Here is an 893,007-nt window from a genome sequence, read left to right on the forward strand (position 1 = left end):
TACGATCTCTCGCTCCTCCAGCGGTCGCGGCTGGGGACCACGTTCGTGGACCGCGCACCGCCGGGGTGGCTCGGCTCCGCGGGGGTGACGGAGCAGCTGTTCGGCACCGACGCGTCCGCCCGCGACATCTACAAGCGGACGCTGTACGGGGCGTGGATCGCCCTGAAGTTCGGGACCGTCACCGTCGGGCTCTCGACCACGCTGGGCGTCGGGTTCGGCATCCTCGCCGCGTACTACGGCGACGTGACGGACAACGTCATCATGCGGTCGATGGACGTGCTGCTCGCGTTCCCGTCGCTGCTGCTGGCGCTGGCGCTGGTCGCCGTCTTCCCGGAGCAGATCACCACGCCGGGGTTCCTGCAGGCGCTCCCGTTCTTCGGTGAGGAGATCACCCTCGGACTGTGGCGGGCAGTCGCCGCGCTCACGCTGGTGTACACGCCGCGGTTCGCCCGCGTCGTCCGCGGGGCCGCGCTGAAGGTACTCGAAGACGAGTACATCGAGGCGACGCAGGCGCTCGGTGCACGCGACGCCCGGGTGCTGATTCGCCACGTCGTGCCGAACACGCTCGCCCCCGTGACGGTCCAGTCCACGCTGAACTTCGGGCTGGCCATCATCGACCTGGCGGCGCTCTCGTTCCTCGGCTTCGGTGCCAAGGCCGGGACGCCGTCGTGGGGGCTGATGCTCTCGAACGGTGTGAGCAACGGGCTCCAGACCGGCCTGTGGTGGATGTCGTTCTTCCCCGGGCTGTTCCTCGCGCTGACCGTCCTCGGGTTCAACCTGCTCGGTGACGGCATGCGCGACGCGCTGGACCCGCGGATGCGCGAGACGGTCGACTGATGCAGTGGCGCGGCCGTGCCCGGCTGGTCGCCACCGCACTGGCGGTCGGTGTGGTCGTCGGGCTGGTCGCGGTCCCACTCTTTGCGGCATTCGGTTTCTCTCCTCGTGGTGCTGCTGGCACCGTCTTCGCCCTCGGGACGCTCGCGTTCGGCTTCGGTCTCGTCGGCTGGTCGGGTTCTATCATCCTCGGTGACGCCGTCGAGATACGCGACAGCCTGCTTGGGAAGGACTCCGACTGGACCGAGCCGAAGTCCAGGCGGGCGATGGTCCGGGTCGGAAGCTTCGGGTTCGGTGTGATGCTCGGCAGTTCGGTGGCGGAAGTGGTCGTGGTGGGTGTGTAGCTGGGTGGTGTGAGTTCTCGCTGGCTTTCGTGGCTGACACCGGACACTTCCCCGCCCTCGCTCCACACAAGGTATTCAAGCACCAGTCCCCGACCACCCGATATGGCATTCCTCGGCGTCGGACTCGCAGCGCTGTGCTGGCTGCTTGCGTACCTGCATCTGCGCTATCCGGATGCGCTGTTCAGGCTCGAGAACTCGCTGGTCGGGGCGGAGACACGGTTGACCGAGCGGGGGCGGACGGGCTACCGCGTCGGTGGTGGTGTGTTCGCCGTCGTCGGGGCGGTCGCTCCGTCGCTGTAGGCGGCCGGTCTACTCGCGGACGTTCTTTCCTGCGACTTCGCCGAACCCGTCCTCGGCGTCCCAGACGACCTCGCCGCGGAGCATCGTCCACTCGGGGAACACCCCCTGTTTCCCCTCGAACGGGGTCCAGCCGCAGTTCGAGTGGAGGTCCTCGCCGCGGATTTCGCGGGGATTCTCGGTATCGTACAGCGCGAGGTCGGCGTCCATGCCCTCCTGAATCCGGCCCTTGGCCGGGAGGTCGAAGATGCTCGCCGGGTTCGCGGCGACGAGGTCGCGGACGCGCTCGTAGCTGAGGGTCCCCTTGCGTGCTTCTTCGAGCAGCAGCGGGACCATCGTCTCGACGCCCGGGACACCCGAGGGTGCGTCCCAGATGCTGGCGTCCTTCTCCTCGCGGGTGTGGGGGGCGTGGTCGGTCGCGATGATATCGACGGTGCCGTCGGCGACGCGCTCGAACACCTGTCCGCGCCGCGCCTCGCTCCGGAGGGGCGGGTTCATCCGACCGAAGGTGCCGAGTTCGGGCAGGTCGTCACGTGAGAGGAACAGGTGGTGCGGGGTGACCTCGCAGGTCGCGCCCGCCTCGGCAGCAGCGTCCACACCCTCCGGCGTGGAGGTGTGGGCGATGTGGATGTCGGCCTCGAATTCGGCCCCGACCTCGCAGGCGCGCTCGACGGCGGCGGCCTCGGCCTCGGCGGCGCGGTAGGCCGACCACGCGTCGGCGTCGTCCCGGGACTTCGCGGATTCGTCGAACAGGTCGGCGTCCTCGGCGTGGACCGTGACTGTCACGCCGTGCTGCCCGGCGAGTTCGACGGCCTCGGCGAACAGGTCGGCCTCGATACCCATGTCGCCGGTCGAATCGGCGAGGAACACCTCACCGAGGGCGAACAGGGGCCGGTCGAACAGCGACTCGGGGTCCCAGTCGGCCGTGACGCCGCCGTTGATGCCCCAGTCGACGACCGACTGTTCGGCGAACTCGGCTTTCTGGTCGAACGCCTCGCCCGTCGTGGTCGGCGGGCTGGTGTTCGGCTGGTCGACGACGGTCGTGACACCGCCCGCGGCCGCGCTCTGCGACCCTGTTCCCCAGGTCTCCTTGTGGCCGTAGCCGGGCTGGCGGAAGTGGACGTGGGCGTCGATGGCGCCGGGGAAGAGCAGTTTCCCGGTCGCGTCCACGTCGTACTCGCCGCCGAGGTCTCCCACGGCGGTAATCGTTCCATCCTCGACCTCGACGTCGGCGGTCGTCCCGTCCGGCAGCGTGGCGTTGCCGATGCGCATACGTCCACTCCAGCGGCCCGCGTCCTAAGTCTCTCGGAGACGTGCCGTGCTCACGACCGAAGACGTTCCACGGTCGTCTCGGCGTCACCGACGAGTGCAGCCTCCAGCGTCTCCCGGACCACATCGGGGTCGGCTGGTCCGCCGGCCTTCGCGACGCTCCCGACCGAAGCGGGGTCGAAGGGCACGCCGAGTGCCTGGTACACGTCCTCGAGCACGGCCGCCAGTTCGTCGTGATTCGCCACCAGGCAGATACCCGACGTGATGGCCGCGCCCTTGGTCACGCGCTGGGCGATACCGACGAGTTTCCCGTCGGCCTGCAGCGAGTGCTGTCCGGGGCAGAAGGAGTCCGCGGGTTCGCCCCTGGTGGCGTCGACGCCCAGTTCGCGCAGGGCGCGCAACACGTCGGTCGTCAGCGACTCGTAGCGCTCGTCCATCCCCAGTCGCATGTCCTCGTGCGGGGTGATGCGGGCGAACGCCAGCGTGGTCTCGCCGTCGTAGGCCACGGCGCGGCCGCCGACGCTGCGCTCGACCGGCTCGAAGCCGTGGTCGTGTGCGGCGGCCGCCGCCCCCTCGAATCCGTCCTCGCGGGCGTCTCTTCGGCCGAAGGCGACCTGGCGGTGTGGGGCCCAGACCCGGACGACCGGCTCTCCGGAGTCCCCTACTTCGTCCAGTAACTCGCGCGTCGCGTCCCTGTCCGCCGACACCGAGCCTACTCGCCCTCTGACCACGCGCATGGCTGGCGCTTCGGGGCGACGTGCCTAAACCCGTCCGGTCCGAAATCCAGCCGATGGCGGTCACGCTCACTGGCGACCTGCTGGCGCGTTACCCGCGCTTCTCGCTGTACAACTCGCCGTACCCGGCCCACGACGACGGCTGTGCTATCGACCTCTATCCCGACGAGGGCGCGCCCAGCCCGGTCGCCGGCGAGGTCGTCGAGACGCACACGGTTCGAGCGCCGACGAAACCCTATTCGCCAGACCACGACCACCTCATCGTGATCCAGGTCGACGCCGAGGCGACGCCAGGGTTCGACCCGGCGGCCGAGGGCGACGTGCTCGCCCGCATCATGCACGTCGACCCCGGCGTCGACGCTGGTGACGAGGTCGCTCCGGGCGACTCGCTCGGGACGATGGTCCGGGCGGGCTTCTTCGCCCCCTGGGTCGGCAACCACCTCCACGTCGGCTTCCGGACGCCCGACCAGAACCTGCTCCGGGCGTCGGGGTCGCTTCCGCTCACCGTGGACGTGCCGGTCGAACCGCTCGCCTGGGACGGGACCGGGACGGTCGTCGAGACCGGCGAGACGTACGCCCTGCTGGATTCGCCGTCGCACCCGTCGCCGGGTGCGGGTTTCGCAGGCATCGCGGCGGATTCTGGGGGTGTCCTCGATGGCGGCCTCAGACACTACGACGGCGGTGGGTTGCTGTCTGGCGAGGACGGCGAGGTGTCGCTGCTGGGGACGCCCGTGGGCGAGGCCGACGGCAGGACCGTCTCGTGGCGCGACATCGAGATTCGGGCGAACGGCGAGCAGGTGACCGGGCTGTCGCTGTTTCTCGCACAGGACGACGGCTTCGGCGCGAAGGTCATCTGTCCGGGGCACTCGTTTTCGGTGGGTGAGTCGCTGTCGGTGGCGATTCGGCAGACGGATGACCCGATAATCCTGGGGTAGTTCGGCTCTCGGGGTGTTCGACCGGGTACGGTTGTCAGTCGTAGATTGACAGGTGGGTACGCCACGAGGGCTGGCAGTAACGCCGAGTCGTCGACTCGCGCTGGTGGCGATGACCTCCACTGCACAGCTCCGAAGCCACACCCTCCCCAGCCGACTCCCTCCGTTTCGCTCCACTCCGTTCCGCTTCACTCCAGTCGTCCCTCGCGCGACGACGGCTCGCGGCTTGCAGCACGCTCGCAAGCGCGCGCCACGGTGGACTGTTCAGTCCAGCACCCACGCCTTCAAATACGAGACCGCGACCAGACCCGCCGTGACGTGAGAATCGCCGTCCGGCGAACTCGGCGGGTGTGTGGCACACCGCCGGACGAGTGGTAGTGCCGCCTGTCTGCCCTCTTAGTCAGCGAACGCTATCTCCGAACGCTGGACGACTTCGCCGAACAGCCAGTCGGCGTGCTCTAGCGCGTACTCCTTGTGGCCGTCTTCGATAGCGCCGATGCAGTCCTCCACGAGCACGGGCCTGTAGTCCCGGAGCCCGGCGCTCCCGGCGGTGTGGAGGACGCAGACGTTCGCGAGCGTCCCACAGACGAGCAGGTCGTCGATGCCGCGCGCGGAGAGCCAGCCGTCCAGTTCGGTCTCGTGGAAGGCGTCGTACGTGTGCTTCTCGACGACGTGGTCGTGTTCGCCGACGGTGAGCTCCTCGACCAGCTCGGCCTCCCAGGAGTCTTCGAGGACGTGCTCGCCCCAGCGCTCGAACTCGTCGTAGTAGTGGTTCTCGTCGAACTGCTCCGGCGGGTGGACGTCCCGGGTGAAGACGACGCGGACGCCGGCGTCGTGGGCCCGGTCGACGAGCGACGCGACCGGCTCGATGGCGGCCTCGCTCCCCGGCGCGTAGAGCGCGCCATCGGGTTTGCAGAAGCCGTTCTGCATGTCTACCACCACGACCGCGGTGCTGTCAGGGTCGAACTCCATGTTCGGGGATTCGACCGGCTGGCCCAAAGCGGTTGTCCCGCCGTGGTCGGAACTCCCCGCCCGAGTTGGGGGAAGTGCTATAGCCACGCTCTCGTAAGGGTCGGGCAATGCGACGTGGGCTGCTCGTCTTCGCGCTGGTGCTCGTCTTGGTACTCGCCGGGTGTTCGGCGCTCGATTTCGGCGATGACACGGTCACCGAGCCCGACTCGAACCGGCCGGACCCGGCCAGCGACCGCCTTGGCTGGGAGGACGGCTACTGGTGGAACGACTCGGTCGCCGTCGACGGGAGTGACGGGCTGACCCAGGCAGAGGTCGAGGTGGTCAAAGCCCGGATGATGGCGCGCATCGAACACCTCCGCGGGTACGAGTTCACCAGGGATGTGTCGGTCCGCGTCATCTCTCGCGAGACCTACCGCGACCAGCGCGGCGGTGGCGGCAGCGGCGAGGCGGCACCCTGGCGCGAACAGTTCTGGGAGGCGCTGTTCGTCGTCGGCGAAGACACCGGTGTCCAGGCGGCGTTCGACCGGCTGTACGGCTCGACCGTCCTCGGGTACTACACCAGCGACAAGATCGTGCTCGTGAGCGACGACCCGAACGACCTCCGGGTCTCCCGGGCGACGCTCGCCCACGAACTCGAACATGCGCTGCAGGACCAGCACCTCGGGCTGGGCTACCGAACCGACACTCGTGACGGCCGACTCGCCGCGCAGGCCGTCATCGAGGGGGACGCGAACTACGTCGAGGCCCGGTACGAGGAGGCCTGCAAATCCGGCGAATGGAGCTGTATCACGGTCGCCGGCCAGTCCGGCGGTGGGAGCAGGTCCGCGGACTACAACGTCGGGCTCTCGGTCGCCACGTTCGTCCCCTACGGCGAAGGGCCGGTGTTCGTCTCGGAGCTGTACGAACGCGGTGGCTGGGACGCCGTCGACGGTGCCTTCGAGAACCATCCGGCCAGCACCGAGCAGGTCATCCACTCCGCGAAGTATCCCGACGAGACGCCTGTCGCCGTCTCGATACCCGACCGCGCGACCGGTGGCTGGGAGCGACTGGAGACCGAGGACGGCGAGGACCGCGCCGAGACCGTCGGCGAGGCGAACGTGTACACGATGCTGTGGTACGCCCGCGTCGTCCCTCGCGAGCACCTGACGAGCCGGAACGGGTCGGTCTCGCGCTACACCTACGACCACCCGCTCTCGACGGGCTGGGCCGGTGACAGGCTGGTGTTCTACGAGAACGGCGACCAGCAGGCGTACGTCTGGCAGTCGACGTGGGATAGCGAGGCCGACGCGACCGAGTTCCGGCAGGCCTACGAGGACGTGCTCGCGGCCAACGACGCGACGGCCCGCGGAAACGGTGTGTACGCCATCGAGTCGGGCGCGTTCGAGGACGCCTTCCGGGTCGTCCAGCGGGGCGACACCGTGGTCGTGGTCAACGCGCCGACGGTCGACGCATTGGATGCGGTCCACCGGGTGCGGTCGGGGTCGAACACGTCGGTACGGCAGGACGTGCGGTCGGCCGGACTCGCGACCGCGTAGCGGTGCTTTTTCGCCATCCCCGCAGAAACGGGGGGTATGGACGACCCCTTCGACACGATTCCGACCGCCGCGATTCGCGACGGTCGTGCGACCGACGCGTACTTCGAGCGGACCGAGTCGGCACTCGAACACGCCGGCCGGAACCCGACGGTGGTCGCGGAGGTGACGGCGGACCAGTTCCCCGACGGCGAGTTCGAACTGTTCGCCGGGCTGGAGAACGCGGCCCGCCTGCTCGAAGGCCTCGACCTCGACGCCGACGCCATCCCGGAGGGCTGCCTGTTCGACGGCGGCCCCGTGATGCGAATCGAGGGCGAGTACCTCGAGTTCGCGCGGTTCGAGACCTCGCTTTTGGGCTTCCTCTCGCAGGCGAGCGCGTTCGCCACGGCGGCCCTCGAAGCACGGCGGGCGGCCCCTGACTCGCAGGTGCTCTCCTTCGGCGCGCGTCACGTCCACCCGGCCATCGCGGCGACCGTCGAGCGGAGCGCCCTCGTGGGTGGGATGGACGGGTTCTCGCACGTCGCCGCCGGTGACCAGATTGGCCGGGAGGCCAGCGGCACGATGCCCCACGCGCTCATGATCTGCATGGGTAAGGGCGAGCAGGAAAAAGCGTGGCGGGCCTTCCACGAGTCGGTCCCCGACTCGGTCCCCCGAATCGCGCTCTGTGACACCTACACCGACGAGGTCGACGAGGTGCTTCGGGCCGTCGACGAGCTGGGGGACGACCTCGACGGGGTTCGCCTGGACACGACCGGCTCGCGTCGTGGGGACTTTCACCACATCATCCGGGAGGTCCAGTGGGAGCTGGCGGCCCGCGGCCACGAGGACGTGGACGTGTTCGTCAGCGGCGGCCTCACGCCCGAGCGCCTTCGCGAGCTTCGGGACGTGGCCGATGGCTTCGGTGTCGGCAGCTACGTCACGAACGCGAACCCGGTGGACTTCGCGCTCGACATCGTCGAGGTCGACGGCGAACCGGCGGCCAAGCGCGGCAAGCTCTCCGGGAAGAAGCAGGTGTACCGGACGGAAGACGGCGGGCACGCGGTCGGACTCGCGGCGCGACCCGGGCCGACCGACGGTCGGCCGCTGCTCGAACCGCTGCTTCGAGACGGTGAACTCGTCAGAGACTTCGACCTGGACGAAGCTCGGCGGTACGCGACGACGGACGCCGAGAGAGTCGGCTTCGAGTAAGCAGTCCGCTCCTCAGTTCGTCAGTTCTTCGATGCTGCCTTCGGGGGTACGCTCGCGGAAGATCTGTCCCTCGAACAGCGTGACGACGACGTCCTCCTGCTGCCAGGCGGTCGGAGGGAGGCCGGCCTTTCGGCAGACGCGACCGAGGTACTCCTCCTCGGACCAGCCGTGTTCGACGGGGACAGTCGGGTAGAGCCAGCCCGCGTTCGTCCCGGTGTCGATGGCGACGCCGTGTTTCCCGAGTTCCATGTCCGCGACGGGGTCGTCCGTGAGGACGACGTTGCACACAGAGCAGACCGAGACGGTGAGGTTCGATAGCTCCGACGGCGTGATCTCCGAGCCACAGGAGTCCTCGCTGGCTGCCTCGATGGCGGCGTCGACGATGACGTGCCCGAGCTGGTCGCTCGATTCGTAGCCACCCGCACAGCCTCTGAGGCTCCCACGACCCCTCGTGGATTCGAGCCGGACGAACGCGCCGGTCCGGTTGTAGAACGCATCTCGCATGCTGCCGGGCTGCTCACGGCGACCGTTGAGAACGAAGCCTTCTACCGATTCCCGCGCCAGTTCGACGGCTCGGGCCCCATCATCGTATGTCAGACGGACGCTCTGTGCCTGCGACATAGTACAGGTATGGCGATTGTCGCTCTTGAACGCTTTCGTTTCGTCTCGTGGGGAGATCGGCACCGGGGACGACGCTCTCGGAGACGGCGGAACGGGGGACGGCGGGCCGAGTCGACCGAGGTGTTTAAATGCGGGACGAGGATAGAGTCTGGTGGTAGAGAGAGCCTGGCTGCCGCGGCACGCCTTCGGGCGTGTACCCGCGTCGGGATTACCCGGCGCGTTCGCGAGGAAAGTCCCCCCACCGTCTGGGCAGGTGACCGGGCGCAAGCCCGGAGCGGGAGACCGCTGGCTCTGGAACAGAAACGAGACCCCTCTCCCCGAGCGATGACGTGTGCGAACCGACCCGAGAGGCAAGGGAGTTAACCCACAGAGCGTCGACGGGAGAGAACGGATGGAACGGCGAATCTTCACCGGTGCAAGTCCACGCCAAAGGTAGCCCGGACGAATGGTGATGGACGCTTAGCCGAATGCCGGGCCGAACAGAAGGGGGCTTACTCCTCTCTGCCGATTACTGAACCGAAAAGTGGTGACGCTGGCGCGGTGCCGGCGTGGTCCCGGGCGGTGCGCTGGCTCTGTGGTCAGTCGTCGGCAGGGTCGTCGACGTCCCCACCGTCGGGCTGCATGCCACCGGGGCCAGGGGTGGGCGTGCTGGGGCCGGTGCCGGTGGTGCCGCTGGCGCGGCCCATCCAGTTCGCGATGTTCTCCGAGACGTAGTCCTTGCCACCCCAGCCGAGTGCGATACCGACGCCGATGGCGAGTGCAGCACCGAGGCCGTAGGCGGCTGCCTGGGCGACCACGTACAGGATGGCCACGTCGAGGCCCATCGTGTCGAGACCGATGGTGAGCGCGGTGAAGTAGAGGAACAGCCGGGTCCCGGTCGCGAACAGGTTGGTGAGCCGGCCCTCCTCGGTCGCGGCCTGGGTGCGAGCGATGGTGTCACCGATGAAATCGGCGACGACGAACCCGAGGACGATGACGGCCAGCCCGGCGATGAACGCCGGCAGGTACGTCGTCGCGGTGGCGACCCACTCGGACAGCGTCTGGATGGCGAGCACCTCGGTCGCGGCGAGCAGCGTTATCGCGTAGACGAACAGTCGCGCGAGGGTGCCGAACGCACCAGAGACGGCTTTCTCCGTCCCGCCGAGCATCCGGCCGAGCGGTGTCTTCAACACCTGCTTGTCGAGTTCGACCTTGTCCGTGACGGTCGTGGTGACCCGCCCGACCACTCGGGCGATGACCCACCCGACGACTAGGATGAGGAGTGCGCCGATGACGTTCGGAAGGAAGTCGACGAAGCTCGCGAAGACGTCCTGCAATACGGTGATGTCTCCGGTCTGCAGCACGATTGCTGTGTGTGACATATCGACCGTACAATGAACGCGAGCGGATTTGGCGAATCCCTTCACAGGTAACGAAATCACGCCGACACCAGTTCGTTGGGGTGACGAACGGCCGGTTAGACGGGTCGGAACGCGGGGGCTCCGAGACGTGGTAGCGGCGGCCCGCGCATTGATATGTCCGGGTGTGGTACGAGGGGGCATATCCGGCGAGGAGGGTGCTCTGACCGGTCGGATTCCCGCTCACCGGACCCGACGAAACGATGGGTTGGCAACCGACACCGTGGGCTGATCCGCTTCTCCTCGCGACAGTCGTCTCTCTGTCCCTGGCACTGTACGCCGCGGTGTACGTCGCGACCGTCCGGCGCGACCGGCGGGTCGTCGCGTTCTTCACGCTGATGTTCGGGACGGCCGTCTGGTCGCTCGGTTACTCCTTCCAGTTCGCCAGCGACGACCTCGCCGGCAAGTTGCTCTGGCACGCCGTCCAGGTCGTCGGCCAGACCGTCGCCCCGGTCGCGCTGCTCGTGTTCGCGCTCACGTACGCGGGGCTGGACCGCTGGGTCACCCGGCGACGGCTCGCGCTGCTCGCGGTCGTCCCGCTGCTTACGGTCACGTTCGCGGTGACGAACGGCAGTGATGGTCTCCTCTGGCACTCGCCGACGATGGCCGCCCCGGCGGGTTACGAGGTGTTGCGCCTCTCGCCCGGGCCGTGGCTGGTCGTCCACGCGACGTTCTCGTATCTCGCGGTCGCGCTCGGGATGGCGATACTGATCCGACTCGTCGCCCGGTCGCGCCGGCTCTACCGCGGACAGGCGACCGCGTTGGTCGCCGGGGTGTTCGTCCCCGTCTCCGCGAACCTCGCGAACGTGAGCGGGCTGGACCCCGCGCTCGTCGACCTCACGCCCATCGCGTTCGCCGTTTCGGGGATGGCGTTCGGCCTCTCCATCTTCCGGTACCGGCTGCTCGAACTCGTCCCGGTCGCGCGGGACTCGGTCATCGAATCGATGCAGGAGGGGTACGCGTTGCTCGACACGACGGACAGGCTCATCGACGTGAACCCTGCAGGGGCTGCCCTGCTGGGCGTGGACGAGAGCAGGGACCTCGGGCGGCCGATGCGAGAGCTGGTCCCCGAGCTCGCGGCGCTGTTCGAGGGTGACGCGTCCCAGGCCGAACTCGAACTCGCCGACGGCGGACTGGTCCGGGTCACGCTCTCTTCGCTCGACGTGCGCGACCGCGGCGGCCGGTTGCTCCTCGTGAGGGCGGTCGGCGACGCACGCCGGGTCGAGCGACGCTACCAGGCGCTCATCGAGAACGCGACCGACGTGATAACCGTCCTCGACACGGACGGCACGGTCCGCTACGAGAGTCCATCGGTCCGGGCGGTGCTCGGCTTCCGACCGGAAACCGTCGAGGGGCAGTCGGTGTTCTCGCTCATCCATCCGGAGGACGAGGCCGACGTCCGGGAGATGTTCACCGACCTCGCGGAGGGCGTCGCGGACACGGTCCGGGTCGAAGCTCGGGTCCGCCACGCGGACGGCACGTGGCGGGTCCTCGAGTCTGTCGGTCGCGACCTGGTCTCGGACCCGTACGTGGAGGGTATCGTCATCAACTCGCGCGACGTGACCGACCGCAAGCGCCGCGAGCGCGAACTCGTGCGTACCAACGAGCGTCTCGACCAGTTCGCGTCCCTGGTGAGCCACGACCTCCGGAACCCCCTCAACGTCGCAGAGGGCCACCTCGACATCGCGCTGGAGACCGGCGCCGAAGATTCGCTGCACATCGTGCGCGAAGAGCACGACCGGATGCGCGACATCATCGAGGACGTGCTCGCACTGGCCCGTGACGGCAAGGCGGTGACCGACCCCGTCCCCGTCTCCATCCGGGAGGTCGCCCGAGCGGCGTGGCGCAACGTCGACACCGACGAGGCCCGACTCGTAACCGACGAGGACCTGACCGTCCCGGCGGACCGCAATCGCCTGCTCGCGCTCTTCGAGAACCTGTTCCGGAACAGTGTAGACCACGGGTCGCCACGGCCAGGCAGCGACGGGTCCGACCACGGCGACACTCCCCTGACGGTCACCGTGTCGCTGACCGGGTCGGGTTTCGCCGTCGCCGACGACGGGCCGGGCATCCTCGATGACGCCCGCGACGAGGTGTTCACGTCCGGCTACACCACCGCCGAATCGGGGACCGGTTTCGGCCTCGCCATCGTGCGGTCCATCGCCGAGGCCCACGGCTGGTCGGTCGCACTCGCACCCGACGCCGACGGCGCACGCTTCGAGTTCGAGACGGTCGGTGGCGTCAACGAGGAATGAGGTGGCCACAACTCCTTTTGACGTCCTTCTCCAGGAGTAGCCATGCCCGAACGCGACGAGGTCAACTCGGTGTTCTTCTTCGTCGTCGTCCTCGGCGTCGTCAGCGGTGCGTTCGTCGTCGCCGCCTTCCTGTTGCCGACCATCGTCGGCGCGCTCGTCAGCGGCCGCGCCCTGCTCGCGCTCTCGCTCACCTTCGTCGGGTGTGGCCTGTCCGGCCTGGCGATGCTTCCCGCCGATGGCCGCCTCGCCTCGCTGGGGACGCCACGCGTCCCCGAACAGCGACTCTCGCTGGACCGGTTCCGTGAGGGCGTCGACCCGGGAACCTTCGTCGTCGGTGCCTCGCTCCCGTTCCTGGCTGTCCTCGTCCTCCTCACCGAACGCCTCGTCACCACCGGGTCCGGTTCTCCGACGACGGCGGCCGTCGGCACCGTCACCGCGACCGTCCTCGATACTGGTGGCCCGTTCTTCCACGGGTCCATCGTGCTGTTCGTCGGCTTCGTCGCGGTCGCCGTGCTGGGTCCGTGGGGGCGCATCCGACTCGGGGGCCGCGACGCGACCCCCCAGTACTCGGTCTGGTCACTGTTCGCAATGGTGTTCTCGGCGGGCATCGCCGCCGGCATCGTCTTCTGGGGCCCCGCCGAGGCGGTCACCCACTTCGCGGCGGTCCCGCCCTTCGTGGACGCCCCGCCACAGTCCCCCGCGGCCGCCGTCGGGGCCGTCGAGTACACCCTGTTCCACTGGGGGTTCTCCGCCTGGAGCACCTACCTCGCGCTCGGACTCCCCATCGCCTACTTCGCACACAACCGTGATGCACCGCTTCGCGTCTCCTCGGTTCTCGTCCCGGTTCTCGGCGACGACGCGATCGACTATCCGGTCGGGCGACTGGTGGACGTCCTCGCCGTGTTCGCCACCATCGGGGGCGTCGCCACCACGCTCGGGTTCGTCAGCGACCAGTTCCTCACCGGTATCGAGTACCGGTGGGGCGTCGAGCTCGGGAGCGTGGAGACGCTGGTGCTCGTCGTCGGGTTCACGACCATCTTCACCGTCTCGGCCGCGACCGGCATCGACCGCGGCATCAGGCGTATCTCTCGCGTCAACGTCGCCGTCTTCGCCACGTTGCTCTGCGGGCTGCTGGTCGTCGGCCCGACCGAGACCGTCCTCGGAACCGGTGCGCGTGCGACCGGCCGCTACGCCCTCGACTTCCTCTCGCTCAGCCTCTTCCTCGGCGACGGGAGCGGCTGGGTCAGCGGCTGGACGACGTTCTACTGGGCCTGGTGGCTCTCGTGGGCCCCGTTCGTCGGCCTGTTCGTCGCCCGCGTCTCCCGTGGACACCGCATCCGGACGGTCGTGGCGACCTGTGTCGGGGCGACCACCGCGGCCACCCTCGCGTGGTTCGTCGTCCTCGGCGGGACCGCCATCGGGCTCCAGCGTTCGGGCGCGGCCGACGTCGTCGGTGTCGTCGCCGCCAGCTCCGAGGCGGTCGCCGGGTTCCCCGTGTTCGACGCCGTGCCCTTCGGAGGGATACTGGTCGCGCTGTTCCTCTTGCTCGTCATCACGTTCTTCGTCACCTCCGGCGACACCTCCACGCTCGGCGTCGCCCTGTTGACGACGCGGACGGTCGAGCCACCCGTCGCCGTCCGGGTGTTCTGGGGCGTGAGTCAGGGGGTCGTCGCTGCTGTCCTCATGCTCGTCGGCGGCGCGAGCACGCTCCAGTCCGCGGCCATCCTGACGGGTGGGCCATTCGCCGTGATCGGCGTGGTCGCGGTCGTCGGACTGGCCGCGACGCTGGTCGGGGGGAGTGACCGGACAGAACAGGCCGGGGTACCGGACTCGTCGGTCGAAGAGTAGCGGTCGGCCCTTACGCTTCGAACCCGTCCTCCCACCGGAACGTCCCGTTCCGCTGGACGACCTCGCCGTCGACTTCCATGAACGAGTCCTCGCTCATGTCGGTTATCATGTCGACGTGGACCGCGGACTGGTTGCCCTCCTCGCCCTCTGGCATGTTCGAGTCGTAGGCACGTCCGACTGCCATGTGGATGGTGTCGCCCATCTTCTCGTCGAAGAGGATGCTGTCGGTGAAGCGGTCGATACCGCGGTTCATGCCGATGCCGAGCTCGCCGAGCCGACGAGCACCGTCGTCGGTCTCCAGTATCTCCGTCAGGACGTCCTCGTTCTGGTCGGCGCTGTAGTCGACGACCTCGCCGTCCTCGAACGTGAGGTGGACGTTCCGGACCTTCTTCCCGCGGAAGGTCATCGGCACGTCGAAGAACACCTCGCCCTCGGTGTCGTAGGGAGCCGTGAACACCTCGCCGCTGGGCAGGTTGTGCGAGTCGTAGCGGACCGACGCCGCGGAGTTCACCGCGATGCGGTCCTCGATGGACATCGTGATGTCGGTGTCCTTCTTGACGACGCGGACCTCGCTCCCCTCGTCGAGGATGTCCTTCATCTTCGCCATCTCCCCGGCGAGGGCCTCCCAGTCGCGAAGCACCGCGTCGTAGACGAAGTCCTGGTACTCCTCGTAGGCCATCCCGGCCTGCTGGGCCAGCGACCGGGTCGGGTGGACGGTCGAGACCCAGTCCGTCTCCATGTACGCCTCGCGAATCTGCTGGGACGCCTTCGACTTCGCCTGGCGCTTCTCGCCCGGCACGTCTGCCGAGGCGCTGGTGTTCCGCCCACCGCCCAGCGACAGCGCCACGTCGGCGTTCTCGACCAGTGCGAGCTCGTGGGCCGGGTCGTCCTCGAAGTCGCCGTCGTGTGCCTTCATGTACGCGCGGCTCACCTCGCCGGAGCTGTACATCGTCGCCATGTTCGCACCGCGTTCACCGAGCTTCTCGGCGACCGCGACGGCGAGTTCGTGTGTGCCCTCGCTGACGCTGACGAGGACGTTATCTCCCGCTTCTACCTGCGCGCTCCAGTCGACGAGGACCTCGGCGTGCTCGTGAATCCGGTCGTCCATACGTCGACCGAGGAGCGTCCCTTACAAAATTTGCCCGAAGTGGTGACCGCCTCAGCCCGCCCACTCACCCGGGACGTCGTCACCGACCTGTGACCGCCAGCGCTCGAATCGCTCTGCACACTCGGGGACGTGCTCGACGTGGTCGATGAACCCCGCGCCGCCGTCCGAGACCGGCCCCCCGCAGAACGGACAGCGCTCGGGGTCGTCCCAGACCCGCTCGTCGCGCTGGGTGAACTGGAGACTCATAGGCGGAGGTACGGTCGCAGTGAGAATGAGGCTTCGTTACTTCTTACTGACGCGATACCGGCCACCGACCTCGTTGGTGTTCAGCTGGTCGGCGCGTTTCTTGGCCGATTTCCGGTCCTCGAAGGGACCCTCGAACTCGTGTCCGTCCACTACCACGTAGTAGTCTACCATCGTCGCCGTGTATATCATGGCGAGGGTTAAGACTGTCACGGTATGGTATGTCGTGCCGAGGTGTCAGTGTGGCGACTGTCGGTTATGGGGTTAGGGCTGGGGCGGATTAAGGCTGGGAGGGCCGGGGCGGATTCAGGTTGAGAGGGCTGAGGTGGGAGGGCTGGGGCGGATTCGAACCACGGTCGCTCCGCCTCGCTACGCTCCCTGGTTCGAATCCTTCCAGATTATGAATTTGCGGCTCACTGCCGTTCGCCGCAAAATTAGTGGGCTGGGGCGGATTCGAACCGCAGTCACTCCGCTTCGCTCCGTTCCTTGCTTAGAATCCGCCCGCTATCGATTCGTTCCTCACGTCCGTTCGTCACAGAATCGATGGGCTGGGGCGGATTCGAACCGCCGATTTTCTCCGTGTAAAGGAGATGTCATAACCAACTAGACCACCAGCCCGCACCCAAGAGTATCCAGCGGGCCGGAATAACGCTTACCTTTTCCTGCAGAACCCGCTATGAGGAGTGTGGACAGAGAGCGCGCCCTGAACCTCGCCCTGGTGGTCCTGTTCGTCGCACTCGCCGGTGCCCTCGTCTACTACGCCGGCTTCCTCGAACTGCCCGGCGAGGACCAGTACGACACCGGTACTGCGGTCGTGACCGACGAGAACGGCACGCGACTGGCGACCATCAGCGTCGAGGTCGCGGACACCAGAGAGGAGCAGTACACCGGCCTGAGCAACCACGATTCGCTCGCCGACGGCAACGGGATGTGGTTCGTCTACGACCAGGAACGCCAGATGACGTTCGTGATGCGCCGCATGGACTTCCCCATCGACATCGTCTACGTGGGGTCTGATGGCCGCATCACCAGCATCCACCACATGCCCGCGCCGGAGCCAGGGCAGGACGGGAACGACATCAAGGCTCCCGGCCGTGGGCAGTACGTGCTGGAGGTCCCGCGGGGGTACACCAACGAGACCGGCATCGATGTCGGTGACCACGTCGAGGTCTCCTACGACTGATCTGGCCTGACGAGACCACAACGCCTACGCAGGACCGGCGAGGAGGTCCGGTATGGCAGACGCAGTCGCGGAACTGGCGCGTCTCGACGGCTGGCAGGCCGACGACTACGCCGCCCGTGTGCATTACGAGGGAGCTGGCGACCGCTACAGCATCGAATATTACGAACCGAGTGAGTGTGTGGTGTACTGGAAGGTGAAAGGCGACGGGCAGACCGCGGTTCCGGTCGGGCGGAACACGGTGCCCGACCCGCTCCGGACGCGAATCCGCGAGGATTTAGCCGACGCGGGCGTCGACCCCGAGATCGAAGGGCGGCAACTCTAGGGACGCCGCTAACGACTCGTTCTCCCCGGTCTTCTGGTGGGTCTCACTGGTAATCGGTTCATACCTATACCCTCCTGAGGGTTCTAGTGTCTCATGGTGACAGGGCTCGAAGACGACGTATTCTGCGCTGAGTGTGGCCGGCTGGTGTTCGACGGCTCGGGGTTCTTTCGTGCTTGCGAGACGGCTGGATTCGAAGGCGAGGCGATGGCATCGAACGTCGCGGCTGACGGCCTGGCCGCGCTTGCGGGGTCGGTCTTGCTCCTGAACACGGCCCCGGTGGGTACCGAGACGGTCGACGGCGGCGACTACGTGGTCGCCCCCCGGTTCGTCGAGGGGGACGGACAGGTGTTCTGCTCGCCGGAGTGCCAGGCCGATCATTCTCGATAAGGCATCTCATCACAATCCGGTTCCTGCCGTCGAAACCCCGTCGCCGGGTCGGGTCCCTTGACCTGTCGGAAGCGAGAGTGGCGGCAACTGTTTCGATTCGTAACAAGCCTTTTCAATTCGAGTCCCTAGCGAGAGAACAATGGAACTTTCAGGGGAAGACGACGACCCGTTCGAGGAACAACGGGAACAGGCGGAGAACGCCATGACACGCTTGTTCCTCGAATACGGGTCCGAGAACAAGTTCGCGTTCACCCTCGGGCTGGTCTCCAGCATCGTCGCCCGACTGCTGGACCTCATCCCGACGGTCATGTTGACACTGGCGATCGACTCCATCTTCCGCGACGACCAGGCGTTCACGCTCCTGTTCGTCCCCGATGCGTGGCTCCCACAGACCGAGACCGGACAACTCTGGCTCTCTGCGGGACTCATCGCTTTCGGGTTCTTCGGCGGGGCCGCGTTCCACTGGATGCGCAACTGGGGGTGGAACTCCTTCGCCCAGCACATCCAGCACGACATCCGGACGGACACCTACGACAAGATGCAGCGACTGAACATGGACTTCTTCGCCGACAAGCAGACCGGCGAGATGATGTCCATCCTCTCGAACGACGTGAACCGTCTGGAGCGGTTCCTCAACGAGGGGATGAACTCCACCTTCCGGCTCTCGGTGATGGTCCTCGGCATCGCCGGTATCCTCTTCTTCTGGAACTGGCAACTCGCCATCGTCACCGTCGGCGTGGTCCCCCTCATCGCGCTGTTCACCTACAAGTTCGTCCAGACCATCCAGCCGAAGTACGCCGACGTCCGGTCGTCGGTCGGGAAGCTGAACTCGCGCCTGGAGAACAACCTCGGCGGCGTCCAGGTCATCAAGACCTCGAACACCGAGGACTACGAGTCCGACCGCGTCGACGACGTGTCCCACGACTACTTCGACGCGAACTGGGACGCCATCGACACCCGCATCAAGTTCTTCCCGGGCCTGCGCGTGCTCGCGGGCGTCGGCTACATGATCACCTTCCTCATCGGTGGCCTGTGGGTGTTCGCCAGCGCGAACGGGAACCCCGCGCCGGGGCCGTTCACCGGCACCCTCACCGTCGGCGAGTTCACCGGGTTTATCCTGCTCTCTCAGCAGTTCATCTGGCCGATGGCCCAGTTCGGGATGATCATCAACATGTACCAGCGTGCCCGTGCCTCCGCCGAGCGCATCTTCGGGCTGATGGACGAGCCCTCGCGCATCGAGGAGGACCCCAACGCCGAGGACCTGGTCGTCGAGGACGGCGACGTGGTGTACGACGAAGTGACCTTCGGGTACGACGAGGAGGAGACCATCATCGATGAGGTCTCCTTCGAGGTCGACGGCGGCGAGACGCTCGCGCTCGTCGGGCCGACCGGGGCCGGGAAGTCGACGGTCCTCAAACTCCTGCTCCGGATGTACGACGTGAACGATGGCTCCATCTCCATCGACGGGCAGGACCTCCGCGACGTGACCATCCAGAGCCTGCGCAAGCACATCGGCTACGTCTCTCAGGATACGTTCCTGTTCTACGGGACGGTCGAGGAGAACATCACCTACGGGACGTTCGGTGCCTCCCGCGAGGAGGTCATCGAGGCGGCACGGATGGCCGAGGCCCACGACTTCATCCAGAACCTTCCCGACGGCTACGACACCGAGGTCGGGGAGCGTGGGGTCAAGCTCTCGGGTGGCCAGCGCCAGCGGCTCTCCATCGCCCGGGCCATCCTCAAGGACCCCGAGATACTGGTGCTGGACGAGGCGACGTCCGACGTGGACACGGAGACGGAGATGCTCATCCAGCGCTCCATCGACGAGCTCGCGGCGGACCGGACGACGTTCGCCATCGCGCACCGGCTCTCGACCATCAAGGACGCGGACACCATCCTCGTCCTCGAAGACGGGCGCATCAAGGAGCGTGGCACCCACGAGGAACTGCTCGGGAACGACGACCTGTACGCCCACCTCTGGGGCGTGCAGGCCGGCGAGATAGACGAGCTCCCCCAGGAGTTCATCGAGCGCGCCCAGCAGCGCCAGGCCCGGACCGAGGTCAACGACGACTGACCGACTACCGCCAGGCCGCCAGGTCGACGACGCTGTCGGCGTCGGCGGTCAACCACGTGGTCGACACGTCGGCGTCGGCCACCTCGAGCGGGAAGAACGTCACCTCGACGCCGCCGTCCGTCGGCTCTGCAACGGCAGCCAGGTCGCCCCCGTCGCTTCTCTCGGCTTCGTCCCCCTGTCTCGCATCGACGTCGTGCATGGATTCTCCCGGCATGTCTCTTACCTGTCGTCCGGAATGGACGACCTGTCGGATAGTTCGTCGAGATAGTATAAAAACTCGCAGTCATGGTCTCGACGGCTGAGAATCGGGCAGGCATAGCTTCAAATCCTGACACTGCTAATTAATACAAAATGCTACAAGAACGTGGCTCGGAGCTGGCGGACTACTGCGAACGGCGGGCCGGGGAGTACCACCGTGGCACGTTGGTGTACGACGACGACGGGTTCGAGCTGGTCCGTGTGCGCGACGACCTCCATCACCTGTTCGGTGCGGACGTCGTCGGCAAGGTCGTGGCTCATCTCCGACATCTGCACCGGCTTGAGGACGAGCGACCAGAGATTCCCGGGTTAGGCGAGTTCGAGTCCGGGGTGTACGCCTTCGCGGAGAGCATCGTGATCCACTTCGCGCTCGACGACGGGCAGGGCGTCGTCGTCGCCCTCGACCCCGAGGCGGGGAGTCAGTTGATGGGCTTCGTTCGCGAATGCCGACAGGTGTTGCAGTCCATGTCGACCGCGTAGACCGGTGCGAGGGGCCAGCACGCTCCGTGCGACCGCCGTCTGGTGGTTTGTCTTAATCGTGTGAGAATATACAATGGTATATAATCACTTAGTAATCCTCCTAATATCTGCAGACATAGATTCATATGTCTCTATTCCAGACTTCTACGTGAACATGTCCAGCGCCCCTGACACCTCGACACCAACGTGGAGCAACCCGAACGTCTGCCCGTTCTGCGGGACCGAACTCGCCGACCCCGGCGCAGGGTTCGTCGACCACCTCACCGACAGTAACGACTGTAAGGACGGGTTCGAGATGTGGCGCGGCAACATCGCCGACGACATCGCTGGCGGCTGGTCCGGGTAATCGCGATTCGGTCGACGGCGGTTCTCTTCTTCACTTCTCTTCTGTATCTCTCCGCCACACGTCCAGCCATCGGCCCGGTCGGCTGGGCCAGCGAACGGTGCCCTGAATAGCCGGCCGGCCGTGGCCCGAGGTATGCACCTTTCCGAGGCGACCTGGACGGACGTCCGCGACGTCGAGAGCGACGTGGCCATCCTCCCGGTCGGCAGTACCGAACAGCACGGTCCGCACGCCCCGCTCGGAACCGACGCCCTGAGTGCCGCGGAGATCGCCGCACGCGCCGAAGAACGAGCCGACGAGGAGATAGTCGTCGCCCCCGTCGTCAGCGTCGGTGTCGCCGAGGAACACCGCCACTTCGACGGGACGCTGTGGGTCTCCGACGACACCTTCCGGGCGTACGTCTGCGAGACAATCGAGAGTCTCGCCCACCACGGGTTCGAACGAATCGCGGTCGTGAACGGGCACGGCGGGAACGCGGCCGCAGTGCGAGAGGTCTGTGCGCGGGTGACCCGCGACGAGACGGCGTACGCGGTCCCCTACACGTGGTTCGACACGGTCGACAGCGACCTGCTGGCGAACCTCGGCCACGGTGGGCCCATCGAGACGAGCGTCGTGCAGGCCATCGACGCCTCGCTCGTCCACGAGGACCGCTTCGAGGAGGCCGCAGCCGGCGCTGGTGAGCGCTTCGGTGAGTGGGTGTCGGGCGTGAACATCGCCTACGACTTCGCCGAGTTCGCCGAAAGTGGAAACGTCAAGGACCCGAGCGACGCCAGCGCCGAGCACGGCGAGGCGGTGCTCGACGACGCGGTGGCGAAGCTACTCGACCTGCTGGACGCGATAGCTGACCGCTAGCGACCTGGTGGGAGACCGGGTCACTCAGTCGTCGGCCGCCGCTTCTTCGGCTTCTGCCTCGTCGGCGTCGTCGGCCTCGTCCTCCGCGTCGTCCGCGGTGTGGGCGTCCTCCAGCGTGCTCCGGAGGCCGGGGATGGTGGAGGTGAGGGCACCGACCTGCTCGCCGGCGTCGCCGATGTCCTCGATGACGGTCTCGATCTGTTCGATCTCGGCTTCGAGGTCGTCCGAATCCTCGAAGGCGTCGGCGCGCTGGCCCATCATGAACCACTTCTTGGCATCTCGGAGGTGGTCTTCCGCGTCGCCGGTGTCGAGTGCGGACCGCAACCCGTTCAACACGCCGAGGACGTTGTCGGCGCTGGTCTCCCACACGTCGTCCGCGTCGGGCAGTTCGGCCCAGGCCTTCTCCAGGGAGGCCTCGACGTCCTCGCGCATCTCCGATGCCGCCTCGCCGAACAGCTCGTCGTCGTTCAGGGTCGATTGACTCATACCGGACCATTCGGTGCCCGATGGGTTAAATACCTGCCTCAAAGTGAAAGTGAAATCGGTTGCGACGGGGGCTGTCAGCACGGAATAGCACAGAGAAATCGAAACCAACTGTGTCCCCATCGAACCGATACGTTGCCGGTCAGTCGTCGGCGACCGAGTCCACCCGCATCATCGGGTAGTCGCCCTCCATCGACATACTGGTCTCGACCGTCGTGCCCTCGTACTCGATGGTCATCTCGATGTCGGCGAACCGGCCGGTGAACTCGGTGTACTCGGCGCTCTGGCCGGCGAGTTCGTCCGCGATGCGGTCGGTCCGCATGGTCACTCGGACGTCGACGCAGTGGGGCTGGTTCTCGATGGCCTCCTCCATGGCTCGCCCGAGGCTCTCGGCGCTCTCTGGGCTGACCGGTGTGCCCGCGAACTGGTGGTACAGCGTCCCGAACTTGATGCCCGCTTCGAAGCAGGCGGTCTCTCTGTCGGTCGGGTCCATGCTCGACGTGTCGGCGGCGGGGTGGAAGTCGGTTCGGGTTCTGCCCCGCGAACGTCTCAGGAGAGCGGTGCGACGTCGACCGTCCGGATGGTCGGGAGGTGGGGGCCGAGTTCGGTCCAGGTCGCTCCCCGGTCCGTGCTCACGACGAACTGGGCCTCCCGGCCGTAGTGGGTCGCGTGGAAGATGGTTCCGGGGTCGGTGGGATGGGTCGAGAGGAGGTTACAGCCGACGACAGAAGCCGGTGGGACCGCGCCGACGCTCGTCCAGGTCCGCCCACCGTCCTCGCTGGTCCAGAGCCCGGCCCTGTCGGTGTCCGGGTCCGGAATCGCATCGACGTACAGGCGGCCGTCCGGTCCCTGGACGAGCTCTTTCACGTACATGCCGTCGAACCGGTCGATGCGATGCCACGTTATCGTGTCCTCGCTCCAGAGCAACCCGCCGGTCGAGTCGTTCGCCGTCCCGGCGGTGACGATGACCCGGTCGTCGACCAGCACGGTATCGTGGGCGTCGACCCCGGGCAGCGCGTCTTCCCATGTCTCGCCGCCGTCGTGGGAGAACACGACTGCGCCGTGTTCGACGGCCGCGACCAGCGTTTCGCCGGCGACCGTGATACCGTGAACGTGCCCGGCCGCGAACGGGTCGTGTCCGAACGACCACGTCTCGCGTGACGGGAGGGCTTCGAAGTCGCCTGCTCGCTCGAAGCCGTCGTCCTCGCCCGGGCGACCGTGGAACAGCCCTGGCGGTTCGGTCCCGACGTACACCGCGTCCGGATCGTCGGGGTCCCGGGTGACGCCCCACACCCACTCGTCGGCGAACCCGACGGTTCGGGCGCGGTCTCCGGCGTCGGTCACCCGGTGCAAGCCCCACCCGCGGAGCCCACAGCCGACCGTGGCGACGCTCGCGTCGTCGGGGTGGACCGAGACCTCGCGGACCGTCTCGCCCGCAAGTGACCGACCGACGCGTTCAGCCTGCCCGTCTGCGATATCGAAGGTGAACAGTCCGTCGTCGGTCCCGATGTAGACGCGGCATGGCCCGAGTGACTCCATGTGCTACTTGTTACCGTGCGATTCGGATGTACGGCTGGCTTTGGTCGTCAGGGGGCGCTGCCTCCTGTTTCGAAACGGACAACAACGCGAAAGCGGTGCACGCGGAATCGCATCCTACTTACCACCCCCGACCCATTCACCAACCGAATGGACGACACCGTTCTGCTCACCGGTGCAGGCGGCCGTGTCGGCAGCGCGATACTGGCCGACCTCGCGGCGGAGTACGACTGGCGACTGCTCGACCGTGACCCGCCGACCGACGAGTCGGCGTATCCCGGTGAGTTCGTCGTCGCGGACGTGAACGACGAGGAAGCCATCCGCGACGCGATGGACGGCGTCGACGCCGTCATCCACCTGGCGGGCGACCCACGCCCGGACGCCCCGTGGAAGTCCGTCCTCGAGAACAACATCGATGGCACCCACACCGTGATGAAGGCCGCCGTCGACGCCGGGGTCGAGAAGTTCGTCTTCGCCTCCTCGAACCACGCCGTCGGCGCGTACGAGACCGAGGAACGCACCCCCGACATGTACCGCGCCCACGACGAGTTCCGCCTCGACGGCACGGAACTCCCCCGGCCGAAGAACGTCTACGGCGTCTCGAAGGCCACCGGTGAGACGCTCGGGCGCTACTTCCACGACATGCACGACCTCTCGGTCGTCAACGTCCGCATCGGCAACCTCACCAAGGGCCACCCGCCGAAGGACTACGAGCGCGGGCAGGCGATGTGGCTCTCCTACCGGGACTGCGCGCACCTCTTCGACTGCTGTATCCAGGCCGACTACGGCTACGAGATCGTCTACGGTATCTCCGACAACGACCGGAAGTACTACTCCATCGACCGCGCCCGCGAGGTGCTGGGGTACGACCCACAGGACAACTCCGCGGAGTTCGCGGACGACGAGTAACTACCCGAACAGCCCGTCGACGTCCGATTCTCTGTGCTCGCGTTTCGAGACGTGTCCCTCGAGTCGCTGGTAGACCAGTCCACGGTTCTCGGGGTCGGCCACGAAGTCCCGGAGGAGACTCTCGAAGCGCCCGCCTTCGACACCGTCGGCGCGGTCTTCCTCGGCGAACCGGACCGCACTCGTGAGCACCGCCTGGTCGTAGGGAGTGTCCTCGGCGTAGACCCGTGCCGCGACGGCGATAGCCGCCATATCGAGGTCGTCGAACCCGACGACCGTCCCCTCGTGGGTCAGTTTCGGCCGGGACCGACGCTCGACGACTTCCGGGTCGGCTGCGACCGCGGCGAGGATGCGACGAACTCGCGGTACGTCGATACCCCGGTAGTCGTCGGGGAGACCGGTGAGGTAGTCACCCGCCGAGTCCGCGAGGCCGACACAGCCCTCCCAGTTGCCCTGGAAGGCGTGGTGGAACGCGGCCGTGAACTGGATGAGACCGTGGAGCAGTCGCTCGTCCTCGCTCCCCTCGGGCAGCTCGAGCCAGCGGTCCTCCCAGGCGTCGTGGGCGTCGTGGAGGTCGCCCGCGTTGTAGATCGCCAGCCCGGCACGCAGATACTCCCGCATGCCTGCCCTTCGGACACGAGTTCCAAAAAGACTGACTACTCGCCGGGTCTGTTGAGTCGCAAATCACCGAGTTCCGTGAGGGAAAGGTTCTAACACTGGCAATACCAGGTTTCCGTCACCCTTACCTTTCTTGCTACCTTACTGATAGACACAAGAGAACACACGACACAGAGATACCAGCGTGTAAACTCTCTTCCCGGAGGACACAAACGATGGAGCACAGGCGAACGTGTGTCGCGTGCGGAACGCGATTCCATATGACCGGCAAGTACCACGGCAACTACTGCAGCGAATGCCACCACGAATGGCTCGACATCCAGCGCGAGCGCCCCTCGGACCCGCTTTCGGTTCCGAAACCGCGGCACCACTGGGGGTCCCGGCCGAGTCGGCCGGTGTGGGAGCCGCCAGAGCAGACAGATGCCGAGGTCGACGACGACGAGACCGAGGAGTGAGCTGACGGGCAGCTCCAGACGGTCGCACAGAGAACGCTCTGTCGACGTGGCTGCCGCTTTTCGGTGACGACCCCGTGCCCGCTGCCGGTCGGCGCGGTTCTTCTGGTGGAGTGAATCGCTAGTAGAGCGTGTCCTGCTCGCTGGCTCAAATCTCCGGGTACGCATAACCGAGAACGAAGCCGAGCGACACAGAGGTCGCTCGGCGTGTTAGTTCTCGGAAATGTAGCGTCCTGACGGAGTCCTACGCGAGCGAACGCGAGCGTAGGGCAAGTCAGGTCGTGAATGAAATGAACGTCCTGACGGAGATTTGAACTCCGGTCCCTGGCTCCGCAAGCCAAGAGGATAGTCCACTACCCTATCAGGACTCAATTACACGTACCGGGGAGAAGGATAAGAGGGTTACGATGTGTTCGTCCTCCGACCCCTGCGGACACGCCACACGATTCGCCGGAGGGAACCAAGCTGAAAACGGATTTTCACCGTCCGAAAGGGATTTGAAATAAGGGGTTCTCTCTCCCCCTATGAAGCGACGTGCGTTGTTGAAGCGGACGGCAGCCCTCGCTGCGACAGGGGCACTCGCCGGCTGTGTCGGCGACGATAGCCTCGGCGGTGTCGACGAGGAGACCGAGACGAAGACAGACACGCCGACGGGCACCCCGACGGCAGAACCCACCCCGAAACTGGAGTCACAGTCCATCGAGACCACGGACACCGGCTGTGGCTCCGAGGGGAATGCGAGCGTGAGCTTCGGGGATGCGGCCGTCGACGTGACGGGGTCGGTCGTCGCGTCCACGCCGTGCCACGTCGCCGTGATGCAGGACGCGACGTTCGACACGGAATCGAAGACGCTCACCGTTACCGTCGGTGTGAAAGAGGACGGGTCCGATGCGTGCATGGAGTGTATCGGCGTCGTCGAGTACGCCGCGACCCTCGGATTCGCCGATGGGCTTCCCGAGACGGTCGAGGTCGTCCACGCGAGCCAGGGGAAGACGACGACCGTCACCACCACGTCGCGCTGACAGGGCCAGCACGCCGTCGCCCTCGCGGTTGCGGGGACCTGCACACCCGCCCGAGACTTCTTGTAGCAGGGGGCGGCAAACGGCGGTGATGCACACGCACGACCGACCGACGGAATCGACAGACGAGAGCGGGGCCTCTCGGCAAGGACAACGCTTAAGCGCGCCCCTTCCCTGCGAATTGATACGATTATGGGCGCGATAGAGGACGTCTACGAAGACCTCGACGCCGAGGAAGTCACACTGGAGGAGTTCCGCGAGGCGGTCGAGGCCAAGGTCGAACAGATGGGGGGCCTCGCCGACGACGAGACGGCGGCGATGCTCATCGCCCACGAACTGGAGGACAAGGAGGTAAACGGCATCTCCGACATCAGTCCGGGGATGCAGGAGGTGAAGTTCATCGCCAAGGTGACCGCCATCGGCGAGACCCGCACCTTCGAGCGCGACGGTGACGACCCCGACGGCAAGGTCGCGAACGTCGAGGTCGCCGACGAGAGCGGGTCGGTCCGGCTCTCGTTCTGGGACGAGCAGGCCGACGCCGCCGAGAACGAACTCGAAGTCGGGCAGGTCCTGCGAATCAAGGGCCGCCCGAAGGAGGGGTACAACGGCATCGAGGTCAGCGTCGACGAGGTCGAGGTCGACGACGACGCCGAGGTCGACGTGGAGATCCTCGACGCCTACCGCATCGAGGACCTCTCGCTCGGACTCTCCGACGTGAACCTCAAGGGACGCATCCTCGACACCGAGTCCATCCGCACCTTCGACCGTGACGACGGCTCGGAGGGCAAGGTCGCCAACATGGTGCTCGGTGACCCGACCGGTCGCATCCGCGTCACCATGTGGGACGGCCAGGCCGACACCGTCGAGGCAGTCGAGGCCGGCATGACCGTCGAGGTCGTCGACGGGTACGTGCGCGAGCGCGACGGCCAGCTCGAACTCCACGTCGGCGAGCGCGGAGCCATCGAGGAACTCGACGAGGACATCACCTACGAGCCCGAGAGCACGCCCATCGCCGACCTGGAGCTCGGGCAGACCGTCGATATCTCCGGTGTCATCCGCTCGGCGGACCCGAAACGAACCTTCGACCGCGACGACGGCTCGGAGGGGCAGGTCCGCAACGTCCGCGTGCAGGACGACACCGACGACATCCGGGTCGCCCTGTGGGGTGACAAGGCTGACTACGACCTCGGGCCGGGCGACCGCGCCGCCTTCGCCGACGTCGAGATACAGGAGGGCTGGCAGGACGACCTCGAAGCGTCCGCTGGCTGGCGGTCGAGTGTGACGGTCCTCGACGACGACGCCGACACGTCCAGCAGTGCAAGCGCGGACGCGGGCGGTGGCGACGAGGCCGACCAGGCGACCGGGCTCGGCGCGTTCAGCGGTGACGAGGGCGCGAGCGAGAGCGGTGCGAGCGGCGGTGGCACCGAGACCGAGACTGCGAGCGCGTCCGGCGGCGCGACCGCGTCCCTGCAGGAGGAGGCCGTCGAGTTCACCGGGACCGTCGTGCAGGCGGGGAGCCCGGTCATCCTCGACAACGGTGAGGAGACGATGAGCGTCGAGACCGACGCCGACGTCCACCTCGGGCAGGAAGTGACCGCCCGCGGGTCGGTCTCGGATGGCGTCCTCGACGCGGACGACGTGTTCTGAGCGGGTCTTTCGACCTAACGCCGGCGATGAACGCGCCTACGGAAAACTACAAAGGGCCAGGATGATTCGTTTTCGCGTATGAGCGTTGAGCTACCGTTCGCCCCGGTGGACTCCATCATCCGACGGAACGCAGGCGACCTCCGGGTCAGTGCAGACGCGGCCGAGGAGCTCGCCCGCCGGATTCAAGAACACGGCGCTATCCTCGCCGAGGACGCGGCCGAGGTCGCCACGGCGGACGGTCGAAAGACGCTGATGGCGGCGGACTTCGGGGTGGAGGCGGACATCGACAAGGACGAACTCGAACTGCCGGTCGCCCCGGTCGACCGCATCGCGCGCCTCAACATCGGCGACTCCTACCGGGTCTCGATGGACGCACGCGTCGCCCTCGCAGATATCCTGGAGGACTACGCGGACAACGTCGCGGCCGCAGCGGCCAAACTCGCACGGCACGCCGACCGACGCACCATCAAGGGGGAGGACATCCAGACCTACTTCTCCCTGTTCGAATGAGATGAGATTCGGTTACAGCCCACGCTGTCTCGACCACGACACCGGCGCGCGCCACCCCGAGACGCCGGACCGCCTCCGGGCCATCCGTGAGGGACTCAAACGAAAGCACGGCGTCGAGTACGTCGACGCCGAACCGGCCACGATGGACGAGATAACCGCGGTCCACGAGACCGACTACATCGAGGAACTCGAGGAGTTCTGTGCGAACGGCGGCGGCGACTGGGACCCCGACACCACCGCCGTCGAGGAGTCCTGGGACGCGATCTGCAAGAGCGCCGGCCTCTCGCAGTGGGCAGCCGAGAGCGCCCTCGACGGCGACCAGGGCCGTGACACGCCCTTCGCCATCGGTCGCCCACCAGGGCACCACGCGGTGTACGACGACGCCATGGGCTTTTGCTTCGTCAACAACGTCGCGGTCGCCGCGAAGTACGCACTCGAGGAGCGCGACCTCGACGGCGTGGCCATCGTGGACTGGGACGTCCACCACGGCAACGGCACGCAGGACATCTTCTACGACGACGGCGACGTGTTCTTCTCGTCCATCCACGAGGACGGCCTCTACCCCGGCACCGGTCAGCACGACGAGACCGGCGAGGGCGACGGCGAGGGCGCGACGATGAACGTCTCGCTCCCGGCCGGCGCGGGCACCGCCGACTACGAGGCGGTGTTCGAGCGCTGTCTCGAACCGGCCATCGAGCGGTTCGACCCGGACCTGCTGCTGGTGAGTGCTGGCTTCGACGCCCACCGTCACGACCCCATCTCCCGGATGCGCGTCTCGACCGAAGGCTACGCCCTGTTCACCGACCGGCTCCGTAGCCTGTGCGACCGCGTCGACATGCCGATCGCGTTCGTGCTCGAAGGTGGCTACGGCCTCGACGTGCTCGCCGACGGTGTCGCCATCGTCCACGAGACGTTCGACGGTCGCCAGCCCATCGACCCCGACGAGGACGTCTCAGACGACGTTCTGGCCTGTATCGACGAGGTCCGCGAGATTCACGGTCTGGGCGAGAAGTAGCCCGCGAGTTCCACGCCGAACTCCTCGGCGAGCGCTTCGATCTCCGTCCCGACCAGCACCTCGTATCCGTCGTGGAGCGCCGACGCCACGTGCGTGCCGAGTGCCACGTCGAACAGCCGGTCGGAGTCCACCAGCTCCCGCGGCGTGCGGACCTCGCGCTCCCGTTCGACCACGTAGCGCTCGTCCTCGATGAACGGCCCGTAGGCGTCCGACTCGGCGTACTTCTCGTAGAACCCGGTCGCGTGCTGGCGGACGTGTACCGGCGGCCCCTGGTGGCGTTCGATTGCCGGGCGCTCGGCCACGCCACATTCGACGAGCAGGACGGCCGTGTCGTCCGCGAACGTCTTCCACCGGAGCGGGTCGAACCCGCGGCGTTCCAGCTCGTTCGCGACGCCCGTCAGCGAGCGCCGGAGCTGCGGCCAGAGCTGGTCGTCGACCAGGTCCGGCGCGTCGAACCGGATGGCCACCGGCGTGGTCCCGCGGTCCTCGACCTGGGCGCGAATCGCGTCCGCGTCAAGCGGTGCCAGTTCGTCGGGGAAGAACCGGTCGACGGTCGGCTCGGCGAGGAACGCCCGCGCGTGATGTTGCAGGCGCGCGAAGTTCTCCGCGGAGAGGACCGCCGCGACGTTGCGCTCCGGGTCGGTCGGGTCGATGACGACCAGCGGGTCGTCGAACTCCTGGGCTGCGTGGTCCTCGGGGTCGAAGACGACCGGCGGCTCCCAGTCGGCGGCGGCCTCGACGAACGGCCGGAACCCGCCGCACTCGTAGATGAGCAGCTCGGTCAGGTAGCCCGAGAAGCCCTGGGTCCGGAGGTTGCTCCCGTAGACCCCGATACCCTTCAGGAACTGCTTCGCCACGCGGACGTCCGCCGCCAGTTCGTCGGTCAGGTGCTCGCGCAGGTACTCGTTGTGAAACGGCGTCCGGTCGACCGCGGACTGGATGGCCGGTGCCTCGGGCACCCGGAAACAGGGGACGAGGTCGATGTCGAACCCCTCGTACTCGCCCTTGATGTACGGGTGCTCGGCGTACTCCTCGTGCCCATCGGGCAGCACCGAGTGCCCGACTTTCAGTCCATAGTCCTCCAGCGTCTCCCGGTCGAGCTCGGCCGGGAACCGCACGAACACGTCGATGTCGCGGTCCCCAGAAATCCACGTCCCGCGCGCGGTCGAACCGACCTGCATCACGTCCGCCTCGGGACTGTACGCCGCGACCGCCTCCTCGGCTCGTTCGATGATGTCGTCGGCGGTCTCGCGCAGCTTCGCTCGCTCGTCCGGCGATGGGTCCACCCGCTCGCGAACCGCCGAAACCGCGTCCTCGAACGCGTCGTCGCTCATGTTCGTCGGATACAGTGTCGGCCGGTAAACGGGTATCGATGGCCTGGCTCACCCACCAGCACGTCACGAGATACCGTGATACACCGCCGCGGTAAAGCGAAAGTCTCTTTATATTCGCCCGGACTATCTGCAAGTGCAGCAAGCCGTCATAGCTCAGTTGGTAGAGCACCACGCTGTTAACGTGGTGGTCCCAGGTTCGAGCCCTGGTGACGGCGCTTTCTGACGACACCACACTCGCGAGGAGTTCAATCTCCGAGCAGGCAGCTGGTGTCGTCGCAAGCGAGATTCACCAGGCTCGAGCAGACGAGTCGGAACTTAACGCGGTTCGAAGCGGAGCGAGAACCGCGAAGCGAACGGCGTAGCCGTGAGCCCGGAACGGTCGAACCAATGTGAGACCGCATGCCCGGACCGTCTCGGCGAGTTCGAGCCATGGTGACGGCGTCAAACTCGTTTGACGCCCTGTCGGATGCAATCCGACAACGGCGCTTCTTCGAAATTCAGATTCGAGCGAGCGTCTGCTGTCTTCTATCGTTCCCCAGCAAGCAGTCGGTTCGTAATGTTGATACGGAACGGGGGTGAATCCGTACCTGTCGGGCCCTTAGCTTAGTCTGGTTCAAAGCCCCCGGCTCATAACCGGGTGATCGCTGGTTCGAATCCGGCAGGGCCCATACGAAAGTAACCCGATACTGGGTTTTCTCGAAATCGGTTCTAAGGTGCCTCTACCGCTCGTTATCAGCAGATAAGCGAATTTCAAAATCGGCCGAAAATCTGGAGCCCAACCAGAGTCTGGCCACGGGTCGCCGCTGTCTGGCGATTTCACGAATCGAGGTGAGTGCCGCATGAGCGAGCGGTGCGCAACCCACGGAACCCGGAAGGAGACGGTCCATACCCACGATTTCCCGGTTCGGCTGTGCCCGAGGTGCGAGGCCGAGCGCGACCGTGCCTGTGCCGACGGAGGTGACGGGCCGTGCCAGTGAGGCTCGACTTCGAGGGCGAGCGCGACGGCGCGACGACCAGCTGGGAACGCGCCGACCCGGAGGCCGCACTCATCGAGCGGTTCAGTCACTTCGGTTACCGCGTCTGCCTTCCTGGAGGCAGCCACCACATGATCGCCATCGCCTGCGACGGCGACGAGTACGTCGGGCGATGCGACTGCCGCGGCTTCGAGTACCAGACTGGCCCGTGTGCCCACCTCTGCACGATTCGCAAGGCCGAGTTCATCGACGCCGAGACCATCGACGACGAACCCGTGACCGTCGAACCCGTCACCGAGGAGACGGTGCGTCTGGAGCCTGACGACCGCGCAGAACGGGCTCGCGCCGACGGAGGTGTGCGGCGATGGTGACGGCCTCGCGCACACACACGGGAGCGCGCACGAGTCTCGCGGCAACCCCCCAGGGGGTGTCATACGTACTCCGGTCACCCCGGGGCTCCCCGACTACGTGTGGCGATTTCGTCGCGTATGACGCCCGCCAGTTCTGTACATACGGAGGTGTGGCCTGATGCCGCGCATGGAGAGCGACGAGACGACCATCAAGCGCATCAGCATCCGCGTGCCGGTCGACCTGCTCGACGAGTACGACGAGGCGCTCGACGCCCGAGACACGAACCGTAGCGAGGAGATGCGCGCCCATATGCGCCGGGTGGCGAATGACGACACGCCCGAGCGGGGACGCATCCCGCCGACCGACGACGACCTCCTCGCCCGCGGCTACAAGGCTCTCGTCGAAGTCAGCGGTCGCGGTGGTATCCCGCTCGACCAGGCGAAGTCCGCGGTCGCGCAGAAGACCGGCATCTCGTCCGAACACGTCGGCCACCGCATCATCACGCCGCTTCGAGAACGAGGATACCTGAAGCGGGCTGGTGACCCGATCTACCGGCAGTGGGTTGTGGTGCGATGATTTCCTGAATTAGTTCTTACTGTGGCATTTTGGTTGCCCGATTGTATTGTGGGGAAACTTCACCCCACTATTTTCATATGTAAAATATTGGATTAAATCCCTATTTATGTTGGTGGGGTTTCAAACGGATGCATGATGGACAAACTCGTTACAGTCGCTCGTGTTGCTCGCCAAGACGGTGAGGGTGGACTTGCTATTGTTCAGGATACTGATGAGGAAAGAACTGAAATTTACACACAGGGAAAGTTTCGGTTTGAGATCTTCCACCATCCCGGAAAATTCACTGACCGCAACGAAATCATCGAATTCGTGAAGGATTTCGACGACGCGACGGACATCGAGCTAATTGGAAAAAATGGGAGAATAGATATCGAATTCAATGATGATCTGATTTAGTGAGGCGAAAGTTAATCCCGCTTACTGAATTCTCTCCTCCTCTTCAACAGGAGTGATCAGAACCGTTCCGGTCGGTGCGTGATACCCGATCTTCAGCGGTGAGCCCTGTTCGAGGTCATGAGCGTCTCGTAACTCGGAGGGGATCACCGAGTAAATCGAGCCACTGCGTTCCTGGGCAGAACACTGCCCGAAGGGAGTCACTACTGCATCATCACTGGCCACCGCCTGGGCGGCCCTACGTTGTGCCATCATCGCTCCCGACATACGAGATTACCAACGGTCTGGACCACTAAAAATGGGCAGATATCTGGGGAGACAGCAAGGCACACGCACCCCTCTTTACTCCCTTCAGACCCCCTCGACCATCCATGGTGTCGACACGATACCCCTCGGAGGTGTCCCGCTGGGATGCCTGAGGTAGAATTTGGGAGTAGAGACGACGCAAACGCCTTCCGCAGGGAGCACGAGGCACACCTCTGCCCCTACGACGACCGCCGGAAGAAGGTGGTCACGCTGGTCGGGGATGCCCCCGACCGGGTTCTCGACGAGGCCGCCGTTCAGGCAGCCTCAAGCAGGGACGACAGGGGGAGCCGAGGAGGGCAGATACCCCTCGAAGACCACGAGAGGGACCGAATCGACTTCTCGGAGACGAACGTCCTGCACGCCCGGTCGGTGAAAGGAATCGCCCGCGGGGAAGGCGTAGACGACTGGACTGCCTTCTACGACCCGACCCTCACGGTCGACGAACACCGCGAGGTGATGGAGCGGGCAGCTCGCGACGAGCAGGGCGACCGCCTCGACCAGGAGGCCAGCGTCGATGAACGCCTCGCGGGGGTCGAGGAGGCCCTCGGCGGGCAGTGCGACCACGCGGCCGACCACTGTGCTCACGGGGAGGAAGATGCCTGTGAGTTCCTGGTCGAAGGGTGCGGGCTCGACGACGAGCAGGTCGCGGCCATCCTCTCGGAGGGAGAAGGCGACCCCGCGAAGGGAGAGCTTCCCGGTCCCGCGTATGGGGCGCTCAAGGGGTTGTGGAACCAGTACAGGGCAGGTCTGGGGGAGGCGAAGCAGGCCGCGGCTGGCATCAACGAGGTTCGAATCCAGTTCGGGCAGTCCCCGATGGCCTTCGAGGAGCTGGGGGACCGTGAAATCACCCAGGAGGCCCTCTGATGTCTGGGTTTTACTGTCCGGTCGAGGAGTGCTCGAAGGCAGAAGACCAGCACGACGGCCCCCCGCCGTTCGAGGGTCCGGAGAACCTTCGGGGGCACATCAGCGCCATGAACGATCCCGAGCACAGGCAGGCGCTCGACGAGCGGCCGTGGACCACCCTCGAAGGGTCCCCTGAATCAGGAGACAGCGAGGAGGAGGACGAGGTAGAAGCGACCAGCGAACAGGACCCCTCTGAAGGGGGAGACGAGGGGGGCGAAGAGTCCCCCGAGGCAGACGACGACCAAGATATGCCGACGAGAGAGGAGTACGACCAGCAGCACAAGGGGCAAAGCCAGCCCCCTGAGGAGGGGGACGAGGGAGACGACCAGGACGACCAACCCGTCGACGACGACTCGGGAGGGTTCAGTCTGCCCTCGCTGAGTGGCCGCACGATGATGATTCTGGTCGCGGTGCTCGCGCTGCTCGTCATCCTGTTCGTGGTCCGGTCCGGTGACCGGCCTGAGGAGGTGACCGACGCCGACGTGACGGGCGACGAGTCCGACGACGGTGAGGCGGTCTCCGACGAGGAGGTGAGTCTCATTGAGTAGCGCCGAGGGTCCCGAGGAAGACGTCGAGGAGATCGACGAGGACCAGCCTGAGATGGAACCCGACGAGATGGCCGACGTCGACCTGGACGCACTCGCCGACGAGGTCGAGGCCGACGCTGGTGCGACAGCTGACGAAGACGACCAGCCAGAGACGACCCCTGAGCCCGCCGAGCCGACCACGAGCGACAGTGGGGACTCGTGGGGCGACATGTACGTCGGGACGCTCACTGGCATCTCGAACGCGCTCATCGACGAGTACGGCACCGAGGACGCAGAGCACGTCGACGAGCAGCGCGCCCGCGACCTGCACTTGGACGAGTACTTTGACGAGTGGATGGCCTCGCGGGGCAAGTCCGACATGCCGCCCGAGCAGGCGCTCATCCTCTCGTCGGCGATGTTCATGGCGGTGGTCGTCGGGACGAAGACCGAATTGCCGAGTAAACTGCTGGAGGAGGCTGATTTCTGATGTTCGACAACGCGAAGCGACTACGCAAGCTGCAGAAGGTAGCACAGGACCCGACCGAGAGCGAGCACATCCAGGCGCTGGTGACGGTCGTCACCGAGATCGAGGACCGCCAGATCTCCGCCGTCGAGGAGCTACACGACTCGCTCGGTATCGAGGGGTTGGAACGGACGAAGACCACCGAGGAACGTCGCGACCAGCTCCTCTCGCTCGTCGACGTGATGGCGAAAGGCGAGTTCGAGGAATGGTGGTTCGGTGAGGTCATCGCCGACCATCTCGACAACCCCGACGACGCCCGGTCGTACGCCGCGCTCTCTGACGAGGAGTGGGAGACACAGAAAGAGCGGTGGGCAGACACCTACCGCGACCGCGCTCCCGAGGAGTTCGAGCGGTGTTCCGACGAGGAGATCGCCGGGTTGCACATCGAGCGCAAGTGGGGCGTCTCGCTTTCGGAGTTCGAGCGCGAGGTCGTCAACTACAGCCGTGCCGAGGCCCTGGAGACGGTTCTGGCGGGCAACCTGCAGGCGGTCGAGGCAGGCGTACAGCACGCCACGAACGCGGTCGAGGCAGGTGGTACGGAATGACCCTGCGGTTCGACTTCGACACCGAGGAGTGGCTGTTCATCGGCTACGTCGTCGGACTACTCGTCTGGTACGTCGTCGAGACTGCTACGTCCGGCAGCCCGGACTCGTCGCGGTCGTGGACGGAACAGGAGATCTCGCTCTCCGAGGACCACCTGCGCCGACTCGAAGACGGCGAGACGGTTCAGGTCCGGCGCTGGCACGGCCACGACCTCGTGCTCGGTGGGTCGATGGTCATCGACGTCGACGAACTCGACGGGGAGGAGGGATGAACCTACTCGCGGCTGCACAGTCGGGCTGGGGGAAGTCGGCGAAGGCGCAGAACCTGATGGAGAAGAACGCGCCGGAGTACGAGCACATGGTCGTCCTCGACTACAAGGACGAGTACAGGGGCTTCGTGAAAGCCGGACTCTCGAAGTGGTGGATCGTCGGCCCCCGAGAGATGGAGTGGTCCGAGAGCCAGTGGCTGGAGTTCCTCACGGGGAACCCGAAGATCGTGCTCGTGCGCCATCCCGGTATCGACGAGGACGACTGGCGGGACGTGTGTGCGACCATCATCTCGGCGGCACGGCGGCTGAGCGAGGTGTTAATCGTCGTCGACGAGGCGCACTTCGTCGCACCCCAGTCGGGGAAGACGCCGAAGCCGACTAAGGGTCTGGCGACGACCGGCCGCGGCGAAGGTGCGTCGAGCATCTGGGTCAGCCAGCGACCCGCCGAGATGGAGGAGACGGTCATCTCGCAGTGCCAGAGCCGCATACTCGGCGGCTTCGAGTCGAGTGCCGACCTGGACAAGGTGGCGAAGGTCATCGAGTACCCCGTCGAGCTGCACAATCCGCAGGTTCGCAGCGTACCGAACTGCCCGGACTCGCTGAAGCCCGAGACGACGGGCCGGACTGAGGGGTCGGATTCGCTGCAGCGTCACGAGGACGACGAGGAGAACACTATCGGGTCCGAGTGGATCTACAGCGACAACAGCGGAGAGCGGCGACGTATCGACACGACGGGGATGTTCGACTCCATGGAGAGCGAGCACCTCGGGAAGCAAGGCAAGAAAATCAAGGTTTGAAAGATGAGTGAGTGGCACGCTACGCTGTACGGAGAAGACGCGAGACGGGCAGACGAATTGAAAGAGCGGCTGGATGACGAACTACCCGGAACTGTGGGATCGAACGCGGAGACTGTACGCACACTATTAGACTTGGCTGAGGACCAACTCAAGTCTCAGTGAGCTGATTTCCAGATGTCTTTTTAATAACTTGGTTTTCTTATCTTTCGAAGTTATAACCTGGCCGAACTGATTGAATAATTCGTTCTACTTCGTCACGGTTCTCTCTAACCGATTCGTGCCAATAACGAGAAACAACGTCTGTAAAAGACAATTCTCTATTTTCAGTCTCTGCATAGCCGATTATCGTCCTCAGGATTTGTTGTAGTGTATGTTCGCTCGTCAATAAAGGTGATATCTCATTGGAAGCGCTTAGTCGAGCGTGTACCCGACAAAGGTCATTGATACACATTTGTCCTTCTTCTGAGAACCCTCGATAGGGTTTTCCCATCTCATCCAACCATTCTTTTACGATGGATAGATAGTCCTCGTACTCAATCTCACCCATGGGGTCGTGCGGCGGTGCAACGTATTGAGAGGGAGGTATATTCTCAGGCCAAACTGTATTCTCCCAATGTTCCAACAGGTCTTCGTACTCATCATTAGTTTCGAGCAGGTTGTCTTTCGAAATTCCTAGGGGAGCGTATTCGAGAACAACGTCATCGTATTGCTTGAATGTCCAATTGAAAGGTAGGTACCCCTCCAATAACTCTGGATGAGCGTGGTTAATGAATGCAGCACGCTGCTTTTCTATCCTTGGAACGCCTTCGGGTGAGATAATCTCAACTCCACCAAGCTGCTTTGGAGTGGAACTTCCCAAACGCTCCATCTCATATTCTTTGAACAAATATACTGCGCCAGTTTCTCCTTCGCTTCCGCCTATGCTGGCAAAGAAGCAGGCAACCTCGGGTGATTCAGTCACGTCTAATAACCAAGTCCGTATCTTGGTTTCAGGCACACTAGAGTAGTGTTGAACAATGGCGAGTGCGATTTCTTGAGAGACTTTGAGTTCTGATTGCACAAAGCGGACTGCTGAAGATAGCCGCTGGATCTCGAAGTCAACGTCAATATCTTTGCTATCGCGGAATAGACTCGGTGTTAGCCCCCACTCTGACTTTCTTTGCCCTCTAAAATACCATTCCTCTCTATTCCCCATTTGATGTAGGTGGAATGCCGCTTCGTAGATGTTTTCAAAGGGTTCAGAGCCACTTGGATTGGTAGACCGAGAAATTTGTTGCTTTTTTATTGGGTCATCCAAGCTTCGGTACTTGTGGTAGACTTCTTTCCAATCAGTCATTCTATATATTGGCGTTAGGAGAGCTTAATAAACGTATTGGCGCTAATATCTTCGACAGCCAAAATAACTATAAATATTATCGGTCAGACGACTGGCCTCACAACACTCCACGAGAGTCGGTGATGTTCCGCGATTGTCGGGGGAAATCTTGTCGGTTCCTTACGTACAGCGCCTCTCTATCCGTTTTTGCATGGCTTCGCTCAATGCAGCATTCGGCACGCTTGCCGATGACGACATGTGGGAGGACGCGGTGGCGGCCCTGGCGGGCTACCTCGCGCCGACCGCGCTTCGCAACGTAATAGAACCGAAGACCGGTCTGGACCTGCCTGACGAGGCGTACGGCGCACTCGTGATGGCGGGCGGGCAGTACAGCCCGATGTACGCCTCGAGCATCAGCCTCGGCGGCGGCATCTATGTCGCCGACAAGCTCACGGAACGCTTCGGCCTGCAGCAGGCCGTCACCGGGATCGGGACGGGAGGTAACAACTGATGGTGTCAGTCAGCCATCTTTCTGACTTCGTCACGCAGCAGACGAACGTCACGGGCACCACGACGCCCATCCTCGAAATCCAGCCGGAGAACGGGACGATGCTCCGGTTCCGCGACCGCGTCGGCCAGGGCAGTGAGAAGGGCATCCCGGTCGTGATGAAGCTCAAGGACGCCGGCGGCAACGAGCTGCCGACGGACACGGAGGTCATCTTCCGGGTGCTCCGACCGACCGACGACGAGCCGGTTCCTGTCTCGCAGAAGGAGGACAACATCGCGGCCTGGAACGGCCTTAGCACGAAGGAGCAGCGTAACGAGGAGAACATCGACCAGACGAAGATGAACCTCAAGGGCGACCGGGTGAACGTCCGCGACAAGGACGTTCTGCGGGTCGAGGCCAACTCGTCGACGGCCATCGACTGGGGGAACTCGGAGTTCTACTTCGGTCGTGAAGCGGTCGAGGAACTCCCGTACGAGGGGTGAAACGGATGGTGAACAAGAAGAAGGTGCTCAACGACCTTCGGAACGCCTCGGCGACCCAGCAGCGACTGAAGCGCCAGGACTTCGACCTGACGAACGGGACGAGTGGCGTCGAGACGAAGATCGCCTCCTACGAGGCAGAGTCGCCCATCGTGCTCCGCGAGGATGCGATGCGGCTGATGTTCGTCACCGTCGAGCAGTTCAGCCACACCGGCAGCGGGTCGGAGACGTTCAACCTGGCGAACGACATCATCTCGACCTCGAACACGACCGACATCGTACTGTTCGATGACGGGAACCGGGTTCAACCGAGTTCGGTCGACTACGCGGCCAACACGTTCGACTACTACGACGAGGCAGCGGCGACCCTGCACGTCGCGTACGTGCCAGCGGACGCCTCAAAAATCCGCATCGAGAAGTCGAGCCCGAAGTCACAGGGCCGGGTCACCCAGACGGTGTTCACGGACGTGTCGAAGGCGCTGCACGAGACGAACCAGAACAAGCAGCCGCCGTCGATGAACTTCCAGAACATCCAGGCGAACCCGTTCAAGCCGGTGGTTCCGCGGAAGTGGACGCTCGATGTCTACGCGGATGGACCGGTCGCGTTCGAGTGGGACGACTCCGACACGGGCAACCCGCAGGGGGTGACGGCGAGCAACGCAGTGATGTCGCTGCCGGTGAACCGGGCAAAGAGTGACATCGAGAACCTCTCGGCGGCCGTGAAGGCCGACATCATCGAGTAGATGCATCATGAACGACGTTCCCCTTATCGAGACGCAGGGGAGCACTCGCAGTAGCGGCGCAACCGCGACGGTCACCGACTCCATCTCGGCTTCGACGCCGGGCGAACCGCACATTTCTTGGACCCGTTCAGACGGGTCGACGGTGGTTCTCGGAGCCGATGACCTGATGGTTTACATCTCGCTGCTGCAGACGCTTCTCTTGCTGTACGTGACGTATCGAGAGGTGGTGGGCGAATGAGTGGCGGTCAAGTCGCCTTCTCGTTTCCCCTGAATGTGCCGCAGGGAGAGGCACACCACTACAAACAACAGATTCCGGAAGATGCGACCATCGAGAAGACGGTCGTGTTCTTCCCGGTGGGAACGCGCACGGATCTTCAGGTGCAGCTCACCGTCGACGGTGACAACATCATGGAGACGGAGGAGGCTACGGGTAGCGACTCCTTCGGCGACTACATCGTCGGGTCCGGCACGACCTACCCGTTCGAGCTGTCGGTGCAGGTGTTCGAGGGCCAGAACCTCGGCGTGAAGGCCGAGAACGTGAGCACCAGCAGCGACCTCGACGGATTCGTGTCGTTCACCCTCAACTACGGCGGGGGTGGTGTCTAATGGGTAACGAGCAGCAGTACGCGACGAACGAACTGGACGCGCTCACCGACGCCTTGTCTTCACAGGCGACCGACGAGATGCGGGTCACGTCGCCTGGAACCCTGACGACGGACATCACCGACCGGACGGGTCGGAACCTCGGGAAACTCCGGCTCATGGACTCCGGAGAGGTGCTCATCGACCCGGCGACCGAAGGCACGCTGCAGGCGATTGCAGCCGCCCTCTCATCGAACGCGACCGACAGCCTCCTCGTCGACAGCAACGCGGCGCTCGACGTGAGTGCCGCACAGGTCGACGTGGATCTGGCGGCGCAGACGCTCGGGAGCATCGATGTGGACCTAGCCGCGCAGACGCTGGCCGAGGTCGCCGTCGACTTGTCCGCACAGACAGGAGGTCCCCTCGACGTGAGCGCGGCGGAAATCGACGTAGACCTGAACTCCCAGACGGGCGGCCCACTTGACGTGAGCGCGGCCGAGGTCGACGTAGACCTGGCTTCGCAGACGAGTGGCCCGATCGATGTGAGCGGCGCGACCGTCGAGACGGCGGAGACGGCTCTGCCGGGGTTGTTGCACGGGCAGGACTCGACGAGCGCGGCAGACACGCCGGTCGCCCTCAACGGCGGCACGTCGGCGGCTGTGCCCGCTGGCGCTACCCTGCGAGTGAAGGCACTCAGTGGCAACGGTGGGTCGGTCTTCGTCGGCGGTGCTGGCGTGACGACCGGCGACGGATATGAGCTGGCCAGCGGCGAATCGACCACGCTCGGCGTCGACGACGTATCGACCGTCTACATCGTGGACGGCACGGGCGGCCTCGGTGTGTCATGGGTGGTCGAACAGTGAGACAGAACATGAACGGAGAGACGCTCGGAGGCTGCATTGCCTCCCACGACGGACGCAGAGACCTGGCCGGAGGTGGTGGATAGTGGTTATCGCTGCACCTGGTAGTGTCGCGGAACTACCGACGGTCGAGAAAGACACCGAGGCCCAGCCACACTCGGGACCGCCCGACGACCTGAACCAGGGTCGGCGGCGGCCGACTCGGAGCGCTGGCGTCGAGCCGACGGTCGAGAAATCGAAGGGTCGTCACAAGAAGGAGAAACAGAAGAAGGAGCCGAACCCGGTCCAGAGCAGCGAGGACCGTGAGGTGCATCACGCGGTCGGCTCGGCAAACGTCACGACCAGCCTCGACCGTGACTCTGGTCGGGCAGAAACGACGCTCACCGGGCCGGGTTCGGGGAACGCGACCTCAGGCGCAAGCCAGGAGGACGACGTGACCGTCGCGAGAAACGCCCCGACAGACTCACACGCAGACGTCGAACGTACTGAGCAGGCAGTCGAGAACCAGACTGATGGGGCAGCCTACGGCGACCCTGACACGGTCGAAGACATCGGCAGCGGTGACGCTGTGACCGACACGACTCCCAGCGGCACGTCTGAGGGCGGGCTCTCGACTGCTGTCCTGGTGGTCGCTGCACTCGCACTGGTCGGACTCACCGTGGCCAACGGAGGTGGTCGGTGATGGGCGGCATGTTCGACGGGATCGCTGGCTTCGCCGACAACCTCGCGGGCTCGACCGACGAAGCGGTCGGGCGTGCGACTGACGCCGCCATGCGGGGTGACTGGGGCGGTGTGGGAGACAATCTCGCCGGCGACGTGGACGACGCAGTTGGTCGCGCCATCGACGCCGCGCAAGATGGTGATTGGGCCACTGCCGGGGACAACCTCGGCGGTGGCTTCGACGAGTGGTGGGCGACCAACGACATCACCGACGGGTTCACCGACACGGTGTGGTCGGGCCACGATGGCGACACCATCGACCTGTTCGGGCCGACCGCGTGGGGCGAGCAGGGCAGTGTCGTCGACTACGCGACCGACACCGAAGGCGAGCAGATGACCCCGACCGAGCGCATCGTGCAGGGTGGACTCGACGACTACTGGTGGGTCTTGGTGGCTGTCGTCGTGCTCATCATGCTGGCACCGTATGCAGATCTCGCCAACACCGCGGCAGGTGGTGGGTCGTGAACGACCCACTGCTCACGTTCGCGGTTTCGGCGTCGGCCATCACCGCGGGCTCGACGGCAATCTACTGCGGGAAGGTCGCGCGGGACGTGGCGAACACGATCCAGAAGAACGAGCGGCGCAGTCGGCTGAACAGGCGGCTGCTGTCGGTGTTCGCGAAGGCCCACGAGACGGTTGACACCGACCTGATTCAGGCACTGGATGCGCAGGAAACGGAGGGCGGTAACTGATGTGGGGCCTTGAGGTCGCGCAGTCAGCGATGCCGACGGCTTCCGTGGTCGTGCTCGCGTTCCTCGCAGGAGCAGCGTGTCCGGCGTACTACGCACAGGAACGCCTGCGTGGGTTCGGGCGGACGATACTCTCGCGGCTTCCGTACGCGCCGCCACCGGGAATGGATGCGGAGCAGGCGATGCAGCAGGCCGTAGAGGCTGCAGAGACTGGAACGGAGGGCACTCAGGATGAGTAACTACGACCACATTCAGACGGAAGACGAGAACGGGAACACCCGGCATACGTCGACTTCGGAGCCGAGTTTCAAGGCGGTGAGTCTCGGCGGCGGTCCTCCGGTGACGGAAGTGCTCGGGGTCGAGCCGCCAGACGGGAAGATCTACGCGGATGACGGCAACACCTACAGCGACCCGTCGGCTGCTGAGTCGGCAGCGTCGGAGTACCTCGTCTTCGGAGCTGGGTCGTTCGACACGCTCCAGGTCAACACTGCGGACCTGTCGGTCTGGGGCATGGGGAACGCGACCGTCATCGATCCGGGCTTCGGCTACGGAATCGACGTAGATGCCGCTGGCGTGTCTATCCGCAATCTCAGAATCGACTCCCCGTCGAGTGCAGTCGACCTGTCCGGAGGGGACCTGACTCTGGAGAACCTCAACATCACCAGCGGCCAGCAGGGCGTTTGGTCCACCGGGTCGGTGACGGTCCGGCACTGCGTGTTCGAGGCGACGGGATACTACGGGTTGAACCTGCGAGGCCCCGACAACCTCGTCGAGTGGTGCCGGTTCCGCGATGGAATCACCCAGGGAGCCGTTCGGACGACGGACAACGACAACATCGTCGCGAACTGTAGAATCGACGGCCCCGGTGAAGACGCATTGCTGATGAGTGGGAACAACGACATCATCCAGGGGAACCGAATCAGCAACGCTGGCTGGGACGGCATCGACGTGCAGGGAAGCGACCAGATAGTGGCACTGAACCGTGTGTCCGGGTCAGGAGCCTCGAACATCAACAGCGGCACGAACACGACCCTGTCTGGGAACCTGACCGGGTAGAGCGCCGCCTCTCCTATTTCGTGTTTGTGTACGAGTCTGAATTAGTCTCTCGAAAACCCATTCTACCGGTATCTTAATATGATACTTACTCAACTATTCGAATCCACCATGCGTGAAACACTTGCCCGCGGGAACTGGGACGAAGGATACACCGTTCTCACGGTTACAGATGAGCCTGAGGATGCGCCTGTTGAGGGATATGAATCTAAGAAACTGATGTACGGGTTCAAATCACTTAATGAAAACCGGAAAGACTCTCCATGCGTCGAATTCACATCGATGGAACTCCGTGAACTCATCCGTCAGACCCGATTGAATCTCGGTACTGGTGTTTTCTCCGAGCCCGACTTTGAGAAGATCCAAAACTGGTATGACACTAACGGTGAGGGTGTGGTTGCAGAAATTGGACGAGAGGATGGGTACAGGAAGCAGTTTAAAATCAGTGAAAACGACGACAATGGAAAACCGTATTTCAAAATTCAGCGGTTTTCCGAAAACGGAGGAAACCTTCAGACACTTCCTACAATGGGTCGCCAAGAATTCGAACAAATCTTCTCTGGAGTCGCGATTCTGTAGCTGACTTCGCCGGCGGTCAATTTCACGTTTTTTCACAAGCGTGCAACCGACTCGACCCCACTGAGCCGAATCGCCTGAAATCCGGCGTCTCACAGAACCCCCTACCCAGCGTCGGAACACTCTAGGTTCACGAAACTCAAGAGAAGCACGCAATGCGGTGTGAGAGAAACAAGGATGGGTCGTTCAACGTCTGGATGACCCGCGACGAGTATCACGAGTTGCCCCGAGCCGCAGATACCTTCCAGCGAGAGATTGCCATCCGACTGATGGGCGATTGTGGGCTCCGCGTCGCTGAGGTACTCGATGTCAAGCCCGTGCACATCTCCAGGAAGGCCGACGGGAAGCACTACGATCTCGAAGTCGTGAGCGGCAAGGACACCACCGGAGAGTACGCGGGCGGGAAGCATCGCGAGACGTGGCTCCCACGCGAGCTTGAGGCGCTGGTGAATCGCTACTGCCAGCAGCACAACGTCGACGAGAACGAGCCGCTCATCGACCGCGGGAAGCGCACGGTCCAGTACTGGGTCGAGCAGGCCGCAGAGGTCGCGGCCAAGGAGACGGGCGACGAGGACTATCTGCGTATCTCGACGCACGACTTGCGGCGCTGCTGGGCGAACCATCTCCTGGTCGAGGAGAACGTGAGTCCGCGAATCGTGATGGCGCTCGGTGGATGGAGTAGTTACGATGCGATTGAGCCGTATCTGGCAGCGCCGACGGAGGAGAACATCATAGATTGCATGACTCAAGTTGGACTGTAGCTTGAGAAATTAATCTGAATCTTTGCCTTCTGTTCTGCTCTTGTATGAGAGTACTGCTGCGGCTTCTTCGGGAGGAATTTGTTCTACTGTTTCTCCATCTTCCACTACAGATACCGTGACCTCACGTTCAATCATTTTTTCAAATAGTGTGTCTCTTTCTCCAACAATATGCAGGAAGGAAGATTCGACTGCCTTTATCTCTCCCGTCTGGATTACCCTGTCAATTAGCTCTTCAGGGGTGATGGATTCAGACTCTTTTTTGATCTCGACGGAAACCTCTGGTATTCTCCCTTCAAGCAGTTCTCCGTACTCGATGGCTCCCCTGAGTAATTCCTCGAACCTCTGGTGTGGTTCAATCTCATTTCCATTGACGTGGCCTGCCTCTGAATTTGAATGGTATATCAGAGACAGCGCCTCAAGCAGTATATGTGGACCTTCGTCAAATATCTCTTCGAATACCAGTTTTCGGTCTTTATACGGGAGCGTGTTATTGAGGTAGCTGAGGTCAACGAACGCTTGGAAGATTCGTTTTCTAATCCGATATCTCGCATCACGCCGAATACCCGCCCTTTCTTTTTGACTAGGATGATTCCTCTTCGCTACTTCCTCTAACACCTCGTAATCGTCGGAAGTCAATATTCCATTGAACCTTCTGGCTGAACCGTTACTTTTATCTGCCATCGTTGTTGCTACTAACGTTAGTGGTGGCACGGACGTATATTTATTATGGAGGATGCTCTCCTTTGAAGTACAATAAGATAGGTGACGTCTTCCCTACGGTTCGTTGAAAAGCCCTGAGTGGCACCCAGACCGGCTACCACACAGGACGGGTGCCTTCAGGTTCTAATCACCCAGGCGAGTCAGGGGGTTGGGTCCCAGACTCAAGGGTTCGATTGCACTAGTTCCTTCTATGGCACTAGTGATATATCTTACCCTGGTCGCTGAGACTTGCATTTACGAATGAAAGCAGGAGTAATCGCAACAATTGAAGGCGACTTCGATAGACTCGATAGCTACCACGAATCGACTACCGATCGCGGATTCGACTTGACCACTTGTGTCGATGTCCGACGAGGTCACATCGATCTCCCTACCGGAGACCTAATCGCTCAGTCAGGTCGGGTGTTAACCCAGTCTGTTGAGAGGGTCTCTGAAGTTGATGTCGAGGATGGAGAAATCATCACCAGTGACGGGCACGATCGGATTAGCCAGTGGACGCAATTCATTGTCGTCCCGGGCGAGTTCATGATCGTCGAAGGTGGTGACGATACCTTCGCATTCGATGTTGTGGGCGACCTTACCCAGACTCACATCGAACGCGCAAACTTCGACCTTGACGAGTATGCAGAAACCCGTCCCGAGGCAGAACCCTGGAAGTATGGGTTCTACAACGGAGCAGGAAACGCTGAAAGTGGTACTGTTTATGGTACTAACGTGGTCGAAGACCCTGAGATGGGAGATGTCCTCTCTCAGTCTAACAAAAGCCAGCTCGGTCTCGAGCTGATGTACGAAAGTATGGAGATGAAGATGGAGGTCACGAACAGCGGCTACTCGCGTGTCCTCCGACCGACGAACTTCTCCACTGAGAACTTCGTTCATTTCATACTGAACGAGTTCTGGGAGCACCGGGAGTAGCTGACTCCCACTTCTGGATTATTTGACTTAAAAACTCTCAGATTGTAGTCTGTGCCTGTTGAGAGAATGATATCTTCACTCTATTCTCGCCGAGCTCTCTGTAACGTGGGCTAGGGTTATTGAAAAGAGCAGAGCTAAATTTCTCAATCTTGGTTTCGTGTTGGATGTACTCGCTGACTGGATTTTCTGACTTCAGCAATAATGCAACACTATATTCGTTAATTGAATGGTCCGAACTCCGAATCTTATCTTTGATTTCACTAAAGGTATTTGATAGATTAATGTGGCGGAGGGAATTTATCTCAATTCTGACCCGAATATCTCCATTCGGCAACATCTGTAATTCCATTCCCTCATCAGTCGTTCTGTATTCGACAGAGCCCTCTTGAGAGACCTCAGTAACGGTTGCGGGCCTAATAAAGTGGAATACCAGCTCAGTCATCATCTGCCTCCGAGGATGTAGAGTCGTCCATATCGATTAGTTTACCAATGTCCTGACTGAGCTCGGTTTCAGTTCTTCTTTCCTGTTCTCTCAGGCGTTGGAGCTCCTCAAAGTTCTCTTCAGTTCGTGATTCTAAGGTTTCTAGCAGCACTTCATCAACTTTGTCCTTCCCCCTGAGATATTCCGCATAATCGAGGATATCTTCTTTACTTCTCGCAGGTTCGTCAACCTCGATGTTATCAGGGCCATATTTCGAATGAACTTCTTGAGCCGCAGACTGGAGTTCTTCGGGAGTTTGGCCGGATGAGTTAGTAGAATGCTCTAATCTCTTCAACCGGAAACCGGCCGCATTTTGAAGTTCCTCTCGGGTAACCGTCCCGCTGTCGATCGACTCAATTTTGTCTATAATCTTTTTCCGGCCAAACCTGGCTTTCCCCGGACTACATTCGCGCAAGTACTCTTCAATACCGTGTATCAACTCTTTCTTTGTATGATGTTTGAAATCAAACCCCCGAAGCAATTCTTCTATGTACTTGCTTTCTTCCTCTAAATCGTCTACAAGAGAATCGATTATTTTCCGCTCGTGTTTTGTAGATAGAACATTCCACCCAATCGCCCCATCTCGGAGCCTGCGAATATCATCAACTAATTTCCCTATCTTTTGTTGGACTTGAACGTTAGAAACTAGAACCACATTTTTGATAGTCTCATCAGTCGTCTCTTCTTCTATGAACACCTTCTCCAGGTTTGGAGCTATATTTTTGGAAAAGTAACTCCAAGTAATTTGTCCTCTTTTCCTGCTCTTTGCCTCAAAATAGAACTTACGCTTGTACTCACCATCATGATAAAAAAATGCAAAGTCAGCATGGTGTTTTTCGATATGGAGGGAGTTCGCACTCTCATCACGAAGAAAATAGTACGCAGCAGCCAGATCCTGATACTCTTGCCCCCTTCTCTGAGGCGCTCCGCCACCTTCTTGCGTCATTCGTCTTCTATTCCTTCAGCTTCGCTGGTTGGTTCAGATAGTTCTTGATCGATATCTTCTTCGCGATATTCTTCGACTTGAGATTCTAATTCATCTAGGTCCTCTCGAATCATCTGAACCCTATCTAGATCAATATCACGGAGAACGTCTTCACCAATAGCATTCCTCGCGTTTAGTATCTGAGTGAGCATATGCTCTGTTAGCAGGAGAGAATTATTCAGGCCGCTTTGGAAGGTTATCGTATTCTCATAATTGATAGATATCTCATGTTCCAAGTATACCCTGCCAGACCGGAGTCCTATATTCGTTTTAATATTGTTCCACCAATTTGGCCCCCGACGTTCTTGATACAGACGTTTCTGGAGGTTTCTCCCGTGTTCATTCGATAGTCTAGATAAGAAACAAATAAGATCTTGGCTAACACCTTCCTCACGAAGATTATCAATCAGTTCGTGATTCTGAGTTAGATTCATTACAGCAGTTATCAGTGTATTCATTAAGTCAACCAGTTCTTCGCTCCCTGGTTCGACGTCTTGATGAACAGAAAGCGCTAGCAGTAGTTGCTCAGCAATAGGTTCAAGAGAATTATATTCGGTATCGGAACTGACCCCACCTTCGAATGCTGCAGAGATCTCTTCTTTTTGGTCAATAATTATCTGAGAGTTCTCTGCCAGCTCATAGAGCTTCTCTGATGGGTCACCGCGTTCCACTTCTACCATTGGAAATAACCCAATCTCCCAAGTAAAAATATATTCTGGTTGAAGTCTCGATAGAGTTGGGCACCTGACCGTTAGTAAATTGCTACCCTCTCAATGCCATATTCAAATTTGGATAGGGTTGATGCGCCGCATCAATCTCCCCCTTCAGATATAACTGCCCCCAAGTAGTAATCTCGTACGTCCGCTCGGCCATCGGCGCGATCATGTCGGCATGGGCGAGCACCCAGCAACGCTCGGCTATCCTTCGTTCACTCGCGTATCTGAACTCGTGCTCGTAGCTCATCGAGCGCGGGGTGGCCCACGAGGTCTCGTTCAGGTGTTCGAGGATGCGGTCGTCTATCTTCTTCATCCACTCTGCGGAGCGACGGAGTCTTATTGTCATGGGGAGGGGTTGCGTCTTGGAATGGTGGTTTCAGTTTGCTTCTTCGGATGCCGACACGTCTCCGTTTCCGTTGTTGGGGACCTTGTTGAGCGCGTCTTCGCTGGTGTCGTACTCTCCCCGTAAGTAGGCCTCTCCATTGTCTGTAATCACGTACACCCCATTACCAACGTGAGTCAATAGCCCGCGTTTGGCGAGTTCTTTGCAACGCTTGGCGATGTACTGGCGAGAGTACCGAATGGGTCCCTCTTCCATCATCTCGGTCGGGGACCCGTGTTCGTTCTCGTGGATGTACTCGAGCACTCGGTCGTCCACGAGTGCCATCCATTTACCGGATTTCCTCATTAGTTCCTATTTCTCCAGTAGGCACCGACTATGATAGTAATCTCTCTAATCTCTAATAAGATATCTACGAACTATCTGGCGTCGTCGTAATCTATAAGAGACAAGGGTCAGAATAGGCGAGTGCGGAGCCACCGACAGGATGTAGAAGACTCTCTTGGGCGGTGTGAAGACCGGGGCGCGTTGTAGCGCGCCCCGAAAGGTGGCTCCGTTCACTCGGACCAATGAGTGCGAAAGCCAACACGGGGCTAGAACCCCGCACGGGAGGAGACGAATCGCCCAAGGAAAACAGTAACGACGCGGGCCGGTGCTACATCTGCGGAGGCTACGCAGACGGCATCGACGCGAAGTCTCGCGAGCCCATCTGCCGGCGGTGTGATGCGACCTACGGACTGCTCGTCAAGCGCGCCCTCTGTGGAGGTACGCGCGCATGAAGTGCGTCCGCTGTCGGCGCGAGCACGACACCGATGCCAGTCGGTGTCCGAACTGCGGCGGGACTCCTGCTAGGGAGTTCGACGCGGAGCTGGTTCTGCGGGCGACGCTCGGGAGGGCCGACGGGTGAGCGACGATCTCGAACCACTCGCCCCTGCACAGGCCGTCGAGATGTACCTGGAGGCGAAGCAGGACGACCTCACGGAGTCCACACTGAAGGGTCAGAAGTACCGCCTTCAGGCGGTCGTCCAGTGGTGTGACGAGGAGGGGATCGAGAATCTCAACGAACTCACCGGGCGCGACCTGTACGCCTACCGTGTCTGGCGACGCGAAGGCAACGGGGACGGGCGGGAGGCAGTCAAGCCCGTCACGCTTCGAGGGCAGCTCGCCACGGTGAAAGCGTTCCTCCGGTTCTGTGGTGACATCGAGGCGGTGCCGAAGGACCTGCACGACAAGGTCCCGTTGCCCACGCTCGACGTGGGCGCGGACGTGAGCAACTCGACGCTCGACCCGGCCCGCGTCGAGGAGATCCTCGACTACCTCGGTCGCTACGAGTACGCGAGCAGGAACCACATCATCGTCCTGCTACTGTGGCGAACCGGCTGCCGGACCGGCGGACTGCGGGCGCTCGACCTCCGCGATGTCGACCTGGAGGGCGAGCATCCAGCCATCAACGGGCCCGCGGTCCACTTCGTCCATCGACCGGAGGAAGGCACCCCGCTGAAGAACAAGGAGCGCGGCGACCGATGGAACCGCATCGGCGCGCACGTCGCGCAGGCGCTCCAGGACTACATCGACGGGCCTCGGGTAGACGTGACGGACGACTACGGCCGCGACCCGCTGCTGACGACCACGCACGGACGCCCGACCGGCTCGACGATACGCGACACGCTCTACCGCGTCACGCGCCCCTGCTGGCGCGGCGCGGCGTGTCCCCACGACCGCGAGCCGAAGGACTGCGAAGCGACCGATATGAAGAAGGCCAGCCAGTGCCCGTCGTCCCGGTCACCCCACGACGTGCGGAGTGGTCGCGTAACCTTCTACAGGCAGAACGACACGCCCCGCCAGATTGTCCGGGACCGACTCAACGCGAGCGAGGACATCCTCGACAAGCACTACGACCGACGGAGCGAGCGACAGCGCGCAGAACAGCGAAGCAAGCACCTCCCAGACCTATGAAACCGACACACGACACCACGACGGCAACGACGCCCCCAGAACCATGGGCCGGCAGGGCCCATCGATTCTGCGAGTCGCAGTAGCGACGAGCGAATCGTAGATTGCTGCGGATTCGAAGCAGGGAGCGATAGCGACCGAGGTACGAATCCGGCAGGGCCCATGATTTTTGCAACCGTCAGTGACCGACAGTAGCATCTGTCCCCTCGAAACACCAGCTCCGCTCGTGGTCATCGCTTTCCCCGTCGGGCACCTATTGTGACCATGTCACGACACGAGGCGACGTTCGATATCCGCGACAAGACCGACGCCCAGGCGGTCCAGACACTCATGGAACAGGCGTACAACGCGTTCCGCGAGGAGTTACAGCTGCACAACCGGTCCGATAGTGCGCCGAACGAGGTCCTTCGTGAGTTCAGGGAGATCCGCGACGCGACGAAACGCACGGTCCCGGGAACGCTGACGATCGTCTACGAGCAGCGTGACGAATCGTTCGACGACTGACCACCTGCCCAGCAGCAGGCCGGGGTCGGACCCCATCGGATTAAAGTACGGGACTCACGAGGTTGTAGTCGATGACTGGGCCGATTCGAGTGCTCCACGTCGACGATGAACCGGCGTTTCTGGACCTCACGGCGAAGTTCCTCGAGCGGGAACTGTCGGGTGTGGAAGTCCGGTCGGTTCGCTCGGCGTCGGCGGCGCTCGAGTACGTCGATAGCTTCCGGCCCGACTGCGTGGTCAGCGATTACCGGATGCCGGACGCGCATGGACTGGACCTGCTGGAGTCTGTTCGCGAGTACGACCCGTCGATCCCGTTCGTGTTGTTCACCGGGCGGGGGTCGGAGCAGGTCGCGAGCGATGCCATCTCCGCGGGGGTAACCGACTACCTCCAGAAGGGGAGCGGCACCGAACAGTTCGAGCTGCTCGCGAACCGGATCGAGAAGGCTGCGGAGGCGTACCGGACGCGGGCCGCGTTCGAGGAGACCGAGCGGATGGTCTCGACGCTCATCAGCAACCTCCCGGGCATGGTGTACCGGTGCCTGAACGAGCCGACGTGGCCGATGGAGTTCGTCAGCGAGGGGTGTCTCGACCTGACGGGCTACCACCCGGAACAACTGGAGGGGCAGGACATCCTGTGGGGTGAGGACATCATCCTCGACGTCGACCAGGAGGACATGTGGAAGGAGGTGCAGCGTGCCCTCGACACGGCGGAACCGTTCGAGGTGACGTATCGCATCCGACGGCGCGACGGCGAGGTTCGGTGGCTGTGGGAGCAGGGTCGTGGCGTGTACCGCGATGGCGAACTCGTCGCACTCGAGGGGTTCATCACCGACGTCACGGACCGGACGCAGTACAGACGACGGCTGGACAGCGTTACGAAGACCGCGGGCTGGCTCCTGGAGACGGGAGACCGTCACGAGTGTGCCTGGGTCGCAGTCGAGGCGGCCTGTGACTCGCTCGGGTTCCCCATCGCGTCGGTTCGGTTGTACGACGAGGCGACGGCGTCCCTCGAGTCCGTGGCATTCACGGACGATACCGCGGAGACACTGAACGACAGGCTCGCGTTCCCCGGCGAGAACGGGCCGGCGTGGCAGGCTTTCACCACCGGCGAAGTGCAGTCCGTCTCTGACGTGTCCGAGACGGAGACGAGGGTCGAGGCGGCGGTCGACGTGCGGTCACTGCTCGCGTTGCCGCTGGGCGAGTTCGGTGTGCTCGTCCTCGCGTCACCGGAGCCCGATGCCTTCGACGAGGACGACCGGAACCTCGCCCGGATACTGAGCGCGACCTTGCAGTCGGCCGTGGAGCGGGCGGACCGGGAGAGTGCGCTTCGCGAGCGCGAGAGCGAGTTACGATCACAGAACGAGCGACTGGAGGAGTTCACCAACATCGTCAGTCACGACCTTCGAAACCCGGTCGGCGTCGCACGCGGTCAGCTCCGACTGGCCGAAGAGACTGGCGACGCAGCGCACTTCGACCGGGCTAGCGAGGCGCTCGAACGCGTCGAATCGCTCGTCTCGGACATGCTGACGCTCGCCAGGCAGGGCATCGTCGTCGGCGACACCGAGGCCGTCCACCTCGACGTGGTGGTCCACCGGGCGTGGAAGGCGGTCGAGCGCGACGACGCCGACCTGGTGATGGAGTCGAACCTGGGACTCGTCGCCGACACGAGTCGCCTCCAGCAGCTCCTGGAGAACTTACTCTCGAACGCCGTCGAGCACGGCTCGACGAGCCACCAGCAGGCCGAGGGGGTGGACAAGACAGATAGCGCCGACGACAGGGTCACCGTCAGGGTCGGGCGGCTGGCAGATCGCGACGGGTTCTACGTCGCCGACGACGGGCCCGGCATTCCTGCCACCGACCACGACGCGATTTTCGACCCCGGCTACAGCACGGACGACGACGGCACCGGGTTCGGGCTCGCCATCGTCGCCCGGGTCGCGAGCGCACACGACTGGTCCATCACACTCACCGAGAGCGACGATGGTGGTGCCCGGTTCGAGTTCACCGAGGTCGAACTCGCCGAGAAGTAGGGCCACACCGGCCGACGTTTCGATTCCACGCCCGCGCGCTGACCCGCCGACGGCGGTGTGGTACCCCACACCTCGGTCGCGTCACATCGAAATCCTTTTTTGTATCATCGGCGGAGTGTAGGATGCGCGCCGCCTTAGCTCAGACTGGGAGAGCACTCGACTGAAGATCGAGCTGTCCCCGGTTCAAATCCGGGAGGCGGCACTTCTCTGAATCCGACCGCCGAGCGAAGCGAGCGCGGCGGATTCTGTACGTGAGACCCGAGCGGATTTGAACCAGCGAGCGAACGCAGTGAGCGAGGAGGTTCACACTCCGGGAGGCGGCATGACCTTTTCACTCGGACTCCAATCGAACGACGAGAGCGTCTTCTCGCGGTTTCACCGCGAATCTCCCGCCAAGATTTGACCAGGGATTTACTCGCGCCCCGACGCCTTCTGGCGCTTCACTCACAATTGACCTGGACCGCCCAAGAAGTTACTCGAACCTCTCCGCTCACCTTCGATAATCTCGGAGATGGCCTCCTGCGGCTCGGAGAGAGCGAGAAGACCATCACTGACGGACGGCCCGGCGAGAGACTCCAACTCTCTCAGGACTTACCCCTGTGCCGGAGACTCGCGGCTACCTCGCGCGCATCTATGGGTTTACTGGCTCAGTCAGTCTCGCCAGTGTATTTATCCGAAGCTCAGCCATATCATGAGATATCATGAGACGAAGAATTTTCATATCTAATCTGGCGGGTGCTGGGGCTATTTCCTTAGCGGGGTGTACTGGGTCAGAAACGGATGGGGATACCAGCGAGAATCCTACCGAGAGTGAAGCTCCTGAAAGCCAGAAGACCTCTACGTCGCCGTCGACTCAAACAGAGACTTCCAAAGACTTTGACTCAGGCGTTATCGTCGACGAGACGGTTGAGAATCCCATCGAAGAACAACTCACGTTATCAAAAGGCCAGACCGTCGCGGTAACGGCCGAAAAGGTAGACGATGGGGAGGAGCTATTCTGGACTGTAGGAGACGGCACGAAGTTCGTCGTCCGAGAGCACTTCTACGAGGATACGACCAAGGAGTACACTGTTGAGTCGGATGGCTACCACAACCTCCGGCTTTCCCCGAAGCGGCATGAGGCACCTATGAACAAGGACGTAGCCATCGATGTGAAAGTCGAGATTTCACAGGCATAGCTGTTTCACCTCTTTTTTCTTGTCTACGGCCGGAGGTTGAGTCCTCTGAGAAAGGGCTGAATCGACTGCGGGATACATCGGCTCGATGAGTTCGGTCTTACTCATATCCGCCCGTCCTTCGAGGTCTTGCTCCGAGGCTATCTCGTACCCTCTAAGTCCTCGTCGTCAGACGCTGGCGGGAGGACGATTGCGTACTTACCGCCTTCTGACCCGGCTCGCGGAGTTCGAACCCTTCTCCTTCGAGTGCAGTACGAATTCTCTCGACACGCTCCTCGGTCGTCTCTTCCCGCATGAGACAGTAGAGGGCAGTCCTTTCCTTCGGGCCTTCGCTTCCTGTACTGCTCTGCGGTGGCTTGAGTTCGAGCTGTCCCCGTCGCCGCTAACGGAGTGAGCGGCGAGTCGACGAGCCTGCTCGTCGGAAGTTCGATTCGGGAGGCGGCATCCCGATTCTACGCGGACTCGATTCGAAGAGCATCTGCACACCCGGTAACTCCGCATAGAAAAGCAACAGCGACGCTGCGTGTACCCACGCTACTCCAGTAATTCCTTGATAATCTGGAGTTCCTCGTCCTTCGAGATCGTCTCGGCGTCCATGCAGGCGTGGATGACCTTGTGGACGAGCGCCGGGTCTTCGAACACCGAGCGGCCCTTCGTCTCGGTCTGTCCGCGGGTTGCTTCGAGGTCTGCGAGCCGGGCTTCGATCTGCTCCAGAGTGGCTTCGACGTCGGTCGTCGCGTCGGCGATCGTCGCGTCCTCGTCGGTCGACTCCGGTTCGGTCTCGGTCGTCTCGGTGGTGGTGGACTCGCCGTTCATGGGTACAGCAGTAGATGGTCGTTCATCGAAGACGGTGTCGACGAACGACTCGCGCTCGCTCCAGTCGAACCCTTCGATGCTGTTCACACGGTTGCTCACGGTCGCGCCCGTCACGTCCAGTCGGTCGCCGATCTCCTGTTGTGTCGCCGTTGGCTGGGCTGCGACCGCGGTCAGCACCTCTCGTTGTTTCGCGGAGAGTTCATCGAGCGATGGTTCGGTTTCGGAGGGTGTGGCGCTCTCCGGACTGTTTGCATCGTTCGTCTCCTCCTCGGAGTCGTTCGCCTCGGTCGCGTCGGCCGTCGGGGACTGTTCGCCGGGGTCGTTCGTCTCGGGTTCGTTGGTCTCCATCGCCTGTTCGTCGTCGGTGTCGCCGTGCTCGCTCGGCTGGTCGCCGGCTGCTGTCGCGGCGGCAGGCTCGGTCGGGGTGTCGTCCTCGGCAGCCGGGTCACCGTACTCCTCGAAGACGTGTTCGACGAGGTCGGCCGTCGCGCTCGGCACCAGCGACGCCAGTTCCTCGATGGATGCGTCGGGGTTCTCCTCGGCGACGTCGAGGATCTGTCTGTGGCGGATGGACTTCGGGAATGAAACGCCGTCGTCTTCCGTTCTCGCTCCTGTCATGTTCTCGTGGTTGTCCAAGACCCGCGATGGGTTTCCTGACGGGTGATGGTAGCTTTGGTGTTCCTTGTTTTGATGTTTTTGGCCGTCGGCCCTACACGTACTCCATTCAGGTGCCATACATTATCTGGCAGGTTCGTGTCGGCGTGGTCGATTCTCGACACGGCCGACCACGGTGAGTGGTGCCGGTCTGTGGCGATCCCCCCTGTCGAATCCGGGCGTGGCGGTCGGCGGGTGTGACGAGGTCCGTTCAGTGGTGCCAATACGCTTATGACCGTCTATGCACGACAAATGTCGAAGGACTACCGATGGATGTCGACGATAGACACGAAAAACGAGAGGTACGCGAAGATACGTACACTCTTTCTTCGGGCCGTGGCACCGTTCGATTTCGGCATCTGTTGGAGCACATCCAGGATTCGGTCGTCGAGTTCGAGCTGGTCGGCGGGGAGCCGCTCGTCCGGGGGTTCAACGCGTCGTTCGTCGAGACGTTCGGGTACGACGAGGAGGCGGTGCTGGGGGAGTCCCTCAACGACCTCATCGTTCCGTCCTGGCTCACAGAGGAGGCGACGGAACTCGACGGGCGGACCGACGCAGGGATGGTGAACTACCGGGTCGTCCGTCGGCAGACTGCAGACGGTCTCCGCGAGTTCCTCTACCGGGGGATTCCATCGGCGGACGACGACCCCTTCGGGTTCGCCATCTACACCGACCTGACGGACACGAGGCGAAAGGAACGACGTCTCGAAGTGCTGAACCGGTTGCTCAGACACAATCTCCGTAACCAGGTGAACGTCATCGCCGGGTACGTGGAGTTGCTGGAGGAACAGCACGAGACCCAGCACGCGATGGAGCTGCTGGGGTGCCTGGCCGAGGCGGCGGAGAACCTGGACGGGCTCACTCAGGAGGCGGGCGCGATCGACCGGACGCTGAGTGAGCCCCTGCCCGAGGACCCCCGTGTCGACTGCGTTCCGATGCTCGAACGACTGGCCGAACGCTCCCGGGAGGAGTACCCCCACGCGGCGATCAGCACCCAGACACCGTCGGGTGTGGACGTCGCGGCGACGGAGCGACTCGAAGCGGTACTGGCCCAGTTAGTCGAGAACGCCATCCTGCACAACCCGGCTGCCGAGCCGCGGGTGTGGCTCGAGGTGCACCGGGTCGCGGGCGGTGACTGGGTCGACGTGGTCGTCGCGGACGACGGGCCGAAGATACCGGTGATGGAACACGAGACGGTGACGGGGGACTCACCGATAACGGCGACGAGTCACGGGGCGGGGCTGGGGCTGTGGCTGGTTCGGTGGACCGTCCAGCGGTTCGGTGGTGTCCTCTCGTTCGGCACCAGCGATGCGGGCGGGAACCGCGTGCAGCTTCGCTTGCGGCGTGCCGACGACGGGTCGTAGGTCGACCGCGGTGGGCTCAGTCGTCGGTCGTCCCTGTCTCGAACTCACGGAGGGCACCGTGGACGCGCGAACTGGTGTTCGGGCTCAACAGGAGGTAGGCCGCCCCGGTCGCGGTGACGCGGGTGATCCATCTGGCGAGGCGACGGCGGGCGGTCCAGCGGGACTCGAGCGCGACCGCGTTCCGCCAGGCGCTGTCGCGGCCCTCGCGGATGGTGCGGATGGAGAGGTACTCGTCGACGCGCCCGAGGGAGTTGTCGACGGTCGAGATGCCGGGGGCGTCGTAGTCCGCTGCGAGGGTGTCCTGTGACTCGTCGACCAGGCACCGGAGTATCTCGTTGACCGTGCAGTGGTCGGCGTATTTGCGGCGGGGGTCGGGGGAGACGCCGGCCTCGTGCAGGGCGAACGCGAGGTCGTAGTTAATGTGGGCGTTGATGCCGAGCATGGCGTCTTGCACGACGAGACAGTCCCCGCGGTCGGCGGCCTCGAAGGCGAGTTGCCACGGGTCGGAGAGCGCGGCGAGGTCACCGGTCTCGTAGTCGTACAGTGCCTGACGGTAGAGGTTGGCGAACGCGACGAGGTAGCGGGCGACCCAGTCGCCGTCTTCGAACTCGTCACGCTCGATGCCAGCACCGACGAGTTCGGTCACCCGGGCGTATATCGAGAGGAAGACCGCCCGTCGGTCGTCGCGCTCGCGGAACAGTTCCTCGAGCGCGAGGAGGCGCTGGTGGGCGTCGGCGACGGAGGTGAAGGGGAGACTGACGAGGGCTACGATCTCGGGGTCGCCGACGTGCCGGGGGTCGGTCGTGGGTCGTGACTGCCGGACGCCTTCGAGGCCACTCCGCACGCGATGTCGACTCGGCCCGGTCCCCACATCCCTCATTTGAACGGAGTATGTCGTGTACTGAGATAACTATTCCCTCGCTCTGGGCCCGTGTGCGCCACGGACAACCGGGATGCCGGCGATACTACCGCCAGTGGGGGTCTCGCCTCCACAAACCTTTTCCGGCGGCAGCGGGACTATTCAAGAGCAATGGCGACAGGCAAGGTTGATTTCTTCAACGACACTGGCGGCTACGGCTTCATCGACACCGAGGATTCTGACGAGGACGTTTTCTTCCACATGGAAGACGTTGGCGGTCCGGATCTCGAGGAAGGACAGGAAGTAGAGTTCGAAATCGAGGACTCCCCCAAGGGTCCCCGCGCGAAGAACCTCACTCGGCTGTAACTATCGGGATTCGGCCGTCGTCCTGACGGCAGGCTCCGATTCCACTTTCATTTATCGACCCACTCGAGAGCGACGCGGCCGTGCGTGACCGGTCACGTGGCCGAACACACTGGCAATCGTCGCGTTCGCTTTTGCCGCCATAGTGCGAACTACTAGCACACTGGGGTGCCACATAGCTATGGCAATCTTTCACAAGGAGAAGCACGTCGGGGAGTCGCCGTTCGAATCACGCTTCAGGTGGCGCAGCGGCGCCGCCTCTGGGTTCCTCGCGTCGGGGGTCACGGGGCTGGCGATCACGCTGCTGGGGATGGAGACGCTCCGGGTCGCCATCGCCGGGCTGTACGGCTTCGAGGGGAACATCGTGGTCGGGTGGGCGGCCCACCTGATCCACGGCGCGCTGTTCGGTGTCGTGTTCGCGGCGGTACTCGCGGACCCCGGGCTGTACGCGGTGAGCGACTGGCTCTGGAAGACGGTCCTCGCGGGCGCGGTCTACGGTATCGTGTTGGCGGTGTTCGGGGCGGGCATCATCATGCCCATCTGGCTCGGTGCCGTCGGCGCACCGGTCCCGGAGACCATCCCGAACGTGACGACGGCACTGGTCGGCTGGCACCTGCTGTACGGGGTGGTCCTCGGGACGGCGTTCTTCTTCCTCGAAGCCTCGTCGACGTGAGACCTGCTGACACAGGCGTAAACCTCGTATCTCCAGACGTCGTATAGAACCACGATGGCGAAAGGTAAGGTTGATTTCTTCAACGATACGGGCGGCTACGGCTTCATCGAAACCGAGGACGCGGACGACGACGTGTTCTTCCACATGGAGGACGTCGGCGGCCCGGACCTCGAAGAGGGCCAGGAGGTCGAGTTCGACATCGTCGACACCGACAAAGGACCGCGCGCGAAGAACGTGAAACGACTCTGAGACAGGGACGAGTGGGCGGCGCACCAACGTGCGTGCTGACTGACTCGTCCAGTGGATTTTCAGCCGGTAAACCCTCGAATAGGGGTCGCTGTGGGTCTGTAGGCCGAGTTCAGCTGTTCGGGCCCTATCTCGGAAGGCTTAACGGCAAGCCGCTCGTTATAACGAATTGAAATGGCGAAAGGTAAGGTTGATTTCTTCAACGACACCGGCGGCTACGGTTTCATTACGACTGAGGATGCGGACGAGGACGTGTTCTTCCACATGGAAGACGTCGGCGGCCCGGATCTCGAGGAAGGTCAGGAAGTAGAGTTCGACATCGAGGACGCCCCGAAGGGCCCCCGCGCGACCAACGTCACCCGTCTGTAAGCCGCCGCAGTCTTACTGCGAACGCTGACGACGCGACGATACAATTTTTCAGGGACTACACCGAGAAGTGACGACACTGCGTAGACCGCGTCGTGCCGACGCGCCGGAGTCGCGACTGTCGTGACAGGGCAGACAGACGCAGTGAGCAGCGACAGACGCGGTGCGTAGCGAAGAAACAGTGAGCAGCGAAGTAAGCAGTGAGCAGCGACGAAGCAGTGAGCGGTGGCTCTGCCGGCTGGTCAGCCGTCCGGGCCGACCTTCGTCGTGACGCGGAACCCGTCCGGGGGATGCAGGATACCGGCGATGGTCCCCATGGAGTGCACCAGCGAGACGAGTGGCACGAGCGGCAGCACGGCGGCCCACTTGAGCGCGCGACCGCCGTAGTAGGCGACGCCGCGGAGGTACCAGAACACGGTGAACGCGGCGAGCGTGAGCGACGCGAGGACGAACAGGCTGCCGTAGACGACCGAGACGCCGAGCACGGAGAGCGGGACGGCGACCAGCGTCACGATGGGCGAGAGCGCCCAGGCGTAGTTGCGCACGCGGGTCAGGAGGCGGTACCGGGCGGGGAGCATCGACGCGGCCTGGACGTTGCCGGCGGCCCAGCGGCGGCGCTGCTGGAGGATCTCCGTCAGCGAGGGCGGGGCCTCGTTCCGGCAGGTCGTCTCCGAGAGGGCGAAGGAGATGTCGTGCTCACGGGCGGCCGCCCAGACGAAGGCGGTGTCTTCGACGATGGTCTCGCGGTTCCACGTCACGGCGTCTTCGAGGTCGCTCCGGACCGCGATACCGCCGCCCCACGCGAACAGGGGAATCTGGAGCCGCGCGAACGCGCGCTGTTCGAGCTGGACGCCCATCCGGTAGACGTCGGCGAGGTAGCTGAGCACGGAGCCGGTCCGGCGGGGCTGTTCGCGGAGCTGGACCACGTCGGCGTCCGGAAGCCCGTTCCAGGACTCGACGACGCTGTCCTCGTCGAGGTAGCAGACGAACTCGCGCTCGCAGGCGAGGGTCCGGCGCGCCCACTCGATGGCGCGGCCCTTGCGGACGGCCTCGCACTCGAAGTCGTCGGGGACGACGTGGACCTCGGCACCGTCGACCGAGATGGGCTCTTCGGCGATGACGCGGACGTCGGTCAGCTCGGCGGGCAGGGAATCGACCGTCGCCTGGACGACGTCGGCCGCGTCGATGGTGAGGATGCGGACCTGGACGTCGTCGCCGTCGTAGGCGGGCGCGGGCGATTCGTAGCCCTGGCCGACGACGTAGGTCAGGACGAACCAGAAGGCGGCGGTCGCCCCGAACAGGAGCGTGGTCGTCCACAGGGTGAGTTCGAGCAGTGTCTCACCGGGGACGGTGGCGGGGACCGCCCCGGGAACGACGACCGCCGTGGCCGCGAGCAACAGGACGGCGGTGACCGTCGACAGCGCGTAGCGTTCGAGTTTCATCACACCCGGTACGCAGGGCTACTCCCCCTTCAACCGGTGACGCCGTTGGGCTGGTTTCACCGCCGTTCAGCCCGTTCAAACGGTTTGAACGGACCGGTTCCGCCGGGGCGCTTGAGGCCCCGGCCGAGACAGTTAGGGCCGGTTCGTCCCAGTCGCGAGACCCAGGGAACGGTCGGTCGGAATGCACTGGTAAGGAACGTGCCGACCGACCCGACTGGTCAGGGTTCGACCAGCCGTGAGTCGTCGTCTTCGCGCCGCCAGAACCCCTCGTCCTCGCCCCCGTTCGTCCCCTGCTCGGCGGCCACGGATTCTGCAGTCCGAGGCAGTCCGAGTGCCGGTTCATCGACCGTGAGCGCCCCCGAGAGCGCGTGCTGGCTGGTCGTGCTGAGGTCGATTCCGTGCGCCCGACACCGTTCGTGGACGGCCGTGAGGTACGCCGACCGAATCTCCGGGAGCCGACGGCGGTCCTCCTTGTGGAGCCAGACCCTGGCCGTGATGATGACCGCGGTGTCCGCGAGGTCGGTGACGCGGATGGTCGGGGCTGGCGTGTCGAGGATGACGTCGTTCTCGGCGGCGACGGCCCGCAGGAGGTCGATGGTCGCCTCGACGTCCTCGTCGTAGTCGATGCCGAACTCGTAGCTGATGCTCACCGGGTCGTTGACCGTCTGGTTCCGGATGGTGAGCGTGACGAGTTGCGTGTTCGGGATGAGGACGGTCTCGTTGTCCGGCGTTCTGACCCGGGTGACGCGGAAGCCGATGTCGCGGATGGTCCCGGTCACGCCGTCGACGGTGATGGTGTCGCCGACGTTCAGCTTCGGGTCCTGGATGATGAACACGCCCGCGACGAAGTTCGAGAGGACGTCCCGTGCCGCGAACCCGACCGCGAGCGTGACCCCGGCGGCGACGATGGCCGAGCCGACGAACGCGGTCCGGAAGCCGGCGGCGGCGATGCCGCCGGTGAGAGCGCCGCCGATGACGAGCACGTGGATGACCTTGCCGAGCGCCTGCTCGAACGTCTCGTTGAGGCGGCTTCGCGCCAGTACCCAGCGGAGGCCGGGTTCGAGGACGAGTCGGCCGAGGAGGTAGAGTCCCAATGCCGTCACGGTGAACTCGAAGAGCTGGATGCCGAGTCCACCGTACCGGTCGATGGGTGCGAGCTGCGAGACCGCCATACCGGACTAGTGGCGACCGAGCGACAAAGCGACAGAGGTACTCCCGCCGACTGAGTTCTCAGTCGCCGTTCCTGTCGGGCCGCCAGTGCCACGCCGGTTCGTTCGCAGAGACGCATCACGATGGCGAGATATTCGGAAGGGCTATACGTACACACCGGGTCCGTCCAGAAGCAATGACGACAGGCAAGGTTGATTTCTTCAACGACACAGGCGGCTACGGTTTCATCGACGCAGAGGGCGAGGACGACGACGTATTCTTCCACATGGCGGACGTCGGCGGCGAGGACCTGCAGGAGGGCCAGGAGATCGAGTTCGACATCGACGACGCCCCGAAGGGCCCGCGCGCGACGAACGTCGTCCGCCTGTAGAGTCGCGAGACTCACGGCCGCAGTAGCACTCCGACAGCAGTCTCGATCACACCGGGACGTAGTCTGTTCGAACCGACCGTTTCACGACGACAGCACCGTGAGCGCCGGCAGTGACGAGTATCTCGAAAACGTTATTTTGGACTGCCCACTCCGTCCAGTCGTAATGGCGAAAGGCACTGTGGACTTCTTCAAGGAGTCCGGCGGTTACGGTTTCATCGATACTGAAGACGAAGACGACGACGTGTTCTTCCACATGGCGGACATCGGCGGCGAGGACCTCGAAGAGGGCCAGGAAGTCGAGTTCGACATCGTCGACGGCGACAAGGGCCCGCGCGCGGCCAACCTGACGCGTCTGTAGACACGAACACCGGAGCGGATTTCTTTCGCGTACTACCTGCGAGTGGCGACATCGGTGGCCTGCGAGTGACGACATCGGTTGCCCGCCAGTGACGACATCAGTTGCCTGCCAGTGACCACATCGGCGGTCGTTTCTGGGCACGTATGTGCCGGTCTCTCACACCGCTGTGTGGCGATGCGCTGGTCGAGCACCCCCGCCATTTCACCGGTCGTCCGGCCAGCCTCATCTGACGAACGGGCAGTTCCACCGGGGCGCGAACAAGAAATAGTTGCTTCTGTGTCTGTTTCGCGGATTAATTTGCTATTTGTTCGTTGTAGTGCGAAATAGATGGCTATCTTTGCGCTAATGGGCAAGATTTTAATACATGGGTCCAAAGATGTAGATGCAGCGGTCACCCGCTGTGCGCTGGAGTCTCACTTGCCCACGTCGGGCACGTGCCTCTATCGAGCGTTCCCTGCCGATACTCATGCTCAGACGGCGGCCGTGAGTGGCTGCATGGCCGTCGTCCCGTGTCCTACCACAGTCGGCGGTTGACGCTCGTCGGTTATTCTTCGGACGCTACGTACCAGGAACGACAGGTATCGGTCGGCCGTGTGGCGGTTCCAGGGGTATGACAAATAGTCTCAACCGTGTGTCATTGCGTAGGTACACATATAATGCCATACTAGGAGTTTCTACTCTCCCCTGCATAGATTTATATTGGAGAAATGCGACCTCACAAACACAATGAGCATTCAACAGGCTGTCGTCAAACCGACCTTCGAACCGCTGCCGGAAACCCTCACCTCGCCGCGCGCCAAGCTCGTCTACTTCTTCCTGGAGACGGCCGGCTCGGCGACTGTCGACGAGATTCAGAACACCCTGGGCATGAAGAAGATCGCGCTCCTGAGCGTCCTGAAGTCCCTCTCGAAGGACGGCCACGTCGAGCGCGACGGCGACGAATACGTCTGCGCCTGAGCCAACGTTTATAGTATCTGTCTGTTCTTGCGGTCTCTTTCCACCAGGGCCTGAGTGGTCAGGCTCCGGCATGTCGTCCCGGTTCGGCCGGGCAGCGGGAACCGCTCCCGCTTCGAAGGCTTTATTCACGTTCTCAGCCTCAGTTGTCCGTAATAACCATGTCGGACAAACCCGCCTCGATGTACCGGGAGATTTCCAAGCCCGCGTACACGCGACGTGAGTACATCACAGGCATCCCCGGTTCGAAGATCGCACAGCACAAGATGGGCGACACGGCGTCCGAGCCCGACGACTGGCCGGTCCAGATCAGCCTCGTCCTCGAGGAGGAGTGCCAGATCCGCCACGGCTCGATGGAGGCCTCGCGCCTGTCCGCGAACCGTCACCTCATCAAGGAGCTCGGCGAGGGCAACTACTACATGATCCTGCGGAAGTTCCCGCACCACGTCCTGCGCGAGAACAAGCAGGCGACCGGCGCGGGTGCGGACCGTGTTTCCGACGGGATGCGCCAGGCGTTCGGTAAGGTCGTCGGCACCGCCGCCCGCATCCAGCGTGGCGAGCGTCTGTTCACCTGCTGGTGTACGGTCGAGCAGGCTCCCGTCGTCAAGGACGCCTTCCGCCGCGCCTACAACAAGATCTCGCCGCCGTGCCGTGTCGTCGTCGAACGCGGCGAAGAGAAGCTCATCGCGTAAGCGAGCGCTTTTCTTTTCGCGCTCGAACGCCCTCGCATGGTCGACCTCGCTGTCGTCACCAATGCGGAGACGTTCGAGCGCATGCGTGCGCCACTCGGAGAGCGTGGCGTCTCGGTCCAGCACGTCCAGGTAGACGAGCGGACGCTCCCGCTCTCGCCCGCGGACGCCCCCTTCGCACCCGGTGACTTCGACGTCGGTTTCGTCTACCCCAGCCGGCTCATGGAGGGTGACGTGGCCGACGCGTTGCTGGACGTCCCGTGGATGAACGGCCGGGACGCGATTCTCACGTCCCGGAACAAGGCTGGCGTGCTCGCCCGGCTCGGGCAGGCCGGTATCCCCGTTCCCGAATCCGTGATGGTGTCGAACCCTGTCGACGAGTCCGAACTGGCCGACGCGTTCGAGCACTTCGACGCGCCGGTCGTGCTCAAGCCGAACTCGACGACGAGAGGCGTGGGCGTCGCGAAGGTCGGCGACCTCGACTCGTTCCTCGGCGTCACCGACTATCTCGACCTCGTCCACGACTACCGGGCGACGGGCGACCGGTCGTTCCTCGTGCAGGAGTACGTCCCCGACGCGCGGGACTACCGCGTGATGGTGCTCGACGGCGAGTACGTGGGCGCGGTCGAGCGTCGGCTGCCCGAGCCCGACCGCGAAGCCGGACGCTGGAAGCACAACGTCCACCGGGGGGCGACCGCGACGCCGGTCGACCTCGACGCCGAGTACCGTCGGCTCGCGGAGTCGGTCGCCGACGCGCTCGACATCACGTTCCTCGGCGTGGACCTGCTGGTCGACGAGGACGGTGGAAGGGTACTGGTCAACGAGACGAACGCCCGGCCGACCATCGACGACGCGGACAAGTACGAGCCGGGGTTCTACGACCGGCTCGCGGACGTGATACGAACGACCGCAGAATCGGGGTAGGGGGACCTACTTCAGGTCGATGTCGGCCGAGCTGTCCATCCGGTCGAAGACGACCTCGAGGACCCCGTTGTTGTAGGTCGCGGTTGCGGTGTGTTCGTCCACGCGCGTGGGCAGCTCGACGCGCTCGTGGTACTGTCGGTGCTCGCTCTCGGCGCCGATGGTCAGCGCCTCGCCGTCGCATTCAAGTTTGATGTTGTCTTTCTCGACACCTGGCATGTCCGCGATGACGCGGATCTCGTCGTCTGTTTCGTGGATGTCGACATGCGTGTCGGAACCGAAGCCAGCGTCGCCCTCGAAGTGCATGTCCATCGACCGGTCACCCATCATCTCGTTCATCATCCGTTCGATCTCCTTGAAGAAGTCGTCGAACGGTTCGTCACGGTCGTCACGACGCATGGACGTGGGTAGCGGGCGTCAGGTCAAAAACCTTCTGTCCCCGACACTCACCGTGCGTTCAGAGGCCCATCCCCATCGCGTCGTTCGTCGTCTCGACGCTCTCCTCTGCGGATTTCGTGCCCAGAACCGCACGGATGGCGTCGACGTTCTCGGGGACCACGTCGGACTCCTGGTGGATGGCCTGGAACAGGTAGAGGTCGTTGTCCTCCATCGTGATGGACGCGCCCCAGATGCAGTTCTCCCAGATGTCGGCGCGCGGGCGGCCACGGTCCATGGCGTACTCCTTGAGCTTGCCCGCACCGTCGATGTCCATGTGGTCGGGCACGACGAAGGTGCGGGACTGCGATTCGAGGAGTTCGCGCACCTCGGCGGCGTCGGGGCGTGATTCGAGTTCGACGTTGATGCTGTGGGTGTGCATCAGGGTGGCGGGCACCTTCATCCCGAGCGTGTCGATGTTGAGGTCGGGGAAGATGGTGTTCACGTCGGGGCCGTGGTGGCTCGGCAGCGTGACCGGGTTCGGCAGGATGTCGTTGATGGGGCCGCGGCCGGTCTGGCCGGGGTCGCCGCCGCGGCGGACCAGCGTGGCGCGGACCTTCTCGATACCGTACGCCTCTTCGAGGGGGGCGACCAGCCGGGAGAGGCCGGTCGTGTTGCAGGAGACGACGCGGACGTAGTCGGCGTCGCCCGCCTCGTCGTAGTTCGCGCGGGCGTTGAAGCTCACCTCGCCCACGTCGGCGTCCTCGCCGCCCTGGAACAGCGCCGGGGTGTCGTACTCCTCGTACATCGCCTTGTTGTCGGCACCGATGCCAGAGGGACAGGCGTCGACGACGATGTCGGCCGCCTCGACCAGCTCGTCGACGGTCCCGGCGACCTCGATGCCGGCCTCGTCGAACTGGTCGAGCCGGTCCTCGATGGCGGCGTACAGCGGGTATCCCTTCTCGACGGCGGTCTCGGCCTCGAAGTTGGGGCGCGTCTTCGCGACGCCGAGGACCTCCATGTCGGGCTGGGCTGAGACGGCGTCAGCCACGCGTTTGCCGATGGTACCGTAGCCGTTGATGGCCACCTGGATCATACGCGAAGGTGCACAGACGCCGTGCATAACGGTTTCGAGGTCCGTACCTACTTCGGAGTCGAGTAAGTTCTTCGAACCGACGCGGCGTCGGGCGGTTCGGCCATGATGGTGGCTGTGATGTGTGAACAGCTGTGGGGAGTAACGCGTGATTACCTCCGTTCTCAGTCGCCGCCAATAGTTCCATGGTTGATAATGTGCAAATATTAAATATCAGTCCGGTAATCTGTACGATGGAGGATGTTCACAGTTGGGGTGTTCGTCGCGGGGCTGGTGCTGTTCGTCGGGGGTATCCGGTCGATCCGGACGACGACAGGCCGGAACAGCCCGGCGAGGCAGCTGTTCGTTCGCGACACCGCCCACCGCGACAGTGCCATGCGTCACGTCGAGTGCGACGGCGCGGTCCTCGGTATCCTGGGGCTGCTGTTGATGCTCGGGACCACGCTCATCTGAGCGGTTGTCCTCGGGACCGACGCGGCAGGTGTCCTTGAGACCGACGTGGCACGCGTCCACGGGCGGGAGGAGCGTCCGCCACGCGGCGGCACCGAGACGATAAGCTCTTTCAGCCGTCCCCGAGTTCGAGTTCGTATGTCAGACCTCCAGGAGCCGGCCGAGACGGCCATCCGGCAGTGTCTCGCGGTGCAGCCAGACGAGTCCTGCGTCATCGTCACCGACGACAAGCGCCAGCCCATCGGCGAGGCGCTGTACGACGCGGCCGCCGCCGTGACCGACGACGTCACCATCGCGCGCTACCCGCCGGGCGACCAGCACGGTGAGGAGCCGCCCGCCCCCGTCGCGGCCGCGATGGAAGGCAGCGACGTGTTCCTCGCGCCGACGACCAAGAGCATCAGCCACACTCGCGCCCGGGGCAACGCCTGCGAGGCGGGCGCTCGCGGGTCGACCCTCCCCGGCATCACCGAGGAGGTGTTCACGACCGGTCTCGACGCCGACTACGAGAACATCGCGGCCGAGTGCGAGGCGATGCTGGAGCAGGTCGCCGACGCCGACGAGGTTCGCGTCACGACCGAACTCGGAACCGACATCACCTTCGAGATCGGCGACCGCGACTGGCGCTCCGACACCGGGATGGTCCACGAGCCCGGGGACTTCTCGAACCTCCCCGCCGGCGAGGTGTTCGTCTCTCCGGAGAACACCAACGGGACCTACGTCGTCGACGGCACTATCGACCCCCACGGCCTGCTCGACGAGGGCGAGACCGTGACCATCGAGGTCGAGGACGGCTACGTCACGTCGACGGACTCCGAGGAGATCGACGCGATGCTCGAGACCGCGGCCGAGGAGGTCGGGCAGGACGCCTACAACCTCGCGGAGCTCGGCATCGGGACGAACGTCGCCGTGACCGAGTTGGTGGGGTCCGTGCTTCTGGACGAGAAGGCCGGTGGGACGGTCCACATCGCGTTCGGCGACGACGCCGGTATCGGCGGCGACGTGAGCGCGCCCATCCACCAGGACGGCATCATCCGCGACCCGACCGTGTATGCGGACGGGGAGAAGGTCGACCTCCCGACGGTCGACCGGTGAAACCGCGAGACTGGGAGGCGGTCGCGCTGCCCGGCGGCTCGGAGTAAGGGCGGTTTCTGGGTTTTCGGTTCGAATTTCGACGGGTGCTGTTTCTGGTGGAATCGAGTTGCCGGTTCGAGTCCATACTCACCGAGATGCAACTGGTGTCGACGAGCAGCTGACTCGCGCTGGCGGTGATGGAACCGCAACCGCACCGCCACCGCAGCCACGCCCTCCCCAGCCGACTTCCTCCACTCCGCTTCGTTCCGGTCGTCCACCGTGAGAGCAAGCTCTCACGAGCCCGCTCTCGCTACCGCTCGTGCGGACCTCGCGCGTCGCCTCCGACACGACTCGCTATCGCCCGCCCGTCTCGGCCACGCGCGCCACGGCTCTGGTGCAGGACTCAGACGACGAGCTGCCCGAGAAACCACCAGCAGACGACCGGTCACGCACCACCGAATGTCACACGCAACCACACGAGACGGACTCCGACGGCTTTTACCGCGCTCCCTGCTAGAACCGACTATGACCGAGGTCGCAGAACGTGTCGCCGTTTCGTGCCCCTCCTGTGCGACGGGTGAGACCGTCCACGAGGTGCTGAAGGAGCGCGGCGACATGTACACGGTACGCTGTACGGAGTGCAGTCACGTCCACAAGGAACGAATCGAGGCGGAGGAGACGGTGAACGTCAAGGTCGTCGTCAGCCAGGACGGCGAGTCCTTCACGGCGCGGGTCGACGCCCCCGCCGAGGAGACCGTCGCGGTCGGCGAGGAGTTCATCCTCGACACCGAGGAGGCCATCATGACGGTGCGCATCACCGACCTCGAGGTCGGCAAGGAACAGCGCACCGACGAGGCGCTCGCGAAGGACGTCGACGTGTTCTGGACCCGCGCGGTCGGGAACGTCGGCGTGAACGTGACCATCCACCCGCGCGACGGCCGGAACAACGAGACTCGCGCCGAGAAGGTCCACGTGCCCGGCGACTACGAGTTCACCGTCGGCGAGAAGGAGGTGTTCGGTGAGAACGAGTTCACCGTGAAGGGTATCGCGGTCCGCCAGGACGCCGAGGGCTACCACCAGGACCACCTCAGCCACGCCGGTGACACCGTCATCGCGAAGGACGCGAAGCGCGTTTACGCCTGGGACGAGGAGACGACGGCCTGGTCCGCCTGGTAACCGGCGAGACTCTCACTTCTCCAACGCGAACCGATTTCAGGCTCGCGGTCCAATCTCCTGACGACCAGAGACGACCATGGCCACCGACTTCGAGACCGCCCGGAACTCGCTCGTCGACGCGCTCGCCCGCCGCGAGAACGTCCAGCGCGAGTCCACACTGGACGCGATGCGGGCCGTCCCCCGCCACGAGTTCGTCCCCAGCGGCCACCAGAGCGAGGCGTACGCCGACCGGCCGCTCCCCATCGGCGACGGGGCGACCATCAGCGCGCCGCACATGGTGGCCATCATGGTCGACGAGCTGGCCCTGGAGCCGGGCGACCGGGTCCTCGAGATAGGGACCGGGTGTGGCTACCACGCCGCGGTCACCGCCGAGGTGGTCGGGCCGGCGAACGTCTTCTCGGTGGAGTACAACGACGACCTGGCCCAGCAAGCTGGCACGCGGCTGGCCCGGCTGGGCTACGACGACATCTCGATTCGGGTTGGCGACGGGCGCGCGGGGTGGCCCGAGCACGCGCCCTACGACGCGGCGTACCTGACCTGTGCAGCGCCCGAGTTCCCCTCGGCGGTGGTGAAGCAGGTCCGTCCCGGCGGGCGGCTGCTCGCACCCATCGGGACGGCCAGCCAGCGCCTCGTCGCCGCGACCCGCCGGGCCGACGGGTCGCTGGAGACCGAAGACCGCGGCGGGGTGCGCTTCGTCAGGATGCAGGGGTGAGGCTGCAAGGTTGACGTAGCTTGCCCCCGATGACTCGGGCATGAGCGAGCAGACGGAGACGACGACGGAGACGCTGTTCCTGCTGTGGGCCGCCCGCGAGACGGGCGTGCTCGACGCGCTCGTCGCCGACGCCGACACACCGGCCGAGATCGCCGCGCAGACGGGCATCACCGAGCGAGCGGCCCGGCTGACGGTCGAGACGCTGGCCGACGAGGGATTCTTCGCGCAGGTGGACGGGGCCTACGAGCCGACGAACCGGGCACTGGGATTCCTCGCGGCGAGTGACCTTCGCTCCGTGAGCCGACTCCCGCACGAACTCGACGTGCTGGCGGCCCTTCGAGAACTCCCCGAGACGATGCGAACCGGGGAGCCGGACGCCGCGATAACGAGCGCCGCGGACGCGACCTGGAACGAGCTCGGCCACGTGCAGGCGACCGACGCGGCGACGGTCCGGGCCTGCGTGACGGCGGCACAGCACGCGATGTCGGGGACGGACACCATCGGACGGGTGCTGGACCTGGGTGGTGCGCCGGGAACCTACGCCGTCGAGTTCGCCACCCGGGGATACGACGTGACGCTGCTCGATAGCGAGGAACGACTGGCCGAGAGCGAGTCGTTGCTCGCACACGAACCGGTCGAGACGGTTGCGGGGGAGCCAGCGGCACTGGACAGCGAGGACGCCGGGTCGACCCTCCCCGCGGTCGACTGCGTCTTCGTCCCGATGCGGACCCACGAGTTCGACACGGCGACGAACCGCGAACTGGTCGAGCGGGCGCACGAGGTGCTCACGACGAGCGAGTCCGGTGAGTCCGGCGACACCGGCGGCTGGCTCGTCGTCGTGGACCACCTCCGGGACCGCTCTTCGCGGGCCACGGCCACGGCGGTCACCGAGCTGGCGACCGGCGAGGGGGCGTGCTACACGAGCGACCGGTACCGCGCGTGGTTCGACGGGGCCGGATTCCGGGCGGTACAGGTCAGAGATGTGCCCGGAACCGCCAGACAGGTCGTCTTCGGACAGGCGCGAGTTTGATATACGTGCATCACCGAGGCCGACGTATGGAGCCAGCGGTGCTACGCGACGACATGGTCGACAGCCTCGAACACGACGCGAAGGGCGTCGTGTCCACAGAGGCCGTCGGCCTCGCCCTGCGGGAGGTCCCCCGCCACGAGTTCGTCGCGGACGACCGCACCGCCTACGCCGACCAGGCCCACGACCACGGCGGAACGACCGTCCTCTCGCCGAGCCTGGTCGCCAGGCTGTTCGAGGCGCTCGACGTTCGCGAGGGCGACTCGGTCCTCATCGTCGGCGCGGGCGTGGGGTACACCGCGGCCGTCGCCGCCGAGATCGCCGGGTCGCGACACGTCCACGCCATCGACATCACCCGGCACGTCGTCTACGACGCTCGGACGAACCTCGCGTCGGCGGGCTACGAGGACGTGTTCGTCGACTGCCGCGACGGGGCCCGCGGGCTACCCGAGTACGCCCCCTTCGATAAGATTCTGGTCGAGGCAGCCGCTGTCGACCCGCCGTGCAAGCTCGTCGACCAGCTGGCAGCCGACGGCCGACTCGTGATGCCCCAGGGCGTCGGCGAGCAGCACATCGTCGCGGTCGAGGACGGCGAGCAGGTCGACAGCTTCGGCCCGGTCGCGTTCGCCCCCTTGCTCGTCGAGGGCGAGCAGGCCGGTGCCATCGAGCGCAACCGGACCGCCCGCGAGGACCGTGAGCGCGCGGCCCAGGCGGTCCAGCGCGGCTGGGAGTACGACTGGATCGAGTGGGAGTAGCCCCTCGTCCTTCCGCCGCTACTCCTCGATGACGAGGATGACGGTGTTCGCGCGCTGGTCGGCGTACTCGCTGCCGGCGGGTGGTTTGATGTCGATCTCGAGCGTGCCTTCTTCCTGATTCGGGCCGAGTGTGGGCGCGATGTCGAGGGTGGCCTGTCCCTCGGCTCCCGTCTTCGCGGTCCTGATTCCGTCCAGCTTCGCGGTCTCGCCTTTCACGACCACGGTCGCGCCCGCGACGGGGTCGCCGTTGGTGTCGACGACGGTGATGGTCACGGCCTGCTCGCCGGGCGTGACGACGTCCGGACTCGGCTGGGCGTCGACCTCGGTGACGGTGAGGGCGCCGATGCCGGAGATCATGTTCATCATCACGGAGAGGCTGGCGACGCCGACGACGAGGGCGATGACGAGTCGGATGGGGAGCCCTTCGATGGCGCGGGTGTCGTCGCGGAGGCGGTCGAGTCGGGAGTGGTCGCGGGTCATGCCGGGGTTGGCCGCGTGCTGGTATTTGAATGGTTGGCTGGTTGGGGGTGTTCGAGGGCGGCCCGGTTTTCGTCCGGTCCGGTTCTGGCGATTCGAGAGACGGTAGTGGTGTCGAGGAGCAGGTCACTCGCGCTGGTGGTAATGGAACCGCCACCGCACCGTCCCACACCACACCCTCCCCAGCCGACTCCTTCCACTTCGCTCCGCTTCGTTCCAGTCGTCCCTCGCGCGGCAGCGGCTCACGGCTTCGCTGGCGCGAAGCACGTTCACCAGCGCGCGCCATGGTAATTGATTCCCCAATAATTCAAACCCGAAGCCGGGCCCACACCCGCCATGGTCGTCATCGGGCGGGACGCGGACGAGAGTGGCGAGACAGTAGACTTCGGGCATTTCAGGGCCCCGGACGGGAGCTACGGCGCAGGGGTCGAACTCGACTGCGAGTTCCCGCATGCCGGAATCGTCGTGGGGAAGCGCGGCTACGGGAAGTCCTACACCCTCGGTGTCATCGCGGAGGGGCTGGCCGGGGCCCGGGGCGTCGCGCCCGTGGTCGTGGACCCGCTGGGCGTGTTCACGACGCTCGATTCGGGGGCGGTCCCGGCCTCGGTCGTCGCCGAGCCGCGGGTCGCTGCCTCGACCCTGCCACCCCGGGCGTGGTGCGACCTGGTCGGACTCGCACCCGACTCCGCGGCCGGGGCGGTGGTCTGGCAGGCGGCAGCGGGTGCCGAGACGCTGGCGGGGATGCGCCGGCGAGTCGAGGACCTGGAGTGCGGGCCCGTCGCGCGCCGAACCGCCCGGAACCACCTCACACTCGCCGAATCCTGGGACGTGTTCGCGCCGGCGGGACTCGACGCGACCGACCTCGCGACGGGTGAGGCCACCGTCCTCGACCTCGCGGGCACCCCCGAAACCGCGATGAACGCGGTCGTTCGGGCGGTCGCGACGGGGCTGTACGAGGCCCGGGTTGCCGGGAACATCGCCCGACTCCCGTGGCTGCTCTGCGACGAGGCGCACGTGTTCTTCGACGGGGTCGCCGCGCCGGCACTCCAGACGCTGCTGACCAGGGGCCGTCAGCCCGGCGTGAGCCTGCTGGCCGCCACGCAGCGCCCCGACGCGGTGCCCACTGTCGCCATCTCGCAGTCGGACCTGGTCATCGCGCACCGGCTGACCGACCGGGCCGACCGTGACGCGCTCGACCGTGCTCGCCCGGCGTACGCCGCGGACGCGCTCACGGCCGGGATGCCGACCCGGCCGGGCGACGTGACGGTCGTCGACGATACGGGAGAGGCCGTGCATGCGGTTCGCGTTCGAGAGCGAACGACTCCCCACGGTGGGTCGAGCCCGCGTGCAGGCACGGTGGATACTGGCGGAGAGGCCCCCCAGAGCCTCAAATGAGCGTTTGAGTCTCCACCGGGGTTAAGTCCGAGACGGTGCTACAGTAGACTGTCGACAGGACACGCCGCCCACTGTCATCCTCCTGCCCATCCACCGCCCTCCTGTCGGCACAGCAACCCCTCGACATCGGCGTCACTGCCCTCTCGCCGGTGTCTTCCGGTCGCCGGTCCGTGCCCTCGACAGCCGGCGACTGGCACTTGTTTCTCGCGGCGCAACGCGCCCGGACACACACCGACGAATACATGTCTGTAGATTAGATAAAAATCACGTTTTGGACAAAGGGCTCTTTTTCTTAACGTGTCTATTAATAGAACTGTCTTGGAACGTTCGGTCGTATGTCAGATGAAAAGTCCCTCCAGCGCCGGACGTTCCTGAAAGCGACCGGCGGCGCGGCGACCGCCCTGACCCTCGCCGGGTGTTCGACCACCGACGACCCCGGCACGACCGACGGCGGAACCGACGACACGAACGGCACCGACGATACGAAGAACACCGACGACGGCGACTCCTCGGGTGGGAACACGGACGCGACCTTCCAGCTCACCAACGCGACGATGAGCACGCTCGACCCCATCAAGGCGACCGACACGGCCTCCGGTGAGGTCATCCAGCAGGTGTTCGACCCCCTGATGAACTACCCGAACGCCGAGGTCGCGGTCGAGCCCCTGCTCGCCACGGACTTCGAGGTCTCGGCGGACTCGCGGACCTACACGTTCACTCTCAAGGAGGGTGCGACCTTCCACAACGGCGACACCGTCACTGCCCAGGACTTCGTCTACTCGTTCGAGCGCCTCGCGGCGTCCGAACACACCCGTCGTGACTACTTCATCCTCGACTCGATGGGGGTGAAACACGAGACGAAGACCGTCACGACCGACGACGGGGAGGAGACCGAGGTGTACAAGCCCGGCTCGCTCGCGGTCCGGGCGGTCGACGACACGACCCTCGAGATCGAACTCGCCCAGCCGTTCCACTCCACCCTCGAGATGCTCGCCTACACTGCCTTCGCGGCCGTTCCCGAGGGCATCCTCGGCGACGTGAAGGGGTACGACGGCGAGATGAGCCACAAGAAGTTCGCGACGCAGAACCCCATCGGTGCTGGCCCGTTCTCCTTCGAGACTTGGGAGACGAACACGCAGGCCGCGGTCACCCGCTTCGACGACTACCACGGGCAGACCGCGTCGGTCGCGCGCGTCCACTGGCAGGTCATCACCGACACCGACGCCCTGTACAACTACGGCCAGAACAAGAACGCCGACCTCGCGCCGATGCCGACGTCGAAGTACGACCCGACCAAGGTCACGGTCGAGGAGACGGACGACCTCGGGCGGCAGGTCGGGACGTACGGGCCGATGCGCAACGGTGAGACCGCGAACTACCTCTCGGTCCCGACCATCAACACGTACTACATCGGCCTGAACGCGAAGAACGTCGAGGAACCCGCGCGCAAGGCGATTGCGTACGCGATGAACCAGCAGGAGGGCGTGGACCAGGTGTTCAAGGGCCGCGGCAAGCCCGCCTACCACTTCACGCCCCCGAGCATCTACCCCGGCGGCGCGTCCGCCTACGACCAGCACGCGAAGGAGAACTACCCCTACGGGTACAACACGACCGACCTCGAGTCCGCCCGTCAGGTCATGAAAGACGCGGGCTACGGTCCGAACAACAAGTACGAGGTCACCTTCACGACCTACCAGTCCGACACCTGGCAGGGTCTCGGGAAGATCCTCCGCGACAAGCTCAGCAGCGCCCACATCACCATGAAGCTCGAGGAGGCCCCCTTCTCGACGCTGCTCAACCGTGGTCGCTCCGGCAACCTCGCCGCGTTCTCCCTCGGCTGGGCGATGGACTGGCCCGCCCCGGACAACTTCTGGGGGCAACTCGCTCCGCCGAAGATCACGGACACGTCGGACGGTGCGGCCGGTGCCTACGTCGACTGGGACGACGCCGCTGGGTCCGCCTCACAGCGAGCTGCCGACGCCTGGGAGACGATTTCGAACAACCAGGCACCGACCGATGCGGCCCAGCAGAAACGGAACGACGGCTACGTCACCCTCGAGGAGGCGAACTGGGAGGACATGGTCCTCCTGCCGGCCTACCACGCGGTCGACGAGCGCTTCGCGTACGACTGGGTCGACATCCCCAAGTTCGGTGGGGGCGGTGACTCGCGCCAGAAGTACAACACGGTCAGTATCGGATCGCGTCGCTGAACGACACTCGGTCATCCCACTCTGCGGTCCTGTTCTTTGTCGAGCGTATCGACACACAGCCACGCCTCTCGGGAGTTTGGTTCGTCAGGAAGGGGGGGTTGGGGGGAGTATGGGGGTGGCGACAGCGGTTAGCTGCTCATTCGCCATCTCATGGTATGGTGGGAATGGGATTAACCGTTTACTCTAATTAGTTCGTGTCTGGTAACCCGGTACTCTAATCAATTAGAGTCGGATTCGAACACCGACTCGACGAGCTTCCGTTCGGCCGCTCGCAGGTGATAGTGGTACGTCGGGGGCGTCACGTCGAGGGCGTCGGCGAGTTTCTCGCCGGTGACGCCACGGGGCCACGCGTAGAACCCCGCGTAGAACGCGGCCTGGAGTGCCTCGAACTGGCGTTCGGTCAACTCGTTCTCGACCCAGGTTCGAAGGTCGCGCGTCTTCCGTGCGCTACTGGTCGTCTCTCGGCGCGCCCCCAGTTCGGTCCCCGGGTAGGTCTCCTGGATGTCGTTCCAGAGGCCACGGGTGTCACCGCCCTGTGGCAGGTCGACGAGCAGCTCGGTGACGCCCTCGGTCGCCTCCAGTTCACGGAGCGACCCGTCGTACTCCCGCAGCAACTCGAACAGCCGTGGCTCGACCAGACGAAGCTCGAACAGCGTCCGCTGTTCGTCCTCGTCTTCGGTGATGCGCGTGATCGATGTGACCGCCGACCAGTCCGCGACCGTCTCCTCGACCGTCTCGGGTGCGACCCCGGTCACGGTGATGAAACAGAGATGGGTCCCGTCCGGGCGGGCGATCGCGCCGTCGAGCGCGAGGGTCCCCCCGACCTCCGCCGAGAGCCGGCTGAACGAGAGGCGCTCGTCCTCGACGAGGAACTCGAGTTCGATTCGGCTGTCGGTCACGAGCGCCCGAGTTCGCTCGATAGCGTGGATGGCGTAGCCGATGGTCTGGCCGAGCTCGGCCAGCACCTCGACCTCTCGGTCGGTGACGGTCTCCGGCGTCGAGACGTGTAACACCAGCACGCTGTAGACGCGCTCGTTGTCGACCAGCGGGACCGCGACGACCGTCTGGAAGCCGTACGTCAGCGACTCGGTCCGGCGGTCCTCCCAGTTGGGCGTGTTCAGGACGTTCTCGACCACCTGCACCGACTGTTCCTCGCTCGCCCGCCGACAGAGTTCACCTTCCGGCGTCGCGGCCTCGGGCGTGTCACCCACCCGGTCCATGTAGTTCGCGTCGGCGTCCGCCCAGACCAGCGGCGACACCGATTCGGTCGCGGCGTCGACCTCCCCAACCCAGGTGCAGACGTACGGGTCCGCGTCGGCCAGCCGGTCACACACCGCCTGCTCTATCTCGCGCCGCGTCGACGCCTGCGCGACCGCCCGGTTCACGTCCCGGACGATCTTGTTCGTGTGATTCAACTTCCGGAGCTCCTCGTTCTGCTGACTCAGCGTCTGGTCGTGGTCCCGGAGCAACTGCTCGCGTTCGGCCCGGTCGAGTGCCGCCTCGGTGTTCGCCGCCAGGATGTGCAACATCTCGATGGTCGACTCGTCGAACCCATCGACGACCCCGCTGGCAGCGACGATCGCCCCGTGCGTGCCGAGCGGGATGACGAGTTCGCTCTCGACACCCGCACAGAGCCCACCATCGCCGTCGCTCACGTCGCTGAAGTACTGCGACTCGCCCGCACTGAACGCCGACCAGACGTTGCTGTCCCCGCGTTCGATTGCCGGCGGGGACTCCAGGAGGTCGGCCGTGCTCGGCGTCGTCGCCACCGGCTCCAGCCGGCCGACCTCGCTGTCGAACTGGTAGACGACCATCGCGCTCAGGCCGAGCAGGTCCGCGGCTGTCCCGGCCGTCGTCTCGCAGATATCCTCGTACGTCTCCGCCCGCATCAGCACGCGCGTCGTCTCGTGGAGCGTGTTCAGGGTCTGCTCGTACTGCTTGCGCTCCGTGATGTCCGTCGCGATGGTCAACACCGCCTGCTCCCCCTCGTACTCGATAGCCCGCGAGGTCGTCTCGACGTGTTTGACGGTCCCGTCCTCCGTGACGATGCGCCGCTCACGCCGCGTCGGTTCGATGGCTCCTCGCTCGACCTCACTGATGATCGACTCGACCTCCTCGAGTTCGGTCGCGTGGATGATGTCCGAGACGGACTTCTCCAGGACGGCCTCTGCACTTTCCGCCCCGAGCAACGACACGACCGCCGGGTTCGCGTACACCACGTCGAGGTTCCGGTGGACCAGGATCGGGTTCGGCGACACCTCGACCAGCGTCCGGTAGCGCTCGCTGCTCTCGCGGCGCTCGTCCTCGATGACGGTCCGCTCGACCGCGCTCGCCAGCACGGTCGCGACGTTCTGCAGGAACGTCACGTCGTCCTGGGTGAATTTCCGGTGACTGGTCGCGTGTGCCTCCAGCACGCCCCACGTCTCACCGCGCAATCCGATAGCCACGCACGCGCCGCTTCTGACCGCCGCATCCACCATCACGTCGTTCGGCTCGAAGCGAGTCTCCTCGTCCACGTCGTCGACGACGACGACCGGTGTGTCGGTGTTGTCCACCACGTGGCGGGCCTGTGCCGAAGGGTCTGCCTCGGCTGTCCAGCCCACCTCCGCCTCCGGGAGGAGCTCTCCCGTCGACTCGTGGCGGCGCAACACCCGGACGTGACTCACGTCGAGCGCCCGCGCGACCCGCCGGACCGTCGTCTCGAACAGCACGTCGAGCTGTGGCTCGTTCAACGCCTGTTGCCCGATGGCTGCCACCGCCTCCTGCTGTCTGACCCGGTCGCGCAGTGCACTCTCGGTCCGGTACTGCGACACCGCGTTCCCGATCTGGTTCGCCAGCAGCGTGAACCGGTCCCGCCCCGGTTTCTTCTGGAGATACTGCGTGACACCCGCCGCGATCGCCTCGCTTGCGATCTCCTCAGAGCCTTTCCCGGTGAACAGGATGAATGGGAGCCGGTCGTCGCGTTCCCTCACCGACTCGAGTAACTCCAGCCCGTTCATCTGGGGCATATCGTAGTCACTCACGATGCAGTCGACCGGCTGGCCGTCGTCGATCGCCGTCAACGCGGCTTCCCCGTTCGGGACCGGAACCACGTCCAGCCCCGGTTGTTCTCGCTCCAGCATCGCCTTCGATACGTCCGCGAAATCGGGGTCGTTGTCGACGAACAGCACGGTCACCTCGTCTATCGGTGCCTCCCGTCGTTCGAACCGACCGATTCCGTCCTGCGCCATGCCCCTGTCTACGACCGGAGGGTACTAAACAATTAGAGTCGCGTGTGAGACAGTAGACAGGTCTGTCGATAAAATCGCCTGCCTGCTCGGTGGTGGTCGTATCCCGCCCTTCCTGTTGGGCGTACAACAGCACTCGCTGCTTCTGGTGAGCCCGTTCGGAGTACTGTGAGAGAGTTCACTCGAAAAGCGCCTGAGGCGGGATTTGAACCTCGCTCGCACGGTCTCGCTAACGCGAGCTGCGTGCTCGCTGGTTCAAATCCCTTGTCGGCGTGTTCGACGAACTCGTTGTGCTCGCAACACAGCAAAGCTGGTTGCTCGTGGGTTGAGTTCGTCAGAAAGCGCCCGAGGCGGGATTTGAACCCGCGTCACGACCGTGACAGGGTCGTATGATGGGCCACTACACCACCCGGGCTCCCTGCACTCATTGCTAACTGCCGGGTACTTTTATGCCTTTTCAATCGTCGGCCCTGTGCCCCGCGTTCTCACTGCGCTCGAAATCGCGAGCCGGCGGCTATGCGGTCGGGACTGAAAGAATGTATCTACGAAGGTCGCCGAGTCTTAGAGACGGACGACGTTCGCGGCGCGCGGACCCTTGGGGGAGTCCTCGATTTCGAATTCGATCTCTTCGCCCTCTTCGAGGTCCGGTCCGCCAACGTCCTCCATGTGGAAGAAAACGTCCTCGTCCGCGTCCTCGGTGTCGATAAAGCCGTAACCGCCAGTGTCGTTGAAGAAGTCAACCTTGCCTGTCGCCATTGCCTCTGATGAGACCGGCCCCGGACGGATAAGGGTTCCGAGAGGTGAAGTACCACGATTCGGTGGTTCTGGCGAATCGACAGCGGTCACCCGAACCGATGGGAGACCTCGTACTCGGCTGCCCAGTTGATTCGGGACCGTGGTGCCTTCGGATGGGGGTCCTCGACGCGGAGCCGCATCTCTCCGGACCCGGTGTCTGCGATCGGAACCCAGTAGACCTGCTCCATCTCTCGCGAGTGGACCGCGTACGCGTCGATCTCGTCCGCGGTGTAGTCCGTGTTCACCCGTCCGTCGGTGCCGACGGTCGAACTGTAGAGCTTGAACCGAACCGCGCCGTTCACCCAGCTTCCGGTCTTGCACTGCACGCGGTAGCAGTCGTCACCGTCGTCGACGACCATATCGTACCGGTCGCTGTCGCCGAACGGGACCGAGACGGAGAGACCCAGGCGCATCAGTGCGCCGAGAATGACCGCCTCAGTCTCGTCCCCTTTTCGAGATGGATTCATGCCGATGCTGAGTCGATATCGTTGATAATCTCTCGGTCGGAGACGCCGCTGGTCGACGCTGGGGGCAGACCGCTCGTGGAGTTGAAATCGAAGAAGTGCCCGAGGCGGGATTTGAACCTCACTCGCACGGTCTCGCTAACGCGAGCTGCGTGCTCGCTGGTTCAAATCCCTTTGTCTGTGGCTTTCTCGCTCACGGAGACGAGCACACGCTACGCGGTGCTCGTTGGAATAGTTCGCTCGAAAAGCGCCCGAGGCGGGATTTGAACCCGCGTCACGACCGTGACAGGGTCGTATGATGGGCCACTACACCACCCGGGCTCCCTGCAACCATTCGTTTCGCAGTCGCAGTATTAAGGCTTTCCAATCGATGGACGTGTGGTAGGGGAGGCCGTGGGGCAAACCATTTAGTACAGTAGTACAATCGTGAGACTGTAACATCTATTCGCAACTGGGACACCTCGGTCCTGCGAACCCCCGTCGGATTGACGGGAACCGATAGCGCTAAGTCTCGGACGACTTGGCAAGCGTTAAATGGGTCCCACTAATAGTGACCTGTAGTATCTCGTGACAGCCGCTTCTCCCTCTGGCCAGACACACCCATGGTAGACGTAAGCCAACATGAAATGGTTCCGGAGCACACCATCCTCGACGAGGACGAGCTCGAGGACGTGCTTACGGAGTACGACATCGATAGTACAGACCTTCCGAAGATCAAGCGCACGGACCCTGCGCTCCCCGACGATGCCGAGGTCAACGACGTGATCAAAGTCGTTCGGAACTCGCGAACAACAGACGAAGCCGTAGTATACCGACTCGTGGTGGAGTGAATAATGGACCGATCAAAACGACGCGCGATTTCGAAGGAGTACTTCTCGAAGGACAGACTCGCAGAGCACCACTTCCGGTCGTTCAACGCGTTCCTGACGCGTGGCATGCAGGAGGTCGTCGACGAGAAGGCGACCATCGAGACGGACATCGGCGACAAGGAAGGCGAGGAACCGGTCCACGTGGAGCTGGGCGACGTTCGCGTCGTGACCCCGCGTGTGCGTGAGGCCGACGGTTCCGAAGAACTGCTGTACCCGCAGGAGGCTCGCCTGCGCAACATCACCTACTCCGCACCCGTGTTCATGGAGATGTCCATCGTGAAGGGCGAGGAAGGTGAAGAGCGCGTGGTGGACTCCACGGAGACCAAGGTGGGACGGATGCCCATCATGGTCGGCTCCGAGAAGTGTAACATCGCGGGCTTCTCCGACGAGGAACTCATCGAGATCGGTGAGGACCCCGCCGACCCCGGTGGCTACTTCATCGTCAACGGGTCCGAGCGCGTCCTGATGACGAGCGAGGACCTCGCGCCGAACAAGATCCTCGCGGAGTACGACACCAAGTACGGTGACGAGATCCAGGTCGCGAAGACGTTCAGCCAGCGCCGTGGCTACCGTGCCCTGGTGCTGACCGAGCGGAACCGTGAGGGCCTGCTCGAGGTCTCGTTCCCGTCGGTCTCGGGGAGCATCAACTTCGTGACGCTCGTGCGTGCGCTCGGACTCGAATCCGACGAGGAGATCGTCCACCGCGTCAGCGACGACCCCGAGGTCGTCAAGTACATGCTGGAGAACCTGGAGGCCGCCGAGGTCCAGTCCCAGGAGGAAGCCATCGAGAAGCTCGGGAAGCGCGTCGCCTCCGGGCAGGGCAAGAACTACCAGCTCAAGCGTGCGAACTACGTCATCGACCGCTACCTCCTCCCGCACCTCCACGAGGACGGCGTCGAGGAAGAGGACGTTCGCATCAACAAGGCGTTCTACCTCTGCCGGATGGCCGAGGCGTGTTTCGAGCTCGCACTGCAGCGTCGCGACTCGGACGACAAGGACCACTACGCCAACAAGCGGCTCAAGGTCTCGGGCGACCTGATGAAGGACCTGTTCCGGACCGCGCTGAACAAGCTGGCGCGTGACGTGAAGTACCAGCTCGAACGCGCGAACATGCGCAACCGGCAGCTGTCGGTCAACACGGTCGTTCGATCCGACGTGCTGACCGAGCGGCTGGAGCACCCCATCGCGACGGGGAACTGGGTGGGTGGCCGCTCCGGTGTCTCCCAGCTGGTCGACCGGACGGACTTCATGGGTGTGCTGTCTCACCTGCGTCGCCTGCGCTCGCCGCTCTCGCGGTCGCAGCCGCACTTCGAGGCACGTGACCTGCACGCGACCCAGTGGGGTCGCATCTGTCCCTCCGAGACGCCGGAGGGACCGAACTGTGGGCTGGTGAAGAACTTCGCCCAGGCCATGGAGCTGTCGCAGAACATCGAAGACGAACAGGAGCTCAAGCGCGAGCTCGCGTCGATGGGGGTACAGGGTATCCCCGGACTCGAGGGACAGGGAACGGAGCAACCCGCGGACGACTAAACAAATGGCAAGCCAACAGCGAGAAGCGAAAGTCTACGTCAACGGTAGTCTGGTCGGGACACATCCCGAACCACACCAGCTAGCAGAACAGATTCGAGAGGCCCGACGCCTGGGTGACGTCTCCGAGATGGTCAACGTCTCGGTGAAAGACCGTACCCGGGAGGTCATCATCAACGCGGACGCCGGTCGTGCCCGCCGTCCGCTGCTCGTCGTCGAGGACGGCGAGCCGCTCATCTCCGAGGAGGAGTTCGAGGCGGTCCAGAACGGCGAGCTGGAGTTCGACGACCTCGTCGAACACGGCTACGTCGAGTTCATCGACGCCGAGGAGGAAGAGGACATCTACGTGGCGGTCGATACCGACGACCTCAACGAGGACCACACGCACCTCGAGGTCGACCCGCAGCTCATCTTCGGTATCGGTGCAGGGATGATTCCGTACCCGGAGCACAACGCGTCGCCGCGTATTACCATGGGTGCAGGGATGATCAAGCAGTCGCTGGGGCTGCCCGCGGCGAACTACCGCATCCGCCCGGACACCCGCCAGCATCTGCTGCACTACCCGCAGCTCTCGATGGTGAAGACCCAGACCACCGAGCAGATCGGCTACGACGACCGCCCGGCGGCCCAGAACTTCACCGTCGCGGTCATGTCCTACGAGGGCTTCAACATCGAGGACGCACTGGTCCTGAACGGCGGCTCCGTGGACCGCGCGCTCGCTCGCTCGCACTTCTTCCGTACCTACGAGGGCGAGGAGCGCCGCTACCCCGGTGGCCAGGAGGACCGCTTCGAGATTCCGAGCCAGGACGTGCGCGGTGCACGCGGTGAGGACGCGTACACGCACCTGGACGAGGACGGCCTCGTCAACCCCGAGACGCGCGTCGGCGAGAACGACGTGCTGCTCGGCAAGACGTCGCCGCCGCGATTCCTCGAGGAACCGGACGACATGGGTGGGCTCTCGCCGCAGAAGCGCCGGGAGACCTCGGTGACGATGCGCTCCGGTGAGTCCGGTGTCGTCGACACCGTCACCCTGATGGAGGGCGAGGACGGCTCGAAGCTCTCGAAGGTGTCCGTGCGCGACCAGCGTATCCCGGAACTCGGGGACAAGTTCGCGTCGCGACACGGCCAGAAGGGTGTCGTCGGTCACATCGCACCCCAGGAGGACATGCCCTTCACGCAGGAGGGTGTGGTCCCGGACCTCATCGTCAACCCGCACGCGCTGCCGTCACGCATGACGGTCGGCCACGTGCTGGAGATGCTCGGCGGCAAGGTCGGCGCACTCGAAGGCCGGCGTGTCGACGGGACGCCCTTCACGGGCGAGGACGAGTGGGAGATCCGCGGCGGCCTCGAAGAGGCCGGCTTCAAGTCCTCTGGCAAGGAGATCATGTACTCCGGCGTCACCGGCGAGAAGATTGAAGCGGAGATCTTCGTCGGGGTCATCTTCTACCAGAAGCTCTACCACATGGTCTCGAACAAGCTGCACGCCCGTTCGCGCGGGCCGGTGCAGGTGCTCACGCGCCAGCCGACCGAGGGTCGTGCCCGCGAGGGTGGCCTGCGTGTCGGTGAGATGGAACGTGACGTGCTCATCGGACACGGTGCCGCGATGGCGCTCAAGGAGCGTCTGCTCGACGAGTCCGACCGCGAGTTCATCAACGTGTGTGGCCAGTGTGGGATGAGCGCGGTCGAGAACGTCGACCAGCGCCGTGTCTACTGCCCGAACTGTGGCGAGGAGACGGACATCCACGAGATAGAGATGTCCTACGCGTTCAAGCTCCTCCTCGACGAGATGAAGGCGCTCGGTATCGCCCCGCGACTGGAACTGGAGGACGCAGTCTAACATGGTAAGCTCACAGACACCGAAGGAGATCGGCGAGATCAACTTCGGACTCATGGACCCGGAGGAGTACCGAGAGATGTCCGCCACGAAGATCATCACGGCGGACACCTACGACGACGACGGCTTCCCCATCGACATGGGGCTGATGGACCCGCGCCTGGGCGTCATCGACCCCGGCCTGGAGTGCAAGACGTGCGGGAAGCACTCCGGCTCCTGTAACGGGCACTTCGGTCACATCGAGCTGGCCGCGCCCGTCATCCACGTCGGGTTCACGAAGCTCATCCGTCGCCTGCTCCGCGGGACCTGCCGCGAGTGCGCACGCCTCTGTCTCACCGAGGACGAGAAAGAGGAGTTCCGCGAGCAGCTCACCCAGACGCGACGACTCAGCGGCGACCTCAACGACGTGACGAAGGCCGCCATCCGGCAGGCCCGCAAGAAGGACCGCTGTCCGCACTGTGGCGAGATCCAGTTCGACATCCAGCACGAGAAGCCGACCACGTACTACGAGGTCCAGCAGGTCCTCACTGGTGAATACTCCCAGCGCATCGCCGCCGCGATGCAGCCCGACCCCGACGACGAGGACGACGAGGGGATGGGCCGCGAGGAGCTCGCCAACGAGACCGGCATCGACCTCTCGCGTGTCAACCAGATCCTCTCGGGCGAGTTCCGCCCGCGGGAGTCCGACCGCAAGAAGCTGGAGAAGGCACTGGACATCGACCTGACCGAGGAGGACATGAACAAGCTGATGCCCTCGGACATCCGCGACTGGTTCGAGGACATCCCGGACGAGGACATCGAGGTGCTGGGTATCAGCTCCGAGAAGTCCCGCCCCGAGTGGATGATCCTGACGGTGCTGCCGGTCCCGCCGGTCACCGCCCGTCCCTCCATCACGCTGGACAACGGCCAGCGCTCCGAGGACGACCTGACCCACAAGCTGGTCGACATCATCCGCATCAACCAGCGGTTCATGGAGAACCGCGAGGCCGGTGCACCGCAGCTCATCATCGAGGACCTGTGGGAGCTGCTCCAGTACCACGTCACGACGTTCATGGACAACGAGATCTCGGGGACGCCGCCGGCGCGACACCGCTCCGGCCGCCCGCTGAAGACGCTCTCCCAGCGCCTGAAGGGCAAGGAGGGTCGCTTCCGTGGCTCGCTCTCCGGGAAGCGTGTGAACTTCTCGGCGCGTACCGTCATCTCGCCGGACCCGACGCTCTCGCTGAACGAGGTCGGTGTCCCGGACCGGGTCGCAAAGGAGATGACCCAGACGATGAACGTCACCGAGCGCAACATCGAGGACGCCCGGCGCTACGTCCGTAACGGCCCCGAGGGCCACCCGGGCGCGAACTACGTCCGCCGTGACGACGGCCGTCGCCTGAAGGTGACCGAGAAGAACTGCGAGGAGCTCGCCGAGAAGATCCTCCCCGGCTGGGAGGTCAACCGGCACCTCATCGACGGTGACATCGTCGTCTTCAACCGGCAGCCGTCCCTGCACCGGATGTCCATCATGGCCCACGAGGTCGTGGTGATGCCGTACAAGACGTTCCGCCTCAACACCGTCGTCTGCCCGCCGTACAACGCAGACTTCGACGGTGACGAGATGAACATGCACGCCCTGCAGAACGAGGAGGCTCGCGCCGAGGCGCGCGTCCTCATGCGCGTGCAGGAGCAGATTCTCAGCCCGCGCTTCGGGCAGAACATCATCGGTGCCATCCAGGACCACATCAGTGGCACCTACCTGCTCACCCACGACAACCCGCAGTTCAACGAGACGCAGGCGCTCGACCTGCTGCGTGCGACCCGCATCGACGAGCTGCCGGAGCCGACCGGCCACGACGACGCGGACCGCCCGTACTGGACGGGTCGCCAGCTCTTCTCCGAGCTGCTCCCGGACGACCTGAACATGGAGTTCACGTCGAACACGGGCGACACGGTCGTCATCGAGGACGGCCAGATGATCGAGGGCACCATCGACGAGGACGGCGTCGGTGCCTTCGGTGGCGAGGTCGTCGACACCATCGCGAAGGTGTACGGCATGACGCGTGCCCGTATCTTCATCAACGAGGTCGGCGCGCTCGCGATGCGTTCCATCATGCACTTCGGGTTCTCCATCGGTATCGACAACGAGACGATTCCGGAGGAGGCCCAGGAGCGCATCGACGAGACCATCGGCGACGCGTACGACCGCGTCGAGGAGCTCATCACGACGTACGAGGCGGGCGAGCTCGAATCCCTGCCCGGTCGGACCGTCGACGAGACGCTCGAGATGAAGATCATGCAGACGCTCGGGAAGGCCCGTGACAACGCCGGTGACATCGCGGAAGAGCACTTCCAGGACGACAACCCGGCGGTCGTCATGGCCAACTCCGGTGCCCGTGGGTCGATGCTCAACCTGACCCAGATGGCCGGCTGTGTCGGCCAGCAGGCAGTCCGGGGCGAGCGCATCAACCGTGGCTACGAGGACCGCACCCTGAGCCACTACCAGAAGGACGACCTGAGTGCGGAGGCACACGGCTTCGTCGAGCACTCCTACACCGGCGGCCTGACCCCGCGTGAGTTCTTCTTCCACGCGATGGGTGGCCGCGAGGGGCTGGTCGACACGGCAGTCCGTACCTCCAAGTCCGGGTACCTGCAGCGCCGGCTCATCAACGCGCTCTCCGAGCTGGAGACGCAGTACGACGGCACGGTTCGGGACACCTCGGACACCATCGTCCAGTTCGAGTTCGGTGAGGACGGTACCTCGCCGACGAAGGTCGCGTACGACGACGAACACGGTATCGACGTGGACCAGATCGCGGACCGCGTGATCGAAGCGGAGTTCGAGGACGAGGACTCCAAGCTGGAGTTCCTCGGCGACAAGGCGCGCCCGACCAACCTCTCCGAGCACGCCGACTCACGTCGTAACCCCGACCTCCTGCAGGGGGTGGAATCAGATGACTGAATTCGACGTTTCCGACGACGTAGAAGCCGTCGTGGAGGACACGGAGCTCCCGCGACGACTCAAAGACGAGGTGTACCGCACGGTCGAAGAGCGTGGTGCGACGGTCGAGCAGGCCGACGAGATCGCTCGCGCGGTCCAGCACCGCTACCTCGACACGCGGGTCGACCCGCTCGACCCCGTCGGGACGGTGAGCGCGCAGTCCATCGGGGAACCGGGGACGCAGCTCACGATGAACACGTTCCACTACGCGGGTGTCGCAGAGATCGACGTCACCCAGGGCCTGCCACGGCTCATCGAGCTGGTGGACGCCCGGAAGACGCCGGACACGCCGATGATGACGGTGTACCTCGAGGACGAGTACGCGACGGAACGCGAGCGCGCCCACGAGGTCGTCTGGCAGATCGAGGCGACGAAGATCCTCGCACTGGGTGACATCTCGACGAACGTCGCCGACATGCGCGTGCAGGTCAGCCTGAACCCGGACACGCTCCAGGAGCGCTGGCCGACGATGGAGAGCACCGACGAGATCGCCGGCGAGGTGGCCGACATCATCGAGGACAGCCTCGGTGTGACGACCATCCAGCAGGGGACGAACATCGAGTTCGGCCCCGAGGAGCCCAGCTACCGCGACCTGCTCCAGCTGGTCGAGGAGCTGCGCGACATCACGTTCAAGGGCATCGAGGAGGTCACCCGCGTCGTCATCCGCAAGGAGGAGACCGACGACGGCGAGGAGTTCGTCCTCTACACCGAGGGGTCGGCCTTCGGCGACGTGCTCACCATCGAGGGCGTCGACGCGTCGCGCTCGACGTGTAACAACATCCACGAGATCCACCGCGAGCTCGGCATCGAGGCGGCTCGCGAGGCCATCATCGAGGAGACGAAGAACACGCTCGAAGAGCAGGGTCTCGACGACGTGAACATCCGGCACCTGATGCTGGTCGCGGACATCATGACGAACCGTGGTGAGATCGAGTCCATCGGTCGGCACGGCATCTCCGGTTCGAAGGAGTCCGTGCTGGCGCGTGCCGCGTTCGAGGTCACGGTCAACCACCTGCTCGACGCGGCCATCCACGGCGAGATCGACGACCTCAACGGCGTGACGGAGAACGTCATCGTCGGCAAGCCCATCAAGCTGGGCACGGGTGACGTGAACCTCAAGATGGGTTCGGTCAGTCGCCAGCCCGAACAGGCCGACTGATGGCGATCACGCTGTCCGACGAGGCGCGCCGTATCCTGGCGCTGTTCGAAGACGTGACGGGTGCGACCGGACGCGACTGTCTGGTCGACGACGACCGGGTCGTCGTCCTCGTCGCAGCGGGCGACATGGGCGAGGCCATCGGGCCGGGGGGACAGCACGTCCGCACGTTCGAGGAGAAGCTCAAGCGCGACGTGAAACTGGTCGAGGACGCGAGCCTCGTCGAGGACTTCGTCGCGAACGCGCTCGCGCCCGCGGCGGTGTACCACGTCACCATCAGCGAGAACGGTGACACGGTCGCGTACGCGGAGGTCGCCGAGGAGGACACGGGTGTCGCCATCGGCGTCGACGGTCGCAACATCGACGCGGCGCGTCGGCTCGCGTCGCGGCACTTCGACGTGGATGACATCCAGTTGACCTGAATTCAGGTCGACACCTCATCTCCCAGCAGAAATTTATCTACCCCGCCGTCGTATCAGTAGTCGTTACTATGGTCCACATTCGTTCCAGTGGGGGTGTCCCGAAGTGAAACTCGCGATGATCGGCTTCGGGCAGGCGGGTGGCAAGGTCGTCGACCGGTTCATCGAGTTCGACCGCCAGACCCGAGGGAAGACGGTTCGCGCGGCCATCGCCGTCAACACGGCGAAGGCGGACCTGCACGGCCTCGAACATGTCCCGCCGGAGAACCGCGTGCTCATCGGCCAGACACGGGTGAAAGGACACGGGGTCGGTGCTGACAACGAACTCGGTGCGGAGGTCGCACAGGAGGACATCGAGGAGGTACAGGCGGCACTGGACGGGGTTCCGGTCCACGAGGTCGACGCGTTCCTCATCGTCGCCGGGCTCGGTGGCGGCACCGGCAGCGGTGGCGCGCCCGTCCTCGCGAAGCACCTCAAGCGGATCTACAGCGAACCGGTGTACGGGCTCGGTATCGTCCCGAGTTCCCAGGAGGGTGGCATCTACACCCTGAACGCCGCGCGGTCGTTCCAGACGTTCGTCCGCGAGGTGGACAACCTCATCGTGTTCGACAACGACGCCTGGCGCTCGACCGGGGAGTCCGTGGAGGGTGGCTACGCGACCATCAACGACGAGATCGTCCGCCGACTCGGGCTCCTGTTCGGTGCCGGCGAGATCGAAACGGGCGACGTGGTCGCAGAGAGCGTGGTCGACTCCTCGGAGATAATCAACACGCTCGCGGGTGGTGGCGTCTCGACCATCGGCTACGCGGTGGACCCGCTCGGGGACCAGAAGAAGGGCGGACTGCTGTCGCGCTTCTCGAAGGAGGACCTCGACGAGGTGGACGAGACCAACCGCATCACGTCGCTGGTCCGGAAGGCGACGCTCGGGCGGCTCACCCTGCCCTGTGAGGTCCAGGGGGCCGAGCGGGCGTTGCTGGTCGTCGCGGGCCCGCCGAACCGGCTCAACCGGAAAGGCATCGAGCGCGGGCGGAAGTGGCTCGAGGAGCAGACCGGCTCGATGGAGATCCGCGGCGGCGACTACCCGCTCCCGAAGGAGAACGCGGTGGCGTGTGTCGTCCTGCTGTCGGGCGTGACCAACGTGCCGCGGATCAAGGAACTCCAGCAGGTCGCCATCGAGGCGCTGGAGAACATCGAGGACATCCGGTCACAGTCCGAGGCGAACCTCGAGGACCTGCTCTCGGACAGCGACGAGGAACTCTCCCCGCTGTTCTGAGCCCCGGTTTTTCGGATGTTCGAATCCTGTGTCACCCGGTAGCACCGCGCTGGGTTGCACCTGTACGGGAGCCCGAGACACCTCGCAGTGGTGACGACCGGGTCGCTGACAGGGTGTGCGTACGGCCTGGCACGGGACGCCAGGCGACCCGAACGAGCGGCGTTGCGCGGACTTTACTGGATAAAACGCTCGCAGAACCCGTAACTCGAATCTCTGAGACTGCCTCAGATTCCTTCTTTGCACCCTCTCGCGCCCGCTGGGGGCGTAACTCCGGGTCGAAAGAGGGAGGCTTAAGTGCCTCCGTCAGGTAGCGACTGATACTATGGCAAACGGCAAATACGCCGCACGCAAACTGAAGAAGGACCGCCAGAACCACCGGTGGTCCGACTCCGAGTACGCCCGACGCGAGCGCGGGCTTCGCAAGAAGTCCGACCCCCTCGAGGGTGCGCCGCAGGGTCGTGGTATCGTCCTGGAGAAGGTCGGCATCGAAGCGAAGCAGCCGAACTCTGCAATCCGGAAGTGTGTCCGCGTGCAGCTCATCAAGAACGGGAAACAGGTCACCGCGTTCTGTCCCGGTGACGGTGCGATCTCGTTCATCGACGAGCACGACGAGGTCACCATCGCCGGTATCGGTGGTGCGAAGGGTCGCGCGATGGGTGACCTTTCCGGCGTGAACTACAAGGTCGAGAAGGTCAACGGTGTCTCGCTCATCGAACTGGTCCGCGGTAACGCAGAGAAACCGGTGCGCTAAACATGGCAGCAGAAGACTCTCCCGAGCCGGAGAAGCCCGCCGGCACGGACGACGACACCGCCCGCGCACAGCTGTTCACGAAGTGGGACATCACTGAGATCGAGTACAGTGACCCCTCGACGGAGCGCTACATCACGGTCACCCCCATCGCGCACACGATGGGCCGTCACGCCTCCAAGCAGTTCAAGAAGTCCGAGATCTCCATCGTCGAGCGGCTCACCAACCGCCTCATGCAGACCGAGGAGAACACGGGGAAGAAGCAGAAGGCGCTGAAGATCGTCCGCGAGGCGTTCGACATCGTCCACGAGCGCACCGAGGAGAACCCGGTGCAGGTGCTCGTCCGTGCCGTCGAGAACGCGGCACCGCGCGAGGAGACCGTCCGCCTGAAGTACGGTGGCATCTCCGTCCCGAAGGCCGTCGACGTCGCACCGCAGCGTCGCGTCGACCAGTCCCTGAAGTTCATCGCGGACGGGGCACACAAGGCCTCCTACAAGACGGCCACCCCGGCCGCTGAAGGGCTCGCCCAGCAGCTCATCGGTGCCGCCAACTACGACGTCCAGGCGTACCCGATCAGCCAGAAGGAAGAGAAAGAGCGCGTCGCGGCTGCAGCCCGCTAACGTCTGCGATTTCTGTCTTTTCGGTTTTCTGCGTGTCGTGAGTGGCGACTTTCGGTTTCTGTTGGGCCCTGTCGAGAGTGTGTTGCTGACGGGTGGGTCTACAAGCATGTGACTCCGCCGATGGCAGTGGAGACCGTCACTGCAACCGCCCCGCACAGCACCGCACCCACACCCTCCCCAGCCGACTCCTTTCACTTCGCTTCACTCCGTTTCGCTCCGTTCCAGTCGCCCCTCGCGCGCTTTCGTCGGCTGGCTCACTTCGTTCGCACTGCCGCCAGCGCACGCCACGTGGGTTGGGTCGGCTCCCACGAACACAATCGTCAACCGGTATGATTTTACTGGTTGACGGGCCTCTCCCGTACATGGCAGATTCGGAATCACAGGCAGAGGGGTACGGTGACGTCGACCTCGTCGCGGGCGAGACGGTGAAGATGGTGGCCGGGTCGGCACTGTTCGCGGCGCTGGCCGCGGCACTGGCACAGGTCGCGGTGCCGATGCCGGGGCCGCTTCCGCCGGTGACGCTCCAGACGACGGCGGTGTTCCTCGCCGGCCTCGTGCTGGGGGCGCGGTGGGGTGGGTTCGCCATGCTCCTGTATATCGCGACCGGCGTCGCGGGGGCACCCGTCTTCGCGGAGGGGAGCGCGGGCCTGGGGACGCTGGTCGGGGCTTCCGGTGGGTTCATCGTCGGGTTCCTGCTGGCCGCCGTGGCCATCGGCGCGGTCGTCCACCGCGGGCTCGGGACGCGCTCGCTCGCTGCGGTGTCGGTCCCCACGCAGGTCGTGGCCATCTGTCTCGGTATCGCCATCATCTACGTCGTCGGCACGCCGTACATGGCGTTCGTGCTCGACTGGTCGCTCGGGAAGGCGTTCACGTTCATGCTCCCGTTCCTGCCCGGTGACCTGGCAGAGATGGCCGCAGTCATCGGGCTGGTCTACGCGGGCGAGCTCACCGAGCTGACTGGATGATACGGGTCGAGGACCTGGTCCATCGGTTCGGCGACCACGACGCGCTGGACGGCGTCTCGCTGACGGTTCCCGACGGGGAGTTCCTCCTCCTCGTCGGGGCGAACGGGAGCGGGAAGACGACGCTGGTCCGGCACTTCAACGGGCTGCTGGAACCCGACTCGGGAACGGTCACGGTCGATGGCGAGTCGGTGGTCGAGAACCCGGTCGCCGCCCGGACCAGCGTCGGGATGGTGTTCCAGCACCCGCGGGACCAGCTGGTCGCCTCGACCGTGGGTGCTGACGTGGCGTTCGGCCCGGAGAACCTGGGCGTGCCTCGCGAGGAGGTGGACCGCCGCGTTGCGGCGTCGCTCGACGCGGTCGGGCTGGCGGGCCGCGAGGACGAACGGGTCGACGAGCTCTCCGGCGGGGAGCAGTCACGGGTCGCTATCGCGGGTGCACTCGCGATGGAGCCCAGTCACCTCGTGCTCGACGAGCCCTTCGCCGGGCTCGACCAGCGTGCCCGCCGGTCGGTGCTGGCCCGGCTGGACGACCTGCACGCCGACGGGACGAGTATCGTCGTCGTCACGCACGACCTCCGCGACCTGCTGACCCGTGCGGACCGCGTGGTCGCGCTCTCGGACGGAAACATCGTCGCCGACGGTTCGCCCGACGCGGTCCGGGAGGACCTGTCGGGGGTCGCGGTCGACGTGCCATCTTCGTAACCCACCATGCTCGCTTACGCACCGGGTGACTCGGTCGCCCACGACCTGGACGCACGCGCCAAGCTCGTGTTCCAGATGGGCTTCGCCGTGGCCGTGTTCGCGAACCCGACGCCGTCGTGGCTGGCCGCGATGGCACTCGTCGCCGCCGCCTCGCTCGCGGCCGCGCGGCTCTCGCCGGTCGCGGTGGTTCACGCGTACCGGGTCGTCCTCGCGTTCTTGCTGGTCGGGCCGCTCATCGGGGCCCTGACGCTCGGGCCGCCCTGGCTGGTGCCAGCACAGGCGGTCGATTCGGCGCTGGCCATCACTCGGGTGATTCTCGTGCTGTTCGTGAGCATGGCGTACGTCACGTCCACGCCTGTCCGGGAGACCCGGGCGGCCATCCAGCGCCACGTCCCCGGGAAACCCGGGCGGCTGCTCGGCGTCGGGATGGCACTCACGCTGCGGTTCCTCCCGCTGTTACGCCGTGACGTCCGCTCGATTCGCGAGGCGATACAGGCACGGGGTGGCGCGAACCGGTCGGTCGTCGACCGGGCGCGACGGCTGGTACTCGTGGGACTCTCGCGGGCGATGGAGCGGGCAGACCGACTGTCGGTGGCGCTCCAGGCGCGCTGTTTCTCGTGGAACCCGACGCCGCCCGAGATGTCGTTTTCGCGGGTGGATTACGTGGTGCTGGCGGTCGGGGTGGGGCTCGCGATGGCGGGACTCATCCCAGTCGTGACCGGGGCCGTGGGCTGAGGGTCGATTACTCGGCTGACTGCGCTGCCGCGGCGTCCACGACCCGGCCGAGGAAGACCACCGAGTCGGTCTCGCGATGCCGGATGGCGAACAGGAACGGCCGGTCCGCGACGAACTCGAAGGGGTTCATCGGGGCGGACTCGTCGCCGACGACGACCCCGGTCGCGGCGGTCGCCTCGGTGCCGTTCTCGTCGACCGCGACGAAGCTCTCGTGTTGCACGTCGTCGATGGCGAGGCGTTCCGGGGTCCCGGGTTCGACCAGCCCGGAGAAGTCCGCGCGGTCGTGGTCGAAGGCGTCGGGCATCCCGAGGTCTTTCAATGCCTGGTTCAGGCCGACCTTCGTGCCGAAGGTGAACTTGGGGAGGACGACTCGCCCGTCGTTCGCTTCGAGCGCGTCGAACAGGGTGTGGAGGCCGTCGGCGTCCAGTGCTTGCTCGTAGGTCTCGAACTCGCCTTCGGGTGGGAGGACGACGACCATGCTGGCCGCGTCGCCCTCGTAGGGGAGTTCGACCGCCTGTACGCCGTCGACCTCGGCGTAGGGGACCGCCACGTCGGAGTGGCGCATCAGCGGGACCTGCGACTCCGTGCCGTCGAGCGCAGTGAAGGTCCCCTGGCTGGTGGTTTCCTCGGGGAAGGGCTGGGCCCACTTCGCCTTGAAGTAGACCGCGTTGGTGCCGACGAGCCGGGTCAGGTCGTTGATGGAGTCCTGAGGGAGCAACTCCTCGATGCGGTCTTCGGTCTGGTCGGCGACCCACGAATTGATAGTCTCGCGGGCGGCCTCGGGTTCGGCCGCGAAGTCGAGGGTCCGCAGGCCAGCGCCGTAGTTGCGGGCGACGGTGTCGAGATACTCGCTGCTGATGGGGTAGTCGGTCTGGCCCCAGAGGGCGTTCACGAGGTCCAACCTGAAGGCCTCGTCTTCGGCGTCTTCCGGGGTGTCCAGCGCGAGGTCGAGCCGGTTGAACGTCGGGTGGAGATCTTCCTGGTCCTCGACGTAGTGCAGCGTCTCGGCTATCTGGGCCTCGGTGTCGCCGCGGGCACCGGCCCACACCATCGCCATGGCGAGCGAGATGGACAGCGGCGAGAGGAACAGGTTCTCGTCGGGCTTCTCGGTCACCCGGTTGTGATGCAGGTCGAGCGCGAACTGGGTGTTGGCCCGGACCTGGTCGCGGAGTGTGTCGGTCGAGACCTCGGGGTCCATGTCGCGGGAGAGGTCGGAGGCAAGCAGGCCGGGCGTCACGTCGGGGCCACTGTTGCCGAGGCTCCCGAGACAGCCCGCCAGGGCCGGAATGGAGAGCGCGCCCGCCAGGGCGAGTACCTCTCGACGATTCCAGGTGTTCATGTCGGTACAGAGGACGTGCGAGTATATCTCGGCTCGCTTACCTAAAATAGCGGTTTGAACTTGCCGGTCCGACTCAGTCCGCGGCCTGTTGCCGCCCGAGGGCGTACTCCCGGGTCACGTCGACCAGGGCCTTGCGGTACTCGCTCTCGGAGGGGTCGTCCGCCAGCGTCGCGAACCGTTGCTTGAATCGCTCGACGCTCACGTCGGGCGCGTCGCCCGCGGCTACGCGTGCGAGGTCGTACATCGGGTGGTCGTCGTCGACCAGGTCGTGGCGCTCCACCAGCGCGAGTGCAAAGGCGGCGTTGACCGCGGTGATGTCCGGGTCCGACCCCGGCTGGATGGGCATCAGGCCCGCCCGGGGTGGGGTCGGCTGGTCGGCGACCGCCGCCGCCAGACTGGATTCGAGGAAGGAGACGAGCTTCTCGGGCGGCGAGACCTGCATCGTGATGTCGTCGGCGTAGATGTCCTTCATGTGGTTCGCGATCTGGTAGCAGTGTGCGACCTTGCGGCGCTCGACGCTGTTGCCCGCGAGCCCCAGGAACAGCGCCTCCTCGGTCGACTGGACGTGCGAGGGGTGGTTCTGCTCGTAGCGCACCATGTGCGAGAACTCGTGGATGGTGAGTTCGCGAGCCATCACGCTCGTCGCGGCCCGTCGGGAGATGTTGAGGACGTGGTGGTCGTCGTAGTGGCCTGTCCAGGTCCGCTCGTCGGGGTCGTCCCTGACGTGGACGTGAATCGGCAACTGGACGTCGGCCTCGGTCTCGAAGACGTCCCGGGCGCTCAAGAAGGGGGCCGTGGGCCCGGAACCCTGTACGCGAACCTCCATGCTATACAGTCACAAGCGTTCTACCCGTATGAGGGTTCCGGCCCCGTGTCCCGTTGCCGATACTGGGTTTCGTGGGCGCTAGAACGGCGTCGACCGGATGGACAGCGACCCACGCCACCAGCGGTCATCGAACGAGAAGCGGGCACCAGTCAGCGACGTGTACTGGCCGGGGTTCTCCGGGATGTAAGGAGTCATCCCGAGTCGGTCGGCCAGTTGGGCCAACCCATCGGACAGCTGGCCAGACTCGCTGTGGACGCCACCGATCCCGTTTCCGGTCACGTCGCGGAGGATGTCGACAGCTCCTGTGTCGAGGCCGGGGCGGTCGAAGACGGCGTCGACGACGGTCGATTCGACGTGGGCCTCAAGTTCCGCCCGTGACGATGCGACTTCTTCGATGCCGAACGTGTACCGCGTCAGGTCGACTGGGCCGCGCTCGGCACGCGGGACGAGGTACTGGTCACCTCGTCGGAAGTAGTCGAACGGGGCCGACGGGACGAGGTCGCTCGCCCCGGGGTCCATCTCGTGGTGGAAGGCGGGACCACGGCCCTGTAGCGGTTCGTCGTCCACGTCGTAGAACGAGCCGTGACCCGTCACCGCCTCGCGAGCACGCCGGACGAGCAGTTGGTCCGTCTCGGAGAGCGACGGCGGGGCTTCGGTGACGACGGTATCACCACTGCCCGGTTTCTCATCGACGAGGTCGAGGTAGAACACCCAGCGGTCCTCGGTGAACTCGGTCCGGTCGGTCTCCTCGACCGAGTGGTAGGTGCCGTCGTTCACGATGAACCTCGGTTCGGGCCGGGTCGTCGTCCCGAACTCCCGGTCGTAGGCGAGTTGCCACTGGACGGCCTCGGCGGTGCCCTGGTCGAGGAGCGTCTCGACGACCGACCGTTTGTACTCGGCCGAGTAGTCGATGGCCTGCTGTGCGTGGATCTCCGTTGGGTCCGTTTCGACGAACCCCTCGGTCAGCGCGGCCAGCGAGTCGGCGGCGTGGGACACCGTGAACGTGTACTTGGTCCCGCCGAACCCACCGAGACAGCCGGCAGCGCCGACGGTTCCTGCACCCGCGGCGAGTCGTGCGAGGAACCCCCGACGGGGGACCATGGTCGGCTTCATGACTTGACTGTCACCGCCGGCGGTAAATGCTTTGTTCGTCGACACGAGACCCGGTTCCGACGGTCTCACGCCGGTTTCGCCGCTCGAGTGACGTGGCTACTGTGCGTATCATTGACTCACCAAGCCGTTCCGAGGTGCCCGAAAACGGCCGTCTCACGGTTTCACGGCGAATCGAAAACAGCATACTTTTACCGCCTACGTCGGTACGCAACACCAATGGGTAGACGAAAGAAGATCGTCGAACAGTGCGAACGGCTGATGGACAACCCGGAGCACATCCGGAACATCGCCATCGCCGCGCACGTCGACCACGGTAAGACGACACTCACAGACAACCTGCTCGCCGGGACGGGCATGATCGCCGACGAAGGTGAGGCGACCAAGCTCATGATGGACACGGAAGAGGACGAGCAGGAACGTGGGATCACCATCGACGCGGCGAACGTGTCGATGACCCACGAAGTGGACGACCAGAACCACCTCATCAACCTCATCGACACGCCGGGCCACGTCGACTTCGGTGGCGACGTGACGCGTGCGATGCGTGCAGTCGACGGTGCACTCGTCGTCGTGGACGCAGTCGAGGGAGCCATGCCGCAGACGGAGACCGTCGTTCGGCAGGCACTCCGTGAGGGTGTGAAGCCGGCCCTGTTCATCAACAAGGTCGACCGCCTCATCTCGGAGCTGCAGGAAGGCCCCGAGGAGATGCAGAAGCGTCTCCAGAAGGTCATCGGTAACGTCAACGAGCTCATCCGCGGGATGACCGAGGACATGGACGACGTCGACGACTGGACCGTCTCCGTCCAGGACGGAACCGTCGCGTTCGGGTCCGCCCTGTACATGTGGGGCGTCTCCGTCAACTCCATGCAGCGGACCGGTCTCGACTTCGGCGACATCATCGACCTGGAGCGCGCCGGCAAGCGCAAGGAGCTCCACGAGAAGACGCCGCTCTCGAACGTCGTGCTCGACATGGTCGTCGAGCACTTCCCGGACCCCATCGAGGCACAGCCCCGTCGTATCCCGCGCATCTGGCGCGGTGACGACGAGCTCGACGTCGCCGAGCAGATGCGTCTGGTCGACGACGACGGCGAGGTCGTCTTCATGTGTACCGACATCCACATGGACCCCCACGCTGGCGAGGTCGCGACCGGTCGCGTCTTCTCCGGCACGATGGAGAAGGGACAGGACCTCTACGTCTCCGGGACCGCGGGCACGAACCGCCTGCAGTCCGTTGGCCTGTTCATGGGTGGCGAGCGCGAGGAAGTGGACCACGTCCCTGCAGGGAACATCGCAGCCGTCACGGGCCTCAAGGACGCCATCGCCGGATCCACCGTCTCCTCCATCGAGATGACGCCGTTCGAGTCCATCGAACACATCTCGGAGCCGGTCATCACGAAGTCCGTCGAGGCGAAGAACATGGACGACCTGCCGAAGCTCATCGAGACGCTCCGCCAGGTCTCCAAGGAGGACCCGACCATCCAGATCACGATCAACGAGGACACGGGCGAGCACCTCATCTCCGGGCAGGGCGAGCTCCACCTCGAGGTCATCACCCAGCGCATCGAGCGCAACCAGGGCATCCCAGTCATCACCGGTGAGCCGATCGTCGTCTACCGCGAGGCACCGCGCGCGGAGACCGGCGAGGTCGAGGGTATCTCCCCGAACCGCCACAACCGGTTCTACATGACCCTCGAGCCGATGGACGAGGACATCGTCGAGAAGATCCGCATGGGCGAGGTCTCCATGGACATGCCCGAACTGGAACGCCGTGAGGCCTTCCAGGAGGCCGGCATGGACAAGGACACCTCCCAGAACGTCGAGCACATCTTCGGGACGAACGTCCTCATCGACGACACGAAGGGTATCCAGCACCTCAACGAGACGATGGAACTCGTCATCGAGGGCCTCGAAGAGGCGCTCGCCGACGGTCCGCTCGCTGCCGAGCCCGTCCAGGGTGCGCTCCTTCGCCTGAAGGACGCCCGACTCCACGAGGACACCATCCACCGTGGTCCGGCGCAGGTCATCCCTGCGGTCCGTGAGGCCGTCCACCGGTCGCTCATCCACGCGGGTGTCGCGCTGATGGAGCCGATGCAGGACGTCCGCCTCGACGTGCCGAACGAGCACATGGGTGCGGCGTCCGGCGAGATCCAGGGTCGCCGTGGCCGCGTCGACGACATGTACCAGGAGGGTGACCTCATGGTCGTCGAGGGTATCGCGCCCGTCGACGAGATGATCGGCTTCTCCTCCGACATCCGCAGCGCGACCGAGGGTCGTGCGTCGTGGAACACGGAGAACGCTGGCTTCGAGTTCATGTCCGACAGTCTCCAGAAAGAGAAGATCATGGAGATCCGCGAGCGCAAGGGAATGAAGCTCGAACTCCCCGAAGGCGCAGACTACCTGTAACTCGGTTCTCTCCCTCTTTCGTTCTCGACCCCGCCCAGCGGCGCGTCTGTTGGTTGAACTGAGTGTATGATTCGTTATCAGGAAGGTTTATTCTATCCGACGAGACATACGGAATGTAACGTGCCTGCAGGCTGCCCCCACTGTGGTCGTCAGCTCATCCCGGTCGGCGTCCACACGACGGTCATCTCGCCACCAGTCGCCGCCTCGGCCGGCGATGGAAGCGATGTCGAGTCAGCGGCGATGGCCGGTCCAGCGGGCGAACGCGAGGAACTGCGCCGGACGGTGGCCGAACTCACGGAACGGACCATCGTCATCAGGGCAGTCGCGCTCCGCCCTGACGACCCGGAGCCGGTCGTCGCGGAGTGGTGTCCCGAGGAGTCGTGCACCGGGCAGCAGGAGGCGAGGGACGCGGTCGGGGCCCACCTCGACCGGCTGGCCCAGACGTACCGGGAGTGATGTTCTCCGCTCAGAACGGCAGGTAGCGGTCGTACAGGTCGTCGATACGGTCGTTGATCTTCGTGCCGTCCTGTGACCCCCACGGATAGCGCGAGAAGTAGAACCCACAGGCGACGAGGATGGCGAGCGTCGAGGCCAGCTGTGGCGCGACGTAGCTTCCGAGGAACAGGATGACGAACGCGAGCACGCCCGCCACGAGGACGTCGAACAGTTGCCGTGCGATGGACATACCGAAGGATTCGGTCGGGCGGCAAAGAAGTCACCGAAGGTGAAACCAGTCGCCGACGGCGAAACGAGTCGCCCGATGCGAAAGTACTCACCGAAGGAGAGGAGAGTTTTGCGAGTGGCTGAAGGCTTATATCGCTCAGGCAGGTCAGACCTACGTATGGACCGACGACGCGCCGTGTTCTTCGCGGGTGATTTCGATGGCGACTGACGTCTCCGAGACGCGGCGAGCGTACACAGTCCGGCTGGAACTCGTCGACGAGCCGGGCGAACTGTTGCGCGCGCTGCGTCCCATCGCGGACAACGGAGGGAACCTCCTCTCTATCTTCCACGAACGGGGGAACCTCACACCGCGGGGGAACATCCCGGTCGAGGTCGACCTGGAGTGTACGCCGAGTCGCTTCGACGACGTCGTCAACGGGCTTAGGGACGCGGGTGTGACCATCATCCAGGCGGGTGCCGACCAGTACGCCGAACAGGTGAGCGTCCTGCTCGTCGGGCACCTCGTCGAGACCGACCTCTCGGACACCCTGGAGACCATCGAGGAGTGCAGTGGGGCTTCGGTGACCGACTTCGCGCTCGACGCGCCAGCAGGTACCGACGACGTCTCGAGTGCACGTGCACAGCTCGCGATCGAGCCGGGCCAGACCGAGGAGGCGCTCTCGGTCGTCCGGACGGTCGCCGAACGCAAGGACCTGCGTGTCGTCGAACCGCTCGTGGAGGGTGAGGCATGAAGGTCGCCATCCTCGGTGCGGGCGCGGTCGGCCGGTCGGTCGCGCGACTCGCGGGCGACCACGGGCACACGGTGACGGGTATCGCGGATTCGAGTTCGGGCGTGACGAACCCCGACGGCATCGACGTGGATGCAATACTCAGCCGGAAGTCGGCACGGGGCCACGTCGGCTCGGCCGACCCCGACGCGGTGCTCGATGGCGAGTACGACGTGCTCGTCGAGGCGACGCCGACGACGCTCGGTGACGCCGAGCCAGCCTTCTCGCACGTGCGCACCGCGCTGGAGCGCGACAGGCACGTCGTGCTGGCGAACAAGGGGCCGGTCGCGGAGCGATACGCGGACGTGCAGGCGCTCGAAGCCGAGAGCGAGGGTGAGGTGCTGTTCGAGGCGACCGTCGCCGGCGCGATCCCGGTGCTGGGCACGGTCGCGGACTACGGCCCGTCGCAGGTCACCGCGGTGCGGGGCGTCCTCAACGGGACGGCGAACTTCATCCTCTCGCGGATGGCTGCGGAAGGGCTGGACTACGAGCACGTCCTCGCGGAGGCCCAGGACCTCGGCGTCGCCGAGGCAGACCCCGCCTTCGACGTCGAAGGGACCGACGCCGCGCTCAAGTGCGTCATCCTCTCGAACGTGCTTGCGGAGGGTGAGACCGAGTACACGCTCGCGGACGCGGACGTGGAGGGTATCGTCGACATCCCGCCGAGCGCGCTCCAGCTCGCCCAGTCCGACGGCCAGACCGTCCGCCTCGTCGGCGAGGCGACCCCGTCGGGCATCCGTGTCGGCCCGCGACTCGTCCCGACGGACAGCCCGCTTGCGGTGACCGGGACGGAGAACATCGTCCAGCTCGAGACGACCTACGCGGGCACGCTCGCGCTCCGGGGGCGCGGGGCGGGTGGTGACCCCACTGCGAGCGCGGTGCTCGCGGACATCGCGCGCCTCTCCTGAGCGCCCCTTTGGTGTGCATTCGCACGCCAAACCGCAAGACGGCGCGGGGCTGTCGTGAGGCCCGTATCGAAATGGTTTTAACTGTTTCTGCCGAAAGATTCCCACACAGCGCCTCTGCGCGTGAGATACAACAATGAGCGACAAACCGCACCAGAACCTGGCCGTCATCGGCCACGTCGACCACGGTAAGAGCACACTGGTCGGGCGACTCCTCTTCGAGACGGGGAGCGTGCCCGAGCACGTCATCGAGCAGTACCGAGAAGAAGCAGAAGAGAAGGGCAAGGGTGGCTTCGAGTTCGCCTACGTCATGGACAACCTCGCCGAGGAGCGCGAGCGCGGTGTAACCATCGACATCGCCCACCAGGAGTTCGACACGGACTCGTACTACTTCACCATCGTCGACTGTCCGGGTCACCGTGACTTCGTCAAGAACATGATCACGGGCGCGTCCCAGGCAGACAACGCCGTCCTCGTCGTCGCCGCAGACGACGGTGTCGCACCCCAGACCCGAGAGCACGTCTTCCTGGCCCGCACGCTGGGTATCGACGAGCTCATCATCGGCGTCAACAAGATGGACGTCGTCGACTACGACGAGGCCAAGTACAAGGAGGTCAAGGCTGAGGTCCAGAAGCTCCTCAAGCAGGTCAACTTCCGCTCCGAGGACGCGACCTTCATCCCGATTTCCGCGTTCGAAGGCGACAACATCGCCGAGCGCTCCGACAACACCTCCTGGTACGATGGCGACATCCTCCTCGAGGCCCTCAACAACCTCCCGGAGCCCCAGGAGCCGACCGACGCGCCCCTGCGCCTCCCGATCCAGGACGTCTACACCATCTCCGGCATCGGTACGGTCCCGGTTGGCCGTGTCGAGACGGGTATGCTGAACATCGGCGAGAACGTCTCGTTCCAGCCGTCTGACGTCGGTGGCGAGGTCAAGACCATCGAGATGCACCACGAGGAAGTCCCGGAGGCTGGCCCCGGTGACAACGTCGGCTTCAACGTCCGTGGCATCGGTAAGGACGACATCCGCCGCGGTGACGTCTGTGGCCCCGCCGACGAGCCGCCGACGGTCGCCGAGACCTTCACGGCCCAGATCGTCGTCATGCAGCACCCGTCCGTGATCACGGCCGGCTACACGCCGGTCTTCCACGCCCACACGGCACAGGTCGCCTGTACCATCGAATCCATCGACAAGAAGATGGACCCCAGCTCGGGCGAGGTCGCCGAGGAGAACCCGGACTTCATCCAGTCCGGCGACTCCGCGGTCGTCACCGTCCGTCCCCAGAAGCCGCTCAGCATCGAGCCCGCCGGCGAGATCCCGGAGCTCGGTTCCTTCGCAGTCCGCGACATGGGTCAGACCATCGCGGCTGGCAAGGTCATGAGCGTCAACGAGAAGTAAACAATGCAGCAGGCACGCGTCCGGCTCGCGGGAACGAGCCCCGACGACCTCGACAACATCTGTGACGACGTTCGCGAGATCGCGAACAAGACGGGTGTGAACCTGTCGGGTCCCATCCCGCTGCCGACCAAGACGCTCGAAATCCCGACCCGCAAGTCCCCCGACGGTGAGGGTACTGCGACGTGGGAACACTGGGAGATGCGCGTCCACAAGCGTCTCATCGACCTCGACGCCGACGAGCGCGCACTTCGCCAGCTCATGCGGATCCAGGTCCCGAACGACGTCAGCATCGAGATCGTCCTCGAGGACTGACCCGAGGGCCCGACGACGGCTCCGCCGTCGCTCTCTCGCGCAGTTCCGTCGTCCGCCACCTCGGCCGCGAATTTTACTCTCTTTCATGACACCCGAATGTTTAGTAGCGACAGCGCCCGAGTACACGTATGTCCCGCCGCTCCGGGAGCCCGACCCTCGAGACGTTCGCCCTCTTCGCGGTCGTCTTCGCCTTCCAGTCCGTCGTGAGCCTCTTCCAGGCGCTCGTCGGCTTCGCGGGCGTCTACGACTTCCTGTTCGTCCTCCACTCGCCACTCAGCCGGCCCTGGACGCTCGTCACGAGCGTGTACGCCCACGCGGGCCTGCTGCACCTCCTCTCGAACGCCATCGCGCTCGCGCTCGTCGGCTTCGCCCTCGAACGCAAGACCACCCGATTCCGCTACCACACCTTCTTCGTCGTCACCGGTGCCCTCGCCGGGGTCGCACAGGTCCTCACGAGCGGTTTCGTCGCCACCATCGGGTTCGGCCGCCCCACCGCCGTCCTCGGCGCCAGCGGTGCCGTCTTCGCCCTCTACGGCTACGTGCTCGGCGGCAACCGCCTCACCGACGGCCTGCTGTCGCGCTTCGACCTCCCCGAGTGGGCCGAACTCGCCGGCTTCATCCTCGTCGCCGCCCTCGTCACCTGGGCCACCGGCTCCCCCGGCGTCGCCCTCATCGCCCACTTCACCGGCTTCCTCCTCGGCGTCGCCGCCGGCCGACTGCGCCTCCTCGCCACGTCACACCAACCCACGTACGGCTCCCGAAAGGAAAGCTACTAATACGCCGCGGGGGCAAGCTTTGGTTGCGTTCCGCGGGCTCGTAGATCAGGGGTAGATCGCTTCCTTCGCAAGGAAGAGGCCTCGGGTTCAAATCCCGACGAGTCCATTTCCTTCGTTCACTACGTTCACTCAGTCAATGGACTCGTCGTAGTCCCACTCGCTCGCTTCGCTCGCTCGCGGGACTCCCGACGAGTCCAGCGTCGTTTGGGTTGTTTTCTCGGTGAGCCGTCCGACTGTCTTTCAGCACCGAGTGTGATGAGAGGACCACCAAAGACGCCCGCTACTCGAAGGACGTCCTCGTGGCGGTACTCCGACCGCTGGAACAACGCTGGTTCGTCCGCGTGAAGCCGACGACAGCAGACCCAAAGCATGGAAGTACCGCTATACGGAGGGATTTGGCCGGAATTTCTCGGAAACCTGGCCCCGAACCGGGGTCGAAAATCGGTTCTGAGGCTGATAACCGGTTTGGGGGCGTGATACTACAACTAATACAAACTAGGTTGTCAATACATAAACTAGCGATTAAGGGCTTAGAACGCAAGTATTTAGTCGAGAAGCACATAGTTGAGCGCGTGACAGAACTCACCGCCAATGAACGCGAGACCCTCAACAATGTCATTGAGGGCTTGGCTCTCGCGATCTCTCGTAGCGGTGAGCTTGAATCCGACGCAGTTACCAAGACCAGTAAAACAAAACTTGAGAAGTTTATCTTCCAGGCGTTGGCTGACACTGATGAACTGGACAGTATCACCTACAGTTGGTATATCGCTGGTGCGAAGACAGATACACCTAACTCAGAGCTCTCCATCGGCGCATTGGAAAACGCATTCAACCGTGTGACTGGTCAGACTGCGTCTCCTGATGTCCAAAAAGAATTCGTGGACAGTCGTTCGGATTATAATCCAATCCCTGAAGTTGAACGTTTCGCAGAGTACTTTCTACGCGAATTCGATTTGGAAGACAGCTGGTTTACTCGGGGAGAAATGTACCTCCTCGATTTCTATAAAGAACGAGCGCCTGAGGATCTTAGAGACCTCTACGTTGCAGTTCAAGAACTTAGAAATACCCTGAATTATGCAATCAGAGAGATTCGCCGGGTGAAAACAGACTCCCCCAATGAAATGACCCTCTCTCAATTTCAGGTCAGCTCAGAGGTGAAGGGCCCAGATTTGTATGAAGAAGTTGCAGACTTGGTTTCAGAGATTCATCTCCAGATGGCTATGGATGAGCAACTGAAACCTCTCCTCAGCGATTTTAAGGCCTTCAGTGACATACTTGAAGACGCTTTCCTCGCCCTCAGCCAGATGAATGTGGAGCGACTCAGCGACTCACAGCTCCAAATGTTCCAAAGCCTCCGAAGATTCTATTTTTACGAGGCGTGGAAGCTCCCGAGCTACGCGATTTCTATGAGGACAGCATCTGGTCCTCGAGCTGAAGACCTGAAAGTTCGACACGCCCAAGAAATAGAGCAGCATCGAGAGGAATACAAGGATAAATTGGAGGCACTACGTCAGGACGCTGCAAGTAGTGCACTGGTGCCCACTGCAACCGATTACCCTTGCCTCTCTGAGGATACGCCTCACATAGAGAGTCTCGTTGAACGGTATCTCACTACCGCAAAATGAGCATTGACGGTCCTGAAAGGTTGCCTGGAGTATTCTGCGACACTTCAGTACTCCTCAGATATGTGCTGGGACAAGGAGATACCGCAGCACAGGAGCTTTTAATTGAGAAAGAGAACTCCAAAATCATCAGTCCTAAAGTCAAAGAGGAATTCGAAATAGTTCCTGAAAGGAAAGAAGAAATCTACCTTGATTTCATGGAGCTTCTCACGTCCGAGGACAGGTCAATTGCGGAAGCCAAAGCAGAAGATAGAGACTATCTGAAGACCAATGATGTTGACTTTTTCAAATCCTTGAGGGACGAAATCGCCAGCAAGGATGATAAACGGGCGAAATTAAAGACACTACGTGAGAAACAAAAAATAATCGACCAGCGCTGGGGTCGTGTTTCTGCTCTCGTCGAAGACACTAAAGAACAAAATGACGATTTGGGATTGATTCTGAAACTCGGTAGAATCGTGGATAACGAGGATGATGTACAAGTCATCTGTGACGCAGCTCGATGGTCCGATAACGGAGGAAGCGGGTTATTTTGCACCCTTGATTATCACGATATCATCAATAACCGAGACGAGATTCGGGAGGCAATCCTGGATTACGATGAGAACTGTGACAGTCTGAAAATCGGTGACCCCTCGGGCATCTTATCGAGACTCGACGACCAAGACGACCCGTAAATCTGGCTTACTCCAGTGCTCTTTGGATGAGCATCCAGATTATAGCAAGGATTGTCCCTCCAACACCACAGAATATCATCAACTCAGTAACGTACTGAACGAACTGGTCCCCAATCGTGGAGAGCACTATTGTCTCCAAAATCTACACCTCCTGTGGAAATAGAAGATATTCGTATATTTACCTTTACTGCATGAAGAAACAAGTTCTACTTTGAAGCCTTCATGGAAGCATCGACTACAACCTGTACAGTTTTCTCCTCTCGTCGATAGCGCGAGAGATAGTCGCCCCGCCCACAGTCCAGTTCCCCAGCGGCCTTCCACTTGCTCAGGTCGCCCAACGCCACCGTATCGAGCACAGTCGTCACCCGGTCGTAGTCTTCGGCTCGACCAGCTCACTATCGTCCTTCTGGAATCCCAGCGGGGCCGGGCCGTGATGGTAGTCCTCGTTTTGCATCCGTGGCACGATACCCTTGTGAGTCCGCTTCTGTGCCATCTCGGTCTCCGACTGCGCGAACACACCGAGGAGCCGAAACAGCGCGTTCTAGAACGGGTCGTCGGTCGCCCCGTTCAGAACAGGTCGAAGCTCGGCCAGCTGTCGACGTTGTCGATGGCGTTGTCGACGGCCTGTTTGAGCGAGTTTCCGAACCTGTCGCTCGACGGGCGGGTGTTCGCGAGGGCGGCGAACGCGAAGCCGTCGGTGCGCTGGACCATGAAGCCGAGCGAGCCGGGCATGGCGCCGTTGTGGCCGCGCCAGGTCGACATGACGGTCCAGCCTTCGCCGTAGCTCGGGTTCGGTCCCTCCACGTCGTACAGTTCGGTCGTGGTCGCCGCGTCGAGGATGTCGCGTTTCCGGGGTTGGCCGTCGACCCGGGTGAGGAACCGGCAGAGGTCGATGGGCGTGCCGACCCAGCCGCCGTGGGCGTCCATCCTGGCGACGGGGATGTTGTACGCGTTGCTGCCGTAGTAGGTGACCTCCCCGGACTTGCGTAGGGCCTCCGTGTCGCCCGCGATCTCCATCCGGCTGATGCCGGCGGGTGCGAGGATGTCGGACCTGACGTAGTCCTCGTAGGACTGGCCGGAGACCGCCTCGATGATACGGCCGAGGACGCAGTACCCGAAGTTCGAGTACTGGTAGTTGGTGCCCGGTTCGGTCTGGAGCGGGCGGTTCGCCACCACGAACTCGATGAGTTCCTCCTGGTCCTTATCGAGGTAGTTGAACATCGGGTCGTTCGGGGTGTTCTGCCACCCGCTGGTGTGTTCGAGCAGGTGGTCGACGGTGACCCGGTTCGGGTTGCTGGTGGTGATGGCGGGGCCGTAGGTGGGCGTCCCGTATCTGGTCCCGAGGACGCCATCGGAGCCGAAGACGGGGTCGTCGAGGGCGAGCTGGTTCGTCTCGACGAGCTCCATGATGGCCACCGCGGTGATGGGTTTGGAGATGCTCGCGACCCGGAACCGGTGGGACGGGCGGACGAGTTCGCGGGTGTCGCTGTTCGCGAACCCGTAGCCCTTCGCGAACACGAGGCGCTCGTCCCTGGTGATGGCGACCGAGAGCCCGGTGATACCGTTTCGGCGGCGGTAGCCGTCGAGGAAGCGGTCGATGGTCCGGATGTCGCCCGGTGAGAGCCCCTCGGACTCCCAGATGGCGGCGTACCGGGCACCGCGGCGGTCACTGTACCCGCTGATGTGGACGAGGCGGTAGCCCTGGTAGGCGTAGGACTCGAACTCACCCTGGTACTGGGCGCTGGTCATGCCGTGACGGGCGACCCAGCCGGGGCCGGAGCGCTTCTCCCAGATGGCGGCGAAGCGGGGCCCACCGCGGACGGAGTAGCCGCTGACGTGGACGAGGCGGTAGCCCTCTCTCGCCCGTCTGCTGAACTCGGTCTGGTACTGGGCGTTGGTCATGCCGTGACGGGCGACCCAGCTGGGCCCGGAGCGCTTCTCCCAGATGGCGGCGTACCGGGCGCTCCCGCCGACGCCGTAGCCGCTGACGTGGACGAGCCGGTAGCCGTCTCTGGCGCGGGTGGTGAACTCGGTCTGGTACTGGGCGCTGGTCATGCCGTGACGGGCGACCCAGGCGGTGCCGCGACGCTTCTCCCAGATGGCGGCGAAGCGGGGCTGGCCACGGACGGTGTACCCGCTGATGTCGGTGAGCCGGTAGCCCTCTCTCGCCCGTCTGCTGAACTCGGTCTGGTACTGGGCGCTGGTCATGCCGTGACGGGCGACCCAGGCGGGGCCGCGGCGCTTCTCCCAGATGGCGGCGAAGCGGGGCTGGCCACGGACGGTGTACCCGCTGATGTTCGTCAGGCGATACCCCTGTCTGGCGTAGCTGGTGAACGCACGCTGGTACTGCGACCCGGTCAAGCCGTGGCGGGCCACCCATTGCCCGCGCTGCCGGCGGCGATACTGGGCGTGTGGTGCCCACGGCGTGGCCGCCCGTGCGGGAACCGTCCCGCCGACTGCACCGAGCGACAGGCCTGCCGACAGGGTTCCGAGTCCGGTGAGCAGTTCACGCCGCCCGATTCCGGGGCGGCGGGTCGCTGGCGGTCGCTGGTCGCGTTCTGGTAGCTGTCTCATGTTGCCTCTCCTTGACCCCCCTCTGGCCAGGCCGGAGGCCGATTGTCGACATGTTGGCGTGTTCTCGTTCTGCCGGGGCCCCTCGGCGCTAGCAATGGCTAGTACGCCGGAGGGCCGAATAACCATTTTTCGCGCCTGCAGGCATTAGAACCGTGAATATCGGAGTCTCTGGGGTTTCGGGGCGACCCGGGGGATGGCGGGGTCGTCACCGTTGAGGGCCGGCACCCCACGGATGCGGCCCGGATTCGGGCAGCCCCGGACTGGATTCAAGCACAGTCATGTCGGCAAGAAGAGCTAAGTAGCGTTAGTTTAGTTTCCTACAATAATAGCACTCATGTTAGGTGGGGATACGACAACAATTGACACACGAGGGGCACTCGCCGTGGTACTCGCAGTCGTCGCACTGACCGGGATGGTGACGCCAGCGCTCGCCGTCTCGGCGGCTCCGACGGCCCCGGCCGACCTGCACACGGGCCAGTCCCCGAGCACCGACGGCCAGGCGCCGGTCGGGACGCCGGCCGAACAGGCCTCGATCGCGCCACCGGAACGGAACGAGACGGCCACCGTGACGACGACGAACGTGACGCTGGTCACGGGGCAGACGGTCACGGTCGTCGAACAGGGCAACGAGACGACGTACCAGGTCCACAGTCCGGGGCTGCGCAAGGTCGAGACCCGGCAGGGGACGTACGTCTTCCCGCAGTCGGTCGACTTCACGACGTTCGAGCCCGCCCTGTTCAACGTCGACCAGCTCGTCGCACAGAACTACACCGACGCTGACACCGACAGCGTTCCCATCATCGTCGAGCGTCGAGAGACGGCAGGGACGTTCGGGCTCGAATCGTTCGGGTCCTCGCTGGCGGCCGCGGAGGGTGTCGAGACGAAGAGCGTGCTCGGTTCCGCCAACGCGGTCGCGAGCAGCGTCTCGAAGGCCGACGCAGCGGCCGCCGCCGCACGACTGCGGGCTGACCCGTCTGTCGAGCGGGTCCATCTCGACAGCCAGATCGAACTGAACCTCGACGAGGCGAACGAACTCGTCTCCGCGCCGAGTGGCCGACAGCAGTACAACGTGACCGGGACGAACGTCACGGTCGCGGTGGTCGACTCCGGCGTCGACAACAGCCACCCAATGCTCGAAGACGCCGTCGTGGACGAGGCCGACATGGTCGAACACGATGGTGAGGCACAGGACACCGTCGGACACGGGACCCACGTCGCGGGCATCGTCGCGGGTCGGTCGGTCAACGGCAGCAACATCACCGGTATCGCGCCGAACGCGAGCATCATGGACGTTCGCGTCGGCGACTACTACCTGACCGAGTCCGACATCATCGAGGGCGTCGAGTACGCGGTGACCAACGATGCCGATATCATCAGCATGAGTCTCGGTGGCTCGCCGTCGACGAACGACCCGCTGGTCGACGCGGTCCAGAACGCCTCGGACAACGGCGTCACCGTCGTGGTGGCTGCCGGCAACGACGGGTCCTATGGTCGAGAGACCATCGGGTCCCCCGGCGTCGCGCCCGAGGTCATCACGGTCGGTGCGAGCGACAAGTCGGACCAGCTCGCGTACTTCTCCTCGCGCGGACCCACGTCGCTCCAGCACTACGTCAAGCCGGACCTCGTCGCGCCCGGGGTCGACATCGAGAGCGCGGCGCAGGGGCGAAACGGGACGACCACGATGAGCGGGACGAGCATGGCGACCCCGGCGGTCTCCGGGGCGGCGGCGCTCCTCATCGCCGAACACCCGGACTGGAACCAGAGCCAGGTCCGGAGCGCGCTCGTGACCACCACCGACCGACTCGACACGTCCTACGACGTGTACCAGACCGGCTCGGGGCGGCTCAACGTCTCCCGTGCGCTCGGCACCGACCTGCTCGTGAGTCCGAGCACGGTCCAGTTCGGGCTCGTCGACGGGTCGGCCAGCAAGAACGTCACCCTCCACAACTACGGGGACGAGAACCGGACCCTCTCGCTCGACGCATCCGTTCGGGCCGTCAGCGGGAGTGGGAGCGGCACCGCGACCCTGGAGACGCGGTCGGTGACGCTCGCGCCCAACGAGACCGCGACGGTCGAACTCACCGTCACGGCGACCGGTAACGGGATCTTCTCGGGCCGGCTCGCGATCAACGACTCGGCCGCGACCGGCAACGAGAGCTGGCGACGCGCCAGTTTCGGCTTCGTCTCCCAGCGGACTGTCACCGTGCAATCCAACGGGCTCAACGGGACGAGCGTCGAGGGTGACGTGGTCACCATCAACGACGGCTACTACACCCGCTCTATCGGTTCGCTCGACGAGAACGGGACCTACACCGCGACCGGGCTCCCGAACGGGACCTACACGGTCACCGTCCACGGGACGGACGAATCCTCGAACAATCAGTCGGTGCTCTCGTTCGCGCAGGTGAACGTCACGGGTGATACGACCGTCACGGTGAACGAGTCCGACACCGTCCGGTTCACGTTCGACACGTCGAACCTGTCCGGGGCGAACGAGTCGCTCTCGGTGCTGCAGCGGGACGTGATCGCCGAACTCGACGGCGTCCCCTTCCGAATCGACACGGCGTTCCCCGAGAGCACGACGTTCCGGGTGTCGAATCTCTCGGACCTGAACGTGAGTACGCACCACATCGTCGTCCCGTCGGCCGCCTACCCGAACCAGTCGGACCACCTGGACACGCCCGAACTCTACGACGTGGTCAACGCGACGTGGGGTGTCGACGGGCCGGTGACGTACGCGCCGACGAAGGAGGCGCTCGCGGTCGAGAACATCACGTACCACCGGACCGACCCCGGTGCCACCATCTGGGTCGCCCGTCACTGGGGCATCACGAACCGGTCGGTCCACGAATCGACGTACCTGGTCCCCTACTACGACCTCGACGGGCGGACGGACCAGACCATCTACGCCTCACAGCACGCAGCCAACGAGAGCGTCGAGTACGCCATCGAGGGCGTCGGCTACTGGTGGTGGACCGACGACACCACCAGCGTCGTTCAGGACGGGACGAACACGTCGCTGAACCGGTATCCGCTCCTCATCGACGTCGGGACGCCGGAGCCCGACTACGGCAAAGCGTTCAACGTCGAGTCGACGACCATCGACCAGGCCGGTCGTGCCCTCGACGGCAACCCCGAGCCGGACCACTGTGAGCTGTACCGGAACGGCACGCAGGTCGACGACTGGGGGAGCAGCTGGTGCTGGGACGCCTCCAGCAGCACCGAGGCGGTCGCGCCCAACGGGACGACCTACCGATACATGGTCGAGGGCGACTTCGACCGAGTCGGCTGGGACGGGAGCACTCGCGCAGTCTACGAGACGACCGTCCGGAACGGCTCCTACAGCGACGTGCCCGAGGTGACGGCCATCGACTTCGCCGAACTGGACGCGAACAACTCGCTGCCGAAGCGACCCGTCTCGGCGACCATCACGGTCGACCAGAACCTGACGAACGCGACCGTCTACGTCCGCTACGCGTCCAACTACGTGGACGAGGCACCCTACGAGGGTGACGTGAACACCACCAACTCCCCGTGGCGGGAGGCGGACGTCCAGGTGGTCGACGCGTCGGCTGGCACCATCCGCGCGACCCTCGACACGCGCAACGTCACGGACGGGCCGATGCACATCAGCGTGACCGTCGTCGACGCGGAGGGCGACCGCTACACGGTCACCGCCCGGCAGGGCGCGGACACCACCTGGGACCGCAACCCGGACCGGACCATCACGGCGACGGTCCTGAAACCCGATGGGAACGCCTCGAACACCACCGAGTTCGTCTCGTGGTACGACGGTACCACCGGCATCCACGCCATCGACGAGAACGGGACCACGTCGTTCACGCTTCCGAATCGGAGCAGCCCCACGCTCTGGGTCGCCGAGACCGACCGCTTCGGCTACGACACCGAGGCACCCATCGACGGTATCGCTGACGTCCACACCGTCCCGGTCGGCACCATCGAGAACGACACCGACCTCGGGACCGTCACGCTCCCGGAGGGACACCGGCTGAACGTGACCGTCGTCACCGACCGGGACAACCCGGTCTCGGACGCGCAGGTGTTCCTCATCGACGTCCCCAACGGCACACCGACGCACGGCCAGGGCCTCGAAGTCGGTGGACGCATCAACGGGACGACCGACACGAACGGGTCGCTCGTGGTCGGCAACACGATCGGACTGGAGGCGAACGGGACCGTCCGCGTGGACGTCATCGTCCCCGACGCACCGCAGTTCCCCGAGAGCCTGAACGCGACCGTGGTGAACGTGACGAACGCGACGAACCACACCGTCGTCCTCGAGACCCAGGACGTCTGGGCTCCGGACGTCTCGAACGTCAGCGCGACCCTCTCAGACCGGACAATCGGCTTCGAATTCGACACGAACGAGACCATCGGGAGTATCGAGGGCGCGGTCCAGAACTCGGACGGCGTCACGGTGGAACCGCTCGAACTGAGCGACTTCACCCGGAACGGCTCGCACTACGCGATGAACTACACGCCCGAAAGCGGTGGTGACTACAGTGTCGTCATCACGGAGATCGCCGACACGGCCGGTAACAGCGACTTCGTCGGGCTGTACTCGTTCGACGTGCCCGCAGAACAGACCAACACCGGCGGCGGTGGCGGTGGCGGCGGTGGCGGCCAGGGCGGTGGCCCCGCCGGCACGGTCAAGATCAGCGACTGGTCGGTGTCTGACTCGACTGTCGCGCCTGGCGAACAGGTCACGATGACGGTGACCGTCTCGAACACTGCCGACAGCACGAAGACCATCACCCCCGCGCTGTACGTCGACGGCGAACTCGTCGAAGGCAAGCGCCTCTCGGTGCTGAAGGACATGGAACGCACTGTCAAGTTCACCTACCGGTTCGAGGAGTCGGGAACGCACAGCCTCAGCCCCGACGGGAACGACTTCGAGTTCGTCACCGTCGAAGCAGCGGACGAGACGACGACCACGGCCGAGCAGACGACGGCGACGACCACCCCGGTCACGACGACCGAACCGGGCGATGGCGGCGAGTCTGGCACGACCACGACGACCACAACCGAGCAGACGACGGCGACCGACGTGTCGGGTGGGTCCGGTGACGGACTCGGCCAGACGCCCGGCTTCGGCGTCACCGCGATGGTCGGTGCGCTCGTCGCGACGCTGCTGCTCGCTCGGCGACGGGACTGAGCCCCGCCCGAGCACCTGTTTCTACCACACCGAGCGTTCGTCGGTCACGACCACCTCTTCGTCGACGACGGCACAGCAGTTCTCGTAGGGGACGAACGCGGCGAACTGGCCGTCGATGTAGCATTCGATGCCTCGCTCTATCTTCTCGTAGCTGTCGCACTCGATCTGGCCTTCGTGGAGGATGACGCGGTACATGTACGAGAATACGTGGTGAGGCGTAAAATCCGTGACGCGGGGTTTCAGCCCGTCGTCATTGTGGTCGTCACTCTCGTTCGGTGATGGGTTCGGCCTCGTCCGCGGTCGGGAGGTCGATGGCGGCTGCGTATTCGAGGGCGTCCGCGACCCAGCCGTCGCCGGCCCCAGCGTCCCCCGCACTGGGGTCGGGGCATCTGGGTGGCTCATCGGGTGGGACGAGGACCTGCACGATGTGGTCGCTGTCGGTCACCTCGACCAGGTGGCCTTCGGGGTACTCGTCGACGTGGGCGTGGTCGAAACGGTCGCGGAGGGCCCGGATGCGTGGTGTCTCCGCGGTCAGGAGGTCGCCGACGTCGAAGACCGGCGGGTTCCGGGTTCCGAAGTCCTCGGCGGCGGTGAACACCGGGCCGAAACCCGTCTCGAGGGCGGTTCGGGCCGCGACGTGCCAGTTGGCCTCCTCGGGTGAGCGGCTCGCGCTCGCGTCGGAATCTGGTGGGTCGTCGGGGCCGTTGTCGGTTCCAGCGTCCTCGTCGACGGTCGGCGCGGCGACGGTGTAGTCAGTGGGTCCCTGGAACGCCCCGTACGCGGTTTCCGGGCCCGGAGACCCATTGCCCGGGGCGACACCCGCCTGGCCGCCATCCAGCGCGCCGGCACCCGGCCCGGCAGGGTCGACCGTTGCGGTCTCCTCGACCGGGTCGAAGCTGGTGACGGAAAAGCGAGCGGCGGCGGTGCCGTCGGTCACCACGACCTGCACACCGTCCTCGCTCGCGTGGAGGAGTTGACAGCGGAAGTTGTCGGTGAGTTGCTGAGACAGTTCGTGATGGATAACCGCCCCTGTCGACGTGTCCGGTCCCGACGACGTGGTCGACTGCAAGCCGGTGGTCGAGCGCAGGGGGGTACTCGACTGCTCGGGCGGCATCGGCGTGCGCTCCTCGAACACGCGGGTGACGACCCAGAACGTCCCAACGAACAGGAGCAGCACGAGCGCCAGGAACACGAGGTAGTTCACGCTGGTCTCACCTGGTGGCCGAGGCTGGCGGTGGGAGGGCGTCGCATCTGTTCCTGTCTTTCACCGGACAGGAAGAAAACGGTGTCGTTCGGCTTACTGTTCGGCCGTCTCCGTGTCTTCAGCCTCCTCGTCCTCGTCGTCCGGGATGACCTCGATACCCCGGTTGTTCACGGCGTTGGGGTCGAGCCCGACCTCCTGGAGGAACTGCTTGTACTCGCGCTCGCACGTCTCGGCGGCCTTCTGCTTGTCGGAGGCGGCCGAACAGAGCGCGGCGAGGTCCTCGGGCACGTCGTTGGTGTAGACGATGTAGTGGTTGATGAGGTCGGAGAGGCGGCGAATGGGCGAGGTGAAGTGCCCGTAGATGTCGAAGTTCAGGGCGTGGTGGCCGCCGAACGGGTCGGACATGTACTTCGCGCGGGGCATGACCTTCATCACGGCCCACTGGATCTTGCCGAGCTGGCGCTCGGGGGCGGTCTCCAGCGTCGCGTTGACGGCCTTCCGGGGGTCGTCCCACGTGTCGCCGGGGATGGAGACGCCATCGAGGTCCTGTATCTCGACCAGCGCCTTGTCCCACTCGTCGGGGGTGGGCTGGGGGTGGACGCGGTACATCGCCTCGACGCCGCGGTTCCACATCAGGACGTGCGTGACGGCCTTGTTCGCCTTCAGCATGCACTCCTCGATGATGGTGTGGGCGCGGTCCCGGCGCGGGTTCAGGACGAGCGAGCCGTCCTCCTTGCGCTGCTCGTGCAGGCGGTCGGCGACCTCGAACACGAGCGAAATCTCGTCGTGGAGGTCGGCGTCGGGTTCGTCGAGGCGGCGCTCGGTCTGGGTGTAGGTCAGGCGCTCGTCCGAGTGGATGACGGACTTGTAGATGTCGATCTCGTCGTAGCTGAGCGTCTCCTTGTCCAGTTCCATCTGGACGGTGTGGGCGAGGCGGTCCTCGTTGGGGACCAGCGAGCAGACGGTTTCGGCCAGCATCGGCGGGAGCATGTGGATGGTGTAGGCGGGGAGATAGACGGTGTTCCCGCGCTCGACGGCCTCGGCCCACATCGCGCTCTCGGGGTGGACGTAGTGGGTCACGTCGGCGATGTGGACCCACAGCGTGAACGTCTCCTCGTTCTCGCGGATGGAGATGGCGTCGTCGAAGTCCTGGGCGTCGACCGGGTCGGTGGTCCACGTCGTCAGGTCCCGCAGGTCCTCCCGCTCGTCGAGTTCGTCCTGTATCTCCTGCTGGACGTCTGTGGTCCGTTCCTCGGCCTCGTCCATCACCTTCTGGGGGAACTCGTCGCGGATCTCGAACTTCTCGAAGAGTTCCTCTCGCTTGTTCTCGAGATGGCGCGCGAGTTCCTCGTCGATCTCGACGGGGCCCTGGCCTTCCGCAGTCCCGGCCGCGGCCTGCGCGCTCGTATCATCACTCATATCACTGGCCTACGCCCGGCCTGCACGAAAACGTGTCGGGGCGGCCGCGCCGCGGTGGCGGGTGCCCCTGTCTCGCCCGTTACTGCTCGGAAGCGCCGTAGCGCTCCTGTACGAGGCGGTCGTACGTTTCGAGGAACTCCTCCTGGCTCATCGTCGCTTCGTCGATCTCGCAGAGGAGCGATTCCAGTTCGTCTCGCGGCTGGTGGCACTCGGCACGATAACACGGCTTGCAGAGGAACTCGAACTCCTTGCCGGTGCGCTCCCAGCGGTTACCGTACTTGTCGTACTCCCGTGCGTTCCGACGTGGAACGTCCTCGCCACACGAGATGCACGTAACGGTCTCGTCTCCCCGGTCTGTCCGGGAACCCCACATACATCCACAGATGCAGGGGAGGGTTAAAGCCCTTGTCGCGGTGAGGCATGCTAGTTCTTGAAGGCGCGTGCTCGGTGAGAGCGCGTCGTTTATGCGGCTTCCCTTCGACCGCCCGAGTATGCAGGTCAAGTCACGCCATCACCTTCGCAGCGACGACGTGAACGAGGTCGAATCCGCGGTCTCGGAACAGCTCGGCGTCGAACTCGATGGGGACGCCTACGAGCTCGTCGAGCTCGACGGGAGCGAGTTCGACCTCGTCCTGGTCGACGGCGAGCCCCACATCTGTTACGTCGACGACGAACCGTTCCTGACCGTCGCGGGCGCGAACGCCCACGAGGTGACCCGCCGCGCGGTGACGGTCGACGCCGGTGCCATCTCGTTCGTCTCCGGCGGCGCGGACGTGATGCGCCCGGGCATCGTCGAGGCGGACTCGGACATCGCCGAGGGCGACCTGGTCGTCATCGTCGAGGAGACCCACGGGAAGGCGCTCGCCATCGGTCGCGCGCTGACGAACGGGGACGACATGGTCGGCGACTCGGGCAAGGTCGTCGAGTCGCTCCACCACGTCGGCGACGACCTCTACGAGTTCCGGGTCTGACCCCGGCGTAGTCTCTCGATTCCGCTCGTCTCACCTCTGCTGGATGCCACTGGTGCCTGAGGAGTCAGGCACGTAACTCATCCGCTCTGCGACCATCCATCTACTCGAGGACAGGGCATCCCCCTGGTCTCACAGTGCCTCTGTGCGCCGCTGCCCGCGGCGCCATCTTCACGTATCACATACCGCCGAGTAGCCGGTGCGCTGCCGTCTCAGGCGTCCGATACCGCATCCATGTCGTCGTCCTCGTAGGCGTCACCGTACTTCTCCAGCGCGGCCTCGAACCCCTCGCGCGCCAGCTCGTAGGTCTCGCGCAGGTCCGAGATGGGCGTCTCGGTGGCGTCGACCCGGAGGTCGTCGTAGTAGGGTTCGGGGTCGCGCTCCTCGGTGGTCGCCACGCGCAGGGCTGCGCTCTGGATGGTGAGGTCCTCGCGCTTGTCCCCGCCTGCGGCTTGGCCCGCCTCCAGGGCGTCCACGAGTCGTTTCGCCAGTGGCTCGTCGCGGTCGCCTGCCTCGTACTCCTCGGCCACGGCATCGACGACGCCCTCGCCGGCGAGCAGGTTGCCTGCGACGGTGTAGTTCTCACCGACACGGTCGCCGGCCCAGTCCATGCACTCGTCGCCCGTGAACGCGAACTCACCCTCGTGGCCGACGCCGTGGAGCTGGCGCGCCGGGGCGTTGTCGTCGGCGTTCAGGAGGCCCTGCAGGGCGTCCGCGACCGCGAGCCCGTCGTCGAGGTACTCGATGCCCTTCCGTCCGAGCCGGACGTTGGTCAGGCTCTGTGTCGAGACGGCCCCGTTCTCGCTGACCCAGGGGCACAGCGCGCCGACGCCCGGCAGCCGGGTGGTCACCGCGACGCCGAAGCGGGTCTGCTCGTCGCCGTCGTCGTCCTCGTACGTCTCGCGCACGCAGATGCTGAAGGTCATGTCCCTCGCTTCGGAGTGGAGGACGAAAAGTGTCTATCTCGCGCGCTTCCCGGCCGCGGTCACGCTGCGGGTCGCGTTCGCGGTTCGGCCGGTCGCGTCGGTGACGGTCAGGGTGGCGGTGTAGGTCTGGCCGCCGCCCTTCTTCACCTGCACGGTGGCGCTGTCGCTGTGCTGCCCGCCGGAGACCGACCGGACCACTGCGCCGACGCTGGCACCGCCCTCGTCGAACACCTCGAAGACGACCTCGGCGAGGTCGCCGTCCGAATCCGTGACCTCCCACGTGCCGGTCACCTCGGCGTGTGGGTTCGGGCTCCCGGCTTCGGTCACGGCGAAGCTCACGACCTCGGGTGCGACCGCTGCCGGCGGTTCCGGGGCCGTCCCGGCGGTCGTGAACGCTGCCACGTCGCCGGTCATCGAGCCGGCGCTGTTCTTCCCGACGATGCGGTACTCGTAGTCGGTGCCGGGGGTGAGCTCGGTGAGGCTGGCGGTCACCTGCCCCGTCTCCGAGCGGACCTGTTCCGGGGTCGTGACCGACAGTGAGCCCGCCTCGCCCCACTCGAAGTACACCGTCGCGGTGTCCTCCGACCCGAGGTCGGTCAGCTGGCCGGTGAGGTCGGCGGCCGTCTCGGTGACCGCACTCGCGGGCTCGGTGGCGACCGTGGGCGGTGTCCCGGGGTCGCCGCCACCGTCGCCGACAACCACGCTCTCGGTGACGGTCGTGGACCCGTCCATCACCGTCAGTCGCGCCTCGTAGGTCCGCCCGCCACCCTTGTGGATGTGGATTGTCGCGCTGTCTTCCGTCGTCACGCCGATGGCCGTGCGGGTCACCGAGTCGACCAGCGCCCCGCCCTCGTACACCGCGTAGACGACCGACTGGATGTCACCGTTGGGGTCCGAGACGGTCCACTGGCCGGTGAGGTCGGCGTGCGGGTTGTTCCCGCTCGTATCGCTCGCGGTGAAGGCGTCGATGCTCGGCGGGGTCGGTGTCCCCGAGAGCGTCGTGAACTGTCGGATGGCACCCGAATCGCCGCCGTCGCTGCCGGACACGAGTGCCTGCACCTCGTAGGTGGTCTCGTCGGTCAACCCGGTCACCGGGGCCGTGTAGCCCGTCGGCGCGGTCGTGAGCGTCTCGGGAGCCGTCTCGGTCCACGAGCCGCCGACCGGCCGGTACCGGAACCAGGCCTCGACGCTGTCGGCGGTGCCGAGATCGCCGAGGGTGCCCCGGAGGGTGGCTGCGTCGCCGGTCACGTCCGTCGGGTCACCGGTCAGGACGACCGGGGGTTCCGGGGTCGTCCCGGTCGTGAGGAACGACAGGGTGTCGCCACTCGCGAACCCGGCGTCGTTGGTCGCCACCAGCTGGAATTCGTATGCGCTGCCGGCGGTGAGGCCGGTCAGGTCCGCGACGATTTCACCGGTCGCAGAGACCGGCTGTTCGGGGGTGGTCGTCGTGAGACCCATCCCGGCGAGCCCCCACTCGAAGTAGGCCGTGACGTCGCCGGCCGTCCCGAGGTCGGTCACCCGACCGCGAAGCTGGGCGGTCGTCTCGCTGACGCCACTGGCCGAATCGGTGAGCACGGTCGGGAGCGTCCCTGCCGTGGGCTCGACGCCCAGGGCCCGGTCGACGCGGGCCAGCCCAGCGCCCTGCTGGGACGCCGAGAGTCCGAGGTCGTCGGCGGTCGCTTTCAGCTGCTGGCGGGCCTGGGTGCCGGTGTAGCCCGCCGCCAGCAACAACGCGACCGCGGCGGTGACGTGTGGACACGACATCGAGGTACCGTTCTTCAGCCCGTAGCTCCCACCGGCGAGCGCGGACCGGACGGCGACACCGGGTGCGATGAGGTCGACCTCGGGGCCCGTCGAGGAGAACGAGGCGAGGCCGTCGCCCTCGTCGCTGGCCGACACCGCGATGACGTCGGGGTAGGCCGCCGGGTAGCCCACACAGTCCGAACAGCCGCCGTTGCCCGCCGAGGCGACGAGCGTCACCCCGGCCGCGACGGCGTAGGCGACCGCGTCCGAGACGAGATTGGAGTCGCCGCCGCCGAGGCTCATGTTCGCCACGTCCCAGCCCTGGTCGGCGACGTGCTGGATGCCCGCGGCCACGTTCTCGTAGGAGCCACCCCCGTTGCAGTTGAGGACCTTCACGGCGTGCAGCTCTACCCCCGGTGCGACGCCGATGACACCAAGCTCGTTCACCTGGGCCGCGACGGTGCCGGCGACGTGGGTCCCGTGTCCGTCGTCGTCGTCCCAGCCGTGGTGGCAGGTGTTCGGGACGCCACAGCTCTCGCAGGCGACGAAACTCGCGCCCGCGCCGACGACCGCCTGCAGGTCGGGGTGGTCCGAATCGATGCCGGTGTCGACGATGGCGACGTGGACCGGTGTTCCGCTCCCCGTCACGCCGGTCTGCCCGGCGGCCTGGGCCGTCATCGCGCCGACGCGCTCGATACCCCACGGCACGGTCTGGCCGGTGGCCTGCATCGTCCCGTTCGCCTCGACGTACCGGACGTGCGGGTTCCGGCGAAGACCGTCGAGCGCGGCCGCCGGGAAGGTCCCCACGAGCGCCTGCCCGATGGCCGGACCGAAGTCGAACTCGCGACTCACACGGGTCGCGACCTCGCGGGCGCGGGCGAGCCCGACCGCGTCGCTCGTCCCGACGATATGCTCTCCTGTCACTGCGCTGGCAGCGGCCGGTGCCAGTCCGAGTCCGACCGTACTGCCGGCGAGGCCACGGAGCAGCTGACGGCGTGAAAACTGCATGATATCTCTCTTGCAGAGAGGGTTCGAACCCGTATGAACGGGTCCTGAGCGGTCAGAAAGGAGCTAACCAGCGAGATGGCCGCCCGTGTCAGCAGGGATGTAGGTGGTAGTGCCGCCGCGAGAGACTCAGACCCGCGGGTCGTCGAGTTGCACCGGACGGATAGCCGTCGCGGTCGCGCCCGTCTCGTCACGCGCGGTCACACGGACGAGGACTCGGCCGGACCGGGTCGTGCGCGCGTCGTCGCCGACGCCGACCGCGGTCGTCCCGGTCACCGTCTCACCTTCGACCGATTCGGTCACCGCGGTCCGTTCGCTGTTCTGGCCGATGACGCAGACGGTGACCGCCTCGAGGTCACCGTCACCGTCGGTCGCCTCCCACGAGACCACGACCGCCCGTTCGTCGGTGTCGGTGTCGGTCAGGACGGCGTCGAGCGTGACGCCCTCGACCCGCGGCGGAATCGGCTGGGTGGCCCGTGTCTTCCCTGTTGTGTCGGCATCGGTCCGGATCGTGTCGGCGTCGTCGCCTGTCGACAGTCGCCTCGTTCTCTCCCCTGTCATCGTCGTTCACCTAGACAGAGGTTCGCATGGGTCATGAGGCCCCCACGGACCACACCGTGAGTACCTGCGCGTGAGGTGCGTCGCCCCCGGTAGGTGCGGGCGAGCGAGGGACTCATCGCGCTCCGCTGTGCGTCTCTCCCCGTTGTCTCGGCCCTTCCGGCCGCCCGCGTCCCCCGTGCGCCGGCGGCGATAGAAGGGAGCGACCCCCTCCGGTGTCGTTCCATAACCTCTCAGTAAACATAGGTCTCCCGTGGGTATGAGTGTTCGCTAGCCCGCCACGTGCGGACGTCGGCGTCGCCGAGGGCCCAGCCGGAATCAGGTGCAGAAAGACGGGCGTGGCGGGAGCGTTCCAATCGTTCGACTCCCACTCACCGACCGACTGAGAGACGCCGAAAAAGTAACAGTTCTGGGACAATTGTGTCACGTGTCTGCGGTGTGTCCGACGCAAGAACTATACCGGTCCCGACGGACCTTCTCGGGTATGGGGTTCATGTCCAAGATCCTCGGCACGAGTGGTTCGCGTAGCACCGAGGACTATCTCGAACTCGATCTCGACGACTTCGATACCGTCTCCGGCGAGGCAGCGATGCAAGTACACATCGCGGAAGTCGCCGGACAGGCGGACGCTATCGATATCAAGGACGCGGTGTACGACGGAGACCTCGTCATCGCCGACATCACACGGTTGCGCACCGAAGACCGCACCGTCGACCACATCATCGACGAACTCCGTCAGGTGGCACAGGAGGTCGACGGCGACATCGTCCAGAAGGGTGACGACCAGCTCATCGTCACGCCGACGGGCGTGAAGATCAGCCGCGAGAAACTCGGGCGCGACTGAACCAGCCTCGCTCGCGACCCGGGCGTCGGCGAGACCGTCTTTTATATCCTATCGAGCGGCCAGCAACGGCATGTCCTGACCACCTGTTCGCGACGGGTCTGGGCCGTTGTGCAGCGTGCCCGTCGCGAGACACCGCGTCGCTGCCTGTTCACTCGCTCCGAAACCCACCAGCGGCGGCGGGAGACTCAGAAGTGGTCCTTGCCCGGGTTCGAGGAGCCCCAGTCGCCCCGGCCGCCCTCGGTCCGGTCGACGCCCATGATGGACTCGGCCTGCTCGACGCCGAGCGATTCGCCCGTCTCGGGGACCCGCACCGTGACGTCCTGTATCTCGGGCCACTTGTAGAGCTCTGCCTCGATGTTCCCGGTGGTGATATCGGCCACCGAGCAGCCGCTACAGCCGCCGCCGAGTTCGATGACGACCTCACCGGTCTCGGGGTCGGCCTCGCGGACGGCACTGGTCCCGCCGTGCATCTGGATGATCGGCATCTCGCGGGCGAGCCAGCGTTCGAGGCGCTCTTTCAGCGTGTCCCCCTCGCCGTCTGACGAGTCGGTACTCATTACCGAACCGTAGGCGGCCCGAACGTGAGAAAGCTTTGGGTCTCGTTCGCACGATTCCGCAGGAACGACCGTGAGGAACCGGGTTACTCCCGGTTGCGCTGGCGGAGGAGTCGTGCCCCGGCCAGCCCCGCACCGGCGAGCGTCGCGAGGATACCGAAGCCCGGCGTGGCGCTGGTCGACGCGTCGTCTTCAGTGGTCGGTGCCTCGGTGGCCGTGGCTGTCGGGGTCGGGGTCGCCGTCTCGGTCGGCGTGGGCGTCGGGGTCGCGGTGGCAGTCGTCTCCGTCGTCATCGGCCGGTCCTCGCCCCACCACACGTCGGTCGGTACCTCGTCCATCTCGCCGGCGGTGTCGGGGAACGTCACGAGGCCCTCTGCGTTGACGCTCCCGACCTTGTGCGCCGAGGCCACGTAGAACTCGCCGTCGACGGCGGTCCGGGCGGTCCAGAACGCGTAGGTGCCGGGGTCGGCCCACCACGCGATGCGCTCGGGGTTCTCGGGGTCCGACACGTCGTGGACCGTCACGCCGCCCTGGTACCAGCTGGTGTAGAGGCGGTCACCCCGAATCTCGAAGTTGTGCGCGGTCGTCCACGTCCCGTTCCGGTAGGTGTTGCTCACCGAGTTCGGCGCGTCGATAGCCGACAGCTTCTGCGGGTTCGCGGGGTCGCTGATGTCGAAGAGTTCGAGGCCGGACGGGCCGCCCTCGTCGTCGTCCGGGTTGGTGTCCCAGGACTCGCCGCCTTCGACCATGATGCTGGCGTCGTCGTTCACCGTGACGTAGTGGTCGTTCCCGAGCGGTTCGAGGTACTTCGACTGGCTCAGCTCGTCGAGTTCGGCACGGGTGTAATCACCCTTCCGCCCGACGAAGGAGGGGTTCGCCGGGTCGCTCACGTCGACCAGGAACACGCCCGCGTCCCAGTAGGCGCAGTAGGCGATGCCGTCCTGGACGTACAGGTCGTGGAGGACCGTGTTCGGGGGAATCTCCGCCCACTCGTCCGACCAGTCGCCGGGGTTCCACGTCGCGAGGCGCTCGAACGACGAGCCGGAGACGTCGATGATGTCGAGGTCGTAGCCGCCGGTGAGGTAGGCCACACCGTCGACCAGGTGGGAGTTGTGGTTACCGTGGCTGGGCGTCTCGAACCAGTCGCCGACCTGCTCGGGGTTGGCCGGGTCGGAGACGTCGAACACGAAGATACCCCGGGGACCGCCGTTCTGTGCGGCCGTCGGGACCAGCACGCGGTCGTTCTCGTACTTCACGTCGAGGACCTCCCGTACGCTGTCCCCGTCCGGGTCGGTGAGGCCGGCGGCGTCACCCAGTATCGAGAGGTCGCTCGGGTCGGAGATATCGACCGAGACGAACCCGGAGCCGACCGCGACGTAGGCGACGGTGGCGTCTTCGTTCACGACGGCCTCGGCCGCGCCGTCGAGTTCGATGCTGTCGAGGGGTTCGTAGCCGGCCTGTTGGTCGGTCGCGCCAGCTGCTGCACCGCCGAGCAGCGGGAGCGCGAGCGCACCGGCACCGGCTCGCAGCAGTGTCCGTCTATCGATTCGTGAGGGGGACTCGTCCATGGTCCGGGTGACCCCTGTAGAAAGATAAATCTGTCCGAACCCCTGTGAAAGATACTGATTTTCGACTGTCAGTCGTCCCGTCGGCGGCGGAACCGGGCCGCGCCGAGCCCGAGGCCGGCGACCGTCGCGAGGATGCCGAAGCCAGGGGTACTGCCTTCGCTGTCGGCCGCGGTGCCGGTCGGGGTCGCCGTGTCGGTGTCCGCCTGGGTCGTGGTCGTCTCGGTCGGGTCGCTTGTCGTGGGCTGGGCCGTCGTCTGCTCGGTCGTGGTCGGCTGGGCCGTCGTGGTGGTCGTCTGTGACTCCTTGCTCACGTAGTCGGGCCAGTCGCTCTCGGTGACGATGCTCGTGTTCGAGGGCGCAGTGAACACACCCGGCGGGTCCGCCATCTCGCCGGCGGTGTCGGGGAACGTCATGAGGCCACCCGTGGTGTCCTGGCCGGGGCCCATGTTGCCGGCGACGAAGAAGTCGCGGTCGCCCGCGGCCTTCGCGCCCCAGAACTGCGTCGACTCGGGGTCGCGCCACCAGGTGATGCGTTCCGGGCTGGCGGGGTCCGAGACGTCGTGGATCATCACGCCGCCGTAGTACCAGCTGGTGTAGAGGCGACCGTCGCGCACGTCGAAGTTGTGGGAGGTGGTGAACTTCCCCTGGAAGCTCTCGTCGGCGGAGCCGGGGGCGCGGATGGTCGTGAGCTCCTCGGGGTTGGTCTTGTCGCTGATGTCCCAGACGTCGATACCGGAGGCCCCACGGGTCTCGTCGTCCGGGTGCATGTCCCAGGACTCGGCACCGATGTACAGCGTCTCCGCGTCGTCGTCGACCGTGACGTAGTGGTTGTTGCCCGCCGGCTGGATGCCGATACGGCTGAAGTCCTCCTGTTTCAGCTGGGAGAGCTTCGCGGCATCGAGGCCGCCCAGCCGGGAGACGACCTCGGGGTTGGCTTTGTCCGAGATGTCGACGATGAACGTCCCGGCTTCCCAGTTCGCGAAGTAGGCGTAGTCACCCTGCACGTACAGGTCGTGCAGGCTGCGGAGCCAGCCGTGGACGTCTTGCCACTTCTCGTCGTGGTCGATGATGCCGAACTCGCTGACCTCGCTGAAGCTGTCCTCGGACACGTCGAAGATGCGCATCGTCTCGCGGTCGAAGTCGCTCCGGGTGAGGTAGGCGTGGCCGTCTGCGAGGAACGAGTTGTGGATGGGGTGGTCGACCTTCTGCACCGCGAGCTGTTCCGGGTTCGCGGGGTCGGACACGTCGTACAGCAGGGCGGCCTTGACGAGCTTGTCGCGGCTCGGGCCGTTGGGACCGACAACGAGCAGGCGGTCACCGTCGGCCTTCACGTCGGCGACCATCTTCATCGGGCCGTTCTCGGCGTCGGCGAGGAGGTCGCGCTGCTCGGACACGACGGTGGGGCTCGCCGGGTCGGTCACGTCGACGGCGGCGAAGCCGCTGCCGGCGGCGACGTAGGCGGTCTTCCCGTCGTCGCTGACGGTCACTTCCTGGGTCCCGTCGACGGTAGCACTGCCGAGAGGAGCGTACGATTCGGTAGGGAGGGCGGTTGCGACGGAGCCGACGGCGCTCGCCGCGAGCACGCCGGCACCCGTTCGCAGGACGTCTCTGCGTCGCATACCGCCACGGACGATTTGTGCACCTGAAAAACTGCTGTAATGTAAGTCGCTGTTTGTGTTATGGGCTCACACGATTCCGGGTGCCGAGCCTGTCGGTTCCCCGGTGGCTACCGCCGGAGCTTGGACCGGTCGCCGGTCCCCGCGGTCAGGGCGCTGGCGAGTGCCCCCTTGACGACGACGTCGTCGCCGAGGGTGGTCAGCTGGATGTCGGGGACGTTCGTCATCACCATGTCGTCGACCCGCTCGCGGATGGGATCGAGCACCATCTCGGTGTTGTTGAGCGCGACCGCGCCGCCGATGTAGACGACGATGGGTGCGAACGAGTGGACGACGTTGGTGACGCCGATGGCGTTCCAGTGCGAGAACTGGTCGACGACGTGGCTGGCGAACTCGTCGTCGTGGGCGTGTTCGAACACGTCTTTCGCGGAGAAATCGGGGTCGTCGAGTGGCAGGGCCGTTTCGAATTCGGGGTCGTCGTCGGCGAGAAGTCGGGCGTAGCGTGGAATGTTGTTTCCAGAACAGTACGCCTCCCAGTGTCCGTCTTTGCCACAGCCGCAGGTGAGTCGTCCCTGTGGGTCGACGACGTAGTGCCCGACCTCACCGGCGTTCCCGTCCCAGCCGTCGACGACCTTGCCGTCGATGCAGACACCCGCGCCGATACCCGAGGAGATGGTGATGTACACCATGTCGTCGGGGTTGCGGTCGGCGAAGAAGCGCTGGCCGATACAGCCGGCGTTGGTGTCGTTGTGGAGGTAGACGCGCTCGGAGTCGACGAGCTGCTCGACCGGGCCCGTCAGGGGAACGCGCTCGACGGTGTCGGGCAGGTTCGGGGGGTTCTCGAGGGTGCCCTGGGCGAGGTCGAGCGGCCCGGCCGCACCGATACCCGTCGCGTAGACGTCGGTCGGCTCGACGCCGGCGTCCGCGCAGGCCCGGCGGAGCGTGTCGAGGACGGCCTCCGTCACGTCGATGCCGGTCGGTCCCTGTGGCGTCTTCGTGCGATACGAGCCGATGATTCGCGCGTCGTCGTCGCCGACGACGGCTCGGACGTTCGTCGCGCCGAGGTCGACGCCCGCGTACGTGGCCATTGAATGGGACACGGACGGGCGGACACTTAATTCGTTAGATTTACTCGCGAATGAGTACGGGAACCCGTCACATTCCCGGCTCAGTCGCCGGACCGCGAGGGAAGCCGCGGGATTAGCCACGAGAGGAACGCGTCCTCGCTGCGGGTCTGGAGCCAGACGGTGCCGGGCCCTTCGAAGTCGACGACGAGCCCTTCACCCGAGAACAGGGTGGACTTCAGGCCGCCGACGCGGCGGACGTCCCAGCTGGTCGTGCCCTCGAAGGCGACGATGTGACCGGAGTCGATGGTGTAGCGCTCGCCCGCGGCGAGTTCGACCGGTTCGACCGCGCCGTAGCTGGACATGAACACGGGGCCCTCGCCCGTGAGTTCGAGGAGGAAGAAGCCTTCCCCGCCGAGGAAGGACCGACCGCCGCCGAAGGTCGTGTCGACGGAGAGTGAGGGGTCCGAGGCGAGGTACGAGCCGGCCTGGACGTACAGCGTCTCGCCGGTCAGTTCGTGAGCGACCACGTCGCCGGGCAGGGCAGGCGCGAGGGTGACGTGCCCGGGCTGCTCCGCGGTGTAGGTGTTGCGGAAGAACGACTCGCCGCCGAGGACCGAGCGCTTGACGCTCTTGAACAGGCCGCCCTCGCCGCGGCTCGTGTTGATGCTCATGCCGTCTGTGTGCGAGACCAGTGCGCCGGCCTCGGCCATCAGGGACTCAACGGTCGTGAGGTCGACGTCGAGCAGGGCGAAGGAGGGACGGTTTCGAATCTCGTATTCCATGGCGGAGTAATCGCTTCACAGATATATCTCCCAATCGGTGTGTGCGACATCCTCAGGCATGTCGACGTACTACACGGTACATGGACCAGCCAGACCTGACAGACGTCGAGATAGACGCGCTCCACCGGACCGAACTCGCTCTGGAGTGGCTCCGGCGGGCCCACGGACACCTGCTGGAGTTCCATCACGGTATCGGGCACGCCATGGACCACCTCGACGCCGCCGAGGAACTCCTCCGCGAGAGCGGGCACACCGACCTCGCGGACGAGATTCGTGACCAGCACCTCCCTCGCGGCGTCATCGACCACGGCCCGACGCCGGAGGAGGGCGACCGCTGGTCCTACGACGTCGTGGAGACGTTCGAGGCCGGGTTCCTCGCGGACATGGTCGGCTTCGAGTCGCGAACCAGGAACGAGGTGGCCGACGGGAAGCGACACGTCGCCGAGCGCCGGCAGGAACGCGAGTGGCGCGAGCGGGCTAGTCGCGGACGAACGTGACCGGGCACGGGGCCGACAGCATCACTTCCTGCGCGGTCGAGCCGAAGACGGCCTTCCCGGTCGGCGAGCGCTTGCGGCCCGCGACGTACACGCGGTCGGCGGAGACGGACTCGGCGACGTCGACGATGGCGCGGCCGTGGTCACCGACGGCACCTCTGACCGAGTAGTCGACGGCGGCGTCGTCGAGGTGGGTCGTGAGGTCGCGGATGGTCGCCTGTCGGCTCGCGACCTCGTCGGGGGTCGCGTCGTTCGGGTTCGCGAAGTCGAGGCGGTCGCGGGTGCTGTCGTACTCGTCCTCGGTGAAGGCGTGGGTCAGCACGACCGACGCACCGGTCGGGTCGGCGACTTCGACGACCGATTCTGCGAGTCGTTCCGTGCGGTCGCCGTCGCTCGGGCCGACGGCGAGCACGATGGTCTGGATGGACATGGAACGTCCTGGTCACCGGAGCCAGTAAAAACTTCTGGAAATTTACTCGCTTCTGAAGAAAATTCTTGGAACGACTCGTTATGGGGCTCCGGGGCCAACGCATCGACATGATTCGACCCGACCTCACCGACCAGGTCGCACTCGTCACGGGGAGCGCGAAGGGCCTCGGCCGCGAACTCCTCCTCGCCATCGCCGAGTGCGGTGCCAGCGTCGCCGTCCACTACCGCACCAGCGGTGACGAGGCCGAGACGGTCGCCGAACTCGCTCGTGAGTGCGGCGCACCCGGCGTCACGACCGTCCAGGCCGACGTGACCGACCCCGACGACGTGGCGGCACTGTTCGATGCGGTCGAGGCCGACCTCGGAACCGTCGACGTCCTCGTGAACAACGTCGGCGCGTTCGCCCCCCGGCACTGGTCCGACATCGACTATGGGACCTGGCAGACCGTCTTCCAGACCAACGTCGACGCAACCTTCCTGACCTGTCGGCGCGCCATCCCCGCCATGCGCGAGCAGGCGTACGGCCGCATCGTCAACGTCGGCTATGCGTCCAGCGAGAAGGGACTCGTCAACCCGAAGAACGCGCCCTATTTCATGGCCAAGGCGGGCGTCCTGATGTTCACCCGGATGCTCGCCGCCGACACCCAGGACGACGGTATCACGGTCAACGCCATCTCGCCCTACGTCATCGAGAACTCCGACGAGTTCCCCGACGAACTCCCGCGGGGGAGAGCCGCCAGTTACGCCGACATGGAGCAGGCCATGCTGTTCTTCCTCGACGAGGACTCGGACTACATTAGCGGCGAGAACGTCGAGGTCGACGGCGGCTGGCTGCCCGAGAAGGTGTAGGCCGGAGGCCCGGCGACGCAACCACACCGGTGGTAGTTTTCACCCGAACCGGAGTCAGTTTCATGTGTACCCACCCCCATCGTTGGGGTGACACGTCGTAATGAGTGCGCGAACCGGGGTGCTATGGATCGAGGGGGCGGCAGGGGAGTCGCCCCTGTCCGACCAGCCCGCGGTCCGCGTTCACGAGGCCGCCGACCGGGCCGAGGCGGCCGCCACACTCGCGTCGGCCCGGGTTGATTGCATCGTCTGTCCACAGGCCCGTGAGGGCCTCACCGGGCTCGCACTGCTCGAACGACTCGGCACCTCGCACCCGAACGTCCCGAGCGTCCTGGTCTCCGAGACGCCCGACGACGACCTGGCGACTGCGGTCGCGAGCGGTGCCATCACGGAGTACCTCCCGCTGGCCATCTGGGAGGACCCCGGCGCACGCCTCGCGGACCGGGTCCACGCGCTCGCCGACGCGCACGACCCGACCCGACCCGACGAACGGACCCTCTCGGGGCTGCTCGCGACGGCCCGGGAGCTGATGACGACGCGGGCACCCGCCGACATCGCGAGCGTCGTCGCCGACGCCGCGAGCGAGATTCTCGAGTACGAGAGCGCCGCGGTCTGGCTCGTCGACGACCACGAGGAGGTGTTGCGACTCGCCGCTGGCTCGGACGTCGCGAACTACGGTGTGGGGTCGGGACCCGTCGGCTCGGTGTTCGAGTCCGGCGAACCGACCGTCCACGAGACCGACGAGGGGGCGACGATGTACTATCCGCTGGGCGACCACGGCGTCATGGCCGTCACCGCCGACAGCGTCCGGGCGATGGAGGACGCCGACGTCCAGCTCGCGGAGATACTCGCGGCCAACGCTTCCGCCGCGTTCGGCCGTGCTGCTCGCGAACAGGCACTCGAACTCTACCAGACTGTCGTCGACAACGTCCGTGAGATGGTGTACGTCCTCGACGAGGACGGCCGGGTCGTCCTGGCCAGCCAGCAGATCGTCGACGCGGCGGGGTACGACCGTGACGAGATCGTCGGCAAACACGTCTCGAAGTTCTTCACGCCCGACGGCCTCGAGAAGGGGACCAGGGTCATCACCGAGATGCTCGCCGAGGACGAGCCCGGGAACCGGACCTACCGGACCGAGGCGATTCAGGCCGACGGGACGACGATTCCCGTCGAGATAGAGCTCTCGCTGTTGCCGACGGAGAACGGCGAGTTTCGGGGGACCATCGGCGCGATCCGGGACATCTCCGACCTCGTCGAGACCGAAGAGCGACTGGAACACGAGCGCGACCGCTTCCGGTCGCTGTTCCGGCACATCCCCGACCCGGTCGTCGACACCTGTTTCGAGGGCGGCGAACCCATCATCGAGGGTGTCAACCCGGCGTTCGAACGCGTCTTCGGCCACGACGCGGCCGACGTCATCGGCTCGTCCGTCAACGACGTCCTCGTCCCGGCCGGCGACGAGGCGGGCGGGCGCGAACTGGACCGCCAGACGCTTGATGAGGCCCCGACCTCGGCCGAGGTCCGGCGCGAGACCGCCGACGGCGAGCGCTTCTTCCTGTTCCGGGGCATCCCCTACCGGGCCGGCGACCAGGAGACCCACGCGTTCGGCATCTACACCGACATCACCGACCAGCGCGACCGCGAGCGCCACCTGCAGGTGCTCCACCGGGTGCTCCGGCACAACCTCCGGACGGACATGGGCGTCGTCATCGGCTACCTCGGTGAACTCGAGGGTGAACTGGACGACGAGGACCAGCTCGCGCTCATCGAGCGCGTCACCGACCGGGCCGAGGACGCCGCCCGGCTGGCCGACAAGGTCCACCAGCTCGAACAGGTCATCCGGCGCGACTCCGACCTGAACCCCGAGCCCATCGACGTCACCGAGCGCGTCGAACCGCTCGTCGACCGGGCCCGCGAGGTCGAGCCGGACGCGACCATCCGCTTCTCGAGCCCATCGGCCTGCGTCGCCTACGCGGACGAACGCCTCGACCTCGCGGTGGAGAACCTCATCGAGAACAGCATCGAGCACACGCCGAAGGACCAGCCGACCGTCGAGGTGACGGTCGACCGGACACCGGAGTACGTCGAGATCGGCGTCGCGGACGACGGCCCGGGCATCCCCGAACACGAGCGGGCGTTGCTCACCGGCGACCGCGACGTGACGCGGGTCGAACACGGTGACGGGCTCGGGCTCTGGGTGGTCAACTGGGTGGCACGGTCGCTCGGCGGCGACGTGCGGTTCGGCGACCCCACGGAGGGGAGCGAGGTCGTGTTACGACTGCGGCCGGACGATTCCTGAGCGACCGGGCTCAGTTCCCTTCGAGCGCGTCGATTGCGATACCCGCGACGACCAGCGCCTCCTTCGGGGCGTCGCCGCTGTCGGTGATGTTCACCTCGTACTTGTCGGCCAGCGAGAGCTGGCCCTCGATGGTTCCCAGGGACTTGCCATCGGGCGATTCGATGGTGTACTTGTGCGGGAGGAAGCCCATCAGCGGGACCTGGTGGCGGAGGAACTCGAGCAGCGCCCCCTGCCCTTCGATCTTCGCGAGGACGCGGCCGTCCGGTGCCCGGACCTGCCACTTGTGCTGGAAGAAGGTGAAGTTCTTGTCGAGGATGGCGACCTCCTCGCCGGTGCGCTCGTCGGTGATGGTGTAGTCGCCGGCGTGGTCCATGATGCCGCCGGCCTTGATGGTGAACACCGTCTCGCCGTCGGGGGACTTGAACGGGAACTCCTCCTTGAGCTTGAAGCGCTTCTTCTTCGCCTTGAGCACCACGTCGCCCGCCTTGTCGAAGACGGTGTACTTGCTCCGTATGAGGCTCTGTTTGATGTCGTAGTGGTCGTCGCTGAGGTCGATGCCCGATATCACACTCATGGCCTTTCGTTCCCCGGTATCGTATTTAAAACCTTACCCGTGTCTGGGTGGACTCTTTCCTGTCACCTCGCCGTCTTCTGTCCCCCACGCTCGTCCGGAACCGACACCCTAAGGATGGTACCGCCCTTGCCAACAACCGAATGACCAAGGAGTACATCGAGGTCAGGGGTGCCGAGGAGCACAACCTCAAGGACCTCGACGTGCGTATCCCCCGCGAGCAGTTCAACGTCGTCACCGGGCTCTCGGGGTCGGGCAAGTCCTCGCTCGCGTTCGAGACGGTGTACGCCGAGGGCCAGCGCCGATACATCGAGTCGCTCTCTGCCTACGCGAGGAACTTCCTCGGGCAGATGGACAAACCGCAGGTCGAGACGGTCGAGGGGCTTTCCCCGGCGATCTCCATCGACCAGAAGAACGCGGCGAACAACCCGCGGTCGACGGTCGGGACCGTGACGGAACTCCACGACTATCTCCGCCTGCTGTACGCCCGCGTCGGCACGCCGCACTGTCCCGAGTGTGGCCGTGAGGTCGGCGAGCAGTCCGCCCAGACGATGGTGTCTCGCCTGCTCGACCTCCCCGAGGGGACGAAGGCGATGATCGCCGCGCCGGTCGTCCGCGACCAGAAGGGCGCGTTCGAGGACCTGTTCGACGACCTCGTCTCGGAAGGCTATGCGAGGGTCGAGGTCGACGGCGAACAGTACGACCTCACCATCGAGAAACCCGAACTCGACGAGAACTACGACCACACCATCGACGTCATCGTCGACCGCGTGAAGCTCTCGACGGAGTCCCGGGCACGCATCGGCGACTCGGTCGAGACCGCCCTGGAGGAGGCCGAGGGCCTGCTGAAGGTCATCCTCCCCGACCCGCCGGAGGACGTGGACATCGGCGGCTCCGAGTCCCGCTCGACCGGCGACCTGGCAGGTGAGGGCGACGACCGACTCGTCCTCGAGTTCTCCGAGGACCTCGCCTGCACGCACTGCGGCATCGACTTCGCCGAGATAGAGACGCGCAGTTTCTCGTTCAACTCTCCCCATGGCGCGTGCCCGGAGTGTGAGGGTATCGGCGAGACGAAGGAGGTCTCCGAGGACCTGGTCGTCCTCGACGAGTCCAAACCTATCAAGCACGCCTTCGAGCCGTGGAGCTACAACCGGTCGTACTACCGGACCCGGCTCGACAACGTCGCGGCCCACTTCGGCGTCTCGGTCGACACCCCCCTCGAGGACCTCGACGAGGACGTGAAACGGCAGTTCCTCTACGGCACCGACGAGGAGGTCGTGTTCAAGCGCCAGACGAAGAACGGTATCCGGCGCAAGGAGAAGCGCTTCGAGGGCATCATCCCGAACCTCGAACGCCGCTACGTCGAGACCGACTCGCAGGGCACCCGCGAGCACATCGAGGACTACATGTCCGTCACCGAGTGCCCGGCGTGTGAGGGGACCCGACTCAAGCCCGCCTCCCGGTCGGTGCTCATCGCGGACACCGCCATCACGGAGATAAACGGCATGAGCATCGGCGACGCGCTGGAACACTTCGAGGGGCTCGAAGCCCACCTGAACGAGCGCGAGACCCACATCGCCGAGGAGATCCTCAAGGAGATTCGCGCCCGTCTCGGCTTCATGACCGAGGTCGGCCTTGAGTACCTCACGCTGGACCGCGAAGCCTCCACACTTTCGGGTGGAGAGAGCCAGCGCATCCGCCTCGCGACCCAGATCGGCTCCGGCCTCGTCGGCGTCCTCTACGTGCTGGACGAGCCGAGCATCGGCCTGCATCAGCGCGACAACGACCGGCTGCTCAACACCCTCGAGGAGCTTCGCGACCTCGGGAACACCCTCATCGTCGTCGAACACGACGAGGAGACGATGCGCCGCGCCGACAACGTCATCGACATGGGCCCCGGTCCGGGCAAGCGCGGTGGCGAGGTCGTCGCACAGGGTGATGCGGACGACATCATGGGCACCGAGGGCTCCATCACCGGCGACTTCCTCGCCGGCCGCAAGCAGATTCCCGTGCCCGCCACCCGGCGCACCGCTGACAGCCACCTCACCATCGAGGGGGCCCGCCAGCACAACCTCACGGACATCGACGTGGACATCCCGATGGGCTGTTTCACCGCCATCACCGGCGTCTCCGGCTCCGGGAAGTCCACCCTGATGCACGACGTGCTGTACAAGAGCCTCGTCCGCCGGATGAACGACAACAAGTCGGTGAAACCCGGCGAACACGACGACATCTCCGGCATCGACAACATCGAGACGGTCCGCCTCATCGACCAGTCGCCCATCGGTCGCACCCCACGGTCGAACCCGGCGACCTACACCGGCGTCTTCGACTACATCCGCGAGCTGTTCGCCGAGACCAAGCTCTCGAAGCAGCGCGGCTACAAGAAGGGCCGCTTCTCGTTCAACGTCAAGGGCGGCCGCTGTGAGGAGTGTGGCGGGCAGGGTACCGTCAAGATCGAGATGAACTTCCTCTCGGACGTGTACGTTCCCTGCGAGGAGTGTGACGGCGCGCGCTACAACGACGCCACGCTCGACGTGACCTACAAGGGCGCGACCATCGCAGACGTGCTCGACATGAGCGTCGAGGAGGCGTACGACTTCTTCGAGTCCTCCTCGCGCATCCGCCGCAAACTCAAGCTGCTGAAGGATGTGGGCCTGGACTACATGAAGCTCGGCCAGCCCTCGACCACCCTTTCGGGTGGGGAGGCCCAGCGCGTCAAGCTCGCCGAGGAACTGGGTAAGCGCGACACCGGCAACACGCTCTACCTGCTGGACGAGCCGACGACCGGCCTGCACTCGGCCGACGAGAAGAAGCTCATCGACGTGCTCCACCGGCTGGTCGACAACGACAACACGGTCGTCGTCATCGAACACGAGCTCGACCTCGTGAAGAACGCCGACCACGTCATCGACCTCGGCCCCGAGGGCGGCGAGAAGGGCGGCCAGCTCGTCGCCGAGGGGACGCCCGAAGAACTCGCCGAACATGACGACTCCCACACCGGGCGCTACCTCCGCGACCTGCTTCCCAGCGTGGACCGCGAGGGCCCACGCGGCCAGCGCGTCGAACCCGAGACGCGCGAGATGGCGGTGCCGACCGACGACGACTGAGTCCGGCCCTTTTTACCTGAAGCCGCGGCCACACCGGCCGTGCCCTGACCCTCACCGCGCGACGGGCAGCGGGTGTACGACACGTCGTCGCGCGAGGCCAAGTGTCGTCTGTTCGCCATACCATTCCGGCCGGAGCGCTACTGTCAAGTATATATTCGTTCGCCGATAGCTATTTGAGCGACTGCTGGTAACACCCGCACGACCGACCGAACCCCCCGGTCACACACGCATGACCGACGACGCACGAGCAACCGTCTTGATCACCGTCGATTCGTTGCGGGCGGATGCGCTCGACCTCGACTCGGAGGACACACACACGCCGACCCTCCGGTCTCTGGCCGACGACGCGACCGTCTTCGAGAACGCCTTCGCACAGGGCAACTGGACGCCCTTCTCCTTCCCGAGCATCCTCGGGGGCACGCCAGTGTTCGCCGATGGCCCACGTATCGGGGTCGGCCCCGGTGCCACGCTCGCGGAGACGCTCCAGCGCGCCGGGGTCACCACCGGTGGCTTCAACGCCTCGAACGGCTTCCTCACCGCCTACTGGGGCTACGACCGCGGCTTCGAGGAGTTCGACGCCTTCCACGCCGAGGCGACGAACCCGGTGAGCAAGCTGTTCTCCGCGCACCCGACCTGGCAGGCCTGGGCACAGTTCGCCACGCAGCCGATGCGCGCAGCAGTCCGCCGACTCAAGGGTGAGGAGAGCTACCCGGCCGAGAACACCTCGCGGATGCGCGACGTGGAGAACGCGGCCATCTCGTTCATCGAGAACGCCGAGGGCGAATTCTTCTGCTGGATCCACTACATGGACACCCACACGCCGTACGTCCCGGCACCGGTACACGTCCGCGAGGTCGCCGACGAGCCGTTCAGCACGCTGCGGATGCTCAGCCCGCACTTCCGCACCGGCCTCGGCCGTGGCATCGAGGAGGGAAGCAAGACGCTGGCCGACCTGCAGACGCTGTACAAGGCCGCTGCCCTGCAGGTCGACCAGAGCATCGGCCGCGTCCTCTCGGCGCTCGAAGACGCCGGCATCCGCGACGAGACCTGCGTCGTCGTCGCAGGCGACCACGGCGAGGAGTTCCTCGAACACGGTCACCTCGCACACTACCCGAAGCTCTACCGCGAGCTCGTCGAGGTCCCGTTCATCGTCGACGCACCCGAGAGCGACGGCCAGCGGGTATCCGACCCGGTCGCACTCGACGCGATTCCGCCGACGGTGTGTGACGCGATGGGCGTCCGCGCACCGGACCACTACACCGGCGAGAGCGTCATGCCGACGGTCCACGACGGCGTCGCGCCCGAGCAGGAGCCGGTCGTCTCCGTCACCGTCAGGGGGGACTCGGTCACCCAGCAGCCGATTCCGCGTCGGCTCGGCGACGGCGACGTGCTCGTCAGCGCCCGGAGCGAGGAGTGGACGTACATCGAGCACCCCGAGGCCGGCGAGCGAGAGCTCTACGACCGCCAGGCAGACCCCGAGGAGCAAGACGACCAGTGGGACGGCGAGCCACCGAACGAGGTCGTCGCGCGGCTCCAGTCCGCCGCCGAGCAACGCGTCATGGCGCTCGACTCCGTCGCGGACGCGTCGCGCTCGGACACGGACCGCGGCGAGGACGAGGAGGTCGTCCCCGAGGAGATCGAAGACCGATTGAGCGCGCTCGGCTACAAGTAGTCGGGCCACCGGAAGGATATCTCAGGACGGAGAGTTTTGTCGCGGGCCGACGTACAGCGAGCCATGCAGTTCGTCGCACTTTCCGACACCCTTCTGACGGTCCGCGAGGGGGAGACGGTCGCACGGTTCGATGGCCACGACTTCGAGTGTGTCGCGGCCGACGGCGACCACGTCTTCGCGGGCACGTTCGACGCCGGACTCTGGCACAGCGAGGACCGCAGTGAATCGTGGGACCGAGTCGACGCCGAACTCCCGGACGCGGTGATGTCGGTCGCGTTCGACCCGCACGACACCGGCGGTGTCTGGGTCGGGACCGAGCCGAGCCGCGTCTTCTATTCGCCGGATTACGGCGACACCTGGACCGAGCGACCCGGCCTCACCGACCTTCCCTCCGCCGACTCGTGGTACTTTCCGCCCCGGCCCGACACGCACCACGTCCGCTGGCTCCAGCCCGACCCGAATCGCCAGGGTCGACTCTTCGTCGGCATCGAAGCCGGTGCGCTCGTCGTCACCGAGGACGGTGGCGAAACGTGGTGCGAGCGCCCCGAGGGGAGCCGTCGCGACAACCACCAGCTCGCGACCCACCTGGACGCCCCGGGCCGCGTATACAGCGCCGCCGGTGACGGCTACGCCGAGAGCGACGACGGCGGCGAGACGTGGACCCAGCCACAGGATGGCCTCGAGCACCGCTACTGCTGGAGCGTCGCGGTCGACCCGGGCAACCCCGACGTGCGACTCGTCTCGGCGGCCGATGGGGCGTACGCGGCCCACCGGACCGAGACCGCGGAATCCTACGTCTACCGGAAGATCGGTGACGACCCCTGGACGCTCGCGATGCGCGGTCTGCCCGAGCCAGACGGGTTCCGCCGGCCGGTGCTGGCACCGGGGACCGACCCGGGGACGTTCTTCGCCGCCACGGACGACGGACTCTACCAGACCGACGACCGGGCCGGTGCCTGGAACCGCGTCGAATCGTGGGACGTGGCCGGCCCGGTCCGGGGACTCGCGGTCCAGTGAGGACTGTCGACGCGAACCGGGAAGGTATTTAGCCGCGACTCACTAGGCGACGGACATGTACGACTTCGTCGTGGTCGGCGCTGGTCCCGCCGGCGCACGCTTCGCCCGCCGCGCCAGCGAGGCGGGATACGACGTCCTCGCACTCGAACAGGGCCGCGTCGGTGAGCCGCTGGCCTGTTCGGGACACGTCAGCACCGACATCTGGGAGTTCACCGGTGACGGTGCCCGCGATGAGCTGCTCCAGAACGAGGTGTTCGGGGCGCGCTTCCACGTCGGCGGCCCCCATAGCAACGCCCACGAGTTCTACAAGCGCGAGGTCGTCTCGAACGTCATCGACCGGGTCGGTCTCGACCGGCATCTCGCCGACCTCGCCCGCGAGGCCGGGGCGGACCTCCGCGAACAGCACACTGTGACGGGTGTCGAGGAGCATCGCGACCGCGTCGAGGTCACGGCTCGCGGCCCCGACGGTGTCGAGACCCACGAGGGGAAGATGGTCGTCGGCGCGGACGGCCCGCGCTCGCGGGTCCGGCAGGCACTCGGCCTCCCCGAGCCCGGGGAACTGCTCCACGGCGTCCTCGGCTTCTCAGACGAACCCGACCCACAGGACTTCGTGGACGTCCACCTCACCGCGCCCCGGTTCTTCGCGTGGCGCATCCCCCGGGACGAGTCCGGCGTCGAGTACGGGCTGGCCTGTCCCCCGGGTGAACAGGTGAACGAGCTGTTCGACGAACTCGTCGCGGGCTACGACGTGGACATCGTCCGCCGGTGTTCCGGGCTCATCCCCATCGGCCCCCCGGGCGTCGTGACGACCCGCCGCGGGTTGCTGGTCGGTGACGCGGCTGCACAGACGAAACCGTTCACCGGCGGTGGCATCCTCTACGGGATGACCTGTGCGGACCACGCGGTCCGGACGGTCGACCCCGACGACCCGCGCACGCTTGCAGACTACGAGTCGGCGTGGCGTGACGACCTCGCCAGCGAGATTCGACTCGGCCACTGGATTCGCAAGGCGTACTCGCTCCCCGAGCCGGTGCAGACGCTCGGGCTGTCGACGCTGTCCGGCGAGATCGGCGTCCACATGGACCGTCCCACCTCGCTGTTTTCGACGGACCAGCTGAAAGCGTTCCTGCGCTGAGTGGCGCTCAGTCCCGGGTCTCGTCCCGGTCGCGGCTGATGCCGAGGTAGCCCGACACGGTCCCGTTCTCGATGGTGATGGGGCGAAGCTCGACCGAGAGCGATTCGGTTCCCCCGACCAGTCGGACGTGTTCGACCGAGAGCTCGGGCCGCCCGAACAGACGCTCGACCCGGTCTCTGTCCTCGGTCGCGACCAGTTCGTCGAGGCGTCGGCCATGCAGGTCCTCGGGGTCGGCACCGAGCGCCCGGCTGAGAGTACTGTTCAGCTCTGTCACGACGCCGTCGACCACGACGAACGTCGCGAACGGCAACGCCTCGACGACCGCGCCCAGCGAGAGCGTCCCGGTCGCCTCCTCCCCGGGTCGGTGCTGCTCGAGCAGGCTATCGATACGGTGGCGGAGTGTCTTGGGGTCTATCGGGACCGTGATGAGCTCGTCGACGAAGTCGAACCGGGTGTCGTCGCTGGCGGCGACCCGAGGGCCGAGGCGCTGTGGGACCACCAGCAAGCAGGGAAGGAACTCGTCAACCTCGTCCCGCTGCTCCTTCTGACGACGTATCACGGCGGCTGCACGCGACAGCGCACCGATGTCGACCAGACAGAGGCTGGTGTCCTCTGGCAGTGGGTCGCCCGGCTCGATGGCTTCCGCGGCGATGCCGTGCTCGTCGAGCCACGTCGTCAAGACGTGCTCGTTCCCACTGTCTGCCAGCACGAGTGCGACAGCGCGTGGAGGTGAGGGGGCGTCGAAATCACTCACCGCTGTCCTCGACGAACTCTGGCGTTCCGGTCAACACCCCGCGGAGACCGGTCAGCGGTCCTCCGAGATGGAGACCATCGGAGCGTATCTCGAACTCTCGGAGCGTTCGCTCGAAGTCGCTCGTCCGCATCTTCAGGACGCCCATCGCCCGGTTTATCTCACCGTTCACTTCGAGGTACCGGAGGAAGAGGATGTTGTCACCGAGGTAGCTTATCCGTTCGCTGGTCGGCTGGAAGTCGCCGGTGACCGTGGCCACGTCGTCGATGAGCAGGGACGTGACACCCATCCCTCGCAGGTAGCGACACAGCGCATGCAGTTCACGGACGAGGTCGTCGTCGTCACCACGGATGGAGAGCCGGTAGCCACTGATACCGTCTATCATGACGAGTTTCGCTCCTTTCTCCTCGACCTCCTGGCGGACCATGTGTGCGAACTCGTCCGACGAGACCGCCAGCGGTTCGACCTCGACGATCTCGAGGGTCCCCTTCGCTTGCATCTTCTTGACTGGAATCCCGATGGCCTCCGACCGGTGGACGAACGTGTCGGTCGACTCTTCGAACATGTAGATGACGGAGCGCTCGCCGCGCTCGGCGGCGGCGCTCATGAGCTGCGAGCCGGTCGTCGTCTTCCCGACCCCACTCGGGCCGCTGATGACCGTCACCGTCCCGCGTTCGATACCGCCGGCGAGGAGACTGTCCATCTCGGAGAGTCCGGTCGACATGGCCACGGCCTCGAAGTCGCGCGAGCGAACCGTCGGGACCAGTTCGGGGAACACGTCGATTCCGGTCTCCGTGATCCGCATGGTGTGGGTACCACCCTGGAAGCCCGACCCGCGGAACTTCGTGACGGTGAGTGTGCGGCCCTTGGTGGCGTAGCCCAGTTCGATGCTCCCGTCGCAGATGAACTCGAGGTCGGCGTCGGGCATGTTCGGCATCGGCTGCGTGGAGAACACGATGGTCGCCTCGGAGTCCTTGAGAAAGCTCATGAAGCCAGCGACCTCCGTGCGGAACTGGTAGTCGTCGGGCGCGAAGTAGCGGAGCTGGGTCAACGGGTCGACGAACACCCGGTTCGGTTCGGTTTCCTCGACGGCCCTGACGACGTGTTCCGTGATGTCGTCCTCGACGTCGGGTGGTTCGAACACGTCGTAGTGCGTCCGCGACTGGAACGACTCCGAGTCGGGGCTCAGGTCCAGAATCGTGATATCGGAGAGGTCGAACCCGAGTGCAGCCGCGTTCGCCAGGATGTCCTTCTCGCGCTCCTCGAACGCGACGTAGAGGCTATTCTCCGGGTCTTCGAGTAGAAAATGCAGGCCGAGAATCGTCTTCCCTGTGCCGGGCTGGCCACTGACCATGTACGACCGGCCCGGAATGAAGCCGCCATGAAGGACGTGGTCAAGACCGGAGATTCCGGTCGAGTATCGAACTCCGGTATCATCCATGGCTAGATGGAAACCGCCAGTGACCAAAAGTCATCTGGCGATTTCCTCGCTCAAATGAGCTAAGACGGGTATTCTGGAACTCTGGACGACCGGTCGCTCTCGGCGAAGAACGGCAGCGAGACGCGGGTCGCCGACACCTCGTCGCCGTCGACACGGACGGTAAGGTCGGTCGTCTCGGAGTCGTAGGGGACGAGCGCCATGGCGAGCGGCCGGTCCAGCGACGGGCTCTCGCACGCGCGGGTCACCTCGCCGATGGCGTCGTCACCGTCGAAGACCGCGGCTCCGGAGTCGGGGACGACCTCGGGTTCGAGTCCGACGAGTCGGCGCGACGGTTGGCCACGGTTCTCCACGCGGGAGACGACCTCCTGGCCGACGAAACAGCCCTTCTCGAAGTCCATCGCGTTCCGCAGGCCGAGGACGTTCGGGAGCCGCTCCTGGAGTTCGGTGTCGAACAGGGGCGTCCCGCCTTCGAGGGTCAGGGCATCCCACGTCTGGTAGCCGAAGGGGGCCGCGTTCAGCCCGTGGTTGACGAGCGTGCTGAACACCGCCCTGGCGTCGTCCGCGGCACAGATGACCTCGTAGCCCTCGTCGCCGATGAGGCCGTCGCCCCGGATTACGGTGACACCTTCGTCGCCCATCGTCCCGCGGACGAACGAGAGGTGGCGGTCCGGGGTCGCGGACTTGTTGAGGACGCTCGCGACCTTCTCGGTCGACTTCGGTCCGTGGACGCCGAAGGTGGCGAAGTCGTCGGTGGCGGCCCGTAACTCGACGTCCTGGATGAACACCTTCTCGCCCCAGTCCTCGACCAGCTCGTCGGCCAGTCCCGGCGGCACGAACAGGAGCAGGCGTTCGCCAGCGTTGTAGACGTACATGTCCATCCGGATCTTGCCCTGGGGGTCGAGCAAGAGCGCGTAACAGCCCTCGCCGTCCTCACCGGGCACCCGGTTCGAGACGGCGTTGTCGACGAACTCGACCCTGTCCTCGCCGGTGACCGTGACGACGCCGTACACCATCTCGCAGACGCCGGAGACGTTCCTGACCGCCTTGTGGACTCGCTCCGGTCGCCCGTAGTGTTCGACGACGGTTCGGCCGCCGCGCTCGCCGAACGTCGCCCCGTGGTCCGCGTGGACCGACTCGATGACCGTCATTGATACCTGAGGGTTGGGCGGGTTCGCGGGTAAAGGCTCTCGTTTCTCCGGGCGATGTCTCTGGAGGCGCGAAAAACGCAGAAGCACCGCACAGGGTCGCTGTTCAGGCGTCGACGTCGTGGTCCGGGTCGTCCTCGACGGCGCGCTTCATGGACTCGCGGCGGGACTTGGCGTCACGGCCGGTCGCCTCGAGGAGGAACTCGTTCTTCTTGGAGACGGCGTCGCCAGCGGCTTCGAGCTCGTCCGGCGAGAGTTCGGCCGGGTTGCGCTCGACGAAATCGACCGCGAGCTTGTCCTTCTTGCCCGAGTACTCCACAGCGCCGACGACGATGCGCTCGAAGACAGGGTTCGTCGGTTCGCCGATGACATAGAGGTCGCTGCCCTTGAACTCCTCCGTACCTGTCACGGGGCCGAAGTACTCCTCGATACTCGCTTTCAGGTCCGGAATGCGCTCTTCGAGGTACTCGCCGCGTCGCATCTTGTACTCCTTCATGGATGGGACATGGGCAGGTGGGTGTTTACCTGTTTCGTCACTCCTCGGCGAGGTAGCCCCGTTTGCACTCGGGACAGATGTCCCCGGCGCGCAGCGAGGTCCGTGCGGCGAGTTCGGTGTTGTCACAGGCTGGACAGACGAGATCGCCGCCAGACCGCGATGGCGAGCCGGTGCCCGGGGCCCGGGCCTCGTTGGCGGAGGCGATGCCCGTCGGGGAGTTACTGGCGGCGCTGCGGGCTCGCTGGTCGACCTCCTGTTCGACGGACTGGGCACCCGTGTTGTCGATGAACTCCGCGTCGTGCCCCTTCTCGGGCTTGCCCTCGGCGTCCGTCTGCGGGTGGCCGCCTTCGAACTCGACGTCAGCCGCCTCGCCGTCGGGCGCGGTCGCATCGAAGCCGTCGTCCTCGTCCCCGTGGTCGGGCCACTCGCGCGCCTCGGTCGTGGCGTTCGCGTGGCCGCCCTCGTGCTCCGGCCACTCGCCGTGTTCGCGTTCGGTCTTCTCGGGCTCGGAGCCGTCGCCCGGGAGGATGACGCCGTCGTCGGTCTCCGGGTTCTCGTGGGGGTCTGCAGGCGCGTCCTCCACGAACTCGCCAGCGTCGTCGGCGTCCGTCGCGGTCGCCTCGGCGGTGTCGGCCTCGGCGTCGACCGCGTCACCCGCCGGTTCCGGCTCGTCGTCGCCGTCGATGATCATCGCGTCGTCGTCGGCCGCCACGGCCGCCGCGTCGTCCGGCGTCGAATCGGGACTCGCCGGCTCGTCGTCGCCGTCGACAGCCTCGTCGTCTACGACCTCGGCGTCTTCCGTCTCGGCGTCGTCGTCCGTCTCGCCCTCGCTCTCGACCGCGACATCGGGCTCGTCGTCGTCGACGAGTTCCGCGTCGGCCTCGTCGGCTGTCGCCTCGGCGACCACCTCGGCCGCGACCGTATCAGCGTCGTCTGCCGGCTCCGCCGCCGAGTCGGTCGGCTGTCCGTTCGAGACGCTCGTTACCTCGGTGTTCTCGCTGATGAGAGTCTTCTCGCCACAGCGCGCGCACACCTCGTACTCACGGACGGTCATCACGACCTCGTTGCCCTGCTCGTCGCGCTCGTCCTCTATCTCCGTCTCGCTCCAGTCGTGACCGAGGAGCGAACACCTCAGACCCATTATGACGGCCTACCCCGTCCGGCCGTAAAAGACTTTGCCGACCTGGCAATCGGAGGGTGACGCACCGATGGCTGTGCTAGCAGGCAGCGCGGGAAGCCCAGCCAGCCACTGCTCGTCGACACCGACAGCCATCCGGGTCAGTAAGACACAGCCCACAGCGACTCGGCCCGGACTGGGGACTCGGCACGGACTGGGGACTGGACCCGAATCGACGACTCCACATGAACCGACGAACCCACCGCTCGACACCCTGGCAGACCACCACGACAGGGGCAAGCGTGAAATCGTATCCGCACGAAGTGGACACTGATGAAGGCAAAGCGGGAGTTCCGGAATCGAGCCGACATCGACGTATCCGTGCTCGATGCCCTCGTAGACCGTGCCGACGACGGGATGACAGTCTTCGAGCTCCGCTCGCACGTCGAGGCGGACATCGACGACCTGGAGACGGCCCTCGCGGGGTTGAAAGAGGACGGACTCATCGTCGTCGAACAGTCGACCGGCCGGACGGTCATCAAGCCCGCGGACCAGGTCATCCCCGACCCCGAGGACCTCGCGGAGGACCCGTCGCTCATCGACGAGTTACGGAAGAAACTACCCTTCTAGGCGGGCCTGTCGCCCGTCACGGCCGCTGTTCTAGCTGAGTGCCCGCTCGACCGCGCTGGCGACGCTCCGGGCCTTCTCCGCGAGCGCTTCCGAGACGTGCCCCGACGCCACGGCCTCGTCGAGTTCGTCGTCGTCGACGCGTTCGACGGTTCCATCCGCGTGTTTCACCACGTCGACGTGGAGGTCGACGTAGCGAGCCTCGTCGGGGAACAGCTCGACCGGCGTGCAGATGTTCACGTAGGTGCCCTTCTTTTCGCCGTCCTCGCCGCGGTAGACCGTCGGATACCACCAGCGTCCTTCCTTGAGCTTCGTGATGGCCACGTCGCCCTGCTCGCGCGGGACGCCGAGCGCGTCGTAGGTGCCGCCGCCGGACATCTGGCGTTCGAGGGTCACCTGCCCGTCGGGGTCGTAGTCCGTTATCTCGCCGCGGCCGAGGACGATGAGCCGCCCTTCGGGTTTCCCGTGCGCGAGGGCGATGCGGTCGCCGAGCAGCGGGCCGAACTGTTCGGTGACCGCCCGGAACGGGAACTCGCCGCCGGGGTCGTCACAGACCGCCTCGACGAAGTCGACCGCCGTACTGGCGGCGCGGTGGGCCGCCTTGATGCGATGGTGGCCGATCATGGTTCGCTCGACCCCCCGGCGAATCTCGTCGAGGGCGAAGCGGCACTCGCGGCCGAACCAGACCCAGGCGGTGCCCTCACCGGGGGCGAGCTGGTCCGGGGCGTCGTCGGGGTCGCCGCCGGCCGACGCCAGCTGGTCGTCAAGTTCCTCGGCGCGGTCGACCGCGGCCTGGAGGGCGTCGCCGAGCGCGGACATGTCCGCGTCGGCGGCCGCGCGCTGCCAGCGGACGCCCCAGCCGTCGGGTACCTCCACGGGAAGGATGTCGGTGGTGCGGACGATTTCGGTCGCGCGCTCACCCTTGACGTTCGCGGAGACCCCCGAGCGCCCCTGCGAGAGTTCGACCAGTCCGTCGTGGACCGTGATGTCGGTCGAGAGGAGCGGGCGGTCGTCGCTCCAGGGGGCGGCCGGTTCGTGGACCTGCACGCGAACCACGTCGCCGTCATCCACGTAGCCCTCCACCGTCCGGAACGGGAGGAAGCCTTCGGTGTCGCCCAGATCGACGACCGCGCCGCTGCCGAGCGTCTCGGTGACGATACCGTCGAACACCGCCCCGCGGGGAGCGGCGCTATCCCAGTGGAGCGCGTCGACGCCCACGGTGGCGACGACCTCGCGGACCGCCGCGAGGGTCTCGCGCTCGCCGATGAGGCCGACGCCCTGCCGGTCGTCGGTCGTCTCGATCTCGACCGCGGCCGGTCTCGCAGCGAGGTCGGCCTCGTGCTCCTCGAAGCGCCGCCGGATAGGCGGGGAGGCCTGCACCACGTCGAACCCCTCCTCGAGCAGTAGCTGGGTGAGTGCGGTCGTGTAGATGCCCCGAACCCTGACCGTCATAGCTGGTCGCGGGTCGGTGCGAAACGGACACGGTCGTGGACGCTCGGACCGAGCGTGAGTTCGACCGTCCCGTCGTCGAGGAGTCTGCCGTCTTCGACGAACACGCCCCAGGTGTCGAAGCGCAGCCAGCCGCGCATCTCGGCCGCGTGCGTGGTGATGTCGCAATATTCGACGGTGTGTTCGGGGTACTCGCTCGCGCTGTGGGCCATCTCCATGTCGGAGTAGACCACGTCGTTCGTCTCGAAGAACTCCATCAGCGCCGCGGCGTCGGCTTCGGTCTGCTCGGCGACGGCCGCGGAGGCTGCCTGCAGCTCGTCGGTCGACAGGCCGACCTCGCGCAAGGCGGCCTGCGTCCGCTGGTCGAAGTGCATACTCGGCGCTACAGGTGGCAGGGTCTTTACTCGTACGACAGCGTCCGCGTGAGTCGGTCGTCGGGAATCAGTCGTCGGCCGCGGTGCCGCCCCAGCGGGACGACGCTTCGGCCGTGGTGCGAGAAGAGGGAGGCGTGGTGGTCGTCTTCGGTTCGTCGTCGGTCGGTGTAAGTGTGGGTACTGGTTTCTTAAAGCCGTCTTCCTCCGTCGGAAGCGGTGTGTATAGCATCTGTCGGCTGTTGTTCTCTGTCATTGTCTCGCATAGAGGAGTCCCCCATCATAAGCTTCCCCCTATTACGCGTTATGTGGATTAATGTCATTCTAGGATTTGACGGTCGTCACCTAGGACACCGGGTCGGCACACAGCCTGCCGTAGGGGGAAGCGTTACAGGCCGGATGTCCGTACGCTTGGGCAATGAGTCCACGCCGTGACCCGGTCGAGCGGGCCGCCGACCGGGCCAGTGACCTGTACGAGATCGCGACGTGGGAGCCACGCACCGAGTTCGACGGGTTCGCGGTCTCTGTCTACGAGGGGCTCCGCCCCGCTGCTCGGTTCGGCGTCATCGTCCTCGCGGGCATCCTCGCGCTCGTGCTGTTCGGCCTGGTCGCCATCGGAGCCATCACCACCCCACTGGTCGGCGGCTTCGTCGTGCTCTCCATCGTTCCCGCACTGCTCTTTGCGGTCTACGTCTACCGGAGCGACGTGACGACACAGGAGCCACTGCGGCTCGTCGTCGGTACGTTCCTGCTCGCCATCCTGTTCTCGACGTTCGCCAGCGTCGTCAACACCGTGATGAGCGCGGGCTTCAGTTTCGTCGGCCTCCCGACCAGCACGCTGCTCGGCGGCTTCGTCTACTTCTTCTTCATCGTCGCGCCCGGTGAGGAGTTCGTGAAGTGGCTCGCCATCCGCATGTACCCCTACCGGCGCCCCGAGTTCGACGCGGTCATCGACGGCGCGGTGTACGGTGCCATCGCCGGCCTCGGCTTCGCCACTATCGAGAACGCGGTCTACATCACGGGGAGCATCAACCAGGCGTCGACCGTCCCCATCGTCGACGCGGGCTCGGCCATCGCGACCGTCCGGGCGTTCGCCGGGCCGGGCCACGTCATCTACTCCGCCATCGCCGGGTTCTACCTCGGACTCGCGAAGTTCAACCGGGACTACTTCGGTCCCATCGTCGTGAAGGGCCTCCTGCTCGCGGCGCTGTTCCACGCGACCTACAACATGACCGTCAGCCGGGTCCCGCAGGTGCTCTCGACCGCACTCGACATCAGTCCCATCGCGGCGTTCTTCGGCTACGTCGTCGTCTACGACACCGTCATCGGGCTGTTCCTCTACCGCAAGATACGGAACTACCGGCGGGCCTACGACGAGGTCGGTGCCCACCGGAACGGGGTCGCGGCGGGCGAATCCGAACTCACCGAGTTCGACCAGCCCCCGCGGTACTGAGTTCCATCCGCCTCAGGCCAGCCGGTCGGTGTAGCCGTCGAGCATGTTCTCTACGTACTTCGCCATCACGTCCACCTCCAGGTGGACGAAGTCACCCGGCTCCTTCGCCGAGAGGTTCGTCAGCTCGTACGTCGTCGGGATGATGGCGACCGCGAACTCCCCCTCGCCCTTCTCGGCGACGGTCAGGCTGATGCCGTCGAGGGTGACCGACCCCTTGTCGACGACGTACTGCTCGTAGCCCTCGGGGAGTTCGAACGTGAACCGCCAGTCCTCGCCGACCCGGTCGACCGCGAGGACCTCGGCCGTCGTGTCGACGTGACCCTGCACGATGTGGCCGTCGAACCGCCCGTCCGCGGGCATCGCTCGCTCCAGGTTCACGAGGTCGCCCGCCTCGACGGTACCAAGGTAGGTCTTCGCGACGGTCTCCTCCGCGAGGAACACCTCGAACGTCTCCGCGTCGAACTCTTCGACGGTCAGACAGACTCCGCTGACGGCGATGCTCGCGCCGTGGCCGATGTCTTCGAGGACCACGTCGCCCGCGATTCGCAGGCGTCGCCCGTCGTCGGTCTCTGTCACCTCGACCACCTCGCCCGTCTCCTCGACGATACCGGTGAACATAGCCGGGGGTTCGGGGCGGGTGGCGGAAAGGGTTGCTATCTCGGGTGCTCGTCTGCTGGTGAAACTACCGGGTGGCGCGTGCGGTCGGCGGTGCGAGCGATAGCGAGGTCGCCGACGAAAGCACGCGAGGGATGAGAAGCGCAGGCGGAGCCGAGCATCGAAATCGGCTGGGGAGGGCGTGGTGCGGTTGCGGTGCCGCGCGGGGCGGGGGCGGTCTCCACTGCCACCAGCGCGAGTGACCTGCTCGTCGCCACCAGCCACCGCCTGAACGCCATGTCGAACAGCCACCGTTTCGAGTCGACAACCGAAACCGACAATCGGTCCGACTGCGCAAGCCACCAATCTGCACTCACTCACCACTGGGTCCGCACCCTTTTTGTCGTGCTGTCGCCAACGAACTGTCGATGGGTCGGAGCATCATCGAATCGGTGAAACTGCTGGCGGTACTCGTGTTCGCACTCCCTGCCATCGCCGCGGGGCTGGACATGGTCTTCCTGCGCGGAGAGACCACCATGGGTGCGGCACTGGTCGTCATCGGGGTCCTCATGATACTGGTCGAGAAGTACATCGACAGCCCGTTCGACCTCCCGGGCAAGCTGACCGGCAAGGCGGTCGATACGGTCATCAAGGAGCCCGAGGAGATCGACGAGTCGAGCAGCGAGTAGCGAGAACAGTCTTTCTCAGGGTGCCAGCGACCGCGGGAACGCGCCGAGTGCGCGCCCGCCGTCGGCCGTAATCACGACGAGGTCGGCGAGCCTGACCGTCCCTTCGTCTGCGTCACTGACCGTGGCATCGAGCGCCAGCACCGTCCCGGCGTCGAGTTCTGCGTCGTCGTCCAGCTCGCCGAGCAGCGGCGCTTCGCGGCGTTCCAGTCCGACGCCGTAGGCCGTCCCGTCGTCGCCGTCGAATCCGTAGGCAGCGACCTCGGCTTCGAGTTCCAGCAGCACCTCGCCGACCGTGATACCGGGTTCGAGTTCGCCGAGGGCCGCGTCGAGGGCGGTCTCGGCGGCCAGTTGCGCACGCCGGGTCCAGCCGCCGTCACCGTCGACGACGAACGTCCGGACCAGCCGGCCGTGGTAGCCGTCCTGCCCGTGGGGCGCGAGGTCGACGACGACGGTGTCGCCCGGTTCGATGGGGTCGTCGCTCCGCGGGGTCGCCGTCCGGCCCGCGACGCCGATGGCGGTCGTCCCGGGGTGGACGCCCTCGGCTGCGAGGGCGGCGTTGGCCTCCCACCGCAGCCGGAGCGCGGTGAGGGGGGCGTCGTTCCAGACGAGGGGGCCGTCGTGGTCGTGGCCCTCGTCGCTGTCGTCACCGGCGCTGTGGCTGTGGCCGTGGCCGTGGGCGTGTCCGCTGTGGCCATGGCCGTGCCCTGGGTCTTCCTCGGTGAGGTCACCGGGTTCGGCCTCGGCCAGAACTTCGGCGACGCGGCGCATGCCCGCACAGGCCGCCGACTGGACCGTTGTCTGGCGGAGCTGTTCGGCGTCGGTCTTCGTCTCCCTTGCCTGGTCGACGACCGCGGTCGAGGCCACCTCGAAGCCCTCGTTCTCCAGGTACAGCGCGGCGTCGTGGGGGACCGTTCGGGGGTCAGGACGGTGCCGGACAGCCCGAGGTCGTCGAGTACCGTTGCGACGCGGGTGCCCGTCGGGATGTCCTCGCCTGCGGGAAGAACCTGCGCGTCGGGGTACGCTTCCGTCGCGGCGTCGGGTGCCTCGGGCGCGAGCAACAGCGCCTGCTCATCGGTGACGACGACCGCGAGTTCGCCCTCGATTTGTGCAGTTCGGGCGAGATAGCGAAGCGTCGGGTCGGACTCGCGGCCGACGTGGATGAACGCACAGGCATCGCGGGCTCGCAGCTCGCGCTGGACGGGCTCGAAATCGATTGAAAGCGACATGGCCTCAGTCGGCAGCTTCCGGCTCGACGGGCTGTTTCGCCATCTCGATGAGCTCGTCGAGGTCGATGCCGGTTATCTCGTTGTTCAGGAGCACGTCGACCGAGAGGGTCGGCGCGCCGTCGACGAGGTTCTCCAGCAGGACGAGGCGCTCGCGGGCACGGGACATCCCGACGTAGAACACACGTCGCTCGTTGTCGGTCAGGATGGGGACCGGCGAGGTCGTCTTGGTGAACTCGATGTCGTCGTCCAGTGCGTCCTCGTCGACCGTCGCGACCATCTGCTCGACGACCTTCTCGGTGAGGTCGGTCGCCATGAACACGTGGTCGGCCTCGCGACCCTTCGCGGAGTGGATGGTGCCGAGACGGACGTGGTCGCGGTCCATGTCGCGGTGCTCGCCGGTCGCGAAGTACGCCTTCATCGACTTGCGCTGGAAGGAGGTGACCTTCCGGACCATGTCCGACGCCGACGCCGGGCCGGGCATGAAGGGGACGAAGTCGCTCACGAGGTCGGGCGAGATGGTGAGCTCGGTGAGGTCCTCGACACCGGCCTCTTCCTGGGCCTCGTCGATGGCGTCGAAGAACTCGTCGCGCTCGTTCGTACCGAAGGCGGACTCCTGCAGCATGTCGGCGAGTCGTCGAGCCTGCAGCCCGTTGATGTCCTCGCCTTCCTCGATCTGCTCGACCGCGGTGACGTAGTCGTTCAGGCGGTCGGTCCACATGCGCTGGTCGGTCAGCGACTTGAACGGGATGCCCTCCGTGATGAACTCGTCGATGAACTGGAACATCTGGTAGCGCGCCCGGAACAGGATCATGACCGTCCCGTCGTCGTTCTGGATGGTCCGGCGGACGTTCCGCACGAGGTCGAGCATCGACGGGTTCTGGACGGCTTCGACGACGCCGCCCTCTTTGCGGGGTTTGAGGTCCTTGTCCTGGCGCTTCTCGATGTGGCGGATCTCCTTGTTGACGATGTTGAGGATGCGCGAGGGGAGCCGGTAGGAGTTGGGGAGGATGATGTCGTCGTCCGGCTCGGCGTCGAGCAGGAGGTCGGGGTCGGCACCCTGCCAGGCGTAGACGACCTGGTCGTCGTCACCCGCGATGAGGACGCCCTTCATGTGAGGCCGCCACTCGTCGTAGACGCGGTGCTGGAGCGTCGTGATGTCCTGGAACTCGTCGATGACGAGGTAGTCGACGTTCGGGAGCAGGGAGCGCTGTTCGACGCGTTCGAGCATGTCCGCGAAGCCGACGAGCTCGTTGTCGCCCTTGTACTTGCGCCACGCCCGGATGGTCTCGGGGACGTCGATGCGGTCGTCGTCCGAGGGCCACGTCGGGGTGTACTTGTTGCCTTCCTGGGCGTTGGGGTCGATCTCGGGCGGGAGACGGACCGTCTCGACGTCCCACTGGAACGGCACGTCGTACCAGTCGGCGACCTCGCGGTTGGTCCGCTGGAGCCACTGGCTCGTCGCGATGATCTTGTTCCCGATGGTGGTCGAGCGGGCGGTGCGGCGGCCGGCACCACCGTACTCGTCCTCGTACTCGATGCCGTACTCCTCGCAGAACTCCTCCTTGTCGGACTCGCCGACGACGTCGTTGCGGGAGAGGTTCAGGAGGTCGTACGCCTTCGCGTGCATGGTACAGACGTTCCCCTGGAGGGAGCGGGGATTGATGTCGAGGCGCTCGGCGAGACGCTCGCGGATCTCGGCTGCTGCCGCACGAGTGTAGGAGACGACGAGGATGTCGCGGAAGGTCACGTCCTCGTCTTCGAGGATCTCCTCCACCTTGTCGAGGAGGGCTGTCGTCTTCCCGCTTCCCGGGCCACCGAAGAGGCGGGTTACTTTCGTCTCGGCGTCAGTCATTAGACGCATACTGGGGGCCGACACGGATAAGAGCCATGGGTTTGCTCCGCCCCCTGTGAGGCGATACCAACGGCGCCGCAGGATGGTGAAAATCCGACGTGAGAACGGCGGATGAACGGCCGGGTCGCGAACGGTCTGTAGACGGTCCTCGATCTGTAGACGGTACTAGTTGTTTCGAGGAGAACGAGCCTCTCGTACGTCGCTTCCGTCACGGATCTTGTCCTTGCAGTTAGGACAGACACGGGGGTCCTCGATGCCTCGTGGTGTGAACACTCTGGCATACGCATCTGTGACGAAAGACCCGCAGTTCTGGCATTCCGGCATTTGAATCTCCATTCTGTGGAGATGGAATTATCTTTAATAATGTTTCCCCCTAGTGACCTCGGTTGCCGGTTCTCAGGTAGATGATACCACGGCCCGCTCGAACGGCCATGAATGGGAAAGGCTGGGTGGTCTCTGGAGGGTTACCGTGGTATCAACTTCGGCGGAAGTCCGCCCGATTGAACTGTTGACGGCGGGGTGTGCGGCTGGGCCGCGCTGCTTACGGTGATTACTACTGTCGAAAGAAGTGCTACCCGTGGTCGCGCGCGGTCCGCCGCCACGACCACCGGTCGGTCATCTACGCGGTACTGGTCGGTCCCTGTTCATCGGGCCGCGCTGTCGCTGGGGTCAGTTCGGTGCCCAGCCACAGACCCCGCAGTCGTCGGCGGCCTCGTCGTGGAGCGCCATACAATCGGGGCACTGGAGCTTGTTGTAACTTCGATCCCACCCTACCGGTTCTGTCTCGTGACCGCGGTCTGCGAGGAATTGGTCGAACACGTCGTCACCGGATTGGGGTGCGGACGCCATGTGACATGGTAAAGCACACCACGTATTAAACGATTGTGGTGTGACACCACAAAACACGCCTAGGCAATATTTAGCATACTAATGCCCAAACCCCGTCCCGAGCGAGGCGTGAGAGTTTTTCCCCCACCGACCGAAGACGCAGTATGACCGGCCTCAGTCTCGATCCGACGCAGCTCGACCGCTACTCCCGGCACATCATCATGGACGAGGTCGGCCCCGAGGGTCAGGAGCGTCTCCTCGACGCGGCCGTCCTCTGTGTCGGCGCGGGTGGCCTCGGCTCACCCGTCATCGAGTACCTCGCCGCCGCGGGCGTCGGCCGTCTTGGTATCGCGGACGACGACGTGGTCGAACGCTCGAACCTCCAGCGACAGGTCATCCACCGCGACGCGGACGTAGGCGAACCCAAGGCCGAGAGCGCCGCCCGGTTCGTCCGCGACCTGAACCCCGACGTGACCGTCGACGTGCACGAGACCCGCGTCGGCCCCGACAACGTGACCGACCTCGTCGCGGAGTACGACCTCGTCGTCGACGGGAGCGACAACTTCGCGACGCGCTACCTCGTGAACGACGCGTGTGTGCTCTCGGAGACCCCGTTCGTCCACGGGGCCATCTACAAGTTCGAGGGGCAGGCGACCACCTACGAACCGGGTGCGCCCTGCTACCGGTGCGTGTTCCCGGAAGCACCCGAACCCGGCACCGTCGCCGACTGTGCCACGACCGGCGTCCTCGGCGTATTGCCCGGAACGCTGGGCTGCATCATGGCGACCGAGGCCGTCAAGAAGGTACTCGGGGCCGGCGAGAGTCTCGATGACAGGCTGTTGCTGTACGACGCCATGGACATGAGCTTCGACGAGGTGCCGGTGCGCCAGAACCCCGACTGCCCGGTGTGCGGGGACGAACCACAGATCGGGTCGGTCGCGGACGTGGACTACGCAGAGACGTGTGCTATCGAGTGAGGTTTCACCGGGTTCTCGAAATTCTGGATTCAGGGCTGTGTCCCGGTGGACCCACCCACTACAGTTGCACGCCGAGGATAGCCAATATCCCTGTCAGGAGGAAGTACAGGAGACTCAGTCCGAAGAATAGTACCATTGACGTGATGAGGACCGCCTTGAGGGTTTCAGTTCTCGAGTCCGTCGAATCACTACCGGTCCTGTGCGTTCCCACTTCACCGTCGACGTATCCCATCGACTCGAGGACTGACGACTCGGAATCCACAGACTCTCCGTGGGGTCGTTCCATCCCGGGGACGTAGTCTCCGATCAGCGCTCCCAGTTCGAACCTGTCCATTCCCCCGTCGTCTCCACCGTCTCCGTCCATACGCGTTTCAAGTTCCTTGTTACTGATAAGTTTTCTCCGCTGTCTAATCCACGCTCTCGAATCGTTCTTGTCGTCTATCTGAACTCCGTCCCGTGGAGTGGACAGATGGGTTCGAGAACTCCGGAAGGCCGCCTACAGGATCTCCTCGATGTCCCCCAGCGACTCCAGAATGTGGTCCGGCTGGACGTCCGATGCCACCGCCTCCTCCCGCGTCGTCGCGCCCGTCAGTACCAGCACGGTCTCCATCCCGGCACGCTCGCCCATCAGGATGTCAGTGTGCAGGTTGTCGCCGACGACGAGGCACTCGCTCGGTTTCACACCGAGTGTTTCACAGACGGCATCGGCCATGTGCTCGGAGGGTTTCCCGATGACCAGCGGGTCGCGGCCGGTCATGCCCTCGATGGCACCGATGGTCGCGCCAGCACCGGGTTCCAGTCCCTCCGGCGTGGGGTAGGTCCGGTCGGGGTTCGTCGCGACGAACAGGGTCCCCTTGTGGAACGCCCTGAGCGTCTCGGTCAGCAACTCGTGGCTGATGTCGTAGGCCTTCCCGGCGGCGACCACGTCGGCGTCGCCCGATTCGACGACGGTGAGGCCGGCGTCCTGAATCTCTTCGTGCAGGACCGCGTGACCGACGACGAACACGTCGGCGTCGGGGTGGTGCTCGGCGAGGTAGGTCGCGGTGGCCGACGCGGAGGAGGAGAGGCCGCCGATGTCCCCCGGGATGCCGAGCGATTCCAGGGTCGCGGGGAACCGTCCCCGGTCCACGCTGGTGCTATTGGTGACGAACCGGACCGCGACCCCGGCGTCCCGCAATGCGAGCACGCCCTCGTCTGCGCCGGGTATCAGTTGCTCGCTGCGCCAGACGGTCCCGTCGAGGTCCACGATGGCCGCGCGTCGCGTCATTGGCGGGGATTCACCCGCCGGGGTTGTAACGCTGCCCCTGGCACCAGCAGACGGCCACCAGCAAGTCGCCACCAGCAACTGCCGGACGGGAGTTGACACGGCTCAGGCGCGCTTTATCGTCTCAGCCGGCGAATATGTCCCATGCAATCATTCTCGCGGAGAGATCTCATCGGTGCCGGGGCCGCGGCGCTCACCCTCGGCCTCGCCGGCTGTACCGGACTCGCGGTGAGCACCGAGGTCCGGTCGGATTCCTACGTCGTCGACGGCGGCACCCTTGTCGTCGAGACGAGCAACGGCGACGTGCTGGTCGAACCGACCTACGGCGAGCAGCTCGATGTCGCGTACACGATGCAGACGAACGGACCGCGCTCGGAGTTCGACCGGGTGAGCGTCGACGTCGAGACCGGTGCGGAGAACCGGGTCGTCGCGAGCATCGACGCCAGTGGCTTCATCCCGCTGAGTGTCTCTGTCGACCTCCGAATCCGCGTCCCGGAGGGTGTCCGGGTCGTCGGCGCGAAGACTGCGAACGGCGACATCATCGTCGAGAACGTCGCCGGTGACCTCGTGGCCGAGACGGACAACGGCGACGTCCAGGTCACCGACGTCGAGGGCTACGTCACGCTGCGCTCGACCAACGGCGACGTCACGGCCAGGAACATCCAGGGGCTCGACGCGGCGGTCAGCACGAACGGTGCAGTGGACGTGGACGTGCTCGGCCTGCGTGGGGACGCCGAGGTCCGGTCGTCGAACGGCGACGTGACGGCGCGCCTCGACCCGTCGTTGCAGGCCGCCCTCGAGGCGAAGACGAGCAACGGCGAGGTGACCTGGCGCGACATCGAACTCGTGACGACCACCTGGGACGACAACGAGGTCCAGGGGAACATCAACGGCGGGAACAGCCCGCTCATCCGGGTGCAGTCGAGCAACGGTGACGTGACCATCCGGGCCCGCTAATCGCGGTCGTCTCCCGTCTGCAGTGTCTCGAACTCGTCGCCCGTCCAGACCCACGCGCCGATGGTCGCGGCGTCCTTCTCCGTGGTCTCCCCGGCCAGTGAGACGATACAGTACACCTTTCCCTTCCACGTCGCCTGTGCCCGGTCGGTCGAGCTCGGCCCGGCGGGCCCGGCTGGATGCGAGTGGTAGAAACCGACGACGTCGTGCCCCGACTCTTCCAGTTTGTCGATGACGTGGACCGTCTCCGTGGGGTCGAGTTCGTACCGGGTTCGCGGGCTGTCCGCGACGTTCGTGACGGGGTGGACGCTCGTCACCGTCCGGTCGCCGTCCGGGTCCTCCGTGCCGCCGAGGACGCCACAGGCCTCGTCAGGGGCGACGGCCCGGGCGTGCGCGAGAAGGTGGCTCCGGCAGTCGTCCGGGAGCAGAAGGTGTCGGTTCCCCATCCGGTCAGACCGTCCCGAACCGGCGCTCGTACAGTGTCGATAGCGGCTGGGCGGCGGACTCGGGCGGGCGCTCGAACGCCTCGGGGTGCACGACGCTCGCGAGAATCTCCAGCGAGTCCACGGCCCGTGGGCCGGGGCGGTTCATGTACTGGTCGCCGTCGATGGCCCAGACGTTCCCCTCCTGGACCGCGGTCAGGTTCTCCCAGCCCTCGCGCTCGGTCAGGTCGCCCAGGTTCCGCCGGGTCTGGTCGAGGTCGAATCCGCAGGGTGCGACCACGAGCACGTCCGGGTCGTACCGCAGCAGGTCGTCCCACTCGCGAGGGATGGACCGGTCGCCGGGGGCGGCCATCCCGTACTCGCAGTTCGCGCGGTGGGCGAGTTCGGGCACCCAGTGACCCGCGACCATCACGGGGTCGGTCCAGTCCAGCACGGCGAGATGTTGCTGTTCGCAGCCGTCCCCCCTGCTGCGTTCCTCGACCGCGGCGACCCGCGACCGGAGCGAGTCGACGAAGTCGGCGGCGTCGGCCTGCTTGCCGAGTGCGGCCCCGATGCGCTGGATGTCGTCGTAGATGTCGGAGAGGCTGTGTGGGTCGGTCGTGAGTACCTCGGGAGTCGCGTCGATGGCGTCGATGGCCTCCTCGACGAGCACCTCGTCGACGGCACACACGTCGCACATGCCCTGCGTGACGACGAGGTCCGGGTCGAGGTCGTCCAGCAGGTCGACGTCGATGCCGTAGACGCTCCCGTGCTCGGACTGGGCCTCGTGCACCTGCTGGTCGATGTCGTCGCTGCTGGCGCTCGCATCGACGTGGCTGTACTCGACCACGGGCAGGTCCTGTGCCGCCGGCGGGTAGTCGCACTCGTGCGAGACGCCGACGGGCTCCACCCCGAGCGCGTAGACTATCTCCGTCGCGGCAGGCAACAGCGTCACGACGTTCATACTGGCCAGTCCGGTGCGAGCCGAGATAAAAGGCGTGTCGGCGGCAGTCACCGCAGTCAGAGGACGGAGATGACGATGGCGAGGACGCCACCGACGACCATGAGCAGGCCACCGCGCTTTCGTTGTTTCACGTCGTCGGGGTCCACCTCGACCGCGTCGTAGTCGGTCTCGCCCGCCATGAGCCCGGCGAGCCAGGCCGAGTAGGCTTCGGCGTAGACGAGGTACTGCAGGCCGACGAGGGCGATGATGCCGCCCATCCCGGCGACCAGGGTGTTGCGCTGGGTGAGGTCACCGACGGTCACCCCGAGGCCGAGTGTCGCGACCACGAGGAGGGCGAAGAGGGCGACGGCCCCGCCGAGGGCGAACTTCGCGTGACGGACCGATTGTGCACGACTCATGTGTGGGGGCTCTCTCCCGGGTGATTTCAAGCTTGTCGAACTGACCCGCCCGCGATGGCCGGTCGCCCCGCGCTACAGGTCGTACAGCTCGCCGTACTTCTCGCGGACGTGGTCGAGATAGTACTCGGCAGTCAGGGGTTCGCCGGTCGCCTCCTCGATGAGTTCGTCCGTGGTGTACCGGCAGCCGTGTTCGTGGACGTTCTCGGTGAGCCACTCGTGCATGGGCTCGAACTCGCCGCGGCGGATGTGCCCGTCGAGGTCGCCGATGTCGTCTTCCATGGCGGCCGCCAGTTGCGCCGCGAGGACGCTCCCGACGGTGTAGTTCTGGAAGCCGGCGAAGCTGTAGGACCAGTGGATGTCCTGCAGGCAGCCCTCGGCGTCGTTCCGGGGGCGAATCCCGAGGTAGTCGGCCATCTTCGCGTTCCAGGTCGCGGGAATCTCGTCGGCGGCGAGGTCGCCCTCGACGAAGGCGCGGTCGATCTCACAGCGCAGGATGATGTGGAGGTGGTAGGTTATCTCGTCGGCCTCGACGCGGATGCGGTTGTCCGGGCGGACCTTGTTCACGGCCTGGTAGATCTCGTCGACCGTGGCATCAGAATGCTGTGGGAACCGGTCGGTGAACTTCGGGAGGAACGCCTCCCAGAACGCCCGGGACCGCCCCACGTGATTCTCCCAGAAGCGGCTCTGGGACTCGTGAACCCCCGAGGAACGCGGTTCCCCGAGGGGTGTCGCGTAGGCGTCGTCGCGCAGGCCCAGCTGGTAGGTCGCGTGGCCGAACTCGTGGATGGCCGCGGTCAGGGCGTCGAGTGGTTCGCCGTCTTTGAACCGGGTCGTGATGCGGGCGTCGAACTGGTTGCCGGACATGAACGGGTGCGGGGCGGTGTCGAGCCGGCCGCGGTCCCAGTCGTAGCCGAGGAAGTCGAGCGCGTCCTCGCAGAGGCCCAGCTGGGCGTCCTCGCTGTAGCTCCCCTCGAAGGGCCACGCGACCTCGCTATCGGACGCCCGAATCGCCTCGATGAGGTCGGGGAGCTCGGCTTTCAGCTCCTCGAACACCTGCTCGACCCGCGAGAGCGGGAGGTAGGGCTCGCCGTCCTCGAACATGACCTCGTAGGGCGATTTCGACTCGTCGATGTGTCCGGCGCGCTCGCGGTGGAGGTCTCGGAGGCTCTGGAGGGTCGGTGCGAACGCCTCGAAGTCGCTCTCGGCTTTCGCCTCCTGCCAGGTCTCCTGGGCGTCGGACTGGGTGCGCGTGAGTTCGTCGACGAGGGCGCTCGGCACGTCGGTCTCGCGCTCGTACTCGCGTCGAACCTCGCGGACGACGGCCTGCTCGTCGGGTTCGAGTCCCTCCTGGTCGGCGGCGTCGAGCAGGTCGGCGGTCTCGTCGCTCACCAGCAACTCGTGTCGCGTGGTCGAGAGCGCGGCGAGTTGCTGGGAGCGCGCGGGTGTCCCCCGTCGGGCATCATCACCTGCTGGTCCCAGTTCAACAGCCCGGCGGCGTTCCCGATATTGGAGAGGCGGCGATACCGGTCGAGCAGGTCGTCGTATGCTGCCATATCTCACACTGGGGCCGACGCGGTAATCAACGTCGGGGGTCAACCGCTGCGAGCAGGACGACTCAGATGGGACGATACCACTCGACCGGGGCGTCCCGGTACGCCGTCGGGGCCTCACCGACGTCCCACCCGAGCTCGGTCGTCTCGACGAAGGCGTAGGTCCGACCGTCGAGTGTGTAGGTGTCGCCCGTCGCCGAGTCGTCTCGCAGCCCCACGGCCGCGTGACCGACCCCCTCAGCCGCGTTACCGTCGACGACCATCATCACCACGTCCAGATCGAACGGTGCAGTCGCCAGGAGGCCGGCCAGCAACAACGACCGGTCCTCGCTGTCACCGCCGAGCTCGGTGACAGTTTGCGCGAGCGACTTCCGGTTGCTGTCGTAGCTCTCGGTCACCGATTTGGGGCCGTTCGGCAGTGCCTGCACCACGTCGATGGCGTGGTTCACCAGCTCGCGGGGTGTGCTCGCGACGCCATCGGCAGACGCCTGCCCGACGATGCTCCGGGCGAGCCGGGGGACGACGCCGTTGCGCACGGACGCCGAGACGAGTGACTGTGGGGCCAGTGTCTGGAAGGCGTAGTGCCCGGCCCGCAGGTAGGCTGACTTGGGGACCGAGAGCGCGATGCGGTGGTCCCCGACAGGGTACTCCACGCGGATTGCGCCCTCGACGCTGGTCCGGCGCGCGCCGCTGTCGTTCTCGACGTCGGCCAGCTCTTCGGACGCCTGGGACCGGACCGCCGTGATACTGTCCGCGCTCACGAGGAACGGGTCCGTCTCGTGGAGGTGGACGGGCGCGGACTCCTCGGCGTCGCCACCAGGAAGCAACGCGACGGTGTAGTAGACGGTCCGGTGGTCCGGGGCCGCACGCGGGTCCAGCGGCACCGTCACGCCCGTCCGACCGTCGGCCGCGGGCTCGACGGTGACTCGCTTCTCGTCGTACACCTCGCCCGGCTCCGGCGCGGGGTATCCCTGTGCCCGGATTCGCAGCGTGAGCTCGTCGTCTGGGACCGTCTGCATGACGAGGCTGCTCGGGTCGACCAGGAACTGGAGCCCGCGCTGGTCGTACGCCCGGACGAACGAGCCACTGTCTGGCGGTTCGACACGCCGCTGGAGGTCACCCGGGTCGAGCGATGGTGCCTCAGGGTTAGCCGGTCGGGTCGTCCGCGTCGGGGTGACGCTGAACCGGTCGGGGCGATTCTGGATGGTCCCGCCACAGCCGGCGAGGAGGCTCACACCGCCGGTGACGCCGCTGAGGAATGCACGCCTGGAGGGCTGGGGCATGCCCCTCAGTACTTGGAAGCTCCGCAAAAAGATTACGGGGAAGCTACAGGTCGTACAGCGCCCCGTACTTCGACTCGACGTAGTCGACGAAGTAGTCGGCCGTGAACTCCTCACCCGTGGCCTCGCGGACGAGGTCGTCGGTCGTGTAGCGCTTGCCGTGGCGGTGAATCTTGTCCGTGAGCCAGGCGTGGAGCTCCTCGAAGTCGCCCTCGCGGACCTTCGATTCGAGGTCGTCGATGTCGTCCTCGGCGGCGTCGTAGAGCTGCGCCGCGAGGACCGACCCGAGCGAGTACGTCGAGAAGTAGCCGAAGGAGCCGTGGCTCCAGTGGATGTCCTGCAGGCAGCCCTCCGCGTCGGTGTCGGGGCGGATGCCGAGGTACTGCTCGTACTTGTCGTTCCACGCTTCAGGGACGTCCTCGACGTCGAGGTCGCCCGAGATGAGTTCGCGCTCGATCTCGAAGCGGACCACGATGTGCATGTGGTAGGTGAGTTCGTCCGCCTCGACGCGGATGAGGTTGTCCTCCTTCACCGTGTTCGCGGCCTCGTACACGTCACGCGGGGTGGCGTCCTCGAGCTGCGGGAAGCGCTCTTTCATCGCCGGCAGGAAGCGCTCCCAGAACGCCTCCGAGCGCCCGATGTGGTTCTCCCAGAGGCGGCTCTGGGACTCGTGGACGGTCAGGTCGCGGGCCTCGCCCAGCGGCGTCCCGTAGTGCTCGTCCGGCAGGCCGAGCGTGTAGCTGGCGTGGCCGAACTCGTGGATGGTCGAGGTGAGCGCGCCCAGCGGGTCCGCCGGGTTGAACCGCGTGGTCACGCGGGCGTCGAACTGCGTGCCGGTGGAGAACGGGTGCGGTGCCACGTCGAGGCGGCCGCGGTCCCAGTCGTAGCCGACGGTGTCGAGCACGTCACGGGCCAGTTCCTCCTGGGTGTCGGCGTCGAACTCGCCCTCGAACGGGGTGGCGAGTTCGACATCGGAGTCGCGGATGTCCTCGACGAGCGGGACGAGGTCCTCACGGAGCTGCGCCAGGGTCTCCTCGGCGGTATCGAGGCCGAGGTACGGCTCGTAGTCCTCGAACAGGACCTCGTAGGGGTCCTTGTCGGGGTCGATGTACTCGGCGTACTCCTTCTTCAGTTCGACCAGCTTCTCGAGGCTGGGGGCGAAGATGGAGAAGTCGTCCTCCGCCTTGGCCTTCTTCCACTTCGGGTGGGCCTCGGAGGTCGTCTCCGAAATCTCTTGGACGAGTTCGGTCGGGACGCGGGTCGCGCGCTCGTGCTTCCGGCGAATCTCGCGGACGACCGCCTCCTGCTCGGGGTCGAGGTCGGCGGCCTCGAGGTCGTCGAGGTAGCCGGCCATCTCGTCGCTGGTGAGCAGTTCGTGGCCGATAGCCGAGAGGGCAGAGAGCTGCTGGGAGCGGGCGCGTGTCCCCTCCTCGGGCATCATGACCTCCTGGTCCCAGTTCAGGACCTGCTGGGCGTACCCGACGTTCGAGAGGCGCTGGACCGTCGAGAGGAACTCCTCGTAGAGGTCCCCTGACTCTTCAGTGGCGGCTTCGGTTGCCATGTCGCGACAGTTTCGGTTCGAAACCCATCAATCTCGCGGTGTGGGTTACGTTCTCTGCCAGCAGAGACACAGTCCCCGGTGACGAGGTGTCAGACTGCCTCAGCGGTCGGTCACGGTCTCTCGACCGGTTCGGAGTGACCCCGCCAGTTGACGGTGGGTTTTGGCCGACTTTTACCCTCAGCTCCTCGAGCGTGAGTTTCCCCTAAAGTGGGGTCGTGCTGGGTGCTGGGTTAAAATCCATCGTCAAATCTCAACTCAAATATTTGGCTTAGTGTTGTAAGAACTGTCACTTTTCTTCCTTAAATCCAAGGCAGAATAGTACAATCAAAAACCATATGTATTGGCGGTAATCACCTCTGGAATGCATGACAAGAAAAATTTAGAAGCTATCGAATATGGGCCGAAGGCGGTTCATTAAATCGTTGTCTGGACTCGGAATATCTGGAATCACCCTCGAGTACCTTTCACAAGAGACTCTCGCGAAAACCGTCGGCGATCTGGACGACAACATCCCATACGTCGAACTCTTAGCCTTCAATAACCCGGAAGCGACAGTCGAAGACACAGATGCCCATGGTCGTGCGCCCGTATATCGGACGATTCCACGAGACAAGTGGGAGATTAATCAGTCTGCGCTTGATGGCGTCAGTAAGATTCGAAACCTCCTCAAAGCGGAGTTCAGAGGGCGAAAAGACCTAGGTGTCGAGATTCGTTCTGACGGTGACTCCGTCGCCAACCGAATCGTCGTCGTCTCTACGCAGTCGACCGAGGGGGACCGAACCCGAAGCGACCTTTCTCAGGTTCAGTCAGTCATACCCGACCGTGTAACGGGCGCTGTCGGAGAGGGCCACTCTGTGTATAGTAGAGAATTCCGGGTTGATTTCGAAACGGTCGAAGTCGAGCCTCAAGCCTTCTACGACAGTAACTACGACGGAAGTATCCCTGGTGGGTGTCAAATTGGAATCGCAGTAGATCTTGCAGATTACCCTGCCACGTCGACCTGTGGTGCGGAATTAAACAGGAATGGGAATCAGTTGATGGTGACTGCCGGCCACGTTATGGAGCCAGCCCAGGGTGAGAATAAGGTTCTCCAACCCAACGAGGGGGACCTCATCGGGGACCATGGGTGGCATAAAAACACCGACTACTTCGACGCCGGATACTCGTTCCACGAAGACGGAATCTCTGCAGGTACAAAACTGGCGAACGACTATGGGGGGAGGAAATCTGAACCGATCGATGGTATCGTTACGTTCCTCGGTGTATACAACCGGATGGGCGACGGGAAGTCACTGTATGTTCAGGGTCAAAGGACTGGATTACACTTTGTCGAGCCTCTCTCTGCTCGATTCGGCCCGGATGACTACGACGTCCAGTTCGTGACCAGTAAACCAGGAACGGAACGTGGCGATTCGGGTGCGCCACATTTCCTGAAACAGAACGGTAATGTCTACATCGCCGGTGTTCACGCTGGCGTGAAGACATCTGATAGGAAAGGGATAGCGACGTCCGCAGAGTACGTCGAAAAGGAGTTCGAATTCAAAATCCCACAGCAGAGTCGAGACACCATCAGTTAATTGGTGTTTGTGAGACATACCGTCATTCGGAGGAAGCGCTCCACGACTAATCCCCGCAAATTTAGAAAACAACACTATGAACCGACGATTGGTCCTCAAAGCCCTCGGATCAGCATCTTCAGTTGCACTCGCAGGCTGTCTATCGGATTCAGCCCCCACCTCGGATGGGACGACCAGTACCTCGACGACGGATTCAGGGTTCGATAGGGCACTCGACATCGCCGACGTTTCGATTCCGGATGACTCGCAGTTGGAGACGACTGTCGAGCTCGTATCCGATTCCGAGAAGTCACGCCCCCCAACCCTCCAGATAGCAGTCACAACGAACGTCGACCAGGAAGTCGAATTCGGCCCATACAGACCGTTCGGCTCTCCAACTGCAGCGGCCAGAAACGGTGACGCTCAGCTCCTGCTCATCCCGGACCCACTGGACGTCGACGGCGGCCGATATTACGTTCCAGCAGACGGGAGTGAGGAGCACTTCGTCCCCGAAACGCCCGCGGACGGGTGCTGGACTGCGACGACTACGGTCGAGGTGATCAACCAGGTCGCCGTCCAGGTCGACCTCGAAGCGGGAGATACCATCGAAACGTCGTATCGGCTATTGAACAGCCCTGGGAACCCATCGTGCTTCCCCGCCGGTCGCTACCGGGCGGCCGACACCCTTCGAACCAGTCCGAGTGGGGACGACGACGAGTTAACGAGTCACGAGTGGGGTTTCACTATCGTCGTAGAGTAGTCCCCCTCTCTCGCTCACCACCTCCTTCGAGGTTGACGCGCCGGCTAGCACCACCTCTCCGCTAACTCCAGATACGCCTCGTAACAGGTCTCCAGCACGGCCAGACTCACGCTCTCGTCGCGGGTGTGGGCCTCACCGGGTTCGCTGGGGCCACAGACGATGCACTCGGTTCCAGCCTGTGCGAGCCAGCCAGCGTCGGTCGCGTGGGGTTTGGTGACGTGCTGGCCCTGGCCAGACTGCACCTCTCGAACCGCTTCCAGCACCGCGTCGGCAAACTCATCGTCGTCGCAGCGCATCGGCGGGAGGTCCTGCACGACAGTCCACTCGACGTCCTCGAGTTCCTCGACGGATTCGAGGGCGGCGCGCTCGCCCGGGACGGTTCGCTCGTCGACGGTTATCTCGCAGGTCTCGGGGACGACGTTCCAGGCCGATCCACCGTCGATTTCGGTGACGACGACGCTCCCCTCCAGCGTCTCTCCGGCGGCTTCGGTGGTCGGCCAGTCCAGGTTCTTGATGCGCTCGACGGCCTCGCAGCCGCGGTAGATGGCGTTCTCGCCCAGGTGGGGCTCGCTGGCGTGGGCGGCCGACCCGCGGGCCGTGACGGTGCTCCCGCGGCGGCCCTTGTGCGCCAGCGCCACGTCGACGATTCCTTCGGGAGAGTCGTACCCGGTCGAGCCCTCTGCGACGAGGGCGTGGTCCGGCGCGAATCCCTGCTCGATGGCGTACCGGGCCCCGACCCCGCCCACTTCCTCACCGACGAAGGAGGCGAACACGAGTTCGCAGTCGGGGTCCGCGTCGCGGAAGGCCAGCATGGCAGCCGCGACCGCACCCTTCATGTCCGCGCTCCCGCGGCCGTAGAGCCGGCCGTCCTCCTGATAGACGACGTAGTCGCCGCTAGCGTCGACCTGCGACTCGTCTGGGGGCACCACGTCGTGGTGGCCGACGAGGGCGAGGCTCCTCTCCCCGGAGCCCTTCCGGGCGATGACGTTGCCGCCGCGGGGTTCGCTGTCGGTCTCGTCGTGCTCGCCGGCGTCGTCCCTGGTGACGGTGGCGTCGGTGTGCTCGCGGAGCCAGCTCTCGATGAAATCCCCGACTTCGGCCTCGCCGTCGTGGCTCGGAATCGAGACGAGGTCGCGGGTGAGGGCGGTGAGTTCGTCCATGGCGGGGGCGACGGGCGTGGCAGGCAAGAAAGTTCGCGACAGGGAACCTACGGGAACTGCTCGTACACCGGCGTCTCCTCGGTCTCTTCGCCCTCGGTCAGGCGGTGGACCGCCATCTCGACGCTGGCGACGTTCGCGGTCTGCTCCTCGCTCGCGGCCGCGACGGACTCCGCCTCGCTGGCTACCCGGTCCGCAGCCGAGGCGACCTGCTCGACCGAGGTCGCGAGCGTCTCGACGCCCTCGGCCTGCTGGTCCGCGGCGGCCGCCACGTCGTCCATCCCTGCAGCCGTGGCCCGCGCGGACTCGTGAATCTCGTCGAGGTGGGCGACCGTCTCGCGGACCTGCTCGGTCCCCACTTCGACCTGCTCGGCGGTCTCGTCGACGGTCTCGACCGTCTCGGTCGTCGCCTCGCGCACGCCCTCGACCGCCTCCTCTATCTCGTCGAGGTCGGCCTGGGCCTGCTCGGCGAAGGACTTCACCTCGGTCGCGATGACGCTCAGCGTGTCGCTGGTGGCGTCGGCCCGGGTCGCCTCGATGTTCGCGTTCGTCGCCAGGACCGACGTCCGCTCCGCGAGGGAATCGATGCGTTCGACCACCTCGTCGATGTCGTCGGTCCGCTGTTCGAGGATGGCCGCGGCGTCCTCGACCTGTGCTGCTGCCTCCTCGATTGCAGCCAGCGAATCGAGTGCGCCGTCGGCCGCGTCGGCACCGTCCGCAGCCAGCGACTCGGTCCGTTCGCTCTCGGCGCGGACCTCGTCGGCCACGCTGGCGACCTCCTCGGCGGCCGCGCTCACCTCGTCCAGTTCGCCCGCCGTCGCCTGGATCTGGGCGGCCTGTCTCCCGGTCAGGTCGCTGATGGTCTGGGCGCTCTCCGAGACCGCGCTGGAGGCCTCGTGGAGCTCCTCGACCGGGCTCTGCACCTCCGATTCGACCTCGTGGGCGAGCTGTTCGCGACGTTCGATGGCGCGTTCGAGGCGCTGGCTGTAGGAGTCGACGTAGGTGTCGGTCGCGACCTGCAGGTCGAGATTGATGATGCGCAACAGGGCGAGGACGTCCTGCATGCCGTCGTGGATGGCGTCTCGCACCGTCGCCTCGAACGACTCGTCGAGGCCGTCGGCCGCCTCGTCGCCGAAGCCGAGCGCGCCGACGAGCTTGCCGAGGCCACCCCCCGCGTCGTCGTCGCGTTCTTCTGCCCACTGCTCGATGGCGTCGACCACCTGCCCCTGGACGCGGTCGTCGACCTCCGAGAGAATGAGGTCGTAGTAGACGCCGTACTGGCCGACGTAGTGCTTGAGGGGCATGTCCAGAATCTCGTGGAGCTTCCCGATGCGGGCCCGGTTCGCGAAGTACTGCTGGTCGTAGTCGCCGGTCGCCAGCGAGACGAGGTAGGCCCGCTGGGTCTGCTTGAGCAGCTCCACCCCCTTCGGGGAGCGCTCGATGACGGCGCGGGTCTGGTCGTACTGCAGGAGGTTCTCGTAGAAGTCGTCCGCGATGGCGTCCTGGTGCTCGCGCAGGAGCGGTTCGAGGTCGGCGAGTCGTCGCTCGTCCTCGCCGTCGAACCCGATGAACTCCTTGCGCCAGCGTACTTCGTCGGCGTCCAGTCCGATGTCCTCGACCAGTGCGGCGGCGTCGACGAATCGGTTCAGTCCACCCTGACCGAACTCCCGTTCCGGTTGCATAGCTGACGAACGTGTTCGGGGAAACCTAAGCCCGCAGGGGGATTCTCACTCGGCTGGAATCTATGGCGGTGCCCGGATTCGCGGCGGACTCGCGTCCGTGCCCTTAAGAAGCGTGGCCTCCGAACACCGCACATGAACGTTGTACCGGACACGAGCGTGGTCATCGACGGCCGCGTGTCCGAGAAAGTCGACGCCGGCGAGTACGCGGGGGCCACCATCTCGGTCCCGGAAGCCGTCGTCGCAGAGCTGGAATCGCAGGCGAACGCCGGGCTCGACACCGGCTGGGAGGGACTCGAAGAGCTGCAGCGGCTCGCGGACCTCGCCGACGACGGGCGTATCACGCTCGAGTACGTCGGCAAGCGCCCCGACGCCCGCAGCATCGACCACGCCGCCGAGGGCGAGATCGACGCCCAGATTCGCGACCTCGCCGCCGACATGGGCGCGACCTTCCTCACCAGCGACGTGGTGCAGTCCCACGTCGCCCAGGCGAAGGGCCTCGACGTGGAACTCCTCTCCGCGGAAGCCCGCGAGATAGACCGCCTCGCTGTCGAGAACTACTTCGACGAGGCGACCATGAGCGTCCACCTCAAGACGGGCACCGTCCCGAAGGCCAAGCGCGGCGACATCGGCGACATGCACTACGTCACCATCGCCGACGAGCCCCTCGAAGAGGCGACCATGGCGGAGTACGCCGACGAGATACTCAATGCTGCCAAGGAGTCCGCCGAGGGCTTCCTCGAACTCTCGCGCACGGGCATGGACATCGTCCAGTTCCGCAACTACCGCATCGCGGTCGCCCGCCCGCCGTTCTCGGACGGTATCGAGATCACGGCGGTCCGGCCCATCGCCCAGACCGACATGGAGGACTACGAGCACAGTGGGGAGCTCAAAGACCGCATCCTGGAGCGCCAGCGCGGCATCCTCATCTCCGGGTCGCCCGGGGCCGGGAAGTCCACGTTCGCCCAGGCGGTCGCCCGCTTCATCTCGGACAACGACTACTCCGTCAAGACGATGGAGAAACCGCGCGACCTGCAGGTCGGCCCGGACATCACCCAGTACACGGAACTGGACGGCCAGATGGCCAACACGGCCGACGCCCTGCTGATGGTCCGCCCCGACTACACCATCTACGACGAGGTCAGGAAGACCAACGACTTCGAGGTCTTCGCGGACATGCGCCTCGCCGGCGTCGGGATGATCGGCGTCGTCCACGCCACTCGGGCAATCGACGCGCTCCAGCGCCTCGTCGGCCGCGTGGAACTCGGCATGATTCCGCAGGTCGTCGACACCGTCGTCTACATCGAGGACGGTGAGATCGCGAAGGTGTACGACGTCCAGACCGAGGTGAAGGTCCCCCATGGCCTCACCGAGGAGGACCTCGCGCGCCCCGTCATCACCATCAACGAGTTCGAGACGGGCCGCCCCGAGTACGAGATCTACACCTTCAACCGGCAGGTCGTCACCGTCCCGCTCACGGACGACGACGGCAAGAGCGACACCGGCGTCGACCGCATCGCCAAGCAGGAGATCGAGCGCGAGATCCGCTCCATCGCCCGCGGGCACGTCTCGGTCGACCTGAAGGGCCAGAACAGGGCGGTCGTCTACGTCGAGGACGACGACATCTCGGCGGTCATCGGCAAGGGCGGCGGCCGCATCACCGATGTCGAGAACCGCCTCGGCATCGACATCGACGTGCGCACCCACGACGAGAACCCGAACTACCGCACCGGCGGCTCGGGCGGTGGCGGCGGTCAGACCCAGGGATCAGGACAGCAAGACACCGGCCAGCTCGTCACCCCCGAAATCACGTCCCGGCACATCGTCATCCCGGTCGACGGCCACACCGGCGAAACTGTGGAGGTCCGCGCCGACGGCGACTACCTGTTCACGGCGACGGTCGGCCGCGGCGGCGAGGTGCAGGTCTCCCGTGGCTCGGCTATCGCCGACGAACTGGAGCGTGCCATCGACCGCAAGAACACCGTGACGGTTCACACGGCTTGAGGTCGGGGCGTCACCGCTTCGAGCCCGTCACAGCAACTCACAGGCCACGAGCGAGCCGACGCCGACGAGGGTCCAGACGACCCCGGCGTACCGCGTCAGCGCGACCTTCCACGTCGCCGGTTCGACGGGTCCACTGGACCGTCGCCCGATGGCATCCAGCATCTCGTCCCACCGTGCCAGTTTCACAGGCCAGAGGACCATGGGTGGCGCGAAGAAGATGCCCAGCAGGGCCATGCTGTAGTAGCTTCCAGAGCACATGCACTCGTGTCGGATACAGAGAAGTGACACATAGGTCTTCGGTGCCTCCGACCCGGCAGTTGCTCGTTCGGGCGACGACACCGTGTCCCTCCGTCGTCTGTCGTCTCGCTCACCCACAGGCGACGAGTTCCCAGGTGTACGTCGGCGGCTCCTCCGCGTATTCTGCGCCGGGTGCTCGCGCCGCGAACCGCTCGGTCACGTAGTACCAGCCGTGCGAAGGACTGCTTCCCAGCATCGTCCGAGTCCCGTCCCCCGATTCTCCGAAGTCGACCTGCACCGATGCCGTGAGCAGCAATCCTGAGTCGAACCGCTCTACCACCCTCGCGTTCCAGCCGTCGAAGCCGGACACACTCACGTCTTCGTCCGCTTCCAGTTCGGCCGTGGCGTACGCCTTCTCGAAATCGATGGCGAACGTCTCGGCAGTGGCTTCCGTCAGGGAGGCCGGAAGCGACGGGTACTCGCCCTCGGGGAGGGTGGTGACGGCACAGTCTTCACCGGGTACCGGAACACCGGTGGGTGCGCCCGTCGGATTCGTCGTGGTGCTCGCTGTCTCCGTCGTCGTCGTGGCTACTGGTGCGTCTCCACCGAGACAGCCACCGAGTAGTCCGAGCGCGGCGACGAGGAGGGTCCGTCGGTACATAAATATATTTTTTTAGACAATACCAAGTACTTTGTGCCGGGTCCGACCCCGGCATCCCTCGATCACTCGTCGTCGTCCGCGTTCGGGTCGAGCAGGTAGTCACCGGCCCGCCAGGTGAACGTCAGGAACGCCGCGAAGTAGCCGGAACCCGCCCCGATCCAGCCCGCGAGACTACCCAGCGAGCCCTCGAACGCGGTCGCGGCACCCAGCGCGACGATGAAGGCGGCCAGTTCCACGAAGACGAGGTCGCCGAACTTCCCGGCGTTCGAGCGATTCGCGAGGTAGTCGTCGGTGTCGAAGTTCGAGCCGATGAGGCCGAAGACGAGCAGGCCGGCCGGCGTCGAGAACGCGATGCCGATGGCGGTCCGCTGGGCCTCCGAGAGGCCGGCGATAGGTGTCGCCTGGACCGTGCCGGCGACGATGCTCGCGAGGAACAGCGTCACCACCACGATGGCGAGTCGTTTGACGTTCATGGGCAGTGGTACGACAGGCCGGGGAGAAAGGCGGTTCGGTGTGTGTCGCTGGCGGGGCGCTCACGCGCTCGTCTCGTTGCCGGCGAGGGTGTACTCGCCGACGATGTAGCTGCGCGAGCCGCGCTCGTAGATGAGCTGGACGGTCTGGCCGGACTGGACACCCGAGATGGTCGTCGAGTCGCCCGCACCGACCTCCGCGTCCGGCTCGATGCCGAAGTCGGTCGCGTCCCAGGTGGTCCGCGAGCCGTCGACGACTATCTGGAGGTCGCCGGCGGTCAGTGCCTCCCCGCCGTCGTGGGTGATACGCAGCTCCGTCTCGCCGGTCTGTTCGAACGCGAACTCGGTGTCCGGTGGGTTCAGCGGTTCCTGGCCGCCGAAGATGTAGGCACCGCCGACACCGAGGACGCTCGCGGCCAGCATCACGAACACCAGCGCGATGACCCACGTCCGCTTCTCCTGTGGGGCGCGCTCGAACTCCGCCTCGTCGGTCATATCACTCGCGTCGCGGTCGACCTACAAGTAGCATGCGGCTGTGACGGGTTCGCCGGCGGACAGCTGTCACTGTCAAGTGCTGAGACCGAAAGGAGAGTGGACTTATTCGGCGCAGCAGGGTTCTGCGTCGCCGCCGTCCGCCGCGACCGCTTTCTCATCTATCTCGTAGAGGCTCTGTCTTGCGTCGGCGAAGTACACGTCCTGGTTGACGAGATCGATGTCCTGTAGCCGTTCGAGGGCGTACCGGACGGTTCGTGCGGAGAGCATGGACTCCTCGACGATCTGTTTCTGTGTGAGTGGCCCGTCGTACTCGAGTACTTTGAACACGAGCTTCGCACTCGGCGGGAGCTCCTCGAGATCTTCCCCAGTTGTAGCGGCCATCGTTACGAATCGAAAGCGTCCACGCTCATAAAGATTGACCCCAACGGGTATGGCGGGCGCACACGCGAATCGCCAAGCGAACGCCTTTTTACGAGTCGTCACACACCAACGACCATGGCTACCGAAACAGCTGGCTCCGGCACCGACTCCGGGAGTCAGCACTTTGGGACGGTCACGCGCACGACGCTGTCGGCGGCGGCTGGCGTCGCCGCAGCGTTCGTCTCCGCGTGGCTCACGGGGGATATGGCTCCGGCAGCAGCCTCCCTCCACCAGCCCGCACAGGCGGTCGTCCTCGTCGCAATCGCCATCCAGCCCCTCATCCAGCGGCTGCTCGGCGTGTACAAGGACGACTTCGGCGCGAAGGACTTCCTCTTCATCGCGTTCATGACCTTCTCCATGTGGTTCGTCACGTGGGGCATCATGCTCAGCGCACAGGCCAACTGACCATGGCAGAGGACAGCATCGCGGTGGTCGACCTGGACCGGTGCCAGCCCGACCGCTGTAACTACGAATGCAAGAACTACTGTCCGCCCAACCGCACGGGGAAGGAGTGCATCACCCTGCGTGGTGAGGACGCCATGGAGGGCAAGCCCGACCAGGTGCGCATCTCCGAGGAGATCTGTCTGGGCGAGACGTGTGGTATCTGCGTCGAGAAGTGCCCGTTCGACGCCATCGAGATCATCAACCTGCCACAGGAGCTGAACGAGGAACCGGCCCACCGCTACGGCGAGAACGCGTTCTCGCTGTACGGGCTGCCGGCGCCCGACTCGGGGCGCGTGACGGGTATCCTCGGCCCGAACGGTATCGGGAAGACGACGGCCGTCCACATCCTCGCGGGCGAGCTCTCGCCCAACCTCGGGGACTACGGCCACGACCCCGACTGGGAGGAGATTCTCGACCGCTACCGCGGCACCGAGTTGCAGGACTTCCTGAAGTCCCTGCGCGACGGCGACGTGACCGTCGCCCGCAAGCCCCAGTACGTCGACCAGATCCCCAAGCAGTTCGACGGGGTCACCCGGACGCTGCTCGAATCCGCCGACGAGCGCGGTGTCCTCGACGAGCTGGCCGAGCGCCTCTCCATCACGCCGGTGCTCGACCAGCACATCGACAACCTCTCCGGTGGGGAGCTCCAGCGCGTCGCCCTGGCGGCGACGCTCGCCCGCGACGCGGACTTCTACTTCCTGGACGAGATCACGCCGTACCTGGACATCGGCCAGCGCGTCACCGCGGCGCGACTCATCCGCGACCTCGCCGAGGACGGCGACCGGTCGATGCTGGTGGTCGAGCACGACCTGGCCATCCTCGACCTGCTCGCGGACAACCTCCACGTCGCCTACGGTGAGCCCGGCGCGTACGGTGTCATCACGAAGCCGAAATCGGTGCGGAACGGTATCAACGAGTACCTCAAGGGCTACCTCGACAACGAGAACATGCGCATCCGCCCGAACGCCATCAAGTTCGAGGAGCACGCCCCGCGGACCGTCAGCAAGGGCGAGGTCATCGCGGAGTACCCCGACCTCGAGATGAGCTACGGCGAGGGCGAGTTCGGTCTGGAAGTCGAAGGCGGGAAGATTCGCGAGAACGAGGTCCTGGGTATCGTCGGCCCGAACGGAATCGGGAAGTCGACGTTCGCCCAGTTGCTGAACGGTGGCATCGAGCCCACGAAGGGCGAGATCGACTTCGAGCTCGACATCTCCTACAAGCCGCAGTACATCGAGATCGACCAGCACATGCGGGTCGACGCGTTCCTCGCCTCCATCACGGACCAGTTCGGCTCCTCGTACTGGGAGACCGAGATCGCCAACCCGCTCCAGCTCGGCCGCATCATGGAGCAGAACCTCACCGACCTCTCGGGCGGTGAGCGCCAGCGCGTCGCCATCGCGGCGTGTCTCTCCGAGGACGCCGACCTCTACCTGCTCGACGAGCCATCCGCGCACCTCGACGTCGAACAGCGCGTGCAGGCCACGCGCGCAATCCGGCGCTACGCCGAGAGCCAGGACGCGACGGTCATGGTCATCGACCACGACATCTACATGATCGACCTGCTCGCGGACCGCCTGATGGTGTTCGACGGCGAACCCGCGAAGCACGGACACGCGGGCACGCCCCAGGGCATGCGCTCGGGCATGAACGAGTTCCTCGCGAACCTCGACGTGACGTTCCGCCGCGACGAGCGCACCAAGCGCCCGCGGGTGAACAAGCCGGACTCGCAGCTCGACCGCCAGCAGAAGTCCGAGGGCGAGTACTACTACGCGCCCTGAGCGCCTGTCTCCGTTCGGACGCCTGTCACCTTCGTATCGAACCGAAGCGGTAAGGTGCTATCAGTTCTATTTCCCAGTTCGTGACACGGCTCCCCCTCCACCTGCGACGGCTCACGTCGGCGCTCTCCCGCGTCCGTGAGCCGGGCGGCCGCGCCCGGCTGTTCGCGCTCCTGGCGCTGGTCTGTCTGGCCACCGCACTCGCTGGCTACGCTACCGCCCCCGCCGAACCGCGCCTGACCGTCGCCGAGGAACGGCCCCAGCACAACACGCTCATCGGCCTGCAGGGATACGCCGACGAGGGTCGCGTCATCGAGGTGTCGCCCGATGGCGAGGTCGTCTGGGAGTACGATGGGCCGGGCGACATCTTCGACGTGGAGGCGGTGAACGCCTCGACGGTGCAGGTCGCGACCGCCGACACCGTCCCCGATTCCGACTGTCCCGAGCCGTACGCGAGCGACGAGACCGACGGCTGCGTCCGCAATGCCCTCCAGCTCGTCGACCGCGACACCACAGACGTGGTCTGGGAGTACGCCTGGTACGACGTGGAGAAGCACGAGCACGAACTCCACGACGCCGACCGCTACGTGGTCGATGGCGAGCCCCGGTACGTGCTGGTCGACATGGGCAACGACCGCGTGTTCGCGGTCGACGAATCGGGCGAGAAACTGTGGCAGTGGAACGCCACGGATACCTACGACCGGCCCGACGACATGGGACCGGAGTCCGACTGGACGCACATGAACGACGTGGACCGCATCGAACCGGGCGTCTTCCAGGTGAGCCTGCGGAACTTCGACACCGTCGTCGAACTCCACGTGGCCGACGACGGCTCGGTCCGGGTCGAACCGGTCATCGGCCCGAACCAGTTCGCGGGCGCGGCCGGACCGCTGTACGAACAGCACAACCCCGACCGGCTGGGCGACGGCTCGCTGCTCGTCGCCGACAGCGAACACGACCGCATCGTCGAGTTCGATTCAGACGGACAGGTGACCTGGCAGGCCGGCGGCAGCGGCCTGTTCGACTGGCCGCGCGACGGTGACCGGCTGTCGAACGGGCACACGCTCGTCACCGACTCGTACAACGACCGGGTCGTCGAACTCGACGAGAACGGCGAGGTCGTCTGGGCGGTCGAGACGGGTGACCTGCCGTACGAGGCCGACCGGGTGCAGCCGCGCGAGCCCGCCACCGCGGACGGGAGCGCCGACGGCCCGAGCGCGTCGGAGGCTGAGCTGTCCTCGAACATCGTCGCCGGCTCGACGGTCGGCAGCTACCTCGAGCTGGCGGTGTCCATCTCGAAGTACGTGCTCCCGAACGGGCTCGCAGAACAGCTCTACGCGTTGCTCGCGACCATCGTGTTGCTCGGCGTGGCGGGCGTCGAGGGCTATCGGGCTCGCTGACCGGGACGCCCGCGGAGCAGGTCGGCGGTGTCTTCGAAGAACGCTGGAACCGACAGCGGCGTGTCCGGGGCGAACAGGAACAGGGTGCCAGCTTCGGGGTCGCCGTCGGGCGTGAGCCAGACGACGGTGCCCGCCTCGGTCGTGGTCAGCGTGCCGACCGGTCGGTCGCTGCCGGCTGTCGCGACGGCGCCGTCACGAACCGCCTCGTACAGCCCGGTCGCTTCGGACTGGGAAAGGGTCAGGTCGTCCTCGCGGTAGACGACCTCGACCGACGCCGGCGTGCAGTGTGCGACACCGGCGAGGCCCCACCCGGTCCGGGACTGGACGACGCTGACGAGCAGGTCGTCGGAGTAGTCCGCGACGGCCGAGAGCGCCTCGATGATGACCGTCTCGTTCGGGCCGCCCTTGCGGACGAATTCGGTCGAGAACTGCTCCATGTACTCGGTCGCCAGCTCTTTCGCCGCCCCGAACGTCGTGGTGGTCCCGACGGTCAGGGGCACGGCGAAGTCGGACGAGAACAGTCGGTGAACGCGGACGGTGTAGCCCGCGGGCGTCATGGCGCTGGCTCTCCCCGCAGGTGAGTCGTAGCGCGGCAGGACGCTGACGGTCAGGTTGCGCGCCTCGTGGTAGAACTCGGCCCCGTGTCGCCCCTCGTACTCGCGGACCCATCCCTCCGGAAGCCCATCCCCCCGCATCACCTCAGAGCACCATTCGCTGGCAGGTGCCACACAGCGTCTCTTCTTTGACGTCGACCTCGCGGACCGTCGGCGAGAAGTTCATCACGCAGCGGTTGTTGTCGCAGTGTTCGAGACCGAGTGTGTGGCCGATCTCGTGGACGATCTCCTTGCGGATGCGGTCCTCGAAGATCTCCTCGGAGCTCTTGTGCGAGAACCCACCGTCACTGGAGGTCTGCAGTCGGTACGTGGAGACGACGCTCCCGCTGCCGTCGAGATAGGCCAGTCCGAAGACGTAGTTCCGTCGGCGATAGAAGAGGTCCTTGGGGGTGACGGCGATGTTCTTCTCCCCGTTACCAACGCGCTCTGCCAGCTGGATGAACTCCTCGGCAGAGTACTGGTTGCGTTTGGGGTCGTACGCACCACTGGGCAGCGACTGGGGCTCGTGAACGGTCACGTTACAGTTGTAGACCGTCCGCAGCCCTTCGGATGCCGCCCGCTTGACTGGTGCGGACACGTCACCCACAGGAACGATGTCGACGTGCATGCCAAACGATAAGGCAGCTTCGGGCATAAACATCCCGCCGTGGTAACCGATTCGACACCCGGTCTCTGCGGGTGGTTAGCGAAGTACGAGGCGGTCGTCGAGGTCGGCATCGGCAACCGGACCGACGTGGCCGCCTGCCTCGCCGAGCGCGGGGTCCGGGTCACCGCCACCGACATCCACGACCGGTCGGTTCCCGAGGGGGTCCGGTTCGTCCGCGACGACGTGACCGCGCCCGACCTCGACGTGTACCGCGACGCCGAGGTGCTCTACGCGCTGAACCTCCCGCCCGAGCTGCACCGGCCCGTCTGGGACGTCGCGAAGCGCGTCGGCGCGGACTTCGTGTTCACGACGCTGGGTGGCGACCAGCCCGCGATTCCGGTCGACCGCGAGACGATTCCGGGCGATACGCTGTATCTCGCACGGGCCGGCCCTGGTCGGTAAGTTCGACGACACGATGCCTTGCCGGTCCGATAGGCCCATTACCTGTGAGGTTAGTGTCCGTGAACATGGAGGCAGACACGGTCGTCCTCGACATCGACGGGGTGCTCGTGGACGTGGCGGACTCCTATCGCCGAGCCATCGTGGAGTCCGTCGAGCGCGTCTACGACCAGACCATCCGCAAAGAGGACATCCAGTCGTTCAAGGACGCCGGTGGATTCAACAACGACTGGGAGCTGACGTACGCCGCGGCACTGTACGTGCTGGCGCTCCGCGAGGGCTGTTCGCTCTCGCTCGACGAGTTCACGAACGAGATTCGCGAGCACGGCGGCGGCCTCGACAGCGCCGAACTCGCCATGGGCGCCGAGGTCGGCGCGAACGCGTTCGAGCGCATCAAAGAGCAGTGGGACCCCGAGCGCCTGCGCGACGTGTTCCAGCAGCTCTACCTCGGGAGCGACCTGTATCGCACGCTCGAAGGCGGCGAGCCGGACATCGACTGCGAGGGGTTCATCCACGACGAACCGATCATCATCGAACCCGAGACCATCGAGGTGCTCCAGGCGAACTTCGACGTCGGTGTCGTCACCGGCCGTCCCTCGGCCGAGGCCGACATCGCGCTCTCGCGGGTCGGGCTGGACATTCCCGACGAGCACCGCTTCACGATGGACGACTGGGAGGAGGGTAAGCCACACCCGCACGCCCTCATGACGCTCGCGGAGCGCTTCGACAGCGAGGACGTGGTGTTCGTCGGCGACACCATCGACGACGTGACGACGGCCCGCCGGGCGAACGAGGAGGACGATTCTCGCACGTACACCGGCGTCGGCGTCCTCACCGGCGGCCTGACCGGTGTCGAGGGCAAACAGAAGTTCGTCGCCTACGGCGCACAGGCCATCCTCGACGACGTGAACCTGCTGCCGGGGCTGCTCGGCGTCGAGCAGTAGGGAAAGGTTCTCGGTCGCGTTCTCGGAACTATCGCCTATGCCCGACCAGCCCTCCCTCTCGCGGTCGCTGTATCCCCTGTTGCTTCTGGCGTGGGTGCTGCCTGCGTGGCTTACCCCACCAGACCCCTTCACGCAACTCCTGTCGTTCGTCCCGGGCATCCTGCTGGCGTTGGTGGCCGGGTTCTGGTTCTCTCGGACTGGCTATCGGGCGCTCGATGCAACCATCTCGGACCTCTGGCTGTTCGCGGTCACCGTCCTCGGTGGAGTGATACTGGGTTCGCTCCTCGCGCCGGACCCGACGCTGACGACGCTCCAGACGGGACTCTTGCTGCTCGCGGCGCTCCTCGTCGGGGGCTGGCTCGCGTTCGCGCCGAGCGCCGCGCCGGTTCGCCGTCGCCTCGGCCGAAACCGTCCCGAGTGAATAGCAATTTTATACGATACCGGTACAATCTCTCCCCAATGAGTCTGATACTGCGGCGTCTCTCCTGGGCCGTCCCACTCGGGGCTGCCCCTGCGGTCGTCGGTGGCACAACCTTCAGCCCACCCGACGTGTTCAGCACGGTCGCCTACATCGGCGCAGCGCTCCCCCTGACACTCCTGCTCGGGTACCACGTCGCGAGCAAAGAGAACCCGAAAGAGGGGCGGCGGCCGAACCGGCTCTGGCTGTTCGCGGGCTGCCTGCTCGCGCTGTTGCTCGTCGCCGGCGCGGCGTTCAGCCGGCTCGACCCCACGATGCTCTGGGAGCTCAGACAGGAGTACCAGCTCGGCGCGGTCGCCGGAAGCGTCGGCGGCCTCTTCCTCGTCGCCGAGGTCGTCATCTACTACGGCGTGTTCGACCGGCTCCACGGCCTGTTCTCCTGAATCCCGGCCGCGCTTCTGACACCGGCCTGGGCTGCCGACTCCGAACCCTTATTTCCCATCCGCAACCACGACACACGTATGCGAATCGCACTACTCGGCGGTACTGGTGACATCGGGCAGGGGCTCGCCCTGCGCTGGGCCTACGACACGGACCACGAGATACTCATCGGGTCGCGCGACCCGGAGAAGGCACGGACGATGGCCGAGGAGTACGAGACCGAACTCGACAGCCGCGGCGTCGACGTGACGGTCAACGGCTTCGCCAACGAGATGGCGGCCGACCGGGCAGACGTCGTCGTCCTCGCCGTCCCGCCGTACCACGTCGCGGACACGGTCGAGAGCGTCGCCGACAAGCTCGACGAGGACACCATCCTGGTCTCGCCCGCGGTCGGCATGAAGGGCGACGAGGACGGGATGCACTACCACCGCCCTGGCGCGGGGTCGGTGACGGCACTCGCCGCGAAGGCCGCCCCGGAGGGCGTCTCCACGGTCGGCGCGTTCCACAACCTCTCCGCGGACCGCCTCGCGAACCTCGACGCCGAGCTCGACCTCGACACGCTCCTCGTCGGGGACGACCCCGACGCGAAGGACATCGTGAGCCGACTCGCCGACGAGATCGAGGGGCTGCGCCCGCTCGACGCCGGCCCGCTGGCCAACGCGGCCGAGGTCGAGAGCATCACGCCGCTCGTCATCAACATCGCCCGCTACAACGACGGGATGCACGACGTGGGCGTCACGTTCCACTGAGTCACGGCGACGCCACTGCTCGGGGTTTCTGAGTATCGAAAACGGCCGGCACGAACGCGCGAGTCACAGCGAACTGGTCGCGGATCGAAACGAAGCGGGAGACCTGAGAGTCGCCGGTCTCGGTGACGGCTCTCGAAGCGGTGCGAGGCCGAATCGGTGTCGACCCCCCGAGCGCCCTCCCCCCAGAAGGCGCTTACGACACCTGCAGCCGTCGCCACGCTTGTCCGCTCCCGCACCTTGGTATTGGGTGGCACGGGGGACGAGGCTTTCCTTCGAGACCGAAGTCGGCCACGCCTGATTCTTTTCCTCGCTGGCGAAGCAATGTACGTCGATGAGGGGCTGTCGAGGGCGCGGCGTTACTCGTTGATGAGCGTCGTCTCGACCAGCGCGCAGAGCCCGCGCCGGAGGCGCTGGGAGAAGGCGTTGTCGCTGATTCCGAGGAGCTCGCCGAGTTCCATCGCGCTCGTCCGCCGCGGCACCTCGAAGTAGCCGTGTTGGAACGCCAGCACGATGGCCTCTCGCTGCTCGTCCGAGATGAGCGACGTGTCGCGGGGGACGTGCGGGTTGTAGATGCGCCGGAGCAACACCCGGATGTCCGCCTCGTTGCACCTGTCCCTGAACGCCCGGAGCGCGGGGCGTTCGTCGAACTGGATGCGCAGGTCCCAGCCCTCTCCGATACCGGTGCCTTCGAGCAACTTGGCGTTCGTCTCCTCCAGTATCGTCACCAGCCCGTCGAGCTCCTCGGTCCAGCGGACCTCGAACAGGGTCCGGTCGCCGTCGTCGGTCCGTTCGATGACGTCGCTGGTCGCGGCCGAGGCCTCGAGGCTCGCCCTGGCTTCGTCCCGCTCCCCGTTCGAGACCCAGATGAGTGGCATCCGCCCCCCGTCGATGGGAACGATTCGTTCCAGTTCGACACGGGCATTGGGGACGTTTTCGAACACGCGGCCGAGCTCGAACGCGTGCGCTGGCACGGTCACGTCGGCGATGACCATGTGTGACTCGTCAGTCATCGGTGCCTCTCCGGCGGAGTCCATACTGACCGTAACTCACGTTGCATGGAAAAGCGCGGCCATGCTATCACATGGCCAACCAAGTTCTCGACCGGTGAAAACGCGAGACGTCTATGCGCCGGCCTTCTCGAGGGCGTCCTCGAGATCGTCGCGTTGCGTGACGCCGACGAAGCGCTCGACGATGCCGTCGTCGTTCTCGATGATGAGGGTCGGGAGCGAGCGTACCTGGTACTCGTTCGCCACGTCCTGCTCCTCGTCGACGTTCACCTTCTCGACACTGAAGCGGCCCTCCCAGTCCTCTTCGAGTTCCTCGAGGATGGGGTCTTGCGTCTTGCACGGGCCACACCAGTCCGCATAGAAGTCCTTGAGCGTGACTGCCATAACGAGTCGAAAATTCCCTCGCGCCGCGCATAAGGGTTTGGTTCGCGGGCGCTCCAGTAGCCGTCGCGCACGACCGTCGCGGTCCGGCCTCACGACGACCCCGCCCCCGACTCGGCCCGTGTCGAAAGACTTAGAGGCGTCCGGACTGGACGGAGGGATATGAGCAAGGGCCAGAACTCCGGCGGCCTCATGTCGAGCGCCGGACTCGTCCGTTACTTCGACGCCGAGGACCGCAACGCCATCCGAGTCGACCCGAAGACCATCGTCGCATTTGGTGTCTTCTTCGGTGCGCTCGTCCTCGTGATGCGCGTCGCACTGTAACCACGGCGACGGACGAACACGACGTTTTTCTTCGACCGGTCGTTACCAGCGAGTATGACACTCACAGCCGGCGTCATCGCCGTCCAGGGCGACGTCTCGGAACACGCCGACGCCATCCGGCGCGCGGGCGAGGCCCACGGCGAGGACGTGACCGTCCACGAGATCCGGAAGTCGGGCATCGTCCCCGACTGCGACCTGTTGTTGCTGCCCGGCGGGGAATCGACGACCATCTCGCGCCTCCTCCACGACGAGGGCATCGACGAGGAGATACTCGCCCACGTCGAGGCGGACAAGCCGCTGCTCGCGACGTGTGCCGGGCTCATCGTCTCCTCGACCGACGCGAAGGACGACCGCGTCCGGACGCTCGACCTCGTCGACGTGACCGTCGACCGGAACGCGTTCGGCCGCCAGAAGGACAGCTTCGAGGCACCGCTGGACGTCGCGGGGCTCGACGAGCCGTTCCCCGCGGTGTTCATCCGCGCGCCGCTCATCGACGAGGTCGGTGACGACGTCGAGGTGCTCGCCGAGTGGGACGGCAAGCCGGTCGCGGTCCGCGACGGCCCGGTCATCGGGACCTCGTTCCACCCCGAGCTCACCCCCGACGTTCGCCTTCACCGGCTCGCGTTCTTCGCCGCGGAAGCCGAGCAGCTTGCACGCTGAGAACGCAGGCTTTTCTTGCTGGCACCCTTCCGTCGGGCTATGAAGGCATCCATCGACACGGTACGCGTCGCCGGGACCCAGGATGGGCCCGTTCCGGTGGTCGTACTCGAGGTCGAGGAGGACGACGACGTGTTGCCTATCTTCATCGGATTCGACGAAGCCATCGCCATCGTCCGTGGGCTGGACGCCACGGACATCGGGCGACCGCTCACCCACGACCTCCTGCTGGACGTGATGGAGGAACTGGGCGGGCGCGTGACGAAGGTGGTCGTGAGCCGTGTCGATTCGGGGACCTACATCGCCGACCTGCACGTGAACACGCCGCGGGGCGACGTGGTGATCGATGCCCGACCCAGCGACTCCCTCGCGCTGGCTGCCCGCACGAACGCACCCCTCGAGGTCGACGACGACGTGTACGAGGACGGCCGCCGTGCCCGCGAGGAGTTCGACACGCTCGACGACATCCGTGAGGTAGCCGACTACGCATGACCGAAAGCACCGACGCGATTCTCGACGACCTGTTCGCGGTCATCGAAGACCGCAAGGAAACGCTCCCCGAGGACTCCTACACCGCCAGCCTGTTCACCCACGAGAAGGGCGAGAACGCGGTGCTGGAGAAGCTCGGTGAAGAGGCGACCGAACTGATTCTCGCCGCGAAGGACGACGACCACGAGGAGATCGCTCACGAGAGCGCCGACATCATCTACCACCTGCTCGTGCTGCTCTCGATGAAGGACATGGACGTGAGCGACCTGCGCGCGGAGCTGGCCGACCGCCGGTGACGCTTTCGGTCGCCGTTGCACGGGTGACACACTGCCTGCGATTGAGTATCCAATGGAAATTACCAGAACAAACTACTATAAACTAGGGTAAGGTTTCGAATATCTTTTCCGGCGCTCCTTGGCACACACTCACACGCCATGCAACGCAACAGGCGTTCATTCCTGAAGGCGACGGGCGCATCACTCGGTTCCATCGGGCTCCTCGGGGCGACGGCGTCGACGGCAGCCGCCTCGGTCCACGACCGCTGGGAACCCGCGGATTCGAGCAACTACACGAACGCGAGCCGCACCGCGAGCGATATGCGCTGGCTCGTGATCCACACCATCGAGGGCTCGTACGAGGGCTGCATCAGCTGGTTCCAGAACCCCGACGCGAACGTGAGTTCGCACTACGTCGTCGGCAACCAGTCGAACCAGATAACGAAGATGGTCCGACTGGAGGACATCGCGTGGACCCAGGGCAACTGGGAGTACAACGAGACGGGCGTCTCCATCGAGCTGGAGGGCTACGCCAACGAGACGGACTTCAACGACACCATCTACCAGCAGGCCGCCGAGGTGGCACGCCACGTCTGTGACACCTACGGCATCCCCACGCAACACCCGACGTACGATCTGGCACCCTGTTCGGCGTACTCCGGCGAAGGCGGTATCATCGGCCACAACCAGGTGCCAGACCCCAACGACTGCTCACAGGTCACCGGCGGCAAGTACGACCCCGGCAACACCTGGGACTGGGACTACTTCATGTCGCTCGTGAACGATGGCTCGGGCGGCGGTGGCGGCGGGTGGTCGGACGGCGACATCGTCCACTGCACCGCCGACCTCAACACCCGCGAGCGGCCGAATCTGGATTCGTCGGTGGTGGCGACGATGCCGACCGGCTCGAACGCCGAGATCGTCAATGGACCCACCGACGAAGACGGCTACACCTGGTGGGGCCTGCACTGGCTTGATTACGACATCTGGGGCTGGTCGGTCGAGGCGTACCTCGACGCGGGCTACGCCTGAACGGCCACCGGCGGCGAGCGCTACGAGTCGCTCTCACACGGACGAGACGGGATAAACGCGCTTTTATGGCCGCTTGTCATAGCACCTTGCATGATTTTCGAGAATCTTCCGACGACACCACGGTCGGAGGAACTCATCGACAAGGCGTTCTCCCGCGCCGCCCGCGCAGGCCGGGCCAAGTCGGGACACGACGCCCAGACGTCGATGCTCCAGACGGCGTCGAACATCCTTTCGGACAATCTGGAGAACGTCGTGACGGCCTGGCCGGACTTCGACGAGGTCGACCCGTTCTACTACGAGCTCGCGGACGCCATCGTCGACGTCGACGAGGTGCGCAAGTCGCTGTCGGAGGTCACCTGGGCCTCCCGCAAGACCGCCGAGATTCGCAGCGAGTACGAGGGCCGGATGCGCCGGAACGACCTCGACACCGCCCGCAAGTTCCGGAAGCAGGCGTTCGCGCGCCTCGCGGACGTCGTCGAGGAGGTCGAAGACGACCTGCTCCGTCTCGGTGCGGCCCGTGACGAGCTGAAGACGCTGCCCGATATCAACCCGGACGAGCCCGCAATCGTCGTCGCCGGCTACCCGAACGTCGGGAAGTCCTCGTTCGTGAACGCGGTCACCCGCGCCCGCCACGAGACCGCGACCTACCCGTTCACGACGAAGGGTATCGGCGTCGGTCACTTCGAGCGCCAGCGCATCCGCTACCAGATCGTCGACACTCCGGGGTTGCTCGACCGCCCGCCCCAGGACCGCAACGACATCGAGGCGCAGGCGGTCTCGGCGCTCACGCACCTCGCGGACTGCGTGCTGTTCGTCCTCGACGCGAGCGCGAACTGTGGGTACCCGCTCGACGACCAGCTGGAGCTGCTCGCCGCGGTCGAAGACCAGTTCGGCGACGTGCCCGTCATCACCGTCTGCAACAAGAGCGACGTCTCTCGGGACGTCGAGGCAGACTACTACATGAGTGTGACCGAGGACGAGAACCTGGACACCGTCCTCGATGCAGCCGTCGACGCTATCGGGTACGAGCCCGAGCTGCCGTTCGACGGCTGAGTCGGGCGTCCTGTTCTCCGCGGTGGTCGTCCTATTCGACCTCGTACACGATGTTGACGTTCACCTTCACGTCGATTGGGCCGGGTTCGAGCGTCGTACTGTCCTCGGCCGGGGCGGAACGATACACCGGGTACGGCGGCTGGTAGCCGGCGCTGGAGACGCTGATGGTCTTGACCTTCGTGATGGAGACGCCGGCAGCGCTGGCGGCCGCGTTCGCGTCCGCCTCGGCAGCGTCGACCGCCTTCGCGATGGCGTCGGACCGCAACTCGGCGATGCGCTCGTCGCTCAGTTTGAACGAGACGCTGTCGACGCGGGCCGCGCCGTTGGCGACGGCGATGTCGATGATGCGCCCGGCGTCGCTCACGTTGTCGGTCTCCACCTCGTAGGCGTGGACCGCGGTGTAGCCGGTTATCTCACGGCCCTCTTTGTAGTTGTACTGTGGGACGAGCCGGTAGCTCGTCGTCTTCACGTCGTCGTCGGGAATCCCGGCGGCCCGGAGCGCGTCACGCATGCTCGTCGCGTCCTGTGCCGCGAAGGTTCGGGCGCTGTCGGCGGTCTTGCCCTCGCGTTCGACCGCGATGGAGACGACCACGAGGTCGGCGGGTGCCGAGACGGTGCCCGTCCCGGAGACCGAGACGGTGCTCTTCGAGTCGCCGTCGTCGGTGCTGGCAGCGACGCTCCCGTCGTCGATAGAACCGGCCATCCCGAGGCAGCCGGCGGTCGTGACCAGTAGCGCCACGAGTGCGACCATGAGTTTCAGCTTCATGCTACGCTCTGGTAGGCGAGGAACCGAGAAGAACTATCGAGAACCCACCAGTTAGCCGATTTCCTGAACGTTCTTGGCCGACTCGTATTCCATGTACCGGACCTCGACGGCCACGTCGTTGCCGTTCACGACGTTCTCGCGTAGCTGTTCGGGGAGCCCAGGATACGTCTCTCCCGGTGGTCTGGCGAGCGTGACGACGACCTGCTCGGGCCGCGGGTCGAAGATACGCTGGTAGAGGTTCTCCTCGTGGACGAGCTTCACGTCGACGAGCCTGAGTTCGGGGTAGTCGTTGACGGTCGTCTCGACCCCGGCGACCATGTCGTCCTCGATGGCCGCGGTCGTGTAGGACATGTAGGTGACGCCGCCGAGGAACACCGACAGGATCGCGATGGACGCGACGAGAACGGCGACGCGTTTGAGGGTCGCCGTCCGGGCCTCGTCCAGCCGGAGCCAGTGTTCGGGTCGGTAGCCGGAGTACCAGAGCGTGGCCGTCGCGGCGAGGTTGATTGAGAGGACGTTGACGAGGACGAGGACGCTCGCACCGAGGACCACCAGTGGTTTCATGTAGGCGATGCCGATGCCGATGACGGCGGTCGGCGGGACGAGCGCGACCGCGATCATGACGCCCACGAGGGAGGCGGAGACGCCCGAACGCATCGACATCGCGCCGGCGATACCGGCCCCGAGTGCCACCGCCAGTGAGAGGATATCGGGGCGCAATCGCTCCTGGACCTGCCCGACGGTCAGGATGTCCATCGGGGGGATGAGGTGGAGGGTCCGGAGCAACGCCGCGAACGCCGCGGCGGCGACGACCGCCAGAACGAGGCCGAGTATCTGGAGCCGGGCCCCACGCGAGAAGAGGTCCGCGTCGTCGAGGACCGTCCCGACGCTCGCGGCCATCGCGGGGCCGATGAGTGGCGCGATGACCATCGAGCCGACGACGACGGCGGCCGAGTCGAGCAACACGCCGGCCGTGGCGATGACGACGCTCACCACGGTCAACAGGGCGTACGCCGGCACTTCGGGAGCCATCTCCCTGGCCTGTGACTTCAGTTCCTCGCGGGAGATCCGGTTCGAGGTCTCCTCCTCCTTTGCGTACTTCTCTTTGAGTCGCTCGAACTTCTTGGAGACCACCGTCTCGGCGTCCACGACGACTGTGTAGGACTGGCGCTCGATACCGGCCTCGCGGAGCTCCTGGAGGATCGGCTCGACGGCCTCGGACGGCAACGGGAACGAGACGACACCCGTGTACTTCCGGCCGCTGGTCTCGTCGGTGAGCACGTAATCGATGTCCTCGTCGTCGAGGAGGTCGAGGACGGCCTCGCGCTTGCCCGCCGGAATCATGACCTGGACGAGTCGCACGTCCGTTCCGACGGGTAGCTGATAGAAATAGCTCCCGCCTGTGGGTCTCCGTCTTGGATGGCGAACAGGCGACGCTCGATGGCTGCTGCCGGGGAGGGCGTCGCGCAACCGCTGGGTCACCGGCAGTCGCAGTCAGGGCACGGCCGGGTTGGCCGCGGCATCGGATAAGAAGCCTCGGTGAGTGGTACGGGGGTCAGGGACGCAGGCCGCGAACCGCGCCCACCAGCCACTTCGTGGCCGGGAAGAGCCAGCGCTCGTGGCGGAACCGGTTGTAGCCGTGGATGGTCAGGCCGAGGAAGACGATGCCGGTGAGGAGTGCGGTGAACAGGAGGGCGGTCTCGGTCGGGAGGGCGTAGGCGGCGACGAGAAACCCGACCAGCGCTGCGAGGGTCGCTGGCACCAGCGCGTCGACGACGCCGAGGGAGAGGGCAGCGAGCGATTCACCGAAGGCCATACCACATCCGAGGGGCCTGGGTGTCATAGACCCAGCGTTCGCAGTGAGTGTTCACCGCGCAGGGACGGGCCGACCGAACCAGACACGCTTTTCCCCGTCCCCGGGCTACGACCGTCCATGTTCGAGAACCGCCCGAACCGAGAGAGCGAGGTCGTCCTGGTAGGGCGGTCGAACGTCGGCAAGTCGACGCTGATGCGCCAGCTCACCGGGCACCGCTTCGACACGGGTGGCAAGCCCGGTGTGACGCGCTCGCCGAACCACTACGACTGGGCACCCGAGGACTTCATGATAACCGACCTGCCCGGCTTCGGCTTCATGTCCGGGGTGGCCGAGGAGCAACGCGAGGCCATCAAGGACGACATCGTCCACTACCTCGAGGAGTACGCCGACAACTTCCTGGTCGGCGTCGTCGTGGTCGACGGCAAGAGCGTCATCGACATCATCGACCGCCACTCCGGCCCGGACTCCATACCCTACGACGTGGAGATGTTCCACTTCCTGCAGGAACTCGGCGTCCCCACCGTCGTCGCGGTCAACAAGATGGACAAGGTCGACGACAAGGACGAACGCCTGAACGACCTCTGTGACCGTCTCGGCCTCTACCCGCCGTGGAAGCAGTGGCAGGACACCATCGCCCCCATCTCGGCGAAGCAGGGCCGTATCGACCCGTTCGAGCAGGCCGTCCGGTCCATCCTCCACGACCACAAGCGCGACGACCTGCTGAAGTTCTTCTGAGCCGGCCACACCGTTCCGGCCGGGCCCTTCAGGCCACCACGACTGCGATGGCCGATGGTGATAAGTCGCTGGCTCAAGACGACACTACGATGACATCTGGTGGGCGGTACGTGGTGAACGTCGAGGCGGCCATCTACAGCGGTGGGGAGTACCTGCTCGTCGAGCGTGCTCCCGACGAGGACCACGCACCCGGGACCCTCGCCCTCGTCGGCGGGACCGTCGAACGCACCGACCACGACACGAGCGCACTCGAGAGCACTGTCCACCGCGAGGTCCGCGAGGAGGTCGGGCTGTCGGTCACCGACCTGCAGTACGTCCAGAGCAACGCCTTCGTCACCGATTCCGGAGACCCCTGTCTCAACGTCGTCTTCCTGGCTCGTCACGACGGTGGCGACGCCCGCATCGCGGCCCCCGACGAGGTTGCCGCCCTGCACTGGCTCACACCATCGGCGGTGGAGAGCCATCCGGACGTCCCCGAGTGGACGGCTGCCTTCGTCGCGTTGAGCGACGAGCGACGCCGGGCCCTCGAGTGGTGACTACACGAACTTCTTCTCCATGAGTTTGACCGCCAGCTCGGCAGTGACGCCGTTCCCCGTGGTCTCGACCACATCGGCACCGACCACGTCCCAGCCAGCCTGCCGGTAGAACGGGACCGCGTTCAGCGACGCCCACAGGTAACAGCCGTCGAGCCCGGCGTCCCTGGCCGTCCCCTCGAGGTGTGCCAGCAGCGCGGAGCCGACGCCACGCCTCGCTGCCGCCGGCTTGACGTACACCGCCCGAACTTCGCCGTCGTCGACCGCCAGATGCCCGAAGCCGACGACCTCTCCGTCGAGTTCCGCGACGACGAAGTGCTCGCCCGGCTCGTCGTACGGGTACTTCTCGGGGTCCTTCCGGCCAGCCCATGCGAGCACCTGTCGGTCGTCGTAGTGGGTGCGCCCGAGTTCACGTGCCGAGGCCGCGTGCAGGCTGGCGACGGCAGGCATGTCCTTGTGCGTGGCCGGTCGGACGGTGACCATACGGCCAGAGACGTGACTCTTGGCCAAGAGTGCAGCGACCGTACAGGAACGGTTGTCGGACCGGTTCGTCGCTGTCGGCCGAGCGTTCGAGAGTTGGTGGCTCGGGGTAAGTCCTCGTCACAAGGGGCTCAGAGGGGGCAAGACGATTTCTGTTAGTAGTTCCGTGCCGACGCCGAGTGGTAGTAACCTTTACCCAGTAGAACATTCTACTTCACTATATGGCCACCTCGGTGAAGATGGACGACGACACGAAATCCCGGCTCGAACGGTTACAGGCCGAAATCCGCCTGGAGACCGGTAAGCGAGTCACACAGCAGGAGATCCTCGCTCGGCTCGTCGAGCGCGCCATCGAGTCAAAGGCAGACCTCATCGATTCGTTCCGCGAGAAACGGGTTCCCATCTCCGACGCCGAGCGCGAGTCGTTCCACGACGGGATGATTTCTTCTGGAACCACGACGAGCGAAGATGACATCGACGACGTGCTATACGGATGAGTGTCCTCGTCGACACCGGCGTCTTCTTCGCCCACCACGACAGGGACGCCGAGCGCCACGATGCTGCAGTGGAAACGTTTGACAACCTCCTCGATGGCGCGTACGGACAACCCTACACGTGCGACTACGTGCTCGACGAGACGGTGACGCTGACGCGCGTTCGAACCGGGTCGTTCGAGGCGGCGGATACTGTCGTCAGCCGTATCCTCGGTGAGGAGCCGTTCCCGGACGTGTTTGAAATGGTTCACGCTGGGCCAGCCGAGGTGCGTGGTGCGCTGGAGATGTTCCGGACCTACGACGACCACGACCTCAGTTTCACCGACGCCATGCTGGTCCACCTCTGTGAACACCGCGATATCGACGCCGTTCTGAGCTTCGACGACGACTTCGATGGGGTCGTCAACCGTATCGAGCCTGGTCGGTGAACGCAGGTCCTTCTCACGCGGGTCTCGAAGTCGAATCACGACGGTCTACGAATAGATTCCTGAGAACGCCGGGTACAGGCCGTCAGAAGTCGGTGGCTCGGGGAAAGTCCTCGTCACAAGGGGCTCGGAGGGGGCGAGATGATTTCTGTTAGTAGAATATTCGAGTTTCCGAGTTATAATTTGAATCTTCAGGTTGTATTTCAGTCACTCCGCCTCGGTTCCTTCAGTCCGAGGTGTTCTTCGATGGCCCTGAATCTATTTCCCCATGGGTCAGTTGGGTGTTCCCACCACTCATCACTTGGTCTGGTCATGTGGTCTGTAGCGATTATCATTATCTGACCGTTAGATAGTTCTTCGACTCGCCATGCTGGACTTGAAAGAATCGTATCCCGTCCCAATCTCTCAATAAATCTTTCTGAAAATATTGTAGACCAAAACACCCTAGGAAGTTGTCCTTTCTCGATTTCCTCCTTTGATATATACGGGTCTTCTTCGTTTCCAGCCTCAGCGAGCCCAAATGAAAACGAAGGCGTGAGGTAATTTCCCACCTCCGAAATGATTTCCAGAAGAGTTTCTAAATTCTGTCCGGCAGATATAGTAGTTTTACTACCGGATTTACCAAAGGCCGCTGTATTAACGTGTATGCTTATTGTTGGGACCTCAGGAATCGAAGGAACGCCTGGGTTAAGAAGTAGATTGACATTAAACAGCTCTGATTCGATTTGGAGCCTTCCATAGTTCTCTTCAAAGATGGCCGAAGTCGAATTTTCTAAATTACCAAGATCTCGTTCCGCTAATGACTGTGAATGTTTATTCTTGTACTTGTAGCTACGATGCTCCTCTCCAAGGACCACCTCACATATATTAACAACCTTACGGAAGTCAGATACTGTGAAACCTTCCAGACTAAGATAATGGTTTGTGAACCAATCGGTGCCCATATCCAGTCTACAGTTTGAAACGTTTAGTAACTATCGTCACTTCATAGCCGAATTTATCCTTGTTTCGATTTGTCTATTTACGCGCCTTACTGCACCGCTTCGCGACCGACGAAACGACCGTCGACACCGAGACCGCGGTCATCTACTTCCGGGCGTGTGCTCGCCGCAATTGATAAAGGGGGCACGACGAGTACCTTCACACCAGAATGGCGTCCAGTACCGATTCCTCGCCGCCAGTTGACGAAGAAGCCCGCCGACTGTACGAGCGGTATCAGGCGGCCGAGAGCGACGAGGAACGCCACGCGATTCTCCTCGAGATGGGGAAACTGGATGGCCGTCGGCACGAAGAGATTTACGAGGCACTGGAAGACGAGTGAGCGTGTTTCTACGTCGGACTGTTACGGTCGCCCGACTGTAACGAGCAGGCGGGAAATACCCAGAGAACTACGGATTTTGGCCGTCGAGAAGATAGCGATCCACTGGATGGTCTCGCTTGACGTCTGCCCATGGTGCTTTCGTTTTAATTAGTAGAACACTACCTGTTTCCAGTTCTTCAACCTTCCATGCAGGAGCGTCGAGTACTCTCTCTTTCCCACCAAGTTGCTCCATCAGAGGTTCTGAATAGATCGCAATCCATGGAATTCGTTCGATCGTAAAATCAGCCTCTACAGGGAGAACTTCGACTGGAGACGGTCCAACCCCATGGGTGGGTTGATAATTGACAACATAATACGGATCCAGTTCGATTGCGAGTTCCCGAATTAGATCGACGAATGCTTTTGTGAATCCAGAATATTCTTCGAACGATTAATCCTCGTCATCTGGGATTACGTAATCTGCGGGGGTAGTAATAATTGCACAAACGTTTGGAATTATATCTAAGTCGATTCCAACATTTATATTCAGTCTAGTTTCACCGTGAACCCAGTATAACCGTAGCCCACCCCTCTTTTTAGAATCTAATTCTAATTCCATCTCGGTAGGGTCAACCAGTCTTCCGTCGCTGTCCTTTCCCTTAAGTCCAACCTTAGAACAAACTATGGGAACTCTGTCTACTACCGCTTTTTCATCGAGTTGGGATTTTGAGTAAAACTTTACATTCGCTGTCCCTTCCATATCTACAGTTCTCAGTATTTTCTCGGTGCTTGTTTATACTAATACCTAAACAGGGAATTATGGGCATCGAGATACATTATCACGAAAGGTGCGGCAAGTGTGGGAATATTAGAAAATTTTTTAAATTCGCGAGATATTGACTATGATGGATATTTTTTCCGCCACAGAGCGAGAGGGTTAAAGAGGTTGTTGGTGATGGTAACAAGCCGGTATTATTCCCGGAGAGAGAAAGTGAAGAACCGGTAGTAGGTCATGAATCCATAATGGAATGGTTGACCCGTAATTGTTCGGATTAAAAGCCAATCAATGTGGCCGGATTAAATTTCGGACTATGTTTAGGTAGTCTTCAATTGGCCCGAGTGGGACCCAATCATCCTCATCTAAACTACTTGCGAGTTCGAGTTCTTGTTCGTCAGTTCGTGTTACTCCACGGAGTACCCGTGCCGCTCGAGTTCTGCCCTCGCTATCTGTCGTTTCGACTTGTCTTCGTGGTGTTCCGCGACGTGTCTGAGATTCTGGCGAGCCTCCTCGGACTCGATATGCTGGCCGAGCAGGTCAGCTGCGCGCTGGGCCGTCTCGTCGTCTTCGTACCAGAGTGGAAGCCAGCTCTGTGCTGCCGCGATACTACGCTCGTCGTCGACCTCACGAAGTGCCATCAGTACTTCCCTACTTAGCCAGTCAGCACGCTCCGATACCATCGACAGCTTGTACTCGATCTCGTCGTACTCCGAGATTGCCGTTTCGAGGAACTCGGGAAGCGGGTCGTTCTCCTCGATGTACTTGCGCATCTTCGGCAAGTCTACGTTCTCGAAGATGAACGCTCGCAGGTCTTTTTCCGTCCGCGAGACTTCGTACTCGTCCAACGACCCGGTTTCTCTGTAGACGGTTAGCATCGCCTCGGCATCGTCACGCAGCCGACGAAGGATGACGGGTTTCCGAAGATAGAACGGCGGGTCGTCTTCGTCCTCTATCTGGTCCAATTCGACTGTCACCCAGTCGATTATTGCCTGAGCAAGAGTCTCTTGATTTACCAGTATCGACTTCTCCTGGTCCAGATTGATAGGAGCTAATCCTTCGACATCCACACCGAGACTAACATACTCGTCATCCTCAGGGTACAAACCATCATTGTCAATCTGAATGAGTCCGAGTCGTGTTCGACCGTCCTCAACAGTTGTTACAAGGATGGCCTCTAGACCCGCTTCGTATACAGTGAATTTGGCCAGTATCGAATCCTCCCCCGTCAACAATCGGGGGACAGCCTCAAGGGAGAGTCGTTCACCGAAGTCCGAATCATCTACCCACCCTCTGAATTCGAACGACTCCCCACGCCTGTCTGTCACGGTCAGGAACCCGTAATCTTCGCTGTAAAGGTGTGCACGACGTATTTTGATGTCCCGCCGATTGCTTCCTTCGCGCGCCGATATAGTGTAATTCGCTAACATATTTAGCCCTCTTCAGATGACGCTAAACCAATATGGATCTGCTCGATGTGTTCTGGAACAGCACTCTCTGATGAGCAATCGAGGCGGAAACCCATCCGCCTGATGACCACTCTTCCCATCCTGAACCGGGATTCCATCGTACGACATCCGGCCCATTCTCTGGATACATAGTTCTAATCGGCACTGTCTAGTTAACCCCCCTGCGCTGGCGTTCGTCCATCAAGCGACTGATGCGGTCGCTGAAGTTTCTACGAATAGATTCCTGAAAACGCTTGTTACAGCCCGTCAGAAGTCGGTGGCTCGGGGAAAGTCCTCGTCACAAGGGGCTCGGAGGGGGCAAGACGATTTCTGTTAGTAGATTCGGTAAGCAATCTCACCGTTTGGTTGAGGATATCGGAGACACTACATCGTGTCCTGTTCAGGGTAACTGACACATACAGCCATCAAACACGTTCAAACGAGCGATGACCTCCAGTACGGATTCCTCATCGCGGGTCAACGAAGAAGCCCGCCGACTGTACGAGCGGTATCAGGCGGCCGAGAGCGAGGAGGAACGTCACGCGATTCTCCTCGAGAGGAGGGGAACTCGATGGAGATCATCAATTGGACTGTATTTAGGTAGTCCTCAATTGGCCCGAGTGAGACCCAATCAAGCGCAGTATGACGATTCACCAGAGCATTTAAATAGAATGTAAATAACCGGAATATTCATTCCACCTGCAAAGAAGTATTATTATGCCCAATGGAATTCCAGATTGATGGTGAAATACTCCGCATTAATGATTCACAAATCTCTCTACGTGGAGAAATCAAAGAAGTCCTCACGGCGGGAAACGTGGCAGTAGTTCTGCTCAAGGTCCCGGAAGCTGAAATTGATAACAGGAACGTTCTGGGAATCAACTCTTCTGGTGATCAGATATGGGAGATTGACCCTGTTGCATCAGCCTCTGAAGAAGATGCTCCTTTCATAGATCTCGTTGAGAGAGAAGGAGAAATATGGGCCCTCAATTGGCGTGGTGACGAATGGTGTATCTCACCTGAGACCGGGGAGATTAAGGAAAAAAACTTCCGGCGCTTCTAATTAAGGGATTGATATAGCGTTCCAGTTACCCTGAGACAGACTCTGTGCCTTCTTTTGCACGATTATGTTTTCTTCATCGTCTATTCTCCGTTTATTTTCGAACTTCTCTTCTGGGATTCTTTCACCTAATTGGAATTGGGTAGCTCCCTGTTCACCCCCGAAGTTTGCCTTAACATCACCTAATCTCACTTGGGTCCCCTCTGGAACGGTTACATCTGACACGTAAGTAGGTGCCTCTGGGAGGGAGAATTTGGACTGGATTTCTTCAGCAGACAGTCCTTGAATTGATTCTTCATTCATCATCCATGCTCTAGCCTGATTATCTTCACCGTGTACTCTCACAAACTGCCGCTGTTGTCTGGTGTTGAACTCGACAACGATTGACCCGGGAGTATACGGATCTGCATAATCTGCAGGGAATTCCTTAGAATTCACCTCTGTCGCGGTCCTAAACTCAGTAATGCTTTCTTTGTCCAGATTGGCCTCAATCCGGTCGAACGCCCTGTCCACAGCAGAAGGCCCAATATCCGGTGAAGAGACAGTTTTCATCAGACCTACACCTGCATCTGTCTCTTCAAGCGTCTCAACGAAGCGCCGACGGTTACTTGAATCAAGATTTCCGAACGTATCGGTCAGCCCCTCAATATCTTCTGCGTTCAAGTTGTTGTTTCGCTTGTAGGACCGTGCAACACGTCGCGTGAATCCATCTCGGAACTCAGTGAACTCCGAGTAGACGCTATCCGGAAGGTCATCGGAGAGCGCAGCGAATCCTTCGAAGACATCGAAATCACATCCGCCTCTATTCGGGACCGACTGGATTCGCGCACCAGACGCCAGAACGCCCCTACAGGCTACCTGGGAGGCGGCCTCGATGCCGTCGCGATCCATTTTCCGTAGGTCGTCAGCCACATCGTCGTCGGACCGCCTGAGCAGCCGACTGACCCGCTCTTTCGCAGTGTCCGACAGCCGGTTCAGTTTCCCCCCGACCGTCTTCGCGCCCTGAGTGACGCGCCACTGCTTGCCGACGGTCTGCACCGAGTCGAGCATCCCGTGCATCGTATCTGAGTCGATGCCAGTCCGTCTGGAGACACCACTCGCTAACCGATAGCCGGTCTTCGCCGCAGGTCCGGTGATGTACTTCGCTTTCGCACCGGCCTTGGCCTTCTGAGCTTTCCGGTAGTAGCTCAGTGCCTTCGCGACCTTCGGCTTCGACGCCGCTTCCTGAACCTTGTCCAGCTTCTTGAACTTCGTCGCCGCACCACTTCCACCGGCAGCAGACAGCGCGACTTCGAAGGTGGCGACACCCGCGTAGTAGCCCTTCTCGAAGGCTTTGTAGTTCGATTCGTGTTTGACCTGCTGAGCCTGCGGGTCGTAGTAGGGGTTGGTGACCCGCATCTCCTGCTGGTACTGCTGGACCATCGCCCCGGGCAATTTCTCAGCGTTCTCGACGAGCGCGACGTACTGTTTGTAGTCGGCTGCCTGTTCGACGTACCCGACCGGGTCCGTCATCGCTTTCCGGATGGTCTCACCCATCCCACCGGCACTCTTTGAGACACCAGAGACGTAGCCGAGCCCAGCGGCTTCCTCCGGACTCAGGTCGTTCAGGACTTCCAGTTCCTCACCGGCCTGGATGTAGAAGTTCGAACTGGAGAACCCAGTCACCGTCTTCTGATTGCCGTGGTTGTCGGCGACGGTCAGTCGGAGCTTGTTCGTCTGGAGTCCGGTCAACAGTGCCTTGTCGAGACCGACGACGACGACCTCGGAGATGAGGGGTTCCTCAAGGTCGGAGTAGACGAGCGATTCGACTCGCTTCTTGCCATCGAGTTTGACGGTGTAGTTGCGTTCACCGCTGGGGTCGTTGACGCGGGCTTCGATGAGGTACTGGCCTTCGACACCGTTCTTGCCGCCCCAGCCTTCGCTGTAGATGACGTTATTGTAGTTCGAGCGCACCACCCGAATCTCCGGCGGGGTGATGTCGAACATCGTGGGGTCCTCGTTGACTTCGAGTTCCCGAGCGTCAGGGATGCTGTCACCGTCGGAGTCAGTGCCACTTGGGTCGGTGCCGAGCTCGAATTCTTGCTCGTCGGAGAGGGTGTCGTCGTCGGAGTCGCGGTCGTACGGGTCGCTCCTGACGGTCGGGTTCGAGACGAACTGGCCCGCGTTCGTATCGGGGTCAGCCGTGGCTTTCTGGAACGATTGCGCGTCCGAGTGGGTCGCGATGAGGTCGACCTCCCAGCCGTCGACTTCCATCTCGTCGCCGATGGTGTCACCGTCAGTGTCGGGGTCGGCCGGGTTCGAGTGAAGCTCCTCGATCCAGAGGAACGAGCTGTACTCGGTTTCGACCTCTTCGAGCGAGATCTCTTCGTCATCGCGAAGACCGTCACCGTCAGTGTCCGCACTGTAAGGGTCGAGCCGGACCTGTGAGGCGTCGCCTTTGGGCAGAAGCCAGTGACGACGTTCGTAGGAGTCCGGGATGGTGTCGCCGTCGGCGTCACCGAACGCCCGGATGTGGCTCATCTCGACCGTGGCGTTGTTCACGGTCGTGACGTTGACAGTAATCTCCTCGCCGGCGAAGTAGGTCACCCAGAACTGATGGTCGTCCTCGTTCATCTCCGAGAGGTCCTCGGTGAAGCGCAGGTCGTCCTTCACGAACGTGATGTTCGCCCGGGAACGCTCGTCAGGAATCTCGACGATGATGTCCGTCTCCAGGTAGGACGCTTTCGAGTCCGGAATCTCGACTTCGAACGAGGTCGTAGTTATCTCGACCGGGGGGCTGCAGGGCTCTTCCGTGCCGGGGTCGGTTTCGTTGTCCCCCGAACTGGAATCGTCCCCGGTCCCGCCACCGTTCTCTGGGTCGTTGATGTAGTCGAGGGTGCCGAGCGTGCTCTCACAGGTTTCATTGGTTTCCCCGCCAGTTTCACCACCAGTTTCGCCGTCACAGTCGGTGTCGCCACCGTAGCCGGGATCATTGATGTTGTCGAGCGTGCCAAGCGAACTCTCGCAGGTTTCGTTGGTCCCGTCGTCCGTCTCATCGTCACAGTCGGTGTCGCCACCGTAGCCGGGGTCGTTGATGTAGTCGAGGCTGCTGTACGTCTCCTCACAGCCACCATCGGTGGAGCCGTCGTCGGTGCCGCCGTCGGTACCATCATCGCTGCCATCGTCGCTGTCACAGTCGGTATCGCCACCGGTGCCGGGGTCGTTGATGTAATCGAGGATACTGTACGTTCCATCACAGCCGCCATCGTCGGTACCGCCGTCAGTGCTGCCGTCGTCGGTACCGCCGTCAGTGCTGCCGTCGTCGGTACCGCCGTCAGTGCTGCCGTCGTCGGTACCGCCGTCAGTGCTGCCATCGTCGGTACCGCCGTCAGTGCTGCCGTCATCGGTACCGCCATCAGTGCCGTCGTCGGTACCACCATCAGTGCCGTCGTCGGTACCACCATCAGTGCCGTCGTCGGTACCACCATCAGTGCCGTCGTCGGTGCCGTCATCGGTGCCGTCGTCTCCGCCGCCGCCACCACCACAGGTGCTGGGGCAGATGATCAGTTGTGTCGTCAGGTTCTCCGAATCGTCCGTGAGTTCGTCGGACTCGAGAGATTTGGTCGGTTCGTCGATGCCCGGTTCTCTCGTCGGCCCGCTGGTTTTGATCGAGCTTCCGTCTTCCGTGGGTGTGCTGGCACCAACGACAATCGTCGAGCCACTCGTTCCACACTCACCGTCGCAAGTGAGGTTCGCATCCCTGCTGTTGAAATCGACCGCTCTCTTGCCTTCGTTGGTCAGTGCCTTCTCCCAGGCGCTCGTGTCGATGACTGCGAAGTAGCCGTCCGAGTCGACGGTCGCTGACAGCGACCCGTTCTCTGCATCGGTCTTCGTCGGAACCCGATGCCATCTATCGGCACCAGACCCGTTCCAGGTGTAGATCGCGAGTGATTTCCCGGCAGTATCGAGGGTACTCTGCTCGACGGGTATCGCGATTTCTAACCCGTCAACCTCACCTTGTTTCTGAATCTGGACGGTCTCGCTCGCGGTGACGTTCGTCCCCTCGTGGAACGATGGCTCAGTCTCGACACTCGGTGCGTCCGGGACTTCCCCCTCAGCAGCGACTGTCACCGAGACGCCGCTCTCGTTGTCGGTCCTCGAGGACGAGAACGTCTCGTTGCCGTCGAGCACACCGTCGCCGTCAGTGTCGGCGACGAGCGGGTCCGTCCCTGCATTCAGTTCTTCAGCATCGTCTAGTCCATCGGAGTCTGTGTCGACAGCAAGCGGATCGGTCCCGTACTCTTCGACCTCTGCACCGTCGAGCAGGCCGTCGGTGTCGGTGTCGTTCACAAGGGGCTCCGTCCCGATTTCGACCTCCCGAGTCGTGGTGAGGTTGTCCGAATCGAAGTCGTCCAGCGCGTCGTTTACGCCGTCACCGTCCGTGTCGGCACGAACTGCCGACAGCCCGTGCGTCGCAATCTCGTACTCGTCGGTGAGGTTGTCGCCGTCGGTGTCGACGACGAACGGGTCGGTACCGAGGAACTGCTCGCGGAACGTCGTGACGTTGTCGCCGTCGAAGTCCTCGGCACCGTCGATGAGGCCGTTCTCGCTCTCGTCCACGTCGGTCCGTGCGGAGTCACTGTTGTTGTCCAGCGGGTCCGTCTCGGCGGTGTTCAGCTCGAAGCCATCGCCGAGGCCGTCACCGTCGGTGTCACGCACCAGCGGGTCGGTCCCGTTCTGTTGCTCTTCGAGGTTCGACAGGCCGTCACCATCGAGGTCTTCCTCAGCGTCGGTGAGGTTGTTCGCGGACTCGTTCAGCCCGGTCGCCGTGGAGTTCGAGTTCACCGCAAGCGGCGACGTCTTCGTCTGGTTGACCTCGAACGCGTCGGTCAGGCCGTCGTCGTCGGTGTCCGGGTCGACCGGACTCGTCCCAACTTGCTGCTCGGCGAGGTTCCGGAGCGTATCCCCGTCGGGGTCCTCGTAGGTGTCGTTCAGCCCGTCACCATCGGAATCCACCGCCAGTGGCGACGTGAGATTGTAGTTCACCTCGAAGCCGTCCAGCAGTTGGTCGTTGTCGGTGTCGGGGTCGAACGGTTTCGTCCCCAGTTCAGCCTCGATGGATGTAATCAGTGCGTCCTTGTCGAAGTCCTCGCTCCCGTCGATGACCGCGTTCCCGCTCTCGTCAGGCACGGTCCGGTTGGAGTCGGAGTCCGGCACCAGCGGGTCCGTCTCGGTCGTATTGACTTCGTAGCCGTCGGTCAGGTTGTCGGCGTCGGTGTCGGCGACGAACGGGTGCGTGCCGTAGAACTGCTCGTCCAGATGAATCAGTCCGTCAGCATCCGTGTCTTCGACGCTGTCGTTCTCGCCGTCCGAATCCGTGTCCGAAGCCAGCGGGTCGATGCGGTCGTCGTACTCGATCTCGAAGGCGTCGGTCAGGCGGTCGTCGTCGGTGTCTGGGTCGAACGGGTCCGTGCCAACCGTGGCTTCGAGCGCGTTGACGACGCTGTCGGTGTCGAAGTCCTCCTGGCCGTCGTCGGTCCCGTCGTTGGCCTCGTCGACGTCGGTCAGCGGCGTGTCACTGTCGGCGTCGACGGGGCTCGTCTCGGTGGTGTAGTACTCGTAGTCGTCGGTCAGGTTGTCGCCGTCCGTGTCCGCGTCGACGGGACTCGTACCGAGTTCCTGTTCGAGGAGGTTCTGGAGCGTGTCGTTGTCGTGGTCCTCTTTGGCGTCGCCGACGCCGTCACCGTCGGTGTCTGCGACGGTCCCGTCGATGGGGTCGTAGGCGACTTCGAACGGGTCGAGCAGCTTGTCGTCGTCGGTGTCTTCGTCGAACGGGTCCGTGCCGTGTTTGGCCTCGACGTGGTTCGCGAGGGTGTCGTTCTCGAAGTCCTCGTTCCCGTCGATGACGCCGTTGTCCGAGAAGTTCTGGCCGACGAGCGGCGTGTCGCTGTCCTCGTCGAGCGGCGCGGTCTCCGTGATGTCGACCTCGTAGCCGTCTTCGAGCAGGTCGTCGTCGGTGTCGACGTCCAGGAGGTCGGTGCCGTGGGTCTGCTCGCGCACGTTGATGAGCGCGTCACCGTCGAGGTCCTCCTCGGCGTCACTGACGCCGTCATCGTCGGTGTCGGGGTCGTGGGGGCTGATGCCGTCGGTCTCGAATTCGAGGCCGTCGAGCAGGCGGTCGTCGTCGGTGTCCGGGTCGAGGGGGTCGAGGTCGTGTTCGCGTTCGGTGACCGAGACCAGGCCGTCCTGGTCGAAGTCCTCCAGGCCGTCGAGCGTCCCGTTTCCAGCCTCGTCGCGGTCGGTGGCCGTCGAGTCGCTGTCGGGGTTCAGCGGGTCGGTCTTCGTGGAATCGCGCTCGTAGTAGTCCGGGAGGCCGTCGCCGTCGAGTTTGAGCACTTCGAAGCCGACCTGGGGCGCGTCGCCGACCGGAGTATACGTGACTGTCTCCGGTTCGGTGTCTTCATCCTCGGTGCCGCTGGACTGGGCCGAGGTCTTGCCCTTGTTCTTGCCGTTCTCCTTCCCCTTCGACTTCTTCTTGTCCTTGCCGTTGCCTTTCTTGCCCTGGTTTCCGCCGTCGGAGTCCTCGTCTTCTGCGGAGCGGGCGGCGGCGTAGGTCCCGTCGACCTGTTTGTCGGCGACGGAGACGTTGATAGTGTTGACTGCTTCCGAGAGCGTAATCGTGAACTGGAAGGTGCCGTTCGCGGCTGGCGCGGTCGAGGTGTTGAGGGGGACCGTGGTCTGCTGGTCGCCGTTGAGGGTGACGGTGACCTCCGAGAGCTGGTAGGCCCGCGGGTCCGAGACCGTCCCGATGACAACCTTCTCCATCGAGCCGTTGTGGTAGGGGTCCTCGCGGGTGAGGATGGTGACCTCGGGCGTGCTGCCAGCGTCGAGTTCGTCGAGTGCTCGCTGGGCGTGCACCCACGCATCACCGAAGGCGCGGATGGCGCGTTCGCGGTATTTCTGGCGCTGTTTGAACGCGCCCTTCGCGGAGTTCGCCTGCGGTTCCTTCTGGAGTTCGGCGACCCCTTGCTCGTAATCCTGCTTGGCTGCGTCGAGTTGTGCCTGGGCAGCGTCGAGGCTGGCCTGGGATGCGCCGCGAGCACTCACGCGGTCGAGTGCGCGCTGTGCGTCTTCGATGGCGATATCAGTCGTTTGCTGGTCTGCCTTTGCGAGGTGCGTGGTGATCTCGTCGACGGTCGCGCGCTGTCCCTTCTTGTGGAACTTGGCGAGGTCGTGGACGATTGCGGCGTCCTGTGAGAAGATGGCGCGAGTAGAGAGCCGAACCGGGTCGCGATAGGAGGAGAGCGAGGAATCGATGGTGGAGATGGCGTCAGACTTCCGGCGGTCCTGTGCCGGGTTCTTGCTGGAGAGCGATTGAAGAGAAGAGCGCGCGAGTTGTTTTCGAACTTTCGCTGGTGTGCCACCTGTGTCGGTGGTCGCGAGTGTGTTCGAATCGAGCTGGTCCGGGCCCTGTGAGAACTGGGAGGTGTCGAGTGTGGAACCGGGGCTGGCGGGCTGTGCCGATACCACGGGCGCGAATGTTGCAGTAACGATGAGGAGGGATAAGATTACAGCGTTCAATCCCTTGAAATTGTTCATGTTACTGAGACTGTCTTTTCCAGCATAATTTAATACTTTTGGCCAGTTTCGAGCGTGAAATTGTATAGCACAGGCCGCTACAGCCAAAATTCTTAAATCAGAAATGGTTATCTGTCATAGGAATCTGCAATATCTACCACTGGCCGTGATTTTGGACACCTACCTCTGTTGGTTACGAACGATTCGTCTGTACGACTGGGAGCTTTCGCTCTAGAGTTACACCGAGTGACGGCTGGCAGCTTGCGGACAGTAGCTGGTGGTAGATTCAATTCTCGCCACGAGTGTCTCGAAGTCGAATCACGACGTTCTACGAATAGATTCCTGAGAACGCTTGTTACAGCCCGTCAGAAGTCGGTGGCTCGGGGAAAGTCCTCGTCACAAGGGGCTCGGAGGGGGTAACTGTCGTCACTGCCACCGACTAGCCGTCGGAGGTCGAGCGTCAAGAATCCACCTTTCTGGCTCCGGAAAAACCGCAGAAACCGATAGAGAAGAGAACCGCCTAGCCTTCCACACCGCCGAACGACAGCCCGCCCTCGATGTACCGCTGTGCGAAGAGGTACACGAGGCCGAGGGGCGTCGCGAACAGCAGCGCGAACGAGGAGAACCGCGCCCACGGGATGGAGTACTCGCCGATGATGGAGTACAGTCCGACCGGGAGCGTGTAGTTCTCGGTGCCGAGCAGCGTCTGGGCGACGATGAACTCGGTCCAGCCGGTGAGGAAGGTGAAGATGAACACCGTCGCCAGACCGGCCTTCGACAGTGGCAGGATGATCTCGGTGACGACGCGCCACGGGGGTGCGCCGTCGACGATGGCGGCTTCTTCGTAGGAGACGGGGATGCCGTCCATGTACGTCTTGAGCAGCCAGGTGTTGAACGGCACGGCGGTGGCGGCGTAGTACACCGAGAGTGCCAGCTTGCTGTTGTTGACGCCGAGCTGGACGAAGACGGTGTAGAGCCCGATGAGCAGGGCGATACCGAGGCCGCCGCCCACCTGCGTCAGCAGGACGTAGCCGAACAGGATCTTGTTCCGGCCGATGAACTCGCGCCGGGAGAGCGCGTACGCGCCCGGCACGATGAGCGACATCGCGATGAGGACCGTCGGGACGGCGACGGTCATGCTGTTCACGAAGAACTGCTTGAAGCCGGATGGGTTCTCGATGCCGTAGGTGGAGGCGTCGAGGAACGTGACCGAGGGGGTGTTGACTACGATGGCGGCGTTGGTCAGCGGGATGTTGAAGCTGATGGCGTACGCCGGGAGGATGAGGTCGCCGATGACCCACACGAAGTTCCGCATCGTGGGGTTCTTCGGGAAGAGGCTGAGGCCACCCGTGGAGTAGATGGAGCCACCGGAGCCCGACAGCGCCGAGATGAGGATCCAGTACAGCGGGAACAGCAGTGCGAGCACGACGATGGTCGCGCCGATGGTGATGCCCGCCGTCTTGAGTGGCTTCGTCGGGGAGATCTTCCCCTCCTGGATGGCGTGGATGGTGTACCGGATCTCCCGGGCGAATTCGACCGGGACCATCGCGACGTTCTTGGTGTCCTCCTTGATGCTGCGGCCGACGGAGCGAAGCAGGCTCATGCTTCGTTCACCCCGTCTGCGAGCCGTCCTTTCTTGACGTTCAGCCACATGAACACGCCGATGATGACGACGGCGATGAGGCTGATCGCGGCACCCTCACCGTACTGGGAGAACGAGAACGCCTCCTTGTACGCGTAGAGGATGATGAGTTCGTTGGCGCGTGCGGGTCCGCCCTCGTTGAACACGAAGGGGATGAGCAGCTGCTGGAACGACGCGGCCGCGGTCAGGATGGACGCGAACAGCACGGGTCGCTTGATGGATGGGAGCGTCACGTGCAGGAAGCGCGAGAAGTAGCCCGCGCCGTCGACCATCGCGGCCTCGTGGAGTTCGTCCGGGACGTTCTGGAGCGCGCTCACGGTGATGATGACCATGAACGGGTACGCGAGCCAGGCTTCGGTGACGTTGTACGCGAGGAACGCCATCCAGCGCTGGCTCATCCACGCGATGGACTCGAAGCCGAGCATCGCGAGCACCTGGTTGGCGAGGCCGAACTCGGCGGAGCTGAAGATGCCGCGCCAGACGGTGATGGTGAAGATGGCCGGCAGCCCCATCGGGACGATGATGAGCGAGCGCATGAAGCGCTTGCCACGGACGCGCTCGCCGGTCACGACGAGGGCGATGCCGAGGCTCACGCAGATCTTCAGCGCGACGCTCGTGGCGACGAACAGCCAGGTGATGCCGAACGAGTTCCAGAACGCGGGGTCCGAGAGGACGGTGATGTAGTTCTCCAGCCCGATGAAGGTGGCTTCACCGAAGGTGAGCAGCGACAGTGCCCCCTCGCCGGCGAACAGGTTCGACGGCTTGGCGTTCGTGAAGGACACCCCGATCAGGTACATGATGGGGAACAGCATGAACGCCGAGAACATGAACAGTCCCGGCAGCACGAGGAGCAGAGAGGCGTCTCCCCGCTCCAAGAAGGGGATGTCTTCGACCCGCGATGCGATGCCAGATTCGGTACTCATGCGCTACTCCCAGTTGGCCCGGATTTCCTTCTCGGCCTGTTCGAGGGCGGCTGCGGGCTCGGCGTCGCCGTTGAACACCTTGGTGAGTGCGGAGCCAACGGGACTCCAGACCTTGTTCATCTTCGGGTGCGTCGGCATCGGGGTCCCCATGGCGACGGACTCGGAGAAGGCGCTGACCTCGTCCGGCAGTTCGTCACTGCCCGCGAGGCTGGAGAGGACCGGGATGGCACCCTGCTCCTTGGCGGCCTGAAGCGCGCGGTCCTCGTTCGTGACGTGCCACTCGGCGAACTGCCGGGCGGCGGCCGCGCTGGCGTCGCCGTCTTCCATGCCCTTCGAGAAGTACCACATCGTGATACCCGTGTAGGGGTTCGGCTCGCCACCCTCCGGCATCGGGAGCTTCGTGACGCCGTAGTTCACGCCCTTCTCGTTGAGCGTCGCGAGGTACCACGGACCGTTGATGGCGAAGGCGGCGTTGCCCTCCGCGAAGACGGCTGCCTGGGCCTCGTAGCCCGGGTCCTTGGGCATGTACGGCTTGAAGTTGTCGAGCGCGAAGTTGAGTCCCTTGACCGTCTCGGACTTGGTGAGCCCGAGCATCGGGTCCTTGTCGGGGTTGAAGTAGTAGCCGCCGAAGGCCTGCAGCCAGGCGCTGGCGAAGTACGGGTCGAACGGCATGCCGAGACCGTACTGGCTGCTGCTGGGGTCGTGGTAGTCGTCCATGACGGCCCGCATGTCGGCGACGCTCTCCGGTGCCTCGTCGACGATGTCTTTATTGTAGATGAGGGTGACCGTCTCCGCGGAGTGCGGGAGACCGACGGTGTTGCCGTTGAACTGGACGGCCTGTGCGGCCGCGTCCGTGAACGAGTCCAGTTCGATGGAGAGCTGGTCGCTCTGGTCGGTGAGGAAGCCGCGCTGGGAGTAGTCGCCGACCCAGTCGTGCGCCCACTCGAACAGCTTCGGGCCCTGTCCCGCGGGAATCGCACTGGTCGTCTTCTTCGCGAGGTCCGCGATGTCTGCACCCTTGATGGTGTGCTTGGTGTCGCTGTTGAACTGCTCGATGGCTTCCTTGCGCGCCGGGATCTCCGTGTCGGGGAGGCTGTACCAGACCTTCGCGGTTCCAGCCGGTCCCGTGGATTCGGTCGCCTCCGAGTCACCGGAGCCCGAGTCGTCGTCGCTCCCGCCGCCACCGCCGCTGTTGTCGTCGTTCGCCTGCGTCGCGGTTGATTGCTCCTGGACGCCCACGCAGCCTGCGAGCGTTCCGAGGGTCCCTGCCACACCGAGCTTCTTGAGCACTGCCCTGCGTTCCATTGACATGGTGAATATTAGATGAATTAGTCCTTCACACCTTAAATCATTCGGCTCCGTCACTATTGTTTCAACAACTCCTGTTGTTACCCCCGTGTTCTAGGACCCTCCAGTGGCGGAGATGGTGGCCCGGGCCGTCGCGAGGCCGACCGATTCGAGCGGGCCGTCGCCGCTGGCCGCGACGACGGTGACCGTGTTCCGCCCCTCGACCAGTGTGACGGTCGCGTCGAACCCGCCATCGGAGATGGGAACTCGCGTGGTCTCGGCACCGGTCCGGATGATGACACTGGCCGCGTCGGTCGTCCCCGACACCGAGACCGTCTCCGAGTCCACGACGGATTCGGGGAAGGTGACGTCGAGTGCAGGGGCAGATGGACTCCCGCCCGCGTAGCGCGTGCGAACGAATTCGGGCGTCTCGACCGGGTCACCCGAATCGATGCTCCAGGCCAGCCGGACGAACTGTGCCATGCTCCACGACAGGGGAGTCGCACTCCCCGTCCCTTCGCCGAACTCCCAGCCGTACGCCGTGGCGTCCTCGCGGTCCCACACCTGCTCGGGAATCATCCGGCCCTCGTTGGCGAAGCGGGCCATCGTCGCGAGCAGGTTCGCCGGCGCGAGGTCCTCCGAGTCCGTGCCGGCGCGAAGTTCGTACTCGGCTCGTTCGCCGGTGAAGATGGGCCACAGCCGCCCCTTCGTGTTGGGTGCGACCGACCAGGGGGCACCGGACTCGCCCTCGCCGTAGCCGTCCCCGTTGTAGCGGTACCAGGCCGGGCCGTTGGGGGTGTCGACGCGGATGGTTTCGTCGACGACCGCCAGCGAGTTCCGTATCAGGTCGTCGTCCGGGTCGACGATACCCAGCCGGACGAGTTCGAGGAACCCCGCGTCGATGACAGCCCGCTCGTCGAGCGTCGGCCCCCCGTTTGCGAGGCCGCGGTCCGCCCCGTCGTCCGGGTCGCGGTCGTCGTTCACCCGGACGTAGTACGGCGGCTCGTGGCCGTCCGCGCCGGTCGTGGTCGCACACCACTCCGAGACGCCGTCGCGCCAGCGGTCCGCGAGACCGAGGTAGACCAGCGCGTCCTCGCGCTCGCCCTCGTCCGCGGCGAGCCGGGCGGCACACGCGAGGCCCGCGATCTCGGCCGCGATGGTGCTGGGTGAGAAGCCACCTTCCTCCTCCCAGCGTTCCTGGGCCGTCTCGGGGCCGCTCTTGGCGACGTAGTCCGCGGACGCCTTGATGGACGCGTAGTCGTATGCAGCCTCCTCGAATCCGTGACCGTGGCGTTCACGCAGCTGGTAGGCCATCACGAGCGGGAACGCGATGTTGTCGAGCTGCTCGCCGCCCCAGCGGGTGCGCCCGTCGAGGTAGGTGTTTTGCGGGAGGAAGCCCTGGTCGTCCGGCTGGACGGTCAGGAGGTACTCCGTGGCCGCGATGGCCGCGTCGGCGTGGCCCATCGCGTCGAGGGCGGTGAACGACTGGTAGAGGTCGCGCGACCAGACGAAGTTGTAGCCGATGTCGCGGGCCTCGTCGGCGATGACGCCCTTGCCCCAGGGGACCGACGGGGAGGCGATGCCCGCGCCGTGGAACGTCTTGTCTTCGACGGCACGCAGGGCCATCGCCGCGGTCCGGTACTGCGGTTCGAGGGTGTCGTCGCCGGCGACCGACTCGGGGATTCCCACGTCCTCGAAGAAGGACTGCCAGGAGGCACGGTAGTCCGCCCGGACCGTGTCGTAGCCACGGTCCAGTGCCCGCCGGGCCTCGGCCGTCGCGTCCTCGGCGGCTGCGTCCTGCACGAAGCCGATGGCGGCCGTCGTCTCGGTGCTGCCCGACCCCAGTCGCCCGGCCAGCACGAGGTTCCCGTCGGCCGACTCGCTGGGTTCGACGGCACGACCCTGCTCGACCAGCGCCTTCGCGGACTCGGTCTCCACGTCACCCACGGTGGCCCAGTCGAAACCGTCGGCGGCGGCGACGCTGGCGGCGACCACGTACGGGTCACCGTCCTCGTCGCGGACCGCGCCACCCGTGGGTGCGTCCTGTGCGGCGAGGGCGTACCCATCGCCGTCTTCGAGGCGGACACCCGCGTCGCCCGAGACTGCCGAGGAGATGGCCGGGCGCGCGACGAGGTAGAGGTCGAACGCGTCGGCGGCGTCGAACGCGATATCCAGAAGGATGGCATCGCCCGCCGGGTCGGCGGCGTACTCGACCGCGAGCGACCAGTCGTGGTCGTCGGTCGCCGCGACCTCGTGACGGTACAGCAGCGCGTCGTCTTCGGTCGGCACGACCTGCCGGTCGACCGCCTCGTCGTCCCGGCGGTTCGCGTTGTGCGTCCGGACGACGTAGCCCTCGCCGTCGGTCACGAGGAAGTCCACGGTGCGGAAGTGCATGAGGTCGACGCGGGGGAACCGCGGCTCGGTGAGGGCACCCTCCGTGAGGGTGAACCAGACGCGCGAAGGGTCGTCGGCGGCGTGGTCCGCGACGGTTCCGAGGCCGTACTTCTCGCCGGTCGTCCAGAAGGGCGCGAGCTCGACCGGGTCGAGTTCCGGCGTCGCGGTCGCGGTTCCAGTCCCCGAATCGGCCCCCGTGCCTGTCCCGCCACTGGCCGTCGTTCCCGCACTGTCGCTCTGTCCGTTGCATCCGGCGAGACCGACCGTCGCGGCACTTCCGAGGCTCCCGAGCAGCGCACGTCGCGTCGGCCGTCTCCGGTCTGCGGGGCTTTCGTCACTCATTGTCGTGGTATCTGGTGGCGTGGAGAGCAAAAGTGCTACGAAATTATGCATCACAGTTTTCGCTGAGAGGGCAAGAACTATACTGTGGGAAAACGACTCATGCCAATAATGGCTACAGTCACGCTGGATAACCTACGAAAGGAGTTCGACAACGGGCGCATCGTCGCCGTCGACGACGTCTCGATAGATGTCGCGGATGGCGAGTTCGTCACCGTCGTCGGCCCGTCGGGGTGCGGTAAGTCCACGACGCTTCGGATGCTCGCGGGCCTCGAATCGCCCACCTCGGGTCGCATCACGATCGGTGGCGAGGACGTTACGGACGTCCACGCGCGCCGTCGCGACGTGGCGATGGTGTTCCAGAACTACGCGCTCTACCCGCACAAGACCGTGTCCCAGAACATGGGCTTCGGCCTGCGCATGAGCACCGACCTCTCGAAAGAGGAACGTCAGCAGCGCGTGCTCGAGACGGCCGAGATGATGGGCATCGAGGACCTGCTCGACGACAAGCCGGACGAGCTCTCCGGCGGGCAGAAACAGCGCGTCGCGCTGGGCCGCGCCATCGTCCGCGAACCCGACGTGTTCCTCTTCGACGAACCGCTGTCGAACCTGGACGCGAAGCTCCGGACCTCGATGCGGACCGAGATCCAGCGCCTCCAGGCCGACCTCGACACGACCGCCATCTACGTCACCCACGACCAGGAGGAGGCGATGACGATGGGTGACCGCATCGTCATCCTGAAAGACGGTGAACTCCAGCAGGTGGGCAAGCCCAAGGAGGTGTACAACAACCCGGCGAACGAGTTCGTCGGCGGCTTCGTCGGCTCCCCGAGCATGAACTTCTTCGACGTCGAGATCGACGACACCGGTGGCAGCATCAGTCTCAAGGGCCCGGATGGCTTCGACTTCCAGCTCGCCGAGTCCGAGGCGGCACGCCTGCGCGACGCGGACACCGGCGACGAGGTCCGCCTCGGTATCCGCCCGGAGGACGTCTTCGTCACCGAGGGCGGCCCGAACGCCCAGACGACCACGCTCGACGTGCTCGAACCCATCGGGAGCGACAACTACCTCTACCTCGACATCGGGGACGACTTCATCGCCCGCGTCGACTCCGACATCGAGCCCGAACCCGGCGAGCAGATACAGGTCACCTTCGACTCCAGCGACGTCCACCTCTTCGACATCGAGACCGGTGAGTCGCTGTTCCTGCAGTCGGCCGAGGAGCGCGCCGTCACCGCCTGAGCCCGGTCGAACTCTCTCGATTTTCTCCGCCTCTTTCCGCCCACCGTTTCCGGTCGAGACGCATCGCTGGCCAGTCGAGGGGCCCGCGAGAGACACCGCCGAGAAAACAGTCGTCGGTCGTGGCCGCTACTGGTCCGCGACGGCCCGACGCGGCTCCAGGATGTCGTACTCGTCCATGAGTGCGACCGTCGCCAGCCGGAGCGCGTGCGGCCAGCCCAGCGGGGTCGCGCTGTCGGGCGTCCCATCGTCGAACACCTGCTCGGGGAGGTAGCCGGTGTCCATGCACAGCGGGCCGCCGGGGAGGACGAGGTCGAGGAGGTCGCGGGCAAGCGCGGCGAACTGGTCGGCGCGGTCGTCGTCGTGGTCCGCCAGCAGCGCCGCGAGACTGGCGGCGGCGTGTGCGCCCCACGCGGTCGAGACGGACCAGATCTTCTCGTCGTGTTGGTCGCGCTTTCGCCAGCCGTCGCCCTCGTACCGGATGAGTCCCTTCACGCCCTCGCTCGGCTCGCGCCAGAGGGCCTCGGTGATGGTCTCGACGTGGGAGACGAGGCGGTCGAGGCGCTCGTCGTCGACCGGTTCGAGCCGGTCGTAGGTGCGGTGTGCGGCGACGACTGCCAGCGTCGCGGAGTCACAGCGTCCGTCGAGGACGGCACCCTCCTCGTCGTCGGTGTACTCGCGGAGCGCGTAGATGCCCTTCTCCGGGACCCACAGGTCGTCCATGGCCTCGTACACCTCGTGGGCGCGGGCTGTCGCGTGGTCGGCGACCTCGTCACCGGCGGTCTCCGTGGTCGCCAGCGTCGCGTAGGCTTCGAGGAACGTCGCGGCGGTGTGGGTGAACCGGCCGGTCATGTCCTCCCAGGCGTTCTGGCAGATCTCCGGGCGACCGTCGTCTTCGAGGGTCTCGTCGAGGCTCTCGAGGGCGGTCTCGAGCGTCTCGGTCACGTCGGGTGCGTTCCCGTCGTCCGCGGTCGCGTCGGCGTACGCGCCGAGGAACGCGATGACGCTCCCGGTCTGGTCGGCCTGGTAATCCACGTCGTCGCCGGCTTCGAGGCGGCCGTTCGCCCACCCGGGGGCGAGGCTGCCGTCGTGCGGCCAGACGCGGTGGGGCCACGAGCCGTCGTCGCGCTGGGTGTCGCGGTAGGCTGCCGCGCTCCGGTCGTGCCAGGCGTCGAGGTCGAGGTCGTACTCCTGGGCGGACTCCAGCAGGAACAGGGAGATCTCGGCGTCGTCGCGGAACCAGGTGTAACCGTAGCCACCGGAGTAGGCGTAGAACGGGTCGAAGTCGGGGCCGGCGATGCGCAGGCCGGTCCGGCCCGAGAGGAGGGAGAGGACACGGATGTCGGCGGCCATCGCCTCCGCGTAGGGGTGGTCCCCAGGGACGGACACGTCGACCTGTTCGGCGGCGGCGTCCTCGAGCGCCGCGGCAGAGGTATAGCTCGATGCGAGGTCGTCGAGCTGGTCGAGAGCGTCACCGCGGCCGACCTCGTCGCTGTCGGTCAGCAGCGTGGTCACCGTCGCGGCTCCGTCTTCGACCGGGAGGAAGGCGACGAGGTTGCCGCTCAGACGGGCTTCCTCGTAGCGACCGTTGCTGATGGGCCGGGGGAGGTCGACGGGCTCGTCGTCGAGTATCTCGCCGTACTTCGCGGCGACCTGCCCCTGTATCTCGGAGAAGCCGGTCGTGCTCCCGACGAAGTCGTGTTCGTCGGTGTGGAACACCTCGATGGCGTCGTCGTGGTGGAGCTGGCCGATGCGGGTGTCCTGGGAGTCGGGGGCGAAGCCGACGAAGGCGACGACCTCGACGGACGCCGGTTCGAGGTTATCGCAGTCGAAGTGGGTGACGTGTGCGTCCCCCAGCGTCAGGTCGAACTGCGTGACGGTTCCGAGGTGGGTGTCGTGTTCGGTGACGACCAGGCCGGTGTCGTCGGAGTACTCCTGCGAGGCGGTCTGGCAGTGGTCGAACCACACGATGTCGCCGTCGACGCGGAGCCCGAACCGCGAGCGCTCCAGTCCGTTGAGACCGGTGAGAGGATAGCCGTAGTCAGAGAGAGACCCGTCAGGATCGACGTGGACGAGGCGACCGTCGCGCCCCGAGAAGTGGCCGGTCGTCGACCGGCACTCGCCCGGGAACGCCGTCGCATCGTGCCTGTGATGTTTGTAGTCGTTGAGTGCGTCCCGTAATTGCATTACATGGGGCAAGGACCCCCCGCATAATAACAGTTGGTGTAATAGTCGTTCAAAATTTCACCGGTAGGCGAAGTAACACTTGCCGGAACCCGACACGCCGGCGGTGCATGAGCTATCAGGCACACTCGGGACAGCAGGCACTGTTCGTCGGGTGATTCAAATACCAGAACGGGGCCAGACCGGCTGTGCAGTAATCGATGCCGTCCGGCGGTCCAGGCGGGTGCGCAGCGTGCCCCGGACGACCCACAGTCGCAGGTGGAATAGACACTGCCTGCCAGACGCCGCCTGTTCGCCCTACGAATCCCGGCCGGTCGGACGCTGCACCGCGTCGGAGTCGTCGTCGCTCTCCTCCCCGTCCCACGTCTCCAGCGACGCGAGCTCCTCGGCGACCTCGCGTACGTCCCGGCTGTCCAGGTCCCCCCGCTCGGTGACGATGGTATCGACGAGATGCGGCGGCGTCTCGTCGAACACCGGATTCGAGACCGAGAGCGGTGCGTCGCCATCGTAGACCGCCGACCGCCGTCCCGTCTCCAGATTGACCGTCTCCTCAGTGCTCACCTTGTCCGTCGAGCAGACGACGTAGAGCGGGATCTCCTCGTGTGCGGCCGCGAGTGCTGCGGCCCGCGTCCCGGTCTTGTTCACGACCGTCCCGTCGGGCAGCACCGTGTCGGCCCCGACTAGCACCGCGTCCACGTCCTCGGTTGCCATCGTGTGAGCGACCCCTGCGTCGGTCACGAGGGTGACCGGGTACTCGTCGACGAGCGCCTCGGCCACGGCGACGCCCTCGCCACCGGGGCGGGACTCGGCGACGAACAGCTCCATCGGGCTCCCGTCACGGAGTGCGCCGAGGACCGTCCCCGACCGCGAGAGCGTCAGGACCGTCCGGTCGCTGATGAGTGCGCCCGCCCGGACCGCCGCGTCGGTATCGGCCGTCACGGCGCGGTGGATGCCGTCGATGGCGTGCTGTTCCAGGCTCGCGGCCGACTGGTCCGCGCTCGCCAGTGCCCGGTTCACCCGGTTCTTGAGCACGGCCATGCTCGGCCGAGCGCGGAGGAGCCGCTGGCCGAGATCGGTGAGTTCGTCCCACGCCTCGTCGTCGTCGGCTCCCTCCTGGACGAGCAGACCGGCCCGGTCGCGGAGCACCTCCAGTGCGCGGAGCGACAGGTACGCCGCGCCGTGCTGGTCGTCTGCGGTGATGTCCCGGACTGTCGGCGCGACCCGCTGGTAGGCCGTCCAGAGCTCCGGCACCGCGTCGCGCCGGGGTATCTCGGTCGGTGACACCCACTCGTACTCGTCGTGTTCGTCGCTCAGCGTCACGTCCTGGGTCTCGCAGTCGAACAGGTACGGGTGGACCACCCAGTCGCGGTCCAGGTCTTCGTCCGTGAACCGGACGGGCGTGCCGGTTCCGACCAGCTCGATTGCCGTCTCGTCCAGCCCGGTCTCCTCCGAAATCTCGACGAGGGCCTGCTCGTCCGGGGCGTCCTCGGCGAAGCCCGAGACACCGCCCCACTGCCCCGTGTACGTCCCGACCGCGTCGCTCCGTCGGAGTAGCAACACCGTGCCCTCGTTTCGCAGGAACGCAGTCACGACGTGGGTTCCGTCGCTCATGGTCGACACGACGACTGCCCGGGTCCTGAACGTTCCCCTCCGGCGCGCGGAGGTTTTTGTCGACAGGGGTCACACCTTCTGGCATGGTTCGACTGGCCATCATCAGCGACACACACGTCCCCTCTCGCGAAGCGCGCATCCCGGATTGGGTCCGGGAGACGTGCGAGCAAGCGGACCACGTGGTCCACGCGGGCGACTTCGACTCCCCGGAAGCGTACGAGACGGTTCAGGAGTTCTCGCCCGAACTCACCGCAGTCGCCGGGAACGTGGACCCCCCATCGCTCGACCTGCCGGAGGTCGCCGTGCTCGAACTCGGCGGCGTCACCTTCGTCGTCACCCACGGGACCGGCCCGCTCGACGGCTACCGGAACCGGGTCGTCGGGACGGTCGAACGCAGTGCTGACGGTGACGCGGTCGGAATCTGTGGCCACACGCACGAGGTCATGGACGAGCCGGTCCGCGGGGTCCGACTCCTGAACCCCGGGAGTGCGACCGGTGCAGCCCCGGCTATCGAGGCGACCATGTACGTCGCCGAGGTCGAAGACGGCGAGCTGTCGGTCGAGTTGCGGGAGGGTCCCCGGTAGGGGCACACGTTTCCAACATCGGCGGTCTTTTCTCCGGCGCTCCCACACCCCTGTGCATGGAACTACTGCCCGTACCCGACATCCCGGAGATTCGGGAAGGGGACGACATCGCCGCCATCGTGTCCGAGCGGCTCGACCTTCAGCCGGACGACGTGGTTGTGGTCGCCTCGACCATCGTCTCGAAGGCGGAGGGGCGGTCCGCGGACCTCGCGGACTTCCCCGCCGGGCCGCGAGCCCGCGAGATCGCACAGAACCTCGAAGCCATCACGGGCGACGAGAAGGACCCGCGGTTCGCCCAGGCGGTCCTGGAGGAGTCGACGGAACTGCTGATGGAGGAGCCGTTCTTGCTGACCGAGACGCGCTTCGGCCACGTCGGCGTCAACGCCGGCATCGACCGGTCGAACATCCCGGGACACGACCTGCTCTTGCTCCCGGAGAACCCGACCGCGAGCGCCCAGCGCATCCACGAGGGGCTCGAACACGAGAACCCGGTCGTCGTCACGGACACGAGTGGCCGGCCGTTCCGCCACGGCCAGACCGCCGTCGCCATCGGCTGGGCAGGCATGCACGCCAGCCGAGACTGGCGCGGCGAACACGACCGCGACGGTCGCGAACTCGGCGTGACGGTCCAGTGTGTCGTCGACGAACTCGCCGCGGCGGCGAACCTGGTGGCTGGCGAGGGTGCCGGTGGCACGCCCGTGACGGTCGCCCGCGGCTGGGAGTTCGGCGACCACGAGGGCCACGACCTCGTGTTCCGCGACGTCGAGTCTGACTTCGTCCGCCAGGCGCTCCGGGGGTGGGAGTACGATGCGTAGGCTCGGCATCGAGCTCACGCCAGAACACCCGATGGACGAGCTGCTGGCGACCGCACAGGCCGCCGAGGACGCCGGCTTCGACACGCTGTTCGCTTCCTCGCATCACTTCAACCGCGACCCGTTCGTGGTCTGTGACCGCATCGCTCGCGAGACCGACCTCGACGTGGGGCCGGGGGTCGTCAACCCCTACGAGACGCATCCGGTCTCGCTCGCCTCGCGGATGGCGACGCTCGACGAGACTACTGACGGGAGTGCCGTCTTCGGTATCGGCGCGGGGGACAAGTCGGCCCTCTCGAACCTCGGCTACGAGCACGACCGGCCGCTCCGACGGGTGCTGGAGTCGTTCAAGGTCGCCCAGCGACTCTGGGACGGCGAGCGCGTGAACCACGACGGCACCTTCCAGGCGACCGCCGCCGAGTTGAACTTCGACGTCGGCCACATCCCGGTGTACGTCGGGGCGCAGGGACCCCACATGATCCGGATGGCCGCGAAACACGCCGACGGCGTCCTGCTCAACGGCTCGCATCCGCGGGACTTCGAGTGGGCTGCCGAGCGCGTCGAGGAAGGATTAGCGGAGCGTCCCGACTCTCGCGGCGAGTTCGACTTCGCGGCGTTCGCCAGCGTCTCTATCGCGGAGGACGCACAGGCGGCCCGCGAGGCGGCGCGGCCGCCGGTCGCGTTCATCGCGGCCGGGGCTGCCCCGCCGGTGCTCGACCGGCACGGACTGGACCACGACGCGGTGGCAGCGGTGGGCGAGGCACTCGGTGAGGGTGAGTTCACGGAGGCGTTCGGGCGCGTCACGGAGCCGATGCTGGACGCGTTCTGTATCGCGGGCACGCCGGACCAGGTTGGTGAGAAGATCGCCGACGTACTCGAGTACGCCGATAGTTTCGTTGCGGGGACGCCGCTCGGGCCGGAGCCGACTACTGCGCCCCGCCTTCTGGCGGCGGCGATCGAGCGAAGCTCTGGACGATAGCGCTGCCGAGGCCACCGAGGGCGAGGACGCCGAAGCCACCGGCCGCGGCGGCGGTCAGCAGGCCACCGACGGCCAGCAGGACGAACGACAGCGGGTCGCCGTTCTGGGCGACCGCGGTGAACCCCTCGATTATCTGTTCGACGTTGTAGATCGGGTCGGTCGCACTCTGCAGGACGACCCCCGGGAGTCCGCTTACCATACCTGAGCGTTCGAGCACTGGTACTTGATTCTGTCCGTTGGCATCAAGACGACCGAGGGCCAATGGGGCGCTATGCCCCACGACAGGTCGCTGGACGAGTTCGGGTCGGACACGACGGACGAGGAGCGAAGCGAGGCCGACGACGCGGCGGCCGGGTCGACGACCGAGACCGACCAGGCACCACCGGTCTCGGATTCGTCGCCGGCCGTGACGACCTACAGCTGGGTTCCCGAAGGCGGTGAGTGCGCGAGCTGTGGCACCGCGACCCAGCGTCGCTGGCGTGACCAGGCCGGCTTCGTTTGTGTTGACTGTAAGGAGTGGTGAATCGAGCGGGCTATCGGCCGAGATGTAGAAAGGACGCAAGAAGCGGTCGACGCTGCCGGTATCTGGTGGGCGTGGGGTTGTCTCCCACAGCCAACGTTACAAGGGTGGGGCCGCTAGTGTCATCAAATCCCACTGCGGTGGGTGGTCGGATGGGCCAGGTTACCGGATGCGTACTACGTTACCACAGCGAACAAAAAACATATGCGGGTGACCAACGCACCGCACAACAACGGCCCTCCACCGTTCACTGTCGACCGGACTGGTCGGTTTATCCACCTATGACGGATGCAAACACCCCAGACGCTGCGCCGCAGACGAGCCGCCCTGAAACCAATCTCGACGCACTTCCGATAGACGAGGCGGCACAGGTGAGCCGGGACGTCATCGCGAACGTCGAGAACGTCATCGTCGGCCATCACGACGAGATCGAGCACGTCGTGACGACCGTGCTTGCACGTGGCCACGTGCTCCTCGAAGACGTCCCCGGCGTCGGCAAGACGATGCTGGCGCGGGCGATTGCGGCATCTATCGACTGTTCGTTCAAGCGCGTCCAGTTCACACCGGACCTGCTCCCCTCCGATATCACCGGTGTGAACGTGTTCAACCAGAAGACCCGCGAGTTCGACTTCCAGGAAGGACCCGTGTTCGCCAACATGGTGCTGGGCGACGAGATCAACCGCGCCCCACCGAAGACGCAGTCCGCACTGCTGGAAGCCATGGAGGAGGAACAGGTCACCATCGACGGGACGACCCGCAAACTCCCCCAGCCGTTCACGGTCATCGCGACCCAGAACTCCGTCGAGCCGAACCGGACCTACGAACTCCCGCTCGCGGAGGTCGACCGCTTCATGAAGAAACTCCACCTGGGCTACCCGAACCAGGAGGAGGAGTCCGAGATGCTCGCCCGCGTCGTCGGCCACCACCCCATCGAAAGCCTCGAACCCGTGACCGACATCGAGACCATCCGCCGGGCCCGTGAGACGGTCGCAGCCGTGACGGTCAAACAGGCCGTCCGCGACTATGGCACCCGGCTCTCCCAGTACACGCGTGAGCACGCCAAACTCGGCGTCTCACCCCGTGGGACCATCGCTCTCTTCCGGGCGGCACAGGCCCGTGCCGTCCTCGAGGGGCGTGACTACGTCATCCCCGAGGACGTGCAGGTCGAGGCACCGCGTGTGCTGAGTCACCGGATCCGGCTCGAAGCAAGTGGCCCCCGCGACCAGGGTGTCCAGGTCGTCGAGGAGGCCCTGGAGAACGTCCGAGTCGAATGATACTCACGAGACGTGGTATCGGGGCGGTCGTGCTCGTCGTCGTCACGAGCGCGATGGCGGTCCGGTTCGGGTCGCGCCAGCTCGGGGCTATCATCATCCCCGTGGTGGTCGCCCTGCTCGGGGCCGGCATCCAGCTCTACATGACCGGGCGACCCGAGGTCCGACGCAAGCTCCCCGACGAAGGCTACATCGGCGAGATGAAAGAGGTCGGGCTCGAGTTCGACCTCTCCTCGCCCGTCGGTGCCCGCGTGGTCGACGACATCCCCGCCGGCCTTCGCGCGGTCGGGAACGAGTTCGACACGACCATCGGTAGCAACGAACTGACCTACGAGATAGAGTACCTCTTCCGTGGCCACCACGAGCTCGGCCCGCTCTCGGTGACGGTCCGGGACGTGCTCGGGCTCACCGAACGAACCTACACCTACAGCATGCACGACACCGTCCTCGTCTACCCGCGGGTCTACACCCTCACGGGGGCGACCCGCCACGACCTGAACCTCCTGCCCGAGGGGTCGCCAGAGCACAACCGCGAGGAGTTCGACAGCCTCCGCGAGTACGCTCGCGGTGACTCTCTCCGGGACGTTCACTGGAAATCGAGCGCCAAGCGCCCGGCGGACGACCTCGTCGTCAAGGAGTTCATCGCCGAGGACGACCTCGGTGACGTGAAGATCGCCGCCGAGGCGGCCGACGGCTGGGACGACGAGATGGCCGAAGCTGCGGCCAGCATCGCCCTGTACCTGCTCGACGCCGGTATCGCGGTCGGGCTGGCCGCCCCGAACGGTGACCTCTCCGTCGGTGCCGGGGCTGACCAGCGCGAGGCGATACTGCACAACCTCGCGACCGTCGGTCCCGGACAGGTCCCCGAAAGTTACCGGGAGGAGGCGGATATCGTCATCGTCGCAAGCGAGATGACCGGCGTCAGCGTCGAGATGCAGAACGGGACGGTCCCGTTCGACTCGTTCGTCGGTAGCTCGACGGCTGCCGCCACCACCCAGGAGGCCACAGCATGAGCACTCGAACCGGCTCCGCCGCCAGTACCGCCGCGGCGACGGCCCAGGACGAGGTGAACTGGTATCGGCTGTTCGCCCTCGGCGGGCTCGCCGTCCTGACCGCGACGTGGGTGACGGTCCTCTACAAGCTCACGCAGGTCGTTGGCGGTTCGTTCGCTCTACTGTTCGCGGTCACGCTCTGTATCGCGCTCGCGGCGGTCCTCTCGCGGGTCATCTCCGAGCGGGTCGCCGCGGTGTTGACCGGGACGTTGCTCGTCGGAAGCTACCTGTTCTACATCCTCTCGACGCCGAACGGGCTCCAGGTGCTCATCCAGGCCTGGGACAAGATTCTCGCGGACACCATCGCGTTGCTCACCGGGCTCACCATCCTCCGGCTGAAGGAGGCGAGCCTGTGGATACTCGGGTTCGCACCCGCGCCCGTGTTCTTCTCGTGGTTCCTGGCGTTCCGCCGCCGCTACGTCTGGGCGGCGGTCACCGGGGGCCTCGCGTTCCTCGTCCTCATCCTCACCGGCGACGCCGCGACCTACCTCGGCAACCAGGGCTGGTTGCTCCGTGGCATGCTGTTCGGCGGGACGCTCGGTGGCATCGCGATGATCGGGTTCGGCGAACTCGAACGGCGTGGTGGCTCCATCCTGCAGGCGGACGTGCTCGTCGTGCTGTTCACGCTGATGCTCATCGCGTCGGCCATCCAGCTCCCGTTCGCCGGCGAGGCCCTGCGACTGTACGACACCGGGCCGACGACGGTCGAGGGGAGCCTTACCGAGGCTCCCGGTGAGTCGACCATCCTCGGCAGCATCGAACTCTCGCCCGAGGTGCGATTCACCACCCAGATGGACGAGCCACAGTACATGCGCGTCGGCGCGTACGACCGCTTCACCGGCGGGAAGTGGATACGAACCGGCCAGTCACAACCGTACTCCGGCGAACTCGACGGGCCACCCGGGGAGACCGAGCGGGTGAGCCAGCTCGTGACCGTCAAGTCCGACCTGAACGTCATGCCGGCGGCGAACCAGCCGATCCGGGTCGACGGACAGGTGCGCGATTTCACCCAGGTCACCGAACTGGGCAGCCTGCGTTCGTCGGTCCGGTTCCAGCCCAACGACACCTACCGCGTCATCAGCGAGGTGCCGACGGCCGGCCCCGCGACGCTGCGGACCGCCGGCACCGACTACCCCGACGAGGTAACGTCGCGATACCTGGCGGACAGCAACCAGCCGGACTTCTCCACCGAGTTCGAGCAGCGGACCCAGGCGATCGTCGACGACGCGGACGCCGAGAACCCCTACGAGACCGCGGTCGCCATCGAGAACTGGCTGGAAGCGAACAAGGAGTACTCGCTCGAGGTGAACCGCCCGCAGGGTAACATCGCGGAGAACTTCCTGCTCAACATGGACCGCGGCTACTGCGTCTACTACGCCACCACGATGACGATGATGCTCCGGGCACAGGACATCCCGGCGCGGTACGTCGTCGGCTACACGCCGGGCCAGCAGGTCGACGAGAACGAGTGGGTCATGCGCGGCCTGAACTCGCACGCGTGGGTCGAGGTGTACTTCCCCGAGGTGGGCTGGGTCAAGTTCGACCCGACTCCGGCAGGGCCGCGCGAGGACGCCGAGTACGAGCGTGTCTCCGACGCACGTCAGGACGGCGAGCCGAACGTCGACACCGGCGACAGCGAGGACCAGCCGCTCACGACGACGCCGGAACCGACCACGACCTCGAACGGGACATTCAACGACTCGAACCAGACGCGGACGTTCCGGACGCCGAACCTCGGCCAGACGACGCCCCAGGGTGACGGGCAGTTCAACGGTAGCTTCCCGAGCGCGACCACCGGTGGTGGCGGGAGCGGCGGCTTCGACGGCTTCACCGACGGCCAGCGCCGGTTGCTCGCGTTCGGCTTCGTCGCCATGGTCGGGCTCGTCGCGAGCGCCCACCGGGCAGGGGTCACCGGCGCGGTCCAGCGCGAGGCCAAGATGCGCTGGCAGGGTGCGAGGCGCGAGCCCGACACCGACGTGGTCCGGGCCGTCGAACGACTCGAACTCCTGCTTGAGCGCAAGTACCGACCACGGCGCGCGAAGGAATCACCCAGACGGTACATCTCCAGACTCTCGGTGTCGGGACTCGACGCCAGGGCCGAGCGCGTCGGTGAACTCCACGAGAAGGCGGTGTACGGGCCCGGAGTGAGCCAGGCCGAGGCGGACGAAGCGGTCGAACTGGTCGACGCGATCGTCCGGTCCCAGACGCCGCTACTCCGTCGATTCGCCGGGTAACGCTTCGACGACTCGGCCGCGCTTCGGCGCGGTCGTGGTCACCCTATATAATACCGGTCGTCGCAGAGATTTCCAACAGTTGTCGTATCACCGAAGACGGCTGAAATCACCGTTGCGGTTCCGTTCGTTGCACGCACACCCGATAGTGTTTAATAGGGCGATTTCGTACATGCGCAGTGTAATGTCGGAAGTCTGCTCGACGTGTGGATTGCCCGAGGAACTCTGCGTCTGCGAGGACGTCGCTAAGGGTGATACTGAACTCACAATCCGCATTGACGAGCGCAGATACGGTAAGGAAGTAACGGTCATCGAAGGGTTCGGTTCGAAAGACGTCGACCTCGACAGTCTTTCGTCCGACCTCAAATCGAAGTTCGCCTGCGGTGGGACGGTCGAAGACGACCACATCGAACTGCAGGGCAACCACTCGGGCCGCATCGAGGATTTCCTCCGCGACCGCGGATTCAACGTCGCCTGAATCCACGCGTCACCGTGTCTTTTCGTATTTGTTGCGAGCGATAGCGCCAGCCGTGTGAGTCGGCCCGTGGACTCTCGTCGTCGAGTCCTCGGCTCGGCCGAGCACAGGGCGTCGCCCCGGCTCAGAAGGGTGCGTCGGTCGCGTTCTCGTCGGTCGCACCGTCGTCCGAACTGCCGTTTCCTTCGTCGAACTCCCACTCCCACGCTTCCAGGCCACCGGCCATGCTCTCGACGGTCCCGTCGAAGCCTTCGTAGGAGCCGATGAGGCGGGCAGCCTGCACGCTGGCTTGCCCGTGCGGGCAGACCGTGACCACGTGGTCACAGCCCTCGAAGCGCTCTACGTCCTTCGCGAGCCGCTGGAAGGGGAGGTTCGTCGAGCCGGGGATGTGTGCCCGCTGGTAGTTCAGTTCGTTGCGGATGTCGACTACACAGACGTCACTGTCCGTATCGAGGAGTTCCTTGACCTCGTCGGGCTGGATCTCGCCGTCCATCGTTGGCGGTAGTTGACCAGCACGCCGGTTAAGCGTGCTGGACACGGAACCGTCGTGAGACGGCCGGCTCCAGGGGTTCAAATACGAAGCCGCGGCCAGCATCGTCGATGCTGTGAGTCTCGCCCGCTGTCGAACGAGGCTGGTGTCCGGTGCACCGGCAGTGGGTTCCGGCGCGGTGCACCGGCTGTTCGCTACCCGATGCCAGCGACTGCTGTGCTAACTGTACGAGCCGAACAGCGGGAACGAGGAGTCGATGTTCCCTGTCGTGATGAGGCTGCTGTCGCCGCGGCCCTTGCCGGCGTTGTTCTGGTCGTCGAACACCTGGTCGTCGTTGAGCCGGAGGTCCGAGCCGAGGTCGGCCGCGAGCGCGTCGAGGTTCGACCGGGCGGAACTCGACGCGAGCGCGCTACCCAGCAATACGACAGCGCCGCCGTTCGAGACGAACGTCGAGAGTGCGTCGACCTCGCCGGTGGTGAACGCCTGCGGCGGGTTCGTGATGAGGATCGCGCGAGCCGTCGAGAGCGCGTTGTCGCCCACCCCGTCGAGCGTGTTCACCTGCTCGAACGCGATGTCCTGGCCTTCGAGATACCGCTGGTAGTGGACCGCGTCCTCGTTCGAGAGCGCGTGCTCGGCGTTGAACTGGCCGTGGCCACCGTCGATGAGGAGCTGGCCGGACGTCGAGGAAAGGTAGTCGACGAGGTTGGTGAGGAACACCTCGTGCTGGCCGGTCTGCTGGTCCTCGTAGGCTTCGTTGATGGAGAGTCCGCCGACCATGGCAACACTCGCAGACTCGTCCACGCCGACGAGCGGAATCTGGTCGTAGCTGACGCCACCGGAGAGCTGCTGGTACGCCGTCGACTCAGCGAACACCGGCACGCGGCCCGGGTCGATGGCACCGGTGTCGGTTCGTACCGACGAGACCTTCGGGAAGAACAGCTCGGAGACGGGGTCGTCGTCGACCTCGCTCGTGTTCGCGGGGTCGCTCTGGGCCCAGACCCCCGCTCCGGCGGCCTGTGCGTCGTGCTCGGCCTGCCAGAAGTCGTCGTGTTTCGTCAGGCTGGAGCCGTACACCCGGGCGTACCCCTGTTCGATGAGGTCGCGGTTGTACAGCGTGTACGTCCCGTCGCCGTCGGGGTCGTACCGGATGTACGCCAGCAGGCGGCCGTAGGGGTCGACCTCGTCCTCCGCCTCGTCGACGGCGATCTGGACGGCCGTGCCGTCGGGGAAGACGTCCTGAGCGTAGTCCTTGGCGTTCTCGCCCCACGTGGTGAGGTGCTTGTCGTCCTCGATACCCTCCCACTCGGGGACGGACTCGTACTTGCCGTTGCGTTTCGTCTCGGGTGTGTCGACCCCCAGGACGCGGATCTCGTACTCGGTCCCGTCGCTGTCGAGCGTGACGTCGACGGTGTCGCCGTCGGTCACGTCGGTGACGGTGGCGTCGTACCACGTCCCCGGTTCGAGCTGGCTGTCGGCAGCCATCGCCGGGTCGGCGGCCGCGAGGCCGAGTGCGCTGATACCGCTCGCTGCGAGCCCTCGAAGTACGTCTCGTCGGTGCATCCAGCTATCGCTGCTCACGGACCATCATTAAAATTTACTACTGGTAATCAGTATCAGTAAATAGTTCTCCAGCGCTACAGCAGGCCGTCTTCCTTGGCCAGCAGCAGCCCTTCGATGGTCGCGTCGTTGGTCGGCTGTTCGCGGGCGCGGTCGATGGCGTCCTCGATGGGGACCGTGTGGATGGTGAGGAACTCGTTGCTATCGAGGTCACGCTCGCAGGGCGCCAGCCCTTCGGCGAAGACGATACCACGGCGGTGGCGAAGCACGCCGGTCGAACACCAGTACTCCTGCAGGAGCGAGACGCCAGCCGGGTCGTAGCCGGTCTCCTCGCGGAGTTCGCGTGCCCCGGCGGTCGTGAACGACTCGCCGGACTCGACGATTCCCGCGGGGAGTTCCAGGTGGGTCTCACGGATGGTCGGGCGGTACTGTTCGACGAAGAGGATATCCTCGCCGGTGGTCGCGACGATCACGACCGCTGCGGGTAACTCGGCCCAGTAGTAGTCCTTCTCGCTGCCGTCGGGCTGTTCGACGCGGTCGTACCCACCGGTGTACCAGCCGGTCTCGTACTCGGCGACCGACTCCAGGACGGGCCATTCGTCGTGCTCAGTCATCAGGTGACTGTGTGATGCCCAGGCGGTAAATCGTACCGTTTCGCTGGACGTAGACGGTGTCACCTTCCACTGCTTCGGCGTTCCACGTCCGGAGTGCGGAGAACTCGTCGAACGGCGAGTTGCTGAACGCCTCCTTCACCCCGAACGGTCCCTTGTAGTACGCACTCGACCGACCGTCGTCGAGTGCACCGAAGACGTACTCGTACCGTCGTTCGGACAGATTCGACGCCTCGACTGCGGCGTGGTCGGTGTCGACCTCGGTTGCGGTCACGTAGTACGGGTCACCGCTCTGGAGCAGGGAGGGCAGTGCACCCAGCGCGAGGAGGAGGACGACGACCCCGACCAGGACCAACAGGTATCGCTGTCGCATGGTCGGTCGTTAGAACGGGTGCAGTAAGGGGGTTTCGTCGGCGGCCGACCGTCTCTCAGAAGTACTCGCGGTAGATCCGCCCGATGGCCTGTCTGCGGAGGGTGCCGACGGCGGCCTCTTCCTCGTTCTGGAAGGTCGCGGCGACGGCTTCGCCGGCGAAGGGGGCGGCGTGCCAGGCGACGTTGTCGACGTTCTCGCTGCCGGTCTCGGTCACCTCGCCATCGAAGTCGGCGCGCCAGTCCTCGTACTCCTCGCGCGTGCCGACGTGGACCGCGAGTTCGGCGGCGAACAGCACGTCCCGGGCGGTCTCGACGACGTCGCTGTCCACGCGCTCGGCGTACTCCTCGCGGTCGAACGACATCGCCTTGGTGACCTCTCTGACCACGAGCTGTGCGGTCGGGCCGGCGGACTCATACGCCTCGCGGGCGGCGGCTTCCGTCTCGGGCGTCAGGCTGCCCTCGGTGTGCATGGTCGAACTCGTGTGCCCCGGCGGTTACTCGTTTTCGGTGTCGGCCGAGTCATCCTCGTCGTCGTTCTCGTCCCCGTCGTCGGATTCGTGCATCTGCCGAGTCAGCTCGCGGGCTTCCTCCAGCACGTCGGCCTGGTCGCTGGTGAGGTCGCCGCGGCCGCCGGCACCACGCCCGACCTGCTCCGCCACGGCGTCTTCGAACCGTTCGTGGCCGTGGTCGTGGTCGTGCTGGTGCGTCGTGTCGTCGAACACGCCGTCGAACTCGGCTTCCTCGACGTGTTCGGTCACGACCGGGCCGAGTTCGGCCGGGTTCGAGGACTCCCAGTCGGGGGCGTGGTCGTCGAGCCAGTCCTCGTGCTCGTCGCTGTGGAGCATCGCGGTGAACGCGAGGTGGTTCGCGAGGTGCTCCGCGTCGGCGTGTGGGACCTCACACACTGGACAGGCGTATCCCATGCTCGTGAGGAAGAGAGCGATGCGTAAAACGAGAACGATGACTCGCCGCTCAGAGTTCCTTGACCATCACGAGCGCGGCCTCGCCGTCGTCGTAGTAGCGCGGGACCTTCCGGAGAGGCTCGAACCCGAAGTCCCGGTAGAGGTTCTTCGCGGCGTCGTTGGTCTCGCGCACCTCCAGCTTCACCGACCCGGCACCCTGGGTCACGAGGGTGGCGATGGCGCGACCGAGCAGCTGCCGACCGATGCCCTGGCCGCGGCGTTTCGGGTGGACCGCGAGGTCCTTGACGTGGCCGATACCGCGGCCGTGGTTCGGGATGCAGTCGGCGACGACGTAGCCGGTCACCTTCTGGCCCTCGGTGGCGACGAGGAAGCCGGGCGTGTCGAGGAAGCGCTGGAAGGCGTCGAAGGGCCACGGCTGCGGGAACGACGATTTCTCGATGCGGTAGACGGCGAGCAGGTCGGCCTGTTCGGCCGGCCTGATGGTCACGTCGTTCGACGGGGTCGGGGCCGTGGTCGTCACGGTGGGTAGGTTCGTCCCCTGTGCCTATCAATCACATGGGTCGCGAGCCGGAAGGTCAGGTAGAGCAGAGTGACGGCGGCGACGACCACGCCGACGGCCCGCAGGGTTCCGAGGAGTCCGAGCGAGAGGATGAGCGTCGTCGCACAGGCGGGCGGGTGGACGGTCCCGGTCGCGCGCATCCCCGCCGTCGTTCCGGCGACGGCGAGCGCACCGGCGGCCGCGAGGCGTGCCGAGGCCGGCGCGAAGGGCGCGAACTGTGCCGTCGCGACGAGCCCCGGCGCGACGAGCTCGTTGGCGGTGAAGCCCACGACCGCGCCGATCGCGTGGCCGCCGACGATTCTGCGAGGTCCGGGGTCCTCGGCCGTCGCGAGCACGAACGCGGTCGGGCCCAGGCTCGGGAAGACGAACGGCAGGCCGGTCACCCAGGCGACGACGCCGCAGACGGTGAACAGCCCGCCGGCGACGAGGCTCTGGCGGTGGTCCATCGGGATGGACTCGTCTCTGGAGGGGTTTCAGCGCGTCGAAGAAAAGATTCGAAATCGAGTGTGGTGAGCGGGCTCAGTCGTCGGCTGGTGCCGCACCGGAGCCGCCGGTCGCCTGCTCCTTCGTCCACGCGAGCTTGCCACCGAGGGCGAGCATGTCGCGCTCACGCTCGGACGCGTCGAGCGTCGCGGTGAACTCCCAGTCGTCGTTGACGCGGACGGTGAACTCCTCCTGGCCGGAGTCGACACCCTCGCGGACGTCGTCGACGACCTCGAGGTCGTCGCCCTGCTCGAGCTTCTCGTACGTCTCCTCGTCGATGAGGTACGGCACGATACCGAAGTTGAACAGGTTGGCGCGGTGGATGCGCGCGAAGCTCTGTGCGAAGACGCCCTCGATGCCGAGGTACATCGGACACATCGCGGCGTGCTCACGCGAGGAGCCCTGCCCGTAGTTCTCGCCGGCGACGAGGAAGCCGCCGTCGGCCTCGAGCGAGCGCTCGGCGAACGTGTCGTCGACACGCGAGAGCGTGAACTCGGAGAGCTTCGGGACGTTCGACCGGTACATCAGGATGTCCTGGGTCGCCGGGATGATGTGGTCGGTCGTGATGTTGTCGTCCATCTTCAGCAGCGCCTCGCCCTCGAGCTTGGCGTCGAGCTCGTCCTTCAGCGGGACGTCGCCGATGTTCGGGCCCTTGATGAGCTCGTCGTCGACGGCCTCCTCGGGCGTGATGAGGTCTGCTTTCGAGCCGTCGTACTTGTCCGGCAGGACGTAGTCGGGCGCGTCGAGGTCGCCGAGTTCGTCGGCGAGGTCGCGCGGGTCGACGATCTCGCCCTTGATGGCGGCTGCCGCGGCGACTTCGGGGCTGCAGAGGTAGACGTTGTCGTCCTCGATACCGGAGCGGCCCTCGAAGTTGCGGTTGAAGGTACGCAGGGAGACGGAGTCGCTGGCGGGGACGTGACCGATGCCGATACAGGCACCACACGTCGCCTCGGAGAAGTTGACACCGGCGGCCATCATCTCCGCGACCCAGCCCTCACGGGCGAGCAGCTCGGAGGCCTGCTTCGAACCGGGTGCGACGATCATCTCGGTCTTCTTGTTGACCTCGCGGCCTTCGACCATCTTGGCTGCGGGGAGGATGTCCTCGTAGCCACCGTTCGTACAGGAGCCGACCATGACCTGCTCGACCTGCTCGCCCGCGACCTCGCGGACGGGCACGACGTTGTCGGGCATGGACGGGCACGCGATGAGCGGTTCGATGTCCGAGAGGTCGACGACGATGGTGTCGGCGTACTCGGCGTCCTCGTCGGGACCGACCTGTTCGTAGTCGTCCTCGCGACCCTGGCGTGCGAGGTAGTCCTTCGTCTTCTCGTCGGTCGGGAAGATGGAGGAGGTCGCACCGAGCTCGGTACCCATGTTGGTGATCGTGGTGCGCTCCGGCACGGAGAGCGTCTCGACACCGGGACCGGTGTACTCGAGGACCTTGCCGACGCCACCCTTCACGGAGAGGCGACGGAGCAGCTCGAGGATGACGTCCTTCGCGGAGGACCACTCGGGGAGTTCACCCTCGAGTCGGACGTTGTGTACCTCGGGCATCTCGATGTAGTACGGGGCCCCACCCATGGCGACGGCGACGTCGATACCGCCGGCACCGATGGCGAGTTCGCCGAGGCCACCGGGCGTCGGCGTGTGGGAGTCCGACCCGAGCATCGTCTTGCCGGGTGCGGCGAAGTTCTCCTTGTGGACGTTGTGGCAGATACCGTTGCCGGGGCGAGAGAAATACGCGCCATACGTGCCCGCGGCGGAACGGAGGAAGCGGTGGTCGTCCGTGTTCTTGAAGTCGAACTGGTAGGTCTGGTGGTCGCAGTACTGGGCGGCGATCTCGGTCTGGACCTCGTCCAGGTCCATCGCCTCGAACTGCAGCCACACCATCGTCCCCGTGGTGTCCTGCGTGAGGACCTGGTCGATCTCGATCCCGATCTCCTCTCCTGTCTCGAGTTCACCTTCGACGAGGTGCTCCTCGAGAATCTTCTCGGTAAGAGTCTGTCCCATAGCATCCTGAAATCCACCTCCCGCAACCATAAATCCCGCGTGTTTATGGATGGAAGACCGTGCAGAATTCGCCGTCTCTGCTGTCGGTTCGTGCAACGTTTGCCGAGGGGCACAACAGACGCTGGACGCGGTCGCAGAGACCGGTCAGCAGGACCCACGAAGCCCGTACTCGTCGTCACGCTTTTGTCCAGTGCAGTCCTACAGGGGCGAAGATTCTTCACCGCCGGAACTGTCGGGTGATTCACACCATGGCAGACGACACTCCCTCGGTCTCCGTCACCGGGTACCTGGCCGGGCTCGCGGCGGCCATCGTACTCGGCACACTCGCCTACGGGTTCGTTCTCGTCCCGCTGCTGTTCGGAGACGCCGCGTTCGTCCAGGACACGTCGCGCCCGGACTCCCAGATGCAGGCCATCGGTCCCGGGTTCACGCTCCCGACCGTCCTCGGCATCGCCTTCGTCACGGTGGTCGCGGTCGCCCACGGCTGGCTCTACGTCAACTACCCGCGGCTGCTGGACGGGTTCGGTCGCTGAGCCGCCGGCGTCCCATCGGGTGTGAGCAGGCCGCACACCGCCCAGAACCCGCAAACTACATTCCACTTCGTCGGACATCTCGCGTATGCACCGTTCAGGCGCTTTCGTCGCAGAGCACGTGACACCGACTACCCCACAGCAGGTCCAGCCCAATGGGGTCGACCTCACGCTCGACGCCGTGTTCGAACAACGCGAGCCGGGGCGCATCGGCCGCGACGGCAAGGAGGTCGGCTCCCGGAGCGAACTCGAACCCGCCCAGTACGAGGACGACTCGCCGCCGACGCACTACCTCGAACCCGGCGGCTACGTGGTCCGGTACGCCGAGCGCATCCACATCCCCGAGGGCCACGTCGGCTTCCTCTACCCGCGCTCGTCGCTCCTGCGCAACTCCTGCATGCTGAACACGGCGGTATGGGACGCCGGCTACGAGGGTCGCGGTGAGGGCCTATTGCAGGTCCACCACGACATCGAACTGGAGGAGGGTGCCCGCATCGCCCAGCTCGTGCTCGCCGAGGCAGCCCACGAAGAAGAGTACGACGGCAGCTACCAGAACGAGAACCTCTAAGAACTCAGTCCAGCGCCACGACGCGGTTCGACTGCGCCGTGCTGTTCATCGCCGCGCAGGGCTTTTTCTCCCCGCCGGCGGCCTTCGGGAGTTCGATCTCGTGGGTCGTGTTGTAGTCCGAGAAGGACATCTCCACGCTGAGGTTGGCCGCCCGACCGTTGACGACGTAGGTCGCGTTCATCGTCGATTTCACCAGTTGCTTGGAGTCCCTGTCGATGTACTGGCGGTAGGTCACGTCGCCGAAGTCGACGTTCCCGGTGTCGTCGCCGACGAGCTGCTGGATGACCTCCTGGCTCGGCGTGACCTCGATGACGTACACTTCCTGGCCGTTCGCCAGCGTCTCGTTGCGCAGCGTCGACTTGGAGTTGTTCAGGATCTCCTGTTGGGCACCGAGGCTGGCGTTGGTGCGCCACGGGCTCTGGTCGACGTCTTCTTGCCGCCACTCGTCGCCGATGTGGAGGCACTGCTGCTCACCGAAGATGAACGCCTCGGAGAACGAGCGCGTCTGGGTCGAGTTCGTCCGGACGGCGGTGACGATGTTCGTCGCGGACATGCGCTGGGCGCTTACGTTCACGGTCCCGTTGGACTCGGTGCGCAGTTCGTTGTCGGAGAACTCGACGACCGTGACCATCGAGTAGTTGTAGGCGCTGACCGACTGCATCTGGTTCACCGCGTCCGCTTTGATCTCCTTTTCCTCCGGGGAATCGTCGTCGCTGCCGTCGTCGGTGGGTGTGCCGACGAAGGCACTACAGCCGGCGAGGGCGACGAGGAGCGCGAGGGCGACCGCGATGAAGACGTGTTTCCTGCTGTTCATGACGAGATGGTCGTTCGCCAGACAGTAGCGCCCAGGCTGCTACAACCTTTTTGGTCCTGAACCGGTTCCGGGTTGGGTTTTCGGGTGACCGTGTGGAAACGTACTGAGTGGGTGGTGCGGGCGTTTCGGCGGATTCGAGTCTCGTGGTGGTGACTCGTCGTGAGGTTGTGCGCTTACTCCTCGCGGTCAGGGTGGTCGTGGAGTTCGGTGTCGACGCCGGGCAACGACCCGAGCAGGCGGTCGCGAACCTGATAAGCCGCGCTCCCGGCCCCGACGACGCCGAGGGCTCCGAGGCCGCCCGAGGAGACGCCCAGCACCGTGTTGTCCTCGGTCGTCTCGGGCAGCGGGGTCCACGTCTCGCCGCCGTCGGTGCTGTAGGAGACGGGGCCGAAGGTGTACGTCTGCGTGTTCTCCAGGCCGCTCGGGGCCTCTGCGAAGTAGGTCAGCTCGTCGCCTTCGGTGGGCAGGTCGAACGTGACTTCGGTCCGGCCGTTGACCGTCTCGGTCGTCGTGGCATCACCGCCGACGACGGCCCACTCGGCTGGAATCTCGTCGCGGACCCGGACCTCGGTGTCGGTCGCGATGGTGAGGTCGACCCGGTTGGTCTGGCCGGCCGTGAACGTCGAGCCGTCGTCCTCGCGCTCGGCGGTGACGTGGGTCCCGCCGTCGGCGTCGAACGGGATGTACTCGTGCCGGAGCGCGTAGACGCCGGTGTTGATGTCCGCGGCGAAGGTGATGCCGTCTCGCTCGACCGCGCCCCAGGTGAACGGGGTTGCGGAGTTCAACCCCTCCATCTTCGAGTCCTCGGGCACGTCCTCGTGGGGCAGGTAGTACCCCTTCTCGCGGAGTTGCCAGATGTCCGTGTCGATGTCGAGGTACCGGACGCCACCGTGGTAGTGGGCGAGGTGGACCCAGCCGTCCTCGGTCACGTCGAAATTGTGCGGGCTCAGGGTGAAGTTCTGGAAGCTGGTGTCCGAGAGGAGCTCCCACGAGTCCAGTTCGGCCAGGTTGGGCGAGCCGTCGTACCCCTCGTCCAGCCCGTCGGCGTCGAGCAAGTAGAGTTCCCCCGAGGAGCCGCCGTCGACGCTCGGCGTCTCCTGTCCGGCGACGACGATGCGCCGGCCGTCCAGCAGGACGGGCGCGGGTTCGGCGTAGTGCGCCCGGTCCATCTCGAACCGGCCGATCTCCTCGATGTTCGCCGGGTCAGAGAGGTCGAGTACGCGCAACCCCATGTCCCAGTACGAGAGGTAGCCGGTCGGTTTCCCGGTCCGGGGGTCGTCCTGGATGGTGATGTCGTGGATGTACTTCGTGCCGCCGGTGCCGACGCCACCGTCGCCGTCGATGGTCCAGCGGTTCACCAGCGTGAACTGGCCGGTCGCTCGGTCGAAGTGCAGCGCGTAGAGACCCGCGGTCCCGTCGGCGTCGAGGTCCTTGCAGGCGAAGACGTAGTCCTCGCCGCCGACCCGGTGGTAGGTGGCGTTGTGGCTCCCGGTCGTCCAGGCGGTGTAGGCCCCGACCACCTCGGGGTTGCCCTTGTCCCGGACGTCGACCGCGACGACGCTCCCCGCCGTGGCGTCGGTCGACTCGCCGTCGGTGCCGGGTGTCGGGTCCGTCTCGTTGAACAGCGCGGTGTAGGGCTGCTTCGAGAGAAAGACGTACGCGCCGTCCGCCGAGACCTTCACGTCCATCACGGCGGAGGCGGCGTCGTCGTTGCGGACGAACGAGAGCACCGAGAGCTCGGCGTTCCGCAGTTCGGTGAACGACTCGGCGTCGGTGAACTCGGAGATGTCGAGGATGGCCATGCCGCGGTCGTTCGTCGGGTCGTCCGAGGAGAAGAACCCGACGTAGGCGAAGTCGCCGTGGGTCCGAATCTCGGTGATGGCGCCGTAGTGTGGCTCCTCGGGCCGCCCCGCGTTGCTCGAGGTGCCGACGCCCCCGAGGCTGTGGTAGTCCAGCTTCTCGACGTTCTCGCTGTCGGTGTGCTGGGTGGGGTCGGTGTGGTCGTGGTCGCCGCTGGTCGTGGTGGACCCGCTGGAACCGAGGCCGTCGTGGGCGCTGGCGGTCCCGGTGGCAGCGAGGCCAAGGGCGCCCGCGGCCGCTGTCTTGATGACGGTTCGTCGGTCGAATCCGCGGTCTGTGTCGTGTGTCATGGAATCGTGTCGAATCGCTCGAAAACGGTTCGCTGGCGGTTCCTTACGTCTCCTCGGCGACGACCGCGTTGTCGTCGGTACCGCCGAAGGCGACCCACTCGTCGTCGGTCTCATCGCTCCGGGCGGTGGCGGGCCCGAAGGTGTAGGTCCCGGTGTTCGAACTCCCGCTGGGGGCCTCGACGAGGTAGCGGACCGTCCGGGCGTCGTCGGCCGGGTCGACGGTCGCGTCGAAGTGGACGTACTGGACGTCACCCGCCTGCTCGACGTGGCGCACGTCGGGCGAGTACTCGGTGAGGACGGTCCACTCGGCCGGGACCGTGTCCCGAACCTCGGCCGTGTGGCTCACCGCGCCGACGGTCACCTCGACCTCGTTCGTCTGGCCGCCGGTGAACGTCGAACCGTCGTCGTCCCGGGAGCCGGCCACCGAGAGCCACGTCGGCGTGTCCGCGTCCACGAGGTCGGTCTCGTGGAACCGTGCGAAGTCGCCCGTCTCGGCCCGGCGGACCGCGGCCTCGGCGTCGACGAAGCCTGCCCCGGCGTTCCAGGGGGTGTAGGCCGTCTGCAGGTCGCGGGCCGTCGCCTCGACGGTGTTGATGACCTCGATAGGGTGCGGGTCGTACCCGTTCTGCCGGGCCGCGTCGATGACGAGGGCGCAGACCCCGGCCGCGTTCGGGCAGGCCATCGAGGTCCCCGTCATCGGGGTGTAGTACGGCTCGGTGTCGGGTTCGAGCGCGTCCAGCGAGTCGGTCGGGCCGACGGTGGCCATGATGGAGTCGCCGGGGATGGCGACGCCGGGGCGGTAGAGGCCGACGGGCCGGTAGCGGGTCGGCTCGCCACCCAGCTCCTCGATGCCCTCGTAGTCGATGGTGTACGAGACCGTGACCGAGACCACGGGTTCGACCTCGACGTAGTACGTCTCACCGCCCGCGATGTCGGTCGTCAGGGTCCGGTGCTGGTGGACCACCTCCTCACCCATCTGGGCGATGACCGGCCCGTCGCGGGACCCCTCGTGGACCGAGACGCGGACCTGCTCGCCGTCGGGCTCGATGTCGAGCGTCAGTTCCAGCATATCGGCGTTGGCCGGGGCTTCCCACTCCCAGAAGTCGCTCTCGGTCTGCGCGTCCGTCGTCGCCGCCGGCCCGACCTCGCCGGTCCAGGTCCCCACGTCCACGAGGAACTGGCCGGAGTCGACCGTGGCGTGGTAGCGCCAGAGTCGCCAGAGGGCGGTCGCGCGGTCGTAGTTGGTCTCGCGGTCCTCGTCGGGGGTGCGCCCCCGCGAGGAGAAGTCGGTGACCGCCTGCTGGTCGTTGGTCGCCGCGACACAGAGCACGTGGGGTGCCTTCGCGAACCGCGAGAGCGTGTCGGCGTCGGGCCCCGAATTGCCGGCGGCGAAGACGGGGACGATGCCCTCGGTGAAGGCCTCCCACGACGCGACGTTGACCGGGTCGTTCGGGTTGTACCGCACGTCGCGGGCGACGCCGTAGGAGTTCGACACCACGTCGGGGTCGAAGTCCACGTCCGGGTCGCGGGCCCGCATCAGCATGTGGTCCCACGCGCCGACGACGTAGGGCAGGTACACCGCCGTGTTCGTCGAGTAGACGGACAGCCGGGCACCCGGGGCATTCCCACGATACTGGCCGTCGCTGGCGCTCCCGTCCCCCGCGATGATGCCCGAGCAGTGGGTCCCATGGCCGAGGTCGTCGGTGTCGGCGCTGCCCCCGAGGTCGAGCCACTCGGCGTCTCGCGATTCCAGGGGCTCGTCCACCCACTGCCAGTTGGATTCGAGTCGTCCTTCGAAGTCGGGATGCGGGCCGCTGAAGCCGGAGTCGATGACGACGGCGTCGACCGAGGAGCCGTCGTAGCCGAGCTCGTCCTGGACCACGTCGACCCCGGTCAACTCGCGGGAGTCGTCGGTGAACCACTCGAGTTCCTCGGCCTTCTTGATGCGCCGGACCCCGTCCCAGTCGGCCACCGTGGTCAGCTGGTCCGGCGTCAGCGCGGTGTAGGTCATCGGCAGTTCGCGGTACTCGTGTTTCCCGACCTGCAGGTCGAGGTCGTCCAGCCGGCCCATCGACTCGCGCGAGTCGAAGACGACGATGCCCTCGATGGGGGCGTCGCCCGAGAGGTCGAAGGCGTCGTCGAGGGTGCTGGTGTCGGTTTCGGCGGCTGCAGTGCCGATGCCGCCGGCGAACGGGAGCGCCGCACTCCCGGCGAGGACGCCGAGTCCGTGCAGGACGGTCCGTCTGTCGAGTGTGTCGTGTGTCATGGCTGGGTCGTGCGTCGTGCGGTGGTTGCTGGTTCTACGGTTCGGTGAGGGTCACGTCAGCGAAGGTCGCGAGGTCGCCCGATTCGGCCCGGGAGACCGCGGCCTCGGCGTCGACGAAGCCCGCCCCGGCATTCGCGGGGTTGTAGTCGCTCCGGGCCTCGTACGCGGTCGCCTCGACGGTGTTGAGGACGGCCATGGGATCGGGGTCGCCGTGGCCGTTCTGGCGGTGCGCGTCGATGACCAGCGCGGCGATGCCCGCCGTGACGGGGCAGGACATGGAGGTCCCGCTGATGGCGGCGTAGTACAGTGAATTGTCGGGCGCGGTCGCCTGGAGTGCGTCGGCCGGCGACATGGTGCTGTTGACCTGGTTGCCGGGGGCGGCGACCCCGTTGCGGTAGAGGCCGACCGGCCCGCTCGAACTCCCCGAATCGTAGTACTCCTCGAGATTCGCGAGGGCGGTCTGGCGGTCGTAGTTCGCCCCCGTCGAGGCGGCGCGAGCCCGCGAGGAGAAGTCCGTGATGGCCTTCTGGTCGGTGGTCGCGGCCACGCTCAGGACGTGTGGAGCCTTCGCGTAGTCGTTCAGGGTGTCGTAGTCCGGCCCGGAGTTCCCGGCCGAGATGACGGGCAACAGGCCGCTGTCGAAGGCGGTCCAGGTCGCGGTCTGGAGCGTCCCATCGGGGTTGTAGTCGTCGGCGCTGGCCGCGCCGTAGGAGTTCGAGACGATGTCCACGTCGGCGACGTGATTAGCGAGGATGTGGTCGTAGGCCGCGGCAGCCTTCAGGATGCTGACGGCCGCACCCGAGGAGTAGACGGTGAGGGCCGCACCGGGGGCCATCCCGCTGTCCTCGCCGTTGACGGAGCCGTCGCCGGCGATGGTGCCGGAGCAGTGGGTCCCGTGGCCGATGTCGTCGGTGTCGACGAGGGTACCGCCGTCGACCCACAGCGTCGGGTCCCCGAGGGGGTTCCCGGCCCACTGGTAGTTGTGTTCGGCGGCTTCGATGAGATCGGGGTGGTCGCCGTCGAGCCCGGAGTCCACGACCGCGACGTGGACCGAGGAGCCGTCGTAGCCACTATCGTTCCGGACCGTGTCGACACCCGTGACGTCCCGTGCGTCGGCGTTGTGGTAGTCGAGGTCGCGGTTGCGCTCGACGTAGCGGACCGCGTCCCAGTCCGCGACGGTCTGGAGCTGCGAGCCGGTGAGCAGGGTGTAGCCGACCGGGAGGACGTCGAAGGCGAGGTAGCCCTCCGCGAGGTCGAGCGTGTCGAGCCGGGAGACGGCCGCGTTCGAGTCGAAGACGACGAGCGCCTCCTGGAGGGTGTCACTGGTCAGATCGAAGGCGTCGTCGAGGCGGTCGCCCGTCGCGCCTGCCGCGCTCCCGACCCCGAAGGGGAGGGCCGTCGCGCCTGCCAGCCCGGCCGTCGCCGTGAGCAGTGTTCGTCGGTCGAGTTTCGGTACGGTCTCGCGTGTCGTGTCGTCTGTCATGGGTAGGGTATCGATGGTGTGTCGAATCGCTGTCGTCTCGGTGCGCTCCCCTGGTCGCCCGTCGCAGAAAGGGGGAAGGGGGATGGTGGCCGCCGGGTCGACCACCACGTACAGTCAGTCCCTCGCCGCCGCCGTCGCCGGTTGCAGAGCGGGGCTGGTCGCCCCGTGGTGGACCCTCTCTGATCCCGGCTGCCCGTGGTGGGGGTGGGGGAGTGGGCAGCCGGGGTCGTGACGACGGGGCGGGTCATCGGGACTCGTGTCCCGGCTCAGGTGGACTGGGCGACCACGTAGTTGGTCTCGCCGGTGCCCGACACCGCGACCCAGCCGCGTGCTTCGCTCGGCTTGACCTCCTGCGGGCCGAACTGGTAGGCGTCCGAGGCCGAGACGTTGTCCGGGGCCTCGGCGAAGTAGGTGTAGCTCGTCTCGGTGTCGGCGGTCGCGGTCTCGGTGAAGTAGACGTACTGCACGCCGTTGCTCACCTCGACGCGGTCCACGTCGTCGGAGTAGTCCGTGAGGACGGTCCACGAGGTCGGAATCACGTCCCGGACCTGGCTGTCTTCGGAGGGGTTCGCCGTCAGCGTGACCTGGTTGGTCTGGCCGCCGGTGAAGACGGAGCCGTCGTCGCTCCGGGTGCCGGCGACGAAGAAGCCGTCTTCGACCGAGACGTCGAGCGTGCAGTGTGCCTGCACGTCGTCGCCGTTGACCGCGCCGGGGACGTCCACGAGCTTCGCGACCACGTAGAACGTCCGCTCCTCGCTGTCCCGCGGGAGCGAGACCGTCGCGCTGGCGTCACCCTGCAGGCCCTGTGCCCGGGCGACGATGTTGGGTTCGCCGTACTGCGCCGGCTGCTCGGCGTCGTAGACGAACAGGTCGATGTGGGGCGTGCTCTTCGTCTGACCCTTGTTGCCGCCGGAGTAGTAGTCGAAGCTCACGCTCGCCTCGACGGTGCCGGGGCCGGCCTGGACGTAGCCCGCGACGGCGCGGCTGTCCTCGGGCAGGTTGAGGCCGAGCACCTCGTCGGAGCTACCCGAAAGCGGGCGAGTGACCGCGTCGACCGCGGCGTCGGCGTTCACGCGACCGAAGCCCTCGTAGGGGTCGCGCCCGCCGAACTCGTAGGTCGCGGGGTGGGCGCGGTGGAACGGGGCGGCGGTGAAGGCCGTCTCGCTGGCCGTCGCGAGCAGCACCTGCTTGAGCCGGTACACGTCGTCGAGGTCGGTCTCGGCGGGAGCTGGCAACGCGATGCTCGCCGGGGCGTCCTCCTCCATCGCCTGCGAGACGAGGCCCGCCACGCCGGTCGTGAAGGGCGTCGCCATCGAGGTGCCGGCCTTGCCCGTGTAGTCGCGGATGGGCGGCTGGTCGGACTCCGCGGCGTTCGCGTCACCCGTGAGTGCCGCGTTGATGAGGTCGTCGACGTAGCCACCGGGCGCGCTCACGTCGGGCTTCATGTACTGGTCGAGTTCGTCCTCGTCGAGCGCCCCCAGGCCGCCGGAGGAGTACGCGCTGAGCCCGTCGAGGGGGCCGGTCGCGGTCACGGAGATACACTCGTCCGCGATGGCGGGTGAGCCGTTCCCGTTGGCCGGGGTCGCCGCGTTGCCGGCGGCGGCGCAGGTGAGGATGCCGGCCTCGGCGATGTCCTTGATGCCGGCCGGAATCGAGTCGAGGATGCCACCCACGGAGCCGAGCGGGAGGCCGCCGACGTAGCCCCACGACATGTTCACGGCACGCATGTTGAACATGTCCGCGAAGGCCTCGGCGTGGTCGGCGAGCTGGCCGGTCGGGCCGGAGAGGCCCTGCAGGCCGACGAGGCTCTGGTTCGGTGCGACGCCGGTGTGGAGGCCGACGGGGGAGCCGGTACGGTCGCCGTTCGTACTCTGCGGGTCGACGAACGCGCCGACGCTGATGGACTCGAGGTCGCCGGAGGAGACGAGTTCGCCGCCGGTCGCTCGGGCGATGACGGTGTAGGTCCCGGTCTGCTCGGCGGGGGCCTCGACGACGACGTTGTCGGTGATGCCCGAGTCGCTGGTCAGTTCGGCCGAGTCGAGCTCGTGCCCGTCAGGGCCCTCCAGGATGAGTTCGATGGCGGTCCCGTATGCAGACCCGAAGACGCCTGTGCCGGCGTCGGCCTGGACCTCGTACTGGCGGGTGTCGCCCAGCGCGAGTACCTCGCCGGGGGCCTCGGTCGTGACGGTCTCCGGGTCGATGGCGCTGGCACGCCCGGTGCCGCCCATGATGGAGGCACAGTGGCTCCCGTGGCCGTTCGGGTCGCGTGGCTTCTTGTGGAGGCCGTAGCGCGTCCCCTCGTCGAACCAGCCGACCGTCTTCGGGTCGTCCCCGTCGGTACCGACGCCCTCGAAGACGACGCTCGGGTCGGCGGCCTCGAACTCGCCCTCGAGCGCGTAGTAGCCCGCCGAGATCTCGTAGTCGGCCGTGACGTTCAGCCAGGTCTCGACGACGAAGCGGTAGGTGTGGCCCGACTTCACGTAGTTGTCGATGGCCTCGGGCTGGCTGCCGGTCGTCGAGGCGGCGACGCGCTCCCAGCCGTCTGCCGTCTGCTTGTCGAGGTAGAGTTCGAGGTCCTCGCCGTTCCCGTCGACGTCGCCGGGCGTCCACGTCATCGTCGCGTCGATGCCCTCGGCGTCGGTCGGCGTGGTGAACTCGTGGGTCTTCGTCGTCGGGTCCGCGAAGGTGCCCGGCCCGATGGTGCCCGAGAAGGACTCGCCCTCGCCGGCGAGTTCGACGCGTTCCTGTTCGGACTTCGGGATGACCAGTTCACCGTCGCGGACGGTCGCCCGGACCCCGTTCCAGGGGCCGAGGTCGGGGTGGCGGGCCTCGATACCCGAGTCGGTCAGCGCGATGGTGCGGTCCGGCCGCCCGCGATAGCCGCGGTCCCAGACGCGGCTCGCCTCGCGGGCTCGCCAGTTGAAGAAGGTGGGGTCGAGCTCGCCGGCCGCAGCCGCCGCGGTACTGGCCGCACCCGCCCCGAGCAGCCCTGCTGCGGTGAGTGTGCCTGTCGTCTGGAGGAATGTGCGACGGGAGAGGTCGGCTGTGTCGTCGTCGCGAGTCATGTCACGTCCTCCCAGTGCGGAGACTCCCTGTTCAAGCCGCGACCAAATGTCTCTCGAATCGACAGCTTCGGTCGCCGAGTCCGCCGTCGATTCCGTCGCTATCCCCTTCGAGTCCTGTGGTTCTCGTCTGTCGTCGTGTCCCATGGTGGTCCATCCCGAACGAGGACGATGGCCTCAAAAGGGATTGTGACAAACCCATCCAAATGAGGGTCTCAGGGTCTGAGGGGGAAGAAAACGATGCCAGCCGAATCGGTAACAGCCACAGACCATTGTCGACACCGACACCCTAACCTGATTAGGTACTGCGCGCGTCGTCGCCCTCGAACAGGCTCTCGAGCAGCTTGCGCTCGGCGACCCGGATGTGCTGGTGGAACGTCGGCGGGGTCACACCGAGGAGGTCGGCCATCTGGTCGCCCGAGGTCTCGCGGGGCCAGTCGAAGAAGCCGGCACGGTACGCCGTCTCCAGCACCTCCAGCTGGCGGTCGGTCAGCGACTGCTCGATGTCGGCCCGGTAGCCCACGTCGGTCCGCGTCCCGCGCTCGACCTCCCGCTGGGAGAGCAACTCCACCTCGAGCACCTCCGAGACGCGCTCGAGCACCCGGGAGACGGCAGTGTCGGTGGGGACGTCGGCCACGATGCGACACTCCCCGTCGCTGACCCGGACGGTCCGGACCGACCCGCCCACGTCGGCGATGGTCTCGACGACGGAGTCACCGTCGACGACCACCCGGACGAGCGACTCGGCGTCGCGCTCGGCCAGTATCTCGACCTGTGCGGGAGCCGTCTCGACGAGGTCGTCGAGGTCCTCGAGCGCCTCGCCCCGCACCGCGAACAGCTCCGACACCGACCCATCCGGGTTGCTGACGGTCCCGGTGAGTTCCAGCGTCGCGTCGGTCTCGTGGGCGATCTGGACGAGGAACTCGTCCGGGTCGGTCACCGCGAACGTCAGTTCGGTGCGCGTGTCGGTCACCAGCGCCTTGCGCGTCTCGGCTGCCCGGATGGCGTGGCCGACCGTCTCGCCGAGTTCGGCCAGCACCGTTCGCTCCAGCGCTTCGAAGGCGAACGGCTCTGGCGCGTAGACGCAGAGGCAGCCGTACACCACGTCGTCGTAGACCAGCGGGATGGCCGCCGCGGACTCGTAGCCGTGGTCGAGCGCGGCCCGGCGCCAGGCGGTCGCGACCGGGTCCTCGGCGATGTTCTGGGCGAACTTGACCGACCGTTCCCGGACGGCGGTTGCGGCGGTCACATCGTCTTCCTGCCGCTCGACGGCGGCGGGGCGGTCCTCGAGGTAGGCGGAGCCGTCACCCGCCCAGGCGGTCGGCTCGACCCGGCCGCTCTCGGGGTCGTACTCACCGACCCACGCGAACTCGTAGGGGTCCGCGTCGGCGAACTGGTCACAGAGCGTCTCCTCTATCTCCTCGCGTGAGTCCGTCCGGACCAGCGCGCTCGTCACCCGACGGATGACGTCGTTGACCCGGTTCAGCGTCTCGAGCCGGTCGGCCTGTGCCTCGAGTTCGGCCTCGCGGCGGCGACGGTCCCGGATGTCCCGCCCGATGCCGCAGATGACCTGTCGGTCCCCGTCGCCGAGCAATGCGGCCGTGAACTCGTGGGGGCGCTCCTCGCCCGCTTTCGTCTGCATCCGCGCGGTCTCCATCGCCTTGCCCTGCATCACGACGCGCCCGATGGCGTTCTCTATCTTCTCGTGCTCGTCTTCCGGGAAGAAGTCGGTCGGGCGCATCTCGCGGATCTCCCGGTCGCTGTAGCCGGTCACGGCGGTGAGTTTCCGGTTCCACCGGAGGAAGTTCCCGTCGAGGTCGAAGACGAAGAAGATGTCCCGCAACTCGTCGAGGGCGGCACTGGCCAGGGTCGCGTGGCTGGCGCTTTCGGGCTGGTTCCGGACGAGGTTGTCGACGGTGGCGGCGAGGTGGTCGCCCCAGTCGTCGGTGGGGTCGCCACGTGGCACCGTCGCGGCTGCCCCGGAGTCGAGCGCGGTGGTCGCGGCTACGTCGTCCTCGTACACGTAGACGACCGGGGCGTCGTGCCGCCCGAGTGTCGCGACGAGTTCCGTGACCGACCGGTCGTCGAGCGAACCACAGACCACGCACTGGACGTGTTCGTCGAGCATGTGCTGTGCGCTGGTGAGGGTCCCGGCGATGTGCGCCTGGAGCTCGCGGGCGGTGAGACACAGGCCGAGTGCGTCCGCGTCCTCGCCGTCGTCGACCACGAGGACCTCGACCTCACGTGACATGCGCCGAGCTAGGAAGGTCAACCAGTTGAGTGTACTGTTCGACGACGGTCGTGTGACCCGGGTCTGCCACGCTAATCGGGCCACTGGATGCGCTCCCGGTTCCGGCAAATATGGCAACACATTTGGTTTCGAATGACATGGCCTAGGCAAAGGCATGAACGTCGATAGGGGCGGGACCGGGGGCTCGACGGCGGTGCTGGCGGTCGCCCTCGTGGTCCTCGTCGTCCTGTTCGGGACGGCCGCCGCCATGACAGCCCCGGTCCCCACCGGAAACCACGGCAGCACACAGCTCTCTTTCGACCTCGCCGACAACGAGACCGATATCGTCGATGGCACGGTGGACGACACCACCGACACGACCGGCGACACCACGGAGGAGACCGTGGATGACACGACGAACACGACTGACGACACGACGAATACGACCGACGACACCACGGAAACCGTGGAGAACACGACCGACGACACCGTCACCGCGTCCGGGTCGCTCTCGACCGACGTGACCACCGGCGACACCACGGCCTCGACCGACACGGACGCGACGCTCGACGACGGTCTCACGACGAACACCTCCGGTGAGACCTCGGGCACGGTCGACGGGTCCGGGAACGCGAGCCTCACTGCCGAGGAGGACGCGGTCTCGCTCTCGACCGACGCCAGCGTCGAGTCCGTCTCACTGTCGGCGGGTGTCGTCGTCCCCGTCGAGTCCTTGCTGACGGTGCTCGAATCCAGCGACCCTGCCACCGGGGAATCGACCGACAGCACCAGCCGCCGACTCGACCAGGCGGCGGCCCGCGGCGGCCAGTTCGCGCTCGGGTCGACCGGGGAGCAATCCGGCGCTGACACGGGCGGCCTCGACGGAACCGGCTACCAGCGCGCGGAAGCCGGCGGCGATGCAGGCTCCAGCGAGCCCGGCGGCACCCCCGGACCACTCCAGTCGGTCCCTGGCCCGGTCCAGACCGGCGTCCTCGTCGGGTCGCTGGCGGCTGGTGGCGCGGCCGCGACGCGGTGGCGGTCGATACTTCGTTGGCTCCGGAACGCGGTCGAGGACTCGCCGCTGGCGGCCGTGCTGCGCTACAGCCGGTACGACGGCTCGGACCCGCTGGCGCACGACGACCGCGAGACCATCCACCAGGTCGTGACCGACGCCCCCGGTGTCTACCTCTCGGCTATCAGCGAGGCGTCGGGGGTCCCGCTCTCGACCGTGCGTCACCACGTCCGTGTTCTGGAGGAGGAGGACCTCGTCACCAGCGTGAAGATAGAGGGCAAGCGCCGGTACTTCCCGGCCGATACCGGCGACGTGGAACTCCACGCCGCCCTGTCGAACCCGTCGCGGGCCGCGATTCTCGAGCGGCTGGCCGAGACCGAGGGCACCCGGGTCGGCGAACTCGCGGAGGCCCTCGACCGCGACCCGAGCACCCTCTCACATCACCTCGGCCGCCTGGAAGACGCGGGGCTGGTCGAACGCGAACGCGAGGGACGGTCGGTGCTGAACCGGCTCACCCCGTCCGCCAGGGACGGGCTGGCGGCGGCAGCGGCAGAGCCATCGCTGGCAGACGATTGAGCGCTGCGCGAGAACGGTGATTACTGGTTCGGCAGGTCGTCCGCGAGGGTCTCGCGGACCAGCGTCTCCATGCCTCGTCGGAGTCGTTCGGAGGCCGCCTGACCGGAGACGCCGACGTCGGCACCCAGCCCGCGGAGCGTGGTCTGGCGCGGGATGTCGAAGTAGCCGACCTCGACGGCGCGAGTGAGTATCTCCTTCTGTGCCGGGGTCAGGTCGGCCGCGTTGTCGTCCTGATCTATCGTGTCGCTGTGGATGGATTCGACGGTGGGTGTGAGCCCGACCTCCTCGCAGACGTCGCGAAACCCGGCGAACGACTCCCGGTCCGGGAACAGCGTCTTGACGGTCCAGCCGTCGCCGTCGCTCGTCGCGTTGAGGATGACCCCGTCACGCTCGATGGCGGCGGTGTACGCCTTCGCATCGGCGATGCCCTCCGGACACGTCACACGGTAGAGCCGACGAGCGTGTTCCGTCGCGAGGACGGTGCTGTCGACGACGGTCGGGTCATCGTCCAGCGCGTCCTCGAACGTCTCGAAATCACCACCGCTCACCCAGAAGACGACGCGAAGAGGAATCGTTCCAGTGGTGTCGAACTGTTCGACCGAGGCCTGCATCCCGTCGGGGACAGAAAGTGCGTGTTGCAGAAGTTTGGAGTCGAGATTGAAACGAACGAACATGAAATTCTTTTAATTTGTTGTTTCGCTAACGTCTGGCAGCGGCGTACCTCTCGTTTGACGCATCACCGGCTGGTTCATATGCGTAGTGACCGCTTCAGTAATCATTCACGTTGTGCGACCTATATCAGTGGTGCATGGATATACAGGGCGAGTCGCCCTGCCGCCGTTCGGCAACGCGGATACTGTCTGGAACTGGATACATGACGTGATGCGACCGGTCGAGGGTGGTCGCGCTCGCCGTCTCTCGACAGCGAGCGATTCCGGAACCGCCGCGGGGGTGGATACGCTGCATAGTTTTGGTCGATGCGTGCGTACCTGAGACGATGCCATCCGACTCGCGGGCGGACCACTACAACGAGGCAGGCGTGTTGAAGAAGAAGCAGTACAAGCGCGAGCTGAACCGCCTGCAGGAGGAACTCGTCAAGCTCCAGCACTGGGTCAGCGAGCAAGGGCTCCGCGTCGTGGTGGTGTTCGAGGGCCGCGACGCGGCCGGAAAAGGCGGCGTCATCAAGCGCATCACCCGTCGGCTGAACCCCCGGGTCGTCCGGGTCGTCGCGCTCGGGAAGCCGACCGAGCGCGAGCAGGGGCAGTGGTACTTCCAGCGCTACGTCGAACACCTACCGAGCGAGGGCGAGATGGTCCTGTTCGACCGGAGCTGGTACAACCGCGCCGGCGTCGAGCGCGTGATGGGCTTCTGCAGCGACGAGGAGTACGACCGGTTCCTCGAGGAGTGCCCGCGGTTCGAGCGCATGCTCGTCCGCGAGGGCATCGTCCTCGTGAAGTACTGGTTCTCCATCAGCGACGAGGAGCAAGAGCGGCGCTTCCAGAAGCGCAACGAGGACCCCAAGCGCCGCTGGAAGCTCAGCCCGATGGACCTCGAAGCTCGCGCCCGCTGGGAGGAGTTCTCGAAGGCGAAAGACGAGATGTTCGAACACACGGACATCCCCGAGGCACCCTGGCACGTCGTCCACGCCGACGTGAAGCGACACGCCCGGCTCAACTGCATCAGCCACCTGCTCGACCAGGTCGACTACGAGGACCTGACGCCCGACCCCATCGAACTCCCACCTCGCGAGGAGCGCGGCGAGTACGAACGGCCACCCATCGAGGACCAGCACTGGGTCGAGGCGCGCTTCGGCGAGAATCCGACTCCCGGGCGCTCGGAGTGACCGGCCTGCCAGACCCCCGGACATGTGAGGGGACCCATATTAGCCCACGTTTCTGCAATCCAGTACTATGCAAACCCACCTGCTCGACGGTGACGACGTACAGCAGTACTCCCCCATGACAGCCCTCGTCTCGGCCATCGAGGACGCCTTTGCGGCCTACGAGACCGGCGACGCCCAGATGCCCCCGAAGTCCTACATCGACCTGCCGCAGTACAACGGTGACTTCCGGTCGATGCCCGCCTACATGGACGCGGGCGACTGGGACGCCGCCGGCATCAAGTGGGTCAACGTCCACCCCGACAACCCCAGCGAGTTCGACCTCCCGACCGTGATGGGGACGATGATCTACTCCGACCCCGAGACTGGCTTCCCGCTAGCAATCATGGACGGCACCGAACTCACCATGCGCCGCACCGGCGCGGCCGCCGCGGTCGCGACCGACCACCTCGCCGTCGAGGACGCGTCCTCGCTCGGTATCGTCGGCGCTGGCGTCCAGTCCTACACCCAGGTCGAGGCCATCGCCGCGGTCCGCGACATCGAGGAGGTCGTCGTCAGCGACCTCGACGAGGCCCGCGTCGCCGCCTTCATCGACGCCTTCGAGGACGAGTTCGACGTGCGCGAGGGCTCCATCGCGGAGGCCGCCTCCTGCGACGTGCTCTCGACGGTGACGCCGGTCGAATCGCCCATCGTCTCCGCCGAGGACCTCGGCGAGCACACCCACGTGAACGCGATGGGTGCCGACGCCGAGGGCAAGCACGAACTCGCCGACGAGGTGCTCCTGAACGCGAAGCTCGTCATCGACGACTACGACCAGACCACCCACTCCGGCGAGATCAACGTCCCGTTCCACGAGGGCGTGCTGGGCGACGACGACATCGACGGCCAGATCGGCGAGATCGTCACGGGCAAGATTGACGGGCGAACTCCCGAGGACGGCGTGACCGTCTTCGACTCGACCGGCCTCGCAATCCAGGACGTCGCCGCCGCACACGTCGTCTACGAGGCGGCGAGCGCCGAGGACGAGGAGACGCAGACCCCGTCGCTCATCACGGCCGGGCAGTAATCGAAGTAGCCGACCCATCTCGCCCAGTCGATTGATGCGCCTCCGGGCCGAACCGATGCCACAGCCGGCGACATCGGCAGACACACATGACGATACTCATACTCAAGCGGACCGGGTTGGCGATGACGGTCCTGGCGCGATGGGAGGACGGCGAGTGGCTCGACACGCCGGACGACGAGCCGTTCCGATACGCGGACGATTCCTATTTCGACCGGTTCTCCGAGGAGATGATGCTCTCTCACTTCGACGGCCCCGACCTCTTCGCGACGACCGTGGCGGCCTTCCGCGGGGAGGACACCGCCGTCGGAACGGTCGTCGAACCGTTCGGGGACTCGACCCACGCCAGAATCGTGTCCGCGCTTCGACCGAAGGGCGACGAAGTAGTCTCCTCCGCGTGGCTGAGAGAGGAGCTCGAAGACGACGATGACGCTGTCCACGATGCAGTCGTCGACCTGATAGAGTGGGGCGAGTTGGAACTCGTCGCACAGAAGAGCGGCGCGGGCCGAGTTGTCCTGAACGAGTCCGTCGCAGACCCGAACCACTTGCCGGACGGGGTGGCGGACGCCGTCTGGCTGGCGTACGTCTCGAAGGGGAAAGACAAACGCTATGCGATGCGAGTGTTCGACTCGAAGTCCGCCGCATTCGAGCACTTCAGGGCGGTCAAGCGTCTTCTCCCGGACGAGTTCGAGCGTGTCAGGTCGGTCAAGGGTGTCTGGACCGCGGCGACCACCGACTTCGGCGGCTGGGAAGACCACACAGCCGTGGTCCGTTGCGAAGCCGTCCAGAGTGGAGTGAGTGATAGTTCGGACAGAGCCTGAGCCTGCCAGAGCCGGCCAGAGCCCGCCAGTCGCCACCCCGGAAACGACGGATATCGGCACTATATCGCCCGTTTTTGCCTGTCCGTCCAGTAGCCCGAGACACATGAGTCGCCTCGCGTCCGCGAAGGAGTTCGTCACCACGGTCGTCGACGAGATACGAGCGAAGAACGTCACCTTCCTGGCGGGGGGGATCGCGTACAACGCCTTCGTCTCGATGGTCCCGCTGTTCCTGTTCGCGGTGTTCGCGCTCTCCCTCATCGGGGGTGGCGTCCGGAACCAGGTCCTCACGCTTCTCACGCAGACCGTCTCCGAGACCATCGGGACGCTGGTCGAGGAGATACTCAGAAGGCGGGCGGACGGAGGGATGGGCTCCTCCGTGGTCGGGTCGCTGATACTGGTCTGGGGGGCGCTGAAGGTGTTCCGGGGCCTCGACACCGCCTTCGCGCAGATATACGAGGTCGACGCCGACACGTCCTTCCTCGACCAGCTCCGTGACGGACTCGTCGTCCTCGTCTCGCTCGTGCTCTCGATTGCGGCACTCGTCGCCGCCACGAGCGCGTTCGCTGCCTTCGCCGGCGTGGTTCCCTACCTCGGGGTGTTCCTCCCGGTCGTCCTCGCGGCGGGGCTCGTGCTCGCGTTCTTCCCGATGTACTACGTCTTCCCCGACGCCGACGTGACGGTCCGAGAGGTCCTGCCGGGCGTGCTCTTCGCGGCGGTCGGCTGGGCGCTCCTGCAGGGGCTCTTCCAGGTGTACGTCGCCGCGTCGACCGGTGACCAGGCCGTCGGCATCTTCACGGGCATCATGCTGTTGCTCACGTGGCTGTACTTCTCCGGCGTCGTGATGCTCGTCGGTGTCGTCATCAATGCGGTGCGGGGTGGCTACGCCGGCCGCGGTCGCTCGGTCGGGTCGTAGGCCACGGGCGCGGCTGGGCGCCCGTCGTCACTCATTCCTCGTCCGCGAACCGCCGCCAGAGGCCGACGGCTGCAGCGGCGAGAGCGGCGAGACCGCCCATGAGCATCCCAGCCGGGGAGGACAACTGCGTCGCCGCGTAGTTCAGTGGATTCGTGCCCGGCGTGCCACCGCTGGCCGCGGCACCCGCGCCGGTGGTGCCCGTCCCGGTTCCCGAACCGGACGCGGTGGTGGTCACCGCGGTCGTCCCGCTCGTCGTTCCGGTGGTGGTCGTTCCGGTGCCACCGGTACCGCTGCCCGTGGTCTTCCCTCCAGTGCTGGTTCCACCGGTGGTCTTCCCTCCAGTGCTGGTCCCGGGGTCTGCCGTAGTGGTGCCAGCGTCGGCGGTAGTAGTGGTGGTGCCGGCGTCGGTAGTCGTGGTGGTGGTGCCGGCGTCGGTGGTAGTGGTGGTGGTACCGGCGTCGGTAGTCGTGGTGGTGGTGCCGGCGTCGGTGGTAGTGGTGCCCGATTCAGTGGTGGTGGTACCGGACTCGGTAGTCGTGGTGCCCGATTCAGTGGTCGTCGTCCCCTGTTCGGTAGTCGTGGTGCCTGACTCAGTGGTCGTCGTCCCCGGCTCGGTAGTCGTGGTGCCGGACTCAGTGGTAGTGGTACCGGAGTCGGTGGTCGTCGTCCCCTGCTCGGTCGTCGTCGTCCCCGATTCGGTAGTCGTGGTGCCCGAATCAGTGGTGGTGGTGGTACCGGAGTCGGTGGTCGTCGTGCCCTGTTCGGTCGTGGTAGTACCGGACTCAGTAGTCGTCGTCCCCTGCTCGGTCGTGGTACCCGAATCGGTCGTGGGTTCCTGCGTCGTGGTGGTTCCCTCCCAGTCCTCTTCCGAGTCGGTGGTTCCCTCGGGCTCCTGGCCGATTTCGCCGGTGTCTGGGTCCTCCGACCAGTCCATGTTGTGCCGGCACTGCTCCGCGAGGAAGCGGATGCCGACGTGGCAGGAGTCGGTCTGGGTGACGTTCACCGACTTGGTGACGTCCAGGCCGTCGACGATGTCCATGTAGCCTCGCTGGCGGAGTTCGTCGTTGAACGTCAGGCCGAGGCGGCCGTCCTGGTCGGTGACCGGATTCCCCTCGACCAGGACGTTCTTGATGGGGAGGTCGGTGAAGCCGAGGCGGCCCGGCTCGTCGAACTCCTTGCACGGGAGGAACCAGTTCATCACGTAGCAGTGGACGCCAGGGGTGAAACACCACTGCTTGGGGGTCTCGTCTTCGGTCACGGGCGAGACCGGCGGGATGACGACCCGGCCGTCCCCGGTCGGCCCGAACTGTTCGAGCCAACCGGACATCGACCCGGCGTAGAGGATGTCGCCGTCCTCGGTCGCGAGACCGAAGGGGTTCGTGTCGCCGTCGTCGTCCGCGTCGGTGGCGAGGTTGTCGCAGTCGGGGTCGGTCGAGACCACGACGTACAGGTAATCACAGAGCTCGCCGAGGAGGTCGGTGAGGTCACCTGCGGCCTTCTCCGGCTCGATGCGTTTCTTCTCCTCGCTCCGGGGCAGGGGGTCGCCGTTGCTGTCCTCGCGGACCAGTTCGGCGAAGACGAACGCCGGGTTGCCACAGACGTGCACGCTGAACGTGGTCTCTCCCTCGTCGTACGGTTTCACGTCGACCAGGTCGATGAACATCCCCCGTGGGCCGTCGATGAAGCCCGGGTGATACACGCCGGGTGCCTCCGCGGTCCCGCTCTGTTCCGTCTCGAAGTCGTCGGGCAGCAGGGCCGAGATGTCCCTCGCGTCCGGGAGCTCGCAGACGTCGGCGAACACGTCGGTGCTCCCGGTGACGAGGTTCCCCCACATCTCGTGGGAGGGCGCCTCGCCGGTCGCGACCGACCGAATCGCCGGGGCAGCGGCAATCTCGTACGTCTTCGAGGTCCCGGCGACGAGCGCGGGTGGCACCTCCCGCTTGAGCTCGTATCTGTCCCAGGGTTTGTACGTCGAGCGATAGTCGAGTAGCAGGTCGACCCGGCCGCTCTGGTACCAGCCCTCGATCGCCTCGCTGTCCCTGAAGAATGCGGTGGTGCCGAGACCTGTCCCTGCCCCGGCCACACCGACCACTCCCAACCCTGCCAATACCCGTCGCCGTGAAAGTTGTGTCATTCGAGTCTCTCCCCCCTTAGCTGCCCCGCGGTCATGGCATCTATCAATAATAAGGGGAGAAGACAGGTTACCTATGGTGCGCTTCGATGGCCGAAACGATTCGTTCGAGCGCCCGTACGCAGACCGTACGCCGGTCCGGGGCCGGGCGGGAACCGGCAGGAAACGGGAGTACGCGCTGGTATGGCGTCATTACCAGGCCTTTGAACAGTCACGACCGCAGACCCGTCGCCACCTCGCCGGGAAACTGGCGACTCGCGCGACCATGGCACATTCTGGGTGGGTACGGTTTCCGTCTTCCTCGACGCTGCGCTCGTGACTGGTGGGCCTCACGCTGTTGCGTGAGCTTTCGTCTCACCAGGTCTGGGACCGGCACTATCGAGTTCGACGGGCGCACTCGGAGAAGCAGGTAAGTATCCATTCTCTGCCTTGGTTAGAGTGGGCTCTAACAGGGCTCTACTGTCCAATATCTGCTCTGTTCGTCTAGAGTTATCATCTAGCAGCACTATAGTTATACATGGATTCATCGTTAGTCAGCCGGAGAGACATCCTACGAGGAGTGAGCGTCGCAGGAGTCGGCCTCGCCGGGATGACCGGAGTTGTAACTGCACAACCGACTGGCGAGTACATCGTCGTCTGCCGGTCGTCGGCTGGTGTTCGCGCCGCGCAACGCCGGGCCAGCCATGTGCGCCACGCAGCAGTGGGGATGGGCCGGTTCGGGACCGCGGTCGTCGGGCGGTTCCCCGAGCAGGCACTCGCGGGTCTCGCCCGCCACCCCGGCGTGCGCTACGTCGCACCTGATGCCGAGGTTCACGCGGTCGGCGAGGTCACACCGTGGGGTATCGACGCCATCGGTGCGACCGCCGCGCACGACGCAGGGAAAACGGGTGTCGGGTCGCACGTGGCGATCCTCGACACCGGTATCGACCCGGACCACCAGGACCTCCAGGCGAACCTCGGCGAGGGCGTCAACTACTCCGACGACCCCGACGGCGACGGGAACGGACACGGGACGCACGTTTCCGGGACGGTCGCCGCCGTGATGAACAACGGTCTCGACGTGGTCGGTGTGGCTCCCTCGGCCACGCTCCACGCCGTGAAGGTCCTCGGTGACAGCGGGAGCGGGTCGTTCTCGGACATCATCGCGGGCATCGACTGGGTCACCGGCAAGGCAGCGACCGACTGGGGCGCGCACACGACGGTCATCAACATGAGCCTGGGCGCGAAGCTGCACCCCCGGAGATTGTACGCGAGCACCATCCAGGCGATCTGCGAATCGTGTCAGTCCGCCTGGGAGGCGGGCGTGGTGGTCGTCGCGGCCGCCGGCAACGACGACGACGACGCGGACAAGCACTATCCCTCCGCCTGCGACAGCGTCATCGCCGTCGCGGCGACCGACTCGAACAACCAGCGGGCCTGGTTCTCGAACTACGGGAGCACGGTCGAACTCGCCGGCCCTGGTGTTGGCGTCCTCTCGACGGTTCCCCCGGAGCTCAACGACGGCAAGACGACCGCGTCGTACTCCGGCACGTCGATGGCGAGTCCACACGTCGCCGGGGCCGCCGCACAGCTGCTCGCGACCGGCGCGTACACAAACGCCAGCGCCCGCCAGCGACTCCGTGACACCGCGACGGACCTGGGTAGCGCCGGCTGGGACCAGTACTACGGATACGGGCTGGTGAACGTCGCCGACGCGCTCGGGTTGGGTGACGGTGGCGGCGGTGGCGAGGACAGCACCGGGCCGACGTTCGATGCCGGGCCGACCGCGACGGACACGGTCGACGACGACGGGACGACCGGTGACTTCGCCGTCGATGCCGGCGATACGGTCAGGGTCGAAGCGACCGTCTCCGACGCCAGTGGAGTGGCATCGGTCGTAGCCGACGCGAGCGCGTTCGGCGGGCCGGGCTCTCTCGACATGATCGACGACGGAACCGGGACCTACGCCGGGGAGTTCGTCGTCGGCGCAACTGGGTCGGTTACGGTCGCGGTCGGCGAGAGTGCGACCATCCCCGTGACGGCCACCGACGCGTCGGCCGGCGCGAACACGACGACGGCACAGACCAACGCGTTGACCGTCGAGGACAACAGCGGTGGCGGCGGAACCGGTGACCCGACCGTCAGCATCGGTCAGGTCTGGAACGAGAACACGAAGAACCCCCACGCGCAACTGCGGGTCGAGTACTACTCGGAGAACGCGGCGTTCGTCGAACTGACCGTGACGCGGGACGATACGGGCGAGACGAAGAGTTGGACCGACACGGCCCCCACCAGCGGCCAGACCGAGACGAGTCCATCCGGCGTCTTCGACTTCCACAAGGGCCAGGGCAGCTCGTACACGGTGGCGGCCAGCACCGACGGCAGTGGTAGCGACACCGTCACCTTCCAGTCGTAGTCGTCCTCACTCGGCCGAGGGGCGGCTGAGACCGGTGTTTCTGGCTGTCGCTGTTCGATGAATCCAATCTTCGACGATTCTGTTTTCACTGCTCACGTCGTTCGCTGGAAGACGGACCCGACGACCCTGTTGTCGATTCTCTCTCGAATCCACGTGATACAACTTTGTGTATCCCGGAGACACAAGTATGGACCTCTCTGCCCCGCCGGCAGTGCTTCTGCTCGCGTTTGCCCCGGCACTGCTGTGGGGGTTCACGCCCGTCATCGAGAAACGGGCGCTCTCCGACGGTGGGACCCCGCTCCAGGCCGCGCTCACCGTGGTCGTCGTCGACTCCGCGGTCTACCTGCTCGCCCTCCCGGTCTTCCAGCCCGACCCCTTCGCGGACCTCACGCTCGGGACCGTCGCCGTGTTCGCGGCGGCCGGCGCGGTCGGCACCGCCATGGGCCGCCTCGCGATCTTCGCCGGGAACGCCCGCGTCGGCGCGAGCATCTCCAGCGCGGCCGTCAGCGCCCGCCCGCTGTTCGCGACCGCCCTCGCGGTCGGGTTCCTCGGCGAACCACTCTCGGCCCCGACGGCGGTCGGCATCGTCGTCATCGTCGCCGGCCTCGCCGTCCTCTCGGTCTCCCGCGGTGGCGACCTCGACGGCTGGACCACCCGCGACCTGCTGGTGCCCCTCGCCGCCGCGCTCCTGTTCGCCGCCGGGAACGTCGCCCGGCGGTGGGGACTGGGCCTCGGCGAGGCGACGCCCCTCGAAGCGGTCGCCATCAACGAGTTCGCCGCCCTGGTCGCGCTGGGCGGCTACGTCCTGGCCACCGGGCGGAAGCGCGTCGCGGGCAAGCCCCGCAAAACCTACGCGGTGTTCGCCGCCAGCGGCCTCATCACCGCCGTCGCGCTGCTCTCGATGTTCACTGCACTCGCGGCCCCGGAAGGGCGAATCGCGGTGGTGGACCCCATCGTTGCGACTGCACCGCTGTTCACGGTGGTCTTCTCGTGGCTCTGGCTGGGTGGGCTGGAACGGGTCACTCGTGGAGTGGTGGCGGGTGCAGTGCTGGTGGTTGTTGGGGCGGCGCTGGTGACGGGTGGGCCGGCGTTGGTTGGGTGAGTCAGCCGAATAAAAATACGAGGAGGAGGTACCACAGAACCACTGGAAGGGCCATCAGAACTGCGAACTTCTTCTCCTCGTTCGGTCCTAATCCCCTCCCAACTTCAACAGCTGTTGTCCCCGAAATCAGAATAGTCACGAGAAGAATGGAGATTCCAGTGTAGAGATTTGTTTCGCCTTGGGGAATACTGGTTCTGGGTAGAAGAGCCTCGAAGCCGATTATCAGAAAAATCGGACCGAGGGCTGCCAACCCTGTCCATGCGACGAAAAGTCGGTATCTCAAACCATCTCCGTCGCGGACGCTACTAACTGCTAAGGTAACCACGAGGGCTAGGAGAGGTGCAAGAAGCGATGCGGAAGTTCCTGTAGGCTCTTGCATGATTCTGGAAGCTCTCTTTCAATCAATCCGATTGTAAACCGTGTGTCCACAGTTCTTGCATTTTCTCGGCTCGCTCCAGTAGCACTTCCCACATCGAGCACATTCCCAGTTCTTGAACCGGTCCAACAGTCCCATATCCAATTACCTCAACATAGAATCATAAAACTTCTCAGCAAGGGTTGGAGAATCTTCGATATGGGTCTGTGTGAGTACTTCTCTTGGCCAGAAGGTAATTTAGAGAGAATAAAGGACCCGACGGGACTCCCGCGAGCTTGCGAGCGGGAGTCAGTCGGGGACGCGACCGAGTAAAACGAGGGAGCGGACCCGACGGGATTTGAACCCGCGACATCTTGGTCCGGAACCAAGCACTCTGTCCACTGAGCTACGGGCCCTCAGGCAACCGTAGCAATCCTGCCGACATAACGGTTGTGAACTGGACAAGAGGTGCGGCCTGTTCCGGGAACGTTTCAGTGCCTCATTCTTCGCCGCCGTCGGCGACCGAGGGCGTCGGCCCGCGCTCCTCGATGACCGACCGTTTCCAGGTCCCTCGCGTGAACCAGAGGCCCGCCGCAATCGCGCCGACGACGTTGCCCATGGCCATGCCGTACCAGAAGCCGGTCGCGCCCAGTCCATACCCCGCAATACCGAGCAGGGGAACCGAGTCGAACGCGAGGACCGAAACCGTCGCCACGCGGCCGATCCACAGCGCGACGAGCGAGAAGACGAGGGCGGTCTTGGTGTTGCCCGCGCCGCGGTAGGCACCCAGCAGCACCTGGAGGACGCCGATGAAGGCGAACTCCACGGTTCGAATCTGGATGTACTCGGAGCCGAGACTGATGGTGGCGAGAGCGTCGGGGATGTCCTTGCTGACGAAGGCCTCGACGAGGACGTGCGGGAAGAAGAAGACGGCGATGGCGACGGCCAGCAGGACGCCGCCGGAGACCTTCGCGGCGAGCCAGACGGCGCGCTCGGCGCGTTCCGTATTCCCGGCACCGAGGTTCTGGCCGACCATGGTGTTGGTGGCGCGGCCGAGGCCCATCGCGGGGAGAAAGATGAGCGAGGCGATGCGGTTGCCGAGGCCGTAGGCGGCGACGACGGGGGGAGCGAACTGGACGATCATCGCGGTCAGCGTGACCATGGCGAGGGCGCTGGCGGACTGTTCGAGCGCGCTGGGCACGCCGATGTCGACGATCTCCCTGATGACCGTCATGTCGGGGGCGAGGTGGCGCAGCTCGATGGCGGGGCCGGCGTCGGTCATGAAGAGGATGTAGAGACCGAGGATGGTCCCGAGGCCGCGGGAGGCGACCGTGGCGATGGCAGCGCCGACGATGCCCATGCCGTCGATGGGGCCCCAGCCGAAGATGAGGATGGGGTCGAGGACGACGTTCATGGCGACGCTGGCGAGCATGACCCGCATGGGGGTCTTGGTGTTGCCGTAGCCACGCATGAGTGCCGAGAAGACGAAGAAGCCGAACATGAAGACGATGCCGAGGAAGAACACCTCCATGTAGCGGGCGGCGAGCGGGATGACGTTGGCCTGGGTCTCGCTCTGGCTGGGGAGGAGACCGAGCATCTCCTCGGTGAAGAGGTAGCCGACGAGGCCGAGGCCGACGGCGAGGATGGAGACGAACGAGATGGTCTGGCCGGCGACCCGCCCCGCCGAGCCTTCGCTCTTCGCCCCGGTGTACTGGGCGACGAGGATGGCACCGGCGGCGGTGAAGCCGCCGGCGAGGGAGATGAGCAGGAAGATGAGGGGGAACGCGAGGCTGATGGCGGCCAGGGCGTCCGTGTCGAACTGGCCGAGCCAGAACGTGTCCGCGATGTTGTACGTGACCTGGAGGAGCTGGAGGGCGACGATGGGCCATGCGAGCCGGAACATGGGCCGCGCGAGGCCACCCTCGGTGATACTGTCTGAGGGTGCGTTGCTCACGGTACTTCGAAACGAAACACTCCCATTTCACTCTGTTGAATCGGGGTAACGGAGCCGAAAGAAATCACTCGGCGGGCTGTGAGAAAGACGAAAACGGAGGTATCGGGCGGGCTGTTACGGCGTCTCGTTCGTCTCGAGCGTGAAGTCGGCCTTGGGGTAGGCGACACACGTCAGGACGTAACCGTCCTCGAGCTCGGGGTCGTCGAGCATCTCCTGGTTGTCGTGGACGACGTAGTCGCGGGAGTCGCCACCGTCGGCGATGTGACCCGCACAGGAGACACACTGGCCCTGGCGGCAGGCGTAGGGGAGGTCCCAGCCCTCGTCCTCGCCGGCTTCGAGCAGGGATTCGTTGTTGGCGACCTCGACGGTCGCGCCTTCCTTCTTGTACTCGACGTCGAAGTACTCGACCTCGTCCTCGGGAATGTCGGCCGGGCTCGTGGATTCCTCTTCGGCTTCCTCGCCACCCTCAAGCTCGCCGCCGGCTTCGCCGCCAGCGATAGCGCCGGCAGCGCCGCCGCCACCGATGGCGCGGTTCATGGGTTCGGGGAAGTCGGTTTCGGCGACGGTCGACGCGCGTCGTTCGAGGACCTCTTGGGAGATGTCCTCGGTGGGGGTCCACGCTGTCCCACGCAAGAAGTGCATGACGACGGCGATGACCGTCAGGGAGAGCCCGATAGCCAGTCCCAGTTCGTTGATGGCCATGTGTTCGGAGATTTGGAGTACGGGTTTAATTCATTTGTGATTGGCGAGCGGCCCGTCGCGGGGTTGTCGCCACTCGTCCAGGGGACAGGTCACGCCAGTCGGACCACGCCGTCACTCGCGGGCGGACCGGGGTGCGTTGTACTGGAGCCGGTAGCATTCGAGCAACTCCTCGAGGATGAGGGCGTCGCGGGAGCTGCTGTTGTAGTGGTGGTCGATGAAGTCTTCGGCGTCCTGGACGTTGCCGCGGATGACGAACCGGCGGATGGTCGCCACGGATTCGAAGAAGGGGAGGCCAGAGTCGGGGCCTTCGGCGGGTTCGATGAGCTGCTCGTCGGGGAAGACGTCGTTCTTGATGTCCTCGAAGTCGACGGTCGACGGCACGTAGTCGTCCGAGAGCTGTTCGAGGATGTACTCCGAGGCGAAGCGGTAGAACTCGGATTTGCTCTCGAAGACGCCCTCCTCGACGAGTGACTCGATCTCGTCGACGGTCGATTCGGAGAATCGGACCGTACTTTTCACCATACCAACGGAAAACAGGACCCTAGGTTAAATAGATTGTAATTTATCGGTGGCTTGACTGGTCAGGGCCGTTCAGTCGCGCTTGACCTCGTGGCGACCGAAGCCGTACCGGAGCCGATTCGCCAGCCGGCGGGAGAACCGCCCCTGCTCGGGGGCACGCGAACTGAATCGCTCGGCGAGGGACTGGTAGATGAGCGGGACAGGTACCTCCTGTTCGAGGGCCTCCTGGACGGTCCAGGTACCCGTCGAGCCGCCCGCGACGTGGTCGGAGACGTCGCCGAGGTCGTTGCCCTCCTCGCGGAACGCCTCCTCGCAGAGTTCGAGCAGCCACGACCGGATGACAGCGCCGTTGTTCCAGGTGCGCGAGACGGCTTCGAGGTCGAGGTCGTACCGGCCGTTCGCGAGCAGTTCGAAGCCCTCGCCGTAGGCCTGCATCAGCACGTACTCGACGCCGTTGTGGACCATCTTGACGTAGTGGCCGGAGCCGGCCGGGCCCATGCGGTCGTGGCCGTCGGGGCCGGTCGCGACCGCGTCGAACACCGGGACCAGCTCGTCGTAGGCCCACTGCGGGCCGCCGATCATCAGGGAGAAGCCGAGTTCCGCGCCCGCGGGGCCGCCGGAGGTCCCACAGTCGAGGTAGGCTGCATCGGTCGACTCCGCACGTCGCACCGAGTCCTCGAAGTAGGAGTTCCCGCCGTCGACGACCACGTCGTCCTCGTCGAGCAGCGGCTCGAGGTCGTCGAGCGCGGCGTCGACCGGTTCGCCGGCCGGGACCATCAGCCAGATGCGCTTGTCGTCGCCGAGTTCGTTCGCCAGTTCGCGGACCGAGTCGGCGGGTGTCGCACCCGCGTCCGCGGCGGCTTCCACTGCGTCATCGTCGAGGTCGAACGCGACCACGTCGTGGCCTTCGTCGAGAACGCGGTCGACCACGATGCGGCCCATCCTGCCGAGACCGATTACGCCCAGTTGCATGGCTCACGCTGGGACAGGTGGGCACGTAGGGATTGTGATTCGTCGGCCCGTCGTTCCGGCGAATCTCACCGGACCAGCACGTCGCCGACCACGGTGAGGCCGTCGATGACCACGTCGGGGTCGCCCGCGGGGTGGTCCAGCCGGAGGTCCGCCACGTCGCCGACCACCTCGATGGCGGTCGTCGCGACGGTCCAGTCCTCGGGCACGAACACCGTCACGTCGCCGAAGACCGCCACACACTCGACCGCGACGGGTGCCTCGGCGTCGCGGAGGTCGACGAACGCGTCGTCGAACACCGCGAGGACTTCCCTGGTGTCGAGGTCCTCGAAGGCGATGCCGTGGTTGGTGAACCAGACGTCGTCGATGCGGTACACCTGCTGGCGGCGGCGAACGAGGACGGAGACACCCAGGACGATGAGGAAGACGGGCCAGTAGTCCCAGATTCGTGCCTCGCTCGTCATGCCGAAGAGGACCAGTTGCCAGCCCAGCCCGACGGTGACCAGGACCAGCGGCCAGAAGACACGGGTGAAGCCGCGGGCGAACAGGACGTACACGCCGAAGCCGACCATGACGGCCGGGACGATGGCGGTGAGGTCGAGCGGAAAGAGGCCGGTCGTGTCCAGCAGGAGAACGACGCCAGCGAGGACGAGGAGCGCGCCCACCTTCCACGCGGGGGTGGGCTGGACGGTGCGCGTGGCCATGCGAAGAGAGATGTCACGCTCCGAGATAACAGGTCACCTCTCTCACGCGTCACCGGCCCCTGTGGTCCCGATTCGACAACCGCGTGATGCGCTCTCGTCTAGCTTTCTCAACTAACTTCGGCGTTACTCGGTTAGTTACGGGTTGGGTGAAACTGATTACTAACCCGGAGAAAGCCGGTTACGAGGAGTAACCAAACGATGGACAGACGACGTTTCATCCACGCGAGCGGTGCTGCCGCCCTGGCTGCACTCGCTGGCTGTTCCGGACAGCAGTCGACTGGCACAGTGACCGAGACGGTGACGGACGCCGCCACGGACACAGCAACGAAGACGCAATCCGACAAGAGCGCCGGCTCGAACCACCCGCCGGGTGCTGACGTGCTCGGTGGCCTGGACGACCTCCAGTCCAGTGCCGAGGTCAGGGCGGCCGTCCTCGACGGCGACCAGGGCGCGGGCCAGTTCGTGTTCACGCCCGCGGTCGTGTTCGTCGAAGCGGGCGCGACCGTCACCTGGCAGATAGAGGGGATGCCCCACTCGGTCACGGCCTACCACGAGGGGAACGGGACGGTCCACCGCGTCCCCGACGGTGCCCCCGCCTTCGACTCCGGCACGATCGCCGCCGGGGAGACGTTCGAGCACACGTTCGAGACCGAAGGCGTCCACAACTACTTCTGTAAACCGCACAAGGGCCTCGGAATGGTCGGCATCGTCGTGGTCGGGAGCCCGCAGGGCGGTCCCGGGACGACCCAGCCCGGGGGCCTCTCGGGTGCGGAGGCAGCTCACCTCACGACCCAGCTCCAGAACGCCGGCATCATGGGCGCTGGCGGCGAGAACGCCGGCCCCACCTACGACTGGATCGCCGCGACGTGGGACTCGTACTGGTACTCGCTCTACAACATGAGCACCAACATCGCGATGTCCGGCAACGGTGTCCAGTTCCCGCACAACGAGGAACAGCAGGCGGCGGCCGACAAGCGCATCCCGGCGATGCTGAAACACGCCGACACGGACAAGCCGCCGATCAAGAACCCCAACCTGAACATGGCACCGTTCACGACGGGCGACCCGCACTTCACCCAGCAGCCGGTGTTCGACTCGGGCGACGGTCGCCCGGACGCCGCGACGCTCAAGTGGGACATGTCGAAGTCCTCGAAGACGGTCTCGCCGGCCTCGCTCGGCTGGACCCACCTCAAGGGCGTCACCTGGGCGAAGAACTTCCAGAACCACTTCGACAGCCTGCCTCCAGAGATCGCCGCGAAGTTCCGCGCACAGGTCCTCACCACCCTGGCGCAGATCGGCGTCAAGGCGACGCTCATCGCGGGCGGTCCGCACGGGAACGGTGCGCTCACCCAGCCCGACGGGAGCTTCCCGCTCATCTCCGGGTTCGACCCGACGCAGCCGGCCGTGGTCGCCCCCGAGCCGAAGCCGACCCAGCACGCCGCGATGCTGTGGTTCCTCTCCGACCTCACCAGCCTCGCACAGGGCGAGTGGTTCGGCTACGTCAACCCCGAACCCCTGATTCCCGCCGAGAAGATTCAGATGCTCACCGACGGCGTCGGGGCGGCCACGATGGACACCTTCACGCCCGACGACATCGTCTCCATGGGGTCCACTCGCGACCTCGGGCTCATGCTCGGCGCGATGGGCTGGTACGGCACCCACGCCGGGAGCGCGGAGCTCGAGGCCAGGGCCGCCACCTACGCCGAGGACCTCGCCGCGAAGGTCGAGGCGAACGTCGACGGCAACGGTGCGGTCTCCGGTGGCGCGGCGAACCAGGCCGCGACGCAGGGTATCGTCGGCCAGGGCCTGCTGTGGGCCTCCGAGCTCGACGGTGTGGACTTCACCAGTACCGGCGAGGCGACGCTCGGCTACATGGCGGACGAGCTGTTCGACGCCGAGGCAGGCACCTACATGTCCGCGAAGGGCGACGCGACCTACCGAATCACGGCCCGTGACGCCGGTGACATCACCGGTGGCGTGAACGCGGCCGACGCGGTCCTCGGCATGTCGAAGGTCCGCGAGCAGTACGCGAGCTTCTACGACCAGACGTTCAACCGCGGCCGGCTCCAGCGCGCCGAGCGCCCGCCGTCTCGCGACGAGAACGCCGAGCACACGCTCCCGCTCCCGCCGAAAGCCGGCGGCGAGTTCGGGCAGGCAGCCGTCTACAACGCTGCGGTCGAGTACGATTCCGAGGCCGACTCCTGGTCGGTCGTCAACGACACCTTCGACTGCGAGCAGTCGCTCTACCTCTCGAACCAGGACATCTGGATCAGCCAGTGGGGCGGGAAGTTCTTCCAGGGCCGCGGTGTGCCCGGGCAGAGCGACACGCCCGAATAGCGGCCCGTCACACGCATCTCGTACTCCCCTTTTGCCGTCCTGTGTCCACCGCTGGCGCGTTTGTTCCCGTTGGCGAAACGGTTTCACGGAGGCTCTCGTTTCCCTGTCCATGACCGTCGCAGACATCTTCGACGCGATGCCCTACGCCGACCTCCTCGGCATCGAGATCACCGAGGTCGAGGACGGCTTCGCCCGCGGGTCGCTCGAACTCGGCGAGGAGCACTCGTCGGTCCCCGGGCGGAGCGTCGCACACGGCGGCGTCGTCCACTCCCTCGCAGACCACGTCGGTGGCGCAGCCATCATCTCGCTGGTCCACAGGCCGACGCCGACCATCGACATCCGCATCGACCACCTCTCCCCCGCGACCGACGACCTCGTCGCCGAGGCCGAGGTCGTCCGGAACGGCGGCAACGTCGCCACCGTCGACGTGACCGTCGAGGACGTCTCCGGGCACACGGTCGCGACGGCACGCGCCGTATACAAGACCAACGGCGGCGACGGCGGCTCGGCGTGGATGGGCGAGCGAGAGGAGTTCCCGACCGAGGAGTGACCCGGTCACAGGCGCGCGTCGACCCTGCCGTTTGGTCGGGGTTTTTCCCCGTGGGCGACGTATCAACGTGTATGCTCGGTTCCCCGAAGATTCGAAAGGCAGTGTCGGCCGCGACGGCCGCGTACGGTCTGGTCAGTCTCCTGTTCCCACGGAAGGCCGCGAAACTCACCCAGCGCGTCGTGCTCGCGCCGACGTTCGAGAACACGGCAGAACTCGAACCGCGCGACTGGTACGTCGAGTCGGCCCGCGCCTCCGGCCTCGGCATGCTCGTCGGCGGCCTGTTCGGCTACATCCTGGCCGACCGTGCCGGCGACAAGGCGGCGGCCGCGAAGGACGAACCGGTCGAACTCGACGTGGACGAGGTCGCGGAAGAAGAGGCCGAGGACGAGCCCGAGACCATCGACATCGACGACTGAGCCGGTCGAGTCGGTCGACCGACCACCCGATTTTCGTTCCGTTCGACGCACCCGCGAACAGCCCAGTCGAGACTGTACTCTGTCGAGCGAGGCCCAGACCCTGGCCCACTGCCCTCTGTTGCTAAACAGAATCGAGGCGTAGTAGTGGGTATGGGGGCGTCACTACTGGTTCTACTACCAGCCGCTACGCCGGTTACGGAGGTGCTGCCAGTGCTGATGGCGGCGGTGCTGGTCGGTGCGGGGATATGGTACCTGGGTGACCGGCTGGACGCACGGTTCGGCCCGGAGAACGCCGAGGTCATCCAGGCGCTGCTGTTGCTGGCCGTGGCGACGCTCACGACCGTCTTCGTGGCGGTCAACTGGGACGGGACGGGAGGGGTGGTCACCGCGGTCAGCCTGCTCGAGTTCGGCGCCGACACCGTCGTTCGGGTGCTGATCACGGTCATCCTGCTGGTCGCGGCGTACACCCTCACACGCGTCCTGAAACTCCTGCTGTTCCGGAAGCGTGGGGGGAGAACGCAGCTCACGTCGGTCCACCAGCGGCTGGCTCTCTTCTACTCCGCGCAGGTGGTCGTCTTCGTCGGCTTCGCGCTCACGACGGTCGTATTCTGGGGTGTGAACCTGAGCGAACTCCTCGTGGGTGCAGGGGTCCTCGGTATCATCCTGGGATTCGCGGCCCAGGAGACCATCGGCTCGATGGTGGCCGGATTCATCCTCATCCTCTCCCGTCCCTTCGACGTGGGCGACTGGGTGCAGATCGGTGAGCACGAGGGGTTCGTCAGCGACATCACCATCAACAACGTGCGACTCCGCAACCTCGATGGCGAACACGTCGTCCTCCCGAACCGGACGGTGCAGAACCAGACCATCGTCAACCGGAGTCGCGAGGAGAAACTGCGGGTCCGTCTCGAGGTCGGTGTCGACTACGGTGTCCAGCCGGGACACGCGGAGGCCGTCGCGCTGGCCGCGCTCGAGTCACTCGAGGAGATAATGTCCCAGCCGTCTCCCGAGGTGGTCGCGGTCCGGTTCGACGACTCGGCGGTCGTCCTCCGCCTCTGGTTCTGGATCGAAGACCCGATTCCACAGCGCCGGTGGCAGGCGCGCCGGGTCGCCATCCACGCGGTGAAGGAGGCGTTCGTCCGCGAGGGCATCAAGATTCCATTCCCGCAGCGGGAACTGTCGGGCCGGGCGGAGACGGGTGGCTTCCACGTTACCGACGGCGAGCAGGGCTCCAGCCACGAGTGGGACGAGTCGCCTCGGTCGGCATCGGGGCAGCCGTAGCGGCCCGACCAGCACCCTACGTCACGCCGCCTGCCTGCGGTTCGTACTCCTCGAACAGCTCGTTCTCCGCGATGTCTCGCAGGTCCTCGACCACGGTCCAGACCGCCTCGAACCCGACGTAGTACGGCGATGGGGCCACGCGAACGACGTTCGGCGGCCGGTAGTCGACGACAACGCCCCGGTCCTTGAGCGCCTGACTGATGCGGTACGCCTCGGCGTGTTCGAGGGCGACGTGGCCACCGCGTCGCTCGGGGTCGCGCGGGGTCCCGACCGCGTATCCGAGGTCGGCCAGTCGCTCGTCTGCAAGTCGAACGAGGTAGTCCGTCAACAGCATCGACTTCTCTCGCAGGGCATCGATACCCGCGTCGTGGGTCACGTCCAGCGACCCGTCCAGCGGCGCGGCCGCGAGCACGGGAATCGTCCCGATCTGCCACGCCCCGGCGTCGGCTGCGGGGGTGAACTCGTGGTTCATCTCGAACTGGGTCGCCTTGTCGTGGCCCCACCACCCCGCGAGGGCCGGTTCCGCGTCGAAGTGGCGCTCGTTCACGTACAGCCCTGCGATGGCCCCCGGCCCGGCGTTGAGATACTTGTAGGTGCACCAGACCGCGAAGTCAACGTCGTTTTCGTCGAACTCGTGCGGGACCACCCCGACGGAGTGGGCCGCGTCGAACCCGGCGAGTGCGCCGTGCTCGTGGGCCAACTCGGTGATTCGCTCCACGTCGAGCAGTTGCCCGGACCGGTAGAGCACCGTGGGCATGAACACGATGTCCACGTCGTGGGTTTCGAGAGCGGATTCGACCGCCTCCGCGGTGATGGTTCGCCCGTCCTCGCTCTCGACGCGCAGGAGGTGCTCGTCGGGGTCGAGGCCACGCTGGCGCAACTGGGCGGCGATGGCGTAGTGGTCGGTCGGGAAGTCGAGGTCGTTCACGAGGACGGTCTCGCCGTCGTACTGGTCCAGCATCGTGCCGACGAGCGTGTGGATGTTGACCGTGGTCGAGTTGCCGACGACCACTTCCGACTCGCCGGCCCCGACGAGGGGCGCGAGTCGGTCGCCGAGGCGCTCGCCGTAGTGGAACCAGTCCGGGTCGGCGTCGGTCCAGCCGCGGATGGCGAGGTCCTTCCACTCGGCGACGACCCGGTCGATGGCGGCCTCGGCGTCCTCAGAGCAGAGGCCGAGCGAGTTCCCGTCCATGTAGCGCTCGTCGTCGGGGACGTAGAACCGCTCGCGAAACGCGGCCAGCGGGTCCGCGTCGTCCAGGTCCCGGGCGAACGCGCGCGTCGGCGAGAAGTCGTCACCGACGGTCGGTGTAGGCATAGCTGTCAGGTACGGGCGACAGGTGGTACTGTTTTCGGTCGCGGAAGCGCGCGAACCGGCGTGGGCCCGCTGCTGCCCTACGCCTCCACGTAGGTCGTCTCGATGTACTCCAAGATGTTCGCGGACTCGTTCATCGTCACGCCGGTCTCGTCGTCCACGAGCACGGGGACGGCGCGCTGGCCCGAGACGCGCTTGACCTCGTCGCGCTCGGAGTGCAGCGCCTCGACCCAGATGCTCTCGTAGTCCATCCCGAGTTCGTCGAGGCGGTCGGCGACTTTCTCGCACCACGGACAGCCGTCGAGCTGGTACAGTGTCAGCGACATGGTCGCGTGTTGGCACGCCAGCTGAAAAACCCTGCCGGGCCGAGGGGTGTGCAGGAACCGGGACACCGCAGGGGGACAGGGTTTTCTCGTCGGCAGCCCTACCCGCTCGCACATGATGGCGACCACCCACGCGTTCGTGGGACTCCTCCTGGCAGTGGCTGTCAACGCCGTCGCGCCCGAGTTCGGGCTCGTGGCGGCCATCGCGGGCCTCGCGGGCGGCACCTTCCCCGACCTCGACCTCGCGGCGGTCCACCGCAAGACGCTGCACTTCCCGGTCTGGTACTCGGTTGCGACCGTCCCGGCGGCCGTCGCGGCGCTGGTCTCGCCGAGTCCGATGACCGTCGGCGTCGCGGTGTTCCTCGCAGCCGCCGCCATCCACTCGGCCAGTGACGCCCTCGGCGGCGGGCTGGAACTCCGCCCCTGGGAGGCCACCTCCACTCGTGCGGTTTACATCCACCCGCTCAAGCGCTGGGTCGAGCCGCGGCGCTACATCCGGTACGACGGTGCCCCGGAGGACTTCGCGGTCGGCGCGGTGTTCGCGGTGCCTGGCCTGCTCGTCTTCGACGGCCTGGTCCGCCAGCTCGTCGTCGGTGGACTGCTCGTCTCGTTCGGCTACACCGTCATCCGAAAACAGCTGCCCAGGATAACGCCCGAACGCTTCCGGTAACCCTGCTTCTCCCGACTAATCGACCGTGTAGGAGTCGTACCGCTGTACCGCGTGGCGGTAGGAGACGACCGGCGCGAGTGCGCTGGCAACGACCACTGCGTAGCCGACCGGCTGGACCGTCCCGGGTGCGAGCGAGAGTTCCCACGGGGTCACGAACGCGACGACCAGCCCCAGCAGCCCGACGACCATCTGCCTGACGAGCGGGACGAACGCGGCGGCAGCCCCGAACGCGACGGCCCCGAGCGCCAGCGAGAACACCAGCATCGCGGTCTTGCTCGGGACCACGGCCTTGCGGTTCCCGGCGACCTTCACGCTCCCGAACCGGGGGAACGAGACGCCGATTCCGGCCGCGAGGGTCGGCGCGAGGACCGTCGCGAGCGCGCCAGCCGCAGTCGCGGCGACAGCCATCGTCGGTGAGAGCGGACTGACGAACGCGCTCACCCCGACGACGACGAGGGCGACGGGGAGGCCGGGAACCACCCCGGCCAGCACGTGCCCGGCGACGAACTGGCGGCCGGTGAGCGGCGAACTCAGCGTGGCGGGCAGCACCGGGCTGTCGTCGCCCAGTGGGTTGAGCGTGAACGCCATCGCGGTCCCCCAGGCGACGTACAGCCCCAGCAGGAAGGGCATGTGCTCGGGGACCCGTCCGGTCTCGACGATGGTCGCGAACTGCTGGAGGAACGCGAACAGCGGGTAGCCGAGGTAGAGGAGCTTGATGGGAGCCCGTTTCGTCCGGATCCACGCGACGCGGACCACCTGCCGCGTCGGCCGGTCGAGCGGGCGCAGGAGCGGAGCCGTGAGGACGGACAGGCGACCGGTTCCCTGGAGCGCGTTCGTCCCCGCGGCGGCGGCCGTGTCGTCTTCTTCCACCTCGCGAGCCGGGTCCGAGAACCAGTGGAAGGAGGCGACGGTCACCGTCGCAACCTGCAGCACGGGCAGGAGGGCGAGGGTCGCGAGCACCGCGAGACCGGCTCGGGCGACCGAGGGTGACACCCCCGGCGCACCCAGCAACAGCAGGTCGCCGTACCACGACAGCGGTGACGCCTGGACCGGCTCGAACAGCAGCGAGACCGCATCACCGAACGAGCCCGTGAATATCAGCGCGAAGTACACGACGAAGGCGGCCGCGACCAGGACGGTCCGGTTCCGGGCCAGCGGCGGGTACCGGGTGACGAGGTGGTGGCCGACCAGTCCGAGCAGGTAGCCCAGCCAGATCGCGGGCAAGGCGACCCCGAGGACGACCACGGGGAGGGCCAGCAACACGCCGGGTGCCCGTGCGCCGTAGCTGAAGCCGGTGACGAGCACCGCGATGGGCAAGAGCAGCCAGGAGAGGTACAGCACGAGCTCGCTACACACCACGCCGGGCACCACGTTCCGGACCGGGCTGGCGAGCAACAGGCCGGCGGGTTCGTCGACGGTCGCCCGCTTCCCGACCGTCCTGATGGCACTCATCACGACGAGGAACACGAATCCGAGGCCGACACCACCGCGGACGAGCCCGACCACGCCGCCCGGAACCGGAATCTCCGGGAGGTCGCCGGCCCGGAGCGTCTCACCGGCCGTGACGAGGGCGTAGGCCGCAGCGCCGGCGAACACGGTGAGCATGGCCACGGTGAGCGCCACCGCCGCGAGCTGTGTCCGGTTGTCGCCGAGGCTTCTCGCGGTCCGCTTGACCTCGACCGTGGCGATTCGGCGGACGTGGGCGAGCCGTGGCATCACGGCGAACCACCTCGCGGGCCGGGCCGTGACTGGAGGGGAGAGTGGTGCAGGCGGTCACTGGCCTGCGGCGAGTGGGGGCGGCGAATCACGGGTCGACGATTCGAGGGGGTCCGGTAAAAACGTACAGTCTCCCATCACACGACGTGGGCCGCGACCACGAGCACGAGCCAGGTCACCAGCCCCACGACCAGCGGGGGTTCGAGCTCGAAGTCGTCGAGCCGGCGGGCCCCCGCCGCGACGAGGCCGATGGCGACCGCCAGCCCGACCCGGTGCATCACGATCTCTATCGGGAGCACCGAGACGCCGATGAACCCGTAGTCGACGACGACGGCCATCCCGAAGCCGAGCGAGCCGAACAGGAACCCGTCGGTCGGCTCCAGCCGACTCCCGGCCGCGAACGCGGCCAGCGGCGTCCCGATGACGAGCACCGGGTAGAACGCGGCGACCACGATATCCGGGTCGACCGTGAGGAGGTTCTCGACCGTGACACCACCGAGTCGAACCGCGAGCACGACGGCCGGAATCGAGAGGAACAGGACGAGCCGCCAGACGGTGTGGCGGGTCCACAGCCGGTCGAACGCCCGTTCGAGCGTCGGGACGAAGGCGGTCGCGCCGACCAGCGGGAGCAGCGCGAAGTAGACGAGCGTCGTCCAGCCGTCGTGGTCGTAGGTGTCGCCGTTGTCGTAGTACACCCGCTGGACGTCGTCGGGGCCGGCGGCGGTCATGAAGTCCTGTTCGATGTTGATGCGTGCCTCTTCGAGGCTGTCGACGGTGTGGGTGAGGGTGAACCAGTCCCAGTGTTCGGCGTGGGCCTGGACGACGGTCCAGTTCCCCTCGGCCTGGTGCAGGTCGTACACCCGGACGTGGTACTGCCCCCCGAAGTAGTCGCCGTGGTGGAGCTGGCTCGTCTGGGCGGTCCACACCGACTGGGTACCGGTCTCGTAGTAGACGTACCGCTTCGCGCCGTAGGCGTCGGACCAGCTCACGCCCGTCCCGTTGTCGACTTGTCGCTCGGACCGGTTCTCCTCCGTGAACGCCGGCTCGCTCGTGTTCCAGATGGTCTCGCCCGACCGCAGCCGCCGGGTCACCTCCGAGGCGTCCGCCCGCATGACCAGATTGATGGAACTCGCACGCCGGTCGAACGACTGTTTCGGGCCCACGTACGGCCAGATGGTGGTCTCGCTCTCCCCGAGGGTGACCAGCTTGCGGTCGGGGGGTTCCTGGTCGGGCGTACTGACCGACGGTGCTGTGAGTGTGGTCCCGACTAGCAGGACCGCGATGGCCACGGCGAACAGGATGAGCCGGTTCTTGGTCCACATCGTCTGCGTGTCCAGTTACTAGTCACTACGTCGAGAGATGATAATTGTACGCATCCAACACGGGAGACGTGGCCACTGTCCACCGCCCGAGTCAGTGAAATTTATAGGCGTCGGCGGTGAGAGCGTGTACGATGGACGAGGGTCAGGACAGCGATGAGGCGGTCGTGACGGTCGAGATTCCAGCAGCACTCGCCGACCGCATCGACCGACTGTACGCGGACTGTCGCGGCTACCAGCCCTCGTCACTACAGGAGAGTCTGAGCGTGCTCTGTGACCTCGCCTCGGGGAGACTGGACCCACACCCCCCGGAGACGGCGGGGCAGGACGCTCGCGGCCCCGCCGCGGAGGTCGTCACCGACCCGACAGAGACCGAGAGCGGTGAGCGAGACGTGGACGTCGTGAACGGCCCCTCGCCGCGCGGTCCGGCGGCAGAGACGCAGGGCGACGGGGTGGGCGGCGGAACCGGTGGCGGTGACGGCCCCAGCGGTGGCGGTGACGGCCCCAACGGTGGGGGTGACGTCCCCAGCGGTGCCGTGACCGGAGACCGGCATGAGCGACATCCCGGCGGTGCCGACGGGACGACCGACGCCGGGACCGTCACCACGGGCGCTGCCTCCGAGTTCGACGGGCCGCACGGAACCGGCGAGCGCGACGAGCGCATCGACGAGGCGTTCCCTGCTCGCTGGAGCGCGGCCGCCCCCGTCCGGCGACAGGTCCGTGCGGTCGTGGACCACTTCGTCCGCGACCCGGCCGAGAGTTCGGGGTACGAGGAGCGCGAGGCCGCTGCGCTGGCGGCCGCGGCGGCGCGGGAGGACCGTACTCCCGAAGCGCTCCACGACGAACTGGTCGCCGCACTGTACGGCAACGCTGGCCTCCCCGACGACCTCGCGGCCGAGTTCTTCAGCGAGGCGCTGGTCAGCGTCATCGAGATGGATACGCCGGAGGCGGGCTTCGGCGGCGTCGCAGACGGGGCGATGCGCGACCGCCCGGGCGAGGACGCCTTCGCCGTCGGTACCCTCGAGACGGAGGACGCGTTCGACGTGGACACCCTGCTCGGCGACGTCTCACAGCCGATGGCCGACTGCGAGCGCTGTGGCGAGACCCACCCGGTGAACGACCTGGAGACCGTCCTGGGCTCGAAGACCGCGACCATCGAGTTGCTCTGTGGCGACTGCGCGAGTTCGGCCGAATAGTCAACGCTTTTCGCCCCCCGGTCACATCCCGCGGATATGGTTGCAGTTCTCGACCTCGTGATGCGGATGTTGCACAGCGTCACCGCCGCCGTCTGGGCGGGCAGTGTGCTGTTTCTCACCCTCGGGCTGCTCCCCTCGGCACTCGACGGGTCGCTGAACGCCAGCCCGATGGAGTCAATCGTCGGCCGGTTCCGCTGGGTCACGCGTGGCTCCGCGGTCGTCCTGTTCCTCACCGGCGGCCACCTCGCGGGCACTCTCTACACCATCGGCGACGGCGGCGGTTTCTCCCTGTTCGGAAGCGCGCGCGGCCACCTCGTCCTGACGATGCTCGGGCTCTGGCTGGTGCTGACCGGTCTCTGTGAGGTCGGCGCGAGCAAGCTCGCCGACGGGTTCTCCGAGAAGAAGGTCCGGTCGCCGGCCGCCGCCGCGAAACCGTTCCTCTACGGTGCGAGCCTCGTCGCCGTCGCGCTGCTGGTCGTCGCGGTCCTCATCGTCTACGGCGCTGGCACGGTCTACTGACACCTGTTCGAGAGCAGTTCTTTTCTGCCGACGCTACGAAATCCACCCGATGACCCACTGGACCGAGGAGATGTTCGTCGACCACCCCGAGGTGTTCGCGGTGACGATGCGCCAGCGCGTCGACGATGCCGCCGAGCAGGTCGAGCAGTTGCTCGCCCTCGTCGGCGAGCACGGCGTCGTGCCCGAGACCGCCCTGGACGTTGCCTGTGGCATCGGCCGGCACGCGGTCGAACTCGCCGACGCGGGCGTATCGGTCCGGGGTGTCGACATCTCGCCGCACTACGTCGAGACCGCCCGGGAGCGCGCCGCGGATGCAGACGTGGCCGACCGGGCGACCTTCGAAGTGGGGGATATGCGCGACCTCGGCACGGTCGAGGGCGAGTACGACCTCGTCACCAACATGTGGACCGCGTTCGGCTACTTCGACGAGGACACCAACGAGGCGGTCGCGGCAGGCCTGCACGAGACGGTCGCCGACGACGGTGTGCTGGTGATGGAACTCGTCAACAAGGAGGCGACGATGGCGAACTACCGGAACTCCTTCGCGGGCCGGGACGACGACCTCCTCCACGTTGAGGAGACGGAGTACACGCCGGCGACCGGGCGGATGGAGACGACGCTGACGCTGTTCGAGGAGCAAGCGGAGGGGTACGACCACGTCGGTGAGGTGTCGTGGGATTTGCGGCTCTACGCCCCGTCGGAGCTTCGCCGCCTGCTCGAACGGGCTGGCTTCTCCGAGGTGTCCCTGTACGGCGGCCTCGACGGGAGCGACCTGGAGCGCGAGACGCACCGGCTGGTCGTGGTCGCGGAACCCTGACGAAAACGGGGTGTCTCAGGCCGAGGCGTCGTAGCCGGCGTCCTCGACGGCTGCCACGAGGTCGTCGACCTGTGCGTCACCGGTCACCGTGACCGAGTTCGTCTCGTTGTCTGCGGTCGCATCCTCGACGCCAGCCACGTCGAGCAGCGCGTCCTCGACGGTCTGTTCGCAGTGGCCACAGCTCATGCCATCCACCGTCAGTTTCTGGCTCATAGACGAGGGTAGGGGGAGGACGACTATTCCACTTTTCGTTCGCGGTTTAGCACTATCGCTCCGATTCGACTTTCGAATCCAAAGCGAAATCTGCCGAACACTCTTGACTCTGCGCCTCGTCTTGCGAACCATGCGCGACCTCGACGATACCGACATGGAGATCCTGCAAGCGCTCGCGGCTGACGCCCGGCGGTCGTTCGCCGATATCGGCGAGCAGGTCGGGCTCTCCGGCCCCGCGGTCTCGGACCGGGTGAAACGACTGCAGGAGGTCGGAATCGTCCGCGGGTTCACCGTGGACGTGGACCGCTCGCAGCTACGCGAGGGAACGCCCGTGCTGGTTCACCTCGACCTCGATGCAGGGATGGCAGATGCGGTCAAGGCGGACCTCCGCGACTCGGAGCCGGTCGAACACCTGTTCACCGCCGCCGACGGTGACCTGACGTTCCACGCCCGGGTTCCGGATACGGCGGTCCACCGGTGGCTCGCGTCCGTGACGGACACCACGCTCATCCAGGACGTCTCGGTGGAACTGCTGTCGAACGTGGACTGGTCGCCGAGCGTCGGCGGCACCGAGTTCGCCCTCGAGTGCGCCGAGTGCGGCAACACCGTCACCAGCGAGGGCGTCTCGGCGCGGGTCGGCGAGTCGGTGTACAACTTCTGCTGTACGTCCTGTGAGGGTCGGTTCCGCGACCGGTTCGAGCGACTGGAGGAGGCCGCCTAAGACGGGCTCGATACTGGCGCGAAACGCGACCTGTAGCTTCGAATTGAAGTTCGAGTGGTGGTTTCGACGCGGGTATCGAAAGCACAACCCGATTGAAAGAGGAACCCGTAGTCTCTACCAAGATGCCAGAACGGACTATCCAACTCGAAATCTCCGGCATGTCCTGTGCCAACTGCTCGTCTACGGTGCAGGACGCCGTCTCGTCGCTCGACGGGGTAGGCGAGGCGTCGGTCAACTTCGCGACCGACGAGGGCAGCGTCACCTACGACTCCAGCGAGGTGAGTCTCGCCGAGGTCTTCGCCGCCATCCGCGACGCCGGTTACGAGCCGGTCTCGGAGACCACGACCATCGGTATCACCGACATGTCGTGTGCGAACTGCGCGGAGACCATCGATGACGCGCTGGAGCGGACTCCCGGAATCGTCCGGGCCGACGTGAACTTCGCCACCGACGAGGCCAGCATCGAGTACGTCCCCGGCGCGGTCTCGCGCCGAGACCTCTACCAGGCCATCGAGGACGCGGGCTACACGCCGGTCCGCGACGAGGACGCCGACAGCGAAGACGAGGCGCGCGAGTCGGCGCGTGACGCCGAGATTCGCAAGCAGAAGCGGCTGACGCTCATCGGGGCCGCCTTCGCCGCGCCGCTGCTGTTCATGCTCCTGGAGCACTTCTTCTTCCCCGGCGTGCTCCCCGAGACGGTGCCGGGCACCGACCTCGTGATAGGCTGGGCCGCCTTCGCGCTCGCGACGCCGGTCCAGTACCTGCTCGGCAAGCCGTTCTACGTCAACTCCTACAAGGCGCTGGTGAAGAACCGGACCGCGAACATGGACGTGCTCATCGCGCTCGGGTCGTCGACGGCGTACTTCTACAGCCTCGGCGTGCTGGTGTTCGCGGTCGAGGGCGCGGGGCTGTACTTCGACACGGCCGCGCTCATCCTCGTGTTCATCACGCTCGGGAACTACCTCGAAGCCCGCTCGAAGGGGCAGGCCAGCGAGGCGCTTCGCTCCCTACTGGAGATGGAGGCCGACACCGCAACCATCGTCGACGAGGACGGGACCGAGCGCGAGGTCCCTCTGGAAGACGTGCAGGTCGGCGACCGCATGAAGGTCCGCCCCGGCGAGAAGATTCCCACCGACGGCGTGGTCGTGGAGGGTGATTCCGCGGTCGACGAGTCGATGGTCACCGGCGAATCGGTGCCCGTCTCGAAAGAGGCCGGCGACGAGGTCGTCGGGTCGACCATCAACGAGAACGGCGTGCTCGTGGTCGAGGCCACGAAGGTCGGCGAGGACACGGCCATCCAGCAGATCGTCAAGACGGTCAAGGAGGCCCAGTCGCGCCAGCCCGAGATCCAGAACCTCGCGGACCGCATCTCGGCGTACTTCGTCCCCGCGGTCATCGCGAACGCCCTGTTCTGGGGCGCGGTCTGGTACGTCGCCCCGACCGCCCTCACGGAGTTCGTGAACGCCCTGCCCCTGTGGAGCGTCATATTGGGTGGCCCGACCGCCATCGGCACGCAGGAGTTCGCCATCATCGTGTTCGCCTCCGCCGTGCTCATCGCCTGTCCCTGTGCGCTCGGGCTGGCGACCCCCGCGGCAACCATGGTCGGGACGACCATCGGCGCACAGAACGGCGTCCTGTTCAAGGGCGGTGACATCCTCGAGCGCGTCAAGGACGTCGAGACGGTCGTCTTCGACAAGACCGGGACCCTGACCACCGGTGAGATGCGCCTGACCGACGTGGTCGTGGTAGACGACGCAAGAACTGATGGGGCGGGCACCACCACGACCGAGCCCGAGACCCTGGACCAGGACTTCGTCCTGCGGATGGCCGCCTCTGCCGAGCAGAACAGCGAACACCCGCTCGCCCGGGCCATCGTCGAGGGCGCGAGAGAGCGCGGCATCGACCTCGCTGACGCCGACGACTTCGAGAACGTCCCCGGGAAGGGCATCGTCGCCACGGTCGAGGGGAAGGAGGTTCGCGTCGGCAAGCGCGAACTGCTCGAATCGGCGGACATCGACACTGCCCCCGCCGAGGACGCGATGAACCGGCTGGAGAGCGAGGGGAAGACGGCGATGCTGGTCGCGGTCGAGGACCGCGTGGCCGGCGTCGTCGCCGACGCCGACACCGTGAAAGACACCGCGAAGGAAGCCGTCTCGGCCCTCCAGAAGCGCGGCGTCACGGTCCACATGATCACCGGTGACAACGAGCGGACCGCCCGCGCGGTCGCCGAGGAGGTCGGTATCGACCCCGAGAACGTCAGTGCTGGCGTCCTCCCCGAGGACAAGGCCGACGCGGTCGACGCCATCCAGCAGGACGGCACGAAGGCCATGATGGTCGGGGACGGCGTGAACGACGCGCCCGCCCTCGCGACCGCCTTCGTCGGCACCGCCATCGGGTCCGGGACCGACGTGGCCATCGAGGCCGCCGACGTGACCCTGATGCGCGACGACCCGCTCGACGTGGTGAAGGCCATCCGCATCTCCGACGGCACGCTCCAGAAGATTCAGCAGAACCTGTTCTGGGCGCTCGGCTACAACACCGCGATGATTCCGCTGGCCTCGCTGGGCCTGCTCCAGCCCGTGCTGGCTGCGGGCGCGATGGCGCTCTCGTCGGTGTCCGTGCTCGCGAACAGCCTGCTGTTCCGGCGGTACACGCCCGACCACGACTACGAGTTGTTGGGTTGGCTGCGCTGAGGGCTGAGGCCGGGTTTGGAGACTATTCGGCAGACACAGACCTCTGAGTCTGTCAAAGAGGCCTCTTTCCAGCTGGCCAGTGTCAGCCCCGATTCGCGTCTTTAGCACCGCCCCTGAGAAAGATCGCTGATTGGGGGTTCAACATAGCAGATCAGCACACAAACTCAACAGACCTGATAATAAAGCGGAGGAGGTCAAGATTGTGTCCTTACCGCTTCTCAAGGACGAAGGTCTCGGTCCGTGGTTCCTGAAGTTCAATCTCTCGCTCGTAGGTGCGATCCACGAAGTGTCCATCATCGGCTGGTGGACTAACCTGTACCAGGACATCCCCTACTAACTCGGTTCCTGGATGGTCTGCGTCTGCATACTGCAGTAACCCTGAACTGTTGGTGGTGTGGGTTCCCGAACCCCAGCCCCCGCCGAATCGACGCTGTACGACTCGAACTCTGGCATCTTCGATGGGCGAGCCTGCTTCATCGGTTGCAAGCACCTGAAGCAAGTATGCTTCTGGCAGCTGGAACGTTCCCAGGTTCACTGGGCGATTTGAAACATCGACACAACATTGGAGGTAGTAAATATCTGGAGAACCATCCTGTTTTGGAGACGGAATACGTCTCGCATTGGGGGTCATCTGATAGTATCCAACAGCCACGTTTCTGGGTTGATTGAGTTCCAGATCGAATACACCTCCGTCGTTGGTTTCGATATAGTTCACTCGAAGATTGCGTCCTGCAACTCCAACAAAATCCCTTCTCGCTGGCTTCTTGTTCGTTTTCTGTACTCTCCCATGAATCTGTAGATTAGCTGCTCGGCTACTTGCAGCGGTTCCTGCAATTCCGGCCAACCCCACTCCTGCCGTGATGCCGGCCCGCTTCAAGAACCGACGCCGGTTGATATCGTTCATTTCGTACCTCCAATATCAACTTCGAATTACTACCACTTCTATAATTATGAATTTTGGCTTATATGTGGGGGATAGAATCGTGTACTTGGACACGGTCTCGATTCAAATAAAAACACACAAGTTGGAAATTCTATACATACGTCCCAAACTCCTAATGTGTCTACAATAGAACAAACTTGTTAGGATTAGATAACCGTCTCCTCCTTGGCTGATGGTGGGCTCAATTCACGCCCTGTATTCAGCACGGTACTGTGAAGCTTAAATCAGGTTCCAGGAGCAGGGGCGTTTCATTCGTACTCTCAGGCTGTCGGCGCACTCACCACTCGAAGTAGAAGTTACCGAGCGTCGTTCGCTGCACACATCCTCTCCGTTCAGCAGGACGTTCGTCTCATCATCCGCTGGCTTCGACGGGACCTACGATTCCAACTCCCTCGCTAACCGCTGCAACCGCTCGATTCTGTCCTGCGTCGACGGATGCGTCCGGAACGGAAAGCTGCGCCCGTCCGGGTCCAGCGTCGGCACGATGTCCAGCGCCGCGTACGCCTCCGACCACTCCCGGGGGTCTTCCTGTGGAATCCCGTGTTCGTCGTCCAGCCGGGACAGCGCGCTCGCGAGCGCAGCCGGGTTCCCGGTCAACTCGGCCGCCCCGGCGTCGGCGGCCCACTCTCGACCTCTGGAGAGGAACGCGACGCCGAACTCGCCGTACCGGAGCGCCATCCGCACGAACAGGTTGAACACCACGTCGCCGGGGTCGTTCGGGTTCTCGTCGATGTACAGCCCCTCGGCGTACACAATCGGCGCGAGCGCGGTCGCCATCACCCGGCTGTCGCCGTTCGCGAGGTGGCTGACCTCGTGAGCCAGCACAGCTTCGAGTTCGTCGTCGGGAAGCAGGTCGAGCAGGCCCTGGGAGACGACGAGGAGGGCCGACGAACCGGACCCGACGGTGAACGCTTCGGGCCTGCCGCGGGGCGTGACCTGCACGGACGGTGCGGGGACGTTCCCCTGCCGGGCGAGTCTGGCGACCATCCCGGGGAGTCGCTCGTCCACCTCGTCGGCCGGGACCGCGTCCGAGATGGAGCGTTCCTGCAGTGACTGAACCGTCCCGCGGACACCGAGAACGAAGCCGTAGATGCCGAGCAGGAAGCCGATGGCGAGCACGCCGATTCCCAGGTAGAACGGGCTGAGAACCGAGAGGACGGCGAGCGTGATGGCCGCAGCGCTCTCGATGAGGAGGGAGTACAGCGCCCCCAGAACGACGACGACGATGGCCGCCTGGGGAACGTCCGAGGGCGGGAGGAGGTAGTCGTTTGTGGTGTGATGGGCGACACGCTCCCAGCCAACGTAGACGACGAAGAGAACGGCGAACGCGGCGACGGCCACGATGCCCGGATGGATGTCGAGTACGGTCGAGAGCCGCGGGGCGTCGAGCGCGAACGTCGCCACCTTCGAGGGAATCCAGCCCACCACACCGAGCAGGAGCGCCGACCCGAGCACGCCGGTCACCAGCGCCACCCAGACCGACAGCGAGGCGACTATCGCCGTGGCGACGACCATCCGAACGACCAGAGAGAGGCGCAGCCGCAGGTCCATACGAACATCTCAGAACAGCAGAGTTTCAACGTTCCGGCTGTCCCGTGATGGTCGGGGTCGGAGATATCGTCGCCGACTGGTCCGGCTGGAGTGAGCGCGTGGCTATCCTGTGGCAGGCCGGGGTTTTTCTCCGCTCGAAGCCTTAGAGAACACATGATTCTCTCCCCGATACAGGTATCCGGTCTCCTCCTGCAGGTACAGGGCAACGGCGTCAACGTCGACGTGAACCCCGCCTTCGGCCTCGTCGGGAGCGCCATCAGTGCGTTCCTGACGACGCTGCTCGTCGGGGCCATCCTCGTCGCGCTGGCCCCGAAGTACACCGAGAAGATGATGGACCGGGTCCGCGCCGAACCCATCGGCTCGGCCATCTACGGCATCGTTCTGCTGGTGCTCCTGCTGCTCGTGATGCTCATCCTCGTCATCACCATCATCGGCATCCTGTTCGCCATCCCGCTCGGCATCGTGGTGTTCGTGGCCTGGGCGATCGGCGCGGCCATCGCCTACCTGGCCATCGCGGAACGACTCGTCGGGCTCGAGGACGGCTGGCTGAAGCCCCTGCTGGTCGGTGCAGCCATCAACGGCGGGCTCGCGCTGACTGGCATCGGCGGCATCGTCTCGTTCTGTATCGGTGCGGCCGGCTTCGGCGCGGTCCTGCGGAACTGGCTCAGCTGAGCGCCACGTCGACCACTCGTTCTTCGTCAGCTGCCTCGTAGATCGCTTCGACGAGTTCCATGTCGCGGACGCCCTCGGCCGCGCCGGCGATGGGTTCCTCGCCCCGGAGCACGCACTGGGCGAAGTAGTCGAACTGCGGCGGGAGCTGGTCGACCGCGCCGAGTTCGACCGTCTCGGTCATCCCGTCGCGTTCCAGCGTCACGGTCTGCTCGTTCCCTTCCACGAACACCGGGTCGAGTGTGATGCGGCCCTCGGTCCCCGTGATGCGAAGCTGGTGACCCTCGTAGGCGTTGAAGCTGGCGTTGCACTGGGCCTGCACGCCGTTCTCGAAGGCGAACTGGAACGAGACGTGTTCGTCCACGTCGGCGAATGCAGCATCTGGGCTCGCGGTCATCGCCGCGACGCTGACCGGCTCCGAGTCGAGAACGAACCGCGTCGTGTTGAGCGGGTAGAGCCCGATGTCGGTGAGGGCGCCGCCGCCCGAGAGGCCCTTGTCGAGTCGCCAGCTCTCGTCCGGCTGGCTCGGGTCGTCGAGCATCCGGAACGAGAAGGACCCGTGGATGTGGACTGGGTCGCCGATGAACCCCGAGTCGACCAGCTCGCGGGCCCGCCGGACCGCCGGCCCGAACTGCATCCGGTAGGCGACCATGAACGGGATGCCGGCCTCGTCGACCGTCTTCGCGATGCGTTCCGCGCCGTCTCGCGTCGCCGCCATCGCCTTCTCACACAGCACCGCCTTCCCGAGCCTGGCGGCGGTCTCGACGTACGGTTCGTGGAGGGCGTGGGGGGTCACGACGTACACCGCGTCGTAGTCTTCGGCGGCGACACCGTCGTGGTACTCGTCGTAGGTGATGGCACGGGCCATGTCGAACTCGTCGGCGACCGATTCGGCCTTCTCGGGTGAACTGCTCACTGCCACGGTCGTCTCGCAGTTCGTGGCGGCGGCGAACGCCGGGAGGGCGTACTCCCGGGCGAAGCCGCCGAGGCCGACGACCGCGAACTCGACGGGACCGTCCTCGACGGGTTTGCGCCAGTCTTCGCGATGCCACTCGTCGAATCGACCGCTTGAAACGGGGTCCCCTGTCATCGTTCTCGCGTGCAGGCACGTCGGAGCCGTGAAGGATAGTTCTGCTCCCTGCGGAAATCGGGGACTGGTCACACCGCGGACTCTTCGCCGCCGTCACCACCTTCTCCATCGGACAGCAACCGCCGCACCAGCCTCTCGGCGTCGCCCTCGAACTCGCCGGCTTGCACGCTCCACAAGGTCGCGTACAGCCCACCCTCGGCCACGAGTTCGTCGTGGGTACCACGCTCGACGATACGGCCGTCCTCGACCACCAGAATCTGGTCGGCGTTGCGAACGGTCGAGAGCCGGTGGGCGATGACGAACGTGGTCCGGTCCGCGGTGAGCCGGGTCAGGGCGCGCTGGATGTACAGTTCGGTCTCGGTATCGACGGCAGAGGTGGCCTCGTCCAGCACCAGAATCGCGGGGTCCTGCAGCATCGCCCGCGCGAGGGACAGTCGCTGGCGCTGCCCACCGGAGAGCTTCACGCCGCGCTCGCCGATGCGGGTGTCGTAGCCCTCCGGCAGATCAAGCACGAACTCGTGCGCCTCGGCGGCCTGTGCGGCGGCGCGAATCTCCTCCTCGGTCGCGTCGAAGCTCCCGTAGGCGATGTTCTCGGTCACACTCCCGTCGAACAGGAACACGTCCTGGCTGACGTAGCCGACGTGGTCGCGCAGGCTGTCGAACGAGAGGTCGCGCACGTCGTGGCCGTCCACCCGGATCGCGCCGGAATTCACGTCGTAAAGCCGGAGCAGGAGCTTCGCGGCGGTCGATTTACCTGCACCTGTCGGGCCGACGAAGGCGACGGTGTCGCCCGGTTCAGCAGTAAAAGTTACGTCGTGCAGAACCTGCTCGCCGTCGACGTAGCCGAAGTCGACGTGGTCGTACTCGACCCGGCCCGTGACGGTGTCGAGGGTAGTGGGTCCCTCGGACTCGGCGACGGTGACCGGGAGGTCCTTCAGCCCGAAGATGCGTTCGCCGGAGGCCCGGGCGTTCTCGTAGGAGTTGACGATGCGGCCCATGCCGGCGAGGGGGTCGACGAACCGCTGGGTCATGAACAGGAACGTGACGAACTCGCCGACGTAGAGGGTCCCCGAGAACCCCGGCGGCGGCCCGGCGACGAGCCAGTAGCCGCCGAGCAGGAACGTCGCGGCGAAGGCGACGCCCGCCAGCAGGTCCATCCCCGGCTGGTAGAGATACTCGAGACGAGCCACCGCCCAAGTTCGCTCGTAGATGTCCCACGATGCGTCGGTGACGCGGCCGTCCTCGTACTCGCCGGTGTTGCTCGTCTTGATGACCTCCATCCCGCTGAGGTTGTTTTCTAACCTCGTATTCAGGTCGCCGAAGCTGGAACGCAGCGACCGGTAGAGCGGCCGAATCGTCCGCATGAACCAGACAGTGAATGTGAGCAGTAGGGGTACCCCGACCAGCGTGACGAGGGCCAGTTGCCAGTTGAGGTAGAACAGCAGGGCCGCAATGCCGAACACGGTCACGACGAGCTGGATGGCTCCCGAGACGGTGCCGTTCAGGAACTGCTTGAGGTTCCGCACGTCGTTGTTGAGGACGGACATCACCTGTCCGGTCTGCTTGTCGTCGAAGAAGGCCATGTCGAGCCGTTGCATCGCCCGGTAGGTGTCGGTCCGCAGGGCGTGTTGCACCCGGTTCGAGAACAGCGAGAGGCTGACGCCCTGGGTCCAGCCGAAGACGACGCTGCCGACGAAGGCACCGACGATGAGCGCGACCGAGAGCCAGAGCTGGTCGAGCGTCGTCGTCGGCAACAGGTCGGCGGGGACCAGTGGGAGCCGGAACGGCGTGTTGTCGTTGAACACCGAGTCGATGGCGATACCGAGCACCAGCGGCGGCACCAGGCCCACCAGGCGGGCGAACAGGCTCGTCACCAGCCCGAGGACGAACAGGTGCATGTCGTCGCGGCCGTAGGTCCGAAAGAGCCGGAGCATCGGGTCCGGGGCGTCCGCGTCGGGTTCGAAGGGGAGCGTCTCTCTGGCCGGTCTCATCGGGCCTCCGTCGGTGGCGGGGGTCGGCGCTCCCCGGTCGTGGTTCGACCGCGCCGAGAACCGAGTCCCGCGGCTGTGATGTGTCGTGTCGCCATGGCAGGTGGTGAAAGACGGCGTCCGCTGGCCGGAGCCGTCACTAACCCTACGTTAGGTTCCGACAGGATATAGCGAGAGCGGTACCCGGGGGCTCACCCACCCGAGCAGGCGGGAGACCGACGAATCAGTCGTCGGCCGCAGCGCCTTCTAGGTCGCCGTCGACCATCGCCGACACCGAGTGGATGCCCTCGCGGTCGCGGGCGCTCTCGGCGACCTGCACGAACTCGGCCTTCGACCGGGCCTCCGCGATGTCGCGGCCGCCACAGTACGAGAGCCCGGAGCGTACCCCCGACAGGAACTCGGTGAGGCGCGGGTCGAACGGCCCCGAAACCGGTGTGAGTGCCTCGACGCCCTCCCCGTGTTCGATGAGGAGCTCCTTGTCGCTGCGGTCGTGGTTCGCCGCCTCGCTCGCCATCCCACGCGAGACCTTGTAGCGCTCGCCGTCGAGCGTGACGACCCGTCCGGGGGCCTCGTCGGTGCCGGCGAAGTAGCCGCCCATCATCACCGCGTCGGCACCCGCCATGAGTGCCTTGACGGCGTCACCCGAGGACCGGATGCCGCCGTCCGCGATGATGGTGACACCGTGCTCCTCCGCTGCAGTCGCACAGTCGTCGACCGCGGTGAGCTGGGGCATCCCCGCTCCGGTCCGTTCCCGGGTGATGCAGTGCGAGCCGGGGCCGACGCCGACCTTGATGCAGTCCGCGCCGGCCGCGGCGAGGTCCTCGACACCCTGGGCCGTGACGACGTTCCCGACGATGAGTGGCGCGTCGGGGAACGCCTCGGCGAGTCGACGCGTCGCCTCCAGACAGATCTCGAGGTGGCCGTGTGCCACGTCGACCACGAGCGCGCAGGCCCCGGCGTCGAGACAGGCCGCGGCGCGCGCCTCGTAGTCCTCGTCGATACCGATGGCGACGGCCACGCGTTGGCCGGCCGCGACCACTGCCTCGACCTCCGCGACCTGCTCCTCGATGGTGCAGAATCGGTGGAGGACGCCGAGGCCGCCGCGGTTCGAGAGGGCCATCGCCAGGTCGGTTTCGGTCACCGTATCCATCGCGGCACTCACCACGGGGATGTCGAGTGTGAGCCCCGGCGCGAGCGTCGTCGAGAGGTCCACCTCGGTGCGACTCGCCACGGGAGAGCGCTGGGGGACGAGCAACACGTCGCCGTACGAGAGCCCGGTTCTGAGTTCCATCGTGCTGACCGCAGGCTAGAAGGACCGCCAGCAACCTAAACATACCGATTAATCGTTATAAATACCTATTCGACGTCGGCCTCGACCCGGTCGACCGCCATCGTGAGCCCGTCGTACTCCAGTTCGAGGGTCTCCATAGGCCACCCAGTCTCGCTATCGAAGCTGAGGCTGCTGGCGACGACGCGGACGTTCCGCATGGTCATCGTCATGGTCCGACCGCCCAGTTCGACCGTGAGGACGACCTCACCGAGGTTCCGGCCGCTGGTGGCCGCCTTCGTGAGCTTCGGCGTCGCCTTGTCGACCCGCTTGGTGATGGTGAGCGGTCTGTGCTGGACCCGGCCCCGACGGGCGACCCGGCCTTCCTCGCTGGCGACGCCCCACGACCACGACTCGATGTCTATCTCGCCGCGGTGTTTCCGGTCGGTCGATTCGCCCTCGATGTCGTCGAACTTGAGGTAGGCCCCGGCGGCCGCCGGTTGGGTGGGTTGGCTGCCACGGAGCCGCCCGCCGCGCCGGCCCGTCGTCGGCCGACCCGTCCGGACGCGGCTCTCGTCGTCGTCCTGCTCCTGCGCCCACGCCGCGGCGGGGATGGACCCACCGACTGCGGCGAGGGCGGCGAGCGCACCGATGCCTCGCACGAACGCGCGCCTGCTGGTCTGTCTGCTATCCATGTGAGAGGGTAGACCGCGAGGCGCGATTACCCGGCGGTAACCTTGGAGTCGTGTGGTCGACCGGAGATTCACGCCGGAGTCGAAGTCTCGGCGGGCGACAGAACCCGGGTCTCGAAAGGAGAATCGACGTGAACGATGCCACCGTATATACACACATGGACACTACTTCGGCACGGTCCGGCCTCGGTATCGTCGTGCTCCTGCTCGCGGCCGTGCTCCTCGTCCCGCTGCTGTTCGGCGGGATGATGGGCATGGGGATGGGCGGGAGCGGTGCGACCTGGCACGACCACTGGATGGGCTTCGACGGCCAGTGGTCGTGGTGGTGGTTCGCCGCCAGCCTCCTCGGCCGGCTGCTCGTCCTCGCCGTGGTCGTCGGCGGTGGCTACCTGTTGCTGACGTCGCTGGGCGGCGGGAGCGGTGGCGACCCGGCCCTCGACGAACTCCGCCGGGCGTACGCCCGCGGCGACCTGAGCGACGAGGAGTTCGACCGTCGTCGCGAGCGTCTCGAACGCGACTGAGCGGGCTCCGACGACCGAGCCAACCTGTCTTGCCCCGACCCTTCTCCGGCTGGCGTCGCCACGACCAGCCATGGTACAGGCACTCCTCCGGAATGTGCTGACCGACCCCGCGGTCCTCGCCGGCTGGGCCGCACTCGTGGCGGTCACGCTGGCCATCACGGTGTACGACCTGCGGACGAACAACGCCGAGCTCGCCCCCCTGATGCAGTTCGTCTGGGTGTTGACGGTGCTGTACGCCGGCCCGCTCGGGCTCGCGCTGTACGCCTACGCCGGCCGGACGCAGATCTCCCAGGACTCGCTCTGGCGGCGCGCCGGCCGGTCGGTCGCGCACTGCTTCTCGGGGTGTGGCCTGGGTGAAGTCGTCGGTATCGTCCTCGCCGCTGGGCTGCTTCGCCTGTCGACGCTCGGCGTCGCAGTCACGACGTTCGTCTTCGCCTACACCGCCGGCTTCGCGCTGACGGTGGGCCCGCTGGTACAGGAAGGGGTCGGCCTCACAGAGGCGGTGCTGGACGCGCTCTACAGCGAGACGCCATCCATCACCGTCATGGAGGTCGCAGCCATCGGGACCGACATCTGGGTCGCGGGCGAGGCTCACATCACCGAGCCGCTGTTCTGGGCCGGACTCGTCTTCTCGCTGAGTGTCGGGCTGGTCGTCGCCTACCCGGTGAACGCGTTCCTCGTCCACCATGGCGTCAAGGATGGGATGCAGAACCCGGCGGCGATGGCCGGGTGAGCGGTCGAGAAGGACCCGGACTCAGGCGCGGGTCACGGTGACCGACCCGTTCACCGCCGACGCCTCGACCTCGTAGCCGCCGTGGCCGTGGATCGCGAGGAGCCGGCGGAACGACTGGCTCGCGACCTCGAGCTCGCAGTCCTCGACCGAGACACGGCCGACCAGCGTCTCCGCCAGCACGTCGGCGTCGAGGCCCGCCGCGAGTCGTATCGTGAGCGAGCCGTTCGGCGAACTCACCTCGGCGTTCCGGCGCAGGGACCGGACCTCGACGTCGACCGACCCGTTCGCCGTCTCGGCGGCGTCGATGCCGGTGCAGCCGCGGGCCTCGACGCTCCCGTTGGCGGCGTGGAGCGAGACGAACCCGTCCACGTCGATGGCGTCGATGGACCCGTTGGCGACCTCGGCGTGGGTGTCACCCGAGACACTGTCGAGCGTCACGCTACCGTTCACGACTTCCACGTGGTCGACCGCGACGTCCGCCGGGATGGCGATGTCGAGGTCGGCTTTCGCCCGGACGTTCCGGACGGCCTCGCGGTCCTCGGGCTCGACGACGACGCGGAGTGTTCCGTCGGTCACCTCACAGGTGACGCGGAGTCGGTCGAGGTGGTCGGGGTCGGCGCGGGTCCGCTTGGTCGCGGTGACGGTGACGGTGTCAGCGTCGGTCAGTCGCAGCGTCGCGTCGCCATTGACGCTCTCGACGGTGAGGCGTTCGACCGTGGCCGCGTCGACCGTCTCCTCGACGGTGGTGGTGGTCTCCGTGCCGGTCCCGAGGGTCGCCCCTTCGACGATGCCGTCGACGAGCGAACCGAGGAAGCCGCGGTTGGATTCGGTGGGCATGGGAGCAGAGACGCCCGCTGACCGGGTATAAGTTCGCAGAATTCGGTTTCTGTTTCGACGGGAACCGAAACGAGCTTCTGTCGGGATTCTGCCGTGTCCGTGGCGCAAAAGAACGGGAGGTGCTTGGCTGCGAGGTGCTTGGCTGCGGGGTGCTTTGCTGGCGGTGCTGGTGCGGGTGTCGGCTGCCGACGGCTTACGCGGCGGGCGTGGCCGGCACGCCGGCGTCGACGTGGCCGCTGGCGGTCCCGGACCGGTCAGGACGGTCCTCGTCGGCACCGTGTCCAGCCTCGTCGGAGGCGGCCTCCCCGCCCGAGTCGCTCGCGCTCAAGTCGGCATTGACGACCGAGTGCTCGAAGTAGACCCGGTCGAACGCCGTCGTGTCGTACTTGCCGTACAGCTCCAGGGACCCGCCTTCGCCCGACATGCGCCGGAAGGCGGCGTTCTCGAAGGTGACCTCGATGGTCCCGTCGGTGAGGGTGACCGAGTCGGCGGCGAGGCGCTCGCCGCTGGCACCGTCGGTCACGTAGAAGCTATCGGGCACGGCCGCGGTCGTCCCGTTCGGCGCGTCGATGGTCACCGTCGCCATCCCCTTCTGCACCGAGATGTCCTCGACGTCGGTCACGCTGTCGACCCGCCGGATGCGGTTCGTGTCCTCGGGGGAGACGGGCGTGTTGTTCCGGATGTAGTCGAGCAGGGCGGTCCCGTACAGCGTGTTCGTCGTGCTGACGCGGGTCGCGTTCGTCAGGACCGAGTCGTCCCAGCCGGCCATGTAGGAGTTGACCGTGACGGTGTAGGTCTCGTCCTCGTCGAGCCGTTCGCCGTTCACCCACGCGTCGCGGATGTACGGTTCCTCGCCCTCGTGGCCGACCCATTCGTAGGTCACGCCGCTGACCTGGAGCTGGGCCTCCGACCCGAACCGCTGGCCGGTCTCGCTCTCCAGGGTGACGACCTGGCTGGCGAGCAGTTGCTTCAGCTCCGCCCCGGTCAACTCGACCGTCACGAGCGTGTTGCGGAACGGCAGGACGTTGTAGACGTCCCCGACGGTGACGTTTCCGGGGCCGTAGACGCTGTTCGAGCGGATGCCGCCGGCGTTCGTGATGGCGACCTCGGCACCGGTCTTGGCGCGGAAGCTGTCGCCGATCATGTTGCCGAGGGCGGTCTCGTCGTGGTAGTTCGAGGCGAAACGGGCGTCGAGCGGGACGGTCGTCCGGCCCGCGACCTCCTCGAGGGTGTCCTGGCGCGCCTTCGAGATGATGGTCGCGACCGTCTCGTTGCGCGGGACGTCCTCGGTGACGTTCAGCAGGCGACCGTTCCAGGCGGTCACGTCGCCGTCCTCGACCGTGAGGTTGACCTCGCCGACGTGCTCGGCGCGGGCCTCGGCCTCGACGATGACGGTCCCTGCGGTCTCCTGTGGCGGGTACTCGAGCTCGTCGTCACCGACGACGATGGCGTCGACGTGCTCGGTCTCGCGGGCCAGCGTCTTCGACTCGGGGATGCCGATGTGGGCCGCCGCGACGACCACGTCGACGTCGCGTTCCTCCTTCAGCATCGTGGCGTACTCGCTGGCCACGGTGGAGTAGTTCCGGAGTTCGTAGCCCTCCTCGTCGAAGTCGACGGCGGTCTTGGGCTTGATGGCCTCGTCGGCGAGCCCGACGATGCCGACCTTTACGCCGTCGCGCTCGACGATGGTGTAGGGTTCGGTGCCCGGGATGGGTTCACCCGTCTCCTCGTCGACGATGTTCGCCATCAGCCACGGGAACTCGGACTCGTTCGAGAAGTTCTCGACCGCGCCGAAGCCGTAGTCGAGGTCGTGGTTCCCGATGACCTCGGCGGCCGGGTCGAGGACGTTCAGCGCGGCCACGGGCGTCCGCCACTGCGTCAGCGGCGAGAGCGCGTGGGGGCTGACCTGGTCACCGCCGCCGACCACGACGGTCGGGTTGTCGTGGGCGGCCCGGCGCTCGTTCACGAGGTGGACCATCCGCGGGAAGGTCTGGTTCTCGACGGCCGCGGTCTGGATGTCGTTGTAGGTCAGCAACGTCAGCGTGGTCGAGTCGTTCGACTCGTTGTCGGGTGCCTCGGCCGCGAGCGAGGACCCGGTGGCGGGCGCGGTCGCACCGGCCCGTGTTTCGGGGGACGATACCGGTTCGGTCGCCGCCACCGGGCCGACAGCCCCGGCGGCGACGAGGAGCGTGACGAGTAACACCGTGAGTAACCGTCGCATGGCCAATAACCACTACTGATAACCGATATGTAAAAGTGTATATGTCGACACGAGAGTGGAACGGTCCAGAATATAGAATATGTACTGCTGGCTGGTCCGTGGCACTTGATTGCTTCTGGGCCTGTACTGGCCAGAAAAAGATTGTTCGGTTGAACTGTCTCGAAGTCGGGCCACTTCGATGGCAGGGTCCCGCGCTGGCCGCGATAGTCGAGGTGGTCGAGATGGCCGAGGTGGTTCCGGTACCGCCCGTCAGTACCCGAGGTTGTCGCGGACGAGCACGAGCGTCGTCCGGCCCTCCTCGGTCTCGTGCCGGTAGACGAGCTGCTTCGCGATGACGCTCTCCATCCCGTAGGCCTCCTGGGCACGGGCGTTCTCCAGCTCGTAGGCGAACTCCTCGATGCGGTCGAAGGCGGCGTCGAGGTCGTCGGTGATCTTGTTCACGCCCGAGACCAGCACGAGGTGCTGGGCGGCGAACGGGTACGCGCCGATACGGCTACCGGAGGCGTCGGCGGCGACGAGCTCACCGCTCTGGGCGATGGCGTTGACGCTCCCGAGGAAGTAGTCGGCGGTCTGGGCCTCGCGGCGGAACGTGTGGCGCTCGGCGTCGTCGTCGATGTTCCAGACCTCGTTGGAAAGATTCTCCCAGTCGTGGTCGCCCTCGTTGAGGTAGTCGACGAAGCCGATCTCTTCGAGGGTCGTGGAGTGCCCGTTCATCACGGAGACGTCGTCGGGAATCTGGTCGATGACGGCGTCGAGGGCTGCCTCGGCGTCGTCGACCACGACCACGTCGAACCCTCGGGCTTCGAGGTTCTCGACGGTCTCGTCGATGGTCGCGTCGTCGGGGAGCTGGTCGTACGATTCGTCGGCGGAGACGTCTTCGAGGTACTGCGATTTCTCTGACATAGATGTGTCTCGTGAGGGGGATACACGCAGGGGTGTGGCCGTGGTTCGGGCCGTGGTGCCCCTGGAACTGTCCTCGTTCTCAGCCTGGGACGGCACCATCATAAGCGCTCGCGGACGCCGGGTTCACCAGGTGACACCGGTGTCAGTGGCGGGCGAGCCTTTTCTCTCGTCCTCGCCTCAGAGTACGTATGCGACTCACCGCCACCGAGATAGACATCGGGACCCGGAACCCGACGGTCCTGCTCAACGGGGCGGACGCGGAGGAACTCGGCGTCCACGCGCTCGACCGCGTCCACCTGGCGTACGACGGCCGGACCACGGTCGGGCTGGTCGAGGTGACCGACCAGCTCGTCCCGCGGGGGACCATCGGCGTCACCGCGCGCCTCGCACACGTCACCGGCGAGGTCGACGTGAGCGCCGCCCCGAGACCGAATGCGGTGGCGTACATCCGCAAGAAGCTGGACGACATCGAACTGGAACCGGCCGAGATAGCCGCCATCGTGCGCGACATCGACGCGGACCGGCTGAGCGACGTGGAGCTCGGGGCGTACGCCACGGGCGTCTACACCAACGGGCTCTCGCGGGCGGAGACCACCGCACTCACCGAGGCGATGACCGAGGCGGGCGAGGTCATCGACTGGGGCGAGACGCCCATCGCCGACAAGCACTCTATCGGCGGGGTCGCGGGGAACCGGGTCACACCGATAATCGTCGCCATCGTCGCCGCCGCGGGCGTGAAGATACCCAAGACCTCCTCGCGGGCGGTCACGTCCCCGGCAGGGACCGCCGACACGATGGCGGTGTTCTGCGACGTGGAGTTCACCCTCGACGAGGTGAAAGACATCGTCGAGGAGACCAGCGGCTGTTTCGTCTGGGGCGGTGGCGTGAACCTCTCGCCGGTCGACGACAAGATAATCCGGGCCGAGACGCCGCTGTCGCTCGACCCGCCGGGCCAGCTCATGGCCTCGGTGCTCTCGAAGAAGAAGAGCGCGGGCTCGACCCACGTGCTCATCGACCTGCCCTACGGCGAGGGGGCGAAGGTCGAGAGCCTGGCCGAGGCGCGCGAACTCGCGGAGGACTTCCGGGTCGTCGGCGAGCACCTCGGGCTGACGATCGAATGCACCATCACGAAGGGCGAACAGCCGATCGGGCGGGGTATCGGGCCCGTCCTCGAAGCCCGCGACGTACTTCAGGTGCTGCAGGGTTCGGGCCCGACCGAACTCCGGCTGAAGGCCCTCCGACTCGCCGACATCCTGCTGGAGTGCTGTTGCGTCGACGCGGATGCAGCCAGTCTCCTCGATTCCGGCGAGGCACTCGCCACCTTCCGGCGCATCATCGCCGCCCAGGACGGCGACCCCGAGGTGACGCTCGACGACCTCCAGCCCGGGACCGAGACCGAGGTCATCCGTGCGGAGCGCGACGGCCTCGTCACGCACGTGGACAACCGGCTCGTGAGCGACATCGCCCGCCGGGCCGGGGCCCCACGGGATACGGGGGCGGGGCTGTCGCTGCACCGCCGCGTGGACGAGGAGGTGACCGCTGGCGACCCGCTGTTCACCATCTACGCCGAGCAGTCGGCGAAGCTGGCGGACGCGCACGAACTCGCCCGGCGCGTCGAGGCGGTCCGGGTCCGCCCGGCAGAGGACGCGCTCGTCGAGCGGCTCTGACCGGTTGCTCGCCCGTTCTCTCCCCATCGCCGTGAGTGCTCGTCCACGATTTACCCGACCGGTGCGTACTCACAGACGATGGCAGATATCCCACGACGGGACCGCCGACCCACCGGAGTGTCGCGTCGTGCCGTGCTCAGGGCGGCGACGGCGACGAGCGCGGCGGCTGTTCTGGCGACACTCGTCCAGAGCGGGGCGGCTGCGACGCCCGTCGACCCGGAGCCGACGACGCGAGCCGACCGGGGCGACGTGTTCAGTGTGGACCGCGAGGGCGTCGAGGGGGTGTTCCCGCAGTCGGTCGCCAGCGGCGGCCCGACGCCGAATGGCGTGCTCTGCTGGACGCGAATCGCCCCCGATGCCTACGACCCGGCGACCGACCTCGGCGTGGAGGTGGCGGCGGACGAATCGTTCGCGGACGTGGTCTTCCGCGGGGTCGTCCCGGCTGAGACGGTGAGCCCCGACGACGATTACTGCGTGACGGTCGACCTCGATGGCCTGCTGGCGGCGGACCGCCACTACTGCTTCCGGTTCGTCTACCGTGGAGACGCGAGTCGAGTCGGCCGCTGTCGGACGCTTCCGCCCCCGGAGGCCTCGCCCGACCGGCTCGCCCTGGGTGTCCTCTCGTGCAACAACTACCGCCACGGCTACTTCGGGGCGCTCGCCCACGTCGCCTCGGAGGACCTCGATTATCTGCTTCACCTCGGCGATTTCATCTACGAGTACGGTGGTGAGACCGACGTCCCCGGGCGCGACATCCAGTTGCCCAGCGGGCACGACCTGGCGTGGACCCTCGCGGACTTCCGCCACCTCCACCGGACCTACCGGTCCGACCCGTTCATGCAGCGGGCGCTGGAGCGCCACACCCTCCTGCACGTCTGGGACGACCACGAGATAGTCAACGACCGCTGGTGGAACGCCGAGACGGACGCGCCGGAGACGACGGACCACCCGATGGGTGGCGACCCCGAGTTCATGCGACGGCTGTACGTCGAGGGGCTCACGGCGATGACGGAGTACGTCCCGTCGCGGATTCTCCAGCCGGATGGTCGCGTCGCTACCGACCGAATCCGCGAGGAAGTCCGTCTCTACCGGTCGCTCCGCTTCGGCGACCTCGCGACCCTGTTCCTCACCGACGAGCGCCTGTACCGGTCACCGCCGCCGGTCGAGGAGACCGAGGACGGCCGGCCCGACGGCACGCCCCTGTGGGGACCGGGAACCGCGGGTGACCCGACCAGAACGATGCTCGGGGCAGCCCAGCGTCGCTGGCTGGTCGACGGCGTGACCAAGTCCGAGGCGACGTGGAAACTCTGGGGGAACGAGGTGTTGCTATCGCCGCTCTCGTTCGGGAAGTCCGGGTCGTCGCGACGCAACTACGACGCCTGGGACGGGTTCCGGTTCGAGCGACGGTACCTCCTGGGCGAGTTCGCCCGTGCGGGGGTGCGGAACCTCGTGACGCTCACCGGCGACATGCACTCCTATCTCGTGGGATACCTGCTGGACACTTCCGACGGGGTCGACTCGCCGGCGGCCCTGCCACCACCGGAAGAACGGGTCGGCGTCGAGTTCATGACGCCCGCGGTGTCGAGTGACAACCTCGCCGCGCTGGGTGCGATTCCGGCGAGCCTGGGCGAACGGCTCGCCGACCACGTGGTCCGCGCACAGAACCCGCACCTCGCCTGGTTCAACAGCAGTCGCTGGGGATACACCACACTGGAACTCACACCCGAGGACTGCGTCTGGACCGCCTGGGGTGTGGATAGAGCGGAGAACTCGGCCGACGCGGAGAAGACGCTGTTACGGCGGTTCCGCGTGCCGGAGGGGCGGGTCGAACTGGAGCGACTCGACTGACTCGCCCTATTCGCCGGCGTTCGTCTCCACGAAGTCGACGACCTCGTCGGTCGGGACGAACCCGTCGGCGAGACTCGCGACCGGTTCGCCGTCGCGGAACAGGACGAGCGTCGGGACGCTCCGGATATCGAACTCGTCCATGAGCGAGAGGTCGTCGCCGGGGTTGACCATGGCGACGGTCGCGTCGGTGACGCGGGCGACGTTGCCGAGGATGGGCTCCATCGACTGGCACTTGCCACAGCCCTTCGTGTAGAACTCGACGAGGACGAGGGGTTCCGTCGAGACGAGGTCGTCGAGTTCGTCGCCGCCTGTCAGGCGAACCGGGCGCTGGTGTTGGCTCATGTCCCCCGGTATGCCGCCGACGCTTTTAGGAGCACGGCTGGTTGGCGCGGGCTGCGCCAGACTGGCGAGTGTTCTCAGCCGACAGTGTGTCGGTCCGCGGGCTCACTCACCCGGCGAGGAACCCGACGATCCAGTTGACCGCCCCGACGCCGACGAGCAACCCGCCCTCCCAGCGGGCGAGTTCCTCCTCGGTCGTGAGCAGCGCGACGACGACGAGACAGAGCACGAACAGTGCCAGGGTGCTCGGGTAGGCCTCGGGGCCGACGCTGAGGGGGGAGATGACGCTCGCGAGCCCGAGCACGCCGAGCAGGTTGAACACCGAACTCCCGATGAGGTTCCCGGCGGAGAGGCCGGCACTGCCCCGGCGCGCCGCGATGAGCGACGTGGCGAACTCGGGCGCGGAGGTCCCGGCGGCGACGACCGTCGCCCCGATGACCCAGTCCGAGATGCCCAGCCCTCTCGCGATACCGACGGCCCCGTCGACGAGCAGGTGGCCACCGATGACGACGGCGGCGAGGCCGACGAGGAGCTTTGGAACGTCGAGGAGTTCGAACCCGCTCACGTCGGCGAGGTCGTCGTCCTCGCTGACCGCCGCCGGCATCGACTCCCGCGAACTCAGCGTCACCAGCAGCGAGAGGTACGCCAGCAGGCCCAGAAAGAGGATGCTCCCCTCGATGCGGTCGAGCTGCCCGTCGACGAGGAACGCCGTCGTCGCGATGACCGCGACCAGCAGTGCCGAGCCGTCACGCTGGACGAGGTCGTACGACACCGGGAGCGCGCCCGCCAGGGCGACGCCGCCGAGGACGAACCCGAGGTTGAACACGTTCGAGCCGACGACGTTGGCGACGGAGACGTCCGCATTTCCAGTGAGCGCGGCGTCGATCGTCACCACGAACTCGGGCGCGGAGGTGCCGAAGGCGACGACCGTCAGGCCGATGACGAGCGTCGGGATACCGAGCCGCCAGGCGATTCGGACCGCCGACTCGACGAGGACGACCGCGCCGAACCAGAGGCCCGCAGCCCCGGCGATGATGAACACCAGGTCCGTGAGGGTGGCGGAGACCATTCTGTCTCTCTCCACTCACGTCCGCGGGTTAACGCTTCTCGTCGCGGAGGGTGCCGCCGGAGCGATGTTCCCGGATGGCAGCGCAGACGTCGTCCCACGCGCTGGCCGCGGCGGGGACCGACTCGGCCAGCGAGAGGAACCCGTGGCACATCCCGGGGTGGTGCTGGTCGGCGACCGGAACGCCAGCGGCTGCGAGCGCCCGGGCGTACGCCAGTCCCTCGTCGCGGAGCGGGTCGACGCCCCCTGTGACGACCACTGCGGGCGGGAGGTCGCCGAGGTCGGTCGCGTCGAATGGTGAGAGGTCGGAAGGGAGGTCCGACCTGTCGAGCACGTCGGGCGTGCGCTCGCCGACCTGCTCGGCTGCTGTCGCTGCCGTCTCCTCGTCCGCCCCCAGGTACAGCGCCCAGAACCAGGCGAGGTCGCGCCGGGTCAACAGGGGGCCGTCCGCGTGCTCGACGTGCGAGTCCCGGTCACAGGCCGGGTCGAGCATCGGGTAGAACAGCGCCTGGAAGGCGAGCTCGGCGGTGGACTCCCCAGGTGTGGCGTTCTCCTGGCGGCGGCGGGCCGCCCCGACGACGAGGCTCGCGCCCGCGCTCGACCCGGCCACGCCGAGCCGGGTCGGGTCGACACCGAGGTCGGACGCGTTCGCGAACACCCAGTCCAGTACCGCGTCCACGTCGTCGAGCGCGGCCGGGAACCGGTGTTCGGGTGCGAGTCGGTAGTCGACGCTCACCACGACGCTGCCGGTCTCCGTGGCGAGTCGCCTGGCGAGGTCGTCGGCCGAGTCCAGGGTCCCGAGCACGAAGCCGCCGCCGTGGGCGAACACGATGCCCGGAGCGGGTGTCGAAACCGGGGCAGGGCGGTACACCCTGACGGGGACTTCGTGGTCGTCGACCGGGACCAGCAGGTCCTCAGAGTCGGTCTGGGGCCCCGCGTCGCTCCCGAACAGCTCGTCTTCGACACGCCTCGCCTCGTCGACGCCGAGTTCGTGCCACTCGGGGAGGGCACCCATGTCCTCGATGACGGCCGCGAGTGTCGGGTCGAGTGCGTCCACTGTCTGGCCGCAGAGACGTTCGACCCCGGCTTGAAAGCTATTGTTCCGCTGTTCTCATCGGCTGGGAACCAGCAGGTGGGTAGTCGGTCACGGCGTGCGTCTCTCCACACGATGTACGACGATATCCTCATCCCGACCGACGGCAAGGACGGTTCCACGGTCGCCATCGAACACGGTGTCGACCTCGCAGCACGCCACGACGCCCGGGTGCATGGGCTCTACGTCGTCGACGAAGACGTCTTCGAGCACTACGCCGCGATGGACGCCATCGAGAACGCGGAGGCGGCACTGGCCGACCTCGGCGAGGACGCCCTCTACCAGCTCGCCGCGGCGGCCGACCGCGAGAACCTCGACGTGGAGACGGTCGAGGTCCGGGGCAAACCCCACGAGGCGATCCTCGACTACGCCACCGACCACGACATCGACTGCATCGTCATGGGCGAAGGCCAACACACCGAGGAGTACCGTCGCCTGCTCGGCTCCTGTACGGAGCGCGTGGTGCGACTCAGCGACGTGCCGGTGCTCGTCGTGAAAGCCTGATCCTCGAACCGACCGCCGTCAGAACTCGCTGACGACGGGAATCCCGACCGTGTCGTAGCTGTCCATCTTCTGGAGTGTCTCGGGCACCTCGTCCAGCGAGAGCTCCTCGCTGACGATGCGCCCGGGCTCTAACTTCCCTGCGGCCACCATCCGGAATATCTCGCCGTAGTCTGTCGGCGGCATGCCGAAGGAGGCGAGGAAGTCGACCTCCTGCATCACCATCGCGTCCGAGGGAATCGACAGCTGGCCCTGCTCGTTGCCGGTGGTCAGGCCGATCTGGACGTGCTGGCCGCGCCGCCCCAGCGAGCCGATGGCGTTCTGGCACGTCTCGGGGATGCCGAGCGCGTCGATGGAGACGTCACAGCCACCCCCGGCGAGCGCCTTCACGTCGCCCGCCACCCGGTCGGAGTCGGCCGCGTTCAGCGTCTCCGCCGCGCCCAACTCACGGGCCGCCTCGAGCTTGTCCTCGCGGATGTCGACCGCGACGACGTTCGCGCCCAGCGCGTCCGCGATGTGGACCGCAGAGAGGCCGACCCCGCCACAGCCGTGGACTGCCACCCAGTCGCCGGGCGCGAGGTCGGCGCGGTGGGCCAGGCCGTGGAACGCGGTCATGAACCGGCAGCCGAGACCAGCCATATCGACGAAGTCCACGTCGTCGGGCAGCCGGGCGAGGTTCACGTCCGCTTTCCGGACCGGGAACGCTTCGGCGAACGCGCCGGGGGCGACGCCGGTGAACCCGAGGGGGAGGACGGTCTCGCAGACGTTGGCGTGGCCGGTCCGGCACTGGTGGCAGGTGCCGTCGGCGAGGTGGAACGGGACCGCGACGCGGTCGCCCTCGCGGAAGTTCTCCACTTCCGCGCCGACCTCGGCGACGACGCCCGCGGGCTCGTGGCCGAGGACCTGTCCGGTGGGGGCCTGCGCACCGACCCAGCCCCAGTCGCCCTGCCAGGCGTGCCAGTCGCTCCGGCAGACGCCACAGGCCTCCGTCTCGACGACCACCTGCTCGGGCGTCGGTTCGGGGTAGTCGACCTCCTGTATCTCCAGGGGTTCGCCGTACTCGGTGAGGACTGCTGCTCGCATGAGAAAGAGTGTCACATGGTGGTGGCAAGAATCCACGCCCTGACGACCGCGACCGTCACTGCTTACTCGTCGATGCGGACCAGTTCGGAGACGTCCGGAATCTCCGCCGACTCACTCGTTATCTGGCTCATCCGTTCCGAATGCTTCTCGGCGGCGTAGGCTGCCAGCCCGGTGGGACCAACGCCGGGCCCGTCCTCGCGGGCAGCGCCCGAGACCACCTGCTGGGTGAGCATCGCGAGTTCGGTCGTCAGGTCGTAGAGGTCCTGTGGGTCCACCTCGTCGGCCTCGACGAGTTCTTTGAGTTTCGCCATCCCGAAGCCGACGTGGCGGCCCTCGTCGGAGCGTATCTTCGAGAACCCCTCGACCAGCCCGGGGAGTTCGGGGACGCCCGGAGTTGTCCCGTCGAAAGAGTTCTGGACGCCGTAGTAGCCGGTCTGGGCGAGGATGCCCTCGATGGTCAGGTGGTAGTGGCAGTACGCCTCGGCACGGGTCCGGGGTGTGTCCTCCTCCAGCAACCGGTGCATCGCCCGGTCGTTGCGCTCGAACAGTTCGACGTAGGCGTCGTTGTACCAGTCGAGGTCGCGCGGGTCCGAGCGAGCCTGCCCACGGCGGTCCTCCTCGGGATGGATGACTTCGGTCCAGTACCGGTGGAAGAAGTCGGCGTGTTTGGCCTCCTCGTAGAGCTGTGTCGTCACGAACAGCTGGTCGTTCACGTCCCCCAGCACCACTCCGAGCGGTGAGAGGTCTTCAGTCACGGCCTCTTCGCCCGCCCCGAACAGCGCCAGCGTCCCGCGAAGCTGGGTGAACGTCGCGTCGTCGAGTTGCTGGATGTTCTCGGTGTCGGGGGCGAGGTCGATGTCGCCGGGGTCCCAGTGTCGCTCGACCGCGTTGCGGTAGTACCGGTACGAGCGACTCTCGGGGTCGATGTGGCCGTCCGGATCGAACGCCGTGGTCATGGTTGCAGCTTCGCGGCCCACAGAAAAAATCTTACCGCCGTTTGGAGTGGTTCAGGTGCAGGGAACATCCGCGCCCTTCATTGCGGACCGGTCCGTGGCGGCGCACATGCGACTGGACGACTACTGGGGTGTTGGGCCGAAGACCCGGGAGCTGCTCGCCGACGAACTCGGCGAGGAGCGGGCGATCCGGGCCATCGAATCGGCCGACGTGCGGACGCTCACGCAGGCGGGGCTCTCGCGCGGGCGGGCCACCCGAATCCTTCGGCGGGCGACCGGTGGGGCCGGGATGGACGTGCTCGCGACGAGCGACGCGCGCTCGGTCTACAAGGACCTCATCGACCTGGCGAGCAAGCACGCCGTCACCGAGGGCGCGGCCGACAGCATCCGCGTGCTGACGCCGCTGGCCTCGCAGGAGGCGATGGAGTCCCGACTCGAAGACGTGACGACCGCGCAGGCGTCGTGGGAGCGCATCGCCGAGGCCGACCGGGAAGCCGTCCTCGCGGCGTTCGAGCGCTACGACGAGGCCGGCGGCGGGGAGAAGCCCGCGGTCGAGGCCGCGATGGCGCTGCTCGACGCGGGCGTCACCGACGGGGTGTTCGAACCGCTTGCCGAACTGGACCGCGAGGCGCTCGCGGACGCGAAGGAGGCACTCGGCGCGCTCACGGACGGGCGAGTCGCCGCGGGGGCTGACGACCGGCTCGACCGGATCCGCGACGCGCAGGCCGCGGTCGACACGATGGAGGCCAACGCGGAATCGGTCATCCAGCGGGTCCGCGACGGCGGCGCGCGCACGACCGACGAGTTCAGCGAGGCGTTCGTCGACCACGTTCGCGAGGAGGCCCAGGTCGACCCCGAGCGCGTTCGCGACGCGGTGCCCGAGGACGCCAGGGACGTGACCGACTTCGTGAGCAGCACTCTCCGAAACCTCTCCTCGTCGCTGCGCGAGGCTGCCGACGAGCGCGAGCGCGAGGTTCGGGTGGACCTCCAGCACGCCATCAGCGACGCCCGCGACGACGTGGACCGGGCGGTCGCGGCGGTCGACGACATCGCGCTCGACCTCTCGCTGGCGCGGTTCGCGACCGAGTTCGACCTCGTGGAGCCGACGTTCGTCGAGGGCGAGGCCGCGGTCGCCATCGAGGGCGCGCGCAACCTCGACCTCGTGGGGCGTGGTGAGGACGTCCAGCCCATCCGGTACGCGCTCGGGCCACACTCGCTCGGGTCGCCGCCGGCCGACCAGCGCGTCGCGGTCGTCACCGGGGCGAACTCGGGTGGGAAGACGACGCTGCTCGAGACGGTCTGCCAGGTCGTCCTGCTGGCGCACATGGGCCTGCCCGTCCCGGCCGAGCGCGCCGAGGTCGCGCTGTTCGACGACGTGGTGTTCCACCGCCGCCACGCCAGCTTCAACGCGGGCGTGCTCGAATCGACCCTGAAGTCGGTGGTGCCGCCGCTGACCGGCGACGGCCGGACGCTGATGCTCGTCGACGAGTTCGAGGCAATCACCGAACCGGGCAGTGCCGCCGACTTGCTCCACGGACTGGTCACGCTGACGGTCGACCGCGACGCGCTGGGCGCGTTCGTCACCCATCTCGCGGACGACCTCGAACCGCTGCCGCCGGAGGCGCGGGTCGACGGTATCTTCGCGGAAGGGCTCACCGCCGACCTGGAACTCGAGGTCGACTACCAGCCACGCTTCGGCGAACTGGGCAAGTCCACGCCGGAGTTCATCGTCTCGCGACTGGTCGCCAACGCGAAGGACCGGGTCGAACGCACCGGGTTCGAGACGCTGGCCGCCGCTGTGGGGGACGAGTTAGTGCAGAAAACGCTGGCCGACGCCGAGTGGGCGCAGGATTAGACCTTCCGGTTGCTCGGAACCACGCGCTCGTCCTGTCCGGCCGCCGCGATGCGCCCGCTGAGACCCCAGCCGAACAGCAGGATGCCGGCGATGAACACGCCGGTCGCGACCAGGATGTACTGCAACGACGGTGTCGCGTAGCCGAAGAACGGTCCTTTCGCGACGTACCAGCCGGAGCTAACTGTCACGAGCAGTCCCACCAATTCGAGGATAGTCCCCAGTATCCTTCCCATACAACAGTGTTCAAACGGCCATAAGGTTAAAGTTACTTGAAAAACTCGTCGCGGGGGATAATGAAAATTAAACTGAATAGTTACGAAAACGAACGGTTATTTCAACGGCGCATGCACGTGGACACGTCGTCAGACGCGTCGGTCGCGGCGACTCGACTTACTGGATGTCGATGCTGCGGCCCGATTCCTCGTCCATCTGCGCGAAGGGCATGTGGACCTCGAGGACACCGTTGCGGTACGATGCGGTGATCTCGTCGGCGAGGATCTCACGGGGGATGCGGACGGACTCGCTCACGCGGCGCGAGCGGCGCATCCAGACGTTCTCGGCGGACTCGTCCTCTTCGCGCTCGGCGGTGATGCGGAGCATGCCGTCGTCGTAGGTGCACGAGATGTCGGACTTCTCGAAGCCGGGGATGTCCATGACGAAGACGTACATCGTGTCCTCCTCGGTGAGCATCATGCCGGACTGCTCGAAGCTGCGACCGCCGAAGCTGGGTCGGCTCATGAAGTCACCGCGTCGGGACTCGAGTTCGGGTGTCATGCCGGTCCAGTTGCGGCGCATCTGGTCGAACATGCGGTCCATCTGCTCGAACATCGAGTTCATGTCGTCGAATCTCTTGAAGCTCATAGTACTCACCCATTGTACCACGCATAAGGATATAAACATATGTGGATAGTTGTTAGCACGCTTCTTTCCCGTACAAACTCAGAGAACGCAGAATTCGTGACCGGAAACGCACGTATCTCCGTGGTGGGTGGTTCTCACCGTACCCGGGTTCCATCGCTCGGGGACCGTGACGAACACTCAGAAAAATGGCATCGGTCGGGAGTGGTCGCGGCCGCCTCCTCAGTCGCGGATGGTGATGGACTGGCCGTCACGACCCTCGCTCCCGGCGACGGGCATGCGGACCTCGAGGATGCCCCGACGGTAGGAGGCCGTGATATCGTCGACCGTGACCGGGCGCGGCAGCGGGACGCGCTCGTTCACGCGGCGCGGGCGGCGCATCCAGACGTTCTCGGCGTCCTCGCTCGCCTCGCGGTAGGCGTCGATGTAGAAGACGCCGTCCTCGTAGGTGCACTCGATGTCCGAGCGCTCGAAGCCGGGCAGCTCGCAGATGCAGACGAACTCGCCGTCGACCTCGCGGAGCTCGTAGCGACGACCCGCGTCGACGGGGTAGCCCGCGTACTCGCCGCGCTCACCGCGACCGCGGCCGCGGCCGTCGTAACGGTCGTCGTATCGGCTGTCGTCCCGCCCCTCGGGACGGTAGTCCGGGGCGTCGCGGCCGTAGTCGAACCCGCCGAAGCCCGGTCGGAACCGGAACGCCGGTGCCGGACCGAACGGGGAGAACCCGCCTCGAGCGCCACTCGGGTACTCGCCGTCGTAGCCCTCACGACCGCGATAGTCGCCGCCTCGGCGATACTCCTCACCACCCCGTCGTGGATACGACGCGTCGCGTCGGCGGTCGTCCCACTCCTCGAAGAATCGCGGCAGCTCACCTCGTCGTCCCCCGGTCGGGTCGGCCTCGCCCAGCATCCAGGGCGCGTTGGCCCGCATCACGTCGTACGTCCGTCCCATCTGGTCGTAGAACCGGTTCAGCTGGTCGTACATGTACTCCATGTCGGTGGGATTGTAGGTCGCCATAGCCATGCCAAACTTCGAAACCTAAGCGCATAGTTACAACCGTTGACTACACAAACCGTTGCAAACGGGCTAAAAAAGGCACGAAGAGGGTTGCATGTTTTATACTATAGAATTATTGTCCAATCTGTTCTGCTCCATAGCTGACGAACATGTTGCTGTTCGAAAACGCGATAGTGACCGCTCGCCGGCGGTGTCTCTCACAAAAATATCGTGTCCGGTCGGACGGGACTCAGTCGCGGATGGTGATGACCTGGCCCTTGCGGCGGTCGCGGCCGGCGACGGGCATGCGGACCTCAAGGATGCCCTTGCGGTACGACGCGGTGAAGCCCTCGACGTCGACGGGGCGCGGGACCGGAATGCGCTCGCTGACGCGGCGGGACCGGCGCATCCAGACGTTGTCGGCATCGCGGCGACCCTCGCGGGCGGCGTCGATGTAGAAGACGCCATCCTCGTAGGTGCACTCGATGTCTGATCGCTCGAAGCCGGGCAGCTCGCAGATGCAGACGAACTCGCCGTCGACCTCGCGGAGCTCGTAGCGGCGGCCCATCTCGACGGCCGAGTCGCTGTAGTCCATCATCTCACGGCCACGCATGTACTCGCCCTCGGGGCGGTAGTCGGCCTCGGCACGGCGGTAGTCGCCGCGGAACTCGTTGCGGCGGCCGCGGTAGTCACTGCGGTAGTCGCCACGGGGGTAGTACTCGCTGTACGGGTAGCTCATGCCCCGGAACCCGTCGCGCGGGTAGGTGTAGTCGCCGCGGGGGTAGTACTCACCGCGGTAGTCGCTGCGGTAGTCACCACTGTAGTCGTCGCCGCGGGAGTAGTCCATGCCACGGTAGTCGGCGCGCGGGTAGTACTCACCGCGGTAGTCGCCTCGGTACTCGCTGCGGCGGCCTCGCGGGTAGTACTCACCGCGGTAGTCGCCGCGCGGGTAGTCCATGCCGCGGTACTCGCCACGGTAGTCGTCGCCGCGGAACTCGCTGCGGCGGCCTCGCGGGTAGTACTCGCTGCGGTAGTCGCCGCGCGGGTAGTCCATGCCACGGGAGTCGGCGCGGTAGTCGCTGCGGTAGTCGGCGCGGTAGTCGCTGCGGTAGTCGGCGCCACGGTACTCGCTGCGGTAGTCGCCGCGCGGGTAGTAGTCCATACCACGGGAGTCGGCGCGGTAGTCGCCGCGCGGGTAGTAGTCCATGCCGCGGTATTCGCTGCGGTAGTCGCCGCGCGGGTAGTAGTCCATGCCACGGTAGTCGGCGCGTGGGTAGTACTCGCTACGTGCTCCGTACCGGTAGTCACCGCGTTCGGACTCGTATCCTGGGCGCGAGCCCTCGTAGGATCGTCGCGGATAGGACTCGCCCGTCCGTCGGCTGTCCCATTCCTCGAAGAAGCGGGGCATGTCGTCGGCCCGTCGGCGGTCACCGGCGGGGGCGTAGTCGCGGCCGTAGTCGGGACGCATCGCGTCGTATGTGCGGCCCATTCGGTCGCTGAAGCGGTTCATCTGATCGTACATGAAGTCCATGTCGGACGGAGTGTAGGTCGCCATGGGTACCCCAACGTACGAACCATAAGAAGATAAATACATCTGTGAACTGTGTAAACCGCAGACACAGTGCTCGAAAATGGCTGTTCTTGGGATATCAGGTAGTTGTTTTATAACTTATTTGTAGCATCTCGGAACAGGCCGTCGAGTATCTCCGGCGTGGTCGGGTGGTACGCGCGGTCGGGAAGCTCTCGCACGTCGAGTTCCATCTCGACCGCGAGCTGGAGCGTCTTCGCCATCACGTCCGCGTGGTAGTGCAGCCCCTGGTAGCCGAGGACGGTCCCGTCGTTCGCGTCGACCACGAGGGAGGCCAGCCCCTCGGGCACGTCCTTCGTCTTGAACACGCCGTCGTCGCTGGCCTCGCGCGAGACGTGGATGTAGTCCAGTCCCGCCTCCTCGGCGGAGAACTTCGAGTGGCCGACACGGGCGAACGGGTAGACGCCGAGGCCGGAGAAGATGACGTGGTGGTGGACGTTCTCGTACTCGGTGAGGTCGTCCCCGCGGGCGTGTGCGAGGATGTTGTCCGCGGCGGTGAACCCCTGCTCCTTGGCGACGTGGAGGATGGGCTCTTTCCCGTTCACGTCACCGACGACGAAGACGTGGTCGTCCTCGCGCGCCTGCATGGTGTCGCGGACCCAGCCCGCCTCGGGGTCGAGGCTCGTCGCGTCCAGGCCGAGGCGGTCGAGGTTCGGTCGGCGGCCGGTGAACAGGAACAGTTCGTCGGCCTCGACGACGGTCTCCTCGCCGTCCTCCTCGAGGTACAGTCGGACGCCGCCGTCGTCGGTCTGTTCGATGCGCTTCTCGTAGGCGTGGCGGCGCACGTCGATGTCCCAGTGCTCCTCGTAGATGTCGAGCGCGGCGTCGCCGAAGGGGGCGTCCGCCTCGTCGATGGGGCGCGCGTCGTGCTCGACCACGGTCAGGGAGGTGCCACCGGCCTCGGCGATGTAGGGGACGAGTTCCATCCCGATGTAGCCGAAGCCCATGACGATGCCCGAGTCCGGGAACTCGGTCGCATCGAGTATCTCCGAGCTGGTCATGAAGTCGACCGACTCCATGCCCGGCAGCTCGGGGACGTTCATGACCGAGCCGGTCGCGACCACCACGTAGTCCGGCTCGATGGTCTCGCCGCCGACCGCGAGCACCCGGTCGTCGACGAACTGGGCGGTGTCGTGGACGAACTCGACGTTCTCGCGCTCGGCCAGGTCGTGGATGGAGTCGCGGCGGTGACCGGCCCACGAGAGGGTGTGCTCGTTCTTCTGCTCGACGACGGCCTCGAGGTCGATCTCGGGCAGGTCACCCGCCAGTCGGTGGTCGTGTCGCGCCTGGAAGCGGTGTGCGCCCGCGGAGAGGACCTCTTTCGAGGGCATACAGCCACGGAGGATACAGAGGCCGCCGCCCGGCTCGCCGTCGTCGATGAGGGTCAACTCGATGCCGGGCTCGTCGGCCAGCTCGCCGGCGACCGCAGCGCCGGCACTCCCGTACGCGCCGATGATAGCGACGTGTGTCATCGGTCCGGAGTCCGATACCCACGGCAAAAGCAGTTGTCCCCGATTGCGTGCGGGATGCCTAATCGAACAGTCGGGACCGTGCCGCGACAGCGTCGATGGCACTCGGCTGTGCCTTCCGGACGATATACACGTCGTAGCGGTCGTCGGCCGCGATGGTGCTCCCGACGCTCCGGAGCGAGGACACGAGCCGGCCCGCATCGTCGCTCCCGACGAACACCAGCGAGGCGTCCAGCTCGCGGGCGAATCTACGGACCTTCGAAGCGATGGTGCCCGCTGTCGCGTACCGGTCCGTCAGGACGTACTCGAACCGTGCATCGGGAGCTAGCTCGCGGATATCGGCGCGAACCCGCCCGACGACCGCATCGATGTCGAACGACTCGTCAGCCCCGAGCCAGCCGTGCTCTCGAGCGTATCGCTGGTCCTTCGGGACCACCGTCACCACGATTACGTCCTCGTCTGTTACCTCCGCGAAGCCCTCGGCGCGGTCGAGTGCCGTCCGCGCCAGCTCCCCACCATCGTACGGTACGACGAACGTCATGACTCATGCTCTGTGGTACGGTACGATAAATCGAATTGCCGCCAGAACGGTGGCAGCGAGACGGCACTCGGAGACGACGGCCGAAGACGTCAGCGACGGAGCCGCGCGACGCCGAGCACACCCGCGAGGGCGAGGCTGGCGACCCCGACACCGAAGCCGGGCGAGCCGCTGGCTTCCGAGGAGCCACCATCGTCCGCGTCGTCGCCGGACGTGGCAGTGTCCTCGGCGGTCGTCGAGCTGTCGGCGGTGGTGTCACCGTCGGTCGCGGTCGTGCTGGTCGTGTCGGTGGTGCTGTCGCCCGCGCCGGACATCGTCACGGTCCGCGTCGAGAAGTGGTTGACCGCGACGTACACCTTCGCGTCGGCCTCCGCGCTGGCGCTGCTCGTCTGCTGGACCATGTACTTCGAGGTCGAGCCGTTGTCGGTGGCCGCGCGGAGTTCGCTGAACGCACTGGCCTTCGCGGCGGCCTCGCCGTCGACGGTGACGGAGAGGTTCTCGACGCTACCGACGGCCTCCTCGCGCACGTGAGTCACCACGACCTTGCCGTCGTGGGCCGTGCGCTCGACGGTCAGTTCGACCTCGTTCTCGGCGGTCTGTTTCGTCTCGACCGTCGTGTTCGAACCGTAGGTGACGGTGTCGACGACGGCCTCACCGCCCTGCTGGACGACGTAGACCTCGGCAGCCGCCTCACCGTCCGCGATGAGCTGGGCGGTCTGCTCTTCCTCCTCGCTCCGCTCCTCACCGGCCGAACGGAAGACCAGGCGGGCGTCCTCGTCGAGTCGGGCGGTCACGTTGCCCTCCTCGTCGACGGTGACGCGGCCGTCACCAGCGACGATGAACGAGCCCTTCGTCCCGTTCTCGGTCGTCACGGTGACGCGGCTGTCGCTCTGCTGTTCGGCGCTCGCGTCGCCCGCGAGGTCCGCGTCGACGACCTGGGCGCTGTCGTTCGCGGTCACGACGAGCGTCCCGTCGGCGTTGTCGTGCGCGGTCATACCGGCCCCGCTCTCGGTCTCGATGTTCGCCTGCGTGGTGGTCTCGGCACCGACGGAGAGACCGGCCGCCTCGATGTCGGTGACGGTCTTCAGGTCGAGGTCACCATCGAGGCCGATGCCGAGTCCCTCCTTCACCGTCGACTCGGACTGGACCGCGACGGACGAGACCATCGGCTCGCCGTCGACGGTGTAGTTCGCGACTGCGTTCGATTCCGCCTGGAACGCGACGTGTGTCCCAGTGTAGCTACTCGACTCCGGTGTCACGGGTGCGGTGGCGGCAGACGCCGGCACCGACGCGACAATCATCAGCATCGCGAACAGTACTGGTATCCGTTTCATCGCATCTGCCGGTCTTTCCCGTTGGGTAGAAAACATGAGGCCAAATCGACTAGGGTTGTCGTGTGAAGACCACACACGACTACTGGGGGGAGAACCGAAAGAGGGCGGCGGGTCGGTGGGGCGTTATCGTGATATCGCGCCGGTGTTCTCGTTGATGACGGCCTCGACCTCGCGCTTGGTGACCGTGGCCACGTCGCCCGGGATGGTCCGCTTCAGGGCGGCGGTCGCGGTCGCGTACTCGAGCGCGCGCGGCACGCTGTCCCCGGAGAGCCGACGGGCGAGGAACGCCCCGGTGAAGGAGTCACCCGAGCCGATGGCGTCGTGGGTGTCCGTCTCGAACGCCTTCTGCTCGTGGATGACGTTGTCGTTCCACGCCAGCGCGCCGTTCGCGCCGCGGGTGACGACGACGGACCTGAAGTCGAACTCGCTGGCGAGGTGGTGTGCGAGCTGGGCCGGCTGGCCGTCGTAGTCGAGCACCGTCTCGGCGTCTTTCATCCCGATGATGAGGACGTCGATGAGCTGGAACAGCTTCGTCAGCGTCTTGCGGGCCTCATCGGGCGACCAGAGCTTCGCGCGGTAGTTCACGTCGAACGCGGTCATGGTCCCCGCCTTCTTGGCGGCCTGGAGCAGGTTCGCGGTCGTCTCACGCGACGTGCTCGACAGTGCGGGCGTGATACCCGTGGTGAAGAACGCGCTCGCGTTCTGGATGCGGTCGACGTTGAACTCCTGGGCCTCGGCCTGCGAGATGACGGAGTTCGCGCGGTCGTAGACGACGTTCGTCCCGCGGGGCTTGCCCGCCTGTTCGAGGTAGTACGTGCCGACGCGGCCCTCGTCCGCCCAGACCACGTCCACGTCGATGTCGTGCTTTCGGACGCCGCTCGCGACACGTCGACCCGGCGGTGTGTCCGGGAGCTTCGACATCCAGGACGTGACCGCGCCCAGTCGCTCGGCCGCAATGGCCGTGTTCGACTCGGCACCGGCCGCGTGGACCTCCAGCGACTCGGCCATCTCGACGCGCTCTTGCCCCGGCGGCGAGAGCCGCAGCATCGTCTCTCCGAAGGTTACGAGATCGTCACTCATAGCTGGCCGCAGGGCACCCCCACAGTTTCGCTCACGTGAATCATACTCGCGTGAACGAACGGGTCGGGTATAAGTGTCCCCTCCTCAGCCGGAAAGAATTGCGCCGTCGTCGTCCAGTTCGACAGACACCTCCCGGTCGAAGGCGGCCATCACCCCGCAGTTGGTCTCGACGTGCTCCGTGACCGCGGGGATGCGGACCTCACCGCCGGCCAGTGCGAGGGGCAGGACCAGCTGGTCCGCGAGGAACTCGTCGACGGCCGCACTGCTGGCGTGGAAGTCGGTGACGGCCTCGGCGGCGGCTTTGCCGACCTCTTCGGCGGGCTTGCCCGGTTCCCCGAGCGCGTCGAAGCCCACCATCGTCTGCTCGTAGTCGAGGCGCACGCAGACTGCGGTCCCGGTGCTGGGCGAGTCGGCGGTCCGGACGACGCGCTCTCTGAGGGGCACGTCTGATTCCTCACCGAAGTCGGGCACCGCGGCCGTCGCCTGTCGGGCCGCCACGTCCGCGTTCGAGAGGTCCGCAGACTCCGTCGAATAGACACGAACACCCTGGAGGTCGCCCCGCTCGCGCAGGTGAATCGGGTCGAGCGACGAGGGCGCGAGGTGCAGGGTCGCCTCGCCGCCACCGCGGGGATAGAACCCTGGTCGGGCCTCCTCGACCGCCGCGAGCAGGCCGAACCGACGCATCGTGGGCAGTTTGACGTGCTGGTAGTACGCCATCGAGGGCGACCACTTCACGTCGGTCCCGCCGGAGACGGTCACAGAGAGGTGGCCGTCGATGGCCGTCGCGAGGGGCAGCAGCGTCTCGAACACCAGTGTGATGCTGCCGGCCGTCCCGACCGACACCTCGTAGTGGCCGGGGCGGGGTCGTTTCGGCTCGAACACCAGTTTCTCGCTGCCCTCGCCCGCGCCCTCGACGGTCGCATCACAGACCGACGCGATGGCCTCGACCCCGGCGAGGTGCTGCGGTTTCAGTCCGGGTGTCGGCCGCGAGCCCCTGATGTTCTCGATGGTGACCGGGTCCCCGGTGAGCGCCGAGAGGGTCAGCGCCGACCGGAGTATCTGGCCGCCGCCGTCCTGGCCGTCGACCTCTCTCACGGTCGTCCCCCCGTGGCTCCGCTGCCGGCCGCCGCGACGTGCCTGAACATGTATCTCTCTGGTACATGTCGAGTGGCTGTAAATGGTACGCAGCCGTGCAGGGTCGTGACAGCCCTCGTCATCACCGGTCGCGCCGGCCGCCGTGACCGGGGTAGTCCCGCTCGAACCGGTTCTCGATCTCCTCGCTCCCGAACTGCACGACGGTCGGCCGGCCGTGCGGGCACGCCCAGGGGTTCTCGCAGGCGTCGAGTTCGGTGAGCAGGTCGACGACCGACCCCTCGGTCAGGGACGTGTTCCCCGTGATGGAGGGATAACACGCGAGGTCGGCGATGAACGCGTCGGCCAGTTCCTCGACCGTCTCGGAGCCGTCGGCCTCCTCGGCGACGAACCCGGCGAGCACGTCCCGCACGTCCTCGGGGTCGAGGGTCTTGCGGAACACGGCCGGGACCGCCGTGACGGTCACGGACCGGTCGTCGCTCGCCTCGGCCTGGAAGCCGAGCCGGGCGAGTGCGTCCTTGTAGTCCGGGAACGCGGCTGCCTCGCCCGCGGTGAGTTCGAGTTCCACCGGCGCGGCCAGCGCCTGGGCCGTCACGCCGTCGGCGAAGGTCTCCTTCAGGCGCTCGTAGTTCACGCGCTCGTCGGCGGCGTGCTGGTCCACGAGGACCAGGCCATCCGGGCCTTCGGCGACGAGGTAGGTCTCGCGGTACTGGCCGAGCACGTCCAGGCTCGGCAGGGTCTCGTACTCGCCGCGGTCTCTGGCATCTTCGCCCGAGAGGGTGGTCTGGGTCTGCTCGCCGGAGAACTTGCGGGAGGAGTCGGGGGTCGCGGTCGGCTCGGTTGCCGCCTCGTTCTCGGACCCACCGAGGTCGTCGAGGTCGCCACCCGTCGGCCCGAAGTCGCCCAGTGCCTCGTGGTCCGGGCGGGAGACTTGCTCGCGGCGCTGTCCCGCGTTGGCGGTGCTTGGTGGTTCCTCGCCGTCGCTGGCGGCGGATTTCGAACCGGCCGGACCATCGGCATCGGAGGCAGACTCGCCAGCCTCGTCACTCCCTTCGGCCTCCCGCTCCTCGGGTGGGAGCCACCCCTCGTCGGCGTAGCGGTCCTCTGCAGTCTCGGTTGCGTCTGCGACCCCGGCGGTGGTTTCTGCACTGCCGTCGTCGTCGCTGGCCTGTTCGTCGTCAGTCGACGATTCAGATTCGTCAGCCGTCGCCGATTCCCCACCAGACATCGACTCGCCCCCCGCTTCAGGTCGAACGTCGGCTTCCGGGGCTTTCGACTTCCCGCGAGGTGCCGACGACCGGAGCAGTCCGGCGTCCAGCAGCGCGTCTTCGACCGCATCCCGGACCTGTCGCCTGACGCCCGCTTCCTCGGAGAACCTGACTTCCATCTTGCGCGGGTGAACGTTGACGTCCACCTCCACGGCTGGCATCTCCAGGAACAGCACGACGAAAGGGTATCTATCAGATGCGAGCTGTCCACCGTAGGCGTCCAGTACCGCGTCTCGAACCAGTTTCGAGGTGACGTACCGGCCGTTGATGAACGTCGAGACGTACTCGCGGGTGCTGCGGGTCGTCTCCGGATGGGAGACCAGCCCCGACACCGAGTCGAGGGGCGTGTCTCGCGGGTCGTCCTCGGCCGCGGAATCGACCGGCTGCATCGCCTTCGCGACCTCCTTCCCGTAGACGTTCATGACCGTCGAGCGCAGGTTGCCCTGGCCGGTCGTCGCGAACACCTCGCGGCCGTCGTGTTGCAGCGTCACCGCCACGTCCGGGTTCGCGAGGGCGTAGCGGGTCACCACGCGGTTGACGTGGCTGAACTCGGTTGCCCGGGTCTTCAGGTACTTCCGGCGCGCCGGCGTGTTGTAGAAGAGGTCCTCGACCTCGATGGTGGTTCCCTCGGGACAGCCGGCGGGCTGGACTGCCTCGACCTCACCGCCCTCGTAGACGAGTTCGGTCCCATCTGAGCCGCCTCGGGGTTTCGTCCGGATGGTCGTCTTCGAGACCGCCCCGATGGTGTGCAGTGCCTCGCCGCGGAAGCCGAGCGTTCCGACACCCGACTCCAAATCCTCGATGCTGCGAATCTTGCTCGTGGTGTGCTCCTGGACCGCCGTCCGAACGTCCGTCTCGGTCATGCCGATACCGTCGTCCGAGACGACGATGCCCTCGGTCCCGCCCTCCTGGACCGCGACCGTGATGCGCGTCGCGTCGGCGTCGAGGCTGTTCTCCACCAGTTCCTTCACGACGGATGCCGGGCGCTCGACCACCTCACCCGCGGCGATCCGGTCGATGGTCTTCGGGTCGAGTCGCTGGATGTCGGTGTCGTGCATGGGTCCCCGTGTTCGGTGTTCGTATCCGGCGATGAGACAAATAGCTGTTCGTGCGGGGACGGCTGACCGAGTTTCCCGCAATCCGGGTGGGGCAACACAACCTGTATGTCATTATCTAACATACGTGGCGTATGGCGCAAGCGAGCACAGGCGACAACGACGAGACGGTCGAACTGGAGTTCACCGTCCGCGACCAGGACTGCTTCTTCGTCGTCCTGTCGGCACGGGCGGACTGTCGGATGGAACTCGAACACCTCGCGCATCGGTCGGACGGCACCCTCCTCGAGTTCATCACGGTGGAGGGCGCGACGCCCGACGAGGTCCGCGACGTCGTGGCGGACCTGCCCGCGGTGAAGGAAGCAGAGTGTATCCTCGACTCCGGCGACGGGTGTCTCTTCCAGTTCGTGCTGGCGGGTCCCTGCGTCGCTGCCACTCTCGGTGACGTGCAGGCGTACACGCGGGAGGTCTGGGCGGAGGGGGGCGTCGGGCACGTGGTCGCCGACGTGCCCGCGCACGTTTCGGTCCGGACCGTGGTCGAGACCTTCGAACAGCGGCACTCGGACGTGACGCTCCGCTCGCGACACGACAGGCGGCATCGGCTCCCGGTCCAGAGCGAAAACGGTACCCGGGCGCTGTTCGCCCAGCGACTCACAGAGAAACAACAGGAGGTGCTCCGGGTCGCGTACGACCGCGGGTACTTCGACTGGCCGCGCGGAGCGTCGGCGGAGGAGTGCGCGGACGAACTCGGTATCTCACAGCCGACGTTCAGCCAGCACATCCGGGCCGCACAGGCCAACATGTTCGCCACGCTGTTCGAGGAGGACGAGGCCGCCCTCGGTCGGTAGCGCCCCTACGGGGTGATGACGGCCCGACCCTCTATCTCGCCGTGTTCGAGGCGTTCGGCCACGGTGTTGATGTCGTCGAGCGAGTACCGGGAGGTCCGGAGTTCGACGTCGCCGCGGTCGACCAGCGCGACCAGTTCCTGGAGTTCCGTGTAGCGCCCGACGAGGGTCCCCTTGTAGCTGAACTCGCCGTCGACCAGGGACTGCGCGGGCTCGTGGATGTGGCCGCCGTAGCCGACGACGTGGTGGTCGCCGCCGGGTGCGACGATGTCCGGCGCGTAGCCGGTCGTCACGTCGGCCCCGACGAAGTCGAGTACCTGCTCGGCCCCGGCGTCGTCGGTGAGGTCCGCGATTGCCCCGGCCACGTCCTCGTCCGTCGGGTTGACGCCGTGGTGGGCACCCAGGTCTGCTGCGAGGTCGAGTGCCCTCTCCTTGAGGTCGACGGCGGTGATGGTCGCCGCGCTCATCGCGTCGAGACACTGGAGGCCGATGTGGCCGAGCCCGCCGACCCCGATGACGACGGCGTGGTCGCCCGGGTTCAGCTCCCGGGCCGCCTTCTTGACCGCGTGGTAGGCCGTGATTCCCGCGTCCGCGTGCGGCGCGATGTCCGTCGTGTCGACGCCCTTCGGGAGCGGGATGACCGCTCGCTCGTTCGTGCGGAGGTACTCGGCGAACCCGCCGTCGGTCGTCAGTCCCGGGAACGCGACGTTCTCGCAGTACATGTCCTCGCCGAGTCGACACTGGCGACAGGTCCCACAGGTCATCACCGGGTGGCAGATGACCGAGTCGCCCTCCTCGACGACGGAGACCCCCGGCCCGGTCTCGACGACCGTCCCGGCGTTCTCGTGCCCCAGCGTCATCGGGAGTTCCTGCTCGACGTAGTCGGCCCACATCCCCTCGATGATGTGGTTGTCCGTCTGGCACCACCCCGCCCCTTCGACCTCGACGATGACCTCGTCGGACGCTTCCACGCTCGGTCGCTCGATGTCCTCGACAGTGAGGGCTTCTGTCATGTCGTCGGTGTACTCGTGTAGTCTCGCTGCTAACATGCTAACATTGCGCACAACGCCGGTATCGGGTCTAAACTGTCTACCTATGACGATTGGTACAACGGATATTGGTGTGTGTTACCACATTTCGTTCGATGTACACACACAACGGAGAGGAGATATTCGTCATCGACGGGCACATCCACCTCTGGGACGCGAGCGAGGAGAATATCGTCCACGAGGGGGGCGAACAGTTCATCCAGTGCTTCTACGACTACCACACCGCGTTCACCCCGGAGGAAGAGCAGTGGGACATGGAGACCTACCGGAAGTACGGGCAGGAGCGAATGGTCGAGGACCTGTTCCGCGACGGCGCGACGGACATGGGTATCTTCCAGCCGACGTACCTCACGGACTTCTACGACGAGGGATTCAACACGACCGACCAGAACGCGGAACTCGCCGAGCGCTACCCCGAGCGCTTCGTGCTGAACGGGAGCTTCGACCCGCGCGACGGCGAGGAGGGGATGGCCCACCTCGAACGACTCCACGACGACTACGACCTGCAGGGCGTGAAGGTGTACACGGCCGAGTGGCGCGGCGATTCGAAGGGGTGGCGGCTCGATAGCGACGACGCCTTCGAGTTCCTTGAGCGGTGCGCGGAACTCGGCATCGAGAACATCCACGCGCACAAGGGACCGACCATCCGACCGCTGAACCGGGACGCCTTCGACGTCGCCGACATCGACGACGCGGCCTCGTCGTTCCCCAACCTGAACTTCATCGTCGAGCACGTGGGGCTGCCACGCCTCGACGACTTCTGCTGGATCGCCGCCCAGGAACCGAACGTCTACGGTGGCCTCGCGGTGGCCGCCCCGATGGCCGGCACGCGACCGCGGAAGTTCGGCGAGATAATGGGTGAACTCCTGTTCTGGCTGGGCGAGGATCGCATCATCTACGGGAGCGACTACGCGCTCTGGGAGCCCGACTGGCTCATCCCGACGCTGTTGGACGCGGAACTCACGCCCGACCAGCGCGACGAGTACGGCGTCGAGCTGACCACGGACGTGATGAAGAAGGTCATGGGCGAGAACGTCGCGGAGCTGTACGACATCGACATCGAGGCGAAGAAGGAGGCGTTCAAGACCGACGAACTCAGCCAGCGGTTCGACCTCGCCGACCAGTACGACGCGGCGGCGGACTGACCCATGGTCGCACAGCCTGACTCGACGGACGGGTCGGTCGACCCGGCCGCCGTCGAGGCCCGACTGGACCGCGTCGACGACCCCGAACTCGACCGCTCCATCGTCGACCTGGAGTACGTCGAGCGCGTGACCATCGAGGACGGCCACGTCACCGTCGCGTTCGTCCTGCCGACGGCGTGGTGCTCGCCGGCGTTCGCCTGGATGATGGCGACCGGCATCCGCGACGAGGTCGGCGACCTCGACTCGGTCGCTGGCGTCACGGTGTCGCTGCTGGACCACATGCACGACGAGGAGATAACCACGGGCGTCAACGAGCGGCGGTCGTTCGAAGAGACGTTCCCGGACGCCGAATCCGGCGTCGCGGCGGTTCGGCGGAAGCTCGACGAGAAGGCGCGTCTCGCCCGCCAGCATCGCGCCGTCGAGGCCTTCCGCGACGCGGGGCTCCAGCCGGCACAGATAGTCGACCTGACTCTCGGTGACCTTGACTTCTCGGTGGCCGACGAGCACGTCGCCGTCACGGTTCAGGACGGTGCCCTCACCGTGACGGCTCCACGCGAACCGGTCGAGGACTATCTGGAGAAGGCCGGGACCATCGGTCTCGTGACCGACCCGGACGACCGCTGCTTCCGGGACCCCGACGGCGACCCCATCGCGGTCGACGAGTTCGACCTCGTCCAGCACCGGATGCGCGCCGCGGCGGTGAACGTCCGGGGGCAGGGGACCGTCTGCGAGGGACTGCACGAGTCCCGGAACAGGGCCCGGGCCGACGACTGACCGCGGTCCGGTGGCGGCAGCGGGTGGCCGTCCACCCAGACCCCTCGAAACGATGATATACTTTCCACGAGACAGAAGGCACGTATGGACGTTCTCGAACGATTCAACGAGCGGTACCCGTTCGGCGAGCACCTCGGCGTCGAGATAACCCACGTCGAGGAGGGCTACGTCGAGGGCAAGATCGAACTCGAAGACCACCACTCGCTCTCGGACACGACACGCCTCGCTCACGGCGGCGTCGCGTTCGGGCTGGCGGACTCGCTGTCGGCGGCTGCGTTGGCGTCGGTCGAGGGCAACCCCGGCCCGACGCTCGACGTGCGCATCGACTACATGCGGCCCGCGACCGGCGACATCTACGGGCAGGCCGAGGTCGTCCGGTACGGCAGCGACACCGGCGTCGTCGAGGTGGAACTGCTCGACGAGGACGACCGGCGACTCGGGACGACCCGCGGGGTCTACAAGACGAATCTGGTCGAAGAACAGAACCCCTTCGTGGGGTAGGCGGCTTCTCTCGGTTTCGTTTCGACTGAGCCTACTCCCGGTTCAGCTGCTGCTGCCACTGCTCGACACGCCCCATCAACTCGATTGGGGAGGTCTGGGCGATGTCGAGGTCGGCCAACTCGGACAGCACCGCCTCCGTCTCCGGGTCGAGCTCGGGTTCGTCCTCGGCCGAGTCCTGCGCGGTCCCACCGTCGGCAGTGGTCATGCTGCCGCTCCCGAGGTCGAAGACGACCTGCTGGCTGCCGGAAGCGCCGGAGGACCCGCCTTTCGCCTCGATGGCCTTCTCCTGTCGCAGCCGGTCCAGCACGTCGCGTGCCCGGTCGACGACCGGCCCCGGAACCCCCGCCAGGTCCGCGACGTGGATCCCGTACGAGCGGTCGGTCGGCCCCTCACGGACCGTCCGGAGGAACGTCACGTCGCCGTCTCGCTCGTCGGCCGCGATGTGGACGTTGACGACCCTGTCAAGGTGGTCCGCCAGCGCGGTCAACTCGTGGTAGTGGGTCGCGAATAGCGTCTTGGCCCGGACCTCGTTGTGCAGGTACTCGGTGGCGGCCCAGGCGATGGAGATGCCATCGTAGGTCGCGGTCCCTCTTCCAACTTCGTCGAGGATGACCAGCGAGTCCGCGGTCGCGGAGTGGAGGATGTTCGAAAGTTCCTGCATCTCGACCATGAACGTCGAACGCCCCTGTGCGAGCTCGTCGAGCGCGCCGACCCGCGTGAAGATGCCGTCCACCAGTCCCACGGTCGCCTCCTTCGCCGGGACGAAGCTCCCGACCTGCGCGAGCAGGACGATGAGCGCGTTCTGGCGCATGAACGTCGACTTCCCGCTCATGTTCGGGCCCGTCACGATGGTGAACGTGCTGTCGTCGTCCATCCGGCAGTCGTTCGGGACGAACTGGACGGTCTGTTCGACCACCGGGTGTCGCCCCTGCGAGATGTCGAGCGTCCGGTCCTCGACCAGCTCTGGCTGGGTCCAGTCGTTGGTGACGGCGTGGGTCGCGAGGCTCTGGAGCGCGTCGATTCTGGCGACCGTTCTCCCGACGTCCTGCAGGAGTTCTGCCTCTCGAGCGACGCGCTCGCGCAGTTCCTCGAACAGCTCGTACTCGAGGTCGCCGCGCTGTTCCTCCAGCCGCAGGAGCTCGCGCTCTTTCTCCGCCAGCTCGTCGGTCGAGAACCGCTTCGAGTTCTTCAGCGTCTTCACGTGCTCGAAGTGCTCGGGCACCTGGTCGGCGACCGACTTGCCGACCTGCACGTAGTAGCCGTCGGTCTTGTTCCGGTCGACCGTGACGTGGCTCAGGCCGTACTGGCGCTTGACGCGGTCGGCGAGCGTGTCGAAGTACTCCTGGACGGCCTCGTGGCGCTCGATGAGCTGGTCCAGCTCGTCGTCGTAGCCCTGTTTGAACAGCCCACCCTGGGTGACCGTCTTCGGCGGGTCTTCGGCGAGTGCCTCGCCGAGTTCTTCCCGGAGTCCGGCCGCGGCCTCGCGGTCCGGACGGTCGACGATGTCGGCCAGTGGCGAGGCGTCGAGGGCTGGCGACGCCTGGATGGCCTCGACGAGGGCGGGCAAGACGCCGAGCGTCTCCTCGATTCGGAGCAGGTCCCCCGCGTCGGCGCTGCCACTCACGGTCTTCGACGCGAGCCGTTCGAGGTCGTAGGCGTCGTCGAGCACGTCGCGTAACTCCTCGCGGCCGAGTGCGCCCGACGCGAGGGCGGCGACGGCTGCCTGTCGCTCGTCGAGGACCGAGAGGTCCTGTCGGGGGCGCTGGATCCACTCCTTGAGGAGCCGACCGCCGGGGCTCGTCACCGTGTGGTCGATGGTGTCGAACAGGCTCCCACTTCGGTCGCCGTGCATCGTCTCGGTGAGTTCGAGGTTGCGCTGGGTCGTCGCGTCGAGTTCGGCGTGGTCGCCGCCGTGGTAGGGCTGGACGCGCGTCATCGAGGCCAGGACGCCGGTGCCGGTCTCGGCGACGTAGTCGAGGACGGCACCGCCGGCTCTGACGGCGAGGTCGGTCACGCCGAGGCTCTCGAACGTCTCCGTGCCGAAGTGCTCGCGGGCGGTGTGGGTCGCCTTCCCCGGCGCGAACGCGTCGGCGTCGTGCAGGGAGATTCGGGCGTCGGTCCGGTCGCGCACGCGGTCACAGAACGCCTCGTCGTCCCGGAGGCCCGGCCCGGGCAGGACCTCCGCGGGCGAGAACCTGTACAGCTCTGTGAGCGCCGCTTCGACCGTGTCCGCGTTCGTCACGAGGAATCGCCCCGTCGTCACGTCGGCGAACGCGAGGCCGTACTCGTCGCCGTCGCGGACGACCGCGGCGAGGTACTGGGCGTCGTCTCGGGTCGTCTCCAGCAGCGTGCCGGGCGTCACGACGCGCTCTATCTCGCGGTAGATGTCGCCGTTCTCCTCGTGCTGGTCGGCGACGGCGACCCGGTAGCCGCGCTCGACGAGCGCCTTGAGGTACGGTGTGAGGTCCTTCAGCGGGACGCCGGCCATCGGGTACGAGGAGCCGTGGCTCGACTTCTGGCTCACCTTCAGGTCGAGTTCGGCCGCGACGAGCTCGGCGTCGTCGGCGAAGAACTCGTAGAAGTCACCGCACTGCATCGCCAGCACGTCGGCGTCGGTCTCCTCCTTGAGGGAGAGGAACTCGCCGACGATACCCGTCGCCTCTGTCATGGGTTGTACTGGTCGGTAGGCGCGGTAAAACCCTGCGGGTTCGGCCCGCCGGGCCGCGGTTGCCGAAGGAACTTTCACACCGTGGGGCGCGGGTGTCTGTATGGCTGCTGACCCGAACCGACTCGTCCGGGCGCTCGTCTACGCCGTCTTCGGGTTCCTCGTCACTCTCGGCATGGGTGTCGTGTTCCGGGTCGACCTGGGTATCGCCCTCCTGCAGAGCGCTGCGGTCGCGCTCTCGATGGTCCTCGTGACGTTCCTGCTCGCGACGGCGAAGCTCTGAGCCGCTCTCGGGCGGTGGTCCCCGGGAGAACTATCCGCTATCAGGTCGTACGGGCAGGTAGTATGGGAGCCGATGGAGCACGCGTCCTCGTGGTCGACGACGAGGAGGCGGTGGCAGACGCGTACGCGTTGCGACTGGCAGAGTGGTACGAGACGGACGTGGCGTACAACGGCGCCGATGCCCTGGAGGTCGCGGAGGACTTCGACGTCATCGTTCTCGACCGCCGAATGCCCGACATGTCCGGCGACGAGGTCCTCGCCGAACTCCGGGAACGCGACGCCCCGTGTCGTGTCATCCTGGTGACCGCGGTGGACCCGGTCGTCGACATCGTGGACCTCGACTTCGACGACTACCTCTGCAAACCCGTCGATAGCGAGACGCTGCACGCTGCCATCGACCTGCAGCTTCGTCTCGCCGAGTACGACGACGACGTGCGAGCCCTGCTCTCGCTGGTCGCGACGCTCGACCTGCTGGAATCGAAACTCTCCCAGCTCGAACTGGACCGCGAGGAGACGTACGTCGCCGCCTGTGAGCGCCGTGACGACCTTGCCGGAACGCTCACCGACGCGGTCGACGACCTGGACGACCTGGTCGACGCCGTCGAATCTGTCGACCGGGCCTGAGCTACTACTCGCCCAGCGTGTCGTCCAGCGCGTCGTGCAGTCCGAGCACCCGGTCGACGAGTGTCTCCGGCGTCGGCGCGACGACCTTGCACATCGGCTCCTTCCCGAGTGCGCCGTGGTCGAGGACCGCCACCGGGCGGTCGTCTTCGGCGGCGGCACCGAACACCTGTCTGGCCCCCCACTGCATCGTGTTCCCTTCTTCGTCTGGCTCCGGCTGCGCGTCGCGGTCGTACGCCGCGACCCGCCAGTCCAGCCCCTCGAGCGCAGCCTCCACGTCGTCGTCAAGCCGGCAATTGGCCGCGAATCGCAGGTCGGTCGCCTCCTCACGGGCGGCGAGCAGGAAGCGCGCGACGTGGCTGGAGGCACCGAACCGGACGCCGCCGTTCGGTCGCACACCTCCGTGGAGCCGGGTGATTCGGCCGTCGACGGCGGCGACCTCGTCGGTGGTCTCTGCGAAGGGGAGCGCGCCGACGACGTTCATCCCGACCTCCGGGACGAGCGCGGAGACGTCGGCCGCGACCAGTTCGTCGACCACCGACTCGACCGCCTGGAGGGTTGCGCTGGCCGCCGCATCGTTGCGGACTCCGACCATGTGATGGACTGCGCCCGGTCCCTCGCCGACGTTCTGGTAGTAGCGGAGGGCGCGTTCGACGAACGCGATGGCCTCGCGGACGGCGGTTTCCATCTCGAAGCCACGGGCCAGATTCGCCGTGACCGCCGCAGAGAGGGTGCAGCCGGAACCGTGGGTCGCCGCGCCGGAGATGCGGCTGTGGCGGATGGTCTCGACGCCCTCGCGCGTCACGAGCACGTCCACGATATCGTCGCCCGGGAGATGGCCGCCGGTGACGAGCGCGGCGTCCGCGCCCAGCTCGACCAGTGCTTCGCCTGCTTGCTGGGCGCTCGCCTCGTCGGTCGGTTCGATACCCGTCAGGACGGCTGCCTCGTCAGTGTTCGGCGTCACGAGTGCTGCCTCCGAGATGAGCGCTTCGTACGCCGCTTCAGCGCCGTCGCTGAGCAGTCGGTCGCCCGAGGTCGCGACCATGACGGGGTCGACCACGACCGGCAGGTCCGCCTCCGCGAGCCGGTCCGCGACGGCCCGGACGACCGGTTCGGTGCCGAGCATCCCGGTCTTCGCCGCCCCGACGGCGAAGTCGTCGAACACGGCGTCGAGCTGTGCGGTCACGTCCTCCGGGTCGAGGACGGTGCTGGCGGTCACGCCACGGGTGTGCTGGGCCGTCACGCTCGTGACCGCGCTGGTGGCGAACACGTCGTGGGCCGCCATGGTCTGGATGTCTGCCTGGATGCCGGCACCCCCGCCCGAGTCGCTGCCGGCGATGGTGAGCCCGACCGGGCGCTCGGTCGGGGCTGGCTCTCGCTGGTTCATACACGAGTGATACAACCGAGTGATAAAAGTCGTTGGTGTTCCGGCTCAGTCGTCGAAGGAGAACTCGTACCCGAGCTGGGTCAGCAGGTCGAACAGGTCGAACCAGCCGAAGCTCTCGACGATGGTCTCGTCCTCGAAGCGGTTGATCCAGAAGCCGCTGGTCGCGAAGGACTTCTCGGTGGGTTCGAACCCCCAGAAGCTCCCCTCGTGGGTGCCCGCGAACGAGAGCCAGGTGAACGTCCAGTCGCCACTGGCGGTGAAGGACTCGGCTTCGATGGTGAAGTCCGGGAACGCCATGAAGTAGTCCTCGAGCATCGCTTCGAACTCGTCGTAGCCCGATGCGTAGTCGCCGCTCCAGCCGTACGGAATCTCGGTCTCCAGGTCGTCCGCGAAGTAGTCCTCGAAGCCTGTGAGGTCCTGGTCGTTGATGCCGTCGACGACGTCGCGGATGATCTCGCTGTACCGGTCGATGAGTTGGGAGTCGTTGGTTGCCATGGAAAATCCCCAGTTGTACGATACGGCGAGTGAGAATATATGGTTTCTCTAGGGGTTATTGTCGAAAGCACGTTTCTCGACGGTTAGGGGGTTACTGGTGGGTGATTGGATGTGACAGCATATAGAATATCTCTGGGTCAGGCCGACGCGATTGGCGCTTCCCACAGCCACACGACGACCGACCCGACCGCCAGTACCCCGCCGGCGACCGCCAGTGCGAACAGCGGGGAGACGGCGTCCGAGAGCACGCCGCTGCCGAGCTGGAAGGGGACGACGGTCACCGCGCTCACCATCGCCATCGCGCTGAGGACCGTCGCGCGCCCGGTCGATTCGATGCGGTCGTTGACGTACTGGCTGGCGAGCGTCGCCGTCGTGTCCGCGACACCGCGAACCAGCAGGAGCACGGGGAGCGCGAGAACCGGGACGGCCCACATCGCTCCCAGCGCGGCACCCACCCCCAGCGGGAGGACGAGGAACCACGTCCGGAGACCGACGTGCTCCTCGATGGCCCCGGCGTTGTAGCTCAGGGCCGCGCCGACGAGGCTGATGCCGGCGTAGTACCAGCCAAGCGCCTGTTCGACCTGCGCCTGCGCGAGGCCGAGGTCGAGCGTGACCGTCTCGAAGATGGGCTGGACGAAGATGAACACGAGGTAGAGCACGGCCGCGAACAGGACGTAGTAGTACAGGACGAACGCCCGGAGCCGTCGGCGCGTGAGTGCCCCGCGGATGATGCCCAGCGCGCGCCGAACGGACAGCACGTCACCGCCAGCACCCTCGACCGACTCGGGTTCGGGCATCGAGAGGAGTACCGGGATACCGACCGCCGTGAGGCCGGCCGCGACCCAGAAGGGGTACCGCAGGTCGACGCTGCCGAGGTAGCCCCCGACCACGGCACCGACCACGCCGACCAGCAGTGCCATCGACTCGCCCCGACCGCGAACCCGGGCGAAGGCGTCCTCGGAGAGTTCGACCGTCAGGGTGTCGTACAGCCACGCGTCCTCGCTCCCCGACCGGAACGTGTACCCCAGCGACCACAGGGCGTACAGGCCGAGGAACGCGGGGAACGTCTCGGCGAAGCCGAGGCCGACGAGCGTCGCCGCGATGACGCTGGTCCCGAGGAGGAGGCTGTTCCGGCGGCCGACCCGGTCACCGACGTAGCCAGTGGGAACCTCGCCGACCACGGTCGTGAGGTTGTAGACCGCCTCGAGTGCGGCGATCTGCGTGAAGGTCAGCCCCTGCGAGAGGAAGTAGAGGTACATCACCGGGCGGTAGAACTCGACCGCCTTGGTGGCCTTGTACAGGTAGTACCGGACCACGCTCGATGCAGGGAGCGACGGGGCCATCGATAGGACCGTCTCGCGTCGGCGGGTGATGGTTTACGGTTCGCCGGTGGCGGCTCGACGTGACCTGCCGGCCGGCCCACGCGTTGAAGCCATCCCGGACCGAGTGACGCTCGTGGACACGAAGACCAAACTGCTGCTCGCCGGCAGCGCGCTCGGCCTCGTGGCGTTCGTCCAGGTCGTCCGGCACGTCTGGGCGCTCTCCCAGCGCGTCCCCCAGGCCGCGATGACCGCGAACCAGGCCGTCCTCGTCGAGTGGGCGGTCTGGGTCGCTGCGCTCGGGAGTACCTTCCTCGTGCTGGCGTGGGTGCTGACACAGTTGCGGGCCGTCGCTGCCGACCAGTGACCGAGGGTTCAAACCGGAAGCCGGGGCCAGTCCCGGTATCACCTGAGAACTGCCCCTCGGCGTCTCGCGGTTGTGCGGCGACCCGCCGGGGAATCCCCTGCTGCCATCTCGCCGCCTGTTCGCCACGATTCCAGAGCCTGTCAGTCCGACTGCGTCTGGGGACACCTTCATTAGGCCCGAAAGCCAGAGAACGCTCGTGATTGGTGGCAGCACCGAGTGGGGTGACTACCTGACGGACCGACTTCTCGAACGCATCGAAGACCTCCCGCCGGACCCGGAGCCGGGGCACTACGTCGTCATCGACGTGATGCACTTCTCGACCACGGTGGTGGAACTCCTGGCCAATGGGGCCGAGTACGTCCACATCACCGAAGAGCGCGGCGACGAGTTCGCCTTCCGCGAGGCGAACCCGGACGCGTGTATCGGTGGTGGGACCACACCGACCTACGAGCCGGCCGACGGCTACGACTTCTTCAATTCGCCGAGCTACGTCCAGTCCCTCGACGTGGCTGGCCGACCCGTGGCGATGACCTCTTCGAACGGCGGCCGCGCCATCGACCGGCTGCTCGGGACCGACGGCGCGAGCGTCTACGTCGGGTCGACGACGAACGCGGCCGCGCTGGGGCAGCACCTCCGATCGGTCGACGGTCCGGTACACCTGCTCGCCGCCGGCAAGGACGGCCAGCCGGCGACCGAGGACACCATCGGGGCATTGCTCGTGGGGCGACACCTCGCCGGCGTCCCGCTCGAGCCGGTCGAAGCCGAGCTCTTCCGGGACCAGCTGGAGTACGCGAAGGGGCCGAACTACCCGGACAAGAACGAGGTTCGAAGCAGTGACGTCCGCGAGTACGCGATGTCGCTGTCGAGTCGGGACGTGATTCCGCGGCTCGACGGTCGTCGTTTGGTCGACGTGGCGAGCTAGTCGTCACTACCGTCTGCAGCCGCTGCCAACTCGGCGTACGCCCGCCACGCTGGGTCCTCTTCTGGGTGGCTGAGGTGCTCACCGTCGACGGAGACACCCGTTCCGGCACGAATCCGACCAGCGTCGGCGACGGGTGTTCCGCGCTCCCGGAGCGCCGCGAGCACGTCGTCGACGCCCTCGGGACGGACCGCGATGAGGAGCGTGCCGGAGGTGGTCGACGCCCGGGGGTCCATGTCGAGAGCATCACAGACCGCTCGCACGTCGTCGGCAACCGGCACCGCCTCGGGGTCGAACTCGATGGCGACGCCGGCGGTCTCGGCGAGTTCGACCAGCGCGCCGTGGAGGCCGCACTCGGTCGCGTCGTGCATCGCCGTCACTGGCCCTGACGCAGCCGCGAGCAGCGCATCTCTGACGTGGCCGGTTTCGGGGAGGCGGTCGGCGAGGGTGTCGAGGTCGACATCTGCGCCGGCGTCCTGGAGCTGGTCGGGGTACAGATTCGCGAACAGCGCCGCGGCCTCGACCGCAGGACCGTGGGTTATCAGCAGATGGTCACCCGGTCGAGCACCGTCCGGCCGGATCACCTCGTCGTGGTCGCCCACGCCCATGACCGTCGCCCCGCCGACCCACGGGAACGAGCAGCCGTGATAGCGGGCGGTGTGGCCGGTCAGCACCGAGGTCCCGAGTGCGTCGAGTTCCTCGTCCATCGTCGTCCACACCGCCGCGAACGCCTCATCGGTCATCTCCGGCGGCAGCGAGAACTCGATGGCGAGGTGACTCGGTGGAATCCCCGAGACGGCCACGTCCGCGAGGACGACGCCGAGCGCGAATCTGGCGGCGCGCTCCCACCCGAGGTCGGGGAGGATGGAGATGGGGTCCGTGGCGGTCACGACCGCGGTCCCACCGGCGTCCAGCACGCCGAAGTCGACACCGTGGCGCGGGCCGACCGCCACGTCGTCTCGTTCGGCACCCAGGTTCGGGTAGATGTACTGGTCGAAAAAGTCGCGGTCGATCTTCCCACGGTCGCTCATTGCCCGGTGTTACCGCCCGGTCGTCAAAAGGGGTAGCGGTCTCAGTTCAGCCACGACGGGTCCGGGAGGACGTTCGGGTCGCCGAGGATCGGCGTCATGGCGAGGAGGCTGACCACGAGGGTCGTCACGACGATGCTCGCCGCGGGCGGGTCGAGGTGGGTGTCGGCGTGAGCGTACAGCACGCGCTGGCTGACCTCGCCGGCGAGCGCGCCGAACAGCCCGGTACCGGCACCGAGCACGACGGCCTGCCAGAGCGGGAGCGCCGCCGCGAGTGCCGTCGGCGTGGCGACCCCGCCGCCAGCGGCCGCCACGACCGCGAACCCGGCGGGGAGCGTCATGTGGTGGGTGACCGGTATCTGCGCCACGTCACTGTTCACGTAGACGAGCAGCAGGACGCTCACGCCGAAGCCGAGGAAGACGCTCGCGGTCATGTACGTGAGGTACGCGCCGAGCGCACCGAAGGCCAGCCCGAGGAGGGAGACGCCGGCCCACTTGTACTGGTAGGGGAGCCACGGCTCGACGGCGTGGCGTTCCTCTCCGCCGTCCGCGATGAAGCGTGTCTCGCCGCGCTCGAAGGGCGACATGTCGAGGAACCCGCTCCTGGTGCCGAACAGTGAGTAGCCGAAGACGGCCCGGTGCAACAGCGCCGAGGCGACCACGCCGAAGGCGACCGGGTCCCACGGCATGGCGAGCGCGGAGATCGTCTTCAGCAGGTGGCCCGCCACGCCGAAAACGCCGCCGACGAGCAGCACGTCGACCTTCGTCCCGAGCCCGCGGGTGACGTTCTTCGCCTCGTGGTAGTCGAACCCCGTGTCGATGTAGCCCTTCTTGGCGGCGTAGGCGACCGCAGCCGCACCGCCGCCGAAGCTGACGTGCGGGCCGAACACCGGCCCGAAGGCGACGCTCCCGGTCAGCGCCAGCTCCGGTGCGCCGGTCGCGAGGGTCTCGCGGCCGAGGTCGTACAGCTCGCCGACCACCACGAGGACGCCGGTGACGGTGAACGCGGGGAGCGCGCCGACCGACGCGCCGAAGACGCCGCCGGCGAACGCCGCCAGCAGGAGTTCGAGCGCCCAGAGGTCACTGACCGCCATGCTGGACCTCGTCGAACAGGGCTGTCACGCGTCCCTCTATCTCGTCGCGAATCTCGGCGACCTCCTCGGGTGACTTCCCGTCGGGGTCGGTGAGGTCCCAGTCGCGGACGTCGACGTCGGTGTCCAGCGACAGGGTCGAACAGCCCATCGTCGCCACCACGTCGCATGATTCGAGTTCCTCGTCGGAGACCTCGCGCGGCGTCCGGTCCGAGAGGTCGATGCCGAGTTCGCGCATCGAGTCGACGACCTCCTCGTGGACGTGGTCGGCCGGGAGGGTCCCGCCGGTGACGATGTCCCAGTCGAGGCCGCGCTCGTCGCGTTCGCGCTCGGCGAAGGCGGTCGCCATCTGGCTGCGCCCGGCGTTCTGCACGCAGACGAACCCGAGCGTCGTCATCGCTCACCCTCCGTGTCGTCGAGCACGTCGAGCAATGCCTCGGCTCGCTCGGTACTGCGGTAGTAGCGCCACTTCCCGTCCTTGCGGCGGTCGACCAGCCCGGCGCTGGTGAGGTCCGAGAGGGCGTGGCTGATGGCGCTCTCGCTCACGTCGAGCAGCGGGTCGAACTCGCAGACACAGAGCTCGCCGTCGGCCGCGGCCAGCAGGCGCACGATGCGGTAGCGCGTCTCGTTCGAGAGCGCCCCGAACACGGCGACGTGCTCGTCGGTCCGGTCGAGGACCGCTGCGGTTCGAAGCTCGTCCAGTTCGGCGACGCGGGCGTCCACGTCCTCGGCACAACACTCGCCCACCTGGTCGGCGATGAGTCGTTCCAGCCGCTCGGTCTCGGTCATATCTGAACGCTTTCTCAATCGTTCGGATAACTGTTCTGGTCGGTCTGCGAGCCCTGTGAGGGACGTTCACGTACTGAGGTCTACTGGTCACTCCTCACCGACGTCGCCGGTCCGACGGCCCGTTATCTCGTCGGGGTGCAGCGCCCAGAAGGTCGGTTCGAGTTCGGCGACGTCCTCGCCGAAGACGCGAATCGGCTGGTACAGTTCGTTGATCTCGGCATCGGTCAGGTCGTCTGCCGGCGTCAGGCCCCCTCTGACGACGATGCTCCAGGACTCGTCGCTCTCGGGCGAGCCGTAGAGCACCAGCGTCGCGGTGGTGGTCGTCTCGGCGTAGTGCATCTTGTCGCTGCCCTCGTGCTCGGCGAGCCGGACGAGGATGCGCTCGTCCTCGGCGTCGTAGTGATAGGAGATGGGAATCGCGTAGGCGTCGCCCTCGTCGGCAAGGGCGAGGGTCCCGTGGCCCTGCTCGGTGAGGCGGCGCTCGACCTCGTCGGGCTCCATGCCGAACGTGTAGACGTACTCGACGTGTTCCATAGGTGACTCTACGCCGGGAGGGGGCAAGTCGGTTCCCCCGGCGGCTATTTGGGGCTGGCTCTCGCAGTCGGGGGCATGACCGGGACACGGGCCGGCCTCGTCCTCGCCGGCGGCTTCTCGACGCGCTTCGGCGAGGGTGACAAGGCCGTCGCCGACTACGACGGGGAGCCGATGGTCCGCCGGGTGGTTCGTCGGGTGGGCGAGGTGACCGACGGGGTGGTCGTGAACTGCCGGGCCGAACAGGTGCCGGCGCTCCGGGCCGCACTCTCGGGCTACCCGCGGGTCGCGCTCGCGGTCGACCCGGTGCCGGACCGGGGGCCGATGGCTGGTATCTGGGCGGGCCTGCGAGCGATTCGCGCGCCCTACACCGCGGTCGTCGCCTGCGACATGCCACTGGTCGATTCTGGATTTCTCGACCTGCTGTTCGAGCGGGCAGCCGGAGCTGATGGCGCGCTGGTCCGGACCGACGACGGCTGGTTCCAGACGACGCAGGCGGTGTACCGCACCGATGCGATGCAGGCCGCCTGCGAGCGGGTTCTCGGTGGGGACGACGCACGGATTCTCGCGGCGCTCGACGGGCTGGACATCGAAGAGATAGCGGAGGACGCGGTGCCCGACATGGCCACCTTCACCGACGTGAACGAAGCGTCCGAACTTCGCTAGATGACGTCGATGACAGGGTTGTCCTCGTCCGCGAGACACGTCAGGACCACGCGGTCGATTCGGTCGCTCCGGTCGTGGATCTCCGCGGCGATCTGCCGGGCGGTCGCTTCGAGGTCGTCGTCGTCGACCATGTTCAACACGGGAACCACGGTGGCGTCCTCGGGCACGTTCTTCAGGCCGCCCTCGGGGTCTGTCAGCACCTCTGCGACGTGCCGGGTCTTGATGACGCCCCCGATACGCATGTTGGTGATGTCGACGACGGACTCGGGCCGGTGGACGACGAGGTCCGAGAGCGCCTGCCCGACGATCTGGACGCTCACGACGGGGCAGACCGCGTCCGCGTTCTCGGGAATGGCCGGCTCCAGGTCACCGGGTGCCTTGAACAACTTCCCGCGAGCACCGTCGGCCTTCACGAGGACCGGCACGTCGGCCGCCTCGGAGAGTTCGGCGACCGTCGCCGTGTCGTAGCCGCGGTAGCGGTCCTCGCGTTCCTGTTCGAGGACGAGACCGAGCGGCCAGTCCTCGTCGCCGGCGTCGGCGAGCGCGGCCACCGGGTCCTCGGTCGCCACGACGCGGCCGACGTGCCCGTCGAAGATGGGGATTCGGACCGTGGCGGTGACGACCGCCTCGTGCAGGTCGCGTGCGAGGGTGTAGAGGAGCGACTTCTTCCCGCCCGCGCCGACCACGCAGACCGTGCCCTCGCTCGGGACCGCCTCCGTCAGTTGCACGGTTCGACCTCCACGCGGACCGCGCTGTGCTTGTATTCGGGAATCTTCGCCTCGGGGTCCAGGGTGTCGCCGGTGAGCACGTTCACGAGTGGGTCATCGTCGTGGAACGTCATGAATACCGTCCCACGGCGGATGGCCGGCGTCACCTCGGCGGCCACGGTGAGCGAGCCCCGGTCGTTCTCGACGTGGACGGGTTCGCCGTCCTCGATACCCCTCGATTCGGCGTCCTCGGGGTGTATCTGGAGCGTGCCGGCGGCCCGGAGGCGCGTGAGGGTGTCGGACCGGCGGGTGACCGCGCCGCTGTTGAAGTGTTCGATGACGCGGCCCGTGGTGAGCACGAGGTCGTCCTCCGTGACGGGGTCCGCCGGGGCGACGTGTTCGACCACCCGGAAGTCGGCGGTTCTGGACCCGTTCTCGAACCGGTCGACGTGGAGCACGTCGGTCCCAGCATCCGCGCCTGCGGGGAACGGCCAGCGCAGGCTCCCGTCGCCGATGTCGTCGTACCGCATCCCGCCGTAGATTGGTGCGACGCGGGTGAGTTCCGTGAAGACCTGCGCTGGACTGTCGTACTCGAAGGGGTCGTCGGTGAGCCTGCGGCCGAGCTCCTGGATGATGGCGAGGTCGGTGCGGGCCTCGCCGGGCGTGGTCGTGTTCGGGCGCATCCGCATGACCTGCCGGTCGGTGTTCGTGACGGTTCCGTCCTTCTCGGCCCACGAACTCCCGGGGAGGACCACGTCGGCGAACTCGGTCGTCTCGCTCGGGAAGATGTCGTGGACGACGAGGAAGCACTCTTGGAGCTTCTCGCGGACGCGAGCCTGGTTCGGTTCTGTCACGGCTGGATTCTCCCCGAAGACGTAGCAGGCGTGGACCGACTCGCCCATCTCGTGGGTCGCCTCGACCTCGGTCAGTCCGGGTGCCGCTGGAATCGCAGCCGGTTCGACACCCCACTCCTCCGCGATGGCGGCGCGGGCGTCGGCGTCGGTGACGGGGCGATAGCCGGGCAGGACCGACGGGAGCGCACCCACGTCACCCGCGCCCTGCACGTTGTTCTGACCCCGGAGCGGGTTCACGCCGGCCCCTCGCTTACCGACGTTCCCGGTCAGGAGCGCGAGGTTGAGCAGGGCGTGGACGTTGGCGGTCCCGCAGTGGTGCTGGCTCATCCCCATCCCGGTGAAGATGGCGGCCGCGTCGGCCTCGCCGTAGGCCCGCGCCGCAGTTCTGAGGTCCTCGGGGTCGACGCCTGCCTGTTCGGCCGCCGAATCCACGTCGACCTCGGCGAGGAACTGTTTGAGCGGGCCGAACTCGGTGGTCCGCTCGGTGACGAAGGCGGCGTCGACCAGCCCCTCCTCGACGATGACGGCAGCCATCGCGTTCAGCAGCGGGATGTCGTACCCCGGTTTCACCGGCAGGTGGTGCTCGGCGGCCTGCGTGGTCTCGGTCGCCCGCGGGTCGACGTGTATCATCGTCGTGCCCTGCTTGATGGCTGGCAGGAGGTACGACCGGAAGATGACCGGGTGGTTCACCGCCGGGTTCGCGCCCACGACGAGGAAGCAATCTGCTTCCATGAGATCGTCCAGGGTGTTCGTCATCGCGCCCGCGCCGAAGCGCGAACTCATCGCGGCGACCGTCGAGGAGTGACAGAGCCGGGCGCAGTTGTCGACGTTGTTGGTACCGAACACCCGGGCGACCTTCTGGAGCAGGTAGTTCTCCTCGTTCGTGCAGTTCGAGGAGGCGATGAAGTAGCACGAATCTGGTCCGTGCTGGTCGCGGGCCTCGGTGAACTCCCGCTCGATACGGTCGAACGCCTCGTCCCAGCTCGCCGGGTGGAGGTTGCTGTCGTCCCCGCGAATGAGGGGTTCCGTCAGGCGCTCGTCGCTCGTGACCGCGTCGTAGGCGGCGACCCCCTTCGGACACACCTCGCCCTTCCGGTTGACCGGGCCGCGCCAGCCGGTCGCCTTCCCCGAGGCGGGGGCGTACTCGATGCCGCAGCCGACCCCGCAGAACGGACAGATGCTGTGGGCGGGCTCGTGGGTACGGTCGTCCATACAACTATGTGACACGCTGCAGGCGTAAATGTTCGCGACAGTCCTTATCTGCCTGCTCGCGCTACTCTCTGGTATGGTCTCGACTGGTCATCGCCTGGAGGAATCGGCACCGAGCACCGCGACCACGACGGTCGACGTGAAGTGCACCGGCCACGTCCGCGAGGCCGTCGGCCAGCCCCGCATGGAGTACACCTTCGAGGGCGACACGCTCCGCGAGTTCCTCGACGCGTTCCTGGCCGAGTACGACGTGGCCGACCTGCTCATCGCAGAGAGCGAGACGGAGTCGACCCACCGGGGCTGGGTCCCCCGCGCCGAGGACCTCCCCGGAACCTGGCGGAAGAACCCGGAAGGCGAGCAGAGCCGGCGCTACGCAAGAATCTGTGTGAACGGCCGGTTCAACGAGCACCTCGACGGGCTCGATACGGAACTAGAAGTAGGCGACCGGGTTGCGCTGATGTACCCGTTCATCTACTGCTGCTGAGAAATCGTTATTCCTTATTACCTCCGCCCGTAGACCCGCTCCGCGGCTTTCACCGAACCGGCCAGCGGCAGCACGATCCACGCCAGCAGCCCGAGCGCGGCCAGTGCCGGCGAGAGCGACGAACTCGCCAGTGCGGCCCCGACGCCGCCCCCGGTCGTCTGGACGCCCGAGAGGACGAGCACCCGGAAGCAGTCCGCCGGGTTCGCCAGCACGAGTGCGGTGACGACCAGCTCGGGCGGGTCCGCGAACACGACCGCCGAGAGCGCGAGCAAGTCGTGCGCGAAGACGAACCAGACCCACGCCAGCAGGACGCCGCCCAGCGCATGGGTCTTCTCGCGGGCCAGCGTCGAGACCAGCACCGCGATGGCCAGGAACGCGAGCCCCGCACCGACCGCCGCGAGCAGGAACCTCGCGTAGGGGCCGGTTCCAGAGACGCCGACGAACCGGAACAGTAGCGCGCCGCCGAAGCCGAACCCGACGGCGAGCGCGGCGACCAACCCGAGCGCCCGTCCGAGGTACGTCCCGAGCAGCACCCGCGACCGGCGGACCGGGAGCGCGAACAGCATGTCGAGCGTGCCGCGCTCGGCCAGCCCGACGACCGCGGCGTAGCCGAACGCCAGCGCCGCGAGCGGGACGAGGTACACCGAGAACTCGGCCAGCGAGACGACGACCGCACTGGCTCTCCCGGTCCCCGCACCGGAGCCGCTGGCGGCCGCGACCGCGAGGGAGACCACCGCGAACAGGGCTGCGAGCCCGACCGGCCAGCGCGACCGAGACAGGGTGCGATACTCGCGGTCGGCCAGCGTCAGGACGTGGCCGAGGCCATCGAGCGCGGGGAGCGACGGGGAGCGCCCGCCGAGTTTCGCCGCGGTCGAGGCGGCCGTCGTCGTGCCGCCATCGGGGCGGGGGTCGCTTTCGTCGTCGGGGCGATGGTCGCCCTCGTCGTCCAGATGCTCGCGGTCCGCCGTCATGCCGCCTCACCCCCGTTCTCCGCGAAGACCTCGTTCGCGGGCCGGTCGTCCGCGACGTGCTGGCGGAAGACGTCGGCGAACGCGGGACCGCTGACCTCGAACGCGGCCACGTCGACCGCGTCGCGGATGGCGTCGAGGACTGCACCCTCGTCGCCCCGCGGGCAGGTGACGACCAGTCGGTCGGTGGCGTTCTCGAGGGTCGGCTCGACGCCGTCGAGATTCGTGACAGCCTCGACCGCCGGCGCGGGGTCGGCGTCGGACGCGAGCCGGCAGGTCACGGTCGTCTTGGCTGCGACCGCGTTGCGAAGCTCCGCGACGGGCCCGGTGGCGACCTCGTGGCCGTCGCGGAGGATGGTCGCGCGGTCGCACAGTGCCTCGACCTCGCGCAGGTCGTGACTCGTCAGGACGACGGTCATGTCCGTCTCGGCGATGGACCGGACCACGTCGTGGAAGTCCGCGACGCCCTCGGGGTCGAGGCCGGCGGTCGGCTCGTCCAGCAGGAGCACGTCGGGCCGGGTGAGCAGGGTCGTCCCGAGGCCGAGGCGGCGGGTCATCCCGTTGGAGTACCCCGCCACCTCGCGGTCGGCGGCGTCGGCCAGCCCGACCGTCGCGAGCACCCGCTGGACCTGGTGGTCGCGCTCGTCGGCCGGCACGTCCCGGAGGCGGGCGTAGTAGGTCAGCACCTCGCGCCCGGTCAGGCGCGGCTCGAAGCCGGCGTCCTCGGGCAGGAACCCGACGTGCCGGCGGCGCTCGACGCCCGCGTCGGCCCCGTAACCGGCGACCTGTACCTCGCCGTCGTCGGGCGTCTCGTGCCCGACCAGCAGGCGGAACAGGGTGGTCTTGCCGGCCCCGTTGGTGCCGACGAGCCCGAACGTCTCGCCGCGGTCGACCGACAGCGAGACGCCGTCGAGTGCGGTCACCGAACCGTACGTCTGCCGGACGTTGGTCACGTCAATCATCGTCGTCATAGTATCGCCTCCAGTTGTCGTGGGGTGGCCGGACGAGCGGGTGCTGGTCCACGACGCCCGGGGCCTCGATGACGGGCACCGAGCGCTCGGCCGTGCGGACCACCGCGAACGCGGGCGAGTCGGTGAAGACTGCGGCTTCGGGGTGCTGTGCGACGAGGTGTTCGACCAGCCCGGCCGGCTGGTAGCGCGTCTCGCTCACCCCGTCCTGGTCGGTGTCGGCGGTGGTCGCGGCCGACCAGTAGTTGCCCTCGCGCGAGCTGTTCCAGGCGACCTGCTCGCCGACGACCGCCTTCACCGGCCGGTCGTTCTCGACGAAGCTGTTGTGGTGGACGCGCTCGCGGACGCTTCCAGCCGAGAGGTGGACGCCGACCCGGTTCTCCATCACCAGGTTGTGCGTGATGGTGTTGTTCAGCGAGTTGTACACGAACAGGCCCTGCCCGTTCCCGACCACCTCGTTCCCCCGGAGCACGCTGTGGTCGATGGACTTGACCATGATGCCGTGGCCGCTCTGGCCGGTGTTGTTCACCGCGGTGTTGTTCTCGATTCGCAGGTACTCCGAGATCATCAGCGCGTAGCCAGCGTCGTTGTCGAACGCGGTGTTGTTCCGCAGCACGCAGTGGTCGGAGTACATGTAGTGGACCCCGTACCGGAGGTCCCACATGGTGTTCCCGGTGGCGACGACCGCCGACGCCCACGAGTAGTAGACGCCGTCACGGACGTCGGTGATTCGGTTGTCCTTGACGACCGCACCGGTCGCGCGCCAGAGCTGGATGCCGTTCCCCCGGTCGGTGAGCGACTCGATGGATTCGCGCCCGACGATGGTGTTGTCGAGGACCCGCACGTCTTCGGTTCCGTTGACCCAGACGCCGAAGGTCGTGTTCGTCACCCGGCTGTCCCGGACGGTGACGCTCCGGCCGTCGACCCAGATGGCCGCGTCGTTCTCGCTGGTCTTCCAGCCCGAGTTGCGGACCCAGACGCCCGACACCGTGACGTTCGGCGCGTCGATGGTGAGCACGTCGCCCTCGCCGTCACCGTGGAGCAGGGCGCGGTCCGGTCCGGCCCCGCGGATGGTGACGTTCGGCGTCGTGACCGTGACGGTCTCGTCGAACCGGCCCTCGACGCGGACCACGTCGCCAGGGTCGGCCGCATCGAGTGCCGCCCGGAGCGTGTCAAACTCCTGGCCGCCGACGCGAGCGACGCCGTCCTCGGTGGGTGCCTCGAACGAGAGTTCGCGCGGGACTGCCGGGTCGAAGGCGACCTGTCGGCCGTCGTCGCTACTCGCGCTTCCAGCGCTGGTGTCGACAGTGCTCGCGGCGCTGGCTGCCGGCCCGGCGACCGCGATGCCGGCGGCCGCCAGCACGACCACGAGCGCGACCGCGACGATACCGTACTCCCGGACCTCGCGCATGGTCAGTCACCTCCGACGTGGCCGGGTGGCTGGTTCCGGTCGTCGCGGTCGGCTGGCTCGTCCCGGTCCTCCGACTCCAGCAGCTCGTCCTCGTCGCTGCTGCCGGAGAGTCGCTCCCGGATGGCACCGGGCAGGTTCCGGAGTCGGCCCGGCAGGTCGCCGAACGTCACCGGCGTGTCGCGGTAGTAGAACGCCACGACCAGCAGGCCGACCGAGCACGTCGCCAGGTAGGCACCGAGGCCGAGCCGGGAGTAGCTCGTGATGTTCGCGACCTCGTACTTCCCCCACAGCGGCGGGGTGAACCCGGAGACGCCCATGACGGGCGCGTCCGGGTCGAGGCTGTGCCCGGTCTGGTAGAGCCGGTACTTGATGTCGGCGAGCATCACGCCGAACACCGCGACGGTGCCGACGAGCTGCCAGCGCAGGCCGCGGCGCAAGCGCTCCTCGTCGGGGGCGAGTGCGACGAACGCGCCGGCCGCCGCGACGCCGACGAACGCCAGCGGCCCGAGCGACCACTCGGGGACGTTCACCGCGTCCGGCTTCGGCTGGTAGTTCGGGCTCCAGTACACCGGGTCCGGGTAGTAGAACCCGATGTACTTGTTGAGCCGGGCCATCTCGACGTAGTCGCCGCTGATGTGGGGGTACGCGTACAGCTGCAGGTGCAACACGGTGTCGGGGTACTGCACGGCCTGGACGCTGATGGTCCACATCGGGAACGCCAGCGCGGCGACCAGGAGCACCGCGGCTATCGCCGGCAGCGTGCGCCTGAGTTCACGAAAATCGTCGGGCGTGGGCAGTTGCATGGTCTCTCACTTCCGGGTTGGCGTCTGGAAACGGGGGATAGTGTGCTGCTCGTCCGTGTGTGGTCAGTCGCGCGGTTCGACGATCATCCGCGAGCGCATCTCCAGGTGGAGCGCGCTGCAGAAGTACGTACAGTAGACCCAGTAGACGCCGGGCTCGTCGGCGGTGAAGGTGACCTCGCGGGTGTCCTGGGGCGCGATGGCGAGGTTCACGTCGTGCTCGGGGATGGCGACCCCGTGGATGACGTCCCGGACGTCCTCGATGTTGGTGAGGGTGAGCCGGACCTCGTCGCCCTCCTTCACGGTGAACTCCTGCAGGCCGTACTCGGAGCGCTTCACCGAGGACTTCACGTGGACGCGCTGCTCGCCGGTGCGCTCGACGCCGGACTGCTTCTCGCTGATGTACGGTTTCTCGCCGGCGTAGTCCTCCCTGTCCCAGGTGGTCGCGGGGTCGAGCTTGTCCCGGTGTGCGAACACGCAGTCGTGCGGTTCGGGGTAGGCCGGGTGGTCAGCGACCAGTTCCATCTCCTTCTCACCCTGGCCGATGTGGATGAGCTGGTCGTTGTCGGGGTGGATGGGCCCGACCGGGAGGAACCGGTCCTTCGAGAGCTTGTTCAGGCTGACGAGCCACTCGCCGTCCGGGTCGGTCGTCATCGCCTCCAGCGCCTGGATGTGCCCGGGGTTGTAGTGGACGTCTATCTTCTCGAGGACGGGGTCTTCCGAGCCCTTCTCGGCCTCGATGGCTTTCTGGATGTCCCACTTCGCGACCTGCGAGTCGATGAACAGGCTGGTGTAGGCGTGGCCGTTGCCGTCGAAGGTGGTGTGCAGCGGTCCGAGGCCGACCTTCGGCCGGCCGACGACGGCCTTCGCCGGGTCCGAGACCTCGCCGAGTTTCTGGAGGTCGAGGATGGTGACCGTCGGCGAGAGCTTGCCGGCGATCATCGCGTACTTGCCGTTCGGCTCGACCTCGACGCAGTGCGGGCTCTTCGGCGTCGGGATGTACTTCACGATGGGGCGGTCGCCCGAGTTCAGCGAGCTGCTCTTCGTCCCGTCCACGACGGGGACGCCGTTGACCTCCTCGTACGTGCCCTGTTCGACCGCTTTCTCGATGGCCGGGATGTCGAACGCCTTCACGAAGTCGCGGTCGTCGTGGGTCATGCCCTTGATACCGACCGCCTCCTCGGAGTTGTACGCCGAGGAGATGACCCAGCGGCCCTCCTTGCCGGAGTCACAGATGTCGAGGTTGCCGTCGACTTTGACCTGCCACTTCGTCTCCATCGAGTCGGGGTCGACGGCGCTGAACAGGCTGGTGTACTTCTCCGGGTTGTGGACGTCCCGGCCGTCGTTGGGCAACGGAGTCCGGAACTCGCCGTTCCCGAAGACGTACTTCGTGTCCGGGCTGAGGACGGTCGTCCCGTGGACGGACTGGACGTTCGGTACGTCCGTGATGGCGTCCGTCTCGAAGTACTTCAGGTTCACTCGCGCGATGCGGCCGTTCGCCTTGTCGTTGACGAACAGGTACTCGCCGTCGTAGTCGCCGCCGGTCTCCGAGAGGTTCGGGTGGTGGTTGTCACCCCAGGTGTAGTCGCCGGCCTCCTCCAGCATCTCGCTCGTCTGGTCGTCGTAGCCGTAGCCCCGGGCACCTTCCGTGTTGAACACGGGGATACGCGTCAGCTCCCGCATCGACGGGATACCCAGGACGCGGATCTCGCCGGAGTGACCGCCGGACCAGAACCCGTAGTACTCGTCGTGTTCGCCCGGGGGCACGAGGTGGTCCGGCTTGGAGCTTGCCGCCTTCGGGCTGCTGGTCCCTGACCCGCCGTTGTCGAGGATGCCACCCGCACAGCCGGCCGTCGCGGACATCGCCCCGGCGACCGCTCCCGCCTTGATGAAGTCCCGGCGGTCGAGTTCGAGGCCGGCGAGTTCGACGGCGAGGCCGTCCTCGTCGTCGCGTGGCGTCTCCGTCTCGACCTCCGCGAGCACGTCCTCGAGTTGCTGTTCGTACTGTTCGACCACGCTTTCTGGGTCGCTACTGTCGGCACTGGGGGTATGCTCTGACATGGTTGTGTCCCTCGATTACGACCGCGTTATTCGACCGTCACCTTCGCTTCCATCCCGACGCTCTTGTGCGGCGAGCAGTAGTACTCGTAGGTCCCTGCCGTCTCGAACGTGTGGGTGTACCGGTAGCCTTCGTCGAAGAGCTTCGACTCGCCGCCCTCCGTGCCCTCCCAGCCGGCACCGTCGGGCTGGCTGGAGACGACGATGTTGTGCTGGTTCGACTTCCAGACCCACTCGACCGTCTCGCCCTTCTTCACCGTCGGGTTCTCCGGCTTGTACTTGAACTGGCCGCCGGGGCCGACCTCGATGGTGACGTCGGCGTCCGAACTCCCACTGCTCCCGCCGGACTCCTTCGAGTCGTCGCCAGCGGTCGTGTCCGCGCCACCGCCGCCTGCGCCACCCGAGTCGTCGTCGGCCGCCGTCTTCGTCCCCGAACTGTTGCCACCCAGGCAGCCTGCCAGGGCGAGGCCGATTCCGCCGACTGCAGCCGTCCGCAGCACGTGTCGTCTGGTGTGGTCGTCGGTCATTGGTCCTCTCCTCATTCGGTCGTTGTGGGTGGACCCATATCAACCGAAAAGCCGGTTCTCGGCCGCTGCAAGCCCAGTGAACATGTTCGCCATCGTCGGCCACCACGAGAAACTGGCTCCGCCAGTTTTCGAGAACTGGGAACCCCGGCCGTGTTTTACCCCGTGGGAGGGCGTACCATCCGGATGGGGATTCGGATGACCCCACTCGATACAGCACTCGTGGCCGCGCAAGCGACCACGATACTCGTCGGTACGTATCTCACCACCCTCGCCCGGCGCGCGGGACGGCGGACCGGGGCGAGCAGTCTCCGGTCGCTGGCCGTCGGCTTCGCCTGCATCACGCTCGGGGCCGCCATCGCCGGTGTGGTCCTGGGCCTCGCACCGACCGCGGCGGCACTCGGATTCAGTGCCCAGGCGGCCGCGACCGCGGCTGGCCTCGTCGTCATCGCGGTCGCGTTGCGAAAGACCGCCGACCCGGCCTGAGCGAGGGGTCCTATCCTGTCTGAATCCGCACGCCGATAGCTCGCTGTGCCCCCCGTCGGCTTGCCGAGTGCGGAGTCGTTATGGGTCTGGGAGTACTTGGTGCGAGTACGCAGTGCAGTCCCTCGGTTTTGTCGGAAAACGGAGGGGCATACAAAAGGTACTTAAAAAGCGGATACTTACCTCAGGTAAGGGCTCACTATGCAAGGTCAAAGTCAGCAGCAGGCGTACGACCGGGGTATCACCATCTTCTCCCCGGACGGTCGTCTGTACCAAGTCGAGTACGCCCGCGAAGCGGTAAAACGCGGGAGTGCAAGTGTCGGCGTCCGAACACCGGACGGTGTCGTCCTGGCAGCCGAGCGTCGCAGCCGCTCGCCCCTCATGGAGCGCGACTCCGTCGAGAAGCTCCACAAGGTCGACGACCACATCGGCCTCGCGTCGGCCGGCCACGTCGCCGACGCTCGCCAGCTCATCGACGTCGCACGCCGTGAAGCACAGGTCAACCAGCTCCGGTACAACGAGAGCATCGGTGTCGAGACGCTCACCAAGGCGGTCACCGACCACATCCAGCAGTACACCCAGACCGGTGGCGCACGCCCGTTCGGCGTCGCGCTGCTCGTCGGCGGTGTCGAGAACGGCACGCCGCGCCTGTTCGAGACCGACCCCTCGGGGACCCCCTACGAGTGGAAGGCCATCGCCATCGGTGGCAACCGCGAAGAGATCCAGAGCCACCTCGAGGACAACTACTCCGAGGAACTCGGCCTGGAGGGTGGCATCGACCTCGCCATCGAGGCGCTCGCCACCCCCGGCGACGAGGAGGGCTTCCCGCCGGAAGGGCTCGCCATCTCGACCATCGACGCCGAGACCGGCACCTACCGGACCCTGGAGACGGACGAGATCGCCGACCGACTGACCGAACTCGACCTCCTCGCGGAGGGTGAGGACGAATGAAACTCGAGAACACCAACCCCTACGAACCCGAACTCGGCAACGCTGAGTGGAAAGACGAGAAGCGAGACGAGGACACTGTCAACAAGACCGGAACGACCACCGTCGGCATCGCGACCGACGATGGCGTCCTCATCGCGACCGACCGCCGTGCCAGCCTCGGCGGCCGCTTCGTCTCGAACAAGAACGTCGTGAAGGTCGAGCAGATCCACCCGACGGCCGCGATGACGCTGGTCGGCAGCGTCGGTGGGGCCCAGTCGTTCATCCGCTCGCTCCGCGCGGAGGTCAACCTCTACGAGACCCGTCGCGGCGAGGACATCAGCATCCCCGCCCTCGCGACGCTCGCCGGGAACTTCGCCCGCGGCGGCCCGTTCTTCGCCATCAACCCCATCATCGGTGGGGTCGACGAAGAGGGCAGCCACGTCTACTCCATCGACCCGGCCGGCGGCGTCATGGAGGACGACTACACCGTCACCGGCTCCGGTATGATGGTCGCCTACGGCCTGCTCGAAGGCGAGTGGCACGAGGACATCACCATGCCCGAGGCCAAGCGCGCCGCCGCGCGTGCGGTCCGCTCCGCCGCCGAGCGTGACACCGGCTCCGGTAACGGGCTCGTCCTCTGTGAGGTCACCGCCGACGGCGTCGACATCACGGAGTACGACGGCTTCCCGGACGAAGACGAACTGTAACCCGGGTTTCGTTACTCCCAGCCCCGGCTCGCCCGGACGGGATTGCGGTCCCGTCCCGTTTCTAACCGCCCTTTCTCGACGGTCGCTACCGCGTGCCCAGCGCCGGCTGTCGTCTCCGACAGGACCGTCCCCGTCGGGTCCGCGATCAGGCTCCCGCCGGCGTGGTCGCGGCCGCGCTGGTCGCCGACGTGGTTCGAGCCGACGGCGTAGTATGGTCCATCGAGCGCACGCGCACGCAAGAGCAATCGCCAGTCCGCCCGGTAGCTCGTGCGCCACGCGGCCGAGACGGCGAGTACGTCACAGCCCTCGCGGGCGTAGTCGAGCCCCAACTCGGGGAAGTTGAGGTCGTAACACAGCGCGAGGCCGAGGGTCCCGACCCGCGTCTCGACCGTGGTCGGGCCGTCGCCGGTCGCGAACACGTCGGCTTCGTCGCCCCAGGGGCGTTGCTTCCGGTAGGTTCCCTGAACACCGTCCCCGTCGACCACGACGAGGCTATTGTAGAGCGCGTCGCCATCACGCTCGGGGACGCCCGCGACGAGCGTCACGTCGTGCTCGCTCGCGATGGGGACGAGCCGGTCGGTCAGCGGCCCTGGCACGGGCGCGCCCAGTTCCTCGGCCACGTCGAGCGCGTAGCCGGTCACGCAGAGCTCGGGGAGGACGGCGACCGCGACAGACTCGGGGAGTGATTCGACGGCGCGCTCGATGGCCGCGACGTTGGCGTCCACGTCGCCGACGGTCGGTTCGAACTGACAGGCCGCGACGGAGGGTGAACCGCGCATGGCTAGCACACCGCGGGCGATGCCCTTGAGCGTGGCTGAGAACATGTCCCGCTTTTACGTTCAAAAAGCCAGCCCTATGTTCGACTGAACGCCCATCCCGGTCCCCTCCCGAGGGTGGGGTATGAACGCGGAGTGTGAGCCATGAGTGTAGATGGAGAGACGGTGACGGGGACCGTCCCCGACCCGCTGACCCGACTGGACGGTGAGGCCGACTTCGGCCGGACCGCACGGACGCTGTACGCGACCGACGCGAGCATCTACCGGGTCGAACCCGCCGGCGTGGTGTGGCCCGCCTCCCGCGAGGACGTGCGCCGAACCCTGGCGTACGCCCGCGAGGTGGGCACCAGTGTGGTCGCCCGGGGTGCCGGCTCCAGCCTGACCGGGAACGCCGTCGGCGAGGGCATCGTGCTCGACTGCTCGCGCCACCTCGACGAGGTGGTGTCGGTCGACGCCGAGGCCCAGACCGTCACGGTCCAGCCCGGCGTCGTCCTCGACGAGTTGAACGACGAACTGGCCGACCACGGCCTGTACTTCCCGCCGGACCCGAGCACGTCGAGTACCTGCACCATCGGCGGCATGGTCGCCAACGACGCCGCCGGGGCGCACTCGGTTCGCCACGGGACGACCCGGGACAACGTCCGTCGGGTCGAGTGCGTGCTCCCCGATGGTTCGGTCGCGGACTTCGAGCAGGTCTCGGGAGAGGCCCTCGAAACGGAACTGGCACGCGACGGCCGCGTCGGCGAGTGCTACCGGACCGTGGTCGACCTCGCGACGCTCCATGCCGAGGAGATCGACCACCGCTACCCCGACGTGGACCGCAACTCCAGCGGCTACGACCTCGAATCGAGCGTCGCCAGCGACGGCTCCTGGGCCGACCTCTCGAATCTCATCGTCGGGAGCGAGGGCACCCTCGGTGTCGTGACCGAGGTGACGCTTTCACTCACCGAGGTCCCCGAGACCAGGGCCGCCGCGATGGTGTTCTACGACGACGTGCGAACCGCGGCCGACGCGGTGACCGGTTCGCTGGCGGCCGACCCGAGTGCGGTCGAACTCATCGACGACGCGGTCCTCGGCCACGCCAGGGAGGCCTGGGGCATCGACCTCGTGCCCGACGAGGCCGGGGCGGCCCTGCTGGTCGAGATCGAGTGCGATGCGGGCGAGGGGGAGCGCCGGCTGGACGAGGCCGTCGCCGCCAGCCGGACCGAGCACACCGTCTCGGTCGAGCGGGCGGTCGAAGACCACGAGCAGGACCGGCTCTGGAAGGTCCGCAAGGCGTCGAACCCACTCCTGAACCGCCGACCTGGCGACGAGCAGGCCCCGTCGTTCATCGAGGACGCGGCGATTCCACCCGCCGAACTCCCGGACTATCTGGACAGGGTAGGCGACATTCTCGCGGCCCACGACCTCGATGCGAGTGTCTTCGGCCACGCCGGTCAGGGTGTCCTCCACATCAAACCGTTCCTGAACCTCAAGGACGAGCGCGACCGCGAGGTTATGCGGTCGGTGAGCGAGCAGGTCCACGAGGTAGTCCTCGACGTGGGTGGGGCCATCTCGGGCGAACACGGCGACGGCAGACTCCGGTCCGCGTACCTCGGCGAGATGTACGGCGAGACGCTGTATGGGGCGTTCGAACAGGTCAAGCAGACGTTCGACCCGGACGACGTCTGCAACCCGGCGAACGTCGTGCCTGACCGGGACGGCAATCTCGCGGGGGTGGACGAGCAACTGCGCTTCGGCGACTACGACCCCGAGCCGGTCGAGACGGCGCTGGACTTCTCCGACGAGCACGGCTTCGGCTCGCTGGTCGAGCAGTGCAACGGCTGCTCGAAGTGCCGGACGATGGACGGTGGAGTGATGTGTCCCTCCTACCGCGCCACCGAGGAGGAGGTGACGAGCACCCGGGGGCGAGCCAACGCGCTCCGGGACGCCATCGACGGGGAACTCGGCGAGGACGCCCTGACCAGCGACTGGTTCCAGGAAGACGTACTGGACCGGTGTCTCGCCTGCAAGGCCTGCGAGACCGAGTGCCCGACCGGGGTCGACATGGCGAAGCTGAAGACCGAGGCCAAACACCAGAAGCATCAGGAATCGGGTATCCCACTGCGCGCCCGGCTATTCGGGAACGTCCGCACCCTGAACAAAGTCGGGAGCGCCCTCGCGCCGGTCGCGAACCGGCTCGCGGAGTTCGGTCCGGGCCGGGTCGTCGCCGAGAAGACGCTGGGAATCGACCGGCGGCGGACACTCCCCGAGTTCGCGAGGGAGTCCCTGCTCGACTGGTTCGCCGACCACGAGCCAGCCCCGGACGCGGGCGAGCACGGCGCGGTCGTGCTCTACCCCGACTGCTACACGACCTACAACCATCCCGAGGTGGGGAAGGCGACGGTCGACCTGCTGGAAGGGCTCGGCTACTCGGTCGAGATTCCCGACGTGAACTGCTGTGGCCGCCCCGCGCTCTCGCAGGGGCTGGTCGAGGACGCGAGCGCCGACGCCGCCGAAAACGTGGAGACGCTCCGGGACGATGCCGGGGACGTGCCGGTCCTCAGTCTCGAACCGTCGTGTACCAGCGCGCTGGAGGAGTACGACGACCTCGTCGACGACCCTGGCGAGGTTCCCGATGCCGCCGACACCGTCGCCGGGTTCCTGTACGAGCAGGTGCTGGCGGGTGCGGTTTCCCTGCCGGAGGCGGGTGGTGAGACAGCAGATTCCGTCGCCTACCACGGCCACTGCCACGCGACCGCCCGCGGGCGCGACCACGCCCCGGTCGCCCTGCTCCGGCAGGCCGGCTACGACGTGACGCCGGTCGATGCGACCTGCTGCGGGATGGCCGGCGCGTTCGGCTACGAGACCGAGCACTACGACCTCTCGATGGAGCTGGGGACCGACCTCGCCGAGAAACTCGACTCGGTCGATGCGGACGTGGTCGCCGCCGGCGGCGCGTCCTGCAGCCAGCAGCTCGCGGACTGCGACGTGGACACCCGCCATCCCATGGCGCTGCTCGCGGAGGTGGTCCGATGACCGACCCCGACCTGCTCGACGGTGCCATCGACATGCACGTCCACACCGCACCGGACCTCATCGAGCGCTTCGAGAGCGACGTGGACCTGGCCCGCGACGCCCGCGAGGCCGGGATGCGCGCCATCCTCGTCAAGAGCCACGTCGTCCCGACCGCGGGACGTGTCGACCTCGTGAACGAGGCGGTCGGCGACGAGTTGCTGTTCGGCGGCGTCGCCTGCAACGGCGGCGTCGGCGGGCTCAACCGCGACGCCGTCGAGGCCGCACTGGAACTCGGTGCGAAGGTTGTGTGGCTCCCGACCGCCTGGAGTGCGAACCACGCCTCGCAGGCGCGCGAGTCGGGGGTCGAGCGATTCGTCGGCCATCGCGTCCCCGACGAGGACGAGGAGATTCCGGTCGCCCGAGACGGCGAGGTCACGCCCGCGACCCGTCAGGTGATGGACCTCGTCGACGAGTACGACGCGGTGCTCGGGACGGGTCACGCCGCCCCCGACGAGATAGAGACCGTGGCCGAGGCCTGCGCGGACGCGGGCGTGGACTGCCTCGTGAACCACCCCTGCTTCCGCGTGGTCGACGTCTCCCTGGAGCGCCAGGAGCGCCTCGCCGAACTTGGGGCGGTCATGGAGTACTGCGCCTACGCGGTCCAGACGACCGAGGGCCACACCATCGAGCGCGTCGCCGAGGCGGTCGAACGTGTCGGCCCCGAGAACGCGGTGCTGGCGACCGACTTCGGGCAGGCCGAGAACCCGCCCGTCCCCGGATTACGCGAGTTCGCCGAGGCCGTCGTCGACGCGGGGGTCCCCCGCGAGACGGTCCGACAGTGTCTCACCGAGACCCCGGTCCGGCTGCTCCGGCTGGACTGATTCTTCCACCCCCACTTCAATCGTTTACACGTTGTCGTCAAGCCTCATGGGTGGTATCCGCACAAGAACCGAGTGCAATGGCAGACTACCCCGTCGTCAACGGACACCACCACCTCGGCAACGAAGACGCAGAGACCGACCGGACCTTCGAGTGGTCCGAGAGCGTCGAACAGGTCATCGACGCCATGGACGAGAACAAGGTCGACGCGACCATCCTCCAGCCGCTCGGCGGCGAGACGGACGAGTCCGTCTCGGAGGTCCACGACCAGATCTACCAGGCGAGCCAGGACTACCCCGGGCGCATCTTCGGCACCGCCGCGGTCAACCCACACCTCGGCACCGAGTTCGTCCACGAAGAGATCACGCGCTGTGTGCAGGAACTCGACTTCAAGTTCGTCAAGCTCCACACGCTCGCGTGGGGCGTCGACCCGACCTCCGACATCGCCTACGACGTCTACGACGCCTGTGTCGAGAACGACGTGCCCGTGATGGTCCACACCGGCCCGCACGGCATGCCGTTCTCGGTCCCCGGCATGTACATGGACGTCGCCGACGACTACCCGGACCTGCCCATCATCTTCGCCCACATGGGCGGGGCATACACCCTCACGCAGGAGGCCATCCAGATGGCCGCCCGCTGGGACAACATCTACCTCGACACCACGCTCGCGATGAACATGTACATCCGCCGGGCGATGGAGCGCGTCGGCGCGGAGAAGCTCCTCATGGCCGCCGAGCACTCCTCGAACATCCCGGTCGCCCTCGAGAAGATCAACTGCATCGGGGCCGACGAGGAGCAGAAGGCGAAGATCCTCGGCCAGAACGCCATCGACCTCTACGGCCTCGACGTGGCCAAGCAGGACTGGGACGAGGTCGAGGCCGCCCCGGCCGACGACTGACGCTCTCTCCCTGTCACGCCCCACCACTGTCGTCCCTGTCGATTCGCCCGCTCCCATCGACTCACTCCTCCGTGTCTGTTCCAGCTCGTTTCGACCATGACTACCGATACAGCGATCTCCTTCGTCCACGACGCACAGCTCTCGGCGTTCCCGCCCGCGGTGTGCGAGCACCTCGACGCCCGAACGCTCGACACCCTCGCCGCAATCACGGCCGGCTATCGCTTCCCGACCGCGGACGTGGTTCGGTCCTACGCGGAGACACACCACGCCGGGGCGGCCGACGGTGCCGACGCCACCCTGCTCGACGAGTCGGGAGAAAGGCTCTCGCCCGCGGGTGCGACCCTGGTCAACGCGACGGCCGCGAACGCGCTCGACGTGGATGACGGTCACCGCGCCGTGAAGGGGCATCCGGCGGCGGTGGTCGTGCCGCCGGCCCTGGCGACGGCGGAGGCGGTCGATGGCTCCGTCTCGGAATTCCGCACGGCCGTCGCGGTCGGCTACGAACTCGCAGTCCGGGCTGGCCTCGCCATCCACGCGACCGACGAGGTGTACACCGGGACCGGCTCGTGGGGCGCGGTCGGGGCGGCCGCCGCGGTCGCCAGACTCCGGAACTTCGACCGCGAGACGACCGCACACGCGCTCGGGACCGCGGAGTACCACGCCCCGCGAACACCCATCATGCGCGGCGTGGAGCAGCCGGGGATGACCAAGGACGGCATCGGCTGGGGGGCCTTCGCGGGGCTGGCGGCAGCCGACCTCGCGGCCCGCGGGTTCACCGCCTCGGGGACCGTCTTCGACGAGTCCTCGGTTGCGGTCACCGACGACCTCGGCGACCGCTGGTATCTCACGTCGGGCTACCTCAAACCGTACCCCTGCTGTCGGTGGGCACAACCCGGCGTCGACGCGATTCGTACGCTCCGACAGGAGCACGGTATCGACCCGGGCTCGGTTGAGCGCATCCGGGTACACACCTTCGAGGCGGCGACGCACCTCCATACCAGCCGCCCCGAGAGTGCCGAGGAGGCCGAATACTCCTACCCGTTCCCGGTCGCGGCCGCGCTGGTGACCGGCGACTTCACGCCCGCCGAACTGGCGGCCGAGCGCCGGGAGGACGAGACGATTCTGGCCCTCGCGGACCGGGTCGATCTCGTGGTCGACGACGACCTCGAACGTCGGTTCCCGGCCGAGTGCCTGGCCCGGGTCGACCTCGTGACCGCATCCGGGACCTACAGCTCGGACGTGCTGCGACCACGCGGTGCCCGGGAGCAGCCACTCACCGACGCGGAGCGACGCGAGAAGGCCGCCGAACTGTTCGAACCGACCGTGCCGGCCGAGACCGTCTCGCGGGTCGAACGGGTCCTCGGCGACCCGGACGCCCGGGTCGATTGCCTCCTCGAACCTTGGCAGGGCGACACGACAGGAAGGAGGGTTTAATACCCATGCGCAGAGGGTTTCGATAATGCTCACCGCGAAGGTCTGTGTCCGATACGAGGGAGACTGGACTGCAGAGCTCGCCCGGTACAACGTCTTCGGCGAGTTCCTCGCGTCGACCTTCCGGAACCGGCGCTACATCGGTATCATGGCCCTGGAGACGGACGACTTCGAGGAGACGGTCGCCGTCATCAAGGAGTACTGGGACGCCGCGGACGAGGTCGAGGTGCTCGAACGCTACGAGCGCCGCGACACCGACCGGGAGTCAGCCACGCTGTTCCTGCGGGGCCAACTCACCGAGTTCACGCCGCTGCAGACGCTGCTGTACGAGGGCTTTCTCCCCATCGGCCCGACCAAGTTAGAAGACGGACGGGAGTGCTTCGACCTGCTGTTGAACGACCGCAAAGAGCTGTCGCAGGCGACGGAGCTCCTCTCGGAGTTCGGGCCCGTCTCGGTCGAGCGCATCTCCCAAGATTTCAGCCGGGAGGTGACCCCGAGTGCGGCGGAGTGGCAGGAATTGCTCGGCTCCATCCCGTCCCGCCAGCGCGAACTGCTCACCCTCGCGCTCGAACGCGGCTACTTCGACATCCCGCGGGAGGTCACGCTGGAGGAGCTCGCCGAGGAGATGGGTATCACGAAGACGACCGCCTCGAACCACCTTCGCAAGGCCGAGCGCTCGTTCATGGAGTTCCTCGTCTCCTACGTCAGCCTCGCCGCGGAGGACGACTGAGGCCGGATACACTTATACAGGAACACATGTGCGACAGTCGAATAATGGCCGTCTCGCTGGAGTATCGGATATGAGCGAGACGGCACTGGTGCCGGTGAAGAACCACGCGCCCTGGGCCGAGACCGTCGCGGACGCCGCGGCGGCCGTCGAGGACGAGGACACCGACGTGGTCGTCCTCCACGTCTTCGACGAGGCCGAGGCCGAATCGACACGACAGAACCTCGACGACGACGACACACTCACCCTCGATGACCTCGCCTCGCGCAAGCGCGGCGTGAACGCGGCCATCGACGTGCTGGCCGACGAGGGACTGTCGTCGCGACCGCGGGGTGCGCACGAGGACGAGCGGACCGCGGACGCGATACTCCGGGTCGCAGAGAGCGAGGACGCCGACCGGCTCTACGTCTACGGACGCAAGCGAAGCCCGGCCGGCAAGGCCGTCTTCGGCAGCACCGTGCAGCGACTCATCCTCAACGCAGGGGTGCCCGTGACGGTCGTCCCGCCGGAGGGCTGAGGACGGGTGTACTTAAAGGGTGAGAATAGTTTGTGCCAATGATTAATCGGGTAATTCAGGATACGTACTGATACGCATGACACAGAAGACCACACGACGTGACGCACTCAAGACGGCCGGTGCAGTGACCAGCGCAGCAGGCTTGACTGCTCTCGCAGGCTGTTCCGCCATCCTGGGTGGGGGTGGGGGAGGCGGCAGCGGGTCCATCACCGTCGGTTCGAAGCAGTTCACCGAACAGGAGGTGCTCGGCTACCTCGCCGTCGAGGCGCTCAAGGCGAACACCGACGTCGACGTGAACGACAAGGTCGGGCTGGGTGGCAGCGTCACCAACTTCGAGGCGCTCAAGAGCGGCCAGACTGACATGTACTGGGAGTACACCGGTACCGCGTGGGCGACGCTCCCGCCGAAGCACAGCAAGGTCATCACCGACCCGGAGAAGATCCAGCAGAAGGTCGAGAGCGAGTTCGAGTCCGAACACGACATCACGCTGCTCGACCGCGCCCCGTTCAACAACACGTACGTCCTCTGCGTCCGCAAGCAGTGGGCCGAGGACACGGGCGTCACCTCCATCAGCGACTACGCAACGTACCTCCAGGACGGCAACACCGACCATACCCTCGTGATGGACGCCGAGTTCCAGGAGCGCGAGGACGGCTGGCCAGGGCTCATCGAGCACTACGACTTCGCGGACGCCGCGAAGCAGCTCAACGTGAAGAACGTCAGCCCGGCACTGGGCTACCAGATCGTCGGCGAGAAGGAGGCGGCAGTCACGATGGGGTTCAACACGAACCCGAAGATTCTCAAGTTCGACCTCCAGTCGCTCGAAGACGACAAGGGCTTCTTCCCGGTGTACAACCCGGCCCCGATGGTCAGGCAGCCGGCTCTCGAGGAGAACCCGTCCATCGAGGAGCCACTGAACGAGGTCGCGAACGCGCTGTCGACGGACACCATCCGGAGCCTCAACCGCAAGGTCTCCATCGACAAGAAGGACGCTCGCACTGTGGCGAAGAACTTCCTCGAGTCCGAAGGCCTCGTCTGAGCCAATGTCCGCCACTTACGCAGTCGCACCGGACGGCGAGTTCGCCACGCTCACGGTGGCGTTCCTGGGAGACTACCTCCAGTTCTTCCTGGACAACCAGGCACAGCTCTGGGAGCTCCTTATGGAACACCTCGCCATCGTCGGTCGGGCGATGCTCATCGCCGTGCCCCTCGGTGTGCTCCTCGGGACGGTCATCACCTACGACGACCGCCTCGCGACGGTGGTGCTCTGGCTGGCCGGCGTGATGATGACTGTCCCCTCCATCGCGCTCTTCGGGCTCCTCATCCCGTACCTCGGCATCGGGAAGCCACCCGTCGTGTTCGCGCTCATCCTGTACACACAACTGCCCGTCGTCCGGAACACCTACGTCGGACTCTCGCGGGTCGACGAGGCCGCTGTCGAGGCCGGGACGGGACTGGGGATGACGCGCGTCCAGCGGCTCCGTCGCGTCCAGGTTCCGATGGCACTGCCGGTCATCATGGCGGGCGTTCGAAACGCCGTCGTGTTGCTCATCGGCATCGCCGCAATCGGGGCGTTCGTCGGGGCGGGTGGCCTCGGCGACCTCATCTTCGACGGCATCGATAGCGCGAACACCGCGAAGATCGTGGTCACGACGGCCGTGTTGTCCGGGTTCACGCTCGCGGTCGACTACGTGCTGGCCTCGATCGAACAGGTGCTCCGCCTCCGAAACGGCGAGGAGGTCGAACCGAAACTGGGGACGCGTGTCCTCAGCGGCGTGCTCGGGCGCGTCTCGGCCACCGGCGGCGCGAGCCGACCGGGCGCGTCCACGACAACCGAAGATAGCGTGCAATCATGATAGAATTCGATAACGTCACGAAGCAGTACGGCGACGGCACCGTCGCCATCGAGAACATCAGTTTCGAGGTGGAGGAAGGGACGACGACCGTGCTGGTCGGTCCCTCGGGCTGTGGCAAGACGACGACGATGAAGCTCGTCAACCGCCTCATCGACCCGACCGAGGGGACCGTCTACTTCGATGGAACCGACATCACCGAACTCGACGAGATCGAACTGCGGCGAGAGGTGGGCTACGTCATCCAGGAGATCGGCCTCTTCGACCACATGAGCGTCGCGGAGAACGTCGGGACCGTCCCAGACCTCAAGGGGTGGGACCAGGACCGCATCCGTGAGCGCGTCGTGGAACTGCTGGACCTGATGGACCTGCCGGCCGCGGAGTACGCGGACCAGTACCCGACCGAGCTCTCGGGCGGCCAGCGCCAGCGCGTCGGCGTCGCCCGGGCGCTCGCGGCCGACCCCGACGTGATGCTGATGGACGAGCCCTTCGGGGCGCTCGACCCCATCACGCGCGACGAACTCCAGGACGAGTTCCTGGAGATACAGGACGAACTCGACGTGACCATCCTGTTCGTCACCCACAGCATCGAGGAGGCGCTGAAGATGGGCGACCGCATCGCCATCTTCGACGTGGGCGAACTCGTCCAGTACGACACCCCCCAGAACATCCTGGAGAACCCGAAGAACGACTTCGTCCGGGACTTCATCGGCGAGGACCGCGAGCTGAAGAAGCTCCAGGTCACGCAGGTCCGGGACGTGATGACCGAGACGGAGCGCCGGCCGGTCCGCGACGGCGAGCCCGAACCCCTCTCGCCGACCGACAGCGCCCACGTCGCGCTCTCGCGACTCCTCGAACGGGACGACTCGTCGGTGCCGGTCGTCAGGGACGGGTCGGTCGTGGGCACCGTGTCCGAGTCCGACCTCCGGAACGTGGACGCGAAGGTGTCGCGGGGGGCACCCTGACCATGCTGTCGCCGGCACTCATCGGGAAGCTCCCCGAAGCGTACCGGTTCCTGATGGAGCGTCAGGACGAGTTCATCACGCTGCTCACCCAGCACGTCAAGCTCGTGTTGTTCTCGGAACTGCTCGCCATCTGTGTCGCCATCCCGCTCGGCATCGCGGCGACCCGGAACCCGCGGGCGAAGACGCTCATCCAGGGTGTCGGGAACACCGCCCAGACCATCCCGACGCTGGCGATCATCGCCCTGGTGTTCCCGCTCGTCGGCATCGGCTTCTGGCCGTCGGTCATCGGCCTGTTCACCTACGCGTTGTTGCCCATCCTCACCAACACCATCGCGGGCATCGAAGAGGTCGACGACAGCATCGTCGAGGCCGCCCGCGGGATGGGGATGACCGACTGGGAGATACTCCGGAAGATACAGCTCCCGAAGGCCGTCCCGGTCATCTTCGCAGGCATCCGGACCAGCTCGGTCATCAACGTCGGGACCGCCTACCTCGCGTTCTTCATCGCGGGCGGTGGCCTCGGCGTGTGGGTCGTCGGCGGCATCCGGCTGTACAACATGAACCAGGCGCTGGCCGGGGCGATTCCGGGCGCGCTGTTGGCCATCACGCTGGACTCGATGTTCGCACTCATCGAGCGAAAGCTCGGTGGTGAAGCTGCCCAGTCGCAGAACCTCGCGACCGGGTAGTCAGAGGTTCTCGAGACAGACGTCGCGCAGCTCTTCTTTCGAGAACGAGACCGGACTCGTCTCGGTGTTCACGTTCCCCGCAGCACGCTCGACGACCGCGTCCCACTCCCATCGCTCGGGCGCGTTCGGCAGCGGGTCGTCGAGCCCGACCTGTGACCGGAGTGCTTCGAGGTGACTCGCCAGTGCCGCGCCGGGCTCGCGGGCTTCGGGCGCGAGGGTCGCGAAGGCGCTTCTGGCCGCCGGGTCCCGAGCCGACCGTCGGACCACCGCTGGCAGCAACTTCGCGTTCGTGTGGCCGTGGGGCGTGTCGTAGACGCCGCCGATGGCGTGGCTGAGCCCGTGGACTGCGCCGAGGCCGGCGTTGTTCATCGCGAGCCCGGCCAGATAGCTGGCGTGCAGCATGTCGTCACGGGCTGCCGGGTCGTCGCCGCGGACCGCCCGGGGGAGCGCCCGCTCGGCCAGCGCGAAGGCACGCCGGGAGTACGGCGTCGTCAGCGGCGAGGCACCCGTCGCGACGAGCGACTCGACGGCGTGGGTGAGCACGTCGAACCCACTCGACGCGGTGACGTACGACGGACAGTCGTCGGTGAGTGCCGGGTCGAGGACGGTGGCGTCGGCCCGCAGCACCGGGTGCCCGACACTCACCTTCTCGTCCGCCTCGTGGTCGGAGAGGACCGCCCAGTGCCCGGTCTCGGTGCCGGTGCCCGCGGTGGTCGGGACGAGGACCAGCGGTCGGCCCTCGCGGGACCGTGGCTGTGTCGGGTCGGCTGCGCGCAGTTCGGTCAGGTCGTCGCCGAACGCCGGGAGTGCGCAGGCGGCCTTCGCGGCGTCCATGACGCTCCCGCCGCCGACACCCACGACCAGGTCGGCCTCGTACTCGGCGAGCGCCTCGGCGATGTGTTCGACCGTCTCGAACGCCGGATTCGGCGTCACCGCGTCGACGACCGGGGGGTCGCCCGGCAGGGTGTCCGCAACGGTCGCTGCGATACCAGCCGCCGCGACTCCTTCGTCCGTCACGACGACCGGGCGTTCGACACTCCGGCGGTCACCGACCGCTGACAGTGTGTCTACGCTCCCGCGACCGCTGTACGTCTTCGGGGGTGGACTGAACTCGTGCATGGTCGGGGACGTCCAGCGCAGCGCGCATCAGGGTTCACCCCAACCTCGAGGAGGTTTTATCAGGCCGGCAGCAGACGCAGGCGAGGGTTCCAGCAGGTGCGCGCGGCGGTGAACGGCCGCCACCCCCAGACGTGACGCTGGCGACGACCGTCTCGTCCGACTGACTGTCCAGTCACCTGGGTAACTCCAGCGTGCTTCTAAAGCCGTAGTAACGCCTCTGTTAGTGCATGAGTGATGCTGCCGCGAAACACGATTCCTTCGAGTTCGTCACCGCGATCAGTGCCGAGGTGAGCACGTGGCCGGCCGTGACGGACAGTGACCACCGCGACGGCGGGCGCGAGTTCCACGTCGGTACCACCGAAATCGGCCACGTCCACCGGTCCGGGCTCGTCGACGTCCAGTACCGGCTCCAGCTGCGCGACGCGGTCATCGCCGACGGGTTGACCGCGCCACACACGCTCGCGCCGCGCTCGGGCTGGACGTCGTTCCGCATCACCGATGCTGGCGACGTGGACCAGGCGCTCACGCTGCTCCGGGTCTCCTACATCGATACACTTCTCGTGCGCTCGCACACTCACATCTGCCGGGCCGCCCTCGACGAACTCGACGTCGACGACGAGCTCGACGCCCTCCCCGAACTGACCCGGAACGAGCTCGAAGGGCTGTACTCCGAGCTGCTGGCCTGACTCAGCCGAGCGTGATGAGGGCGACGCCCGCGATGGCGACGCTGGCGGCGACCAGTCTGATTCTGAACTGCGGTTCGTCGAGCAGGACACCGCCGAGGAGCACCGCGACCACGGCCTGTGCGTTCACGATGGGCGAGGCGACGCTGGCGGGGAGCGTGGTGAAGGAGATGGCGATGACGTGCTGGCCGCCGGCGATGACCGCGCCGACGGCGACGAACTTCCACCAGTCGTCGGCGGCCGCCGCGAGGTCGAGTTTCCGACCTGCGAGGGGGACGACCGAGACGAGGATGGTGACCAACATCACGACGACGAACTCGGTCGGCGTGACCGCGAGTTCCTGCAGCAGGACCCGCTTGCCGACGTCGACGACGCCGAAGGTGGCCGCACTCACGAGCGCGAGCTGGGCGGGGCGGGCGGTCACCGCGCGCCGAAGCGGCGTCAGTAACTCGCCGGGTTCGTAGTTGACGAGGTACAGGCCGACGGTGACGACGACCACGCCGGCGACCTGCATGGGTGTGAGGCGTTCCTGGAGGAGGAGGACCTCGATGGGCAGGACGAACGCGGGGACGACCTTGCTGATTGGGGCGACGTAGCTCACCTCACCGATGGCTAGCGCCCGGAAGAATACAACCAACGCGACGACAACCCCGAGGGAGACGGCGACGGTCGCTCCGAACGCGACCGGGTCTGTCGGGACCGGCACCCCGTCGGTGGTCGCGAACGCGATCGGCAGATACCAGACGACGGCCGCGACGTACACCCACGAGAGGTACACCGAGACCGGGTACGCGCTGAAGTACCGTTTCACGACGAACAGGTAGACCCCGAAGAGGACGGCGGCGAACAGCGCGTACGCGATTCCACTCACGTCTCACTGTCGACGACCTGCCCCGAAGAACGGTTCGATTCGCACGGAGTGTCGGGAACGTTCGTTCGGATTCGAAGACGATGCTGTCGCTCGGGGTCGATTTGAAAGATGAGAGAAGCGGTTCGTTTAGTTACCGCGCTTGCGGCCGGCGTTCGTGGACGGGCGGGTGTGCTCGGTACCCTTGCCCTTGAACGTCAGGCCACGGTTCTGGACACCGGCGCTCGTGAGGCCACGGAACGCGCGGTTCTTGTGGCTGTCGTCGCAGATCCAGTTGAGGTCGTCGTCGTTCTGGATGGCGGGGTGCTCGGGGTCCACGAGAATCACTTCGTGCCACTTCTGCGAGCCGTCCTCACCGACCCAGTAGGAGTTGAGCACGCGGAGGTTGACGTACTTGCGCGACGCTCGCTCCTCGGCGATGCGCTGGATGTTCTTGTTCCGACCGAGTCGGTTGACACCCTGGCGCTTCGAACGGCGACCGGCCTTGTGTCGGGTCTTGCGTGCGCCACCCTTGCGGACGGAGACACGCGCGACGACGACGCCCTGCTTGGCCTTGTAGCCGAGCTCGCGGGCCTTGTCGAGGCGGGTCGGGCGCTCGACGCGCTCGATTGCGCCTTCCTTGCGCCACTGCTGCTTTCGCTGCCACTGGAGTTCGGCGAGTTTGCCGTCGTCCGGGTCCTGCCACGCTTCCTTGATGTGGGAATAGAAGCTCTTTGTCATGGTGTATCACCACGGGCGTTGGCCGGTTCAGTTCGCGAGGGCGAACCACATTCCGATGACCTGCACGGGGGCAGGTGCCCACTGGTGCCCGTCGTCCAGCGAGTTGTCGATACTTCCCCGTCTCGGCCTTTAAGGGTGTCGAACTGTCCCGAACCGTGTCCTGTCGTCACACATCACCGACCCGCCGCGGCGGGCCGCTCCCGTCGGGTTCGCAGCCGGATGAAGACCGGGACGGTCACCGCGGCGATGAGTATCTCGACCCCGCCGGCGGTGAGGAACGCGGCCTCGTAGCCGAAGCGGCTGGCGACCGTGCCGCCGACGAGGATGCCGGCGAGGAACCCGGTGCTGCCGAACGCGTTGAAGCCGGCCATCGCCACGCCGCGCTCGGTGTCGCGCGCGAAGTCGGTGACGAGCGCCATCGTCGCCGGCGACATGAGCGCCCCGACCACACCGACGGCGACCATGGCGGCACCCGCCAGCTGGACCGTCGGGGCGAGGCCGACCGCGACGATGGCGACGCCGTAGAGCACCGACCCGGCGACGACCGGAATCACCCGGCCGTACCTGTCCGAGGCGATGCCGAAGGGGTACTGGAGGAGCGCGAAGGGGGCGAAGAAGAGCGCGAGCATCAGCCCGGTCGCCCCGGGACTGAGTTCGAACACGTCCCGGAAGTAGAGGGTGCCGACGAGCGCGAAGAAGCCGGCGGTCAGGCGGTCGATGAAGCCGAAGACGTAGGGCACGAGCAGTATCGGCGTCTCGCGCACGCCCGCGACGGCCCGCCAGATGGTCGAGGCCGACTCGTTCGCCAGGGGGCCGACCCGACGGTCGGTGAGGGCGACGGTCGCCAGCACCGCGACACCGAACATGAGGACACTGGCGGCGGCGACCGGGGCTAGCGGTGAGAGCTCGTACAGTTGCCCGCCGAGGGGGGCGCCGAGGGCGGTCCCGGAGCCGATGGCGATGCCGGCCGCGCCCATGTTCCGGCCGTGCCCGCCATCTAGGTCCATCAGCATCGTCATCGCGAGCGAGAACGCGCCGATGGTGGCCGCGCCCTGGAGGACGCGAAGCACGAGGACCGCCCAGAACGGGACGGTCGTCACGGCAGGGACGACTGCGAGCAGGGCGTAGCCGAGGCCGCCGCCGATGGTCCCGGCGACGACGAAGGGGACGCGCCTGCCGGCCGCATCACTGGCGGCCCCCCAGACGCCGGCGAACGCCACGAACGCCGCGAACTCGGCGGCGAGGAACCACATCCCGGCCTGGAGCGCCGTGCCGCCGTCGAAGACGGCGACCAGCGTGTCGATGCCGGGGTACAGCAGGACCTGCGCGAGCAGCACGACGAAGACGACGCTCGCGAGGACGATTCGGTCGCGGCGGGTGGTCACGCTCGCCTCTACGGCAGCACCCTACGAATGTTCGTTGGTTCTCGACCTGTGCCGGGATGACACGGATATCGACGTGCCACCAGTAGGGTTGTTGCATACCACAGATTTATTGACACCACTCGAATTCATGACGGTATGAAAACATCTCAAACGACTGTATCGATAGTGGCCGTCGTCGACGGCCTCGTCGCGGTCGTCGGTGCCGTCGGCGTGCTCCTGAACATCGGGAGCGTCGCCTCGGTCATCCTCGTTGGCCTCTTCGGTGCCCAGGGCGTGCTGGCCTACGGTCTGTTCCGTGGCCGCCGATGGGCGTTCGGGGGTTCGATGGTCCTCCACGGGTTCTACGCGCTGCTGGGCGTCGGTGGCGTACTCGCCGGAAGTGCGCTCGTCGGCGCTGTCGTGGTGGCTGTCAACCTCGCGATACTGCTCGCGCTGCGTGGTGCCCGCCCGGCGCGGGAGTCCCAGTCCGTCGCTCGTGCGCTGAACTGAGTCGCGTCGCCACCCCGTGGCTACCGCGGCCTCCACCGTTTTGTACCCCACCCCCGTAGCCAGCGCCATGACAACCGAACTCGTCGAGGGCGTCTGGCAGATACCCTGTCGCGGCGTGAGTGCCTACCTCCTCGAAGACGGTGCCGACCTCGTGCTCGTCGACGCCGGGACGCCCTGGGACGCGGGGCGCATCCGGGCGGGCGTGCTCGATTCGGGCCACGTCCTCGGCGACGTGGACCGCGTCGTCATCACGCACTACGACCTCGACCACGTCGGCGCGCTCGCGAAGCTGGCACCCGACCTCGACGCGGTGGTCGTCGCGGGCGAACACACCGCCAGCGTCCTCCGGGGCGACCGCCAGCCCGACGCGCCCGGGTTCAAGGGGTTCCTGACGCGCCACCTGATGCGCCGCCTCATCACGCTCCCGGACCTGCCGGTCGAAGCGGTCCCCGACGGCGAGCAGAGGGGCAGTTTCACCGCGTTCGCGACGCCGGGGCACACGCCGGGCCACACCTGCTACGTCAGTTCGAAGCTCGGTGTCGGCCTCCTCGGCGACCTCGCGCAGGGAACCGACGACGGCACCCTCGACCGGATGACCAGTTTCGTCGACGCCGACCGCGAGCAGGCGGGCGAGAGCATCCGGTCCTTCGCCGAGCGAGCACCTGCCTTTGAGGTGGCGTGTATGGGCCACGGCGAGCCGCTTCGCGACCAGGGCGACGAGCAGCTCCGCCGACTCGCGGCCCGGCTCTGAGTCCCGCCGCAATCTGTCGTCATCTTTATCGCGGAATCGGCCCTCGTTCGAACCAGTTCCATGTCTCAACTCGTCTCGGACCAACCCGACGACCTGCATCGCGTCATCGACCGCGACGGTTCGGTCGTCGATGGGGCGTCGGTGTCGCTCTCCGACGACACGCTCCTGGCACTGTACGAGGACCTGAAGCTGGCCCGGCGCTTCGACCGGAAGGCCGTCGCGCTCCAGCGACAGGGCCGGATGGGCACCTACCCGCCCATCTACGGGCAGGAGGGTGCACAGGTCGCGAGCGTCCACGCCCTCGACGACGAGGACTGGCTGTTCCCGAGCTACCGGGAGAACGGGGCGATGCTCGCCCGCGGCGTCTCGATGTCGAAGAACCTCGAGTACTGGATGGGGTCGGAGGCGGGCAACGCCGCCCTCCGCGAGCGGAACGTGTTCACGGTCACGAACCCCATCGCGACGCAGATACCCCTCGCGACCGGCCTCGCCTGGGGCGCGAAGCTCAAGGGAGACAATCGGGCTGCGCTCGTCCACTTCGGCGATGGCGCGACCTCCGAGGGAGACTTCCACGAGGGGCTGAACTTCGCGGGCGTGTTCGACGCCCCGGTCGTCTTCTTCTGTAACAACAACCAGTGGGCCATCTCGGTGCCACGCGAGAAACAGACCAAGAGCGCGACTATCGCCCAGAAGGCCGTCGCCTACGGCTTCGAGGGCGTCCGCGTCGACGGGATGGACCCCATCGCCGTCTACGAGGTCACCCGCGACGCGGTCCAGAAGGCGAAGAACCCCGGCGACGAGCCCGCACCGACGCTCATCGAGGCGTTCCAGTACCGCCTCGGCGCACACTCGACCTCCGACGACCCCGGGGTCTACCGCGACGAGGAACGCACCGAGAAGTGGCGGCAGATGGACCCGGTCCCGCGGTTCGAGCGGTTCATGCTCGAGACCGGGCGGCTCGACCAGGAGGACGTCGACGCCATCGAACAGGACATCGAGGACCGGCTGAACGAGGCGGTCGAGCAGGCCGAGGCGGCGACGACCGACCCGCGCCATATCTTCGAACACGTCTACGCACAACAGCCGAAGAAGCTCCGCGAGCAGCAGGCGTACCTCGAATCGCTCAGAGAAGAGTTCGGTGACGACGCGTTGCTGGAGGACTGAAGCGGACTCAGTCGTCGTCCGCGACCGCTTCGGCTTCTTCTTCGACCTTGGGCTCGTACCGCTGGAAGGCTTCCGCGACGAGCAGCGGCGTCACCAGCGTCGCCTCGGCCTTGACCTCCACGTGGTTCGTGACCTCCTCCTTGATCTTCCCCCACGAGACGGCCTCGTCCGGCGGCGCACCCGAGAGCGAGCCGTCGCCTTCGACACCGGTCGAGACGTACACCGCGTAGTCCGCGCCGCCGCGGAACAGGTTCGTCATGATGGCGTGGTGCTTCGGGATGCCCCCACCAAGGACGATGAGGCCGGTCTTGTTCGCGAGCAGGCCCTCCTCGATGAGGTCGTCGTAGTCCTGGAGGATCTCGATGCCGATGTCCGAGTCGTAGCCCTGCTTGTAGTAGTAGAGGAAGTTGCCGACCTCGGCGTCGGTGAGCGCCGGACAGAAGATGGGGATGTCGTTGTCGGCGGCGTTCTTCAGGATGGAGTCCTCGTCGTCCAGTGTCTTCCCGAGTTCGCGCGAGAACTCGACCGGCGTGCGGACCTTCTTCTCGGCGAAGAAGTCCTCGAAGAAGTCGTTGAGGTACTCCTCCAGCCAGACGTAGCGGTCCGACGGGACGAAGATGTTCCCGAGCCGGTTGATGCCGCGTTCGCGCATCGCGGCCTCGTCGACGTCCCACTCGCCCATCTTGAACGGCTTCTCGGTCTTGATGACGTCCTCGGTGATGGAGCCGGAGGTCGTGATCATCACGTCGATGAGGTCCTCGCGGCAGAGGTAGGCGACGGTCTCGCGAAGCCCCGAGGAGACGATGTTCGAGGTGTAGGTGAGGTAGATGGTCGCGCCCTCGTCCCGCATCCGTTTCACGATATCGACGGCCTCGGCGAGGTGGGTCGCCTGGAAGCCGGTGGTCGCGTAGGCTTCGAGGAGTTCGCCGAGGTCGAACTCGCCCGAGTAGTCGTAGCCGCGAACGTCGGGTGTGTCGAGCTCCTCCTCGGAGCCCGGGATGACGTTGTTCTTGGTGTCGTCGTCGCTCATGTGGGCATACTCGAACCGGACCGATAAGAGGCTTACACTCTTAGGCGGAGGTATGCGAGTCGCTATCTTGCTGTACGACGGCTTCGACGAACTCGACGCCATCGGCCCGTTCGAAGTGTTCCAGACCGCCGGCGCGCTCGGCGGGGAGATGGAAGCCTCCCTGCGGACGGTCGACCCGGTGTCGACGGTCACCGCCAGTCACGGGCTGACGGTCGCACCCGACGGCAAACTCGACGAGTACGAGGCCGACCTCGTGCTGGTTCCCGGTGGCGGTTGGAACACCGACCCGGACGAACCCGGCGCGCGACGGGAGTTCGAGGCCGGGACGATTCCTGACGCGCTCGCCGAACGACACGAGGAGACGACCATCGCCAGCGTCTGCACCGGCGCGATGTTGCTCGCCGCGGCAGGCCTCCTCAACAACCGCCCGGCGACGACCCACCACAGCGCGAAGGAGGACCTCGGCGTGTTCGCGAACGTCAAAGACGACCGTATCGTCGACGACGGCGACGTGCTGACCGCGGGCGGCGTGACGTCGGGACTGGACCTCGCGTTCTACCTCGTCAGAATGCACTGCGAGGACGGCATCGGCGAAGCGGTCGCGGACGAGATGGAGTACCAGCCGCGGGTGTAGAGCGGCGGTCGGGGCTGGGCCGGCGTGTCGGCGGTCAGGTCACCCCTGCCCGACCATGTCCTCCTCGTCGTCCCACTCTCGCTCACGGAGCTCGTACTTCTGGACCTTCCCGGTCGCCGTGGTCGGGAGCTGTTTCACGAACTCGAACCGGCGGACGATCTTGTAGCTCGCGAGTCGTTCGCGGGTGAACGCAGTGAGCTCCTCGGGTTCGACGCCCGGGTCCTGCACGTCGCCGTTCTCGGGGACGACGAACGCCTTCGGCGTCTCGCCCCACTGCTCGCTGGGGGAGGGAATGACCGCCACGTCGGCGACGGCCGGGTGGTCGAACAGCGTGTCCTCCAGTTCGATGCTGGAGATGTTCTCACCGCCGGAGATGATGATGTCCTTCTTGCGGTCGCGGATGGCGATTATCCCGTTCTCGTCGACGGTCGCGAGGTCGCCCATGTGGTAGTAGCCCTCCAGACGCTCCGAGAACGCCTCCTCGGTCGCCTCGGGCTTGTTCCAGTAGCCCTCCATCACCTGGTTCCCGCGGACGACGACCTCGCCGACGGTCGTGTCGTCGTGGGGCACGTCCTCGCCGTCCTCGTTCACGACGCGAATCTCGGTCCCGAGGAAGCCCAGTCCCTGGCGCTTCTTCACCGCGAACCGCGCGTCGTCATCGTCGTCGAAGAACCGGCGCGAGTCCGAGGTGGTGATGAGCGGCCCGGTCTCGGTCGCGCCGTAGACGTGTTTGAGGTACCAGCCGAACTCGTTCTCGACGAGCCGGAGGGTCGCCTCCGGCGGGGCCGCACCGGCCGTGGCGACGCGGACCTCGTTGTCGCCGGTGACGGCTGGCTGGTGTTCGTCGTAGTAGTTCGAGAGGATGTTGAGCACCGTGGGTGCGCCACAGAAGTACGAGACGTCCTCGGTCTGGATGGCGTCGAAGACCGCCTCGGGCTCGACACCGCGGGTGCAGACGTGTTTCGCACCCATCCCGGTGATGGCGTAGATGTGCCCCCAGCCGTTGACGTGGAACATCGGGAGCGTCCAGAGGTAGACGTCGTCGTCGACGATGTCCTGATGGATGGCGATGAGGTAGGCGTGCAGCGTCTCGTTCCGGTGGGTCCGCATCACGCCCTTGGGGTCGCCGGTCGTCCCGGACGTGTAGTTGATGGTGACGACTTCGTCCTCGTCCATCTCGGGGCGGTCGTACTCGCCGTCTGCCCCGTCGAGGACGGCATCGAAGTCCTCCCACTCGCCGGCGGACGAGTCCGCCGAATCGCCGCCCGCGCCGCCCGCCGAGACGCCTTCCACCGCGTCCGCGTCGTTGCAGATGAATATCTCGGTGGGGACCTCATCGCGGACAGCCTCGATCTTCTCGGCGTACTCGTAGTCCGCGACGACCGCTTTCACACCAGCGTCTTCGAGGATGTACGCGAAGTCGTCCGGTGTGAGCCGGTAGTTCAGCGGGGTGTGGACGCCGCCGAGTTGCATCGTCGCGTAGGCCGCTTCGAGGTGGTAGTGGGTGTTCGGGTCGAGGACGGCGACGCGGTCGCCTTTCTCGATGCCCCGCGCCTGGAGCGCCGCGGCGAGCCGGTCGACACGGTCGCCGAGTTCGTCGTAGGTGAAGCGTCGGCCGTCTGTCCCGACGACGGCCTCCTTGTCGCCGTACTGTCGCCGGGCGCGGTCGAGGAAGTCGGTAACGAGTAACGGTTTTCGCATGGCTGGCGCTACGGGCGACTTCCAATTATGTATGATTGATGGTTACAATGTCCGCCGGTATTGTGCCTCTTCGACGCGGTGCCTCCCTGTCCCGAACCCACCGTGACTGAACAGGCGGGCCGGTCGCTCCCTAGCGACTGACGGCGATTCGATATGTGGCGAGTGAGACCTCGGACGTCATCCACCCGACGAGCAAGAACGCGCCGAGGATGCAGAAGAACATCTCCCAGCCGGTCATCCAGATGGGGCTGATCCACGGCGCGTAGTGGCCCCACATCGTGGCGAACTCGGTCGCGTACCCCGACAGCGGCGTGCCCGCGAAGGCGGCCTGCACCGAGGTCCGGAAGGGGACACTGTCGCCGCCACCCGCGACGAGGTTCGCGCTGCCCGTGATGGGGTAGGTGCCGCTCGCGTTCATATCGCGGATGGTCGGCCCCTCCTGGACGGATTCGTCGCCGGTCCCGAGTCGCTCGGCGTCGTACGGTCCCCACGTCGCGTAGTACTCCCAGACGACCTCTCCCTTGGGCGTGACCTCCAGGATGCGGTGGTTGAGCGTGTCCGTGATGAGGGTGTTCCCGTTCGGGAGCCGGTCGGCGTCACGTGGCCAGTTGAGCGTGTTCTGGCCGACCATCCAGGTGCGGACCCACTCGCCGTCCTCGTAGGCGTACTCGACGACGCGGTTGTTGCCCGAGTCGGCCACCAGCATCGTCGGGGTCCCGTCGTCGCTGACCATGTAGTCGGGGTTGTGCTGTTCGTTCAGGATAGAGTGGTCGCCGTCCTCGCCGAGGCGATTCGTGATGTTCTTCGTCTCCATGTCGACGATGACCGCCTGGTCGAAGTTCCGCGGCGAGAGCAGCAGTCGCCCGTCACCGAGGGCGTCGACGTCGTTGCTGTGGGACCAGTCCGCGTTCATCCCGCCGTCGGTGTCCGCGGGGAAGTGGTCCCGGTACTGCCACCGCCAGGTCACCTCGTCGGTCGTCAGGTTGTAGACGACGATCTCGTCGGCGCTCGTCCCGTTCTCGCCGTCCCACGCGCGCATGTGCGAGATGACGAGTTCGTCCTCGCTCAGCATGTCGGCGTCGTGGGTGTCCTCGAACGGGAAGCGGCGCTCCCAGACGCGTTCGCGGGTCTCCGGGTTCAACTCGTAGATGAGCGTCTCACCGCCCCGGGGTGAGACGACGAGCAGGTTCCCGTTCGGGAGCGGGTCCACGTCGAAGAACCACGCGTCCTTGCCTGCGCTGCTGTTGTGTACCCACTCCGTGAGGCCGCGTTCACCGGCGGCCACGAGACGGGCGGGCTTCTTGTCGTTCGTCGAGCCGCGGAAGGTGAATCCCTGGACGCTCACGACGGTCGTGTCGCCGGCAGTGCTGGTCACCGTTCCGCGCTGGAGCGAGGGCTGGTCGGCGGGGTCGAACGTGACCGCACTGACCACCGCCGGGGCGAAGAGCGCGAGGACGAGGACGACCACGAGGGCACGGAGAATCCGGGAGTCTATGGCGGGGAGTTGTCGCACGAGCGCCATTCAGGGAAGCGGTTAAGTGTATCTTACGAAGCCCGCATCGTTCACCACTCCGTGATGGCCCCGGCACCCTGGGTGTACCAGAGGGAGCCGAAGAAGGTGAGCACGCCCGTGAACGCCGAGGCCCCGCCGACGAAGAACACCCACTGCATGCCGACCTGGGTCATGAGGAAGCCACCGAGCATCGGCGCGCCGACGCTGCCCGGCCGCCAGACGAGTTCGCGCACGCCGAAGCTCGACGCCACCCCCGCGCCGTCGGTGCCCTCGTCGGCGAACAGCGCCATGCTCGCCGGTTCGCGGAAGGAGTCGGCGATGCCCAGTAGCATGTTCAGCCCGACGAGGACCGGGAACGCCGCCGAGAGTTCGCCCACGATGGGATACACGGCGGGCAGATTCAGTGCCGCGCCCACCGCGGGTGAGAACGGAACCAGCACCGCGACGACCGCGTACATCGTCCCGCCGACGAGGACGAACAGCGACCGGCCGAACCGGTCCGAGAGCGTGCCGGTGTAGGGCTGGAGCAGCATGTTCGTCAGCTTCTCGGAGGTGAGGACGACGGCCACGGCGAGACCGGCTTCGGTGTAGCCGAGGCCACCCTGTGCCGCCGCGACCCCGGCGTAGATGGGGACCCACGTCCGGACGAGGGTCACCGCGACGGCGTACTGGGCTCGGAAGCCGGTCAGGGTGAGGATGCGGTCGTTGAGCGCGAGGTCGGAGAACGGGAACCCCTCGATACGGGTGTCGTCGGGCTCGAGACTGAACCAGACGCCGACGGTCGCGATGGCCATCAGCGCCACGATGAGGGCGTAGATTGGCGTGAACCCGAACTGTTCGTAGAGGAGGCCCGCCGAGATACCGCCGAGGATGGCGGCCGCGAAGCGCCAGGCGTTCGCCTTCCCGATGTAGTTCGCACGCTCGTCGTGGGCGGCGAGTTCACCGACCATCGAGAGCGACATGAGGCCCGACCCGGTGACGGCGATGCCCTGTATCCCCCGGACGAGGATGAACTCCAGGCTCGCGCCGTCGAAGATCGAGATGGCCGCGAACCCGAGGTAGGCCACGAGGCTGACCACCAGACTGAACAGCAACACGTCGCGCTTGTCGTAGCGGTCGCCGGCCCATGCGAGGGGGACGACCGCGACCGTCTGGGCGATGGTGAACCCCGAGATGAACAGTCCGACGACCAGCCCCGACGGGTCGAAGATGTTGATGTAGAACGGCAGCAGCGTCGACAGGGTGACGAGGCCGAACCCGGTCGCGAAACGGGTGAGATAGAGCGCGTAGAAGCGAGAGTCGTCGGTCACTGCCCGAGGCTCCGGCAGTCCGAAACAAGTCGGTTCCGGTTCCGGCTGTGGTTCGGCTCAGGCCGTCACGGCGACCCGGTCCGCGAGCACGTCGAAGCCGCGGTCGAGGTCGGCGATGAGGTCGTCGATGTGCTCGATACCGACGGAGACGCGGACCAGCGTGTCGGTGATGCCGAGGGCCTCACGCTCTTCCTTCGGGAGCGGTTCGTGGGTCATGCCTGCGGGAAGCTCGATGAGGGACTCGACGCCCCCGAGTGAGACCGCGAGCGTGAACTCCTCCAGGGACTCGAGGAACGCCTTCGCGTCGGTGATGTCTCCCGCCAGTTCGAAGCTCAGGACGCCACCGTAGCCGTGCATCTGCTCGCTCGCGAGGTCGTGTTGCGGGTGGCTCTCGAGGCCGGGGTAGAACACGCTCTCGACGAGGTCGTGGTCCTCGAGGTACTCCGCGATGACCGTCGCGTTCGCCTCGTGCTGGCGCATGCGCAGGGGGAGCGTCTTGATGCCGCGCATGAGGAGGTAGCTGTCGAACGGGGAGAGCATGTCACCGAGGCCGATCTGCTGGATGAAGGTGAGCTGGTCGGCGAGTTCGTCGTCGTTCATGATGACCGCACCGCCCACGGAGTCCGAGTGGCCGTTGAGGTACTTCGTGGTGCTGTGGGCGACCACGTCGGCCCCGAGGTCGAGCGGGCTCTGGAAGTACGGGCTCATGAAGGTGTTGTCGACGCCGAACACCGCGTCCGCGTCGTCGGCCAGCTCCGCGATGGCCCCGATGTCGCACATCTTCATCCGCGGGTTGGTCGGCGTCTCCATCCAGACCATCGTGGTGTCGTCGGTGATGGCGTCGGCGACGTTCGCGGTCTCGGTGGCGTCGACGAAGGAGACGTCCACGTTCAGGCGCGAGGTGAAGAGGTCCTCGAACATCCGGCGGGTGCCCGCGTACAGGTCGTCGAAGGCGACGATGTGGTCGCCGGGGCGGACGACCGACATGACGACCGAGGCGATGGCGGCCGTCCCGGAGGAGAACGCGAAAGCGTGCTTCCCACCTTCGAGCGCCCCGAGACGCTTCTCGAGCGCGTGGCGCGTGGGGTTGGACAGCCGCGAGTAGACGAACTCGCCGTTGTCCGGGTCGATGTCTTCGAGGCTCATGCTCGTGTCGAGCCCCGGCAGCGCGAAGGTGGACGCGAGGTGGATGGGCGAGACCACGTCCCCGACCTGGGGTTCGCCGGGTGTGGGCTCCTCACCGTGGCTGACTGCAAGCGTCTCGAAACGGCCTGGGTGCTCCCCGTCGTTCATGGTTGACGATGACGGTCAGTTTTGCCTAATAACTTTTCATCTGTTAGTAATTTTCGCGATTTGGTTTATTATTCGGGCGTATCTGGCCTGTTATGTGGTGTCTATGCTCGCACCACGTGTGTTCATCGGCTGTCAGTTTTGGTGGTTCCCTCGTCGCTGGTGACGGGCTCGGCCCCGGGTTCGCGGGCCTTTACGCGCCGGTACACCGGTCGCTCCGGCCCAGAGCTTGCTGTGGCGTTGGTCTCCCACGAGACGGTGATTTGATATCGCATATACTGGTTTATACAGGCCGCAGCGCGGTCGCATCGCTTCCGGTGCTGGCGACACGAAACGGCAGAAGCGGGGCGCTCAGTCGCTGTGCTGGCGGACCGACTCGAACTCGCCGGCGGTGATGGCGTCGGCGACGGCGGGCACGTCGACGTCGGGCACCTCCTGGGGATACTTACGCCGGAAGTAGCCGACGATGTTGCGCAGGTCGCGCTCGAGGAACTCGTCGGCGTTGTCGTGGTCGGTCGGGACGGCCTGGGGCCAGTCGAACACCGTGACCCCCGACTCCGAGACGAAGACGTTGTACTCGCTCATGTCCGCATGGACGAACCCCTCTCGATAGGCGGTCGCCATCTCCCGGACCACGAGGTCGAGGACACCGACGACCTGTTCCGATTCTAGTTTCGCGCGCGAGAGCTCGACTCCGTCCATCTTCTCCATCACGATGGCGTGGCGGTTCTGGTCGATGGGACGGGGGACCGAGACATCGGGATAGAGCTCTTCGAGTCGTTCGTACTCGCGTTCGGCCGCCTTGCGCGCGGTGTAGAGCCAGGAGACGTGGTCGCGGTCGCTGGTGTAGTCCCGCTCTTTCATCACCTCGCGGAAGTTGGTGAAGCCCTCGCGGTGGTACTTCAGCGCCAGCGGTTTGTACGACTGCACCTCGAACACGTCGGACTCCTTGCCGACGCCGAGGGAGGAACCGAAGCCCTGGATGGTGTCGCGCTCGGCGAAGGTGTGCAACGCGAGCGCGTCGTACCCCTCGAAGGTGAGCTTGTACCCCTCGTACTGGATGGTCTTTCGCTCCAGCAGGCCGCGGTCGAGACAGCGGTCCAGCCGATAGTCGACGTTCTCGATGGTGAGCCGCGAGAACTTCGGGATCTTCTCGCGCTGGACCCACTCGGAGAATCGCATCCCCTGCTCGACGCCCGAGAGTAGATAGAAGTCCTCGGCTTCGAGGTCGGGCATCATGGGGGCGACGTTCTGTACCATATGCGGTTGTGTAGCCGGGCGGGCGGTAAAAGCCCCGCGCGTCGGCGTCGATATATAGGATAAATCGTATCTTGCGATACGAAATCCGCCTATCGGCCCTCGTCGAGTATCGAGTGTGGGTCTGTCATGGTCACCGTGTAGACGCGCTCACGAGGAACGTAGACGTAATTATCGTTCCCCTGGTGAATCTGCCAGTGGTCCTCACGGTAGTTCAGGTCCTCGTCATCCACGTGTTCCGTCACCATTTCGTCTGCCCCCTGATAGACGATTGTCGCCATACCGAGTGTTAGCGAGCAGCGAGCATAACGTGACGGCTGGATACCGCTCGGTTGCGAACAGGGAGTAGTGACCTGGCGACCGTGTTTACAGACCGTCTGGCGAGTCGCCTATCGTGACGTGCGAACCTCCCTTCCTCCCCGTTCTGCGTCGGGTGGTGTTCAGGGCACCAGCCGAACTCTTCGGAATCCATCGGCTGGGCGGCTGGTACGAACGCTGATTCGTGTAGACGACCTACTAGCGATATGGTCGAATTCCCGGACGAGCGCCAGCTCGTCATCGAAGCCCGTGCGCAGCTTGTCGACTGGACGAATAGTGCCCGGACACAGGCGTACGCCGAACTGTTCGAGGGCGACGACCCACTTCTCGCTCCCGAGGACCAGCAGCTGCTCGACGCCATCGACTCCGCACTGGAACGACAGGGAGGCGACGGTGTCTGGGGCACCGACCAGTACGGGATACACACGGCTGGCACGTCGAGTTCGAGCGCCTCTCTCGGCGTCGTCTGTGTGTATCATCCACAGATTACGAAAGACTCCGTTCTCCGAGGCCCAGACGGTATCGACGACGACGCCGAAGAGCGGCTCAACGCAGCGCTCTGGACGTACAGCGAGCGCGTCTCGACGCTCATCGAAGAGCAACTCGACGAGTACGTGAGGGAGAAACAGCGATAGTACGACATCCCGATTCGGATTCGTGTGGCCGGTCAGCGCTCGGGGACACACGCCTGGGCTATCTCATCGTTGCCTGGTTCGCTCGTGTTCCGGCGCGAGGTCGAGAAATACGTCTTCTTCGGTACCACAGACTGGACAGGTGTGCACGAAGTGAAGACCGTCCTCGTCGCGCCGTTCGACTCGCCATTCCGACCGGGAACGGGCCTGGTTGTCACACGTCGGACAGCGTTTGGGGTGGTCCTGAAGATAGTCACTCATGAAGTCGATAAACGACTTCGTTCCGTGGCGGTACGTTGGCATCGTCGGTAACTACGCTAGGCCCACGTATCAGCGCATACCTGTTCTGGAAGGTACTGTCCACGTCTCTCACGTTCCTGACAGCAGGGAATCCCACCGGATACCGCTGTGCTGGACGAGACCGTTACGCTCCGAGCCACCAACCGTACAGTTTCTCCCGCTCGTCGTCGTCGCGGCGCTTCCGCCCGTCGTGGTAGGTCTTCCCCTTCAACAGCTGTCGCTCGACGGCGTTCGCGGCGATGCGGAGCGCGTGTGCAGCGCCGTACCCCTCTCCGTCGGCGGTGAAGTACCCCCGGTCGGTGACCAGTCGAATCCGTGCCAGCACCAGCGGAACCCCTCGGCTCTGCTCTTTGTGCTCGTCGAGTTCGATGCTGGCCTTGATGACGGTCATCTTACCGTACTTCGCCGTCATGTCCTCGATGAGCGCGGCCACGTCGTCGTAGTCCATCTCATCGAGCAGGTCGAGACCGAACACCTGAACGGCTTGCCGGTCGTCGCGTTCCCAGGTGAGTGCCTCGATGACGTCGGTCTTCGTGATGATTCCGACCGGTTCGTTGCTCTCGTCGTCGATGACGACCAGCGAGGAGATCTCCTGGTCGAACATCGTCTCGACCACATCGTCGAGCGGTGCGTTTCGTCGGACCGTTGCGACCGTGTCGGACATCACGTTTCGCACGGGAAGGTCGAGCATCCGTTCGGTATCCCCCCCGCGTGCGCCGCCACCACCGGTTCGACCGCGCCGGCTCCCGCGACCGCCGGCCCCCGTCGTTCCGCCGTGGGCCTTCCGGCCGCCGCGGGTGGTGAAGTCGATGACGTCGTACAGACTCACCATCCCGACGAGGTCGCCCTCGTCGACGACTGGAAGGTGTGCGATACGTGCTTCGCGAAGGGTGTTGAGTGCCTGCCCGAGCGTGGTCTCGGGAGTCGCACTGATGAGCTTCGTCGTGTAGGCGTCCTCGACCGTTACGGCGTCGAGGAACGGGCGGACCGCCTGCAGGACGGCGTCGGCAGTCACGACGCCGACGATCTGTTCGTCACGCAGGACCGGGAGCGTTTTCGCGTCGCTCCCGATCATGAGCCGAGCGACCTCGCGGACGTCCTCGGTGCGGTCGACGGTCGGGACGTGCTGGACCTGTGAGCCGACCTTCGCCGAGGGCTGGTTCGACGACGAGGCCAGTTGTCGCCGGCTGACGACGCCCTGATACTCCTCACCGTCTGTGACGATGACCGAATCGAGCTCTTGATTCTCGAACGCTCCGGCGACCTTCGACAGCGGTGTCCCAATGTCGAATTCAGTGAACTTCGTTGAAAGGATATCTGAGATATTCATCTTAGAACTAGTTATCCCGACGGGTGCGAGACGGTTATAGCTACCTTACTTGTTTTGTCCTCCTGCAGAGATAATTACTATCGAAGAGACAACAGAAATAGCTGAAGGGCGACCAGTCTCTGCCCGAGGCGGTTCCAGAACGCCGTGTCCCATATGGACGACGTGGTCGACGCGGGTCGGTCCGGGCTGGCGGCCATCGGTCGAGACAGGTTGGGAATGTGCAACTGTCGCGATACCACCGTGCAGGTGCAGCGTAGTGACCGACGACTCTGGTGGAGACCAACGACCCGGATACACCGGGAGTCGGGTGGCGCGTCGGGGCCGAGGGACTCGACTCCTCGGAGAACACGTTCCTCGTGGTGGGGAACCAGCGAGGCGCGGAGTTCTCGGGGTTCTGCTGCCCGGAGAACGCAATGCTCGACCGGATATATGTGCGAAATGTGACATCGTGGCTTTCGTCGCGAATGCGGGTTTGTGTTCACCAATCGTGAACCGAGTAGCTTTCTGGCCGGAATCCTAGTCAAGTCCGGCTCCCCAGAAGTGTCCTACAACGCCTCTAAATCCTCTAAAACAGCTTATTCACTAATAGCAAACGGACTGCTCAACTCGACACGAATTCGACGGTCACGCTGTTCGCACAGCTGATGACCAGGCCCGGCATGTCCTCGTCGAGGCGTTTCCCGCTCATCCGTTCGGTCGGACCGGAGACGCTCACCGCACCGACTACCACGTCCGCGTCGGTGAGTATCGGCGCGGCCACGGCCCGGCGGTCCGGGCGGAGTTCACCCCGGTCGAACGCCAGCCGCTGGTCCCGTGCAGTCCGGAGCTGGCTGGCGAGTTCGTCCCGGTCAGTGGTGGTGCGTTCCGTCCGCGGCGCGAGTTCGTCGCCGAGGAGTTCGTCGCGCTCTCGCTCCGGCTTGTTGGCCAGTAGCGCCTTCCCCCCGGCGCAGGCGTGCAGGGGGGCCCGGCCGCCGTCTCGGATCGGGTCGTCCACGTCGGAGCCGGCACTGAACACGTAGACGGCTTCGCCCTGCTCCTCGACGACGAGGCTCGCCGTCTCCCCGCTGGACTCGGCCAACCGTTCGACGTGGGGGCGGGCGACCTGATATAGTCTCTCACGTGCGCGTATCTGAGAACCGAGGTCGAGGAATCGGAACCCGAGACGGTACTCGCCGTCCTCTCGGACGACGTATCCTAGCTGCTCAAGCGTCCGGAGATGGTTGTGGACACCGCCTTTCGACAGGTCGAGCCTGTCGGCGAGTTCGGTGACGCCTGCCCGTTCGACCTTCGTGAGTTCGTCGACGACGCGGAACGTCGTGGCGGTTGCACCCACCGGATACTCTCCCATGGGTCTCATGAAACACCCTCCCTACATAAAACCGTTCACGGTTGGTGAACGAAACTCGGTGATAAATGATGTTGAATGAGTTCCACGGACTGGCGGATATCGTGGTATCAGGTGCTGTATAGCCCGTATTCGTGGATATCGGGGTTCTCCCGGATGACTGATTCGTTCACTGTTGGTGAACCCACACAACAATAAAATATCTGGTACTTGTGGGTGTATTCACGGTACATATTGGTAGATAATCGCAATACGGCGAGGACTTAGTTTAGCTCTCGACATTTTACCAAAAGTATTAAGTTTCCATTTTTCATGCTGTATGACAGTGGTCAGCATGAGTGGTCAGGAACGCACCATCGACAGGCGGACGGTCTTGAAAGGAACCGGCGCAGCCAGCCTCTTCGCACTCGCGGGCTGTGTCAGCACAGGCGGTGGCGGTGGCGACACCACCAACGGCGGCGGTGGCGGCGGCGGTGGCGGTGGCGACACCACCAACGGCGGCGGTGGCGGCGGTGAGACCGCCATGGCAGACAGCATCGAAGCGTGGGGCTGGGACGTTGCAGCCAAGTCGCTCGACCTCACCGACGAGCCCTACGAGGAGGCCAACGGTGGCGACGTCTCCATCACGCAGATCGGCCGCTCGGACATGAAAGACAAGTTCAAGTCGAAGCTGCTCGCGGGCTCCGGTGCGCCCGCCGCGGCGATGATGGAGAGCGTCGACGCCGCCGCCTGGATCGATACGGGCGGACTGCGCGACGTCTCCGGGTGGCTCGACGACGACGTCAAGAGCAAGTTCGTCTCCGGCAAGTGGGGCCCGCTCACGAAGGACGGCGGCGTGTACGCGATGCCGTGGGACATCGGCCCGGTCGGAACGTTCTACCGCGAGGACGTGCTCGCCGAGCACGACGTCGACCTCTCGACGGTCGAGACCTGGGACCAGTTCATCGAGGAGGGCAAGAAGCTGCCCGACGGTCAGTACATGATCAACCTCCCGTCGAACGACTACGACGGCCTCTGGCGCATGCAGTACCGCCAGCTCGGCGGCCAGCCGTTCACGAAGGACGGGAAGGTCGCGTTCAACAACGACACCAGCGTCCGCGTGGCCCAGAACCTCAAGGCCATCAAGGACGCCGGCATCGCAGACAGCAAGGCCTCGTGGTCGAGCGCCTGGTTCTCGGCGTTCGGTGACGGGACCATCGCCTCCCTCAACGGCGGCGCGTGGATGGAGGGCACCCTCAAGGCCGAACTCCCGAGCACGTCCGGCAACTGGCGCGTGATGAAGCCCCCGGCGTACGAGTCCGGTGGCGGTCGCGCGACGAACTGGGGTGGCTCGAACCTCGTCATCGCCGACCAGGTCAGCGACGCGAAGGCCCGGCGCGCGTGGGACTACATGCAGTACACGCTCGCCTCGAAGGAGATGCAGATCAAGATGTACAAGAACTTCGGCATCTTCCCGGCCTACAAGCCGGCCTACGAGTCGGACGAGTTCGACACGAAGAACGAGTTCCTCGGCGGTCAGCGCGCTGGGCGCATGTTCGCAGAGGTCGCACCGAACATCCCGTCGTACCGCTACACCGTCGACACGCCCGAGGTCACCAAGGCCATCAACACGCACTTCAGCGACATGATGGACGGCAAGGTGAGCCCGACGAAGGCAGTCGAGAAGGCCGCACAGCAGGTCGCAGACCGCACCGGTCGCGACCTCGCCTAACGCCGCACCGCCTTTCATGTCATTCGAAACAAACGTTGACGAGCGGCAGGCATCTCGCCGGGAAAGCGTCGTAGACGCGTTCCGGAAGCGCCGCCAGCAGCTCACGCGGACGCTGCCGGAGCTCCCGGGAGTGCCCTACTTCTTCCTGCTGCCCTTCTTCGTGCTGTTCGGCGTGTTCCTCGCGTTCCCCATCGTCTACACGCTCTACCTCTCGTTCTTCGAGTTCCAGAGCGTGGGTGGGGACGCGTTGCTCACGTTCGACTTCGGGTTCTACCAGTTCACGCTCACCGCCATCGCCGACCTGAAGTTCGTCGGTCTGTCGAACTACGAGCGACTGCTTTCGGACGGGCAGTTCCACCAGGCGATGTACAACACGGTGTTCATCCTGGTGGTCCAGGTCCCGCTGATGATCGTCATCGCGCTCGCACTCGCGGTGGCACTCGACGCCGCCTTCGTCAGGGCGCGCGGGCTGTTCCGCACGCTGCTGGCGCTGCCGGTGTCGGCGAACCTGGTCGCGTACGCGACCGTGTTCGTCCTGCTGATGCAGGAGACCGGGCTGGTGAACTTCATGCTGGGAACGGTCGGCATCGACCCTATCCCGTGGTTCCAGAACGACTTCTGGTCCCGCATGACCATCGTCGGGGCGGTCACCTGGCGCTGGACCGGCTACAACATGATCATCCTGCTCGCGGGCCTGCAGAACGTCCCGCGACAGCTGTACGAAGCCGCCGAGATAGACGGCGCGAACCGCATCGAGAAGTTCAGATACGTGACCCTGCCACAGCTGAAGCCGGTGCTGTTGTTCGTGGTCGTCACCTCGACCATCGGCACGTTCAAGCTGTTCTCCGAGCCGCTCATCGTGAGCCAGGCCGGGGCCTCGGCGGAGGCCACGCGGACTATCGTCCAGTACATCTACCAGATGGCGTTCAAACAGTTCCAGCTGGGCTACGCGAGTGCGTTGACGTGGGTGCTCATCGCCGTCGTCAGCATACTTTCGGTCGTCCAGATCAAGGCAGGTGGTGATGGCGATGAGTGAGAAGGAAGCCCAGCGCGATTTCGCCTGGAAGGTCGTCACGTACCTGTTCCTGCTCGTGTCGGTCGTCGTGACCATCGTCCCGCTGTACTGGATCGTGGTCGCCTCGACCCTGAAGGAGGAGGCGTTCCTCGCGGCGGGCAGTGCACCGAGCCTGCTCCCCGGGGGCGAGTTCTTCGCTAACCTCGCCGCGCTGCAAGAACGGACGAGCCAGATATACTTCCTGAAACTCAAGGAGTTCGTCCTGACGTTCACCCTCGGCGGGACGCCGGTCAGAGTGACGCTCATCCCCGGCTTCGACGGGTTCCAGCTCGGCTTCCTCGGTGCCATCGGGAACAGCGTCTTCATCGGCGTGGTGTACACGCTGCTGTCGCTGGTCATCTGCTCGATGGGTGGCTTCGCCTTCGCGAAGTACGAGTTCAAGTACAAAGAACCGATCTTCTACACCATTCTGGCGACGCTCATCCTGCCCATCCAGTTGCTGGTCATCCCGCTGTTCCTGCTGATGTCGCGCATCGGCATGACCAACACCTACTGGGCCATCATCCTGCCGTGGGCGGCGAACCCCCTCGGCATCTTCCTGATGCGCCAGAACATGCGCTCCATCCCGGACGCGCTGCTCGAGTCCGCGCGGATGGACGGCGCGACGGAGTTCCAGCTGTTCTACCGCATCGCACTCCCGACGATGAAATCCTCGCTGGCGGCACTCTCTATCATCCTGTTCCTGTTCCAGTGGAACCTGTTCCTGTTCCCGCTGGTCATCCTCGGACAGGAGAAGTACACCATCCCGGTGGCCATCAGCGGACTCGTCGGCGCACAGCGCGTGTACTACGACCAGATCATGGTGGCAGCAGGGCTCTCTATCATCCCGATATTCCTGCTGTTCCTGTTCCTGCAGAAGTACTTCGTGAGCGGCATCCTGGCCGGTTCGGTGAAAGAGTAATCATGGCAACGATAGATATCGATACGGTACGCAAGGAGTTCGAGAACGACGAAGAGGGCACCATCGTCGCCGTCGACGACGTGGACCTCACCATCCAGGACGGTGAGTTCCTCGTGCTGGTCGGACCGTCCGGCTGTGGCAAGACGACGACGCTGCGAACCATCGCCGGCCTGGAGGACGTGACCAGCGGCGAGATCTACTTCGACGAGACGGAGGTGAGTGGGAAGCGCGCCCGCGACCGCGACGTCGCGATGGTGTTCCAGAACTACGCGCTCTACCCGCACATGAACGTCCGTCAGAACATCGGCTTCGGCCTGAAGCTCTCGAGTGAGATGTCCTCGGCCGAGATCCGGCAGAAGGTCGACCAGGTCGCGGAGATGCTCGGTATCTCCGACCTGTTACACAAGAAGCCGAAGGAGCTGTCGGGCGGCCAGCAACAGCGGGTCGCCCTGGGGCGCGCCATCATCCGCGAGCCCGAGGTGTTCCTGATGGACGAGCCGCTGTCGAACCTGGACGCGAAGCTCCGCGCGCAGATGCGGACCGAACTGCAGGAGCTCCAGCACGACCTCGACGTGACGACGGTGTACGTCACCCACGACCAGACGGAGGCGATGGCGATGGGCGACCGTATCGCCATCATGAACGACGGCGTCCTCCAGCAGGTCGGGAGCGCCGAGGAGGTGTATCGCTCGCCCACGAACGAGTTCGTCGCGGACTTCATCGGGTCGCCGAGCATCAACCTGCTCACCGCCGAGGTGGACGGGTCGACACTGCGCGGTCCCGGTGGGTTCAGACACACGCTCGAGGACGACTCGTGGGTCGACGGCTACGACGAGGTCCGCGTGGGAATCCGCCCGGAGGACCTCCGACTCACCGACGGGGAGGGGACCGACGCCGAGGTGTCGGTCGTGGAGCCGATGGGGAACGAGAACTTCCTGTACATGACCCTGGCAGACATCGAGTTGACGGCACGTATCGCGAGCGCGCTCCGGCCCAGTCCGGGCCAGACGGTGACGCTCGAGTTCGACGAGGACGCGCTGTACCTGTTCGACCCGCGCACGGGCGACGCGCTGAAGACGAAGACCGACGAGACAGACGTCGAAGTGGGGCAGTACGCCCCGGAGGGTGGTCGGTAGATGCGCATCGTCGACTACGAGCTGTACGAGGTACCGCCGCGCTGGCTGTTCCTGCGACTGGAGACCAGCGACGGGACCGTCGGCTGGGGTGAGCCGGTCGTCGAAGGCCGGGCGCACACCGTCCGGGCCGCGGTCGAGGAACTCCTCGACACGTACCTGCTCGGCAAGGACCCCTCGCCCATCGAGGACCACTGGCAGACGATGTACCGCGGCGGCTTCTACCGCGGCGGGCCGGTCCTCATGTCCGCCATCGCGGGTATCGACCAGGCGCTCTGGGACATCAAGGGCAAGCAGTTCGGCGCGCCCGTGTACGAACTGCTGGGCGGCGCGGCGCGCAATCGCGTCCGTGTCTACCAGTGGGTCGGCGGCGACCGGCCCGAAGGTGTCGCCGAGGCGGCCGCCGAGAAGGTCGACGAGGGCTTCACCGCGCTGAAGATGAACGCGACGGCGGAGATGCGCCGGGTGGACAACCCGGCCGCAGTCGACGACGCGGTGGCCAGAATCGCGGCGGTTCGCGAGGCTGTCGGTCCGGAGGTCGACATCGGCGTCGACTTCCACGGCCGCGTCTCGAAGTCGATGGCGAAGCGGCTGGCGAAGGCGCTCGAACCGCACGACCCGTTCTTCATCGAGGAGCCGGTCCTGCCCGAGCACAACGACGCCCTGCCCGAGATCGCCTGTCACACCACGACGCCCATCGCGACGGGAGAGCGCATGTTCTCCCGGTGGGACTTCAAGGAGGTGTTCGAGTCGGGTGCCGTCGACGTAATCCAGCCCGACGTGAGCCACGCGGGTGGCATCACCGAGGTCAAGAAGATCGCCGACATGGCCGAGGCGTACGACGTGGCGATGGCCCCGCACTGCCCACTGGGGCCCATCGCGCTCGCCTCCTGTATCCAGGTCGACGCCTGCTCGCCGAACACGCTCATCCAGGAGCAGAGCCTCGACATCCACTACAACGAGGGCAGCGACGTGCTCGACTACCTCGCGGACCCGTCGGTCTTCGAGTACAACGAGGGTTACGTCGACCTGCCCGACGGTCCCGGCCTCGGCATCGAGATAGACGAACAACACGTGCGCGCCAAGTCCGGCGACGTCGACTGGCACAACCCGGTCTGGCGTCACGAGGACGGCAGCGTCGCGGAGTGGTAAGATGCCGTTCGACGTACCCCTGCCCGATGGCGGTGCCAGGTTCGCCGGAGAGACCGTCCTCGTCACCGGTTCGACCCGGGGTATCGGCGAGGGCATTGCGAAGCGCTTCGCCGAAGAAGGCGCGAACGTCGTCGTCACCGGCCGCACGGTCGAGGCCGGCGAGGCGACCGTCGAAGCGATCCGGGACGAGGGCGGCGAGGCCGTCTTCGTCCGGGCGGATATGCGCGACCCCGACGACATCGCGGCCCTCGTCGAGGCCACCGCCGAGGAGTACGACGGCCTCGACGTGCTCGTGAACAACGCGGGCGTCGAGACCAACACGGCGGCCGACGAGGCGAGCATGGACGACTGGGAGTTCGTCCTGGAGACAGACTTCCGGTCGTACTGGCTCTGTGCCAAGCACGCCCGCGAGTACATGGACGAGGGGGCTGTCGTGAACGTCTCCTCGAACCACGCGTTCCTCACCATGCCCGAGATGTTCCCCTACAACGCGGTGAAGGCGGGAATCAACGGTATGACGCGGGCGATGGCGCTCGACTTCGGCCCGCACGTCCGGGTCAACACGGTGAACCCGGGCTGGGTCGCCATCGACCGGACGACCGGCGAGATGGACCCCGAGTACCGCGAGCACCTCGACTCCATCCACCCGGTCGGCCGGGTGGGGAAACCCGAGGACATCGCGGGTGTGGTCGCCTTCCTCGCCAGCGACGACGCCGCCTTCATGACCGGCGAGTCGGTGCTGGTCGACGGCGGGCGCTCACAGGTGATGCAGGACGACATGCTCCCGGACTACGGCGAGCGCCGCGAGCGAGGGCCGGAATGAGCCCGGGTGTGGATGTGACCGGTGGCGAGACGACCGTCACCTACGACCCGGCGGTCCGGCGGCTCGTCGTGGAACGGGACGGTTCCGACGGGACGACGATACTGCTCTCCGGCACGCTGTCACTGGCACTCGGCGATTCAGTCGCCCCAGCAGTCGGTTCACGGGCCGCGGTCGACCCGGTCCCCGGCTCCGAGGACGGTGCCCGCATCGTCCACGGCGACGACTGGGAGACGACGGTCGACCTGGTTCCTGGTGACGGCTTCGTCGACGTGCGGATTTCAGTACGACTGGAAGGCGACACCGAACTCGGCGACCTCCGGATTCTGGCCGACGCCGACGTGCCGGCGTACGGCCCCGAATCGTCCGTCTACCGCCACGGCTACCAGTCGTGGACGCCCACTGGGACGCTCCCGGTCGACGAGTCGTTCCCCGAGGAACCGGCCGAGAACGTCCCGATGATGCTCGACCCGGGCGCACCCGAGGACACCTCGAACTACCTCACCGCCCTGCTCGGCGGCGAGGGGTCGCCCGACTGCACGCTCGGCTTCCTCGACCACTCGCGGTTCGTCACCCGGTTCGACGTGGACCGCGACGCAGAGGGAATCCACGGAATCGACGCGGTGTGCCCCGGCGACGGGGCCGTCGTTCGAGGTCACGACGGCGACCACGAACCCCGGCGACTCGAACTCCCGACGCTCCGAATCGACGCGACGACCGACGTGGCCGACGCCATCGAGTCCATCGCGGACGCGACCGCAGAGCAGATGGAGTCGCGTGTCCCCGACCGGGTCCCCACCGGCTGGTGCTCGTGGTACCACTACTTCACCGAGGTCACCGAGGCGGCAGTTCACGAGAACGTCGAGTCGCTCTCGGAGTGGGGCGTCCCCCTCGACCTCGTCCAGCTGGACGACGGCTACCAGACCGCCTTCGGCGACTGGCGGACCCTCGCCGAAGGATTCGACGACATGGCCGGCCTCGTGGAGGACGTGGAATCGGCTGGCTACGAACCGGGAATCTGGCTCGCTCCATTCTACGTGCAGGCGAACTCCGAGGTCGCTCAAGAGCATCCAGAGTGGCTGATTACCAAGGATGGCGAGCCGGTCGACGCCGGGGCTCGTCACGGCCCCATGTACGGGCTCGACACGACCCACCCCGAGGTGCAGTCGTGGCTCGAAGACACGTTCACGACCATCGTGGAGGACTGGGGCTTCGCGTACCTGAAACTCGACTTCCTCTACGCGGCCGCCCTCGCCGGCGACCGGTACGACGACGGTGCGACCCGCGCCGAAGCCTACCGGCAGGGCATGGCGACCATCCGCGAGGCCGTCGGTGGCGAGACGTTCATCCTCGGCTGTGGTGCCCCGCAGGGCCCGAGCGTCGGGCTGGTCGACGCGATGCGCGTCGGCCCGGACACCGCACCCCACTGGGCCAACACCCCGGCGAGCGAACCGGCCCACGAGAACGCGATTCGCAACGTCCTCAACCGGCAGTGGACCCACCGGCGCTGGTGGGTGAACGACCCCGACTGCCAGCTCGTCCGCGAGACGACCGATCTCTCGCTGGCGGAGCGTCGGAGCTTCGCCGCCATCGTCGGACTGCTCGGCGGCTCGAACTTCGTGAGCGACCGCGTCGCCGAGATAGAAGACGTGGGTCGCGAACTGGTCGAGCGCTCCCTCCCGCCGGTCGAAGACGGCCGGGTCGAGGGGCTCGGTGAGACCGAGGTTCCGAGCCGAATCGTCACGGAGCGGGACGCCGACGGTGGTCGCGCCGTGGCCGTCTTCAACTGGAGCGACGAACCGCAGACGCTGCGGGTCGACCCGGTCGAGTACGGCCTCCTCGACTCGCTGGCGTGGGACGCCTTCCGCGAGGAAGTTCACGCCGGGGCTGTCGAGCGCGAGGTCCCGGCACACGGCTGTCTGCTGGTGCACCTGACACCGGCCCACGACCGCCCACACCTGCTCGGTACCGACCACCTCGCGGGGCTCGCCTCGCAGGTCTCGGCCGTCGAGTGGGACGATGGGACGCTCTCGGTATTCCTCGATGCGGAGGAGTCACAGTCTGCCGTGGTCGCCACGCCCGAAAACTGGCGACTCGATGGCTGTGCACCCGACACAGAATCCGACGGCGGCACCGACGACGTGGCGCGAGTCACCCTCACGCCCGGCGAGAACGCACTGCGATTCACCTCTGATACCCAACCATGAGCATCGGCGTCTGTTACTTCCCCGAGCACTGGCCCAGCGAGAACTGGGAGCGAGACATCGAACAGATGGCCGACGCCGGCTTCGAGTACGTCCGCATGGCGGAGTTCTCGTGGGGCCGCGTCGAGCCAGAACGCGGCGAGTTCGACTTCGAGTGGCTCGACGAGGCGGTCGAACTCGTCGGCGAGCACGGCATGGAGGCCGTGCTCTGCACCCCGACCGCCACGCCCCCGAAGTGGCTGGTCGACGAACATCCCGAGATTCTGCAGGCGGACGAGGACGGCACGACCCGTGAGTGGGGTAGCCGGCGGTTCACCTGCTTCAACTCGGAGACCTATAGGGAGGAGACGCGGCGCATCGTCCGGGAATTCACGGAGAGATACGCCGACAACCCACACGTCGCGGGCTGGCAGACCGACAACGAGTTCGGCTGCCACGAGACGGTGCGGTGTTACTGTGATGACTGCGCCGCGGCCTTCCGAGACTGGCTCCGCGGGAAGTACGACGACATCGCGGACCTCAACGACTCCTGGGGCAACACCTTCTGGAGTCAGCAGTACGACTCCTTCGAGGCGGTTGACCCGCCCCGTCCCTCGCCCGCGGAACGCCACCCGTCGCGCCTGCTGGACTACTACCGGTTCGCGAACGACAGCGTGGTCGAGTACAACCGGATTCACGCGGATCTCATCCGCGAGGCCAACGACGACTGGTTCGTCACCCACAACTTCATGGGCGACTTCGCCAGCCTCGACGCCTACTCCCTCGCGCCGGACCTCGACTTCCTCGGGTGGGACTCCTACCCCACCGGCTTCGTCCAGGACCGTCGCCAGGGCGAGGCCACCGTGCCCGAACTCCGGGCGGGCGACCCCGACGAGGTGAGCATGAACCACGACATCTACCGGGGTGCCAAACAGAAACCCTTCTGGGTGCTCGAACAGCAACCCGGCGACGTGAACTGGCCGCCCTACGCCCCGCAGCCGGGCGAGGGCGCGATGCGGCTCTGGGCGCACCACGCGGTGGCTCACGGTGCCGACGCGGTCTGTTACTTCCGCTGGCGGCGCTGCCGCCAGGGACAGGAGCAGTACCACGCCGGGCTTCGCAAGGCCGACGGCTCGGCCGACCGGGGCTACCACGATGCCGCCCAGACCGCCGAGGAGCTGTTCGAACTCGACCCCGTGGACGCGCCTGTCGCCATCCTCCACGACTACGAGAACCTCTGGGCGACCGAGATTCAACCGCACAGCCCCGACTGGGACTACTGGTCGTTCATCAGGACCTACTACGCCGCGGCACGCCGCCACGGCGTGCAGGCCGACGTGGTCCACCCGGAGACCGACCTCTCTGGCTACGAGGCGGTGGTTGCGCCGGCACTGCACCTCGTCGACGAGGACCTCGCTGGGAACCTGACGGAGTACGTCGAGTCCGGCGGGCACCTGCTGCTCGGCGCGCGAACCGGCCTGAAGGACCCCTACAACAAGCTGCACAACGCGCCCGCACCCGGGCCGCTGGCCGACCTCGCGGGCGCGACGGTCGACCAGCACGAGAGCCTTCCATCGCAGGTTCCGACCGAACTCCAGTACCGGGGCGAGTCCTTCGAGTACCGGACGTGGGCCGAGTGGCTCGTCCCCGAGGACGCCGAGTCCCTGGGTGAGTTCACCAGCGGGACTGCCGCTGGCAATTCGGCAGTGACGACCACCGACCGCGGCGACGGCCAGGTAACCCTCTGCGGCGTCTGGCCCGAGGCGGACCTCGCCGACGCACTCGTCTCGGACGTGCTCGACGCGGCTGGCGTCGCCCGCACCCACCGCCTGCCCGACTCGGTCCGGGTCGCCGAGCGCGACGGCTACTCCTGGGTCACGAACTTCGGGCCCGACGCGGTCGCCATCGACGCACCCGAGGACGCCTCGTTCCTCGTCGGGAGCGACGAAATCGGCGGCTACGACGTGGCCGTGGTCGAGGCTGCAGCCAGCGACCTCACGGTCGAAACGCAGTAAGCGAACCCCTTTTCGGTCAGAACGAGTCGGTCAGCGTCGTCTGTCGCCCCGGAATCGCGCCCTCGTGTTCCAGCAGCCGGCGCTTCAGGTCGACGCGGTCGCCCTCGGTCTCGCCGGAGAAGCCGCCGAGCCAGTCCGTCCCGACGACGCGGTGGCAGGGCACGATGACTGGAACGGGATTCCGCCCGCAGGCCTGCCCGACCGCGACCGCGCTGGAATCGAGGGCAGCCGCGAGGTCGCCGTAGGTCCGCGTCTCGCCGCGGGGAATCGCGGCCATCTCGCGCATCACGTCGCCGGTGAAGGTGCCGGGGAATCGCACGTCGAAATCGAACGTCTCGCGCTCGCCGCGGCCGTACTCGCCGACCTGCTGGCGGACGGTCTCCGGCGGGGCGTCCAGCAGCGTCTCGTCGATGTCGAACGAGCCGCCGAGGACGGTCAACTGCATACGAGAGGGTGGGCGCGCCAGCGACCTAACTCTGCTGTCCTCGCGTCGCCGCCGTCCCGCAACCGCCTTGCCCCTCGGGGCCGAACCCCGTCGCATGGCAGACGTCGCGGCACGGGACTGGCGACTCATCCGAGAGGAATCGCGGGACGGCCCGACCAACATGGCACTGGACGAGATCGCCGCGAAGTCGGCGACCGAGGACGGGGTACGGACCATCCGGGTGTACCAGTGGGAGCCGAGCTGTCTCTCGCTCGGGTACGGACAGGCCCCCGAGAGCGTCGACTGGGACTTCTGCGAGCAGGAGGGAATCGACGTGACGCGTCGCCAGACCGGCGGAGGTGGCATCTACCACGACTACCATGCCGACATCTCCTACTCCATCGTCGCGCCCGCCGACGAGTTGCCGGGCGACCTGATGGAGAGTTACGAGCTGCTGTGTGACCCCATCCTCGACGCCTTCGCGAACATGGGCGTCGACGCGGCCTTCGCCGACCAGAAATACGAGAGCATCCACCGGCCGGCGTGCTACCTGCGGGACATCCACCCGGCCCACGACGTGCTCGCGGGCGGCCAGAAGATCTCGGGGAATGCCCAGTACCGCCAGCGCGAGGCGGTCATCCAGCACGGGTCGCTCTCGTTCGACCTCGCGACCGCGAAGCACTGCGGCGTCTTCTCGGGCGAACCGGACCACGACACCTTCGAGGAGCGGGTGACGAGCATCCACGCGCAGTCCGGTATCGGCCGCGAGGAGGCCGTTTCGACGCTCGAAGACACCCTGCAGGACTGGGCCGGGGCGGCCGAGGGCGGGTGGACCGAGGACGAACTCGCCGCGGCCGCGGACCTCGCCAACGCGAAGTACCGGAGCGACACGTGGAACCGGGAACGGGCCGACCCTACCTGAGTAGGGAGTGTGCTCAACACCGTGGCATCGATACTCACGGGTATGTCGAAATCAGGTTCCCCCGACGCGGCAGCACTGTTCCAGAAGGTCACCGGCGAGACGGAACTCGTCGACGAACAGGAAGACAGCGTGAGCCACGACGCGGCCACCGAAGAGGACGAGGCGTACTTCGACGAGGCCAGAGAGGACGGCCTCGACGACGCGGTGGCCGCGCCCGAGATGGGTTCGGAGTGACGTCGTCGTCGCCGACGTGACCGTCGCGGTTCGATACGCCTTTCCTCCCGCCCTCCTTGCCGTCTGGTATGCTACGAGTCGGTGCCCACGAGTCCATCGCGGGCGGTGTGTACAACGCGGTCGACAGTCAGGTCGAAGACGGCGGTAACTGCGGACAGATATTCACCCACTCCCCGCAGGTGTGGCAGGACCCCAACATCGGCGAGGAGGAGGCCGAGCAGTTCCGCCAGCTCTCCGACGAGAACGACGTGGGTCCCTGGGTCATCCACTCCTCGTACCTCGTGAACCTCTGTACGCCCAAGGACGACCTGCGCGAGAAGTCCATCGACTCCATGCAGAAGGAGGTCGACGCGGCCGACAAGCTCGACATCCCGTACGTGAACGTCCACCTCGGTGCCCACACCGGCGCGGGCGTCGAGGGCGGCCTCGACAACGCGGCGAGCGCGCTCGACGAACTCGACGTCCCCGAGAGCGTGACCGTCCTCATCGAGTCCGACGCGGGCTCGGGGACCAAGCTTGGCGGCGACTTCGAGCACCTCGCGGAGGTCCTCGACCGGTCCGAGCAGGACCTCGACGTGTGTCTCGACACGGCCCACATGTTCGCTGCGGGCTACGACCTCTCCTCACCCGAGGCGGTCGAGGAGACCATGCAGGCGTTCGACGAGGTCGTCGGTATCGAGCACCTCCAGTGCGTCCACCTCAACGACTCCAAGCACGAGTGCGGCACCAACAAGGACGAACACGCCCTCATCGGCGAGGGATACATCGGCGAGGACGGCATGCGCGCGTTCATCAACCACGAGATGATCCGCGACGTCCCGCTCGTCCTCGAGACTCCGACGGAGGACGGCAAGGGCTTCGCCTGGAACATCGAGCGCGTCAAGGAGCTTCGCGAGGTCGCCAACTGACCCGTCGGAGCGACGACTGAAATCGTTCTTTCAGTCAGCAGAGCCGCTTTAGTACTGGCTGTGGAATCCCTGTGTATGGTCTCGTTCAGAACAACCCTGTTGCTAATCGCCTCAATGCTCGCCATCGCAGCGGTCGGCCTCTCGTTCCTGCCGGTCGCGTGAACCCGGTGGTGTCCGATTCCCGGACATCGACCTGTTTTTGCCGTCGCCTCTCCAAGCGGTCGCGTGCGCAGATTCGACGCCGACTACCTCGATGCGACCCGCGAAGGGATGTGGGCGGACTCCCGCGACGCCCTCGCCCCCCTCGAACTCGACACTCGCGAGCGGGTGCTGGACGTGGGCTGTGGCACGGGGAAGCTGACGGCGGTCCTCGCCGAGGAGACCGACGGCGAGGTCGTCGGGCTCGACGCCGACCCCGGATTGCTCGCCCACGCCCGAGAGGTCGGGCCTGTGGTGGCGGGCGACGCGACGCGACTCCCGTTCCCGGACGATAGCTTCGACCTCGTGGTCTGCCAGGCGCTGCTCATCAACCTCCCCGACCCGGCCGCCGCGGTCCGCGAGTTCGCCCGGGTCTCTCGTGGGGCGGTCGCGGCCGTCGAACCGGACAACGGGCTCGTGACGGTCGAGTCGACGGTCGACGCTGAATCCCGGCTGGCGGCGAAAGCCCGCGAGGCGTACCTGGCGGGCGTGGACACAAACGTCGCGCTGGGGGCCGACGCCCGGGACCTGTTCACCTCGGCGGGGCTCACCGACGTTCGGACGCGGCGGTACGACCACGCCCGGCGCGTCGCCCCGCCCTACGACCAGGCGGCGCTGGAGGCCGCGACCAGGAAGGCCAGCGGTGCCGGACTCGAGAGCGACGCGGGGGAGATTCGAAAGACACTGTCGGACGACGAGTACGACGAGCTCCGGGCGGCCTGGCGGGAGATGGGTCGGGCCGTCATCGAGCAGATGCAGGACGAGGCGTACCACCGCACCGAGACCGTCCCCTTCTTCGTCACCGTCGGTCGGACGTAGTGGATGTGTGCGCGACACGCCAACCCGAACCGGTTAGGAGGGCCACTGAGGATGATTCCAGCCCTACCCGCAGGTATGTCACGGGATGTCACCGCCGACCCTCCAGGCGGAGCGGTGTACAGCGCATTCGAGATCTCCCGGGAGGAGACGATCATCTACGACACGCGAAACACAGCGGCCTGGATACAGTCCAACGTGCAGCACGCTCTCGACGAGATGCGCTGAGTGACGGACTGACGGTACCCTTTTGTCGGCTCCGGAGGAAGATTCGGTGTGTACGAGGAACGTGATCGCTCGAAGGCGTTCGACGCGCTGAGCGACCCGATCCGGGTCGCCATCGTGGAAGCACTCGTCGCGGCCCGGCGCGAGACCCCCGACGACCCGGAACGCTCGTTCTCGGAACTGCGCGACCGTGTCGGCGTCGAAGACTCCGGGCGCTTCAACTATCACCTCGGGAAGCTCCGCGGTCGCTTCGTCGAGCAGACCGACGACGGCTACGAGCTGAACTACGCGGGCGAGCAGGTCGCCTCGGCCATCCTCGCCGGCACCCTCGACGAGAGCGAGACGCGTGACCCGGTCGCACTCGACCACGACTGCCCCATCTGTGACGCGCCGATGGCTGCTCGCTTCGACGCGGGCCGGGTCACTGCGTCCTGTGACGAGGGACACGAACTCTATCGGACGAACGTCCCGCCAGCCGCGGCGACTGGGCGGACCGTCGAGGAGTTGCTCGCGTTCTCGGTCGACCTCACCCACAGCCGGGTCCTGTTGAACACCCGTGGCATCTGTCCCGAGTGTTACGGCCACGTCGAGAGCGAGGTTCGGTATCAGGAGGCCAACGGCGTGTCGTTCCACGCCATGTACTGGACCTGTCGCCTGTGTGGTCGGCAGTCGCAGGCATCACTCGGCATCTGTCTTCTCCAGCATCCGGACCTCGCCACGTTCTACCGGGACCACGGCATCGACGTGGATGAAACCTATCCGTGGCTGCTGCCGGTGATACAGACGCCTGCCGAGCAGGTCGGCGAAGACCCGGCACGCTACCGACTGGAGATTCAGGAGGACGGTGAGACGTTCCGGGCGACCCTCGACGGCGACGGGGCTGTCGTGGAGACCGAGCGCTTCGACACCTCGGACTGAATACAGAACGCTGCTTCTGGGAACGCTTTTTTACACACCGTGAGACGTGGGTGTATGGATCCCCGAATCGAGCGCCACGCCGATATCATCGTCAACCACTCCACCAGCGTCGAACCCGACGACAACGTCCTCGTGATGGCCCCGCCGGTCGCGGAGGACCTCGTCGTCGCCGTCTACGAACGACTCGGCGAGATCGGTGCGAGCCCGTCGCTGTCGATGCGGTCCGGGCGCGCTCTCCGTGCCTACCTGCGTGCCTCGGACCCGGACGACTTCGACATCTCCAAGCACGACCTCGCCCAGATGGAGGAGACGGACGTGGTCATCATCATCCGTGGTGACGAGAACACGAACGAGCGAAGCGACGTTCCGCCGGAGACGATGAGCGCGTTCGGGAAGGCCCACCAGCCCATCGGCAAGGAGCGCATGGGCAAGCGCTGGGTCGGCACACAGTACCCGGCGTCCGGGAACGCCCAGGAGGCGGAGATGTCTACCCCGGCGTACGAGGACTTCGTCTACGAGGCCATCGACAAGGACTGGGACGAACAGCGCGAGTTCCAGGCGAACATGGTCGAGATCCTCGACCCGGCCGACGAGGTCCGCATCGTCTCCGGCGAGACGACGGACATCCGCATGAGCGTCGACGGGATGGTCACGGCCAACGACTACGGCGAACTCAACCTCCCCGGTGGGGAGGTGTACACGGCACCGGTTCCCGATTCGGTCGAGGGTGAGGTGCTGTTCGACAAGCCGCTGATGGCCCAGGGTCGCGAGATGACCGACGTGTGGCTCAAGTTCGAGGGCGGCGAGGTCGTCGACCACAGCGCCGAGAAGAACGAGGACGTGCTGACCGCAGTGCTGAACACCGACGAGGGTGCCCGTCGCCTGGGCGAACTCGGCATCGGGATGAACCGCGACATCGACGAGTTCACGTACAACATGCTGTTCGACGAGAAGATGGGCGACACCATCCACCTCGCCATCGGGAAGGCTATCGCCCACACCGTCCCCGACGGCCAGCCGCTCAACGAGAGCGCGATGCACATGGACATGATCGTCGACATGAGCGAGGACTCCTACATCGAGGTCGACGGGGAAATCGTGCAGCGTGATGGGACGTTTAGATTCGAAGACGGGTTCGAGGAGTAGGGAGATTCGGAGCGACCGCAGGGAGCGAGAATCTCCGAATTGCGAGCGGCGTAGCCGCGAGCAGTAGCGGGGGAACCTTCCGAAGCGACAGAACAGACAGAAAGCAAACAGAAACGGGCTTCGCGGAACGGTTTTCCAGTCCATGGGCGTTGACTGCCCACATGGACCCTCGTGTCAGAAAACACGCCAAAATCGTTGTCGACCACTGTCTCGACGTGCAGGCAGGCGAGAACGTACTGGTAGAGGCCAAGCCTGCAGTCGAGGAGTTCGTCGTGGCACTGTACGAACTGCTCGGCGAGCGGAACGCGCTTCCGATGCGAGTCGGGGACAGTCCGCGCGCCTCGCAGGCATACCTCGAAGAACTCGACATCGGTACAGCGTCGCTGAAGGAACACAGGTTGGCCGCCTACGAGGCCGCGGACAAGGTCGTTCTGGTGTGGGGGATGGAGAACACGCGCGCGTCGAGCGAGATGGACCCCGAGATCTCGAACGCGATGGGTGAGGCGAACCGCGCCGTCTTCGAGGAGCGAATGGACACGCCCTGGGTTGGGACGATGCACCCGCTTTCGGGGACTGCCCAGGAGGCAGAGATGAGCACGCCCGCCTACGAGGAGTTCGTCTACGACGCCGTGACCAAGGACTGGGAAGAACAGCGAGCGTTCCAGGAACAACTGGTCGAACTTCTCGACCCTGCCGAGGAGGTCCGCATCGTTTCCGGTGATGAGACCGACATCACGATGCGGGTAGATGGGATGGATGCTGGGAACGACTACGCGAAGCGAAACCTTCCTGGTGGGGAGGTCTACACCGTTCCCATCCCTGACTCCGTCGAGGGTGAGGTACGCTTCGACGTTCCGGTCGTCCAGCGCGGAAAGCAACTAGCGGGGGTGTGGCTCCGGTTCGAGGAGGGCGAGGTGGTCGAGTTTGAGGCTGAGAAGAACGAGGAGACGCTGGCGAGTATCCTCGACGCCGACGAGGGTGCAAAGCGTCTCGGTGAGCTGGGCATCGGGATGAACCGCGACATAGACCAGGTGACGAACCACATGCTGTTCGACGAGAAGATGGGAGACACGGTCCACCTCGCGCTCGGAACGGCGATAGAGGATGTGGTTCCCGAGGGCCAACCGTCCAACGAGAGCATGGTTCACGTCGACATGCTGGTCGACATGAACGAGGACTCCTACATCGAGTTCGACGGTGAAGTCGTGCAGCGGAACGGGACGTTCAGATTCGAAGACGGGTTCGAGGAGTAGGGAGACGCGACCGCAGGGAGCGTCTCCGAGCCCGAACGGGGAGCAGAGCGACCCGTGAGGAGTAGGGAGATTCGGAGCGACCGCAGGGAGCGAGAACCTCCGAATTGCGAGCGGCGTAGCCGCGAGCAGTAGGCTCGTCTCGGCCATCGACACGACCAGTCTCTGACCCCCTGTTCGCTCGTCGCAATATCAACTATCGGACAGAACTGTCGTTCTGCGAACCATTAATCCCGGTCGAGTCGTCGGACTGGTATGGATTCACGAATCGAACAACACGCTGATATCCTCGTCAACCACTCCACGAACATCCAGCCCGGTGACAAGGTCATCGTCGCCGCGCCCCCGGAGGCGAGCGACCTCGTCGCTGCCGTTTTCAAGAAACTGGGGGAGGTTGGTGCCCGTCCCGTCCAGCTCACACAGGACTCGCGGGCGATGCGAGAGTTCGTCCTCGCGGTCGACCCGGAGACGCTCGACCTGCCGGAACACCTCCAGGCGCTCATGGACGAGACCGACGTACTCATCGGCATCAGTGGAAGCTCGAACAAGAACGAGACGAGCGATGTCCCTCCCGAGAAGATCATGGCACTCGCGAAGCTGAACAAGCCGATTCAGGACGCGATGATGGAGAAGCGCTGGGTGGGAACGCAGTTCCCCGCCACGGGCGACGCCCAGAAAGCGGAGATGTCCACCCCCGCCTACGAGGACTTCGTCTGGGGCGCCATCAACCGGGACTGGGGCGCACAGCGCGAACTCCAGCAGCAGGTCGTCGACCGCCTCGACGACGCCGACGAGGTTCGCATCGTCTCGGGTGACACGACGGACCTGACGATGTCCATCCGTGGGAACCTGACGAAGAACGACTTCGGCGAGAACAACCTCCCCGGCGGTGAGGTGTTCACCGCACCCGTCCCCGACAGCGTCGAGGGTGAGGTGTTGTTCGACAAGCCGCTGATGGCCCAGGGCCGCGAGGTCACGGGTGTCCGACTCGTCTTCGAGCAGGGCGAGGTCGTCGAGTACGAGGCCGAGAAGAACGAGGAGCTGCTCGCGGCTGTCCTCAACACGGACGACGGTGCCCGTCGCATCGGCGAACTCGGCATCGGTATGAACCGCGATATCGACCGGTTCACGTACAACATGCTGTTCGACGAGAAGATGGGCGACACCATCCACCTCGCTATCGGGCGCGCCATCGAGGGGACCGTCGGTGAGGGCGTCGAGTTCAACGACTCGGCAGTCCACATGGACATGATCGTCGACATGAGCCAGGATTCGTACATCGAGGTCGACGGCGAGGTCATCCAGCGCGACGGCAAGTTCTGGTTCGAGGAGTAGGGAGATTCGGAGCGACCGCAGGGAGCGAGAATCTCCGAATTGCGAGCGGCGGAGCCGCGAGCAGTAGCGAGAATCACCAATATGCAACCGTCGGGAGCCGCGAAGACGGCTTCCAGGCCTGAGGCTCCCCGGTATCCTACACCGTTTCGACGAGTCAGCTATTGACAGACTCGAGACAGAATTCCTGTTCTGGAAACTATTAACGACCTGGCACGAGTCGGCTCCAGTATGGATTCCCGAATCGAGAAACACGCCGAGATCATCGTCGAACACTCCACCGACGTCCAGCCGGGCGAGACGGTCATCGTCTCCGGGCCGCCCGAAGCACGCGACCTCGTCGCCGCGGTGTACGGCAAACTCGGGGAGGTGGGTGCGTTGCCTGTCCAGCTCACACAGGACCCCCGCGCGATGCGCGAGTACATGCTCGCGGTCGACCCTGAAGAGCTCGACGTGCCCGAACACCTCCAGGCACTCATCGAGAAGACGGACGTGCTCATCGGCATCCGCGCGAACTCGAACAAGAACGAGACGAGCGACGTGCCGCCGGAGAAGAACGTGGCGATGGCGAAGCTACACAAGCCCATCCAGGAGGCCATGATGGAGAAGCGCTGGGTCGGCACGCAGTTCCCCGCGACCGGCGACGCCCAGAAGGCGGAGCTGTCGACGCCCGCCTACGAGGAGTTCGTCTACGGTGCCATCAACAGGGACTGGGACGCCCAGCGCGAACTGCAACAGCAGGTCGTCGACCGGCTGGAGGGTGCCGACGAGGTTCGCATCGTCTCCGGCGAGACGACCGACATCACCATGTCCGTCCTCGGCAACCCGACCAAGAACGACTACGCCGAGCACAACCTGCCGGGCGGCGAGGTGTTCACCGCGCCGGTACCCGACAGCGTGGAGGGCGAGGTGCTGTTCGACAAGCCGCTGATGTCCCAGGGTCGCGAGGTCACGGGCGTCCGGCTCGTCTTCGAGGAGGGGGAGGTCGTCGAGTACGAGGCCGAGAAGAACGAGGAGGTGCTGGCGGCCGCCCTCCAGACCGACGAGGGCGCGAAGCGAATCGGCGAACTCGGTATCGGGATGAACCGCGATATCGACCGGTTCACGTACAACATGCTGTTCGACGAGAAGATGGGCGACACCATCCACCTTGCACTCGGGCGGGCCTACGAGGATACCGTGGGCGAGGGCAACGAGCGCAACGATTCAGCCGTGCACATGGACATGATCGTCGACATGAGCGAGGATTCGTACATCGAGGTGGATGGCGAGGTCATCCAGCGCGATGGACAGTTCTGGTTCGAAGAGTAGGGAGACGCGACCGCAGGGAGCGTCTCCGATTGCGAGCGGCGGAGCCGCGAGCAGTAGCGAGGTTCGGAGCGACCGCAGGGAGCGAGAACCTCGTATCTGAACGGCGACCGAAGGGAGCCGTGAAGACAGGTTCGAGAACTGACTGGACCCGCCAACTAGCACTGCTCTTCGACCCACTCGCGAACGTATTCTTTCTTCCGCCTATCGAGCGCGTACGCCCGGTCGATGCCGGTCGTCTGGGCGACCAGTTCGTCGGCCGTTCGGGGTGGGGAGAAACGACACTCACGACCGCAGTGACACGACGAGCAAGACCGCGACTGTCAGCAGGACGGTCGTCAGCCAGACGGCCGTGATGTCGGACCCGACGAGGTGGGTGCCGAACAGCCACCCGGACAGGTAGCCCCAGGGGGCGACGATGATGGGGAGCGTCACGGCGTAGACGGGGGGGATAGCCGAGAACCGGTCGGTGATGGAGGCGGGGATCATGGTCGCCGGTTCTCCCGCCCCGCAGGTATACTTTACCGACAGGACTGGGAGCGGGGATTCTCCCGCGTGTACCGGCTCAGACCACGTCGCCGCGGACCGTCGCGCCTTCCTGCTGGTCGCGCCAGGCGTGGAGTTCCTTCGCGGCTTCCTGCGCCTGTTCTTCCTCCAGCCCGAGCATCCCGAGCGCTCGCGAGAGCGTCGGCAGGGCGAGTTCGGACTCGCGGAGCTTGCGCATCGCCTCCTCGCTCCGTTGTCCCTCGGCCCACAGGCAGACCCCGCGGGGGTCGAGCAGCGTCGTCCAGTCCTCGCGGCGTTTCGCGCCGGCCAGTCGCTGGGTGACGTTGTCCTCGAAGCTGGCGTTACACACCTCCAGATGGACCGGCTCGTCGTCCTCGAGCAGGTGCGCCGCGAGACACTTCTCCGGGGCGGCGTGGCCGTTCGCGTTCGCCCGGAGGTATTCCGGGTACTCGTCGGCCCACTCGGTTCGGACGGTCTGGCCGACGCCTTTGACGCCGTACTCGGCTTCGAACTCGTCGGCGCGAGAGGCGTCGCCGCCCAGCAGGATGTCCTTGGTGAGGTAGACGTCGAGGCGGTCGACGGGGTCGAGGCCGAGTGCCACGTCGCCGTACACCCACACCTCGCGGACGGGAACCGGCAGCGGGCCGGACTCGACCGCGTCCAGGATGGCTTCGACTCGGTCGAGCGCCGCGTCGCGTTCGAGACTCATCGTACTGTCGTACCCACCGGAAGGGAAAAACGTCCTCGCTTCGGGGCGCGACCCGGGACGGCCGGCTCAGGCGAGTTTGCTCTCGTCGGTCGAGACGTGGACCGTCTTCTCGACGGTGGCGTGGACCGTGCCGTCTTCGGCGACCACGTCGGCGGTGTACTCCCGGTCGATGGAGTCCTGGTCTTCGAGGGCTGACTGGATGGCGTCGAGTTCCTCGTCCGGCATCCGGAACCGGGCGTAGAGGTCCTCGGTGCCGGGTTTCTTGAACTGGACCTCGGTGGACCTGTCCCAGACCACGTACTTGCCGGGCAGCGCCTTGATGAGCATCATCGCGAACATCGGGTCACAGGCACCGTAGATGCTCCCGCCGAAGATGGTGCCCATGTAGTTGCGGGTGCGCCAGCTCTGGGGAATCTTGATGCGTATCTCCTGCCAGTCGTCGGCGATGTACTGGACCCGGCCACCGGTCCCACGGTAGGAGGGCCAGACGTTGAACCCGAGGCGGAACAGTCGCGTGCGCCAGGACTCGCTCATTGACAGGTATGGCGTCCGCCGGCTACCTTACTGCTGTGGAACGCGAGTCGCGTGGTCCCGGGTGGAACGACGACCGCGTGGTTCGGGGTTGTCGCCCGTCAGCGACCGGTCTCGGTGGCCTGGGCACAATCAACCCGCGTGACGACCATCCCCTGCGGGCCGTGGAGCGTGACCGCTCCGTCCGGACAGAGTGGCTCGTCGAAGTTCGCGCCGCGGAGGAACTGTCGCGGGCTCCCGCCTTTCACGCCGTCGACGTCGCCGGTCGTCTTCACCTCGACGACGCCGCCGGGTTCGAGCGGGATGGTGTCCAGCTGGTAGGTGCCGCGTCCGTCGTAGTCGAGGGTGTAGCTCCGTAACTGGACGATTTCGTCGCCGTCGTTGTGGACGAGGACTCGCTCTTCGGCGTCGCCGGGTCGCTCGAGCGTGAGCCGGAGGTCGGCGGTCGGCCGGTGGGTTCGCGTCCGCGACGGGTCGACGACGCCCCTGATGTCGTCCAGACAGCCCGCGCTCCCGACGGCGAGGCCCCCCGAACACACGGCAAGCAGGTCCCGACGGGACGGAGACGGCGGCATACCCGCCCGTATCCCCGCCACCCCCGAATAGCTTCGGACTCGCTGGAGAATCAACTCGGTGGTCTATGCTAGCGGTTCTCGGAGATTTATGCGCCCGGCACCCATCCAGACGGGATATGGAACACCGCGTCACGAACGAGGATGGGGACGAGGACCTGGTCTGGATACTCGGCTGGGGGAACCGACTCCGGCACGAGAACGTGCAGTGGCTCGAAGGGTGCTTCGCCGATGCTGGCTATCGCGTCCACACGCTCCAGATTCCGGACTTCCCCGCGGATTTCTACGGGGAGTGGGTCCGGCCCGCGAAGGAGTACGTTGCCGACCTCGACGACTATCGGCTGGTCGGCCACAGCACGGGTGGACTCATCGGGGCCTACCTCGACGGGGCCGAGACGACGACCTATCTCAGCCCGTGGTGGGGCTACACCGAGGACATGTCCGAGGGAATCCTCGACCTCGTCGGGAAGCTCGGCATCCGACACAAACTCATCCCGTCCGGGGTCAGCACCCGCGAGGCCATCGGGTCGCTGGCGACCGACTCGCAACTGGCAGACGGCCCGGGGAACGTCTCGCCGCGGTTCATCCGCGAGACGCGCCGCGGCCACCGGGAGCGCCCCCCGATCGACGAGGATGCGGTCGTCTTCTGCACGCTGCAGGACCAGGTCGTCAGCACCCGCGCCATCGGGGACGCGGTCACGGAATCGCAGGTCGTGCTGTACGACGGCGGCCACGAACTGTTCTCCTCCGAGCGCCGCGAGGCGTACGTCGACGACGTGCTCGCGGCGGTCGACGGCGGGCTGGCCGCGGTCGAAACGGTGTAAGACGACACCCGAGACTGGACAACGAAACCCGTATCCCGGCGTGGCGGCAACTACGGGCGATGACCGAGTGCACCAAGTGCGACCGCGAGGCGGTGATGCACGCCGCGTACTCCGGCGCACACCTCTGCGAGACGCACTTCTGTGCATCCGTCGAGAAACGGGTGCGCCGACGGATTCGCGAGGACGGACTCGTGCCACAGGACGCCACGCCCGAGGACCCCGAGACGTGGGTCATCGGCCTCTCCGGCGGGAAGGACAGCGTGGTGCTCACCCACATCCTCGACGACATCTTCGCGCCCGACCCCCGCATCGAGATGGTCGCACTGACCATCCACGAGGGCATCGAGGGCTACCGCGACGAGAGCGTCGACGCCTGCGTCGAACTCGCCGAAGACCTCGAGATGCGCCACGAACTCGTCACCTACGAGGAGGAGTTCGGCGTCCGCATGGACGACGTGGTCGAGCAAGACCCCGAGAACATGGCCGCCTGCGCCTACTGCGGCGTGTTCCGGCGAGACCTGCTGGAGACGTACGCCGACGAGTTCGGCGCGGACAAACTGCTGACGGGGCACAACCTCGACGACGAGGCCCAGACCGCCCTGATGAACTTCCTCGAGGGCGACGTCTCCCAGATCGCCAAGCACTTCGACGCGAGTATCGGGACCTTCGACGAGCGCGAGGAACAGGACGAGTTCGTCCCTCGCGCCAAGCCGCTTCGCGACGTGCCCGAGAAGGAGGTCGCGCTCTACTGCCATCTCACCGACCTCCCGGCGCACATCACCGAGTGCCCGCATTCCAGCGAAGCCTACCGCGGCGAGATACAGCGCCTGCTGTTCGACCTGGAGGAGAACCATCCCGGTACCCGTCACTCCATCATGGCCGGCTACGAGGAGCTGGCGGGAATCGTCGCCGAGCGCTACCGCGACGACGGAGACGGCTCGAAGGCCGACCTGCAGGAGTGCGAGGAGTGTGGCTCGACGACCACCCGCGACCGCTGTCGCAAGTGCTCGCTGCTCGACGCGCTCGGCGCGGTCTGACCGGATCTCTCCTGTTCTGAATCCAGAACGCTTCGACGCCGACTCCGAAGCCAGAGCAAGACGGTTCGTGAAGGCGGTGGTGACGATACGACCGCGTAAGACACCCGTGCTCGTGCCCCGAAACCGCTTTCCGACGGCGGTCGTACCTCCCCGCATGGGACTCCTCGATAGCCTGCGCGAACTGTTCGGGTCGCCGCCGTCGGACCGGCAGCCGGAGCCGGAGGAACGGGCGACCCCCGCCTCGGACCCGGACCGGATGTACGCGACGGCACCCGACCCTGACGACGCCGACGACTTCGGCCTGCCCGACGCACCCGGGGACGAGTCCGAACAACCGCCCCGGGAGCCGCCCGAGGCGTTCGCGTACGAGGCCCAGGAGTTCGTCGACTTCTGGCACGAGTACCCGCTCGATTACAGTGTCGACTCGCTCGACCACCTCGACAGTCTCGTCGCCGAGAACTGGGAGCCGGGCGCGTTCGCCGGTGTCGACCCCGACCCGGATGGCGGCCCGGAGGCGCGCACGCTCTACGGTATCGTCCAGTCGCTCGGGAGCTATCTCGGCGAGTCGCTCGTCCGGGACGTCGACGGCGAGTGGACAGAAGCCGGGAGCGGAAGCTGGGTCGTCGTGGTCGAGGGGCCGGACGGCCAGGCGACCATCGACGTGTTCCGAATCGCGACCGAGGCGTTCACCGAGTCGCCGAACTTCCGCCCGCTCGTCGAGACCATCGAACGCGAGACCGGTATCTGACCGGGAGATAGCGTCACGAGAGAAATCGACCGCGAAACCGGCGTTTACACGGTGTGAAAACGGTGGAGAGAAGGACCCCGAGTGGGGTTAGTTGGTGGATCGTGTCCCCGGTCAGGGGGACGACTGGTACGACTGTGTCTGCGTCAGCGGATGACGTCGAGGCCGTTGTTCTGCTCGACCTCGTCGCGTCCGCCGTCGCCACGCGTGCTCCCGAAGCTCTGGTTGCTCGAGGAGTTCGAACTGGCCGAGCTGGCGTTGCCGAAGTCCGCCTCGCTGGCGTCGAAGCCACCGCCGTCGATGGCTTCCCGGGACCGGTCGGCCTGCTTCTGCGTGCTCGGTCCGAGCACCTGGGCGCTCTGGACGCCCGTCATGATTGCCATGACGCGCACCTTGCCCTTGTAGTTCTCCTGGATCCGGGCACCCCAGATGACGTTCGCACTCGCCTCGAGGCGCTCGGTGATGTTGTTCGCGATACCCTCGGCCTCCTTGAGTGTGAGGTCGGGGCCGCCAGTGATGTGGACGAGCCCGCCCGAAGCACCGCGGTAGTCCACGTCAAGCAGCGGGTGGTTCATCGCGTCGTTGACGACCTCCCGCGTCTTGTTCTTGTCCTGTGTCTCGCCGACCAACATCACCGCGACGCCGCCCTGGTTCATGATGGATGTCATGTCGGCGTAGTCGAGGTTGATGAGGCTCGGCTGCGTGATGGTCTCGGAGATGCCCTTGACCGTCTCGGCGATGATCTGGTCCATCACCGAGAACGCCTTGCCGATGGGCAGGTTCGGGACGTAGTCGAGCAGGCGGTTGTTGTCGAGGACGATGATGGAGTCCGCGGCTTCGCGGAGCTTCTCCAGTCCTTCCTCGGCCTTGACCGTCCGTGCACGCTCGACGTTGAACGGCGTCGACACCATGCCGACGACGATAGCACCCTGTTCCTTGGCGATCTTGGAGACGACCGGTGCCGCACCGGTCCCCGTCCCGCCGCCCATGCCCGCCGTGACGAACACGAGGTCGGCGTCGCCGAGGACCTCCTTGACCGTGCCCTGTGCCATCTCGGTCGCGCGCTCGCCCATCGAGGGGTCGCCACCCGCACCGAGCCCGTTGGTCAGGGACTTGCCGACGAGTATCTTCGTGTCGGCCTCGATCATCTTGAGGTGTTGCTTGTCGGTGTTGATGGCGACCGTGTCGGCCCCATCGACGCCGATGTTGTACAGGCGGTTGACGGTGTTGTTACCCGCGCCACCGCACCCGACGATGACGATTCGGGGGTCACCGAACTCGTCGCCGTCGAAGTCCTGTTTCTGCTGTTTCTCGCGTTCCTCGTGTTCGAGGGCGTCTTGAACGATATCCTGCATCGTTACACCTTGGCCCAGGTACGCTGTTTCTCGCCCGCACCCGAGCGTTCGGTCTGTTGTTCGTTAAGCATCTCACGAACGGCCGACCGAATGGCCTCGCTTCGATTCGGGAACTCTCCCGTCTCGACCATCTGTTCTACCTCCTCTATCTGCTGTTTCGGTATTCGCAGTGTCACACGCTCCATGGTTGTATTCCCCTGGTAAGACGTCGCGCATGTGCGTCGTTCGCACGCGCATCGTCTTACACGGTGATTACGGCCACGGGAGCCCCGTAAACTCCCGTTCCGCCCCGTGTAAGACAACTTGTCTTACGCGACTGTATGCACTGTGTCTTACGTAATAAAGGTACCGCCGATAACAGGTTTCGATTCGTGACCGTGTCCTACGTCGAGTCGAGCACGTCCGCCGCCGGCGTCCGGCGACCGCAGCTCGGACAGAACGCCCAGTCCGACCGAACCTCGTCGCCACACTCGCAGTACGCCCGGTGTGCGGCCTTCTCGCCGCAGTTCGGGCAGTACACGTGATCGCCGTCGACCGACTCGCCGCACTGCCCGCAGGCCGTTTCGGTCACGTCACCCGCGGTGTCGGACACACCACCGACCGCCGTCGTCGGACTCGTGTCCGATATCTGCTCCGACGCCTCGACGCTGGCACCGTCGGCAGCCTGCACGCCATCGAGCGCGATGGTGAGGTTCAGGTCCTGCCGGCGCTGCGTCATGGCCGCGTCGAGTTTCTGCTCGAATACCTCGTCCACGCGTGCGTCCACCAGCGCGTCCACACGCGAGGCAACGAGGTCGTCCAGACTCCCGTGGTGCTCGGCCGACGGCTCCTCCTGACCGGCCGCGTCGCTCGCGTCGGCCTCGGAGGTGTCGCCGTCGAGATAAGCCCGCAGCGCGTCGCGAACGAGTTGGCTCTTGGACTCGTCCCTGGCCTCCAGCCGCTCGACCAGGTCGTCGTCCGCACGCACGGTAATCTTACTCATACCTGCAATCCGACTAACTCATTATACGGCAAGCACTTGAATGTAACCCCTCATCGTCTGACGAACGTCTGACGCTGTGTTCTGCTGCTCGTGGACTGCTACAATGTGTCGCGGCCGGACCAGATAATAACCCTTATGTCGCATCCGGCGTCTATCTGGAAGTACGCCCGCCCTTAGCTCAGACTGGTAGAGCAGTCGACTGTAGATCGACTTGTCCCCCGTTCAAATCGGGGAGGGCGGACTTTTCCTGCGAACAACGTGAGCAGTGAAACGTCTATCCTGAGCCGATTTGAGCAGACGAGTCGCAGCCCGGAACGGTCGAACGGACGTGAGACCGCATGCCCGGACCGTCTCGGCGAGTTCAAATCGGGGACGCTGGACTTCTCCCGACGACTCGGTGCTGTCTTGAGGCACGACCGCGATATTCAAGTACAGTTGCACTAGTCCTACGGTAGTGGCAGTTTCGTTCGACCTCTTCGGGACGCTCGTGGACGTGGACCGCCCGGCAGACCCAGCAGAAGCGGTCGCCGAGGCACTCAGAGACCGCGATGTCGCAGTCCCCGAGGACTGGACAGCGGCGTACCGGGAGGTCCACATCGACGCGCCCGCGGGCGCGGAAGTACCATTGCCAGCACACGTCTCGGCGGCCCTGCAGAGCCGCGGCGTCGACGCGCCGGGGAACGCGCCGCGGCGGGCGGTCGTCTCGGCGTTCGACCCCGAAGTCAGGACCCGAGAGGGTGCCGTAGCAGCGGTCGAGGCAGCCAGCGAGCAGGGGCCGGTCGCGCTCTGTTCGAACTGCGCGGTGCCGGAACTCGTCGGGCGGACGCTCGTCCGGTCGGACCTCGGGCGTGGTGACTTCGACACCATCGTCACCAGCGTCGCCTGTGGCTGGCGCAAGCCCGACCGGCACATCTTCGAGACGGTGGCGCGCCAGCTCGACTGCGATGTCGAAGCCCTGGTCCACGTCGGGGACGATCCGGAGACCGACGGGGGCATCACGGATGCAGGCGGCCGGTTCGTCGACATCGCGGAGACGCCCCTGGCCTCGCTCCCGGCAGAACTGGGGTGGTCCGGGTGACGGTCACGGCGGCGGCCGCGGTCGGGGCCGGCTTCGCACTCGACGTGCTGACGGGTGAGCCGCCGACCGAGGCGCATCCGGTGGCGTGGTTCGGCAAACTCGTTGCGCCGGTCGACCGGGAGTGGTCGCACCCGCGGCTCGTGGGGGCGCTGGCAACCCTGGTGTTGCCGGTGGTGGCCGCAGGTGTGGTGGGCGGGCTGGTCTTCCTGCTGGGCCGGTACGACACCTGGGTCGGCGTCGGCGCGGCGGCGGTCGCGCTGTACCTGACGACCAGCCTGCGGATGCTGTTGCGGGAAGGGCTTCGGGTGATTCGGCTGTCCGAGACCGACGAGGGGGCTGCCCGCGAGGCCCTGCTCTCGCTCGCGGGGCGGGACGCGAGCGACCTCTCCGCAGGCCAACTCCGGAGTGCCGCGGTCGAGTCCGTCGCGGAGAACCTGGCCGACGGGTTCGTCGCGCCGCTGTTCGCGTTTACGCTGTTTACGACCGTCTCACTCCCGTTCGCGGCCGCGGCGGCCGTGTGGGTGAAGGCGGTGAACACGCTCGATTCGATGCTGGGCTATCGCTCGAAGCCGGTCGGCTGGGCACCGGCCAGACTCGACGACGTGGTGATGTGGTTGCCGGCGCGGCTCTCGGCGCTGCTCATCGCGCAGGCGGCCCGACAGCCACGAGCGCTCCTCCGGGCGCGGTACTGGCTCTCGGAGGTTCCGTCGCCCAACTCTGGCTGGCCGATGGGGGCCATCGCGGCGGTCCTTGACGTCCGACTGGAGAAACCGGGGGTGTACGTTCTGAACGCGGGTGCGGACCTGCCGTCGCCACAGAAAGCCCGGCGGGGAATCCAGGTTGTCGGGTCGGCGGCGCTCGTCGCCGTGCTCTACGCGGGGGTGGTCGCGTGGCTCTGAGTCTGACCGCGTTCCGGGGGGCGCTCGGGTTCCTGACGCGGGTTCCCGCCGGCCACGACGAGGCCGCGTGGGACGCCTACCGGCAGGCTCCCGTCGCCATGGTCCCCGTGGGCTACCTCGTCGGCGTGCTCTGTGCGCTCCCGGTCGTCCTGGGCAGTCTGCTCGCGCTCCCGGCTCCAGTCGTCGGGTTCGGCTACCTGCTCGCGGTGTACCTCGTGACGGGTATCAACCACCTCGACGGGGTGGCCGACTGCGGTGATGCGGCGGTGGTTCACGGCTCGTCGGCCGACCGCCGCGAGGTGCTGAAGGACACCACGACCGGGGTTGGTGCACTCGCCGCGGTCGGGCTGGTGTTCGTCGGGCTCTCACTGGGCGGGGTCGCGCTCGCGGGCCTGCCACTGGCGATTGCGGTCGCCGTCGTCGTCGCCAGCGAGGTCGGTGCCAAGGCGGGCATGGTCCTGCTGGCCGGGCTCGGGGACGCGGCCCACGAAGGGTTCGGGAGCGCACTGATGGCCGACGCGGGCCGCGGCACGACCGCGTCCGGCATCGCTCTCGCGACGCCGGTCGTCCTCCTCGGCGTGCCGACGCCCGACTGGCAGCCGGTCGCCGCCGTCGCGCTCGCCGCGCTCGGGGCCGGAATCCTCGTCGCGCTCGCCGCGCTGGCGTGGGCCGACGACCGTCTCGGCGGGGTCACCGGGGACGTCTTCGGCGCGACCAACGAGATCGCCCGGGTGGCCGGACTCCATGTGGGGGTGATCGCGTGGACGCTCTCGTGATGTGCGGCGGCCGGGGAACTCGCCTCGGTTCCGAGACCGAGAAACCGCTCTACCCCATCGCCGGTACCCCGATGGTCGACCGGGTGGTGGCGGCACTCGCCGGGAGCCGGGTAGAGACCGTGTACGCGGCCGTCTCCCCACACGCTCCCGAGACGCGGGAGCACCTCTCGAATGCTGCAATCGAGGGGAAACCACTCTCGCTCGTCCAGACCCCGGGCGACGGGTACGTCGCCGACCTGCAGGCTGCCCTCGCCACCGTCGACACGCCGGTGCTGACGGTGGCCGCCGACCTCCCCCTGCTCGCGCCGGTGCTCGTCGACCGCGTGCTCGACCGGTTCGCGGCGGGCGAGGGCCACTCCCTGACCGTCGTCGTCCCGGCCGAACTGAAGCGCGCCCTCGGCGCGAGCTGTGACACCGAATTCGACGGCTACGCCCCCACGGGTGTGAACGTCGTCGCCGATTCAGACTCTGAGACCATGTACACCAGTTACGACGCCCGACTCGCCGTGAACGTGAACCGCCAGTCAGACGCCGACCTCGCGGAGGAACTATGCGACTGATCCTGTGTGCGGGCTCGACCGAGACCGCCAGCATCGAGGGCATCAGCGCCGCCGGGGCGGACCCCGACCTGATGCGTCACACGCCGAGTGCCGACGCCGAGATTCTGACCTATGGCCAGCCGGTCCGTGCGCCGGTCGTCCCGGTGAGTCCGTCGGGCTGTCCGACACCTGCGATTCTGACCCGGGCGGTCCGCGAGGAACTCGGGTTCGACGTGACCGTGGTCGACGCGGGGCTCGCAGAACCCACGGGCGCACCGACCGTTTCCGTCGGGGCCAGAACGGGCACGGACATCCGTGAGGCGAACCCCGTCCCGACCGCACCCGGCGCGTTCACCGCAGCCCGCCAGTTCGGCCGGGCGCTCCCCGACGAGCACGTGGTGGTGGGCGAAACCGTCCCCGGCGGGACGACCACCGCCCTCGGTGTCTTGCGGGCCCTCGGCGAGGTGGCGACCGTCTCCTCGTCGTTCCCGGACAATCCGCTCGAACAGAAACGCGAGGTCGTCCGCGAGGGACTCGCCGCATCCGGTCTCGAACCGGGCGACTGCGCCGGTGACCCGCGCGAGGCGGTCCGGCGGATGGGTGACCCCGTCCTCGCGACCGTCGCCGGGCTCGCCCTCGGCGCGCTCGAATCCGGGACCCGCGTCACCCTCGGCGGCGGGACCCAGTTGCTGACCGCCGGCGCGCTCGTCAGACACGCCGGGTGCGAGCACTCGATGGAACTCGCCACGACCAGTTTCGTGGCCGACGACGTGGACGACCTGGCCGACGCCGCCCGGCGGCTCGACCTCGACCTGACCGTGACGGACCCCGGCTTCGAGTCCGGAGAGCACGTCGCCATGGCCCGCTACGTCGCCGGGGAGGCCAAAGAGGGCGTCGGCCTCGGCGGCGCACTCGCCCTGGCGGACCGGGCCGACGCACTGCCCACGGTCCGCGAGGCGATTCCCCGAGTGTACGCGTCGGTCGTCGACGAGGTCGGTGGCGACGAGCCGGCGGGAGGCGAGGATGCACCCTGACTCGGTCCGCGAGGCCGAGCGCGTCCCCCACGGCGGGACCACTGATAGAAGCGTCCTCGACCTGAGCGCGAACACGAACCCCGAGACCCCGCCGGGCACCGAGGCCGTCTACACCGCGGCGCTCGCCGAGGCGGACCGCTACCCCGACGACCGGTACGACGAGTTCCGCGCCGCGGCGGCCGGCTTCGTCGGCTGCCGTCCCGAGCAGGTGGTGCCGACGCCGGGCGGGCTCGCCGCGATTCGGCTCGCCATCCAGACGACGGTCCGCCCCGGGGATTCGGTCGTCGTCCCCTACCCCAGCTTCGGGGAGTACGCCCGCGAGGTCCGTCTCCAGGGGGCCGACCCGGTGTTCGTTCCGCACGACGAGGTTCTGGCGACCGACCCGGCCGACCACGCCATGGTCGTCGCCTGCACCCCGAACAACCCGACCGGGGAGTGCCCACCCCGCGACGACCTGGTCGCCCTCGCGGACCGCTGTGCCGATTCGGGAGCCCGGCTGCTCGCCGACGAGGCGTTCCTTGGCTACACCGACCAGTCGTCGCTGGTCGGCCACGACGGCGTCATCGTCGCCCGTTCCCTGACCAAACTGTTCGGGCTTCCCGGGCTGCGCGCCGGCTACGCCGTCGCGACCGGCGCTGACCGTGATGCGCTGGACACGGCCCGGCGCGCCTGGAACCTCGGGACGCCCGCGGCCGCGGTGGGTGCGCACTGCCTTCGCCAGACCCAGTTCGTCGCCTCGACCCGCGAGACGGTCGGCCGGGAGCGAGCGAGACTGCGAGACGCGCTCGAGCCACACTTCGAGGTGGCCCCGTCCGACGCCCCGTTCCTGCTGCTCGACTGTCGCGACCGCGACGTGGACGCACTGCTCGACCGGGCACGGGATGCTGGCGTGGTCCTGCGGGACGCCCGGACATTTCGAGGCCTCGAATCGCACGTCAGAATCGCCGTCAAAGACCGCGACGCGACCGACCAGGCACTGGCAGCGCTCGGTGTGGAGGCGTGACGGTGTTCGAGACGACGAGCGCCGACGACGTTCTCCGGCTCGCCCGGTCCGACACCACCTGGCTCTCGACGGGCTGGCGGGGCGGGCGCTCGCGGGCCGACGCCGCCTACACGATCTCGGTGCCCGAGGGCTGGCACTGCGACGACCTCGACGAGTACGTGACCGAGCGACTGGCGGCTGCCGGGTTCGACCCGGGGACCGTCCCGGACTCGCCGGTCCTCCTCACCGGCGTCGACCTCGCACACCTCCGGGGCGCACGCTGCGGCCCGGTCGAAGCCTACGTGACGGCGGGCGTCTCGAACCCGGCCGAGCTGCCGATGGACCCCGCAGGTGGGAGCCTTCCGACCGGTGAACTCGTTGCCGGGACCGTCAACGTCGTCGTGGGCACGACCCGCGAGCTGGCTCCGGGTGCGCTGGCGAATCTCGTGGCCGTGGCCGCCGAGGCGAAGGCCGCGACGCTGCTGGACGCGGTCGGCGTCCCCGGCACGACCTCGGACGCGGTGGTGGTCGCCACGGACCCCGATGGCGACCCGGCCGAGTTCTCGGGAAGCGCCACCCCGGTCGGGGCGGCCGCCCGCGCCTGTGTCCGGGACGCCATCGCCGCGTCGCTGGCTGCGCGATACGCGGAGACCGACCCACCGTCGGGCGTCGAGGACGCTCCCTACGGCGTCTCGACCGACGTTCGGGCCGAGGTGTTCCAGCCGTGACCCACACCGTGCTCGTCGCCGGGACCGCCAGCCACGTCGGGAAGTCGACCGTGGTCGCCGGTCTCTGCCGGCTGCTCGCGGACCGGGGCGTGTCGGTCGCGCCGTTCAAGGCCCAGAACATGAGCAACAACGCCCACGTCGCCCCGACGCCCGACGGCGAGTGGGGCGAGATCGGCGTCTCGCAGTACGTGCAGGCCCGGGCAGCGAGAATCCAGCCGACGACCGACGTGAACCCGGTGTTGCTCAAGCCCCGGGGCGACGGCGAGTCCCAGCTGGTCATCGACGGGCAGGCGGTCGGGAACTTCGAAGCCGGCTCGTACTACGCCGAGCACTGGGAGGAGGCCCGGGGCGCGGCCGAGGAGGCGTATCGCCGGCTGGCCGCGAACTACGACGTGATTCTCGCGGAGGGTGCCGGCAGCATCGCCGAGATAAACCTCCACGACCGCGACCTCGCGAACGTCGAGACCGCACGGTTCGCCGACGCCGACGTCTTGCTCGTCGCCGACATCGAGCGCGGCGGCGTGTTCGCCTCGCTGGTGGGGACGCTCGAACTCGTCCCCGACGATATCCGCGAGCAGGTCGCGGGCGTGGTCATCACCAAGTTCCGGGGCGACCTCGACATCCTCCAGCCTGGGATCGACGCGTTCGAGGACCGGACCGGCGTGCCGGTGCTCGGCGTGGTTCCGTACGACGACCCCGGGCTCCCCGAGGAGGACAGCGTCGCACTCCCGCCGGTCGGCGAGCGCCGGGTCGACGGGGCGGACGACCATCCGGACCCGGTCCGCATCGGGGTGCCACGGCTCCCGCGCGTCTCGAACGCGACCGACCTGCAGCCACTCGCCCGTGAACACGGTGTCCGGGTGGTCTACCTCCCGCTCGACGACGGGCTGTCGGACGTGGACGCCGTGGTCATCCCGGGGACGAAGAACACGGTCAACGACCTGCGGGCGCTCCGCGAGGCCGGCTTCGACGAGGCATTGCGGGCCTTCGAGGGTCCCATCGTCGGCCTCTGTGGCGGCTACCAGCTGCTGGGTGAGTGTATCGAGAACGCTCACGTCGAGGGAACCGGAACCGAGCGAACCATCGACGGGGTCGGCCGCTTGCCCGTCGTCACCCGCTTCGACCACGAGAAGCAGGTCCGTCCCGCGACGTACGACCTCGCGGGCGTCGGCCCACTGGCGGGTGCCGAGGGACCAGTCTCGGGCTACGAGATTCACGCCGGCGAGACGGTCGCGACGGGGGACGTGATGACGCCATTCGCGGTCGACGGCGACGCGAGTGCCGCACTCGGGGCCGCCACCGACGACGTGTGCGGGACGTACCTCCACGGCCTGTTCGAGAACCGGAGCGCCCGGCGGGCGTTCCTCGAACGTCTGGGTGTGGACCCCGGCGACCCCGGCGAGGGGACCGTCACGGATTCCGCTGACCGGGCCGCCGCGCTGGTGACCGACAGCGTCGACCTCTCGGGGGTTTTCCCCACGTCGGAAGCCACTGGTAACAGGTCATCTGACGGCCGAAACTTATAGGAGCTACCCTACCCGTTCTTCGGATGGTTACGGGCACTCGCCCTGACCAGTCGACGCCAGTCACACGCTGTCTCTTTCCCCCTTTCGGTGGTCAGGAAACAGAGACGATGGGTTGGGACCCTGGGGGTGGTGAGGCGTCGGACGTATTGTTCGTTTCTGTGCATCGGTGGAACGATTGGGAGTGAAACAGTCCCGGTTCCGTGACGAAACAATCTATTAACTGACACCTATTGATGGGTGACTGGTGAGACGCTTCCCGCATGGGTGATGCAGGCCCCCCAACTAGTAGTCGACGAACGGTACTGAAATCGACAGCCCTCCTCGGCGCGAGTGCGCTGGGGGTCAACGGCCTCTCCACCGGCACGGCCTCGGGTGACGCGTCTGGCACGCTGCCGGACAGCGGCTGGCCGGTGTTCGGGAGCGACCTCGGGAACTCGGGCGTCGGCCCCGCCGGTATCTCGGCGACGTACATGGACCGGTCGTGGCTGAAGCGCGTCGACGGCGGCGGCTTCCTGGCGTCGCCCGTCGTCGCCAACGGCGTCGTCTACGCGGTCAGGGGCGGTGGCTCGCTCCTGGCCATCGAGGTGGAGACCGGCGAGACCATCTGGGAGAACGACCGCTACTCCCTGTGCTTCTCGTCGCCGGCGGTCGCGGACGGGACGGTCTACCTGACCACGGTCGACCAGACCGTCGCGCTGGACGCCGCGACCGGCGAGCCGAAGTGGAGCGCCGACATCGGCGGTCTCGGCTCGCCGACGGTGGTCGAGGACACGCTCTACGTGACCGGCGAGCCCGGCGGCTGGGACGGCGAGAACGACTACGCGGACAACTGGGGACCGAAGACCGTCGCCGCGCTCTCCATCGCCGACGGGAGCGAGCAGTGGCGCGCCACTGCGGACCGCATGGTCGATACCTCGCCGGCGGTCGCCGACGGCAGGCTCGTCGTCGGTGGCGAGGGCCTGGTCACCGCCTTCGACGCCGAGACCGGCGACAGGCAGTGGACCGTCGACCGCAGCGGTGGGGACACCGAGTCCGACGATGGCTACACGACGACCGTCTCACTGGTCGACGGGACGGTGTACGGCCAGACCACCGGTGGCGTGTTCGCGCTCGATGCGGCGACGGGTGAGGCGGTCTGGACCCGCGACGACACGAGAGAGCCCGGGACGGCCGGCACGACCATCTCGGCCGGACTCGGCTGGGATGGTGCCGGGCTGGAGCGCGTGGCGGTCACCGAAGACAGCGTCTTCGCGACGGTCCGGGACCCCGAGGACCGCTACACCGCGAGCCTGTACGCGCTCGACCGTGAGACCGGGGAGACGCGCTGGACGTTCGGCGGGAGCACGCTGGGCGCGGCGTACTCCTCGGTCCAGAACTGCCCGACGGTCGCCGACGGGCTGGTCTACGTCGTCGGCAAGAGCGGCTCCGACGACGATAGCTACCCGAACCCGGAGACCGTCTACGCGCTCGACCCGGCCGACGGGAGCATCGCGAAGGCCTACCACGGCCTCAACGGTGTCGGCACGGCGGGTGACGGCGGCGCGGAGGTCGAGGCCCCGGTGACGGTGGTCGACGGGACCGTCTTCGTCGCCAGCTACCTCGCCAACGGCCTCGCCAGTTTCTTCCTCGCCGCGCTGGAGGGGACCGACGACCTGGAGCTGCCCGCGCCCGACGTGACCGTCGAGACCACGGATGACGAGTACACGAGGTGCTCGTCGGTCGAGTTCCACGCGAACCTCGAGGACTTCGACCGCGACAACTACGACAAGACGCTCGTGCGCTGGTTCGTCGACGACGAGTACGTCCTGACCTCGTTCGCCACCTACGAGGCGGCCGGGTCCGGGATGCCGCGGTTCGACCTCGAGGCGGGCGAGCACACCGTGAAGGCCGTCGCCTACGACTGGTGGGACCGCCGGGACACCGACTCGATGACCATCACCGTCTCCGAGGACTGCGAGGACGACGAGACGGTCGGCGTCGGTATCGAGGTCGCCACCGAGGACCCGACCGTCGGCGAGGCGGTCCGGTTCGAGGCGACCGTCGACGGTGACGACGACGACCTGGCGTACGACTGGGAGTCCGCGTGTGCCGAGCAGATCGGCGACGACGGCGAGGTCGTCCGGTTCGAGTGGAGCGACCCCGGGGAGTACGACGTGTCCCTGATTGCGACCGATACCGAGACCGACGAGGAGTACACTGCCAGCACGACGGTCGACGTGGACGGGTAACCTGCACGTCGACAGCCCTGTTACGGGGCGTCGAAAGTATCCGTCCCTGTACAGAACTGTCGTGCGGTGTCTCCGTTGGATGACTCGATGGCTGGTCCGGGGAGGACCGGTCGTCTGAGCCGGTCTTCGACCGCCACTAGCCCGTTCCCCCCAGTCTTAGTCGCGGGATAATACCGATTACCCACAATATAACGTTAGAACCCACTGGCGAGTGACTAGTCGTATGGGTGACCATTACCCGAGTACGATAACACGACGACGAGTCCTCTCCGCGACCGCAGCCGTCGGGGGGAGTGCATTGCTCGGAAGCACGCTCGCCGAGACGGCAGCCGGTGGTGGCGACGGGACACGGACGCTCGACACGTCCCGGGCCGAGGCTGACGGGAGCGCACTGGTACGCGACTGGAAACGACCAATCGGCGGCGACTGGGGGTCGCGCATCTCCCCGACCGTCGCCGAACTCCCGGAGTCCGAGGTCGACGGCCCCATCGTCTACGACGCCCCCGCCCGGGTCGGCATCCGTGCGTTCTCGATGGCCGACGGTACTCGACTCTGGGAGACGGAACTCGCCGGGCTCGTCGGCGCGGAACCGACCATCGCCGACGGCGTCTGCTACGTCGCCTCAGACGGCGGAACCTACGCGCTCGACGCGGCGACGGGCGAGAAGCTGTGGTCGTACGAGAAGGGCGGGAGCCTCGGCGTCGTGGTCGGTGACGACGCCATCTACGTCCCGACCGGCGACGCGTCTCCACGGGGCAGCAACTCCTGGACGCCCGATGGCGTCGAGCGGACGATGACCGCGTTCGACCGCGAGGACGGCTCGGTGCTGTGGCAGCAGTCCTACGGTGGCGAATACGGTACCGAAGCCGACCAGTTCTACGCCCGCCCGCAGCTCGTCGACGGGACCCTCCTCGCCGGCGGGTCGATGGGGCTGGTCGCGATGGACCCGGCGACCGGCGAGACGCTGTGGCAGGCGTTCGACCTGGCCGGCTCGATGACCGTCGCGGACGGCGTCGCCTACGTGACGGTGAAGGACGACGGCGGGCTGGTCGCGTTCGACCTCGAGTCGAGAGAGCAGCTGTGGCGGGCCGACGTACTGGGGTCCGACCCACTGGTTCACGACGGCAGTGTCTACGTCACCCAGCAGGAGCACCGCCACCCCGACCTCGTGGAAGATGGTGTCACCGCGCTCGACGCCGAGACCGGCGAACTGCAGTGGTCCCGGAACACGTGGGCCGATGCGGTCGACGCGGACCAGACCGCTCTCGTCCCGACGACCCCACCGGTGCTGGCGAACGACCAGGTCGTCTTCGGCGGTGTTCGGCCGGACGACGGATACCCCCCGAAGGGCGCGGTGTTCGGACTCGACCCCGACACCGGCGAGGTGACGACCCTCTGGTGGCCAGCGATTCCCGACGACCTCGACGCCGACGGCGGGTGGATAACCAGACTGATCCGGGGCGAACCGACGGCGTACCGTGACCACCTCCTCGTGTCGAGCTACGACTGGGGACGGAACGCACCGCGCGCACAGGGACTCTACGCGCTGTCGTGGAGCGACTCCCCGCCGGGCGAGGGGCCGGCCGAGCCCGACGTGGTCCAGTCCGGCGGGTGCGAGGTGTCCGACGGCCGGAGTCGAATCGGGATGGAGGCGTACGACGACCAGCCCGACGAGTACGGCGACCAGTTCCTCTACCGCTGGGACGTCCTCGACGACGGTGTTCTGGACGGGGTCACCGGCCGGTCCGAGTACCTGGTCCCGCTCCCCGAGGACGCGAACGGGACGGTGACCACCACCGTCACCGTGCTCGACCGGTACGGGCGCTCGGCGACGGGGACGGTCGAGTTCACCCCCGAGGCCGTCTGTGCGTCGTTCTCGCTGTCGGTCGAGCCGAAGCGACCGGAGACCGGCGAGGAGTTCACGATGAGCGTCGACGTCCAGAACGCCGACCCGAGCGAATTCGAGTACTACTGGGAGGTACCCGGTGACTACGAGACGACCGCGGAGCCGTCCTACACGGCGAGCTTCGACGATGCCGGGGACTACACCGTCGGCGTCGAGGTCCGCTCCGACGCCGGCCTCCGCGCCCAGCTCGAGACGGACCTGACGGTCGTCTGTCCGGACGACGCCTGACGCCCATCTCAATTTCTTTCACCGGGAAGAATACGAATACTTATTGCGATGCTCGCGGCTACATCCAGCAAATGGTCGAAGCCATCGCCGTCGCCAGCGGGAAGGGTGGGACTGGCAAGACGACGGCGACCCTCGCGCTGGGGATGGCTCTCGCCGAGGCGCAGGACGTGACCGTCGTGGACACCGACACCGGCCTCGCGAACCTCCTCTTTCACACCGGGCTCGAGGCGGCCGACGTGACCCTCCACGACCTCCTGCTCGGCGACGCCGACGTCTCGGTCGCCGACGCGACCTACGACCGGTTCGGGCTGCGGGTCGTCCCCTGTGGCACCTCGCTCGGGGACTTCCGGCAGGCCGACCCCACCCGACTCCGGGAGGTGGTCGCCGACCTCGCCGCGGACACCGACGTGCTCTTGCTCGACTCGCCGGCCGCCATCGGGAGCGTCAGCGCCGTCCTCCCCGTGGTGCTCGCGGACCGGATGGTCGTCGTCCTCCAGCCGACCATCCCGGCGCTCTCTGACGGGTTGAAGGTCCAGGAGTACGCTCGCTCGTACGGGACCGGCGGCGCGGGCGTGCTGTTCAACCGCGTCCACGACCCCGAGGCGGTCGACCGGATCACCGACCAGACGGAGCGCTACTTCGACGGACCTGTCCTCGCGAGCGTTCCCGACTCGGACGCCGCCAGGGCTGCACGGAGCGCGGGCGAACCACTGCTCGCACACGCCCCCGACTGTCCCGCCGCCACGGCGTTCCGCGACGCCGCCGCCGGTATCGAGATACGGGACCAGGAACCGGAAGCCGTGGCCGACCGCTTCCGCAGCGCCGTCATCCCGCAGCAACCGTGAGACTGCCGCGTGGGACCATCGTCCGGTCGCGCGTCGTCCAGTCACCAGCGACCGCGCTCGCGGCCGCGCTCGACGACGCCGTCACTGGCTACCTCGTCCTCGAGCCGCAGGACGCGCTGTTGCTCGGCGACGACGGGAGCGGCGTCATCACCCTCGCGTCGGGGGTCCCGGTGCTGGCGTACCACGTCGGGACCGACCGCGGCGGGGCCGAAGCGCTCGCCGACCTCGCCGCGCCCGGACCCTACAGCGTCGAACTGTACGCCGTCGACGACGGTGCCCTCGATGCGGCCCACGAGGCCACCAGCCTGCGGGTGCCACCGGGATTGCCCGCGGACCGCCTCGCGGCCGACCCGGACCTCGCGACCCGAACGCGCGAGGCAGCGCCTGCTGACCGTCGCGAGGAACGGGTCGAGGAGGACGAGGACCCGCTGGCGGCGTTCCTCGCCGACGAGGAGCGCATCGCCGCGATTCAGGAAGAAGCGGAGAAGGAGGCGGCCCGGCGGGCCGAGGAGTGGGGACTGGCGGACGCACTCGAGTAGGGGGAGGAGTGGCGCTGTTGCCGCGACGGTGGGCAGCGCCCGGTCAGGCGGGCGTGAGTCGAAGCAACCGGTCGTCGTTGCCGGTCGGGAACGGCCCGCTCGCCCGACCGTCGCGGTTCGACGTGACGAGGTACAGTGCGCCGTCCGGGCCCTGTTCGACGTGGCGGATTCTGCCGACCTCGTCGACGAGCAGGTCGTGGGTGGTCGCGACCCAGGAGCCGTCGGTCCAGTCGCCGTCGTGGCGCACGCCGGTCTCGCCGAGTGGTGGCAGGTCGGTCGTGGGGTCGCCGTCGTCGGCCGGGGTCAACGTCGCGACCTTCAGCCGCTGGCTGCCGAGGCCCCCGAACACCAGCCGGTTGCGAAACGCCGGGACGACATCGGCGGTGTAGAAGACGCCGCCAGCCGGTGCCCAGGTGTTCCCGAGGCTGCTGGCGACGGGCGGCGTTACCCCGTCGGTGGTCCGGTAGGCGGGCGGGTCCCGGGCGTCTGCCCACCCGTAGTCGCTGCCGGGGGCGAGGACGCTCACCTCGTCCGGGCCAGGGCCGTGTTCGGTGATGACCGGTGTCCCATCGGGCTGCCACGTGATGCACTGCGGGTTCCGGTGTCCGACGGTGAACACTCGCGGGTCGCCGCCGTGGTCGGGGTTCCCCGGGGCGGGTTCGCCTTCCGGCGTCAGGCGAAGGACCTTTCCACCGAGGAACGACGGGTCGCGAGCTCGTGCTTTCTGGCCGGCGTCGCCGACCGTCACCCAGAGGTAGTTCTCCGGTCCGAAGGCGATGCGACCCCCGTTGTGGAACCGGTTCGCGGGAATCTCGTCGACGAGCGTCTTCACGTGGCTGGCAGGGTCGTCCGCCGAGACGTCGACGTAGACGAGTTTGTTGTACCACTCCCGGTCGTGCCTGTACGTGTAGTAGACGTACACCAGCGGGACATCCGGGTACGAGGGGTGGACGGTCGTGCCCATGGTCCCACCCTCGCCACCGTCGAGGAACCAGCTCCGCTCGCGGCTGCCCTGGTCGACCGCTTCGGCGTCGATCGCGTCCTCGGGGCTGGCGACCGATTCCAGCTCGCCAGCGGCGAACCGGTTCACTCGCCCGACGCGCTCGGTGATGAACAGGTCACCGTTCGGGGCGAACGAGAGGTCCCAGGGGATCTCGAGGCCGGTGACGAGGGTCTCCAGTTCGACCTCGATCTCCGGTGACTCGGTCGGGGCGCGCCAGGCTGGGTCGTACCGCGACCACGATTCGACGTCGTGGCCGAGACTGGTGTCGTAGTCGGGCTCGACCATCGGGGGCTCGGTCGTCTTCGTTGGCGGCTCGGTCGACGTGCTCGGGTCGCCCGTGGTTTCGCCACCGAGACACCCCGAGACCATCGTGGCGGCAGCAAGCGACAGGAGGGTTCGGCGACGATACCGGTCGGTCATGGGTGTTCACCCGGGTCCGTGGACGAGAGGAGGTCGTGCGTCGACAGCATGTGTGGAGAGGGTCCGACGGACGGCTCGGTCCGAGCGACGCCGTCGGAGCGTACCGACGCCTTAGAAAATTGAAGCCAAGTATCTTGTGATGCGTTCTCTCCCAGGGGCGTCAGCGGGCCGCTACGGCCGGATGTCGTCGAGGTCGTCGACCGTCGGCCCGTTGACGATGGTGACGGTCGTCCCCGTCTGGTGGATGCGGAAGGCGTCCGCGAACCCGCCGTCGGGGATGACCCAGATGCCGGGTGACTGCTCGCTGCCGCCGTGGCCAGCGAGGATGGTCTGGTAGGCTTGCCGGAACTCGGTCGCGTCGGCGGGCGTGGCCCATTCGGTCACGAAGACGTGGCCGTACTCGCCGTCGCTGTTCTGGTAGGGCAAGACGGCGTCGCCGACCCAGCCAGCAGAGGGCGGGCTCCGGTAGTCGAACCGGTCGTAGATGCCCGACGGGGTCGAGAACGTCGAGGTGTTGATGGTCGAGATGTTGTACTGGCGGGACTGGTACCAGAACATCGAGTAGATGGACGCTTCACCGACGGTGTCCGTGCCGTGCTCGAACGTCTGCCAGCCGTTGCGTGCCTGGTCCTCGATGGTCACCTCCACGGGGGTGAACTCGCGGTCCGGGTGGATGAGCGCGCTGGAGGTCTGGGGCGGGTTCACCCACAGGTTGTTCACGCGCTCCCAGCCACCGTCCTGCACCAGCTGGTGGACGTACCACGGGCCATCGGAGTACGGCTGGAAGATGGTGACGAGGATGCCGAGGTTCATGTCGCTGCTGCCGCCGCTGGACTCGGTGCCCGGGGTCTTCACGCAGGACCACTCACCGCTCGTACAGCGTTCGAGGTACAGCGCCTCGATGTAGTCGGCTTCGCCCTCGATGAGGCCGTTGGCGGCGAGTTGCTGGTCCTGGGTCTTCGCCTGGTTCTGGACGCGCTTGATGTCGAAGTGCTGGTCCTGCAGCGCGTGGGTGAGCTCGTGGACGAACGTCGCGTTGTTGATGACCAGCCGGTCGGGGTCGTCGCTGACCATGACGACCTTGTTCGTGCCGGCGGCGTAGTAGCCGAGGACGGCCGAGCCGGTCACCGAGCCGAACTCGTCCTCGATGTTCTTCTGCTCGTCGGAGATGAACAGTGCCTCCCACACCTGGTCGTTCCAGCGGTTCTTGCTCTCACTGTCGGTGCTCCCGTTGGCCGAGTTCGCGCGCTGTTGCTCCCGGGTGATGACCGAGACGGTCACCGGTTCTTTGAACTCCAGGTTGCGCAAGACCTCGACGCGGGCCATCGAGCGGGCGAGGAACGCCTCCTGTTCCGCCTCGCTGATGCCGTCGCTCTGGTCGACGTCTATCGATTCGTTGTACCAGTAGCCGTTCTCCCAGCCGATGCGGTCGGTCGCGGGGTCGGCGAACGGCCCGGTGTCGTCGCCCACGCCGGTCCCGTCGTCGGACCCGAAGAATCCGAAACAGCCGGCGAGGAGGACGAGGGTAACGACCGTGACTGTCTGTATCGCCTTCGCCTTCACGCGGAGTGTAGGGGGGCGAGCGCTAAAACGGTTATCTGCGCGATAGGTAACCGGTTATCCACGAGAGAGGTACCCGCGGGCCCGACCACGTCTCGAGGGCTCGGGAGCCCTCCAGTAGTGAGCGACCGCGTGACAGCTTCGTCACCTGTTTTGGGAGTAGACTTATAGGGCTTTCAACGTTAAATCGCATGACCTTCGATTGCACGGGCTCGCCACGGCTCGTGCCTGCCCTACCAATGAGCGATACCAACACGACAGACGGGAACACCACCATCGGCCCCACGCCGGGGGATGACGACCATGGTGGCTCCTTCGGTGCTGCCACGCTGGACGCGATTCCGACGCAGTTCGCGGTGCTGGCTACCGACGGTTCCATCGTCTACACCAACGACGCCTGGCGAGAGTTCGCGCGAGACAACGGCTTCGAGGACGACCCGAGCATGGTCGGCACCAACTACCTCACGGTGTGTGACCGCAGTTCGACGGACGATGCGACGGACGCGGCGGCCGGCATCGAGGCGGTGCTGCGGGACGAGCGGGACGTCTACTCGCTCGAGTATCCGTGTCACAGCCCGACGACGAAGCGGTGGTTCGTCATGCGAGCCAGTCGGTTCGACCACGCGGGCGAGACGTTCGTGCTGGTGTTACACCTCGACATCACCGGGCGCAAGCAGTCCGAGGCGGCGGTCGAACACCGGAACCGACAGCTCGAACAGGTCAATCGCGTCGGCCGGCTCGTCCGGGAGGTCATCGCGTCGCTCCTGGACGTCTCGCGTCGTGAAGACCTCGAGAGCATCGTCTGTCGGGAGCTCGCGAACGCGAGGTTCTGCCGCCTCGCGTGGGTCGTCGACCGCAGTGTCGACGGGAGCATCCGGCCCCGGGACGGCGCGGGCGACGACGACCTGCTCGACGAGATGGCGGCCCTCGGACCGTCGATGATCGAGCGCACGACGGTCGGCGAGGCGCTCGACGGGCAGGGCCCGCTGGTCGAGCGCGTCGCGTCCGACCCGGTACAGGAACTGGCGATGGGTGCGGGCTGTACGGCCTACACGGCGGTACCGCTCACGTACCGGGGTGCCCGGTACGGGGCTCTCGTCGTCCACACCGACCAGCCCGACGCCTTCGGCGGCCTCGAACGCGACGCGTTCGCGGTGCTCGGGAACACACTCGGCTACGCGATGAACGCCGTCGAGTCCCGGGAGCTCCTCCACGGCGAGTTCGCGACCGAGGTTCGCGTCCACGTCGACGCGAAGCACGCACCCCTCGCTGCGGTTTCGCGGGCGGCCGACGAGCCACTCGTCCTCACCGCGAGCACCGTCGCCGCCGACGGGCTCCGCCTGTACGCCGAAGGGAAAGACGTGTCGCCCGAGACGGTCGTCGCCACCCTGGAGACCCACCCGGACGTGACACACGCCTCGGTGCTGGGCGAACACGACGGACGCTGCCGGTTCTGCTGCGTGGTGACGGGCGGGTCGCCGCTGCTCAGGGTCGCCCAGCGCGGCGCGGGGAACCGGGCCGCGACGGTCACCGGCGACCGGTACGACCTGACCGTCGAGACCGCCTCGACCGCGGACATCGGCGACCTCGTCGCGCAGCTCCAGACCGAGTTCGACCGGGTCGACCTGCGCGCGAAGAAGCGGGTGGAGCGCGAGTCAGACAGCGCGCTCGCGTACTGGGAACGGCTGGAAGCCCGGCTCACCGACCGCCAGCTCGCCATCCTCGAGGCGTCGTTCAACGCGGGGTACTTCGAGTGGCCGCGGAACGCCGACGGCGGGGACATCGCCGCCACGTTCGACATCTCCCCGCCGACGTTCCACGAGCATCTGCGTGGGGGGCTCAGCAAGGTGATGAGCGAACTGTTCGAGGAACAGTCCTGACCGGCCGGTTCTGGCGCTGCGCCGTTCAGTCCGCCGTCGCCCCGGCCGTCTCGGTCACGTGCTCGCGGCGTCCCCGGCGCGCGAGGCTGAGCAGTCTGAGGCTGGCACGTTCGACACCGTCGTAGTCCGCGGCCTCGATGGCGCGCTCGGCGGCCGAGAGGGCGTTGCGAATCTCTTCGTCCGTCGGCGTCTCGTGCGTCTGTGACATACCTGGCTGGTCACACCCCCACGTAAAAGGGGTGAGCCAAGGGCGGAGTGAAAGTGAAAGTGAACGAGACAGTGCCGACGACGGGCGTCTCGGTCACCCCAGGGGTGGCGTCGCGAACTCGTCCCCACACGTCTCGCAGACCGCAATCGCCTCCTCGTCCGGGCCCAGCCGGGCGACCAGTTCGCCGTCCCCGCACGTGGGACACGGCTCCGGGACGTGCGCTGCGTCGCAGTCGGGACAGACCAGAGCAGGGGTATCGCGGGCGACCTCGAGGCGCAGGTCGCCGTGGCCACAGTCCGGGCACGCGATCGGTATCCGCGTGTCCTCGGTGTCCCGCGGGGCCCCCAGCGCGAGGGCGACGCAGTCGGTGTCGCCGCGGTTCCACCCGGTCTGGAACTCGCCGGGGCCGAACCGGATGGCCTCCCCCGCCGACACGGTGACCTCGCCGCCGGGCGCTTCGGGCGTCTCGAACGTCGCGACCCCGGCGAGGACGACGAACACCTCCGCCTGGTCGGTGTGGGCGTGGAGCCCCCCCGGGAACCCGTCGCCGGGGGCGAGACGGTAGTGGCTGAGCGCGAGGTCGGTCGTCCCGAGTGGTCCGGTGAGGCGACGTCGCTCGCTCCCGTCGCCGATGCGGTCGTCGGTCACAGCCTCGAGCGCGACGTGGTTCATGTGCGTTTCAGCTCCTCGACCGTCTTGAACTCGGTCCCGAGTACGGACGGTCCGACGCCCCGCGGCGACGCACCCACGCCGGTACACCTCTTGAACCGGACACTGGCATGTGCTGGATGGGTCCCCCATGTGGGTGTCTCCCGTCCGCACCATCTCGGCTCCTGTCCTGTCTCCTTTGTTGATAGTGCTCGCATTCCGAATACATTCTTGCTTGCTCGTGTCGAATATTCAATGTCCGGTGCCGACAATCACCATCGCCGTTCTCTGGTCAGAACGGCCCGTATCGTGTCTCGGACTGTGTTCAGAGAATTTGAACGAGTGGCGACGGCTCCTTGAAAATAAAAGGCCATCGAGACTAGATGTTGGGAAGATTTTACAACTCTCTGCATATATCTGTCTTACAATGAGTGTCTTTGTCGAATTCACCGTCAAATCACCGATGCTACGGGAAGCCCGAAGCCGTGCGCCGGGGATGACCTTCCAGATTCACGACCTCCGGCTCAAGGACGGCCTGACCGTCATCCTCGTCTTCTCGGCGTACGGCGACGAGTACGAGGCGTTCGAGGCGGGCATGGCGGACGACGAGACGCTCAGCGAGTTCAGCATCCTCTCGGACTCCGAGGACCGCCGCCTGTACCGTGCGACGATGGCCAAAGAGAGCGCGGAACAGGCACTCTACCCCTTCGTCGTCGACCACGACATCTTCTTCCAGGCACACACGGCGACGGCGGAGGAGTCCCAGATTCGAGCGACCGTCGCCAACGAGGAGACGTTCCAGGAGTTCATCGCGTACTGCGACCGCCACGACATCTCCCTGACCGTCCAGCGAATCCTCCGCGAGCATCAGGAGAACAGGAGCCGAGAGAAGGAGGCCGACCTCCCGGAACTCACCCCGGCACAGCGGGAGGCGCTCGAAGCGAGCGTCAAAGCGGGCTACTACGAGGTCCCGCGACAGAGCACGCTCGAAGACGTCGCCGACGAGCTCGGCGTCTCCAGCCAGGCGACCTCCGAGCGACTCCGGCGCGGGATGCGGACGGTGCTCCGGGAGACCCTCCTCTCCGACGAGTTCGAGGACGACCAGGACGAGCGTCCGGTCGAGATTCGGTGAAGGCTGACGGTGGAACGACCGAACCCACGTTCCACTCAAGATACTTATAGGTGTCATGAGTACTCCTACCAGAGTCGCGCACGTCGCGCCTCGGAGCATCTGACATGGATCTCGAACAATTCACCAGGGAGAACGCACCGAAGACGGGCGGAGACGGATTCCAGCTCGAGAACTCGAAACTGCTCGACGTGGCCCTCGACGGGACCGTCATGGCGAAAGCCGGCTCGATGGTCGCCTACGAGGGCGACATCTCGTTCGAGCGGAAGTCTGCTGGCGGGCTGACAGGGATGCTGAAGAAGGCTGCGACGGGGGAGGGCTCGGTCATGATGGAGGCGACGGGCCGGGGCAACCTCTACCTCGCCGACCAGGGCAAGAAGGTCCAGATACTCAGCCTCGACCCCGGCGAGGAGATCAGCGTGAACGGCAACGACGTGCTCGCGTTCGACAGCAGCGTCGAGTGGGACATCCGGACCATCGACAGCATCGCCGGCGTGACCACCGGCGGGCTGTTCAACGTCTACCTCGAGGGGCCGGGCAACGTCGCAATCACGACCCACGGCGAGCCGCTGGTGCTGGAGACGCCGGTCTCGACGGACCCGGACGCGACGGTCGCCTGGAGCAGCGCCGTCTCTCCGGGGGTCAAGACGGACCGCAACATCAAGGGCTTCCTCGGGAAGTCCTCGGGTGAGACGTACCAGCTCGACTTCAGCGAACCCGGCGGTTTCGTCATCGTCCAGCCGTACGAGGAAACCGGGCCGGCACAGTAAGCAAGCCGAGGATTCCAGACGACTACGATTCTTTTCGGACGGTTATCACGGGCACCGACACCGACCGGACGGCCTTCTCGGCGACGCTCCCCATGAGGACGCGGTCGACCCCGCGTCGTCCGGTCGTCCCCATCACGACGGCGTCCACGTCGTGGGCGTCGGCGACCAACTCGATGAGTTCGTCCGGGTTGCCGTGCTCGACGTGCCGGTGGAGGGCTGTGACGCCACGTTCCTCGGCCGCCGAGACGACGGCGTCGATGGCCTCGGTCGCCGCCTGCTCGGGGCCGCGTTCGTCCTCGACGACCGAGAGCACGTGAACCTGTGCGTCGACGGCGGCCGCGAGGTCGAGGCCGTGCTCGGCGGCGTAGAGTGCCGTATCGCTCCCGTCGGTCGGGAGCAGGATGGACTCGTACGGGAACTGGAGTTCGTCCCCTTCGAGCATCCGGGCGGTGAGGACCGGCACGGACGAGAGCCGGACGACCTTCTCGGTGACGCTCCCGAGCAGGTAGCGCGAGAGGCTTTGCCGGGCGTGCGTCGGCATCACGACGAGGTCGTACTCGTAGCGTTCGGCGTACTCGACGATGGTCGGAGCCGGGTCGCCCTGGACCACGTCGGTCGTGTACTCGACCCCGAGGGTATCGAGGGTCGACCCGACCTCGGCGACGACAGTGTCGCCTTCCCGGACCAGCGTGTCGACGACATCGGCCTCGACGACGGTGACGCTGTCGCGGCCGGTGTCGGCCACGTTCAACACCCGGACCGTCGCGTCGGCCCAGTGGGCGATCTCGGCCGCGTGGTGAACGACTGCGGTGGACTCGGTGCTCTCGTCGACGGGGAGGAGGATATCGTCGTACATGTGTGAATGCGTACACTACGTCGGGGGGCTACCTAAGGGCTTTCCACGAGCGTCCGGGCGATGTCCCCCGCTGGACTCCCCAGCACGACATAATGCCTCGTTATCACTTCTCCCCCGAACGGTTCTGGTGGAACCGTCCCACCCCCTTCCCCACGGGCGATTAGTCAAATATACTCTCGGTGATAGTATCACTATGTTCGTTCCACTGCAAGCGGATGGGTTCCCGACGACGCCGGGCGCGTTCGTCGACCAGTACGGTCCGGGAATCGTCGACGTCGCGACGACCGTCGCCATCTTCCTCGTGTCGTTCGCGGTGCTCTACGTCGTCGGCAAGTACGTCCTCGTCCGACTGACCGAGCGGTCGCTCGAATCACGCGGGTTCAAACCCGGCATCGTCGGTCTCGGGGTCAGTATCGCCGGTATCATCGCACTCGTCGGCGCGCTCGCCCTCGGCGCGACCGTCGCCGGGTTCGGGACCGTCCTCGTCGCCTTCGCGACCCTCACGGGTGCACTCGTGCTCGCCATCGGGTTCGCCACCCAGGACCTCGTCTCGAACTTCGTCGCCGGGGTGTTCATCCTGAAGGACGAACCCTTCAAGACCGGTGACTGGATCACCTGGGACGGCAACGAGGGCGTCGTCCGCGAGATCAGCCTCCGGGTGACCACGCTCGACACCTTCGCCAACGAGATGGTGACCGTCCCGAACGGCCAGCTCGCCAACGCGGTGCTGGTCAACCCCGTCGGCAACGACACGCTGCGGGTCTCCTACGACTTCGGCATCAGCTACGACGACGACATCGAACAGGCCCAGCGCATCATCACGGAGGTCGCCCGCACCATCGACGGTGTGCTCCTCGACCCCGAACCGTCGGCCCCGGTCGCCGACCTCGGCGATTCGGCCGTCGTCCTCTCCGGACGCGTCTGGGTGAACCCGCGCGAGACGAGCGCTGCGGGCGTCCGGTCCCAGCTCGTCCAGGCGGTGAAAGAGCGCTTCGATATGGACGGTATCAGCATGCCGTACCCGCACTCGGAGCTCACCGGTTCGGTCGGCATCACTTCGACCGCGCCCGACGTAGAGGCACTCTGAGCGGACAGAGACGGGGCGTCCCACCCCGCCCGACCATGGGCTGGTGTATCTATTAGCACCCCTCAACATACGGTACGTTCATGTCCAACACACAACTTTCGACGCAACCGTGTCCGCACTGCACCGCCCCGACGAAACTCGTAAACGGCATCGAGCACTGCCCCGAATGCGACTGGTGGCCGACGCAAGGCAGCGATTAAGCCGGGCGTAAACGCCGGACGCTCGGGAGATTGTCCGGGTCGTGGGTCACCGGGCGACGTTCGTGTCGACCACCCAATGACTTGGCTGATGGTTTTTGAGAATACATGATCTTCTGATGAACAATGTCTTCACAGAGCAGTGGCACAGCAGCGCTCGAAGCCACAGACGGTGATGGAGCGTCGACCGACCGGGCTGAACTCACGCCCGACGAGATATTCCAGCTGTTGACCAACACGAGACGTCGCAGAGCACTCCATGTGCTGTACGACCTCGAAGAGACGACCGACCTCGGGACGCTCTCGGACGAGGTCGCGGCGATGGAGATGGAGACGCCGGTCGCCGAGGTCTCGTCCGACGAACGGCAGCGAGTGTACATCTCGCTCTACCAGTCGCATCTGCCAGCGCTCGCCGAGGCCGACGTCGTGGACTACGACAGCGAGAGCGGGCGGATCGAGCTCGGTCCCAACTTCGACCAGCTGGTGTCGTACCTGCAACTCGGCGAGTCACCGGACTCGTCGTCGTCGCGGGGCTGGCTCGGATACTACCTCCTCGCGGGCTGTCTCGGCGTCGTGTTCTGGTCGGTCCACTTCTTCCAGCTGCTACGCATCTCGCCACTGTTCTTGCACGCGGGCTCTATCGTGTCGACCGTCACGGTCGCCGTCGGCCACCTCGTCTCCCGCGTCCGGGACCTCCTCTCCCAGCAGTCCCAGACCCACTGAGCCGGACCCGGCCCTAAGATGGTTGGGTTCACGTACTTTGCATTCGGCCAATAGAGTTATCATCAATGAGCCAGTCCCCGCCCCGCGAAGGTGCAACGCTCGTCGACTGTGCCATCCTCTGGACACACGCGATGCTGGTCGGCGTCAAAGACCGGTCGACGAACACCGTGGCCCGTCTCCGGTCGGTCGTCGGCACGAGTTCCGACCCCGAATCCGGAGCGACCCCGACGATGGAGCCGTCGTCGGACGACTGTCCCGATAGCGAGGTCGTCACGACCGACGCCGAACCGCCCATGTGTACGAGCGAGGAGATCCTCGTCGCCATCGACCGCGAGGGCGGACGGATGTGGCAGACCGACATCGTCGAGGCGGTGGGCTGTTCGTCCTCGACGGTCAGCCGGCACCTGTCGGCGCTGGAGTCCAAGGGCGAGATCCAGCGCGTCACGGTCGGCCGCGAGAAGATCGTCGCCCTGCCGGACTACGAGTTCGAGGCGACGAGGACCATGCAGGGCGAGTACGACACCCAGACGCAGGCGGTGTAGCGACGGTCGGGGGTCTGTTTCCGGTCCAGGTGCCTCCCGGGAGCGCGTTTCGGCTGTGCGATTCTGCCAGGCACCCGTTCTCTTTCCGCCGTATTCGGCGTGTCGCAGGTCCGATAGAGAGCGTTCTCCATCAGGACGAGCCGTGACACGGGGTGTCCCGGTCTGTAATAAAGACTGCATCTCTGAAGCTGTCAACGGTTCACTGCGGCACACCTATTTATTATGACACGAAATGCCAGCTCACCGACCGAACGTCAGTCGCAGAACCTATCTCAGAAACGCCGCAGCCGCCGGACTCGGCGGTGTGACATTCGCAGCCCCGGCCGCTGCCAGGCGAACGTCTGTCTCTCCGACCGTGACTGAACAGACCGTCTACAACGTCGTGGACGAAGGTGCGGACCCGACCGGAACCGAACCGGTCGACGACGTCCTGAACCGACTCAAGGGCAACAACGTCACGCTCGAGTTCCCCTCGGGTCGCTACGCCCTGTACCGGCTGAAGCTCAGCTACCTGGAGAACTTCACCATGCGCGGGCTGAGCGACGACGTCGTCCTCGTCCCGACCGACGATTACTACCGGGAGTGGTGGATCGCCGGCCACTCGATGCGCAACATCACCTTCGAGAACTTCGTCCTCGACCACACCGCCGAGAACGTCGGTCCCGAGCTCTCCTTCGGCTGCTACGACGGGCTCGTCGTCAGGAACGTCACGAAACTCGGCTACCACGACACCGACAGCACCGCGTTCGGCTGTCGCATCTACGACGCAGCAGGCTCCGGTCTCGTCGAGAACCTGGTGATGAACGACGGGAGCATCCCGGTCAAACCCGTGGGGTTCTACACGGACACGACCGGGAAGCTGACCGTCCGAAACTGCCAGATAGCGGGGTTCGGGAACAACGGGCTGTACGCCTCGACCGGGCCGGGACCCGTCTGCGTCGAAGGCGGCGTGTTCAAGAACAACGACCGGACGCAGGTCCGGCTCGGCGGGCCCGGGAGCTACGTCAAGGACGCCGAGATCATCGTCGACACCGACCCTAATAGTTCGGTCGACGGGTGGACACACAACTACCGGGGAATCCGCGTCTCCGACAACCCGGGGCCGGTCACCGTCGAGAACTGCGACATCAAGCTGTTCCGTGGCCGCGGTTTCGGTGCCATCGTCAACGCGTTCGACGGCGGCTCGCTCACCGTTCGGGACACCCGCGTCTACCTCTCCGACGAGTACCTGATGTACTGGAGCGACCACACCGCACCCGCCGTCTTCGTCGACTATCCCTCGGACTGGGAGCAGTCCGGCCAGGGCGGCGAGCGGTTGTTCGACAACCTCTCCATCACCGGGGACGGGCAGGCCGACGGCGAGTACCCAGTCGTCCTGCTGTTCCGGGGCAACAGCACCTTCCAGAACTGCTGTCTCCACCAGACGGGGACCGACCGCTCGGGCTTCGAGACGTGGGACCACGAGACCCTGGAGCTCGCCACCCTCCCGGACCCGACCGACGTCGTGGATTCGACGGTCGACGTGCCCGGCGAGGTCGCACGCGGGAGCGTCACGCTCTCGAACATCACGACCGAGGGCACCTGTCCGCTCCCCACCGGGCTCGGGGACAGCGCGGGGCCGACGTTCGATGCTGGACCGACCGCGACGGACACGGTCGACGACGACGGCACGACCGGGGATTCGGCGGTCGATGCTGGTGATACGGTCCGGGTCGAAGCGACAGTTTCGGACGCCAGTGGAGTGGCGTCGGTCGTGGCCGACGCGAGTTCCTTCGGCGGGCCGGGCTCTCTCGACATGGTCGATGACGGGAGCGGGACCTACGCCGGGGAGTTCGTCGTCGGCGCGACGACTTCGGTCACGGTCGCGGTCGGCGAGAGCGCGACCATCCCCGTGACGGCGACCGACGCGTCGACGGGTTCGAACACGATGACGGCACAGACCAACGCGTTGACCGTCGAGGACAACAGCGGTGGCACCGTCGACCCCACCGTCAGCATCGGTCGAGTCTGGAACGAGAACACGAAGAACCCCCACGCGCAACTGCGCGTCGAGTACTACTCGGAGAACGCGGCGTTCGTCGAACTGACCGTGACGCGGGATGATACGGGCGAGACGAAGAGTTGGACCGACACGACCCCCGGAAGCGGCCAGACCGAGACGAGTCCGTCCGGCGTCTTCGACTTCCACAAGGGCCAGGGCAGCGCGTACACGGTGACGGCCAGCACCGACGGCAGTGGCAGCGACACCGTCACCTTCCAGTCGTAGCCCTCGTCACGCAATGGCCACGGTGAACCCACCCCCGAAACCGGTCGCGGGCGGTGTGGGTGGCTGTGGCACGTATATATAAAGGGTGTCCGTTTGAAGCCATCGAGGTTTGCTCCCGGTGACCGTACTGTTCTTCGAGACGACATGACAGATTCTTCCCCCACTTCCGACCGACCGACTGCGATGAGCCGCCGCGACTATCTCCGTGCCGCGGCCGTCACCGGCATCGCTAGCGTTACCTTCACGGGTACAGGCGCAGGTGCAGAGTCCGGTACCAGCGCGACCGCGACGGAGCCGACCGTCTACAACGTGGTCGAGGAGGGTGCCGACCCGACCGGCCAGGAACCCATCGACCCGGTCCTCGGCCGCCTCGAACACGACGACGCCATCCTCGAGTTCCCCGATGGACGGTACCAGATCCAGGACTTCAACATGTACGGGCGCGAGAACTTCACACTGCGCGGCATCGGCGAGAACGTCGTGCTGGTGCCGAGTCCGGACTACAACCGCGACTACTGGCTCACCGGCTGGCACATGCGGAACTTCACCTTCGAGAACTTCACCATCGACAACTCCGCGACAGACTGCGGCCCCAGTATCTCCTTCGGCTGCTACGACGGGCTCCTCGTCCGGAACGTCACGAAGGTCGGCTACCACGACACCGACAGCACCGCGTTCGGCTTCTACATCCACGACGCCACCGGCTCCGGCCTCGTCGAGAACCTCGTCATGCGCGACGGTTCCATCCCGGTCGCCCCCGTCGGTGTCTACACCGCCTCCACCGGCAAGCTCGTCTTCCGGAACTGCGAGATAGAAGGCTTCGGGAACAACGGGCTGTACGCCTCGACCGGAACCGGCCCCATCGGCGTCGAAGGCGGCGTGTTCAAGAACAACGACCGGACCCAGGTCCGGCTCGGTGCACCCGGCAGCTACGTCAAGGACGCCGAGATCGTCGTCGACACCAGCCCGGACAGCCCCCGGACGGGCTGGACGCCCAACTACCGCGGTATCCGCATCTCGGACAACCCGGGACCGGTGACCGTCGAGAACTGTGACATCACGATGCGCCGGGGCCGGGGCTTCGGCGGCATCGTCACCGCGTTCGACGGCGGCTCCGTCACGGTCCGTGACACCCGCATCCACGTCGGCGAGGACTACTGGATGTACTGGAGCGACCACACGGCCCCCGCCGTGTTCGCCGACGAAGCGACCGACATAACGCAGTCGGGTGGCGGCGGTGAGCGCCTCTTCGAGAACGTCTCCATCACCGGTAGCGGCGAGGCCGACGGCGAGTATCCCGTCGTCCTCCTGAAGCGTGGCAACAACACCTTCCGGAACTGCTGTCTCCAGCAGACGGGGACCGACCGCTCGGGCTTCGAGACCTGGAACAGCGATCACCTCCCCGCCGACCTCGGCGACCCGACCACCGTCACGGACTCGACGGTCAACGTCCCCGGCGAGCTGTCCCGGGGGAACGTCACCCTCGACAACATCGCGACGGGCGGCACCTGCCCGGTCCCCGCCGGCGTCGAGCCGATTCCGGACTCCAGCATCGACGCGCACGTCCCCCTCGCCGAGGTGCCGCTCCCGTCGAACGCGAGCCGCCTGACGTACCCGACGATGGGCACCTCGTCCGAGAACCCGACCCTGCGAGTGTACGGGAACTTCGTCTACCCGAACACGCGGGAGTTCGTCTTCGGCAACCTCCGGCACGTCATCGACGAGTTCGTCGTCACCGGTCGCCTGAACGTCGAGTTCCGGTCCGTCGCCTACCCCGACGGCCACTACCTCAACAGCGTCGAGGGTGAGGAGCGACTCGCCAAGCTGGCGGTCGGCGTCTGGGACGTCAACAACTGGGAGAACTACTGGGGCGTCTTCGAGTACCTGTTCGCGAACCAGGGCCAGCTCTCCTGGCAGACCTGGGACGAGGCGTCCTCGATGCTCCAGGACGCGGGTGTCGAGCGCGTCTACGGCTGGATTCCCTCGCTCGTCACCGACGGCGAGTACGACGACGAGGTGTACGCGTCACGGGTACAGGCCGCCGAGGACGGCATCATGTACGTCCCACAGCTCGTCCTGAACGGCGAACTGGCCGGGGCGAACTGGGACACCGACAAGCTGCTGGGCTGGCTGGACCGGCGCGTCTGAGCGGGTGTCGAAACGGCACGTCTGAGCAGAGGGAGAAACGACGCGTCTGAGCCGAGGCAGAAACGGCGCGTCTGAACCGAGGCCGAAACGAGCCTCGCCGCCGTGAGCACGGTGACGGGGTTCGTCTCGGGTAGCGTGCAGTGGGCTGTGTTATCATCTTTCTTCCTCCCGTCTCCGGGACTACTTAAACGGTGTCCTGCTGAAGTATCGAATCGATGGGAGTCCCCGGCGTAGCTATAGTCGATGAAACAGACGAACTCCACCTCCCCCGGTCTCCTCTCGCGGCGGAACTTCCTGCGTGGCACAGCAGCGCTCGGCATCGGTGCGGCTCTTCTCGGTACCTCGGCGGCCTCGGCAAGCGCATCGGCTGGTCCCACCCGAACGTCCTACGAGATTCTCGAGGGCACGTACTACGAGACGACCGTCTACGTGTACGACTCCGGCGTCGCCGGCCCGACCACGATGGTCGTCGGTGGCATCCACGGCGACGAGAAGTCCGGCTACCTCGCGGCCGACCAGATCGCCGAGTGGTCCGTCACGACGGGCAAGCTCGTCGTCATGCCCCGCGCGAACGTCGACGCCATCGCCCGGGACGTCCGCCCGTACGACCCCGACCTTAACCGGCAGTTCCCGCCGACCGGCGGTACCTGCCTCTCGTCGCTCGCCCGTAACATCTGGAACGTCGTCGAGGCCGTCGACCCCGACTGGGTGTTCGACCTCCACAGCTCGCGTGGCATCTACAAGTCCGGCGACGGCGGCGTCGGCCAGGCGCTGTTCCCGACCTGGACCGACCCGGCGCGGTCGTACGGTGAGCAGACCGTCGCCGCCCTCAACGACCGATTCGGGCTCTCGGGCGACGTGGCCTACCGGATGGGCAACACGCTCGACGCCGACCGCCCGATGCTCATGCACCGGGTCGCGGGCATGCTCGACCGCCCCGGCTTCATCTGCGAGACGACCGAGAAGATGCCCCTCGACGAGCAGACCCAGTGGCACCTGTTCACCGTCGAGCACGTGATGGCCCAGTACGGCCACGTCCGCGGAACCCCGGAGACGACCACGCGCTCGACGGTCGACTTCCACGCTGGAACCCACACCTTCGACGACTACTGGCAGTCGTTCGAGTTCGACCATTCGCTGTCGTACCCCGCCATCGTCGCTCCGTCGCTCTCGTACGCCGGGCCGGACCCCGCACACCCGCGCATCACCGACGACGACAGCAACGGCGCGACGGCCCGCGTCGAGGAGTGGGCCTACCTGAACGACCGCCACTACCAGGAGTCCGCGGGCGTGCTGGCGTTCCCCGCGAACACCGTCACCCGGTCCGACGACGGGAAGCGCATCCAGGCGAGCCGCCAGAACGTCGGCACGTCCTGGGAATATATCGAGTTCGAAGAACCGTTCGAGGCGACGCCCGTCGTCCTGGCCGCACCCCAGAGTGACTGGCACGACACCCCGGTCATCGCTCGCGTCCGCAACGTCACCCGCTACGGCTTCGACGTGCGACTCCACACCGAGGAAGGTGGCCGTGACCTCTCGTGGTCCGAGCAAGAGCGCGTGGGCTGGGTGGCGCTCGAAGAGGGTCGTGGGACCCTGAACGGCCGCAACTACGAGGTCGGCACGAGACGCATGGACGAGGAATGGCGATGGATCGACTTCGCCGGCTCCTACGAGAACCCGGTGTTCCTCGCCGCGCCGACGACCTACGCGGGCTGGAACCCCGTCACCGTCCGATACGAGGACCTCTCGGGGTCGCGTGTGAAGGCGTTCCTGCAGGAGGAGACGAGCGCCGACGCCGAGACCGGCCACCCGGCCGAGACGGTCGGCTACTTCGTCATCGACGGGTGAGGCGGACCTACGCGGTCGACGACGGCACGTCGATGCTGTTCTGATTCTCGTCGCCACCGTCGTCGGCGTCGGGGTCCTCCCCGACGCACATCGTCACCTCGCCGTTCGCGTACAGCATGCTTCGCTCCGGGCCACAGACGTCGTGCTTCTGGACGGGTATCAGCCCGGACTGGTCGCCGACGCGGAAGATGGGCGCACCCTCGGTGTGGTAGTCGCGGTACACCACCACGTCGTTGACCGTCTCGCTCGTGTTCGGGTTCACGAACAGCATCGTCGCCCGGTCGTTCACCTCCGTTCTGCGGTACACCTCGGTGTAGGGCGAGTCGGTATACACCGGCTGGTCACCCGAGACCATGTTGCCGGTGCTCCGCATCCCCGTGAGTTCGGCCTGGTTGTACCCGAAGCGGGGCTGGTCGCTGTCGAACACCGGCGCGTCGAGCGTCGCGTCGGTCGAGACGAACATCGCGCCCGGGTAGCCCACCGCGAGCAACAGGAACACCATCGTGGCGACCTTCGGGTTCAGGTTCTTCGCGGCGTAGCCGAGCCCGAGTGCGCCGAGGATGGCCATCGGGAGGTACATGAACGCGAACCAGCGCCCGGGCAGGAACAGCCCGACACCCATGATGGGCAGGAACAGCGCGAACAGGATCATCACCGTCACGACGAAGATGAGCAACAGTCGCGCCAGCGAGGTCCGGTCGCTCTTGAGCGCGTACAGACAGCCGAGGACGGTGATGCCGAGCAGGAGCATGAACCCGAGCACGTCGATGTACGGGATGAACTGGTCGACGATGGAGGGCGTCTGCTCGCCGATGCCCCCACCACCCGACCCGGGCGTCGACTGCAGGTTGAACAGCCCGGCGGACTCCACCAGCGTCGAGCGGAGCTTCGCGATCATCACCTCGGTGAACGTCTCGCCGCGGTACGGCGTCAGGCTCCAGACGAGGGTGAGCAGCCCGGTCTGGAACACGAGGAGCCCCGAGAGGTCGCGGGTGCTCACGTCGGGATAGAGCAGGTCGCTGGTGACGAAGTACTGGACCACGGTCGCGGTGCCGATGGTCACCAGCATGATGAACGCCGACACCTGGTGGGACAGGCTCAGGCCGACGATGAAGAACACCAGCAGGCCGATGTCCCGCGGGTCGCGGTCGTTCAACACCCGGACGAAGTAGTAGAACCCGGCGACGAACAGGATGACCCCGAGACTCGTCGGGACGAGGTGGATGCTCCACTTGATGACGTGGTCGCTGAAGGCGAACAGTGCCGTGGCGGCGAGCGCCCAGCGGACGGGGACGAACGACCGTCCGGCCACGTAGACCAGTGGCAGCGTCAACACCATCGCCGCGCCCATCGAGAGGTAGAGCGCGGACTCGAGCGCCGTCCCGGCCATGAGCGAGGTCGCGACCACCAGCAGGTGGTACAGGGGTGACGCGTAGTACTTCGCGCCGCGGGACGCGTGCTCGCGCATGACCGAGAGGCTGCCCGTCTCTCGGAGGTCGACCGCGAGCTTGGTGATGTGCGTCCAGATGTCGATGCCGATGAACCCGGCACTCGTGAAGTGGGCGGTGAACCGGATCGCGGCCGCGAGCGCGAGAATCTGGACGAGCACCAGCCCCGGCACGAGGTCTTCGTCGGCCGCGAAGAAGACCTGGAGGAACACCGAGAGCGCGGTGAGTGCGGTGACGGCGTGGAACACCGGTGAGCGCTCGCCGGACAGCGTGGCGACGACGAGCGCCACGGCGATACCGAGGAAGGTCACGGCTGGTGTGAGTCTGGCGACCGGTGTCGGGAGCGTCGCCAGACTGTGGCCGAGCCCGCTCCTGCGGCCGTGGGTGTTCTTCGACGCTCGCCACGCGAAGAGGTAGAGGATGCAGGCCGTCGCCAGCACCAGCGGGAGCGTCTCGGCGAACAGGTGCGAGAGGACGAAGCGGAGCGGGAACAGCAAGACCGCGAGCAGCAACCCGATGATCGCGACGTCGCGGTCGAACGGGCGGTCGTGTATCCAATCGACGACTCGACTCCCCACAGACGGCGTACTCATTGTCTGGCCCAACAGGACGTGCCCTCATTGTTATCAGCCGGTTAAGCCCGGAGACCGGCTGAACCGGTGGTTTACGCCCTCCGAAACAGTGTCGAACGGTCGGCAAACGGTGCAAATGCCGCAACGAACGGCAACGGCCTCGCGGATTGAAGTGCGATACCCGAGGTGTGTTGGGGTGATGTCTAAGCGGATGACGAACCATGGGAGCGTGGATCGACGAACGGTTCTAACACTTCTCGGTGGGGTCGCTGGCGGGACCGCGATCTCTGGCACTGTCGCTGCCGACGATGGCGACTACGGGAACGTGGTCGACATCGTCGAGGCAGGGGCGGACCCGACGGGAGCGGAACCGATAGACGACGTGTTCGGGGCGGTCGAGGACGACGATACCCTCATCGAGTTCCCGGACGGTCGGTACAAGATAAACCAGCTCAACCTCTACGGTCGCGCCAACCTCGCGCTGCGTGGTGTCGGCGACGACGTGACGCTCGTGGCCGACGAGAACCACGGTGACGACTACTGGATCGCCGGGTCCAGTACGCGCGACCTCGTCTTCGAGAACTTCACCCTGGACCACACCGCAGACGGAATCGACCCGTCGGTCGAGTTCGGCAGCCACGACGGACTCGTCGTCAGGGACGTGGTGAAGAAGGGGTCACAGGACGGCGACAATACGGCCTTCGGCTTCCGGACGTACCACGACTGGAGCGAGACGGTCGTCGAGAACCTCCAGCTCCCGGACGGGAGCGACTCCGTCGGCCCCGTCGGTATCTGGGTGGATGGCGACGGGACGACCACGTTCCGTGACTGTCGCGTGGAGGACTACGGGAACAACGGGCTGTACGCGTCGTGGTCGAACGGCGCGGTACAGGTCGAAGGTGGCGTGTTCAAGAACAACGACCGGGCACAGGTCCGACTCGGGAGTGCGGGGAGCTACGTCAACGAGGCGGACGTCGTGGTCGACGACCCCTCGGGTGACGACCCCTGCACCGGCGTGCGTATCTCTGACGGGCTCGGCCCCGTCACCGTCTCGAACTGTGACATCTCGATGACCAGCGGTCGCGGAAGCGGTGGTGTGGTCTGTGCCGAAGACGGCGGCCACTTCGTGGTGAAGGACTCGCGAATCCACATCGGTTCGGACTACACGGCCAACAAGTCCGGCGGCACGCGAACGTCACCGGGCGTGTTCGTCGACGACGCGCCGGACGCCCCGGACCTCGACCACGACATCGTCGGGACCGCCATCACCGGCGGCGGCGACTACTACCCGGCCGTCCTCGGCAAGCGAGACGACGTCAACGTGAAACAGTGCTGTATCGACTGGGAGGGCCCGGACGGCATCTGGTTCCAGGACACGACGGCGAACGACATCCGGGACACGAACATCACGGTCAGCGGGGAGGAGTTCGTCGGCGACGCGGAGGTCTCCGGTCTCACGACCGGTGACTCGTGCCCGCTCCCCGACTTCGGTGACGGTGGTGGCAGCAGCGGTGACGACCGGCCCAGCGCCGTCGCGGACGCCCCGATTCCGCCGAACGCCAGCCGGCTGCCGTACCCGACGATGGGGACCGACGCCGACAACCCGACGCTGACCGTCTACGGGAACTTCGTCTACCCGAACACGCGAGAGTTCGCGCTCGACAACCTCCCCGCCATCCTCGAGGAGTTCGTCGAACCCGGCCACCTCAACGTGGAGTTCCGGTCCATCGCCTATCCCGACGACCACTACCTCAACTCCGTCGAGGGCGAGGAACACCTCGGACAGCTCGCCCTCGGTGCCTGGGACAAGGACTGGCAGAACTACTGGGAGGCGTTCGAGTACCTCTTCGAGCACCAGGGGGAGTTCGACTGGCAGTCCTGGTCCGCGGCCAGCAACCTCCTGCAGAACGCCGGGGTCGAGGACGTCTACGGCTGGATTCCGGTTCTCGCCGCCGACGACGAGTACGCCGACGAACTCGTCGAGTCGCGGGTCGACGCTGCCGACGCCGACCTCGAGTACGTCCCACAGATAGAGTTCGAGGGCGACCTCGCGGGTGCGAACTGGGACACCGGCCACCTGCTCCGCTGGATCAGCAACCGCATCTGAGGCCTCGTTTCGCGACTATCCCGCGATTAATTCACCTGTAAGGACCGTTTCGAACGGCGGGCTGGGCGTTCACCGAACCGGACGGTCCGGCCGATTTGACGGGTTTCGATACCGTCTCGCAACCGTTCACGTCTCGGGCTCGAACCGCCCCATGTGTCGTGTTGACGCTCCAGACGCCGAGAAACCGTCCCTCACCCCTTATCTTGACTATAATATTACGGGTGTCAGGTCTACACCGAATCGATGGTCGAAGACAGAACGAGACGCCGAACCCTGAAGGCCCTCGGTTTGAGTGCAGTGACCGGACTCGCAGGGTGTATGAACACTGGCGAACAGAACACGACAGGAACGACCACCACGACCCGGTCCACGTCGGGCACGCCGACCGGGACCGCCACCGCCCGCGAGCAGACGGACACGACCGATTCCGGCGAGCAACGTGAGAAACCCGAAGACGTCGTCGACGACTTCGAGGACCTCTCCACGTGGACCGTCAAGAACGGGAAGCTCACCGCGATGACGGAGGGCTCCTACAAGGGGAGCCAGTCGGCCGTCATCACGCGCCAGGACGGCGAGCCCGTCATCGAGCGCGAGATCGAGACCGGCGTCGGCGGGTCGAACCTCTCCGTGGCGATTAACCTCGACGCCAGCAAGCACGCCGTCTTGCAGGTGACCCTCCTCAACGGCAACAACCAGAACTCGGTGCAGTACGCCGAGTCCGTCCGCTCGTCCACGAGCGGGTTCTGGCAGCGGCTCGACCTCGGCGCGACCGGGGTCACGGGGCTGCCCAACCTGAAGAACATCACCAAGATCCGCATCCGCGTCAAGGGTGCCGGGAGCGGCGGGAAGGTCCGCATCGACGACCTCCGAAAGGTCCCCTCCCCCGACAAGGGCTACGTCGCGCTTGTGTTCGACGACGCACAGCGCTCTGACTACACGAAGGCCTTCCAGACGCTGAAGCAGTACGACATCCCGGCGACCTCCGCCCTCGTCACGAACCACGTCGGCGACGACGGGTTCCTCAACATGAAGCAGATCGAGGAGATGAAGGCGGCGGGCTGGGAGTTCGCCTCGCAGACGGCGAGCCACGCCAACATGCTCAACGCCTCGCGGCTGCAGGCCGAACGGGAGGTCGTCGGCTCGAAGGAGTGGCTCCTCGACCACGGGTTCGAGAAGGGTGCCAAGAGCTTCACCTACCCGTACGGTCTCTACAACGAGCAGATCACGAACTTCGTCAGCAAGCACTACGAGATGGGCTTCGGGTTCTTCAGCACCCGGAACGCGGCCTCCGGGTACATCACCGACCCGATGACCATCTCGCGGGGTGACGGCCGACACATCGAGCAGGCGAAGTCGATGGTCGACCTGGCGCACCTCTACAACGACCTCGAGGTCATCACCTTCCACGGTATCGACCGCAAGGGCGAACTGGACGTCACCGGCGACCAGTTCGAGGACTTCGTCTCCTACCTCGACAACAGCAACGTCGAACCGATCACCCTCTCACAGATCCCCAACAAGTTCAAGCCAGAAGACGGCTGGTAACCCGCAGGTCGGTTGTCGGTTCGTTTCGGCGCGGCTCTCTCACGCGTGTTTCAGTTGCGGTGTCGTCTCTTTTCGTGGTACTTCGTCGACAGCAACAGTCGCCCGCATCGACAGCGACGCACCGGGGGGCGGTCCCGGCACCGAGCGTGTCACCTGTGTGCCGTCAGTCGCGACGACGACCGGCCACGGCGCGGTAGAGCCCGGTCGCGACCGGGAAGCCATCGACGACCCACAGGAGGCCCACGGCGGCCACCAGGGTCAGCTCGAACAGCAGGATACCTGAGAGCCCGCCGGTGAGCAGCTCGTGGAGGAAGCGCAGGAAGTAGCGCGAGGCGTTGGCGACGATGCCGCTGGTGGGTGCCGCCTCGCGCTCGAGGACGGGCCAGAGCACGGCGTGGACCCAGAACCCGTCACCCCGGATGGCCGGGTAGACGATGTCGCCGAGGAGGTGCGAGCCGTAGCCGACGGCGAACGCCCCGAACAGGTGGGGTCGGTCGACCCGGCGGGAGAGGAGCGACGCAGCGGCGAGCAAGACGGGGGCGGCGAAGACGGAGTGGGCGACCGAGTAGCCGGTCGCGGTGATGTCGAACGTCCACGAGAGCGGCTTGTCGACGAGGTCGGGCAGGAGCGTCGCGAATCCGGCCACGGCGACCGCGTCACCACGTGGTGCAGCCCCCGTCGTGAAACGGACGGAGAGCGAGTACAGTACGTATCCGAACGCGAGGTGTTCCCATGGCCACATCGATAGATGGTCTCTTGGTCTGCTGTCGGCAGCCGGGTCGTCGATGACCGTCCCCGGGCGACGGTGCTGGTGTGTCGGTCGAACGCGACCGTCTCACGTGGTCCGGAGGGTGACCACCCGGTACGCGGTTTCCCGGGACGGGTCGTCGGGCGCGTCGCCCCTGTAGAGCATGACGACGACGCGAACGTCGTCACCGCTCGGCGGCGAGACGCTCACCGTCTCGCTGACCCGCTCGCCGTCCGCGGCGGTGAGGGTCGTGCGGCCGAGTTCACGCTGGGCCTCGACGACGGTGGCTCCGTCGGCGTTCTCGCTGACCCGCTGGACGGTGGTGACCATCGTGTACTCCTGCTCGCTCCCCTCGTGGTTCTCGACGAGGAGGGTCGGGTTCTCGCCACTCTGGAGCACCGCGGCCTCCTGGACGCTCTGGCCCTCCGTGTCCACGGCGAACTCGGTGAACCCGCTGTCGGTGGGGCCGTAGGCGACCGCGAAGCCGACGCTGCCCAGCGCCAGGAGCACGCTCACCACGAGCGCCACGTTGTAGACCGTGGTCGGGGAGCCCCCGTCGCGGAACGCGCTCTCCGTCTTCGTGAACAGGACCGACCTGATGGGGACCGACGGCGCGTAGCGGTCGGCGGCTGGCACTCGCCAGCGTCGGAAGAGGCTGAGGACGGCGAAGAAGCCGGTGATTCCGGCCACTCCGACGAGGATGGGAAGGAGCGTGATTCCCCAGGGGGTGAAGTTCGCCACGAGGGCGACCAGTGCGACGATGGAGATGCTCAATGCGACCGTGAGCCCGAAGCGTTCCGCCCCGAGCAGCCCGCCACCGTCCGGCGGTCGGTCCGTCCGCCCCCGGGGGAACAGCACGACCGAGATGGTGTATCCGGGCAGGAAGAGGACGAACAGGGCGGTCGCGAGGAGCCGGGCGACCGGGACGTTCAGGAAGATCGAGAACGCCCCGAGCGCGGCCAGCGCGAGGACGACGAAGGCATCCAGGAACCACAGTTTCGTGCGACTCATCGTGTGTGCGTACCGGCTCGGGCGTGTTTATTACCGGTCGAGTAAGGGGAGCCGACGTGGGATGGTCGGGTGCGAGGCGGGGCATCCCGGGGCTTAATCGGGGTGTAAACCGTTTTCTGCGGGCAACGTTTGGAACGGAGTGACACACTTACAAGGCGGGAGCCGGGACAGCCAGACATGGCAGAGCACGATATCGTCTCGGCGGCGCTCGCCGGAACCACGACCAGGGACGACCTGCGCGTCTCGCTGGTCAGGATACTCGACGCTGCCGCCGAGAACGGTGTCGACCTCGACCAGGTGTTCGACGCGGTCGGTGCGGACGAGCTCGGGTCGATGGCCCCGTTCGAGCACGTCCCGGACGCGTCCGCGACAGAACTCGACGAGTAGGCGAGTCGGCGTCACGCACCATGTCGTCGGTCACTGTCCGAGTGCGACGCGCGAGACGCGACGCTCTGTCGTCTGTGAGAAAACCGGGTCGTTCGTCCAGTCGCCGGGGACCAGTCCGGCCCACCCATCGTCCTACTGCTCGTCAGCTTCGGGCACCGGGGCCCTCACGACGTCAGCTCGGGTTCGATGTGTTCGCGTTCCCATCGGTAGCGTTCGCGAATCGCCTCTGCACCCTCTTCGGATATCTCGTAGAAGTTGGTCCGACCGTCGATGCAGCCCTTCTCGACCAGTCCTTTCTCGACGAGCGTGTCCAGATTCCGGTAGAGACGGCCGTGTGGGAGCGACGTGTCGAGGGAGTCCTCGATCTCTTGTTTCAGGTCTCGACCACTCGGCTCGTCCATCTTGGTGAGCACGACGAGCAGGTTGTGTTGGAATCCGGTCAGGTCTGTCCTCATGTCTCTACCACACTGTTCCGACCACCTACACAAATACCCGCTCGGCCGTTGCCGAACCTACACCATCGATAATCCGCGCAACTGTCCACCATGTCGTGTTTTGACACTGTATAATTCTGGTATGCTGGGGCGCGAATCCGGTGTTCGAGCGGCGATTCGTACTGTCTCGTCGCTTATGGCTCCTATATTTATCACGGGCCCGTCCGTCCCCTCCGGCATGTTCGGTACCAGCGGGATTCGCGGTGAGTTCGGGACGGAAGTGACGTGTGACCTCGCGCTCTCTGTCGGGCGCGCAGTCGCCTCTGCTGGCTACGAACGTGTGGTCGTCGGCCGTGACGCCCGCGAGAGCGGTGAACCGCTCCAGCAGGCGGTCGTCGCGGGCCTCCGCGAGTGCGGGGCGAACGTCGTCGACGTCGGACTCGCGGCGACACCGACGGTCGCACGGTCCATCGCTCGTCACGACGCGGACGCGGGCGTGGTCATCACCGCGTCCCACAACCCACCGCAGGACAACGGCATCAAACTCTGGAACCCGTCGGGGCAGGCGTTCGACACCGACCAGCGCGAGGAGATAACCCGGCGGGTCCGCGAGGACGACGTCGACGTGGCCGACTGGGCGGGCGTGGGCGACAGCGAACGGGACGAGACGGCTGTCGCTGCACACGAGCGCGCCCTCCGCGACGCCGTCAGCATCGACCGCGAGCTCTCGGTCGTCGTCGACGCCGGGAACGGCCCCGGTGGGCTCACCGCGTCGGTCCTCCACGACCTCGGCTGTGACGTCCAGACGCTCAACGGGCAGCCCGACGGCCGGTTCCCCGGCCGACCCAGCGAGCCGACGGCGGAGAACTGCGAGAGCCTGACGCGACTCGTCGCGGAGACGGGAGCCGACCTCGGCATCGCCCACGACGGCGACGCCGACCGGATGATGGCCGTCACCGAGGACGGCGAGTTCCTCGCGGGCGACGTCCTCCTGGCGCTGTTTGCCCGGGAGGCCGTCGGCGAGGGCGACCGGATCGCCGCCCCACTCGACACCAGCCTCGCCGTCGACGATGCGCTCTCCCCCCTGGGTGCGACGGTCGAACACACGAAGGTCGGGGACGTGTTCGTCGCCGAAGCCGCCACCGACCCCGCCGTCACCTTCGGCGGCGAACCCAGCGGGGCGTGGATCTGGCCCGACGAGACCCTGTGTCCCGATGGCCCACTGGCCGCGTGCAAACTCGTCGAACTCGTCGCCCGGAACGACTCGCTCGGCGCGCTCGTCGACTCGGTGGACACCTACCCCATCCGCCGCGACAGCATCGAGACGCCAGAGAAGGAGGCCGCCATGCGTGAGGTCGAGTCGGCCATCCGCGCGGAGTACGAGACGGTGAACGACCTCGACGGGATCCGCGTCGACACCGACGACGGCTGGTTCCTCGTCCGCCCCAGCGGCACCCAGCCCCTCGTCCGCATCACGGCCGAGGCGCGGAGCGACGAGCGCGCCGACGACCTGTTCGAGTACGCCCGCCAGCTGGTCACGGACGCGACGAGCGCGACGGCCGCGACGACGAGCCAGGACTGATTCTTCGGCCTGACACCCGTCGGGTCACGTTTACCGTATCGCTAGTAAACTGGGGCCCCCGCGTAGGTCGGCGTATGACCGGCGACCAGCACAGACGACGCTTCCTCACCACGCTCGGGGCGGTCACCGCGACCAGCCTCGCGGGCTGCTCCAGCGGGAGTTCGACGGACGACCAGCCAGCCACGACCGACGCCACCGACACTGCGACCCCCGACGACACGACGGGGCAGAGCGGCACGGACACGCCAGGGACCGGCGAGCGACAGAAAGACGGGGGCGAGACGGCGACGACGACGGAACCCCACACTGTCGAGTTCGAGTCGCCGGCGGGAACGACGGTGACCGGGACGCTCGCGGGCCGCGGGGACTGCGGCGTCGTCTTCGTTCCACAGATCGACCTGGACCGCGAGAGCTGGCGGCCACAGCTAGAGCGATTCGCGGCTGCCGGCCACCACGTGCTCGCCATCGACGAGGGCGAGCGAAAGACGGCGGCGGTCAGGGGGGCGGTCCAGTACCTCCAGTCGGCCCACGGTATCCAGCAGCTCGTGCTCGTGGGCGCGAGCTCCGGCGGCGAAGCGGTCGTCGAGGCCGCTGCAGCCGAGCTGGCGGTCGATGCGGTCGCAGCGCTCTCGCCCGCTGGCGGCAGCGACGCGGCGGGGTCTCTCGACGCGCGCCTGCTCGTGGTCGTCAGCGACGGCGACGAGGACCGGTTCGTCCGGACCGCGACGGACATCTACGAGGGCGCGGCGGAACCGAAGGAACTCGTGACCTACGACGGGGCGACCCATGGACAGGGTCTCTTCGAGAGCGAGCACCGTGACCGGCTGCGCCAGACCCTCGACGAGTTCGTCACGACGGCCTGCGGCGACGCCTGATGCGCTACCCACCGTTCGGCGCTTACGGTGGAGTTAATCTCGACTGGGGCGCGGGACGGTCGCGTTATGCGGCTCGTAGTAATACGATACCAGGCCCTTCACACAACTGCCGGTGGCAGACACTGGCGAGGTGAAAGCCCTCACTAGTCGTCGCCCATCACACCACATCGCCCCTCGTGACCCGGGAGTTGCCCACCTCCCGACGTGCACGCGTCCATTCCCCCACCGGACGACCGATCCGTGATGTGGCGGGCACCCCAACCATCCATCTTCTCGTTACCGCATTTTTTGGCGTCTCGTCCCAGCAGGGCGTGGCCATCGCTTAACGCATCGATAACAAAAGGGTACTCTTGCGAATGCGTGAACGATGCAAGCAGTCATTCTCGCAGCTGGCAAAGGAACGCGGATTCGCCCGCTCTCTGACAACGTGCCCAAGCCGATGGTCCCCACGGCCGACGGGCCACTCGTCGAGCGAACCGTCGAGGCAGCGGTCGACGCCGGCGCGGACGAGCTCCTCATCGTCGTCGGGTACGAGGGCGAGGCGGTCCGGGAGTACTTCGGCGAGGCGTACGACGGGACACCGATTCGCTACGCGGTCCAGGAGGAACAGCGCGGGACTGCACACGCGGTCGCCGCCGCCGCAGAGCACATCGACGGGCCCTTCGCCGTCCTGAACGGCGACAACTGTTTCGACACGGAGAGCATCGCCGAGCTGTTCGAGCGACGGCCGAGCGTGCTCTCGTACCGGGCCGACGACCCGTCGGCCTACGGCGTCCTCGAGACCGAGGACGGGACCGTGACAGGGGTCGTCGAGAAACCGGACGACCCACCCGGCAACCTCGTCAACGCGGGCGCGTACGTCTTCCCCGAGGCCGCCCGCGACTGGCTCGACGTCGGCGAGAGCGAGCGCGGCGAACACGAGATCACCGACGTGCTCGAACGCGTCGTCGAGCAGTTCTCGGTCACGCCCGTCGAGGTCGACCGCTGGCTCGACGTGGGCCGGCCGTGGGAGTTGCTCGAAGCGAACGAGACGTACCTCGCAGAGCTGGACTCGCGCATCGAGGGAGAGGTCAGCGACGACGCCCACCTCGAGGGTACCGTCGTCGTCGAGGAGGGTGCGATCATCAAGCCCGGGGTCGTCATCGAGGGGCCGGTCCTCGTGCGCTCCGGGGCGACGGTCGGGCCCAACGCCTACGTCCGCGGTGCCACGCTCATCGACGAAGGTGCGAAGGTCGGCAACGCCGTCGAAGTGAAGAACAGCGTCGTCGGGAAGCGCTCCAGTGTTGCCCACCTCTCCTACGTCGGTGACAGCGTTCTCGGGCGCGACGTGAACTTCGGCGCGGGGACGACCGTCGCCAACCTGCGCCACGACGACGAACCCGTCCGGCACACGGTCAAGGGCGACCGCGTCTCGACCGGCCGGCGGAAGTTCGGTGTCGTGGTCGGCGACGGCGTGAAGACCGCCATCGACACGAGCCTGAACGCCGGCGTCACGCTCTCGACCGGGGCGACGACCGAACCAGGCGAGACCGTCACGCGCGACCGGTAAGTGATGTCCCGGCCCTCCATCACGAACCGGCCCCCCACCGGGAACCAGCCCAGCAGCCCGACCCCGGGCACCGACACCGGAACTCCAACACATGAGTCGTAACATCGTCACCGCGTTCCTGTCCACTATCGGGAGCCGACTCGTCGGCCTCCTCGTGACCGCCGCAGTGACACCGCTACTCATCCACTTCCTCGGCGTCGGCACCTACGGCGAGTACGCGACCATCATGTCCGTGTTCGCCCTGCTCACCATCTTCATGAGCTCGGGGACGAACAGCGGCGTGAAGAAGTACATCGCCGAGGAACGCTCGATGCATCGCTGGAAGGACCACGTCTTCGGCTACTACTTCCGACTCGCGACGCTGCTGGCGGTGCTCGCCGCCATCGGGTTCGCGGTCGCCTCCTACACCGGCATCGTCGCGATGGTCTGGGGCGAGACGTTCGAGCCGTACTTCTACCTCCTCGGCGCGATGGCGCTGGCGGTCCAGTACCGGGAGTACATCCGGCGGACGCTGATGGGGCTCAAGCTCGAACACGTCTCCGAGCCGTTGACGGTCCTCTACCGGGTCGTGTTCGGCATCGTCGGCGTGACGCTCGCCGCGCTGGAGTTCGGGGTCCCCGGCCTCATCGTCGCCCAGATACTCGCCAGCCTCGTGGCGGTCGGTGTCGGGCTGGCCGTGGTGCGGAGTCGGCTGTCGCTCGACACCATCGTGGACACGACGCCCTCGCAGTTCCCCAGCTCGGACCTGTTCAACTTCAACCACCTCACCATCGCGTACGTCTTCTTGCTCACCTCGCTGTACCACATCGACGTGCTGATGCTGGGGTCGTTCAAGAACAGCGAGCTGGTCGGCTACTACAAGGCGGCGCTCGTGCTGGTGCAGTTCCTCTGGATACTCCCCCGGTCGGTCCAGGGCGTGATGATACAGTCCACCTCCGACCTGTGGGAGCAGGGCAAGACCGACCGCATCACCGACCTCGCCTCGCGGACCACCCGGTACGTCCTGCTGTTGACCCTGTTGCTGGCCCTCGGGATGGCCGCACTGGCCTCCTCGTTCGTCCCGCTGTACCTCGGCGAGGAGATGACGCCCGCGGTCACCCCGCTCCTGTTGCTGTTGCCCGGGACCGTCGCGTTCGCGGTCGCCCGGCCGCTACTGGCGATCAGTCACGCGAAGGGCGACGTGAAGGCGCTCATCGCGGCGACCTGGGCGTCCGCGACGCTGAACTTCGCGCTGAACCTGAACCTCATCCCGGCGTACGGGATGGTCGGCGCGGCCGTCGCCACGACCATCGGCTACGGCTCGCTGCCGCTGTTCAACGCGGTCGCCGCCCGCGAACTCGGCTACGACCCGCTCGAGGACCTTCGACTGCTTCGGGTCGGCCTGACCGCGGGCATCGCAGCGGTACCCATCTACTTCCTCCCGGGGCTGATTCCCAACGACATTCTGGCTCTCGTGGTCGTCCCCGTCGTCGGGTTCGTCGTCTACGCCGTGGCCGCGGTGGTGACCGGGGCGGTCGATATCGACGAGGTGCTCGACTTCCTCTCGTCGCTGCCGGGGCCCATCGGTGAGGCGGCGGGCAACCTCGCGGGCCGGCTGAACGCGAACTCACCGATCAAGCAGAAGGCTCCGGACGTGAGCGACCGGATCGAGCAGATACTCGTCCTCGCGGGTATCGCACTCATCGCGTCCGCGGCGGCGGTGCTCTCCGGTGCTGCAGGGGTCTGAACGACGCGGGAAAACGGTCAGCTCGTCACGCGCTCGATGAGCGCAGAAAGGGTCTCCTGGACCGGCGACCGCCGGTCGTATATCGGCTCGTCCTCCGTCTCCTCGAGCAGTTGCGGGACGTGCTCGCGGACAGACTCGGTTCGGTGGTCTTCGCGCTTGTCCGTCTCGACCTCGATCGCCGTCTGCATCAGTGACCGGTGGGACCGGTTGCGCAGGAGGTTCAACAGCGCGAGCATCTGCGACTCGCGTTCGTCGGGCTCCCAGATGCCGTCGGCGCTGAAGTGCTGCTCCGGTCGACGGATCTGCGAGACGAGGTCGCCGGCCAGGGCCGTCCGCAGCCAGCGGGTGTAGCGCTGGCGGAAGACCGCCACGCAGACCTCCTGCCAGTGCGCACGAAGCGTCTCCCGGTCCGCGGTCAGGTCGGCGACGTGGTTCAGGTACGCGAGCCGGTCGTCCGGGTCGACGCGTGTCCCTGCCTGGTCGACCGTCTCGTCGACCGTCTCCGTGGGGATGAGGTCGATACCGACGGGTTCGTCGCCGGCGAACTCGACCTCGATGGCGAGCCCCCACTGGGTCTTCGGGCGCTCGGGCATCGGGAACAGGAAGTTACCGAGGCTGTAGAATATCGGCACGTCGTCGTACACCTCCCAGCCCTGGGGCACGTGTGGATGGTGACCGACGACCAGGTCCGCGCCGGCGTCGACGAACTCGCGGAGGCGCTCCTGCCGGTGCAGCGGCGGGAGTGGCACGTACTCCACGCCACCGTGGGCCGCGACGATGGTCACGTCGGCTTCGGCGGCAGCGACACGGTCGAGTGCCCCGTCGTCGCCGAGCCAGGCGGTGCCGGGCTCGTCGGCGTCGGCGATACCGAACTCGCGCTCGCAGAGACTGAACACGGCGACCGAGGTCCCGTCGACGTCGAACCGGGCAGGCATCATCGCCGCCGACTCGCTCTCGCCAGCGCCACAGGTCTCCAGCCCGACCCTGTCACACGTGTCCATCGTGGCCCGGAGCCCGTCCTCGCCGTAGTCCATCAGGTGGTTGTTCGCCAGCGTCGCCACGTCGAAGCCAGCCGCCCGGAGCACGTCCGGGACGTCCGGATCGACAGTCAGGGTCGGGCCCGACTTCGAGAGCGGTTCGCCGGCACCGGCGACCGGTGCTTCGAGGTTGACCATCGAGAGGTCGGCAGCACGGATCTGGGAACTGAGCGGCTGGGCGACGGGTGCGTCCCTCGCCGACCGGTCGCGGTACTTCACGTCGCCGGCGGCAAAGAGCGACCACGTCTCCGCCGCCGATGCCTCTGCGAGCTCGATACGGTCCCGCGGCGGCGACTCGTCGGTAGCGTCTCGCCAGTCCCGAGTCTTCATGCTAGAACGGTGTGTTTCGGGCGAAAAAACACCCGACGACCGTCCCGGTCCTTAGCGTGTCGATAACAATGTTCCGGGCGTACGGAGGCTGAGTCGAGACATCTGTGTGCCGACATAGTCCGCCCAGACGAGACGTACCGCCCACGACCACGCCACGGATCCACGGGCCGCGACCGCCCGGTTGCGGAGGTGTGTACGGATGACATCGTCCCAGCGCAGCCTCGCCCTCCTCGGTATCCTGTTCCTCTTCGTCGGCGTCGCCGTCGCGGCCGTCCCGTCCGGCCCGCTCGGGGTCATGGACGGCGATAGCGGCGCAGGGACCGACGCGCCGACCAGCCAGCCAGAGACGAGTTCGGAGTCGACTGCGACGAGCACGCAGACGGCGACGGCTGGCGAGACGGACTCTGAGACCGCGACGCAGTCCTCGACGCAGACGACCACCTCGGAGGGGACGACCACGACCACGTCGGAATCGACGGCGACACGGACGACCACGACTACGTCAGAGCCGACGACGACGCAGACGACTACGACCACGTCAGAGCCGACGACGACGCAGACGACTACGACCACGTCAGAGCCGACGACGACGCAGACGACCACGACCACGTCGGAGCCGACGGCGACGCAGACAACTACCACCACGTCGGAACCGACGACGACGACGCAGACGACCACGTCGGAACCGACGACGACGCAGACGACTACGTCGACCTCAACCTCCACGTCGACATCGACGTCGACCACCACGCCCACATCGACCACCACGCAGACGACTACGACCACCTCGACATCCACGTCGACGTCGACTTCAACGTCGACCACGACCGCCACCTCGACCACCACGACGGACGATTCGACGTCGCTCGTCTCGACGGTAATCGACGTCGGCTGGTTCTTCTGACACGCTGCTGCCTTTCTCCGTCGCCGTCGAATCCCCGTAGCGCGAACATGAGCCTGCGACACGTCTCGAGATGCGTGCAGTGCAACGCTTCTCGGTCTTCCGGACGGTAGTTTAGGCGATTCCACCGTGACGGTGAGGACCGAGAGCGGGCGGGTGGTCGTCGACGAATCGCGGCGCGTCAGCCTGGGGGAGCGCTGGGTGGCGACGACGCTCCCAGAATCGGCACACGGTGACCAGTAGGACGAACTCACGGGTACGCCGGCAGAAGATGGCCAACTGGGTACGACGCTCGACACGACTCCACAGCACGACGGTAGCTACAGCTCTGGAGCAACGGTGTCCCGGTTCGGGACTGGGGGAACCGACCTCTACGTCTGTGGTTGGACCGTGGCCTGTCACGAGCAGACGGAGGATTGCGGGACCGGTGAACGAGGGTGCGAGAACAGAACGCCGCCAGGATGGGTGCGGTAGCTTCGCGAGCGGACTCTCAGTGACGCCTGCCAGTCACTCCAGGTAGCCGAGGTCGCTCAGGCGGTTCTCGACCGCCGCCTCGGGCGAGTCCCGGTCGTCCTGCGTCTCTGCGGAGCGGTACGCACGCCCGCCGACGTCCTCGACGACCGGCAACACGTCGCCGTCCATGCGTTCGTTGTACGGGACGCCGAGCGCCGACAGGATGGTCGGCGCGACGTCGAACAGGTGGGCGGCAGAGAGGTCGGCATCGGCGTCGATGCCCTCGCCCCAGGCGGTGACGATGCCGTCGAGTTTGTGGTTGAACGTCTCCGTCGGGTCGGCGAAGTACTCGCCGCGGACCTGGTCCGAGAGGAAGTAGTCGAAGTTCCGCGGGATGGTGACGATGTCGACGGCGTCCTCGGTGTACTCGCCGTCGAAGTACTGCTCCCGTGGCGCGACCTCGTCGAAGACGGGGTTGCCGTCGGGGTCGGTCACCGACCGGAGCGACTCGATGACCTCGGCGCGCACGTCGTCGTATTCGTCTGGGGGCACGATGCCCTCCGGCTCGCGCCCCTCGACGTTGAGGCGGACGCCGAGTTCGGTTCGCGAGCGAAGGTACGCGACGGAGTTGGGGAAGTCGACCTGCTTGTTCCCCGTCCGGGCCACGTCCTCGGGAGCGTATCGCATCGCGACCTCGTCGAGGTTGACCGTCTCGAGCGCCTGCCGGATGCGGCTCGCGGTGAGACCCATCTTGGCCGCGCCGGAGGCCATCTTCTCGATGAGGCCGGGCTCCCAGGAGTCGACGTCCTTGCCCTCTCGGAGCTCGTTCCGGATGGGGTTCCACGACGGCATGCCCTTGCCACCGTTCGTGACCTCGACGAAGCCCTCGTCGTCGAGGTAGTCGTTGACGCGGAACTCGTAGCCCTCGTACTTGCCCATACCGTGGTCGCTCGCCACGAACACGGTGTCCGGGTCGTGTTCTTCGATGATCTTCCGGACCTGCCTGTCCGTCTCGTCGTACACCGTCCGGATCTTCTCCCAGTCGCCTCCGAACTCGTGGAACACGGTGTCGGTCTTCTGGAACTGGACGAAGCCGAAGTCGGGCTCGTGCTCGTCGGCGAGATAACGGAACGCCTCGCCGCGCATCCGGACCAGACTGCGGTACTCCTCCATCTTCTCGGCCTCCGTGTAGTCGGTGTCGCCGCGAGAGTAGTTGGGATACACGCGGTACTCACCGAGCTCGTCGCGGACCTCCTCGAGGGTCCCCCGGGGGTGGCAGGTCGGGTCCTCCGGCCCGATGAAGCCGGGCACGATGGCACCGTCGATATCGGCCGGCGGGTGCGTGACCGGCGCGTTCACCACGACGCTGCTCATGCCGTGCTCGTCGAGGATCTCCCAGAGGGTGAGCTCGTCGACGTGGTCGGCACTACTGACGTGCCAGTCGTAGCCGTCGTAGGAGACGAAGCCGAAGACCCCGTGCTTCCCGGGGTTGACGCCGGAGTACATCGAGGGCCAGGCGCTGGGGGTCCACGGCGGAATCTGGGACTCGAGGGGGCCCACCGCACCGTCCTCGTTCAATCGCTCCAGCGTCGGAATCGTGTCCGTCTCCGCGAGCCGGTCGAACACCGGGAGACAGCCCGCGTCGATACCGATCAGCAGAACGTCGAGGCCATCATCGCTCATCGCTGCCCTCCGCGGTTCCTGTCATCGGTTCGCCGACTACTCGTGCGCCGTCGTCTCTTCGTGTCGGTACTCGTCGTCGGTTCATGTGGGTGCCTTCGGGAGAAATCCATTTTATTATCGGATACGTAAGCGACCGTCCCGGTATCGATACAATCGGCCTAAGCGCCGAAATCGGCGGAACTGGTGGGGTCTTGCCGGAACGACCATCATCGACCATCGGTGGGTAGTCGCCCCGTGCCCTGGGGGGCGTCGAAACCGGCGACCGGCCGAGCCCGTCCGGGTCGATTACTCGACGGTGACGCTCTTCGCGAGGTTGCGCGGCTTGTCGATGGGGCGGCTCAGGTCCTCGGCCGCGTAGTACGAGAGGAGCTGGAGCTGGACGTTGGCGAGCAGCCCGATCCACTCCGGCTCCGAGGACGGCACCTGCAGGTGCGCGTCGGCGAACTCCAGGGACGGGTGGTCCGCCGGTGCGACCGAGACGATGGGTGCGCCGCGGGTCTGGGCCTCCTTCGCGTTGTTGAGCGTCTTGCGGTCCTGTTCCTCGTCGCCGGTGAACACCGCGAAGACGGGCGTCCGGTCGGTGATGAGTGCGAGTGGCCCGTGTTTCAGTTCGCCCGCCGCGAACCCCTCCGCGTGCTCGTAGGTGATCTCCTTGAACTTCAACGCGCCCTCCATCGCGACCGCGTTCGCGATACTGCGCCCGATGAAGAAGTACGCGTTGTGGTCGCTGTAGCGCTTGGCCAGCCGCTTGGCGGCCGAGAAGTCGAGCACCTGCTCGATGTGCTTGGGGAGGTCCTGCAGCGACGCGAGGAACTCGTCCATGTTGTCGCGGGGGGACGCCTCAGGAACGTCCTCGAGGATACGCTGACTCAGCAGGGCGAGCGAGACGACCTGCGAGGAGAAGGTCTTCGTCGCCGCGACGCCGATCTCGGGGCCGGCTCGAATGAACATCGTCTCGTCGGACTCGCGGGCCGCCGTCGAGCCGACGACGTTCGTCACGGTGAGGACGGACGCGCCCTTCTCCTGTGCCTGGCGGAGCGCGCTGAGGGTGTCGGCCGTCTCACCGCTCTGTGTGACCGCGATGACGAGCGTGTCCTCGTCGACGATGTCCGTCTGGAGCCCGTACTCGCTGGCGCGATAGGCGTTGGCCGTGATGCCACCGTTGCTCAGCATCGTGGCACCGTACATCGCCGCGTGGTAGGAGGTCCCGCAGGCGACGAAGTGGACGTCGCCGATGTCGGTGAACGTCCCCGGCGGGAAGTCCTCGAGGACGACCTCTTCGCTCTCGGGGTCGGCCCGGCCCTGGATGGTGTTCGACAGGGCCGTCGGCTGGTGGTTGATCTCCTTGAGCATGTAGTGGTCGTAGACGCCCTTTCCGGTCTCGCTGGGGTCCCAGTCGACGGTCTGGACCTCGCGGGTGACGGGCGAGCCGCCGACGTCCGTCAGCGACAGGTCGCCGTCCTCGACGACGACGACGTCGCCGTCTTCGAGGTACATCACGTCGTCCGTGTAGTCAAGGAACGCCGGGACGTCGCTCGCGAGGTAGTAGGCGTCGTCGTCGACGCCGACGACCAGCGGCGACCCCTGCCGGGCCGCGAAGATGGAATCGTGCCCGTCGAAGATGGCGGCGATGGCGTAGCTTCCCTCGAGCTGCTGGACGCTCTTCCGGAACGCGACCTCGGGGTCGTCGGTCTTCTCGAGGTGCTCGTCGACGAGGTGGGGGATGACCTCGGTGTCGGTGTCGCTCGTGAACTCGTGGCCCCTGGCTTCGAGGTCGGCGCGAAGTTCGCTGTAGTTCTCGATGATGCCGTTGTGGACCACCGCGACGTTCTCATCCGCGGGGGTATGCGGATGTGCGTTCTCGTCGGTCGGCGGCCCATGCGTGCTCCAGCGGGTGTGTCCGATACCCATGTCTGCGCGCTTCTGCAGCGGGACCTCCTCTTTCAGCTCGGAGACGCGACCCGAGCGCTTGTGGACCTCCACACCGGACCCGTTCTGGATGGCGACGCCGGCCGAGTCGTAGCCGCGGTATTCGAGGTTCTCGAGGCCGGTGATGAGTCGGTCCACGGACCGACTGGCACCGACACACGCGATGATGCCACACATCAGTGGCTCACCTCGGTCGGGTCGTCGACCAGTACGGGCTGGTACACCCGGCGGCTCCAGAGCGGTTCGGAACGGTTCGCGTCGGCCTCGCTGACGGTGCGAGTGGTCGGTTCGGTGTCTGTATTTTCGATCATGGTTCGAGTGGTTTCCCGCCAGAGCCACGATAGGGTCGCGGGGACGATTCCAGCCTACACAACCCCGGAGGTTTACTATAGACCGGTTAAGCGAGTTGTTAGTACGGCGGTAAGCGCCGGCCTGCCATTGCAGCGTCAGACGCCGGACTGACGCGGCGTCGTTCACATCGTTCACTCGATTCACGTGGCGGCTGACTTCGGCCGGGGTGGCGTCGGACCGAGAACCGACCGGCGTCCCGGCTCGCATGGTGCACAGCACGGATTCTACGTCACGGCAGGTCCGCCAGAGTGGTTGCCGCGGTCGTGAAACAGTACGGGAGATACGGGGAGGGCGTCGACCGGGACAGTCGAGACAGCGAGAGTGTCGTGGCTGTCGGCCCCGAATGACGGGGCGGCGCTCTGACTACCTGGCTGTCGTCGCCGAGTGACCGGACAGCTCTCTGGCGACCAGCTGCCGCCGCCGCTGTCAGTACGTAGAAGACGCGACACTGTGACCGCGGTCGAAGAGACTACCAGCGGTCTCGACCGGACTGCCACCCGGCGGGTGCCGGAGACGTCAGAAGAAGGGTTTGGAGCTCTCGGGCTGGTCTTCCGGGAGGGTGATGAGGTTCTCCCGGCCGACGCTTATCTTGCGGATCTCGTCCTCGCTCTCCATCTTGGAGAGGAGCCGACTCACCTTCGACTTGGACCAGTCGGTCTGTTCGATGATCTCCTTCTGTTGGAGCCGCCCGCCGTTCTCGCGGAGGATCTGGCAGACCTTCTCCTCGTCCGTGAGAACGGGGGCCGAGGTGGGGTTCGGGCCGATGGTGTCAGGGTCGGGCGGGCCGGGCGTCCCCTCCTCGACCGCCGGGGTCTCGATACCGGGGTCGGGCGAGTCGTCGTCACGACCGACGTATCGTTCCAGCTGCCCGGGGACGGCTGCGGGTTCGATGCGCCCGGTGTAGACGAGCCGGCCGATCACGACCACCAGCACCAGGAGGCCGATGTACGCGAGTGGTGAGATGATGCTGGTCGGGTTCGACCCGATGTCGGCTTCGGTCTCGTCGCTCAGGAGGTCGCCGTCGGTGTCGGCGGCCGTCGGATCGGTGCCGAGTTCGTATTCGCGGGCGTCGCCGAGGCCGTCGCCGTCGGTGTCGGCCTCGGTGGGGTCGCTCTCCCACTTGAGTTCGTCGTAGTCGGAGATGCCGTCACCGTCGGTGTCCTTCTTCCGGGGGTTGGTCCCGAGGTTCCGTTCGGCGGCGTCCGTGAGCCCGTCACCGTCGGTGTCGGCTGCGGTCGGGTCGAGTCCGTGCTCGAGTTCGAAGCCGTCGGAGAGGTTGTCGCCGTCGGTGTCGACCGTCGTGGGGTCGGTGCCGGCCGATATCTCCTGTGCGTCACGCGCGCCGTCGTCGTCGGAGTCGGCCTCAAGGGGGTCGGTCCCGTACTCGTTGACCTCGGGGCCGTCCTCCAGGGTGTCGCCGTCGGTGTCGACCGCCGTGAGGTTCGTCCCGTGTTCCAGTTCGGCGGTGTTCGACAGCCCATCACCGTCGACGTCGCCGCTTTTCGAGAGGACGAACACCTGTACCGAACTCTCGTCGAGCACGGTCGTCTCGTTCGCGACGGTGACCGTGACGCGCTGTTTCCCGGTGCCGTTGAAGGGCCACTGGTCGGCAGAGAGCGTCACCGTCGAGCCGTTCTCGGTGACCGTCGTCTCCACACACGGTCCCGTGATGGGCTCGCCAGCGGCGGTGTCATCGGCCGTCGAACCGGAGGTGTTCGACCGGGCCTGTCTGAGACACACCTCCAGTGGCTGGTCGGCATCGTCCGTGGTGTCGGACTGTAGCTTGACCGTGACGGTCTGTTCGGCGTCCGTCCAGAGGAAGACCCGGTCGCCGCTGCCGTTGTAATCGACGACGGCGGGGCCGGACAGACCGACGTTCTGGATGCTCGTGTCGGCCGCGGGTGCGGTGCCAGCCTGTGCGGGGGAGACGGCGACGGCCCCGACGACCAGCAAGCACGCTACCAGCCGACAGAGTGTCGTTCGTCTACTCATCGCTCCAGTCGTCGCGTGAATATGTCAGGGCCATGGTCGTATACGTCTCCGTCGACAGGGGGCGACTCAGTCACTTCCCGCGGTTGGCTTGCGTGCAGAGAACGCGTTCGCACCCGAGAGGGAGCCGAACAGCGCCAGCATCCCGACCGCCAGCAGCTCGCTCGACAGGCCGACGAGTTCGAGCTGGGTTCCGAGGAACAGCATCGCGGCGACCCCGGTCGCGGCCAGGTAGTAGGAGGTCCAGTCGCGGTCGGTGTCCGTCTCCGCCGTCTCCTCCTCCGTCCCGGTCGGGTCGTCGAGGTACGGCATCAGTTCCTCGGCGAGCGGCCGACGCTCGACGATGCCGCGGTCCTGGTTGTAGTCGATGACGCCTTCGTCGTCGAGCGCGGGGAGATGGGACTGATAGAGGGCGATGTAGACGCGCTGACGCTCTTTCGATGTGAGGCGCTGTACCGTCGTGTCGTGCTCCCACGCGGCGACCTGCTCTGCGATGTCACGCATGCGGACGGGGCCGTCGGTATCCTGCAGATAGCGGAGGACGCTCCGCCGCCGGCGGTTCTGGAGCAGATGGAACATATCGTCTTTGGTGAACTCGTCGGACTCGTCGCCGAGGAGCTCGTCGGGGACCTCGTCTTCGTGTTCGCTTTCGTTTACTGCTGCACTCATTGTCTCGACCGATACATTCGGCACACCGATAATAAACGTAGAATTCTGTCCCAACAGTTCTCTTATGCTTATACTGTTTCGGACTGTTGTCAAGGGCCAAAACTGACTGAAATTGTTCGATATCGGGGGATAGAGGCGCTAAGAGCGAGGTTGATTCGGAACCCGACTAATGATAATAGTTCTGAGTTAACGGCGGAACGATTCAGCTTAAGACGGTACCAATCTGGACTGTTCTACAGGTCTCGATATGTTACATCGACCGTAGTATCTTTGGCACGTGATAACACGCCAGGCACGTCGACCACGAAGCCATCGCCGGTGAGCGCCTCGGCCATCTCGTCGACGTCGATGTCCGCGAACTCGTCGTGGCCCGTCCCGACGAGGACGCCGTCGAACGCCTCGAACGACGGGTCGGTCGTGACGGGAACGTCGAAGTTCTCCCTGATCACGTCCGGGTCGGCGTGCGGGTCGTAGGCGACCATATCGACGCCGTACTCCTCGAGGTCGGCGATGATGGCGTCCACCTCGGAGGTCCGGATGTCGCCGACGTTCGGCTTGTAGGCCACGCCGAGGACCAGCACCCGGCTCTCGCGCGGGACCGTCCCGGTGTCGTTCATCGCCCGGCGGACCAGCTCCGCGACGTGTGCGGGGACGTACTCGTTGATCTCGCGGGCCTGCATGATGAGTTCCGGGACGAACCCCTCGCGTTCGGACTGGTAGGAGAACAGGTGGGGGTCCACCGGGATGCAGTGACCGCCGACGAGGCCGGGGCGGTACTCGTCGTGGAAGTTCCACTTCGTCCCCGCGGCGTCGAGCACCGCCTGCGTGTCGAGGTCGAGGTGGTCACACGCGATGGCGAGCTCGTTCACCAGGGCGATGTTGATGTCGCGCTGGACGTTCTCGATGGCCTTCGCGGCCTCTGCGGTCTCGATGTCCGGCGCGCGATAGACGCCGGCGTCCACGATGGACTCGTACACGTCCGCGACCTGCTCGCAGACGGCCTCTGTCCGGCCGCTCACGATCTTCGTGACGTCTCGCAGGCCGCGCTTGCTGTTGCCCGGCGAGACGCGCTCGGGAGAGTAGCCGACCTCGAACTCCTCGCCCACGGTGAACCCGGAGGTCGACTCGAGTGCGGGCACGAGGACGCTCTCGGTCGCACCGGGATACACCGTGGATTCGAGCACGACGGTCGTGTCTTCGGACATGTGCTCGCCGACGGTCTCGCCGGCGCTCTCGATGTACGAGAGGTCCGGCGTTCCGACCTCGTCGACCGGGGTCGGGACGGTCAGGACGACCACGTCCGCGCGGGCGATGGACCCGGGGTCGTCGGTGAACGTTGCCTCGCTGTCGGCGATACGCTCGTCGCCGAGTTCGCCGGTCGGGTCGGTCCCGCTCGCGAGCGACTCGACCTTCTCCGTCTGGACGTCGTAGCCCACGACGGGCCGGCCTTCCTCGGCGAACGCCAGGGCCAGTGGCAGCCCGACGTAGCCCAGGCCGACGATACAGACCGACTCGGTCCGTGCGTCCTGGGGCGCGACTGTCTGGCTCACCGCTGGTCACCCCGTGCTGGCTGTGCCCGTCTCGCTACGTCCGTCGACTCGCTGTGATCGTATGCGACTCGCATCTGTACGAAACCAACCGTACGGGGCCTCCTTCGTTATAGACCGCAATAGCTCGGCTTAGCCGCGCGGTAATCGAGTCGCGAACCGTCCCATCGGTCGGAATTCGGCGTGAAACGGCCTGATTCGGCCTTATCCAGGCTATAATAATGCGGGTAGTGCCCGGGTGTACGAACGAGACCAGTCCAGAACTGGTGACCCCACCACACCCTCGCGGAGGTACCCAAGCTATGATTCCAACTGTACGCGACGACTCCGTGTCGGAGGTCCCGAACGTCCCGACACGGTTCGACGAATCGGCGAGTGACCATATCGTGTCGATGCTCCTCGACGCACTGGAGGACCGTCGGCGGATGGACGACCCACACGTCCTGGCCGTCGGCATCCAGCGTGATTCCAGCGAGCATCCCCAGGACGACGTCGCCCAGGAGACCGTCGTGAAGCTCCAGTCCCAGGACGTGGCGGTCATGGGGCTCTCGGCAGACGCCGCCGTGGACTCGCTGGGCGAACAACCCGGGTCCCCGACCGACTGTTACGACGCAATCGTCGTGTTCACACCGTTGAACGACATCGACGGGCTCTCGGTGGAGGACCTGCTCTCCGAGGAGGTCTCGGACCAGCTCCTCGTCGACGTCACGGGCACCGTCGACCCGGCACTGGTCGTCGAACAGGGCGCGATCACCGTCACCTACCGGGGGCTCTGATGTACCGGAACGCAACCATCGCGGTCGTCGTTCCGGCGTACAACGAGGAGGACCACGTCGCCGACGTTCTCACGTCCATCCCGCGGTTCGTCGACCGGGTGTACGCCATCGACGACCAGTCGACCGACGACACCTGGGACGAGATCTGCCGCGTCGTTTCCGAGACCGTCGACGCGGCGTCCGGGAGCGAGGATACCCCGGACGACGCGGAGGACACCCCGGACGGCGCGAGCGACTCCCGCGTCGAAAACGCCGTGCAGTCTGTCACCGACGGCGGGACCGTGCCGCCCGACATCGTCCCCATCCGGCACGAGGAGAACCAGGGGGCCGGCGGCGCGCTCAAGACCGGCTTCAAGCGCGCACGCGAGGAGCAGATGGACGTGACCGTGACCCTGGACGCTGACGGCCAGATGGACCCCGACCAGATGGACGCCCTCGTCGAACCGGTCGCGACCGGCGAGGCGGCCTACGCGAAGGGGAACCGGCTGGCCGATAGCGAGTACCGCGAGTCGATGCCGACGTTCCGGCTGGTCGGCAACTGGCTGCTCTCGGTCCTCACGAAGATCGCGAGCGGCTACTGGGGCGTCATGGACTCACAGAACGGGTACACGGCGATTTCCCACGAGGCGCTGTGCGCGCTGGACATAGAGGCGCTCGGCGACGACCACCAGTACACCAACGACATCCTCGTCCACCTCAACGTCGAGGAACTCCGCGTCGTGGACGTGCCCATGGAAGCAGAGTACGGCGACGAGGAGAGCACCATCTCGCTGACGGGCTTCGTCCCACAGACCTCGTTCGCGCTCTTGCACGGGTTCCTGTGGCGACTGAAGGAACGCTACCTGGCCCGGAACTTCCACCCGCTGTCGCTGTTCTACGGCCTCGGCGTGGTGGCGGTGCTGGCCGGGATCGCCCGGCAGCTGTTCCGGCGCGACGACGACGGTTCGCTGCTGTTGACGATGCAGGGGGCCTTCCTCGTGCTGATGGGCATGGTGCTCGACCGTCGCGAGAACCAGCGCGAGGGGGGTGAGTGACGATGCGAGTCATCGTCACCATCCAGCACCCTGGACACGTCCACTTCTTCAAGCACGCCATCCAGGAGCTGGAGGCCCAGGGCCACGAGGTCCACGTCTTCGCCCGCCGGATGGGCGTGAACCTGGAACTGCTCGACGCCTACGGTATCGACTACGAGGTCCTCGCCGACGAATCGGAGGGACTCACGTCGCTCGCGTTCGTGCAGGCGACGTACGAGGCGAAGCTGCTCGCCCGCGCCCGGAAGATAGACCCGGACGTCATCACCGCCATCGGGGGCGTCGCGGCGTCGCACGTCGCGAAGCTCGTCGGCGCGCGCAGCGTCGTCTTCTACGACACCGAGCACGCAAAACTCATCACGTCGCTCGCGTACCCGTTCGCGGACCAGCTCTGTCTGCCGGACTGCTACGACGGCGACCCGGGCGGGACACAGCGACGCTACCCCGGGTACCACGAACTGGCGTACCTCCACCCGGACCGGTTCGAACCCGACCCGTCGGTCCTCGACGAGGTGGGGCTCGACCCGGACGACACGTTCGTCGTCGGCCGGTTCAACGGCTGGGGAGCCTCACACGACCTCGGCGAGGGCGGGTTCGACAACGTCACCGAGGTGTTCGACCGGCTGGAGGCGACCGGCGCGAAAGTGCTGTTCACCTCCGAGAAACCGCTCCCCGCTCACCTGGAGGACCGCCGGATGACGGTCCCGCCCGAGCGCATGCACGACCTGCTGTACTACGCCGACCTCTTCGTGGGCGAGGGTGCGACGACCGCGGCCGAGAGCGCGGTCCTCGGAACCCCTGCCGTGTACGTGAACACGCTCACCATGGGCTACACGCAGGAGCTCGAACGGGAGTACGGCCTGCTCTACAACTTCGACACCAAGAACCGCCACAGCGAGGCGCTTCGCAAGGCGGAGTACATCCTCGAAGAGTACCAGCCCGCGCGCTGGCAGCGTCGTCGCCAGAACCTGCTCGCGGACAAGGTGGACGCGACCGACGTGATCGTGAACCAGGTGACCTCGCGCGAACCTGCCCCGGTCACGGCATGAAGGTCCTCCAGCTCATCACCTCGACGCGGACGTTCTTCGAGACGCAGGTCGAGACGCTGGAAGACCGTGGTATCGAGTGTACGACCCTGGCGGTCCCGGGGACGTACTCGGCGGACGAGCCGCGGTCGGTCTCGGACTACCTCAAGTACGCCCCGAAGGTGGTCCGGGAGTCCATCGACGACTACGACGTGGTCCACGCGAACTACGGACTGGTCGGGCCGTACGCGCTCGCCCAGCCGCGGCGGCCGGTCGTGCTCACGCTCTGGGGCACGGACCTCATGAGCGACATGACGTGGCTGCGGGCCCTGAGCCAGTACAGCGCACGCCTCGCCGACGAGGTCGTGCTGCCGAGCCGGGCCATGGCACCCCAGCTTCCCACCGACTACACCCACGTCCCGTTCGGGGTCGACACCGACCAGTTCCGGCCCATCCCACGGGCCGAGGCGCGCAAGCACGTGGGCTGGGACCAGGACGAGACGGTCGCACTGTTCCCGTACGATACCAGCCGGGCGGAGAAGGACTTCGACCGGGCCCGCCGCGTGGTCGAGCGGGCGGACGCGGACGTGACCCTGCGGCCGCTCTCCGGCGTGGACTACGCCGAGATGCCGTACTACATGAACGCCAGCGACCTGCTGTTGCTCACGTCGACCCGCGAGAGCGGGCCGATGACGGTGAAGGAGGCCGCGGCGTGCAACCTGCCGGTCGTCTCGACCGACGTCGGCTTCGTCCGTGACGTGGTCGGCGACGTCGAGCACTGCACCGTCTCGGACGCCGACCCGGACCTGACGGCGGCCGTCGAGGAGGTCGCGGCCACTGGTGCGCGCTCGGACGGCCGGCAGTCCGAGGAACTCGTGAGTCACGAGGAGATGGCCGACCGACTCGTCTCGGTGTACGAGTCAGCGCTCGCCTGAGGACCTTTTCTGTCGCAGGTGTCTGTCGCTCGACCAGGGGACCCTTTCTGTCGCAGGTGTCTGTCGCTCGACCAGGGAACCATCCCATCTCGGTTAGCGTACAATTAAGCGGCGTAAACGACCAACAACCGATAGACACGGCCGGGAGCGTCACCGCGTTTCATCTGTCACGCACCGGTACGGCACGACCATGTCGTCCCCTCTCTCGCCGACCCGCGACCGGCCGTGGGTGACTGCGACCCGCCAGGAATCGACCACCAGCCGACACGCCGGCCGCTTGCGACGAACACGGAGCACCCCGTCCGGGGGTGAGCCGCGGTGAACGTCAGAGACGCCTACATCACGACGAACCAGATCACGTCGCTCGCCATGGACGAGCTGCGCGACGACGGCGACCACGGGCTCTCGCCCGGCGAGAAGCTCGACCTCTGGCGCGACGGGTTCCAGAGCCAGGCGGCGACCCTCTACGACTTCGAGACGCACGGTCGGGACGCCTACCTCGACGACTACAGCCGCTACGTCCAGACCAAGCGGATCAACGGGCGCTGGAGCCTCGCGCTCGACAACAAGCTCCTGTTCCACCGACTGCTGGAGCCGTTCGACGAGCATCGCCCGGAGCTGTACGGGCTGGTTCGTGACGGGGAGTTCCATCACGTCACGGAGACGGAACCCGAACCGGCGACTGCCCGGTTCGGCCGCAGCGACGGCGGCACCGATCAGGTGGAGACCCGCGGCGTCGACGGCCGGAACGCCGGGTCGGTCGTCCTCGAACGACTCCGGCGCGAGGGGAACCTCGTCCTGAAGTGGACCTCGGGTGGCGGGGGGAACAACGTCCTCCTCTGTCAGGCGATGGAAGAAGGGGTCCGCGTCGACGGCGACCCCGTCAGCCAACAGTCGTTCGAGCGACGCGTCGACTCGCTCTCGGAGTACCTCGTCACCGAACTCGTCGGGATGGACGACTACGCCTACACGCTCTATCCCGACTCGCCGAACACCATCCGGGCGCTGACGATGTACGACCGGCAGGCCGGCGAGCCGTTCCTCGCGACCGCCGTCCACCGCATCGGGACCGACGAGTCCGCCCCCGTCGACAACTGGTCGGCGGGCGGGCTCTCCGCGCAGATCGACCCCGACACCGGCCAGTTGAGTCCCGCAGCCCGGGCCCCGAAGTTCGGCTGGGATGGCCGTCGGGAGGTCCACCCCGACACCGAGACACAGATCGCCGGCGTCACCGTCCCCGGCTGGGACGACATCCACGACGAGTTGCTGACGATGGCGGACGAACTCTCCTACATCCCCTACATCGCGTGGGACATCGTCGTCAGCGCGCCGGGCGAGTTCGCCGTCATCGAGGCGAACAACTACTCTGACGTGGACCTGTTGCAGGTCCACGAGCCGCTGCTGACCGACGAACGGGTCAGGCGGTTCTACGAGGCACACGGCGTCTGCTGACCGCGACGGACGGGAGAACGGTGCTGCTCAGACGGTCTCTGGCCGGGCGAGCCAGTGCGGGCCGGCGTGGTCGGTCCCGGTCGCCATCGCGGTCCAGTCGACGACGTCGGAGACCCGGAGCTTGTGACGCACCGGCAGTTCGTGGAGGTGTGACGCGTTCGGGAACAGGTGCTGGTCCATGTCGTGTTTCTCGAAGATGTCGTGGCGGTCCGGCCACGCCGACTCGAAGGAGGTGACCAGCGGCAGCTGTCGCCGCAGGAACCCCTCGACCTCGTTGAACACGACGGAGTCGTGGGGCCGGTCCGGGGGGCGGGTGTCGAGGATGTTCGAATCGAGCTGGCGACACGCGTCGAGGAACGTCTGCGTGTTGCGGTGTTCCGGGGGAGCCGAGAGGTGCCAGTCGATGAGCTCGGTGTCGAGGACGAAGAAGGACTCGAGGTAGTTGTCGAACAGGTGGCGTCGGAACGGGATGGACGGCTGGTTGCTGATGCCGGCGACGTCGATGACGTTCTGGATGTCGTCGGCGCGGTCGGCGACCTTCTCGACCTCGCGCTGGACGGCGTCGCGGACGAAGCGATGCGGGTCGTCGACGATGCCGGCGTGTTCGGCCAGGTCGTCGGAGCCAGCCTCCACGTAGCCGAACTTGTCGAGCAGGGCCTCGACCGGGTCGGGGTCCGGGTCGAGACGCGGGAGCGGGAGCCGTTTCCCGAACCCGTGGACGTAGTCCTGTTTCAGGAAGTGGCCGGTGAGGAAGGTGTCACACAGCAGGCCGTGGTACATCGTATCCACCTCGATCTCGTCGTCGTAGCCCGCGTGATGGATGTGGAGCGACTCCTTGACCCCCTGGGTGTACTGGACCTTCTCGTCGGTCGGTTCGAGGTAGCGCCGGGACGGCTCGAAGGCGACGTGCTCCGTGTCGTACTGGGCCGCGAGGGCACGCGCCCCCTGGGTCTCCTGTGCCTGTGGGTGGCCGACGGTGTAGGCGACCTCGATGTCGGGAATCTGGGAGAGCAGGAGCCGGGAGTCGTACCCGGCAGAGAGCATCATCCCCTTGGTTCCGGGGTAGTGCGACCGGCGTTCCATCGCCCGTTCGAGCCGGTCGGCGAGTTCGTCGACGTAATCGAACTCCTCTGGGTCGTGGACGAACCGGTCGAGTGCTTCGACGTCCGTCGCGGTGACGTACGAGTCCACGGGGGCTCGCTGGAGGCCTTCGAGGGCGGTCTTCTCGCCGAGGGTCACCCCGAGGTGGAGGAACTCACCGATGGCCTGTCGGTTCCGGGTCGGGTCGACCATGGTCTGGGCGACCGCCGTCGCGTCGGTCCCGAACACCCGCGTCCCGGGGTCGTCGGTGTAGTAACAGGCCCACGACCGGACGGGGTCGGTCGCGACGATGGCCTCGTCGTCGTGCTCGACGACGGCGAGGTACGACCCGTTGAGGTCGCGGAGCGCGTCGACGCCGCGGTCGGCGTACGCTTCGAGGAGCCACGACGCGGCCGGCTGTGACCGCCCATCGGGGGTGAAGGCCTCGCCCCAGACGGCACAGATTCCGTCCGCCGTGTCGGCGACCGAGGTGCGGTTCGGGATGCCGAGGCCGGGGCTTCTGACCCCGACGGTCACGCCCTCGCCGTCGAGTATCGCGTCGAACCGCCGGTCGCCGGTGTTCGCGTCGAACTCGTCGCGGTCACCGAAGACGCCGAACAGCTCCTTGTCGTTCGAGTACGAGACGGTGCGTTCCGTGGGCTGGTCCATCGAACGGACCGGTTCGCCGTGGCCGAACATGGTGGGATTGGGTTCACGCACTGTCGGTGCCTCGCGTCAGTGTGTAGCCGAGCGTCACGGCCAGCACCAGCGTCAGGGCGATGGCGACGCTCCGCTTGCGGCGGTTCAGGCCACGGGCCGCCGACGCGAGCACTCCGGGAACCTCGTGGCCGTCGACGGACGCCCGCCGGAGGTGGCGCAGGCTGCCGACCGGGCGGCCCTCCGCGAGGAAGTGCTTCGCGACGAAGAGGTTGCGCTGGCCGCGGATGTCGCGCCCGTCGGCCTCGATAGCGGCGACCTCCTCGTCGTACTTCGAGAGGAGCTCCTCGTTCGCGTCGCGGTAGGTTTCGGCGGAGGGACTCCCGGTGTCGTGGCGGATCATCAGGGGCTCGGCGACGTGTGCGAGCTTGCCCGCCTTCACGACCCGGAGGGCGAACTCGGTGTCCTGGAACCGGTCGAGGTCCTCGTCGAAGCCGCCGACGTCGCGGGCGACGGCCGTCTCGACGAGCAGCGTCGAGCCGGCCCCCGTGTGGAGGTTGTCCGCGAGGATCTCGCGGACCATGTCGTCGGCCCCGCCCTCGGTGGGGTAGTCCCGGTCGAACCGGTCGAGGAGGGCCGCGACCGTTCGCTTCCAGCTCTCGCCGGACTCGTCGAGGTCGTACTCCCAGTCGCAGTATGCGGCGACCCAGTCGTCGGACTCGGCGTCGAGCCTGTCGAGCTGGCGCTCGAGTTTCTCGGGTTTCCACTCGTCGTCCGAGTCGAGGAGGGCGACGTACTCCCCGTCGGCGTTCGCCAGCCCGGTGTTCCGGGCGGCGTTCCCACCCCGGTTCGTGTCGTGGCGGAACGTTCGGAGCCGGGAGTCGTCGTACTCGTCCAGCACAGCCTGTGTGTCGTCGGTCGACGCGTCGTCGACGACCAGACACTCCAGGTCGGACATCGTCTGTGCGAGGACGCTATCGATGGCCCGCCGGACGGTGTCGGCTCGGTTGTACGTGGGGATGATGACGCTGACTTTCGGCATTCACTCGCCCTTCGTAACGGGGGCTGTTTGTTATCGACCGGTTAAGCCAGCGGGACGTTCTCGCCGGTCCGTCCCGCCCCCGTGGCAGTTCAGTCGTCCTCCGCGACGGTGTGCTCGATGAGCTGGCTTAGGGCACTCCGAAGGCGCTGTGAGACGCCGGAGGTGGAGATACCGAGCAGGTCGGCGAGTTGCTGCTGGGAGATGCGCCGGGGCACGTCGAAGTACCCGGTGTCGAACGCGGTCCGGAGCGTGGTCAGCTGGGTCTCGGTCAGGCCGAGGAACGCGTCCTCGGCGAACGTATCGGTGTAGAGCCGGCGGATGGAGAAGTGGACGTCCTCGTCGTCACAGAAGTCCCGGAAGCGCAAGAGCGCCTCCCGGTTCGGAATCTCGAGCCGGACGAGCCAGCCGCCGTCGCTGCTCTTGGCGTCGACGACCCGGATGTCGAGCTTGGCCGTCGCGGGGGTTATCGGCTGGGTGTCGGGGAGGAGCCGCACCCGGTACACCCGGTAGGTGTCCTTCTCGGAGACGAGTGTCGGGTCCGCGACGGTGTGGTCCTCGACCAGCGCCGCCTCGAAGTCGTCGTACGCGTCGCCGGTCACGGTGAAGAAGAATATCTTGACCTCGCTGTCGAGGACCGTCTGGTACTCCGGCCTGATGGTCACCCCGGGGACCGTGGCGATGCAGTGGCTCAACAGGAGGTCCGGGTTGACCAGGTGCACCTCGGCGATGAGGGGCGAGGAGTCGGTCTCGACCAGTCGTGGGACCGCTTCGGCGTCCTCCTCGGCCAGGTCGACGATGAACGGGCTCTCGCGCCATTCCCACGCCGGCTCTTCGGCGGTGTCCTCAGAGCTCATGGGTCACTCCCGTGGCGCTCACGTCGGTTCGTCCCCGTCATCCGTCGAACAACTCGTCCATGACCGTCGCCTGTCCGGCGCGGATCTGTTTGCTGACCGTGGACTGGGAGCCACCCGCGAGGTCGGCGAGGTCGGCACTGCTGGTCTCGCGTGGCCAGTCGAAGTAGCCGGCCTCGTGGGCGAGCCGGAGGAGGTCGAGTTCGCGGTCCGAGAGCCGACGTTCGACGTCGGAGCGGGCCCCCTCGGCGGTTCGAACCGAGTCCGCGGTCCGGCGACGGGTCAGCAGTTCGACGTCGTCGCCACCCACGTCGAGCGAGGACAGGAGGTCGTCGACGTCGGTTTCGGCCGGCACCTCGACCGTGAACTGGACGGCATCGTCCCGGTCTTCCAGCCGGTGGACGCTCCCGTCCGCGGCAGCGACGGTCGCCAGTATCGGGTCCTCCACGACGAGGTGACACACTTCGGCCTCTCTGCCGATCCAGCTGAACGACGCCACGTCGGGGTCGTCAGCGAGGATGCGCTCGAAGGCGTCGACGTGCTCGTCGGGGACGTCGAAGAACGCGCGAGCCCTCTGCTGTGTGGCGAACAGGGACTCCAGCTCGAGGGCGGGCGGGAGCTCCCGGACCAGCCGCGGGAGGAGGGTCGTCGCGGACCTGGACAGGCAGTCGAGTCGCAGGCGGTGGTCGGTCAGCGGGCGCTCCCGGCCCACCATCGCGTCGATGGCGTACGCCGCGGTCGTCGCGAGTTCGCGGACGAGCGTGCCCACGACGCCGTCGAACGTGTCGGCGTCGGTCCCGAAGACGGTCACCACGCCGTACGCCATGCCGTCGAACGTCAGGGGAACGCTGAGGACGGAACCGTGGCCGCACTCCCGGGCGGCGGTCCGCCACGCGGCGTCCGCGTCGGCGGCAGCCTCGTCGAGGCCGGCGATCTCGGTGACGGTCCCGGAGGCGGCGGTCCGGGCGGCCGGTGTACCGGTCGCGGTCTCCTCGTCGAACCCGTCGATGGAGACCGTCTCGATGTACTCGCTGTCGCCGGCCCACGACCGGGGCGCGATGGTGTCGGTCCGCGTCTCGGTCTCGCCGACCCACGCGAGGGTCACGTCGTCGAACCCGTTCAGCCGTTCGCAGAGGGTCTGTTCGACGGCCTCCCGGGACTCGGTCCGGACGAGCTCGTGCTCGATGGACCGTACCCTGTCGGCGAGGTCTGTCAGGCCGTCGGCGTGACCGAGACGCCCCGCGGGTGGGCTCGACTCGGTCGACGGCGGGTCGGTGTGCCAGCCGAACGCGAGCTCCCCCAGCGAAGCCACCAGTCGCGCCGTCTCGATGGTCCGCACGTCGAACCCCTGCTCGGTCGCGACGAGGACACCGATACCGCAGGCCGGGACGACTACGCTCCGGCCGTCGCCGTCCTCGTCGGTGAACCCGTCGTCGGGGTCGCGGATGAGCGTCTCCTCCGTCAGGTAGGCCCTGGCGACGGCGGACCCCTCGCCGAGCGCGTACGAGGACGGCGGCTTCCCGGTCCGTGGTCCACTGGAGAAGGCGGTCAACTGGAGCGTCTCCGTCCGCTGGTCGTGGAGGTACAGTTCGACGGTCGCCTCTCCCAGCAGGTCGGTCGCGGTCTCGACGAGTCGGCGACTCACCTCGAGCGGCGTCCCGCCGTTCAACACGTCGCCGACGCTGCCCGCGGCGACGTGCTCGGGTGCCTGCCTGGTGGCGGAGCTGAAGCGGTGGGTCGCGTCCTCTTCGATGGCCCCGCGGAGCCGGGAGGCGAACACCTCGTACCCGGTCACGTCGTGCCAGGCCACGTCGGTCGCGCCGTGCGACAGCGCCTCCTCGACGGTCAACGGCCCTTCCTCGTCGAGGACGGCGTAGAGTAGCGTGTCGTCGAACTCCGAAGAGAGCGTCTCGATGGCCGCGCCCGGCCGCGTCCCGCCGCTCTCGGCGTCGACGACGATGCAGTCGACGTCGAAGGCCACGTCGGACCAGTCCGACCCCGGGTCGACCGACGGGTGGGTCAGCAGGGTCGGGTCGTCGAAGTTCTCGGTGAGCGTCTGCAGCGCTGGTTCGAGGCGACCCTCGCTCCCGACGAGCAGGAAACACGGCGTGCTCGACCGGGACCTGACGGCGGCGTCCCGGCTCACGGTCGGGTCACCCCGGTTACGGACCCGGTGTCGAGGTCGGCACAGGTGAAGCTTGTAGCGCCCATATCGGTCGGTGGTTGGAGAGAAACTGTCCTTATTATCCGCCGGATATGGCGGTTTACCCGTCCGATAAACGGTCGGTGTCGGCCGTCGCGGCGGCAGAACCGGGCGTCGAGTCGAGGGCGTCGGTGCGAGAACTCAGAGGTACCCCTTCGCGGTCTTGACCGCGTAGGAGAGCACCGGTTTGCCCTTCGGGAGCGTGTAGAGGTCACCGAGTTCGTCCGGTTCGCGGGGGTCGTCGCCCCAGAGGAGTTTGCGCGTCGCCCGCGCGAGCATCGGCTCGGAGGTGGTGTAGAGTCGGCGTCGCACGTCGCGCCAGGTGTCCGCGTCGTCGATGTCGACCTCCTCGTACGCGAATATCTCGCCCGCGTCCAGCTCGTCGGTGATGCGCTGGACGGTGATTCCCGCGGACGGCTCGTCGTGGACGAACTCCCAGAACCCGGCGGGCTGCCCGCGGTACTCGGTGAGGTCGCCGTGGTGGTAGCTGAGGACGCCCTTCGTGGGCGCGGTCAGCGCGTCGCCGACGAGGATGCCGAACCCGAACCGGATGGCGACGTCGAGCGGTTCGAGGTCGGCGACGGCACTTTCGGGGAGTTCCTGGCCGAACCCGGGGGTGTCCACCGGTTCGCAGTACGTCCGCTTCGCGTCGGTCAGCGCCGGAATCTCCTCGATGGGGATGGACTCCGCGAAGTACGGGTCCGACCGGAGCGAGATGGCGGCGGCGAACGGTGCCCACTCGCGGAGGTCGACGAGGCGCTGGACCGTGTCGACGGGACCGCGCTCGGTCGTGCTGTCGTCGATGACGAGTCGGCTGATGGTCGCGTTCGTCTCCACCTCCACGAGCTGGAGCGCGCGAGCCATCCAGCGCGGGACCGTCTCGCCGCTCAGCAAGACGCCGGCGCGGGGCTGCTCAGACGACGACATGGGCCCGTCGTTCCGCTCTGACGCGGTCGTTCAGTTCGGCCATCGTCAGGACCTCCAGGTCCGTCTGTGCCTCCAGTGCCGCGAGGTCGGTGAGGAAGTCCCGCAATGCGAGAAACTGCGCCTCGTTCGAGAGGTCGTACAGGTGCGCCCACAGGTGGACCGGCGTGTCCGTCTCCAGCGCCTGCTCGGCGGTCTGTCGGAGGTAGCGGCGGTGGAGCTGCTGGCGCTTGGCGGTGTCGAACGGGAGGTACTTGAACGCGGGGTGGGTGTCCCGGCGACCCGAGGGCAACAGCGCCGAGGTCAGCGATGGGTACTCCGTGCAGTAGGTGACGACGACGTCGTCCTCGATGGTGACGGGGGGCGAGAACTCCGGGTGCGGTCCCGTGACGAGCCGCTTGTACTTCCGTGGCTTCGAGACGCCATCGCTGCGGTGCATCCGGATGATCTCGATGCCGGCGTCGCGGAGCACGTGTGTCGGCGGCTGCTCGTGCTTCGGCGGGACGAACGAGACGGTCCGCTCGCCCAGGACGTGCTCGTGGACCTGCTGTGCCTCCTCCAGGTCCCAGCGGATTGCCTCGTCGCTCGCCTCGTCACAGGAGACGTGGGAGTAGGAGTGGGTGCAGATCTCGTGGTCGGTTTCGGCGTCGCGGATGTCCGCGACCAGGTCCGGGGCGTAGAACAGCGGGTCCGTCTGCCAGTCCGTCCCGGGGTCCTCGTCGAACCAGCCGTCCTCGTGGGGGCTGCGGTGTTCGCCACTGCAGGCGGCGTGGAACAGGTGTCCGACGACGTCGAAGCTGAAGGGGATGTCGACGTCGTCGCAGTGTGAGAGCAGGCGACGGAGGTAGCGTGACTCGCACTGGCGGTCCTCGCTGATGCGCTCGTACTCGTCGATGTCGTGGACGCCCCAGCCGAGTTCGACTTCGAGGCTCAGGGTGACGGTGCTCATCGCCAGCTCACCCGGCCGTGTCGATTCGTGTTGGTCATCACTCGCTCCTTGGCGTCCCCGTGGTTTCGTTATCAGCCGCGTAGCCTGGCTTACTCTGCCCATAATAATCCCCGCACGTGGCTTCGGATTGCAACGAACCACATGAACTGGGAGTCACTCCTGACCATCGCCGTCGCGCTGTGCTGTGTCTTCGCCATCAGCACGGCGGCGACGTCGCTGGAGTCGTCGGTGACGACGGACCCGGACGAGGTCATCGACCTCGACGAGACCGGGATTCCCATCGGCACCGACAGCGCAGTGAGCCTCAAGTCGCAGGTACAGTCTGAAGGGACACCGGACACGTCGTCGTCGTCCGCGGAGCCGGGTGACGGACAGGTCGAGGAGTCGTCCGCGGAACCCGGCGACGGGGACCAGACGACCGCCGGCAGTGGCGACGGCGAGAGCACCGGGGCGGACAGCGGGGCCGGCGACCGGTCCGGTGGGTCCTCCTCGGCCGACCAGGGCCAGGACACCGGTCTGGGAGCCGGTGAGGAGCAGGCGGGTGGCCCCGGGACGCCACCCCCGAGTCTGCTCGACAAGCTGCTCGCGTTGCTGGCGGCACTGCTCGACCTGCTCCGGGCGCTCGTCCCGGCGATAGTCGCGCTCGGACTGGTCGCCCTCGGGATTCGACACCGCGACCGGCTCGGTGCCGTGCTCCGCGAGCGGCTGGAACGCTGGGGCCTCATCGACCCGGTGGCCGACGAGGAGCCGAGCGAGCCACCGACCCGGCCCGACCCGACGAACCAGGTCTCCGAGGCCTGGTACGAGTTCGTCGAAGCGCTCGGGCTGGGTGACGCCCGGGCCTGTGCACCTCGAGAATGCGCCGACGCCGCCCGGGACGAGGGGGTCGACGAGGAGACCATCGCGGCGCTCACCGAACCGTTCGAGGAGGTCCGCTACGGCGAGGAGCCGGTGACGGAGGACCGCCGCCGCCGGGCCACGGACGGGCTGGAGCGCTTCCGTGCACGCCACGGCGGCCAGCACACCGGGGGCGACCGATGAACCGGCGTCGGCTGCTCGCCGGCGTGCTGGGCGTGCTGGCACTGGTCGCCGGAATCACCGCACTCGGGACCGACCTCGGCGCACCCGTCGCGGACGCCCTGCTCGAACTGCTCGGGAACGACTACCTCGTCGCGACCGCGGTCGCCGCGCTTGGGTTCCTCCTCGCCATCCCGGTGTTGCTCTCGGCACGGGCGAGCACGCTCGACCAGGCGTCGATGCCGACCCCGGAGCGGTCGCTCGCGATGCCAGCGCCGGGGACGCGGTTCGACGAGACGCTCGAGGACCGGTTCCTCGTGGTCCCCTACGTCCCAGCTGACCGGCGCGAAGCGGTTCGCGAGGAACTCCGCGGGACCGCCGTCGACGTGGTCGCACACACGTCGGGGGCGAGCCGCCACGAGGCGGCCGAACAGGTCGACGATGGGTCGTGGACCGACGACGAGACGGTCGCCGACTTCCTCGCGATGGAGCGCGACGGGTCGCCCGACAGCGCCCTCACGGCCCGGCTGCGAGCCCTCGCGCGCGGTGACTCCCTCTTCCAGTCCCGCGCCAGACGGACCGCCCGGACCATCGTCGACCACGCCGACACCGGGGGACGGTCGCGATGAGCCGGACCCGGACCACCCGTCGGTGGCGCGGCGTCGTCTCCATCTCGCTCGTGGCGATGACGATAGGCGTCGTCGCGAACCGCCCCGACGTGCTCCTGGTGTCGCTCCTCGGCGTCGTCTACGCGGCGTACCCGCGACTCACGTCCCCACCAGAGCCATCCCTCGCCATCGAGCGGGCCCTGAGCGACGAGGACCCGGACCACGGCGACCCGGTCGAGGTGACCGTCACGGTCACCAACACCGGGGACCGGCCACTGCCGGACCTCCGGCTGGTCGACGGCGTCCCGGAGATGCTGACCGTGACCGACGGGATGGCCCGGCACGGTGCGAGCCTGCGTGCGGGCGGGTCGACGACGTTCTCCTACACCGTCGAAGCCAAGCGCGGGACATACCCCTTCGACCCCGCGACGGTCGTCTCGCGCGACCTCAGCGGCGAACACGAGGTCGAGACGACGGTCGCCGCCTCGACCGAGATCGACTGTACGCAGGGAATCGAGGGCGTGACCGCCCGGTCGCAGACGCTCGCGCGGAGCGGGCAGGTCGTCTCCGACACCGGTGGCAGCGGCGTCGAGTTCCATCGCACCCGGGAGTACCAGCGCGGCGACCCCCTGAACCGCATCGACTGGAACCGGTACGCCCGGACGGGCGACCTCTCGACGACCGAGTTCCGGACCGAGCAGGCCGCGAGCGTCGTCTGTCTGGTCGACGCTCGCCCCGCCGCGTACCGGGCGCGTCCCGACCATCCCCACGCGGTCGCACTGTGTACGTCCGCGGCCGAACAGATCGTGGGGGCGTTCGCCGCCGACCGCAACCAGGTCGGCGTCGCCGCCTTCTACGACGACCTCGTCTGGCACCCGGTCGGGATGGGTCCGACCCACCGCGCCAGCATCCAGCGGCTGCTGACGACTCACGAGGCGTTCTCCTCGAAGGAACCCGACGAGACCCCAGATACGACCGAACTCCTTGCGGACCTGCGCCACCGGCTCACCGAGCGCACCCAGGTCGTGTTGCTCTCGCCGCTGTGTGACGACGACATCGTCGAGACGGCACGGCGACTCGAGGAGTACGGCCACGCGGTCACCGTCGTCACGCCCGACGTGACCGGTGACGAGACGGTCGGGCAACGACTCGCGAGCGTCCAGCGGGCGGCGCGGATCCGGACCCTCCGCGGTGCCGGCATCCCGACCAGCGAGTGGCGGAGCGACGAACCACTCGAGGCCGCGCTGGCGACACAGGGCGCACGCGCGCACTCCCGGGGTGTTCCAGCGTGAGCACGGACACGACGACCGCGCCGCCGACACCCGTCTCGGTGACCTACCGCCCGACGATGCTGAGTACGGTCGTCGCGGTGGTCGCCGCGCTCGCCAGCCTCTCGTTGCTCGGCGTGGCCCGCGACTCGACGATGCTCCTCGGCGCTGCGGGCGTTGGGCTGTTCACCCTCGGGCTCTGGGTCGCCTGGCGCTGGACGCGACTCCTCGGCTTCGTCGTCTCCAGCCTCGGTGTCCCTCTCGTCGGGGCTGCAATCGTGTTCGCGTGGACGGGCGTCGGCCGGGCGACCGTATTCGCCACCGTCGCCCCCGCACTCCTCGGGGCACTCCTCGTCGCCATCGGGCTGGCACCCGGCCGGGGCAAGCGCACCCGGACGCTCCTCAAGCTCGGGAGCGGGTTCGTCTTCCTCGCCGTGCTGGTCGCGGGCGTCACCAAGCAGGCGTCGTTCGATTCACTGCTGGTCGCCGGGGTCGCCGCGGTCGTCGCCTGGGACGCGGGCGAGACCGCAGTCAACGTCGGCGAGCAGCTCGGCCAGGAACCGACGACGTGGCCGGTCGAGTCCGTCCACCTGTTCGGGACGCTCGTCGTCGGGGCCATCACGGTCGGTCTCGGCCGCGTCGCACAGGGGCTCGGCACCCCCGGCCTGCCACTCACGCAGTTCGCGTTCCTGCTGGTCGCGGTCGTGGTGCTGACCGCGGCGCTGCACGAGTGAGGACCTGGGAGGACCCGGGGAGGACTCGGTGAGAACCCGGCGAAGACCGTTCGAAACGAGACGAAGAAGCAGACTCAGGGTCGCGCAGACGGTGCTGGCTCACGGTTCACCCGCGGCACCGGCACCTCGTCGAGCACATCTTCGACGACCGCGCGTTTCGTCACGTCGTTCACCCGCGCGTCCGGCGTGAGCACGAGCCGGTGGTCGAGCACCGGATGGGCGACGTCCTTCACGTCGTCCGGTATCACGTAGGACCGACCCGAGAGCGCCGCCCACGAGCGGGCCATCTCGTACAGCCGGACCGCCCCGCGCGGCGAGACGCCGACGGTCACCCGGCGGTCCTCCCGCGTCGCCTCGACGACCTCCGTGATGTAGCGGGCGAGGTCCTCGGTGACGTCGACGCGCTCCGGCACCGCCTGCATCGCCTGGAGGTCCTCGGTAGCGACGGCCTGCTGGGCCTGTGGCTGCTGTTCGTCGCGTTCCCCCCGGCGCATGAGCATCTCGACGCCGCCCTCGGTCTCGGGGTAGCCGAGACTCGTCTTCACGAGGAAGCGGTCCTGCTGTGCCTCCGGGAGCGGGAACGTCCCCTCGCCCTGTTCGACGGGGTTCTGCGTCGCGATGACGAAGAACGGGTCCGGCAGCTGCCACGTCTCCCCGTCGACGGTCACCTGTTTCTCCTCCATCGCCTCCAGCAGCGCCGCCTGCGTCTTCGGCGACGCGCGGTTGATCTCGTCGGCGAGGACGATGTTCGCGAACAGCGGCCCCTCGTTGAAATCGAAGTCGCCCGTCCGCTCGTTGTACACGTAGGTTCCGGTCACGTCCGCCGGCAGGAGGTCGGGCGTGAACTGGACGCGAGAGAACGAGAGCCCGAGCGCGGCGGCGAAACTCCGCGCAGTCAGCGTCTTTCCGGTCCCCGGCACGTCCTCGAGAAGGACGTGGCCGCGCGAGACGATGCCGGTGAGAATCGTTTCGAGAACGGTCCGGTCGGCGATGACGGCACGCGACACCTCCGCGAGCACGTCCTCTGCGAGACGGCCTGTTTCGTCGACGTTCATACCCGCCGGTTGCCCGCGACCCCTTCTTATTATGCGACGCCTATGGCGGTCGCGGGAGCGTCGGTGAACCGTCCCACGACCAGGCCGAGCTGGTTAGCACCGAGATAAGCCTCGTTCCTGGGCGCGGTGAGGCCGGTCGTGACAGGAACGCCTCGTCGGTGGGCGGCGCGAGCGCGAGAACGGGCGAGGCTCAGTCGGTGATCCGTACCTCGCTGTCGACCCGGTAGACGTAGCCACGCATCTCCAGCAGTTCGAGCGCGTCGACGGCGTCGGCCCGTGTGAACCCTTCGTCGACGAGCGCCTCGCGGGCGTCGGCCTCGTCGATTCCGGACTGGTCGTCCGGGATGACCTCGGAGAGGATGTCGAGCGAGTCCTCGGCGTACGGGGGGATCGGCGTCTCCTCACCTTCCATGGGCGCAGTTCTTGCTGACGTGTTCCGTCCGCGTACACATAGAGGTACTGCTGGATGCAGCGTCTGTCCCGGTATTCGACTGGCGGTCGAGTGCAGCACGTCGATGAGAGCGTGGTCGACGGGTCATCGTCCACCACCGACCACCGGCACCACGACCGTCACCGCCGAAACCCCCTCGCGTGTCGTGACGGTAAGGTCGACCGCGACCGCGAGCACCGTGGTCTCGCCAGCCCGCTCCTGAACGACGACGCCGTCCGCTGCCTCGCAGTTTCCGAACTGTCGCCGTGGCCCGCGCGGACACTCCGAGGCGGCCCACGCCTGCGCGGTCGTCTGGTTGTACGCGACCTCGTAGGCGATGCCCTGGGCGACTTGCGAGGACTCGAGCGTCGCGAACCGGGGTTCCAGACTGCTTCGAACCTGTGCGACCGCGGCGTCGCGCGCTGCCCACGGCCGGCCGGTGGCGTCGCTGCCGGCCTCGTGAACCGCGCGTTCCAGGACGGCCACGCCGTCGTGGACCGGTGTCCCGGTCTCCCCGGTCGCGACCACGTCGGGATGCGCCCCGAGTTGCAGGTAGGCGAGCGCGAGCGGGAGCAGGGCGATGGCGAGTACGCCCGCGGCGGCGAGGACGAGCTGGCCTCGTCCGCCGTCGATTCCTGCCCTCCTCATACGTACCACACTCGGATCGTCACGTCGCCGTTGCCGGTGGGGACCGTCGCGACACCGACGGGCGTCCCGGCAGGTGGCCGGTACCCCACGGCTCCATGGGGTGTCTCGACCCGGTAGAGCAGATTCTCGGGGAGTATCCTGTCCACCCGGCGGTCGAGTGCGGCCTTCTCGCGGTCGAACGAGTCCGGGGAGGCCGCGACCTCCGCGAGACGGGTCGTGCCGTCGTGACGGGGTGGCTCGCCGGACAGCACGCTCGCGGTGTCGCCGGCGTAGGCGTCGAGTTGCGCCTGCCGGGTGTCCGCGTCGGCGAGGGGCAGGGCGAACATCGTCACGACGCCGAGGACGAGCAGGACGCCGATGCCGGCCTCGACCGCCGGCAAGGAGAGCTGGGCGCGCTGGTCACGCTGGCGGTGCCCGACCTCACGCATCGACGGTCACCACCAGCACGGCCTTCGTGGTCTGTGTCGGGTAGTACGTCACGTCGACGCTTCCGGTCGGCAGCGTCCCGGATGCGTCGAACGCCAGCGTCGTCGTCTCGAAGCGAGAGACGGGGACGGTGACCGTCCCGCGAATCCCGGCCGGGTCGTGGAGGACCACGCGCCCGTTCGCACGGACCGTCGTGACCGACACTCCGGTTGGGGGCGTAACCTGGAGCGTCACGTCGTCGGTCCGGCGCGGGAGCGTCACCGACCCGTCCGCGGTGAGGTTCGGGGTCAGTGTCGCGGTGGTCTCGCGTTCGACGAGCACGATTCGGCGCATGGTGGTCCCGCCGGTCACGTCGCCGGTCTCGACGAGCGTGCGGTCGCCGAGGCGGATGCGTACGTCGTGGCCGTCGGCGACGGGGAACTGGCGGCCGAGCGTGGCCGGATCCAGTGCATCGAGAGCGGTCGCGTCGAGGACGTTCGCCCGGGCGGAGACCGGGCCATCGGCGGCGACCAGCCGGTCCGACAGCGAGACCGCGACCCGGCGTTCGCCGGCCTCGCGGTCCGCACCCGAGAGCGCGCTATCGGCGACGACGAGCGCCACGCCGAGGACCGCGGTGAGTGCGAGGAGGCCCACGGCGAGCGCGACGAGGTTCGCCTGCGCGCGCTCGCTCACGAGCCGCATCAGCGCTCACCTCCTTCGAGTCGCACGATGACCCCATCGGAATCGGGGTCCTGTGCGACGACCAGGACGGCTGGCGTCGAACTCGACCAGTTCCCTTCGACGCTGGTCACGTGTTCCGGGAGCGCCAGCACGGCCTCGCTCGTGACGCGGTGGTCCGGGTGCACCAGGACGAGTCGGTTCCCCTCGGTTCGAATCTCGTACGGGTCGCCGCGAATCGTCCGGGGCAGGTCGACGGTTCGCCTGACGGCCACGTGGGACGCGTTCGGCGGAACCGCCGCTTCCACGCGCTGGGCCGTCGCCGAGAGCGTCCGGTCGGCGACCTCGTCGCCGGTCGCCGCCCGGTAGTCCGGGACGATACCTGCATAGAGCGTCGTCGTGAGCAAGCCGAGGTAGAGCAGGACGACGCTGGTCTCCATCACCTTCCCGACGACGGGCGAGAGACCGCGGTCGGTTCCACGGTCACCGGTGCCGACGAGCACGTCCCTCATTCGCCCACCTCCAGCGAGAGGTCGTGGACCACGAGATACACCGTTCGTTCGCCGGGGAACGTCGCAACGACGCTCTCGGTCCCGTCGCCGTCGAGGTCGCGGCTCGTCACCGTCGCGCCGAGGTCCTCGAAGTAGTCGCGCCAGGCCGCGGGCGTGGTCGTCTCGACAGCCAGCCGGTACTCGTCGGCGCGGAGTTGCCGGCGGTCGTGCGAGACGTTCGTCCGGAGGGAGACGGGGTGGCCGGCGAGGCTCATCGCGGCCGACTCGTCGAGCGTCGCGACGCCGACGACGAGTACGTCGCCGCCGGCGCTCGCGACGACCGGTGGGTCACGCGCCATGCGCGCACCCGGGCCGTCGCCGCGGACGATGGCACCCGCCAGGAAGGCGACGCGGTGGCTGCCGGACTCGTACACCAGGGCGTCCGCCTCGACGGTTGCCACGGTCGCGGAGTCGTTCAGCAGCCGGACAGTTCGAGGAACGGTTCGGAGGGTCCCGTCGGTGGCCTGGATGCGGCCGACGTGGCTCCCGGTCACCTCGACCGGTCTGAGCGCGCTGTCGAGTCCATCGCTGACGCGGCTGGCGTCCGCGGCGGCCGCCCCGTTCTCAACTGCCAGCCCGATACTCGCGGTCAGCGCGCCGAGGGCAAGGACGGTGATGCCTAGTAAGAGGGCGACGCCGATGACGGAGGACATGGCTCGCGAGGAGCGCGTCGTTCCGTTCATACCATCCCCACCCCCCGGAAGACGACGTGGGCGACGAGCACCAGCGAGCCGGAGTGCAACAGCGCGTCGTACCAGCCGCGGTTCGCCATCCCGGCGAACCAGCCGCTGGCGAGCATCGTCGCCTGGGTGACGACGTAGAACCGGAAGTGCTCGCGGTCGACCTGGACCGCGTTCGGGTCGAGGGCGAAGCCCGTCCCGGGCGTCGAGACCGCCGAGAGCTGGGCGAAGCTGTCCAGCACGTAGGTGTTGACGGCGATCATGATGCCGACGATGAGGAGGGCGACGGTCCAGCCGACCGCGACGTACACCAACATCGCGTTCTGTAACGCCTTCTTCTCGTGGTAGAGGCGGCCGACCTCGGTCTGGAGCGTGTCGAAGACGGTCTCGACGTCGCTGCCGGCGTCGAGCGCGCCCGTCACGAGGCCCATGGTCTGTTCGGCCAGCGGCGTGCCCACCCGGTCGACGAACCGCGCCAGCGCCTGCGCCCGGAGGTCCCCGGTTCGCGTCGTGAGCGTGGCGTTGAACGCGAGGTCTGCCACGTCGGCGTCGAGCGCACCGAGGTCCACGTCCCGGGCGACCAGCGAGACGGCCTCCGCGAAGGGTCGCCCGAGGGCGATGTGGCCCGAGATGGCGTGGACGAAGTCCTTGATCTCTCGGTCCTTGGCGTCGTCGACGCCGGCACGGCGCATCGCGACCGCCCCGACGGGAACCGCGTAGGCGACGTAGCCGAGGAGGATGGCCGAGACGGGACGCTCGCCCAATACGAAGACGACGAGGACGAACAGCAGGGCCGGGAGCGCCCACACGACTGCGGCACTGGCGGGATTCGTGGTGGCGGTCGCGAGTGTCTGGAGAACGCCGGAGGGCCGCCGGTAGCTCGGGACGCCGTTCGGGGGCCGGAGGTGGCCGACAAGACTGGCCGCGCACCAGCCCACGACGAGAACGAACAGGGCCGAACCGTAGACGATGAGCTGGCGCGCGGTCACCGGCCCGACGGGCGTGGGTGTCGGCTGGTTCAGTCCCGGCGTCAGCACGCTCATCACGGTCAGGACGATGACGAGCAGCGCGGGCAGGACGAGCAGGACGATGAACAGCTCGGCGAGCAGTTCGAGGAAGCCCTCGGCGCGGTCGCGGTCCCGGGTCTGGCGGTGGCCGAGCATCCGCGCCTCCATCTGGAGGTAGCTGGTCAGCTCCGCGGCCCCCTGGTCGGCGTGCTCGCGGAACTTCAGCAGGAACGGGGCCAGGGCGTCGCGCGAGGGCGTGTCGCGGGCGACGATTCGCAACCCGGCGTCGAGACTGCCTGTCAGCGCCGCCTTGTTCAGGACCGTCCGGGCGGCGACTGCCGTCTCGCCGTAGGCCTCCCGGTTGTCGGCGACCTTGCGGAGCATGTCGCGCTGGTCGTCGCTGCCGGTCGAGAGCGCCCGAAGGTATCGGACTGCACCCGGCAGGGTCCGGTCGATGTCGGTCCGGCGGGCCGCGGCGACCCACTTGAGGTATCGACCGCCGAACAGGCGGGTCACCCACTTGCCACCGCCACCGAGGACGAGGGCGACCGCCAGCGCGTGCGCGAGTGGCGGGAGCGACGGGACGGTTCCGGGCGCGAGTACCGGAACCCCTGCGGCGAGGAAGTCGACGACCGTCGTCATGACGCGGTCGCCGAGGGCCAGCGTCAGCCAGCCGCCGAACGCGGCACACGCGAGGCCGACCAGCCACGACCCGGCGTACACCCGGGAGACGTACAGGTCGAACGGCACGTCGATGGCCGTCGCCCGGTACCGTTTCCGGTCGGCATCGTGGCGTCGCCGGTCGGCGTGGCGCGAGAACAGCGCGTAACAGAGCCGGTCGAGGAGTCCGTCGCGCTCGCCAGCGAGGACGGGCGTGTTCCCGTCACCGGTGGCCGTGTTCGAGAGGGTCGACCGACTCACGCCTCCCTCCGGGCGCGGATTCGCTCGACCGTCGCGGCCTCGTCCGTCTGGAGGTCACAGAGGAACCCGAACAGCTCGTCGAAGTCGTCGATGCCCGCCTGGACGAGATACTGGACGTAGCGGTGTTTCCGGTGGAACTCGTCCTCCACGTCGGTGACGGGGCGGTCGGTTCGCTCGGCCAGCGCGTCGAACGTGCAGATGTCGGTCCGTGCGGTCGCCGCGTCGTGCAGGTCGGGGTGGTCGTAGCCGAACTCGAAGCCGCCCTCGACCGTGCGCTCGAACACGCTGTTCCAGTACACCGCGGTCCCCGTCTTCTCGACGACGCCACAGCGACCGTGGCAGTCCTCGTACTGCTCCTTCGTGACGAACTCGATGGCCTCACCGACGTAGCGGTCGCCGTCGACGTGCTTCGGGAAGACGACGAGGTCGAGTTCCCGGAGGAGGTAGGGCGGGAGCCCCTGCTCGACGACGCGGTTGACCAGCTTCTCGACGCTCTGGGCGTGGACGGTCCCAAGCAGGCCGTGGCCGGTCGCGAGGCTCTCGGCGAAAGTGGCGAAGGAGGCGGGCGTGTTGATCTCCGCGATGACCTCCACGTCCGGATTCAGGTAGTTCGCCTCGGTCATCAGGTCGGCCATGGTGACTGCCTTGAACTCGTCCTCGTGGTCGCGCGTGGTCAGCGAGACGCCCGTCTCGTGTGGGAGTCTGACCTCGCGCGACCCTTCGTCGATGCTGATGGGGCGGTCGTCGTAGGCGACGAACGGCATGTGGGCGTTCATCAGCGTCGTCTTCCCCACGCCGGTCGGGCCGGCGAACAGCACGATGCCGTGGTGTTCGTACAGCATCCAGAGCAGGGTGACGAGGTCGACGGTCATCGACCCACCCGCCACGAGGTCGATAGGCGTCAGGGCGTCGGGTGCCTGCTTGCGGATGGAGATGTGCGGCCCGTCCTCGGAGATGACCGGGAGCGCGACCGCACACCGGATGGTCACGTCTTCGTCGACCTCTCTCGGTCGCAGGTTCACCTTCGCGGACGGGTTCGACGCGTTGAGTTCGACGCCGTCGGCGGCCGCGAGCTGCGTGACGACGTTCACGAACGCGGACTCCTCCTCGAAGACGAGGTTCGTCGGGACCCGCCCGTCGTGGCCGAGGTCGGTCCGCGGGACGACCTTCACGCGCTCGCCGACCCGGTTCGCCTCGATGTCCTCCAGGTGTGGGTCCCGGACCGGAATCGTCAGTTGTCCCTGGCCGACGTAGTCACGCATCACGTAGTAGACGAGGTCGGCCAGGCGGGCCTCGTCGTACCGCCCGTCCACCGGCGGGACGCCGACCCCGGCATCCGCGAGGGCGTCTCGCACCCGGTGGCTGGTCGCGTCGAGCCAGGCCGTGGCGTTCGCCGCCGTGAGCTGCCGCGAGAGGAAGCGCTCGGCCTGCGCACGGACCACGGTCGCGCTGTCCTCGACGACCTCAGAGACGTTGGTCTCCCAGATGCGGTCCTTGCAGTCCTCGATGAGGGACTCGTCGCCCGGGAGAAGGCCGGGTTCGAGAACGGCGTACTTCGTCGCGAAGACATCCGACCCGATGAGGTTCTCGCGGTAGAGCACCACGGGAATCTCGAAACCTCTGAACGAGACCGTGTGGGTCGCGAGGCGCTCGCTCGCGAACCGGTCGAGGTGTTCCACGGTCGACGGCAGGTCGGTCGTCGCCGGCGCGTAGTCGGTCGTGTGGACCGCGAGTCGCTCGCCACTCGGGTCGGCGACCTCGATACGGTCGTCCATCGCCAGCGGGGTGAGGTTACCGAGACAGCCCACGTCCCGGCGAGCGTGGTAGCGCAGTCGGCGCTCGGTCTGTGCGGTCCCGGTCAGCAGGTGGTCGAGGACCCGTTCGTACTTCTCGCGGAAGCCGGTCCGCATCCGGGCGGCGGTTCCCTCACGGGTTCGGGGAAGACGGAGGTTCGCGCCGTCGAAGTGGGCCCGAATCCGGTCGAGTGCCGCCTCGTCCGCCCCGGACAGCGATGGCTCGCGAACGCCGTACCGGAAGCCAGCGTCGGTCTCGCGAATCGTCGCGACGGTCTCTGGGCCGAGCGAGTACTGGGCGCGAACGTCGGGGGCGTACCAGGCGTCGGCGTCCCCCGGCGGAATCGGCGGGGGGACGGTCCCACTGTCGTCGTGCGACGCCGACCCACCCGACTGGTCGGGTAGTTCGAGCGTCGGCGCGTCGGTCATGCAGAATATTTGCAGACAAATACTACTTAAAATCTTGTTTGTTATGTCGAAAAATACGTGGTGGGGCGCGCAGAGAACGGTCGAATCCGTCCCTCACGTTTCGGCTCAGACGAACCGGCCAGCCTCGAACTCGCCGGTCTCGCGCTCGAAGTCGAGCCCGAGTTCGGTCGAGGAGCTCCGGAACTCGTTCGCATCGGAGCGGAAGTCGATGCCGACGTCACGCAGCTCCAGGTCGTCGACACCGTCGTAGTCGAGTCGGAGCGACCCGCGGACCTCGACCTCGCGTCCTTTCGTTTCGAAGTCGAAGAACTCGCCGCGGTACTCCACGTCGTTGCCGCCGTCGTCCTCGAACGTGATCGGGTCACCGTCGACGGTCAGTTCGTAGTGGTCGTCGTCGAACTCGGCCTCGATGGCCTCACCGGCGAGGGCGAGCCGGAACTCGATGGCGTCGCCGTCGCGCTGGAGTTCGAGGTAGTCGAGTTCGCTGCCCGGCCGACCGACCCGGTCGAGTTCGAAGAACTGTTCGCTGGGGCGTTCGCGACACCGGGTGAACGGGTCGTCGAACTCGACCTCGTCCCCCCTGGTCTCGAAGCTGGTGCCGGAGATGGGGTCGTCGAACTCGACGTTCCCGTCCGCGTCGCGCTCGAAATCCAGCCTGACCATCCCCGTCGTGTTGAACAGGAGTGGGTCGGGCCTGCCGGTCCCGACTCGGTTCGTCTCTGTCCTGGGCTCTCGGTCTGCCACACGTCGGCCGAGGGTCCCGCCCACGGCGCCGACCGAGAGTGCGACGAATCCACTCCCGACTGCTGCCAGATACTGCCGTCTCGGTAGAGCTGCCATGTTCCTTGGTGTAATGATTGGTCGCAGGCCGAGATAGGTCGTCTCGAACCAGGGAGTAGCGTCGCTACCGACCGGTTCGGTGGTATCAGCGAGCGCCGGTCAGACGCCGCGAGTCACTGTAGTTCCGCCTCGGCCAGTGCCGCGTTCAGGTCGTCACGCACGCGCTCGCCCATCTCGCGGTCGCCCGCGGTCGTCACGACCCGGTTCTCCTGCACGCTGGAGCCGTCACGAATCAACAGCCGGACGTTCCCGTTGCCGTCCGCGCGGGTGACCTTCGCGCCGACGCTCGCCTGCGAACTGGAGCCGCCGGCCTCGATGGGACCGGGGATGACCTTCTTCACGTGGGGATGTTCGGCGACGGTTCGAATGGTTCGCTGGCCGGTTCGCCCACCGATGAGCGTGGAGTGCGACCCGCCGATCTTCTCGCGTGGGGCGATGTCGACGACCTCGAGGGCGGGCTCGCCGAGGCGGTCCAGCACCGCCGACACGGGGTCGTCGTCGCTGACGCGGTAGAACTCGTGGTGGAGTTGCGCGCGGGCCTCACGGATGACCGGCCGCTCCCCGGCAGCGTACACCGTCTCGGGGCGCTTGCGGCGGATCTCGTCGGCGACCTTCCCGGCGTAGTTGCGCAACTCGACGACGCCCGTCTCCTCGCCGTCTTCGGGCATGGTCGTCACGGTGGTCTCGCCGACCACGTCCTCGCCGTCCAGAAAGGTCAGGGTGGTCCGGTCGCGGGCGCAGTCGGCGACGACCGCGTCGCAGTTGGCAGTGTGACAGGTGAGACAGTAGTCTCCGGGTTTCTCGAGCGCGGTGGCACACTGCCCGCATTGCATGAACGTAGCTATCGAGTAGCCGGGCAAAAGCCGTGCGGTTCTCCCAGTCCAGGGGTTGAAATACGATGGCGGGGCCAGCGGGGGTGTGCTCCGAATGGCACCGGCGGGCGTCCCGCGGTTGCGCGACGCAGCGCCTGTCGGTCAGCAACGCGTCGCCTGTTTGCCCCTTGGAACGCTCGAACTCGACGCTCAGCTCAGCGCCAGCGGGTCCGCCTTGAGGTACTCCCGTAGCACCACGGTCGCGTACGAGCCCTTCGGGAGCGTGAACGAGAACGTCAGTGGGTCCTCCTCGACCGTCAGGTCCGTCCCAACGAGGATGGCTCGTCGCGTCCCGGCGCTGTAGAACTCGCCCGGCAGGTCGAAGTCGCCCGGTTCGAGGCCGAGGTCATCGAGGACCTCGCGCTCTATCTCGCCCGGTTCGCCGTCGCCGAGCTCCGTCTCCGTCCCGACCAGCGGCGCGGTCACGAACGCCCGCCCGCGCTCGCAGTGTCGGGCGATGGTGTCCACGCGCTTCTCGGTCACACGCTGGAGCCGGTCCGTGTCCGGGAGCGGGAGGTCCGCCGGCGCGTCGCGGTCCGAGAAGCAGACCACGTCGCCAGCCACCGGCTTCGTGAACGGGATACCGCGTTCGAGACGCTTGCTCAGCATCAGGTTGTACGCGTACGATTGCGCAGCGTGGACGAACAGCGACTGCAGGTTCTCGGGAAGCACTTCGAGGGCCTCACGGAAGTCCTCGGGGTCAGTGCCGCCGTTCTCGACGAGGACGTGGAGCATCGAACGCTCGTAGCGCAGTCGATGCGGGAACGCGTCGAGCGCCGCCTGCCAGTCCTCGGTCTCGTCGACCAGCTGGCGCGCCTCCTGGGTCCCTTCGGGCTCTTCGTCCTCGGGGTTCCCGAGGTACGCCATCACGGCACCTTTCCAGTCGTCGCGAGCGATAGCCAGCCCGACCTCGTGGGTCACCGGCCGCTTGCTGCCGAAGCGCTGCTGGCCGAAGAAGTTCGGGACCGCCACGTCGCCGTCGCCGAACTCGCGGAGTTCGTCGGTGATGATCGCGGCGTTCTCTGGCGCGTCGGCGTCCGAGACGGTTATCTCGAACTCGTTGCCGACGAGGTCGCCGAACATGAGCGCCCGTCCGGCGCGCCCGACGACCTCCAGGTCGACCCCGTTCAGTTCGGGCAGGTCGGCCGGGTCGACGTCCTGCAGCGTGAACAGCTGCGTCGTCACGGCGTGTTTGTCCTTCGTCCCGGCCCACGATACCCGACCGCGGCTCATCTCCAGGTCGTTCGCGAGCTGGCGCGCGAAGTCGTTGGTGTCCCAACCGCGGAGCGTCGCCCGCACCACGAGGTACGGGTAGTCGCTCGTCGCCGAATCCACCGGCTCGGCCTCGAACGCCTCGACCTCGCGAACCCGGAAGTCACTGTCGCGGTCGCGCAGGTGGCCGCCGACCCCGTCGGCGTCGCTCACGTAGTACTCCATGCCGACCGCTCGTTCGCGTGGGTGTGCGTCTCGCATCAGGCACCACCCGCGATGAATCGCGTCACGTGAGGACGTTCGCTCGGCCGGGAATAAGGGGTTTCGTTCGGCGCTCGCAACTCAGTACAGCGAGAGGTCGCCGGTCACGCGGTCGACGAGGTCGTCGTCGGCCGGGCCCACCGCCAGTGCGGTGACGGTCCCGGGGTCGAGTTGTGTGTGGCCGGCGTCGCGGATGATGGCGTGCGGGATGCCCTCGCGCTCGGCCTTGTCGGCGAGCTCGAACAGTTCGCGCTCGCTGCTGCCCTTGAGGACGACCTTCTTCTGGCCGGAGCCTTTCCACTCGTTCCGGGCCTTCCGTCCGGCGTCCTCGTAGGCCGACAGCGACGCGTGGGCGACCTGTGCGGCGAGCTTGCCTTTCCCCATGCCGATGTCGGTCCGCGCGACGATGGCCTGTTTCATGGCCGTAGCGTCGGCCGGTCCGGATAAAACGGTGGCTATTCGGCGGCCATGAGGTCGTGCTCGGCGAGATACGAGCGCGAGAGCGCGTCGGACCGGATGAGTAAGGAGACGAGTGACTCTCTGCTGCCGGTCTCTGCACCACCGCCGATGACGAACACGCCGTGGCGGGCCGCGATATCGAAGCTGTAGAAGCGGCCCTGGTCGGCGATCCGGTCGGCCAGCTTGGTCGCCTGCGAGTCGTTCTCCATCCGGAACACGCCGACCTGGAAGCTGTCGCCGTCGCCCTCGTAGGTCGCGAGCTGACCGGCGTTCGCGCCGATGCTGCTCCCGGTACTGCGGAGTTCCGTGATGTCGAGGTAGCCCGGCGGCTTCGGGAGGACGGCGCGAGGCGGGTCGTCATCGTTCGGTTCTATGGCGACGCCGCCGTTCGACGTCTCGGTCTGTCCGCGGAGGTCGGCTTCGAGGTCGGAACAGCCAGCGACGCTCGCCGCCAGGCCAGCAGTCACTGCCTGCACGAGGCGTCGTCGTCGCATCGCGTGTCACTCGTCGGTTCAGGCGCTTAACCGTTCGCCGCGTATCGAGACCTGAGTCGTCACGTCCCGCGCCGATACTATCAGAAAACATTTATTTATTGCCCGGTGAGTTCGCGTATGTCCCTCCGCGACCTCCTGGTCGACCCCGCCGCCTTCTTCGCCCCGCAGGAACCCGGGCGCGACCTCGGTGCTGCGTTCGTCGCCGTCTTGCTCTCCACGCTCGTCGTGACCGGGGCGGCCGGTGCGATGCTGTACGTCGCCTCGACCTCCATGACCGGCACCGTGACCGTCGACAATCCCGAACGCCCGCCGGACTGGGTCTGTTCGGACGATTACCCGATGGGGAACGACAGCGCGTTCGCCGACGACTGCGACAAACCGAAGACCCTCGACCGGGACGCCGGCGCCCTGTTCTGGGAGGTCGCCTCCGGCCAGCTCCCGGTCCTGTTCGTCGGCCTGCTGTTCATGTGGCCACTCGTCGGCGTGGGACTGCACTTCCTCACTGCGCTTGGCGGTGGGGAGGGCAGCTTCACCCGGACGCTCGCCGTGGCTGGCTGGGGTTTCGTCCCGAACGCTATCGGCGCGGTCGTCGGGGCCGTCGTCGTCTCGGCCATCCTCGCCGGGAAGACGTTCCAGCTCTCCAATCCCGATACCTTCGTCCGCGAGTTCCGGGCCGTCTTCGGCGGGACCCTCGGCGCGGCGTTGCTCGTGCTCCGACTGGGAGCGACCGCCTGGCAGGCAACCATCTGGGGGTACGGACTCGAACGCGCCCGGCACGTCTCGCGGGCGGCCGGTTTCGCCGCGGCCGGTATCGTCGCGGGAATAGTGTTCCTGTTCTCGCTCTGAGCCGCCCGCTCGGGACCGGGAGCTTTTACCTGACCCACCGGCATTCTCCGGCCATGATACTGTCGGACGGCGATATCCTCCGCCGCCTGGAGGCCGGCGACCTCGTCATCGAGCCACTGGACGACATCGACCTGCAGGTCCAGCCCGCGAGCGTCGACGTGCGCCTCGGGCGGGAGTTCCTGGAGTTCCGGCGCACGAACATCCCCTGCATCCACCCCAACTCGGAGCAGGAGGTCGACGACTACGTCTCGAAGACGGTCGTCGAGGACGACGAGGAGTTCATCCTCCACCCGGGTGACTTCGTGCTGGGCACGACGAAAGAACGCGTCGAGGTGCCCCCGGACCTCGTCGCCCAGGTAGAGGGGCGGTCCTCGCTGGGTCGCCTCGCGGTCGTCGTGCACGCGACTGCGGGCTTCATCGACCCCGGCTACCGCGGGCAGATAACGCTCGAACTGTCGAACCTGGGCACCGCTCCGGTCACCCTCACCCCCGGCATGCGCATCTCCCAGCTCGTGTTCACGGAGATGACCTCCCCGTCGAAGCGTCCCTACGGCTCCGAGCGTGGGTCGAAGTACCAGGACCAGGCCGGGCCGCAGGCCTCGAAGATTCAAGGTGACCACGAGTTTAGTGGGACACAGAAAGAATGAGGTTCATCGAAGAGATCGTCGTCGAGGAGTTCCTCCCGACGTTCCGGTCCATGCTCGCCGCCGACCTGCGCGACCGCGGGTTCACACAGAGCGAGGTCGCCGAGGCCCTGGGTATCAGCCAGTCCGCGGTCTCGAAGTACGCCCACGGCGACGTGGGACAGCGCGAGGAGTTCCTGGAGGACGAGCGCGTCCAGGAACTGGTCGAGCGCGTCGGTGAGGGCCTCGCCGACGGGACGATGACGCCCGTCCAGGGCCTCGTCGAGACGGAGGTCCTCATCCGCAAACTCGAGCGTGGTGACCTGCTCGCGACCATCCACCAGCGAGAGATGCCCGAACTCGCCGAGTACGGCTCCGAGTTCGACATCCACGACTCCGACAGCGAGTTCCGGACCGCAGAGCGGGTTCTCTCGTCGCTCCGGCGCGGGCTCCGCGTGCTGGAGAACGCCAGCGGGTTCGCGGGCCTCATCCCGAACGTCGGTTCGAACCTCGTCGCCTGCACACCCGACGCCACCAGTATCGACGACGTGGCGGGCGTCCCGGGTCGTATCGTCGACATCAAGGGTCGTGCGACGGTCCCGAGCGAGCCGGAGTTCGGCGTGAGCGAGTACGTCGCGTCCGTCCTGCTCGCCGCCCGAGAGGCCGGCGCGGAGGTGAACGCGGCAGCGAACATCCGATACGACGCCGAGTTGCTCGCCCGGCTCGAGGAGCTTGGCCACGAGACCGCCGAGTTCGAGAGCGAGGATGGCGTCGACGCCTCGGTCGCGGCTGCGCTGGCCGACGACCCGACGGCGACCGTTCTCTACCAGACCGGGAGCTACGGCATCGAACCCATCATCTACATCCTCGGTGACGACGCCGTCGCCGTGGCCGAGACCGTTCGCGAACTGGTATGACCGGCGGCGCGGCGGCTGCCCAGGCGTTCTACGGGCGCTGGGCGCGGCTGTACGACTGGCTAGCGCGGTACACGCCGGGCATCGGCGGCCTGCGTGACCGGGCAGCCGCGGCGCTCGACCTCGAACGCGGCGACACCGTCGTCGAGATGGGCTGTGGCACCGGCGCGAACCTTCCCTACCTGCGCGAGCGCGTCGGCCCCGAGGGAACCGTCGTCGGCCTCGACTACACCCGCGGGATGTTGGCCCGGGCGCAGCGACTCGTCGATGCGAACAGCTGGGACAACGTCCACCTCGTCCACGGCGACGCGACCCAGACACCCTTCTGTGGCGACATCGATGCCGTCCTCTCGACGTTCGTCTCGGGGATGCTGTCCGACCCCGCCGGCGAGGTCGAAGAGTGGTGCGACATGGTCGGTCCGGATGGAACCGTCGTCCTCGTGGATGCGGCACTCTCCGAGCGAGCCATCGCGAAACCCATCAACGCCCTCTTTCGCGCACTGACGGTACTCTCGACCCCACCGACGTTCAAGTTCCGTTACGAGGAGTCGATGCACGACAAGCTCCTCGAGCGGGTGACCGACGCCCGCGACGCGCTGCGCTCGCGAGCGCGAGCCACCCACCACGAGGAGCACGTCCTCGGCATCGTCCGGGTGACCGGCGGACGGGTCTGAGTGGCTGTCCCACACCGGCCCAACTTCTTTGCCGCGGTCCGGTGAATCGCTCGATATGGTCGACGCCCGCCAGTACCACGAGCACTCGAAGCACTCCCCGCAGAGCGTCCGCGACACGGACTGGTCGATGGATTTCGACAACAAGCCGCGGCCCTCGAAGGTGTACACCGACCTGCCCCGTTTGTCACTCGGAGACCCGGATTCGCCACCAGAGACCCCAGTTCTGTCAGCAGTGGCGACGAAGACCCCGACACCGGAGGGCATCGAAGGAACGCCCAGTGACATCGACCTCCCGACGCTCTGCCACTACGCTGCGGGCGTGACGAAGACGCTGGAGCTTCGGGGCGAGCAGGCCTCGTTCCGCGCCGCCTCCTGCACGGGCAAGCTGTACCACGTAGACCTCTACGCCGTGACCGGACCGCTCGACACCGCCGACGCCGGGGTGTACCACTACGACCCCGAGTCCGACGAGTTCCACGTCGTCCGCGAGGGCGACTACCGGGGCGTCCTCGCCGCCGCCAGTGGTGGGCAACGGGGCGTCGCGAACGCGCCGGTGACGCTGGTCGCGACCTCGACCTGGTGGCGCAACTCGTGGAAGTACCGTGACCGGACCTATCGTCACGCCTTCTGGGATTCGGGAACCATCCTCGCGAACCTCCTGGCCACTGCTCACGGCGCGGGCCACCGGGCCGAGGTCGTCGCGGGCTTCGCGGACGAGCCGGTCGTCGACCTGCTCGGGTTGGACCCCGAGTGGGAGGCCCCGCTCGAACTCGTGGCCATCGGCGAGGGCGAGTCGGCACCCGCACCCGGCTCGGTCGACCACATCGACCCGGCCATCGAACTCGACTCGGACCCCGTCGAGTTCCCCATCTTGCACGACGCGTGGGCACAGTCGACCCTGGCGGACGGGGCGGCCGCCGAGGCGTGGCGTGACGGGTTCAGCGACGCGACGGCGGTAGACTGTGGTATCCACGGCCCGGGCGACGGCGAACTGGTCGACCTCGACCCGGTCGATTCCGAGACCGCCTCGGGTCGTCCGGTCGGGAACACCATCGAGCGACGCGGCTCCCTGCGCGAGTACAGCCACGAGCCCATCAGCGATTGCAAGCTCGCGACGGTGCTGGACCGGGCGCTTCGCGGCGTCCCGACCGATTGCTTCGGCGGCGATGCACCGGACTCCCTCCTCGATTACTACGTCCTCGTCCACGCGGTCGAGGGGATTCCGTCGGGTGCGTACCAGTACCACCCCGAACAGGATGTGCTCGAACGAATCGGCGACATCGCCCGCGATTCGGCGACCTATCTCGCATTGGGCCAGGAGGTCGTCGGCGACGCGGCGGTGAACGTGTTCACCATGGCTGACGTGGATGCCGTGGTCGAGCAGTTCGGGAACCGCGGCTACCGGCTCGCCCAGCTGGAGGGTGGCATCGCACTCGGGCGGCTCTACCTCGCGACCTACGCCCATCGTACCCTCGGCGGGCGCGGATTCACGTTCTACGACGACCTGGTCACCCAGCACCTCTCGCCGCGGGCGCAGAACCAGACGCCGATGACGCTGTTCGCGTTCGGGAAACCGGAGAAGTAGGGCCGAGTGTGGGCCGGAAACGGCCCGATGAGTGAGTCGTCAGTGGGGTGTTGTGACCCTAGTCGTCGGCCGGTGCCGCGGATTTCGCCGACAGCGACACCGGCTCGGCGTCCACGTCGAGTTCGTCAAGGGCGACCTGGGCGGCCTTCTTGCCGGAGACGAGCATGGCCCCGAAGGTCGGACCCATCCGCGGCAGGCCGTAGGCCGTCGCGACCGCCATCCCGCTGGCGACGAGGCCGTCGTGGACGAGCCCGGTGTGCTCCACCACTTCGTCCTCGCTGCGGCCGACCCACATCGAGTCGTGCCCGGGTGAGTCGTGCCCGGGTGCGCCGTAGCTGTCGTCGCCGGTCTGGTCCATGACTTTCCCGCGCTCGTTGGCGGCCTCGATACCCGGTGCATCGAGCACACCGGAAGACTCGTCTTCCGAGCCGCCACTCGCTGCGCTCGCGGCAACGCCGCGCTCGTCGAGCTTGTTGATGGCCATCGCGTCGTGGCCCGTCGAGTCGATGACGAGGTCGGCCTCGACGGCGACCGGGTCGACGCAGGTTATCTCGCGGGGGAGCGCGTGGACCGGCGTGTAGTTCATGACGATGCCGGAGACGCGGTGGTCCTCGCGGACGACGATGTCCGTGAACTCGGTCATGTTCTGCATCTTCGCGCCGGCGTCACAGGCCGCCTTGATGAGCGAGGAGCAGGCGTGCGGGCCGTTCGCCACGAACAGGCCCTCGGTGTCGCGGGCTTCGTGGTTGGGCACGTCGAGGTCGTCGAGGATGCGCTGGGCGGGGTCGCGCACCGTCACCTTGTTCATCAGGAAGCCGCCGAGCCAGAAGCCGCCGCCGAGGTAGTTGTTCTTCTCGACGACCATCACCTTGACATCGCGCTCGGCGAGTTCCTTCGCGGCCATCAGGCCGGAGGGTCCGCCGCCGACGATGATGACTTCGGTGTCGGAGTAGTCGAGGAACTCCTCGCTCCACTCCTGGCCGATTGCTCGTGTTACCTCTGCTTCGCCGACGTCGCTGAACTGGTCGAAGTCTTGCATACCACCTAGTGTTACCACCAAGTGTTTAATACCTGTTTCGGTCCCACGAGCGAAAGAACAAAGCGACAGAGAATCGACCTGACTGCATGGTCAGCGACCGAGTGGTCCGGTGGCGGCTCGTGCTGGTTGGCGTGGCGATGACGGTCTGTCTCGTCGCCGTCGGGCTGGTCGCCCAGCGAGTCGCCGCCATCGGCCCGCACGGCGAGACGTTCGCCCTTCTCCTGGTCGCCGTCTTCCTCGGCACCCTGGTGCTGTTGTTGCCACTGGTCGTGCTCGGGCTGTACGTGAAACCGGGCGACTGGCACCTCGGCTGGCTCTGATTGGGCTCAGCCGACCGTCTTGATCATGTCGAGCAGCTCGTTCCGGTAGTCCCCCGGCGAGAGCCCCACCGACGGGACCAGTTCGTCCAGTCCGTCGACGGGATACGCCCCGCCCGCCAGCGCGAACGACCCGCCGGCGGTCCACACCGCCAGCCAGCCCTCGACGACGACCGCCGCCTCCGTCAGCGGGTAGTGCGCGGTGTACCGGTTGAGACGGGCACGGCTCCCGCTCGACAGGCGCATCCGCTCGCTTCGCTGGCGCTCGACCTCGGCGAAGCCGCGCTCGCGCAGGTCACCGGCGAACTCCCGGCGCGCCGAGGAGACCACGGTCGGGAACACCGACGCGGTCCCGAACCCGGGCGCGAGTGGCGGCCGGAACGTCAGGTCGGTCGAGAAGAAGAAGCGCCACGGCAGGTCGTGCACGCCGTCGGTGGCCTCCCGCACCGTGTCACGGAGGTGCCCGTCCTCGTACAGGTGGGTGTCCCCGACGACCTCCGCGGTCGGCAGTTTGAACACGGTCTCGGTCACCTGCTCGACGAGTCGCCACTCCTCGTCCAGCCGTGACTCCGGCAGTGTCACCGCCATCTACACCGCGTGGGTGCCGTCGGTGGTGTGCACGCGGAACGAGTCCTCGGCGACGACGGCCCACGACCCCGCGAGCGACCCACGCTCGAACAGGTGTTCGGGCACCAGCGGCATCGGCACCGGCTCGTAGCCGTGCGTGCGCATCGCCTGGATGCTGGTGAAGCGGCCGACCTCGCGGCCGTCGCGGTCCTGGACGTGGAACTGCTTGTCGTGGCCGCGTCCGTACGAGAACGGGAACGCCGAGGGCGAGGGACACGAGAGCCCATCGACGTCGGTGAACAGCGCGACGGTCTCGCCGTCGCCGGTCAGGACGACCTCCTTGCGGTCGGAGCCGGTTCTCCCCTCCAGTTCGGACTCCTCGGGGTCGAGCTCCCGCCAGACGTACTCGTCGGCCTGCGCCAGCGCGTAGCGCCCGTTCGACAACGGGACGCGGTCCGGCCCGTTGAAGAACGTGCGACACCGGGTGTCGGTCTCTGCCGCGACGCAGTAGGGTGCGTCGAGGACGTGCAGTGCCGCCCCGACCTGAGATTCGGTCGGGACGACGAACAGGACGTTCTGTTCCCGGGCGAGCGCGTTCGCGAACCGCGGAACCAGCGTTTCTGCACCGACTTCCTCGGGTGCGAGTGATTCGACGACCACCGGTCGGTCGGTTCGGAAGAACTGCGTGCTGTCGGACTGTGGGGTGCCGAGGGTCGGCCCATCACCCGAATCCACCGCGTACCCGGCGCGCGAGAGCACTGCCGCGCCGTGGTCGTTGCCAGCCGTGTATCGGACCATGAGAACTGTTGGCACCCGGAGGACAAGAACGTTGGGCGTCACTCGTTGGGTACCACACTGGGAACGACCGCACCCATCAGAAACTCACTGGAACAGCTACGAAGCGACGCGTGGCCGAATAATGACAGAGATGAGTAATTTTTCGGGTGGGTGCAGGTCGGTGTACCAGCCCGGAAGACGAAAAGTGGGCACAGGGCGTACTTCAGGATTGCTGTTCTCTCCCCCGTGGACTGTTATTTGGGTGTCGGAAAAGGTATATTTACTACTCGCTCCCCGGAACCTCGACACCGGATGCAATCTGATGGTACTCACCAATCGAGGCGAAGTGTGCTCAAGAAGTCGGGCATGGCCGTCAGTGCCCTTGCTGGTGCCGGACTCCTCACGACAAGAGTAGAGGCCGGGTACGACCATCGCATCAGGGTCGAGACCGACGGCAGTGGCGGCGCGTTCCGATGCTGGATGCCCGCCCCGTCCGCACGGGCCACCGAGAACGTCGAGGCTAGCGACCTCTGGGACCAGAATGGCAAGCGCCTGGAGAGCTACGTCTCGACAGGCTGGCTCGCCGAGGGCTACGACGTCTTCAAGTGGAACGACGGGGCGAGCAGTCCCGACGACCTGACCATCAACGAGTACAACCACGGCATCGACGCGTACTTCGACGGCGAACTCATCGACCGTCCCGACTGGTGCGGTGGCGGCTGCTGAGGTCGGTCTCCGCCATCGTCTCCCGGCTCGTCGCCGGCACACGCCGGTTCCTCGCCGTCCCTCTTACTGCGGTTTCGTCTCGTGGATCCACGCCGCGAGCTCCGCGACGACGTAGTCCGCCACGTTCCCGCCGAAGTAGAGCGAGTCCATCGTCGTCGGCGTCGGTCCGGCCTGGAAGTAGTGGTCGACACCCTCGTACAGTTCGACCCGGCTGCCGGCCGGAAGGTCCGCGTCCTGCCACTCCCGGAATCCCTTGCGCATGAACTCGACGAGTTCTGGCTGGGTCTCCTCGTCGGCCCGGCACGTCTTCATGACGAACACGGGGCGGCCCAGGTCGCTGGCGGTGCCTGCGGGGTCGCAGTCTTGCACGCTTCGATGCCACGTCCCGGGTCTTCCATGCAGGGTCTCGTCGTCCTCGAAGTCGCCCGCGGCGATACGCCGGAGCGTCTCGCGGTCGTCTTCGAGCTGGGCCGCTTGCTCCTCGTCGAGGTCGCCGTCTCGCTCGAACTCGTACCGGATGATGTCGGCATCCTCCGGGTCGAGGGGCGGGTCGGCGGGCCCGTCGAGGTTCACGATACCGGCGACGTTCCCGTGTCGGGCGGCGATTCGCGGGGCGGTCATCCCGCCCTGGCTGTGCCCCGCGACGAAGACGGCGTCCTCGTCGACCTCATCCGCCGCGGCGAGTTCCGAGAGGGCGGCGACCGCGTCGTCGGTGACGACCCTGTCGAGCGTGTAGTCCTCGTCGTCGACCTCGTGGTCGTTGAGACGTTTCTCGTACCGGAGCGTGGCGATACCTTCGCTGGCGAGACCCCACGCGAGGTCTTTGAGAAGCTTCGAGTTCCCGGCGGTCCCGTCCGGGTCGTGGATACCCGCGCCGTGGACGAGCAGCACACCCGGGAACGGGCCGGTCCCTTCGGGAACGACGAGGATGCCATCGAGGTCGACATCCCCGGCGTCGACGGTCACGTCGCGTTCAGCGAACGCGCTCTCGTCGACGTAGTCTGGGACCGCGTACTCGGGGGAGAACGAGAAGCCAGTGATGCCGTCGTCCTCGCTGTCGAGTTCGAGGGTCGCCGTCTCGGTCCCGTTCTCGAACGCGAACTCGACGGTCACGTCGGTGCTGTCAATGGTCACCTCGCGCACACCCTCGAACTCGCCGTACTGGCTGAACAGCCCCCACCAGTACTGTTCGAGGGCGTCTTCGGCGTCGAGTTCCCCCTGCTGGAACTCCTCGGGGAAGGATTCGGCCACACTCTCTCGTCCGTCCGCGGTGAGGAGGGCCACCGCCTCTGCGAACGACTGCTCGACGAATCGTGTTGCGAAGGTCCGGACCGTCGCCGCCGGGTCGTCTGTGGGAACCATCGTTCGAGTAAACGCTATTGGATGACTGACAAATAACTTGATATTCGAAAGCTCGACTTCGGCGGGGTCTCTTCAGCCGAAGCTGTCGTCCCGAATCACAGCCCTCTCATCTACACGCAGGTTCCGTCGCGGTCGTAGATGGGGTCACGCTCCCAGCACGAGAGATATCCTTCAGCGACGCGATAGATACGGTAGTGACAGCCCTGCGCTCATGAGAACCACCACCGAACCCGCCAAACCACCCGGTCCGTCCGGGATGCCCGTCATCGGGAACGCCCTCGAATCGCGACGCGCGCTCGACTTCCTCGTCGAGAACCGGCATCGCTACGGTGACGTCGTCTACTACGACTTCCTGACCGAGCCCATCTATCAGCTCAACCACCCCGACGACATCGAGTCGGTGCTCGTGACGAACAACGAGCAGTTCACCAAGAGCCACCTGACGAAAGCCGTCCTCGGTTCGGTCGCTGGCGATGGGCTGTTCACCAGCGACGGCGACCTCTGGCGCGAACAACGACGGCGTATCCAGCCGGCGTTCCACCCTGCCCAGATTGCGGTCTACAGCGACCTGATGGTCGACGCCATCGACCGACGACTCGCGACCTGGACGCCGGGGGAGCGACGCAACCTCGGCGAGGAGATGCGCAAACTGACGCTCGACATCGTCGCCCGGGCGCTCCTCGGCGTCGACATCGAGTCAGAGATCGAGGACCTCGGCTGGAGCCTCGACGCTGTCCTGGGTCGCCTCGGCAGCGTCTGGTATCACCTCCTCCCGGAGTGGGCACCGACGCCGGGGAACCGTCGGTTCAGCAGAGCACTGACCGAACTGGAGTCCCTCGTGGACGACATCATCGACGAGCGCCGGGCTACCCCGGACGGCGACGACGTGGTGTCACGACTCCTCGCTGCCGAACTCACCGACGACGAGCCGATGGACCCCGACCAGCTCCGGGCCGAGGTGATGACCTTCCTCTTCGCGGGGCACGAGACGACCGCGCAGGCCCTGACGTTCACCTGCTACCTGCTGGCGACGCACCCCGATGTCGAGGCGAAACTCGTCGAGGAACTCGAGCGCGAACTCGCCGGCGACCGACCGTCGCTGGCCACGATGGGGAACCTCACGTACACGGAACAGGTCATAACAGAGGCGCTGCGGCTGTACCCGCCCGCGAACGACATCCACCGCGAACCTGTCGACGATGTCGAGATCCAGGGCTACCACATCCCGCCAGGCGCGACGGTCTCGACGCCGCCCTGGGTCGTCCACCGCGACCCACGCTGGTACGACGACCCCGAGGCGTTCCGCCCGGAGCGATGGACCGCCGAGTTCCGTGATTCACTGCCGCGGCTGGCGTACTTCCCGTTCGGTGCCGGTCCGCGTCGCTGTGTGGGCGAACGCTTCGCGCTGATGGAGCTGACGCTCGTGCTCGCGTGCCTCTACCAGAACTTCCACCTCGAACTCGACCCCGAGACGCGGTTCGCGGTGGAGACCGCGGTCACGACTCGCCCGAAGCACCCGGTCTGGATGACGGTCGAAGCGCGGTAGAACGAGGAATCGCCGGTCGGGACCGTCTCAGTCGAAGCTCCCGTTCCGGATCGCCGCCTCAGCCTCTTCGAGTGCCGCCTCGCGGTCGAACGATTCGACGATGTCTCGCAACTCTTCCTCGCTCGCGTCCGCCAGCTCGCGGGCGTGCTCGGTGATGTTCGGAATCGCCCGCATGATGTTGTCGATGATGGGCACGGCGGCCATCCGGGGCGAGCGAGAGCCGGGATTGAGGTCGATTACGATCTCGGTCTTGCCCATCTCCGCCAGCGCCTCTGCGCGGTCGCCGTCCTCGAGGGGGACCAGCACCACGTCGGCGTCGTAGATGCCATCGGCATCGACCTTGGCGCGCTCGTGTTCGAGGCCGGGAATGCGGGCGTCGGCGGTCAACCCCTTTACGCCCTCGGCGCCGTGCTCGCGCAGGTGGTCGGCGATGGCTTGCATCCGCTCGGGAGTACGGTTGAACAGGTTCACCTCCAGGTCTGCGCCGGTCGCTTCGGCCAGTTCGACCATCTCCTCGGGGCAGAGCGCGGCGACGTTCCCGTTGACCGACAGCACCGGGTGCCGGGCCAGCAGGAGGTGCGCGGCGGCGGCGCGCTCGGCGGCGTCCGCGCTCGGGATGGTCTCCTCGCCGAGCAGGTAGTCGAACGCCTCGCCGCGGCCCTCCGCGATGAGGCCCTGCTTGCTCGTGATGCCCTTGTCGACACCCGCCTCGATGCGGTGCCGCGTCAGCAACGACAGGTACCGCGGGTGGCTCTCGGGTACCTCGACGTGGTCACTCATACGGCGCGATACGACACGGACGAAAAAATACCTCCGGAACCGTTACTCGGTGAACGAGACCCAGCCCTCGGGGGCGTGCTCCTTCACGAGGTTCATCTGTTCGCGCGCCTCGGTCCGGCTCTCGTGGGGTTCGATGCTCTCGGCGAGGGACTCGCCGCCCTCGTCCACGAGCCGCCAGATCCAGCCGCCGTCCTGCATGTGCAGTTCGAAGGCGGCGTCGTCGATCTCGATGACGCTCGCCGCGCTGACGAGGTCGCGCACGCTCTCGACGGTCTCGCGTGCTTCGTCACGACTGTCGAACGCGCCAGCGCCGGTCGAGACGACCTGCTGGGACGAGTCGAGCAGCCGCCAGAACCAGTTGTCGCCCTCGCGGAACAGCTCGTAGGAGGCGTCCCCGAAGTCGACGCGGCCGGCCTGCGGTGCGAGCCGGCGGAGGTCCTCGACGTGGTCCTCCAGGTCGCTCTTGCGGCCGAAGTAGTTCGTCCCCTGCGCGAGCACCTCGCGGTCCTCGGTGCTGAGGGTCCAGCGCCAGCCGCGGTCCTCCCGGGTGAGCCAGATGACCGCCGACTCGATGGAGAACACGGGGGCGTCTGCCGCGTCGTTCTGGATGGTCATGACGACGTCCTTGACGGCCTGTTCGGTCTCGTAGGCGCGGGCGCTCTCGGCGACCGTGTCGCGGTCGCGGTCGAGGAGCCGCCAGCGCCAGTCGTCGTCCTCGCCGACGAGCTGGACGACGAACTGCCCGATGGCGTAGGAGTCAGCCTCCGAGGCGACGTCGCGGATACGCCCGACCGTCTGCTTCAGGTCGTCGCGGGTGGCGTGTGCGGATTCGCCGTCGGCGGCCACGCTGCCGTCGACGAGGACGAACCGCCACAGCCAGTCGCCGTCGTCGGTGTACGCCTGGAAGATGGCGTTGTCCATCGTCCGCACGTCGGCGTCGAGGTTGTCCTTCAGCTGCGAGAGGTAGGTCCGTGCGCCGCCACGGGAGTCGTGGAGCTTCGGCCCCTCGGCGACCATGTGGCCGGCCTCGTCGATGAGCCGCCAGCCCCACATGTCGTCGTCGTTGCGGAACAGCTCGAACGCGGCGGTGTCGATCTCCAGCATCTCCGCGTCGGGTGCCTTCTGCTTCAGCGTCATCATGGCCTCGGTCGCCTCCGAGCGGGAGTCGTGCTCCGCGCCGGAGTCGGCCATCACGCCGCCGTCCTCGTCGATGAGCCGCCAGCGCCATTCGCCGTCGTCCGCCTCGTACACTTGGAACGCGGCGTTCTCGAACTCGATGAGGTCGGCTTCTGCGGCCTGTTCGCGCACACGCTCGATGGCCTCGTTGGCCGCGTCCTCGGACATGTGGTCGAACGTCGAGTCCGCGAGGACGGTGCGGTCCTCGGTGACGAGCCGCCAGTGCCAGGCGTCCTCGGCCGAATCGCCGGGGTACACCTCGTACTCGGCCCCGTCGATGTCGACGAGGTCCGCGCTGGCGACGTTCCGGGCGACCTCGCCGGTCGAGCGCTCGCTCGCGGCGCGGTCGTCGAAGGTCTGGTGGCTCCGGGCGACGACGCTCTCGGTCGCGTCGACCAGCCGCCAGCGCCAGCCCTCGCTCGTCTCGTGCAGTTCGTAGGTCGGCGTTCCGGCGACGGTCACGGAGGAGTCGCCGACCGCTGGCAGGACGTCCTCGACGGCAGACTCGGCCTTGCGGCGCGTGTCGAAGTCGGCCGTGCTGGTCGCCAGCAGGTCGTCGTCGCCGTCGACGAACCGCCAGTCCCACGTCCCGCCGTTGTCGGAGAGTTCGACACCGATGGACTCCACGGCGAGTGCGCGTGCGTCACCGAACTCCTCGGCCATGCGCATCGCGGCGCTCTCGGCGTTGTCGTGGTCCGGGAAGTCGCCGACGCCTTCCGCGAGGTCGTTGCGGTCGGCGTCGAGCAGTTCCCACGTCCAGCGGTTGTCGCGCTCGGTGTAGTTGAACGCGGCCCCGTCGATGTCGAGGATGTCGGCACCCGCGCCGGCTTCCTTGACGAAGCTGACCGATTCCTCGGTCATGTCGCGGTCCTCGTAGAGGTCGGTGCCCTCGGCGACGACACTCCCGTCGTCCCGCATCAGCACCCAGCGCCACTCGCCGTTGTCGTTCTCGTACAGACGGAACGCGGCTGTGGTGATCTCGAGGAGGCCGGCCTCGTCTATCTGTGTCTTCACGCCGTCGATCGTCGCCTCGGCGTCGGGACGGGTCGTCGCCGTCGCCTCGCTGCTCGCCAGTGCGTCCTGCTGGATGATGCGCCAGGTCCAGTCGTCACGCTCGTTGCGGAACACGGCGAACAGTGCGCCCCGCATCGCCTCCCCAACCATCACGGGAGGCTGGTCGCCGTACCCTTCCTCTTCCACCAGGAAGCCCTTGCGACCCGTCAGCACCGGTACCAGCGCCGTCACACCGGCCAGCACCGCGTTGCCGGTCAGGTACGTCGCGATGACCATCGGGCTCCTGTCGGTGGCGACGTCCGGCCCCCAGGCCTGGGGGTAGACGGTCGTGAACAGTGCCACACCCACGAGTGCGACGCCGAGCCCGACCACGGACGCCTGTATCGCTCGCCTGCGTACTGGTAACAGCAACACGATTCCGAACAGCCCGAGCGAGAGCCCGAGGGCTGCGATGGACCAGGTCACCTCCTGAAGCCCGAACTGCTCGCCCGGCATCATCGCCGGGCCGAGCAGGTAGAAGATGATTCCGCCGATTCCGACGAGATAGCCTGCGATGAATATCCAGTAGCCATAGACCTCTCGTTCGGACTCCGGCTCACCCACGTATTGTTCGTACAATCCGAACAGCTTGTTCCTCACTTCGGTATGCGTCGACATGCCCACACGCGAATCTATCCCCCATTTATAATAAATGCTTCAACGGCACTCACGCCTAATTTTAGGAAAATAAAACGTACAACCCAGTCTATGTATTAACTGTTGTGGCCGACACGTCTGGCGGTTTCGAATAAAAAAATTTCTTATGGTTTTTCGTTGTCACTCTCTGGGACCCCTGTCGTCCCTGTTCACGAACAAGAAATCGGCGGGGGTTCGTGGGGGTCTCTGGCGCACGTGCGCGCCCTCCGCAGGACGCGCCAGTGAGCCCTCAGGACCGACTTCAGCCCGTCTCAGGGTATCGCCGGGAGCGCCCGAACACCCCCCGACCCATCGGCGACCAGTACGGTCTCGTCGAGTCCTTCGACCGCGAACGAGTGGACACCCGTCAGCCGAGCCAAGGGTTTGCCCGACGCCGCGTCGACCGGGTACAGGGTGTACCCCTGTTCGGCGAGCGCCTCGGTGACGACCGTCCCGGCGGTTGCAGCCGCCGGCCAGGCGTTCTGGGCTGGCGGGTCGAACGTCCACCGCGCCGTCCCGTCATCGGTCGCGAAGGCCGTGACAGCGTCGGCCTGGCGGCCCGACCGACCATACAGCACGCTCCCGTCGGGACTCACGACGAAGTCGCCGCCGAAGGCGTCGGACTGCCAGCGGATGGCTCCATCGGCCGCGAGCGAACTCACGCTCGGCTTGCTGAGGTACAGCACCCCGTCGACGGCGAGATGGTCACCGTGGTCGACGCTGCGGGTCCAGTCGAGACTCGCGTCCGGCGCGAAGCCGGCGATGTGGTCTCCCGACCCGTCCCGGTAGAACACGTAGCGACCACCCGTGGCGGCCGCGAGGTCGGTCCCCGCCGTCCCCAGCGCCTGCTCGCCGCGGCTGGTCCCGTCGTGGGCGAACGCCAGGAGCCGGTCGTCCGCGAGGAGGTACGCACCCGCAGCGTCGGCCGTGGCCGTCGCCTCGGCCGCCGTGACCGTCTCCTCCCAGCGCACCTCGCCGGTTGCGGCGTCGAGCGCGAGCAGGCTCGTCGGCCGGGGCTCGGGTTCGTCGTGGGAATGCTCCGGCTTGAAGAAGTCCTGTGCCAGCACGAACACTCGCCCAGCGAACACACCGACGACGCCGAGCAGGCGCTCGCGCCGGACTTTCCACCGGCGCGCACCGGTCTCCCGGTTCAGCGCGTGTAGCGTCGTCCACTCGAACTGGTCGGCGCGTCCGTTGACGCTGAACACCGTCTCGTCGGTGATGGTGACGCCCCACTGGTCGTCGCCCTCGTTGTGCCTGACGTAGGACATCCCGACGGCCTCACCGTCGTGGACGGTCTCCCACAGCGTCGTCCCGTCGGCCGGGTCGACCGCGACGGTCGCGGAGTTCCCGTCGCTCTCGTCGCTCAGGGTGACGTACGCCGTCCCCCCGAACGGGTCGATGCCGAGCGCGTGGTCGTAGTCCCAGCTGCGGTACCAGTCGTGCTCCCAGTCCGGGAGTTCGGCCGTATCCTCCTCGGTCGTGGAGTCGTCACTGGTCGTGTCGTCCGTGCTCGTCGCCGTCTCCGGGTCGGTGGTCGGGGTCGCCGTCGACCTGGTCGTGGTTCGTGTGCCGGTGCCCTGGTCGTCGGTGGAGAGGCACCCCGCGACGCCAGTGAGAAGGGTCCCACTGGCGGCGAGGACCTGACGACGGTCGTACATGACAGAACGTTGCGTACCGCCGGGAATAAGCTTTCAGCAGACTGAAAATCTCACTTCAGCATCGCGCCGGCGGGATGGGTCGCACACACCGACGCATCGTAGCCAGCGTCCGTCAGCCCGGTCCCGAGCGCGAACACCGTCTCCCCGAGCATCGCCATCGACGCCTGCCCGCCCGCCTCGATGACGTCCTCGATGACGGTCGTCACCTCGGGCGTGAGCAACTCGGCCTCGCGGGCGAACCGGCGCGAGGCGAAGATGAAACTCGCCAGCGTCGGCTCCTTCACCACGCGCGAGAGCGCCTTCTTCCCCGCTTCCGAGAGCTGGTCGGTGTCGCCAGAGAGCACCTCGGCGGTCGAGAGCTGGCCGATGTTCAGGTACTCCACCCGCGCTCTCGCGGGGATGCCGTCGAGCAGGTTGTGCTGCGGGCCACCCGGCTCCAGCCGGATGGGGATGCCACCGCGAGCCTGTGCGACCACGTCGCCGAGGCCGGTCCCCGCCTGCACCTCCGCACCGTGGGCGATGGTCACCAGTTCGTTCTCCGAGAGCTTCCGGTTGAACACCTGGTTCGTCGCCAGGGCGGTGCCGAGCGCCATCGCGCCGGAGACACCGAAACCAGCTCCCAGGGGAAGGGGCGTCTCGGCCTCGACGGTCGCCCCCGCATCGAGCGTCCGCAGGACGGTCTCGACCGAATCAACCTCGATTGACTCGCCGTTCAGCGTCACCGCGGGCTCTGTGCTCGGGCGGACCGTCACCTCGACGCCGTCCGTGAGGGTGAGGCCACCCCCTCGTGACCCCGCCTTCGTCGGGTCGTCCGCGTTCGGATGCGCGCTGAAGAACCCGGTGATGTGCCCCGGGACGAACGCACGCGCCTCGTCGGTCATATCGCGAGAGTGGGCGACGCGGGCGTTAAATCGTTATCATCTCGTGTTCGCCGTGGTCGGGGACCGCACGATTGAAATCGAACGACCGAGAGGGCTCGATATGGTCATCTCACAGCTGACGGGCATCGCCGTGGCCGCCCTCCTCGCGGGCGTGCTCGCCGGCGGTTCCCGGCTGGTCGTCGGGACCGAAGGCGGCCCCGGCGGGGCAGTGACGACGGTCCTGGTCACGACGGTCGTAACTGCGGCACTCGTCGCCGCGTTCGGCGGCCTGCTGGCCGGCGTCGAAGCACTCGTCGGCGGTCTCGTCGTCCTCCTCATCGGCGGTATCCTCACGCTTGCACTCGCCTCGATGGCATACAACAGCGACAACTGGGTCACCCCCGACGAGGGTGTCGACCAGGCCGACGCCGTCAGGCAGGTGAAGACGCTCATCGGGTCGAGTACGGTCGGTATGGCGGCGGCTACTGTGGCCGTCTACCTGCTGTAGCGGCGGCGAAGAAAGGAACCGAGTCGGTTTCTGGCTACGCGAGCACTGGCTCGTGTGTAGTCGGTCTCGCGGGAATTCACTCGCAAATCGAAGATTTGCTCGTGCTTCCCGTCGACAGGGTCGCGTCGTCGTCGCTCACGGCTTCGCCGTTCGCGATTCCGAGGTCGCTTCGCGACCTCGCTTCCTACGGCGACAGACGCTGTCGGTCGCGCGGGAAGAGAACGGCCTCCCGGATGTTGTCGAGCCCGAGCATCGTCATGACCAGACGCTCGCCACCGAGGCCCCAGCCGGCGTGCGGCGGCATGCCGTACTTGAACATCTTCGTGTAGTACTCGAACTCGTCGGGGTTCAGGCCCTGCTGCTCGAAGCCTTCGACGAGGTGGTCGTAGCGGTGCTCACGCTGGCCACCGGAGACGAGTTCCATGCGCGGGTGCATGAGGTCGAAGCCGGTCGAGGTCTCGGGGTCGTCGTCGAGGTCCTTGATGTAGAACGGCTTGATCTCGCTGGGCCAGTTCGTGATGAAGTAGTGCTCGCCGACGTCCTCGCCGAGCGCGCGCTCGGCCTCGGTGGAGAGGTCGTCACCGTAGACGAGCATCTCGTCGAGTTCGCCGGTCGCGTTGACGCGCTCGATGGCCTCCTCGTAGGTGAGACGCGGGAAGTCACCGTCGGGCAGGTCGAACTCGTCCTCGAGGTCGAGGAGTTCGAGCTCCTCCTGGCAGTTCTCGGAGACGGCCTCGTAGGCGGCCTTGACGACGCCCTCGACGACGTCCATCGCGTCGTGGTGGTCGTGGAACGCGCCCTCGAAGTCGATGGAGGTCGCCTCGTTCAGGTGGCGCGGCGTGTTGTGTTCCTCGGCGCGGAAGATGGGGCCGATCTCGAAGACCTTCTCCAGGCCGGAGCCCGCCATGAGCTGCTTGAACAGCTGCGGCGACTGGTTCATGAACGCCTCCTCACCGAAGTAGGAGATGGGGAAGAGTTCGGTGCCGCCCTCGGTACCCGTGGCGACGATCTTCGGCGTGTTGATCTCCGTGCAGCCGACGGTGCGGAAGTGCTCGCGGACCGCGCGCAGGACCTCCGAGCGGATCTCGAAGATGGCCTTCACGTCGGGCTTGCGGAGGTCGAGGGTGCGGTTGTCGAGGCGGGTCGGAAGCTCGGCGTCGACCTTCCCGGAGGGGTCGAGCGGGAGCTGCGGGTCGGCCGGGGCGACGACCTCGAAGGACTCGGGGACGAGCTCGAAGCCGGTCGGGGCGCGGGGCTCCTCCTTGACCGAGCCGGTGACCTTGACGACGGACTCGCGGGCGGCGTCGAGGCCGGTCTCGACGAGCTCCTCGTCCATCTCGTCTTTCTCCAGCTTGACCTGGAGCTTGCCTGTCTTGTCTCGGACGATGACGAACGCGATACCACCGAGGTCGCGGGTTTCGTGGACCCAGCCGGCGACGGTCGCCGTCGTTCCGGGTTCCACGTCCGCGGTGTACGTTCTGTTCTCCATACCGCGTGATTCCGGAGGCTGTATCTTAAATGACTTCGTTTCGTGCCAGCACGCCTCCGAAAAGGTTTTCAGTGCTTCCGGGTCTGCTCGCCGACCTGCGTCTCGACGAGCTGGACCAGCCCCCGGCGCAGACGCTCGGAGGCGGCCTGCCCCGAGATACCGAGTTCGTCCGCCACGTCGCCGAGGTTCGCCCGGCGGGGGACGGTGAAGTACCCGGCCCGGAGCGCGACCTGCAGTGCCTCTTGCTGTTCGTCCGAGAGGGGTTCGGCACCGTCCGGGTCGGGCTCACCGCGCTTGTTCCCCCCGCTGTCGACGGATTCGACGGCGACGGCCGGCTCGGTGTTGCGAAGCTGTTCCTCGAAGCGTCCGAGCGCGTCCCGGTCGGGGAACCGGAAGCTGACGAACCACTGGTTCCCTTCGCAGGTCGCCGAGAGCAACTGGCCATCGAGCTCGATCAACGCCGCGTACAGCGACCGAACATCGTCGCCGACGACCTGGGTAGACAGGAGTGTCCACGAACCGTCCTCGCTCAGGCGGTTCGCCGACCGGACGGTCGAATCGCCCCCGAGTTCCTGGATGAACGCCTCGGTCTCGACGCCGGTCACCCAGAGGTCGCATTTCAGGGCCCCCTCCCGCGTCCGGGCTACCTGTCCGACCTCCAGCTTCACACCTGGGAACGACTGGAGTGTTTCAGCGAGAACTAACCCGTCCGTTCCAATCGCAAATTCGGCCCGGACGCTCATAGCTCCGCTTGGACAGCATGACCCTTAGTACCAATGCGCGGCTGGCGAAGGTGTTTATCAGTGGTTCTCCGTGTCGCTTCGAGGTCGAACAGAAAGCGGCTCAGGCGTCGTTCGCACCGCGGACCGTCGCCTCGACGGCTTCGACCCCTTCGTCGTGGACGAGGTCACCGACGACGACCACGTCGGCGTGCTGGGCCATCGTGTTCGCGGACTCGTAGTCGTGGACGCCACCGCCGTAGAAGAGGGTGGCGTCGCCGAGGGCTTCCTGTGCGGCGGCAACCTTCTCGGTGTCGCCGAAGGTGCCCGAGTACTCGATGTAGACGATCTCCTGGCCGAACATGCGCTCTGCGATCTCGGCGTAGGCGGCCACGTCGTCCGCGCGGAGGTCACACTCCGCCTCGGTGTACTCGGCGACGCTCGCCTCGTCGTTGAGCACGATGTAGGCCTCGGTCGTCGTCTTGTCCCAGTCGAAGTCGTCGATGCGCAGCCACTCCTTGTGTGCGCCGGTCACCCAGAACACGTCGCCGGCGTTGAACACCGTCGGGACGAGGTAGCCGTCGAGGTCGTCGGAGTCGACGACGACGTTCGGCATGCTCGGTTCCTGGTACAGCGGGACGTCGTACTCGGCGCAGGCGTCGATGACCTCTGCGACCTTCTCTTCGGTCATCCCGAGTGTTCCACCGATCTCGATGGCGTCGGTGCCCGTCGCGCACACGTCCTCGTAGGTGATCCCGTCGGGCAGCTCCTTGTCGGGGTCGAGTTTGAGGATGTGATTCCAGTCCTCCCACGGTCGGCTCATACGGGGACGAACCTCGTGACCGGCTAAAATCCCTTCGAAAACCGCGACCCGGAGATTGACATCGCCAGCGGCCGTTGTTGCAGCAGAGACATGGCTCCTGCGCCCGGTCCCGTCGCGCGATTACGAGCGGACGCCCTCGCGGCACGGGACCGACTGCCGGCCGGGGACGCTGGCGACACGACCCTCGCGCGGGTCCTCGTCTGCTGTTTCGCCGACGCCCGGAACCGACTCCCGGAGCCGGTCGACTGGGAGACGGAGGCGGGACTGGCGGCGCGCCTCGACGCGGCCTGGGCAGCCATCGAGGCACGGGTCCAGACCGACCCGCTCCCGCTGGACGCGTGGCCCGAGGGTGACACCCTCACCGAGGCCATTCGGACGCTCCGGACCGTCGGCGACACCGACGACCCGAGGGACTTCGCCAGCCTCGACCCGCGACACGTCGGGACGGTCCACGAGACGGTCCTCGCCGAGCGACGCAAGGCTGCTGGCGCGTACTACACGCCCTTGCCGGTCGTCGAGTACGTCGTCGACGAGACGGTCGCCCCGCTGGCCGATGCGGTGGTCGCGGGCGAGCGCGACCTCGCCGACCTCGCGATTCTCGACCCCGCGATGGGCTGTGGCCGCTTCCTCGTGGGCGCGGTCTCCGCGCTCCGGGACCGGATTGCGGCCGAAACCGGGCGCGACCCCGACGAACTCGCCGACGCGCTCGTCGCGAACGCGGTGTACGGGGTCGACCTCGACGCCCGCGCGGTCGACCTCGCGACCCTCGTCTGCTGGCTCGCGACCGACGCCAGCCCGGACGCACTCGCCAGCCTCCGCGAGCACCTCGTCGTCGGCGACTCGCTGGTCGGGGCGGGGCCGGCAGGCGAGCGCCCGGAGCCACCAGCCGGTTCCGACGGTTCCGACCCCCTCGACTGGCCCGCGGCCTTCCCGACCGTGCTGGCGGTCGACAGGTCGACCGGCGGCCACGGCCGCTTCGACGCCGCCATCGGCAACCCGCCCTACGTCCGGAGCCGGCACATCGACGCCGACCTGAAGGCGTATCTCCGCTCGACCTACCGGACCGTCACCGGCGCGTTCGACCTCTACATCCCCTTCGTCGAGCGCGCGGGCGACCTCGCCGAAACCGTCGGCCTCGTCGTCCCGAACAAGTGGACGACGACGCGATACGGCCGGCCCCTGCGCGACGACCTGCTGGACCGGCACCGCCTCACCGAACTCGTCGACCTGTCCTCGCTGGGCGTGTTCCCCGACGCCAACGTCTACCCGCTCGTCCTGCGCTTCGCGGCCGACGCGGGGCCGACCGAGGCCGTCACCGTCGCCCACCCGACCGACCAGTCGACCATCGCGGCCGCCGAGCGCGTGTCGGTCCCGCGCACCGTCGTGGACCGCCTCGGCGACCGGGTCGTCCCGACCGACCTCTCGGCCGATGCCGCCGACCTCGTCGCGCGGCTCTCCGCAGTCGGGGAACGTTTCGGCGACCACGCGACCATGACGGAGGGCATCCACACGGGCAACGTCCGCGAGAAACTGCTCGTCGACGAGCCCGGCCCCGACACCGAGCCGGTCGTCGGCGGCGACGCGGTCACGCCGTACCTGGTCGAGTGGGGCGGCCGCCACATCAGATACGACGCTGGCCTCGTCGACCGCGAGCACGGCGAGTACGCCGACCTCCGAGAACCGGCGCTGTTCGAGGGCGAGAAACTGCTCGTCCCGGACGTGAGCGAAGGGCCCGAGGCGGGCTACGACGACCGCGGCCGCTACGCCCTGAACTCGTGCTACGTGGTCCGGCCACGCGAGGCGTCCCCGTACTCGGTGTGGGCTCTGCTCGCGCTCGTGAACGCGACCCCTGTCGACTGGTACTTCAGGCAGGTGTACGGCGGCAGCCACGTCAGCGGCGGCTACCTCCGGTGCAAACCGATGTTCTTCGGCGAGATTCCGCTCCCCGCCGACCCCGCGCCGGACGCCCTGGACCGGCTCGAATCGCTCGCCAGGGAGGCTCACGACGCCCGGCTGGACCGGCGGACGGTCCAGCCCGAACTGGCGCTCGACCACGAGCCTGACTCGGCCGACAGTGCCGGCCGTGACCTGGCCGCCCTCGGTGCGGTCCCCATCGCGACGGGACCACTGGGAGCCAGTACGAGAACCCACGACGGGCTCCGCATCGGCAGCGTCGCCGTCGAACGCACCGACGCCGGTGTCGAACTCCAGGCGACTGCCCGGTACCGTCTCGCGGAATCGGGAGCCGAGTTCTCGACCACCGAGACCGACCGCTGGGGGTTCGTCGAGACCGACCTGCGACCGGCGGTCCGACTCGACTGCGACGACCGGCTCGCGGCGCTCGTGGAAGCCGTCGTCCCAGCCGCGGTCGCGCGAGGCGACGGGACCGCCGGGTTCCGCCGCCAGGCCAGCAAGACCAACTCGCCCGCCGACCGGTTGCTCGCGATTCGGGTGCCCGACCCCGCCGCTATCGCCGACGAGTTCGAGGCGTACCTGCGGGCGAACGAACGCGCCGACGAGTTGGACGAGCAGATAGCGACGACGGACGAGTCGATAGACCAGATCGTCTACGACCTGTACGGGCTGACCGACGAGGAGATCGAAATCGTCGAGGCGGCAGTCACTGGCGACTGACTGGTCGCTGGAGAAACACTTTTGCGCCGGTGCCCTGTGGTCGGGACCATGCGACAGGCCACGAAAGCCCTCCTGCTTGCCGTGCTTCTCGTGCTCGCGGGGTGCAACACCATGCAGAGCGCCCCAGGGACGACGGCGACCGACACGACAGCGCCCGGGACGACGGCCGAACCGACGACGGTGACACAGACCGAGGCGACAGCGACGCCGACCACGACACCGGCGCTAGCGACCGAGACGACCAACGCCCCCTCGGTCTCGACCGACCTCCTCCCGCCAGGGGTGAACGACTCCGGGCTCGCCGACGTGACGACACTCTGGCAGGCTCACACCGAGAACGTGAACGACGACGACGACGGCTACCGGCACGTCCTCACGCTCGCGAACCGCTCCGGCGGCGAGCGCGTGATCCGGCTCCACAGCGATGGCCCACGAGCCCGGGGCGTCCTGGCGGGCGGCGACACCGAGACGCATGCCTGGATGGGCGACGACGGGAACGTGAGCGCGGTCTGGAACACGACCTCGGCCCAACGCAGCTACTACTCCCACGCCGGCCTCGACGGAATCGGCCCGCTCTACGTCCTCGCGTTCGCCGAGGGCTACCCCAACTTCCTGCTGGAGTACGGCGAGTTCGCGGTCGACGGGACGGTCGAGCGCGACGGCCAGCGCTACGTCCGGTTGCGCGCGACCGGTGTGAACAACGAGAACGTCTCCGGGTTCCAACTCTCGCAGTTCTTCGGCGGCGGCCGGTTCGCAGACATGTCCGGCACCGTGCTGGTCACCCCGGAGGGGACGGTGACCGCGATGGACCTCGAACTGTACGACGAGGGTGCAGACACGCCGGCACTCCGGGCGGACTTCGACCTCCAGACCGACGTGGCGTCGGTCGAGCGCCCGGACTGGCTCGGCGAGGTCCCCCGACTCGCGGTTTCGACCGCGGAACCGGACCCACAGACCAGCACCGACCGCCTGCTGGTCGCGAAAAACACCGGCGACGACGCGCTCGCGGCAGGGACGAACGTCACCCTCTCGCTGTACTCGCAGGAACTCGGAAACGTGACGGTACCCGAGTCGGTCGACCCCGGCGAGACGATGTACCTCTACGTGGTCGGGAGCACCTACGACGGCGAGCTTCGCGTCGCGGTCGGTGACCGGCCGACGCTGCCCGAGGACGCCGCGGCCTTCGCGGTCGTCGACCCCTTCGTGAAAGTCGAACAGGGGTCCATCACGGCGTCGTTCGGTATCCCGGACAACGAATCCGCAGAAACGAGTTACTGAGCCGGCTCAGGCGTTCGCCTGCCAGCTCCGCACGCGGTCCGCACTGATGCCCTGGACGGAGCCCGCGACCTCGTCGGGGTCGGCCTCCTTCAGGTCGTCGACGCTCTCGATACCGGCCTCCTTGAGCTTCTCGGCGGTCTTCGTGCCGATGCCCTCGAGGGCTTCGAGGTCGGTCCCCGAGTCGCTCTCTCGGGCCTGGTACTCGCGGTAGTTGCAGATGGGACAGCCCAGTTCCCACGGGTCGCGGTCCGAATCCTCGTACTCCACGTGGATGGAGAACGCGTCGTGCTCGTCACAGACCTCGTCCTCGATGACCACGACGCTCCCGCGGCGGGGCAGGGGCACCGAGTAGTCGCAGTCGGGGTAGCGCGAACAGCCGACGAGCCGGGAGCCGTTGCGCAGGGTCTTCACGCGCAGTTCGCCCTCGTGTTCCTCACCGCAGTCCGGACACGGCCCGACTGCGGGGCCCTCGCCCGCGGCGTCGGCCTTGCACATCGGGCAGCCGTGGACGAACGTCTGGCGACCCGCGAGCATCTTCACCTCGTGCATCTCGTGCTCCTCGCAGGTCTCGTCCATGATGAGCGGCTTGCCCGTCGAGGGGAGCGGGAGCGTGAACTCGCAGTCCGGGTAGCCGTCACAGCCGACGAAGTACGAGCCGCGCCGTGAGCGCCGGACCAGCAGCTGGTGGCCGGACTCGGGGCAGGGGCCGAGCTGTTTGTCGGCCTTCAAACTCTTCTGGAGGTGGTCGCCGATCTCCTCGCGGGAGTCACGCAGCGCCGCGAACACCTGTTCGAGCATCTCGCGGGACTCGCCGGTCACGTCCTCGAGGGAGGCCTCACCCGCGGCGATGCGGTCCATGTCCTTCTCCAGCTGGGCCGTCATCTCCTCGCTGACGATGTGGTCGGCGTAGTTCTCGGCGGCCTCCACCACGGCCTTCGCGAGCTGGGTGGGCCGCGGCGGGTCGCTCTCGACGTAGCCCCGGTCGTACAGCTTCTCCAGGGTCTCGTGGCGGGTCGCCTTCGTCCCGATGCCCATCTTCTCCATCGTCTCGATGAGGCGGGACTGGCCGTACCGGCGGGGCGGCTGGGTCTGTTTCGCCTCGAACCGAACCTCGCCCAACGCCAGGTCCTCGCCGACGGTCACGTCGGGGACGTGGTTTTCGGAGGTGTTGTAGTACGGGTAGACGGCGTGGTAGCCGGCGTCGACGAGGCGCTTCCCGTTCGCCTTGAGCAGGTGCTCGCCGATTTCGGCGACGACCTTGAGGTGTTCCCACTTCGCAGGCTCGGCACAGGTCGCGTAGAAGCGCCGGACCACGAGTTCGTACACCTCCCACTCGTCGTCGTCCACGTCGCTTCCGCGGACCGGAATCTCGCCGGTCGGGTGGATGGGCGGGTGGTCGGTCGTCTCGTTCTCGCCGCGGGTCGGTTCGATGTCCTCGAGGTCGAGCAGGTCCTCGGCAGACTCGCCGAGTTCGGAGTGCCCGACGAAGTCGTCGAGCAGTTCCTCGGGGTCGAGGTCGTCCGGGTACACCGTATTGTCCGTTCTCGGGTAGGTGATGAACCCGGCGGTGTAGAGGTCCTCCGCGATGCTCATGGCGCGCTTGGCGGAGTAGCCCAGCGAACTCGCCGCCCGGATGAACTGCGTGGTGTTGAACGGGGCCGGGGGCGTGTCGGTCCGGGTACGCCGGTCCACGTCCGAGACTGTCGCCGCGCTCGCGTCCTGCAGGGCGGCGTACACCGACTCGGCGCTTTCCTCGTCCCAGACGCGCTCGGCCTCGTTGTCGTCCTCGTCGAGGTAGTAGTACTGCGCCTCGAACTCCTCGTCGTCCTTCTGGAGGTCGGCGAACAGCTCCCAGTAGTCCTCGGGGTCGAACGCCTCGATCTCGCGCTCGCGGTCGACGATGAGCTTCAGGGTCGGCGACTGCACGCGCCCGACCGAGATGAAGTCGTCACCGAGCTGGCGGGCGGCGAGCGAGAGATAGCGAGTCAACGCGGCCCCCCACACGAGGTCGATGATCTGGCGGGCCTCACCCGCCGCCGCGAGGTCGAAGTCGAGGTCGTCCGGGTTGTCGAACGCCTCGGTCACCTCGCGCTGGGTGATGGAGGAGAACCGGACCCGGTCGATGGGGACGTCGTCGTTCACCTCGCGGACGAGTTCGTACGCCTCCTTCCCGATGAGTTCACCCTCGCGGTCGTAGTCAGTCGCGATGGTGACGCGGTCGGCCTTGCGCGAGAGCAGGCGCAGCGTCGCGACGATGTTCTCCTTCGTCGGCGTCTTCTGGATGCTCGCGTCGATGAGTTCGTGTGGCTCCACGTCGCGCCAGTCGTTGTACTCCGGCGGGAAGTCCACGCCGACGACGTGGCCAGACAGCCCTACGCAGCGCTTGCCACCCCACTTGTAGACGTTGACGCCGTTCTCGCGCTCGGCGCTGGCGGACTCACCGCTCAGGATGTCGGCGATGCGTCGCGCCGCGTTGTCCTTCTCTGTGATTATCAGCTCCATGGGTCACCCCCGGCCCTTCGGTCGGTCATTGGCGGTGGATAGGTCGGAGGTCGTTCTAAAGGTTTCGGGGCCGAAAATCGATAGACAGCACGGGGACAAGGCGCGGCTGCGCGCGGGTGAGTGCGGGCGCGAGAGGTGTCACGTCTCCCGTCGAGCCGTCCGGACCACGTCGACCCCCCGGACCTCGATGCGCGCCCCGCCGGACTCGCTCTCGGCGACCGCGACCGTCCAGTCGTGGGCGTCCGCGATGGACTCCACGATGGCGAGCCCGAACCCGGAGCCGTCGGGGGCCGTCGAGACGCCGTGGTCGAACACCTCGTCGCGACGGTCGGCCGGGATACCCTCGCCGTCGTCGGCGACGAAGAAGCCGTCCCCGTCACAGAAGCCGACGCGGATGGTGAGTGCGCCGTCGTCCGTCGACCCATGTTCGACCGAATTGCGAAAGAGGTTCTCCAGCAACTGCTGCACCCGGCTATCGTCGGCCCGGATGGCTCCCTCGCATTCGACCGAAAGCGTCGCGTTCCGCGTTTCGACCGAACTCCAGCCCCTGACCGCGAGCGTTTCGAGGTCGTGCAGGCCGAGTTGCTGGACCGCGGTCCCGTGCTGGGCGAGCGCGAGCAGGTCCTGGACGAGTTCGTCCATCCGCCCCAGGGCGTCCTGCACGTGCTCGATTCGGTCCACCTCGCCCGTCTCGGCGAGCAGGTCGGCGTGGCTCGTCGCGACCGAGAGCGGATTCCGAAGGTCGTGACTCACCACGCCCGCGAACGCCTCCAGGCGCTCGTTCTGGCGTTCGAGTTGTGCCCGGCTCGCCTCCAGCGCCTGCTCCCGTTCGCGCTGATCCGTGATGTCGGTGTAGATGGCGTAGCCGTACTGCGTCCCGTTCTCGTGTTCGTTCGGTACGTCACGCAGGAGGAACTGGCGCTCGCCGTCGGCCGTCAGCCGCGTCACCTCCGCGTCGAGCGGTTCGCCCTTGGCGACCTGTTCGTTCAGGAATGCCGCCTCCGACGTGCAGTCCTCCGGGACGACGAACTCGTCGAGGGGCTCGTCACGAATATCCTCGGTAGGATACCCGAACGCCCGCTCGAACGCCGGGTTCACGTCGGTGACGTACGGTTCGTCACCGTCGCGGAGCTCGTAGGCGACGGTCGGCTCGGGGATGTTGTCGAACAGCGCCGCGAAGCGTTCGCGCTCCTCGCGGAGTTCGCGCTCGCGCTCGGCGGTCGCGACGGCCTGCTCGATGCGGTTCGCGAGGAGTTCGAACTGGTCCGAACTGGCGTCCTTGCGGACGTAATCCGTGATACCCGTCGACAGCGCCTCGCTCGCCACGTCCTCCGACCCCTTCCCGGTGAACAGGACGAACGGGAGGTCGGGGTCGCGTTCGCGGACCGCCTCGAACAGGGCGAGGCCGTCCATCGCCGGCATACGGTAGTCGCTGACGACGCAGTCCGCACTGTCGAGTTCGCGAAGCGCGGCGTCCGGGTCGGTCGTCGACTCGACCGTCAGCTGGTCGAACTCGCGGGTGAGTGTCCGTCTTGTGAGCGACAGGAACCCCTCGTCGTCGTCGACGTGGAGAACCCTGATGGGGCTTTGCCTGCCGGTCGGCATGGCTCTGCAATTCGCGTGTACTGTGAAGAACGTGTCGGCCAGACGAAAGCAGTTGGCGAGGGGGACAGTCAGGGTGGGCTACTGGTCGGGTTGCGAGGAAGACAGGGTCAGAGGCCCACCCACGACGCCATCCTGTCGAGGCCGTGTTCTGCCCGCCAGACGAGTCGTTCGGTGGTGGCGGGGACGTGGTCGGGGGTTTCGACGGTGGCGGTGTCGACCTCGGACACGCGAAAGACACGCCGTGAAACGAACTGATTACTGGATACCTGAACCTCGACGCGTTGCAGGTGTGGTTTCTCATCTATCGCAATCGAAAGCAGGACGTACCCGCTGTCGTTCTCGCCGACTTCGAGACTGAATCCCTCAATGATGGCCGGGTCAGTGTATCGGACCGTCACCATCGAGGAGTTCTTTGCGGTCATGCTCGCGTTTGCTTCCCGGAGGACCGCCGGTCGCACGCTACCCACGTCGTCCTGGAAGATTTCGGCTACTTGAACACTGGTCGAATATTCGACCCGACGCCAGTCCCCATCGGCCCCTCGCGTCCAGTAGAACGGTACGTCGGCGTAGTACGCGTACCCGGGGTCCGCGGGGGTCGTATTTTCTCGGAGGATTCCCGGCCATAGCTCGACCCGTCCGGTCGATCCATCTGGAGTAGATTTGACGACACGATACCAGATTCCTTGTCGTTCGAACTCTTCCGATGGTTCCGACTTGTGAATCCAGACCTCGGTCGTGTGTCGACGAGTCTGGATATCGGCGATGGCATCTGCGGCTAGCTCTGCGGCCGGGTCATCGGCCGAAACCGTGTGTGTGTCCTGCGCGATGGGGGCTGGTCCAAGGAGCAATGCGACGACCACGACGAGAAGGACGGCGAGCCAGGAGAAGCCGAGGGCTGTTGCGAATGCTCGGGATGCTCGCGACAGCCAGTTTGGAATTCGTTCGGTTACTTTGGTTACATTGATCCCGGGTAGCGTGGTCAGTTGCCTTGAACCAACGACCAGGTCATAATTCGGAAGCAACACGTTTCGACGGTAGCTGACGTACCCGACCCCGAGCAGACACACCCCGAGGAAGAGGAGTGGCAGCCAACTTTTCGATGCGAGTACGTGCAACCCGATGTCGAGTCGATGGTAGAACCTGTGGTGTGGGAAAGTCGGCGGTCCGTACGAGTCAGCGACAGAGAAACCGATGAGATAGACCAGTCCGAGAAAACCCCAGAACCCGACAGCCATCACCAGGGCCAGCCGTAGTATTACTCTCCCGACACGAGCGCGCATACGACCACACTCGCGGAGGTTCGTGTAAGTGTTATGGCTCGATAAATTAACATCGGTCAACGGCCGACTGACAGCTGAATCGAGTGATACTGATAGGAATTAGGTAACCAGCCGGGGGCTACAGTCACTTCATCCGGCTACGCTACCCCCTGTGAGAACCGACCAGAACCGGTTTACATTCTGGACCGCTACCAGGGAACGAATGAATCGGTCAGAATTCTATCAGGCGCTGACGTTGTGGTTCGTGGCGGCGATATTCCTCCAGACGAGTTCGGGAAACGCTGGTGGGGGACTGGAAATCGTCGTGTTCGTTGCCCTCGCAGTCGTGCTTGGCTTGCCACTCTACTTCCTCGCCAGGGGTTTTCTGGCGCTTTTTTGAGGTGTCGGCCGCCCCTCCGGCGACGGGCGTAGAAGGAAACAGCGTTCCAGTCGGTGTTACTCGTCCAGCGCGGCCCGCAGCTTCTCGTTCACGGTACCCGGGTCAGCAGAGCCCTGCGTCTTCTGCATGACCTGGCCGACGAGGAAGTTGAGCGCGCCGCCTTCGCCGTCGTAGTAGTCAGAGACGGCCTCGGGGTTCTCGTCGATGGCCTCCTGTACCGCGGTCGCGACCTCGTCCTCGCCGGTCTTGCCGAGGCCCTCGCGGTCGACGATGTCGTCCGGTGCATCGCCGTCGTCGAGCATACTCCTGAGAACGATCTCCTCGGCGTTCTTCGTGGTGATCTCGTCCTCGGCGACGAGTTCGACCAGTCGGGTGAACTCGTCGAGTCGGTGGGCCACGTCGGTGATCTCCATGTCGCGGTAGTTGAGTTCGCCCAGCAGGTTGTCGGCGACCCACGTCGCGGCGAGGTCGGGGTCGAACTGCTCGGCGACGTCCTCGTAGAAGTCTGCGACCTGCTTCGTGCTCGTCAGTTTGGAGGCGGATTCGAGGTCGAGGTCGTACTCCTCCTGGAAGCGCTTGCGGCGGGCGTCGGGGAGTTCCGGAATCGGAATCTCCTCCTTCCAGTGTGAGACCTGCAGCGGCGGGAGGTCGGCCTCCTCGAAGTAGCGGTAGTCCTTCTCCTCCTCCTTCGAGCGCATGGAGACCGTGGTGCCGTGGGTCTCGTTGAAGTGGCGGGTCTCCTGGGCGACGGCCTTGCCGCGCTGGACCAGATTCTTCTGGCGGTTGCGCTCGTAGGCCAGTGCCTTCTCCGCGCCCTTGTGGCTGGAGATGTTCTTGACCTCGGTGCGGTTCGCGTTCTCGAGCACCTCTTCGCTGATGGTACCGTCCTCGGCGATCTCCTCGGCCGGGACGATGGAGAGGTTCGCGTCGACGCGCAGGCTGCCGTCACGCTGGCTGTCGAACACGCCGAGGTACTCGAGGACCTCCGTGAGTTTCGCGAGGAAGGTTCGGGCCTCGGCGGGGCTGCGGAAGTCCGGCTTCGTGACGATCTCCATCAGGGGCGTGCCGGCGCGGTTGTAGTTCACCTTGGTGTACTCCGCGCTGTCGATGTCGCCGCCGACGTGCTGGAGGCTGCCGGGGTCCTCCTCGAGGTGGGCGCGGCGGATGCGGATGGACTTGCGCTCGCCCTCCACGGAGATCTCCAGCGTGCCGTCCTTACAGATAGGCTCGTCGTACTGGGTGATCTGGAAGTTCTTCGGCAGGTCGGGGTAGTAGTAGTTCTTCCGGTGGAACCGGGTCTCCTCGGGGATGTCCGCGTCGATGGCCTTGCCGACCTTCACGGCGGCCTCGACCGCGCCCTCGTTGAGGACGGGCAGGGACCCGGGCAGACCGAGGCAGACGGGACAGACGTTCGTGTTCGGTTCTTCCGTCGGTTCCGTCGGACAGCCACAGAAGATCTTCGTCGCCGTTTCGAGCTGGACGTGGACCTCGAGCCCAATGACGGCCGCGAGTTCGTCCGGCTGCACAGCCTGCGCAGTCATTGGCCGTGGATTCGGTGTGGGGTGGTTAAAGCGTGACGGGTTCCGTCGTCGCGGGTTGTGGGGTGTTCGGGCGTCGTCGCGGGTTGTGTGGTGTTCGGGCGTCGTTGCTGGCTGTGTGGTGGGTGGTCGTTTCGAGGGTGGCAGTGACGACGAGCAGGTCACTCGCGCTGATTACGATGGAACCGCACCCGCACCCGCCACCGCACAGCACCGCGACCGCACCACGCCCTCCCCAGCCGACTTCCTCCGTCTCACTCCGCGTTGCTCCGTTCTACTCCGGTCGTCCCTCGCACAATGCTGGCTCGCGGCTTCACTTCGTTCAGCACGCTTGCCAGCGCGCGCCGGCCGGCTGGGTGGGTTCTTCGTCTCCATCATCGACCACTCGCGATTCGACTCGAATCTCGAACCGAGCCGCGGGTTTTTCACCCGTCTCATCGAACTGTCAGTACCTAATGAACCGTCGTCGATTCCTCCGTCGGGCGTCGGGCCTCGGAACGTGCGCGGCGCTCTCCGGGTGTCTGGAGTTCGGCGACGACCAGCCGTCGACCCAGGGGCCCGAGGACCTGCTGGTGACGAGCATCGGGGCCCAGCCCGACGGCGGGAACGTGAATCTCGCGGTGGAGGTGTACGTCGACCGGACGGAACCGACCGAGTTGACGGTCGAGGGCGAGGTTTCTGTCGACGAGACGGCGGCGCGCGAATCGCGGACGGTGCGGCTCTCCGGCGAGCGGAAGCGGCTGACACTCCAGCTGTTGTTCACCGGCGTGGCGTCGTACCCGAGCGTCCCAGAGGACATCCGGGCGCGGGCACGAGTCGGGTACGGCGACGAGATGTCGGCGTGGTACGAGACGGCACTCTGAGCGGCAGGTCACGTTGGCGCAATGTCAGGAAGCGTGCAGGTGTCTGACGCAGGTTTATGGTTCCGGCCGCACGCGATGTAGGTATGCCGAAGAACCGGGTGGAAGACCTCGAGGCCACCGTCAACGAACTCGAATCGACCGTTCGCGGTCTCACGGAGGAGCTCGTCGAGACCAAAGAACGCGTCCGTATTCTCGAAGCCGAACTGGAAGCAGACCCCCGCGGCGTCGCTACCGACGTCTCCGAGGACGAGGAATCGACCGAGATGCTGACCCCCGAACCGGGGACCAGCCAGGCGGCCCAGTCAGAGGTGGACGCGGCCGCTGCGCGGGCCAATAACGAAGGCGAAGGCGCTAAGGGTGCCGAGGAAGAAACCGACGACGAAAGCGACGAGTCCGGACTCGGCGACGACATCATCGTCGCATAGCGCGGTTTCCGGCCAGTCCGGGCCACACCCCCCTACCATGCACATAAAAGAGCTCGTTCTCGACAACTTCAAGAGCTTCGGCCGGAAGACACGGATTCCCTTCTACGAGGATTTCACCGTCGTCACCGGCCCCAACGGCTCCGGGAAGTCGAACATCATCGACGCCGTTCTCTTCGCGCTCGGCCTGGCCCGCACCCGCGGTATCCGTGCCGAGAAGCTGACCGACCTCATCTACAACCCCGGCCACGACGATGGCGGCGACTCGGCGGGACCACGCGAGGCCAGCGTCGAGGTCATCCTCGACAATTCGGACGGGAAGCTCGACCGGGCACAGGTCGTCAACGCCGCCGGCTCCGACGACGTCGGGGACGTCGACGAGATACGAATCAAGCGACGCGTCAAGCAGACCGAGGACAACTACTACTCCTACTACTATCTCAACGGGCGCTCGGTCAACCTCTCGGACATCCAGGACCTGCTCGCGCAGGCCGGGGTGACCCCGGAAGGGTACAACGTCGTCATGCAGGGCGACGTGACCGAGATAATCAACATGACGCCGTACGCTCGTCGACAGATAATCGACGAGATCGCGGGCGTCGCGGAGTTCGACGCGAAGAAGGCCGACGCGATGGAGGAGCTGGAGACCGTCGAAGAGCGCATCAACGAGGCGGAACTGCGCATCTCCGAGAAGCGCCAGCGACTCACCCAGCTCGAGGACGAACGCCAGCAGGCCCTGCGCTACCGCCGGCTCAGACGCGAGCGCGAGCGCTACGAGGGCTACCTGAAGGCGGCCGAACTGGAGGACAAGCGCGAGGACCTCGCGAGCACGGAGGACAGACTCGAGGCCAAACAGGCCGAGGTCGACGAGCTCCAGCGAGACCTCGACGAGAAACAGGGCAAGGTCGTCCGCCTGCAGGAGGACCTGGAGGACCTCAACGCAGAGATCGAGCGAAAGGGCGAGGACGAACAGCTCGCCATCAAGCGCGACATCGAGAGCCTCAAGGGCGACATCTCCCGGCTCGAGGACAAGATATCGGCGAGCGAGGAGGCCATCGCGGAGGCCGAGAACAAGCGCCGGGACGCCTTCGTCCAGATAGATCGCAAGCAGGAGGAGGTCGACGACGTCGAATCCGAGATTCGCGACACGAAGGTCCAGAAGTCCTCGCTGAAGGCCGACGTACAGACGAAGCAGGCCGAACTCGCGGACCTGCAGGCCGAGATAGACGAGATAGACACCGAGTACGACGAACTCAAGGCGGACCTGCAAGAGCGCAAGGAGGCGCTGGACGAGGAGAAGGACGCCAAGAACGAACTCCAGCGCGAGAAGGACCGCCTGCTCGACGAGGCCCGCCGCCGGTCGAACGAGGCGAGCGAGATAGAGACGGAGATCGAGGAGACTGAAGCTAAGATTCCGGAGATCGAGGCCGACATCACCGACCTCGAGGACGAACTGGAGAAGGCGCGACGGAACGTGCTCAACATCGAGGGCGTCGTCGACGACCTCAAGGCCGAGAAACAGGAGCGCCAGCAGGACCTCGACGAGGTCGAGGACGAACTCCAGGCCAAACAGCAGGAGTACGCTGAGCTGGAGGCCAACGCTGGCCAGTCCGGCGACTCCTCGTTCGGCCGCTCGGTCACCACGGTGTTGAACTCCGGCATCGACGGGGTCCACGGCGCGGTCGCCCAGCTGGGCAGCGTCGACCCGCAGTACGCCACTGCCTGTGAGACCGCGGCCGGCGGCCGGATGGCCAACGTGGTCGTCAGCGACGACGTCATCGGCCAGCGCTGTATCGAGCACCTCAAGTCCCGGAACGCGGGTCGGGCGACGATGCTGCCGATGAACAAGATGCGGAACCGGTCGCTCCCGAGTGCGCCGAACGCGCCGGGCGTGGTCGACTTCGCGTACAACCTCATCGACTTCGACTCGCAGTACGCGGGCATCTTCAGTCACGTCGTCGGCGACACGCTGGTCGTCGAGGACCTCGACACAGCCCGTGACATGCAGGGCGACTATCGGCTGGTCACGCTCGACGGCGACCTCGTCGAGAAGTCCGGCGCGATGACCGGTGGCTCCTCGAAAGGCTCCCGGTATTCCTTCGACGCTTCCGGCGAGGGCCAGCTCAAGCGCGTCGCCGAGCGTATCTCCCAGCTCGAAGACGAGCGCCAGTCCATCCGCGAGGACGTCAGAAGTATCGAGTCGCGGCTGGACGACGCTCGCGACAGAAAGAGCAACGCGGCCGACGAGGTGCGCTCCATCGAGAGCGACATCGAGTCCAGGGAGACCGAGAAGGAGCGCCTCGAAACTCGTATCGCGGACCTCGAAGACCGAAAGCAGGAGCTCGCCGCGGAGCGCGAGTCGGTCGACGAGGAGATGCAGGAGATCGAGTCGGGTATCGCCGAGCGCAAGGAGGCCATCGCGGAGATAGCGGCCGACATCGAGGAGCTCGAATCCGAACTCGCGGACTCGCGCATCCCCGAGCTCACCGCCGAGATGGAAGCGGTCGAAGAGGATATCGAGGACCTCGAAGACCGGATGGACGACCTCGACGGCCGACTGAACGAACTCCAGCTCGAGAAGCAGTACGCCGAGGAGGCCATCGAGGGCCTGCACGACGACATCGAGGCGGCCCAGAACAAGAAGGCCGAACACGAAGAGCGCATCGCGGACCTCGAGGAGACCATCGAGGAGAAGGAGGAAGAACTCGAGGGCAAGCGCCGGAAGGTGCTCGAACTCGAGAACGAGCTCTCCGAACTCAAGGAGGAACGCGAGGGGCTCCGCGAGGACCTGAAGGAAGCCGAGAAGGCCCGGGACTCGGTCAAGTCACAGGTCGACGCGGTGAAGAGCAAGCTGGAGTCGCTCTCTGACACGCGCGAGCAGCTCGAGTGGGAGATCGAGAACCTCGAGGAGGAGGTCGGCGACTACGACCCCGAGGAGGTGCCGGACCACGACGAGGTCGTCCGGATGGTCGAGTGCTTCGACGGCGACATGAACGCGATGGAGCCGGTGAACATGAAGGCCATCGACGATTACGACGAGGTCAAGTCCGCGCTCGACACGCTGGTCGAGGGGCGGGACACCCTCGCCGAGGAGCGTGACGGCATCACAGAGCGTATCGAGTCATACGAGGCCCAGAAGAAGGAGACGTTCATGGCGTCGTTCGAAGCCATCGACGAGAACTTCCAGGAGATATTCTCCCAGCTCTCGGCCGGCTCGGGCCACCTCCACCTCGAAGACGAGGACGACCCGTTCGAGGGTGGGCTGACGATGAAGGCACAGCCGGGCGACAAGCCCATACAGCGCCTCGACGCGATGTCCGGCGGCGAGAAGTCCCTGACCGCGCTCGCGTTCATCTTCGCCATCCAGCGTCACAACCCGGCACCGTTCTACGCGCTGGACGAGGTGGACGCGTTCCTCGACGCGGTCAACGCCGAGCGCGTCGGCCAGATGGTCGACGAGTTAGCAGGACGGGCACAGTTCGTCGTGGTCTCGCACCGCACCGCGATGCTCGACCGGTCCGAGCGCGCCATCGGCGTGACGATGCAGCAGAACAACGTCTCGGCGGTGACGGGCATCGACCTGTCCGAGGGCGGTGACGTGGAGGAGGAGGTGCCTGCGGATGACTAGCGAGGAACCGGAGCGTAGCGGAGGTTCCTCGGAAAAGTCGAGCGGGGAGCAAAGCGACCCGCGAGATCGCGGGAGGTCGGAACGAAGTGACGACGACCCCGAGAACCTCCTGAACATCGCCGGGCACGAGGACCGGACGCCGCCCGGCGAGGACGCCGACGACCTGTTCGGCGGCGATGGTGCAGACGACACCGACGACTCGGCCGACCCGGACGAGTTTTACGCCGGCGACGAGGACGACCTCGACGAGGTACTGGCGGAGGACGACTCGGACGAGTCCGACGAGGACGAGACCGCCATGGAGGAGGTCCTCCCGGACGACGACGTGATGGAGGACTCCGAGGACGACGCGGTCGAACCCGTCGAACTGTTGGTCCAGTTAGCGAAACGGGGCGACATCGACCCGTGGGACATCGACATCGTGCGCGTCACCGACGAGTTCCTCGACGCGCTCGAGGACGCAGACCTCCGGACCTCGGGGCGCGCGCTGTTCTACGCGAGCGTCCTGCTCCGGATGAAGGGCGACGAGCTCATCCACGGGAGCGACGACGAGGAGGAAGAGGAACTCGCGCCGTGGGAGCAGCCGTTCGCGGACGAGGCACCCGAGGAGCCGCCGGACCCGGACTTCGACCCGGTCGCGGGGCTCGAGGCCGAGATGGAGCGTCGGCTCGACCGCAAGCAGGTCCGCGGGACGCCGGAGACGCTGGACGAACTGGTCCACGACCTGCGCGAGGCCGAGCGGGGCTCGTGGTGGAAGCGCCAGCGCGAGTACGACACCAGTGACTCGCCACGGGGCTTCCAGCGCGGCACGCAGACGCTCGACTACCACTCGGGTGACGACTTCCGCGTGGACGACGAACCGACCGAGGACGAGGTGACGGGGACGACCCACTCGGAGGACATCGAGGAGATAATCGACGACGTGCGCACTGCCCTGCACGAACACTACGACGCTGGCCGGGCCGAGGTGCTCTATGCGGAGATCGACATGGTCGGTGGCTCGCGGGTGCAGACGTTCCTTGCGCTGTTGTTCCTCGCCCACCGTGGGCAGGTCCGCCTCCAGCAGGACGACCTGTTCGGCGACCTCTGGGTCCAGGACCCGACCGCGGCCAGGGGCTCCGAGGAAGCCGTCGCGGACTGACCCGGGGCGGCCGGAATCCGCCACCGGATGGGGATACCTTCACTCTCTCACGAGTAGCACCGTCCCCAACCCGAACTGGTAAGGCAGTACTGGTAGGCTGACGGCGCTCGTACGTCGATTCGTCCCACACCGATCTCTCACCCGGTCTCGGGACGACTACCGTCCGTTTTTCGTGACACCGGCGCGCTATCTGGTGGTTCGCAACCCATGAATAACTCGATATTGTGAAAATAGTGATAATTGTCTTCTGGCATACGTAGTCGTCATGACCGCCGCTTAAAACATGTTCATATACATATCAGATGGATGTACGGAACGGTCATATCCTTCACGAACGTATTCGTGACCCATGGGGGTCATAGCCGATTTCACGGTGGGCACCGAGGACTTCGCACTCGGAGCAACCGCCGAAGGGGGAACAGAGCTGACCATCGAGGTCGAACCGATCGTGCCAGCGTCCGACGACGTGTTCCCGTACGTCTGGGTCACGGGAAATCCCGACGAGTTCGAGCAGGGACTGGAGGCGTGTGAGTACGCCAAGACGTACGACTTCGTCGAGCGAATCGGCGAGCGACGGTTGTACCGAATCACGTGGCACGAAGGTATCCACGACCTGCTCGCGTGTTTCGTCGAGACGAACGGGACGATACTCCGCGCGCGCGGCGGCAACGGCTGGCGGTTCACCGTCCGGTTCCCGGACGACGCGAGCGTGAGCAAGTTCCACTCGATGTGCCAGGAGCGAGACGTCCACCTCGACCTGCACCGACTGACTCACGTCGAGGAGGGGACCGACAGTGCAGCAGACGAGTACGGGCTGACCCCGGAGCAACGGGAGGCGCTGATGCACGCCGTCAAGACGGGGTACTTCTCCATCCCACGGCAGTCGACGCTCGACGACATCGCCGAGCAGTTCGACATCTCGAACCAGGCGGCGTCCGAGCGGATCCGCCGTGCGACGGAGAAGGTCCTGCGGCAGGCGCTGGTCGACCAGGTCGATGCCATCGCGGAACATCCCTGAGAAACCGGCGCTGTCTGGCACTTTTCAAGGCACAGTACCGGCGAGCCGACGCTGGAATACGTGGTGTGGTACCATATACCGGTTTAGATAGCAAGCACCACGGCCAAGACGTCTTACGGACAATGTAGAGTTGACTGTCGTCCCGGAATTCGGAGGGGGAAGGGGGCGGCAGTCTGGGGGTGCGGGACCGACCATTCGCAGGCTGGTCCCGCATCACTCGAACGCCAGCCGGGCTGACTGGCCCCACACCGCATCCACCGTCAGTCGAAGCCCATCATCACATCCGTCAGGCGTCACCGCAAATCGCTTGCACGTCGGCCCGGCTGGGCGTTCACCGTTCTACAGACACTCCATCCGATAGCCGCAGGGATTCTTGTACCCGCACGACCACAGAGGTTCCAATGGGATTGCTGAGTGGGTCGGGTGACGCGGACCGCGCAGAGGAACTTTGCGAGCTGGCGCGGTCCGACCCCGACGCTGCCGCGGATGCTGCGGACGAACTCAGGGAGTTGCTGGCGAGCGACGAGGCCGACAGCCGGACGGCGGCAGCGGACGCCCTGTTCCACCTCGCGCCGTCACATCCGGACGCGGTCGAACCCGCGGTCGACCGGTTGCTCTCTCGGCTCGACGACGGTGACGCGAGTTCACGTCGTCGTGCTGCCGACGCGCTGGTCGCACTCGTCGATGCCGACCCGGCAACGTTCAGCGCCTGGGTCGAGACCACGGCCCCGCGTCTGGAGGACGACGACCCGTACGTCAGGGCAACCATCGCGAACGTGTTCGCGCTCCTCGCGGCCGAGCGCCCGAGTAACGTCCTCACAGTCGTCGAAGACCTCTGGGCGGCACTGGTCGACTCGGGCGACTGGGACGTCCGCGTCTTCGCGACCGGTGCGCTCGCCGATATCGCGGTCCGGCATCCGGAGGAGGTCGTCCCGGCGGTCGAGCAGACGATCGCCAACGCTGGCAAGCCCGTGCCAGCATTACAGGTCGCCGCAGTCGACCTGCTCGCGACGGTCGGCGTCGACCAGCCGGGCGTCGTCGACGACGAAGTTGACGAGGTGCTCGCGGACGTCGCCCAGAACGCACCGCCGGGCCAGCGCGAGGCCGCGTTGCTCGCCATCGGTCGACTCGGGAGCGCCTGTCCGGGCTGCATCCCGACCGCACTCGAGACGGTTGCGCCCGCGCTCGCGGCGGATGACCGGGCGGTTCGCCGGGGAGCGGCGGCGGCCTACGTCGCCATCGCCAGTTCCCGGCCCGACGCGGTACCGACCGACGAGGCGACGCGCCAGCGGCTGTGGTGGCTCGCCGACGAGGTCGACCAGCCGATAGCGGCGCTGCTCGACCGGCTCTCGTAGTGTCCCGGGTCGTGCTCGTCGTTACCGGAGCCGCGCACGAAGCCTCGCCAGCCTGTCCTCGACGTACTCCCGGCGTCGCTCGTGCCGACGCTCGGTCTCCTCGACGCCGCGAAGCGTCCGCACGCCGACCACCTCCTCGAACTGGCCCGCGAGGACGCACGTCTCACTGGTGTTTCCGGAGGTGCAGAAGTAGGGGTTGTCGAGCCCGGCCACGTCGTCCTCGTCGAGTTCTCTCGCCTTCGAGAGCGAGAGGCGCATCACGCCGAGGTTGAGTTCCCGGGACTGTCGGCCTCGCGAGGGGAACCAGCGGTCGTCGTCGGCCTCGACGATGTAGCCCTCGCCACAGAGCGGGCAGACCGAGCCGACCGCGTGGTCGAGCGTGTCGAGGAACTCGCGGGCCGCGTCCTCGTCGCAGTCGAGTTGGTCGGCCGTCTGCGCGACGAGGGTCTCGTCGTCCATCACGCAGACGAGGGGGGCCGACCAGCAAAAAACGTCCGGTGGTCGGGGTCGTGTCGGGGAGGAGTCGCCGGAGTCAGTCGTCCAGGTACTGGCCGGCGAGCAGGTCGACGCGCTCGCGGGTGTCGGCCGGGATGGCCTCGCTGGGCGTGTTGATGGTGCCCTCGAGGGCGGACCAGGCGTCGGACTCGAAGTCCTCGGGCATCGAGCGAACGGCCTCCTCGACGACCGCGTTGATGGACTCCTGGTTCGCGGCGGCGTTCTCCAGCACCTCGTCGAGGGTGACCTCGTTGTCCGCCTTCCAGACGTCGTAGTCGGTGACGCCGGCGACGGTCGCGTAGCTCATCTCGGCCTCGCGAGCGAGCTTGGCCTCCGGGATGGCCGTCATGCCGACGATCTCCCAGCCCTGCTCGCGGTAGAACTCGGACTCGGACCGGGTGGAGTACTGCGGGCCCTCGATGCAGACGTAGGTGCCGCCCTCGTGGGTGTCTGCATCCGTCTCGGCGCGCTCGGCCGCGCCGGCGAGGTGCTCGACCATCTCGGGGTCGTACGGGTCGGCGAAGCCCATGTGGACGACCATGCCGTCGCCGAAGAAGGTGTGCTCGCGGTGGCTGGTGCGGTCGAAGATCTGGGTGGGGACGACCAGCGTGCGCGGCGGGAGGTCCTCGCGCAGGCTGCCGACCGCGTTGGTCGCGATGATGCGGTCGACGCCGACGGACTTCAGCGCGTAGATGTTCGCCTTGTACGGCGCGTTGGTCGGGGTGTGCTGATGGTCGGGGCCGTGCCGCGGGAGGAAGGCGACCTCCTTGCCGGCGAGTTCGCCGAGCGTGATGTCGTCGGACGGCTCACCGAAGGGTGTCTCCACGCTTCGCTTCTCTACGTTCTCGAGGGGCAGGGCCTCGTAGATGCCACTGCCACCGATGACGCCGATGGTCATGCGTTCACGAACTCGTGGCGCGCGTAAAACCGCTACGAGTCGTCGCGAGCCGCGTTCGCGTCCTGGTCGGGTGTGGCCCACTCCAGGAGCGCCGTCAGCCCGTCCCGGTACGCGAGCAGGTACCCCAGCAGGTACGCCCCGACCACGTTCAAGGTCGGCCCGAGCAGGTACACGGGCTTGCCCTGGACTGTCGGGACCGCGGGTGCGAACAACACCTGTGCGGCGAAGAAGACGACCGCGGCGACGACGCTGAACACGATAGCGCCGTTCGGGTCGTTGTCGAGGTCGGCCGCGTAGAACGCGAACACGAGGAGGACGCTCCACCGGAGAATCGTCCCGAACTGCCCAAGTCCAAACTGTCCGAGCAGCCATCCGGCCGGGTAGGTCGCGAACCACGCCGGGAGCAGCATCGGGATGGACCGGCCGACGCGGCCGAGGGTGGTCGGCTCGCTCGTGATGGCTCCGTCAGTCTGTTCAGGCATCGTCGCGCACCTCCAGCGCGTAGAGCCCGGACTCGGTGAGTGCCAACAGGCGTCCGCCAGCGAGGGCGAGTGAACGCGGTTCCCCACCGTCGAGGGCGAGGCTGTCCCTGGTCTCACCGGTTTCAGGGTCCAGTACGCTGACCCCGTCGGCCTCGTGGACGTAGAGGCGCTGCTCGGTTCGGACCGTCCCGCCGACGCGGCCCAGGTCGGTTCGCGTCCACAGTCGCTCGCCAGTGTCGGGGTCGAACGCGTGAAGTTGGCCGAACGTCCCGGTGGCGACCACGAGGCCGACGGTCAATGCGACGTCGACGAGCGTCGTTCCGACCGTCGATTCCCACTGCAGGCGGCCGTCGTTCGGGTCGAACGTCTGGATGCGGCCGGTATCGTCGGACCCACCGTAGGCGACGAGCGTGTCGGGTGCGATTGCACTGCCGCGATGACGATACTCGTACTCGGGCGTGCGCCAGAGCCGTGAGCCGTCGCTCGGGTCGTGGGCGCTGTGGCGGACGCTTTCGTAGTAGCCGGCGCTACAGATGAGCTTCCCGTCCCCGTAGGCGACCGGGCCTACATGGCGGGTCGTCTGCCAGTGGGTCAGTCCGCTCTCGATGTCCCGGGCCTCGAGTCCGTCGTCGCCGTTGAGGAACAGCACGTTCCCGACGGGCAGGTACGTCGGGTCCAGGAGCCAGTAGAGCGAGCGGTCGTCGACGCCGGGAAGCCACCAGCTCCGCGCCCCGTCGCTACCGAGGACGTAGAAGTCCCGGTCGGTCGGGCAGCAGACGTGGCCGGCGGCGACGGCGATACCGGTGGAGAGCGCTGCGTCCGGCGCGAACTGCCAGCGCTGTCGACCGTCGGTGGTATCGAGGGCGTGCAGCGCGCTGTTCCAGGTCGGGACGAACACCGTTCCGTCGGCGACGGCGAGGCTGTACCCCGTCTCTTGCTCGAACGGAACTTCCCAGGTGACCGAGAGGTCGTCGCCGCCAGCGACGGCAGCGTAGTTCTGCCGGCTCGGACTCCGACCGGGCAGGTGCCACTCGTCGAGCGAAACCGACGGGCCGGTGTCGAACCCGCTCTTGAACAGCGAGGGCCGTATGGCCTGCCCGCCGACGAGCGCAGCCGAACCGAAGAGGAGGACCTCGCGGCGGGAGAGCGACTGGAGGGGACCAGACATATTTTGAACACATCGGCGAATGGGTAAATATCTCGGGGAACCGACCGGCTGTCGGTCCACCCATGCCACGTGCTACCGGCCCCTAGACGTATTGATACGTCTGGAGACCGTTTCGATTCGTAATGGCTGAACCGCAGGTACAGAACGAGATCACCGAGGGTGAGCTGCTCGGCCCGATGGTCCGGCTCGCGTGGCCAATGGTGGCCATCCAGCTCCTGCAGGTCGCGTACAACCTCGCCGACACGGCGTGGCTGGGGGCGTACTCCTCGAACGCGGTCGGCGCGCTGTCGATGGCGTTCCCGCTCATCTTCTTCCTCATCTCGGTGGGCGGGGGGTTCACCGCAGCCGGGGCCATCCTGGTCGCGCAGTACACCGGCGCGAACAGTGACGGCTCAGCCGGGCTCGTCGCTGGCCAGACCATCGTCTTCGTCGGCATCTTCTCCGTCGTCATCGGCCTACTGGGCTACCTGCTGACCGATGCGATGCTCGGGGTCTTCCCGGCGGACCCGGAGACGGCCGAGTTCGTCATCCCGCTGGCCGCGGACTACATGCGCCTGTTCTTCCTGGGGTCGCCGTTCCTCTTCGGCTTCTTCGTGTTCACCTCGCTGCTGCGGGGGTACGGCAACACCCGGACGCCGATGCGCATCATGCTCGTCTCCGTGGTCGTCAACGTCGTCCTCGACCCCCTGCTCATCTTCGGGGTCGGCCCGTTCCCCGCGATGGGCATCGAGGGCGCGGCCGTCGCGACGGTGTTCTCCCGCGGCGTCGCGACGGTGCTCGGGTTCTACATCCTGTTCACCACGACGGTCGGCCCGACGGTCCTGCGCGAACACCTCGTGCCGGACCTCCCGACCATCCGCGACATCGTCCGTCTCGGGGTCCCCAGCGCGGCCGAGCAGTCGATGGCGTCGCTTGCGTTCATCACCCTCACCGCGATGGTCGCGACGTTCCCGCCCGCGGTTATCGCCGCCTACGGGCTGGGTAACCGGCTCATCTCGCTGGTGTTCCTGCCGGCGATGGGGCTCGGACAGGCCACGAACACCATCGTCGGCCAGAACCTCGGCGCAGGGAAGCCGGAGCGCGCCGAGCGCGCGGTGTGGATCGCCGCCAAGCTCGCCGCCGGCGTGTTGCTCGTCGTCGCCCTCGTCGTCTGGGCCTTCCCGACGACCATCCTCCGGCCGATGATGAGCGCCGACACGGCCCAGGCCGCCGAAACCCTGCGCTACGGGAGCGAGTACCTCCGCATCGTCGCGGTCTCGTTCGTGGCCATGGGGCTGTTCCCCGTGTTCCTCGGCGCGTTCCGCGGCGCGGGCAAGACCACCACGGCGCTGGTGTTCTCGGCCGTCGCGCTCTGGATTGCCCGCGTCCCCGTGACGTACTACCTCGTCTTCGAGCTGGGCTGGGGCACGACCGGCATCTGGACCGCGGTCGCCATCGGCGACGTGGTCGGGGCCATCGCCGCCATCCTCTACTTCACGCGGGGCACCTGGAAGTCGGCCATCGTGGACCGGGACGAGGGTGTGCGAGGTGAGCCCGAGTCGGTCTCGGTGGCGAGTCAGGACGACTGACCGCGAACCCGCTCGTACTCCTCTTTCGCCGCGTCGAACAACTCGCGGCCCAATTCGGTGCTGAGCCTCGGCTCTGCCGTCGCGAAGAACTCGTCCAGATGGTCGTACTCCTGAAACTCGTCGGATTCACCGGGCTCGTAGCGCCCCTCGCTCTCGTAGACGACGGCCTGCAGGCACATGTCCACGAGGTCCATGTCCTTCACGAAACGAGCCTCGGGCGTCCCACGGGCCTCGTACTCGGCCCAGGCGTCGTGGGCGTGGTCGAAGTCCGCGAGGAGGTCCGCCGCGGCTGCTGCCTCGGCTGCCTCCTTCTCCGCCGGGTCGTAGGTTTCCGCGGTCTCGTCGGCTCTGGTCGCCCAGTCGCCCGTCTCGGCCTCGGCCACGTCGTGGACGACCGCGAGCCGGAGCGCACGGTCCGGGTCGACGCCGGCCTGTTCGGCGAACAGCAGCGTGAGGTAGGCAACTCCCCAGGAGTGTGCGGCGACCGACTCCGGGTCCGCGATACCCCGGAGCTGCCAGCCGGTGCGCCGCTCGTCCTTCAGAGAGAGTGCGGAGAGCACAGCGGAAAGTGCGGGGTCGGTCGGCGGGTCGTCCGTCATCGACTCGTCTGAGGGCGGACGCGGCCGAGTGTCTTACGACCCCAGTCGGCCCCGGAACCCCGAGACGATACGCTCACGGCGGATGACCGCTTCACCGACGGCCCACCCGAGGCCGATGACGAGCGCCAGCCCGCCGTTGAACAGCGCGCTCAGGGGCACCCAGTGTGGGACTGCCCACGGGCCGTAGTGCTGGAGTTTGTCGACGGTCCAGCCGACAACGTCACCGAGTACTGGAACGTCCTCGGTGACGAACTCGGCCTGCTGGAACACCGTCGGTTCGCCGCTGTGGGGGGCGTGGCCCGCCGACCCGGAGAGTTCGTACGACCCCGAGACGTTCTGGTCGCGCATGGTCGGCCCGCCGGGTTCGTCCCCGTACGCCATGCGCTCGGCGTCGTAGGGTGCCCAGGGCACGAAGTACTCCCAGACGATCTCACCCTGTGGCGTCACCTCGACGACGCGGTGGTTCATCGAGTCGACGATGAGGGTGTTCCCGTTGGGGAGGCGGTCGGCGTCGCGGGGCCACTGCAGCTGGTCGTCGCCGACCTCCCAGACCTTCGTCCACGAGCCGTTCTCGTACGTGTACTCGACGACGCGGTCGTTCTCGCTGTCGGCGACGAGAACCGTCTTCTGGCCCGACTCGGTTTCGAGGTACTGTGGGTTGTGCTGCTCGTTCATCACGGTGTAGTCGTCGTCGCTCCCGAGCCGCCACGTGATGTTCTTCGTCTCGCGGTCGATGGCGATGACCTGGTCGAAGTCCCGCGGCGAGACCATGAACGTCCCGTTGCCGATCTTGTCCACGTCGTTCACGTGGGTCCAGTCGTGGTCGAGGCCCGAATCGGTCGAGAGGGGGTAGTGGTTCCGGAAGTACCAGTGCCAGGTGATGCGGTCCTCGCCGCGGTCGTAGACGAACACGCCGTCGTAGCTCGTCCCGTTCGAGGAGTTCTTGATGTTCGCGACGAGCAGTTCGTCCTCGTTTATCAGGTCCACGTCGTGAGTGTCCTGGATGTCGAGGGTCTCGGTCCAGCGGCGCTCGCCGGTGTCGGGGTCGAGACGGTAGACGCTCGTCTGGCCGTCGCTCGTGGTGTTCGTCACGAGCAGGTCGCCGTTCGGGAGCGGGTCCACGTCGTAGAAGCGCGTGCCGGGAACGTCGGTGGTCTCGTACTCCCATTCGAGCGTGGCGTCCGGCCCGAGCCCGACGAGCCGGACCGGTTTGTCCGGGTCACCAGGGCCGGTGAGCGAGGCGTGCCAGCCGTGGGCCGACACGACGGTCGTCCCATTGGCAGGGTCGGTGACGGTCCCGCGCTGGAGTTCCGGTGGGTCGTAGGTGGCGGTCGCGGCGACGCCACTCAACGCGAGCAGACAGACGACGACCGTCAACGCGATGCGAACGCGACGTGGTGAGACTGTCGAGAGGAGGGAAGCCATCGGGCGGTGCGAATCGGACGGTCAGTCGTTGAGTTCCCAGCCACCGTCGGTCGCGTCGACCACGTCGCGGCGGGTCATCTCGGCCATGACCTCGTCGAGGCGGTTGGGCTGGGCGATCTCCATCTCGATGCGCTGGAGGTCGTGCTGCTCGGCGAGGAAGTGGCGGATGTCCTCCTTGGTGTAGACGGACTGGTCGTTCCGGTCCATGACGCCGCCGATGATGTCTATCATGTCCTCGATGAAGTTCCACGGGTACACCATCCACGCCCACTCCTCGAGGCGCTCGCCGATGTAGTCCGGCTCGAACTCGCTGGTCTGGAGCAACTGGAGGGTCGCGGTGCGGACCTCGCCCGCGTTGCGCTCCTCGACGTACTCCTCGGCGCGCTTGATGGAGCCGCCGGTGTCGGCGATGTCGTCGATGATGAGGACGTCCTTGTCCTCGACGCTCCCTTCCGGCATCGGGTAGCGAACCTGGGGTTCGTCGGCCTTCTGGGCGGTGCCGACGTAGTGTTCCATCTTCAGGCTGGTGAGGTCGTTGAGTCCGAGGAAGTCACAGATGCAGCGCCCGGCGAACCAGCCGCCGCGGGCCAGCGCGACGATGACGTCGGGCTCGAACTCGTCCTGCTTGACGTCGTTGCTGACGTCTCGACACAGGCCGTAGATGTACTCCCAGTTGGTGATGGTGCAGTTGAAATCGTCCGGGAGGTCGCTCATACCCGCCACTCCGGAACGTCGCTACTTAACGGTTTACAGGTCCGATTCGGGCGTTCTCACTCGATGCGCGTGAACATGCCACGTGACGCTGGGGCGGTCGGCTCGAACCCCCAGTGCTCGTAGAACCCCTCGACGTCTGCCAGCAGATTGACGTACGCCGTCGGGGGTGCGTGCTGGCCGAGGTAGGTCATCAGGGCGTCGACGATCTTCGTCCCGAGGCCGCGCCCCTGGTGCGCCGGGTGGACGGCGATGTCGACCAACTGGAAGACGGTCCCACCGTCGCCGACGATGCGACCCATACCGACCACCTCCTCCTCGCCGGTCACGTCGCTGTCGGGGACGACCGTCACGCCGTAGGTGGTGTTCGGGAGGCCGCGCCGGGCCGCGTTCAGGCTGCGTGGCGACATGCCCGCGGCCTCGCGCAGGGCGACGTACTCCTCCGGGGTGGGAAGCGTCTCGCGGAGCTCGTAGTCCATGTGAATCCACTCGCTGGCGACCGCGAAAGGGGTGTCGACCCGCAGGTTTATCACCTAGTGGTATTACCTAGTAATCACATGACGGAGCTCCGCGCCGCCCGGAACGGTATCGTCACGCCAGCGATGGAACGCGTCGCCGAACGAGAGCAGGTCTCGCCCGGATTCGTCCGTGAGCAGGTCGCCGAGGGACAGGCGGTCATCCCCTGCAACCAGCACCACGACGCGCTCGACCCGATGGTGATCGGTCGCGAGTTCGCCACCAAGGTGAACGCGAACATCGGCAACAGCGAGGACTCGAGCGACCCCGACGAGGAACTACGCAAGCTGCACACCGCGGTCCACCACGGGGCGGACACGGTGATGGACCTCTCGACGGGGAGCGACCTCGACGCCATCAGGCAGACGAATCTCTGTCACTCGCCGGTTCCCATCGGGACGGTGCCGCTCTACGAGGCGCTCAAGCGCGCCGGGGGCAGCCCCGAGGACATCACACCCGAGGTCCTGTGCTCGGTCGTCGAGAAACAGGCGAAACAGGGCGTGGACTACATGACCATCCACGCAGGAATCCTGCTTGAGCACCTGCCACTGACCGACGGGCGCGTCACGGGCATCGTCTCTCGCGGCGGGTCCATCATGGCATCGTGGATGGAGGCCCACAGCGAGCAGAACCCCCTCTTTACGCACTTCGACGACCTCTGCGAGATATTCGCGGAACACGACGTCACGGTCAGCCTCGGCGACAGCCTGCGCCCTGGCTGTCTCGCCGACGCCTGCGACGACGCCCAGTACGCTGAACTCGACACCCTCGGGCAGCTCACCCGACAGGCCTGGCGACACGACGTGCAGGTCATGGTCGAGGGGCCTGGTCACGTCCCGATGCACAAGGTCCGCGAGAACGTCGAGCGCCAGCAGGAAGTCTGCGATGGCGCGCCCTTCTACGTTCTCGGCCCACTCGTGACCGACGTGGCACCCGGCTACGACCACATCAGCAGCGCTATCGGGGGCGCCATCGCGGCCGAGGCCGGCGCGGCGATGCTCTGCTACGTCACGCCCAAGGAACACCTCGGCCTGCCAGAGGAGCAGGACGTGCGGGACGGCCTCGCGGCGTACCGTATCGCGGCCCACTCCGCGGACGTGGCCGCGGGCCGGGAAGGTGCCCGCGACTGGGACGACGCGCTCTCGGCGGCCCGGTACGAGTTCGACTGGCGCGAGCAGTTCCGCCTCGCGCTCGACCCGGAACGCGCCCGCGACTTCCACGACCAGACCCTGCCCGGCGACAACTACAAGGAGGCCCGCTTCTGCTCGATGTGCGGCGTCGAGTTCTGTTCGATGCGTATCGATCAGGACGCCAGGGCGAACAGCGACCGGGAGCGTCGCGTGGAGGTCCCGGACCTGGCCGATTCACCCGCCGCGGCGGTGAACCAGCCACCGGTCGGGACCCACGAAGGGGCCGACGTACCGGAACAGGGCCCAGAGGAGTTCGTAGAGCAGGACTGACCTCGACAGGGCGATCTCGCTTCGCGCACCTCACCGGATGAATTGATATGTCCTCCGGCGCGACAGCCGGTATGGACGACGCCCTCCCTCGCAGACGCATCCTCCGCGCCCTCGCGGCGACCGGCACGGTCGCCCTCGCCGGCTGTTCCGGCGGCGGAGCCGAGACGGAGACCACGACCCGACCCGGGACCGACACGACGCTTCCGACCGGCACGCCCACCGCAACGGACACCGGGACCACCCGGCAGCCCACCACCGAAGCGCTCTCCCCCGAAGAACTGACGACCCGCGCCCGCGAACTCACCCTCGACCTCGGCAACGGTGCGTACGACAGCCTCACCGACGAGTTCGTCGGGCAGGCCGCAGAGCAGGTCTCTGCTGATGTGCTCCGGCAGGCGTGGACGACACAGACCAGCGGGAAGGGCGAGTTCACCGGCATCGCCAGCGCCGACTACGCGGAACAGAACGGGGTCCAGCTCGTCGTGGTGCGCGCGACCTTCCAGAGCGGCGTCCTGCTCGTCAACTGGGCCTTCGACGACGCGGGCGGCGTGGTCGGACTGCGGCTGAATCAGCCGTCCTCCGCGTGGGGCGCGCCCGAGTACGCGGACCAGTCCAGTTTCACCGAATCCGAACTCACGCTCCCGTCTCCGGCCTGTGACCTCGGCGCGACGCTTTCGATGCCGACCGGCTCGGGACAGGTGCCCGGCGTCGTACTGGTCCACGGCTCCGGTCCGAACGACCGCGACGAGACGGTCGGCCCGAACAAGGTGTTCAAGGACCTCGCGTGGGGACTCGCCTCGCAGGGAATCGCAGTGCTGCGGTACGACAAACGGACCTTCGCCTGCGAGGTTGTGCGGACCGACGCGACCATCGACGCCGTGACCGTTGACGACGCAGTGACGGCCATCGACCGGCTCGCGGCCGAGGACCGGATTGCGGACGTGACCGTGGTCGGGCACAGCCTCGGCGGGCTGGCGGCCCCGCGCATCGCCACCCGGGCCGACGTGGCTCGCGTCGTCATGCTCGCTGCCCCGCACACCCCGCTGTGGCGGCTCATCCCCGAGCAGGTGCGCTACCTCGCGGAGCTCGACGAGACCGTCTCCGACGCCGAGCGCGCGCAGATCGAGCAGTTCGACCAGGCCGCGGACCGCATCGCGGCGGGCGAGTTCTCCGACGACGACTCGCTGATGGGCTTCCCGGGGACGTTCTGGCGCAGCCTGACGCAGTACGACCACGTCGCGGCGGCGCAGGCGCTCTCGGTGCCCACGCTGCTCGCGCAGGGTGAGCGCGACTACCAGGTGCCGCCCAGCGAACTCGACGCCTGGGCGGGTGCACTCACGCGAGAGACGGTCTCGTTCAGGTCCTTCGCCGCCCTGAACCACCTGCTCATGCCGGGCGAGGGCCCGGCGAACCCGAGCGAGTATTTCACCCAGAACCACGTCGGGGTCGACCTCGTGGCCGAGGTCGCGGAGTTCGTCGCCGGGTCGCCTGCCCGAGTGGTGTAGCGTCACCGGCGGAAACCCGGATACCATAGGCGATTGCCTTTACCGGCAGGAGTGCCCTAACATTGATATGGCCGACGCCCTCCGCCGCCGGCAGTACCTTCGGGCGTGCACCCTCGCAGCTGTGGGTGCACTCGCCGGGTGTTCCAGTTCCAGTACCGACGAGGACGAGGAGCCAACGAACGTGACGGTCGACCGGAGCGCGCTCCCAGTGATTGGGCTGCGGACGAAGACAGCAGCGACGAGGGCCGAAGGCTCCCGGACCGCCTCTGCGACCGAAGGCAGTACCCAGCGGGAGACGACGGCGGGACCGGCGGACACACCCACGACGGCGAAGACGGTGACGACACCGGACCGAACGACGACAGCGTCGACGACTCGGCAGGACACGAGCCCCACCAGTGCCACGACCGGGACCGGGAGTCGGACCACGGGGACCACGACTGGACCGACGAGTGGGAGCGGTTCGGGGGGTGGTGGTTCGTCAGGTGGCGGTTCGTCAGGTGGCGGTTCGTCAGGAGGCAGTGGTTCGGGCGGCGGTTCGTCAGGCGGTGGTTCAGGAGGCAGTTCGTCAGGCGGTGGCTCGTCGGGCGACAGCTCCTCCACGACAACCAGCCAGGCGACGGCGAGCACGGCGCTCCCCGACCCCTCACCCGCGGAGCTGCGGTCCAGAGGCCGCGTACTGACCGAGGCGCTCGCGGCCGGCCAGTACCAGCAGGTCGCGGACGCGGTCGTGGGCCCGGCGGCGGAACGCATAACCGTCGCGGCGCTGCGGGACGCCTGGGAGACCCAGACCGGGCCTCTGGGTGCGTTCATCGGGGTGGCGAGCACGGGACACCTCGTCTCCGAGGGGTACGACGTCGTTCTGGCAGAGGCGACCTTCCAGCAGGGGCTGCTGTTCGTCGCCTGGACGTTCGACGCGGGCGGGGTCGTCGGCATCTGGCTCACGGAACCCATCACGGACTGAGGGCGGCTCCCGCCGACCCGTGCAGGGACAGGCCCGACCGCTGGGCCGGCCGACGCCACTTTCTTGCCCCGACCGTTCCTCGTGAGGCGCATGGATACCTATCGTGCGCTGCAGGTCGACGCCTTCACCGACGAGCCGCTGGCCGGGAACCCGGCGGGGGTCCTTCCCGATGCCGAGGGGCTGACCGACGAGCAGATGCAACAGGTCGCGCGGGAACTCGCAGTCTCCGAGACCGCGTTCGTGCTGCCCAGCGACGAGGCCGACTACCGACTCCGGTACTTCACGCCGACCCAGGAGGTCGACCTCTGCGGGCACGCGACGGTAGGGGCATTCGGCCACCTCCACGAGGACGGAGTCATCGACGCGGGCGAGTACACCGTCGAGACGAACGTGGGCGTCCTCGACGTCGCCATCGACGCCGACGGCACGGTCTGGCTCACGCAGGACACGCCACACGTCAGGGAGGTCGAACCGACGTACGAGCGCGTGGCCGAGGCGCTGGGCGTCGACGTGGCTGCCCTGAAGGACGTGGGTGCCGACCTGCCGCTCGCAGTCGCATCGACCGGGGTCCGCTACCTGCTGGTCCCCGTGAACTTCCTCGAACACCTCGGGAACGCGGACCCGGACCTCGCCGCGGTCGAGGCACTGACCGACGAGTTCGACGCGCTGGGCGTGTACCCGTTCACCTTCGACGCGGTCGGCGCGGACGCGACCCTCCACGCCCGGATGTTCGCCCCCGGCGCGGGAGTGCCGGAGGACCCGGTGTGTGGCACTGGTGCGGGCGCGGTGACGGCGTACCTCGACCACTACGGCGCGTTCGCCGACGAGTTCCCGGAGGAGGTCGTGGTCGAACAGGGCCACTACGTCGACCGGCCCGGACGGGTCCGGGCGCGCGTCGACCCCGTACGGGTCGGTGGGAGAAGCGTCACGGTCCTCGACGGGTCGCTGGTCGTTCCGGACGCAGAAGAAGACGAGATTCTCGAGGTGTAGGTCCTACTGCAGGGGGTCGTCGGTCCCGCCGTCGCTGGCCGGGTTGCCACGACCGCCGGAGCCCCCGTTGCTGTCGTCGGAACCACTGCTCGAACTTCCAGTGCGCGAGCCGGAGCTGGTCGAGGAATCCGAGGTCGACCCGGAGCCCGACCCTGACCGCGAGCTACTCCGCGAACTGCGCGTCCCCGAGGACCGGCTGGACGAGGACCCGGCAGTGCTGGTCGAGGTGGTCGTGGTCCCGCTGGTGCCGCCCGTGCTGGCACTCGATTTGATCTCCGAGCGCAGGTCGGACTCGAGGCTCGACAGCTGGTCGTTCACCACGTCGAGGACCTCGCTTTTGACCTGCTGGTCGTCCTGCTGACCGCCACCTCCGGTCTCGATCGCCTTCCCCATCGTCTTCACCATCGCGAAGGACTTGCCGAACTGCCAGACGACGACGCCGAGGACGCCGAGTGCGACCGAGGTCACCGGGCTCGCCGCGGCGATGGCGGCGTCGAAGTTCTTCGGGAAGTCCTGCAGGAGAATCTGGAACGTCTCACCGAGTCCGAGGTAGAGACCCACCCCCGCGATACCGATACCCACGACGAAGGAGAGGAACGCCAGGGCGCGGTAGTACGCGACGAGTGTAACCGTCTGCTTGGTATTCATGTGCGAAGGGTCACAGTCCCTGACTATAACCGCTGCGGCTATCACCCACATGGGCAACACTTGCCGAGCGGCCGAATCGTTCACTCAGGGCCGAGTGAGAATCCATAGACGGCGTCCGGAATCTTCATGGTCGCGCCGGGATTGCCTCCGAATAGAGATGGCAGTACTCTGGCTGGACGAGATACGGGCCAGCGATCTTGAAGCCGTCGGCGGTAAAGGCGCATCCCTCGGCGAGTTGACCGCCGCAGGGCTCCCTGTACCACCCGGGTTCGTCGTGACCGCGGGCACGTACCGCAAATTCATCGAAGAAGCAGGTATCGACGAAGAGCTGTTCGAGGCCGTCGACGTCGACGTCGACGACTCGAAGGCCCTCGCCGCGGCCGAAGAGCGCGCGAGTGAACTCATCCTCGGCACGCCGTTCCCCGACGAGCTCCGCGAGGAGATCCTCGCGGCGTATCGCGAGGTCGACGACGGCGAAGCGTTCGTCGCCGTCCGTTCGTCCGCGACCGCCGAGGACCTCCCGGACGCCTCCTTCGCGGGACAGCAGGAGACGTTCCTCAACGTGACCGAGGACGAACTCCTCGAGCGCGTGCGGGAGTGCTGGGCGTCGCTGTTCACGCAGCGCGCCATCTACTACCGCCAGCAGCAGGGGTTCGACCACGCCGACGTGAACATCGCGGTCGTCGTCCAGCTGATGGTCGACGCCGAGAAGTCCGGCGTGATGTTCACCAGCCACCCGTCGACGGGCGAACCGAAGATGATCATCGAGTCCGCGTGGGGCCTCGGCGAAGCCGTGGTCTCCGGGACCGTCTCGCCCGACAACTACGTCCTCGACCGGGAGAACGACGAGGTGCTCGAGGTGACGGTCGCGGACAAGAAGATACAGATGATAAAGGACCCCGACACCGGCGAGACCGTCGAGGTCGACGTCGATGCAGACCGGCGCAACGCCCGGGTCCTTTCGGACGAGGAGCTCTCGAAGCTCCGCGAACTCGGCGAGACCGTCGAGGACCACTACGACACGCCCCAGGACGTCGAGTGGGCCATCATCGACGGCGAGGTGTTCATGCTCCAATCCCGGCCCATCACGACCATCGCCGAGGGCGACATCGGTGAGGCCGACGAGACGCGCGTCGACGCCGAGATGGCCGAGGAGGCCAACGCGACCACCGACGGCAGCGGCGCTGTCGGCGTCGAGAAACAGCAGATTCTGGTGCAGGGCCTCGGCTCCAGCCCGGGCGTCGCGTCCGGGAAGGCCCGCATCGTCAAGAAACTGGACCAGCTCGACAAGGTCGGCGAGGGCGACATCATCGTCACCGAGATGACGACGCCGGACATGGTGCCCGCGATGAAGCGCGCCGCCGGTATCATCACCGACGAGGGTGGCATGACCAGCCACGCAGCCATCGTCTCGCGCGAACTCGGTGTCCCCGCCGTGGTCGGCGCGGGCAACGCCACCTCGACGCTCGACGACGGCCAGCTCATCACCATCGACGGCGACAAGGGCACCATCCGCGAAGGTCGCGTCGAGCCCGACGAGGAGGAGCGCGAACCCGTCGAGGAGGTCCGCCCGCAGGCCCCCGTCAAACCGATGACGGCGACGGAGGTCAAGGTCAACGTCTCCATCCCGGAGGCCGCCGAGCGCGCGGCCGCCACGGGAGCCGACGGCGTCGGCCTGCTCCGCATGGAGCACATGATCCTCTCGACGAACAAGACGCCCGAGAAGTACATCGAGGACCACGGCGAGAAGGCGTACGTCGACGAGATCGTCGAGGGCGTCCAGCGCGTCGCCGAGGAGTTCTTCCCGCGGCCGGTCCGCGTCCGCACGCTCGACGCGCCGACCGACGAGTTCCGCCAACTCGAGGGCGGCGACAGCGAGCCCAAGGAACACAACCCGATGCTCGGCTACCGCGGAATCCGCCGCAGCCTCGACAAGCCCGAGCTGTTCAAGCACGAGCTGGAGGCGTTCCGTCGCCTGTTCTCGATGGGCTACGACAACGTCGAGATCATGTTCCCGCTCGTCAACGACGCCGAGGACGTCATCCGGGCGCGCAACCTGATGCAGGAGGTCGGCATCGACCCCAACAAGCGCCGCTGGGGCGTGATGATAGAGACGCCCGCATCGGCGCTCGGCGTCGAGCAGATGGCCGAGGCCGGCATCGACTTCGCCTCCTTCGGCACGAACGACCTCACCCAGTACACGCTCGCGGTCGACCGGAACAACGGCAACGTCGCCGACCGGTTCGACGAACTCCACCCGGCCGTGCTCGAGCTCATCGGCCAGACCATCGAGACGTGTCGCGAACACGACGTGGCCACGTCCATCTGCGGGCAGGCCGGCTCGAAGCCCCAGATGGTCCAGTTCCTCGTCAACGAGGGCGTCTCGTCCATCTCGGCGAACATCGACGCGGTCCGTGACGTCCAGCACGAGGTCAAGCGGGTCGAGCAGAAGCTCATCCTCGAATCGGTCCGCTGAGGGGTTCGGTAACTCCCCTCAGGTTATCGGGATTCGTGCTTATCACCGAACCTGTCCATTCTCTGGAGCATGAGAGCTATCGCCAGCGTCGCAGTCGTCGCGCTCGTCGTCCTCGCCGGCTGCATCGGCGGCCTCGGGGCGGTCGATTCGACAGGAGCCAGCACACCGGACTACGCGCCCGGCGTGGCGGACGACGGCATCACCGACCCGACCGAACTGCTCGCGGCCCACGAGGAGATCCTCGCGGGTATCGGCTACGAACTGACGTTCGCGCTCGAGTACGAGTCGGGTGACGACACCATGCGCCAGTCGAAGCAGGTCGACGTGGGGACCGACGGGAAGTTCTCCGTCGACGAGCAGTCCACCTACGGTGACCAGACCGTAACGCGCGCCCTGTTCAGCGACGGGACCGTCGCCTACGAGCGCGACGATTTCACCGGTGAGACGACCTACAGCGGCTACGACGCCGCCATCGCCTACGGCGAGCTGACGGGCAGCGAGATACTCGAGACGTTCCTCTCGGCGGTGTCGTACGAGGCGTCCGAGACCCAGCGCGACGGCCAGACCGTGACGCTACTCCAGGCAGACAGCGTCTCCGCGGACCCGTTCGGGTTCGGTGAGGAGACCACCGTAACCTCGACCATCGTGGTCGATGCGGAGGGCCTGGTACAGTCGCTCGACGCGACCGTAACGAACACCGCTGGTGAAGAAGCAAAGTCCGTGACGGTCACGTACGCCGTCACGCCCGCCGCGCCCACCGTCACCGAGCCGAACTGGGTGAGCGAGAACCGGGACGAGATGACCATCGCGGACCTCGAGTACGCCATCAAGGGTGACGCGGTGAAGATCACGCACGCCGGCGGTGACACCCTGCCGGAGGGGACCGAAGTGACCCTCGTCGTGCAGCAGTCCGAAGGCGAGGTCATCGTGACCTACGCCACCCTGAACGCCGACCTCGGCCCCGGTGAGACGGCGTCCGTCCACAACGTCGGCTCCGAGGAGCCCGCGACCGCGTACGTCGGCAGCCACCAGGACCCTGACGGCGGCACGGTCATCGACGGCATCGTCGAGGTGACGGTGCGGGACGGCATGTCGCTGGTCGACCTGTCGTACCTGTCGAGCGACGACGAGTAACCGAAGTCGGACCGGTCACCGTTCCTTTCTGAGAACGCAATCCCTAAATTCCGCAGGCCGCACCGTATGGATATGCGCGGCCAGCCACAGGACTTCGACCGGGTTCTCTCCTCGATGTGCACACCACCACACCCGGTCGCTCGCGAGGCCGCAGAGCGCTATCTCGCCACGAACCCCGGCGACCCCGCGACGTACCAGACGGTCGCCGACCTCGAAGACGACGCCGTCGCCATGCTCGGCGACATCGTCGGCCTCGACGACCCCGCGGGCTACATCGCCAGCGGCGGCACGGAGGCCAACATCCAGGCGGTCCGGATGGCGCGCAACCGCTCGGTGTCGAGCGACCCGAACGTCGTCGTCCCCGAGAGCGCGCACTTCTCGTTCCAGAAGGCCGCCGACGTGCTGGCCATCGAGTTGCGAATCGCGCCACTGACCGACAACTACACGGTGGACCTCGGCGCTGTCAAGCGATTCTGTGACGAGGACACCGCCGGAATCGTCGGCGTCGCCGGCTCGACCGAGTACGGCCGGGTCGACCCGATTCCCGAACTCGCGAACATCGCCCACCGCCACGACGCGCTGTTGCACGTCGACGCGGCCTGGGGCGGGTTCTTGCTTCCCTTCACCGACCACGACTGGCACTTCGGCCACGCCGGCGTGGACACCCTGACCATCGACCCGCACAAGATGGGTCAGGCCGCGATTCCGGCCGGTGGCCTGCTCGCCCGCGAGGACGAACTGTTCGACGCGCTCGCCGTCGACACGCCCTACCTCGAATCCGCGAAACAGGCGACGCTCACGGGTACCCGCTCCGGCGCGGGCGTCGCCAGCGCGGCCGCAGCGATGCAGGAACTCTGGCCCGACGGCTACCGCGAGCAGTACGAGACCTCGGTCGCGAACGCCGACTTCCTCGTCGACGCGCTGCGCGAGCGTGGCTTCGACGTGGTCGAGCCCGACCTTCCCATCGTCACCGCGGACGTCTCCTCCGAGCTGTTCGAGGCGCTCCGCGAGGAAGGCTGGCGGGTCTCTACCACCGGTTCAGACGAGATGCGCGTGGTCATGATGCCCCACGTCACCCGCGAGATGCTGTCGGCGTTCCTGACTGATATCGACCGGCTTCGCCCCACCGTGAACATCAACACTTAGGTTTCGGCGGCGGTGAGGCTCTGTCAGTGACAGCCGTACTCACGACTGGTCCCCACATGCTCCTCGATTCCATCGTGCTCGCCCCGTGGTTCGACTACCACTGGCTCGAAGCGGCAGTCGAAACCGCGACCGGCTGGGTCGGTCTCGGTATCATCGCCATCTACTCGTTCCTCATCGCGTTCGTGTTGCCCCTGCCCAGCGAGATCGTCCTCGCGCCGAAACTCCAGCTCGGGGTCCCGCGCACCCTCGAACTCGGGCTCATCATGGTCGCGAGTGGCCTCGGCAAGGCCGGTGGCAGCGTGTTCGCGTTCCACATCGGCCAGGAGGCCAAGGAAGCCGGCCCCGTCGTCCGGTTCCTGAAACGCTCGCGCTTCGATGTCATCGAGTGGTCGGAGAAGCAGACGGTCGAACTCGCACGCAAGTACGGGTACGCCGGGCTCGCGATGGCGCTGTCGGTTCCCTTCTTCCCCGACACGCTCTCCATCTACGCCTTCGCCGTGCTCGAAGAGGACTACCTGAAGTTCGCGGCCGCGACGTTCGTCGGCAGCGTCGGGCGGCTGCTGGTCACCGTCCTGTTCTTCAGTGGCGCGTTCGCGCTGCTGTGAGCTGAGCCGACGATTCGCACGGTTCTCGACCCCCGAGAAGCAGCATCTCGATATATCGCTTCGGCGAGCGTGTTCTCACACATGAACCTCAGACTCAACAGCCGACTCGTCAGCGGTGGCGTCATCGTCCTCTTCGGCCTCCTGCTCCTGCTCGGGACCACTGAGACCTACGACACGGCCCAGCTCTGGCTGTTCGTTCCCAGCGTGTTCGTCCTGCTCGGGGTCTGGGCCATCGTCCAGAGCCGCGCCGCCAACCTCGTCGGCCCCGCAGTCCTGATACTCGTCGCCGGGGCCATCCAGCTCGCGGCGCTCGACATCCTGACCGACGCCATCGTCGAGACCTACTGGCCCGTGCTGGTCATCCTCGTCGGCCTCACGGTCGTCTTCGGCCGGCAGCTCCGGACCCGGACGGTCTCGACCGACGCGGAGACCCTCGACATCTTCGCGATGTTCGGCGGCGTCACCAAGCGCGCGACCGGCTCGCGGTTCGCCCAGGCCGACGTGACCACCCTGTTCGGCGGCTCCGAACTCGACCTGCGCGACACCGAGCCCGTCGGCACCGCCCAGGTCGACGTGTTCGCGATGTTCGGCGGCGTGGAACTCCACGTCCCCGAGACCTGGACCGTCCGCATGGAGGTCCTGCCCGTCTTCGGCGCGGCCGAGGACGCCCGCCCGCGGGTGATTCGGGAAGGTGGTGACGAGGTGACCGGTCGGGCCGCCCGCGGGGAGGAGGTAGACCTCATCGTCACCGGGCTTGTCGGGTTCGGTGGCGTCGAAGTGAACTGAATTTCCGGTTTCTATCGTCTGTTCTCGATTTTCCGTCTGGCGCGTGCTGGTTCGCGTGCCGGAGGCCGCGAGCCGGCATCGCGCGAGGGATGCGCACTGGACTGGAGCGAAGCGGAAGGAAGCGCGCAATCGGCTGGGGAGGGCGTGGTGCGGTCATCACCACCAGCGTGAGTGGTCTGCTCGTCGCCACCAACGACCACCTGCAATTTCGTCTGTTGTGCTGTGGTGTATCGGGAGCGCACATCGACTCGTGCCGATGGCAATGGAACCGCACCCGCCCCGCACCGCATCCACAGCCTCCCCAGCCGACTGCGGTGCTCGTTCCGCTACCGCTCCACTGCGCTCCTCGTCCCTCGCGCGGCTCCGCCGCGGCCGTCTCGTGAACCTCGACGACCGCGTCAGCGCACGCCAGAGCCGGAATCACGACACCACATCGCACACACCACGACACCTTTTTATCCGACTCACGACCAACCCCGTACTGTGACAGACACGACCCGTCACGTCCCCGAGAACCGCCGTATGCGCATGGCGTGAGCCATGCCTGGCGGGTGGACCGGGGTTGCGGGTCGGTCATACGACTTCTCCGCGCGGTCTGAAAGCTGGGCGCTGTCGAATTCCAGAGCGAACCGCCCACAGAGTAGACCGGAATCAGCGGGTTTTAGGCCCGCACGATAGCAGACGATACCATGAGCAACGACGACTTTCCCACGGAGAACACCGCGGTGGTGACGTGTGGGTTGCCGTACGCCAACGGCGACCTGCACGTCGGCCACCTGCGAGGGTACACGAGTGCAGACACGTTCAACCGCGCCCTCGGCAAGCTGGGCCAGCAGACGGCGTACGTCTGTGGCTCGGACATGCACGGGACACCCATCGCGGTGAACGCCGAGAAGGAGGGCGTCTCGCCCGAGGAGTTCTCGCTCTCGTACCACGAGCAGTACGAGGAGACGTTCCCGCGGTTCAACATCGAGTTCGACAACTACGGGCACACCCACGACGAGACGAACACCGAGCTCACCCAGTCCATCGTCCGCAAACTGGAGGAGGAGGGCTACGTCTACGAGAAGGAGATCAAGGTGGCCTGGGACCCGACCGAGGACCAGCCGCTCCCGGACCGGTACGTCGAGGGGACCTGCCCGTACTGCGGCGAGCAGGCTCGCGGTGACGAGTGTGACGAGGGCTGTGGTCGCCACCTCGAACCAGGTGAGATTGAGGACCCGGTCTCCTCGGTCACGGGCAACCCGGCGGAGTACCGCGAGCGCCCCCACAAGTTCTTCGAGGTCTCCGAACTGTCCGACTACCTCACGGAGTTCCTCGACGGGCTGGAGGGCACGAGCAACGCGAAGAACCAGCCCCGCGAGTGGATCGAATCGGGGCTGCAGGACTGGTGTATCACCCGCGACCTCGACTGGGGTATCGACTACCCCGGCGAGAATCCTGAAGACCTGGTGCTGTACGTGTGGGTCGACGCGCCCATCGAGTACATCTCCAGCACGAAGCAGTACTCCGACCGGGTCGGGAAAGACGAGTACGACTGGGAGCAGGTCTGGAAGCAGGACGAGGGTGAGATCATCCACGTCATCGGCCGTGACATCATCCAGCATCACACCATCTTCTGGCCGGCGATGCTCCACGTGGCGGAGTACAATGCCCCGCGGGCCATCTGCGCGACCGGGTTCGTCACCATCAACGGGAAGGGCCTCTCGACCTCCCGGAACCGCGCCATCTGGGCACGTGAGTACCTCGACGAGGGCTTCCACCCGGACCTCCTCCGGTACTACCTGACGACGATGGGCGGCTTCCAGCAGGACCTCGACTTCAGCTGGGACCGCTTCCAGGAGCGCGTCAACGGCGAGCTGGTGGGGACGGTTGGGAACTTCCTCTACCGGAGTCTGCTGTTCGCCCAGCGGAACTTCGGCGGCACGCCCGACGTGGACCTCTCCGCGGAGGTCGAAGACCGCATCGAGCAGGCCATCGAGGACTTCACCGACGCGGTCAACGAGTACGAGATCCGCCGGGCCGGCGACGCCGCGGTCAAGCTCGCCCAGTTCGGGAACGAGTACATCCAGCAGCACGAGCCGTGGAAGCTGGACGACGAGGAGGCCGCGCCGGTCATCCGCGACTGCGTCCAGATTGCCAAGGCCGTCACGCTCCTCATCGAGCCCATCACGCCCGGGAAGGCCGAGCAGGCATGGGACCAGTTCGCCGGCGAGGGCGACGTCCACGAGGTCACGGTCGACGCGGCACTGGAGCCGCCCGCGGCCGAGTTCGGCGAGCCGACCGAGCTGTTCGAGAAGGTCGAGGACGACCGCGTCGCGGAGCTGAACGAGAAGCTCGAAGCGCGTGTCGCCGAGGCGGCTGCGGACGACGAGGCCGAGGAGGAAAGCGAAAGTGACGAGACCGACGAGGGCGAGGCTGGGGACGTGAGCGACGAACTCGAACCCCTGCTGGATTCGCGCATCGGTTTCGACGACTTCCAGGACCTCGACATCCGCGTCGGCCGCATCGAATCGGCCGAGCCCATCGAGGACTCCGACAAGCTGGCGAAGCTCGAGGTCGACATCGGCTTCGAGACGCGACAGGTCGTCGCGGGCATCAAGCAGCTCCACGACCTCGACGAGCTGCCGGGCACAAAGGTCGTGCTGCTCGCGAACATGGAGAAGGCCGAACTGTTCGGCGTCGAGTCGAACGGGATGGTGCTCGCGGCTGGCGAGCAGGCCGACCTGCTGACGACCCACGGCGACGCCGAGCCGGGCACGAAGGTCCGGTAAGGCGGTCTGGACAGGGTCGACCACCATTCTTGACACCGTTGGCTATTCCCATTGGCCTAGATTTATCAGTCGTCCGTCAGTGTGTGCAGTCGTGACTTCCAACGAAGACGGCATCAGCCGACGCAGCGCTCTCCAGACACTCGCGACCACGGGGCTCGCACTGGGTGGGCTCACCGGCGTCGCAGCCGCCGGCGGGAGCGATGGCGACTACCAGGCACCCGCGGACTACCCGCTCATCTCGACCCGGGGGCACTTCGACGACGACGGGAACCTCACGTCGAGCGGGACGACGTACAACTACTACGGCGAGGGCGACTGGGCGAAGTACACCGAGTCCTGGCACGACGAGATCATCGTCTTCGTCCACGGCTGGAACCAGGACGACTCGGAGGACCAGGACATCGACGGCGCGTACACCTGCGAACTCGCCCTGGAGCAGAACGGCGTCTCCCAGACGAACGTCGGCTACTCGTGGGACTCCGACCGTGGCTGGTGGACGGCCGTCGACATCGCCAAGCGGAACGGGCCGAAGCTGGCGAACTGGATCGCGAACTGGACCAACAACGGCGGCGACCCCATCCGCCTCGTCGGGCACTCGCTGGGCGCGCAGGTCGTCGCCAGCACGCTCGCCAACCTCCACGCCTGGGGCTACTACAACGCGGTCGAGACCGTCTCGCTGGTGGGGGCAGCCATCCCGGACCAGACCGTCTCGACAGAGGACAAGTACGGTGACGCCATCGAGTATTCGAGCTACAGCTTCGGGAACTTCTACAACCGCGAGGATTCCGTGCTGAACTGGGCCTACTCGTCGGCGGAGTGGGACACCGCTCTCGGCGAGCAGGGCATCCAGGACGGGCTCGCGGCACCCTACAACTACCAGGAACTGGACGTCACCCAGCAGGTGCCGGACCACGGCTCGTACTACGAACCGGGCGACGGCTGCATGCCCGAAGTCGTGGCGTCGTGGTGACGCGGCCTGAGACGCAGGCGACGCTCAGATGTCGGTGACGAGCTCGGCGAAGTCGTCGGTGGGGATGACCTCCATCGTCTGCATGTCCAGCCCGTGGCGCTCCATCGCGAGCGCGACCTTGAACGCCTCGTCGCGCCCGTCGGCGTCGAAGATGACGATGAAGTCGTAATCCCCGAGGACCGCGTACGTGTCTTCGAGGGTCGCGTCGTACTCTTCGACTTCGGTGTGTATCTCACCCCAGAGCGAGGCGAGCTCCTGAACGTTGTTGATGTCGCGGTCGCGGACGCGGACGAGGGACGTGTACATTCCCATTGGTGGTTGTTCACACGGATGGCCAGAAAGGATACGGCATGACAATGGAAGGGTCGTCAGGTCTGGCCGCGTCGCCCACAGTGCCGAAACACGTCAGCGACAGTGGGGTACTCGGAACCGAGTAAAACACTGGGGTTTTTGCCGCCCTCCAGCGTAGACGGCCACATGAGAAACGCCAAGATCGTTTGTACGCTCGGACCGGCGACCGACACCGTCGGTCGCATCCGGGCATTGGCGGATGCCGGAATGTCGGTTGCCCGCCTCAACTCCAGTCACGGTGACCTGGAGACACGCGCCGAAATCGCCGATAAGGTCCGACAGGTGGACGAGGAGACGGAGAAACCGGTCGCGACGATGGTCGACCTGCAGGGGCCAGAGGTACGCACGGCCCCGCTGGACGAACCGATCGAACTCGAATCCGGGTCGACGGTCCGCTTCTACGAGGGGACCGAGGCGACCCCGGACGACATCGGGCTCTCGTACGGGATCTCCTCTGTCTCACCCGGCGACAGCATCCTGCTCGACGACGGCCGCATCGAGGCGACCGTCGAACGCGTCGATGGGTCGGACGTGTTCGCCACCATCGAGATGGGTGGCGAGTTGGGCGGGCGCAAGGGCGTCAACATGCCCGGCGTGGACCTCGACATCGACGTCGTGACCGAGAAGGACCGCGAGGACCTCAAACTCGCCGCCGAGAAGGAGGTCGACTTCGTGGCGGCCAGCTTCATCCGGAACGCCGACGACGTGCTCCACGTCAACGAGGTGCTCGAAGAGTTCGGGGCGGACATCCCCATCGTGTCGAAGATCGAGCGCGCGGGGGCCGTCGAGAACTTAGAGGAGATAATCGACGCCTCCTACGGCATCATGGTCGCCCGCGGTGACCTCGGCGTCGAGTGCCCGATGGAGGACGTGCCGATGATCCAGAAGCGCATCATCCGGCGCTGTCGCGAGACCGGGACGCCGGTCATCACGGCGACGGAGATGCTGGACTCGATGATCCACGAGCGCCGGCCGACCCGCGCGGAAGCCTCGGACGTGGCGAACGCGGTCCTCGACGGGACCGACGCCGTCATGCTCTCGGCGGAGACCGCCATCGGCGACCACCCGGTCCGCGTCGTCGAGGCGATGGACCGCATCGTCCGGCAGGTCGAGAACAGCGAGGAGTACGCCGAGACGCGCGAACAGCGCGTCCCGGCCGCCAGCGACTCCCGGACCGACGCCCTCGCGCGGTCCGCGCGGTATCTGGCCCGCGACATCGGTGCGAGCGCGGTCGTCGCCGCGTCCGAGTCCGGGTACACGGCGCTCAAGACGGCGAAGTACCGCCCCGGCGTGCCGGTCGTCGCGACGACCCCGACGGACCGAGTTCGACGCCAGCTCGCGCTCTCGTGGGGAGTCAACGCCCAGTACGCGCCGTTCGCCGAGGACGGCGTCGACGCCGTCATCCAGAACGCGGTGCAGGCCGCCCTGGACGCGGGCGTCGCCGAGAGCGGCGACACGGTCGTCGTCCTCTCCGGGATGATGACCGACCTGGAAGGGGCCCAGACGACGAACATGCTGAAGGTCCACGTCGCCGCGGAGGCCCTCGCCATCGGTCGTGGCGTGGTCTCCGGGTACGTCACCGGCCCCATCAGGAACGTCGACGACGGCGACCTGACCGATGTCCCCGAAGGCGCCATCATCACCCTCGGGCCGGAGTTCGATGGCGAGTTCGAGGGCGACGTCTCGCGCGTCGGCGGTATCGTCGACGCCCGCCCGGGCATGACGGGCTACCCCGCGATGGTCGCCCGCGAGGTCGGTATCCCGATGATATCGGGTGCGGACCTCTCCGACGTCGATGACGAGACCACCGTCACCGTCGACGCCGAGCGCGGCGTGGTCTACGACGGTGCCATCCACCGGCGACAGGACACCCGACGGTGACCCTGCCGGTTTAGTATCCTGGGCGCGTACTGTCTCCCGTGACAGACGACTCCGCCGACGACCAGTACCGGTTCAGCCTCGAAGACCTGGAGGACGACGAGGAGGACACTGGCCGTCACGACGCCCGCGCCGTCGAGATGGGGCCGTACGACCCCGACGAGGTCATCGAATCCGGCTCCATCGACGGTGAGAACGCGCTGTTCGTCGCCCTCGGCGTCCTCGCCATGGTCGCGTTCTTCGTGCACCTGGTGACCCTGCTCGGATGACCCCGGGCACGCCAGCGACGTATCGTACCACGCACCGCCGCCTGCAAAATTTTAATCAGGACGGGGCCTAACCGACCCACATGGCACCGCTACTCGACGTCGACCTGTTGCCCCTCCTCCTGTTCCTCGCCGGGACGGGACTGATGATAGCCGAGGCGCTGGTCCCCGGCGCGCACTTCATCGTCATCGGCGTCGCGCTGTTCATCGCCGGCCTCGTCGGGATGCTGTTCTCACCGCTCGGGACGCCCGTCGCCCTGGCGGCGATGGTGCTCGCCGTCGGCCTGCTCACGTTCTACGTCTACCGTGAGTTCGACTTCTACGAGGGCACGGACCGCGGTCAGACCAGCGGCTCGGACGACCTCCGCGGTGCGACCGCCCGCGTCACCGAGACCGTCACCTCGACCAGCGGGCGCGTTCGCCTGCTCGACCGGGGCGGGTTCGACCCCAACTACACCGCCCGGAGCGAGTGGGGCGACGAGATTCCCGAGGGGACCGAGGTCATCGTGACCGACCCCGGTGGTGGCAACGTGCTGACGGTGGCACCGACGACCACCGAGGACGACATCGACCGGGAACTCCGCCGGGAGCGCGAGCGCCGAGACCGGGAAGATGGCGAGACGGAACCGGCATAATCGTCCAGACAAATCAAACCTTCAACAGGAAGGCTTTTGTAATTTCCTTCCCGGATTGATATTATGGAGCTACTTCCACTACAAGGGGCTGCGACCTTCGGGTTCGTGGCCGCGATTATCGGGATACTGATAATCGTGGCGCTGGCCTCGGCGGTGAAGATCGTGCAGCCGACCGAAAAGCGCACGCTCACCGTCCTCGGCCAGTATCGCGGACTCCTCGAACCCGGGTTCCACCTGGTCCCCCCGTTCGTGTCGAGTACGCAGAGCTTCGACATGCGTACACAGACGCTCGACGTCCCGCCCCAGGAAGCGATCACCCGCGACAACTCGCCGGTCGTCGCCGACGCCATCGTCTACATCCGCGTGATGGACGCGAAGAAGGCGTTCCTCGAGGTCGACGACTACGAGAACGCGGTCCGTAACCTCTCCCAGACGACGCTCCGTGCCGTCATCGGTGACATGGAGCTCGACGACACGCTCAACAAGCGTCAGGAGATCAACGCGCGAATCCGCGAGGAGCTCGACGAGCCCACCGACGAGTGGGGTGTCCGTGTCGAGTCCGTCGAGGTCCGCGAGGTCAACCCCTCCAAGGACGTCCAGCAGGCGATGGAGCAACAGACCTCCGCCGAGCGCCGTCGCCGTGCCATGATTCTCGAGGCACAGGGTGAACGCCGCAGTGCCGTCGAGCAGGCACAGGGTGAGAAGCAGTCGAACATCATCCGCGCACAGGGTGAGAAGCAGAGCCAGATCCTCGAAGCACAGGGTGACGCTATCTCGACGGTCCTGCGCGCGAAGTCCGCCGAATCGATGGGCGAGCGCGCCGTCATCGACAAGGGGATGGAGACGCTCGCGGAGATCGGGACCTCCGACTCCACGACGTTCGTCCTGCCCCAGGAGCTCTCCTCGATGCTCGGCCGCTACGGGAAGCACCTGACCGGCAGCGACATCAAGGAGACCGAGGCCGCACTCGACAGCCGCGACTTCGACAGCGAGACCCGGGAGATGCTCGGCCTCGACGACATCGAGGACATCATCGGGGCCATCGACGAGGAGGCCCAGCTCGACACCGAGAAGATGGAGAAGCAGGCCGAAGCGGTCAAGATGGGCGACGACCCGACCGACATCAAGGACCCCGACGAGGTCATCGAGGAGGCGGACAACGAGATCGCTGGCGGCGACTACGACGTGAGCGACGACATGTCCGACTCGTTCACCAGCGCCGAGAAGAAGATGGAAGACCCCGAGAAAGAGACGGAGACCGAGAAGTAGCGAAGGCGTTTTACGGCTGGGGAAGCATAGAAAGAAACGAACAATGGGCGAACGCGGCGAGGTCGACGAGCAGAAACGCGCCACCCTGCGGCGCTTCGCCGCGGTCGGTGCAGCCAGCCCGTTCGCCCGCTTTACTGACGACGACTCCACCGGCGAGAGCGACGTACGCGACGCCATCGCTGGCTACCTCGCGGCGACGCCCGGTGCCCACTTCTCGAAGCTCCGTGACGACCTCAAACTCGGCACGGGCGAGACCCAGCACCACCTGCGCCGCCTCGTCGACGGCGACGTGGTCGAGGTCCACCGTGACGGCGACTACAAGCGACTGTATCCTGCCGGGCAGTTCTCCGAGTTCCAGAAGACCGCATTGGGCTACCTCCGGCGGGACACCCCACGCGGGATGCTCGTCGAACTCCTGCGCGACCCGGACGCGACCGGCTCCGCGCTCGCGGACGCACTGGGCGTCTCGCGCCCGACGGTGAGCAAGTACGCGAAGGAACTGGAGGGCGCTGGCCTGCTCTCTCGCGAGGACGGCTACCAGGTCGAACGCCCCGAGACCGTGCTGTTGCTCGTGGTTCGCTACGCGGATTCGTTCGACGCCAATGCGGCGCGACTCGCCGGACAGGCGGACCAGCTGGTCACGTTCGACCGCTGATCGAAAAACGGGAAAGAAGACCTCAGATGCTCGGGAGCGTGAGCTCCGTCTCGGGCTCCGGCGGTTCCTCCTTCGCAGTGTCGACCGTCTCGCCGAGACCGAGCGTGTCGAGCGGGTCGACGCCCTCACGGAGCGCGTCGAGATACGCCTGCACGCTCACGTGTTGGCCCTCGGCGACCGTACAGGGGAGTACCGCTGCCAGCTCGTCTCCCTGCCGGACCGCGAGGCAGACGAACGGGGTGACGAGTTTCTCCGTCGTCTCGCCGGTGAGCAGGTTGTCGTCCCGTCTGGTGACGAACGACTGGTCGATACGGACGTCGGCCGCGCGAGCCCAGTCCCGGAACGATTCGTACTGCCGGGAGGTCTCGGTCGAGCGGTCCGCGCGAACCGCCTTCGGCCAGGTGTGGACGTCGTACGAGTCCACGATATCCATATCGCGCAGTTCGCGGACGGCGTCGAGCACCGTCTCCTGCGGGGCCGCAACTGGTGCGTATGCGCGCAGATAGACGTCGATGGTTAGTGGGTGGTTTGTGGTCATCCTTCCCCCAGAGGAACCTTAATCATTGTTCATTATTAAACTAGCCCTTCCATGGCAACATCTGCCAGCGAAGCTTCCGGCTGGCAGTACTGTGTGAAACAGCATGTCGGCGGTGAGCCGACGGAATCCGGGGAGAAATGACAGCGTGGGTGCAGCGGGGCGCAAGCGACAGCGGGGGATGACGGGTGCGGGGTCGACGGGGATGCCAACCTGCTCAGACGGACACCTTCCAGGTCGTCGAGGAGGAGTAGCCCCACTTCTCGACGTCGACGTCGAAGTCGCCGCGCTGGATAGCGGTCATGTTGGTGCCGACCTCCTTCGCGGTCATGCCGAGGTCGTCGCCGATGAGGCGGGACTTGAAGTACGTCTTCGTCTCGGCCTTCTCGCGGAGGTACGTGAGGATGCGGCGCTGCTTATCGGACAGGTCGAGGGTGGCGGCGGAACTCGTGCTCATACCTACAGGGAAGAGACGTGTTCTAATAGGGGGTTTGGTACAGGGAGTTAATCCGCCGCTGTCTTGCGATTTACTGGGGGCCAAACACCCCCGCACAACGTTTTGCAACGCTTCTTGGTACGGGTGGTTAATCGGGACGTTCAGAAGCTACTTAGGTGCCGATGGCTCATTTCCTCCCAATGAGTACGGTCGACGTGAGCGTCGTCCTCCCTGCCTACAACGAGGAGAAGACCATCCGCTCCACGGTGGAGACGACACTCGCCACACTCGAATCTTTCCTCCCGGCCGACAGCTTCGAGGTCATCGTCGCCGAGGACGGCTGCGACGACCGGACGCCGGACATCGCGGACGAGATGGCGGCTGCGGACGACCGCGTGCGCCACTTCCACTCCGACGAACGCCTCGGCCGCGGTGGCGCGCTCGAACGGGCGTTCGAAGCGAGCCACGGGGACACCCTCGTCTACTTCGATACGGACCTCGCGACGGACATGAAGCACCTCGAAGAGCTCGTCGAGAGCATCCGGAGCGAGGGGTACGACCTCGCGACGGGCTCGCGCTGGATGGCGGGCCGCGAGGCGGACCGCCCTGCCAAACGCGGTATCCCGAGCCGCGGGTTCAACTTCCTCACGCGGCTGTTCCTGCGCTCGGACCTGCGCGACCACCAGTGCGGCTTCAAGGCGTTCGACCGCGAGGCGTTCCTCGCGCTCCAGCACGAGGTCGAGGACAACCACTGGTTCTGGGACACCGAGATGCTCGTGAAGGCCCAGCGACGTGGCTTCCGGGTCAAGGAGTTCGCCGTCGACTGGGAGCCGAAGGGCGACACCAAGGTCGACCTCGTCCGCGACGTGTTCGGCATGGGGAGTCAGATCCTCCGGACGTGGTGGGAGCTGTCGATACAGCCGCGCGTGAACCGGCGCGTCAGCCTCGTCGCCGGGACGCTCCTCTCGACGGTCGCCATCCTGCTGATGGCGTTCTACTACCTGGAGTGGGAGACGGTGCTCGAGCACATGAGCGCGGCCGAGCCGACGCTCGTGCTCGCCTCGGCGCTCGTCTACCTGCTCTCGTGGCCCATCCGGGGGCTTCGCTACCGCGACATCCTCGAGACCATCGGGTACGACAGCGACACGAGATTCCTGACCGGCGCGATATTCATCAGCCAGACGGGGAACCTCGTGTTCCCGGCGCGACTCGGTGACGGGGTCCGTGCGTACGTGATGAAGATGCGACGGGACGTCCCGTATCCGTCGGGCTTCGCGTCGCTCGCCATCGAGCGGGTGTTCGACCTGCTGACCATCGCCGGGCTCGCCGGCGCGGTGATGCTCTCGCTCGTCGCGACGGGGAGCGCGGACGACATCGCCAACGCCCTCGCGGGCGAGGCGATTCCCCAGGAGTACGCCCAGTATCGCTCGGCGGCCGAGTACGCGTCGTATGTGGCAGCAGGCGTCGGTCTCGCGGCGGTCGCCGCGGTCACCGCCATCTTCGCCTCGGCCCGGTCCGACCGGGACCTCGTGAGCCCGTTCGTCGCGCGCCTCAGCGACGACTCCTACGCCATCATGGTCGTGAACGTCATCAGGGGGTTCGTCACGGACGTCCAGTCCGTCACGAAGGACAGCAAGGCGTTCGCGGTGGTCGGCTCGACGAGCCTGCTCATCTGGACGCTTGACGTGGTGACCGCGATGGTCGTGATGGGTGCGGTCGGTATCGACCTCCCGCTGGCACTGTTCGTCACGGTCGGCTTCTTCGCGGTGAGCGTGGGGAACCTCGCGAAGGTCCTGCCGCTCTCACCGGGTGGCATCGGCCTGTACGAGGGAGCCTTCACTGCCCTCGCTGTCGGGCTGGCGCCCGGCATCTCGGTCGAACTCGCCATCGCTGCGGCGGTCGTCGACCACGCGGTCAAGAACGTCGTCACCATCGTCGGCGGGCTCACCTCGATGGTGTCGCTGAACGTCTCGCTCACCGAGGCGGTCGAGGAGAGTACCGACGCCCGGGAGGCAGCGGAGCCGGTCGGGCAGGAGTAAGGAGACCGGGTTCAGGACCGGTAGTGCGACGTCACGAACGGCCCCAGTGCGCCAGCGACCGCGTTCTCCAGGGCGTCCTGTCGGTCGATGGCCCCGCCGGTGAACACGCCGACTGCGCCCTCGCTCCGGGCGACGTCGTCGCGGTCGAACTCGTCGTTCATCACCGGGCCGAGCTCTTCGCCGTCCCGGACGCGACTCGCGACGCCGTCGGGGAGGCGGATGCTCGGGCCGGCGGCGCGCTCGACACGGTTCCCGTCGAACACGGCCGCCCACATGATGAGGTGGAGGTCCTCGGGGGCGTCGGCATCGTCCGTGCGGGGCTCGGGCGTGAGGTCGGCCACGCCGCCTTCGATGCCGACGGCGAGGTCGAACGCGCCCGTCTCGTAGGCGCGCCGGGCCCGGTTCGCTGCGCCCATGATGGTCTGGTCGAGGCCGCGGGGCTGTTCGGGCACGCCCGAGTCCACGGCGACGGGCTCGATGGCCACGCCGGGGAGTGTTTCGAGGGCACGCTCGGTCGCTGCCACCTTCACGGGGTTCTGGCTCCCGATGGCGACTCGCATTGCAGGATGACATGGGCGGCAGGCAAATGTGCGTTGTCATCGCCGCTCGGACAGACATATATTAAGTTTTCTATTTTATCACGAGTTTGGCCGTATCACATAGGAATTCGTGGCATATAGGGAAAAATTCCACAACATTTAATACCTGCCTCCACATCGCACATCTACAGCACCAGCGCTTCCGGGTTTCTCCAGGACAGCTCCTGCCCGGTAGCCCCCGCCTTCGCACCCATGCCAAACGCACGAACCCGAACACGAGTAAGCAGTACCGAAGAGGAAACGACCGACAGCAGTCTCCAGTGCCCCGAATGTAGCGGCAACGTCGTCAGTGAGGGCTCCGAGACGGTCTGTGGCGACTGTGGCCTCGTCGTCGAAGAGGACCAGGTCGACCGCGGCCCGGAGTGGCGCGCGTTCGACGCCCAGGAGAAGAACGAGAAGTCCCGCGTCGGTGCCCCGACGACCAACACGATGCACGACAAGGGGCTCTCGACGAACATCGACTGGCGGAACAAGGACGCCTACGGGAACTCCCTGGGCTCGCGCCAGCGCGAGAAGATGCAGCGCCTGCGCAAGTGGAACGAGCGCTTCCGCACCCGTGACTCGAAAGAGCGCAACCTCAAACAGGCGCTCGGCGAAATCGACCGCATGGCCAGCGGTCTGGGACTCCCGAAGAACGTCCGCGAGACCGCCTCGGTCATCTACCGCCGCGCGCTCAACGAGGACCTGCTCCCCGGCCGCTCCATCGAAGGCGTCGCAACGTCTGCCGTCTACGCCGCCGCGCGCCAGGCCGGCGTCCCGCGCAGCCTCGACGAGATCGCGGAGGTCTCCCGCGTCGAGAAGAACGAGGTCGCACGCACCTACCGCTACGTCGTCCGCGAACTCGGGCTCGAAGTCGCGCCCGCCGACCCCGAGAGCTACGTCCCGCGCTTCGCGTCCGGGCTGGAGCTCTCCGACGAGGCCGAACACCGTGCCCGCTCGCTCCTGAAGAACGCGAAGGAGAAGGGCGTCCACTCCGGGAAGTCCCCGGTCGGCCTCGCGGCCGCCGCGGTGTACGCCGCCTCCCTCCTCACGAACGAGAAGACCACGCAGGCCGCCGTCAGTGACGTGGCCGACATCTCCGAGGTCACCATCCGGAACCGCTACCACGAGCTGCTCGAAGCCGAGGACAACCTCGGCCTCGTCTGAGCTACAGGTCCAGAAACGCCGCGTCGTAGGTGACGCGGCCACCGATTCTTTCGTCTCTCTCCTCTCCGAGCCACCGCACCTGGAAGTCTTCGTCCGGTAGCTTGAACGGGTGGTCGAGCCCGTACGGCGTCGCCGGTTCGAAGCCGAATCTCGAGTAGAACGCCGGGTCGCCGTGGAGGACCACGAGGTCGTATCCTGCCGCGGCACAGGCAGCCAGCCCGTGCCGAACGAGGTCGCTGCCGATGCCCTCGCCCTGTCGGTCGGGATGAACCGCGACGGGTGCGAGCGTGAGCGCCGCGTCGGAGTGGGCGGCGTCGCTTCCAGCGTCGCCAGCGGTGACCGAGACCTCGGTGAACAGGACGTGGCCGACGACCCGCCCGCCGTCGTCGGCGACGATGGACAGGTCGGGCACGAACGCCTCGCTCTCACGCAGGGCAGCGACGAGTTCGGCCTCGTCGTCGGTCGGGAACGCGGCGCGGTGGACCGCTTCGACTGCGGCCCGGTCGGCGGCCGTCTCGGGACGGTACTGGCACACGGGCGTTCCGAGGGGCGACGGCTGATTCACCGTTTCGGTGCCGCGACAAGGGATGACGGTTCGCGCAGGCTTTTGCCGGTCGCCACGCAACGCTCCCCTATGGACTTCGACTCCTTCGTGCTGTGTGCGAGCACCAGCGACCTGCGCGAGGAGCCGGCGGCTCGGGACCACGCCGACGCCGTCGAGTTCCGGATGGACCTCGCGGACGACCCACTCGCAGCGCTCGACGAGTACGACGGCGAACTGCCGATTCTGGCGACGAACCGCGTCGACTGGGAGGGAGGCGAGGCGGCCGACGAACCGGCCCGGCTGGCGGCACTCGCGACCGCCGCCGAACACGAGGCGGTCGAGGCGGTCGACCTGGAACTCGCTTCCTTCACCGACGATGCAGATGCTGCTGCCCGCACGGCCGAGCAGGCCCGCGAACACGGGGCCAAGATCGTGGTCTCGGCACACGACTTCGAGGGGACCTACGACGCCGAGGAGATGGCCGAGACGCTCGACGCCGCCGGCGACTACGGTGACGTGGCCAAGCTTGCCATCGCGGCCGAGGTGCCCCTGGACGTGCTGGAACTGCTCGCGGTGACCCGCGAGTTCGCGGCCGACGGGGAGTGCGTCGCGACCATGGCCATGGGCGAGGTCGGGAGTCACTCACGGGTCGTCGCACCGACGTACGGCTCTCGAATCGGCTACGCGCCGGTCGACCCGGCAGACGCCACGGCACCCGGGCAACTCCCCCTCGAGACGATGCGGGAGCTGGTGTCGACGCTGTCGACGAAACCCGAAACCTATTGACGTAGTATCCATAACCCGGCTCCATGGTTCGCGTGCGCGTCGTCGTGGCTGTCGTGCTCTCGTTCATCTTCCCGGGCCTCGGCCACGCCTATCTCCGCCGCTGGGCGCGTTCGCTGCTGTTCGTCGGCATCTTCATCACCGTCACGGCCCTGGCGGTGCCCGAGGCGGCGATCACCTCGTTCGACTCGATCATCGCGGTCACCCAGCGCGTCTCCAACCAGGTGTCGCTCTCGGAGAGCATGGCGATGAGCGTGGTCGAGATCGCCGCGATGACCGACGCCTACCTGCTGGCGAGCAGCTCGCTCCGCGCAGAAGAGGGCAGCCCGCGGTGTCCGAACTGCAAGAAGGAACTCGACGGCGAGATCGACTTCTGTCCGTGGTGCGCCCAGGAGATAGACGACCTTCGGCGCGTGCAGCGCGAGTGAAGAAGACGGGTTTCGCGACGCGAGGACTTACTTCTCGATGATGGACTCCTCGATAGCCTCGCCGAAGTGGCGAGCTTTGTCCTCGTGGTAGAGCAGGAGCTCGTCACCGGGTTCGAGTTCGGTGACGGCCTTGCGGCCCTCGCGGGTGTGGACCTTGATGGTCTCTGCGTTCTGGAGCAGCGTCTCGACGCGGTCCTCGCCCTCGTCGTCTTCGATGGCGAGTTCGATACGGAACATCGGCCGCTTCTCTATCTTCGCGCGGCCGACGATGACCTCACGGGTGTTCCCGTCGGTGTCGACGACCTGCACCTCGTCGCCGGACTTCAACTCGGAGAGGTACTTGGTACCGCCGCCGGGCGTGCGGACGTAGGCGTGGACCGCACCGGCGTTGACCCGGAACGGTCGGGAGGCGACGTAGGGCGATTCGGCCGTCTCGGCGTGGACGAAGACGAGCCCGCGCGCCATCGAGCCGATGAGCATCCCCTCGTCGTGGTCGAGCAGCGAGCCGGTGTCGATGCAGACCCGGTCTGCACTGCCGGTCTGTTCGATGGCGGTGACCTCGGCCCAGCCCATGTCCAGCTTCTCGCGGTCGGCCGCGTCACGAGCATCGACGGTGTCGCGGATCTCGCCGGGGTCGTCGCTGTCCAGCAGGACGGCGTCGGAGCCGTGTTCGAGCGTCTCGAACGCGGTTCTCGCGTCTTCGGCGGTCTCGACGCCCGCGATGAGCGTCGTGTCCCCGCCGATGCGGGCGATGAGGTTCTCCAGCGGGATGATGGTCCAGTCCTCGCCGACGACGATGGTGTAGTCGGCGACGGACGCGACCTCCTCGGCCAGCTTCTCGTACTCCTTGCCGAGGATGCGGACGTAGCCGCCGCTGGCGTTGCCTCGCCGGATCGTCGAGAGGTCCGCGGACCCGGAGAAGTCGGTCGGGAAGTCGATGGTGCCGTCGCCCTCGCCGTCCTTGCCGACGACGTAGGCGTCGGGCTCGGCGTGGCCACCGTCGCTCTCTATCTCGTCGCCCTCGTCGTCGCCGCTCTCGGCGTCGGTGATGACGTCGACGTCGCCCGCGGTTCGGAAGGCAGCGATGTTGACCGCGCCGAGTTCGCGGACCTTCGCCACGTCCGTATCGTCCACGAGCACCCAGTCGACGCCGGCTTCGAGCCCCGCTGTGATGCGTCGTTTTCGAGCCTCCCAGTCGCCGACGGAGCCGTCGGCTTTCAGCCAGACTTCGCGTTCTGTGGTCATACCACGAAGTGGGACAGGGCGTTGCTTTAACGTGGCGGAAGTGGCGATTGTGCTCAGCCCAGCAAACTGCCAGCGAGGGCTGCCCCGAGCGCGCCGAGTGCCCCGGCGAGACCGCTGAGTGCGCCGTTCAGGAGGACGCCAGCGGTGTCGTAGGGTGGAACCGTGCTATCGAACGGGAACGCGTTCTCGACGACCGCGAACTGGGTGTGGGGAAGCCAGGTGCTCACGAGGAGGAACAGCAGACAGCCGACGAATGCGCCCGCCATCGCCGCGGGAACGACCGTGCGGCGTCGCCCGTCCTGGACCGCACTGGAGACGAACGTGACGACGGTCGCCAGCATGGGTGCCAGTATCGGGGCGAAGATGTACACCAGCCTGCCGATGTTGTTCTGGTTCGTCTGTGCCGTCTGCTCTGCGCCCGGCCCGCCGGCGAGCTGCAGGAGGTTGTGGTCGCCGTACTGCCCGAAGAGCATCGGAATCAGCCCGAAGGCGAGTCCTGCCGTCAGGAGGGTGAGTGCGACGACGCCGAACTGCCGGAGGAGGGTCCGGTCGGTCAGGACGGCGGCGATATCGCCGAGCGTGAGGACATCGTCGTAGGGGGACTGTTCAGGGTTGGACATGGTTCAGGACTCGCCCGCGAAGAATATATCTTTTTCTCGTCACATATGTTCGACTGGACGACTCACTCCATGATGCCGCCCACGAGCGCGCCACCGAGCGCACCTACCGCCCCAGTGATACCGACGAGTGCGCCGTTCAGGAGCACACCTACCATGTCGTACGGGGGGATTGCCTCCTCGAAGCCCCACGACCCTTCGGTGACGGCTAACTGCGTGTGACCGATTCCGGTACTCACGAGGACGAACAGGAGACAGCCGACGAACGCGCCGGCCGCCGCGAACGGGAGCACTTTTCGCCACGGTCCCTCGCGTCTGGACCCGGCGATGAACGCGACGGCCGCGGCCAGCAGCGGCGCGAGGTAGGGGCCGAAGTCATAGATGTTGCGCGACACACCGTTCTGGTGTTGTTGTGTCGTGGCCGCGAACCGCGAGGGTTGGTTCAGGATGTTCGGGTCGCTGAATCCTCCGTAGAGAACGGGTACCAGACCGAACGCGATACCTGCCGTCACTAGCGCGAGCGTCACACCGGCGAACTGCCGGACCACGACTTCGTCTGTCAGCGCGGACTCGATGGCATCGAGCGTGATGCGGTCGTCGGGGGAGGACTGTTCAGGGTTGGTCATGGTCCTGACCTCACCTTCGAACGATATATCTTTTGACCATCACGTCCGCCCGGACTCCCGTGAACCGGTCCCGTCATCTCATGAGACTGCCAGCGAGGCTTCCACCGAGGGCACTGACTGCGCCCACGATGCCTGTGAGTAGCCCGTTCACCAGGTGAGAAGCCGTGTTGTAGGGTGGGACTTCGTCCCGAAACCCGATGAAGTTCTCGACGATACCGAACTGGCTGTGTGCCAGCGCAGAACTCACGAGGACGAACAGGAGACAACCGACGAACGCGCCGGTCACGGCGGACACCGCCACGGTTCTATGGTTTGCAGCAGTGCGGGCACCAAGGGCGACGCCCACGACACAGGCAAGCGCCGGTGCGAGATAGGGTGCGTAGTTGAACACGATCAATGCGGTGAGGTTCTGTCGCAACTGCGGTCCGAACTCGGACGGGTAGAGGAACAGGTGATTGCCGAATTCGCCGTACAGTACCGGGACCAGTCCGAACACGACTCCGCCGACCGTGAGTAATCCGGCGACCACGGCGAGCTGCCGGAGTAGCCCCTCGCCTGTGAAGACTGCCGCGATGTCGCGGAGGGTAACGACATCGTCGTATGGGGAGTTCTCAGGGGTGGACATGTCACAGTATCTTTTCATAGACGTGAAATAGATTTCCTCCAGTCCCCCTCGACAGCCCTTTGTCCCTCTACCCGCTACTCCCGCCACGATGACCGGTCCCGCTACCGTCCTCTTCGACCTCGACCTGACCCTCTGTGCATCCACACAGGACCGCGACACGCTCCTCTCCCGGACATTCGACGCCGTAGGCGTCGACCAGTACTGTGAGCCCTCAGACCTCGGTGCGGTCGTCGGTGAGGTGGAGACGGCCGAGACCGAACACGAGTTCTACGCCTCGATCTTCGCCGCGGCGGCCGACCGCGCCGGTGTCGAGGACGTGCCCGCCGACGCGCTCGCGAGTGCCCACGCCGACCTCGTGGACCACTCGGCGGTCGAGTTCTGCCCGGGCGCAGAGCGCGCCCTGGAACACGCCCGGACGCACGCCGAGAGCGTCGGGCTGGTCACGAACGGCGGCGAGGAGAGCCAGACCACCAAGTTAGAATCGCTCGGCATCGCGGACGCCTTCGATACCACGGTGTTCGTCGACCCCCGGAACGGCGTCGAACCGAAGCCACACCCCGCCCCGTTCGAGCGGGCACTGGGCGCACTCGATGCTGTTCCGGAGGCGACCATCCACGTCGGCGATTCCCTGCGGTCGGACGTGGCCGGGGCGAACGCCATGGGCATCGGCTCGGTGTGGGTGCCCTACGACGCGGCCAGCCACGACGGCAACCACGACCCCAGCCACCAGCTCGACTCGCTCCACGAGTTCGAGACGGTGTTCTGAGCGGTTCTGGTACCTGTCTGGGTCGGTGAGTTCACGAACTCATCTTTGCGGACCGTCTCGTTCTCCGTCACCACGTAGGTCGCCCGCGAGTAGCCGTCGCCGACCACCGTGTTGCCGTCCTCGGTGTCGTACATCGAGATGCCACAGCCGACGCCCATCCGGAACCCGTCGTCGATTCGCTCGCGCCACTGGACGCGGCAGTTAACGTGGACTTCGGCGTGGTCCTCGATTGCCTGGTTGTACAGGTACACTTCCTCGGACGATTCCACGTAGGTCTCGACGTTCCCGTTCGTGAACTCGGTTGGTCGCTCGGGCGTCGGTCGCTGGGTGGCCTGCTCGGTGGTGGGTGTGGTTGTCGCTGTCGGCGTTGCTGTCTCATCGATTTCACCGCCGATGGCACCGGTACAGCCCGCGAGCATGAGAAGGGCGACTGTGACCAGCACTTTGGGCATTGTCGTGGAAGGCATACACCCCGGTTCGGTACGAGAACATATCAAACGACCAGCAACCTGAAAGACTGGCTGTACCCTACCAGTCGTCGCCCAGTTCCGCCCTCGCCTGCTGGTACCCCTTCTCGGTCCGCCAGGTCTCACCCGAGTCGACGTGTTCGACCACGTATCGAGACTGGCAGACGCCACACCGGTAGCCGTCGGCAGGCTGTTTCACCGGGTTCGAGGCGCGGTGCCTGGCCGCCCGCCAGTCGCAGTCGCTCGCCGAACAGCGCAGGACGTACCGCGGCTCCGAGAACGTCTCGCAGTGTCGCGGGGCGTCGAGTTCCGCGGCCTTCTGGCGGAAGCGCGCGCCGTGTCCCGACTCGCCGAACTGCTGGAACTCCCAGGCGTGGACCAGTTCGTGCCGGATGGTGTCGGTGAACTGTCGCCAGCCGAAGGCACGGTAGGCCTGCCAGGTGAGGACGATGGTGCAGGTCTCGTCGCCGGGCTGGTAGCGACACGCCCCCGCCCGGCGCTTCGCCCGCTTCGACACCTCCCAGTCCACACGGTCCAGGTCCACGTCGATGTCGACCGTGCTGGCGTACGTCTTTGCCCAGGCACAGAGGTCCGCGGGCGTGTCGGGGTCTGGGGTGCCGGTCTCGTGCACGGTACCAAGCGTGACCGGCCCGGACCTAAACATTCCGGCGTGTCACGTCGAGACGGACCGGCACAAAGTTCATTCCGCACTGGCCAGAGCATCGAAACATGTCCTCCATCACCGACAGGTTTCCGTCGTTCGCCCAGGTGGAGACCGCGCTCGCGCTCCTGCTCATCGCGAGTCTCGCGGGCATCCTGCTCTCCAGTGGGAGCCTCGTCGGGGCCGCCTTCGAGGGGAACTGGCTCCTCACCGTCCTCCTGATACCGGTGTTCCTGCTCCCGGCGGTGGTGATACTCCACGCGCTCGTCGACCTGTACCGGGTCATCGACGGGGCCGGCGCGACCATCGAGGACGCGCTCGGCCACCTGGCCCGCGTGCTGCCGGCCGGGACCTTCATGCTCGGCATCTGGCTCGTCACGCAAGTCGACCCGGACGCCGAGTTCGACCCGAGGGCCATCGTCGCGGTCATCCTCCTGTCCGTCGGAACCGTGGCGCTGGTCGGGATGGTACTGGCCCAGGCTGGCTGGCGACTGCTCCGAGGAACGAATACGAGAACAGAAACTTAGACTTCCATCGCGAAACCGCCGCGCTTGAGCGCCTCGTCGACGCTCACGTCGTCGTGGACGATGGCCGAGACGGCACGAGCGATGCTCTCCGGCGAGTCGTGCTGGAAGATAGAGCGACCCATCGAGACGCCTGCTGCGCCGCCGTCCATCGCGCCGCGGACCATCTCGACGGTCTCGCGGTCGGTGCCTTTCGCGCCGCCGGCGATGACGACCGGGAGCCGCGTCGATTCGGTGACGTGCTTGAAGGAGTCGCCGTCGCCGGAGTAGCCCGTCTTGACGATGTCCGCACCGACCTCCTCGGCGAGGCGGACCGCGTGGCCGAGCGCCTCGGGGTCGTCGCTCTCGATGTCGGGGCCGCGGGCGTAGGCCATCGCGAGGACCGGGATACCGTAGTCGGCGGCCTCGGCGGTGACCTTCGAGAGTTCCTCGATCTGGCCGGGTTCGTAGTTCGAGCCGACGTTGATGTGGAAGGAGACGGCGTCGGCACCGACCCGGATGGCCTCTTTCACGGTGCCCGTCATGCGTTTGTCGTTGGCGTCGGGGCCGATGACCGTCGAGGCGTTGAGGTGGACGATGTAGCCCGCCCCGTTCTTGTGCTCGTGGACGCGGGGGGCGATGCCCTTCTGCGTGAGGACGGCGTCTGCACCGCCGCGTGTTACCGCGTCGATGGTCGATTCGATGTCTTTCAGTCCCTGTACTGCACCGAGTGTGATACCGTGGTCCATCGGGACGATGACGTACTTCCCATCTGTCCCGATACGGTCCAACCGTGTCTGGATTCCTGTGTCTGTGTTCATGTATGTCACTGTGTAGCAAACAATAGGTTATGTCCCTTCTGGTTCGGGTACTCCTTGCGCGTAACCGGCCCGGACGCCCTCTGCGAGTTCTCTCGCCTTCTCCTCGAGGCGCTGGGGGACGTCGTCGCCCTCCGGGTCGCCGTACTCGGCGACGATGTCCACGAGGGCGCTGCCGACGATGACGCCGTCGGCCCCGCCGGCCACGATTCGCTTGGCATGGTCTCCGGTCGAAACACCGAAGCCGACGGCCTTGGGGATATCGTACTGACAGATGCGACTGAGAGAATCGGCCGTCTGGTCACTCACGTCGTCTCTGGCCCCTGTCGTGCCGAGTCGCGCCTGCACGTACACGTAGCCCGAGGTCTGTTCCATCATGCGTTCGAGGCGCTCGCCGCGGGTCGTCGGCGCGATGATGAAGACGAGGTCGAGCCCGTACTCGTCACACGCCTCGCGGAGCGGGTCGGACTCCTCGGCCGGCAGGTCCGGCACGACGAAGCCCGAGATACCGACCTCGGCGGCGCGCTTCACGAAGGGTTCCGGGCCCTCGTCCTCGCCGTACTGGTAGATGAGGTTGTAGTAGGTCATACAGACCAGCGGCACCTCGACGTCGAGCGACTCGACGAAGTCGAAGTACACGTCGGGCGTGACGCCGGCTTCGAGTGCGCGGACGACCGAGGCCTGGATGGTCGGCCCCTCCGCGATGGGTTCCGAGAACGGGAGGCCGAGTTCGATGACGTCGGCCCCGCCGCGTTCGAGCGCCTTCACGTACTCGCGGGTGCGCTCGACGCTCGGGTCGCCCACGCAGAGGTACGGGACGAAGGCGGGTTCGTCGAAGGCGTCGGCGAGGTCGCTCATAGGCCACCTCCGACTTCCTCGAAGACGTCCATGTCCGGTGCCCCGGGGATGTTCCGCTTCTCCGTCTCCTCGATGACCGCCTCGAGGTCCTTGTCACCGCGGCCGGAGACGTTGATGATGGTCACCTCTCCCAGCTGGTCCGGGTGTTCGGCCGCGAACGCGACCGCGTGGGCGGACTCCAGTGCGGGGATGATGCCCTCGTGCTGACTCAGATGGTGGAAGGAGGCGAGCGCCGCGTCGTCGTCGACGTTCACCGGAGTCACCCGTCCCTCGTCGACGAGGTAGGCGAGCTCCGGGCCGACGCCGGCGTAGTCCAGGCCAGAGGAGATGCTGTGGCTCTCGACGATGTTCCCGTCTCGGTCCTGCAGGAGCTTCGTCCGGGCCCCGTGGAGAATCCCTTCGGAGCCGGTCGAGAGCGACGCCGAGTTCGGGGCGACGCCCGTCTCGTCGTCGACCTCCAGCGAGGACCCGCCCGCCTCGACGGCGAACAGGTCCACGTCTTCGTCGGCGACGAAGTTCGCGAAGGTGCCCATCGTGTTCGAGCCGCCGCCCGCGCAGGCGACGACCGAATCCGGCAGCCGACCCGCCTGTTCCTGTATCTGGCGGCGAGCCTCCTCGCTGATGACGGCCTGGAAGTCACGCACCATCGACGGGAACGGGTGTGGTCCCACGACAGACCCGATGACGTAGTGGGTGTCCTCGACGTTGGTCGCCCAGTCGCGCATCGTCTCGTTGATGGCCTCCTTGAGGGTGCCACGCCCGGCCGTGACTGGGTTGACCTCGGCCCCGTTCAGGCGCATCCGGAAGACGTTGGGGCGCTGGCGGGCGATGTCGCGGGTCCCCATGTATATCTCACAGGGGAAGTCGAGGTGGGCCGCCGCCATGGCCGTCGCAGTGCCGTGCTGGCCCGCGCCGGTCTCGGCGACGATGCGTTCCTTGCCCATGTACTTCGCGAGGAGCACCTGTCCGAGCGCGTTGTTCAGCTTGTGTGCGCCCCCGTGGAGCAGGTCCTCGCGCTTGAGGTACACCTCTATCCCGTATTCCTCGCTGAGGCGGTCGGCCCGCTGGAGCGGGGTCGGGCGGCCGCCGAAGTCGCGAAGCCGGCGGCGGAACTCGTCCATGAAGCCGTCCTCGTTCTCCAGTACGTAGCGCTGGTAGGCGTCTTCGAGTTCCTGGATCGCAGGCATCAGGGCTTCCGGGACGTACTGGCCGCCGTAGCGGCCGAACGTGCCCGGTCGGTCGAGTGTCGATTCCTCGGTCGTCGTCCCGTCGTCGTCAGTACTCATGCGTTCACCAGGTCGCGTGTGTTCGTCTCCACGTCTCCGTCCATGATCGCGCTGCCGACGAGCAGTCCGTCCGCACCAGCGTCGCGCATCCGCCGCGCGTCCGCCGGCGTCGTGATTCCGGATTCGGCGAGCAGTGTCACGTCGTCCGGAACGTGGGGCGCGATGGACTCGAATGTGTCGAGGTCCACGACCAGTTTCGCGAGGTCGCGGTTGTTCACGCCCACCAGCGTCGCCCCGGCGTCGACGGCGGTCTCCAGCTCGGCCAGCGTGTGCACCTCGACCAGCGGCTCGAAGCCACGGTCGCGGGCCGCCTGGAGCATCCCCTCGAGGTCGTCGAGGAACCGCACGATGAGCAACACCGCGTCGGCCTCGACGGCATCGAGGTGGGCCTCCTCCAGCAGGAAGTCCTTGCGGAGCACGGGGACGTCGACCGCCTCGCGGATGCGTTCGAGGTTCTCCGTGCTCCCGCCGAAGTGTTCCGGCTCCGTGAGAACCGAGATGGCGGCCGCGCCGCCCGCGACCATCTGTCTCGCCAGCTCGACCGGGTCGTCGGTCCGCGAGCCCTCTGTCGTCGGACTCGTCGGCTTCACCTCCGCGATGACGGGTATCCGCCCGTCGGCCGCGGCGGCCGCGAGCCCATCGACGAGCGACCGCGATTCCACCGAGACGCGCCCGTCAGGCGTCTCTCGCCGCGCCGCAGCGTCCAGAATCGACTGGACTGCTGGCGCAATATCCTCAGTAGCGTTCATCATCGTACATTGATGTGCTAATATGTACATAAGCCTTGCGCACGCCTCAGGGAATCGCATACTACTGGTGCTGCTGGCACTGGAAACATTTTTGCACAGAAGTTCAGTTTAAAAGTTTAAGTTATTTCCATCGGTATCTGGTTGGTGTCGCATGTCAACAGCCATCACGACTCCAGCGACACGACGAATCGCCTCTGTGACACTCGCACTCGTGCTGCTCGTCGGCGCGGTCGGCCCGGCAGCCGCGACCGCCGATTCCGGGCCGGACAACGACCCGGTCCTGTTCGTTCACGGGTTCTTCGACACCCACGACACGCCCTGGTGGGACCTCGCCGAGCATCGCCTCGTCGAGCGCGGCTACGACCCCGGGAACGTCCACGTCCTCGACCTCGGCTCCATCCCCGGGACGACCGTCCACTCACCAGAGGACTACGCGCAGGTCGTCTGTGACCGCGTTCAGGAGATCGCCGCCGAGACGGGGAGCGAGGTCGACATCGTCGCCCACTCGATGGGCGGCCTCGACTCCCGGTACTGCGTCGAGAAGCTCGGCGGGAACGTCCACGTCGACGACCTCATCACCCTCGGCACGCCGCACCAGGGGACCTACGCCGCCTACCTCGCGTACCTCACGCCCGGCGGCTACGACATGGTCCCCGGCAGTGACTTCCTCACCGACCTGAACGACGGCACCCTCGCGAAAGGTGTCGAGTACACCGCCATCTGGAGCGACAGCGACGAGATAATCAACCCCGACGAGTACGCCAAGCTCCCCGCCGACTCCATGGACTCGGTCGCCGAGGCCCGGAACATCAACCGACACTGGGAACTTCACCTCCAGCTCGCCTGGGACGAGGACGTCTTCGAGGTCTGGTACCAGTATCTGGACTGACGAGGAACCTTCAAGTTGGTCTCGTGCGATTCCTCACGTATGGACGACGCGGGAATCTACGCGAGGCACTACCCCTTTCTGGAGCGATACGTGCAACTCGGCGTCGCGAGCGGGCGCGTCATCTCGGTCTCGTTCCCGGAACAACCAGACGACGGCGCGGGCGATGACCACCCACTCCTCGACCGCATCCAGACCTACTTCGATGGGGTCCAGAAGGTGAACTTCGACGACGTGACGGTCGCACTCACCCTCCCGACCGACCAGCGCGAGGTCTTAGAGACCTTACGCGAGAACGTCCCGTACGGTGAGCAACTGGACGTGAAACAGCTCGCCCGCATGACGCCCGGGCTCGACGCCGAGGACGAGGACGACCTCATCCTCGTCCGGACCGCACTCGACGCGAATCCCGCGCCCCTGCTCATCCCGTGTCACCGCGTCCGGGACGGGCCGAGCGCCGCCCCGCCGGAGGTCGAACAGCGCCTGCGCTCGGTCGAAGAACTCTGATTCTCGGTCACGTCCACTCCACGCCCAGTCCCTCGTGGACGACGAACTCCAGTGCGTTCACCAGATAGTGCGCCACGACCACGGCCAGCAGGCTGCCCGTGAGGATGAACACCGCCGCGAGGACGAACCCCAGGGTGCCCGTGATGGCGACCCCAGCCGGTCCCTGCACGCCGTGGCCGACCGCGAACGCCAGCGACGAGACGACGGCCAGTAGCCACGGCGACACACCGAAGCCGACCGCGAGCGCCCCGACGAGCACGGCCCGGAACATGAACTCCTCGAACACCGCGACCAGCGGGAGCACCCCGGCGAGCAGGACGACCCAGCCCTGCGGCGTGTCGGGGGCGAGCAGTGCCCGCAGTTCCTCACCGGTCTCGATGTCGAAGCGCGCAGAGACGGACGTACCGACCTGGTTCGCGACGTAGAGCGCGACGCCGAGGCCGACACCCACCGCCAGTGCTGGCAGGCTGAAGTGTCCCCAGGCCACGCCCAGGGCGGCCGGTGGAACGTGCGCCAGCACCGCTGCCCCGACGAGTATCGCGAGGAACAGCCCCTGCGTGAGTGCGACGTTCGCCAGCAGCAGGCCGGTCGAGAGCTCGTGCTGTGCCCGGTCGGGCGCGTTATCGGCCAGCCACTGGTCCTGGCGCTCGGTTGCCCACTCGTCGCCCTGCTCGGCAACCCACTCCTCGTACAGTCCCTCGTGTTCGGCGAACTGCTCGCGGGCGTGCGCGTCGAGTTCCTCGGGCGTGGGCAGTGCAGGGTCCGTGGTCGTCACTGTCGAACTCGTGGCGTGTGCGAGAAATAACAAGAAACCACAGACGACCACCGCGACGGATGCGAAGGCCGCCCAGTTCGGCATCTACTGCGGGCTCGGAGACCCGCCGCTTCGACCGACGTTGTGTTCGAGCGCCGAGCCCGTGATGGACTTCAGGCGGTCGACGAGCGAGTCCTTCTCGGTCTCGCCCACGAGGGCCACCTCGAGGACCTCGCTGATGTGGCTGACCGGGATGATCTCGATCTGCTCCTTGTACTCGTCCTCGATCATCACGTCCTGCTCGTTCGCCTTCGGGATGATGACCCGGTCGAGACCGGCCTTCGCCGCGGCCTCTATCTTGTGGGTCACCCCACCGACGGGGAGCACGTCGCCCCGGACCGACAGCGAGCCGGTCATCGCCATCGACTGGTCGACGGGCACGTCTTCGAGCGCCGAGATGACCGCGGCCGCGACCGTGATGGACGCGGAGTCACCGTCGACACCCTGCTGGCCCGCCTGGACGAACTGGATGTGGATGTCCTTCTCCGAGATGTCCTCGTCGGAGAACTTCTTGATGATGGCGGAGACGTTCTGCACCGCCTCCTCGGCCATCTCCTGGAGCTTCCCGGTCGCGATAACCTTACCCTGGCCCTGTGCCGGGACGACCTCGGCCATGACGGGGAGGACGATACCGCTGTCCTCGCCCATGACCGCGAGGCCGTTGACACGGCCGACCACGTCGCCGGAGGAGACGGTCAGCTCGTAGTCCTTGCGGCGCTCGATGTAGTCGTCGGCCAGCTGCTGCTCGATGGAGCGGCTGCGGCGCTTGGCGCGGAGCACGTCCTCGCGGTCCGTGTTCTCCTTGTCCTCGGCGCGTGCGATGTCACCGGAGACACGCACCAGGCCACCGAGGTTACGCAGTTCGAGGGTCAGGTGCCCCTTGCGGCCCGCACGGCGGCGGGCTTCGAGGATGATCTCCTCGACGGCGTCGCGGGTGAACGACGGGAGGCGGCCGTCCTTGGCGACCTCCTGTGCCACGAAGCGCGCGTACTTGCGGCGCATCTCGGGCGTGTCCTCGATGGTGTCGTCCATGTAGACCTCGTACCCGTATCCCTTGATACGGCTGCGGAGTGCGGGGTGCATGTTCTCCATCGCGTCGAGGTTCCCCGCGGCGACCATGATGAAGTCACAGGGGACGGGCTCGGTCTGGACCATCGCACCCGAGGAGCGCTCGGACTGGCCCGTGATGGAGAACTCGCCCTCCTGGATGGCGGTCATCAGCTTCTGCTGGGACCGGATGTCGAGGGTGTTGATCTCGTCGATGAACAGCACGCCCTTGTTCGCCTTGTGGATGGCACCGGGCTCGACGCGGTCGTGGCTCGGCGTCTCCATCCCACCGGACTGGAACGGGTCGTGGCGGACGTCGCCCAGCAGCGCACCGGCGTGCGCGCCCGTCGCGTCCTCGAACGGCGCGGTCTGCTGTTCCGCGTTGTTCACGATGAGGTTCGGAATCATCGAGTCGCTCGAGCGACCGGAGTAGCGGAACGCGAGGTAGACGACACCGGCTGCGAGGATACCCAGCAGCAGGTTGCGGGTGACGACCGCGTACACGAGGACGACGGCCATGATGATGAGCATCAGGAACGAGCGCATCTGGTTGCGCTTTCGGGCCTCGTCCTTGTACGCCTCGATGATCTGGTCGCCCTTGCCCGCGGGAACGGTTCGGACCTTCGGCTCGTTGCCGTCGTCCGGGTTGTGGTAGACGAGGATGTCCTGGAGGTCCTCCTTCGGGAGGAGCTGGGACATCGCCTTCGCCAGCATCGACTTCCCGGTACCCGGGGAGCCGATCATCATCACGTGCCGGCGCTGCTTGGCAGCTTTCTTGACGATGTCACGGGCCTCGTCCTGGCCGATGACCTGGTCGACGAGGCGCTCTGGCACCTCGATCTCTTCGGTGCTGTCGATCTGGAGGCCACCGAGGAGGTCGTCCTCGGCGACATCTTCGTCGATGTCGGCACCGATGTCGACTTCCACGTCGCTACCCAGTCGTTCGATGGAGTCACCGTCCTCGGAGGGGGAATCGTCGGGGACGACGGGGTCCGGGTGCTCGTCCTTCGGGACGCCCGGCATCTCCGTCTCGCCCGACTCGGAATCCCCGTCAGCCTCGGTCTCCTCGACCGTCTCCGGGATTCCGTCGGTGGTGTCACTGTCGTTGCTCATAGAATCGGGTTACTACCTGAATCGAAGGCTCAGGGACTGATATACTTTCTCCCCCCGTACCTCTGTACCACACGACCGGATTCGATGGATACAAGGCTCCTACACGCCGTGAACGGCACCCACCCGATGCCGCCATCCTTATAAATGACACGGTCGACCAATGGAGTATGACCCGCGGATTCTACATCGGGCGGTTCCAGCCGTACCACAACGGCCACCACAGCATGGTGAAGACCATCGCGGAGGAGGTCGACGAACTCGTGCTTGGTATCGGGAGCGCGGGGGACTCCCACAGCACCCACGACCCGTTCACGGCGGGCGAGCGCATCATGATGCTCACGAAGTCGCTCCAGGAGTTCGACCTGACGACGTACTCGGTCCCCATCGAGGACCTGGACCGGAACTCGGTGTGGGTGAGCCACGTCCAGTCCATGTCGCCGTCGTTCGACGTGGCGTACTCCAACAACCCGCTCGTCATCCGGCTGTTCGAGGAGGCCGGCATCGAGGTACGCCAGTCCCCGATGTTCAACCGCGACGTGCTGGAGGGCACCGAGGTCCGCGAGCGCATGATCCAGGGCAAGGACTGGGAGAGCCTCATCCCGGACCCGGCCGTCGAGGTCATCCGCGAGATAGACGGTATCGGCCGCATCCAGCAGGTGGCCGCGAGCGACTCCAACGGCGGGGAATGATAACGCTCGCTTCCGACTTCGGGTCTCCCTACCCTGCAGCGATGAAGGGCGTCATCTGTGCCCACTCCGACGCTCGCATCGAGGACATCGCCCACGACTTCCCCCGCCACGACGTGCGGGCCGCCGCCTTCTGGCTCCGCGAGCTTCTCCCCTATTTTCCGCCGGCGGTCCACTGCGTCGTCGTCGACCCCGGCGTCGGCACCGACCGCGACGCCATCGTCTTGCGAGTCGGTGACCACGCCCTCGTCGCGCCCGACAACGGGGTAGTCCTGCCGGTCGCCCGCGAGCTGGCTGGACTTGCGCCCGGCGACTCTCTCGAACACGACGACGTGTCCACCTTCGTCATCGACGACGCCGAGGCCGACAGCACCACCTTCCACGGCCGGGACGTGTTCGCCCCGGCAGCCGCCGCTCTCCACGAGGCAGGTGTCCAGAACGCCGAGAGCCTCGACAGGCTCACGCCGACCGATTCTGCGAACCTCGTCGACTGCACGCTCCCCGAGGCCAACATCGAAAACGGCCGGGCTGAAGGCGAAATCCTCGTCGTCGACGACTTCGGGAACGCCATCACGAACATTCCAGGCGAGTTCCTCGCGGGCGCGAGCGCGGTGACGGTAAACGGGGAGCACACACCCGTCGGTGACACCTTCGCCGCCGTCTCCGAGGACGACCGGCTCGTCACCGTCGGCAGCCACGGCTACGTCGAGTGCGACGTGAACCAGGGACGCGGCGACGAGGCCTTCGGACTCGAACCGGGTGACGGGGTCATACTGGAACGATGCTGACCCCCTTCGCCGCGATGAACGCGCTCGGGACCGTCGCGTTCGGGGCTGCTGGCGCGTCCAAGGGCGTCGAGAAGGACCTCGACTACCTTGGTATCGCCGTCCTCGGCGTCGTCACGGCCCTCGGCGGCGGTATCACCCGCGACCTGCTCGTCAGGAAGGTCCCCGGGGCACTGCTCTCCGAATCGGACATGACCCTGGCGCTGGCCGGCGTCGGCGTCGCCATCGTCCTCACGCACCTCGAAGCGGGCGACATCGCGGACTCGCCACTGCTCACGATTCCCGACGCCATCGGCCTCGCCGCCTTCGCCGGGACCGGGGCCATCGTCGGCTACGAGGCCGGGCTCTCGCCCTTCGGCGTGGTCATCACGGCGACCCTGACGGGAACTGGCGGCGGCGCGATTCGGGACTTGCTGGCGCAAGAGGTCCCGAGCATCCTCCACGAGGACTTCTACGCGACCTGCGCGCTGGCCGGCGGGGCCGCCTTCTGGGTCGTTCGAGAACTGGGTGGGCCGCAGGTGTGGGCGACGGCTGCGAGTGTCGGACTCGCGCTGGGCTTGCGGCTTGCGGCGATGCGGTACGACTGGTCGCTTCCGAATCCGTGAGTGGGCTGGTTCGCCGTCGTTTCGACGGAACGCTGGTAGACCGAGGGTCAGTTGATTCTCCGGAGGACCGTTCGCGCTACGAGTCCGGCGCGAACTCGACGCCCGTTATCTGGACTCGAGCACCACCGCTCGCCTCCGCTCCTATCGAAATCTCCCACCCGTGTGCGTCGGCGATCGCCCGGACTATCGAGAGCCCGAATCCAGTCCCATCCTCACGGCCCGAGTACCCGAACTCGAACACCTGTTCGGGGTCGACCCCGGCGAACCCGGGGCCATCGTCCTCGATGTAGAACCCTGTATCGTCCGGGAGTGGCCCCACCCGAACAGTGACGTCGCTCCCGCCGTGCTCGACACTGTTGCGCAGCACGTTCTCGAACAGTTGGAGCAATCGGTCTCGGTCTGCGAGTATCGTCGGCACCGGGTCGTACACACACGTGGCGGTCTCTGGAACCGTCCCTTCCCGTGCCCGCTCGAACACCGCCCCGACGTCGGTCGGTTGCGTCGTCTCGACCAGCCGGCCCTGATGGGCGACGGTGAGCAGGTCGTCGACGAGTCTCCCCGCCCGCTCTAGCGCTTCCTCGGCGGCGTCGAGGTGTTCGTCCTCGCCCGTCTCCCGGTACAGATACAACCGGCCGTCGATGACCGCCAGCGGCGACCGCAGGTCGTGTGTCACGGTGCTGGTGAACTCCTCCAGCCGCTCGTTCTGTCGTTCGAGTCGCTTGCGCTGCCGTTCGAGTTTTCCCTCGCGGCGCTTCTGGTCGGTGATGTCCTGAACGACACCGAGCGCACGGTGCGGTTCGCCAACCTCATCCTCGAACATTCGCCCGCGGGCGGCAATCCACCGCTGCTGACCGTCCACCCGGACGATCGGGCACTCGAACGCCCACACTCCCGTCCGGAGGCTCTCCTCGAAGCTCCGCTCGATGCGGTCGCGATGCTCCGGGACGACGTGGTCGAGGAACCGCTCGAAGCTCCAGTCGTCGGGCGGTTCGTCGTAGCCGAATATCTCGTCGTGTCGAGCCGTACGGAGGGGCGAGTCGAGTGTCTGGAGGTCGAGTTCCCAGATACCGATTCCCCCGATCTCGGTCGCGAGGTGGAGCCGTTCCTCGGACGCTTGCAATGCCTGCTCGGCCGTCTCGCTGTCCCCACGGGAGCTCGTCGCTGACGTGTTGGTAGACTCGACGATAGCACCAGTCCCGCGTGGCGTCTTCCGTTGGGACATCGGAGTGTCGACTGGTCGCCACCACACACGTCCGTGAGCGCCGACCTCCTTCGTTTCTAGAAATCTCTCGCCGACGAGGGTTTCAAGTTGTTCGGAGATGGCCCGGTTGGAGCAGTCGAACTTCGCGGCTACGTCGGATGTGGTCAGTGGAGTCCCGGGCGGGCCGAAGCCTTCAACCACCGCTCTGACCGCCGTGAGTGATGGTGCGGCAGATGGCATGAGTAACATACGACACTAGAGAGCATATAGCGTGCGCCCGGAGACTGGAACGGACGTAGGAGTCTTGACAGGCCCATCCTCCTCACCTGACCCTCCAGCTACTGAATGCATTCTCTGTATGCAGCAGGCGATTCCTCACGAGTTCGAGCCAGAACACTGGGTGAATCGACAGGTCGACCCCTCTGACTCTGTCACTGGCACGCTTCTCCATCAGGTCGCGCCCGTCCTGTATCCCCGGCCGGCAGAGCGAGTCGGCTCACCACCTGAAGAGATTATCCCGCTCGCCCACCGAGTGGCTCCTATGCAGTGGTGTGTCCGGTCATCGAGAGCAGCCGGGGGCGAGAGTGAGCGCACCCGCGACCGAAGCCGGAGGGGGAACGTAGCGTGACCGACGACCCCCTCCCGGTCGAACACCTCTCGCCGCTCGCCACGCTCGTCGAGGAGGTACTCGCGGCCGTCGGCTACGAGGTGACGGCCGCCATCGAGACCATCGACGACGCTGTCCCCGGATTCGGCGGTCTCTTCGACCCCGCGACCAGCCGGACCGAGCTCCGAAGCACACTCGAAGACCTGCTGGCGTCGGGGGTCACACGCCCACCTGTCCCCGAGGCGACCGACGACAGCTTCATCCTCTACGTGGACGGGAGTTCACGCGGCAATCCCGGTCCCGCGGGTGCGGGCGCTGTCATCATGGACACGTCGGAGAACGAACTCGCACGTCTCGGCCGACCCGTCGGCTCCAGTTCGGGGAACAACACCGCCGAGTACGTCGCTCTCCAGCTCGGGCTCTCCGAACTGCTGACCCGGTACGAGCCACGCGATCTCGAGGTGCGTATCGATTCGATGACCGTCATCCGGGACGTCTGGGGCGGCGACGACCCGACGGAACCGGGCGTCGAGCAGTACAGCGAGGCCATCGCGGCGGCGCTGTCGCGCATCCCGGAGCACCGGTACACGCACCTTGCCGACAGCGACCCGAACCCCGCTGACGCGCTCGCGACGGTTGGTGCGGACATTGCTGCGCTTGGGCCGTGATGGTGGTGGCACGGAACGATACCTGAACCGACCGTTTCAGTAGCTGGAAGGGGACAGCCCACGGCTCTATCCGTGGGAGGACTCCGACCACGCCGCGATTCACGGAGCGGTCCCACGTATCTTGGCCGCCGTCTCACGTGGCTGGCGGGTCCATCTCTCCGTGTATGTCAGAGGAGAGTCTCGGCTTCACCGGAGCCACGGCTATCGGCCTCGGGGGGATGATCGGCGGCGGCGTGTTCGCGGTGCTCGGCGTCGTCGCGAGCATCGCGGGCGCGGCCGCCTGGCTGGCATTCCTCGCGGCCAGCCTGGTGTCGATGTGTGCCGCCTACGCCTATCTCAAGCTGAACCGCATCAACGACCGAAAGGGCGGGTCCGTGACCCATCTGGAGACCTACCTCGACGACACGGACTACGCCGGGATGGTCGGCTGGACCCTTTTGTTAGGGTACGTCGGCTCCATCGCGATGTACGCCTACGCCTTCGGCGGGTTCGGGGTCAAGCTGCTCCCGTCGCTCGGACTCGGTGAGAGCGTGCTCCATCCGCTGCTGTCCGTGCTCGCGGTCGCGTTCTTCGTCGGGCTGAACGTCCTCGGGGCGCGGGCGACCGGGAGTTCTGAGAAGGTGCTGGTCACGCTCAAGGTCGTCATCCTGCTCGGCATCGGCCTCTGGGGGCTGTACTACGGGAGCACGAATAACGCCCTCCAGTTCGGCTTCTCGAACGTCGCGACCACCGGCTTCGTCACCGCGGTCGCCGTCTCGTTCGTCTCCTTCCAGGGCTGGCAACTGCTGCTGTACGACCAGGAGAGCATCGAGAACGTCGAGACGAACCTCCCGAGGGCGGTGTACGTCTCCATCGTCGGCGCGATACTCGTCGACTGCATCGTCGCCGTCCTCGTGACCAGTCTCGTGAAGACGAGCGTCATCAAGGCCCACCCGGAGATCGCGGTCGCGCGGGCGGTCGAACCGTTCCTCGGCCAGCTCGGGTTCACCTTCGTCGCGGTCGCCGCGCTCTTCTCGACGGGCAGCGCTATCAACGGGACGCTGTTCTCGGCGGCGCACTTCACCAAGGGGATGCTCGACGACGGGCTCGCCCCGGACCAGCTCGGCGACGCCGACGCGTCTGGTGCGCCGACCCGGACCGTCCTCGTCCTGGGCGCGGCAGCCGCCGCCTTCGCCGCCTACGGGAGCCTGAACGCCATCACCTCTTTCGGCTCGCTGGCGTTCGTCGTCGTCTTCGGGACGATCTGTGCGCTCGCGCTCACGGAGCGCGACCACGAGGAGATGAACCCGCTCCCACCGGCGGCGGGCTTCCTCGGCTGTCTGGCCGCGTTCCCGCTCATCCTCTATCACCTCTGGGTGGCCGAGCGCGGGACGTTCGTCACCGTGGTCGCCCTGGCGGTCGCGGTCGTCGCCATCGAGGTGCTCTACTTCAAGCGAGAGACGCTGCTCGCGGAGGCGGACGCCGTCGAGGACCGCGTGGAATCGGCGGTCGAGAACTGAACCAGGGGGCTGTCGCTCGTGGCTGCAGAAACGAGAGATAGAATCGAGGTCCGAGGGCTTACTTCGCGGCGATGATGTCGTCGATGCGGATGATCATCGTCGCGGCCTCGGTGGCGGACTCGACGGCCTCGCGCTTCACGTCGGCGGGGTCGATGACGCCGTACTTCAGCGGGTCGTCGATGCGACCCGACTCGCCTTCGCTGATGACGCCCATCACGTCACCGCCCTCGTAGGCGGCACGCAGCGAGACGAGTGCGTCGATGGAGTCCATGCCGGTGTTCTCCGCGAGGGTGCGCGGGAGGGTGTCGACCGCGTCGGCGAACGCCTCGACGGCCAGTTGCTTGCGGCCCTCGATGCCGGCTGCACCCTGGCGGACCGCGTCGGAGATGGCGATCTCGGTCGCGCCTGCGCCGGGGACGACCTCCTCGGACTCGGCCGCGAGTGCGACCACGTCGAGGGCGTCCGTGAGGGCGCGTTCGAGCTCGTCGACGACGTGCTCGGTGCCGCCGCGGACGAAGACGGTCACGGACCTTGCGGCCGCACCGCCCTCGATGAACGCGAGTTCGTCCTCACCGAAGCCCTCGACGCGGATGGCGTCGGCGTGGCCGAAGTCCTCGCTGTCGAGGTCCTCGAGCGAGCCGAGGCGCTTGGCACCGACTGCGCGGGCGATTGCCCGGGCGTCCTTGTTCGAGAGCTTCTCGAACGCGAGGATACCCTCGTTCGCGAGGTAGGATGCGACGCGCCTGTCGATGTCGTCGGTGGTGAACACGACGTCGACCTTCGAGTCGGCGATGGTCTTCGCGTAGCCGCGGAGTTCCGTCTCCTCGGCCTCCATCACGGCGTTGAGCTGCTCGATGGAGTCGATGCGGTACTCGGCGTCGACGTCGGTCTTGCGGACCTCGAGGTCGAGGTCGAGGACGAGGATGTTAGCATCCTCGACCGTGCGGGGCATGCCGTCGTGGACGGGCTCCTTGTCGAGGATGATACCCTCGACGAGCTCGGTCGCGTTCGAGGACGCGCCGACCTTCGTGTGGATACGCACGTCGTCACGCTCGACGTCGGTGCCGTCCTGGACGTGGCGGATGGCTTCGACGACGGTCTCGGCCAGCTGGTCGGCGGTCAGGCCGCCGGTGCCCTTGCCGGTCATGCTGGACTCGGCGACCTTGTGGAGGGTCTCCTCGTCCATGCTGACGTCGAGGACCATCTCGTCGATGGCCTCGAGGGCGATGCGGGATGCCTCGCGGTAGCCCTCGACGATGGTCGTCGGGTGCACGTCGCTCTCGAGCAGGTCCTCGGCCTTCGCGAGGAGCTGGCCCGCGAGGACGGCCGCGGTGGTGGTGCCGTCACCGACCTCGTCCTCCTGGGACTGGGCGACCTCGACGATCATCTGTGCGGCGGGGTGCTCGATGTCCATCTCCTTCAGGATGGTCGCGCCGTCGTTCGTGATGACGACCGTGCCCGAGGTGTCGACGAGCATCTTGTCCATGCCGCGGGGGCCGAGCGTTGTCCGTACGGCTTCGGCGACCGCTTTACCGGCCATGATGTTCGACGACTGGGCGTCGCGGCCGTGTGTTCGTCGGGTGTCCTCTGCAAGGATGAACATCGGCTGACCGCCCATGCTACGCTGTGCGAAAGATTGTTGGGGCATGATGGGAAACCTCGAATAGGTATTGTTTGCGAGCCTATATATAGATTTCTTGGCCACAGGTTCGCTTGGCTGCGTTTATCACGCTTTAGTCTGCAAGCCATAAGAAAACCGCGAACACTCTGGGCGGGGGTTCCCCGGCCGGTACCAAGAAATAGCAGCACCCGAATGAATCAGCATAGATGCTGGAGTTGGAACACCGGTTCCGAGTCGTCGACGTCCACGCCCAACTCACCAGCGACGAGCTCGCGTCGACCCGCGGGCGCGCCATCTCGCCCGAGAAGCTCGAACGGGAGATGCAACAGGCAGGGGTCGTCCGGTCGGTCGTGTTCCCCGAGGCCCAGCCCGACGACGGTGACTACATCACGCAGAACAACACCGTCGCCCGGCTGAGCGTCGACCGGCCGTTCATCGCGTTCGCCCGCATCAACGGGCAGCGAGACCCCGGGGCGAGTGCGACGGCACGACTCCGGAACCTCACGACGTCGCGGCAACCGTGGCACACCTCACCTGCGGACGTGGAACAGTACGCCTACGACGACCGGTTCAACGGGTTCGTGCTCGACGCGCCGAACGACGGGCTACCCGACGAGCAGGTCCTCGACGAACTCGCCTCGGTCGGCCTCCCCGTCCTGGTCCGGGCCGGCCACGGCTTCGCCCCCGATGCCGTCGCCGAGACGGTCCTCGGACGCGGGTTCCCGGTCGTCATCGCCCACCTCGGCGGCTACCCGCTCGACCGCGACATGATGGACCGCACGATAGACCTGCTCGACCGTTACGACGAGACCTACGTCGACACCTCGTTCGTCCGGTTCCGCGACCAGCTCGAACGCGCCCTGCTGGAGCATCCCGACCGGGTGCTGTTCGGGAGCGGCGCGCCCTGGACGCACCCGAACGTCGGCGTGATGGAACTGCTGACGCTCGACGTCTCGGAGGACAAGATGCGCAAGGCGTTCTCGAACAACGCGTGTCGGGTCATCGAGGCGCTTCGCCCCGCGGCCGAAGCCTGACCCACGCGACCGACCTACTTCTCTGCGAGTTCGTAGCGACACACTGCCCGGTCCTGACGGGTCGAGATACCGTTCGGGTTGCGGCGGAGCGTCCGGTCCGCCTTCCGGGCCGCCAGACCGTCCTTCGCGCCGAGGACCATCCCCTTCGCCACGGAGCGCCCGCCACCGAGCCAGGACGAGGGCCGTTCGTGGCCGGTCACGACGCCCTTCAGGGAGCGTGCGCCGTCGAAGACAGCATCCCGGAGGGCGCGACCCGCCACGGTCGGGCGCACGCCGTAGTTCTTCACCATGCGGTACACGAGCGACCGGTACTTCCACTCCCAGTCGCGGACCGTGTGGCCGCCGTCGGTCTCGAATTCGCCACGGACGCACATCTCGGACTGCCACGCCACCTCGTGTCGGAGCTGGGCGAGCCGGTGGGCACCGTCACGGGCACCACCGGTCTGGAGGTACTCGTCGAATCCGTCCATGTCCGACAGCGCGTCGCGCGAGAACGCGACGTTGTCGCCGTTGAAGTACGTCACATCGTGGCCCGCGATAGAAACAGCCTCCTTCTCCTCGGTCGTCATCCCCGCCCTGACGGTTCGATGTGTCGGTCCTGTCACGACGCTCGCCCCGTCGTCGATGGCCTGTGTCAGTCCGTCGTACCAGGTCGGTTCGACGACGAGGTCGTAGCTGACGAGGGCGATGACGTCGCCGGTAGCGACCTCGATACCGGCGTTGCGGGCGACGTTGATGTTCCGTTCACTGATCTCGACGAGCACGTCCACGTCGCTGCGCTCGCGAACCATCCCGGTCGTCCCGTCCGCCGACGGCCCGTTGACCACCACGACCTCGGCGTCGGGGACGTGCGCCGCGAGCGCGTCCAGTGAGGCGTGGAGTTCCTCTCGGCCGTTCAGCGTCGGTACGACCACCGAGAGTTGCATAATCTTTGCTTGCGGTTCCGATACTTAAAAACCAGTGTGTCAATTCAGTTCCACTACTTTCCTTCGACGTGGGCGTTCCAGTAGGAAACCGAGGCGAGGCGTTCCAGCCCCGGTGCGTCGAGTATCTCCTTGTCGATGCCGCGGAAGGCGCTCGCCAGGTCGCCGGGAATCTGCCGGTAGAACCCGTAGGGAAGCACGAAGTCGTGGGACTCATCGGCGAGGTGGAGCCCGGCCTTCGAGAGCAGGGATTCGACCTCGGTCCGGGAGTAGAGCCGCGAGCCCATCGGGAGCGCCCAGTTGTAGATGCTCCGCGTGGAGAAGCGGTTGAACGTGTCGAAGAACACCTGCTCTTTCGAGACGCGACACATCTCGGAGAGGAAGGAGGCAGGGGTATCGGCCAGATGGAAGAACCGCATCGCCATCACCACGTCGAAGTGGTCGTCCGGGAAGGGCAGGCGGGCGGCGTCGCCGCGCATGAACTCCAGGTGGTCGTCGACTCCGGCCGCGCGCGCCTTCCGGCGGCCCTGCTGAAGCATCGCCGCGGAGATGTCGAGCCCGATGATATCTGCCCCGCGCTCGGCGAGCATGACGGTGAACCGGCCCGTCCCGCAGGCTATCTCGAGGATGTTCTTGTCCTCGACCGGGCCGATGGCGCTCAACACGGCCTCTTTCTCGCGTCGATCGATGAGGCGACCGCCTCGAGAGAACCGCTTCTCTTCGTACTCCTCGGCCACCTCGTCGGTCTGGTACCATTCCTGCCCCTTCACACTGTCCGATGCTACTCACCCGGTGGGATAAAACGGTATTGGACTCGTCTCGGTGTCGGTCGGTTCCGAGCCAGTTCGGGAAGCTTGTTGTAGTATGGTAACATAGAACACGATATGCCGACCTGCAAGAACTGCGCGACCGAAATCGAGACGGAGGACCTGGTCAGACACGACCGACTGGGCCTCACACTGGTCCATTGCCCCGAGTGTAACTGTCTGATGGGGCAGTACCGCGACCCTAGTTACCGGTCACCCGATCCGGTCGAATCCGAATGATGACACGGGGGCCGCCCTCCTCGCCGTGGTTCGGGTACGTATCCTGTCCCATGTAGCGCTGGGTCAACCGGTCGATGTGCTCGATCGCGCCCTCCTCGGTGACCTCGACGACCTCACCCCGGACCGAGAGGAATCGGTACGGGTCGTCGGGGTCGGTCATCTCGATGCCGACCTTCGGGTTCTCGCGCACGTTGCGCTCCTTCAGGCGGCCCTGTGCAGTGTTGACGAGCAGGTGGTCCGACTCGGTGTCGTAGTCGACCCAGACGGGTGTCACCTGTGGGGTGCCATCGGGCATCACCGTCGCGAAGTGTGCGAACGTCGCCTTCTCGAACAGGTCGTGATACTGTTCGGGAACCGGTTCCATGTCGGGTGATTCGGGCCCTGGAACCAAAAGGGACCGTGTCGCACCCTACCGTGGCATATAATCACTTAATATTATCTTTACTATACCAACCACCATATAGCCAACCCTTAACACCGACCTCCCAAGTGCAACTGGTATGAGCATGAGTACCGCAGACGACCGTGCCGAGAACGCAGAGGAGACCCTCTCCGACGCCGAATACCGTGAACGCCTCCGTGAGCTTCCCCCGAGCGCGAAGCTCGTCGCAAAGGTCCTGGAGTCCGACTCGCCCCTCTCGCAGGGGCAGCTGGCCGAGGAGTCGCTCCTCCCCGACCGCACGGTCCGCTACGCACTCAACCGCCTGGAAGAGGCCGGGCTCGTAAGCTCGCGCTACAGCTTCCAGGACGCACGCAAACAGGTCTACTTCCTGAACGTCTAGCGGCGACCGGCGGGGGCGACAGCCACGACCCCCTCCGACCGTCCCTCGATTCCGTCCCCCACTTCTCAGAGCGGGTGCTTCGGTCGACCCAGCACCGTCGACGCCGACCGGCTGGACGGCGACGGATAGCGTCTGCCCCCTGTCGTTTTACCTGTCACCCGCCTTTGTCATCGCATGACCGACGTCGTGCCTGCCGTCACGCGCATCGCCGTCCCCACGGAGACCCGTGCGCCCACCGCCCGGACCAACGCCTACGTCGTCGGCGAGCGAACGGCCCTGCTCGTCGACCCTGCGACCGTCAACGAACGCCTCGACGAGGTCGTCTCGACCCACGACGTGCGCCACATCGCCCTTACCCATACGCACTCCGACCACGTCGGCGCGGTCGCGCACTACGCCAGGGAGACCGACGCGACCGTCTGGGCCCGGCAGGGACACACCGACCGGTTCGAGGCCGCGACCGGCGTCGAACCCGACCGGACCTTCCGTGAAGGGACCGTCATCCCGGACGTGGACGTTCGCGTGCTGGAGACGCCCGGGCACGCCCGCGACCACGTCTCGTTCGTCGCCGGGGATTCCATCCTCTGTGGCGACCTCGCTATCGCGCAGGGCAGTGTCGTCGTTGGCGGCGACGACGCCGACCTGCGCGCCTACCTGACGAGCCTGCGTCGGCTCTGGGCGATGGCCCCCGCCCAACTCTTCCCGGGTCACGGCCCGGTCCTGACCGACCCCAGCGGTCAGTGCGAGCGACTCATCCGGCACCGGAACCGCCGCGAGAAGAAGGTCCTCGGCGCGGTCGTCGGTGGGGCCACGACCATCGAGGAGATACTCGAATCGGCGTACGACAAGGACCTCTCCGGTGTGCGCGACCTCGCGGCCGCGACGGTCGAGTGCCACCTGGAGAAACTGGCGCGCGCTGGCCGTCTCGAGTGGGACGGTTCGCGAGCGGCCCCTGTGTGAAGTGTAACAGCCGTGCCGAATCGTCCATGGGATGAGGCGGTGGGTCCTCCCGTGGCAACCAGCTATGCTTCGACCAGGTCTGTCTCGACCGTCCCATCTTCTTTGATTTTGACCACATATCCCTCATACAGTTCTACACGTTCACTCCAGAGCGTTTCACCGTTCGACTCGATAGTGACGATTATCCGTTGATCAGCGGGCACACGTGAGCTGAGGTCAACCGTGCCGTGACCCGAATCGTTGAACGACCTGGTGAACAGCACGTCATCGGTCTCGACGCCCCGGATGCTGACAGAGAACTCCTCCGGATAATAGTCCTCGATGAGCAGCAGTTCGTCTGTCGTGGACGTCGTTGCGGTAGATTGCGGTTCAGTTCCCTGCTGCACAGTCCCGAGACAGCCCGCTCCAATCACGGAACAGCTCACAATCAGCACGAGCAATACGTTTCGTAACATGAGATGCGTGGTACCGATAGCCGATTAGCGCTGGTTTCCAGAGCTTTACCGAGTTGGCACGTCTGATACATGTCTCTCTCGAACGATTTTCATCGTTCCTGCTTAGAACCATCGGGTGTCTCTATATCCCCATCCGAGACCACCAGTGGGTTCTGCACGGTGCTAGTCTCGGCCGGTACACACCAGAATAGGACGAGCAGGGTCCGCACAACGAACAGGTCACGCCCATCGAACGAACCGCTTTTTCCCGCTGGTCCCTCACCACCAGTCACGCATGGAGTCACTCGAAGCGGAACTCAAGCGTGCCAGGGACCTCGACGTCGCCAGCCTCGCCGACGCCATCGAGGACATCGGCTTCGAGTGCACACGCTGTGGGGCCTGCTGCACGTCGGAAGCCGAGGACCCACACACCGCGACCGTCTTCCCCGACGAGGTTCGCGAGGTGCAGGAGACGACGGAGTACGACTGGCGTGACGTGGCCCGGCCGATGCCCTACGGCCTGACCGAGAACTCCGATGGGAACGTGGAAGGCGAGACGTTCGAGTGGGCGCTCCAGACCGACTCCTGTGGCGACTGCACCTTCTACACCGAAGACGACGACGGCGTCGGTGCGTGTTCGGTCCACGGCTCTCGCCCGCTCATCTGCCAGACCTACCCCTTCAGCGTCGCACTTTCGGGGACGAGCCAGCCGATGGGCGAGGCAGTAGACGAGTCCGGCATCGTTCGCGCCCACGAGTGCGAGGGCCTGGGCCGGGACATCACCCGCGACGATGCTGAAGAACTGGCCGCGGCGCTCAAGGAGCGGGCAGTGCGAGAACTCGAAGAAGCAATCGGTGTGCGGGACAACTACGACCCGGACGCGGCGGCGAGCGAGCCGGTGGTCGTCCACGACTCAGAAGGCGCTAAACGGCCGGACGGAACGAGAACCGAGTGAGAAGACGAGACCGATTCAAAACGTCTCTTCGATGATCTCGCCGACGGCGAAGTTCGACTTCACCTCGGTGATCTCGACCTTGACGCGCTCGCCAACCTCGGCACCGGGGACGATGATGACGTAGCCGCGCTCGACGCGCGCGATGCCGTCGCCTTGCTTGCCGATGTCCTCGATCTCGACGTAGCGTGTTTCGCCGGCTTCCACCGGGGGCTGGGGCTCCGACGGTGCGGTGCCCGTGCTTTCGGTCGGCTCGGTCGTCTCGGTCTCCTCGCGGGCGATGAGTGCCACGCGATACGTCGAACCCGGTTCGACGGACCCGTTCTCGATCTCCTGACGCGGTACCTCGACGGTGAACGAACCCTCGTCCCCCTCTATCTCGGCACTGAACAGACACAGTAGTTTATCAGATATTTCCACAGTGAGTAGCCTCCACCCGAGTAGACAGGGGCCGCTCTCTTCAAATTTCCGCTGATGCATGAGATGAAAAGGACACTCTGTCCCGGACCGGGTGCAGCCGACGGACCGGGGTGGCGATGTCAGTCCGCCCCGGACTGACGCTGTGCCGTCGTGTACTTCGAGAGGTCCACGTCGGCCGTGACCTCGGCCGGGTCGGCGTAGGGGCGGTCGACGATGATGTCGCCGGCGGTGCCCTTGCCGATGCCCGGAATCGCGGTCAGTTCCTTCATCGACGCGCTGTTGAGGTCGAGGGGGTACGGGACCCCGGTGACGGAGCGATAGCCGTGTCCGACCAGGGACACGTCGACCGTCTGGCCGAGGTCGTACTCGCCCGGGAGGCCGACGAGTAGGGGATAGGTCCCGAGCTGGCGGCCGAACGTCGTGCCGTCCTCGTGGTACTCGAGGTGGACGTCCTCGAGGATGGTCCCCGGTGGTGCGAGCCGTTTCAGGAGCGGGTTGTCTATCTCCTCGCGCACCTGCTTCTTGTACCGCTTGAACAGCTGCTTGTGGTCGTGGGCGATGTGGGCACCCTCGCTGTTCATGTCGGTCCCGGCGAACGTCATCACCTGCCGGATGTTCACCCGTCGGAGCATCAGTCCCTCGTCGTACACCCGGTGGAGGAAGTCGAGGTTGTGCTGGAACGTCTCCTCGCGTTCTTCCTTGAGCCCGTGTAGCAGGTTGATTCCCGGGAGGAGTTTGGGCAGGCGGCGCGGGGCGTCGGGCCCGGTCGAGGGGCCGGAACCGGGCTCGTCACCCGGTCGCCAGCCGCCCTCCTCGTTGACTATCTTGACGGCCTGGAACGCCTCCTCGGCGGTGACGTTCAGGTTGTTCGCCTCCTGGACCTGCGGGTCGGCGGATTCGAGGCCGAAGGCCGCGGTGTCGCCCGGCGTGTTGTGCTTCGCGATGATGCGGATGCCCTCTCTCGACAGCTCGGGCCACTCGACCACCGTGATGGGGTTCATGTTGTCGAGGTGGAGCGTGCCCAGGTCGGGCGCGACCTCCCGGATGCCGCCGTAGAGGTCGCGCAGGGCGTCCGGGTTCGGCTTCTCGCCGTTCCCGCCGTAGGCGAGGATGTCGGCCTGCCTCCCGAGGCGGAAGTGCCGGGCACCACGGTCGTACAGTTCCTCGACCTCGCCGACGACGGACTCGGGCTGGCGGAAGGAGGGGTTCCCGTACAGTGGCTCGGTACAGAACGAGCACCGGTACGGGCACCCCCGGGACGTTTCCATCTCACAGATGAGGTACTCGGGATGGTTGGGATGCTGTTCGATGACGAAGGCACCCGCAGACGCCCAGCGGTCGATCTCCTGATTGTCCCGCATCCGGTTGTTGAAGCCCTCCAGTCCGGACTCCACGAGGTCGTAGGCGGCGGCCTCCACGTCGCCTTTCGCCACGAAGTCGTAGTCGAGGTCGTCGCGCTCGGTCTCGGTCGCACCGGCGTTCTCGTCGCCGACGCCGAACTTCACGGGCCCGCCCATCAGGGTCGTCCCCTGGGCGGTCCACGCGAGCTCTTTCACCTCGTCCGGTTCCGCGGGCGTGCCGCCGACGTACTTCCCGGGGACGGTCATCCCGCCGAGGTAGCACATGAGGTCGGCCTGTTCGACCTCGGCCCACAGCATGCGGTCCTCGCGCAGTTCGTCGATGGTGAGGTACGTGACGTTCTCGGCCGGCACCCCCGCGTCGACCAGCGCCCCGGCGGTGTACCGGGGGTAGGTCGAGATGTACGGCGGCACCCCGAAGTGCGCCGGCTCGTCGACGTAGCCGTCGACGATGGTGACGTCGAGAGTCGCGGGGTCGGTCATATGCCATGGTGGACGCCGAAGCGGTAAAACGAGTGCGGAACCGTCGTGGTGGGTTCGAAAAAACCGAGTCGCTGTGCGTCGCCGGTCAGGGCGCGACCATCGGCTGGTGGTCCAGCGTGATGATGGCATCGAGCGAGTCGTCGCTCAGTTTCCCGACTGCGAACGCGGTGTAGGTCTTGCCGGCCTCGACGGTGACGCTCGGCACCGTGAGGACTGGCTCGTCTTCACCTGCGGGCATGACCTGCAGCTCGTAGCTGCCAGCGTCGACGCTCGCGTACGCACCGGCCTTCCCGAACGGCATGTCCGCGAACAGCCTCGCCCCGTCGAACGCGACGTCGACGTTGCCGGCGTCCGGGGCAGTGTGGACGAAGCGGACCCGGCCCGCGTTCTGTTTCTCCTCGTTCTTGTCGTTCAGGACGAGGGTATCGATGTCCGCGAGGTCACCGATGGCGAGGACGGTGAACTCGTGGTCTGCTTCCAGTTCGAACGACTTCTCGATGACCGGCTGGTCCGGCTTCCCGGCGGGACAGATCTTCACGTCGTGACTCCCCGCTGTGACCTCAATGTAGTCGCTGACGTCCTTGAACGAGACGTCGGAGGCGACCTTCTCGCCGTCGACGAAGACGTCGACTGCGGGGGCGTCCGGCGAGCAGTGCCCGATACGTACCTGTGTGTTTGTTGCCATTGTACTCCCTCCGTGGGCAGTTCACTAGTGGGGCCATGCCGTATTCAGGTCGTTGTCACCCCTGTCGTCAGGTCACCCGGCGGTAACGTCGAGAACAACAGAAAGTTGTCATTCTCCGGGGCGGTCCGGTCGCACCGGGCCAGCACCACAGCCAGGCTCCTCAGTCGCGCCGCCCCAGCATCGTCGTCGCGCCAACCACGGCCAGCGCGGCCAGTGCTGTCCCGATGCCGAAGCCCGGAATCGCGCTCTCGGAGCCATCCGCTGTCGGGGTCGCCGTCTCGGTCGCCTCCGGCGTCGTGGTCGGGGCGTCCGTGGCAGACTCGGTCGGTTCGGGCGTGCTCGTCGCCGTCGCGGTCTGGATCGACGCGTCGGTCGGTGCAGCGTCCTCGCCGTCCGGGACCCCGTCACCGTCGGTGTCCGCTTTGGTCGGGTCGGTGTTCGTATCGTAGCGCTCGGTACCGTCGTCGAGGCCGTCACCGTCGGTGTCCGCTTTGGTCGGGTCCGTGCCGGCGAACTCGCGTTCGGTACCGTCGTCGAGACCGTCACCGTCGGTGTCCTTCTTCGTCGGGTCCGTTCCGATGTCGCGTTCGGTCTGGTCGTCGATGCCGTCGCCGTCGGTGTCCGGGTTCAGCCGGTTCAGCCCGAGGCGGTTCTCCTCGGCGTCGGTGATGCCGTCGTCGTCGGAGTCGAGCGGGCCCTCGGGCTCGGCGAACAGCGACTCGTTCTCCGGGACCTCCGGGACGGCGTCGGTCGTCACGTATCGCTCGACCCAGTCGCGAAGGGACTCGTCACCGCTCACGTCGACCACCGCCTCCTGGAAGTTCGCGACGGTGACCTCCTCACCGCGGACGTTCAGCAGGTAGAACACGTCCTCGACCGTGTTCTTGCCATCGGTTGCCTGTCGAATCTCGGCGTCGAGTGCCGCGAGGACGCGCCGGCCCTTCGTGTACTCGGCGTACTCGGAGGTCCACCGGTCCTCCGAACTCAACTGCGACGCGGCGTCGCGGTCGGTCGAGACGTGCTGGTAGAACTCGTCGAACGTGATCCGGTTCTCCTGGTAGGTCAGCAGCGCGGTCATGTAGTCCGCGCTCCCCTCGAAGAACCAGTCCATCTTGTGGGTCGTGGTGAAGCGCTGGCGCGTGTGGATGTACTCGTGGACCCAGACGTTGTCGGGGTCGTTCACGTCGCCGGAGTGGTGAACCCACATGTCGGTGTTACCGGCCTGGAGACCGCCGCGGCGGATCGGGTCCGGGGCGACGAACACGCGGATGTCGTCGTTCCCGTGGTGGACGTCGAGGTTGTCCATCGCGTACGTCAGGGTGCCGAACACGGCCGAGGTGTCGACCTCGGTCGTGTCGGGGACGACGAGCGTCATCTTCCGGCCCTGTGACTCGTAATCGAGTGCCCTGTGGGGACCGAGGAACGCCATGCGGTCGCCGACGAGACCCTCACCTGCCGCCTCGTAGGTCGTCGGGAGGGTGTCGTCCTCCCAGGAGTGGTACGTCTCCGCACCGTCGGTGAAGAAGCGGGCGGGGAACCGGGTCGGCACCAGTGCCCAGTCGCCCGCGTCGTAGAAGTTATAGCTCCCGAACAGCTGCTGGTTGGCCTCGAGTCTGATGCGGATGCTCGGGGTCTGCGTCTCGCCGTCCCAGGTGTAGGTCCACTGCCCCCCGCGGGTCTCGAACCCGGCGCGCTCGATCACGGTCGCCCCCTGCGGGAGCGCGACGTCCAGCCCGGTGACGTTCTTGGCGACGTCGAAGTTGGCGACCAACTCGACGTGTCCGGGGTCGTCCGGTGTCAGGTGAACCACGAGGGTTCGCTCGACCGCGTCGTTCCCGGCGGTGGTTTCGGTCAGCGCTGGCGATGTGTCGGCTGCCGCCGGCACGGTCGTCGGGCCGGCGACCGCTGCGAGGAGGAGCGCCACCGCGACGACGGTGGCAGACCAATTGGTACCCATCAACAACATGTTCGGCAAGTCGAAGAAAAGCGTTCCGCCCTCCGAAAACTGTTTTCCCCTGACGACCGAACCATCGAGTATGCCCGCGACGATGGAAGTCAAGTGTACCGACGGTGACTGCGAGCTGGACATGTTCGAACTGCACTACACGTACGACATGCCCGACGACACGACGGTCGCGGACTTCGTCTGTCCGTACTGTCAGGGCGACGACTGCCTCGAGGAAATCGAACTATGACGCTCCGAGACATCGGCAAGTCGGTGAGCAACTCGGTCCTGAAGCAGGTCGGCCGCGCGGCCAGCCAGATGCAGGAGAACCGCCCGATTCCCGTCGACGTGCTCGAATCCGACGACGCCTACCTCGTCGTGTTCGACGCCCCCGGGGCCACGCAGTCCGACGTGCAGGTCCGCTACATCGACGGTGCGGTCGAGGTCCGAATCGACCGCTTCCGCCAGTTCTACGAGGACTACGAGATGCGCGTCCCCGGCCGCGGCATGTCGCTCGACGGCCACGCGGAACTGCCCGACGACGCGCTCGTCAACGCCGAGGACGCGAAGGCGACGCTCCGGAAGAACGGCACGCTGGAGATCGAGATTCCGAAAGAAGAAGGCGAGACGGACGACGAATCCGTCGACACCGTCACCATCGCCGAACCCGACGACGACGAGGAGACGGAAGAGTAACTCTCCTTCGAGGTTCTCACTCGCTTCGCTCGTTCCGAACCTCGCTCTCGCGGTTCCTCCCTGCGGCCGCGGTCGCGCCATGGCTCGCGGCTCCTACCTGCGGCCGCATTCGTGCTACTGCTCGCGGCTTCGCCGCTCGCCTTCGAGGTTCCTCCCTGCGGTCGGAACCTCGCTACTCCACATCCATCCCTTCCACAATCTCGAACTCCTCGTCCCCGTCGAACCGCGTCGGGTCGAACGGCTCGATACCCTCGCCACCGCGAATCTGTGCAGCAATAGCCTCACCCAGCGCCGGTGACCGCATGAACCCGTGGCCCTGGAAACCGGTCGCGACGTAGAGGCCGTCTCGTAATTCACCAAGCAGCGGGTCGTGGTCGGGGGTCGCCGTACACAACCCGGCCCAGGCGCGCTCGACGTCGGGCGAACAGCCAGCGCGGTGTTCCACGCCCGCCGAAACGTCCGAGACGAACCAGTCGTCGGCGTCCCGGTTCCAGTCGTCCGGGTCTGATTCGACCTCCTCGGTCCCGTCCCCCGCGAGCAGCCCGTCAGGGTGGGGCCGCAGGTAGAATCCGCCGGTTGCGTCGTAGCAGATGGGAATCTCGAGTTCGTCGCTGGCGGTGAGCGCCTGCACGCGGTAGGGTTTCATCGCGATGGGAATGTCAACTCGGGCGAGCAACTGCTTCGAGTGCGCGCCGGCCGCGACGAGGACCGCGTCGAATTCCTGTACCTCGCCGTCGACCACGACACCGGTCGGGTCGGTGCTGAGTTCCACCGTGGTGTTGGTCCGGACCGTCGCGCCCGCTTCGGCTGCTTTCTCAGCCAGTAGCGGCGGGTAGGTCGGCGGGATGACGTGGGCCGCGTCGTGGGCGACCGCGGCGACCGCCACGTCGTCGAGGTTGAGGTCAGGGAACTCCGAGTCGAGGGTTTCGAGGTCGGCCAGCTCGACGTTTCGTCCGTGTTTCTGCATCCGCGGTACCTGCTCGCGGATGGCCTCGGCGCGCTTCTCGTCGCCCTCGCGTGCCAGCCAGACGTAGGGCCACGGTGAGAGTTCGAAGTCGCCCTGGCCGTCGAACGCCCGGAAGCGCTCCAGGGCGCGCTGGGCGACCGCGGCGTCCACGTCCTCGGCAAAGGCGTCGTAGCAGATGCCCGAGGCACGGCCGGTGCTCCCGCTGGCGATGTCGCCGGCCTCGAACAGGGTCACCTCGGCCCCGTCGCGGGCGAGGTCGTAGGCCGCGGTAGTCCCGACCGCACCGCCGCCGACGACGGCGACGGTTTCTGGAATTTCGGATTCGCTCCCCGTCATCGGTGGCCCTCCGGGAGGAGCGCCTCGAACTGGGTCTCAGAAAGCCAGTCGACCAGTGCGTCCAGTTCGTCGGTCGCCTTCTCGAACAGTTGCTTGCCCGCGCCTGGCGAGCCGCTGGTCGGGTGCCCGACCGCGCCGGACTCGGAGAAGTCGGCGGTGTCGAAGCCGACGTTCGCGCCGTGGACCGACTTCCCCCACGAGTCGGCCGCGCCGTCCTCGGCCTCCTCCAGATTCTCCTCGCGGACGAGGTCTCCCTGGATGTGCATGACCATGCTCGTCTCGACCTCGTCGGCGTGGCCGATGCCGGCCTGCCCAAACAGTTCGGCGTCCAGTCCTTCGAGGTTCGACCACCAGTTCCAGGGCGCGGCGAAGGCAGTTTCATTCCGGCGCAGTCGCCGGGCTGCCCGGGTGATGGCGTCGGTGTTCCCGCCGTGGCCGTTCACGATGACGGCCTTGCGGACGCCGTGGCTGGCCATGCTCGAAAGCACGTCGGAGACGTAGTCCTCGAACGTCTCGGGGTCGGTCCACAGCGTCCCGTCGAACTGCCGGTGGTGCTCGCTGACCCCGACCGGCAGGGTGGGGAGGCAGACCACGTCGTCGCGGTCGGCCACCGCGTCGGCGACTGCCTCGGCCGCCATGAAGTCGGTGCCGAGTGGGAGGGCTGGCCCGTGCTGTTCGACGCTGCCTGTCGGCAGCAGCGCGACCTCGGCGGAATCGAGGGAGTCGCCGAGGGTCGTCGTCGTGTGTCGCGCGAGGTGCATACCGGAGGTGCTTGTGGGGGTGAGGTAAACCTTCTGCCGTGGACGGGTTCTCGGTCGGAACCGGGTGCGTCCTCGAAGCGGGTGTGGCTGCACCACGATGCGCCAGCTACGGCTCCAGGTCGAATAGAACCGAAACCACGAGGGCCGAAATCGGCCCTCAGTTCAGGAACTCGTCCAGCCCGCGCGCCGGGTAGCCGACCACGTAGTCGGCTCCCAGTTCCTTCAGCTCCGCAACGCGCTCGCGGACCGTCTCGGTATCGCCGACCAGCGCGAAGTCGGTGCTCGCCGTGAGGAGCACCTCACGCGCCCGGCCGGTCGCAGTCGAATCCGTCGCGCAGCCGTCGGGCAGTGCCCGCGCCACCGCACCGCGGCGGGAGATGTACCCGCCCACGGCGTCCAGCACCGCGTCCTCCTCGTCGGTGAGGACAGTGGGCGCGTAGATGGCGACCTCGCCGTCGAAGCCGGCATCTCGGAGAGCCCGCAGGTCCCGCGCGGTCGAGCGCGAGAGCAGTTCGAACTGCGTGCCACCGGCGGCCATCGCGATGCGCTCGATGCCCTCGGTGCCGACCCACGCCTCGGCATCGACCTTGCGGGCCGCGCCGAGTCGCGGTGCAATCGCCCGGCCCTTCTCGTCGTCGGTGAGGTAGGCGGGGTGGCCGGCGACCAGGATGCGCCGGATTTCCTCGGGCAGCGTCTGGGCCAGCGAGTTGTCGCCGAGGGGGTCGAACCCGTCGGCGCGGACCGGCGTGGTGACCATGACTCGCGAGTGCTGGGCGAGGTCACGCAGGACCGACGCGTCGGGCAGATGCTCGCGGCCCTCGTAGTCCACCGCGAGCATGTCGACGTCGAGGCCGACTGCCTGGGAGATGTCGACCTCCTTGGGCTTGAGCGCGACGCCGTCGAGGCCAGTCCGGGGGAGAGTGACGCCTCTGGTTAGCATTTTGCGATACCTCCGCTAGTGAAACAGAATGATAGGCTATCGGTCGAGTGGAACTCGATCCATCGTCTGGGCGACCATGTACTGTAGGACAGGCCAGCTTCTGGGATAAGCGTGTCGGAGCACACGAAGTATCGCCGGGGGAAGCTGACGAGTTCGAGGTAACTCAGCTACTCCGGTGACCACTCACACGAGGTCCCGAAGGTGAGCTCCTCGTCGTCGATGTACGCCGCGAGGCAGGCGTAGTTGCAGAACGGTTTCTCGTCGTCTGCGCCTCCCTCGCGGACGTACACCGGGTCGTGTCGCTCGACGTCGCTCTCACAGTAGATGCAGGGTGTGGACATACTGGTCGCAACTGACGGTCGCCACCGCCAAGAACCTGTTTCCGGCTGTCAGGGCACGCGATACGTCGCGACCAGTTCGAACCCTCCTTCGGCGTCCGCCGCCTCGGGCTGGGCCACGGTCGAGAACGCCCACTGTCCGCGTTCGAGTTCGACCTCGTCGATGACCGTCTCTCCCGCGGCTCCGCTTCCGTTCGGCCCGATGACCCAGCTGTACCGGGCCGACGGCTGGAGCCTGACCGCCGTCGGCCAGACGTTGTCGGGAGCGACGTGTCGCCAGCCGACGGCGGTCCACTCGTGGAGGTCCCACGAGTTGGGCCCGACGAGCCACGGTTCCGAGGTCCCGTTCCGCACGACGAACCGGACCGAATCGACCCTGGTCTCGGGACCGACCGATTTCTCGACTCGAATCGTCACCGGGGCATCGTCGCCCTGGCAGACCGTGGCGCTGGGGTCCGACTGGAAGGAAGGGCAGTGTTCAGGTTCGGGGTCGGGCTGTCTCACGCCGTAGGCGACCAGGGGACTCGCGAGGAGGGCGGCCGACCCGAGTTCGGCCAACACGGCTCTGCGGTTCACGAGTGCGGATTCTGGTGGGTGAGAGAAAGCGTTTGTGTCGGCGTCGTCAGATGCGCCGGTCGAGCCGCATCGGCGCGCGCCAGTCCGTCGTCAGTTCGAGCAGTTGCACGAGGATGCGCCCCGTCGCGCCCCAGACGGTGTAGCCGTTGACGTGGAAGTAGTGGATGACTATCTCGCCGTAGTAGGGGTGGTCGCGGTGCTCGTACTCGTAGTTCTCGTCGTCGAGCAGGGCCGACACCGGGAGCAGCGCCACCTCAGCGACCTCGCGCTCGTTCGGGTCGTAGGCGCGGTCGGGGGCCATCCCGACGAACGGTGTCACCGCATATTCGGTGATCGTCCGGATGTCGTCCAGTCGGCCGACCATGTCGACCTCGTCGGGATGGAGCCCGATCTCCTCGTACGCTTCGCGGAGAGCGGTCTCCTGGATATCGACGTCCCCGGGTTCGTTGCCACCGCCGGGGAAACTCATCTGCCCGGGGTGTTTGCCGAGGTGGTCGGCGCGTTTCGTGAACAGTAGGTGGTACTCGCCGTCCCGTTCGATGACGGGGATGAGAACCCCGGCATCGTGTTTCTGGTCCTCGATGGGACGGGGTGTGAACTCGGCGACGCGACGCAGGTCCATCAAGCATACGTATGCACCAGAAATGTAAAGCGTTCACTCTCTGCGCAACGGGCGGTGTCCCGTCTGGCTCAGTCGTCCAGACGCGCGTCGAGCCGGTTCCGGATGGTGGTGCAGTCCACCGGTGCCCAGGCCTCGAGGTCGTAGCTCACGTCGACCAGTTCGCGCATGCGGTCGGTGTCGCCCCCGGCGAGGGCCGCGGTCGCTTCGTCCTCCAGGGTCGCCCGAACGCCCGCACCCAGTTCCTCCCGGTCGACGTCGCGCTCGTCCACGTCCATGATGTGTGGGAGGTCCTCGCTGTGTGGCGGTTGCTCGGGGAACGCCCGCGGTCCGGCGACCAGCAGTGGCTCGCCATCGTCGCGCTCGTACTCGACCAGATGATAGCTCTTGATGGCCTCGTCGAGGGTCTCCCCGGCGTCCACCCCGTCTAGTTCCTCCCCCTCGCGGTACGCGAGCTCGGAGAGCGCCTCGTACAGTTCGTCACGGGTGAGTCCCCCGAACAGCTCAACGACACCGGCGAGTTCGTCGGCACTGACGCGCATGGTTGTCCAGATGACACCAAGCGCAAAGATTCATTCGACTACGCGGGCCATCGCGTCGGTCGCGGCAGCGGCCACGTCCTCGGGGACGAGGGGCGCGTCGTCCCACGCAGGAAGCCGGGTGTCGACCGTGGGCTCGACGACCGCGTCGGCGTAGGTCGCGACCTGGTCGCGCTCGCCGGCTACGTCGAACTCGAGCCCGTTGAACTTCGCGTCGGCGGCGTACTGCCGCACGAGGGTTCCCGCCGCGTCCTCGAATCGCGCGGGGAGGGTGTCGAAGTCCGGCTCGATGCCGTGGTCGGCGAGCGCGTTGAACAGCGCCCGGCCGACCTGGGTCGACATGTCCGAGAGACCGGTCGGCCCCGAGACGGACCGATGGTCGTGCTCGTGGCGGCCGAGGTCGACCTGTGCAGTCCCCTCGAACCCGGCGTACTCGAAGGTGTCCGCGAGCACGCCGACTTCGAGTCCGAAGGCGCGCTGGGCACGCACCTGCCGGGCGAGGTCGGCCGTCATGGCGAACTCGCCGGCGAGCGCGTACCGGAAGGCGTCGAGGTAGTCGAGGAACGGGTGGTCGTGGGCGTCGTCGAGTGCGCGGACCAGGGGCGTGTAGAACAGCCGGAACAGCCGGCCGTACAGCTGATTGTTCTCGACGCGGGCGTAGTAGCCCTTCGAGAAGTCGAACCCCTGGTCGAGCGGGGAGAGCAGGCGCGGGACGTGGGCCTCGCTGTAGCTCTTCGTGTCGGCGTCGTGGACGACGACGTAGTCGGCGCGCTCGGCGGCGAGCCCGAGCGCCAGCCACACGTCGCGACCCTTCCCGAACCCGTTCTCCAGGCCGTGTTCGTGCAGGAGGTCGGAGACCGAGTCGGCCGAGCACCACAGCAACTCGATGTCGAGGTCGAACGAGCCGAGCCACTCGTGGAAGTCTGGGACGCGCTCTGCCGGGGCGCGCAGGGGGACGATGACCGAGGCGGGGTCCACCTCGGCGAGCGTCGAGAGCACCTGCTCGGCGGCGAGTCCCGCGTACTCCCGCTCGGTCATGGGAACCACGACGGCGGTCCGGTCGGTGGGGGCGTCCGGGCAGGGGTTCGTCAGGTCGTGGAGCGTCGCGACCCGCTCCTGGACGTACTCCATCACCCGCCATTCAGGACCGGAGTTAAAAAACGGCCCCGACTTGGGGCGCGGGTTGCCGACTCTGCCAGGGTCGGCAGTCGCCGGCAGTCAGTCCGCACCGGTCGGGAGCCGGTCCAGCCGGTAGAGGACGACGAGGATGCCGAGGATGGCGACGAGTATCACCGCGAAGCCGCGGTACACCTCGTCGTACTGGAGTCCGAGGTCGACGAGCGCGCCGACGGTGACACTCCCCGTGGCCCCGACGAGCATCACCACGCCCGAGTAGAGCGCGTACGCCGACGCCCGGTTCTCGTCGGGGAGCGACCCGAGCAGGAACGTGTCCATCGCGGGGAACGTCGAGTGGACGACGTAGCCGAGGACCAGGGTGACGACCACGATGGGGAGGAAGCCCGAGACGTACGTCAGCGCCAGCAGGCAGCCCGCGAACGCCCCGAGAACGCCGAGTAACAGGGGGACGTGCGGGATGCGGTCCGCGAGGTCGCCGGTGAGGAAGAACGCGGGGACACCAGCGAGGAACACCAGCGTCAGCAGGGTGCGACCCTGCGCGGGCGCGAGGCCCTTCGCGACCGAGAGGTAGCGGACGTAGAGGTTGAACAGCCCGTTCCAGACGAACCCGGTCCCGCCGAGGACGACGACACCGGTCAGGATGATGCGCCACTGGCGCTTCAGCGCGACCAGCAGGTTCCGGTCGTCGGCCCCGGCAGTCGGCATCGCGGAGCGGCTGGCGACCCGGTAGAACGCGACGGTCGTCACCGCGGCCACGACCGCGAGGGTGAGCATCACCACGCGCCAGGCCGCCAGCTCGCCCAGCCCCGGAACCTGCCAGGACTCCCGGAGCAACACGAGGCCGACGAACAGCGGCGCGCCCACGGCCGCGAGCTGGCTCGACATCCCGTGGATGCCGATGGCGCGGCCGACGCGCTCTGGGAACAGTTCGCTCACGAGCGGGTTCGCGGCGATGAAGTACGCGCCGCTGGCCAGGCCCATGAGGAACGCACCGAGGTAGACCAGCGTGAGGGACCCGGCGAAGGCGGTGAACGTCGTCGCGACCGTGAGGACGACGCCGGTCCCGAGGACCACCCGGTGCCGGGGGACCCGGGTCAGCAGGTAGCCGGTCGGAATCCTGGGAAGGGCGCTGCCGACCCACGCCAGCGTCGCGATGAGGCCCACGGCCCCCTCCGAGGTGATGCCGAACGCCGCCCGGAACGGGTCGAGCAGGGGTGCGAAGACGACGCGGGCGAAGTTGACGAGGAACACCATCGCACAGAGCGACCCGAACACACGCCAGCGACGAACCTCGTCGCCATCACGTGTGTCGGTCCGTGCAGTCACGTTCGGACCTATCGACCGGGTCGATTCAAACTTTTCGAATCGAAAGCCGAGACACCACGGTACTTTTGGCCTCCCCCATCGTAGCGCCGCTTATGAAGTCGGTCAGGAAAGCCCTACGCGACGGCACGCTCGAGAAGGACACGTACGAACGTCTCAACTGCGCAGAGTGCGGGAAGACACTGAAGACCAAGAACGACCCGGACGCCATCGGGACGGTACGAACCTGTCCGGACTGTGGCGGCGAGTGGAAAGAGATCAGATAATCACGGGGTCGCGGGGGCGATTCTCTTGTTTCGAGTCGGGAGCCGTGGCTGTCGAGCGACGGCTCACTCGAACGTCGAGTCGAACGCGTCCGCGCCCATCGGGTCGAACGTCCCCGCGGCGACGTTCTCCTCGACGTGTTCCGGGCGGCTCATGCCGACCAGCGAACTCGTCACGCCGGGGGCCGACCGCGCGAAGTTGATTGCCTGTTGAACTACTGAATCACCCGCGAGCTTCGCGGCCACCTCGTCCGGCAACTCGCTCGTCAGGTCGCCCTGCAGGATGGACGCGCTGGTGAACACGTCGAGGTCCGCCTGGTGGGCGAGCGCGAGGGTGCTGACGGTGCCATCGGCCGAGGACTGGCCCTCGACGGTGAAGGCGTCGGCCATGTGGACGTTGAAGGGAAGCTGAATCGCGCGGAAGTGCGTCGCCGCGTTCCCGACGGTCTTGGCGGCCGACCGGGCACGCCCGACGACCTCCGACAGCGAGAGGTAGGAGTCGTGTCCGGGGCCGACACGGAAGCACTCCCAGCTCGCCACACCGTAGTGCTGGATGTCGCCCTCGTCGGCGCGCCGTTCCAGCAGCTCGAAGGTCGCTTCCAGCTGGTCGTACACCTCCTCGTGTGACTTCTGGACCAGTTGCGTCTCGGGGTTGTGGACGTAGTAGAGGTCGATGTGGTCCAGCCCGAGGTTGTCGAGCGAGCGGTCGAGCTGGTCGGCGATGTAGCCCGGCACGATGCAGTGACACCCGCTCACGAGGTCGTCGGGGTCGACGATGCCCGAATCGACGTACTCCGACTGCACGTACTGGCCCGGGTTGGCGGGGCGCTCGCCGTCGAACGGGACGAACCCGCCCTTCGTCGAGACGAGGACGGCGTCGCGCTCGACGTCGGCCTCGCGCACCGCCCCGCCGACGACGCGCTCGGAGCGCTGACAGCGGTAGTTGATGGCGGTGTCGACGACGTTGATGCCCGACTCCAGCGCTTTCACGATGGACTCGTGGTAGCGCTCGTCGACTTCGTCCGTCGGGTCACCGAGGTACGTCCCGACGCCGATGCTCGACACGAGGCTGTCGCCGAAGCGCCGGAAGTACGTCCGGCCGAACGACTCGTGGAACGCGTCGCGGTAGGCCCACGTCGCCGTGCTCGTAACCATGGCCGTCGGTTCGGTCGTGGGAAAGAAAAGCCGTCCGTTCGGCGGTCACTGGCGCTCGCCGGCGAGCGCGTCGAACAGCCGCTGCTTGAACTGGTCGCGCGAGACGCCCTTCGAGGGGCCGAGACCCTCCATATGGTCCTTGGAGATCTGGCCGCCGCCCATGCGGGCGTGGCCACCGGCCTCGGCCATGGGGATGTCCGCGACGACGGTCCGGAGCGCCTCGCCCATGTGCAGCCGGTCGTCGCGCGACCGCCCCGACATGTGGATGGTGCCGTCTTTCTCGCCGTAGACGACGACCGCTGAGACACCTTCGAGGTGCATCAGTTCGTCCGCTGCCTGCGGAATCGCGTCGACGTTCGGTATCGCGCCTAGGTCACAGACGCCGAACGGACCGTCGACGTCGACCTCGTGGATGGCCTTCGCCTTCGTCTTCAGGACCTCCCGGGGGACCTGCGGGTTGGCGATGCGGTCGAGCAGGTCCTCGTTCACACCCGGGTAGAGGTAGCTGCTGGCGGAGAACTCCGCGGAGGAACAGCCCTTCGTGAGGTGGTTGGTGTCGGACTGGATGCCGTACACCATCCCCGTCGCGGTGCGCGGCGGGAGGCTCACACCGTCACCGTTGCCGTTGCCGACCGACGCGTCGAGTTCGTCGAAGTACTCCGCGAAGATGGTCGCACACGCGCCGTAGTCGGTCCGGATGTCGGTGAACGCGGTGCCGGTGCCGTTCCCGGGGTGGTGGTCGACGACCGCGTACGGTTCGACGCCCTGCGAGCCCTGGAAGCCGCGGGGCGTGTTGTGGTCGACGAGGACGACCGCGTCGCCGGCGAGGTCGGCGGCCGTCTCGATGTGTTCGGCCTCGAGGTCGAGGACCGTTCTGAAGGCCCGGTTCTCCTGGTGGCGTATCTCGCCGGGGAACTGCAGCGTCGCGTCCACCCCGGCGTGTCGACAGAGCTGTGCGACGGCCATCCCGCTGGCCATCGCGTCCGGGTCCGGGTTCGGATGAAGGAGGATGCTGACCGCGTCGTTCTTGCGAATCGCCCGGAGGAACTTCTCGCCATCGGTCCGGCGGAGTCGCTTCAGGCCGACCCAGCCGCCGAGCCCGAGGACCAGCACGGCCGCGACGAGCCCACCCAGTACCAGGGGGTCACTCGGCGCGGAGTCGACGACGCCGGCGACACGGGAACTCACGGTCGCCGGGGTGGCAGCGAACCACATATTCCAGTTCTCACGGGCGACCGGTAAGAAGGTTCCCCAAGCCCCTCAAGCGTGTCTCTGACGGTACAAATCGACCGCGTGACGGTATCCTTCGCGGAACGTCGGGTACCTGAACTCGTAGCCGAGGGCCCGGAGTTTCTCGTTCGAACACCGCTTCGAGGTCCTGAGTCGACGTTCACCTGCGTCGGAGAGGTCGCCCTGCGCGAGGCGCTCCTCGATGGTCTGCTTCGGCGGCTCGTCGACCGCGGCCTGTTCGGCCAGCCAGTCCGCGAACGTCCACTTCGAGACGGGTTCGTCGTCGGTGACCTGCACGACCTCGCCGCGAGCGAGGTCCTCGGTGAGGAGATACGCCACTGCACCGGCAGCGTCCTCGCCGTGGACCATGTTCAGGTAGCCCTCGGTGACCGGCCCTTCAAGATAGCGCTCCAGCCGGTAGCGGTCGGGGCCGTACAGTCCCGAGAACCGGGCGACGGTCCCGTCGATGCCGAACTCCTCGCCCGCGCCGAGGGCGAGTTCCTCCGCCTCGACCAGCACCTCGGTCTTCGGCGTGGTCGGCGAGAGCGGCGTCTCCTCGTCCACCAGGTCGCCGTCATGGTCGCCGTGGACACCCGTGCTGGAGGTGTAGACCAGCCGTTCCGGCGGGTCCTCGCGCTCGGAGAAGTGTGAGAGCACAGTCCGCATCCCGTCGACGTAGATTCGGCGGGCCGCGTCGGCCCCACGGCCACCGGTGCTGGCCGCGTAGACGAGCGCGTCGACGTCCGGTATCGCCGCGAGCGAGTCCGCATCGAGCAGGTCCGCCTGGACCGCGGTGAATCCAGACCCTTCGATGGCGGCGATTCCGTCGTCGGAGCGTCTGACCCCGATGGCTTCGTGGCCAGCTTCGGTCAGCTGTCGTCCCAGTTCGAGCCCGACGTACCCACAGCCGAGAATCGCGACACGCATTTGCACGGACGTTGGGAGTCCCCACTGATACCGCTACCGTTGTGTGACAAAAGCCGCCAGTTCAGGGCTGTTTGCTGGCGATGACGTGCTGGATGTGGACGAACTCGTGGAACGACATCGGGGCGCGGCGTTCGATCTTCTGCTGGACCTCGGTCGGGTCCAGGTCGAGCGAGCCGTCGAGGTCGGCCGCCACGGTCTCGATGTCCATCACGCCGGTCGTCATGCCGAGCAGGAGGTGCTCGCAGGCCATCGTGACCACGGTCTCGGGGTCGGCGACACCGTCGGCCAGCGACTGCACTTCCGCGGCCTCTTCGAGACTGAAATCCTCGGGGAGGTCGCCCTCGGCGAGTGCCTTCACGCTCGACTTGTCGAGGCCCGTCGACCCGACGACCGTGTCGATACCGACGCTGTCGACGACCGCGGCGAGGTCCTCAGCGTACTCGGCTTCGAGGTCGGCCGGCGACAGCCCCGACACGTCCATCCGCTGTTCGTGGAACATGAGCGGACGCTTCGGTGGGCCGGTACAAGGGCTTGCTGCATCCGGTCGAGGCGGTCGTGTTCGTGGACTCGCGCGGCGGCCACACCGTCGGCCCGGGACAGGGCCAGCCCGGCGAGCGCTCGTCCATGTTCCCGTCGAAGTCGCCGACACCGTTCTTGCCGGGCGGGACGACCACCAGCACGCCGACTTGATTCTCGAAGGTGACGCGGTCGGCCCGGCCGAGTCGTTCCCGGACGCCGTCGCCGTCGAGGTCGACCGCGACGGGGCCGCCGTCACGACTGTAGACGAACGACCCACCGGGGTCGTCGGGGCCGCCCTGGCGCGCCCGGACGGTGAACCGGGCGTAGGTCCCGCGGACGTCGACCACCCAGACGTTCGCCGTGGCGACCCAGGAGTAGAACGGGACGAGGGGCAGGCCCGCGAACACCGACAGCTTCGATTCGTTCCCGTACCGGGACGCCCGCGCCCCGCGGTCGAACTCGGCTGCCCCCGCCGTGTTGGCCGCCTTGGCCAGCGTGTCCTGTTTCGCCCGGAGGAAGCCCACGGCGTCCGCGACGGCCGCCTCGTCCGTTCTGGCGGTCTCTGACCGGACGGCGTCTCGTATCGACACTCGCGCGAGGACGGTCAGTTCGTCGCGCCAGCGGGTGGTGTTGGGTCGGGGCGACTGGGCGAGCACCGTGTCCGCAACCGCGGGCGCAAGCGAGCCGTTCACCGCGGCCTGTGCTCGCGTGCCGGTCGTCGGCCAGCGGTCCAGGGCCGCCGCGACCGCCGTCTCGGCGTCCGGTCGGTTCAGGTCGGTCTCGGCCGCGAGGTCGGCCGCGACGCGGTCCTGGACGCCCGAGAGCGAGTCCGAAACCGAGGTTTCCAGTGCGGCCCGCTTCCGGTTTGCTGCTTCCGCCTCGACGAGACTGCTCGCGTACTCCATCGCGACCAGCGCTCGCGTCGCGACCCGCAGGTCGACGGTCGAGGTGTCGGCGTCCCCGGTCGATGCGTCGACCACGGTGTCGCCCGCGTCGCCGTAGGGGACGGTGAACAGGTTGATGTTCCGCGCCGCGAGGGGGTGAAAGCCCGAGGAGCGGATGGCCGGTGCGCGATGGCTCTCGACCTCGTTCACCACCAGGTACGACGGGACGCCGTCGACCGCCAACTGGACCGGCCCGGTCGGGCCGCCGTGGCCGAAGGACCGGCTCTCGGGGACCGTCGCCCGCTCCTGGGCATCCATCGTCGCCGCCAGGCTGTCGAGGGAGAGGCCGTAGTCTCCGAGGACCGACCCGAGGCCCTGCCGGCTCCGGGCTGTCGCGTCAGCGCGCTCGCGCAGTTCCGCGCGGACGTGGTCGAGGTAGGCGACGCGAACCGCGGTTCGGGCGCGCTCGGCGACGCTGTCGTACCGGGCTGGCGCCTCCACGAGTTCTGCTTGCCTTTCCCGTATCCGATTCGCGAGGCCGAGTGCTGGAGTCGCGGTCGTGGCGAGGTCGCCGCGGGCGCGTTCGACCGAGAGATTCCGGACGGTCTCTCTGAGTTCGGGTAGCCCGGCGTACACGAACGACTCGATTCCTGCTGGGGGCTCGCCGGACAGTCGGGTCGAGCCCTCGTCGAGGTCTGCGGTGACGGCCCGGCGCGCAAGGGCGTCAGGGCCGCCGCGCGAATCCACGAGGTCCCCTGCGGGGGCCCGCACGTCGACCAGATTCCCGCCACCGAGTGGGCCGGGCTGCTCGAACACACCCCGGATGGGTCTGTCAGGGCCGGCTGCGCCCGGCGAGGGAGTCGCGACGACCGCCAGCCCGACCCGGAAGCGACTGCTGTGGGTCACCGCTGTCACCCGGGTCTCGGGCGAACTCGCGTTCCAGGGCAGGTCGGCGGAGCGGTTCGCAGCTCGCCAGTGCCACCGCGTCGTCCGGGTGACGTTCACGACGCGCTCGTAGGTCTGCAGGCGGGACAGCCCGTGCTGGGGAGCCGGGAGCGTGGCGTCTCCAGACTCGACAGCCGCCGACTCGAATTCCTTGGTCCCGACCAGCTCCCACCCCTCTCCCGGCGATTCGGGTTCCGGTTCCGGCTCGTGGGCGACGCGAGTCACGCTCGCCCGGAGAGAGACGTCCGCGCTGTAGGTCTCGCGGACGATGTCGGCGAGCGAGTCCGACTCGGAGCCGTCGCCACTCTCGGCCAACAGGTCCCTGAAGGCGTCGTCAGCGCTCTCGTTGACACCGACCCTGACCGGGTCGCTGGCGGTCGTCTCGGGCTCGGTCGGCGCGGGAATATCCGGCCCGGCGTTGGCGAGCGTCCCGCCCGGGTCGCCGAGGACGAGATCCAGCCACTCTTCAGGTGAGACCCCGGTCTCGACGGACTGTGCCTGTCCGATGACCTCGCTCGCGAGGATGCGGGCACGGGCTCTCCCGAGTGCGCGCTTCCCGGCGTCGTCCGGGCGGCCGAAGCTTCCCTTCTGTGTCGCGAGGGCGGCCTCGTTCGCCGAGAGCGAGACGTACGAGGTGGAGAGGACGTTCGAGACGACACCGCCGTCCTGGCCCTGCTTGCCGGCCGTGCTGGTGCCGTACTGGACGTAGCCTCGCGCCCATGCCCAGGCGTACAGGCGGGCGGCGAACTGCCGACCGAAACCGGGTCCCTCCGTCGGGCCGCGGTTCAGCCGGGCCTCGAAGTCGGTCACGCGCTCGTGGACGAGCAGGACGGGGGTCGCGGCGGTGAACCGGACCGTCCGTTCCTCGACGGCGACGACCCGGCCGCCGACGCGAACCCTGACGGTGACGTTCTCGATTCGGACTCGCATGGTCCCGTTGCCGGTCTGTTCGAGGTGGACTCGGTGTTTCGCCAGCCGTGCCGTGGTCGGGTCGGCGATGAGCGGCAGACTCGCCATCGCGTGGGCGTCCCCGACACGAACGTCGACCTCCGAGAGCGCGGTCTGTACCTGCCGGTAGATTCGCAGGCGAAGCACGTCACGGAACGGTGCCGAATCGTTCAGAATCCGGCCGTAGGGCGTGTCCGCGGTCGACAGCACGGGGTTCGCGCCGGCGTTGGCGCTCGCCCGCCGGACTGCGCCCCGGAGCGCGGTGCTCACTGCGGTATCGGCCCGTTCTGCGGCGAGGTCCGCCTGTGGGGTTGCCCCGCCGGGTGCTCGCGTCGCGAGCGTGCCGACCAGCGTCGCGCTACTGACCAGCAGAAGGACGCCGACGAGGGCGAAGGGGACCCGCGCCCGCTCGTCATCTGCCAGTCTCACGCCGACCACGTCCTGACGGTGACGACGACGGTCCCTGGTGCAATCGCGTCGGCTGCCGTGGCTGGCGAGTCATATCGACTGCGAAGCGCAGGTTCGACCCGCCCCGCGAGGGCCGCGGTCAGTCGCTGGTTGGCGCGATGGGCCGCCGCCTCGTCGAGTGTGCCGTCGAGGTCCGTCCCCAGGAATCCGGCCGCGCGGCGGTACCGGTACGCGGTCAGGCGGTCGCCCGGGTAGTCGCCGAGCAGGGCGAGGTGGCCCCGGTCCGGCGGGAACAGGGTTCCAATCGTGCACGAGGCCGTCCTGTAGGCCAGGTCGTTCCAGTCGTCGGGGGCGGAGGTGTCGACCACTGGCCCCACCGCGACCCGGACGCTCGCCGCGTGCACGTCGGTGGACGCCGGCGGTGTGTCTCCCACGGTGACCTGCCCGCGAACCGGGCCTTCGCCGGTCGGTTCCCAGGTCGCGACGACCTGCCAGTCATGGTCCAGGCCGCCGAGTCGTCGGTGTGTCGTGTTCGCGACGGCGCGCTCGAACTCGTTGCCAGCGTGCGAGATGGGCTGTCCGTCGACGGTGGCGTTCGCGATGGCGGCGCGGGCGAGCAGGTCGGCCAGCGACCCGTGGCTCTGGCGGTCGAACGCCTCGCCCTCGGTGTCGGGGAACGAGACGAGCGACTGGTCAGCTCGCCGTGCTCCCGGCGCGAGGGAGTACTCGACCGTCGCGGTCGTGGCGCCGAGGAGTTCGACGGCGTGGTCGGCTCCGGTCGCGTCGGAGCGGTCGGGACGCTCGGCGGTCACGACCACGAGGACGCTCGCCGAGACGAGCAGCAGGCAGAGCGTCACGTCGAGGACCGTACTGACCCCCCGTGACTGCTCGCCAGGTCTCACGGCCACACCTCCACGCGCAGGGTCCCACTGACCACGACGCCCGGGTCGAGTCGGACGCTGACCGGTCGGACCGCGGTCGAAACGTCCGGCGGCGCGGCGGGACCAGCCCGCCAGCGCTCGCCCTCGGCGGTGAGCGTGACGGCGACGTGGTAACCGTCGGGACCGGCCGTAGCCGCGGCGGCAGCGAGGCGCTCCGGGTTCGCGATGCCATCGGGCGCGACTGCGGCGTGGGCTTGCCCGAGCGTGGGCGTCGCGAGGTCGCGACGAACCTCGTCGCCGCCGTCGACCCGCGCCAGCGTGGAATCGAGCGTCCCGGCGAACAGCGCGAGGCCGACACAGACGGCGAAGACGGCCACGAGCGCGGCCGATGGCTCCAGCTGCCCCCGACAGTCTGTGGTCGCGGCTTGCCCGCTACGCATGGACCAGCGTGACATTCGTCCCCTCCCAGTGGACGCGGGTGATCAGGAGTCGGCTCCCGGCGGGTCGCCACCGTGGCTCGCCGGCGCTGGCGTGCGTCCGGGCTTCGGCGACGGCCTCGGCGAAGGCCGCTGGCGAGTCGAACACGCTCTCGGACGGCGTGCCGGTCGCGACCCGGTGGAGCCGGGTACCGGTCGTGACGGGGACGACCGGGCCGAACGCGAAGCGCGCGTGGGCGGCCCCGCCGGCGTTCCGGAGCGAGAGGCGGTGGGTGTCGAGGCGGATCGCACTCGCGTCAATCGGGTGCTCTGCCGTGGTCGGGTACGAGGCGGCCGCGACCGCGTCGACGGTGTCGGCGGCGGCCGCCGCGTCGGGAGCGGGTCTGGTCGGCAGTTCGACTGCCACGCCTGCGACGGCGAGGCTCGCCGCCGCGAGGCCGACCCAGCAGTACCACGCGTCTATCGGGAGGTCTGGCATGGCGCGTCTGGCCGCGGGTTCGTACTTGAAGGCTTGGCTGCGATTGGAAGCAAGGGATGGTCTCGTCGCTGTCGATGGGGCCTGTGTGGACGTAGTTGCGTTGGTGGGTCGTGGTGGCGTTGGTGGGCGGTGACGACGAGCGTCGTGCTCGCGCTGGCGGAGATGGAGACCGCACCACAGCCTCCCCAGCCGACTCCCTCCGCTCCGCGATGCTTCGCTCCGGTCGTCCCTCGCGCACCGCTGGCTCGCGGCCTGCTCACGGCTTCTTCTCGCGGGCTCTCGGCCCGCTCGAATGGTTCGCGGAACTTCGTTCCGCGCTATCGCCGTTCGCTTCGAGGCACTCCGTGCCTCGCCCGGCACGCTCGCCAGCGCGCGCCACAGTGGCAATTCGGTTTCCGTCGTTCACACCACCGCCCCGGCGGCCAGGAACGCCCCGAGGTACACCAGCGCCGCGGTCGGGAGGGCCCGGCCCACGCGCACACCCAGGAGGCTCCGGTCCAGCCCGTGCTGGAGTCCGGTCGCGAGTACGGTGAGGACGACCGAGAGCACGAGAACGTAGGCACCCACGGCGAGCCCGAGGTCGGCCGTGGCGAGGGCTGGGGCGGTGGCTGCGGCCGGGTCGCCACCCGCCAGGGACCCTGTCCCACCGTCGAGTCGCATCCCGTCCGCGAGCGCGACCGTCGCACCGGCGACCAGCGGCCCGAACGTCGTCGCGGTGCTTCGCAGGGTCCCCGTCACCCGGGCGAGGTCGTGCTGGCACTCGCGTTCGAGGGCCTGGAGGTCCTCCAGGTGGTCGGCCATCGAGACGAGGGCACGCCCGGCTGGCGCGCCCTCGTCGGCAGCCAGTCCGAGCAACGCGGCCGTGCTTCGGGCGCGGGGACTCGGAACGGTTGCGAGCGCGCCGTGCTCGCCCAGGAAGGCCTCGCGCACGCCGACCCGGAGCTGTCGCTGGCGGCGGCACGCCTCGGTCAGGACGGCTCCTGTTTCCCCGGCGACCTCGCTCGCTGCGTGGTCGAGCGCGGCCTCGACGGCGTCGCCCTCGGCGACCCGACGGCCGACGAGGTAGAGCGCGTCGACGAGGTTCGACTCGACGGCCGTCGCGTGGTCCCGGACGGTCGAGACGGGGCGGAACCAGACCGAGAGCGCGACGCCCGTGGCGAGTGCGGGGGCGACCAGTGGAACCAGCCAGTCCGGTGCGAGCAGGGGAACGGCGAAGACCGCCACCGTCAGCGTAACCCCGCCGGCAGCCAGCGCTCGCCAGGGGCGGTCCGGCACGGCCGGATGGTCCCGCGTGACCGCCGGTGGCGGGAACGCGACCGGCCGTCGGGTGAACAGCCAGGCGCTGGCGACGACGAGCCCGACAGGGAGCAGCCCATCGTATATCACGACGAGTGCGCCGAGCGTCACCGGGATTCCGGCGACCCGGGCCGCAGGCAGGACCGCGACGAGCGCGAGCGGGAGCAGGACGCCGAAGGCGTAGATGGCGGTGACCGGTCCCTGCACGGTCGCGGTGAAGGTGGCGAGCCGGTCACGGGTGCCCCGGAGGACCGCCGTCATCGCCCGGTCGAGGGTCCGGACGCGCTCACCGGCTGGCGCGTCGGCCGCCGCCTCGACGAGGTGGAGTGCGCGCCGGAGGGCCGGGAAGGCGTCGTGCCACGCCGCGACGAACGACCCGAACCCGGTTTCTGGGGTTCCGGCTGCCCGGCGGACGTGGCGGCCGAGACTGGCGGCCAGCGGGCCGTCGTCTGTCTCGGCGGCGAAGGCGGCTGCACCCTCGGCTGTCGGCTCGATGTGCATCCGGAGGACGGCGCGACCGACGAGGTCCGGGGCATCGCCGAGCGCGGCGGTCTGCCGGAGGCTCGCCAGCCAGACGGGAATCGAGTGGACCGCGTGCGCGAGGGCGAGGCCCACCGCGAGTGCAACCACCGGGACCGTGGCGGGGGCGAAGCCGGGGGCCGTACCGGCGACCGCGACGGGGACCGCGCCGAGGGCGGCTGTCACGTAGCCCGCTCGAGTCACCGTCTCCGGGGCGAGGTCGCTCTCGAGGAACGCGAGGGCCTGCCCGAGGTCGTCGCCGGGGTCGACGGGCCAGGGGTAGCCCCGGGCGAGATGTCGACAGGACCACGTCCCGAGGCCGCTCAACACGGTTCCCCCGGCAGGTCTGCGGGGTCGGTTCGCCCGTCAGCGACCAGTGCTGCCAGCTGGTCTGTCCGGTCGGCGAGGGCCGCTCGGACGTCCGCGTAGGTCTCCGTCGGTCCGGCGAGCGATGCCACGAGGGCGCTCTCGCCGCGGTCGATCCGGCCGGTCGAGGCGAGCGTCGTCCCGTCGAGTTCGAACAGGGACTCGAAGTGCACGCCATCAGCACCGGTCCGGACCTCCTCGATGCTCGCGACCCGACGCTGGGTTCCGGTGTCGGTCTCGACGGGGCGGCAGGTGACGACCAGGTCGGTGACGCCGAAGGAGGACTCGGGGACGCCGAGATCGGCGACGACGCGCTCGCGCACGTCGGCCCCGCCGTCGCCGTGGATGGTTCCGAGGACCGCGCTCCCGCTCGCGCCGACCCGCATCGCCTCGTAGAGGACGCGGGCCTCCTCGCCCCGGACCTCGCCGACGACCAGTGCGCCCTCACCGAGTCGCAGGGCGGTCCGGAGCGCCTCGTCGGGGGCGACGCTCGGCCCGTCGCCGGTGGTGGTGTGGAGGGCCTGTACGTCGCGCCCGCCAGCCTGGAGCGCCGAGACGGGCAGCTCCGGGGTGTCCTCGATGACGACGGTTCGGGTCTGGCGCGGGAGTTCCCACAGCAGCGCCCCGAGCGTCGTCGTCTTGCCTGCGCCGCGGGTCCCGGCGACGAGTATCGCGGCGGCACGCGCGACCGCCAGCGAGAGGAAGCCGGCCGCCTCGGCGGTGAGGCTCCCGGCGGCGACGAGTCGCGGGAGGGTCCAGGCGTCGCGCCCGTTCCGCCGGAAGGCGAACCCGTACCCATCGCTGACGGGGCGGGTGACGCCCGCGACGCGAACCGGGTCGCCGGCCATCTCGGCCGTGGCATCGAGCGTCGGACTGGCCCGGGAGAAGGCGCGCCCGCTCTCCTGGCGGAACCGGGAGGCCAGCGCGCCTGCCGCCGCCTCGGTGAGCCGGACGTTCGTCGGCATGGTGTGTCCCCCGGCGGTGACACGGAGCGGCGTCTCCCTGACCGGCGCGGAGGCGAACACGTCCGAGACGGCCGGGTCGCCGAACAGGTCGGTGAGGACGCCGTACTCGCGGGTGTGCTTGCGGAGGATGCGAGTGAGGGTCTCGACCGGGGCAGCGTCGTCGGCGACCGCCCGGACCGCCCGCCCTGGTGCTCGCGCCGCCCCGTCGATTCGGCCATCGGCGAGGTGAGCGTAGGCGTCCGCGAGTGTCTCGAGGGCCGGTTCGTCGAGCCGTGACTCGATGGGTTCGAGGTGGTAGCACCGCCGGCCCGTGGCGTCCTCGTACTCCCGGACGGTCGCATCGGTTCTTGCCTCGCGCGTGGCGACGAGCGTCGCACCGGGTGGGAGTGACGCCGCGATTCGCGCCTTGCTGACGGGTGGCCCCGAGAACGGGCGCAATGCGTCCTCGTAGCCGGCGGCCCGGTCTGCGAGGAGCGCGAGGCCGGTCTCGGCGACGAGGTCGGCGACCGGGCCTGCCCGAGCCGTCGCGTCGGCCGCGGCGCGCAGTGGGTCGGTCCGGGTACGACCCGCCAGCACCGGGTCGTGGAAGGCGGCCGCGTCGGCGAACCGGCCGGCTGCGACCAGCAACGCGGCCGCGTCGTCCTCGTAGGCCCGTTCCAGCCCGGCGGCCCTGACGACCACGCGCTCGGCGTCTCGGGATTCCAGGGCCACGATGGCGGTCGCCCGGCAGTCCGGGTCGGTCGCGAGGTCGCCGCCGGGGCAGTCTGTCGCGTCGAGCAGTAGCCGGTCACCCTCGAAGGAGACGGTGCAGCCGCAGGGGTCGTCGGTGCCGGTGCCGAGCAGCGAGTGCAGTGACATACCGGCGGTGGCCGCGGTCTCGGATTTAAACTCGGGGACGAGACGGGGCGGGGACGGTCGGCGAGCGACCTGCCCGACACCGGTCACGACCGGGCGACGTGGACCCCATCCGCCGCCAGGGTGAGGACGAGACGATGACTCCCGCTCCCGTCCAGGACCAGCGGCGCGCCGTCAGCCGTGTGCAGGGCGACGCCGGTCCGGACTTGCTGTACCGGTCCGCCGGCCAGCCGATACGACAGGAGACGCGAGTCCGGGTCGCCGGGCACCCCACCGACCGCGACCCACTCGACCTCGCGAGTCGTCCAGGCGGCATCGGGGAGCCGAACCGTCACCAGCCGGCGCGCTCCCGGCCCGCTGATTCGGTCCTCGCTGGCGACGAGGCCGTTGGCTGCGCGTTCCAGCCGGGCGAGGTCGGTCGAGACCTGCTGGTCGCTCCTGTGCTCGCGAGCGTCGTCCAGTGCCGGCGCAGTCACGGCCAGCAGCGCCAGCGCGAGAGCGACCGAGAGAACGGGACGGACGCTCACAGGACCTCTCGGATACGGGCGAGGAGCCCCCCTTGCTCGCTGTCCTCCTCGGAAGTTGGTATCGTGTACGGGTCGCCGTCGTCGGTCGGACCCTCCGAGTACTGGCGGGCTGACCCGCCGCCGTGGCGGCTCGTGCGGGTGGACCATTCGGCGGCCAGCGCACTGTCGGGTGGGTCGGCGCGGTCGGACGTTCCCTCGGTCTGTCTCCGGGCACTGGCCTCGAGTTCCTCGACCCGGGCCTCCAGCGACTCGACCGCAGCGAGCGCTCCATCCGCGCGTTTCTCCACCCGCTCGTTCACGCTCCGGACGTTGCCGGCGTACCCGCGCAGCGCCTGAACCGCGGCGTCGAGCTCGGCGACGGTGGCCTCGAGTTCGTCGAGCCGGTCGGTGAGCCTGGCTGCCCTGTTCTCGCCCGGCGTGGTCCCGTCGGTCGGTCCCGCTTCCGGGGCCGTCCCGACGGAGTCGACACCCATCGTTCCCGGGACCGCATCGTCGTCGGAGATGGCGCGCTCGACCGCCCGCAGTCGGTCGTTCAGTTGGTCGGACATGTCGCCACTGGCCGCGGCCTGGTATTTAAAGCCTCAGTCGGAACGTTTTACCCCCCGCTCTGCGGATGCCGATAGTATGAAAGTCGTCCTGATCGGTGTCGGACAGGCTGGTGGGAAGATCGCCCAGTCACTGGCCGAGTTCGACTACAACATGGACTTCGACGCGGTGCAGGGTGCGCTCGCGGTCAACTCCGCGCACGCAGACCTCCAGAATCTGGACATCGAGACGCAACTCGTCGGCCAGGATACGGTGAAAGGGCACGGCGTCGGCGGTGACAACGAACTCGGCGCACAGGTGATGCAAGACGACGCCATCGAGGTCATGGACAGCCTCGACGGGAAGATCACGGCGCAGGCGGAGGCCATCTTCGTCATCGCCGGCCTCGGCGGCGGAACCGGCTCCGGCGGTGCCCCGGTCCTCGTCCGCGAACTCCAGCGCGTCTACGACCTTCCCATCTACGCGCTGGGCGTCCTCCCCGGCCGCGGCGAGGGGTCGATGTACCAGGCCAACGCCGGTCGGTCGCTCAAGACCGTCGTGCGCGAGGCCGATTCGACCATCCTCGTGGACAACGACGCCTGGCACGACGCCGGCGAGTCCATCGAGGGGGCCTTCGACAGCATCAACCAGAACATCGCCCAGCGTATCGGCCTGCTGTTCGCCTCGGGCGAGGCGGTCGAGGGCGTCGGCGAGAGCGTCGTCGACACCTCCGAGGTCATCAACACGCTCCGCGAGGGCGGCATCGCCTGCATGGGCTACGCCAGCGCCATCTCGGGCGAGACCGCCGAGGACAACATCAACGCCGTCACCAGCGTCACCCGGTCCGCACTGTTCACCGGGACGAGCCTTCCCGATGCCGTCACGGCGGACTCCGCACTGCTGGTCGTCGCAGGTCGCCCCGAGGCGATTCCGCGGAAGGGCGTCGAACGCGCCCGGCGCTGGGTCGAGGACCAGACCGGCTCGATGCAGGTCCGTGGCGGCGACTTCCCGCTGGATTCGGACCGCATCGCCGCGCTCGTCCTCCTCGGTGGCGTCGAGCGCTCGCCCCGCATCGAGGAGTTCATGGAGCGCGCTCGCGAGGCCCAGCAGCAACAACAGAAAGCACCCGAGGACCACGCCGCGAACTTCCGCAACGACGACCTCGAAGACCTGTTCTGAGCCAGCTCAGTTCGGTTCGGTCTCCGGTTCCCTGTCTCGCTTCACCCGCGCCCGCGCGTCCTCCAGCGTCTCCGTGTCCAGCAGCGTCTCCAGTTTCCGTTCGAACTGTTCCTCCGAGAGTTCGCCCTGTGCGTAGCGCTCGCGGAGCGTGTCGAGGGCGTCGCGCTTCGAACTGGGGAGGTCCTCTCGCGTCGTCTTTCCGCGGAACGCCCCGTCCAGTGCCTCGTCCATCCGACGGTTCGTCTCGCCCAGGAGGTCTGCCTCGTCCTCCTCGCCGGAGAGGATGCTGACGATGGGGACGACGACGGCGTACCCGATGACCCAGATCAGCCACCAGTTGTTCACGTCGAGGAAGAGGCCAGCGAGTCCAGCACCGCAGACGAGCAACGACGCGACCCGGGTCAGGCGGGTGTCGTGAGGGCGGGTCGGCATAGCTGTCGATTGGACGAACGCGGTGAAAAACGTTCTCTCGCTCGTTCAGACCAGGCTCGCGCCGTCGAACTCGGTGCGCTGGAAGTCGACCTCCAGCAGGTCGAGGATGGTCGGCGCGATGTCGAAGAGGTCCGCGTCGGAGATGTTCGCCTCGGGGTCGTCGATGAACAGGGAGGCGTTGTCGAAGCTGTGCATCCCGTTGCGGGCACCCTTGGTGAACACCTCGTCGTGACCCTTGAAGCCGGCCTTGAGGTCGAAGCCGTGGTTCGGGATGATGACGAGGTCCGGCGCGATGTCGTCGTGGTCGCCGCGGAACGCCTCCTCCTTCTCGACGACACGCTCGGCGACCTTCTCGCCGTTCGGGCCTTCGAGGGCTTCGAGGTCGGCCTTGAGCTCGTCGCGGACCGCCTCGTACTCGTCCTGTGGGACCGAGCCACGCGGCTCACGGCCTTCGAGGTTGAGGTAGACGCGTCCCGGGATGAACGAGTAGGCGCGGGCGTCCGAGGAGATGTCGCCGAGCTCCTCGGGCTCGTCCGTGTCGAACTCCAGCCAGCCCTCGCGGCGGAGCCACTCGTTGAGGTGGACCTCGTTGTCGAGGGTGGTGAACCCGTGGTCGCTCGCGACGACCATCGTCACGTCCTCCGGAAGCTGCTCGCGGAGCTTGCCGAGGTAGTCGTCGACCTTCTCGTAGAAGTCGAGGAACTCCTGTTTGTAGTCGCCGTCGCGCTCGTAGTCCTCGAACAGGAAGTGGTTCACGCGGTCGGTCGTCATGAAGACGCCGAAGAACAGGTCCCAGTCGTCCTGCCCGACGTAGTGCGAGAACGCCTCATAGCGCTTGTCCAGCGTGAGGTGGGCGTCTTCGATGAACTCCGCTTTGTCGTCCTTGTGCCCGAGCTTGGCGTTGACGTCGAGCTTGTAGTCGATAGAGTCGAGGTAGCCCCCGAACTCGTCGGGGTAGGCGGCCTTGCTCATGTCGTTGACGGAGAGGAAGCCGCTGACCATGCGCTGGACGTTGCGCTGGGGTGGGAACGTCACGGGGACGTTCATCACGGTCGAATCGCGACCGTCCTCCTCCACGCGGTCCCAGAGGCGCTTGGCCTGCACGTCGTCGCCCATGGGGACGTAGGTGTCGTAGGTACCGATCTCACGGTCCTGGAAGCCGTAGACGCCGGTCTCGCCGGGGTTCACACCGGTCGTCAGCGACGGCCAGCAGGCGCTGGACTCGGGAGGAACGATGCTGTCGATGGGACCGGCGCTCCCCTCGCGAGCGAGCGCGGTCAGGTTCGGAAACCGCTCCTCGTTGTCGGAGATGAGGCTGTACGGTACCCCGTCGATGCCGAAGAACGCGACGCGGGGCGTGTCGTCGCCACGAAGACGGTCGAAGAGACCCATATCGGCCCGTACTGCGGTCGACTACAAGAAGCTTCTTTTCACCACTCAATCAGGCCGCAGGTCACGACTCCCGGCAAAAATTCGTTACTCGTCGCGCCGCGACGACCGCTCGAAGTTCGTGGGAACCACGGTAACGTGGTACATCCCGACGCCACCCGTTGATTCGCGTGATTCCGTCGTCTCGCGGGGCTCGACCTTCGTCGTCGGGTGTACGCTGTTGGTTGCCATCTCTATCAGGATGTACGGGGCACCACCGGATAAAATTACTCATGCTCATAAATTATCGGGGGTCGGCCCGACATTACCAGAGCGTATCTTCTCGTGCAGCTGGCGTGTTGGGCAGTCCGGTCCGGGCGGACGAGACACGTTTTTGAAGGGGGTACCCGAACGTGGGACCATGGAACGAAACGTAGACGACACCGGGCAGATGATCCGTGTCGGGCTGGGGTCGGTCGCGGTGTTTGCAGGGATGGTCGCGGGTGCGGGCTTCCAGCGCACGTCACTCGGCGTCCTCCTCGGCGTCCTCGGTGCGACGCTGTTGCTGACCGGTGCGTTGCGCGTCTGCCCGCTCGGGGCAGTGCTCGACTGAAAAGAACCGAACTCGGAGACGGTCGTTACTGGAAGTTCTCTTCGTAGAGGTCCATCGCGTGCTCGATGGCGTCCTTCGCCGCCTGCTTGTCCTCCCAGCCCTGCGTCTCGACTTCCTTGCCGGCCTCGAGGTTCTTGTAGGTCTTGAAGAACTCGTCGATCTCGTCGAGCTGCTGCTGCGGGATGTCTTCGAGGTCCTCGATGTGGTCGAAGCGCGGGTCCTCGGTCGGGACCGCGATGACCTTGTCGTCCTGCTCGCCGTCGTCGTCCATCTTCATCAGCGCGACGGGACGGGCTTCGATGACACAGCCCGGGAACGTCTGGTCCTCGACGAGGACGAGCACGTCGAAGGGGTCCTCGTCGTCGTAGTACGACTGCGGGATGAACCCGTAGTCGGAGGGGTAGTGGACGTTGCTGTGGAGCACGCGGTCGAGGACGACCCCGGGGATGTCCTTGTCGTACTCGTACTTGTTGCGCTCGCCTTTCAGGCACTCGACGACTGCGTAGATGGTCTCCGGCGCGTTCGGGCCAGTTTCCAGGTCTTCCCAGAGATTCGTCATACGTTCTGGCGTGGGAGTACGGGGCGGAAAGTCCTTTCGTATTTACCCATTCGTCACAGTTTATCCTCGGGCGAACGACTGTGTGGCACGATATCACGGCCCGGTAACTGGAAAAAAGTAACAGGAACCCGAAATCGCAATGCCTCAGGCAGTCTAGGGAGTGACGGGTCGGTGGAACTGCAAGTAAATGCACTAATAGTTGAGAAGTGTTAAATAGCCTGGTGACATTTAGTAAGGTATGTCAGAGGCACAAGCAGTCACCGGGCAACAGGGCATCGCGCGTGAGCTCACCGCGTTCCAGCACAACATTCTGGTCATTCTGGCAAAGGAGCCGATGTACGGTCTCGCGATTAAACGCGAGCTAGAGGATTACTATGGAACGGAGGTCAACCACGGCCGCCTGTACCCGAACCTCGACGAACTCGTCGGGCTCGGACTCATCGACAAGAGCGAACTCGACAAGCGGACCAACCAGTACGAGCTGACCGACGACGGCTACGACGCCGTCATGGACCAGCTCCAGTGGACGCTGTCGAAGATCGGTGAGGACGAAGAGCGCGCGAACGAAGTCCGCGCACTCCTCGACTAGGACGACAGATCGGGCACCCGTTTTTCCGCGGTTTCGAACACGAGCTCCAGCGACGTCTCCACCACTGCTTTCTCCTCCTCGGTCGGCCACGCGTTGCGCGGATAGTACCACTCCAGGAACTCCTGCAGCTCTGCGCTCGTCGCGGTGTCGGCCGGCCGGGCGTAGTGATTGCCCATGAAGTCGGCCAGCTTCCTGGCGTTGTTCGCGTGGACCTCGCCGTGTGCGTCGGCGATGGCGGCGACCAGTTCGTCGTTCTGCTCGGCGACCTCGGCCCACTCCTCGGGCTCGCCCGGGCCCGAGAGCGACGCCTCGACCGCCCGGTCGGTGTCCTCGATGCGGTCGGTCCGGATGACGCCGTCTTCGACCCACTCCTCCGGGTGCAGGACGAGCGTCTCGCCCTCGTCGTCGTCGCGGACGCGAGCCGTGAACTCGTGGTCCTCCAGCAGGTCGGTCCGTCGCGTCTCGTAGGACTCGACCGCCCCGTCGTCGACTGCTTCCCTCGCGAGGCGCGTGAGTCGTTCTGCCTCCTCGACCACGTCCTCGGGGAGTTCCTGGTCTTCGGTCTCGTCGGCCGATTCCGCCTCGTTCTCGTCCGGATGTGCGTCCTCAGGCATCGTCAAGAGCTTCGTTCGCAAGGTTGTCGGCGCGTTCGTTTATCTCTCGCGGAACGTGCGAGAGCGTCCAAGAGTCGAAGTTCGAGAGCAGCTCCCGGACGGTGACGCGTTTCTCGCGCAGCGTCGGGTTGTTCGTGTCGTACTCGCCGCGGACCTGCTTGACGATGAGCTCGGAGTCACCGCGGATCTCCAGTTCGTCGTAGCCGAAGTCGCGCGCGGCTTCGAGTACCCGGATGAGCGCGTCGTACTCGGCCTGGTTGTTCGTCGCGTTCCCGATGCGCTCGGACCCCTCACCGACGATTCCGTCGCTCGTCACGATGACCCAGCCGATGGCTGCGGGCCCGGGGTTTCCGCGGGACGCCCCGTCGAAGTAACAGTGCGCGCGCCCGCCGCCGTCGCGGAGGACGGCCTCGATGTCGGACGGCTGTGCGCCCTGGATCACGACCTTCTCGTCGTAGGCGACCGCGGACGCGTCCCCGTACTCCGCGCGCCAGCGCTCGTGTTCGGTGTTCCCGTCGGTGACGGTCGCACCCGCGGATTCCAGTCGTTCACGGGCCTCGTCGACGTCACACTCGATGACCGGCATTGACCGAACGTCACCGAACCTGGTGTAAAACCGTTCTGATTCGATTTCAGTGTCAGCTGGACAGAATTGCCGCAGTCTGCTGATTCGTTCTGAGCGGGACTTTCTGTCGCGGCCGAAGGGGCCAGAATCATACCAAGGGTTTAAGACTCTCCGAACTACTACTATAAAAGTGCGATGACACGGTCTACCCGCCAGCGGGAGCGAGAACTCGAGACCGAATCCTCGGACGAGCAAGAAGGGGTCAGGGAGTGCCCCGAGTGCGAATCCGATAATCTGGTCAAGAGTTCCGACAGGGGCGAACTCGTCTGCGACGACTGCGGGCTGGTCGTCGAAGAAGAGAAAATCGACCCCGGTCCAGAGTGGCGCGCCTTCAACCATCAGGAACGACAGGAGAAGTCGCGCGTCGGAGCCCCGACGACACAGACGATGCACGACAAAGGGCTCACGACGACGATCGACTGGAAAGACAAAGACGCATACGGGCGCTCTATCTCTTCGAAGAAACGCAGTCAGATGCATCGGCTGCGCAAGTGGCAAGAGCGTATCCGGACCAAGGACGCCGGCGAACGCAACCTGCAGTTCGCGCTCAGCGAGATCGACCGGATGGCGTCCGCACTCGGTGTGCCGCGCTCGGTCCGCGAGGTCGCGTCGGTGATCTACCGGCGCGCGCTCAAGGAGGACCTCATCCGAGGTCGCTCCATCGAGGGCGTCGCCACGAGTGCACTGTACGCGGCCTGCCGGAAGGAAGGCATTCCGCGAAGTCTCGAAGAGATCTCCGAGGTCTCCCGTGTGGAACGAAAAGAGATCGGCCGGACGTACCGGTACATCTCCCAGGAACTCGGCCTGGAGATGAAGCCGGTCGACCCGAAAAAGTACGTACCGCGGTTCTGTTCTGAACTCGAACTCTCCGAGGAGGTCCAGACGAAAGCAAACGAAATCATCGAAACCACCGCAGAGAAGGGACTGCTCTCGGGCAAGTCTCCCACTGGCTACGCCGCGGCCGCGATCTACGCCGCGTCGCTCCTGTGCAACGAGAAGAAGACCCAGCGTGAGGTCGCCGACGTCGCACAGGTGACGGAAGTCACTATCCGGAACCGCTATCAGGAACAGATCGAAGCGATGGGCATCCACAGCTAGGACCCGTCGGTAATCCTCTCCTATTTTCGAGCGCAGAGCGACTGCATTCTTCTTGCTCTGCTTACAGGACACGGTTCAGCTAGCCTGATTGATATGAGAAGCGGCGTAACCATTAACCCAGCAGGCGACGAGGTGATGGCGATGGGTTTGCTCATCGGTACCCCGGGGGGTCTCTTTCGCACCAGTGACGGCTTCGAGACCGTCGAACGGACGCTCGACGCGCGGGTCAATCGACTTCGCGTGTTCGACGCCGGTGCGTTCGCCGCGACACCGGCCGGTCTCTATCACTCCGAGGACGGCTGGGAGTGGAGGAAACTCGAATCGTTCGCCGGTCCGGTCCACTCGATGGCCGTCAGCCCCGACGAGGCGTACTGGTACGTCGGCATCCGGCCCGCGGCCGTCTACGTCTCCGAGGACGGTGGAGCGACGTGGGACGAGTCCGATGGCTTCCAGAACTTGCCTTCCCGCGACCGCTGGCGCGACCGCGCACCCGGCGACGACGCCGCGGTTCGGACCATGGCCGTCCACAGCAGCGCACCCGACAGGCTCGCGGTCGGTGTCGAACCGGGTGGGGTCTTCGTCAGCGTCGATGGCGGCTCGACCTGGAACGACCGGACTGCCGGGGTCCACGACGACGTCCACCACCTCCTCGCGCTGGAGATAGACGAGTACCTCGCAGCCACCGGGAACGGCCTCTACCGCACCACCGATGCGGGCCGGTCGTGGCTCCGACAGGACACCGACTTTCGCGACTTCTGGTTCAACTACTTCCGCGAGTCCATCGCCCACGACGGGACCCTCTACACTGCCGCGAACGGCTGGGGGCCGTCCGCCCCCGGCGGTGCGGTCTTCGAGACCCCGGTCGACGAGACGGGGCGGGAGGCGACACGCGTTCCGTATCCGGGCGAGAAGGAGTCGTTCGTCGTCTCCTGGGCGACCGACGAGGACGATATCTACGCGGGTACCCTGCGAATCGACGACGGGTTCCAGCAACGCGCTCCAGGCCGTATCCTCCGACGCGAGGAACACGGCTGGATCCAGGTCGGTGAGGTTCCCACTGCCGCGCGGTCGCTCGCCACGATTTAAATCGGAGCGAGCGGCCACTCGCGGTATGTCCTGACCACGCGCCCGGTCGCACCACGCGGTTGTGCGACACACTGCGACCGGGAACAACTGGGTGTCGCCTGTTCGCCAGACCAGTGCAACTGCCACCAGGGTGTGAGCACGCGATGGTTCGTCACCCATCACGGGCGCGAGACCTCACCCGGTGACGAGTGACGTCACGACTCGCAGGACTCCGTGACGGTCACCATCGCCGTCTCGGTCACTGGCTTGTCGTTGTTCTCGCGACGATACGCCGTGTCGACCGAGCAGTCCGGCCCGAAGTCGAACGTGGTGTCGCCGTCGACGTCCCTGTGCGGCATCGCGACGAGTCTCGTCTTCGATTCGAGTGTGTCGTCGAGCTCCACGCAGACGCTCTTGTGAGCGCCGGCCGGGAGGTACTCGGAGTGGCCGACGAGGGTTCCAGACGTGTCGTGGATGGCGATGTAGCCACCGTCGGGGAGGTCGGCACAGGCCTCGACGCTCGTTCCGTCGGTCGTCTGCTTCTCGAAGGTGACGGTCGCGGTGTAGTCGCCTTCGTCCTCGTCTTTCTGTTCTTCGTCTTCCTGTTCTCCGTCTTCGTCCTCGTCTTCCCGTTCTTCGTCCTCGGAGTCTTCCCCGCCGCCGGTTCCGGATTCGTCACCGTCGTCATCATCGGCGTCGCTGGACTGCCCGATGGTGAGCGTCGCCGTGGCGGTCTCGGCGGCGCTCTGTGCGTTCACCGTCACACCGACCGGAGCGTTCCCGGCCTCGCCGGGGTTCGAGACGTCACCGACGGTGACGACGAGCTCGTCACCGGCCTGCAACGAGTAGTTCCCGCCGAGCCCGACGGTCAGCGTCTTCCCGTCGTTGCTCGAATCGACGCTACTCACGTCGGCCGTCGCGTCGGTGTCGACCGTAGCACCGTCGGCGTCGTCGCCGCGGTCGATGCCGGCCGTGACGAGGTCGTCCTGCCCGACGTCGCTGATGTCCGCGTCGGTCTCGCTGTAGTCGACGACGAGCGAGTTCCAGGAACTGCCGGTGGCGTCTCCGTCTACGGTCACGGTGACCTTGTGAGTGGACACTGCGTCGGGGGTGTCCGGGTCGGCCTCGATCGTCGCGTTCTGTGCGCCCGAGACGGTCGCCGTCACACCGACCAGCGGGACGGTGCTAGCGGCGAGCGCGAGGGTCTGTCTGCGTGTCGTTCGTACCATCTTACCGTTCGAACCTTCGTTGAGACATTGGTTGCATAGCTCTCGTCCACGACGGTGCTGTGACACACCGGCGGGACGGTCGGGGGTTCTCACAGGAGCGGGAATATTATTCAGCTGTTAAGCGCTTGACAACAGTGTGAAACGGTCGATTTCGTCTCGGGTGCATCGTCGGTGGCGTCGGTTCGTCGGGGAAGGTTCTTACCCGCAGACAGACCATATGCGAACGAATGCGGCTCGACGACTACATCGAGAGCCTCGAACCCGACGAGGACGCCAGACGCCGGCAGCTGGCGAAGGAGAAGTCCTACGCCATCACCGACTACCTGCAGGACTTCCAATCGCGGTTCGAGGAGACGGTGCAAGGTGATTCCCTGTTCGGGGCGACGGCACCCTCCATCTTCGTGGGTCGGACCAACTACCCGCGGGTGTCGACCGGTCTGCTCTCGCCGGTCGCCGAGGGGGACCCGACGGACTTCGTCACCGACGGCGCGTGGTACCAGCAGGGCCTCGGTGTCGGCGACGTGGTCGAGCGCCGGACCGGTCTGTTGAACTCGACCCGGCGGGCCAACGTCGACGTGAACGACGTGTGGGACGGCTTCGTCGGTGTCCAGCGCGAGGTGGCCATCGCGGGTGACCCGGTCGACCTGGAGATCGGCCTCGATGGGAAACCGAACCTCGACCTCGACGTCGACGACGGCATAGCCACGCCGCGGGGACCGCGAGCGAAGGCCACGTCGGTCGACCTCACCGAGAACCCGTACGTCCCGAAACCGGTGAAGAAGACGCTGGAGGACGACGACTGGCAGGCCCAGGGCGCGATGACGTACCTCTACCGCCGGGGGTTCGACGTGTACGACGTGAACCGTATCCTCTCGGCGGGCGCGCTCGGCCAGGGCGAGAACCGGCGGCTCGTCCCGACCCGCTGGTCCATCACGGCCGTCGACGACACCATCGGGCAGTACCTCCGCGGGCAGATCCGCCACGCACCGAGCATCGATTCGGTCGAGGTGTGGGAGAACGAGTTCATGGGCAACCGCTACTGGGTCGTCCTCGCGCCGGGGCAGTGGGAGTACGAACTCGTCGAGATGAAGGCCCCGGGGAGCGTCTGGAACCCGGCCGAGTCCGGCGACATCTGGATGGGAAGCGCCTCGGAGGGCTACGAGGGCCGGACGGGGTACGTCGACGAGACGGCCGGCGCGTACTACGCCAGCCGGCTGGGCGTTCTCGAACACCTCGCCGACCGCGGCCGCCAGGCGAAGTGTCTGGTCCTGCGTGAAGTGAGCGACGACTACTGGGCACCGGTCGGCGTCTGGCAGGTCAGGGAGAGCGTCAGGAACGCCTTCGACGGCGAGCACGGTGAGGCGGAGACGTTCCACGAGGCGGTCCGGACGGTCGCCCAGCGCCTTCCGGTCTCACTGGGTCGCCTCCGCAGGAAATCGGAACTCGTCGCGGGGCTCCAGTCGTCGCTGTCTGATTTCTAACACCATCGGTTTCCGTAGCCGTCGGATTTATCGTCGCGCACACCATGGTACAATTTGTCATGGTGTGGCCGCTTCTGTTGGTCGACTTCGGCGGGCAGACGCCCGCCGTCGCCAGCCTGCTCGCGCTCGTCGTCGTCTCGCTCGTGCTCGATTACTACTACCAGCGCGTCGGCCTTCGGTAGCGGTTCATAATGTCTATTGTAGATCGTTACCGCTGGTTCGCCGGAATGTGGTGGCGAACCAGCAGTAAACAGCTACAATAAACATTATCAGACGTCGTTGACGTTGGCGAACGCCTGCTCGACGAGTTCGCCGGTGTCGGCGACGAGCTCGTCCCAGGTGTCGTCGTCGGGAGCCATCCCGAGCAGCCGCGCGATCTTCATGATGGAGACGTGGTAGACCTGCTGGCGGCCGGGTTCCTCCTCCCAGATAACTACGTTACAGGGCATCAGTCCGCCAATCTCCGGCGTTATCTCCATCGCACGGTCCGCCATCTCCGGGTTGCACGCACCGAGGACGTAGTACGGGTTGTGCTCGGAGCCGGTCTTCTCCTTGATGACCTCGGAGGGCGAGAACTCGACGAGTGTACCGAAGCCGGCGTCTTCGAACGCCTCGCGGACGTGTTCGACGGCCTCCTCGTGGTCCATCTCCAGGGTCGCACGCTTCTTGCCGATGTCGTCGTCACTCAGCTGGTCGGGGTCGATGTTGAGTGCCATCGACTAGAGAATTGCACGCACCGCCCAAAAACGTGTCTCCCCGGCCCGGGCTACACTGGAATCGGGAGCCAGCGGAGCAACCCGATGACGGTCTCGGGCGGGATGAGGGGCTCGTGCAGGACCAGCCAGTCCAGGAGGACGAGCCCCGCGCCGTGAGCGACGATGGAGGGGAGCAGCGAGTCGCTCTTGTAGTCGACTGCGCCGAACAGCACGTCCGTCGGCCCGGAGAGGAGCACTTCGAGCGGTGGCTTCCCGATGTGGTGGATCATGTAGACGAACGGGCTGATGAACGCGGCCTTGATGCCGAAGCGTTCACCGACGCCGACACAGAGCAGCCCACGGTAGTACGTCTCGACGGCGACGACCAGCCAGAACTGCTTGAGCGCGTGGACCGCGAACTGGTCCAGTGCGACGGTGCTGCCCCAGTCGCCCCACATCGGGTAGTACGCCCGGATACCCGGGAGCGACGACCCGATGACGTAGAACGGGAGGACGAACAGCGCCAGCAACAGCGTGTTGCGAATCGCCGGCCAGTCGACCCGGTAGCCGATGTTCTTCCCGTGGGTAATCGCGAGCGCCATCGGCCCGACGAAGAAAATGAGCGTGTCGGTTACCACCCGCTCGTTCAGTGGGTAGCGCGTGAACTCCATCCACAGCAACGCGAGCACGAACCCCAGCAGGAGTGACTTCTGTGTCCAGCTCAGGTTCGACGGGCGCAGGGAGGACAGTCGCTCGGAGAGCCACGACCGGGCGTCGTCGAAAGACCGTACGACCGTCGAGAACACGGTGGATTACTCGTCTGTGGTGGGAACGGCACCGCGGCCGACCACGTCGCGGACGGCGTTCTCGAACTCCTGGCGCTTCTCGAAGTAGGTGATGTCGATGTCCTCGAGCACCGCCGAGATGGTCTTCGGACCCTCGGGCGTCCGGATGGTGGACTCGCCCTCGAGCGCTTCGAGACGGCTCTTCTGGATGGGCCAGGTCAGTCGGGACGTGACGCGGGCCAGCGGTGCGCCCTCGACGGCGTCACCGGACCCGAGTTCGACGGCAGGTTCTGTCTCCTCTTCCTCGTCGTCAGCCATGTGCGGGGGTTTGCAATCCCGTCGATTCAACCTTTCGCTTCGCTGGCCGATGTCTGACGTACTGTTTTGTGTCGTGGGGCGTAAGTGAGGGACATGACTAGCCTCGCGGACGTGTACGAGGACAACGTCGGGGAGGTCGAGAACCTCCGTCGGTTCTACCTCGGGATGGGCCTGTTCCTCGCCGGTGCGCTGTTGACGGTCCTCGGTATCGTAGTCGGTGCGACCGACGTCCTCGCCGGTCTCGGCGTCGGCATCTACGGGTCGAGAGAGATAGCCGGTGTGTTGGGTGGCCTGGGCATCCCCGCCGTGCTCGTGGGCGTGTTCACGGTCCTGCCGGCGAGTCGGCGCATCCGGGCCGCGGCGGCCATCGGTGCCAGCGTCTGCGTGCTCGGCGTCGCGCTGTTCAGCCGTGTCTACCCGGGGGACTGGATCGGTTCGCCGACCGCGAGCCAGGGGATGACCCTGCTCGTCGCGGTCGTCTACTTCGTCGGCGTGTTCACCGCCATCGGGTGCCTGTTCAGCGCGGTCGTGACGTTCAAGACCCGTAACGACCCCGGCGGAACCGTCACCATGCAGGTGACCCGGGAGGGCGAGACGAAGTACGTCGAGGTCCCGGAGGAGAAGGTCGACGAGGTCGAGGGCGAGAAAGCCAGCGCCGCCCAGTACGGCAGCGTCGGGATGTTCGGCACCCAGCCCGACGGGAACGTCGAGACGCAGACGAACCGGCCGGGGCGCAAGGCCAGCGCCTCGTCCGGGTCTGGCTCGTGGTCGAACTCGTCGCCGACCCACCCGGCCGTGAACTCGCCGACCAGCGACGGCGGCACGACTCCGGACGACATCCGGTCGCCGCTGGACGAGGACGCCGAAGTCATGCGGACCGAGGAGCCGAGTCCCGCCGACAAGAACCTCGCCGACCGCTACTGCGGCAACTGCGCGCACTTCGACTACGTCCGGACGAACCGGGGTATCCAGCCCTACTGCGCCCACCACGACGAGGAGATGGACGACATGGAAGCCTGCCAGTCGTGGGAACCGAACAACTGACCGCGACTCGCTTGCTATCCTTGCCCAGCCCGAACTCGTTCTAACGTCGCACACATCCGGTCCCAGTGACTCCCGCGCCAGAAGCACTGCCCGCAGTCCCGGCACCGCCACGTCGGCGTGTCGTCGTCAGGGGCGTACTCGGGCGTCGACGACCCTTCGGCGACGCGTTCGACCGGGCCATTGCACCGGCCACAGCGCGTCGGCACGTCGGTCGGGGTGAGCGAAACGCCCGCAGCCGCGAGTTCCGCGAGCTGGTCCTCGGTTTCGCGCTGGCGAAGGAGAACCGCGTCCTCGGCCCGGTTCGATAGGTGTACGTCCCGCGTGACGAGGGTCCGGCGTTCGTCGGCCGCCATGGCCAGGAGTCGGTCGTCGTCGTCCTCGTCGCGGTCGAGGGCGTAGACGGTATCGTGGCCGCAGAGCCGGAGGTAGCTGGTGAGACCGCCGCACATCACGTCGAGCAGGAAGCGGGTCATCTGGTGGTCTTCAGCAGTCGTCAGTGCAGGAACTCCCGCACGCCCTCGGCGTCTCGGGCGTTGAGCACGTCCGCCGCCTCGGCCCAGCCCCGACGGGCGGTGTGGACGCCATAGCGGATGTACTCGAACGTCGCGGTCCGGTGGGAGTCCGTGTTGATGGCGATGGTCGCGCCCGCGTCGATTGCGTACTTCACGGCGCTCCCCGAGAGGTCGAGACGGTGCGGGTTGCTGTTGATCTCGAGTGCAACGTCGTGTTCGACCGCAGCCTCGGCGAGGCGTTCGGGGTCGATATCGAGACCCTTGCGCTGGTTGAGCAGGCGGCCGGTCGGGTGGCCGATGATGTCGACTGCGGGGTGTTGCATCGCCTCGATGATCCGGTCGGTCCCGTCGCCGTCGAGCGCGGCGTGCGGGGACGCGACGACCACGTCCAGTTCGTCGAGGACCTCGTCCGCGACCGAGATGCTGCCGTCGGCCGCGATGTTCGCCTCGACGCCGGTGAACACCTCGATGTCGACGTCCTCGGCTGCCTCTCGGACCGCGTCGGCCTGTTCGAGCAGGTCCTCGTCCTCGACACCGACGCCGCCGACGACACCGGGACCGGTCGCGTGGTCGGAGATGCAGAGGTAGTCGTGGCCGAACTCTGCTGCGCCGGCCAGCATCTCCTCGATGGTCTCGTTCCCGTCGGACCAGTCGGTGTGGTTGTGCAGGTCGCCGCGGATGTCGTCCTCCTCGAGGAGGTCCGGAAGGTCACCGTCGGCGGCCGCCCGTATCTCCCCTCTATCTTCGCGCAGCTCCGGCGGAATCCACGGTAAATCGAGGGCCTCGTACATCGACTCCTCCGTACTGCCGCCGATGCGGTCCCCGACGCGCTGGCCCGAATCGGGGTCGTCCACGTTCGAAACATCGAACGCGCCGTACTCGTTGAGCTTCATGCCGCGTTCGATGGCGTAGTTGCGCAACCGGACGTTGTGGTCCTTGCTGCCGGTGAAGTACTGTAGCGCCGAGCCGAACTCGTCGGGGACGACCACGCGGAGGTCGACCCGGAGCCCGTCGGTTCGGACCGCTGCCTTCTCCGTGCCGGCCTCGATGACGTTGTCCGCCTCGTCCCAGTCGGTGAAGGCGTCGACGACCGCCTCGCCGTCCTCGGTTCCGACGAGCACGTCCACGTCGCCGATGGTCGCACGCCAGCGCCGGAGCGACCCCGCGACCTCGACCGACTCCGCGGCGTCGACGGACTCGAGGTAGGCGACCACCGAGTCGGCGACCGGCCGGGCATCCCCCAGTAGGGTGCGTTCGCCCGCGGACTTCGCGAACTCCAGATTGTCGAGGATGTTCTGCTCGGTCTTCGCACCGAAGCCCTTGACGTTCTGTATCTCCCCGGCACGGGCCGCGGATTCGAGGTCCTCCAACGTCTCGACGCCGAGTTCGTCGTACAGCGTACCGACCGTCTTCGGCCCGACGCCCTCGACGCGCAGGAGGGCGGCCATATCGACGGGATAGCGCTCCCGTATCTCGGTCAACTCCTCGATCTCGCCGGTCTCGGCGTACTCGACGATCTTCGCGCTGATGGCGTCACCGACGTGGTCGAGTTCGTTCACCGCGTCCTCACCCTCCTCGACGAGTGCCTCGAACGAACCGGGGTACTCGCGGACGCTCTCGGCCGCCCGGCGGTACGCGTTCGGTTTGTACTCGACGCCGTCGGCCTCGAGCAGGTTGGCCATCTCTTCGAGTCGGTCTGCCACGTCCTGTTTCAGTGTCATGGGTTAGCGGTCGAGTGCTTTCTTCAGGAAGTTCATCCAGCGCTTCTGGTCGGCGGCCTCCTGGGCCATCGCCTCCTGTTCGAGGTTCGTCGGGCCGAGGTTCTCCAGCGCGTTCAGGGCGCGGTCGATGCCGATGATAGCGTTGACCAGTTCCTCGCCCTCCTCGCGCGAGAGCGCTTCCCAGTCCTCCTCGATGCGCTGGCGACGCTGGAGGCGCTCACGGCGGAGGTTCTTCTTCGCCTCGTCGACGCGCTCGCGTTCCCCCGGCGGGATGGTGTCCCGGCGCTTTATCTCGAAGACGAACTCCCGGAGGTCGAGCTCCGTCCCCTGCACGTCGATGCGGTCCGGGATGTCCGCACCGATGGTGGCTCCCTCGCGGTCGGCCCTCGCGAGGAGCTGCTTCTTCTCGTACTCTTTCACACCTGTACGTCGGTTCCGCCGGGTCAAAAACCCTGTCTCGCACCGTGGTTCCTCCCGAGTCCATCGACCACCGGGCCGCGAATCGAGACTCGATACGACGCCTGAACTCGTTGATACCTTTACAATCGACCCAGTCTACGTACTCGATAGGGAACATCAGTTCCCAGGCAGCCATGTCGACCCAACGAATCCGCACCCACCACGCGGCCGGACTCGACCTTTCCCCGGACGAGCCCGGACGCGACGATTTCACAGTCGTCACCGGGAGGCGTTCGTTCACACGATCGACGACATGGCGGTCGGTCAGACCTTTCGACTGAAGGTGACGGACTACTCCAATCCCGGACGATTCCGCGTTCATCGGCGGGCGGTTCACAGCGCCGCCCGCCCCCAATCACCCCTTCGCTGACGCAGACACTACTTCCACACGAGCGATGCGAGACGCTCGACGCCCGACCCCCGGATAGTTACTCCCCGGTTATCGCTCGATATTAGGAGCGACACGCCCGTTCCCAAACTCCTTTGCGTCTCCTCTGCTTACGTCAGTTCAATGGCTGAATGCGACGAGTGCGGCGACCACACCAGTATGCCGTACACGTGCAACCGGTGTGGTGAGAAGTTCTGTGGCAAACACCGGTTGCCCGAGAAGCACGACTGCCCCGGGTTGCAGTGGGGAGACCCGCAGGGCGTCTGGCAGGAAGACGACTCCGCCAGCGCGGGCCAGCAAGACAGTGGCGGTATCACGAGTGCGCTCTCTGGTCTCGGTTTCGGTCGCGGTGGCGCACTGAGTTACTTCCGCGGGAACATGACGTTCGTGTTCCTCGCGCTGATGTGGGTCACGTGGGGGCTGCAGTACTTCATCCTCCCCGTCGCCCTCGACATCGGCCCCCGGACCAGTCAGCTCTGGTACGACATCTTCACGCTCCAGAGCAACCACCCCGAGTACATCTGGGCGTGGTTCACCTCCATCTTCGCCCACGCGCCCGGATTCGGTCACATCGCCGGCAACAGCATCGTGATATTCTTCTTCGGCCGATTGGTCGAGGAGTACGTCGGCAGCCGTGACTACACGCTCATCTTCCTCGCGAGCGGTGTCGTCGCCGGCCTCGGCCAGATCGGCTTCGCGCTCATCCAGGGCAACCCGACGGCACTCTACGGTGCCTCGGGTGCAGCCCTGGCGATGCTCGGCGCGCTGACCATCATCCGGCCGAACCTCACCGTCCTCATCTACTTCCTCATCCCGACGCCCATCTGGGTCATCACCGGGCTCTACGCGCTGCTGAGTGTCACTGGCATCCTCGGTGGCGGTGTTCCGCTTCCGGGACAGGCCAACGTCGCCCACGGTGCGCACCTCGTCGGCCTGGTCATCGGTTTGCTGTACGGCCAGCGCGTCAAGGGCCAGATACGCCTGCCGCGCGAGACGCAACTCGGGGGCGGTGGTCGCCGCGGCGGTGGCCGCGGGCCCTTCTGAGGGATGCGCGACGAGTTCGTTCCGGACCCCGCCGCCTCCCGGGAGGAGATGGAGGCACAGCAACGCCGTGTCGCCGAGGTTGCGCTGTTTGAGGACGACTTCGACTTCGATTCTTCACAGGTCGGCTCCGACACCGGGCCGCTCGTCGCGGGCGTCGACCAGGCGTTCCTCGACGACCGGGCCGTGAGCGCCATCGTCGTCCTCCGGGGCGACACCGTGGTCGAGAAGACCTACGCAGTGTCGCCACTCGACATCCCGTATATCCCCGGGCTGCTCTCGTTCCGCGAGGGCGGTCCCATCCTCGACGCGTTCGAGACCCTCGACACGGACCCCGACCTCGTCATGTTCGACGGGAGCGGACGCATCCACTTTCGGCAGGCCGGGCTCGCGACCCACATGGGCGTCATCCTCGACGTGCCGAGCATCGGCGTCGCGAAGAGCCTGCTCTGTGGCACGCCGCAGGGCGAGACCGAGAACCTCCCCGTGGGCCAGCGCGTCGCCATCACGGCCGACGACCGGGTCGACGCGCCCGCGGGGACGACCATCGGCTACGCCGTCCAGACCCGGCAGTACGACACGCCGAACCGGTCGATAAACCCGCTCTACGTCAGTCCCGGCCACCGAGTGAGTGCCGAGACGGCGGCCGACCTCGTGGCCCGGCTGGCGACCCGGTACAAACTCCCCGAACCCACCCGGCTCGCCGATTCGTACGCCGACGAGGCGAAACGAACCATCGACACTTAGGTACCCGGCGGGAGAACGCCGGTCCATGACAGACGACTCGGACACGGACGCCGGGGGACCGGCGACCGACACGGGGTCGGGGAGCCCCGAACCGAAGCTGGAAACCGTGCTCATCACGGGCTGTTCCTCCGGAATCGGACGCGAGACGGCGAAGGCGTTCCTCGACGAGGACTGGCTGGTGTACGCGACCGCGCGCGACACCGACGATATCACGGACCTCGAAGCCGCTGGCTGCAAGACGGCGGAACTCGACGTGACCGACCGCGGACAGGTCGAACGCATCGTCGAGCGCATCGTCGACGAGCACGGGCGCATCGACTGCGTGGTCAACAACGCCGGGTTCGCCCAGATGGGACCGGTCGAGGACGTCCCGACGAAGAAGGTCCACGAGCAGTTCGACGTGAACCTCTACGGGCCACACCGGCTCATCCGCGCCGCACTCCCGCACATGCGCGAGTCCGAACGCGGGACCATCGTCAACGTCTCCAGCGCGCTCGGGCGCATCACGCTTCCGGGCTCGGGGGTGTACTCCGCCTCGAAGTTCGCACTCGAAGCGATGAGCGACGCGCTCCGCGGCGAGGTCGGCCAGCACGACGTGGACGTGGTGGTCGTCGAGCCGGGTCCGGTCGAGACGGATTTCTACGACCGCGCGGACAGCGAACTCGACGACCTGCCACGTTCGGACGCCTACGGTGACCTCTACGAGATGTACGACGACGCCAACACCGTCAGCGGTGGCAGCCCGATGTCGGTCAAGCCACGGGCGGTCGCCGAGACCATCCTGAACGCGGCGAGCAGTACCGACCCGGACCCGCGGTATCCGGTCGGGGCCGCCGCGAAGTACTTCATGCTCGTCCGGTTCGTCCCGGACCGCTGGCGGGACACCATCCTCCGGCTGGTCCAGAAGTTCGCGTCGTAGCGAGTCTGAGGGCCTCGTTCGGGCGGGCGCGAACGGGACGAACGTCACCGACCTTCGGGTCCTCGTCGTGACGTACAGGCGAACAGACGGTACGAGAACGACACACGCCGGTGTACCGTGCAGCCGCGGACCGGGCGTGTGGTGACGGTCAGAACACGGCCCGGTTGGCCGCCTACTCGTATTTCAATCCTCGGTCGGGCCGCATGTCATCGACCGCGAGTCTTGCGGTTCTCGCGGACGATTCCACCCGGAGCGTACACCTTCCCGCGTCGCTCCCTGTCGCCCCGGAGATGGAGGAACGCCAGGAGCGCGAGTGGCGAGAGGGCGGCCCCGGCCAGCAGGCCACCGGTCACGAGCGCTGGCTGACCGATCTCGACGATGCCTGCTTCCGGGTTGCCGACGACGATGGCACCCCGCATGTAGCTGGAACCGTGAGCAGGGCACGCGTACTTGCTGATACCATCACCGTCGAAGGTGAGCGTGTAGGTAGCGCCGGCTTCGTCGGTCGGGTCGCTTGCGTACGCGCCCTCGACGTCCTGCACGTCGTGGACACCGCCCTCGCCGGTCCACTCCCAGACGACGGTCGTCCCGGAGTCGACGCGGACCGCCGCCGGTTCGAAGGCGTGGTTCCCACCGTTCCCGGGTGCGCCGACGGTGATGCGGACCTCGTCCTCCCCGCGCATGTCGACGGTTCCCTCGTAGTTCTCGACATCGTCGAACCAGTCGCCGTAGTCCGGTTCGACCTCGACGAGACCGCCCGTGCCGATGTCGACCGGGACGTCACCGACGACGACCGCTCCTTTCATCCCCATCGCTTCGTGCGGGGAACAGACGTACGTACTCACGCCCTCCTCGGCGAAGTCGTGCTGGAAGGTGGCCCCAGCCTCGGTGAGAAGGTCGCTCTCGTACCCGCCTGCCTTCTCCACGACGTTGTGCATGCCACCCTCGCCGGTCCACTCCCAGACGACGGTCGTCCCCTGGTCGATGCGGACCGCCGCGGGTTCGAAAGCGAAGCCACCGCCGTTACCGGGTGCCCCGACACTGATGGAGACTTCTGCCTTGCCACGGGCGTCCACGAGGCCGTCGAAGTTCTCGACACCGACGAACCACTCGGCAAGTGCATTCCCTGGCTGTGCCCGTGCGGTCGATGCGCTCCCGGCGACGACCGCACCGGCGGCGAGTGCGCCGACCCCACGGAGGAACGTTCGGCGTGAACCGTCGTGTTGAACGAGACTCCTGTCCATGGGGAAACATAGGTGTATTGGAGATATATCGGCTCTTCAGATTCTCTAACGGCGAGAAATGTCTTTCTGATATATCTCTTCTGATGTGTAATATCTTCCTGTAAATCATGAGTTCCACCACGACCCGACGACGCTTCTTGCAGGCCATGGGAGTTGGCAGTGCGACCGCGCTCGCTGGCTGTACGATCGGCAGCCAACGAAACGACCTCTCGATCTTCGATCACGGGATGGCTGCTGGGCAGGCCAAGCTCTCACCGCCGAAGGCGGTCGACGTCGACCGGGTCGCGGCGGACCCGCGGGACATCCCTGCGCCCATCACGCGGACGGAACCGGCCGTCGTGGCGGTCGAGATGGAGACGCTGGAAGTCGTCGCCGAGGTCGAGCCCGGCGTCACGTTCACCTACATGACGTTCGACGGGCAGATTCCCGGGCCGATGGTCCGGACCCGCGTCGGTGACACGGTCGACCTGACCATCCGCAACCATCCCGACAATTCGATGGTCCACAACGTCGACTTCCACGCGTGCCGCGGCCCCGGTGGCGGGGCCGAAGCGACGGTCGTCGCACCCGGCGAGGAGACGCGCCTGCGCTTCAAGGTCACGTACCCCGGTGCGTTCGTCTACCACTGCGCGGTCGCGAACGTCGACTACCACATCTCCAGCGGGATGTTCGGCCTCATCGTCGTCGAACCCGAGGAAGGCCTCCCGCCGGTCGACCACGAGTTCTACCTCGGCCAGCACGAGCTGTACACGGCTGGAACGGCGGGCGAGCAGGGCCACCACGAGTTCGACTTCGCGGGCATGGCGGACGAGGACCCGACCTACGTCCTGATGAACGGCGAGAAGTACGCCATCGGGCCGCAGGGCTACGACGAGATGCGCGTGAAGACGGGCGAGACGGCCCGGATATTCTACGCGGTCGGTGGCCCGAACCTCACGTCGGCGTTCCACCCCATCGGGAGCGTCTGGGACGAGGTGTGGGAGCAGGGGGCGCTCGCGAGCCCGCCAGCCCGCTTCGTCCAGACGACGCCGGTCCTGCCGGGGTCGTCCTGTGTCGCGACGATGTCGTTCCCGGTCCCGGGCGACTTCAAACTCGTCGACCACGCGCTCAGCCGCGTCGCTCGAAAGGGCTGCCTCGCGGTCGTCCACGCTGACGGTCCCGAGGACCCGACGATATTCGACCCCGACCCGGCCTGAGCGCCGAGACGGGGCGAGAACGGTCTCGCCAGCTCAGTCCAGACAGGCCGCGACGATGCGCAGCATGCGTTCGCCACACACCTCTTCGGCGAACAGCGGGACGCGCTTGATGTCGTGGCCGACGAATATCTCCTGGGCCTCCGCCAGGGCCTTCTGCTGGACGTCCCAGCGACGCTGACAGAACTCACAGGAGTCCAGGTTCGGCTTGACGAACTCGTCCGGGTCCACGTCGTCGGTCACGTCGGCGAGGTCCTCCATCACCTTGTTGACGACGACGGTGCCAACGGGGATGCCGTACTCCTCTAACTGGGCGAGCAGGCGCTTGGACTCGAAGACGCTCATCTCCTCGGGGTTCATCACGACGCGGAAGTCGGTCTGCGTGGGGTCCCGGAGCACGGCTCGCAGGCGCTCTATCTGCTTCTGCAGTTCCTCGAGGTCGTCCGGCATCCCGTCGTCCTCCTGTGCGGGGCCACCGCCGAGCATGCCCTTCAGTCCCTCCATCATCCCGCCCAGACGCTCGCGGAGCTTGAGCATCCGGCCGACCATCGAGTCCATTATCTCGGGGAGTTCGAGCAATCGGAGCGTGTGGCCGGTCGGTGCGGTGTCGACGACGACCCGGTCGAACCGCGGGTCGTCGAGGTACTGGAGGAAGAGCTGCATGGCGGCGGCCTCGTCCGCGCCGGGCATCGCGCCGCCCATCAACTGTTCCATCGGACCGCCCTCGCCACCGAGCATGTCGCCGAGGCCACCCATCGGGCCGCCAGCGCCGCCGGGGCCGCCAGCGCCGCCCATGCCAGCGTCGTCCTCGTCGCCGGTCGACTGGCCGCCGCCGAAGACGGCTGCGCCCTGCTCCATCGCCACCTCGGGGTCTATCTCGGCCGCATAGAGGGGGATGTCGTCGCGAATCCGTGTCGGCTCGGCGGGGATGTCCGTCTCGAACGTGTCCGAGAGCGAGTGCGCCGGGTCGGTCGAGACCACGAGCGTGGTCGAACCGTCGCTGGCGCTTGCGAGCGCCGTCGAGGCCGCCATCGTCGTCTTGCCGACGCCGCCCTTGCCGCCGTAGAGGACGTACTTCGGCGCGTCGATACCGTCGAGGCCGACCTCGTCGGCTGCCTCCTCGACCACGTCCACGTCGATATCAGCGTCCGTCGCGTCGACGGACGGCTGTTCGTCGTCGCTTTCTTCTACGTCGTCGACCGCCTCGACGCTGATGTCAGTCATAGGCGCTGGTACCGGGTCACGACTTGTGTACTTCCCGGTTGGGGGCGAGACCGGGTCGGGGGTGGACAGTCGACTCAGGAGAAGTACGTCGCCAATCGCTCTGCGGCCTCCTCGACCCGGGGCGTCACCAGCGCGAATCGGAACCAGTCCGAGCGCGAGTCGCCGAACGCCTCCCCCGGCATGCCCGCGACGCCCGCCTCGTCTATCAGGCGCTTGGTGTTCTCGATGGACCCCGGCGTATCACCGAACCGGGCCATCACGTAGAACGCGCCGTCCGGCTGGGAGTACTCCGCGCCGGCCGCGTCCAGCGCGTCCGTGAACGTCTCGCGTCGCTCGCGCAGGAGTTCCCGGTTCGCCTCGTAGTACGCCGGGTCGGTCTCGCGAAGCGCGTGCAAGACGGCGTACTGGGCCGGCCGGGACGCCGAGATGGTGACCAGCATGTGCCGGGACTTCGCGGCCTCGACGTGCTCGGGCGGCAGGATGGCGTAGCCGACCCGGAACCCGGTAATCGCGAACGTCTTCGAGAACGAGTTCGTGACGATGCGGTGGTCCGAATCGACCGAAAGGGCGCTCGTGAACCGCCCGGAGAGGTCGTAGTGGTCGTACACCTCGTCGCTCACGAGGATGGCGTCGTACGCCTCCGCGATGGCCACGAGTTCCCGAACCACGTCCTCCCCGTACACCGCGCCGGTCGGGTTGTTCGGCGAGTTCACGACGATGGCGGCGGTGTCGTCGCTGGCGGCCGCCCGCACGTCGGCCGGGTCGAGCGTCCCGTCGGAAGCCGTGTCGACGAATCGCTGTTTCCCACCGAGCATGTCGGTCTTGCCGGGGTAGTAGGGGTACACCGGGTCCGTCAGGATGATCTCGTCACCGACCCCGCGTTCGAGCGCACGCGCCATCGCCAGGTAGTTCGCCTCGCACCCGCCGTTGGTGATGACGACCTGGGACTCGTCGACGTTCCGTCTGGCGGCGATCTCCTCGCGAAGCTCGCGCAGCCCCTCCGAGGGCGGGTACTGGAACTGGAGCGAGTCGAGGTCCGCGTACTCGTGGAGACCCTCTCGCAGGGATTCCGGCGGCTCCCAGTCCGGGTTCCCGCTGACCATGTCGACCACGTCCCGGTCGGCGTGGACCGCGTAGGACATGATCTCGAAGAACAGCGGCTTCTCGTAGTTCATGTGGCATGCCTCGGTGCGCGGGGTGGAGTTTCTTTCGCCACGTCGCCGGGAGCGCCCGGAACCCGGTTCGACACCGAGAGTCCTGCCATTCAAATCACTGCCACTCCTTCCTCCCACCATGACCCAGATCGCAGAACGTCTCGGCGACGTGCTCCGCGAGCGCAACCACACGCTCGCGACCGCGGAGTCCTGCACCGGGGGGCTCATCGGGGCCCGCATCACCGATGTGCCGGGCTCGTCGGACTACTTCGACCGGTCGCTCGTCACCTACGCCTACGGCGCGAAAGAGCAGTTGCTCGGCGTGAACCGCGAGGACCTCGACGCCCACGGCGCGGTCTCGGAGTCGGTCGCTCGCCAGATGGCCCAGGGCGTGCGCGACACCGCCGACGTGACGTGGGGCGTCTCCACGACGGGGGTCGCTGGTCCGTCCGGCGGCACCCCTGACACACCGGTCGGGACCGTGTTCATCGGCATCGCCTACGCGGGTCCGTGGGGGACCGAGTCCTCCTACACGACGGTCGAGCGCTACCAGTTCGACGGCGACCGCGCGACCGTCAGGGAGAAGACGGTGGAGCAGGCACTCACTGACGTGCTCGACGAGGTGGAGTCTCTCGAATGAACAAGAAAGGACACGTGATGAACGCGGTGCTGTTGAGTATCGGCCTCGGCTACATCCTCGAACCCGCCGGGACGGAAGCGACCTTCGTGAAGATAATCGAGGTCGGCCTGCCCGTCACGCTCGGGGCGCTGTTCCCCGACGTGGACACCGAGTTCGGCAAGCACCGGAAGACCCTGCACAACCTCGGCATCCTCGCGCTGTTCATCGCCTTCCCGATACTATTCGACGGCAATCTCCAGTACGTCTGGATCGGCGTCCTCACCCACTACGTGCTCGACATCATGGGAAGCAAGCGGGGTATCGCCCTGTTCTACCCGTGGTCGAAGGAGTTCGGCCTGCCCATCGGCGTCGCGGTCAAGAGCGACCATGCCGACCTGATGACGGTCGTCATCACCGGGTTCGAACTCGTCGTCTGCTACGTCATCGTCTTCCACGTCCCGTGGGCGACGCTGGAGTTCGGACAGGGCATCCAGGGTATCGGTCTCGCCGCGTTCGGGCTCTAACGCGCCCCGCGGACAGAATCAGTACACGGCAACGTCGTCGAATCGACCTTCGTACGCGATGTGTCGCGGGTGTGTCGGCTCGGTCCCCTGCAGGAACAGCCGGTCCATCTTCGACCAGGAGTTCTCGTAGCCGAGATGGGCGAACTCGACCACACAGCGGAGCTGATGGCGGAGGCCGCGCTCGCGGCGAACCTGCCGTGAAACCCCGTCCTTGAGCGCGGAGACCAGGGCCGCTTCCGTGTCGAGGACCTGGTCGAACTCGGTCCACACCTCACCGATGGACTGGCTGAGGTGGGCGTACGACGACCCGAACGGTGCCCACCCGTCACGCTCGACTATCTCACGAGCCCGGTCGGCCCACTTCAGCAGGAGCTTCGGGTTGTACGCCTCGACAGCGTCGATCTCGTCACCCCATGTCTGCAGTTCGTGCTCGTCGAGGCTCACGTTCAGGAACTCGGGATGGGGGGCGAGCACCGCGGCGTCCTGGCGCGTCAGTTCGGCCATCGCCCCGTCGATGGTGATGAAGTCGGGGACGGGCTCGTCGAGCCCGATCGCGAGGACGTGCCGGCGATTCCGCCAGTCACCGGTGAATATCTCTCGGGCCGGGACCACGAGCAACTCGTCGTCGCTGTACGCCTCTGCCCGTCGGCGGATCTCCGGCAGGCGGACGAAGTGCGGTGCGTACACCAGCACGTCCAGCCCCCGCGACTTCGCGCGCTCGACGACCCCGTCGTCGAGCACCTTGACGTGCATGTCCACCCGCGACCCCTCGCTATCGCTCACACGCAGTGGTATCGTCAGGACGAGTTTAGTGGTTCCGTTTCGCGTTCGCACTGTCGGCTGTCTCATCTCGCACGGGTTCGCCATGCCGGGATGGCGAACACCGGTCCGAACAGACAGCCGACAGTGCCAGGACAACAATGAAATAGCCGACCTCCGTAGTTTCGCCAACTGATGCCGTGGGAATGCCGAATCGACGAGTGCAACACGACGTACCAGACCGTCGAGGACCTCATCGTTCACCAGAGCACCGAGCACGAACGGCAGGAGTGCAAGGTCTGTGGCGTCGTCGTCCCGGACGGCTACCTTGCCATCCGACACGCGTTCAACGAACACTCCCGCGCCGAGTACGTCCGGGCCTACGGCGCGAGCTCGGAGGAGGTCAGAGAGCGCGAACAGATCAAAGACCTCGTCGAAGAGAGCGCCGACCTGCAGGCGGTGGTCGAACGGCTCGGCGGCTCACCCGCGTAGACCGATCTCTTCGGAATCGGTGCGAACGTTCTGAACCGCGTCAGCGCGCTATCGAGGCGCTATCGCTCTTCGTTCTTGACTCACGGGGCTCCGCCCCGTTCGGGTGTCCGAGGAACTATCGTTCCTCACTGTCTCGCGGCGATGCCGCTCGACTGTTCGAAGAGCTATCGCTCTTCGCTATCCAGCACCCGGATCTGGTCACCACGCACGGTGACCGGAATCGGGACCGTCGCCTCGTACAGCTCGACGGTGACCTGGTCCTTGCCCTCGTCGATGCGCTGGACCTGCGCCTTCTCGCCCTTGAACGGGCCAGCGATGAGTTCGACGATGTCGCCCTCCGCGATGCCCTCGACGTCCGGCTTCGGGGAGAGGAAGTGCTCGACTTCGGAGATGTCGGACTCCCCCGGGATGACGCTGCGAGCGTGCGGGATGTCCTCGAGCACGCGCTCGATGATGTTGTGGTCGTCTGCTTCGACCATCACGTAGCTCGTCAGCGAATCGGGGGCGAGCGCTGCGTGGATGGTGGACTCTTCACGGTTCATGATCATGTCCGCGACCGTTCGCTCCTGGCTCGCGGTGGTTTTGACGGCGTATATCGGCATTGTTAGGCTGGTACGAACTGCATCACGAGGGCGATGAGAAAGCCCATCAGGCCGACGAAGAGGATGCCGGCCCCGGCGATTTTGGCGATTTGCGAGAATTCATCCCACGAGGGTGTGCTCGCCATCTTGAGCACGCGAACGTAGGAGGTGAGGTCCTTGGGAACTTCCATGCCCGGGGCTTTGTCATCAGTGCTTTTCTATCTATTGATGCGCGCTATCGCCGTCGATGCCGCCCTACGCCGCGGAACCGGGGGTGCTGGCCGCGTGACACGACAGGACATCCGGCGAGTGCGGTGCCGTCGCTGTGGCGACTGAATCCAGAGAGAAGACGATGGACGTGACCGCCTATCGGTCCGGCGCGGACTATTCGACGAAGTCGATGTCCTGCTGGACGTCCTGAGATTGCTGGGCCTGCTGGGTCTGCTGGGCCTGGCCCTCGTTGGTGTTGCCGTAGATCTGCGGGGAGTCGACGCCGGTGACGACGATCATGGTGCGCATGCTGCCGTCGAGGGTCTCGTCGATGGAGGTCCCCCAGATGATGCGGGCGTCGGGGTCGATGCGGTCGTATATCTCCTCGACGACGCCCTCGGCCTCCTCGATGCTCATGTCCGAGCCACCGGTGACGTTGACCAGCGCGGAGGAGGCACCGGAGATGTCCACGTCGAGCAGGGGCGAGCGGAGTGCAGCCTTCACGGAGTCCGTCGACTTGGCGTCGGAGTCGGACTCGCCGAGGCCGATCATGGCGACGCCGCCGCGCTCCATGACGGTCCGAACGTCGGCGAAGTCCAGGTTGACGAGGCCGGGCTTCGTGATGAGTTCGGTGATGCCCTTGACCGAGCGCATGAGGACCTCGTCAGAGACCTTGAACGCCTGGCGGACCGGCAGTTTGCCGACGGAGTCGAGCAGGCGGTCGTTCGGCACGACGATGACCGTGTCGCTCACGTCACGGAGGCGTTCGAGGCCGGCTTCGGCGTTGGTCCGGCGGACCTCTCCCTCGGCGGTGAACGGCGTCGTGACGATGGCGATGGTGAGCGCGCCCGCCTCGCGGGCGGCCTTGGCGACGACCGGCGCGGAGCCGGTGCCGGTGCCACCACCGAGGCCGGCGGTGACGAACACCATGTCCGAGCCCTCGATGGACTCGTAGATCTCGCCCTGCGATTCGAGGGCGGCTTCCTCACCGACCTGGGGGAGCGACCCGGCACCGCGCCCGCCGGTCTTCTGCTCGCCCATGAGGATCTTCGTGTCCGCGTCGATCTCCACGAGATGCTGGACGTCGGTGTTCGCGGCGACGAGCTTCGCGCCGTGGATGCCTTCCTCGTGCATCCGGTTGATAGTGTTCCCGCCCGCACCACCGCACCCGACCACGGTGATGTTGGTCTGGAGCTCCTGTAGTACGTCCTCGAGCTCGTCGTCGGTCATCTTGCCGGTGCGCTTCGGCTCGGAGTCCTGTGGAACTCCACCGGAGCGCTGGGCGGGGTCTCGCTCCTGGGACCCGCCTTCGGCCTCGTCGATAGCGTCTTCAACGATCGAATCCATCCTTAGCACCCATTATTTTATCGAGGTTAATTACCTTTCCCCCACTGTCCGACGGTCGTCAGACGTTTCGGCGCTCACGTCGTGATAGATGCGATTCCAGGCATATCCCCGTGACGCGGTGCGTGTTTTATAACTCAGACCGGGAACCGTTCGATTCGCTCCGAAGACACGTCCTCTGGCGTAATCGTACGACCGTCGACCTCGACGGGCCGTCCCCCGGCGAGTTGGCCGAACTTCGGTCCCTCCGGCACGCCGGCCTCGTGCGCCAGTTCGGGGTCGAAGCTGTGCGAGCGCGCGACGACCTCGCCGTCCTCGCGACGAACCTCGTCGTACTTCTCCGAGATAACGTCGACCAAGGCTGCGACGAAGGCGTCGTACTCCCCGGGCGAGACGGCCGCACGGCCGTCGACGCGGCTCCCACTCTGTATCGTCTCGTAGGCGACGAGGGATTCCGCCGCGGCGGCGAGGACGGCCTCGCGGTCGGTCCCCTGTGCCGCGTCGAGCAGGGCCGCCGGCAGCTCGCGAACCTCCCAGTCCTCGCTGACGGACCCGAACCGGAGCCCGTCCGAAACCGGGCAGAGACGCTCCTCGAGCCGGGCGACCGTGTCGAGGTCCTGCTCGTCGACCGCGCGGAGCCACGTCTCGCTGACGACCCGGTAGCCGAGGTCCGCGACGACGGCTTCGAGGGTCGGTCGGTCGCCCTCGACCAGCGCGTACTCGGCTCCGCTCTGGACGAACGCCTGGTCGATGACCTCCCGGTGTTCCTCGGGATGGCCCATCGCGTCGAGGCCCCAGTCCGCCGCGATGTGGCCCACCGCCCACGCGGTCTCCCGGACGACCCGTTCGAACCGGGGGACGTAGTGGCCGCCGCCGAACCCGACGACGGTGCGCTCCCGGTGTGGCTCAGCGTCTTCGATATCGAGGATGGCCTGTGCGACGGCTCGCGCGCCCTCGGGGTCGTCCCACTGTTTCTCGTCGCTCCCCAGCTCGACGAACATCGAGGGAACGCCGACCCGGCTCGGGCCGTGGTGGGTGCACTCCATGCCGACCTCGTAGCCCTCCGGCGCGTGCTCCGTGAAGGCATCGAGGAGTTCGGCCTGGGCGTTCGGACACGCCTCGGCGAGGCTGTCGTCCTCCCCGCCGAACTCTGCCGGGCCGAAGTTCCCGGTGAAGTGGGCGGTGAGGAGCGCTCCGGTGTCGCCCGAGTGGCGCGAGGCGAACACGAGCATGTCGGGGTCGTCGAAGGCGGCCGCCACGTCGTCGAGGTCGAGATGCAGGTCGTCGAACTCGCGGAGTTCGAACCCGCCGGTCCAGTAGACGGTGCCCCCGCCCTCGCCGTCGGGACGGGTCGGGTCGTCGGTCGACTCCCAGTCGGCGAGGTCGAACAGGTGGGACCCGATGTGTGTCGACGCGGAGTCCGCACGGCTCACGACTATCGCGATCACGGGCGAGCGTTAGCGAAGCGAAAACAAGTGGGTATCGGGTCCGGTCGAGCGTCGTCAGTCCGAGTGGTCGGCGACGGGAGCGTCACCGCCCATCGATTCCCTGGCGCGGTTCGCGGTCCACTGGAAGGTCCGCGCGAGTTCGTGACGCCGCCGCCAGAACATGACGAGGGCGATGAGGACGTAGACGACGGTGTAGCCGTAGAGGATGTCCATGCTGAGTGCATCCGCCTCGGGCCCAGACATCGTCAGGATGATGGCGGACTCGGCGGCGACCTGCGAGACGAACAGGACCAGCAGGAGGACGGCCTCTCTGACGCTGATCTCGAAGTTCGTGATGATGGCGATGGCGAAGAGGCTCTGTGCGGCCGTGATCCAGATCTCGGCTGCCTGCTTGTCGTCGAAGGGCAGCGTCCCGACGTCACCGAGGGCGATGCTGTAGACGATAGCGAGGGTCCCGATGAGGAGGGTCCACTGGTTGAGCTTCGAGGAGATGAGGGCGTTGAACCCGGCGGTCGAGCGCGCCTTGTTCACGAGGTAGGCGACGACGATGAGTTCCGGGCTCTCGGAGGCGAGCGGTGCGACCCACTGGATCATGAAGAACGGCGGGGCACCGAGGTCCTTCCCGATGAGTTCCAGCCCGTGTGCGAACGGGTGGACGGCGGTGTAGATGATGAGACCGGAGTAGAGGAACAGCGAGATGGACGAGAGCGAACGGAACGCGAAGGGAAGTTCCTGGAGGTACGCCGGGACACCGACCTGTTCCTCGTGTTCCTCGACGTCGCCGCGGACGATGATGATGATGTAGGCGACGTAGAGGCCGAGGAGGACAAGGGTGTCTGCGACGCCGATACCGCCGTTCAGCGGCACGAGGAACGCGAACAGGGTCGCGCCGAGCAGGAAGACGATTTCCAGGCCGAGGTCACGGTCGAGCGACACGGTGTTCCGGAGGAAGCCGTCCTTCTTGGTGACGGAGGGGTCCGCCGACGAGGCGGCCCGGTAGACGGTGAACAGGGCGATGCCAGACCAGCCGAGGCCGATGAGGATGCGGTTCGCACCCGTCATGTTCGCCACGGCGAGGTTCGCGTCGTGACAGGCCGCGGCAACCGGCGTCACGCCGTTCTCTATCTGCGCCTTGGTGAACTGGTTACACGCTTCGGCCGTCGCGCCGCCGTTCCCAGCGCCGAAGGCGTAGAGAGCGTCGACGGCGTACTCGGGGGCGACCGCGAGCACGGCGAGCACGGCGATGGCGAACGCCCGTGGCACGTCTTTCTCTGCCGTCTCGGCACCCCACGCGAGCATAAAGGACGCGCCGAGGACCGAGAGACCACTTACCGCGACTGTCATGAGCGAGGAGAACCCGAACGCGTCGGGACCACCCAACAGCCTCACACCCACCCACGGTGCTGTGAGGAGGGCGGCGAAGAGAAGGGCGGCCAGCGGGTGCTGGAGTCGTTGCCGAATCATACCTGAACCGTTCGTAATCGCGTAGGTAATGCTTGTGGTTTTCCGAGTCCCCGTCCTATCAGGTAATGAACGCTCGACATCGCTGTCGCGTCATCCCAGTAACCCGGCTCAATCGGGCTGTTCTCTTCGTACCACTTTAGTACTGTGTCGACGAATATCCAGCAAGAAACATGTTCGAGCACGTCCTCATCGCAGTAGACGGAAGTGCCTGTGCGAGCCGCAGCGCCCAGGCCGGAATCGCGCTCGCAGCGGCGTCCGGCGGGCAGGTCACCGCGGTCGCCGCCGCCCACGGGGAACTCGACGAGGCAGCCGCGCGGGCGGCACTCGACGAGGTCGAGTCGTTCGGCGAAGATGCCGGGGTGGCCGTCACGACGCACGTCGTCTCGACGCCCCCGGCCCAATCCATCGTCAACCTCGCAGACGAGGTCGACGCGGGGCTCATCGTGATGGGCCGACACGGGAACACGGGCCTCAGAGACAGGCTGTTCGGCAGCGTCACCAACCGGGTCCTCCGCACGGCGGACACCCACGTGTTGACCGTGCCCGGTGGGGAGTCCCCCGTCAGCGACTTCGAGACCATCCTCTTGCCGACCGACGGGAGCGAAGCCGCGAGCACGGCCGTCGCTCCGGCAGCCGACCTCGCCGACCAGTACGGGGCGGCCCTGCACCTGCTCAGAGTCGTCGACGTGCGGCAGGAGGCTGGCCCGTTCAGTGCCGGTGGTGTCGACCAGGCGTACGTCGACGACCTCCTCGAGAGGGAACTGGCGTCACTCGGAGACCTGGCCGACGAGTACGCCACCCTCGCCGGTGACGGCGTGACCTTCGAGCAGGCGACCCGTGCCGGAACCCCGAGCGAGGGTATCTCGGAGTACGTCGACGAACACGACGTCGATCTGGTCGTCATGGCATCCACCGGCGAGTCGAGTCTGGCCGGACAGTTGCTCGGCAGCACGACCGACCGCGTGCTCCGGCTCGTCGACCAGCCGGTGCTGGTCGTCAACCCGAACCGCTGAGATAGACAGTACGAGAACGTTGCAGGCGACGGACGACTTTTCACTGCCGGACGCATCGGCTCCGCGTATGCAGGTATTCGGACTCGTGGGGAACCCCGTCGGGCACTCGTTGTCGCCGCCGATGCACGAGGCGGCCTACGAGGTCCACGACATGAACGCGCGGTACGTGACGTTCGAACCCGATCCAGCCGAGCTCGAAACGGCCATCGACGGTGCCGACGCGCTGGGTATCAGTGGGTTGAACGTGACCATCCCGTTCAAGCAGGACGTGCTCTCGCTCGTCGACCCCGACGAGATGGCAGCGCGAATCGGCGCGGTGAACACCATCGACTTCTCGGGTGACCAGCCGACCGGGCACAACACCGACGCCGAGGGTGCCCGCCGCGCACTCGAAGAACAGGGTGACGCGACGCTCGCTGGGGCGACCGCTGTCGTGGTCGGGGCGGGTGGCGCAGGACGCGCCATCGCCTTCGCGCTCGCCGACGCCGGCAGCACGGTCCACATCGTGAACCGGACGGTCGAGCGGGCGACGAGCCTCGCCGCGGAGGTCCCGGAGGCAAGCGGGTACGGGCTCGACGCGCTCCCCGAACTCGTCCCCGATGCTGACGTCCTCGTGAACGCGACCAGTGTCGGCATGGAGGAGGACGTCTCACCGGTCCCGGCCGATACGCTCCACGAGAACCTCGTGGTCCTCGACGCGGTTTACAAGCCGCTGGAGACGCGGCTGCTCCGGGATGCCGCCGAGTGCGGCGCGACGACCGTCGACGGGGCGTGGATGCTCCTCTACCAGGGGGCCATCGCGTTCGAACTCTGGATCGGGCGCGACGCACCCATCGACGAGATGAACGAAGCACTGCGAACCCGCTTGCGAAGCGACAGGTAGCGGGTTTAAGTGCCGTCACCCGATACTCTCCTGTAATGGCACTGCTCAAGAAGTTGAAGTCGCTGCTGGGGTTGGACGACGACTCGCAGCCACGGTCCTCACGCGACGTAGGCGTGACCGTGGAGAAAGAGCGGCGCGAGCCCTCGACGGCGGCCGAGACGACGAGTACCGAGGCGGCAGCTGCAGAACCGGAGACGACCGAGGCAGAGACCGCGGCGGAAGCCGACGTCTCGGAGTCGATCGACGAAGCCGAACCCGAGACGACGGAGCCCGAACCCGAGACGGCGGAACCCGAGCCCGAGGAGACGGCACCCGACGAAGAGGCAGAACCCGAACCCGAGACGGCGGAACCCGAGCCCGAGGAGACGGCACCCGACGAAGAGGCAGAACCCGAACCTGAGACGGCGGAACCCGAACGCGAGGAGAGCGAGGACGCCGCCGAGGAGACTAAGGACACTGAATCCGACGCGCCGGAGGCCGAACCGGAGGCCGAGCCGGAGCCCGAACCGGAACCCGAGGAACCGTCCGAGCCGACCGACGATATCAAGGGAATCGGTCCGGCGTACGCCGAGCGACTTTCGAACGCCGGCATCGAGACGGTCGCCGACCTTGCGGATGCCGACCCCGAGGCCGTCGCCGAGGATACCGACATCTCCGCGACCCGCATCGAGGAGTGGGTGAAACGGGCCAGGGCGCGACGGTAGTACCGAAACCGCAACACGGTTACGTTCCGTTCTCTTTCCTCAGGACATGACCGACCCCCACGTCGTGACCAGCCGCGAGGCGTTCGCCTCGGCGGCGGCGGACGCTCCGCCGGGGGCACGCGTTCCGGTCGAGGTCCATGTTCGCGTCGCCGACCCGTTCGATGCCTATCGACGGGCCCGCGAGGACGCAGACTGGAACGCGTACGTGGAGACCACCGGCGGCCAGCCCGGCTGGGGCTACTTCGCGGTCGACCCCGTCGACGCGATGACCGTCTCGGCCGATGCGACGGTGCGTTCGACAGACTCGCGACCAGCCCAGTCGCCGACGCTCGCCGCGTTACAGGGACTCCTCGACGGCGAGACGCTCGTCCGCGGGGACTGTGACGTTCCCTACCCGTGCGGTGCTATCGGGTGGCTCTCGTACGACGTCGCCCGGGAACTCGAATCCCTCCCGGAATCGGCCGTCGACGACCGACAACTCCCGCACCTGCAGGTCGGGGTGTACGACCGAATCGCCGCCTGGGAGGAACCCCGTGACAGCGAGGAGACGACGCTCCGGATCACCGCCTGTCCGAGCGTGGCCGCAGACGACGACCTCGAGGACATCTACGAGCGCAGTTGCGAGCATGCACTCGACCTCGCAACCCGCGCGACGACCGGCGACCCTGGTTTCGGCGACCCGCCGGTGGCACAGGAGGACGCGACGTTCCAGAGCGACTGCGGCCGCGAGGCCTACGCCGACCGGGTCCGCCGGGTGAAGGAGTACGTCCACGCCGGCGATACCTTCCAGGCGAACGTCTCACAGCGGCTCGTCGCCCCGGCAGCCGTCCACCCGGTCGCAGCCTACGACGCGCTCCGGACGGTGAACCCCGCGCCGTACTCCGGCCTGTTCGAGTTCCCCCGACTCGACCTCGTCAGCGCCAGCCCCGAGCTCCTGCTCGACCGGGACGGCGAGTCGGTTCGGACCGAACCCATCGCCGGCACGCGCCCCCGAGGACACACCCCTGAGGAAGACGACGAGCTCGCGGCCGACCTGACCAGCGACGAGAAAGAGCGGGCGGAACACGCGATGCTGGTCGACCTCGAACGCAACGACCTCGGGAAGGTGTGCGAGTACGGGACCGTCGAGGTGGCGGAGTACCGCCGCGTCGACCGGTACTCCGAGGTGATGCACCTCGTCTCGAACGTGACCGGTGACCTCCGGGACGACGCGACGCTGGCAGACGCTATCGCCGCGGTGTTCCCCGGCGGTACCATCACCGGCGCACCGAAGCCCCGGACGATGGAGATAATCGACGAGCTCGAATCGACCCGGCGAGGGCCCTACACGGGGAGCATGGGCCTGTTCGGGTTCGACGACCGCGCCACACTCAACATCGTCATCCGGACGCTCGTCCGCTCGGGCGACGAGTACCACCTCCGCGTTGGCGCGGGTATCGTCCACGATTCGGTACCCGAACGAGAATACGAGGAGACGCTGGACAAGGCCCGGGCGCTCGTCACGGCGGTTGACGAGGCGCTGGGCGACCGGGCGGGCCTGACCGTCGAGGGGGCAGGCGATGACTGAGATACTCGTCGTCGACAATTACGACTCGTTCGTCTACAACCTCGTCCAGTACGTCGGCGAGCTGGCCGACAGCGTCGTCGTCCGCCGGAACGACGCTATCGACGTGGCTGGCATCGAGGAACTGGACCCGGACGGTATCGTCGTCTCGCCGGGGCCGGGCACGCCCGCGGAAGCTGGGGTCTCCATCCCGGTGTTCCGCGACCTCGACTATCCGACGCTGGGGGTGTGCCTGGGGCACCAGGCGCTCTGTGCGGCCAACGGCGCGCCGGTGGTCCACGCCCCCGACGTGGTCCACGGGAAGCCCTCTGTCATCACCCACGACGGGCAAGGGATCTTCGCGGATGTGCCCGACCGGATTCGCGTCGGGCGCTACCACTCGCTGGCGGTCGAACGGGCGGACCTCCCCGACTCGCTGGTCGAGACGGCCGCGACCGACGACGAACGCGACGTGCTGATGGCGGTGCGCCACCGCGAGAAACCGCACGTCGGCGTGCAGTTCCACCCCGAGAGCATCCTCACGGGCGACGTGAGCGAACCGGCGGCCGGCGCGCACCTGTCGCTCCGCGTCGGCAAGCGACTCGTTGCGACGTTCATCGACCAATGCGATACCACGTAGACGGCGAACTGGTCCCGGCCGAGGACGCGACAATCAGCGTCCGGGACCGGGGATTCCAGTACGGTGACGCAGCGTTCGAGACCATGCGGGCCTACGGCGGCGACGTGTTCGAGTGGGAAGCCCACGCCGACCGGTTGCGCCGCTCGTGCGATACTCTCGGGTTCGACCACGGGTTCCCCGACGAGGAGCTTCGCGCTCGCATCGACGAGACGCTCGACGCGAACGACCTCGAAGACGCCTACGTCAAACTCTCGGTGACTCGTGGCATCCAGCCCGGGACGCTCGCCCCTCAGCCCGAAGTCGACCCGACGGTGGTCGTCATCGTCAAGCCACTGTCCAGGGGTGGCAAGGGAGCGGATCCAGTCTGGGACGGTCCCGCCGTCCTCCAGACGACGAAGACACGCAAGCCGCCGGCGAACGCACTCCCACCCCGGGCGAAGACCCACAACTACCTGAACGGTATCCTCGCCCGGAACGAGCTGGTCGAAGGTGCCGACGAAGCTCTGCTTCGCGACCAGGCGGGGAACGTCTGCGAGGGCGCGACGAGCAACCTCTTCTTCGTGAACGAGCACGGCCTGCACACCCCGAGTGCAGAGCTCCCGCTCCTGCCGGGCATCACCCGCAAGGTCGTGCTCGAACTCGCCGAGGAGGAGGGCATCCCGGTGTGGCAGGACCGCTATGGGCTGGAGGACGTCCGGACCGCGGACGAGGCGTTCCTGACGAACTCGACGTGGGAGCTTCGGCCGGTCGCGACGGTCGATGGGCTGGACGTGGGCGGTGGCCCCGTCACCGACCTGCTCCGGAGCAAGTTCGCCGCGCTCGTCGAGCGTCGCCACTACGATGGTGAGCGACTGGAGGAAGCGCCGTCGGAGTCCGGGGCTCCCGAGGACACAGACTAGCGAACAGGCGACGCGAATCGAGACCACGCGCGGGGGCGTCGCGCAACCGCGGACCGGCGCGTGGCGGGTCAGTGCACGCCGACGCTGGCCGCGGTTTCGTACTTGAATTCTCGCTACGTCCCGCCCACGTCGACCCGTTCGACCCCGTCGACCTCGAGCACGAGGTCCTTCCCGTAGGCGGTCGAGGGGGTCTGGTACCCGGTTTTCAGGTCGCCGTCGAGTGCGCGCTTCGTGGTGAGTAGCGCAGTGTCGCGGGTCAGCGCGTACCCGTTCGGTGTCTCCAGCCGGGAGACGACCGTCTTCTCGCCGTCGGTGGCTTCGCCCCATATCTCGCCGCGTCCCTCGCGGAGCTGTTCGTCGTCGGGGCCCTTCACGCGCCGGTTCACGAGCCACTTCAGGAGTTTCTGTGCGGGGGCCGTGCCGAGGACGGGCGCGAGTTTCCGGAACTTCCGGAGCCGGTTGATGGTCTTCGGGTGGGTCTCGGAGTACACCTGGACGTTGGGGATGCCCGTCGAGTGGTAGGCGGTGAACACGTCGCCCCAGGGGATGGTCATCGTGCTGCGTTCGCCGTAGCTGAACTCGATCTCGCGGTCGCGGTACGCCTGGGGCACCTGGACGATCTCGCCGTCTTCCCTGACGACGCCACCCTCGGCGATGTTCTCGACCATCGTCATCGCGGTTCCACGGGACATGCCGCCGAGGCCGCCGAGCGCCAGCGAGAGGTCGGTCGCGCTGGGCAGACGGTCGTGGAGGTGCGCGGCGAGGCAGTCCGACGGGACCACGTCGAAGCCGACGCCGGGGAGGAGCATGACACCGGCTGCGTCGGCGTCCTCGCCCCGTTCGGCGATGTCGCGGAACACGTGCCACTCGCCGGTGATGTCGAGGTAGTGCGTTCCGGTCTCGATGCAGCCCTCGACGATGGGGTCGGCGGTGTGGGCGAACGGGCCGGCACAGTTCAGCACCACCTCGACGCCTTCGAGGTAGTCCGCGACGGTCCGGGGATTCTTCGCCTCGAAGACGCGCGAGCGACAGCCCAACTCCTCGGCCTGGTCGTGAACCTTCTCGGCGGTTCGGCCCGCGAGGATGGGGTCGAGGCCGTCGACGGTGGCCTGCTGGGCGATGAGCCGCCCGGTGTAGCCGTAGGAGCCGTAGATGAGCAGGTCGGACATAGGTGACACACCTCACGCCGGGGACAAAAGCATGCGTGAACCCCACGCCACGACCGTGGCGTTCAAATCGGTCCGGGCGTAACGGCCACTGCATGGACGCGGACAGTCGTGTGACGACGGTCGCGGAGGTCCCCGAGGACGAGACCTTCCTGTTCACCGTGATGGAGGGGTTCGACGAGCGCGAGGTCGTCCTCACGAAGCTTCCCGACGGCACCGTCGAGGCCTACATGAACTACTGTCAGCACTGGACCGACGTACGACTCGACAAGGGTTCCGGTGGCACCGTCAGGGACGACGAACTGGTGTGTACGAGACACGCCGCGACCTTCCGCAAGGACGACGGGGTCTGTACCCACGGCCCCTGCGAGGGCGCGGTACTCGAGACGGTGGACGTGACCGTCGAGGACGGTGCGGTCTACCTGACGGACGACGACTACCGGTTCGACCACGTCGGACAGGCCAGCGACATCGACCTATCCTCCGGTGGGCGAATCGGCTTCGACGGGCCCTGACGGGCCTGTGACTGTCGGACGCTTATTCGACGACGAACGCTGGTTCCTCCAGCGATTCGCTCTTGCACTCCGGACAGCGTGAGGGACGGTTCAGAAGGTCGTCGAAGTCCGTGAACCCGCATTCCCGACATTCAGGTGGTGCCACGAGCAGTTCCTCCTCGGCGTTGTCGAGCGACCGGGAGATGTGTTCGACGTGGCGAAGGGCGGTGCCGGCTGTCACCTCGAACTCCGTGGCGAGTGCACTCGGGGTCGAGGCACCCTCGCGAAGTCTGTCGGTGATGCGCTGGCGGGTGGTTTCGTCAGCCTGGCGCATGGGCGTGAGTCGGACCCACACAGGTAAATCTCTTGTTCTCACCGCGGGTAGGAGTCGAGGATGCGACGGCGGACCTATCTGGCTGGTGTCGGGAGTGTGTCGGGTGCCCTGGGTTCGCTGGCGGGGTGTCTGGGTGCGCGAGGGGACGGGGAGTCGAACCGGACGTCGACCGCCTCCCGTTCGCGCACTGCCGGGGCCAGCACTGCGCCTCGGTCCAACACGCCCACCGACCCGGACACACCAGTCGCGTACACGTATTGCCGGCCGACGGGGAACCGCGTCGCCGCTGGAGCGGGTGCTGTCGATGCGGTGGACCCGGTCGACGTCGACCTCGGTGGCATCCCGCAGTGGCTCGTCGCCCTTCCCGAATCGAAGTGGCAGGGCGCGGGGACGCTCTGGGTCGCGATGCTGGGCGATGGCACGCTGGAGAGCGTCCGAACAGTGGGCCGCGACGTCGAACCGGGACCCTCGTTCCGCGCACTTTCACGGGCAAGTCCGGTCGCACTCGTCGGTGAGACAGGCGACTCGACCGACGAGGCTCCACGGTTGCTCGCACCCACTGGTTCCGAGTCACCACTCTCACATCCGGTCTCGGTCGCTGGCACACTGGTCCGGGTCGGTGGGTCCGGCGACCTGCTTGTCGGCGAGAACCGCCTCGACATCGATGCGCTCCCCGATAGCCGCGTGACCGTCGACCCCGATTCCGGTCGGGCCGTCGTCCTAGCCGGCGCGACCGACCGCTACGCCCACGGCGCACTCGGCGACGATATCGAGGCCAGTCGGGTCGTGGTCGTCGACGTGGCGAGTGCGACGGTCGAGGCGTCCATCGACGTCTCGCCGGCGGTCGTCGAGGGTATCGCACCCATCCTCGCGGACCTCACCGGCGACGGCCAGCGCGACATCGTCGTCACCGAGACCGACGCCGAGTCCGGTGCCCGACTGGTCGCCTACGACATGGCTGGCTCGCTGGTGGCCCGCGGGCCCGCCATCGGCTCGGGCTTTCGCTGGCGGCACCAGCTCGCGGTCGCGCCGTTCGCCCCCGATGGCGAGCCCGAACTCGCCGTCACGAAGACGCCACACATCGGCGGCACGGTCGAGTTCTATCGCCGCCGCGGCGACCGACTGGACATCGCCGCGACGCGGGAGACGTACTCCTCGCACGCACTCGGCTCGCGCAATCTCGATATGGCCCGTGCGGGCGACTTCGACGGCGACGGCCGGCTCGAACTCGTCGTGCCGACGCAGGACCGCCGTCGGCTCTGTGGATTGCATCGCATCGATGACACACCCGGCGTCACAGAGGCGTGGTGTCGGCGCGTTGATGGGGAGATTGCGACGAATCTGGCAGCTCAAGCGGCCGGCGCACTCGAACTCGGTGTCGGCCGGGCGGACGGCGTACTCCGTATCTGGCCGACATGAAAGACAAAGACCTTAGTGTAGGCTACGAAACGCGCGGGTAATGAAAGCCGTCGTTCTCGCTGGAGGATACGCAACGCGACTGTGGCCCATCACCAAACATCGCCCCAAGATGTTCCTCCCTGTCGGCGACTCGACAGTCATCGACCAGATATTCGCCGAACTGGAAAACGACGACCGCATCGACGAGGTGTTCGTGAGCACGAACGAGAAGTTCGCGCCCGAGTTCGAGGAGCACCTCGCCGAGACCGACTTCGAGAAACCGACCCTCTCCGTCGAGGACACCTCCGAGGAGGACGAGAAGTTCGGCGTCATCGGCGCGCTCGCCCAGCTCGTCGACCGCGAGGGCGTCGACGAGGACCTCGTCGTCATCGCCGGTGACAACCTCATCAGCTTCGACGTCTCGGAGTTCGTCGACTTCTTCGAGGCACAGGACTCGCCGTGTCTCGCGGCCTACGACGTGGGCTCGAAGGAGCTCGCGAAGTCCTACGGCCTCGTCGAGCTCGACGGGAAGCAGATCGTCGACTTCCAGGAGAAGCCCGACGACCCCAAGAGCACGCTGGTCTCCATCGCCTGCTACGCCTTCACCCGCGACACCGTCGGCCTGCTGGAGGAGTACCTCGAGGGCGACAACAACCCCGACGAGCCCGGCTGGTTCATCCAGTGGCTCCAGAACCGCGAGCCGACGTACGCCTTCACCTTCGAGGGGGCGTGGTTCGACATCGGGACCCCCGACTCCTACCTCGACGCGGTCGCGTGGTACCTCGGCGGCGAGAACTACGTCGCGGAGTCGGCCGAAATCGCCAACACGACCCTCGGCGAGAACGTCCACGTGATGGAGGGCGCAGAGATCACGGACAGCCACATCGAGGGGTCGGTCATCTTCCCGAACGCGACCATCGAGGACTCGGACATCCGCGACTCCATCATCGACGAGAACACGCACCTCGACAACCTCGACCTCGCCGGCGCGCTCATCGGCGCACACACCCACATCACGAACGGGCACTGAGCCGGTTCGGGCGACGTTCTGGTTCTCTGCTCGACTACTCGCCGCGGTCGCGCTCCCAGTCCGGGGGCGGGTCCCGGACGGTCTCGCTCTCTTTCGCGACGATACGCAGGTAGATCGCCAGGACGCTCCCCATGATGACGACACCGCCGACCAGCAGGTAGACGATGAGCGTCCCGGTCTCGTTCAACGCGAGCGTCGAGAGCAGGAGCAACAGGAGCAAGCCGAGGCCGACGATGACCGCGATGGCCTTGCGGAACGAGAGGAGGTGGTCGATGAGGTCGCTCATGTGAGACGGGTCTGTGGGAGGGGAATTGACTGTTTTGGGTGCTGTTCGCTGGCGCTGTCGAGACGGGAACCGGTAGTCGCTCCGAATCGAGGGGCGGAACTCGTACTATCGATGGTGGGGACGGCGAGCAGCTGACTCGCGCTGGTGGCGATGGAGACCGCATCCGCACCGGCAACCACACCGCACCACACCCTCCCCAGCCGATTGCGCGCTTCCTTTCGCTCCGCTGGCGCTTCGCTCCAGTCCAGTGCTCATCCCTCGCGCGGCTCCGACTCGCGGTCGCACTGGCTCACGGGTCGTTCCTCCCCGTTCGCTGTCGAGGCGACTGCGTCGCCTCGCACGACACGCTCCTCGGCGCGCGCCAGAGAGAAAGAAAGGGAATCGAGGCTATGGGCTGGGCCGGGTCTACAGCAGACCCAGCTCTTCGAGGTCCGCTTCGAGCGCGGCGGTGTCTTCCTCGTCCATCGTGGTGAGGGGGTCGCGAAGATCGCCCGCGTCGAAGCCGCGCAGGGAGAGCGCGGTCTTCACGCCGGCCATGTACGGGCCGCGCTTGAGGGCGTCGCGGATGTCGTACACCTGGCTCTGGAGTTCGCGGGCGCGGGCTTCGTCGCCCTCGTCGTAGGCGTCGTAGAGGTCGACGACGATCTCGGGGAAGACGTTCGCGACGGCCGAGACCATCCCGCTACAGCCGACTTCGAGACCGGGGAACAGCAGGGAGTCCGACCCGGAGAGGAACGTGAGTTCGGGGTGGGCGTCGATGGCCTGCCCGAGCCACGGGACGTTCTTGCTGGAGTCCTTGATGCCGACGAGGTTGTCGATGGTCGCGAGCTCGTCCACGGTGTCCAGCGAGAGGCTGTTTCCGGTCTTCGAGGGGATGTGGTAGACGTACACCGGGAGGTCGGTGGCGGCGCAGACCCGGCGGTAGTGTCGCAATGCGGCGTCGTGGTCGAGGGGGAAGTAGTACGGCGTGACGACGACGAGGCCGTCGGCACCGGCCTGTTCGGCGGCTTCGGCGCGTCGAAGCGTCTGGTGGGTGCTGGGTGCACCGACGCCGGCGATGACGGGAACACGGTCACCGACCGCGTCGACGACGGCCTCGATGGCACGGTCGCTTTCTTCGCCGCCGAGCATCGGGCCCTCGCCGTTGGTCCCGAGCGGGAACACGCCGTGTGCGCCGCCGTCGACGACGTACTCCGCGTGGGCCGCCGTCTGCTCGTAGTCGACCGATTCGTCCTCGTGGAACGCCGTGATGGTCGGCGGGACGACCCCGTGGATGTCGAGCGGGTCGTCGCTGCCGGATGTGGGTGCGTGGCTGACCATGTGGCTAACAAATTACACGGAATCGAGTTAATTGTTGCTGTGCTCGTTCCATCGACCGCGGACCGTCTTCGCGAGTGGGCGGGCGACCAGCACGATCGCGAGGACACCGAACACCGCCAGCAGTCGCAGGTCGACGGGTGCCGTGCCGGTCGCGGCGCGGGCAGACTGGACGATGACCATATACATCAGCACCCAGGGGGTGATACCGATGGCCGTCCCGAGCGCGAAGGAACCCGTGGGGACGTTCGAGAGCCCGGCTCCGTAGGACACCACGTCCGCGGGGGTGGGCGTGAGCCGGATGGCAATCATCCCGCGGAGGTCACCGGTCGCGCCGAACGCGTCGCTTCCAAGCTCGCGGAACCGGCCGAGGATAGCCGAGTCGCCCTCGTAGCGTTGCGCGAGCAGGTACGGGGGCATGGAGGTGAACACCGTCCCGACGATGGCGATGGGGAACCCGAGCCAGCCGAACCGGAGCAGGATTATCAACGAGAACAGGCTCACCGGGAGCGCGAGGAACGGCCTGACGAGGTAGGCGAGGACCAGCGCGAGGAGGAAGACGTAGTCGTTCTCGACGGCCGCGACCAGCCCGGAGACGTCACCCTTGAGGAGGGTTCGGCCGACGATGGCGACGCTCACCAGCGCTAGGACGACGAGGACCGACCGGCGGGAAGCTCGCATCTACCCTGTTTCAAGGGTAGGATTCACTTGACGGTTGCGAGATGGGGAGAGACGAACTGTTCCATCACTCCGTTCGTCGAGCTGCTGGGGTCACTCGCTGTCGCTATCGCCGGCGGTGTTCCCGGTGAGCACGCCGTAGAGGAACCCGAGGACGACCACGACGAAGCCGCCTTTGACGAGGCCGTCCGCGAGCGGGGACTGGGGAGGGAGCCCGGTCTGCTGGGTGATGAGGGCCTGGATGGTGAGGATACCGCCGGTGAGGATGGCTGCGATGCCGAGGAGCATGGGTCGGACACCTGCGAGTCGCGTCGTGGTGGAGGGACTGCTATCACTCATTGTGTTGTCTGTGTGTCGTTGAACCGACGATTCCCGTGGGCGATAAATCAGTTTTCTGCTCGCGCGAAAAGAGCGCCCGAGAGCGGGCACGAGACCTCCGAGAAGCCAACCTACGACAGCCCGGCCAGCCGGTTCAGCGCGTAGACGGTCCGCAGCATCTCGGCGCTCTTGCCGCGGTCGAAGACGAGTTCGTCGGTCGAGAGGACGAAGTCGAGCACGTCGCTGGAGGAGTGTTCGGGCGCTGCACCGATACCCGAATCGGTCTCGGCGGCCCAGCGCATCACCCGCAGGTCGGACTTCGAGTCGCCCATCACGAGCGCGAAGGGGTCCTCGACGCCGAGCACGTCGAGCGCGGCCTCGACGCCGGCGACCTTGTCGAGTTCGAGGCTGGTGACCTCGGCGGCGTCGGCCTCGTAGTAGGCCACGTCGATGCGCTCGAACGTATCTCGCACCGCGTCGGGCATCGCGTCGAGGTCCACGTCGGGGAAGCCGCCCTCTCGTTCGAGGACGCCGCGAATCTCCGGGTCGGCCTTCGCGTAGTACCGGCGGGACCAGTTGGCAGTCGACTCGGGGTCGGTGTCGGTCGCACGCGCCACCGCCTCTCCGACGAGGTCGAGTTGGTACACCAGCGCCTCGTCGATTATCTCTCGCGACCGCTTGCTCCCGGTCTCGAAGTTCGGCTTGAGGGTGACGTTGAACTCGTTGCCCTGCAGGTGACAGCCGTGACGGATGCTCTCGGGCGCGTCGGTGAGCACGCGGGCGCGCACGTCGTCGAACACGTCCCTGACCGATTCGTCGAGGTCCTCGTAGAGGAGTTGCTTCGTATCTGCGCCGTGGCCCGGCGTGAACACGCCGTTGCCGGCCTCGTAGACGATGCTCAGGTCACCCGAGTGGACGACCTCGCTCCCGAGGCCCTGTATCATGAAGCCCTTGACGTTCTCCAGGGTCTGCCCCGTGCAGATGACGATGGGGACACCGTCCTCGTGGAACTCGGTCAGCAGGTGGAGCGTCTCGCGCGGAATCTCGTTGTCGGTGTTGCCGGCCGAGCGCAGCGTCTCGTCTACGTCGAGCACGAGGACGTTCACGGCGCGGCCGTACTTCGAGTAGAGGTCGAGCGCGGTGAACGCCTGGTCGCGGGTGGCGCGCGCGGCGACCTCGGCGAAGGTCTCGCCCGCGGCGAACGCCTCACGGACCTCCGCCTTTCGGTCCTCGAGTTCGTCGCTCGCGTCCTGCCAGTGTTCGAGGGCGACGCGAGAATCCACCGGGGGAAACACGTCGACGAACTCCTGGTAATCGCGCAAGGTCGCGGTGTCGAAATCGTCGTACAGCTGGTAGAGCAGGTCGTATCGTTCCATGAGTATAGGAGCCTTCGAAGGGCACGGATAAAACGGTGGATGCTGGCACGGGATGTGGCTGCAGACACCTGCTGTGCGCGGTTGGGGGTGTGTTGGGGGCACCTGCCGAGTTGCGAGTCAGGTGGCATCCACCGTCACTTCAGATGTTTACTCGCAAGAGAATAAATCTTTTGTCGGTGGGGGTTCTCGTACTCTGTATGCAAGCAGTCGCAGTTCGACGGGGCGAGACCGAACCCGTCGTCATCGAGAAACCACGGCCGGAGCCAGGTCCAGGCGAAGCGCTCGTCCGGACGCTCAGGGTCGGCATCGACGGCACGGACCACGAAGTGCTCAGCGGCGGGCACGGCGGCTTCCCGGCCGACGACGACCACCTCGTCATCGGCCACGAGGCCGTCGGAGTGGTCGAGGACCCGAACGGCACCGACCTCGAGGTCGGTGATGTGGTCGTTCCGACGGTCCGGCGCGCGCCCAACGGCCCGAACGAGTACTTCGAGCGCGGCGAGCCGGACATGGCCCCCGACGGCCAGTACTTCGAGCGCGGAATCGTCGGCGCGCACGGGTTCATGAGCGAGTACTTCACCAGCCCGGCGGAGTACCTTGTGCCCCTGCCGCGAGAGATGACGGACCTCGGTTTCCTGGTCGAGCCGGTCAGCATCTCCGAGAAGGCGTTCGAGCACGCGTTCGCCTCTCGCTCCGCCTTCGAGTGGAACCCGGAGTCCGCGATGGTCCTCGGAAACGGGAGTCTCGGCCTGCTCACGCTCGCCATGCTCGAAGCGAGCGACGGGTTCGAGCGAACCTACTGTCTCGGCCGCCGCGACCGACCGGACCCGACCATCGACATCATCGAGAAACTGGGCGGCACCTACGTCGACTCACGCGAGACGCCGGTCTCTGCGGTCCCCGGCGCGCACGAGTCGATGGACTTCATCTACGAGGCGACCGGGTACGCGCCCCACGCGTTCGATACCATCGAGGCGCTCGCGCCAAACGGTGTCGGCGCGCTGCTCGGCGTGCCGACCGACTGGGAGTTCGAGATCGACGGTGGCAGACTCCACCGTGAGTTCGTCCTCCACAACAAGGCGCTCGTCGGGAGCGTCAACTCCCACGTCGGCCACTTCGAGGCCGCTGTCGACCGTCTCCAGGGCCTCCCGGAGTGGTTCTTCGACGAACTCGTCACCGGTGTGTACGGTCTGGACGAGCTCGACGCTGCCTTTGCGGACGACGACAGCACTATAAAAACTGCCATCGAATTCGACCGTATATGAAGAACGTCGACGACCTCATCGAGAGTGCCGCCGAGCTCGCAGAGCGTGGCCTGTCGAAGGGCGAGATCGCAGACGAACTGAACGTCTCCCGAGAGACCGCCTCCTGGCTGGTCGAGCGCTCGGGCAGTGCCCCCTCCCAGGCCGACAGCGAGACGGCAGAGACGAGCGGCGGGACCCACGACATCCACGTCGACTGGTCCGCCATCGGCCGCGACAGCTTCCGCCTCGAAGCCGTCACCTCCGCGATGGCCGACCTCCTCGCCAAGCAGGGCGACGAGGTCGACCTCACCATCGGAATCGAGAAAGCTGGTGCGCCCATCGCCACCCACATCGCGCGCGAACTCGACACCGACCTCGCGTCCTACGCGCCGCGCAAGCACCAGTGGGACGAAGGTGACCTCGAAGACCTCGGTGGGTCGTTCTCCCGGAACTTCGCACAGATCCGCGGGCGCGACTGCTACGTGGTCGACGACACCATCACGAGCGGGACGACCATGACCGAGACCATCGAAGCCATCCGCGAGCAGGGTGGCAACCCGGTCGCGGCCTGCGTCCTCGTGGACAAGCAGGGACTCGACGAGGTCGAGGGCGTCCCCATCTACTCGCTGTTGCAGGTCATCACCGTCGGCAGCGACGACTGAGCCGTCGGCTGACAGCTTTCCGACCTACGTTTCGAGTACGCGAGGAGCGGTAGCGCTCGACTCGGCAGAAAGCACTTGTAGAAATGTCGGGTAGTCAGAACTATGCCCCCGGATCACTCTCGCCGGTCCCTCCTCGCGAGCCTCGGGTCGCTCGCGCTCGCCGGGTGCGTGAGCGACAGCGCCGGCGACGGGACCACGACGAAACCAATGACGGCAGCGACGTCCGAGCAACCGACGACAACCGGGCGACCCGAGACACCGGACCAGATAGCCAGTTCCTGGCCGATGCCCGCCGCTGACCCCGGCCGGAGCAACTACGTGCCCGATGCGACCGGACCGACGGAACCAGTTGCCGAACTCTGGAGAACGACCGCCTCGGCGTCCCTGTCGAAACCCGTCCTCGCCGAAGGGGTACTCTACGTCGGTGGTGACGACGGCACGGTGCGCGCACTCGACGCCCGAACAGGAGAGACGCGCTGGCAGCAGTCGGTCGGCTCCGCGGCCCGGACACCGTGGCTGTACCAGGGGCAGCTGTTCGTTCCCACGTCGGAGGCCATCGTCGTACTCGCCGCCGGGGACGGTGCGGAACAGTGGCGCGTCGAGACGCCCGACTGCGCCGCGATGCTGGTCGCCGCCCACGGGGTGTACTGGCTCTCGCGTGGTCCGCCCACCGTGGTCGCACTTGCGCCCGCCGACGGGAGCGAACGCTGGCGAACCGAACTCGCGGACCCCTGGGAGCCGCCCCTGCTCGCGGGCGAGGATGCCGTGTTCGTCTCCAGCGGGACGTACGATACTCGGTTCTGGCGGCTCGCCGCGGACACCGGTTCCCTGCTGGGCGAGGACCCCAGTTCTGGAGCCGACTTCCCGGCCGAGCAGTGCTATCGGGACGGGACGGTGTTCGCCGTCGAGGGCTTCTTCGGTGGGGTCAGGGCGACCTCCGTCCGCGACGACGGGAACGGGTGGCGACAGGTCGATGTTCCGCCTGCAGGCGGCGGTGCAGGCGGGCTGAGTGTCGGAGCGGAGTACGTGTTCTACACCTCGAACTACGAGACGAGCCAGGTGTTCGCGCTGTCGAGGACCGACGGCACGGTCGCGTGGACTGCTGCCGTAGGAGCGGCGCTCTCGGGGCGGCCCGTGGTCGCGGGCGAGGCGGTTCTCGTCAGAACCAAAGACGGCCTTCGCTGCCTCGACCCCGCGGACGGAACCGAGCGGTGGACCGAGTCGAGCATCGGTTCCGACGCCTCCGTGGTCGTGGCCGACGACCTGCTCTTCACGACACAGGCCGACACCGTGCGCGCGCTTCGTCCCGTCTGAAGGTACTCCCCGTGGCTGTCCTCGGCTGCAGCGTCGCCGCGCGCCCGACGCAACTTCTTTCCGCGCCGGTTTCCTATCCCGCTACATGACGTTCGACCCCAACCAGAGTCTTCCCCAGGAGGAAGTCGACGAGACCGTGCGCGAGACCATCGAGAACAACGAGGTCGTGCTGTTCATGAAGGGCACGGAGGTCATGCCCCAGTGCGGCTACTCCGACCGCGCGCTCGGGCTCATCCGACAGTATCGAGACGACTACGAGACGGTCGACGTGCTCCAGTCACTCGAGGAGTTCCGGACCGCTCTCTCGGAGCACTCCGGCTGGGAGACCATCCCGCAGACGTTCGTGAACGGCGAGTTCGTCGGTGGGAGCGACGTGCTCGCAGAGCTCGAGGAGCGCGGGGAACTCGAAGAAACGCTGACCAACTGAAGCGAACCCAGAGTTTTCTCGATTCCTGATTGAAATAAACAGCAGGTCATTTAAACTCTACGCCCCTACGTACGGGCAAGCGGTTGGCTATTCGACGCGCCGTGATACCCCCCCTTCACTATGTCAGCAGAAAACTCCGGCCAAGTATTCCGGTTGCATTCCACACTGGAACTGCCGCTCGAGACAGTTCGGGACTTCCTGAACAGCGACCCAGAAATGCCCGACGGCATCGAATCCGTCGACCTGACCCGCCGTAACAACACCCTCATTCTCAAGGCTATTGCATCGGACAACAGCCTGAGCAAGTACACCCCGACGGCGCAGCTGAAAGCGAGCGTCACGGAGAACCGGGTGTACGAGGAGGACCCCGACGAGCGACGCGGGCCGCGCTGGGGCGAGGAAGAGGAAGAGGAGATCCCGTCCGAACTCGTCGAGTTCGCCGCGTTCAAGGGCGACCGCGAGACGGTGCTCCAGAACTCGCTGCTCCAGTACGAGATGTTCAAGGTCCTCTGCGATATCGCGCGTGAAGCAGAGAAGGGCACCTTGACGGCCATCACGGCCCTCGACGACGAGCTCGAAGCGACGCGCATCGTCGACGGCGAGGACCGTCCCGCGACCATCGAGGTCGTGGAAGGTCGCAACGAGAGCAAGGCAGCGAGCAACGGCGTGAACTGGCGCGACAACAAGTTCATCAGCTAACCTTCTCGCGAGCGGTTGCGTGCTTCGGCAGTGGGCGGGGTAGCTCGCCGCATCCCCAACCCACTTTTCCGTCCTCGGCATAGCCCACAAGCATGTCCGACCAGCAGCAGGTGACACCGGAGAGTGTGCCGCTCGCAGATGACATGCCGATGCTCGGCCTCGGTACCTGGCAGAACACGGACCCCGACCAGTGCGCCGAGAGCGTCGCGAACGCCCTGGAGATGGGCTATCGCCACATCGACACCGCGCAGGCGTACGACAACGAGGAATCGGTCGGCGAGGGTATCGCCCAGGCCGACGTGGCCCGCGAGGACGTGTTCCTCGCGACGAAGGTCTGGATTACGAACCTCGCGCACGACGACGTACTGGAGACCGCCCGCGAGAGCCTCGACCGCCTCGGCGTCGACTACGTCGACCTCCTCTACGTCCACTGGCCGTCCGACACCTACGCCCCCGAGGAGACCCTCTCGGCGTTCGACGAACTCTACGACGAGGGGCTCATCCGCCACGTCGGCGTCTCGAACTTCGAACCCGAGCACCTCGACGACGCGCGCGAGCTGCTCGACGCCCCCGTCTTCGCCAACCAGGTCGAGTGCCACCCGCTCCTCCCGCAGGACGAACTGCGCGAGTACGGCGAGGAACACGACGTGAACCTCGTCGCCTACTCGCCGCTGGCCCGCGGCGAGGTGTTCGACGTCCCCGAGATCCAGGACGTTGCGGAGAAGCACGACGCCTCGGCCGCCCAGGTCAGCCTCGCGTGGCTCCGCGAGAAGGGCGTCACCGCCATCCCGAAGGCGACCGGCGACGCCCACCTGCGCGACAACCTCCAGTCGGTCGCGCTCGACCTCGACGAGGAGGACATCGCGACCATCGACGGTATCGACACCGAGAACCGCGTGGTCGACCCCGACTTCGCGCCCTGGTAGGACGACTGAAAAACCTCTGGCTCGGGGTTCTTTTCTGTAACCGAACTACCCGTTCTGGCGCGCGCTGGCGAGCGTGCCGAGCGAGGCGACGCAGTCGCCTCGCAATGCGAGGCCGCGAGACAGTGTCGCGCGAGGGATGAGTACCGGAGCGAACGGAGCGAAGCGGAGTGAGGCGAGGAACGGAATCGGCTGGGGAGGGTGTGGTGCGGTGGCGGTGCGGGTGCGGGGCGGTCTCCACTGCCACCAGCGCGAGTCACGTGCTCGGAGCCACCGGAAATCCCTGTACAGGCCAGCGGCCAGAACCGAGAACAGTCGGACCTCAGACCAGTTACCTGCCGAACCATACTCGCGGGAGGCCGAAAACGTAAACAGCGGGCGCACGCACCTCTCTTGCAATGGCAGGTGTCGTCGCCGGGCTCCGCATCGACCTGAAACGGCTTCACGAGACGTGGATGGAGATCGTCTTCCCACGCCAGCGAAACGCCGACCGGTCGGTGCTCGGCAAGTGGAAGCCACAGACGGCCAGCGGGAAGCTGGCCTACAGGCTCTGGGGAGCCATCGGCGCGTTGTTCGTCGCGCTGCTGTACCCGTTCGCGCTGGCCGGCACCGTCGTCCGCTGGGCCGCCTACAACTTCGACGACCTCGGCGACTACCTCGGCGTTCTCGGGACGGTCGTCATCGTGGCGCTGCTCTGGGGGGCGCTCTCGGCGCTCGCCCGGTTCCAGTTCTCCTTCGCGGGCTTCATCGCGGTGGTCGTCGCGGCCGCGGTCGCGACCGTCTCGGCCGGGCTCGCCGTGGCCGTCTCTCGAATCGGCGGGCGCACGAGTTCCATCCTCGTGGCGTACCCGCTGGGGATGACGGCGGTGTTCCTCCCGCCGGTCGTCGCCGCGTTCTACTCGCCCGCGCTGGGCCAACTCGTGTTCACCGAAAGCGAGTCTCTCGCCATCTGGTTCCTCGAGACCGTCCTCGCGGTCGGAGACATCAACGAGTACCTCCGGACCCAGTACGACCTCACGGGTATCGCCTACGTGCTGATGTGGCTCGGGGTGGCGATTCCCCTGGGGTGGATTCTGGGCGTGCTGGTGTCGCTGGCGGAGCTGGCGCGGCCGACGAACTGAGGGGTCGGCGAAGCGTCTAATCCCGCCCAGAGTCCCTCCCGTCCCGATACGCCGCCATGGCGACACGGACCACGTGACCACCACCGATACCGATGGTCAAGAACAGCAACAGCGCGATGAACGGGAGCCCCCATCGCGCGGTGACTCCATCGCCGAGGACGCCGATTGCCAGCGCGAGCGTCGCGCCGAGTCCCGCGATGGCTGCGACACCGAGTCTCGTCGGTTCACCCTCCCGGCGTGCGAGCAGCATCTGCGGGAGCGTGATACCGACGACGAGGTAGAGGGCGACGCCCAGGGGTGTCTCCGCCAGGAAGATGTACGGCTGGTCGAAGACGACTGCTGCTGCCAGGGCCACGAGAACTGCCAGTAGTGGGCCACCCCACGTGACCTGCCGGTCGCTGGGAGTCCGGGGCCGGTCGACTCTGCCCATGTCGTGCCCTTGGCGTGATCGCGACATCAACTATCGGCTTGCCAACCAGTCGAACCGGCGAGATCTTCTGCCCTCCGCTGCGATTATCCCCCTCCAGCCCCGACTCACCCGCATGGAATTCGACCTGCAGAAGACCGCGCTGGTGTTCCTCGCGCTCATCGCGGTGGGCACCCTCGCGCTCGTCGCCGCACCGATGATGACCACCCAGACCGTCCTGATGATGGTGACGCCGTCGATGCTCGTCTTCGGGCTCATCTGCCTCGTCATCGGCGTGAAACACGGCGAGTGGCGCGCGACGCACTGAATCCTCCATGACAGCGCCCACCGGCACCGGTGGGCGGTGCGCACCGCAGACGAAAACTCCTTTCTGGCGACACGACGAGGGACGCCCATGAGCAACTCCGACTCCTCGATTCTCGGCAATCTCGACCCGGTCCTCCTCGGCCGTGGCGGGGCTGCCCTCGCGGGCGTGCTCGGCCTCGTCTTCCTCGCCAGCCCGCTGTTCCTCCTGACGGCCGTCGCCGCCGACCCTGAGGTCGCCCAGGTGGCGTTCATCATCCAGGGGACGGCGGTCGTCTTCGGGCTGTGTCTCGTCGCCATCTCCGTGGTTGGCAGACACGGGCGGAGCATCCTCGCAACGGGTGCGCCCGCGCTCCTCGCGGTCGTGTTGCTACTCACCGGGCCGGTGCTCGGGTACGTCATCGGCGTGTTCAGCTGGGCGGGGCTGTTGCTCGCGTCGGTGTTCGTCGCCGGGATTCCCGGTATCTGGACGGCCTACAAAGCACGTCCCGAGAGCTGAGTTCGCGAGAGAGCGCTCAGTGGTCGTCTTCGCGCCACTTGTGCTCGCACTCGGTGCAGATGAAGAATCGCGTCTCGGACTCGTCCGCGGACCGGATCTGTTGCATGTACCAGTACGCCTGGTCGTTCTCACACTTCGGACAGATGGCGTTGGTCTTGGCCAGCCCCTTGTCCTCGGCGTCGCTCACGTCGACGACCTCGCTCACTTCCTGGGCTTCGGTCGTAACCATCGAGGCTTCAGAGACCGCATCGCGGGCTTTCTCGAAGTCGCAGTTCCCACAGACCCAGTAGTCGCCCTCGGTCTTCATCATGGAACCGCATTCGTCACAGAACTCCATTGATACACTGTGGTACGCCCGGCCGGAAACTTAAGGTGCCCGCTTCACCCCTCGCGGACCTGTCATCCCTCGAACGGCGGTCACACCTCACACGCGTCTCACCCTTCGCCTTCGGACTGGCCAGGCTCGCCGACGGCCTCGATCGGCATGACGCTGTTCAGTTCGAGCAGGAGGTCGTCGGCGGAGTCGAACGAGTCGCTGTTGGTCTCCGAGACGAGTTCGCCCAGGTTCACTTCCCCGTCGGCGAGGAGGACGGTCACGTCCGCGAGGTCGACGGCGAGGTCGTCACGAATCGCCGGATAGCTCACGTCCTCGAGGAGCCGTTCCAGGTGGCTCAGTTTCACAGTCTGTGGCATAGGCGTGCCTACGTTTGCCACACCCTTTATGTTGCTGCCAACTTCCGCGCTCTGGTAGCGGAACCGGGCGGTCGTCGCCAGACAGAACTCCCAAATAGCGGCTGTGCGTATCCGCGCTCAATGACCCTCTCGGACGAGGCTCGCGAGCGTCTGGCCGACGTCGTCGAACTCCAGCCGACGAAGAACGGCGAGCTACAGAAGCGGTGGGGTATGGAGAGCGGGAGCGAGGTCCACCAGTACCTCGAGAACGAACTGAAGGAGTACTACTATCGAGACGACAACAGCCTCATCCGCGCGACCGCCGAGGCCGCAGAGCTGGTCGACGTCGAGCCGGGCGTGCAGGCCGACGAGGACGGTGACGGGACCCCGACCGCGGTCCGCGTCCCCGAACTCCAGGCCCACATCTTCGAGGTGCTGGCCGGTCCGGAGGAGGACGGCCAGAGCGTCGTGAGCGTCCTCCACGCGGTCCGTGACGCCTTCGACGTGGACGACGACGTGAGCGCGGACGAGGTTCGCTCGGCGCTCCAGGCACTCCGGCGCAAGGGCGTCGTCGAGGTCATCTACACGACGGTCCCGACGTTCCGCCTCGCGGTCGCCCGTGAGGACATCGACGTCGCCGTCGCGTCCTGATGACCGTCGTCTGCTGTGGCATCGGTGCCGACACCACGAACGTCTCCTTGCGCGATTCTCGTGTCCCACTCGTCGACGATGCGGGCCGCTTCGAGTACCTCCCGATTCCCGAGAAGACCCGCGACACCCGTGAGGAACTGACCTTTGGAACCATACCGCGACGAACCGGTGACGGGACGATGGCCGACCTGCTCGCCAGCCTCACGCCTGACCCGGACGGGTCCGGGGAGTCGATCACCGACCCCGCGGCCATCGCGGCGTACCCAACGCACCACGACCCGAACTTCGACGCGCTGACCTACGGCGAGCATCGGCCGGGGTACGTCAACCGGCTGGCCGCGCTCGAGAGCAACGGCGACGACGCGGTCGCGTTCTACGCCGGGCTCGAGGACGACGACGGCCGGCTCCATCGCTACCTCGTCGGCTGGTTTCCGGTGGGCAAGAAGACCGTCGTCGAGGCCGACGACGACCCCGCCACGAAACGGCAGAAACTCGCCGGACACCCCGACAACGCCCACACCAAGCGGGCGGTCGACGGGCTTCCCTACAGGGACGACCGGCGCGTCGTACTGCTCGATGGTGATTCCGACACCGACGACCTCGGCGGCGGCCTTCTCGACCGCGCCGGGCCGAAGATGAGCACCTTCGCGGCCTTCGATGGCGAACGCCGGGGGTACTTCCTCGACGACGAGTTCGTCCGCGAGTTCGAGGTGAACAAACCTGATCACGACCCCGACAGCAGTCTGCGCGCCGACAAGGCGGGCGTGACCCGCAAGCCGGCTATCGTCTGCGACCTGACCGCACGGGAGTTCCGGGACCGACTCTCCTCGCACCAGGACGCTTCCTGACTACTCCAGTCCCGGTCGCTGCCGCCGTCTCCGGTCCGCCAGCAGTCGCTTGAGTCTGGTGCCCGGCCCGCCCGCGATCGGCCACCCCTTGGTCCGCCACGCGGGCGGTTCGGGTTCGAAGTCGCCACATCGCCCCGAGCACTCGCCCGCGGTCTGGCACCGGCCCTTCGCCGCACACCACGGGAGCAGGGGACCGTCCTCGCGCAACTCGAAGTACCGGCAGTCCGGGCGCATCGTGTCGGCGAACGACCGCCAGCCGCGCTCGTAGGCGCGCTCGGCGATCTCGAGGCGCTTCTGGGCCTTCCACTCGGGGTCGGCGTACCGGAACTCGGCGGCCGAGGCGTCGAAGTCGCCGCCGTCGGGCCGGTCGAGTATCATCGTCCCCGGGTCGTCGACCGCGAGGCGGCGGGCGTGCCACGCCACGGTCGCGTCGTTCGCGTCGGTGTCGACCGTGAGGATGCCCGCTTGCACCGGCATCCCCTCCAGCAGGACGGGTTCGACCGTCTCTCCCGTCGCGCGGGAGGCGACCCACACCTCGTCGGCGAGCGTCAGCGCCACGTCGTACTGGATCTGTTCGACCAGCGCGTCGGCCGCTTTCGCGTCGAGGTCGGGCTTGTTCTCGATGGCGACGATTCGATTCACCCAGTCGGGGTACGCCCACTTGCGGCGAATCTGGATGCGGTTGCCATCTTTGCGTTCTTCCAGGATACCCCGCGTGCTCGCCCGGTGGATAGCCTCGCGGACGTAGCGCCACGGGTAGCCCGGTTCCGGCAGGCAGTCGCGGTAGTAGGTCCACTCGGCGGGTGCATGGCGGACGACGTGGAGGAGGTCGGAGTCGAGCGCCTCGTGGCCGAAGTTGGCCCGCTGGCGAAGCGCGTCAGCACCGCATTCGAGGACGATTGTGTCCCAGCATCGGCGTTTCGTGCCGAGCTGGCGGGCGACGACGATGGGATTCTCCCGTTCTTCTCCGGGCGGCCACGACCGCTCGGCCCACCGACACACCCGCAACTCGAAGCCGAACTCGGTGTCCTCGCCCGGAAGCATATAGCGGGGTCGGGGTGCGCGAGTGGAAGGTGTTTCGGTGCTTTCTTGTCGGATTTCGATATAGTTTCGCGTATGTCCTCCCGAACGGTCGAGACCCTCCTCGTCCTCGTCGTGTTCTTGCTCGCCCTGCTCGTCGACATGCTCGCCACGTACCTCTCCTGGCAGGGGGTGTCGACCGGGTTCGCGGACCTCGCGGCCACTATCGTCGCCGTGCTCACCGGGGGCTACCTCGCCCTCGCAGTCGTCGCGTTCGTCACCGAAGGGGACGACGACCCGACCGCGCTGATCGCCGACGTGCTGGCCGGTGACGAGTCCTGATCCGCGGCCGACCCGACCACCGAGAAGACAGTCGCTGTAGAGCGGTAATGCGTCTGAAAAGCCGGGATCGGCTCGCGGGGCCGGTGGCGGCTAGATGCCGCCGTTCTTCTCGAGTTCGTTCAGGAACTCGTGGGCGTCCTCGAGTATCTCTCGTGGACCGTCCTGGGTGACGGTGTTGAACGCCTGGTCGTAATCGCGCCACTGCAGGTCGCGATGTTCCGTCGACAGTTCTGCCGACGCTTCGTAGGACTTCGCGATGAACAGGTGGACCGTCTTGTGGATGGTCTTCCCGTTCGCCTCGAAGACGTAGTCGTAATCTTTGCGGAATCCGTCGATGAGACGGAAGTCGTTGATGCCTGCTTCCTCTTTTACTTCTCGTATTGCGGTCTGTTGGAGCTCTTCGTCTCCTTCGACGCCGCCCTTGGGGAATTCCCAGTCCCCGGGGCGACTCTTCAGCAGCAAGTACTCGCGCCGGCCCCGCGTATCCCGAAAGAGGATGGCACCTGCGCTCGTAGCATCTACTGCCATTACCCATTGGTAAACCATCCCCAGTTAAGAGAATATCGGAGAGCGCGCCAGAAATCGGGGCTGGATTCGCCTCGTCCCCGGCCACGGAACAATCTCAATGGCTTTTTGGTGGTGTCGCGTCTCAAAATCAGTACCTGACCATGAGTTTCGTCACACGCCTCACATTACAGAGCGGGGACCGGGCGGTCCTCGACTCCGTCGTCGACGACATCCGAGCGACAGTCTCGCGCAAGGGCGCAGAGATGAAAGGGCCACACTCCGCACCCCCGGAGCACCTGCGCGTTCCGCAGCATCGCACCCTCTCCGACGACGAGACGGCACCGTTCGACCACTGGAACTACACGGTGTACAGCCGCGAGATAGAGATCGTCGGCCACGACGAGGTCGCGCGACTGGTCGCAGGGCAGGACATGCCCCCGTCCGTCCACGTCGAGGTCGAGGTCGAACAGATCCGCTCGATGGGTTCGTAAGCCGCTCTCCTCCCCGGCAGCAACGGTCACAGAGCACCAGCAGTGGCGCTACTCCTCCCGTCGCCAGCGCAGGATGACCCGACCGGTCCGTTCCGAGCCACCGAGCAGCCGCGGGCGGCTGATGTGCTCGCTCTGGGCCTCGGCGATGTCGGGTTCGGGCACCGTCACCGAGGTCCCCCCGACCGTGATGGTCACCTCCCCACCGTCGTCGAGCGCCGCCTGGAGCGCTGCGAGGTCACGGTCCAGGTCGTCGAACTCGGGGGTGTCGATGGATTCGGCGTGCCAGCCGAGGTTCTGCACGTCTTCGGAGCGACCCGCCAGCACCGCGTTCAGCGCCGCCCCGACGAGGATGATGAGGCCCGAGAAGTACAGCCACGTCACGAGCAGCAGGATGGCACCGACGACCCCGTAGGCGTCGGCTTTCCCCGCGACGGCGACGTAGTACTGGAACAGGGACTCGAGCGTCGTCCAGCCGGCCGCGGCGAAGACCGTCCCGGGGATGACCTCGCGGACGGTCACGTCCTCGTCGGGGAAGACGTAGTACATCGGGAAGAACACCAGCGAGAGCCCCGCGACGAGCAGCAAGAAGCCGAACGCCTCTCCCGCGAACGAACCGTCCAGACTCACGAGCGTCCCGACGCCGGCTGCGACCGCGGCCGCGACCCCGACGGAGAGCAACACGAGGATACCGTCGGAGAGCTGGTCCGCGAACGTGTTCTCGGCTTCGGACTCGTAGATGTCCGAGAAGGCGGTGTCGAGGCTCCGGAATATCTTCAGGGTACCCCACACGAGCGCGACCACGCCGAGGATGGAGACGCTGGCGCTGGCGGTGGCACGCTGGACCGTGTCGGTCAGGAGCTCGCCCGCGTTCGGCGAGAGGTAGCTCCCGACGCTGAACACCACCTCGAGCGCCATGCCCTCGCCCCCGATGGCGGTTATCGCGGCGAGCAAGACGAGCAAGAACGGGAGGAGCGAGATGAACGCGTGGTAGGCGATGCTCCCGGCCATGAAGGTGAGGTTCTCGGCCTTCACCTCGCGCTGGACTGCGCGGAGGACGGTGAGGACGCGTGGCGTATTCATATTCCACCCCTTCGTCACGCCCGGGGAAAAGCTCGCGCCGTTAAGTAGGCGCGGCCCGTCGGTTCGACCATGGTAGACCGCGACAGGTTAGTCGAACTGCGACGCGAGTTCCACCGCTACCCGGAGCCCGCCTGGCGGGAGTTCTGGACGACGTGCCGGCTGGTCGAGGAGCTGGAGGCCATCGGCGTCGACGAACTCCACGTCGGCCCGGAGGCGCTCGATTCCACAGAGCGCATGGCGGTCCCCGACGAGGACGAACTGCAAGAGTGGTACGAGGCGGCGCGCGAGAGCGGCGCCCGCGAGGACATCCTCGAACAGCTCGCGGGCGGCCACACCGGTGCCGTCGCCGTCGTCGAGATGGGGCCGGGGCCGACGGTCGGCCTGCGCGTCGACATCGACGCCCTGCCGATCTGGGAGTCCGACGAGGACAGCCACCATCCTGCAGGAACCGGCTTCCGCTCCGAGAACGAGGGGTACATGCACTCCTGTGGCCACGACGGCCACATCACGCTCGGACTCGGCACACTGGAAGCTATCAAGGAGAGCGAGTTCTCGGGCACACTCAAGGTGTTCTTCCAGCCCGCCGAGGAGGTCGTCGGCGGCGGAAAGGCGATGGCGAAGTCGGGCCACCTCGACGACGTGGACTACTTCTTCGCCACCCACGTCGGCCTCGACCACCCCACCGGGGAGATCGTCGCCGGCATCGACGACTTCCTGGCCGTGAAGCACCTCGACGTGGAGTTCACGGGTGCGCCCTCGCACGCGGGTGCGAAGCCCGAGGAGGGCCGGAACGCGGTCCAGGCGCTCGCGACGGCGGTCCAGAACCTCTATGCGATTCCCCGCCACTCCGACGGCGCGACGCGGGTCAACGCGGGCAAGCTCGAAGCGGGCACCGCGGCGAACATCGTCCCCGAGCGCGCTGTGATGGAGTGCGAGGTCCGCGGCGAGGCGACCCACCTGAAGGACTACATGGACGAGCGCGCCATGCAGGTCCTCGAATCCGCCGCCGAGATGCACGGCTGTGAGGTGAGTACCGAGGTCGGCGGTGAGGCCCCGAGCGCGACGAGCGACCAGGACCTCGTCGACCTCGTCGGAACCATCGCGAGCGGCCACCCCGACGTCGAGCGACTGGTCGAGCGCGACGCCCTCGGCGGCAGCGAGGACGCGACGTTCCTGATGAACGAGGTCCAGAGCCGCGGCGGCCTCGCGGCCTACGTCTGCGTCGGGACCGACCACCCCGGCGGCCACCACACGAGCACCTTCGACGTGGACGAGGCGAGCCTCCCCATCGGCGTCGACGTGCTCGCCGGTGCCATCGAGACGGTCGCGGCCGAGCGTCCGTGACCCTGCTGTCTCTCGACTAAATCCACGAAGTACTCGTTTTTCCGTTTCTACGAATACATTAGTAAATTATACAGTACTGTGAATAGATAGTTCAGTCGATGGTTGGGAGTATGCAGCGGCCGGCAGGGGTCTCGTTCGCGGCGCTCATCGCCGCCGGCGGCGGGTTCTGGACGCTCCTCGTGAGCGGTATCTTCGTCGTGTTCAGCGCGTCGTTCCAGTCCGTCGGTGGCGTGATACTGGCAGTCCTGATGATACTGTACGGGTTGTTCAGGATCTTCCTCGCGGGGGCGCTGTTCAAGCTGTCCTCGTGGGCGCGGTTCGTCGGTATCCTCGTGTTCACACTGGCCGCCCTCGCCAACGGCGTCCTCGTGCTCGACGACCCGACGGCGCTGTTCGCGTGCGGGCTGAACGCCGCGAGCGCCGTCTTGCTGTTCCTCAACGGCGACGCCTTCGGCGCGAGCACGAAACGCGCAGACCTGACGGACGAACACGCGACCCGCATCGGGAGCGGGCTGTAGAATCAACGCGAACGCTTTCCGCCTTCGTCGCGCAGTTTTCGTATGGGGGAACGATACACATCGGGAGTGACGCGTCGCGGGTTCCTCCGCGGCGTCGCGGCCACCTCGGCACTGGCGGGGGTCGAGGCTGCGAGCGCCCAGGAGGGAACGACGCACACGGTCGATATGACCGACTCGCTCGTGTTCGACCCGGACGAGCTCATCGTCGCACCCGGCGACACCGTCGAGTGGGTGAACGTCGGGAACGTCGGCCACAGCGTTACGGCGTACGAGGACGCGATTCCGGCCGAGGCGGAGTACTTCGCCAGCGGTGGCTTCGAGTCGGAATCGGCGGCGAGACAGCGGTACCCGGTCGGTGACATCGGCGGCGGCGGGCGCTACTCGCACACCTTCGACACCCTCGGGACCTACGAGTACTTCTGTATCCCACACGAGGGCGTCGGGATGGTCGGGAGCATCGAGGTCCGGGAGGGTGGCGCACCCGAGCCCGAGGTCACCGGGCCGGTGCTCCCCGACAGCGCGAAGACCATCGGCATCGCCCTGACGACCGCGATGGTGTCGGTGCTCGGACTGGCGTACGTGTTCCTCAAGTACGGCGGTGACTACGGCGAGGGCGGCGGAAAAGGCGGTTCCGAAGGCGGGCGTGGCGCGGTCTAGTACTTCGGGTCCGCACCGGTCGTCTCGTACACCTTCTCCATGATGGAGTCACGGCGCGAGCGCCACATGCCGAAGTCGTTCGGGTTGCTCGGGTAGTCCTCGTAGTGCGCCATGAGCTCGTCGGCGCGCTGTTTCGTCCTGTAGAACTGCAGGATGTTGCGCCAGTAGCCGAAGCTCTTGATGGCGAGCTGGGCCTTGAGCAGCATGCTCATCTGGGTGCTGCCCTCGTAGAGCGCCTCGGCGAGCTTCTCGCCGGGGAGTGCGGCGAGCAGGCCCATCAGGTCGTCCACGTCGACGGCGGTCGAGAGGATGTTGTAGACGTCGAGTGCGGCGTACCGGCTCCCGAAGTGGTCCATCACCTGCTGGTTGTACTCCCAGAGTGCCGCCTCGCTCACATCGCCCTGCTCGATGGCCTGGATGGCCTGTTCGCCGGCGTACTTGCCGGAGTAGGCCGCGCCCGCGATGCCGCCGCCGGTCGTCGGGTTGACGAGGCCAGCGGCGTCACCGACCGCGATGAAGCCGGGGGCGACCGCGGAGTCGTAGGGCCGGCGGGTCGGGAGCGCGGCTCCGAGCTTGTCCTCGACGCGGGCACCCTTGAACTCGGGGCGGTCGCGCAGGTCCTGTTTGAGGTCCTCGACCAGCTTCATCGGCTGTTCGGTCATCTGGAAGCCGAGGCCAGCGTTGATCTCGGTCTCGGTACGCGGGAAGTACCAGAGGTACCCCGCGGCGCGCTTGGTCGGCTTGAACACGAGTGCGTCGTCCCACTCGACCGGTTCCTGGACGTGGACGACCTCGCGGTAGGCCGAACAGAACTGCGAGTAGCTGACGTTGGTGTCGAACGTGGCGTCGTCGAACTCGACCTTGTCCTGGAGGAGCGAGAGCGCGCCCGCACCGTCGATGACGATATCGGCCTCGTACTCGACGGGCTGGCCCTTCCGCGTCGCGCGGACGCCCGTCACGCTCCCGTCGGCTTCCTGCACGACGTCCTGGACGACGGTGTCGTAGTGGAACTCTGCGCCGGCCTCCTTCGCGCCCTTGATGATGAGGCGGCCGTACTCCCAGCGGTCGATGACGGCGAGTTCGCCGGGGATCGGAATGTCCAGGACGGTGTCCTCCTGGGGGATCTCGAACCGCCCGTGGTCCACGCCCGTGTTGGTGAACGCGGACTCGATCTTCGATTTGGGAATCGCCTCCGGGAAGGCGTCTGCACCCTTCAGCGCGTCGCCACAGGCGATGTGTCCGGCTTCTTCCTCGGACTTTCGCTCGACGACGACGACGTCGTAGCCCTCGCGTGCGATGGTCGCAGCGGCGTAGCAGCCGGAGGTCCCGGCACCGACGACCGCGACGTCGGGCGTGTGTGTAGTCATGAATTGCCGTCTTCGCCGCAGGGAAAAAACGTTTTATCCCCGATTCTGTCGGCATGTCGAAGTCACAATGGGAATAAAGAGTTTTGTTGCGCAGTGCTGAAGACGGGATTATGACCGACTACACCGTCGAATTCGTCGGGACGGGCGAGACCATCACCGTCTCCGACAAGCAGACCATCCTGCGACGATGCATCGAGGAGGGCATCGCCCAGGAGTACTCCTGCCGGGTCGGGATGTGCCTGGCGTGCTCGGCCGAGATCGTCGAGGGCGAGGTGACCCAGCCCGCGGCACACGGCCTCACCGACGAGGAGCGCGAGAACTACGCGCTGACCTGCATGGCCCGCCCCGCCTCGGACCTCAAACTCGACCGCGGGAAGTACCCGCCGAGCATCGAGGCCGACGCGGAAGCCCTCTCCGAGACGGCGACGGCGGACGACGACTGAGACTGTTTCTTGTAGCTGATTCCCGCTGGTTCACCGGAACGTGGTGGCGACCCAGCGGTACCGATCTCCAATAGACAGTACGACCGGTCTCTCTACTCCAGGCTCTCTGGCCTGTTCTCCGTGAACCACTCGGCCGCGAAATCGACCAGTTCGGGCTGGTCGAGCAGCCGCGCGGTCGCTTCGCCGACCTGTCCGACGGTGACCGCGTCCGGGTGGGCCGCCTCGAACGCCTCGCCGGCGTCGGGGAAATCATCGGTGTCGAGTTCGATGTCGACGAAGCGCAGCCAGACGCGCTCGCCGTCCTGGATGACGGGTGCACCGTCCGGTTCTAACTGCTTGTCGAGCCCGTTGCGGTACTCCGCGAGGTGGAGCGAGGTGTTGGTGCCGTGGTCGGTGCCGAGCATGAGGACCGTCGCGTCGCGCTCGTACAGGCGTGCGAGGGGTGACTGCTCGCCGAGCGGTTCGTCGTAGCTGTGGTCCGCCGTGATGGCCTCGGCGTCGGCTCCCCACGCCGCGAAGGAGACGACGGGGTGGCGGCTCCGGACCACGTCGGGGTACGACCGGAAGGTGTCGGGGACGGCCCCGAGCCGGGTACACGGTGTGACCTCGGGTCGATAGGCGGGCATCGTGTCGCGTATCTCCTGTTCCCACTCGTCGGGGACCGGCGGGTTCCGCCAGGAACCGGGGTCGGAGTAGTCGCCGGTGTGGGCGGGCATCACCAGCGTCCCTGCTTCGGTGACCACCCGCTGGAGGGCATCGACGACCGCGACAGGCCCGCCACACACCCACCCGAGCGACGAGAGCGAGGAGTGGACGAGGACGGTGTCACCGGCCGCGAGGCCGAGGTCGCGCAGGTCGCTCGCGATTCGCTCGACCGTTATCGGTTCGTCGGAGCGGTCTTCGGGGAGGGTGTCTGTCATCGCTGTGTCACGCCTCAGGCGGTGGGATAATGAGTCTTCTGCGTGCCTGTCAGGTGTTGCCTATCGCGTCGCTGCGCAGTTGTTCGGCCCGAGTTCTATCTCGAACGCCTCCGCGTCGTCCAGGTCCTCGCGGCCGAGGTTCGTCTCGATGATGCGCTCGTAGTTGTTCGGACGCGGCGGCATGTCGGCGAGGACGTACTCGACGAACTCGTCCTCGCGCATGCGCAGGGCGTCGAGCCGACCTTCGAGGTCGCCCACGGTCGCGGTGTAGGTCCCGTCCTCGGCCTGCTCGGCCGCCTCGCTGTAGTGGGCCGGGGCGATGCGGACGCTGTCGGGATAGGGCAGGACCGTCTCCTGCAGCGAGTGGTACAGCTCGCGTGCCGCCTCGGGCGCGCCCTCGTCGCCGTCCTCGAGGTCCGGGCGCGCGACGCTCTCGAGGAACAGCCCGTCACCGGTGAACAGCAGGCCGTCGTACTCGATGGCGGTCATCTCGCTCGTGTGGCCGGGGGTCGCGACCGCGGTGAGCCGCTCCTTCCCGAGGTCGAGCGTCTCCCCGTCGGCGAGTGGGCGCGCGTCGAAGGCGAGGCCGCGCTCTCTGGCGAGTTCCGGCAGGACCGGCGTCGCGTCGCTCAACTCGGCCACTGCCCGAACGCCGGAGACGTGGTCGGCGTGGACGTGGGTGTCGATGGCGTACGTCAGGTCCGCGCCGTAGTCGGACGCGTCGGCGACGTACCGGTCGGCGAACGCCCGAAGCGGGTCGATGACCGCGGCCTCGTCGCCCGAGACGACGAGATAGCTCAGGCAGCCACTGGACGGACGGTCGTACTGAACGACGGTCCCCGGCACGTCGGCGAGTTCCCGTGCGACGAGGAGCTCGGCCCACGCCTCCATGCCGCCGGCGAGGTTGCGCGCGTCGAGGCCGGCGCTGGTGAGCAAGCCCGCGGCGTGCGCGCTGGCCTCACCCTCGCCACAGACCACGACGATGGGCTCGGGCAGGTCCTCGACGAGGTCGGCCGCGTTGCCCGTGACCTCCGCCTGGATGAACTTCACGTGTGGAACCTGCCGCGCGGTGACCGCTGGACCGTCGACGTGCCATGCCTCGAACTCGTCGCGGTCGCGCACGTCGAGAACGGTGACGGGCTCACCGGCCGCCACCAGCTCGTGGAGGTCGGCCGGCGAGACCGACGGGACAGACTCGCCAGACTCGGGTTGAACGCTCATGCACGAGGGTACGGGCGTTTTGCCCTTAAACACCGACACCGGGTGGATGGCGGACAGGCCAAGGTTGAAGCCGGCTGGCGTCGACTTTCCGACATGGACCCAGCCGCCTTCCACGAGGCCGTCGAATCGGCGAAACAGACAGAGCTCGACCGCCTCGGCTCCAACAAACTCCTCATCGCGCTCACCGACGCGAGCCTGGAGGAGGAGACCATCCTCCGGGCCGCCGCCCTCTCCGAGTACCTCGCCCGCGAGACGTTTCAGTCGTGGGCCGAGAGCGAGGAAAGCGAGACCGCCCGCGAGGTGTTCGAGGACGTGGCCACTCAGGAAGACGAGCACTACGAGCGCGTCGTCGAACGCCTCGGCGAACCCGTCGAACCCGACAGCGTCGGCCCGATGCACAGCTACCTCCGCCAGCGCGAGGACATGGTCGAGCGTGCGGCGGCCGGGCTCGTCGGCCGTGGGCTGGTCAGTCTGAAGACGCACATGCAGATAATCAGCTTCTACATCAACGAGGCGGACGAGCCGGGCGCGAACCTGTTCCGCGAACTCCGGAGCGAGACCGAAGCGTCGCTGCAGAAGGGACTGGACCTGCTGGAGGAGTGCTGCGAGGACGACGAGGACTGGGAGCGCGCGCAGATGGTCGCCGAGTACGTGGTCCAGGTCGCCTACGACGACTACGCCGACTCGCTGTCGGAGCTGGGTGTGGACCCGAAACCGATCTGTTGAGCGAGCATCTGTTGAGCGAGCTGTTCTGTCCCGCGTGCGGCCCCTCGGTGCGTTTCACTCTTTGAAATATCAAGCAGAATCTGTGTCAGAGCGCCTCAAACAAGAAGAACTAAATAAATTCCTTAGTTAATCAGCCCTACCTTCACGGGCAGCCACATGAAGTCAGATTCAATTTCATCGACCAGGGATGGATTCGCACAGGAGCTAGAGACACTCATTCGCGAGTTCGAAGCGACCGGTCTCGACCTCGAAGGGGGCTACACACTCCGGGACGACGACGAGCGGAACCTGGAGGTACAGATCGTCCAGATCGCAAACCAACCCGACGGAGAGTAATCGACTGGGGCACTTCGAGGGGACACGGCTCGGCGGGCCACCGGTTTCGGGCACGGCTCGTTCTCGCCGATTGGTGGGTGGGCTCGCGAGGGAACGCGCTCGTGTTCGTCGAGCTGTGCTGCTCAGGCCGCCTTGCCACGGCGGAGGGCGGCGAGCACCACCCCTTCCGGGTACACCGACACTGGGCCGGTGCCGACGACGCGCGAGAGCACGCCCCCGCTGTGGTCGCGGTCGAACCCGCCGACGCTCACGTCGCCGACGCGCACGTCGAGTGCGACGCCGGAGAACGCGAGCGCGTCCAGCAGCCGTCTGACCGGCCACTGACTGGCGGCTCGCCGGAGCTGTCTGGCCGCGCGCAGGCTCGGTGCCTGGACGACGACCGTGTTGCCGTACCCTTTGACGAGCACGTCGGTGTCGCCGAGGCGCAGTCGCAGGTCAGCATCGACGGTCAGGGGCGTCCCGATCGGGGACTTCACGTCGGTCACCGATTCGACGCCGCTCACTGCTCCATCGTGGTGATGGTGAGCTTCCCGTCGATGTGCCACTCGGCGTGCTTCGCACCCTTGCCAGCCTTGCTCGGGACCTGGACCGTCATGTCCTCGAACTCGTAGACGATGGCGGCACCGCGTCCGGTGAGCCGGTCGTACAGGCCGATGGCCAGCTCGGGCCAGGTGGTCGTCTCGGCTATCTCCTGTTTCGTGGGTTTCTGCTGTGCTTCAGCCATGCCCCCCATAGGACGGGCAACGAGAAATATGCGCGTGTCGACAGTTCGTATCGTGCTGCTGAAGAAACCACTAGAAGCGTACCCGGTGACCGCCGTCTCAGTCGTTCCGGGCGAACGTCAGGTAGCCGGTGTGACCGACGCCGCGGGTGCTCGGGCGCGAGCCGCGGTCGTCGAAGTCCATCTTGCGCTGGATGGTCTCGTAGCTCGTCACGTTCGAGAGCCCGACCTCGCGGGCGGCCTCGACTGCGTCTCGCGTCTGCTCGACGAACGGGGAGTACACCGAGACGAACCCGCCGCGGACGAGCAACTCGGGGACCTGGCTCACGACCTCGGCCGCATCGATGGTGTCGAGGGTGACCACGTCGAACTCGCCGAGCTCGTCGAGGTGCTCGGTCACGTCGCCGGTGCGCACGTCGACGCGGTCGTCGATACCGGCCAGACGCATGTTCTCGCGAGCCACGTCGGCGAACTCCGCTTTCTGCTCGAACGTCGTCACGTCCGCGCCAGCGCGGGCCATGTACGCCGACAGGACGCCGGTGCCGGTCCCCGCGTCGAGGACGCGGTCGCCGCCCGAGATGCCGGTCTCGCCCATGATGATGCCGATGTCGCGGGGCATCATCGGCGCGCCGGTGCGCTCGAAGTGGTTGAAAAGGTCGGGGCCACGGAGCGGCCGGACGTGGAACGCCTCGCCGAGATGGGTCTCCAGGACGGCACCGGGCTCGACGTCGTCGGGGACCTGCAGGACGCCGAGGTCGGTCTGGAGTTCGTCGCCGGGCGGAACGAGGTACTCTCGGTCGTCGTGGACGAGTAGGACGCTCACTCTAGCTGGCTGACGGCGGCCGCGAGGTCACCGTCGTTGTCTTCGAGCGCCTTGCGTGCGTCTTCCTCGCTGGCACCGGTCCGGGTGACCACGAGTTCGACGTCGGAGTCCGGGATGGCCGAGCCGGCGTCGGCAGCGTCGTCGTCGTCGGTCGCTTCGACGGCACCTGCTGCGCCACGCTCGCGCTCCTCGGGTGTCCCGACGACCTGGTAGGTCTCCTGGCCGCGAGCGTCCATCTTGGTCACCTGGGCGTCCTCGAAGACGAGGTCGAACTCCTCGGTCCGGATGATGACCTCTTCGGCGTCGACCTCCTCGACGTCGATACCCATCTGCTTCATCATCTGCTTCATCTTGCGCGGGTTCATCCCGCCACCTCCTCCAAACATACCCGGAGCGTCGCGGTGTACCGGCAAAAGGATGACGAACTTCCCGATGACGAACGTCGTACCTGTCCGGTTACGACACGAGGGCTGGGAAGGCCCACGGAGTGGTTCATCCCAGTTGAGCGCGTACGTGGGGTATGGACGTGGTCATCGGTACCGGCTCGCTCGGGTCGGCCGTCGTGCGCCAGCTCACGGCGCAGGGACGGCTGGTCAGGGCAGTGAACAGCACTGGGGAGGGGGAGACACCGGAGGGCGTCGCGGTCACGGCGGCGGATATCTGCGACCCCGAGGAGGCGAAACGCATCCTCTCGGACGCGGACACGGTCTTTCTATGCACGAATCCGGAGCGCTGTCGGGGCGCGCGCAGGGTCATGGACGTCGCGAGCGCCGTCATCGAGGGCGCTGCGGCGGCTGGCGCGACCGTCGCGTACGGCGACACGGTCGCGGCGTACGGCCCGGCGGACGAACCCTACCACGAGGAGATGCAACCGACCGCACCCGGGCGCTGGGGGCGCGCCCGGGCCGACGCGAGCGAGACCCTGCTGGCCGCCCACGCGGCCGGGCGGATTCGGGCGGTCGTCCTCCGGACGAGCGACCTGTACGGCCCGGGCGTGCGCGACTCACCCTATGGCCAGCCGATATTCGGCCGGTTGCTAGACGGGAAGGCCGCGCTCGTCCTGGGCGACCCGGACGCGACGCACGCCGTGACCTACGTCGAGGACGCGGCACGGGCGCTCGTCGCACTCGCCCAGCAACCCGTCACCCACGGAGAGGTGTGGCACGCGCCGACGCCGACCGCTGTGACACCGCGGGAGTTCGTCGAACTGGTCGCGGCCGCGGCCGACGTACAGCCCGACCTCCGGCGGGTCCCCGGCTGGTTCGCGCTGCTCGCCGCGCCGTTCTCGAAGCGCTACCGGCGGCTCCGTGAACTGTGGTACTGCTACGACGAACCGCACCTGGTCGACGACCGCAAGTACGTCTCGACGTTCGGTGACGTGGCGACGCCGCTCGAGGACGGCATCGAGCGCACGGTCGAGTGGTACCGCGACGGCGGGCGGCAGGCCGTCGTCCAGCCACCGCCGGCGGCAGAATAGGGCGGGAGGGCGACGCTACTGGGCTTCTGCGTCGCCTGCACCGTCGCGGACGTTGACGGCCATCCCGGAGTCGAAGTCCCGCATCGCGTCGGCGGCGAGTTCTGCCCGTCCCACGGCGAGGAGGTGCCCCTCGTAGTGGACGACCAGCACCTCGTCACCGGGCCTGATGTCCGGGTCGGCGTCCTGGACGAACTTCGCGAACACGTTCTTGCCGTCGCGGACGAACGGCTCGCTGTCGTCGCCGACGACGACGCGACCGGTGGGTTCGTCGAGTGCCTCGTGGAGCTGCCGGCCGCCCTCGATACCGAGCGTGAACCGACCGTCGGTCCCGTGACTGACCAGTCTGCCGGCGTCGGCCAGTATCTGTTCGGGCCGGCCCGAGGAGGTTCGTTTCACGACGAGGTCTGCCGTCGGGGGGAACAGTGCCGCGCCCGCGCCACGACCGAACTGGTAGTCGGCGAGCACCCGCAACTCGGGTGCGTCGTCGAAGGCGTCAGGGTGAGTCATGCTCCGGGGTTCGAGACCGGTCGGTGAAAGCGTGTCGGAGCGCCCGTGAGACCAACACGGTTTTGCATGAGACAAGACACCACGCACCTTGGCATGCGGTACCATTATTCTCGCACCGTTCGGTGGCGAAAGTTATATTCTGTTGCAACACGAGAATACTGACACGATGAATTCAACAAAGATACTCCTCGGCGCGGTCCTGCTGTTCATCAGCTCGGCCCTGCTGCTGTACCTCGGGACACCCGGCGCGAACATCCCGATCGTGGCAGGCGGTGCGGCGTCGCTCGCGATGGCGGCCGGTGCGCTGCTGGTCGGCACGTCGGAAGGCGGCCGCCCGGTCTAAGCCGGATTCTTTCTCTCCCTGTTTGGTTCTCACAGTCCGTAGCGACCGCTGTCTCGGGCGTCTCGCGGCGACGAACGCCGGTCGCCCGGCTACAGCAAGAAGGTGTCCGGGCGCTCGGAGAGGTCGATGAACGCGTCCGATGCCTCGACGAGTTCGTCCGCGGTCGAGGATTCGAAGCCCATCACCTCGACGCGCACGCCCTCGTGCCGGAGGTGCGAGCAGAGTCGCGCGAAGTCGCCATCACCGGAACAGAGGATGATGGTGTCGTTGTGGCTCGCCAGCGTCACCGCGTCGAGCGCCATCCCGAGGTCCCAGTCGGCCTTCTTCGAGCCGTCCGCGAACGTCTTGATGTCCTTTATCTTCGGCTCGAAGCCGATGTCCGCCAGCGCCTCGAAGAAACTCTCCTCGTCGGGCGAATCGGCGCGGATGACGTACGCGATGGCGCGGGTCAGGGTTCGGTCCTGGATGCCCTTCTCCAGTAACGAGGAGTAATCGATGTTGCGGGTGTAGATGCTCTGGGCCGTGTGATAGAGGTTCTGCGCGTCGACGAGCATGGCGACACGCTGGCCCGGATGTATCTCGGTCATAGTCGAAACGTGCAGACGGGGGGTGAAAGCCCTTTATGCCCGCCCGCGCCCGGCGGCCGCCGCGATCCGAGTCGTCGTCGTCAGTTCCGGAGGCGCTCGATGCGCTTCTCGACGGGCGGGTGGGTCGCAAAGAGGGTTCGCAGGAGACCCTTGTCGCTGTCGAAGATACAGAGCGCGGCCGTGCTGTCGTCGATGCGGCTCTCGTCGACGCGCTCGCTGGCACCCTGGATCTTCTCCAGGGCGCGGGCGAGCGGTTCGCCGCTACCAACGTGTTCGCGCGCGTCGGCGTCCGCGACGTACTCCCGGTACCGGGAGATGGCGAGGACGAACACCATCACGAGCATCTGGGAGATCATGCCGGCGATCCAGCCGAGGATGAAGTCGGCGAAGTCGTTGTCGCCCGCGAGGATGACCCCCCACTGGACGGCGATGCCGACGAGGGCGGCGATGGACTGGCCGAGCACCATCGTCACCACGTCACGGTTGCGGATGTGTGCGAGTTCGTGCGCGATGACGCCCTCGAGCTCGTCACGGGAGAGTATCTGCATGAGTTCGACGCTCACGACGACGACGCCGGCACCGCGCCGGCCGGTCGCGAACGCGTTCGGCACGCCCATGCGGGCGTACTTGAGTTTCGGTTTCTCGATGCCCATGTCGTCCGAGAGTCGCTCGACCATCCGGTGAATCTCGGCGTACTCCTGCTCTGGCATGTCCTCAGCGCCGACGCTCCGGAGCGCCGCCCACTTGCCGAACTTGTACTGGAAGCCGACGAACAGGATAGTCCCGAGGGCCACGAACGGCCAGACACCCGTCCCGAACATCGTCAGCGCGACCCCGGCGATGGCCGCGTAGAATCCGAACAGGATGGTTCCGACGAACAGCATCCTGAGCTTGAGCCCTGTGTGTCGCATGGGCGCCCCTTGCTCGTCAGGCCTTGTAAACTTCTCACCTCACTATCTTCCCTAGCGTGTGTCTCTCACCCATGGCACAGCCCTGTCGTTGCGGACACATCTGCGAGCGGCACAAACGTTATTGTATGCAAGAACAGTGTATGCAGTGATGACTGCCGCCACTCCAGTCCGGGCCCGAGGTCCCACGAAGAGTGGCACATTCCGTTTTACATTTGGGAAAAAATTCGCGCAGTAGAGTGCTCGAAGCGGGCGTGGCGACCCCGTTCCGGGTGCGTTCGGCTGACCTGAACTGCGCGACAGACGAATTCCCACGATACACACTACACACCACATGACAGACATCGATTTCAGCGGCGTCTATCCCGCCATCACCACACCGTTCCACGAGGACGGAAGCATCGACTTCGAGACCCTCCGAGAGAACGTCTCTCGCCTCGAAACGGCCGGCGTCGACGGTATCGTCCCGGTCGGCTCCACCGGCGAATCGGCCACGCTCAGCCACGACGAACACATCGAGGTCGTCGAGGCCGTCGCCGACGAGGCAGAGGAGATTCCGGTCATCGCTGGCTCGGGGTCGAACAACACCGCCGAGGCGCTGTCGCTCTCGCAGCGGTCGGTCGAGGCAGGCGCGGACGCCCTGTTGCTCATCTCGCCGTACTACAACAAGCCCGAACAGCGCGGCTTCGTCGAGCACTACGAGGCCATCGCGGACGCGGTGGACGCGCCACAGATCGTCTACAACGTCCCCTCGCGAACCGGCCAGAACATCGAGGCCGACACCGCGATCGAACTCGCGAGCCACGAGAACATCGCGGGCTTCAAGGCCGCCTCGGGCGACCTCGGGCAGATAACGGAGATTACGGAGCGCACCCGCGACGAGGACTTCGCGGTCCTCTCGGGGGACGACGCGCTCACGCTCCCGATGATCTCCGTGGGGGCGACCGGCACCATCTCGGTGTCCGCGAACATCGAACCCGAGCGCACCTGCGCGATGGTCGGGGCGGCGCTCGCCGGCGACTACGAACGCGCACAGGCGCTCCACCACGAACTCGGGCCGCTGTTCCGCGCCCTGTTCTGGGAGACGAACCCGATTCCGGTCAAGGAGGCGATGCGCATCCGGGGCTACAGCGAGGCACACATGCGCTCGCCCCTGACCCGGCTCTCGGATGAGTACGTCGAGCCACTCGCCGAGATTCTCGAGGAACTCGACTCGGACATGGTGCGCGAGGAACCCCAGGAGGTAGAGCACTGATGGTCCGTCTCGGTGTCACCGGTGCGACCGGCGCGATGGGACAGGAGGTACTCGAAGCGGTCGCGGAGCGGACCGAGTTCGCCACCGTCGTCGGCTTCACCGCCTCCGGCGTCGACGACACGGTCGCCGGCGTCGAGGTCGTCTCCGACGACGACATCGAGGCCGTCCTCGCAGACCGCGAGATCGACGTGGTCGTGGACTTCACCGTCCCCGACGCCACCGTCGACTACGCTGCGGCCTGTGCCGAATCGGGCACCGCACTGGTCACCGGGACGACCGGCCTCTCGGCCGAGCAGGAGGCGGCACTCGACGACGCGAGCGAGTCCGTCCCCGTCCTGCACGCCGCGAACTTCTCGAAGGGAATCGCGGTACTCCGGAGCCTCGTCCGTGAGGCTGCTGGGGCGCTCGACGACTACGACATCGAACTCGTCGAGGCGCATCACAACCGGAAGCGCGACGCCCCATCGGGCACCGCGAACACGCTGCTGGACGACGTCGAGTCCGTCCGCGGCGAGGAAGAGCGCGTCCACGGCCGCGAGGGTGAGGCCCCGCGGTCCGAGGGCGAAGTCGGCGTCCACGCGCTGCGAGCCGGGAACGTCACCGGCATGCACGAGGTGTGGCTCGCCGGCGGGCACGAGGAACTGCGACTCAGTCACCGCGCCGAGTCCCGCGGCGTCTTCGCCGAGGGGGCACTCGACGCGGCCCAGTGGCTGGCCGGCCGCGACGCCGGCTGGTACGATTTTGCAGACGTTCTGGAGGGAGACGACGAATGAGCTTGCAATCCGACATCGACGACCTGTGGCAGCGACATCAGACAGACGAACTCGACGCCGACGACCCCGAGGCGCACGACGTGCTGGCCGAACTGCTCGCCGCGCTCGAAGCGGGCGAGGTCCGGGCCGCCGAGAAGCGCGGCGGCGAGTGGGAGGCGAACGCGTGGGTCAAGCAGGGCGTCCTGCTCAGCTTCGTGCTCAACGACATCCAGCAGTACGAACACGGCGGCGTGGTCTACAACGACGTTCTGCCCCTGCAGGACACCTCGGACCTCGGCGAGCGCGGTAGCCGCAACACGCCCGACGGGACCGTCGTCCGCGCCGGGGCCCACATCGGCTCGGACTGCATCATGATGAGCCCGAGTTTCGTGAACATCGGGGCCTACGTCGGCGACGGCACGCTGGTCGACTCGTGTGACACGGTCGGCTCCTGTGCCCAGATCGGTGAGAACGTCAAGCTCGGCGCGAACACGCTCATCGGCGGCGTCCTCGAACCGGTCGAGGGCGCGCCCGTGGTCGTCGAAGACGGCGTCTCGCTCGGCGCGGGTTGCCGGGTGACCTCGGGCTTCGTCGTGGGCGAGAACTCGGTCGTGGGCGAGAACACCCTGCTCACGCCGCGCATCCCCGTCTACGACCTCGTGGACGAGGAGGTGTACTACGGCGAGCTGCCGCCGGAGCGCCGGGCGTTCCAGCGCTTCGTCGAGTCCTCGCTGGGCGACCACGACCTCATCCCGGGCGGCGCGTACAAGCCCGCGGTCGTGGCGACCGGCCTCGAGGCCGAAACCCTGGAAGCGACCCAGCGCGAGGAGGTGCTGCGCGAATGAGCGGCGAGGTCGCGCGGGCCGACGACGTGGCGGCCCAGGATGGCGGTGCCAGTATCCGCAGGCTCGCGGACTGGGACGCCGCCGGTCTGCGCGACTTCGCCGCCGAGTACGGCAGCCCACTCTACGTCCTCGACCTCGACCGGGTGCGCGAGAACTACCGCCGGCTCGACGCGGCGTTCCCCCAATCCGACGTGTTCTACGCCGCGAAGGCGAACACGCTGGGCCGGTGTCTCGCAACCCTGCACGACGAGGGCGCGGGCATCGAGTGTGCCAGCGCCGGCGAGGTCGCACGGGCACTCGACGCGGGCGTCCCGGGTGACCGCATCCAGTACACCGCGGTCAACCCGCCCGCCGAGGACCTGATGACGGTCGTGGGGCTCTGGCAGGACTACCCCGACCTGACGGTCACGGTGGGCGCGGCCGACACCCTCGACCGCCTCGAAGCGCGAGGGTACGACGGCCGGCTCTGCCTGCGGGTGAACCCGGGCGTCGGCGCGGGCCACCACGAGAAGGTCCAGACCGGCGCGGACGCCAAGTTCGGCGTCCCCTACGACGAGGCGACCGACCTGCTCGCCGAGGCCGCCGACCGCGGCTTCGACGTGGTCGGCATCCACGCCCACGCCGGGTCCGGCATCTCGGGCGAGGAGGACCTCGCGAGTCACCGCGAGCTGGTGGCCAGAATGGGCGACCTCGCGCGTGACGCGCCGGTCGACCTCGAGTTCGTGGACGTGGGCGGCGGCTTCGGCGTCCCGTACCACGAGGACGAGGAGCCTCTCGACCTCGACGCGGTGGCCGAAGCCACCCGTGAGGCCGTCGGCGACATCGACGCGACGCTCCAGGTCGAACCGGGGCGCTACCTCGTCGCCGACGCGGGTGTCCTGCTGACGACGATAAACACGGTCAAGGAGGCGCCCGACACCACCGTGGTCGGCCTCGACGCGGGCATGACGACGCTGCTTCGCCCGGCGATGTACGACGCCTACCACGCCATGCGGAACCTGAACGCGGAAGACCGCGATGGAGACCTCGTCGACCAGACGGTCGTCGGCCCCATCTGCGAGAGTTCGGACGCGTTCTGCCAGAATCGACCGCTCCCTGCACCGGAGCGAGACGACATCCTCGCCATCGGCAACGCCGGCGCGTACGGCTACGAGATGGCGAGCCACTACAACTCCCGCCCGCGACCAGCCACCATCACGATCGCGGACGGGGCGGCGTCGCTCGCACGGCGTCGTGAAACCATCGCGGACATCACGCGACAGGAGGTATCAGAATGAGCATCTCACAGCGAAACATCGAGTATCGAAAGTACAACGGCACCGGCAACGACTTCATCGTAGTAGACGCGGACGAGTACGTCCCCGACCGCTTCGCCTTCGCGACGCGGAACTGCGACCGCGAGGATGGCGTCGCCGGAACCGACGAGACCAGCGTGCAGCGCAACGACATGGGAACGACCGGCGCGGACGGCGTCCTCTTCTTGCATCTGGAAGCCAAGTACCGCCCACCACGCGTCGTCATGACGCTCGTCCAGCCCGACGGCTCCACCGCGGAGATGTGCGGGAACGGCGCGCGTGTCGCCGCCGAGTGGGCGATGGAGCAGACCGGTGCTCCCGAGGTCATGATCGACACGCAGGCGGGTACCCGCCACGCCCGACAGGTCGGCGACGACATCGCCATCGAGATGGGCGAGCCGTCGTTCCGGCCCGAGGTCGTCCCACTCGCACAGGACGAGCCGCTCGTCGAGGAGCAACTCGCCGGCTACGAGGTCACCGGCATCAACACGGGGGTCCCCCACGCCGTCGTCTTTGTCGAGGACGTGGACGCCATCGACCTCGATGCAGACGCCCCGGACATCCGCCACCACGACGTGTTCCCGGAGGGCGCGAACGTCACGTTCGCCTCCGAGCGCGCCGACGGCGGCTACGACCAGCGCACCTTCGAGCGCGGCGTCGAGGGCGAGACCCGCTCCTGTGGCACGGGGGCGGTCGCCATCGCGGCGGTCGGCAAGTACCTGGGCAAGCTCGAGGCCGAGGAGGTCGTCGTCTCGCCGCCCGGTGGCGACCTCACCGTCGAGGTGCCGGACGACGGCCCCGCGGTACTCCGCGGCCCGGTAGTACACGAGTTCGACGGTGAAGCGTCCATCACGCCGCCCTCTGCCGACTGATGGTCGGCGAGTTCGACCCGGTCGGATTCCTCGACGCAGCGGTCCAGATACAGTCGCACGAGGACGTGTCCGAGATGCGCACGTTCCTCGTGGACACACTGGCCGACCACGGCGTCGAGGCCCACGTCGACGACGCGGGCAACACGATTGCGACACGGGGCAGTGGCAGCCCCCACGTCGTTTTGAATACACACATCGACACTGTCCCGCCACACGTCCCCTACGAACGGGACGACGAGGCGGGCGTCATCCGCGGCCGCGGCTCCTGCGACGCGAAGGGGCCACTCGCCGCGCTGCTGGCCGGTTTTCTGGCTGCTGACGTGGATTCCGACAATGGTGCCGGGAGAGTTACACTCGCCATTTCACCCGACGAGGAGACGCTCTCGACGGGTGCAGCCGCCATGGAGTTCGACGACCCGGACTGTTTCATCGTCGGCGAACCGACCGACCTGGACGTCTGTACCGCCGCGAAGGGCCGGTTCCAGGGGACAATCACCCTCACCGGGGAGAACGCCCACGCCGCCGAGCCCGAATCCGGAATCAACGCCATCAGTGCGGTGCGGGAGGTCATCGACGCCATCGAGACGTTCGGTGACCGGCCCGATGCGCCGCCGGTCCATCCACAACTCGGCGGGGCAACGCTCACGCCGACGATGGTCGACGGCGGCACCGCGACCAACCAGGTTCCAGCCGAGACGAGCATCGTTGTGGATCGCCGGAGCGTCCCGCCGGAGTCGGCAGATGGGTTCCACGCGGCGCTCTCTGAACACCTGCGCGAGTCCGTCCCAGCCGCGGTCGGGGTCGAGTTCGCGCTCACAGAACGGGATACACCCTTCCTCGAGGCGTGGGACACCGACGAGGGTAGTGCGGTAGTGCAGGCGCTGACCGCGGCAGCCGACGCCAAGACGCGGCACTTCACCGCCGCGACCGAGGCCTCCTACTTCGCGAAGCTGGCCCCGACCGTGGTGTTCGGGCCTGGTGTGCTCGCGGACGAGGACGGCGCTGTCGCACACTCTCCCCAGGAGTACGTCCGCATCGCCGAGGTCGAGCAGGCGGCCGACGCGGTGACCGAGGCCATCGCGACCCTGCTTTCCTGACCTGCAGAACTGTCCCGTCTCTCTCAGCGACGCTCGGTTCGACGAGCCCGGAGCGCCGCGGCCGCTGTGGCCCCGAGGACGCCGGCCAGGAGGCCGAAGCCGGGAATCGGCCCATCGTCGGAGACGGTTCCCACCGTCGCGGTGGTCGTGCGCCTGGTAGTGCCCGGCTGGGTGGTTGTGCCCGGCCGGGTGGTCGTGGCCGAGGTCGTCGCGGCCGTGGTCGTGGTCTCCTTCTGCCGGGCGGCCGTGGTCGTGGTCGTGCGGGTTGTCGTCTGTGTCGTCGTCAACTCGTCGGGGTCGACGAACTCGACGACGGGGGTATCCGGGGTAGTCTCCCGCGACAAGTCGTCGGAGAGGCCGTAGCCGAACTGGAAGGCGAACCGCTCACCACCGTATATCTCCACGGGTTCGTTCACCTCGTGGTAGACGAAGTTCAGGTCGCCGGTGTCCACGACCGCGTACACGGTCGTCTTGTCCTGGTACGCCGTCACGTTCGCAGGCCCGAGTATTGCGCGTATGGGGTTCCGCTGCGGGGTGGGGTTCGTCTGGACGATACGGAACTCGGCGTCCCCGTCGAGGGCCGCGAAGAACCGGGTGGTCGCCGACCCGTTCGATTCGTTCATCGTCTCGGTCAGTCGGTCGGACGAGATGGTGACGACGAGCGTGTCCCCGGCGACGATTCTGTCTGCGGGTTCGAACGTCCCGTTCCCGATGGACCGCTGGATGGGCCCGACATCCTCGACCGATTCGTTTGTAGCCCGGTACACCGAGACGTGTTCGTCGGTCTCGCCTGCGGCGGCGGGGGCAACACCGAGCCAGACGAGTGCTGGTCCGAGTACCAGCAGGACTCCGAGGACCAGCCAGGTGCTGCCACGGCGGTTGCTCGTACTGGAATCGAACATCTGTTGAATATCTTTGACGAAGTGTGTTAACCGTTGGTGAGGGTACAATCGGCGTTTCAGCCTGGGGATTCGATATCCCTCGCGGGTCGAGTTCGGGGGCCTCCTGTCGCGTTACCGACCACTCACTCTCGCAACTGTCTGGCTACGGGCACGAGTAGACACACGAACCCTGCCACCGCCGAGAGCGCCGCGCCCATCCCGAACGTCGTCCCGAAATCGACGTAGACGCGCCGCCGGAAGACCTGCCAGGTGTTGGCCCGGTCGTCGTAGACAGCCAGCTTCCCGCGGCCGGGGCCCGGCGCGGCCTCAGGACTCTCGTAGACCAGTCGCTCGCCCGCGACGGCGCGGTCGAGGGCCGCCCGGTCGGCCGCGGTGAGGTCGGTCCGGTCGATGCTCCAGCGGGCCTCGGGGGCCTCGACCGGCCCCTCGTACACCAGCGCGACGCGAATCGCGCCGATGGTGAGGACGGCGGCGAGCGTCAGCAGGAGGACGCCGACGAAGAAGAGGGCGAAGCGACGGCTCGACGTGCTGGCGATGCCGCGTCTGGAACCGGCTGCAGTCGGCCCGGAGTACACGCTAGAGAGAGGGTCCCGACGGCTATCCGGTTCCCGCCTCGCCTCAGTCGAGGAAGGTGTCGACGACCTCGGCCTCGGCGGTCTGGCTGTCGTCGTAGAACTCCGAGTAGCCGCAGTGCTCGCAGGTGACGACGTGGAACTGCCTGGTCTTGATGTCGAACAGGCGCGCGAGTCCGGAGCCGGTCGTCGACACCACGTCGGTCGTCACCGAGTCGCGGTCGCACTTCGGACACCCCTGTGGGGCGGGCTGGTCGCGAACGTCGTCGCCTGGGCAATCGGTTGGGGAGGAGGTAGGGGACTGCTGCGGGCGGGGCATGGCCGCGACTTCTCCTGTCAGTGGTAAGTGTTTGTTGGTGGAACTGATTCTGATTGTCGGTAATGGCCCACAGATACCCGAAAACGCACGTCAGGCGCCTCAAAAATATATGAACGATATATTTATGAGTTCATTCCTCGTAGTCCTGAGTAATGAGCGCGATCTCGGTGTCCGGTCTGACGAAGGATTACGGCGAGGTGCTCGCCAACGACGACGTGTCGTTCAGCGTCGCAGAGGGCGAGGTCTTCGGGTACCTCGGTCCGAACGGGGCCGGCAAGACGACGACCATCCGGACCCTGATGGGGTTCCTCGAACCGACGGCGGGCACCGCGAGCCTGCTCGGGCACGACATCCGCGACGAAGCGGCCCTCATCCAGGCGAAACAGCGCATCGGCTACCTGCCGGCGAACCCGAGCTTCGACGAGAACGCGACCGGTCGCGAGGTCCTCGACCTTCACGCGTCCATCAAGGGAGACACCCGTCGCGCGGAACTGCTGGAGCTGTTCGACCCGCCGCTCGACCGCAAGATCCGCGAGTACTCGACCGGGAACAAGCAGAAGCTCGGGCTCGTGCAGGCGTTCATGCACGACCCGGACCTCGTCATCATGGACGAGCCGACGGCCGGGCTGGACCCGCTGATGCAACAGCGCTTCAACGAGTTCATCCGCCAGGAGAAAGAGGCGGGGACGACCATCTTCCTCTCCTCACACGTCCTCAGCGAGGTCCGCCGGGTGTGCGACCGCATCGGCATCATCCGCGAGGGGAACATCGTCACGGTCGAGACGGTCTCCGACCTGCTCGACCGCAGCGGGAAGTTCGTCCGGCTCCGCGTCGCGAGCGACCTCGCGCCGGCGGACGTGACCCTCGACGGCGTCCACGACCTGTCGGTCCGACCGGTCGATGGCCTCGTCACCGAAGCCCCGATGGCCAACGGCGGCAGCGTTCCGGGGTCGGCGTCGGAGCTCACGTTCACCTACACGGGTGATTTCAACTCGCTCGTCGACTTCGTCGACGGCTACGACGTGCTCGAACTCGACGTCGAGGAGGCCCCGCTCGAACAGGTGTTCATGCGGTTCTACGGCGACGACGAGGTGGTCGCCTGATGTTCGAGCTCGCGCGCTACCACGGCAGGCGCCGGGTGAAGGGAGCCGGGCTCATGACGCTCGGGCTGGGGCTGATGACCGCCCTCTACATCTACATGTTCCCGACCATCACGGCCGCGGTCGACCTCGACGAGTACATGCAGGCGTTCCCGCCGGCACTCCGGGAAGCGTTCGGCACGGAGTCGCTCGGCACCATCGAGGGGTTCCTCGCTGCAGAGCTGTACGCCTTCGGCTGGGTCATCCTCCTCGGGCTGTACATGGCCTACGCCGCGGCGTCGCTCGTCGCGGACGACATCGAGCACGGGCGCATGGACATGACGCTCTCGCTGCCGGTCTCGCGCTCGCGGGTCCTGCTGGAGAAGTTCGGGTCGATGCTCGTCCCGGTGCTCGTCATCAACGCGGCGATGCCGGTCATCGTGTTCGCGGGCGTCGTCGCCATCGGCGAATCCATCTCCGTCGCCGACCTCGTGATGGTCCACCTGCTGTCGATTCCGTACCTGCTCACGGCGGCCGCCATCGGGCTGGTCACCTCGGTCGTCTTCGACCGGGCCGGCATCGCCCAGCGGGCCGCCATGGGTGTCGTGTTCGGCCTGTTCCTCATCGACTCGGTCACCGCTGGGACCGACTTCTCGTGGCTCGGGGCCATCGCACCCCAGCGCTACTACGACCCGGGTGCCGTCCTCGTCCACAGCGAGTGGGACCTCGGGGGCGCTGTCCTCCTGCTCGCCGCCAGCGCGGTGCTGGTCCTGGCGAGCCGCGAGTACTTCCGCCGGAAGGACATCGCATGAGCGGCGGGTTCAGCGAGACCGAGCGCGAGCGCATCCGCGAGCGCCTGGTCGAAGAGGGACGCGAGCTGTTCAGCCACTACGGGCTGAAGAAGACGACCATCGCGGACCTGACGGAGCCCGTCGGAATCGCCACCAGCACCTTCTACCAGTTCTTCGATTCGAAGGAGGAGCTGTACGTCGAGATTCTCGAACGCGAGGGCGAGGAGATGCTGCCTCGCATCATCGCAGCCTTCGAGGAACACGACGACCCGGAAGCGGCCATCGTGGGGTTCCTGACCGCACTGATGGACGAGATAGAGACGAACCCACTGGTGCGCCGGCTCGTGGTCGAACCACAGGAGATGCAGCTGCTGCGGGACTACCACACCGACGAGGAACTGCGCGAGGGCCGCGAGGAATCGCTCGCGTACTTCCTGCCCTACGTCGAGGCGTGGTACGAGGCGGGCGAGGTCCAGGGACCGAGCCCGAAGGTGGTCGCGAACGCCATCCGGTCGGTGTCGTTTCTCACGCTGCACCAGGACGACATCGGAGATGACCTCTACCCCGAGACGCGCGACCTCGTTATCCGGGCGGTCGCGAAGGGGCTTACTGGTTCTCACACAGCACGCTGACCGCGTCTGTGAGAGCCTCGGCTGCTCCGTCGCGCTGTTCGTCGGTCGCGTCGGCCTGTTCCATCACCGTCTCGAAGTTGAGCATCGCGTGGCAGAGCGCAAGCAACTCGTAGCACTCGCCGTGTGTTTCGTACTGCTCGACGACGTGGCCAGGTCCGACCTCGCGATAGCCGTCGAGGAACCCACGCCGGATGGTCGCCTCGTGGTTCGGCACGCCGGGGACGTACGCCCACGCCCCGCCCGCCATGCTGTGCGTGACGAACGCGAGGTCATAGGCCGGCGTCCCGGCGAACTGGAACTCCCAGTCGAGGAATCCGGTCACTTCACTCGTTTCGGGGTCGACGAGCAGGTTGTCGATGGAGTTGTCGATGCGACAGACGACCGGGTCGAACCGGCCGGAGAGCCGGTCGAGACGGCCGTCGAGCGCCGGTTCAACGCCCCCGACGAGGTTGTCGAAACGCGTCTCGGCCAGTCCCTCGACGATGGCCTCGACGGAGTCGCGCAGGCAGGATTTCCAGTCGTCGGTCGGATTGCGGACGACCAGCTGGTCAGGGTTGGAACTGGGCCGGTCGCCCGCGAGTGGGCGGTCGTACTCGACGCCGACGTAGCCGTACCCCGAAACCAGGTCGAGGTCGTGCAGGCTGGCGAGGTGGCGGCCGCACGAGCGCGCGAGCGTTTCGAGGTCCACGTCGGCGACGCGTGCCAGTTCGGTCCGCTGGTAGTCTTCCCCCGGGAGCGTCGACGCGAGGAAGAACGGTGCCGGGAGGTCGCCGTGCTCGTCCACGACCCCGAACACCTCGGGGACGGGCATCGTCGTGTTCGCCGCGACGATGGCGAGCATCCGGGCCTCCACGTCGCACATTGGGTCTTTCCCTGGTGGTGTCGCCTTGAGGACGCAGTCACGTGTGCCTGTCTCGGTCTCGACGGTGAGCAGGTAGACGATGTGGTGGCCGCCGGTCGCGGGCGTCGCGTCGGAAACTGTCCAGGTCGGTTCGATGTGCTGTACCATCCGGGTGAGCGTCTCGTCGGAGACGGTTCTGTCGTACTTCATGGGTGTCGTGTGTCGTGGGCGCTGGCTGCGTGTTCTGTCGGGCTGTTCGTCGCGGGTGTCTTGGCTGCTGTGTCGTGTGTCGAATCGGTGTGCATCGTGTCTGTGTGGATACCCGCTGGGCTGTCCGGGATAGATGCGAGAGAACACTGCTGGTCGCGTCGGTAGCGACGTGGCTACCGGGACGTGGCGACCGGCGGTGTCCGGCCTGCACGGTCCGCTGGCGTCGGGACTACGTCGGTACCAGCGCGTGGACCGTGGCGCGGCCGAAGGAGGGACCTCAGTTCATCGCTGTTAGCTCGAATGTCGGCCCAGAATACTAAAATTCTACTGGCGGTGTGTTACTCTCTTCCAATCTCGCTCGCCGTCTCTTCCCCCCGTGGAATGAGGGGAAGCGGCGGGTTGAACCCGCTATGTGTGGTACTAGCACGGTATGGGGGAAGTTGCCGACCGGTGGCACCTGCTCGTCGGGGCTGGTGTCGGCCTGTTGCCCGGGTTCGTGCTCGTCGCCGTCCTCGGCCCGCCGGGGCTGCTTGTCGGCGTGGGCTGTGGCGTGCTGTACTGCACCGGTTTCCGAACGACGACCGGGACACCGGTCGACCACGGCCTGACCGCCGCGGCGCTGTCCGTTCCGGCGTGGGCGATCGTCCAGCTGGTCGTCGGGCCGCTGGCTGCCGGTGCCCCGGTCGGGTGGACGCTCGCTGGTGTTGCGGCCGGCCTCCCGGCGCTCCCGGTGTGGATGCTCGCCGGGCTGGCGTTCGGGATTGCGGTCGTTCCGGCGAGCACACGCGTTCGGAGCGCTGTCGAAACGGGGAGCGAGGAACCAGTGCCGGAGTCGTCGGTTGCGGCGACGCGAATCGTCGTCCTGGGCGGTGGCTTTGCAGGTCTCACCGCCGCCCGCGAACTCGAATCCCGGTTCGGGCCGGACCCGACGGTCCAGTTGACGCTCGTGAGCGAGACGAACACGACCCTGTATACGCCATTGCTGGCCGAGGTCGCGGCCGGGAGCCTCGACCCGTCACACGTCGTCACGCCGCTCCGGACCACCCTGCGGCGGACCCGGGTCGTCCGCGGGGAAGCGACGGCGGTCGACACCGTCGCGAAGCGGGTGTTTCTCGGGTCACCCCGGACCGATACCGAACGCGTCCCGGACCGTGGCCGGGTCGCGCCCGACGGTGGGCTGGCAGGGAACGTCGTGGCCGCCGACATCGAGGGCGACGCCATCGACTACGACCACCTCGTCCTCGCGGTCGGGTCGGTCGCACAGACCGGGCTGGTGTCCGGCGTCGAGGAGCACGCCTTCGGGTTCAAGACGCTGGCAGACGCGGTGGCCCTGCGGAACCACGTCATCGACTGCTTCGAGCGCGCCGACCGCGAACCGGACCCCGAGACTCAGCGCGCACTCGTCACGTTCGTCGTGGCGGGGGCCGGCTTCGCCGGGGCCGAACTCGCGGGAACCCTGAACGACTTCGTCCGCGGCATGGCAGTCTACTACCCGAACGTTCCCGCGGACGCCATCGGCGTGACGGTCGTCCACTCCCACGGACACATCCTGCCCGAGTTGCCCGCGTCACTCGGCGAGTACGCGCTGGCGACGATGCGCGAGCGCGGGGTCGACTTCCGCCTCGGCCAGCGCGTGGACGAGGTCGCTGAGGGCGTCGTCTCGCTCTCGACCGGAGACCGGATCGAGACGGAGACGGTCGTCTGGACCATCGGGGTGCGTCCGAATCCGCTCGTACAGACCCTCGGCGTCCCGTTGACCGAGGGAAAGGCGGTGCCCACGACCGCGACGTTGCAGGTGCCCGACCACGCTGACCTGTGGGCCGCGGGCGACTGCGCCGCCGTGACCGACCCCGACTCCGGGCAGCGGTATCCGGCGACAGCCCAGCACGCGGTCCGGGCCGCGAGGGCACTCGCGCGGAACCTCCACGCGGTCGTGAGCGGCCACGAGCCGACGCCGTTCCGGTACCAGTCCCGGGGGTCCCTCTGCGTCGTCGGCCACCAGCAGGCGTGTGCGGAGCTGTGCCTTCGGGGGCGGTCACACCGGTTCGTCGGGCTGTTCGCCTGGGTCCTGTGGCGGACGGCGTACCTCGCGAAACTGCCCGACGCCGAGCGCCAGCTCCAGGTGCTCGTGAAGTGGACGACCGAACTCGTCTTCCCCCGTGACATCGCGCAGGTCGTGGCGGGGGAGGGGCGGTGCTGATGGCCGCTCCCGTCCCTCGGGCAGAGGCCACCGTCCCGTCGTCGCGTCCGACGCTGGCGGTCACATCGACCGCCTTCGCCGGGAGTCTTGCCGGACTGGCTGGCGGGCTCGTCGTCGTCGCCGTGGGAGACGTCGCATCACCGCTGTGGCTCCCCACAGGCATCGCGTTCGGTGCGGGCTTCGCGCTGGCCCTGGGTGGCCGGTCGTCGAACCCCGGGCGCGGGCTGATGTGGGGACTGGCGACGGCGGTTCTCGCCTGGGTCGTGGTACTTGGGTGTCTGGCCCTCGGCGGGTCGCTCGGGGTGTTGCCGACCCTCGGTACGGCGGGCATCCGGGACAGGCTCCCCTGGCTGGCCGGGGCCGTGCTCGGTCTCGGTGCGCCCGTCGGGCTTGCGGTGGGCGGCTGGCAGGCGCGTGCTCGTGCCGCAACCGATGGCCCAGGGCACGAGAGCGACGAGAGCGACGAGACCGCCGAACCGCGTATCGACAGGAACAGGGCACTCCTCGTCGGCGGCGTCGCCGGAATCGCCGGCGGGTGGGCGTTCAGCGTCTGGATGGTGCAGGTCGGGATGCTCCCGCTCGTCGCGTCGCTGGTCGGTCGCACCGGGGCAGGGACCGGCCTGCTGGTCCACTTCACCGTCGCGGCGACCATCGGGGCGACCTTCGGGTTCCTCTTCCAGCGCGACACCCGCGGGACCGGGTCCGCACTCGGCTGGGGAATGGCCTACGGGCTGTTCTGGTGGCTGCTCGGCGCGCTCACGCTCATGCCCCTGCTTCGGGGCTTCCCCGTCGACTGGTCCGCGACCGCGATGCAGGCCGGTGGTGGCACGCTCGTTGGCCACGTCGTGTACGGGCTCGTCGTCGGCGCGAGCTACGCGTTCGTCGACCGCGTCTGGGTCGTGCTGTTCTACGCTTCGGACCCGCTGAACCGGGCGGTCGAGGGGCCAGGTATCAAGGTCTTGCAGGCGACCGTCTGGGGGACACTCGGGAGCGTCACCGGCGGCCTCCTGTTCGGGATGGTGATGGTCGCCACCGGGGACATCGTGCTCGTCGCGTCGCTCGTCGGGTCGGACTCGCCCGTCGTCGGGTTCCTCGTGCACATGGGTATCAGTGCCTTCGTCGGGGCGACGTACGTCCAGCTGTTCCGGTACGAGTCACCGGACCTCGGGTCGGGTGCAGCCTGGGGACTCTCCTACGGGCTCGTCTGGTGGTTCATCGGGCCGCTGACGCTCATGCCGACGCTGCTCGGCCAGCCTCTCGCCTGGCATCCGGCCGGCATCGCCGCGGCGATTCCGTCGCTGGTCGGGCACCTGGTATACGGGGCAGCAACCGGGGTGAGTTTCTCCCTGCTGGAGCGTCGCCAGCGCGCCTGGGGCCGACTGGACCCGCGAATCGCGGCGCGACTGGCGAAGCGGACCCGGCCGGTCGGCACGCCTGCACCGGCGGTCTGGGCGTTCGTGCTGGCGATCGTCGCGTTCGCACTGCTGGGTGTGCTCGGGCTGGGATAGGCGCTCAGTCGAGTTCGTCCACGAGGTCCGAGCCGACGCCGACGTAGCCCTCCGGGGTCAGCGCCTTCAGCTCCTCGCGCACGTCCTCGCTGACGTCGAGGTCGTCGAACAGGTCGTAGAAGTCCTCGATGGTGACGCGCTTGCCGCGGGTGAGTTCCTTGACGCGCTCGTAGGCCGCGGTGTCGCCCTCGCGCCGGAGGATGGTCTGGACGGCCTCGCCGATGATTTCCGGTGTTTCCTGCAGGTCCTCGCGCATGACGTGCTCGTTCGGGACGACCTTCGCGAGTCCGTTCTGGGCCTTGGTGTAGCCGATGAGACAGTGGGCGAAGGCGGCGCCGATGTTCCGTTTCACTGTGGAATCGGAGAGGTCACGCTGGAGTCGCGAGGTCGTCACGTAGTCCGCGAGGAAGGTGAGGTCGGAGTTCGCCTTCGAGAGGTTTCCTTCGCTGTTCTCGAAGTCGATGGGGTTGACCTTGTGCGGCATCGTCGAGGAGCCGGTCTCGCCCTCGACGGCTTCCTGCCCGAGGTAGCGCTTCGAGACGTAGAGCCAGAAGTCGCGGTCCATGTCGAGCAGGACGTTGTTGACGCCGCGGGCCGCGTCGAAGACTTCGGCAAGGTCGTCGCAGGGGTTGACCTGCGTGGTGACCGGCGCGAAGTCGAGGCCGAGGTCGGTGACGAACTCCTGGGCGAAGGACCGCCAGTCCACGTCGGGGTAGGCGGCGACGTGGGCCGCGTAGGTGCCGGAGGCGCCGCCGAGCTTGCCTGCCAGCGACTCGACCGCGCCCTGGAGCCGGGCGCGCGTTCTGCCCAGTCGGGCCGCGTACACCGCGGCCTCTTTTCCCCAGGTCGTCGGCGTGGCGGGCTGGCCGTGGGTGTGTGCGAGCATCGGCAGGTCGCGGTGTTCCTGGGCCATCTCGGTGAGCTGGTCGACCAGGGAATCGAGTTCGGGGAACAGGACCTCCTCGACCGCTCCCGAGACGAGCAGGCGGTGTGCGAGGTTGTTCACGTCCTCGCTGGTGAGCCCGAAGTGGATCCACTGGGCGGCGTCGAGGTCCTCGGGCAGGTTCACCCGAACGAAGTACTCGACCGCCTTCACGTCGTGGTTCGTGGCGGTGAACTCGCCGTAGCCGTCGGTTTCGATGGTCTTGACGAGGTCGGCGTCCGCCTCGTCCCATTCCTCGTACAGCGAGCGCAGGTGGGCGCGCTGTGCCTCGTCGATTTCGAGCGGTGTCGCGTCGAGGTCGGCGAGCGCGACGAGGTACTCGACTTCGACCTGCACGCGAGCGCGCATGAGCGCGGACTCGCTGGCGTACGGCGCGAGCGGTCGGGTGCGACCGGCGTAACGGCCGTCGAGGGGCGAGACGGCGAAGAGCGGATTCGGCATGGACGACACTGCCCGGGCGGGTCGCAAAAGCCTGTCGGAACCATCCGCGTTCGTGCACAGGAAACTCGTTTCTTGGCGCTCGAATCGGGAAAGTATGCAGACTCGTGCATACTTTTGCGCTCGCAACCGCAACTACTTTCCTGCCCGCACCACGCCACACAGGTATGACACGCATCGCCGGTCTCGCCGGGAACCGTGGTCGCAATCTCCTGCACATCGACGACCTCACACCGGGCGGCGCGGAGCTCGCCGTCGTCCTGACGAACGACGAGGACGCGCCCGTCCTCGCCGACGCCGAGGAGCGCGGCATCGCCACCGAGGCGGTCCCCATGGAAGACGGGGAGAGCCGACGCGAGCACGAGCAGCGCGTGGTCGAGGCGCTTTCGAACTACGACTTCGACCTCGTCTGTCTGGACGGCTACATGCGCGTGCTCTCGGAGACCTTCCTCGACGAGATGCCGCTGACGCTGAACGTCCACCCGAGCCTGCTCCCGTCGTTCCCCGGCATGGACGCCTGGGGCGACGCGCTCGACGCGGGCGTGAAGACCGTCGGCTGCACGGTCCACGCCGTCACGAACGCGGTCGACGAGGACGGCAACGTGGTCGACACCGACGTCGACGCCGGCCCCATCGTCACGCAGGAACCCGTCCCCGTCTACGAGGGTGACGACACGGACTCGCTGAAAGAGCGCGTCCTCTACGAGGGCGAGTTCAAGGCGTACCCGCGCGCCGTCAAGTGGTTCGCACAGGACCGCCTCAGCGTCGACTTCGAGTCCAATTCGGTTTCGGTCGAGGGCGACGAGGCCGCCGACCTGCCCCAGCGCCGGGTCGTCACCGAGGACCGCCACGCCGACCTCCGCTACGGCGAGAACCCGCACCAGGACGCCGCCCTCTACGCCGACAACACCTGCGAGGAGGCCAGCGTCGTCCACGCCGAGCAGCTCAACGAGGGCGCGAAGGCACTCAGCTACAACAACTACAACGACGCCGACGGCGCGCTGAACCTCATCAAGGAGTTCGACGAGCCCGCCGCCGCGGTCATCAAGCACACCAACCCGGCCGGCTGTGCCGTCGCCGACACCCTGAGCGAGGCGTACGCCGACGCCCTCGCGACGGACGCAAAGTCCGCCTTCGGCGGCATCGTCGCGCTCAACCGCGAATGCGACGCCGAGACGGCCGAACTCATCACCGACTCGTTCAAGGAGGTCGTCGTCGCCCCCGGCTACACCGACGACGCGCTCGACGTCCTCACCGAGAAGAAGAACCTCCGCGTGCTCGACGTGGGCGAACTCGGCGAGGTCACGGAGACGTTCACCAGCAAGGAACTCGTCGGTGGCCGCCTCGTGCAGGAGCGCGACCTCGACGAGGTCACCCGAGAGGACCTCGAAGTCGTCACCGAGCGCGAGCCGACCGAGGAGGAACTCGAGACGATGCTGTTCGCGTGGAAGGTCCAGAAGCACGTGAAGTCCAACGGTATCGTCTTCGCGAAGGGGACCGAGACCGTGGGCCTCGGCGTGGGTCAGGTCTCCCGCGTGGACGCGGTCGAGATCGCGGCGATGAAGGCTGAGCGTGACGCCGAGGGCAAGTCCGCCGACGGGGCCGTGATGGGCAGCGACGCGTTCTTCCCGTTCCCGGACGCCGTCGAGGAAGCCGCGGAAGCCGGCGTGGAAGCGGTCATCCAGCCCGGCGGGTCGAAGAACGACGACAAGGTCATCGAGGCCGCCGACGAACTCGGCATGACGATGGTCATGACCGGGACTCGGTGCTTCCGTCACGACTGAGCGACGGAGAGTCGACTTTTTGACGGCGGTTGGCGCGCGCTGACGAGTGTGCCGTGCGAGGCGACGCAGTCGCCTCGACAGCGAACGGGGAGGAACGACCCGTGAGCGAGGCCACGAGTCAGTGCCGTGCGAGGGACGACCGGAGTGCAACGGAGGGAGTCGGCTGGGGAGGGTGTGGGTGCGGTGCTGTGCGGTGGCGGTCATAGCCACCAGCGCGAGTCGTCTGCTTCTCGCCACCGAGCACACTCGTACTGCCAGCCACACCCATCGTCGTTCCCACTCGAACCGCCCGACGAACCCACGACCACCCCCCAGACAGGAACCTTCTCGTTTGAAGTACGCCGCCGCCCTACAGGATACCACATGGGTCTGCTCTCCAGTCGGAAGGTCAAGGCGCTCGTGGCCATGCTCGTCCTGACCCTGTTCACCCTCGTCGGCGTCTCGGCGTGGGGGCTCCTCCAGGCGGTCGCGGCGCTCGGGACCGCCGGGAGCCTGTTCACCTTCGTCGGAGCCATCGCCCCCTGGGTCGTCGCAGCTCTCCTGCTGACGCTCCTCTCGGGGGTCTGGGTGCTCTGGCTGGTGGTGGCCATCGTCAGCCAGGTGTCGATGCCGAGCCTGAACAGCCAGCGCATCTCCAACGCCGCGGCACTGGTCGAGTTCGCGGTCCCGCAGGCGCGCCAGTACGGGGTCTCGGAGTGGTTCGCGCCGCCGGAGCCGACCCTCGAAGAGAAGCGCGAGGAACTGACGGAGCGGTACGTCGACGGCGACCTCTCCGATTCGGAGTTCGAGCGCGAACTCCAGCGGCTGTACGAGGACGAGGAGGGGTTCGAGAACAGGGAGTTCCGTGACGACCTCGACGCGCTGCTGGACGACACGGAGCGGGACCGGCGACGAGAGGTCGACCGCGAGACGACGTAGGTCTCTCCTCCCGCCTCCGGCCGAGGGCAAGACATTCCACGGTCGGCCGATTCTGTTCTCACATGGGACTGTTCGACCGGTTGCGAGGTCTGTTCGGTGGGAGCGACGAGACTGCATCGACGGGGGACGAATCCGTCGGGCCAGCGGCGGGGTACGACGACGCGGACGTGACACCCGGGGAGATGTCGGACCCCGAGGGGCGGGGGCGTTCCGGGGTGAACGTGGCCCGCGAGGGGGCCAAGAGTGGGAGCCACGGGAGCCACTGGGACACAGTCGTCGAAGGCGACGACGCCGTCATGCAGGCGATCATGGGCGCGGTCGAGTCGGGGACCGCGACCGAGGGCAGGCAGGTCGACGACGAGATCGTCGTCGGGTACCGGGGCGGCACCGGTGCGCTCTCGACCATGGCCATCGCCAGCGAGGCCGGTGAGATTTGGTCCGGCTACCCGACCGCGGAGGGAATCACCCACGAGGTGACCGTCTCCGAACTCATCCCGTGGGCGAACGGGGCCGAAGCACAGCTCTCGGGCACGCTCGGCGACGCGACGGTCTCGTTCTTCACGACGAACTTCTGGGAGCACGAGGACGACTACTTCGGCGGGGACTGCGAGGTCGAACTCGCGGCGCTGGCGTACGACCTGAACCCGGCCGAGACGGAGACCCTCACCGACGACGAGGGCAACGAGTTCTCGACCGAGGGAATGGCCGGGTTCGTCCCGTTCGAGGGTGGTGACGTGGACGACTACATCTTCCAGACGACGGTCGAGACCGTCACCGAGGTCGACTTCGGCGGCCAGCCGCTCTACCGGATGCGCGTTCCCCTGTTCCGCGGCGACGACGGGACCGAGTACCAGGTGATGCTGTATGCCGCGGAGCGACTCTGTGGCGACTTCGAGCCCGAGAAAGGCGACGACGTGGAGGGCGTGTTCTGGTTGCAGGGTCGGGTACACTGACGGCGTGCTGGATGGCACCCCGCCGGCAGCGTCACAGCGTGACCGTCCGCCGGGAGCGTCACAGTGTGACCGTCCGGCGGTGATACGTGCTCCCCCAGCCGAGGACGACGGTCACTTCGGCTGTGTCCTCCGCGTAGACTGACACGCTCTCTTCTGTCGTCACCGTCTCGCCAGCCGGAACCTCGAACGTCACCTCGGGGGTGTCGCTGATGTAGTCCGTGCCCAGCTCGGCCATGAACCGCCCGTCGCGGTCGCCCTCGTTCGTGACCTCGAGGGTCGCGCGGGCCGACGCGTTGCCGCCTTCGACGGTGAACGACTCGAGGGTGAACTGTGGGACGCGAGCGATTCGGGCGAGCTGGGCAGCGGTGAACTCGTGTCGGATACCGCCGTCTCCCGCAGGACCGACGGCGAGCTCGCCCGTCCCGGGTTCGATGCCGGTGGGGACCGGGACGGCGATGGTCGTCGCGTACTGGCTGCCGAACTCGGTCGCGAAGGCGTTCCCGTACGACTCGCCGTCGAGTGTGACCGTGAACTCGAGGTCGGTCGGTGCGGGCGGGTCCGCTGCGGTCTCGCCATCTTCCGGGGGCAACACGCCGACGTCCGCGACGACGTACTGGCGCTCGGGGTCGGCAGCGACGTCGACGTGGACGCCGTTCGCGGCGGTCGTCGTCCGGCGGTACACCGCGACGTTCTCGACGACGAGGTCGTACCCGTCTCCGGACGCGGGGTCGGTCGCCGTGCTGTCGAGGGCTGTCGAGTCGGTCGGCGATGGGTCGGTGCCCGTCTCGGCCGGCTCCCGACCGGAGTCGGTACCCAGCCCGTCCGAGCCGACACAGCCGGCGAGGGCTACTGGAATCGCGGCTCCGGCGGTGGCGAGGAAACGCCGTCTGTTCATGTTCCCGACTTCCCACTACCCGGATAAGTGCTTTCAGCTAGCTGAAACGTCCGTTGTACGTTACGCGGCAAGCCGACGACGCGGACCGCGCTCAGAGATCGACCGTCTGCTCGTGGACGGTGTCGCCCCAGCGCAGGAGGACGGTCGCCTGGTCGTGGTCGGCCCGCGGAACCGGGGCGCTGGTGTGGTACGTGACCGGTTCGTCGAGGGGGACGCCGAACGAGATGGACTCGCCCTGTGTCGCCGATTTGGTCCGAAGTTCGGCGAGGAAGCGACCGGCTCGACTGCCCTGATTGCTGACCGAGAGCCGGACCGGTAGCTGGGTGTCTCCCGGCCCGACCTCGAACGATTCGAGCACGAAACGCGGCGTCCGGTCGAGCTGGTCGAAGTGTCCCGACGAGAGCGGCCACCGAACGGTGGTGCCACCGGGCGCGTACCACATCACAGCGCCGTTCGACGCGTCGATACCGGCGGGGACCGGGACGGCGAACGAGCCATGCCCGTCCTCGCAGGTGTCCGTCGGAAAGACGCGCGTGTAGGTCACGCCATCGAGCGAGAGGGCCAGTGAGAGCTCGTTCGCGTCCGGGGACGTTGCGGTGGTCCGGGTGGCGGAGGCGGAGGTGGTCGACTGGGCAGCCGCCGGCGTCTCGGTGGCGGCCGGCTCGGCATGAGCCGTCCTGACGTGAAAGACGAGGTACTGGCGGTCTGCGGCGGCGACGACCGACCGGTCGGTGCCGGTTCGCGTCGTCCGCCGCCACACGCCCGCAGCGGTGACGGTGGCGGCGATATCACCGACGCTCGCCGGGGAACCGATGTCGGTCGTGACGACCTTCGTCGTCGGCCGCACGGTCGCCGGGGCGGTCTGGGTCTCGGAGCGTGTCCCTCCGCCCCCGGGAGGGCCTGTATCCTCTGAGAGGGCGTCGAGGCAGCCGGCGGTGGCACTCAGCCCACCGGCCGCGACAGCGAGGAACCGTCGTCGATTCATGTGGCTTCGTACTGTACCCGACAACTTATAGGTTCATCATACTGAAAAATGATTTTCAGTGGAGCCGCGTCTCGGTAAAACAGGCAGCTTGGGCCGGGTTCAGGTGGGTAAAATCCCTGTATCCGCGCCCGGAAATAGCACAACTGGTACAAGATATTACAGAAGCACGCGGCTGTCACGCGTCCGTGGCCGTCGACCGAGTCTGGCTTCGCAGTTCGACAGGCTAAAGCGGGCCGCCCCGGACCTTCGGATATGCAGTACCACGAGGCCGCGAACGCGCTCTTCGACCTGCGCCGGTACGGGCCCCGCCCCGGCACCGAGTCGACCGCGGACCTCCTCGCCCACCTCGGCGACCCCCACGACGACCTCACTGTGGTCCAGGTCGCCGGCTCGAACGGCAAAGGCAGTACGGCCCGCATGGTGGAGTCGGTGCTTCGCGACACCGACCGGACGGTCGGGCTGTACACCTCGCCCCACTTCGAGGACGTGCGAGAGCGGGTTCGCGTCGACGGGCGCAAGGTCACCCGGACCGCACTCACCGAGTTCGTCGAGACGGTCCAGCCGTACGTCACCGACCGCGGCGCGGCCGGCGAATCCCCCACCTTCTTCGAGGCGATGACCGCCCTCGCGCTCTGGTACTTCGACCGCCAGGGCGTCGACGTGGCCGTCCTCGAGGTCGGTATCGGCGGCAAGTACGACGCGACGAGCGTCGTCGACCCCGCCGCGAGTGCGGTCACGAGCGTCTCGCTCGAACACACCAGCGTCCTCGGCGACACCGTCGAGGAGATCGCCACCGACAAGGCCCACGTCGCGCCCGACGATGCCCCACTCGTGACGGGGACGACGGGAGCCGCGCTGAAGGCCGTGAAGAAGCAGGCTGGCGACGTGATTACGGTCGGCCCCGACGGCGACGTCGAGACCACCTACGAGGGTCGTGTCGATGGCGCCGAAGCGGGTATCGTCCTCGACGGTCCGGACTGGCGCGTCGAGACGCGGATTCCGGTCCTCGGGGAGTTCCAGTCGGTCAACGCCGGTATCGCGGCGACCCTCGCCAGACAGGTCGCCGACGTGGACGAGGCGACGCTCGCGAGAGGGCTGCGGAACGCCCACTGGCCGGGGCGCTTCGAGGTGCTCTCGGAATCGCCACTGACCGTCCTCGACGGGGCGCACAACCCCGGTGCCTGCGAGAAGGTCGCGACGGTCCTCGACGAGTTCGAGTACGACGAGTTACACCTCGTCTTCGGTGCGATGCACGACAAGGACCACGCCGAGATGGCCGCGGTCCTGCCCACACCCGACGCGGTGTACACCTGCGAGCCGAACCTCGACCGTGCCGAGGACTCGGCGGTCCTCGCTCGGGTGTTCGAGGAGGCGGGCGTGACGGACCGCACGGTCAGAACGTCGGTCGACACCGCACTCGACCGGGCCATGGAGGCCGCCGACGAAGACGACTGCGTGCTGGTCACGGGGTCGCTGTTCACCGTCGCCGAGGCCCGCACGCGCTGGACCCGCGTCGAGATTCCGAAGACGGTTCGCGACCTCGACGACGCCCGCGACGTGCTCGAATCAGCCAGCGTCACCGAACCCGGCATCTGGCGGATGCGTGCCAAGGGCGTCCACCGCGTGCTGAAGACCCGCGTCCAGAAGCGCCAGGCGTCCTATCTCAAGGAGGAGATGCTCAGCCTGGGCGGCGAGTGTTCCGTCTCCGGCCTGGAGACCGACGGTGAACGCCTCGACGTCGTGCTCATGGGGACGCTCTCGCAGTTCAAGCGGCTCACAGACAAGCTCGACGGGCAACCCTACGGGCTGGCCCAGTTCGCGACCGAACTCCGCGAGGCGCTCGACATCCAGCAGCCCGACTCCCCCACCGACTATCCCTGGCAGGACGGGACCGCCGTCATGGGCATCCTGAACGTCACGCCGGACTCCTTCCACGACGGCGGCGAGTTCGACGCCGTCGACGCGGCCGTCGAACACGCCCAGGAGATGGTCGACGCCGGGGTGGACATCATCGACATCGGCGGCGAGTCGACCCGCCCCGGTGCCGAGGAAGTCTCCGTCGAGGACGAGATCGACCGCGTCGTCCCCGCCATCGAGGCCATCCGTGACGCCGGCATCGACACCACCATCTCGGTCGACACCCGGAAGGCCGCGGTCGCTCGCGCCGCCCTCGACGCCGGGGCGGACGTGCTCAACGACGTGTCCGGGCTGGACGACCCGGAGATGCGCTTCGTCGCGGCCGAGTTCGACGCCCCGCTCATCGTGATGCACAGCATCGACACGCCGGTCGACCCCGACAACGACATCGAGTACGACGACGTGGTCGACGACGTCATCGACCAGCTCGGCGAGCAGGTCTTGCTCGCGGAGAAGGCCGGGCTCGACCGCGAGCAGATACTCGTCGACCCGGGTCTCGGCTTCGGCAAGACCGCCGCGGAGTCCTTCGACCTGCTCGGGCGCATCGACGAGTTCCGCGCGCTCGGCTGTCCCGTCCTTGTCGGCCACTCGCACAAGTCGATGTTCGGCTATATCGGCCGCGACGCCGACGAGCGCGAACACGCGACCGTCGCCGCGACCGCCATCGCGGCCGACCGCGGCGCGGACATCGTCCGCGTCCACGACGTCGCGGAGAACATCGCCGCAGTCCGCGTCGCGACGGCGGCGCGTGACCCCGGCGCGTTCTCGAAGTAAGCACTCTCGAATCCGCCCCGACCCTTCTTATCGGATGCCGCGGCCAGTCTCGCTATCTCCTGAGAACCGACCCGTCGTCGGTCGAGGCTGGTGTGCGGGTCGCCGCGACGGGAATCCGATTCGGTCACCGACCCGCCTGTTTGCCCTGCCGACACACCCGGTCACACACCACCCGAAGTGATTTCTCTCCGCCGCGAGTCGCTCCGGCAGATGACCAACGACGAGCACCGCCGCGTCGTCCGCGAGGGGTACGACGTGGTCGCCGACGCCTACGCCGCGGAGCGCGACGATGGGCCAGCCGGCGCGCCACTGCTCGACGACTTCCGCCAGCGCGTCGCCAGCGCCAGCGCAGTCCTCGACGCCGGCTGTGGCGATGGCCAGCGCTGTGCCGCACGCCTCGTCCCCGAGTACGACGTGACCGGACTCGACATCTCGCGCGAGCAGGTCCGTCGCGCGACCGATGCGGTCCCTGATGGCGACTTCGTCCAGGGCGACCTCACTCGGCTGCCGTTCGCCACTGGCGCGTTCGCCGGGCTCGTCTGCTACCACGCGACCATCCACGTCCCGCGAGCGGAGCACGCTGAACTCTACCGTGAGTTCGCGCGGGTCGTCGAGCCCGGCGGCTGGCTCCTCGTGAGCACCGGCGCGGGCGAGTGGGAGGGCTCGAACCCGAACTGGCTCGACGGCGGCGTCGAGATGCGCTGGAGTTTCTACGACGCCGAGACCGAGCGCGAACTCGTCGAGGACGCCGGTTTCGCGGTCGAGAGAGCCGACATCGTCGGTGACGAGATGGGTGACGGTGCCTTCCAGTTCCTGCTCGGCCAGCGCCGAGCCTAAGTGATTAAGGAGAACGGGGATACCCCCGGTCTTCGTGGCTGTTGACCATGGCGACGACGACTCCCCGCGGCGATCTCGATACTGCGACGCAACACGGTGACGACCCGACGGTGACCCGGCTCGAACGTGGCGGCCCCGGTTCCATGGCGGCGGCCCTCCAGGCGGTGCTCGACGACGACGCAGACCTGCTCGTCGGCAAGACCGACGACCCCCTCTCTGCCCTCGACCTTCCGGAGCCCCGGCGAACGGTCGACGCCGAGATGCCCATCGGTGACACCTGCACCATCGACGCGGTGGTCGCCGCGACCCCGGCACACGACACGCTCGTCGAGTACCGGCGGGTCTTGCGGCCGAACGGGTACCTCCTGACGAGCGTCACCGCCGAGACCGGGTACACGCCGCTCGACGTCGCCGGGTTCGAACCCGTCCTCGAACTCGTGGTCGAGGGTGGCGACACGCTGGTCGTGCTGGCACAGGCGGCCTGAGTCGTTCGGTGTGACCCACTGGCCGCTCAGAATAGACCGGCGGACTCCATCTCCTCGCGGTAGCAGTCGAGGTACCGTTCCAGCACCGGCCGGTGGTCGAACTCGGCGAAACTCTCGTCGACGACCTTGTGCTCCATGTCGGCAGCCTCGCGGATCGCGTCCGCGAGTTCGGACTCACTGGTCGTCCGGAAGCCTCGTTCGGCGTCCATCTGGCGCAGTTCGACCAGCTCGTGTGCCGAGGAGTCGGCGTGGTACTCCACGATACCGATACAGCCCGAGGCCAGCGCCCACAGGAGTTCGGTCGCGAACAGGCACTCGTGGGCGGTCTGGGCGAAGACGTGTGCGCCCTTGTAAACCGCGACCCGCTGCTCGCGGTCGCATTCGCCCAGCCAGGTGATGCGGTCGTCGATGCGGAGGTCGCGCGCCTGTCGCTGGTAGTTCTCACGCTCCGGGCCGTCCCCGACCACCACGGCGGACCAGTCGACCTGCCGGAGTTCCGCGAGCGCCAGCAGGACGGATTCCAGGTTCGCTCCTTCGTCCAGCCGGCGGGAGTAGACGATGTCGCCGGCGTTGACCGGGTCGACCGACTCGATGTAGTCCATGTCGACGCTGTTCGGGATGACCTCGACCGCGTCCTCGGCGACACCGTGCTCCCAGACGCGTGTCTGTACGAGCCGGGACGGGACGACGACTGCGTCCGATCGCTTCAGCGCCTTGCGGTGGCTGCGGCTGACGTTCGCCGCGTCGCCGTACCAGTCGGTGATGACCGGTGCGCGGGCGACCCGTGCGCCCTTGCTCGCGGCCGAAACCTGCCCCGGCGGGATGGCCCCGACGTGGACGACGTCGGGAGAGAACTTCGGCAGCGCGACGGCCAGGCTGTAGCGGAACTTCCGGGCATCGGCCAGGTCGTCGACGAGCCCCCGGTAGCAGACGCCTTCGTGCTCCCACTCGGATTTCTCCCCGGTCCACCACTTCGCACAGAACCAGGTCACGTCGTGCCCGCGCGCCGCGAGGAGTTCCGCGGTTCGCGTGAGGCGGTCTATCGCCTCGTAGTCGCAGTGGAGGGCAGTTTCAAGCGAGACGAAGGCGATACGCATTGCTCGTTTCGAGAGGCACTGTATAGCGTATTAAAAATCCCCCTTTCCGCGTGATTCGAATCGGGCGTGGATGCGGTAGTGGATGGCGTCGTAGCCTTCACCAGGCAGTGCGGAACCACACACGAAATCCCCCGCCACCACAACCGCTTAACGGCGTGGCGTCCCATGATACTGTATGTCGTACGACATCGAGCGGTATCTCCATATCCGGAGCGCCGGCAGCGCGTCTTTCTCGCCGGACGGCGAGCGACTCTCCTTCCTGATGGACACGACCGGCGTCTCGCAGGTCTGGACCATCGACGAACCCGGCGGGTGGCCGGACCAGCGGACCTTTTACGACGAGCGCGTCACCTTCGCCTCGTGGTCGCCCGAGCGCGACGAACTCGTCTTCGGGATGGACAAGGGTGGCAACGAGCGCCAGCAGTTCTACCGGCTCTCGGGTGACGGTCGCGAGGAGGTGAACCTGACCGAACACCCCGACGCGAAGCACCGCTGGGGCGGCTGGAGCCACGACGGGGAGCGCTTCGCGTTCACGTCGAACCGCCGGGACGAGAGTGTCTTCGACGTGTACGTCCAGGGTCGGGACGAGCGCGGGAACGAGGCGACGCTGGTCCACGAGGGCGACGGCTGGCTCACGGTCAGCGGCTGGAGCCCGGACGACTCGCGACTCATCGTCTCGCAGGCGTACTCGAACTTCGACCAGGACCTCTACGTCCTCGACATCGACTCGGGCGACATGCGCCACGTCACGCCCCACGAGGGGAACGTCCGGTTCTACAGCGCGACGTGGGCACCCGACGGAGACGCACTGTACGTCAGCACGGACGAGGACTCGGACACGCTGTACCTCGCCCGGCTCGACCTCGACACGCTCGAACTGGAGACCGTCGTCGAGGGTGACGGCTGGAACGTCGACGGCATCGCGCTCGACCAGGACACCAGTCGGTTCGTCTACTCGCGCAACGTCGACGGGTTCACCCAGATAACGGTCGGGAAGTTCACCGGGCCGACCAGCTACGAGACCTACCCATCCCCAGACCTCCCAGGGGGTATCGCAGGCGGGGTCTCCTGGGGACCGGACGCGGAGCGATTCGCCATCACCGCCACCGGGGCCGCGGTCAACACGAACGTCTACGTCGTCAAGACCGAAACTGGAGAAACCGAGCGCTGGACCTACGCGGCCACGGCGGGCATCCCCGAGGAGACGTTCCGCGAGCCCGAACTGGTCCACGTCGAGAGCTTCGACGACCTGGAGGTTCCCGGGTTCCTCACCCTCCCCGACGGCTACGACGAGGGCGAGGTACCGGTCATCGTCTCCATCCACGGTGGCCCCGAATCACAGCGCCGCCCGTCGTTCAACCCGGTCAAGCAGTACTTCCTGAACCGCGGCTACGGCTACTTCGAGCCGAACGTCCGCGGGTCCTCCGGGTACGGAAAGGCGTACAGCCACCTCGACGACGTGCGAAAGCGGATGGATTCTGTCAAAGATATCGAGGCCTGTGTGGACTGGCTCCACGCCCACCCGGCGGTCGACGACGACCGGCTCGTCGCCATGGGCGGCTCCTACGGCGGGTTCATGGTGCTCGCCTGTCTGACCGAGTACCCGGACCTGTGGGCTGCGGGTGTCGACGTGGTCGGCATCGCCAACTTCGTCACGTTCCTCGAGAACACCGGCGAGTGGCGGCGGAAGCTCCGTGAGGCCGAGTACGGCTCGCTGGAAGACGACCGCGAGTTCCTCGAGTCCATCTCACCCACCAACAACATCGAGGCCATCCAGGCCCCGCTGTTCGTCATCCACGGCGAGAACGACCCGCGGGTGCCGGTGAGCGAGGCCCACCAGATCGTCGAGGAAGCCCGCGGGCAGGGCGTCCCCGTCCGCGAACTCATCTTCGAGGACGAAGGCCACGGGCTCTCGAAGCTGGAGAACAAGATCGAGGCGTACTCCGCGGTCGCGGAGTTCCTCGACGAACACGTCTGAGTCGGCGGGAGTCCGTCTCCGTCTCTGTCTCCAGTTCGGGACCGCGTCAGAGGAACACCGTAATCCCGTACAGGCCCACGGCGAGCCCGACGCTGGCGAACAAGACTCCCCGCATCGCGCCACCGGCCGGCGACTTGACGCTGTCGTCGTGTTTCGACCACGTATCGAACCGGCCGACGGTCTGTTCGGGGAACTGTATCATCGCGCTCCCGACGTAGATGGGGCCGAGGCTGAGCGGCGCGACGAGCAGGAGAGCGAACGCGCTGACAGTGGGACCTGCTCCCTGCAGGTAGGCGAAGCTCGCCGGCGCAGTGATGATGCCGACGGCCACGAGCTTCCAGCCTCTGACGAGGCGCTCGTCGTAGGCCTCTTCCGCGTCCTCGTCGTGGTCGAGACCGAGTGGATGTCCGTCGTCGTCTCCTGAACCCGTGGTCTTGGCGGACTCGGGCTCGTCACCGGTCGCTGCGGGCATAGATTGAACGATGAAACGGTTCGTACAAAAGTCGTCTGGCCGGGCGGCTCAGATGACGCCCGTCTTCGTGGCGACCTCGCGGGCGGCGCGCTCGTTCATCCCGTCGCCCAGGATGGTGTAGCGGTCGCGGATGGTGTGGCAGGTGGTGAGCGCCTCGATGACCGTGTCGGCGTCGATGCCGAGTTCGCGGGCGGTCGTCGGCGCGTCGATGCTGCGGAGCGCGTCGCGGATGTCCGTCCAGATGCCGCGGTCGCCCTCGTGCAGGTACGCGGTCATGATGGAGCCGACGCCGACCTGGTGGCCGTGGAGGGCCGGGTCGGGCGCGATGCGGTCGAGCTGGTGGGAGAACAGGTGTTCTGCTCCCGATGCGGGGCGCGAGGAGCCGGCGATGGACATCGCGACGCCGGAGGAGACGAGCGCCTTCGTGACGACCCAGGCGGACTCCTCGAGGCCGGGTTTGACGAGGTCGGCGTTGTCGACCAGGATCTCCGCGGTCATCTCCGAGAGCGCGGCCGCGTACTCGGAGTACTCCACGTTCTTCAGTCGGTTCGCGAGTCGCCAGTCCATCACGGCGGTGTAGTTCGAGATGATGTCGGCACAGCCCGCGGTCGTCAGCTCCCAGGGGGCCTCGGCGAGGAGTTCGGTGTCCGCGATGACCGCCAGCGGCGGGTCCGCGGCGACCGAGTGCCGGGTGTCGCCTTCGGGGACCGACCCGCGCCCGGAGACGATACCGTCGTGGCTCGCCGCGGTCGGAACCGAGACGAAGCCACGGCCGATGTGGTCGGCGGCCATCTTCGCGATGTCGATGGCCTTGCCGCCGCCGACGCCGAGCAGGAATCCGGCGTCTATCTCCTCAGCAGCCTCGATGACGCGCTCGACCGCCTCGAAACTCGCCGTGTCGACGACGACGGTTTCGGCGTCCAGCCCGCGCTCGGCGAACTGCTCGATGATGGCCTCACCCGCTATCTTGCGGGGCGTCGGGCTCGTGACGATGAGCGGTCGCCCGTGCAAGTGGAGCTCCTCGACGGCCTCGACCGTCTGGTCGAGGACGCCGTGGCCCACCACGACGTTCCGTGGCAGCCGGATCCAGGTGGATTTGGTGAACATACGTGACAGTCATCGGGGGGACAGGAAACTCTTTTTCGTCTGCGCCGGGCTCAGTCGACTGACTCTTTCAGGTCGAGGTCCTCCTCGTACCCCTCCTCGTCGCCCTGCTTGCGGGCCGGGTCGTCCGCGGGGTCGTCGAACTGCAGTTCGAGGTCCTCGTGGTATCGGTCATCCGCCCCCGTCTCGGTCGACACCGCCGCGTCCGGGAAGTGGACGTAGTAGTTGAACAGGTCCGAGACGCGGGGCTGTTCGACCGTCGCCGTGGCCAGCGACGCGGCTGGCAGCAACTGCTCGACGGTCGCGGGGGCCACGCCCTCGGCCAGGAACCCACGGCGCTCCGCGCCCGCCTCCAGTAGTTTGCCGTCCCGGACCAGGTCCCGGAGTTCGTCGACCTGTCCGTCGGCCTGGAGCAGGTCGAACACCTCGCTGAGGCCACCCTCGACGCGGACCACGGGCGGCACGTCGTCGAGGAGTTCGGTCGGGCTCGCGCGGGCGACGACGCCACCGTCCCGGAGGAAGGCGAGGTCGTCGGCGGCCGACGCGTCGACTGGGCGGTGACTGGTCAGCACCACGGTCCGCCCCTCGGCCCGTAGCTCCCGGAGTATCGTGTGCAACCGGTCGACGGCGGCGAGGTCGAGTTCGGCCGTCGGCTCGTCGAGCAGGTACAACTGGACGTCGGCCGACAGCGTGATGAGCAGGTCGAGCTTCTTTCGCATCCCCTTCGAGTACTCGTGGACGGGCCGGTCGAGCGCGTCCGCGATGTCGAGCGTCTCGGCGAAGTCGCGCCACCGGTCGGTCCAGCGCGGGTGGAGGTCGGCGTGGAACGCGAGGTTCTCGCGACCGGTCAGTGCCGGGTCGCTCAGGCCGTCGTCCAGCATGAACCGGAACCGGTGGCGCACGTCCCGGGGCGCGTGGCCGAACAGACTCGCACCACCCTCGTCGGGGCGGAGACTCCCGGCGAGACAGGACAACAGCACGGTCTTGCCGACCCCGTTCGGGCCCATGACCACGGATATCTTGGCTTCCTCGACGCCGAGGTCGATTCCATCGAGGACCGGTTCGCCGCCGAGGCGGACCGTCACGTCCGAGGCGTCGACGACCCACATCTCAGCGACCACCCCTGTCGTAGATGGACCGGGTGGCGACAGCCACGCCGAGCCCGTAGCCGAGTCCGCCCCAGCCCAGCACGGTCGCGAGGGCCACCGCCGCGCCAGGCGGTTGCGGGTCGGACGGGAGTGGGGTGCCGATGAGGTGGGACGTGATGGTCCGCGTCCCGACCGTGTTCGGCACGATGTTCAGCAGGTGCCGGGCCTGCTCGGGGAGCAACGACGGCACGCCGCCGTTGAAGCCGCTGAAGAAGAACCAGACGAGGAGTCCGACGGTGCCCACCGCGACGACGTACTCGCGCCGCCGGACGACCTCGGCGAGGACGACGCTCACGCCGGCGCTCGTGAGGCAGACGCCGAGCAGACAGCCAAGGACGACCGGAACCGCGAGCGGCCCTGCGACCGGGTAGAGCGCGCCATCGACCAGACTGATGGCGACGATGGTGCAGAAGGACGCAATCGAGAACGCGAACGTCGCGAGGAAGCGGCCGGTCAGGTCGGCCGACGGCGACACCGGGAGCGTCCGGAGCATCCGGTAGCGTCGCTCGGTTCGGTCCGCCGAGAGGCGGGTCCCGAGGACGATGAGCGAGACCGACATCGCGCCGAAGACGCCGATGGAGATGGCGGTCCCTGCCTTCGCGTACCCCAGTTCCTGGGCCGGGTTCGACGCGTCTGCGGGTGCGGAGATGAACGTTAGACTCGTCATGACGTACCAGAATGCGGGCCAGACGAACGCCCAGAACAGCGCGGACCGGTCCCGGACGATTGTCCGGGTCGACCGGACGGCGAAACTTCGAACCTGCTGGGGCCACGGGACCGACTCAGCGTCGGTGTGCCGGCGCGAGGTGTCTGTCTCCGTGGCCATCGTGGGAGGTTGTTACTACACTACATCTTTCGCGCTGAATAAATCTATCTGCCGATTCGGCTCAGGCGGGGTAGCCGATGAAGAACCGCTTCTCGGCGAGCAGACCGTCCTCGGTCTCGACCGTGAGGACCAGCCAGTTCCCGTCGTCGGAGTACTCGTAGTCGACGTAGTCGTCCGGCCCGTACTCGACGACGTGGCCGGCGTCGTCGTCCGCCACGCGGAAGGTGGGATTCTCGTCCGGGCCGGTGGGTGGGTCAGGTTGCTCGAGCGCCATGCGAGTGATTGGCACTGTGCCGGTATAGCCACTGTCGCCGGCGTGGTGAGGTGTCAGTGCCGTCACAGCGTGTCCAGCACGCCCAGCACGCGCTCTTCGTTCTCGCGGCCGGGGTCGTGCTCGCTGCCATCGCGGTCGGAATCCAGGTGGTCGTCGACGGCACGCTGCATCGCGTCTTCGAGGGGGGTCGACTCCCAGCCGAGGGAGGCGAGTTTGTTCGTATCGAGCACGTGCGGGTAGTCGCGATACAGGATGTAGTCCTCGCCCGAGAGGTCGCCGATGGACAACTCGCGCTCGGAAGCGTGGACGACCTCCACACTCGTATCGAGACAGTCCGCCACGAGGTCGACCATCTCCTCCAGCGTCACGAGCCGCTGGTCGCCGACGTTGTACACCTCGCCCGCCTCGCCCTCCTCGGCGACGATGCGCAGTGCTGCGGCCACGTCCTCGACGTAGGCACGGTGCCAGACGTTCGTGCCGTCGCCCGGGATGACGATTCGGTCGTACTCGTTCACCCGCGAAATCCAGAAGTCGAGGCGCTCGGAGTAGTCGTGCGGGCCGTAGACGATGCAAGGACGGACGGACATCGCGTTGACGCCGTCCTCGGCGGCGGCGAACACCGCGCGGTCGCCCTCGGCCTTACGGTTCCCGTACGTCTCGTCGGAGTCGTCTTTCGCCTGCTCGTCAGTACACTCGCGCATCGGGGTGACGCCCTCGCGCTTTGGAATCTCCTCTCGCCCGTAGGCGTCGCCCGAGGAGATGTAGACGTAGGCGTCGGCGTCCGAGAAGACCCGACAGGCCATGCGCACCTCACGGGGCTTGTATGCCACGCAATCGATGACGACGTCCGGGTCGACTGCATGGGCGGCCGACGCGAGGTCGCCGTCGTCGGTGCGGTCGCCCTCGACGTGGGTCACGCGGTCGTCGTCCGCGAAGGGGTTCTCGTGGTTGCCGCGGTTGAAGATGGTGACCTCGTAGTCGTGTTCGAGGAGTTCCGAGACGGTGTGGCGGCCGATGAAGCGGGTCCCGCCGATGACCATCGCTGTGTCCATGCTCGGGGCGAAGGGAGCAGCGTGAAAAACCGTGGTGGTTGTGGTCGACAGTCGAGCCGAGGGCGCTGTGTCGAAGCCCTCGTTGTCACTGGACAGTCACAGGTTGTTCGAGCGTCGTGACCAGGGTCGAACGGATTACTCCTGCCGGAGCCGGTCAGAGAGCTCGACGATCTCGACGTCCCAACCGGCCTCACCGTTCGCTCCTTCGACTTCCCAGCCGCCTTCGAGTGCTACCCCGCTGTCGTTGGCCCGCCGTACGAGGGCTACCAATTCCTCGTGAAACTGCTGTTCGGGACCGGTTGTATCACTGTCCGTCATTTTGTACACTCTACGTCGTGTGCCTTGAGGTAGGGTAGCACACGATAAAGGTGTGTTGTGACTTCCCGAGTTACAGAAATAACCGGCGGCTATCGTCCCGTTAGAGAATGTCCACCCCACTGTCTGGCCTGTGCGCCGAGACCGTTCACCCGGGAGAGCTCACTCGGAAGACCTGTTCCCCGACCGCCACGACTTGAGTACCGGCAGATACGTCGACACGAGGACGTTTCGCGTCCCCTCGCCCCAGAGTCCAGAGAGGTTTCCCTCGTCCGGGGAGGTGACGAGTACAGCGGACTCGTCGACCATGAGGAGCGACTCGATGAGCGACCCGGCCCAGATACCCGTGGACGGAATCACAGAGATTCCCTCGAAATCGCCTTCCAGCGGGTCGTCGACCCCACCGATGGTGACGTCCACTCCACGCCGAGTCGCCGCTCGAAGCGACCGTCGAATCGTTGCGGCGATGTCGCCGTCGACAGCGACGAAGACGACGCTCTCGGTCGCTTCGTCGATTAGCTTGACCGCACGGCTGTGGACCGCGTTCGTGCCCGTGGTGACCCAGACGCCGTCTACCTTCTGGGTCCCATCGAGCGGTGGGAAGCTGGCGAGGATCTCGAAGAGTTCCGTGATGGCTCGTTCGTACTCCTGCTGGAACCGCTGTCGCGTGGTCTCCTTCGACGTCGGGTAGAACTCCTGGGGATTCTTCCGGCGAACCTCGACCAGGCCGAAGTCCTGGAGCTCTTCCACCGCGTCATACACTTTCGTCCGTGGGACCGACGACGAGTCACTGACCTCTCGCGCCGTCCCACCACTGAGCCGGTAGAGGGTCAGGAAGGTTCGTGCAGCGTACTTCGTGAGCCCGAGCTTGTTGAGCAGCGTGACTGCCTCGTTCATCGACTCGGTCGGAATACTGTCTCGGTCCTCGCTCGTCTCGTTCATTCGTCGAATGCCTGCCAACCTGCGCGGCGGACTAGTTCGACACCAACTAAAGATGACATCAACTGGCTCCTTGCTTTAGATGGGCTTCCGACGGGTAATAGTGTTTTGTGATTATTCGAGTTACAGCTATCGTCCATCGAAACAGACTGTCGTAACTATCGTCGTCACAAAGATGAAGACCTAAATCCGCTCGTCCCGAATCTAGTAGCATGGAAACAGTGGAGACGGTGGCTTTCGAACGGTCCGTCCATCCCCCTCCTTGCCACGTCGCCCCGGTCGTCCGCAGGGCTGATTCGCGATGAGCGACGAGGAGGGGAACGGGGAACGGGCAGTCGAGTTGTTACAGCAGGTCGGCCTCAAGGAGTACGAATCGAAGGCGTTCGTCACGCTGACTGGGGCACCGGAGGGTACTGCTCGGTCTGTCAGCGACCAGAGTGGGATTCCACGGCCACGCGTGTACGACGCGATGCGGGTACTCGAGTCGAAGGGACTGGTCGAGACGCAGCACACGACCCCACAGAAGTTCAGGGCGGTCTCCATCGAAGAAGCGGTCGCTATCCTCCGACGTCAGTACGAGGCGCGCTTCACGGATCTGGACGACGCCCTCAAACAGATAGAGCGCGACCAGCGCCCGTCGGACCAGCCGTCCGAAGAAGTATGGAGCTTGTCCGGTAGCGAAGCGGTGACCAGTCGGATGCTCCGGGTGTTCGATAACGCCGATTCAGAGCTCGTCCTCCTGTTCGGTGACGACAGCCTCCTCACGCCGGACCTGTTCGAGAGCCTCCGCGACGCGGTCGAGCGAGACATGGACGTGACAATCGGTGTCCTCGACGACAAGAGCCGCAAGCGCATCGAGCAGTCTCTCCCGGGTGCGACAGTGTTCGCGTCCGGATTGGACTGGCTCACTGTGCAGGGCGACGACAAGACGCAGGTCGGCCGGTTCCTCCTCGCCGACGGGAACGTGCTGTTGGTGAGTTCGCTCGGACCGCACAGGAGTCCAGCAGTAGAGTCGGCGGTATGGGCGGAAGGCGTCGGCAACGGACTGGTCGTGATCGCCCGTCGGCTGTTACGCGCGGGGCTGGGCGACAAAAAGTGAGTCGGTGACGATAAGGGAGCGACCCGGACCGGTCAGTCGTCGCTGGAGGCGAACCCGGCCGCGGCGGACTCGCTCACGACGGTCGCGCTGTCTGGCAGGTTCTCGCGCACGTCCTCGGCGTCCTCCTCGGTCAGCACGCGCTCGTAGGCATCGGGCATGACCTTCACGAAGGCGTCGAGCGTCTCCTCCCAGTTCTCCAGCAGTTCCTCGGCGCGCCCGGAGTCGACGTAGGCGCGGTGGTTCTCGACGAGGCGCTTGAGCATCGCGCGGTCGCGCTCGTCGAGCTGGTGGTCGACGTGGACCATGCCGGTGTTGACGCGCTCCTCGAAGTCGCCCTCTTCGTCCAGCACGTAGGCGATACCGCCGGACATGCCGGCCGCGAAGTTCTTGCCCGTGTCGCCCAGCACCGCGACGACGCCGCCGGTCATGTACTCACAGCCGTGGTCGCCGACACCTTCGACGACCGCCGTCGCACCGGAGTTCCGGACCGCGAAGCGTTCGCCAGCGACGCCGTTGACGTAGCACTCGCCGTCGGTCGCGCCGTAGAGCGCGACGTTGCCGACCGCGACGTTCGTGGTCGGGTCGTACCCGGCGTCCATGGGGGTCTCGACGGCGATCCGGCCGCCGGAGAGGCCCTTGCCGACGTGGTCGTTCGCGCTGCCGTTGAGGTGGAGCGCGACACCGGGGGCGAGGAACGCGCCGAAGGACTGGCCGGCGGTCCCGCGCAGCGAGACGTTGACCGTGTTGTCCGGGAGGCCGCGCTCGCCGTACTCGGTGGAGATGGCGTTGCTCAGCATCGCGCCGACGGTGCGGTCGGTGTTGGTGACCTCGGCGGCGATGCCGACCGGCTCCTCGCGTTCGATGGCCGGCTCGGCCTCCTCGAGGAGGTCGTAGTCGAGGTGGCCGTCGAGTTCGTGGTCCTGTTCGCGGACCTTGGTGCGCGGGCCCTCGCCGACGTCGGCCAGGACGGCCGAGAGGTCGAGGTGACGGGCCTTCTCGTGGTCGGTCTCGCGCTGGGTCAGGCAGTCGACCCGGCCGATCATCTCCTCGACGGTCTCGAAGCCGAGTTCGGCCATTATCTCGCGCAGCTCCTGGGCCATGAACGTCATGTAGTTGATGACGTGTTCGGGCTGGCCGGGGAAGCGCTGGCGCAGGTCCTCGCGCTGGGTCGCGACGCCGACCGGACAGGTGTTCTTGTGGCACTGGCGGGCCATCACGCAGCCGCCGGTGACGAGCGACGAGGTACCGAAGATGTACTCCTCGCCACCCAGGAGGGCGGCGACGGCCACGTCACGGCCGGTCTTCATGCCCCCGTCGACCGAGACGCGGATGCGGTCGCGCAGGTTGGTCTGGCGGAGCATCTGGACGGCCTCGGTGAGACCGAGTTCCCAGGGCAGTCCCGCGCTCTTGATGGACGTACGCGGCGACGCGCCCGTCCCGCCGTCGTGTCCGGAGATGTGGACCACGTCGGCGTTGGCCTTCGCGACGCCGGCCGCGATGGTGCCGATGCCGGCCTCGGAGACCAGCTTGACGTTGATGTCGGCGTCCGGGCTGGAGGCCTTCAGGTCGAAGATGAGCTGCTTGAGGTCCTCGATGGAGTAGATGTCGTGCAGCGGCGGCGGCGAGATGAGGCCGACGCCGGGCGTCGACTTGCGCACGTGGGCGATCATCTCGTTGACCTTCTCGCCGGGCAGGTGGCCACCTTCGCCGGGCTTCGAGCCCTGGGCCATCTTGATCTGGAGTTCGTCCGCGTTCGCGAGGTAGGTCGAGGTGACGCCGAAGCGGCCGGAGGCAACCTGCTTGACGTTGCACTCCTTCTCGGTGCCGAAGCGCTCCGGGGGTTCGCCACCCTCACCGGAGTTGCTCTTGCCACCGATGCGGTTCATCGCGATGGAGTTGTTCTCGTGGGCCTCGGGGGAGAGGCTGCCGAGACTCATCGCGGCCGTCGAGAAGCGCTCGACGATGTCGCTGATGGGTTCGACCTCTTCGACAGGAATCGGGTCGCGGTCGGAGTCGAACTCCAGCAGGCCGCGCAGCGACTGGAGCTCCTCGTTCTGGTCGTTGACGAGCTCGGCGAAGTCCTGGTAACGCTCGTAGTCGCCCGAGCGAACGGACTGCTGGAGCGTCCCGACCGTCTCGGGGTTCCAGCCGTGGCGGATACCGTCCGAGCGGTGCTCGAACTCGCCGGAGCGGTCGAGCTGGGGGTCCTCGCCGTAGGCGACCTCGTGGCGGTCGCGCAGGTCGGACTCGATGTCGGTGATGCCGATGCCCTCGGTGCGGTTCTCGGTGCCCTCGAAGTACTCGGCGACGAAGTCGGAGTTCAGCCCGACGGCCTCGAAGATCTGGGCCCCCTGGTAGCTCTCCACCGTCGAGATGCCCATCTTGGCCATCGTCTTCAGCAGGCCGCTCTCGACCGCGTTGATGTACGCGTCGACCGCGGCCTCGAGCTCTGCGCCGTCAGCGCCCGCGGTGATGTCCGCGATGGTCTGGAACGCGAGGTAGGGGTTGACCGCGTCGGCCCCGTAGCCGACGAGGGTCGCGACGTGGTGGACGGTGCGCGGGTCGCCCGATTCCACCACGATGCCGGCGTGGTTGCGCAGTCCGTTGCGGACGAGGTGGTGATGCACCGCGCCCATCGCGAGCAGGGCCGGGACCGGCAGCCGGTCGGCGCCGATGTTCTTGTCCGAGAGGACGACGACGTCCGCGCCGTCGCGGATGGCCGCCTCGGCGTCCGCCCGGACGCGTTCGACGGCGGATTCGAGGTCGCTCTCGACGTCGAACGTCGTGTCGACGACCTCGGTCGAGAGGCCGTTCGTCGAGAGGCCCTTGACCGCGTCGGTTTCGGCGTCGGTGAGGACGGGCGAATCGGCCACGAGTTGCCGGGCGTGCTCCGGCGACTCGTCGAGCATGTTGCGCTGGTAGCCCATCCGGGTCTCGAGGGAGGTGACGAGTTCCTCGCGGATGTAGTCCAGCGGCGGGTTCGTCACCTGCGCGAACAGCTGCTTGAAGTACGAGAACAGCGGGCGGTTGTAGTCCGAGAGCACGGAGAGGGGCGTGTCGTCACCCATCGAGCCGACGGGGTCCTTGCCCTTCTTCGTCATCGGCTCTATCATGTGCTGGAGTTCGTCGTGGGTGTAGCCGAAGACGGCCTGTCGCGAGCGCAGGTTCCCGTCGAACTCGCCCGGTCGCGGGTCGTCGTCGGCCTCGTCTTCCAGTTGCACCTGTTCGTTGGCGAGCCACTCGCCGTACTTCTCGTCGGTGAGGTCGTCGAAGACCTCGGCGTCGGGGACGACGCGGCCCTCGTTCGGGTCGGCGAGGAAGAGCTGGCCCGGCTGGAGCCGGCCGCGCTCTTCGATGTCCGCCTCGTCGATCTCGAGTGCGCCGGCCTCGCTGGCCATGATGAGTCGGTCGTCGGTGGTCACGTCGTACCGGCACGGGCGCAGCCCGTTGCGGTCGAGGACGGCACCGACGCGTTCGCCATCGGTCGCCGCGACGAGCGCGGGCCCGTCCCACGGTTCGACGAGGGAGGCGTGGAAGTCGTAGAACTCCTTGCGAGCCTCGTCCATGTCGTCGTTGCCGCGCCACGCCTCGGGCACGAGCATCCGGAGCGCGTGGGGCAGGTCGCGGTTCTGGGTGAGCAGTTCGAGGGCGTTGTCGACGCTCGCGGTGTCGGACTGGTCCGGGTCCTGGATGATGGGCGTGACCGCGTCGAGGTCGAGGTCGTCGGATTCGAGGTCCGTCTCGCGGGCACGCATCCAGTTCACGTTGCCCTGGATGGTGTTGAACTCGCCGTTGTGGATGATGCCGCGGTAGGGATGGGCGAGGTGCCACGCGCCGAGCGTGTTGGTCGAGAAGCGCTCGTGGACCATCACGAACGTCGAGGTGACGCGCTCGTCGCGCAGGTCGGGGTAGTAGGATGGGACCTGTTCACCCGTGAGCAGGCCCTTGTAGACGACCGTCTTGCGGTCGAGGGAGCAGATGTAGAAGCGGTCGGCACCGTCGTAGTCGCCGTCGTCGACGGTCGTCTCTATCTCGCGTCGGGCTTCGTAGAGCGCTCGGTCGAACGCCCGCTCCGAGCTGTCGGTGTCGGTCGGCTCGACGAAGGCCTGCCAGACGTCCGGTTCGGAGTCGAGTGCGGTCTGGCCGAGGCCGTCGTTGTCGGTCGGCACGTCGCGCCAGTGGAGCACGTCGACGCCGCGGTCGGCGAGCTGGGATTCGACGAGCGACTGGAACGACTCGCGAGCCGCCGAATCTTGCGGGAAGAAGAAGGACCCGACCGCGTATTCGTCGGGCAGGTCGACCGGGAGCGTCTCGGCGAAGAAATCGTCGGGAAGCTGGAGCAAGATACCCGCGCCGTCGCCGGTGTTCGGTTCTGCACCGGTCGTGCCGCGGTGTTCGAGGTTGTGCAGGAGCTGGAGTCCATCGGCGACCACGTCGTGGTCGGTCGCGCCGTCGAGGTTCATGACTACCCCGACACCGCAGTTCGAGCGTTCATCGGTGGGGTCGGCCAGGCCCTCGGTGGCAGGGGCTGCCCGGTGTGGCTGAGTCATGTGTACTGCTGCCACGCACTCGTATAAGAGGCTACTCCTCAATGACTAAGGGTATTAATAACACATATTAGTGGATTTAAGGTGTATAGTTGAGTGACTTGCAGAACCGAGAGAAATCGCCGACACAGTGGTGATTACACCGGAATTCGACTCAGCAAGCACGGTCTACGCCGGTGAACTCGAAACGCGCCCCACCTGTCTCGCCGGCGGTCACCCGGGCCGACCAGCCGTGGGCGTCCGCGATGCGCTCGACGATGGCGAGTCCGAACCCGGTCCCACGAGGGACGGTCGTGTAGCCCGTCTCGAACACGGCGGCCTGTTCTGCAGGGGGGATGCCTGCACCGTCGTCTTCGACGTAGAACCCGTTCGACAGGGTACCGACGGTGACCGTGGTCGCCCCGTCGGCGTGGGTCGCTGCGTTCGCGAAGAGGTTCTCCAGCAGGCGTTCGAGCCGTGCGTCGTCCGCCTGCACGTCGACATCGTCCCCGACGTGGAGCGACAGCGAGGCCGTCTCCGCGGTCTCCCAGGCGTCCTGGGCCACGTCGGCGAGCCCGACCGCCGTCAGGTCGTCGACCGTCCGTCCGTCGCGGGCGAGCGAGAGCAGTTCGTCGATAAGACGCTCCATCCGGTCGAGACCGTTCCGAGCGTCGGCGACGTAGGTCGTCTGGCCGGTGTCTTCGATGAGGTCGAGGAACCCGCGGACCGCGCCCAGCGGGTTCTTCAGGTCGTGGGCGACCACCGACGCGAACTCGTCGAGGCGCTCGCGCTCCGTCTCGAGCTGCTGGCGCTGGTCGGCGCGGTCGAGCACCGCGGTCGTGTTCCCCGCCAGAATCTCCGCCAGGGCGACCTCCCGCTCGGTGAACCCGCCGTCGGTCTTCCCGACGCTCAGGAGCCCGTGGTCGCCGAGAGGGACGTACATCGTCTGGACGAAGGAGTCACGGTCGAACCGGTCGTCGTCCGGGATGTCCTCGACGACGGTCTCGCCACACTGGAACGCCCGACCGTGTGGCGAATCCGCGACGTCGTACGAGGGGCGGCTCTCGATGCCGCCGACCCGGCCCCCCAGCGCGACGTGCCGGAGCGTCTCCGACTCGGGGTCGTACGCCCGCACGCCCGACCCCGGGAACCCGAGTACGTCGTTCGCTGCCTCGCCGGCGACCGTCAGGATGGCCTCCGTCCCCTCGGCCCTGAGCAGCCGTCGCGTCGCCGCGTGGAGTTCGTCGAGCGCTTCGTCTTCGGTGTCGAGCGGGACGTCTCGCACCGCCGTCGCCGGTTCGTTGCTGTCACTCATCGTTCGTCGAGTCCCGTCCGTGGACCCGGTCGCCAGATACTGGAACGTGCTCGTACTTTGCTCTTGTTACCCGCCTGTCGCGTCGAAAAAGAAACGAGATCGCGGACTCAGTACGACTTCGCGAAGTAGGCGATCTCGGTCGCTTCGTCGCCGCACATGGTACACTCGTCGGCGTCGGGGGTCTCCTCCTCGTCCATCGGGAGCATGACGATCTCCGCGTGGACCTTCTCCTTGACGGCGGCCTCACAGGCCTCGTCGCCACACCACGGCGTCTTCACGTAGCCGCCGTGCTGGCCGATGGTGCCGAGAATCTCGTTGACCTCGTCGACCTCGCGGACGTTCTCCTCGAGGTTCTCCTCGGCCGCCTCGTAGAGCTTGTCGAACACCGAATCGAGGTGCTCGTGGGTCGCCTCGACGATGTCTGCGCGGTCCTCGACGACCTCTTCGCCGTCGGGGCGGTGGACCACGGTGACCTCCTCGTCCTCGACCTCGTAGCCGCCGATCTCGAAGCGGACCGGGACGCCCTTGAGCTCCCACTCGTTGAACTTGAAGCCGGGGTTGCGCTCGTCGCGGTCGTCGAGGTGGACGCGCACGCCGTCCTCCTGCAGTTCCGCGGCGACCTCGTTGGAGTACTGGAGCACCTCGTCCTTGTTGTCCTCGTTGTAGATGGGGACGATGACGACCTGCTCGGGCGCGAGTGCCGGGGGCAGCACGAGCCCCTGGTCGTCCGAGTGCGTCATGATGAGCGCGCCGAGTGCGCGCCACGAGAGCCCCCACGAGGTCGTCCACGCGGTCTGCTCCTCCTCGTCCTCGTCGGTGTAGGTGAGGTCGTACGCGTCGGCGAACGACTGCCCGAGGTGGTGGGAGGTACCGCCCTGGACCGACTTCCCGTCGGGCATCAGCGCCTCGACGGTCGTCGTCATGTTCGCGCCGGGGAACTTGTCGTGGTCGGGCTTGCGGCCGCGCATCACCGGGATGGCGAGCACGTCCTCGTACAGCTGTTCGTACTGGCCCAGACGCATCATGACCTCGTCCCAGGCGTCCTCCTCGGTCGCGTGGGCGGTGTGGCCCTCCTGCCAGAGGAACTCCTTGGTGCGGAAGAACGGCTTGGTCTCCGTCGCCTCCCACCGGATGACGCTGCACCACTGGTTGAGCTGCAGGGGCAGGTCGCGGTGGCTGCGGATCCAGTCGCTCATGAAGGGCGTGATGATGGACTCGCTGGTCGGGCGGACCGCGAGGCGCTCCTCCAGCTCCTCGTGCCCGCCGTGGGTAACCCAGGCGACCTCGGGGTCGAACCCTTCGACGATGTCCTTCTCCTGTTCGAGATAGCTTTCGGGGATGAGAACGGGGAAGTAGCTGTTCTGGACGCCGGTCTCCTTGAACCACCCGTCGAGGTGGTTCTGGAGTCGCTCCCAGAGTTCGTAGCCGCGGGGTCGCGTGACGATGAACCCACCCATGGGGGCGTAGTCCGCGAGTTTCGCCTTCTGGACGAGTTCGGCGTACCACTCGCCTGTGTTGTACTCCTTGCTCTTGGTCATCCCAAGTTCCTGCTCTCCACTCATTGTATGGAAGAACTCTCGTCGGTATCTTAAACCCCTTGAAGGTGTGCCAGGCAGGCGCGAACGGCCTCGCTATCGGCTGGCACACCTCGTTACCCACGGCATACTTATCACCTCAGCAAACCTCTCTACAGAACATGATATCGGGGGAACCGGTTCAGGGGGCGGCACAGTGACGAAGATGCTCAAGGGCGAGTGGCGCGTGCTCGGCTTCCGCGCGGACGAGGAGAAACTGCTCCTCCACCCGCTGTTCGAGATCGAGGACTCGGGCAAGTACTGGGTCGGCGCTTCCATGCCCATCGGAACAGCGAACTACGGCGGCGAGATGCAGGACCTCGTCGACGACCTCGAACCCGGCAACCGCGTCAGGGCGGGCGTCTACCCCGGCAACCCGGGCCGCTTCGCCGAACTCGAACTGCTCGACGACCAGCGCCTGCTCATCGGCTTCGAGTCCGAGACGGTTCCGACGTTCGTCCACGACGTGTGGCTCGAAGCGCTCTCGAACCACGACGGGTCCGGCCCGGTCGCCGCGACCAGGGCGCTCGACGTCCCCGGCACCATCGCGGAGCTGTACGTCGCCTCGTCGACGCAGGAGAGACCGAACGACCTCTGGTGGGTGTTCGTCGGCGGTGGCGGTGACGACGAGTTCTTCGAGTCCTTCGAGGTATACGAGGGTACACCCGCGGAGTTCGTCGCGGCCAACCCGGCCTCGACCCCGTACTTCTGGGTCGTGAAGTTCGGCGAGCGCGACACCGAGGTGGCGACGAACCTCGCCAAGCAGACCGGCATCACCCGCGACCCCGAGGCGGCGCTCGAAGAACTGCTTGAGAAGCACGGACTGGGCGGAAGCGTCGTCACGAAGTAGCCGCACCGACGGAATCTCCTGTTCAGTCCGTCAGTCAGGGGACATTTATTTTGCGTTTCGATCTGGATGCAAGAACGAGGGGTCCCGGCAACAGCGCACCAGTCCTGCGCGCTATCCCCCCAGAACCGAACGTCAACACATGTCCCCCACACGTAGAACCTACCTGAAAACCGTCGTCCCTGCCCTGGTCGGTGGGAGCACCGCTGGCTGTCTGTCCGGACAGAACCGTGGTGCCGCCGACATCGTCATCCACAACGAGGGCGACGCCGAACAGACCATCGACCTCACCGTCACCGGTTCCGACGGCACCGACATCGTCACCGAGTCCGTCACCCTCGCCGGTGGTGAGCAATCGAAGATAAACAACGAAGTCGCGATGGAACAGACCGTATCGGTCACGGTTGCGGCCGATGGCGACACGGACCACACCGAAGACTGGTCGGTCGCCAGTACACTGCACGTCCGCATCCGGTCAGACGGTATCGTGTTCGACGAGGAGTAGGCCGGCGGTCAGTCAGTGAAACGGTCGACGACACGCACGTCGTACCCCAGTAACTCCTCGCCATCCTCGTCGAATCGGAAGGTCCCCTGTACCCGGTCACCGTCGAGCAGGCGCGGGAGCCAGTACTGGTCGTCTTCCCACATCTCGCCGTACGGGATGTCCCGGCGAATGACCCACAGCGGGTCCGCTTCGTCGGTTTCCGTCGCGGTGCCCTCGAAGGCACGAGAGACGTACGTGTGACAGCGGAACAGTGGGTCGGAACCGAAGTAGAACAGCAGTTCCGCACGCTTCTCCACTTCGATCAGTTCGAGGTGGACCTCCTCATCGACCTCACGCTTCACTGCTTCGAGCGGGGTCTCACCCGCTTCGACCTTTCCGCCGGGGCCGTTGTAGAGCCCGGCCCCGATACCGCGCTTTTTCTCGATGAGGAGGAGTTCGTCGTCCGGCGACAGCGGGAGGTCACCACGCAGGGGGAAACAGAGCGTCGCCTCGTCGGGCGAATCCTCGTCCATACGTCACGTCGGGACTGCCGGGCAATCATCCTTGCTGTCCCGACGGACCCGTCTAGGGAAGACGGCTCCTGTCGACCAGCCACACCACGCCCGCCGTCGGAATCGCCACCAGTGACGGCCACCGGCTCGAACTCAGGTACACGTCGACAGAGGGGAGTTCCGCCCACGTAAGAGGGTAGAGATACGGCGGGGCGACGCCGCTAGCCCGGATGACCAGGTAGTCCATCGCGACGTGGAGCGCGACCGCACCGAGCAGGACCCCGAGGACGACCCGGCGCTCCCGTTTCGGCACGAGCAGCGACCCGGCCAGCGAGAAGCAGAACGCTGCCCCCACGGTCTGCAGGGCGTACCACGACCCGGTGACGCCCGCGACGGTGAACCGGTCCGTGCCGGTCAGCAGGTACACCTTCGCGGCGTCCGGGACGACCGCGCCGATCATCGCCACCGGAACGTGATGGGGTTCGAGCCAGTTCAGCGACCACGAGGCCACCGTCGCGAGGACGTAGGCCGCGAGGACGTGGGTCAGCAGGTCACTCATCCCGGTCACCCCACTCGTCGCCGTCCTGCGCTCCCCCGGCTCCCCGCGGGACGAACCGCAGTCGGGCGGGGTCGGGCCGCCACCGGCCGAACACCAGCCCGAGCGTCAGCACGACCGAGAGTCCCGAGACGGCGAGCATGTAGGTCCGGTTCCCCTGCTCGGAGACGACCAGCCGCTGCGGGTCGATGCGCTGGTCGGGCCGGGCGACGCCGTACACCTGGACCTCGTCACCGACGTCGACCGCGGCCCGGGTGTCGGTCACCACGACACGGTCGTCCGTGGGGCCGAACTCGGCGACGAAACTCGCGTCACGCACCGCGACCACCTCGACCCAGATGAACACCTCGTCGCCGTGGAACCGCTCGAACGACCGGTCCAGCTCCTGGTCGGTCGGGTAGGTCGACACCGACTCCTCGGTGGCGGCGTAGTCCAGAGTGAACACGCCGACGGCACCGAGAAGGCAGACGACGAGGAGGAGGCGCGCGACCGGCCGACTATCCATACCCCGTCGTGTGCGGGCGGTCGGCTAACCGCTTGTGGTTCCTGGCACTCGCCTAGCTGGTTCCGTCGTCGGCCAGTCGTCGGTCGAGTTCCGCCCGGAGGATGGTCCGGTGGCAGTGCTTCTTCTCGGTGTTCTCGAAGCAGACGAGGACGAGTCCCTCGCCGTCGTGGACGCGTCGCAGGAGGTCGTCCATCGCCTCGCTTGCCTCTGGTGACTCTCGCAGGTGTGCCCGGTAGCGCGCGTCGAAATCGACGGCGTCCCAGGCCGCGTTGTGGGCCTCCTCGTCACAGATTCCTCGCATCTTCAGCGTCTCTTCCTCGTCTTTCACCGCGTCGAGCAGGTCAGCCGGCGGGCCGAGCGCCGGAACGTTCTCGTCGACCGCCCCGGCGAACCAGCGCGTCGGTCGGCGGACGACCCCGACGAGCGTCTCGTCGGGCTGTGGGTCGAACAGGTCGTGCTGGAGCGCGGCGAGATAGGTATCGCGGATGCGCGCTGAATCCGGTCCCGTCACGGCTCCTCCTCGCCGACCGGGGGCACGGAGAACGGGCTCTCGCGTGCGGTCCAGCCCCAGCCCGGGATGACCTCCTGGAAGCCCGCGGCGAGGGCGGCGTCGAGGTCGTCCGCGCCGGCGGCGTCCCCTGCCTCGCCGTGGGTCATGATGTCGGCGTAGTGGAACGTCGCCTCGCCGAGCAGTCGAAGCGGCTGTTTCCCGGCGATGGTCGCCGCGAGCTCGCGGCCGAGCACCTCGTCGACGATGAAGCCAGGATAGTCGCCGTCGACGTCGAGGTCGCGCAGGATGGCGACCATGGCCGCGACGTTCACCGCCCGGTCGCCGTCCGCGAACAGGTCGTCGACGGCGGCGTGGTACTGATCCGCCGAGATCGGATCGACCGACACGGCGAACTGCTCTGCCAGGGCAGCGCGGATGTCGTTGACCAGCGGAACGATGACGTTCGCACGCGCTCTGACCCAGTCTCGCTCCTGTGCGACGCGCTCGGGTGTCACTTCCATACACCGATGTTCGGGGGTGAACCCCCTGAGTATTGCGAAGGCTTTTATAACTCGAATGGCATACCGTCGAATAAGCGGGTTCTCCCTGGGTCCTCCCGCGCAGACGACTGTCTGGGACGGGCTCCAACCGCAGGTACCACGAACATGTACCCGGCCGATACTACAGACTTCCAGCGATTCCAGTGTGACCGCCGACACGGTACACAGCGACGTGACCGTTCCGCGGTGGCCCCAGCGCCGGGCACTCCTGCGACCGGAATCCAAGGACCCGTCCGCAGGTGCGGTGACAGACACCGCCCGCATTCGGACATCATGGCACTACCTTTTCCCGAGATATGAGTTCCGTAGACCAACAACTCGAAGAACTACGAGCAGAGATCACGAGCGAAATCCCGAACGACATCTCCGTCTCCGCGGTCAAGTACGAAGGCCCGGAGCTGGTCGTCTATACGCGCGACCCGAAGAAGTTCGCCCAGCAGGGCGACCTCATCCGGAAACTCGCCTCGAAGCTACGCAAGCGCATCACCGTCAGGCCCGACCCCGACGTCCTCTCGCCGCCTGAATCCGCACGCGAAGAGGTCATGAGCGTCATCCCCGAGGAGGCCGGCGTCACCGACCTCGACTTCCACGCTGACACCGGCGAGGTCGTCATCGAGGCACAAAAGCCGGGGATGGTCATCGGCCGTCACGGCTCCACGCTCCGCGAGATAACGCAGAAGGTCGGCTGGACACCCGAGGTCGTCCGCACGCCGCCGATCGAGTCCTCCACCGTCTCGAACGTCCGTAACTTCCTCAAGCAAGAGCGCGAGGACCGCCGGGACATCCTCGAACGCGTCGGTCGACAGATCCACCGCGACGAGATGTCCAAGGACGAGTGGGTCCGCATCACCACGCTCGGCTGCTGTCGCGAGGTCGGACGGGCTTCGTTCATCCTCTCGACGCCCGAGACCCGCATCCTCATCGACTGCGGTGACAAGCCCGGTGCCGAGGACGAGGTCCCCTACCTCCACGTCCCCGAGGCGACCCCGCTCAACAGCATCGACGCGGTCGTGCTCACCCACGCCCACCTCGACCACTCCGCACTCGTCCCGCTGCTGTACAAGTACGGCTACGACGGCCCGATCTACACCACGGAGCCGAGCCGTGACCTGATGGGGCTGCTCACGCTGGACTACCTCGACGTGGCCGCCAAGGAAGGCCGTACCCCGCCGTACGAGTCCGAGATGGTCCGCGAGGCGATCAAGCACACCATCCCGCTCGAGTACGGCGACGTGACCGACATCGCGCCCGACGTGAAGCTCACGTTCCACAACGCGGGCCACATCCTCGGCTCTGCGGTGTCGCACTTCCACATCGGCGACGGCCTCTACAACGTCGCGTTCTCCGGCGACATCCACTACAAGGACACCCGCCTGTTCAACGGCGCGGTGAACGACTTCCCGCGGGTCGAGACGCTCGTCATGGAGTCGACCTACGGTGGCAGAAACGACTACCAGACCGACCAGGAGGACTCCGAGCAGAAACTCATCGACGTCATCAACAAGACCCACGACAAGGGTGGGAAGGTCCTCATCCCGGCGTTCGCGGTCGGTCGGTCCCAGGAGATCATGCTCGTGCTCGAACGGGCGATGCGCAACGGCGATATCCCCAGGATGCCCGTCCACCTCGACGGGATGATCTGGGAGGCGACCGCCATCCACACCACGTATCCCGAGTACCTGCGTGACGACCTCCGCGACCGCATCTTCCACGAGGACGAGAACCCCTTCCTCGCCGAGGAGTTCAACCACATCGACGGCGGCGAAGAGGAGCGACAGGACGTCGCCGACGGCGGCCCGTGTATCATCCTCTCCACCTCAGGGATGGTCACCGGTGGCCCCATCATGTCCTGGCTCCGCCACGTCGGCCCCGACGAGGACTCCCGCCTCGTCTTCGTCGGCTACCAGGCACAGGGGACGCTCGGTCGCCGCATCCAGAACGGCTGGGACGAGATTCCGGTCAACGGCCGCAACGGCGGCGGGCGCTCGGACACGATGAAGATGAAGATGGACGTCGAGACCGTCGACGGCTTCTCCGGCCACGCCGACCGGCAGGGCCTGATGGACTTCGTCCGCACGATGAACCCGCGCCCCGAGAAGGTGCTCTGTGTCCACGGCGACGAGTCCTCGGTGCAGGACCTCTCCTCCGCGCTCTACCACGAGTTCAACATGCGGACGTTCGCCCCGAAGAACCTGGAGACGTTCCGGTTCAAGTGACCTGACCACCTGAAGATATTTTCGTCGGTCCGTCGAGACCGACACATCACACTGCGCTCCAGCCGTAGAGTCCTCGCGAGCACCGCGGCTCCGGGGCGAAAGCGGTGCGATGACCCCTTTGAAGAGCTGGCCGGGCTGTTGCTCCCGGCCTTCCGCCTGCGAATCCGCTACAGGAGCACCGAGAGTATCGCGAGGATGAGGAACACGCCGACGAGTATCTTGGCGATCCGCATCGAGATTCCGGCGACTCCCTGCATCCCGACGACGCCGGCGACGATCGCCACGATGAAGAACACCACGCCGTAGTAGAGGAAGTCTCCCGAGAACAGCAGTGGGAGCAGGTCCCCGGCGGTCGTGGCTGCGAGCGATGCGAGCGTCATAGCCAGTCCTCCGTCGAACGGCGGTCGATGGTCGGTCCAGTCATGCTCGTACGACCGACTGCTCGCGCCAGCCGCATGAATCGGTGGCCGAACGTACATAGGGCCGGCAAGCCGGAGTGTCTCGGTATCGAGACAGTCGCGGCACGTGCAGGCCTCGTTCGGACCGGACGAACGGTCTCGCTACTCACCGTTGAAATACGAGGCCGCAGCCACACCCGGTGTGCCGTAACCGATACCGCACGGTGGTCGCGGTCGTGTGACACTCCCACCGTGCCGGACGAGCAGCGAGTGTCGCCTGTTCGCCACCCCGAGTGACAACGTTTTTCCACGCGCGAGCGGTCCGACAGACCATGCTCAACTCTCCCGTCTCGTGGGCGGTGCTGGCAATGCTCGCCTGGGGGCTCTGGGCCGTCGTCGCCGACCTCGCGACCCAGACCGTCTCTCCGACCGTCGCGATGGTCGTCTCCTACCTCGTCGGTGCCGGCCTCGCCCTGGGGTACGTGTTCACTCAGCCGGAGAGCATCGAGTACACCCGTGACGGGCTGGTCACCGCGGGAGTCGCCGGGGTGTTCGCCGGGCTCGGTGCGGTCGCGTTCTACGCCGGGCTCGCCCGCGGTTCGACCAGCGTGGTCACCACCGTCTCCGCGCTCTACTTCGTCGTCGCAGCAGCCATCGGCATCGCGGTCCTCGACGAGCCGGTGACCGTCCATCGCATCGCCGGCATCGGGTTCGCGGTCGTCGCGGTCGTCCTGCTGGCGCGGTAAGAATCCGGCACGCGCCAACATTCTTGTCGGTCGCCTTCGCACCGACGAGCATGCGACTCGCGCTCATCGCCCACGACGAGAAGAAGCCAGACCTCATCGACTTCGCGAGCAGCCGGAGTGACGACCTCGCCCGCTTCGACCTGATGGCCACCGGAACCACCGGCAAGCGGCTCATGGAGGCGACCGGTCTCGACATCGAGCGCAAGCAGTCGGGTCCCATCGGCGGCGACCTGCAGATCGGGGCCGAGATTGCCGACGACGACTGCGAGGGTGTCATCTTCCTGCGCGACCCGCTCACGGCACAGCCCCACGAGCCCGACGTGGCGGCCCTGCTCCGCATCTGTGACGTACACGAGGTCCCGCTGGCGACGAACCTCGCGAGTGCCGACGCCGTGCTGGACGAGCTGGTCGAGCGGCTGGAATCGCAGGCGGAGTGACGACCCTCAGTCGGGCGCGTCGGCGGGGTCGACGACCTCGTCCGTCTCCGGGTAGACACCGACCTGGTCACAGACGTCCGCGAGTGGACACGCTTCCGGGTCGTCCAGGCACGCTGGCTTGCGGGCGGTGCAGTACTCTCGTCCAAATTGAATCATCGCGGTGTGTCCGAAGCCACATTTCTCGGCGGGCACGTCACGCTCCAGGTACTCGCGGACGTCCTCGTGGTCTGCATCCGCAGGAGCGAGCCCCATCCGGCGAGCGATGCGGTGGACGTGCGTGTCGACGGGGAAGACGCCGCCACGACCACCCGAGAAGAGGAGGACGCAGTCGGCGGTCTTCGGGCCGACGCCCTTGACGCCCAGCAGGGTTCCCCGAACGTCGTCGGGGTTGCCGTCTCGCACGTACTCGTCGAACGCGGTGGTCGAGCCGAACTCGTCGAGGACCCACTCCGCGGCGCGCTGGATGACCGTCGACTTCTGGTTGTAGAGCCCTGCAGCGGAGATGGTCTCGGCGAGGTCGTCCTGGGAGACGTCGACCAGCGTCTCCGCCAGCTCGTCCTCGGGGCCGTACCGGGCCATCAGCTGGTCGTGGGCGGGCTGGCTCGCCTTGTCGCTCGTGTTCTGGCTCAGGATGGTGCGCACGAGGCACTCGAAGGCGTCCTGCCCACCGTACGCTTTCTGCCAGTACATCTCACCGAGGCGGTCCACGACCGCTTCGGCGGGGGTCGCACCCTCGCCGGGCTGGAACTCGGCGGCGATGCCGCCGCCACCGGGGCCGCCGGAGATGTTCTCCGTGGGTTCGTCGTCTGGCATGACTGGAGGTTGGGACGGGAGGGTGAAAACCGCCGCGCTCTCCGGGGTCGGACTCTACAACGAGTTCAGGCGTCGACTTCGAGCGTCACCGTCACCTCGGCTCCCTCGGCCAGCGCAGCGACCAGGTCGCGGTCGAAACCCTCGGCGGCGAACGGGGCGGCGAGCATGATGGTCCGGTCGTCGACGTAGTCGGAGGTACGCCCGACCATGCTCCGGTCGTTGGTGAACTCGAGCGAGGGGTGGCCGAGGCCGGTCACGGAGTCCGAGTAGCCGTCGGCTTCGATGGTGAAGGTGATACGCGAGCCCTGTGTCTGGCACGCCTCGACGAACTCGGGGTCGAAGTCGGCGGGGCTGCGGTCGGCGTCGATGGCGAGGATGCAGTCGCCGGCCGGGGTGAGATAGTCGTCCGTGGTCACTTCGAACGTGCTCGTGTGCTCGGCGGAGACGTTCTCGTGGCCGCGGGCGTGGATGACCTCTTGCATGCCCCGGCGTATCCGACCGGTGAACTTAGTCCTCGCGAACGACCGTGACGGTCACCGCACCGCAGGTGCACTCGTAGGCGCGCCGTACGCCACCGTCGGTCCGCATGGTGAGCATCAGGCGGTCCGCGTCGAGTGTCGCGTCACAGCCCTCGCAGGTGCCGGTCAGATGTTCGAGCATGGATGGAGACACGACGCCACCCCATGTCAAGGTCCGCCAACCGCGCGGTGAAAGTGAAAGTAGTCACAAGACCTTTCGTGATAGCGGTAGGTCTGTCTGTTCGTATGACGAGCCAGTGGGAGGGGGCTACGATCGTGGAGGCACACGACGACGAGCCACCGGCGGTCGACTCGTGGGAACCCGTCACGGTTCCTGGTCGGCCGACCGCGTTCGCTGGCGACGATTCGGTCGCCTACCGGCTCCGGTTCGGCGACCCACGGTCGGCTAGCGACCAGCGGGTGCTCCTGGATTTCCGTGGCGTGTACGGACGCGCTCGTGTCTGGCTGAACGGCGAGTTGCTCGGCGAGCACGACACGTACTTCCAATCGGCGCAGTTCGAGTTCGATCCGGAGCAGGAGAACGAACTCATCGTAGAGTGCCACCGTCCGACGGACGGGTTCGGTGGCGTGTACGAGACGGAGATGGTGCCGGATTCCCTCGCAGTCCCCGGCATCTGGTGGGCGGCGCACCTTCGATTGCGCCCGCCCGCGTTCGTCACCGACCTCATGATAAACCCGCGACTGACCGACGAGGGCGCGGTCATCGACACCGCGGTCTGTGTGGATGCGGCGGAGCCGGTCGACGAACCGGTGACGCTCTCCCTCCGCCCCGAAGGGTTCCGTGGTGGTGGCGCGATGGAACGTGTCCACGTCGACGCGGCCGCGGGAGAGCGCGTCACCGTCACCCGAACGCTGACGCTTCGTGACCCGGCGTACTGGTGGCCTCGTGGGTACGGGGACCAGCACCGGTACACGGTCCGGGCGAAGTTCCGCGACCACGAACGGAGCCGGACGACTGGGGTCTGTCCCGTCCGGTACGACGGCGGACTCTGGGCGAACGGCGAAAAGGTGCAGGCTCGCGGGGTGAACATCATGCCGAGTGACTCCCCCACTGCAGACCTCGAACGCGCCGCGGCGGCGAACTGTAACCTCGTCCGGGTTCACGCGCACGTGCTGCCGCAGTCGTTCTACGACGCGGCGGACGAGGCGGGGATACTGGTCTGGCAGGATCTTCCCCTCACTGGGACACAGACGGTCGACTCGGGGCGCGGGCAGGAACTCGCCCGGACGTTGTCGGGGGAATACGATCACCACCCGTCGGTCGCCCTGTTCGGCGTCCACGACGACCCCGTCGACCCGTTCCCGGAGCGACTTGGGAGCGGTCGCCTCGCTCGGCTTCGGTTCCGGCGGCGCGTCAGCGGGACCTCGTTCGACCGGTCGACCGCGGACACCATCGCGAGCGCGTTCCCCGAGAGCGCGACCGTGTTCCCGGTGTGTGGCCCGCCTGGCTGTTCCCCGGATGCGGCGCACCTCTACCCCGGCTGGGACTACGGCGACGCCGACACGGTCGACTGGCTCCTCGACAAGTACCCCGAGTTCGGTCAGGTCGTGTCGGAGTTCGGCGCTGGCTCGCTCACGGAACGCGGGGCGACACCGGTCGGCCTCGACCGGGAACGACACGACGCGGTCGTCGGCGACGACGGGGCAGGGGCTTCGCAGACAGCGCAGGCACGGCTTGTCAAGCGCGTCGCGGAAGCGCTCCGCCGCCATGGCACGGACATCCTCGCCGGATTCTGTCTGCGTGACGTCGACGCCGGCGGCGGCATGGGTATCGTCTCCGTCGACGGGACCGAGAAACCCGCGTACGACGCGCTGGCCGACTCGTTCCAGCCGGTCGTCGCGCTGCTCGACGGCGAGCCGACGGGCACTGTCGGTGTCACGGTGGTCAACGATTCGCCCGCACAGGTCGATGGGACCTTCTCGTGGACCGCCGGAGACGCTGGTGAATCGATACCGGTCGTGGTCGCGCCGAGTGCCCGCGAGCCTGTTGGCACCATCTCGATTCCGAGTGGTGCGGACCGGCTCGAACTCGTCGTCGAGGCTGGTGGGACGCGGTACGTCAACGAGTACTCTTTATAACCCGAATCGTCGTGTGTGGTAGCAATTTACACACCCTGTGTCGGCGCTGTCTCCCGATTCCGGGAATATAGGCAATCGGTACCTTTAAATTACTTGCCGTGGTAGTAATCGATACCAGAACGCCGCCGGTGTTCCGGTAGCATCGCTAGCCGACCAGAATGACACGGAATCTTGTCCCCGAGAGGTCGCAGGCCGCCAGCGAGAGCTACCGTTCCGGCGCGGGACGGAATCGAGGTACGAATACACAATGGCTGATTCGATAGACACATCCAAGAACGTAGAACTCACAGAAGACGACCTTGCGAACAAATCCAAAGGTCAACTTATCAAGCTCGCAGGACAGCTGCGAGACCGACGTAACGATCTCAACCAGATGGCTTCTGAGCGGGCTTCCAGCCGTGACGACCTGAACGCGAAGACTCGCGAGAAGGTCGACGAGGCCCAGGAACACCGCGAGAAGCGTGACGAGCTCAACGAGCTGGTCCAGGAGCACAAACAGAAGCGTAACGACCTCAACGCCGACGCCAACGAGCTCTTCGACAAGGTCGAGGAGATGAAGTCCGACCTCGAGCTCGACGACGGCAAGGACCTCGAAGAGCTCGAGTCCGAGATCGAGGACCTGGAGTTCAAGCAGCAGACCGAGGTTCTCTCCTCCGAGGAGGAGAAAGAGCTCATCGAGAAGATCGAGAGCAAGCGCGAGGAGTACCAGAGCCGCAAGGAGAAGATGGGACAGAACGACGACCTCGACGAGCTCGTCGAGGAGGCCGAGGAGGTCCGTTCTGAAGCATCCAAGCACCACCAGAAGGTCACGGAGCTCGCCGACAAGGCACAGGAGCACCACAACCAGATGATCGAGGCCTACCGCGAGGCCGACGACATCCGTGACGAGGCCGACGAGATGCACGAGAAGTTCGTCGAGGCCCAGGAAGCGGCCGACCGTCACCACGAAGACTTCGTCCGCGTCCAGAAGCGCCTGCGCGAGCTGGACAAGAAGGAGGAGGAGGCCAAGCAGTCCAAGCGCGACCAGAAGCGCGAGGAAGTCGAGGCCGAGGCCGAGGAGATCTACCAGAAGTTCAAGGAAGGCGAGACCCTCGACACCGAGGACCTGATGAAGCTGCAGAAGGCTGGCCGCCTCTAAGCGCCCGACTCGGGGACTCTCTCTGTTTGCGGTCCCGACGTGCAGCACTTTGATTGCGTTTTTCTCGACCGTCCGTGAGCGACAGCACCGCCGGTCACGGCAGTTTTTTATCCCTTCTCGTGCTCGCATTGGGTAGTGGCTACGCTGGTCGTGTGCGTCGACCGTACCGACGACATCGGACGGAAGACGGGGTTGGAGACGCCAGTCGTCGGCTGGGAAGCCGTGCGCTCGCTCGTCACGGACGTGGGGTTGGCCGACCCGGAAGACTCCAACGTGAACTGCCTGCTGGAGACACTCCGGGTCGCGCGTGACCTGCGCGACGAGGACGAAGAGACCGTCGTGGCGGTCATCTCCGGTGCGAGCGAGAACGTCGTGGGGGCCGACCGGTCGGTCGCCCACCAGCTCGACGAGCTGATAGAGCGCTACGAGCTCGATTCCGCAGTCGTCGTCATCGACAGTGCACAGGACGAACGCCTGGTGCCGGTCGTCGAGTCACGACTCCGCGTCGATTCGGTCGACCGCGTCGTCGTGCGACAGGCCCGCGACATCGAGTCGACGTACTACCTGCTGAAGCAGTTCCTCGCCGACGAGGAGCTGCGCCAGACCGTGCTGGTCCCACTGGGTGTGGCGCTGGTTGCCTTCCCGGCGCTGGCGCTCACCGCGGGGCCGGCCGTCGGCGCGGCGACCATCACCGCAATCGTGGGGCTGTTCCTGCTCTACAAGGGCTTCGCGGTGGACGAACTGGCCAAAGACGGGGCGGCGCAGGTCCAGACCGCGCTCTACTCCGGCAACGTCTCCGTCGTCACGTACGTCGTCGCGGCGGGGCTGACGATGGTCGGGATGTTCGTCGGGGCGCTCGAGGTCTCACGGATGAGCGGTGTCGAAGGCGTCGTGTTGCCGTCGATGATGTTCGTCTTCCACGCGGTGCCGTGGTTAGCGATGGCGGGGGCGACCGCGAGCATCGGGCGGGTGCTCGACGAGGCCATCGACTCCGAGGCCGTCCCGAACGCGATGTTGAACATGCCGTTCATCCTCGTCGCCGTCTCGCTGGTCATCCGCGGGTTCTCGGCGTACTTCCTCGAGCGCAGCGGTCTCATCGACGCGCTCCAGATTCCCCGGGTGACCGTCGGCCAGAGCGAGTTCGGTGCGTTCGCCTTGCTCCCGGGTGAGCGCCTCGCCGGGTTCGTCGTCGTCGCAGTCCTGCTCGCCCTCGTGGGCGTGCGCATCGCCGCGGCGCTCTCGGGGACGGGTATCGAGGAGGCCGAACTCGAACAGGGTTCGTAGCGTCGTCCGCGGTCCGTCACACGTTTACTCTCGCGGTCCACTTGGTCAGCTATGACAGCCGACGGTTCCTGGGTGAGCCTCTTCTCCGGCGGGAAGGACTCCTCGTGGGCGCTCTACCGGGCGCTCGAAGCGGGGCTTCCGGTCTCGCACATGCTGACGGTCCACCCCGAGGGCGAGTCGTACATGTACCACGTGCCGGCGACCGAACTCACGTCGCTGGCGGCCGAGAGCATCGGCCTGCAGCACGTCAACGTCACGCCCGAGGATTTCGACGCGATGACCGCGACGGACTCCGGCGAACAGGGTGATGCCGAACTGGAACCACTGGAGGCCGCGCTGGCCGACCTCAGCGACGACCTGGAGGGGGGCCTCGCGGGCGTCACCGCGGGTGCCATCGAGAGCGAGTACCAGACCTCGCGCATCCAGGCGATGGCCGACCGCCTCGGCTGCGACGTGTTCGCGCCGCTGTGGCAGCGCGACCCCTCCGAGCTGGCGCGCGAAATGCTCGACGCTGGCTTCGAGATAACCATCCTGCAGGTCGCTGCACACGGCCTCGACGAGTCCTGGCTCGGGCGCACCCTCGACGCCGACGCGTTCGCGGAACTGGAGGCGCTCAACGAGGAGTACGGCGTCCACGTTCTCGGAGAAGGTGGCGAGTTTGAGACGTTCGTGACCGACGGGCCGCACATGGACCGCCCAATCGAGCTGGAGTACGAGACGGTGTGGGAGGGGACGCGCGGACACATCGAGATTACGGACGCTCGGCTCGGGTAGGTTCGGGCTGGAATCGCTCGACACGGGCTCCTTGTGAACCAGTATCAGTACACTGAATAGCACACGCGCCGTCCTGGTAACTGGCCGTTCTTCCGACACACCGATGCGGATTGCCCAACATTTACTATGTTGCGAGTAAATCACGAGGTATGGGAATCGATTACTCGGACCTTCACGATCCGAACGCGGAGTACACGATGCGTGAGCTCTCCGGCGAGACGATGGGAGTCACGCGCGAGCGCGGCGGCGGCCGGGACGTCCAGATAACGGACGTCCAGACCACGATGATCGACGGGAACTTCCCGTGGACACTCGTGCGAATCTACACCGACGCAGGCGTCGTCGGCACCGGTGAGGCCTACTGGGGCGCGGGCGTCCCGGAGCTCATCGAGCGCATGAAGCCGATGGTCGTCGGCGAGAACCCGCTCGACATCGACCGACTCTACGAGCACCTCATCCAGAAGATGTCCGGCGAGGGCTCCGTCGAGGGCGTCACCGTCACGGCCATCTCCGGCATCGAGATCGCCCTGCACGACCTCGCGGGCAAGATTCTCGACATCCCGGCGTACCAGCTGCTCGGCGGCAAATACCGCGACGAGATGCGCGTCTACTGTGACTGCCACACCGAGGAAGAGGCCGACCCCGAAGCCTGTGCCGACGAGGCAGAGCGCGTCGTCGAGGACCTGGGCTACGACGCCCTCAAGTTCGACCTCGACGTGCCCTCCGGCTTCGAGAAGGACCGCGCGAACCGCCACCTTCGCCCTGGCGAGATCCGGCACAAGGCCGAGATCGTCGAGAAGGTCACCGAGCGGGTCAAGGACCGCGCCGACGTGGCGTTCGACTGCCACTGGACGTTCTCCGGTGGCTCCGCGAAGCGGCTGGCCAACGCCATCGAGGACTACGACGTCTGGTGGCTCGAGGACCCCGTGCCGCCGGAGAACCTCGACGTGCAGGAGGAGGTCACGAAGTCCACCATCACGCCCATCACGGTCGGCGAGAACCGCTATCGCGTGACCGAGGAGCGCCGCCTCATCGAGAACCAGGCGGTCGACATCATCGCGCCCGACATGCCGAAGGTCGGCGGCATGCGCGAGACCCGCAAGATCGCGGACGTCGCCAACCAGTACTACATCCCCGTCGCGATGCACAACGTCTCCTCGCCCGTCGCGACGATGGCCTCTGCCCACGTCGGCGCGGCCATCCCGAACGCGCTCGCCGTCGAGTACCACTCCTACGAGCTCGGCTGGTGGGAGGATCTGGTCGAGGAGGACGTCATCGTCGACGGTTACATCGAGGTGCCGGAGAAGCCGGGTCTCGGTGTCACGCTGGACATGGACGCCGTCGAGGAGCACATGGTCGAAGGCGAGACGCTGTTCGACGAAGCGTAGCGAAGCGAGCCTGTCGGTGTTCGACGAGGAGTGAAACGACTCGTCGAGCCAGCAAATCTCCGATTTGCGTTGTTTGACGAGGCGTAAGCCGAAGTCAAGCTCGTGAAGCTCTGCTTCGCGGTGTTTGACGAAGCGTAGCGAAGCGGAGCTTCGTCAAATCAACGAGTCACTGCGCGAACGAAGTGAGCGACCGTCTCGTGCGATTCGGCGAGCAGGGAACTATTCGATCTCTCCGAATCCGTGCGCCGGTCTGCCCAGATAGCAATCACCACTGCCGAGTACCGTTCTGTGTGAATCCCGGCCAATCGAGCTTTGTATCTCAGGGTATAGTCTTTGATGACGTGCCGAACACCTACGTTGTCTCCCTGGTGATCGCGGGAGGCATCAGTCTGGCACTGGCGGTTGTCGGGCTTCGTCGGTCCGAGGCGGTCGGGTCACGATGGTTCGTCCTCTTACTGACGAGCATCGCGGTCTGGTGTCTCGGAAACGCCGTCCGCTACGGCCAGACCGACCCCGAAGCGTTCCTGTTCTGGTACCGCGTTAGCAGGTTCGGCGCACAGACGGCTGTCGCGCTCGGACTGGTGTTTGTCCTGGCCTATGCGGGGTACGACCGATGGACCCGGTGGCCGCGGGTCGGCCTGTTCGTCGTCCCACCACTCGCAATGTTGACGGTCGTCTGGCTCGCACCGTCGATAATCTGGGCCGACACCACGGTCGTCCGGGAGTCGCCGGTGCTCGTGATGGACTTCACCTACACGCCGCTGTTCTCGGCGTGGTACTTCCTGCAGTACGCCCAGATAGCGATAACGCTGGGAGTACTCGTCATGGTCGCGTCCCGGGACCAGCGCCTCTACCGGTTGCAGGCGTTGACCATGCTCGGGGGCGTCATGGTTCCGGTGTTCGGGAACCTCCTCTGGTGGTTCGGTGTCAGTCCCGTCGAACACCTCGACCTCTCTCCGTTCCTGTTGTTGGTGACCGGGGTGTCGTTCGCGGTGAGCCTGTTCTCGTTCGAGCTGTTGCGGGTCCTCCCGGTCGCCAGGCACACGCTGGTCGCGGAGATGCAGGACGGATTCGTCGCGCTCGACGACGACGGGCGGATCGTCGACGCGAACGCCGCCATGGCGGGGATACTGCAGCGGTCCATGAACGATCTGGTCGGCGAGCAGTTCTCGGCAGTCGTGCCAGACGGCGGGAACGGGAACACGGCCGAGCGATACCCCGAGGACGTGGTCGTCACCGTCGCCGGGGAGCGCCGCCACTTCGATATGCGCCGGACGTACGTTTCCGAGAACTCCGATCGAACCGACCAGTTGCTCGTCTTCCGGGATATCACGGCCAGGCGACGCGCCGAGAAGCGACACAGTCGGCTCGTCGAGGAGTCCTCGGACCTCGTGACTGTCTTCGACCACGAGGGCGTCATCGAGTACGTCAGCCCCTCGGTTCGGGGCGTACTCGGGTACAACCCGAACGCCATCCGTCGTAACTCGGTCGAGCAGTTCACGCATCCGGAAGACAGGGACCGGGTCTGGGCCGACATCGAGACGGTCCTCTCGGACCCGGGCGGGTCAGTGACGTTCGAGCATCGGCTCCGTCGGGCCGACGGCTCGTGGTGTCTCGTCGAGTCGAAGGCGCGCAACCTCGTCGAGGACCCCGTCATCGGGGGCATCGTCGTCAACTCCCGCGATATCACGGTTCGAGAGGACCGAAAGCGCCAGCTCGAAGCGCAGAACGAGCGCCTCGAACGCTTCACCAGCGTCGTGAGTCACGACCTGCGCAACCCCCTTGGCGTGGCCACGGGCTATCTCGAACTCGGTCGCCAGACCGGGGAGGATGCGGCCTTTGAGGAGGTGAACGACGCACTCAAGCGGATGGACCGGATGATACAGGACCTGCTGACCCTGGCGCGTGAGGGGCGGACCATCGACGACAAGCATCCAGTCGATCTCGAGAGCGTCGCTCGAGAGGCTTGGGAGGCGGTCCCGGACTCGACAGGCCACTTGCTGGTGGACGTGTCCGACACGGTTACGGCGGACCGACAGCGTCTCCGGGAACTGTTCGAGAACCTGTTTCGCAATAGCGTGGAACACGGTTCCACGAACAGCCGGTCGGAGACCGGTGACGCCGTCGAGCACGGCTCGACGAACATTCGAGCAGGCCCAGACGACCCGCCCGGCGTCTCCGTCACGCTCGGGGAGACTCCGGGGGGATTCTTCGTCGAGGACGACGGCCCCGGCATTCCACCCGAGAAGCGCGACGCCGTCTTCGAGTTCGGGCACACCTCGACCGAGAGTGGAACCGGGTTCGGACTGAGTATCGTCAGTCGCATCGCGGAGGCACACGGCTGGTCCGTCACCCTCACCGAGAGCGACGCGGGCGGGGCACGGTTCGAGTTCGAGACGGATGGCACGACCGGCGGCGTCGGAGAGGACCGGCCAGAACCCGAGTCGGTGATGGACGACTAAGTCACCGACAGAATACTGGCGGTTCCCGACGGCCGAGGCTCAGCCGTGGGCCGCGCCGACGGGGTCCATCTTCCCGCCGGAGTAGACGAGGCTGGCAAGCAACAGCAGGACGCCGACGGGGAGGAGCCACTCGAACACGGTCAGGAGCGCGCCGGAGGCGGAGACCCCGAGCGCGATGAGGACGACCGGGCCACAGCACGCGCTCCCCGAGAGCAGCGCCGGAACCGCCGCGAGGACGCTGGTCCCGGAGCCCGCGCCACTTCGGTCGATGCCACACGCCTTCGGGTGCCGCCACGTCAGGTACGTGACGCCGAGGTTGATGCCCACGAGGGCGGCGAGGACCAGCCCGAGCGCGATGTTCAGGGGCGAGACCAGCAGGCGGACGACTTCGAGGTTCACCAGCGCGATAGCCTCCCAGGCGAACCGGCTCGTCGTCGTCTCGAACATCCGTGCGACCGGGTCGCTGACGACGATATAGCCGACCCCGAAGCCGCTCCGAATCGCGAGGTCACCGATGGCCAGCAGGTAGATTGCGAGGTACAGGGCAGTCACGGCGAGCGTGACTGCAAGTGAGTCTCGACGACCGAGTGCGAGTCGGACCGCGTGACCGGTCCGGGACACCCTGGCGGGAACCGGCCAGGACCGCTGGTTCGTCTCAGACATAGATCTCGGTCGAGGGGTAGAACGCGAACCAGGCGAACCACATCGCGTCGAACGCCGGAATCGACTCGAGCGGGAGGGCGTCGCCCGTGTAGGTCTCGCCGTCGACCTCGTACTGCTCGCCATCGGCGACGACCTCGCTGTCGGCCCGGTAGACGTAGCCCGTGTCCAGGTCGGGTTCGTACACCGCGACGACGGGCACGTCGCCGGCCATGCCGGTCACGACGCGCTCCTGGCTGAGGTGTATCTTCGAGGCGGCGAAGGCACCGCTGCCGGTCCGCGCGCCGATGACGACCATCTTCGGGGCGTGGCGGCCGTCCTGTTTCTCGGGCTCGAACAGCATCCCGTCGGTCTTGTAGTAGCCCGCTTTCGGGTTGTACGTCCCGTAGGGGTCACGCCCGTAGTCCCGGATGTAGCCGGTGTCCTCGGTGAGGAGTGTCGTGTCGGGGTGGATTGCCTTCCACTTGTCCCAGGTGGTCCAGGTGACCCGGACGTGCTGGAGGCTGTGGTCCCGGTAGCCGCCCGAGATGGCCGTGCCCATCACCTGTGGCCACCGGCTGTCGGTCTCGCGGTCGTACATCACCAGGTTGGAGTTGAGCAGGTTACCGGAGACACCGAACTCCGTGTCGCCACGCAGGTAGCCGATGGCCGTCCCGGTCAGCGGACAGTACGAGACGGCGACGTTCTCGTTACCGAAAGTATCGTTGACGATCTCGTGCCAGACCAGGATGGACTGGGGGTACGCCTTGGTCTCGCCGTTCAGTTCGACACCGAAGACGGGGTCGCCCGGCCGGACCCGCGAGCCGACCTTCGATGCGGCCTCGAATTTGGGCTCGTCGATGGAGGGGATGCCGTCCTTTGGTGGTCCGCCCGAACGGACCCAGTCGTTCAGCGTCGCGTAGTCGTACTCGACGGTGAACCGCTCGTCAGCCAGCGGAACGGCGGTTCCGGGGCTGCCGCCGCCGGTCGTGGGGTCGCTTCCGGTGTCGGCGGCCGTCGTGTCGGGTCCGCCGCCACCACCACCGCCACCGACCGAGGCGGTGTTCCCACCACCTGAACCGAGACATCCGGCGAGGGCGGCAAGGCCACCACCGGTCGCGGCGAGCATCGCTCGGCGCGTGTGTTTCTCTCCCATGCTGGTAGGGAGGTCGCGAGCCCTCTTACCCGTATCCGGAGCGTGCATCGTCGCCGCACGAGCGAGGGACCTACATGTACCCCAACTCGCGCAGCCGCCGCATGTACGCTTCCGGCTCGTCTGCGCGGGCCGCGCGCTCTGGCACGCCGTTGCCCGCGAGCACCCAGGCTGGCCGGTCGGATTCCCGTCCCGAGCCCGACGCCGTACCCAGACTCCGGTAGCCGTGGAAGTACTGTGGAGCGACCGGCAGGTCCGAGACCGAGAGGTCCGGCGGCAGGTCCGCTGCGTTCCGGGGGATGTGGCCCATCGGGTACCCGACCACGGCCTCCGGGACCATCGTCTCCCAGGTCACCGCCCACACGTCGCGCTCGCCGAGCGCCAGCAGCGGCTGGACCCGGTCGTGCGGGACCGGTGCGTCTCGACGTGGCGAGAAGAACGTCTCGTCGGCCCTGGCGTACTGTTCGTCCCAGCGAACGCCGGTGAGCACTGCGTCGAACCCGTGGTTCTCGAGTTCGTCAACGAGTGCCCGCGTCGTCAGCATGTGCGCCCCCTCGGTCGTGTCGGCACTGACGACGAACTCGTCACGGTCGTAGTCGAGGACGGTCCGGAGCTCTCGGCGGGCACGCTCGGGGAGCGCCCCGACCGGGACCGATTCACCGGGTTCGAACGTTCGGAAGTCCCGGTTGCGCGCCACGTGCAGGTCCAGCTTCCAGCGGGTCGCCCAGCGTTCGACGAACGCCGCGGTCTCTCGGAAGTGCTGGTAGTGGTCGATGAAGACGACCGGCGGAATCGGGAGGTCCCGTTCGGCCGCGACCTGGCGGACCAGCCACAGCAACAGCGTGGAGTCCTTCCCGCCGGTCCAGCAGACGACGGGGTTGTCGTAGGTCGTGAGCGCCGTTGTGACCACCCCACGTGCCCGCTCGAGGCGCGATTCGACCGTCGGGTAATCCTCGGCTGTCTCGCCAGTACCGAGGGTGTAATCGACAGCAGGGGTGGATTCCATACCCCTAGAGAAGGGGTGTGAGAAAGTATCGCTATCGGGTGTGTGACTCGGCGGCCGAGCTTACATGTAGCCGAGGTCGCGCAGGCGCTCCATCAGGTCTTCCTTGTCCTGGGCGCGGCCGGCGCGTTCGGTCGTGTTCTCGAGGTCCTGCAGCCACGCGGGCTCCTGGTCGGCCTTGTCGGTCGACACTTCGGAGCCGAGCGAGCGGAAGCCCTCGAAGTACTTCGGCGAGACCGGGATGTCGGCGTGGGTCAGGCCGTTCGGCAGGTCGTCGTAGTCCTGCGGGACGTAGCCCTCGTCGGGGTAATCCTCGACGGTCTCGGGCACCACGAAGTGCCAGAAGGCCTCCCAGACGTCGGCCTCGGCGAACTGGAGGATGGGCTGGATGCGGTCGTGGGGCGGGTAGATGTCGGGGTCGTGGCGCGGGCTGAAGAACGTCTCGTCGGCACGAGCTTCCTGCTCGTCCCAGCGGATACCGGAGATGATGCCGTCGATGCCCTCGGATTCGAGGGTGTCGTTCAGCGCGACGGTCTTGAGCAGGTGGTTGCCGACGTAGGTGTCGAGCAGGAACGGGAACGTCTCCTCCTCGTACTCGAGGATGTTCCGGATGTGGTGCTGGTTGTGCTCGGAGAGCGCGTCGACCGGGATGTCGTCGCCCGGTTCGAGGTCGTTCTCCTCGACGTACTGCCCGACGTCGGAGTTACGGGCCCACTTGACCTCGAGGTCCCACTCGTCGGCCCAGTGCTCGACGAAGTCCATGAGCTCGTCGAAGTGCTGGTAGTGGTCGATGAAGACCGTGGTCGGCAGGTCGAGGTCGTACTGCTCGGCGACCTCCTTGACGAAGTAGAGCGTGAGCGTGGAGTCCTTGCCGCCGGTCCACATCACGGCCGGGTTCTCGTACTGTTCGAGACCTTTCTTGGTCACGTCGAGCGCTTTCTCGAGTTTGTGCTCGATGGACGGGTAGTCTGCGGGGGACTCGCCTTCGCCGTCCGTGTAATCGACGTCGAGGTAGTCGGGGAACTCGGACATCTGTAATGAGATGTAATTACGACCCTCGAAAAAGGTCTTTTGGGTTCGGCCTGCTGTGCCAGACCTTGTCGCACCCGCGTCACCCCGATAGCCGGAACCTTCTTAGCCGACCGCGGGGACGTTCCGGACATGGATACGAGGCGCGGGATGGCCGCCGTGGCTATCGCCGCAGTGCTGGTTACGAGCGGATGTCTCGGCTTCGTCATGGGCGAGGAGCCGCTGGAGTACTCGGCGAACAAGGCGACGGTGGCCGACGGGGCACTCGGTGACAGCGGAACCGGCTACACAGAGCGCAGCGTCGAGAATCAGACCATCGAGATCAACGGCACCGAGGTCGGTATCGGCGACCGGACCATCATCGTCGACAACTGGATCGCCCAGTACGAGAAGCAGGACGACTTCATCGACCAGCAGGTCGGGCTGTTCGCGGTCGTCTCCACCCACGAGGTCGACGTCATCGGCCAGCCGCAGAACCCGGTCAAGAACATGAGCAACAGCGACCTCATCGACCAGGTGCTCGGCCAGTACCAGACGGGCTACGGCGACATCTCGAACGTCCGCCAGACCGGCACCGAGCAGGTGACCATGCTCGGCCAGCAGACCGAGGTGACCATCTTCACCGGCGAGACCACCCTGGAGGGTCAGACGGTCGAGATCAACCTCTACGTCACGAAGGTCAAACACGGTGAGGACTACGTCATCGCCATCGGCGGCCACCCGACGAAACTACCGAACGAGGAGGCCGACATCTACACGATGATGCAGAACGTCCGCCACGACTCCGACGAGGAGTAGGCCCGCCCACGGACCGCAGCCGTTTTCAGTCGAATCTTCGTTCTCGCAGCAATGACCGACGAGTCGGAGCGACCGCTGGCACACGACGCCTACGAGCGACTCGCCGAGGGGTACGACGAGCTGGGCGACACGAAGCCCTGGAACGCGTATCTCGAACGCCCCGCGACGCTCTCTCTGCTCCCCGACATCGAGGGCGCGCGAGTCCTCGACGCGGGCTGTGGCGCGGGCCACCTCACGCGGGAACTCGGCACGCGCGGCGCGGCGGTGGTCGGACTCGACGCCAGCCCGCGGATGTTGCAGTACGCCCGGAAGCGGGCACCCGACGCCGACTTCCTCCGGGCAGACCTCGGGAGTCCACTCCCGTTCTCCGACGACTCGTTCGACGGTATCGCCAGTTCGCTGGCGTTTCATTACGTTCGGGACTGGGACTCGCTGTTCGCCGAGCTTCGCCGCGTCCTCACGGAAGACGGCTGGGTCGTCTGCTCGGTCCAGCACCCCCACGCCGACTTCGAGGGCTACGACGATGCGGAGAACTACCACGAGATAGAGCGCGTCTCCGCGGTGTGGGAGTCCTTCGGCGAACCGGTCGAAGTCCCCGCCTACCGGCGCCCGCTCTCGGCCATAATCGAACCGGCGCTGACGAACGGATTTGGACTCGATGAGCTCAAGGAAGCGACGCCGGTCGAGGAGTTTCGAGAAATCGACCCGGAGGCATACGAGCGCGCGGCGACGAAGCCGTACTTTCTGTGTCTGCGATTCCGCCTCGAATAGGCGGGTCGATAGCTGGACAGAAAATACAATCGTCGACAGCACGAGCGGTTCGTAGAACCCGAGTGCTGTCGTTCACTGGTCGCGAGTGAAACGAGCGACCAGCCTTTTTAGCGTAGCTTTTTGGACCGAGTGGTTCCCGCAGTGGTCGAACGAAGTGAGACCCGAGGAAACCCGAGGTCTAAAAAGGTCCTCTTAGTAGAACTCTCTCACTAAGTCCATCGCGTTCTCGGGCGCGCCGTCCGGAATCTCGGACATGTTCTCGGTGACGCCGTGGACCTCGTGGTACGGGACGGAGTCCTCGTCCTGGTAGAGGACGCCCATGTACTCCTTGTCGCCTTCGAGGATCTTCTTCTTCGCGGCCTCGCGGTCGGTCGGGTCGTGGCCCTCTTCCTTGAGGTCGACGAGGGAGTCGCGGAAGTAGTCGTAGGTGTCGACGTCGTTGAACGTCACGCAGGGGCTGAACGTGTTGACGAAGCCGAAGCCGTCGTGCTCGATGGCCTGCTGGATGATCTCGGCGTGGCGCATCGCGTCGGAGCTGAACGACTGGGCGATGAACGTCGCGCCGGCGGCGAGGGCGAGCGCGAGCGGGTTGACCGGGGGCTGCTGCGGCCCTTCCGGGGTCGTGCTCGTCTCGAAGTCCGAGCGCGAGGTCGGGGAGGCCTGGCCCTTGGTCAGCCCGTAGATGCGGTTGTCCATGACGACGTAGGTCATGTCGGGGTTGCGGCGGACGGCGTGGACGAAGTGGCCGGCACCGATGGAGTAGCCGTCACCGTCGCCACCCGCGACCATCACTTCGAGGTCGGGGTTGGCGAGCTTGACGCCCGTGCCGACGGGGAGCGCGCGGCCGTGGACGCCGTGGAGCGCGTAGCTGTGCATGTAGGTGCCTATCTTACCGGAACAGCCGATACCGGCGACGACGAACGTGTTGTCGGGGTCGTTGCCCGTGTTCGCCAGTGCCTTCATCATGCCGTTCATCGTACCGAAGTCACCACACCCGGGACACCAGGTGGGCTGCTTGTCGGACTTGAAGTCGGTGAATCTAACGTCTGAGCTCATTGGTCTGCCTCCTGGGAGATCGCGTCCTTGATGTCTGCAGCGAGTTCGTCCGCCTTGAACCGGACGCCGTTGTACTTGTTGATGCGGGTGACGCGCTGGAGCACGTCGTGTTCGATGAGGTCCGCGAACTGGCCGGTCGCGTTACACTCGACGACGACGACCTCGTCTGCGGCCTCGACCTCCTCGGTGAGGTCGGGGCGCGGGAAGATGTACGGGACGGAGAGGACGCGGACGTCGACGCCGTCTTCCTCGAGGTAGTCGAGCGCCTCGACGAGTGCGCCCTCGTTCGACCCCCACGAGATGACGAGGTTGTCGGCGTCCTCGTTCCCGAACTCGCGGTAGTCGAAGTTCTCCTGTTCCTTCGCGGTCTCGACCTTGCGGTTGCGCTTGTCGACCTGTTCGACGCGCACCTCGGTACTCTCGGTCCGGCGACCGAGTTCGTCGTGTTCGAGGCCGGTGCTCATGTGAGCGCCCTGGGCCGTTCCGGGGAAGGCGCGCGGCGAGACGCCGTCCTCGGTGTTGGCGTGGGGTGTGAAGCGGCCCTCGTCGTCGAGCCACTCGTCGATGGTGTCGTCGTCGACGACCTTGCCGCGGTCGACCTCGACGGCGTCCATGTCGAACGTGTCCGGCGTGAACGTCTGCTCGGTGACGGCGAGCGAGAGGTCGGCGAGCACGTAGACGGGCGTCTGGTACTTCTCGGCGAAGTTGAACGCCTCGACGGTCTTCCAGAAACACTCGGCGATGGTGGTCGGGGCGACAACGAAGCGCGGAATCTCGCCGTGGCCGCCGAACAGGGCCATGTTGATGTCGGCCTGCTCCTGCTTGGTCGGCATCCCGGTCGAGGGACCGGAGCGCATGACGTCGACGATGACCAGCGGGGTCTCGCTGGTGGCGACGAGGCCGAACGTCTCGGCCATGAGGTCGATACCGGGACCGGAGGTCGCCGTCATCGAACGGGCACCCGCGCGCGCCGCGCCCAGTGCCATGTTGATGGCGGAGAGTTCGTCTTCGGCCTGCACGACGTGCCCGCCGTACTGTTCGATGCGGCCGGTGAGGTACTCCATCACGTCCGTCGCGGGGGTGATGGGGTAGCCGGAGTAGAAGCGACAGCCGGCGGCGATTGCGCCCATCCCGATGGCCTCGTCACCGTTGAGCAGGACGTAGTCCTCGTCCGTGGTGTCGAGGTCGTAGTCGGTGTCGAGGTCGTAGTTCTCGCGGACGTACTCCGCACCCATGCGGGCCGCCTGCTTGTTGTTCTCGACGAGCTTCTCGCCCTTCGAGCCGAAGCGCTTCTTGAGCGCCTCGTCGAGGTTCTCGATGGGGAAGTTGGTGATCTCACACGCGGCACCGAGTGCGACGACGTTGCGCATGATGGCACCACCTGCGTCCACCGCGATGGATTTCAGCGGTACGTCGACGCCGGTTATCTCGTCGGGGTACTCGGCGTCCCACGAGCGCTCGCCGTCGTAGATGATGACGCTGTCCTCGTGGAGTTCGTCGAGGTTCTCGTCGATGGTGCGCTGCGTGAGCGCGACGAGCAGGTCCAGTCGGTCGACCACGCTCTGTACGGGGTCGACTGCTGTGCGGATCTTGTAGGCTGTGTAGCCGCCGCGAATCCGCGATGCGAAGTCCTTCGAGGTGAATACGTGACGTCCAGCACGTGACAGTGCCTGGGCGAAAATCTTCCCGGTGGAGTCGATACCGTCTCCGGCCTCCCCGCCGATTGCCCAGTTTAAGTCCTCGGCCATGTTGGTGCGGGGGTACCCCTCGTGGGAGTAAAAGGGTTCTGAAACATGGGGAAACGCGCCGGAACGGAAGGAATTTACTCAGGAACGTAATAACTAGAATTATGGACGAGACGGCAGTCGCTGTGCGGGACGTTCGCACGGTCGGTCCTGACACTGTGGCACTGGACCTCGAGACACCCGACGGATTCGACGCGCTCCCCGGGCAATTCGTGCTGCTCAGGGCCGAGGTCGACGGTGAGGAACTGAGCCGGTACTACACGCTGTCGTCGCCGACGGTCGGGGAGACGTTCGAGATAACCGTGGGCGTCGACCCCGACGGCGACCTCACGCCGTGGCTCGCCGACCTCGACGAGGGCACGGAGGTCCGCATCGAGGGACCGTTCGGCAACGTGAGCTACGACGACGCGGGCGACGTGGTCGTCGTCGCTGGTGGGCCCGGTATCGGCCCCGCGATCGCCATCGCAGAACGTGCGGTCGAGCACGGGCACGAGGCGACCGTCGTGTACCAGGACGACGAGCCGGCACACGAGGACCGCCTGGTCGAACTCGAAGACTCGGGAGCACTGGTACAGGTGTTCGACGACGACGCGGACGCCGAGGTCGGCGACGCGGTAGTCGCCGCCAGTGACCGCGGTGAACTGTACGTCTTCGGTTTCCAGGACTTCTGCGAGCTGGTCCAGGACGCGCTCGAGGAGGCTGGGCTCGACCCCGACGAGGCCCACGTCGAGAGCTTCGGGTAACGACCGGTTACCTCCCGGTGACACCGGTCAGATTTTCGCACTCTCTAAACGAGAAATCGGGCTTCTTACCACTCAAAGAATGCTGAATTCGGCGTTTCAGGTACCCTAATGGTCTTTTATGAGGGATTCCATTAGGGTACTATGCGACGCCGACAACTGCTCACAGCAATCGGTGGCACCGCATCACTCGCAGCTGTTGGCTCCGTTGGGGGAGCCACGGGGCGCGGCAACAACCGGTTCGACGCCAGACGGCGCTACTACCGGTCCAGGTACGGACGAAGGGCAGGTCACGAACCACGGGGCGGCACGTTCCCGGAGAGTGAACCGTTCGCGCGCGTGACGCTCGGCACGCGCGACGGAGTTGACTTCCCGGACAACCAGGTCGCACGGACGATCAGACTCTGGAACGACAGTCCCGAGCCGCGGACCATCGGGGTCCGGATCAGGGACGGTAAGCGCATGCAGCTCTGGCAGATCCGTGAATACCCGGCGAACGGCTGGCTCGAGATAACCCTGAACCAGCCGAAGGAGTACGTCGTCGCCGTCGACGTCGAGGGACGGTTCGGCGGTCAGACCAAGATCACCGATTACGACTGCAACACCGCGACCACGACCATCCGCGTCGAGCCGACGGGGACGGTCAAGTCGACCACGGCGACGACCCGCAAGGGATGTCCTGGAGCGGAACTCCTCGAGACGACCCTCACCGCCGAGAGCGGTCGATGTGGCACCCTCGAAGATGCGGAGGTCATCCGCGAGAACGAGGAGGTGGTGGTCGACGGGCTCGTGCTGACGCCGAACCCGTGTTACACCGCCAGGGTCACCGGGACCGAACTCAAGGACGACGTGTTGACGGTCACCATCGGTGCCACGAAGTCGGCCGATGCGGCCTGTATCCAGTGTATCGGACACGTCCCGTACCAGTCGCGGATGCGGTTCCGCAACGCCTACCCGAAGCGCGTGGTCGTCGACCACGAGGTCAACGGGCGCAAGACGCGGATGGTCGACACCGAACTGGAGTGAGACGAACCACAGAGTGAACCGAACCGTGATGATGGGTCACTCGCCGACCGACTCGTCGTAACAGACGAACTCGACACGGTTTTCTTCGGGGTCTGAGAAGTAGAGCGACCGCCACGACACCCACTCGTGGGTGGCGAAGTCGAGCTCGATACCCAGTGATTCGAGCCGGTCGCGTTCGGTCTCGAAGTCCGCGAGATCGATGGTGAACGCGAAGTGGTCGACCGTCGTGCGTGCCGGGTCCGGTGGGACGTACTCGTCGCCACCTGCGCGGTCGAAGAGCGCGACGATCTGGGTGTGGCCGCCGTAGCCCTCGCGCAGGCGGAAGAAGGTGCAGTCGTCGAAGCGTCGGAGCACCTCCAGGCCGACAACGTCGCGGTAGAATTCGGTCATCTCGTCGAGGTTCTCCACGCGCAGGGCCAGTTCACCGAGCTCCTTCACCGGTCTGTCGTCTGTCATGCTGCTCGACACGACTCGTCAACATATCGCCGTTTCGGTAGGACAGGTGTCAGCACGCCGCGAGGGGCGGGGTTCGGCTGGCCGTCAGCGCCGCGGTGCGAACGCATCGGCGTGGTCGGCGACGACCTCGGCGTCGGAAGGGAGGGTCGCAATCGCGGGGTTCCGGACGGCCGCCCGGACCTGAACGCCCCGGTCATGGAGGGCGTCGACCAGCGGCGAGCCGACGGTCCCGGTCGCGCCGGTCACGAGGACAGGGTCATCTATGCTGGACGTGATGGTGTCGAGTCACTAACGATAGCCCAATCAGTGCGCCCGATTCGAAGCTCGGAAGACCGGAACGTCGTGTGGGAACGATGGGCACGGAGGCCAACAGTTTCATCAAAGTCGTTCACGGAGTGCGACAGTAGGTAATGCCGCCCGCCCGCTACAACGCGAACGAGGTCGCCAGACGTGTCGGTCGTCTCACGGACGAGTACGACGACGTGACCGTCGTCACCGAACGGGAGGAGCCACAGGACCAGTTCGACGAGCTCCGCCAGCACGCCGAGGAGGGGTATCTCGGGGGTGCCTACTGCTGGACGGTCCGGTCCGGTAGCGGTTCGGACGGTCGAGACCGGCAACAGAACGAGGACTGCGAGGACGCCAGGAAGGAACGAAAGCGCGTCCTGCTCGGGATGGGCTGCGAGCGCGACAGCTGGTGTCCCCCCGGTGGTGGAGTGGACGGGTACGACCCGGCCCAGCCCGGCAGTGGCGAACGCTTCGAAGAGACCGCGCGCCGGACGGTTCGCGAAGAGACCGGTATCGAGTGCGAGCCCACCGAGTGCGTGTTCGTCCACTGGGCCGTCGTCGGGGACCCGAACAGCGACGACGAGGTGCACCTCGCCTACGTCGTCTTCGACGCCGAGTACCGCGACGGGAGCGTCGCCATCGAACCCGAACAGCTCAACGGCGCGGCGTGGTTCGCCGAGTTGCCGCCGAACCTCCACTACTTCGCCCAGCGGCGGGCCGACCAGTGGCCGGTCTGACCGCGGAAACCGATAGTTTCTTTTCGGCTGACAGACTGCTCACGAAGTCCATGCCGCCCACACGATACAACGCCGACGAGGTGACACGCCGCATCGAGCGACTGCAGGAGACGTACGAGGAGGTGCACGTGAGCCGCAGGCGCGACGACCCGATGGACGAGTTCGACGAGCTCCGCGGGTACGCCGAGGAGGGCTACATCGGTGGCGCCTACGCCTGGGTCGTCCGGAGACCCGAGCAGGCACACGACCTCACCGAGTCGATGCCCGACGACGCCTTCGGGGACCAGGAGCGCGTGTTGCTCGGGATGGGTCGCGGGTCGAACCATTGGGGACCGTCCGGTGGGGGTCTGGAGGGATTCGACCCCGACGAGCCGGGCAGCGGTGAGACATACGAGGACGCCGCGGTTCGCGAGGTCGAGGAAGAGACGGGGGTCGAGTGCGAGGTCCACGGCCCGGTGACGGTCGACCGAGTGGTCGTCGCGAATCCCGAGGGAGAGGACGAGGTCCACCTCGCCTACGTCATCTTCGGCGGTCGGTACACCGGCGGCAGCATCGACGTCCAGCCGGGCGAACTCAACGGCGCGGCGTGGTTCGCTGCCCTCCCCGACGAGATCCACCCGAACGTCGAGTTCTGGCCGGAGTACTGGGAGGCCAGGCGAGACGACTCGTGACGACCTTCTCGCGCGACTGGGACGACTGCCCGGTCAACACGGAGACCTTCGCGGTCGACGCGGACCGGTTCGCGTCGGCCAGGCGAGAGGCAAAGCGCGGCATCCTCGGCGGCGGTCGCGTCCTCGTTGAAAACGAAACCGGCCTGCTGTTCTGCCGGGTCAAGGACGATTTCGACGGTTGGGACGTGGTCGGCGGGAGTTGCGAGCCGGACGATGGGTCGCTCGAAGCGACGGCCCGCCGCGAGGCCGACGAGGAGGTCGGCCTCGACGTAACCATCACCGACCTGCTCGCCATCAATCGGTTCTCGCTCGAACACGACGGCGAGACGGTCACGGGCGAGTGGGCCATCTTCGCCGGGACGACCCGAGAGTCGTCACTGGACGTGCAGACCGAAGAACTCCACGAAGCGCGGTGGTTCGAGTCACCACCCGAGCACGTGAACCGACATCTGGAACCGGCACTCGCCCAGTTCTCGCGTCGTCGCCGTTAGTGCTGGACGAACTCCAGCAACACGCCACCGGTGTCCTTCGGGTGCATGAAGGCCACGTCGTGCCCCCAGGCACCGGTTCGCGGCTCCTCGTCGATGAGCCGCACGTCGTGCGCACGGGCCGTCTCGAGGGCCGCCTCGATATCGTCGGTGGCGACCGCGAGGTGGTGGATGCCCGCGCCGCGGTTCCCGAGGTAGCGGGCGATAGTGCCCTCGTCCGAGAGCGGTTCGAGCAGTTCGAAGTAGCCGTTGCCAGTGTCGAGAAAGACGACCTGCATCCCGTCGAACTCCTCTTCGTGTGCCACGTCGAACCCGAACAGATCGGCGTACAGCGCGGCCATCGAGGTGGCATCGTCGGTCGCGATGCCGGCGTGGTCGAAGTGCATACGAGGACCGACACGTCGAGGGACCAAGAAGGTACAGAATCTGCGCTAGCGCGATACAGCAGGACCAGCAGTCGGCTGTCTGTTTTCGGTCACCACCTGGCCGACGTTCTCGGTGGACGGGAATGGTCTTGCACATTTATGGGCTTTGCGTGCAATATTACTGCTATGGAACGCAATGTCGGCTCCACAGATCGGCTCGTCCGCCTCGCACTCGGTGCAGTACTCCTCGTCGCAGCCGCCGTCGTCGCTGCTGGCGTCGTCAGCCTCGGCAGCGGCACCGTCGCCACGGTCGTGGCTCCGTTGCTCCTGGCGGTCGTCGGGCTCGTCATGCTCGTCACCGGCTACACGCAGTCCTGTCCGGCCTACGGGCTCATCGGGATGCGGACCCTCCGCCGCGGGCAGTGAGGCACTGACCGTCTCGCACCCGACTCCTCAGCACGTCCTGTTCTCCGACCACCACGAGCAGAAACACACACCTATCCACGCTACACACCTCACCACATGCACCCCTCCGACCTCCGCGACGACATGCCCGTCCTCGACCGAACAGTCTACCTGAACACCGGCGCGAGCGGCCCGAGTCCTCGCCGCGTCACCGACGCGGTCGAATCGTGGTACGAGTTCCACGAGTTCGAATCCCCCGCCGGCGAGGGGATGTACATGCCCGCGTTCGACCTGTTCGACGACGTGCGCGAGACCGTCGCCGGTCACATCGGGTCGCGCCCCGAAGAGGTCGCCCTCACCGGGAGCACCACGGATGGAATCAGTCGCCTCCCGCTCGCGATGGACTGGGACTCCGACGACGTCATCGTCCGGACCGACGCGGAACACGCGGCGGGTATCCTCCCCTGGCGACGCCTGCGCGACGAGTACGGCGTCGAGGTCCGCGTCGTCGAGACTGACGACGGCCGAATCCCCCGCGAGGAGTGGAAAGAAGCGGTCGAGGGGGCCACGCTCGCCACGTTCTCCTCCATCTGTTGGACCTCCGGCGTGCTCGCACCGGTCAGCGACCTTGTCGACATCGCCCACGACGCCGGGGCCCGGGTGCTGGTGGACGCGGTCCAGTCGACCGGCCAGCACGCCTTCGACGTGCACGAGTGGGGTGCCGACGCCGTCGCCGGGTCGGCCCACAAGTGGCTGCTCGGGCCGTGGGGCGCGGGCTACCTGTTCGTCGAGCAGGACTTCGCGGAGACGCTCGAACCGGCCCAGCTGGGCTACCGGAACCTGGAGGACCCCTACGCCGACCCCTACGAGTACGCGCCGGGCGCGAAGCGATTCGAGTTCGGGACGGTCGCGCCGGCCCCGTACGCCGGCTTGCAGGAAGCCATCGAGATGATGGAGGACATCGGGATGGACACCATCGAGGACCACATCGCCGACCTCACGGACTATTTCAAGGCCGAACTCGGCGAGGACCGCCTGGTGTCGCCCCGCGAGTACCACTCCGGGCTGGTGTCGTTCTCGGACCCCGACCCCGAGGCGACGGTCGAGCAGGTTGCCGAACAGGGTATCAAGATTCGGTCCATCCCGACCGCGAACGTCGTCCGGGCGTCGCTGCACGTGTTCAACACGCGTGACGACGTTGATGCACTGCTGGACGCGCTCTGAGCGGGCGGGCGACAGAGCCAAACTCTCGTTTCAGTCTTCGGACCTGTTTTATTTGGTGAGCGAGTCGAGGCGACTGTGCGACGACGTGCCCTCCTCTCAACGGTCGCAGGCGGCATCGGCGCTGGCGTACTCGCGGGCTGTCTCGGCTCGCAGGACAGGGACCGCTCCTCGTTCGACCCGGCCGCCGATAGCCCGGTCGAGACGCTCTCTGTCGGGTCACGCGAGTCGGTTGCGTTCCCTGCGAACAACCAGCCCCACCGTATCCACGTTCGGAACGTCGCTCCCGACCCGCAGACGTTCGAACTGTCAGTCGATGGGCTGTCCATCGACGAGCACGCGACGACCGTGTCCGTCCAACCGGACGAGTACGCCAGCATCGTCCTCAACGGTCCCTCGGAGTACATGGTTCGCATCGGTCGTCCCGGAACCCCCGAACTGCAGACGTTCTTCTTCGAGCCCGACCACTTCGACTGCAACGAGCAGGCCGCCATCGTCTCTGTGCCGGCCGACGACGCAATCGAGGTCCGCGGCGTCGGACCTGCCACAGTGTGCCCCTCCCCGACACCCGCCGACCACAGCATCGCGGTCACGGGTACCAGCTGTCGGCGGGAGGGCGCGAGCAGCGCCCGGGTCGCCTTCGGACCCGACGGCATCGGCATCACGGGGGACTTCTTCTGGAAAGCCCGATGCGACACACTCTCGCTCGACTCGGTGGTCTACCGAGAAGAACCGGACAGCCTCGACGTGGTCGTTGCGCCCGCGGGCGACGGGTCGTGTTCGTCCCCGGACGGAGACGCAACCTGTCCCGATAGCGACCCGATTGCGGTCACGGCGTACGAGGCCACCGTCGCGTTCGAGCACGACCTGCCGTCGGTCGTGCGTGTGTTCCATCTCGTTGCCGGCGGGAGCCAACACCTCGCCGCAGAAGTGACACGGGATATGTCGAACTGAGGAGTTTGGATAACCTACCCATGTGAAGGGCCCACCACAAAAACTATAAGATTACTGAATTTTATATCGGGCATGCAGATAACCACGACAGAGACGGTTCCGGGGGCCGATATCGACCGCGTCCTCGGCGTCGCACAGGGGAGCACCGTCCAGTCCCGCGGCCTCGGCTCCGACATCGGGGCCGGGCTCAAGAACCTCGTCGGTGGCGAGTTGAAGGGATACTCGAAACTGATGACGAAAGCGCGCGACGAGGCGCTCGAACGCATGGAGGCCGACGCCCGAGAGATGGGTGCGGATGCCGTGGTCAACGTTCGGTTCGAAACCTCCGAGATAACGCAGGGCGGTGCCGAGATTCTCGCGTACGGGACGGCCGTGACGCTCCGGTAGGCCGCCCAAACTGCCCTCTCTCAGACCGTGCCGCCGGGGCGGTACTCCCCGAACACGTCCCGCATCACGTTACAGACCTCGCCGACCGTCCCGTACGCCTTCACGGCATCGACGATGTACGGCATGACGTTCTCGTCACCTTCGCAGGCTTGCCGGAGCGCCTCCAGTTTCGCGTCGAGCTTCTCGTCGTCGCGAGCCTCACGGACGTCTTCGAGGCGGCGAATCTGGCGCTGTTCGTCCTCCTCGGTGACCTCCTGGATGTCCATCTCGGGCTCCTCGTCGACCTCGAACTCGTTGACGCCGACGATGATGCGCTCGCCCGATTCGATCTCCTGCTGGCGGTCGAACGCGGTGTCCTGAATCTGGCGCTGGACCCACTGGTTCTCGACAGCCTGGAGCATCCCGCCCTTCTCGTCGACCGTCTCGATGATGTCGAACGCCTCCTCCTCCAGCTGGTCGGTGAGCGCCTCGACGTAGTAGCTGCCGGCGAGGGGGTCGATGGTGTCCGCCGCACCGGACTCGTGGGCAAGTATCTGCTGGGTGCGCAGGGCGGTCCTGACGGACTTCTCGGTGGGCAGGGCGAGGGCCTCGTCCTTCCCGTTGGTGTGCAGGCTCTGGGTACCGCCCAGAACGGCAGCCAGGGCCTGGTAGGCGACGCGGACGACGTTGTTCTCTATCTGCTGGGCGGTCAGGGTCGAGCCGGCGGTCTGGGTGTGGAACTTGAGCTGCTTCGATTTCGGGTTCTCGGCGTCGAAGCGCTCCTCCATTATCGTGGCCCACATGCGCCGGGCGGCGCGGAACTTCGCGACCTCCTCCAGGATGTTGTTGTGCGCGTTGAAGAAGAAGGAGAGCTGGGGGGCGAACTCGTCGACGTCCAGTCCGGCGTCGAGCGCGGCTTCGACGTACTCGATGCCGTCGCCGAGGGTGAACGCGAGTTCCTGGGCCGCCGTCGAGCCGGCCTCGCGGACGTGGTAGCCGGAGATGGAGATGGTGTTGAACTTCGGCGTCTCGTCGGCGCAGAACTCGAAGATGTCCGTGATGATGCGCATCGACGGCTCGGGCGGGTAGATGTACGTGTTCCGGGCGATGTACTCCTTGAGCACGTCGTTCTGGATGGTCCCGCGAAGCTCCTCGCGGTCGACGCCCTGCTTGTCGCCGACGGCGATGTACATCGCGAGGAGGACCGAGGCAGGGGCGTTGATGGTCATCGAGGTCGAGACCTCGTCGAGCGGGATGCCGTCGAACACTGTCTCCATGTCCTCCAGCGTGTCGATGGCGACGCCGGACTTGCCGACCTCGCCCGCGGACATGGCGTCGTCGGAGGAGTAGCCCATCTGGGTGGGCAGGTCGAACGCCATCGAGAGCCCGGTCTGGCCCTGGTCGAGCAGGTAGTGAAACCGCTCGTTGGTCTCGTCAGGCGTCCCGAACCCGGCGTACTGGCGCATCGTCCAGAGGCGACCGCGGTATCCCGTGGAGTAGACCCCCCGGGTGTACGGGTCCTGCCCGGGGAACCCGAGGTCCTCGTCGTAGTCCAGCTCTGCCACGTCGTCCGGCGTGTAGAGTCGGTCGACCGTCTGGCCCCCCGTATCTGTGGTGAACTCCTCTTTGCGCTCGCCGAAGCGGTCGACAACCGGGTCGACCGAGTCGGTCTCCCACTCCGATTTCCCGGAGCGAATCGCGTCGAGGTCGTCCTCGTCGAACATAGGAAAACCGAGGGCCACCCCGGCCTTAACTGTTCACGAACGTCCGTGATATCCCCGAGCGTTCACCGACGCCGGTCAGACCTGGTCGTCGGGGTCGTGCGTGGCCGCCATCCGCTTCGCTTCGGTCGCGTACTGCTCGCGCTCGTCGGGGTCCGTGACCGGCCCGTACTTGCTCGCCGGAACGTCGAGGGCGGCGTGTGTCACCCGATGCTCGCCGGTGAAACTCGTCAGGGCGCGCTCGCGGCGATGGTAGAACTGTCCGTCTTCGCTGGCGTAGACGAGGATGACGATGTTCTGCTCGTCGTCCGAGTAGGTCCGTTCGACCAGCCACATCTGTTTCGTGTCGGTCTCTTCGGTCTGGGCTCCCATACTGTAGTTTCGCCGTCGAAACCCAAACCGGTATCGGGTACTTTTTGGCGGTTCGAGCCCCAGAACCGGCCATGGATGCGCCACTACCGGACGAGGACGGGGAGGCCGGCTCGGGACAGGCTGGCGCACCGATTCCCGACGACGACGACGAGGTCTCACGCAAGCAGGCGTTCCTGTTCATCCTCCCGTTCTTGCTCCTCGGGCTCGCGGACGTCGTCTTGCTCCTTGGCTGGGGCCTCAACCCGCTCTGGGGGTTCATGATACTCCCGCCCATCCTCGCCATCAGTTTCATCGGCTGGATCGCGTTCAAGTACGGGTTCGTCAGCGACAACAAGAACTACGACTACGCGGAGGATGAAGAGCCGAAAAATGCGGTCGAAGACGCCTGATTCGCGGTTCCGTTCCCGTTCTAACTTCCAGTGTCGTACTTGTAGGTCGCCGTCTCGCTGTCGATACCGAAGTCCTCCGGTGAGACCTCGTCGGGGACTACTTCGGCCTTCGACGCCTGCTTGAACCGCTCGCGGAGCCGGTCGGGCATGGAGAACTCGTCGATTCCAAGCGTCATCGGGCGGGCGTTCGGCGCGGTCTCCTCACGTTTCTCCGAGAGCCGTTCCTGGAGAACCGGCGGAAGCTCGTCCTCTGCGATGGCGGTGAAGCCGAACTGGGCGAGGTACCCGCCCTCGTCGGTCAGCGAGTACACCGTCTCGAAGCCCTGGTCGCGAGCGTACTCGATGAGTCGCTCGATGACGTGGGCACCGACACCCTGCTCTTTCCAGCCGTCGAGGACGCCGATACTGGTCAGTTCACAGATGTCCTCGGCGGCCTCGACCTCTCGGCGGCCGCTCTGTTTCCGGTCACCCTCGTCGGTCGTGTGGAGCCGGATGCGGCCGAAGCCAGCCTTCGACCCGGACTCTTCGTCCACAGCGATGACGTAGTCGCGGGACCGGAACGCTGTGTCGTCCAGACCCATCTCCTCGATGCGGTCGAGCAACCAGACCTCGTCCCTGTTTTTCGCGTCCCGGACGTACATGGTAGTTGGTAGCTTCCCGAAGGGCATAGGATTTGTCCCCAGACTGGTGGCTGGTTAGGGGACGACGGCCCGTTATCGGTCGGCTCGAAGCGTGTCGAGCACGACGGGCCAGGCGTCGATTGCGGCCTCGGCATCGCCCAGTGCGGACCCGCCGAAGCCAGCCACGCGCTCGCGGTAGTCGTGGTACGGTTCGACGATGCCGTGACCGCCATCGGGGTGGTCGACGTGGGTCGTGTCGCGGTCCGCCTGGTCGCGCCACATGGTGATGCGCTCGCAGAAGGCGGTCGCGGGCCAGACGGTGTCGTGGCCGCCGGAGACGACGGTCACGGTCTCGATGTCGGCCCAGGGAAGCGCGGCCGCCTCCATCGATTCGAAGTCGGCCTCGTCGATGGCGCGCTGGAAGCGGCTGGGCGCTGGGCCGTCGTCGTCCCCGGATTCGCTCTCCTCGTCGGGGAGCGAGATGGGCGACACGAACTCCGCTGCACCGTCGATGCCGGGGAAGGCGTACGCCGAGGGTGCGTAGCCGGCGACCGTGTCGACGGCGTCGTGGCTGGCACCGACGAGTGCGGCGGCCTCGGTCCCACGGCCAGCCCCGAACAGCGAGACCGGGGTCTGCACGTCGTCGCGGGCAGCCAACTGGTCGACCGCCTGCGTGACAGATGCCAGGGAGAGGTCGGCCGATTCGTCGTCGTGGTGGTCCGGCACCAGCACGGCGACTCCGGCCGTCGCGAGCATCTCGACCTGACGAGCCTGGTCGATGTCGTCGCCGCCGGATAGGAAGACCGCACCCGGATGCGGGCCGTCACCCGGCGGGCGGAAGAGGTCAGAATCGGCGTCGTCGGCTCCCAGGGAGTCGACTGTCACGCCGGAATCGACCAGCGTCCGGGTGGTGTCGCCGCGGTACATCTCGTCGTCGACCTTCGCCGAGACCGCGATGGAGACCTGCTCGGACTCGTCGAAGATGGCATAGGGGAACTGGTACTCCTCCTCGGGCCGGACCTGCGAGAGGGGCAGCCGGCCACCGATGTCCGGCCCGCGGACGACGTTCGCTTTCGTGGTGTCGAGGTCGCCGTCGGTGGTCGTCCGGTAGATGGTCTGTGCGTTCAACTCCCGGCCGGCGTCGTCGGTGACGGTGAGTCGGACCGACACCTCGTCCATGGTGGGACCGCCGGAGAGCTGGATCGGCAGGGGCTCGCCAACGCGCGTTTCGTCGGGGAGCGAGAGTTCAGGCATGCTGGTTCGGTGGCCCGCCAACGGGGTAAGGGTCACGACCGAGGGCGGAAAGCATCACGAAAGAAGAGGGCAATTTCTTTGTCACCCCCACGAGTTTTTTCGGACGAGATGGAATCCCTGGAAGACGTATCCGAGGTGGCGTTCGAACCGTCCCGCGAGTTCGTCGAGTCGACGAACGTCTGGGCGTTCATGCAGGACCACGATATCGCCGACTACGACGAACTCATCGAGCGAACCACGCAGGAGGTCGAGGGGGTCGACGAGAGCGGGGTCGACTGGTTCTGGGACGAACTGGTCGACTACCTCGACATCGAGTTCTACGAGTCGTACGACTCAGTGCGAGACGACAGCGACGGGCCCCAGTTCACGGACTGGTACCCCGGCGGGAAGATAAACATCGCCCACAACACGCTCGACCGCTGGGCCGAGGTCGACGAGCCGACACGGAACTCGGTCGCCTGCATCTGGGAGGGCGAACCGGGCGACGTGCGCGAGGTCACGTACCACGAACTCCACCGGCAGGCGAACAAGGTCGCGAACTACCTCGAATCGACCGGCATCGAGACGGGCGACACGGTCGGGCTGTACATGCCGATGGTGCCCGAGGTCATCTCCATCCTCTACGGCTGTTTCAAGGTCGGGGCCATCGCGGTACCCATCTTCTCGGGCTTCGGGGTCGACGCGACCGCGACCCGCATCGCGGACTCGGAGTGCTCGGTGCTGTTCACCGGTGACGGGTTCTACCGCCGCGGCGGCGAGATCACGCTCAAGGGTGCCGCGGACGAGGCCATCGAGGAGGCCGGCTACGTCGAGCACACCGTCACCTTCCAGCGCCTCGGCCACGAACCGGGCGAGGAGCTTCCCTGGGACGCCGACCGCGACGAGACGTGGGACGAGGCGGTCGAGACGCAGGACGACGACTACGAGACGAAGGAACTCGACGCCAGCCAGGAGTCCATGCTGCTGTACTCCTCGGGGACGACGGGCACCCCGAAGGGTATCGTCCACACCCACGCTGGCGTGCAGATGCAGTGCGCGAAAGAACTCTACTTCGGCTTCGACCTGAAGCCCGCCGATCGGTTCTTCTGGGTTAGCGACATCGGCTGGATGATGGGCCCGTGGACGCTCATCGGGAACCACAGCTTCGGGAACACGATGTTCATGTACGAGGGCGCGCCGGACCACCCCGAGCCCGACCGGTTCTGGGAGATGGTCGACCGCCACAAGCTCACCCAGTTCGGCATCTCGCCGACCGCGATTCGCGCCCTGCGCAAGCACGGCGACGAGTGGCTCGAGGGCCACGACCTCTCCAGCCTCCGCATCCTCGGCTCGACCGGGGAACCGTGGGACCCCGAGTCCTGGCAGTGGTTCATCGACGAGGTCGGCCGCGGCGAGGCACCCATCATCAACATCTCCGGCGGCACCGAGATCTGTGGCTGCTTCCTCATGCCGATGCCCATCAACGACCTCAAGCCCTGCACCCTCGGCGGGCCGGGCCTCGGGATGGACATCGACATCGTGAACTCCGCGGGCGAGTCCATCGCGGACACCCACGAGCGCGGCTTCCTCGTCGCCCGTGACTCCTGTCCGAGCATGACCAAGAGCCTCTGGTCGGGCGACGAACGCTACCTCGAGGAGTACTGGTCCTCCTTCGAGGACCCGCCGATGTGGGACCACGGCGACTGGGCCCAGAAGGACGAGGACGGCTTCTGGTTCCTTCACGGCCGCGCCGACGACGCCCTCAACGTGGCCGGTCGGAAGGTCGGCCCCGCGGAGGTCGAGGGCGCGCTCATCGACCACGAGGCAGTGAACCAGGCCGCGGCGGTCGGTGCGCCCGACGACACGACCGGTACCGCCGTCATCGCCTACGTCATCCTCGAGGACGGCGTCGCGGAGACCGACGACCTCAAGGACGAACTTCGCGCACAGGTCGGCGAGGAACTCGGCAAGCCGTTCCGCCCGCGGGAGGTCCTGTTCGTCGACGAGTTCCCGAAGACCCAGTCCGGGAAGATAATCCGGCGTGCCATCGGTGCGACCTACAAGGGCGAAGAGCTCGGTGACATGTCCAGCATCGAGAACCCCGAGGCGCTCGAGAACCTCGAAGACGCGCGCTGACACACGTAGCAGGTTAAACGTCCGCGGAGCCTACACACTCCGTGGACGGAACGTCCAGAAAGACACAGGGTCCGGGCGCGGAACTGAAGCGGTGGTCGCTCGTCAGCATCGGCACGATCGCGATCGTATTCTCCATCGGTAGCTACGCCATCGAACAGGACGCCGGTCTCTTCGATGTACTCATCGCACTCCTGCCGTCCCTCGTCGGCCTCTGGATCGTCGCGACTGGCTATCGCGTCGCGCGAAGCGACATGGAGCCTGCCCGTGTCTGGAAACTGACCCGGCGGGCACTGCTCGGTGCGGCTGTCGCCGGCTTCGGGACGGTCGGCATCATCCTGCTCCTCGCGCTCTCCCTGGTCGGTCCCGACATGGCCCAGCTCCTCTTCGAGAACGTCCTCGAGCTGAACACCTCCTTCCTCGGCCAGCTCGTCATCATCGACGTCATGCTCGCGACCATCATCGGCGAGGGCGGCGGGCTACTCGTCGGCATCTACGAGGACCGGATGGAGCAGCGGGCGCGCGAACTGGAACGGGCCAACGAACGCCTCGACGAGTTCGCTGGCGTGGTGACCCACGACCTTCGCAACCCACTGACGGTGGCGGACCTCAACATGCACCTCGCCCACGAGACCGGGGACGAGAAGTACTTCCAGGCGGTCGACCGGGCCCACAGTCGCATGGAAGCGATAATCGAAGACGTGTTGACGCTCGCCCGGAACAGCGAGGAGGTCACGGCGCTCGAACCGGTCGACATCTTACAGGCTGCGCGTGACGCCTGGGGGACCACCGACACGAGAGCCGGCACCGTCGACGTGTCGGTCACGGGGGTGGTCACGGCCGACCCGGCACGCCTTCGGACGCTGTTCGAGAACCTGTTCCGGAACGCGCTCGACCACGGCGGCCCGACGACGCACGTCGTCGTCGGCAACCTCCAGGGCGGCGGGTTCTTCGTCGCCGACGACGGTCCCGGCATCCCCCTGACCGAGCGCGAACACGTCTTCGATGCGGGGTACACGACCAGCGACGATGGCACGGGGTTCGGCCTCGCTATCGTCAAGCGAATCGCCGACGCCCACGGCTGGACGGTCGGTGTGTCTGAGGACCCAGAAAGCGGGGGCGCCCGGTTCGAATTCCGTCGGTGAGGCGGGCTAGCAACGTTCTACAGCGACACGTCGTCCAGCGACAGCACCGTCGCCTCGGGTGCATCTCCTGCAGCGACAGCCACGTCGCCAGCCGTCTCCTCGTCGGGGAACAGTATCTCGGCACCGACCAGGAGCGGCGCGAGGACGCCAGCAGTGACCGTCCGCGGGTCCGACAGTGGCGTCCGAACCGCGACGCGCTCCTCGCCCGTCAGCGAGAGCGCCTCCTTCGCCCTGCGAGCACCCGCGAGCAGGTCTGCATGCGAGTACACCCGCTCGTCGGCCCAGAGGATTCCATCGGCGGGGTGACACGGCTCCGGCGGCATCGTCGGATTCTCGCTCCACACGCCGCCCTCCCAGTACCAGTACGCCGGGTTCTCGGGGTCGTCCACGTACCCGATACGCTGGGTCCCGGCCGGCAGGTCGTAGTCGTCGAGGGCCGCGGTCGGCCCGACGAGGAGCTTCGCGTCGACCGACGCGGGCGGGTCGAACCGGGTCTGTGCGCCGAGCAGTGACGCGCCGAGGAAGGCGAGGACGGGCTGGGCGCGGGGCTCCGTGACGACCGCAACGGTCGAGCCGGTCCGGACCCCGTGGTGGTGCATGAAGTTCCCGGCCTTCCAGGCCGTCGTCAGGAACCGACGGTAGTCGTAGCGCTGGACGCCCGCCCCGGTCGCGTACAGGGCAGGGGCGTCGCTCCGGCGGTCACGGGCGAGCACGTCGGCGAGCGTCTCCATACGCCACGCTTCGGTTCACCTCGGCAAAAACGCCCCGTTTACTCGATGTCGACGTGGAGGACGGAGTCGTCCCCGTCTCGTGATTCGGTCGTCTCGTCGTCCGCGGCCCGTCGACCGCTTCCGACCCGGGCGAGCACCGTCCCGGCGAGGACGGCCCCCACGACGAGGCCGGCGAGTACCCCGCGCGCCACGTTCCGACGCTCGTCGAACCGGACGAACCGGGTCTCGCCGTCCGAGATGTCGAGCGCGCCGACCGGAGTCGAGACCACGCCACCGCCGTACCCACCGCCGCTTCCGCTGCCTTCTGTGCCGTCGCCCGACCCGAACCCGCCGCCGTACCCGTAGGCCACGCGCGCCACCGGGACGACGGTCCTGTCGCCGTGCTCGACCGGGTCGCCGTACACCGTCCGGACGTGGGCGCTGTCGCGCAGGTTCTCTACGGTCGCCTGGAGCGTCTCCGAGAATTGCATGTAATTGATACGTCGGGGAAGCTGATAACCGTTCGCGCGCGAGATGTCCGGAATAGTTTATATCGGGGCCAGTACAGTTTAGTATCCGTTCTGCAACTGGCCTGTATAGGGGCCTATGTCACGACGGATTACAACCGGTATCGTACGCGAACTATACCAGGCTATTTTCAGGCCATCGGACTTCGTGCAGGCGCGGACGAGTTCGTACACCCAGTCCCGGGTCGGAACCCTCGTCGAGGTGAACCGGCTGGTCGTCGTCTATATCGTGAACCTGCTGATGTACGCGATTCCGCTCACGCTGGCCGGCGTCGGTATCCAGAAGAGCCAGCCAGCGCCGGAGTGGTTCGCGAACTCGATGTTCGCCTTGCTCGCCGAACCGACGCCACTGTGGCAGTTCTGGACCGCCCTCATCGAGAACTGCTCGTTCATCACGGTCGCGCTCATCATCACGCTCGTCAACTACCACGCGGCTGTCGCGTTGCTGTTGAGCTCGCGGGGTATCCTCCAGACCATGCACACCGTCGTCTACACGACGAGTGCGTACCTGGCGGCTATCTTCACGCTCGTGATGCACCTCTCGACGAGTCCGTCCATCCAGGTCGCAGACGACCTGGTCATCAACGTCCAGAAGGCGTTCTTCTACTTCTTCATCGACACGCTCGGGTCGAACCTCGAGCTACCACAGGGCCGACCCGAACAGATACTCATCACGAACGTCACGCAGGAGGGCCAGCTCGTCATCGCCGGGCTCGTGCTCTCGCTGCTGTACTACCTCTACTCGCTGTACCTCGGCGCTCGCCTGAACCACGGCACGTCGCGAGTGACGGCACTGCTCGTCATCGGTGCCGTCGGTGCCGCTCCGGCGCTGTACGTCGTCGGAATCATCCTCGCGAACACCTACGGAGCAGTCTAACATGGCAGGAGATACACATACCAACGTCGCATCGGCACGTGAACAGGGGCTCGGCTCGGACGCCGTCATGCGGGTCACCCCGACGACCAAACTCGTCCTGATATACATCGGGGTGCTCGCGGTCGTCGGGACCGGCCTCGGCCTGTACTTCCTCACGAACAAGGAGGCCCTCGGCGAACAGGGCTACGGGGGTATCGCCGGGTGGGTCATCATCCTCCTGACGGTCATCGGACTGATCCGACTGACCATCCAGTTCCTCGTACTCCGGCGGACGGAGTACGTCCTCACGCGCGACTCCATCCGCCGCGAGTACGACCTGCTCTACAGCGAGAAATCGCGCGAACTCCCCATCTCGAAGGTCCGTGGCGTCGAACTCCGCCGTGGCCGACTGCAGGCGATGCTCGGCTTCGGCGACGTGTCGTTCCTCGCGGCGGGGACCAACCGGAGTATCGGCTACATCGACTTCGAGAACACCGACAATCCGCACAAGGTTCGCGAGAAGGTGTTCGAACTCATGGAGACGTACGACGGGCACGACCGGTACCAGCAACGGACTGCAGAGCCGACCGCCGGGGCAGTCCAGCAGGGACAGTCGCCGCCGGAGCACGCCGATGCGCCGGAAGCCGACGACTAGAACGAGTTCTTGATCTTCTTCCAGAAGCCCTTCTTCACTTCGACCTCTTCCCCGCCAGCTTCAGCGAACGCCTCCAGCGCCTCGCGCTGTTCCTCGTTGAGGCTGTCGGGCGTCACGACCTGCACCTGCACGTAGAGGTCGCCGTGGCCGCTGCGGCGGAGCCGGGGCATCCCCTCACCGCGGATGCGGATGGTCTCACCGCTCTGGGTGCCCTCGTCGATGTCTATCTCGACCGACCCACCGAACGTCTCTATCTCGATGGTGTCGCCGAACACGGCCTGCGGGAACGAGATGGGCAGGCGGTAGTACAGGTCGTCACCGTCGCGTTCGAAGTCGCCGCTCTGGTCGACGGAGACCTCGATGAGGAGGTCACCCTTCGGCGCGCCGGGGTCGCCCGGTGCGCCCTCGCCGCCGAGGCGGACCGACTGGCCGTCGCGGATACCGGCGGGAATCTCGACGGTCAGCGTCGTCTCCGCCTCGACGATGCCGCGCCCGCGACAGTCGTCACAGGTCTCGTCGTATATCTCGCCCTCGCCCTCACACTGGCGGCAAGCCTGGGTCTGCTGGACGCGGCCGAGTGGCGTCTGCTGGACCTTCGTCACCCGACCCTGCCCGTTACAGTTCGCACAGGTCTCGGAGTCGGCCTCGGGCGGGTGCCCGTGACCCTCGCAGGTGTCACAGTGCTCGGGCCGGGTGATGGTCACCTGTTTCTCGATGCCGTGATACACGTCCTCGAGGTCGAGCGTGGTCCGCGTCCGGAGGTCGCGGCCCGGGCGGGGACCCCGGTCGCGCTGGCCCTGCCCGCGCTGGCCACCGCCACCGAAGAACTGCTCGAAGATGTCGTTGATGTCGCCCATGCCGCCGGCGCCGCCGCCGAAGGGACCACCGCCGCCGCCGAAGCCGCCGGCACCACCGCCCATGCCGCCACGACCGTCGAAGCCGCCGCGCTTCTCGGCCTCCTTGAAGCGGTCGTGGCCCATCTGGTCGTAGGCCTGGCGTTTCTCCTCGTCGGTGAGGACCTCCTTGGCCTTCTTCACCTGCTTGAACTTCTCTTCGGCGTCCTCCGCGTCGGAGACGTCGGGGTGATACTCGGCGGCCTTCTTTCGGTAGGCCTGCTTGATCTCGTCCTCGGACGCGTCCCTGCTCACGCCGAGGGCGTCGTAGAAGTCCTCGCTCATTCGTTACCAGTCGATAGCAGATTGAACCACTTGAAAAGAACGGGTTTGGTCGGCGAGTCGGTGAACCGCTAGCGAGCGCCGGGTCGGGCGGCGTTACTCGTCCTTCTCGTCCTTCTCGTCGACGTCCTCGAAGTCGGCGTCGACGAACTCGTCGTCGTCACCGCCGGGTGCCGCACCACCCATGTCGCCGCCCATGCCGCCACCCATGCCACCGCCCTGGGCTGCGGCCTCCTGGTCGTACATCTGCTTGCCGATCTCCTGAAGCTCCGTCGAGAGAGCCTTGGTGGCCTCCTCGATGTCCTCCTTCGTGGACTCGGAGTCCGCGACGACCTCTTCGACGTTCTCCATCTCGGCCTCGATGGCGTCGCGGAGGTCGTCGTCGACGTTCTCCTCGTTCTCCTCGAGGATGGTCTCGGCGCGCTGGAGCGTCGCCTCGGCGCTGTTCTTCGCCTCGATGCGCTCACGGCGCTGGCGGTCCTCCTCGGCGTGCTCTTCGGCTTCCTCCTGCATCCGCTTGACCTCGGCGTCCGAGAGGCCGGCACCGCCTTCGATGGTGATGTCCTCGCGGTTGCCCGAGCCCTTGTCCTCGGCGGAGACGTTCACGATACCGTTCTCGTCGATGCTGAAGGTGACCTCGATCTGGGGCGTGCCTGCCGGTGCCGGCGGGATGCCGGTGAGGTGGAACTCGCCGAGCAGCTCGTTGTCCTGAGCCATCTCGCGCTCACCCTGGAAGACGCGGACCTGGACGGACGTCTGGTTGTCCGCGGCGGTCGTGAAGATCTTCGACTCCTCGGTCGGGATGGTCGTGTTCTTCTCGATGAGGCGCTCGAAGAGGCCACCCTTGACCTCGATACCGAGCGAGAGCGGCGTGACGTCGAGGAGGACGATGTCGTCGACCTCGCCGCCCAGCACACCACCCTGGATGGCCGCGCCCAGCGCGACGGCCTCGTCGGGGTTGACGTTCTTCTTCGGCTCGCTGCCGATCATCTCCTCGACCTTGTCGAGGACCTGCGGCATGCGCGTGGAGCCACCGACGAGGAGCACCTCGTCGATGTCGTCCATCTCGTACTCGGCGTCCTCGAGGGCCTGCTCCGTCGGAGCGACCGTGCGCTCGATGAGGTCCTGGGTCAGGTTCTCGAACTTCGCACGGGTCAGGCTCTTCTCGAGGTGGATGGGGCCGTCGTCGGTCGCCGTGATGAACGGCAGGTTGATCTCGGTCTCCTTGCGCGAGGAGAGCTCGATCTTGGCCTCCTCTGCGGCGTCCTTGAGGCGCTGGAGCGCCTGCCGGTCGTCGCGGAGGTCGATGCCGTGGTCGTCCTCGAACTCATCGGCGAGCCAGTCGATGATGGCCTCGTCCCAGTCGTCGCCACCGAGGTCGTTGTCCCCGTTCGTGGCGACGACCTCGTACACGCCGCCACCCAGGTCGAGGATGGAAACGTCGAACGTGCCACCACCCAGGTCGTACACGAGGATGGTCTGGTCGGAGTCGTCGTCGAGCCCGTACGCCATCGCGGCGGCGGTCGGCTCGTTGATGATGCGCTCGACCTCGAAGCCGGCGATCTCGCCGGCGTCCTTGGTCGCCTGGCGCTGGCGGTCGCTGAAGTAGGCGGGCACCGTGATGACGGCCTTCTCGACGTCCTCACCGAGGTACTCCTCGGCGTCACGCTTGAGCTTCTGGAGAATCATCGCGGAGATCTGCTCAGGCGTGTAGTCCTCGCCATCGATATCGACCGCGTAGTCGTCGCCCATGTGGCGCTTGATGGACGCGATGGTGCGCTCGGGGTTCTGGATGGCCTGGTTCTTGGCCGGTTTACCGACGAGTCGCTCACCGTCTTCGGTAAACGCGACGACGGAGGGAGTCGTCCGGTTACCTTCGCTGTTCACGATAATCTCGGGGTCGCCACCTTCCATCACGGCGAAGGCGGAGTTCGTCGTCCCGAGGTCGATACCGAGAATCTTGTTGCTCGCCATGTTACAGGATTATACCTCCCTTGAAGGTTTAAAACTTGCTTTACCTAACTATCTGACGAATTAAAGGTGTCAAAAGGCTATAAAACGGCGCTACGGCCCAATTTTCACGATTTCTTCGATAACGTTTAGTCTCGTTGAGAGAAATCTTCAGTCCTTCTCGCCGACAGTTTCACCGGACTCCCCGTCGCCCGGCTGTGGCTGCTCGGCAGCGTCGCCGACCTCGCCACCGTCGGAGGCCGTCGAGTCAGCCGTTTCGGGGCTCCCCTCTTCGACCTCGCCGCCGAGCGGGACCGCTTCCTCCTCGCCCTCGTAGTCGGAACCGTTGCTCACGGTGACCTGAGCGGTCTGGATGACCTTCCCGCCCATCTCGTACCCCGGCCGGTAGACGTCGACGATGGAGCCGTCTGGTTTGTCGCTGTCCACTCGGACCATCACCTCGTGGCGCTGGGGGTCGACTTCCGTGCCAGGCTCCGGCGAGACCTCCTCGACGTTCTCGTCCTCGAGGACGCGGTCGAACTCACGGAGCGTCGCCTGGATACCGTCACGGATGTCGGCACCCTCGTCCTGGTCGAGGGCGCGGACCAGGTTGTCCCGGACCGGGACGATTCGCTCGACGAGGTCCTCGGTCGCACGCTCTTGAATCTGCTCTTGCTTCTTCTTCGAGCGCTCCTTGTAGTTCTTGAAGTCGGCCTGCTTGCGGACCAGGCGCTGCTTGAGGTCCTCGCGTTCCTCGCGAAGCTCGTCGCGCTCGGCCTCGAGTTCGTCCACGGTCTCGCGGAGGGTCTCGGCTTCGTCCTTCAGCTCGAACGCTCGCTGGATTATCGTCTCCACCTCGGAGCCAAGCTCGTCGTCGAGGGCCGTGATGCGGTCGACGAGGTCGTCGCCGACCTGGGTCTCGCCGACCGGTTCGGCATCCGTCTCGGGAGCCGCGGAGTCGGTCCACTCGAACTCGTCCTCGGTGTCGTCGTCCGCCTCGCCGTCGGATGCGGCTGTGTCCGCTGTCTCCGCCTCGGCGTCACCCGCCGCCTCGGGAGCGTCGACGGGGGCCGACTCCGCATCCTCTGGAGCGTCTTCGCCTGCCTCCGTCGCCTCGGAGGGCGGCGTCTCCGTGTCCTCGTCTTCGTCCATGTGCGGAACAAAACCCGCCAGACACCAAAAGGGTTCAGGTACGACGACGATGGGCACCGCCAGCCGGTCGGAGATGGTGACCGGGTACTCCCCAACGTACGTCTTATACCGCCCGCGTGGCAACCTCCGACCGATGACGGTCACGCTCCGGTACGAGAACGGGACAATCCGGGTCGAGAGCGACGGCTCCCAGCCCCTCCCGGGCGTGATCACGGACGACCGAAGTGGGACCGGCCGGGTTCCGGGGGCAGCGTACGCGGAACTCGTCAACGACCTCGACCAGCACGGCATCGAGTATCGTGACGAGGTGCTCCACCTTCCCGCAGTCGGCGACCTCACCTCGACGTACGAGCTTCGGGACTACCAGCACGAGGCGCTGGCGGCGTGGGCAGGTGAATCAGCCGACACGGGACTCTCGCGTCGTGGCTGCCTCGAACTCCCCACGGGGAGTGGGAAGACCGTGATCGCCATCGCAGCCATCGAGGAGTGCGCAACGCCGACGCTGGTCGTGGTGCCGACGCTCGACCTCGTCGACCAGTGGCGGACCGAACTCGCTACGGAGTTCGACCAGCCAATCGGGCAGCTCGGGGGCGGCGAACAGCGAATCGAACCGCTCACCGTGTCCACGTACGACTCGGCGTACCTCCGGGCCGACGACATCGGTGACAGGTTCGAACTGCTCGTCTTCGACGAGGTCCACCACCTCGGGGGCCAAGGCTACCGAGACATCGGCCACCTCTTCGCCGCGCCGTACCGGCTGGGCCTCACTGCGACGTTCGAGCGCCCCGACGGTGCCCACGAGGCCATCGAGGAGCTCGTCGGGCCGCTCGTCCACCAGCTTTCGGTCGCGGACCTCGCCGGTGACCACCTCGCCGACTACGACGTGAAACGACTCCGGGTCGAGCTCACACCCGACGAACGCGAGCGCTACGAGGAGAAACAGGGTGTCTTCACCGACTACCTCGCCCACAGCAACATCCAGCTACGCAGCGGGAGCGACTACCAGGAACTGGTCAAGCGCTCGGGCACCGACCCCGAGGCGCGAAACGCACTGCTCGCCAAGCAGGAGGCAAAGCGCATCATGATGGGAAGCGAGGCGAAACTCCAGGCGCTCGCCGACGTCCTCGACAGACACCGCGACGACCGGGTCATCCTCTTTACGGCGCACAACGACCTCGCCTACGACATCTCCGAGCGCTTCCTCGTTCCGGTCATCACGCACCACACTGGAACCGAAGAGCGCCGCGACATCCTCGACCGGTTCCGTGACGGCCGGTACTCCCGGGTCGTCACGTCGAACGTCCTCGACGAAGGAGTGGACGTCCCCGACGCGAACGTCGCGGTCATCCTCTCCGGGACGGGGAGCGAGCGCGAGTTCACACAGCGATTGGGCAGAATCCTCCGCCCGAAAGCGGACGGCGGGCGGGCGCTCCTCTACGAGATAATCAGCAAAGAGACGGCGGAGACGCGGGTCGCCGACCGTCGCCGCGGGTGACCCCCGCGGGACCTCACGGGCGTTCCCAGTCGACCGAGAGGTCGCCGGCCGCCTCGAACTCGAAGGTGTAGCGCTGTTCCTCGCCGGGGGCCTGCTGGACCCGTCGTCGCCGACGCTCGACCGCGTCGTCCTTGGACCAGACGAGAACCAACACGGCGTCCACTGCCTGCGTCCCGGCATTGGTCACCACCACGTCGACCACGAACCCCTCCGCTGCGGTGGGGAACTCGAACCCGACCTCGACGCCCGGTGCGACGGCCTGCGTGCCGGTTGGCGTCGACCGGTCTTCCGTCGGCTCCTCGTACCCCTCGCTGCCTGGCGGGGTGTGTTCTGCCCCCGGCTGGTCGCCCGGGAGCCGGCCCGTACAGCCGGCGAGTCCCGCGAGGGTGCTTCCGACGGCGGCACAGAAGACGCGGCGCTGCATCGGCGCTGGGTTCGCAGTGGGGGGACGAAACCCTTGTGCCTCGCCACGGGGCCCGAGTGACAGGTTTTTGCGGGCCGCGCCCGGACGTTGAGCCATGCTGACCAAGGACCTGCTTCGGGTCTCGCGCGCCGGTGGTGGCTACCAGCCCCGCTTCGTCGGCGACGACGCCGAAGCGGTCGCTGCCCGCGTCCTCGGCGTGTTCCAGGGCCACGTCGGTGAGACCTACGGCGACCTGCAGGACGCGCTGACCGACCTCGAAGGGGAGGAGGCTGATTTCAAGCTCGTCCGGGGGTTCGCGAAGCTGGTCGAGCGCGAGGCCACCGTCGAGACCAGCGCGCCGATTCCGCCGGAGCGCGCGCGTCGAGCCGCCTTCACTGCGGCCGAGGAGGTGGGCGTGGTCACCGACTCGGAGCGGGAGACGGCCATGGCCCAGGCCGCCTCCTCGCTCGGGACGAGCCCCGATGCGGTCGCCGGGTCGCTGTACGCTGACCTCCCGGACGAGCAACTCGTCACGGCGGTCGACGCGCGCTGGACTCCCACAGAGCTGGTGGCCCAGTACAACCTCTCGCTGGCGCAGACGGCGCTGTTCGACGCGACAACGGTCCGGGTTCGGTCGTCCGACCCCAAGGCGCTCATCTCGGCGGTCAAACGGTTGCGCCTGATGTACGAGATCGAGCAGACGCCCGACGGCCGGGAGGTCGTCGTGACCGGCCCGGACAGTCTGTTCCGGAACTCGCGGCGCTACGGGACGCGGTTCGCTCGGCTGTTGCGGACCGTCGCGAAGACCGACGACTGGCGGCTCTCCGCGACCATCGACGACCGCGGCACCGAGCGCCAGCTGGTGCTCTCGGACGACGACCCGGTTCGCGTGCCGGGGAGCGACCCCGTCGCCGAAGTGAGCTACGACAGCGATGTAGAGGCCGATTTCGCTGCCCGGTTCGCGTCGCTCGACCTCGACTGGGACCTCGTCCGGGAGCCGGAACCGCTCGCGACCGGAACGAGGGTGATGATCCCGGACTTCGCGTTCGACTGGGCACCCACTGGCGGGGACACCGGCGACGAGTTCCGCGTCTACTTCGAGGTGATGGGCTTCTGGACGCCGGAGTACGTCGGGAAGAAGCTCTCCCAGCTGAGCGACCTCGAGGAGGTCGAGATGCTCGTCGCGGTCGACGAGTCGCTGGGCGTCGGCGAGGCTATCGAGTCCCTCGACCATCGAGCGATTCCCTACTCCGGCGGCCGAATCCGGGTGAAGGACGTCCGCGACGCGCTCCGGCGGTACGAGGACGAGCTGGTCGCTGCCAGCGCGGCCGCGCTGCCCGACGAGCTCGAACCCGACGAGGACGTGGTGACGCTGGCGTCGCTCGCGGCGGAACTGGGCGTTAGCGAAGACGTGGTCGAAGACAAGGCGTTCCCGGCACACGAGCGCGTCGGACGGACCCTCATCCGACCCCCGGTGCTGGAGACGGTCCGCGCGAATCTCACGGCCGGACTGTCCCTGGACGAGGCCGAAGCAGTGCTGGCAGACCACGGCATCGGCGAGACGAGCGCGGTGCTCTCGCGACTCGGGTATCGCGTCGAGTGGGAGGGTTTGAGTGGTGGGACCCTCCACAGGACGGACTGAAATGTCGGTCCGGTCCGACAGAACGGCAGGTGGGTGGATAGAGCGAACAGACGGCACTGCTGTGGTGGTCCCGTGGCGGTGTGCCGTGCAACCGCTGGCCGCCACGGGGCGATGATCAGGTCACGGCGGGCATTGCTGCCCGCTCGCGTTTGAACCCTAGTACGGCGGTGACTCCGTCTTGATGACCTCGGAGAGGTCGGTCATCTCCTGGTCGATGAGCACGACGAGGTCGTCGAGCGTGACGAACCCGGCGAGTTTCCCGTTCTCGGTGACGGGCATCCGGCGGACGCTGTGCTCTTTCATCTTCGCACAGAGTTCACGGACGCCGGTGTTGGCATCGACGCTGACGATGTTCTTCTCCATCACGTCGTTGGCCGTCGTCGTCTTCGGGTCCTTGCCCTCGGCGACGACTTTCACGGCGATGTCCCGGTCCGTGACGATGCCGATGGGTTCCTCGTTCTGGTGGATGACGACGGACCCGACCGACTTGTTCGCCATCGTCTTGGCGATGTCGCCGACCGGTGTGTCGGCGGTGGCTGTTACGACGGCGTCCTTCTGTCGAGCGATGTCTAACGTTGGCATTGGTGTACTCCCCGACGCCGGTCGTCCGGCGTCTGCTCTCTATAGGTCGGAAACGACGATATGTGTTAGCAAGTAGCAACGTAGCGATGTCTCACGGTGCTGGTGGTGCGATTTCGAATACCTCAGAAAACGAGGGGATTACACGTCGCGCTGTCGGCCCTTGGGGACCACGGACCGCAGTTCTCCGTAGAGGAAGAGCCCGACGCCGAGCGGTTCGCGCTCCCCCGCGAGTTCGTGGGCAGCGATGACGTAGCCCCAGTCGCCGTCGTAGTCGAGCTCCTGGTCCTCGCCGTCGGCGAACCGGCGGGCTTCGTCCTCGGTGAGGTCGATGACGTTCTTGGTCGCGAGTTTCCCGAAACGCTGGACGGCGTCCGTGGTCGGCTTCCAGTGCTCCTGGCGGGTGCGCAGGAACGTCATGCCGACGCCCTCGACCTCGATGTGGTCGGGCACCTCCCCGGCGAAGGCCCATATCTTGCCCTTGCCCTTCTCGTAGAACGTGTGGTCCGCGAAGGTCTCCGGTGGGATGCCGAACCGCTCTTCCCACCAGTCGACGACCTCCTCCCGGGTGGCGCGCCCCTCGACCGCACGCTCGTCTTCGGTTTCCGGGAGGCGGTCGAACCGGTACCCCTTGTTCGTCTCGTCGCTCATGCCGTCACCTCCAGTTTCGCGGTGAAGAACCCGCCCGTGTCGTTGTGATGCGGGTAGACGCGCTTGGCCTTCGCGACCTGTGGGTCGTACTCCTCGCCCTCCCATTCGGTGATGCCGGGAACGTGGTCGAGCGCGAGGTCGTAGTCCACGACGCGGCAGTCCTCCTCGGCGAGCACGTGGTCGAGCACGGCCTCGTTCTCTTCGGGCGCGAAGGTACACGTCGAGTAGACGACGGTGCCGCCCTCGCGGGTCACCTGCAGGGCGCGCTTCAGGATGCCCTTCTGGATGCCCGCGACCGAGGTGACGTGGCCCATGTTCCAGTTGTCGAGCGCGTCGGGATTCTTGCGGATGGTCCCCTCACACGAGCAGGGCGCGTCGACGAGCACGCGGTCGAACTCCGTGCCGTCGAACGGTTTCAGCGAGAAGTTCCTCGCGTCCTGGTTCGTCACGACGACGTTCGTCACGCCCAGGCGCTCGCAGTTGAACCGCAGTGCGGAGAGGCGGCCGAGGTTGTTGTCGTTCGCGACGAGGGTTCCCTCGTCCTCCATCTCGGCGGCGAGTTGCGTGGTCTTCGACCCCGGGGCGGCGCAGGTGTCGAACACCCGGTCGCCCGGCTGCGGGTCGAGGACGGTCGGCGGGATGGCCGACACCTCCTCCTGTCCGGTGGTCCAGCCGTGGAACCCCGGCCACGTCGACCCCGGTTTCTCCGTGTCGAGGGTCAGCACGTGAGGGTGCCAGTCGGCCTGTTCGTATCCGATGCCCGCCTCGTCGAAGGCTCTCGTGACGCGCTCTGTGGTGGTCTTCAGGGTGTTCACCCGGACCGCCATCGGTAACGGCCGTTCGCACGCGGCCAGGAACGCCTCGAAATCGTCGACGATGTCTCGATACCGTTCGAACGGCTCCATGCCGCCGGGTTCGTGCGAGGGGGGTTTGTCGCTTTCGAAGCGGGGGGTGCTTTTTAATCGCGTCGGCGTCTCCTGTGAACTATGGCACACGTCAAGCGACGGTCGGACATGGACCTCGAGGGTGCGTTCCTCATCGAAGGGCTCCCGGGTGTCGGGCTGGTCGGGAAGATCGCCACCGACCACCTCATCGAGACCTTCGACATGGAACTGTATGGGACGTGTCACTGCGAAGGGCTCGCCCGAATCGGCATCTACCACGAGGACCAGCGCGAGCTGGAACCACCGGTCCGCATCTACGCGGACGAGGAGACCGGGCTCGCCGCCCTCCAGAGCGACGTCCCGGTCGACGCGGAGGCCATCAGTGAGTTCTCCGCCTGCATGACGGGCTGGGTCGAGAGCGCAGGCCTGACGCCCATCTACCTCAGCGGGTTACCCGCGAAGACCGATGGCAAGCCGGCCATCTACGGGGTCGGCACCGCGGGCGGTGTGGCGATGCTGGACGAGACGGACATCCCACTCCCGTCAGAGAACGGGGTCGTCAGTGGCCCGACCGGGGCGTTGCTCAACCGGGCGGTCGAGACCGGGCTCGACAGCGTCGGCCTGGTCGTCGAGTCCGACCCGAAGTTCCCCGACCCGGAAGCCGCACGCGTCCTCATCGAGGACGGCATCTGCAAGCTCACGGGCGTCGACGTCGACATCTCGGAACTGGTCGAACGGGCCGAGGAGATCCGCGAGCAGAAGGAACGGCTGGCCAGGCGGATGGAGGAAGCGAAAGAGGAGGAGAGTTCGCAGGCACAGCCGCTCCGGATGTACCAGTAAGCGAGGACGGGCGGGCGGCGCGAGCCGTCAGTGCAGCAGGTCGAGCACGTGTTCGGCGTGCTCGACGAACGCCTCGTCGGTCCGGCTGCGGGGCCGTGCGAGGTCGACGTCGACTATCTCTCGGACGCTGCCGGGTCCCTCGCTGAGGACCACGATGCGGTCTGCGAGTTTCACCGCTTCTTCCACGTCGTGCGTGACGAACAGGACCGTCTTCTCGGTCTCCGCCCACACCTCCAGCAGTTCGTCGTGGAGCATGTTCCGCGTCTGGGCGTCGACGCTGCCGAACGGTTCGTCCATCAGCAGTATCTCGGGGTCGACCGCGAGCGCGCGGGCGATGCCGACGCGCTGTTTCATCCCACCCGAGAGCTCTTTGGGGTAGGCGTCCGCGAACTCCGAGAGGCCGACGAGGTCGAGCATCTCGGCGACGCGCGCCTCGCGCTCGGCCTCGGAGACCGCTTGCTGTTCCAACCCGAACGCGACGTTCTCGGCGACGGAGCGCCACGGGAACAGCCCGTACTCCTGGAACACCATCCCGCGGTCGGTGCCGGGGCCCTCGACGCGGTCGCCGCCGAGGAACACGCCGCCCGAGGTCGGGGCTTCCAGCCCCGCGATGATGCGGAAGAGCGTGGTCTTGCCACAGCCGGATGGGCCGACGATGCAGACGAATTCGCCGTCTTCGACCTCGAAGGACACGTCGGCGATGGCCTGGACGTCCTGTCGCCCCGTCTCGTAGCGCTTCCCGATGTCGTCGACCGAGACGGTCGCGGTGGTGTCCGATTCGTCGTCCACTGCCTCGTTCACGCTCGCCATGCTAACACCTCCTGCTGGACCTTGCGGAAGGCGGCGTCGCTCACCAGGAACACCGCGCTGATGACCAGCATGTACGCCACGCTCACGTCGAGCGCGAGGTTCTGGGCGGCGATGAGAATCTGCTCGCCGACGCCCGGCGGGCCGACCAACTCGGCGGCCACGACGATCATCCAGCACTGGCCGATGCTCGTCCGGATACCCGTGAATATCTCGGGCATGGCGCTCGGCACGACCACCTTCCGAATCATGGTGAGGTCGTCGTTGACGCCGAGGCTCGCAGCGACCTCCTTGAGGTCCTGCGGGACCGCCTCGACGCCGCTGTAGGCGTTGTAGAACGTAATCCAGAACGCGCCGATGGCGACGATGAACGTCGCGCCCGTGTGGCCCGTCCCGAACCAGATGATGGCGAAGGCGATCCACGCCAGCGGCGGGATGGGCCGGAGGATGCGGGTCACGGGCGTCAGCGCGTCGTCGACCAGCGTGAACCAGCCCATCGCGATGCCGGTCGTGGTCCCCAGCGTCGACCCGATGACCAGCCCTGGCAGGTAGTGCTGGAGGCTCTGGAACAGCCGGACGAACAGCTTCGGCAGCGACACGTCGCTGCTCGTGAACGGCAACGTGTAGGTCGCGTCCGTGGTGAGCTGCCCGTAGAGCGCACCGCCGACCTCGACCGGCGTCGGGAGGATGAACGGCTTGAGTGGCATCGCGACGACCTGCCAGAGGACGAGGAACGCGAGCGTCCCGGCGGCACCCGCTCCGAGGCGTCGCGTGTCGATGCGGTCCCGGAGATCAGCCACCTCACTGGCTGTGCCGTCACGCTCCTCGGTGGTCGTCGTCGATGCGTCGGCGGTTTCGGTGCTCATTCGTTGGCGACCTCGTCGTAGAGGGAGTAATCGAAGATGTCCGAGACGCCCAGCTTCTGTTCGGTCTTGCCGAGGCGGCTGGCGTAGTCCGCGAATATCTTCGCGCCACCCTCGATGCGGTGCGGGTCCGAGATGAAGTTCGCACCCTTGGACTCCATGGCCTGCTGGGCGATGTCGACCGGCAGCACGTCCTTCCCGATGACGCTGGCCGCGTCCTCGGCCGCCTTGTCGGGGTTCGCGTTGATGAACTCGGTCGCCTTCCGGTGCTGGCGGAGGAAGTCCTTCGCGAGTTCCGGGCGCTCGTTCCGGAGCCGGTCGTGCATCATCGTGACGGCGGCGGGTTGCCCGGACATGAAGTCGCCCGCCCACGCGATGTTCTGGTAGCCGGCGTCTTTGGACTGGACGATGGTCGGCACCGGTTCCATGATGCTCGTCCCGTCTACCTTGCCCGCGACGAGCGCCTGGCGGACCGGCCCGGCCCCGCCGAGGGACTTGATGTTCACGTCGCTCTCTGGGTCGAGCCCGAGTTCGCTGTCGAGCCAGTAGCGCAGCAGGATGTCCGGAACCGACCCCGGCGGGAAGGTGCCGAAGGTGAACTTCCGGCCCTTCTGTACCTCGAACTTCGCGAACGCGTCCGCCCCGTGCTCGTCGTAGAGCGCCGCGAACTCGTCGCTGGCCATGATGAGCATCGCTTCCTCGATGTTCGCGCCGGTCACCTTCGCGAAGCCGGTCTTGTCGACGATGATCATCGCCGGGACGACGCCGAACAGTGCCACGTCGTAGTCGCCCTTCGCGAACGCCTGCACGATGCTGGGGCCGTCGCTGAACATTTCTGCCTCGACCGGTGCCGACAGGTCGTCGTAGTACCCCTCCTGGTCCATCACGAAGTGCTGCATGTCGGGGTAGATGGGCATGTACGCGACGTTGAGAGGGTCGTCACCGCCGCTGCCGCCGGTGAGCCCACCGACACAGCCGGCGAGCCCTGCGATGCCGGTGCCTGCTGCCGCCTGTACGAACCGTCGCCGCGAGAGCTGCGAACCGTCGAAACTACTCATTTCCCAGGCGTTGACGGTCCAGGCTTAATTCGGCAGAGGCCACGGTAACTACCTCCGAGAGCCAGTTCGCACGAGTAACCCCGACGTTAGTCGGTGCTGTCGGGCGATTTCGGCCCAGCTCGGCCGTCGCGCTCCCAGAGTATGCCTCATAGATAGCAGCGAGTCTTGCCATCGCCGCCCCATGCGTGAACCATGTGGGAACACGCCTCACATCAAGAGTTATCCGGTCGCCCTGCGCGGTCTATGGTATGACGGAGTTCTCAGACCGCATCGAGCAGGTCAGCATCAGTGGTATCCGGAAGGTCTTCGAAGCCGCAGGCGAGGACGCCATCAACCTCGGCCTGGGCCAGCCGGACTTCCCGACGCCCGAACACGCCAAGGAGGGGGCCATCGCGGCCATCGAGGACGGCAGCGCCGACGCCTACACGTCGAACAAGGGGACGGAGTCGCTCCGCGAGGCCATCAGTGGCCGCTACGCCGAGGACCGCGGGATGGAGGTCGACCCGGAGGACATCATCGCGACCGCCGGCGGCTCCGAGGCGCTCCACCTCGCCATGGAGGCCCACGTCGACCCCGGCCAGGAGGTCATCTTCCCCGACCCCGGCTTCGTCGCCTACGACGCCCTCACCCGCATCGCGTCGGGTGAACCGAAGCCGGTCCCGCTCCGCGAGGACCTCACCCTCGACCCCGCGACCGTCGAGGAGAACATCACCGACGACACCGCGGCGTTCATCGTGAACAGTCCCGGCAACCCAACCGGCGCGGTCCAGTCCGAGGAGGACATGCGCGAGTTCGCCCGCATCGCGGACGAGCACGACGTGCTCTGCATCTCCGACGAGGTGTACGAACACATCGTCTTCGAGGGTGAACACCGCTCGCCCATCGAGTTCGCCGAGTCCGACAACGTCGTCGTCGTCTCCGCGTGTTCCAAGACGTACTCGATGACCGGCTGGCGGCTCGGGTGGGTCACGGGCTCGACGCGCCGCATCGAGCGCATGCTCCGCGTCCACCAGTACGTGCAGGCGTGCGCCTCGGCTCCGGCGCAGTACGCCGCCGAAGCCGCGCTCTCGGGCGACCAGACCGTCGTCGAGGAGATGGTCGAGACGTTCGAGGAGCGGCGTGACCTCGTCGTCTCCGGACTCGAGGACATGGGCCTCGAGGTGCCGACGCCGACCGGCGCGTTCTACGTGATGCCGAAGGTCCCCGAGGGCTGGGTGGACGAGGTCATCGAGCGCGGCGTCGTCGTCGTCCCCGGTGATGCGTTCGGCGAGCACGGCGCGGGTTACGCTCGTCTCTCGTACGCGACGAGCACCGAGGAACTGGAGGAGGCACTCGACATCATGCGCGAGGCCACGGAAGCGGTTCGGTAACGCGAGACACCCCGACCCTACACAGTTAGGGCGCATCGCCTTTGCCGTTCTATCTCCTATAAGGGTACCAATGGCTACAGAGTTGTCCGCGGAGTCGGACACACAGCGGTCGACCCCCACCGTCCTCGTCGTCGACGACGACCAGGACCTCGCAGACACCTGTCGATACTGGCTCGAAGGTGAGGGCTACCGCGTTCGAACCGCATACGGTGGCGAGGACGCACTGGACGTGGTCGACGAGGAGCAGGTGGACCTGGTCCTGCTCGACCGGCGGATGCCTCGACTCTCCGGGGACGAAGTCCTGGACGAACTCCGCGAACGCGGCCACGACTGTCCGGTGGCGATGATGACCGCGGTCGCCCCCGACACCGACATCGTGGACATGCCCTTCGACGAGTACCTCGTCAAGCCCGTGGCCGAGGAAGACGTCCTCGACGCCGCCGAGGAACTCCTCGCCCGGGACTCCTTCTCGGAGGACGTCCGCGAGTACTTCGCGCTGGAGGCGACCGAGTCCGCCCTCTCCTCGCGTGACGAGGAGAACCTCCGCGACGCGGGCGTCCTCGGGGACCTCCGCGACGAGCTCTCGGAGGCCTACGAGGACCACGAGGCGGAGATCGAGCGTCGCGAACAACAGCTCGACCGTCTCGTCCACGTGAACCGGGTCATCCGGAGCATCGACCGGACGCTGGTCGAAGCCTCGACGCGCGAGACCATCGAGTCTGAGGTGTGCGAGGCGCTCGTCCGGACCGAGAGCTACTGCGCGGCGTGGATCGCCGAGTACAACGACCACAGCCGTGGCATCCAGACACGGAGTACGGCCGGCGGCCTGACCGACAACGTGGACGCCGACCCCGACGGGCAGCTGCAGGAGTGTGTCGCCGAGGCCGTCGAGTCCGGCAAGCCACAGGTGGTCTCCTCCATCGCCGAGTCCCACGGCGAGGCCGTCTTCGAGGACACCGTCGAGGCCAGCGAGACCGCGGCCGTCGTCGTCCCGCTCGCCTACCGGGAGAAGTCCTACGGCGCGCTGCTCGTCTACACGGTCGAGTCCCACGTGTTCACCGACCACGAGCTGTCGGTGTTCGTCGACCTGGGCGACCACATCGGGAACGGCATCAACGCCGTCGAGCAGCGTAAGCTCCTCCTGGCGGACACAATCGCCGAACTGGAGTTCCGCCACGCCGACACCGCAGACCCCTTCGTGGCGCTCTCTCGCGATACCGGTGGGACGTTCACGCTCCGCGGGGTGGCCTCGACCGACGAGGTCGGGCTGACCTGTTTCGTCGAGGTGGAAGACGCCGACGCCGACGAGGTCCTCGAACGCGCGGCGGACCACGATGCGGTCGACCACGTTCGACTCGTCACCGAGGGCGGGGAGTCGCTGTTCGAACTCTCGGTGACGAGCGCGGCCATCGAGACGCTCTCGGACGTCGGCGCGACCGTGAACACGTTCCGGGTCGAGGACGGCGAGGGTCGCATCGTCGCCGAGGTCGCTCCCGACGCCGACCTGAAGGCCATCGTCGCGGCCGTCCAGTCGGCCTTCCAGGAGATCTCCGTGCTCTCGAAGCGCGAGGTCGAACGCTCCGTGCAGTCCACCGAGGCGTTCAAGCAGGGTCTCTCGGACAAGCTCACCGACCGCCAGCAGACCGCGCTCGAAACGGCGTACGCGGCCGGCTACTACGAGTGGCCCCGTGACAGCACGGCCGAGGAGGTCGCCGAGGCGATGGACATCGCCGCGCCGACCCTCCACGAGCACCTCCGGGCGGGCGAGCGCAAGCTGCTCGACGCGTTCGTCGACGAGACGAACTGACCACGAACCGGGGACGTGGCCCGATATCCACCGGTCGGGTCGGCTCTCTCCGGGGGTTCTCACCCACCGAAGTTATGTCATCTTCGCGCGAATCGGTACCATATGACGTTCTCCCGTCACGGGTCTGGTCTCCGAGCAGATGCGCAGGCACTCGCCTCGCAGGTGCACCCCGTGTTCATGCTCCCGCCCATCGCGGCGTCCTGGTTCGGGAGCATCCTCGCCGGTGAGTTCGACCCACTGCTGGGCGCGCTCCACATGACCGCCATCTTCCTCGCTGTCTACACCGCCCACGTCAAGGACGGCTACGTCGACTTCTACGTCCGTGGCGAGGACGACGACCATCCGCTGACGGCCCGCGGGTGCCGGCTCGCCCTCCTCGGGTCGAGCCTGGGCTTCGCCGGCATGCTGGGCGCGCTCTGGCTCGTGGTCGGCCCCTGGGCTGCGGCCCTGACCCTCCCGGGGTGGCTCATCGGCTACCACCACGCGCCCCAGCTCGACACCAACCCGGTCACGACCACGACGGGGTACCCACTGGGTATCGCACTCGCCATCCTCGGGGGATTCTACGTCCAGACCGGGACGCTCACCACCGTCGCACTCGCCTTCGCCGCCGTCTTTCTGGTCTTGCTCTCGGGCGTCAAGGTCGTCGACGACGCTCAGGACTACGACTACGACCGGTCCATCGAGAAGCGGACCGTCGCGGTCATCCTGGGGCGCGAGGGTGCCCGGCGGGCCGCCTTCAGCATCATGGGCTTCGGCCTGCTCGGCGTCCTCGCGTTCGCCGCCTTCGGCATCTTCCCACCCTCGGCCGCCCTCGCCGTCGTCGTCTTCGTCCCCGTCGCGTACTTCGCCTACCGCGGGACCGAGGAACTCGCGACGATGCTGCTGGTCAGGGGCTGTTACGTCTTCCTGGCCGCGTTGCTCGTGGCGGTGTACTTCGAACCACTCGGGTGAGGTCGGCGCGCGAGTTCTCGCCTACGTCCGGTGTTTCTGCTGGCGGTCCTTCCCGCGCCGTCGCCACGGTGCTCGCCGGCCGATGGTCGCGCCCAGCATGCCGAAGAACGCCGGGTACGCGATGGCGGCGAACGCGATGGCGAACCAGGGGTTCGGCCCGACCTCCTGGGTCCCGAGGGATTCCAGTCCGGGGACCCCGGTTGGAGCCTGCAGGGTCGACACCAGCATGAACACCACGGCGACGAAGAAGTAGCCGACGAACACGGCCAGGCCGGCCCGTACCCACGAGGTGTTCTTCGGGCGGCGCTTCGCCGTGACGTATCCTGCGACGACGAGCAGTGCCGGCGGAAGCAGGTAGAGGCCAAGGAGCCGGCTGTTCGCCGCCGCCAGCAGTCCCAGCGTGTTGCCTCCCTCCGCGAAGGCTTCCGCTGGGCCGAACGTGACGCCATCCGTCGGGACCAGATGAGCGTTGTAGTACACCCACGAGGAGACCCGCCAGCGGCCGAACTCGGTGACCGCCAGGGCGGCCTCGCCGTAGTAGCGCATCTTCACGAGAAAGTGGACGAGGCTGAGGCCGACGATGAACGCGAACGCGCCGATGGCCGCGCCCTTCACCCAGAGGAACAGGGTCGCGACGCTATCGGGCTCGGTATCGCGCTTGAGTTGTCTGTAGTCGTGGCCCCCGGCCATCGTGTCTCGTTGCTTCCCTAGCCGGACCTGAGTATTCAACTTGACGGAGTTAGTGGGTATCTTCCGTCCGAACCGAACGATTAGGCTGTCCGAGTCCGATGTGTCACTGATGCTCCTCTCCCTGGAGAACGAGGTCGACCCCGACGCCAGGTATCTGGGCGACGCGCTGCGGTCGCTCCTCACCGAGTACGAGACGTACGACTACGTCCGAGAGGGCGGTCGACCCGACCTCACGGCGTACGACGACATCGACGGCGTCGTCGTCGGTGGGAGCACCGCCGGCGTGTACGAGGCGGACGACCACCCCTGGATGCGCGAGGAGGCCGCCTTCGTCCGGGAACTGGTCGACCGGGGTGTTCCCGTCCTCGGCGTCTGCTTCGGCCACCAGCTCGTGAACGAGGCGCTGGGCGGACGGGTCGAACACCACGGGCTCGACCACCGGCTCGTCGATGCCGACCTCGAACCAGACCCCCTGTTCGACGGCGTGAACTCGACGATTCCCGCGGTCCACGGCGACCGCGTGGTCGCGCTGGGCGATGGGATGGAACCCATCGCCGCGACCGGGGACTACCCGTACTTCGCGGCGCGACACCGCGACGCGCCGGTGTGGACCGTGCAGTACCACCCCGAATTCCAAGAATCACTCCTCCCGCGGATTACCGCGGACTTCGGCTGGACCGATTCGGGGCGCTCGTGGGACGACGTGACGACCGACCGGACCCTCCGGAACTTCGAGCGACTGGCGAGTGAGTACTCGGGCTGAGCGGGGGGTTCAGTCCGCTTTCGCGGCCGCCTGACACCGGTCTATCCACTCCGTCTGGTAGGTCTCGGCACTGACCAGCTGCCCGTGGAGGTCGTCGATTCGCGTGATTCCGGCCTCCCGGCACCAGTCCACACAGCGCCGGTACAGGTCTCGTGGGTGGTCGTCGCGGTCGTGGACCACCCTGAGTTCGGGGTGGCCCGCCAGCGAGGCGACGAACGCCCGGGTGTGGCCGTCGATGAGTGTCCACTCCCCGTCGAGTTCGATGACCGGGAGCGGGTCGTACTGCGGGTCGTCGGGGTCACACCACGAGAGCACGCCGTCGAGCTTCGCCTGGCTCAGGTAGAGCTGGCTCGGCTGTGGCTCGTCGATAGGGAGGGTGAACGAGTCCGGCATCCGTGGCTCACTTCGCGGTCGAGACGATCTTCACCACGTCGCCCTCTTCGAGTTCGTAGCTGTCCGAGATGTCCCGGTTGGACTTCGCGTCGACCGCGTGGAGGTAGCCGTCGCCGATGTCGGAGTGCACGGTGTACGCGAGGTCGACCGGGGTCGAGCCACGAGGGAGCAGGAAGGCGTCGGGGAGGACGTTCCCCTTCGCGTCGGTCCACTTGTTCGCGTCCTGCACCGGGAACGCGGTGAGGTGGTCCAGCAGGTCGTACACCGCGTAGTTCAGGGCTTCCTGGACGCCAGTGCCACCCCACTGGTCGAGCGTGCCCTGGAGGCCGGAGAGGGCGTCTCGCTGCCCCTGCGAGATGTCGCCGACGATCTCGAACGTCTCGTCGCCGGGGTCGTAGTCGATGACGCCCGCCTCGGCCCCTTTGCGGAGCGCGAGCTCGCCCTCGGCGGTCGTCGGGATGACCGGCTTGTCGCAGTCGAGCAGGCGCTGGACGTTCTCCTCGGACGCCACGTCGGCCTTGTTCGCGGCGACGATGATGGGCTTCGTCCGGGCGCGAATCTCGCGGGCCAGGGCCTCCCTGTCCACGTCCTCCCACTGGATGGGGTCCGCCGGGTAGTCGAGGTCGCGAAGGACGGCCTGCACGTCGGCCGGGCCCGCGCCGAAGCCGGTGAGCATGTCCGCGAGGGCGTCGTCGAGGTCGAAGTCCGGAGACCGTGACTTGCGCTCGACGGACTCCCAGTTCCGGGTCACGATACCCGTGAGCCACATGTCCATCTCCTCCTCGATGAAGTCGATATCTTCGAGGGGGTCGTGACTCCCCGGCTCGACCGGCTCACCCTCGGCGTTCGTGGCACCGGAGGCGTCGACGACGTTGATGATGACGTCGGCGTTCGTCAGCGCGTCGAGGAACTGGTTGCCCAGGCCCTTCCCCTCGTGTGCGCCGGGCACGAGCCCAGCCACGTCAAGCAGTTCGACGGGGACGTACCGTTTCCCGCCGTGGCAGTTGTCGTCGCCACAGCGTTCCTCCCGCTCCAGACAGGGGCACTCGGTCCGGACGTGTGTCACCCCGCGGTTCGGGTCGATGGTGGTGAAGGGGTAGTTCGCGATGTCCACGTCCGCGAGCGTGGCCGCCTTGTAGAAGGTAGACTTGCCCGCGTTCGGTTTGCCAGCGAGCGCGATGGAAAGCATGCTATCCTGTAGCGTCGCTGGGGGAAACTGCCTTTCGGTCGCGTGGTGCTACCATGGGCCTGCGTGACAGAAACCACGGCACTGCGACGCGATGAGCCTTCGATTCGAAACTAATTAACCCGGTTCCGTTAGAGAATCAACAGAAATGCGACGACGAGCCCTCCTCGCCAACGTTTCGACAGGAATCGCCCTTCTCTCCGCGGGTTGCGCCACGACCGTCAGCGTCGACGACCAGCCCGGTGGTAGCCCCGGCTCCGGTGACACCGAGGCGACCGACGGCGCAACCACCACCTCGCCACAAACCACGCAGTACGCCCCGAACATGGACTTCCGCATCGTCCGCGTCGACGATGAGACGGTCAAACTCGTCCACATGGAAGGGAAGCAGGTAGAGGACGACGTGACCGAGAAGGTCACCGTCTCGGTCGACGGCCAGCAGGTCCCGGTCGTCGACGAAGCCGGCACGGGACACGAGTACATGGTCGCTGACGACACCGCCCTCGGTGCGGACGAATCCGCAGCCACGACCTATCCCGTCTCGACCGGGAACCGGTTCTTCGTCGAAGCGTCCGGAGCCGCCACTATCGCCGTGGTCTGGTACGGTGAAGATGGCCGGACGGCGGTCCTCGAAGCGAAAACTGTCGAGTAGTCCCGACAGCGACCCCGGTCACCGGTTCGCGCGCTCTCAGCGTCTCCTTTCAACCAGGCGAACAGTGACGAAATCGCAGTAATGTCATGTGTAGAGATAACACAAACCGAGAGACAGCAACCGGCCGAATCATCGAGGCATAAGGTGTTAAACTATTCTGCCGGTAGGGCCGAGTACGATGCAACGCCGCCGCTTCATCGCCGCCACGGCGACTGGTATCGCAACGATTGCTGCTGGCTGTCTCGGCAGCGACGGAACAGGCACGAAGGAGACGACGACCACGACGGGTTCGATGGACTCGACCGACACGGCCGACGGAACCGACACGACGAACTCGACCGCGACAGGCACGGAATCGGTCGATACCGAGACCACCACGTCGCGTGACGCCAAGGCCACGTTCGAGATCGCGAGCGGCTCGGACGGGCAGGTGAAGGTCGCCCACATGGGCGGCGCTCCGGTCACCGCAGACGGGACGAAGAAGGTCGCCGTCAGGGTCGACGGAGAGCGCGCCACCGTGACGAGCGATGACGGGAAGGAACACGCCTACTTCGCCGCGAAGGAGTCGGTCCTCGAGGAGGAACAGACGGCCGCGACCTCGTTCCCCGTCTCCGTCGGGAATCGCGTCTACGTGACCGCCGACACCGGCGCGACGGTCACGGTCGTCGAGACGACGGCCGACGGCGAGACGAAGACACTCGCGGAGCAGACGCTCGATGGCGGTTCCGGTGGGACCTCGACCGGCACGACGACCACCGATGGAACCACGACCGGTACCGGGACGGGTACCTCGACCACGACTGGGACCCAGACAGGGATGACGACCACGACGACGAACTGACGGACCGACCCGCCGCTCTGTCGGTCGCTGGTGAACACCCTGGAGTCGACGAAGCAGTCCTTCTCGCGGTATCGACTCGAAGAAGGCCGAGAACGGGGACCGCCGTCACTCGATGTCGCGGTTCGCGATACCGGCCATCGTGATGTTACCGCGGGCGCGCATCGTCCCGTCCACCTCGGCACCCTTCGAGAGTTCGAGGTCGGAGCAGGAGACGTCGCCGAGGACGAGCGCGCCGGGGGCGATTCGCACCTCGCCCTTCCGGGTCGTCACGTCGCCGTGGACGCGGGTGCCTTCGCCGATGAAGATGTCGTTCTTGGCGCGGAGGCTCCCGAAGATGTTGCAGTCCTCGCCGACCGTGATGGATTCGGCGCGGAAGTTACCGTGCAGGCGGCACTCGTCGCCGATCTCCGCGGGCGTCGAGACGCGCCAGGCGTCGTCGCTCACGGTGGCGTTCCGTGGCACGACGAGCGGGTCCTCGTCCGGGTCTTCCTCGTCGGTCATCTCGTTGACCAGCTGTTTGGCGGCCTCCTCCTCGCCCATGAGCATGAGCTGTTTGAGGTAGACGAACAGGAAGACGATGGTCGGCATCGGATTGCGGATGACGATCCAGCCGTTGGCCTCGAAGCCCTCGGCGATGTCGACCTCGTCGCCGATGTCGAGGTCGCCGGAGACCAGCAGCCGCCCGCCGATGTGGGTTCGCTCGCCGATGAACGCGTCCCGGCCGACCAGGACGTTCCCCGCCACGTCGGACCACATGTCGAGCCGGCAGTCGGCCTCGGCCTCCACACCGCCTTCGATGCGGATGCCTTCGCCACCGAGGACGTTGCGCCCTCTGACGCCGAACTCGACCGTCGAACGCCCACCGATGAGGACGTCCCCGTCGGTCACGAGGTCGTGTTCTTCGACCGTCGTGCCATCGGGAATCGAGAGTTCGTCGAGTGGGTCCGTATGCAGCGACACACGAGCACATCGTCTCTAGGGCGTATTAAACCCCTCGTCGGCGTCTGACGGGCGTCAGACGCTGGTCTGCCGGTGTGCCCGCTCGGCGGGGGTTGGTCGCCAGTTAGTCCGTCTCATCAGGGTTTTATTCGTGAGTCCCATCAGCCAAGCTATGACCACGCTTTCGTTCGACGATGACGGCTGTGACGTCGTGTACGAGGGGACCGAGTTCCGACTCGAGAAGGAGCTCATCGAGGAGGCGACCGGGAAGAACTACTTCGACGTGACCGACCACGAGGTCCTCCAGATCGTCGAGAAGAACCCGGCACTGTCCGGCGAGCCGCGACGTATCGGTGACATTCTCGGCTGAACCGCTGGCAGCGACGGTTCTGAAACCTGTATCTTCTGGGCCGTTTCGAAAACCCATAGACACGTTCATCGGGGGTTCTACCTTCCGCAGGCGACGGCTTTAGGCTCACCGAATCCCTAGCAACGAAACGAATGCGAAAACAGGAGCTCCTCCACCTCCACCAGTTGCTCAGCAAGATACGCTCGGTCATCGAGACAGAGGGTCCCGTACCCCCGGGTGCGTTCGCACCCTACGACAACTACGGGGTCGGCCCGTACTCGTTCAACCGACAGAAAGCAGACCACGAGGAAGCCATCTACCGGCTCCTCGACGGCATCGTCGCGACCATCGAGGCGCGCACGCCCGAGACGGCCGAGCCCGTCGACGAGATGATTCTGTAGGCCGCGAAGTGCCGCTCGACGATGCCGATGCCGTTTACTGGCCAGACTCGACCCGCGAGTGCAGCCAGACGCACGCCAGCATGGCCAGTACCAGCCCGCAGGTGGTCGGGGACGCGAGCGTGAACATCGGTCGGAGCACGGTCGCCAGCCCGCTACCGACCGCCGGGACCGTCACGAGCCACGCGAGCAGCGTGCCGGCCGATGCTGCCGCCGTCGAGAGCGCTGCACCTGCGAGGAAGAGCTGTCGTGGCCGTCGGAACGGCTCCGTCGCCGGAAACAGGTACAGCAGCGGGAGCAGCGGGAACAGGGCGTACACCACGTACACCTGGTACGACGGGAAGAACAGCAAGAGCCCGACGACCGTGACGAACGCCGCGGTCAGCCGTCGCCCGTGGGTCGACACGTCCCGGTAGCAGAACGCGACCGGCGGGGCGAGCAGGGCGAACGCCGCCGCCGCGTGGACCGCGCTCCCGGCTGTCGGGAACAGGTGCGAGGTGGCCCGCCGAAGCGTCATGTAGGTCGCGTCGATGGGGAGGCCGCCCCGGAACGCCTCGATTCCGGTCCGTTCGTGCAGTACCACGTCCAGGTAGGTCGCGACGAGGTCGGGGCCGAAGACGAGGAGGCCGAGCAGGTGCAGGCCGATACCCGTCACGACCGCGGCCGCGACCCCTCGCCAGGCCCGTCGGCGCAGGAGCCAGACGCCGACCACGGCCGGGAACACCTTCACGAACGCGGGGATGGCGAACGCGGTTCCGGAGAGCCACTCACGGTCGCGTTCCAGCGCGACGAACCCCACCGCGAGCGTGAGCGCGAGATAGACGTTCACCTGCCCGTAGAACACTGAGCCGATGCGGTAGCTCGAGCCGAGACAGACCGCCGCGAGCAGGAGCCGGTCGACCCACGTCAGGGCGACGCCGTGCGCCTCGACGTATCGCCACACCAGCACCGCCAGCGCCAGGCCAGCGGCCAGGTTCAGTCCGGTGAAGACGGCGAACCCGACGGGCTGGGAGAGCAGGGCGAAGGGGAGGAAGGGGAGTACCGCGATGGGCGGATAGAGGAACGTGAACTCGGGGGCGATCGTGGGCGCGACCGCGTAGACCGGCCCGCCGTCGAGGACTGCCTGCGCCGCCAGCCGGTACACCGCGAAGTCGACGCCGAGGAACGAGGGGGCACGCGACCACACCGAGAAGAGGTGGCCACCCCCGGCGAGCACCGCGAGCACGAGGACGAATCGCGCCCCGGTATGGGGCGTCGGTGCGCTCGTGTCGCTGGGCGCTGCCTCACCCATCCTGCCTCCTGTCCCCGTCCTCGAACCGCTCGCTCGCCGTCTGGAACCCGAACTCGTCCATCTCGCGGCCGCGACGCTCCTCCAGCGCGGCGATGGCTTCCGGGTCGGGGCTCGCGTCGTCCGTGACCCGCGCCCACGAGTTGTGGACCTTCGCGTGGCACCAGCGACAGAGGTACACCGTTATCTCGTGACTCGTCTCGCGGTCCTCACTCGCGTAGGAGAGGTGGTGCTCTTCGAGGAGCGGCCGGTCGGTCGAGTCGTGGGCCATGCGCTTCTCTTCGAGCCCACAGCGGGCGCACTCGCGGTCGGTCGCGGTCGCCCGGAAGTGCGGACAGTCTGCCCAGGTCCAGTCGTCGTCCGATTCGTCGCTGACGACCGGGCAGGCGAACTCCTCCTCACGGCGGGCCATCGCGAACTCGCGGTCGTGCTGTGGGTGCTCGAACGCGTACCGACAGGTCCCCTCGCCGGTCAGGTGGTCGCACAGCTCGGCGTGGTCGTAGGGGTCGTCCACCCCGACCGGGGTGCCCGTCGGCGTCTTCTTCATCTGCTGGTACGGGGGTTGGCAGGAGTGGGATTTGGGTCTGTTGGAAGAGCGAGCGGGCGCACTGTCGGCGCGAGCCGCGGCGACAGCATCGTCGCTTCGAGGCCCGCTTACACCTCGAGTTCGGTCGCCGAGTCGACGTCGAAGCGCGTCACCGAGGGCTCCCCTGCGAGGAGATCGGGCAACGCCGCTTCGAGTTTCTTGAAGTGGTCCGATTCGGCGTGGGCACCGAAGGCGGCCTCGTCTTCGTACTGTTCGAAGACGCGGATCTCGTTCGGCCGTTCGATGTTCGTCGTCACTCGATAGTCGATGGCACCCTCCTCGGCTCGTGACTGTTCCGCCAGTGTCTGGAACTGCTCGAGTGCCTCGTCACGTCTGTCGGGGTCTATCGGGAACACCGCGTGAATGACCAACATTACACACGCACCGACGGCCGGTACCGTGAAAAAACCGTGCCGGTATTGCACCCCTGCTACCGCAGGGACCGGTCGCGGTCACGTCACTCCGAGAAGAACCGCCCGAGCAGCGGCGACGTTCGCACCCCACGATACGCCGTCCAGAACTGGTCGCTCCCGGCCGCGGGGTGCGGGAGCCCGAGTCGCATGTTCAGCGCGTCGTGCTGGCGACCTGGCTCGAACACGGCAGGCCACTCGAACTCCCAGAGTGCACACCGGTCCGCGGTGCTGCCGACCCTGTCCAGTATCGCGTTGACCGCCCGGCGGGCGGCCTCGTTCGCACACTCCATGCTGGCGAGGTCGGTCTCGGTCCGGACGTAGTCGGCAGCGAGCACGAGGTTCGGGCACTCGGTTCCGGCCTCGGGGCGGTACTGGTGGCTCCCCACCGTGTTGACGAGCAATGGCGCGTCGTTGCGGAGTTCACCCGCCTCGTCGTCCCACCGGATGGCCGGGTCCAGAGAGGAACCGAGGAGTACGTCGTCGGGGAGCACCGCCTCGCCGCGGTTCAGATGTGCCTGCAACTGCGCCCACACCTCGTCGGCGACCTCCGCCCGGGTGCACTCGCGGGCCGGCTTCCCGTACAGGATGCCGGGTTCGTCCCACTCGGAGACGATGACGGAGAGAACGCCCTCGCACTCGTCGTAGGCATCGAAGTCGTGGTCGTCCCAGAACTGTCGCTGGCTGATGGACGTGAGCGCCCACGGCGAGTCGTAGTAGACGCTGTGCCCTCGAACCGTGGGCACGTCCCGCCGGAGGTAGAACTGGATACCGTTCATCCAGCCGCGGTCGAGTTCCCGGACACCGGCAAGCGACGGGGCGGCCGCTTCGAGGTCGGGCGTCAACAGCACGAGGACCACGTCGGATGGAAGCGCGAGGACGTACTGGTCGGCCGTGACGACGCGCTCACCATCGTCCATCTCGACTCGCGCGCCCGTCACGCGCTCGCCGTCGGCTTCGAGGTCGGTCACCGTTGCCCCGGTGTGCAGCGTCACGCCGAGGTCTCGCAGGTGGGCGACCCACGGGTCGATGAAGACGTCGTTGGTCGGGCCATCGAGCAGCCGGTCGGCGTGGAGGTCCGAGTCGAACAGCCCCCTGACCAGCTGCAGGTAGATCCGTCCGATGGTCCGCGCGCTCGACACCTCGGGACGCATCGCGACCAGGGACTGTGTGACCCCGTAGCCGAGGAACGTCTGGTACGCATCGGACATCTCCTCGGCGCGGATGAACTCCCACCAGGAGACGTGTTCGTACTCCTCGTCCCATCGCCGTTCGCAACTCGACAGCAGCGTCAGCAACTTGTTCGCGAAGAATACCGACTCGTCGCGCGGGACCTTCGAGCCGAACATGTTCTCGAGGCGGTCACGCCAGCCGGCCAGCGAATCCGGCACCGACACCGCCATCTCGCGGGAATCACCGGTCGTGAACGCCTGGAAGACGGTCTCGCTGCTGACGAGGTGGTCGTGGACGCTGCCGTCACCCGTCGGAATCCGCTGCATGGTGTCCGGGAGGTGCGTGTAGAAGCCGGGTAAGAACCGGAACCCGTGTTCTGCGGGGAGCGCGGTATCGCCGTCGGCCGGGCCCGGAAAACTCCGGGCCTTGCCGCCGAAGCGGTCGTGGTGCTCGTACACCGTCACGTCGAAGCCGCGTGTCGCCAGTTCGTGTGCGGCGCTCAGGCCGCCGATACCGCCGCCGAGGATAGCGATCTCGTGTGTCATCTGGATGTCGCGAGGGCGCGCCCCGTCGTTTGCCGGGGGTTAGGAACGGGCCGACAAGTAGCTTGCCCGGGATATCTCCGGGGCCGAACCACGCGGTGCCGACCGGAGTGAGAAGGCCTTTGCCGGTCGGGGTCCTCGAATATCCTATGACAGACGAGGCCGACCTCAGGGACCGTATCGGCCAGTTCCTCGCGCGGAACTTCCCGCAGATAGAACTGCACGGCGGGAGCTACGACATCGCCCACCTCGACGCCGAGGAGGGGACCGTCACCGTGTTGCTCACCGGCGCGTGTGACGGCTGTGGCATCTCCGAACTGACCATCGGTGCGGTCCGGGGCCGACTGCTCAGTCAGTTCCCCGAACTGACCGACGTGAGCGTCGAGACCGGCATCGGTGCGGACGCTGGCCCGGTACAGGACGACTTCTCCGACGTCCCGTTCTGATACGAACCACTATACTCCGGGGTGACGAACTGTAGTTGTGCGACTGTTTCACAGCACAGGTGAGCGGGCGCGGATACTCGCCAGCGACGTCGAGATCGCGGACACGATACTCTCCCGGGCGAAGGGCCTGATGTTCCGGCGCTCCATCCCGGACGACTACGCGCTCGTCTTCCAGTTCGACGAGCCCAGGCCCCGCGACGTCCACATGCTGTTCGTCCCGTTCCCCATCGACGTGCTCTGGCTGGTCGGCGACGAGGTCGTCCACAAGAAGCGGCTCCGGCCCTGGGTCGGGCTGGGACGAGGGACGGCAGACACGCTGGTCGAACTCCCGGCTGGCGAGGCGGAGGACATCTCAGAGGGCGATATCGTCCGGCTGGAGTCGTGACCGGGCCGCGGGCTGGCGGTCCTGGCCACTCGTGGACGCTTGGAATGTCAGGCTCACATATGATGGCTAGTGGCAGCCACCTTCCAGATGGCGACTCCCCTATGTCGCCAGGCGGAGGATCCCCCTCTCAACCCCTTCGTCTTTCGGGATGCAGCCGCCGTGGGGCCGTTTTCGGAGAGACCACTGGCACCAAGCGACAATATTTGCAAGAGCGACAGGTCCACCTGTCGAACTGACTCGCTTAACCCCCTCGACGGTCTTCTCCCAGTTGGACTAATGACCGGTGAACGTTTTATTCGGGGGCTCCCCCGAACACACACAGCTGTCCCAATCTAACGTGCGATTCCTGGACACTACGCTCCGCGACGGCGAACAGGCACCCGGCGTCTCGATGACGCCAGATGAGAAAGTAGAGGTAGCGAGAGCGCTGGATTCGGCGGGCGTCTCGTTCATCGAGGCAGGCAGCGCCTGCACCGGTGAGGGCGAGCGCGAGACCATCTCGGAGGTCACCGCCCAGAAGCTCGACGCGACGGTGACGAGCTTCGCGCGCGGCATCCAGCGCGACATCGACCACGCGCTCGACTGCGGCGTCGACGGGGTGAACCTCGTCGTGCCCGCCAGCGACCGCCACGTCGAGACGAAGGTCGGCTCCTCGCACGAGGAGGTCCTCGACCGGACCGCCGACCTCGTCGCGTACGCCAAAGACCACGGCCTCTGGGTCGAGGTCATCGGGGAGGACGGCTCCCGGGCCGACCTCGACTACCTCGACCGGCTCGCGGCAGCGTCGTTCGACGCCGGTGCGGACCGCGTCTGCTACGCGGATACCGTGGGCCACGCGGGCCCCGAACGCACCGCCGAAGTCGTCGGTGTGCTGGCCGAACACGGCCCGACGAGTGCGCACACCCACGACGACCTCGGGCTGGGTGTGACGAACGCCCTGGCCGCCATCAACGCCGGGGCGGACCTCGTCCACGCCACGGTCAACGGCATCGGCGAGCGCGCCGGCAACGTCGCGCTCGAAGAGGTCGCGATGGCGCTCAAGCACGTCTACGACGTAGACACCGTCGATACGACCCAGCTCTACCGGCTCGGTGAGGTCGTCGCCCGAACGACGGGCATGCGCCCCGCACCGAACAAGGCCGTGACCGGCGAGAACGCCTTCGCCCACGAGTCCGGCATCCACACGGACGGGACGCTCAAGGACGACCGGATGTACGAACCGTACCCGCCCGAACAGGTGGGTCGCGAGCGCCGCATCGTCCTCGGGAAGCACACCGGGCGTGCGGGCGCACGCGCCGCGCTCTCCGAGCACGACGTGGAGGTCACCGACGAGGAACTGGGTCGTGTCGTCGAGCGCGTCAAGGAGATGGCCGGCCGCGGCAAGCGCGTCACCGACGCGGACCTGCTCGCGGTGGCCGAGGACGTCACCGACCACGAGCGCGACCGCCGCGTCGAACTGCTGGAGGTCACCGCGACCTCGGGGAGTTCCGTCCCGAGTGCGGCTATCAGGCTCGACGTCGACGGCGAGGAGGTCGTCGCGTCCGGTACCGGCTCCGGGCCGGTCGACTCCGCCGTCTCGGCCGTGAAATCCGCGGTGAAGGACTTCGGCGACGCCCACCTCAAGTCGTACCACGTCGACGCCGTCACCGGCGGCACCGACGCGGTCGTGACCGTCGAGGTGACCATGGCCCGCGAGGACCGCGAGGTGACCGTCGCCCACAGCGACGCCGACATCACCCGCGCCAGCGTGACCGCGATGGTCGACGCCCTCGACCGATTGCTCACGGAGTCGCCGCGAGCGACACCGACGGCAGACGACTGACGGCCGACACGACTTGCACGGTTTTTTAACCACCAATTCGCGTATACACTAGTGGGGATGCCTTACGACAGTCCGACTCAATCGCCGGCGCGGGCGCAGTTCGCCGACGAGACGCGTTCGGAGAAGCGGATCGTCGAACGGACGGATGGGGTGGTCGAGCAGTTGCGAGAGGAACTCGGAGACGACCTGAGCCTGATCGCGTTCTACAACGAGGACGTACTGGAGATACACTTCGTCCACGAGACCGTTCGGGAACAGTACCAACAACAGGGCCTCGACGCACTCGCGAGCGACCTCTGTCTGGACGCACGCATGGGGGACGCCTACCAGGAGTCACTCGTCCAGCTCGGCCAGCTCAACTTCGTCGTCACGGGCTTCGACGACGGGCTGCTGGCGCGGGTACCGCTCGGGCAACAGGTCGGGGTCGCAGTCACGACGAACCTGAACGCGGGCGACCGCATCACGACACTGGTCCCACGGGTCGTCGAGGAGCACGACATCGTGGTCGCGTCCCGGGGCTGACCGAAGACCGTTCAGGCGAAAAACCGTTCAGGCGACGATGTCCACACCAGTTATCTCGAAGCGAGCACCGGTAGCGGCCGCGCTGCCGTCGGTGCTCCCGTCGACGGGGTCACCGCCCTCTCTTCTGGGTAACCCACCGTCGGTGCTCGTTTCGGGACTGCGGTTGGTCGCCTCGATGTCCCAGCCGTGGGCGCCGATGATGGTCCGAACGACAGAGAGCCCGAAGCCGTGGCCGTCCTCTCTGGTGGTGAACCCGTGGTCGAACACTTTGTCACAGTACTCCTCGGGGATGCCCGGGCCGTCGTCCTCGACGTGGAACCCGTCGTCGAGCGGGCCGATGCTGATGGTCACCGTCTCGCCACCGTGGTCGACCGCGTTCCGGAACAGGTTCTCGAACACTTGACAGAGCCGGTCCGGACTCGCCAGGATTGGCGGCACCTCGTCGTACAGCAGCGTCGCGGAATCGGGCAGGGTGCCCACCCTCGCGGTTTCGATGACCTCTTCGAGGTCCGTCCGGACGGGGTCTTTCACCATACCACCCTGCCTGGCCACGCTGAGCAGGTCCTCGATGAGACGCTCCATCCGGTCGGTCACCGCCTCGATATCGTCGAGGTGGGATGCGTCGTCCGTATCTCGGTAGAGGTCGAGGCGCAGGTTCACGACGCTGAGTGGCGTCCGCAGGTCGTGCGAGAGGATGTCGGTGAACTCCTTCAGGCGGTCGTTCTGGCGCTCCAGCATCCGCTGGTACTGCTTGCGTGCGGTCTCGTCGTGGCTGACGATGGTGAATCCGTGGGGCCCACCGTTCAGTATCGGTGCCACCGTACAGATGGCCCAGAACACCGACCCGTCGGCCCGTTCGTGCCAGTGTTCGACCTCGATGGGTTCTTCTCGTGCGCCCGCCAACAGCTCAGCCAGTCTAGCCGGGGCCTCCTTCTCGCCGGCCCACAGTCTATCCAGTGGCGAACCGAGGATGTCACTGGTCTCGTACTGGTACAGTTTCGCTGCCGTCTGTGGCCAGGTTTCTATTCTACCCTCCTGACTGGTCGTGAAGATGGCGTAGCCGTTCGTGGACTCGATGACCTTTCGGTACCCTGCTTCCTCGGCCCCAGTCCGGAGTCGGTGGTACTCCGGTCCATGTGTCTAATACTCGTCTGATGGGGATAGGGTGGGACACGGTACGCACCGTGTCTTAAATACTACGTCAGGATCTCGTCCTCCTCGAACAGGTCGAGGTCCGACCCGGTGATGAGGGTGTACTTGACGAGCGACCACTGGGCACGTCGGAGTCGGTCCGAGAGCGCCTGCTGGGAGATGCCGAGGTCGGTCGCGACCTCCGCGAGCGTAGCCTTGCGGGGTGTGTCGAAGTAGCCGAACTCCCACAGCCGCATCATGGCCATGGTCTGCTTCGGCGTCAGACCGAAACTCGCACCGGAGTGGACCTGGTCCCGGCGACTGAGCTGTAACGTCGAGAAGTTGACTCCGGCCTCGACGAGTTGGTCCCGGAAGGCGACGAGTCCGCTCTGGTCGGCGAAGTCGACGCGGAGCAACCAGCCATCGCTGTTCCCGGCGGTGTTGAGGAAGGTGCCGTCGATGTCGGCGTAGATGGAGGCGATGGTGCCGCTTTCTTCGTTCCACTCGACCCGGAACAGCGCCGAGCCCTCGAACGTGTCTACCCGTGTCAACGACGCAACCGACGGGTCCGCCACGGCAGCCGCCTCGAAAGCGTCGAAGTCGTCCGTCGTGACCCAGAAGAACCGAGAGAGGACGTTCGGGGAGATGTCACCCGGACGAACTTCACCTGCGTCCAGGGGACCGCCAGGATGGCCTCGCCGAGCGGGAATTTCTCGACTGGTAGCTTGAACCGCCCGGTGATGATCACTTTCTGTCTTGGAAGGGAAGGTCCTTGACGGTTATGACAATCGGTATCGCCACACGTGGGCTGCCGGTCGCGACGCTATCCGGCCTCGAAGGCAGCGGGCGTCGAAGGCAGCCGCGGTAGAAAGAATCAGTACGCGCTGTCGCCGGCATCGGCGGCTTCGAGCAGCTCCTTGTAGCGGTTCCGGATGGTGACCTCGCTGACCTTGGCCACCTTACTCACGTCGTTCTGGGTGACACGCTCGTTGACCAGCAGCGAGCCGGCGTACACCGCGGCGGCCGCGAGGCCGACCGGGGACTTCCCGGACTGGAGGCCCTTCTCCTTCGCGGTGCGGAGGAGTTCGCGAGCCTGCATCTCGGCCTCGTCGGAGAGCCCGAGGTCGCTGGCGAAGCGGGCGACGTAGCTCTCGGGGTCGGCGGGGGCGACCTCCAGGCCGAGTTCGCGGACGATGTACCGGTAGGTCCGCTTGAACTCCATCGGGTCGACGCGGCTCACCGCGGCCACCTCGTCGAGCGACCGGGGCGTCCCGGCCTGTCGCGCCGAGGCGTACAGGGCCGCCGTGGCGACGCCTTCGATGGACCGGCCGGGAAGGAGGTTGTCCTCCAGGGCGCGGCGGTAGATGACGCTGGCCGTCTCACGGACGGTGTCCGGGAGGCCGAGCGAGGAGGCCATGCGGTCGATCTCGCCGAGCGCCTGCTTCAGGTTGCGCTCCTTGGAGTCGCGGGTGCGGAACCGCTCGTCCCAGGTGCGCAGCCGCTGCATCTTGCGGCGCTGGCGGCTGGAGAGGGCCCGCCCGTAGGCGTCCTTGTTCTGCCAGCCGATGCTGGTCGACAGCCCCTTGTCGTGCATCATCTGCGTCGTGGGGGCACCGACGCGGGACTTCTCGTCCTTCTCGGCGGAGTCGAACGCGCGCCACTCCGGCCCGCGGTCGATGCTGTCCGTCTCGACGACGAGACCACACTGTGAGCAGACGGTCTCGCCGTGCTCCTGGTCGACGCTCAAGCGACCCTCACACTCGGGGCACGTGCGAGAGGCGACCTGCTCGGTCGTCTTGGGTGTCTCCGACTCGGCACTGAACGTGCGAATTCGTGTATCTGACATCGTGGGGGAGGGCAAGCGGCCTGGGCGCTCCCCGGCCGCGCTTGCTAACCGAAAGTTAGCGGTGATAGAATATAAACTTTTCGTGGGTACTTATATGTCTGCAGGACTTTCCAGCCGGTCGATGCGTGTCGAAACTGCCGGGTGGACGTCGAGCAATCGACTGGTCGTTCCGGTCGGCTCGAAGATGAGTCGGTGCGCCAGCAGCGTCTCCAGCGCCCGGGCCATCGCGTCGGAGCCGACCTCCCGGGCGGCGTCGCGGTCCGCGACGAACTCGGTGCGCCGGATGACCTTGATCCACAGGACGGCGTAGGGGACGAGTCCGACACCGACGGCCCGGACCAGTTCGGGGTAGGCGAACTCGACGCCGACGAGGAGCGGGAGGATGACCGCCGCGGCGAGGCTGAACCTCGTGACGACGTGGCCGCGCTGGTGGTGGGCAACCTCGTGGGCGAGGACGGCCGACAGCTCGTCGTCCGCGAGCAGGTCGAACACCGTCTCGGTGACGAACACGTAGCGCAGTCCTGGAACGACGCCAGCCGCGAAGGCACAGCCGACCCGGGTCCGTGGGTCGACGATGCGCAAGCGAACCGACCCCGGCAGGACGTCGGCGACGCGCTCGCGTTCGGCCGGTGTCGGCGCTCTCGTCCGCAGCCCGACCCGGAGGACGACCGGCGAGAGCGAGATGATGAGCAGCACGACGCCGAGCGAGCCGAGCACGCGCGGCCACCCCTGCGGGACGGTCCTGACGAAGGCGGCGATGACGGTGACGGCCAGCGTGACCGCGACCGCCCGGGTCACGAACCACCAGAGCACGAACCATGCCGACAGCGCGAGATGACGCACCCGTTCGCGGTACGGCGCGACGGCGACGGCGACGGCCGCGATGGAGGGCAGAATGCTGAAGACGAACACGCCCGCACCGACCACCACTGGCCTGAGGACCATGGGTAGCTCGTCGAACAGTAGCTGGAGCGAGACGGCGGTACCCACCGCTTGCGCGAGCAACAGGTTCGTCCCGATGGCCGTGGCGTAGCCGATGCGCCGGAGATGGCGCAGTCGCGCCGCAGTCAGGGGGTCTCGTGCCGGCCGTTCGGTGAGCCTCTCGGCCATCGACTGGAAGACGACGTACCAGCCGAGGGCGAACAGCAGGTGGACCAGGACGGCGACGACGAGGGACACTACGATTCCCTTGGCCGTGTGGGGAATTGAACTTTGGCCTCGGTTCGAGGGATGGCGCTACTCGTGGCTCCTCGTGAGATAACCGTGTAACCCGCCCGAGAATGGGTGTGCGAGTACTGCGTCAATCCTCATCCCGTGTTACCATTTCGCGTGTTAACTATACACAATATATAAATAGCCACCCGAACGACGTTACAGTAATCCATGTACGGGGGAATCGTGTTGCAGGCCGGCGGTTCCGACAGCTTCGTTCCGCGAGGGTCACGCGCTGAGATCTTCAGCCAGATCTTCGACGTGTTCGTCGCCCTCGGGGCGCTCGTCGGCGTCGTGGTATTGTCGTACATGCTGTACAACGCGTACAAGTATCGAGACCATGAGGACCGGTCGGACGAGGACGAGTACGACCGGCCGGTTCTCGGTGAGATTCCGACCGGTGGCGGCCACGGCCGCAAACTCCTTCTCTCGTTCAGCCTCAGCGCGGTCATCGTCGTCTCGCTCGTCCTCTGGACCTACGGCGCGCTCCTCTACGTCGAACAGGGCGCAGCCGCGGCCCAGCCCACTCCGGACACTGCGGAGACGATGACCATCGAGGTGACGGGCTACCAGTACGGCTGGAAGTTCACCTACCCGAACGGTGAGCGCGTCGACGGGACGCTCCGGGTCCCGGAAGGGAAGGAGATACGGTTGAAGGTGACATCAGAGGACGTCTTCCACAACTTCGGCATCCCGTCGTTACACGTCAAGACCGACGCCGTTCCGGGCCAGACCACCGTGACGTGGTTCGGGCCGGCCGACGCGGGTGAGTATCAGGCACAGTGTTACGAACTCTGCGGTGCGGGACACTCCTTCATGGTGGCTGACGTCATCGTGATGGAGCAATCCGAATTCGACACGTGGTACGAGAACATGGGCAACGAAAGCACCAGCGACAGTTCGAACAGTAGCAGCGTCACGCAGCCCGCGCTCGACGTGGCTGCCATGGAGGTCCACGCATGAGCGCTGACGAGACACCCGACGACCACCGAGCCGAGGACGCGGTCGACGAGGCCCGCCCAGACGGCGGCCACGAGCCCGACGGCGGAACCCCGGTCGTCGGTGGCGAGTCGCTCCCGCTGGACGTGCCCTCGGGGCACGAATCCGAAGACCACGGTCTCCCACCCCTGTACTCCATCCGACGCTGGTTCGTCACGACGAACCACAAGGACATCGGCATCCTCTACACGGTCACGGCGCTGTTCTTCCTCATCTTCGGTGGCGTACTCGCCCTGTTGATGCGGGCCGAGCTGTGGGCCCCTGGCGCGGACGTGATGCAGGCCAACGCGTACAACCAGGCGGTCTCCGCCCACGGTCTCATCATGGTCTTCTGGTTCCTCTCACCGTTCGCACTCGGGTTCGCGAACTACATCGTCCCGCTGCAGATCGGGGCGGAGGACCTGGCGTTCCCGCGACTGAACGCGGTGTCGTACTGGATGTACCTCGCTTCGGGCGTCCTGATGGGCATCTCGTTCTTCCAGGGCGGCACGTTCGCCGGCGGCTGGACGATGTACGCCCCGCTGAACATGCCGGTATACACACCCGAGGTCGGCGGCACGACCGCCGTCCTCGCGCTGTTACTGTTCGTCGTCGGTGTCACCGTCGGTTCGGTGAACTTCCTGACGACCATCCATCGCATGCGGGCGGAGGGCATGACGCTCCGACGGATGCCGCTGTTCACCTGGAGCATCCTGCTCACCATCTGGATGATGCTCTTCGCGTTCGCGGCCCTGCTCGCTGCACTGATGCTGCTGAGTTCCGACCGCCTGCTCGGGACGACCTACTTCGCGACCAGCAGTCCGAACGGGTCGTTGCTGTGGGCGCACCTGTTCTGGTTCTTCGGCCACCCGGAGGTGTACATCGTCTTCTTCCCGGCGCTGGGAGCGATGGCCGAGATCTTCCAGACGTTCTGTGGTCGGCGCATCGTCGGGCGCAAGTGGTTCATCGGCGCGATGTTGCTCGTGGCGCTCCAGAGCTTCATCGTCTGGATGCACCACATGTTCCTGACCGGCATCAACCTCGAGATCAAGACGCTGTTCATGGCGACCACCATCGGCATCTCACTGCCGTTCGACCTGATGGTGTTCGCGCTCATCTACACCATGTTGAAGGGGAAGATACGCTTCAAGACCCCCTTCCTGTTCGCCTTCGGCGGCCTCGTGCTGTTCATCCTCGGTGGCATCACCGGGGTGTTCCTCGGGGCGGTCGTGCTCGACTACTCGTTCCGTGGCACCTACTGGGTCGTCGCGCACTTCCACTACGTCATGGTCGGCGGGGTGACCGGGCTCATCGGTGGGCTCTACTACTGGTTCCCCAAGATGACCGGCCGGATGTACGACGAGTTCCTCGGGAAGGTGAACTTCGCGCTGTACTTCATCGGGTTCAACCTGCTCTACTTCCCGATGTTCATCGCCTGGGAGACCCCGCGGCGCGTGTTCAACTACGCGCCCGGCCTGACCGGCTGGCACCAGGTGGCGACCATCGGCGGGTTCATCCTCGGCGCGTCGTTCCTCGTGCTGTTCTACAACCTGTTCAAGAGCCTCTTCGACGGCGAGCCGGTCGACGGCAACCCGTGGCAGTACGCCTCGACGGCGGAGTGGACGGTCCCCTCCCCGCCGCCGCTTGAGAACTTCCCCGGCACGCCGACCTACGCCGACGGCTCGCTCAAGTTCAAGGGGGTGACCGCCGACGCGAGTAGCGGGGCAGCAACTGCGGACGGCGGGACCGCGAAGACCGACGGCGGCATGGTGGCCGCGAGTGCCGGCTCCGAGCTGATGGACACCCACGAGGAGCACGGCCACGAGGAGAGCCACGCGAGCCTCTGGCCGTTCATCCTCGGCCTCGGGTCGCTCATCACGCTGTTCGGCTTCTCCGGGATGATGGACGGAGCTTTCCCGCCGGGAATCGAGGGTGGCATCTACATCGGGAACGTCATCGTCGGCCTCATCATCGTGGTCGGCGCGTGTATCGGGATGGCCCGGGAGTCGTTCCACGGCCCCGTGGGCCCGTTCGGCGAGAGCTGGCCGTTCGCCGGCGTCAGCAACATGAAGCTGGGCGTCTGGCTCTACCTGGCCAGTGACATCGTGCTGTTCGGCGCGTTCATCGGCGCGTTCGTGTTCTCCCGGGTCGCCTACGGGTGGTCGGACTGGCACCACCTCATCCCGGCGGAACACGTCGTCCTGCCCGGTCTCATCAACACGTACATCCTGCTGACGAGCAGTTTCGCGGTCGTGCTCGCGCTCGTCGCGGCCGAGAAGGGCAGCAGACTCGGTGTCGTCGCGGCGATGAGCACCACGTTCGTCCTCGGGGTGGCCTTCCTTGTGAACAAGGGCCTGGAGTGGCTGCACCTGTTCCACATCCACTCGGGCGCGTTCCCGGAGGGATGGAACATCTCGACGAACATCGCCTCCACGACGTTCTACGTGACGACGGGCCTGCACGGCCTGCACGTCATCGTGGGGCTCATCATGGCGCTGTATATGATCGCCAGGGCCTGGCGGGGAGCCTACCTGGACGACGAAGCACCCATCGAGTACTTCGGCCTGTACTGGCACTTCGTCGACATCGTCTGGTTGTTCCTCTTCCCGCTGTTCTACATCCTCTGAGGTGAACAAAAATGTCACATACCAAACTTTACACGGTGATTTACGTGGTGTTGTTCGTGCTGGCGACCGTCCAGGCGCTCATCGAGATGATGGGCTTCCTGGAGTCGGCCTACTGGATGGCCTTCGGCATCATCATGGTGCTGTCGTTCGCCAAGGCGGTCGTCGTCGCGGGGTATTACCAGCACCTGCGCTGGGAGCCCCGGTCCGTGACGACGCTGGTACTCATCGGCCTCATCGCGGCCGTCGCGCTGACGACTGCGGCGTCGTACTCCATCCTGTAGGCAGCCGTTTCTGTTCGACCGTTTTGCACCCGCACCTGCACGTCCATAACCAAGATGTGAGTGACGACCGTCGAGACGACCATGCAGGTCCGCGAAGCGCCCGAGTCCGACGTCGAGGCAATCCGTCGCGTGCACGCTGCCTCCATCCGCGAGCTGGGCCGCCGGACCTACAGCGACGAGCAGGTCGAGGCGTGGGCCGCCGGGTGCGAGACGGCCGACTACGCCGACATCGTCGAGGACGACTGCTACTTCGTGGTCGCGGAGACCGAAGACGGCGATAGCGCCGACGTCGTCGCCTTCGGTTCGCTCTGGTTCACGCCCCCGGACGACTACGAGCGCCCGCTCGACGCCGAGGTGACCGCGGTGTACGTCCACCCGTCGGCTGCCCGGACGGGTGTCGGTTCGGCGGTGCTCGCCGACCTGGAGGACCGGGCGCGCAATCGGGGGGCGACCACCCTCGGGCTCACGGCCTCAACCAACGCGGTTCCGTTCTACCAGGCGCGCGGCTACGAGACGGTGAGAGAGCGCAGCCACGAGTTCTCCGGCCACGAGTCGACCGGCGTCGAAGGGACGGTCGTCGAGATGTACAAGGAACTGTGAGCAGCCGAGTCGGCAGGGACCTCAGCGGTCGCACGTCTCGTCCACACCGGCCGAAAGCGTCACCGCGTTCGCCGTCAGGAGCGCGATAGCCCCCACCAGGAACACGGTCGCGAGCGGTGACTCCGGGTCGGTGAACGCCCAGTACAGCGGGCTCGCCGAGGCACCGAAGGCCGCGCTGGCGACGCCGTAGATGGCCGGGCCACAGCAACAGCAGGCGGTCGCACCAGTGGTCGCGAGCGCGCCGGTGACGCCCTGGACGGTCCCACCGTCGGTCGCGGCGCGGTCGGCCGCGGGTCCATCGTCGGCGGTCCGGGTCCGCCACGTCGCCACGCCGAGGGTGGCGTTCATCGTCACCAGCCCAGCCAGCACCACGACCACGAGCGCGGTCCCGACCGAGACGGCCGCGAACAGCGGAATCGAGGGGCGGTACAGTTCGATGGCGGGCCACATCACCAGCGGGCTGGCGAACTCGGTGACGACGGTGAACGCTTCGCCCCGGGCCGGCGGCACGTCCTCGGGGTTGAACGAGAGTAGCCCCGAGGAGACGACGAAGAAGGCGGTGAAGCCGAGTCCCGCGAGTGCACCCACAGTCCGGGCACGCCGGCCAACCCGGGCGAGCGCGGGGACGACCTCGGTCCAGACGATGTAGCCGAGGACCACGGGGACCGCGAGCACCAGCACGTAGCCGAGGGGATGGAAGACGGTCTCGCCGGGCAGCAGCTGTGGGTACGCGACCCAGAGCCCGAGGAGGGTCCCCAGAACCGGATAGGCGTGGTGGTCGCCCCAGCGGGTGTGGTACAGGACGAGGCTGGCCAGGGCGATGCCCATCCCGCCGAAGAAGGTCAGCGCGGGGTAGTACACCCGGGTCAGGGGCGTCGTCCCGATGGGTTCGACCTGCAGTTCGACCAGCCCGACGACGCCGAGTGCGGTCATCGAGCCGCCGACGAGGAGTCCGACGGCGGCCAGTCTGGGGTCGAGCCGACTCCCGAAGCGCTTCCAGAACCGGTCGCGGAGCGCGGTTGCACCGAGGACGCCAACCCCGAGGACCAACAGCGTGAGCAGGACCACGTGGGGGACGCCCCCGTGGACGGTCCCGTCGTGGGCACTGGCGGTTGGGACGAGCGAGAGGCTCGCGATGGTCAGCAAGAGCGTCGTCAGGCGGCGGTCGTTTGGTGGTAGGTGCATGGTCACAGTGAGAGGACGATCATGTAGACGAGGACGATGACGGCATAGAGCGACCCGAGGGTCGCGATGACCTTCAGGTGGTAGAGGAACAGCTCGTCGTCCTCCTCGTCTTTGGCCTGCGCGTACGTCTCGTACTCCTCGGCGGTCAGGTCGTCCCGGTGTCGCTCTCCGAGGTGGAGTGCGTGGAGGTGCTCGGACGGGAACGGGCGGTCACAGACCCGACACCGGGCGGCGACCGTCTCCTCCTCGAGGATGGTCGTCGCCGTCTCGGCCTGCATCTCGGTGTCGCCGGGGGGCGAGTCGGTCGATCGTGTGTGGTCGATGTCGTGGGTAGCCATGGTCAGAGGAACGGGGGTTTCACGTACGGTTGGGCGACCAGCCACATGCTGGTCATCGTGTAGAACACCATCACGAGCGCGAACGGGTACTGGCTCCGGATGGGCTGGAGTCGCCCCGTGAACGTCTCGAACGCGATGGCGTGGGCGACCCAGATTGCGACGAGGTGCCCCAGGACGACGAACGCCAGCTGGAGGCTGCCGAACCAGCCCGGGAGCACCGCGACCTGGACCGTCGCCGGCGGGTCGAACGGCGACAGCGCGACCGCCGACAGCGCGGGCGAGAGCGTCAGGAAGTAGCCCAGGAAGTGCGCGAGGTGGTAGCCGGCGGCGATGGGAACCAGCGACCAGACGAACCGGCGCTGGATGACGGCGGGGTCGACGAACGAGCCGGCGGTTCGCCGGGAGAGCCGGGACGCGAGGCGGTACACGGCCAGGAACAGCGCGAACCCGGCGACCGCGGTCGTCAGGTACACCGCGAGCGCCGGCACGCCGAGGCCGACGGCTGCCCGGACGAACTCGGCGTGCGGGCCGGTCGACACCAGCCCGTCGTAGGAGGTCACCCACAGCAGGGCGACCACGAACACCACCTCGGCGTCGGTCCCCTCGTCGTAGTTGCGGGCGAGTGCCGCGCCCGGAAGCGAGAGCGAGAGGCCGTTCTCGGTCCGGCGAATCGGGGCCATCCGGCCGTAGGTGTGGAACACTCGCGAGACCGGGTCGGCCTCCCTGAACCAGCTTGCACCGAACACGAGCGCGCCGCCCAGCGTCCCGAGCGTGTACGCAAGGATGACGCCGGCGAGGAACCGTGGTTCCGAGGCGATGGGCGTGACGACCTCCAGCCAGACGAGCGCAAGGAGGCCGATCGCTGCCGGCCAGCCGCCGAGGTGACTCGGCCACGAGCGCGAGCCGACTCTCGGCAACAGGGACGCGATGGCGCGCCACGGGTTGAGCACCGGCCAGGAGTCGCCGAGCAGGTACACCGAGATGGTGTAACCGGCCCACCACCCGGCCCAGACGCCCAGGACCGCGAGGTTCCGGAGCGGGTCGGTGATGTCGAACTGGTCGGCGAACAGCCCGGTCACGACGAACAGACCGAGGACGGCGACACTGCCGACCCGGGCCAGCGCGACGACGGCCCGGCGAACCGTCGCCGGCGACGGGACCGTGAGCCCGAGCCGGTTTATCTCCCGGATGAAGTCGTGGTCGGTCGCGAAGCTCGTGAAGAGGAACGACGCCCCGATGACGCCGCCGCCGGTCAGCACGACCAGCCAGAACGGGATGGGGACCGAGGTGAGCGTCCCGCCCAGCGTCCCGACGTGGGCCAGCGCGGGGTCGACGAACAGCACGAGTGCGACCCCCAGTGTCGCCGCCGAGGCCAGCCGCGAGAACTCACGCGCCGCCACGACTGGGCACCCCCGGCCGCCAGTACAGCAAGGCGACGGCCACCACGAACACCAGCGTCGAGAGGTCGACACCGAAAGCGTAGACGGTCGCCAGCGCGGCGGCCGACCCTGCCGTCCCCGACGCCAGCGACGAGAGCAGCGGGAACGCACAGCTCACGCAGGAGAACAGCCCGATGAGCCCGGTCGCACTCGCCGACAGCGATTCGAGGACGGTGGCGTAGACGAGGTACGCGAGCGAGAGGTAGCCGACGACCCGGAACGGGACCAGCGCGAACTGGAACACCGCGCCGGTGTACGACAGCGTCGGGCCCCACCCCGGCGAGGGCATCGCAACCGAGACCCCGCTGGCGGCGTGGTCGTGGCCCGCCGGTGCCAGCGAGACCATCCCCGCGAACCACGCGAGCAGCAGGAAGTAGCCCACGGCGACCGCGACACCGAGGAGCCGATATCTCCGTGCGGTCGGAATCGGGTCCGTGGCGACCACCGCGAGCACGCCGACGTTTATCCAGACGAACGGGTACAGCGCATAGCGTACCGAGACGAGCTCGCTGCTCGTGAACCGGAAGTAGGCCACGACCGCGAGCAGCTCCAGCGCACAGAGCAACCCGAGCCACAGCACTCGCTCACTCGGGAGTGCATCGAGGGTCGAACGCGCCGTGTTCGAGGACATCCTCACCCGACGATGAGTTTCACGGCGATGACCAGGACGAACAGGACCCCGAAGGCCCACGCGCTCACCATCGCGGCGGTTGCGCTCGTGAGCCCGCGGTTCTTGCTGGAGCGATAGGTGCCGAAGACGATCCAGCCGGCGAACAGCCCGCCGGTGGCGACGACGAGCAACCACTGGAGCGTCGCCCTGCCGGCCGCGTCAGCGCCGACGTATGCGACCGCACCCGCCCCGATTCCCCCGAGGATGAAGAAGAACCCGAGGGTCCAGACCAGCTGGTTGTTCAAGAGCTCGTGCCACCCCGGGCCCTCCTTCGCCCCGAACTTCGGCGTGTAGCTGGCCTTCTCGCGCACACTGACCAATACGAAGATGGCGGCGAGGAAGCCACCCATGACCAGCGCCGCCCCGGTGAAGTGTGACATGGTGTTAGGTGACAGTTGTCATCTGATGACTTTAAGTTTATCTCCCCGAGAGCGACAGACGCGGGCGATGTGGGGTGTACCAACGGGCCACCTACACGTAGAACCAGTCGAACGAGATGGTCGAGTCGTCCTCGACCGTGACGAACAGCGCCTTCTCGATGGTTCCAGACACTCGCTCGACCTCCCACTCGAACGTCGCTGTTCGACCCTCCGACACCGCCACGGAAACCGTGTACGTCCCCGGTTCCGTGAATGGAATACACGTCTCGGTGTTCGTCTCCCCCGGGCCGAGCGTGTACTCCCGTTCGAGTATCGGGTCCGCCCCTCCACTGGCCCCGAGGTCGACCCGGAGCGTGACGGTGTGCGTGTCGCTGTCGTCGTTCATGAGACCGATGTCGTACCCCGCCGAGCTGGTCCCTTCCGGGGTGTACGACGCACATCTATCGCCTGCCGGGTCGGGAGTATCTGTCCGTGTTCCCGTCGAGGACTTAGTACCGGTGTCGATAGCCGAGAGACACCCGGCACCGCCCGTGATGAGGAGTCCACTAAAGTAGCGGAGGGCACGACGACGAGAACAGGAGGGCTTCATCGGTACGAATTGACACACACACATAATAAGTATTCTGTCAATTGCTGCCGGGGGTTACATTCCCTGCGCGGTGTCGGGCGTGGATGGAACTGTGGCGCTCGGGTAGTGATTGGAGAAGCGCCGAGAGGGAGATCTGAACCTCGCCGAGACGGTCCTGCTCGCTTCGCTGCGCGGGCTGCGACTCGTCTGGTTCAAATCACCGCATGGGTTTTCCATCACAGACGACTCGCTCCGCTCGTCGTTTCTGTGATGGAAAAACGCCGAGAGGGAGATTTGAACTCCCGTGTCCGTGAGGACAGTAGATTTCGAATCTACCGCCTTGGCCGGGCTAGGCTATCTCGGCTCATCTCCACGTTGCCGACTGCCTTTATTATGAATTTCGATTTATCGCGTAGGGAGGTGACAACCGCCAAGAATTTATTCCAGCAGCACGGGGACGAGAACATGGACGTACACCAAGCGAGCGAGGACTGTAACCGTGTCCTCGACGCCATCGGGAACGCGGTCATCGCCGACCGAGAGTTCCTCGAAACCGTACTGCTCGGTGTCGTCGGTCGTGGCCACGTGCTCCTCGAGGACGTGCCCGGGACCGGCAAGACGCTGACGGCACGGTCGATGGCCTCCGCCCTCGGATTGGATTTCTCCCGCATCCAGTTCACCCCCGACCTCCTCCCCGCCGACGTCACCGGGACGCACGTGTTCAACGAAGAGACCCGCGAGTTCGAGTTCCAGGCGGGTCCCATCTTCGCGAACATCGTCCTCGCCGACGAGATCAACCGCGCCCCGCCGAAGACCCAGGCCGCGCTGCTGGAAGCCATGGAGGAAGGGCAGGTGACCGTCGACGGCGAGACGCGGATGCTCCCCCAGCCGTTCTTCGTCATCGCGACGCAGAACCCGGTCGAGCAGGAGGGGACCTTCCCGCTCCCCGAGGCGCAGGTCGACCGCTTCATCGTGAAGTCCTCCATCGGCTACCCCGACGAGGCCGGCGAGGTCGAACTCCTCCAGCGCCGGGCCGGCCGCGTCGAGCAGTCCCCGAGCGTCGAGCGCGTCCTCACCGACGAGGAGGTCGCCGACCTCCGGCAGGTCCCCGAGAACGTCCGGGTCGACGACGACCTGCTGACGTACATGGCGAAGCTCTGCCGCGAGACCCGGCAGGACGGCCGCGTCGAGATCGGTGTCTCCCCGCGCGGGACCCAGCGCCTGTTCGAGTCCTCGCGGGCCTACGCCACGATGGTGGGCCGCGAGTACGTCACACCCGACGACATCAAGCGCGTCGCCCAGCCCGTGCTCGCACACCGGCTCGTGCTGACGCCGGACGCGATGGTCAACAACGTGAGCAAGCGCGAGGTCGTCGCGAAGGTGCTGGATTCGGTGCCGGTGCCGACCGTGGACTGACGCTTCGGTCTCGGACCCGGTCCACCATGGGAGGGGGGTGTTATTACTTACATGTCTCCCTGGGATGGGACATGGCTTCACGACAGACCGAGCAGACGTACGAGCATTATATCGATGGGGAGTGGACGGACGGAGCCGGAGACCAGACGTTCGAGAGCGAGAACCCGGCGACGGGCGAGGCGCTCGGCACGTTCGCCCGCGGCACCGAGACCGACCTCGATGCGGCATGCGCCGCGGCTGAAGCGGCGACGGAGGAGTGGCGCGAACTGTCGCACATCGACCGCGCGGAGTACCTCTGGGAGATCTACCACGAGCTCCGCGAGCGAACCGAGGAGCTGGCCGAGGTCGTCACCAAGGAGTGCGGGAAAGAGATCTCCGAGGGTCGCGCCGACGTCATCGAGGCCTACCACATGGTCGAGTGGGCGGCTGGCGACGCCCGCCACCCGAAGGGCGACGTGATTCCTTCCGAGATTCCGAGCAAGGACGCCTACATGCGCCGCAAGCCCCGGGGCGTCGTCGGCTGCATCACGCCATGGAACTTCCCGGTCGCCATCCCGTTCTGGCACATGGCGGTCGCGCTCGTCGAGGGTAACACCGTCGTCTGGAAGCCCGCCGAGCAGACACCCTGGTGTGGGCAGATCATCGCGGAGATGTTCGAGGACGCCGGCATCCCCGACGGCGTGTTCAACATGGTGCAGGGCTTCGGCGACGTCGGCGCAGCTATCGTCGACGACGAACGCGTCGATACCGTCCTGTTCACCGGCTCCGCCGAGGTTGGGCACGAGGTCGCCCAGAAGACCGCCTCGCAGCCGGGCAAGCTCGCCGCCTGTGAGATGGGCGGGAAGAACAACATCGTCATCACCGAGGAAGCGGACCTCGACGTCGCCGTCCACTCGGCCCTGATGAGTTCGTTCAAGACGACGGGCCAGCGCTGTGTCTCCTCCGAGCGCATCGTCGTCCACGAGGACGTCTACGACGAGTTCAAAGAGCGGTTCGTCGAACTCGCGGAACAAGTATCCGTGGGCGACCCGCTCGACGATGACACGTTCATGGGGCCGCTCATCGAGGCGGACCACAAGGAGAAGGTGACGAAGTACAACCAGCTGGCCGAGGACGAGGGCGTGAACGTGCTCGTCGACCGCACCGAGCTGGCCGACGAGGAGATACCCGACGGCCACGAAGCGGGTCACTGGGTCGGGCCGTTCGTCTACGAGGCCGACGCCTGGGAGGACCTCCGGTGCACGCACGAGGAGGTGTTCGGTCCCCACGTCGCACTGCTGAAGTACTCCGGCGATGTCGAGGAGGCAGTCGCAATCCAGAACGACACCGACTACGGTCTCGCCGGTGCCATCATCTCCGAAGACTACCGCCAGATCAACTACTTCCGCGACAACGCCGAGGTCGGCCTCGCCTACGGCAACCTTCCCTGCATCGGCGCCGAGGTTCACCTCCCGTTCGGCGGCGTAAAGAAGTCCGGCAACGGCTACCCGTCGGCCCGTGAGGTCATCGAGGCCGTGACCGAACGGACGGCGTGGACGCTGAACAACTCGAAGGACATCGAGATGGCGCAGGGACTCTCCGCAGACATCAAGACGGACTCCGACTGAGTCACCAGCGTCAGCCGAGTTTCGTCGAGGAGAAAACCTTCTTTCTGTCAGGGGCTGTTCGTCACCGGTCTCTCACGGGGCTCGACCGACCGGTGCAAACAAGCCCCATATCGCTGTGTGACACCTACTCGCTTCCCGCTCTGGGAGGGATGATTGTTACGTCGAACAGGTCAGCATCCCGAGCCGACCGGCCACCCCGCGGATTCGGCGCTCTCACTGCCGCAGCGCCGTCGTCAGAATCACCACGGCCACCAGCAACAGCGCGAGCGCCGAAATCGGCTGCCCCTCGGTCGCGACCTGGTAGACCGCGAACGCCACACCACCGGTCGCGACGCCGACCACGACGGACCCACCGATGTGCGCCAGTTCGGCCCGGGTCGTGTCTGCCTCGCGCCCCAGTTGCTCCCCGAGCCCGATGGCGTTCTGGCCGACGTCCCAGGCCAGCACAGTCGCGGTCGTCCCGACGAGCATGAGCAGTTCGGCGGATGGTGCGCCACCGGTCGCCCCGGCGAAGACGAGTCCGCCGAGCAGGCCGACCGCGCCGACGTGGACGAGTCGGCGAGAGCCGAGGACCACGCCGGGGGCGAGCGCGAGCATACCGAGGGCCGCCCCGACGACGCCCACCGAGGCGGTCAGGATGGCCGCGAGGGCGGCGAACGCGCCAGCGCCCAGTGCGACCACGGCCGACAGGCGGACGGGTCGCCGGTCGATCTCGGTCGCCATCAGGTCCACCTCCGTGAGCCACGGGCAAGGGCGTTCACGAGTCCTTCGTCTGGGTCCCAGTCGATGACGCGGATGCCACCCTGGCGCAGTTCGGTGATGCGGGCGCGGCGTTCCACCCGGGCGATGCGCTGGCCGATGGTCTCCGTCGCGGTGGCGTCCGGGCTGATGATGGTCACCTTGTGTCCGTGGGCGTGGAGCAGGCGGGCGGCCTGCACCGCATCGTCATCACACAGCGGGCTGAAGAACACGAGCTGGGCGTCGCCCGGGAGCCGTTTCCTGAGGTTCCGGACACCGAGCGTGATGGAGCGGTAGCCCGCGGGCTGCTCCGAGGAGAGCGCGGGGTGGTGGGCGAACAGCTCCTCGACCTTCGCGCGGTGTTCGTTCCCGAGGCCGGGACGGAGCCAGACCGACTGTGGGGCGAGGGCGGTGAGACCGACCCGGTCGCCCGTGTCGAGCAGTGCGGTGAAGACGTGGCCGGCAGCCTCGATGCCGAGGTCCGCTGCATGGAGGCCCTCCTCGTCCCGGCGGACGTAGGCCTCCTTGCGCAGGTCGAGCAGGCACATCACGGTCGCGGCGCGCTCCTCGCGGAACAGCAGGGTCGCGAGGTCGCCGGTTCGCGCGTATCGCTTCCAGTCGACCCGCGAGAGCGGGTCGCCGCGGCGGTACTCCCGGGTCGAGTGGAACTCGACGCCGTCGCCGCCGATGTCGGTGTTCACGCGCCCGGCGTACTGCGAGGTCTGCTTGCGCAGCGGGACCGGAATCGTCGCCTCCAGCGAGGGGGTACACACCATGTCGCCGCCGGTCCGGAACCGGGTGTGAGTCTCCTCGGCGCCGGACCAGCCGCGGACGATGGCCTCGCACGTCTTGAACTCGTGGGTGCCGCGCTTGGCGGTCACGGTGTAGGAGAACGAGTCCGACTCGCCGGGGCGCAAGGCGGTGCCGAGGCGGGCGGACCCGGACTTCACGGAGAGTTCCTCGGGCACGCCGTCGACGAGGCGCACGTCGGGCAGGGTTCGACTCCCGTCGTTCGTCACGCGGACCGTCACGGTCACCTCGTCGCCGAGGGACGGGTCCGGGTCGCTGAGCTCTCGGGTGATACTGAGCGTCACGGCCGGGGCCTCGGTGATCCGGGCGTACGCGAGGTAGCCCACGCCGACGACCGCCGAGAGCAACAGCGCGGGCTGTCGCGTGATGACGCCGACTGCGCCCGCGACCAGCGTCACCGCGGCGATGCCGCGCCAGTGGTTGGTCGCCTCCGTCGTGTCGGTGATGACGCGCTGGGTCTGGACCGCGTCGGTTGCCGACCCACCTGCTCCCGCGTCGGTTCCCGCGGCCGTCGCCCCCGCCGGCGTCGTGCTGTCGTCGCTCCCCGTCGCGTCGTCGGTCTCTCGCGTCACTGTCGAACTCATCTGTCGTACTCCTCCGACATCCGTGCAATCTCGGTCGCCGCGTGGACGGCCCACCGGTGATACCGCGTCTGGCGGCCACTGAACAGGTCGACCCGCGAGAACAGCGAGCCGCCCTCGAGCGTGCCGGTGAAGAACGCGGCGGCGTACGGGTCGTCGGTCCACTCACCGGCCTCGATTCGTCGTTTCGCCTCCGACTGCGAACAACCCTGTGTGCGGGCGATGGTCGCGACCGCGGCGCGCTCCAGTCGTGTCGTCGTCTGCTCACGACTGTCGACCCGACGAAGGTCCGTACTCGCGACGTGGAGCAACTCGTCGAAGTCGTCTCCCGGCGTGGGAAGCTCCTGTGACTGCTCCGGGTCCGGCGTCTTGGCCTGCACGTACCGGTTCCGGGTGCGCGAGACGCCGATTCGGACGCCCTGCAGGAGTGCTGCGAGGCCGAGTACGACGAGTATCGCCTCGTTCATCGACATCCCGGCGGCGACCTCGGGGAACAGGACCAGGGCGAACGCCAGGGCGGCGACGGCGACCCCGAGCACCGAGAGGATGGTTCTGAGCTTCATCGCGTCTCACCCTCGTTGTGGGCTTCGAGCCGCCTGAGTGCTTCGACTGCACGGTCCTCGCGCTCGGGCGTCGCGTCGGCGGCACCGTACCGGACCGACTCGAACAGGTCGGTCAGGGTCTGGACGTCTGCCGGGTCGAAGCCGGCGTCGACCGCGGCACGCTCGAACTCCCGCGGCGTGCTCGTTTCGGGATGGTCGACCGGCAGGTGTCTGGTCATCTCGACCCACGCGCGGTAGATCTCGTTGTCGACGTCCGAACTGGATTCGATGCGGTCTGCGGCCCGGCCCGCGGCGGTCGAGATTGCCTGCGTGTCGACCGGGTCAGCGTCCGCCTCCGCCGCGTCCTCGCTCACCTCGACGACCTCGTCCTCCTCGTCGTCGCCGCCGGAGACGCTCCATGCACCGACCAGCACCACGGCGAGGATGCCTGCCCCACCGAGCAGGAGCAAGAGCGGGACGTCGAACGGCTGTTGTTGCTGCTCGTCGTCGCCGCTCCCCGAGCCTTCACCAGCACCGTCACCGGTGCCGGAGTCGTCCGGCCTCTCCCCGGGTGCGCCCTGTTGCTGGGTCTGTGGGGTGTCCGAGGAGGGACAGAGGAAGAAGAACGGGGCCACCGACGCGACGATGACGGCCATCAGCAAGAGCATGGCCACGGCGACCACGCCGTCGTACCGCCGGTAGGACCCGATGGTGACCGACGCCGCGACCGCGACGAGACCGACACCGGCCCACCACGGGAGCGTCCGGGACGGACAGTCCTGCCGGAGCGGCGGCTGCTGCTGTGCTGTCGTCTGGTTGACCCGCTCCCCCGATTGGGTGGTGGTCTCCGTCGTCACCCCGTCGGCGTTCACGTTGGAGACGGAGCCCCCACTCCCCCCGGGCTGGGTCGTCTCACCGAGCGTCCCCGCCGCGATGGCGATGGCGAGGACACAGCAGATGGCGACGACCACGATGCCCACGTTCCTTTGTTTCACGTGACCCTCTAGCTGGAAACGACACTTAGGGGTGCCGGATTGTCAAGCCATGACTTGACTCATCGGTTCGCGCCGGAGATGGCGAGTTCTCGGTCAGTCGTCGTCGTCGGCCGTCGGTTTCGCCCCTGACGCGTGCGCCGACTCGATGGCCCGAAGTGCCTCGATGGCCCGGCTCTCGCGGTCTGTCGTCGGGTCCTCCCCGCCGTAGCGGACCTCCTCGAACAGCGCAGTGAGTTCCGTGACCTGTTCGCGGGTCATCCCGGCCGCGATGGCAGCCTCCGCGAACTCCGCGGGGGTGCTCGATTCGGGCTCGGGCACGTCCAGATGTGTCGTCATCTCCCGCCAGGCCCGGTACACCTCGTTGTCGACCGCGGTACTGGTCTCCAGCCGGTCCGCGGCTCGCCCCGCGGCGGCACCGATGGCAGCCATGCGGTGCCGCGGGGAACGCGATGCCAGCCCCGCCTCGTACACCTCCTCGTCGTCCGCCGGGCCCTCGTCGCCGCCCCGGAGGGCGAACCAGGCGAACACGAGCACGATACCCACCACCAGCGCGGCGATGAGAAGGGCGACCTCCGGGCTCACGTTCCCGGGGTTCTGGCTCAGCCCGAGCGAGGAGGAGACGCCCTCGGTCTGTTCCGCGACCTCCGAGGGGATGATCGAGAGCTGGTCGGGCTCGTTCTGGGTGGCACAGTTCGTCAGGAGGAGCCACAGGAAGAAACCGGGGAACGCGATGGTCCCGACCAGCCCGGTGGCCGCCAGCCCGTCTTTCGAGTGCTGGACGTACAGCCAGATGGCCGCCGTGAGGACCACGACGATGGCGAAGAACTCGCCGCTCAGCAGGAACGGGATGCAGAAGCTCAGCGAGAAGCCGAGGCGGCCCGGGTCGGTGATGGGCCGTGCGGGACTCGTCCCGTCCTCCCCGTTCCGGTCGGTCGCGGTGTCGTCGTTCGGGTTGACGATGGAGGAGCCGCCACCCCCGGGTTCGTGGGGCTCGACCAGCGTCGCGGCCGCGAACGCGAGCGCGAACACGCAGATGAGGGCGAGGACCACCGGGATAGCTTTCTCCCGATTCACGACGGAACGTAAGTGAGTCGTCCTTGAGAACGTTTCGCTAGGGCAAGTAACTGTGTTCGCCTTCAGGGGCCGGAACGGCTGGCCGTCTCCGGAGCTACCGCCGCCCCGAGATGACCTCGACCTCGCCGTGCTGGACGAACGTGTCCGTCTCGAGCTCCCGGAGATGCTCGCGCAGGTCGGCCTCGAAGGCGTCTTTCCGGTCGCCGAAGCGGGCCGGCGAGCAGAACGAGAGCGAGAAGACGTAGCCGACGATGCTGTCTTCGTCCCACTCGCGCTCGTACGCGATGGTCTCGGTCTCGACGTCGGCGAAGCCGTGCTCGGCGAGCAGGTCGTCCCACGGGTCGTCGTACTCCTCGATGGGGCCGGTCCGCTCGGGGAGGTCGTTGAGGTACTCGGCGGCGAGCGCGTGCACGCCCGCCTGCCAGTCGTCGTCGAGCCCGTGGGTGAGCCACTCGCCGTCGGTGACGAGCGCGACGCCGCCGCCCGGTTCGGTCAGCTCGAACAGGTGGTCGAGGGTGCGAGGCTGGTCCATCCAGTGGAAGGACCGACCCATCGTCGTGAGGCGAACCGTGCCGATGCCGGCGGGCAGGTCCGCATCGGACCCCTGCACCCACTCGACGTTCTCGCAGCCGGCCGCCACAGCCTGTTCGCGGGCCTCGCGGAGCATCGCCTCGTTCGGGTCCATCCCGACCACCTTGCCGGCGTGTTCGGCGAGCGGGATTGCTATCTGGCCCGCGCCACAGCCGAGGTCGAGGACGCGGCTCGTCTCGTCGACGCCGAACCGGTCGACGAGGTACTCGATGGCGTCGGTACCGTACCGAGGTCGATAGCGGGCGTAGTACCATTCGGTGCTGGCGAAGCGCTCGGCGCTGTCCGGGGTCGTGGAGTCGTCTGACGGGGACATGGTGAGAACGCTCGGAGCCGAGAGAACCGGAGCGCGAAACTTAAGCATTCTGGAACGTTCGTCCCCCGACCCGGCTCAGCGCGCCGACGGTGACGGGTCGTACCCCGGCCCGACCCGCAGTTCGAGGGCGTCGGGGCGGACCGAGAGCGTGAGTTCGCTGTGCTCGCTCAGTTCGCCGTCGCGGCTGAACGTGATGGGTCCCTCGTGCCCGGCGACGGTGAGTTCGCTGGCCGAGATGTGCGTCACGCCGGGCGTATCCTGCCCGAGGAGCCGGTGCCCGATGGCTTCGGCGACCATCGACCGCGTCGGCATCTGCTCGACGACGGCAACGTCGAACAGCCCGTCCTCCATGTCGCCCTGGCCGCCCTCGCCGACGAACTGGCGGGCGTTCCCGACCAGCAGACAGAGCGCTTCGCCGTCCCAGGACTGCTCGCCGTGGTCGGCGGTCGCGTCGACCCGGATGTCGAGCCCGTCGAACGCCATCGCCTCCTGTGCGCCGGTGACCAGGAACGCGAGCGTCCCGAACCGCCGCTTGAGGTCGCTGGAGGCAGCCACGCTGGCTTCGGCCGGCAGTCCAGCGATACAGGAGACGGCGAACGGTTCGTCGCCGGCCATTCCGAGGTCGACCGTCCGCCGCTCCCCGGTGTCTGCGATCTCGACGCCCTGCTGGATGGTCTCGATGCCGACGTTTTGCGCGAGGATGTTCGCCGTCCCGGCGGGGACCGCGCTCAGCGTGACCGACCCGAGGTGGCCGGCGTCGTTGAGGCCGCGAAGCACCTCGTTGATGGTCCCGTCGCCGCCACACACCGCGAGTTCGGAGACACCGTCCTCGCCGGCTTGCTGGCCGAGCCGCCTGGCGTCGCCCGGCCCTCTCGTCTCGACAGTGTCGAAGCCGCGGGCCCGGAGGAGCCGTTTCACGTACTCGGCGTGGTCGCCACTTCCACTCACTGGATTGATGATACAGCGACGGGAACCGATCTGCATTGCGCGGGTGTAGAACGCGATGGTTAACAAGCCCTGCGTTCGGGCAGTCACTCGCGCCGCGACGACCGGGCTGGTACTTCTGCTACCGACGCCGTTCGGTAGCCGCGGATAGTCGGCACCGTCGGCCTGCGAAGGCCGGGGATTTCAGCCCCAGTTGTGACGACCGCGGTCACGACCGCGCCCGCGGCCCCGCCCGCCTGCACGCCTGCGCCCCTGACCGCCCGCACGCCCACGACCTCGACCGTCCTGGTCGCCCGGCCCGGTCTCGAACTCGTCGAGCCAGCCGGTCCCCGGTTGCGACCCGAGGACGCCGGCGGTCTCGGCGTCGACCGCCTGCCGACGCAGCAATCGGACGGTCGCCGCGGGCGAACACCGGCCCCGTATCGGTCCGCCAGCCGCCGTCTGGAAGACCGGTCCGGTCAGACGGTAGTCGTCGTCCCGGTTCCGGAACGCGGTGGTCCTGACCAGCTGTGCCGGGTTGCGCGTGTAGATGTCGAAGCCGTGGTCGTCGTTCCGAACTGCACTGGTTCGGACGACCGCGAGCGCCCCGATGCCGTCGATGTCGAAGCCCGACCCGCCGTTCGAGAGGGCGACGCTGCACCGGAGTTGCGTCTCGGTGAAGTCCTCGACGTCGAAGCCGTCGCCACGGTTCTCCATCGCGCCGCAGCGAACGACGGTCAGGGTGGCTTCGTCGTCGCCGTCGAGGACGAACCCGTGCCTGCCGCTGCCGCGTGAGAGACAGCGCCGGAACTGGATGTCGCGCTCCGTGTCCGCGACGATGCCCGAGGAGCGGCCACGGCGGCCACACTCCTGGACGGTCGTCGCGGTGACGACGGCGCGGGTGTCTTTCAGTCGGATACCACTGTTCCGGGTGCCGACGATGGTCAGGTTGTCGAGACGTCCGGCGGCGTCCTCCATGTCGACACCGACGCCCGAGCGTCGAATCCAGGCGTCCCTGACCCTGACGCCTCGGGAGTCACGGAGACGGATGGCGGTTCCCCCGCCGACGATGCGGAGGTTCTCCAGTCTGACACCACGGGACCGGTCGACGTCGATGCCGACCCTGTTCTCCCGCGGGGTGATGGTGTACCCGTTCCCGTCGAGCGAGACGCCGCGCCCGGCGACCTCGATGGGGCCTTCGATGTCGCCCTCGAGGACGTACCGCTGGCCGGTGCCGAAGAGCCGGATGCGGCCGGCCCCAGCGGGCACGACCGTCGGGTGCCCAGCAGCGACCGGGCGGGCCCACGCGCCGAAACTCGCGCCGGCACCTGCCAGCGCGAGCAGTCGTCGCCGGCTCACGGTTCGGACGGTCCGGTCGGTCGACTGTTCAGGCAGGGGAGGCGTCGATACCATGCTAGAGTCAGACTAGCAAAGAAGATAGCGTAGCCGGTAGCTGTAAGGCCGAAATCACTCGAATTCGGGGTTTCAGGCCGTTTTCGAGTGGCGCTCCTGGTTCGGCTCTGGTGAGTACTCAGCACCCGCCGAGTATTTACTCACTCGGCGGAAAGCACGCGACATGCCCACGGGCGAGGCCGATCCGGACGACGAGCAGGCGGCCGCCGGCGCGGAGGAAGAGCTGAGCGAGACACAGGTCGACATCATGGAGGCGGTCCTGCGGGCGCTCGCCAAGCACGGGTACGCCGGGCTGACCACGAAGAAGGTGGCCGCCGAGGCGTCGGTCTCGGAGGCCGGCCTGTACTACCACTACGACTCCAAGGACGACCTCGTGGTGGCCTTCCTGGAGTGGAGCGTCAGGCGCGACTCGAAACGACTCTCCGCCGCGGCCGACGCCGACCCTGTCACCCGGCTGTTCGCGCTGTGTGATGCGCTACTGGGTGACCCGACCGACGAGGTCGACCGCGGTATCAACGTCGCCGTGATGGAACTGCTCGCTCACGCCCCGTTCAACGACCGGTTCCACGACCTGCTCGAGTCCTACGAGCAACGGGTTCACGAGACGCTGGCGGGGGTCGTCCGCGAGGGGATGGAGGCCGGCGTCTTCCGTGCGGACCTCGACCCCGAGGCGACCGCTGCCTACCTGCTCGTGACCACTGACGGGAGCGCGGGAGCCGTGATGGCCCTCGGGATGGCCGACCTCGGCGAGCAGGTGCGCGACCGGCTGTTCGCCTACCTCCGTGAGAACGTGCTCGCGGCGGGCGTCAGCGCCCCCGAGGAGTATCAGTAGCCCGACCGTTCTCGACTCCCCGGTCGGCTGGGTGGTTCGACCGAAGTCCACGCCGGATGCGTCAAACGCCGCTTTCATACTTGACAAACAAGTTATGTGTAGCTGCCCTCTGTACGGTTGCAATGAACCACCGATTCAGATTCGTATCGTTCCTCACAGTCGCGCTGGTCTGTGCACTCGCGCTGGGTGCCAGCCCGGTCGCGGCCGACGGGGACCAGACCGTCGGCATCTGCATGGTCGGCGTCGACAGTCCCTGTAACGGCGACCACGACGAGAACAGCACCAAAGACGACGTGGCGGAGCCGGTGAACCCCGACGAGTTCCCGCCGGACCCCGACGGCACCGACCCGGTTCGGCCGACCGAGCCCGAGCCGAACTGGCGTGACGGCGTCGTCGACGAGCCCATCAACGACTTCACCGACGACGTGCCCCTGATGCAACAGTCCGGCGTGCGGGACGAGCCGGTCGACTCGCAGAACGATTCTGCAGAGCGCGACCGGTCGGACGAACCCATCCCGACCGAGCCGTACATCGTCTGTGTGCGCGCCCCGTGTGAACTCCCGACCGCCGAGCCGCTGCCGGAGCAACTGCCCCCTGCCGCGGATGGTGACGGCGGCATCGCCATCCTCGTCCCCGCGGACGAGCACGCGACCGCCGCGGTCTCGGCGTCGAACGCCCCTGGACTCGCGCCGTGGTACGACTTCGACCTGGCCCCGGTCCGGTTCGACTCCAACCCGTTCCACCTGTTCGCCCGCCTCTTCGGGTTCTTCTTCTAGCACCCCTGAGGCCGGTCTGCCACCCGATCACACCCACGAACCACGCCGGTAAAGCGCCGGTTTGATGCAACGAAATCCGAATACATCCCGACACCGTATATTCCAGTCAATGGGCCGTATCTTCCCGATAAAACGCGCCGTCGAACACGAGCCCGGCCAGTCCAAACTCGTCGGACTGACCGACGAGACGGCCGACGAGGTGTTCGCCACGCTCTCCAGCGCCACCGCGCGGACCATCCTCGAAGCGCTCTACGAGGAGCCCCACACACCGGCGGACCTCCGCGAGGTCACCGGAACCACGCTCCAGAACGTCCACTACCACCTCACGAACATGGAGAACGCCGGCCTCATCGAGGTCGTCGACACCTGGTACTCCGAGAAGGGGTCTGCCATGAACGTCTACGCCCCCTGTGCCAGGGCGGTCCTCGTGATGGCCAGCTCACGCGACGACCGGTCCATCTTCCGTGACCTCCTCGCGCGCGTGCTCGCGGTCGTCGTGTTCATGGGCGTTGCCACCCTCACGTTGGCGCGGGTCCTCGACGAACTGGCCCGCCCGGAACCCATCACGGAGATGGCCAGTCTTGCCGGTGACGCGGCCTCCCAGCCCGCGAGTCAGCCCGCCACTCAGCCGCTCCTGTCGCCCGAACTGGCGTTCCTCGGCGGCGGTCTGCTCGCCGTCGCCGTCTTCGCCGTGCTCGTCGTGCTCTATCTCCGGCCGTGGTCGCGACCGAGATAGGTGCGATTCCCGACAGAACCCCAAGGCATTTGATTCTCGCTAATTACATCTCATTACACACGATGCGCCGAGCCGATGCGGTCCTCACGACCATCCCGTCCGTGGTCCTGACGGGACTGTTGCTGGAGCGTGGACTGCGAGCGATCACCCTGCCAGACGTGGTCCCACCGGTCGAGTGGGTCCAGTTCACCGTGTTGGGCCTCTGTCTGGCGTTCGTCCTCATCGTCTACGAGGTCGTCGCCGCCCCGTCACTGGAGTGAGCGGGCGGGCGAACTCAACAGGTTTATTTGCCCGCTGACGGTACGAACGGGTATCATGGCCAAGAAGAAAGGAAAGACGGGGAGCGCCGGCCGATTCGGCGCTCGCTACGGGCGTGTCTCCCGACGCCGCGTCGCGGAGATCGAAGACGAGATGCGCAACTCCAAGGTCGACGGCGACAACGTCAAGCGCCTCGGCACGGGCATCTGGGTCAACGAGGAGACCGGTGAGAAGTTCACCGGCGGTACCTACCGCCCCGAGACCCCCGCAGGCCGCACCGTTCGCCGGTCGATTCGCGCCGCACTCTCCGAAGAAGACGAATGAGCTACAAGTGCTCGCGGTGCAAGCGTGACGTGACGCTCGACTCCTACGGCGGCGTCCGCTGTCCCTACTGTGGACACCGCGTGCTGCTGAAAGAGCGCAGTACCGACATCAAGACCGTCGACGTCGAATAGCGTCGACTCGATGTCCTCGTTCTCACACGCGACCAGCCTCGAATTCGAGTACGACAGCGACGCCATCGCGAAGATCGTCGAGCGCAGCGTCGCCCAGGAGATCGGCGAGATAGCGGGCGACCGTTCTTCGACGACGCTCTCGCGGACGGGCGACACCGTCACGGTCGAGGTCGAGGCCGCAGACCTCGTGGCGCTCCGTGCCGGTATCAACACGTGGATTCGACTGGTCGAGGTCGCCGAGAAGATACACGACCTCGGGTCTGGCTACTGATTCTGCGGCGGGTCCACGGCGCGCTGGCTGGGTGTCGAGTCGAGTGCGAGATACAGGTCGTTGACCATCGCCCGGAGTCGCCGGTATCGGTACTCCAACCAGCGGACGCTCAACACCTGGAGGACGACCGCGACCACGAGCGCCCCACCGAGGAGGGCCCCGCTCACCAGGGCGGGATAGCTCGCGATGAGGTCGTAGTTCCCCAGGGAGACGACGAGGGACGTGCGAGCGACCGGCTGGACCAGAAGTTCCCTGACGAGTATCGAGAGGACGAACCCGACCGACCCCAGGAGGACGGCGGTCCAGAGGTTCCGGTAGAAGGTGGCGAGGACGGTGTATCGGTGGTAGAGGGTCGATTCCCCGTGGAGGATACTGTGGCCGAGGTGTTCGAGGTACTCGTCGTCGCTTTCCCAGGCACCAGCCCGGGACCCGTCGTCGCTCGACTCACCGTCCTCGCGGACGAGCCGGTGGAGCTCCCGGGAGAGCTGCCGCAGGACCTCGTGCTCGATGGAGGCCGCCTCGGCCGAGCCATCGTCGCGCTCGACCGCGGCGAGCCGGTCGCGAAGGGTGAACGTCCTGCTGGAACCGTCCCCCTCGCGCGTCTCCTTCGAGACGGCGATCCTGGACAGCTGTGGAGAGCCACCGAGGGGCCACGAGGCCGTCCGCCAGCCGATGTGGGCCATGGTGGCCGCCGCCCACCCTCGGGAGGCAACCGCGTGGAGGACCCGGCCGACCGGGTAGCCGACGGCAACCAGAAGCAGCGTCGAATTCAACTCCGGGAAGAACCGGGTGGGGAAGGACGCGGCGGTGTAGACTGGTGAGAGGAACAACAGGAACACGACACCGGGGACGAGGTCCGCGACGACGTCGAACACAGACAAACGCCGTGTTGGCATTCTGTAGATATCTATCGAACAACATATTAAACGTTGTGTGCGGGCCGTGGCCGCGAGGGGCGAACAGACGACTCCCCCTCGAATTCGCGTCGAAGCGACGGTCTCCCGGTCGTCTTCCCCCATCGAAGGGGATTCTGTGTCTCGGTCCGTTCTTAGCTGAAAAGCGGGGGTTTTTCAAGCCAGAAGCCATCGGTCGGGGTATGCAAGGAAACCTTCCGCCGGAAGCACAGGAGAAGATCGAGGAGCTGCAGGACCTTCAGGAGACCGCACAGCAGGTCGCCCAGCAGAAGCAGTCCGCGGACTCCCAGCTGACAGAGGCCCAGACGGCGCTCGACGAGCTCGACAACATCGACGAGGACACGAAGATGTTCCGTGAGGTCGGCGAGCTCTTCGTCGCGACGGACTACGACGAGGCCAAGGACGCACTCGACGAGAAGGTCTCCAGCCTGGAGATCCGCGTCGAGACCCTCGAGAAGCAGGAAGAGCGCGTCCAGGAGCAGTTCGAGTCGCTCCAGCAGGAACTGCAGGAGATGCTCGGCGGTATGGGCGGCGGCATGGGCGGCGCAGGCGGCGCATAAGCGCGCATGCCCACCGACGAAGAAGTCGTTCGTACGGCCGCGGAAGCGGCTGAGGGACTCATCCTCTCGCGGTTCAAACAGTCCGACGTCACCGACATGGACGTGACCGTCACGTTCGAGGAGGGCGTCCTCGACGTGGACGTGTACCTGAACGTCCCGGGTGAGGAAGCGAAATCGGAGCAGGTCGCCGAAGACGCCGCGCTCGCGGCGCGCAGTGCGGTCGACGACCTGTTCGCCGAGGACGAGTCCTAGGAGAGCAAGAAGACGACCATACTCAGGCCCATCGCGGCCATCGCCATCAACACCGCGAGCGCCCCGCCCATCGAAACCATCGCGTTCGCGTGACTGGCGAGCGTCTCTGTTCTATCGTTCCCGAAGACGGTGACTCGGGCGCGGTCCGACGACATCCCGACGGCGACCCGTTCGCGGTCCGCGAGCGCCTCCGTCGTCAGCCCGGCGACCAGCTCGACGAGTTCGCCCTGGTCGAGGGCCTCGCCCACCTGGTTCGAGGACTCCACCTTGTTCACGATGTGGGTGTCCGTCGTCATCACTTCTGCCGCGTCGATGTCGTCGGGAAGCGCGTCGATGAGTCGTTCGCGGAGTCCCGGCTCCATGTTGTTCCCGTCGACGAGCACGTAGGCGGTGGTCTGGTCGGCGACGGTGACACAGGCGACGCGGACGCCGAGCGGTCCGATGCCCTCCCGCGGCTCCCAGTCGGTCTCCGTCCAGGCGGTGCCGACCTCGACAGGGTGCTGGGGGGCGTCGTGAAGCTCCTCGGCGGCCTTCGCCGCGGCCTGCATCATGTCGAACGAGCGCTCGCTGCCGGGGGTGACGTGGCCGAGGTCGTCACCTTTGAGGCCGTTGTTGCAGTTGTGCGCGTCGACGAGCAGCACCTCGTCGAACCCGCCGGAGCGGGCCTCGGCGGCGGCCGAGAGGCCGACCGCGTAGTCCACGTCGTCGGCGAACCGGGGTGAGTGCGTGCTCACGAGCAGGATGTCGTCGTCGAACGCCTGCGCCAGCATCTTGGCGTCACCGACCTGGGTGCGGACGCTCTCGGTCGCGGTCGTCCCGAACTCGAGCCGGTCGTGTGCGTCCTGGGCGGTCTCGAGGATGGTGTCGACCTCGCGCTCGGTGACGAGGTTGAAGTCGTGGCCCGCGGTCGCGTGGGGCGGGAACGCGAGGCCGTCGGCGGATTCGGCGACCCGCTTCGGGAGGTTCCCGCCGCCGATCTCGCCCATCGGGCCGGGGTGGATCATCGGAAGGACGAAGCGTGCCTTCTCCGTGCCGTCCTCGCGCTCGAAGGCGAGGACGGTGACCGGGACGAGCGCTTCCTCGCCCAGCTTCTCGAAGAAGTCCTCCAGTTCGCGGGTTCCGTCGGCGATGTGGCCGATGAAGCCGCCGAGGAAGTCGAGCACAGAGACACCGAGGCTCTGTTTCCACGGCCGGTCGATGATGACGAGGAAGAGCCAGACCGCGGTCCCGTACAGGAGACAGAGCAGTGCGAGGATGACGAAGTCGCCGGGGAGGACCGGCCCGAGCGAGGTCGGGGCCTGTTCCGGACGGGAGAGGTAGGCGTCGAGGATGGGACCGCCGGCGTCCATGTACCGGAGGGTCCCGCTGTAGACGAACAGCAAGATGGCCGCGGCCGCGGTCTGGATGCTCGCGGGAATCGCCGCCTTCGGGATGGAGTGCTGTGAGATGGCGGCGACGATGAGCAACCGGAACGCGAAGATGGAGGCGAGACCGACGTACAGCACGTCGAAGACGAAGTTCTGGCTGAGGTCGGTCAGGAGTGCGACGAGGCCACCGACCGCCAGGATGGCAACGACCAGAACCTCACACAGCAGGGCGAGCAGCGAGGCGCGGTTCGGGGTGAGCTGGCCCCCGAGGTGCTGGTCGACGACGCTCGTCAGCACCGATGCCGCGAACGTCGGGATGCCGATGAAGAAGACGCCCTGCCACAGGTCCTCCAGCCAGAACGTGTTCTCGAAGACCCCGATTCCCGTCACGGCGGCGACCACCATCGCGAAGGCGAGGCTCTTGTACCAGCGCGGGGCCCGGAAGATGTACCGGGACATGCTGGCCAGGTCGCCCTGGGTTGCCGTCATTATGCTCTATCGGTTTCCGTGGTCGAATAAAACTACTCCGACTGCGGACGAGCGGGAGAACTACTGCTCGCAGAGGGAGACGAAATTCTCGAAGACCTCCTCGCCCTCGGCGGTGTGGGACACCTCGGGGTGCCACTGCACGCCGTAGAGGCCGCGGTCGGGGTCGGACATGGCTTCGACGCCACAGACGTCGCTCTTGGCGGTGATGGTGAACCCCTCGGGGACCTCCTTCACCTCGTCGGCGTGGCTCGCCCACACACGGGTCTCGGGGTAGAGCGACCCGATGAGGGGGTCGTCCTCGTCGAGGACGTCGACGTTCACGTCGGCGTAGCCACCGTAGTCGCCGGAGCCGACCTCGCCGCCGAGTTCCTTCGCGATTATCTGCATGCCGAGACAGATGCCGAGGACCGGCACGTCCGCGTCGAGGTACTCGCCGGACTTCCCGCGGCGATCCATCTCGGGGCCACCGGAGAGGACGATACCGTCTGCCTCGACCTCGCTCGGCGGTGTCTCGTTGTCTACGACCTCGCTCTCGACACCCATGTCCCGGAGCGCGCGGTGCTCCAGGTGGGTGAACTGCCCGTGATTGTCGACGACGACGATTCGCGTCATTACCGGCGGGTTACGTGGCCGTGCTCAAAAACGGTCCGGAACAGGTCGCGGTTGTGCACGAACGGGCAGGTTCCGGGGATTGGGTTGGCCGCCTGTGACGTTCTCGCCGGCCGCGATAGCTTCAACACCCCGGGGGAGTAACCAACTGCCCAATGACCGACGAGGACGCCGGGCGAAGGGGCACTGGTGACCCGGGTACCAGAAGCCGCTTCCCTCGGCAGGCCCCGAACTCGACCGACCACGACGAGTTGCTCTCTCTGCTGTCCCGACACGACCTCGCGTTCGCCCGTGACCCGAAGGAGCCAGACGACCCGAGCGTCTTCGAGTTCGACCCGGACGAGGACGCAGACGAGACGTTCCCGCAGTCCATCGCCAGCGGTGGCCCGACCAGCGAGGGCGTCATCCTCTGGACGCGAATCGACCCGGACGTGTTCGACCACGACATGCCGCTGGCCGTCGAGGTCGCGGCGGACGAGGCGTTCACCGAGGTCGTCCACCGCGGCGTCATCGAGGACAGCGCGGCCATCGAGGCCCACGACTACACGGTGAAGGTCGACCTCGACGGGGTGCTTGACTCCTTCAGCGAGTACTACTACCGGTTCGTCTACGGGACCACCGCGAGCCGAATCGGGCGCTGTCGCACCCTTCCGGCACCGGACGAGTCTCCCGAGGAGCTCTCGCTGGCGGTGCTGACCTGCCAGAACTACCTCAACGGCTACTACCCGGCGTACCACTACATCGCTCAGGAGGACATCGACTTCATCGTCCACGTCGGCGACTTCATCTACGAATCGGCGGATGGCCACTTCAAGAGCCGGTTCGCCCCGGAGTATCCGGGGAGAGAGAAGGACTTCCCGAGCGGCTACAGCCTCGTCGAATCGCTGGAGGACTACCGCTACCTCTACCGCGTCTACAAGTCCGACGGGTACCTCCAGGAGGCGCTGGAACAGCACACAATCATCCCGGCGTGGGACGACCACGAGATCGCCAACGACGTGCACTGGGACTACGAGGCGGACGCCCCGGCAGCCGACCATCCCCGCGGCGACGACCCGGAGTTCATGACCCGGCTCGCCGCCGACGCGATGCACGCCTGGTGGGAGTACATGCCCGCCCGCATCGAGTACGACCACGATGCCGACAGGCTGCAAGAACGCTTCCGGCTCTGGCGACGGTTCGACTTCGGTGACCTCGTCTCGCTGGTGATGACCGACGAACGCCTGTTCCGGACCGAAGAGCGCGACCTGCTGTTGCCGACCGAACGCGCGACCGCCCCCGAGCGCGAACCGCCGGACCGGACAATGCTCGGCCCGTCCCAGATGGAGTGGTTCCTCGAGCAGGTCGAGGAGACCCAGGAGCACTCGACCTGGACGGTCTGGTCCGACGAGGTGCTGACACTCCCGTTCAAGGTCGGTGCTGGCCCAGCCACGCTGTACCCGGTCCAGGGTGGGTGGGACGGCTACCGTCGCGAGCGCCAGTACCTGATGAACGCGCTCGCCGCCCGCGACGTGGAGAACTTCGTCACCATCACCGGCGACATGCACTGCTACATCGCGGGCTACCAGCAGACCGAGTACCGCGACGCGCTCGACCACAAACTGGTCGGTCCCGTCGACGAGGAGAAACGGGTCGGCGTCGAGTTCATGACGCCCGCGCTGACGAGCCTGAACGTCGCGGAGGCGGTCGGCCTGACCGAGGGGCCCCTCGCCAAGCCCACGGAGCGAATCCTCCGGAAGGCGGTGACACTCCAGAACCCGCACATCGAGTTCTTCGACAGCCACCACTGGGGCTACTCCGTCGTCACGTTCACCGAGGACGACTGCACCTACGTCGGCTACAGCGTCGACAAGTCCGTGGATTCGCCGGACGCCCCGCGCGAGCTCATCACCGCCCAGCGGGTCCCAGAAGGGAAGACCCAGCTCGAGGACGTCACCGACGAGTACCGGTACGGCAAGCGCTGATCTCGGATGGCGAACGACCGGTGAAACTAAGCACCCCGCGAAAGTTCATGACGGTATGGAACTCCCTATCGACCTCGACCACCCGTCGTGGAAGTCGGCGGCGGGCGTGCTCGGTGGCTACGGTGCCATCCTCGCGCTCATGACGGTGCTTCTGTTCGGTCTCCCGCTGGCGCTGTTCATCGCGCTCGGGTAAGTCGGCGCGGCCTCAGTCCGCCAGCCACGAACACACCGTTTCTCGCGTCTCGACCAGTACCGACAGGTGGTCCTCGTCGGGCACTCGCTCGACCGTCGCTTCTGGAACCACGTCCGACAGCCAGCCTGCCGCCTCGACCGGAACGTTGTCATCGGCGGTACCGTACCAGCCGCGGACCGGCACGTCGATGTCGTCGAAGGCGACACCCCACGGACGATTCACGGCTCGGCTGTCGCCGACCGCACCCGACGGGCCGTGTTCGAACGCGTTCTGGAAGTCGGCCGCGAGCACCGCCTCGACTGTCCGCTGGCCGTCGACAGGAACGTCCCCAATTGGCCTGTCGGTGAGGAACGAGAGCATCTCCGCGTCGTCCTGTCGCTCCGCCAGCCACGCCTGCATCCGGAACAGGGCGCCGAGAATCCACGGCGCGTGCCGGCCGAGTGGCACCATGAGCTTCAGGAACCATGGGCCGCCGGAAACGACGGCGCGTGGGGCCATCCCCGCGACCACGGCGACACGGGTCACCCGGTCGCAGCTGGCCGCGACGGCGAGCGCGTGCGGACCGCCTGCGGAGTAGCCGACGACGCTGAACTCGTCGAATCCGAGGTGGTCCGCGAGTTCTCTCACGTCGGCCGCCCAGTCGCTGACCGTGCGGTCGCGCTTCGGACTCGATTCGCCGTAGCCCGGGCGCGCTGGCGCGACGATTCGAACGCCTGCGTCCATGGCGGCGTCAGCGTAGAACCGGCCGAACAGGCGCGACCCCGGGAGGCCGTGGAACGCGATGACCGGCGTCCCGTCGGGGTCGCCGTACTCCGCGAACGCGAGCGAACGACCGTCCGCAAGGGTCACTTTCCGGGCGGAATCGGAAGGGCTGGAGGAACCAGGAGCGGCAGTGTCCTGCATACGCGAGGGTCATTCCGGACAACTGATAAAACTGTGTGGGTCGTGCGAGCAGGGGACCGCCTAGGACCGCCAGTACGCTCGCGTCAGCAACACGAGCACCGGGAATATCTCCAGGCGACCGATCCACATCAGCGCAACCATGAACAGCTTCGCCTCAGGCGTGAACGAGAGGTAGCTGCCCATCGGGCCGACCATCTGTAGCCCCGGGCCGATGTTCCCGAGCGTCGCGGCTACCGCGGTCATCGCCTCGATGACCGAGAGGGTCTCTGGGCCGCGTATCGAGGCGTCGGCGACCAGCACCAGCGTCGAGAGGAAGAACAACGCGAGGTACAGTAGCGTGAACGCGTAGATGCCGCGAAGGGCGCGCTCGTCCAGCGAACGGCCGCGGAGGCGGACCGGGCGGACCGCGTTCGGGTGCACCGTCGAGAACAGCTCGCGGCGGATGGACTTGAGGATGATGAGCCACCGGATTATCTTGATGGCACCACCGGTCGAGCCGGCCGAGCCGCCGATGAACATCGCGATGACGAGGACGTACTGCGCCGGCCCGCCCCAGGCGTTGAAGTCCATCGTCGCGTACCCGGTGGTCGTGACGATGGAGACGATCTGGAACGTCGCATGGCGCAGGGCGGCCTCGATGTCACCCGTGACGGGGAACGTGTAGCCGAGGAAGGTCTGGTTCACGCCCTCGTACAGGCCCGTCTCGGCGGCAGTCGTCAGTCCGGGGTCCAGGAAGAGGAACGCCCCGAGGACGGCCGAGAGGACGGCGATGACGCCAGCGTAGAACCGGAACTCGGCGTCTTCGAGCATCGGCTTGATATCCCCGGTCGAGAGGTGCCAGAACAGCGCGAAGTTCGTCCCGGCGGCCATCATGAACGGGATGATCACCCACTGGACGATTTCGGCGAACGCCTCGATGGAGCGCGCCTCGGGTGAGAACCCGCCGGTCGCCATCGTGGTGAAGCCGTGGGCGATGGCGTTGTAGACGGTCATGTTCGGGGCCATGCCGAGCAGGTGCAGCCCGTAGAGGAGCGCCATCTCCAGCAGCGTGATGCCGGCGTAGATGACCCACAGGGCGCGGGCCGTCTCGGCGATGCGCGGCGTCAGTTTCTCGATGCCGGGGCCGGGTGCCTCGGCGTCCATCAGCTGTGCACCACCGACCGAGAGCTCGGGGAGGATGGCGACCGCGAGGACGACGATACCCATGCCCCCGAGCCACTGGGACTGCTGTCGCCACATCATCAGCCCCCGCGAGTGCGTGTCGAAGGAGATGTCGCCCATGACGGTCGCCCCGGTCGTCGTGAACCCGCTCATGGTCTCGAAGAACGCGTTCGAGGGGTGGTGCAGGGTGGAATCGATGAGGTAGAAGAACTGTCCGTCCTGGTAGGTCAGCCCCTCCAGCATGTAGGGGATGGACCCGACCAGCGACACCGCGAACCACGTCATCGCGACCATCAGGAACCCCTCGCGGGCCCCGAGGTCGGGGTCGGGGTCGAGCCGCTCCATGGCCGACCCGGCGACCACGGCGACGGTGGCGGTGACGAAGAAGGGCAGGATATACGGGACGAACTGGTCGCCGTACAGGAATCCCGTGACGATTGGGACGATGAGTGCGACGGCGAGGTACTTCACGACCCGTCCGACCAGGCTCGTACTCGCACGCCAGTCGACCTTCAGTCTCATAGTTTCGGGGCCACGTCGTCGAGGACGGTCGCGTCGAGGAAGACCACGATGTGGTCACCGGGTTCGACGACGGTGTTCCCACGTGGCGTGATGAGCTTGTCGCCGCGGGTGATGGCCCCGATGACGACGCCGCGGGGCAACTCACCCGCAACGTCGCGGATGGAGCGACCCGACAGCAGGCTCTCGCCGTCGATCTCTATCTCGAGGACCTCCGCCCGGTCGGATTCGATGATAGCGACGTTCTCGGTGTGTTCCTCGCGGGTGAACCGCGTTATCTCCTCGGCAGTCACCTCGCGGGGGTTCACGGCCACGTCGACTCCGACCGCCTCGAACAGCTCGACGTAGTTGCCGTTCTCGACGATGGCGACGGTCCGTCGCGCACCGAGGCGCTTCGTGAGCAGGGAGACGAGGAGGTTCTTCTCGTCGGACTCCAGCGCCGAGACGACGAGGTCGGCGTCGTGGATGTTCTCCTCGGCGAGGAAGTCCATGTTCGTCGCGTCGTTCTCGAGGACGATGGTGCCGGGCAGTTCGTCCGCGAGGACGCGGGCGCGCTCGGGGTCGTGCTCGATGAGCCGGGGCGTCACGCCGCGGGCCTCGAACAGCCGGGCGACCTGGTAGCCGATCTCGCCGCCGCCGATGATGAACACCTCGTCGGCGGAGTCGAGCGTGCTCGCGGGGGTGAGCGAGGTCGCGAACTTGCGGACGCTTTCGGGACTCCCGATGACGATGACCTGGTCCCCGGGTTCGATGACCGTCTCACCGCGTGGGATGGTCACGTCGCCGTTGCGGATGATGGCCGCGAACGTCAGCGACTCGAACCGGTCGGCGTTCTGGACGGTCTGGTTGGCGACCGTCGAACCCTCCTCTATCTCGAACTGCGCCATGCGGACGCGCCCGCTCGCGAAGGAGTCGACGTCCTGCGCGCCGGGGAGGCCCGCGATGCGGACGACGGACTGGGCGGTCAGCAGGTCGGTACAGACCATGAAGTCGACGCCGAAGGCACCCTTCGACCCCTGCCAGGTGTTGAGGAAGTCGGTCTTCTTCACCCGGGCGATGGTGAACGGGTCACCGCAGGTCTTGGCGGTCGAACACGCGACGATGTTCGCCTCGTCGCGGTCCGTACTGGCGATGAGCATGTCGGTCTCCTCGATGCCCGCCTCCTCGAGGGTCGAGAGGGAGGTCCCGTCGCCTTCGATGGGCAACACGTCGAGTTCGTAGGTGAGCGATTCGACGCGGTCGCCGTCCGTGTCGATGACGACGACTTCGTGACTTTCGGACAGGCTCGCGGCGATGTTCGAACCCACCTCTCCGGCTCCGATGACGATTACACGCATAGAGACTGGTCTCGTTGGATAGACGGCGGTTGACAGGGGGAGAACAAGAGGATTGTTATTCGGTTACTCCGCCGCGGTCGATATCTCGAGGTCGACGGCGCGGCGCTGCCCTTCGAGGTCGGCGACGATGCGCTCGACGATGCGCCGGGCCTCCTTCTTAATCTTGGGCTTGACCTTCTCGATGACCCACGCCAGGGAGACGAACCGCGGGATGTCGATGTTCCCGGCGTGCGCCGAGTCGGGGTCGTAGGTGACGAGGAAGGTGACCTCCGAGGCGGGCGTGTCCTCGTCGGGTGCCTTCTCGGGGACGGACTCGACCGACCACTGTCCGGTCGCGTCGATGTCCTTGATGATCTTCCAGTCGATCACGTTCGGCGGCTCCACCGCGGTCACCTCCGACCGCGCCGTGTAGGTGAGCTTCCACCACGCGAAGTGGAGGTCGTACCGCGTGCCGGGCTCCCCGTCGCCGTCCTGGGTGACCTCTTTGAGGTACTTCGAGTAGCGGGCATACCGGGGGAAATCGAGGAGGAACTCGTAGACTTCCTCGGGCGGCAGGTAGACGACCGTCGTGACCTCGACTCGTTCCACAGCCGTGTTACTCTCACTCACCACGTAAGCCTTTCCGTCATCGCAGTCCTCCGGCCAGTGCCCTTTATTTCTCAAGCAACAAGTCTCATTCCATCTGTTTGTCTGTGAAAAGATTAATTATATTTCGGTCTGAAAATGTTTGGAAGGAGACTATGGGAACCAACCGAAGGGGGACGAGGCTGCTGTTGGGGTGTCTCGTCTGTGCGCTCTTGCTGACACCGGTCGCAGGAGCCACGGACGGGGGAGGACGAACGACCGAGAACACGCGTGCAGTGAGCTACTCGATAGCCGTCACGGCCGGCAACGCGAGTCCGGGCGAGACGGTGACCGTCGAGTTGACCGTCGCGAACGAGGGGAGTACCGTGGCAGAGTCGGTCCGCGCCGAGGCCCACCTCAGGCGACCCGGCGCGAGCGAGCCGGTCGGCTGGTCCGTCGTGAACCACACCGACGGCGGCAGCCAGTTCGGCGACCGCGGTCTCGTCTGGCAGTGGGAGTCGCTCGACCCCGGCCAGAACGCCACCACGTCCGTGACGCTTCGGGTGCCGGCCAACGCCAGTGCTGGGGAGGTGACGGTCTCGGGACGGGTCAGCGACCGAAGCCGGAACCAGGCGATAGCGGAGACGACACTCTTGGTGGGAGAATCCGACGATTCCGACGAGACCGACGACGGCGATAGCTCGGACGATTCCGACGATTCCGACGACGGCGACAGCTCGGACGATGGCGGCGACGGCTCCGATGGAACAGACGGTGACAACGCAGACGACGATAACGCGGACGACGATTCCGGCGGGCTCCAGCCCGGTGACGGCGAGGATGGCTCCAGCGACGACTCCGGGTCGGAGGGTGAGGATGACTCGGAGGACGACGACACGGCGGATTCCGGAGACGACGACGCCACCGATGGAGGACTCGGCGAAGGCGACGGTGGCGACACCACGACCGACGCGGGGGGAGACGGCAGCGAGGGGAAGTCCGAGAGCGATTCGAACACCACGAAAGAGGAGGGAACGTCCGCGCCGGAGGACTCCTCGACCGAGACGCAATCGACGGACGACTCCGCCGGTGACGGATCGACCGGCGACGACGCCGAAACCCAGGCGACAGCCGATGGAACCGAGAGCAAGCAGGCGAGCGCTGGCGGCACGGACACGGAATCGGCAGACGAGAAGGCAGGCAGTACCGGCCGGGATTCGGCGGACGGGGGGAGTTCGAACCAGGGCGCAAGCGATGGGAGCACCGTCATCGACAACCCGGAGGACTCGGTCGAGTTCCTCTCCGTCCTCGACCCGTTCGCGACACCCGTCGAACACCCCGAGACGCAGGACTTCAACGGCGTGTTCGGTCTGGTGTCTTTCATCTGCATGGGGACGCTCGTGGCCCGCCGAATCCAGTGAAGAGCACGACTTTTGTAGGAGTGTGGCCGACGTTCGGCTATGGACTGTGACGTCTGTATCGTCGGCGGTGGCGTCGCCGGCCTCAGTGTCGGTATCTTCACCGCCCGTGCCGGACTCGACACGCTCGTCGTCAACGACGGCGAACCGATCCTCTACCGCAACGCGCACCTGGAGAACTTCCCCGGCTTCCCCGAAGGCGTGGATGCGCGCCGGTTCCACCAGCAGACCCGGGCCCAGGCGGGCAACGCCGGCTGCGAGTTCCTCACCGGCCGAGTCACCGACGTGGCTGGCGAGTTCGACTCTGGGTTCACCGTGACGGTGGACGACGACGCCGAACTCACCTCGGGGCGAATCGTCGCCGCCTCGTGGGCTGATTCCTCCTACCTCGACGGCCTCGGTGTCGAGGCCGAACAGCGCGGGAGCAAGACGTTCCTGGAGGTCGACCACGCGGGCCGGACGAACGTCGAGGGTATCTACGCTGCCGGCCGCCTCGCGGACCAGTACCACCAGGCGATCGTCTGCGCCGGCCACGGCGCGACCGTCGGTCTCACCATCGTCCACGAGTCCGACGTGAACTTCTACCACGACTGGGTGACGCCGCGGGGCTACTTCACTGGCCGCGACCGTGACGTGCCGCCGGGCTGTGAGGAGATAGACGACGAGGAACGCCTCGCACGGGATGCGGCTGCCCGTGATGCGAACCGGGCCTACGCCGAGCCCCTGGACGACGAGCCGCGGATGCACCCGAGCGTCGACCAAGAGGATCTGGACTGAGCAGCATCTGGGCCGGAATTACTCAAAAATATTCAGTTCGGAAATCGGGTGACTACGAGGTTTTGCTCGCCTGGTGTTTGTGCGATTGACAATAAAGGCCTTATTGTAATAACCAACAACTATCACCACAATGACTTCTGTGTCCCGCCGCGGCCTACTGGCCCTCCTCGGCGCAAGCAATCTCTCGGGGTGTCTCTCTACCACCTCGTTCCTCTCGTCCAACTCGGCTCCAGATTCGCTCCCGTTCGAACAGTGTCAGGACTCCACGGTCTGGCCAACATTCCAGGGGTCACCCCAGCGCACAGGGCAGACCGGGATATCCGTCGGAGAGGAACTACGCCTCGTGTCTCACGACGGCACTCTGGAATCACTCTACGGTACCGGAGCGGCGGTAGCCACAGACGAACACGTCTTCTGGCACCAGTTTCAAGACAGGACGATCTATCGGACCCACAGATCGACGGGCCATACAGACGCTCTCTCGCTGAATCATGCGGCGAGAGTCGGCCCGGTACTCGGCTGTGGACGACTCGGTGTGCACACCAATGCTGGCCTGATATGGGTCGATATCGATTCGTGGGAGGTCGTCGGGAAGACCCCGACGGCATCACCGCACACCGGGACCCTCATGGATGAGCTGCTCGTCTACATTCCCGGTATCGACGGCGGTCTGCAATCCTACTCGGTCGATTCCGGTGACCAACGATGGGCAGTCGAGAGCAACCGGGTGATTACAGGAATTAGCAGTTCGAAGGAGGCGGTCTATCTCGTCGATGCGAATTCGGAAGGGGGCGAGGTCGTCGCAATCGAGAAATCGAGTGGAAACGTTCGGTGGCGCACCGACGTCGTTGGCGAGACGTACACCACTCCTGTCCTCGGCACACACGTCTTCGTTCGAGACAACAGCGGCGTTCTCCACGCCCTTAGAAAAGACACCGGAGAGCGAGTATGGCGCACGCAGTCGAAGACGACCGACCCCTACACGGTCCCCGCGTACAGGGATGAGACGGTCTACGTCCCTGACGAGAAGACTGGGACCGTCACCGCTCTGCACGCGACAACGGGGGAGCAGGTGTGGCGGACGCAGATTCCAACTGGTGACGAACGGAAGGAACGAGCGACAACGCTCTCCGCACCCCTCTGTACTCCGGATTCGGTGCTCGTCGGTGCGTCGCCAGGAGGGCTGGTCGTCCTCTCGGCGGAGACGGGCGACAAGCGGTGGCAAGATACGACGGACGCGTTCGATTCGAACCTCGTCGCAACCGGAGATTCGATATACGGCCTGACGACCGACGGTATTGTCGAGGCGACGCCGTTCCCAGAATCCCAGGACGACTGAACTTGACGCGTAGCGAGCGAGTTGCATCGGTTTCTGGCTTGTCCGCCCGTCGACGGGACCATGGCAGGGGGTGGCGACGGGGCACAACAATGGTTTTCACCTCGGTTCGCGACACGCGACCGACACACCCGTAACCCATGCGCCCGAACCGGGTGTCATGAGCATGCTCGACGGTGTGAACGTCGCCCTCGGCGTGACGGGCTCCATCGCGGCCGTGAAGACGGTCGAGCTGGCCCACGAGTTGCGTCGACGGGGGGCCGAGGTCAGGGGAGTGATGACGAACAGTGCGCAGGGAATCATCCACCCCTGGTCGGTCGAGTTCGCGACCGACAACGAGGTGGTCACCGAGATCACGGGCAAGGTCGAACACGTCGCGTTGTGTGGCCGGGACGAGTGGGCAGACGTACTCCTCGTAGCACCTGCCACCGCCAACACGGTCGGGAAGATCGCCCACGCCGTGGACGACACGCCCGTGACGACCTGCGCGACGACCGCCATCGGGGCCGGCGTTCCGGTCGTCATTGCCCCCGCGATGCACGAACCGATGTACGACCATCCTGGGGTTCTGGAGGCTATCGAGAAACTGGAGTCGTGGGGCGTCGACTTCGTGGCCCCCCGCATCGAGGAGGAGAAGGCGAAGATAGCCACCGAGGACGCCATCGCCCTCGCGGTCGCCCGCGCGTCGGGTGAGTCGCCCCTCGCTGGCACGGAGGTCGTCGTCACCAGCGGTGCGACCGCCGAATCCGTGGACCCGGTCCGCCTGCTGACGAACCGGTCTTCGGGGAAGATGGGCCGCGCGGTGGCACGAGCCGCCTACGTCCTCGGGGGTGACGTGACGCTGGTCCACGCGACGGTCGGGCCGCACCCGCTGACGAGTAGTTCAGCAATCGACGACGTACCCTACGCCGACCTCGTCTCGGTCGAGAGCGCAGGCGAGATGCTGGATGCGACGCTCGACGCCTGCGAGACCGCTGACGCGCTGGTTTCTGTTGCAGCTATCAGCGACTACACCGTCGAGCAGAGCGACGAGAAGATTCGCTCCGGGCAGGAGGAACTCACCCTGTCGCTCACGCCGACACCGAAGCTCATCGACACGGTCCGCAAGGAGTATTCGGATATGCGCATCGTCGGCTTCAAGACCGAAACGAGTGGGGAGGACGAGAAGATGGTCGAGGCCGCCCGGCAGACGCTGGACCGGGCTGGACTGGCGTTCGTGGTGGCCAACGACGCCAGCGTCATGGGCAGCGACGAGACGCGGGCGTTGCTGGTGCACCAACAAGCCTATTCTGAATATCGGGGGGCGAAAGAGGACCTGGGGCTGGAGGTCGCGAAGGCGCTGGCGGCGACGTTGTCCTGACGGGCGGAGTCCGTCGGGTGAAACTCTCGTTGCAGCTTCGACAGTACTTTTGACAGTTCCGGAAGCAGTTCTCGATATGAATCGCCGGGCGGTCCTCGCAGGTGTCTGCTCACTCGCGACGGTCGGAGCGGGATGTCTCTCGATTCCCGCCGACCGCGACCCCGAGTTCACCGTCGAGAACCCACCGGCGTGGCTCCAGACGGCCGACGCCTGTCCCCCCGAGGAGCGTATCGCGATGCTCGACGTCGTGGGGCCGAACGGGTCGGCCGGCGAGTCGACTGCGGTGGTGAACTACGGCGAGTTGCGCGAGGAGTCACAACTCGTCTTCAGGTTCGGTGTCCAGCACGGGGGCGCAGTCACCTGTCACGGTTCGGGCGCGAACGCGTTCTCGACGCTACTGGGCGACGTGATGGAGAATGCGCTTGGCCCGTATCGGGAAGAACACCTCTACGGAGCGGACGCTGTCGCTATCCGGGGACCCGAAGGCTTCTACGGTATCGAGTTGCAGGTGTACGACCAGGTGCTCCCGTGAGGGGGTGGCGCGAATCAGCCTGCGGGTGACGACACACCAGCAATCGGCAGCAGCGACCCTCCGACCTCAACACCCCTCGATACCGAACTCGTACTCGTCGATACCGTGGTGTGCGAACGGCCCGAACCGAAGTTCTGTCTTCCCGGACTCGGCGGGGACATCTCGTGAGAACTCCGCTCGCCCATCGGTCGATTCGACGTATCCAGTTACCGTGACGACCGAGTCGGTGTCGTTCCGGACGGCCACGACGACGTAGTCGTCCGTCGCTGCCGGCGCGGGTGTGGTTGTGTCCGTCCCGCCTGTTCCGGACGTCGCAGTGTCGGGCTCCGCTGGGACGACCGTTGCGTCGACGACCTCGGCCTCGGCGCAGTTCGGTCCCGAGTCACCGCCGATGCCACCCTGTAGGCAGCCGGCGAGTCCGACGGTGCTGGCGAGGCCAGCTGCGAGAAAACTGCGTCGGTCCATGGACTCACGTCAGAAACAGAGTATAAAGTGTCTTGTGTGCAGTCGGCGGCACGAACGGTCGCGACGAAAATAGTGTAGGAAATTCGACACAGCCAGAACAGTTAGTTGGACGTGAATCGAGAGGAACTGGTATGAGCGAGCGAGGCGCGTTCGGGAGTTGGTACGACCATGGTCGGCCCGGCCATGGCGAAGTTCCCACCTGTGATGGTGACCGTGTACGGGGAGGCCCAGCATGAGTGGGGTCGACACGACGAAGCTGGCGCTTCGTGGGGTCGGCGCAGTCCTGGTAGTTTCCGGAATCCGTATCCTGACCGAGTTCACGGTCGGGTACACGCCCTCGGACTGGCTCACCACGGTGCTGTTCTTCGGCGTTCTCGCCGGGTACTACTCCGTCGAAGGATGAGTGCGGGAAACGCGCGGGCGGTCAGTCGTCGGCCGTCCCGGGCGACTCGCCGTCTCCGGCGCGGTCGGTGTCGATACCGGCTCCTTCGATGGGCCACGCGACCTCCTCCATGAAGTCGATGCCCATCTTGCGGGCCGACCGCGAGATCATGTGCGCGCCGGTCGGGGCGGTGAGGAACAGGAACAGGATGCCGACCAGCGATTCGAGGCCGACGCCCTGGCCCCCGAAGTAGACGAACCCGGCGAGGAACATCGAGGCCGCGCCGAGGGTGGTCGACTTGCTGGTGGCGTGCATCCGGTTGTACACGTTGGGCAGGCGGATGAGGCCGATGGTCCCCACGAGCAGGAAGAAGCTGCCCACGAGGACGAGCGCTGCGACGACGCCGTACTGGATGGTTTCTGCGAGCGCCATGGTTATTCGATGATGTCCCCCTCGGTCACGTAGCGAGCGACCGCGATGGTGCTGATGAAGCCGATGATGGCGAGCACGAGGCTCACGTCGATGAACAGGCCGCGGTTCTGGACCATCGCCCACACCACGGCAATGGCGACGACGTTCGTCCCGATGGTGTCGAGTGCGACCACGCGGTCGGGCGTCGACGGCCCCCGGATGACCCGGTAGGCACACAGCAGCGTCACGCCGCTGGCGACGATGAGCCCGAACTGCAGGACGAGTCCGAGCCATTCGGGGGCTGCGGCCTCAGTCATCCTGCTCACCTCCGGAGCGCTGTTTCGAGGCGACGGGTGACTCCCCACCCGGCGTCTCCGGGTCGGGCACCGGCGAGCCGGGACTGCGGCGTTCGTCGAAGATGACGAGCGCGTAGTCCTCCCAGCGCCGGATGGGTTTGACTATCGATTCGTGGTCCCGCGCCGCGATGGCGTGGACGTACAGCGCGTTTCTTTCTTCGTCGTAGTCCATGGTGAGCGTCCCTGGGGTGAGGGTGATGGAGTTCGCGATGGTGGTGACGGCCACGTCGGTCTCGACGCGCAGCGGCACCTCGATGACGTCCGGGTGGATGGGCATGCTCGGCGAGAGCACGCGCCTGGCCACGTCGTAGTTCGCCGTGATGAGTTCCCAGACGAACAGCCCGACGTAGGCGGCCGCGGCCGGGACGACGCGGACCGTCCGGCTCACGCCGTACGTCCGGGCGAAGAACCGGCGGAACAGGAAGGCGATGGGCAACCCGACGACGAGGCCGAGGATGAACTCGCCCGCCGCGAGCCACGGTTCGTCGATGAAGTGGACACCGCGGACGAACAGCCAGAGGATGGCCAGCACGAGGCCGATGGTCGGCCACTTGCGCGTCTTTCCAGGTTCCGTGCCGGTGTCGAGCTGGGTCGTTTCGTTCTCGGACATCAGTGACCACCTCCGTTTCCGCTGGTGAGACCGTCGGTGAGGTGGACGGCCTCGATGTACGCGTCGGTGTTCGTCGCCGCCTGTGCCGCGTCGATGGCCGCCGCGACGACCGGGTCGAACGCCGCGCCGACCAGCACGACCGAGAGCGCGAGCGCGAGCACGATAGCTACCTGACCGGTCGGGCGCTGTGCCACGTCGACGGCCTCCGAGGGAACCCCCCAGAAGCCGCGGTTCCACGCCCGGGTGAAGTACGCGATGGTGAGTATCGCACCGGCGAGCGCGAGTGCGACTCCGGCTCCGGAGCCGGCGTTGACCGCCGCGTCGAACACGAGGAACTTCCCGAAGAAGCCGAGGAACGGCGGAATCCCGACCAGCCCGAGCCCGGCGAGGAAGAACGCGGCCGAGAGGAACGGAAGCCGGTTCGCCAGCCCGCCGAGCCTGTCGAACTCGATGGTCCCGATGGCGGTGTTGATGGCCCCGCTGACGAGGAACAGCGCACCTTTCGCCAGTGCGTGGTTCAGCGAGTACACCAGCGCGGCCGCGATACCGAGGACCGCGAGGTTCCCGAACGGTTCGGGAGCCGACAGCGGCTGGTCCGCGGAGCCGCCGGCGATGGCCGTCGCGGCGAACGCGAGCGCGAGCACGATGAACCCGACCTGGCCGATACTGGAGTACGCGAGCAGGTCGTCGACGTTGTCGCGGTTGACCGCGCCGATGCCGCCGATGAGGATGCTCGCGCCGGCCATCACGAACAGGACGGGCCCGAAGAACGCCAGCACCGAGTCGCCCGCGAGCCCGGGGAGCCCGAGGTCGAGTGCGCCCGTGTCAGCGTTCGCGAAGATGGTGAAGTACAGTCGGATGATGGCGTAGACGCCGACCTTCTTCACGACGCCTGCGAGGACGGCCGCGACGGGGGCGGGGGCGGCGCGGTACGCCGCGGGCACCCACCACTGGAACGGCACGATGCCGGCCTTCAGCGCGAAGACGACGAACAGGACCGCCGAGAGGCCGAGGACCGGCGCGATGCTGACGATGCCGAACTCGGCCGGGTTCGCCAGTCTGCGGGCCAGGTCGGCCATGTTCAGCGTCCCGGTCGTCGCGTAGAGGCCACCGATAGCGACCAGCATCAGCGCGCTCCCCACAAGGTTGAGTGTGACGTACTGGAGCGCGGCCTTGGTGTGTTGCGGACCGGAGTAGAACACGACGAGCACGTAGCTCGACATGAGCATCACCTCGAACCAGACGAACAGGTTGAAGATGTCGCCGGTGAGGAACGACCCGCTCACGCCCACCAGCATGAAGTGGAACAGCGGGTGGTAGGAGACGCGTTCGGCGGACTCGTCGAGGTACAGGATGGAGAACGCGAGCGCCGCCAGCGAGACGACGGCCGCGAGCGCGAGCATGAACACCGCGAGGTCGTCCGCGACCAGCGAGATGCCGAACGGGGCGTCCCAGTTCGACAGCTGATAGGTGAGGATCGCGTCCGAATCAGCCTGGACCTGCTGGAACAGGTACGCGACCGCGGCGACGTAGCCCACGCCACCGAGCAGGCTGATGGCCTGCTGGGGGCGCTTCGTCCGGTGTGCGACCAGCGCGAGGATGGCGGTCACGAGCGGGACGAGTATCGGTGCGATGACGGCGAGTGGGTATTCAGACATCGTCGGTTTCACCTCCCTGACCGAGTTGCACGAGGTCGATCGTCCCGTTCTCCTGGTAGACGCGGTAGGTCAGGACGAGCGCGAACGCGGTCGTCCCGAACCCGATGACGATGGCGGTCAGCACGAGCGCCTGGACCAGCGGGTCCGTGACGCCCGCGGCCCCTTCGCCGTGGTGACCGAGGACCGGGACGGCCCCATCCATCACGCCCATCGTGACGAGGTACATATTCGCAGCCTGTGAGATGATGCTCACGCCCCAGACGACGCGAACGATGTCGCGACGCATGATGAGGAAGGTCCCGAGCGCGAACAGGAGCCCGAGCACCGTGGCGAGGACGAACTCCGTCATTCGCCACCCACCACCGAGAGGATCGTGAGGAGGCCACCGACGACCACGAGGTACACCCCGAGGTCGAACGCGAAGGCGGTCGCCCAGTGTATCTCGAACAGCGTGCCGAAGACGAACTCGCCGACGACGCCGAGGCCCTCGCCGTGGTACGTGTCGTCGACCTGGTTGAGGAAGGCGTCGCCGAACGCGATGGCCCCGATGCCGCTGAGAACGGCGATGAGCAGGCCGATGGCGAACGTGCTCCGGAAGTCGGCCACGATGGCCGGTCGGTCGATGCCGAGCGAGGGCCGCACGTCACGGTCGAACAGGGTGTCCTGCAGGTACTCCAGCCCGAAGATGACGTAGATGAGGGCGAACGCGGCGGCGGTGAGCACGCCCGCGATGAAGCCCCCACCGGGGAGGTTGTGTCCCTGCAACAGCAGGGCGATGGCCGTCACCAGGATGATGGGCACGACGATGCGTGCCACCGTCCGGGCGATGACCGTCGTGTCGTCGCTGTAGCTCATTCGGTCTCACCCCGTTCGCGCAGGGCAACCAGAGTCACGACCGACAGTGCGGCCATCGCGACGACAGCTATCTCTCCCATCGTATCGAATGCGCGGAAGTCGACCAAGATGACGTTGACGATGTTCGTCCCACCCGCCTCGGGGTAGGATGCCGCAGCCAGCGTGGTCGCGATGGTGTCGGGCTGGTTCGCCGTCGTCAACAGGACGGTGACGAACACCGTCGCACCGACGACGAGCGAGAGCGCCCCGTCACGCAGCACGCGCACCCGGTTCCACTTGCCGTAGAACGCGGGGAGCTTGTCGAGGACGAGCAGGAAGATGACCAGCACGAGCGTCTCGACGACCAGTTGCGTCAGCGCGAGGTCGGGCGCGTTGGCGAGGATGAAGAATATCGCCACCATGAACCCGAGGATGGAGAGCGTGAGCACCCCGGCGATGTGCGAGGGTGCGCGGCTCACCGCGAGCGCGGCCACGACGGCCAGCGAGAGCACGAGCACGATGGGCACCGAGGTCGTCAGGCTCACGTCCTGGGTCAGCACCGCCCAGCCGATGAGGGCGCTCACACCAGCGACGAGCACGCCCGCGACACCGGTCGCGGTCCGCAGCGAGACGTTGCTGAACAGCATCGCTGTGACCACGAGGACCGTCCCGACCAGGACGATGGGAAGCACCGACCCGAGCGTCGACGGCAGATTGGGCGAGACCCCCGCGGCAACGTAGCCGAGGATGGTGAGGGTCGCGAACGCCGCGACGGTCCAGGTCGCGTACGTGCGAAGGAGACCGTTCTGGACGAGGTCCCGAAGGCGGTCACTGTTGGGGTTGAGCGCCTCGGTGGCGTTGTCGTACCACCAGTTCGCACGGACCGGGCCCTTCAGGAGCGACCGGATACCGTGGTGCAGCCGGTCGTACTGCGGGTAGGCGACGAGGCCGAGCGCGATGGTCGCCGCGCTCATGCCGGCCCACGGACTCGCCTTCGTCGGCAGGTAGTAGTGGAACGTCTCGGACTCGGCACCCAGCGGTTCGACCGCGTGGATGACCTCGCCGACGAACGAGTTGATGAAGCCACCGAGCGGGCCGAGGTAGACCTCGAACGTCGACGTGACGCCGACGATTCCGACGAGGCCCGCCAGCGTCGCGAGGACGGCCGGCGGCGCGAGCATCGCCAGCGGCGGCGAGTGGACGTGCCCCAGCTCGTCGGGCTTCTCCCCGAAGAACAGCATCAGGAAGCGGATGGAGTAGAGGAACGTGAAGACGCTCCCGAAGACGGCGACCACCGGGATGAGCCAGAAGATGCCGCCCGAGGCGGCCCCGGTCTCCCACGCGCCGTGGAAGAGGAACTCCTTGGAGTAGAACCCGTTGAACGGCGGGATGCCGGCCATCCCGAGCGCGGCGACGGCCGCGATGACCGCGGTGAACGGCAGGTCCTCACGGAGGCCACCTAACTCGGCTATCTTCCGCGTCCCTGCCTCGTGCGCGATGATACCTGCGACGAGGAACAGGGTCGCCTTGAACAGCGCGTGGTTCAGGATGTGGAACGCACCCGTCTCCGCGCCGAGGTGGCCCGCGAAGCCGAAGCCGGCGACGATGAGGCCCAGATGGGAGGCGGTCGAGTACGCGAGCAGCTCCTTGATGTCGGTCGCCGAGACCGCGAGGATGGCCGTGACGGTCATCGTCAACAGGCCCAGCGTCGCGAACACGAGTGTCCACAGTTCGAGACTACCCGGGTGTGCGCCCTCGGGCATGAACAGCGGGCGCATCCGGCCGACGAGGTAGACGCCGGCCTTGACCATCGTCGCGGAGTGCAGGAAGGCCGAAACCGGCGTCGGGGCCTCCATGGCGTTCGGCAGCCAGATGTGCAGGGGAACCTGCGCGGACTTGGCCGCCGCACCGATGCCGATGAGTGCGAGGACGAGCCAGAAGACGCCCTGCTCCTCCATCGCGGCGCGCATCGCCTCGGCGTTCTCCGCGCTACCCAGCATGGCGTTCTCGCCGCCGAACAGCGCCCACGTCGCCTGGCCGAGCGCGTCGACACTGACCGTGTGCAGGATGACGAAGCCGACCAGCATGAACAGGCCACCCGCGACCGTGATGAGCATGGATTTGCGGGCGGCGTACTGCGAGGATTCCTGGTCGGTGTAGTGCCCGATGAGCAGGAACGAGGTCAGGCTCGTCAGCTCCCAGAACAGGAAGAGGGTGATGAGGTCGGCCGCGAGCGCGACGCCCAGCATCGACCCCATGAACGCCAGCAGCGTGGCGTAATACTTCGGCTGCCCGGGTTCGCCGTGCATGTACCCACCCGAGTAGGTGAGGATTGCGACGCCAACCCCGGTGGCGAGCGTGGCGATGAGCAGCGAGAGTCCATCGACGTAGAACCGCAGGGATACGTCGAGTGTCGGTATCCACTCCACCCCCGCACTGCCGTGCGTGCCGTAGAGCTGGGAGACCAGCCCGAGACACACGAGCGCGACGGCCGCAGCGAAGTACGCCGTCCGTTCGCCGAGGACGCGAAAGACGAACGGGACGGCGGCCGCGCCGAGGAACGGCAGGCCCACGAGGGCGAGGAGGACCGCAAGGTCCGGTGTCATAGCTACTCGAAACGTACGACGAACCCGACTTATGTCTTCTTAAAGCGGTCGCTCACGTTCATCGCAGTACGAAACGTTATGTACGACCCCGATGCACGATAGGATACGATGCACCGCGGCTGTGATTACAGACGGGCGAGCGTGACATCGGTGTGTCGAGGTGGCCATGAGTAGTCAGACGACCGTCATCGACGGCCGACTCTCGAAGGGCGAGATATTCGACGTTCTTCGCAACCAACGACGCCGGTTCGTCCTCCAGTACCTCAAACGGCGGGGCGAACCGGTCGAACTCGGCGACCTCGCGACCCAGGTCGCCGCCTGGGAGTACCGCACTCCCTGCGAGAAGGTCACCTCGGAACAGCGCAAGCGCGTCTACACGACCCTCCAGCAGACCCACCTCCCCCGGATGGCGGAGGCGAACATCATCGAGTACGACTCCGACTCGGGGCTCATCCAACCCACCACGCGCACGAAGGACCTCTCTATCTACCTCGAGATCGTCCCCGGCAGCGAACTCCCCTGGCGCGAGTACTACCTCTCGCTCGGGGCGGTCAGCTGTGCGCTCTGTGCCGCGGTCTGGGGCAACGTCTACCCGTTCACCGTGCTGCCCGACGTGGCATGGGCGATGCTCATCTCCGTCTCGTTCACCGTCTCCGCCGCGATACACATCTACTACGAGCAGAACATGCGGTTGGGCGACCTCGAGGTCCCGCCCGAACTCGACCTCGAGTGACCAGCTCATTCGATTCCGCGCGGGATATCGCGGCACGCTTGGCCGTTCCGTTTATACCACCGTACCACCGATTAGCACCAGATGCAACTTCGGGCCCTCGTAACCGACGACGACGCGCTCTCGCCGGTCATCGGTGTCGTGCTGATGGTGGCGGTGACGGTCGTGCTGTCTGCCGCCGTCGGGGCGTTCGTCCTCGATATCGGCTCGCAGGTGACACAGAAATCACCGAACGTCGTCGTGGGGTACGATTTCGCTGTGGACGGGGCCTCGGACGAGTACGTCAACCTGACCCACACCGGCGGTGACGACGTGAAATCGGGGAACGTCGAGGTGTTCATCAACGGGACGATCGCGTGGAACGACGGTGCGCAGGGCTCGTGGACGGTCGGGGCCGACGACTGGGCGGGCGGAGAGATCACGGGCGGCAACCAGCTCGTCCTGCAGGGTGGGACTGCAGACGTTTCGACCGGCGATTCGGTCCAGGTCATCTGGCGCAAGGGCGACAGCTCGTCCATCCTGAGCAGCAAGACCGTCTCGTAGGGACGACGCAATAATCGTCAGCTTTTATTGCTGGTTCCCCCGACCTACGACATGGACCAACTCAAGGAATCCCTCCTCGACGCGCCGATCATCGAGAAGAACGGATACCACTACTTCGTCCACCCCATCAGCGACGGCGTCCCGCAGCTCGACCCCGGACTCCTCCGCGAGATCGTCATCCGCATCATCCGGAAGGCCGAACTCGAAGAGGTCGACAAGATCGTCACACCGGCCGCGATGGGGATCCACATATCCACGGCCGTCTCCCTGATGACCGACATCCCGCTGACGGTCATCCGGAAGCGCGAGTACGGCCTCGAGGGCGAGGTGTCGCTCGCCCAGCAGACCGGCTACTCCGAGAACGAGATGTTCATCAACGACGTCCACGAGGGCGACCGCGTGCTCGTTCTCGACGACGTGCTCTCGACCGGTGGCACCCTCGCCGCGGTCCTCGGCGCGCTCGACGAGATCGGCGCGGACGTCGTCGACTGCGTCGCGGTCATCAAGAAGGTCGGCGGCGAGAACAAGATCGAGGAGTCACCGTACGACGTGAAGACGCTCATCAACGTCGACGTCGTCGACGGCGAGGTCGTCATCGTCGACGAAGACGGCGACGACTGAGTCGGCCGGCCGTCCCTGTTCTACCCGTTTCAGTCCGCGTCGCTCCCGACCCGTGGGTCGAGCACGGTGTAGGCGATGTCCTGGACGAAGTTGCCGACGATACCCACGAACGCGACCACCATCGTCACGCCGAGGATGAGTGGCATGTCCCGCGCGCTCACCGCCTGAAGCATGAGGGCGGCGAGGCCGTCGATGTTGAACACGGACTCGATGACGAACACGCTGAGGACGAGGACGCTCAGCATGTCGGTGAAGAAGAGCGAGACCAGCGGAATCGCGGCGTTGCGGATGACGTGGCGGGCGACCCGGATGGGACCGGCACCCTTCGCGCGGGCGATCTTCACGAACTCGGTGTCGATGTATTCGAGCGACTCCGCGCGTGCGTAGCGCAACTGTCCTGCGAACAGGGCCGTGGTCAGGGTGGCGATGGGCAGCAGGTAGTACTGCTGCGTGGTCGTGAGTTCGGGTCCGGGCAGGACGCCCCAGTGGAGCGTGAACCCGAGGTGGAACAGTTGGCTGGAGTCGATGGGATAGGGAAACCCGATGATGTTGTGCTGGTTGACGATGGCGTCCACGAGGATGTACGCCAGCCAGAAGTTCGGGACGCCGAGCCCGAGATAGGCGACGGTCGTGACCAGCCTGTCGCTGAAGGTGTGTTGGCGGAACGCGGCGAACAGCCCGAAGCTGATACCGAACACCGCGGCGAGGACGATAGAGGGGACGAGGTACGCGAGTGTCATCCCCGCCCGGTCGCCGATGACGTCGAGGACCGGTTGTCCGGTGCTGTAGGAGATTCCCCAGTCCCCGGTCGAGATACCGACGATCCACTTCGCCCAGCGCTGGACGAGCGGGTCGTTCAGGTTGCGGGCCTCGCGGTAGGCCGCGACGGCCTTGTCGACGTCCTGGCCGGTGTTGCTCGCCTGGTACGCCACCGAGCCGACGTTCGGGTCGTTGGTCAGCGCGATGACGCCGAAGGCGATACTGATGACGAGATACGTCGAGAAGAGTGCGAAGGCACCCCGCCGGAGGAGCTTTCGTCCCATACTCATCGGCGGTCACCTCCCATGGGTGCTGTACCGTCGGTGGAGAGCATCGTTCGACTCAGCGGTCACCCACTAACGTAATAAAAACCAGTGACAGAGACGGTGTTTTCACCAGAGATCGGTCGCTTTCGGGTGGTTCCAATGTTAAATACCAGTTTGACATTTTAGTACCTTTTTACGGTTCGGGCAATATGTCTGGGTCACGAATGACGGTCCGCCCTGGTTCCTCGACATCGGAGGTGCAGACAGATGGCGACACGTAGCGGGACCGACCGCGCCCAGTTCGAGACCATCGACTGGGACGCGGTCGAACCGACAGGCGGGGTCCTGACCCGCCGTAGCTGGCTGTTCCTGCTGAGCGTCGCCGCGATTCTCCTGCTTCTGTTGTACGACGTGTTCGTGGCCGCCCCCGACCCACTCTTCCACAACGTCGGGCTACAACAGGGGATACAGGACCCCTTCACCTGGGACGTCCGCGGCATCGACTGGGTGTTCATGCTCTCGTTGCTCGTGTTCGGCTTCTACATCCTCGCCCCGCTCGTCGACGATATGGCGCGGACGAAGCGATATGCGGCCGAACTCCGCAAGAACAAGTCGGCGACGTTCGCGCTCGGGTACCTCGTCTGTTTCTTCGTGTTCGGTGTGGTCGGCACCATAATCGTCGGTCGCCCCTCGACGAACGTCTCGAAGACCTCCCGGCCCCCGGTGTCGTTCGCGACCCCGCTCGGTCGCATCGACCTGTTCACGCTGCTCGTCCTCCTCGGCGTGACGCTGCTCGGGAGCTGGGTGTTGCTGGCGAAGTTCGACCGTGACCGTGAACTGGCAGGCGTTGCGCCGATAACAGGGGCAATCGCCCGGTTCGGGCTGGTCTCGCTCCTCGTCTCGACGCCACTGGCCGTCCTGTTCTCGGTCTTCCCGTTCGCCCCACTGACGGTCGCGGCCGGTGCCGGTGTTCTCGCCGGGGTCGTCGCGGTCGCGGTCTGGGCAGCCCGGGCCGACTTCAGGCTGGGCAGCGAGACGCTCCGGGGGCTCGCGGTGGTCGGGGGCGCGTTCGCGGTCCTGTTCGTCGCCGGCTTCGCAGTGGTTCAGACGGTCCTCTACGGCTTCCTCGGGTTCGACCCGCTGGCGACCGGCGTGGTCGCCACGACCTGCGAGGGGGCCGCGGCCGTCTCCGGTGGCTGTTACGGAACCTGGGCGGAGCCGCTCGGCACGAACCGCTGGGGCAAGAGCATGGTCAAACTCGTGTTCGACGGGATGCGCATCGCCCTCCAGGTCGCGCTCATCTCGTCGGTGCTCATCGTCCCGCTCGCGACGCTGACCGGCACGGTCGCGGGCTACGTCGGTGGCATCGTCGACGACCTGCTCATGAGTTACGTCGACATCCAGCAGACGGTGCCCGCCATCGTGGTCTACATGATCACGGTCCACGTGTTCGGGCGCAGCCTGTTCGTCCTCGTCCTCGTCTTCGGTCTGCTCTCGTGGGGTGGGGCGGCCCGCCTCGTGCGCTCCGAAGTGCTCCAGCGCCGCGAGGAGGACTACATCACCGCGGCAGAGAGCGCCGGTGCCGGCAAGACCCGAATCATGTTCCACCACGTCCTCCCGAACGTCTCGAACACCGTCCTCACGTCGGTGACACGCCAGATTCCACAGCTCGTCCTCGCGGAGGCAGCCATCGCCTTCCTGAACCTCAACGACATCATGCTCATCTCGTGGGGCGAGACAGTCAACATCTCGCTGAAGTTCCTCCCCGACGGCTGGTGGATGTCGACCATCCCGGTCGTCTTCCTCGCCGTGACGGTGCTCTCGTTCAGCGTGCTGGGAGACGCCCTTCGTGACGTGCTGGACCCGCGAGGTGGTGCCTGATGTCGCTGCTCGAGGTCCGTGACCTCTCGGTCACCTTCGACACCGACGGCGGGACAGTCCATGCAGTCGACGGGGTCTCCTTCGACGTCGACCGCGGCGAGACGGTCTGTATCGTCGGTGAGTCCGGCTCCGGGAAGACGGTGACCAGCGAGTCCATCACGCGACTCGTCCGTGAGCCACCGGGGAGCGTCGAGGCGGCCCGGGTCAGTTTCGAGGGCGACGACCTCTCCCGGATTCCGAAGAAGCGACTCCGCCAGCTTCGCGGGGACCGCATCGCCCACGTGTTCCAGAACCCGCAGGGGTCGCTGAACCCGGTATACACCGTCGGTCGGCAGATAATCGAGGCGATTCGACTCCACGAGGACGTTTCGAAAGCGGCCGCGCGGACGCGAGCCATCGACCTGCTCGACCGGGTCGGCATCCCGACGGCTGGCGAGCGCATCGACGACTACCCCCACGAGTTCTCCGGCGGGCAGAAACAGCGCGTCGTCATCGCGATGGCCATCGCCGCGAACCCGGACCTGCTCATCGCGGACGAGCCGACGACCGCGCTCGACGTGACCATCCAGGCACAGATTCTCCGCCTGCTGCGGGACCTGCAGGACGAGTACGGGATGGCGATGTTGCTCATCACGCACGACCTCGGCGTCGTCGCGGAGGTCGCCGACCGCGTCGTCGTGATGTACGCCGGGAAGGTGATGGAGACCGGCGACGTGTACGAGATATTCGAGAACCCGTCCCACCCCTACACCAAGGCGCTGCTCGACTGCCTCCCCGGCCGGCGAACCGGCGCAGAGGGCATTCCGGGGACCCTGCCGGACCCGAAGCAGCCACCCGACGGGTGTCGCTTCGCGAACCGGTGCCCGCACGCCATCGACGCCTGCAGGGAGGGCGACCACCCGCCGCTCGTCCCCGTCGCCGACGGCAGCACGACTCACGAGGCCGCCTGCGTCTACTACCAGGCTGGCTACGACGCCAGCACCGTCCGGAACGGCTCCAGTGAAGCGGCCGAGACAGAGGGCTGGAGCGACGACGCGAACGCCGGCTGGGGAACCGGCCGGACCGACGGTGGAACCGAGGTCGACGATGCGGTGGACGGCGAGTCCGAGACCAGCCGAGGTGACACACGATGAGCGACCGACAGCACCAGAAACGAGAGCGCGACCCCCTGCTGACCGTCCGCGGCCTGAAGAAACACTACCCCATCACCAAGGGACTCCTGCGCCGCGAGGTCGGTCGCGTGAAGGCGGTCGACGGTATCGACTTCACGCTCTACCGTGGGGAGACTCTCGGCCTCGTCGGCGAATCCGGCTGTGGGAAATCCACGGCAGCGACCTCACTCCTCCGACTGGAGGAACCGACCGACGGCGAGGTGCTGTTCCACGGCGACGTTCCCAGTGACGACGGCGGGCGCTCCTCGCTCGCCGGGCTCTTCGGCTCGGGTCGGCGTCACTCGGATGTTGACCGCGACGACCGGGACGTACTCGGCTTCTCGGACACCCAGCTGAAGCGGTTCCGGCGGTCCGGGCAGATGATATTCCAGGACCCGACGAGCTCGTTCGACCCCCGGATGTCCGTCGGAGAGTCGGTCGCGGAACCGCTCATCGTCCACGGGATGGACGACCCCGACCGCCGGCGCGCCATCGTCGAGGACCTGCTCGACCGGGTGGGCCTCGCTGCGTCGGACTTCGACCGCTACCCCCACGAGTTCTCGGGCGGCCAGAAACAGCGCATCGCGCTCGCCCGCGCGCTCGTGGTCAACCCCGAGTTCGTCGTGGCCGACGAGCCGGTCTCGGCACTCGACGTGTCCATCCAGGCCGAGATTCTGTCCTTGATGCGCGACCTGCAGGACCGGTTCGGGCTCTCGATGCTGTTCATCAGCCACGACATGGGCGTCATCCGCGAAATCTGTGACCGTGTCGCCGTGATGTACCTCGGCGAGATCGTCGAGGTCGCCCCCACGGAGGAGCTGTTCCAGAACCCACAGCACCCCTACACGAAGGCGCTGCTCGGCTCCATCCCCGAACCTGACCCGCGAAAACGCGGCCTCGGGATGGAGCTCACCGGCGACGTGCCCAGCCCCGAGAACCCACCATCGGGCTGCCGGTTCCACACCCGCTGCCCGGTCGTCATCCAGCCGGACGAGGTCGACTTCCCGCAGGAGGAGTGGCGTCGCGTCCTCGACTTCCGCCAGCAGGTCGAGAACGGCGGCATCGACCGCGACGGCGTGGTCGAGCTGGCACTCGCCCGGTCCGGGAGTGACTCAGAGGACGCGCTCTCACAGGACGACCTTCGGCGTGCGCTCCGCGCCGAGTTCGACCTGCCCGGTGAACTCGCCGAGGCCGACGCCGAGGCGACGCTCTCGAACGCTATCGACCTCGTACTCGCGGAGAACACCGACGCCGCGACCGAGCTGCTCGCGGATTCGTTCTGGACACCCTGCGCGCAGGACACGCCAGTGACGGAGCGCGTCGGAGATAATCATACGGCCGCCTGCCACCTCGTCGAGGGGGAGACCATGGCCGAGGCCGAAGTCTCGGCGGACGACTGACCGCCTTCACGTCGTTTTTCGACGGTTGTGTATGTGTCGAAAGCTAGCACAAATCATGTCTGTTTAAATGTCTGTTACCCAATCGTTCAACTGTGAAAATAACAGAGGGCGTCCACGCCTTGCCGTTGACACTCGAGGTGCAGGACCAGGAGCTCACCATCAACCCAGCCGCGGTCGAGACGGAGCGCGGCCTCATCCTCGTCGACACGGGGCTGCCACCGACCGTCGACAAGCTCGATGCGGCGCTCGATTCAGCCGGGTTCGACTGGGACGACATCTGGGCAGTGCTCCTGACGCACCAGGACGTCGACCACGTCGGCGGTCTCACGGCAGTCATCGAGCGTGCCGACCCCGTCGTCTTCGCCCACCGCGAGTGCGCCCCCTACGTCGACGGCCGGGAGCACCCCATCAAGCTCGAAGACGAGAGATACCCGCCGGTCCCGGTCGACGTCGAACTCTCCGACGGCGACCGATTCGGGACGACTGCCGGGCCGATGGAGGTCGTGTTCACGCCCGGACACGCCCCCGGTCACATCTCACTCTACTTCGAAGAGGCGTCACTGCTCCTCTCGGCCGACGCCCTTCACGCTCCCGACGGTGACATCGATGGCCCCCGAGTACCACTCGACGAAGACCTCGCAGTCGACTCCATCGAGACGCTCTCGGAGTTCTCCTTCGAGCGAACCCTCTGCTACCACGGCGGGTTCGTCGAGGACGGAACTGGGGCGGTCGAGGCGGTACTGGATGAACGCGAGGACTGAGTCAGGGCCAGAACGGGGGCGTTGACTTTCGGTTCTCGCCGGTGTTCGAGGATGGCGGGAGGTAGATTTGAACTACCTCACTCCGCTCCGCTTCGTCCGTGAGTTCAATCTACCGTGACCGACTTCGCGACTCATGGACTCGTCGCTTCGCTCCTCGTCGTTGTTCGTCGCAATAGTAGCGGGAGGTAGATTTGAACCTCGCCCGAGAACCTGTGCTTCGCACAGAACCTCGGTCTGGTTCAAACTACCACAGTTCTATTTTCAGAATTCAGGGTTCGTTCGACTACGTCTCACTCACCAATTGAATTCTGAAAAATAGCGGGAGGTAGATTTGAACTACCGATCTGCGGGTTATGAGCCCGCCGGAATCTCCTGGCTATCCCATCCCGCTACTTCTGCATATTCCCGTCCCACGGATAAGGGTTATGAGTTGGAGGTCGATTCCGCCAGCGACATTCGTGAGGGTTCGAGGCCAGCCGTGGGCTACTCGACAGCGTACACCTCCACCCATAGGTAGACGATACCGATGGTGGAGTAGAGGAGACCGAACCCGGTCGGGACCCACTCGCTCTGACTCGCGAAGAGAGCTGCCTGGACGATGCCGAGGAGTACCATCGCCAGCCCGAGCATCGTCTTCAGGCGGTGGCGTTCCATGTGGCTCTCTTCGGTCGGTTCGGTGAAAAATCTCGGGCTGTTGGTCTGGGTCTGTGGCAGGAGGTAGATTTGAACCTCACTCGCTTCGCTCACGGTTTCACCGTTCGCGTCGCGGTTCTCGCTACGCTCCGAACCGCGCACCGCTCGCTGGTTCAAACGACCACAGTTCTATTTCGCCGAACTCGCGACTCGCTCGCCTACGTCTCGCTCGTCGATTGAGTTCGGCAGAAATAGCGGGAGGTAGATTTGAACTACCTCACTCCGCTCCGCTTCGTTCGTGAGTTCAATCTACCGTGACCGACTTTGCGACTCATGGACTCGTCGCTTCGCTCCTCGCCGTTGTTCGTCGCAAAAGTAGCGGGAGGTAGATTTGAACTACCGATCTGCGGGTTATGAGCCCGCCGGAATCTCCTGGCTATCCCATCCCGCTACTTCTGCATAACCCGGTGCACTAGTTAAGGGTTGTGATTAGGACGCCGTGTGTGAGTTTCTCCCTGTCGCTCGGTGGCGATTTCCAGGCGTCTCGGGGCGAAAATTAACCCCCACTCAGTCGTGCTGGACGCGCCAGGTGAACAGGCTCTCGGCGACGTAGTTCACGAGCATGCCGACGCCGATGCCGGTGACCTTCGCGAAGACGAACCAGGCGTCGATACCGAGGAGGTCGAGGTCCAGCGCGATGACCCGGAACACGACCCAGAAGGTGCCCAGCTGGACGAGGATGCCGCCGGCCCGGACGACGTTCGACCGGGCGAGTCGCTTGAGGGTCGGGAGGATACCGCCTGCGCCCTGCTCGGAGAACGTCCAGTTGTCGTTGAGCAGGAACATGACGACGACGGCGACCTCGATGCCGACGAAGACGGCGAGTTCGGGGAACACGCCGAGTTCGCTGAGGATGGTCGCGGTGGTCACGTCGAACATCGCGCCGACCACCCCGACCGAGGCGAACTTTCCGAAGCGGACGCCGGAGGTCAGCGAGTCGACGTGGTCGTCGACGGTGTCCCGGAGGCCGGTGTCGTCACTCATCGGACTCCCTGGCGAGGCGGTCGACCAGCGGGTTGGTGTTCGAGCGACGGTTCGAGATGAACGAGTGGAGTCGGTTCCCGGTGAGCCGTTTGGCGCGGTGGCGCGATTTCACGAGCGAGAGCGCGAGTTCGATGGTCGTCCCGACGGGCGAGACGGTCGATTCTGGCTGGTCCTCCCAGATGACCGGGACCTCCGCGACGCGGTAGCCCCGGGCGTTCGTCATCGCGATGAGTTCGAGGTCCCACGCGAAGCCGGCCTCGTAGAGGTGGCCGCGGACCTGCTGCCAGGCCTCGCGGTCGATGGCCTTCGCGCCGCACTGGAAGTCGTACAGGTCGACGTTGAGGAAGGTCCGGGCGAGGAACGCGAACCCGTCGCCGAGGTAGCGGCGGGCGACCGTCTGGTGCGACCGGACGTCCGCGTCGGGATGGCGTCTGGAGCCGACCGAGAGGGCAGCGCGCTCGTCTACGACGGGCTCGACCACGTCCGCGATGGAGTCCGCGGGGGTCGCGCCGTCGGCGTCGGCGAAGGCGAGCACGTCGGTGTCGAGGTGCTCGAAGCCGCAGGTGATGGCCGCCCCTTTGCCACGGCGGGCGTCCACAGCGTGGACGGTGCAGGGGGCGTCTTCGAGCGCCGCGAGCGTCTCGCTATCGGGCGCGTCGAGTTCCACGAGGAGAGTCTCGGGGTCCAGTCGGTCATCGAGGGCGGACAGGTAGTCGACGAGTCTGTCGACAACGGGGTCGTAGGCGGGGACGACGACTCCGACTGACCGTTGCATTACTTCGTGAAGGGTCGCCGCGGGGAGTAAAAGGGTTCGCTTCCAGCCGGTGGGTCGAAGGGAAAAGCCCTTACCCGACGACCACTCGTATCACCGGTATGGAAATTGGGCTGGTCGTCCTCTGGCTCGCGATGATGGTCGGTTTGACCGTCGTCGCCGCCCCGCTCTCCGCGCTCGTCTTCTCGCCCCTCTCCGACCGCGGTGGAACCCTCGCCCTCCCGCTCGCCCTCGCAGTCCTCGGCGTCACGAGCTACTGGGTCGGACAGGTCGCGTTCGGCTGGCCCGGCATCGTCGCGACGCTGCTCGTCCTCGGTGGCGGGTCCGCGTACGCGTTCTCGCGCGGAATCGACCCTGACTGGCGGCAGGTCGGGGTGGGCTTCGCCGTGTTCACCATCGGGTTCGGACTCGTCGTCCTCATCCGGAACGCCCAGCCGGCGGTCGTCGCCGGCGGCGGCGAGAAGTACCTCGACTTCGGCCTCCTGAAGACGCTCGTCCGGGCCAACAGCCTCCCCCCGGAGGACTTCTGGTACGCCGGTGACCGCGTCCAGTACTACTACGGCGGCCACCTCGTGAGTGCGCAGCTGACGACCCTGACCGGCATCGCGGCGCGCTACAGCTACAACCTCTCGCTGGCGACGTTCTACGGCGCGCTCGTCACCGGTGCGTTCGGGCTCGCCTGGAACATCGCGGCCGAGCGCGACCTGCCCCGGCTCGCGGCCGGGGCGCTGGCGGTCTTCTTCGTCGGGTTCGCGAGCAACCTCACGACGCTCGCCCGGACCGTGGTCTGGCTGCTGCCGGCCAGCATGAAGACGCCGGTCGACACCAATCCGGACCGGCCCGGGATGGAGAGCGTCGAAGCGTTCGGTGCTACCTGGAGCAAGTTCAGTCTCGCCTCCGGCCCGGACAGCTTCAACTACTGGCCCGCCTCGCGGGTCATCCCGGGCACGATCAACGAGTTCCCGCTGTTCTCGTTCCTCAACGGCGACCTCCACGCGCACATGACGAGCACGCACCTGCTCCTGCTCACGGCGGCCGTCGGCCTCGCCTACTGGCTCACCCCGCAGGGGCAGGTGTGGCGGCGACGAGCGTACCTCTTCGTGTGCGCACCCGTGCTCGCGGGCTGGCTCGCCATCGTGAACACGTGGAGCTACCCCTCCGTGGCTGGCATCACGACGCTGGCAGTCATCTTCGCGGGGGCACACCCGGCGAGCGTGTTCCCGGCCCGCGCCTGGGACCGGGTCGAAGCTGCTATCGACGGGTCGCCGGCCGCCGCCGAAGCCACGCGACTGCTCGCGGCCGGAACCGTCGGCGTCGCGGTCGGCGTCGGCGGCTTCCTGTTCGCCATCCCGTTCTTCACTGGCGCGACGAGCGGCCAGTCGCTCGCCTTCCTCCCCGACCGCAGCGGACTCGCGGGGCTGGTGCTCGTCCACGGGGCGTTCCTGCTCGTGACGCTCGCATACTTCGCGCCGCGAATCGCCCCCGGCAGGCGACTCGACCTCGGCTTCGGCGCGCCGGTCGCGCTCATCGCGCTGGCCGCGGTGGGGAACGCGCTGGTCGGCTGGGTCCCGATACCGACCGTCGTCGTCGCCCTCCTCGGGGTCGCCGCGCTCACGCAGCTCCGTGACGGCGACCTCGTCCCGGGTGCGGTGCTGTACGGCCTCGCGGTCGTCCTCGCGCTCGCGACCGGACCGACCGTCCAGCGCCTCGGCATCTACGGCGCGACACTGCTCGTCGGTGTCGGGGCGGTCGTCTCCGACCTGGACGAGGAGACGCGTGTTGTGGCGCTTACGGGCGTCGGCTTCGCCGTGTTCGCGGGGGTCGCCTGGGCCCTCGACGCGGTCGTCCTCGCCGTCGTCACCCCCGCGCTCGTCCTCGGCTGGCTGTTGCTCCGGCTCGACCGCGACCTCGGCTACGAGACGGTCCTCGTGGTCGCTGCAGTCGGGCTGGTCACGATGGTGGAGTTCGTCTACGTCTCCGAGCGGGCCGGCAGCGGTCGGTTCAACACGGTGTTCAAGTTCTACATGCAGGTGTGGATACTGTGGGGCACCGCGGTCGGCGTCATGCTGACGGACGTGGTCGCCCGCCAGTGGCCCGACTGGAGCATCGGCGAGCGCCTGGCCGCCGGGCGCGGGCCGGACCTGGCGCGGCTCTCCCGTGTCGCCGCGGTCGTGTTCGCGGCGGTCCTCGTGCTCTCGACGAGCATCTACGGCGGCCTCGCGCTCTCCTCGCACTTCGACGCGCACAACGCGAACACGCTGGACGCCAAGCAGTGGACCCAGGACAACTACCCGGACCAGTACGCCGCCATCGAGTGGTTGGACGAGAAGGAGGGTCGCCCGGTCGTCGTCGAGCGTCCGACCACCATCCACCTCTACAGCGTCAACCGGCCAACGACCCCGCTCGTCAGTGGTGTGTCCAGTCTGACCGGGTTACCGACCATCGCGGGCTGGGGCCACGCCTCGAACTACCACACCGAGGAGGGGTGGGACGAGCGCATGGCCGACGTTGCGGCGGTGTACGAAGGAGAATCGGTGTACCGGGAGACCACGGTGACCCGGGCGGCCGTGCTGGCGAAGTACGACGTGCAGTACATCTACGTCGGCCCCCACGAGCGCGAACACTACGACGTGTCGGGACTGGCCGACGCACCCGGAATCACGGTCGCGAAGCAGTTCGGTGACGTGACGGTCTACGCGGTCGACCAGTCAGGGGTCTCGGCGGACGCGTCCGACGAAGCAGCAGAAAGAGCCGTGTGATTCAGACTGACAGCTCGCCCTTGGCCTTGATGACATCGATGGTCTCGGCGTCGACGCGGTCGACCTCCAGATGGTGCGGGATGTAGTTCCGCTCCTCGAAGTCCTGTTTCTCCGACTCGTCACCGACGACACACCACAGCTGGACCTCGTCTGGGCCGTGCCATTCGCCGTTGCGGCTGATGGAGAAACAACGGACCTCCTCCCCACCGTCGTAGCTGATGATGGCGTCCTTCCGGATGCCGGGGTCCCCGTGGATGATGAGGCGCTTCATAGCCGGGCGTTTGCACACCGTCCAATTAAGCGTATCGAAGCCGCCGATACGCGCGGACCGAGCCTCGTTCACAAGCATGTTCGGACACTAACAGTAGTGAAATTAAAGTAGCAGTGGGTAGAATGTTCGATAATCAGGGGTTGGGTATGCGACACACAGGGACACTAAGCAACACCACGACGGTCTCGCAAGATGGTATCACGGTCGAGAAGGGAATCGCACCGGGGGACAAGCGGATGACGGTCCGCTACCAGGTCACCTCCGAACGCGAGGGGCCCGCGGCGATTCGACTGGTCGAACCACTGGGGGCGGAGTTCCCGCTGGAGAGTCTGAACCTCGACGGTGCGGGCCACGGCGATTGGCTGCTGGAAGAGGGCGGGAGCCGCGTCGCGCTCGTCGATATCGTCGACGCGGGGGAGACCGTGACGACGAGCTACGTCGTCCACAGCGGCGACCCGACCTCGGTCGAATCTGTTCTCGAAGCGCCGATCATCGACATGGTCGACCCGGTCGAACCGGCAAGCGCGCGGACGCAGGCGGGCCTCGCCGATGGCGACGGACAGGAGCCCGCCACCGACGAGCAACCGGTCATCGCGCCGGTGGTCGACGAGGAGACGGTCGTGACCGCACTGGTCGACGCGCTCGACTCCGGCGCGGTCGACGCCGACCAGCTCGACACGCTCCGGGACCACATCGCGCCCGCCATCGCGCGGAGCGACGAGGTCCGGTTCCGCCACCTGCAGTCACGCCTCGAGGACTTCGCCGCGTACGCGGACGGGCTCGAGGCGCTCATCGACGAACACGGGACGGCGAGCGACATCGTCGTCGAACTCAAGGCGGACATCGGGCGCGTTCGCGACGACCTCGCGGCAGCGACCGACCGACTGGACGAGGCGAGTGCCGGCCACGCGAATGTGGGTGCCCGGTTCGACGCCGCGGAAGCCCAGCTCTCGACCGTCGCGAGCCGACTGGATACGGTCGAGGAGCGACTCAAGACGATCGACGGGCGACTGACGACGGTCGACGACCGCCTCGCGAGCGTCGACGACGCCATCGACCGAATCGACGACCGGCTCGACGCGATGGACGCCCGGTTCGAGACCGCGGATGGTCGGTTCGACCAGCTAGACGAGCGACTGGCCACCATGGATGGTCGCCTCGACGACCTCGCGACGGACCTCGACGCGGCGCGGTCCCGGGTCGAAACCGTCGACGACAACCTGGACGAGTCGACGGCCGCGCTGTCCGAGGACCTCGATTCGATGGCCGACCGCCTCGACGACCTGGCGGCCGACCTCGCAGAGACGGAGGCCTGGCGCGACCAGCTCGGCGAGGCCTTCCAGGGACGGCTCCCGGAGGGAACCGGCGGGGAGTCCTCCGAGACGCCCGACGGCGACGACCCGGCGGCGACCGAGTGAAACCCACGCACGGCGCTCACCGGACCGAACCAAATGCGTTTTAAAGGACCGTGGCCAAATCGACCGTAAGGCCGATATCTATGCAGATGCCCCGACGCTTCAACACGTACTGCCCACATTGTAACGAACACCACGAGCACGAAGTGGAGAAAGTCCGGACCGGTCGCACGACCGGTATGAAGAAAGACCAGCGCAAGCAGCGCGAAGGGAAGAAGACCATCGGTAACGCTGGTCGCTTCTCGAAGGTCCCCGGTGGCGACAAGCCCACCAAGAAGACGGACCTGAAGTACCGCTGCGGCGAGTGCGGCAAGGCTCACCTCCGCCAGGGATGGCGAACGGGCCGACTCGAGTTCCAGGAGTAAACCATGGCAGGAAGTTTCTACAACGTCAAGTGCAGCGATTGTGAGAACGAACAGGTCGTGTTCGGGAAAGCCTCGACCGTCGTCAACTGTGCGGTCTGTGGGACGACGCTCGCCACGCCGACCGGCGGCAAGGCCGAGATTCCCCACGACATCATCGAGACGGTCGAATCACGATGAAGTACAGCGGCTGGCCCGACTCCGGTGAGCTCGTCGTCGGCAAGGTCGACGAGATCGAGAACTTCGGCGTCTTCGTCGACCTCGAGGAGTACGAGGACAAGCGTGGCCTCGTCCACATCAGCGAGGTCGCCAGCGGATGGATCAAGAACGTCCGCGACCACGTCCGTGAGGGCCAGACCGTCGTCTGCAAGGTACTCGACGTCGACGAGGACTCCCAGCAGATAGACCTCTCCATCAAGGACGTCAACAACCACCAGCGCTCCGATAAGATCCAGGAGTGGAAGAACGAGCAGAAGGCCGACAACTGGATGCTGCTGGCGTTCGGCGAGGACGTGAGCGACGAGCAGTACGCTTCGGTCGCGAACGAACTGCTCGGCGAGTACGGCAGCCTCTACGAGGGCTTCGAGCAGGCAGCCATCCACGGCCCGGCCGCGCTGGAAGCCACCGACCTGACCGACGAGGAGGTCGAGAAGGTCGTGGGGACCGCCCGCGAGAACGTCTCCGTCCCGTACGTGAACGTCACCGGCTACATCGACCTGCGCTGTCCGAACCCGGACGGCGTCGACGATGTGAAGGAGGCGCTGAAGGCCGCCGAAGGGAACGGTGAGGTGCCCGACGAGGTCGAACTCGACGTGACCTACGTCGGCTCGCCGGAGTACCGCATCAAGGTCAAGGCTCCGAACTACAAGACGGCCGAGTCCGAGCTGGAGGAGGCCGCAGCACGCGCGAAATCGGAGATCGAGAGTCGCGGCGGCACGGGCGAGTACCACCGCGAGCGACGGTCCGACGACGAATGAAATCCGACATCCGGGTGTGTTCGGCGTGGCGCGATTGCCACGAACGCCCGGTGTACACACTTTCTGACGCCTGTCCCGAGTGCGGAGCCGACGCTGTCAACAGCGCGCCGGCCCCGTTCGACCCGGCGGACCCATACGGCGAGTACCGACGCGCTCTTAAGCGCGCCGCACACGAGTAGGCCGTATGGACCCACTCGACATCGAGCACGTCGCTGAAGCGGAGCTTTCGGACCCGGTGTTCGTCGAGGGACTGCCCGGCGTCGGCCACGTCGGCAAGCTCGCGGCCGAGCACATCCTCGACCAGCACGACGGTGAACTCGTCCGTCGTGTCTACTCGCACGACCTGCCGCCGCAGGTCGACGTGGACGAAGACGGCATCGCCGAACTCACGCATCTGGAGTTCCACGCGGTCGAGACGGACGGGCGCGACCTGCTCGTCCTGACCGGCGACCACCAGGCCCAGAGCAACGACGGGCACTACCGCCTCGCGAGCGCCGTGCTCGACCTCGCCGAGGAGTTCGGCTGCGAGGAGGCGTACGCCCTCGGCGGCGTCCCGACCGGCGAACTCATCGAGGAGTACGCGGTGCTCGGTGCCGCGACGAACGACGAGATGAAAGACGATCTCACCGACCTCGGTGTCGAGTTCCGCGAGGACGAACCCGCGGGCGGCATCGTCGGCGTCTCCGGGCTCGTGCTCGGGCTCGGCCGTCGCCGTGACCTCGACGCCGCGTGTCTCATGGGTGAGACCTCCGGCTACCTCGTCGACCCCAAGAGCGCACAGGCAGTCCTCGAAGTCCTCGAGGAGCGCTTCGAGATGGACCTCGACTACGCCTCGCTCGAGGAGCGCGCCGACGAGATGGAGGAGGTCATCGGGAAGATCCAGGAGATGGAACAGCAGCAGGCGAACGTGCCGAGCGACGACGACCTCCGGTACATCGGGTAACGGCGTCACCGGCCCCGACCTCGTCACTCCAGCGACTCCTCGGTTCTCGCGAGACGACGGTCGCCGAGTGGCGACGCGATGACGGTGAAAAACGGGTCAGTCCGCGGTCGACTCCGGTTCCGGTTCGGGTGCCGCCTCCAGTGCTGGCGGCGCACCGGCCGCGTTCTCGCGCTGGTTTCGGAGATAGAGCGCGAGCAGCGCCAGCCCCGCCGAGAGGGTCACGCCCTGGACGAGGACGCCGTCGACGAGCTTGGTCGCCGCGTACGCCGTCCAGAGGACGGTTCCGACGAGCCCGACGCGGATGTCGGTCCACGCCCAGGTCCCGCGCTGGTACGCGAAGAGGCCGTAGAGCGCGAACGAGAGCCAGGCCACCAGCAGCAGCGAATAGAGTTGTTCGGAGAGCGTCATCAGTGAGGATACGGGTGCGACGACGATAACGGGGGAAGTAACCGCGCCCTCGTCACCCGAGGAAGGCCCGGACCCGGTCCTCGAACGCCGCGGGACGTTCACGGGGTGGCATGTGCCCACAGCCGGGCAGTACGAACAGCTCGGCGTCCGGGAGCAGGGCGTGGGCACGGATGGCCCAGTCGACGGGGACGACCGGGTCGCGTTCCCCGTGGACGAGCAGGGTCGGCACGTCGAGGGTCGGGAGGCGGTCGAGGAACGCGGTTCGGAGCCCGTTCGGCGTGACCTCGTGGCGCTGGAACGCGCGCCAGTCCGCACCCACCTCTGGCCGGCGAAGGGCGGCGACTGCGTCGGCTTCGAGCGTCGGGTCGGGGTCGACGACCATGCTGCGGATGGAGAGCCGACCGAGACGCTCGCTGTGGCGGAAGGCCCACCAGATGGCGCGGTTCAGGCGCTCGGCGCGGGTGAACCAGTAGCCGAGTCGGCCACCAGGCACGCTCGTCCCGAGCCCGTAGCTGTCCACGAGGACGAGTTTCTCCACCTGGTCGGGGTGGTCGGTGGCGAACTGGAGGGCGACGCCGCCGCCCATCGAGATACCGACGAGGGAGACACGGTCGAGGAACAGTTCGTCGAGGAACTCGGCGAGCACGTCCGCGTAGTAGGCGAGCGAGGGCTGGTCGCTGGCCGGACCGCTGGCACCGTACCCCGGCAGGTCGGGTGCGAGGACGTAGTGCGAGTCGGCGAGGCCAGGGGTGAGGTGTCGCCACGAGAGGCTCGCCTCGTCGAGGCCGCCACCGTGCAGGAGGACGACCGGTGGGGCCGTCGCCTCGCCGGCAGCGACGTAGTGCACGCGGACGTGTCGGAGGTCGAGATACCGGGACCGCGGTCGGTCGCCCTGGCGGGTCGTCCCGGTGGTCGGGGTGGCTGGCGTTTCGGCTGTCGGTTCTGCGGGTTCGACGGTCGTCTTCTCGGGCGCAGTTGGGACCGGTCGGGAGCGGCGGTCGATATCCATGTCGAACTGATAGGTCGTCGGCGAAGAAGTCGCTTCCTCCAACGAACTCTTTACCGACCGTGACATACCTTCCCCCGTGGCACTGCCAGTGGTAGACACCGGGTTCGGATGGGTGACGACGCTCCCGTCGTGGTTGCTGGCCGGTCTCTCGCTGGGGGCGTTGTTCGCGGTGCTCTCCGCGACGATGTTCGTGGCGGGTGAGTACCTCTTTCCGGAGCCGGCCGGGTACACGCGTGACAGCAACCGGAACCTGTCCAGCGAGGCTCGCCGCCGCGAGGAGATCCGCTGGTATCTCGACGCCATCGGCGAGCAGTACGCCGAGGACCATCCGGTCGCGGGGGACACCGTCGCCTTCTACCTCCCGGCCCGAGACGTCGCGGTGACCTTCGACGCCCACGCCTTCTTCCGCATCCAGCAGACCGACACCTACGCAGTGCTCTGCGAACACGAGATGCACGGCCATCACCTGGGGGCACGTCTCCCGTTCGAGGTACCCGAGATCGACTGGGAGGTCGACGAACCCGACGAGGGCGACGTCATCACGCAGGCCTTCAGGGCGCTGGGGCTGCCACCGTCGGCGTCGACGGACGAGGTCCGGGCCGCGTACCGGGAACGGGTCATGGAGACCCACCCCGACCACGGCGGCTCCGAGGAGTCGTTCAGGCGAGTTCGCGAGGCGTACACCACGGCGAAAGAGCACGCCGCGGACTGAGTCCGGACGAAAACGGCAGCGAGGGGCGGTAACGCTCCGGTAACTGAGCGACAGCATGGCAACAAGATTTTATGCATTCTCTCCGTTCTCCCGTACATGCTCCCCCTACCCGCCGCCCTGCCGACGGTGTTCGGCATGCCTGCGACGGACCTGCTCGCGTGGGTCGTCATCGCGGCGTTCCTCGTCGGCGCGGTACTCGACAGATACGACCGGACGCTGGCCATCTACTGGCTCGCCGGGACGTGGGTCCTGTTCGGTGGGTTCTGGCTCGCCGTCTTCCCGCACTTCGCCTTCGAGGTTCGTAGTTTCGTCGAAGGCGGGCTCGCGCTCTTTGCGGTCCCCGCCTCGGTCTACACCGGCTACCTCCTGCTCCAGGGCCGCGAGCGCCTCGTGGTCCTCTCGAAGGCCGTCGGCGTGATGGGGCTCATCTACCATCCGACGCAGGCGATTCCGTTCGTCCGCCGGGTGCTCATCGAGGAGGTCGCCCGGGAGACGTACTGGGGTATCCAGCTCCTGGGCTACAACCCCGAGTTCACCACCGGTCCGGAGTACGGCTACCTCAACATGTTCGTCTTCTCCGAGTTCGCGACCTACATCGTCTACGCCTGCACGGGCATCGGCTCGATGGCCATCTTCGCCGGGCTCATCGTCGCGGTCGACGCGCCGCTCAAACGCAAGCTGAAGTCCTTCGCGCTGGCCATCGGCGTCATCTGGGTGCTCAACCTCATCCGGAACGTGTTCGTCGCCATCGCGGCCGGCAAGGGCTGGTTCCTGCAGGGCCCGGTCGTCCAGTTCGCGGCGCTCGCGGGCGTCGAGCGGAGCCACGCCTCGTTCTGGTTCGCACACAGCGTCCTCTCGCAGATACTCTCGGTGTTCGCGCTCGTGGGAATCACCTGGGGTGTGGTCCACGTGCTGCCGGAACTCCTCGGCGTGCTCGAAGAGGTGCTGTTCGTCGCGACCGGTGAGGAGTACGACCTCGAAGACGCCCTCGGCCTGAACGACGCGATTCGCGCCGACGGCGGCAAGGTCGATGGCGGCGACTGAGCTCGGGTTCGCTGACCGGGCGGCCTACCTCCCCGCCGCCGCCGCGCTCGTTCTCTCCGACCTCCATCTCGGCAAGGCCCACGCGTCCAGCGTCGACTTCCCCCTCAACGAAGGCGCGGCGATGACCGACCGGCTCTCCGCGTTGCTCGACCGCTTCGACCCCGAGACGGTGGTCTTCGCCGGCGACGTGCTCCACACGTTCACGACGGTTCCCGTGCCGGCTCGTGATGCGCTCGACGGGCTCACCGACCTGGTGACCGACCGGGCCGAGCTGGTGCTCGTCCGGGGGAACCACGACACGCAACTCGACCGGGTCACCGACCTGCCCGTCCACGACTCCTACCGGCTTCCGGACGGGACCGTCGTCTGTCACGGCCACGAGGAACCCGAGGGCACCGGCGATGAAGTGACGCGCTACGTCGTCGGGCACGACCATCCGACCATCGACATCGAAGGACGGACGTACCCCTGTTTCCTGTACGGGCCGGGCGCACATCGCGGGAGCGACGTGCTCGTCCTCCCGTCGTTCACGACGCTGGCGGCAGGGATGACGGTCAACCGGATGCGCGGGTCGGACTTCCAGACACCGTTCGTCGCGACCCCCGATGGGTTCCATCCCATCGTTCGTGACGAGACCGGCGACGAAACGCTCCGGTTCCCGCCGCTCGGGGAGTTCAGGCGACTGTTGTAACGGAGAAGAGCGCTACTGCCGGTCCTCGCGGACCGCGTCGGCCGCCACCTTCCCGCTCTCCAGCGCGGCCTGGATGGACGACCAGCGCGTGTAGTCCCCGGCGAGGTAGACGGGGCCAGCGGGCGCTCGCGCCGCTGGAAGGTTCTCCGCGAAGCCCGGTGGTTGCTCGAACTGCGCGAACTCGATGCGGTCGGTGTGTCGCAGTTCGAAGCTGGCGAACTGGCGCTCGGGGTACCACGACGCGAGGGTATCGTGTGCCAGCACCGCGAGTTCCTCGTCCGACTCCGTTCGCTCGCCGAGGAACGTCGCACTCAACAGCCGCGTCCCGTCGGGGGCGTACTCGGGCGCAACGATGGTGTGGTCGACGATCTGGTTCGGGGCGTCGGACTCGGCGTTGAGCATGAGTCGCTTGCCAGCGTCGAGGTCGCCCGTGTCCTCGAGCGCGTACCACTGTGTGACACAGCTGTGGGCGTCGGTCGGGATGGTCTCGACGTCGGTGAGTGACGATGCGGCGGCCGGGTCGGTCGCGACGACGACGGCGTCGGCGGTGACGGTCTCGCCCCCGAGGTCGACGGTCGCCCCGTCGCCGTCGGTCTCGACAGCCTCGACCGGTCGGTCGGTCCGGATGGTCGCGCCGGCGTCTTCAGCACGGTCACGCAGCTGGTCCGAGATGGCCCCCATGCCACCGGCCGGAACGACGGTCTCGCCCGCCGAGAGCATCTTGAAGGTGTACTCGAACACGTGCTTCGAGGTCGACAGCGACCGGTCGAGCGTGATGCCGCCGTAGAACGGCGCGGCGAAGTTCTCGAGGTACTTCCGCGAGAATCCTCGCGAGTTCAGGTAGGCTTCGATGGACCTGTCCGGTCCCTGGAAGAGCGAGTCGGTCGACCGACTCTGCAACTCTCGTTTCAGTCGCAACGTGTTGAGCTTGTCCGTGACGGTCACGTCGCGGTTGAAGATGGACTCCGTCAGCGAACCGGGGTCGCGGAACGGGTCAGAGAGGATGGACCGATGGCCCTCGCGACAGATACAGGCCCCGGCCGTGAACGAGCGGAGGTCGAGCGCGTCGTAGTCGAGTTCGCGCTGTGCCGCCGGGTAGGCGGTGAACAGTACCTGGAATCCCCGGTCGTACGTGAACCCCTGTTCGTGTGTCGACCGAACGCGGCCGCCGACCGCTGGCTCTCGCTCGAACAGCGTGACGGCTGCCCCGGCGTCCGCCAGGTGGCGGGCGGCAACCAGCCCGGCGAGCCCGCCCCCGACCACGATGACCTCGTCGTCGTGCATACGGTCCGATAGGGTAGTGGGGGTGAAAACCCCCCTGCCCTCGGCAGTTTGGTCCGGCGGGAGCGGGCGATGGACAGCGATTAGTTACCGCCCACCGAAGCCGGGCGTATGGAGACGACCGACGCCTTCGTCGGACTCGACTGTGTGTCGTGTGGCGACCGATTCGACGCCGACGTGGCCACCCACCGGTGTCCCGAGTGTGGGGGCATCCTCGACCCGGCGTACGATTACGATTCGCTCGAACTCTGGCGCGACGAACTCGAGTCCCGCCGGTTCGACTCGCAGTGGCGCTACGAGGAACTGCTCCCGTTCACGCGATCGGCTGCCGTCTCGATGGACGAGGGGGCGACCCCACTGGTGCCCTGCCCCGACCTCGCCGACGAACTCGGCGTCGGGCAGGTGTACCTCAAGGACGAGGGCCGGAACCCGACGGGGACGTTCAAGGACCGCGGGCAGTCCGTGGCCGTCACCGCCGCGGTCCAGCACGAGGCGTCCGACGTGGCACTCGCTTCCGCGGGGAACGCCGGGCAGGCTGCCGCGGCCTACGCGGCCCGCGCCGACCTCGACTCCCACGTCTTCCTGCCGGCCCGGGCGGGCTTTACGAACAAGGCGATGGTGAACGTCCACGGCGGCGACATGACCGTCGTCGGTGGCCGTATCTCCGAGGCGGGGGCGGCCTACGAGGACGCGATGGCCGACGAGGAGAACGAACACTGGTACTCCCTCCAGACGTTCCAGACGCCGTACCGTCACGAGGGCAAGAAGACGATGTACTACGAGGTCGTCGAGCAACTCGACTGGGAGGTCCCCGACGCGGTCGTCTACCCGACCGGCGGCGGCGTGGGCCTCATCGGCATGTACAAGGCCGCGAACGAGTTCCGCGACCTCGACATCACGGACGGGATTCCGGGGTTCTACGCGGCACAGGCCGAAGGCTGTGCACCCATCGTCACCGCCTTCGAGGACGGCCGTGACGAACACGAACCGTGGGAGCACCCGGACACCATCTGTGGCGGCATCGAGATTCCGAACCCCGGCGCGAGCCCGTGGATCCTGGAGGCGCTCCGCGAATCCGACGGCGGTGCCGTCGCCACCAGCGACTCGGACATCCTCGACGCTGCCATCACGGTCGCCCAGAACGAAGGGCTCGAGATGGGTGCGACCTGTGCCGCCGCCGCCTCCGGCGCGTGGGAGCTCGCCCAGCGCGGCGAGTTCGACGAGGACGACACCATCGTTCTCATGAACACTGGCACCGGGAACAAGGACGACGACGTCCTTCGCTCGCACCTGATGGGCAAGGGTATCTGAGCGGGCTCGCCGGGGAACTCCCTCGAAAATCAGTCCGCTGCGGGTTCGACCGCCACACCGTCCTCGTCGTCGAAGCCGACCGAGATGGTGAGGTTCTCGAACTGCGGTTCGTACTCCTTGGCGTGGGCTCCGTCGGCCCGGATGCGGGTCTGTTCTTCCAGGAGCGCACCGTCGGTCATGAGTTCGAGCTTGCGGTAGGTCGTCGAGAGCGGCAGGTCACAGCACTCCGACAGCTCGCTCGCCGACCGTGGCTGTTCGCGAACCGACTTGAGGATGGCTCGACAGTCGCCGTCGTTCAACGCCGTGAGGAGCGAATCCGCGTCGACGTCTATCAGGTCTGCGCTACCGACCGAACGGGGGTCTTCGAACGTGGAAGTCTCGACGGACATGGGGTGTCTCTCTACCAGTATGTACCGACTGGAGGGGTACGGAACGCTACCCACGATATGAGGGGTAGTTTAAGTACCCCCGGACAGCGGCCCCGGGACCACGGCACCGCACTCGGACGTCCCAGTCGTTAAGAGGGCCGACGTTCAGAGGGCAGTCATGGGCGAAGGCATCCGTGCGGAGGTCCGAATCGAGTCACCCGATGGGTGTCCCGTCGCGGGTGCGACCGAAGCGACCAGTACCGCGAGTTACTCGGTCTCGAAATCCGTGAACCCGGTCGAGGGCGGCCGCGTCACCGAGGAGTTCATGCTCGACGACGAGGCAGTGGTCGAGGAGGCCGACCTCGCCGACGAACTGACCGAGGTGTTCGCGTACGGCTCGAAGAGCGCCTACCGGTTCGAGCGCGAACACGGCCGGTTCTGTCCGTGCGAATGCATCGAGCGCTTCGACTGTCCCGTGGTGGACGTGCACGCGCGAGAGGAATCGCTGTTCGTCACCTTCCACGCGCCGGACATGGAGACGCTGCAAGACGTCATCGGTGACCTGCGCGGCGCGTACCCGAGCCTCGACGTGCAGCGCCTGCTTCGCTCCGAGGGGAACGCGTCGGAGGAGAGCCTCGTGTTCGTCGACCGTGGCGAGTTGACCACCCGCCAGCAGGAGGTGCTGGAGACCGCCCACGAGATGGGCTACTTCGAGCACCCCAAGCGTGCCAACGGCGGCGAGGTCGCCGACGAACTCGGTATCTCCCGGTCGACACTGTCTGAACACCTGGCTGCTGCACAGTCGAAGCTGCTCGGCACCATCTTGGCGAGTTGACCCGTGCCAACGTAGTCCCGCACATTTACGTAGTCGTCTCTCCGAGATATCGACGAGAGCGATGGCAGGCAACGATACCGTCGATATGACGCGCGACGAGATGGACACGTTCCTCGGGCAGAAAGGAACCGGCGTCCTCTCCGTCGCCGACGATGACGTTCCGTACTCCTTTCCGGTCTCTTACGGCTACGACGCCGACGCGTGCGAGTTCTATCTCAGACTCGGGTTCCGTGAAGGCAGCACCAAGACAGACTACGTCGACGAACCGTGCCCCGCGCGGCTCGTCGTCTACGACGAAGACGGCACGCACTCCGAGAGCGTGATCGCGACGGGTGACCTCGTCGAGATACCGCGCGAGGAGTTGACTCCCGATATCGTCACCGCGCTCGGGGATGCCCGGACGCCGGAGTTCGACATATGGGACGAGACGAAAGCGGAACTCGACTTCAGCATCAACCGTCTGGAATCGATACGTCTAACCGGGAAACAGTCGCGGAACATCGAGGAGTAGAACGAGCGGCGTCTCGACGTGGGAGTTACTGCTCGAACGAGCCGTCCGAGACCGGGTTCCCACAGATGATGCAGCCACTGGCCACGATGGCCTCTTTCATCGACTCGTTGACCTCGATGTTCTCGGCGCACTCCGGGCACTCGAACCGGTAGTTGCCGGTGCTACTCATCAATTGTAGATTGGCGACCGGGACCCAATAAAAGGTACCCATCATACCGAGGGTATGAGAACGCTGGCGTGGGTGGGCAGACGGGGCACCGACGAGGTGGTCCCCTTACCGCAGAACTTTAGGTTTAGACGGGTCTAATCCCACGTACGAATGCTCAGTGACGTCATGGAGGACTACCTGAAGGCCATCTACTACCTCCAGGAACACGAGGGGACGCCGGTCACGACATCACAGATCGCCGAGTACCTCGGCGTCACGCCACCGACGGTCACGAGTATGGTCGAGAAGCTCGACGACCGCGGGCTGGTCGACCGCGAGAAGTACAAGGGCGTCGAACTCACCGACGAGGGTGTCACCGTGGCACTGGAGGTGCTCCGGCATCACCGACTGCTCGAAGCCTATCTCACCGAGCACCTGGACTACGACTGGTCGGAGGTCCACGAAGAGGCGGACGTGCTCGAACACCACATCTCGGAGGAGTTTGAGCGCCGCGTCGCCGACGTGCTGGGCAACCCGACCGTCGACCCACACGGCGACCCGATTCCGAGCGCCGACCTCTCGCCGCCGGAGGAAGGTGGCCTGACGGCCCTCTCGGAACACGACGAAGGTGCTCGGGTCGAGATCGCCCGGGTCAGCGACCGCGACGAGGAGGAGTTACGCTACCTCAAGGAGGCCGGCATCGTCCCGGGGACCGTCGTCGAGATCGTCGACGTCGCGCCGTTCGGGATGATAACCGTCGCCGTCGACGGGCGCGAACAGAGCCTCCCGGATGCGGTCGCGAGTTCGATTCGCGTCAAGCCGGTCGGTCGGGAGACCGAACGCGCCGCCGGCGGAGCCTGAGCCACGTCACCGATTCGTCCACCACGTTACCGAGCCGTCCACGACGTCACCGAGCGGTTCGCTGAACCAACTCGACATCGATGGAGTACCTCGAAATCGTCGCTATCGCGTTCGTCGCACAGCTCGCCGTCCTGCCCGGGGAGAAGGTGCAGTTCATCATCGCCGGGCTCTCGACGCGCTATCACCCCGCCGTCGTCGTCTCGGCCGCCGGGACCGCGTTCGCTGGCTGGACCGCCCTCGAGATCGCGTTCGGGAACGCGGTGAAGCAGGCGCTCCCGCCGGTCGTGTTGAGTGTCATCAGCGGCCTGCTCTTCTGCCTCTTCGCCGTCCTGCTCTACCGGTCCATGCCTGCGGCGGGCGGGGACGCGACCACGGGCGACGGGCCGGACCAACCCGACGGCGTCGAAACCGACGGCGGGTTCCCGACGCCTGGCGGTGACGGGTCCCTGGAGCTCTTCGGTCGTGAGGTCCCGCAGTACTTCGGCGGCTGGCTCCCCATCTTCGGGATGATGGCCGCCGGTGAGTTCGGAGACAAGACCCAGCTCGTCACCATCGGACTGGCCATCGAGTACGGGGCCACGTCGGCCATCTGGGCCGGTGAGATGCTCGCCATCATCCCGGTCAGCATCGCGAACGCCCTGCTGTTCTACCGGTTCTCGCACGCCTTCGACGCCCGTCTCGCCCACGCCTTCTCGGCCGGGCTGTTCGCGTTCTTCGGCATCGACACGCTCCAGAGCATCGTGACCGGGTTCTCCGTCTGGGAGACGCTGGTCGGGCTGGTCGCGGGCCAGCTCACCGCGGTCGCTGACGCGGTCGTGTCGCTGCTGTGACTCGGGCAACCAGCAGGACGCCCCGCAGACGGTGTGCTTTTCAATCAGCCTGACGGAATGACCATCATGGCTCTCGTGACGACCGCCCTCATCGGGCTGGTGTTCGGCTTCGCCCTCGCCTCGCCACCGGGGCCGATGAACGCCATCATCGCCGAGGAGAGCGTCGTGCGGGGCTGGCTCGCCGGGGTCCGCGCGGGCCTCGGGGCGTTCACCGCCGACGCCTGCTTCTTCGTGCTCGCGTACCTCGGGGTCGTCGCCATCGTCGACGAGTCCGCCCTGCTCCAGGGACTCATGGTCGCCGCCGGCGGCGTCCTCATGCTGTACTTCGCCTACGGCGCGTTCGAGGACGCTCGCTCCGCGAGCTCGTTCGTCGAGACCGACACCGACGAGGACCAGAAGGGCTTCCAGAAGGCGTTCGTCCTCGCGCTCACGAACCCGTACCAGATCGTCTTCTGGCTCACCGTCGGCGTGCACATGCTCGACGACAAGGCCATCGACGTGTTCGCGGAGGTCCCCTACGTCGGCCAGCAACTCGCCGGCACACTCGTCGTCCAGGCGGGCAGCCCCACCCTCATCGTCGGCTTCTTCCTCGGCATCCTGGTGTGGGTCGCCGGCTTCCCGGCGACGCTCGTCTCCGTCGGGAAGCGGGTCGACCGCTTCGCACCAGTGGTCGCCGGTTCGAGCGCGGTGGTGCTGGCCGGGTTCGGGCTCTACTTCCTCGCCGACGCGAGCGGGACGCTCGTCGGACTGTTCTGAACCGGTGTGAGAACGCGGTGACTCCGGCCTAGAACTCGACGTCGAGGTCGTCGTGTTCCATCTCCGAGACCTCCTCTTCGAGCCACTCGCGGAACCACTTCACTCGCTTGAGTCGCTGGTGGGCGATGCTCTCTGCGGCGTCGGATTCGATGCGCTTGGCGGCGTCCTTGCCGCGTTCGAGCACGCGGTCGACCATCTCGGCCGAGTCCATGTGGGTCCGGGCTTCGTACCCCATCCGCAACAGCATGAGTGCGGTTCCGTTGGCCCCGACCTTGTCGAGGATGTCCGCCTCGATGAGGCACTGGGTCTCCAGCGGGAGGTCCGAGAGGTCGCCCTGGTAGGAGTGGTCCTCGACGGCCCGACACACCTGGTCGATGAACGACGCCGGGAACTCACCCTGTGATTCGAGGTAGGTCCGGGCGACCCGGGCACCCTCCTCGGCGTGGACGTCCTGGTCGGCGTCGAGTTTCGCGATGTCGTGGAACAGTGCTGCGACGCGCGTCACGTCCACGTCGGCACCCTCACGGCGAGCGATCTTGGTCGCGAGTTCGACGACGTTCAGGATGTGGTTGTGGCGATATTCAGCAGAGTGCCACGGGTACCAGCGCATCCGGCCGCCCTCGTCCTCGTTCTCGACGCTGGCGAGGAGGTAGTCGTAGACGAACTCTTTCATCGCCTCGAACTCCTGGTCGGTGACGCGGGATTCCTTTATTTCGACACCCACAGAGAATCACCCCGCGAAAAGCGTTGCGTAGTCATTGTTACCCGTACAAAGGTCTGTTCGACTCTTAGGCGTTACGACACCGTAAATTAAGTTTCTCGGCCGCTTTCGACCGCACGATGACGAAGTCGCTCTTCCTCGACGATTCGACGATTCGACAGTTCGACGCGACGGTCGAACGCGTGCTCGACGACCGGGTCGTTCTCGACCGGACCGCGTTCTATCCGACAGGTGGTGGCCAGCCACACGACACCGGGACCCTGACGGTGGACGGCGAGACGTGGACGGTCACGGACGTCCAGAAGAAGGACACCATCTACCACACCGTCGACGGGACACCGCCGGAACCCGGCACGACCGTCACCGGGGAACTGGCCTGGGACCGCCGCCACGCGCACATGCGCTACCACACTGCCCAGCACCTGCTCTCCGCGCTCCTCCTCGACGAGTTCGACGCCGAGACCACCGGGAACCAGGTGTACGCCGACCGGGCCCGGCTCGACTGCGCCTACGAGCGATTCGACGAGGACGACCTCGGCGACATCGAGGCTCGGCTGAACGAACTCGTCGGCGACGAACGACCGGTCCGGTGGTACGAACTCGACCGCGAGGAGGCAGAAGACCGCCTCGACACCCAGCGCACCCGTATCGACCTGCTCCCGGACTCGATCACGGAGCTACGCATCGTCGAGATTGCGGGTGAAACACCCGACGACGAGCCCTTCGACCGGACGGCCTGTGCCGGCACCCACGTCTCGAACACGGGCGACATCGGGACCGTCACCGTCACCGGGCGCGAAACCCGCGGAAACGGCGAGGAACGCATCTACTTCGACCTCTCGGACTGACGGCGGCCGCCCGGGCAGCCAGGACACCCGTCCCGTCCGCGGTGGCGCGCTTCCCGCACGCCCCCGGTGTCCTTTTCAGACCTCCGCGCGCACCCACCGCTATGAACGTGAGACAGGTCCTCCCGCCGGACGCCATCCCGAGCGTCGATGCCCCCGAGTTCCTCCCCGTGGGTGAGTACGATGGCGACGGCAGCGACGAGGTCGTCGTCGTCGACGGCGAGACACCACGCGCCTATCCCATCCGGTACCTCCACTACCACGAGATCGTCAACACCGACCGCGACGGTGAGCCCATCGCCGTCACCTGGTGTCCGCTCTGTGGCAGTGCCGTCGTCTACGACCGCGTGGTCGACGGCCAGACGCTCACCTTCGGCGTCTCGGGCAAGCTCGCGGACGACGACCTCGTGATGTACGACCGCGAGACCGAGTCCGAGTGGAAACAGAGCCTCGGGACGGCCATCGCCGGCGAGCACGAGGGGACCGACCTCAGGGTGCTCGCGGCCGCGATGCTCCCGATGGACCGATTCCGCGAGCGCCACCCCGACGGCGAGGTCCTCGCCCGCCCCGGCGGCCAGACCGAGGCCGGTCAGAAGGGCGGTGACGCCGCGGAACCGGCGTACGACGCCGACCCCTACACCCAGTACTTCGAGATGGACGGGTTCGGGCTCGGGGCGCACCGCGGCACCGGCGGGCGAGAGTGGGACCGCGACGACGACATCGAGGCGAAAACAGTGGTTCTCGGGGTCGAGGATGGCGACGACGCACTGGGGTTCCCGCTGCCCCGCGTCGACGCCGTCGACGGCTTGGCCAAGGCGACCGTCGGCGACACGGCAGTCGTGGTCTTCGCGACTGCCGACGGAATCCACGCCTTCGCCGACCCCGGCTACTCCTTCGAGCCCGCCGAAGACGGCCAGTTCGCGGCCGACGGCACGACCTGGGACGGTGCGACCGGCGAGAGCGCTGATGGACGGACCCTCGAGAGACTCCCGGCTCGCCGGCTCTTCGCGTTCGCGTGGCAGGACGACCACGGCGCGGACAGCTTCTACGAGAACTAGCAGCGGCTGACCGACCAGACCCGAGCTGAGACACCCTCCAGAAAAGACCGACTGCGACGCCGCCTGACTCCGGCGTGGGCCCCGAACTCACCGCACCCTTGACCCACTGCGGAGTCCCTGCCCGTTCAGTCGTCGCTGTCGCCGCCCTTCATGTCCTGGAGCTGGTCGACGAGCTCCTCGTTGGACATGTCGGGTTCGAACTCGACCGTCCCGTCGTGGTCGTGTTCGTGGACACTGACCGCATCGTCTTCGTCGATGTCGTTGTTCTGGTCCTGTTGTTCGGACTCGTCGTAGCTACCAAAACCCATGTTCGCTAGTTCCGGCCATCCACGGAAAAGTAGTCCGCTTGCGCACCGTTTTGGGGAGCGGTACCACCAACCTCTCCGCGTCGATTACGGTGCCGTGAACCCGGCGACGACGTCCAGGTAGTCCGTGCTGTATGTCGTGTCTCGGAACCGTCCGGGCTCGATCTGGTGCCCCTCCGTCCAGTCGTTGAAGCTTGCGACGTTCACGCGCCCTGTACTGTACTCCCGTGCGAGTTCCAGCAGCTCCCGCAGGTGTGCTGGGGCTCGCGGGATGTACCGACCTGACCCCCAGCACGAGTTGTGTCGGTCGTCGAATCCTGGGAAGGTCATCGGGTGGTACGCCATGTCGTGTTCGTCACAGAACGTCCGGGTCGCCGCGAAGCTCTGGGCGACGTGGTCCCTGGTGGTCTCCCAGTCGAACACCTCGGTCTGGACGGGTATCCAGTTCGTCGCCCCGTCGAGGTGCCGGTTCAGTTCGGTGTAGTCGGCCGGAAACCCCCCGACAGCGTGGTCGGCGAAATCGCCGACGAGGAACGGCTCGGTCCCGTCGACGGTCAGTTGCTCGCGCAGGTAGTCGACGAACCCTGCCGGCCCGCCGCGGTCTTCCACGAGTTGCTTGGCTTCCTTCGAATCCTCACTCCCACCCCACGCGAGGAAGTCGAAGTCCCAGAAGGTGATGACTGGTCGGCCGTCCCTGCGGTGACATCGGTCCGTCGAGAGCAACGTCTCCCGGAGGAACTCGAAGTCCGCCTCGATGTCACGGTCTCGCCGGAGCGCCTGACTGATGACGTAGAAGGGTTCGACCGACAGCGGGCCGAGGTCTGCCCGGAGAAAGGTACTGAGACGCTCGTGGTCCCGCCTCGATTCGCCGACGTTGAACATGACGGTGGAGACGCCTGCATCGGCGAGCCAGGATGCGTGCCGGGTCGCGATAGCTGACGGAACCGGGTCGCCGTACTGGCCGAGTTCGGGCTGGGAGACCGTCGTACACTCACCGAACTTATCGCCGACGAATGGAATGTAGACGACGCCGACGTCCACGCTCTCGGCAGACGCCTCAGTCGTCGTCTCAGTTCGCGTTTCGGAGGGCGTCGGTTCGGTCGTGGTGTCGGTCTCCGTCTTCGACTGGGTGGTCTGGCTGGCCGTCGTCTCTCGGACAGTTCTCTGTGTCTCGGTCGACGAGGAACACCCGGCCAGCCCGGCGCCGAGTGCAGTCAAGAGGGCACGACGGTTCACTGGTGGAGGGATTTGTCCGCAGCAGTTAGTTCTGCTGGCTTCCGGGATTGTAGCTATCGAGAGAACTGGCGGAGAGGAACTATATCGTTGAGATTGTGTTTACTCGGGCGGATTCGAACCGCGGAGACTCGCATCCGCTCGTCTCCTGGGCTCGAATCCACCGTTCGCTATTCGTCCTCACTTCGTTCGGACAGAATAGTCCCGGGCGGATTCGAACCGCCGTCAATGGCTCACTTCGACGCTGGAACGAACCAGACGCCTCCAAAGGCCATTATGATTGGCCACTACACCACGGGACTTCGCGCTGCGCTCGTGGATTGGAAATCAGCGTACAATAAGATTACTTTTCGTCGGACGGGACGGGTGTGGCTACCACACCAGCCTCGACCTTGCGATGGCAGGGGCGACAGAGCGTGACGACGTTCTCCAGCTCGTGTGCATCGCTCGTGTCATCGAACTCTCGGACGCGGTCGATGTGATGCACGTCGGGGTTCTGGCCGAGGTCGTCGACATCCTTCCCACAGCACTGGCAGCTGTAGGCATCGCGTTCGAGTGCCTCTTCTCGGACGCGCCACCAGCCGTTCCCATAGACGAGTGGGCCACCCTCCCACTGGTGATGCGATTCGCCGACGACGTTCGCGGAGAGCCAGTCTCCGTAGCATCGGGTCGAACAGAACGTCCCGTACGAGTTTCCCGTGGTTCGCGACGGTGGGGCCGGAAACGACTCGCCACAGTACTCGCAGTCGACGACGGTTGGCTCGAGGTCGTCCATCGGATTCTCTGGCAGCAACCCGCTCGCGTCCTCAACACACTCGGGGCAGTACACGCCCTCCTTCTCCGAGGGATAGTACTCGAAGCTCGAATCGCACAGTACACAGACCGACTCCTCGGTCGCGTCGCGCCAGTTCCCGTTGTGTTCGCCCGCGTTGGGGTTGCAGTCGTCGCAGAACTCGCGGCGCGACTTCGGGTCGTAGAAGCGGTCGTCACATCCCGAGCACGTCCGGTTCGGGAGGGAGACGCCGTGGACTTTGGTGTGGTGCTGGCGCATCCCTCGTTCGGTGGCGAGGGGTTTCCCGCAGGTGGGGCACTGCATGGCGAGTCTGCGCCGTCATCGAATAAGAACCAGGAGACGACGGTCGGGAGACTGCACCCGAATCAGTCGTCAGAGGGGTCCGGTTCGAGTTCGTCGACGAGTTCGGCGTCGTCGGTGTCACCGAACACGAACTCGTCGGTGTCGTCCGGAGAGGAACTGGAGACACCGCCATCGGCGACATCGGGGACCTCGGTGTCGAAGCGGTCGAGAGCTTCGCTCAGGCGGGAGGCCTGTTCGCTGAGCGAGCTGGCGCTGGCACTAACCTCGGTGAGGGCGGTGGTCTGTTCTTCGGCGGCGGCGGCGACGTTCTCGGCTTCGGCGGTGGTCTCCTCGGAGATGGTCGCTGCCTCGTCGACCATCGCGACGACCTCTTCGGTGGAGGCGGCCTGTTCCTCGGTGGCGGCCGAGATCTCCTGGATGCCGGTGTTGGTCTCGGTCGCGTACCCGGCAATCTCGTCGAGGGCGTCGACGGCGTTGTCGACGGCTTCGGTGGTCTCGACGATCTGGCGGCGAGTGGCTTCGACGCCCTCGACGGTCTGGCTGGTCTGGGCCTGGATGCGGTCGAGGCGGGAGTCGATGTCCTCGGCTGCCTCCTTCGTGTCGGCGGCGAGTTCCTTGACCTGCCGGGCGACGACGGCGAAGCCGTCACCGGACTCCTCGCCGCCGCGGGAGGCTTCGATGTTGGCGTTCAGCGCGAGCATGTTGGTCTCCTTCGCGAGGCTGGAGATGAACTCGGCAAGCTCGTCGATCTCGTCCATCTCGTCGGCGAGGTCGGCGATGTCGGAGACGGCGGCGGCGGACTGGGATTCGATGTCGTTCATCCCGGACTTGGCCGCCTGGGCGGCTTCGCGGCCGTCGCGTCCCGTCTCGGCGGTTCGTTCGGCGAGGTCGGCGACCTCGTTCGAGGAGGCGGCTATCTCTTCGGTCGTGGTGGAGAGGCTCTCCATCTCGTGGGAGACCGCCTGGAACTCCTCGTTCTGGCGGTCGGCCCCGTCGGAGATCTCCTGGATGGACTCGGTGACCTGTTCGCTGGCCCCGCGGACCTCCTCGGAGCTGGCGGTGACCTCCTCGCTGGCGGTCGCGACCTCCTGGGCGAACGTCTTGACCTCGGCGGTGGTCGCCTCGATCTCGGCGACCATCTCGTTGAAGGCCGCGGCGATGTCGGCCATGGCCTCGTTCTGGCTCTCGGGGTCCATCCGGGCCGTGAGGTCGCCGTCGGCGCAGGCCGCCATGACGGTGCTGTACTCGTCCGCCTTGCGCTCCAGATGGGTGTTCATACGCTCGGCTCTCGCCTGGGCGGTTTCGGCCGCGTCCCTGGCGTCTCTCGCCTCTGATATCTGGTCGCGAAGTGCGTCGCGCATCTCGGCGAAGCCGTCGTAGAGGCGGCCGATGTTGTCGATGCGGCCGGTCTCGAACTCCACGTTCAGGTTGCCGTTCTCC

Annotated in this window: 909 protein-coding genes, 14 tRNA genes, 1 other RNA gene and 2 pseudogenes (2 of these 926 cut by a window edge); 464 read left to right on the plus strand and 462 right to left on the minus strand. The window is 66.5% G+C overall.

What is annotated here, in order from left to right; genetic code table 11:
* The 3 genes from N6C22_RS04270 to N6C22_RS04280 all read left to right on the plus strand — a co-directional run.
* A protein-coding gene (locus N6C22_RS04270) for an ABC transporter permease (RefSeq protein ID WP_261649647.1) crosses the window boundary here: on the plus strand, positions 1-837 show its 3' portion. The gene continues 174 nt to the left of window position 1, outside the view; 837 of the gene's 1,011 nt are visible here — the last part of the coding sequence; the start codon falls outside the window, past its left edge; it ends in the stop codon at positions 835-837.
* A complete protein-coding gene (locus N6C22_RS04275; RefSeq protein WP_261649649.1) occupies positions 837-1,178 on the plus strand; it encodes a hypothetical protein in 342 nt (113 codons plus the stop codon). The genes N6C22_RS04270 and N6C22_RS04275 overlap by 1 nt, the downstream gene beginning before the upstream one ends.
* 102 nt (positions 1,179-1,280) lie before the next feature.
* Entirely contained in the window at positions 1,281-1,478 is a 198-nt protein-coding gene (locus N6C22_RS04280) for a hypothetical protein (protein WP_261649651.1), read from the plus strand.
* A gap of 9 nt (positions 1,479-1,487) precedes the next feature.
* Here N6C22_RS04280 and N6C22_RS04285 read toward each other — a convergent pair whose 3' ends face one another.
* On the minus strand, positions 1,488-2,747 hold the full coding sequence (locus N6C22_RS04285; RefSeq protein WP_261649653.1) for a dihydroorotase: 1,260 nt from the start codon (positions 2,745-2,747) through the stop codon (positions 1,488-1,490).
* Positions 2,748-2,797: 50 nt separating this feature from the next.
* On the minus strand, positions 2,798-3,481 hold the full coding sequence (locus N6C22_RS04290; RefSeq protein WP_261649655.1) for a lipoate--protein ligase family protein: 684 nt from the start codon (positions 3,479-3,481) through the stop codon (positions 2,798-2,800).
* 53 nt (positions 3,482-3,534) lie between these two features.
* On the opposite strand from N6C22_RS04290, the gene N6C22_RS04295 reads away from it, so the two are divergent.
* The gene (locus N6C22_RS04295) at positions 3,535-4,413 is read left to right on the plus strand and encodes a hypothetical protein (protein WP_261649657.1); all 879 of its coding nucleotides are present in this window, start codon (positions 3,535-3,537) and stop codon (positions 4,411-4,413) included.
* Between the two features lie 393 nt (positions 4,414-4,806).
* On the opposite strand, the gene N6C22_RS04300 is transcribed toward N6C22_RS04295, so the two are convergent.
* The gene (locus tag N6C22_RS04300; protein WP_261649659.1) at positions 4,807-5,382 is read right to left on the minus strand and encodes a cysteine hydrolase family protein; all 576 of its coding nucleotides are present in this window, start codon (positions 5,380-5,382) and stop codon (positions 4,807-4,809) included.
* A gap of 107 nt (positions 5,383-5,489) precedes the next feature.
* Between N6C22_RS04300 and N6C22_RS04305 the strand changes: the two genes are divergently transcribed.
* A complete protein-coding gene (locus N6C22_RS04305) occupies positions 5,490-6,917 on the plus strand; it encodes an Hvo_1808 family surface protein (protein WP_261649661.1) in 1,428 nt (475 codons plus the stop codon).
* A gap of 36 nt (positions 6,918-6,953) precedes the next feature.
* Entirely contained in the window at positions 6,954-8,102 is a 1,149-nt protein-coding gene (locus N6C22_RS04310; protein ID WP_261649662.1) for a nicotinate phosphoribosyltransferase, read from the plus strand.
* Between the two features lie 12 nt (positions 8,103-8,114).
* Here N6C22_RS04310 and N6C22_RS04315 read toward each other — a convergent pair whose 3' ends face one another.
* Positions 8,115-8,723, minus strand: a complete 609-nt coding sequence (locus N6C22_RS04315) for a TIGR00296 family protein (RefSeq protein ID WP_261649664.1) — start codon at positions 8,721-8,723, stop codon at positions 8,115-8,117.
* Positions 8,724-8,876: 153 nt separating this feature from the next.
* Here N6C22_RS04315 and rnpB point away from each other — a divergent pair.
* Positions 8,877-9,229: RNase P RNA component (rnpB, locus tag N6C22_RS04320), an RNA gene on the plus strand.
* Between the two features lie 72 nt (positions 9,230-9,301).
* Here rnpB and N6C22_RS04325 read toward each other — a convergent pair.
* On the minus strand, positions 9,302-10,084 hold the full coding sequence (locus N6C22_RS04325) for a hypothetical protein (protein WP_261649666.1): 783 nt from the start codon (positions 10,082-10,084) through the stop codon (positions 9,302-9,304).
* 239 nt (positions 10,085-10,323) lie between these two features.
* On the opposite strand from N6C22_RS04325, the gene N6C22_RS04330 reads away from it, so the two are divergent.
* Complete coding sequence (locus N6C22_RS04330) at positions 10,324-12,375, plus strand: histidine kinase N-terminal 7TM domain-containing protein (protein WP_261649668.1); 2,052 nt, start codon at positions 10,324-10,326, stop codon at positions 12,373-12,375.
* Between the two features lie 42 nt (positions 12,376-12,417).
* Positions 12,418-14,223, plus strand: coding sequence for a BCCT family transporter (locus tag N6C22_RS04335; RefSeq protein WP_261649670.1), 1,806 nt, complete (start codon positions 12,418-12,420; stop codon positions 14,221-14,223).
* 10 nt (positions 14,224-14,233) lie between these two features.
* Here N6C22_RS04335 and N6C22_RS04340 read toward each other — a convergent pair whose 3' ends face one another.
* The 4 genes from N6C22_RS04340 to N6C22_RS04355 all read right to left on the minus strand — a co-directional run bounded on the left by N6C22_RS04340 (position 14,234) and on the right by N6C22_RS04355 (position 16,192).
* Positions 14,234-15,331 (minus strand): aminopeptidase, encoded by a 1,098-nt coding sequence (locus tag N6C22_RS04340; protein WP_261649672.1) that lies wholly within the window; start codon positions 15,329-15,331, stop codon positions 14,234-14,236.
* Positions 15,332-15,382: 51 nt separating this feature from the next.
* Positions 15,383-15,577 carry a hypothetical protein gene (locus N6C22_RS04345; RefSeq protein ID WP_261649674.1) on the minus strand — a complete coding sequence of 65 codons (195 nt, stop codon included), beginning with the start codon at positions 15,575-15,577 and terminating at the stop codon, positions 15,383-15,385.
* A 36-nt stretch (positions 15,578-15,613) separates the two neighbouring features.
* Positions 15,614-15,787: a hypothetical protein gene (locus tag N6C22_RS04350; RefSeq protein WP_261649676.1), complete on the minus strand. Its 174-nt coding sequence runs from the start codon at positions 15,785-15,787 to the stop codon at positions 15,614-15,616.
* Between the two features lie 331 nt (positions 15,788-16,118).
* Positions 16,119-16,192, minus strand: a tRNA-Val gene (locus tag N6C22_RS04355).
* Positions 16,193-16,250: 58 nt separating this feature from the next.
* Between N6C22_RS04355 and N6C22_RS04360 the strand changes: the two genes are divergently transcribed.
* From N6C22_RS04360 to N6C22_RS04375, 4 genes are all read left to right on the plus strand, one after another.
* Entirely contained in the window at positions 16,251-16,757 is a 507-nt protein-coding gene (locus tag N6C22_RS04360) for a DUF192 domain-containing protein (RefSeq protein WP_261649678.1), read from the plus strand.
* A gap of 52 nt (positions 16,758-16,809) precedes the next feature.
* Complete coding sequence (locus N6C22_RS04365; RefSeq protein ID WP_261649680.1) at positions 16,810-17,079, plus strand: hypothetical protein; 270 nt, start codon at positions 16,810-16,812, stop codon at positions 17,077-17,079.
* A gap of 93 nt (positions 17,080-17,172) precedes the next feature.
* The gene (locus N6C22_RS04370) at positions 17,173-17,466 is read left to right on the plus strand and encodes a hypothetical protein (RefSeq protein ID WP_261649682.1); all 294 of its coding nucleotides are present in this window, start codon (positions 17,173-17,175) and stop codon (positions 17,464-17,466) included.
* Positions 17,467-17,605: 139 nt separating this feature from the next.
* On the plus strand, positions 17,606-19,540 hold the full coding sequence (locus tag N6C22_RS04375; RefSeq protein ID WP_261649683.1) for an ABC transporter ATP-binding protein: 1,935 nt from the start codon (positions 17,606-17,608) through the stop codon (positions 19,538-19,540).
* Positions 19,541-19,544: 4 nt separating this feature from the next.
* Here the strand turns inward: N6C22_RS04375 and N6C22_RS04380 are convergent, their stop codons facing one another.
* Positions 19,545-19,739 carry a hypothetical protein gene (locus N6C22_RS04380; protein ID WP_261649685.1) on the minus strand — a complete coding sequence of 65 codons (195 nt, stop codon included), beginning with the start codon at positions 19,737-19,739 and terminating at the stop codon, positions 19,545-19,547.
* Positions 19,740-19,891: 152 nt separating this feature from the next.
* Here N6C22_RS04380 and N6C22_RS04385 point away from each other — a divergent pair, with 152 nt between their 5' ends.
* The 3 genes from N6C22_RS04385 (at position 19,892) to N6C22_RS04395 (ending at position 21,473) form a co-directional block, all read left to right on the plus strand.
* Positions 19,892-20,278 carry a hypothetical protein gene (locus N6C22_RS04385; RefSeq protein ID WP_261649686.1) on the plus strand — a complete coding sequence of 129 codons (387 nt, stop codon included), beginning with the start codon at positions 19,892-19,894 and terminating at the stop codon, positions 20,276-20,278.
* Positions 20,279-20,432: 154 nt separating this feature from the next.
* Positions 20,433-20,624, plus strand: a complete 192-nt coding sequence (locus N6C22_RS04390; protein ID WP_261649688.1) for a hypothetical protein — start codon at positions 20,433-20,435, stop codon at positions 20,622-20,624.
* A 132-nt stretch (positions 20,625-20,756) separates the two neighbouring features.
* Entirely contained in the window at positions 20,757-21,473 is a 717-nt protein-coding gene (locus tag N6C22_RS04395; RefSeq protein ID WP_261649689.1) for a creatininase family protein, read from the plus strand.
* Positions 21,474-21,497: 24 nt separating this feature from the next.
* Here the strand turns inward: N6C22_RS04395 and N6C22_RS04400 are convergent, their stop codons facing one another.
* The 3 genes from N6C22_RS04400 to N6C22_RS04410 form a co-directional block, all read right to left on the minus strand.
* Positions 21,498-21,959, minus strand: a complete 462-nt coding sequence (locus N6C22_RS04400; protein ID WP_261649690.1) for a DUF5790 family protein — start codon at positions 21,957-21,959, stop codon at positions 21,498-21,500.
* Between the two features lie 139 nt (positions 21,960-22,098).
* Positions 22,099-22,449 carry a dihydroneopterin aldolase family protein gene (locus N6C22_RS04405; protein ID WP_261649692.1) on the minus strand — a complete coding sequence of 117 codons (351 nt, stop codon included), beginning with the start codon at positions 22,447-22,449 and terminating at the stop codon, positions 22,099-22,101.
* Between the two features lie 56 nt (positions 22,450-22,505).
* Positions 22,506-23,495 carry a sialidase family protein gene (locus N6C22_RS04410; protein WP_261649694.1) on the minus strand — a complete coding sequence of 330 codons (990 nt, stop codon included), beginning with the start codon at positions 23,493-23,495 and terminating at the stop codon, positions 22,506-22,508.
* 147 nt (positions 23,496-23,642) lie between these two features.
* Here N6C22_RS04410 and azf point away from each other — a divergent pair, with 147 nt between their 5' ends.
* On the plus strand, positions 23,643-24,401 hold the full coding sequence (gene azf / locus N6C22_RS04415) for an NAD-dependent glucose-6-phosphate dehydrogenase Azf (protein ID WP_261649695.1): 759 nt from the start codon (positions 23,643-23,645) through the stop codon (positions 24,399-24,401).
* Here azf and N6C22_RS04420 read toward each other — a convergent pair whose 3' ends face one another.
* On the minus strand, positions 24,402-25,019 hold the full coding sequence (locus N6C22_RS04420; protein ID WP_261649697.1) for a DUF309 domain-containing protein: 618 nt from the start codon (positions 25,017-25,019) through the stop codon (positions 24,402-24,404).
* 257 nt (positions 25,020-25,276) lie between these two features.
* Between N6C22_RS04420 and N6C22_RS04425 the strand changes: the two genes are divergently transcribed.
* Positions 25,277-25,471: a hypothetical protein gene (locus N6C22_RS04425; RefSeq protein WP_261649698.1), complete on the plus strand. Its 195-nt coding sequence runs from the start codon at positions 25,277-25,279 to the stop codon at positions 25,469-25,471.
* Positions 25,472-25,763: 292 nt separating this feature from the next.
* Here N6C22_RS04425 and N6C22_RS04430 read toward each other — a convergent pair.
* Positions 25,764-25,836 (minus strand) — tRNA-Arg (locus tag N6C22_RS04430).
* A gap of 156 nt (positions 25,837-25,992) precedes the next feature.
* On the opposite strand from N6C22_RS04430, the gene N6C22_RS04435 reads away from it, so the two are divergent.
* The 4 genes from N6C22_RS04435 to N6C22_RS04450 all read left to right on the plus strand — a co-directional run bounded on the left by N6C22_RS04435 (position 25,993) and on the right by N6C22_RS04450 (position 29,659).
* Positions 25,993-26,490 carry a hypothetical protein gene (locus N6C22_RS04435; protein WP_261649699.1) on the plus strand — a complete coding sequence of 166 codons (498 nt, stop codon included), beginning with the start codon at positions 25,993-25,995 and terminating at the stop codon, positions 26,488-26,490.
* Between the two features lie 189 nt (positions 26,491-26,679).
* Positions 26,680-28,134 (plus strand): single-stranded DNA binding protein, encoded by a 1,455-nt coding sequence (locus N6C22_RS04440; RefSeq protein ID WP_261649700.1) that lies wholly within the window; start codon positions 26,680-26,682, stop codon positions 28,132-28,134.
* A 78-nt stretch (positions 28,135-28,212) separates the two neighbouring features.
* Positions 28,213-28,644, plus strand: coding sequence for a histone (locus N6C22_RS04445; protein WP_261649702.1), 432 nt, complete (start codon positions 28,213-28,215; stop codon positions 28,642-28,644).
* A gap of 1 nt (position 28,645) precedes the next feature.
* Complete coding sequence (locus tag N6C22_RS04450; RefSeq protein ID WP_261649703.1) at positions 28,646-29,659, plus strand: histone deacetylase; 1,014 nt, start codon at positions 28,646-28,648, stop codon at positions 29,657-29,659.
* On the opposite strand, the gene cca is transcribed toward N6C22_RS04450, so the two are convergent.
* Positions 29,638-30,993: a CCA tRNA nucleotidyltransferase gene (cca, locus tag N6C22_RS04455; protein WP_261649704.1), complete on the minus strand. Its 1,356-nt coding sequence runs from the start codon at positions 30,991-30,993 to the stop codon at positions 29,638-29,640. The genes N6C22_RS04450 and cca overlap by 22 nt on opposite strands.
* Before the next feature lie 142 nt (positions 30,994-31,135).
* Between cca and N6C22_RS04460 the strand changes: the two genes are divergently transcribed.
* The 11 genes from N6C22_RS04460 (at position 31,136) to N6C22_RS04510 (ending at position 37,154) form a co-directional block, all read left to right on the plus strand.
* Positions 31,136-31,208: transfer RNA gene (locus tag N6C22_RS04460), tRNA-Asn, on the plus strand.
* 377 nt (positions 31,209-31,585) lie between these two features.
* A tRNA-Ile gene (locus N6C22_RS04465) sits at positions 31,586-31,661 on the plus strand.
* 299 nt (positions 31,662-31,960) lie between these two features.
* Positions 31,961-32,338, plus strand: a complete 378-nt coding sequence (locus N6C22_RS04470) for a hypothetical protein (RefSeq protein ID WP_261649705.1) — start codon at positions 31,961-31,963, stop codon at positions 32,336-32,338.
* Positions 32,339-32,495: 157 nt separating this feature from the next.
* Positions 32,496-32,894, plus strand: a complete 399-nt coding sequence (locus N6C22_RS04475; RefSeq protein ID WP_261649707.1) for a hypothetical protein — start codon at positions 32,496-32,498, stop codon at positions 32,892-32,894.
* A gap of 132 nt (positions 32,895-33,026) precedes the next feature.
* Positions 33,027-33,290, plus strand: coding sequence for a hypothetical protein (locus N6C22_RS04480; RefSeq protein ID WP_261649708.1), 264 nt, complete (start codon positions 33,027-33,029; stop codon positions 33,288-33,290).
* 408 nt (positions 33,291-33,698) lie between these two features.
* A complete protein-coding gene (locus N6C22_RS04485) occupies positions 33,699-34,457 on the plus strand; it encodes a hypothetical protein (RefSeq protein ID WP_261649709.1) in 759 nt (252 codons plus the stop codon).
* The gene (locus N6C22_RS04490) at positions 34,457-35,044 is read left to right on the plus strand and encodes a hypothetical protein (protein WP_261649710.1); all 588 of its coding nucleotides are present in this window, start codon (positions 34,457-34,459) and stop codon (positions 35,042-35,044) included. Before N6C22_RS04485 ends, N6C22_RS04490 begins: the two co-directional genes overlap by 1 nt.
* Complete coding sequence (locus tag N6C22_RS04495) at positions 35,037-35,510, plus strand: hypothetical protein (protein ID WP_261649712.1); 474 nt, start codon at positions 35,037-35,039, stop codon at positions 35,508-35,510. The genes N6C22_RS04490 and N6C22_RS04495 overlap by 8 nt, the downstream gene beginning before the upstream one ends.
* Positions 35,510-36,091 (plus strand): hypothetical protein, encoded by a 582-nt coding sequence (locus tag N6C22_RS04500; protein ID WP_261649713.1) that lies wholly within the window; start codon positions 35,510-35,512, stop codon positions 36,089-36,091. The genes N6C22_RS04495 and N6C22_RS04500 overlap by 1 nt, the downstream gene beginning before the upstream one ends.
* Positions 36,088-36,360: a hypothetical protein gene (locus N6C22_RS04505; protein WP_261649714.1), complete on the plus strand. Its 273-nt coding sequence runs from the start codon at positions 36,088-36,090 to the stop codon at positions 36,358-36,360. The genes N6C22_RS04500 and N6C22_RS04505 overlap by 4 nt, the downstream gene beginning before the upstream one ends.
* Complete coding sequence (locus tag N6C22_RS04510) at positions 36,357-37,154, plus strand: ATP-binding protein (protein WP_261649715.1); 798 nt, start codon at positions 36,357-36,359, stop codon at positions 37,152-37,154. Before N6C22_RS04505 ends, N6C22_RS04510 begins: the two co-directional genes overlap by 4 nt.
* Positions 37,155-37,353: 199 nt before the next feature.
* Here N6C22_RS04510 and N6C22_RS04515 read toward each other — a convergent pair whose 3' ends face one another.
* On the minus strand, positions 37,354-38,490 hold the full coding sequence (locus N6C22_RS04515; protein ID WP_261649716.1) for an FRG domain-containing protein: 1,137 nt from the start codon (positions 38,488-38,490) through the stop codon (positions 37,354-37,356).
* A 190-nt stretch (positions 38,491-38,680) separates the two neighbouring features.
* Here N6C22_RS04515 and N6C22_RS04520 point away from each other — a divergent pair, with 190 nt between their 5' ends.
* From N6C22_RS04520 to N6C22_RS04580, 13 genes are all read left to right on the plus strand, one after another.
* Complete coding sequence (locus tag N6C22_RS04520) at positions 38,681-38,980, plus strand: hypothetical protein (protein WP_261649717.1); 300 nt, start codon at positions 38,681-38,683, stop codon at positions 38,978-38,980.
* Entirely contained in the window at positions 38,980-39,459 is a 480-nt protein-coding gene (locus N6C22_RS04525) for a hypothetical protein (protein WP_261649718.1), read from the plus strand. The genes N6C22_RS04520 and N6C22_RS04525 overlap by 1 nt, the downstream gene beginning before the upstream one ends.
* A gap of 5 nt (positions 39,460-39,464) precedes the next feature.
* Positions 39,465-40,199, plus strand: a complete 735-nt coding sequence (locus N6C22_RS04530; protein ID WP_261649719.1) for a hypothetical protein — start codon at positions 39,465-39,467, stop codon at positions 40,197-40,199.
* Positions 40,200-40,206: 7 nt separating this feature from the next.
* Positions 40,207-40,437: a hypothetical protein gene (locus N6C22_RS04535; RefSeq protein ID WP_261649721.1), complete on the plus strand. Its 231-nt coding sequence runs from the start codon at positions 40,207-40,209 to the stop codon at positions 40,435-40,437.
* On the plus strand, positions 40,434-40,805 hold the full coding sequence (locus tag N6C22_RS04540) for a hypothetical protein (RefSeq protein WP_261649723.1): 372 nt from the start codon (positions 40,434-40,436) through the stop codon (positions 40,803-40,805). The genes N6C22_RS04535 and N6C22_RS04540 overlap by 4 nt, the downstream gene beginning before the upstream one ends.
* Positions 40,805-41,644: a hypothetical protein gene (locus tag N6C22_RS04545; protein WP_261649724.1), complete on the plus strand. Its 840-nt coding sequence runs from the start codon at positions 40,805-40,807 to the stop codon at positions 41,642-41,644. The genes N6C22_RS04540 and N6C22_RS04545 overlap by 1 nt, the downstream gene beginning before the upstream one ends.
* An 82-nt stretch (positions 41,645-41,726) precedes the next feature.
* Positions 41,727-42,323 carry a hypothetical protein gene (locus N6C22_RS04550; RefSeq protein WP_261649725.1) on the plus strand — a complete coding sequence of 199 codons (597 nt, stop codon included), beginning with the start codon at positions 41,727-41,729 and terminating at the stop codon, positions 42,321-42,323.
* Complete coding sequence (locus N6C22_RS04555; protein ID WP_261649726.1) at positions 42,323-42,826, plus strand: hypothetical protein; 504 nt, start codon at positions 42,323-42,325, stop codon at positions 42,824-42,826. Before N6C22_RS04550 ends, N6C22_RS04555 begins: the two co-directional genes overlap by 1 nt.
* Positions 42,823-43,053, plus strand: a complete 231-nt coding sequence (locus N6C22_RS04560; protein WP_261649727.1) for a hypothetical protein — start codon at positions 42,823-42,825, stop codon at positions 43,051-43,053. Before N6C22_RS04555 ends, N6C22_RS04560 begins: the two co-directional genes overlap by 4 nt.
* Positions 43,053-43,289, plus strand: a complete 237-nt coding sequence (locus N6C22_RS04565; protein ID WP_261649728.1) for a hypothetical protein — start codon at positions 43,053-43,055, stop codon at positions 43,287-43,289. The genes N6C22_RS04560 and N6C22_RS04565 overlap by 1 nt, the downstream gene beginning before the upstream one ends.
* The gene (locus N6C22_RS04570) at positions 43,282-44,106 is read left to right on the plus strand and encodes a right-handed parallel beta-helix repeat-containing protein (protein ID WP_261649729.1); all 825 of its coding nucleotides are present in this window, start codon (positions 43,282-43,284) and stop codon (positions 44,104-44,106) included. The genes N6C22_RS04565 and N6C22_RS04570 overlap by 8 nt, the downstream gene beginning before the upstream one ends.
* 108 nt (positions 44,107-44,214) lie before the next feature.
* Positions 44,215-44,682 (plus strand): hypothetical protein, encoded by a 468-nt coding sequence (locus N6C22_RS04575; protein ID WP_261649730.1) that lies wholly within the window; start codon positions 44,215-44,217, stop codon positions 44,680-44,682.
* A gap of 152 nt (positions 44,683-44,834) precedes the next feature.
* Positions 44,835-45,440 carry a site-specific integrase gene (locus N6C22_RS04580; RefSeq protein WP_261649731.1) on the plus strand — a complete coding sequence of 202 codons (606 nt, stop codon included), beginning with the start codon at positions 44,835-44,837 and terminating at the stop codon, positions 45,438-45,440.
* A 9-nt stretch (positions 45,441-45,449) separates the two neighbouring features.
* Here the strand turns inward: N6C22_RS04580 and N6C22_RS04585 are convergent, their stop codons facing one another.
* A complete protein-coding gene (locus tag N6C22_RS04585; protein WP_261649732.1) occupies positions 45,450-46,121 on the minus strand; it encodes a hypothetical protein in 672 nt (223 codons plus the stop codon).
* A gap of 279 nt (positions 46,122-46,400) precedes the next feature.
* On the opposite strand from N6C22_RS04585, the gene N6C22_RS04590 reads away from it, so the two are divergent.
* Positions 46,401-47,075 (plus strand): hypothetical protein, encoded by a 675-nt coding sequence (locus N6C22_RS04590; protein ID WP_261649733.1) that lies wholly within the window; start codon positions 46,401-46,403, stop codon positions 47,073-47,075.
* Between the two features lie 37 nt (positions 47,076-47,112).
* Here N6C22_RS04590 and N6C22_RS04595 read toward each other — a convergent pair whose 3' ends face one another.
* From N6C22_RS04595 to N6C22_RS04615, 5 genes are all read right to left on the minus strand, one after another.
* Positions 47,113-47,520, minus strand: coding sequence for a hypothetical protein (locus N6C22_RS04595; RefSeq protein WP_261649734.1), 408 nt, complete (start codon positions 47,518-47,520; stop codon positions 47,113-47,115).
* Positions 47,510-48,502: a hypothetical protein gene (locus tag N6C22_RS04600; protein ID WP_261649736.1), complete on the minus strand. Its 993-nt coding sequence runs from the start codon at positions 48,500-48,502 to the stop codon at positions 47,510-47,512. The genes N6C22_RS04595 and N6C22_RS04600 overlap by 11 nt, the downstream gene beginning before the upstream one ends.
* The gene (locus N6C22_RS04605) at positions 48,499-49,221 is read right to left on the minus strand and encodes a hypothetical protein (RefSeq protein WP_261649737.1); all 723 of its coding nucleotides are present in this window, start codon (positions 49,219-49,221) and stop codon (positions 48,499-48,501) included. Before N6C22_RS04605 ends, N6C22_RS04600 begins: the two co-directional genes overlap by 4 nt.
* A gap of 82 nt (positions 49,222-49,303) precedes the next feature.
* Entirely contained in the window at positions 49,304-49,570 is a 267-nt protein-coding gene (locus N6C22_RS04610; RefSeq protein WP_261649740.1) for a hypothetical protein, read from the minus strand.
* Positions 49,571-49,633: 63 nt separating this feature from the next.
* Positions 49,634-49,945, minus strand: a complete 312-nt coding sequence (locus N6C22_RS04615) for a MarR family transcriptional regulator (protein ID WP_369684391.1) — start codon at positions 49,943-49,945, stop codon at positions 49,634-49,636.
* Positions 49,946-50,372: 427 nt separating this feature from the next.
* Here N6C22_RS04615 and N6C22_RS04620 point away from each other — a divergent pair, with 427 nt between their 5' ends.
* The 6 genes from N6C22_RS04620 to N6C22_RS04645 all read left to right on the plus strand — a co-directional run bounded on the left by N6C22_RS04620 (position 50,373) and on the right by N6C22_RS04645 (position 55,259).
* Positions 50,373-50,504, plus strand: a complete 132-nt coding sequence (locus N6C22_RS04620; RefSeq protein ID WP_261649743.1) for a hypothetical protein — start codon at positions 50,373-50,375, stop codon at positions 50,502-50,504.
* Positions 50,501-51,553, plus strand: a complete 1,053-nt coding sequence (locus tag N6C22_RS04625; RefSeq protein ID WP_261649744.1) for a site-specific integrase — start codon at positions 50,501-50,503, stop codon at positions 51,551-51,553. Before N6C22_RS04620 ends, N6C22_RS04625 begins: the two co-directional genes overlap by 4 nt.
* A 261-nt stretch (positions 51,554-51,814) precedes the next feature.
* On the plus strand, positions 51,815-52,054 hold the full coding sequence (locus N6C22_RS04630; protein ID WP_261649745.1) for a hypothetical protein: 240 nt from the start codon (positions 51,815-51,817) through the stop codon (positions 52,052-52,054).
* A gap of 71 nt (positions 52,055-52,125) precedes the next feature.
* On the plus strand, positions 52,126-54,081 hold the full coding sequence (locus tag N6C22_RS04635) for a response regulator (protein ID WP_261649747.1): 1,956 nt from the start codon (positions 52,126-52,128) through the stop codon (positions 54,079-54,081).
* A 128-nt stretch (positions 54,082-54,209) separates the two neighbouring features.
* Positions 54,210-54,283, plus strand: a tRNA-Phe gene (locus N6C22_RS04640).
* Positions 54,284-54,782: 499 nt separating this feature from the next.
* On the plus strand, positions 54,783-55,259 hold the full coding sequence (locus tag N6C22_RS04645) for a radical SAM protein (protein ID WP_261649748.1): 477 nt from the start codon (positions 54,783-54,785) through the stop codon (positions 55,257-55,259).
* A 531-nt stretch (positions 55,260-55,790) separates the two neighbouring features.
* Here N6C22_RS04645 and N6C22_RS04650 read toward each other — a convergent pair.
* Entirely contained in the window at positions 55,791-56,690 is a 900-nt protein-coding gene (locus N6C22_RS04650; RefSeq protein WP_261649749.1) for a helix-turn-helix domain-containing protein, read from the minus strand.
* A gap of 395 nt (positions 56,691-57,085) precedes the next feature.
* Here N6C22_RS04650 and N6C22_RS04655 point away from each other — a divergent pair, with 395 nt between their 5' ends.
* A complete protein-coding gene (locus N6C22_RS04655; protein ID WP_261652533.1) occupies positions 57,086-58,090 on the plus strand; it encodes a PAS domain-containing sensor histidine kinase in 1,005 nt (334 codons plus the stop codon).
* Positions 58,091-58,106: 16 nt separating this feature from the next.
* Here the strand turns inward: N6C22_RS04655 and N6C22_RS04660 are convergent, their stop codons facing one another.
* A complete protein-coding gene (locus N6C22_RS04660; RefSeq protein ID WP_261649751.1) occupies positions 58,107-58,970 on the minus strand; it encodes a DUF5995 family protein in 864 nt (287 codons plus the stop codon).
* A gap of 150 nt (positions 58,971-59,120) precedes the next feature.
* Here N6C22_RS04660 and N6C22_RS04665 point away from each other — a divergent pair, with 150 nt between their 5' ends.
* From N6C22_RS04665 to N6C22_RS04680, 4 genes are all read left to right on the plus strand, one after another.
* Complete coding sequence (locus tag N6C22_RS04665) at positions 59,121-59,315, plus strand: cold-shock protein (RefSeq protein WP_261649753.1); 195 nt, start codon at positions 59,121-59,123, stop codon at positions 59,313-59,315.
* Between the two features lie 178 nt (positions 59,316-59,493).
* Positions 59,494-59,985, plus strand: a complete 492-nt coding sequence (locus N6C22_RS04670) for a DUF1440 domain-containing protein (RefSeq protein WP_261649755.1) — start codon at positions 59,494-59,496, stop codon at positions 59,983-59,985.
* Between the two features lie 54 nt (positions 59,986-60,039).
* A complete protein-coding gene (locus N6C22_RS04675) occupies positions 60,040-60,234 on the plus strand; it encodes a cold-shock protein (RefSeq protein ID WP_261649756.1) in 195 nt (64 codons plus the stop codon).
* 171 nt (positions 60,235-60,405) lie between these two features.
* On the plus strand, positions 60,406-60,600 hold the full coding sequence (locus N6C22_RS04680) for a cold-shock protein (RefSeq protein WP_261649757.1): 195 nt from the start codon (positions 60,406-60,408) through the stop codon (positions 60,598-60,600).
* A gap of 239 nt (positions 60,601-60,839) precedes the next feature.
* Here the strand turns inward: N6C22_RS04680 and N6C22_RS04685 are convergent, their stop codons facing one another.
* On the minus strand, positions 60,840-62,039 hold the full coding sequence (locus N6C22_RS04685) for a glycosyltransferase family 2 protein (RefSeq protein WP_261649759.1): 1,200 nt from the start codon (positions 62,037-62,039) through the stop codon (positions 60,840-60,842).
* Positions 62,040-62,257: 218 nt separating this feature from the next.
* The gene (locus N6C22_RS04690) at positions 62,258-63,211 is read right to left on the minus strand and encodes a mechanosensitive ion channel family protein (protein WP_261649761.1); all 954 of its coding nucleotides are present in this window, start codon (positions 63,209-63,211) and stop codon (positions 62,258-62,260) included.
* 173 nt (positions 63,212-63,384) lie between these two features.
* On the opposite strand from N6C22_RS04690, the gene N6C22_RS04695 reads away from it, so the two are divergent.
* The 5 genes from N6C22_RS04695 (at position 63,385) to N6C22_RS04715 (ending at position 66,504) form a co-directional block, all read left to right on the plus strand.
* The gene (locus N6C22_RS04695) at positions 63,385-63,579 is read left to right on the plus strand and encodes a cold-shock protein (protein WP_261649762.1); all 195 of its coding nucleotides are present in this window, start codon (positions 63,385-63,387) and stop codon (positions 63,577-63,579) included.
* A gap of 163 nt (positions 63,580-63,742) precedes the next feature.
* On the plus strand, positions 63,743-63,937 hold the full coding sequence (locus N6C22_RS04700; RefSeq protein ID WP_261649763.1) for a cold-shock protein: 195 nt from the start codon (positions 63,743-63,745) through the stop codon (positions 63,935-63,937).
* A gap of 726 nt (positions 63,938-64,663) precedes the next feature.
* The gene (locus N6C22_RS04705) at positions 64,664-64,894 is read left to right on the plus strand and encodes a TrmB family transcriptional regulator (protein WP_261649764.1); all 231 of its coding nucleotides are present in this window, start codon (positions 64,664-64,666) and stop codon (positions 64,892-64,894) included.
* 158 nt (positions 64,895-65,052) lie between these two features.
* On the plus strand, positions 65,053-65,583 hold the full coding sequence (locus N6C22_RS04710; RefSeq protein ID WP_261649765.1) for a 50S ribosomal protein L16: 531 nt from the start codon (positions 65,053-65,055) through the stop codon (positions 65,581-65,583).
* A gap of 36 nt (positions 65,584-65,619) precedes the next feature.
* A complete protein-coding gene (locus N6C22_RS04715) occupies positions 65,620-66,504 on the plus strand; it encodes a RimK family alpha-L-glutamate ligase (protein ID WP_261649767.1) in 885 nt (294 codons plus the stop codon).
* A 6-nt stretch (positions 66,505-66,510) separates the two neighbouring features.
* Here the strand turns inward: N6C22_RS04715 and N6C22_RS04720 are convergent, their stop codons facing one another.
* Together N6C22_RS04720 and N6C22_RS04725 are read right to left on the minus strand one after the other, a co-directional pair.
* Positions 66,511-66,900 (minus strand): Hsp20/alpha crystallin family protein, encoded by a 390-nt coding sequence (locus tag N6C22_RS04720; RefSeq protein ID WP_261649768.1) that lies wholly within the window; start codon positions 66,898-66,900, stop codon positions 66,511-66,513.
* Between the two features lie 58 nt (positions 66,901-66,958).
* Complete coding sequence (locus tag N6C22_RS04725) at positions 66,959-67,972, minus strand: type II glyceraldehyde-3-phosphate dehydrogenase (RefSeq protein ID WP_261649772.1); 1,014 nt, start codon at positions 67,970-67,972, stop codon at positions 66,959-66,961.
* Positions 67,973-68,209: 237 nt separating this feature from the next.
* Between N6C22_RS04725 and N6C22_RS04730 the strand changes: the two genes are divergently transcribed.
* The 6 genes from N6C22_RS04730 (at position 68,210) to N6C22_RS04755 (ending at position 73,160) form a co-directional block, all read left to right on the plus strand.
* Entirely contained in the window at positions 68,210-68,422 is a 213-nt protein-coding gene (locus N6C22_RS04730; protein ID WP_261649774.1) for a hypothetical protein, read from the plus strand.
* A gap of 135 nt (positions 68,423-68,557) precedes the next feature.
* Positions 68,558-69,511, plus strand: a complete 954-nt coding sequence (locus N6C22_RS04735) for an aminopeptidase (protein ID WP_261649776.1) — start codon at positions 68,558-68,560, stop codon at positions 69,509-69,511.
* Positions 69,512-70,015: 504 nt separating this feature from the next.
* Positions 70,016-70,666, plus strand: coding sequence for an HVO_0476 family zinc finger protein (locus tag N6C22_RS04740; protein ID WP_261649777.1), 651 nt, complete (start codon positions 70,016-70,018; stop codon positions 70,664-70,666).
* Positions 70,667-70,742: 76 nt separating this feature from the next.
* Positions 70,743-71,378, plus strand: coding sequence for a protein-L-isoaspartate(D-aspartate) O-methyltransferase (locus tag N6C22_RS04745; protein WP_261649778.1), 636 nt, complete (start codon positions 70,743-70,745; stop codon positions 71,376-71,378).
* 40 nt (positions 71,379-71,418) lie between these two features.
* Positions 71,419-72,408, plus strand: a complete 990-nt coding sequence (locus N6C22_RS04750; RefSeq protein ID WP_261649780.1) for a methyltransferase domain-containing protein — start codon at positions 71,419-71,421, stop codon at positions 72,406-72,408.
* A gap of 26 nt (positions 72,409-72,434) precedes the next feature.
* Positions 72,435-73,160: a protein-L-isoaspartate O-methyltransferase gene (locus tag N6C22_RS04755; RefSeq protein WP_261649782.1), complete on the plus strand. Its 726-nt coding sequence runs from the start codon at positions 72,435-72,437 to the stop codon at positions 73,158-73,160.
* Between the two features lie 18 nt (positions 73,161-73,178).
* On the opposite strand, the gene N6C22_RS04760 is transcribed toward N6C22_RS04755, so the two are convergent.
* Positions 73,179-73,640: a carboxypeptidase-like regulatory domain-containing protein gene (locus N6C22_RS04760; protein ID WP_261649785.1), complete on the minus strand. Its 462-nt coding sequence runs from the start codon at positions 73,638-73,640 to the stop codon at positions 73,179-73,181.
* A 333-nt stretch (positions 73,641-73,973) separates the two neighbouring features.
* Here N6C22_RS04760 and N6C22_RS04765 point away from each other — a divergent pair, with 333 nt between their 5' ends.
* The gene (locus tag N6C22_RS04765) at positions 73,974-75,032 is read left to right on the plus strand and encodes an ATP-binding protein (protein ID WP_261649786.1); all 1,059 of its coding nucleotides are present in this window, start codon (positions 73,974-73,976) and stop codon (positions 75,030-75,032) included.
* A 335-nt stretch (positions 75,033-75,367) separates the two neighbouring features.
* Positions 75,368-77,242, plus strand: a complete 1,875-nt coding sequence (locus N6C22_RS04770) for an ABC transporter substrate-binding protein (protein ID WP_261649787.1) — start codon at positions 75,368-75,370, stop codon at positions 77,240-77,242.
* 218 nt (positions 77,243-77,460) lie between these two features.
* On the opposite strand, the gene N6C22_RS04775 is transcribed toward N6C22_RS04770, so the two are convergent.
* The 5 genes from N6C22_RS04775 to N6C22_RS04795 form a co-directional block, all read right to left on the minus strand.
* The gene (locus N6C22_RS04775) at positions 77,461-80,472 is read right to left on the minus strand and encodes a bacterio-opsin activator domain-containing protein (RefSeq protein ID WP_261649788.1); all 3,012 of its coding nucleotides are present in this window, start codon (positions 80,470-80,472) and stop codon (positions 77,461-77,463) included.
* Between the two features lie 339 nt (positions 80,473-80,811).
* A tRNA-Asp gene (locus N6C22_RS04780) sits at positions 80,812-80,884 on the minus strand.
* Positions 80,885-81,030: 146 nt separating this feature from the next.
* Entirely contained in the window at positions 81,031-81,225 is a 195-nt protein-coding gene (locus tag N6C22_RS04785) for a cold-shock protein (protein WP_261649789.1), read from the minus strand.
* A gap of 86 nt (positions 81,226-81,311) precedes the next feature.
* Entirely contained in the window at positions 81,312-81,731 is a 420-nt protein-coding gene (locus N6C22_RS04790; RefSeq protein ID WP_261649791.1) for a group I intron-associated PD-(D/E)XK endonuclease, read from the minus strand.
* Between the two features lie 245 nt (positions 81,732-81,976).
* Positions 81,977-82,049, minus strand: a tRNA-Asp gene (locus N6C22_RS04795).
* A gap of 281 nt (positions 82,050-82,330) precedes the next feature.
* On the opposite strand from N6C22_RS04795, the gene N6C22_RS04800 reads away from it, so the two are divergent.
* The 12 genes from N6C22_RS04800 to N6C22_RS04855 all read left to right on the plus strand — a co-directional run bounded on the left by N6C22_RS04800 (position 82,331) and on the right by N6C22_RS04855 (position 95,558).
* Positions 82,331-82,558 carry a DNA-directed RNA polymerase subunit H gene (locus N6C22_RS04800; protein ID WP_261649793.1) on the plus strand — a complete coding sequence of 76 codons (228 nt, stop codon included), beginning with the start codon at positions 82,331-82,333 and terminating at the stop codon, positions 82,556-82,558.
* Positions 82,559-82,561: 3 nt separating this feature from the next.
* Positions 82,562-84,127 (plus strand): DNA-directed RNA polymerase subunit B'', encoded by a 1,566-nt coding sequence (locus N6C22_RS04805; protein ID WP_261649795.1) that lies wholly within the window; start codon positions 82,562-82,564, stop codon positions 84,125-84,127.
* Positions 84,128-84,131: 4 nt separating this feature from the next.
* Complete coding sequence (gene rpoB / locus N6C22_RS04810; RefSeq protein WP_261649797.1) at positions 84,132-85,961, plus strand: DNA-directed RNA polymerase subunit B; 1,830 nt, start codon at positions 84,132-84,134, stop codon at positions 85,959-85,961.
* Position 85,962: 1 nt separating this feature from the next.
* A complete protein-coding gene (locus N6C22_RS04815; protein ID WP_261649799.1) occupies positions 85,963-88,902 on the plus strand; it encodes a DNA-directed RNA polymerase subunit A' in 2,940 nt (979 codons plus the stop codon).
* The gene (gene rpoA2, locus N6C22_RS04820) at positions 88,895-90,100 is read left to right on the plus strand and encodes a DNA-directed RNA polymerase subunit A'' (protein ID WP_261649800.1); all 1,206 of its coding nucleotides are present in this window, start codon (positions 88,895-88,897) and stop codon (positions 90,098-90,100) included. Before N6C22_RS04815 ends, rpoA2 begins: the two co-directional genes overlap by 8 nt.
* Positions 90,100-90,519, plus strand: coding sequence for a NusA-like transcription termination signal-binding factor (locus tag N6C22_RS04825; protein WP_261649801.1), 420 nt, complete (start codon positions 90,100-90,102; stop codon positions 90,517-90,519). The genes rpoA2 and N6C22_RS04825 overlap by 1 nt, the downstream gene beginning before the upstream one ends.
* 103 nt (positions 90,520-90,622) lie before the next feature.
* Positions 90,623-91,789, plus strand: a complete 1,167-nt coding sequence (locus tag N6C22_RS04830) for a tubulin/FtsZ family protein (RefSeq protein ID WP_261649802.1) — start codon at positions 90,623-90,625, stop codon at positions 91,787-91,789.
* Between the two features lie 322 nt (positions 91,790-92,111).
* Positions 92,112-92,540: a 30S ribosomal protein S12 gene (locus tag N6C22_RS04835; RefSeq protein WP_261649803.1), complete on the plus strand. Its 429-nt coding sequence runs from the start codon at positions 92,112-92,114 to the stop codon at positions 92,538-92,540.
* Positions 92,541-92,542: 2 nt separating this feature from the next.
* Complete coding sequence (locus N6C22_RS04840; RefSeq protein WP_261649804.1) at positions 92,543-93,157, plus strand: 30S ribosomal protein S7; 615 nt, start codon at positions 92,543-92,545, stop codon at positions 93,155-93,157.
* A 362-nt stretch (positions 93,158-93,519) separates the two neighbouring features.
* Positions 93,520-94,122, plus strand: a complete 603-nt coding sequence (locus tag N6C22_RS04845; protein WP_261649805.1) for a biotin transporter BioY — start codon at positions 93,520-93,522, stop codon at positions 94,120-94,122.
* Positions 94,119-94,823 carry an energy-coupling factor ABC transporter ATP-binding protein gene (locus N6C22_RS04850; protein WP_261649806.1) on the plus strand — a complete coding sequence of 235 codons (705 nt, stop codon included), beginning with the start codon at positions 94,119-94,121 and terminating at the stop codon, positions 94,821-94,823. The genes N6C22_RS04845 and N6C22_RS04850 overlap by 4 nt, the downstream gene beginning before the upstream one ends.
* A gap of 6 nt (positions 94,824-94,829) precedes the next feature.
* Positions 94,830-95,558 (plus strand): energy-coupling factor transporter transmembrane protein EcfT, encoded by a 729-nt coding sequence (locus tag N6C22_RS04855; protein ID WP_261649807.1) that lies wholly within the window; start codon positions 94,830-94,832, stop codon positions 95,556-95,558.
* A gap of 7 nt (positions 95,559-95,565) precedes the next feature.
* Here the strand turns inward: N6C22_RS04855 and N6C22_RS04860 are convergent, their stop codons facing one another.
* The 3 genes from N6C22_RS04860 to N6C22_RS04870 all read right to left on the minus strand — a co-directional run bounded on the left by N6C22_RS04860 (position 95,566) and on the right by N6C22_RS04870 (position 98,836).
* Positions 95,566-96,897 (minus strand): serpin family protein, encoded by a 1,332-nt coding sequence (locus N6C22_RS04860; protein ID WP_261649808.1) that lies wholly within the window; start codon positions 96,895-96,897, stop codon positions 95,566-95,568.
* A 73-nt stretch (positions 96,898-96,970) separates the two neighbouring features.
* Entirely contained in the window at positions 96,971-97,723 is a 753-nt protein-coding gene (locus N6C22_RS04865; RefSeq protein ID WP_261649809.1) for a DUF5781 family protein, read from the minus strand.
* A gap of 78 nt (positions 97,724-97,801) precedes the next feature.
* A complete protein-coding gene (locus N6C22_RS04870) occupies positions 97,802-98,836 on the minus strand; it encodes a hypothetical protein (protein ID WP_261649810.1) in 1,035 nt (344 codons plus the stop codon).
* A gap of 216 nt (positions 98,837-99,052) precedes the next feature.
* Between N6C22_RS04870 and N6C22_RS04875 the strand changes: the two genes are divergently transcribed.
* Together N6C22_RS04875 and N6C22_RS04880 are read left to right on the plus strand one after the other, a co-directional pair.
* A complete protein-coding gene (locus N6C22_RS04875) occupies positions 99,053-101,239 on the plus strand; it encodes an elongation factor EF-2 (protein WP_261649811.1) in 2,187 nt (728 codons plus the stop codon).
* 120 nt (positions 101,240-101,359) lie between these two features.
* Entirely contained in the window at positions 101,360-101,695 is a 336-nt protein-coding gene (locus tag N6C22_RS04880) for a hypothetical protein (protein WP_261649812.1), read from the plus strand.
* Positions 101,696-101,705: 10 nt separating this feature from the next.
* Here N6C22_RS04880 and N6C22_RS04885 read toward each other — a convergent pair whose 3' ends face one another.
* A complete protein-coding gene (locus N6C22_RS04885) occupies positions 101,706-101,924 on the minus strand; it encodes a hypothetical protein (protein ID WP_261649813.1) in 219 nt (72 codons plus the stop codon).
* Between the two features lie 196 nt (positions 101,925-102,120).
* Between N6C22_RS04885 and N6C22_RS04890 the strand changes: the two genes are divergently transcribed.
* The 8 genes from N6C22_RS04890 (at position 102,121) to N6C22_RS04925 (ending at position 108,384) form a co-directional block, all read left to right on the plus strand.
* Complete coding sequence (locus N6C22_RS04890) at positions 102,121-102,654, plus strand: amino acid-binding protein (RefSeq protein WP_261649814.1); 534 nt, start codon at positions 102,121-102,123, stop codon at positions 102,652-102,654.
* Positions 102,651-103,598 carry a homoserine dehydrogenase gene (locus tag N6C22_RS04895; protein ID WP_261649815.1) on the plus strand — a complete coding sequence of 316 codons (948 nt, stop codon included), beginning with the start codon at positions 102,651-102,653 and terminating at the stop codon, positions 103,596-103,598. The genes N6C22_RS04890 and N6C22_RS04895 overlap by 4 nt, the downstream gene beginning before the upstream one ends.
* A 133-nt stretch (positions 103,599-103,731) precedes the next feature.
* Positions 103,732-104,997 (plus strand): translation elongation factor EF-1 subunit alpha, encoded by a 1,266-nt coding sequence (gene tuf / locus N6C22_RS04900; RefSeq protein ID WP_261649816.1) that lies wholly within the window; start codon positions 103,732-103,734, stop codon positions 104,995-104,997.
* Positions 104,998-105,000: 3 nt separating this feature from the next.
* Complete coding sequence (gene rpsJ, locus N6C22_RS04905; RefSeq protein ID WP_261649817.1) at positions 105,001-105,309, plus strand: 30S ribosomal protein S10; 309 nt, start codon at positions 105,001-105,003, stop codon at positions 105,307-105,309.
* Positions 105,310-105,437: 128 nt separating this feature from the next.
* Positions 105,438-106,085 (plus strand): rhomboid family intramembrane serine protease, encoded by a 648-nt coding sequence (locus tag N6C22_RS04910; protein WP_261649818.1) that lies wholly within the window; start codon positions 105,438-105,440, stop codon positions 106,083-106,085.
* Between the two features lie 34 nt (positions 106,086-106,119).
* Positions 106,120-106,191: transfer RNA gene (locus N6C22_RS04915), tRNA-Ala, on the plus strand.
* Positions 106,192-106,657: 466 nt separating this feature from the next.
* The gene (locus N6C22_RS04920) at positions 106,658-107,710 is read left to right on the plus strand and encodes a hypothetical protein (RefSeq protein ID WP_261649819.1); all 1,053 of its coding nucleotides are present in this window, start codon (positions 106,658-106,660) and stop codon (positions 107,708-107,710) included.
* Complete coding sequence (locus N6C22_RS04925) at positions 107,707-108,384, plus strand: hypothetical protein (RefSeq protein ID WP_261649820.1); 678 nt, start codon at positions 107,707-107,709, stop codon at positions 108,382-108,384. The genes N6C22_RS04920 and N6C22_RS04925 overlap by 4 nt, the downstream gene beginning before the upstream one ends.
* Positions 108,385-108,745: 361 nt before the next feature.
* On the opposite strand, the gene N6C22_RS04930 is transcribed toward N6C22_RS04925, so the two are convergent.
* Positions 108,746-108,901 carry a hypothetical protein gene (locus N6C22_RS04930; protein ID WP_261649821.1) on the minus strand — a complete coding sequence of 52 codons (156 nt, stop codon included), beginning with the start codon at positions 108,899-108,901 and terminating at the stop codon, positions 108,746-108,748.
* Between the two features lie 50 nt (positions 108,902-108,951).
* Positions 108,952-110,958, minus strand: a complete 2,007-nt coding sequence (locus N6C22_RS04935) for a serine hydrolase (protein ID WP_261649822.1) — start codon at positions 110,956-110,958, stop codon at positions 108,952-108,954.
* Between the two features lie 382 nt (positions 110,959-111,340).
* Between N6C22_RS04935 and N6C22_RS04940 the strand changes: the two genes are divergently transcribed.
* Complete coding sequence (locus N6C22_RS04940) at positions 111,341-116,134, plus strand: S8 family serine peptidase (protein ID WP_261649823.1); 4,794 nt, start codon at positions 111,341-111,343, stop codon at positions 116,132-116,134.
* A 21-nt stretch (positions 116,135-116,155) separates the two neighbouring features.
* Here the strand turns inward: N6C22_RS04940 and N6C22_RS04945 are convergent, their stop codons facing one another.
* From N6C22_RS04945 to N6C22_RS04960, 4 genes are all read right to left on the minus strand, one after another.
* Positions 116,156-116,329: a hypothetical protein gene (locus N6C22_RS04945; protein WP_261649824.1), complete on the minus strand. Its 174-nt coding sequence runs from the start codon at positions 116,327-116,329 to the stop codon at positions 116,156-116,158.
* A gap of 67 nt (positions 116,330-116,396) precedes the next feature.
* On the minus strand, positions 116,397-117,338 hold the full coding sequence (locus N6C22_RS04950; protein WP_261649825.1) for a hypothetical protein: 942 nt from the start codon (positions 117,336-117,338) through the stop codon (positions 116,397-116,399).
* Positions 117,339-117,431: 93 nt separating this feature from the next.
* Positions 117,432-118,757, minus strand: a complete 1,326-nt coding sequence (locus N6C22_RS04955; RefSeq protein ID WP_261649826.1) for a ribonuclease R family protein — start codon at positions 118,755-118,757, stop codon at positions 117,432-117,434.
* A gap of 79 nt (positions 118,758-118,836) precedes the next feature.
* On the minus strand, positions 118,837-119,130 hold the full coding sequence (locus N6C22_RS04960; RefSeq protein ID WP_261649827.1) for a hypothetical protein: 294 nt from the start codon (positions 119,128-119,130) through the stop codon (positions 118,837-118,839).
* Positions 119,131-119,248: 118 nt separating this feature from the next.
* Here N6C22_RS04960 and N6C22_RS04965 point away from each other — a divergent pair, with 118 nt between their 5' ends.
* A complete protein-coding gene (locus tag N6C22_RS04965) occupies positions 119,249-119,728 on the plus strand; it encodes an RNA-binding protein (RefSeq protein ID WP_261649828.1) in 480 nt (159 codons plus the stop codon).
* A gap of 209 nt (positions 119,729-119,937) precedes the next feature.
* Here the strand turns inward: N6C22_RS04965 and N6C22_RS04970 are convergent, their stop codons facing one another.
* The 3 genes from N6C22_RS04970 to N6C22_RS04980 all read right to left on the minus strand — a co-directional run bounded on the left by N6C22_RS04970 (position 119,938) and on the right by N6C22_RS04980 (position 123,960).
* Positions 119,938-120,651 (minus strand): DUF1028 domain-containing protein, encoded by a 714-nt coding sequence (locus N6C22_RS04970; RefSeq protein ID WP_261649829.1) that lies wholly within the window; start codon positions 120,649-120,651, stop codon positions 119,938-119,940.
* 33 nt (positions 120,652-120,684) lie between these two features.
* Entirely contained in the window at positions 120,685-123,402 is a 2,718-nt protein-coding gene (locus N6C22_RS04975; protein ID WP_261649830.1) for a S8 family serine peptidase, read from the minus strand.
* A 126-nt stretch (positions 123,403-123,528) separates the two neighbouring features.
* A complete protein-coding gene (locus N6C22_RS04980; protein ID WP_261649831.1) occupies positions 123,529-123,960 on the minus strand; it encodes a hypothetical protein in 432 nt (143 codons plus the stop codon).
* Between the two features lie 481 nt (positions 123,961-124,441).
* Between N6C22_RS04980 and sepF the strand changes: the two genes are divergently transcribed.
* Positions 124,442-124,801 carry a cell division protein SepF gene (gene sepF, locus N6C22_RS04985; RefSeq protein ID WP_261649832.1) on the plus strand — a complete coding sequence of 120 codons (360 nt, stop codon included), beginning with the start codon at positions 124,442-124,444 and terminating at the stop codon, positions 124,799-124,801.
* Positions 124,802-124,986: 185 nt separating this feature from the next.
* Here the strand turns inward: sepF and N6C22_RS04990 are convergent, their stop codons facing one another.
* From N6C22_RS04990 to N6C22_RS05010, 5 genes are all read right to left on the minus strand, one after another.
* Positions 124,987-125,358: a NifU family protein gene (locus tag N6C22_RS04990; protein WP_261649833.1), complete on the minus strand. Its 372-nt coding sequence runs from the start codon at positions 125,356-125,358 to the stop codon at positions 124,987-124,989.
* 83 nt (positions 125,359-125,441) lie between these two features.
* Positions 125,442-126,923, minus strand: a complete 1,482-nt coding sequence (locus N6C22_RS04995) for an LVIVD repeat-containing protein (RefSeq protein ID WP_261649834.1) — start codon at positions 126,921-126,923, stop codon at positions 125,442-125,444.
* A 68-nt stretch (positions 126,924-126,991) separates the two neighbouring features.
* Positions 126,992-128,542, minus strand: coding sequence for an LVIVD repeat-containing protein (locus N6C22_RS05000; protein WP_261649835.1), 1,551 nt, complete (start codon positions 128,540-128,542; stop codon positions 126,992-126,994).
* A 107-nt stretch (positions 128,543-128,649) separates the two neighbouring features.
* On the minus strand, positions 128,650-129,627 hold the full coding sequence (locus N6C22_RS05005; protein WP_261649836.1) for an ROK family protein: 978 nt from the start codon (positions 129,625-129,627) through the stop codon (positions 128,650-128,652).
* Positions 129,628-129,707: 80 nt separating this feature from the next.
* Positions 129,708-130,388, minus strand: a complete 681-nt coding sequence (locus tag N6C22_RS05010) for a TIGR00266 family protein (RefSeq protein ID WP_261649837.1) — start codon at positions 130,386-130,388, stop codon at positions 129,708-129,710.
* 80 nt (positions 130,389-130,468) lie between these two features.
* Here N6C22_RS05010 and N6C22_RS05015 point away from each other — a divergent pair, with 80 nt between their 5' ends.
* The gene (locus N6C22_RS05015; protein ID WP_261649838.1) at positions 130,469-130,885 is read left to right on the plus strand and encodes a hypothetical protein; all 417 of its coding nucleotides are present in this window, start codon (positions 130,469-130,471) and stop codon (positions 130,883-130,885) included.
* On the opposite strand, the gene N6C22_RS05020 is transcribed toward N6C22_RS05015, so the two are convergent.
* Positions 130,866-131,312 carry a universal stress protein gene (locus N6C22_RS05020; RefSeq protein WP_261649839.1) on the minus strand — a complete coding sequence of 149 codons (447 nt, stop codon included), beginning with the start codon at positions 131,310-131,312 and terminating at the stop codon, positions 130,866-130,868. The genes N6C22_RS05015 and N6C22_RS05020 overlap by 20 nt on opposite strands.
* A gap of 107 nt (positions 131,313-131,419) precedes the next feature.
* Here N6C22_RS05020 and N6C22_RS05025 point away from each other — a divergent pair, with 107 nt between their 5' ends.
* Together N6C22_RS05025 and N6C22_RS05030 are read left to right on the plus strand one after the other, a co-directional pair.
* Positions 131,420-132,160 (plus strand): SDR family NAD(P)-dependent oxidoreductase, encoded by a 741-nt coding sequence (locus N6C22_RS05025; protein WP_261649840.1) that lies wholly within the window; start codon positions 131,420-131,422, stop codon positions 132,158-132,160.
* Positions 132,161-132,260: 100 nt separating this feature from the next.
* Positions 132,261-134,456, plus strand: a complete 2,196-nt coding sequence (locus N6C22_RS05030; protein ID WP_261649841.1) for a PAS domain S-box protein — start codon at positions 132,261-132,263, stop codon at positions 134,454-134,456.
* 10 nt (positions 134,457-134,466) lie between these two features.
* On the opposite strand, the gene N6C22_RS05035 is transcribed toward N6C22_RS05030, so the two are convergent.
* The gene (locus tag N6C22_RS05035) at positions 134,467-135,030 is read right to left on the minus strand and encodes a hypothetical protein (protein ID WP_261649842.1); all 564 of its coding nucleotides are present in this window, start codon (positions 135,028-135,030) and stop codon (positions 134,467-134,469) included.
* Between the two features lie 140 nt (positions 135,031-135,170).
* Here N6C22_RS05035 and uvrA point away from each other — a divergent pair, with 140 nt between their 5' ends.
* From uvrA to N6C22_RS05055, 4 genes are all read left to right on the plus strand, one after another.
* Positions 135,171-138,137 (plus strand): excinuclease ABC subunit UvrA, encoded by a 2,967-nt coding sequence (gene uvrA, locus N6C22_RS05040; protein ID WP_261649843.1) that lies wholly within the window; start codon positions 135,171-135,173, stop codon positions 138,135-138,137.
* Between the two features lie 229 nt (positions 138,138-138,366).
* On the plus strand, positions 138,367-139,809 hold the full coding sequence (locus tag N6C22_RS05045; protein WP_261649844.1) for a sulfatase: 1,443 nt from the start codon (positions 138,367-138,369) through the stop codon (positions 139,807-139,809).
* Positions 139,810-139,872: 63 nt separating this feature from the next.
* Complete coding sequence (locus tag N6C22_RS05050) at positions 139,873-140,826, plus strand: hypothetical protein (RefSeq protein WP_261649845.1); 954 nt, start codon at positions 139,873-139,875, stop codon at positions 140,824-140,826.
* Between the two features lie 55 nt (positions 140,827-140,881).
* Positions 140,882-141,961 carry a geranylgeranyl reductase family protein gene (locus tag N6C22_RS05055; protein ID WP_261649846.1) on the plus strand — a complete coding sequence of 360 codons (1,080 nt, stop codon included), beginning with the start codon at positions 140,882-140,884 and terminating at the stop codon, positions 141,959-141,961.
* 7 nt (positions 141,962-141,968) lie between these two features.
* Here the strand turns inward: N6C22_RS05055 and N6C22_RS05060 are convergent, their stop codons facing one another.
* The 5 genes from N6C22_RS05060 to N6C22_RS05080 all read right to left on the minus strand — a co-directional run bounded on the left by N6C22_RS05060 (position 141,969) and on the right by N6C22_RS05080 (position 146,935).
* A complete protein-coding gene (locus N6C22_RS05060) occupies positions 141,969-142,715 on the minus strand; it encodes a PAS domain-containing protein (RefSeq protein ID WP_261649848.1) in 747 nt (248 codons plus the stop codon).
* Positions 142,708-144,153 carry an ATPase domain-containing protein gene (locus tag N6C22_RS05065; protein WP_261649849.1) on the minus strand — a complete coding sequence of 482 codons (1,446 nt, stop codon included), beginning with the start codon at positions 144,151-144,153 and terminating at the stop codon, positions 142,708-142,710. Before N6C22_RS05065 ends, N6C22_RS05060 begins: the two co-directional genes overlap by 8 nt.
* A 59-nt stretch (positions 144,154-144,212) precedes the next feature.
* Positions 144,213-145,301 carry an aminomethyltransferase family protein gene (locus tag N6C22_RS05070; RefSeq protein ID WP_261649851.1) on the minus strand — a complete coding sequence of 363 codons (1,089 nt, stop codon included), beginning with the start codon at positions 145,299-145,301 and terminating at the stop codon, positions 144,213-144,215.
* Between the two features lie 103 nt (positions 145,302-145,404).
* Positions 145,405-145,794 (minus strand): DUF5611 family protein, encoded by a 390-nt coding sequence (locus tag N6C22_RS05075; RefSeq protein WP_261649853.1) that lies wholly within the window; start codon positions 145,792-145,794, stop codon positions 145,405-145,407.
* Positions 145,795-145,831: 37 nt separating this feature from the next.
* A complete protein-coding gene (locus N6C22_RS05080) occupies positions 145,832-146,935 on the minus strand; it encodes a hypothetical protein (RefSeq protein WP_261649855.1) in 1,104 nt (367 codons plus the stop codon).
* 309 nt (positions 146,936-147,244) lie between these two features.
* Here N6C22_RS05080 and N6C22_RS05085 point away from each other — a divergent pair, with 309 nt between their 5' ends.
* Positions 147,245-147,541, plus strand: coding sequence for a DUF6432 family protein (locus tag N6C22_RS05085; protein ID WP_261649856.1), 297 nt, complete (start codon positions 147,245-147,247; stop codon positions 147,539-147,541).
* Positions 147,542-147,571: 30 nt separating this feature from the next.
* On the opposite strand, the gene N6C22_RS05090 is transcribed toward N6C22_RS05085, so the two are convergent.
* The 3 genes from N6C22_RS05090 to N6C22_RS05100 all read right to left on the minus strand — a co-directional run bounded on the left by N6C22_RS05090 (position 147,572) and on the right by N6C22_RS05100 (position 149,614).
* A complete protein-coding gene (locus N6C22_RS05090; protein WP_261649857.1) occupies positions 147,572-148,990 on the minus strand; it encodes a DUF402 domain-containing protein in 1,419 nt (472 codons plus the stop codon).
* The gene (locus N6C22_RS05095) at positions 148,987-149,361 is read right to left on the minus strand and encodes a hypothetical protein (RefSeq protein WP_261649858.1); all 375 of its coding nucleotides are present in this window, start codon (positions 149,359-149,361) and stop codon (positions 148,987-148,989) included. Before N6C22_RS05095 ends, N6C22_RS05090 begins: the two co-directional genes overlap by 4 nt.
* Before the next feature lie 67 nt (positions 149,362-149,428).
* Positions 149,429-149,614 (minus strand): hypothetical protein, encoded by a 186-nt coding sequence (locus N6C22_RS05100; protein WP_261649859.1) that lies wholly within the window; start codon positions 149,612-149,614, stop codon positions 149,429-149,431.
* A 162-nt stretch (positions 149,615-149,776) separates the two neighbouring features.
* Here N6C22_RS05100 and N6C22_RS05105 point away from each other — a divergent pair, with 162 nt between their 5' ends.
* The gene (locus tag N6C22_RS05105; RefSeq protein ID WP_261649860.1) at positions 149,777-150,811 is read left to right on the plus strand and encodes a PrsW family intramembrane metalloprotease; all 1,035 of its coding nucleotides are present in this window, start codon (positions 149,777-149,779) and stop codon (positions 150,809-150,811) included.
* Between the two features lie 12 nt (positions 150,812-150,823).
* On the opposite strand, the gene N6C22_RS05110 is transcribed toward N6C22_RS05105, so the two are convergent.
* Positions 150,824-151,429: a riboflavin synthase gene (locus N6C22_RS05110; RefSeq protein WP_261649861.1), complete on the minus strand. Its 606-nt coding sequence runs from the start codon at positions 151,427-151,429 to the stop codon at positions 150,824-150,826.
* 404 nt (positions 151,430-151,833) lie between these two features.
* On the opposite strand from N6C22_RS05110, the gene N6C22_RS05115 reads away from it, so the two are divergent.
* Positions 151,834-152,094: a hypothetical protein gene (locus N6C22_RS05115; protein WP_261649862.1), complete on the plus strand. Its 261-nt coding sequence runs from the start codon at positions 151,834-151,836 to the stop codon at positions 152,092-152,094.
* A gap of 15 nt (positions 152,095-152,109) precedes the next feature.
* On the opposite strand, the gene N6C22_RS05120 is transcribed toward N6C22_RS05115, so the two are convergent.
* Positions 152,110-152,958: a M24 family metallopeptidase gene (locus N6C22_RS05120; RefSeq protein ID WP_261649864.1), complete on the minus strand. Its 849-nt coding sequence runs from the start codon at positions 152,956-152,958 to the stop codon at positions 152,110-152,112.
* On the opposite strand from N6C22_RS05120, the gene N6C22_RS05125 reads away from it, so the two are divergent.
* Positions 152,928-153,311, plus strand: a complete 384-nt coding sequence (locus tag N6C22_RS05125; RefSeq protein ID WP_261649866.1) for a hypothetical protein — start codon at positions 152,928-152,930, stop codon at positions 153,309-153,311. The two genes, N6C22_RS05120 and N6C22_RS05125, sit on opposite strands and share 31 nt — an antisense overlap.
* A gap of 13 nt (positions 153,312-153,324) precedes the next feature.
* On the opposite strand, the gene N6C22_RS05130 is transcribed toward N6C22_RS05125, so the two are convergent.
* Together N6C22_RS05130 and N6C22_RS05135 are read right to left on the minus strand one after the other, a co-directional pair.
* Complete coding sequence (locus N6C22_RS05130) at positions 153,325-155,172, minus strand: UvrD-helicase domain-containing protein (RefSeq protein ID WP_261649867.1); 1,848 nt, start codon at positions 155,170-155,172, stop codon at positions 153,325-153,327.
* A 669-nt stretch (positions 155,173-155,841) separates the two neighbouring features.
* Positions 155,842-156,021, minus strand: coding sequence for an HVO_0416 family zinc finger protein (locus N6C22_RS05135; protein ID WP_261649868.1), 180 nt, complete (start codon positions 156,019-156,021; stop codon positions 155,842-155,844).
* A gap of 143 nt (positions 156,022-156,164) precedes the next feature.
* On the opposite strand from N6C22_RS05135, the gene N6C22_RS05140 reads away from it, so the two are divergent.
* On the plus strand, positions 156,165-156,977 hold the full coding sequence (locus N6C22_RS05140; RefSeq protein WP_261649870.1) for a molybdopterin-synthase adenylyltransferase MoeB: 813 nt from the start codon (positions 156,165-156,167) through the stop codon (positions 156,975-156,977).
* Between the two features lie 58 nt (positions 156,978-157,035).
* Here the strand turns inward: N6C22_RS05140 and N6C22_RS05145 are convergent, their stop codons facing one another.
* Positions 157,036-157,341 (minus strand): hypothetical protein, encoded by a 306-nt coding sequence (locus N6C22_RS05145; RefSeq protein ID WP_261649872.1) that lies wholly within the window; start codon positions 157,339-157,341, stop codon positions 157,036-157,038.
* A gap of 132 nt (positions 157,342-157,473) precedes the next feature.
* On the minus strand, positions 157,474-158,244 hold the full coding sequence (locus tag N6C22_RS05150; protein ID WP_261649875.1) for an HAD-IIA family hydrolase: 771 nt from the start codon (positions 158,242-158,244) through the stop codon (positions 157,474-157,476).
* 141 nt (positions 158,245-158,385) lie between these two features.
* On the opposite strand from N6C22_RS05150, the gene N6C22_RS05155 reads away from it, so the two are divergent.
* Complete coding sequence (locus N6C22_RS05155; protein WP_261649876.1) at positions 158,386-159,198, plus strand: DUF4097 domain-containing protein; 813 nt, start codon at positions 158,386-158,388, stop codon at positions 159,196-159,198.
* Here N6C22_RS05155 and N6C22_RS05160 read toward each other — a convergent pair.
* The 6 genes and pseudogenes from N6C22_RS05160 to N6C22_RS05185 form a co-directional block, all read right to left on the minus strand.
* On the minus strand, positions 159,195-159,641 hold the full coding sequence (locus tag N6C22_RS05160; protein ID WP_261649878.1) for a desampylase: 447 nt from the start codon (positions 159,639-159,641) through the stop codon (positions 159,195-159,197). The genes N6C22_RS05155 and N6C22_RS05160 overlap by 4 nt on opposite strands.
* A 4-nt stretch (positions 159,642-159,645) precedes the next feature.
* On the minus strand, positions 159,646-160,581 hold the full coding sequence (locus tag N6C22_RS05165; protein WP_261649880.1) for an ABC transporter substrate-binding protein: 936 nt from the start codon (positions 160,579-160,581) through the stop codon (positions 159,646-159,648).
* 56 nt (positions 160,582-160,637) lie between these two features.
* A complete protein-coding gene (locus N6C22_RS05170) occupies positions 160,638-160,979 on the minus strand; it encodes a hypothetical protein (protein ID WP_261649882.1) in 342 nt (113 codons plus the stop codon).
* Positions 160,980-161,051: 72 nt separating this feature from the next.
* Positions 161,052-162,532, minus strand: a pseudogene (locus N6C22_RS05175) (carboxypeptidase M32).
* A 62-nt stretch (positions 162,533-162,594) separates the two neighbouring features.
* Positions 162,595-163,812 (minus strand): hypothetical protein, encoded by a 1,218-nt coding sequence (locus N6C22_RS05180; protein ID WP_261649883.1) that lies wholly within the window; start codon positions 163,810-163,812, stop codon positions 162,595-162,597.
* A gap of 43 nt (positions 163,813-163,855) precedes the next feature.
* Positions 163,856-165,370 carry a carboxypeptidase M32 gene (locus N6C22_RS05185; protein ID WP_261649885.1) on the minus strand — a complete coding sequence of 505 codons (1,515 nt, stop codon included), beginning with the start codon at positions 165,368-165,370 and terminating at the stop codon, positions 163,856-163,858.
* A gap of 422 nt (positions 165,371-165,792) precedes the next feature.
* On the opposite strand from N6C22_RS05185, the gene N6C22_RS05190 reads away from it, so the two are divergent.
* Positions 165,793-166,947, plus strand: coding sequence for a hypothetical protein (locus tag N6C22_RS05190; RefSeq protein ID WP_261649886.1), 1,155 nt, complete (start codon positions 165,793-165,795; stop codon positions 166,945-166,947).
* Positions 166,948-167,023: 76 nt separating this feature from the next.
* Positions 167,024-167,686 (plus strand): hypothetical protein, encoded by a 663-nt coding sequence (locus N6C22_RS05195; protein ID WP_261649889.1) that lies wholly within the window; start codon positions 167,024-167,026, stop codon positions 167,684-167,686.
* A 44-nt stretch (positions 167,687-167,730) separates the two neighbouring features.
* On the opposite strand, the gene N6C22_RS05200 is transcribed toward N6C22_RS05195, so the two are convergent.
* Positions 167,731-168,846: a M20 family metallopeptidase gene (locus N6C22_RS05200; RefSeq protein ID WP_261649890.1), complete on the minus strand. Its 1,116-nt coding sequence runs from the start codon at positions 168,844-168,846 to the stop codon at positions 167,731-167,733.
* Positions 168,847-168,893: 47 nt separating this feature from the next.
* Positions 168,894-170,525, minus strand: a complete 1,632-nt coding sequence (locus N6C22_RS05205; RefSeq protein WP_261649892.1) for a globin-coupled sensor protein — start codon at positions 170,523-170,525, stop codon at positions 168,894-168,896.
* 132 nt (positions 170,526-170,657) lie between these two features.
* On the opposite strand from N6C22_RS05205, the gene N6C22_RS05210 reads away from it, so the two are divergent.
* Complete coding sequence (locus tag N6C22_RS05210; RefSeq protein WP_261649894.1) at positions 170,658-172,526, plus strand: PINc/VapC family ATPase; 1,869 nt, start codon at positions 170,658-170,660, stop codon at positions 172,524-172,526.
* Positions 172,527-172,553: 27 nt separating this feature from the next.
* On the opposite strand, the gene N6C22_RS05215 is transcribed toward N6C22_RS05210, so the two are convergent.
* The 5 genes from N6C22_RS05215 to N6C22_RS05235 form a co-directional block, all read right to left on the minus strand.
* On the minus strand, positions 172,554-172,784 hold the full coding sequence (locus N6C22_RS05215) for a hypothetical protein (protein ID WP_261649895.1): 231 nt from the start codon (positions 172,782-172,784) through the stop codon (positions 172,554-172,556).
* A 109-nt stretch (positions 172,785-172,893) separates the two neighbouring features.
* A complete protein-coding gene (locus N6C22_RS05220) occupies positions 172,894-173,424 on the minus strand; it encodes a hypothetical protein (protein ID WP_261649897.1) in 531 nt (176 codons plus the stop codon).
* Between the two features lie 62 nt (positions 173,425-173,486).
* Complete coding sequence (locus N6C22_RS05225; protein WP_261649898.1) at positions 173,487-173,897, minus strand: hypothetical protein; 411 nt, start codon at positions 173,895-173,897, stop codon at positions 173,487-173,489.
* Between the two features lie 60 nt (positions 173,898-173,957).
* Complete coding sequence (locus tag N6C22_RS05230; protein ID WP_261649899.1) at positions 173,958-174,389, minus strand: type IV pilin N-terminal domain-containing protein; 432 nt, start codon at positions 174,387-174,389, stop codon at positions 173,958-173,960.
* Positions 174,390-174,491: 102 nt separating this feature from the next.
* The gene (locus tag N6C22_RS05235; protein WP_261649900.1) at positions 174,492-174,770 is read right to left on the minus strand and encodes a helix-turn-helix domain-containing protein; all 279 of its coding nucleotides are present in this window, start codon (positions 174,768-174,770) and stop codon (positions 174,492-174,494) included.
* Positions 174,771-174,884: 114 nt separating this feature from the next.
* Between N6C22_RS05235 and N6C22_RS05240 the strand changes: the two genes are divergently transcribed.
* From N6C22_RS05240 to N6C22_RS05250, 3 genes are all read left to right on the plus strand, one after another.
* Positions 174,885-175,214 carry a hypothetical protein gene (locus N6C22_RS05240; protein ID WP_261649902.1) on the plus strand — a complete coding sequence of 110 codons (330 nt, stop codon included), beginning with the start codon at positions 174,885-174,887 and terminating at the stop codon, positions 175,212-175,214.
* Between the two features lie 2 nt (positions 175,215-175,216).
* Positions 175,217-177,031 (plus strand): ribosome biogenesis/translation initiation ATPase RLI, encoded by a 1,815-nt coding sequence (locus N6C22_RS05245; protein ID WP_261649904.1) that lies wholly within the window; start codon positions 175,217-175,219, stop codon positions 177,029-177,031.
* A gap of 80 nt (positions 177,032-177,111) precedes the next feature.
* Positions 177,112-178,428 (plus strand): aryl-sulfate sulfotransferase, encoded by a 1,317-nt coding sequence (locus N6C22_RS05250; RefSeq protein WP_261649905.1) that lies wholly within the window; start codon positions 177,112-177,114, stop codon positions 178,426-178,428.
* On the opposite strand, the gene N6C22_RS05255 is transcribed toward N6C22_RS05250, so the two are convergent.
* Entirely contained in the window at positions 178,413-179,123 is a 711-nt protein-coding gene (locus N6C22_RS05255) for a hypothetical protein (RefSeq protein ID WP_261649906.1), read from the minus strand. The two genes, N6C22_RS05250 and N6C22_RS05255, sit on opposite strands and share 16 nt — an antisense overlap.
* A 4-nt stretch (positions 179,124-179,127) precedes the next feature.
* Positions 179,128-179,649, minus strand: a complete 522-nt coding sequence (locus N6C22_RS05260; protein WP_261649907.1) for an archaemetzincin family Zn-dependent metalloprotease — start codon at positions 179,647-179,649, stop codon at positions 179,128-179,130.
* A 39-nt stretch (positions 179,650-179,688) separates the two neighbouring features.
* Between N6C22_RS05260 and N6C22_RS05265 the strand changes: the two genes are divergently transcribed.
* The 5 genes from N6C22_RS05265 to npdG all read left to right on the plus strand — a co-directional run bounded on the left by N6C22_RS05265 (position 179,689) and on the right by npdG (position 182,639).
* Positions 179,689-180,090 carry a UPF0146 family protein gene (locus tag N6C22_RS05265; protein ID WP_261649909.1) on the plus strand — a complete coding sequence of 134 codons (402 nt, stop codon included), beginning with the start codon at positions 179,689-179,691 and terminating at the stop codon, positions 180,088-180,090.
* 65 nt (positions 180,091-180,155) lie between these two features.
* On the plus strand, positions 180,156-181,031 hold the full coding sequence (locus tag N6C22_RS05270) for a TIGR01548 family HAD-type hydrolase (protein WP_261649911.1): 876 nt from the start codon (positions 180,156-180,158) through the stop codon (positions 181,029-181,031).
* Positions 181,032-181,068: 37 nt separating this feature from the next.
* Positions 181,069-181,452, plus strand: coding sequence for a hypothetical protein (locus N6C22_RS05275; RefSeq protein WP_261649912.1), 384 nt, complete (start codon positions 181,069-181,071; stop codon positions 181,450-181,452).
* 38 nt (positions 181,453-181,490) lie between these two features.
* A complete protein-coding gene (locus N6C22_RS05280) occupies positions 181,491-181,892 on the plus strand; it encodes a hypothetical protein (RefSeq protein WP_261649913.1) in 402 nt (133 codons plus the stop codon).
* Positions 181,893-181,970: 78 nt separating this feature from the next.
* On the plus strand, positions 181,971-182,639 hold the full coding sequence (gene npdG, locus N6C22_RS05285; RefSeq protein ID WP_261649915.1) for an NADPH-dependent F420 reductase: 669 nt from the start codon (positions 181,971-181,973) through the stop codon (positions 182,637-182,639).
* Positions 182,640-182,995: 356 nt separating this feature from the next.
* Here the strand turns inward: npdG and N6C22_RS05290 are convergent, their stop codons facing one another.
* Complete coding sequence (locus tag N6C22_RS05290) at positions 182,996-183,649, minus strand: helix-turn-helix domain-containing protein (protein WP_261649919.1); 654 nt, start codon at positions 183,647-183,649, stop codon at positions 182,996-182,998.
* A gap of 111 nt (positions 183,650-183,760) precedes the next feature.
* Positions 183,761-184,030 (minus strand): co-chaperone YbbN, encoded by a 270-nt coding sequence (locus N6C22_RS05295; RefSeq protein WP_261649920.1) that lies wholly within the window; start codon positions 184,028-184,030, stop codon positions 183,761-183,763.
* Positions 184,031-184,189: 159 nt separating this feature from the next.
* On the opposite strand from N6C22_RS05295, the gene N6C22_RS05300 reads away from it, so the two are divergent.
* The 6 genes from N6C22_RS05300 to N6C22_RS05325 all read left to right on the plus strand — a co-directional run bounded on the left by N6C22_RS05300 (position 184,190) and on the right by N6C22_RS05325 (position 187,857).
* Complete coding sequence (locus N6C22_RS05300; protein WP_261649921.1) at positions 184,190-184,351, plus strand: preprotein translocase subunit Sec61beta; 162 nt, start codon at positions 184,190-184,192, stop codon at positions 184,349-184,351.
* Positions 184,352-184,405: 54 nt separating this feature from the next.
* Complete coding sequence (gene pdxT / locus N6C22_RS05305; protein WP_261649922.1) at positions 184,406-185,011, plus strand: pyridoxal 5'-phosphate synthase glutaminase subunit PdxT; 606 nt, start codon at positions 184,406-184,408, stop codon at positions 185,009-185,011.
* Between the two features lie 39 nt (positions 185,012-185,050).
* Complete coding sequence (locus tag N6C22_RS05310) at positions 185,051-185,500, plus strand: bifunctional nuclease family protein (RefSeq protein WP_261649923.1); 450 nt, start codon at positions 185,051-185,053, stop codon at positions 185,498-185,500.
* Positions 185,497-185,793: a phosphoribosyl-ATP diphosphatase gene (gene hisE / locus N6C22_RS05315; RefSeq protein ID WP_261649925.1), complete on the plus strand. Its 297-nt coding sequence runs from the start codon at positions 185,497-185,499 to the stop codon at positions 185,791-185,793. The genes N6C22_RS05310 and hisE overlap by 4 nt, the downstream gene beginning before the upstream one ends.
* 138 nt (positions 185,794-185,931) lie before the next feature.
* Positions 185,932-186,804 carry an N-acetylmuramoyl-L-alanine amidase gene (locus N6C22_RS05320; protein ID WP_261649927.1) on the plus strand — a complete coding sequence of 291 codons (873 nt, stop codon included), beginning with the start codon at positions 185,932-185,934 and terminating at the stop codon, positions 186,802-186,804.
* Positions 186,805-186,894: 90 nt separating this feature from the next.
* Positions 186,895-187,857: an NOG1 family protein gene (locus N6C22_RS05325; RefSeq protein WP_261649928.1), complete on the plus strand. Its 963-nt coding sequence runs from the start codon at positions 186,895-186,897 to the stop codon at positions 187,855-187,857.
* Between the two features lie 31 nt (positions 187,858-187,888).
* On the opposite strand, the gene N6C22_RS05330 is transcribed toward N6C22_RS05325, so the two are convergent.
* The 3 genes from N6C22_RS05330 to N6C22_RS05340 all read right to left on the minus strand — a co-directional run bounded on the left by N6C22_RS05330 (position 187,889) and on the right by N6C22_RS05340 (position 190,439).
* The gene (locus tag N6C22_RS05330) at positions 187,889-188,623 is read right to left on the minus strand and encodes an SIMPL domain-containing protein (RefSeq protein WP_261649930.1); all 735 of its coding nucleotides are present in this window, start codon (positions 188,621-188,623) and stop codon (positions 187,889-187,891) included.
* Positions 188,624-188,674: 51 nt separating this feature from the next.
* Complete coding sequence (locus N6C22_RS05335) at positions 188,675-189,985, minus strand: TIGR00341 family protein (RefSeq protein ID WP_261649932.1); 1,311 nt, start codon at positions 189,983-189,985, stop codon at positions 188,675-188,677.
* 193 nt (positions 189,986-190,178) lie between these two features.
* A complete protein-coding gene (locus N6C22_RS05340; protein ID WP_261649933.1) occupies positions 190,179-190,439 on the minus strand; it encodes a hypothetical protein in 261 nt (86 codons plus the stop codon).
* 117 nt (positions 190,440-190,556) lie between these two features.
* Here N6C22_RS05340 and engB point away from each other — a divergent pair, with 117 nt between their 5' ends.
* Together engB and N6C22_RS05350 are read left to right on the plus strand one after the other, a co-directional pair.
* Positions 190,557-191,174 carry a GTP-binding protein EngB gene (gene engB, locus N6C22_RS05345; protein ID WP_261649934.1) on the plus strand — a complete coding sequence of 206 codons (618 nt, stop codon included), beginning with the start codon at positions 190,557-190,559 and terminating at the stop codon, positions 191,172-191,174.
* Between the two features lie 89 nt (positions 191,175-191,263).
* The gene (locus N6C22_RS05350; protein WP_261649935.1) at positions 191,264-191,710 is read left to right on the plus strand and encodes an NUDIX domain-containing protein; all 447 of its coding nucleotides are present in this window, start codon (positions 191,264-191,266) and stop codon (positions 191,708-191,710) included.
* On the opposite strand, the gene N6C22_RS05355 is transcribed toward N6C22_RS05350, so the two are convergent.
* On the minus strand, positions 191,711-192,190 hold the full coding sequence (locus N6C22_RS05355; RefSeq protein WP_261649937.1) for a GNAT family N-acetyltransferase: 480 nt from the start codon (positions 192,188-192,190) through the stop codon (positions 191,711-191,713). It abuts the gene before it with no gap.
* 218 nt (positions 192,191-192,408) lie between these two features.
* On the opposite strand from N6C22_RS05355, the gene N6C22_RS05360 reads away from it, so the two are divergent.
* Positions 192,409-192,684, plus strand: coding sequence for a hypothetical protein (locus N6C22_RS05360; RefSeq protein ID WP_261649939.1), 276 nt, complete (start codon positions 192,409-192,411; stop codon positions 192,682-192,684).
* Complete coding sequence (locus N6C22_RS05365; RefSeq protein ID WP_261649941.1) at positions 192,681-193,109, plus strand: type II toxin-antitoxin system VapC family toxin; 429 nt, start codon at positions 192,681-192,683, stop codon at positions 193,107-193,109. Before N6C22_RS05360 ends, N6C22_RS05365 begins: the two co-directional genes overlap by 4 nt.
* A gap of 200 nt (positions 193,110-193,309) precedes the next feature.
* Here the strand turns inward: N6C22_RS05365 and N6C22_RS05370 are convergent, their stop codons facing one another.
* Positions 193,310-194,050: a hypothetical protein gene (locus N6C22_RS05370; protein ID WP_261649943.1), complete on the minus strand. Its 741-nt coding sequence runs from the start codon at positions 194,048-194,050 to the stop codon at positions 193,310-193,312.
* 206 nt (positions 194,051-194,256) lie between these two features.
* Between N6C22_RS05370 and N6C22_RS05375 the strand changes: the two genes are divergently transcribed.
* Positions 194,257-194,427, plus strand: coding sequence for a hypothetical protein (locus N6C22_RS05375; protein WP_261649944.1), 171 nt, complete (start codon positions 194,257-194,259; stop codon positions 194,425-194,427).
* A 430-nt stretch (positions 194,428-194,857) separates the two neighbouring features.
* On the opposite strand, the gene N6C22_RS05380 is transcribed toward N6C22_RS05375, so the two are convergent.
* Both N6C22_RS05380 and N6C22_RS05385 read right to left on the minus strand, forming a co-directional pair.
* Complete coding sequence (locus tag N6C22_RS05380) at positions 194,858-195,166, minus strand: hypothetical protein (protein WP_261649946.1); 309 nt, start codon at positions 195,164-195,166, stop codon at positions 194,858-194,860.
* Between the two features lie 422 nt (positions 195,167-195,588).
* Entirely contained in the window at positions 195,589-196,509 is a 921-nt protein-coding gene (locus tag N6C22_RS05385) for a hypothetical protein (protein ID WP_261649947.1), read from the minus strand.
* Positions 196,510-197,353: 844 nt separating this feature from the next.
* Here N6C22_RS05385 and N6C22_RS05390 point away from each other — a divergent pair.
* Positions 197,354-197,692 carry a hypothetical protein gene (locus tag N6C22_RS05390; RefSeq protein WP_261649949.1) on the plus strand — a complete coding sequence of 113 codons (339 nt, stop codon included), beginning with the start codon at positions 197,354-197,356 and terminating at the stop codon, positions 197,690-197,692.
* Here the strand turns inward: N6C22_RS05390 and N6C22_RS05395 are convergent, their stop codons facing one another.
* From N6C22_RS05395 to N6C22_RS05415, 5 genes are all read right to left on the minus strand, one after another.
* Positions 197,693-205,198, minus strand: coding sequence for a hypothetical protein (locus N6C22_RS05395; RefSeq protein ID WP_261649952.1), 7,506 nt, complete (start codon positions 205,196-205,198; stop codon positions 197,693-197,695).
* 568 nt (positions 205,199-205,766) lie between these two features.
* Complete coding sequence (locus tag N6C22_RS05400; protein ID WP_261649953.1) at positions 205,767-206,849, minus strand: sugar ABC transporter permease; 1,083 nt, start codon at positions 206,847-206,849, stop codon at positions 205,767-205,769.
* Positions 206,846-207,811 carry a carbohydrate ABC transporter permease gene (locus N6C22_RS05405; protein ID WP_261649955.1) on the minus strand — a complete coding sequence of 322 codons (966 nt, stop codon included), beginning with the start codon at positions 207,809-207,811 and terminating at the stop codon, positions 206,846-206,848. Before N6C22_RS05405 ends, N6C22_RS05400 begins: the two co-directional genes overlap by 4 nt.
* Before the next feature lie 3 nt (positions 207,812-207,814).
* Positions 207,815-209,122 (minus strand): extracellular solute-binding protein, encoded by a 1,308-nt coding sequence (locus tag N6C22_RS05410; RefSeq protein ID WP_261649956.1) that lies wholly within the window; start codon positions 209,120-209,122, stop codon positions 207,815-207,817.
* 90 nt (positions 209,123-209,212) lie between these two features.
* The gene (locus N6C22_RS05415) at positions 209,213-211,834 is read right to left on the minus strand and encodes a glycoside hydrolase family 15 protein (protein ID WP_261649957.1); all 2,622 of its coding nucleotides are present in this window, start codon (positions 211,832-211,834) and stop codon (positions 209,213-209,215) included.
* Positions 211,835-211,942: 108 nt separating this feature from the next.
* Here N6C22_RS05415 and N6C22_RS05420 point away from each other — a divergent pair, with 108 nt between their 5' ends.
* A complete protein-coding gene (locus N6C22_RS05420) occupies positions 211,943-213,073 on the plus strand; it encodes an ABC transporter ATP-binding protein (protein WP_261649959.1) in 1,131 nt (376 codons plus the stop codon).
* Between the two features lie 126 nt (positions 213,074-213,199).
* On the opposite strand, the gene N6C22_RS05425 is transcribed toward N6C22_RS05420, so the two are convergent.
* Together N6C22_RS05425 and N6C22_RS05430 are read right to left on the minus strand one after the other, a co-directional pair.
* Positions 213,200-215,257, minus strand: coding sequence for a glucan 1,4-alpha-glucosidase (locus N6C22_RS05425; protein WP_261649960.1), 2,058 nt, complete (start codon positions 215,255-215,257; stop codon positions 213,200-213,202).
* Between the two features lie 294 nt (positions 215,258-215,551).
* A complete protein-coding gene (locus N6C22_RS05430) occupies positions 215,552-216,865 on the minus strand; it encodes an NUDIX domain-containing protein (RefSeq protein ID WP_261649961.1) in 1,314 nt (437 codons plus the stop codon).
* 83 nt (positions 216,866-216,948) lie between these two features.
* Between N6C22_RS05430 and N6C22_RS05435 the strand changes: the two genes are divergently transcribed.
* From N6C22_RS05435 to N6C22_RS05445, 3 genes are read left to right on the plus strand one after another with little or no spacing between them, the layout of a single operon-like run.
* A complete protein-coding gene (locus N6C22_RS05435) occupies positions 216,949-217,449 on the plus strand; it encodes a metallophosphoesterase family protein (protein WP_261649962.1) in 501 nt (166 codons plus the stop codon).
* A 56-nt stretch (positions 217,450-217,505) separates the two neighbouring features.
* Entirely contained in the window at positions 217,506-218,264 is a 759-nt protein-coding gene (locus N6C22_RS05440) for a coenzyme F420-0:L-glutamate ligase (protein WP_261649963.1), read from the plus strand.
* Positions 218,257-219,240: a 5,10-methylenetetrahydromethanopterin reductase gene (locus tag N6C22_RS05445; protein ID WP_261649965.1), complete on the plus strand. Its 984-nt coding sequence runs from the start codon at positions 218,257-218,259 to the stop codon at positions 219,238-219,240. Before N6C22_RS05440 ends, N6C22_RS05445 begins: the two co-directional genes overlap by 8 nt.
* Here the strand turns inward: N6C22_RS05445 and N6C22_RS05450 are convergent.
* Positions 219,188-219,439: a hypothetical protein gene (locus tag N6C22_RS05450; protein ID WP_261649967.1), complete on the minus strand. Its 252-nt coding sequence runs from the start codon at positions 219,437-219,439 to the stop codon at positions 219,188-219,190. The two genes, N6C22_RS05445 and N6C22_RS05450, sit on opposite strands and share 53 nt — an antisense overlap.
* A gap of 72 nt (positions 219,440-219,511) precedes the next feature.
* On the opposite strand from N6C22_RS05450, the gene N6C22_RS05455 reads away from it, so the two are divergent.
* The 5 genes from N6C22_RS05455 to N6C22_RS05475 all read left to right on the plus strand — a co-directional run bounded on the left by N6C22_RS05455 (position 219,512) and on the right by N6C22_RS05475 (position 224,792).
* Positions 219,512-219,763, plus strand: a complete 252-nt coding sequence (locus N6C22_RS05455; protein WP_261649970.1) for a hypothetical protein — start codon at positions 219,512-219,514, stop codon at positions 219,761-219,763.
* 278 nt (positions 219,764-220,041) lie between these two features.
* On the plus strand, positions 220,042-221,034 hold the full coding sequence (locus N6C22_RS05460; RefSeq protein ID WP_261649971.1) for a MoxR family ATPase: 993 nt from the start codon (positions 220,042-220,044) through the stop codon (positions 221,032-221,034).
* On the plus strand, positions 221,031-222,044 hold the full coding sequence (locus N6C22_RS05465; protein ID WP_261649972.1) for a DUF58 domain-containing protein: 1,014 nt from the start codon (positions 221,031-221,033) through the stop codon (positions 222,042-222,044). The genes N6C22_RS05460 and N6C22_RS05465 overlap by 4 nt, the downstream gene beginning before the upstream one ends.
* Positions 222,041-224,317: a DUF3488 and transglutaminase-like domain-containing protein gene (locus tag N6C22_RS05470; protein ID WP_261649975.1), complete on the plus strand. Its 2,277-nt coding sequence runs from the start codon at positions 222,041-222,043 to the stop codon at positions 224,315-224,317. Before N6C22_RS05465 ends, N6C22_RS05470 begins: the two co-directional genes overlap by 4 nt.
* A 181-nt stretch (positions 224,318-224,498) precedes the next feature.
* A complete protein-coding gene (locus tag N6C22_RS05475; protein ID WP_261649976.1) occupies positions 224,499-224,792 on the plus strand; it encodes a translation initiation factor in 294 nt (97 codons plus the stop codon).
* 121 nt (positions 224,793-224,913) lie between these two features.
* Here the strand turns inward: N6C22_RS05475 and N6C22_RS05480 are convergent, their stop codons facing one another.
* The 9 genes from N6C22_RS05480 to N6C22_RS05520 all read right to left on the minus strand — a co-directional run bounded on the left by N6C22_RS05480 (position 224,914) and on the right by N6C22_RS05520 (position 231,794).
* Complete coding sequence (locus N6C22_RS05480; protein ID WP_261649979.1) at positions 224,914-225,282, minus strand: rhodanese-like domain-containing protein; 369 nt, start codon at positions 225,280-225,282, stop codon at positions 224,914-224,916.
* Between the two features lie 216 nt (positions 225,283-225,498).
* Complete coding sequence (locus N6C22_RS05485; protein ID WP_261649981.1) at positions 225,499-226,839, minus strand: thermonuclease family protein; 1,341 nt, start codon at positions 226,837-226,839, stop codon at positions 225,499-225,501.
* Positions 226,840-226,913: 74 nt separating this feature from the next.
* Positions 226,914-227,450 carry an NUDIX hydrolase gene (locus N6C22_RS05490; protein ID WP_261649983.1) on the minus strand — a complete coding sequence of 179 codons (537 nt, stop codon included), beginning with the start codon at positions 227,448-227,450 and terminating at the stop codon, positions 226,914-226,916.
* A complete protein-coding gene (locus N6C22_RS05495; protein WP_261649984.1) occupies positions 227,443-227,820 on the minus strand; it encodes a hypothetical protein in 378 nt (125 codons plus the stop codon). Before N6C22_RS05495 ends, N6C22_RS05490 begins: the two co-directional genes overlap by 8 nt.
* Before the next feature lie 55 nt (positions 227,821-227,875).
* Complete coding sequence (locus tag N6C22_RS05500; RefSeq protein WP_261649986.1) at positions 227,876-228,289, minus strand: DUF5809 family protein; 414 nt, start codon at positions 228,287-228,289, stop codon at positions 227,876-227,878.
* Between the two features lie 24 nt (positions 228,290-228,313).
* Positions 228,314-228,742 carry a DUF5810 domain-containing protein gene (locus tag N6C22_RS05505; RefSeq protein ID WP_261649987.1) on the minus strand — a complete coding sequence of 143 codons (429 nt, stop codon included), beginning with the start codon at positions 228,740-228,742 and terminating at the stop codon, positions 228,314-228,316.
* A gap of 49 nt (positions 228,743-228,791) precedes the next feature.
* Positions 228,792-229,262: a ribosomal protein S18-alanine N-acetyltransferase gene (gene rimI / locus N6C22_RS05510; RefSeq protein ID WP_261649988.1), complete on the minus strand. Its 471-nt coding sequence runs from the start codon at positions 229,260-229,262 to the stop codon at positions 228,792-228,794.
* Entirely contained in the window at positions 229,259-229,747 is a 489-nt protein-coding gene (locus N6C22_RS05515; protein ID WP_261649990.1) for an HPP family protein, read from the minus strand. Before N6C22_RS05515 ends, rimI begins: the two co-directional genes overlap by 4 nt.
* 73 nt (positions 229,748-229,820) lie before the next feature.
* Positions 229,821-231,794 carry an aconitate hydratase gene (locus tag N6C22_RS05520; protein ID WP_261649991.1) on the minus strand — a complete coding sequence of 658 codons (1,974 nt, stop codon included), beginning with the start codon at positions 231,792-231,794 and terminating at the stop codon, positions 229,821-229,823.
* A 248-nt stretch (positions 231,795-232,042) separates the two neighbouring features.
* Between N6C22_RS05520 and N6C22_RS05525 the strand changes: the two genes are divergently transcribed.
* Both N6C22_RS05525 and N6C22_RS05530 read left to right on the plus strand, forming a co-directional pair.
* Positions 232,043-232,327 carry a hypothetical protein gene (locus tag N6C22_RS05525; RefSeq protein WP_261649993.1) on the plus strand — a complete coding sequence of 95 codons (285 nt, stop codon included), beginning with the start codon at positions 232,043-232,045 and terminating at the stop codon, positions 232,325-232,327.
* A 76-nt stretch (positions 232,328-232,403) separates the two neighbouring features.
* On the plus strand, positions 232,404-232,892 hold the full coding sequence (locus N6C22_RS05530) for a deoxyuridine 5'-triphosphate nucleotidohydrolase (RefSeq protein ID WP_261652534.1): 489 nt from the start codon (positions 232,404-232,406) through the stop codon (positions 232,890-232,892).
* A gap of 4 nt (positions 232,893-232,896) precedes the next feature.
* Here N6C22_RS05530 and N6C22_RS05535 read toward each other — a convergent pair whose 3' ends face one another.
* The 6 genes from N6C22_RS05535 to N6C22_RS05560 all read right to left on the minus strand — a co-directional run bounded on the left by N6C22_RS05535 (position 232,897) and on the right by N6C22_RS05560 (position 244,918).
* The gene (locus N6C22_RS05535; protein ID WP_261649994.1) at positions 232,897-233,706 is read right to left on the minus strand and encodes a hypothetical protein; all 810 of its coding nucleotides are present in this window, start codon (positions 233,704-233,706) and stop codon (positions 232,897-232,899) included.
* Between the two features lie 173 nt (positions 233,707-233,879).
* A complete protein-coding gene (locus tag N6C22_RS05540; RefSeq protein ID WP_261649995.1) occupies positions 233,880-235,856 on the minus strand; it encodes an LVIVD repeat-containing protein in 1,977 nt (658 codons plus the stop codon).
* A gap of 43 nt (positions 235,857-235,899) precedes the next feature.
* Positions 235,900-238,122, minus strand: a complete 2,223-nt coding sequence (locus tag N6C22_RS05545) for a S8 family serine peptidase (protein WP_261649997.1) — start codon at positions 238,120-238,122, stop codon at positions 235,900-235,902.
* 34 nt (positions 238,123-238,156) lie between these two features.
* On the minus strand, positions 238,157-239,605 hold the full coding sequence (locus N6C22_RS05550) for a S8 family serine peptidase (RefSeq protein WP_261649999.1): 1,449 nt from the start codon (positions 239,603-239,605) through the stop codon (positions 238,157-238,159).
* A 266-nt stretch (positions 239,606-239,871) separates the two neighbouring features.
* Complete coding sequence (locus N6C22_RS05555) at positions 239,872-242,670, minus strand: S8 family peptidase (RefSeq protein WP_261650001.1); 2,799 nt, start codon at positions 242,668-242,670, stop codon at positions 239,872-239,874.
* Between the two features lie 295 nt (positions 242,671-242,965).
* A complete protein-coding gene (locus N6C22_RS05560) occupies positions 242,966-244,918 on the minus strand; it encodes a bacterio-opsin activator domain-containing protein (protein ID WP_261650002.1) in 1,953 nt (650 codons plus the stop codon).
* A 154-nt stretch (positions 244,919-245,072) separates the two neighbouring features.
* On the opposite strand from N6C22_RS05560, the gene N6C22_RS05565 reads away from it, so the two are divergent.
* Positions 245,073-246,482, plus strand: a complete 1,410-nt coding sequence (locus tag N6C22_RS05565) for a metalloregulator ArsR/SmtB family transcription factor (protein ID WP_261650003.1) — start codon at positions 245,073-245,075, stop codon at positions 246,480-246,482.
* Positions 246,483-246,502: 20 nt separating this feature from the next.
* Here N6C22_RS05565 and N6C22_RS05570 read toward each other — a convergent pair whose 3' ends face one another.
* Positions 246,503-247,156, minus strand: coding sequence for a helix-turn-helix domain-containing protein (locus N6C22_RS05570; RefSeq protein WP_261650005.1), 654 nt, complete (start codon positions 247,154-247,156; stop codon positions 246,503-246,505).
* 323 nt (positions 247,157-247,479) lie between these two features.
* On the opposite strand from N6C22_RS05570, the gene ppk2 reads away from it, so the two are divergent.
* From ppk2 to N6C22_RS05590, 4 genes are all read left to right on the plus strand, one after another.
* Positions 247,480-248,325 (plus strand): polyphosphate kinase 2, encoded by an 846-nt coding sequence (gene ppk2 / locus N6C22_RS05575; RefSeq protein ID WP_261650006.1) that lies wholly within the window; start codon positions 247,480-247,482, stop codon positions 248,323-248,325.
* Between the two features lie 67 nt (positions 248,326-248,392).
* The gene (locus tag N6C22_RS05580; RefSeq protein ID WP_261650007.1) at positions 248,393-249,388 is read left to right on the plus strand and encodes an ornithine cyclodeaminase family protein; all 996 of its coding nucleotides are present in this window, start codon (positions 248,393-248,395) and stop codon (positions 249,386-249,388) included.
* Between the two features lie 86 nt (positions 249,389-249,474).
* Positions 249,475-250,206 carry a hypothetical protein gene (locus tag N6C22_RS05585; RefSeq protein ID WP_261650009.1) on the plus strand — a complete coding sequence of 244 codons (732 nt, stop codon included), beginning with the start codon at positions 249,475-249,477 and terminating at the stop codon, positions 250,204-250,206.
* Between the two features lie 103 nt (positions 250,207-250,309).
* Positions 250,310-251,119, plus strand: a complete 810-nt coding sequence (locus tag N6C22_RS05590; protein ID WP_261650010.1) for a YihY/virulence factor BrkB family protein — start codon at positions 250,310-250,312, stop codon at positions 251,117-251,119.
* A gap of 31 nt (positions 251,120-251,150) precedes the next feature.
* Here N6C22_RS05590 and N6C22_RS05595 read toward each other — a convergent pair whose 3' ends face one another.
* A complete protein-coding gene (locus tag N6C22_RS05595) occupies positions 251,151-253,202 on the minus strand; it encodes a hypothetical protein (protein ID WP_261650012.1) in 2,052 nt (683 codons plus the stop codon).
* A gap of 607 nt (positions 253,203-253,809) precedes the next feature.
* Here N6C22_RS05595 and N6C22_RS05600 point away from each other — a divergent pair.
* Both N6C22_RS05600 and N6C22_RS05605 read left to right on the plus strand, forming a co-directional pair.
* On the plus strand, positions 253,810-255,645 hold the full coding sequence (locus N6C22_RS05600) for a S8 family serine peptidase (RefSeq protein WP_261650013.1): 1,836 nt from the start codon (positions 253,810-253,812) through the stop codon (positions 255,643-255,645).
* A gap of 187 nt (positions 255,646-255,832) precedes the next feature.
* On the plus strand, positions 255,833-256,747 hold the full coding sequence (locus tag N6C22_RS05605; protein WP_261650014.1) for an EamA family transporter: 915 nt from the start codon (positions 255,833-255,835) through the stop codon (positions 256,745-256,747).
* Between the two features lies 1 nt (position 256,748).
* Here N6C22_RS05605 and N6C22_RS05610 read toward each other — a convergent pair whose 3' ends face one another.
* The 7 genes from N6C22_RS05610 to N6C22_RS05640 all read right to left on the minus strand — a co-directional run bounded on the left by N6C22_RS05610 (position 256,749) and on the right by N6C22_RS05640 (position 261,950).
* Positions 256,749-257,126, minus strand: coding sequence for a hypothetical protein (locus N6C22_RS05610; protein WP_261650015.1), 378 nt, complete (start codon positions 257,124-257,126; stop codon positions 256,749-256,751).
* A 319-nt stretch (positions 257,127-257,445) separates the two neighbouring features.
* A tRNA-Arg gene (locus tag N6C22_RS05615) sits at positions 257,446-257,518 on the minus strand.
* Positions 257,519-257,601: 83 nt separating this feature from the next.
* Complete coding sequence (locus N6C22_RS05620; RefSeq protein ID WP_261650016.1) at positions 257,602-259,005, minus strand: MATE family efflux transporter; 1,404 nt, start codon at positions 259,003-259,005, stop codon at positions 257,602-257,604.
* Between the two features lie 165 nt (positions 259,006-259,170).
* On the minus strand, positions 259,171-259,758 hold the full coding sequence (locus N6C22_RS05625) for a 2Fe-2S iron-sulfur cluster-binding protein (RefSeq protein WP_261650017.1): 588 nt from the start codon (positions 259,756-259,758) through the stop codon (positions 259,171-259,173).
* Between the two features lie 111 nt (positions 259,759-259,869).
* A complete protein-coding gene (locus N6C22_RS05630) occupies positions 259,870-260,280 on the minus strand; it encodes a transcriptional regulator (RefSeq protein WP_261650018.1) in 411 nt (136 codons plus the stop codon).
* Positions 260,281-260,349: 69 nt separating this feature from the next.
* Positions 260,350-261,249 carry a phosphogluconate dehydrogenase (NAD(+)-dependent, decarboxylating) gene (gnd, locus tag N6C22_RS05635; RefSeq protein WP_261650020.1) on the minus strand — a complete coding sequence of 300 codons (900 nt, stop codon included), beginning with the start codon at positions 261,247-261,249 and terminating at the stop codon, positions 260,350-260,352.
* A 65-nt stretch (positions 261,250-261,314) separates the two neighbouring features.
* A complete protein-coding gene (locus N6C22_RS05640) occupies positions 261,315-261,950 on the minus strand; it encodes a DUF5668 domain-containing protein (protein WP_261650022.1) in 636 nt (211 codons plus the stop codon).
* A 198-nt stretch (positions 261,951-262,148) separates the two neighbouring features.
* Here N6C22_RS05640 and N6C22_RS05645 point away from each other — a divergent pair, with 198 nt between their 5' ends.
* The 4 genes from N6C22_RS05645 (at position 262,149) to N6C22_RS05660 (ending at position 266,534) form a co-directional block, all read left to right on the plus strand.
* On the plus strand, positions 262,149-264,287 hold the full coding sequence (locus tag N6C22_RS05645) for a plastocyanin/azurin family copper-binding protein (protein ID WP_261650023.1): 2,139 nt from the start codon (positions 262,149-262,151) through the stop codon (positions 264,285-264,287).
* A gap of 109 nt (positions 264,288-264,396) precedes the next feature.
* Positions 264,397-264,837: a PaaI family thioesterase gene (locus N6C22_RS05650; RefSeq protein ID WP_261650024.1), complete on the plus strand. Its 441-nt coding sequence runs from the start codon at positions 264,397-264,399 to the stop codon at positions 264,835-264,837.
* 71 nt (positions 264,838-264,908) lie between these two features.
* Positions 264,909-265,253 carry a hypothetical protein gene (locus N6C22_RS05655; protein ID WP_261650026.1) on the plus strand — a complete coding sequence of 115 codons (345 nt, stop codon included), beginning with the start codon at positions 264,909-264,911 and terminating at the stop codon, positions 265,251-265,253.
* A gap of 216 nt (positions 265,254-265,469) precedes the next feature.
* Positions 265,470-266,534, plus strand: coding sequence for a mechanosensitive ion channel family protein (locus N6C22_RS05660; protein ID WP_261650027.1), 1,065 nt, complete (start codon positions 265,470-265,472; stop codon positions 266,532-266,534).
* Positions 266,535-266,550: 16 nt separating this feature from the next.
* On the opposite strand, the gene kynU is transcribed toward N6C22_RS05660, so the two are convergent.
* Positions 266,551-267,849, minus strand: coding sequence for a kynureninase (kynU, locus tag N6C22_RS05665; RefSeq protein WP_261650029.1), 1,299 nt, complete (start codon positions 267,847-267,849; stop codon positions 266,551-266,553).
* 77 nt (positions 267,850-267,926) lie between these two features.
* On the minus strand, positions 267,927-268,172 hold the full coding sequence (locus N6C22_RS05670; RefSeq protein ID WP_261650030.1) for a glutathione S-transferase N-terminal domain-containing protein: 246 nt from the start codon (positions 268,170-268,172) through the stop codon (positions 267,927-267,929).
* A 112-nt stretch (positions 268,173-268,284) separates the two neighbouring features.
* Here N6C22_RS05670 and N6C22_RS05675 point away from each other — a divergent pair, with 112 nt between their 5' ends.
* Positions 268,285-268,839, plus strand: a complete 555-nt coding sequence (locus N6C22_RS05675; protein ID WP_261650031.1) for a metal-dependent hydrolase — start codon at positions 268,285-268,287, stop codon at positions 268,837-268,839.
* 15 nt (positions 268,840-268,854) lie between these two features.
* On the opposite strand, the gene N6C22_RS05680 is transcribed toward N6C22_RS05675, so the two are convergent.
* Both N6C22_RS05680 and N6C22_RS05685 read right to left on the minus strand, forming a co-directional pair.
* Positions 268,855-270,555 carry a hypothetical protein gene (locus N6C22_RS05680; protein WP_261650033.1) on the minus strand — a complete coding sequence of 567 codons (1,701 nt, stop codon included), beginning with the start codon at positions 270,553-270,555 and terminating at the stop codon, positions 268,855-268,857.
* A gap of 137 nt (positions 270,556-270,692) precedes the next feature.
* Positions 270,693-271,877 carry a hypothetical protein gene (locus tag N6C22_RS05685; RefSeq protein ID WP_261650035.1) on the minus strand — a complete coding sequence of 395 codons (1,185 nt, stop codon included), beginning with the start codon at positions 271,875-271,877 and terminating at the stop codon, positions 270,693-270,695.
* A gap of 131 nt (positions 271,878-272,008) precedes the next feature.
* On the opposite strand from N6C22_RS05685, the gene N6C22_RS05690 reads away from it, so the two are divergent.
* From N6C22_RS05690 to N6C22_RS05700, 3 genes are read left to right on the plus strand one after another with little or no spacing between them, the layout of a single operon-like run.
* The gene (locus N6C22_RS05690) at positions 272,009-273,070 is read left to right on the plus strand and encodes a hypothetical protein (RefSeq protein WP_261650037.1); all 1,062 of its coding nucleotides are present in this window, start codon (positions 272,009-272,011) and stop codon (positions 273,068-273,070) included.
* A 36-nt stretch (positions 273,071-273,106) separates the two neighbouring features.
* Entirely contained in the window at positions 273,107-273,589 is a 483-nt protein-coding gene (locus N6C22_RS05695) for a transporter (protein ID WP_261650039.1), read from the plus strand.
* Between the two features lie 49 nt (positions 273,590-273,638).
* Positions 273,639-274,406, plus strand: coding sequence for a bifunctional 2-polyprenyl-6-hydroxyphenol methylase/3-demethylubiquinol 3-O-methyltransferase UbiG (locus N6C22_RS05700; RefSeq protein WP_261650041.1), 768 nt, complete (start codon positions 273,639-273,641; stop codon positions 274,404-274,406).
* 15 nt (positions 274,407-274,421) lie between these two features.
* Here N6C22_RS05700 and N6C22_RS05705 read toward each other — a convergent pair whose 3' ends face one another.
* Positions 274,422-274,619, minus strand: coding sequence for a heavy-metal-associated domain-containing protein (locus N6C22_RS05705; RefSeq protein WP_261650043.1), 198 nt, complete (start codon positions 274,617-274,619; stop codon positions 274,422-274,424).
* Between the two features lie 130 nt (positions 274,620-274,749).
* Here N6C22_RS05705 and N6C22_RS05710 point away from each other — a divergent pair, with 130 nt between their 5' ends.
* Both N6C22_RS05710 and N6C22_RS05715 read left to right on the plus strand, forming a co-directional pair.
* Positions 274,750-275,340: an AsnC family transcriptional regulator gene (locus tag N6C22_RS05710; protein WP_261650044.1), complete on the plus strand. Its 591-nt coding sequence runs from the start codon at positions 274,750-274,752 to the stop codon at positions 275,338-275,340.
* 122 nt (positions 275,341-275,462) lie between these two features.
* The gene (locus N6C22_RS05715) at positions 275,463-278,033 is read left to right on the plus strand and encodes a heavy metal translocating P-type ATPase (protein ID WP_261650046.1); all 2,571 of its coding nucleotides are present in this window, start codon (positions 275,463-275,465) and stop codon (positions 278,031-278,033) included.
* Between the two features lie 208 nt (positions 278,034-278,241).
* Here N6C22_RS05715 and N6C22_RS05720 read toward each other — a convergent pair whose 3' ends face one another.
* A complete protein-coding gene (locus N6C22_RS05720; protein WP_261650047.1) occupies positions 278,242-278,937 on the minus strand; it encodes a twin-arginine translocation signal domain-containing protein in 696 nt (231 codons plus the stop codon).
* Positions 278,938-279,351: 414 nt separating this feature from the next.
* Positions 279,352-280,527 (minus strand): M48 family metallopeptidase, encoded by a 1,176-nt coding sequence (locus tag N6C22_RS05725; protein ID WP_261650048.1) that lies wholly within the window; start codon positions 280,525-280,527, stop codon positions 279,352-279,354.
* Between the two features lie 153 nt (positions 280,528-280,680).
* On the opposite strand from N6C22_RS05725, the gene N6C22_RS05730 reads away from it, so the two are divergent.
* Positions 280,681-281,199, plus strand: a complete 519-nt coding sequence (locus N6C22_RS05730; protein ID WP_261650050.1) for a hypothetical protein — start codon at positions 280,681-280,683, stop codon at positions 281,197-281,199.
* Here the strand turns inward: N6C22_RS05730 and gfo6 are convergent.
* The 4 genes from gfo6 to N6C22_RS05750 form a co-directional block, all read right to left on the minus strand.
* The gene (gfo6, locus tag N6C22_RS05735) at positions 281,192-282,286 is read right to left on the minus strand and encodes a D-xylose 1-dehydrogenase Gfo6 (RefSeq protein ID WP_261650051.1); all 1,095 of its coding nucleotides are present in this window, start codon (positions 282,284-282,286) and stop codon (positions 281,192-281,194) included. The two genes, N6C22_RS05730 and gfo6, sit on opposite strands and share 8 nt — an antisense overlap.
* Before the next feature lie 68 nt (positions 282,287-282,354).
* Positions 282,355-284,220 (minus strand): ABC transporter ATP-binding protein, encoded by a 1,866-nt coding sequence (locus N6C22_RS05740; RefSeq protein WP_369684431.1) that lies wholly within the window; start codon positions 284,218-284,220, stop codon positions 282,355-282,357.
* 277 nt (positions 284,221-284,497) lie between these two features.
* On the minus strand, positions 284,498-285,565 hold the full coding sequence (locus tag N6C22_RS05745) for a guanosine monophosphate reductase (protein WP_261650054.1): 1,068 nt from the start codon (positions 285,563-285,565) through the stop codon (positions 284,498-284,500).
* A gap of 65 nt (positions 285,566-285,630) precedes the next feature.
* Positions 285,631-286,236 carry a type VI secretion system tube protein Hcp gene (locus N6C22_RS05750; protein ID WP_261650057.1) on the minus strand — a complete coding sequence of 202 codons (606 nt, stop codon included), beginning with the start codon at positions 286,234-286,236 and terminating at the stop codon, positions 285,631-285,633.
* Positions 286,237-286,391: 155 nt separating this feature from the next.
* Between N6C22_RS05750 and N6C22_RS05755 the strand changes: the two genes are divergently transcribed.
* Together N6C22_RS05755 and N6C22_RS05760 are read left to right on the plus strand one after the other, a co-directional pair.
* Positions 286,392-286,754: an SHOCT domain-containing protein gene (locus N6C22_RS05755; RefSeq protein WP_261650059.1), complete on the plus strand. Its 363-nt coding sequence runs from the start codon at positions 286,392-286,394 to the stop codon at positions 286,752-286,754.
* A 70-nt stretch (positions 286,755-286,824) separates the two neighbouring features.
* On the plus strand, positions 286,825-287,487 hold the full coding sequence (locus N6C22_RS05760) for a DUF4396 domain-containing protein (protein WP_261650060.1): 663 nt from the start codon (positions 286,825-286,827) through the stop codon (positions 287,485-287,487).
* Positions 287,488-287,508: 21 nt separating this feature from the next.
* Here N6C22_RS05760 and N6C22_RS05765 read toward each other — a convergent pair whose 3' ends face one another.
* The 3 genes from N6C22_RS05765 to N6C22_RS05775 all read right to left on the minus strand — a co-directional run bounded on the left by N6C22_RS05765 (position 287,509) and on the right by N6C22_RS05775 (position 291,448).
* Positions 287,509-288,324, minus strand: a complete 816-nt coding sequence (locus tag N6C22_RS05765) for a DUF4097 family beta strand repeat-containing protein (protein ID WP_261650061.1) — start codon at positions 288,322-288,324, stop codon at positions 287,509-287,511.
* Positions 288,325-288,517: 193 nt separating this feature from the next.
* Positions 288,518-290,545: a bifunctional UDP-sugar hydrolase/5'-nucleotidase gene (locus N6C22_RS05770; RefSeq protein WP_261650062.1), complete on the minus strand. Its 2,028-nt coding sequence runs from the start codon at positions 290,543-290,545 to the stop codon at positions 288,518-288,520.
* Between the two features lie 249 nt (positions 290,546-290,794).
* Positions 290,795-291,448 carry a lactate utilization protein gene (locus N6C22_RS05775; RefSeq protein WP_261650063.1) on the minus strand — a complete coding sequence of 218 codons (654 nt, stop codon included), beginning with the start codon at positions 291,446-291,448 and terminating at the stop codon, positions 290,795-290,797.
* Positions 291,449-291,636: 188 nt separating this feature from the next.
* On the opposite strand from N6C22_RS05775, the gene N6C22_RS05780 reads away from it, so the two are divergent.
* Together N6C22_RS05780 and N6C22_RS05785 are read left to right on the plus strand one after the other, a co-directional pair.
* Complete coding sequence (locus N6C22_RS05780; protein ID WP_261650064.1) at positions 291,637-293,115, plus strand: AMP phosphorylase; 1,479 nt, start codon at positions 291,637-291,639, stop codon at positions 293,113-293,115.
* 78 nt (positions 293,116-293,193) lie between these two features.
* The gene (locus N6C22_RS05785) at positions 293,194-294,963 is read left to right on the plus strand and encodes an alkaline phosphatase (RefSeq protein WP_261650066.1); all 1,770 of its coding nucleotides are present in this window, start codon (positions 293,194-293,196) and stop codon (positions 294,961-294,963) included.
* A 6-nt stretch (positions 294,964-294,969) separates the two neighbouring features.
* Here N6C22_RS05785 and N6C22_RS05790 read toward each other — a convergent pair whose 3' ends face one another.
* From N6C22_RS05790 to N6C22_RS05800, 3 genes are all read right to left on the minus strand, one after another.
* Positions 294,970-295,305, minus strand: coding sequence for a co-chaperone YbbN (locus tag N6C22_RS05790; RefSeq protein WP_261650068.1), 336 nt, complete (start codon positions 295,303-295,305; stop codon positions 294,970-294,972).
* A 106-nt stretch (positions 295,306-295,411) separates the two neighbouring features.
* On the minus strand, positions 295,412-296,371 hold the full coding sequence (locus N6C22_RS05795) for a calcium/sodium antiporter (protein ID WP_261650069.1): 960 nt from the start codon (positions 296,369-296,371) through the stop codon (positions 295,412-295,414).
* Between the two features lie 28 nt (positions 296,372-296,399).
* Complete coding sequence (locus N6C22_RS05800; protein WP_261650071.1) at positions 296,400-297,425, minus strand: alpha/beta hydrolase; 1,026 nt, start codon at positions 297,423-297,425, stop codon at positions 296,400-296,402.
* A gap of 111 nt (positions 297,426-297,536) precedes the next feature.
* Here N6C22_RS05800 and N6C22_RS05805 point away from each other — a divergent pair, with 111 nt between their 5' ends.
* Positions 297,537-297,965: a universal stress protein gene (locus tag N6C22_RS05805; protein WP_261650075.1), complete on the plus strand. Its 429-nt coding sequence runs from the start codon at positions 297,537-297,539 to the stop codon at positions 297,963-297,965.
* A gap of 18 nt (positions 297,966-297,983) precedes the next feature.
* On the opposite strand, the gene N6C22_RS05810 is transcribed toward N6C22_RS05805, so the two are convergent.
* Positions 297,984-299,045, minus strand: coding sequence for a zinc-dependent alcohol dehydrogenase family protein (locus tag N6C22_RS05810; RefSeq protein WP_261650076.1), 1,062 nt, complete (start codon positions 299,043-299,045; stop codon positions 297,984-297,986).
* Positions 299,046-299,107: 62 nt separating this feature from the next.
* Positions 299,108-300,001 (minus strand): ribonucleotide-diphosphate reductase subunit beta, encoded by an 894-nt coding sequence (locus N6C22_RS05815; protein ID WP_261650077.1) that lies wholly within the window; start codon positions 299,999-300,001, stop codon positions 299,108-299,110.
* Between the two features lie 106 nt (positions 300,002-300,107).
* Here N6C22_RS05815 and N6C22_RS05820 point away from each other — a divergent pair, with 106 nt between their 5' ends.
* Positions 300,108-301,853: a DNA mismatch repair protein gene (locus N6C22_RS05820; protein WP_261650078.1), complete on the plus strand. Its 1,746-nt coding sequence runs from the start codon at positions 300,108-300,110 to the stop codon at positions 301,851-301,853.
* Here the strand turns inward: N6C22_RS05820 and N6C22_RS05825 are convergent.
* From N6C22_RS05825 to mutL, 10 genes are all read right to left on the minus strand, one after another.
* Positions 301,850-302,086: a hypothetical protein gene (locus N6C22_RS05825; RefSeq protein ID WP_261650079.1), complete on the minus strand. Its 237-nt coding sequence runs from the start codon at positions 302,084-302,086 to the stop codon at positions 301,850-301,852. The two genes, N6C22_RS05820 and N6C22_RS05825, sit on opposite strands and share 4 nt — an antisense overlap.
* Before the next feature lie 157 nt (positions 302,087-302,243).
* Positions 302,244-302,714, minus strand: coding sequence for an Hsp20/alpha crystallin family protein (locus tag N6C22_RS05830; RefSeq protein ID WP_261650080.1), 471 nt, complete (start codon positions 302,712-302,714; stop codon positions 302,244-302,246).
* Positions 302,715-302,933: 219 nt separating this feature from the next.
* Complete coding sequence (locus tag N6C22_RS05835; protein ID WP_261650082.1) at positions 302,934-303,734, minus strand: Hsp20/alpha crystallin family protein; 801 nt, start codon at positions 303,732-303,734, stop codon at positions 302,934-302,936.
* Between the two features lie 223 nt (positions 303,735-303,957).
* Positions 303,958-305,262, minus strand: a complete 1,305-nt coding sequence (locus N6C22_RS05840; RefSeq protein WP_261650083.1) for an Hsp20/alpha crystallin family protein — start codon at positions 305,260-305,262, stop codon at positions 303,958-303,960.
* A gap of 107 nt (positions 305,263-305,369) precedes the next feature.
* Positions 305,370-306,767 carry an NAD(P)/FAD-dependent oxidoreductase gene (locus tag N6C22_RS05845; RefSeq protein WP_261650084.1) on the minus strand — a complete coding sequence of 466 codons (1,398 nt, stop codon included), beginning with the start codon at positions 306,765-306,767 and terminating at the stop codon, positions 305,370-305,372.
* Positions 306,768-306,825: 58 nt separating this feature from the next.
* Positions 306,826-307,305, minus strand: a complete 480-nt coding sequence (locus tag N6C22_RS05850) for a universal stress protein (RefSeq protein ID WP_261650085.1) — start codon at positions 307,303-307,305, stop codon at positions 306,826-306,828.
* An 89-nt stretch (positions 307,306-307,394) separates the two neighbouring features.
* A complete protein-coding gene (locus N6C22_RS05855; RefSeq protein WP_261650086.1) occupies positions 307,395-308,636 on the minus strand; it encodes a hypothetical protein in 1,242 nt (413 codons plus the stop codon).
* Between the two features lie 123 nt (positions 308,637-308,759).
* A complete protein-coding gene (gene kdgK1 / locus N6C22_RS05860) occupies positions 308,760-309,716 on the minus strand; it encodes a bifunctional 2-dehydro-3-deoxygluconokinase/2-dehydro-3-deoxygalactonokinase (RefSeq protein ID WP_261650088.1) in 957 nt (318 codons plus the stop codon).
* A gap of 84 nt (positions 309,717-309,800) precedes the next feature.
* Entirely contained in the window at positions 309,801-310,811 is a 1,011-nt protein-coding gene (gene rtcA, locus N6C22_RS05865) for an RNA 3'-terminal phosphate cyclase (RefSeq protein ID WP_261650089.1), read from the minus strand.
* Positions 310,812-310,932: 121 nt separating this feature from the next.
* Positions 310,933-313,134: a DNA mismatch repair endonuclease MutL gene (gene mutL, locus N6C22_RS05870; protein WP_261650091.1), complete on the minus strand. Its 2,202-nt coding sequence runs from the start codon at positions 313,132-313,134 to the stop codon at positions 310,933-310,935.
* Between the two features lie 131 nt (positions 313,135-313,265).
* Here mutL and N6C22_RS05875 point away from each other — a divergent pair, with 131 nt between their 5' ends.
* A complete protein-coding gene (locus tag N6C22_RS05875) occupies positions 313,266-313,979 on the plus strand; it encodes a helix-turn-helix domain-containing protein (protein WP_261650093.1) in 714 nt (237 codons plus the stop codon).
* A 5-nt stretch (positions 313,980-313,984) separates the two neighbouring features.
* On the opposite strand, the gene N6C22_RS05880 is transcribed toward N6C22_RS05875, so the two are convergent.
* A complete protein-coding gene (locus N6C22_RS05880; protein WP_261650094.1) occupies positions 313,985-315,025 on the minus strand; it encodes an NAD(P)-dependent alcohol dehydrogenase in 1,041 nt (346 codons plus the stop codon).
* 95 nt (positions 315,026-315,120) lie between these two features.
* Here N6C22_RS05880 and N6C22_RS05885 point away from each other — a divergent pair, with 95 nt between their 5' ends.
* From N6C22_RS05885 to N6C22_RS05895, 3 genes are all read left to right on the plus strand, one after another.
* Positions 315,121-316,170: an amidohydrolase family protein gene (locus N6C22_RS05885; protein ID WP_261650096.1), complete on the plus strand. Its 1,050-nt coding sequence runs from the start codon at positions 315,121-315,123 to the stop codon at positions 316,168-316,170.
* A gap of 3 nt (positions 316,171-316,173) precedes the next feature.
* The gene (locus N6C22_RS05890; protein WP_261650097.1) at positions 316,174-316,944 is read left to right on the plus strand and encodes an iron-sulfur cluster assembly protein; all 771 of its coding nucleotides are present in this window, start codon (positions 316,174-316,176) and stop codon (positions 316,942-316,944) included.
* Between the two features lie 84 nt (positions 316,945-317,028).
* The gene (locus N6C22_RS05895; protein ID WP_261650098.1) at positions 317,029-317,445 is read left to right on the plus strand and encodes a PaaI family thioesterase; all 417 of its coding nucleotides are present in this window, start codon (positions 317,029-317,031) and stop codon (positions 317,443-317,445) included.
* 31 nt (positions 317,446-317,476) lie between these two features.
* Here N6C22_RS05895 and mutS read toward each other — a convergent pair whose 3' ends face one another.
* Positions 317,477-320,113, minus strand: a complete 2,637-nt coding sequence (mutS, locus tag N6C22_RS05900) for a DNA mismatch repair protein MutS (protein ID WP_261650100.1) — start codon at positions 320,111-320,113, stop codon at positions 317,477-317,479.
* Between the two features lie 100 nt (positions 320,114-320,213).
* Here mutS and N6C22_RS05905 point away from each other — a divergent pair, with 100 nt between their 5' ends.
* Together N6C22_RS05905 and N6C22_RS05910 are read left to right on the plus strand one after the other, a co-directional pair.
* Entirely contained in the window at positions 320,214-320,393 is a 180-nt protein-coding gene (locus N6C22_RS05905; protein ID WP_261650102.1) for a hypothetical protein, read from the plus strand.
* Between the two features lie 62 nt (positions 320,394-320,455).
* Positions 320,456-321,016 carry a response regulator transcription factor gene (locus tag N6C22_RS05910; protein ID WP_261650103.1) on the plus strand — a complete coding sequence of 187 codons (561 nt, stop codon included), beginning with the start codon at positions 320,456-320,458 and terminating at the stop codon, positions 321,014-321,016.
* A gap of 4 nt (positions 321,017-321,020) precedes the next feature.
* Here N6C22_RS05910 and thiD read toward each other — a convergent pair whose 3' ends face one another.
* From thiD to N6C22_RS05925, 3 genes are all read right to left on the minus strand, one after another.
* Positions 321,021-322,400 (minus strand): bifunctional hydroxymethylpyrimidine kinase/phosphomethylpyrimidine kinase, encoded by a 1,380-nt coding sequence (gene thiD, locus N6C22_RS05915; RefSeq protein ID WP_261650104.1) that lies wholly within the window; start codon positions 322,398-322,400, stop codon positions 321,021-321,023.
* A gap of 45 nt (positions 322,401-322,445) precedes the next feature.
* Positions 322,446-322,895 (minus strand): ester cyclase, encoded by a 450-nt coding sequence (locus N6C22_RS05920; protein WP_261650106.1) that lies wholly within the window; start codon positions 322,893-322,895, stop codon positions 322,446-322,448.
* Between the two features lie 137 nt (positions 322,896-323,032).
* On the minus strand, positions 323,033-324,238 hold the full coding sequence (locus N6C22_RS05925; protein ID WP_261650108.1) for an MFS transporter: 1,206 nt from the start codon (positions 324,236-324,238) through the stop codon (positions 323,033-323,035).
* Positions 324,239-324,266: 28 nt separating this feature from the next.
* Here N6C22_RS05925 and N6C22_RS05930 point away from each other — a divergent pair, with 28 nt between their 5' ends.
* Together N6C22_RS05930 and N6C22_RS05935 are read left to right on the plus strand one after the other, a co-directional pair.
* Positions 324,267-324,581, plus strand: coding sequence for a hypothetical protein (locus N6C22_RS05930; protein ID WP_261650111.1), 315 nt, complete (start codon positions 324,267-324,269; stop codon positions 324,579-324,581).
* Between the two features lie 196 nt (positions 324,582-324,777).
* Positions 324,778-325,503 (plus strand): 2-phosphosulfolactate phosphatase, encoded by a 726-nt coding sequence (locus tag N6C22_RS05935; RefSeq protein ID WP_261650114.1) that lies wholly within the window; start codon positions 324,778-324,780, stop codon positions 325,501-325,503.
* On the opposite strand, the gene N6C22_RS05940 is transcribed toward N6C22_RS05935, so the two are convergent.
* The 5 genes from N6C22_RS05940 to N6C22_RS05960 all read right to left on the minus strand — a co-directional run bounded on the left by N6C22_RS05940 (position 325,500) and on the right by N6C22_RS05960 (position 328,942).
* Complete coding sequence (locus tag N6C22_RS05940) at positions 325,500-326,531, minus strand: AIR synthase family protein (protein ID WP_261650116.1); 1,032 nt, start codon at positions 326,529-326,531, stop codon at positions 325,500-325,502. The two genes, N6C22_RS05935 and N6C22_RS05940, sit on opposite strands and share 4 nt — an antisense overlap.
* A 41-nt stretch (positions 326,532-326,572) precedes the next feature.
* Positions 326,573-327,622 (minus strand): hypothetical protein, encoded by a 1,050-nt coding sequence (locus N6C22_RS05945; RefSeq protein WP_261650118.1) that lies wholly within the window; start codon positions 327,620-327,622, stop codon positions 326,573-326,575.
* The gene (locus N6C22_RS05950; protein WP_261650119.1) at positions 327,609-328,016 is read right to left on the minus strand and encodes a low molecular weight phosphatase family protein; all 408 of its coding nucleotides are present in this window, start codon (positions 328,014-328,016) and stop codon (positions 327,609-327,611) included. Before N6C22_RS05950 ends, N6C22_RS05945 begins: the two co-directional genes overlap by 14 nt.
* The gene (locus N6C22_RS05955; protein WP_261650121.1) at positions 328,013-328,408 is read right to left on the minus strand and encodes a helix-turn-helix transcriptional regulator; all 396 of its coding nucleotides are present in this window, start codon (positions 328,406-328,408) and stop codon (positions 328,013-328,015) included. The genes N6C22_RS05950 and N6C22_RS05955 overlap by 4 nt, the downstream gene beginning before the upstream one ends.
* A gap of 87 nt (positions 328,409-328,495) precedes the next feature.
* The gene (locus N6C22_RS05960; RefSeq protein WP_261650123.1) at positions 328,496-328,942 is read right to left on the minus strand and encodes a pyridoxamine 5'-phosphate oxidase family protein; all 447 of its coding nucleotides are present in this window, start codon (positions 328,940-328,942) and stop codon (positions 328,496-328,498) included.
* 75 nt (positions 328,943-329,017) lie between these two features.
* On the opposite strand from N6C22_RS05960, the gene N6C22_RS05965 reads away from it, so the two are divergent.
* Positions 329,018-329,605 (plus strand): molybdenum cofactor guanylyltransferase, encoded by a 588-nt coding sequence (locus N6C22_RS05965; RefSeq protein WP_261650125.1) that lies wholly within the window; start codon positions 329,018-329,020, stop codon positions 329,603-329,605.
* On the opposite strand, the gene yqeC is transcribed toward N6C22_RS05965, so the two are convergent.
* Positions 329,602-330,333 (minus strand): selenium cofactor biosynthesis protein YqeC, encoded by a 732-nt coding sequence (yqeC, locus tag N6C22_RS05970; protein WP_261650127.1) that lies wholly within the window; start codon positions 330,331-330,333, stop codon positions 329,602-329,604. The genes N6C22_RS05965 and yqeC overlap by 4 nt on opposite strands.
* On the minus strand, positions 330,324-332,378 hold the full coding sequence (gene fdhF, locus N6C22_RS05975) for a formate dehydrogenase subunit alpha (RefSeq protein ID WP_261650128.1): 2,055 nt from the start codon (positions 332,376-332,378) through the stop codon (positions 330,324-330,326). Before fdhF ends, yqeC begins: the two co-directional genes overlap by 10 nt.
* 73 nt (positions 332,379-332,451) lie before the next feature.
* Here fdhF and N6C22_RS05980 point away from each other — a divergent pair, with 73 nt between their 5' ends.
* Complete coding sequence (locus N6C22_RS05980) at positions 332,452-332,859, plus strand: MoaD/ThiS family protein (RefSeq protein ID WP_261650129.1); 408 nt, start codon at positions 332,452-332,454, stop codon at positions 332,857-332,859.
* 17 nt (positions 332,860-332,876) lie between these two features.
* Here N6C22_RS05980 and N6C22_RS05985 read toward each other — a convergent pair whose 3' ends face one another.
* From N6C22_RS05985 to N6C22_RS06010, 6 genes are all read right to left on the minus strand, one after another.
* A complete protein-coding gene (locus N6C22_RS05985) occupies positions 332,877-333,830 on the minus strand; it encodes an ABC transporter permease (protein WP_261650130.1) in 954 nt (317 codons plus the stop codon).
* A complete protein-coding gene (locus N6C22_RS05990; RefSeq protein ID WP_261650132.1) occupies positions 333,827-334,798 on the minus strand; it encodes an ABC transporter ATP-binding protein in 972 nt (323 codons plus the stop codon). The genes N6C22_RS05985 and N6C22_RS05990 overlap by 4 nt, the downstream gene beginning before the upstream one ends.
* Positions 334,782-336,206: a nitrous oxide reductase family maturation protein NosD gene (gene nosD, locus N6C22_RS05995; RefSeq protein ID WP_261650136.1), complete on the minus strand. Its 1,425-nt coding sequence runs from the start codon at positions 336,204-336,206 to the stop codon at positions 334,782-334,784. The genes N6C22_RS05990 and nosD overlap by 17 nt, the downstream gene beginning before the upstream one ends.
* Positions 336,207-336,208: 2 nt before the next feature.
* Positions 336,209-337,009 carry a hypothetical protein gene (locus tag N6C22_RS06000; protein WP_261650138.1) on the minus strand — a complete coding sequence of 267 codons (801 nt, stop codon included), beginning with the start codon at positions 337,007-337,009 and terminating at the stop codon, positions 336,209-336,211.
* A 63-nt stretch (positions 337,010-337,072) separates the two neighbouring features.
* Positions 337,073-339,067 (minus strand): TAT-dependent nitrous-oxide reductase, encoded by a 1,995-nt coding sequence (gene nosZ / locus N6C22_RS06005; RefSeq protein ID WP_261650139.1) that lies wholly within the window; start codon positions 339,065-339,067, stop codon positions 337,073-337,075.
* Positions 339,068-339,093: 26 nt separating this feature from the next.
* The gene (locus N6C22_RS06010) at positions 339,094-339,591 is read right to left on the minus strand and encodes a plastocyanin/azurin family copper-binding protein (RefSeq protein ID WP_261650141.1); all 498 of its coding nucleotides are present in this window, start codon (positions 339,589-339,591) and stop codon (positions 339,094-339,096) included.
* A gap of 162 nt (positions 339,592-339,753) precedes the next feature.
* Between N6C22_RS06010 and N6C22_RS06015 the strand changes: the two genes are divergently transcribed.
* From N6C22_RS06015 to psmB, 3 genes are all read left to right on the plus strand, one after another.
* Positions 339,754-340,074, plus strand: coding sequence for a hypothetical protein (locus tag N6C22_RS06015; RefSeq protein WP_261650143.1), 321 nt, complete (start codon positions 339,754-339,756; stop codon positions 340,072-340,074).
* Positions 340,075-340,272: 198 nt separating this feature from the next.
* Positions 340,273-341,022 carry an archaeal proteasome endopeptidase complex subunit alpha gene (gene psmA, locus N6C22_RS06020; RefSeq protein WP_261650145.1) on the plus strand — a complete coding sequence of 250 codons (750 nt, stop codon included), beginning with the start codon at positions 340,273-340,275 and terminating at the stop codon, positions 341,020-341,022.
* On the plus strand, positions 341,019-341,708 hold the full coding sequence (gene psmB, locus N6C22_RS06025; RefSeq protein WP_261650147.1) for an archaeal proteasome endopeptidase complex subunit beta: 690 nt from the start codon (positions 341,019-341,021) through the stop codon (positions 341,706-341,708). Before psmA ends, psmB begins: the two co-directional genes overlap by 4 nt.
* Before the next feature lie 11 nt (positions 341,709-341,719).
* Here the strand turns inward: psmB and N6C22_RS06030 are convergent, their stop codons facing one another.
* Positions 341,720-342,532, minus strand: a complete 813-nt coding sequence (locus tag N6C22_RS06030) for a carbon-nitrogen hydrolase family protein (protein WP_261650148.1) — start codon at positions 342,530-342,532, stop codon at positions 341,720-341,722.
* A 96-nt stretch (positions 342,533-342,628) separates the two neighbouring features.
* On the opposite strand from N6C22_RS06030, the gene N6C22_RS06035 reads away from it, so the two are divergent.
* From N6C22_RS06035 to N6C22_RS06080, 10 genes are all read left to right on the plus strand, one after another.
* A complete protein-coding gene (locus N6C22_RS06035; protein ID WP_261650149.1) occupies positions 342,629-345,502 on the plus strand; it encodes an FAD-binding and (Fe-S)-binding domain-containing protein in 2,874 nt (957 codons plus the stop codon).
* Entirely contained in the window at positions 345,499-346,362 is an 864-nt protein-coding gene (locus N6C22_RS06040) for a DUF6282 family protein (RefSeq protein WP_261650151.1), read from the plus strand. Before N6C22_RS06035 ends, N6C22_RS06040 begins: the two co-directional genes overlap by 4 nt.
* Before the next feature lie 77 nt (positions 346,363-346,439).
* Positions 346,440-347,261, plus strand: coding sequence for an amidohydrolase family protein (locus tag N6C22_RS06045; RefSeq protein WP_261650152.1), 822 nt, complete (start codon positions 346,440-346,442; stop codon positions 347,259-347,261).
* Between the two features lie 96 nt (positions 347,262-347,357).
* Positions 347,358-348,695 carry an MmgE/PrpD family protein gene (locus N6C22_RS06050; RefSeq protein WP_261650153.1) on the plus strand — a complete coding sequence of 446 codons (1,338 nt, stop codon included), beginning with the start codon at positions 347,358-347,360 and terminating at the stop codon, positions 348,693-348,695.
* 25 nt (positions 348,696-348,720) lie between these two features.
* Complete coding sequence (locus tag N6C22_RS06055) at positions 348,721-349,422, plus strand: helix-turn-helix domain-containing protein (RefSeq protein WP_261650155.1); 702 nt, start codon at positions 348,721-348,723, stop codon at positions 349,420-349,422.
* A 70-nt stretch (positions 349,423-349,492) separates the two neighbouring features.
* Positions 349,493-349,936, plus strand: a complete 444-nt coding sequence (locus tag N6C22_RS06060; RefSeq protein WP_261650156.1) for a universal stress protein — start codon at positions 349,493-349,495, stop codon at positions 349,934-349,936.
* A 76-nt stretch (positions 349,937-350,012) separates the two neighbouring features.
* Positions 350,013-350,975 carry a glycine betaine ABC transporter substrate-binding protein gene (locus N6C22_RS06065; protein WP_261650157.1) on the plus strand — a complete coding sequence of 321 codons (963 nt, stop codon included), beginning with the start codon at positions 350,013-350,015 and terminating at the stop codon, positions 350,973-350,975.
* A 4-nt stretch (positions 350,976-350,979) separates the two neighbouring features.
* Positions 350,980-351,792, plus strand: coding sequence for an ABC transporter permease (locus N6C22_RS06070; protein ID WP_261650158.1), 813 nt, complete (start codon positions 350,980-350,982; stop codon positions 351,790-351,792).
* Entirely contained in the window at positions 351,789-352,754 is a 966-nt protein-coding gene (locus N6C22_RS06075; protein ID WP_261650159.1) for an ABC transporter ATP-binding protein, read from the plus strand. Before N6C22_RS06070 ends, N6C22_RS06075 begins: the two co-directional genes overlap by 4 nt.
* Positions 352,755-352,756: 2 nt before the next feature.
* Positions 352,757-353,440 carry an ABC transporter permease gene (locus N6C22_RS06080; RefSeq protein WP_261650160.1) on the plus strand — a complete coding sequence of 228 codons (684 nt, stop codon included), beginning with the start codon at positions 352,757-352,759 and terminating at the stop codon, positions 353,438-353,440.
* On the opposite strand, the gene N6C22_RS06085 is transcribed toward N6C22_RS06080, so the two are convergent.
* On the minus strand, positions 353,441-354,559 hold the full coding sequence (locus N6C22_RS06085; protein WP_261650162.1) for an iron-containing alcohol dehydrogenase family protein: 1,119 nt from the start codon (positions 354,557-354,559) through the stop codon (positions 353,441-353,443).
* Between the two features lie 227 nt (positions 354,560-354,786).
* Between N6C22_RS06085 and N6C22_RS06090 the strand changes: the two genes are divergently transcribed.
* The gene (locus tag N6C22_RS06090; RefSeq protein ID WP_261650168.1) at positions 354,787-355,245 is read left to right on the plus strand and encodes a luciferase family protein; all 459 of its coding nucleotides are present in this window, start codon (positions 354,787-354,789) and stop codon (positions 355,243-355,245) included.
* Between the two features lies 1 nt (position 355,246).
* Here the strand turns inward: N6C22_RS06090 and N6C22_RS21140 are convergent, their stop codons facing one another.
* The 3 genes from N6C22_RS21140 to N6C22_RS06105 all read right to left on the minus strand — a co-directional run bounded on the left by N6C22_RS21140 (position 355,247) and on the right by N6C22_RS06105 (position 358,215).
* Positions 355,247-356,113, minus strand: a complete 867-nt coding sequence (locus N6C22_RS21140) for a DMT family transporter (protein WP_261650169.1) — start codon at positions 356,111-356,113, stop codon at positions 355,247-355,249.
* Positions 356,114-356,239: 126 nt separating this feature from the next.
* Complete coding sequence (locus N6C22_RS06100; RefSeq protein WP_261650171.1) at positions 356,240-356,830, minus strand: 50S ribosomal protein L15e; 591 nt, start codon at positions 356,828-356,830, stop codon at positions 356,240-356,242.
* Positions 356,831-357,003: 173 nt separating this feature from the next.
* Entirely contained in the window at positions 357,004-358,215 is a 1,212-nt protein-coding gene (locus tag N6C22_RS06105; protein WP_261650172.1) for an MFS transporter, read from the minus strand.
* A 135-nt stretch (positions 358,216-358,350) separates the two neighbouring features.
* Here N6C22_RS06105 and N6C22_RS06110 point away from each other — a divergent pair, with 135 nt between their 5' ends.
* The 3 genes from N6C22_RS06110 (at position 358,351) to pdhA (ending at position 360,619) form a co-directional block, all read left to right on the plus strand.
* Entirely contained in the window at positions 358,351-358,704 is a 354-nt protein-coding gene (locus N6C22_RS06110) for a hypothetical protein (protein WP_261650173.1), read from the plus strand.
* A gap of 67 nt (positions 358,705-358,771) precedes the next feature.
* The gene (locus N6C22_RS06115; RefSeq protein WP_261650174.1) at positions 358,772-359,455 is read left to right on the plus strand and encodes an MBL fold metallo-hydrolase; all 684 of its coding nucleotides are present in this window, start codon (positions 358,772-358,774) and stop codon (positions 359,453-359,455) included.
* 60 nt (positions 359,456-359,515) lie between these two features.
* Complete coding sequence (gene pdhA, locus N6C22_RS06120; RefSeq protein WP_261650175.1) at positions 359,516-360,619, plus strand: pyruvate dehydrogenase (acetyl-transferring) E1 component subunit alpha; 1,104 nt, start codon at positions 359,516-359,518, stop codon at positions 360,617-360,619.
* Positions 360,620-360,626: 7 nt separating this feature from the next.
* Here the strand turns inward: pdhA and N6C22_RS06125 are convergent, their stop codons facing one another.
* Complete coding sequence (locus N6C22_RS06125) at positions 360,627-361,649, minus strand: deoxyhypusine synthase (protein WP_261650176.1); 1,023 nt, start codon at positions 361,647-361,649, stop codon at positions 360,627-360,629.
* 52 nt (positions 361,650-361,701) lie between these two features.
* Between N6C22_RS06125 and N6C22_RS06130 the strand changes: the two genes are divergently transcribed.
* Entirely contained in the window at positions 361,702-362,283 is a 582-nt protein-coding gene (locus tag N6C22_RS06130) for a DJ-1/PfpI family protein (RefSeq protein WP_261650177.1), read from the plus strand.
* A gap of 39 nt (positions 362,284-362,322) precedes the next feature.
* On the opposite strand, the gene N6C22_RS06135 is transcribed toward N6C22_RS06130, so the two are convergent.
* From N6C22_RS06135 to N6C22_RS06160, 6 genes are all read right to left on the minus strand, one after another.
* Positions 362,323-363,984 carry a long-chain-fatty-acid--CoA ligase gene (locus N6C22_RS06135; RefSeq protein ID WP_261650178.1) on the minus strand — a complete coding sequence of 554 codons (1,662 nt, stop codon included), beginning with the start codon at positions 363,982-363,984 and terminating at the stop codon, positions 362,323-362,325.
* Between the two features lie 130 nt (positions 363,985-364,114).
* Complete coding sequence (locus N6C22_RS06140; protein ID WP_261650180.1) at positions 364,115-365,497, minus strand: aryl-sulfate sulfotransferase; 1,383 nt, start codon at positions 365,495-365,497, stop codon at positions 364,115-364,117.
* Positions 365,498-365,547: 50 nt separating this feature from the next.
* On the minus strand, positions 365,548-366,807 hold the full coding sequence (locus tag N6C22_RS06145) for an MFS transporter (RefSeq protein ID WP_261650181.1): 1,260 nt from the start codon (positions 366,805-366,807) through the stop codon (positions 365,548-365,550).
* Positions 366,808-366,864: 57 nt separating this feature from the next.
* On the minus strand, positions 366,865-368,100 hold the full coding sequence (locus N6C22_RS06150) for a PLP-dependent aspartate aminotransferase family protein (RefSeq protein WP_261650183.1): 1,236 nt from the start codon (positions 368,098-368,100) through the stop codon (positions 366,865-366,867).
* Between the two features lie 348 nt (positions 368,101-368,448).
* Positions 368,449-369,357, minus strand: a complete 909-nt coding sequence (locus N6C22_RS06155) for an RIO1 family regulatory kinase/ATPase (RefSeq protein WP_261650184.1) — start codon at positions 369,355-369,357, stop codon at positions 368,449-368,451.
* An 89-nt stretch (positions 369,358-369,446) separates the two neighbouring features.
* Entirely contained in the window at positions 369,447-369,635 is a 189-nt protein-coding gene (locus tag N6C22_RS06160) for a hypothetical protein (protein WP_261650186.1), read from the minus strand.
* A gap of 243 nt (positions 369,636-369,878) precedes the next feature.
* Here N6C22_RS06160 and N6C22_RS06165 point away from each other — a divergent pair, with 243 nt between their 5' ends.
* Positions 369,879-370,307: a hypothetical protein gene (locus N6C22_RS06165; RefSeq protein WP_261650187.1), complete on the plus strand. Its 429-nt coding sequence runs from the start codon at positions 369,879-369,881 to the stop codon at positions 370,305-370,307.
* Positions 370,308-370,728: 421 nt separating this feature from the next.
* On the opposite strand, the gene N6C22_RS06170 is transcribed toward N6C22_RS06165, so the two are convergent.
* Together N6C22_RS06170 and N6C22_RS06175 are read right to left on the minus strand one after the other, a co-directional pair.
* Positions 370,729-371,934, minus strand: coding sequence for a CBS domain-containing protein (locus tag N6C22_RS06170; protein WP_261650189.1), 1,206 nt, complete (start codon positions 371,932-371,934; stop codon positions 370,729-370,731).
* 601 nt (positions 371,935-372,535) lie between these two features.
* Entirely contained in the window at positions 372,536-373,282 is a 747-nt protein-coding gene (locus N6C22_RS06175; protein WP_261650191.1) for an IclR family transcriptional regulator, read from the minus strand.
* 331 nt (positions 373,283-373,613) lie between these two features.
* On the opposite strand from N6C22_RS06175, the gene N6C22_RS06180 reads away from it, so the two are divergent.
* Genes N6C22_RS06180 through N6C22_RS06215 form a run of 8 tightly spaced genes read left to right on the plus strand, consistent with a single transcriptional unit; the run spans position 373,614 to position 384,269 of the window.
* The gene (locus N6C22_RS06180; RefSeq protein ID WP_261650192.1) at positions 373,614-374,990 is read left to right on the plus strand and encodes an ABC transporter substrate-binding protein; all 1,377 of its coding nucleotides are present in this window, start codon (positions 373,614-373,616) and stop codon (positions 374,988-374,990) included.
* A 16-nt stretch (positions 374,991-375,006) separates the two neighbouring features.
* Positions 375,007-376,026 carry a carbohydrate ABC transporter permease gene (locus N6C22_RS06185; protein ID WP_261650194.1) on the plus strand — a complete coding sequence of 340 codons (1,020 nt, stop codon included), beginning with the start codon at positions 375,007-375,009 and terminating at the stop codon, positions 376,024-376,026.
* Positions 376,019-376,966: a carbohydrate ABC transporter permease gene (locus tag N6C22_RS06190; RefSeq protein ID WP_261650196.1), complete on the plus strand. Its 948-nt coding sequence runs from the start codon at positions 376,019-376,021 to the stop codon at positions 376,964-376,966. Before N6C22_RS06185 ends, N6C22_RS06190 begins: the two co-directional genes overlap by 8 nt.
* A gap of 2 nt (positions 376,967-376,968) precedes the next feature.
* Positions 376,969-378,102, plus strand: coding sequence for an ABC transporter ATP-binding protein (locus N6C22_RS06195; protein ID WP_261650197.1), 1,134 nt, complete (start codon positions 376,969-376,971; stop codon positions 378,100-378,102).
* Positions 378,103-379,251 (plus strand): galactonate dehydratase, encoded by a 1,149-nt coding sequence (dgoD, locus tag N6C22_RS06200; protein ID WP_261650198.1) that lies wholly within the window; start codon positions 378,103-378,105, stop codon positions 379,249-379,251. It begins immediately after the preceding gene.
* Position 379,252: 1 nt separating this feature from the next.
* On the plus strand, positions 379,253-380,074 hold the full coding sequence (locus N6C22_RS06205; protein WP_261650199.1) for an SDR family NAD(P)-dependent oxidoreductase: 822 nt from the start codon (positions 379,253-379,255) through the stop codon (positions 380,072-380,074).
* Positions 380,071-382,278, plus strand: coding sequence for an alpha-galactosidase (locus N6C22_RS06210; protein ID WP_261650200.1), 2,208 nt, complete (start codon positions 380,071-380,073; stop codon positions 382,276-382,278). Before N6C22_RS06205 ends, N6C22_RS06210 begins: the two co-directional genes overlap by 4 nt.
* The gene (locus N6C22_RS06215) at positions 382,275-384,269 is read left to right on the plus strand and encodes a beta-galactosidase (RefSeq protein WP_261650202.1); all 1,995 of its coding nucleotides are present in this window, start codon (positions 382,275-382,277) and stop codon (positions 384,267-384,269) included. Before N6C22_RS06210 ends, N6C22_RS06215 begins: the two co-directional genes overlap by 4 nt.
* A 16-nt stretch (positions 384,270-384,285) precedes the next feature.
* On the opposite strand, the gene N6C22_RS06220 is transcribed toward N6C22_RS06215, so the two are convergent.
* On the minus strand, positions 384,286-384,714 hold the full coding sequence (locus N6C22_RS06220) for a methylated-DNA--[protein]-cysteine S-methyltransferase (RefSeq protein WP_261650203.1): 429 nt from the start codon (positions 384,712-384,714) through the stop codon (positions 384,286-384,288).
* A gap of 94 nt (positions 384,715-384,808) precedes the next feature.
* Between N6C22_RS06220 and N6C22_RS06225 the strand changes: the two genes are divergently transcribed.
* The 10 genes from N6C22_RS06225 (at position 384,809) to N6C22_RS06270 (ending at position 393,953) form a co-directional block, all read left to right on the plus strand.
* Positions 384,809-385,615, plus strand: a complete 807-nt coding sequence (locus tag N6C22_RS06225) for a biotin/lipoate A/B protein ligase family protein (RefSeq protein ID WP_261650204.1) — start codon at positions 384,809-384,811, stop codon at positions 385,613-385,615.
* A gap of 42 nt (positions 385,616-385,657) precedes the next feature.
* Positions 385,658-385,849 (plus strand): hypothetical protein, encoded by a 192-nt coding sequence (locus N6C22_RS06230; protein WP_261650205.1) that lies wholly within the window; start codon positions 385,658-385,660, stop codon positions 385,847-385,849.
* A gap of 68 nt (positions 385,850-385,917) precedes the next feature.
* Positions 385,918-386,757 (plus strand): deoxyribonuclease IV, encoded by an 840-nt coding sequence (locus N6C22_RS06235; protein ID WP_261650206.1) that lies wholly within the window; start codon positions 385,918-385,920, stop codon positions 386,755-386,757.
* Between the two features lie 225 nt (positions 386,758-386,982).
* Complete coding sequence (locus N6C22_RS06240; protein WP_261650207.1) at positions 386,983-387,774, plus strand: methyltransferase domain-containing protein; 792 nt, start codon at positions 386,983-386,985, stop codon at positions 387,772-387,774.
* Positions 387,775-387,825: 51 nt separating this feature from the next.
* Positions 387,826-387,999: a hypothetical protein gene (locus tag N6C22_RS06245; RefSeq protein ID WP_261650208.1), complete on the plus strand. Its 174-nt coding sequence runs from the start codon at positions 387,826-387,828 to the stop codon at positions 387,997-387,999.
* Between the two features lie 48 nt (positions 388,000-388,047).
* Positions 388,048-388,914, plus strand: coding sequence for a winged helix-turn-helix domain-containing protein (locus N6C22_RS06250; protein ID WP_261650209.1), 867 nt, complete (start codon positions 388,048-388,050; stop codon positions 388,912-388,914).
* Positions 388,915-388,968: 54 nt separating this feature from the next.
* Positions 388,969-390,060, plus strand: a complete 1,092-nt coding sequence (locus N6C22_RS06255; protein WP_261650211.1) for an aminopeptidase — start codon at positions 388,969-388,971, stop codon at positions 390,058-390,060.
* Between the two features lie 161 nt (positions 390,061-390,221).
* Positions 390,222-391,313: an aminopeptidase gene (locus tag N6C22_RS06260; protein ID WP_261650212.1), complete on the plus strand. Its 1,092-nt coding sequence runs from the start codon at positions 390,222-390,224 to the stop codon at positions 391,311-391,313.
* 252 nt (positions 391,314-391,565) lie between these two features.
* Entirely contained in the window at positions 391,566-392,645 is a 1,080-nt protein-coding gene (locus tag N6C22_RS06265) for an aminopeptidase (RefSeq protein ID WP_261650214.1), read from the plus strand.
* Between the two features lie 228 nt (positions 392,646-392,873).
* Positions 392,874-393,953, plus strand: a complete 1,080-nt coding sequence (locus N6C22_RS06270) for an aminopeptidase (RefSeq protein WP_261650215.1) — start codon at positions 392,874-392,876, stop codon at positions 393,951-393,953.
* 282 nt (positions 393,954-394,235) lie between these two features.
* Here N6C22_RS06270 and N6C22_RS06275 read toward each other — a convergent pair whose 3' ends face one another.
* The 4 genes from N6C22_RS06275 to N6C22_RS06290 all read right to left on the minus strand — a co-directional run bounded on the left by N6C22_RS06275 (position 394,236) and on the right by N6C22_RS06290 (position 396,272).
* Entirely contained in the window at positions 394,236-394,439 is a 204-nt protein-coding gene (locus tag N6C22_RS06275) for a hypothetical protein (RefSeq protein ID WP_261650216.1), read from the minus strand.
* Positions 394,440-394,515: 76 nt separating this feature from the next.
* Positions 394,516-395,166 (minus strand): hypothetical protein, encoded by a 651-nt coding sequence (locus tag N6C22_RS06280; RefSeq protein WP_261650217.1) that lies wholly within the window; start codon positions 395,164-395,166, stop codon positions 394,516-394,518.
* A gap of 66 nt (positions 395,167-395,232) precedes the next feature.
* Positions 395,233-395,700 (minus strand): DUF4442 domain-containing protein, encoded by a 468-nt coding sequence (locus tag N6C22_RS06285; RefSeq protein WP_261650218.1) that lies wholly within the window; start codon positions 395,698-395,700, stop codon positions 395,233-395,235.
* Positions 395,701-395,798: 98 nt separating this feature from the next.
* On the minus strand, positions 395,799-396,272 hold the full coding sequence (locus N6C22_RS06290) for a lamin tail domain-containing protein (RefSeq protein WP_261650219.1): 474 nt from the start codon (positions 396,270-396,272) through the stop codon (positions 395,799-395,801).
* 116 nt (positions 396,273-396,388) lie between these two features.
* Here N6C22_RS06290 and N6C22_RS06295 point away from each other — a divergent pair, with 116 nt between their 5' ends.
* The 3 genes from N6C22_RS06295 to N6C22_RS06305 all read left to right on the plus strand — a co-directional run bounded on the left by N6C22_RS06295 (position 396,389) and on the right by N6C22_RS06305 (position 398,878).
* Positions 396,389-397,093, plus strand: coding sequence for an alpha/beta fold hydrolase (locus tag N6C22_RS06295; protein ID WP_261650221.1), 705 nt, complete (start codon positions 396,389-396,391; stop codon positions 397,091-397,093).
* Positions 397,094-397,152: 59 nt separating this feature from the next.
* Entirely contained in the window at positions 397,153-398,130 is a 978-nt protein-coding gene (locus tag N6C22_RS06300) for a TIGR00269 family protein (protein WP_261650223.1), read from the plus strand.
* 154 nt (positions 398,131-398,284) lie between these two features.
* Positions 398,285-398,878 carry a hypothetical protein gene (locus N6C22_RS06305; protein ID WP_261650224.1) on the plus strand — a complete coding sequence of 198 codons (594 nt, stop codon included), beginning with the start codon at positions 398,285-398,287 and terminating at the stop codon, positions 398,876-398,878.
* Between the two features lie 143 nt (positions 398,879-399,021).
* Here the strand turns inward: N6C22_RS06305 and ftsZ (N6C22_RS06310) are convergent, their stop codons facing one another.
* The 3 genes from ftsZ (N6C22_RS06310) to N6C22_RS06320 all read right to left on the minus strand — a co-directional run bounded on the left by ftsZ (N6C22_RS06310) (position 399,022) and on the right by N6C22_RS06320 (position 401,212).
* A complete protein-coding gene (gene ftsZ, locus N6C22_RS06310) occupies positions 399,022-400,230 on the minus strand; it encodes a cell division protein FtsZ (protein ID WP_261650225.1) in 1,209 nt (402 codons plus the stop codon).
* Between the two features lie 2 nt (positions 400,231-400,232).
* The gene (locus tag N6C22_RS06315; protein ID WP_261650227.1) at positions 400,233-400,415 is read right to left on the minus strand and encodes a ribbon-helix-helix domain-containing protein; all 183 of its coding nucleotides are present in this window, start codon (positions 400,413-400,415) and stop codon (positions 400,233-400,235) included.
* A gap of 197 nt (positions 400,416-400,612) precedes the next feature.
* Positions 400,613-401,212 carry a zinc ribbon domain-containing protein gene (locus N6C22_RS06320; protein ID WP_261650229.1) on the minus strand — a complete coding sequence of 200 codons (600 nt, stop codon included), beginning with the start codon at positions 401,210-401,212 and terminating at the stop codon, positions 400,613-400,615.
* A gap of 167 nt (positions 401,213-401,379) precedes the next feature.
* Here N6C22_RS06320 and N6C22_RS06325 point away from each other — a divergent pair.
* The 13 genes from N6C22_RS06325 to N6C22_RS06385 all read left to right on the plus strand — a co-directional run bounded on the left by N6C22_RS06325 (position 401,380) and on the right by N6C22_RS06385 (position 414,520).
* Positions 401,380-401,453, plus strand: a tRNA-Tyr gene (locus N6C22_RS06325).
* A gap of 213 nt (positions 401,454-401,666) precedes the next feature.
* A complete protein-coding gene (locus N6C22_RS06330) occupies positions 401,667-402,290 on the plus strand; it encodes an HAD family hydrolase (RefSeq protein ID WP_261650231.1) in 624 nt (207 codons plus the stop codon).
* A complete protein-coding gene (gene cbiB, locus N6C22_RS06335; protein ID WP_261650233.1) occupies positions 402,287-403,189 on the plus strand; it encodes an adenosylcobinamide-phosphate synthase CbiB in 903 nt (300 codons plus the stop codon). Before N6C22_RS06330 ends, cbiB begins: the two co-directional genes overlap by 4 nt.
* The gene (gene cobS, locus N6C22_RS06340) at positions 403,180-403,965 is read left to right on the plus strand and encodes an adenosylcobinamide-GDP ribazoletransferase (protein ID WP_261650236.1); all 786 of its coding nucleotides are present in this window, start codon (positions 403,180-403,182) and stop codon (positions 403,963-403,965) included. The genes cbiB and cobS overlap by 10 nt, the downstream gene beginning before the upstream one ends.
* Entirely contained in the window at positions 403,965-404,525 is a 561-nt protein-coding gene (locus N6C22_RS06345; protein WP_261652535.1) for an NTP transferase domain-containing protein, read from the plus strand. Before cobS ends, N6C22_RS06345 begins: the two co-directional genes overlap by 1 nt.
* The gene (locus tag N6C22_RS06350) at positions 404,516-405,538 is read left to right on the plus strand and encodes a nicotinate-nucleotide--dimethylbenzimidazole phosphoribosyltransferase (protein ID WP_261650238.1); all 1,023 of its coding nucleotides are present in this window, start codon (positions 404,516-404,518) and stop codon (positions 405,536-405,538) included. Before N6C22_RS06345 ends, N6C22_RS06350 begins: the two co-directional genes overlap by 10 nt.
* The gene (locus N6C22_RS06355) at positions 405,528-406,541 is read left to right on the plus strand and encodes a threonine-phosphate decarboxylase (RefSeq protein WP_261650240.1); all 1,014 of its coding nucleotides are present in this window, start codon (positions 405,528-405,530) and stop codon (positions 406,539-406,541) included. The genes N6C22_RS06350 and N6C22_RS06355 overlap by 11 nt, the downstream gene beginning before the upstream one ends.
* A 2-nt stretch (positions 406,542-406,543) precedes the next feature.
* On the plus strand, positions 406,544-407,248 hold the full coding sequence (locus N6C22_RS06360; RefSeq protein ID WP_261650243.1) for an adenosylcobinamide amidohydrolase: 705 nt from the start codon (positions 406,544-406,546) through the stop codon (positions 407,246-407,248).
* Positions 407,245-408,774, plus strand: coding sequence for a cobyric acid synthase (locus N6C22_RS06365; protein ID WP_261650244.1), 1,530 nt, complete (start codon positions 407,245-407,247; stop codon positions 408,772-408,774). The genes N6C22_RS06360 and N6C22_RS06365 overlap by 4 nt, the downstream gene beginning before the upstream one ends.
* 260 nt (positions 408,775-409,034) lie before the next feature.
* Positions 409,035-411,002: a PQQ-binding-like beta-propeller repeat protein gene (locus N6C22_RS06370; protein ID WP_261650246.1), complete on the plus strand. Its 1,968-nt coding sequence runs from the start codon at positions 409,035-409,037 to the stop codon at positions 411,000-411,002.
* Positions 411,003-411,225: 223 nt separating this feature from the next.
* On the plus strand, positions 411,226-413,136 hold the full coding sequence (locus N6C22_RS06375) for a PQQ-binding-like beta-propeller repeat protein (RefSeq protein ID WP_261650247.1): 1,911 nt from the start codon (positions 411,226-411,228) through the stop codon (positions 413,134-413,136).
* Between the two features lie 71 nt (positions 413,137-413,207).
* Positions 413,208-413,981, plus strand: coding sequence for an AAA family ATPase (locus N6C22_RS06380; RefSeq protein ID WP_261650248.1), 774 nt, complete (start codon positions 413,208-413,210; stop codon positions 413,979-413,981).
* Complete coding sequence (locus N6C22_RS06385; protein WP_261650249.1) at positions 413,978-414,520, plus strand: hypothetical protein; 543 nt, start codon at positions 413,978-413,980, stop codon at positions 414,518-414,520. The genes N6C22_RS06380 and N6C22_RS06385 overlap by 4 nt, the downstream gene beginning before the upstream one ends.
* Before the next feature lie 43 nt (positions 414,521-414,563).
* Here N6C22_RS06385 and N6C22_RS06390 read toward each other — a convergent pair whose 3' ends face one another.
* Entirely contained in the window at positions 414,564-415,943 is a 1,380-nt protein-coding gene (locus N6C22_RS06390) for a sorbosone dehydrogenase family protein (RefSeq protein WP_261650250.1), read from the minus strand.
* Positions 415,944-416,114: 171 nt separating this feature from the next.
* Positions 416,115-417,506 carry an Hvo_1808 family surface protein gene (locus tag N6C22_RS06395; RefSeq protein ID WP_261650252.1) on the minus strand — a complete coding sequence of 464 codons (1,392 nt, stop codon included), beginning with the start codon at positions 417,504-417,506 and terminating at the stop codon, positions 416,115-416,117.
* A gap of 236 nt (positions 417,507-417,742) precedes the next feature.
* Between N6C22_RS06395 and N6C22_RS06400 the strand changes: the two genes are divergently transcribed.
* Complete coding sequence (locus tag N6C22_RS06400; protein ID WP_261650253.1) at positions 417,743-419,383, plus strand: bacterio-opsin activator domain-containing protein; 1,641 nt, start codon at positions 417,743-417,745, stop codon at positions 419,381-419,383.
* Between the two features lie 25 nt (positions 419,384-419,408).
* Here N6C22_RS06400 and N6C22_RS06405 read toward each other — a convergent pair whose 3' ends face one another.
* Together N6C22_RS06405 and N6C22_RS06410 are read right to left on the minus strand one after the other, a co-directional pair.
* Positions 419,409-419,591, minus strand: a complete 183-nt coding sequence (locus N6C22_RS06405) for a hypothetical protein (RefSeq protein WP_261650254.1) — start codon at positions 419,589-419,591, stop codon at positions 419,409-419,411.
* Positions 419,592-419,684: 93 nt separating this feature from the next.
* Positions 419,685-420,263 (minus strand): cupin domain-containing protein, encoded by a 579-nt coding sequence (locus N6C22_RS06410; RefSeq protein ID WP_261650255.1) that lies wholly within the window; start codon positions 420,261-420,263, stop codon positions 419,685-419,687.
* 403 nt (positions 420,264-420,666) lie between these two features.
* Between N6C22_RS06410 and N6C22_RS06415 the strand changes: the two genes are divergently transcribed.
* Both N6C22_RS06415 and N6C22_RS06420 read left to right on the plus strand, forming a co-directional pair.
* Positions 420,667-421,371: a helix-turn-helix domain-containing protein gene (locus N6C22_RS06415; protein ID WP_261650256.1), complete on the plus strand. Its 705-nt coding sequence runs from the start codon at positions 420,667-420,669 to the stop codon at positions 421,369-421,371.
* 104 nt (positions 421,372-421,475) lie between these two features.
* On the plus strand, positions 421,476-422,138 hold the full coding sequence (locus N6C22_RS06420; protein ID WP_261650258.1) for an AIM24 family protein: 663 nt from the start codon (positions 421,476-421,478) through the stop codon (positions 422,136-422,138).
* 22 nt (positions 422,139-422,160) lie between these two features.
* Here the strand turns inward: N6C22_RS06420 and N6C22_RS06425 are convergent, their stop codons facing one another.
* Positions 422,161-422,994, minus strand: coding sequence for a universal stress protein (locus N6C22_RS06425; RefSeq protein ID WP_261650260.1), 834 nt, complete (start codon positions 422,992-422,994; stop codon positions 422,161-422,163).
* Between the two features lie 193 nt (positions 422,995-423,187).
* On the opposite strand from N6C22_RS06425, the gene N6C22_RS06430 reads away from it, so the two are divergent.
* The 6 genes from N6C22_RS06430 to N6C22_RS06455 all read left to right on the plus strand — a co-directional run bounded on the left by N6C22_RS06430 (position 423,188) and on the right by N6C22_RS06455 (position 431,805).
* Positions 423,188-424,081, plus strand: a complete 894-nt coding sequence (locus N6C22_RS06430; RefSeq protein ID WP_261650262.1) for a mechanosensitive ion channel family protein — start codon at positions 423,188-423,190, stop codon at positions 424,079-424,081.
* Positions 424,082-424,404: 323 nt separating this feature from the next.
* Positions 424,405-425,001, plus strand: coding sequence for a hypothetical protein (locus N6C22_RS06435; protein WP_261650264.1), 597 nt, complete (start codon positions 424,405-424,407; stop codon positions 424,999-425,001).
* Between the two features lie 65 nt (positions 425,002-425,066).
* Positions 425,067-425,543: a MarR family transcriptional regulator gene (locus tag N6C22_RS06440; RefSeq protein ID WP_261650266.1), complete on the plus strand. Its 477-nt coding sequence runs from the start codon at positions 425,067-425,069 to the stop codon at positions 425,541-425,543.
* Positions 425,544-425,898: 355 nt separating this feature from the next.
* Complete coding sequence (locus N6C22_RS06445) at positions 425,899-427,809, plus strand: right-handed parallel beta-helix repeat-containing protein (protein WP_261650268.1); 1,911 nt, start codon at positions 425,899-425,901, stop codon at positions 427,807-427,809.
* Positions 427,810-427,992: 183 nt separating this feature from the next.
* Complete coding sequence (locus N6C22_RS06450) at positions 427,993-429,957, plus strand: hypothetical protein (RefSeq protein WP_261650270.1); 1,965 nt, start codon at positions 427,993-427,995, stop codon at positions 429,955-429,957.
* Positions 429,958-430,200: 243 nt separating this feature from the next.
* Positions 430,201-431,805, plus strand: coding sequence for a succinylglutamate desuccinylase/aspartoacylase family protein (locus tag N6C22_RS06455; protein ID WP_261650271.1), 1,605 nt, complete (start codon positions 430,201-430,203; stop codon positions 431,803-431,805).
* A gap of 7 nt (positions 431,806-431,812) precedes the next feature.
* On the opposite strand, the gene N6C22_RS06460 is transcribed toward N6C22_RS06455, so the two are convergent.
* Positions 431,813-433,846 carry a hypothetical protein gene (locus N6C22_RS06460; protein WP_261650272.1) on the minus strand — a complete coding sequence of 678 codons (2,034 nt, stop codon included), beginning with the start codon at positions 433,844-433,846 and terminating at the stop codon, positions 431,813-431,815.
* A gap of 208 nt (positions 433,847-434,054) precedes the next feature.
* On the opposite strand from N6C22_RS06460, the gene N6C22_RS06465 reads away from it, so the two are divergent.
* Positions 434,055-435,932, plus strand: coding sequence for a right-handed parallel beta-helix repeat-containing protein (locus N6C22_RS06465; RefSeq protein WP_261650273.1), 1,878 nt, complete (start codon positions 434,055-434,057; stop codon positions 435,930-435,932).
* A gap of 318 nt (positions 435,933-436,250) precedes the next feature.
* Complete coding sequence (locus N6C22_RS06470) at positions 436,251-437,477, plus strand: polysaccharide deacetylase family protein (RefSeq protein ID WP_261650275.1); 1,227 nt, start codon at positions 436,251-436,253, stop codon at positions 437,475-437,477.
* Between the two features lie 163 nt (positions 437,478-437,640).
* On the opposite strand, the gene N6C22_RS06475 is transcribed toward N6C22_RS06470, so the two are convergent.
* Both N6C22_RS06475 and N6C22_RS06480 read right to left on the minus strand, forming a co-directional pair.
* Positions 437,641-438,219 (minus strand): metal-dependent hydrolase, encoded by a 579-nt coding sequence (locus N6C22_RS06475; protein WP_261650276.1) that lies wholly within the window; start codon positions 438,217-438,219, stop codon positions 437,641-437,643.
* A gap of 93 nt (positions 438,220-438,312) precedes the next feature.
* Positions 438,313-439,236 (minus strand): DUF1616 domain-containing protein, encoded by a 924-nt coding sequence (locus N6C22_RS06480; RefSeq protein WP_261650277.1) that lies wholly within the window; start codon positions 439,234-439,236, stop codon positions 438,313-438,315.
* Positions 439,237-439,413: 177 nt separating this feature from the next.
* Between N6C22_RS06480 and N6C22_RS06485 the strand changes: the two genes are divergently transcribed.
* Positions 439,414-439,623, plus strand: coding sequence for a hypothetical protein (locus N6C22_RS06485; RefSeq protein WP_261650278.1), 210 nt, complete (start codon positions 439,414-439,416; stop codon positions 439,621-439,623).
* Between the two features lie 164 nt (positions 439,624-439,787).
* Here N6C22_RS06485 and N6C22_RS06490 read toward each other — a convergent pair whose 3' ends face one another.
* Positions 439,788-440,078 (minus strand): PadR family transcriptional regulator, encoded by a 291-nt coding sequence (locus N6C22_RS06490; RefSeq protein WP_261650279.1) that lies wholly within the window; start codon positions 440,076-440,078, stop codon positions 439,788-439,790.
* Positions 440,079-440,295: 217 nt separating this feature from the next.
* On the opposite strand from N6C22_RS06490, the gene glmM reads away from it, so the two are divergent.
* The 4 genes from glmM (at position 440,296) to N6C22_RS06510 (ending at position 445,789) form a co-directional block, all read left to right on the plus strand.
* The gene (glmM, locus tag N6C22_RS06495; protein WP_261650280.1) at positions 440,296-441,639 is read left to right on the plus strand and encodes a phosphoglucosamine mutase; all 1,344 of its coding nucleotides are present in this window, start codon (positions 440,296-440,298) and stop codon (positions 441,637-441,639) included.
* A gap of 74 nt (positions 441,640-441,713) precedes the next feature.
* On the plus strand, positions 441,714-442,514 hold the full coding sequence (locus N6C22_RS06500) for an alpha/beta hydrolase (RefSeq protein WP_261650281.1): 801 nt from the start codon (positions 441,714-441,716) through the stop codon (positions 442,512-442,514).
* A gap of 367 nt (positions 442,515-442,881) precedes the next feature.
* Complete coding sequence (gene glmU / locus N6C22_RS06505) at positions 442,882-444,063, plus strand: bifunctional sugar-1-phosphate nucleotidylyltransferase/acetyltransferase (RefSeq protein ID WP_261650282.1); 1,182 nt, start codon at positions 442,882-442,884, stop codon at positions 444,061-444,063.
* A gap of 91 nt (positions 444,064-444,154) precedes the next feature.
* Positions 444,155-445,789 carry a lipopolysaccharide biosynthesis protein gene (locus N6C22_RS06510; protein WP_261650283.1) on the plus strand — a complete coding sequence of 545 codons (1,635 nt, stop codon included), beginning with the start codon at positions 444,155-444,157 and terminating at the stop codon, positions 445,787-445,789.
* 17 nt (positions 445,790-445,806) lie between these two features.
* Here N6C22_RS06510 and N6C22_RS06515 read toward each other — a convergent pair whose 3' ends face one another.
* The 8 genes from N6C22_RS06515 to N6C22_RS06550 all read right to left on the minus strand — a co-directional run bounded on the left by N6C22_RS06515 (position 445,807) and on the right by N6C22_RS06550 (position 456,681).
* Positions 445,807-447,156, minus strand: a complete 1,350-nt coding sequence (locus tag N6C22_RS06515; protein ID WP_261650284.1) for a CapA family protein — start codon at positions 447,154-447,156, stop codon at positions 445,807-445,809.
* Between the two features lie 51 nt (positions 447,157-447,207).
* Positions 447,208-447,981, minus strand: coding sequence for a hypothetical protein (locus tag N6C22_RS06520; protein WP_261650285.1), 774 nt, complete (start codon positions 447,979-447,981; stop codon positions 447,208-447,210).
* Positions 447,982-448,564: 583 nt separating this feature from the next.
* On the minus strand, positions 448,565-450,193 hold the full coding sequence (locus N6C22_RS06525; RefSeq protein WP_261650286.1) for an alkaline phosphatase family protein: 1,629 nt from the start codon (positions 450,191-450,193) through the stop codon (positions 448,565-448,567).
* A gap of 285 nt (positions 450,194-450,478) precedes the next feature.
* On the minus strand, positions 450,479-452,299 hold the full coding sequence (gene glmS, locus N6C22_RS06530; protein WP_261650287.1) for a glutamine--fructose-6-phosphate transaminase (isomerizing): 1,821 nt from the start codon (positions 452,297-452,299) through the stop codon (positions 450,479-450,481).
* Complete coding sequence (locus tag N6C22_RS06535; RefSeq protein WP_261650288.1) at positions 452,299-452,433, minus strand: hypothetical protein; 135 nt, start codon at positions 452,431-452,433, stop codon at positions 452,299-452,301. The genes glmS and N6C22_RS06535 overlap by 1 nt, the downstream gene beginning before the upstream one ends.
* 556 nt (positions 452,434-452,989) lie before the next feature.
* Positions 452,990-454,465 (minus strand): hypothetical protein, encoded by a 1,476-nt coding sequence (locus N6C22_RS06540; RefSeq protein WP_261650289.1) that lies wholly within the window; start codon positions 454,463-454,465, stop codon positions 452,990-452,992.
* Between the two features lie 66 nt (positions 454,466-454,531).
* Positions 454,532-455,131, minus strand: a complete 600-nt coding sequence (locus tag N6C22_RS06545) for a hypothetical protein (protein WP_261650290.1) — start codon at positions 455,129-455,131, stop codon at positions 454,532-454,534.
* A gap of 233 nt (positions 455,132-455,364) precedes the next feature.
* Positions 455,365-456,681, minus strand: coding sequence for a nucleotide sugar dehydrogenase (locus N6C22_RS06550; protein ID WP_261650291.1), 1,317 nt, complete (start codon positions 456,679-456,681; stop codon positions 455,365-455,367).
* A gap of 299 nt (positions 456,682-456,980) precedes the next feature.
* Between N6C22_RS06550 and N6C22_RS06555 the strand changes: the two genes are divergently transcribed.
* From N6C22_RS06555 to N6C22_RS06575, 5 genes are all read left to right on the plus strand, one after another.
* A complete protein-coding gene (locus N6C22_RS06555; protein WP_261650292.1) occupies positions 456,981-457,454 on the plus strand; it encodes a hypothetical protein in 474 nt (157 codons plus the stop codon).
* Positions 457,454-458,488 carry a glycosyltransferase family 2 protein gene (locus N6C22_RS06560; RefSeq protein WP_261650293.1) on the plus strand — a complete coding sequence of 345 codons (1,035 nt, stop codon included), beginning with the start codon at positions 457,454-457,456 and terminating at the stop codon, positions 458,486-458,488. The genes N6C22_RS06555 and N6C22_RS06560 overlap by 1 nt, the downstream gene beginning before the upstream one ends.
* Positions 458,489-458,490: 2 nt before the next feature.
* Positions 458,491-459,534 carry a DUF354 domain-containing protein gene (locus N6C22_RS06565; RefSeq protein WP_261650294.1) on the plus strand — a complete coding sequence of 348 codons (1,044 nt, stop codon included), beginning with the start codon at positions 458,491-458,493 and terminating at the stop codon, positions 459,532-459,534.
* A complete protein-coding gene (locus N6C22_RS06570) occupies positions 459,531-460,445 on the plus strand; it encodes a glycosyltransferase (RefSeq protein WP_261650295.1) in 915 nt (304 codons plus the stop codon). The genes N6C22_RS06565 and N6C22_RS06570 overlap by 4 nt, the downstream gene beginning before the upstream one ends.
* A gap of 318 nt (positions 460,446-460,763) precedes the next feature.
* Complete coding sequence (locus N6C22_RS06575) at positions 460,764-461,897, plus strand: sugar-transfer associated ATP-grasp domain-containing protein (protein ID WP_261650296.1); 1,134 nt, start codon at positions 460,764-460,766, stop codon at positions 461,895-461,897.
* 27 nt (positions 461,898-461,924) lie between these two features.
* On the opposite strand, the gene N6C22_RS06580 is transcribed toward N6C22_RS06575, so the two are convergent.
* The 6 genes from N6C22_RS06580 to N6C22_RS06605 all read right to left on the minus strand — a co-directional run bounded on the left by N6C22_RS06580 (position 461,925) and on the right by N6C22_RS06605 (position 469,603).
* Positions 461,925-463,646, minus strand: coding sequence for a hypothetical protein (locus N6C22_RS06580; protein ID WP_261650297.1), 1,722 nt, complete (start codon positions 463,644-463,646; stop codon positions 461,925-461,927).
* A 43-nt stretch (positions 463,647-463,689) separates the two neighbouring features.
* Positions 463,690-464,676: a glycosyltransferase family 2 protein gene (locus tag N6C22_RS06585; protein WP_261650298.1), complete on the minus strand. Its 987-nt coding sequence runs from the start codon at positions 464,674-464,676 to the stop codon at positions 463,690-463,692.
* Between the two features lie 89 nt (positions 464,677-464,765).
* Entirely contained in the window at positions 464,766-465,530 is a 765-nt protein-coding gene (locus tag N6C22_RS06590) for a helix-turn-helix domain-containing protein (protein ID WP_261650299.1), read from the minus strand.
* 37 nt (positions 465,531-465,567) lie between these two features.
* Positions 465,568-467,673, minus strand: a complete 2,106-nt coding sequence (locus N6C22_RS06595) for a GAF domain-containing protein (RefSeq protein WP_261650300.1) — start codon at positions 467,671-467,673, stop codon at positions 465,568-465,570.
* A 198-nt stretch (positions 467,674-467,871) separates the two neighbouring features.
* Positions 467,872-468,657, minus strand: coding sequence for a formyltransferase family protein (locus tag N6C22_RS06600; RefSeq protein ID WP_261650301.1), 786 nt, complete (start codon positions 468,655-468,657; stop codon positions 467,872-467,874).
* Complete coding sequence (locus N6C22_RS06605) at positions 468,644-469,603, minus strand: polysaccharide deacetylase family protein (RefSeq protein WP_261650302.1); 960 nt, start codon at positions 469,601-469,603, stop codon at positions 468,644-468,646. The genes N6C22_RS06600 and N6C22_RS06605 overlap by 14 nt, the downstream gene beginning before the upstream one ends.
* A 141-nt stretch (positions 469,604-469,744) precedes the next feature.
* Here N6C22_RS06605 and N6C22_RS06610 point away from each other — a divergent pair, with 141 nt between their 5' ends.
* Genes N6C22_RS06610 through N6C22_RS06625 form a run of 4 tightly spaced genes read left to right on the plus strand, consistent with a single transcriptional unit; the run spans position 469,745 to position 473,230 of the window.
* Positions 469,745-470,644 (plus strand): DUF4129 domain-containing protein, encoded by a 900-nt coding sequence (locus N6C22_RS06610; RefSeq protein ID WP_261650303.1) that lies wholly within the window; start codon positions 469,745-469,747, stop codon positions 470,642-470,644.
* A complete protein-coding gene (locus N6C22_RS06615; protein WP_261650304.1) occupies positions 470,641-471,249 on the plus strand; it encodes a hypothetical protein in 609 nt (202 codons plus the stop codon). The genes N6C22_RS06610 and N6C22_RS06615 overlap by 4 nt, the downstream gene beginning before the upstream one ends.
* Complete coding sequence (locus N6C22_RS06620; protein ID WP_261650305.1) at positions 471,246-472,520, plus strand: DUF58 domain-containing protein; 1,275 nt, start codon at positions 471,246-471,248, stop codon at positions 472,518-472,520. Before N6C22_RS06615 ends, N6C22_RS06620 begins: the two co-directional genes overlap by 4 nt.
* Positions 472,517-473,230, plus strand: a complete 714-nt coding sequence (locus N6C22_RS06625; RefSeq protein WP_261650306.1) for a hypothetical protein — start codon at positions 472,517-472,519, stop codon at positions 473,228-473,230. The genes N6C22_RS06620 and N6C22_RS06625 overlap by 4 nt, the downstream gene beginning before the upstream one ends.
* Before the next feature lie 74 nt (positions 473,231-473,304).
* Here the strand turns inward: N6C22_RS06625 and N6C22_RS06630 are convergent, their stop codons facing one another.
* The 14 genes from N6C22_RS06630 to N6C22_RS06695 all read right to left on the minus strand — a co-directional run bounded on the left by N6C22_RS06630 (position 473,305) and on the right by N6C22_RS06695 (position 485,965).
* Positions 473,305-474,285, minus strand: a complete 981-nt coding sequence (locus N6C22_RS06630) for a MoxR family ATPase (RefSeq protein ID WP_261650307.1) — start codon at positions 474,283-474,285, stop codon at positions 473,305-473,307.
* 190 nt (positions 474,286-474,475) lie between these two features.
* Positions 474,476-474,697 carry a hypothetical protein gene (locus N6C22_RS06635; RefSeq protein WP_261650308.1) on the minus strand — a complete coding sequence of 74 codons (222 nt, stop codon included), beginning with the start codon at positions 474,695-474,697 and terminating at the stop codon, positions 474,476-474,478.
* 123 nt (positions 474,698-474,820) lie between these two features.
* Positions 474,821-475,363, minus strand: coding sequence for a hypothetical protein (locus N6C22_RS06640; RefSeq protein ID WP_261650309.1), 543 nt, complete (start codon positions 475,361-475,363; stop codon positions 474,821-474,823).
* Positions 475,360-475,791, minus strand: a complete 432-nt coding sequence (locus tag N6C22_RS06645) for a hypothetical protein (protein ID WP_261650310.1) — start codon at positions 475,789-475,791, stop codon at positions 475,360-475,362. Before N6C22_RS06645 ends, N6C22_RS06640 begins: the two co-directional genes overlap by 4 nt.
* Entirely contained in the window at positions 475,784-476,470 is a 687-nt protein-coding gene (locus N6C22_RS06650) for a hypothetical protein (RefSeq protein WP_261650311.1), read from the minus strand. Before N6C22_RS06650 ends, N6C22_RS06645 begins: the two co-directional genes overlap by 8 nt.
* On the minus strand, positions 476,470-476,958 hold the full coding sequence (locus tag N6C22_RS06655; RefSeq protein WP_261650312.1) for a hypothetical protein: 489 nt from the start codon (positions 476,956-476,958) through the stop codon (positions 476,470-476,472). The genes N6C22_RS06650 and N6C22_RS06655 overlap by 1 nt, the downstream gene beginning before the upstream one ends.
* A complete protein-coding gene (locus N6C22_RS06660) occupies positions 476,955-477,680 on the minus strand; it encodes a hypothetical protein (RefSeq protein WP_261650313.1) in 726 nt (241 codons plus the stop codon). Before N6C22_RS06660 ends, N6C22_RS06655 begins: the two co-directional genes overlap by 4 nt.
* Positions 477,677-479,506 (minus strand): type II secretion system F family protein, encoded by a 1,830-nt coding sequence (locus tag N6C22_RS06665; protein WP_303647685.1) that lies wholly within the window; start codon positions 479,504-479,506, stop codon positions 477,677-477,679. Before N6C22_RS06665 ends, N6C22_RS06660 begins: the two co-directional genes overlap by 4 nt.
* Positions 479,507-479,601: 95 nt before the next feature.
* On the minus strand, positions 479,602-481,827 hold the full coding sequence (locus tag N6C22_RS06670) for a type II/IV secretion system ATPase subunit (RefSeq protein ID WP_261650315.1): 2,226 nt from the start codon (positions 481,825-481,827) through the stop codon (positions 479,602-479,604).
* Positions 481,828-481,932: 105 nt separating this feature from the next.
* A complete protein-coding gene (locus tag N6C22_RS06675; protein WP_261650316.1) occupies positions 481,933-482,571 on the minus strand; it encodes a hypothetical protein in 639 nt (212 codons plus the stop codon).
* 209 nt (positions 482,572-482,780) lie between these two features.
* The gene (locus N6C22_RS06680; protein ID WP_261650317.1) at positions 482,781-483,500 is read right to left on the minus strand and encodes a DUF2103 domain-containing protein; all 720 of its coding nucleotides are present in this window, start codon (positions 483,498-483,500) and stop codon (positions 482,781-482,783) included.
* A 189-nt stretch (positions 483,501-483,689) separates the two neighbouring features.
* The gene (gene truD, locus N6C22_RS06685) at positions 483,690-485,012 is read right to left on the minus strand and encodes a tRNA pseudouridine(13) synthase TruD (protein ID WP_261650318.1); all 1,323 of its coding nucleotides are present in this window, start codon (positions 485,010-485,012) and stop codon (positions 483,690-483,692) included.
* 81 nt (positions 485,013-485,093) lie between these two features.
* Positions 485,094-485,432: a peptidyl-tRNA hydrolase Pth2 gene (gene pth2 / locus N6C22_RS06690; RefSeq protein ID WP_261650319.1), complete on the minus strand. Its 339-nt coding sequence runs from the start codon at positions 485,430-485,432 to the stop codon at positions 485,094-485,096.
* Positions 485,433-485,467: 35 nt separating this feature from the next.
* A complete protein-coding gene (locus N6C22_RS06695) occupies positions 485,468-485,965 on the minus strand; it encodes a hypothetical protein (protein ID WP_261650320.1) in 498 nt (165 codons plus the stop codon).
* Positions 485,966-486,082: 117 nt separating this feature from the next.
* Here N6C22_RS06695 and N6C22_RS06700 point away from each other — a divergent pair, with 117 nt between their 5' ends.
* The 5 genes from N6C22_RS06700 to N6C22_RS06720 are packed head-to-tail and all read left to right on the plus strand — an operon-like array spanning position 486,083 to position 490,607.
* Positions 486,083-486,811, plus strand: coding sequence for a YIP1 family protein (locus tag N6C22_RS06700; protein WP_261650321.1), 729 nt, complete (start codon positions 486,083-486,085; stop codon positions 486,809-486,811).
* Positions 486,812-486,864: 53 nt separating this feature from the next.
* Complete coding sequence (gene dcd / locus N6C22_RS06705) at positions 486,865-487,458, plus strand: dCTP deaminase (protein ID WP_261650322.1); 594 nt, start codon at positions 486,865-486,867, stop codon at positions 487,456-487,458.
* Positions 487,455-488,351, plus strand: coding sequence for a thiamine-phosphate synthase family protein (locus N6C22_RS06710; protein ID WP_261650323.1), 897 nt, complete (start codon positions 487,455-487,457; stop codon positions 488,349-488,351). Before dcd ends, N6C22_RS06710 begins: the two co-directional genes overlap by 4 nt.
* Positions 488,348-489,022, plus strand: coding sequence for a class I SAM-dependent methyltransferase (locus N6C22_RS06715; protein WP_261650324.1), 675 nt, complete (start codon positions 488,348-488,350; stop codon positions 489,020-489,022). Before N6C22_RS06710 ends, N6C22_RS06715 begins: the two co-directional genes overlap by 4 nt.
* 55 nt (positions 489,023-489,077) lie before the next feature.
* On the plus strand, positions 489,078-490,607 hold the full coding sequence (locus N6C22_RS06720) for a SagB family peptide dehydrogenase (RefSeq protein ID WP_261650325.1): 1,530 nt from the start codon (positions 489,078-489,080) through the stop codon (positions 490,605-490,607).
* Between the two features lie 58 nt (positions 490,608-490,665).
* Here the strand turns inward: N6C22_RS06720 and N6C22_RS06725 are convergent, their stop codons facing one another.
* A complete protein-coding gene (locus tag N6C22_RS06725; protein WP_261650326.1) occupies positions 490,666-491,646 on the minus strand; it encodes a sulfide-dependent adenosine diphosphate thiazole synthase in 981 nt (326 codons plus the stop codon).
* An 86-nt stretch (positions 491,647-491,732) separates the two neighbouring features.
* On the opposite strand from N6C22_RS06725, the gene N6C22_RS06730 reads away from it, so the two are divergent.
* Positions 491,733-491,966, plus strand: a complete 234-nt coding sequence (locus tag N6C22_RS06730; RefSeq protein ID WP_261650327.1) for a hypothetical protein — start codon at positions 491,733-491,735, stop codon at positions 491,964-491,966.
* 6 nt (positions 491,967-491,972) lie between these two features.
* Here the strand turns inward: N6C22_RS06730 and N6C22_RS06735 are convergent, their stop codons facing one another.
* Together N6C22_RS06735 and N6C22_RS06740 are read right to left on the minus strand one after the other, a co-directional pair.
* Positions 491,973-492,551 carry a hypothetical protein gene (locus N6C22_RS06735; RefSeq protein ID WP_261650328.1) on the minus strand — a complete coding sequence of 193 codons (579 nt, stop codon included), beginning with the start codon at positions 492,549-492,551 and terminating at the stop codon, positions 491,973-491,975.
* Positions 492,552-493,328, minus strand: coding sequence for a hypothetical protein (locus tag N6C22_RS06740; RefSeq protein ID WP_261650329.1), 777 nt, complete (start codon positions 493,326-493,328; stop codon positions 492,552-492,554).
* 327 nt (positions 493,329-493,655) lie between these two features.
* On the opposite strand from N6C22_RS06740, the gene N6C22_RS06745 reads away from it, so the two are divergent.
* The gene (locus tag N6C22_RS06745; protein WP_261650330.1) at positions 493,656-494,033 is read left to right on the plus strand and encodes a hypothetical protein; all 378 of its coding nucleotides are present in this window, start codon (positions 493,656-493,658) and stop codon (positions 494,031-494,033) included.
* A 63-nt stretch (positions 494,034-494,096) separates the two neighbouring features.
* Here N6C22_RS06745 and N6C22_RS06750 read toward each other — a convergent pair whose 3' ends face one another.
* A complete protein-coding gene (locus tag N6C22_RS06750; protein WP_261650331.1) occupies positions 494,097-495,395 on the minus strand; it encodes an alpha/beta fold hydrolase in 1,299 nt (432 codons plus the stop codon).
* Positions 495,396-495,606: 211 nt separating this feature from the next.
* Between N6C22_RS06750 and N6C22_RS06755 the strand changes: the two genes are divergently transcribed.
* The gene (locus tag N6C22_RS06755) at positions 495,607-496,941 is read left to right on the plus strand and encodes a cytochrome P450 (RefSeq protein ID WP_261650332.1); all 1,335 of its coding nucleotides are present in this window, start codon (positions 495,607-495,609) and stop codon (positions 496,939-496,941) included.
* A gap of 27 nt (positions 496,942-496,968) precedes the next feature.
* Here N6C22_RS06755 and N6C22_RS06760 read toward each other — a convergent pair whose 3' ends face one another.
* The 4 genes from N6C22_RS06760 to N6C22_RS06775 form a co-directional block, all read right to left on the minus strand.
* Positions 496,969-497,721 (minus strand): 4-phosphopantoate--beta-alanine ligase, encoded by a 753-nt coding sequence (locus N6C22_RS06760; RefSeq protein ID WP_261650333.1) that lies wholly within the window; start codon positions 497,719-497,721, stop codon positions 496,969-496,971.
* Positions 497,722-497,763: 42 nt separating this feature from the next.
* Positions 497,764-500,568 (minus strand): YegP family protein, encoded by a 2,805-nt coding sequence (locus tag N6C22_RS06765; protein ID WP_261650334.1) that lies wholly within the window; start codon positions 500,566-500,568, stop codon positions 497,764-497,766.
* A 290-nt stretch (positions 500,569-500,858) separates the two neighbouring features.
* Positions 500,859-502,247 carry a PQQ-like beta-propeller repeat protein gene (locus tag N6C22_RS06770; RefSeq protein ID WP_261650335.1) on the minus strand — a complete coding sequence of 463 codons (1,389 nt, stop codon included), beginning with the start codon at positions 502,245-502,247 and terminating at the stop codon, positions 500,859-500,861.
* Positions 502,248-502,297: 50 nt separating this feature from the next.
* Positions 502,298-503,128, minus strand: coding sequence for a pantoate kinase (locus N6C22_RS06775; protein WP_261650336.1), 831 nt, complete (start codon positions 503,126-503,128; stop codon positions 502,298-502,300).
* Between the two features lie 100 nt (positions 503,129-503,228).
* Between N6C22_RS06775 and N6C22_RS06780 the strand changes: the two genes are divergently transcribed.
* Positions 503,229-503,615, plus strand: coding sequence for a hypothetical protein (locus tag N6C22_RS06780; protein WP_261650337.1), 387 nt, complete (start codon positions 503,229-503,231; stop codon positions 503,613-503,615).
* A 184-nt stretch (positions 503,616-503,799) separates the two neighbouring features.
* Here the strand turns inward: N6C22_RS06780 and aspS are convergent, their stop codons facing one another.
* From aspS to N6C22_RS06795, 3 genes are all read right to left on the minus strand, one after another.
* Positions 503,800-505,104, minus strand: coding sequence for an aspartate--tRNA(Asn) ligase (gene aspS, locus N6C22_RS06785; RefSeq protein WP_261650338.1), 1,305 nt, complete (start codon positions 505,102-505,104; stop codon positions 503,800-503,802).
* A gap of 68 nt (positions 505,105-505,172) precedes the next feature.
* Positions 505,173-505,847, minus strand: a complete 675-nt coding sequence (locus N6C22_RS06790) for a helix-turn-helix domain-containing protein (RefSeq protein WP_261650339.1) — start codon at positions 505,845-505,847, stop codon at positions 505,173-505,175.
* A 100-nt stretch (positions 505,848-505,947) separates the two neighbouring features.
* Positions 505,948-506,646, minus strand: a complete 699-nt coding sequence (locus N6C22_RS06795) for a phosphoglycerol geranylgeranyltransferase (RefSeq protein ID WP_261650340.1) — start codon at positions 506,644-506,646, stop codon at positions 505,948-505,950.
* Positions 506,647-506,736: 90 nt separating this feature from the next.
* On the opposite strand from N6C22_RS06795, the gene N6C22_RS06800 reads away from it, so the two are divergent.
* Both N6C22_RS06800 and N6C22_RS06805 read left to right on the plus strand, forming a co-directional pair.
* Positions 506,737-509,280, plus strand: coding sequence for a TaqI-like C-terminal specificity domain-containing protein (locus tag N6C22_RS06800; protein WP_261650341.1), 2,544 nt, complete (start codon positions 506,737-506,739; stop codon positions 509,278-509,280).
* Between the two features lie 48 nt (positions 509,281-509,328).
* Entirely contained in the window at positions 509,329-510,558 is a 1,230-nt protein-coding gene (locus tag N6C22_RS06805; protein WP_261650342.1) for a hypothetical protein, read from the plus strand.
* 6 nt (positions 510,559-510,564) lie between these two features.
* Here N6C22_RS06805 and N6C22_RS06810 read toward each other — a convergent pair whose 3' ends face one another.
* From N6C22_RS06810 to N6C22_RS06820, 3 genes are all read right to left on the minus strand, one after another.
* On the minus strand, positions 510,565-513,060 hold the full coding sequence (locus N6C22_RS06810; protein ID WP_261650343.1) for a DNA topoisomerase I: 2,496 nt from the start codon (positions 513,058-513,060) through the stop codon (positions 510,565-510,567).
* A 138-nt stretch (positions 513,061-513,198) separates the two neighbouring features.
* Positions 513,199-514,665, minus strand: coding sequence for a response regulator (locus tag N6C22_RS06815; RefSeq protein ID WP_261650344.1), 1,467 nt, complete (start codon positions 514,663-514,665; stop codon positions 513,199-513,201).
* A gap of 107 nt (positions 514,666-514,772) precedes the next feature.
* Positions 514,773-515,945, minus strand: a complete 1,173-nt coding sequence (locus tag N6C22_RS06820) for a hypothetical protein (protein WP_261650345.1) — start codon at positions 515,943-515,945, stop codon at positions 514,773-514,775.
* Between the two features lie 202 nt (positions 515,946-516,147).
* On the opposite strand from N6C22_RS06820, the gene N6C22_RS06825 reads away from it, so the two are divergent.
* On the plus strand, positions 516,148-516,324 hold the full coding sequence (locus N6C22_RS06825; RefSeq protein WP_261650346.1) for a hypothetical protein: 177 nt from the start codon (positions 516,148-516,150) through the stop codon (positions 516,322-516,324).
* A 56-nt stretch (positions 516,325-516,380) separates the two neighbouring features.
* On the opposite strand, the gene gatB is transcribed toward N6C22_RS06825, so the two are convergent.
* Positions 516,381-517,865: an Asp-tRNA(Asn)/Glu-tRNA(Gln) amidotransferase subunit GatB gene (gene gatB / locus N6C22_RS06830; RefSeq protein WP_261650348.1), complete on the minus strand. Its 1,485-nt coding sequence runs from the start codon at positions 517,863-517,865 to the stop codon at positions 516,381-516,383.
* A 452-nt stretch (positions 517,866-518,317) separates the two neighbouring features.
* Between gatB and N6C22_RS06835 the strand changes: the two genes are divergently transcribed.
* From N6C22_RS06835 to N6C22_RS06860, 6 genes are all read left to right on the plus strand, one after another.
* Entirely contained in the window at positions 518,318-518,725 is a 408-nt protein-coding gene (locus N6C22_RS06835; protein WP_261650349.1) for a hypothetical protein, read from the plus strand.
* A gap of 83 nt (positions 518,726-518,808) precedes the next feature.
* The gene (locus N6C22_RS06840; protein ID WP_261650350.1) at positions 518,809-519,150 is read left to right on the plus strand and encodes a bZIP transcription factor; all 342 of its coding nucleotides are present in this window, start codon (positions 518,809-518,811) and stop codon (positions 519,148-519,150) included.
* A gap of 37 nt (positions 519,151-519,187) precedes the next feature.
* Complete coding sequence (smc, locus tag N6C22_RS06845; RefSeq protein WP_261650351.1) at positions 519,188-522,775, plus strand: chromosome segregation protein SMC; 3,588 nt, start codon at positions 519,188-519,190, stop codon at positions 522,773-522,775.
* Complete coding sequence (locus N6C22_RS06850; RefSeq protein WP_261650352.1) at positions 522,768-523,916, plus strand: ScpA family protein; 1,149 nt, start codon at positions 522,768-522,770, stop codon at positions 523,914-523,916. Before smc ends, N6C22_RS06850 begins: the two co-directional genes overlap by 8 nt.
* Positions 523,917-524,265: 349 nt before the next feature.
* Positions 524,266-524,934 carry a helix-turn-helix domain-containing protein gene (locus N6C22_RS06855; RefSeq protein WP_261650353.1) on the plus strand — a complete coding sequence of 223 codons (669 nt, stop codon included), beginning with the start codon at positions 524,266-524,268 and terminating at the stop codon, positions 524,932-524,934.
* A gap of 401 nt (positions 524,935-525,335) precedes the next feature.
* The gene (locus N6C22_RS06860) at positions 525,336-526,289 is read left to right on the plus strand and encodes a hypothetical protein (protein ID WP_261650354.1); all 954 of its coding nucleotides are present in this window, start codon (positions 525,336-525,338) and stop codon (positions 526,287-526,289) included.
* 21 nt (positions 526,290-526,310) lie between these two features.
* On the opposite strand, the gene N6C22_RS06865 is transcribed toward N6C22_RS06860, so the two are convergent.
* The 4 genes from N6C22_RS06865 to N6C22_RS06880 form a co-directional block, all read right to left on the minus strand.
* Positions 526,311-526,748, minus strand: coding sequence for a hypothetical protein (locus N6C22_RS06865; RefSeq protein ID WP_261650355.1), 438 nt, complete (start codon positions 526,746-526,748; stop codon positions 526,311-526,313).
* Positions 526,749-526,821: 73 nt separating this feature from the next.
* On the minus strand, positions 526,822-527,682 hold the full coding sequence (gene mtnP, locus N6C22_RS06870) for an S-methyl-5'-thioadenosine phosphorylase (protein WP_261650356.1): 861 nt from the start codon (positions 527,680-527,682) through the stop codon (positions 526,822-526,824).
* A 32-nt stretch (positions 527,683-527,714) separates the two neighbouring features.
* Positions 527,715-528,164, minus strand: coding sequence for a hypothetical protein (locus N6C22_RS06875; protein ID WP_261650357.1), 450 nt, complete (start codon positions 528,162-528,164; stop codon positions 527,715-527,717).
* Positions 528,157-529,332, minus strand: a complete 1,176-nt coding sequence (locus tag N6C22_RS06880; RefSeq protein ID WP_261650358.1) for a PQQ-binding-like beta-propeller repeat protein — start codon at positions 529,330-529,332, stop codon at positions 528,157-528,159. Before N6C22_RS06880 ends, N6C22_RS06875 begins: the two co-directional genes overlap by 8 nt.
* Positions 529,333-529,454: 122 nt before the next feature.
* On the opposite strand from N6C22_RS06880, the gene N6C22_RS06885 reads away from it, so the two are divergent.
* Entirely contained in the window at positions 529,455-530,900 is a 1,446-nt protein-coding gene (locus N6C22_RS06885; protein WP_261650359.1) for an MATE family efflux transporter, read from the plus strand.
* On the opposite strand, the gene N6C22_RS06890 is transcribed toward N6C22_RS06885, so the two are convergent.
* From N6C22_RS06890 to N6C22_RS06905, 4 genes are read right to left on the minus strand one after another with little or no spacing between them, the layout of a single operon-like run.
* The gene (locus tag N6C22_RS06890) at positions 530,888-531,499 is read right to left on the minus strand and encodes an HD family hydrolase (protein ID WP_261650360.1); all 612 of its coding nucleotides are present in this window, start codon (positions 531,497-531,499) and stop codon (positions 530,888-530,890) included. The genes N6C22_RS06885 and N6C22_RS06890 overlap by 13 nt on opposite strands.
* Positions 531,500-531,532: 33 nt before the next feature.
* A complete protein-coding gene (locus tag N6C22_RS06895; RefSeq protein ID WP_261650361.1) occupies positions 531,533-532,924 on the minus strand; it encodes a PQQ-binding-like beta-propeller repeat protein in 1,392 nt (463 codons plus the stop codon).
* A 21-nt stretch (positions 532,925-532,945) separates the two neighbouring features.
* Positions 532,946-533,638, minus strand: a complete 693-nt coding sequence (locus N6C22_RS06900; RefSeq protein ID WP_261650362.1) for a phosphoribosyltransferase — start codon at positions 533,636-533,638, stop codon at positions 532,946-532,948.
* A gap of 56 nt (positions 533,639-533,694) precedes the next feature.
* Entirely contained in the window at positions 533,695-534,114 is a 420-nt protein-coding gene (locus tag N6C22_RS06905) for a GNAT family N-acetyltransferase (RefSeq protein ID WP_261650363.1), read from the minus strand.
* Positions 534,115-534,192: 78 nt separating this feature from the next.
* Here N6C22_RS06905 and thiC point away from each other — a divergent pair, with 78 nt between their 5' ends.
* The 4 genes from thiC to N6C22_RS06925 all read left to right on the plus strand — a co-directional run bounded on the left by thiC (position 534,193) and on the right by N6C22_RS06925 (position 539,070).
* The gene (gene thiC / locus N6C22_RS06910) at positions 534,193-535,611 is read left to right on the plus strand and encodes a phosphomethylpyrimidine synthase ThiC (RefSeq protein ID WP_261650364.1); all 1,419 of its coding nucleotides are present in this window, start codon (positions 534,193-534,195) and stop codon (positions 535,609-535,611) included.
* A 71-nt stretch (positions 535,612-535,682) separates the two neighbouring features.
* Positions 535,683-537,116, plus strand: coding sequence for an alpha/beta fold hydrolase (locus N6C22_RS06915; RefSeq protein ID WP_261650365.1), 1,434 nt, complete (start codon positions 535,683-535,685; stop codon positions 537,114-537,116).
* Between the two features lie 67 nt (positions 537,117-537,183).
* Positions 537,184-538,080 carry a DUF3887 domain-containing protein gene (locus N6C22_RS06920; RefSeq protein ID WP_261650366.1) on the plus strand — a complete coding sequence of 299 codons (897 nt, stop codon included), beginning with the start codon at positions 537,184-537,186 and terminating at the stop codon, positions 538,078-538,080.
* Between the two features lie 90 nt (positions 538,081-538,170).
* On the plus strand, positions 538,171-539,070 hold the full coding sequence (locus N6C22_RS06925) for a PhzF family phenazine biosynthesis protein (protein ID WP_261650367.1): 900 nt from the start codon (positions 538,171-538,173) through the stop codon (positions 539,068-539,070).
* 3 nt (positions 539,071-539,073) lie between these two features.
* Here the strand turns inward: N6C22_RS06925 and N6C22_RS06930 are convergent, their stop codons facing one another.
* Positions 539,074-539,718 carry a hypothetical protein gene (locus N6C22_RS06930; RefSeq protein ID WP_261650368.1) on the minus strand — a complete coding sequence of 215 codons (645 nt, stop codon included), beginning with the start codon at positions 539,716-539,718 and terminating at the stop codon, positions 539,074-539,076.
* 157 nt (positions 539,719-539,875) lie between these two features.
* Here N6C22_RS06930 and ppsA point away from each other — a divergent pair, with 157 nt between their 5' ends.
* The 7 genes from ppsA to N6C22_RS06965 all read left to right on the plus strand — a co-directional run bounded on the left by ppsA (position 539,876) and on the right by N6C22_RS06965 (position 549,609).
* Entirely contained in the window at positions 539,876-542,194 is a 2,319-nt protein-coding gene (gene ppsA, locus N6C22_RS06935) for a phosphoenolpyruvate synthase (protein ID WP_261650369.1), read from the plus strand.
* Between the two features lie 69 nt (positions 542,195-542,263).
* Positions 542,264-543,328 (plus strand): hypothetical protein, encoded by a 1,065-nt coding sequence (locus N6C22_RS06940; protein WP_261650370.1) that lies wholly within the window; start codon positions 542,264-542,266, stop codon positions 543,326-543,328.
* Positions 543,329-543,400: 72 nt separating this feature from the next.
* On the plus strand, positions 543,401-544,474 hold the full coding sequence (gene mfnA / locus N6C22_RS06945; protein WP_369684392.1) for a tyrosine decarboxylase MfnA: 1,074 nt from the start codon (positions 543,401-543,403) through the stop codon (positions 544,472-544,474).
* A 56-nt stretch (positions 544,475-544,530) separates the two neighbouring features.
* Positions 544,531-545,079 (plus strand): YqaA family protein, encoded by a 549-nt coding sequence (locus N6C22_RS06950; protein ID WP_261652536.1) that lies wholly within the window; start codon positions 544,531-544,533, stop codon positions 545,077-545,079.
* A gap of 81 nt (positions 545,080-545,160) precedes the next feature.
* A complete protein-coding gene (locus N6C22_RS06955) occupies positions 545,161-545,865 on the plus strand; it encodes a hypothetical protein (protein ID WP_261650372.1) in 705 nt (234 codons plus the stop codon).
* Positions 545,866-546,554: 689 nt separating this feature from the next.
* On the plus strand, positions 546,555-548,639 hold the full coding sequence (gene metG / locus N6C22_RS06960; RefSeq protein WP_261650373.1) for a methionine--tRNA ligase: 2,085 nt from the start codon (positions 546,555-546,557) through the stop codon (positions 548,637-548,639).
* 91 nt (positions 548,640-548,730) lie between these two features.
* Positions 548,731-549,609, plus strand: coding sequence for a TMCO4 family protein (locus N6C22_RS06965; protein ID WP_261650374.1), 879 nt, complete (start codon positions 548,731-548,733; stop codon positions 549,607-549,609).
* Positions 549,610-549,633: 24 nt separating this feature from the next.
* Here N6C22_RS06965 and N6C22_RS06970 read toward each other — a convergent pair whose 3' ends face one another.
* Positions 549,634-549,921: a GYD domain-containing protein gene (locus N6C22_RS06970; RefSeq protein ID WP_261650375.1), complete on the minus strand. Its 288-nt coding sequence runs from the start codon at positions 549,919-549,921 to the stop codon at positions 549,634-549,636.
* A 165-nt stretch (positions 549,922-550,086) separates the two neighbouring features.
* On the opposite strand from N6C22_RS06970, the gene pyk reads away from it, so the two are divergent.
* The 5 genes from pyk to N6C22_RS06995 all read left to right on the plus strand — a co-directional run bounded on the left by pyk (position 550,087) and on the right by N6C22_RS06995 (position 554,663).
* Positions 550,087-551,841: a pyruvate kinase gene (gene pyk / locus N6C22_RS06975; protein ID WP_261650376.1), complete on the plus strand. Its 1,755-nt coding sequence runs from the start codon at positions 550,087-550,089 to the stop codon at positions 551,839-551,841.
* Between the two features lie 38 nt (positions 551,842-551,879).
* Positions 551,880-552,107: a hypothetical protein gene (locus N6C22_RS06980; protein WP_261650377.1), complete on the plus strand. Its 228-nt coding sequence runs from the start codon at positions 551,880-551,882 to the stop codon at positions 552,105-552,107.
* A gap of 80 nt (positions 552,108-552,187) precedes the next feature.
* On the plus strand, positions 552,188-552,739 hold the full coding sequence (locus N6C22_RS06985) for an NfeD family protein (RefSeq protein WP_261650378.1): 552 nt from the start codon (positions 552,188-552,190) through the stop codon (positions 552,737-552,739).
* Positions 552,740-552,802: 63 nt separating this feature from the next.
* Positions 552,803-554,008, plus strand: a complete 1,206-nt coding sequence (locus N6C22_RS06990) for an SPFH domain-containing protein (protein ID WP_261650380.1) — start codon at positions 552,803-552,805, stop codon at positions 554,006-554,008.
* 43 nt (positions 554,009-554,051) lie between these two features.
* Positions 554,052-554,663: a MarR family transcriptional regulator gene (locus tag N6C22_RS06995; protein WP_261650381.1), complete on the plus strand. Its 612-nt coding sequence runs from the start codon at positions 554,052-554,054 to the stop codon at positions 554,661-554,663.
* A 22-nt stretch (positions 554,664-554,685) separates the two neighbouring features.
* Here the strand turns inward: N6C22_RS06995 and N6C22_RS07000 are convergent, their stop codons facing one another.
* The gene (locus N6C22_RS07000; RefSeq protein WP_261650382.1) at positions 554,686-555,201 is read right to left on the minus strand and encodes an HTH domain-containing protein; all 516 of its coding nucleotides are present in this window, start codon (positions 555,199-555,201) and stop codon (positions 554,686-554,688) included.
* A 214-nt stretch (positions 555,202-555,415) separates the two neighbouring features.
* Positions 555,416-555,655 (minus strand): hypothetical protein, encoded by a 240-nt coding sequence (locus N6C22_RS07005; RefSeq protein ID WP_261650383.1) that lies wholly within the window; start codon positions 555,653-555,655, stop codon positions 555,416-555,418.
* Between the two features lie 179 nt (positions 555,656-555,834).
* Here N6C22_RS07005 and N6C22_RS07010 point away from each other — a divergent pair, with 179 nt between their 5' ends.
* Positions 555,835-557,673: a flippase-like domain-containing protein gene (locus N6C22_RS07010; protein WP_261650384.1), complete on the plus strand. Its 1,839-nt coding sequence runs from the start codon at positions 555,835-555,837 to the stop codon at positions 557,671-557,673.
* A gap of 11 nt (positions 557,674-557,684) precedes the next feature.
* Here the strand turns inward: N6C22_RS07010 and yjjX are convergent, their stop codons facing one another.
* Positions 557,685-558,233, minus strand: a complete 549-nt coding sequence (gene yjjX, locus N6C22_RS07015) for an inosine/xanthosine triphosphatase (RefSeq protein WP_261650385.1) — start codon at positions 558,231-558,233, stop codon at positions 557,685-557,687.
* A 231-nt stretch (positions 558,234-558,464) separates the two neighbouring features.
* On the opposite strand from yjjX, the gene N6C22_RS07020 reads away from it, so the two are divergent.
* Positions 558,465-559,418, plus strand: a complete 954-nt coding sequence (locus N6C22_RS07020; protein ID WP_261650386.1) for a transcription initiation factor IIB family protein — start codon at positions 558,465-558,467, stop codon at positions 559,416-559,418.
* 1 nt (position 559,419) lies between these two features.
* Here N6C22_RS07020 and N6C22_RS07025 read toward each other — a convergent pair whose 3' ends face one another.
* Positions 559,420-559,953 carry a GNAT family N-acetyltransferase gene (locus N6C22_RS07025; RefSeq protein WP_261650387.1) on the minus strand — a complete coding sequence of 178 codons (534 nt, stop codon included), beginning with the start codon at positions 559,951-559,953 and terminating at the stop codon, positions 559,420-559,422.
* A gap of 99 nt (positions 559,954-560,052) precedes the next feature.
* Between N6C22_RS07025 and N6C22_RS07030 the strand changes: the two genes are divergently transcribed.
* Positions 560,053-560,748: a type I 3-dehydroquinate dehydratase gene (locus N6C22_RS07030; RefSeq protein ID WP_261650388.1), complete on the plus strand. Its 696-nt coding sequence runs from the start codon at positions 560,053-560,055 to the stop codon at positions 560,746-560,748.
* A 23-nt stretch (positions 560,749-560,771) separates the two neighbouring features.
* Positions 560,772-561,173 carry a DUF6677 family protein gene (locus N6C22_RS07035; RefSeq protein ID WP_261650389.1) on the plus strand — a complete coding sequence of 134 codons (402 nt, stop codon included), beginning with the start codon at positions 560,772-560,774 and terminating at the stop codon, positions 561,171-561,173.
* Positions 561,174-561,200: 27 nt separating this feature from the next.
* Here N6C22_RS07035 and N6C22_RS07040 read toward each other — a convergent pair whose 3' ends face one another.
* The 4 genes from N6C22_RS07040 to N6C22_RS07055 form a co-directional block, all read right to left on the minus strand.
* The gene (locus N6C22_RS07040; protein ID WP_261650390.1) at positions 561,201-562,418 is read right to left on the minus strand and encodes a 3-dehydroquinate synthase II; all 1,218 of its coding nucleotides are present in this window, start codon (positions 562,416-562,418) and stop codon (positions 561,201-561,203) included.
* A gap of 53 nt (positions 562,419-562,471) precedes the next feature.
* Positions 562,472-563,038, minus strand: a complete 567-nt coding sequence (locus tag N6C22_RS07045) for a hypothetical protein (protein ID WP_261650391.1) — start codon at positions 563,036-563,038, stop codon at positions 562,472-562,474.
* Between the two features lie 62 nt (positions 563,039-563,100).
* A complete protein-coding gene (locus N6C22_RS07050) occupies positions 563,101-563,661 on the minus strand; it encodes a hypothetical protein (RefSeq protein WP_261650392.1) in 561 nt (186 codons plus the stop codon).
* 73 nt (positions 563,662-563,734) lie between these two features.
* Positions 563,735-564,286 (minus strand): hypothetical protein, encoded by a 552-nt coding sequence (locus N6C22_RS07055; protein WP_261650393.1) that lies wholly within the window; start codon positions 564,284-564,286, stop codon positions 563,735-563,737.
* Positions 564,287-564,374: 88 nt separating this feature from the next.
* On the opposite strand from N6C22_RS07055, the gene N6C22_RS07060 reads away from it, so the two are divergent.
* Entirely contained in the window at positions 564,375-565,052 is a 678-nt protein-coding gene (locus tag N6C22_RS07060) for an HAD family hydrolase (protein WP_261650394.1), read from the plus strand.
* Here N6C22_RS07060 and N6C22_RS07065 read toward each other — a convergent pair.
* Together N6C22_RS07065 and N6C22_RS07070 are read right to left on the minus strand one after the other, a co-directional pair.
* A complete protein-coding gene (locus N6C22_RS07065; RefSeq protein WP_261650395.1) occupies positions 564,971-565,519 on the minus strand; it encodes a hypothetical protein in 549 nt (182 codons plus the stop codon). The two genes, N6C22_RS07060 and N6C22_RS07065, sit on opposite strands and share 82 nt — an antisense overlap.
* Before the next feature lie 61 nt (positions 565,520-565,580).
* Positions 565,581-566,150 carry a SprT-like domain-containing protein gene (locus tag N6C22_RS07070; RefSeq protein WP_261650396.1) on the minus strand — a complete coding sequence of 190 codons (570 nt, stop codon included), beginning with the start codon at positions 566,148-566,150 and terminating at the stop codon, positions 565,581-565,583.
* A 98-nt stretch (positions 566,151-566,248) separates the two neighbouring features.
* On the opposite strand from N6C22_RS07070, the gene N6C22_RS07075 reads away from it, so the two are divergent.
* Entirely contained in the window at positions 566,249-566,707 is a 459-nt protein-coding gene (locus N6C22_RS07075; protein WP_261650397.1) for a hypothetical protein, read from the plus strand.
* On the opposite strand, the gene N6C22_RS07080 is transcribed toward N6C22_RS07075, so the two are convergent.
* The 4 genes from N6C22_RS07080 to trpC are packed head-to-tail and all read right to left on the minus strand — an operon-like array spanning position 566,704 to position 570,394.
* Positions 566,704-567,504, minus strand: a complete 801-nt coding sequence (locus tag N6C22_RS07080) for a 2-amino-3,7-dideoxy-D-threo-hept-6-ulosonate synthase (protein ID WP_261650398.1) — start codon at positions 567,502-567,504, stop codon at positions 566,704-566,706. The two genes, N6C22_RS07075 and N6C22_RS07080, sit on opposite strands and share 4 nt — an antisense overlap.
* A 27-nt stretch (positions 567,505-567,531) precedes the next feature.
* The gene (trpA, locus tag N6C22_RS07085) at positions 567,532-568,359 is read right to left on the minus strand and encodes a tryptophan synthase subunit alpha (RefSeq protein ID WP_261650399.1); all 828 of its coding nucleotides are present in this window, start codon (positions 568,357-568,359) and stop codon (positions 567,532-567,534) included.
* Entirely contained in the window at positions 568,356-569,645 is a 1,290-nt protein-coding gene (trpB, locus tag N6C22_RS07090; protein ID WP_261650400.1) for a tryptophan synthase subunit beta, read from the minus strand. The genes trpA and trpB overlap by 4 nt, the downstream gene beginning before the upstream one ends.
* The gene (gene trpC / locus N6C22_RS07095) at positions 569,642-570,394 is read right to left on the minus strand and encodes an indole-3-glycerol phosphate synthase (RefSeq protein WP_261652537.1); all 753 of its coding nucleotides are present in this window, start codon (positions 570,392-570,394) and stop codon (positions 569,642-569,644) included. The genes trpB and trpC overlap by 4 nt, the downstream gene beginning before the upstream one ends.
* A gap of 151 nt (positions 570,395-570,545) precedes the next feature.
* Here trpC and N6C22_RS07100 point away from each other — a divergent pair, with 151 nt between their 5' ends.
* Positions 570,546-571,283: a triacylglycerol lipase gene (locus tag N6C22_RS07100; RefSeq protein ID WP_261650401.1), complete on the plus strand. Its 738-nt coding sequence runs from the start codon at positions 570,546-570,548 to the stop codon at positions 571,281-571,283.
* Between the two features lie 39 nt (positions 571,284-571,322).
* Positions 571,323-571,787, plus strand: coding sequence for an MGMT family protein (locus N6C22_RS07105; RefSeq protein WP_261650402.1), 465 nt, complete (start codon positions 571,323-571,325; stop codon positions 571,785-571,787).
* A gap of 7 nt (positions 571,788-571,794) precedes the next feature.
* On the opposite strand, the gene N6C22_RS07110 is transcribed toward N6C22_RS07105, so the two are convergent.
* The gene (locus N6C22_RS07110) at positions 571,795-572,562 is read right to left on the minus strand and encodes a CPBP family intramembrane glutamic endopeptidase (RefSeq protein WP_261650403.1); all 768 of its coding nucleotides are present in this window, start codon (positions 572,560-572,562) and stop codon (positions 571,795-571,797) included.
* 84 nt (positions 572,563-572,646) lie between these two features.
* The gene (gene lonB, locus N6C22_RS07115; protein WP_261650404.1) at positions 572,647-574,761 is read right to left on the minus strand and encodes an ATP-dependent protease LonB; all 2,115 of its coding nucleotides are present in this window, start codon (positions 574,759-574,761) and stop codon (positions 572,647-572,649) included.
* Positions 574,762-574,928: 167 nt separating this feature from the next.
* Here lonB and N6C22_RS07120 point away from each other — a divergent pair, with 167 nt between their 5' ends.
* Genes N6C22_RS07120 through N6C22_RS07130 form a run of 3 tightly spaced genes read left to right on the plus strand, consistent with a single transcriptional unit; the run spans position 574,929 to position 576,837 of the window.
* Entirely contained in the window at positions 574,929-575,450 is a 522-nt protein-coding gene (locus N6C22_RS07120; protein WP_261650405.1) for a nicotinamide-nucleotide adenylyltransferase, read from the plus strand.
* Positions 575,447-576,235 (plus strand): S-adenosyl-l-methionine hydroxide adenosyltransferase family protein, encoded by a 789-nt coding sequence (locus tag N6C22_RS07125; RefSeq protein ID WP_261650406.1) that lies wholly within the window; start codon positions 575,447-575,449, stop codon positions 576,233-576,235. The genes N6C22_RS07120 and N6C22_RS07125 overlap by 4 nt, the downstream gene beginning before the upstream one ends.
* On the plus strand, positions 576,229-576,837 hold the full coding sequence (locus tag N6C22_RS07130) for a trimeric intracellular cation channel family protein (RefSeq protein ID WP_261650407.1): 609 nt from the start codon (positions 576,229-576,231) through the stop codon (positions 576,835-576,837). The genes N6C22_RS07125 and N6C22_RS07130 overlap by 7 nt, the downstream gene beginning before the upstream one ends.
* 76 nt (positions 576,838-576,913) lie before the next feature.
* On the opposite strand, the gene N6C22_RS07135 is transcribed toward N6C22_RS07130, so the two are convergent.
* Positions 576,914-578,059 carry a HAMP domain-containing sensor histidine kinase gene (locus N6C22_RS07135; RefSeq protein WP_261650408.1) on the minus strand — a complete coding sequence of 382 codons (1,146 nt, stop codon included), beginning with the start codon at positions 578,057-578,059 and terminating at the stop codon, positions 576,914-576,916.
* Positions 578,060-578,662: 603 nt separating this feature from the next.
* Here N6C22_RS07135 and N6C22_RS07140 point away from each other — a divergent pair.
* Together N6C22_RS07140 and N6C22_RS07145 are read left to right on the plus strand one after the other, a co-directional pair.
* Positions 578,663-579,313, plus strand: a complete 651-nt coding sequence (locus N6C22_RS07140) for a ribonuclease HI family protein (protein ID WP_261650409.1) — start codon at positions 578,663-578,665, stop codon at positions 579,311-579,313.
* Between the two features lie 164 nt (positions 579,314-579,477).
* A complete protein-coding gene (locus N6C22_RS07145) occupies positions 579,478-580,812 on the plus strand; it encodes an APC family permease (protein WP_261650410.1) in 1,335 nt (444 codons plus the stop codon).
* Between the two features lie 58 nt (positions 580,813-580,870).
* On the opposite strand, the gene thsA is transcribed toward N6C22_RS07145, so the two are convergent.
* A complete protein-coding gene (thsA, locus tag N6C22_RS07150) occupies positions 580,871-582,415 on the minus strand; it encodes a thermosome subunit alpha (protein ID WP_369684432.1) in 1,545 nt (514 codons plus the stop codon).
* Positions 582,416-582,639: 224 nt separating this feature from the next.
* Between thsA and N6C22_RS07155 the strand changes: the two genes are divergently transcribed.
* Positions 582,640-583,467: an amidohydrolase family protein gene (locus N6C22_RS07155; protein ID WP_261650411.1), complete on the plus strand. Its 828-nt coding sequence runs from the start codon at positions 582,640-582,642 to the stop codon at positions 583,465-583,467.
* A gap of 14 nt (positions 583,468-583,481) precedes the next feature.
* Here N6C22_RS07155 and N6C22_RS07160 read toward each other — a convergent pair whose 3' ends face one another.
* From N6C22_RS07160 to N6C22_RS07170, 3 genes are all read right to left on the minus strand, one after another.
* Positions 583,482-584,393, minus strand: coding sequence for a glycosyltransferase (locus N6C22_RS07160; protein ID WP_261650412.1), 912 nt, complete (start codon positions 584,391-584,393; stop codon positions 583,482-583,484).
* Between the two features lie 53 nt (positions 584,394-584,446).
* Positions 584,447-585,160 (minus strand): class I SAM-dependent methyltransferase, encoded by a 714-nt coding sequence (locus N6C22_RS07165; protein ID WP_261650413.1) that lies wholly within the window; start codon positions 585,158-585,160, stop codon positions 584,447-584,449.
* 238 nt (positions 585,161-585,398) lie between these two features.
* The gene (locus tag N6C22_RS07170; protein ID WP_261650414.1) at positions 585,399-585,800 is read right to left on the minus strand and encodes a PPOX class F420-dependent oxidoreductase; all 402 of its coding nucleotides are present in this window, start codon (positions 585,798-585,800) and stop codon (positions 585,399-585,401) included.
* 136 nt (positions 585,801-585,936) lie between these two features.
* Between N6C22_RS07170 and N6C22_RS07175 the strand changes: the two genes are divergently transcribed.
* Positions 585,937-586,218, plus strand: coding sequence for a winged helix-turn-helix domain-containing protein (locus tag N6C22_RS07175; protein WP_369684393.1), 282 nt, complete (start codon positions 585,937-585,939; stop codon positions 586,216-586,218).
* A gap of 174 nt (positions 586,219-586,392) precedes the next feature.
* A complete protein-coding gene (locus N6C22_RS07180) occupies positions 586,393-587,178 on the plus strand; it encodes an MBL fold metallo-hydrolase (RefSeq protein WP_261650415.1) in 786 nt (261 codons plus the stop codon).
* A 62-nt stretch (positions 587,179-587,240) separates the two neighbouring features.
* Here N6C22_RS07180 and N6C22_RS07185 read toward each other — a convergent pair whose 3' ends face one another.
* Positions 587,241-587,591, minus strand: coding sequence for a hypothetical protein (locus N6C22_RS07185; protein WP_261650416.1), 351 nt, complete (start codon positions 587,589-587,591; stop codon positions 587,241-587,243).
* 316 nt (positions 587,592-587,907) lie between these two features.
* Between N6C22_RS07185 and N6C22_RS07190 the strand changes: the two genes are divergently transcribed.
* The gene (locus tag N6C22_RS07190) at positions 587,908-588,567 is read left to right on the plus strand and encodes a YkgJ family cysteine cluster protein (RefSeq protein ID WP_261650417.1); all 660 of its coding nucleotides are present in this window, start codon (positions 587,908-587,910) and stop codon (positions 588,565-588,567) included.
* A gap of 15 nt (positions 588,568-588,582) precedes the next feature.
* Here N6C22_RS07190 and N6C22_RS07195 read toward each other — a convergent pair whose 3' ends face one another.
* The 4 genes from N6C22_RS07195 to N6C22_RS07210 form a co-directional block, all read right to left on the minus strand.
* Positions 588,583-588,984 (minus strand): TRAM domain-containing protein, encoded by a 402-nt coding sequence (locus N6C22_RS07195; protein WP_261650418.1) that lies wholly within the window; start codon positions 588,982-588,984, stop codon positions 588,583-588,585.
* Positions 588,985-589,103: 119 nt separating this feature from the next.
* A complete protein-coding gene (locus N6C22_RS07200; RefSeq protein WP_261650419.1) occupies positions 589,104-590,825 on the minus strand; it encodes a radical SAM protein in 1,722 nt (573 codons plus the stop codon).
* An 85-nt stretch (positions 590,826-590,910) separates the two neighbouring features.
* Positions 590,911-591,510, minus strand: coding sequence for a DUF4397 domain-containing protein (locus N6C22_RS07205; protein ID WP_261650420.1), 600 nt, complete (start codon positions 591,508-591,510; stop codon positions 590,911-590,913).
* A 160-nt stretch (positions 591,511-591,670) separates the two neighbouring features.
* Positions 591,671-593,467: a thrombospondin type 3 repeat-containing protein gene (locus N6C22_RS07210; RefSeq protein ID WP_261650421.1), complete on the minus strand. Its 1,797-nt coding sequence runs from the start codon at positions 593,465-593,467 to the stop codon at positions 591,671-591,673.
* A 79-nt stretch (positions 593,468-593,546) separates the two neighbouring features.
* Between N6C22_RS07210 and N6C22_RS07215 the strand changes: the two genes are divergently transcribed.
* Together N6C22_RS07215 and N6C22_RS07220 are read left to right on the plus strand one after the other, a co-directional pair.
* The gene (locus N6C22_RS07215) at positions 593,547-593,705 is read left to right on the plus strand and encodes a hypothetical protein (protein WP_261650422.1); all 159 of its coding nucleotides are present in this window, start codon (positions 593,547-593,549) and stop codon (positions 593,703-593,705) included.
* A complete protein-coding gene (locus N6C22_RS07220; protein ID WP_261650423.1) occupies positions 593,702-594,151 on the plus strand; it encodes an Hsp20/alpha crystallin family protein in 450 nt (149 codons plus the stop codon). The genes N6C22_RS07215 and N6C22_RS07220 overlap by 4 nt, the downstream gene beginning before the upstream one ends.
* 172 nt (positions 594,152-594,323) lie before the next feature.
* Here N6C22_RS07220 and N6C22_RS07225 read toward each other — a convergent pair whose 3' ends face one another.
* The 9 genes from N6C22_RS07225 to N6C22_RS07265 form a co-directional block, all read right to left on the minus strand.
* Positions 594,324-595,454, minus strand: a complete 1,131-nt coding sequence (locus N6C22_RS07225) for an FAD-binding oxidoreductase (protein WP_261650424.1) — start codon at positions 595,452-595,454, stop codon at positions 594,324-594,326.
* On the minus strand, positions 595,451-596,215 hold the full coding sequence (locus N6C22_RS07230; protein ID WP_261650425.1) for a creatininase family protein: 765 nt from the start codon (positions 596,213-596,215) through the stop codon (positions 595,451-595,453). Before N6C22_RS07230 ends, N6C22_RS07225 begins: the two co-directional genes overlap by 4 nt.
* A 157-nt stretch (positions 596,216-596,372) precedes the next feature.
* Complete coding sequence (locus tag N6C22_RS07235) at positions 596,373-597,155, minus strand: luciferase (RefSeq protein ID WP_261650426.1); 783 nt, start codon at positions 597,153-597,155, stop codon at positions 596,373-596,375.
* A 167-nt stretch (positions 597,156-597,322) separates the two neighbouring features.
* Positions 597,323-597,496 carry a hypothetical protein gene (locus N6C22_RS07240; RefSeq protein ID WP_261650427.1) on the minus strand — a complete coding sequence of 58 codons (174 nt, stop codon included), beginning with the start codon at positions 597,494-597,496 and terminating at the stop codon, positions 597,323-597,325.
* 48 nt (positions 597,497-597,544) lie between these two features.
* Complete coding sequence (locus N6C22_RS07245) at positions 597,545-598,069, minus strand: hypothetical protein (protein ID WP_261650428.1); 525 nt, start codon at positions 598,067-598,069, stop codon at positions 597,545-597,547.
* Positions 598,070-598,115: 46 nt separating this feature from the next.
* Positions 598,116-598,691: a CoA pyrophosphatase gene (locus N6C22_RS07250; RefSeq protein WP_261650429.1), complete on the minus strand. Its 576-nt coding sequence runs from the start codon at positions 598,689-598,691 to the stop codon at positions 598,116-598,118.
* A 68-nt stretch (positions 598,692-598,759) separates the two neighbouring features.
* On the minus strand, positions 598,760-599,230 hold the full coding sequence (locus tag N6C22_RS07255) for a hypothetical protein (RefSeq protein WP_261650430.1): 471 nt from the start codon (positions 599,228-599,230) through the stop codon (positions 598,760-598,762).
* Positions 599,231-599,260: 30 nt separating this feature from the next.
* On the minus strand, positions 599,261-600,358 hold the full coding sequence (locus N6C22_RS07260; protein WP_261650431.1) for a glycosyl transferase family 2: 1,098 nt from the start codon (positions 600,356-600,358) through the stop codon (positions 599,261-599,263).
* Between the two features lie 87 nt (positions 600,359-600,445).
* Entirely contained in the window at positions 600,446-601,618 is a 1,173-nt protein-coding gene (locus N6C22_RS07265) for an MFS transporter (protein WP_261652540.1), read from the minus strand.
* Positions 601,619-601,782: 164 nt separating this feature from the next.
* On the opposite strand from N6C22_RS07265, the gene N6C22_RS07270 reads away from it, so the two are divergent.
* Positions 601,783-601,953 (plus strand): HVO_0758 family zinc finger protein, encoded by a 171-nt coding sequence (locus tag N6C22_RS07270; RefSeq protein WP_261650432.1) that lies wholly within the window; start codon positions 601,783-601,785, stop codon positions 601,951-601,953.
* Positions 601,954-602,016: 63 nt separating this feature from the next.
* On the opposite strand, the gene N6C22_RS07275 is transcribed toward N6C22_RS07270, so the two are convergent.
* The 12 genes from N6C22_RS07275 to N6C22_RS07330 form a co-directional block, all read right to left on the minus strand.
* Positions 602,017-603,105 carry an aldo/keto reductase gene (locus N6C22_RS07275; RefSeq protein ID WP_261650433.1) on the minus strand — a complete coding sequence of 363 codons (1,089 nt, stop codon included), beginning with the start codon at positions 603,103-603,105 and terminating at the stop codon, positions 602,017-602,019.
* 45 nt (positions 603,106-603,150) lie between these two features.
* The gene (locus N6C22_RS07280) at positions 603,151-604,320 is read right to left on the minus strand and encodes a bifunctional oligoribonuclease/PAP phosphatase NrnA (protein ID WP_261650434.1); all 1,170 of its coding nucleotides are present in this window, start codon (positions 604,318-604,320) and stop codon (positions 603,151-603,153) included.
* A gap of 45 nt (positions 604,321-604,365) precedes the next feature.
* Positions 604,366-605,262: an SDR family oxidoreductase gene (locus tag N6C22_RS07285; RefSeq protein WP_261652541.1), complete on the minus strand. Its 897-nt coding sequence runs from the start codon at positions 605,260-605,262 to the stop codon at positions 604,366-604,368.
* 61 nt (positions 605,263-605,323) lie between these two features.
* The gene (locus N6C22_RS07290) at positions 605,324-605,761 is read right to left on the minus strand and encodes a DUF5791 family protein (protein WP_261650435.1); all 438 of its coding nucleotides are present in this window, start codon (positions 605,759-605,761) and stop codon (positions 605,324-605,326) included.
* Complete coding sequence (locus tag N6C22_RS07295; protein ID WP_261650436.1) at positions 605,694-608,987, minus strand: hypothetical protein; 3,294 nt, start codon at positions 608,985-608,987, stop codon at positions 605,694-605,696. Before N6C22_RS07295 ends, N6C22_RS07290 begins: the two co-directional genes overlap by 68 nt.
* Complete coding sequence (locus tag N6C22_RS07300; RefSeq protein ID WP_261650437.1) at positions 608,984-609,868, minus strand: hypothetical protein; 885 nt, start codon at positions 609,866-609,868, stop codon at positions 608,984-608,986. Before N6C22_RS07300 ends, N6C22_RS07295 begins: the two co-directional genes overlap by 4 nt.
* Positions 609,865-610,302, minus strand: coding sequence for a hypothetical protein (locus tag N6C22_RS07305; RefSeq protein WP_261650438.1), 438 nt, complete (start codon positions 610,300-610,302; stop codon positions 609,865-609,867). The genes N6C22_RS07300 and N6C22_RS07305 overlap by 4 nt, the downstream gene beginning before the upstream one ends.
* Positions 610,280-610,762: a hypothetical protein gene (locus tag N6C22_RS07310; RefSeq protein WP_261650439.1), complete on the minus strand. Its 483-nt coding sequence runs from the start codon at positions 610,760-610,762 to the stop codon at positions 610,280-610,282. Before N6C22_RS07310 ends, N6C22_RS07305 begins: the two co-directional genes overlap by 23 nt.
* A 402-nt stretch (positions 610,763-611,164) precedes the next feature.
* Positions 611,165-612,907: a hypothetical protein gene (locus N6C22_RS07315; RefSeq protein ID WP_369684394.1), complete on the minus strand. Its 1,743-nt coding sequence runs from the start codon at positions 612,905-612,907 to the stop codon at positions 611,165-611,167.
* On the minus strand, positions 612,901-614,766 hold the full coding sequence (locus tag N6C22_RS07320; RefSeq protein ID WP_261650441.1) for an ATPase, T2SS/T4P/T4SS family: 1,866 nt from the start codon (positions 614,764-614,766) through the stop codon (positions 612,901-612,903). The genes N6C22_RS07315 and N6C22_RS07320 overlap by 7 nt, the downstream gene beginning before the upstream one ends.
* Before the next feature lie 83 nt (positions 614,767-614,849).
* Positions 614,850-615,290 (minus strand): ABC transporter, encoded by a 441-nt coding sequence (locus N6C22_RS07325; protein WP_261650442.1) that lies wholly within the window; start codon positions 615,288-615,290, stop codon positions 614,850-614,852.
* Positions 615,287-615,838 (minus strand): hypothetical protein, encoded by a 552-nt coding sequence (locus N6C22_RS07330; protein WP_261650443.1) that lies wholly within the window; start codon positions 615,836-615,838, stop codon positions 615,287-615,289. Before N6C22_RS07330 ends, N6C22_RS07325 begins: the two co-directional genes overlap by 4 nt.
* Before the next feature lie 76 nt (positions 615,839-615,914).
* Between N6C22_RS07330 and N6C22_RS07335 the strand changes: the two genes are divergently transcribed.
* On the plus strand, positions 615,915-616,994 hold the full coding sequence (locus N6C22_RS07335; protein WP_261650444.1) for a tubulin/FtsZ family protein: 1,080 nt from the start codon (positions 615,915-615,917) through the stop codon (positions 616,992-616,994).
* Positions 616,995-617,000: 6 nt separating this feature from the next.
* On the opposite strand, the gene N6C22_RS07340 is transcribed toward N6C22_RS07335, so the two are convergent.
* From N6C22_RS07340 to N6C22_RS07350, 3 genes are all read right to left on the minus strand, one after another.
* Entirely contained in the window at positions 617,001-617,426 is a 426-nt protein-coding gene (locus tag N6C22_RS07340) for an SHOCT domain-containing protein (protein ID WP_261650445.1), read from the minus strand.
* Between the two features lie 45 nt (positions 617,427-617,471).
* Complete coding sequence (locus N6C22_RS07345) at positions 617,472-618,818, minus strand: alkaline phosphatase family protein (RefSeq protein WP_261650446.1); 1,347 nt, start codon at positions 618,816-618,818, stop codon at positions 617,472-617,474.
* Between the two features lie 84 nt (positions 618,819-618,902).
* Positions 618,903-619,046, minus strand: coding sequence for a hypothetical protein (locus tag N6C22_RS07350; protein ID WP_261650447.1), 144 nt, complete (start codon positions 619,044-619,046; stop codon positions 618,903-618,905).
* A 169-nt stretch (positions 619,047-619,215) separates the two neighbouring features.
* On the opposite strand from N6C22_RS07350, the gene N6C22_RS07355 reads away from it, so the two are divergent.
* Positions 619,216-619,407 (plus strand): DUF2892 domain-containing protein, encoded by a 192-nt coding sequence (locus N6C22_RS07355; protein ID WP_261650448.1) that lies wholly within the window; start codon positions 619,216-619,218, stop codon positions 619,405-619,407.
* 25 nt (positions 619,408-619,432) lie between these two features.
* On the opposite strand, the gene N6C22_RS07360 is transcribed toward N6C22_RS07355, so the two are convergent.
* A complete protein-coding gene (locus N6C22_RS07360) occupies positions 619,433-619,966 on the minus strand; it encodes an inorganic diphosphatase (RefSeq protein WP_261650449.1) in 534 nt (177 codons plus the stop codon).
* Between the two features lie 238 nt (positions 619,967-620,204).
* Here N6C22_RS07360 and N6C22_RS07365 point away from each other — a divergent pair, with 238 nt between their 5' ends.
* Entirely contained in the window at positions 620,205-620,555 is a 351-nt protein-coding gene (locus N6C22_RS07365; protein ID WP_261650450.1) for a PadR family transcriptional regulator, read from the plus strand.
* On the opposite strand, the gene N6C22_RS07370 is transcribed toward N6C22_RS07365, so the two are convergent.
* Positions 620,552-621,169: a rnhA operon protein gene (locus tag N6C22_RS07370; protein WP_261650451.1), complete on the minus strand. Its 618-nt coding sequence runs from the start codon at positions 621,167-621,169 to the stop codon at positions 620,552-620,554. The genes N6C22_RS07365 and N6C22_RS07370 overlap by 4 nt on opposite strands.
* Entirely contained in the window at positions 621,162-621,755 is a 594-nt protein-coding gene (gene rnhA, locus N6C22_RS07375) for a ribonuclease HI (protein ID WP_261650452.1), read from the minus strand. The genes N6C22_RS07370 and rnhA overlap by 8 nt, the downstream gene beginning before the upstream one ends.
* Before the next feature lie 174 nt (positions 621,756-621,929).
* Between rnhA and N6C22_RS07380 the strand changes: the two genes are divergently transcribed.
* Positions 621,930-622,892, plus strand: a complete 963-nt coding sequence (locus tag N6C22_RS07380) for a transcription initiation factor IIB family protein (RefSeq protein WP_261650453.1) — start codon at positions 621,930-621,932, stop codon at positions 622,890-622,892.
* A 141-nt stretch (positions 622,893-623,033) separates the two neighbouring features.
* On the plus strand, positions 623,034-623,978 hold the full coding sequence (locus tag N6C22_RS07385; protein WP_261650454.1) for a glycosyl hydrolase: 945 nt from the start codon (positions 623,034-623,036) through the stop codon (positions 623,976-623,978).
* Between the two features lie 194 nt (positions 623,979-624,172).
* Here N6C22_RS07385 and N6C22_RS07390 read toward each other — a convergent pair whose 3' ends face one another.
* Positions 624,173-625,186 carry a hypothetical protein gene (locus N6C22_RS07390; protein ID WP_261650455.1) on the minus strand — a complete coding sequence of 338 codons (1,014 nt, stop codon included), beginning with the start codon at positions 625,184-625,186 and terminating at the stop codon, positions 624,173-624,175.
* Positions 625,187-625,413: 227 nt separating this feature from the next.
* Between N6C22_RS07390 and nreA the strand changes: the two genes are divergently transcribed.
* Together nreA and N6C22_RS07400 are read left to right on the plus strand one after the other, a co-directional pair.
* Positions 625,414-626,667, plus strand: coding sequence for a DNA repair protein NreA (gene nreA, locus N6C22_RS07395; protein WP_261650456.1), 1,254 nt, complete (start codon positions 625,414-625,416; stop codon positions 626,665-626,667).
* Between the two features lie 44 nt (positions 626,668-626,711).
* Positions 626,712-626,849, plus strand: coding sequence for a hypothetical protein (locus tag N6C22_RS07400; RefSeq protein ID WP_261650457.1), 138 nt, complete (start codon positions 626,712-626,714; stop codon positions 626,847-626,849).
* Positions 626,850-626,936: 87 nt separating this feature from the next.
* Here the strand turns inward: N6C22_RS07400 and N6C22_RS07405 are convergent, their stop codons facing one another.
* The 3 genes from N6C22_RS07405 to N6C22_RS07415 all read right to left on the minus strand — a co-directional run bounded on the left by N6C22_RS07405 (position 626,937) and on the right by N6C22_RS07415 (position 628,465).
* A complete protein-coding gene (locus N6C22_RS07405) occupies positions 626,937-627,383 on the minus strand; it encodes a DUF302 domain-containing protein (RefSeq protein ID WP_261650458.1) in 447 nt (148 codons plus the stop codon).
* A gap of 50 nt (positions 627,384-627,433) precedes the next feature.
* Positions 627,434-628,111: a CPBP family glutamic-type intramembrane protease gene (locus N6C22_RS07410; protein WP_303647688.1), complete on the minus strand. Its 678-nt coding sequence runs from the start codon at positions 628,109-628,111 to the stop codon at positions 627,434-627,436.
* A gap of 63 nt (positions 628,112-628,174) precedes the next feature.
* On the minus strand, positions 628,175-628,465 hold the full coding sequence (locus N6C22_RS07415) for a DUF5789 family protein (protein WP_261650460.1): 291 nt from the start codon (positions 628,463-628,465) through the stop codon (positions 628,175-628,177).
* 93 nt (positions 628,466-628,558) lie between these two features.
* Between N6C22_RS07415 and N6C22_RS07420 the strand changes: the two genes are divergently transcribed.
* On the plus strand, positions 628,559-629,509 hold the full coding sequence (locus N6C22_RS07420) for a DMT family transporter (protein WP_261650461.1): 951 nt from the start codon (positions 628,559-628,561) through the stop codon (positions 629,507-629,509).
* Positions 629,510-629,523: 14 nt separating this feature from the next.
* Here N6C22_RS07420 and N6C22_RS07425 read toward each other — a convergent pair whose 3' ends face one another.
* From N6C22_RS07425 to N6C22_RS07435, 3 genes are read right to left on the minus strand one after another with little or no spacing between them, the layout of a single operon-like run.
* Positions 629,524-629,982 carry a Mut7-C RNAse domain-containing protein gene (locus N6C22_RS07425; RefSeq protein ID WP_261650462.1) on the minus strand — a complete coding sequence of 153 codons (459 nt, stop codon included), beginning with the start codon at positions 629,980-629,982 and terminating at the stop codon, positions 629,524-629,526.
* Between the two features lie 20 nt (positions 629,983-630,002).
* Positions 630,003-631,742 carry a DNA polymerase/3'-5' exonuclease PolX gene (gene polX, locus N6C22_RS07430; protein WP_261650463.1) on the minus strand — a complete coding sequence of 580 codons (1,740 nt, stop codon included), beginning with the start codon at positions 631,740-631,742 and terminating at the stop codon, positions 630,003-630,005.
* Positions 631,743-631,745: 3 nt separating this feature from the next.
* On the minus strand, positions 631,746-632,162 hold the full coding sequence (locus N6C22_RS07435; RefSeq protein ID WP_261650464.1) for a DUF5788 family protein: 417 nt from the start codon (positions 632,160-632,162) through the stop codon (positions 631,746-631,748).
* Between the two features lie 550 nt (positions 632,163-632,712).
* On the opposite strand from N6C22_RS07435, the gene N6C22_RS07440 reads away from it, so the two are divergent.
* Genes N6C22_RS07440 through N6C22_RS07450 form a run of 3 tightly spaced genes read left to right on the plus strand, consistent with a single transcriptional unit; the run spans position 632,713 to position 635,296 of the window.
* Positions 632,713-633,633, plus strand: a complete 921-nt coding sequence (locus tag N6C22_RS07440) for a rhomboid family intramembrane serine protease (protein WP_261650465.1) — start codon at positions 632,713-632,715, stop codon at positions 633,631-633,633.
* A gap of 3 nt (positions 633,634-633,636) precedes the next feature.
* Positions 633,637-634,377: an endonuclease V gene (locus N6C22_RS07445; RefSeq protein WP_261650466.1), complete on the plus strand. Its 741-nt coding sequence runs from the start codon at positions 633,637-633,639 to the stop codon at positions 634,375-634,377.
* A 25-nt stretch (positions 634,378-634,402) separates the two neighbouring features.
* Complete coding sequence (locus N6C22_RS07450) at positions 634,403-635,296, plus strand: SDR family oxidoreductase (protein ID WP_261650467.1); 894 nt, start codon at positions 634,403-634,405, stop codon at positions 635,294-635,296.
* Positions 635,297-635,502: 206 nt separating this feature from the next.
* Here N6C22_RS07450 and N6C22_RS07455 read toward each other — a convergent pair whose 3' ends face one another.
* Positions 635,503-636,540, minus strand: a complete 1,038-nt coding sequence (locus N6C22_RS07455) for a halocyanin domain-containing protein (RefSeq protein WP_261650468.1) — start codon at positions 636,538-636,540, stop codon at positions 635,503-635,505.
* A gap of 107 nt (positions 636,541-636,647) precedes the next feature.
* Here N6C22_RS07455 and nirK point away from each other — a divergent pair, with 107 nt between their 5' ends.
* Positions 636,648-637,736, plus strand: a complete 1,089-nt coding sequence (gene nirK, locus N6C22_RS07460) for a copper-containing nitrite reductase (RefSeq protein WP_261650469.1) — start codon at positions 636,648-636,650, stop codon at positions 637,734-637,736.
* Between the two features lie 33 nt (positions 637,737-637,769).
* On the opposite strand, the gene N6C22_RS07465 is transcribed toward nirK, so the two are convergent.
* Both N6C22_RS07465 and N6C22_RS07470 read right to left on the minus strand, forming a co-directional pair.
* Positions 637,770-638,957: a TRC40/GET3/ArsA family transport-energizing ATPase gene (locus N6C22_RS07465; protein ID WP_261650470.1), complete on the minus strand. Its 1,188-nt coding sequence runs from the start codon at positions 638,955-638,957 to the stop codon at positions 637,770-637,772.
* 74 nt (positions 638,958-639,031) lie between these two features.
* Positions 639,032-640,132: a pyridoxal phosphate-dependent aminotransferase gene (locus tag N6C22_RS07470; protein ID WP_261650471.1), complete on the minus strand. Its 1,101-nt coding sequence runs from the start codon at positions 640,130-640,132 to the stop codon at positions 639,032-639,034.
* Positions 640,133-640,250: 118 nt separating this feature from the next.
* Between N6C22_RS07470 and N6C22_RS07475 the strand changes: the two genes are divergently transcribed.
* Together N6C22_RS07475 and N6C22_RS07480 are read left to right on the plus strand one after the other, a co-directional pair.
* A complete protein-coding gene (locus N6C22_RS07475; RefSeq protein WP_261650472.1) occupies positions 640,251-640,751 on the plus strand; it encodes a CinA family protein in 501 nt (166 codons plus the stop codon).
* Entirely contained in the window at positions 640,748-641,254 is a 507-nt protein-coding gene (locus N6C22_RS07480; RefSeq protein WP_261650473.1) for a metal-dependent hydrolase, read from the plus strand. Before N6C22_RS07475 ends, N6C22_RS07480 begins: the two co-directional genes overlap by 4 nt.
* A gap of 18 nt (positions 641,255-641,272) precedes the next feature.
* Here the strand turns inward: N6C22_RS07480 and N6C22_RS07485 are convergent, their stop codons facing one another.
* On the minus strand, positions 641,273-642,037 hold the full coding sequence (locus N6C22_RS07485) for a PHP-associated domain-containing protein (protein ID WP_369684395.1): 765 nt from the start codon (positions 642,035-642,037) through the stop codon (positions 641,273-641,275).
* 171 nt (positions 642,038-642,208) lie between these two features.
* Here N6C22_RS07485 and N6C22_RS07490 point away from each other — a divergent pair, with 171 nt between their 5' ends.
* Entirely contained in the window at positions 642,209-642,505 is a 297-nt protein-coding gene (locus N6C22_RS07490; RefSeq protein ID WP_261650474.1) for a hypothetical protein, read from the plus strand.
* Between the two features lie 164 nt (positions 642,506-642,669).
* Here the strand turns inward: N6C22_RS07490 and N6C22_RS07495 are convergent, their stop codons facing one another.
* From N6C22_RS07495 to N6C22_RS07515, 5 genes are all read right to left on the minus strand, one after another.
* Positions 642,670-643,107 carry a transcription elongation factor Spt5 gene (locus N6C22_RS07495; protein WP_261650475.1) on the minus strand — a complete coding sequence of 146 codons (438 nt, stop codon included), beginning with the start codon at positions 643,105-643,107 and terminating at the stop codon, positions 642,670-642,672.
* 2 nt (positions 643,108-643,109) lie between these two features.
* A complete protein-coding gene (locus tag N6C22_RS07500; RefSeq protein ID WP_261650476.1) occupies positions 643,110-643,277 on the minus strand; it encodes a protein translocase SEC61 complex subunit gamma in 168 nt (55 codons plus the stop codon).
* Positions 643,278-643,470: 193 nt separating this feature from the next.
* A complete protein-coding gene (gene ftsZ, locus N6C22_RS07505; protein WP_261650477.1) occupies positions 643,471-644,643 on the minus strand; it encodes a cell division protein FtsZ in 1,173 nt (390 codons plus the stop codon).
* A gap of 134 nt (positions 644,644-644,777) precedes the next feature.
* Positions 644,778-646,088, minus strand: coding sequence for a D-aminoacyl-tRNA deacylase (locus N6C22_RS07510; RefSeq protein ID WP_261650478.1), 1,311 nt, complete (start codon positions 646,086-646,088; stop codon positions 644,778-644,780).
* Between the two features lie 54 nt (positions 646,089-646,142).
* Positions 646,143-647,549, minus strand: coding sequence for a sodium:calcium antiporter (locus N6C22_RS07515; protein WP_261652543.1), 1,407 nt, complete (start codon positions 647,547-647,549; stop codon positions 646,143-646,145).
* Between the two features lie 173 nt (positions 647,550-647,722).
* On the opposite strand from N6C22_RS07515, the gene N6C22_RS07520 reads away from it, so the two are divergent.
* The 6 genes from N6C22_RS07520 (at position 647,723) to N6C22_RS07545 (ending at position 653,234) form a co-directional block, all read left to right on the plus strand.
* A complete protein-coding gene (locus N6C22_RS07520) occupies positions 647,723-648,565 on the plus strand; it encodes a universal stress protein (RefSeq protein WP_261650479.1) in 843 nt (280 codons plus the stop codon).
* A gap of 67 nt (positions 648,566-648,632) precedes the next feature.
* A complete protein-coding gene (locus N6C22_RS07525; protein ID WP_261650480.1) occupies positions 648,633-649,448 on the plus strand; it encodes a shikimate dehydrogenase in 816 nt (271 codons plus the stop codon).
* Between the two features lie 35 nt (positions 649,449-649,483).
* On the plus strand, positions 649,484-650,152 hold the full coding sequence (locus N6C22_RS07530; RefSeq protein WP_261650481.1) for a helix-hairpin-helix domain-containing protein: 669 nt from the start codon (positions 649,484-649,486) through the stop codon (positions 650,150-650,152).
* Positions 650,153-650,198: 46 nt separating this feature from the next.
* Positions 650,199-651,719 (plus strand): aminodeoxychorismate synthase, component I, encoded by a 1,521-nt coding sequence (pabB, locus tag N6C22_RS07535; RefSeq protein ID WP_261650482.1) that lies wholly within the window; start codon positions 650,199-650,201, stop codon positions 651,717-651,719.
* Positions 651,712-652,335, plus strand: coding sequence for an aminodeoxychorismate/anthranilate synthase component II (locus tag N6C22_RS07540; protein WP_261650483.1), 624 nt, complete (start codon positions 651,712-651,714; stop codon positions 652,333-652,335). Before pabB ends, N6C22_RS07540 begins: the two co-directional genes overlap by 8 nt.
* Positions 652,320-653,234, plus strand: coding sequence for an aminotransferase class IV (locus tag N6C22_RS07545; protein ID WP_261650484.1), 915 nt, complete (start codon positions 652,320-652,322; stop codon positions 653,232-653,234). Before N6C22_RS07540 ends, N6C22_RS07545 begins: the two co-directional genes overlap by 16 nt.
* A 113-nt stretch (positions 653,235-653,347) precedes the next feature.
* Here the strand turns inward: N6C22_RS07545 and N6C22_RS07550 are convergent, their stop codons facing one another.
* Positions 653,348-654,403, minus strand: a complete 1,056-nt coding sequence (locus N6C22_RS07550) for a trans-acting enoyl reductase family protein (protein WP_261650485.1) — start codon at positions 654,401-654,403, stop codon at positions 653,348-653,350.
* Positions 654,404-654,495: 92 nt separating this feature from the next.
* Here N6C22_RS07550 and N6C22_RS07555 point away from each other — a divergent pair, with 92 nt between their 5' ends.
* Positions 654,496-654,915, plus strand: a complete 420-nt coding sequence (locus N6C22_RS07555) for a Rieske 2Fe-2S domain-containing protein (protein WP_261650486.1) — start codon at positions 654,496-654,498, stop codon at positions 654,913-654,915.
* A 22-nt stretch (positions 654,916-654,937) separates the two neighbouring features.
* Here the strand turns inward: N6C22_RS07555 and N6C22_RS07560 are convergent, their stop codons facing one another.
* Positions 654,938-655,228, minus strand: coding sequence for a transcriptional regulator (locus N6C22_RS07560; protein WP_261650487.1), 291 nt, complete (start codon positions 655,226-655,228; stop codon positions 654,938-654,940).
* A 309-nt stretch (positions 655,229-655,537) separates the two neighbouring features.
* Between N6C22_RS07560 and N6C22_RS07565 the strand changes: the two genes are divergently transcribed.
* Positions 655,538-656,647, plus strand: coding sequence for a hypothetical protein (locus N6C22_RS07565; protein WP_261650488.1), 1,110 nt, complete (start codon positions 655,538-655,540; stop codon positions 656,645-656,647).
* A 40-nt stretch (positions 656,648-656,687) separates the two neighbouring features.
* Positions 656,688-657,656, plus strand: coding sequence for an NDP-sugar synthase (locus N6C22_RS07570; RefSeq protein ID WP_261650489.1), 969 nt, complete (start codon positions 656,688-656,690; stop codon positions 657,654-657,656).
* Positions 657,657-657,690: 34 nt separating this feature from the next.
* On the opposite strand, the gene N6C22_RS07575 is transcribed toward N6C22_RS07570, so the two are convergent.
* The 5 genes from N6C22_RS07575 to N6C22_RS07595 all read right to left on the minus strand — a co-directional run bounded on the left by N6C22_RS07575 (position 657,691) and on the right by N6C22_RS07595 (position 661,631).
* Positions 657,691-657,942, minus strand: coding sequence for a hypothetical protein (locus tag N6C22_RS07575; protein ID WP_261650490.1), 252 nt, complete (start codon positions 657,940-657,942; stop codon positions 657,691-657,693).
* Positions 657,943-658,347: 405 nt separating this feature from the next.
* Positions 658,348-659,262: a 4-hydroxy-tetrahydrodipicolinate synthase gene (gene dapA / locus N6C22_RS07580; RefSeq protein WP_261650491.1), complete on the minus strand. Its 915-nt coding sequence runs from the start codon at positions 659,260-659,262 to the stop codon at positions 658,348-658,350.
* 27 nt (positions 659,263-659,289) lie between these two features.
* Positions 659,290-659,940 (minus strand): TVP38/TMEM64 family protein, encoded by a 651-nt coding sequence (locus N6C22_RS07585; protein ID WP_261650492.1) that lies wholly within the window; start codon positions 659,938-659,940, stop codon positions 659,290-659,292.
* A 90-nt stretch (positions 659,941-660,030) separates the two neighbouring features.
* Positions 660,031-660,276, minus strand: a complete 246-nt coding sequence (locus N6C22_RS07590; protein WP_261650493.1) for a hypothetical protein — start codon at positions 660,274-660,276, stop codon at positions 660,031-660,033.
* A 110-nt stretch (positions 660,277-660,386) separates the two neighbouring features.
* Positions 660,387-661,631: an HAD hydrolase family protein gene (locus N6C22_RS07595; RefSeq protein WP_261650494.1), complete on the minus strand. Its 1,245-nt coding sequence runs from the start codon at positions 661,629-661,631 to the stop codon at positions 660,387-660,389.
* A gap of 197 nt (positions 661,632-661,828) precedes the next feature.
* Here N6C22_RS07595 and N6C22_RS07600 point away from each other — a divergent pair, with 197 nt between their 5' ends.
* The 7 genes from N6C22_RS07600 to N6C22_RS07630 all read left to right on the plus strand — a co-directional run bounded on the left by N6C22_RS07600 (position 661,829) and on the right by N6C22_RS07630 (position 668,021).
* The gene (locus tag N6C22_RS07600) at positions 661,829-662,896 is read left to right on the plus strand and encodes a glucose 1-dehydrogenase (protein WP_261650495.1); all 1,068 of its coding nucleotides are present in this window, start codon (positions 661,829-661,831) and stop codon (positions 662,894-662,896) included.
* The gene (gfcR, locus tag N6C22_RS07605; RefSeq protein WP_261650496.1) at positions 662,893-663,537 is read left to right on the plus strand and encodes a transcriptional regulator GfcR; all 645 of its coding nucleotides are present in this window, start codon (positions 662,893-662,895) and stop codon (positions 663,535-663,537) included. Before N6C22_RS07600 ends, gfcR begins: the two co-directional genes overlap by 4 nt.
* A gap of 102 nt (positions 663,538-663,639) precedes the next feature.
* Entirely contained in the window at positions 663,640-664,851 is a 1,212-nt protein-coding gene (locus tag N6C22_RS07610; protein WP_261650497.1) for a PQQ-binding-like beta-propeller repeat protein, read from the plus strand.
* Positions 664,852-664,936: 85 nt separating this feature from the next.
* A complete protein-coding gene (locus N6C22_RS07615; protein ID WP_261650498.1) occupies positions 664,937-665,278 on the plus strand; it encodes a glutaredoxin in 342 nt (113 codons plus the stop codon).
* Between the two features lie 120 nt (positions 665,279-665,398).
* Positions 665,399-665,977, plus strand: a complete 579-nt coding sequence (locus tag N6C22_RS07620; RefSeq protein ID WP_261650499.1) for a hypothetical protein — start codon at positions 665,399-665,401, stop codon at positions 665,975-665,977.
* Between the two features lie 92 nt (positions 665,978-666,069).
* Positions 666,070-666,903 carry an aldo/keto reductase gene (locus tag N6C22_RS07625; protein WP_369684396.1) on the plus strand — a complete coding sequence of 278 codons (834 nt, stop codon included), beginning with the start codon at positions 666,070-666,072 and terminating at the stop codon, positions 666,901-666,903.
* A gap of 395 nt (positions 666,904-667,298) precedes the next feature.
* The gene (locus tag N6C22_RS07630; RefSeq protein WP_261650500.1) at positions 667,299-668,021 is read left to right on the plus strand and encodes a hypothetical protein; all 723 of its coding nucleotides are present in this window, start codon (positions 667,299-667,301) and stop codon (positions 668,019-668,021) included.
* 16 nt (positions 668,022-668,037) lie between these two features.
* On the opposite strand, the gene N6C22_RS07635 is transcribed toward N6C22_RS07630, so the two are convergent.
* On the minus strand, positions 668,038-668,451 hold the full coding sequence (locus N6C22_RS07635; RefSeq protein WP_261650501.1) for a hypothetical protein: 414 nt from the start codon (positions 668,449-668,451) through the stop codon (positions 668,038-668,040).
* 112 nt (positions 668,452-668,563) lie between these two features.
* On the opposite strand from N6C22_RS07635, the gene N6C22_RS07640 reads away from it, so the two are divergent.
* Positions 668,564-668,755 carry a hypothetical protein gene (locus N6C22_RS07640; RefSeq protein ID WP_261650502.1) on the plus strand — a complete coding sequence of 64 codons (192 nt, stop codon included), beginning with the start codon at positions 668,564-668,566 and terminating at the stop codon, positions 668,753-668,755.
* Between the two features lie 87 nt (positions 668,756-668,842).
* Positions 668,843-669,250, plus strand: a complete 408-nt coding sequence (locus tag N6C22_RS07645) for a hypothetical protein (protein ID WP_261650503.1) — start codon at positions 668,843-668,845, stop codon at positions 669,248-669,250.
* A gap of 16 nt (positions 669,251-669,266) precedes the next feature.
* On the opposite strand, the gene N6C22_RS07650 is transcribed toward N6C22_RS07645, so the two are convergent.
* Entirely contained in the window at positions 669,267-669,587 is a 321-nt protein-coding gene (locus N6C22_RS07650; protein WP_261650504.1) for a transcription factor S, read from the minus strand.
* 98 nt (positions 669,588-669,685) lie between these two features.
* On the minus strand, positions 669,686-669,943 hold the full coding sequence (locus N6C22_RS07655) for a hypothetical protein (protein ID WP_261650505.1): 258 nt from the start codon (positions 669,941-669,943) through the stop codon (positions 669,686-669,688).
* Positions 669,944-670,063: 120 nt separating this feature from the next.
* Here N6C22_RS07655 and N6C22_RS07660 point away from each other — a divergent pair, with 120 nt between their 5' ends.
* Together N6C22_RS07660 and N6C22_RS07665 are read left to right on the plus strand one after the other, a co-directional pair.
* On the plus strand, positions 670,064-670,573 hold the full coding sequence (locus N6C22_RS07660) for a DUF5797 family protein (RefSeq protein ID WP_261650506.1): 510 nt from the start codon (positions 670,064-670,066) through the stop codon (positions 670,571-670,573).
* A complete protein-coding gene (locus N6C22_RS07665; protein WP_261650507.1) occupies positions 670,573-671,421 on the plus strand; it encodes a hypothetical protein in 849 nt (282 codons plus the stop codon). Before N6C22_RS07660 ends, N6C22_RS07665 begins: the two co-directional genes overlap by 1 nt.
* Here the strand turns inward: N6C22_RS07665 and N6C22_RS07670 are convergent, their stop codons facing one another.
* A complete protein-coding gene (locus tag N6C22_RS07670; protein WP_261650508.1) occupies positions 671,422-672,465 on the minus strand; it encodes a DUF5787 family protein in 1,044 nt (347 codons plus the stop codon).
* Positions 672,466-672,537: 72 nt separating this feature from the next.
* Between N6C22_RS07670 and N6C22_RS07675 the strand changes: the two genes are divergently transcribed.
* Positions 672,538-672,783: a hypothetical protein gene (locus tag N6C22_RS07675; protein ID WP_261650509.1), complete on the plus strand. Its 246-nt coding sequence runs from the start codon at positions 672,538-672,540 to the stop codon at positions 672,781-672,783.
* A gap of 90 nt (positions 672,784-672,873) precedes the next feature.
* Here N6C22_RS07675 and N6C22_RS07680 read toward each other — a convergent pair whose 3' ends face one another.
* Positions 672,874-673,311, minus strand: coding sequence for a bis(5'-nucleosyl)-tetraphosphatase (locus N6C22_RS07680; protein ID WP_261650510.1), 438 nt, complete (start codon positions 673,309-673,311; stop codon positions 672,874-672,876).
* A gap of 140 nt (positions 673,312-673,451) precedes the next feature.
* Here N6C22_RS07680 and N6C22_RS07685 point away from each other — a divergent pair, with 140 nt between their 5' ends.
* Positions 673,452-673,781: an uS10/mL48 family ribosomal protein gene (locus N6C22_RS07685; RefSeq protein ID WP_261650511.1), complete on the plus strand. Its 330-nt coding sequence runs from the start codon at positions 673,452-673,454 to the stop codon at positions 673,779-673,781.
* 48 nt (positions 673,782-673,829) lie between these two features.
* Here the strand turns inward: N6C22_RS07685 and N6C22_RS07690 are convergent, their stop codons facing one another.
* Positions 673,830-674,861, minus strand: a complete 1,032-nt coding sequence (locus N6C22_RS07690; protein ID WP_261650512.1) for a YihY/virulence factor BrkB family protein — start codon at positions 674,859-674,861, stop codon at positions 673,830-673,832.
* 69 nt (positions 674,862-674,930) lie between these two features.
* On the opposite strand from N6C22_RS07690, the gene N6C22_RS07695 reads away from it, so the two are divergent.
* The 3 genes from N6C22_RS07695 to N6C22_RS07705 all read left to right on the plus strand — a co-directional run bounded on the left by N6C22_RS07695 (position 674,931) and on the right by N6C22_RS07705 (position 677,380).
* Positions 674,931-676,205 carry an amidohydrolase gene (locus tag N6C22_RS07695; protein WP_261650513.1) on the plus strand — a complete coding sequence of 425 codons (1,275 nt, stop codon included), beginning with the start codon at positions 674,931-674,933 and terminating at the stop codon, positions 676,203-676,205.
* A gap of 110 nt (positions 676,206-676,315) precedes the next feature.
* Positions 676,316-676,723 carry a hypothetical protein gene (locus N6C22_RS07700; RefSeq protein ID WP_261650514.1) on the plus strand — a complete coding sequence of 136 codons (408 nt, stop codon included), beginning with the start codon at positions 676,316-676,318 and terminating at the stop codon, positions 676,721-676,723.
* 42 nt (positions 676,724-676,765) lie between these two features.
* Complete coding sequence (locus N6C22_RS07705) at positions 676,766-677,380, plus strand: plastocyanin/azurin family copper-binding protein (protein ID WP_261650515.1); 615 nt, start codon at positions 676,766-676,768, stop codon at positions 677,378-677,380.
* Here the strand turns inward: N6C22_RS07705 and N6C22_RS07710 are convergent.
* A complete protein-coding gene (locus N6C22_RS07710) occupies positions 677,377-678,747 on the minus strand; it encodes a geranylgeranyl reductase family protein (RefSeq protein ID WP_261650516.1) in 1,371 nt (456 codons plus the stop codon). The genes N6C22_RS07705 and N6C22_RS07710 overlap by 4 nt on opposite strands.
* A gap of 110 nt (positions 678,748-678,857) precedes the next feature.
* Between N6C22_RS07710 and N6C22_RS07715 the strand changes: the two genes are divergently transcribed.
* Positions 678,858-679,190 carry a 2Fe-2S iron-sulfur cluster-binding protein gene (locus N6C22_RS07715; protein WP_261650517.1) on the plus strand — a complete coding sequence of 111 codons (333 nt, stop codon included), beginning with the start codon at positions 678,858-678,860 and terminating at the stop codon, positions 679,188-679,190.
* Between the two features lie 92 nt (positions 679,191-679,282).
* On the opposite strand, the gene N6C22_RS07720 is transcribed toward N6C22_RS07715, so the two are convergent.
* Both N6C22_RS07720 and N6C22_RS07725 read right to left on the minus strand, forming a co-directional pair.
* Positions 679,283-680,110, minus strand: a complete 828-nt coding sequence (locus N6C22_RS07720) for an aminoglycoside N(3)-acetyltransferase (RefSeq protein WP_261650518.1) — start codon at positions 680,108-680,110, stop codon at positions 679,283-679,285.
* A 60-nt stretch (positions 680,111-680,170) separates the two neighbouring features.
* Positions 680,171-681,331, minus strand: a complete 1,161-nt coding sequence (locus N6C22_RS07725) for an MBL fold metallo-hydrolase (protein ID WP_261650519.1) — start codon at positions 681,329-681,331, stop codon at positions 680,171-680,173.
* 93 nt (positions 681,332-681,424) lie between these two features.
* Between N6C22_RS07725 and N6C22_RS07730 the strand changes: the two genes are divergently transcribed.
* Positions 681,425-682,057 carry a rubrerythrin family protein gene (locus N6C22_RS07730; protein ID WP_261650520.1) on the plus strand — a complete coding sequence of 211 codons (633 nt, stop codon included), beginning with the start codon at positions 681,425-681,427 and terminating at the stop codon, positions 682,055-682,057.
* A gap of 156 nt (positions 682,058-682,213) precedes the next feature.
* Positions 682,214-682,393 carry a hypothetical protein gene (locus tag N6C22_RS07735; RefSeq protein WP_261650521.1) on the plus strand — a complete coding sequence of 60 codons (180 nt, stop codon included), beginning with the start codon at positions 682,214-682,216 and terminating at the stop codon, positions 682,391-682,393.
* 122 nt (positions 682,394-682,515) lie between these two features.
* Here the strand turns inward: N6C22_RS07735 and N6C22_RS07740 are convergent, their stop codons facing one another.
* From N6C22_RS07740 to N6C22_RS07755, 4 genes are all read right to left on the minus strand, one after another.
* Complete coding sequence (locus N6C22_RS07740) at positions 682,516-682,896, minus strand: hypothetical protein (RefSeq protein WP_261650522.1); 381 nt, start codon at positions 682,894-682,896, stop codon at positions 682,516-682,518.
* The gene (locus N6C22_RS07745) at positions 682,893-683,117 is read right to left on the minus strand and encodes a hypothetical protein (RefSeq protein WP_261650523.1); all 225 of its coding nucleotides are present in this window, start codon (positions 683,115-683,117) and stop codon (positions 682,893-682,895) included. Before N6C22_RS07745 ends, N6C22_RS07740 begins: the two co-directional genes overlap by 4 nt.
* A 97-nt stretch (positions 683,118-683,214) precedes the next feature.
* On the minus strand, positions 683,215-683,937 hold the full coding sequence (locus tag N6C22_RS07750; protein ID WP_261650524.1) for a tRNA (adenine-N1)-methyltransferase: 723 nt from the start codon (positions 683,935-683,937) through the stop codon (positions 683,215-683,217).
* The gene (locus N6C22_RS07755; RefSeq protein WP_261650525.1) at positions 683,934-684,323 is read right to left on the minus strand and encodes a nascent polypeptide-associated complex protein; all 390 of its coding nucleotides are present in this window, start codon (positions 684,321-684,323) and stop codon (positions 683,934-683,936) included. Before N6C22_RS07755 ends, N6C22_RS07750 begins: the two co-directional genes overlap by 4 nt.
* A gap of 134 nt (positions 684,324-684,457) precedes the next feature.
* On the opposite strand from N6C22_RS07755, the gene N6C22_RS07760 reads away from it, so the two are divergent.
* On the plus strand, positions 684,458-685,414 hold the full coding sequence (locus N6C22_RS07760) for an NAD-dependent epimerase/dehydratase family protein (protein WP_261650526.1): 957 nt from the start codon (positions 684,458-684,460) through the stop codon (positions 685,412-685,414).
* Positions 685,415-685,429: 15 nt separating this feature from the next.
* On the opposite strand, the gene N6C22_RS07765 is transcribed toward N6C22_RS07760, so the two are convergent.
* On the minus strand, positions 685,430-685,921 hold the full coding sequence (locus N6C22_RS07765; RefSeq protein WP_261650527.1) for a PUA domain-containing protein: 492 nt from the start codon (positions 685,919-685,921) through the stop codon (positions 685,430-685,432).
* 166 nt (positions 685,922-686,087) lie between these two features.
* On the opposite strand from N6C22_RS07765, the gene N6C22_RS07770 reads away from it, so the two are divergent.
* Positions 686,088-686,264 carry a hypothetical protein gene (locus tag N6C22_RS07770; RefSeq protein WP_261650528.1) on the plus strand — a complete coding sequence of 59 codons (177 nt, stop codon included), beginning with the start codon at positions 686,088-686,090 and terminating at the stop codon, positions 686,262-686,264.
* An 89-nt stretch (positions 686,265-686,353) separates the two neighbouring features.
* Here the strand turns inward: N6C22_RS07770 and N6C22_RS07775 are convergent, their stop codons facing one another.
* On the minus strand, positions 686,354-686,851 hold the full coding sequence (locus N6C22_RS07775) for an NYN domain-containing protein (RefSeq protein ID WP_261650529.1): 498 nt from the start codon (positions 686,849-686,851) through the stop codon (positions 686,354-686,356).
* A gap of 80 nt (positions 686,852-686,931) precedes the next feature.
* The gene (locus N6C22_RS07780; RefSeq protein ID WP_261650530.1) at positions 686,932-687,762 is read right to left on the minus strand and encodes a M48 family metallopeptidase; all 831 of its coding nucleotides are present in this window, start codon (positions 687,760-687,762) and stop codon (positions 686,932-686,934) included.
* Positions 687,763-688,093: 331 nt separating this feature from the next.
* Between N6C22_RS07780 and dapA (N6C22_RS07785) the strand changes: the two genes are divergently transcribed.
* The 6 genes from dapA (N6C22_RS07785) to N6C22_RS07810 are packed head-to-tail and all read left to right on the plus strand — an operon-like array spanning position 688,094 to position 693,875.
* Positions 688,094-689,014 carry a 4-hydroxy-tetrahydrodipicolinate synthase gene (gene dapA / locus N6C22_RS07785; protein ID WP_261650531.1) on the plus strand — a complete coding sequence of 307 codons (921 nt, stop codon included), beginning with the start codon at positions 688,094-688,096 and terminating at the stop codon, positions 689,012-689,014.
* Positions 689,011-689,787 (plus strand): 4-hydroxy-tetrahydrodipicolinate reductase, encoded by a 777-nt coding sequence (gene dapB / locus N6C22_RS07790; protein WP_369684433.1) that lies wholly within the window; start codon positions 689,011-689,013, stop codon positions 689,785-689,787. The genes dapA (N6C22_RS07785) and dapB overlap by 4 nt, the downstream gene beginning before the upstream one ends.
* The gene (locus N6C22_RS07795) at positions 689,784-690,611 is read left to right on the plus strand and encodes a 2,3,4,5-tetrahydropyridine-2,6-dicarboxylate N-succinyltransferase (RefSeq protein ID WP_261650533.1); all 828 of its coding nucleotides are present in this window, start codon (positions 689,784-689,786) and stop codon (positions 690,609-690,611) included. Before dapB ends, N6C22_RS07795 begins: the two co-directional genes overlap by 4 nt.
* Entirely contained in the window at positions 690,608-691,888 is a 1,281-nt protein-coding gene (gene lysA, locus N6C22_RS07800; protein ID WP_261650534.1) for a diaminopimelate decarboxylase, read from the plus strand. The genes N6C22_RS07795 and lysA overlap by 4 nt, the downstream gene beginning before the upstream one ends.
* On the plus strand, positions 691,885-692,778 hold the full coding sequence (gene dapF / locus N6C22_RS07805) for a diaminopimelate epimerase (RefSeq protein ID WP_261650535.1): 894 nt from the start codon (positions 691,885-691,887) through the stop codon (positions 692,776-692,778). Before lysA ends, dapF begins: the two co-directional genes overlap by 4 nt.
* Positions 692,778-693,875, plus strand: coding sequence for a M20 family metallopeptidase (locus N6C22_RS07810; RefSeq protein ID WP_261650536.1), 1,098 nt, complete (start codon positions 692,778-692,780; stop codon positions 693,873-693,875). The genes dapF and N6C22_RS07810 overlap by 1 nt, the downstream gene beginning before the upstream one ends.
* A 23-nt stretch (positions 693,876-693,898) precedes the next feature.
* Here N6C22_RS07810 and N6C22_RS07815 read toward each other — a convergent pair whose 3' ends face one another.
* The 3 genes from N6C22_RS07815 to N6C22_RS07825 form a co-directional block, all read right to left on the minus strand.
* Positions 693,899-694,777: a hypothetical protein gene (locus tag N6C22_RS07815; RefSeq protein WP_261650537.1), complete on the minus strand. Its 879-nt coding sequence runs from the start codon at positions 694,775-694,777 to the stop codon at positions 693,899-693,901.
* Between the two features lie 122 nt (positions 694,778-694,899).
* On the minus strand, positions 694,900-695,352 hold the full coding sequence (locus N6C22_RS07820) for a hypothetical protein (RefSeq protein WP_261650538.1): 453 nt from the start codon (positions 695,350-695,352) through the stop codon (positions 694,900-694,902).
* Between the two features lie 43 nt (positions 695,353-695,395).
* A complete protein-coding gene (locus tag N6C22_RS07825; RefSeq protein ID WP_261650539.1) occupies positions 695,396-695,668 on the minus strand; it encodes a zinc ribbon domain-containing protein in 273 nt (90 codons plus the stop codon).
* A gap of 152 nt (positions 695,669-695,820) precedes the next feature.
* Here N6C22_RS07825 and N6C22_RS07830 point away from each other — a divergent pair, with 152 nt between their 5' ends.
* The 3 genes from N6C22_RS07830 to N6C22_RS07840 are packed head-to-tail and all read left to right on the plus strand — an operon-like array spanning position 695,821 to position 698,170.
* Complete coding sequence (locus tag N6C22_RS07830) at positions 695,821-696,771, plus strand: ABC transporter ATP-binding protein (RefSeq protein ID WP_261650540.1); 951 nt, start codon at positions 695,821-695,823, stop codon at positions 696,769-696,771.
* Positions 696,771-697,559, plus strand: coding sequence for an ABC transporter permease (locus tag N6C22_RS07835; RefSeq protein ID WP_261650541.1), 789 nt, complete (start codon positions 696,771-696,773; stop codon positions 697,557-697,559). Before N6C22_RS07830 ends, N6C22_RS07835 begins: the two co-directional genes overlap by 1 nt.
* A complete protein-coding gene (locus N6C22_RS07840) occupies positions 697,556-698,170 on the plus strand; it encodes a TetR/AcrR family transcriptional regulator (protein WP_261650542.1) in 615 nt (204 codons plus the stop codon). The genes N6C22_RS07835 and N6C22_RS07840 overlap by 4 nt, the downstream gene beginning before the upstream one ends.
* Here the strand turns inward: N6C22_RS07840 and N6C22_RS07845 are convergent.
* Positions 698,145-699,221 (minus strand): phosphotransferase family protein, encoded by a 1,077-nt coding sequence (locus N6C22_RS07845; protein ID WP_261650543.1) that lies wholly within the window; start codon positions 699,219-699,221, stop codon positions 698,145-698,147. The two genes, N6C22_RS07840 and N6C22_RS07845, sit on opposite strands and share 26 nt — an antisense overlap.
* A gap of 430 nt (positions 699,222-699,651) precedes the next feature.
* Here N6C22_RS07845 and N6C22_RS07850 point away from each other — a divergent pair, with 430 nt between their 5' ends.
* Entirely contained in the window at positions 699,652-701,421 is a 1,770-nt protein-coding gene (locus N6C22_RS07850) for an NAD(P)/FAD-dependent oxidoreductase (protein WP_261650544.1), read from the plus strand.
* Positions 701,421-702,929 carry a DUF1440 domain-containing protein gene (locus N6C22_RS07855; protein WP_261650545.1) on the plus strand — a complete coding sequence of 503 codons (1,509 nt, stop codon included), beginning with the start codon at positions 701,421-701,423 and terminating at the stop codon, positions 702,927-702,929. Before N6C22_RS07850 ends, N6C22_RS07855 begins: the two co-directional genes overlap by 1 nt.
* Before the next feature lie 4 nt (positions 702,930-702,933).
* Here N6C22_RS07855 and purB read toward each other — a convergent pair whose 3' ends face one another.
* The gene (gene purB / locus N6C22_RS07860; protein ID WP_261650546.1) at positions 702,934-704,313 is read right to left on the minus strand and encodes an adenylosuccinate lyase; all 1,380 of its coding nucleotides are present in this window, start codon (positions 704,311-704,313) and stop codon (positions 702,934-702,936) included.
* A 164-nt stretch (positions 704,314-704,477) separates the two neighbouring features.
* Between purB and purH the strand changes: the two genes are divergently transcribed.
* The 3 genes from purH to N6C22_RS07875 all read left to right on the plus strand — a co-directional run bounded on the left by purH (position 704,478) and on the right by N6C22_RS07875 (position 707,965).
* Positions 704,478-706,094 carry a bifunctional phosphoribosylaminoimidazolecarboxamide formyltransferase/IMP cyclohydrolase gene (gene purH, locus N6C22_RS07865; RefSeq protein ID WP_261650547.1) on the plus strand — a complete coding sequence of 539 codons (1,617 nt, stop codon included), beginning with the start codon at positions 704,478-704,480 and terminating at the stop codon, positions 706,092-706,094.
* A gap of 363 nt (positions 706,095-706,457) precedes the next feature.
* Positions 706,458-707,012, plus strand: coding sequence for an SHOCT domain-containing protein (locus N6C22_RS07870; RefSeq protein WP_261650548.1), 555 nt, complete (start codon positions 706,458-706,460; stop codon positions 707,010-707,012).
* A gap of 62 nt (positions 707,013-707,074) precedes the next feature.
* A complete protein-coding gene (locus tag N6C22_RS07875) occupies positions 707,075-707,965 on the plus strand; it encodes a hypothetical protein (protein WP_261650549.1) in 891 nt (296 codons plus the stop codon).
* A 58-nt stretch (positions 707,966-708,023) separates the two neighbouring features.
* Here N6C22_RS07875 and N6C22_RS07880 read toward each other — a convergent pair whose 3' ends face one another.
* Together N6C22_RS07880 and N6C22_RS07885 are read right to left on the minus strand one after the other, a co-directional pair.
* Positions 708,024-708,860: a hypothetical protein gene (locus N6C22_RS07880; protein ID WP_261650550.1), complete on the minus strand. Its 837-nt coding sequence runs from the start codon at positions 708,858-708,860 to the stop codon at positions 708,024-708,026.
* Positions 708,861-708,951: 91 nt separating this feature from the next.
* Positions 708,952-709,845, minus strand: coding sequence for a hypothetical protein (locus tag N6C22_RS07885; RefSeq protein WP_261650551.1), 894 nt, complete (start codon positions 709,843-709,845; stop codon positions 708,952-708,954).
* A 252-nt stretch (positions 709,846-710,097) separates the two neighbouring features.
* On the opposite strand from N6C22_RS07885, the gene folP reads away from it, so the two are divergent.
* The 3 genes from folP (at position 710,098) to N6C22_RS07900 (ending at position 713,858) form a co-directional block, all read left to right on the plus strand.
* Complete coding sequence (gene folP, locus N6C22_RS07890) at positions 710,098-712,536, plus strand: dihydropteroate synthase (protein WP_261650552.1); 2,439 nt, start codon at positions 710,098-710,100, stop codon at positions 712,534-712,536.
* 210 nt (positions 712,537-712,746) lie between these two features.
* Entirely contained in the window at positions 712,747-713,373 is a 627-nt protein-coding gene (locus N6C22_RS07895; RefSeq protein ID WP_261650553.1) for a class I SAM-dependent methyltransferase, read from the plus strand.
* A 47-nt stretch (positions 713,374-713,420) separates the two neighbouring features.
* A complete protein-coding gene (locus N6C22_RS07900; protein WP_261650554.1) occupies positions 713,421-713,858 on the plus strand; it encodes a hypothetical protein in 438 nt (145 codons plus the stop codon).
* 26 nt (positions 713,859-713,884) lie between these two features.
* Here the strand turns inward: N6C22_RS07900 and N6C22_RS07905 are convergent, their stop codons facing one another.
* The gene (locus N6C22_RS07905; RefSeq protein WP_261650556.1) at positions 713,885-714,955 is read right to left on the minus strand and encodes a glycosyltransferase; all 1,071 of its coding nucleotides are present in this window, start codon (positions 714,953-714,955) and stop codon (positions 713,885-713,887) included.
* 175 nt (positions 714,956-715,130) lie between these two features.
* Here N6C22_RS07905 and N6C22_RS07910 point away from each other — a divergent pair, with 175 nt between their 5' ends.
* The gene (locus tag N6C22_RS07910) at positions 715,131-716,933 is read left to right on the plus strand and encodes a S9 family peptidase (RefSeq protein WP_261650557.1); all 1,803 of its coding nucleotides are present in this window, start codon (positions 715,131-715,133) and stop codon (positions 716,931-716,933) included.
* 46 nt (positions 716,934-716,979) lie between these two features.
* Here N6C22_RS07910 and N6C22_RS07915 read toward each other — a convergent pair whose 3' ends face one another.
* The 8 genes from N6C22_RS07915 to N6C22_RS07950 form a co-directional block, all read right to left on the minus strand.
* On the minus strand, positions 716,980-717,405 hold the full coding sequence (locus tag N6C22_RS07915) for a hypothetical protein (protein ID WP_261650559.1): 426 nt from the start codon (positions 717,403-717,405) through the stop codon (positions 716,980-716,982).
* A 48-nt stretch (positions 717,406-717,453) separates the two neighbouring features.
* Positions 717,454-718,512 (minus strand): NAD(P)-dependent glycerol-1-phosphate dehydrogenase, encoded by a 1,059-nt coding sequence (locus N6C22_RS07920; RefSeq protein ID WP_261650560.1) that lies wholly within the window; start codon positions 718,510-718,512, stop codon positions 717,454-717,456.
* A gap of 50 nt (positions 718,513-718,562) precedes the next feature.
* Positions 718,563-719,618 carry an ABC transporter ATP-binding protein gene (locus tag N6C22_RS07925; RefSeq protein ID WP_261650561.1) on the minus strand — a complete coding sequence of 352 codons (1,056 nt, stop codon included), beginning with the start codon at positions 719,616-719,618 and terminating at the stop codon, positions 718,563-718,565.
* Between the two features lies 1 nt (position 719,619).
* On the minus strand, positions 719,620-720,483 hold the full coding sequence (locus N6C22_RS07930) for an ABC transporter permease (RefSeq protein WP_261650562.1): 864 nt from the start codon (positions 720,481-720,483) through the stop codon (positions 719,620-719,622).
* A 61-nt stretch (positions 720,484-720,544) separates the two neighbouring features.
* Positions 720,545-720,757 carry a hypothetical protein gene (locus N6C22_RS07935; RefSeq protein ID WP_261650563.1) on the minus strand — a complete coding sequence of 71 codons (213 nt, stop codon included), beginning with the start codon at positions 720,755-720,757 and terminating at the stop codon, positions 720,545-720,547.
* A 62-nt stretch (positions 720,758-720,819) separates the two neighbouring features.
* Positions 720,820-721,809: an NAD-dependent epimerase/dehydratase family protein gene (locus N6C22_RS07940; RefSeq protein WP_261650564.1), complete on the minus strand. Its 990-nt coding sequence runs from the start codon at positions 721,807-721,809 to the stop codon at positions 720,820-720,822.
* Between the two features lie 135 nt (positions 721,810-721,944).
* Positions 721,945-722,127, minus strand: a complete 183-nt coding sequence (locus N6C22_RS07945) for a hypothetical protein (protein WP_261650565.1) — start codon at positions 722,125-722,127, stop codon at positions 721,945-721,947.
* Positions 722,128-722,286: 159 nt separating this feature from the next.
* Positions 722,287-723,066 (minus strand): TrmB family transcriptional regulator, encoded by a 780-nt coding sequence (locus tag N6C22_RS07950; protein ID WP_261650566.1) that lies wholly within the window; start codon positions 723,064-723,066, stop codon positions 722,287-722,289.
* Between the two features lie 298 nt (positions 723,067-723,364).
* On the opposite strand from N6C22_RS07950, the gene N6C22_RS07955 reads away from it, so the two are divergent.
* Positions 723,365-724,162 carry a TrmB family transcriptional regulator gene (locus tag N6C22_RS07955; protein WP_261650567.1) on the plus strand — a complete coding sequence of 266 codons (798 nt, stop codon included), beginning with the start codon at positions 723,365-723,367 and terminating at the stop codon, positions 724,160-724,162.
* 32 nt (positions 724,163-724,194) lie between these two features.
* Here the strand turns inward: N6C22_RS07955 and gltB are convergent, their stop codons facing one another.
* The 3 genes from gltB to proS all read right to left on the minus strand — a co-directional run bounded on the left by gltB (position 724,195) and on the right by proS (position 731,565).
* Positions 724,195-728,712, minus strand: a complete 4,518-nt coding sequence (gltB, locus tag N6C22_RS07960; protein WP_261650568.1) for a glutamate synthase large subunit — start codon at positions 728,710-728,712, stop codon at positions 724,195-724,197.
* 151 nt (positions 728,713-728,863) lie between these two features.
* Positions 728,864-730,003, minus strand: a complete 1,140-nt coding sequence (locus tag N6C22_RS07965; RefSeq protein WP_261650569.1) for a HAMP domain-containing sensor histidine kinase — start codon at positions 730,001-730,003, stop codon at positions 728,864-728,866.
* A 107-nt stretch (positions 730,004-730,110) separates the two neighbouring features.
* Positions 730,111-731,565 (minus strand): proline--tRNA ligase, encoded by a 1,455-nt coding sequence (gene proS / locus N6C22_RS07970; protein ID WP_261650570.1) that lies wholly within the window; start codon positions 731,563-731,565, stop codon positions 730,111-730,113.
* Between the two features lie 169 nt (positions 731,566-731,734).
* Here proS and N6C22_RS07975 point away from each other — a divergent pair, with 169 nt between their 5' ends.
* Positions 731,735-732,427 (plus strand): hypothetical protein, encoded by a 693-nt coding sequence (locus N6C22_RS07975; protein WP_261650571.1) that lies wholly within the window; start codon positions 731,735-731,737, stop codon positions 732,425-732,427.
* Between the two features lie 139 nt (positions 732,428-732,566).
* Entirely contained in the window at positions 732,567-732,929 is a 363-nt protein-coding gene (locus N6C22_RS07980; RefSeq protein WP_261650572.1) for a hypothetical protein, read from the plus strand.
* 8 nt (positions 732,930-732,937) lie between these two features.
* On the opposite strand, the gene N6C22_RS07985 is transcribed toward N6C22_RS07980, so the two are convergent.
* The 5 genes from N6C22_RS07985 to N6C22_RS08005 are packed head-to-tail and all read right to left on the minus strand — an operon-like array spanning position 732,938 to position 735,492.
* Positions 732,938-733,441, minus strand: a complete 504-nt coding sequence (locus N6C22_RS07985; RefSeq protein ID WP_261650573.1) for an 8-oxo-dGTP diphosphatase — start codon at positions 733,439-733,441, stop codon at positions 732,938-732,940.
* A 52-nt stretch (positions 733,442-733,493) separates the two neighbouring features.
* A complete protein-coding gene (locus N6C22_RS07990; protein WP_261650574.1) occupies positions 733,494-733,979 on the minus strand; it encodes a metal-dependent hydrolase in 486 nt (161 codons plus the stop codon).
* On the minus strand, positions 733,972-734,481 hold the full coding sequence (locus N6C22_RS07995; protein ID WP_261650575.1) for a hypothetical protein: 510 nt from the start codon (positions 734,479-734,481) through the stop codon (positions 733,972-733,974). Before N6C22_RS07995 ends, N6C22_RS07990 begins: the two co-directional genes overlap by 8 nt.
* A gap of 52 nt (positions 734,482-734,533) precedes the next feature.
* Positions 734,534-734,992 (minus strand): DUF488 domain-containing protein, encoded by a 459-nt coding sequence (locus N6C22_RS08000; protein ID WP_261650576.1) that lies wholly within the window; start codon positions 734,990-734,992, stop codon positions 734,534-734,536.
* Positions 734,989-735,492, minus strand: a complete 504-nt coding sequence (locus N6C22_RS08005) for a hypothetical protein (RefSeq protein ID WP_261650577.1) — start codon at positions 735,490-735,492, stop codon at positions 734,989-734,991. The genes N6C22_RS08000 and N6C22_RS08005 overlap by 4 nt, the downstream gene beginning before the upstream one ends.
* 335 nt (positions 735,493-735,827) lie before the next feature.
* Here N6C22_RS08005 and N6C22_RS08010 point away from each other — a divergent pair, with 335 nt between their 5' ends.
* On the plus strand, positions 735,828-737,747 hold the full coding sequence (locus N6C22_RS08010; RefSeq protein WP_261650578.1) for a beta-CASP ribonuclease aCPSF1: 1,920 nt from the start codon (positions 735,828-735,830) through the stop codon (positions 737,745-737,747).
* Between the two features lie 167 nt (positions 737,748-737,914).
* Here the strand turns inward: N6C22_RS08010 and N6C22_RS08015 are convergent, their stop codons facing one another.
* Positions 737,915-738,127, minus strand: a complete 213-nt coding sequence (locus N6C22_RS08015; RefSeq protein ID WP_261650579.1) for a DUF1328 domain-containing protein — start codon at positions 738,125-738,127, stop codon at positions 737,915-737,917.
* Positions 738,128-738,477: 350 nt separating this feature from the next.
* Between N6C22_RS08015 and N6C22_RS08020 the strand changes: the two genes are divergently transcribed.
* Both N6C22_RS08020 and N6C22_RS08025 read left to right on the plus strand, forming a co-directional pair.
* A complete protein-coding gene (locus N6C22_RS08020) occupies positions 738,478-738,891 on the plus strand; it encodes an EamA family transporter (protein ID WP_261650580.1) in 414 nt (137 codons plus the stop codon).
* Positions 738,892-738,941: 50 nt separating this feature from the next.
* On the plus strand, positions 738,942-739,328 hold the full coding sequence (locus tag N6C22_RS08025) for a methylglyoxal synthase (protein ID WP_261650581.1): 387 nt from the start codon (positions 738,942-738,944) through the stop codon (positions 739,326-739,328).
* A 6-nt stretch (positions 739,329-739,334) separates the two neighbouring features.
* Here the strand turns inward: N6C22_RS08025 and nth are convergent, their stop codons facing one another.
* From nth to N6C22_RS08040, 3 genes are all read right to left on the minus strand, one after another.
* Positions 739,335-740,141 (minus strand): endonuclease III, encoded by an 807-nt coding sequence (gene nth, locus N6C22_RS08030; RefSeq protein ID WP_261650582.1) that lies wholly within the window; start codon positions 740,139-740,141, stop codon positions 739,335-739,337.
* 65 nt (positions 740,142-740,206) lie between these two features.
* On the minus strand, positions 740,207-740,623 hold the full coding sequence (locus N6C22_RS08035; protein ID WP_261650583.1) for a DUF371 domain-containing protein: 417 nt from the start codon (positions 740,621-740,623) through the stop codon (positions 740,207-740,209).
* A gap of 25 nt (positions 740,624-740,648) precedes the next feature.
* Positions 740,649-740,801 (minus strand): hypothetical protein, encoded by a 153-nt coding sequence (locus N6C22_RS08040; protein WP_261650584.1) that lies wholly within the window; start codon positions 740,799-740,801, stop codon positions 740,649-740,651.
* A gap of 104 nt (positions 740,802-740,905) precedes the next feature.
* Between N6C22_RS08040 and N6C22_RS08045 the strand changes: the two genes are divergently transcribed.
* The 6 genes from N6C22_RS08045 (at position 740,906) to N6C22_RS08070 (ending at position 749,805) form a co-directional block, all read left to right on the plus strand.
* Positions 740,906-742,759 carry a hydrolase gene (locus N6C22_RS08045; protein ID WP_261650585.1) on the plus strand — a complete coding sequence of 618 codons (1,854 nt, stop codon included), beginning with the start codon at positions 740,906-740,908 and terminating at the stop codon, positions 742,757-742,759.
* A gap of 247 nt (positions 742,760-743,006) precedes the next feature.
* On the plus strand, positions 743,007-743,897 hold the full coding sequence (locus tag N6C22_RS08050; protein ID WP_261650586.1) for a coiled-coil protein: 891 nt from the start codon (positions 743,007-743,009) through the stop codon (positions 743,895-743,897).
* A 135-nt stretch (positions 743,898-744,032) separates the two neighbouring features.
* Positions 744,033-745,181: a DUF373 family protein gene (locus tag N6C22_RS08055; protein WP_261650587.1), complete on the plus strand. Its 1,149-nt coding sequence runs from the start codon at positions 744,033-744,035 to the stop codon at positions 745,179-745,181.
* Positions 745,182-745,232: 51 nt separating this feature from the next.
* Positions 745,233-745,955: a diphthine--ammonia ligase gene (locus N6C22_RS08060; RefSeq protein ID WP_261650588.1), complete on the plus strand. Its 723-nt coding sequence runs from the start codon at positions 745,233-745,235 to the stop codon at positions 745,953-745,955.
* A gap of 149 nt (positions 745,956-746,104) precedes the next feature.
* The gene (locus N6C22_RS08065; protein ID WP_261650589.1) at positions 746,105-747,343 is read left to right on the plus strand and encodes a mandelate racemase/muconate lactonizing enzyme family protein; all 1,239 of its coding nucleotides are present in this window, start codon (positions 746,105-746,107) and stop codon (positions 747,341-747,343) included.
* Positions 747,344-747,684: 341 nt separating this feature from the next.
* Entirely contained in the window at positions 747,685-749,805 is a 2,121-nt protein-coding gene (locus N6C22_RS08070) for a histidine kinase N-terminal 7TM domain-containing protein (protein ID WP_261650590.1), read from the plus strand.
* A gap of 39 nt (positions 749,806-749,844) precedes the next feature.
* Here N6C22_RS08070 and N6C22_RS08075 read toward each other — a convergent pair whose 3' ends face one another.
* The 4 genes from N6C22_RS08075 to N6C22_RS08090 form a co-directional block, all read right to left on the minus strand.
* On the minus strand, positions 749,845-750,468 hold the full coding sequence (locus N6C22_RS08075) for a hypothetical protein (protein ID WP_261650591.1): 624 nt from the start codon (positions 750,466-750,468) through the stop codon (positions 749,845-749,847).
* Positions 750,461-751,600 (minus strand): DUF3179 domain-containing protein, encoded by a 1,140-nt coding sequence (locus tag N6C22_RS08080; protein WP_261650592.1) that lies wholly within the window; start codon positions 751,598-751,600, stop codon positions 750,461-750,463. The genes N6C22_RS08075 and N6C22_RS08080 overlap by 8 nt, the downstream gene beginning before the upstream one ends.
* Before the next feature lie 70 nt (positions 751,601-751,670).
* A complete protein-coding gene (locus N6C22_RS08085; RefSeq protein WP_261650593.1) occupies positions 751,671-752,603 on the minus strand; it encodes a phosphoadenosine phosphosulfate reductase family protein in 933 nt (310 codons plus the stop codon).
* A 60-nt stretch (positions 752,604-752,663) separates the two neighbouring features.
* The gene (locus N6C22_RS08090) at positions 752,664-753,632 is read right to left on the minus strand and encodes a phosphoadenosine phosphosulfate reductase family protein (protein WP_261650594.1); all 969 of its coding nucleotides are present in this window, start codon (positions 753,630-753,632) and stop codon (positions 752,664-752,666) included.
* A 129-nt stretch (positions 753,633-753,761) separates the two neighbouring features.
* Here N6C22_RS08090 and N6C22_RS08095 point away from each other — a divergent pair, with 129 nt between their 5' ends.
* Positions 753,762-754,427, plus strand: coding sequence for a DUF6517 family protein (locus tag N6C22_RS08095; RefSeq protein ID WP_261650595.1), 666 nt, complete (start codon positions 753,762-753,764; stop codon positions 754,425-754,427).
* A 51-nt stretch (positions 754,428-754,478) separates the two neighbouring features.
* A complete protein-coding gene (locus N6C22_RS08100; protein WP_261650596.1) occupies positions 754,479-755,198 on the plus strand; it encodes a class I SAM-dependent methyltransferase in 720 nt (239 codons plus the stop codon).
* A 192-nt stretch (positions 755,199-755,390) separates the two neighbouring features.
* On the opposite strand, the gene N6C22_RS08105 is transcribed toward N6C22_RS08100, so the two are convergent.
* Both N6C22_RS08105 and N6C22_RS08110 read right to left on the minus strand, forming a co-directional pair.
* Positions 755,391-756,254 carry a 2-oxoacid:ferredoxin oxidoreductase subunit beta gene (locus N6C22_RS08105; protein WP_261650597.1) on the minus strand — a complete coding sequence of 288 codons (864 nt, stop codon included), beginning with the start codon at positions 756,252-756,254 and terminating at the stop codon, positions 755,391-755,393.
* On the minus strand, positions 756,251-758,002 hold the full coding sequence (locus N6C22_RS08110) for a 2-oxoacid:acceptor oxidoreductase subunit alpha (RefSeq protein ID WP_261650598.1): 1,752 nt from the start codon (positions 758,000-758,002) through the stop codon (positions 756,251-756,253). The genes N6C22_RS08105 and N6C22_RS08110 overlap by 4 nt, the downstream gene beginning before the upstream one ends.
* A gap of 101 nt (positions 758,003-758,103) precedes the next feature.
* Here N6C22_RS08110 and N6C22_RS08115 point away from each other — a divergent pair, with 101 nt between their 5' ends.
* Positions 758,104-758,742 (plus strand): FAD-dependent oxidoreductase, encoded by a 639-nt coding sequence (locus N6C22_RS08115; protein ID WP_261650599.1) that lies wholly within the window; start codon positions 758,104-758,106, stop codon positions 758,740-758,742.
* A gap of 141 nt (positions 758,743-758,883) precedes the next feature.
* Positions 758,884-759,765 (plus strand): hypothetical protein, encoded by an 882-nt coding sequence (locus N6C22_RS08120; RefSeq protein ID WP_261650600.1) that lies wholly within the window; start codon positions 758,884-758,886, stop codon positions 759,763-759,765.
* A 36-nt stretch (positions 759,766-759,801) separates the two neighbouring features.
* Here the strand turns inward: N6C22_RS08120 and N6C22_RS08125 are convergent, their stop codons facing one another.
* A complete protein-coding gene (locus N6C22_RS08125) occupies positions 759,802-760,221 on the minus strand; it encodes a VOC family protein (protein WP_261650601.1) in 420 nt (139 codons plus the stop codon).
* 84 nt (positions 760,222-760,305) lie between these two features.
* Complete coding sequence (locus tag N6C22_RS08130; RefSeq protein WP_261650602.1) at positions 760,306-760,467, minus strand: NAD(P)H-binding protein; 162 nt, start codon at positions 760,465-760,467, stop codon at positions 760,306-760,308.
* A gap of 164 nt (positions 760,468-760,631) precedes the next feature.
* Here N6C22_RS08130 and N6C22_RS08135 point away from each other — a divergent pair, with 164 nt between their 5' ends.
* Genes N6C22_RS08135 through N6C22_RS08145 form a run of 3 tightly spaced genes read left to right on the plus strand, consistent with a single transcriptional unit; the run spans position 760,632 to position 762,408 of the window.
* Positions 760,632-761,246 carry an NUDIX domain-containing protein gene (locus N6C22_RS08135; protein ID WP_261650603.1) on the plus strand — a complete coding sequence of 205 codons (615 nt, stop codon included), beginning with the start codon at positions 760,632-760,634 and terminating at the stop codon, positions 761,244-761,246.
* A gap of 50 nt (positions 761,247-761,296) precedes the next feature.
* On the plus strand, positions 761,297-761,917 hold the full coding sequence (locus N6C22_RS08140; protein WP_261650604.1) for an NUDIX domain-containing protein: 621 nt from the start codon (positions 761,297-761,299) through the stop codon (positions 761,915-761,917).
* Positions 761,914-762,408 carry an NUDIX domain-containing protein gene (locus N6C22_RS08145; protein ID WP_261650605.1) on the plus strand — a complete coding sequence of 165 codons (495 nt, stop codon included), beginning with the start codon at positions 761,914-761,916 and terminating at the stop codon, positions 762,406-762,408. The genes N6C22_RS08140 and N6C22_RS08145 overlap by 4 nt, the downstream gene beginning before the upstream one ends.
* Here the strand turns inward: N6C22_RS08145 and mce are convergent.
* Positions 762,405-762,791, minus strand: coding sequence for a methylmalonyl-CoA epimerase (gene mce / locus N6C22_RS08150; RefSeq protein ID WP_261650606.1), 387 nt, complete (start codon positions 762,789-762,791; stop codon positions 762,405-762,407). The genes N6C22_RS08145 and mce overlap by 4 nt on opposite strands.
* 165 nt (positions 762,792-762,956) lie before the next feature.
* On the opposite strand from mce, the gene N6C22_RS08155 reads away from it, so the two are divergent.
* From N6C22_RS08155 to N6C22_RS08170, 4 genes are all read left to right on the plus strand, one after another.
* Positions 762,957-763,196 (plus strand): DUF2892 domain-containing protein, encoded by a 240-nt coding sequence (locus tag N6C22_RS08155; protein WP_261650607.1) that lies wholly within the window; start codon positions 762,957-762,959, stop codon positions 763,194-763,196.
* 96 nt (positions 763,197-763,292) lie between these two features.
* Complete coding sequence (locus N6C22_RS08160) at positions 763,293-764,399, plus strand: aminotransferase class V-fold PLP-dependent enzyme (RefSeq protein WP_261650608.1); 1,107 nt, start codon at positions 763,293-763,295, stop codon at positions 764,397-764,399.
* A gap of 75 nt (positions 764,400-764,474) precedes the next feature.
* Complete coding sequence (locus N6C22_RS08165) at positions 764,475-765,350, plus strand: hypothetical protein (protein WP_261650609.1); 876 nt, start codon at positions 764,475-764,477, stop codon at positions 765,348-765,350.
* Between the two features lie 72 nt (positions 765,351-765,422).
* Positions 765,423-765,737: a YbjQ family protein gene (locus tag N6C22_RS08170; protein WP_261650610.1), complete on the plus strand. Its 315-nt coding sequence runs from the start codon at positions 765,423-765,425 to the stop codon at positions 765,735-765,737.
* A gap of 20 nt (positions 765,738-765,757) precedes the next feature.
* Here the strand turns inward: N6C22_RS08170 and N6C22_RS08175 are convergent, their stop codons facing one another.
* Together N6C22_RS08175 and N6C22_RS08180 are read right to left on the minus strand one after the other, a co-directional pair.
* Positions 765,758-767,440, minus strand: a complete 1,683-nt coding sequence (locus N6C22_RS08175) for a methylmalonyl-CoA mutase (RefSeq protein ID WP_261650611.1) — start codon at positions 767,438-767,440, stop codon at positions 765,758-765,760.
* A 75-nt stretch (positions 767,441-767,515) separates the two neighbouring features.
* Complete coding sequence (locus N6C22_RS08180) at positions 767,516-767,809, minus strand: hypothetical protein (protein ID WP_261650612.1); 294 nt, start codon at positions 767,807-767,809, stop codon at positions 767,516-767,518.
* A 71-nt stretch (positions 767,810-767,880) separates the two neighbouring features.
* Here N6C22_RS08180 and N6C22_RS08185 point away from each other — a divergent pair, with 71 nt between their 5' ends.
* Positions 767,881-768,198 (plus strand): hypothetical protein, encoded by a 318-nt coding sequence (locus N6C22_RS08185; RefSeq protein ID WP_261650613.1) that lies wholly within the window; start codon positions 767,881-767,883, stop codon positions 768,196-768,198.
* 20 nt (positions 768,199-768,218) lie between these two features.
* On the opposite strand, the gene N6C22_RS08190 is transcribed toward N6C22_RS08185, so the two are convergent.
* Positions 768,219-768,839 carry a GNAT family N-acetyltransferase gene (locus tag N6C22_RS08190; RefSeq protein WP_261650614.1) on the minus strand — a complete coding sequence of 207 codons (621 nt, stop codon included), beginning with the start codon at positions 768,837-768,839 and terminating at the stop codon, positions 768,219-768,221.
* Positions 768,840-768,911: 72 nt separating this feature from the next.
* Positions 768,912-770,072 carry a S9 family peptidase gene (locus N6C22_RS08195; protein WP_261650615.1) on the minus strand — a complete coding sequence of 387 codons (1,161 nt, stop codon included), beginning with the start codon at positions 770,070-770,072 and terminating at the stop codon, positions 768,912-768,914.
* A 108-nt stretch (positions 770,073-770,180) separates the two neighbouring features.
* Between N6C22_RS08195 and N6C22_RS08200 the strand changes: the two genes are divergently transcribed.
* Both N6C22_RS08200 and N6C22_RS21145 read left to right on the plus strand, forming a co-directional pair.
* On the plus strand, positions 770,181-772,187 hold the full coding sequence (locus N6C22_RS08200; protein ID WP_261650616.1) for an AMP-binding protein: 2,007 nt from the start codon (positions 770,181-770,183) through the stop codon (positions 772,185-772,187).
* A 41-nt stretch (positions 772,188-772,228) separates the two neighbouring features.
* Positions 772,229-773,329, plus strand: coding sequence for a HAMP domain-containing sensor histidine kinase (locus tag N6C22_RS21145; RefSeq protein ID WP_261650617.1), 1,101 nt, complete (start codon positions 772,229-772,231; stop codon positions 773,327-773,329).
* 17 nt (positions 773,330-773,346) lie between these two features.
* On the opposite strand, the gene N6C22_RS08210 is transcribed toward N6C22_RS21145, so the two are convergent.
* Both N6C22_RS08210 and N6C22_RS08215 read right to left on the minus strand, forming a co-directional pair.
* The gene (locus N6C22_RS08210) at positions 773,347-774,060 is read right to left on the minus strand and encodes a long-chain fatty acid--CoA ligase (RefSeq protein ID WP_261650618.1); all 714 of its coding nucleotides are present in this window, start codon (positions 774,058-774,060) and stop codon (positions 773,347-773,349) included.
* A gap of 38 nt (positions 774,061-774,098) precedes the next feature.
* Positions 774,099-774,530: a GerW family sporulation protein gene (locus N6C22_RS08215; RefSeq protein WP_261650619.1), complete on the minus strand. Its 432-nt coding sequence runs from the start codon at positions 774,528-774,530 to the stop codon at positions 774,099-774,101.
* A 184-nt stretch (positions 774,531-774,714) separates the two neighbouring features.
* On the opposite strand from N6C22_RS08215, the gene N6C22_RS08220 reads away from it, so the two are divergent.
* Together N6C22_RS08220 and N6C22_RS08225 are read left to right on the plus strand one after the other, a co-directional pair.
* The gene (locus N6C22_RS08220; protein WP_261650620.1) at positions 774,715-775,443 is read left to right on the plus strand and encodes a hypothetical protein; all 729 of its coding nucleotides are present in this window, start codon (positions 774,715-774,717) and stop codon (positions 775,441-775,443) included.
* Position 775,444: 1 nt separating this feature from the next.
* Entirely contained in the window at positions 775,445-776,077 is a 633-nt protein-coding gene (locus N6C22_RS08225) for a PH domain-containing protein (protein ID WP_261650621.1), read from the plus strand.
* Here the strand turns inward: N6C22_RS08225 and dnaJ are convergent.
* From dnaJ to N6C22_RS08240, 3 genes are all read right to left on the minus strand, one after another.
* Positions 776,074-777,255, minus strand: a complete 1,182-nt coding sequence (dnaJ, locus tag N6C22_RS08230) for a molecular chaperone DnaJ (protein WP_261650622.1) — start codon at positions 777,253-777,255, stop codon at positions 776,074-776,076. The two genes, N6C22_RS08225 and dnaJ, sit on opposite strands and share 4 nt — an antisense overlap.
* 93 nt (positions 777,256-777,348) lie before the next feature.
* On the minus strand, positions 777,349-779,226 hold the full coding sequence (gene dnaK / locus N6C22_RS08235) for a molecular chaperone DnaK (RefSeq protein WP_261650623.1): 1,878 nt from the start codon (positions 779,224-779,226) through the stop codon (positions 777,349-777,351).
* Positions 779,227-779,373: 147 nt separating this feature from the next.
* The gene (locus N6C22_RS08240) at positions 779,374-780,354 is read right to left on the minus strand and encodes a nucleotide exchange factor GrpE (protein ID WP_369684397.1); all 981 of its coding nucleotides are present in this window, start codon (positions 780,352-780,354) and stop codon (positions 779,374-779,376) included.
* 133 nt (positions 780,355-780,487) lie between these two features.
* On the opposite strand from N6C22_RS08240, the gene N6C22_RS08245 reads away from it, so the two are divergent.
* Positions 780,488-781,849 (plus strand): DEAD/DEAH box helicase family protein, encoded by a 1,362-nt coding sequence (locus N6C22_RS08245; protein ID WP_261650624.1) that lies wholly within the window; start codon positions 780,488-780,490, stop codon positions 781,847-781,849.
* 13 nt (positions 781,850-781,862) lie between these two features.
* On the opposite strand, the gene N6C22_RS08250 is transcribed toward N6C22_RS08245, so the two are convergent.
* The gene (locus tag N6C22_RS08250; protein ID WP_261650625.1) at positions 781,863-782,273 is read right to left on the minus strand and encodes a hypothetical protein; all 411 of its coding nucleotides are present in this window, start codon (positions 782,271-782,273) and stop codon (positions 781,863-781,865) included.
* Between the two features lie 94 nt (positions 782,274-782,367).
* Between N6C22_RS08250 and N6C22_RS08255 the strand changes: the two genes are divergently transcribed.
* The gene (locus N6C22_RS08255) at positions 782,368-783,894 is read left to right on the plus strand and encodes a DUF790 family protein (protein ID WP_261650626.1); all 1,527 of its coding nucleotides are present in this window, start codon (positions 782,368-782,370) and stop codon (positions 783,892-783,894) included.
* Positions 783,895-784,050: 156 nt separating this feature from the next.
* On the opposite strand, the gene N6C22_RS08260 is transcribed toward N6C22_RS08255, so the two are convergent.
* The 3 genes from N6C22_RS08260 to N6C22_RS08270 all read right to left on the minus strand — a co-directional run bounded on the left by N6C22_RS08260 (position 784,051) and on the right by N6C22_RS08270 (position 786,029).
* The gene (locus N6C22_RS08260) at positions 784,051-784,476 is read right to left on the minus strand and encodes a CBS domain-containing protein (RefSeq protein ID WP_261650627.1); all 426 of its coding nucleotides are present in this window, start codon (positions 784,474-784,476) and stop codon (positions 784,051-784,053) included.
* A 138-nt stretch (positions 784,477-784,614) separates the two neighbouring features.
* Positions 784,615-785,124, minus strand: a complete 510-nt coding sequence (locus N6C22_RS08265; RefSeq protein ID WP_261650628.1) for a hypothetical protein — start codon at positions 785,122-785,124, stop codon at positions 784,615-784,617.
* Complete coding sequence (locus N6C22_RS08270) at positions 785,121-786,029, minus strand: RsmB/NOP family class I SAM-dependent RNA methyltransferase (RefSeq protein WP_261650629.1); 909 nt, start codon at positions 786,027-786,029, stop codon at positions 785,121-785,123. The genes N6C22_RS08265 and N6C22_RS08270 overlap by 4 nt, the downstream gene beginning before the upstream one ends.
* Positions 786,030-786,110: 81 nt before the next feature.
* On the opposite strand from N6C22_RS08270, the gene N6C22_RS08275 reads away from it, so the two are divergent.
* Positions 786,111-786,848 carry a proteasome assembly chaperone family protein gene (locus tag N6C22_RS08275; protein WP_261650630.1) on the plus strand — a complete coding sequence of 246 codons (738 nt, stop codon included), beginning with the start codon at positions 786,111-786,113 and terminating at the stop codon, positions 786,846-786,848.
* Positions 786,849-786,875: 27 nt separating this feature from the next.
* Here the strand turns inward: N6C22_RS08275 and N6C22_RS08280 are convergent, their stop codons facing one another.
* Genes N6C22_RS08280 through N6C22_RS08290 form a run of 3 tightly spaced genes read right to left on the minus strand, consistent with a single transcriptional unit; the run spans position 786,876 to position 789,576 of the window.
* Entirely contained in the window at positions 786,876-787,658 is a 783-nt protein-coding gene (locus N6C22_RS08280; RefSeq protein ID WP_261650631.1) for an ABC transporter ATP-binding protein, read from the minus strand.
* A complete protein-coding gene (locus N6C22_RS08285; RefSeq protein ID WP_261650632.1) occupies positions 787,646-788,521 on the minus strand; it encodes an ABC transporter permease in 876 nt (291 codons plus the stop codon). The genes N6C22_RS08280 and N6C22_RS08285 overlap by 13 nt, the downstream gene beginning before the upstream one ends.
* Positions 788,518-789,576, minus strand: a complete 1,059-nt coding sequence (locus N6C22_RS08290; RefSeq protein ID WP_261650633.1) for an ABC transporter substrate-binding protein — start codon at positions 789,574-789,576, stop codon at positions 788,518-788,520. The genes N6C22_RS08285 and N6C22_RS08290 overlap by 4 nt, the downstream gene beginning before the upstream one ends.
* A gap of 248 nt (positions 789,577-789,824) precedes the next feature.
* Between N6C22_RS08290 and N6C22_RS08295 the strand changes: the two genes are divergently transcribed.
* From N6C22_RS08295 to N6C22_RS08305, 3 genes are all read left to right on the plus strand, one after another.
* The gene (locus N6C22_RS08295) at positions 789,825-790,946 is read left to right on the plus strand and encodes a pyridoxal phosphate-dependent aminotransferase (protein WP_261650634.1); all 1,122 of its coding nucleotides are present in this window, start codon (positions 789,825-789,827) and stop codon (positions 790,944-790,946) included.
* 70 nt (positions 790,947-791,016) lie between these two features.
* A complete protein-coding gene (locus N6C22_RS08300; RefSeq protein ID WP_261650635.1) occupies positions 791,017-792,753 on the plus strand; it encodes a bacterio-opsin activator domain-containing protein in 1,737 nt (578 codons plus the stop codon).
* Positions 792,754-792,855: 102 nt separating this feature from the next.
* The gene (locus tag N6C22_RS08305; protein ID WP_261650636.1) at positions 792,856-793,707 is read left to right on the plus strand and encodes a UbiA family prenyltransferase; all 852 of its coding nucleotides are present in this window, start codon (positions 792,856-792,858) and stop codon (positions 793,705-793,707) included.
* A 21-nt stretch (positions 793,708-793,728) separates the two neighbouring features.
* Here the strand turns inward: N6C22_RS08305 and N6C22_RS08310 are convergent, their stop codons facing one another.
* Positions 793,729-794,397, minus strand: coding sequence for a hypothetical protein (locus tag N6C22_RS08310; RefSeq protein ID WP_261650637.1), 669 nt, complete (start codon positions 794,395-794,397; stop codon positions 793,729-793,731).
* 109 nt (positions 794,398-794,506) lie between these two features.
* Here N6C22_RS08310 and N6C22_RS08315 point away from each other — a divergent pair, with 109 nt between their 5' ends.
* Positions 794,507-795,160, plus strand: coding sequence for a type 1 glutamine amidotransferase (locus N6C22_RS08315; protein WP_261650638.1), 654 nt, complete (start codon positions 794,507-794,509; stop codon positions 795,158-795,160).
* A gap of 9 nt (positions 795,161-795,169) precedes the next feature.
* Here the strand turns inward: N6C22_RS08315 and N6C22_RS08320 are convergent, their stop codons facing one another.
* Positions 795,170-795,553 (minus strand): hypothetical protein, encoded by a 384-nt coding sequence (locus N6C22_RS08320; protein WP_261650639.1) that lies wholly within the window; start codon positions 795,551-795,553, stop codon positions 795,170-795,172.
* 7 nt (positions 795,554-795,560) lie between these two features.
* Entirely contained in the window at positions 795,561-796,742 is a 1,182-nt protein-coding gene (locus tag N6C22_RS08325) for a redox-regulated ATPase YchF (RefSeq protein ID WP_261650640.1), read from the minus strand.
* Positions 796,743-796,887: 145 nt separating this feature from the next.
* On the opposite strand from N6C22_RS08325, the gene N6C22_RS08330 reads away from it, so the two are divergent.
* Together N6C22_RS08330 and N6C22_RS08335 are read left to right on the plus strand one after the other, a co-directional pair.
* Positions 796,888-797,391 (plus strand): hypothetical protein, encoded by a 504-nt coding sequence (locus N6C22_RS08330; RefSeq protein ID WP_261650641.1) that lies wholly within the window; start codon positions 796,888-796,890, stop codon positions 797,389-797,391.
* A 178-nt stretch (positions 797,392-797,569) separates the two neighbouring features.
* The gene (locus N6C22_RS08335) at positions 797,570-798,232 is read left to right on the plus strand and encodes a hypothetical protein (RefSeq protein ID WP_261650642.1); all 663 of its coding nucleotides are present in this window, start codon (positions 797,570-797,572) and stop codon (positions 798,230-798,232) included.
* A gap of 105 nt (positions 798,233-798,337) precedes the next feature.
* On the opposite strand, the gene N6C22_RS08340 is transcribed toward N6C22_RS08335, so the two are convergent.
* Positions 798,338-799,192 carry a polymer-forming cytoskeletal protein gene (locus tag N6C22_RS08340; protein WP_369684398.1) on the minus strand — a complete coding sequence of 285 codons (855 nt, stop codon included), beginning with the start codon at positions 799,190-799,192 and terminating at the stop codon, positions 798,338-798,340.
* Positions 799,193-799,343: 151 nt separating this feature from the next.
* Here N6C22_RS08340 and N6C22_RS08345 point away from each other — a divergent pair, with 151 nt between their 5' ends.
* Both N6C22_RS08345 and N6C22_RS08350 read left to right on the plus strand, forming a co-directional pair.
* Positions 799,344-799,541 carry a DUF5800 family protein gene (locus N6C22_RS08345; protein ID WP_261650643.1) on the plus strand — a complete coding sequence of 66 codons (198 nt, stop codon included), beginning with the start codon at positions 799,344-799,346 and terminating at the stop codon, positions 799,539-799,541.
* Between the two features lie 131 nt (positions 799,542-799,672).
* Positions 799,673-799,921, plus strand: coding sequence for a UPF0058 family protein (locus N6C22_RS08350; protein ID WP_261650644.1), 249 nt, complete (start codon positions 799,673-799,675; stop codon positions 799,919-799,921).
* Positions 799,922-799,955: 34 nt separating this feature from the next.
* Here N6C22_RS08350 and N6C22_RS08355 read toward each other — a convergent pair whose 3' ends face one another.
* The 4 genes from N6C22_RS08355 to N6C22_RS08370 all read right to left on the minus strand — a co-directional run bounded on the left by N6C22_RS08355 (position 799,956) and on the right by N6C22_RS08370 (position 803,920).
* Entirely contained in the window at positions 799,956-801,209 is a 1,254-nt protein-coding gene (locus N6C22_RS08355; protein WP_261650645.1) for a glycosyltransferase family 87 protein, read from the minus strand.
* Positions 801,202-801,753 (minus strand): hypothetical protein, encoded by a 552-nt coding sequence (locus N6C22_RS08360; RefSeq protein ID WP_261650646.1) that lies wholly within the window; start codon positions 801,751-801,753, stop codon positions 801,202-801,204. Before N6C22_RS08360 ends, N6C22_RS08355 begins: the two co-directional genes overlap by 8 nt.
* Positions 801,754-801,860: 107 nt before the next feature.
* On the minus strand, positions 801,861-802,166 hold the full coding sequence (locus N6C22_RS08365; protein ID WP_261650647.1) for a putative quinol monooxygenase: 306 nt from the start codon (positions 802,164-802,166) through the stop codon (positions 801,861-801,863).
* A gap of 83 nt (positions 802,167-802,249) precedes the next feature.
* Positions 802,250-803,920 (minus strand): FAD-dependent oxidoreductase, encoded by a 1,671-nt coding sequence (locus N6C22_RS08370; protein WP_261650648.1) that lies wholly within the window; start codon positions 803,918-803,920, stop codon positions 802,250-802,252.
* Between the two features lie 146 nt (positions 803,921-804,066).
* On the opposite strand from N6C22_RS08370, the gene N6C22_RS08375 reads away from it, so the two are divergent.
* From N6C22_RS08375 to N6C22_RS08390, 4 genes are all read left to right on the plus strand, one after another.
* On the plus strand, positions 804,067-804,363 hold the full coding sequence (locus N6C22_RS08375) for a NifU family protein (protein WP_261650649.1): 297 nt from the start codon (positions 804,067-804,069) through the stop codon (positions 804,361-804,363).
* Between the two features lie 37 nt (positions 804,364-804,400).
* Complete coding sequence (locus N6C22_RS08380; protein WP_261650650.1) at positions 804,401-804,748, plus strand: DUF192 domain-containing protein; 348 nt, start codon at positions 804,401-804,403, stop codon at positions 804,746-804,748.
* 337 nt (positions 804,749-805,085) lie between these two features.
* A complete protein-coding gene (locus N6C22_RS08385) occupies positions 805,086-806,570 on the plus strand; it encodes a 2-isopropylmalate synthase (RefSeq protein WP_261650651.1) in 1,485 nt (494 codons plus the stop codon).
* A gap of 57 nt (positions 806,571-806,627) precedes the next feature.
* Entirely contained in the window at positions 806,628-807,092 is a 465-nt protein-coding gene (locus N6C22_RS08390) for a hypothetical protein (RefSeq protein ID WP_261650652.1), read from the plus strand.
* A gap of 27 nt (positions 807,093-807,119) precedes the next feature.
* Here the strand turns inward: N6C22_RS08390 and N6C22_RS08395 are convergent, their stop codons facing one another.
* The 5 genes and pseudogenes from N6C22_RS08395 to N6C22_RS08415 form a co-directional block, all read right to left on the minus strand.
* The gene (locus tag N6C22_RS08395) at positions 807,120-807,830 is read right to left on the minus strand and encodes a HAMP domain-containing sensor histidine kinase (protein ID WP_261652545.1); all 711 of its coding nucleotides are present in this window, start codon (positions 807,828-807,830) and stop codon (positions 807,120-807,122) included.
* A 6-nt stretch (positions 807,831-807,836) separates the two neighbouring features.
* Positions 807,837-808,181, minus strand: a pseudogene (locus N6C22_RS08400) (PAS domain-containing protein); the annotation flags it as partial.
* A 107-nt stretch (positions 808,182-808,288) separates the two neighbouring features.
* Entirely contained in the window at positions 808,289-808,933 is a 645-nt protein-coding gene (locus tag N6C22_RS08405) for a helix-turn-helix domain-containing protein (RefSeq protein ID WP_369684434.1), read from the minus strand.
* A 164-nt stretch (positions 808,934-809,097) separates the two neighbouring features.
* Positions 809,098-810,069: a transcription initiation factor IIB family protein gene (locus N6C22_RS08410; protein ID WP_261650653.1), complete on the minus strand. Its 972-nt coding sequence runs from the start codon at positions 810,067-810,069 to the stop codon at positions 809,098-809,100.
* Between the two features lie 90 nt (positions 810,070-810,159).
* Complete coding sequence (locus N6C22_RS08415) at positions 810,160-811,248, minus strand: M48 family metallopeptidase (protein ID WP_261650654.1); 1,089 nt, start codon at positions 811,246-811,248, stop codon at positions 810,160-810,162.
* A gap of 204 nt (positions 811,249-811,452) precedes the next feature.
* Between N6C22_RS08415 and coxB the strand changes: the two genes are divergently transcribed.
* The 4 genes from coxB to N6C22_RS08435 all read left to right on the plus strand — a co-directional run bounded on the left by coxB (position 811,453) and on the right by N6C22_RS08435 (position 815,767).
* On the plus strand, positions 811,453-812,244 hold the full coding sequence (gene coxB, locus N6C22_RS08420) for a cytochrome c oxidase subunit II (RefSeq protein WP_261650655.1): 792 nt from the start codon (positions 811,453-811,455) through the stop codon (positions 812,242-812,244).
* Entirely contained in the window at positions 812,241-814,886 is a 2,646-nt protein-coding gene (locus N6C22_RS08425; RefSeq protein WP_261650656.1) for a cbb3-type cytochrome c oxidase subunit I, read from the plus strand. The genes coxB and N6C22_RS08425 overlap by 4 nt, the downstream gene beginning before the upstream one ends.
* Before the next feature lie 11 nt (positions 814,887-814,897).
* Positions 814,898-815,167: a cytochrome C oxidase subunit IV family protein gene (locus tag N6C22_RS08430; RefSeq protein WP_303647490.1), complete on the plus strand. Its 270-nt coding sequence runs from the start codon at positions 814,898-814,900 to the stop codon at positions 815,165-815,167.
* An 81-nt stretch (positions 815,168-815,248) separates the two neighbouring features.
* Complete coding sequence (locus N6C22_RS08435; protein ID WP_261650658.1) at positions 815,249-815,767, plus strand: GNAT family N-acetyltransferase; 519 nt, start codon at positions 815,249-815,251, stop codon at positions 815,765-815,767.
* A gap of 21 nt (positions 815,768-815,788) precedes the next feature.
* On the opposite strand, the gene N6C22_RS08440 is transcribed toward N6C22_RS08435, so the two are convergent.
* From N6C22_RS08440 to N6C22_RS08470, 7 genes are all read right to left on the minus strand, one after another.
* Positions 815,789-816,952, minus strand: coding sequence for a hypothetical protein (locus N6C22_RS08440; RefSeq protein ID WP_261650659.1), 1,164 nt, complete (start codon positions 816,950-816,952; stop codon positions 815,789-815,791).
* Between the two features lie 2 nt (positions 816,953-816,954).
* Positions 816,955-817,290 (minus strand): hypothetical protein, encoded by a 336-nt coding sequence (locus tag N6C22_RS08445; RefSeq protein ID WP_261650660.1) that lies wholly within the window; start codon positions 817,288-817,290, stop codon positions 816,955-816,957.
* Positions 817,291-817,292: 2 nt separating this feature from the next.
* Entirely contained in the window at positions 817,293-818,690 is a 1,398-nt protein-coding gene (locus N6C22_RS08450; protein ID WP_369684399.1) for a hypothetical protein, read from the minus strand.
* On the minus strand, positions 818,677-819,360 hold the full coding sequence (locus N6C22_RS08455) for a hypothetical protein (RefSeq protein WP_261650661.1): 684 nt from the start codon (positions 819,358-819,360) through the stop codon (positions 818,677-818,679). The genes N6C22_RS08450 and N6C22_RS08455 overlap by 14 nt, the downstream gene beginning before the upstream one ends.
* A gap of 2 nt (positions 819,361-819,362) precedes the next feature.
* The gene (locus tag N6C22_RS08460) at positions 819,363-819,779 is read right to left on the minus strand and encodes a hypothetical protein (RefSeq protein ID WP_261650662.1); all 417 of its coding nucleotides are present in this window, start codon (positions 819,777-819,779) and stop codon (positions 819,363-819,365) included.
* Between the two features lie 91 nt (positions 819,780-819,870).
* On the minus strand, positions 819,871-820,164 hold the full coding sequence (locus tag N6C22_RS08465) for a hypothetical protein (RefSeq protein WP_261650663.1): 294 nt from the start codon (positions 820,162-820,164) through the stop codon (positions 819,871-819,873).
* A gap of 462 nt (positions 820,165-820,626) precedes the next feature.
* A tRNA-Ser gene (locus N6C22_RS08470) sits at positions 820,627-820,711 on the minus strand.
* A 101-nt stretch (positions 820,712-820,812) separates the two neighbouring features.
* Here N6C22_RS08470 and N6C22_RS08475 point away from each other — a divergent pair.
* Together N6C22_RS08475 and N6C22_RS08480 are read left to right on the plus strand one after the other, a co-directional pair.
* Entirely contained in the window at positions 820,813-821,763 is a 951-nt protein-coding gene (locus tag N6C22_RS08475; RefSeq protein WP_261650664.1) for a MoxR family ATPase, read from the plus strand.
* Between the two features lie 71 nt (positions 821,764-821,834).
* Positions 821,835-823,370: an aldehyde dehydrogenase family protein gene (locus N6C22_RS08480; RefSeq protein ID WP_261650665.1), complete on the plus strand. Its 1,536-nt coding sequence runs from the start codon at positions 821,835-821,837 to the stop codon at positions 823,368-823,370.
* 213 nt (positions 823,371-823,583) lie between these two features.
* Here N6C22_RS08480 and N6C22_RS08485 read toward each other — a convergent pair whose 3' ends face one another.
* The 8 genes from N6C22_RS08485 to N6C22_RS08520 form a co-directional block, all read right to left on the minus strand.
* Positions 823,584-824,093, minus strand: a complete 510-nt coding sequence (locus N6C22_RS08485; protein WP_261650666.1) for a hypothetical protein — start codon at positions 824,091-824,093, stop codon at positions 823,584-823,586.
* Positions 824,093-825,502, minus strand: a complete 1,410-nt coding sequence (locus tag N6C22_RS08490) for a DUF58 domain-containing protein (protein WP_261650667.1) — start codon at positions 825,500-825,502, stop codon at positions 824,093-824,095. Before N6C22_RS08490 ends, N6C22_RS08485 begins: the two co-directional genes overlap by 1 nt.
* Positions 825,499-826,062, minus strand: a complete 564-nt coding sequence (locus tag N6C22_RS08495) for a hypothetical protein (protein ID WP_261650668.1) — start codon at positions 826,060-826,062, stop codon at positions 825,499-825,501. Before N6C22_RS08495 ends, N6C22_RS08490 begins: the two co-directional genes overlap by 4 nt.
* A complete protein-coding gene (locus tag N6C22_RS08500) occupies positions 826,059-827,036 on the minus strand; it encodes a DUF4129 domain-containing protein (RefSeq protein ID WP_261650669.1) in 978 nt (325 codons plus the stop codon). Before N6C22_RS08500 ends, N6C22_RS08495 begins: the two co-directional genes overlap by 4 nt.
* A gap of 93 nt (positions 827,037-827,129) precedes the next feature.
* On the minus strand, positions 827,130-828,110 hold the full coding sequence (locus N6C22_RS21150; RefSeq protein WP_261650670.1) for a DUF4129 domain-containing protein: 981 nt from the start codon (positions 828,108-828,110) through the stop codon (positions 827,130-827,132).
* A gap of 94 nt (positions 828,111-828,204) precedes the next feature.
* Positions 828,205-829,014, minus strand: coding sequence for a class I SAM-dependent methyltransferase (locus tag N6C22_RS08510; RefSeq protein ID WP_261650671.1), 810 nt, complete (start codon positions 829,012-829,014; stop codon positions 828,205-828,207).
* A 75-nt stretch (positions 829,015-829,089) separates the two neighbouring features.
* The gene (locus N6C22_RS08515) at positions 829,090-829,998 is read right to left on the minus strand and encodes a diacylglycerol kinase family protein (RefSeq protein ID WP_261650672.1); all 909 of its coding nucleotides are present in this window, start codon (positions 829,996-829,998) and stop codon (positions 829,090-829,092) included.
* A 144-nt stretch (positions 829,999-830,142) separates the two neighbouring features.
* Positions 830,143-831,351 (minus strand): right-handed parallel beta-helix repeat-containing protein, encoded by a 1,209-nt coding sequence (locus tag N6C22_RS08520; protein ID WP_261650673.1) that lies wholly within the window; start codon positions 831,349-831,351, stop codon positions 830,143-830,145.
* A gap of 163 nt (positions 831,352-831,514) precedes the next feature.
* Between N6C22_RS08520 and N6C22_RS08525 the strand changes: the two genes are divergently transcribed.
* The 7 genes from N6C22_RS08525 to N6C22_RS08555 all read left to right on the plus strand — a co-directional run bounded on the left by N6C22_RS08525 (position 831,515) and on the right by N6C22_RS08555 (position 834,679).
* Entirely contained in the window at positions 831,515-832,183 is a 669-nt protein-coding gene (locus N6C22_RS08525; protein WP_261650674.1) for a TetR/AcrR family transcriptional regulator, read from the plus strand.
* 122 nt (positions 832,184-832,305) lie between these two features.
* Entirely contained in the window at positions 832,306-832,959 is a 654-nt protein-coding gene (locus N6C22_RS08530) for a hypothetical protein (protein WP_261650675.1), read from the plus strand.
* 109 nt (positions 832,960-833,068) lie between these two features.
* On the plus strand, positions 833,069-833,695 hold the full coding sequence (locus tag N6C22_RS08535) for a helix-turn-helix domain-containing protein (RefSeq protein ID WP_261650676.1): 627 nt from the start codon (positions 833,069-833,071) through the stop codon (positions 833,693-833,695).
* A gap of 62 nt (positions 833,696-833,757) precedes the next feature.
* Positions 833,758-833,955 (plus strand): hypothetical protein, encoded by a 198-nt coding sequence (locus N6C22_RS08540; protein ID WP_261650677.1) that lies wholly within the window; start codon positions 833,758-833,760, stop codon positions 833,953-833,955.
* Between the two features lie 55 nt (positions 833,956-834,010).
* Positions 834,011-834,277: a 50S ribosomal protein L37ae gene (locus N6C22_RS08545; RefSeq protein ID WP_261650678.1), complete on the plus strand. Its 267-nt coding sequence runs from the start codon at positions 834,011-834,013 to the stop codon at positions 834,275-834,277.
* Positions 834,274-834,408: a DNA-directed RNA polymerase subunit P gene (locus tag N6C22_RS08550; protein ID WP_261650679.1), complete on the plus strand. Its 135-nt coding sequence runs from the start codon at positions 834,274-834,276 to the stop codon at positions 834,406-834,408. The genes N6C22_RS08545 and N6C22_RS08550 overlap by 4 nt, the downstream gene beginning before the upstream one ends.
* 10 nt (positions 834,409-834,418) lie before the next feature.
* Entirely contained in the window at positions 834,419-834,679 is a 261-nt protein-coding gene (locus N6C22_RS08555) for a KEOPS complex subunit Pcc1 (RefSeq protein WP_261650680.1), read from the plus strand.
* On the opposite strand, the gene N6C22_RS08560 is transcribed toward N6C22_RS08555, so the two are convergent.
* The gene (locus tag N6C22_RS08560; protein ID WP_261650681.1) at positions 834,673-835,575 is read right to left on the minus strand and encodes a hypothetical protein; all 903 of its coding nucleotides are present in this window, start codon (positions 835,573-835,575) and stop codon (positions 834,673-834,675) included. The two genes, N6C22_RS08555 and N6C22_RS08560, sit on opposite strands and share 7 nt — an antisense overlap.
* 200 nt (positions 835,576-835,775) lie before the next feature.
* Between N6C22_RS08560 and N6C22_RS08565 the strand changes: the two genes are divergently transcribed.
* Positions 835,776-836,153, plus strand: a complete 378-nt coding sequence (locus tag N6C22_RS08565) for a prefoldin subunit beta (protein ID WP_261650682.1) — start codon at positions 835,776-835,778, stop codon at positions 836,151-836,153.
* 6 nt (positions 836,154-836,159) lie between these two features.
* A complete protein-coding gene (locus N6C22_RS08570) occupies positions 836,160-836,405 on the plus strand; it encodes a DUF3194 domain-containing protein (RefSeq protein ID WP_261650683.1) in 246 nt (81 codons plus the stop codon).
* Here the strand turns inward: N6C22_RS08570 and N6C22_RS08575 are convergent.
* Entirely contained in the window at positions 836,402-838,261 is a 1,860-nt protein-coding gene (locus N6C22_RS08575) for a DUF2070 family protein (protein WP_261650684.1), read from the minus strand. The two genes, N6C22_RS08570 and N6C22_RS08575, sit on opposite strands and share 4 nt — an antisense overlap.
* 60 nt (positions 838,262-838,321) lie before the next feature.
* Positions 838,322-838,873 (minus strand): GMP synthase subunit A, encoded by a 552-nt coding sequence (locus tag N6C22_RS08580; protein ID WP_261650685.1) that lies wholly within the window; start codon positions 838,871-838,873, stop codon positions 838,322-838,324.
* Between the two features lie 152 nt (positions 838,874-839,025).
* Here N6C22_RS08580 and N6C22_RS08585 point away from each other — a divergent pair, with 152 nt between their 5' ends.
* Together N6C22_RS08585 and N6C22_RS08590 are read left to right on the plus strand one after the other, a co-directional pair.
* Entirely contained in the window at positions 839,026-840,834 is a 1,809-nt protein-coding gene (locus N6C22_RS08585; RefSeq protein WP_261650686.1) for an alkaline phosphatase, read from the plus strand.
* A gap of 55 nt (positions 840,835-840,889) precedes the next feature.
* Complete coding sequence (locus N6C22_RS08590; RefSeq protein WP_261650687.1) at positions 840,890-841,027, plus strand: hypothetical protein; 138 nt, start codon at positions 840,890-840,892, stop codon at positions 841,025-841,027.
* A gap of 12 nt (positions 841,028-841,039) precedes the next feature.
* On the opposite strand, the gene N6C22_RS08595 is transcribed toward N6C22_RS08590, so the two are convergent.
* The 4 genes from N6C22_RS08595 to N6C22_RS08610 all read right to left on the minus strand — a co-directional run bounded on the left by N6C22_RS08595 (position 841,040) and on the right by N6C22_RS08610 (position 845,535).
* On the minus strand, positions 841,040-841,930 hold the full coding sequence (locus N6C22_RS08595; RefSeq protein WP_261650688.1) for an alpha/beta fold hydrolase: 891 nt from the start codon (positions 841,928-841,930) through the stop codon (positions 841,040-841,042).
* Positions 841,931-841,990: 60 nt separating this feature from the next.
* Complete coding sequence (locus N6C22_RS08600; protein ID WP_261650689.1) at positions 841,991-843,613, minus strand: TrkH family potassium uptake protein; 1,623 nt, start codon at positions 843,611-843,613, stop codon at positions 841,991-841,993.
* Positions 843,610-844,947 (minus strand): Trk system potassium transporter TrkA, encoded by a 1,338-nt coding sequence (gene trkA / locus N6C22_RS08605; RefSeq protein WP_261650690.1) that lies wholly within the window; start codon positions 844,945-844,947, stop codon positions 843,610-843,612. The genes N6C22_RS08600 and trkA overlap by 4 nt, the downstream gene beginning before the upstream one ends.
* A 63-nt stretch (positions 844,948-845,010) precedes the next feature.
* On the minus strand, positions 845,011-845,535 hold the full coding sequence (locus N6C22_RS08610) for an SRPBCC family protein (protein WP_261650691.1): 525 nt from the start codon (positions 845,533-845,535) through the stop codon (positions 845,011-845,013).
* A gap of 152 nt (positions 845,536-845,687) precedes the next feature.
* Here N6C22_RS08610 and N6C22_RS08615 point away from each other — a divergent pair, with 152 nt between their 5' ends.
* From N6C22_RS08615 to N6C22_RS08635, 5 genes are all read left to right on the plus strand, one after another.
* Positions 845,688-846,932 carry an NEW3 domain-containing protein gene (locus N6C22_RS08615; RefSeq protein WP_261650692.1) on the plus strand — a complete coding sequence of 415 codons (1,245 nt, stop codon included), beginning with the start codon at positions 845,688-845,690 and terminating at the stop codon, positions 846,930-846,932.
* A gap of 39 nt (positions 846,933-846,971) precedes the next feature.
* Entirely contained in the window at positions 846,972-847,706 is a 735-nt protein-coding gene (locus tag N6C22_RS08620) for an NAD(P)/FAD-dependent oxidoreductase (RefSeq protein WP_261650693.1), read from the plus strand.
* Between the two features lie 343 nt (positions 847,707-848,049).
* Positions 848,050-849,045 carry a PQQ-binding-like beta-propeller repeat protein gene (locus N6C22_RS08625; RefSeq protein ID WP_261650694.1) on the plus strand — a complete coding sequence of 332 codons (996 nt, stop codon included), beginning with the start codon at positions 848,050-848,052 and terminating at the stop codon, positions 849,043-849,045.
* A 163-nt stretch (positions 849,046-849,208) separates the two neighbouring features.
* Positions 849,209-850,402 carry a bifunctional phosphopantothenoylcysteine decarboxylase/phosphopantothenate--cysteine ligase CoaBC gene (gene coaBC, locus N6C22_RS08630; protein WP_261652548.1) on the plus strand — a complete coding sequence of 398 codons (1,194 nt, stop codon included), beginning with the start codon at positions 849,209-849,211 and terminating at the stop codon, positions 850,400-850,402.
* Between the two features lie 76 nt (positions 850,403-850,478).
* Positions 850,479-850,934, plus strand: a complete 456-nt coding sequence (locus N6C22_RS08635; protein ID WP_261650695.1) for a hypothetical protein — start codon at positions 850,479-850,481, stop codon at positions 850,932-850,934.
* Positions 850,935-851,000: 66 nt separating this feature from the next.
* On the opposite strand, the gene N6C22_RS08640 is transcribed toward N6C22_RS08635, so the two are convergent.
* A complete protein-coding gene (locus N6C22_RS08640) occupies positions 851,001-851,399 on the minus strand; it encodes a hypothetical protein (RefSeq protein WP_261650696.1) in 399 nt (132 codons plus the stop codon).
* 232 nt (positions 851,400-851,631) lie between these two features.
* Here N6C22_RS08640 and N6C22_RS08645 point away from each other — a divergent pair, with 232 nt between their 5' ends.
* Positions 851,632-851,802, plus strand: a complete 171-nt coding sequence (locus N6C22_RS08645; RefSeq protein WP_261650697.1) for a hypothetical protein — start codon at positions 851,632-851,634, stop codon at positions 851,800-851,802.
* Between the two features lie 21 nt (positions 851,803-851,823).
* Here N6C22_RS08645 and mnhG read toward each other — a convergent pair whose 3' ends face one another.
* The 7 genes from mnhG to mbhE are packed head-to-tail and all read right to left on the minus strand — an operon-like array spanning position 851,824 to position 858,256.
* On the minus strand, positions 851,824-852,213 hold the full coding sequence (gene mnhG / locus N6C22_RS08650) for a monovalent cation/H(+) antiporter subunit G (protein ID WP_261650698.1): 390 nt from the start codon (positions 852,211-852,213) through the stop codon (positions 851,824-851,826).
* A gap of 2 nt (positions 852,214-852,215) precedes the next feature.
* The gene (locus N6C22_RS08655) at positions 852,216-852,509 is read right to left on the minus strand and encodes a monovalent cation/H+ antiporter complex subunit F (RefSeq protein WP_261650699.1); all 294 of its coding nucleotides are present in this window, start codon (positions 852,507-852,509) and stop codon (positions 852,216-852,218) included.
* Positions 852,502-853,158 (minus strand): Na+/H+ antiporter subunit E, encoded by a 657-nt coding sequence (locus N6C22_RS08660; RefSeq protein WP_261650700.1) that lies wholly within the window; start codon positions 853,156-853,158, stop codon positions 852,502-852,504. Before N6C22_RS08660 ends, N6C22_RS08655 begins: the two co-directional genes overlap by 8 nt.
* Positions 853,158-854,816: a complex I subunit 5 family protein gene (locus N6C22_RS08665; protein ID WP_261650701.1), complete on the minus strand. Its 1,659-nt coding sequence runs from the start codon at positions 854,814-854,816 to the stop codon at positions 853,158-853,160. The genes N6C22_RS08660 and N6C22_RS08665 overlap by 1 nt, the downstream gene beginning before the upstream one ends.
* Entirely contained in the window at positions 854,809-855,165 is a 357-nt protein-coding gene (locus N6C22_RS08670; protein WP_261650702.1) for a sodium:proton antiporter, read from the minus strand. Before N6C22_RS08670 ends, N6C22_RS08665 begins: the two co-directional genes overlap by 8 nt.
* A complete protein-coding gene (locus N6C22_RS08675; protein WP_261650703.1) occupies positions 855,162-855,671 on the minus strand; it encodes an MnhB domain-containing protein in 510 nt (169 codons plus the stop codon). The genes N6C22_RS08670 and N6C22_RS08675 overlap by 4 nt, the downstream gene beginning before the upstream one ends.
* A complete protein-coding gene (gene mbhE / locus N6C22_RS08680; protein WP_261650704.1) occupies positions 855,668-858,256 on the minus strand; it encodes a hydrogen gas-evolving membrane-bound hydrogenase subunit E in 2,589 nt (862 codons plus the stop codon). Before mbhE ends, N6C22_RS08675 begins: the two co-directional genes overlap by 4 nt.
* Positions 858,257-858,422: 166 nt before the next feature.
* On the opposite strand from mbhE, the gene N6C22_RS08685 reads away from it, so the two are divergent.
* The 3 genes from N6C22_RS08685 (at position 858,423) to hpt (ending at position 860,150) form a co-directional block, all read left to right on the plus strand.
* Positions 858,423-858,989 carry a hypothetical protein gene (locus N6C22_RS08685; protein WP_261650705.1) on the plus strand — a complete coding sequence of 189 codons (567 nt, stop codon included), beginning with the start codon at positions 858,423-858,425 and terminating at the stop codon, positions 858,987-858,989.
* A gap of 81 nt (positions 858,990-859,070) precedes the next feature.
* Positions 859,071-859,529, plus strand: coding sequence for a type IV pilin N-terminal domain-containing protein (locus N6C22_RS08690; protein WP_261650706.1), 459 nt, complete (start codon positions 859,071-859,073; stop codon positions 859,527-859,529).
* A 51-nt stretch (positions 859,530-859,580) separates the two neighbouring features.
* The gene (gene hpt / locus N6C22_RS08695; protein ID WP_261650707.1) at positions 859,581-860,150 is read left to right on the plus strand and encodes a hypoxanthine/guanine phosphoribosyltransferase; all 570 of its coding nucleotides are present in this window, start codon (positions 859,581-859,583) and stop codon (positions 860,148-860,150) included.
* A gap of 29 nt (positions 860,151-860,179) precedes the next feature.
* Here the strand turns inward: hpt and N6C22_RS08700 are convergent, their stop codons facing one another.
* On the minus strand, positions 860,180-861,199 hold the full coding sequence (locus N6C22_RS08700) for an ABC transporter permease (protein ID WP_261650708.1): 1,020 nt from the start codon (positions 861,197-861,199) through the stop codon (positions 860,180-860,182).
* A 243-nt stretch (positions 861,200-861,442) separates the two neighbouring features.
* Between N6C22_RS08700 and N6C22_RS08705 the strand changes: the two genes are divergently transcribed.
* The 4 genes from N6C22_RS08705 to N6C22_RS08720 all read left to right on the plus strand — a co-directional run bounded on the left by N6C22_RS08705 (position 861,443) and on the right by N6C22_RS08720 (position 866,368).
* On the plus strand, positions 861,443-863,056 hold the full coding sequence (locus N6C22_RS08705) for an ABC transporter permease (protein ID WP_261650709.1): 1,614 nt from the start codon (positions 861,443-861,445) through the stop codon (positions 863,054-863,056).
* Positions 863,056-864,189, plus strand: a complete 1,134-nt coding sequence (locus N6C22_RS08710; protein WP_261650710.1) for an ABC transporter ATP-binding protein — start codon at positions 863,056-863,058, stop codon at positions 864,187-864,189. The genes N6C22_RS08705 and N6C22_RS08710 overlap by 1 nt, the downstream gene beginning before the upstream one ends.
* The gene (locus N6C22_RS08715; protein WP_261650711.1) at positions 864,186-865,607 is read left to right on the plus strand and encodes an ABC transporter ATP-binding protein; all 1,422 of its coding nucleotides are present in this window, start codon (positions 864,186-864,188) and stop codon (positions 865,605-865,607) included. Before N6C22_RS08710 ends, N6C22_RS08715 begins: the two co-directional genes overlap by 4 nt.
* 92 nt (positions 865,608-865,699) lie before the next feature.
* Positions 865,700-866,368 (plus strand): MBL fold metallo-hydrolase, encoded by a 669-nt coding sequence (locus N6C22_RS08720; RefSeq protein ID WP_261650712.1) that lies wholly within the window; start codon positions 865,700-865,702, stop codon positions 866,366-866,368.
* Between the two features lie 316 nt (positions 866,369-866,684).
* Here the strand turns inward: N6C22_RS08720 and N6C22_RS08725 are convergent.
* The 5 genes from N6C22_RS08725 to N6C22_RS08745 all read right to left on the minus strand — a co-directional run bounded on the left by N6C22_RS08725 (position 866,685) and on the right by N6C22_RS08745 (position 868,820).
* A tRNA-Met gene (locus N6C22_RS08725) sits at positions 866,685-866,759 on the minus strand.
* 92 nt (positions 866,760-866,851) lie between these two features.
* Positions 866,852-867,022 (minus strand): hypothetical protein, encoded by a 171-nt coding sequence (locus N6C22_RS08730; RefSeq protein ID WP_261650713.1) that lies wholly within the window; start codon positions 867,020-867,022, stop codon positions 866,852-866,854.
* 355 nt (positions 867,023-867,377) lie between these two features.
* Positions 867,378-867,452 (minus strand) — tRNA-Met (locus N6C22_RS08735).
* Between the two features lie 116 nt (positions 867,453-867,568).
* Positions 867,569-868,045: a GtrA family protein gene (locus N6C22_RS08740; RefSeq protein WP_261650714.1), complete on the minus strand. Its 477-nt coding sequence runs from the start codon at positions 868,043-868,045 to the stop codon at positions 867,569-867,571.
* A complete protein-coding gene (locus N6C22_RS08745) occupies positions 868,038-868,820 on the minus strand; it encodes a glycosyltransferase (RefSeq protein ID WP_261650715.1) in 783 nt (260 codons plus the stop codon). The genes N6C22_RS08740 and N6C22_RS08745 overlap by 8 nt, the downstream gene beginning before the upstream one ends.
* Positions 868,821-868,918: 98 nt before the next feature.
* On the opposite strand from N6C22_RS08745, the gene N6C22_RS08750 reads away from it, so the two are divergent.
* Positions 868,919-871,576: a DUF2298 domain-containing protein gene (locus N6C22_RS08750; protein ID WP_261650716.1), complete on the plus strand. Its 2,658-nt coding sequence runs from the start codon at positions 868,919-868,921 to the stop codon at positions 871,574-871,576.
* 1 nt (position 871,577) lies between these two features.
* Here N6C22_RS08750 and N6C22_RS08755 read toward each other — a convergent pair whose 3' ends face one another.
* Positions 871,578-871,847, minus strand: coding sequence for an HAH_0734 family protein (locus tag N6C22_RS08755; protein WP_261650717.1), 270 nt, complete (start codon positions 871,845-871,847; stop codon positions 871,578-871,580).
* A 146-nt stretch (positions 871,848-871,993) separates the two neighbouring features.
* Here N6C22_RS08755 and N6C22_RS08760 point away from each other — a divergent pair, with 146 nt between their 5' ends.
* From N6C22_RS08760 to N6C22_RS08785, 6 genes are all read left to right on the plus strand, one after another.
* Positions 871,994-873,265 carry a hypothetical protein gene (locus tag N6C22_RS08760; protein ID WP_261650718.1) on the plus strand — a complete coding sequence of 424 codons (1,272 nt, stop codon included), beginning with the start codon at positions 871,994-871,996 and terminating at the stop codon, positions 873,263-873,265.
* An 80-nt stretch (positions 873,266-873,345) separates the two neighbouring features.
* Positions 873,346-873,627: a 50S ribosomal protein L44e gene (locus N6C22_RS08765; protein ID WP_261650719.1), complete on the plus strand. Its 282-nt coding sequence runs from the start codon at positions 873,346-873,348 to the stop codon at positions 873,625-873,627.
* A 3-nt stretch (positions 873,628-873,630) separates the two neighbouring features.
* Positions 873,631-873,804 (plus strand): 30S ribosomal protein S27e, encoded by a 174-nt coding sequence (locus N6C22_RS08770; RefSeq protein WP_261650720.1) that lies wholly within the window; start codon positions 873,631-873,633, stop codon positions 873,802-873,804.
* The gene (locus N6C22_RS08775) at positions 873,801-874,601 is read left to right on the plus strand and encodes a translation initiation factor IF-2 subunit alpha (protein WP_261650721.1); all 801 of its coding nucleotides are present in this window, start codon (positions 873,801-873,803) and stop codon (positions 874,599-874,601) included. The genes N6C22_RS08770 and N6C22_RS08775 overlap by 4 nt, the downstream gene beginning before the upstream one ends.
* Positions 874,598-874,780, plus strand: a complete 183-nt coding sequence (locus N6C22_RS08780) for an RNA-protein complex protein Nop10 (protein WP_261650722.1) — start codon at positions 874,598-874,600, stop codon at positions 874,778-874,780. The genes N6C22_RS08775 and N6C22_RS08780 overlap by 4 nt, the downstream gene beginning before the upstream one ends.
* Before the next feature lie 5 nt (positions 874,781-874,785).
* Positions 874,786-875,544 (plus strand): proteasome assembly chaperone family protein, encoded by a 759-nt coding sequence (locus N6C22_RS08785; RefSeq protein ID WP_261650723.1) that lies wholly within the window; start codon positions 874,786-874,788, stop codon positions 875,542-875,544.
* Positions 875,545-875,640: 96 nt separating this feature from the next.
* Here N6C22_RS08785 and N6C22_RS08790 read toward each other — a convergent pair whose 3' ends face one another.
* Together N6C22_RS08790 and N6C22_RS08795 are read right to left on the minus strand one after the other, a co-directional pair.
* Positions 875,641-875,952, minus strand: coding sequence for a hypothetical protein (locus tag N6C22_RS08790; RefSeq protein ID WP_261650724.1), 312 nt, complete (start codon positions 875,950-875,952; stop codon positions 875,641-875,643).
* 52 nt (positions 875,953-876,004) lie between these two features.
* The gene (locus N6C22_RS08795) at positions 876,005-876,961 is read right to left on the minus strand and encodes an alpha/beta fold hydrolase (RefSeq protein WP_261650725.1); all 957 of its coding nucleotides are present in this window, start codon (positions 876,959-876,961) and stop codon (positions 876,005-876,007) included.
* Positions 876,962-877,037: 76 nt separating this feature from the next.
* Between N6C22_RS08795 and N6C22_RS08800 the strand changes: the two genes are divergently transcribed.
* The 3 genes from N6C22_RS08800 (at position 877,038) to N6C22_RS08810 (ending at position 879,408) form a co-directional block, all read left to right on the plus strand.
* Entirely contained in the window at positions 877,038-877,673 is a 636-nt protein-coding gene (locus N6C22_RS08800; protein WP_261650726.1) for a J domain-containing protein, read from the plus strand.
* 96 nt (positions 877,674-877,769) lie between these two features.
* Positions 877,770-878,717 (plus strand): archaeosortase A, encoded by a 948-nt coding sequence (gene artA, locus N6C22_RS08805; RefSeq protein WP_261650727.1) that lies wholly within the window; start codon positions 877,770-877,772, stop codon positions 878,715-878,717.
* On the plus strand, positions 878,704-879,408 hold the full coding sequence (locus tag N6C22_RS08810) for a metallophosphoesterase (RefSeq protein ID WP_261650728.1): 705 nt from the start codon (positions 878,704-878,706) through the stop codon (positions 879,406-879,408). The genes artA and N6C22_RS08810 overlap by 14 nt, the downstream gene beginning before the upstream one ends.
* Before the next feature lie 12 nt (positions 879,409-879,420).
* On the opposite strand, the gene N6C22_RS08815 is transcribed toward N6C22_RS08810, so the two are convergent.
* Positions 879,421-880,692 carry an NAD(P)/FAD-dependent oxidoreductase gene (locus N6C22_RS08815; protein WP_261650729.1) on the minus strand — a complete coding sequence of 424 codons (1,272 nt, stop codon included), beginning with the start codon at positions 880,690-880,692 and terminating at the stop codon, positions 879,421-879,423.
* Between the two features lie 108 nt (positions 880,693-880,800).
* Between N6C22_RS08815 and N6C22_RS08820 the strand changes: the two genes are divergently transcribed.
* Positions 880,801-882,000 carry a threonine synthase gene (locus tag N6C22_RS08820; protein ID WP_261650730.1) on the plus strand — a complete coding sequence of 400 codons (1,200 nt, stop codon included), beginning with the start codon at positions 880,801-880,803 and terminating at the stop codon, positions 881,998-882,000.
* Positions 882,001-882,029: 29 nt separating this feature from the next.
* Here the strand turns inward: N6C22_RS08820 and N6C22_RS08825 are convergent, their stop codons facing one another.
* Positions 882,030-882,389 (minus strand): helix-turn-helix domain-containing protein, encoded by a 360-nt coding sequence (locus N6C22_RS08825; RefSeq protein WP_261650731.1) that lies wholly within the window; start codon positions 882,387-882,389, stop codon positions 882,030-882,032.
* Positions 882,390-882,546: 157 nt separating this feature from the next.
* Here N6C22_RS08825 and N6C22_RS08830 point away from each other — a divergent pair, with 157 nt between their 5' ends.
* Both N6C22_RS08830 and N6C22_RS08835 read left to right on the plus strand, forming a co-directional pair.
* Positions 882,547-883,203 (plus strand): helix-turn-helix domain-containing protein, encoded by a 657-nt coding sequence (locus N6C22_RS08830; protein WP_261650732.1) that lies wholly within the window; start codon positions 882,547-882,549, stop codon positions 883,201-883,203.
* 61 nt (positions 883,204-883,264) lie between these two features.
* Positions 883,265-883,714, plus strand: a complete 450-nt coding sequence (locus tag N6C22_RS08835) for a pyridoxamine 5'-phosphate oxidase family protein (protein ID WP_261650733.1) — start codon at positions 883,265-883,267, stop codon at positions 883,712-883,714.
* 25 nt (positions 883,715-883,739) lie between these two features.
* On the opposite strand, the gene N6C22_RS08840 is transcribed toward N6C22_RS08835, so the two are convergent.
* On the minus strand, positions 883,740-883,883 hold the full coding sequence (locus N6C22_RS08840) for a hypothetical protein (protein WP_261650734.1): 144 nt from the start codon (positions 883,881-883,883) through the stop codon (positions 883,740-883,742).
* Positions 883,884-884,033: 150 nt separating this feature from the next.
* On the opposite strand from N6C22_RS08840, the gene N6C22_RS08845 reads away from it, so the two are divergent.
* The 3 genes from N6C22_RS08845 (at position 884,034) to N6C22_RS08855 (ending at position 886,309) form a co-directional block, all read left to right on the plus strand.
* Positions 884,034-884,723, plus strand: coding sequence for a metal-dependent transcriptional regulator (locus N6C22_RS08845; protein ID WP_261650735.1), 690 nt, complete (start codon positions 884,034-884,036; stop codon positions 884,721-884,723).
* An 80-nt stretch (positions 884,724-884,803) separates the two neighbouring features.
* Positions 884,804-885,553 (plus strand): TMEM165/GDT1 family protein, encoded by a 750-nt coding sequence (locus N6C22_RS08850; protein ID WP_261650736.1) that lies wholly within the window; start codon positions 884,804-884,806, stop codon positions 885,551-885,553.
* A gap of 66 nt (positions 885,554-885,619) precedes the next feature.
* Positions 885,620-886,309 carry a LysE family translocator gene (locus N6C22_RS08855; RefSeq protein ID WP_369684400.1) on the plus strand — a complete coding sequence of 230 codons (690 nt, stop codon included), beginning with the start codon at positions 885,620-885,622 and terminating at the stop codon, positions 886,307-886,309.
* Between the two features lie 28 nt (positions 886,310-886,337).
* Here N6C22_RS08855 and N6C22_RS08860 read toward each other — a convergent pair whose 3' ends face one another.
* Positions 886,338-887,033, minus strand: coding sequence for an HD domain-containing protein (locus tag N6C22_RS08860; protein WP_261650738.1), 696 nt, complete (start codon positions 887,031-887,033; stop codon positions 886,338-886,340).
* A 116-nt stretch (positions 887,034-887,149) separates the two neighbouring features.
* On the opposite strand from N6C22_RS08860, the gene N6C22_RS08865 reads away from it, so the two are divergent.
* Both N6C22_RS08865 and N6C22_RS08870 read left to right on the plus strand, forming a co-directional pair.
* A complete protein-coding gene (locus N6C22_RS08865) occupies positions 887,150-887,878 on the plus strand; it encodes an alanyl-tRNA editing protein (protein ID WP_261650739.1) in 729 nt (242 codons plus the stop codon).
* A gap of 101 nt (positions 887,879-887,979) precedes the next feature.
* The gene (locus N6C22_RS08870) at positions 887,980-888,933 is read left to right on the plus strand and encodes a DUF3179 domain-containing protein (RefSeq protein ID WP_261650740.1); all 954 of its coding nucleotides are present in this window, start codon (positions 887,980-887,982) and stop codon (positions 888,931-888,933) included.
* A gap of 125 nt (positions 888,934-889,058) precedes the next feature.
* Here the strand turns inward: N6C22_RS08870 and N6C22_RS08875 are convergent, their stop codons facing one another.
* The 5 genes from N6C22_RS08875 to N6C22_RS08895 form a co-directional block, all read right to left on the minus strand.
* Positions 889,059-889,241 (minus strand): DUF5786 family protein, encoded by a 183-nt coding sequence (locus N6C22_RS08875; RefSeq protein ID WP_261650741.1) that lies wholly within the window; start codon positions 889,239-889,241, stop codon positions 889,059-889,061.
* An 84-nt stretch (positions 889,242-889,325) separates the two neighbouring features.
* Positions 889,326-890,456, minus strand: a complete 1,131-nt coding sequence (locus N6C22_RS08880; protein ID WP_261650742.1) for a hypothetical protein — start codon at positions 890,454-890,456, stop codon at positions 889,326-889,328.
* A 214-nt stretch (positions 890,457-890,670) separates the two neighbouring features.
* Positions 890,671-890,773, minus strand: a tRNA-Gln gene (locus N6C22_RS08885).
* Between the two features lie 41 nt (positions 890,774-890,814).
* Positions 890,815-891,567 carry an HNH endonuclease gene (locus N6C22_RS08890; protein ID WP_261650743.1) on the minus strand — a complete coding sequence of 251 codons (753 nt, stop codon included), beginning with the start codon at positions 891,565-891,567 and terminating at the stop codon, positions 890,815-890,817.
* Between the two features lie 62 nt (positions 891,568-891,629).
* A protein-coding gene (locus N6C22_RS08895; protein ID WP_261650744.1) for a methyl-accepting chemotaxis protein crosses the window boundary here: on the minus strand, positions 891,630-893,007 show its 3' portion. 1,037 nt of this gene lie beyond the right edge of the window; 1,378 of the gene's 2,415 nt are visible here — the last part of the coding sequence; the start codon falls outside the window, past its right edge; its stop codon occupies positions 891,630-891,632.

The organism is Haloarchaeobius sp. HME9146 (genome assembly GCF_025399835.1).
Classification (GTDB): domain Archaea; phylum Halobacteriota; class Halobacteria; order Halobacteriales; family Natrialbaceae; genus Haloarchaeobius.

Bases quoted from the DNA above. Each gene is read 5' to 3' on its own strand.
- N6C22_RS04275 (WP_261649649.1), top strand. From the start codon at position 837: ATGCAGTGGCGCGGCCGTGCCCGGCTGGTCGCCACCGCACTGGCGGTC.
- N6C22_RS04280 (WP_261649651.1), top strand. From the start codon at position 1,281: ATGGCATTCCTCGGCGTCGGACTCGCAGCGCTGTGCTGGCTGCTTGCG.
- N6C22_RS04285 (WP_261649653.1), bottom strand. From the start codon at position 2,747: ATGCGCATCGGCAACGCCACGCTGCCGGACGGGACGACCGCCGACGTC.
- N6C22_RS04290 (WP_261649655.1), bottom strand. From the start codon at position 3,481: ATGCGCGTGGTCAGAGGGCGAGTAGGCTCGGTGTCGGCGGACAGGGAC.
- N6C22_RS04295 (WP_261649657.1), top strand. From the start codon at position 3,535: ATGGCGGTCACGCTCACTGGCGACCTGCTGGCGCGTTACCCGCGCTTC.
- N6C22_RS04300 (WP_261649659.1), bottom strand. From the start codon at position 5,382: ATGGAGTTCGACCCTGACAGCACCGCGGTCGTGGTGGTAGACATGCAG.
- N6C22_RS04305 (WP_261649661.1), top strand. From the start codon at position 5,490: ATGCGACGTGGGCTGCTCGTCTTCGCGCTGGTGCTCGTCTTGGTACTC.
- N6C22_RS04310 (WP_261649662.1), top strand. From the start codon at position 6,954: ATGGACGACCCCTTCGACACGATTCCGACCGCCGCGATTCGCGACGGT.
- N6C22_RS04315 (WP_261649664.1), bottom strand. From the start codon at position 8,723: ATGTCGCAGGCACAGAGCGTCCGTCTGACATACGATGATGGGGCCCGA.
- N6C22_RS04325 (WP_261649666.1), bottom strand. From the start codon at position 10,084: ATGTCACACACAGCAATCGTGCTGCAGACCGGAGACATCACCGTATTG.
- N6C22_RS04330 (WP_261649668.1), top strand. From the start codon at position 10,324: ATGGGTTGGCAACCGACACCGTGGGCTGATCCGCTTCTCCTCGCGACA.
- N6C22_RS04335 (WP_261649670.1), top strand. From the start codon at position 12,418: ATGCCCGAACGCGACGAGGTCAACTCGGTGTTCTTCTTCGTCGTCGTC.
- N6C22_RS04340 (WP_261649672.1), bottom strand. From the start codon at position 15,331: ATGGACGACCGGATTCACGAGCACGCCGAGGTCCTCGTCGACTGGAGC.
- N6C22_RS04345 (WP_261649674.1), bottom strand. From the start codon at position 15,577: ATGAGTCTCCAGTTCACCCAGCGCGACGAGCGGGTCTGGGACGACCCC.
- N6C22_RS04360 (WP_261649678.1), top strand. From the start codon at position 16,251: ATGAGGAGTGTGGACAGAGAGCGCGCCCTGAACCTCGCCCTGGTGGTC.
- N6C22_RS04365 (WP_261649680.1), top strand. From the start codon at position 16,810: ATGGCAGACGCAGTCGCGGAACTGGCGCGTCTCGACGGCTGGCAGGCC.
- N6C22_RS04370 (WP_261649682.1), top strand. From the start codon at position 17,173: ATGGTGACAGGGCTCGAAGACGACGTATTCTGCGCTGAGTGTGGCCGG.
- N6C22_RS04375 (WP_261649683.1), top strand. From the start codon at position 17,606: ATGGAACTTTCAGGGGAAGACGACGACCCGTTCGAGGAACAACGGGAA.
- N6C22_RS04380 (WP_261649685.1), bottom strand. From the start codon at position 19,739: ATGCACGACGTCGATGCGAGACAGGGGGACGAAGCCGAGAGAAGCGAC.
- N6C22_RS04385 (WP_261649686.1), top strand. From the start codon at position 19,892: ATGCTACAAGAACGTGGCTCGGAGCTGGCGGACTACTGCGAACGGCGG.
- N6C22_RS04390 (WP_261649688.1), top strand. From the start codon at position 20,433: ATGTCCAGCGCCCCTGACACCTCGACACCAACGTGGAGCAACCCGAAC.
- N6C22_RS04395 (WP_261649689.1), top strand. From the start codon at position 20,757: ATGCACCTTTCCGAGGCGACCTGGACGGACGTCCGCGACGTCGAGAGC.
- N6C22_RS04400 (WP_261649690.1), bottom strand. From the start codon at position 21,959: ATGAGTCAATCGACCCTGAACGACGACGAGCTGTTCGGCGAGGCGGCA.
- N6C22_RS04405 (WP_261649692.1), bottom strand. From the start codon at position 22,449: ATGGACCCGACCGACAGAGAGACCGCCTGCTTCGAAGCGGGCATCAAG.
- N6C22_RS04410 (WP_261649694.1), bottom strand. From the start codon at position 23,495: ATGGAGTCACTCGGGCCATGCCGCGTCTACATCGGGACCGACGACGGA.
- azf (WP_261649695.1), top strand. From the start codon at position 23,643: ATGGACGACACCGTTCTGCTCACCGGTGCAGGCGGCCGTGTCGGCAGC.
- N6C22_RS04420 (WP_261649697.1), bottom strand. From the start codon at position 25,019: ATGCGGGAGTATCTGCGTGCCGGGCTGGCGATCTACAACGCGGGCGAC.
- N6C22_RS04425 (WP_261649698.1), top strand. From the start codon at position 25,277: ATGACCGGCAAGTACCACGGCAACTACTGCAGCGAATGCCACCACGAA.
- N6C22_RS04435 (WP_261649699.1), top strand. From the start codon at position 25,993: ATGAAGCGACGTGCGTTGTTGAAGCGGACGGCAGCCCTCGCTGCGACA.
- N6C22_RS04440 (WP_261649700.1), top strand. From the start codon at position 26,680: ATGGGCGCGATAGAGGACGTCTACGAAGACCTCGACGCCGAGGAAGTC.
- N6C22_RS04445 (WP_261649702.1), top strand. From the start codon at position 28,213: ATGAGCGTTGAGCTACCGTTCGCCCCGGTGGACTCCATCATCCGACGG.
- N6C22_RS04450 (WP_261649703.1), top strand. From the start codon at position 28,646: ATGAGATTCGGTTACAGCCCACGCTGTCTCGACCACGACACCGGCGCG.
- cca (WP_261649704.1), bottom strand. From the start codon at position 30,993: ATGAGCGACGACGCGTTCGAGGACGCGGTTTCGGCGGTTCGCGAGCGG.
- N6C22_RS04475 (WP_261649707.1), top strand. From the start codon at position 32,496: ATGCCGCGCATGGAGAGCGACGAGACGACCATCAAGCGCATCAGCATC.
- N6C22_RS04480 (WP_261649708.1), top strand. From the start codon at position 33,027: ATGATGGACAAACTCGTTACAGTCGCTCGTGTTGCTCGCCAAGACGGT.
- N6C22_RS04485 (WP_261649709.1), top strand. From the start codon at position 33,699: ATGCCTGAGGTAGAATTTGGGAGTAGAGACGACGCAAACGCCTTCCGC.
- N6C22_RS04490 (WP_261649710.1), top strand. From the start codon at position 34,457: ATGTCTGGGTTTTACTGTCCGGTCGAGGAGTGCTCGAAGGCAGAAGAC.
- N6C22_RS04500 (WP_261649713.1), top strand. From the start codon at position 35,510: ATGTTCGACAACGCGAAGCGACTACGCAAGCTGCAGAAGGTAGCACAG.
- N6C22_RS04505 (WP_261649714.1), top strand. From the start codon at position 36,088: ATGACCCTGCGGTTCGACTTCGACACCGAGGAGTGGCTGTTCATCGGC.
- N6C22_RS04510 (WP_261649715.1), top strand. From the start codon at position 36,357: ATGAACCTACTCGCGGCTGCACAGTCGGGCTGGGGGAAGTCGGCGAAG.
- N6C22_RS04515 (WP_261649716.1), bottom strand. From the start codon at position 38,490: ATGACTGATTGGAAAGAAGTCTACCACAAGTACCGAAGCTTGGATGAC.
- N6C22_RS04520 (WP_261649717.1), top strand. From the start codon at position 38,681: ATGGCTTCGCTCAATGCAGCATTCGGCACGCTTGCCGATGACGACATG.
- N6C22_RS04525 (WP_261649718.1), top strand. From the start codon at position 38,980: ATGGTGTCAGTCAGCCATCTTTCTGACTTCGTCACGCAGCAGACGAAC.
- N6C22_RS04530 (WP_261649719.1), top strand. From the start codon at position 39,465: ATGGTGAACAAGAAGAAGGTGCTCAACGACCTTCGGAACGCCTCGGCG.
- N6C22_RS04535 (WP_261649721.1), top strand. From the start codon at position 40,207: ATGAACGACGTTCCCCTTATCGAGACGCAGGGGAGCACTCGCAGTAGC.
- N6C22_RS04540 (WP_261649723.1), top strand. From the start codon at position 40,434: ATGAGTGGCGGTCAAGTCGCCTTCTCGTTTCCCCTGAATGTGCCGCAG.
- N6C22_RS04545 (WP_261649724.1), top strand. From the start codon at position 40,805: ATGGGTAACGAGCAGCAGTACGCGACGAACGAACTGGACGCGCTCACC.
- N6C22_RS04555 (WP_261649726.1), top strand. From the start codon at position 42,323: ATGGGCGGCATGTTCGACGGGATCGCTGGCTTCGCCGACAACCTCGCG.
- N6C22_RS04565 (WP_261649728.1), top strand. From the start codon at position 43,053: ATGTGGGGCCTTGAGGTCGCGCAGTCAGCGATGCCGACGGCTTCCGTG.
- N6C22_RS04570 (WP_261649729.1), top strand. From the start codon at position 43,282: ATGAGTAACTACGACCACATTCAGACGGAAGACGAGAACGGGAACACC.
- N6C22_RS04575 (WP_261649730.1), top strand. From the start codon at position 44,215: ATGCGTGAAACACTTGCCCGCGGGAACTGGGACGAAGGATACACCGTT.
- N6C22_RS04580 (WP_261649731.1), top strand. From the start codon at position 44,835: ATGCGGTGTGAGAGAAACAAGGATGGGTCGTTCAACGTCTGGATGACC.
- N6C22_RS04585 (WP_261649732.1), bottom strand. From the start codon at position 46,121: ATGGCAGATAAAAGTAACGGTTCAGCCAGAAGGTTCAATGGAATATTG.
- N6C22_RS04590 (WP_261649733.1), top strand. From the start codon at position 46,401: ATGAAAGCAGGAGTAATCGCAACAATTGAAGGCGACTTCGATAGACTC.
- N6C22_RS04595 (WP_261649734.1), bottom strand. From the start codon at position 47,520: ATGATGACTGAGCTGGTATTCCACTTTATTAGGCCCGCAACCGTTACT.
- N6C22_RS04600 (WP_261649736.1), bottom strand. From the start codon at position 48,502: ATGACGCAAGAAGGTGGCGGAGCGCCTCAGAGAAGGGGGCAAGAGTAT.
- N6C22_RS04605 (WP_261649737.1), bottom strand. From the start codon at position 49,221: ATGGTAGAAGTGGAACGCGGTGACCCATCAGAGAAGCTCTATGAGCTG.
- N6C22_RS04610 (WP_261649740.1), bottom strand. From the start codon at position 49,570: ATGAAGAAGATAGACGACCGCATCCTCGAACACCTGAACGAGACCTCG.
- N6C22_RS04615 (WP_369684391.1), bottom strand. From the start codon at position 49,945: ATGAGGAAATCCGGTAAATGGATGGCACTCGTGGACGACCGAGTGCTC.
- N6C22_RS04620 (WP_261649743.1), top strand. From the start codon at position 50,373: ATGAAGTGCGTCCGCTGTCGGCGCGAGCACGACACCGATGCCAGTCGG.
- N6C22_RS04630 (WP_261649745.1), top strand. From the start codon at position 51,815: ATGTCACGACACGAGGCGACGTTCGATATCCGCGACAAGACCGACGCC.
- N6C22_RS04635 (WP_261649747.1), top strand. From the start codon at position 52,126: ATGACTGGGCCGATTCGAGTGCTCCACGTCGACGATGAACCGGCGTTT.
- N6C22_RS04645 (WP_261649748.1), top strand. From the start codon at position 54,783: ATGAGACGAAGAATTTTCATATCTAATCTGGCGGGTGCTGGGGCTATT.
- N6C22_RS04650 (WP_261649749.1), bottom strand. From the start codon at position 56,690: ATGACAGGAGCGAGAACGGAAGACGACGGCGTTTCATTCCCGAAGTCC.
- N6C22_RS04660 (WP_261649751.1), bottom strand. From the start codon at position 58,970: ATGAGGGATGTGGGGACCGGGCCGAGTCGACATCGCGTGCGGAGTGGC.
- N6C22_RS04665 (WP_261649753.1), top strand. From the start codon at position 59,121: ATGGCGACAGGCAAGGTTGATTTCTTCAACGACACTGGCGGCTACGGC.
- N6C22_RS04670 (WP_261649755.1), top strand. From the start codon at position 59,494: ATGGCAATCTTTCACAAGGAGAAGCACGTCGGGGAGTCGCCGTTCGAA.
- N6C22_RS04675 (WP_261649756.1), top strand. From the start codon at position 60,040: ATGGCGAAAGGTAAGGTTGATTTCTTCAACGATACGGGCGGCTACGGC.
- N6C22_RS04680 (WP_261649757.1), top strand. From the start codon at position 60,406: ATGGCGAAAGGTAAGGTTGATTTCTTCAACGACACCGGCGGCTACGGT.
- N6C22_RS04685 (WP_261649759.1), bottom strand. From the start codon at position 62,039: ATGAAACTCGAACGCTACGCGCTGTCGACGGTCACCGCCGTCCTGTTG.
- N6C22_RS04690 (WP_261649761.1), bottom strand. From the start codon at position 63,211: ATGGCGGTCTCGCAGCTCGCACCCATCGACCGGTACGGTGGACTCGGC.
- N6C22_RS04695 (WP_261649762.1), top strand. From the start codon at position 63,385: ATGACGACAGGCAAGGTTGATTTCTTCAACGACACAGGCGGCTACGGT.
- N6C22_RS04700 (WP_261649763.1), top strand. From the start codon at position 63,743: ATGGCGAAAGGCACTGTGGACTTCTTCAAGGAGTCCGGCGGTTACGGT.
- N6C22_RS04705 (WP_261649764.1), top strand. From the start codon at position 64,664: ATGAGCATTCAACAGGCTGTCGTCAAACCGACCTTCGAACCGCTGCCG.
- N6C22_RS04710 (WP_261649765.1), top strand. From the start codon at position 65,053: ATGTCGGACAAACCCGCCTCGATGTACCGGGAGATTTCCAAGCCCGCG.
- N6C22_RS04715 (WP_261649767.1), top strand. From the start codon at position 65,620: ATGGTCGACCTCGCTGTCGTCACCAATGCGGAGACGTTCGAGCGCATG.
- N6C22_RS04720 (WP_261649768.1), bottom strand. From the start codon at position 66,900: ATGCGTCGTGACGACCGTGACGAACCGTTCGACGACTTCTTCAAGGAG.
- N6C22_RS04725 (WP_261649772.1), bottom strand. From the start codon at position 67,972: ATGATCCAGGTGGCCATCAACGGCTACGGTACCATCGGCAAACGCGTG.
- N6C22_RS04730 (WP_261649774.1), top strand. From the start codon at position 68,210: ATGTTCACAGTTGGGGTGTTCGTCGCGGGGCTGGTGCTGTTCGTCGGG.
- N6C22_RS04735 (WP_261649776.1), top strand. From the start codon at position 68,558: ATGTCAGACCTCCAGGAGCCGGCCGAGACGGCCATCCGGCAGTGTCTC.
- N6C22_RS04740 (WP_261649777.1), top strand. From the start codon at position 70,016: ATGACCGAGGTCGCAGAACGTGTCGCCGTTTCGTGCCCCTCCTGTGCG.
- N6C22_RS04745 (WP_261649778.1), top strand. From the start codon at position 70,743: ATGGCCACCGACTTCGAGACCGCCCGGAACTCGCTCGTCGACGCGCTC.
- N6C22_RS04750 (WP_261649780.1), top strand. From the start codon at position 71,419: ATGAGCGAGCAGACGGAGACGACGACGGAGACGCTGTTCCTGCTGTGG.
- N6C22_RS04755 (WP_261649782.1), top strand. From the start codon at position 72,435: ATGGAGCCAGCGGTGCTACGCGACGACATGGTCGACAGCCTCGAACAC.
- N6C22_RS04760 (WP_261649785.1), bottom strand. From the start codon at position 73,640: ATGACCCGCGACCACTCCCGACTCGACCGCCTCCGCGACGACACCCGC.
- N6C22_RS04765 (WP_261649786.1), top strand. From the start codon at position 73,974: ATGGTCGTCATCGGGCGGGACGCGGACGAGAGTGGCGAGACAGTAGAC.
- N6C22_RS04770 (WP_261649787.1), top strand. From the start codon at position 75,368: ATGTCAGATGAAAAGTCCCTCCAGCGCCGGACGTTCCTGAAAGCGACC.
- N6C22_RS04775 (WP_261649788.1), bottom strand. From the start codon at position 80,472: ATGGCGCAGGACGGAATCGGTCGGTTCGAACGACGGGAGGCACCGATA.
- N6C22_RS04785 (WP_261649789.1), bottom strand. From the start codon at position 81,225: ATGGCGACAGGCAAGGTTGACTTCTTCAACGACACTGGCGGTTACGGC.
- N6C22_RS04790 (WP_261649791.1), bottom strand. From the start codon at position 81,731: ATGAATCCATCTCGAAAAGGGGACGAGACTGAGGCGGTCATTCTCGGC.
- N6C22_RS04800 (WP_261649793.1), top strand. From the start codon at position 82,331: ATGGTAGACGTAAGCCAACATGAAATGGTTCCGGAGCACACCATCCTC.
- N6C22_RS04805 (WP_261649795.1), top strand. From the start codon at position 82,562: ATGGACCGATCAAAACGACGCGCGATTTCGAAGGAGTACTTCTCGAAG.
- rpoB (WP_261649797.1), top strand. From the start codon at position 84,132: ATGGCAAGCCAACAGCGAGAAGCGAAAGTCTACGTCAACGGTAGTCTG.
- N6C22_RS04815 (WP_261649799.1), top strand. From the start codon at position 85,963: ATGGTAAGCTCACAGACACCGAAGGAGATCGGCGAGATCAACTTCGGA.
- rpoA2 (WP_261649800.1), top strand. From the start codon at position 88,895: ATGACTGAATTCGACGTTTCCGACGACGTAGAAGCCGTCGTGGAGGAC.
- N6C22_RS04825 (WP_261649801.1), top strand. From the start codon at position 90,100: ATGGCGATCACGCTGTCCGACGAGGCGCGCCGTATCCTGGCGCTGTTC.
- N6C22_RS04835 (WP_261649803.1), top strand. From the start codon at position 92,112: ATGGCAAACGGCAAATACGCCGCACGCAAACTGAAGAAGGACCGCCAG.
- N6C22_RS04840 (WP_261649804.1), top strand. From the start codon at position 92,543: ATGGCAGCAGAAGACTCTCCCGAGCCGGAGAAGCCCGCCGGCACGGAC.
- N6C22_RS04845 (WP_261649805.1), top strand. From the start codon at position 93,520: ATGGCAGATTCGGAATCACAGGCAGAGGGGTACGGTGACGTCGACCTC.
- N6C22_RS04850 (WP_261649806.1), top strand. From the start codon at position 94,119: ATGATACGGGTCGAGGACCTGGTCCATCGGTTCGGCGACCACGACGCG.
- N6C22_RS04855 (WP_261649807.1), top strand. From the start codon at position 94,830: ATGCTCGCTTACGCACCGGGTGACTCGGTCGCCCACGACCTGGACGCA.
- N6C22_RS04860 (WP_261649808.1), bottom strand. From the start codon at position 96,897: ATGAACACCTGGAATCGTCGAGAGGTACTCGCCCTGGCGGGCGCGCTC.
- N6C22_RS04865 (WP_261649809.1), bottom strand. From the start codon at position 97,723: ATGGAGGTTCGCGTACAGGGTTCCGGGCCCACGGCCCCCTTCTTGAGC.
- N6C22_RS04870 (WP_261649810.1), bottom strand. From the start codon at position 98,836: ATGAAGCCGACCATGGTCCCCCGTCGGGGGTTCCTCGCACGACTCGCC.
- N6C22_RS04875 (WP_261649811.1), top strand. From the start codon at position 99,053: ATGGGTAGACGAAAGAAGATCGTCGAACAGTGCGAACGGCTGATGGAC.
- N6C22_RS04885 (WP_261649813.1), bottom strand. From the start codon at position 101,924: ATGTCCATCGCACGGCAACTGTTCGACGTCCTCGTGGCGGGCGTGCTC.
- N6C22_RS04890 (WP_261649814.1), top strand. From the start codon at position 102,121: ATGGCGACTGACGTCTCCGAGACGCGGCGAGCGTACACAGTCCGGCTG.
- N6C22_RS04895 (WP_261649815.1), top strand. From the start codon at position 102,651: ATGAAGGTCGCCATCCTCGGTGCGGGCGCGGTCGGCCGGTCGGTCGCG.
- tuf (WP_261649816.1), top strand. From the start codon at position 103,732: ATGAGCGACAAACCGCACCAGAACCTGGCCGTCATCGGCCACGTCGAC.
- rpsJ (WP_261649817.1), top strand. From the start codon at position 105,001: ATGCAGCAGGCACGCGTCCGGCTCGCGGGAACGAGCCCCGACGACCTC.
- N6C22_RS04910 (WP_261649818.1), top strand. From the start codon at position 105,438: ATGTCCCGCCGCTCCGGGAGCCCGACCCTCGAGACGTTCGCCCTCTTC.
- N6C22_RS04925 (WP_261649820.1), top strand. From the start codon at position 107,707: ATGAGCATTGACGGTCCTGAAAGGTTGCCTGGAGTATTCTGCGACACT.
- N6C22_RS04935 (WP_261649822.1), bottom strand. From the start codon at position 110,958: ATGAGACAGCTACCAGAACGCGACCAGCGACCGCCAGCGACCCGCCGC.
- N6C22_RS04945 (WP_261649824.1), bottom strand. From the start codon at position 116,329: ATGTACCGCGTCATCCTCCACGAAGGCCAGATCGAGTGCGACAGCTAC.
- N6C22_RS04955 (WP_261649826.1), bottom strand. From the start codon at position 118,757: ATGAGTGATGATACGAGCGCGCAGGCCGCGGCCGGGACTGCGGAAGGC.
- N6C22_RS04960 (WP_261649827.1), bottom strand. From the start codon at position 119,130: ATGTGGGGTTCCCGGACAGACCGGGGAGACGAGACCGTTACGTGCATC.
- N6C22_RS04965 (WP_261649828.1), top strand. From the start codon at position 119,249: ATGCAGGTCAAGTCACGCCATCACCTTCGCAGCGACGACGTGAACGAG.
- N6C22_RS04970 (WP_261649829.1), bottom strand. From the start codon at position 120,651: ATGACCTTCAGCATCTGCGTGCGCGAGACGTACGAGGACGACGACGGC.
- N6C22_RS04975 (WP_261649830.1), bottom strand. From the start codon at position 123,402: ATGCAGTTTTCACGCCGTCAGCTGCTCCGTGGCCTCGCCGGCAGTACG.
- N6C22_RS04980 (WP_261649831.1), bottom strand. From the start codon at position 123,960: ATGACAGGGGAGAGAACGAGGCGACTGTCGACAGGCGACGACGCCGAC.
- sepF (WP_261649832.1), top strand. From the start codon at position 124,442: ATGGGGTTCATGTCCAAGATCCTCGGCACGAGTGGTTCGCGTAGCACC.
- N6C22_RS04990 (WP_261649833.1), bottom strand. From the start codon at position 125,358: ATGAGTACCGACTCGTCAGACGGCGAGGGGGACACGCTGAAAGAGCGC.
- N6C22_RS04995 (WP_261649834.1), bottom strand. From the start codon at position 126,923: ATGGACGAGTCCCCCTCACGAATCGATAGACGGACACTGCTGCGAGCC.
- N6C22_RS05000 (WP_261649835.1), bottom strand. From the start codon at position 128,542: ATGCGACGCAGAGACGTCCTGCGAACGGGTGCCGGCGTGCTCGCGGCG.
- N6C22_RS05005 (WP_261649836.1), bottom strand. From the start codon at position 129,627: ATGGCCACGTACGCGGGCGTCGACCTCGGCGCGACGAACGTCCGAGCC.
- N6C22_RS05010 (WP_261649837.1), bottom strand. From the start codon at position 130,388: ATGGAATACGAGATTCGAAACCGTCCCTCCTTCGCCCTGCTCGACGTC.
- N6C22_RS05015 (WP_261649838.1), top strand. From the start codon at position 130,469: ATGGACCAGCCAGACCTGACAGACGTCGAGATAGACGCGCTCCACCGG.
- N6C22_RS05020 (WP_261649839.1), bottom strand. From the start codon at position 131,312: ATGTCCATCCAGACCATCGTGCTCGCCGTCGGCCCGAGCGACGGCGAC.
- N6C22_RS05025 (WP_261649840.1), top strand. From the start codon at position 131,420: ATGATTCGACCCGACCTCACCGACCAGGTCGCACTCGTCACGGGGAGC.
- N6C22_RS05030 (WP_261649841.1), top strand. From the start codon at position 132,261: ATGAGTGCGCGAACCGGGGTGCTATGGATCGAGGGGGCGGCAGGGGAG.
- N6C22_RS05035 (WP_261649842.1), bottom strand. From the start codon at position 135,030: ATGAGTGTGATATCGGGCATCGACCTCAGCGACGACCACTACGACATC.
- uvrA (WP_261649843.1), top strand. From the start codon at position 135,171: ATGACCAAGGAGTACATCGAGGTCAGGGGTGCCGAGGAGCACAACCTC.
- N6C22_RS05045 (WP_261649844.1), top strand. From the start codon at position 138,367: ATGACCGACGACGCACGAGCAACCGTCTTGATCACCGTCGATTCGTTG.
- N6C22_RS05050 (WP_261649845.1), top strand. From the start codon at position 139,873: ATGCAGTTCGTCGCACTTTCCGACACCCTTCTGACGGTCCGCGAGGGG.
- N6C22_RS05055 (WP_261649846.1), top strand. From the start codon at position 140,882: ATGTACGACTTCGTCGTGGTCGGCGCTGGTCCCGCCGGCGCACGCTTC.
- N6C22_RS05065 (WP_261649849.1), bottom strand. From the start codon at position 144,153: ATGGATGATACCGGAGTTCGATACTCGACCGGAATCTCCGGTCTTGAC.
- N6C22_RS05070 (WP_261649851.1), bottom strand. From the start codon at position 145,301: ATGACGGTCATCGAGTCGGTCCACGCGGACCACGGGGCGACGTTCGGC.
- N6C22_RS05075 (WP_261649853.1), bottom strand. From the start codon at position 145,794: ATGAAGGAGTACAAGATGCGACGCGGCGAGTACCTCGAAGAGCGCATT.
- N6C22_RS05080 (WP_261649855.1), bottom strand. From the start codon at position 146,935: ATGGGTCTGAGGTGTTCGCTCCTCGGTCACGACTGGAGCGAGACGGAG.
- N6C22_RS05085 (WP_261649856.1), top strand. From the start codon at position 147,245: ATGAAGGCAAAGCGGGAGTTCCGGAATCGAGCCGACATCGACGTATCC.
- N6C22_RS05090 (WP_261649857.1), bottom strand. From the start codon at position 148,990: ATGACGGTCAGGGTTCGGGGCATCTACACGACCGCACTCACCCAGCTA.
- N6C22_RS05095 (WP_261649858.1), bottom strand. From the start codon at position 149,361: ATGCACTTCGACCAGCGGACGCAGGCCGCCTTGCGCGAGGTCGGCCTG.
- N6C22_RS05100 (WP_261649859.1), bottom strand. From the start codon at position 149,614: ATGACAGAGAACAACAGCCGACAGATGCTATACACACCGCTTCCGACG.
- N6C22_RS05105 (WP_261649860.1), top strand. From the start codon at position 149,777: ATGAGTCCACGCCGTGACCCGGTCGAGCGGGCCGCCGACCGGGCCAGT.
- N6C22_RS05110 (WP_261649861.1), bottom strand. From the start codon at position 151,429: ATGTTCACCGGTATCGTCGAGGAGACGGGCGAGGTGGTCGAGGTGACA.
- N6C22_RS05115 (WP_261649862.1), top strand. From the start codon at position 151,834: ATGGGTCGGAGCATCATCGAATCGGTGAAACTGCTGGCGGTACTCGTG.
- N6C22_RS05130 (WP_261649867.1), bottom strand. From the start codon at position 155,172: ATGACTGACGCCGAGACGAAAGTAACCCGCCTCTTCGGTGGCCCGGGA.
- N6C22_RS05135 (WP_261649868.1), bottom strand. From the start codon at position 156,021: ATGGCGTCCGCACCCCAATCCGGTGACGACGTGTTCGACCAATTCCTC.
- N6C22_RS05140 (WP_261649870.1), top strand. From the start codon at position 156,165: ATGACCGGCCTCAGTCTCGATCCGACGCAGCTCGACCGCTACTCCCGG.
- N6C22_RS05145 (WP_261649872.1), bottom strand. From the start codon at position 157,341: ATGGACGGAGACGGTGGAGACGACGGGGGAATGGACAGGTTCGAACTG.
- N6C22_RS05150 (WP_261649875.1), bottom strand. From the start codon at position 158,244: ATGACGCGACGCGCGGCCATCGTGGACCTCGACGGGACCGTCTGGCGC.
- N6C22_RS05155 (WP_261649876.1), top strand. From the start codon at position 158,386: ATGCAATCATTCTCGCGGAGAGATCTCATCGGTGCCGGGGCCGCGGCG.
- N6C22_RS05160 (WP_261649878.1), bottom strand. From the start codon at position 159,641: ATGGGGAACCGACACCTTCTGCTCCCGGACGACTGCCGGAGCCACCTT.
- N6C22_RS05165 (WP_261649880.1), bottom strand. From the start codon at position 160,581: ATGAACGTCGTGACGCTGTTGCCTGCCGCGACGGAGATAGTCTACGCG.
- N6C22_RS05170 (WP_261649882.1), bottom strand. From the start codon at position 160,979: ATGAGTCGTGCACAATCGGTCCGTCACGCGAAGTTCGCCCTCGGCGGG.
- N6C22_RS05180 (WP_261649883.1), bottom strand. From the start codon at position 163,812: ATGCCCCAGCCCTCCAGGCGTGCATTCCTCAGCGGCGTCACCGGCGGT.
- N6C22_RS05185 (WP_261649885.1), bottom strand. From the start codon at position 165,370: ATGGCAACCGAAGCCGCCACTGAAGAGTCAGGGGACCTCTACGAGGAG.
- N6C22_RS05195 (WP_261649889.1), top strand. From the start codon at position 167,024: ATGAACCGACGATTGGTCCTCAAAGCCCTCGGATCAGCATCTTCAGTT.
- N6C22_RS05200 (WP_261649890.1), bottom strand. From the start codon at position 168,846: ATGGACGAACTCACCGCCCTCACCCGCGACCTCGTCTCGATTCCGAGC.
- N6C22_RS05205 (WP_261649892.1), bottom strand. From the start codon at position 170,525: ATGCAACCGGAACGGGAGTTCGGTCAGGGTGGACTGAACCGATTCGTC.
- N6C22_RS05210 (WP_261649894.1), top strand. From the start codon at position 170,658: ATGAACGTTGTACCGGACACGAGCGTGGTCATCGACGGCCGCGTGTCC.
- N6C22_RS05215 (WP_261649895.1), bottom strand. From the start codon at position 172,784: ATGTGCTCTGGAAGCTACTACAGCATGGCCCTGCTGGGCATCTTCTTC.
- N6C22_RS05220 (WP_261649897.1), bottom strand. From the start codon at position 173,424: ATGTACCGACGGACCCTCCTCGTCGCCGCGCTCGGACTACTCGGTGGC.
- N6C22_RS05225 (WP_261649898.1), bottom strand. From the start codon at position 173,897: ATGAACGTCAAACGACTCGCCATCGTGGTGGTGACGCTGTTCCTCGCG.
- N6C22_RS05230 (WP_261649899.1), bottom strand. From the start codon at position 174,389: ATGACCGACGAGGCGGAGTTCGAGCGCGCCCCACAGGAGAAGCGGACG.
- N6C22_RS05235 (WP_261649900.1), bottom strand. From the start codon at position 174,770: ATGGCCGCTACAACTGGGGAAGATCTCGAGGAGCTCCCGCCGAGTGCG.
- N6C22_RS05240 (WP_261649902.1), top strand. From the start codon at position 174,885: ATGGCTACCGAAACAGCTGGCTCCGGCACCGACTCCGGGAGTCAGCAC.
- N6C22_RS05245 (WP_261649904.1), top strand. From the start codon at position 175,217: ATGGCAGAGGACAGCATCGCGGTGGTCGACCTGGACCGGTGCCAGCCC.
- N6C22_RS05255 (WP_261649906.1), bottom strand. From the start codon at position 179,123: ATGCGGGGGGATGGGCTTCCGGAGGGATGGGTCCGCGAGTACGAGGGG.
- N6C22_RS05260 (WP_261649907.1), bottom strand. From the start codon at position 179,649: ATGCACGTCGACATCGTTCCTGTGGGTGACGTGTCCGCACCAGTCAAG.
- N6C22_RS05270 (WP_261649911.1), top strand. From the start codon at position 180,156: ATGGAGGCAGACACGGTCGTCCTCGACATCGACGGGGTGCTCGTGGAC.
- N6C22_RS05275 (WP_261649912.1), top strand. From the start codon at position 181,069: ATGCCCGACCAGCCCTCCCTCTCGCGGTCGCTGTATCCCCTGTTGCTT.
- N6C22_RS05280 (WP_261649913.1), top strand. From the start codon at position 181,491: ATGAGTCTGATACTGCGGCGTCTCTCCTGGGCCGTCCCACTCGGGGCT.
- npdG (WP_261649915.1), top strand. From the start codon at position 181,971: ATGCGAATCGCACTACTCGGCGGTACTGGTGACATCGGGCAGGGGCTC.
- N6C22_RS05290 (WP_261649919.1), bottom strand. From the start codon at position 183,649: ATGACTGACGAGTCACACATGGTCATCGCCGACGTGACCGTGCCAGCG.
- N6C22_RS05295 (WP_261649920.1), bottom strand. From the start codon at position 184,030: ATGGCAGTCACGCTCAAGGACTTCTATGCGGACTGGTGTGGCCCGTGC.
- N6C22_RS05300 (WP_261649921.1), top strand. From the start codon at position 184,190: ATGAGCAAGGGCCAGAACTCCGGCGGCCTCATGTCGAGCGCCGGACTC.
- pdxT (WP_261649922.1), top strand. From the start codon at position 184,406: ATGACACTCACAGCCGGCGTCATCGCCGTCCAGGGCGACGTCTCGGAA.
- N6C22_RS05310 (WP_261649923.1), top strand. From the start codon at position 185,051: ATGAAGGCATCCATCGACACGGTACGCGTCGCCGGGACCCAGGATGGG.
- hisE (WP_261649925.1), top strand. From the start codon at position 185,497: ATGACCGAAAGCACCGACGCGATTCTCGACGACCTGTTCGCGGTCATC.
- N6C22_RS05320 (WP_261649927.1), top strand. From the start codon at position 185,932: ATGCAACGCAACAGGCGTTCATTCCTGAAGGCGACGGGCGCATCACTC.
- N6C22_RS05325 (WP_261649928.1), top strand. From the start codon at position 186,895: ATGATTTTCGAGAATCTTCCGACGACACCACGGTCGGAGGAACTCATC.
- N6C22_RS05330 (WP_261649930.1), bottom strand. From the start codon at position 188,623: ATGAAGCTGAAACTCATGGTCGCACTCGTGGCGCTACTGGTCACGACC.
- N6C22_RS05340 (WP_261649933.1), bottom strand. From the start codon at position 190,439: ATGGCCTTCGGTGAATCGCTCGCTGCCCTCTCCCTCGGCGTCGTCGAC.
- engB (WP_261649934.1), top strand. From the start codon at position 190,557: ATGTTCGAGAACCGCCCGAACCGAGAGAGCGAGGTCGTCCTGGTAGGG.
- N6C22_RS05350 (WP_261649935.1), top strand. From the start codon at position 191,264: ATGACATCTGGTGGGCGGTACGTGGTGAACGTCGAGGCGGCCATCTAC.
- N6C22_RS05355 (WP_261649937.1), bottom strand. From the start codon at position 192,190: ATGGTCACCGTCCGACCGGCCACGCACAAGGACATGCCTGCCGTCGCC.
- N6C22_RS05360 (WP_261649939.1), top strand. From the start codon at position 192,409: ATGGCCACCTCGGTGAAGATGGACGACGACACGAAATCCCGGCTCGAA.
- N6C22_RS05365 (WP_261649941.1), top strand. From the start codon at position 192,681: ATGAGTGTCCTCGTCGACACCGGCGTCTTCTTCGCCCACCACGACAGG.
- N6C22_RS05370 (WP_261649943.1), bottom strand. From the start codon at position 194,050: ATGGGCACCGATTGGTTCACAAACCATTATCTTAGTCTGGAAGGTTTC.
- N6C22_RS05375 (WP_261649944.1), top strand. From the start codon at position 194,257: ATGGCGTCCAGTACCGATTCCTCGCCGCCAGTTGACGAAGAAGCCCGC.
- N6C22_RS05380 (WP_261649946.1), bottom strand. From the start codon at position 195,166: ATGGAAGGGACAGCGAATGTAAAGTTTTACTCAAAATCCCAACTCGAT.
- N6C22_RS05390 (WP_261649949.1), top strand. From the start codon at position 197,354: ATGGAATTCCAGATTGATGGTGAAATACTCCGCATTAATGATTCACAA.
- N6C22_RS05400 (WP_261649953.1), bottom strand. From the start codon at position 206,849: ATGAGCCTGCTTCGCTCCGTCGGCCGCAGCATCAAGGAGGACACCAAG.
- N6C22_RS05405 (WP_261649955.1), bottom strand. From the start codon at position 207,811: ATGAGTACCGAATCTGGCATCGCATCGCGGGTCGAAGACATCCCCTTC.
- N6C22_RS05410 (WP_261649956.1), bottom strand. From the start codon at position 209,122: ATGTCAATGGAACGCAGGGCAGTGCTCAAGAAGCTCGGTGTGGCAGGG.
- N6C22_RS05415 (WP_261649957.1), bottom strand. From the start codon at position 211,834: ATGAGTGACGAAAGCCCCGCAGACCGGAGACGGCCGACGCGACGTGCG.
- N6C22_RS05420 (WP_261649959.1), top strand. From the start codon at position 211,943: ATGGCTACAGTCACGCTGGATAACCTACGAAAGGAGTTCGACAACGGG.
- N6C22_RS05425 (WP_261649960.1), bottom strand. From the start codon at position 215,257: ATGCAATTACGGGACGCACTCAACGACTACAAACATCACAGGCACGAT.
- N6C22_RS05430 (WP_261649961.1), bottom strand. From the start codon at position 216,865: ATGAGCGACGGAACCCACGTCGTGACTGCGTTCCTGCGAAACGAGGGC.
- N6C22_RS05435 (WP_261649962.1), top strand. From the start codon at position 216,949: ATGGTTCGACTGGCCATCATCAGCGACACACACGTCCCCTCTCGCGAA.
- N6C22_RS05440 (WP_261649963.1), top strand. From the start codon at position 217,506: ATGGAACTACTGCCCGTACCCGACATCCCGGAGATTCGGGAAGGGGAC.
- N6C22_RS05445 (WP_261649965.1), top strand. From the start codon at position 218,257: ATGCGTAGGCTCGGCATCGAGCTCACGCCAGAACACCCGATGGACGAG.
- N6C22_RS05450 (WP_261649967.1), bottom strand. From the start codon at position 219,439: ATGGTAAGCGGACTCCCGGGGGTCGTCCTGCAGAGTGCGACCGACCCG.
- N6C22_RS05455 (WP_261649970.1), top strand. From the start codon at position 219,512: ATGCCCCACGACAGGTCGCTGGACGAGTTCGGGTCGGACACGACGGAC.
- N6C22_RS05460 (WP_261649971.1), top strand. From the start codon at position 220,042: ATGACGGATGCAAACACCCCAGACGCTGCGCCGCAGACGAGCCGCCCT.
- N6C22_RS05465 (WP_261649972.1), top strand. From the start codon at position 221,031: ATGATACTCACGAGACGTGGTATCGGGGCGGTCGTGCTCGTCGTCGTC.
- N6C22_RS05470 (WP_261649975.1), top strand. From the start codon at position 222,041: ATGAGCACTCGAACCGGCTCCGCCGCCAGTACCGCCGCGGCGACGGCC.
- N6C22_RS05475 (WP_261649976.1), top strand. From the start codon at position 224,499: ATGTCGGAAGTCTGCTCGACGTGTGGATTGCCCGAGGAACTCTGCGTC.
- N6C22_RS05480 (WP_261649979.1), bottom strand. From the start codon at position 225,282: ATGGACGGCGAGATCCAGCCCGACGAGGTCAAGGAACTCCTCGATACG.
- N6C22_RS05485 (WP_261649981.1), bottom strand. From the start codon at position 226,839: ATGCACCGACGAGACGTACTTCGAGGGCTCGCAGCGAGCGGTATCAGC.
- N6C22_RS05490 (WP_261649983.1), bottom strand. From the start codon at position 227,450: ATGACTGAGCACGACGAATGGCCCGTCCTGGAGTCGGTCGCCGAGTAC.
- N6C22_RS05495 (WP_261649984.1), bottom strand. From the start codon at position 227,820: ATGCGACAGCGATACCTGTTGGTCCTGGTCGGGGTCGTCGTCCTCCTC.
- N6C22_RS05500 (WP_261649986.1), bottom strand. From the start codon at position 228,289: ATGCACACCGAGGGCAGCCTGACGCCCGAGACGGAAGCCGCCGCCCGC.
- N6C22_RS05505 (WP_261649987.1), bottom strand. From the start codon at position 228,742: ATGGGATACGCCTGTCCAGTGTGTGAGGTCCCACACGCCGACGCGGAG.
- N6C22_RS05515 (WP_261649990.1), bottom strand. From the start codon at position 229,747: ATGGACCACCGCCAGAGCCTCGTCGCCGGCGGGCTGTTCACCGTCTGC.
- N6C22_RS05520 (WP_261649991.1), bottom strand. From the start codon at position 231,794: ATGGGACAGACTCTTACCGAGAAGATTCTCGAGGAGCACCTCGTCGAA.
- N6C22_RS05525 (WP_261649993.1), top strand. From the start codon at position 232,043: ATGGCAGACGACACTCCCTCGGTCTCCGTCACCGGGTACCTGGCCGGG.
- N6C22_RS05535 (WP_261649994.1), bottom strand. From the start codon at position 233,706: ATGAACAGCAGGAAACACGTCTTCATCGCGGTCGCCCTCGCGCTCCTC.
- N6C22_RS05540 (WP_261649995.1), bottom strand. From the start codon at position 235,856: ATGACACACGACACAGACCGCGGATTCGACCGACGAACCGTCATCAAG.
- N6C22_RS05545 (WP_261649997.1), bottom strand. From the start codon at position 238,122: ATGACACACGACACACTCGACAGACGGACCGTCCTGCACGGACTCGGC.
- N6C22_RS05550 (WP_261649999.1), bottom strand. From the start codon at position 239,605: ATGACAGACGACACGACACGCGAGACCGTACCGAAACTCGACCGACGA.
- N6C22_RS05555 (WP_261650001.1), bottom strand. From the start codon at position 242,670: ATGACTCGCGACGACGACACAGCCGACCTCTCCCGTCGCACATTCCTC.
- N6C22_RS05560 (WP_261650002.1), bottom strand. From the start codon at position 244,918: ATGTCACGTGAGGTCGAGGTCCTCGTGGTCGACGACGGCGAGGACGCG.
- N6C22_RS05565 (WP_261650003.1), top strand. From the start codon at position 245,073: ATGAACGTCGATAGGGGCGGGACCGGGGGCTCGACGGCGGTGCTGGCG.
- N6C22_RS05570 (WP_261650005.1), bottom strand. From the start codon at position 247,156: ATGTTCGTTCGTTTCAATCTCGACTCCAAACTTCTGCAACACGCACTT.
- ppk2 (WP_261650006.1), top strand. From the start codon at position 247,480: ATGCCATCCGACTCGCGGGCGGACCACTACAACGAGGCAGGCGTGTTG.
- N6C22_RS05580 (WP_261650007.1), top strand. From the start codon at position 248,393: ATGCAAACCCACCTGCTCGACGGTGACGACGTACAGCAGTACTCCCCC.
- N6C22_RS05585 (WP_261650009.1), top strand. From the start codon at position 249,475: ATGACGATACTCATACTCAAGCGGACCGGGTTGGCGATGACGGTCCTG.
- N6C22_RS05590 (WP_261650010.1), top strand. From the start codon at position 250,310: ATGAGTCGCCTCGCGTCCGCGAAGGAGTTCGTCACCACGGTCGTCGAC.
- N6C22_RS05605 (WP_261650014.1), top strand. From the start codon at position 255,833: ATGGACCTCTCTGCCCCGCCGGCAGTGCTTCTGCTCGCGTTTGCCCCG.
- N6C22_RS05610 (WP_261650015.1), bottom strand. From the start codon at position 257,126: ATGCAAGAGCCTACAGGAACTTCCGCATCGCTTCTTGCACCTCTCCTA.
- N6C22_RS05620 (WP_261650016.1), bottom strand. From the start codon at position 259,005: ATGTTCCGGCTCGCATGGCCCATCGTCGCCCTCCAGCTCCTCCAGGTC.
- N6C22_RS05625 (WP_261650017.1), bottom strand. From the start codon at position 259,758: ATGGCCATCAACGAACTGGGACTGGCTATCGGGCTCTCCCTGACGGTC.
- N6C22_RS05630 (WP_261650018.1), bottom strand. From the start codon at position 260,280: ATGGTGAAAAGTACGGTCCGATTCTCCGAATCGACCGTCGACGAGATC.
- gnd (WP_261650020.1), bottom strand. From the start codon at position 261,249: ATGCAACTGGGCGTAATCGGTCTCGGCAGGATGGGCCGCATCGTGGTC.
- N6C22_RS05640 (WP_261650022.1), bottom strand. From the start codon at position 261,950: ATGGCCACGCGCACCGTCCAGCCCACCCCCGCGTGGAAGGTGGGCGCG.
- N6C22_RS05645 (WP_261650023.1), top strand. From the start codon at position 262,149: ATGGACAGACGACGTTTCATCCACGCGAGCGGTGCTGCCGCCCTGGCT.
- N6C22_RS05650 (WP_261650024.1), top strand. From the start codon at position 264,397: ATGACCGTCGCAGACATCTTCGACGCGATGCCCTACGCCGACCTCCTC.
- N6C22_RS05655 (WP_261650026.1), top strand. From the start codon at position 264,909: ATGCTCGGTTCCCCGAAGATTCGAAAGGCAGTGTCGGCCGCGACGGCC.
- N6C22_RS05660 (WP_261650027.1), top strand. From the start codon at position 265,470: ATGGCGGCGGTGCTGGTCGGTGCGGGGATATGGTACCTGGGTGACCGG.
- kynU (WP_261650029.1), bottom strand. From the start codon at position 267,849: ATGCCTACACCGACCGTCGGTGACGACTTCTCGCCGACGCGCGCGTTC.
- N6C22_RS05670 (WP_261650030.1), bottom strand. From the start codon at position 268,172: ATGTCGCTGACACTGTACCAGCTCGACGGCTGTCCGTGGTGCGAGAAA.
- N6C22_RS05675 (WP_261650031.1), top strand. From the start codon at position 268,285: ATGATGGCGACCACCCACGCGTTCGTGGGACTCCTCCTGGCAGTGGCT.
- N6C22_RS05680 (WP_261650033.1), bottom strand. From the start codon at position 270,555: ATGCCACGGCTCGCCCACGTCCGCCGAATCGCCACGGTCGAGGTCAAG.
- N6C22_RS05685 (WP_261650035.1), bottom strand. From the start codon at position 271,877: ATGTGGACCAAGAACCGGCTCATCCTGTTCGCCGTGGCCATCGCGGTC.
- N6C22_RS05690 (WP_261650037.1), top strand. From the start codon at position 272,009: ATGGACGAGGGTCAGGACAGCGATGAGGCGGTCGTGACGGTCGAGATT.
- N6C22_RS05695 (WP_261650039.1), top strand. From the start codon at position 273,107: ATGGTTGCAGTTCTCGACCTCGTGATGCGGATGTTGCACAGCGTCACC.
- N6C22_RS05700 (WP_261650041.1), top strand. From the start codon at position 273,639: ATGACCCACTGGACCGAGGAGATGTTCGTCGACCACCCCGAGGTGTTC.
- N6C22_RS05705 (WP_261650043.1), bottom strand. From the start codon at position 274,619: ATGAGCCAGAAACTGACGGTGGATGGCATGAGCTGTGGCCACTGCGAA.
- N6C22_RS05710 (WP_261650044.1), top strand. From the start codon at position 274,750: ATGCGCGACCTCGACGATACCGACATGGAGATCCTGCAAGCGCTCGCG.
- N6C22_RS05715 (WP_261650046.1), top strand. From the start codon at position 275,463: ATGCCAGAACGGACTATCCAACTCGAAATCTCCGGCATGTCCTGTGCC.
- N6C22_RS05720 (WP_261650047.1), bottom strand. From the start codon at position 278,937: ATGAACGATATCAACCGGCGTCGGTTCTTGAAGCGGGCCGGCATCACG.
- N6C22_RS05725 (WP_261650048.1), bottom strand. From the start codon at position 280,527: ATGGACCTGCGGCTGCGCCTCTCTCTGGTCGTTCGGATGGTCGTCGCC.
- N6C22_RS05730 (WP_261650050.1), top strand. From the start codon at position 280,681: ATGATTCTCTCCCCGATACAGGTATCCGGTCTCCTCCTGCAGGTACAG.
- gfo6 (WP_261650051.1), bottom strand. From the start codon at position 282,286: ATGACAGGGGACCCCGTTTCAAGCGGTCGATTCGACGAGTGGCATCGC.
- N6C22_RS05740 (WP_369684431.1), bottom strand. From the start codon at position 284,220: ATGCTCCGGCTCTTTCGGACCTACGGCCGCGACGACATGCACCTGTTC.
- N6C22_RS05745 (WP_261650054.1), bottom strand. From the start codon at position 285,565: ATGGAACTCAGAACCGGGCTCTCGTACGGCGACGTGTTGCTCGTCCCC.
- N6C22_RS05750 (WP_261650057.1), bottom strand. From the start codon at position 286,236: ATGGATAGCAGACAGACCAGCAGGCGCGCGTTCGTGCGAGGCATCGGT.
- N6C22_RS05755 (WP_261650059.1), top strand. From the start codon at position 286,392: ATGGACACTACTTCGGCACGGTCCGGCCTCGGTATCGTCGTGCTCCTG.
- N6C22_RS05760 (WP_261650060.1), top strand. From the start codon at position 286,825: ATGGTACAGGCACTCCTCCGGAATGTGCTGACCGACCCCGCGGTCCTC.
- N6C22_RS05765 (WP_261650061.1), bottom strand. From the start codon at position 288,324: ATGCCCACCGAATCCAACCGCGGCTTCCTCGGTTCGCTCGTCGACGGC.
- N6C22_RS05770 (WP_261650062.1), bottom strand. From the start codon at position 290,545: ATGCGACGGTTACTCACGGTGTTACTCGTCACGCTCCTCGTCGCCGCC.
- N6C22_RS05775 (WP_261650063.1), bottom strand. From the start codon at position 291,448: ATGTCAGAGAAATCGCAGTACCTCGAAGACGTCTCCGCCGACGAATCG.
- N6C22_RS05780 (WP_261650064.1), top strand. From the start codon at position 291,637: ATGCGACTCACCGCCACCGAGATAGACATCGGGACCCGGAACCCGACG.
- N6C22_RS05785 (WP_261650066.1), top strand. From the start codon at position 293,194: ATGGCAGATATCCCACGACGGGACCGCCGACCCACCGGAGTGTCGCGT.
- N6C22_RS05790 (WP_261650068.1), bottom strand. From the start codon at position 295,305: ATGAGCCAACACCAGCGCCCGGTTCGCCTGACAGGCGGCGACGAACTC.
- N6C22_RS05795 (WP_261650069.1), bottom strand. From the start codon at position 296,371: ATGGTCTCCGCCACCCTCACGGACCTGGTGTTCATCATCGCCGGGGCT.
- N6C22_RS05805 (WP_261650075.1), top strand. From the start codon at position 297,537: ATGTACGACGATATCCTCATCCCGACCGACGGCAAGGACGGTTCCACG.
- N6C22_RS05810 (WP_261650076.1), bottom strand. From the start codon at position 299,045: ATGCGAGCAGCAGTCCTCACCGAGTACGGCGAACCCCTGGAGATACAG.
- N6C22_RS05815 (WP_261650077.1), bottom strand. From the start codon at position 300,001: ATGACCACGGCGTTCGATCCGGACGGCCACATCGACCCCGAGAGTCGC.
- N6C22_RS05820 (WP_261650078.1), top strand. From the start codon at position 300,108: ATGCGACTGGACGACTACTGGGGTGTTGGGCCGAAGACCCGGGAGCTG.
- N6C22_RS05825 (WP_261650079.1), bottom strand. From the start codon at position 302,086: ATGGGAAGGATACTGGGGACTATCCTCGAATTGGTGGGACTGCTCGTG.
- N6C22_RS05830 (WP_261650080.1), bottom strand. From the start codon at position 302,714: ATGAGCTTCAAGAGATTCGACGACATGAACTCGATGTTCGAGCAGATG.
- N6C22_RS05835 (WP_261650082.1), bottom strand. From the start codon at position 303,734: ATGGCTATGGCGACCTACAATCCCACCGACATGGAGTACATGTACGAC.
- N6C22_RS05840 (WP_261650083.1), bottom strand. From the start codon at position 305,262: ATGGCGACCTACACTCCGTCCGACATGGACTTCATGTACGATCAGATG.
- N6C22_RS05845 (WP_261650084.1), bottom strand. From the start codon at position 306,767: ATGACACACGTCGCTATCATCGGCGCGTACGGGAGTGCCGGCGCTGCG.
- N6C22_RS05850 (WP_261650085.1), bottom strand. From the start codon at position 307,305: ATGACGTTCGTCGTACCGTACGATGGTGGGGAGCTGGCGCGGACGGCA.
- N6C22_RS05855 (WP_261650086.1), bottom strand. From the start codon at position 308,636: ATGAAACGGATACCAGTACTGTTCGCGATGCTGATGATTGTCGCGTCG.
- kdgK1 (WP_261650088.1), bottom strand. From the start codon at position 309,716: ATGAGTGACGATCTCGTAACCTTCGGAGAGACGATGCTGCGGCTCTCG.
- mutL (WP_261650091.1), bottom strand. From the start codon at position 313,134: ATGCACGACACCGACATCCAGCGACTCGACCCGAAGACCATCGACCGG.
- N6C22_RS05875 (WP_261650093.1), top strand. From the start codon at position 313,266: ATGGCGCAAGCGAGCACAGGCGACAACGACGAGACGGTCGAACTGGAG.
- N6C22_RS05880 (WP_261650094.1), bottom strand. From the start codon at position 315,025: ATGTTAGCAGCGAGACTACACGAGTACACCGACGACATGACAGAAGCC.
- N6C22_RS05885 (WP_261650096.1), top strand. From the start codon at position 315,121: ATGTACACACACAACGGAGAGGAGATATTCGTCATCGACGGGCACATC.
- N6C22_RS05890 (WP_261650097.1), top strand. From the start codon at position 316,174: ATGGTCGCACAGCCTGACTCGACGGACGGGTCGGTCGACCCGGCCGCC.
- N6C22_RS05895 (WP_261650098.1), top strand. From the start codon at position 317,029: ATGGACGTTCTCGAACGATTCAACGAGCGGTACCCGTTCGGCGAGCAC.
- mutS (WP_261650100.1), bottom strand. From the start codon at position 320,113: ATGACAGAGGCGACGGGTATCGTCGGCGAGTTCCTCTCCCTCAAGGAG.
- N6C22_RS05905 (WP_261650102.1), top strand. From the start codon at position 320,214: ATGGCTGCTGACCCGAACCGACTCGTCCGGGCGCTCGTCTACGCCGTC.
- N6C22_RS05910 (WP_261650103.1), top strand. From the start codon at position 320,456: ATGGGAGCCGATGGAGCACGCGTCCTCGTGGTCGACGACGAGGAGGCG.
- thiD (WP_261650104.1), bottom strand. From the start codon at position 322,400: ATGAACCAGCGAGAGCCAGCCCCGACCGAGCGCCCGGTCGGGCTCACC.
- N6C22_RS05920 (WP_261650106.1), bottom strand. From the start codon at position 322,895: ATGGCAACCAACGACTCCCAACTCATCGACCGGTACAGCGAGATCATC.
- N6C22_RS05925 (WP_261650108.1), bottom strand. From the start codon at position 324,238: ATGGCCCCGTCGCTCCCTGCATCGAGCGTGGTCCGGTACTACCTGTAC.
- N6C22_RS05930 (WP_261650111.1), top strand. From the start codon at position 324,267: ATGGTTTACGGTTCGCCGGTGGCGGCTCGACGTGACCTGCCGGCCGGC.
- N6C22_RS05940 (WP_261650116.1), bottom strand. From the start codon at position 326,531: ATGAGCGACCGTGGGAAGATCGACCGCGACTTTTTCGACCAGTACATC.
- N6C22_RS05945 (WP_261650118.1), bottom strand. From the start codon at position 327,622: ATGGCGGTCAGTGACCTCTGGGCGCTCGAACTCCTGCTGGCGGCGTTC.
- N6C22_RS05950 (WP_261650119.1), bottom strand. From the start codon at position 328,016: ATGACGACGCTCGGGTTCGTCTGCGTGCAGAACGCCGGGCGCAGCCAG.
- N6C22_RS05955 (WP_261650121.1), bottom strand. From the start codon at position 328,408: ATGACCGAGACCGAGCGGCTGGAACGACTCATCGCCGACCAGGTGGGC.
- N6C22_RS05960 (WP_261650123.1), bottom strand. From the start codon at position 328,942: ATGGAACACGTCGAGTACGTCTACACGTTCGGCATGGAGCCCGACGAG.
- N6C22_RS05965 (WP_261650125.1), top strand. From the start codon at position 329,018: ATGACCGGGACACGGGCCGGCCTCGTCCTCGCCGGCGGCTTCTCGACG.
- fdhF (WP_261650128.1), bottom strand. From the start codon at position 332,378: ATGGACGACCGTACCCACGAGCCCGCCCACAGCATCTGTCCGTTCTGC.
- N6C22_RS05980 (WP_261650129.1), top strand. From the start codon at position 332,452: ATGGTCTCGACTGGTCATCGCCTGGAGGAATCGGCACCGAGCACCGCG.
- N6C22_RS05985 (WP_261650130.1), bottom strand. From the start codon at position 333,830: ATGACGGCGGACCGCGAGCATCTGGACGACGAGGGCGACCATCGCCCC.
- N6C22_RS05990 (WP_261650132.1), bottom strand. From the start codon at position 334,798: ATGACGACGATGATTGACGTGACCAACGTCCGGCAGACGTACGGTTCG.
- nosD (WP_261650136.1), bottom strand. From the start codon at position 336,206: ATGCGCGAGGTCCGGGAGTACGGTATCGTCGCGGTCGCGCTCGTGGTC.
- N6C22_RS06000 (WP_261650138.1), bottom strand. From the start codon at position 337,009: ATGCAACTGCCCACGCCCGACGATTTTCGTGAACTCAGGCGCACGCTG.
- nosZ (WP_261650139.1), bottom strand. From the start codon at position 339,067: ATGTCAGAGCATACCCCCAGTGCCGACAGTAGCGACCCAGAAAGCGTG.
- N6C22_RS06010 (WP_261650141.1), bottom strand. From the start codon at position 339,591: ATGACCGACGACCACACCAGACGACACGTGCTGCGGACGGCTGCAGTC.
- psmA (WP_261650145.1), top strand. From the start codon at position 340,273: ATGCAAGGTCAAAGTCAGCAGCAGGCGTACGACCGGGGTATCACCATC.
- psmB (WP_261650147.1), top strand. From the start codon at position 341,019: ATGAAACTCGAGAACACCAACCCCTACGAACCCGAACTCGGCAACGCT.
- N6C22_RS06030 (WP_261650148.1), bottom strand. From the start codon at position 342,532: ATGTTCTCAGCCACGCTCAAGGGCATCGCCCGCGGTGTGCTAGCCATG.
- N6C22_RS06035 (WP_261650149.1), top strand. From the start codon at position 342,629: ATGAGTGTAGATGGAGAGACGGTGACGGGGACCGTCCCCGACCCGCTG.
- N6C22_RS06040 (WP_261650151.1), top strand. From the start codon at position 345,499: ATGACCGACCCCGACCTGCTCGACGGTGCCATCGACATGCACGTCCAC.
- N6C22_RS06045 (WP_261650152.1), top strand. From the start codon at position 346,440: ATGGCAGACTACCCCGTCGTCAACGGACACCACCACCTCGGCAACGAA.
- N6C22_RS06050 (WP_261650153.1), top strand. From the start codon at position 347,358: ATGACTACCGATACAGCGATCTCCTTCGTCCACGACGCACAGCTCTCG.
- N6C22_RS06055 (WP_261650155.1), top strand. From the start codon at position 348,721: ATGCTCACCGCGAAGGTCTGTGTCCGATACGAGGGAGACTGGACTGCA.
- N6C22_RS06060 (WP_261650156.1), top strand. From the start codon at position 349,493: ATGAGCGAGACGGCACTGGTGCCGGTGAAGAACCACGCGCCCTGGGCC.
- N6C22_RS06065 (WP_261650157.1), top strand. From the start codon at position 350,013: ATGACACAGAAGACCACACGACGTGACGCACTCAAGACGGCCGGTGCA.
- N6C22_RS06070 (WP_261650158.1), top strand. From the start codon at position 350,980: ATGTCCGCCACTTACGCAGTCGCACCGGACGGCGAGTTCGCCACGCTC.
- N6C22_RS06075 (WP_261650159.1), top strand. From the start codon at position 351,789: ATGATAGAATTCGATAACGTCACGAAGCAGTACGGCGACGGCACCGTC.
- N6C22_RS06080 (WP_261650160.1), top strand. From the start codon at position 352,757: ATGCTGTCGCCGGCACTCATCGGGAAGCTCCCCGAAGCGTACCGGTTC.
- N6C22_RS06085 (WP_261650162.1), bottom strand. From the start codon at position 354,559: ATGCACGAGTTCAGTCCACCCCCGAAGACGTACAGCGGTCGCGGGAGC.
- N6C22_RS06090 (WP_261650168.1), top strand. From the start codon at position 354,787: ATGAGTGATGCTGCCGCGAAACACGATTCCTTCGAGTTCGTCACCGCG.
- N6C22_RS06100 (WP_261650171.1), bottom strand. From the start codon at position 356,830: ATGACAAAGAGCTTCTATTCCCACATCAAGGAAGCGTGGCAGGACCCG.
- N6C22_RS06110 (WP_261650173.1), top strand. From the start codon at position 358,351: ATGAAAACATCTCAAACGACTGTATCGATAGTGGCCGTCGTCGACGGC.
- N6C22_RS06115 (WP_261650174.1), top strand. From the start codon at position 358,772: ATGACAACCGAACTCGTCGAGGGCGTCTGGCAGATACCCTGTCGCGGC.
- pdhA (WP_261650175.1), top strand. From the start codon at position 359,516: ATGTCTCAACTCGTCTCGGACCAACCCGACGACCTGCATCGCGTCATC.
- N6C22_RS06125 (WP_261650176.1), bottom strand. From the start codon at position 361,649: ATGAGCGACGACGACACCAAGAACAACGTCATCCCGGGCTCCGAGGAG.
- N6C22_RS06130 (WP_261650177.1), top strand. From the start codon at position 361,702: ATGCGAGTCGCTATCTTGCTGTACGACGGCTTCGACGAACTCGACGCC.
- N6C22_RS06135 (WP_261650178.1), bottom strand. From the start codon at position 363,984: ATGCGAAAACCGTTACTCGTTACCGACTTCCTCGACCGCGCCCGGCGA.
- N6C22_RS06150 (WP_261650183.1), bottom strand. From the start codon at position 368,100: ATGAACGACGGGGAGCACCCAGGCCGTTTCGAGACGCTTGCAGTCAGC.
- N6C22_RS06155 (WP_261650184.1), bottom strand. From the start codon at position 369,357: ATGGTACAGAACGTCGCCCCCATGATGCCCGACCTCGAAGCCGAGGAC.
- N6C22_RS06160 (WP_261650186.1), bottom strand. From the start codon at position 369,635: ATGGCGACAATCGTCTATCAGGGGGCAGACGAAATGGTGACGGAACAC.
- N6C22_RS06165 (WP_261650187.1), top strand. From the start codon at position 369,879: ATGGTCGAATTCCCGGACGAGCGCCAGCTCGTCATCGAAGCCCGTGCG.
- N6C22_RS06170 (WP_261650189.1), bottom strand. From the start codon at position 371,934: ATGAATATCTCAGATATCCTTTCAACGAAGTTCACTGAATTCGACATT.
- N6C22_RS06175 (WP_261650191.1), bottom strand. From the start codon at position 373,282: ATGGGAGAGTATCCGGTGGGTGCAACCGCCACGACGTTCCGCGTCGTC.
- N6C22_RS06180 (WP_261650192.1), top strand. From the start codon at position 373,614: ATGAGTGGTCAGGAACGCACCATCGACAGGCGGACGGTCTTGAAAGGA.
- N6C22_RS06185 (WP_261650194.1), top strand. From the start codon at position 375,007: ATGTCATTCGAAACAAACGTTGACGAGCGGCAGGCATCTCGCCGGGAA.
- N6C22_RS06190 (WP_261650196.1), top strand. From the start codon at position 376,019: ATGAGTGAGAAGGAAGCCCAGCGCGATTTCGCCTGGAAGGTCGTCACG.
- N6C22_RS06195 (WP_261650197.1), top strand. From the start codon at position 376,969: ATGGCAACGATAGATATCGATACGGTACGCAAGGAGTTCGAGAACGAC.
- dgoD (WP_261650198.1), top strand. From the start codon at position 378,103: ATGCGCATCGTCGACTACGAGCTGTACGAGGTACCGCCGCGCTGGCTG.
- N6C22_RS06205 (WP_261650199.1), top strand. From the start codon at position 379,253: ATGCCGTTCGACGTACCCCTGCCCGATGGCGGTGCCAGGTTCGCCGGA.
- N6C22_RS06210 (WP_261650200.1), top strand. From the start codon at position 380,071: ATGAGCCCGGGTGTGGATGTGACCGGTGGCGAGACGACCGTCACCTAC.
- N6C22_RS06215 (WP_261650202.1), top strand. From the start codon at position 382,275: ATGAGCATCGGCGTCTGTTACTTCCCCGAGCACTGGCCCAGCGAGAAC.
- N6C22_RS06220 (WP_261650203.1), bottom strand. From the start codon at position 384,714: ATGCAGTTGACCGTCCTCGGCGGCTCGTTCGACATCGACGAGACGCTG.
- N6C22_RS06225 (WP_261650204.1), top strand. From the start codon at position 384,809: ATGGCAGACGTCGCGGCACGGGACTGGCGACTCATCCGAGAGGAATCG.
- N6C22_RS06230 (WP_261650205.1), top strand. From the start codon at position 385,658: ATGTCGAAATCAGGTTCCCCCGACGCGGCAGCACTGTTCCAGAAGGTC.
- N6C22_RS06235 (WP_261650206.1), top strand. From the start codon at position 385,918: ATGCTACGAGTCGGTGCCCACGAGTCCATCGCGGGCGGTGTGTACAAC.
- N6C22_RS06245 (WP_261650208.1), top strand. From the start codon at position 387,826: ATGATTCCAGCCCTACCCGCAGGTATGTCACGGGATGTCACCGCCGAC.
- N6C22_RS06255 (WP_261650211.1), top strand. From the start codon at position 388,969: ATGGATCCCCGAATCGAGCGCCACGCCGATATCATCGTCAACCACTCC.
- N6C22_RS06260 (WP_261650212.1), top strand. From the start codon at position 390,222: ATGGACCCTCGTGTCAGAAAACACGCCAAAATCGTTGTCGACCACTGT.
- N6C22_RS06265 (WP_261650214.1), top strand. From the start codon at position 391,566: ATGGATTCACGAATCGAACAACACGCTGATATCCTCGTCAACCACTCC.
- N6C22_RS06270 (WP_261650215.1), top strand. From the start codon at position 392,874: ATGGATTCCCGAATCGAGAAACACGCCGAGATCATCGTCGAACACTCC.
- N6C22_RS06275 (WP_261650216.1), bottom strand. From the start codon at position 394,439: ATGATCCCCGCCTCCATCACCGACCGGTTCTCGGCTATCCCCCCCGTC.
- N6C22_RS06280 (WP_261650217.1), bottom strand. From the start codon at position 395,166: ATGAGTCTCGAACGCGACGCGGCGCTCGACCGAGTCGAAGCCATCCTG.
- N6C22_RS06285 (WP_261650218.1), bottom strand. From the start codon at position 395,700: ATGAGCGAGTCCTGGCGCACGCGACTGTTCCGCCTCGGGTTCAACGTC.
- N6C22_RS06290 (WP_261650219.1), bottom strand. From the start codon at position 396,272: ATGCCGCCGTCTCCGTCCCGTCGGGACCTGCTTGCCGTGTGTTCGGGG.
- N6C22_RS06295 (WP_261650221.1), top strand. From the start codon at position 396,389: ATGGAACACCGCGTCACGAACGAGGATGGGGACGAGGACCTGGTCTGG.
- N6C22_RS06300 (WP_261650223.1), top strand. From the start codon at position 397,153: ATGACCGAGTGCACCAAGTGCGACCGCGAGGCGGTGATGCACGCCGCG.
- N6C22_RS06305 (WP_261650224.1), top strand. From the start codon at position 398,285: ATGGGACTCCTCGATAGCCTGCGCGAACTGTTCGGGTCGCCGCCGTCG.
- ftsZ (WP_261650225.1), bottom strand. From the start codon at position 400,230: ATGCAGGATATCGTTCAAGACGCCCTCGAACACGAGGAACGCGAGAAA.
- N6C22_RS06315 (WP_261650227.1), bottom strand. From the start codon at position 400,415: ATGGAGCGTGTGACACTGCGAATACCGAAACAGCAGATAGAGGAGGTA.
- N6C22_RS06320 (WP_261650229.1), bottom strand. From the start codon at position 401,212: ATGAGTAAGATTACCGTGCGTGCGGACGACGACCTGGTCGAGCGGCTG.
- N6C22_RS06345 (WP_261652535.1), top strand. From the start codon at position 403,965: ATGTGCGGCGGCCGGGGAACTCGCCTCGGTTCCGAGACCGAGAAACCG.
- N6C22_RS06350 (WP_261650238.1), top strand. From the start codon at position 404,516: ATGCGACTGATCCTGTGTGCGGGCTCGACCGAGACCGCCAGCATCGAG.
- N6C22_RS06355 (WP_261650240.1), top strand. From the start codon at position 405,528: ATGCACCCTGACTCGGTCCGCGAGGCCGAGCGCGTCCCCCACGGCGGG.
- N6C22_RS06370 (WP_261650246.1), top strand. From the start codon at position 409,035: ATGGGTGATGCAGGCCCCCCAACTAGTAGTCGACGAACGGTACTGAAA.
- N6C22_RS06375 (WP_261650247.1), top strand. From the start codon at position 411,226: ATGGGTGACCATTACCCGAGTACGATAACACGACGACGAGTCCTCTCC.
- N6C22_RS06380 (WP_261650248.1), top strand. From the start codon at position 413,208: ATGGTCGAAGCCATCGCCGTCGCCAGCGGGAAGGGTGGGACTGGCAAG.
- N6C22_RS06390 (WP_261650250.1), bottom strand. From the start codon at position 415,943: ATGACCGACCGGTATCGTCGCCGAACCCTCCTGTCGCTTGCTGCCGCC.
- N6C22_RS06400 (WP_261650253.1), top strand. From the start codon at position 417,743: ATGAGCGATACCAACACGACAGACGGGAACACCACCATCGGCCCCACG.
- N6C22_RS06405 (WP_261650254.1), bottom strand. From the start codon at position 419,591: ATGTCACAGACGCACGAGACGCCGACGGACGAAGAGATTCGCAACGCC.
- N6C22_RS06410 (WP_261650255.1), bottom strand. From the start codon at position 420,263: ATGAACCACGTCGCGCTCGAGGCTGTGACCGACGACCGCATCGGCGAC.
- N6C22_RS06415 (WP_261650256.1), top strand. From the start codon at position 420,667: ATGAGTGTCTTTGTCGAATTCACCGTCAAATCACCGATGCTACGGGAA.
- N6C22_RS06420 (WP_261650258.1), top strand. From the start codon at position 421,476: ATGGATCTCGAACAATTCACCAGGGAGAACGCACCGAAGACGGGCGGA.
- N6C22_RS06425 (WP_261650260.1), bottom strand. From the start codon at position 422,994: ATGTACGACGATATCCTCCTCCCCGTCGACGAGAGCACCGAGTCCACC.
- N6C22_RS06430 (WP_261650262.1), top strand. From the start codon at position 423,188: ATGTTCGTTCCACTGCAAGCGGATGGGTTCCCGACGACGCCGGGCGCG.
- N6C22_RS06435 (WP_261650264.1), top strand. From the start codon at position 424,405: ATGTCTTCACAGAGCAGTGGCACAGCAGCGCTCGAAGCCACAGACGGT.
- N6C22_RS06440 (WP_261650266.1), top strand. From the start codon at position 425,067: ATGAGCCAGTCCCCGCCCCGCGAAGGTGCAACGCTCGTCGACTGTGCC.
- N6C22_RS06450 (WP_261650270.1), top strand. From the start codon at position 427,993: ATGAGCCGCCGCGACTATCTCCGTGCCGCGGCCGTCACCGGCATCGCT.
- N6C22_RS06455 (WP_261650271.1), top strand. From the start codon at position 430,201: ATGAAACAGACGAACTCCACCTCCCCCGGTCTCCTCTCGCGGCGGAAC.
- N6C22_RS06460 (WP_261650272.1), bottom strand. From the start codon at position 433,846: ATGAGTACGCCGTCTGTGGGGAGTCGAGTCGTCGATTGGATACACGAC.
- N6C22_RS06470 (WP_261650275.1), top strand. From the start codon at position 436,251: ATGAACACTGGCGAACAGAACACGACAGGAACGACCACCACGACCCGG.
- N6C22_RS06475 (WP_261650276.1), bottom strand. From the start codon at position 438,219: ATGTGGCCATGGGAACACCTCGCGTTCGGATACGTACTGTACTCGCTC.
- N6C22_RS06480 (WP_261650277.1), bottom strand. From the start codon at position 439,236: ATGAGTCGCACGAAACTGTGGTTCCTGGATGCCTTCGTCGTCCTCGCG.
- N6C22_RS06485 (WP_261650278.1), top strand. From the start codon at position 439,414: ATGGCAGAGCACGATATCGTCTCGGCGGCGCTCGCCGGAACCACGACC.
- N6C22_RS06490 (WP_261650279.1), bottom strand. From the start codon at position 440,078: ATGAGGACAGACCTGACCGGATTCCAACACAACCTGCTCGTCGTGCTC.
- glmM (WP_261650280.1), top strand. From the start codon at position 440,296: ATGTTCGGTACCAGCGGGATTCGCGGTGAGTTCGGGACGGAAGTGACG.
- N6C22_RS06500 (WP_261650281.1), top strand. From the start codon at position 441,714: ATGACCGGCGACCAGCACAGACGACGCTTCCTCACCACGCTCGGGGCG.
- glmU (WP_261650282.1), top strand. From the start codon at position 442,882: ATGCAAGCAGTCATTCTCGCAGCTGGCAAAGGAACGCGGATTCGCCCG.
- N6C22_RS06510 (WP_261650283.1), top strand. From the start codon at position 444,155: ATGAGTCGTAACATCGTCACCGCGTTCCTGTCCACTATCGGGAGCCGA.
- N6C22_RS06515 (WP_261650284.1), bottom strand. From the start codon at position 447,156: ATGAAGACTCGGGACTGGCGAGACGCTACCGACGAGTCGCCGCCGCGG.
- N6C22_RS06525 (WP_261650286.1), bottom strand. From the start codon at position 450,193: ATGAGCGATGATGGCCTCGACGTTCTGCTGATCGGTATCGACGCGGGC.
- glmS (WP_261650287.1), bottom strand. From the start codon at position 452,299: ATGTGTGGCATCATCGCGTGTGTCGGTGCCAGTCGGTCCGTGGACCGA.
- N6C22_RS06535 (WP_261650288.1), bottom strand. From the start codon at position 452,433: ATGATCGAAAATACAGACACCGAACCGACCACTCGCACCGTCAGCGAG.
- N6C22_RS06540 (WP_261650289.1), bottom strand. From the start codon at position 454,465: ATGAGTAGACGAACGACACTCTGTCGGCTGGTAGCGTGCTTGCTGGTC.
- N6C22_RS06545 (WP_261650290.1), bottom strand. From the start codon at position 455,131: ATGAGTGCAGCAGTAAACGAAAGCGAACACGAAGACGAGGTCCCCGAC.
- N6C22_RS06555 (WP_261650292.1), top strand. From the start codon at position 456,981: ATGATTCCAACTGTACGCGACGACTCCGTGTCGGAGGTCCCGAACGTC.
- N6C22_RS06560 (WP_261650293.1), top strand. From the start codon at position 457,454: ATGTACCGGAACGCAACCATCGCGGTCGTCGTTCCGGCGTACAACGAG.
- N6C22_RS06565 (WP_261650294.1), top strand. From the start codon at position 458,491: ATGCGAGTCATCGTCACCATCCAGCACCCTGGACACGTCCACTTCTTC.
- N6C22_RS06570 (WP_261650295.1), top strand. From the start codon at position 459,531: ATGAAGGTCCTCCAGCTCATCACCTCGACGCGGACGTTCTTCGAGACG.
- N6C22_RS06580 (WP_261650297.1), bottom strand. From the start codon at position 463,646: ATGGACCAGCCCACGGAACGCACCGTCTCGTACTCGAACGACAAGGAG.
- N6C22_RS06585 (WP_261650298.1), bottom strand. From the start codon at position 464,676: ATGCCGAAAGTCAGCGTCATCATCCCCACGTACAACCGAGCCGACACC.
- N6C22_RS06590 (WP_261650299.1), bottom strand. From the start codon at position 465,530: ATGAGCTCTGAGGACACCGCCGAAGAGCCGGCGTGGGAATGGCGCGAG.
- N6C22_RS06600 (WP_261650301.1), bottom strand. From the start codon at position 468,657: ATGTCGTCGTCTGAGCAGCCCCGCGCCGGCGTCTTGCTGAGCGGCGAG.
- N6C22_RS06605 (WP_261650302.1), bottom strand. From the start codon at position 469,603: ATGAGCACCGTCACCCTGAGCCTCGAAGTCGAACTCGGCTGGGGCGTC.
- N6C22_RS06610 (WP_261650303.1), top strand. From the start codon at position 469,745: ATGAACTGGGAGTCACTCCTGACCATCGCCGTCGCGCTGTGCTGTGTC.
- N6C22_RS06615 (WP_261650304.1), top strand. From the start codon at position 470,641: ATGAACCGGCGTCGGCTGCTCGCCGGCGTGCTGGGCGTGCTGGCACTG.
- N6C22_RS06620 (WP_261650305.1), top strand. From the start codon at position 471,246: ATGAGCCGGACCCGGACCACCCGTCGGTGGCGCGGCGTCGTCTCCATC.
- N6C22_RS06630 (WP_261650307.1), bottom strand. From the start codon at position 474,285: ATGAACGTCGACGAAACAGGCCGTCTCGCAGAGGACGTGCTCGCGGAG.
- N6C22_RS06635 (WP_261650308.1), bottom strand. From the start codon at position 474,697: ATGGAAGGTGAGGAGACGCCGATCCCCCCGTACGCCGAGGACTCGCTC.
- N6C22_RS06640 (WP_261650309.1), bottom strand. From the start codon at position 475,363: ATGAGGAGGGCAGGAATCGACGGCGGACGAGGCCAGCTCGTCCTCGCC.
- N6C22_RS06645 (WP_261650310.1), bottom strand. From the start codon at position 475,791: ATGCGTGAGGTCGGGCACCGCCAGCGTGACCAGCGCGCCCAGCTCTCC.
- N6C22_RS06650 (WP_261650311.1), bottom strand. From the start codon at position 476,470: ATGCGGCTCGTGAGCGAGCGCGCGCAGGCGAACCTCGTCGCGCTCGCC.
- N6C22_RS06655 (WP_261650312.1), bottom strand. From the start codon at position 476,958: ATGAGGGACGTGCTCGTCGGCACCGGTGACCGTGGAACCGACCGCGGT.
- N6C22_RS06660 (WP_261650313.1), bottom strand. From the start codon at position 477,680: ATGAACGGAACGACGCGCTCCTCGCGAGCCATGTCCTCCGTCATCGGC.
- N6C22_RS06670 (WP_261650315.1), bottom strand. From the start codon at position 481,827: ATGACCGACGCGCCGACGCTCGAACTACCCGACCAGTCGGGTGGGTCG.
- N6C22_RS06680 (WP_261650317.1), bottom strand. From the start codon at position 483,500: ATGCAATGCGGGCAGTGTGCCACCGCGCTCGAGAAACCCGGAGACTAC.
- truD (WP_261650318.1), bottom strand. From the start codon at position 485,012: ATGCGAGACGCACACCCACGCGAACGAGCGGTCGGCATGGAGTACTAC.
- pth2 (WP_261650319.1), bottom strand. From the start codon at position 485,432: ATGAAACAGGCCATCGTCGCGCGGACCGACATCGGCATGGGGAAAGGC.
- N6C22_RS06695 (WP_261650320.1), bottom strand. From the start codon at position 485,965: ATGCGACGACGACGCCTCGTGCAGGCAGTGACTGCTGGCCTGGCGGCG.
- N6C22_RS06700 (WP_261650321.1), top strand. From the start codon at position 486,083: ATGTCCCTCCGCGACCTCCTGGTCGACCCCGCCGCCTTCTTCGCCCCG.
- dcd (WP_261650322.1), top strand. From the start codon at position 486,865: ATGATACTGTCGGACGGCGATATCCTCCGCCGCCTGGAGGCCGGCGAC.
- N6C22_RS06710 (WP_261650323.1), top strand. From the start codon at position 487,455: ATGAGGTTCATCGAAGAGATCGTCGTCGAGGAGTTCCTCCCGACGTTC.
- N6C22_RS06715 (WP_261650324.1), top strand. From the start codon at position 488,348: ATGACCGGCGGCGCGGCGGCTGCCCAGGCGTTCTACGGGCGCTGGGCG.
- N6C22_RS06720 (WP_261650325.1), top strand. From the start codon at position 489,078: ATGGTCGACGCCCGCCAGTACCACGAGCACTCGAAGCACTCCCCGCAG.
- N6C22_RS06725 (WP_261650326.1), bottom strand. From the start codon at position 491,646: ATGCAAGACTTCGACCAGTTCAGCGACGTCGGCGAAGCAGAGGTAACA.
- N6C22_RS06730 (WP_261650327.1), top strand. From the start codon at position 491,733: ATGGTCAGCGACCGAGTGGTCCGGTGGCGGCTCGTGCTGGTTGGCGTG.
- N6C22_RS06735 (WP_261650328.1), bottom strand. From the start codon at position 492,551: ATGGCGGTGACACTGCCGGAGTCACGGCTGGACGAGGAGTGGCGACTC.
- N6C22_RS06740 (WP_261650329.1), bottom strand. From the start codon at position 493,328: ATGGTCCGATACACGGCTGGCAACGACCACGGCGCGGCAGTGCTCTCG.
- N6C22_RS06750 (WP_261650331.1), bottom strand. From the start codon at position 495,395: ATGGTTCCCACAGACGACCCGGCGGCGACGGTCCGGACCTTCGCAACA.
- N6C22_RS06755 (WP_261650332.1), top strand. From the start codon at position 495,607: ATGAGAACCACCACCGAACCCGCCAAACCACCCGGTCCGTCCGGGATG.
- N6C22_RS06760 (WP_261650333.1), bottom strand. From the start codon at position 497,721: ATGAGTGACCACGTCGAGGTACCCGAGAGCCACCCGCGGTACCTGTCG.
- N6C22_RS06765 (WP_261650334.1), bottom strand. From the start codon at position 500,568: ATGTCGACGCATACCGAAGTGAGGAACAAGCTGTTCGGATTGTACGAA.
- N6C22_RS06770 (WP_261650335.1), bottom strand. From the start codon at position 502,247: ATGTACGACCGTCGTCAGGTCCTCGCCGCCAGTGGGACCCTTCTCACT.
- N6C22_RS06775 (WP_261650336.1), bottom strand. From the start codon at position 503,128: ATGACCGACGAGGCGCGTGCGTTCGTCCCGGGGCACATCACCGGGTTC.
- N6C22_RS06780 (WP_261650337.1), top strand. From the start codon at position 503,229: ATGGTCATCTCACAGCTGACGGGCATCGCCGTGGCCGCCCTCCTCGCG.
- aspS (WP_261650338.1), bottom strand. From the start codon at position 505,104: ATGGAGAACAGAACGTACACCGCGGACGTGGAACCCGGAACGACGGCG.
- N6C22_RS06790 (WP_261650339.1), bottom strand. From the start codon at position 505,847: ATGAGCGTCCGGGCCGAATTTGCGATTGGAACGGACGGGTTAGTTCTC.
- N6C22_RS06795 (WP_261650340.1), bottom strand. From the start codon at position 506,646: ATGAGCCGACCGTGGGAGGACTGGAATCACATCCTCAAACTCGACCCC.
- N6C22_RS06800 (WP_261650341.1), top strand. From the start codon at position 506,737: ATGGCTCCTGCGCCCGGTCCCGTCGCGCGATTACGAGCGGACGCCCTC.
- N6C22_RS06805 (WP_261650342.1), top strand. From the start codon at position 509,329: ATGCGACAGGCCACGAAAGCCCTCCTGCTTGCCGTGCTTCTCGTGCTC.
- N6C22_RS06810 (WP_261650343.1), bottom strand. From the start codon at position 513,060: ATGGAGCTGATAATCACAGAGAAGGACAACGCGGCGCGACGCATCGCC.
- N6C22_RS06815 (WP_261650344.1), bottom strand. From the start codon at position 514,665: ATGCCGACCGGCAGGCAAAGCCCCATCAGGGTTCTCCACGTCGACGAC.
- N6C22_RS06820 (WP_261650345.1), bottom strand. From the start codon at position 515,945: ATGCGCGCTCGTGTCGGGAGAGTAATACTACGGCTGGCCCTGGTGATG.
- N6C22_RS06825 (WP_261650346.1), top strand. From the start codon at position 516,148: ATGAATCGGTCAGAATTCTATCAGGCGCTGACGTTGTGGTTCGTGGCG.
- gatB (WP_261650348.1), bottom strand. From the start codon at position 517,865: ATGACTGCGCAGGCTGTGCAGCCGGACGAACTCGCGGCCGTCATTGGG.
- N6C22_RS06835 (WP_261650349.1), top strand. From the start codon at position 518,318: ATGAACCGTCGTCGATTCCTCCGTCGGGCGTCGGGCCTCGGAACGTGC.
- N6C22_RS06840 (WP_261650350.1), top strand. From the start codon at position 518,809: ATGCCGAAGAACCGGGTGGAAGACCTCGAGGCCACCGTCAACGAACTC.
- smc (WP_261650351.1), top strand. From the start codon at position 519,188: ATGCACATAAAAGAGCTCGTTCTCGACAACTTCAAGAGCTTCGGCCGG.
- N6C22_RS06850 (WP_261650352.1), top strand. From the start codon at position 522,768: ATGACTAGCGAGGAACCGGAGCGTAGCGGAGGTTCCTCGGAAAAGTCG.
- N6C22_RS06855 (WP_261650353.1), top strand. From the start codon at position 524,266: ATGGGGGTCATAGCCGATTTCACGGTGGGCACCGAGGACTTCGCACTC.
- N6C22_RS06860 (WP_261650354.1), top strand. From the start codon at position 525,336: ATGGGATTGCTGAGTGGGTCGGGTGACGCGGACCGCGCAGAGGAACTT.
- N6C22_RS06865 (WP_261650355.1), bottom strand. From the start codon at position 526,748: ATGGACGACGAGACCCTCGTCGCGCAGACGGCCGACCAACTCGACTGC.
- mtnP (WP_261650356.1), bottom strand. From the start codon at position 527,682: ATGACCATCGGCGTCATCGGTGGCAGTGGCATCTACGAGGCCCTGCCC.
- N6C22_RS06875 (WP_261650357.1), bottom strand. From the start codon at position 528,164: ATGCCTGAACAGACTGACGGAGCCATCACGAGCGAGCCGACCACCCTC.
- N6C22_RS06880 (WP_261650358.1), bottom strand. From the start codon at position 529,332: ATGTCTGGTCCCCTCCAGTCGCTCTCCCGCCGCGAGGTCCTCCTCTTC.
- N6C22_RS06885 (WP_261650359.1), top strand. From the start codon at position 529,455: ATGGCTGAACCGCAGGTACAGAACGAGATCACCGAGGGTGAGCTGCTC.
- N6C22_RS06890 (WP_261650360.1), bottom strand. From the start codon at position 531,499: ATGACGGACGACCCGCCGACCGACCCCGCACTTTCCGCTGTGCTCTCC.
- N6C22_RS06895 (WP_261650361.1), bottom strand. From the start codon at position 532,924: ATGGCTTCCCTCCTCTCGACAGTCTCACCACGTCGCGTTCGCATCGCG.
- N6C22_RS06900 (WP_261650362.1), bottom strand. From the start codon at position 533,638: ATGAGCGACCTCCCGGACGATTTCAACTGCACCATCACCAACTGGGAG.
- N6C22_RS06905 (WP_261650363.1), bottom strand. From the start codon at position 534,114: ATGGACTACGAGCTCCGCGAGACGCTTCCCACCCCGGAGGAGTACGTC.
- thiC (WP_261650364.1), top strand. From the start codon at position 534,193: ATGACGGAGCTCCGCGCCGCCCGGAACGGTATCGTCACGCCAGCGATG.
- N6C22_RS06915 (WP_261650365.1), top strand. From the start codon at position 535,683: ATGGACGACGCCCTCCCTCGCAGACGCATCCTCCGCGCCCTCGCGGCG.
- N6C22_RS06920 (WP_261650366.1), top strand. From the start codon at position 537,184: ATGGCCGACGCCCTCCGCCGCCGGCAGTACCTTCGGGCGTGCACCCTC.
- N6C22_RS06925 (WP_261650367.1), top strand. From the start codon at position 538,171: ATGGATACCTATCGTGCGCTGCAGGTCGACGCCTTCACCGACGAGCCG.
- N6C22_RS06930 (WP_261650368.1), bottom strand. From the start codon at position 539,718: ATGAATACCAAGCAGACGGTTACACTCGTCGCGTACTACCGCGCCCTG.
- ppsA (WP_261650369.1), top strand. From the start codon at position 539,876: ATGGCAGTACTCTGGCTGGACGAGATACGGGCCAGCGATCTTGAAGCC.
- N6C22_RS06940 (WP_261650370.1), top strand. From the start codon at position 542,264: ATGAGAGCTATCGCCAGCGTCGCAGTCGTCGCGCTCGTCGTCCTCGCC.
- mfnA (WP_369684392.1), top strand. From the start codon at position 543,401: ATGCGCGGCCAGCCACAGGACTTCGACCGGGTTCTCTCCTCGATGTGC.
- N6C22_RS06950 (WP_261652536.1), top strand. From the start codon at position 544,531: ATGCTCCTCGATTCCATCGTGCTCGCCCCGTGGTTCGACTACCACTGG.
- N6C22_RS06955 (WP_261650372.1), top strand. From the start codon at position 545,161: ATGAACCTCAGACTCAACAGCCGACTCGTCAGCGGTGGCGTCATCGTC.
- metG (WP_261650373.1), top strand. From the start codon at position 546,555: ATGAGCAACGACGACTTTCCCACGGAGAACACCGCGGTGGTGACGTGT.
- N6C22_RS06970 (WP_261650375.1), bottom strand. From the start codon at position 549,921: ATGGGAATGTACACGTCCCTCGTCCGCGTCCGCGACCGCGACATCAAC.
- pyk (WP_261650376.1), top strand. From the start codon at position 550,087: ATGAGAAACGCCAAGATCGTTTGTACGCTCGGACCGGCGACCGACACC.
- N6C22_RS06985 (WP_261650378.1), top strand. From the start codon at position 552,188: ATGGCACCGCTACTCGACGTCGACCTGTTGCCCCTCCTCCTGTTCCTC.
- N6C22_RS06990 (WP_261650380.1), top strand. From the start codon at position 552,803: ATGGAGCTACTTCCACTACAAGGGGCTGCGACCTTCGGGTTCGTGGCC.
- N6C22_RS06995 (WP_261650381.1), top strand. From the start codon at position 554,052: ATGGGCGAACGCGGCGAGGTCGACGAGCAGAAACGCGCCACCCTGCGG.
- N6C22_RS07000 (WP_261650382.1), bottom strand. From the start codon at position 555,201: ATGACCACAAACCACCCACTAACCATCGACGTCTATCTGCGCGCATAC.
- N6C22_RS07005 (WP_261650383.1), bottom strand. From the start codon at position 555,655: ATGAGCACGAGTTCCGCCGCCACCCTCGACCTGTCCGATAAGCAGCGC.
- N6C22_RS07010 (WP_261650384.1), top strand. From the start codon at position 555,835: ATGAGTACGGTCGACGTGAGCGTCGTCCTCCCTGCCTACAACGAGGAG.
- yjjX (WP_261650385.1), bottom strand. From the start codon at position 558,233: ATGCGAGTCGCCATCGGGAGCCAGAACCCCGTGAAGGTGGCAGCGACC.
- N6C22_RS07020 (WP_261650386.1), top strand. From the start codon at position 558,465: ATGCCAAACGCACGAACCCGAACACGAGTAAGCAGTACCGAAGAGGAA.
- N6C22_RS07030 (WP_261650388.1), top strand. From the start codon at position 560,053: ATGGACTTCGACTCCTTCGTGCTGTGTGCGAGCACCAGCGACCTGCGC.
- N6C22_RS07035 (WP_261650389.1), top strand. From the start codon at position 560,772: ATGGTTCGCGTGCGCGTCGTCGTGGCTGTCGTGCTCTCGTTCATCTTC.
- N6C22_RS07040 (WP_261650390.1), bottom strand. From the start codon at position 562,418: ATGACCACAGAACGCGAAGTCTGGCTGAAAGCCGACGGCTCCGTCGGC.
- N6C22_RS07045 (WP_261650391.1), bottom strand. From the start codon at position 563,038: ATGTCCAACCCTGAACAGTCCCCCTACGACGATGTCCTCACGCTCGGC.
- N6C22_RS07050 (WP_261650392.1), bottom strand. From the start codon at position 563,661: ATGACCAACCCTGAACAGTCCTCCCCCGACGACCGCATCACGCTCGAT.
- N6C22_RS07055 (WP_261650393.1), bottom strand. From the start codon at position 564,286: ATGTCCACCCCTGAGAACTCCCCATACGACGATGTCGTTACCCTCCGC.
- N6C22_RS07060 (WP_261650394.1), top strand. From the start codon at position 564,375: ATGACCGGTCCCGCTACCGTCCTCTTCGACCTCGACCTGACCCTCTGT.
- N6C22_RS07065 (WP_261650395.1), bottom strand. From the start codon at position 565,519: ATGCCTTCCACGACAATGCCCAAAGTGCTGGTCACAGTCGCCCTTCTC.
- N6C22_RS07075 (WP_261650397.1), top strand. From the start codon at position 566,249: ATGTCCTCCATCACCGACAGGTTTCCGTCGTTCGCCCAGGTGGAGACC.
- N6C22_RS07080 (WP_261650398.1), bottom strand. From the start codon at position 567,504: ATGAACACAGACACAGGAATCCAGACACGGTTGGACCGTATCGGGACA.
- trpA (WP_261650399.1), bottom strand. From the start codon at position 568,359: ATGAGCGACCTCGCCGACGCCTTCGACGAACCCGCCTTCGTCCCGTAC.
- trpB (WP_261650400.1), bottom strand. From the start codon at position 569,645: ATGAGTACTGACGACGACGGGACGACGACCGAGGAATCGACACTCGAC.
- trpC (WP_261652537.1), bottom strand. From the start codon at position 570,394: ATGAACGCTACTGAGGATATTGCGCCAGCAGTCCAGTCGATTCTGGAC.
- N6C22_RS07100 (WP_261650401.1), top strand. From the start codon at position 570,546: ATGTCAACAGCCATCACGACTCCAGCGACACGACGAATCGCCTCTGTG.
- N6C22_RS07105 (WP_261650402.1), top strand. From the start codon at position 571,323: ATGGACGACGCGGGAATCTACGCGAGGCACTACCCCTTTCTGGAGCGA.
- lonB (WP_261650404.1), bottom strand. From the start codon at position 574,761: ATGAGCAACGACAGTGACACCACCGACGGAATCCCGGAGACGGTCGAG.
- N6C22_RS07120 (WP_261650405.1), top strand. From the start codon at position 574,929: ATGACCCGCGGATTCTACATCGGGCGGTTCCAGCCGTACCACAACGGC.
- N6C22_RS07125 (WP_261650406.1), top strand. From the start codon at position 575,447: ATGATAACGCTCGCTTCCGACTTCGGGTCTCCCTACCCTGCAGCGATG.
- N6C22_RS07130 (WP_261650407.1), top strand. From the start codon at position 576,229: ATGCTGACCCCCTTCGCCGCGATGAACGCGCTCGGGACCGTCGCGTTC.
- N6C22_RS07135 (WP_261650408.1), bottom strand. From the start codon at position 578,059: ATGTCCCAACGGAAGACGCCACGCGGGACTGGTGCTATCGTCGAGTCT.
- N6C22_RS07145 (WP_261650410.1), top strand. From the start codon at position 579,478: ATGTCAGAGGAGAGTCTCGGCTTCACCGGAGCCACGGCTATCGGCCTC.
- thsA (WP_369684432.1), bottom strand. From the start codon at position 582,415: ATGTTCATCCTTGCAGAGGACACCCGACGAACACACGGCCGCGACGCC.
- N6C22_RS07155 (WP_261650411.1), top strand. From the start codon at position 582,640: ATGCTGGAGTTGGAACACCGGTTCCGAGTCGTCGACGTCCACGCCCAA.
- N6C22_RS07160 (WP_261650412.1), bottom strand. From the start codon at position 584,393: ATGCAACTCTCGGTGGTCGTACCGACGCTGAACGGCCGAGAGGAACTC.
- N6C22_RS07170 (WP_261650414.1), bottom strand. From the start codon at position 585,800: ATGGAACCGGTTCCCGAACAGTATCACGACCTGTTCGAGAAGGCGACG.
- N6C22_RS07175 (WP_369684393.1), top strand. From the start codon at position 585,937: ATGAGCATGAGTACCGCAGACGACCGTGCCGAGAACGCAGAGGAGACC.
- N6C22_RS07180 (WP_261650415.1), top strand. From the start codon at position 586,393: ATGACCGACGTCGTGCCTGCCGTCACGCGCATCGCCGTCCCCACGGAG.
- N6C22_RS07190 (WP_261650417.1), top strand. From the start codon at position 587,908: ATGGAGTCACTCGAAGCGGAACTCAAGCGTGCCAGGGACCTCGACGTC.
- N6C22_RS07200 (WP_261650419.1), bottom strand. From the start codon at position 590,825: ATGACCGACCCCGCGACTCTCGACGTCACCATCGTCGACGGCTACGTC.
- N6C22_RS07205 (WP_261650420.1), bottom strand. From the start codon at position 591,510: ATGGCAACAAACACACAGGTACGTATCGGGCACTGCTCGCCGGACGCC.
- N6C22_RS07210 (WP_261650421.1), bottom strand. From the start codon at position 593,467: ATGGGTACCAATTGGTCTGCCACCGTCGTCGCGGTGGCGCTCCTCCTC.
- N6C22_RS07215 (WP_261650422.1), top strand. From the start codon at position 593,547: ATGCCCGCGACGATGGAAGTCAAGTGTACCGACGGTGACTGCGAGCTG.
- N6C22_RS07220 (WP_261650423.1), top strand. From the start codon at position 593,702: ATGACGCTCCGAGACATCGGCAAGTCGGTGAGCAACTCGGTCCTGAAG.
- N6C22_RS07225 (WP_261650424.1), bottom strand. From the start codon at position 595,454: ATGACGGGGAGCGAATCCGAAATTCCAGAAACCGTCGCCGTCGTCGGC.
- N6C22_RS07230 (WP_261650425.1), bottom strand. From the start codon at position 596,215: ATGCACCTCGCGCGACACACGACGACGACCCTCGGCGACTCCCTCGAT.
- N6C22_RS07235 (WP_261650426.1), bottom strand. From the start codon at position 597,155: ATGCTAACCAGAGGCGTCACTCTCCCCCGGACTGGCCTCGACGGCGTC.
- N6C22_RS07240 (WP_261650427.1), bottom strand. From the start codon at position 597,496: ATGTCCACACCCTGCATCTACTGTGAGAGCGACGTCGAGCGACACGAC.
- N6C22_RS07250 (WP_261650429.1), bottom strand. From the start codon at position 598,691: ATGGACCTGCGTCGCGTCGCCGAGTTCACACCCCGTCCCATCGAGGAC.
- N6C22_RS07255 (WP_261650430.1), bottom strand. From the start codon at position 599,230: ATGCGCGTCAGTGCCGACGAACTCGCCGGTGTCGTTGAGCTGTTCGGG.
- N6C22_RS07260 (WP_261650431.1), bottom strand. From the start codon at position 600,358: ATGGAGTACGTCCAGGAGCGGGTCGCGACGCTCCACGACCTGACGAAC.
- N6C22_RS07265 (WP_261652540.1), bottom strand. From the start codon at position 601,618: ATGGTGTTCCTCGTCAACTTCGCCCGCGTCGTCTTCGCACCCCTGCTC.
- N6C22_RS07270 (WP_261650432.1), top strand. From the start codon at position 601,783: ATGAAGTCGGTCAGGAAAGCCCTACGCGACGGCACGCTCGAGAAGGAC.
- N6C22_RS07275 (WP_261650433.1), bottom strand. From the start codon at position 603,105: ATGGTTACGAGCACGGCGACGTGGGCCTACCGCGACGCGTTCCACGAG.
- N6C22_RS07280 (WP_261650434.1), bottom strand. From the start codon at position 604,320: ATGTGGTTCGCTGCCACCCCGGCGACCGTGAGTTCCCGTGTCGCCGGC.
- N6C22_RS07285 (WP_261652541.1), bottom strand. From the start codon at position 605,262: ATGCGTGTCGCGATTCTCGGCTGTGGGTACGTCGGGCTCGAACTGGGA.
- N6C22_RS07290 (WP_261650435.1), bottom strand. From the start codon at position 605,761: ATGTTCCACGAACAGCGGATGGACGTGTCGGGGCTGTCGCCGGCCGAC.
- N6C22_RS07305 (WP_261650438.1), bottom strand. From the start codon at position 610,302: ATGTCACGCTGGTCCATGCGTAGCGGGCAAGCCGCGACCACAGACTGT.
- N6C22_RS07310 (WP_261650439.1), bottom strand. From the start codon at position 610,762: ATGCCAGACCTCCCGATAGACGCGTGGTACTGCTGGGTCGGCCTCGCG.
- N6C22_RS07320 (WP_261650441.1), bottom strand. From the start codon at position 614,766: ATGTCACTGCACTCGCTGCTCGGCACCGGCACCGACGACCCCTGCGGC.
- N6C22_RS07330 (WP_261650443.1), bottom strand. From the start codon at position 615,838: ATGTCCGACCAACTGAACGACCGACTGCGGGCGGTCGAGCGCGCCATC.
- N6C22_RS07335 (WP_261650444.1), top strand. From the start codon at position 615,915: ATGAAAGTCGTCCTGATCGGTGTCGGACAGGCTGGTGGGAAGATCGCC.
- N6C22_RS07340 (WP_261650445.1), bottom strand. From the start codon at position 617,426: ATGCCGACCCGCCCTCACGACACCCGCCTGACCCGGGTCGCGTCGTTG.
- N6C22_RS07345 (WP_261650446.1), bottom strand. From the start codon at position 618,818: ATGGGTCTCTTCGACCGTCTTCGTGGCGACGACACGCCCCGCGTCGCG.
- N6C22_RS07350 (WP_261650447.1), bottom strand. From the start codon at position 619,046: ATGGCAACCAACAGCGTACACCCGACGACGAAGGTCGAGCCCCGCGAG.
- N6C22_RS07355 (WP_261650448.1), top strand. From the start codon at position 619,216: ATGGAACGAAACGTAGACGACACCGGGCAGATGATCCGTGTCGGGCTG.
- N6C22_RS07360 (WP_261650449.1), bottom strand. From the start codon at position 619,966: ATGACGAATCTCTGGGAAGACCTGGAAACTGGCCCGAACGCGCCGGAG.
- N6C22_RS07365 (WP_261650450.1), top strand. From the start codon at position 620,205: ATGTCAGAGGCACAAGCAGTCACCGGGCAACAGGGCATCGCGCGTGAG.
- N6C22_RS07370 (WP_261650451.1), bottom strand. From the start codon at position 621,169: ATGCCTGAGGACGCACATCCGGACGAGAACGAGGCGGAATCGGCCGAC.
- rnhA (WP_261650452.1), bottom strand. From the start codon at position 621,755: ATGCCGGTCATCGAGTGTGACGTCGACGAGGCCCGTGAACGACTGGAA.
- N6C22_RS07380 (WP_261650453.1), top strand. From the start codon at position 621,930: ATGACACGGTCTACCCGCCAGCGGGAGCGAGAACTCGAGACCGAATCC.
- N6C22_RS07385 (WP_261650454.1), top strand. From the start codon at position 623,034: ATGGGTTTGCTCATCGGTACCCCGGGGGGTCTCTTTCGCACCAGTGAC.
- N6C22_RS07390 (WP_261650455.1), bottom strand. From the start codon at position 625,186: ATGGTACGAACGACACGCAGACAGACCCTCGCGCTCGCCGCTAGCACC.
- nreA (WP_261650456.1), top strand. From the start codon at position 625,414: ATGCGGCTCGACGACTACATCGAGAGCCTCGAACCCGACGAGGACGCC.
- N6C22_RS07400 (WP_261650457.1), top strand. From the start codon at position 626,712: ATGGTACAATTTGTCATGGTGTGGCCGCTTCTGTTGGTCGACTTCGGC.
- N6C22_RS07405 (WP_261650458.1), bottom strand. From the start codon at position 627,383: ATGGCACTCAACATCGACCCCGACCAGCTGAGTGACGACGACATCGGC.
- N6C22_RS07415 (WP_261650460.1), bottom strand. From the start codon at position 628,465: ATGGCTGACGACGAGGAAGAGGAGACAGAACCTGCCGTCGAACTCGGG.
- N6C22_RS07420 (WP_261650461.1), top strand. From the start codon at position 628,559: ATGACTAGCCTCGCGGACGTGTACGAGGACAACGTCGGGGAGGTCGAG.
- N6C22_RS07425 (WP_261650462.1), bottom strand. From the start codon at position 629,982: ATGACCCGCTTCCTGCTCGACGTGATGTGCGGCGGTCTCACCAGCTAC.
- polX (WP_261650463.1), bottom strand. From the start codon at position 631,742: ATGACACTGAAACAGGACGTGGCAGACCGACTCGAAGAGATGGCCAAC.
- N6C22_RS07440 (WP_261650465.1), top strand. From the start codon at position 632,713: ATGGCTGAATGCGACGAGTGCGGCGACCACACCAGTATGCCGTACACG.
- N6C22_RS07445 (WP_261650466.1), top strand. From the start codon at position 633,637: ATGCGCGACGAGTTCGTTCCGGACCCCGCCGCCTCCCGGGAGGAGATG.
- N6C22_RS07450 (WP_261650467.1), top strand. From the start codon at position 634,403: ATGACAGACGACTCGGACACGGACGCCGGGGGACCGGCGACCGACACG.
- N6C22_RS07455 (WP_261650468.1), bottom strand. From the start codon at position 636,540: ATGGACAGGAGTCTCGTTCAACACGACGGTTCACGCCGAACGTTCCTC.
- nirK (WP_261650469.1), top strand. From the start codon at position 636,648: ATGAGTTCCACCACGACCCGACGACGCTTCTTGCAGGCCATGGGAGTT.
- N6C22_RS07465 (WP_261650470.1), bottom strand. From the start codon at position 638,957: ATGACTGACATCAGCGTCGAGGCGGTCGACGACGTAGAAGAAAGCGAC.
- N6C22_RS07470 (WP_261650471.1), bottom strand. From the start codon at position 640,132: ATGAACTACGAGAAGCCGCTGTTCTTCGAGATCATGTCCTACGCGGTC.
- N6C22_RS07475 (WP_261650472.1), top strand. From the start codon at position 640,251: ATGACCCAGATCGCAGAACGTCTCGGCGACGTGCTCCGCGAGCGCAAC.
- N6C22_RS07480 (WP_261650473.1), top strand. From the start codon at position 640,748: ATGAACAAGAAAGGACACGTGATGAACGCGGTGCTGTTGAGTATCGGC.
- N6C22_RS07490 (WP_261650474.1), top strand. From the start codon at position 642,209: ATGCCGTGGGAATGCCGAATCGACGAGTGCAACACGACGTACCAGACC.
- N6C22_RS07495 (WP_261650475.1), bottom strand. From the start codon at position 643,107: ATGCCGATATACGCCGTCAAAACCACCGCGAGCCAGGAGCGAACGGTC.
- N6C22_RS07500 (WP_261650476.1), bottom strand. From the start codon at position 643,277: ATGGAAGTTCCCAAGGACCTCACCTCCTACGTTCGCGTGCTCAAGATG.
- ftsZ (WP_261650477.1), bottom strand. From the start codon at position 644,643: ATGGATTCGATCGTTGAAGACGCTATCGACGAGGCCGAAGGCGGGTCC.
- N6C22_RS07520 (WP_261650479.1), top strand. From the start codon at position 647,723: ATGTTCGAGCACGTCCTCATCGCAGTAGACGGAAGTGCCTGTGCGAGC.
- N6C22_RS07525 (WP_261650480.1), top strand. From the start codon at position 648,633: ATGCAGGTATTCGGACTCGTGGGGAACCCCGTCGGGCACTCGTTGTCG.
- N6C22_RS07530 (WP_261650481.1), top strand. From the start codon at position 649,484: ATGGCACTGCTCAAGAAGTTGAAGTCGCTGCTGGGGTTGGACGACGAC.
- pabB (WP_261650482.1), top strand. From the start codon at position 650,199: ATGACCGACCCCCACGTCGTGACCAGCCGCGAGGCGTTCGCCTCGGCG.
- N6C22_RS07540 (WP_261650483.1), top strand. From the start codon at position 651,712: ATGACTGAGATACTCGTCGTCGACAATTACGACTCGTTCGTCTACAAC.
- N6C22_RS07545 (WP_261650484.1), top strand. From the start codon at position 652,320: ATGCGATACCACGTAGACGGCGAACTGGTCCCGGCCGAGGACGCGACA.
- N6C22_RS07550 (WP_261650485.1), bottom strand. From the start codon at position 654,403: ATGTCCGACCTGCTCATCTACGGCTCCTACGGCTACACCGGGCGGCTC.
- N6C22_RS07555 (WP_261650486.1), top strand. From the start codon at position 654,496: ATGGACGCGGACAGTCGTGTGACGACGGTCGCGGAGGTCCCCGAGGAC.
- N6C22_RS07560 (WP_261650487.1), bottom strand. From the start codon at position 655,228: ATGCGCCAGGCTGACGAAACCACCCGCCAGCGCATCACCGACAGACTT.
- N6C22_RS07570 (WP_261650489.1), top strand. From the start codon at position 656,688: ATGAAAGCCGTCGTTCTCGCTGGAGGATACGCAACGCGACTGTGGCCC.
- N6C22_RS07575 (WP_261650490.1), bottom strand. From the start codon at position 657,942: ATGAGCGACCTCATCGACCACCTCCTCTCGTTCCGCAAGGCCATCGCG.
- dapA (WP_261650491.1), bottom strand. From the start codon at position 659,262: ATGGTCAGCCACGCACCCACATCCGGCAGCGACGACCCGCTCGACATC.
- N6C22_RS07585 (WP_261650492.1), bottom strand. From the start codon at position 659,940: ATGCGAGCTTCCCGCCGGTCGGTCCTCGTCGTCCTAGCGCTGGTGAGC.
- N6C22_RS07590 (WP_261650493.1), bottom strand. From the start codon at position 660,276: ATGAGTGATAGCAGTCCCTCCACCACGACGCGACTCGCAGGTGTCCGA.
- N6C22_RS07595 (WP_261650494.1), bottom strand. From the start codon at position 661,631: ATGGAACGATACGACCTGCTCTACCAGCTGTACGACGATTTCGACACC.
- N6C22_RS07600 (WP_261650495.1), top strand. From the start codon at position 661,829: ATGCAAGCAGTCGCAGTTCGACGGGGCGAGACCGAACCCGTCGTCATC.
- gfcR (WP_261650496.1), top strand. From the start codon at position 662,893: ATGAAGAACGTCGACGACCTCATCGAGAGTGCCGCCGAGCTCGCAGAG.
- N6C22_RS07610 (WP_261650497.1), top strand. From the start codon at position 663,640: ATGCCCCCGGATCACTCTCGCCGGTCCCTCCTCGCGAGCCTCGGGTCG.
- N6C22_RS07615 (WP_261650498.1), top strand. From the start codon at position 664,937: ATGACGTTCGACCCCAACCAGAGTCTTCCCCAGGAGGAAGTCGACGAG.
- N6C22_RS07620 (WP_261650499.1), top strand. From the start codon at position 665,399: ATGTCAGCAGAAAACTCCGGCCAAGTATTCCGGTTGCATTCCACACTG.
- N6C22_RS07625 (WP_369684396.1), top strand. From the start codon at position 666,070: ATGTCCGACCAGCAGCAGGTGACACCGGAGAGTGTGCCGCTCGCAGAT.
- N6C22_RS07630 (WP_261650500.1), top strand. From the start codon at position 667,299: ATGGCAGGTGTCGTCGCCGGGCTCCGCATCGACCTGAAACGGCTTCAC.
- N6C22_RS07635 (WP_261650501.1), bottom strand. From the start codon at position 668,451: ATGGGCAGAGTCGACCGGCCCCGGACTCCCAGCGACCGGCAGGTCACG.
- N6C22_RS07640 (WP_261650502.1), top strand. From the start codon at position 668,564: ATGGAATTCGACCTGCAGAAGACCGCGCTGGTGTTCCTCGCGCTCATC.
- N6C22_RS07645 (WP_261650503.1), top strand. From the start codon at position 668,843: ATGAGCAACTCCGACTCCTCGATTCTCGGCAATCTCGACCCGGTCCTC.
- N6C22_RS07650 (WP_261650504.1), bottom strand. From the start codon at position 669,587: ATGGAGTTCTGTGACGAATGCGGTTCCATGATGAAGACCGAGGGCGAC.
- N6C22_RS07655 (WP_261650505.1), bottom strand. From the start codon at position 669,943: ATGCCACAGACTGTGAAACTGAGCCACCTGGAACGGCTCCTCGAGGAC.
- N6C22_RS07660 (WP_261650506.1), top strand. From the start codon at position 670,064: ATGACCCTCTCGGACGAGGCTCGCGAGCGTCTGGCCGACGTCGTCGAA.
- N6C22_RS07665 (WP_261650507.1), top strand. From the start codon at position 670,573: ATGACCGTCGTCTGCTGTGGCATCGGTGCCGACACCACGAACGTCTCC.
- N6C22_RS07670 (WP_261650508.1), bottom strand. From the start codon at position 672,465: ATGCTTCCGGGCGAGGACACCGAGTTCGGCTTCGAGTTGCGGGTGTGT.
- N6C22_RS07675 (WP_261650509.1), top strand. From the start codon at position 672,538: ATGTCCTCCCGAACGGTCGAGACCCTCCTCGTCCTCGTCGTGTTCTTG.
- N6C22_RS07680 (WP_261650510.1), bottom strand. From the start codon at position 673,311: ATGGCAGTAGATGCTACGAGCGCAGGTGCCATCCTCTTTCGGGATACG.
- N6C22_RS07685 (WP_261650511.1), top strand. From the start codon at position 673,452: ATGAGTTTCGTCACACGCCTCACATTACAGAGCGGGGACCGGGCGGTC.
- N6C22_RS07690 (WP_261650512.1), bottom strand. From the start codon at position 674,861: ATGAATACGCCACGCGTCCTCACCGTCCTCCGCGCAGTCCAGCGCGAG.
- N6C22_RS07695 (WP_261650513.1), top strand. From the start codon at position 674,931: ATGGTAGACCGCGACAGGTTAGTCGAACTGCGACGCGAGTTCCACCGC.
- N6C22_RS07700 (WP_261650514.1), top strand. From the start codon at position 676,316: ATGCAGCGGCCGGCAGGGGTCTCGTTCGCGGCGCTCATCGCCGCCGGC.
- N6C22_RS07705 (WP_261650515.1), top strand. From the start codon at position 676,766: ATGGGGGAACGATACACATCGGGAGTGACGCGTCGCGGGTTCCTCCGC.
- N6C22_RS07710 (WP_261650516.1), bottom strand. From the start codon at position 678,747: ATGACTACACACACGCCCGACGTCGCGGTCGTCGGTGCCGGGACCTCC.
- N6C22_RS07715 (WP_261650517.1), top strand. From the start codon at position 678,858: ATGACCGACTACACCGTCGAATTCGTCGGGACGGGCGAGACCATCACC.
- N6C22_RS07720 (WP_261650518.1), bottom strand. From the start codon at position 680,110: ATGACAGACACCCTCCCCGAAGACCGCTCCGACGAACCGATAACGGTC.
- N6C22_RS07725 (WP_261650519.1), bottom strand. From the start codon at position 681,331: ATGAGCGTTCAACCCGAGTCTGGCGAGTCTGTCCCGTCGGTCTCGCCG.
- N6C22_RS07730 (WP_261650520.1), top strand. From the start codon at position 681,425: ATGGACCCAGCCGCCTTCCACGAGGCCGTCGAATCGGCGAAACAGACA.
- N6C22_RS07735 (WP_261650521.1), top strand. From the start codon at position 682,214: ATGAAGTCAGATTCAATTTCATCGACCAGGGATGGATTCGCACAGGAG.
- N6C22_RS07745 (WP_261650523.1), bottom strand. From the start codon at position 683,117: ATGGCTGAAGCACAGCAGAAACCCACGAAACAGGAGATAGCCGAGACG.
- N6C22_RS07755 (WP_261650525.1), bottom strand. From the start codon at position 684,323: ATGTTTGGAGGAGGTGGCGGGATGAACCCGCGCAAGATGAAGCAGATG.
- N6C22_RS07760 (WP_261650526.1), top strand. From the start codon at position 684,458: ATGGACGTGGTCATCGGTACCGGCTCGCTCGGGTCGGCCGTCGTGCGC.
- N6C22_RS07765 (WP_261650527.1), bottom strand. From the start codon at position 685,921: ATGACTCACCCTGACGCCTTCGACGACGCACCCGAGTTGCGGGTGCTC.
- N6C22_RS07770 (WP_261650528.1), top strand. From the start codon at position 686,088: ATGAATTCAACAAAGATACTCCTCGGCGCGGTCCTGCTGTTCATCAGC.
- N6C22_RS07775 (WP_261650529.1), bottom strand. From the start codon at position 686,851: ATGACCGAGATACATCCGGGCCAGCGTGTCGCCATGCTCGTCGACGCG.
- N6C22_RS07780 (WP_261650530.1), bottom strand. From the start codon at position 687,762: ATGCGACACACAGGGCTCAAGCTCAGGATGCTGTTCGTCGGAACCATC.
- dapA (WP_261650531.1), top strand. From the start codon at position 688,094: ATGACAGACATCGATTTCAGCGGCGTCTATCCCGCCATCACCACACCG.
- N6C22_RS07795 (WP_261650533.1), top strand. From the start codon at position 689,784: ATGAGCTTGCAATCCGACATCGACGACCTGTGGCAGCGACATCAGACA.
- lysA (WP_261650534.1), top strand. From the start codon at position 690,608: ATGAGCGGCGAGGTCGCGCGGGCCGACGACGTGGCGGCCCAGGATGGC.
- dapF (WP_261650535.1), top strand. From the start codon at position 691,885: ATGAGCATCTCACAGCGAAACATCGAGTATCGAAAGTACAACGGCACC.
- N6C22_RS07810 (WP_261650536.1), top strand. From the start codon at position 692,778: ATGGTCGGCGAGTTCGACCCGGTCGGATTCCTCGACGCAGCGGTCCAG.
- N6C22_RS07815 (WP_261650537.1), bottom strand. From the start codon at position 694,777: ATGTTCGATTCCAGTACGAGCAACCGCCGTGGCAGCACCTGGCTGGTC.
- N6C22_RS07825 (WP_261650539.1), bottom strand. From the start codon at position 695,668: ATGCCCCGCCCGCAGCAGTCCCCTACCTCCTCCCCAACCGATTGCCCA.
- N6C22_RS07830 (WP_261650540.1), top strand. From the start codon at position 695,821: ATGAGCGCGATCTCGGTGTCCGGTCTGACGAAGGATTACGGCGAGGTG.
- N6C22_RS07835 (WP_261650541.1), top strand. From the start codon at position 696,771: ATGTTCGAGCTCGCGCGCTACCACGGCAGGCGCCGGGTGAAGGGAGCC.
- N6C22_RS07840 (WP_261650542.1), top strand. From the start codon at position 697,556: ATGAGCGGCGGGTTCAGCGAGACCGAGCGCGAGCGCATCCGCGAGCGC.
- N6C22_RS07845 (WP_261650543.1), bottom strand. From the start codon at position 699,221: ATGAAGTACGACAGAACCGTCTCCGACGAGACGCTCACCCGGATGGTA.
- N6C22_RS07850 (WP_261650544.1), top strand. From the start codon at position 699,652: ATGGGGGAAGTTGCCGACCGGTGGCACCTGCTCGTCGGGGCTGGTGTC.
- N6C22_RS07855 (WP_261650545.1), top strand. From the start codon at position 701,421: ATGGCCGCTCCCGTCCCTCGGGCAGAGGCCACCGTCCCGTCGTCGCGT.
- purB (WP_261650546.1), bottom strand. From the start codon at position 704,313: ATGCCGAATCCGCTCTTCGCCGTCTCGCCCCTCGACGGCCGTTACGCC.
- purH (WP_261650547.1), top strand. From the start codon at position 704,478: ATGACACGCATCGCCGGTCTCGCCGGGAACCGTGGTCGCAATCTCCTG.
- N6C22_RS07870 (WP_261650548.1), top strand. From the start codon at position 706,458: ATGGGTCTGCTCTCCAGTCGGAAGGTCAAGGCGCTCGTGGCCATGCTC.
- N6C22_RS07875 (WP_261650549.1), top strand. From the start codon at position 707,075: ATGGGACTGTTCGACCGGTTGCGAGGTCTGTTCGGTGGGAGCGACGAG.
- N6C22_RS07880 (WP_261650550.1), bottom strand. From the start codon at position 708,860: ATGAACAGACGGCGTTTCCTCGCCACCGCCGGAGCCGCGATTCCAGTA.
- N6C22_RS07885 (WP_261650551.1), bottom strand. From the start codon at position 709,845: ATGAATCGACGACGGTTCCTCGCTGTCGCGGCCGGTGGGCTGAGTGCC.
- folP (WP_261650552.1), top strand. From the start codon at position 710,098: ATGCAGTACCACGAGGCCGCGAACGCGCTCTTCGACCTGCGCCGGTAC.
- N6C22_RS07895 (WP_261650553.1), top strand. From the start codon at position 712,747: ATGACCAACGACGAGCACCGCCGCGTCGTCCGCGAGGGGTACGACGTG.
- N6C22_RS07900 (WP_261650554.1), top strand. From the start codon at position 713,421: ATGGCGACGACGACTCCCCGCGGCGATCTCGATACTGCGACGCAACAC.
- N6C22_RS07905 (WP_261650556.1), bottom strand. From the start codon at position 714,955: ATGCGTATCGCCTTCGTCTCGCTTGAAACTGCCCTCCACTGCGACTAC.
- N6C22_RS07910 (WP_261650557.1), top strand. From the start codon at position 715,131: ATGTCGTACGACATCGAGCGGTATCTCCATATCCGGAGCGCCGGCAGC.
- N6C22_RS07915 (WP_261650559.1), bottom strand. From the start codon at position 717,405: ATGCCCGCAGCGACCGGTGACGAGCCCGAGTCCGCCAAGACCACGGGT.
- N6C22_RS07920 (WP_261650560.1), bottom strand. From the start codon at position 718,512: ATGTTCACCAAATCCACCTGGATCCGGCTGCCACGGAACGTCGTGGTG.
- N6C22_RS07925 (WP_261650561.1), bottom strand. From the start codon at position 719,618: ATGTGGGTCGTCGACGCCTCGGACGTGACGGTCCGCCTCGGCGGCGAA.
- N6C22_RS07930 (WP_261650562.1), bottom strand. From the start codon at position 720,483: ATGGCCACGGAGACAGACACCTCGCGCCGGCACACCGACGCTGAGTCG.
- N6C22_RS07935 (WP_261650563.1), bottom strand. From the start codon at position 720,757: ATGGCGCTCGAGCAACCTGACCCACCCACCGGCCCGGACGAGAATCCC.
- N6C22_RS07940 (WP_261650564.1), bottom strand. From the start codon at position 721,809: ATGGACACAGCGATGGTCATCGGCGGGACCCGCTTCATCGGCCGCCAC.
- N6C22_RS07945 (WP_261650565.1), bottom strand. From the start codon at position 722,127: ATGACGGACAGTGATACAACCGGTCCCGAACAGCAGTTTCACGAGGAA.
- N6C22_RS07950 (WP_261650566.1), bottom strand. From the start codon at position 723,066: ATGAACGAGACGAGCGAGGACCGAGACAGTATTCCGACCGAGTCGATG.
- N6C22_RS07955 (WP_261650567.1), top strand. From the start codon at position 723,365: ATGAGCGACGAGGAGGGGAACGGGGAACGGGCAGTCGAGTTGTTACAG.
- gltB (WP_261650568.1), bottom strand. From the start codon at position 728,712: ATGACTCAGCCACACCGGGCAGCCCCTGCCACCGAGGGCCTGGCCGAC.
- N6C22_RS07965 (WP_261650569.1), bottom strand. From the start codon at position 730,003: ATGAGTGACAGCAACGAACCGGCGACGGCGGTGCGAGACGTCCCGCTC.
- proS (WP_261650570.1), bottom strand. From the start codon at position 731,565: ATGAGTGGAGAGCAGGAACTTGGGATGACCAAGAGCAAGGAGTACAAC.
- N6C22_RS07980 (WP_261650572.1), top strand. From the start codon at position 732,567: ATGTCCCCCACACGTAGAACCTACCTGAAAACCGTCGTCCCTGCCCTG.
- N6C22_RS07985 (WP_261650573.1), bottom strand. From the start codon at position 733,441: ATGGACGAGGATTCGCCCGACGAGGCGACGCTCTGTTTCCCCCTGCGT.
- N6C22_RS07990 (WP_261650574.1), bottom strand. From the start codon at position 733,979: ATGAGTGACCTGCTGACCCACGTCCTCGCGGCCTACGTCCTCGCGACG.
- N6C22_RS07995 (WP_261650575.1), bottom strand. From the start codon at position 734,481: ATGGATAGTCGGCCGGTCGCGCGCCTCCTCCTCGTCGTCTGCCTTCTC.
- N6C22_RS08005 (WP_261650577.1), bottom strand. From the start codon at position 735,492: ATGGAAGTGACACCCGAGCGCGTCGCACAGGAGCGAGACTGGGTCAGA.
- N6C22_RS08010 (WP_261650578.1), top strand. From the start codon at position 735,828: ATGAGTTCCGTAGACCAACAACTCGAAGAACTACGAGCAGAGATCACG.
- N6C22_RS08015 (WP_261650579.1), bottom strand. From the start codon at position 738,127: ATGACGCTCGCATCGCTCGCAGCCACGACCGCCGGGGACCTGCTCCCA.
- N6C22_RS08020 (WP_261650580.1), top strand. From the start codon at position 738,478: ATGCTCAACTCTCCCGTCTCGTGGGCGGTGCTGGCAATGCTCGCCTGG.
- N6C22_RS08025 (WP_261650581.1), top strand. From the start codon at position 738,942: ATGCGACTCGCGCTCATCGCCCACGACGAGAAGAAGCCAGACCTCATC.
- nth (WP_261650582.1), bottom strand. From the start codon at position 740,141: ATGCCAGACGACGAACCCACGGAGAACATCTCCGGCGGCCCCGGTGGC.
- N6C22_RS08035 (WP_261650583.1), bottom strand. From the start codon at position 740,623: ATGCAAGAGGTCATCCACGCCCGCGGCCACGAGAACGTCTCCGCCGAG.
- N6C22_RS08040 (WP_261650584.1), bottom strand. From the start codon at position 740,801: ATGCTCGAACATCTGACCGGCACCTGCGAGGGCTGTGACGCGACACTC.
- N6C22_RS08045 (WP_261650585.1), top strand. From the start codon at position 740,906: ATGACGAGCCAGTGGGAGGGGGCTACGATCGTGGAGGCACACGACGAC.
- N6C22_RS08050 (WP_261650586.1), top strand. From the start codon at position 743,007: ATGGCTGATTCGATAGACACATCCAAGAACGTAGAACTCACAGAAGAC.
- N6C22_RS08060 (WP_261650588.1), top strand. From the start codon at position 745,233: ATGACAGCCGACGGTTCCTGGGTGAGCCTCTTCTCCGGCGGGAAGGAC.
- N6C22_RS08065 (WP_261650589.1), top strand. From the start codon at position 746,105: ATGGGAATCGATTACTCGGACCTTCACGATCCGAACGCGGAGTACACG.
- N6C22_RS08075 (WP_261650591.1), bottom strand. From the start codon at position 750,468: ATGTCTGAGACGAACCAGCGGTCCTGGCCGGTTCCCGCCAGGGTGTCC.
- N6C22_RS08080 (WP_261650592.1), bottom strand. From the start codon at position 751,600: ATGGGAGAGAAACACACGCGCCGAGCGATGCTCGCCGCGACCGGTGGT.
- N6C22_RS08085 (WP_261650593.1), bottom strand. From the start codon at position 752,603: ATGGAATCCACCCCTGCTGTCGATTACACCCTCGGTACTGGCGAGACA.
- N6C22_RS08090 (WP_261650594.1), bottom strand. From the start codon at position 753,632: ATGTCCGAGTTCCCCGACTACCTCGACGTCGATTACACGGACGGCGAA.
- N6C22_RS08095 (WP_261650595.1), top strand. From the start codon at position 753,762: ATGGATACGAGGCGCGGGATGGCCGCCGTGGCTATCGCCGCAGTGCTG.
- N6C22_RS08100 (WP_261650596.1), top strand. From the start codon at position 754,479: ATGACCGACGAGTCGGAGCGACCGCTGGCACACGACGCCTACGAGCGA.
- N6C22_RS08105 (WP_261650597.1), bottom strand. From the start codon at position 756,254: ATGAGCTCAGACGTTAGATTCACCGACTTCAAGTCCGACAAGCAGCCC.
- N6C22_RS08110 (WP_261650598.1), bottom strand. From the start codon at position 758,002: ATGGCCGAGGACTTAAACTGGGCAATCGGCGGGGAGGCCGGAGACGGT.
- N6C22_RS08115 (WP_261650599.1), top strand. From the start codon at position 758,104: ATGGACGAGACGGCAGTCGCTGTGCGGGACGTTCGCACGGTCGGTCCT.
- N6C22_RS08120 (WP_261650600.1), top strand. From the start codon at position 758,884: ATGCGACGCCGACAACTGCTCACAGCAATCGGTGGCACCGCATCACTC.
- N6C22_RS08125 (WP_261650601.1), bottom strand. From the start codon at position 760,221: ATGACAGACGACAGACCGGTGAAGGAGCTCGGTGAACTGGCCCTGCGC.
- N6C22_RS08135 (WP_261650603.1), top strand. From the start codon at position 760,632: ATGCCGCCCGCCCGCTACAACGCGAACGAGGTCGCCAGACGTGTCGGT.
- N6C22_RS08140 (WP_261650604.1), top strand. From the start codon at position 761,297: ATGCCGCCCACACGATACAACGCCGACGAGGTGACACGCCGCATCGAG.
- mce (WP_261650606.1), bottom strand. From the start codon at position 762,791: ATGCACTTCGACCACGCCGGCATCGCGACCGACGATGCCACCTCGATG.
- N6C22_RS08155 (WP_261650607.1), top strand. From the start codon at position 762,957: ATGGAACGCAATGTCGGCTCCACAGATCGGCTCGTCCGCCTCGCACTC.
- N6C22_RS08160 (WP_261650608.1), top strand. From the start codon at position 763,293: ATGCACCCCTCCGACCTCCGCGACGACATGCCCGTCCTCGACCGAACA.
- N6C22_RS08170 (WP_261650610.1), top strand. From the start codon at position 765,423: ATGCAGATAACCACGACAGAGACGGTTCCGGGGGCCGATATCGACCGC.
- N6C22_RS08175 (WP_261650611.1), bottom strand. From the start codon at position 767,440: ATGTTCGACGAGGACGACCTCGACGCGATTCGCTCCGGGAAATCGGAG.
- N6C22_RS08180 (WP_261650612.1), bottom strand. From the start codon at position 767,809: ATGGGAGCCCAGACCGAAGAGACCGACACGAAACAGATGTGGCTGGTC.
- N6C22_RS08185 (WP_261650613.1), top strand. From the start codon at position 767,881: ATGGATGCGCCACTACCGGACGAGGACGGGGAGGCCGGCTCGGGACAG.
- N6C22_RS08190 (WP_261650614.1), bottom strand. From the start codon at position 768,839: ATGTACGTCCGGGACGCGAAAAACAGGGACGAGGTCTGGTTGCTCGAC.
- N6C22_RS08195 (WP_261650615.1), bottom strand. From the start codon at position 770,072: ATGCCTGAACTCTCGCTCCCCGACGAAACGCGCGTTGGCGAGCCCCTG.
- N6C22_RS08200 (WP_261650616.1), top strand. From the start codon at position 770,181: ATGGAATCCCTGGAAGACGTATCCGAGGTGGCGTTCGAACCGTCCCGC.
- N6C22_RS08210 (WP_261650618.1), bottom strand. From the start codon at position 774,060: ATGGAGACGCTCGCCGACGTGCTCGCCCGTGACCGCCGGAGCGACGCC.
- N6C22_RS08215 (WP_261650619.1), bottom strand. From the start codon at position 774,530: ATGCAATTCTCGGAGACGCTCCAGGCGACCGTAGAGAACCTGCGCGAC.
- N6C22_RS08225 (WP_261650621.1), top strand. From the start codon at position 775,445: ATGGCAGGAGATACACATACCAACGTCGCATCGGCACGTGAACAGGGG.
- dnaJ (WP_261650622.1), bottom strand. From the start codon at position 777,255: ATGAGCGAGGACTTCTACGACGCCCTCGGCGTGAGCAGGGACGCGTCC.
- dnaK (WP_261650623.1), bottom strand. From the start codon at position 779,226: ATGGCGAGCAACAAGATTCTCGGTATCGACCTCGGGACGACGAACTCC.
- N6C22_RS08240 (WP_369684397.1), bottom strand. From the start codon at position 780,354: ATGGACGAAGACGAGGACACGGAGACGCCGCCCTCCGAGGCGACGGAG.
- N6C22_RS08245 (WP_261650624.1), top strand. From the start codon at position 780,488: ATGACGGTCACGCTCCGGTACGAGAACGGGACAATCCGGGTCGAGAGC.
- N6C22_RS08250 (WP_261650625.1), bottom strand. From the start codon at position 782,273: ATGCAGCGCCGCGTCTTCTGTGCCGCCGTCGGAAGCACCCTCGCGGGA.
- N6C22_RS08255 (WP_261650626.1), top strand. From the start codon at position 782,368: ATGCTGACCAAGGACCTGCTTCGGGTCTCGCGCGCCGGTGGTGGCTAC.
- N6C22_RS08260 (WP_261650627.1), bottom strand. From the start codon at position 784,476: ATGCCAACGTTAGACATCGCTCGACAGAAGGACGCCGTCGTAACAGCC.
- N6C22_RS08265 (WP_261650628.1), bottom strand. From the start codon at position 785,124: ATGAGCGACGAGACGAACAAGGGGTACCGGTTCGACCGCCTCCCGGAA.
- N6C22_RS08270 (WP_261650629.1), bottom strand. From the start codon at position 786,029: ATGGAGCCGTTCGAACGGTATCGAGACATCGTCGACGATTTCGAGGCG.
- N6C22_RS08275 (WP_261650630.1), top strand. From the start codon at position 786,111: ATGGCACACGTCAAGCGACGGTCGGACATGGACCTCGAGGGTGCGTTC.
- N6C22_RS08280 (WP_261650631.1), bottom strand. From the start codon at position 787,658: ATGGCGAGCGTGAACGAGGCAGTGGACGACGAATCGGACACCACCGCG.
- N6C22_RS08285 (WP_261650632.1), bottom strand. From the start codon at position 788,521: ATGAGCACCGAAACCGCCGACGCATCGACGACGACCACCGAGGAGCGT.
- N6C22_RS08290 (WP_261650633.1), bottom strand. From the start codon at position 789,576: ATGAGTAGTTTCGACGGTTCGCAGCTCTCGCGGCGACGGTTCGTACAG.
- N6C22_RS08295 (WP_261650634.1), top strand. From the start codon at position 789,825: ATGACGGAGTTCTCAGACCGCATCGAGCAGGTCAGCATCAGTGGTATC.
- N6C22_RS08300 (WP_261650635.1), top strand. From the start codon at position 791,017: ATGGCTACAGAGTTGTCCGCGGAGTCGGACACACAGCGGTCGACCCCC.
- N6C22_RS08305 (WP_261650636.1), top strand. From the start codon at position 792,856: ATGACGTTCTCCCGTCACGGGTCTGGTCTCCGAGCAGATGCGCAGGCA.
- N6C22_RS08310 (WP_261650637.1), bottom strand. From the start codon at position 794,397: ATGGCCGGGGGCCACGACTACAGACAACTCAAGCGCGATACCGAGCCC.
- N6C22_RS08315 (WP_261650638.1), top strand. From the start codon at position 794,507: ATGCTCCTCTCCCTGGAGAACGAGGTCGACCCCGACGCCAGGTATCTG.
- N6C22_RS08320 (WP_261650639.1), bottom strand. From the start codon at position 795,553: ATGCCGGACTCGTTCACCCTCCCTATCGACGAGCCACAGCCGAGCCAG.
- N6C22_RS08325 (WP_261650640.1), bottom strand. From the start codon at position 796,742: ATGCTTTCCATCGCGCTCGCTGGCAAACCGAACGCGGGCAAGTCTACC.
- N6C22_RS08330 (WP_261650641.1), top strand. From the start codon at position 796,888: ATGCGACGACGAGCCCTCCTCGCCAACGTTTCGACAGGAATCGCCCTT.
- N6C22_RS08335 (WP_261650642.1), top strand. From the start codon at position 797,570: ATGCAACGCCGCCGCTTCATCGCCGCCACGGCGACTGGTATCGCAACG.
- N6C22_RS08345 (WP_261650643.1), top strand. From the start codon at position 799,344: ATGACCACGCTTTCGTTCGACGATGACGGCTGTGACGTCGTGTACGAG.
- N6C22_RS08350 (WP_261650644.1), top strand. From the start codon at position 799,673: ATGCGAAAACAGGAGCTCCTCCACCTCCACCAGTTGCTCAGCAAGATA.
- N6C22_RS08355 (WP_261650645.1), bottom strand. From the start codon at position 801,209: ATGGGTGAGGCAGCGCCCAGCGACACGAGCGCACCGACGCCCCATACC.
- N6C22_RS08360 (WP_261650646.1), bottom strand. From the start codon at position 801,753: ATGAAGAAGACGCCGACGGGCACCCCGGTCGGGGTGGACGACCCCTAC.
- N6C22_RS08365 (WP_261650647.1), bottom strand. From the start codon at position 802,166: ATGTTGGTCATTCACGCGGTGTTCCCGATAGACCCCGACAGACGTGAC.
- N6C22_RS08370 (WP_261650648.1), bottom strand. From the start codon at position 803,920: ATGACACACGAGATCGCTATCCTCGGCGGCGGTATCGGCGGCCTGAGC.
- N6C22_RS08375 (WP_261650649.1), top strand. From the start codon at position 804,067: ATGACAGACGAGGCCGACCTCAGGGACCGTATCGGCCAGTTCCTCGCG.
- N6C22_RS08390 (WP_261650652.1), top strand. From the start codon at position 806,628: ATGCCTTACGACAGTCCGACTCAATCGCCGGCGCGGGCGCAGTTCGCC.
- N6C22_RS08395 (WP_261652545.1), bottom strand. From the start codon at position 807,830: ATGCTGGAGCGCCAGAACGACCGCCTGAAGGAGTTCACCGACATCCTC.
- N6C22_RS08410 (WP_261650653.1), bottom strand. From the start codon at position 810,069: ATGTCAGATACACGAATTCGCACGTTCAGTGCCGAGTCGGAGACACCC.
- coxB (WP_261650655.1), top strand. From the start codon at position 811,453: ATGTACGGGGGAATCGTGTTGCAGGCCGGCGGTTCCGACAGCTTCGTT.
- N6C22_RS08425 (WP_261650656.1), top strand. From the start codon at position 812,241: ATGAGCGCTGACGAGACACCCGACGACCACCGAGCCGAGGACGCGGTC.
- N6C22_RS08430 (WP_303647490.1), top strand. From the start codon at position 814,898: ATGTCACATACCAAACTTTACACGGTGATTTACGTGGTGTTGTTCGTG.
- N6C22_RS08435 (WP_261650658.1), top strand. From the start codon at position 815,249: ATGCAGGTCCGCGAAGCGCCCGAGTCCGACGTCGAGGCAATCCGTCGC.
- N6C22_RS08440 (WP_261650659.1), bottom strand. From the start codon at position 816,952: ATGCACCTACCACCAAACGACCGCCGCCTGACGACGCTCTTGCTGACC.
- N6C22_RS08445 (WP_261650660.1), bottom strand. From the start codon at position 817,290: ATGGCTACCCACGACATCGACCACACACGATCGACCGACTCGCCCCCC.
- N6C22_RS08455 (WP_261650661.1), bottom strand. From the start codon at position 819,360: ATGTCCTCGAACACGGCGCGTTCGACCCTCGATGCACTCCCGAGTGAG.
- N6C22_RS08460 (WP_261650662.1), bottom strand. From the start codon at position 819,779: ATGTCACACTTCACCGGGGCGGCGCTGGTCATGGGTGGCTTCCTCGCC.
- N6C22_RS08465 (WP_261650663.1), bottom strand. From the start codon at position 820,164: ATGAACGACGACAGCGACACGCACACCGTCACGCTCCGGGTCGACCTC.
- N6C22_RS08475 (WP_261650664.1), top strand. From the start codon at position 820,813: ATGGACGTACACCAAGCGAGCGAGGACTGTAACCGTGTCCTCGACGCC.
- N6C22_RS08480 (WP_261650665.1), top strand. From the start codon at position 821,835: ATGGCTTCACGACAGACCGAGCAGACGTACGAGCATTATATCGATGGG.
- N6C22_RS08485 (WP_261650666.1), bottom strand. From the start codon at position 824,093: ATGGCGACCGAGATCGACCGGCGACCCGTCCGCCTGTCGGCCGTGGTC.
- N6C22_RS08490 (WP_261650667.1), bottom strand. From the start codon at position 825,502: ATGAGTTCGACAGTGACGCGAGAGACCGACGACGCGACGGGGAGCGAC.
- N6C22_RS08495 (WP_261650668.1), bottom strand. From the start codon at position 826,062: ATGAAGCTCAGAACCATCCTCTCGGTGCTCGGGGTCGCCGTCGCCGCC.
- N6C22_RS08510 (WP_261650671.1), bottom strand. From the start codon at position 829,014: ATGTCCCCGTCAGACGACTCCACGACCCCGGACAGCGCCGAGCGCTTC.
- N6C22_RS08515 (WP_261650672.1), bottom strand. From the start codon at position 829,998: ATGCAGATCGGTTCCCGTCGCTGTATCATCAATCCAGTGAGTGGAAGT.
- N6C22_RS08520 (WP_261650673.1), bottom strand. From the start codon at position 831,351: ATGGTATCGACGCCTCCCCTGCCTGAACAGTCGACCGACCGGACCGTC.
- N6C22_RS08525 (WP_261650674.1), top strand. From the start codon at position 831,515: ATGCCCACGGGCGAGGCCGATCCGGACGACGAGCAGGCGGCCGCCGGC.
- N6C22_RS08530 (WP_261650675.1), top strand. From the start codon at position 832,306: ATGAACCACCGATTCAGATTCGTATCGTTCCTCACAGTCGCGCTGGTC.
- N6C22_RS08535 (WP_261650676.1), top strand. From the start codon at position 833,069: ATGGGCCGTATCTTCCCGATAAAACGCGCCGTCGAACACGAGCCCGGC.
- N6C22_RS08540 (WP_261650677.1), top strand. From the start codon at position 833,758: ATGCGCCGAGCCGATGCGGTCCTCACGACCATCCCGTCCGTGGTCCTG.
- N6C22_RS08545 (WP_261650678.1), top strand. From the start codon at position 834,011: ATGGCCAAGAAGAAAGGAAAGACGGGGAGCGCCGGCCGATTCGGCGCT.
- N6C22_RS08550 (WP_261650679.1), top strand. From the start codon at position 834,274: ATGAGCTACAAGTGCTCGCGGTGCAAGCGTGACGTGACGCTCGACTCC.
- N6C22_RS08555 (WP_261650680.1), top strand. From the start codon at position 834,419: ATGTCCTCGTTCTCACACGCGACCAGCCTCGAATTCGAGTACGACAGC.
- N6C22_RS08560 (WP_261650681.1), bottom strand. From the start codon at position 835,575: ATGCCAACACGGCGTTTGTCTGTGTTCGACGTCGTCGCGGACCTCGTC.
- N6C22_RS08565 (WP_261650682.1), top strand. From the start codon at position 835,776: ATGCAAGGAAACCTTCCGCCGGAAGCACAGGAGAAGATCGAGGAGCTG.
- N6C22_RS08570 (WP_261650683.1), top strand. From the start codon at position 836,160: ATGCCCACCGACGAAGAAGTCGTTCGTACGGCCGCGGAAGCGGCTGAG.
- N6C22_RS08575 (WP_261650684.1), bottom strand. From the start codon at position 838,261: ATGACGGCAACCCAGGGCGACCTGGCCAGCATGTCCCGGTACATCTTC.
- N6C22_RS08580 (WP_261650685.1), bottom strand. From the start codon at position 838,873: ATGACGCGAATCGTCGTCGTCGACAATCACGGGCAGTTCACCCACCTG.
- N6C22_RS08585 (WP_261650686.1), top strand. From the start codon at position 839,026: ATGACCGACGAGGACGCCGGGCGAAGGGGCACTGGTGACCCGGGTACC.
- N6C22_RS08590 (WP_261650687.1), top strand. From the start codon at position 840,890: ATGGAACTCCCTATCGACCTCGACCACCCGTCGTGGAAGTCGGCGGCG.
- N6C22_RS08595 (WP_261650688.1), bottom strand. From the start codon at position 841,930: ATGCAGGACACTGCCGCTCCTGGTTCCTCCAGCCCTTCCGATTCCGCC.
- N6C22_RS08600 (WP_261650689.1), bottom strand. From the start codon at position 843,613: ATGAGACTGAAGGTCGACTGGCGTGCGAGTACGAGCCTGGTCGGACGG.
- trkA (WP_261650690.1), bottom strand. From the start codon at position 844,947: ATGCGTGTAATCGTCATCGGAGCCGGAGAGGTGGGTTCGAACATCGCC.
- N6C22_RS08615 (WP_261650692.1), top strand. From the start codon at position 845,688: ATGGGAACCAACCGAAGGGGGACGAGGCTGCTGTTGGGGTGTCTCGTC.
- N6C22_RS08620 (WP_261650693.1), top strand. From the start codon at position 846,972: ATGGACTGTGACGTCTGTATCGTCGGCGGTGGCGTCGCCGGCCTCAGT.
- coaBC (WP_261652548.1), top strand. From the start codon at position 849,209: ATGCTCGACGGTGTGAACGTCGCCCTCGGCGTGACGGGCTCCATCGCG.
- N6C22_RS08635 (WP_261650695.1), top strand. From the start codon at position 850,479: ATGAATCGCCGGGCGGTCCTCGCAGGTGTCTGCTCACTCGCGACGGTC.
- N6C22_RS08640 (WP_261650696.1), bottom strand. From the start codon at position 851,399: ATGGACCGACGCAGTTTTCTCGCAGCTGGCCTCGCCAGCACCGTCGGA.
- N6C22_RS08645 (WP_261650697.1), top strand. From the start codon at position 851,632: ATGAGTGGGGTCGACACGACGAAGCTGGCGCTTCGTGGGGTCGGCGCA.
- mnhG (WP_261650698.1), bottom strand. From the start codon at position 852,213: ATGGCGCTCGCAGAAACCATCCAGTACGGCGTCGTCGCAGCGCTCGTC.
- N6C22_RS08655 (WP_261650699.1), bottom strand. From the start codon at position 852,509: ATGACTGAGGCCGCAGCCCCCGAATGGCTCGGACTCGTCCTGCAGTTC.
- N6C22_RS08660 (WP_261650700.1), bottom strand. From the start codon at position 853,158: ATGTCCGAGAACGAAACGACCCAGCTCGACACCGGCACGGAACCTGGA.
- N6C22_RS08665 (WP_261650701.1), bottom strand. From the start codon at position 854,816: ATGTCTGAATACCCACTCGCCGTCATCGCACCGATACTCGTCCCGCTC.
- N6C22_RS08670 (WP_261650702.1), bottom strand. From the start codon at position 855,165: ATGACGGAGTTCGTCCTCGCCACGGTGCTCGGGCTCCTGTTCGCGCTC.
- N6C22_RS08675 (WP_261650703.1), bottom strand. From the start codon at position 855,671: ATGAGCTACAGCGACGACACGACGGTCATCGCCCGGACGGTGGCACGC.
- mbhE (WP_261650704.1), bottom strand. From the start codon at position 858,256: ATGACACCGGACCTTGCGGTCCTCCTCGCCCTCGTGGGCCTGCCGTTC.
- N6C22_RS08685 (WP_261650705.1), top strand. From the start codon at position 858,423: ATGAGTAGTCAGACGACCGTCATCGACGGCCGACTCTCGAAGGGCGAG.
- N6C22_RS08690 (WP_261650706.1), top strand. From the start codon at position 859,071: ATGCAACTTCGGGCCCTCGTAACCGACGACGACGCGCTCTCGCCGGTC.
- hpt (WP_261650707.1), top strand. From the start codon at position 859,581: ATGGACCAACTCAAGGAATCCCTCCTCGACGCGCCGATCATCGAGAAG.
- N6C22_RS08700 (WP_261650708.1), bottom strand. From the start codon at position 861,199: ATGAGTATGGGACGAAAGCTCCTCCGGCGGGGTGCCTTCGCACTCTTC.
- N6C22_RS08705 (WP_261650709.1), top strand. From the start codon at position 861,443: ATGGCGACACGTAGCGGGACCGACCGCGCCCAGTTCGAGACCATCGAC.
- N6C22_RS08710 (WP_261650710.1), top strand. From the start codon at position 863,056: ATGTCGCTGCTCGAGGTCCGTGACCTCTCGGTCACCTTCGACACCGAC.
- N6C22_RS08715 (WP_261650711.1), top strand. From the start codon at position 864,186: ATGAGCGACCGACAGCACCAGAAACGAGAGCGCGACCCCCTGCTGACC.
- N6C22_RS08730 (WP_261650713.1), bottom strand. From the start codon at position 867,022: ATGGAACGCCACCGCCTGAAGACGATGCTCGGGCTGGCGATGGTACTC.
- N6C22_RS08740 (WP_261650714.1), bottom strand. From the start codon at position 868,045: ATGAGTGACGACACCGGCCTCCGGGACACCGTCGACGACCACGTCGAC.
- N6C22_RS08745 (WP_261650715.1), bottom strand. From the start codon at position 868,820: ATGCAACGGTCAGTCGGAGTCGTCGTCCCCGCCTACGACCCCGTTGTC.
- N6C22_RS08750 (WP_261650716.1), top strand. From the start codon at position 868,919: ATGGAAATTGGGCTGGTCGTCCTCTGGCTCGCGATGATGGTCGGTTTG.
- N6C22_RS08755 (WP_261650717.1), bottom strand. From the start codon at position 871,847: ATGAAGCGCCTCATCATCCACGGGGACCCCGGCATCCGGAAGGACGCC.
- N6C22_RS08760 (WP_261650718.1), top strand. From the start codon at position 871,994: ATGCGACACACAGGGACACTAAGCAACACCACGACGGTCTCGCAAGAT.
- N6C22_RS08765 (WP_261650719.1), top strand. From the start codon at position 873,346: ATGCAGATGCCCCGACGCTTCAACACGTACTGCCCACATTGTAACGAA.
- N6C22_RS08770 (WP_261650720.1), top strand. From the start codon at position 873,631: ATGGCAGGAAGTTTCTACAACGTCAAGTGCAGCGATTGTGAGAACGAA.
- N6C22_RS08775 (WP_261650721.1), top strand. From the start codon at position 873,801: ATGAAGTACAGCGGCTGGCCCGACTCCGGTGAGCTCGTCGTCGGCAAG.
- N6C22_RS08780 (WP_261650722.1), top strand. From the start codon at position 874,598: ATGAAATCCGACATCCGGGTGTGTTCGGCGTGGCGCGATTGCCACGAA.
- N6C22_RS08785 (WP_261650723.1), top strand. From the start codon at position 874,786: ATGGACCCACTCGACATCGAGCACGTCGCTGAAGCGGAGCTTTCGGAC.
- N6C22_RS08790 (WP_261650724.1), bottom strand. From the start codon at position 875,952: ATGACGCTCTCCGAACAACTCTATTCGCTGCTGCTGGTGGCCTGGCTC.
- N6C22_RS08795 (WP_261650725.1), bottom strand. From the start codon at position 876,961: ATGGATATCGACCGCCGCTCCCGACCGGTCCCAACTGCGCCCGAGAAG.
- artA (WP_261650727.1), top strand. From the start codon at position 877,770: ATGCTCCCCCTACCCGCCGCCCTGCCGACGGTGTTCGGCATGCCTGCG.
- N6C22_RS08810 (WP_261650728.1), top strand. From the start codon at position 878,704: ATGGCGGCGACTGAGCTCGGGTTCGCTGACCGGGCGGCCTACCTCCCC.
- N6C22_RS08815 (WP_261650729.1), bottom strand. From the start codon at position 880,692: ATGCACGACGACGAGGTCATCGTGGTCGGGGGCGGGCTCGCCGGGCTG.
- N6C22_RS08820 (WP_261650730.1), top strand. From the start codon at position 880,801: ATGGAGACGACCGACGCCTTCGTCGGACTCGACTGTGTGTCGTGTGGC.
- N6C22_RS08825 (WP_261650731.1), bottom strand. From the start codon at position 882,389: ATGTCCGTCGAGACTTCCACGTTCGAAGACCCCCGTTCGGTCGGTAGC.
- N6C22_RS08830 (WP_261650732.1), top strand. From the start codon at position 882,547: ATGGGCGAAGGCATCCGTGCGGAGGTCCGAATCGAGTCACCCGATGGG.
- N6C22_RS08835 (WP_261650733.1), top strand. From the start codon at position 883,265: ATGGCAGGCAACGATACCGTCGATATGACGCGCGACGAGATGGACACG.
- N6C22_RS08840 (WP_261650734.1), bottom strand. From the start codon at position 883,883: ATGAGTAGCACCGGCAACTACCGGTTCGAGTGCCCGGAGTGCGCCGAG.
- N6C22_RS08845 (WP_261650735.1), top strand. From the start codon at position 884,034: ATGCTCAGTGACGTCATGGAGGACTACCTGAAGGCCATCTACTACCTC.
- N6C22_RS08850 (WP_261650736.1), top strand. From the start codon at position 884,804: ATGGAGTACCTCGAAATCGTCGCTATCGCGTTCGTCGCACAGCTCGCC.
- N6C22_RS08855 (WP_369684400.1), top strand. From the start codon at position 885,620: ATGGCTCTCGTGACGACCGCCCTCATCGGGCTGGTGTTCGGCTTCGCC.
- N6C22_RS08865 (WP_261650739.1), top strand. From the start codon at position 887,150: ATGACGAAGTCGCTCTTCCTCGACGATTCGACGATTCGACAGTTCGAC.
- N6C22_RS08870 (WP_261650740.1), top strand. From the start codon at position 887,980: ATGAACGTGAGACAGGTCCTCCCGCCGGACGCCATCCCGAGCGTCGAT.
- N6C22_RS08875 (WP_261650741.1), bottom strand. From the start codon at position 889,241: ATGGGTTTTGGTAGCTACGACGAGTCCGAACAACAGGACCAGAACAAC.
- N6C22_RS08890 (WP_261650743.1), bottom strand. From the start codon at position 891,567: ATGCAGTGCCCCACCTGCGGGAAACCCCTCGCCACCGAACGAGGGATG.